The following is a 922746-nucleotide window of genomic DNA, read 5'->3' on the forward strand; positions in this document are numbered from 1 at the left end:
ACTGCTTGGGCGTTCGCTTGGCCCGGTCGGTGGCATCGATGATCCGGTCGGCGGCGTCGGAGCGCTTGTAGTGCTCTTCCATCTCCTGGGAGAGTTCCTCCGCATCGACCCGCCCCTCGCCCCAGCCCTGGATCAACTTCAAGGTGTGTCCCAGCCGGCCGTCGGGCGCGGCGAGGGCCTGCAGGACGATCGTGCCGCGCTGGAGCTTGATGGTGCGCAGTGGCAGGTCGAGTGCGAGCTGCCGTGCCCGGTCACCGATCTCCTCACGCCGGTCCGTGACCGGCGTCGCCGTCGGCTTGCTCAGGTCGCCCGGCTGTATCCCGGTGGACTGCCGTACCGCGTGCACCAACTCGTCCATCACTGATGCCCACGGCTCGGGCACGCCAGGCATCGACGTGAAGTCGGTCAGGACGCTGTTCGCCCAGTGCGCCGACAGGCCGCTGCGGATGGCCGCGGTCAGCAGGACCATGTAGGCGTCACGGTCGTCGTCCCAGGGGCGCCCGTCGTCCGCCGCCTCGATGAGCTCTTCGGCCTGTACCTGAAGGTCGTAGGCCCCGGCCGCAGACGTGTGGAAGGCGGCGTCCGCGAAGGCGAGCGCGAGGGTGCGGTGAGCAGGGGCACCGGCGGCGCGGGTCAGCCAGTAGGACTCGGCCAGCCGGCCCCCGGCGATGAGGGTCTCCACCGGGGAGGGAGCGCCCGACCAGACGTCCGACGCGGCGGGGGAGGGGGGAGCGGCGGGCTCGGCCGGCGCCGTTTCCTGGGGATCGGCGGAGCGTCGCGGGACGGTGGCTGGTGCGTGAGGTGCCGGTGTCGTCGCCTTCTCCGCCGGAATGTCGGTGGACGGCTCGGTGGGTTGCTCGACCTCGGGCCGCGATACCTCGTGCGCCGGCGCGGGTTCGCCGGCCTCGGCCACCGCGGCGATGCCGCCGCCGGATGCGGGATGCCCGGCCTCGGACCGGCTCACTTCCCGTTCCTGGCGTCCGCCCGGTGTTTCCGTCGGCTCCGCCTGCGCAACGGGGCCGGGCACCTCTTGGGCGACAGGCTCGGCCTCTCCCGCCGGGGCGGGCGGCGGCTCGGCGCCGTCCTTGGGAGCGGCCTCGGGCTCGGGCGTTTCAGGGTTCTCTTCGGCGGAGGCACCGGCTGGTTCCGGTCCTGGGCCGGACTCAGGCTCGTCCTCGGGCTCCGCCTCCGTCCCGTCGCCGAAGTCGCCGGCCTCCGCGTCGGTGGACCGCGCGGCCTCGGCGCCCGACGCGTTTGCACCGAGCTCTCGGAGGCGCTGCTCGAACTGAGCGATCTGAACGCGGAAGTTCTCCCGCACCAGCTCGCTCGTGGCCATGTCGAGCATGGTCCGGACCTCGTCCAGTGCCTGCGTGGTCGCCCTGATCTCCTGGTCGGCCTCTTGCCGACGGTGTTGCTCCTCCCGCAGCCGCTCAACGAGTATCTGAGCCGCGGACCAGTCCTGGCCGTCGCCCCATGCCGCTTCCACTCCGGCGCCCGCGAAGACACGGTCCAGAGCCCGACGTTCCCGGACCCACGACACCGTGTCGCGCAAGAGCTCTCGGTCGGCGGCCGGCCGCCCGTCGCGGACGGCCGCGGCAAAGGCGTCCAGTTTTCCGGCCAGCGAGGCTCCAGCCTCCTTCAGCCGCGCGATCTCCAGCTCGATCCTGTCGGCGTCCAGTTCCACCACGGTCTCGTTTCCGTGCGCTCCCCGGGAAACGGCTGTCTCGTCGGCGGTTCTCGATGGGGCCGCCTTGTCGGTGCCCTTCCGAACCCGGACAGCACAGGGCAGCCGCTCGTAGTCGACTTCTGTAAGAGGAACGGCATCGCTCATCGCAGCGTCCAAGAGTTCTTCCGCATGGCTGTGTGTGAAGGGATGGGCGGGCGCCTCGGAGGAGAGGGAGAGGCCATGGAGCATGAGCTGGGCCAGGTCCGGCGGCAGGTCCTTCAGCATCTGTGTGAGCTGTTCGAGGTCGGGGTCCTGGATCTGTTCCTCGTACCCCAGCTCACACAGCCGTGAGTTGGCGAGCCTCATGCCGCATCCGCAGACGTTGAGCAGGAACGGCTCCGGCGCTCGGGTGACCCACATGCGGGCACCGGACGTCCTGCGCAGCTTCGCGGTCGCGGGGCCGCCGTGGTACTGCAGAGCAGTCGGGCCGTGTGCCTTCTCGATGTGCCGCAACAACGAGAGCACCAGCTCAGGTGTCTCCTGCAGCCATTGCCGGAACGACGAAACCGAAAACACGGTAAAGCCCCCTCGCCATGTACCTGGCGCGCACCTCGGCCCGGATTCGCCGGGTGATGCCCGATCGCGCCCCCTTGCGATCGAGGAAGTTCCTTGCGGCCTCCGATGACGGGAGTTCGCTGGGCTTTCTGGAGTGCACGATCGGTAAGACGCGTCCGAGACGCAATCTTCCCATGCGGCGGCGGGGGTCTCCGCTCATTCCGAGGTTCCGATGGCATATCGACCGGTATGGGTATGGTGTTGACCGAGGAAATCGACGAATATTCACTGGAAGGTCGACGAATACCCAGGTTCACTGGACCAGTTGATCGTTTCTCGTGTCTTTCCGGAGTGGGCGCATGCCCGGCGACCACCGACTGACCGTCCCGTGTCCGCGTGCCCACCGCCGAGAACCGGCCCTCGTCGGCAGTGGCTGTGTGAAGAGCCGGGCCGACTGGGGCCGCCCGCTTGTGCGCGGAGACGCCGGAGCGGGACGGGACGCTTCCGCATGATCGAGTGCGCACCGAGCATGCCAGGTAACGAGGCGACCGGGGCAGGTCGCTGACGTGTCGCCGGCGTTCGACACCACTGGCGTGCCCCGGGGTCGGCCGCTTACTCCGGTACGTTCCACAGGGTGCCCATGACACGTGCCGCAGGATGCTACTGATGCCTCCGGAGCAGGGTGGCCGGGGCAGGGCCGACGCCTACGGGGCGCTGTCGAGGGCGAGGGTCTGAGTGCCGGCCTCCGGAAGGTGGCAGGCCGGTCATGTGGCGACATCCACGCTCGCCGGGCAGGTCACCGGAGAGGTCGCGGAATCGGTGGCGAGGTGGATCAGCTCATCGAGTCGGCCGTACGCCTCATGGACATCAACGGAGCCACTGCGCTCGTCACCGGAACCAACCGCGGCATCGGCCGCCGTCTTGCCGCCCAGCTAGTCGAGCGGGGCGCAAGGGTCTACTCGACTGCCTGTCAACACGGGGCCATCGATCTCGACGGTGTCGAGGTCCTCCCCCTGGACATCTCCGACCCCGACGCCGTCGCGGCGGCAGCCCGCGCGGCGGGCGAGGTGAACCTGCTCGTCAACAACGCCGGAATCGGAGGTGGTGCCCTCGGCGTTCGTCCGGGTTCCACGGCGGCCGCGAGGAGGACGGGACGCCCTACGGAGCGCCCCCGCCCGCGGGTGGGTTTCCGGTTCCGGTCAGCAGCCGCAGGAGGTGCGTGCAGGCCGGTTCCTCCCGCGTGTGCTGGGTGACGACCTCCCAGGTGCCCCGTTCGTAGGCGCCGGTCTCCCACATGCCCGGGGTGGTTCGGGAGCGGCGCAGGTAGAGGAAGTCGGTCGGCAGGGGGGAGGGCTCGTGCACGCCCTCGATGTAGTAGTGGCCGTCCCGCACGCCCAGGGCGCGCAGGACGGTGTGCAGGGTGCCGCGGTTCACCCGCGGTCCCGGGTCAGCCCGCCTCGTGAGCGAGGTAGCCGTGGTCCAGGAGCCACTTGATGTTCAGACGCTCGCCGTCGCCCGGGTTGAGGAGGGTGGGGTCGAGCTTGATCTGCTGTCCGCCGCCGGGCTGTTCGAACCAGGGGGCGATGCCGCCCTGCCAGACGGCGAAGGACTGCGTGACGGTGTAGCGGTGGTAGTCGCACGGGTAGGCCGGCTCGCGGGTGTTGAGGTTCTGCGGCGGCAGCGCCCGCTCGGCGTAGGAGTCGCCGGCGGGGGCGAGGTAGGAGCCGTACTCGGAGCCGAAACGGTCCAGGTCCTCACCCGGCTCCAGGATCTCCACGTGCTGGTCGACCTCCCCGTTGACCTCCGCGAACCCGTCATTGGGCGGGTACTTCCATCCCGCCGGTCCCTCAGGGTCCTCGTCCTTCCAGTACTTGGCCAGGAACGCGCTGGGGGAGAGGTCGCCGGTGCGCTGGTAGTTCTTCAGCAGCGGCCCCACCGGGGCCTCCCAGGGGCGAGGCAGGGTCTCCGGACCCAGCCGGGCGTCGCCCTGGTACGCGCCGGTGCACGGGGCCGGCCGCGGGGCCGCTTGCTCCGTCCGGTGATACTCATCGCTCGCGGGGGGCGTGGCGGTCGTGGCGGTCGTGGGGGCCGCGACGGTGGAGGCGGTCGTGGCGGTCGCGGTCGTCGGGGACAGCGCGGTGGCCAAGAGCAGGGTCAGGGCGGACAGGGAGGCGCGTGAGCGGTTCTTCACGTGTCGTACTCCGGTGTTCGTCGGGGCGCCCTGGCTCGTACGAGGCCACCCGCCGGGGCGCGCAGTGGCAAGGTGAACAACGACGGTGGCGCATGCCAGGGCCGATGCTGTCGGGGCGTTGTCGCCCGGCTTCCACAGTCAGGAGGTGGCCGTCCCGGCTGGTGCGGCGTTTCGACGTGAAGATCAACGATCGCGTGACGGCAAGGACACGCGCTCTCGTGACCGGGACAGGGAAGAAGGGCCGGCCGGACCGTCGCAGGGCGCTCGTTCCCGTTGCTCGACTGCTCCCGGCCCGCGAGTGGACGGAGCGAAGAGCGGAAGAGACGCCAACAACCCTTCTTACGACCTCACCCGCGATGGGGAGTGGATCAGCGAGCGGCGTCATGCGGCTTCGCCTCCGAGGCGGAGGAGGGAGTGATGGCGGAGCCATCGCGACCGACGACAACGCCGGAGGCGAAGCCGCAGGGCGTCGGGAGCCCGCTCGCCATCGCGGGTGAGGTCGTTACGGGCGGTCGTGCACTGTCGGGCCGTTCGCAGGGGTGTCACCATGAGGCGGGCCACGGCCGGCGACCCTGCCCGGCAGGCACCGACCGGGCCCGACTCGGCCCGGCCCGGTCGCACCGTTCGAGCAGCGAGGAACCGAACCACAGGGAGCCGCCGTGATCGCGCACGTGACCGCCGTCCTGCCCCGTCGAGCCCGCCTTCCGCTCCTCCTCGTGGTCCTGCTGCTCGTCGTCCTCGCGCCGACCGCACCGGCGCTCGCCACCGGCGCGCCCACCGTCGCCGTGGACGGGACTGCCGACACCCCCCGGTCCGCGAAGACGCGCGGCGGGGCCGAGGTCGTCGCGGTCACCCGGGTCGCCGAGCGGCAGGTCGACCTGTCGGTGAGATCGCAGGCCCTGGGCGGCCGTACCGTCAAGGTGCGGCTCCTGACCCCCGACGGCTGGGACCCCGGTGACCGGCGTCAGCACTGGCCGACCCTCTGGCTGTTGCACGGCTGCTGCGGCGACTACACCTCGTGGACCAGCCTCACCGATGTCGCCGGGATCGACAGCCTGCGCGACGACGTGCTCGTGGTGATGCCGGAGGCCGGCTGGAACGGCTGGTACAGCGACTGGTGGAACCACGGCCGGGGCGGCGACCCCGCGTGGGAGACCTTCCACACCGTCGAGCTGCGGCAACTCCTGGAGCGGGACTGGGCCGCCGGCCGCAACCGTGTCGTCGCCGGGCTGTCGATGGGCGGCCAGGGCGCCCTGCAGTACGCCGCCCGGCACCCCGGCATGTTCAAGGCGACCGCCGCGTACTCCGGTTCCGCCCACCCCCTGCTGAACGACGAGTCGGCCGGCCGCATCATGGGCTTCTTCGCCGGGCAGGGCGACGACCCGCTGCGCGTCTGGGGCGACCCGGTGGCGCAGCGCCGCATCTGGAAGGCCCACGACCCGTTCCACCTGGCCGAGCGCCTCAGGTCGACCCCGGTCTACCTGTCGTGCGGCGACGGCACCACCGGCCCCCTGGACCCGCCCGGCAGCACCAGCGCGCTCGAGGCCGACTTCAACCGGCAGAACCACGCCCTCGCCGCCGAACTGGAACGCGTGGGCGCGAAGCACGTCACCACCCACTTCTACGGACCGGGCACCCACGGCTGGGCCTACTGGGAACGCGAGCTGCACGCCTCGCTGCCGCTGCTGCTCGGTGCGCTGCGGGTCGACGGATGAGCCCGCTCCCGTAGAGGCCGACCGCTGAGTCGACTGCTGAGCCGACCACTGAACTGACGCGCCGACGACCGCGCCGACGCCCGGAACCGCCCCTGGGAAGGTCGGTGGGGCACGCGGGGCGGGAAGCCTGCCCGTTAGTACGGACGTACTGCCTGCCCCGTACGTACCAACGGGGCAGGCAGTCTGCGGGCGGGCCGTGCTGTCGACCCGCCCTGCCCGCCCGCTCTGCCCGTCTGGCCTGGTCTGCCGACCACTTGCTCGGCCTTCCGGCCGGCCCTGCCCCCGGTCGTTAGCCCGCCCGGGTTGTCCGGATCGTCCGAACCACCCGGTCGCGGTGGTGACGATGCGGCCTGGGGCCGCCGACCGCACCATGGGGCATGTCGCTGACCGGCAAACCGGTCGGTACCGGCCGGACGCGAAGGAGGCCCCGCGGTGGGCGAGCTGTACATCGACGGCGAGTGGACACAGGCCGCGGCCGGCGGGCGGCGGGAGGTGGTCAACCCGTACGACGCCTCCGTCGTCACCACCGTCGACGAGGCGGACGCCACCGACGTGGACCGCGCGGTGCGCGCCGCCCGGCGTGCCTTCGAGGAGGAGGAGTGGGCGAACACCCCCACCCGTCACCGCGCCGACCTCCTGCTGCGTGTCCACGACATGCTGCTGCGCGACCGGGACGAGATCGCCCACACCGAGACCCTCGACACGGGCAAGTCGCTGACCGAGGCCCGTATCGACGTCGAGGACGTGGCGAACGCCTTCCGCTACTTCGCCGAGCTCGCGGGCAAGGACGGCGGCCGTGTCGTGGACGTCGGCCCGGACGTGCTCAGCCGCGTCGTCTACCAGCCGATCGGGGTGTGCGCGCTCATCGCCCCCTGGAACTACCCGCTGCTGCAGGCCTCGTGGAAGGTCGCGCCGGCGCTGGCCGCCGGCAACACCTTCGTCCTCAAGCCCAGCGAGGTCACACCGCTCACCACGATCGCCATGATCCGGCTGATCGAGGAGGCCGGCGCGCCCCCCGGCGTCGCCAACCTGGTGCTCGGCTCCGGGGCGACCGTCGGCGCCGCCCTGACGGATCACCCCGAGGTCGACCTGGTGTCCTTCACCGGCGGCCTGGCCACCGGACGCGCCATCATGGCCGCCGCCGCCCGGGGGCCGAAGACCGTCGCCCTGGAACTGGGCGGCAAGAACCCCAACATCGTCTTCGAGGACGCCGACTTCGCCGCCGCCGTGGACTACGCGCTGGACGCCGCCTTCCTGCACGCCGGACAGGTCTGCTCCGCCGGCTCACGGCTGCTGCTCCACGACTCGCTGCACGACCGGTTCGTGGACGCCCTCGCCGAGCGCGCCCGGGCGATCCGCCTCGGCAACGGCATGGAGGAGGGCACCGAGAGCGGCCCGCTCAGCTCCGCCGAGCACCGTGACAAGGTCGAACGGCACATCGCCTCCGCGCAGGAGGAGGGCGCACGGCTCGTCACCGGCGGCACCCGCCCTGACGACCCGGCGCTGAGCAGCGGCTTCTTCCTCCTGCCGACCATTTTCGCCGACTGCGACCGGTCCATGCGCATCGTCCAGGACGAGGTCTTCGGACCGGTCGTCACCGTCGAGCGCTTCCGCACCGAGGACGAGGCGGTGGAACTGGCCAACGACACCCGCTACGGCCTGGCCGGCGGCGTGTGGACCTCCGACGCGAGCCGCGCCCAGCGCGTCGCCCAGCGGCTGCGGCACGGCACCGTGTGGATCAACGACTTCCACCCCTACGTGCCGCAGGCCGAGTGGGGCGGCTTCGGCCGCTCCGGCGTCGGACGCGAGCTGGGCCCCACCGGCCTGCGCGAGTACCAGGAGGCCAAGCACATCTACCAGAACCTGGCCCCCGCCCCCTCCGGCTGGTTCAAGGGCTGACCGGGCGCGGCACACCGCCCTCCCGCGGCTCTCCCGCTGCCTTCCCGCGGCTTTCCCGCCGCCCTTCCACCACCTCCTGCCTCCCGCCGTCTCCCGCCGTCTCCCGCCGTCTCCCGCCGCCCTTCCCATCACCCGACGGCCGTCGAAGAGCCGAAGAAAGGCACCCCATGGCCACCACCACCCCGCACGGCGCCGAGTCCGTCTACGACTACGTCATCGTCGGCGGCGGCACCGCCGGCTGTGTGCTCGCCGCCCGTCTGAGCGAGGACCCCGACTGCCGCGTCTGCGTCATCGAGGGCGGCCCCAGCGACGTCGGCGACGAGCGCATCCTGCGCCTGCGCAACTGGATCAATTTGCTCGGCTCGGAGTTCGACTACGGCTACACCACCGTCGAGCAGCCACGCGGCAACTCCCACATCCTGCACTCGCGTGCCCGCGTACTCGGCGGCTGCTCCTCCCACAACACGCTGATCAGCTTCCTGCCGCTGCCGCAGGACCTCGACGACTGGGTGGCCCACGGCTGCACCGGCTGGGACCCGGCGACGATCCTTCCCTACCGCGACCGGCTGCTCACCAAGATCGTGCCGGTGGCCGAGGCCGACCGCAATCCCATCGCCAAGGACTTCGTCACCGCCGCTTCCCGCGCTCTCGGCGTCCCCGTCGTCGACGACTTCAACGCCGGACCCTTCGCCGACGGCGTCGGCTTCTTCTCGCTGGCCTACGAGCCGGAGGGCAATCTGCGCTCCTCCGCGTCCGTCGCCTACCTCCACCCGATCCTGGACCGCCCCAACCTCACCCTCCTCCTGGAGACCTGGGCCCACCGGTTGCTCGACGACGAGTCGGGAAGGCTGACCCGCGTCGCCGTGCGCGGCGCCGACGGTCAGCCCGCCACCGTGCGCGCCGAGCGCGAACTCCTGCTGTGCGCCGGCGCCGTCGACACCCCGCGCCTGCTGATGCTGTCCGGCATCGGCCCGGCCGACGACCTGCGCCGCCTGGGCATCGAGGTGCGGACCGACCTGCCGGGGGTGGGGGAGAACCTGCTGGACCACCCCGAGTCCGTGATGGTCTGGGAGACCGACGGCCCGCTGCCGCCCAACTCCGCGATGGACTCCGACGCCGGCCTGTTCCTGCGCCGCGACAAGGGCCAACCGCGCCCGGACCTGATGTTCCACTTCTACCAGGTGCCGTTCACCGTCAACACCGAACGCCTCGGCTACCCCGTTCCGGAGCACGGGGTGTGCATGACGCCGAACGTGCCGCGGGCCCGCTCCACCGGCCGCATGTGGCTGCGCAGCGCGGACCCCGCCGAGCACCCCGCCCTGGACTTCCGGTACTTCACCGACCCCGAGGGCCACGACGAGCGCACCATCGTGGAGGGCCTGAAGATCGCCCGGGAGGTCGCCGCCACCGATCCCCTGAGCGGCTGGCTCGTCCGCGAGGTCGCGCCCGGCCCGGACGTCACCTCCGACGCGGCCCTGTCGGAGTACGGGCGCCGCGCGGCGCACACCGTCTACCACCCGGCGGGCACCTGCCGCATGGGCGCGGCGGACGACCCGATGGCCGTCTGCGACCCGGAGTTGAGACTGCGCGGCGTCGAGGGCGTACGCGTCGTCGACGCGTCCGTGTTCCCGACGATGCCCGCCATCAACCCCATGGTGACCGTCCTGCTCGCCGCCGAACGTGCCGCCGACCTGCTCACCGGCCGCACCGGGCCCGTGGGCCGGGAGGCAGCACAGTGACCGGGCCGCTGCCTCCCGCGCCCGCGGACGGCTGTCCGGGGCCGCTGCCTCCCGCGCCCGCGGGCGGCTGTCCGGAAGCCGACACGTCGACCCGGTACTGGATCGACGTACCGGGTCGCTAGAACACTGTCCTACCCCCTGTGCCGCAGGCGTTCGAGCACCGGCAAGAGGTCTCCCGCGCTCCGCGCTCCGCGCGCCGCCGCAGATGCCGTCGGCTGCCGAGAGCCGGCGTCCTCGTCCTCAGCGAAGGAGAAACACGGCCATGTCGACCGCTGGAGAGAAGGACGCCGGAGCGGCGCCGGAGGAGTCGTCGACAGAGGACGGGCCGACGGGCACGGGCACGCTCAAGCCCGTGGTCTTCTTCGGGTCGGCCCTCCTCATCCTCGCGATCTCGATCTGGGCGATCATCACGCCCTCCGGTGCGGAATCGGTCATCGGAGTGACGGTCGACAAGATCTCCTCGTGGTTCGGCTGGTACTACTTCCTCGCCGCGACCCTGTACCTGGCGTTCGTCGTCTTCATCGGCGTCTCCAAGTACGGCACGATCAAGCTGGGGCCCAAGCACTCCACGCCCGACTACGGCCTCTTCACGTGGGGGGCGATGCTGTTCGCGGCGGGCATCGGCATCGACCTGATGTTCTTCTCGGTCACCGGACCCGTCAGCCACTACCTCGCGCCACCGGAAGGCGCCCCGGAGACGGTCGAGGCCGCCCGACAGGCCGTGGTGTGGACCCTGTTCCACTACGGCATCACCGGCTGGGGCATGTACGCGCTGATGGGCATGGCGCTCGCCTACTTCTCCTTCCGGTACCGGCTGCCGCTCGCGATCCGCTCCGCGCTCTACCCGATCATCGGCCGCCGGATCCACGGACGGATCGGTGACACCGTCGACCTGGCGGCCATCATCGGCACCGTGTTCGGCATCTCCGTGACGCTCGGTATCGGCGTGGTGCAGCTGAACTACGGACTGAAGTTCCTCTTCGGCGTCCCGGAGGGGCTCTCCGCGCAGATCGGCCTGATCGTCGTGGCGGTGCTCATGGCCACGGTGTCCGCGGCGTCCGGTGTGGACAAGGGAATCCGCCGGCTGTCCCAGCTCAACGTCCTCCTCGCCGCCCTGCTGATGATCTTCATTCTGGTCGTGGGTGAACCGTTCCGGCTGCTCAACGCCGTGGTCCAGAACGTCGGGGACTACGTCAGCCGTTTCCCGTCGATGACCCTGAACACCTTCGCCTACGACCAGCCCACCGAGTGGCTGGACGCGTGGACGCTCTTCTTCTGGGCCTGGTGGATCGCCTGGGCGCCGTTCGTCGGGCTCTTCCTGGCCCGCATCTCCCGCGGCCGCACCCTGCGCCAGTTCGTCGCGGCGACGCTGATCATCCCGTTCCTCTTCACCGGCCTCTTCCTGGCGATCTTCGGCAACACCGCCCTGTTCCTGGTGCGCGACGGGAACACCGAGTTCGGCCAGACGGCCGTGAACTTCCCCGAGCAGGGCTTCTACGGCCTGCTGGACCAGTACCCGGGTGCCCTGTTCAGCGCCGGACTCGCGACGTTCGTCGGGCTGTTGCTGTACGTCACCTCCGCGGACTCCGGGGCCCTGGTCATGGGCAACCTCAGCGCGGACCTGCCCACCCCGGTGACCGACGCGGCCCCGTGGCTGCGCATCTTCTGGGCGGTCACGACAGGGCTGCTGACCCTCGCCATGCTCATCGTGGGCGGAGTGCAGGCACTCACCGACGCCACCATCATCATGGGACTGCCCTTCTCCTTCGTCATGTTCCTGATCATGGCGGGGCTCTATCTGGCGTTGCGCACCGAGCGGATGCGGGCGGAGACGCGGATCGCCACGCTGCCCGGGTCGCTCTCCGGACGGATGACGCTGCACGGCCCGCCGGGGGCGCTGAACTGGCGGCAGCGGCTGAAGCGGGCGACATCCTTCCCCAACAGGCGGGCGGCCACGAAATTCATCGACGACGTGTGCCGCCCGGCCTTCCAGGAGGTGGCCCAGGAACTGCGGGGGCAGGGAACGGAGGCGGAAGTCCTGGAGGGCGTCGACGAGGAGACCGGACTCACCCACGTCGACCTGCGGGTACCGATCGGCCCGGACGACGAATTCGTCTACGGGGTCCGGCCCGTCGAGCTGCCGACCCCCGAGTTCGCCACCCGGTCGGTCAGCACGCACGACAGCTATGTGCGCTTCGCGGTCCGGCTCGCCGAGGGCAACCAGGACTACGACGTGATGGGTTACACCCGGGAACAGCTCATCGCCGACAGCCTCGACCAGTACGAACGGCACCTGGAGTTCCTGCGGGTGCGCCACGAGGCGGCCGCCCGCTCGGGCTTCCCCGACCACCGCCCGGACGACCCGGAGGCACACCTGCCGGAGTAGCCACTGCGAGGGCGACGGACAGTGCGGTGAGCCGACGAGCCGACGAGCCGACGAGTGGGTGAGTGGCTGAGCCGACGAGTGGCTGAGCCGGTGAGCGGGTTGGGCGACCGGGTGAGCAGCGGTCAGCGCAGCGTCTGGAGGGCGTAGAGCGCCCCGAGGGCGACGGCGAGGATGCCCAGGGTGAGCCGTAGCGCGGTCTCGGGGAGTCGGGGCTGGAGGCGGGCGCCGAGGTAGCCGCCGACGAGTCCGCCGAGCCCGCAGGCCAGGCCGAGGTTCCAGTCCGGTGCGACATCGCCGGGGCTGACGAGCCCCAGAAGCGCGAAGGTGGCGGCGCCTACGAGGGACGTGACGAACGTCGAGGCGAGAGCGGCGGGGGCGACACGGCCGACGGGCATGCCCCGGCCCACGAGGATCGGGCCGAGCAGGGAGCCGCCGCCGATGCCGTACACGCCGCCGATGACCCCGACGACGAGGGCGAGGCCGCTCACGGCCCGGCCGGACGGTTCGGCGTGAGCACGATCCTGCTGAGACTCCTGCTGCGAGGAGCCCCTCCGCGAGGAGCCATGCCGCAAGGAGCCCTGCCGGAGGGTTCTGGCGCACAGCCACAGCCCGAGCGGTACGAGGAGCGCGGCGATCAGAAGGCGGAAGACCGTCGGACTCGGCAGCGCGAAGACCCGGATCACCGCTCCGATCACCACCCCCGGGACGGTACCGAGAACCAGCCGTCGGGCGAGCGGACCGCGCAGAGCCCCGTCCCGGCGGTAGCGCCACAGGGCCCCCGGGCCGGCGACGACGTTGTAGAGGAGGTTGGTCGGGGTGACGGCCGGGCTCGGCACACCGAACAGACTGAGCTGGACCGGCAGCAGGAACACCGCGCCGGAGACCCCGACGGGCGCGGTCACGACCGAGATCAGCGCGCCGACGATCATCCCGGCCGCCAACAGTTCCACAAGTGCTCCCGGGTCGGGGTCGAGATCGAGATCGAACGCATCCGGCCGCCCAGTGTGACGTGGAGCGGCCTCCGGCACGAATCCGCCGGGCCCTTCGGTGAGTTCCGCGAGGTTGTAAAGCGGAACATCGTTCCGTATCGTAAGCGGAGCAGCGTTCCGCTTGGCTCGCGACAGCGGGCCGGGGAACCGGTTCACCCCTCCCTGGCCCGCTCCAGCCGGACGGGGGAGCTTGCGCCCGTCGATGCCCGCGTCGATGTGACTATGCGTCAGAAAAGGGAAGGCTTCTCCATGCCCGACTCGAACAACTCAAACAACCCGAACAACCCGAACGCACGGAAGGCCGTGAACGCACCCGCCACGGTGGTGTCCGCCAGGCCGGTCGTCCTGCCCGCCCCCGGCCGTGACGAGGACCTTCAGGTCGGCGTGTCCGCTCCCGCGACCGGTGGTGAGTTGCCGGTCGTCGTCTTCTCGCACGGCTTCGGCGCGTCGATGAAGGACTACGCCCCGCTGGCGGACTTCTGGGCCGCTCAGGGCTTCGTGGTCCTGCAGCCCACCCACCTCGACTCCAGGACGCTCGGTCTTCCCGCGGAGGACCCTCGCACGCCGCGGATCTGGCGCTTCCGTATCGAGGACCTCAAGCGGGTGCTGGACGGACTCGACGTCCTGGAAGCCTCCGTGCCGGGCCTCGGCGGACGCGTCGACCACAGCCGCGTTGCCGTGGCCGGGCACTCCTGGGGCGCCCAGACGGCGAGCGCACTGCTGGGCGCGCGCGTCCTCGACTCCGGCGGTGTTCCCGGCGAGGACATGTCCGACCCCCGTGCGAAGGCGGGCGTGCTGCTCGCGCTGACCGGCCTGGGCGACGACCTGACCCCGTTCGCCGCCGAGCACTTCTCCTTCATGAGGCCGTTCTTCGACACCATGACCGCGCCGGCCCTCATCGTCGCCGGGGACCACGACCGGTCCGCGCTGTCCACCCGCGGACCGGACTGGTTCACCGACCCCTACACCTACAGCCCGGGAAGCAAGAGCCTGCTCACCCTGTTCGGGGCGGAGCACTCGCTCGGAGGCGTCAAAGGGTACGAGGCCGCCGAGACGACGGACGAGAGTCCCGCGCGCGTGGCGCTGATCCAGAAGCTCACCACGGCCTTCCTGCGCAGTGCCCTGTACCCCGAGGACACCGGCTGGAAGGCGGCTGCCATCGCACTGGAGGAAGATCCCAGCCCGTTGGGCACGTTGCGGCACAAGTAGGCGAGCCCCACCAGGACCGATCGCAGGACCGATCGCAGGGCCGATCCGGCCGGGCACGGCGGTCAGTTGGCCAGGGCGACGCGCTCCGCGTGGGCGACCTTCACGGACGCGATGTCGGACAGCTCGTGGTTCCCCTCGAAGTCGCTGTACTCGTTGAACCGGCCCTCGTCGGAGTCGGTTTCGCCGGAGGCCAGGTGGGTCGTGCCGACGTAGGTCTGGCCGATGAAGTCGCCGTCCTCGTCGAAGGCGTTGACGACGACGGAGTAGTTCGCGGGACCGTCCCCCTTGTTGGTGATCCGGTAGCTGAACTCGTACGTCTCGTCGGTGTCCGTGTCGCAGTCGTTGTACGAGTAGAGGTCGTCGTCGTCGCAGTACGCGTCGTCGCTGTCGGCGGCGACGAGGCCGCCGCCCGAGACCTCGACATGGGTTCTCACATCGCCGTCCTCCTCGCCCAGCACCCACCACATGACACCGCCACCGGCGAGGAACGCCACGACGACGGCGGCGATGACGGCGAGTACGAGGGTGCGCCGACCCGGTCCCGGGCGGCGGTCGGCCATCGGCGCCGGGACCTGAAAGGCCTGAGGGGCCTGAGGGGCCGGGGGAGTCGGCGGGGCTGTGGGCGGTGTGGAGGGGAGCGGGGGTGAGGATGCCGGGTTCGGTGCCGGTGCCGGATCCGGTCTTTCGGGGGAGCTGTGGTCGGACATGGTGTGGCGGCTCCTCGTCGAGGCGGTGCGCGCCGTGGGCGGCACGGGCGAGTGGTCCATCGGGGCGAGCGGAGGCGGCACTTGTCCTTGGGCTGCGGTGTTCCGCGTTCTGTTCTTCCTGCTCTCTGTGTAGCGAAGCCCGGCCCCGGCCAGCAAGGGCAGCGGGCCGCGGATGCGATGTGAACGGGCCGGGGCCGCCGGAATCCTCTGGAATTCCGGCGGCCCCGGCCCTTTCACGCCCATGTGTCCACGGTCTACGACTGGGCCGCGGCCGAACTGCCCGCCGATATCGTCTTCGCCCCGACCCGCCGCCCCGTCACCGCTGGGTGATGGCCCGCCGCAGCCTGTCCGACCCGGGCGAGACCGCCTATTACCTCGTCTACGCGCCCGTCGGCATCGAGATCGCCGACCTGGTCCGCGTCGCCGGCAGCCGGTGGGCGGTCCAGGAAGGCTTCCGGGCCGCGAAGAACGAATGCGGCCCGGACGAGCTGGACGAGTACGAGGTCCGTTGCTACGTCGGCCGGTACCGGCACATCGCGCTCGCCATGCTCGCCCACACCGTCCTGGTCGCACTCGCCGCCCAGGCTTCTGTCGAGACTGCAAAGAAGGTTGCGGAAACGGACCAGCCCCCCGTCCCGCTCGCCGTGACAGAGATCCGACGGCTCTTGGACGCTCTCCTGCCCCACCCTCGAGCCGACCGGGACCCGTCGCCCATGCACTGAATCGGCCGGCCTGGAGAAGACGCCGAAAGGCCGTCGCCCGCCGCTGCCACTGCCGAAAACACAGCTCAGGACACAAACCGCTGCTGGAGCATCAAGGGGGCCGGATTGCTTACTTCGAAGCCAGCCGCTTCACGAGTCGCCTCGCCTTTGCGGGAAGGTGGTTCTTCGTCTGGGTCTCGAGTGCCCGGAACCGATTTTCGGTGGACTTCCGCTGCGAGGTGAGTTCGGCGAGCTGCGTCTCGAGCTTCTTGATGCGGGCCAGCTGGGCGCCGGCTTTCTTTTCCGCCCTGGCGGCCTGACGTGCGACCGCCATGTTCTGCTCCCTGAGCAGGGTGATACGGAAGAGCAGGTCTTCCTTGCTCTCGGCATCGGAACGCCGGTACGGCTGGGGAAGGTCGAGGGCCGAAATGCCCTTTTCGTATTCCTGGCCGCCGTCCCCGTGCTCGTAGGTGTTTTCCAGGCCGTTCTTCGTCATGAAGTCGAGCAGGCGCTGGAATCCTTCGTCGTAGTTCTCGTTGAATGCCGAGTAGTCGGTCTCCGCATAAAGTTCGGCGACGTTGACATCCGCATCCAGCTCGGTGATGATCCGGTGCGGGATGTGGTGGTAGCGGGACAGCTCGAGCGTCCGCGAGTCATGAGCGAACACGAACGCCGGGGTTCCGGCGACCAGGGCGGCGATATTGCCGTGGATGCGCGTCCCGAGGGCGAAGTCGTACTCGGTGAGTTCGTCTATCCAGCTGTGCGGCTCCAGCGGCACGCACACGTCGGCGGAGCTGATCAGCGGGTGGGAACCGAGATCGGGCATCGGCGTGTACTGCCGGGCGGCGGTCGAGGTGTCGCCCCAGTAGAGGGTCTGGATGTCCCGCCCCTCCTGAGCGAAGTACGTGAGGTCGGGGTGCTGCTTGAGGATGGATTCGTTGATGGACGAGGCGAGATCGGCATTCGCAAGTCTCAGAGCGGTGGACAGTGCGATCCGGGCGCCCGCGGGCAGCGTTTTGCCGAAAGGATTCTCCATCCGGTACTTCGGGCCATGGAAGTACGTCGACGGACATCCGATGACATCGACGTCACGGAAACCGAGTTCGGCGAGGTAACGCTGGGTGAACTCTCCCCGAACGCCGACGGAAGCCGAGCGGTCCAGCACCGCGCCGATGAACCGTTTGACGGCCTCGTCAACGGGCTTCAGAAATTCGGTGTCGTACTTCAGAGTCGCCTGCGCGCCGACACCGAGCACGACCACGGGCACCTTGAGCTTGCCGATGAGGTCGGCCAGGATGTGCATGTGCCGAACGAACTTCGACTTGAAGGCATTGGCCATCGGGAGTACGAAGACATCGCACTCGTCGTTGATCCGGTCCGCATCCGCGGTGGTGAGATCGATGAAGTGTGTATTGTCAACGATTATCTCGGCGCCCGGCACGGACATGTGCTTGTAGGCCGCGTTGGTGTACATCAGGTTGCCGACATTGCCCCGGATGCTGTTGAGTACCAGGGTGCTTTCGACTGTGGGCACGTTGAAGGGGTTGTTTCCGGCCTGAATCAGAATGCGCTTCACGCTTTTCCCTCTGCTTGGCGCTGGCAAATGAGTCGCGACAGAACAAAGGCTACCGTGAGGGCTGGTGTCACATTGGTCCGGCCTGCGACAACGTTGCGGGATCGTAGCACGGGTTTCAAAGCTCTGGAAAATGCCGGCAGTCTTGCTCCTTGACGTCGTCGAGCTTCAGCGAATCAATAGTTCGCCCGGCGCGATGACGCAACGAAACTTTGCGATCGTTGCATCTGTGAAAGAGTGTTTACCGGGGTGTCGGCATCGGCTCTTCAGCGGTGGTTGCGAGAGCCTAAAGGCCTTCGCGGGTGAGTGCCAGGGGATTTTCGAAGAACAACTCCTCGCCCACGCATCGGAGTTGTGTCCGAGGGCGTCGTGACAACGCGCCTTCAGGCCACCGGAGGCCGACGTGAGCAGATGACGCGTCCATTGGTCGCAGTACCCGTTCGTCGGCGCAGGATCTTTGATTAGTGATCTTGTGTAGCGAAGCCCGGCCCCGGCCGATGGGGCAGCGGGCCGCGAAGGTGAGGTGAACGGGCCCGGGTCACCGGGACCCTGGCCCGAGGAGTAGCTGCTGGGGCGGGGCACCTCGGCACTCGCATGGCGAGAGCCTGACTTCACCGGCGATCAGATCGAAGCCCCGTCGGTCGGCGAAGGCACGGCGTGCGGACGCAGGGCCATGAGCGAGTTTTCCGAGGCCGCCACCATGGCAAAGGGGAACCGGTCGAGCTCAAGGCAGAGTGCGACGTCATCAGGATGAACTCCTTGACGCACCCCCTCCGCCAGCTCGGTGGCGGCGCGCGACTCGCCGGCACGGCGGAGGAACTCGGCGGCACGGCGGAGGAACTCGGCGGCATCCGTCCCGGTCCCGGTGGCCCTCCGGGCGATGTACTGAGCACACGCCAGATCTTCATCGGCCTGCCCCTCCTCGCCGGTGACCACGAACGTGACGCTGCCACACTCGCGTGTCCGCAAGAGCCGAGCCGTTGCCTCCGCCACCACGAAGCCGGCGCACAGCACCAGCGGCGCCTCCCTGACCGCAAGGGCACCGACCGTCCCTGCCGTGGTTTTCTGTACAACGGTCCGTCCGCCAAGGTCGACAGAGCGCAGCAGACCCGGGGAGTTGACGGTGTCGAACCCGGGCGCGGGCGGACCGTCCTTGAGCGCCACCCAATCCGGGTGGCGGGCCTTGAGCGCCAGGGCCTCGTCCAGGGACTCAGCGAGAACGATCTTTTCCGCCCCCCTGGCAAAGGCCCAGGCCGCCACCGTGAACGCGCGCATGACGTCGACCACGACCGCCACGGACGGGACTTCGGCCAGCTCGGCGATACCAAGGAAACGAGCTTCCATCCGGTCATGATCACATATGCCCGGCCCGAAGTATTCGGACAGTGATGCGCGTCATGTCAACGGTTTCGGAATGCGACACCTCCGGCCGCCTGCGTCGCGAAAGCGGTCCGCAACGACACGCCTGCCCAATCGCCACACGGGGTCACCCGCACACAGCCTCTGCGGACACAAGGCACTCCTCCCTGACCCACCTCGGCGAGGCGGGGGCGTGCCTGCTGATGCTGATGGCGAAGTCCCGCCACAAGAAAGCCGGAGAACGTCGGCCGCTGCTTCAAGCCCTCCCCCGAAGCGATCTCCGAGCTCACCAGCCTGCTCGCCTCCGACAACAGCAGGCGCTGATTCACAGATTCCAGTGGTTCACCAGAGGAGGATGCCTGAAGTTCAGCCTGCCTCCGGTCCGAACCGGCGCCTGTACTCCAGGGGATTGAGCCCGGTCTCACGACGCATCAGCGCGCGCAGGTTGGCGGCGGTGCCGAGTCCGGTGCGTCGCGCGACCACGTCGAAGCGTGACTCCCCTCGCTCGATCAGTCGGCAGGCCAGGGCGACCCGTTCCCCCGTGAGCCACGCCAGCGGCGTCGTGCCCAGCTGCGCCTGGAAGCGGCGATGCAGTGTCGCCGGACTGACCGCCGCCCGTGCCGCGAGCCCGGACACGGTGAGCGCCGAGTCCAGCCGTTCCTGGGCCCAGGCCAGGACGGGTGCCAAGGACTCGTCCGGCAGAACGGGCACTGGCCGCTCGACGAACTGCCGCTGCCCACCGTCGCGGTGGGCGGCGAAGACCAGCCGCCGGCTCACGGCGTTGGCGATCTCCGCGCCGTGGTCGCGGCGGACGATGTGCAGCCCGAGATCGAGCGCGGCGGCGCTCCCCGCGGCGGTGAGGATGTCGCCGTCGTCCACGAACAGCACGTCCGATGCGAGCCGTACGGCCGGGAAGCGGGCCCGGAAGGAGTCCGCCCACTGCCAGTGCGCGGTGGCCCGGCGCCCGTCGAGAACCCCCGCCTCGGCCAGGGTGAAGGCGCCGCTGCAGAAACCGACCAGGCGCACACCGCGCGCGTGTGCCCGCCGGATGGCATCGAGCACGGCCGGGCGACGGGACACCTCGGTATCGGGCCGGTTGGGGACGATCAGGGTGTCCGCCGAGTCGGCCGCTTCCAGATCCGCGACTCCCGTGAGCGTGAAGAATCCGTCCCGCATCAGCGTGCGGGGCTCGGGCGAGCAGAGCCTGAAGTCGTAGAGATCACGGCCGATCTCGGGTCTGCGCAGGCCGAAGACCTCGGTCGTGCAACCGAGCTCGAAGGGGTTCGAGTTCTCATCCACGATGACGACGACGCGATGCGGGCCGGCCCCCTGGATCGCCTGCGAGGATTCTTGCGCCATATGCGATTCCTAGCACTCACGCCGGCCGGGCCGCAGGAGGAACGATGAGCCCATGAGCACCGAACCTCTTGCCCTCGGCAAGGCCCTGGCCTCTTTCGACGCCGTGTGGAGCCCTCGCATCGTCACGCGCGTCAATGACTACGACGTACGCGTCGCCAAGGTCTACGGCGAACACATCTGGCACGCCCACGACGACACCGACGAGTTCTTTCTGGTGCTCGACGGCGAACTGCACATCTCCCTCCGCGAGCCCACGGGGGAGCGCACGGTCGTGCTCGCCCAAGGTGCGGTCTTCACCGTCCCCCGAGGTACGGAGCACAAGCCGTACGCCCCGTCCGGCGCCGCGATCCTCATGTTCGAGCCGACCGGAACGGCAACAGTCGGCGATCGCCACGACGAGATCCCGGCCCATGTGGACGCGACGACAGGGCACGCACTCCACTCCTGAGCGGCCACGGGCGTTTCCCTCGCGGGCGCCCGGCCAGCCGCTGCAGGACAGCCCACCGCCAGGGTTTACGCCAAGCCGTCATGTCCTTTCGCGTCTTGCAGCTCCCAGGACGCGCTCCGTCGACCAGCAGCAACGCACCCGGTCAACGCAGGGGCCGCGGGCCCCGGGCAGATCGGCGATCCCGCCGACCACCGGGTGGGTGTGTGGTCAGCGTGGTCTCACCTCGTCCGTCAGCTCGCCCTTGCCATCCCGGCGGCCGGGTCCGGGTACGGCTCGAAGGCCACACGCTGACCGTGGCAAGCACCGCACCCCGCAGACCCCCCGGCCGGGAACCCTCAACCGGATCCTCCTGGAGAGGGCCGTCACCACCACCGCCCTCAGACTCACCGCCCTGCGCACCTCGGGCGGAGCCGTGGGAGTTACGGCCTGGCAGTCATGGCGCACAGAAGACCCCCGGCTCGCCCTCACCATCGAGACACCACCCGACGGCCTCGTCCCCGTGGAGCCGGGCAGGACAGTGAAGGTCACCACCACCGTCACGGCAACCACCACCACAGTCGTCAGCCCGCACCTGCTCGTACCCGACAACTGGAAAGCCCTCCCCCGACACCCGATCCGCCTCACCCCCCTCAAGGCGGGAAAGACGCTGCGCACACGCTGGCTGGTGACAGCCCCGGCCGACCTGCCCCACCACCTGCCGCAGCCCGTACGCCTGCTGGTCCGGTCCCGGGGCAAGAGGGCGGAGCAATTCGTCACCAGCCTCGTCGCCCGAGCACAGGCCGGCTGACGCAACCACCACGGCACTGTCGCCGTACGACACGGCACGACACGGCACACGCAGCCTTCCGACGTCACTCGGGGCAGTGACGTTTTCTCAGCGGTGGTCAGGTCCAGCCCGTGAGGTCTCCGACGAAGCCGGCGTACGAGCGGTCGGTGCCGCGCGGGGCGGGGATCAGCCGGTGTCGCAGCGCCTCGCGGGCGACCGCGGGGCCGTAGCTCCCCCCGACTCCTCGACGATTTCCTTCACCTTGTCGACGGTGAGGGCCGGGATGATCGACGCGCCGTGCTCGTCGCGGTCGCAGACGACGAACTCCTCCGGACGCAGCCGGTTGACGAGCGCCGGCATCGTGACGACGCGGGCGGCATCGTGACGCGGTGAGGGGTCCGCTCCTCACCCGCACCGCTTCCGACCGTCCCCACCGCGTTGCCTCCGTTCCCGCGTTTCCCCTGATCACGCCTTGTTTCCCGGTCGACCGTCCGGCGGGCAACAGGAAACCCGTCGACCTCCGTCGGCAGCGGGGGGACTCTGAGTCCGTCGGCAAGCGGCAGCGAAGGGAGGTTGGGCCCATGAGACGTGCACTCGTGTCTCTGTGCGCGGTCGTGGCGATCGTGGCGGTTGTCACGACCGGATGCGGCGACGGCGACGACGGCGGCGACGGCCAGGCACCACAGGATCCGGGTCCGCGTCCCCGGGCACTGACCTGGCAACAGGAACTGCGCGTCGCCGACGCGCAGCAACGTCTGACCAAGCAGTGCATGAACCGCCAGGGCTTCACCTACTGGGAGGACCGTGGCCCGACGCTCCGGGAGAGCCGCCCGGTGCGCTATGTGCAGGACGACGTGGCCTGGGCCCGTGCGTACGGGTACGGCGGCCGGATCGAAGCGAAGAGCCTGCGCGTCCGCGAAAGCAACCCCAATGGAATCTACCGCCAGAACCTCTCCCCGTCCCGGCGCGTCGCCTTCGACACCGCGCTCGACGGCGGCGACAGCGCCCGCATGCTCACGGCACCGCTGCCGGGCGGCGGGGAGACGCGCAAACGCATCGGCGGCTGCACGGAGGAGGCCGAGCGCGCACTCTACGGCGACCCGGCCGAGTGGTACCGCACCGGCAAGATCGCCACCGGCCTCAACGCCCTCTACGGAAAGGAGCTGATGAAGGACCGTCACCTGACCGCGGCGGTACGGGCCTGGTCCCGATGCGTGAAGAGGGCGGGCCGGCCCTATGAGGACCCTCAGGCGGCACGTGAAGCCGTCCGGGTCAACACGAGCCGGCTGGGTGCGGCCCGCGCCGACGAGGCGTTCGCCGCCGAGCGGAAGACCGCCGTCGCCGACGCGACCTGTGCCCGTGAGACCTCCCTGCGCGCCGTGGCCACGGCGCGGGAGACGTATTACCTGGACCGCCTGCGCGACCGGTTCGGCAAGGACATCGACACCTACCGGCACCTCGGTCAGCGGGCCTACGACCGGGCGGTGCGCATCGTTCCGGAGCGAGGCTGACCACCCTCCGCTCCTGGGCGGACATCGCCCCCGGTGAGGGCACGCCGGGCCACCGGCCCGGTGCGCCGGCACCGACGCACCACCACCACCAACACATCACCGCCGACGCACCGCCGACGCATCACCGCCAACGCACCACATCGTCAGAGGAAAACGAGGGGAAACAGCATGCGCAAGTTCACCGTCACGGTCGCCATCCTCGGGCTCACCGCCCTGGGCGTCGCCGTACCCGCCACCGCCTCGCAGGCGGCCGGGAACACCGTCGCCGGACCGGGCTGCGACAGCAAGTGGGGGCCGCGCAACGGCAACATGTACGCCTGGGAGAACCTGGACTGCTCGGGCGCCGAACTGATCCGCTCCGCGGGCAACAGCGACTGGTGGGTCGGCTCGCAGGACAGGGCGACGTCCGTCATGAACCGCGGCTTCACCGGTGGCCTCGACCACGTCGCGTTCTACGAGAACTCCGGCTTCGGCGGCGGCCACGCCTGTCTCGCGCCGGGTGAGCTCTACGCCGACAACCTGACCGACAACCGGTTCACCAACGGTGTCAACGCGAACGACACCATCTCCTCTCACCGGTGGGTGGCCCGCAGCGCCTGCGGGGCTTTCCTGAGCTGATCTGAACTGAGTTGACCTGACCGTCCGTGTGACGGGGAACGAACGTCCGGAACCGCTCCGTGGTTCCGGACGCTCGTGTTTACGCCACACGGGGGAAAGGTTCGGCTGGACTTATCACCCCGGCAGTAACCTGGGCGTCGGCCGTCTCACGGCCGTACTGCATGGGGGACACCGTGGGAGATCCGCAACACGGGCATGAAGTCGACCACCAAAACGGGCAGGATCGGAACGCGCTGACCACGCACTCCTTTCCCGCACAATTGAGACGGCTCAGACAGGCACGTGGCCTGTCGCTGACCGACCTGGCACGGCAGACGCATTACAGCAAGGGCTACCTCAGCAAGATCGAGACCGGCACGAAGCGGGCGACCGTCGACGTCGCCCGTATCTGTGACCGAGTACTGGGCGCCGAGGGGGAGTTGCTCAGGCTCGTACAGGAGAAACCGTCCGCCGGGAGCGGGAGCGGGAGCGGGAGCGGCAGCGGGAGCGGCAGCGGGAGCGGCGCCGAGGCCACCGCGTTCGAGCGGCAGTCCGACGGGACGTGTCCGTACCGCGGCTTGTCGGCGTTCACCCCGCAGGACGCGGACTGGTTCTTCGGCCGGGAGCGCGCGACGGCCGCACTGGTGGAACGGGTCTTCGAACGGGTGGGAAGCGGCCCTCTGATGCTCGTCGCCCCGTCGGGAGCGGGCAAGTCGTCCTTGCTCAACGCCGGCCTGGTGCCCGCCCTGCGGCGTGGCGACTTCCCGATGTCGGGAGCCGACCGGTGGCCGGTGGTGACGTTCACCCCCACCTCACGGCCCCTGGACGAGCTCCTGGAACGCACCGCGAAAGCGGTGGGCGGGGACCTCGCCGTCACCGTCGAGGAGGTGCGCGAGAATCCCGACGCGGTGCTGGACGCCGTACGGGCGATGGTGGGCGATCCGCCGGCGCCGTCCGGGGAGCACCGGCCCCCGCCGCCCTGTCGGTCGGTGCTGATCGTCGACCAGTTCGAGGAGCTTTTCACCCTCTGCGCGAACGAGGACGAGCGGCGCTCCTTCGTCCGGGTGCTCTGTGCGCTGGCGGCCTCCCGGCCGGAGGAGAGCGCACACGGCCCCACCGTCGTGGTGCTGGGCGTCCGGGCCGACTTCACCGGCGACTGTCTGGACCTTCCCGAACTGGCTCCGGTCCTCACCGACGGGCTGTTCGTGCTGCCGCCCATGTCCGTGGTGGAACTGCGGGAGTCCATCACCCGCCCGGCGGAACTCGCCGGACTGACGCTCCAACCGGGCCTGGCGCCCCTGCTCCTGCGCGACGCGGGGCTGAGCGAAGAGCCGGGCAGCCCACTGCCGGGCAGCCCACTGCGGGGCAGCGGGAAGGACGCCGGTTCCGGAGCCGACGTGACACCCTCCGGCGTACTCCCCCTCGTCTCCCACGCCCTGCTGGCCACCTGGCAGCGGCGTGAGGGGTCCGCGCTGACCGTCGCCGGGTACGAGCGGGCCGGCGGCATCCAGGGTGCGATCGCGCGAACCGCCGAGAACGTCTTCGCCCGGCTGTATCCGACCGAGCAGAAGACCATCCGCCGCGTCCTGTCCCGTCTGGTGTACGTCGCGGACGGCGGCGGGGCGACCCGCCGCCGGATGAGCAGGGCCGCCCTGATGGAGCAGTTCGCCGACGCGGCCGACGCGGACGGCGCGGCCGCCGCGCTCGACGCCTTCGTACGGGCCCGGCTCGTCACCATGGACAGCGACACGGTCGAGATCACCCATGAGGCCCTGCTGCGCGCCTGGCCACGGCTGAGGGACTGGATCCACGCCGACCGCACCGGGCTGCTCCTCCACCAGCAACTCGCGCACGCCGCCGCCGAATGGGAGCGCGAAGGCCGTGATCCGTCCGCGCTGTACCGCGGCACCCGGCTGAGCACCGTGCGCTCCTGGGCCGACGAACTGGACGGCCGGCGCCGGCTCGGCCCCGGCGAGGAAGCGTTCCTCGGAGCGAGCCTGGCCGAGCAGGAAGGTCATGAGAGGCAGGCCGTACGCCAGGTCCGGCTCCGGCAGTCGATGCTCGCCACGCTCGTCGTCCTGCTGGGCCTCGCCCTGACCGCCGGAGGCCTCGCCTACCAGCAGCGCGAGAGCGCCCTCGGCCAGGAACGCGTCGCGCGTTCCCAGGCACTCGCCGTGCGGTCCGCGTCGCTCGCCGGAGGCCAGCCGGAGGCGTCGATGCTGCTGGCCGGGGAGGCCTACCGGGCCCACGCCACCGCCGAGGCGCGCGGCGCGCTGCTGAGCACGCAGTCCCAGCCCTTCTCCGGCCGGTTGAGCGGTCACCGGGGGCCGGTCAACGCGGTGGTCTTCGCACCGGACAACCGATTCCTGGCGACAGCCAGTTCCGACGGGACGGTGACCCTGCGACGGGTGTCGGACCGCCGCACGACCGCCACGTTCGCCGTGTCCGGGCCCGTCCGCTCGATCGCCTTCAGCCCCGACGGCCGCACCCTCGCGGCGACGTCGACGCGCGGGCCCGTGAGCCTCTGGGACATCGCCGGGCGTCGGAGGAAGGCCGTGCTCGCCGACAGCACGAAGGGTGCCCGGGCGCTGTCCTTCGACCCCCGTGGGCACCGGCTCGCCGTCGCGACCGCCAAGGGGCCGATCCAGTTGTGGGACACCGCGCGCCCGCACCGCGTCACCGCCTCCCTCCGCGGGCACAGGGGAACGGTCAACGCCCTGGCCCATGCCCGCGACGGCCGGACCCTGGTCTCCGCCGGAGCCGACCGGGTCGTGCGGCTGTGGGACACCGACCGGGCCCGACTCCTCGCCGCACTCGAGGGGCACACCGACGAAGTGCTGGGCGCGGCGTTCTCCCCGGACGGCCGGAAGGTGGCCTCCGGAGGCATCGACCGGACCGTGCGGCTGTGGGACGTGCGCGGCGGCCGGCTCGGCGCGACGTTGTCCGGGAGCAGCGACGACATCAACGCCGTCGCGTACACGCACGACGGCGCCACGGTCGTCGGCGCGGTCGGCGACGGGACGACCAGGCTGTGGGACGTCCGCAGCGGCCGGCAGACCGCCGTGCTCGCCGGTCACACCGACTACGTGATGGGGGTGGCCGTGACCTCCGACGGCACCCTGCTCGCCACGGCCGGTTTCGACCGGTCCGTGGTCCTGTGGAACCTCGGCGGCCCGCTGCTGACGGCCCGTCCGTTCACGGAGGTCTGGCAGGCCCGGTACAGCCCCGACGGGAGACTGCTGGCCACCGCCGACGCCGACCACACGGTACGTCTGTGGGAGGTGGGCGGGCGCCGGCTCCTGGCGACGCTCCGGGGACACACCGAGGCGGTCTTCTCGGTGGCCTTCGCACCCGACGGGCGGACCCTGGCATCGGCGGGCTCCGACGGCACGATCCGGCTGTGGGACGTGGCCGCGCGGGGACCGCTGGCGACCCTGACCGGCCACACCGGGCAGGTCTACTCCCTCACCTTCGCCCCCGACGGCCGGAGTCTCGCCTCGGCCGGCGCCGACCGTACGGTGCGCCTGTGGGATGTGACGAAGCGTGCGCCGCTGGCGACGCTGACCGGCCACCGGGACTTCGCCAACGGCGTCGCCTTCAGCCCCGACGGCCGGGTTCTGGCGAGCGCCGCCGACGACCTGACCGTACGGCTCTGGGACGTCTCCTCGCACCGCCCGCTCGGCACGCTGAAAGGCCACACGGGCGCGGTGCGCAGCGTGACCTTCACCCCTGACGGGCGGACGCTGGCCAGCAGCGGCAACGACGGCACCGTACGGCTGTGGAACGTCCGCGAACGCCGCTCCGAGGCCGTCCTGACCGGTCACACCGGCTCCACCCGGGGCATCGCCTTCACTCCCGACGGCCGCACGCTCGCCAGCAGCGGCAACGACCGTACGGTGCGCCTGTGGGACGTCGCCGGACGGCGTCCGTGGGCGACGCTGACGGGACACACCGACGCGGTGTGGAGCGTGACCTTCGCTCCCGACGGGCGCACGGTGGCCAGCGCCGGCACGGACGGCACCGTACGGCTGTGGGATCTCGATCTCGGGGATCAACTGGCGGAGATCTGCCGGCTGCGCGCGAGCATCGGTGCGGACGAGCGCGCGAAGCTCCTGCCCGGCACCCCCCTCTCCGACGGGGCGCCCTGCGACAGCCGGGGGTGACGGGGGTTCACCTGCTCGAAGGGGGTTTCCCAGGTGTTTCCCGTTGCCCATCGGCGGGAGGCGACACCCGGATCTCGACAAGCGCGGGACACGGCCAGCAGGCTGCTGTGCGACCACTCCCTTCACCACCCACAGGAAACGGGGGTCCTGGCATGGTCCGCCGGACCGGTCTCATCAGCACACTGATCGCGTTACTGTCCCTCCTCTTCTGGGCGCCGGTGTCCGCCGCCGCCGCGAACACCGCGGCGCCCGCGCAGCGTGCGGCCGCCGACGCGTGCGGCGTCCTCGCACCCGGAGCCTCCGCGGCGGCCGAACGCGCGATCGCCGCCGCCTGCGCGGAGGTCGCGGCCGGCACCTGGTACACGTGGGGCGGCGGGCACGGCGCCCGGCCGGGCGCCACATACGGCCAGGTCGACCCGACCGACCCGGACAGCGAGCACGATCCCGAACGGCTCGGCTTCGACTGCTCGGGCCTGGTCCGCCACGCGTACGCCGAGGCGGCGGGCTCCGACATCCTCAACGGTGTCGTCAGTCAACAGCACTACACGCACCGTGCCGCCGACCGCTTCACCGCCGCCCAGGGCCTGGCCCCGCTGCTCCCGGGCGACCTGCTCGTCTGGGGCGTCCCACAGGACCTGCACCACATCGCCATCTACCTGGGCGCGGGCAAGATGGTCGAGGCCAAGGAATCCGGCACCAGGCTCATGGTCAGTGACGTCCGCCTGAGCAGCGGCTACTTCGGCGCCGTCCGCGTCAACACCGGGCCTGTCACCGGTCACATCCACCAGACCTGGGGCACCGGCGTGTGGACCAAGGCCGAACCCTCCATCAGGGCCGCCCGCGTCTACGCCTTCCCGTACTCCACCACCATCCGCGTCCAGTGCCAGAAGCACGCCGAACCCGTCACCTCCGAGGGCTACACCAACGACGTGTGGTCGTACCTGCCGGACTACAGGGCGTGGGTGACCAACATCTACATCCAGGGAGCGGCGTGGCTCGACGGCGTGCCCGACTGCGGGACGACGCCACCGACACCGTGACGCGCCGGCGCCGAGGGCGGCAGATTCGATCGAACGAATGACATGGAGCACCCGGGAACCATGGGAGACGAGCAGCTCTGACGTATGCGCGAGGCACGTCTGCGACGCCTGGCGGAGCAGAACCCGGGGTTCGCGACGCCGAGCCCTCAGCCCGCATCGCACCCTCGGCCCGCGCCACCACGCCCTCGGTCCGCGCCGCGTCCGGCCCGGAGGCCGGGCGCGGCGACACCGCGCGGCAGCGGAGCGCCTGCCCACCGCGATCCCCGGCTCGGAACAGGTGAGCCCAGCCGTCTCGGCCACGCCGCCGCCCTCAGCGCACTGCTGTGGGCGGTCCTGCTGACCACGGGCCGGCAGCTCCCGCTCAAGCTCGCTCGTGATCTCCCACTGTCCTGGGCAGAGCCCGCGGAGCTCGCCACGCGGGAGGAGACCGCGCCCTGGTTCCCCCGCTTCTTCGAGTACGTGGTGTTCAGCGGACCCGCTGAGGGGAAGCTGTGGCTCTACCCCGCGCTCGCGGTGTCCGCGGCGTTCGTGGTGCGCTGGTCCAGGTCGCTGCCCGCCGCTTTCCACGCACTGCTGGGCTGGTCAGCAGCTCTCTACGGCTTCGCCGCGCTGACGGCCCTGGGACCGTGGGCGCTCAGGTTGTGGCCTGTCACGGCGGTGATCGGCCTGCTCTCGCTGCTGATGCTGTTCCGGCGGCCCGGGTGAGACGGCCGGGCGTTTCGACGGCCGAAGGCACGCGACTGTGAGCAGGGCTCCCACGCACGGTGCAGCGGATGGGGACCCGGCAGCCCCTCTGTCCCGAGTTCAGCCCCGTCCGCAGCGATCGAGTGCAGCACGAACCTGGTTGAGCCCCTCCGCTCTCCAGTGGTCCCGGTCGGGCAGTTGGTCGTCCCGGCGCCAGCGCCAGGCCGAGAACATCGCCCAGCCCAGGGCGCGGCACCGGTGAATCAGGCCGTGGTCGGCCCCCGCATAGTGCTTTCCCACTTCTTCGGGTGCATGGGCGAGGTCGAATTCGATCGGCCCACGGCAGCACGTGGCGAGGTCGACGAAAAGCGGCCCTCTCCTCGTGCGCAGGAGGTTGCCCGGATGCGGCTCGCCGTGCAACAACTGGTCGCCGGCTTTCTCCAAGCCGATCGCGGCGCTCGGTCCACTGAGTGTGTCGCTGAGGAGTTCCCGGTCGGAATCGGACAGCTCGGGGGACTGCTCCCGGTCGTTCACCTCTCTCAGCGCTTCGGCGACTCGATCGGTGAAATGCGGTGCGTCCAGATCGATTTGGCGCAGGGCGGCATGGTGCCGCATGAGCGCGTCCGCGTAGTCGGCCGGCGCGATCTCCGACCCCACAGGTTCGTAGTAGGTCCAGAGCGAGATGGCGAAGGCATCACGCAAATAGACTCGGGGGCCTACCCGGGGATCGAGCTCAGCCACCGGAGCGTCGACGTCGGCGAGACGGCGAGCAACCTCTACTTCGAACTCGGAATCAACCAGATGCCCCGAAGGCGCGACCCGAGCCAGGGCATCGCAAGGGAGCAGGCGCAGCACGACGCGGTCCGAGTTGTTGATGACGACCACATCGTCGACCTGAAGGCCCAGCTCCGAAGCGGTCGCCCGTCCTGCCTCGACTGCGCGACGGAGTTCCCATGGCTCCATACCGTGCTCCCTCGTTGTTGAGTACACATACACGTCCGGGGACAACAGCGGCGCCCCCGATGGCTCGACGGTGCGCGTGCAGCCGTGCCGCTCCAGCACGGCGGCCAGGTGCGGTTCCGTCTCGGCGCTCTCGACACCTGATGCGCCGGGGGCTGCCGCGTGCTCGGCCCGGTCGAGTACTTCGTCGGACAGCTCGGGGTGGCTCGGACGAACCTGGAGCATGAGGTTGCCGGGCAGTCAGAGCCGGCTCCGGGCCAGGGTCTGGCCTTTGTGGGTCCAAACCGCCGCGGGGTGCTTGTTGGTTCGGTCGAGCGACAGGCACCGGTTCCGGGCGAGGTCGCCGATGTGACGGTAACCGGTCGCCGGGAATACCCGAGTGGCCAGATCCGAAGGCGCGCAGCGCCATCGAACCGGCGTAGTCATGGCGCTGCATGTGCGCCATGCTGCCGATCGCTTTTTGATCAAGCAAGGGAGTTGTTCGCCTGGCGTCGCCAGAACTCACCGCCCTCCACGCGCCTCGAGCGGCCGACTGAGCGGCCGGCTGCTGAGCCGTGTCCTGTGGAGCTCTCGCGGGATCGGCCGGCGGCAGCGGTCACCAGCTGATGCCGGCCGCCACCGGCAGATGGTCGCTGCCGGTGGCCGGCAGTACCCACGAGCTCTTCGGCTCCACGCCCCTGACCAGGATCTGATCGATCCGCGCCATCGGGAGGGACGCCGGCCAGCTGAAGCCGAAGCCGTCCCCGGCCGCTTCCTGGGCCGAGCGCAGCTGCGAGGTGAGGCCGTCGAACGCGCGGTCGTCGGTGGTGCCGTTCATGTCGCCGAGCACCACCACCCGCTCGTTCTGCTCGGCGGCGACGGCCTTGGCGAGCGCGACCGCGCCGACGTCGCGCGAGTCCGTCCAGAAGCCGTGCCTGGGCATCAGCCGCACCGACCCCAGGTGCGCCACGTACACCACCAGCGGCCCCTGGTCCGTGGCCACCGTGGTGCGCAGCGCCCGGGGCGGGTCCACGGGGAGGTCCCCGGCCCGCCGGGTTTTCGCCAGCGGCCCGGCATTGCCCCGCAGGACGTCGACCGACCGGGAGTCCGACAGCGGCAGCTTGCTCCACAGCCCGACCGTGCCCTGCACCGTGTGGTACGGGTATGCCTTCGCCAGCTCCTTCCCGTACGCGACCGTGGCCTGCGGGGTCAGCTCCTCGAGCGCCAGCAGGTCCGCCCCGGAGGCGGCCAGGTCGCGGGCGGTGCCGGCCGGGTCGGGGTTCTCGGCGTTGACGTTGTGGCTGACCACGGTGAGGTCGCCGCCCGGCTGGGACTTGTCGAGGAGCAGTCCGCCGAAGAGGCTCAGCCATGCCACGACCGGCAGCAGCAGCGCGACCACCGCCGCGGCGGAGCGGCGCCACAGCGCCCCGGCAAGGAGCACCGGGACGAACAGGCCGAACCACGGCAGGAACGTCTCCACCAGGCTGCCGAGACCGCCCCTGTCCGTGATCTCCGCGTGCAGCAGCATGAGCAGGCCGAGCGCCAGTGCCAGCGCCGCGAGCACCGGGCCGCGCTTCCACGGGTCCGGCCCGGAGAGGCTGCGGACCGCCCGGCGGATACGCGCGCGCCGGGCACCCGAGCCGGTGTCCCCGCGACCGGCGCCGCACTGCCCGGCCTGAGCCGTGTCCAGGATCTCGGCGCGCTCCTCGGCGTCGCCCTGCTGCCGCGCCTCCGGAACTTCTCGTAGTGCTTCACTCACTGATCAGATGTCCTTCGGAGGAAGTGCTGGTGGTGCGGGCAGTCGAACGGCGATACGGAGTCCGCCCCCAGCGCGCGGCGTGAGGGTGAGGGTCCCGTCGTGCACCTCGGTGATCCGCCGGACGATGGCCAGGCCGAGTCCGACACCCGCGTGGTCGTTGCGAATACGTCCGGTGGCGCGCTGAAACGGCTCGGTGAGAGTCGAGACCAATTGCGGGGAGAGCTTCTCGCCGCTGTTCTCGACCGTGAGCCCCACGGTCTCGGGGCCGGCGCCGGTCTCGACCCACACCGTGCCCCTGTCGGACAGGTTGTGCACGATCGCGTTGTGCACAAGGTTCGTCGTCAACTGCAGCAGGAGCGCCTGTGAGCCGAAAGCCGGGGCGATGTCACCGGAGGTCTCGATGGTGACACCGCGCTTCTCGGCGAGCGGGAGCAGTGTCTCGGTGGCCTCTTCCACGAGCAGGGAGAGGTCGACAGGTTCTCGGGTGAAGGACCTCTGGTCGGCGCGGCTGAGTACGAGCAGCGCCTCGGTGAGGTCGATCGCCCGGGCGTTGACGGCGTGCAGGCGGTTGATGATCTCGCCGAGGTCCTGCGTCGGATCGTTGCGGGCCACGTCGAGGAGCGCCTGCGAGATCGCCAGCGGGGTGCGCAGTTCGTGCGAGGCGTTGGCCGCGAATCTCCGCTGCTCGGCCACGTGCGCTTCGAGGCGGGCGAGCATCGTGTCGAAGGCGTCGGCGAGTTCACGGAACTCGTCCTTGCGGCCCGGCAGCCGGATCCGGTGGGAGAGTGATCCATTCGTGGCCATGCTGGTGGCGTCCGTGATGCGGGTCAGCGGGGCGAGCATGCGGCCGGCGAGAATCCACCCGCCCACGAGACCGAACACCAGCAGGAACGCCAGTACCGCGGCTGCCCTCGGAGCGAAAACGTCCAGGAGAGCGGACCGGACGGGAAAAACACCCTTGAGCTTGTCATCGGGGTTGATGAGCATCGCACGATCGGGGACGTAGCGCAGGAGGAACACCCACACCGCCGCGAGCAGCAGGAGGCCGGCGAACATGAGGAATCCGGCGTAGCTGAGGGTGAGCTTGAAGCGAACGCTGAACCCGGGCTGCCTATCCACGGTCTCCTCCCTCGTGGCCGGCCGCCGGTTGCGTGTCGATGCGGTACCCGGCGCCGGGCACCGTGGCAATGACCCAGGGTTCACCGAGCCGTTTGCGCAGTGCCGAGACCGTGATGCGTACGGCGTTGGTGAACGGGTCCGCGTTCTCGTCCCAGGCCCGCTCCAGAAGCTCCTCGGCGCTGACCACACCGCCTTCGGCAGCGACGAGGACTTCGAGCACGGCGAACTGCTTCCTGGTCAGCGCGACGTAGTGGCCGTCGCGGTGGACTTCGCGGCGGAACGGATCGAGCCGCAGGCCCGCGATCTCGCGGACCGGGGGCCGGGCGTACGCGCGCCTGCGGTCGAGTGCTCTGAGCCTGAGCACGAGTTCCCGGAGCTCGAACGGCTTGGTGAGGTAGTCGTCGGCGCCGAGTCCGAACCCGGAGGCCTTGTCGTCGAGCCGGTCGGCGGCGGTGAGCATGAGGATCGGCATGCCGCTGCCGGAGGCGACGATGCGTTGGGCGATCTCGTCGCCGGAAGGGCCGGGAACGTCGCGGTCGAGGACGGCGATGTCGTAGGTGTTGACGCCCAGCAGTTCCAGAGCGGTGTCACCGTCACCGGCGATGTCGGACGCGATCGCTTCCAGGCGCAGACCATCGCGGATGGCTTCTGCCATATAGGGCTCGTCCTCGACGATCAGCACTCGCATGCTCCGAGGGTACGAGTCGCCCCATATCGTCGGCGTATCGAAAACCACGTAGGTGCCGGCACCACCGCAACGCCGTGACTGCGGGCAGGACCTACGGCGACAGAGCTTGACATCCTCCCCTCGTGAGCGAGAGGGATTCCCACGGCCCGCGCCGTCAGGTTCTCTGTTTCGTCGCCCCCGATCCACTCGAAGCCCTCCTGTACGGGCTGCTCACAACTCGCCGGTCCCCATCGCGATCCGTAAGGAACGCTGTACGAGTGATTCAGTGGGAGGCCGCCGTCCGGATGGCCGAGGAAGAGCTGGAACGCACCTTTCAGGAGGACTCTTCAGCCCTCCGCCCTCACACGCCCGCTTCCGTCAGGAACGGGCTGGGCTTGCCCGACCAGGACACGTACAGGCTGTCGCGGGCCCGAGTGCAGGCGACGAACAGCAGGCAGCGTTCGGACATCAGGTCCGTCTCGTGCTGTTGGGCGTCCACCTCGGGCGAGGTGACCGCCTTCGGGAACGGCAGGGCCTCCTCGGTGACGCCGACGACCGCGACGCACCGGAACTCCAGCCCCTTGAAGGAGTGCATGGTGCCGACCCGCACCGCCGTCGGCTCCTTCGCGGTGCCGGTGGTGCGCAGGGTCTCGGCCGGGATGCCGGCTTCCTTCAGCCGGGCCACCGCCTTCGACCCCGTCCGCTTGAAGCGGGCGCTCACCCCGATCTCCCCGGCCCCGACCCCCGCCTCCAGCCACGCCCGCACCCGCGCGACCAGCGCGTCCAGTTCGGCCTCCTCGGTCGTCGCGGCGTGCACGGCCGGCCCGTCGCCGTGCAGGGCGGAGCGGTAACCGAGCAGGGTCTCGTTGCGGCCGTCGTCCTCCAGTTGCGCGATCGGACGGCCGATGAGCAGCGCGGTGGACCAGCGCAGGATCTCCTGCGTACTGCGGTAGTTCTTGCGCAGCTTCACCGACCGCCCGGTCACCTTGATGCCGAGCGACTTCAGGGACACCTTCGAGTCGTAGATGCGCTGATGCGGGTCCCCGGCGACGAACAGGTCGTCCGGGCGGGCCGGGGCGGCCGCGCGCAGCAGCCGCCACTGCGCCGGGTGCAGGTCCTGCGCCTCGTCGATCACCACGTGCCGGTAGCGCGGCCCCTTCTCCGCCAGCAGGTGCGCCGCCTCGGCGCACGTCTGCAGCCAGGTGCGGGCCCCGTCCGCGGCGAGGTCCGCCGTGAACCGTTCCACCGTCTCCCACACCAGCGGCCGTTCGGCCGCGGTGAGCCGGCTCCCGCGTCCGCGCCGGTCCGCCGCCTCGTACGTGGCGAGGGTACGGATGTCCTGGGCCAGGACGACGTGCCGGTACTCCTGGGCGAGGAACTGCGCGCTGCCGTCGAAGCCCGTCGCCTCGGCGGCCTTCGCCCAGCGGCTCTCCTCCTCGTTGGACTGCAACGGCCGCAGCGCCACCGCGTCCGGCACCTCGCCGACGACACGGCTCGCGAAGCCGTCCACCGTCGAGATGTCCACCCGCGCCCGCAGCTCCGGGTCCTCTACCAGGGACTCCAGGCCCGCGCGCAAAGCGTTCACCAGTGCGTTGGTGTACGTCGTCAGCAGGATGCGGTCCCCGTCGCGCAGGTGCCCGAGCAGGTGCTTGACCCGGTGCAGCGCCACGACCGTCTTGCCGGTCCCCGGCCCGCCCGTCACCTGGGCGGGCCCCGAGTAGGACGCGCGGTAGGCCACCTTGCGCTGGGAGGGGTGCAGGAAGACCCGCCAGGCCGCGAAGGGCTTCTCGAGAATGTCCCGCAATTCCTCCGACGCCGTGACCAGCGCGATCCGCGCCCGGCTGTGCCGGATCGCCGTCTCGAAGTCCTGTGTGTCGACCGGCTGCGTCGCCGCCTGGAGGGCGGGCGCGACGATGTCCTGCCACACCTCCTCGACCGTGCAGCCCTCCGCGAGGTACTGGAGCACTTCACGCTGGTCCTGCGGCAGCAGCGGCGCGAAGACCTCCAGCTGCTCCTTGTCGACGAGCGACCGGGCCTGGCGCAGCGTCTCGGCGTCGATGCCGAGCGCGTTCAGGTCCCCGTCGGAGAACTTCTCGAACAGCCGCGCCTTCGTCGAGGTCCGCGCGACCCGCTCGTACGCCGGCGTGATCTCGTCCAGGGTGGCCGCGTCCCGGATCTCCACGGCCCGGGTCACCGTGTTGATCGTGGACTTCTGCTTCCTGGCCCAGGCGATCGCCTTGTCGTGCTGCATGACCCGCAGCAGGACGAAGGTGTCCCCGCTCGTCGGGGCGAGGACGACACCGCGCCAGAACAGGTCGATGCGGATCGTCCGGATCTGCTTGTCCCGCGGCTTCTGCAGACTCTCCAGTTTCAGCCCCGGATCCTTGAAGAGCTGGTCGAGGCTGAGCCGGTCGAACTTCTCCCAGGCGTCCAGCACGCCCTTCCTGACCGGCGGCTGGAGCTTGGGCAGTTCGGCGAAGAAGCCGATGTCGAAGGCGAGCTGCGGCATGAAGCGATCCTAGGGGCCGGGGGAGTCGTCGTGCTGTGGGCAGAGGGAGGCCGGGGGAGAGGATTCAGGTGGGCGGGCCGGAGGCGTCGCCGTCGAGGTCCAGGCGGATCACCGCCAGCGTCTCGGCGACCTCGGCCGTGAGTTCGTGGTCCGGGCCGAACACCAGGCACAGGTCCGCGTGCAGCGGGTCCAGGACGTCGAACGCGTCCGCCGTCCGCCCCTGCGCGAGCAGCAGCATGCCGATGTCGCGGCGCAGCTCCACGGCGTTCTCGCTCACGTCGCCGTCGATCGACCGCACGGAGTCCAGTACGCCCCGCAGCCCGGCCAACGCCTCGGTCACCCGGCCCAGTTCGCCACTGCAGCGGGCCGCCTGCGCCCGGCAGTCCAGCGTCGCCTCGTTGCGCGGACCGGCGACCCGGGCGTACGCGTCGGCCAGCGCCTCGAACTCCGGCAGCGCGGCCCGGTGATCGCCCGCCAGCTGACGGCTGAACGCCCGGCGCCTGCGCAGTGCGAGAACCGGCTTGCTCTCCGAGCCGAGCACCCGGGCCGCCGTCTCGATCATCTCGCCGACCACCTCGGCGGCCTGGGAGAACCGCTCCTCCTCCATCAGCGCGGCGTAGTGGTCGTGCACCTCGCGGATCTGCTCCCGCAGCTCCTCGCGCTGGGCGGGCGGCAGCACCGGCGCCGCAGCCGCGCCGGGTCCGGCGTCGGCCGCGGTCGGCCGCGCGCCCGTGGCTCCGGCACGCGAGCGGGGCGCGTACGGGCGGCGGAACACCCCGGTCGGGTCGGGCGCCCCGGCCGGACCCGCCTCGCCCGGCAGCCGCGCGTCGTCCGCGTTCTCCGCGTCCTTCGCGTCGTCCGCCGGTGACGGGAGGAACGGCCGCAGCCGCTCGTACACCGCCTGCACGTCCACCGGGCGCGCCTCGGGCGCCTTGCGGAGCAGGTCCAGGACGAGTTCCTCCAGCTCCGCCGGCACCTCCGGACGCAGCTTGCGCAGCGGCGTCGGCGCGGCCGACACATGCTGCATCATGAGGTAGTACTCGCCGTTCCCCTCGAACAACGGCCTCCCGCACAGCAGTTCGTGCAGCACGCACCCGAGCGCGTACAGGTCGGTGCTCGGCGTGACCCGGGCGCCCCGCACCTGCTCCGGCGCCATGTAGTGATACGTCCCGATCGGGCTCCCCGTCGCCGTCAGCTTGGTGACGTCGGTCCGCAGGATGGCCGCGATGCCGAAGTCCAGCACCTTCACCGTGCCGTCCCGGGCCACCAGGATGTTGCTCGGCTTGAGGTCCCGGTGCACCACCGGCACGTCGTGCGCGTGCGACAGCACCGTGGCGACCTGCGCCGCCACGGCCACCGCCCAGTTGACGGGCAGGAGGTGTTCCGGGTGGACGTACGCGGTCAGCGGGACGCCGTCGACCAGTTCCATCACCAGGAACAGCTGCTCGTACGACTCGTCCAGCACCGCGTCGTACACCTGCGGTACGCCAGGGTGCTGGATCCGCGCGGTGACCCGCGCCTCCCGCCGGAACCGCTTCTCGAACTCCTCCGCCAACTGCGGCGACGTCACGGCCTGCGGGCGCACCAGCTTCACGGCGACGGGCCGGTCCAGCACGGCGTCGAAACCACGCCACACGTCACCCATGCCGCCGTGACTGAGGGGTTCGAGCAACTCGTAGCGATCCGCGATCCGTCGTCTGTCGTCCGGCACGTGGTCCCGTCCCGCCCCTCGTCCTCGCCCGTCGAGCGCCCGATGTGGTGCGGGGCACATCTTGGCCGGTGGGTGACGAGGGAGTCCAGTTGAGGCGGGCGAGGCGACGCTCTACGGGAGCGGAGGCGGCGAGATCAGGCCAGGTGTGGCGCATTCCGCCCAGACCGTCTTGCCGGGACCGCCCGACCGGCGCGGGCAGCACCCCCACCGGTCGGCCAACGCGGCGACGAGCAGCAGCCCGCGCCCGTCCTCGCCGTCGGCCGACGGCGGGGACGGAAGCGCGGGCAGACCTTCACCGCGGGTGTCGCTCACTTCGACGCGTACGGTTCCGGTCGCGGTGTCGGCCGTCAGCAGCAGGTGGAAGTCACGGCCGGCCACGTGCCCGTGCCGTACGGCGTTGGTGCACAGTTCGGCCGCGACGAGCGTGACGACGTCGTGCGCGTCGCTGCCGTACGGGATGCCCCAGGCGTCGAGGCGGTGCCCGCACAGCCGTCTGGCGAGACGGGCACCACGCGGGGTGGAGCTGAAGCGCATCGTGAACCGGTGCGCCGTGAGGGGGGATCGTGTTGCGGTCATGCGCTTACGGTGGCGCTTCGTGGCACAACGTGACCAGCGGCGACGCGCTGCTTCCGGGGATCGGTACGGGGCGGGCGCGGGCGTTGTACGGGGCGGTACCCGATGGCAGCTTTGCTGCGGTGGCTGCTCCGCATTCCACTGCGGAAGCAGGAAGCAGGAAGCAGGAAGCAGGAAGCAGGAAGCAGGAAGCAGGAAGCAGGAAGCAGGAGGAGGGAGGCAGGGGACGGGGGATGGGGGGACAGGGGGCAAGGTGCCGGTCGACGCGTAGTCGCTCCAGGGTCGCCGCCTGCCGGCCGGTCAGGCCTGATCGGCAGCGCGCAGGGCCCGCGCCAGCCACTCCAGCTCCTCGGTCGCGTCGGGCGCCGAATCCTGCCCGCGCACGCGGGCGACAAGCCTGTGGTAGCGCTCCGCCCCTGCCTCGATCCCGGCCTCCAGGCTGCGCAGCACGGCGGTCCGATCGGCGTCGTCGAACAGCGGGGACAGCACCTCGGCCGCCTCCGGTGCCTCGGGGGCGACCCCGCGTTTTCTGATCTCCGCGACGATCTCCACGACCTGCCTGGCCCACCAGATGGACGCCCCGGGGGGACGGCCCTGCCCCGGTGCGGGCGTGTTGAGCTCCAGCCATGTGCGCAGCCGGGCGCGAAAGCCGGGGTCCCGCACCAGTTCGGCCAGTTCGATCCAGGCGTCGACCTGCTCAGGTGTGGGATCGTCGGGCAATTCGATGCGGTAGGTGAGTATGCGGTCGCGCAGGCGCGGCTCGACGTCGAGACCGCCGAACACCTCCTCCTTGAACTCGTCGATGATCTGCTTGCGTTCGGCGGCGGAAAGCCGTGCCAACCTGTTCATCAGTGCTGTCTCCTCAGCGGTGGAACCACGTGTCGCCACGGTGGACAGGACGGCCCGGCTCACCTTGAGCGAGCGGATCCGCGCGTCGAGCGCGGCCACGTGCGCGCCGGCGACCTCGGCGACCGTGGTCCGGCCGCTCAGCACCCGGCACACGTCGTCGAGCCCGAGGCCCAGTTCCCGCAGGGTGCGGACCAGTTCGACGCGGGCCACGGACTCGGCGTCGTACAGCCGGTAACCGCTCGCGGAGCGGGCCACGGGCGGCACCGCTCCCTCGTCCGACCAGAAGCGCAGGGTGCGCACCGGAACTCCGGTGCGGTGCGCGAGCCGGCCGATGGTGAGCACGTCGGGGCGTTCGTCGTCCATGAACGAGATCCTGGACCCTCCAGCCACTGGAGACTCAAGCGCCTCCTCCCCTTCGATCAGGCCGCAGATCGATCGGATCGGATGAGGAGGCTTCAGGAATTCCTAAGTCACGTCACAGTCGGCCGAGCACGGAAATGGTGTGCGGGATCTGCCGGCGACGCGGGTACTGGCGGATCCGAACCTCGGCACGCGTCCTAGACCTGCGTCGGGTCGCTGTGCAGCTTGCGCCGTTCCCGGCGGTTGGGGTGGCGGATGACTACTCCGGCCATGCCGCCGGATCCGGTGAGCCGGATCAGCGGAGTTCCCGGAAGCCGGTCGGGAGTGGTCTTGTCCGTCAGGCCGCCGAAGCCGGGATCCATGCCGCTGGTGTCTGCGGCCCAGCCGTCGGGGATGACGATCGTGACACCAGACGTCTCCCCGTACGCCTCCACCGCGACCTCCGTGAGGCGGCACTCAGCCCGGGTGAAGTCGATCTTCACACCCCCCACGCCTCCGTGAGCGATCACCTGCCCGGGAACCTCCCAGCGCCCGGGGCCTCGAGACGCGCCGTACATACCGCCCTTGAGCACCAGGGGCGGCAGGCTCTCGGCGGAACTCAGCCTCGGCAAGTCGGCGGTCAGGACGGCCAACTCGGCGTAGGTCTTGGACGTCAGCGCCTGCTCCAGGCGCGAATCCAGCTCATCGAGATCGATTCGCCCCTCGGCTGCCGCATCGCGCAGCTGTTCCACCACTGCTTCCCGGTCGTCGTGAGAGGCGCGGAGCTCTCCTGACGGAGCAGGGCGCGGAGAGGGCTCTGGAGGCTGGACAGTCATGGCCACAAGGATAAACAGCCGACGGACTGAGCGGACTGGGACTGCGCATCCCGAACACTGCCTGGAGGGCTGCGTGATGGGGTGGTCGGTCTCCGGGTTCTCGTCGGAGTGAAGCGCTCCGCCCCGTGGTGCCGGTGGGGCGGGGCGCATGGGTGGGACGCGGGTCAGCGGCCGGGCCAGGTGATCGTCGGCTGTTCGGAGGCGAGGGTGATCTCGAACTGTTCCAACGGCGGGGCCCCGGCGCCGCGCCACCGGGTGAGGTGCGCCTCGACGGCGTCCCAGACGCGGGACGGCCCGTTCTGCCGGACCGTCCACCGGCCGTCGTGCTCCCGGAGCACTGCCCAGGCGCCGGTGCCGACGTCGAGGAACAGGTGCTCCGTGCGGCCTTCGCGGGTGAGGGTGACGTGCTGGGCGCGGGGCGCGGCGAGTTGGGCGACGAACCGGGTGGTCCAGTCGTCGATCACGTCGGCGCCGAAGGCCGCCGGCCGCTCGTCACCCTCGTCACCCTCGTCGAGGTCGGGGAGCAGCCCCAGTGGCGGCGGCAGGTGGGGCCGGGCGAGCATGAAGGAGATCTGTCCACCGAGGAAGCGGCCGGACGCCGTGCCGTCCTCGTGGACCGTGAGCCGGGCCAGTTCGGAGGAGTACAGCCAGCCGCAGAGGGTGACGAGCACGATCCCGCCGGGGCGGGTCTGCTCGATCAGCTCGCGGGGAATGGTGAGGAGCCCGCAGGTGGCGATCACCCGGTCGTAGGGAGCCCCGTCCTTGTACCCGGCGAGGCCGTCGCCGACGATCAGGTCCGGGGCGAAACCGCAGTGCCCCAGCGCGACGCGGGCGCGGGTGGACACGCTCTCGTCGACCTCGACGGAGGTCACCGAGTCGTCGCCGAGCCGGTGACACATCAGGGTTGTGGAGTAGCCGGTGCCCGTGCCGATCTCGAGGACACGGTGGCCGGCGTCGACCCGGAGGTCCTCGAGCATGCGCACGACCAGGCCGGGCATGGTGCTGGACGAGGTGGGGGCGCGCATGATCTCCCCGCGGACGTCCCCGGGCACGATCGTGCCGGCGACCTGCGTCACCAGGGAGACGTCCTCGTAACAGGCCGCCGGCCACCGAGGATCGTCCCGCATGACCGGGGCCCAGGCGGTGGGCGTCGAGCCGTCGACCTCGCGGAAGAAGCCCTCGCGCAGGAACTCGTGGCGCGGGACCGCGGACACGGCCTCCCGCCAGGGCCCGGTCCGCAGATGGCCGCCGGCGGTCAGCCGCTCGACGAGCCGCGCCCTCAACTCCTCGTCGTTCACGCCGTCTTCCTCTCCAGGAGATCCGCCATCGCCGCCACCATCGGCAGCCCGGTCTCCGGTTCCAGCCACGCCCATTGCCCGGAGGGATTGCATTCCAGAACCACCATCGCCCCTGGCGGTCCACGGCGAAGTCGAAAGCGCCGAAGACGAGCCGGAAGTGGTCGAGGTAGGCGCGCAGGGCCTCGGAGATGCCGGGCGGTGGCTGGACCACGCTGTACCGGAGTTGTGCGTAGTCGGTGCGCCAGTCCAGCAGGTCCGAGTCGATGCGGACGCAGAACACCTGATCGCCGATGACGGTCACGCGCACGTCACCGGTCTTGTCGATGCGCCGCTGGAAGAGGTGGGCGGTGCCGGTCACCGCGTCGTCGATCTCGTCGGCGGTGACCTCCCGTACCTCGACCGTGCAGGAGACGCCGTCGACACGGTACAGCGGCGTGGACAGCGGCTTGTAGAGCACCGGCCCGTGGGTCTTGACGAAGGCGCGCGCGGCGACCGGGCAAGAGGTGATCGCCGTGGGAGGCAGCCGGAACCCGCACGCGGCCGCGGCGGCGAGCCCGGACGGCTTGAACTCGGCGTCACCGATGCGATGCGGGTGGTTGAGGTACCGGCAGCCGGGCAGTGAGGCCATGACTCCGCCGAGGCCGTAACGGGCCTGCGTGAGGGCGAAGCGCGCGGTCTGGCCGTCGAGGTGGGGGAAGGCGAACCCGGAGGGCCTGCGGTAGTACAGGGAACGGACGCGGGACAGGTCCGCCGTACGCGTGGGCGTGGTCAGCGTTCCTTCGATCCCGTGCGACGTGAGGGTGGCCGCGAACGACAGGGTGGTGGGAAGTCCCCGGAGTCGAACCGCACGACCGGGACGCCCCGGCCGTGCAGCTCGTCGATCACCAGGTCGGTCGTGGGGTCGTCCAGGTTGGTGACGACCAGAACCGGACCCATGTCTGTCACTGGTCGGTGTCGTTCCCGGAGTCCTGGTCGCCGCCACCGCCGCCACCGCTGCCGCCGGGGCCTGAACCGTCGGAGGAATTACCGGTGTTGGTCGCGGGTTTGGTGCCGGTGCTGGTCCCGTGGCCGGGCATCTCCATGACCTGTCCGACGGCGTCGAAGTAGCGGCCGGTCTGGGTGACCGGGTCCAGCTCGACGCGGGCGTACGAGGGTGCGAGGGCGGGGTACGGCGCCATGCGGCGCAGCCCTCAAGGCGCGGGCGTGCTGATGCCGTCGGGCAGCGGCGTCCCGGTGGGGAACCGGTCGGAGTGGGCGAACATCGGGGCCTCCTGGTGGGTGGGAAGGGCGGGGTTCTTCCGGGTGCCGGCTGCTTGCCTGTGGCGCGGCCCCGGTTCGGCCGCAGCGTGAACCGTTCACCGTCAGGGGTGGTCGTGCTGCGGTCGTGTACTCACGGTGGCGTGTCGTGGCCCGGCGTGACCAGTGGTGACGGCACTGGAGTCCTAGCTCAGACACCAGCCGCAAAGTAGCCGGGGATCACGTACTCGCCGCCGTGGCGGCCTGCTCGTCATGCTCGCGCAGCATCCGCATGACGGTGGCGGGCGAGGGGTGCCGGCCCTTCTTCGCGCCGGTGGTGATGACGAGCCGCTTGGCGATGTCGCGCAGGCTCATCTCCTGGTCGCGCAGGTGGAGGGCCATGGACAGCATCGACTCGTCGGTGACGCCCGCGCCGCCGATGGTCTTGCCGCGCCTGCGGGCGGACTCGTGGCCTTCCAGGGTGCGGTCTCGGATGTACTCACGCTCCATGCCGGACATCGCGGCGAGCACGGTGAACACGATGCCGGACGGATCGTGCGAGCCCTTCAGCTCCCCGGTGAGGAACTCCAGCCCGACATCGCTCGCTTTCAGTTCTTCGGCGAGCATGGCAAGTTCGATGCCGCGACCGAGCCGCTTGTGCTCGTGGACGACCAGGGTCACGGCAACGCCGGAGGAGCGGATCTCTCCGGCGAGCTTCACGGCGGCCTCCAGCTCGGGGCGCCGGACGGCGCGGGTGGAGATCTTCTCCGAGAAGACCCGCGTCACCCCGGTCTCGGCGAGGGAGTCGAGCTGCGCGTCGAGGGACTGCCGGGCGGTCGAGGCTCGGGCATAGCCGAGGCGGACGTGCCCGACCGGCTCGGCGCCGGCGCTCGCGGGCCGGGGCAGCTCGGTCCACACCGCCCCCGGCTTGCGTACGGCAGGGGTCGGCACGTTCAACGCCTTGGCGAGCTGGGGCACGAGGCGGAAGCGGGCGGTGTGGTACTGGATCGCCACCCGGCCCTTGCCGGTCCGGCACGGGGAGCCCGCGGGGGCGGCACAGGTGGACATCGGGCAGTCGTGCGCTTCCACGCGCTTGAAGTCGTCGCTCACGAGCCCGGATTGTTTCATGAGGGTGTTTCAGCCGTCCAGTAATTTGCAACGACTCATGAAACATGATCGCCGCAGGTCGACCACTGAGCGGTCCGGTGTTTCACGGGCGGCCACCTATGAAACACCTTCATCGTCCTGGCGTGCCAGCTGCCCGGCGTAGCCGGGGTATCGCCGGGCGAGCCAACGGGACAATAAGTTGATCTTGAAGCTCCGGTGACTGCCCAGCTCTCCGGTTCATCCTCGGCGAGGATGCGGTAGACCGTGGCACCGAGGGGTGCTGACCCTTGCTCACACCCTGGCGGTCGCCGCGTTCGTTTGCGTGGTCGGCCGCACAAGTGATCGGCGCACCCCGAAGCGAGCCGAGGTGGCTGCCTTCGCCCCTGTGTCCGGCATTACTTGGCTAGCCACATGATTGCTGTTACCTTGATTATGTGGCCAGCCACGCTTTTGGTGGGCAAAAGGAATGGAGTCATCGTGAAAGCAATCGTTTTCGACCAGTTTGGCGGCCCGGACGTGCTGCACGAGGCGGACATCGAGGTCCCGCAGCCCGGCCCCGGTCAGGTCCGGGTCCGCGTGAAGGCCGCCGGGCTGAACGCGCTGGACGGCAAGATTCGCGCCGGGATGCTGGAGGCCGTCCGCCCGACGACCTTCCCCGCCGTCCCCGGTGGCGAGCTGGCCGGCGTGGTGGACGCCCTGGGCGAGGGCGTGAGCGACGTGCAGGCCGGCGATGAGGTGCTGGGCTGGTCGGACACCGGCTCGTACGCCCAGTACGCGCTGGCCACCACCGTGGTCCCCAAGCCCGCCGGCCTCGACTGGCAGCACGCGGTCGCGTTGCCGGTGGCCAGCGAGACGGCCGAGCGGGTCCTGAACCTGCTGGGGGTCGCCGCGGGGGAGACCGTGCTGATGCACGGCGCGTCCGGAGCGGTGGGAACCCTGGCGGTCCAGCTCGCCACGGCCCGCGGAGCACGCGTGATTGCCACCGCGGGCCCCGCCAACCAGGACTACCTCGCCTCGCTCGGCGCCACCGCGACCGTGTACGGCGACGGTCTGGTCGAGCGGGTGCAGGCGCTGGCTCCTGACGGCGTGGACGCGGTGTTCGATCTGGCCGGGAAGGGAGCCCTGGAGGACTCCATCGCCCTGCGGGGCGGCACCGAGCGCATCGTCACCATCGCCGACTTCGGTGCACGGCAGCTGGGCATCACCTTCTCCCAGGGGTCCCAGGAACGCTCGACCGCCCGCTTGGCCGCCCTGGCCCAGGACGCCGCGGGCGGCAAGCTCGTCACCACCGTCACCGCCTACCCGCTCGACCAGGCGGCCACGGCCCAGCAGGTCAGCGACGCCGGGCACGTGCGGGGCAAGCTCGTCCTGACCGTCAACTGAGCACGCCCGCCCACCGCCTCCCCACGACCACCCGCTGCCTTTACGGTGACCGGCCGGTCACCGCCCTCTCGAAGGACCCCCTCATGCTGGATTCCCTGTGGACGCCGACCACTCTTGGTGGCATATCTCTGCCGCACCGCCTGGTCATGGCCCCCATGACCCGTGACCGCTCGACACCTGAAGGCGTACCGACCGAGCTGAACGCCGAGTACTACGCCCAGCGGGCCTCGCACGCGCTCGTCATCACCGAGGGAACCCAGCCCTCCGCCGACGGCCAGGGCTACCTCCTGACCCCCGGCATCCACAACGACGAGCAGATCGCCGGGTGGCGCAAGGTCGCCGACGCCGTGCACGCGGCCGACGGCCGGATCGTCATCCAGCTGATGCACACCGGACGCATCGCCCACCCCCACAACACCCCCCACGGCCGCCGGCCGGTCGCCCCTTCGGCGATCCGGCCAGCGGGCGTGATGTTCACCGCGTCCGGGCCCCAGGAGATGCCGACGCCCCGTGCTCTGTCGACGCAGGAGGTCGCGGCGACCGTCGAGGACTTCCGCCGCGCCGCAGCGGCCGCCGTCGCGGCAGGCGCCGACGGCGTGGAGATCCACGGCGCCAACGGCTACCTGGTGCACCAGTTCCTGTCCGACAACACCAACCAGCGCACCGATGGCTACGGCGGCTCGATCGAGGGCCGCATCCGCTTCGCCGTCGAGGTCGCCGCCGCGGTGGCCGACGAGATCGGCGCCGAGCGCACCGGCATCCGTATCTCCCCCGCAAACCCCTACAACGACATCGCCGAGTCCGACACCGCCGAGCTGTATCCGGCGCTCCTAAACGCTCTGCGCCCCCTGGACCTGGCCTACCTCCACGTCCTCCACGCGGGTGACGAGGAGCTGCTGGGCACTCTGCGCGCGCTGTGGCCGACCACGCTGATCCTCAACCGGGGCGGCACCGACCTGCCCGCCCGCGCCAAGGACATCGACCACGGCACGGCCGACCTCGTCTCCGTCGGCGCCCTCGCGCTCGCCAACCCCGACCTGGTCGAGCGGCTCCGCGCCGGCGCGCCGCTGAACACCCCCGACCCGGCGACCTTCTACGGCGGCGGAGTGGCCGGCTACACCGACTACCCCACCCACACCGGCTGAGGAACCGAACCATGCCCACCCCCGAACCCCGCATCCCCACGACGGCCGGCGCAGGACCGATGAGCTACGCGATCTTCCAACTCGCCCGCGCCCACCGCGCCTACGCCGCCACCCTGCTGCGCGAGATGGACCTGCATCCCGGACAGGAACTGCTGCTGATGCACCTTCTTGACCGGGACGGCCAGTCCCAGTCCGAGCTGCTCGAATGCCTCGGCGTGGACCACTCCACCATCTCCAAGGCGCTACGCCGCATGCAGGACGCCGGCCTGGTCATTCGCGAGCCGGCCGCACATGACCGGCGCGTCATGGTGGTCCACCTCACCGACAAGGGCCGGGCCATGCGCGAGCCCATCGCGGCCCTGTGGCAGGCCCTGGAGGAGACCTCCGCACGGAACCTGTCGGAGCAGCAGGCGGAGTCCTTCATCGAGACCGCCTACGCCATCACCGAGGCGATCAGCAGCCGCGCGCTGCCGCAAGAAGAGTCCGCGTGACTCCCCGGTGTGCACCCCATGCCCGCGTACGCCACACCACACGTGAAAGGGGCACACGGACTGGGGTGCACACCGTCCCGCATGCGGCGCGACCACCGCCGTCCCGGCTGCCTTCGCACGCGGCACGCGGCACGCGGCGGCGAGGCGGCGAGGCGGCGAGGCGCGCCGCGGATCCGCCCCCGCGGCCCGCCACCATTAGCCCTCCGGCATGCAGGCGCCTACGTCTGCAGCCACCGCCCGTCAACCTGATGGAAAGCGAGACCCCCATGCCTGCCACCGACCCCACCACTCCTCCGGTCCTCGTCGTCGGGGCGACCGGCTCCCTGGGGAGCAAGGTCGTCGACGAACTCCTGGCGCGCGGCAAGAACGTCCGCGCCCTGGTGAGGCCGGCCAGCGACGCCAGCCGGCTCGAAAGCCGGGGCGTTCAGATCGCCCGCGGCGACATGCTCAACGTCGACTCGCTCGTGGCCGCCATGAACGGCGCCGACGCCGTGATCACCACCGCCGCCGGCTACACCCGCGGCGGCAAGAACGCCAACGACATCGACACCATCGGCAACGCCAACCTCGCCGAGGCCGCCCACCGCACCGGCATCCGGCGGTTCGTCCTGACCAGCATCCTCACCAGCGACCAGACGCCCGATGTCCCGCACTTCTGGCACAAGAAGCTCGCCGAGGACAAGCTCGAACAGTTCGGCGTCCCGTTCGTCGCCCTGCGCCCGGGGGCGTTCCTCGACCAGGTCGCCAGCATGGCGGGCGACCCGGTCGACAAGGGCCGCATGTTGTGGATCGGCAAGGCCACCGTCCCGCTGACCTTCGTCCACACCTGCGATCTCGCGGCGTACCTGGCAGCCGCGGTCGACGCCGAGGCCGAGGCCGGTGAGCGCATCGACATCGGCTGGGACCGTCCGGTCAGCATGCGCGAGGTCGCCGACGTGATGGGCAGCCGGGCCGGAAAGAAGATCAAGGTGTGGGCGGTCCCGTCCGTCGTCGCCCGCGCCGCAGGAGCCGTCGCCGGCCGCTTCAACCCGGTGGTCAAGGACATGGCCGCGATGTTCGGCTGGTTCGACACCGGGCGTTACGTCGCCGACCCCCGCCGCCAGGAGCAGCTGTTCGGCCCGGTCCCCACGGCCGAGGACGCCATCGCCCGGTACACCGACGAGCTGCGCACCGCACAGCACCGGTGACAGGCCCGCGTCCCACTCTCGCCGCCCGGCGGCCTGACCAGGACGCCTCGGGCCTATCCCTCCTAGAGACCCGAGGAAGGAAACACTCATGAACGGATCGACCCTGCAGACGTTCGCCGCCGAGTGCGCGGAGGAACTTCCCGGAGCGCAGCTGGAGCATCCCTTCGGCCCGGACTGGGAGGTCTTCAAGGTACGCGGCAAGGTGTTCATGCTGATGACCGAGGTCCCCGGGCGCCCCGTCGTGATCCTCAAGGCGGACCCAGGCGAGGCCCACGCTCTCCGGGAACACAACCGCCACATCACCCCCGGCTACCACATGAACAAGAAACACTGGATCACTCTGGAGGGCGGGACAGGCATCGACGAGAAGCTCGTCAGGGAACTCGTCACCGACTCCTACCTGCTCGTCGTCTCCCACCTGCCCAAGGCCGAGCAGCCCGTCGACCCGCACACCTACGGCACCAGCACGCGGGCGGCCCGGTGAGCACGGCCGGTGACCGCCTCCAGGACACCGCCCGCAAGGCGGCCCTCGCCCTCCCCGACGTCAGTCACGGCCGCCCCTTCACCCCCGGACTCGACGTGTACAAGGTCGCGGACAAGGTGTTCCTGATCGTCACCGACGACCCGGAGGAACAGATCATCACGGTCAAGTGCGAGCCCGAGCACGCGCGGGCACTGGAGCGCGGCTACGCCTCGATCACCCCGGGCCGCTATCTCAACAAAAGGCGCTGGATCTCGCTGGGGCCCGGGCCGGGCATCACGAAGCGGCTGATCAACGATGCGGTCGAGCACTCCTACGACCTGGTCGTCGACGGTCTGCCACAGAGCGAGCGCCCGCCGAGAGCCCCTGGCCCGGACGCGGCCGCCAGGTGAACGTTGGCCGCGCCCCCTTGGACACACGCTGGCCTCAGGTCAGCCAGGCAGCTCTGGGAGCTGGGCGATGACGTCGCCTCAGCGCGTCTCGGTGGCCGACCGGTCGGCGTCCGCCGGGGTTCGGGGGCGGGGCAGGGCAGCAGCCGACCCCAGGTCCAGGCGCTTGTCCATGTCCAGGCGGAAGGTGCCGTACGGGTTGACGTTCGACCAGAACAGCGCGGTCAGGCCGCGCCGGTCCTCGCCGCTGAGCTTTTTCGCCCAGGCCGGTTCGGCCAGGACCTGCTGCACCAGCAGGGTGTTGACGTGCACGAGCGCGGACTGGAGCAGGTGCAGGGCGAGCATCGACGTTTCGGCGTGCTCCTTGTCCGGGCCGGTCAGGGCGCCGTCCTTGCCGTAGTGGAGCACGGTGTTCGCGCTGTTCCAGTTCTCGACGACCTGGAGCCCGCCGTGGATCTCGCGGCGCAGGCCGGGGCTGGCGAGGTAGTCGCAGGCGAAGTTCGTGCGCACCGCGCGGCCGAGTTCTTCGAGGGCCTGGTAGGTGGGGTGCTTGGGGCCGCCGCGGGTGAAGCGCCGCAGCACCTGCTCGGCCTCGGCGGTGCCGAGCCGGAGCGCGGTGGCGTACTTGACCATCTGGTCGTATTGCTGCTCGATCAGTTCCCAGCGGATCGGCCTCGTCAGCGAGGCGCCGAGCGCGGGCCAGCCGGGCGGTACCCGCCTCGTTGTCCTCGGCCACCAGGGACAGCAGCCGAGCCGTGCCCGCCTCGCCCAGACGGCCGACCGTGCGGGCGCAGAACGTCTTCTCCCACTTGCCCCGCGCCGCGACGAGTACCTTCTCGACCCGGGTCCGGCCCGGCGGCTCGATCTTCCGGGCCCGGCACTCCACCAGCAGGGCCTCGCGCTGCCGGTCCTCCACCAGCTCGACCGGACAGACCTCCACGGCCAGCCACTCGGCCAGCGCCTTCTCGTCCGCGACCGTCGACGGCCGGAACCCCAGGGCCTCGCGGATCTGCTTGCGGTGGTACTCGGCAGTCCGGCCGACCAGCATGTACTTCGCGAAGTCGATGGCCGGGACCTTCACCAGATCGGTGACGTACTCCACCGCGGCCGGCGGGACCTCTTCCAGCACATCGGGGAACCGGCCTTCTAGTTCGAAGAACTTCAGCAACAGGCTGAAGCCGAGCCGGGTCGCCCCGCTCTTGTTCGCTACGAGGTCCCAGTCGCCGTCTACCAGTGTCCAGTTCGCCGACAGCTCTTCTGGCGACCACTCTTGCCGCACGCCCACCCCTTTGGCCTCGATCACTCGATCAGACCAACGACGGCGCCCAGGACGGGGAAACGGGACTCGTCCCGCTACGCACGACCTACTTTGCGGCTGGTGTCTGAGCTAGGACGCCGAGGCCAAATGAGACGACCTCTTAGCCCGCCCGGGCGGCGGCGAGGCGGGCATCCACGGCGACGACACCGTCGACGCCCTGGCAGAGGCCCACGACCACCGGAACGAGCCGCGGTTCCGGGACGTGCCCCCGCAGGATGACGACCCCGTCCCGGACCTCGACCGCGACGGTGCCCTCGTCCAGGCCGAGGATGCGCCCCAGGACGTCCTGCTCGACCTCGCCGCGGATCTCGACATCGGAGCGGATGAAGGCGTCGAGCAGGTCGCTGCGGGTGACGATGCCGGTGAGGAGCCCGTCGTCGCCGACCACAGGCAGCTGCTTGACGTGCCGCCTGCGGAGTTCCCGCGCGGCCCGGGGGATCGTCCAGTCGGCGCGGGCGGTGAAGACGGGGCTGCTCATGAGCGCGCCCGCGGTTCGGGCCCGGGCCTTGTCCCAGGAGCGTTCGTCGTTCCCGTCCTGACCCTGCGGATCGGGCAGGCCGGTCTCGTGCCGCAGCACGTCGGACGCGGACACGACACCGACGGGAGCGCCGTCATCGTCGATGACCGGGGCCGCGACGATGTCGTTCGCGTCCAGCAGGGCGGCGACCTCCTGGAGTGGTGTGGTGGGGCGGAAGGTGACGACCTCCTCGGTCATCACGTCACCGACCGTGCGGCGATACAGCATGGCATCGGCCTCCTCCGCTGTGCGACGGGGCGGCCGCGGTTGGACCGCCCGGGCGGACCACGCGCGGCGCGTCGGCCTCCGCGCCCTTGCCGGCTCGTCCACGCCGTCTTCCCTCCCCATGACAGCACCGCGCCGCTCCGGCGGCCAGTGGCGTTCGGCCTGACGGGGAGGCCGGCGGTCCCCACGGCCAGGAGTGCGGCCGAGTGCGCGGTAGATGCTGGCGACGCCGGGCGCCTGGCCCTTGTCGATGGGGATGATCAGGTTGCCCCCTGATCGCTCACTCAGCGTCATTGAGCCGTGGGCTTCAGCTGCGAATACGCGACCCCTCAACATGCGACCTCACCAGTCCCAAGGGCCGTGCCATGCCCCGTTCGACGGGTGCCCGGGACGTGGCCAGTGCCCGGTTGACCGTCTGCGCCCGGTGGTGACCCCGGGGGCCGGCGCCCTGGTAGGCGCGGTCGGCCAGGACGGGGACGCCTTGGCGTTCGCAGATCCGGATGATCCGGTGGGTGCGGGCTGGGGGAGGTCAGGTCGTGGCACCGGCCCGGAAAGGCCGGCGTCTCGTACGGGACTCCAAGTGCCCTGCTGAGGCCAGGCGGGCCTTCGGGCCGTAAGCGTGGGCCGGGTTCGTGGAGATGACCGCCGGGCGCTGACCGGCGGCGGATGTACGAGCGGAGGGTCCGACGCGTGACTCTGTCGGTTGATGTCGGCCCCTTCGCGTGAGGCCCGTCGCCGTCGGGCGGCGGGCCTCAGCGTTGCGAAGCGTGAGATGCGGGTGCCGATTCGCGTGGTGTTCAGCCGGTCCAGGTGCCGATCAGGAGCAGGGCCTCGGTAGGGGAGCGCCGAGGCCGAGGATGTCGGCAAGGAGACGCTCGTGGGGCGGGGTGAGCTTCACACGGTGGTCATGGCGGCTTGCGACGGTCGGCGCTTCTCTCGGCTCAGAGGATCGCCACGGCCCGTCCGGCGACCTCGCCCTTGGCGAGCTTGTCGACGTACTCCGGGAGGGTGGGGTCGCTACGGGACCCGGCGGCCGCCGTGGGGCCGCGAAGCGGGGGGAGGGCGCGGGCACCGGCCGTCCGATGGGGCGGCGCCTACGCCTTCGGCCCGATGCCCACTGTGTCCGTACCGGCGTCGTTCTGCGGCTCCGCGGGCTCCACCACCGGGAGGGCGCCTGTGGTGGTCGCGATCGACGGCGTGAGCACCGAGGCGTAGTCGTGCTGGCTGGAGTAGGTGAGGAAGCCCAGGTGCGCCTCGTAGCGGTCCAGGACGTCGTCGATCACCTGCTGGGGGGACAGGCCCATGAGGTCGTAGCCCTCGGAGCCGGTCTGGGTGAACACCTCGACCCGGTAGTAGACGTCCGTCTGGCGGGACATGCGTCCGCCGAACATCGGCACCGGGGCCTCGACGGCCTGTACCTGGTAGTGGAAGTCGCGGTGCTCGGGGATCGTGACCACCAGCGCGTGGCCGGAGATGCCGGCGTGCTCGTTCGGGGCCAGGTCCAGCGTGGCCTGGTAGCCCTGCTTCCCGAATTCGCGGACCACGTCGGCCAGCGCCGGCTGCACGGTGCGCTCCATGAACTGGGCCACCTGCTTCTTCGAGGGGTAGGAGCGCATCCGCTCCAGCCGCTGGCGCCAGGTGCGCTCGGGCACGTGGCCGCCGTGCGCCGCCGTCGACTGCCGGCGCAGGACCCGGCCCTCGCGCTCGGCCCGCTCCATGCGCAGGGCCTTGGAGAAGGAGGCCATCACCAGCCAGGCGATGACCGTCACCGGCAGGGCGAAGATGAGTGTCGCGTACTCCATGGTGGTGACCCCGCCGGCCACCAGCATCGCGATGGTCAGCAACGCGGTGAGCACCGCCCAGAAGACGCGCAGCCACTTCGCCCCGTCCTGCGACGGTTTGGGGATCGAGGAGGAGAAGTTGGACATCACCATGGCGCCGGAGTTGGCGCTGGTGAGGTAGAACAGCAATCCGGACAGCGTGCCGAGGCCGATCAGGAAGGCGGCGCCGGGGAACATCTCCAGCAGCGCGAACCAGCCCTTCTCCGGGCTGTCCATGGCCTGTCGGGCGAACTCCGTGTTCCCGTCCAGGACCTGGTGCATGGCGCTGTTGCCGAAGACGCTCACGAGCAGGAAGTCGCAGAGCACCGGGGCGGTGACGGCGGCGATGACGAACTCGCGCAGGGTGCGGCCGCGGGAGATGCGGGCGAGGAACAGGCCCACGAACGGGCCCCAGGCCAGCCAGAACGCCCAGAAGAACAGGGTCCAGCCGCCCATCCACTCGGAGCCCCCCTCCTGGTAGGCGAAGGTCTGCAGGGTCCGGTCCGGCAGCGAGAAGACGAACCGGCCGATGTTCTCCACCAGCGCGTTGAGCAGGAACGCCGTCTCTCCGGTCACCAGGATGTAGAGCAGCATGGCCGCCGCACTCCAGATGTTCAGCTCGGAGAGCAGCCGGATCCCCTTGTCCATGCCCGAGGTGCAGGCGGCGATGGTCATGACCACGGCCACGACCACCAGCGCGATCTGCAGGGCCAGGCCCTCCGGGAGGCCGAACAGCCAGGCGAAGCCGACGTTCAGCAGCACGACGCCGATGCCCATGGAGGTGGCGACGCCGAAGACGGTGCCGACCAGGGTGACGATGTCGATGGTGTCGCCGATCCCGCCGCGGACGCGCTTGCCGAGCAGGGGGTACAGGGCGGCCCGGATGGACAGCGGCATGCCCCAGCGGTAGGCGAAGTAGCCCATGGCCATGCCGAGCAGCGAGTACATGGCCCAGCCGGCCACGCCGTAGTGGAACATGGTCCAGACCACGGCGTCCTGGGCTGCCGCGGCCGTCTGGCCCTCGCCCGTCGGCGGAGCCATGTACTGGGTGATGGGCCCGGTGACGGAGTAGAAGAGCATGTCGATGCCCACACCGGCGGCGAACAGCATGGCCACCCAGGTGAAGAGCTTGTACTGCGGCCGGGAGTGGTCGGGGCCGAGCCGGACGGAACCCTCCTTGGACAGCGCGACCCAGAGGACGAACACGATCACCACGGTGATGGTCAGGACGTAGAACCAGCCGAGGTTCTCCGCGATCCAGGCCACCATGGCCCGCATGGTGTCGGCGGCGTGCCCGGGCGCGAACATGGCCCAGAGGGAGAAGGCGACGATGACGGCCGAGGAGATGACGAAGACGCGCCAGTTGACCTTGGGGCCGGGCTCCTCGATGAGTTCCGCGGGGGCCTTGCTGAGCTCCTGGCTGGAGACGGGGGGACGGTTCTCGGCCTCCTGGCCGTGGCGCCGCCGTTCGGTGCCGCCGAGGTGGCGGCGTTCGATCGGGGCCTTCGGCGGCTCGCCTCCGGGGCGGGGCGTGTGTACGGCTTCGGGCATGCAGTCCTCCTCCTGTCGGCGACGGGTTCAGGCGGGCGCCGGCGTGGGCAGACGTCCGCGGCCTCGATCCGAAGGGATGGGGGAGGCCGTGCACGGTGGGCGCCCTGTCATGGGGCCCACCTAGCCATTAGAACGCCTAACGAAATGATCTCCGTGCATCGCCCCGGATTCGGCAGAGATCTCAGATGTCGGCTGTGACCTGGGCTTTCGCGGTGCTCAGGTAGTGGTTGACGGCTTCGTGTCCGGCGGGCGAAATGTGCCCTATCTCACCGTTGGGCCGGGTCCGGTCGTCCCAGTCGGTCGCTGCCGCGTGGGGAGGGGCAGCCGGTGCTCCAGCGCCCCGCGGGCGACCGCGGGGCGCTGGCAGCGGTCGGTGATGCCCCATGCGTCGGCGAGGGCGGCGACGAGGAGGAGGCCGCGGCCGGACTCGGAATCGGCGTCGGGTCGGGCTCGGCGGGCGCGGTGACGGCGGGTCGGCGTTCCGTGCGGGTGTCGGAGACCTCCACGCGCCGCCGCTCGCCGTCCGCCCCGGGGCCAGCAGGACGTGGAAGCCCCGGCCGGGGATCCGCCCGTACTGTACGGCGTCGGCGCACAGCTCGGCGGTGATGAGGCCTGGTGTCTCACCCGAGGCGGACAGAGAGGGGCCCGCCTGACCCCCGTCTACTCGTCGCCCTTCGGGCCGTCGTGGTTCCTCGTCCAGAGGCGCCGCTCGGTCAGCGTCATGCCTGCGCGCCGCGCTGCACGGCATACCGCCGCGACGCGATGGAGCCTGGGCCGAAGGCCGTGCGGAGGACCCGCCCACCCGTCGCCGGTCGGCATCAGCGCGGCCTCGGTCCACGCGGTGAACCGACGGCGCGCGGTGGCCGGCGAGACACCGAACGACTCCGGCAGAGGCCGCCACACCCCCGCTCGTCAGCACGTCCACCTCGACCGTGAACATCGCTCGCTCGTCCCGCACCACGCAAGCGTCACCTCGGCTTTGCGCTCGTAGCGTCGGTGGAAGCGGGCGTGTGGACGTGTCCGACCTGATCGCTCAGGTCTTGGCGGCCGGGGCGTCGGGGTCGCAGGAGAGGCGGGCCGCTGCCAGGGCCGGTGCCCCCTCCTTCACGTTCTCGATCGGTGTGGAGCATTCCAGGAGGCCTGAGCCGTCGATGACCCAGCTGGTTGCCCGGCCCGTCACCGGCTTGCCGTCCCCGCAGGTGTACCGGAAGTCGGCGGTGACCTGTTTCACCCAGGCGTACTGCACGATGGTTCCGACACCGTCGACGGTGGTGCTGCCATTGTCGAGGTCCGGTGCTGACCTGTGGACATTGGTGAATTCGGTGCTCACGCCGTCGTCATCGGCGTTCGTTTCTCCGATGAGGGCGGCCAGCGAGCGGAGGGCGGCCTTCGCGTCGCCTGCCCGCGATCCCTTCTCGAAGGTGACGGCGGTACGCGGTGTGTGAAGTGGCGTCAGCTTGTGCGTGAGCCTGGCGCCTTTCCTGTCGATCTTCTCCTTCTCGGCGACACCCGTCAGGACGTCCCGCTCGTCCACGTTGAACCATGAGTAGGCGCCGTCCTCGCAGATGCTGTCGGCCGTGGCCGTGGCCTTGGCGGTCGGCCCGTCGCCGTCCGAGGTGCAGGCAGCCGTGCCCGCTAGCACTGCGACAACAGCGCACGCTGACAGAAACGTCTCTTTGATCTTCATGTTCTTGTCCCCCGGAACCACTGGTCAGATGGTGCGGTCGATCCTGCCCGGCAAGACACTGCCGAGCAAGGCACTTGAGCCACTTGTGATCTCGGGGCAGGCGACGCCGGTGTCACCCCTTGCTGACCGCCGCCAGAATCTCCGGCAGCCGCCTCGCCGTGCGCGGGGCCACCAGCTTCAGGACCGCCTGGACGAGCAACGCGCCGTAGAGGGCGCCGGTCTGATGCTATGGGTCAGTGCCCTTCTGCGGGGGCGGCGACGTCAGTGAGGCGTTCGGCCTCCGTCCACAAGCACGCCGTGACCGTTTTGTCCTGGGCGCTGCGGGGCAGGGGGGCGGGCTTGGTCGGGCCGACCATCGCCCAGCGCGGGCCGTAGTAGCCGGTGGCCTCGGCGTCGGGATTGGTGGTCGCGTACAGCAAGGGCTCCGCGCCCTGTTCCGGGCCCTGGGACGGCACGATCTTGTACAGCACTGATTCGAGCAGGTCGGGTCGGCCGCCGTTCAGGGTCGGGCCGGACGTCATCAGGGTGGTGCGGGTGTAGCCGAGGTGCGCGCCGGCCGACAGCAGCGGCCGGCCTTGCTGGGCCGCGAGGTCGGCCAGGTGCACCATCATCGCCGTCATACAGCGTTCGCACGTGTACCGCCCCGAGCGGAGCCAGTCGTTCCGGTTCAGCCGCGGCGTGAACCGTTCACCGGCAGGGGTGGTTGTGCTGCGGTCGTGTACTCACGGTGGCGTGCCGTGGCCTAGCGTGACCAGTGGTGACGCGCCGACGCGAACCCTTCGTACGCGGCGGCACGCGACGGTGCACGGAGCGGCCGGGAACGGCACGGGGAGAGGCGCGGGACATGACGAGCGTGCGGGATGAAGAGACGGGTCAGGGACAGGCGGCGGTGCCGGTACCGGTGCAGGGCGGTCAGGGGCAGGGGAGCGGGAAGCCCGGGGACGAGCCGGGGGCGGGCGTGGTGACCGCGTTCGGACGGCAGTTGAAGCTGCTGCGCATCCGGGCGGGCCTGGAGCGACCGGAGTTCGGCAAGCGGATGGGCTACTCGCCCGAGACGGTGGCCTCGATCGAGCAGGGGCGGCGGATTCCGCAGGCGCGGTTCATCGAGAAGGCGGATGAGGTGTTGGGGGCTGGGGGGTTGCTCACGGCCTTGAAGGAGGAGGTGGGGAAGGCTCAATATCCGGCGTTCTTCCGGGATGCGGCACGACTGGAAGCAGACGCGCAGGAGCTGTTTCTGTATGCAATGCAGGCGGTACCAGGACTCTTGCAGACTGAGGAGTACACCCGCGCCCTGCTCACCATGCGGCGCCCGTTGTTGGAGGAGGTGACGATCGAACAGCGCGTGGCCGCACGTTTGTCGCGCCAAGATGTCTTCGGTCGCTGGCCGTCGCCGCTGATGAGCTTCGTGATCGAGGAAGCGGTGTTGCACAAGCCGTTCGGTGGTACTGGGGTGTTGAGGGGTGTCCTGGAGAACATCCTGCTGGTCGGGCACAAGCGCAACGTGGAGATCCAGGTCATGCCGAACGACCGGGAGGACAACGCCGGTGTTGACGGCCCCTTCACGCTCATCACGACGAAGAAGGGCGACCAGATTGCTTACCTGGAAGTCCAGGGGCGCAGCATCCTGGTTACTGACCGAGATGAAGTGCGAGCCATCTCGGCACGTTATGGGATCATCCGAAGCCAGGCTCTCGCCCCGAGAGAGTCCCTGGGATTCGTAGAGAAGGTGCTGGGAGAGCTATGAACACGGGTGAGTCGTTCCCTCCGGTCTCGGAGGCCACGTGGTTCAAGAGCAGTTACAGCAGCGGCGAAGGTGGGGAATGCCTGGAAGTCGCTTGGCGGAAGAGCAGCTACAGCGGTGCCGAGGGCGGTGAATGCATCGAGATTGCCGAGGCGCGCGGAGCGGTGCTGATCCGGGACTCGAAGCGAACCAGCGGCCCTGTCCTTGCCGTTGGTGTAGAGGCATGGGCTGGGTTCGTGGGGCTGGCCGCCGGGCGCTGACCGGCGGCAGGATGTACGAAGGAAGGGGTCCGGCGTGCACGCCGGACCCCTTCCTTCGCCTCGCGTCTCAGAAGTCGTCCAGACCTTCCTCGCTGCGGATCATCCGCCAGGCCGCGCGGCGAGCGCTGCGGTCCAGGTTGGACTTGAACTCGCGGTCGGCGCCGAAGTAGCGCTTGCCGAGGGTGTCGATGGTGGACACGTGGTCCATCATGTTCTCCTCGAACTTCTTGTCGTAGACGAGGCCGAAGTTCTCCTCGTCGTTGACGACGGCGGCGGCGCGGACCTTCGGGTCCTCGTTGGTGAGGTTGAAGACGGGCAGAAGGTCCGTCTCGGTGAAGTCCGTACCGAACTTGGCGTTGAACTTGTCGATCAGTTCGGACAGCAGGGACTTCTCGTCGTCCTTGGCTCCGCCCACGCCGTGGCCGAAGCCCTTGAGTTCGGCGGCGCCCTCGGGGGTGAGGGCCACGTCGTGCTCGCCGGTCTTCTCGACGCGCAGGTGGCTCAGGTCGACCTCGCCTATGTCCACACCACCGTCGGCCCGGTGGGGGAGACGGTTGAGGAGGTAGCGGCCGTAGAGGTGCAGGCGCTCCAACTCGGGGTCGTGGTACGGCACGATCTGCGCGAGGAAGCCGTACTTGCGGACGTAGTCGTTGAGATGGGCGCGGAACTCCTCCGCCGTCTCGACGTCGTCCTCCTCCTCGCTGTCCATCAGCGTGGTGAAGCGGGTGACGGCGGGGGAGAGGAGCCGGTACAACTCGGCGTGCAGCTTCTCCCACTTGGCCTGGGAGCCGCCGGCCTTCTCCTTCGCCTCGAAGTACGCCGTGGCGAACTCGTCCATGTCCTGCTCCGAGATGATCGGCGCGGACATGACCCGGCTCTGGGCCGTGTAGAGGAGGTTGGGGTCGGAGGGGAGGGTGTGCGCCTCCTCGAAGTACGGGCGGAACGCTTCCTGGATGTCCTCGGCCTTGTTGACGAAGTCCAGGACGGCGAGGTCGGCCTGCGCCTTGCGTTCGGCGGTGCGGTTGAGGCGGGAGAGGGTCTGCACGGCCGCGATGCCGGTCAGCGTCTTGTTGACGTACATGGTGGTGAGGAGCGGCTGGTCGAAGCCGGTCTGGTACTTCTCGGCGACGACCAGAATCCGGTACTCCTGCTGCCCCTTGCCGCCGGCCTTCACGGCCTTGTCGTCGGCGCGGGTGTACGCGAACGCCTTTGGTAGCCCGCTCTCGGACAGCCCGCCGTTCTCCTTGCTCTCGGTCGTCTCCTCACCGTCGATGGTGAGGGAGCCGGAGAAGGCGACGAGGACGCCGAGGTCCGGGTACTTGGTGTCGTACGCGCGGTCCTCGATGTAACTCTGGATCTGGCGAGCCATCTGCACGGCGGAGTGCCGGGAGGCGGTGACCACCATGGACTTGGCCCGCCCGCCGAGCCGGCCGCGGGTGTGGGCGACGAAGTGCTCGACGATCACCTGCGCGTGCTGCGAGACCGTGTGCTCGTGCATGAGCGCGAACCGGGCGAGCAGGCTGTTCGCCTTGGAGGGGGCGACCTCCTTCTCGTCGCGGTTCAGGTTCGCGAGCTTCCAGTAGGTGTTGTACGTGACGTAATTGCGCAGCGGGTCGAGGATGAAGCCTTCCTCGATGGCCTGACGCATGGAGTACGTGTGGAAGGGGCGGTAGACGGACTCGCCGTTCTCCGTGCCCTCCGTGCCGAAGAGTTCGAGGGTCTTGGCCTTCGGGGTGGCGGTGAACGCGAAGTAGGAGAGGTTCGCGGCCTGTGAGCGCTCCACCGCCTTCGCCTTCAGCTTGGCGTCCACGGTGAGAGTGGTCGAGCCCTGGTCCTCAGTGTCGGCGTCCAGACCGAGGTCTCGCAGCGCGGACTTCACGGCGGTGGCGGCGTCGCCGGACTGCGAGGAGTGCGCCTCGTCCACGACGATCGCGAAGCGACTGCCCTTGATCTCGGTGGGGTTGCGCTTGACGTAGTCGAGCAGGGCGGGGAACGAGTGCAGCGTGACGGTGACGATCTTGCCGGTGTCCCGGGAGAGCGCGCGGGCGAGCTGTTCGCTCTTCGCGCCGTGCTTCTCGTCGACCTTCACGACCAGGCCGTCGGTCTGCGAGAAGTTGCCGACGGTTTCCCGGAGTTGGGCGTCCAGGTTGCGACGGTCGGTGATGACGATGACCTTGTCGAAGACCGGTTCGCCGGGAGTGATGCGCTGGTTGGCGAGCGCATCGGGGTCGAGGACGGTCGGGTCCGTGTCGGCGTGCAGGTCGCTCAGGCGGTGGGTCAGCCAGCCGATGGTGTTCGACTTGCCGGAGCCGGCGGAGGCCATGACGAGGTAGTTCTGCCCCGCGCCGTGCGTCGCCGCGTGTGCGGTCAGCTTCTTGACCACGTCCCACTGGTGGAAGCGCGGGAAGATCGTCGACTTGGTGGTGCCGCCGCCGGGTGTCTTGTGCTTCTGCTGGTGCACGAAACGCTGGAGGAGGTCCAGCCAGTTGTCGCGCTGCCAGACGTGCTCCCAGAGGTACGACGTGGTGTACGTGCCGTGGAGGGTCGGTGCGGGGTTGCCGGCGCCGCCGGGCTGACCAGGGCCGTTCGAACCGGTGTTGAACGGCAAGAACTGGGTGCTCTTGCCGCGCAGTTGTGTCGTGACGAACACCAGGTCAGGGTCGACGGCGAAGTTCGCGATGACCCGGCGGGTGAAGATCAGCTCGGTCGGGTCGCGGTCGGTCCGGTACTGCTCCTTGGCCTGATCGACGCCCTGCCCGGTGAGCGGGTTCTTCAACTCGGCCGTGGCGACCGGGATGCCGTTGAGGAACAGGGTCAGGTCGAGCCGGTGACCCCAGTCGGCCTGCTTGGTGGCGTAGGGGAGTTCCCGGACGACGGTGAGGCGGTTGGCTCGGTAACCGTCGAGAACGGAGTCCGCGGAGATCAGGTTCGGCTTGAAGTAGGCGACGTGGAGGCGAACTCCGCGATCCTTGACGCCGTTCCGGAGGACGTGCAGCAACCCGTCGTCGGCGATGGCCCGGTCGAGCCGCTGGGCGAACCCACGCTGGGCCTCGTTGGGGTCGCCGCCGTAGACGATGAGGAGGTCGTCCCACTCGTCGGGCTGGGTCGCCCCGAGGAAGGTGAACAGCTCGTTGGTGTCGAGCCCGAGATCGGCTTGGTAGTCGCTGGGGCTCGCCTCCCGCCAACCGCGCTCACAGAGCGCCGCAACAATGGCTGCCCCGAAGGAAGACTCGTCGTGCACGGGGCTCATCCGGCGACTCCTTCGGTCACGTTGCGCCCGCTGGCGGTGGCCACGTCGAACTGGCCGGTTACGGCGGCGGTAATGAGGGCTTGGCGGCGTTCTTTCAAGAGAGTGATTTGCTCTGACATAGCACGATGAAGCGTCTCTCTTTGGCTCAAGGTATCTGTGATCCGTGCCGCGGCCTCTTCCTGTGCTGCCAGCGAAGGAACATCTAGAACAAGGTTGGCAATATCGCCAAGCCCCAGACCAGCCTTGGTCCCTCCATAACTGTTCATCCGCAGCGTCTGTCGCGATCGTGCGGACTTGAGCGCGTACGCAAGCCACTGAGAGCAGGTAGCCGGAATCGGTCGGATGAGAGCGATGTGTTGGCTAACGTTTCCGTTAGCGCCGCGTTCATCGACCAAGGCAACCGATCCGATGTCTGCGGTGATGCTAATAAGGATGTCACCTACTTGAGTGCGTGACCTTTCACGTTCTGGCCCGGGTTCCGCAGCGACGTAGAGCGAGTCTCGGAGATCGAGCCGGACACCCCGCCTTGGGATGTTAGTGATCCGCAGGAATAGGCTGCCGCTTTCGGCGGCCAGGTCCCCCCAACCGCGCGGCCCGCTTGTGATCTTCGTTGCCAGATGCTTGAGGCGAGTAGGCTGACCGCCGGTGCGGTCGAGCGTCTCGGTGATGGTGCTTTTGTCGGATTCTTGAAGTAGTGCCATTTGCTGCGCTCGATGCGTAAGCAAGCCATCGAGACGCACTGTCTCGGTGTCGAGGAAGTCGGCGATGCGGTGCTGTGTTTCCAAGGGTAGTAGGGGGATCGGGGTGCCGAGCACGATGGACGTATTGAGGTTATCCATCGTGCTACCGACCGCTAGGCGTGAGAAGTAGCTACGCGTCTCGTAGGACTGCAGGGCATATCCGGCAAAATGCGAGTCCAGTTTTCTTGGATCGGTGCGCACTCTGATGGAGCCAGTTCCGCACAGCCATCCCTCGGCTTCCTCGGAAACAACGCCTGAGCGCCCCAACTCTCCTCGTCGAGCGAAGACTAGGTCTCCTACTCGAAGTCGGTGCATGGCTAGTCTTTCTGCGGTTGAATTGGTCACCGTGATTTGCCTGTCGGCAACCAAATTTCCGTCCTTGATGTTGGACGGATTAATGACCGGCACCCCATCTTCGATGTACTCGTCTGCGTGAAGCTGAGAACCGAATGGGCCTGTCTGTGCATCTACTGAAAAAATTTTCAATGGCGCGGAGTGCATCAGTTGGTAACCTCCCCCAACAGCTCCTGAATCTCCGCCTCCAGCGCCTTCAAATCTGCGTCGATCTCCGCCAACGGCCGAGGCGGCTCGTACACATAGAAGTGCCGCGTGAACGGAATCTCGTACCCGATTTTCGTCTTACTGCCGTCGATCCACGCATCCGGTACATGCGGGTGGACCTCCCGCTCGAGGTACTCCTCAACATCCTCACCCAACGGCACGTTCTCGAAGTCCCGCAACTCCGAGTCCGGCTCCGGCTTGCCCTTGACGAGCTGGACCTCGCCCTCCGGGTTTCGCATCCCAATCGCATCCCGCAGCGCCTTTAGGAACGGCGCCCCCGACGGCCATGTGGAGCCGGCCTGGATCACCGCGTCCTTCAGCGCAAGCCACGCATCCGTCTTCTTGGCCCAACTGCTGCCCTTCAGCTCCCGGAACGCCTCCAGCATCAGCGAAGCCTGCGGCAACTTCTGGATGACCTTCGACGCCTCCAGCGCCGCCAGCGTCTCCTCCGTAAGCTCGAACCGGAGCTTCAGTGGGCGCTCGACGGTGATCCGCTGGTACCCGAACGCGGTGTTGTCGAAGACCTTCACCTTGTCGTGCAGCGGGTGTTCCGCGTCCATAGCCGCGTCCAGTGCCTCGCCGTACAGCTTGACCACCGTCGCGATGTGCTCCTTGCTCAGCGCCTTGCGCTTGTCGCCTAGTGACTTGCGCATCTTCTGCCACTGGTCGCGCGCGTCCAGCAGTACGACCTTGCCCTTGTGGTCGGGGCTCTTGCGGTTGGTCAGGATCCAGAAGTACGTCGAGATGCCGGTGTTGTAGAAGAGCTGGTCCGGCAGGGCGACGATGCCCTCGAGCCAGTCGTTCTCCAGGATCCAGCGGCGGATCTCCGACTCGCCCGAGCCCGCCCCGCCCGAGAAGAGGGGCGAGCCGTTGAAGACGATCGCGATACGCGAACCGCCCCCGCCGTTGACGTCCACCGGCTTCATCTTGGAGATCATGTGCTGGAGGAACAGCAGTGAACCGTCGTTGATGCGCGGCAGCCCCGCCCCGAAGCGGCCGGCGTCGCCGAGCGTCGCGTGCTCCCGCTCCACCTCCTCCTTGACCTTCTTCCACTCCACGCCGAACGGCGGGTTGGCCAGCATGTAGTCGAAGGTCGAGCGGGCGTGGCCGTCGTCGGAGAAGGAGTTGCCGTAGGCGATGTTCTCCGGGTCCTGGCCCTTGATCATGAGGTCGGACCGGCAGATCGCCCAGGACTCGGGGTTGAGCTCCTGCCCGTACACCTCCACCGTGGCGTCGGGGTTGAGCTCCTTGATCAGGTCGTCCGTCGCGGAGAGCATGCCGCCCGTGCCGCAGGCCGGGTCCATGACCGTACGGACGACACCCGGGAGCTGGAGGCCGTCACCGTCCGGGGCGACCAGGAGCCGCACCATGAGCTGGATGACCTCGCGGGGCGTGAAGTGCTCACCGGCCGTCTCGTTGGACTGCTCCGCGAAGCGGCGGATCAGTTCCTCGAAGATGTAGCCCATGTTGTGGTTGGACACGACCTCGGGGCGCAGGTCCAGGTCCGTGAACTTGCCGATGGCCTGGTAGAGCAGCCCCGAGCTGTCGAGCCGCTTGATCTGCTGGGCGAACTCGAAGCGGTCGAGCACGCCACGGGCGTTGTCGGAGAAGGACCCCACGTACACCGTGAGGTTCTTCGCCGCGCTCTGCGGGTCCGCCGCGATCTTCTTCAGGGTGAGGCCGGACTTGTTGTAGAAGGAGTGGCCCGCGGCCCGGCGCAGGAAGCGGTCCGGGTCGATGTCGCCGTCCTTGTACTGCTCCGCCAGCGCCGTGACCTTCTCGCGCGTCGGCTCCAGCACGCACTCCAGCCGTCGCAGCACCGTGAACGGCAGGATGACCTTGCCGTAGTCGGACTGCTTGTAGTCCCCCCGCAGGAGGTCGGCGACGGACCACGCGTGGTTCGCCAACTCCGTGTGCTTACTGCTGTTCAAGTGGATCCCCGGATTCCTTCCGAAACGTCCCAACCCCACCGCCCGAGCCGAGCCAGGTCGACTGGCAGGCCGGGCGGTCCGACAAGTGTGGTCCATGGGCGAAGCCCTGTGTGCCTAATGGGGCGAATCGCCACCCGGGCCCCGGCCTCGTACCGCGGTCGCGTCCGCCGCTGTCTCCCGGGACGACGGAAGCAACTGGCCGCCGGTCAGGCCCCCCGACAGCAGCCGTGCCGTCTCCTCCGCCAACCGCGTCGCCCGCCCCGCCTCCGCCCGCAGTTCGTGGACGCGGCGGAACGCCTCCCCGTACCGTCGCTGCTCCTCCAGCGGCAGCAGCGGGACGCGCAGCCGGCCGGGGCTGACGTTCAGCACCGTGCTGCCGGTGGACGCGCCCGCGATGTTGTCCTCGGCGCCCAGGAAGCCGGCGAGGAACCAGGCGTCCAGGCGGGCCGGGTCGGGCCGGAACAGGTGGACGTGCGGGCCGAGCAGCGCACCGGCCTCCGCCTCCCCGACGACCAGGGCCATCGCACCGCCGCCGCCGCTCGCGACCGCGCGGACCAGCACGTCCCCGGCGGCGATCACCGGTGCCGTGTCCGTACGTACCGTCGCCGGGTCGCCCGTCGGGCCCGAGCCCCGGGAGATGTCCGAACCGGTGAAGACCGGGCGGGCCGCGTCCGCGCCCGCTCCCCGCCCGCCCTTGCCGGCGCCGTCGTCGTCTCCGCGCCCGCGTGATCCCTCCGGCGTCGTCCGCAGCAGCGTCAGCGCGCCGCCCCGCGCGAGGTCGGCCGCGGTCGCCGTACGCCACTCCCGGGCCGAACCGCCCGCCGCGTCCCAGTCGTCGTAACCGGCCGCGCGGCCGAGGGACTTGGCGGCCTTCACCAGGTTCCGGCGCGTCGCGTCGGCCTCCGCCGCCAGCTTCGCCGGGTCCACCTCGGAACGTGAGGCGCGTACGAGACGGGTGGGCGTCAGGTCGACGGTTTCGTCCAGCAGGTCGACCATGTCGACCGCGCGCGCGACGCCGGGCTCGTCCTCGAAGGCGTCGGGGTCCGCCGCGAAGGCGTGCCACGCGCCCAGGGCCCGGCCGGTGATCCGCTCCCAGTCCAGCGAGGCGGACCGGCTGCCGCCCCGGGTGCGCGGGCCCGTCCGCGTGTCCGTCTTCGCGTCCGCCGCCGACGACTCCGCGGTGTCGACGAACAGCACCGACTTGCGCTCGGCGCCGCCCGGTTCGGGCCGTTGCAGGATCCAGATCTGCAGGCCGATGTGGAACGGCACCGACGCGCCGACCGGCAGCGCCACCACCGCGCGCAGGGCACCGCTGCGGACCAGTTCCGCCCGTACCCGGCGGCCCGAGGCGCGGCCGGCCGTCGCGGGCGGCAGGAGCAGGGCCGCGTGGCCGCCGGGCGTCAGGTGGGCGAGGGAGTGCTGCACCCAGGCCAGCTCGGACTCGGCGCGGGCCGGTACGCCGTACGCCCAGCGCGGGTCGTACGCCAGCTCGTCGTACCCCCAGTCCCGGTCACCGAACGGCGGGTTGCACAGCACGGCGTCGGCGGCCAGGTCGGGGAAGGCGTCCGCGCGCAGGCTGTCGGCGGCGCGGACGGAGACGGTGGTTCCGGGCGGTGCCGTCAGCAGCAGGCTCACCGCGCTGCGCCGTGCCTGCACGGGGAGGACGTCCTGGCCGTACAGCTCGGCCGCACCCCGGCGGGCAGCCGCCTCGAGCAGGGCGCCGCTGCCGCAGGCCGGGTCCAGGACGCGGGCCGGGGCGCCGGGCAGGAGGCGCGCGAGGAGGTCGGCGAGCGGGGGCGGCGTGCGGTACGCGCCGCTCGCCGCGCTGTCCTCCAGCTCCCGCTCCGCGAGCACGCCCAGCGTCGCCTGGCCGCCCTCGTCCCGTACGCACACGTACAGCGCGCGGAGTACGGCGGGGTCGACGCCCGCGAAGCGCACGCCGCCCCCGCCGGGCACGGCGTCGGCGACGCCCGCCGCGTCGCGCTCCGCACGGACGGCGATGTCCGTGTCCGAGAGCTGTGCCGCGGCCGTGAGCTGGTCCGGGGTGCGGCGGGCCGCCGCCAGGACGAGGAGCAGCAGGTCCGCCGTGGCGCCGTCATCGCCGGAGCCCTCGCCGGTGCCGTGGGCGCTGAGGCGGAGGGTCGTGCGCAGTTCCTCGGCCGGACTGGCCGCCGAGGCATAGCCGCGCGAGGCGAGCCATGCCCTGACCGCCTCCAGGTCGTACAGGGGACTGCTCTCCGCGCCGCCGGACGGCTCGGGGAAGTCGTCGTACCGGCGGCGCCAGTTGCTGACGGTGGCACGCGTGACTCCGGCGATGCGGGAGATCTCGGCGGCGGTCACCTGTGCGGACGACTGCTGGGGCATGACGGAAGACCTGGGCCTCTCGATAGCGGACGTCAACAACTTACAGCACCCGTCAAACCTGTCTAGATGTTTGACAGTGTTTTCAAAGGCGTGCTTATCTGGTGACGCTTCCGCAGGGAGTCGCAGTCATTCGGCTCGGCGGCCCCGTTCGGTCGTGCCGTTCCGCCGCGCGGTTCAGCGGTGCCGTCCCACGTCTGCTGCGTGAGCTCTTACGTCTGTCCGAACTCCGGGGGGAGTCACCATGCGCCTGACCATGCCGACCGGTGCCGTCGAGGGAACCCGGCTCACCGTCATGCCGTTCCGCGACGACGCCGTCGTCGGAACGATGGCGGTGCCCACACTCGTCCAGCTCGTCCCGTCACCCCGGGCCGAGGAGGACCCGAGGAGGCTGAAGGCCGCCTCCGGCCTGATACGCCGCCACGCCGAACTGCGGGCCACCGTGCAGCGCACGCTGAAGTCCTCGCAGAAGGGCAAGAACGTCGGGCCGTACGCCGAGTACATCGCCGCCGGCCTCAAGGGCGAACTCGGCGCCGCCTGGTCCACCCCGCCGATCACGCTCTGGCACGCCGGACCGCTCGCCGCGCTCAGCGACGAACTCGTCCCCGGCAGCGGCCTGCGCACCCTCACCGTCGCGCCCGGCACCATGGTCGTCGCCATCGACGGCGAGACCCAGACCACCGCCTGGCACGACCTCTACGACGACCCCGAGACGTACGGCCTGACGTACCCCGAACTCACCCGGGTGCGCCTCCCGTTCGAGCTGTACGTCGACCTCGCCCCGGCCGACGCGCGCCAGATCTTCTACGACCGCAACGTGCAGGGCGTCGACGTCGCCAAGAACCTCGCGATGTCCATGGACCAGCGCGACGCCGGCACCCGGCTCGCCCACCTGGTCGCCGACTCCGTCCACGTCGACGTGGACGGCCGGCGAGTGCCGTTCGCCCGGCTCGTCAACGTCAGCAAGCGGCAGGTGTCGACCGGAGACCGCGAGGTCGTCACCCTCTCCGCGCTGCGCGCCCTCGTCCTCACCACCCTCTACGGGCGCGGCGGACTCCAGCGGTCCGCCGAACCCGTGCACGAGAACGACCTGCCGGGCAGGAACCGGCCCGAGCCGGTGGAAGCGGCCGTCGTCCCGGTGCTCGGCCAACTGATCGCCCGCTACGCCCGTCACCTGACGGACCGCAGCGCCCTCACCGCGCCCGCCGTCCTCGCCGGACTGGGCATCGCCGTCCACCACACGATGCCGTGGAGCCAATCGACGTCCGCGTTCCGCCTGGAGGACCTGGTCCGCCTCCTCGACGACATCCACTGGGAGCGCGAGGCGAAGTACTGGGACGGCGTCGCCGCCAAGACCGGCACCTCCGGGCGCCTCAACTTCAGCGGCGGCGTGAAGGACTCCGGCGGCCGGGTCGCCGACGCGATCCTCTACCCGGCGACCGAGGCGGGCCGCAGGATCCGGGGCTTCTGAACCCCGGCGAGCGCCCCCACCCCCCTCGACTTCAACTCATCCCACATCGCGCACAGCGATCCACGCACGCGTCACACGAAAACGGAGCACGACCATGTCCTTCCAGCAGCCCTCCCCCTCCTCCTCTCCGCAGCCCGGCCACGGCGCCCAGGGCCCCTACATCCCCGGCGCACCCACCGGCTACGGCGCCCAGGGCCCCTTCGGCCCCGGCACGCCCACCGGCCCGGTCCGGCCCCCGAAGCAGCACGGACGGTGGCTGAAGTACGGGGCGATCGCCTTCGTCTCCCTGTTCATCGGGGTCGGCATCGGAAGCAGCGGCGACGGCACGGCGGCGGCGGACACGGCAGCCGCCGACACCAAGTCCGGGCCGAGGCCGACCGCCACCGTCACCGAAACCGCCAAGGCCGCCGACGGCGGTGACGGTGACGCCAAGCCCGTCCCCACCGTCACCGAGACCAAGACGGTCACCGCCAAGCCGAAGAAGACCAAGAAGCCGGGCCCGGCGACCAGCTTCTCGGGCGAGGGCGAGTACGTCGTCGGCGAGGACATCAAGGCCGGCACGTACAAGACGGCCGGAGCGGACGGCGACTTCGGCTGCTACTGGGAACGGGCCAAGGACGCCAGCGGCGAGTTCGGCTCCATCATCGCCAACAACAACCTGAACGGCCCGGGACGGGTGACCCTCAACACCGGCGAGTACTTCAAGACCAACCGGTGCCAGGAGTGGAAGAGGGTGGGCTGAACCGGTGTCCGTTCCGGACGACCGTCTCGTAGCCGAATGGGGACAGGTTCTGCTGAAGACGGCCCGCGCGGGTGCCACCATCACCTGGCGCGAGTTGCTGAAGCAGACCGGGACACGTCCCCAGGACGTCAGCGGGACACGTCAGGTGCGTCTCCTCGCCGCCGTCGACGCGCCCCGCGCGAAGGCGCGCAAGCCGCTGCTGTCCAGCCTGATCACCTTCTCCAGGCAGGCACAACCGAACGACGCCGCGCCCCCTTTCTTCCGTCAGGTGCTCTTGCTTCCCACCTGGCACTACTTCCTCTGGAACCTCACGTCCCAGTCTCCAGGTGTCCAACATCAAGGGGAAGCTTCATCTCGGACGTGTACCCGGCCATCGGGCTCTGCCCACCTTGCGAGTCCCAAGCCCTCCTGGCGTGGTGCACCGTGGGGCTCGCGGCGCGGCTGGGCCGAACGGTGTCGAGGCTTCTGCCGATACCAACCATTTTCAACTTATTGCCCCGGAACGCCATCCAAGTCCCGCCCTGAGACGTATCCCATGTGTAGCAAGTTTCAGGAGGAACGCAATGGCTATCTTCAGCAATCTGATTCCTGCCAATCGCCGGGACCGCAACAACGACACGTCGCGCCGCGATGACTTCTCGGGGCACGACCACGGGCGCGACCACGGGCGCGACCACGGCGACCGTCACGGCGACCGCCACGGCCACGGCGACCGTCACGGCTACGGCCACTAGTGACACACCACGGAGGCTGAGCGGACCGTAGACCGGAAGGTCCTGGTCCGCTCCGTCCGTCCTTCCACGAGGAACGCATGCCATGGTGCATGTCCTGCGGCGTCTGCTGTCGGTGGGTGAGGCTTCCGATGTGGTGGCGGCCGCGCCCCCGGTGTCTCCGCGCGAGGTGTTCCGGCGGTTCTGGCCCTATACCCGCGGCGGTCGGCGCTGGTTCGCTCCCATCGTCCTCTTCAGCCTGATCGGCCCCGCCCTCGACGCCACGGAGATCTGGCTCTTCAAGATCGTGGTGGACGATGTGCTCGTTCCCCGCGACGTCGGACCGCTCCTGTGGATCGCACCGACCTATCTGGGGCTCATCATGGGCTCCGGCATTCTGGGGTTCGCCGACGACGTGACGTCCACGTGGGTCAGCGAACGCTTCCTGCTGACGCTTCGCTCCGATGTGTTCCGGCACGTCCAGGGCCTGTCGCTCGGATTCTTCGAACGCCGACGGCTCGGGGACGTGTTGTCGCGTGTGACGGGCGATGTCGACGCGGTCGAGACGTTCCTGCTCTCGGGAGTGGCGGACGCCCTCTACTACGTGATCCGCCTGGGTCTCTTCCTCGGTCTGCTGTTCTATCTGCAGTGGGATCTGACCCTCCTCGCCCTCGTCATCGTGCCGCTGTTCTGGGGCGCCGCCCGGCACTTCTCGCGGCTGATCAAGGAGGCGTCCCGGGAGCGCAGGCGCCGCAGCGGTTCGATCAGCGCGATCGCCGAGGAGTCGCTGGGCAACGTCGCCCTGGTGCAGGCGTACAACCGGCAGAGGTGGGAAGAGCGCCGGTTCGAGCGTGAGAACGTCGGCAGGTTCCGGGCCACGATGGCCTCGACGCGGATCCGCGCCGTCTACGGATCCGTCGTCGAGGTCGTCGAGGTGTCCGGTGTCCTCGCGGTCATGAGCCTGGGCACCTGGAAGCTGGCCCAGGAACAGCTCACGCTGGGCGGACTGCTGGTCTTCCTGGCGCTGATCGGCAACCTCTACAGTCCGGTCCGCGGTCTGTCCCACCTCGGCACCACCTTCTACGCGGCGTCCGCCTCGGCCGAACGGATCATCGAGTTGCTGGACCAGCGGCCGCAGGTCGTCGAGGCCGCCGGCGCCCGCCGGATCGGCCGTGCGCGGGGTGACGTGGAGTTCGACGGCGTCTCCTTCCGCTATCCCGGTACGCCGTCCTGGGCACTGTCGGACGTGTCGTTCCACGTGGCAGCCGGAGAGACGTTGGCGCTGGTCGGGGCCAGCGGGGCCGGCAAGTCGACGGTCGCGAAGCTGCAGCTGCGCTTCTACGACCCCGACCGGGGCGCGGTCCGCCTCGACGGGACGGATCTGCGGGACCTGCGCCTGTCCGACCTGCGGGAGAGCGTCGCGGTGGTCCTGCAGGAGACGCTCGTCTTCCACGGCACCGTGCGGGACAACATCGCCTACGGCCGGCCGGAGGCGACGGAGGCGGACATCGTCGCGGCGGCGCGCGCCGCGGACGCGCACGAGTTCATCGAGCTGCTCCCGGAGGGCTACGACACGATGGTCGGCCAGCGCGGCCGGACGCTCTCCGGCGGGCAGCGCCAGCGCCTGGCGATCGCCCGCGCGATGGTCAGGGACGCGCCCGTGCTCCTCCTCGACGAACCGACCACCGGCCTCGATGTGCGGTCCGGCCGGCGGATCATGGACCCGCTGCGCCGGCTCATGGCCGGGCGGACGACCGTCGTCATCTCCCACAACCTGCTGACCGTCCGAGACGCCACGCGCATCGTGGTTCTCGACCAGGGCGGGATCGTCGAGTGCGGCGCCCACGACGACCTGCTCGAGCGCGGCGGGACGTACGCCCGGCTGCACCGGCTGAACGCCCTGGCCGGTGCCGCCCCAGCCGGGTTCTCGGCCCCTGGGACGGTGCTGCCGTGAGTGTCCCGGCGGTGCGGGCCGCCCCGCCCCTGGCACCCGGCACGAGACCGGTCCCGGGCTACGAGGTCCTGGCGCATCTGGCGCGCACCGGCTGGCTCGACGTCTACGACGTCTGGAGCGAGGAACGGGACTGCCGCTGTGTGATCAAGGCCGTGCGCCCCAACCGCCGGGACCAGGAGCAGCTGCGCGACCAGCTGCTGCGTGAGGGGCGGTGGCTGGGGGCCTTCACCCATCCGCACCTGGTCCGCGCGTACGAGACGTTCGAGTCGCCAGTGCCGCTCGTCGTCCTGGAGACGCTGACCGGCGAAACGCTGTCCCACCTCGTCCACCGGTTGCGACGCCGGCCGTCCGCCGCCGACGTGGCGCTTCTCGGGGTGCAGCTGTGTTCCGCGATCCACTACCTCCACGGTCAGGGTCTGCTGCACCTGGACCTCAAGCCGTCGAACGTGGTGGTGGACTGCGGTCACGCGAAGGTGCTTGACCTGAGCATCGCGCGGCCGCCCGGGCCCGCGCCCGCGGGGGTGGGCACGTTCTGCTACCTCGCTCCCGAGCAGGCCCGCGGCGGGCCGCTGTCGGCAGCCGCGGACGTGTGGGGCATCGGCATCACGTTGTACGAGGTCGCCGCCGGGGACGTGCCGTTCGGCCGCGGGGATTCCCGCGGGGTTTCTCCCCGTGGGGAGAAAGAGGACGAGCCCTGCGACGGCAGCGTCACGGGCGGCCGGGACGACTGGTATCCGCAGCTGGAAGGGACCGCCCCACCGATCGGCTCGCGGCGGCGTCTGCCCGGGAGGCTCGCGGCGGCCATCGACGGCTGCCTTCGGACCGATCCGTCGTCCCGGCCCTCGGTTGCCGAACTGGCCGCCGCACTCGACGCGACGCTGCCCGGCCCGGGGCGCCGCACCGCCCGCCCCTGAGGCCGTGGCGGGGCGCCGATTTCACGCGCTTCGGCCGGTCTCGAAGTGGCCGGTGGCGAGGACGGTGCCGTCGGAGGTGGTCAGGCGGGCGCCGGAGAGCGCCGCGGGGTCGACCGGGGCCGCCGCGCCCCATTCACCACGTCCGTTGCTCAGGGTGAACGTGCCCACGCGGATCGTGGTGCCGTCCGTGCGCTCCAGGAGGCAGACGACCTTGCCGCTGTACGGAGTGCCGACGGCGGCAAGGTCGACGGTCATATAGATCCAACCCGGTTCCCCCGGGTCTCCCGGGTGGGCGTAGACATCGCCGGCCGACGGCCCGAGGCCCGAGGCCGAGGTCAGCTCTCCCTCCATCAAAGGCGTCTGGATCTCCACGGCGGGGGAGCTCGAGGCCGTGACACTCTCGATGGCGGTGCCGACCGCCCAGCCGGTGAACCCGAACGCGAGTGCGAACGCGGCCGCGGCGGATGCGACCCGCAGCCGGACACGGCGTGCGCGACTGCGGACCGCCTTGTGCGCGAGGTCGGACGCCCGCGTGTGGGGGTCCCCCTCGCGCGCCGTCACGTCCTGCAGTCTGCGCGCCACCCGGGTCTCGAACCCGAGCGGCGGCTCGCTGCCCGGCACCAGCCCGATCAGTCCGTCGCCCACCAGGGTCATGTGCTCGATGTACTCCCGACAGGCCGCGCACCGCTCCAGATGCGCGACCGCCATCGCCCGCTCACGGCCGGGCAGCACGCCCAGTGCCATCTCGGCGCCGATCTCCCGCAGCGCCTCGCAGGTCACGTCACTGGCCATGGTCCCCTCGATTCGGAGAGGCGAGAGTGTTCCGCAGCTTGCCCATCGCTGTCCTGATCCGCGTCTTTGCGGTGCCCAGCGGGATCTTCTCCCAGTCGGCGATCTGCTGGGCCGTCATTCCGTAGATGCCCGCCATCACCAGGGCACGACCCTGCTCCCGCGGCAGCTGCGCCACGGCGGCCCGCAGCTGGGACGAGGCCTCGTCGGCCAGCGCCCACTGCTCGGGGGTCTCGGTCACGACATCGAGGAGCGCGTCGAGGTCCTCGGGCGCCACCGGCTCCGTCCGCCGCGCACGGACGGCGTCGATGGCGAGATTGTGCGCGATGGTCGTCAGCCAGGTCGTCACCGACCCGCGGCGCGAGTCGTAGATCTGCGCATGACGCCACGCACGCTCGAACGTCTGCTGGGCGATGTCCTCGGCAAGCTGCGGATCTCCGGTGACGGCGATGGCGACACCGAAGACCGCGCGCTGGAACCTCCGTACGAAGGTGACCGCGAGCTCCGGATCACCGGTGGCCAGCCCGGACAGCAGAGCCTCGTCCGGGAGACGGCCAACGGGGAACCGGAAGCTCGGCACACTTATATGTACGGTCCGCCCCCGCCAAGGGATTCCCTGGCCGCTGCGGAAAATCACATTCCCATTCTGCGCCGGTTTCCCCGGCTGCACGAACTGCTCGCAGCGCGGTCACTGACCGTTCCGCGCCAGCCGCAGCAAGTGATCCGCCAAGGCCCGACCCGCGGTCGGATCCCTGTCCGAAGAACGCGAGACCCTGATACTGGGCCGCCCTGCTCTTCATGTCCGGCGCCGACAGCGAGCGGCCGGCGTCCGGGACGCCGCGCCCGCCCGTCGGCACCGGGCCCTTGCACTGGTCGCCCGACGTCAAGCAGCGGTACTTCCAGAGCCGTGAGACTCTCCGGGACGAGGTGGACACGCTTGCGCTCCGCGCGGCCGGAAACCCGGCTCACCTGGCGGAGCCGGTCCGGCTGCAACGGGTACTCACCGTGCGCTCGGCCGTCTATCGGCAGTCCCGCACCCACCTGTTCGCGGAACGTGTGCGAGGGCTGTTCGACGAAGGTGTGGAACTGGCCCGCCGTCCGCACCGGTACGACGACGCCACCGGGAGCCGGGCCCTGGCCACGGCCCTGACGGACAGAGCCACCTTTCATGCCGCTGCCGAGGAGTTCGCGGCCGCCCGTGACGGCTTTCTCCCGGTATGCGGAGTGGCTTCCTGCTGCTGCCACCAGTCGCGTTCGTACTCGGCGGGCGGTACATGGCCGAGGGTCGAGTGAAGCCGTTCCTCCGGCTCGGCCTTGAACGTGCCGTTCAAGGTCTCGGTCATCGCATGGTCATGGCTGTCCGTGACGGACCCGATCGACGCCGAGGCGTCGATCTCGGCGAGCCGGACTGTATGCCGAATGGATACGTGTTGCGACCCGCGGTCGCTGTGCCGGATGAGACCGGATTCCTTCTTGATCCTCCGTCTCCACAGGGCTGCCTCCAGGGCATCCAGGGGAAGTTCGGTCCGCATGTGGTTCGCGACCCGCCGGCCGACGATCATTCGCGAGTGCACGTCCAGGGTGAACGCCGCGTATGCCCAGCCGGACCGGGCGCGGACATACGTCATGTCCGCCACCCGGAGCTGATCCGGACGCAGGGCGGTGAAGTCGCGGTCGACCAGGTCCGGCGGGCGTGCTCTTCGGGTGTCTCGCGAGGGTTCGACTGCTCCGGAACCGAAAGCGATCTGTTAAATGTTGGACCTTGCGCATCCTGTCTATCGTCGATAGTTTTCCGGTGTCGCACATTGTGACTCGCGCTACACCACCCGGTGTCGCCAGCAGCGCGGACCACCCCCGTCCTGGAGGACATCGTGGCCTCTTCCTCCGACCGCCCGCAGGTCTCGATCGTGCGGGTAGCTGGTGCCAGCCTCATCGGCACGGCGATCGAGTTCTTCGACTTCTTCATCTTCGGTACCGCGGCAGCGCTGGTCTTCGGAAAGCTCTTCTTCCCCGACCTCGACCCGCTGATCGGCACCCTGGCCGCCTTCGCGACCTTCGGTGTCGCCTTCATCGCTCGCCCGCTCGGCGCAGTGATCTTCGGTCACTTCGGTGACCGGGTCAGCCGCAAACGGATGCTGATCACCAGCCTCATGATGATGGGCCTGAGCACCGTCGCGGTCGGCCTGCTGCCCACGCACGAGCAGGTCGGCATCCTGGCTCCGATCCTCCTGGTCGTCTGCCGCTTCATCCAGGGGCTGGCGCTCGGGGGCGAGTGGAGTGGTGCGGTGCTGATGGCCGTGGAACACGCGCCCAAGAACAAGCGGGCGTTCTACGGCAGTTGGCCGCAGGTGGGTGTGCCGCTCGGCCTGGTTCTCGCCACCGGCATGTTCTGGGTCGTCCAGCAACTTCCCACGGCGCAACTCGAGTCCTGGGGCTGGCGTGTCCCGTTCCTGCTGAGCGCGGTACTGGTGGCCCTCGGTCTCTACATCCGGCTCAAGATCGAAGACTCGCCGGCATTCGAGGCGGTCAAGGAAAAGGGGCAGCAGGAGCGCTTCCCGGCCGGTGTCGTCATGCGCAAGGCCGGCGGTCGTGTGGTCATCGGCGCGCTGGCCATGGCGGCGGCGAACATCCCCTTCTACATGGCGACCGTCTTCGCGCTGACCTATGGAGCCAGTGACGGCGTCAGCAGAAACGCCGTGCTCGGCGCGGTGTGTCTCGCCTCGCTGGTGCAGATGGGGACGATCCCGCTGGCGGCGAGGTTCTGTGACACCTATGGCCGGCGCCCGGTCCTGATGGTGGGCTGCGTCGCCACGGCCGTCATGGCCTTCCCGTTCTTCTGGCTGGTCGACACGCACCACCCCGTCGCGATCATCGCCGCCATGATGCTGGCGCTGCCGGTCTGCCACGCGCTGACCTACGCGCCGGTCTCCGCCTTCCTTCCCGAACTGTTCCCCACTCAGCTTCGCTACAGCGGCTCGGGGATCGCCTACACGCTCGGCGGGCTGCTGTTCAGCGCCCCGGTGCCCTTCATCTCCGCCGCGCTCTTCGACAGCTTCGACGCCGCCTGGCCCCTCTCGCTCTACATCGTCGTCGGTAGCGTGCTGACCTTCGTGGCCGTCACCGTCTCGCGGGAGACCCGTGACGACGAGATCGCCTGGTCGGACGACCCGGCGGAACGGACCCCCGACGGCTCCGCCGCCGGCCCGGACCCCGTCCCGGCCGTCCACTGAAAGACCCCGTGGGCCGCCCGATGCTGGCACGCGGGCGGCCCACGGCCCCTAAAGGTCCACTATTGACCACCTTTAAAATGTTCGACATTATGAAGCGGTGAAGGCTATGACTTTGACACCGGCCCCACAAGGCCCCTTGGACGGTGTGCGCGTGGTCGACATGACGACCTCGTACGCCGGGCCCACAGCCGCGATGTACCTCGCTGATCTCGGAGCCACCGTCGTCAAGGTGGAACGGCCGGGCCACGGTGACGACACCAGGAGTTGGGGGCCGCCGTTCGTGGACGGCGTCTCGGCCTGGTTCTCCTCGGCCAACCGCAACAAGCAGTCCTTGGCGGTCAACCTCCGCGCCTCCACCGGCCGCGAGGTGCTGCTGCGGCTGCTCGACACCGCGGACGTCTTCCTCCAGAACATGAACCCGAGCAAGCTCACCCGCATGGGCATCGACGCCGAGACCCTGCGGGCACGCAACCCGCGGCTGGTCTACTGCGCGATGTCGGGTTTCGGCCTCGACGGGCCCGACAGCGCCCTGCCCGGTTACGACCTCGTCGCACAGGCACGGTCCGGCCTGATGTCGGTGACCGGGGAGCGGGGCCGCAGCCCGCAGCGCGTCTCGACCGCGCTCTCCGACGTGGTGACCGGCATGGCCGCGGCGGTCGCGATCAACGCCGCCCTGGTGCGGCAGTGCCGCAGCGGTGAGGGCGAGACCATCGACGTGTCCCTCCTCGACACCGACCTCGCGCTGATGGCACCACGGATCGCGGCCTACTGCGCCGGCGAGGCGGAACCCGCGCCCAGCGGCGGCACCGACTCGGTACTCGCCGTCTACCAGCCCTTCGAGACGGCCGACCGCCCCATCGTCGTGGCCATCGGCAACAACGCGATGTGGCAGCGTTTCTGCGAGGCCGTCGACCTGCCCGAGCTCGGAGCGGACCCGGCCCTCGCCGACAACGCCGACCGCCGCGAGCACCGCACGCGGATCACCGCGGCCGTCGCCCAGCGGCTCGCGACCCGCCCGGCGGCCGAATGGCTCCGTGTCCTCGGCGACGTCGAGGTGCCCGCCTCCCCCGTCCAGTCGCTGTCCGAGGTCGTGAAGGACCCGCAGGTGGTCGCTCGCGGGAGCCTGCTTCCGGTCCCCGGCTCCCAGGAGGAACTCGTGAGCGTCCGCAGCCCGTTCCGGCTCGCCTCGCAGACCACGCCGCGCAACGAGCGGTTCCCCGAACTCGGTGCCGACACCCGCGAGGTCCTGGGTGGACTCGGCTACTCCGAGCAGGAGATCACCGACCTCGCCACCGCGGGCACGATCGGCGTGGGTACCACGGCGGTGGCCTCGTGAGTACGTCCGACGCCCTGCTCGTGGACCGCGCCGGCGCGGTCACCACCCTGACGATCAACCGGCCCGAGGCCCACAACGCGCTCAACACCGAGGTGCTCGCCGCGCTGCGCGCCGCCGTGCTCGAGGCGGAGGCGGATCCGGCAGTCCGCGCGGTCGTCGTCACCGGCGCCGGGAAGAAAGCTTTCTGCGCCGGTGCCGACCTCAAGGAACTCGTCGGCATGGGGCCGGACCGGGCGCACGAGAAGATGCGCTCGGGCCAGCGGGCACTGCGCGACATCGAGCGCGCCGCCGTCCCGGTCATCGCCGCCGTCAACGGGGTCGCCCTCGGCGGCGGATTCGAACTCGTACTGGCCTCGACCTTCTCCGTGCTCTCCACCCGCGCCTCGCTCGGCCTGCCCGAGTCCGGGCTCGGCCTCATCCCGGGGTACGGGGGCACTCAGCGGCTGCCCCGGGCAGTGGGCTCCCCGACCGCGGCGTACCTGATGCTCACCGGCACCCGGCTCGACGCGGACCGCGCCCACCGGCTCGGGCTCACCCCGGTGCCGCCGGTCGCGCCGGAGGACCTGGCGGCGACCGCGAAGGCGCTCGCCGAGAAGATCGCCGCGCAAGGGCCGCTGGCCGTGCGCTCGATCCTCACCGCGCTCGAAGCGGGCCGTGACGCGCCCCTCGACGCCGGGCTCCAGCACGAGACCGCACTGGCCGCACTCGCCGTCGGCGGAGCGGAGTCCGACGAGGGCGTCAACGCCTTCCTGGAGCGCCGCCCCGCCGTCTTCGCCGCCCCGACGAACGTCCCCGAGGAGTCGACATGAGCGTGGAACCGCTCGCCCTCGATACCGACCCCAAGGCCTACCTGGCCCTGCACGACCTCCTGGACGAGCCGGCCGCCGATGCCGCCCTGACCGACCGTGAGCGCGAGGTCCGGACCCTCACCCGCGAGGTCGTCTCCCGCGAGGTGGCCCCCCGCGCGGCCGAACTCGACGCCACCCACGGCTTCGCCCACGACAGCGTGCAGGCCCTGGCCCAGGCCGGTCTGATGGGCCTGGTCCTCCCCACGCACCTCGGCGGCACGGGCGACACCAACGTCGCGTACGCCGTGGCGATGGAGGAGGTCACGGCCGGCTGCGCGGCGACCTCGCTCGTGTTCATGACCCAGATGCACGCGGCGTACCCGATCCTGCTCGCGGGCAGTGACGAACTGGCGCGGCGGTACATCCCCGGCCTGCTCGACGGCTCGGTGTACGGCGCGCTCGGCATCACCGAGCCCCACGCCGGCAGTGACGTCGCCTCCCTGCGGACCACCGCCCGGCCGACCGGTGACGGCTACCTGCTCAACGGGGCGAAGACCTTCATCACCACCGGCGACCGGGCCGGGGTGATCATCTGCTTCGCCACCGTCGACAAGAGCCTGGGGCGTCGCGGGATCAGCGCGTTCGTCGTGGACGGCGGCTGGGACGGTGTCAGCCACGGCCGGCCCTTCGAGAAGATGGGCATGCACGGCTCCAGCACCGCGGAGCTGTTCTTCGACGACGTGCGCATCCCGGCCGACCACCTCCTGGGCGAGGAGGGCCAGGGCTGGCGCGTGGTGATGAACTCCGTGGTCAAGTCGCGGATCAGCGCCGCCGCCCAGGGCGTCGGCCTGGCCCGCGCGGCGTACGCGCGGACCCTGGCCACCCTGACCCGGCTGCACGGCAGCCGGCTGCCCGACGAACACACCTTCGCACTCGCCGACTTGCGCGGCCGGATCCTGCAGGGCCGGCTGCTGCTGCACGCGGTCGCCCGCCAGGTCGACACCGCCACCGACATCCCGACCGGACAGATCGGGATGATGAAGCAGGCCTGCACCGACCTGGGCTTCACCGCGGCCGTGGAGGCCACCCGCATCCTCGGCCCGTACGGCGACCTCGCCGTCCTCGGTGTCGAGCGCTGCCTGCGCGATGCCAAGGTCACCCAGATCTACGACGGCACCAACGAGATCCAGCGGCTGCTCATCGGCCGCGAGATCACCCGCGCGATGGGAGAGCTGACATGACGGACCTGCACGGCAAGGTCGCGATCGTCACCGGAGCCGGGCGGGGGCTCGGCCGGTCGATGGCCTCGGCACTGGTCGCGGCCGGTGCCGCGGTCACCGTCGCCGCCCGCACCGGCGCGGAGCTGGACGCGTTCGTCGACGAGGCCAAGGCCGCCGACGGCCGGGCGCTCGCCTGCCCGACCGACATCACCGACGAGGCCGCGGTCGAACGGATGGTCGCGGCGACCGTCGAGACCTTCGGACGGGTCGACATTCTGGTCAACAACTCCGGCATCGTCGCCTCCACCCCCCTGCTGGACCAGCCGGCCGAGGAGTGGGACCGGGTGGTCGCGACCAACCTCCGCGGCACCTACCTCGCCACCAGGGCAGCCGGCCGCCACATGGCCGCGCAGGGCTCCGGCAAGGTCGTCAACATCGCCTCCAACTTCGCCCTCCAGGGCGTCGCCGCCCACGCGGCCTACTCCGCGTCCAAGGCCGGCGTCATCGCCTTCACCCGCTCCATGGCCGTCGAGTGGGCACGGCACGGCATCCAGGTCAACGCGATCGCCCCCGGCTACTTCGCCACGCCGCTCAACAGCGCGCTGCGCGCCGACACCGACGCCATGGCCAAGGTCACGCGGGCCATCCCCGCCCGCCGCATGGGCCGACCGGAGGAGCTCGAGCCGTGGCTGCTGCTGCTCGCCGGCAGTGCCTCGGACTTCATGACCGGCGAGGTCATCGTCATCGACGGCGGCCAGAGCGTCCGCTGAGACCGCCACGGCCACTTCAGGGAGAACCAGTGAGCAAGGTGAGCAAGACCGTCGCCGTCCTCGGCGCCGGCACCATGGGCTCGGGCATCGCCACCGTGATGGCGCGCGCCGGGCACCGGACGATCCTCTACGACGTCGACGAGGGCAACCTCAAGCGCGGCATCGACACCGTGCACGGCTTCTTCGACAAGAGCGTCAAGCTCGGCAAGCTCGACGCGACCGCCGCCCAGGCGGCCAAGGACGCCCTGGTCGGCAGCACGACCCTCAGCGACCTCGCGCCGTGCGACGTCGTGGTCGAGGCGGTCTTCGAGGACCTCCAGCTGAAGAAGGACACCTTCGGCAGGCTGGACGAGATCGTCTCCGAGCACACGCTGTTCCACACCAACACCTCGACGCTGTCGGTCACCGGCATCGCGTCCGGATCGCGGCTGCCGGAGCGGGTCGTCGGCACCCATTACTGCAACCCGGCACCGCTGATGAAGCTGGTCGAGGTCGCCGACGGCCGGCACACCGCCGACTGGGCGCACAAGGCGACCGTCGAGTTCCTCGATTCCCTCGGCAAGACCAGCGTCGTCACCCAGGACCGGCCCGGTTTCATCGTCAACCGGTTCCTGATCCCGTGGGAGAACTCCTGCATCCGCGCCCTCGAAGCGGGCCTCGGCACCAAGGAGTCGATCGACGCCGCCGTACTCGGTGGACTCGGACACCCCATGGGCCCCTTCCGGCTGCTGGACATCGTCGGCATGGACATCCACCAGCAGGTCGCGACCCGCCTCTACGAGCAGCTGCGTGACCCGCGCTTCTTCCCGCCGCCGATGGTCGAGCGGATGGTCGCCGCGGGCGACCTCGGCCGCAAGACCGGCCGCGGCTTCTACACCTACGACGACACCCGCCTCTTCGGGTCCTGAAGGAGACAGACGATGAACGACTTCCCGAGGGTCGGGGTGCTCGGCCTCGGCACGATGGGCGCCGGGATCGCGCAGGTGTTCGCCGCCTCCGGCCGTGACGTCGTCGCCCTGGAGACGGACGAGTCCCGGGTCGACGCCGGCCTCGCCGCGGTGGCGGAGTTCCTCGACGGCGGCGTCGCCCGCGGCAAGATCACCGAGGACGCCAAGCAGGCCGTGCTGGCACGCATCACCGGCACCACGACCATGGCCGACCTGGCCGGCGTCGACGTCGTGATCGAGTCGGTGACGGAGAACGCCGAGGTGAAGAAGGCGCTGCTGGCCGAGGCCGCCGCCGTCGTGGGCGAGCACACCCCCATCCTGACCAACACCTCCGCCCTGTCGGTCACCGACCTGGCCGCGGCCCTGCCGAACCCGGAACGGGTCGCCGGCCTCCACTTCTTCAACCCCGCGCCGGTCATGCGCACCGTCGAGGTGGTCCGCGCGCTGCAGACCGAACCCCGGCTGGTCGAGCGGCTGGTGGCGCTGGTCGCCTCCCTCGAGGGCAAGGAACCGGTCGTCGTCAAGGACCGGCCCGGCTTCCTCCTCAACGCGCTGCTGCTGCCCTACCTCAACGACGTCATCCAGGAGTACGACGACGGCCTGGCCACCGCCGAGGACATCGACACAGCCCTCAAGCTCGGCCTCGGCTACCAGTCCGGACCCTTCGAGATGCTCGACATGATCGGCCTCGACGTCCACCTCCACGCCACGCAGAGCGCGTACGCGGCGACGCTCGACAGCCGCTACGCCCCGCCCCCGCTGCTGCGCCAGATGGTCGCCGCCGGACGGCTCGGCGCCAAGAACGGCCAGGGATTCCGCACCGGAGAGAAGAGCACCCGATGAACGCACCGACCTACGACGACATCCTCATCGACCGCGACGGCGCGGTCCTCACGATCACGATCGACCGGCCCGAGGCCGGCAACAAGTTCCGCCACCAGACCTGCCTGGAACTCGTCGACGCGCTGCAGCGGTTCCGGCTGGACCGCGACCTGCGCGCGGCTGTGCTCACCGGCACCGGCGACAAGTTCTTCTGCATCGGCGGCGAGCACGATCCGGTCACCTCCCTCGACCAGTCCCAGGTGCTGCCGGTCATCGACGTCTACCAGGCGCTCGACACCATCCCCAAGCCGATCGTGGCCGCCGTCAACGGCTTCGCGGTCGGCGGCGGCAACGTGCTGCACACCGTGTGCGACCTGACCATCGCCTCCGAGAACGCCGTCTTCCGGCAGGTCGGCCCCATGGTCGGCAGCTTCGACGCCGGCTACGGCTCCTGGTACCTGGAGGACACCATCGGCCGCAAGCGCGCCAAGGAGATGTGGTACCTCAACCGGAAGTACACCGCCGCCCAGGCCCTCGACATGGGCCTGGTCAACGAGGTCGTCGCGCCCGGTGAGGCCCTGACCCGCGCCGTCGAGGTGGCCAGGGAGATCACCACCCGCAGCCCGCTGGCCATCGGCGCGATGAAGGGGGCGTTCTCGGCCCGCCACAACGGCGTGTCCGGGCAGGCCCGCATGGCCCACGACCAGCAGCTCTCGCTGTACCTGCAGACCCAGGAGGCGCACGAGGTCGGCGCCGCCTTCGGTGAGCGCCGCGAGCCCAAGCCCGAAAGCTTCTGGGCATGAGCTGGCACGGCCCCGCACTCGACAGCGACCAGCGTGACCTGATGGCCATGCTGGACGCCTTCACAGCCGATCGCGACCTCGTCCTCACCGACGAGCCGGAGACCGTCGCACGCCTGACCGCCGAGCTCGTCGAACTCGGCGTCTGGACCCTGGGAACCGCCGAGGAACACGGCGGCGGCGGCGCCGACCGCGCCACCACCGCGATCGCGCTCGAACGGCTCGGCCGCAACTGGCCCGCACTCGGCTGGGCCTGTGCCCAGGCACACGCCGCGGTCGACGTGCTCGCCCGCGACGAGCGCTGCGCCGACCTCGTCGGCCGGGTGCACACCGGGACGGCGGCGGTCGCGGTCGTCGACGCCGGCTCCGCCCATGTGCGGCTCGCCCGGTCCGGCACCGCCCTGAGCGGCTCGGTCGACCGGATCGACGCGGCCGCCGAGGCGCCGTACCTCCTCGTGCTGGCCGACGAGGACAGGGCGCTCCTGATCGACCCGGCCGCGCTCACCGCCCGTCCGTTGCGCCGGACCGGCCTCGGCGGGGCCCTCACCCGGTCCGTCCGGGTCGAGGCGAGCGGTGCCGCGGTCACCGAACTGACCGGCGTCGACGTCCCGGCGGCACGGGTCCGGCTCCGGCTCGGAGCCGCCGCCGTGGCGGCCGGCACGGCAGCGGCCGCCGCCGACGCGGCCGCCGCGTACTCCGCCGGCCGTCGGCAGTTCGGCGACGCGCTGACCGCCATCCCCACGGTGCGCCAGTCGCTGCTCGCGCAAGCCTCCCGCAGCGCGGTCGCCCTGGCCGCCGTGATGGCTGTGGCCGATGACCCGGTCCGCTCCCTCGCCGCCGCACGCGAGGCCTGCGACGGCGCGATCGACGTGGCCGCCGCCGCGCTGCAGTCACACGGCGGCTACGGCTACCTCGCCGAGTACCCGGCCGAGCGGTACCTGCGGGACGCGGTCTCCCTGCGCGCCGCCGCAGATGTCCAAGGCGCTGCCGTCACCACCGCGCGCACCCTGGTGGGCCTCGGCCCGGCCACCCCCCTTCGGAAGGACGGATGATGACCACGAGTCAGAGTGGTACCCCGCTGGCCGAGTTCCTCGACGGCCAGCACACGCCGGTCACCGACGACGACGCCGAGGCCTGGCGGGCCGCCGGCTGGTGGGAGGAGCGGTCGATCCGCTCCCTGCTGACCGAGGCGGCGCAGGCCCATCCGGACCGCGCGGCGCTCGTGGGCCACCGCACCGGCGGCGACCGGGTGAGCCGCACCTACGCCGAGTTCGACGCGAACGCCCACCACGCGGCGAGCGTCTTCGCCTCCCTCGGAGTCGCCCAGGGCGACGCCGTCGTGCTGATGCTTCCCAACTGGGTCGAGTACCCCGAGATGGTCTTCGGCATCAACGAACTCGGCGCCGTCTACGCCGGCATCCCGGTGGCGTACGGCGAACGCCAGGCGGCCGCGATCCTGCGCCGCAGCAAGGCCAAGGTGCTGGTCATCCCGCGGCGGTGGCGCAGCACCGAGAACCTCGAGCTCTCCCGCAGGCTGCGGGCCGAGATACCGACGCTCGAGCACGTCATCGTCCTCGACGACGACGCCTCGGACCTCCGCGACGGCGAGTCGCTCTGGTCGAGCCACGCCGGCATTCCGACGCGGACGTTCCCCGAGCCCGTACCCAGCCGTATCTGCTACCTCGGCTTCACCTCCGGCACCACCGGTGAACCGAAGGGCGCGATGCACAGCCACAACACGCTCATCTACGCCGTCCGCCGCCAGGCCGAGCACATCGGCCCGAAGGTGTACGGCGACCCGATGGTGCACCTGGTCGCCTCGCCGGTCGGCCACCACACGGGTTTCGCCTGGGGCATCGTGATGACGGTGCTGCTCGCGGGTACCGCGGTGCACGTCGACCGGTGGGACCCGGTCTGGGGTGTGCGGGTGATCCGTGAGGAGGGCGTCACGGCGTTCTTCGGCGCGCCCACCTTCCTCCAGGACATGATGCGCACCGACCTGGCGGGCGACCCGGACTGTCCGCTGACATGCCTGGTGATCGCCGGCTCCCCGGTGCCGCGCAATCTTCCCGCACAGGCCCAGGAGGCCCTCGGGGCCTACATCGCCCCCGCATGGGGTCTCACCGAGTGCAGCATCATGAGTTCCTGCACGCCCGACGAGCCGGCCGCGATCCAGAGAACCGACGGGTCGATCTTCCCCGGCTCCGAGGTCCGTGTCGTCGGCTCCGACGGCCGCGACGTGCCGCCCGGCGAGGTCGGTGACCTGCTCATGCGGGGGCCGGGAGTCGTGTACGGCTACTACGACCGGCCCGACGCCACCGACGACGCCTACCTGCCCGGCCTGTGGTTCAAGACCGGCGACCGGGCCAGCCTCGACGAGCACGGCTGGCTCTCCCTGCGCGGACGCAACAAGGACATCATCATCCGCGGCGGGGAGAACATTCCCGTCACCGACGTCGAGTCCGTCATCTTCGACCACCCCGACGTGGTGAACGCGGCCGTGGTCGGCATCCCCGACGAGCGGCTCGGCGAGCGGATCTGCGCGGTGCTGGTGACCCGTGCCGGCACGCCGGAGCTGACGGTGGCCACCCTGGCGGACTACCTGCTCGCCCAGGGCATGTCCAAGCACTACCTCCCCGAGCGGGTGGTCAACGCGCCCGAACTGCCGATGACCCCGAGCGGGAAGATCCAGAAATTCAAGCTGCGGGAGATGATCGCGTGAATGCCGCCCTGCCCCTCGACGGCATCAAGGTCCTCGACCTGTCCACCCTCCTCCCCGGCCCCCTGGCCACACTGATGCTCGCCGAGGCCGGGGCCGACGTGGTCAAGCTCGAACGGCCGGGCCGCGGCGACGAGATGCGCACGTACCAGCCGAAGTTCGGCGAGGCGAGCGCCAACTACGCCGTGCTCAACCGGGGCAAGCGGGCCTACGGGGTCGACTTCAAGGACCCCGCCCAGCGCGACCGGGTCCTCGAGCTGGCCGCCGAGGCCGACGTGGTCATGGAGCAGTTCCGTCCCGGGGTGGCCGACCGGCTCGGTCTCGGATACGACGCCGTCCGCGCGGTCAACCCCGACGTCGTGTACTGCTCGATCACCGGCTACGGGCCGACCGGGCCGCACGCCAAGCGGGCCGGACACGACCTCAACTACCTCGCGGAGTCCGGCCTCCTCGGAGTCGTCACCGACAGCACGGGCACGCCCGGACTGCCGGTCACCGTGCTCGCGGACATCGCCGCCGGCACCTACCCGGCGGTCGTCAACATCCTGCTCGCCCTGCGGCAGCGCGACCGCACCGGTGAGGGCACACGCCTCCAGGTGTCGATGACCCACAACCTCCAGGTCCTCGGCTACGGCTACTTCGCGGCCCGCCAGGCCGGCGCCGGCTGGCCGCGGCCGGGCGCCGAGCAGCTCACCGGCGGCAGCCCGCGCTACCACGTCTACCCGACCTCCGACGGCCGCCACATCGCCTGCGCCGCGCTGGAGCAGAAGTTCTGGGACCGGCTCGTCCAACTGGTCGGACTGGACGAGAAGTTCCACGACGACGCCGGTCAGGAGGAGGACGTCATCACGGCGCTCACCGCCCGGTTCGCCGCCGAGACCAGCGATCACTGGCGTGCCGTGCTGGACGGCGAGGACGTCTGCACGGTGGTCGTCGCCACCTTCGACGAGGCGGTCGACGCCGGGCTCGTCGACATCGACGCCCCCGAGCGGGTGTCCGCGCCCGGTGGCGACGCGTCGTTCGCGACGCTGCCCAGCCCGGTCTCCGCCGCGCTCCGGCGCGCACCCGCCACCACCCCGTACCCCTCACTGGCCGAGCTCGGCGAGACCTCGCCCTGGGCCTGACCGCCCGGTCCCGTACACATTTCCCCAAGGAGTCAACGATGCGTGCTGCGCTCGTCAAGGAATTCGGCCCCCCGTCCGGTCTCGTGGTGGAGGAGGTGCCCGACCTGGTGCCCGGCCCCGGCGAGGTCGTCATCGAGATCGGCGCGGTGAGTGTCAACTTCCCGGACGTCCTCGTGGTCGAGGGGACCTACCAGAACCTGCCGCCGCGCCCGTTCAGCCCGGGCAAGGAGGCGGCCGGACGCGTGATCGCGGTCGGTGCGGGCGTCGAGCGGATCACCGTCGGCCGACGGGTGCTGGCCCTGGTAGAGCACGGCGGTTACGCCGAACAACTGTCCGTCCCCGAGGAGCTGGTCATGGAGCTCCCCGACGAGATGAGTTACGAGGAAGCCGCGGCGTTCGGCCTGGTGTACTCCACGGCGTACTTCGGCCTGCTCCGGCGCGGTCAGATGAAGTCCGGTGAGACGGTGCTCATCACCGGCGCCGGTGGCGGGGTCGGGTCCGCCGGCGTGCAGCTCGCCAAGGCCCGGGGCGCCCGGGTCATCGCCCTCGCCCAGGACACCGCCAAGGGTGAACTGGCCCGCGAGCAGGGCGCCGACGTGGTGCTCACCTCGACCCCGGAGACGCTGCGCGACGACCTCCTCGCCGTCACCGACGGCAAGGGCGTCGACGTGGTGCTGGAGATGCTGGGCGGCGACTTCCTCACCCAGATCATCCGGGCCACCGCGTGGGAGGGCCGGATCGTCGTCGTCGGCTTCGCCTCCGGCGGGCAGAACCCGATCAAGCCGGGCCACCTGCTGGTCAAGAGCATCAGCGTGGTGGGCCTGCAGAGCAGCGACTACCGGGACCGGGCCCCCGAACTGATGCGGTCGACCATGGCCGAGATGTTCGACCTGTTCGTGCAGGGCAAGGTCGACGCGGCCGTCGACAGGACGTTCCCGCTGGAGAACGCCGGTGATGCCCTGCAGTACGTCAAGGAGGGCAAGGTCAAGGGCAAGGTCGTCCTCACCACCGGTCTGGGCGGCGGAGCGGGGCGATGACGCTCTGGTTCGACGACCTGGTCGTGGGCCGCTCCTGGAGCAGCCCCTCAAGGACTGTCACGGAGGCCGACGTCGGTGCCTTCGCCGGGCTCACCGGTGACCGGTTCCCGCTGCACACCAGCGAGGAGTTCGCCAAGCAGACGCCGTTCGGCACCCGGATCGCCCACGGCCTGCTCGGACTCTCCTTCGCCCACGGGCTGATGTGGGCACGCACCGGTGAACTCGACCAGTCGGTGATCGCCTTCCTCGGCATCAGCGACTGGCGGTTCACCGCCCCGATCCACTTCGGCGACACCCTGCACGTCGACTACGCGGTCACCGCCCAGCGCCCGTCGTCCTCCCACTCCGACCGCGGGATCGTGGAGTTCGAGGCCCGCGTCGTCAACCAGCACGATGTCGTGGTCCAACACGGTCTGAAGACCATGCTCATCTCCAGGGAGCGCGCCGCATGAACCACGCCTTCCTCCCCCTGGCGCACCGGCTGCACCGGAGCGGTGACCGCTGGGGGGTGGCCGCGATCTGCATCGGCGTCGGCGTCGGCGTCGGCCAGGCCCTCGCCGTCGTCCTCGAGAACCTCACCCACGGATCGGAGAACTGATGCGTCCGCCCAACAGTCTGCCTGAGAACGTCGGCGTGTACGGCGGTGGCCGCATGGGAGCGGGCATCGCGCACGCCTTCCTGCTGGCCGGCACGTCGGTGACCGTCGTGGAGGCCGCCGAACCGGCTGCCGCCGCGGCCCGTGAGCGGGTCGAGGCGAGTTTGGCCAAGGCACAGGAGCGCGGAAAGCTCGCCGGACCGCTGCCGGACGTCGTCGCCCGGCTCTCGGTCTCCACCGACCCCGGGGTGCTGGCCAGGTGCGGGCTGGTGGTGGAAGCCGTGCCGGAAGACATGGAGCTGAAGCGGCGGGTGCTGGCTTCGATGGCGGAAGCGGCCCCGGACGCCTACCTGGCGACGAACACCTCGAGTCTGCCGGTCGACGGACTGGCGTCGGACCTGCCGGCGCCCGACCGGCTGGTGGGGCTGCACTTCTTCAATCCGGTGCCGGCCAGCGAGCTCGTCGAGATCGTGGTGGGGCCGAAGACCGCGCCGGAGTTGGTGAGCGAAGCCCAGGCGTGGGTGGAGGCGCTGGGGAAGACGGCCATCACGGTCACCGACTCCCCGGGGTTCGCCAGCAGCCGGCTCGGAGTGGCTCTCGCGTTGGAAGCGATGCGGATGCTCGAGGACGGGGTCGCGTCCGCGGAGGACATCGACACGGCCATGACACTGGGCTACAAGCACCCGACGGGTCCACTGAAGACGACGGACGTGGTGGGGCTCGACGTGCGGTTGGCGATCGCGGAGCACCTCGCGCGCGAGGTGGGGGAAAGGTTCGAGCCCCCCGCCATTCTGCGAGAGAAGGTGAAGTCGGGGCACCTCGGCCGCAAGACCGGGCAGGGCTTCTACTCCTGGTGAGTTCCGCTCGTCAACGCATTGAGGCGCGCCGATCGCCCCTCGGTGCCACCGCACATCCACGAGCAGCGCGGAACAAGAACCGGGGCACCCCCGAGACCGGACTCGCAGCTCCGCGCCGTCGGCCCGAACGGGCCGACGGCGCGCTCGTGCGGTGGGGACCGGTGGCAAGGCGCTGTACACGAACGAACGACCGGATCCGCGGCGCCGTCCGCTTCCGCCGTCCCTTCCGCCTTCCGCTTCCGCCGACCGCGCCATGAGCGGTCGGCGGAAGCGGACGGCGCCGGGTGATCACAGACTCAGTACGTGTTCGCGGAGGTAGACGAGGTGCTCGTTGACGGCTTGCTCGGCCGAGTCCGGGTCGGACGCGGCGATCGCCTTGACGATTTTCTGATGCTGGCGCACGGTTTTACGGCCGACCTCGGGAGACAGGTCCAAGTAGTGGACCGGTTCGGTTTCGCGGTGCAGCGCGTGGACGAACGATGCGAGAAGCCGATTGCCCGATGCCTTGGCGATCGCGGCGTGGAAGCGGGCATCGAGATCAGGTACATCCGGATCGTCGACCGAGATGGTCTTCTGCCGCTCGACGATGTCCTGCAGCTTCGCCAGGTCCTCGTCCGAGCGGTGCTGGGCGGCAAGCCGTGCGGCCGGCACCTCCAGGTACTGGCGCAGCATGGCCACCTCTTCCACTCGGAGGTTGCCCAGTTGCAGAAGGTTGTGAAGCGACTCCTGCAGAAGATTGCCCAGGGACTGGTGGTCGACGCTGCGCACGAAACTGCCACCGCCGACGCCGGGCGTCTTGTCGATCAGCTTCTGGCTGGCCAGCGACCGCAGAGCCTCACGCACCGTAGTGCGGCTGACGTCGAACTGCCGGGCCAGTTCTGCCTCCGAGGGCAGCCGTTCACCGCTGCGCAACTCGCCTGACAGAATTGCTGCGCGGATCTTGTCCTCCACTTGCTCGCGAGGACGTAGCACCTTCTGGCCGATGAGCTTCGCCGTAGCACTGCGGGCGGCGTGTTTCGTGTGCGGTTCCACGTTTCTCGCACTCTCCCAGGTCTACACGTTGGTAAATATTAGACAGCATACCGCGAGGGTGGGCGGTGGGTGCGAGAATGCCGAACGCCCTTCGGTGCACGTCTGTTGAGGTGCGAGCATCCAGCCGGCGGAGGCCCCTTCCCGGGCGGGCTTCCGTGCCGTTGACAGGTTGGTAAATGTCTAATATTTTGCTTCTGCTCACTCGGGTGAGAGGGCTTGCCGAGGCGGGCCGACGAGGCCGACGCCCTCACCGAACACGTGAGCCCGTCGAGCCCTTCATCGCGGGGGCCGCCCGTGCGCCCCGCAACCGTGAGTGACCAGGAGACGCTTCGTGAGCTTGAGGATCGTTGTCACCGTGAAGTACGTGCCCGACGCCACTGGCGACAGGCACTTCGCCGATGACCTGACCGTCGACCGCGACGAGGTGGACGGTCTGCTCTCCGAGCTGGACGAGTACGCGGTCGAGCAGGCGCTGCAGATCTCGGAGAACTCCGACGACGACGTGGAGATCACCGTCCTGACGGTGGGCCCCGAGGACGCCAAGGACGCGCTGCGCAAGGCGCTGTCCATGGGTGCCGACCAGGCGATCCACGTCGAGGACGACGACCTGCACGGCAGCGACGCCATCGGCACCTCCCTGGTGTTGGCCAGGGCGATCGAGAAGGCCGGCTACGACCTGATCATCTCCGGCATGGCCTCCACCGACGGCGTCATGGGTGTGCTGCCGGCGCTGCTCGCGGAGCGCCTGGGCGTGCCGCAGGTCACCCTGCTCTCCGAGGTGGCGGTCGAGGACGGCACGGTCACCGGCCGCCGGGACGGCGACGCCGCCTCCGAGCAGCTCGAGGCGCCCCTGCCGGCGGTCGTCTCGGTCACCGACCAGTCGGGCGAGGCCCGCTACCCGTCCTTCAAGGGCATCATGGCGGCGAAGAAGAAGCCGGTCGCCTCCTGGGACCTGTCCGACCTCGACCTCGAGGCGGAGGAGGTCGGCCTCCAGGGCGCCTACACCGTGGTCGACTCCGCGACCGAGCGCCCGGCCCGCACCGCGGGCACGATCGTCAAGGACGAGGGCGAGGGCGGCAAGCAGCTCGCCGAGTTCCTCGCGGGCCAGAAGTTCATCTGAGCCCCGGATTCGCCGACCGCCCCTCACATTTCGCAAGCAGGAGAGAAGAAGTCCCATGGCTGAAGTTCTCGTCTACGTCGACCACGCGGACGGCGCCGTCCGCAAGCCGACCCTGGAGCTGTTGACGCTGGCCCGCCGCCTCGGCGAGCCGGTCGCCGTCGCACTCGGGGCCGGCGCCGCCGATACCGCCGCCGTGCTGGCCGGGCACGGCGCGGCGCGGGTTTTGACCCACGAGGCCGCCGAGTACGCCGACTACCTGGTGGTGCCGAAGGTGGACGCCCTGCAGGCCGCGGCCGAGCAGGTGTCCCCGGTGGCGGTGCTGGTCCCCTCCTCCGCCGAGGGCAAGGAGATCGCCGCCCGCCTGGCGCTGCGCCTGGGCTCCGGCGTCATCACCGACGCCGTCGACCTTCAGGCCGGCGACGAGGGCCCGGTGGCCACGCAGTCGGTGTTCGCCGCCGCCTACACCACCACGTCCCGTATCTCCAAGGGCACCCCGGTCATCACGGTCAAGCCGAACTCGGTCGCCGTGGAGGCCGTCCCGGCCGACGGCGCGGTCGAGGCCCTGGCCGTGACCTTCTCCGCGCAGGCCAGGGGCACCAGGGTCACCGGCCGCACCCCGCGCGAGTCGACGGGGCGTCCGGAGCTGACCGAGGCCGCGATCGTGGTCTCCGGCGGCCGTGGCGTGGGCGGCGCGGAGAGCTTCGCGGTCATCGAGGCGCTGGCCGACTCGCTGGGCGCGGCGGTGGGTGCCTCGCGTGCCGCGGTGGACGCCGGCTGGTATCCGCACACCAGCCAGGTGGGCCAGACCGGCAAGAGTGTCTCGCCGCAGCTGTACATCGCCTCCGGCATCTCCGGGGCGATCCAGCACCGGGCGGGCATGCAGACCTCGAAGACGATCGTGGCGGTCAACAAGGACGCCGAGGCTCCGATCTTCGACCTGGTCGACTACGGCGTCGTCGGCGACCTGTTCGACGTGGTGCCGCAGCTCACCGAGGAGATCAACACCCGCAAGGGCTGAGTACGCGGGCGGTAACCGGGCCCGCCGCAACACTTCTGTGGAAGCGGGCGCTTGCGTGCACAGGACGGACCACGCTGGGCGCCCTCCTTCTCGGCCCAGCCGCAGCAGTAGGCTCCCGTCGGGGTGGTTGAGGAGGGGGAGTGACCTGCCGGTGGGAGCGTGGTGATTCCCGTATGTGGGGCCCGCCGGCGTTAGCCTGCGACGGGCGGGTCATGCGATCGGGTGATGCATGAGGGAGGGGGCACTGGCGGTGGCTGTGGGCCGTTTGATCCAGTGACGGGGATTCTCATTCATCCCTTTTCATCCCCATCGCGGACCACGGGAGTGCACATGGGTCTCTGCTTTCACCGCAACTCCGACGGCACGACCACCGGGCGCAACGACGCCAGTGGGTTCACCGTGACGCATGCCGACGAGGAGGAGGTGGAGAAGCTGCTGTACGAGGACGCCGGGTGGGAGTGCACGCCGCCACCGCTTCCGGTCCCGGCCGGGTTTCATCGGTTCTCCCTGGTGCACGAGGAGTTCGATGCGGCCGGGTTCGGGGACGAGCGGTACGCGGGGCTGCGGGAGCGGCCGCCGGACGGATGTCTGCCGGTCGACCGGGGGAGCTTTGCCCTGGAGTGCGAACGGCCGGGGAGGACGCTGCTGGACGCGGTCGCCGGCACCGTCGCCCAAGTCCGGCGCGAGTACAGGCTGGTGATGAACAGCCTGGGGGTCGAGAAACCCCAGGAGTGGCTCGGCGACGACCGGGACGGATGTGCGGCGCACACCGCCGCCCACCTGCTGCTCATGGGCGTTTACCGTGCCCGGCTGCTCGGGTACGGGCGCAAGGACGTGGTCCGGTTGCTCGACGCGACCGGTATCGAGTAGCGGGGTCTCGTCGACGAGGACGGGGCTGCCTCGCAAAGGGTTGGCTGCGATCAAGGAGCCGGCCCGCCCGCTGCGATCCGGTGGTCCTGAGTGCGAGTGAACCACAGAGCCCAGTCCGGACCGGGAGTAATGACCGTAGGGCGGCAGGCAGGTGAGTCCAGGGGGATTCCTTGAGCCCGCCGGCGAGGGTGAGACGCGCGATGCGACCGCTGTGCGCGAAGGTGAGCCACAGGGCATCGTCGGAGCCGGCCGTGATGCCGTAAGGCCCGGCCTCCTTGTCCGCCACGCGGAACTCCCCAGGGGCTGGTACATCAGAAGGGGGCACAGCAACTCCTTGCGGGGTCAGGCATCGATCAACGTTCCCGACCAATGTTCTCGGATCGGTTTCTGGTGCCGATCTGTGACCGGACGGTCTGTACCCGAACATCCGCCACAGCCTCGGCCGGAAGAGAACTCCGGACCCGTCCATCGAGATGCACTGGCGTATGGACGTACTCCGACTGCACCAGCTCTGGCGTCACCGCTGACCACGAACCCGCCGGCATCCTCCGCCCTTGTCCAAGGAGTTCACCGTGCCACCCTGATTTGAGACCGCCCGCTTCCACATCGAGACAGGACCCGCAAACCTCTTCACACGAGTGCGTCACATCCTGAGCGAACCGGTACGGCTGAAGGCCCATGGCGTTCACGTCACCGAACGTCTGCGGCAACGGGGCGCATCTCTGCCGAGGTTGCCCCGCTTCGACCCGGAAGGCTGGGAGCTGGTCTCGGCCGAGGTGCGTACGGACACCGGCAAGTGGGTGAAGTCGACCTGGAGGGTGCGGGCGGACGGGCGGGACTGGTGGGTGGTGATCGGACTGGGCAACTCGCTCGTCACCGTCATCGACGTGGACCCGTGGCGCCGGGGGAGGGGCGAGGACATCATCACCGAAGGGTCCCTGTACGCACGGGTCGACGCCGTCAACGCGGAACTCATGCGCGGTGTGTGAGCACGGGCCCTCTCTGTCAGCCTTGGGTGAGACGTCCCGCTTCGGCGGGTTAGCCTGAGAGGGCACGACAGGAGAACCACCCCCTCATGACCAGCAGCAAGTCCGCCGGATCCGACCCGGCTCCCCGGCCGAAGCGCCGCACTTTCAGCCCGGAGTACAAGCTGCGGATCGTGGCCGAGTACGACGCCGCCCCGCAGAACGAGAAGGGCGCGGTCCTGCGCCGCGAGCGGCTGTACCACTCGCATGTGAAGGAGTGGCGGGCAGCGCGGGATGCCGGGGCTCTGGAGAAGCTGGTCGACCAGCGTACCGGCCCGGCGAGGCCGAAGAAGTCTGCCGCCGAGGCGGAGAACGAGAAACTGCGCCGCCAGGTGGAGCGTCTGGAGAAGGAACTGGCGCGGAACAAGGCCGCGCTGGAGGTTATGGGAAAAGCTTCCGCGCTCTTGGAAATGATCTCCGAGGGCGCGGACTGAACGCTGCCGTCACCCCGGTGGCCGATGACGCGTTCACCGGCGTCGAGGGCGTGCTGGGTGTGACTGCGGCGTGCCGGCTGACCGGCCGCTCGCGGGCCACCCACTACCGCCGGCTGCGTCCGGCGCCACCACGCCGGCCCCGCAAGCCGCAGGTCCAGCCCTCGGCCCTGACGGCCGAAGAACGGTCTGCGGTACTGGAGTTGATGAACAGCGACGAGTACGCCGAACTGGCGCCCGCGCAGATCTGGGCCCGCGAGCTGGATGCCGGGCGCTACCACTGCTCGGTCTCCACGATGTACCGGATCCTGCGCGAGAAGGGCCAGTCCGGCGAGCGCCGAAGACAGGCCACCCACCCCGCCCAGGCGGTGCCCGAACTGGTGGCCACCGCCCCGTCGCAGGTGTTCACCTGGGACATCACCAAGGCGGCCGGACCGGCGAAGGGCATCTGGTATCACGCCTACGTCATCATCGACATCTTCAGCCGCTACATCGTCGGCCACACCGTCGAGGCCGCTGAATCGGCCGAACGGGCCGAGGAGTTGATCCGCGAGACCATCGTCCGCAACGGGATCGTGCCCGAGACCGTGCACGCCGACCGCGGCACCTCGATGACGAGCAAGAAGGTCTCCCAGCTGCTGATCGACCTCGGGGTGACAAGGTCGCACTCGCGGCCGAAGGTCTCCAACGACAACCCCTACAGCGAGGCCCAGTTCAAGACCACGAAGTACATGTCGGACTATCCCGAACGGTTCGACTCGCTGGCCCACGCCCGCGAATGGTTCGACGCCTTCATCGCGTACTACAACCACGAGCACCGGCACTCGGGCATCGGCTGGCACACACCCGCCTCCGTCCACTTCGGGACCGCCGAGGAGGTCCGCGACCAGCGCGCGGTCACCCTCGCCGAGGCATACGCCCGCCACCCCGAACGCTTCGGCCGCCGCCCCCGACCACCCGAGATACCCCAGACGGCCTGGATCAACGACCCGTCCAAGCGCCGCGAACCCGCACCACAAACCTCATAGCATCACGACCGTCTCACTGGACTTGAAATCTTCCGGGGGCACCGGCTGCCCCGCTCACCAGTACAAAAGGCGAACGGGCCCCCTGATGCGGCCTGATCCGCCGGACAGGCCCCAGCTGATTGCGGCATCTCTCCTATCGGACTTCAGCGCCGCGCCAGCGCCAGCACGCTCAGTCCGAACATCAGGACCCCCAGAGGGAGATGGACCGAAGGTAGGTGCGCGATACCGAGCACGACCTGGACCGAGGCGAGGACGAGGAAGCCGGACGCGTGCCAGACGGGCCGGGGCGAGCCGCCGCCCGGCTTCCACGCCAGCACCGCCGCGAGCACGTACAGCATCGACGCCCCGTACATCACGCGGGCTCCGACACTGTGCAGCGTCTCTCCGTAGGCCGAGGTCAGCAGCAGTCCGGCGGAAACGGCTTGAAGGAAGATGGTCAGGGTCTGCAGGGCGATCGCGATCTGCAGAAACGAGAAGCGGCGCTGTGCCGTCGCCTGGGTCGCCATGCCACGGTCCCCTTTTCCGCCCGGGGGGCAGTAGATCGATAAGGTCTTACCAATCCGACGACGCAGGGCTGTGAAAGGTAAGGCGAGGAGGCGGCCGGGAGCATGGGGACGGCTGGGCGGAGCACCGATGGGACAGCCGGTGAGCGGCGCCAACTGATCAATGTCGCCTACCGGTTGCTCGGTTCACTGGCCGAGTCCGAGGACGCCGTACAGGAGGCCTACGCGCGCTGGTACGCGCTGCCGCGAAGTCGGCGGGACGAGATCGCATCCCCCGGCGCCTGGCTGACGACGGTGACCGGTCGCATCTGCCTGGACGTGCTCGGATCGGCGCGGGCCCGGCGTGAACGCTATGTCGGCGTGTGGTTGCCCGATCCGCTGCCCGACCATGCCGAGTGGGACCACGGCCGTGGCACCGACCTCGCCGACCAGATGGTTCTGGACGAATCGGTGACCATGGCCTTCCTCGTCGTCCTGGAGTCGATGACACCCGCCGAGCGGGTGGCGTTCGTCCTGCACGACGTCTTCCGGTACCCCTTCGCCGAGATCGCCGACATCCTCGGCCGGACTCCCGCGGCCTGCAAGCAGCTCGCGGCCTCCGCCCGGCGGCGGGCGCGCGTCGCGCGGGCTCCGGTGACGGCGGCCGGGCAGGCCGACGTGGTGCGGCAGGTCAAAGAGGCATGGGAGACCAAGGACATCGCGGCCCTCGTCGACCTCCTCGACCCGGCCGCCGTGATGACCGCCGACGGCGGCGGCATGGTCGGTGCCGTCCTGCGCCCGATCGAAGGCGGTGCGCGCATCGCCCAGTACATGGTCGCCATCGCCGACAAGGCTCCGGGGCTCGAACTCCTGGAGCGGTCGGTCAACGGTGTGCCGGGTCTGGTGGCCCAGCGTGCCGGAGCCGTCATGACCGTGGCCTCGTTCGATGTCGCCGACGGCCGCGTCACCCGGATCTGGGCGGTCCGCAATCCGGAGAAGCTGCGGCCGTGGGTGCGGACCGGCTAGGACTTGTCCGGCCGATCATGCCGGAGTCGGACCTGTCGCGAGTACCCGCACCGCTGGAGCCACTCATTGTCGTGCGCCGCAAGTATCTTGCGGCGCATGAAAATGGCTGACTATCTTGTACCGCATGACAAAGGGGCTGCCCGCTACCGGTGACCAGCGTCGTAGTCAGCTGCTGCGCGGAGTGCTCGATCTGTGCCTGCTGTCGCTGATCGCCGAACGGCCGCGCTACGGCTTCGAGTTCGTAGCGGCACTCGCCGACAACGGGCTCGATCTCGTGAGTGAAGGCAGTATCTATCCGTTGCTCGCCCGGCTGGAGCGGGAGGGGATCATCTCCTCGTACCGCGCCCCGTCGGCCAGCGGTGGCGCCCCACGCAAGTACTACCGCCTGACCGAAGCGGGACGTGCCGAACTGGTGAGCGGCCGGGCCGTGTGGCACGCCTTCAGCGGGCGTGTGGAGCGGATCCTGACCGCCACCGGACCCACGGGGGGAAGCGCACCATGACGGACCAGCGCACCATGACGGACCAGCGCACCATGACGGACCAGCGCACCATGACGAACCAGCAGATACTCGCGGTCTGCCGCAGCAACTGGGAGTACCGGGGCCTCGACGACGGATCTGTCCGGGAGATGCTCGACGAGCTCTCCGCTCATCTGGAGGACGCGGTGGCCGCGGGCCGCACGCCCCAGGACGTCGTGGGCGACGACGTCAAGAAGTTCGCCGCGTCCTGGGCGCGGGCCCGCGCTCCGTTTTCCCGCCGACTGCTGCGCGCGGCGGCGACGGTCTGCTCCGTGATCGGCTGGCTGGTACTGGCCACGTGTCTGGTCCGGTGGACCACCGAACGGGTCGTGAGCGTGGACGATGTCGTCTTCTGGGCCGTCCTCGCAGCGGTCACGGTCGCCTGGGAGCTGCGGCGCGGCAGTCTGGGGCTCGGCGGGAGCCTGGCGGTCGCCCTTGTCGCCGGCTCGGCCGCAGTGCTGCTCTCCCTGTGGCTGGGCGGCGACGGGGCGCTGTTCACCTTTCCGCTGTGGGCGGCCCCGGTGCTGATCCTTCCCGGGCTGCCGTACGTAGTCGCCGATGCGCGGGGCAGGAAGAGCACCGCGCCCGGCGGCGACTAGGGCCTGCCCGTCCGATCATGTACGGAGCCAGATGACGAGGGCCGCCGCAGTGGCAGTGCCGAGGAAGACGGAGCCGCGCTTGTCATATCGGGTAGCCACGGCCCGGGACTGCTTGAGCCTGTTGATCGCGCGCTCGATGGTGTTGCGTTTCTTGTGCCGCTCTTCGTCGAAGCCGGGTGGCCGTCCGCCGTGTGAGCCTTTGCGTAGGCGGGCTGCCTGGCTGTCGGTCCTTTCCGGGATGGTGTGCCGAATGTCCCGGCGTCGCAGGTACTCGCGGACGGGGCCGTTGCTGTAGGTCTTGTCGGCCCCGTCCGCGGCCGACCACCGGGTGGGTGTGTGGTCAGCGTGGTCTCACCTCGTCCGTCAGCTTGCCCTTGCGCAGGGTGAGGACGTGGTCGGACTGTGCCGCCAGGCGCTGGGAGTGGGTGACGACGACTACGCACTTGTCCTGTTCGTGGGCCAGTTCGCGGAAGGTGTCGATGATGCCCTGGGCGGTGTCCTCGTCGAGGTTTCCGGTGGGTTCGTCGGCGAAGAGGATGTCGACGTCGCAGGCCAGGGCGCGGGCGATGGCGACACGTTGCTGCTGGCCGCCGGAGAGCCGCATGACGTTGCGCGTGGCCGTGTTCCTGTCCAGGCCGAGCCGTTCCAGGAGTTCCAGAGCGCGGGCCCTGCGGCTGCCGTGGTCCGGCTTCACGCCGGTGATCTCCATGGCGGTGGTGACGTTCTGGAGGGCGGTCATGTAGGTGAGCAGGTTGTAGTGCTGGAAGATCGTGGCGGCGTGCTTGTTGCGGTAGCGGCCGAGGCCGAGCTTCGTCAGGTCCTGACCGCGGAAGCGGATGGTGCCCCGGGTGGGCGCGTCGAGGCCGCTGGCGAGGCTGAGCAGGGTGGTTTTGCCGCTGCCCGAGGGCCCCAGGACGGTGTAGAAGGTGCCGCGCCGGAAGCTGTAGTCGATGCTCTTGAGCACGGTGGTCCTGCGGCGCTGGTCGGCGTAGGTGTGGCTGACGCCGTCGAGGCGGAGGACGGGCGGGGTTTCGGTGGTGCTGGTTTCGGTGGCGCCGGTCATGGTGGCTGTCACTTGCCCTTCGTGAGGATGGTGCGGGGGGTGAGCCGCAGTACGGCGGCGGCCGGGACGGCAGTGGCCAGCAGGCCCAGGCCGAGGCCGACGCCGCCCACGGTGGCCAGGGCCGCCAGGTCGAGGCGCACTTCGACGCTGTCGATGGGGTCGGCGTTCTCCACCGGCCGGTCGTCCGGGTCGATGCCCTGGTCGATGCCGGTGGTGCCGGGAGCCGGGGGCTGCCAGGAGTCGAGCTTGTGCCGGGCCGCGGCGGCCTCTCGGCCGAGCAGCGACTGGCTCGCGCTCTGGGTCAGGCTCTGGGTGAACAGGGAGCTCAGGCCGATGGCGAGGGCCGCGACCGCGACGATTTCCAGCGCCTGCTGGGCGATGAGCTTCCCCTTCTTCTCGCCCATGGCCAGCAGTACGCCGTACTCCTTGCGGCGCTGCTTGACCGCGAGGTTGACGAGGAGGGCGAGGACGGCGGCGCCCGCGATGCCGATCAGCCACATCGCGACGGCGGCCGTGGAACTGATGCTGTCCAGCGGGCCCGTCATCTGCCGGATCGCCTTGTCGTTCGTGGTCAGCGTGAACCCGTCGAGCGCGGAACCCGCGATCCGTTCGGCCTCCTCCTTGAACCTCCCCAGGTCGTCGGCGTCGGAGAGGAGGAAGGTCGCCTTCCTGACCTGCAGGGACTCGTCCGCGGGGGCGTTGAGCCGGGCGAATCCGCCCACGGACGCGTACAGCATGTTGGCCGGGTTGACGAAGTGCTCCGGCTCGGGCTCGGAACTGGGGCGCGGATCCCGGTAGATACCGGCCACCGTGAAATCCGCCGTGGCCTTGCCCTCGTTCGCGCCCAGGGTGATCTTGTCGCCGGTCTTGAGGCCGTTCTTCCGGGCCAGCCGCTCCTCGACCAGCAGCAGGTGCTCGTCCTTGTCGGCGGCGGTGAGGTGGGCTCCGGACAGGAGCTCGAAGTTGCCGCTGCGGAAGTCGGGCAGCAGCGCGGAGTCGAGGACTCCGGTGGTGGGGGTGCCACCGGGCCCCATGCCCGAGGCCGCGGCGTCCACGCCCTCGGTCACCAGCTGGGTGCCGCCCTTGAGGACGCCCCGGTCGAACATGGAGTAGTTGTATTTCTGGACCAGCGGGGAGGTGCCCAGCTCGTCCACCGCCGTGGCGCTGATCTGAGGGGCCACGCCACCGCCGGCGCTCAGGTCTTCCAGGTCCATCTCCAGGTTGACCTCGGCACCCACGGAGCGCTTGGCCTCGTTCTTGGCCTGGGCCGTCGCGTCCTTGATCATTACGCCGGCCAGCACCATCACGGAGATGACGAGGAAGGTGCACAGGGTGATCAGGGTCCTGCCCCTGCGGGACCACAGGCTGAGCCCTGCCCGTTTGACGAAGTTCATATCGGTCGGCTCTCTCATTCCGTATCGGTTGTTCCGTAGCGGTCGTTCTGTAGCGGTCGTTCTGTAGCGGTGCGGTGCTTATTCGCTGTCGGTGAGGAGGGAGCGGGGGTGGAGGCGGAGGATCCCGATGCCGGGGACGACGGTGGAGACCAGGGAGATTCCGAGGCCGATGCCGGCGACCTTGCCGAGATCGGAGGGCTCGACGCGCATCACGGACGAGTCGGACGAGTCGGACGAGTCGGCCGGGGTGTCCGGGGAGCCGGCCCTCGGGGAGAGGGCGGGGTCCTGGCGGGCGAGCAACGCGTCGCCCGCCTGCTGGACGGCGACGTGACCGGCCAGGGCGGCGACGGCCACGGCCGGCAGGCCGACCGCGGCCACTTCCACGGCGTGCTGGCCGATGAGCTTCCACTTCTTCTCGCCCAGCGACAGAAGCACCCCGAGCTCGTCGCGGCGCTCCCGGATCTGCAGCATCACGAGGAGCCCCAGAATCAGCGCACCGGCCACGGCGGTGAGCCAGACGATCAGCCCGGCGAAGGTCCCGGCCCGCTGGATCGGACGGACCTGGTCCCTGTACGCCTTGTCGTTGACGCGGAAGTCGAACGACCCACCGCCGAGGAGCCGCCGGGCCTCGGCGTGCAGCTGCTCGGCCTGTTCCGGGGAGCCGATCCTGAAGACGGCTTCGGCGAGGTCCGCCGTGCCGGGGCTCAGCCGCTGCACCGTGCGGACCGGTACGTAGAGCACGTTGCCGGGCAGCTGGTGCGGCGGCACCCACCTCGACGGGTCCGGCGTCGAGTCCCGGTAGATCCCGACGACCGTGAGCGGCACGGTGCGCTTTCCGTCGGCCGACCGCACGCGAAGGGTGTCGCCGGCCTTGAGCCCGTTCTTCTCGGCCAGCCGCTGCTCCACCACGGCGACCCCGCGGCCGGCGTCCTCGGGGGTGATCCCACGCCCCGCCGTGATCTTGCTCGAGCCGTACGAGAAAGGCAGCAGCAGGCCCGAGTCACGCACGCCGTTCAATGCCAGGGGAGGCGGTGTCTTGAGAGGCGGTGTCTTTGCCCCGGTGCGGTCGCCGCCCGGCCCCGGGGCGTCGGACTCCAGCGGCTCGAGGCCGCGGGCCCCGGCCTCGAGCGGGAGCCGCGGGTTGTACCGGTGCACCTGCGGGGACGAACCGAGCCGGTCCGCCAGCGCCGGAGTGAGGCCCTCGCCCTTCAGCGTCACATCGACGCCGATGGTCCGCTGCGCCTCCGCCTCCTGGCGGGCGGTGGCGCCCTGCAGCAGGAAGCCGCCCAGCAGCAGGGTGCAGATGACGACGAAGATGCCCAGCAGAGCGGCGGTCCTGGCTTTCCTGGCACGCAGGCTCATGCCCGCGCGCTTGACGAAGTTCATGGCCGCAACAGAAGCAGGGCGCCCTTTGCGGCGGGATAAGCGCGTTACGGCGGCGTAAGGACGCCGGCCCCACGATGCCGGTCCCCGCGACGGTCGGGAGTCGGGAACATGCCGCTCCGCCGTCCTTATCCCCCTGCAATGCCGTGCCGGGTTTCATGGGGCCCATGAGAGTTCTGTTGGCCGAGGACCACCGCGTTCTCGCCCGTACGATCGCCACCGGTCTGCGCCGGCAGGCGATGGCCGTCGACCTCGCGGTCTCCGGGGACGAGGCCGAGCGGATGTGCCTGCTCACCGACTACGACGTGCTGATCCTCGACCGCGACCTGCCGGTCATGACCGGCGACGAGGTGTGCCGACGGCTGCGCGAACTCACCGACCCGCCGCGGATCCTGATGCTGACCGCGGCCGGCGAGATCACGGACAAGGTCTACGGGCTCACCGCTCTCGGCGCCGACGACTACCTGACCAAGCCCTTCGACTTCGCCGAACTGGTCGCCCGGATACGGACGCTCAGCCGCCGCACGCCCAAGGCGCCACGGGTGGCGCTACGACATGAGGGCATCACCCTGGACCGGGCGCGGCACGAGGTGTCCGTGGACGGCCGGCCCCTGGAACTGACACCCAAGGAGTTCGCGGTCCTGCACCTGCTGATGGAGGCACGAGGGGCGGCGGTGCCGCACGACGCACTCGTGCGTACCGTCTGGGACGAGAACCTCGACCCGCGCACCAACGCGGTGAGGGTCGCCATCAGCCGGCTGCGCCGCAAACTGGGCGACCCCGGCCTCATCACCGTGGACAAGGGGCGGGGATACCGGCTGTGCGACTGAACCCGCGGACGCTGCTGCGGGGCATGCCGTTCCGTGCCCGGCTGGCCCTGGCCTTCTCCGCGCTCTTCCTGCTGACGGGCACGGCGCTGCTGACCTTCGTGGTGCTGCTCGCGCGCTACGGGACGGCCCGGCAGGTCGAAGCGATCGAGATCACCAAGATCGACGCGCCGAGCGGCAGCGAGTTCTCCGGCGAGTCCTCCGGAGGGTACGCGCAGCCCACGGACCCTCAGGGAACTTTTCCGCCGCCGGGCACGACCGGCGACGGCATCGCCTTCGTCCGCCAGATCGACCAGACCGTACAGGCGGTGCAGGACACCGCCCTGCGGCAGATGGTCCTCTGGTCGGCCGTCGGCCTGCTCGTCACGACACTGCTGGCCGGACTGCTCGGCCGGTGGCTGGCCGGGCGGGCACTCAGGCCGGTCGCCGCGATGACGGAGACCACCCGCCGGATCAGCGAGCACAACCTGCACCAGAGGCTGGCGCTCACCGGCCCCGACGACGAACTCCACCGCCTCGCCGACACCTTCGACACCATGCTCGACCGGCTGGAGAAATCGTTCGAGAGCCAGCGGCGCTTCGTCGCCAACGCCTCCCACGAACTCAGGACACCCCTCGCGGTCCAGCGCACCAGCCTGGAGGTCGGCCTCGCCGACCCCCTCCCCGACGGCCTCGCCGAAGTACGCGAGGACCTCCTCACCGCCAACCGCGAGGCCGAGCAGCTGATCACCGCACTGCTGCTGCTCGCCCGCAGCGACCGCGGCCTGGAGGAGACCGAGACCGTGGACCTGTCGGCCGCGGCCCGGCTGGTGGCGGCCGAACTCGCCCCACAGGCCGAGGAAGGCCGAGTGGACGTGGCCGTGACGTCGGACCGGCCGCTGACCGTCCTGGGCGATCCGCTGCTGCTGCGCCACCTGCTGACCAACCTCATCCGCAACGCCATCCAGTACAACCACCCCGGCGGCCGGGTCCGGGTACGGCTCGAAGGCCACACGCTGACCGTGACCAACACCGGGCCCCCCGTGCCCGCCGACCGGATACCGGACCTCTTCGAGCCCTTCCGCCGTCTCACCCAGGACCGCGTCGGCACCACCGGCCACGGGCTCGGCCTCGCCATCGTCCGCTCCATCGCCGAGGCCCACGGAACCGAGGCGACGGCCGAACCCGGCCGGCCGGGCGGCCTCACCGTCACCGTCCGCTTCCCCTGACGCATGACGTGGCCCCGCGCCGATGCGGTCCGACCGCACGCCCGACCACTCAAATCCGTACGGCGAGTTACGCCGGGGGCCGCGCCGCGCGTCGCGATGTGCCCGGCGGGCCCCGGTGCGGCCGCCATCGTGTCGAGGACGTACGGCAGCAGCCCGGCGTCCAAGCCGTGCGGTTGCCCGGTGAGGGCGCCGGCCGGGTACGGGATCTGTCTTTCTGCGGGATCTGTCTTTCTGACGTTGCACAGACTCTTCAGCTGTGGGCCCGCTCATGGCAGTCCGAGCCGAGAACCTCTGGCAGACAACGCTGTCAGGCACTGTCCGTCAGGCGCTCGGGCAGCCCTGTCCACTCGTTCTCGCAGAAGGAGTACCCGCATGCCCCTCGATCGTCGGCGGCTTCTTCACAGCGGCGCTGCGGCCCTGGGCGCGGTGGCCCTGAGCGGTGCGGTGCCGCCCGGCGCGGCCGCACGCGTGAGTGCACCGGGCGGCCCTTTGGGCCGGGGGTGTCCCGGCGCACCGCCGAACGGTACGTGAAGGGTGCGAAAGGGAACCGCGGGTGCCGGGTCCGGGCGCCGGCCCGGACCCGGTGTCACCTCAGCGACGTACCCGGGCGTGGGCCGCGGCGAGGTGCCCGCCCACCTCGGCGGTGCTGATGAGGACCGCCGTGTTGGCCTGGGCGGTGCGGCCTCCGGTCGCCTTGTTCACGGCACGCATCAGGTACTTGGTGATCGAGCTGCCCCTGACGCCGTCGCGTTCGGCGGCGGCCAGGGCCTCCTGCACGGCAGCCTCGGCCACGGCGCTGTCGACGGCGTCCTCGGCGCGCGGGGGCGTGGTGATGACGACCGCGCTGTTGTTGCCCGCCGCCCAGTGGTTCTCCACCACGCGGGCGATCACCTCCGGTTCGTCGATGCGGTGCGGGCTGCGGATTCCGCTGGAGGCGCAGTAGAAGGCCGGGAAGCCGTCCGAGCGGTACGACACCAGCGGTACGCACTGTGTCTCCAGATACTCCGTCGTCAGGTTCAGCTGGTGCGGCTGTCCTCGATCAGGTGGCGCAGCCGGGCCTCGGGGTACTCCGGGGACAGCGGCAGATAGGCGCCCCCCGCGAAGAGGATCCCCCATGCTCCGGCCAGCAGGTCGGCCGAGGGCTCGGCGTACAGGCCCACGCAGGTGTCGGGCCCCACACCGAGGGAACGCAGGCGGGTGGCCATGCGTGCGGCGGCAGCGACCAACTGCCCGTAGGTCAAGTCCGGTCCGTCGCCGGTGACCGCGATGACGTCGGGACGTGTCCTGGCCTGCTGGAGCAGAAGGTCGGGCAGGCAGACCCCGCTGCCCGGACGGGGCGGTAACTCCGAAGCCCGGTCCGCGGTCGACATCGTGCTGATCACTTGGCCCCCGTGTCGGTCGTGCCGAAATAGCGGTCTCCGAAGTCGCCGATGCCGGGGACCATGAACGCGTGTTCGTTGAGACGTTCCTCGATGGACGAGGTGACGATCTTCACCAGTGGATGGGCGTTCTGGACGCTGGTGATGCCCTCCGGTGCGGCCAGGAAGTCGATGAGGACGATGTTCTCCTCGCGCACCCCGGCCCCGGTCAGCACCTCGATCGCCGCATTCGCCGAGCCGCCGGTGGCCAGCATGGGTTCCAGCAGCAGTACATGGCGCTCGGCGATGTCGGCAGGCAGGTGGGAGTAGTACAGACGCGGCATCTTGGTCCGCTTGTCGCGCTGGATGAGGATCTTGCCGATGCGGATGCCCGGGTGGATGTCCCGCAGCTCCGCCTCCATGCTCTCCCCGGCACGGATGACCGGCACCGCGCACACCTTCACCGCGAATCTGAGACCGTGGTAGGTGGCGCCGACCGGTGTGGTCACCTCGTGCCCGGTGAAGGGGAGCTGGTCGAGTCCCGCTTCGAGAAGCAGTCGGATGATGCGGCGTGAGTAGTGGACGAAGTCCGCCCGCCGGGCATCACGGTCTCTGACGACCGTGTGCAACGCGCGTAGTTGATTGGTTTGCGGAAGTAAGTGCACATTTTTGTAAGGGAGTTGCGACATGGATGGTGCTCCTCCTGTACCCGTGTGCCGGCTCTGCCTTGTCTGGAGGTGGGGCCCCGGCCGGTCTATTCCGTGGGCGGTTTCTCGAAGGTGGGAGGCAACTCGGGGGTCGCGGTGAACTGTGCGGCCGCGACCCGGTATGCGGAGCGGTGGCCGCTGCGCTCCCAGACACGGCGCAGCACGTGGGCGAGCTTCGGATTGTGCTCCTCCTCCAGCACCGCCCTGGCGACGATCGTGCGCCAGTCCTCCTGGCAGGCGGACTCGGCGTCGACGGCGGAGCGGAAGAGGTCATGCAGTGCCGCGAGCTTGTGGCGACGAGGGAAGTCCCCACCGGAGAAGACGATGCCGAGCAGTCCGCTCCAGTAGCAGTGGACGGCGTGGCGCCGCAGGTCCGCGGGCAGTCGCTCGGCGATCTGCTCCACGGCGTGCAGGGAGGTGATCAGGTGGAGGAGAACGAAGTCCCCGGGCCGGGCCAGGTAGAGCAGTGTGACCGCGTAGTACAGCCGCTCCCAGTCGATCTCCGTGTCGTTGGCCCAGGCCGGTGTGGCGTTGATGAGCGGGTGCCCTTCGCCAAGCGTGCGCGCGATGTGGAACTGCAGCCCTGAGCGCAGGAGTTCGGGATGTATCCGGCCGTCCGCGACGGGCGAGGTGTCGGCCAGTACCTCGGCGACCCAGTGCCTGAGCTCGTCGCGGCGTTCGTCCCACTCTCCCGCGAGGCGCAGCAGCGAGTCGACCGGAGACGCGTCGTCGGTGGCCGGGTGGTCTGCCGCGCGTTCGGGGTGGCAGTCGACGTAGGTGAACGCCATGTACGCCAGGCCCTCGATCGCCATCCAGCGGCTGCCGATGTCGAGCGCCCAGCCCAGGTGGATGGTGGCGTGGGTGAAGGCGCCGACCCAGCCGGGCAGCAGCACGGGCACGTAGCGGCGCGTGAGTTCGTCGAGACCGAGTGCCCGCTCCTGCCGGTCGAAGAAGTCGCAGTACGACCAGAAGCTGGTCCGTTGCCCGAGGTGTTCCCGCCAGTTGGCCTCTGTGATGGTGAACCGGTCGGGCTTCGGCGGTTCGAGGCCGAATCCGTAAGTGGTGAGCTTCGTGTAGTTGTCGTAGTAAGCCTTGATCTCGGAGCCCGGGACGCCCAGTCCGGCCAGTGCGACAACGGCGTGCTTGGCATGGTTGGTGAGGTGACCGTTGAACTCGATGTGGTACGAGCGGTCGTTCAGGAGGTCGTCGACGATTTCCCGGTCGAGGACCCGGTCTGCGAGCCGGTCGGACATGATGGTGTTTCCTTCCTGTTCCTGCGGACCCATTCGGTCAGCCGAGGCAAGGAGAGCCCCAGGAGGACGAGGACGACGCCGACGAGCCGGAGCGCGGACGGGAACGCCCGCTGCTCGATGCAGTCGATCGTGACCGCGGACAGCACCTGGCCGCTGATGACGAGCAGCGAGGCGTTCATCGCGCCGAGGCGGGGAAACACATGGCTGTTGACCGCCACGAAGAGGGCGCCGAACGCGCCGCCCAGGTAGGCGGCGAGTGGCGCGGACCCCGCCTTCGGCCAGCTGTACAGGGCGAACAGGACCACGGTCAGGAAGGCGAACCCGACGACGTGGTTCCACACGGAGGCTCTGAAGGCGCCGACGCGAGTGCTGAGCTGGCCGTTGACGGCACGGCTGGTGCCGATGAGCACACCGTTGACGAGCGCGAACAGGACGTACAGGAGCACGTCTCACGCCCCGCCGACGACGATCAGCACGCTGCCCGCGAGGACGAGGGCGGCTGTCCCGAGAGCGGTCGGGGTGACGCGGAGTTTGGGGATGCGCAGCAGCCCCCACTGGTCCGAGGCGATACCGAAGAGGACCTGCCCGGTCAGCATCAGGGCGATGGTGCCCGAGAGCGCCAGCTCGCTGTTGACGCTGATCGCGGAGAGGATCACGACGAACGCGCCCGCGATGCCTCCCAGATAGAACCAGCGCGGCGTCCGCTCAAGCTTCCGCGACTGCGACTGCGACTGCGACTGCGACTGCGGCTCCGGCCGTGCACGCCTGGTGGCGCGAGCGGTCACGGCCACCAGGCTCAGGGCGACCACGGCACCGATGCCATGCGCAGCCCAGGAGGCGAACACGGCGGTTGTGTGATACGCCAATTGGCTGTTGAACTCGGTCATCAGGGTGAGGATCACGCCCCCGGCGAGGGCCAGGAGCCAGTCGGTGGCACGTCCGGTCACGCTGCGGGCCCCTCCGCCATGGACGGCAGTGCGGCGCCGAGCAGCTTCACGACGTCGTCGAAGGTGTCGGCGGTCCAGGTCGGCTCGGCAGTGGCGAGCTCCGCGACACCGTGGATGCCGTAGGTGACGGCGATCGATCGCATGCCGGCGGCCTGGGCCATCCTCAGGTCATGGGTAGTGTCTCCGACCATCACGGCCCGCCCGGCGGGAACGCCTAGGGTCTCGAGAACCAACAGCCCTGGTTCCGGGTGAGGTTTGGGATGGATCACCTGGTCGGCTCCCACGACCTCGGCGAAGTGGTCGCGCAGTCCGGCCGCCTTGAGCAGGGCGTCGGCGCTGGCGTGGAACTTGCTGGTCGCGACGGCGAGGAGGATGCCTTGACTGCGGAGCGTGTCCAGACCGTCGGCCACACCGGGGAAAAGAAGCTCGGAGGCCCTGGGCAGGATGAGTTCCTTGAAGCAGATCTGGTACTGCCGCACGCCCTTGGTGACCTGTTCGTGCTCCGGGGGGAGGCCCCGCAGCCGTCCGAAGGCCTGTTCCAGGGGCAGTCCGATCGTGGCCCGTACTGCCCCGGGGTCGGGCTCCGCGACGCCGAGGGAGGTGAACGTGGCCGTGAATGTCTCCACTATGGCGCGGGGTGTGTCGACGAGCGTTCCGTCCAGGTCGAAGACGGCCAGCTGGGGCATGAGAATCCTTTCCTTACCGCTGCCACCAGGCAGGCAGGCAGGCAAACTGTGCCCCATTCACACTACGGCTGCATATCCCACCGGTTGTTTCAAGTAATGCCCGCAGTCTTCCCGGAGCTTACGAACGTATCGCTGTCCCGTCGTGAACGGGATGACCGGCATACCAGGCAGGGCCCCGTCAAGACCAACTGGCCTCGGATCTGATGCCGAGTCAGTGGGCTCGACGTGTGGCCGGCCCGTGTTCGGGCCGTCGTCACATCCGTGAGAATCTGGCTGGCGGACATCGCACCGCGCGACCGTCGCCGGCTCTCTTCTCTCCTCAGCCTCCGGGGCCCCGTACGTACCGTCACCCGGCGACCGCCCCGAGGTGGGCTTCCCCGGCCGGCGGCCGGACCCCGGCACCGGATACAGCCCCGTCGGTCCCAGCCCACCCCGGACCACTCCAAGCCCCGGCGAGGTGACAAGGCTGTCCGGGCCCTCGTGGAGAACTCCTCGAACGGGACTGGAAAACGGCTCGGTTCGTCATGAAACGGCCGCGCCGGATCCGGTGGGCCACTCACCACATCGGGCCGCGGCACGGGAGGAGAGCAGTGGCGTTTCCTCAGAGGCTCTCACTTCCATGAGGTGTCGAGGACGAGCGCGGCTCGGGCGATGCGTCCGAGCCGGCCAGGGCTGAGCGTGCTGTGCTGCAGCGCGCGCCGGCGTTGCTCGGGCTCTGCGGCGGACCCGCTCGCCCAGAACTCGAATGCCGCGCAGGAGCCTGTTGTGGGCGCGGGTGTCCGGCGCGAGCGGGGAGGTGATGCCGGGTGCGGACGCAATGGTGTGCGCATGCCCTTGCCGGCGCGGGCCGCCGCGTACAGAGGGGAGCGCGCAGGCCGTCGACGGGTCCTGCAACTCCCGGCGCGTCCAGAAGCGGCTCGGCTGCCTCGGCCCCGTCGAGTTCGAGGAGAAGCACTACGCCCACCAGGCAACGACCGGACGATCGAAACCGAAATCCCGGCAGCCCTTCCTGAACGGCTGAACGGCTGAACGGCTGAACGGCACCTCCCGCGTGTCGGGGGAACCTCACCGGAAGGGTCACCCCTTGTCGGATCCCGCCCGGGTGCTGCCTGTCCTGGCGGCGTGGGACACGCGAAGGCCTCCTGAGCGGGACCGGGAGTCGGTGCCGGGAGTCGGTGCCGAGGGTCGGGCGGCGTGTCAGAAGGGCAATGTCGCCGGCCCCGGGACGTACTCCGGGTCCACCTGGGCGGCCAGGTCCTCGCCGGTGCGGGCATCGGCCCAGGAGCGGGCGTTGCGCAGGTGGAACTCCACGGCGTGGCGGTGGAGGCGGTCCCAGTCGCGGGGGTGGGAGTCGACGGCCTCGCGCATGACGGTCAGGGCGTGGCGGTTGTGGGGCTCCAGTGCGCTCAGGGGGTCCGAAGCGTTCGGGGAGCCGGAGGCGGTCGGGGTGTCCGGGGCGGTCGGCGGGGTTCTGCCCTGCTCCGCGGCCCGCACCCAGTCCGAGTGCACGAGGTGGGTCAGGAGGTCGTCGCCCACCTGTTCCTTGAGGAAGAGGAGGTCGTCCTCGCAGGTGACCTTGTTGCCGACGACCGCGACGCGGATGCCGAACTCGCGGGCGTGGTCCCGGTACTGGCGGTAGACGGAGACGCCCTTACGGGTGGGTTCGGCGACCAGGAAGGTCAGGTCGAAGCGGGTGAACAGGCCGGAGGCGAAGGCGTCGGCGCCGGCGGTCATGTCGACCACCACGTATTCGCCGGGGCCGTCGATCAGGTGGCCCAGGTACAGCTCCACCGCGCCCAGCTTGGAGTGGTAGCAGGCCACGCCCAGGTCGTTGTCGTCGAACTGGCCCGTGGCCATCAGCGGGACGCCGCCGGCCCGGGAGACGTGCCGCGTGTGCAGTTCGTCGTCGCCGAGCAGGCTCAGGAGACGTGAGCCGCGGCCGGGCGGGGTCGTCTTGATCATCGACTCGGTGGAGGTGATGCGAGGATTGGTGCCGCGCAGGTACGTCTTGATGTCGTGCAGTCGCGGGCCCAGGGGAGAGGGCGTCACCGGGGTGTCCCCGGCGGGGGCCAGCGCCTCGGCCAGGTGCTGGTTGATGTCGCCGTCGATGGCGAGCACCGGGGCGCCGGCGGCGGCCAGGTGACGGGAGAAGAGGGCCGACATCGTGGTCTTGCCGCTGCCGCCCTTGCCGACGAACGCGATCCTCATCGACACTCCACTGTTTTGAAAATGAATGTCATGTCGCTAGGTTTTAAGGGTGTGGCCGTGACGGTGTCAAATCCATCGTCGCGTGTCGGGCCCGCTTCATCGCGCCTTTCACCCGGACGAACGACCCTGGAGGCTTGGACTCCTGACGGAACGGGGCCCGGGCGACTGGTGATGGAAGAGTTCGACAGGCGCGATGTCCGGCCGACGCCGACCGGCGCCGGCGGATGGGGGCGCAGGCCAGGGTGAGGAAGGCTTCGTGGGTGTCGTCGCGAGTCTTCCGGCGGATCCGCAGCCGGCGGAATCAGCTCAGATGGGCGAACGCCCTTTCGGCGCAACATCGTTGGGTGCCAAACCTGAGTCGCGCTCGGTGCCGCGGCGGGCGATCGGCGGCTTCACGTCGAGATCCTGGCCCGGTCGGTGGTTTGGCTCCAGCATTCCTGGACGGTGGCTCGCTCATCTCGTCGGACTCGACCGAGTGTCAAGCGGAGGCCAGAGGTGGGTGCGCGCGGCAGGAGGGCAGGGTCTGCCGGGTTCGCCCGTCGCGGGGAGGTCCTCGCGAGGCATGGACAGCGTGGGGCGCATATCGAACGCTGTCCACGTGTGCAGAGTGAAGGAGCGTACGTAGGAGAGCCGCCAGATGCCGCGTCCTTTGAGGCGACTCGTCATCAGACACTTTTCCGTCAAGGTCGTGAGAGCGGTTGGTGGGCGCTGCCTGACGGGGCGTTGGGCAGATTCGAAGGTGTGGGAGGGGCTCCGCTCCCTCCCGCGCTGATGAACGGAAGGAACGGTATGGCGCGGGGACGCTTCACTGTCGGCGAAAGAACCCGTAGAAATCTGCGATGGGAAACTATTGCCATGATGCCGTGCGTCCTTTTCTTGATTTACCTTGTTATGACTCAAGGGGTCAATGAAGCGTGGATCAGTCTTTTCATTGTTGCCGCACTTTGGGCTCTCATGGCTTGGCGTTTTAAGAGTATGGGAAGTGAGGGTCCACCCTCTCGGATCTAATACTTCCGTGGAGTGTCGGTCCTGAGTTGGCGGTTGTCGTTGTCCGGGTATGGAGGCGACATTCGTAAACGAAGTCGGCGGGGTGGCGGCTGCGAAGACACAGGCCACTCCTTCGTTGATTTCCCCCATGTTCCTCGGCGCTACGGCCCGGCGGGCCCTGACGCGCAAAACACCGATCGAAGCTGTTCCACGGCTGTTCTGCTTCGCTGGTACCCGCCTCGGTCCGACCGGCCTGTACAAGGTGGGGCACCGCTACTACGATCTGTAATTGGGCCGCTTCACCCAGCCCGACTCCGGCGGGTCAGGAGAAGAATCCCTACCTCTACGCCGCTGATGACCCCATCAGCGACACCGCTCCCACCGGACTGGCACCCTCTGTCGGAGAAAACACCGTGGTGACCCTGGGTGTCGTCAGTGTGGTGACGGGTGTGGGGGAGTCTTGGCGGCAGGAGCGGTCACGGCGCAGATGCTTGGCGATATCAGTCTCACAACCGGTAGAGCAGGTGGCATTGGTGGGGCGTCCTGCATATTCTGGGAAGGATGCCAGAAATGAAGATCGTCAGTTATGGGCTGCTTGCGGTATCGCTGATCGCATTGGTTGGCGCCAGTGGCATGATGATCACCAGTGGCACCGGATCGGCGCGTAGTCGATCCGCAAGGAAAGCTTTGATCATCATCGCGGTTTTCGCTGCACTCGGCATTGCAGGAGTACTTCTGGCGTAGTGGGAATTTCGCAACAGGACGGGTGTCGCAGTACGTCCTTTGCGGCACGCGTCCGCACGTCCCTTGGGGGGCCGCTCCGGACTGGCCCCCCGCTCCGCGGGCCGGTTGCCGTCCTGAGCGGCCTGCGGTCCGGACTGCCTCACCGGCGCCGTCCCTCCCGTGAGACGTCATCGCCGACGATGCGCCGCCGCCCGTTTCATGGTCTGCGGCCTGATGGTCACCTCGGCGAGGGGACGGACGTCCGGACCGTGTGGGTGAGGGCACGGCCGACCCGCCATCCGGCGGAACATGGCTTAATGCGCATGCTGTGCAAGTGCGTGACTATCTCATCAGGACCGCGGGTCCGGCAGACCTCGACCGTGCGCGAGCCGTGATGCTCGACACCGTCTACCGGGACTTCGAAACCGGGTACGTGCCCCGCTGGCACGGCGACATCATCGACCCGTCCGCCGCCTATCTCGCCCCGCCGCGTCACACCCTCCTCGTCGCGATCGACCCAGAGGGCGACAGCGGCGACGGGAGCGGTGACAGGAGCGGCGACGGCAGCGGTGCCGGTGAGGTCGTCGCCACCGCGGCGCTCGACTCCCGGGGGCCCGCCCCCCGCCGAACCCGTGGGAGCTCGCCGAGCGGTATCCCTCCGGCGAGACCGCGCAGGTGCGGCGCGTGTACGTCCGGCCCGGCCACCGCAGGCGCGGACTCGCCCGGCGCCTGGTCGACGAGCTGCTCGACTTCGCCGCGGCCGACGGTGGTTACCGGTCCGTGTATCTGCACACCGACCCGTCCGTCCCCGGCGCCGAGGCCTTTCTGGCGGTCCCTCGCCAAGGTCGCGCTGCCCGCCGAGGTGGAGCGCGTCACCGGATCGCAGGCTTCGCTGGCCTGGCTGTTCGCGCTGTCCTCGCTGCTGGTGGTGACCGCCCAACTGCCCGTGACCCGCTGGGCGGGGGAGCGGACGGCGATGCGCCGGTCCATGGCGGCCGGTCTGCTGCTGATCGCGGCCGGGTTCGCGGTGGTGGCGGGCGCGGCCGCGACGACGCGGCCCGAGGAATGGCCGGGCGCCCTCGAGCTGGCGCCGGTGGCCGCCTTCGTCGTCCTGCTCACCTTCGGCCAGATGCTGGTCGCACCCGTGGCCCGTGCCTGGGTCCCCGACCTCGCCGAGGACGGCCGGCTCGGCCTCTACACCGGGGCGCTGTCCTCCGTCTCCGGCCTCATCGTGCTGCTCGGCAGCTCGGCGACCGGAACCCTGCTGGACGCGGGGATGCCCCCGGCGGTGCCCTGGCTGGTCCTGGCCGGCGTCACCGCGGCGGCGGTGGGACTGCTGCCCCGGCGCGGGTGATGGGACACCACAAGCCCGTTCGGTCTTCCCTGGCTCCCGGTCCTTGGCCCTCGGTCCTCGGCTCCCGGTCCTTGGCCCTCGGTCCTCGGCTCCCGGTCCTTGGCCCTCGGTCCTCGGCTCCCGGTCCTTGGCCCTCGGCTCCCGGTGCTTGGTCCTCGGCTCTCGGTCCTCGGCTCCCGGTGTTCCGGCGCGGACCGCACGTGTCCGTCGTCGGCGCGGTGCCGTGCGGGGGCTCACTCCCCGTTGAGGCATGCTGTACGCATGAGTTCCGAAGCCATAACCCAACTGCACGAGGTACGCGAGCTGTTGGCGTCCTTCCAGGGGCCGTCCAGTATCCGCCGGGCCGCCGAACTGGAGGGCGTCGCCGAGAAGGTCGCCTCCTGCGCCGCGGACCTGGTCGACGTCGAGGTCCCCCGCGACCTTCAGCTCCGGCTCGCCTTCGCCGTCAGAGCCCTTCAGGGCGCGGAGAAGGCGGCCCGTGCCCACCGCCGCAATCCGCTGACCCGCCCGCTCTCCCATACCCGCTTCGCACTGAACACGGGCAAGGCGGGCGGCTGGATCCACGGCGCTCTGCAGATCCTGGACCCCGAGAACACGCCCCCGTCCCCCTACGATCCGGACGAGGCGAACGCCGGGTGACCGACCGCGGAGTCCGCGCCGGCCACCGCGGCCGGCCGGGTGTCACCGCGCGACGAGCTCCCGCGCCGGCCGCTCGACGGGGGCGGGCCGCACCCGCGAGGTCCGCCACAGCCACAGTACGTCCCGGCCGAACGACCACACCAGCAGCCCCAGCGCCAGCGCCGCCACCCCGACGTTGACCAGGTGCGGCAGCAGGTCCGCGCCCGCCACCAGCAGGAGTACGCCCTGGAGCGCGGCCACCGTCTTGCGGGCCGTGCTCGGCGGCAGCGCGGCGTTCAGCCACGGCCACACCCGGGCCGCGGCGACGAAGACGTACCGCATACCGCCGATCAGCAGCACCCAGGGCCCCATCGCCATCGACACGTACACGCTGAGCACCAGGATGAGGAACGCGTCCACCTCCATGTCGAAGCGGGCGCCCAGCGGCGTCGAGGTGCCCGTCCTGCGGGCCACCTTGCCGTCCACCCCGTCGAGGATGAGGGCCACCGCGGTCAGGCCGACGAACAGGGTGACGGGCGGTGAGTCCTGGAAGGAGTCGGCCACCAGCGCGGTCACCCCGCCGACCAGGATCGCCCGGCCGAGCGTGACCCGGTTGGCCGCGCCGAACGAGCGCAGCCGGGACCGGTGCAGGGCCCGGGAGAGCACCGCCCAGGTGGCGATCGCGAACGCGAGGCCGGTCAGCCAGCCCGCAGGGCCCATGCCGATCACCGTACCGATCAGCGCCAGCAGCAGAACCTGTATGCCCGCCCCCACGGCGGTCTCCTGCTGTACGAGCCTTGCGTCGTAACTGTTGTTCAGGGCCACCGAACACCCTCCGGCCATGTGACAGAGTCGATCACCGCCGCTACCTTGTGCGCGGCCTGTGCACCTCTCGGTACGCGTGCAACGTGTCGATCGTTCAGGAGGAATTCGATGAACCACGCCGCTCATGCGTTCTGGCTCGACTCGCCCGGACGAGGTGAGATCCGCGAAGTCCCCCTGCCCGGACCGGGCGAGGACGAGGTGCTGGTGCGCTCGCTGTACTCCGGCGTGAGCCGCGGCACGGAGACCCTCGTCTTCCGCGGCCACGTGCCCGAGAGCCAGCACGCCGCGATGCGCGCGCCGTTCCAGGAGGGCGACTTCCCGGGACCGGTGAAGTACGGCTACCTCAACGTGGGCGTGGTGGAGGAAGGGCCGAGGACACTCGTCGGGCGGACGGTCTTCTGCCTCTACCCGCACCAGACCCGCTACGTCGTCCCGGCGAGCGCGGTGACCCCCGTGCCCGACACCGTGCCCGCCCGCCGGGCCGTGCTCGCCGGCACCGTGGAGACCGCCGTCAACGCCCTGTGGGACGCCGCGCCGTTGATCGGCGACCGGATCGCCGTCGTCGGCGGCGGCATGGTCGGCAGTTCGGTCGCCGCGCTGCTGGCCCGCTTCCCGGGCGTACGGGTCCAGCTCGTCGACGCCGACCCGGCGCGCGCCAAGACCGCCGAGGCCCTCGGCGTCGGCTTCGCGCTGCCCGCGGACGCCCTCGGCGGATGCGACCTGGTCGTCCACGCCAGCGCCACCGAACAGGGCCTCGCCCGGTCCCTCGAACTCCTCTCCGCCGAGGGCACGGTGATCGAACTGAGCTGGTACGGCGACCGGAAGGTGAGCCTCCCGCTGGGTGAGGACTTCCACTCACGACGGCTCGTCATCCGCGGCAGCCAGGTCGGCACGGTCTCCCCGGCCCGCCCCGGCCGCAGCTACGCCGACCGGCTCGCCCTCGCCCTCGACCTGCTGGCCGACCCGGCCCTGGACGCGCTCATCACCGGCGAGTCGCAGTTCGCGGAACTGCCCGCCCTCATGCCCCGCCTCGCCTCCGGCGAGGTCCCGGCACTGTGCCACCTCGTACGCTACGACGAGACCGCCGCAGGCTGACCCCGGTTCAGGGCCCGGACAGAGGGCCCGGGTCCGCTCCGCGGACCGCCCGAGGACAGCTCCGGGCCCTGACCTGAGAAAAGACGTATCCGACGCTGAACGCCGGGAGGCGTACGGCCGTACTACCCGGCATCCCCGGCGGCGATCGGCCGGGGAGCAGACGCGCCGCACCTGGAGGGTCGTCCGTTGTTCAGCATCACCGTCCGCGATCACATCATGATCGCCCACAGCTTCCACGGCGAGGTCTTCGGACCGGCCCAACGCCTGCACGGGGCCACGTTCCTCGTGGACGCCACGTTCCGGCGCGAACAGTTGGACGAGGACAACCTCGTCGTCGACATCGGCCTGGCCACACAGGAACTCGGGGCCGTGGCCGGCGAGCTGAACTACCGCAACCTCGACAACGAACCGGACTTCGCGGGGATCAACACCTCCACGGAGTACCTGGCCAAGGTCATCGCGGACCGGCTCGCCGAGCGCATCCACAAGGGTGCGCTGGGGGAGGGCGCCAAGGGCATCACGGGGCTCACCGTCACCCTGCACGAGTCGCACATCGCCTGGGCGAGTTACGAGCGTGAGCTGTGACCGACACGAGCATCGACGTGGCCGACAAGGCCGTCGACGTGACCGGTAAGGACGTCGACCGCGCCCGCCTGGACTACGTTCCGCAGCAGTCATCGGCCCAGGCGCCCGCGCAGGCCACCGCCCAGACACCTGCCCCGGCCGCCGCCGGCCAGGCCTCCGCCCGATGGAACGGAGGGATCATCCCCATGTCCCTGCGCCGCGTGCACTTCCTGATGCCGGGGGGCGTCGACGACCCGTCGGTGCCGAGCGGCGGCAACGCGTACGACCGGCGCGTGTGCCTGGACCTGCCCGGCTTCGGCTGGCAGGTGGAACGGCACACCGTGGCCGGCGACTGGCCCCGCCCGGACGCCGCCGCCCGCAGCGCACTAGCCCGCACCCTGCGCGAACTGCCGGACGGCACCGTCGTCCTGCTGGACGGACTGGTCGCCTGCGGGGTCCCCGAGATCGTCGTCCCGGAGGCGGAACGGCTGCGCATGGCCGTCCTCGTCCACCTCCCGCTCGGCGACGAGACCGGACTCGCCCCGGCCGTCGCCGCCGACCTGGACGCCCGCGAGCGTACGGTGCTGCGTGCGGTGCCCGCCGTGATCGGCACCAGCGACTGGGCGGTACGCCGCCTGGTCTCCCACCACGGTCTCGCACCCGACCGCGTCCACGTCGCCGCTCCCGGCGCCGACATCGCGCCCCTCGCCTCCGGCACCGACGGCGTCTCCCGGCTGCTCTGCGTCGCCGCCGTCACCCCGCGCAAGGGACAGCACCGGCTGGTGGAGGCACTGGCCGCGGTGTCCGACCTGCCGTGGAGCTGCGCCCTGGTCGGCGGGCTCGCCCACGACCCCGAGTACGTCACCCATCTGCGGTACCTGATCGGCAAGCACGGTCTCAAGGACCGGCTCGAGCTGACGGGTCCGAAAGCCGGTGCCGAGCTCGACGCCACTTACGCCACCGCCGACCTGATGGTCCTCACCTCGTACGCCGAGACGTACGGCATGGCGGTCACCGAGGCGCTGGCACGCGGCATCCCGGTCCTGGCCACCGATGTCGGCGGCCTGCCCGAGGCGGTCGGCCGCGCACCCGACGGAGGGGTGCCCGGCATCCTCGTCCCGCCGGAGAACCCCGCCGCCATCGCCGTCGAACTACGCGGCTGGTTCGGCGAGGCGGACGTCCGCCGCCGGCTGAAGGCGGCCGCGCGCGGCCGGCGCGCCGCGCTCGGCGGCTGGGCGAGCACCGCACAGAGCCTGGCGACGGTACTGCGCCGGCTTCCTACCGAACCCCGGAGGGCCGCATGACCGACCAGGCGACGACACAGCAGGCCGGCAGCAGCACCGGCACGAGTACGGCCATGGCCACGGACACCGGCGGCACCGGCGGCACCGGTGCGATCCCGGCCCAGCCCGGCCCCCGGGACGAGGACGCCCGGTCCGTCATCCCCGGCGCCGGACCCGCACCGCGTCCCGGTGAGCGGGCGACCCTCCGACTGCGGGGGACGGAGAGCGACATCGATTCCGAGGCCGACGAACCCGCCCGGTACGCGCCCGAGTGGCTCCAGTTGCGCGAGCCCGCCGACGCTTTCGCGCGAGCCCACGACCTGCTCGACCCGCTGCGCATCCGGCTCGCCAACCTGCCCCAGCGGGCCGACGGTTTCGTCATCCACGACATCGGCTGCGGCACCGGCTCGATGGGCCGCTGGCTCGCGCCCCGCCTGGACGGCGCCCAGCACTGGGTCCTGCACGACCGGGACCCCTACCTCCTGCACTTCGCCGCCGTCGCCTCCCCGCGGTCCGCCGCCGACGGCAGCCGTGTCAGCGTGGAGACCCGGCGCGGTGACGTCGCCCGGCTCACCGCGGACGCCCTGGCCGGCGCCTCCCTGGTGACGGCGTCCGCACTCCTCGACGTCCTCACCCGCGAGGACGTCGACGCCCTCGCCGCCGCCTGTGCCGGAGCCGGCTGCCCGGCGCTGCTGACACTGTCGGTGGCCGGACGGGTCGAACTGACCGCGCCGCACCCGCTGGACCAGGAGATCACCGAGGCGTTCAACGCCCACCAGAAGCGAGGCGGACTGCTCGGCCCGGACGCGGCCACCGCGGCCGCGGAGGCCTTCTCCGAACACGGGGCGACCGTACGGCTCAACCCGAGCCCCTGGCGGCTCGGCCCCGAGCAGGCCGAGCTGACCGCGCAGTGGCTGCGGGGCTGGGTCGGCGCGGCCGTGGAGGAACGGCCCGAACTGGCGGAGCCCGCGGGCCGTTACCTGACCGAACGCCTGGAGGCCTGCGCCGCAGGCGACCTGCGGGTCGTCGTCCACCACACCGACCTGCTCGCCCTGTGCAGGCCGGCGGGCGGCGCGGCGTGACTGCCAGGGCTGCGGAGACACCGGTACGGGGCACGCCGGCCCCGGATACGGCGGTCCCGGATACGGTGGCCCCGGTGACGGGAAGGGGGACGGAGCCGGAGACATCTCCGCCGGACCCCGTACACACCGGCACCCGTACCGGCCTCCGCGCCCTTCTCGCCCGGCTCAACACCCCCGCCGGACGCACCCGCCTCGGCACCCTCGCCGGCGTCGTCATCCTCGCGGTGCTGCTGTGGCGCCTGGGCACCGGTGTCTTCGTCGACGGACTGCGCCGGATCGACGGGCCGTCCCTGCTGGCGGCACTCGGCATCGGGCTGGTGACCACGGTGTTCAGTGCCTGGCGCTGGGCGCTGGTGGCCCGCGGTCTGCGCATCCGGCTGCCGCTTCTCCCGGCGGTCGCCGACTACTACCGTGCCCTGTTCCTGAACGCGGCCCTGCCCGGTGGCGTACTCGGCGACGTCCATCGCGCGGTGCGGCACGGGCAGAGCACCGGTGATCTGGGCCGCGGGGTGCGGTCCGTCGTCCTGGAGCGGATGGCCGGACAGTTCGCGCTGTTCGCCGCCGGAGCCGTGATGCTGCTGACCCTGCCGTCCCCGGTCCGGGACGACCTCCGGCAGACGGCACCGCTGGTGGGCCTCGCCGCGCTGGGCGCCTGCGCGGTCGTCCTCGCCCTGCGCATGAACCGGCCGAGGCCGTCACATCGGGGCCGGGCACTGCGGTCGGCGCTCGCCGAGGCACGCGAAGGACTGCTGTCCCGGCGCAACGGGCCGGGCGTCCTCGTCTCCTCCGCCGTCGTCCTCGCCGGGTACCTGGCGATGTTCGTCCTCGCCGCCCGCGTCGCCGGAGTCGGCGCGGCGGTGACCGAGCTGCTGCCGCTGGCCGTCCTGGCGCTGCTCGCCATGTCGCTGCCCCTGAACGTCGGCGGCTGGGGCCCCCGTGAGGGCGTCGCCGCCTGGGCGTTCGGCGCCGCGGGACTGGGCGCGGGCCGGGGCCTGACCGTCGCCGTGGTCTACGGAGTGCTCAGCCTCGCGGCGAGCCTGCCCGGCGTGATCGTGCTCGTCGCCCGCTGGTACGCCGGCCTGCGCGCCGGACGCCGGACGGCCGCCACCACCACGACCCCACCGGCATCCGCACCCACACCCGCGCCGGAGTCGGCACTCGCGCCGGCATCCGTACCCGCGCCGGCACCCGCGCCCGCACCCGCACCCGTGCCGGCACAGGCGCCCGCACCCGTCTCCCCGGCCCAGGACGCCCCCGGCCGCGCGCCGCTCGCCCCGGACTACGCGTCGCTGCCGCCACTGGCGGTGAGCATCGAGAAATACGCGCCGAAGGAATCCGCCAGGCTCACGAGAAGTTCCCTGCCCTTTTCCGCGGAGCCCAGCGAAGGGCGGCCGATGACACCGGAATCGGTATAGGCGGACATTCCCAGTGTGAGCAACTGGCGCCGGTCGTCGGCGACATGATCGGATGTCTCATAACCGGGTCGGAGCAATTCGGGATGAGTGTGCAGAAGGATGGAGGTCTCGATTTCCCCCGCGTGCATGTCGGTGAGCAGTGAGGTTTCCACACCGGCGTGCCGGAGCGCGGTCTCCCAGTCCTCCGGGGCGGGGAACAGGGCCATGCGCTCGCCGCGGGCGGAGGATTCCTGAACGACGTTGCCGAGTACGTAGTTTCCGCCGTGTCCGTTGACCACCACCAGGGTGTCCACACCGGACCGGCGCAGCGAGTCGGCGATGTCCCGTACCACCGCGTGAAGGGTCACGGAGGAGATGGAGACGGTCCCCGGCCAGGCCGCGTGCTCGTGCGAGCAGCCGATCGTCACCGGAGGCAGGAGGTGCACCGGGTACGCGTCGGCGATCGCCCGCGCGACGGCACACGCCACCAGGGTGTCGGTCGCCAGCGGCAGGAACGGGCCGTGCTGCTCGAAGCTGCCGACGGGAAGGACCGCGATCTGCCGTGAGACGTCGGCGCCCCGTTTCCGTACATCTTCTGTAGTATCCGCCGGCAACAGACCGTGGACCGGGCCGTATGCCGCCGACCGCTTTGGTGAACCACTCATATCCTCACGGCCTTTCGTCTCTGCTTAGGAACTCGAGAATCATGACAGAAAACATAGGCGTACTCGGCAAGAAGACCCCGCAGCGGACCGGCGTGGAACGCGTCGTGAATGCGCCGTTGCCCACCGTGTACGGAAAGTTCCAGGCAGTCGGCTACCTGGACCACGACCGAGGTGACGAACAAGTCGCCCTGGTCTACGGAGACATCGGCACGGACCAGGTCCTCACCCGGCTGCACTCGGAATGCCTGACCGGGGACGCGTTCGGCTCCCAGCACTGCGAGTGCGGCGACCAGCTCGCCGCCGCGCTGCGCGCCGTGGCCGCCGAAGGAGCGGGCGTCGTCGTCTACCTGAGAGGACACGAGGGCCGCGGCATCGGCCTGCTGGCGAAGCTGCGCGCGATGGCCCTGCAGGCGGAGGGCCTGGACACGGTCGAGGCGAACCTCGCCCTCGGCCTGCCGGTGGACGCCCGCGACTACGGCGTCGCCGCCGGCATGCTCCGGGACCTGGGCGTGAAGTCGGTCCGGCTGATGTCCAACAACCCGCGCAAACGCGACGCGTTGCAGCGACACGGTGTCCAGGTCACCGAGCAGGTACCGCTGTTGATACCGCCGTGCGAGAGCAACATCACGTACCTGCGCACCAAGCGGGAGCGCCTCGACCACAACCTGCCCCACCTCGACGCGGTGGCGCACTGGTCCTGACGGCGCACCGGCCGGACACCGGTAGCGGTAGTGGCAGTAGCAGCGGTAGCGGGTTCAGCCGGTCACGGCCTTGTGCACGAGCCGCTTGAGGTCCCGGAAGGCTGTGTGGGAGGACCTGGGCCGCACCTGCGTGTAGAACTGCACGGTCAGGTCGCGGCCCGGGTCGACCCAGAACGCCGTGGTGGCGACCCCAGTCCAGCCGTACGTGCCGAGGCCGGACGGGGCCTGCGTACGGGACGGGTCGACGACGACGGAGACGCCGAGGCCGAAGCCGACCCCCTCGTTGCCGGGCTCGCCGTGGGCCGGACGGCTGCCGAAGGCGCGCAGATCGGCGCCGCCGGGAAGCTGGTTGCGGGTCATCAGGTCCACGGTCCCGGGAGCGAGTATCCGGACCCCGTCCACCTCTCCCCGCCGCCGCAGGAGTTCCATGAAGCGGTGCATGTCGTGGGCCGACGCCACCAGGCCCCCGCTGCCGGACAGGAACCGGGGCCGGCCGTGCAGCGGCAGCCCGGCGACGGGCTCGAGGCCGTAGCTGTCACCGCCGCCGGAGCCGTCCGTCTCCCCGTACAACTCCGCGAGCCGCCCGGCCTGTTCGCCGGTGACGTGGAACCCGGCGTCCGTCATCCCCAGCGGGCCGAGGATCCGCTCGGCGAAGAAGACGTCGAGCGGCTGCCCGGAGACCACCTCGATGATCCGCCCCAGCACATTGGAGGCGACCGAGTAGTTCCACTGCGTGCCCGGGTCGAACTGCAGCGGCAGCCGCGCGTACACGTCGACCGTCCCGGCGAGGTCCGTTCCCGGCGCCACGGACGACTCCAGCCCGGCCTCTCGGTACAGGCCGTCCACGGGATGGGCGTGGTAGAAGGCGAACGTCAGCCCGGCCGTGTGGGTCATCAGATGCCGTACGAGCAGGGGGCCCTCGGCAGGACGCGTCCGTACCCCGTCGCCGGAGCCGCTCTCGTACACGCGGGGCTCGGCGAACGCCGGCAGGTGGCGGCCGACCGGGTCGTCCAGGGACAGCCGGCCCTCCTCCACGAGGATCAGCGCGGCCACGGCCGTCACCGGTTTGGTCATCGAGTAGATCCGCCACAACGTGTCGCTCTCCACCGGAAGCCCGGCCGCGACGTCCCGCCGCCCGTACGCCGTGAGGTGGGCGATCCGCCCGCCCCGCGCGACGGACACCAGGAACCCGGGCAGCCGCCCCGCGTCGACCTCGTGCGCGAAGTGCCGGTCCAGCCGGCCCAGCGCCTCCGCGTCCAGACCGCTCTCCTCCGGGTCGGCCTCTTGCCGCAGCACTCCCATGGCACTCCTTCGATCAAGCTCACGAGCCGATTGCGGTATACCCGCCCGGACCGCGTCGGACCTCGTCCGCGCACGGGAACACACCGGCGAACCCCGTCGGGAACCCCCGACCCGGTCTGCCCCGTTGGGCCGGGTATGACACAGGACACACAGCGGGCCCTGCTGGAGCTGATCGGCGACGAGGGCGGCGGGGTGCTCGTCACCCTGAAGCAGGACGGACGGCCCCAGCTGTCGAACGTCAATCACGCCTACTACCCCGACGCACGCTTGATCCGCGTCTCGATCACGGACGACCGCGCCAAGACCCGCAACCTGCGGCGGGACCCTCGAGCCTCCTACCACGTGACGACCTCCGACCGGTGGGCGTACACGGTCGCCGAGGGCACCGCCGAACTGTCGCCCGTCGCCGCCGACCCGCACGACGGGACGGTGGAGGAACTCATCCGGCTCTATCGCGACGTCAACGGCGAACACCCCGACTGGGACGACTACCGCGCCGCCATGGTCCGCGACCGCCGTCTCGTGCTGCGGCTGCGGGTGGAGCGGGCGTACGGGATTCCGCGGCGCGGCGCGTCACAGGCGTAGGAGACGCAGGCAGGAGGCAGGAGGCAGGAGGCAGGAGGCAGGAGGCAGGAGGAGGCGGACGCAGGAGACAGGCGAGGGCCGCGGGCGCAGGGGACGGACGAAAGCCGGCCGGGACGCCGGAGCCGACGGTGCGGCGTCCGGGGTCCCGGCCGGAGGGGGCGGGGAAGATACGGCGCGGGGCGGCCGATGCGGGTCAGGCCGTCACTTTCTCCGGACGGGCAGCCCCGTCGTCGTTCGCCCGCTCGCCGAGCAGTTCGGTCGGGACGCGGTGCGTTTCGCGGGCGGAGAGCGCCGCGATCACCGGCGGCACGCACAGGGCGGCCGTGAACAGCGCCACCGCCGTCCAGTCGTCGCCGTCCGGGCCGGCGATCTGCGCGGCGAAGGTGACCGCGAAACCGGCCACCGCGAACCCGATCTGGGTGCCGATCGCCATGCCCGAGAGCCGCACCCGGGTCGGGAACATCTCGCCGTAGAAGGAGGGCCACACACCGTTCGCGGCGCTGTAGACGACACCGAAGGTGATGATGCCCAGCAGCATCGTCAGCGCGAAATTGCCGGTGGAGATGGCCCACAGGTAGGCGAACATCGCCACCGCGCTGCCGGCGGCGCCGACCAGGTAGACCGGCCGGCGGCCGATCCGGTCGGAGAGCATGGCCCACAGCGGGATCGCGGCGAGCGCGGCGACGTTCGCCAGCGCGGCCACCCACAGCATCGACGTGCGGGACATGCCCACCGAGTCACTGGTCGCGTACGCCAGCGCCCACACCGTGAAGATCGTGCTGACCGAGGCGACCAGCGCCCCCGCGACCACCCGCAGGACGTCCGCCCAGTGCTCGCGCAGCAGCACCACCAGCGGCAGCTTCACGACACCCTCGGTCGCGGTCTGCTGCTCGAAGGCCGGCGTCTCGTCGAGCTTGCGGCGGATCACGTATCCGACGACGGCGACCGCGACGCTCATCCAGAACGGCACCCGCCAGCCCCAGGAGAGCAACTGCTCCTCGGGCATCGCGGCCACCGGGATGAAGACCAGCGTGGCGAGCAGCTGACCGCCCTGCGTGCCGCTCAGGGTGAAACTGGTGAAGAAGCCGCGCCGGTGGGACGGCGCGTGTTCCAGGGTCATCGAGTTCGCGCTGGCCTGCTCGCCCGCCGCCGAGATGCCCTGCAGGATGCGGCACAGCACCAGCAGGACCGGCGCGAGGGTGCCGACCTGGTCGCGGGTGGGCAGACAGCCGATGAGGAACGTCGACAGACCCATCAGCATCAGGGTGAAGACCATGATCTTCTTCCGGCCGACCCGGTCCCCGTAGTGGCCGAGGAACAGCGCGCCGACGGGCCGGGCCGCGTACGCGACACCGAACGTCGCCAGGGACAGCAGAGTGGCGGTGGCGGGGTCGGAGTCGTCGAAGAAGACCTCCGGGAAGATCAGCGCCGCCGCGCTGCCGTAGATGAAGAAGTCGTAGTACTCCAGGGCGCTGCCGATCCAGGCGGCGGTCGCCGCCTTCTTCGGCTGTCCGGGCGGCTGCCCTGCGGGCTGTCCGGGCGGAGAGGAGTCGCGAGGCGGGTTGGGGACGGACACGGCGGGCTCCTTCGGGGGACTCCACGACGGTACGCGGAGGACGAGCGGAGGGGAGGCGCCGCAGTGCTAATTAACCCACTGGGTAGTTAGTCGCGGCTGGGTACGGATGCTGCGCCCGACCGTGCACGGTGTCAAGGGGTGGCGTCGTACGGACTTGGTCCGGGCTCTGCCGGAGCGGGGGGCCGACGCGCACCGCGCGCAGGTCAGTCCGTCGCCCGCTCCGCCGTCAGGTACGCGATCACCATGTCGCCCAGCATCGCCCGGTAGTGCTCGCGCCGGTCCGCGTCGACCAGGTCGCGGCCGAACAGCGCGCCGAAGGTGTGCCGGTTGGACACCCGGAAGAAGCAGAACGCGCTGATCATCGCGTGCAGGTCGACGGCGTCCACATCGGCAGTGAACAGGCCCGAGCTCTGCCCGGCGGCCAGGATCCGGCGGATCACGTCGAGCGCGGGCGAGCCCATCCGGCCGAGCTTCCCGGAGGCCGCGATGTGCTGCGCGTCATGGATGTTCTCGATGCTCACCAGGCGGATGAAGTCCGGGTGCCGCTCATGGTGGTCGAAGGTCACCTCGGCGAGGCGCCGGATGGCCGCCACCGGGTCCAGATGGTCGACGTCCAGCTCCTGCTCGGCCTCCCGGATCACGCCGTACGCGCGCTCCAGCACGGCCGTGAACAGTTGCTCCTTGCCGCCGAAGTAGTAGTAGATCATCCGCTTGGTGGTGCGGGTGCGGGCGGCGATCTCGTCGACGCGGGCGCCGTCGTAGCCGGCCCGCGCGAATTCCCGGGTCGCCACGTCGAGGATCTCGGTCCTGGTGCGGGCGGCGTCACGGACACGCTCGCGCTCGCGGGGCCGTGCCGGTTCTTCGGCGCTGGTCATGGGTTCCTTCGGGTGGGAGGGCAGTGCCGGTGATTGTAGAAGGGGGCCGTTCCCGGCCCGTCGGGGCTTCCGTGCCGCCCGACCGGCTGATATAGCTAACGTACTGGTTCGTACATTAGTGAGCCGTTCTCTGGAGGCGCCGGTGCTCAAGGACTCGTATCTCGTCGGGCTGATCGGCTCCGGCATCGGCCCGTCGCTCAGCCCCGCCCTGCACGAGCGGGAGGCCGACCGGCAGGGCCTGCGCTGTCTGTACCGGCTCCTCGACCTGGACACGATCGGCGTACCGCCCGAGGGAGTGGGCGAGCTGCTGGACGCGGCCCGGCTGCTCGGCTTCGACGGGCTCAACATCACCCACCCGTGCAAGCGGCACGTCGTCGAGCACCTGGACGCGCTCGACCCGCAGGCCGAGGCGCTCGGCGCGGTCAACACCGTCGTCTTCGAGGACGGCCGGGCCATCGGCCACAACACGGACGTCACCGGCTTCGCCGCCTCCTTCGCCCGCGGCCTGCCCGACGTGCCGCTGGAGCGCGTGGTGCAGCTCGGCGCGGGCGGCGCCGGCGCCGCCGTCGCACACGCCGTCCTCACCCTCGGCGCCGGACGGGTCACCGTGGTCGACGCCCTGCCCGAACGGGCCGACGAACTCGCCGGCGCCCTGAACCGCGCCTTCGGCACCGACCGTGCCACCGCCGCACCCCTGGACCGGCTGCCCGAGCTCCTCACCGCCGCCGACGGCAGCGGCGGCCTGGTGCACGCGACCCCCACCGGCATGGCCGCCCACCCGGGCCTGCCCCTGTCCGCGGACCTGCTGCACCCCGGACTGTGGGTCGCCGAAGTCGTCTACCGGCCCCTCGAGACCGACCTGCTGCGCGCCGCCCACGCCGCCGGCTGCGCCACCCTCGACGGCGGCGGCATGGCAGCCTTCCAGGCCGCCGACGCGTTCCGCCTGTTCACCGGCCGGGAACCCGACCGCGCCCGCATGCTCGCCCACCTCACCGACCTCACCGGCCCGGTGCCCGCCCCCAAGTAGCACGCAGCTCACGCAGCTCACGCAGCTCACGCAGCTCACGCAGCTCACGCAGCTCACGCAGCTCACGCAGCTCACGCAGCTCACGCAGCTCACGCAGCTCACGCAGCTCACGCAGCTCACGCAGCTCACGCAGCTCACGCAGCTCACGCAGCTCACGCAGCTCACGCAGCTCACGCAGCTCACGCAGCTCACGCAGCTCACGCAGCTCACGCAGCTCACGCAGCTCACGCAGCTCACGCAGCTCACGCAGCTCACGCAGCTCACGCAGCTCACGCAGCTCACGCAGCTCACGCAGCTCCACGGAACGTCACGGAAGCAGAGGTACCGACGTGCGTACGTCCATCGCCACCGTCTCCCTCAGCGGCACCCTCACCGAGAAGCTCACGGCCGCCGCCCGCGCGGGCTTCGACGGCGTGGAGATCTTCGAGAACGATCTGCTCGCCGGCCCGCTCACCCCGCGGGAGATCCGCGCCCGCTGCGCCGACCTGGGACTCACCGTCGACCTCTATCAACCGATGCGGGACATCGAGGCGGTGCCCGCCGAGCTGTTCGCCCGCAATCTGCGGCGCGCCCGGCACAAGTTCGCCCTGATGCGCGAACTCGGCGCCGACACCGTGCTCGTCTGCTCCAGCGTCGACCCCGAGGCGGTCGACGACGATGCCCTCGCCGCCGCGCACCTGCGTGAACTCGCCCACCTCGCACAGGCCTTCGGCATCCGCGTCGCCTACGAGGCACTGGCCTGGGGGCGGCACGTCAGTACGTACGACCACGCCTGGCGCATCGTCGAGGCGGCAGGGCATCCGGCGCTCGGTACCTGTCTGGACAGCTTCCACATCCTCTCCCGGGGTTCCGACCCCAAGGGCATCGAGGACATCCCCGGCGAGAAGATCTTCTTCCTCCAGCTGGCCGACGCCCCGCTGCCCGCGATGGATGTGCTCCAGTGGAGCCGCCACCACCGCTGCTTCCCCGGACAGGGCGGCTTCGACGTCGCCGGTCTCGTCCGGCACGTTCTGCGCACCGGCTACGCGGGGCCCCTGTCCCTCGAGGTGTTCAACGACGTGTTCCGGCAGGCCGAGGCGGCCCCGACCGCCGTCGACGCCCGCCGCTCCCTGCTCGCGCTGCAGGAGGAGGTGGGGGCGGCGGAAGCGAAGCCGTCATCCGCCCCGCTCACGTCCGCTCCGGTCACGGTCATCCCCGTCCCCGTCGTCCCCACCGGCTTCGCCTTCGCCGAACTCGTCACGGCCGACGCCGAACCTCTCACCGGTCTCCTTGCCGCCCTGGGCTTCGCCCGTACCGCCCGCCACCGCAGCAAGCCCGTCGACCTCTGGCAGCAGGGCGAGGCGCGGATCCTCGTCAACACGGGAGCCGTCGTACGCCGTGACGGGGCCCAACTCGCCGCCGTGGGCCTGGAGTCACCCGACCCCGGCGGTGCCGCCGCCCGCGCGGAGGCCCTGCTGGCGCCCGTGCTGCCCCGCCGCCGTGCTCCCGAGGACGCCCCGCTGGACGCGGTCGCCGCCCCCGACGGCACCGAACTGTTCTTCTGCGCCGCCGGCCGCGACGCCCGCCACACCGGCTGGCGGGCCGACTTCGAAGACGTCGGACAGCCCTCGGCCGCTCCCGGCGTCCACCGCATCGACCATCTCGCGCTCACCCAGCCCTGGCACCACTTCGACGAGGCGGTCCTCTTCCACCGCAGCGTGCTCGGCCTGGACGCCGAGGACAGCGTCGACGTCGCCGATCCCTACGGCCTGCAGCGCAGCCGCGCGGTCAGCAACCCCGACGGCACCGTCCGGATCGCCCTCACCGTCGGCGCCGCACCCACCGACGACACCGTGCACGCCCAGCACATCGCGTTCGCCACCGACGACGTGGTCGCCGCCGCCCGCCGGTTCCGCGACGCCGGTGCCCCGCTGCTGCCGATCCCGGCGAACTACTACGACGACCTCGACGCCCGTTACGAGTTCGCCGACGGCGAGCTGGAGACGTACCGCGAACTCGGCATCCTCTACGATCGCGACGAGGCCGGGGGCAGCCTGCGGCACTGTTACACCCGCACCGTCGGGCGGGTGTTCTTCGAAATCCTCCAGCGTGACGGCGGTCACCGCGGCTACGGCGCCCGCAACGCGCCGGTACGACTCGCCGCCCAGCACGCCGTACGGACCTCGGGCGCCCTCGGCGGCGGCTGACGAGCCGGGAGCCGGCCCCGCCGGTCAAGCCGTCGCCGAGGGCCGGGTGTTCCACTCCGCGATCACCGGACTGCCGTGCTCCAGCGACAGCCGGCTCAGCGTGCCCGTCTCCAGCCGGAACAGCCGTCCGTCCGCGGGCGGCAGACCCAGCCGGCGTGCCGTCAGGACCCGCAGCAGATGGCCGTGGGCCACGAGCAGCACATCGCCCGCCCCGAGCGCCCCGGCGACCTTGGACAGCACCCGGTCGGCCCGCTCGCCGACCTGCCCGGGGGACTCGCCGGGAAACTCGGGACCGGGCGGCACCCCGTCGGTCCACAGGTTCCAGCCGGGCCGGGTGCGGTGGATGTCGGCGGTGGTGACGCCCTCGTAGTCGCCGTAGTCCCACTCCCGCAGGTCCGGTTCCGGCAACACGTCCGCGAGACCCGCCAGTTCGGCGGTGCGCCGGGCGCGGGCCAACGGGCTGGTGAGGACGAGGGCGAAGGAACGGCCTTCGAGCAGCGGGGCCAGCGCCCTGGCCTGCGCCTCGCCGTCCCGTGTCAGGGACAGGTCGCTGCGGCCGGTGTGCCGCCCGGACCTGCTCCACTCCGTCTCCCCGTGCCGGGCGAGCAGCAGATCGCCCACGGCCGCTACACCTCGTCCGGGCTTCCCGGGCTTCCCGGGGGTGCCGGGTCGGGCCGGTCCGCGGACGTGACCGCGTGCCCGCCGAACTGCTTGCGCAGCGCCGCGACCATCTTCATCTGCGGCGAGTCCTCCTGCCGGGAGGAGAACCGGGCGAACAGGGAGGCCGTGATCGCCGGAAGCGGCACCGCGTTGTCGATGGCCGCCTCCACGGTCCAGCGGCCCTCGCCCGAGTCGTCGGCGTAACCGCGCAGCTTCTCCAGATGGGCGTCATCGTCGAGGGCGCCGACCGCGAGGTCGAGCAGCCAGGAACGAATGACCGTGCCGTCCTGCCAGGAGCGGAAAACCTCGCGGACGTTGTCCACCGAGTCGACCTTCTCCAGCAGCTCCCAGCCCTCGGCATAGGCCTGCATCATCGCGTACTCGATGCCGTTGTGGACCATCTTCGCGAAGTGCCCGGCACCGACCCTGCCCGCGTGGACGTAGCCGTACGGGCCGTCCGGCTTGAGCGCGTCGAAGATCGGCTTCAGGCGCTCCACGTGCTCCGTCTCGCCACCGACCATGAGGGCGTAGCCGTTCTCCAGCCCCCACACACCGCCCGAGACACCCGCGTCGACGAAGCCGATGCCCCGGGCGCCCAGTTCCTTGGCGTGCTTCTCGTCGTCCGTCCAGCGGGAGTTGCCGCCGTCGACGACGGTGTCACCCGGCTTGAGCAGGCTCCCCAGCTGGTCGATGACGTGCTGGGTGACGGCACCGGCCGGGACCATCACCCAGACCGCGCGCGGCCCGTCGAGCCGGTCGACGAGGTCGGACAGATGGCCGACGTCGGAGAGGTCGGGATCGGTGTCGTAGCCGACGACGGTGTGCCCGGCGGCACGGATGCGCTCGCGCATGTTGCCGCCCATCTTTCCGAGACCAACAAGACCGATCTGCATGTCAGTTCACTTCCCGATGTCGTGGTGGAGTGGCCCACCGGGGCGGCGGGTCGGTACGGACGTGTCACGGTGGCCGGGTACAGGCGGGGCCCTCGGGTACGAGTGAGCCCTCGGGTACGAGCGGGCCCTCGCGTGCGGGGCGGGGCCTCGGCCGAGGCCGGGACCTCAGGCAGGGACGGTGGCCTCCTCCGCGGTCTCGCCGCGCAGGGCGACGGCGTACATCTCGTCCGCGTCGAGCCGCCGGAGCTCCTCGGCGATCAGCTCGGACAGGGGGCGGACCTTCAGGGCGAGCCGCCGCGACGGCTGCCCCGGAAGCGACAGCGTGGCCATCGGGCCCTCCGGACGGTCGATGACGATCTCGCCGTCCACCGTGCCCAGCCGTACCCCCGTGACCACCGGGCCGGCCGTCTCCACCCGTTCGACCGGAACGTTCAGCCGGGCCTTGAGCCAGCGCGCCAGCAGCTCCGCGCTGGGGTTGTCGGCCTCGCTCTCCACGGCCGCCGACGTCACCGTCAGCCGGGCCTGGTCCAGGGCGGCGGCCAGCATCGAACGCCACGGCGTCAGCCGGGTCCAGGCCAGGTCGGTGTCGCCGGGCGCGTAGGTGCGCTCCCGGGCCGACAGGACCTCCAAGGGGTTCTCGACCGTGTACAGGTCGGTGATCCTGCGCTGGGCCAGCGCGCCCAGCGGATCCTTCGAGGGGTGCTCGGGCGCGTTCACCGGCCACCACACGACCACCGGCGCGTCCGGCAGCAGCAGCGGCAGCACCACCGAGTCGGCGTGGTCGGACACCTCGCCGTAGGTGCGCAGGACGACGGTCTCGCCCGTACCGGTCTCCGAACCGACCCGTACCTCGGCGTTCAGCCGCGGACGGGTGCGCTCGCGCGGGGTGCGGGCGTGCCGCTTGATGACGACCAGCATGCGTGAGGGGTGCTCGTGCGAGGCCTCCTCGGCGGCCCTGATCGAGTCGTAGGCGTTCTCCTCGTCCGTGACGATCACCATCGTCAGGACCATGCCCACCGCGGGGGTGCCGATGGCACGGCGGCCCCGCACCAGAGCCTTGTTGACATCACTTGCCGTGGTGTCGGTCAGATCGATCTTCATGGCCTGCGCCAGCTCCGTCCGTCTCGTGCGAGCATCTCGTCGGCTTCCGCGGGTCCCCAGCTGCCCGAGACGTACCGGGCCGGTCTGCCGTGGGATGCCCAGTACTCCTCGACCGGGTCGAGGATCCTCCAGGACTCTTCCACTTCCTGATGCCGGGGGAACAGATTGGCGTCCCCGAGCAGGACGTCGAGGATGAGCCGCTCGTACGCCTCCGGGCTGGACTGGGTGAACGACTCGCCGTAGGCGAAGTCCATCGACACGTCCCGGATCTCCATCGAGGTGCCCGGCACCTTGGAGCCGAACCGCACCGTGACACCCTCGTCCGGCTGGACGCGGATCACGACGGCGTTCTGCCCGAGCTCCTCGGTGGCCGAGGAGTCGAAGGGGGAGTGCGGTGCCCGCTGGAACACCACCGCGATCTCGGTGACCCGGCGGCCCAGCCGCTTGCCGGTGCGCAGGTAGAAGGGGACGCCCGCCCAGCGGCGGTTGTCCACGCCCAGCTTGATCGCGGCATACGTGTCGGTGTGCGAGGAGGCGTCGATGCCGTCCTCCTCCGCGTAGCCCCGCACCCGCCTGCCGCCCTGCCAGGCGCCCTCGTACTGCCCGCGCACGGTGTGCCGGCCCAGGTCCTTCGGCAGCCGCACGGCCCGGAGCACCTTCAGCTTCTCGGTGAGCAGCGACGCCGCGTCGAAGGAGGCCGGCTGCTCCATGGCGGTGAGCGCCATGAGCTGGAGCAGATGGTTCTGGATGACGTCGCGGGCGGCGCCGATGCCGTCGTAGTAGCCGGCCCGGCCGCCGATGCCGATGTCCTCGGCCATGGTGATCTGCACGTGGTCGACGAAGGACCGGTTCCAGATCGGCTCGAACATCGTGTTCGCGAAACGCAGCGCCAGGATGTTCTGGACGGTCTCCTTGCCCAGGTAGTGGTCGATGCGGAAGACCTGGTCCGGGGCGAACACCTCGTGGACGATCGCGTTGAGCTCCTCGGCCGACTTCAGGTCGTGGCCGAACGGCTTCTCGATCACCGCGCGCCGCCAGGAACCGGCGGGTGCGTCGGCCAGCCCGTGCTTCTTCAGCTGCTGGACCACCTTCGGGAAGAACTTCGGCGGTACCGAGAGGTAGAACGCGAAATTGCAGCCTGTGCCCTGAGAGCTGTCCAACTCGTCCACAGCCGTACGCAGTTGCTCGAACGCCGTGTCGTCGTCGAAGTCACCCGGCACGAACCGCATGCCCTCGACGAGTTGTTGCCAGACCTCTTCGCGGAAGGGGGTGCGGGCGTGCTCCTCGACCGCCTCGTGCACCACCTCCGCGAAATCCTGGTCCTCCCATTCCCGGCGGGCGAAACCGACCAGCGAGAAGCCCGGCGGCAGCAGACCCCGGTTGGCGAGGTCGTACACCGCCGGCATCAGCTTCTTGCGCGACAGATCGCCGGTCACCCCGAAGATGACGAGCCCGGAGGGGCCGGCGATGCGCGGGAGACGACGGTCGCGCGGGTCACGCAGGGGATTGGACCATTCGGGGCCGGCCGGATCCCCGGACGTCTCCCTGTTCGGAGCCTCGGTCGTCTCCTCGGTCATTCCCGTCAGCTCCTTGTCGTCGAGGCGGTCGAGCGCCTGCCCCACCGTTCCCGCGGATTCCTGCCGGGCGTACCCGTACGTCGTGACGCCCTCGGTCCTCTTCTCCACCTACAGGGTGTCCCGGTACGCCCGAACCCTCACCTCCGTAACACGTTCATCTGTAAAAGTATGACGTATTCACGGGAAGGCGGCCCTGCGACGGGGAAGGCGGCTCCGCGACGCGGGAGTCCCGGGAAAACGTCGGGCCGCGGACACGGTTGAAGGGGCCCCACGCGTACGTGGAGCCCCTCGGCCGGTCAGAAGGCCGGTGGGTCAGGGGAGCGGCCGGTCACGTGGGCCGGCCGGTGGTCAGCGGCCGAACGTGAACCAGTTGACGTTCACGAAGTCCTGCGGCTGGCCACTCGTGAAGGTCAGATACACGTCGTGCGTGCCCGTCACGGACGTGATGTTCGTCGGGACGGTCCGCCACGACTGCCAGCCGCCCGTGTTGCCCACCGAGAAACTCCCGATGGGGGCGCTGCCGCGGCTGTCCAGACGCACCTCGACCAGACCGCTGACCCCGGCGGGCGCCCCGCTCGCCACCCGGGCCGAGAACTGCCTGGCCGCGGACGAACCGAAGTTGACGCCCTTGAACTGCAGCCAGTCGCCGTTGGCCAGCGCGCCCACGTTCTGGCCGCCGCCGGAGTCGGAGGTGGTCTCCGTGATCGTGCCGGACTGCCCGTCGAACGACTCGGCCTGGATGGTGCCGTACGCGTCGCGGTTGCCGGTCGGCGGGGGCGTGGTGCCACCGCCGCCGGAGGTCAGCACCTGGACGTAGTCGACGAGCATCGAGTGGCCGGGCTGCGTACCGGCGTCCGGGCCGCCGCCGAAGGCGTCGGGGAAGCCGCCGCCCATCGCCACGTTGAGAATGACGAAGAAGCCGTGGTCGGTGGCGTTCGCCCAGGTCGTCGCGTCGACCTGGTTCTCCCGCACGGTGTGGAAGTTGTTTCCGTCGAGGGAGAAGCGGATCTCCTCCACGCTCTTCGAACGGTCCCACTCCAGCCGGTAGGTGTGGAAGCCGGCCTGACAGGTCGTGCCCTGGCAGGTGGTCGAACTCCCGATACCGCTGTTCTCGTTGCACGGCCCGCCGGGCGCGGTGCCGCAGTGCATCGTGGCGAAGACGGTGTTGTTGCCCTGCGTGTTCTCCATGATGTCCAGCTCGCCGACAGCAGGCCAGTTCCAGTAGTTGCCCCGGTACGGCGCGCCCAGCATCCAGAACGCCGGCCAGTATCCCTTGGCGGCGGCACCGGTCACGTTCGGCACCTGGATGCGGCTCTCGACGCGCAGGGTGCCGCCGGCCGGCGGCTGGAAGTCGGAACGGCTGGTCTCGACGCGGCCGGAGGTCCAGTTCCCGGAGGCGTCCCGGCGCGGGGTGATACGGAGATTGCCGTTGCCGTCGAGGGAGACGTTCTCCGGGTTCGACGTCATCGTCTCGATCTCACCGGTACCCCAGTTGGCGGGGCCGCCCGGGTATCCCTTGCCGGTCGCGTACTGCCAGTTGGAGGTGTTGACGCCGCTGCCCGCGGCGCCGTTGAAGTCGTCGACGAAGACCTGGTTCCAGCCCGACGGGGGAGTCGGGGCGGAGGCGCTCGCGGACGGCAGGGCGATGGTGGAGGCCGCGAGCGCGAGCCCGAGGGTGCCGACGGCGGCCAGCAGCGCCCGCCGCAGCGGGCGGGATCTGCGCGGAGGGCGGGGGCCGCGGGAGGTGCCGGAGGTGTCACTCATGTGGGGGTGCCTCTCGGAGACGGATGTGGATGTGGATGGTGACGGGTCGGCCGATCCGGGTACGGAACCGCGTTCGGTACCCGGATCGGATCCAGGTGCGGATCCAGGTGCGAGGGAGTGCCCGAAAGCCCTGCTCATCGATTCTGAGAGCGCTCTCAAGGTGTCGCCAATGTGCTCCGCGACCCCGTGGCCGTCAAGAGGTGTAACCGAGAAAGTCCTTGCGTGCGAGGAGAGTTCACCTCATGAATTGACGCGAATGGGTGCAACAGCGCCACGCCCGGCCGGGCGCGTGGCCGCCGCTCGGTCCAGGGCCCGCCCGGCGGGCCAAGTCGGAGGTGACCGACGGTATCTGTCCGGCCGGGGCGAGCGGGGGCCGGTGCGTGCAGCCGCAAGGCGGAGGAGGGCGTCGATCCGATGGTGGAGAAGCCGAGGGTTCGGGGGAGTCGGCGACCGATGACAACACCGCCGGGGGTTCCCCTGCTCGAAGAGCTCGGGAAGGACGTGCCGGTGCCCCCGTGTCTCCGGCATGATCCGCCGCTCGGTCCCGGACCTTCGCCGGCACCCGCGGGCGGCGGGGCCGCACCGGTGAGAGGGCTGCCCAGAGCCCGGACGAGTGCCCCGCTGCCGGCCGGAGGCATCATGATCGAGGGCAGTGATGTGGCGGACGATCGGATCGGCGGGCGTCGACGCCGCCGTGGCGGGAAGGGTGCGGACGTGAAACTGACGATTCTGGGCGGCGGGGGATTCCGGGTCCCGCTGGTGTACGGCGCGCTCCTCGGGGACCGCGCCGAGGGACGGGTGACACAGGTCGTTCTCCATGATATTGACGACCGTCGACTGTATGCAGTCGCCCGTGTACTGGCTGAACAGGCCACGGGTGTGTCCGACGCTCCCGAGGTGAGCACCACCGCCGACCTGGACGAAGCCCTGCGGGGCGCCGACTTCGTCTTCTCCGCGATCCGCGTCGGCGGTCTCGAGGGCCGGGCGAACGACGAGCGGGTCGCGCTCGCCGAGGGTGTCCTCGGGCAGGAGACGGTCGGTGCGGGCGGCATCGCCTACGGGCTGCGTACCGTCCCCGTCGCCGTGGACATCGCCCGGAGGGTGGCCCGGCTCGCCCCCGACGCCTGGGTCATCAACTTCACCAACCCGGCGGGCCTGGTCACCGAGGCCATGTCCCGTCACCTCGGCGACCGGGTCATCGGCATCTGCGACTCGCCGGTCGGCCTCGGCCGCCGCATCGCCAGGGTCCTCGGCGCGGACCCGCGGGAGGCGTGGATCGACTACGTCGGCCTCAACCACCTCGGCTGGGTGCGCGGCCTGTATATCAAGGGCCGTGACGAACTCCCGCGCCTGCTCGCCGACCTGCCCCTGCTCGGCTCCTTCGAGGAGGGCAGGCTCTTCGGCGCCGACTGGCTGCAGTCCCTGGGCGCCGTCCCCAACGAGTACCTGCACTACTACTACTTCAACCGGGAGACCGTACGCGCCTACCAGCAGGCCGAGAAGACCCGCGGCGCCTTCCTCCACGACCAGCAGGCCCGCTTCTACACGCAGGTGGGCGACCCGGGCACCCCCGCTCTCGCCACCTGGGACCGCACCCGTGCCGAACGCGAGGCCACCTATATGGCCGAGAACCGCGAGACCGCCGGCGCCGGCGACCGCGACGAGGACGACCTGTCCGGCGGCTACGAGAAAGTGGCCCTCGCCCTGATGCGGGCCGTCGCCCGTGACGAACGCACCACCCTGATCCTCAACGTCCGTAACCGCAGCACCCTTTCGGCGCTGGACGGGGAGGCGGTCATCGAGGTCCCCTGTCTGGTCGACGCCCAGGGGGCGCACCCCGTCTCCGTCGATCCGCTGCCGGACCACGCCACCGGCCTGGTCTGCGCGGTCAAGGCGGTCGAGCGCGAGGTGCTCCGTGCCGCCGAGTCCGGCTCCCGCACCCATGCGGTCAAGGCGTTCGCGCTGCACCCGCTCGTCGACTCCGTGAACGTGGCCCGCCGCCTCGTCGACGGCTACACCGCCGTCCACCCCGGCCTCGCCTACCTCAAGTAGCTCAGCGGGACGAGTACTTCAGCGAGTACTCGGAAGGAGAGAACCCCGGAAGGAGAGAACTCCAGGAGGAGAGCACTTCATGGTGCCGACCCTGCGGCCGGCGGCCGGCGGTGCGGCGGTGTGCATCGGGTCGGCCGGTCGCCCCCCGTGACAGCGGCCGACCGACCCGAGCCCCCCGTTCCCCCGTGCTCCCCCCCCCGTGCTTCCCCTCGTGTTCCCCCGCCCCCTCCGGAAGGCTTCCCCGTCCCCCGGAAGGAGGTTCCCCCGTCACCCTCCACCGTTAAGAGCGCGGTACCCGCCGCCTGATACACCCTGCGGAGGAATTTCCCGAAAAAAAATCCGGTCCCGGCACAGAGCGCGCGCCGGGACCGGTCGGTGGGCAAGGAGTGCGTACCGCGGGCAAGGAGTGCGTACGGCATCCGGGTTCTAGCGGTGGTGCGTTCCCCAGGCGGCGGGGCCCCCGGCCACGGCGTCCGCGGCGGCGGCGCGTACCTGGCCGGAGTCGGCCGCGGCCCGCGGTACGGCGGGCACGGCCGGGGCCGGTACACCGGCCGGCGCGGGCACCGGGATGTCCGCGGGCACGTCCGTGCGCTGCTGCGGCACCGACATGGGGCGCAGTGGGCGCGGTCCCGACACCACCGAGTAGTCCTGGCCCAGGAACGGCGGGGACATCTCACCCGGATCGTCACCGAGCGCCAGCCGCACGGCGGCCCACGGCGCGTTCACCCCGCACAACGACAGCTGGTGCAGCCCGCCGGCCGGGCGGGTGTTGACGTCCATCAGCACGGGCCGTTCGCCGAACATCCGGAACTGGATGTTGGACAGATGATGCAGCCCGAAACCCTCCGCGATCCGCCGGGCCGGCTCCAGCCAGCGCTCGTGCACGGTGAACCCCCGGCGACGGCCGTTCTTGGTGCGGCCGACGGCCAGCCGGACCCGGTTGTCCGGCCCGGTGAGACAGTCCACCGACACCTCCGGCTGCTCCAGCACCGGCATCACCAGCCAGTCCACCGGCTCCTCGGCCTGCCGCACCGCTTCCAGCACCAGATCCAGCGGCACGTAGGGGCTGGGGAAGCCGTTCAGCTGCGTGAGCGAGAAGGGGGCACGGGTGATCACCCGGAAGCCCACACCGCCCGCGCCGGACGCGGGTTTGAAGCAGGCCCGATGACCCCGGGCCTCCAGCTCGTCCACCGCGTGGACCAGCTCGTCCGCCGACCGCGCCCGCCACCACGGCGGCACGGGCACCCCGATCGCCTGCACGGCCTCGTAGGCGATCACCTTGTCGTGGAAGACGGCCACCGCCTCGGGCGGCGGAGCCAGCAGTGCCGTACCGGCCGCCTCGAACTCCGCGCGGTGCGCGACGATCGCTCCCTGGTGCAGCCGGGGCACGAACACGTCGATGCCGCGCCGCGCGCACTGGGCGAGCGCGTACTCGACGTACGCCGCCGGGGACAGGCCCTCGGGCTCCAGCTCGGCGGTGTCGGCGGCGGCCAGTACGGGGGAGTCCGGGTCGCCATGGGTGGCATGGATCTCGACAGCCCGGTCGCTGGGATTCTTCCTCACCTGGTCCATGAAGAACACGTTCTCCGCGTACGTGCGGTTGAGCCATACGCGTACGCAAGAGGCCATGCAGGCCGCCTTTCACAGTTCGCGGGCAGGCTTCGGCGGCCCGTGCCCGGGCAAAGAGATATGGAGGATCGCCGGACTGCCCTGCGAGAGGGCTTCACTGCGGCGGTGTTGCGGCCGATCATACGGCTTCGACACGCGCTCCCGGACCACGGGCGTGTTACGGATCCGCGCTCCTGTCCTCCTGTGACCATACTCCTCGTGCATGCTGTTCTTACGGGTTGATCGTTCAGGATCAGGGGGCGACGGATGACGTCAAGGGCAGGCGGCGGACAGCTGTGGGCCGTCAGCGACCTTCACATCGGCTACGACGAGAACCGTGCCCTGGTGGAACGGATGCACCCCGAGTCGGACGACGACTGGCTCCTCGTGGCGGGAGACGTCGCGGAGACCGTGGACGACATCCGCTGGGCGCTCGAGACCCTCGCGGGCCGGTTCCGGAAGGTCGTCTGGGTGCCCGGCAACCACGAGCTGTGGACCCACCCGAAGGACGCCGTCACCCTGCGCGGCGTCGCCCGCTACGACCACCTCGTCGAACAGTGCCGCGACCTCGGCGTGATCACCCCCGAGGACCCCTACCCCCTCTGGGAGGGCCCCGGCGGTCCTGTGGTCGTGGCCCCGCTCTTCCTCCTGTACGACTACTCCTTCCTGCCGGCCGGGTGCGCCACCAAGGACGAAGGGCTGGAGTACGCGCACGGCACCGGCGTCGTCTGCGCCGACGAACACCTGCTGCACCCCGACCCGTATCCGAGCCGGGAGGCCTGGTGCCGGGCCCGGGTCGAGGAGACCGAACGGCGGCTCGCCGAACTGCCCGACGACCTGCCCGTCGTGCTCGTCAACCACTACCCGCTGCACCGGCATCCCACGGCCGTCCTGTGGTACCCCGAGTTCGCCATGTGGTGCGGCACCGTACTCACCGACGACTGGCACCGCAGGTTCAACGTCCACACGATGGTCTACGGCCATCTCCACATCCCGCGGAGCACTCGGCGGGACGGCGTCCGTTTCGAGGAGGTGTCCGTGGGCTATCCCCGCGAGTGGCGGAAACGGCCGACACCGCCGGGGCGGCTGCGCCGCATCGTGCCGGGGGAGGCACCCGGGACGGAGTCCGGTACCGAGTCCGGGACCGGTACCGAGTCCGGCTCCGTGGTGGGGGAGGGCGGTGGCCGGTGATCGGGGAGTTGCTGCCCGGGACGGTCGTCGTCGTGGAGGCCTACGGCGACGAGGGAACCGACGCTCCGCTGTACCCCGAGGAAGCGGACGTCGTGGCGCGGGCCGTCGACAAGCGCCGCCGGGAGTTCACCGCGGTGCGCTCCTGCGCCCGCCGGGCCATGAAGAAGCTCGGCGTACCGCCGCGGCCCGTCCTGCCGGGTGAACGCGGTGCACCCGGCTGGCCGGACGGGCTGGCCGGCAGCATGACCCACTGCGCGGGTTACTGCGCCGCCGCCCTGGTCCGTACGGGTGACCTGGCCTCCATCGGCATCGACGCGGAGATACGGGGGCCGCTGCCCGAGGGGGTGCTGTCGTCCGTGGCGCTGCCCGAAGAGGCGGAGCGCATCGGCCGGCTGGCCCTGGAGCGGCCCGGGGTGCCCTGGGACCGGCTGCTGTTCAGCGCCAAGGAGGCCGTGTACAAGGCGTGGTTCCCGCTGACCGGGAAGTGGCTGGACTTCATGGAGGCCGACATCGAGCTGTTCGCCGACCCCGGCGACGGCAGCGACCCCGGTGGGTCCGACCTCGGCGGCTCCGCCTTCAGGGGCTTCGGTGCTTCGGTGCGCGGTGGGTTCCGGGCGGTGCTCCTGGTCCCCGGCCCCCGGGTGGGTGACCGCCGTCTCGACCACTTCGACGGCCGCTGGACCGCCGAAGGCGGTCTGGTCGCGACCGCGGTCGCCGTACCGCACGGCTGACCGGACCCGATGTGACCGGCTCAGGCCTTGGGCCGCTGGACGTTCTCCAGGAGCATGTCCAGCCACTCCGCGACCTTGTCGCGGTGCTGGTCGGTGGGGAGCTGCGCGGCCCGCCACGCGATGCCGCGCACCCCGTGATCCTGCAGCAGCCGCTCCAGCGGGTCGTCGGCCGCCGCGGCGGCCCGCCGCTCATGGTCCGCCAGGTTCTGCAGCAGCTCCTGCTCGGTGTGCTGGAGCGCGTTCGCGAGGGCTTCGGGGTCCTCGGCGGTGAGGAAGCCGGCGTGCACCCGGAAGAACCGCTGGATGGCGTCGCAGTGCTCCATGGTGGGACGCCGGTCACCGTTGATCAGGGCACCGGCCTGCTGCCGGGACATGCCCGCGCCGTCGGCGATCTCCTGCTGCGTGTACTTGCGGCCGTTCGGCTTGAGCCGGGTGCGGCGCAGCAGGTCCAGGCGCTGCACGAACCGGGTCTGCACCTCGGGCTCGCCCGCGGGCCGGCCGCTCAACAGGGCCTTGACCACCGGCTCCGGAACTCCGGAGGCCGCGGAGAGCCGGCCGATGCCGAAGACCTCGGCGTGCGGCACGTCGAGCCGGTCGGCGAGTGCGGCGACACGGGCGACGACGGCCGGCAGCGCGGTCGTCGGCGCGGCGTCCTGACCCTCACCCACGAAGCCACCCGTCACCGACAGATCTCCTAGGTCTCTCACAGGCCTCTCACATGCGGTTGCCGTGAACTTCACGGAGACTAGCCCGTGCCTCGAACTCACATCCAGGTCTCGCCACAACTGTGGCCAATTTCAGCCGTCAACCGGCATGGAATGCCACGATAGTTGACACGCCCGAGCTCCGGGCCGCAGGATCGGGGCGCCGCGTCAAGGCCGCACAGGCAAGAGGGGTGACCTCCCGATGGCACATCAGGCAGGAGGCCGGCGGCCGATACCGCGGCCCGGCCCCGAGACTCCCGAGGCGCAGGCCTATCTGGAGGACTACGCCGCGTTCCTCCACGCGGTGCCCTTCCCCTCCCTGGTGGTCGACCGCCGCTGGGACGTGCTGCTGGCCAACACTGCTTTCCGGACACTTTTCCGGGATGTCGAACCGCATCCGACGGCCATGCCCGGTGACAACTTCCTCCGGTTCGTCCTCTTCCATCCGGACGCCGCCACCGTGCTGGGGGAACACGAGTCGAGCTGGTGCCTGCCGATGCTGGCGCACTTCGCCAAGACGGTGGAGCGGCACGGCCACGACCACGGGCTGCAGGCCATCCGCCGGGACATCGCCCAGGACCCCATCATGGAGGCCGCCTACCGGCAGGGGCTGCCGCACTGGCTCCGTGCCGTCGGCGAACAGGCCGCCGAACACGACGGCGCCGTACGGCCGTTGCGACACCCCGACCCGCGCTGGGGGGTCACCGACTGCCGTCTCGTCGTGGAGACGACCAGGATTCTCGACGACATGGACTGCATCCGGCTGACGCTGGTCCTGCGCGAGGCGCGCCGCACCCCGGCCGGCCACCGCAGACGTCGGCGCGCCGCTTCCCATCTCAGCGTGGTCCCGGAACCGTCCTGACGCACCGGTTTCTTGCACGCTCACGCAAACAGCTTGCGTTACTTGCGCTATTCTTGCGTTCATGACGCGACGACTTGCTGTGGTGGCGAAGAAGGTCGGGGTCAGCGAGGCCACGGTCAGCCGGGTACTCAACGGCAAGCCGGGGGTCTCCGATTCCACCCGGCAGGCCGTGCTCTCCGCCCTGGACGTGCTCGGTTACGAGCGGCCCACCCAGTTGCGCGGCGAGCGCGCCCGGCTGGTCGGCCTGGTGCTGCCCGAGCTGCAGAACCCGATCTTCCCCGCCTTCGCCGAGGTGATCGGCGGCGCGCTGGCCCAGCTCGGACTGACGCCGGTGCTGTGCACCCAGACCCGTGGCGGCGTCTCCGAGGCGGACTACGTGGCGCTGCTGCTCCAGCAGCAGGTGTCCGGCGTCGTCTTCGCCGGCGGGCTCTACGCCCAGGCCGACGCGCCCCACGATCACTACCGGCAGCTCGCCGAACGCAACATTCCGGTCGTCCTCGTCAACGCGGCCATAGAGAACCTCGGCTTTCCCGGCGTCTCCTGCGACGACGCCGTGGCCGTGGAGCAGGCCTGGCGGCATCTGGCCTCGCTCGGTCACGAGCGGATCGGTCTGGTGCTCGGCCCCGCCGACCACGTTCCGTCGGCCCGCAAACTGGCCGCCGTCCGCGCGGTCGCCGGCGAGGTGCCCGATGAGCACGTCGCCCGCGCCATGTTCTCCATCGAGGGCGGACATGCCGCCGCCTCCCGGCTCATCGACCGGGGCGTCACCGGTTTCATCTGTGCCAGCGACCCCCTCGCCCTCGGCGTGGTACGGGCCGCCCGCCGCCGGGGACTCGACGTCCCCGGGCGGATCTCGGTCGTCGGCTACGACGACTCGGCCCTGATGAACTGCACCGAGCCCCCGCTCACCACGGTCCGCCAGCCCATCGAGGCCATGGGCAGGGCTGTCGTGGAGCTGCTGAACGCGCAGATCAGCGGGGGGCAGGTCGCCGCCGAGGAGCTGCTGTTCGAGCCGGAGCTGGTGGTGCGCGGGTCGACCGCGCAGGCCCCCCGGACCTGAGGGCGGGGGTGCCCCGCCGCACCCGGGGTCCGGACGGCACCGTCCGGGAGGCCCGGCCCGCTTCGGGCTTGATTCCGCTTCGCTTCCGGCCGGCTGTCGAATAATTTCAAATTCTGCGCGACATCTTGCGGACCCTTGTCGTCGGTGCTTGAGTGTGCCCCGCCCACCGCTCCTGTTCCGAGGGGTTCACCCGCTCCTGTCCCAGAGGGGTCCACCGATGAGAAGCACCGGGATCCGCCGTACCCTCGTCGCGCTAGGCGTCGGCGCCCTCACGCTCACCGCCTGCGGGTCGAACGACGACCAGGCCGCCGACGGCAAGACCCGCATCACGGTCAACTGCATGCCGCCCAAGAGCGCCAAGGTCGACCGCCAGTTCTTCGAGGAGGACATCGCCGCCTTCGAGAAGAAGAACCCGGACATCGACGTCGTCCCGCACGACGCGTTCCCCTGCCAGGACCCGAAGACCTTCGACGCCAAACTCGCCGGCGGGCAGATGGAGGACGTGTTCTACACGTACTTCACCGACGCCGGTCATGTCGTCGACATCAACCAGGCGGCCGATCTCACCCCGTACGTCAAGGAGTTGAAGAGCTACGGGACGATCCAGCAGCAGCTGCGGGACATCTACACCGTCGACGGCAGGGTCTACGGCATACCGCGCACCGGTTACTCCATGGGGCTGGTCTACCACCGGCAGCTCTTCGAGCGGGCCGGACTCGACCCCGACCGGCCGCCCACCACCTGGGCCGAGGTCCGCGACGCCGCGAAGAAGATCGCCGCACTCGGCGACGGCACCGTCGGTTACGCCGACTACAGCGCCCAGAACCAGGGCGGCTGGCACTTCACCGCCGAGCTCTACTCCCAGGGCGGCGACGTCGTCACCCCCGACGGGAAGAAGGCGGCCGTCGACTCGCCCGAAGGCCGTGCCGTGCTGCAGACCCTGCACGACATGCGCTGGAAGGACGACTCCATGGGCAGCAAGCAGCTGCTCGTCATCAACGACGTCCAGCAGATGATGGGCGCCGGCAAACTCGGCATGTACCTCGCGGCTCCCGACAACATCCCGATCCTGGTGAAGGAGAAGGGCGCCGAGTACAAGGACCTCGCCCTCGCGCCCATGCCCGGCGGACAGGCCACCCTCATCGGCGGCGACGGCTACATGTTCCACAAGAAGGCCTCGCCCGAACAGATCAGGGCCGGCCTGAAGTGGCTCGACCACATGTTCCTCACCCCCGGCGACGGATTCCTCGGCGACTACGCCCGCGCCAAGAAGAACGACGCGCCGGTCGGCCTGCCCGAACCCCGGCTGTTCACCGGCGCCGCCGACGCCAGGGACCAGCAGGCCAAGGAGGCCCACGCCAACGTGCCGGTGGAGAACTACCAGGCCTTCCTCGACGGCAACCAGAGCCTGGAGATGAGGATCGAGCCGCCGCGGGCGCAGCAGCTGTACTCCGTCCTCGACGGAGTCGTCTCCGCGGTCCTCACCAAGGAGGACGCCGGCATCGACCGGCTCCTGAAGGACGCCTCCACCAAGATCGACGGCATCCTGGCGCGAGGCTGACCGGCGATGAACCCGACCACCACGCGGGAGGCCGGCCCACGATGACGAAGACCGCCGCCGCACGGCCCGCCGCCACGGCGCCCGCCGTCCGCCCGGTGAAGGCGCCGTCCCCGGCCAAGGACCGGAGACGGCGCCGCCTCGCCGACCAGGCGCACGCCTACGGCTTCCTCCTGGGCGGCCTCGTCTGCTTCGCCCTGTTCTCCTGGTACCCGGCGATCCGCGCCGTCGTGATCGCCTTCCAGAAGTACACGCCGGGCTCGCCACCCGAATGGGTGGGCACCGCCAACTTCACCCGCGTCCTGTCCGACCCCGAATTCGGCGCGGCCTGGCGCAACACCCTCACCTTCACCCTGCTCGCCCTGCTGATCGGCTTCGCCGTCCCGTTCGTCCTCGCCCTCGTGCTGAACGAACTCCGGCACGCCAAGGCGTTCTTCCGCATCGTGGTCTACCTGCCGGTGATGATCCCCCCGGTGGTCAGCGCCCTGCTCTGGAAGTGGTTCTACGACCCGGGCACCGGCCTCGCCAACGAGGCACTGCGGTTCCTGCACCTGCCCACCTCCCACTGGTCCAACGGCGCCGACACCGCCCTCGTCTCCCTGGTGATCGTCGCCACCTGGGCCAACATGGGCGGCACCGTCCTGATCTACCTCGCCGCCCTCCAGTCCATCCCGGGCGAGCTGTACGAGGCCGCCGAACTCGACGGCGCGAACCTGCTCCAGCGCATCCGGCACGTGACGGTCCCCCAGACGAGGTTCGTCATCCTGATGCTGATGCTCCTTCAGATCATCGCCACCATGCAGGTGTTCACCGAACCGTTCGTGATCACCGGCGGCGGCCCGGAGAACTCCACCGTCACCGTCCTCTACCTCATCTACAAGTACGCCTTCCTCTACAACGACTTCGGCGGAGCCTGCGCGCTCAGCGTGATGCTCCTCGCCCTGCTCGGACTGTTCTCCGCCGTCTACCTCCGACTCACCCGCTCCTTGGAGGAGGCGGCATGAGCAGCACCCGCACCCTCGTCTCCCCGGCCGTCCTGGCCCGACCCCGGGGCCGGGCGGTCTACTGGACCGTGTTCACCGGCGTCGTCCTGCTCTTCACGCTGGCCTTCCTCTTCCCCGTCCACTGGATGGTCACCGGCGCGATGAAGTCCCCGGACGAGGTGGCGCGCACCCCGCCCGACCTGCTGCCCGACCGGTGGAGCACCAGCGGCTGGACCGACGCCTGGGAACTGATGCAGCTCCCCACCCACCTGTGGAACACGGTGGTGCAGGCGTCCGGCGCCTGGCTGTTCCAGCTGGTGTTCTGCACGGCCGCCGCCTACGCCCTGTCCCGACTGCGGCCCGCCTTCGGCAACGTGGTCCTCGGCGGCATCCTCGCCACTCTCATGGTCCCCGCGCAGGCCCTGGTCGTACCCAAGTACCTCGTCGTCGCCGACCTGCCGCTGATCCACACCAGCCTGCTCAACGACCCGCTCGCCATCTGGCTCCCCGCCGTCGCCAACGCCTTCAACCTCTACCTGCTCAAGCGGTTCTTCGACCAGCTGCCGCGGGACGTCCTGGAGGCCGCCGAGATCGACGGCGCCGGACGGCTGCGCACCCTGTGGTCCATCGTGCTGCCCATGTCCCGGCCGGTGCTCGGTGTCGTCTCGATCTTCGCCCTGGTCGCGGTGTGGCAGGACTTCCTGTGGCCGCTGATGGTCTTCTCCGACACCGACAAGCAGCCGATCAGCGTGGCCCTGGTGCAGCTGTCGCAGAACGTCCAACTGACCGTCCTCCTCGCCGCGATGGTGATCGCCAGCATCCCCATGGTCGCGCTGTTCCTCGTCTTCCAGCGGCACATCATCGCCGGGATCGGCGCGGGCGGCACCAAGGGCTGACGCGGCACCGGCGGCCGGTCGGCACGGCCCCGAGGGCCGACATCGAACAACCCGTCCACCGAAGAGAAAGGCACGCACCGTGGGACAGCCCGCCCCTGCCCGGAGCGACGACCACAGCGACGACCACAGCGACGACCACAGCGACGACGACTGGTGGCGCTCCGCAGTCATCCATCAGGTGTACGTCCGCAGCTTCGCCGACGGCGACGGCGACGGCACCGGAGACCTCGCCGGAGTCCGGGCGAAACTGCCGTACCTCGCCGAACTCGGCGTCGACGCCCTGTGGTTCAACCCCTGGTACTTGTCCCCGATGAAGGACGGCGGCTACGACGTCGCCGACTACCGGACGGTCGACCCGGCCTTCGGCACCCTCGCCGAGGCGGAGAAACTCATCGCCGAGGCACGGGAACTCGGCATCCGCACGATCATCGACATCGTGCCCAACCACGTCTCCGACCAACACGCCTGGTTCCGTGCCGCCTTGGCCGGCGGGCCCGAACGGGACCTGTTCCACTTCCGGCCGGGCCGCGGCGAGCACGGCGAACTGCCCCCGAACAACTGGACGTCGGAGTTCGGCGGCCCCGCCTGGACCCGCCTGCCCGTCTCCCACCAAGGCCCTTCCAAGGAAGGCCCTTCGGGCCCTGTCGCTTCCGACGGCGACTGGTACCTCCATCTGTTCGCCCCCGAGCAGCCCGACCTCAACTGGGCGCACCCCGCGGTCCGCCAGGAGCACGAGGACATCCTGCGCTTCTGGTTCGAACGGGGCGTGGCCGGTGTCCGCATCGACTCCGCCGCCCTGCCGGCCAAGGACCCTCTGCTGCCGGACCTCGTCGAGGGTGTGGGCCCGCACCCGTACGTCGACCGGGACGAACTCCACGACGTCTACCGGGCGTGGCGGGCCATCGCCGACGAGTACGGCGCCGTGTTCGTCGGCGAGGTCTGGCTGCCGGACGCGGAACGCTTCGCGCGCTATCTGCGCCCCGACGAACTGCACACGGCGTTCAACTTCTCCTTCATGACCTGCCCCTGGGACGCGGGGCGGCTGCGGACCTCCATCGACGAGACACTCGCCGAGCACGCCCCCGTCGGCGCGCCCGCCACCTGGGTGCTGTGCAACCACGACGTGACCCGTACGGTCACCCGATACGGCCGCTCGGACACCGGATTCGACTTCGCCACCAAGACCTTCGGCACCCCGACCGACCTGGCCCTCGGCACCCGGCGCGCCCGCGCCGCGGCCCTGCTGTCGCTGGCGCTGCCCGGCACGGTCTACCTGTACCAGGGGGAGGAACTGGGCCTCCCCGAGGCGGAGGTGGCACGGGAGCACATCCAGGATCCGATGCACGCCCGCTCGGGGGGCACCGATCCGGGACGGGACGGGTGCAGGGTGCCACTGCCGTGGGCGGCGAAGGAACCGTACGCGGGATTCGGGTCCCGGAACACCCCGTGGCTTCCGCAACCGGACCACTGGGCGGCGTACGCGGCCGACCGGCAGCAGGACGACCCCGGCTCCATGCTCACCCTCTACCGCCGGGCGATCAGCCTGCGCCCCGCCTTCGGCACGGGCCCGCTCACCTGGCTCCCCGCCCCCGACGGCGTCCTGGCCTTCGAGCGCGCCGACGGCCTGCGGTGTCTGGTCAACCTCGCCGACATCCCGGCCGACCTGCCCGAGCACGCCGGGATCCTCCTCGCCAGCGGGCCCCTCGACACCGGGAACCGGCTGCCGAGGGACACGGCCGTCTGGCTCCGTACGTAGGCCTCCTGCCCTCGCCCCCTATGTCCTTGTGCCCCGGTGTACCCGCTCTCCCCACGCACCGCTGTCCCGCACCGTTCCTCTGGACTGAGCAGGAGTGAGTCTGCTCAGCCGCACGCCCCGAACGGTCCTGGGCTCCCCCACTGCCTCAAGGGCGTGGGAGGTACCCCCAGGTCCCCGGCGTACTCGGCCCCGGGGCGGCGACACACATCCTGTGCGTGGTCCGGGCCCGGGAGGCCTCCGCGGCCGGAGGTCGCTGAATGACACTGCCCCGCGCGATCCGGCCACATGGGTACGGCCAAGGCGACGGGGAGGCCCTGAACCATCACTCCGGTGGAGCGGGGGCCCCGTTCACCGGCGCCGTGCCCGGCGTCCCAGATCGCACGATCACGTTGACCCGGACGGTTCACGACACCGCAAGCCCGGAGGTCGACCATCACACGATCGAGTTACACCGCCCTCGTGCACACTCCCCGGCAAGCAGCTGACAATCCCCACCACGAAGGGATCAGCACATGAGCAATAGACCTCTCAGGTACATGCCAATTTTGGGGGCCGTCGTCGCCCTGGCCGCCGGCATGCTCGTCGCCCTGGCGCCCGCACCCGCCCACGCCGCAGCGGGCGCCACTCTCCCCTTCACCTCGGTCGAGGCCGAGTCCGCCACCACCACGGGTTCGGGGGTCGGGCCCGACTACACCCAGGGCACCCTCGCCTCCGAGGCGTCCGGCCGCCGGGCGGTACGCCTGAACAGCGGCCAGCGCGTGGAGTTCACGGTGCCGCGCTCGGCCAACGCCGTGAACGTCGCCTACAGCGTCCCCGACGGCCAGTCCGGCTCGCTCGACGTGTACGTCAACGGTGCGAAGCTGGCGAAGATCCTGTCGGTGACCTCCAAGTACTCCTACGTCGACACCAGTTGGATCGCCGGCGCCAGGACCCACCACTTCTTCGCCAACTCCCGGTTGCTCCTCGACCGGAACGTCCAGGCCGGTGACAAGGTCGCCTTCCAGGCCACCGGTGTTCAGGTCACCGTCGACGTGGCCGACTTCGAACAGGCCGCCGCACCCGCCGCCAGGCCGGCCGGTTCGGTCTCCGTCACCGACAGGGGCGCCGACCCCAGCGGCCAGGGCGACTCCACGCAGGCGTTCCGGGAGGCCATCTCCGCCGCCAGGGGCGGGGTGGTATGGATCCCGCCGGGCGAGTACCGGCTCACCTCCGCCCTGGGCGGCGTCCAGAACGTCACCCTCCAGGGCGCCGGTCACTGGCACTCGGTCGTACGCTCCTCACGCTTCATCGACCAGTCGAGCTCCGCCGGCAACGTCCACATCAAGGACTTCGCCGTCATCGGCGAGGTCACCGAGCGCGTCGACTCCCAGCCGGACAACTTCGTCAACGGCTCCCTCGGCCCGAACTCCTCGGTCTCCGGCATGTGGCTCCAGCACCTGAAGGTCGGCCTCTGGCTGACCGGCAACAACGACAACCTGGTCGTCGAGAACAACCGCATCCTCGACACCACCGCCGACGGCCTCAACCTCAACGGCACCGCCAAGGGCGTCCGGGTCCGCAACAACTTCCTGCGCAACCAGGGCGACGACTCGCTCGCCATGTGGTCGCTGAACGCGCCCAACACAAACAGCAGTTTCGAGAACAACACCATCTCGCAGCCGAACCTCGCCAACGGCATCGCGATCTACGGCGGCACCGACATCACCGTCAAGGACAACCTGATCGCCGACACCAACGCACTGGGCAGCGGTATCGCGATCTCCAACCAGAAATTCCTCGACCCGTTCCACCCGCTGGCCGGCACGATCACCGTCTCCGGAAACACCCTGGTCCGCACCGGCGCCATGAACCCCAACTGGAACCATCCCATGGGCGCGCTGCGCGTCGACTCCTACGACAGCGCCATCGAGGCACAGGTCAGGATCACCGGCACCACCATCACCGACAGCCCGTACAGCGCCTTCGAGTTCGTCTCCGGCAGCGGACGCGGGTACGCGGCGAGGAACATCACCGTGGACGGCGCCACCGTCGAGAGGACCGGAACGGTCGTCGTCCAGGCCGAGGCACAGGGCGCCGCCACCTTCCGCGGCGTCACCGCCACCGGCGTCGGCTCGGCCGGCGTCTACAACTGCCCCTACCCGTCCGGCTCGGGTACCTTCACCGTCACCGACGGCGGCGGCAACTCCGGCTGGAACAGCACCTGGTCGGACTGCTCCACCTGGCCGGAGCCCGGCGAGGGAAACCCCGATCCCGACCCGGACCGCAACCTGGCCCGGGGCCGCACGGCCACGGCCACCGGGTCCCAGGACGTCTACACGCCCGGCAGGGCGGTCGACGGCGACGCGAACAGCTACTGGGAGTCCGCCAACCACGCCTTCCCCCAGGCCCTGACGGTGGACCTCGGCTCCAGCCAGGCCGTCCGCCGCCTGGTGCTGAAACTGCCGCCGCAGTCCGCGTGGCAGGCCCGCACCCAGACCCTGTCCGTGCAGGGCAGCACCGACGGCTCCGCGTACACGACGGTCCTCGCCGCGCGGGACTACCGCTTCGACCCGGCCACCGGCAACACGGTCACCGTGAACCTGCCCGCCGGTACCGGCCTGCGGCACCTGCGGCTGCACGTCACCGGCAACACCGGCTGGCCGGCGGCCCAGTTCAGCGAAGTGGAGGCGTACCTTTCCTGACGTCCACCGGGGCGTCCTTCTCGACGGCCGCAGTGACGTCCTTCCCCGCGGCCCCGGCCGCCCCCCGCTTCGCCGCCTGGATCTGCTCGTACACATGGGTCCGCAGCTCGGCGAAGCGCGGGGTGACCCGGGTCGTCAACTGGTCCCGCTCCCACGGCAGATCGACCTTCAGCTGCTCCTGGACCACCGTGGGGGAGCTGGACAGCACGATCACCCGTTCGCCGAGGTAGACGGCCTCGTCGATGTCATGGGTGACGAACAGGACGGTCATCGACCGCTCCTGCCACAGCCGGCGCACCAGGTCCTCCAGATCGGCCCGGGTCTGCGCGTCCACGGCGGCGAACGGCTCGTCCATCAGCAGCACATCGGGCTCGTACGCCAACGCCCGTGCGATCGCGACCCGTTGCTGCATACCGCCGGACAGCTGCCACGGATACGCCCCGGCGGCATCCGCCAGACCCACCGACTCCAGGGCGTCGGCCACCAGTTCCTTGCGCCGGGCCGCGCTCAACCCCTTCTTCCGCTTCAGCGGGAGTCCGACGTTCGCACCGACCCGCATCCACGGGAAGAGACTGCGTCCGTACTCCTGGAAGACGAACGCCATCCCGGGCGGCGGCCCGTCGACCTTCCGCCCGGCCAGCGTCACTTCGCCGGACGTCGGTGCGAGCAGCCCGCCCATGCACTTCAGCAGGGTCGTCTTGCCGCAACCCGACGGGCCCACGAGACAGACCAGTTCACCCGCCTCGACCGTGAAGGTGAGATCGCGGACCGCTTCAATACGGCGTCCAGAACCCTCGTAGACCTTTCGCAGACCGCGTACGTCGAGCATGGACCCTCCTTTCTCGAGCTTCACGACGACCCCCTGGTGGCGTCGCGCAGGCCGTGGTACCAGGCGAGCACCCGCCGTTCGGCCCATTGGAAGAGGACCGACAGGGCGAAACCCAGCAGGCCGAGCCGCGGGATCAACTCGCCCAGGACGAGGAAGCCGGCGATCCCGGCCGTACCGAGGGCGGCGTTCTCGCCCCTCACGGGAGCAGCTTGTCCAGGTCGGGTGTCTGCTTGAACAGGTCGTCTTCCTCGCCGAGCTTCACCAGCTGCTCGATGGAGGCGCGGTCGGGGTCGGTGGGCCACTTCGGCAGGGTCACCTGCTCCAGTACGGCCGGCGGGATCTTCGTGTACGTGGTGACGATCTCGCGCACCTCGTCCGGGTGGGAGTCGGCGTACGCGAGGGAACTCGGCGGTGGCCTCCTGGAACTTCTTCACCACCTCCGGGTTCTTCTGCGCGTACCGAGTGGAGGTGAAGTACAGGGAGATGGTGAGGTCCGGGGCGATGTCGACCATGGGCGAAGCGATCTCCCGGCCGCCCTGGCCCTTGATCGTGGCCAGCGCCGGCTCGACCACCATGGCGGCGTCGATCTGTCCGCCGTCGAGCGCGGCGGGCATCTGATCGAAGGCCATCTCGACGAAGTCCACCTTGTCGGGGTCGCCGCCCGACTTGGTCACCGAGGCGCGTACGCCGAGCTCCATCGTGTTCTTCAGCGTGTTGACGGCGACCTTCCTGTCCTCCAGGTCCTTCGCCGACTTGATCGGGCTGTCGCCCTTGACGGTGATCGCGGCGAAGTCCTCGTCCGCCACGCCGGTCGAGGCGTTGCCGTTCGCCACCCCCTTCACCGGCACGCTGTTGGACTGGGCGATCAACAGCGAGGTGGTGTTGGAGAACCCGAACTCGAACTGACCGCTGGCCACGCCGGGAACGATCGCCGCGCCGCCCTGTGCGCTGGAGATCGACAGCTTCAGGCCGCGTTCGCTGAAGAAGCCTTTCTTCTCGCCCAGGTACAGCGGCGCGACATCGACGATCGGGATGAGTCCCACCTTCACCTCGGTGGTGCCGCCGGACGAGGCGTTCGCATCAGAGGCGCCACCCCCGTCGGACGAGCTGCACGCGGTCGCGGTGACCAGGACGGAAGCGGCCGTGAGACGGCGACGACATCGGCTACGTGGCCCACGTCCCGACCCGGCGCATCATGAGCGCGGCCATCACGGTGGGCACACGCTTCCCCGCCCACGTCACCTCGGTCGGCCGGGTCATGCTCGCGGATCTGCCGGACGACGGGATCGACGCCTGGCTCGACCGCGCCGACCTGCGGCCGAACACCTCCCAGACCCTCACCTCGCCGCGCGCCCTGCGTGCCGAACTGGTCCGGGTCCGCCGCCAGGGGTTGGCCACTGCTGGGATTTGACTGAGCACGAGTGTGTTCTGGCGTGTGCGAGTGAGCGCTGGGGTGCGGTCGTGGGTGGGTGTCGCTCTGTCTGGAGAGGGGAATGGGGGTTTGCCTGGCGAACGCGTGACCTTGGCGGGTGGTGCTCGTTGGGTGGAGTGAGCGGGTTTTCGGGGCTGGACTTGAGGGGCGGGGGCGCGGGGATGGATGGTCTGCGGGAGTTGGCGGCGCCGTTTGTGGTGCCCGGCCCGTCGGGGGTGGCCATCCGTACCTGGCTCAAGCAGCTGACGGCCGCCGATGAGGAGGTGCTGCGGCGGGTGGGCGCGCATCTGGGCGCACTGGCTTCCGGCGACCTCAAGGCGCGCTGCCACGACGGCCTGGAGCACGACGCGAAGGCCTGGGCCGCGCGCAAGCGGGAGCTGACGCCGTTGTCGTCGGCCCGCTGGGCGGGCGCGATCACGAAGGCGACGCATGAGCAGTGGGCGCTGGCCCGCCGCTGCGCGCTCGCCCATATCCAGAGCCTGCAGGCGGGGGTGCGCACCCTGCGGCACCGGCTGGCACTGCCACTCGGTGCGAAGGGTTCGAAGAGGGCCCCGGGTGGATATCGCAGTCGGCGGGAGTGGCATGCCAAGGCCCGCCGACTGCAGGTGCTGGAGGACCGGCTGGCACGGGAACGCACCGCCTGGGAAGCCGGAACCGTGCACGTGGTGCGGGGCGGTAAACGCCTGGCCCGGATGCGGCACCAGCTGCCCGCCGCACGGCTCACCGAGCTCCAGTGGCGTGCACGCTGGGAAGCAGGACGGTGGTTTCTGCGGGCGGACGGGGAGAGCGGGAAGCGGTACGGCAACGAGACGATCCGCATCAGCCCGGACGGTGAGGTCAGCCTCAAGCTCCCTGTCCCACTGTCGGTGCTGGCGAACGCTCCGCACGGCCGGTACGTGCTCACCGGCCGGATCCGGTTCGCGCACCGGGGGTCGGAGTGGGCCGACCGGGTGGCGGGGAACCGGGCCGTCGCCTACCGCATTCACCACGACGTGGCCCGGGGCCGCTGGTATGTGACGGCCTCCTGGCAGCTCCCCGTGTCGCGGACGGTTCCCCTGGCGGCGGCGCTCGGGCACGGGGTGATCGGGGTCGACATGAATGCCGACCACCTGGCCGCCTGGCGCCTGGACGTGCACGGCAACCCGATCGGCACCCCGCGCCGCTTCTGCTACGACCTGACCGGCACCGCCGACCACCGGGACGCCCAGCTCCGCCACGCCCTGACCCGGCTGCTGCACTGGGCTAGGGCCTGCGGGGTGCGGGCGATCGCGGTGGAGGACCTGGACTTCACCGCGGAGAAGACCCGCGAGAAACACGGCCGCAGGAAGCGGTTTCGGCGGCTGGTCTCCGGCCTGCCCACCGGCCGGCTCCGCGCCCGGCTCGTCTCGATGGCCGGCCAGACGGGGATCGCGGTCGTCGCCGTGGACCCGGCCTACACCTCGAAGTGGGGCGCCCAGCACTGGCAGAAACCGCTGACCGGCACCACCCGCAAGACCACCCGGCACGATGCGGCGAGCATCGCGATCGGGCGACGCGCCCAGGGGTATTCGATCCGGCGTCGGACGACACCGCCCCGCACCCACCGGAGCGATGGATGCGGGCATCGGATCGTCCAGGCCGGAGGGGATGCCCCCGGGCGTGAGGGACCCCGCCGCCGCCTTCCCGGACCACGGACACGATCCGTGCCGCCGGACGCGGAGCGAACGCGGGCGACCAGGACACCCAACACCGTTCGGGGTGTCCGCGGTGAGCGGGAATGGGTCCCAGACTCCCTCCTGCTCACTGACTAGGAACGGTACGCACTGGTCGACCAGGAACTCGAGGAGGGCCTGCGGTCGGTCGCCGCACCGGTGAGGGACCGGGAGGGCACGGTGGTGGCCGGCGTGAACATCGCGGTGCACGCCGGCCGCAACTCCATGGAGTCCGTCCGCCGGGACCTGCTGCCGCACCTGCTGGCGACCGTCGCGCGGATCGAGGCGGACCTGTGGATCACCGGCCCGGCCCGGGCCGTCTCCCACGGAAACGGAAACGGGGCCGCAGCCGGACCGAGCGCTCCGCGTGGGCCGGGGTGATGCGAAGTGGGAACGTCTCGGAGAGGGACGGGTGAACGGTCACGCACCACGCGTGGAGGGCCTTGAACCGCGCGTGCACGCCTTGAAGCACGGGTGGACCGCCGTTGGCCCTCGACCTGCCGGAAGGGCCGGTGCGTCCTAGGGTGGACAGCACTGCGCTGCACAGCGACCGGGAGTTCTCATGCGTCTGCCCATCGAGCTCAGGCACGTGGCACCCCGTCTGGCCATGGGGGCGTTCATCCTCAGCTCCGGACTGTCCAAGCGGGTCGTCGACGAGGAGACGGCCGCCCAGTTGCACGGGATGGCCAAGAACACGTATCCGTTCCTCGGGAGAGTACCGACGGCCACCTTCGCCCGGCTGCTCTCCGCCGGGGAGATCACGCTGGGCTCCGCCCTGCTGCTGCCCGTCGTCCCCACGGTCGTGGCCGGTGCAGGGCTGGCCGCGTTCTCGTCGGCGCTGCTGGGGCTGTACCTGCGTACGCCGGGGATGCGTGAGGAAGGCAGCCTGCGGCCGACCCAGCAGGGCACTCCGTTGGCCAAGGACGTCTGGATGCTCGGGGTCGGGATCGGGTTCGTCGTCGACGAGATGACGCGTGGCAGGCGGTGAGCGAGCTTGCAGGCCGACCGAGTTCGCCGGCCGACCGGCTCGCGCCCCGAAGCCGCGGCGCGAGCCGGTCGGTCAGGGAGGGTGGTCACGTCCAGGGCTGGTGGTGCGGTCGGCCGATGAGGATCTGCCACTTGGCGGGCCCCTGTTCCACGTAGTCCCAGGTGTACGCGCCCGGGTGGGCGGCCTCGAACTGCTTGTGCAGCGGCTTGGGATCGTGATTGTTGACAAGGGTGAACGTCCCGCCCGGGGTGAGGCGGGCGTACCGGGCGAAGACGAGCGGGTGCCGCTGCTCGCGGGGGATCGGGCGTACGTCGATGACGGCGGACGTGTCGAGGCTGCCGCCTCGCAGGAGCGTCTCGTAGTCGGCGACGAGGGGCGGAAGCACGCCGCCGGGGAGCGCCGCGAGGACGGGCAGCAGGATGTCCTCCTCCACTGTCCGGTGGACGGACAGGACTGCCTCCACCCGCTGTGCGGCGGCCGCCGCGGAAGCACTGTCTCCAGCGGCGTCAAGTGCGTCGATGTGCCGGTCGAGGGCGGACCTGGCGATGCTCAGGGCGCTCACCAGCAGCCGGGTCTCGGGCGCGTGCGCGGCGGCGGCGTGCAACGTCTCGGCCGACGCCGTGAGATGGCGGCGGATTTCGCCAACGACGCCCATGGTGGCGGTTGTTGCGGCGGATGCGGGGGTGGGGGAGGCGGTCGTGGCGCGGTCCGGCGCGCCTCCGGCGTCTCCTGTGCCGTCCCCTTCCCCACCTCCTGCCCCGGCCGTCGGTTGCGGTTCGACCAGCGGGGTGAGCAGGGCGTGCAGCCGTTCGTACTCCGTTCGGATCACGGCCCCTGCCCGGACCACGGGATCGGTCTGTGTCGACTGGATGAAGACGCCGGATGACTGTGTCACGAGCGTCCTCCTTTCGTGACGTCGCGAAGGCATCATTCTTACATGTAGGATTCGTAAAAATTCGGAGAGGAGGACGCTGTGACCTACGTGATCGCCCAGCCCTGTGTGGACGTGAAGGACAAGGCGTGCGTCGACGAGTGCCCGGTCGACTGCATCTACGAGGGCCGGCGGTCCTTGTACATCCACCCGGACGAATGTGTCGACTGCGGGGCCTGTGAACCGGTCTGCCCGGTCGAGGCGATCTTCTACGAGGAAGACACCCCGCCGCAGTGGCAGGACTACTACAAGGCGAACGTCGAGTTCTTCGACGAACTGGGCTCGCCCGGCGGGGCCTCCAAGCTCGGGCTCATCGAGCACGATCACCCGCTGATCGCCGCCCTGCCGCCTCAGGAGGGGGCGAAGTGACCACCGTGAAGCGAGATGGCGGTGACGGCGGAAGTGATCCGGCGACCCCTCGCCGCCGTACCGTGCTCGATGTGCTGCGTGCCGCGGGCGGGCCGCTCGGGGTCAGCGAAGTGGCCGAACGGGTGGGGGTCCACGCCAACACGGCACGCTTTCACCTCGACTCGCTGGTGACGCGCGGGGCGGTGGAGCGGACGCTGGAGGCGTCGTCCGGGCCGGGGCGACCTCGTGCCGTCTACGCGCCCCGCCCAGGGATGGACCGAGGAGGGCGGCGCGAATACCGGCTGCTGGCCCGGATGTTGCTCAGCCGGCTCGCGTCGACCGGATCCGGTGCCGAGACCGCCGCCGTCGAGGCGGGCCGGGCCTGGGGGCAGCATCTGATCGAATCCGCCCCGCCCTTCCACACCGTGACCGACCGTGAAGCGGTCGACCGGCTGGTCGGACTCCTCGCCGATCTCGGCTTCGATCCGGTGACCACCGAAGAACCCGGTGACGTGCCCGACCTCATCCGTCTGCGGCACTGCCCCTTCCTGGAACTCGCCGAGGAGTACCGGCAGATCGTCTGCCCGCTCCATCTGGGCATGATGAAAGGCGCGTTGGCCGAACTGCGCGCGCCCGTCGACGCCGGACGGCTCGAACCGTTCGCCGAACCCGACGTCTGCCACGCCCATCTCGTCCCTACGCGTGCCGCGTAGGAGAAGGGCAGTCCAGCAGTGGACTCCGTATCGGCCGCCCTGGCAGGCGCGGCCGTCGTCCGGCTCGGCACGGTGCTGGTGATGTCCCTCCCAGGGACGCCGCTGAAGTCCCGGGCGCCGGGTGCGGCCCTCCCCCTCGGCATCGGCCGCGTCGCCTTCCGGGCGCCCTACCTCGTCGAGACCATCATCGCGGCAACTTCCCTTTTTACCGTGGCAGTTGACGGGACAAGCGCCCCGGTGGTCATGCTCGCCGCCGTGGTGGCCGTGGTGGCCGTGGTGGCCGTGGTGGCCGTGGTGGTCGTGGTGGTCGTGGTGGCCGTGGTGGCCGTGGTGCCGGCAGGCCGACCCGGTGTGATCCGGCCCCGGCTCAACCGACGCTCCGACCGTGCACCCGCCGGTCAGCAACCGCCCCGCTCCCACGCCCACTGGTACTACGTGGCGTTCGAGGCCATCATGACGGTCTCGCTCCTGATCCCCGGCATCCTGCTCCTGGGCATCCTGATCCCCGGCATCCTGCTTCTCGCAGCCTGAGTTCCACTCCGTGGGCTCCAGCCCATGAGTTTCATCCCCTGCGTTCCAGCCACCGAGCTCCATCCCTGAGCCGCCGACGCCACGCCGGCCGCCGGGCTTCCCGTGACCTCAGGAGGTCGCAGTGACAACTACGGGCAGTACCGGAACCACCGTCACCACCGCATGGCGTCCACCCGGGAGCCGAAACCGCGGAGGGAAAGTGGTGGCGTGGCTGACCACGACCGACCACAAGAAGATCGGCTCGCTGTACCTCGTCACGTCCTTCGTGTTCTTCATCGTCGGCGGCGTGATGGCGCTCCTGATGCGCGCCGAACTGGCCCGTCCCGGCCTGCAGATCGTGTCGAGCGAGCAGTTCAACCAGGCGTTCACCATGCACGGCACGATCATGCTCCTGATGTTCGCGACACCGCTGTTCGCCGGCTTCGCCAACTGGATCATGCCGCTGCAGATAGGTGCCCCCGATGTCGCCTTCCCCCGGCTGAACATGCTGGCCTACTGGCTCTACCTGTTCGGCTCGCTGATCGCGGTGGCCGGTTTCCTCACCCCGGACGGAGCCGCCGACTTCGGCTGGTTCGCCTACGCACCACTGTCGGACGCGGTGCACTCCCCGGGCATCGGCGGCGACATGTGGATCATGGGTCTGGCGCTCTCCGGCTTCGGCACCATCCTCGGCTCGGTCAACTTCATCACCACGATCATCTGCATGCGCGCCCCGGGCATGACGATGTTCCGCATGCCGATCTTCACCTGGAACGTGCTGCTCACCGGGGTTCTGGTGCTGCTCGCGTTTCCGGTGCTCGCGGCGGCCCTGCTGGCCCTGGAGGCGGACCGCAAGTTCGGCGCGCACGTCTTCGACGCGGCCAACGGCGGGGCACTGCTGTGGCAGCACCTGTTCTGGTTCTTCGGTCACCCGGAGGTGTACATCATCGCGCTGCCGTTCTTCGGCATCGTCAGTGAGGTCATCCCGGTCTTCAGTCGCAAGCCGATGTTCGGCTACATGGGCCTGATCGGCGCCACCATCACGATCGCCGGTCTCTCGGTGACGGTGTGGGCGCACCACATGTTCGCCACCGGTGGCGTCCTGCTGCCGTTCTTCTCCTTCATGTCCCTCCTGATCGCGATCCCGACCGGGGTGAAGTTCTTCAACTGGATCGGCACGATGTGGAAGGGCAGCCTGTCGTTCGAGACGCCCATGCTCTGGGCCATGGGCTTCCTCGTCACGTTCCTCTTCGGTGGTCTGACCGGTGTCATCCTGGCCTCGCCACCGATGAACTTCCACGTCACTGACTCGTACTTCGTGGTGGCGCACTTCCACTACGTGGTGTTCGGCACCGTCGTCTTCGCCATGTTCTCCGGATTCCACTTCTGGTGGCCGAAGTTCACCGGCAGGATGCTCGACGAACGGCTCGGCAAGATCACCTTCTGGACGTTGTTCACCGGCTTCCACGGCACCTTCCTCATCCAGCACTGGCTGGGCGCCGAGGGCATGCCCCGCCGTTACGCGGACTACCTGGCGGCCGACGGCTTCACCGCGCTGAACACCGTCTCCACGATTGCCTCGTTCCTGCTCGGCATGTCCGTGCTGCCGTTCCTCTACAACGTCTGGAAGACCGCCAAGTACGGAGAGAAGGTCGGCGTCGACGACCCGTGGGGGTACGGCCGTTCGCTGGAGTGGGCGACGTCCTGTCCGCCGCCGCGGCACAACTTCATCGCCCTGCCGCGGATCCGCTCCGAGTCCCCGGCCTTCGACCTGCACCACCCGGACATCCTCGCGATCGAGCGGGGACAGGGAGACGCGCGGGCGCAGGGGCCGGAGGTGGAGCGCGGGAGGGAAAGCTGAGGCGGCCCGACGGCCGGCTCCGCCTTCCAGGTGCGTCGTCAACGGGCGTCCGGGCTCAGCGGTCCGGTGCTCGCCACGGACTGACGATCAGCCGCAACGGCGTCGTGAGGTGCTCCGGTGCGGGGTGCGGGGTGCGGGGTGCGGGGTGCGGGAGGCCGGGGCACCGGGGCACCGGGGCGGGTTCGGGCGCCGCCGATCCGGGCTGTGGGGTGAGGACGGCGGCCACGGGTCGATCCGTCACGAGAGGGCCCGCGAGGAGGTCCGTGGAGGGGACAGGCGAGGGGTCCTCAGGGTGTTCCACCGCGGACCTCCTCGCGGCAGCACGCCCCGCCGGACCCGGCGCGGCGTGCTCCTGCCGGTCCGGGCGTGGTGTCGCCCGGGCCAGGAGGAGCACACCCCACGCCGCGAGCGCCGCGCCGGCCAGTGCCGGCAGCACCCCCGCCGGGCCGCCCCGGAACCGTTCGCCGAGCAGGCAGAGTCCGATCACCGCGGCGGCCACCGGGTTCGCCAGGGTCACCACCGCGAGAGGGGCGCCCAGTCCGCTGCGGTAGGCGGTCTGGGACAGCAGCAGCCCTCCGGCCGCGAACACGGCGACGAGCAGAACCACCCCGATCACCCGGACGTCGAGCAGCGGACCCGAGCGGTCCGTCACGGCCACCGTCACGGCCTGGGTGAGCGCCGAAGCCACCCCGGAGGCGATGCCCGACGCGGTCGCGTGCCGCAGTCCGGGCCGGACGCCCGGCCGCGCCAGTACGCCGATCAGGGCGGCCGTGGCGGCCGCGACCAGCAGTGCCTCGGCCATGGACAGTGTGTCGTCCGGTGCAGGCCCCGACGCGGTGACCAGGATCGCCGCGAGACCGGCGAGGGTGAACGCCGTGCCCCGCCACTCCATCCGGCCCACCCGCCGTCCCGCGACCCACGCCCCCATCGGCACGGCCGCCACCAGCGTGAGCGCGCCGAGCGGCTGGACCACGGTCAGCGGGCCGTACGCGAGCGCCACGACGTGCAGCAGCGCGCCCGAGGCGTTCAGCACGACCGTCCACCACCAGGCGCCGCTGCCCAGCAGCCGCAGCGCACCGGTGCCGGGGGACCGTGACGCCAGTCGTTCCTGGGCGACCGCGGCAGCCGCGTAGGCGACGGCGGAGACGAGGGACAGGGCGACGGCGACGAGGACCGCGCTCATCGGCGCACCCCCACGAGTTTCTCGCCCCCGGCCCTCGCCTCGTTGGTCTGCTCGGCCTCGTCGCTCTTCGCCGGCACGGTGGGCGCGCTCGGAGGCCGGCGGGCCGGGTGCGGGAGGCGCAGGACCGCGAGGGCGGTGCCGAGCAGGAGCTCACGCAGGAGGGGTGGGCGCGCCGGGGCACCGGACGCCGACGGTGCGTCGGGCCTCGCCGGCGGCGGCTCGCTCGGTGGCTCGCTGCGGGCATTCATCCCCCGGCCCTTTCGCCGACGCTGGTTCTGAGGTGGTGCTGGTGGCAGTGGTGTCGGCAGGAGCGCGCGGTGGTGCCGGCCCTCACCGGTGCGGGGCTCATTCGAAACGCATTCGTACCGATATGAGCCCGCACTGAGTGCGAGCCCGCGCTGAGTACGAGTGCGTACCGATACGAGCCCGTACCGATACGAGTGAGTATCGGTACGCGAGTGTACCGATACGGAGCCGTTCCGGTACACTCACGTATCGATGAGTAGGGGACGCAGGCGCACGGGCGAGCCGGCACCCCGGAGGACCTGTCCCAGGAGCGAGGAGTCGAGCCGATGACGTCGCAGGCCGCGGACCAGCCGGAACCGGTCGGCAGTTCGCGCCGCTCCAAGATCACGCCCGAGCGTGAGCAGGAGTTCTTCGACGCGGTCCTGGAACAGATCCGTGAGTGCGGCTACGACGCCGTCACCATGGACGGGGTCGCGGCCCGGACACGGTGCAGCAAGTCCACGCTGTACCGGCAGTGGCAGACCAAGCCCCGGTTCGTCGCCGCGGCCCTGCGCTCCAGCGGGCAGACGCGCTTCACCGGCATCGACACCGGCACTCTCGCGGGGGACCTGCGCGAGGCCGCCCGGAGCGCGAGCGCGTGGTCGGCGGAGGGCACCTCGCTGCTACAGGCACTAGGGCACGCGGTCACGCAGGACCCGGAACTGGCCCAGGCGCTGCGCGAAGCACTGGTCGAACCGGAGATCGCCGCTCTGAAATCGATCCTGTGGCGTGGGGCCGAACGCGGTGAGGTTTCCGCGGAGAACCCGGCGCTGGAGTACATCCCGGCCCAGTTCTTCGGGGTGCTGCGGGTGCGGCCCCTCCTGGAGGGACAGAACGCCGATCCGGACTATCTGCTCCGGTTCGTCGAGGCCGCCGTACTGCCGGTACTCGGCCTCGAATAAGACCAGGTACCGCCGTTCCCGGACGACCGGGCGGCGACCTGACCGCGCCGCACCGTGGGGACGGGGGCGGCGCACCAGCGGCCGGTTGGGGTTCCCCTTGAGCGGAGGAGAGCCCCACCCGGCCGTCTTCCCGGCGGGGCGGGGGAGGACGTCGCGGTGGGCTCAGACGTCCTGGCCGTTGCCGCGGCCGCTGCCCTCCGCCTTCTCTATGCCCTTGGTGATGTCGTCGAGGACGGACTGCTTCTGGTCGGTGTCCAGACCGAAGCGGATGACGACCATCTGCTCGGGCTGCGCGGGGGAGGGGAAGGCCAGCGACTGGACGTACCCGTCGGAGCCCTTGCTGGTGACCGCCTTCCAGCGCACCAGGTAGCCCTTCTGCCCGGCGACGGTCACCGCCTTGGACTCGAGGACCTCGTGCGAGCTGATCCTCCCGTAGGAATCGCCGCCGTACGACTCCTCGGCGTTGGCGGAGATGTCCGCCTTGGCGACCGCCTCCGCGGTGGAGCCGCGGGTGCCGAGGGCCGGTGCCGGTGCCGAGTACGCGCCGCCCTTGGTGCAGGTGCTGGAGGCGTTGCCGGGGCAGTCGTACGTGTCCTCCGACATGATCTGGGCGCCCACCTGGCCCTCCTGGCCGTACCAGCCGTCCGGGATGGGCAGGCTGATTCCACTCAGCCCGTCGGTCACCGACCCGCTCTCGACCCGCGGCGGCTCAGAGGTGTCCGAGTCGGGGTCCTCCTCGCCCGGACCGCCCTCGGGACCTCCTCCCGGGCCCCCGTCCCGTCCGCCCGGCGCCTGCGAGGCGGTGGAACTGTCGCTCCCGCCGTCGTCGGTCAGCGCGTACACGCCGGCCCCGATGCTCGCCAGCACCGCGACGGCCGCCGCCACGGCTATTCCGATGCGCAGCCCGCGCCCCCGGCCGGAGCCCGGACCGGACTGCACGACCCCGGGATACCCGGGATACCCGGGATGCGCCGGGTAGGCGGGGTACACCGGTGGGGCCGGATACGCCGGTCCGGCGGCCGTGACCGGTGCGGGAAGCTCCCAGGCGGGTGCCGATCCCGTCGGCCGGACCTGGTCCGTCCAGGCAGTACCGTCCCACCAGCGCTCGGTGGCCGGTCCGTCATTCGTCTGCCCGGGGTCGGGATACCACCCGGGAGGAGTCGCCTGCGTCATGCCCCCACCGTATGAGGCGTCGGTGAAAGAGGGATGAGAGAGGTCCGTAAGTTCGGAGTCCGAGGTTTCGCGGGCCACGGGTGCGTGCCCCGTGAGCGTGCCCGGCTCTCGGCCCTCGGCCCCCGGCCTTCGCCCCCCCGGCTCCCGGCCCCCGGCCCCCGGGAACCGGGATGTCCGGGCGGCCCTCCGACTCGTCTCCGCCCCAGCCCCTGTCCCTGCCGAAAAGATCCGACACTCCATCACTTTTCCTCCCCTTGACAGGTGTTGACCGTCGGGTCCCTGATGAGAGGCAGGGTGCGTCGACCCCCGTACCCGGTGTCACCCGTCACGGCAAGAGCCCGGCCGGTACCGCTCCGTCGGAGCCCTCGGAGGACTACGCTCGACGCCGGTACGTCGTTCGGACGACTTGGGGAGGCAGCGCAATGACGGAGGTGCGGCCCACGGCCTCGGCCTCTCTCTGGGAGCGGGAAGAGGAGGTCGCCGCCATCACCGCGGTGGTCGACACCCTGTGCGCGGACCGTTCCTCGCCCGGCAGCCTGCTGGTGCTGCGGGGTGAGTCGGGGCTGGGCAAGACCGCGCTGCTCGCCGAGACCCGGCGCATCGCCGAACAGCGCGGCTGCACCGTGTGGTCGGCCCGCGGCGGCGAGACCCTGCGCACCGTCCCGTTCAACGTCGTACGCCAGCTCCTCCAGCCCGCGCTGGTGTCGATGCTGCCGGAGGAGGCCCGCGAGTACCTCGGCGACTGGTACGACATCGCCGGCCCCGCCCTCGGCATAGCCGAGCCCGGCGACCGGCACGCCGACCCGCAGAGCGTCTGCGAGGGCCTGGTCGCCGCCGTGCGCCGGCTGGCCCGCCGGGACTGGCCGCTGGTACTGACGATCGACGACGCCCACTGGGCCGACCAGGAGACCCTGAACTGGCTCTCCACTTTCACGGAAAGCCTGGCCGATCTGCCCGTGCTCGTCGTGGTCGCCCGCCGGCCCGGCGACATCTCCGGGGTGAGCACCCGCCACCTGGACGCCGTCGCCGCCGCGACCGAGCATCCGGTCACCGTCCTCAGCGCGCTGACCCCGCCCGCCGCGGCCGGCCTCACCCGCGCCACCCTCGGCGAGAACGCGGACGCCGCGTTCTGCCGCGAGGTGTGGGCCGTCACGGGCGGCAACCCCTACGAGACCGTGGAACTCCTCGCCAAGGTCCAGGACAGCGAACTCGAACCCGTCGAGGCGAACGCCGGTGAACTGCGCGCGCTGAACCGCTCCGCCCGCGGCGGCGGGGTCGTCGCCCGGCTGGAAGAACTCGGCGTAGACGCCACCCGGTTCGCCTGGGCCGCCGCCATCCTCGGCAGCGGCATCACCGTCGACCTGGTGGCCGAGCTCACGACCCTCGACCACGACGACGCCGTCCGCTGCGCCGAGCGGTTGCGCAGCGACCGTATCCTCACCGACCCCGACCCCGGCACCGGCCGCACCGGGCCCGCCGACCTCGAGTTCGTCCACCCGCTGATCGCCACCGCCGTCTACAACTCCATCCCCGACGCGCTGCGCCGCGCCATGCACGGCATCGCCGCCCGGATCGTCACCGACTCCGGACGCGGCGCCGCGTCCGCCTCCCGCCACCTCCTCGAAGTGCACCCGGACGACGACGAGGAACTCGTCCGGCAACTGCGGGACGCCGCCGGTGAACACCTCGCCGTCGGCGCCCCGGACGCCGCCCGCCGCTGCCTGGAGCGTGCCCTGGAGGAACCACCCCGCCCCGAGATCCACGCGCGCGTGCTCTACGAACTGGGCTGCGCCACCTTCCTCACCGCGCCCGCCCGGACCATCGGACATCTGCGGACCGCACTGGGCATGTCCGGCCTCGACGGGGACGCACGGGTGGACGCCGTGGTCCGGCTCTCCCAGGCGCTGCTGCACAACAACCAGATGGAGGAGGCCGTCCGCACCGTCGACGAGGAGGCCGCACGGCTGGAGCCCGGCCCCGCCCGGATGCGGTTGCAGGCCGTGCAGTTCATGTGGGAAGGCATCCACGCCGGCGAGACCACCACTCCGGGCCGTTCCGAACGCCTCGCCACCCTCGCCGCCACCTGCACCGGCCGGGACAACTCGGAACGCGCGCTGCTCATTCTGCGCGGCTTCGACGCCATGATGCGCGGCGAGAACGCCGAAGCGGTCGCCGAGAGCAGTGACCGCGTCCTCGTCAACGGTCGCCTGGCGCCCGGCCTGGGCTGGACCGACGCCGAGTGGGGCGTCGAACTGCTGCTGATGCTGGCCAGCACATACGCCTACACCGACCGTCTCGACCGCGCCGAAAGCCTCTACAACGAGGCCCTGCGCTCCTACGAGACAGCCGGCTGGAGCGGCGGCCACCTGGTCCTCGCCCACGCCTACATCGGTCTCGCGCACCGCAGGCGGGGCCGCCTCGTGGCGGCGGAGAAGTCGCTGCGCGAATCCCTGCGTCTGGCCGAACGCGTGGGCCGCGGCCTGCCCCTGTACTGGACGGCGACCTGCAACCTGGTCGACACCCTGCTCGTCCGCGGCCATGTGGACGAGGCCTGGGAAGTCGCCGAACGGTACGGGTTCGCGCCGCCCTACCCGTCCACCATCGTGCTGCCCGACCCCCGCTCGGTGCGCGGCAGACTGCTGCTCGCGGTCGGCCGTACGAAGGACGGCATCAACGAACTGGAGGCCGCCGAGAAGGCGGCGGCCTCCCGCGGCCACCACAACCCCGTCCATCTGTTCTGGGCCGCCGACCTCGCCCGGGTCCTCGCCGCCGAGGACCCGGCCCGTGCCGCCCGGCTCGCCGTCGAGTACCGCAGCAGGGCCGAGCGCTTCGGCACGGACACCGCCATAGGCGAGGCCCTGCGCTGCGCCGCCGCCCTGGAGACCGGCCGGCGGGCAGTGCGACTCGCCGGCCAGGCCGTCACCTACCTGGAGTCCTCACCCTGCCAGTACGAACACGCGGCGGCCCGTGTCGAGTACGGCATCCTCGCCCGCTCGCGGGCCGACCTGGAGCGGGGCCTGGCGCTCGCACGCTCCTGCGGCGCGGACGGCCTGGCCGCCCGCGCCGAGGCCGAACTGGCCACGGCGACCGGCCGGGCCCAGGGCCTGTCCGGCGGATCGAGCCGGAGGTGACCGGCGGTACCCGTCCAGCCGGGGCGAGCGGAGGCCGGCGCGTGCGGCTGCAAGGCGGAGGCGGGGAGCCGGCGACCGACGGCAACACCGCTGGGGCGCTCTGCTCGAAGGGCTTGGGGGAGGGCGAGCCGGACGCCGCGTCTGCGGGACGGTCCGCCGGGCAGGCCCCGGCCGCCGGCTCGGCCACGGCCCCGGGAGGAGAGCCGGGCAGTCGGCCCCGGTGACCCGCGGGCTCACCGCCGACCGCGTCCCGCTCGGCCACCGGGCGCGGCGGCGCCCGCGTGTTCCCGGTGGGGCCGGCGGTGAGGGCCTGCCCGGGACGCCCGGCCGGACGCGGGTCCGCGCCCCGACCGGTGTCGGTCCACAGTGCTCCGACGACAGCGGACGCCGTCACCCAAGGAACCGCCGTCACCTCCGTCATCGGCAGGAGAGGCCCGGTCCGCTCACCGGCCGCTCTGCGGGGCAGGGCCCGCACGGCCCGCCCGCTGACAGGCCGTGGCGTCCCGTCGTCCCGGGCCCTTTCCCGCCCGTCGCCCCCTGGAGCGGCAACGCGTCACGACGGCCCCTCGGGCTCCTCCGCCAGCACCCGCTGGGCCGTGGCGAACGCCGAGTTGGCCGCCGGGACTCCGCAGTACACCGCCGTCTGCAGCAGCACGGCCCCGATCTCCTCCGGGGTGAGCCCGTTGCGCCGTGCCGCGCGGACGTGCATGGCCAGTTCGTCGTAGTGGCCGTGCGCGACCAGGGCGGTGAGTGTGATCATGCTGCGTTCGCGACGACTGAGCGTCGGATCGGTCCACACCTCGCCCCAGGCATAGCGCGAGATGAAGTCCTGGAACCGCGCCGTGAACGGCGTCTGCCGGGCCTGGGCCCGGTCCACGTGCGTGTCCCCGAGAACCTCGCGCCGTACCCGCATCCCGCTCGCCGCGTCCCCGCCGAAGTGGGCGCGCAGCGCCGTCAGTACCGCCTCCGGGCGCTCCGCCGGCGCCAGATGCGAGGCACCCGGGATCTCGACGAGACCCGCTCCCGGCACCGCGTCGGCGATCTCGCGCAGATGCGCCGGAGGCGTCGCCGGATCCTCCCGGCCGGCCACCAGCAGCGTCGGCGCCCCGATCCGTGCGAGGCGGTCCCGCAGATCGAACGCGGCCAGCGCGTCGCAGCAGGCGGCATATGCCCCGGGATCGGCGTCCCGGTGGTCGCGGACCAGCTCCGGCACCGTGAAACCGAACGTGAACCAGCGGGAGTCCGCGCTCCGCGCAAGCTCCGCGAGGCCTTCGCTCCGCACCAGCGCCGCCCGCTCCTCCCACGCCCTCGCACCGTCGAAGTGCGCCGAGGAGCAGATCACGGCCAGCGACGACACCCGCCGCGGATACCGCACGGCCAGCTCAAGACCCACCGCGCCGCCCAGCGACACCCCCGCGTAGGCGAACCGCTCGATGCCGAGGGCGTCGGCGAGCGTGATCACCAGATCCGCCAGATCACCGACGGTCGCGCCGGGGCCGATCAGCCCGGCCGCCGAACCGCCGTGTCCCGGCAGGTCCCAGCGGACCACCCGGTGCGCGGCCGACAACTCGGGCGCCACCTTGTCCCACAGGGCGTACGACGTGCCCAGCGAAGGGCCGAGCAACAGCGGGGGAGCGGAACCGGAGCCCTCGACAAGGTGGTTGAGGAGTATGTCGGTCACGAGCGCTCCAGTGCACGGTCGGTGAGGGGTCCGGCGGAGCCGGTGTAACGGGCGGGATCGGTCGCGGCGGTGAGGTCGAACCCCTTCCACTCCGGGCGTTCGGCCAACTCCGGTTCCGCAAGCAATAGTTCATCGAGCGTGTCGCCCAGCAGCGCTCCGAGGTCGCGGCCCTCCGCGTACGCGCGCCGCGCCAGAGCGGTGAGCAGTTCCTTCGCCCGGCCGCGGCCGAGGAGGGGCGCCAGTTCGGCGGACAGCCGCTCGGAGACGATCAGCCCATGGGTCAGACCGAGGTGTTCGCGCATCACGTCCGCGTGCACCCGCAGTCCACCGGTGAGTTCGGCGGCGTCCCGGGCCGCGCCGCCGGTCAGGCGCAGCAGCTCCCGCAGCGGCTCCCACTCGGCGTGCCAGGCCCCGGCCGGCCGCTCGTCCTCGGCGACCAGCGAACCGTACAGCGTGGCCGCGAGCTGTGGCGCCCGCCGGGCCGCCGCCGCGATCAGCGTCGAACGCACCGGGTTGGCCTTGTGCGGCATGGCCGAGGACCCGCCGCCGCTGCCCTCGGAGAGTTCCGCGATCTCGGTGCGGGAGTACGTGAGCACGTCCGCCGCGAGTTTGCCCAGGGCCCCGGCGGTGAAGGCGAGGGCGCCGGCGAGGTCGGCGACCGGTGTGCGCAGCGTGTGCCAGGGGAGAGCGGGCGGGCACAGTCCGAGCTCCCGGGCGTAGAGCGCGGGAAGCACGGTCGGGTCCGTCGCCCCGTACGCGGTGAACGCGGCCAGCGTGCCGGCGGCGCCGCCGAGTTGGGCGGGGAGCGAGACGCGTACGGCCGTCGCCCGGTCGCGGGCGTCGAGCACGAGGGAGCGCCACCCGGCGGCCTTCAGCCCGAACGTCGTCGGCACCGCGTGCTGGGTCAGTGTGCGCCCCGGCAGTACCGTGTCGCGGTGCTCGGCGGCGAGGCCGGACAGCGCCCGCTGAGCGCGCTCGAGGTCGTCGAGGAGCGGGCCGAGGGCGCGGTGGGCCACCAGCATCAGAGCGGTGTCCATGATGTCCTGGCTGGTCGCCCCCCGGTGCACATAGGGAGCGTGGGGCTCACCCACCGCCCGGGTCAGATCCGCGACCAGCGGGATCACCGGGTTCCCGCCGTCCCGCGCCCGCTCGGCGAGGGACGCGAGGTCGAAGCGCCCGGGGTCGGCGGCCGCCTCCGTGACCGCCGCCGCCGCCTCGGCGGGGGCGAACCCGGCCGCCGCCTGCGCCCGGGTCAGCGCGGCCTCGGCGTCGAGCAGCGCCCGCAGGACGGCGCCGTCCCCGGCCTGGGCGGCGGCCGGGGAACCGGTCCACCCGGGGGCGAGCAGACCGGTGCCGGAATCGGCCGATGTCACCGGAACTCCAGGAAGACCGTTTCGCCCTCGCCCTGAAGGCGGATGTCGAAACGGTACGTCCCCCGCCCCTCGTCCGCCGCGATCAGCGTGGCACGGCGGTCCGCGTCGAGCCGGGACAACAGCGGGTCCGCCGCGAGCGCGGCCTCGTCGTCCGGCAGGTGGATCCGGGTGAACAGGTGCGTCAGCAGACCCCGCGCGAACACGCACAGACTGAGGTACGGCGCGTTCTGCCCCCGGGCCCCCGGCCGCAGTGTGCGCACGTACCAGTGGCCGTCGGCGTCGGTCTGGATCCGGCCGAAGCCGGTGAACTCCACCCCGTTGCGGCCCAGGAAGCCGCCGCTCGCCGGGTCCCGCCGCATCGAACCGTCGGCGGTCGCCAGGTTGCCCTGAGGGTCCGGCCCCCACACCTCAAGCAGTGCGTCCGGCAGCGGGTTGCCCTCGCCGTCGTACACGTGGCCGTGCACGGTGACGGTGTCCGGGTGGCCGGCCGGGGCGATGTCCTCACCGCCGTGGAACGGCAGCGCGTAGCCGTAGAAGGGGCCGACGGTGTGCGAGGGGGTGGGCGGCACGCTCTCCGGAGTGCCCGTGTCGATCTTCGTCATGACGGTCAGCGCCCTTCTTCCATCCAGGTGGCCCGCGGGCCGTCGAGCACGATGTCCCAGTGGTAGCCGAGGGAGAACTCCGGCACCGACAGACTGTGGTCGTAGGTCGCCACCAGCCGCTGACGGGCCGCGTCGTCGGTCACCGACTGCAGGATCGGGTCGTACGGGAACAGCGGGTCGTTCGGGAAGTACATCTGCGTCACCAGCCGCTGGGTGAAGGCGCTGCCGAAGACGGAGAAGTGGATGTGCGCCGGGCGCCACGCGTTGACGTGGTTGCGCCATGGATACGGTCCCGGCTGGATGGTCGTGAAGCGGTAGAAGCCTTCGCCGTCGGTGAGGGTGCGGCCGGCGCCGGTGAAGTTCGGGTCCAGCGGTGCGTCGTGCTGCTCACGCTGATGGGCGTACCGCCCGGCCGAGTTGGCCTGCCAGACCTCCACCAGCTGGCCGCGCACGGGACGGCCGTGGCGGTCCAGCAGCCGCCCGGAGACGGTTATTCGCTCGCCGACGGGCTCGCCGGGGTGCTGCCGGGTGAGATCGTTGTCGGTCTCGGTGACGTCCCGTTCGCCCCAGGCGGGGGAGGACAGCTCCACCAGCTCGGGGTCCTTGGTCACGTCGACCGCGATCGCCGGCTGCCGGGGGTGGCGCAGCACCGACGAACGGTACGGCCGGTAGTCGCGGCGTGGATGGTGCTCGACCGGGGCACCGCCCGCCACCCGCTTCTCGTACGCGGCGTGCTCGGCCGCGATCTCCCGGTCGATGTCGTGCTGGGTGAGAACGTTCGTCACGGAAGCCACCACCTTGTCCATCCGGGGTACCCCGTCCCTTCCGGCCCAGTCGGCCGGACGCGCGTCGTCGATCTGCGCCGCCGGTCCCGAATTAGTCAGGGCACTGAGTATTTTCATAGCAGTTCCCTCACGCTGTCATCGTCGGGCGGGAGCGTCAATACCCCGGTGCACCCTGCGTCAATGCCGCCGCGTACCGCAGACAGGGTCGGTCCTGTGCGGGTATCGTTCAGTGCGCCAACGAATTAAACCCACGCATTACACCCACGCGTCGCGGCAACGCGTCGCAGCGACGGGCTGCGGCAATGGACCGACGGCATCGGCAGTGAGGGGCGTACATGGCCGCGGTGGACCTCACCACCCATCCCGGGCACCTGGCCCGGCGGCTCCAGCAGGCGCACCACCTGCTGTGGAACACGATGGTCTCCGAGGAGATCACCTCCCCGCAGTTCGCGGTCCTCAACGCGCTCGTCGCCGAGCCGGGGCTGGACCAGCGCACCGTGGGGGAGCGGGTCGGGCTCGACCGGTCCACCATCGCCGAGGTGATCGGCCGGCTCATCCGGCGGGAACTGCTCGGCAAGACGCGTGACCCGCAGGACGGCCGCCGCTTCCTGCTCCGGCTCACGGACGACGGCCTGCGCACCCACCGCAGACTGGCGGTGCGCACCGCCCGGATGAACAAGGTCTTCCTGGGCCCGCTGGACGCCGACGAGCAGGCCGCCTTCTTCGCGCTGATCCGGCGGGTGGCGGACGCGGCCGAGGGGCTGCGCCACCCCGGCGAGCCGGTGGCCCGGGACCCCGGTGATCCGGCGTCCCACTGACCCGGCGGCCGCTGATCCGGTGCCCGCTGATCCTGTGGCACTGTCGGCGGCCCCGCGCCGGTCAGGCGGCCTTGGCGTAGACCACCCACACCTGCCCCCGCGCGAAGTTCACCGCGGTGCCGTCGTCCGTCGTGAACGCGGTGCCGTCCGAGGCGTCCGGGCGGCTCCAGCGGACGTCGTGGGCGCGCCCGTCGCGCAGCACGGTGGCCGTCCCGGAGCCCACCGTCTCGGTGTACGGCGTGTTGTTGCCGCGGGAGTCGTGGTAGTCGGACGGGCGGACGGTCACGTACTGCACGACGACGGTCGCGGGCGCCACCGGCTCGCCCCGCGCGGTGACCGTGGGGGTGCCGTCCATGGAGACCAGCCAGCGGTCGCGGGCGCCGGACCAGCTGAAGGTGAAGCGCGCCGCCGGATAGCGCACCGTGCGCGTGCTCGCGGGTTCACCGCCAGGAGGCGGCGGGCCGTCGCGGAAGCCGGTGGTCAGCGAGGCACGGCCGGGCGGGCCGTCCAGGAGACGCCGGGGCTGGAGGAAGAGGTTGTGCGGGGCGGACCGCGTGGTGCCCCGGACGTAGACGCCCGCACCCGAGCCGGACGTCTCGGGAGTCAGGGGCTTCAGCGGTGCCCGGTCGATCAGCGGCAGCAGTCTGCCCTGCGCCCCGGAGAACGCCAGGATCGGCCGGTCGAACTGGCGCAGCAGCTCCAGGTCGGCCTCCCGGACGCTGCGCACCGGCCCGACGGACTCGGGCAGCCGGGTGGCGTAGACCGCCATCAGCCGGCTCAGGCCGCCCTCGACCTGCTCGACGTACACCACGTCCGCAGACTCCAGGCCCGTCTGGGGGCGGGCCGCGGGGGCGTTGTCGATCTTCACCGCGAGGACCGGTGGGCGGTCGCCCCCGCGGGTCTCGTCCGTCCCGGCCGGGTGTGAGGTGCGCGGCGACCCGCGTCCGTCGTCCCCCGGACCGTTCGACGCCGTGCAGCCCGCCGCCAGGCCGGCCGCCAGCAGCGTCGCCAGCAGTGCTCTCGCCGTCGTGACGCGTCGCGCGCGTGCTCTTCGTCCCGTGCCCACCGTCGCCACTCTGCCTGCCCCACATCATCGGTTGTCTTGATTGTGCGCTTTTCTGATCGTCGGTGGCTATGGCTGATCGATGGTGTTCCCGCGCGGGAGCTTCCGCCGGTCGGCCCAGTGGGGAGCGGTTCGGCATCGGCCCCCCGGGTACCCGGAGCGCCCGCCGCACGAACGGCGCACAGCACGCACCGGCGGACCGTACGGACGGCGTACCGGCCACTACGACGCAGGGAGCAGGCGGCGATGAGGGCAGCGACCTGGCAGGGAAAGCGGGACGTTCGCGTGGAGGAGGTGCCCGACCCGCGGATCGAGGAACCGACGGACGCCGTCATCCGGGTCACGTCCACCGGCCTGTGCGGCTCCGACCTGCACCTCTACGAGGTGCTCACCCCGTTCATGACCCCGGGCGACATCCTCGGACACGAGGCCATGGGCATCGTCGAGGAGGTCGGTGCCGGCGTACCGGACCTCCAGGCCGGTGACCGTGTCGTCGTGCCGTTCCAGATCGCCTGCGGCAACTGCTGGATGTGCCTCACGGGCCTGCCCACCCAGTGCGAGACCACCCAGGTCAGCGCCGAGGGCATGGGCGCGGCCCTGTTCGGCTACACCCGCCTCTACGGTGCGGTGCCGGGCGGCCAGGCCGAGTACCTGCGGGTCCCGCAGGCCCAGTACGGCCCGATCAAGGTCCCCGAAGGGCCGTCCGACGACCGGTTCGTCTACCTCTCCGACGTCCTGCCCACCGCCTGGCAGGCGGTGGCCTACGCCGGCGTCCCCCAGGGCGGCAGCATCGCCGTGCTCGGCCTCGGCCCCATCGGCGACATGGCCTGCCGGATCGCCCGGCTCCAGGGCGCCGGCCGGGTCTTCGGCGTGGACCTGGTCCCGGAACGGCTGCGCCGGGCGCAGGAACGGGGCGTGGAAACCTTCGACCTGCGCTCCTTCGACGACGAGAAGGAACTGGTCACCGCGATCCGTGACCGGACCGACGGGCGCGGCCCCGACGCCGTGATCGACGCCGTGGGCACCGAGGCGCACGGCAGCGCGGTGGCCCGCCTGGTGCAGAACACCGCGGCGCTGCTGCCCCGGAAACTCAGCGGTCCCCTGGCCGAACGCTTCAGCGTCGACCGGCTCGCCGCCCTGCACACGGCGATCGACCTGGTGCGCCGCGGCGGCACCATCTCGATCTCCGGCGTCTACGGCGGCTCGGCGGACCCCATGCCCCTGCTCACCATGTTCGACAAGCAGATACAGGTGCGCATGGGGCAGGCGAACGTGCGCCGCTGGAGCGACGAGATCGTCCCCCACCTCACGGACGACGACCCCCTCGGCGTCGAGGACTTCGCCACCCACCGCCTGCCGCTGTCGGACGCGCCCATGGCCTACGACATGTTCCAGCACAAGCGGGACGGCGCGGTCAAGGTCCTCATGCGGCCGTGAGCCGGGGCCGGCGACATCGGGCAGCCCCGGTCCTCACCGGCGTGCCCCAGGACCTCCCCGAGCCCGTGGCGGACCGGCTCCTCCGATCGCTCGTACGTGCAGCCGGCCCGGACGGCCCGCGACCGCACCGCCGCCCACTCCGTACGCGCTCGCCCGCACCCGAGGGACTTCGATCTCGCGATCATGCCCGCGCGCTTCGCCGAAATCGGTGACGTGCACGCGGGCATGGACGATCACAGATTCCCTCTCGAGTACCTGCTCGAATTCGTCCGACGGGACGAGCACGACCGCGGACTCGGCGGTCTTCCGTACCCGCCCGAGTGTCCGAGTGCCCGAAGACTCCGGGAGGATCCGGCCGGGTGCAGCCGAGCCGGGTACGGCAGCGCCGGGCCGGGAAGCCCGGAACCGCGGCTTCCCGGCCCGGCGTGCCGATCCACTTTCACCGGTGAATCAGCGCTGTGTCACGGCAGTTCGTGCCACAGCGGGGGTTTCACGGCAGTTCCTTGATCCGGACGTCCCGGTACGAGACCACGTCCGTCGTGCCGTGCACCTGGAGGCCGACGTAACCGGAGGCGAACCGCCGCCCGTCCGTGCCCGGGTCGTCCGAGCGCGGCGGGGTGAAGTCCTGACCGCCGGTGTTGTCGAACTCGTTGATCAGCACACCGTTGCGCAGGACCGAGTAGTGCTGGCCCTCCACCCGGATCTCGTAGTCGTTCCAGGTGCCCTTCTGGGTCACACCCGCGCCGGCCAGCCCCACCCGGTCGAAGCCGTAGACCGAACCGGTCTTGTACATGTCGCCGGTGGGTGAGTCGAACACCTGGACCTCGTGGCCGTACTTGATGGCGACCCACTCCGGCCGGCTCTCCTCCGGGTGGTCGTGGATCTGCGGGAACCGCACGAACACGCCGGAGTTGGCGTTCCCGGTACCGGGTGCGTCGTCACGCCACTGCAACTTCAGCGAGAAGTCGCCGTACTTGCGCTCGGGGAACCACAGCATGCCGAGCCCGGACTTCGTGGTGTCGGACGTGATCGATCCGTCCTGGTTCAGTGCGAACGAACCACCGCCCACCTGCTGCCACTTGGCGAACGCCGCCGCGCTGCCGTCGAGGATCTTGCGGTAGCCGTCGGTCTGACCCGGCGTGCCGATCCCGGACTGGCGGGCCGCCTGGTTGACGGCCCGGTACTCGCGCTGGTCGACGACGCCTTCCTTCCTGAGCTTGTCCAGCACGCCCTTCACGTGCTTCAGGAACAGCGCGCTGGACGTCCACTCCTTCTCGTCCTCGATCAACTCGCCGATCCGGCACCGATTGTTGGTGACCCGGTTGGGTACACCCGAGTCGACCTCGCCGACGAACACCGTCAGCCGCTCGTCGTACTCCGGGCAGGGCGGCGCGGGGACCTGGCCGGTCACGACGGTGAAGCTCACCGTGAGCGGCGCGGAGGTGTTGCCCGCCTTGTCGCTCGCCCGGTACGCCACGGTGTGCCGGCCCGCCCGGTCGACGACCACGGGCTGCGTGTACGCCAGGTAGGGCCCGCCGTCGAGCGAGTACTCGATACCGGCGACACCGCTGCCGTGCGCGTCGGTGGCGCTGACGGTCACCTTCGCGCCGCCGACGTACGCGCCGGCGGAGTTCTTCGCCCCCTCGACGCTCACGCCCGTCACCGGCGGGGTGGTGTCCTGCGGGGGCGCGGAGACGACGGTGAACCCGACGCTCTTGACCGCCGAGACGTTGCCCGCCTTGTCGGTGGCGCGGTAGCGCACGGTGTGGGTACCCACCTGATGCACCATCACCGGTCCGCCGTACGCCTGCCAGGCGCCGGAATTGACCGCGTACTCGATGGCGTTGACACCGGAGCCCGTGTCGGAGGCACTGACGGTGACGGTCGCCATGTCGATGTAGGCGCCGTCGGCGTTCTTCTCGCCGGCCACCGTCGCCGAGGTCTCCGGGGCGGTGGTGTCGTCCGACTGCGGGGCGACGACGGTGAACCCGACGCTCTTGACCGCCGAGACGTTGCCCGCCCTGTCCAGGGCGCGGTAGCGCACCGTGTGCGTGCCGACCTGGTCGACGACCACCGGTGCGGTGTACGGCTGCCAGGCGCCGTCGGCGCCGATCGCGTACTCGATCCGCTCGACGCCCGAGCCCTCGTCGGTGGCCTCGACGACGACGCTCGCCGAACCGACGTACGCGCCACCGGCGTTCTGCGTGCCGGTCACCTCGGCCGTCGCCTCGGGTGCCGTGGTGTCCTCCCCGCTTCCCTCGGTCACCACCAAGATGCCCTGCATCGCGCCGTGGCCGGGGATCGTGCAGTGGTAGAAGTAGCGGCCCGGCGTGAGCGTGACCTCGGCGGTGTGCCGGCCGCCCTGGGCGTCAGCGGGGTTGGCGAGGACGTTCAGCTGGACGTCGTTGTTGAACTCGGGGTCCGACGTGGCGAACGTCAGCGTGTGCGGCATACCGGTGGTGTTGCCGGTGGCCGCACTGTTCTCGAAGACGATCGTCGCCGGTCCGGCCACCGCGGTCGCCGGTGCCGAGAGGTACTTGTCGATGTCGTTGCCCGCGGTCCAGGTGAGCACCTGGTCCGCCGCGGCCCCGGCCTTGCCCGTCTGCCCGGCCTCCGGCTCGCCGGCGGCGGAGGTGGTCTGCAGACCGAACATCATGAGGAGGGCGGCCAGCAGGGCGGCCCAGACTCTTCGTTGCCCACGCATCACTGGTTTCACTCGGCCTTCCTCGCCAGCTGACCGGCGGCCGGGGTCGGGCCGCCGCCCGTGTAGGTGACCCGCCACAGCGCGGACTTGGCGTCCGAGGTGAAGAAGCCGCGGCCGTAGTCGAGGACGTACAGCGCGCCGTCCGGACCGAACTTCCAGTCCATCAGGTTCTTGATGCCGTCGTTGCCGACCGGCACGATCTTCTTCAGCGACTCCGAGTGCACCGGCAGTCCGCCGTCGCCCTGTGTCTTCGGGTTCATGAGCACCGCGTTGCGCGGCTGGTCGGCGTCGTAGAAGTCGCCGACGAACCACTTGCCGTCCCAGTAGGCCGGCCATTTGGTGTCGCTGCCGCTGGCCTCGTCGAAGCGGTAGACGGGCCCGTTCATCGCGGCCTGGCCGCCGCCCTTGAGCCAGGGAAGCCGGTAGGTGGCCTCGTCCTGCTTGTAGGACGGGAGACCGTTCGCGTTCCGGGGGAAGTCCGGGCCGCCGCCCTGCGGCGAGTACCAGATGTTGTTGCCGGTCACCGGCGGCAGATTGACCAGACCGTCGTTGTTCGGCGACTCGTTCTTCGGGTGGTCGCAGTCGTACCAGCCCAGCGGCTGCGAGGGATCGGGCAGATTGCGGTCCCGGTAGGGCTGCTTGTTGCCCATGCAGTACGGCCAGCCACGGTTGGACGCCTTCTCGATCACGGCGAAGGTGTCGTACTTGGCGGGGCCCCAGGTCGTCGACGGCTGCCCCGCGTCCGGGCCGACCCAGCCGGCGTAGAGCACGTCGGTCCGCGGGTCCACGGAGATGCGCGCCGGGTTGCGCACGCCCATCACGTAGATCTCGCCGCGCGTCTTGCCGCCGCCCTCCGCGGTCTCCTCGCCGGTGAAGAGGTTGCCTTCGGGGAGGGTGTAGGTGCCGTCCGGCTCCGGGTGGATGCGCAGGATCTTGCCGTTGAGGTTGTTGGTGTTGCCGGACGTACGGCGCGCGTCCGCGAAGGAGACGCCCTTGTAGTTCGGCTCGGGGTTGTTGCCCGAGTAACCGCCGCTGAAGCCACTGGAGTTGTTGTCACCGGTGGCGATGTACAGGTTGCCCTCGGAGTCCCAGGCCAGTCCGCCGCCCGAGTGGCAGCAACTGTGGATCTGCACCGGCCAGTCGAGCAGGACCTTCTCACTGGCCAGGTCCAGCTTGCCGGTGGACTCGTCGAACGTGAAGCGCGAGACCCGCCGGTCGGCCATGCGCTTGTCGCGGTCGATCTCCGAGTGGGGTGTGTAATGCAGGTACACCCACCCGTTGCGCTCGAACCGCGGGTCCAGCTCGATGCCGAGCAGGCCCTCCTCGACCTTGACGAGTTCGTCGCCGCCGCCCTTGTTGCCGAAGACGGTGAGCGCCCCGGCGAGGGCGGTCTTCCCGGTCTTCGGGTCGTAGACGTGGATCTCGCCCGTGCCCTTGCCGATGTTCGGGTTGTTCCAGTCGGTGACCACGGGCTGCGAGGAGTCGGCGCCGCCGCGGCCGATGTAGAAGACACGGCCGTCGGGGGCGGCGACCAGTCCGTGCGGCTCACCGATCTGGTCGTTCTTCCCCGGCTGGTTGGGCTGGGTCAGCCGCTCGGCCTTGTAGTTGCCGTTGACGGTCGCCTTGCAGTCGGCCTGGACCAGCCGGCTGGTCCACAGCAGCGCGCCGCGCAGATGGTCGCGGAAGTCGGTCTCGTCGTACGACGACACCGTGCCGCCCATCCCGGTGTAGAAGGACCGTCCGCCGTCGTAGTCGCGGCACCAGCTCACGGGGTGGTCCGCGCCGTTGGCGCTCGCCCCCGGCCGGTAGGTCGACTCGCGGACCCTGGCGACGGTGTGCACCTCGCCGGACGGGTTCCGCTGCCAGTTCAGCCACTTGTCGGGCCGCTTCCACTCCTGCGGCAGGCTCTTGGTCGCCGGGTGCCGCCGGTCGCCGACCTCGACGGTCGCCCGTTGGGCGTCCGCCGGGCCGGACGCGGCCGGGCGGGCCCCGATGAGACCGGTGAACCAGTCCGAGTACGGCTCCGCGCGGGCCGCGTCATGAATGCCGACGAACCCGCCGCCGGCCTCCATGTACGCCTCCAGGCCCGCTTCCTGCGCCGGGTCGAGGACATCCCCGCCGCCGGTGAGGAAGACGACCGCGTTGAAGCGGCTCAGCCTGGTGTCGTTGGTGAACACCGAGGCGTTGTCCGTCGCCGTGACCTGGAACCGCTGGTTCTCCGGACCGGACAGCCCGATCTTCTCGATCGCCTCGATCCCGGCGTTCACCAGGGGCGACTCGTCGCCGGCCGCGGCCGAACCGTGGAACAGCAGCACCCGTACGTTCGCGCCGCCCGGGGGCGACTTGATCGACATCGTTGTCAGGGCCGGGTCGGGGGCCGGGCGCGCACTGGCGGCGGGACCCGACAGCAGTCCGGCGGCGACGATCCCGGCGGCGACGGTCGCCGCCCAGGCCCTTCGCCTCGCTCTGTCCGCTCTCGTGCTTCTCGTGCTTCTCGTGCTCAATCCGTGCAAGCGCATGGGTCCTTGATGCGATGTGAACCGCACGTGGCCACCCACCCCTCCTCGGTCGCGGCAACAGCGTCAAGGAAGCTAGACCTCTTTGCGTCACACGCCAATACTTATGGCCGCAATGAAACGAACTTTGTCCTGAGTGTGGATAAACAGAGGGGTGGCCGCTACGGTTTCCCAGGTTCATGACAGCCACTTCACAGTCGGCGCGCACACGCCTTCCGATGCTCGGCACCATCGAGTCCCGTACGAGTAAGGGGAGTTCGGCATGGACAGACGCGACTTCAACCGGCGGGTACTGCTGGGTGGCGCGGTCGCGGCGACATCGTTGTCCCTGGGATCCTCCGAGGCGGTGAGCGCACCGACACCGGCGAGGACGGCTCCCGCGGGCGGCGAGGTGAGGCGCATCAAGCTGTACGCCGAGCGCCTGGACGGCGGGAAGATGGGCTACGGCCTGGAGAAGGGCAAGGCGTCCGTCCCCGGCCCGCTGATCGAGCTCAACGAGGGCGACACGCTGCACGTGGAGTTCGAGAACACCATGGACATACCGGTGAGCCTGCACGTCCACGGCCTGGACTACGAGATCTCCAGCGACGGCACCAGGATGAACCACAGCGACGTCGCGCCCGGCGGCACCCGCACCTACACCTGGCGCACCCACAAGCCCGGACGGCGCTCGGACGGCACCTGGCGGTCGGGCAGCGCGGGTTACTGGCACTACCACGACCACGTCGTCGGCACGGAACACGGCACCGGCGGCATCCGCAACGGCCTGTACGGCGCGGTGATCGTGCGGCGCAAGGGAGACGTCCTGCCGGACCGCACGCACACCATCGTCTTCAACGACATGACGATCAACAACCGGCCCGCCCACACCGGCCCCGACCTCGAGGCCACCGTCGGTGACCGCGTCGAGATCGTCATGATCACGCACGGCGAGTACTACCACACCTTCCACATGCACGGTCACCGCTGGGCCGACAACCGCACCGGCATGCTCACCGGACCCGACGACCCGAGCCAGGTCATCGACAACAAGATCGTCGGACCCGCGGACTCCTTCGGCTTCCAGATCATCGCTGGGGAGGGGGTGGGGGCGGGCGCCTGGATGTACCACTGCCACGTCCAGAGCCACTCCGACATGGGCATGACCGGGTTGTTCCTGGTGAAGAAGCCGGACGGCACGATCCCCGGATACGACCCGCACGCACACGGACACGGCAAGGAGACCGCCCCGAAGGAGAGCGAGAGCGGGAAGCACGAGCACTGACGGGGTCCGGGCCGCGGAGCGGCCGCTGGGGCAGGAAGGGGGTACGGGCGTACGGCGGGGCCCCCGAGCGAGAGCGCTCTCACGGCCCGGGGCGCCGGGGCTATCCTGATCCGCAGCCGCAGATGAGGAGCCCCCGACGTGTCCGAGACAGTGCCGCGCCCCACCCTGGAGGCCGTGGCCGCGCGGGCCGGGGTCTCGCGGGCCACCGTCTCCCGCGTGGTCAACGGTGCCGACGGCGTCACCGAACCCCTGGCCGAGCGGGTCCGGCTGGCGGTGGAGGAGCTCGGCTACGTGCCCAACCAGGCCGCCCGCAGCCTGGTGACGAACCGGCACGACGCCATCGCCGTCGTCGTCGCCGAACCCGAGAGCCGCGTCTTCGCCGACCCCTTCTTCGCCCGCCAGCTGCGCGGCATCAGCAGGGAGCTGACGGCACACGACAACCAGCTCGTCCTGCTGCTCACCGAGGGCCGCCACGACCACGCCCGCGTCGCCCGCTATCTGGCCGGCGGCCACGTCGACGGCGCGCTGGTCTTCTCCCTGCACCTCGACGACCCGCTGCCCGAGCTGATCCAGCGCGCTGGGGTCCCGGTCGTGTTCGGCGGCCGGCCCGACTGGTCCGGCGGCAGGAACGGTGTCGTCTACGTCGACAGCGACAACCGCGGCGGCGCCCGCGACGCCGTACGGCACCTGCTCGGCCTCGGCCGCGGCCGGGTCGCGCACATCACCGGCGCCCTGGACCAGACCTCCGCCGCGGACCGGCTGGACGGCTACCGGGACGCCATGGTCGACGCCGATCCGCGGCTCGTCGCGGAGGGCGACTTCACCCTGGCCGGCGGCGAGCGGGCGATGCGGGAGCTGCTGGAGAGCTGCCCCGGCCTGGACGCGGTGTTCGCCGCCAACGACCTCACGGCGGTGGGCGCGCTGCGGGTGCTGCGCGAGCACGGGCGGCGGGTGCCGGACGATGTGGCGGTGGTGGGCTTCGACGACATGCTGCCGTTCGCCGAGCAGACCGACCCCCCGCTGACCACCGTCCGCCAGGACATCGAGGAGATGGGCCGGCTGATGGCCCGGCTCCTGCTGCGCGGCCTCGACCGCACCGCCGCCGCACGGGAGACCGTGGGCGGTGCCCCCTCCAGCGTGATCTTCCCGACGACCCTGGTACGCCGCGCCTCCGCGTGAGGCCCGTGCCTCCGCGTGAGGCCCGCGGCCGGCCCCGGCCCGACGGCACCCGCGTCTTCGCTCGAGAACACTCCGCGCGCCGCCGTGTGTTCCGGCGCCGGCACGGGCATCGTTCGTGCGGTCGGAGCGGGTGTGGGTGCCGATGCGGGCGCGAGGGCGGTCGTGGGCCGGGGCCCGGAGCGCGGGGTCCGAGGTCCGGGGCGCCGCGTTGATCTGTCGTTGACCGAACGTTTTTCACCCCCCGGCACGCTGGCGGGCATGCACATCGACACCATCGCGTCGCCCGACCTCGCGTGGCAGGAGGAGGCCCTGTGCGCGCAGACCGGGGGAGATTTCTTCTTCCCCGAGCCCGGCAGCTCGGTCCGTGACGCCAAGCGGATCTGCGGTCTGTGCCCCATCCGGGCCACCTGCCTCGACTACGCCATGACCAACGACATGCGCTTCGGCGTCTGGGGTGGACTCTCCGAGAAGGAGCGGCTGGATCTACGGCGTACGACCCGGTGCTGACGGCCCAGGACCGCGGTCGCAGAGACCCCGAGGGAGGCCATCGAGGGGCCCCGATGAGGGCCAAGGGGGACTCCGGCCGGGGAAACGACGACGGTGGGCCGCCCCGTCGTCGGGGCGGCCCACCGCTGTCGTCGGGAGGGCAGGGGTCAGCCGGCCGCCCGCGCCGCCATCCGGGCCTTGCGCGCCGCGAGCTTCTCGTCGAACTTGCTGGCCTCGGCGTCCAGACCGCCGAGGAACAGGCCGAGTTCCTCCTGGGCCTTGACGCCCTCGGGGCCGAGCCCGTCGATCTCCATGATCTTCAGGTAGCGGATCACCGGCTGGAGCACGTCGTCGTGGTGGATGCGCATGTTGTAGACCTCGCCGATCGCCATCTGCGCCGCGGCCCGCTCGAAGCCGGGAATGCCGTGGCCCGGCATCCGGAAGTTCACGACGACGTCCCGCACCGCCTGCATCGTGAGGTCGGGGGCGAGCTCGAAGGCGGCCTTGAGCAGGTTCCGGTAGAAGACCATGTGGAGGTTCTCGTCGGTCGCGATGCGGGCCAGCATCCGGTCGCAGACCGGGTCACCGGACTGGTGGCCGGTGTTGCGGTGCGAGATACGGGTGGCCAGCTCCTGGAACGCGACGTAGGCGATCGAGTGCAGCATCGAGTGACGGTTGTCCGACTCGAAGCCCTCGCTCATGTGCGACATGCGGAACTGCTCCAGCTTGTCCGGGTCCACCGCCCGCGACGCGAGCAGGTAGTCCCGCATCACGATGCCGTGCCGGCCCTCCTCCGCGGTCCAGCGGTGCACCCAGGTGCCCCAGGCGCCCTCGCGGCCGAACAGCGTGGCGATCTCGTGGTGGTAGCTCGGCAGGTTGTCCTCGGTCAGCAGGTTCACCACCAGCGCGATCCGGCCGACCTCGGTGACCTTGGACTGCCCCTTCTCCCAGGCCTCGCCGTCCTCGAAGAAGCCGGGGAAGTTACGGGCGTCGCTGAACGGCACGTACTCGTGCGGCATCCAGTCCTTGGTGACCTTCAGATGCCGGTTGAGCTCCTTCTCGACCACTTCCTCCAGCGCGTACAGCAGCCGGGCGTCGGTCCAACCGGAAGAGCTGCCGAGGTGGGGAGAGGTGATCGACATGAAGTACTCCAGGGGACGGGGCAGTACGGGGTCAGTACGGGGATGTCGGCGAGCGGCGCCGGCAACCTACGGAATCGTAGGCTACGAATCCGTAGGTTACGAAACCGTAGGTTAAGTGTGCCGTAAAGATTGCCGACCAGGAGGGGGCCCTCCGTCAGGCGTACAGGCCCCGCGGCAGCACCGAGGGGCAGGTGACGCGGCCCTGGAGTTTCCCGAACCCCCCGACGCCCGCCGGCTCCGGCGCGTGACCGAGGTCGGTGAACAGCTCCGCCGCCTTCGGCGTGTCCGCCGTCGTCAGCAGTCGGTCCCCGCCGGCTTCAGGTGCGGCACCCTGCTCACGGGCAGCGCGACCCCCCGGGCGCCCAGGGGCTAGGGCGTTTTCGAAAGTCCCGCCTGCCCCGCGGCGTCCGGCACGCACTCCCCCAAGCTCTTCGAGCAGGGGGACCCCCAGCCGCGTTGTCGGGATCGCCCACGTACGACCGGTACGCGGGCGGCCCTCCGCCGTGCGATCGCACGCTCCCCCAAGCTCTCGGCTCCGCTCGAGCAGGGGGGACCCCCATGACGCCGCGGGGCCCGCCCTCCGGGCGGCCGGCGCTACGTTCGAAACACGCCCCAGAACGTCGCCCGTACCCGCCGGCTCCCGGCCGTGGTCGCGCGGAACCCCGGAGTGTGCCTTGGGCTGCTCCACCGCGCGGTCGGCGTCGACGCCCTCCCGTCCGGCGCGGGTCACCGGCCCTGCGGCCGGTCGAGGGCCGGGGGCGGACGAGAGCCTTCTGCTGGGCACGTGCGTGACTCCGTAGCGGACGGGGCAGGTCGGGCGGTACCGAGAGGGCGCCGGTGGGCCGGCCGGTTCCCCGGGTGCCGGCGCAGCCATCATGCAGGGCGAACCCGGCCCGGGTCACCCCGTCGGCCCTGTGATCTTCCACCGGTGGCCGGCCCATACAGGTCACACGCGGGTCACACGGGCCTGATCACCCTACCCGCCTCACCCGCCTCACTCGCCTCACCCGCCTCGTCCGCCCTGCTCGTCCCGCCTGCCTCACCCGCCCCGCCCGGGTCGTCCGACGGCCTCCGGCGCGATCTCCTTCAGTTCTCCCTCCTCCATCAGCAGCCAGCGCGTGATCCCGACCGACTCCAGGAACGGCAGGTCGTGGCCGGCCACGATCAGCGCCCCCTCGTACGACTCCAGCGCCGTGGTGAGCTGCCGGACACTGGCGATGTCGAGATTGTTGGTCGGCTCGTCCAGCATCAGCAGCTGCGGCGCCGGTTCGGCCAGCATCAGCGCGGCCAGCGTCGCCCGGAAGCGTTCACCGCCGGAGAGCGTCACCGCCTTCTGGTCGGCGCGAGTGCCCCGGAACAGGAAGCGGGCCAGGCGGGCCCTGATCCGGTTGTCGGTGGCGCCCGGCGCGAACCGTGCCACGTTGTCGGCGACGCTCAGCTCGCCGTCGAGGACATCCAGGCGCTGTGGCAGGAACCGCAGCGGAACCTGCGCCGTCGCCTCCCCGGACACCGGCGGGAGCTCGCCCGCGACGGTGCGCAGCAGCGTGGTCTTGCCCGCGCCGTTGCGTCCGATCAGCGCGACCCGTTCCGGGCCCCGCAGCTCGAAGCCGCCCACCCGTGCGCCGTGGGCGAGTTCGAGGTCCGTGAGGGTGAGGACGGTACGTCCCGGCGGTACGGCCGTGGACGGCAGGTCGACGCGGATCTCGTCGTCGTCCCGTACCGCCTCCATCGCTTCGTCGAGCCGTTCCTTCGCCCCGGTGAGCCTCTCCTCGTGCATGATGCGGTGCTTGCCCGCGGACTCCTGGGCCGCGCGTTTGCGGGCACCCATGACGATCTTCGGCTCGCGCTTCTGGTCCCACATCTTCTGCCCGTACCGCTTGCGGCGGGCCAACTTGACCTGGGCATCGGCGAGTCCGCGCTTCTGCTTGCGCAGGTCCGCCTCGGCGACCCGCACCATGCGCTCGGCCGCCTCCTGCTCGACCGCGAGCGCCTCCTCGTAGGCCGTGTAGTTGCCGCCGTACCAGGTCACCTCGCCCACCCGTCTCCCACCACCACCCTCAGCCGAGGCGCTGCGCGCCGCTGTGTTCACTCGGCGCAGATCGGCGATCTGGTCGACCAGTTCCAGCAGTTCGCGGTCGTGGCTGACCACGACCAGGACGCCGGGCCAGTTCTCCACGGCCGTGTGGAGCCGCCTTCGGGCGTACAGATCGAGGTTGTTGGTGGGTTCGTCGAGCAGCAGCACGTCGGGCCGGCGCAGCAGCAGCGCGGCCAGCCGCAGCAGCACCGACTCGCCACCCGAGACCTCGCCGATGGTGCGGTCCAACCCGATGTCTCCCAGGCCGAGTTCGCCGAGTGTGGCCAGGGCGCGTTCCTCCACGTCCCAGTCGTCGCCGACCGTCTCGAAGTGCTCCTCGGCCACGTCGCCCGCCTCGATGGCGTGCAGCGCGGCCCGCCGGGCGGCGATGCCGAGCGTCTCGTCGACCCTCAGCGTGGTGTCGAGCGTGACGTTCTGCGGCAGATACCCCACCTCACCGGTGACACGGACGGTGCCGTCGGCCGGCCGGAGTTCACCGGCGATCAGCTTCAGCAAGGTTGATTTTCCTGATCCGTTGACGCCGATGAGGCCGGTCCGGCCGGGGCCGAAGGCGACGTCGAGGTCCTCGAGGACGGGGGATCCGTCGGGCCAGGTGAAGGACAGGGAGGTACAGGTGATGGATGCGGTCATGCGGGCCTCCGCGGTTGCGTGGTGCGGTCGGGGCGAACGCGTATCGAGACACCGCGGGAGGGCGACCACCGCACGACGCCGGCCGCCGGACGACAACGGTCGGACGACCGGGAGCCGGGCGGGAAGGCGCGGGCATGAAAAAAAGCCCTGTTCCGCAAGGACGGCTCGTATGCCGAGGTCGCACGCTGCGTGCACACCACATGGGTGTGACGCGGTGTCTCAGAACCTCAGACGAGCAACGTCCTTCTCCGATCGACGGCAACAGAAGCGTTGTACACCGTACGAAGGGCCGGGAACGGGTGTCAACGCGTTTTTCCCGCGGGCCCGCGGGCCGCAAGGGCGCCGGGTGGGCCGGCCGGCTCAGCCGGTGAACGGCCCCTCGGCGCCGAAGGCCAGCTCCGCGAAGCGCTCGCCCATGCGACGGTGCGTGGCGGCGTCCGGGTGCAGCGCGTCGGGCAGCGGCAGCTCGGCGTGGTCCGCCTCGTCGTACAGCTTCCGGCCGTCCAGGTAGTGCAGATACGGGTCCTCGGCCGCCCGCTGCCTCACCACGCGGGCCAGCTCCTCCCGTACGACGTTGAGGGTCAGCTTCCCGGTGGCCCGTTCCCCGGGGTCCCCCATGGCCGCGAACCGGAGCCGGCCCTCGTCCAGGGTGCTGAGGTCGGGGAGGCTCGGGCCCGGGGTGTCCTCGTGGATGGGGCACAGAATGGGCGAGACGACCAGCAGCGGCGTCGTCGGGTGGCCATCGCGGATGGTGTCGAGGAAGCCGTGCACCGCCGGAGCGAAGGCACGCAGTCGCAGCAGATCGGTGTTGACCAGATTGATGCCGATCTTGACGCTGATCAGGTCCGCGGGCGTGTCCCGCATGGTCCGCGCGGTGAACGGATCGAGCAGGGCGCTGCCGCTCAGCCCCAGGTTCACCAGGTCCACCCCGCCGAGCGAGGCGGCCAGCGCCGGCCAGGTCGTGGTCGGGCTCGCGGCGTCGGAGCCGTGGCTGATCGAGCTGCCGTGGTGCAGCCACACCCTGCGGTCCCCGGGTGCCACCGGCGTCACCGGGGCGTCGGTGCGCAGGGCGACCAGCCGGGTCATCTCGTTGTGCGGGAGCCAGATCTCGACGCGCTTGTCACGGCCCGGCAGCCCGGTGAACCGGACCGTGCCCACGGGGCCCGGCCGCAGCTCGGCGGAGCCCGTGGCCATGTCCATCAGCATGACGTTGCCGTCGGGGGCGCGGGTCTGCCCGGCCGGTTCGCCGTCGATCAGCAGGTCGTAGACACCGTCCGGACGGGGCGGAGCACCCTTGTAGGCCATTTTGGTGCGGAGCACGTCCAGTTCCACGGCCGTGGCCCGGGTGCGCAGCACCAGCCGGACGCCGGACGGCTGTGCCTCCGCCATGGCCAGCTGACCGTCGGCGGCCTGCGCGCGGGCCCGGGCGGGCAACCGGTGCGGCTGCACGCCCTGCGCGGTCCGTTCCAGCTCGAGCGCGCCGCGCAGCAGCTCCTCGGTGAGCGGGGTGGTGATCCAGCCCTCCGCCGGAGAAGTGGGGGAGGAGCCGTTGGCGGGGGCGTGGGGGGTACTCATGATCGCAGGCTGTCAAGCGTGCCGGCGATCCGCAAACATTTATCCCGTGGGCTGTCATGGGTCGGCTGTCGTGGGTCGGTGGCTGTGGGTCGTGGGTCGGTGGTCGTGGCTCAGCAGGCGTCGCGGATCAGCTCGGCGAGACCGTGGTCCAGATCGAGCTGGAGGTGCTCCAGACCGGCCGGCACGAGTTCGCCGGTCGCTTCGAGGAACCGGCGTATCTCGCCCGAGCGGACATGTACGACGGCGGTCCCCTCCGGAGCGTGGAACTCCAGTACGGTCCGGTCGTAGCCGTACGGCCGGACACGGACGTCGCCGTGGCCCTCGGGCTCGTGCAGACCCGCGGTGAGCAGCTCGCGGGCGAAGGTCCAGCAGACCTCGACGCCCTCCAGGGTGGCGGGAGCGGGGAAGGACATGCGGACGGCGAACGGATCACTCCGGTCGTAATGCAAAGTGGCGGGAATACTCGCCATCCGCGGCGCGGCGGCGACGAGACGGGCCTCGACGGGCTGGTCGATGACGGTGGACAACGCCTTGCTCCCTCGTGACGGCTGGACAACTTCCGGGCGGATAGGGCGGGCTACTCAAAGAGACGACGGAATCGGCCGATCCGTGCCCACCGGAACAGCGTGACCTCTGTCACCGCCTCCATGCGCCGGTGTGATCAGGCTTCCCCGGGACGGGTGTTGCATGCGGCATGTGCGGGGTGCCGTGGGTGTCGAGTACCCGGGAGGGCGCCGGACCGGTGCGCGGGAGCGGGGGCAGGCAGGACCGGTTCACGGGACGAGGAGGCCAGGTGCCGCGGGGGCAGCGGTGCGGGGGCGGTGCAGGGGCGGCCGCACATGAGCAGGAGTCGGCTCCGGCGCGCGAAGTCCTCCGAACCCGTAGGCTCGGCGCCATCATGACGAGCGTACGTATCCCTGGCGGCTGGCCCACGACCGAGGGAGCGGCCCGTGCCGTCCAGGACGGACTGCGCGGGCGGGTGGTGCTCGACGAGCCAGGCCCGCCGCCCGGGACGGGCCGGGTCACCGGGGTCGACGTGGCGTACGACGACGAGCGGGACCTCGTCGCGGCGGCCGCCGTCGTCCTGGACGGGGCGAGCCTCGAGGTCGTCGCCGAGGCGACGGCCGTCGGCCGGATCTCCTTCCCGTACGTGCCCGGCCTGCTGGCCTTCCGGGAGATCCCCACCGTGCTGGCCGCCCTCGACGCCCTGCCGTGCCCGCCGGGCCTGGCCGCCCTCGACGCCCTGCCGTGCCCGCCGGGCCTGGTCGTCTGCGACGGCTACGGGCTCGCCCACCCCCGCCGTTTCGGCCTGGCCAGCCATCTCGGGGTCCTCACCGGCCTGCCGACGATCGGCGTCGCCAAGAACCCGTTCACCTTCACCTTCGCGGCCCCGGCGACCCCGCGCGGCAGCACGGCCCCGCTGCTCGCCGGCACCGAGGAGGTCGGCCGGGCCCTGCGCACCAGGGACTCCGTCAAGCCGGTCTTCGTCTCGGTCGGCCATCGCGTCGGTCTCGCCAACGCCTGCGCCCACACCCTCGCGCTGACTCCCGCCCACCGCCTCCCGGAAACCACCCGCCGGGCGGACGCCCTGTGCCGCAGGGCCCTCCGGGAGGCAGTGGGCGCGGACCCGGGTCTTCCGTCCGGACCGGGCCGGACCGGAACCCGGGGCCCGCGAGCCCGACTCGATCCGCCGGACAGGCCCTAAACGGCTCCCTCCCGCTCGTCACCCCCGCCCTGCTCGATACGCCAACGGCCCACCTCGCGGTACTCGGAGTCGTAGATCTCCGACCCGTCACCGGCCGTCATCGGGTAGTGGCGCAGGTTCCCGCCCCAGTAGCGCAGGATCCGCCCCAGTTCACCCACGGGGTCCTTCGCCAACGCCTCGTCGTCCATGCTCACTTCGAGAAGAAATCGCATGCCTTCAAGCGTTCCATTGAACTCCTTCTTGGCACTTGTGCGGAGAGTGTCGCCGACCGGCCCGGATCCGGTACCGGAAAGTCCCCACTCGGTGCCGCCGCGGGCGGATGCGGGGCGACGCGAACCGGGTACGTACACCTGAGTACCCGTACGGATGCCGGACCGCCACTCGATCGGCAGGCTGAAGGCATGACAACGTGCCGTGCGTCCAAGCCAGTTGCCCCCGCCGTCCGGCCCACCGGGCGGGCGATGGCCTTCGGGCTGGCCCTCGCCGTCCTGGCGGGCGTCGGCTGGATCGCCGGGATGATCTACACGGTGCTGGAGCGGCCCTTCTAGGACGTGTTTCGAACGTAGCGCCGGCCGTCCGGAGGGCGGGCCCCGCGGCGTCATGGGGGTCCCCCCTGCTCGAGCGGAGCCGAGAGCTTGGGGGAGCGTGCGATCGCACGGCGGAGGGCCGCCCGCGTACCGGGCGTACACGGGCGATCCCCACAACGCGGCTGAGGGTCCCCCCTGCTCGAAGAGCTTGGGGGAGTGCGTGCCGGACGCCGCGGGGCAGGCGGGACTTTCGAAACACGCCCTGGGAGAGGCGCGGCGCTCCGGACCGGCGGAGCCACCCGGCCACCTTGCTGCTGATGTCCTGCGGGCCCGCGCTCCACCGCCCCTCTCGTCAGCGTCACCGTCCCGCTTCCCCGCCGCCCCTCCGGTGCCGATGGGCGTGTCTGGCGCCGATTGCTCCGCGACCGGGCGGAGGAGGCCTGCCGCACCGTCGCGTCGAAGCGTTTGGTGGCGGAAGCGGACGACACCTGAGCCGGGCGGGAGCACGGGCCGCGCCGTACAGTGGCGAACAGTGGCCAAGCGCTTGCTCGCCTGCTCTTGTGCTGAGTGGGAGGTGTTCTTAGCATCATCGGTGTGACAGTGATTATGTCAAAGCTGGGGGTGTGATGACGGAGGCACAGAAGCCGGCACCCGCGCGGTCGCCGGGGCAGGGGCCGCTGACCGGTGTGCGGGTGGTCGAGCTGGCCGGAATCGGCCCCGGCCCGTTCGCCGCGATGCTCCTGGCCGACCTGGGTGCCGACGTCGTCCGCGTGGACCGCCCCGGCGGCCCCGGACTCGGTATCGACCCGGCGTACGACGTCACCAACCGCAACAAGCGCTCCGTGGTCGTCGACCTGAAGGCTCCCGACGGCGCCGGCCGTGTCCTCGACCTGGTCGAGCGCGCCGACATCCTCGTCGAGGGCTTCCGCCCCGGTGTCGCCGAGCGCCTCGGTGTCGGCCCCGGGGACTGCCACGCCCGCAACCCGGGCCTCGTCTACGGCCGGATGACCGGCTGGGGCCAGGAGGGGCCGCTCGCGGACCGCGCGGGGCACGACATCGCCTACATCGCCCGCACCGGCACCCTCGGCATGATCGGCGATCCCGGCCGGCCGCCGGCCGTTCCGGCCAACCTGCTCGGCGACTACGCGGGCGGCTCCCTCTACCTCGTCGTCGGCGTTCTCGCCGCCCTGCACCATGCGCGCCTGGGCGGCACCGGGCAGGTCGTCGACGCCGCCATCGTGGACGGAACCGCCCACCTTTCCGCCATGATCCACGGCATGCTCGCCGCCGGAGCCTGGCAGGACCGGCGCGGGGCCAACCTCCTCGACGGCGGCTGCCCGTACTACGGGACATACGAGACGGCCGACGGCGGGTACATGGCGGTGGGCGCGCTCGAACCGCAGTTCTACGACGAGTTCCTGCGGCTGCTCGGCATCGAGGACGAGGACGAGGGCGATGAGGACGGGAACGGGCTCGGGTTCTCCGGGGCCCGCATCGACGTCACCCGGTGGCCCGCCCTGCGCGAGCGGGTCACCGCCCGCTTCAAGGAACGCACCCGCGACGAGTGGACCGCAGTCTTCGACGGCTCCGACGCGTGCGTGGCCCCCGTCCTGTCGCTGCGCGAGGCCCCGCACGACCCGCACCTCGCCGCCCGCTCCACCTTCACCGACCACGCCGGTATCACCCAGCCCGCACCGGCCCCGCGGTTCTCCGTCACCCCCACCAGCGTCCGCACCGGGCCCGCCCGGCCGGGCACCGACACCGACGACGTGGCCCGCGACTGGGACGTCCCCCGACTGCTGTCCGCCCCCCGACCCCCTCAGCGAAAGGCCTCCCCGTGAGCACCGAAGCGTACGTGTACGACGCGATCCGCACCCCGCGCGGGCGCGGCAAGGCGAACGGCGCCCTGCACGGCACGAAGCCCGTCGACCTGGTCGTCGGCCTCATCCACGAGATCCGCGACCGCTTCCCGGACCTCGACCCGGCCGCCATCGACGACGTCGTGCTCGGCGTCGTCAGCCCGGTCGGCGACCAGGGCTCCGACATCGCCCGGATCGCCGCCATCGCCGCCGGGCTGCCCGACACCGTCGCCGGCGTCCAGGAGAACCGCTTCTGCGCCTCCGGCCTGGAGGCCGTCAACCTGGCCGCCGCCAAGATCCGTTCCGGCTGGGAGGACCTGGTCCTGGCCGGCGGCGTGGAATCCATGTCCCGGGTGAAGATGGCCTCCGACGGCGGCGCCTGGTTCAACGACCCGATGACCAACCTCGCCACCGACTTCGCCCCCCAGGGCATCGGCGCCGACCTCATCGCCACCATCGAGGGCTTCTCGCGGCGCGACGTCGACGAGTACGCGGCCCTCTCCCAGGAGCGCGCCGCCACCGCCTGGAAGGAGAACCGCTTCGCGCGGTCCGTCGTCCCGGTGAAGGACCGCAGCGGGCTCGTCGTCCTCGACCATGACGAGCACCTGCGCCCCGGTACCACCGCCGACTCCCTCGCGGGGCTCAAACCGTCCTTCGCGGACATCGGCGAGCTGGGCGGCTTCGACGCGGTGGCGCTGCAGAAGTACCACTGGGTGGAGAAGATCGACCACGTCCACCACGCGGGCAACTCCTCCGGCATCGTGGACGGCGCCTCCCTCGTGGCCATCGGCACCAAGGAGGTCGGTGAGCGGTACGGGCTCACCCCCCGCGCGCGGATCGTCTCCGCCGCCGTGTCCGGCTCCGAGCCCACCATCATGCTCACCGGCCCCGCCCCCGCCACCCGCAAGGCGCTCGCCAAGGCCGGACTGACCATCGACGACATCGACCTCGTCGAGATCAACGAGGCCTTCGCGGCGGTCGTGCTGCGCTTCGTGAAGGACATGGGCCTGTCGCTGGACAAGGTCAACGTGAACGGCGGCGCCATCGCGCTCGGCCACCCGCTCGGCGCCACCGGCGCGATGATCCTCGGCACCCTCGTCGACGAACTGGAGCGCCAGGACAAGCGCTACGGCCTCGCCACCCTGTGCGTCGGCGGCGGCATGGGCATCGCCACCATCGTCGAGCGCCTCTGAAACCCCGGCGGAACCCGGACCCGAGCGACCGGACGACCTGAGCGACCGGAGCGCCCCGAGCGACTTCTACGGAGACCTTGTCATGACCGACACCCCCACCATCCGCTGGGAACAGGACGACACCGGCGTCGTCACCCTCGTCCTCGACGATCCGCACCAGTCCGCGAACACCATGAACCAGGCGTTCCGTGACTCCCTCGCGGTGATCACCGACCGTCTGGAGGCGGAGAAGGACGGCATCCGCGGCATCATCCTCACCTCGGCGAAGAAGACCTTCTTCGCCGGCGGCGACCTGCGTGACCTGATCAAGGTCACCCCCGAGACGGCACAGGACCTGTTCGACGGCGGCATGGCGATCAAGCGTCAGATGCGACGCATCGAGACCCTCGGCAAGCCGGTCGTCGCGGCCGTCAACGGAGCTGCCCTCGGCGGCGGCTACGAACTCGCCCTCGCCTGCCACCACCGGATCGCCCTCGACGCGCCCGGCTCCAGGATCGGCTGCCCCGAGGTCACCCTCGGCCTGCTCCCCGGAGGCGGCGGCGTCGTCCGCACCGTCCGGATGCTCGGCATCACCGACGCCCTGCTGAAGGTGCTGCTCCAGGGCACCCAGTACAGCCCGCGCCGCGCCCTGGAGAACGGTCTCGTCGACGACGTGGCCGAGAACCGCGAGGAACTGATCGCCAAGGCCCGCGCCTTCATCGACGCGAACCCCGAGTCCGCCCAGCCCTGGGACCGGCCCGGCTACCGCATCCCGGGCGGCACCCCGTCCCACCCCAAGTTCGCGGCCAACCTGCCCGCCTTCCCGGCAAGCCTGCGCAAGCAGACGAACGGCGCCCCCTACCCGGCGCCGCGCAACATCCTCGCCGCCGCCGTCGAGGGCGCCCAGGTCGACTTCGAGACCGCCCAGGTCATCGAGGCCCGCTACTTCGTCGAGCTGGCCGCCGGACAGACGTCGAAGAACATGATCCAGGCGTTCTTCTTCGACCTCCAGGCCGTCAACTCCGGCGCCAACCGCCCCCAGGGCATCGAGCCCCGCAAGGTCGCCAAGGTCGCCGTGCTCGGCGCCGGGATGATGGGCGCGGGCATCGCCTACTCGTGCGCCCGCGCGGGCATCGACGTCGTCCTCAAGGACGTCACGCCGGAAGCGGCCGCCAAGGGCAAGGCGTACTCCGAGAAGCTGTGCGCCAAGGCCGTCTCCCGGGGCCGGACGACCCAGGAGAAGGCCGACGCGCTCCTCGCGCGGATCACTCCCACCGCCGAGGCGGAAGACCTGGCCGGCTGCGACGCGGTCATCGAGGCCGTCTTCGAGGACACCGTCCTCAAGCACAAGGTGTTCCAGGAGATCCAGGACGTCGTCGGCCCCGACGCGCTCCTGTGCTCCAACACCTCCACCCTCCCCATCACCGCCCTCGCCGAAGGCATCGAACGCCAGAGCGACTTCATCGGGCTGCACTTCTTCTCCCCGGTGGACAAGATGCCGCTCGTCGAGATCATCAAGGGCGAGCGGACCGGCGAGGAGGCACTCGCCCGAGCCTTCGACCTGGTCCGGCAGATCAACAAGACGCCGATCGTCGTCAACGACAGCCGCGGCTTCTTCACCTCCCGGGTCATCGGCCACTTCATCAACGAGGGCGTCGCCATGGTCGGCGAGGGCATCGAGCCCGCCTCCGTCGAGCAGGCCGCCGCCCAGGCCGGCTACCCCGCCAAGGTGCTCTCCCTGATGGACGAGCTGACCCTCACCCTCCCGCGCAAGATCCGTAACGAGTCCAGGCGGGCCGTCGAGGAGGCCGGCGGCACCTGGACCGCGCACCCCGCCGAGGCCGTCATCGACCGCATGGTCGACGAGTTCGGCCGCCCCGGACGCGCCGGCGGCGCCGGTTTCTACACGTACAAGGAGGACGGCGGGCGCGACGCCCTGTGGCCCGGCCTGCGTGAGCACTTCACCGAGCCGGGGTACGAGATCCCGTTCCGGGACATGCAGGAGCGGATGCTGTTCGCCGAGGCGCTGGACACTGTCCGGCTCCTGGAGGAGGGCGTGCTGACCTCGGTCGCCGACGCCAACATCGGCTCCGTCCTCGGTATCGGCTTCCCCGGCTGGACCGGCGGCGTCCTGCAGTACATCAACGGCTACGACGGCGGCGCCGGGGGAGGGACCGGGCTGCCCGGATTCGTGGCCCGCGCGCGTGAACTCGCCGAGCGGTACGGCGAGCGCTTCGCACCGCCGGCACTGCTGGTGGACAAGGCGGAGAAGGGGGAGCGGTTCACGGACGCCCGCTGACCCTCCGGTACGTGCGGCCGACCGGCGGGGACAGGAGCATCAGCCTCCGGTCCCCGCCGTCCCCGCCGTCCCCGCCGTCCCCGCCGTCCCCGCCTCCGCCGACCCCGTACCCTCCCCGCCGTCCAGCCACTCCCGCAGCTCCTCGCGCAGCGACCGCTGAAAGGCCGTGAGCAGCGCCTGGACCACGAGCGGGTGCATATGGGCGGAGAGCGACTTCACGTCCCGCGGGTCCCGCTCGGCCACCGCGTCCCGCAGTAGCCGCGACAGCTCCTGTGCGGCCGCGCGGGCGTGCTCGGTGAGCGTCGTACGGGCCTCGAGGATCGTCTCGTGCGTCAGCGGTACGTCCAGCAGCTCGACGCCGAGCCGCAGCAGCCCGGCGTCGACCCGGAAGTCCTCGCCGTCCCGCTCGACGACGTTCAGCGCCGCCAGCCGCCGAAGATCCTCGTCGCCCAGCGCCCGCCCCGCCCGTCGCTCCAGTTCCCCGCGCGACACCTCCTCCACCGTGTCGGGCGCCCAGGAGGCCACCACCGCGCGCTGGATCGCCAGGTCCCGCACACTCAGATCCGGCGGCAGCTGCCCCAGGTAGCGCTCGATGGCCGCCAGCGTCATGCCCTGCCGCTGCAGCTCCTCGACCAGGGCCAGCCGGGCCAGGTGTTCCCGCCCGTAGTGGCCGACGCGGCGCGGCCCGATCACCGGCGGCGGGAGCAGTCCCTTGCTGCTGTAGAACCGGACCGTCCGCACTGTGACCCCGGCCCGCGCCGCCAGTTCGTCGATGGTGAGGGCCGGCTCCTCGATGTCGGTCGTCATGTACAGCAGTATTACTGTCTCACCAGTGGTGCGACATCTCACCGCCCGTACGGCCTCCGCGCGCTGCCCCCTCCGGGCGGCCGCTCCCCAAGTACCGGCCCTCGCCCGCCGCCTCCCGCTCTCCGGGCCGGTTTCCGGTTTTCCGGCTCGGCCCGTACGCCCACGGCCCGTCAGATGCCCCCTTCTGCGCACGAGTTGACCGTTGTACCGTCCGCGCATGCCGATACGCACGCGCTTCACGACCTGGAGACCGCTTGTGACGGTGGCCCTGGCCGCCCTGACGGCCACGCTGCTCGCCCCCACGACGGCGACCGCGGCGGGCACCGCGGCGGGCACCGCGCCGCGCGAGAGCCGGCCCGTCCACTCCTACGACGACGCGATCCGCGAGGCCGTCTGGGTGGACACCGGAATCGACGAGGACGGCGACGGACGGACCGACCGCGTCGCCGAACCCGCGCAGCGGGGCCGGCAGGTCCCCGTCATCATGGACGCCAGCCCGTACTACTCCTGCTGCGGGCGAGGCAACGAGAGCGAACGCAAGACGTACGACGCGAACGGCGACATCGTCCGGATGCCGCTGTTCTACCTCTGATCTTGGCCGGTGTTCCGCCCTTCGGGGCGAGGGTGAAGACCATCCTTGGCCCGGAGGCGCGGAGCGCCGGAGCGCTCTTCGTCTCCGGGTTGACGGTCAGCCGGGACACTGCCGGCTTTCGATGTACTGCTTGACGACGGTCAGGGGTGCCCCGCCGCATGCTCCTGTGAAGGAGGAGCCGGACCAGAAGTGTCCGCCCCACAGGTACCGGCGGACATGCGTGGTGTACTCTCCCCCGGCCTTCGGCCGGGAGGTGCCCCCAAGCGGAGCCCGCGGGAGCCGACGCCCTCGAGGGAGTCCACCAGCTTGGAGAGCTGGACCTTGGGAGAGTGGTGCGCGAGCAGGCGGACGTGGTCCTCTTCGCCGTTGAACTGCTTCAGCTCGGCCTCGAAGTCGGCACAGACCTCCCGCATGACCGCCTCGGCGCGGCATGGTGTCGGTGAACGCATTCCGCCGGTATTTCGTAACAAAAACCAAGTGAACATGCAGGTTGTGGGCAACATGGCGGCCGGTTCTGACATCGGGATTCGGGTTCCGGCGCGGTGACACCAACCCTGGCTATTCTCGCGATCGTGAGTCGAGACACCCTGGTCAAGCGGCAGTTCGGGCAGCGTGCCCGGCTTGCACTGTCGCCGTCCGAGGTGTCGAAGACCGATGACCAGGCGCACGCGGCCCGCACCCTGTGGAACCTGCTGCACGCCTGGTGGCAGATGATGCCGAAGGAGAAGCGGACACTCGCGAACGCGGACGCCGCGATCCGCCAGGCCCGTAAGGAGATCGACTTCCTGGACGTCCTGCCCGCGCAGGCGGCGCAGGCGGTACTCAAGACGTATTTCCGGGCGTGGCGGAACTGCTGGGAGCGCCGGGCCGACGCCCCGCACTTCAAGGGACGGTTCCGCACGGTGATGTCCGTGGACATCCCACAGGGACGCGACCTGAACATCGTCCGCGTGCACCGGCGATGGGGCGTGGTCAACCTTCCCAAGGTGGGCCGGGTCCGCTTCCGCTGGACCAAGGACCTGCCCGTCGGAAAGCGCGCAGGCGCGGAGAACCGGATCACCGGAGCCCGGCTGATCAAGGACGCGCTCGGCTGGCACATCGCCTTCCGCGTCCAGACCCTTCAGGCCGGGCCCGATCCCCACCAGGGGCCGGACGTCGGTATCGACGTCGGTATCACCGTGCCGATCGCCCTCTCGGACGGGACGGCGTACGAGCACGGCGCATGGCTGACCGGCAAGGAGAAAACCAGGCTCCTGCGCCTGGAGCAGCGCGCCGCGCGGCGCAAGCGGCACCGCAGGCCCGGCGAGCGCACCAGCGGCCGGCTGCACCGCACCTATGACCGGATCGCGGGACTGCGCGCGAAAGCCAAGCGCCGGGCCCTGGACTGGCAGCACCAGACGACCACTACCATCGCCCGCACCTACGGCACGATCGTGGTCGAAGCACTCACCCTCCCGAACATGGTCAGATCGGCCAGGGGCACCATCGAGGAGCCGGGGAAGAACGTCGCCCAGAAGTCCGGGCTCAACCGTGCCATCAGCGGCGAGGCCTGGGGGCGCACGGTCACCCTGCTGACCTACAAGACCGCCCGGCACGGCGGCACCCTGCACAAGGTCCCCGCCCCCAACACCTCCAGGCGCTGCTCGGCGTGCGGCTTCACCACGCCCGGCAGCCGGGAGTCCCAGGCCGTGTTCGTGTGCAGGAACCCGGACTGCGGCTGGTCGGGCAACGCCGACCACAACGCGGCCCGCAACGTCCTGCACCTGTACCGGACGGGCCTCGCGCTCGTCCCGGCTGCCGGGAGGGCAGTCGTCAGGCGCGCCAAGCGCGTCAAGCCCGCCACCGTGAGGTAGACAGGAATCTCCCGGCTTCAGCCGGGAGAGCACTTCAAGACAACTACTTCGTGACGCGCGGCTACGCCGTCGTCGGCGTCGACCTGGCCGGCACCAACCGCTCCGACGGCTGCGTGGACGTCGGCGGCCGCTCCGCCATCCGGTCCGCGAAGGCCGTCGTCGACTGGTTGAACGGCCGCGGCACCGCCTACACCACCCGCACCGGCGCCGAGCGGGCGGACGCCGGCTGGACCAACGGCCGCACCGGCATGATCGGCAAGAGCTGGGACGGCACCATCGCCAACGGTGTCGCCGCCACCGGGGTCGAGGGCCTCGAGACGATCGTGCCGATCGCCGCCATCTCCTCCTGGTACGGCTACTACTTCACCAAGGGCGCCCCGCTCTACGACTCCGGCCCCGACTGGCTGTCGAACTACGTGGAGAGCCCGGACGCCCGCGCGCGGTGCGGGGCGGTCCAGCGCGAGCTCGTCGACGGTGCCCCGCGCACCGGCGACCTGACGCCGCTGTGGACCGAGCGCGACTACGTGCGCGCCGCGAAGAAGGTGAAAGCCAGCGTCTTCCTCGTGCACGGCATGCAGGACCTCAACGTACGGATGCAGCACGTCGGCCCGTGGTGGGACGCGCTCGCGAAGAACGGCGTCGACCGCAAGATCTGGCTCTCCCGGACCGGACACGTCGCCCCGTTCGACTTCCGCCGCGCCGACTGGGTCGACACCCTGCACCGCTGGTTCGACCACGAACTCCTCGGCCTCGACAACGGCATCGACCGCGAGCCCATGGCCGACATCGAGCGCCGGCCCGACCAGTGGATCACCTCGAAGAGCTGGCCGCCGCGCGGCACCCGCACCGCGACCCTGCGCCCCGCCCACGGCGGCGAGGACGGGGTCGGCACGCTGGGCCTGCGCAAGGGCCGCGGCACCGAGACGTTCACCGACGACCCGGGCCTCGGCGAGACCGACTGGGCCGCCGGTATCGACACATCGACACCGGACAAGGCCGGCTTCGTCACCGGGCCGCTCTCCCGCGACCTGAGGGTGTCCGGCGCCTCCGAGGCCACCGTCACCGTGACCCCCAGCGCCCCCACGGCACACCTGTCCGCCGTGCTCGTCGACCTCGGCCCCGACACCATCCGTGACTACGCCGCCGCGGGCGAGGGCATCACCACCCTCGCCGGCCGCACCTGCTGGGGCGCGAGCACCGAGGGCGACAGCGCCTGCTACCGGGAGACCCGGGCCAGGACCGCCGACGTCGGTCACACGATCGTCAGCCGGGGCTGGGCCGACCTGGGCCACCACGCCTCGGACGGCAAGAGCACCCCGCTCACCCCGGGCAAGCGCTACACCCTCACCCTCGACCTGGCCGCCACCGACCACGTCGTCCCCGAGGGCCACCGTCTCGCCCTGATCGTCGCGGGCACGGACCGTGGCCGATCGACCCCCCGGCGGACACCCCCACCCTCACCCTCGACCTCGCCCGCACCTCCGTGAGCGTTCCGGTCGACGGCGGAACCGCAGCCTTCGCCCGCGCCACCGCGAACACGCCCACAGCGGGCGCTTCCACCGGGCCCGGGGCCGCGTCGGATGCCACCGTCCGGGACGGCGTACGTCCCGCGCACACCGTCCAGCGTGTTCCGGGTGAAGGAGGAGGCGCGTCCAAAGCCGGGTGACCCGCGCCGCTGGTCACGTCCTTGCGCACGGCCGATCACCGTCCGCCCACCGGTTGACAGGAACGTGACCGCTGAAGAGGTGAGTTTTGCGCCAAAGGTGGTAGGCCCATGGCTGGGGGAGTGATTCTCCGCCCATCGGTTCGATGAAAGGTGCCGCCCATGACGAAGGACCAGCACAGCGACAAGGATCATACGGCGGGCCCTCTACCGGGCTCGGAGACGGGCCTGGCAGGTCGTGGGAGCCCTCGGACCGACCGGGTGGTCTTCGGTGTCACGGCGGTGCTCACCGTCGCGTTCGTCGTCTGGGGCGCCACCGCGACCGATTCGCTGGAGAACGTCTCGAGCAGCGCGCTCTCGGGTCTGATGCACAACGGTGGCTGGGCGTTCATGCTGGCCGCCTCCGGCTTCGTGGTCTTCGCCCTCTGGCTCGCGATCAGCCGTTACGGGAAGATCCATCTCGGCGCCGAAGGTGAGGAACCCGAGTTCCGCACCGTGTCGTGGGTCGCGATGATGTTCAGCGCGGGCATGGGCATCGGCCTGATGTTCTACGGCGTCAGCGAGCCGCTGGCCCACTACGTCACGCCACCGCCCGGCACCGATCCGGCCGACTCGGGCGAGCGCATGGAACTGGCCATGGCGACCACGCTCTTCCACTGGACGCTCCACCCGTGGGCGATCTACGCCGTGGTCGGCCTCGCCATCGCCTACAGCACCTTCCGCCGGCGCCGCCGGCAGACCGTGAGCGCCGTCTTCACCCCGCTCATCGGGTCGAAGCACGCCAACGGAAGCGTCGGGCGCGTCATCGACATCCTCGCCATCGTGGCGACCATCTTCGGCTCGGCGGCCTCCCTGGGGCTCGGCGCGCTGCAGATCGGCTCCGGCATGCAGGAACTGGAGTGGATGGACGAGGTGAGCACGGGACTGCTCGTCGGCATCATCGCGGCGCTCACGGTCGCCTTCGTCGCCTCCGCGGTGTCGGGCGTGGAGAAGGGCATCCAGTGGCTGTCCAACACCAACATGGTGCTGGCCCTGGTGCTCGCCCTGTTCGTGTTCGTGGCCGGGCCGACGGTCCTCATCCTGGACCTGCTGCCCACCTCCGTCTTCGGCTACCTGGGCGAACTGCCCCAGCTGGCCGGCCGCACGGAGGCCAGCGCCGGCGAGGGAGTGGCGGACTGGCTGGGCAGCTGGACGGTCTTCTACTGGGCGTGGTGGATCTCCTGGACGCCGTTCGTCGGCATGTTCATCGCCCGCATCAGCCGGGGCCGTACGATCCGCCAGTTCATCGGCGGTGTCATCCTCGTGCCCAGCACGGTCAGCCTGGTCTGGTTCGCGGTCTTCGGCGGCTCCGCGATGAGGCTCCAGGAGCAGGGCCGGCTCGGTGAGGAGTCGACGGCCGAGGGCCAGCTGTTCGCGGTGCTCCAGCAGTACCCCATCGCCACCGCCGCGAGCATCCTGGTGATGATCCTCGTCGGCATCTTCTTCGTCTCGGGCGCCGACGCGGCCTCGGTCGTGATGGGCACACTCTCGCAGAAGGGGGCGCTCGAACCGGGCCGCCTGGTGGTGGTGTTCTGGGGCGTGGTCACCGGAGCGGTCGCCGCGATCATGCTGCTGGTGGGCAGCGGCGAGGGCGACGCGCTGGCCGGCCTGCAGAACATCACGATCCTCGCGGCGGCCCCGTTCGTCGTCGTGATGATCCTGATGTGTGTGGCGCTCATGCGCGACCTGCGCCGGGACCCGGTCATCGTGCGCAGGGAGGTGGGTTCCGAGGCGGTCGACCTGGCCGTCATCGCGGGGCACACGAAGTACGACGGCGAATTCGAACTCCGTATCGGCCCCGGGGTCGGTACGGACGTGGAGGGCGACCCGGTCGGCAAGCACTACGAGGCACCGACCGAACCCTGACCGCCGGCTGACCGCCGACAGCCGCTGTGGCCGTCAACGGCTACAGCGGACGGGCCGGCCACCCCCGGTGCAGAAGGGGCGGCCGGCCCTGCCGTTTCCGGCAGCCGCGCGGCGGCCCAGGCGCCGGCCTCGTCCAGCGTGGTCCCGCCCAGGACCCCTTCGACCATCCGTACGCCGGTGACCTCCGGCCGCGCGGCCGGCTCCTCGTACACGTCCAGTGAACGCGGCGCCCACGCGTACGCGGACGCCACCGGCTCGATCCGGTACGGCCACCACAGTGCCCCGGCAACCGCCGAGGTGGTCCGCTCGACCGGATCGCGCGTCCAAAGCCGTACCCGCGCGCCCCGCTCGGCGAGGACGACGGCCGTCGCCGGCCCGACGACCCCGCCGCCGATCACACGGACATCGAAAACCGGTTCGCTTCCCATGCGGGGACGTTAACGGAATATGTCATGCCGTGCTCGGATCCGCCCCGCTGCGGGAATACTCACCCCATGCCTGCCGAGTACGCGACCTTCGGCCTGACACCGGCGATCCGTGCCGGTGGACTCCTCTCCGGCGGTGACCACCAGGTCCACCGCGACTTCGTCGACTTCGTCGTCGACGGACGCCCGCTGCTGTTCCGCCTCTGTGACCTCGACGCCGTCTCCCCGCTCGCCTCCGACATCCCGCCCGCCATCTTCACCGCCCAGATCCGCAGCCTGCTGCTGGAGACAGAGGCACCGCTGCCGTCCGGCCGGTACATCGTCTACGGCTGCCCCGACTGCGAGGACCTCGCCTGCGGCGCGGTGACCGCCGCCATCGAACGGGACGGCGAGGACTACATCTGGCGGGACTTCGCCTGGCAGACCGGCGAACACGCCGACCTGGAACGCGACGGGTACCGCGGTCTGGGCCCGTTCCGCTTCCGCGGCGCCGACTACCGTGCGGCCCTCGCCGCCCTGCCGGCCGGCGGCGCCCAGGGCACCCGCCGCCGCGTCCTGCTGATCGGCGCCCGTGTCGCCCTGCTGGCCAGGCTCGCCGCGGCCCTGCGCACCATCGGCGTCGGCGCCGACATAGCCCACGACGCCGACGGTGTCCCCGCCGACGAACTGCGCGGCTACGGCGCCGTCGTCTTCGGCCGGTCGGCCGGCCCCGCCGAACGGGACGCCGTGCGTGCCGCCTTCGCCGCTGTCGGCGTCGACGTGCCCTGCGTCGACGGCCGCGCCCCGATCGTCCCGCTGCTCGTCGCCCGGACCGAGCAGGCCCTGGACCGCAGCCCGCCCGAGCAGCGCCGCCTGACCGCCCTGACCGCCCTGACCGCCCTGACCGCCCTGGCCTCCTCGGCCTCGGCGGAAACCGCCGCGGGGGCCGACGCGGAGGTCGAGGTCACCTCGTCGTGCCGGGTGCACCTCACGGCATACCGCGTCGGCCGCCTCGCCCGCACCCACACCCGCGAAGTCTTCGACGGCGTCCTGGAACCGGGCCGCCACCGCATTCCCCTGGACCCGAGGACGGTCAGGGGGGAGTCCTACCTGGTGGCCCGCACCGCCGGGGCGGTCCTGACCACGGCGGTGCGGCGGTGAGCACCGGTGACGGAGAGCGCGTACGGGGGAAACGCACGGGGGGAGGGGAATCGCACGTGGGACACGGGGGAGGAGGAACGCACGGGGAGAGGCCCGGGGGAGTGCGGCGGCCGCGGGAGGGCCGGCAACCGGATGTCCGAGGGAGGACGCGCGAAGGCTAGGATCGGCGGTCTGATGACTGCCACCCTCGTCGCCAAGAACCTCTCCGCCGGCCATGGCGACCGCTCCCTGTTCACCGGCCTCGACCTCGTCGTCGCCCCCGGCGACGTGATCGGCCTGGTCGGCGCCAACGGCGCCGGCAAGTCCACCCTGCTGCGCCTGCTCGCCGGGCTCACCGTGCCGGAGGAGGGCGAGCTGCGGCTCTCCCCGCCCACGGCGACCGTCGGCCACCTCCCGCAGGAGCCGGAACGCCGGGCCGGCGAGACCGTCCGGGACTTCCTGGCCCGCCGTACCGGTGTCGCCGAGGCCCAGCGGACGATGGACGAGACGACCCAGGCCCTGGTCGACGGGGCGCCCGGTGCCGACGACGCGTACGCGGAAGCCCTGGAGCGCTGGCTGGCCCTGGGTGGTGCGGACCTCGACGAACGCGCCGAGGAGGTCACCGCCTCCCTCGGCCTGACCGTCGGCCCGGAGCACCTCATGACCGCCCTGTCCGGCGGCCAGGCGGCCCGCGCCGGCCTCGCCTCCCTCCTCCTGTCCCGGTACGACGTCTTCCTCCTCGACGAGCCGACCAACGACCTCGACCTCGACGGCCTGGAGCGCCTCGAACGTTTCGTCGGCGGCCTGCGCGCCGGCACGGTCGTGGTCAGCCACGACCGCGAGTTCCTCACCCGCACGGTCACCAAGGTCCTCGAACTCGACCTCGCCCAGGGGCGGATCAACCTCTACGGCGGCGGCTACGCGGCCTACCTGGAGGAACGGGAGGTGGCCCGCCGGCACGCCCGCGACGAGTACGAGGAGTACTCCGACAAGAAGTCCGCGCTCCAGGGCCGGGCCCAGATCCAGCGGTCCTGGATGGACAAGGGCGTCAAGAACGCGCGCCGCAAGGCGGGCAACGACAACGACAAGATCGGCCGCAAGTTCCGCAGCGAGGCCAGCGAGAAGCAGGCCGCCAAGGCCCGCCAGACCCAGCGCATGATCGAACGCCTCGAGGTGGTCGAGGAGCCGCGCAAGGAGTGGGAGCTGCGCATGGAGATCGCGGCGGCCCCGCGCTCCGGCGCGGTGGTGGCGACGCTGCGGGACGCCGAGGTACGGCGCGGCGACTTCGTGCTCGGGCCGGTCACCCTGCAGATCGACTGGGCGGACCGGGTCGCCGTCACGGGCGCCAACGGCGCCGGGAAGTCCACCCTGCTGGGCGCCCTGCTGGGCCGCGTCCCGGTCGACGCCGGGCACGCCGCGCTCGGCTCGGGCGTGCTGCTCGGCGAGGTCGACCAGGCCCGCGCGCTGTTCCACGGCACCGAGGCCCTGCTCGAAGCCTTCCGCGCCGGGGTCCCGGACACCGAACCGGCCGAGGTCCGCACCCTGCTGGCCAAGTTCGGCCTCACATCGGACCATGTGATGCGTCCGGCGGTCACCCTCTCGCCGGGCGAACGCACCCGCGCCGCCCTCGCCCTCCTCCAGGGGCGGGGCGTCAACCTCCTCGTCCTCGACGAGCCCACCAACCACCTCGACCTGCCCGCCATCGAGCAGCTGGAATCGGCCCTGGACTCCTACGAGGGCACCCTGCTCCTCGTCACCCACGACCGGCGCATGCTCGACGCGGTGCACGTCACCCGCCGCCTGGAAGTGACCGACGGCAAGGTCACCGAGCACTGACCGGACATTGACCGGGCCCGGAGCAGGCGACGGCCGATCACGGGCTGAGTGCTGACCGGGGCCGGACTGATCACGGAGTGGGTGACGGCCGGGCCCGGACCGACCACGGACCGGGTGACGGCTGAGTGCTGACCGGGCCCGGACCGGTCACGGAGCGGGCGACGGCCGATCACGGGCTGAGTGCTGACCGGGCCCGGACCGGTCACGGAGTGGGCGGTGACCGGGGCCTGACGGAGTACCGGTCACGACAACGCGGAACGGACCGACGGCCCGGGCCCTCGCACCGCAGTGGAGGAACCGGGCCGTCGGCCGACGCGAAACCTAGCCCTTGCCCTTCTTCCGGTCGACCAGCCCCGCCCGGCGCAGGGCGTCGGCCATCGCGCTGTTCGCCGGCGCGGGAGCCGGACGCGCCCCGCCGCTCCCGCGACCGCCGCCACCGCCCCCGCCGCGGCCCTGCCCCTGCCCCTGGGGCTGGCCCTGACGCTGCTGCGGCGGGCGTGCCCCGCCGCGCTGCCTGCGCCCGCCGGGGGCCTCGGTCTGCTCGGCGGCCTCGTCGTCCAGCCGCAGCGTCAGCGAGATCCGCTTGCGCGGAATGTCGATGTCGAGAACCTTCACCTTGACGATGTCGCCCGGCTTCACCACGTCCCGCGGGTCCTTGACGAACGTCCTCGACAACGCGGAGACATGCACCAGACCGTCCTGGTGGACGCCGATGTCGACGAACGCGCCGAAGGCCGCCACGTTCGTCACCACGCCCTCCAGGATCATTCCGGAGGCCAGGTCGGAGATCTTCTCCACGCCTTCCTTGAAGGCAGCGGTTCTGAACGCCGGCCGCGGGTCGCGCCCCGGCTTCTCCAGCTCCTTGAGGATGTCCGAGACGGTCGGCAGACCGAACTTCTCGTCCACGAAGTCCTGCGGCCTCAGCGAGCGCAGCACCGCCGTGTTGCCGACCAGGGAGGTGACTTCCTCACCGGACTTCTGCATCATGCGCCGGACCACCGGATAGGCCTCCGGGTGCACGCTGGAGGCGTCCAGCGGGTCGCCGCCGCGGATCCGCAGGAAGCCCGCACACTGCTCGTACGCCTTGGGGCCGAGCCGCGGCACCTTCTTCAGCTCGCGGCGGGAGGCGAACGGCCCGTTGCCGTCCCGGTGGGCCACGATGTTCTCGGCGAGCCCGGAGGTGATGCCGGAGACCCGGGCGAGCAGCGGCGCGGACGCCGTGTTGACGTCCACACCCACGCCGTTCACACAGTCCTCCACCACCGTGTCCAGCGAACGCGACAGCTTCACCTCGGACAGGTCGTGCTGGTACTGGCCGACACCGATCGACTTCGGGTCGATCTTCACCAGCTCCGCCAGCGGATCCTGGAGCCGGCGCGCGATCGACACCGCCCCGCGCAGCGACACGTCCATGTCCGGCAGCTCCTGCGAGGCGAACGCGGACGCCGAGTACACCGAGGCGCCCGCCTCGGACACCATCACCTTCGTCAGCTTCAGCTCGGGGTGCCGGGTGATGAGATCACCGGCGAGCCTGTCGGTCTCGCGGGAGGCGGTGCCGTTGCCGATCGCGATCAGCTCGACGGCGTGCTCCTTCGCGAGCCGGGCCAGCTTGGCGATCGACTCGTCCCACCGGTTCGCCGGGACGTGCGGGTGGATCACGTCGGTGGCGACGACCTTGCCGGTCGCGTCGACGACGGCGACCTTCACACCCGTACGGAAGCCCGGGTCGAGACCGAGCGTCGCGCGGGTACCGGCCGGAGCGGCGAGCAGCAGGTCGCGCAGATTCGCCGCGAACACCCGCACCGCCTCGTCCTCGGCCGCCGTACGCAGCCTCAGTCGCAGGTCGATGCCGAGATGCACCAGGATGCGCGTGCGCCACGCCCAGCGGACGGTGTCCAGCAGCCACTTGTCGGCGGGGCGGCCCTGATCGCCGATCCTGAACCGGTGGGCCACCGTGCCCTCGTACGAGGACGGGCCCTCCGTCGCCTCCTCCGGCTCCAGGACGAGGTCCAGGACCTCCTCCTTCTCGCCGCGCAGCATCGCCAGGATCCGGTGCGAGGGCAGCTCGGTGAACGGCTCGGCGAAGTCGAAGTAGTCGGAGAACTTCGCGCCCGCCTCCTCCTTGCCCTCGCGGACCTTGGCGGCGAGCCGCCCGCGCACCCACATGCGCTCCCGCAGCTCGCCGATCAGGTCGGCGTCCTCCGAGAACCGCTCGGTGAGGACGGCCCGCGCGCCGTCCAGGGCGGCCTGCGGATCGGCGACACCCTTGTCGGCGTCCACGAACGCGGCAGCCGCGGCGAGGGGGTCGACACCCGGGTCACCGAGCAGCCCGTCCGCCAGCGGCTCGAGTCCCGCCTCCCGCGCGATCTGCGCCTTGGTACGCCGCTTGGGCTTGTACGGCAGATAGACGTCCTCCAGGCGCGCCTTGGTCTCCGCGCCCCGGATCCGAGCCTCCAGCTCCTCGCTGAGCTTGCCCTGTTCGCGCACCGACTCCAGGATCGCCGTACGACGCTCCTCGAGCTCCCGCAGATAGCGCAGCCGCTCCTCGAGCGTGCGCAGCTGCGCATCGTCGAGCATCTCGGTGGCTTCCTTGCGGTAGCGGGCGATGAAGGGCACCGTCGAACCGCCGTCGAGCAGTTCCACGGCGGCCCTGACCTGCCGCTCCCGTACGCCGAGCTCCCCGGCGATCCTGTCTTCGATGGACCCTTGCAGGGGTGTCGTCACGATCCCGTACCGCCTTCTTCGCTGAGGTTGCGCGGCAATTGTGGCAGGTGACGCCGACAATCGGGGATCAGGGCGGCGACGCGCCGGACGGTGGTGCGGGCCGGGTCAGGCGCGCCGGCCCCGGCCCGCCGAGGAGGCGCCTCCGAACAGCCGGGCCAGCGCCCGGAACGGCAGTGTCACGACGGTGGCGACGGCGCCGCCGACCTGACGCAGGACATCCGCGATGGCACGCAACACGTGTCTCCTTCGGTCTTCGGTGTTCCGTCCGTCCCGGGCGGGACGGACGGAGTGATGACCTACGGGTACCTCGTCAGGGCTCCGGCATGCCCGCCCGCTGCGAACGCCGTACCCTACGGCCGTTCCGACAGGCTCCAGTTGAACCGGGGCGGCCTTCGTTCCAGGAAGGCGGCGACCCCCTCCGCCGTGTCGCCGTTGCCCTGTGCCCGGCCGCTCCAGTGGGCGTCACGGTCGGTGCGCCCGTTCGCGAACTCCTTCGCCGCGGCCTGGGTCAGCTGCGAACGCGAGGCCAGCACCGCGGTGAACTCCGCGACCCGCCGGTCCAGTCCGTCCACGGGCAGCACCTCGTCGACCAGCCCCGTACGCAGCGCCCGCGCGGTGTCGATCAGCTCGCCGGAGAACAGCAGGTACTTGGCGGCGGAGGGCCCCACCAGCGACACCAGCCGCCGGGTGGAGGAGGCCGGGTAGACGATCCCGAGCCGGGCCGGGGTCACCCCGAACACCGCTCCCTCCTGCGCGAACCGCAGATCGCAGGCCGCCGCCAGCTGCGCCCCGCCGCCGACGCAGTGTCCCCGGACCGCCGCGAGCGTCGGTTTGGGGAACGCGGCGAGTGCCTCCTCGGCCGCAATGGCGAGCCGCTGCGCCTCCTGCGGTGACCCCTTGAGCGTGGAGATGTCGGCCCCGGCGCAGAACGTCCCGCCCTCGCCGGTGAGCACCAGCGCCCGCACCCCGGCGTCGTCCGCCAGCGCGTCGAGCAGCGGTGGCAGCGCGCGCCACATCGCGGTCGTCATGGCGTTGCGCTTCGCCGGATGGCGGATGACGACCGTGGCGACCGATCCGGTGACGCTGTGCGACAACTGCGGCTCCATGCGCCGGATGCTATCCGTCCCGGCCGGGGCGCTGACCGGCAGGAGCGCGTGAAGCGTTACGCGACACCGGGGGCAGGGGAGAACGACAGGGAACGGACCGCGAGGAGGCAGTCATGGCCAAGTCCACCGAACCGCGTGGCGAGGCGGCCGAGCTGAAGAGCGGCTTCACCTGGCTCGCCGCACTCGGCGTGATCCTGGTCGTCGCCGGCCTCGTCGGTCTCGTCCACACCGCCGTCGCCACCCTGACGACGATGGTGCTGTTCGGCTGGCTGCTGCTGATCGGCGGCGCGGTCTCGCTGCTGCAGGCCGTCCAGGCCCGGCACAGCAACTTCTTCTGGCTCGCGGTGATCGTCGCGGCACTGAACATCGCGGCCGGTGTGGTGGTCCTGCGCACACCGGCGGCGGCGGCCGAGGCGCTGACCATGTTCGCCGCGCTGCTGTTCCTCACCGGCGGACTGTTCCGCCTGGTGGGCAGCATGGTGGTGCGCGGTCCGCAGTTCGGCGTGACGCTCCTGCAGGGCGTCCTGGGCCTCCTCCTCGGAATCCTGGTGCTGATCACCTGGCCCAGCAGCAGCCAGTACGTGATCGGCGCCTTCCTCTCGCTGACCCTGCTCTTCGACGGGCTGGGTCTGATCGCCACCGGCTACGGCGGGCGCAGGATCGTGGCCATGGTCTCCGACCGGCCGACGGGCCCGGAGAGCACCGGGCCGGGCGTCAAACCCGTACAACCCGAATAGTCCGCCGACGCGACACAAGGCGAACAGGAAAAGTCTCACAATTCACTACGGTGTACGCCAACGGTCAGAAACGCTCGATACCCGCTGACTTCTGTTCAGTGCTTCGGTGTGACGCGCATAGTTACCAACACTCGACGTGTGGTGACAATCGAGCGTGAGGGTGGCGACCGGACGATGGACGACCAGGGGCGTGGGCCCGGCCCACGCCCGGAGGACGAGGACAGACCCGCCGAGGCGGAGACCGCACCACCGGGATCGGCACCGCTGCCGTACGAAGGCGTCTGGCGGTTCACCGCCCCCGCTGCCGACGCCTCGGTCCCACAGGCGCGCCACGCCGTACGGGACCTGCTGCTGCGCCAGGGGGTGCCGGTCGCCGACGACGTGGTCCAGGGGCTGTTGCTGATCGTCTCGGAGCTGGTCACCAATGCCGTACGGCACGCGGCGCTGCTCTCCCCGACGCTCGCCGTCGAGGTCGCCGTCGGCGCCGAGTGGGTCCGGGTGTCCGTGGAGGACAACCACCCCTACCGCCCGACCGCCCTGGAGGCGGACCACGGCCGCACCGGCGGACGCGGACTGCTCCTGGTGCGCGAGATCACCCGTGAGTCGAACGGCATGTGCGACGTCGAGCACACCGCGAGCGGCGGCAAGGTGATCTGGGCCGCCCTGCCGCTCAAACCCGCGCAGGCCTGACGGTCGCACGCGCACACGCTCCGACGGTCACCACCGGCGGCAGGCCCGACGAGCGAGCCCGGCAGGCCCGACGACCGGGCGCAGGGGGACCCGCGACCGGCCCTCGCGCGGTCACCGGCCCGCAGGCGGCGCGGTCACCAGCCCGCAGACGGCCCCGTCAGCTCACGGATCGCCGGGCGGACCGCGTCCAGCACGGTCATGAACCACACCGAGAAGGTGTCCTCGGCATGACGCCGGGCCAGCTCGTCCGGGGTCACGAACGCGGTGGACGCCACCTCCTCGGGATCCGCCCGCAGCGGTGCCTGCACCATGCCGACGAACAGATGGTTGTACTCCTGCTCGACCAGACCGGAGGCCGGGTCCGGGTGGTTGTAGCGCACCGTGCCCGCCTCGGCGAGCAGCGACGGGGAAAGCCCCAGCTCCTCGAAGGTCCGCCGGGCCGCCGCGGCGAACGGCGCCTCACCGGGGTAGGGGTGCCCGCAGCAGGTGTTGGACCACACGCCGGGGGAGTGGTATTTGCCCAGCGCCCGCTGCTGGATCAGCAGCCGCCCGCGCTCGTCGAAGAGGAACACCGAGAACGCCCGGTGCAGCTGCCCCGGGGGCTGATGGGCGGCGAGCTTCTCCGCAGTGCCGAGCGTCACGCCGTCTTCGTCGACCAGCTCCAGCAGAATCGCCTCGGCGGCAGGGCTCGACGGGTTGTGTGTCGCGGTGGCAGGTGTGATCGGCATACCCATCCTTCATTCGGTCTTCGCGCCCCAAGTCTGCCGCACGAATCCGGCACTCCCGGCACCCCCCGCACCGTCCGCATGTCCCGAGGCGGTCCGGCCCGCGGCCGGCGCAGGCGATGGACCGGAAGGGGGGCCCGGTGGATGATCTGCCCGCACCAGCGGCGGGAGAACCGCGAGGAGCGGGGCGCCATGAGGGAAAAGGCGCCTGCACGGGGGCGGGAGGATGCTCCCTCCGGCGCACGTGTACCGGCCTCACGCCCCAGCGGCGCCTCCCGTCCCCACCGCACCCCGTACGCACCGTCGTCACGGCATGTCGTCACGGCATGTCGTCACGGCACGTGGTCATGTCACGCCGCTCGCGCGGTCCCGCGACCGGGTGCCGTCTCAGTGGCAGAGCCGTGCCTCGTGCTCCGCGTGACCGCGCGGTTCCAGCTGGAAGGTGCAGTGCTCCACGTCGAAGTGGTCGCCCAGACAGCTCTGCAGCTCGTGCAGCATCTTCTCGTGTCCGATGGCGCTGAGTACATCGGAGCTGACGACCACGTGCGCGGAGAGCACCGGCATGCCCGAGGTGATGGTCCAGGCGTGCAGATCGTGCACGTCCTCGACGCCCTGCGTGCCCAGGATGTGCGCCCGGACCTGGGCCATGTCCACGCCCTTGGGCGCCGCCTCCAGCAGGACGTCCAGGGTCTCGCGCAGCAGCCTGAAGGCGCGGGGCACGATCAGCACGGCGATCACGAGGGAGGCGATCGGGTCGGCGGCCGTCCAGCCGGTCGCCACGACGACCAGTGCCGAGACGATCACCGCGACCGAGCCGAACGCGTCGGCGGCCACCTCCAGGAACGCCCCGCGCACGTTCAGGCTCTCCTTCTGCCCGCGCATCAGCAGCGCCAGTGACACCAGATTGGCGACCAGGCCGATCGCGCCGAAGACGAGCGTCAGCCCGCCCTCGGTGTCGGCCGGTGCGAGGAACCGCTGGATCGCCTCGTACAACACGTAACCGCCCACTCCGAGCAGCAGCAGGCAGTTCGCGAGCGCCGCGAGTATCTCCGCGCGGGCGTAGCCGAAGGTGCGGCGCTCGCTCGGCGGGCGGTTCGCGAAATGGATCGCCAGCAGGGCCATGCCCAGCCCCAGCGCGTCCGTCGCCATGTGCGTCGCGTCGGCGACGAGGGCGAGCGAGTCGGCCAGCAGGCCGCCGATGATCTCGACGACCATGACGCCGAGCGTGATCGCCAGCGCCGCCCGGAGCCTGCCGCGGTACGCCGCGCTCGCCGTACCGCCGCCGTGCGCGCCGTGCGCGTGCCCGTGATCGTGCCCAGCCCCCATGAAAGCCGTCCCTCCATGACTCGTCCGGATCACAGTGAACTACGGGCAGGGGGCATGGGGCAACGCGGCACTGAACACCGTTGTCATGTGCCCTGACCTGCGTAAACGGTTCGCAGGTCAGACGTGCTCGGGGCGGTGCGCGTTTCTTGCGGACAACCCGGTCGGCGGTGCCGCCGGGTCGCGGACGCGGAGGCCACCGAGGCTTGGACGGTGAGGCCGCCGGGCTCGGACCGGCCTCACCGTGCGCATGCGCCGGGGTACGGGGCGTGGCCCCCGTGACGAGATCCACAGGAGACCCGCGCCGGGCTCGCCGTGCGCGACCGCCGGTGCGGGAACGTGGAGTGCCCGCTCCCGCGGTGCCCGCGCGGGGGCGGAAAGGCCCTCGCCCTCCCCGGCGGTACGGTGTGGGCCGGGCCGCCGGCTCGGGACCTCCACCGGGTTGCCCACGGACCTCGATACGGACATTGCGCTGGTCAGAGGCCGGCAACCCGCTCCTGGTGCCGATGTGTCGATCATGGTCGGCCTCGCGCGCGGCCAAGGCCGACCGCCTTTGTCGGCGCTGGGGCCCACCCCGGTGACCCGGCCCGCGCCGGGCGGTACCGCGCCGGGGTGATGTCTGCTATACGCCTCAATGCCCCTTCTGGGTAGGCGGTTTGTGGGTCGGCCCGCTATCCCCGATGATGATCGCGGCAGGGACGCGGGTGAAACCACAACGATCCAGCCGCCGAACGGGCGGTGAACGCGGGCTCAGAGGCATCCGCTAACCTCAGCCGACATGCCGCCCGGGGGGCCGTACGGCCGCCCCCATCATGTACACGACCGGCGTGGAAGCGTCGGCATCCAGGGAGTGAGATTCGGTTGTCGACCGCCATCCTCACCGGTCAGCCGGTTCCGGGTTCGTCGATCGAGGCGGACCTGCGTTCCCTCGGCTTCGACGTGCGGATCGCGTCCGGCGCCGAGGAGGCCGGAACCCTGCTCGCCGAGGTGCCCGCCGGGCAGCGGGTCGCCGTCGTCGACGCCCGGTTCGTGGGCCATGAGCACGCGCTGCGCCTCGGCCTCACCGACCCCCGCTTCCCGCTCGCCGCGATCCCCGGTGCCGTCACCGCCCAGCCGGCCGCGCGCCAGGCCCTGACCCTCGCGACGGCCCGCGCGACGGCCCGCGAGGACACCGCGGTCTCCGGGACCGCCACCACGCAGGCCGCTGCCACCGAGGTCGCTGCCACCACCGAGACCGCTGCCACCACGCAGGCCGCGACCGGCGATGCCGGTGGGACCGCGCCCGGTGGGACCCCGACGCCCACGGGCACCCCACTCACCGGCCCTCTCTTCGACCGTATCGTCGCCGCCCTGAGCGCCGGCGGAAACGACCCGCATCGTCCCGACCTCGGCAGCCTCGTCGCCACCGTCCCCGACGACCCGCAGGCCCGCAACGAGGCCCGGCAGGCCGTCGCGGCGGTGGACGACGAGGCCGTCCGGCTGAAGTCGGCCGTCAAGGCCCGTGACGGCTTCTTCACCACCTACTGCATCAGCCCGTACTCCCGCTACATCGCCCGCTGGTGCGCGCGGCGCGGACTGACCCCCAACCAGGTCACCACCGCCTCCCTGCTCACCGCGCTCATAGCGGCCGCCTGCGCCGCCACCGGTACCCGCCCGGGCTTCGTCGCCGCCGGTGTCCTGCTCCTCGCCTCCTTCGTGCTGGACTGCACCGACGGTCAGCTCGCCCGCTACTCCCTGCAGTACTCCACCCTCGGGGCCTGGCTCGACGCCACCTTCGACCGGGCCAAGGAGTACGCCTACTACGCGGGCCTCGCCCTCGGCGCGGCCCGCGGTGGCGACGATGTGTGGGCCCTCGCGCTCGGCGCGATGGTCCTGCAGACCTGCCGGCACGTCGTGGACTTCTCCTTCAACGAGGCGAACGCCGACAGCACGGCCGCCGACACCAGTCCCACCGCCGCTCTCTCCGGCAAGCTCGACAGCGTCGGCTGGACGGTCTGGGCGCGCCGCATGATCGTCCTCCCGATCGGTGAGCGCTGGGCGATGATCGCCGTTCTCACGGCCCTCACGACCCCCCGCATCACCTTCTACGCCCTGCTGATCGGCTGCGCCTTCGCGGCGACGTACACCACGGCCGGCCGTGTCCTGCGCTCCCTCACCCGCAAGGCCCGCAGGACCGACCGCGCGGCGCGCGCCCTCGCGGACCTCGCCGACAGCGGACCGCTCGCCGAACGCCTCGCCGGGGCGCTGAAGCCCACCGCGCGGCGCCTGCCCGGGTTCACCGCCCCCGCCGTCGCCCTGCTCGGTGGCGCCGCCGTCGTCGCCACGGCCGCGCTGACCGGCTTCGGCGGACCGTGGCCCGTCCTCGCCGCCCTCCTGTACGTCCTGACCTCCGCCCTGGCCGTCGCCCGCCCCCTCAAGGGTCCCCTCGACTGGCTGGTCCCGCCGTTCCTGCGCGCCGCCGAGTACGGCACCGTCCTGGCGCTGGCGGCAGGCGCCGGCGTGAACGGAGCGCTTCCGGCGGCCTACGCTCTGGTGGCCGCCGTCGCCTACCATCACTACGACACGGTCTACCGCATCCGCGGCGACGCGGGCGCGCCCCCGCCCTGGCTGGTGCGGGCGATCGGCGGGCACGAGGGCCGCACCCTGGCGGTCGTCGTCCTGGCCGCCCTGCTCACCGCCTCACAGTTCGCCGTCGCGCTCACGGCGCTCGCCGTGGCCGTGGCCCTGCTGGTGCTCCTCGAGAGCATCCGCTTCTGGGTGGCCGCCCACCGGGGCGGCGCACCCGCCGTACACGATGAAGGAGAACCCGCATGATCGGCCTCGTGCTGGCGGCCGGCGCCGGACGGCGTCTGCGTCCCTACACCGACACCCTGCCCAAGGCGCTGGTGCCGGTGGGGCCCGCGGGTATAGAGGGCGAACCGACGGTCCTGGACCTCACCCTCGGCAACTTCGCCGAGATCGGCCTGACCGAGGCCGCCGTCATCGTCGGCTACCGCAAGGAGGCCGTGTACGAGCGCAAGGCGGCCCTGGAGCAGAAGTACGGCCTCAAGCTCACCCTCATCGACAACGACAAGGCCGAGGAGTGGAACAACGCCTACTCCCTGTGGTGCGGTCGGGACGCCCTCAAGGACGGCGTGATCCTCGTCAACGGCGACACCGTGCACCCGGTCTCCGTCGAGAAGACGCTCCTCGCCGCCCGCGGTGAGGGCAGGCGGATCATCCTCGCCCTCGACACCGTGAAATCACTCGCGGACGAGGAGATGAAGGTCGTCGCCGACCCCGGCAAGGGCGTGACGAGGATCACCAAGCTCATGGACCCCGCCGAGGCCACCGGCGAGTACATCGGCGTCACCCTCATCGAGGGCGACGCCGCCCCCGAGCTCGTCGACGCGCTGAAGACCGTGTGGGAGACCGACCCGCAGCAGTTCTACGAGCACGGCTACCAGGAACTGGTGAACCGCGGCTTCCGAATCGACGTGGCGCCCATCGGCGACGTCGACTGGGTGGAGATCGACAACCACGCCGATCTCACCCGTGGACGGGAGATCGCATGCCAGTACTGACCCGGCTGATCCCCTCCCCCCTCGTCGTCGACATCCGCCCCGGTGCCCTCGACGACCTGGGCGGGGTCCTCGCCGACGAGCGCATCGCACAGTCCGGCCGGCTCGCCGTCGCCGTCAGCGGCGGCTCCGGCGCCGGACTGCGTGAGCGGCTCTCCCCGTCGCTGCCCGGCGCCACCTGGTACGAGGTCGGCGGCGGCACCCTCGACGACGCGGTCCGGCTGGCCGGCGCCATAAAGGCCGGCCACTACGACGCCGTCGTGGGACTGGGCGGCGGCAAGATCATCGACTGCGCCAAGTTCGCCGCGGCACGCGTCGGCCTCCCCCTGGTCGCCGTACCGACGAACCTCGCGCACGACGGCCTGTGCTCGCCGGTCGCCACCCTCGACAACGACGCCGGCCGCGGCTCCTACGGCGTGCCGAACCCGATCGCGGTCGTCATCGACCTCGACATCATCCGCAACGCCCCGGCGCGCTTCGTAAGCGCCGGGATCGGCGACGCCGTCTCCAACATCTCCGCCGTCGCGGACTGGGAACTGGCCTGCAGGATCAAGGGCGAGCGGATCGACGGGCTCGCCGCCGCCATGGCCCGGCAGGCCGGCGAGTCCGTGCTGCGCCACCCCGGAGGCATCGGCGACAACGACTTCCTCCAGGTACTCGCCGAGGCACTGGTCCTCAGCGGCATCGCCATGTCGGTGTCTGGCGACTCGCGGCCGTCCTCCGGGGCCTGCCACGAGATCAACCACGCCTTCGACCTGCTCTACCCCAAACGGGCCGCCGCCCACGGAGAACAGTGCGGTCTGGGCGCGGCCTTCGCGATGTACCTGCGCGGCGCGCACGACGAGTCGGTGTACATGGCCGGCGTGCTGCGCCGGCACGGACTGCCGGTACTGCCCCAGGAGATCGGCTTCACGGAGGAGGAGTTCGTCAAAGTCGTCGAATTCGCCCCCGAGACCCGCCCCGGCCGCTTCACGATCCTCGAACATCTCGACCTGAAGACCGAACAGATCAAGGACGTCTACGCCGACTATGTCAAGGCCATCGGTAGCTGAACTCCGTCCGGTCGTCCACCCCGCGGGGGTGAAGGACCGGCGCAGCGGTGAGCACTGGATGGGACGCCTCTACATGCGTGAGGTGTCCCTGCGGGTGGACCGCTACCTGGTGAACACCAGGGTCACGCCCAACCAGCTCACGTATCTGATGACCGTCTTCGGCGTCCTCGCCGCCCCGGCCCTGCTGGTGCCGGGGATCACGGGGGCGGTCCTCGGCCTGGTCATGGTGCAGCTGTACCTGCTACTGGACTGCGTGGACGGCGAGGTCGCCCGCTGGAAGCAGCAGTTCTCGCTCAGCGGGGTCTACCTCGACCGGGTCGGCGCCTACCTGTGCGACGCGGCCGTCCTCGTCGGTCTCGGCCTGCGCGCCGCCGACCTGTGGGGCACCGGCCGCATCGACTGGCTCTGGGCCTTCCTCGGCACCCTGGCCGCCCTCGGCGCCATCCTGGTCAAAGCCGAGACCGACCTGGTCGGTGTGGCCCGCCACCAGGGCGGACTGCCGCCGGTCAAGGAGGCCGCCGCCGAGCCGCGCTCCTCCGGCATGGCGCTGGCCCGCCGGGCCGCCGGAGCGCTGAAGTTCCACCGGCTGATCCTCGGCATGGAGGCGTCGCTGCTGATCGTGGTCCTCGCGATCGTCGACGCAGCCCGGGGCGACCTGTTCTTCACGCGCCTGGGTGTCGCCGTCCTCGCCGGGATAGCCCTGCTCCAGACCGTGCTGCACCTGGTGTCCGTCCTCGCTTCCAGCAGGCTGAGGTGACCGCTGTGGGACCCTCCCCCAAGGTCGGCGCGGTGATCATCACCATGGGCAACCGCCCCGACGAGCTGCGCGCCCTGCTCGACTCGGTCGCCAAGCAGGACGGCGACCCGGTCCGGGTCGTCGTCGTCGGCAACGGCTCGCCCGTCCCGGAGGTCCCCGACGGCGTACGCACCGTCGAGCTGCCGGAGAACCTCGGCATCCCCGGCGGCCGCAACGTCGGCATCGAGGCGTTCGGCCCGGGCGGCCAGGACGTCGACATCCTGCTGTTCCTCGACGACGACGGCCTCCTGGCCCACCACGACACCGCCGAGCTGTGCCGCCGGGCGTTCGCCGCCGACCCGGAGCTCGGCATCATCAGCTTCCGCATCGCCGACCCGGACACCGGCGGCACCCAGCGCCGCCACGTGCCCCGGCTGCGCGCCGCCGACCCGATGCGCTCCTCCCGGGTGACCACCTTCCTCGGCGGCGCCAACGCCGTACGCACCCGGGTCTTCGCCGACGCCGGAGTGCTGCCCGACGCGTTCTTCTACGCGCACGAGGAGACCGACCTGGCCTGGCGGGCCCTCGACGCGGGCTGGATGATCGACTACCGGGCCGACATGGTCCTGTACCACCCCACCACCGCCCCCTCGCGGCACGCGGTCTACCACCGCATGGTCGCCCGCAACCGCGTCTGGCTGGCCCGCCGCAACCTTCCCGCGCCCCTGGTCCCCCTCTACCTGGGCGTCTGGATGCTGCTCACCCTGCTCCGCAGGCCGTCGCGCCCGGCCCTCAAGGCCTGGTTCGGCGGTTTCCGGGAGGGGTGGACCAGCCCCTGCGGCCCGCGCCGGCCCATGAAGTGGCGTACGGTGTGGCGGCTGACCCGGCTGGGCCGGCCTCCTGTCATCTGACAAGCTCGTGTCCGGAACATCGGGGCCGCACCCAGGCTCCCCGGCGCATGCCGGGTCCGTGCGGGCCCGGCATCTCGAAGAGGGAAAGCTTCCACCAGTGAGTGAGACAACGCACGACGGCACGGTCGCGGTCAGCGCGTCCGGGCCGCCCGACGAGGGCCTCACGGCGGCCGAGCTCGCCGCCAGGTACGGGTTGACGGTCAGCGGCGCCCGGCCGTCGCTCGTCGAGTACGTCCGTCAGCTCTGGGGGCGCCGGCACTTCATCCTCACGTTCTCCCGGGCGAAGCTGACCGCGCAGTACAGTCAGGCGAAGCTGGGCCAGCTGTGGCAGGTGGCCACTCCGCTGCTGAACGCGGCCGTGTACTTCTTCATCTTCGGCCTGCTGCTGGGCGCCCGCCGGGGCATCCCCAGCGACGTCTACGTCCCGTTCCTGGTGACGGGCGTGTTCGTGTTCACCTTCACGCAGAGCTCGGTGCTGGCGGGGGTGCGGGCCATCTCCGGCAACCTCGGCCTGGTGCGGGCGCTGCACTTCCCGCGGGCCGCGCTGCCGGTCTCCTTCGCGCTGCAGCAGCTCCAGCAGCTGCTGTTCTCGATGGTCGTCCTGGTCGTCGTGGTGATGGCGTTCGGCAGCATGCCCGCCCTGTCCTGGCTGCTGGTGCTGCCCGCGCTGCTGCTCCAGTTCGTCTTCAACACCGGACTCGCGCTGATCTTCGCCCGGCTGGGCAGCAGGACGCCGGACCTGGCCCAGCTGATGCCGTTCGTGCTGCGCACCTGGATGTACGCCTCGGGCGTCATGTTCAGCATCCCGGCGATGCTCGCGAACAAGGACGTCCCTCACTGGCTCGACGACGTCCTGCAGTGGAACCCGGCGGCCGTCTACATGGACCTGGTCCGCTTCGCGATGATCGACGGCTACGGCTCCTCGTACCTGCCCCCGCACGTGTGGGCCTTCGCCGTGGGCTGGGCGCTGCTGGCCGGCGTGATCGGCTTCGTCTACTTCTGGAAGGCGGAAGAGAGGTACGGCCGTGGCTGACGAGAGGACCGACTCGCACATCCCCACCGTCATCGCGGACGACCTGCACATCGTCTACCGCGTCAACGGTGCCCGCGGCGGCCGCGGCAGCGCCACGGCGGCACTCAGCCGGATGATCCGGCGGGGCAAGGACGACGAGGCGCGCGGCGTGCGCACGGTGCACGCCGTGCGCGGGGTCTCCTTCGTCGCCCGCCGCGGTGAGGCCATCGGCCTGATCGGCTCCAACGGCTCGGGCAAGTCGACCCTGTTGCGAGCCATCGCGGGCCTGCTGCCCGCCGAGAAGGGCAAGGTCTACACCGACGGCCAGCCCTCCCTGCTCGGCGTCAACGCCGCCCTGATGAACGACCTCACCGGCGAGCGCAACGTCATACTCGGCGGGCTCGCCATGGGCATGTCCCGCGAGCAGATCAAGGAGCGCTACCAGGAGATCGTCGACTTCTCCGGCATCAACGAGAAGGGCGACTTCATCACCCTGCCGATGCGCACCTACTCCTCCGGCATGGCCGCCCGGCTGCGCTTCTCCATCGCCGCCGCGAAGGACCACGACGTCCTGATGATCGACGAAGCCCTGGCCACCGGCGACCGCAAGTTCCAGAAGCGCTCCGAGGCGCGGATCAGGGAACTGCGCAAGGAGGCCGGCACCGTCTTCCTGGTCAGCCACAACAACAAGTCGATCCGCGACACCTGCGACCGCGTCCTGTGGCTGGAGCGCGGCGAACTGCGCATGGACGGCCCGACGGACGAGGTGCTCAAGGAGTACGAGAAGTTCACCGGCAAGTAGCCCGGTCGCCCCGGACCCCGCCGGAACGGGCCGATGGGGCCCAACGCCTGCAAAAAAGCGTCAACTCCTGCCTTGCGCAGGAATCTTGACACCGGCCGGTTCGTTGTTCCGAGGCGCGGTGACACCCCGGCGGTCCGTACCGCGCTGTACAACGTAAGCTGTACCAGTGCCTAAAGGCGGCAATCAGGGCCATAACGCGCGACACCGACCGGCGACCCGGCCGGGTGAAAGTGCGGACGGCGTGTCCGAAATAGTATGCATTGGGTCGGCAGTGTAGAACGGGAGACGTGACGGCAATGGCTACGGAGACCCCCCTGCTCAACGCAGTGTGCGCCGTCCCCGCCCAGGGCAGCCCGCGATGACACGAACCGGCGCGACGCGCGCGGCCGACGCCGGGCGCGCCCCCCTGGACGCAGAACGCGCCACCCTCGACAAGGCCGCCGCCGAGAACTTCCCGGTGGCGCCGTTCTTCCTGCCCGAAGCCTGGCGCGCCGATCTGATGGCGGTCTACGGATACGCCCGGCTCGTCGACGACATCGGCGACGGCGACCTGGCCCCCGGCGGGGCCGACGCCGACCTGCTCGGCGTCGGCCCCGACCGGGCAGGCGACCGGACGGTGCTGCTGGACGCCTTCGAGACGGATCTGCACCGCGTGTTCGACTCGGTCCCGCGCCATCCGCTGCTGCGCCGGCTCCAGCCGACGGTCCGCCGCCGCGGCCTGCCCCCCGAACCCTTCCTCGGCCTGATCGCCGCCAACCGCCGGGACCAGGTCGTCAGCCGCTACGAGACCTACGACGACCTGCTCGCCTACTGCGAACTGTCGGCCAACCCGGTCGGCCGCCTGGTCCTCGGCGTCACCGGGACCTCGACCCCCGAGCGGGTCCGCCGCTCCGACGCGGTCTGCACCGCCCTCCAGATCGTCGAGCACCTCCAGGACGTCACCGAGGACCTCGGCCGCGACCGCGTCTACCTGCCCGCCGAGGACATGAAACGTTTCCACGTCGACGAGGCGGATCTCGCCGCGCCGCACGCCGGCGCGTCGGTGCGCGCACTGGTCGCGTTCCAGGCACAGCGCGCCCGGGAGCTCCTGGACGAGGGCGCCCCCCTGGTGGACAGCGTCCGCGGCAGGCTGAAGCTGCTGCTCGCGGGGTTCGTGGCAGGGGGACGGGCGGCCCTGGGCGCGATCGCCGCCGCCGAATACGACGTACTTCCCGGCCCGCCCAAGCCCGGCAAGGTCCGGCTGCTGCGCGAGGCCGGAACGACGCTGCTAGGAGAGGGGTGATCCGGGCCGTGGAGCCGGACACACACACGTCGGCGCCGGTGCTCGCCGCATACCGGTACTGCGAGGCCGTCACCGGAGCGCAGGCCCGGAACTTCGCCTACGGCATCAGGCTGCTGCCGACGCCCAAGCGGCGCGCGATGTCGGCGCTGTACGCGTTCTCCCGGCGCGTCGACGACATCGGCGACGGCGCGCTGCCGGACGACGTCAAGGCCGTCCGGCTCGAGGACACCCGGGCGCTGCTCACCCGGGTCCGGGACGGGGCGGTCGACGAGGACGACACCGACCCGGTCGCCGTCGCCCTCGCACACACCGCGCAGCGGTTCCCGGTGCCGCTCGGCGGCCTGGACGAGCTGATCGACGGCGTCCAGATGGACCTGCGCGGCGAGACCTACGAGACCTGGGACGACCTGAAGGTCTACTGCCGCTGCGTCGCCGGCGCCATCGGGCGAGTCTCCCTCGGCGTCTTCGGCACCGAACCCGGGGCACGGGGCGCCGAACGCGCCCCCGAGTACGCCGACACACTGGGGCTCGCGCTCCAGCTCACCAACATCCTGAGGGACGTCCGGGAGGACGCCGAGGACGGGCGCACCTATCTGCCCGCCGACGACCTGGCCAAGTTCGGCTGCTCGGCCGGGTTCGGCGGGCCGGGCCGGCCGGAGGGATCCGACTTCGCCGGCCTCGTCCACTTCGAGGTGCGCCGGGCCCGCGCCCTGTTCGCCGAGGGCTACCGGCTGCTGCCCATGCTCGACCGGCGCAGCGGCGCCTGTGTCGCCGCCATGGCCGGCATCTACCGCCGTCTCCTCGACCGCATCGAGCGCGAGCCCGAGGCCGTGCTGCGCGGCCGGGTCTCCCTGCCCGGCCGGGAGAAGGCCTACGTCGCGGTGCGCGGCCTGTCCGGCCTGGACACCCGGCACGTCACCCGGCGGACCGTCAGGGGGCGTGCCTGATGGGCACATCACGCCTCCTCGACGGCGCCGCCGGCAAGCGGGGCGCAACCCTCCGCCGCCGCCCCGCGTCCCTGACCGGGACGGCCCGCCGCGCACCGGTCCGGCGGCACGGCGGCCGCGCAGGGGAGGGCACGCCATGACCCGTGTCACCAGCTCCGGGAACCCGCCCGCCGGCGACGACGCCCCGGCGGGGCGGCACGCCGTCGTGGTCGGCGGCGGGCTCGCCGGCGCCACCGCCGCGCTCGCGCTCGCCGACGCCGGCGTGCGTGTCACACTGCTCGAAGGCCGCCCCCGGCTCGGCGGGCTCGTCTTCTCCTTCCAGCGCGGCGACCTGACCGTCGACAACGGCCAGCACGTCTACCTGCGCTGCTGCACCGCCTACCGCTGGTTCCTCGACCGGATCGAGGGGACGGCCCTGGCACCGCTGCAGAACCGTCTCGACGTGCCCGTGATCGACGCCGACCGGCCCGAGGGACGCCGGCTCGGCCGGCTGCGCCGCGACCCGCTGCCCGTACCGCTGCACCTGGGGCGCAGCCTCGCCGCCTACCCGCACCTCTCGCTCGCCGAACGGGCGAACGTGGGACGGGCCGCGCTCGCGCTCAAGGGACTCGACCTCGCCGATCCCGCCCTCGACGACCAGAACTTCGGCAGTTGGCTGGCCGCGCACGGCCAGTCGCCGCGCGCCGTCGAGGCCCTGTGGGACCTGGTGGGGGTCGCCACCCTCAACGCGGTCGCGGGTGACGCGTCCCTGGCGCTCGCCGCGATGGTCTTCAAGACCGGTCTGCTGTCCGACCCGGGCGCGGCCGACATCGGCTGGGCCCACGTCCCCCTGGGCGACCTGCACGACCGGCTGACCCGCAAGGCACTCGACTCCGCGGGCGTCCGCACCGAGGTCCGTACCCGCGTCACCTCCGTCTCCCGGCGCGGCGACGGGAGCTGGAGCGTGCGGGTTCCCGGCGAGACCCTCGACGCGGACGCCGTCGTCCTCGCCGTACCGCAGCGCGAGGCGTACGACCTGCTGCCCGCCGGAGCGCTCGACGACCCCGGGCGGCTGCTCGGCATCGGTACCGCGCCCATCCTCAACCTCCACGTCGTCTACGACCGCACGGTGCTCACCAGCCCCTTCTTCGCGGCCCTCGGCAGCCCCGTGCAGTGGGTCTTCGACCGCACCCGGGCCTCCGGCCTGCGGGAGGGGCAGTACCTGGCCGTCTCGCAGTCGGTCGCCCAGAACGACATCGACGAGCCCGTGGCCGTGCTGCGCGAGCGCTACCTGCCCGAACTGGAGCGCCTGCTGCCGGGCACCCGCGGCGCCACCGTGCGGGACTTCTTCGTCACCAGGGAGCGCACCGCCACGTTCGCCCCCGCTCCCGGCGTCGGACGGCTCAGGCCCGGCGCCCGCACCAAGGCTCCCGGCCTGTACCTGGCCGGAGCGTGGACCGCCACCGGGTGGCCCGCGACCATGGAGGGTGCGGTCCGCAGCGGCGTCGGCGCGGCGGACGCCGCGCTGAGTGCCCTGGGCCGGCCACGTCCCCGCCACCTCTTCGCATGGGACGGGACAGCCGGCCGCGACGCCCCGGGCCCCGCCGTGCGAGAGGGACTCCGGTGAGCGCCGACGCACCCGCCACGGCGGGTCCCCGTACCCCCGGTACCGCAACAAGAGGAGAGACTGTGCCCACTGTGCCCCCGGCCTCGAAGGCCGCTGGAAGGACCGCGGCGGACGTGCCCGCGCTCCTGGAGCGCGGCAGGACACTGGCCATGCCGGTACTGCGGGCGGCCATCGACCGCCTGGCGCCCCCCATGGACACCGTCGCCGCCTATCACTTCGGCTGGATCGACGCCCAGGGCAGGCCCGCCGACGGCGACGGCGGCAAGGCCGTACGCCCCGCGCTCGCCGTGCTGTCCGCCGAGGTCACCGGCGCCGCTCCGGAAGTCGGCGTCCCCGGCGCGGTCGCCGTCGAGCTCGTCCACAACTTCTCCCTGCTGCACGACGACCTCATGGACGGCGACGAGCAGCGCAGGCACCGCGACACCGTCTGGAAGGTGCACGGCCCCGCCCAGGCCATCCTGGTCGGCGACGCCCTGTTCGCCCTCGCCAACGAGGTGCTGCTGGAACTGGGCACCGTCGAGGCCGGCCGGGCCGCCCGCCGGCTGACCACCGCCACCCGCGCCCTCATCGACGGCCAGGCGCAGGACATCTCCTACGAGCACCGCGACCGGGTCGGCGTCGAGGAATGCCTGGAGATGGAGGGCAACAAGACCGGCGCCCTGCTCGCCTGCGCCAGCTCCGTCGGAGCGGTGCTCGGCGGCGCCGACCCGCACACCGCCGACACCCTGGAGAAGTACGGCTACCACCTCGGTCTGGCCTTCCAGGCCGTCGACGACCTCCTCGGCATCTGGGGCGACCCGGCGGCCACCGGCAAGCAGACCTGGAGCGATCTGCGCCAGCGCAAGAAGTCCCTCCCCGTGGTAGCGGCGCTCGCCGCGGGCGGCCCGGCCTCCGAGCAGCTCGCGGAGATCCTCGCCGCCGACGCGGGCGGCAGCGACTTCGCGAACTTCTCCGAGGAGGAGTTCGCGGCCCGCGCGGCCCTCATCGAGCAGGCCGGCGGACGGGAGTGGACCGCGGGGGAAGCACGCCGCCAGCACACCATCGCCATCGAGGCCCTCGACGCCGTCGACATGCCCGGCAGGGTGCGGGAGCAGTTCACGGCACTCGCGGACTTCGTCGTCGTACGAAAGAGATGATCACCATCGGTCGAATAGCCCTCGCGTAGTCGCCGGCCGGTGTTGCGGGGAGTACGGCACCGGCCGACGGCGGACCCACAGCAGACGCACACATTGCAGGACTGCACGAAGGGGAAGCCATGACAGCGACGACCGACGGAAGCACCGGGGCGGCGTGGCCGTCCCCGGTGGCCGCGGCCAGCGACACCGACACCGACACCGACATCCCCGTGGCGGCCGGGGTACCCGACATCGCCGCCGGCGCCATGCGGCGCGCCACCGAGTTCCTGTTGTCCCGTCAGGACGACCAGGGCTGGTGGAAGGGAGACCTCGAGACCAACGTCACGATGGACGCCGAGGACCTGCTGCTGCGTCAGTTCCTGGGCATCGTCGAGGACGAGACCGTCCGGGCCGCCGCCCTGTTCATCCGGGGCGAGCAGCGCGAGGACGGCACCTGGGCCACCTTCTACGGCGGGCCCGGCGACCTCTCCGCCACCATCGAGGCGTACGTCGCGCTGCGGCTGGCCGGTGACCCGCCGGACGCCCCGCACATGGCGCGCGCCGCCGCCTGGGTCCGCGACCGGGGCGGGATCGCCGCCTCCCGGGTCTTCACCCGGATCTGGCTGGCCCTGTTCGGCTGGTGGAGGTGGGAGGACCTGCCCGAACTCCCGCCCGAGCTGATCTGGTTCCCGACCTGGGTGCCGCTGAACATCTACGACTTCGGCTGCTGGGCCCGCCAGACCATCGTCCCGCTGACGATCGTCTCCGCCGAGCGGCCGGTACGGCCCGCCCCGTTCCCGCTCGACGAACTGCACACCGACCCCGCCAGGCCCAACCCTCCCGGACGGATGGCACCGGCGGCCAGCTGGGACGGCGCCTTCCAACGGCTCGACAAGGGCCTGCACGCCCTGCGCCGGGCCGTCCCGCGCCGGCTGCGCAGGGCGGCGATGAACACCGCGGCCCGCTGGATCATCGAGCGGCAGGAGAACGACGGCTGCTGGGGCGGCATCCAGCCGCCCGCCGTCTACTCCGTCATCGCGCTGCACCTGCTCGGCTACGACCTGAACCACCCGGTGATGCGCGCCGGACTCCGCTCCCTCGACCGGTTCGCCGTGTGGCGCGAGGACGGCGCCCGGATGATCGAGGCCTGCCAGTCCCCGGTGTGGGACACCTGCCTCGCGACCATCGCCCTCGCCGACGCCGGTCTGCCCGCCGACCATCCCCAACTGGTCAGAGCCGCCGACTGGATGCTCGGCGAACAGGTCGTACGGCCCGGTGACTGGTCGGTGCGCAGGCCCCGACTGGCGCCCGGCGGCTGGGCGTTCGAGTTCCACAACGACAACTATCCCGACATCGACGACACCGCCGAGGTGGTCCTCGCGCTGCGCCGGGTCAAGCACCACGACCCGGCGCGGGTGGACAACGCCATCGGCCGCGGGGTCCGCTGGAACCTCGGCATGCAGTCCCGCAACGGAGCCTGGGGTGCCTTCGACGTCGACAACACCAGCCCGTTCCCCAACCGGCTGCCGTTCTGCGACTTCGGCGAGGTCATCGACCCGCCGTCGGCCGATGTCACCGCGCACGTCGTGGAGATGCTCGCCGTCGAAGGACTCGCCCACGACCCGCGCACCAGACGAGGCATCCGGTGGCTGCTCGCCGAACAGGAGCCGGACGGCTCGTGGTTCGGACGCTGGGGCATCAACTACCTCTACGGCACCGGATCCGTGGTGCCCGCACTGGCCGCCGCCGGCCTCCCCGGCTCGCATCCGGCCCTCCGACGGGCCGTGTCCTGGCTGGAGTCGGTCCAGAACGACGACGGAGGATGGGGCGAGGACCTGCGCTCCTACCACGACTCCCGCGAGTGGAGCGGCAAGGGCGCCTCGACCCCCTCGCAGACCGGATGGGCGCTGATGGCCCTGCTGGCGGCGGGCGAGAAGGAGTCCGCGGCCGTCGAACGAGGGATCGCCTGGCTGGCGGCCACCCAGCACGAGGACGGCTCCTGGGACGAGCCCTACTTCACGGGCACCGGGTTCCCCTGGGACTTCTCCATCAACTACCACCTCTACCGGCAGGTCTTCCCGCTCACCGCGCTCGGCCGGTACGTGAACGGGGAGCCGTTCGCCAAGCCGTCGGCGGAGGTGCCGGGGGCGGGTGCGGTGGGTGCCGGTTCCGGCGCCGGTGCGCGGCGGCACCGGCCGGCCGAGGTGAAGGGCAGCTGATGAGCCCCCGGGCGGCCCCGGCACCGTTGCTGATCGCCTGCGCGCTCGGCATCGAGCGGCTCGCTCTGCGCAAGAAGGGCCGCGGTGGCACCGGCGTACCGGTCACCGTCCTGCGCACGGGCATGGGGCCCGCGGCAGCCGAGCGCTCCGTCACCCGGACGCTCGCCGGCCCGGCGCTGCGCGACGCCGCCGTACTGGCCACCGGCTTCTGTGCCGGACTGGCCCCCGGGATGCACCCCGGCGACCTGGTGGTCGCCGGGGAGACCCGCGACCCGCGCGGCAGAGTGCCGTGCGTCGGCACCGATCTGCTGGTGAAGGAGCTGGCGCGCATCGCGCCGGGGCGCACCGTCCACACCGGGCCGCTCATCGGCTCCGCACACGTGGTCCGGGGGCACGAACGGTCCGAGCTGCTCGCCACCGGCGCGATCGCGGTCGACATGGAGTCCGCGGCCACGCTCCTGAGCGCCGTCCGCGCGGGTGCGCGCCCGGTTGCGGCCGTACGGGTGGTCGTGGACGCTCCTGAACATGAACTGGTCCGGATCGGCACGCTGCGCGGTGGAATATCGGCTTTCCGCGTTCTTCGTTCCGTTCTTCCCGCGTATCTCGAATGGCACCGTTCCTTGCTGCTCCCCAGGAGGTGAGCCAGATGGCCATGCCGCTGCGTCAGTCCATCAAGGTCGCTACATACTTGGCCGAACAGAAGCTCCGACGTCGGGACAAGTTCCCGCTGATCGTCGAGCTGGAACCGCTCTTCGCCTGCAACCTCGCCTGTGAGGGCTGCGGGAAGATCCAGCACCCGGCCGGGGTGCTCAAGCAGCGCATGCCGGTCGCGCAGGCCGTGGGCGCGGTGCTGGAGTCCGGGGCGCCGATGGTGTCGATCGCCGGTGGCGAGCCGCTGATGCACCCTCAGATCGACGAGATCACACGCCAGTTGGTAGGCCGGCGCAAGTACGTGTTCCTGTGCACCAACGCCATGCTGCTGCGCAAGAAGATGGACAAGTTCACCCCGTCGCCGTACTTCGCGTTCGCCGTGCACATCGACGGACTGCGCGAGCGGCACGACGAGTCCGTCGCGAAGGAGGGCGTGTTCGACGAGGCGGTGGCCGCCATCAAGGAGGCCAAGCGGCGCGGCTTCAGGGTCACCACCAACTCGACCTTCTTCAACACCGACACCCCGCAGACCATCATCGAGGTGCTCAACTACCTCAACGACGACCTCCGGGTCGACGAGATGATGATCTCGCCCGCCTATGCCTACGAGAAGGCCCCCGACCAGGAGCACTTCCTCGGTGTGGAGCAGACCCGCGAGCTGTTCAGGAAGGCGTTCGCCGGGGGCAACCGCCGTCGCTGGCGGCTCAACCACTCGCCGCTGTTCCTGGACTTCCTCGAGGGCAGGGTCGACTTCCCGTGCACCGCGTGGGCGATCCCGAACTACTCGCTCTTCGGCTGGCAGCGCCCCTGCTACCTGATGAGCGACGGCTATGTGCCGACGTACCGGGAGCTGATCGAGGAGACCGACTGGGACAAGTACGGCCGCGGCAAGGACCCGCGCTGCGCCAACTGCATGGCGCACTGCGGCTACGAGCCCACCGCCGTCCTCGCCACCATGGGGTCCCTGAAGGAGTCCCTGCGCGCCCTGCGCGAGACGGTCTCGGGAAACAGGGAGTGACGCCATGACGGCTGTCTCACTCGGGGGCCCCGGGGTACCGGTCCGGCGCTCGACCGGATCGGCGGCCCGGACGTGCTGCACCGCGCCGAGGACCCCGAGGCGCTGCTGATGTCGGTCGGTGTCATGGCGCCCGTCTGCTTCCAGGCCGCCGAACTGCTCGGGGCGCGCGGTATCGGGTGCACCGTGGTCGACCCGCGCTGGGTCGAACCCGTCGCCCCCGAACCGGCCGGACGGTCCGCGCGGCACCGGCTCGTGGCGGTCGTCGAGGACGACAGCCGCGCGTCGGGCATGGGGTCGGCCGTGACGCCGGCGCCGGCGCTGAGCGACGCGGATGTCGATGTACCGGTACGGCGGTTCGGCATTCCGGAGCAGTTCCTCGCGCACGCCAGGCGCGAGGAGGTGCCGGCGGAGATCGGTCCGACACCCGTCGAGGCCGCCGGCCGGATCGGCGCGAGCCCGGCCGTGGGGCAGGAGCGGCAGTCCCCTGGCGAACCGTCCGAGGAACAACGGGAGGAACAGTCATGAGCACCGCGGAGTCCGCCCCGGACCCCTCTCGGGCCGGGGACTTCGACCTCGGCGCGCTGCTGGCCGAGCGCGGAGCCGAACGCTACGAGCTGCACACCAGACACCTCAACCACCAGCTCCCGCGCATGCTGCACACCATCGGCTTCGACAAGGTCTACGAACGCGCCGAGGGCGCCCACTTCTGGGACGCGGACGGCAACGACCACCTGGACATGCTCGCCGGATTCGGGGTGATGGGCCTGGGGCGCCACCACCCCGTGGTCCGCAAGGCGCTGCACGACGTCCTCGACGCCTCGCTCGCCGATCTCACCCGCTTCGACTGCCCGCCGCTGCCCGGACTGCTGGCCGAGGAACTGCTCGCCCACACCCCTCATCTGGACCGGGTGTTCTTCGGCAACAGCGGCACGGAGGCGGTCGAGACCGCACTGAAGTTCGCCCGCCGCGCCACCGGAAGATCCCGCGTCCTGTACTGCGCGCACGCCTTCCACGGGCTGACCATCGGCTCCCTGTCCGTCAACGGCGAGTCCGGCTTCCGGGACGGGTTCGCCCCGCTGCTGCCCGACACGGCCGTACCCCTGGGTGATGTGGACGCGCTGGAGAGGGAGCTGGCCAAGGGCGACGTCGCCGCCCTCATCGTGGAACCCATCCAGGGCAAGGGTGTGCACGCGGCCCCACCCGGCTATCTGCGCGCCGCCCAGGAACTGCTGCACCGGCACAAGGCACTGCTGATCGCCGACGAGGTGCAGACCGGCCTCGGACGGACCGGCGACTTCTACGCCTACCAGCACGAGGAAGGGGTCGAACCGGACCTGGTGTGCGTGGCCAAGGCGCTCTCCGGCGGCTATGTGCCGGTGGGGGCCACGCTCGGCAAGGACTGGATCTTCCGCAAGGTCTACTCGTCGATGGACCGGGTGCTGGTCCACTCGGCCAGCTTCGGGGGCAACGCCCAGGCCATGGCCGCCGGCCTCGCGGTGCTGGCGGTGATGGAGAACGAGCAGATCGTCGCGAACGTCCGGACCACCGGGGAGCTGCTGCGGTCCCGGCTCGCGGCCCTCGTCGACACGTACGAGCTGCTCGCCGATGTCCGTGGCCGGGGCCTGATGATCGGCATCGAGTTCGGCCGGCCGCGGTCGCTGAAGCTGCGCGGTCGCTGGGCCATGCTGCAGGCCGCGCGGAAGGGACTCTTCGCGCAGATGGTCGTCGTCCCGCTGCTGCAGAAGCACAGGATCCTCACCCAGGTCTCCGGCGACCACCTGGAGGTGATCAAGCTGATCCCACCGCTGATCATCGGCGAGCGGGAGGTGGACCGGTTCGTGGATGCCTTCACCGCGGTCATGGACGACGCCCATGACGGCGGTCTGGTGTGGGAGTTCGGCAGGACACTGGTGAAACAGGCGGTCGCCGACCGGTGAGACCGCGACGTTCCGCAGGTCAGACGATTTTTGCCTGCGAGGCAAGAGATTTGCCCCACAGGCAAAAGTGCGGCTGAATGGAGCCATGAGCTCCCCCGAGGCCGAGCCGTCGGCCGGACCGGCCGCCACGCTCCCCGCGGTCGCCCCGCAACTGCGCGCCCTGAGGCGCCAGGCCTCCCTGACGCTGGAGGCCGCCGCCCGCGAGGCGGGACTCTCCCCCGCCCATCTCTCCCGGCTGGAGACCGGACAGCGCCAGCCCTCGCTGCCGATGCTGCTCTCCCTTGCCCGTATCTACGGTACGACGGTCTCCGAACTGCTCGGTGAGACGGCCGCCGTCCGCGAGGCGGTGACACGTGCCGACGACATGGAGCCGACCTCCGCGGGCGGCTGGACGTACCGGCAGGCCGGTTCCCCCGGGCGCGGGATGCAGGCTCTGCGGGTCCAGGTCCCGTACGGGGCCCAGGGCGACATCGTGCGGGTCCACCCGGGCGAGGAGTGGCTGTACGTCCTCAAGGGGCGGCTGCGGCTGCGTCTCGGAGACGCCCTGCACCGCCTCGCCCCGGGCGACAGCGCGCACTTCGACTCGCTGACGCCGCACCGTATCGCCGCCGAGGACCCCGACGGGGTCGAGCTGCTGTTCGTCCATACCCTGTTGCAGAGTCCCACGGCCGCCCTGTGCCTGGGCCCCACCCAAGGAGATGTGTCATGAAAGACCTGGAGGAGAAGTTTCCCCGCGCCCTGTGGGTGAGGCTGTTCGTCTACGTGGTGGTGGGGCACCTCTTCGCGGGCTTCATCTATCTGCTGTTCGAGCTGGGCGCGCGGCAGTAGTCCCCGGACGGGCACGGCAGGAGCCGAGAGATTCCGTGATCCCCCGGTCGAGCGGATGCCCGGCCGGGGGATCACTCAGTCCAGCATGCGCTCGCGCAGCCGCTCCCGGTTCTCGGGGGTGAGCCCGAGCGCCTGCTCGAGGTAGGGGTCCACGCCGCCCCAGGTCTCCTCGACCGTCTCCAGTGCGGCCGACAGATACTCGGCGCGGGCGTCGAACAGGGGGTCGAGCAGCTCCATGACCTCGGGGGAATAGGCCGAGGCGGAGGTGCCGCTGCGGCGCACCTTGTAGCGGCGGTGCGCGGCGCCGGACTTCAGGTAGTCGTCGAAGATCGCGTCCCGTTCCACGCCCAGCGCGAGCAGTGTCACCGCCACCGACAGACCCGCGCGGTCCTTGCCCGCCGCGCAGTGCATCAGCGCGGGCACACACTCCTCGGCGAGCGAGAGCAGTACCCGGGAGTGCTCGGCGGTGCGTTGCCTCACCGTCACGCGGTACGAGGCGATCATCCGCTCCGCCCCCTTGTCGCCGGCGAGGACGGAGCGGAGCTGGTCCAGGTCCCCGTCACGGACCATCCTCCAGAACTCGGCGCCGTCGGCCGGGTCGCTCAGCGGCAGATTCACATTGCGCACGCCGGGCAGTTCGATGTCCTGCCCGTCCAGCTTGTGGTCGGCCGCGTTGCGGAAGTCGAAGACGGTGTGCAGTCCCAGGGAGGACAGGAAGGCGGCGTCCTCCTCGGTGGCGTGCGCGAGATGGCCGCTGCGGAACAGTACCCCGTGCCGCACCCGGCGGCCGTCGACGGTCGGCAGGCCTCCCACATCACGGAAATTGCGCACCCCGGTGAGCTCGGGTTCGGTCGACGGGATCTGCTGCGTCACGGGGGCCCCTCTCCCACTCTGCGCCGCCGGCGCGGCGGCGTCGGCGGGTGTCACCCGACGATACGACATGCCTGGCAGGGGCAATGAGTTGGTGACGGGGCCGTCGGAGTGGAGACGGGACCGCACCGGTGGAGTCGACGGCGTGGACGGATCCGTGCCGGACCCGCGGCCCGCCGGCCGGACCATCGATATTTTCCCTATTGGGACGTTCTGTCCGTTTGGGGAGTTTCGCCATAATGCGCCCCGATAGGAGGGGAGATGGTGATGGGGTGGTGAGCATCGTCATAGAGGTGACGATGTGTTGTCGCCATGCTCACGTAATTCCATTATCGCGCAAGGGAATTCGGGGGGTGTCGAAAATCCTGGGCGACTCTGAGTGACGGGTTTCAGGTCAATGGATCACGAAACAACGCCTTCGCTCGGAAGATCGTGCTTGTCCCTTTGCGTCTCGGTCGCCTACGTTCGCCATCGATCCGGACGGACGCCTAATCCTGCCGCTGTCCGGAGCCTTCACACTCTGATCCGCGTATGGCAGGAGCGGGGGACCCACAGGTACGACTGCCTGTTCCGGTCTCCGGAACGGCTTGGGGTCAAGTCGCGTTTCCGACGCGGCCGGGCATCTCCAGCCCGCACCCGACAGCTCACCTCGTAGGCGCCGGAGAGGAATTCGTCATGCCCGCAAAGGGTAAGCACCGTCGTCCCAGCGTTTCGCGTCTCACCCGTTCCATCGCCGTCGCCGGAACCGGTGGCGCCGCACTCGCCATGCCGCTTCTCGGTGCCACCGGAGCGAACGCCGCCACTCCGCAGGCCGCCCCGGAAAAGGCCGTCCAGTCGTATTCCGTCGCCGGCAAGACGTCTGACGGCGTGAAGGCCGACGGCGACAGGAACGGCGACACCCGCACGTACATCGTGAAGGGCGGCGACTACCTGGCGAAGATCGCCGAGTCCGAGAACGTCGACGGCGGCTGGAAGCAGCTCTACTCGGACAACCGCGAGACCGTGGGCGACGACCCGTCGCTCATCCACCCCGGTCTGAAGCTCTCGGTCGACGGCAAGGCCGCCGCGACCGGCGCGCCGAAGAAGTCCTCCTCTTCCGAGGCGCCCTCCTCGTCCGCTCCGGCCGCTCCCTCGGCTCCGTCCTCCGCGTCGAAGCAGTCGAAGCCGTCGACGGCCGGCGAGGCCTCCGAGCAGTCCGCGCCGAAGTCCTCCTCCGGCTCGACGACCGCGACCCAGGCCGCGACCGCCTCCGGCTACAGCTCGCCGGTGCCCGGCGGCGGCCTCGGCACCGCCTACAAGGTGGCCGGCAGCATGTGGTCCAGCGGCTACCACACCGGTGTCGACTTCGCCGTTCCGACCGGCACCTCCCTGAAGGCCGTGGGCGCGGGCACCGTCGTCTCCGCCGGCTGGGCCGGCTCGTACGGCAACCAGGTCGTCGTCAAGCTGAACGACGGCCACTACGCCCAGTACGCCCACCTGTCCTCGCTGTCCGTCTCGGCCGGCCAGGCCGTGAGCGGCGGCCAGCAGGTCGGCCTCTCGGGCTCCACCGGCAACTCGACCGGCCCGCACCTGCACTTCGAGATCCGCGCCACGCCGGACTACGGCTCGGACCTGGACCCGGTCTCCTACCTCCGCGGCAAGGGCGTCTCCATAGGCTGACCCCCGAGGCGACCTGCCTGACGCGCCGAAGGCCGGACCCCCGATCCCCGGGTCCGGCCTTCGGCGCGTCGGCGCGTCGGCGCGTTCGGCGGGGTGGAGTCCCGGGAGCGCCGGGGGTGTTCCGTGCGTCACGTCGCTCGCCGCTCAACGTCCCCGCGCGGAGGGCTATTCCGAATTGGCCCATGCTGTGCGAGTGGCTTATCTCACCGTCCGTCAATGCCTCCCTACGGTCGCGTAGGTCACATTCGAAGGTGAATCATGTCCGGGTGTGGCAGACGATTCGAAGAGTGACAGCAAAGCAGTGATCGGGTCGTACGTGGCGGTGGGGGACAGCTTCACCGAGGGCGTCGGCGACCCCGGCCCCGACGGGGCGTTCGTCGGCTGGGCCGACCGATTCGCGGTACTTCTCGCCGACCGGCGTCCCGAAGGCGACTTCCGGTACGCAAATCTCGCGGTGCGCGGAAAGCTGCTCGACCAGATCATGGCCGACCAGCTTCCGCGGGCCGTCGAACTGGCCCCCGCACTGGTTTCTTTCTGCGCGGGCGGCAACGACATCCTGCGGCCCGGCAGCGACCCGGACGAGGTGGCCGAGCGTTTCGAGCGGGCGATCGCCGCGCTCACGGCGGTCTCCGGCACGGTTCTGGTGACGACCGGGTTCGACACCCGTGGCGTACCCCTGCTCCGGCATCTGCGCGGCAAGATCGCCACCTACAACGGGCATGTGCGGGCCGTCGCCGACCGGTACGGCTGTCCGGTGCTGGACCTCTGGTCCCTCAGGAGTATCCAGGACCGCAGGGCCTGGGACACCGACCGGCTGCACCTGTCGCCCGAGGGGCACACACGCGTGGCGCTCCGCGCGGGACAGACCCTCGGCCTGAACGTCCCGGCCGACCCGGAGCAGGCCTGGCCCCCGCTGCCGCCGCGCGGCAGCCTCGACGTCCGGCGGGACAACGTCCACTGGGCGCGCGAGTACCTGGTGCCGTGGATGGGGCGCAGGCTGCGCGGGGAGTCGTCGGGGGACCACGTGACGGCGAAGGGCGCGCTGTCCCCGGACGACATCAAGGAGCGCATCGCCTCGGTGGCATGACGCGATGGTATGACGCGGGGTGGGAGGGGCGAGGCGGGGAGAGCGGGGGAGGGAGCGCGTGCGGGCACGGTCCCGTGCCCGGGCGTTCGTGTTCCCGGTACAGCGGGCCCGCCCGGACGGCTCTTCCTGTTCCGGCCCCGGGTTCCCGGGCCGGCGGACTCCGGACACCGGAACTCGTTCACGGCCACGCCCCGACGAGCGAGGTGGGCGTCGTCGCCCACCCCCTCGATCCACAGTCGCCGTCCCGTGGGGGCGTACCACCGCGCGGCTTGCGCAGCCGCGTGGAATCGGCCTCGGGCGTGTGAGTGAAGACGACGGCCACCGGCTTTCCCTTCGCCGACAAGCGAGGGGAACGGGCACGGCTCCGGGGCGCTTTCCGGCCGGTGAGGCGTCTCGAGGCCGGGTCGGCCACACATAATGGATTATCTGACCGACTCCGTTTGGAGGCATTGTGGCCGGTACCCGTTCCCAGAGTTCCGGACTCCGTGCGCTACGGCCCGCGGCCTTCGGCGCGGACCCCACCGGTGAGCGCATGGCGCGTATCCGCAGGTCCCCGCACTACCGGGACGGCGTGTTCCAGAACCCCGAAGGCCCCACCCGGCTCCGGTCCCCGGGCTCGTCCCGGGACCTTGCGAAGACCTACTTCGACAAGGAGACCCGGTCCCGCCGTGCCCCGCACGGCGCCCTGCCGGTGCACGCCACCACTCTTGCCGACCTGGCCCGCCCACCTGCCTCCGGACTGCGCCTGACCTGGATGGGCCACTCCAGCGTGCTCGTGGAGATCGACGGGCGGCGGGTGCTGTTCGACCCCGTGTGGGGCGAGCGCTGCTCCCCGTTCCCCTTCGCCGGTCCGAAGCGGCTGCACCCGGTACCCCTGCCGCTGGCCGCGCTCGGTCCGGTCGACGTCGTCGTGATCTCGCACGACCACTACGACCATCTGGACCTGCCCACCGTCAAGGCGCTCGCCGGAACGGACACGTTGTTCGCCGTGCCGCTCGGCGTGGGTGCCCATCTCGAGCACTGGGGCGTGTCCGCCGACCGGTTGCGCGAACTGGACTGGCACGAGACGACCGAGGTCGGCGGACTCACCCTCACCGCCACCCCGGCCCGCCACTTCTGCGGCCGGGGCCTGCGCAACACCCAGCACACCCTGTGGGCCTCATGGGTCGTCGCGGGCGAGGAACACCGCGTCTACCACAGTGGCGACACCGGCTACTTCGACGGTTTCAAGGACATCGGCACCGCCCACGGCCCCTTCGACGCGACGATGATCCAGATCGGCGCGTACTCGGACTTCTGGCGCAAGGGGCAGCCGGACCCGATTCCGGGACCCGGCTCCTGGCCGGAGATCCACATGAATCCCGCAGAGGGTCTCCAGGCCCACCTCGACCTCCAACAGGGCCGGCCGGGCGGGGTCTTCCTGCCGATCCACTGGGGCACCTTCAACCTGGCACCGCACCCGTGGGCGGAGCCCGGCGAGTGGACGATGGCCGCGGCCGAGTCGGTCGGGCAGCCCGCCGCCTTCCCCGTTCCGGGTCTGCCGTTCGAGCCCGCCGGGGAACTGCCGGACGAACCGTGGTGGCGGGATGTGGGACACGTTCCGAGCCACAAGTGGCCCCTGCCCGACCCCGTCACGGACTTCTCCCGCGAGGGCCTGGACCTGGTGGGGGAGGAATGACCCTTGGCCTTGATCGCTACGTTGAGTGATATTTCTACGAGGAGCGTGCAGGGCGCAGAGGGTTTCCGAGGGGCCCTTCCGTAGGACGGCCGAGCGGAAACATCGAGGGCCGGAGAGCTTTGAGCTCTCCGGCCCTCGATGTTTCCCGATGACCGTATCCGACCAGGTCGGATCGAGTGGCGACCTTTCTTTGACGAGTGAGTGACGGGTTTATCGGTCTGTCGTACGAAGCCTCATACCAGAGCGGGACGCTGTCCGTGTGAGTTTGTCAACTGACCACCGCACGTGATGCGGTGGTGACTACGGTGAGTGTCGGTCGGGCGACGCATGGCCGACGCCCTCGGCCTTCCGAGGCGCCCCCGACCGGTACGGCGACACCATGACGACACCCGTCGCCCGGCGTATCGCGCCACGGGGTCGCCCCCATCGGATCGGATCAGGGAGCGGGGACCGGTACGTGCAGGCAGAAGGCGGACGAGGGAGGGGACGGGGTGACACACCCCGTCGCTCGGGCCCGGTCGGCGCCTCGGGCGTGACCGGTGCGCCGGGCATGTCCAGCGGGTCGCAGGCGGCCGAGGCCGCCCCGGGCGAGCCGCCGGCCGACCCGCGCGCCGGTGCCGGCAACGGGCGTCCGCCCGCCCCGCGCGGCGGCGAGCCGCGTGGGGCACGGAACCGGTCCCATGCGCCCGGCGGCCGCGGCGCCACGCGTTCCCCCGGCACCCAGGACCGACGGACCAGTTCGAGGACACCCATGCCCGATCCCCGCCCTCCCGCCGGTCCGCCCTCCCGTACCGACCGACGGGAGGGCGGACGGCACGGACGCCCGTCCGCCCGGCCCGCCCCCACGCACCCCGAGGCGCAGATACGGCCCCAGTTGCTGCGGCTCGCCGTCCTGCCACCCGTGGCGGTCGCCCTCAGCGCCGGCGCCGCCGTACTGTTCCTCGTCCGCTCCACCGGAGTACGGCCGGGCGCGGCCCTGTGGGGCGTGCTCGGCGGCGCGGTGTCGGTGACCCTCGCCGGCATCGTCATCGCCGCCGTGGCCGCCGACCGTGCGGCCCGGTCCGTGCACGACCGCGTCGAGAGCCTGCGCCGGAGCACGGCTCGGCGCGAGGCCGACCTGCGCGCCCTCGTGGACACCCTGCGCCGTGGCGACGGCCCGCCACCGCGCGCCCAGCCGGGCGGGACGCCCAGGGACGCCGACGGCTTCGACCGGCTCGCCGCCGACCTGTCCCGGGCCCATGACAGCGCCGTCACCGCCATCGTCCAGGCGTCCCAGCTCTCCAGCCAGGCGGGCAGCGAGCAGAAGCTCGAGGTGTTCGTCAACCTGGCCCGGCGTCTGCAGTCCCTGGTGCACCGTGAGATCTCCATCCTCGACGAGATGGAGAACGAGATCGAGGACCCCGACCTGCTCAAGGGCCTCTTCCACGTCGACCATCTCGCCACCCGCATCCGCCGCCACGCCGAGAACCTCGCCGTGCTCGGCGGGGCCGTCTCCCGGCGGCAGTGGAGCAACCCGGTCTCCATGACCGAGGTGCTGCGCTCGGCCATCGCCGAGGTCGAGCAGTACTCACGGGTCAAGCTGGTGCCGCCGATCGACGGCACCCTGCGCGGGCACGCCGTCGCCGACGTCATCCACCTGCTCGCCGAACTCGTCGAGAACGCCACGCTGTACTCCGCGCCGCACACCCAGGTGCTGCTGCGTGCCGGACTCGTCACCTCCGGGCTCGCCGTCGAGGTCGAGGACCGCGGGCTCGGTATGCCCGTGGACGAGCAGGAACGGATGAACGCCCTGCTCGCCGACCCGGACCAGGTCAATGTCGCCAGCCTCCTGGCCGACGGACGCATCGGCCTGTACGTGGTCTCGCAGCTCGCGCGGCGGCACGGCATCCAAGTCCGGCTCCAGAACAACATCTACGGCGGAGTCCAGGCCGTGCTCGTGGTGCCGCAGGCACTGCTCGGTGCCGAGCCCTGGTCCTCGGGACCGGGCGTGGGCCGGCCGGCCGAGGGCAACGCGGGACCGGGGGACGGCATGGGCGGGCCGCCGCGCCGGCCCGCCCATGCCGTCCCCGCGCCCGGGAGTGCCCCGCTGCCCGGACCCGCCGGGCCCGGGAACGGACCGTGGCCGCAAGAGCCGCAGGCAGGCGCCGAGCCGTACGCCGGCCCCGGCCCGCAGACCCGGCCCGATATGCGGACAGGACCCGATGCGGGGACGGGACTCGCACAGCAGACCGGGCCCGGCTCGCTGCCGGAACCCGGGAGCGGGGCGTTCCTCCCTCCGGCGTCGTCCCCCGTCGTACCGGCGGCGCGGCGCCACGACCAGGCCGACGTCCCGGCCCCGACGAGCCCCGGCCGCGTGGCGCCGCCCCTGCCGCTGCGGGGCGCCCGCGCGGTGCGGCCCAATCCGGCCGAGGCGGTGCCCGGCGTCACCCCGGACGACCGGCAGACCCTCGAGGAGAGCGGGATCGGAACCGCCCCCCTCGCCCCACGCAGCGCCACCGTGCGCGGCACCATGGGCAGGCCCCAACTGCCCCGCCGCCGCGCTCAGGAACACTTGGTGCCCCAGCTCCGCGACGGTCCCACGCCGCGTCAGGACACCGAGCACGTCGTCGGGCACGACCCCCATCTGATGGCGGCTTTCCGGCGGGGCGTCAGCCTCGCCGAAACCCGACAGCACCTGGACACGGGCCACCTGGACACGGGCCACATGGGCGGCGACGACCCGCACCGTGACGACCTGGCCCCCGACGACATCAGGCAGGACGCCATGGGGCGTATCGAGGCAAGGCGTGTCGACACGGGCCGTGTCGACACGGCCGACGACCACATGATGGGCGACCACATGATGGGCGACCACATGGTGGAGGGCCGCATGGTGGAGGGCCACATGGCATCCGTGCCCATGCTGCCGTCGTCACCCCTGGACGATCACCCCGGTCCCACCGCCCGTCCCACGGACGCCCATCCCGTGGACATCCACCCAGTGGATACCCACTATGCGGACCATGCGGACCCCCACCTCATGGATCCGCACCACACGATCAAGGCTCACGCGACGGAGTCCCCCACCGTGGAGCCCCACACCGCCGACGCACGTCCCCCGCATACGGCATCCCAGGAGGCGCGCGGCGGCCACGACGGCCTCCCCGCGCCCCGCACCGACCACCCCACCGCACGGCACGACGGGAGCGCACCCGCCGGATGAGCACGCCCGCACCCCCCACCCCCTACCGGGTCCCTACCTCCCCGCCCGTCCCCGCCCCCAGCGCTCCCGCAGACCTTCGTACCCCAAGGAGTCGATCCACCATGGCGAGCGATGCGCCGACCGCCCACGTTTCCGATCTCGACTGGCTGATGAGCGGCCTCGTGCAACGGGTGCCGCACACCTCCAGCGCCGTGCTGCTCTCCTGCGACGGACTGGTGAAGTCCGTGCACGGCCTCGACGCGGACAGCGCCGACCACATGGCGGCCCTGGCCTCCGGCCTCTACTCCCTCGGCCGCAGCGCCGGCGTCCGCTTCGGCGCGGGCGGCGACGTACGCCAGGTCGTCGTCGAGCTCGACTCGATGCTGCTGTTCGTCTCCACCGCCGGCTCCGGCACCTGCCTCGCGGTGCTGGCCGGCCGCGAGGCCGACGCGGCGGTGCTCGGCTACGAGATGGCCATGCTGGTCAAGAGCGTGAGGCCGTACCTGGCGACCGCCCCCCGGCAGCCCGCCGTCGAACCGCCGGCGATGAGGCCTTGAACGTGGCGGCGGCCGGTGACGGCCCCTGGCTGGACGACGCGGCCGGACGGCTGGTGCGTCCTTTCACCGTCAACGACGGCCGCACCCGCCCCACTGTCGAACTCGACCTGATGTCACAGGTGATGGCCACCGGGGCCACCCCCTTCGGCTACCTCGGCCCCGAGCACGCGCAGGCACTCGAACTGTGCCGCGCGCCGCTGCCGGTCGCCGAGGTGGCCGCCCACCTCAAGCTGCCGCTGGCCGTCACCAAGGTGCTGCTGGCGGACCTCGTCGACAGCGGAGGCCTCACCACCAAACCCCCCGTGTTCGACCACAACCCGACGGACCGGGCCCTTCTGGAGGCAGTGCTCGATGGACTACGACGACAGCTCTGACCACGGCGCCGGCGCCGACGTGTTCCCCACCGCGCTCAAGATCCTCGTGGCGGGCGGGTTCGGCGTGGGCAAGACCACCTTCGTCGGCGCGGTCAGCGAGATCGCGCCGCTCAGCACGGAGGAACTGCTCACCACCGTCAGCGCCGCCACCGACCGGCTCGACGGCATCGAGAACAAGGTCGAGACGACCGTGGCGATGGACTTCGGCCGCATCACCCTGGACCGGCAACATGTCCTGTACCTGTTCGGCACACCGGGCCAGGAACGGTTCTGGTTCATGTGGGACGAACTCTGCGAAGGCGCCCTGGGCGCGGTCATCATCGCCGACACCCGACGTCTGGAGGAGTGCTTCGCCGCCGTCGACTTCTTCGAGCAACGAGGCCTCGGCTTCATCATCGCCGTCAACGAGTTCGACGGCGCCTTCCGCTACGACCCCCAGGAGGTACGCGCCGCCCTGGACCTGCCGGACGAGATCCCCGTCGTGTGCTGCGACGCCCGGATCTCCAGCTCGGGCGTCCAGACCCTGCTGACCCTGGTCCGCCACCTCATCGCCCATGCCCCGGCCACCACGACGGGGTACGGCGCCCACATGTGAGATCCCCACACCAACACGGAGCCCGTATATGACATGTGCCCACATCCAGGGAGCCCGCCCATGAGCTACGACCCGCCGCGTCCGGCCGGTCGTCTGCTGCTCACCCCCGATGACAAGGAGGCCCCGGCCCGCACCGAGCGGCTGCGTCGGCTGGGACTGGGCGAGCGCCCCGAACCCACACTCGACGCCTTCGCGTACGGCCTCTCCGAACTCACGGGGGCGGCGTACGCCATGGTCAACTTCCTGAGGCAGGAAGGGCAGTTCTTCGCCGGTCTGCACACACCGGCGGTCGCGCCCTTCGTCCGCGGCGACGGCACCGGCGCACTGCTGGGCCGGTTACTGCCCCGCGACCACGGCTTCTGCCCCCATGTGGTGGCCCGCCGCAAGGCGCTGGTCCTGGGGGACGTGAGCGACTACCCCCGGTTCGCGGGCAATCCGGTCGTGGACGAGTTCGGGGTGCGCTCCTATCTGGGTGCCCCGCTCATCGACAGCACCGGCATGGTGCTGGGCACCGTGTCCGTCTCCGACACCCGGCCGCGGGCCTGGGGGCAGCAAGGGCTCGTGGCCATCAAGGACCAGGCCATGGATCTCGTCGTACGGATCGAACGCGGGGAGAGCGACGGACTGCCGTTCTGAACCCGCGGACACGGTGTGCCGCCGCCGATGGGGTGAGGCGTGAAGGAAAGCTGTGGCCGCGCTTAAGAAATCCTCGATGGACCGGTGAGGGTGTCGTACGGCAGATTGCAGTGCGATCCCACCCCGCTCCCGGCCAGGGCTGCTCCGGCACGCCCGGATCCGGGACTCACCCCGAGGAGCCGTGGCGTTGAAGGCGCTCGTCAAGGACAAGGCCGAACCCGGGCTGTGGCTCGCGGACGTCCCGGAGCCGGCCGTCGGCCCCGGCGACGTGCTCATCAAGGTGCTGCGCACCGGTATCTGCGGCACCGACCTGCACATCCGCGCCTGGGACGGCTGGGCCAGACAGACGATCAGCACCCCGCTGATCGTCGGGCACGAGTTCGTCGGCGAGGTCGTCGGGACGGGCCGGGACGTCAGCGAGATCAAGACCGGTGACCGGGTCAGCGGCGAGGGCCACCTGGTGTGCGGCAAGTGCCGCAACTGTCAGGCCGGACGCCGGCACCTGTGCCGCGCCACCGTCGGCCTCGGGGTCGGCCGCGACGGCGCGTTCGCCGAGTACGTCACCCTGCCCGCGGCCAACGTCTGGGTGCACCGCGTCCCCGTCGACCTCGACGTCGCCGCGATCTTCGACCCGTTCGGCAACGCCGTGCACACCGCCCTGTCCTTCCCGCTCGTGGGTGAGGACGTCCTGATCACCGGCGCCGGACCGATCGGCCTGATGGCCGCCGCGGTGGCCCGGCACGCCGGCGCCCGCCACGTCATGATCACCGACGTCAGTGAGGAGCGTCTGGAGCTCGCCCGCAAGATCGGCGTGAGCCTGGCGCTGAACGTGCGGGACTCGGCGATCGCCGACGGGCAGCACATCCTCGGCCTGCGCGAGGGCTTCGACATCGGTCTCGAGATGTCCGGCCGCCCCGAGGCACTGCGCGACATGATCGCCAACATGACCCACGGCGGCCGGATCGCGATGCTCGGCCTGCCGGCCGAGGAGTTCCCGGTCGACTGGTCCCGGATCGTCACCTCGATGATCACCCTCAAGGGCATCTACGGCCGTGAGATGTTCGAGACCTGGTACGCCATGTCGGTGCTCCTCGAGGGCGGTCTGGACCTCGCTCCCGTGATCACCGGCCGGTACTCCCACCGAGACTTCGAAGCGGCCTTCGAGGACGCGGCGAGCGGCCGCAGCGGGAAGATCATCCTCGACTGGACGGCATAGCCCTCCTCGGTACCCGCCTCGGTGCCCTCCCGGCACCCTCGCCACCCACCCCCTCGCCACCACCCCTCGGCCCCTCCTCTCTTCCGCGAGCACCTTCAGGAGCTTCTCCATGTTCGATTCCGTGCGCGACGACCTCCGCACCACCCTCGACGAGATCCGCGCCGCCGGACTGCACAAGCCCGAGCGCGTGATCGGCACCCCGCAGTCCGCCACCGTGAACGTCACCGCGGGCGGCCGGCCCGGTGAGGTCCTCAACTTCTGCGCCAACAACTATCTCGGCCTCGCCGACCACCCCGAAGTGCTCACCGCCGCCCACGAGGCCCTCGACCGCTGGGGCTACGGCATGGCCTCGGTGCGCTTCATCTGCGGTACGCAGGAGGTGCACAAGGAACTGGAGGCGCGGCTGTCGGCGTTCCTCGGCCAGGAGGACACGGTCCTCTACTCGTCCTGCTTCGATGCCAACGGCGGTGTGTTCGAGACGCTGCTCGGCGCGCAGGACGCGGTGATCTCCGACGCGCTGAACCACGCGTCGATCATCGACGGCATCAGGCTGTCCAAGGCCCGGCGCTTCCGCTACGCCAACCGCGACATGGCCGACCTGGAACGCCAGTTGAAGGAGGCCGCCGAGGGCGGGGCGCGGCGCACGCTGATCGTCACCGACGGCGTCTTCTCCATGGACGGCCATGTCGCACCGCTGGCCGAGATCTGCGACCTGGCCGACCGCCACGGAGCCATGGTCATGGTCGACGACTCGCACGCCGTGGGCTTCGTCGGAACCGGCGGGCGCGGCACACCGGAACTGCACGGGGTCATGGACCGCGTCGACATCCTCACCGGCACCCTCGGCAAGGCGCTCGGCGGTGCCTCCGGCGGCTATGTCGCCGCCCGCGCGGAGATCGTCGCCCTGCTGCGCCAGCGCTCCCGGCCGTACCTGTTCTCGAACACGCTCGCCCCGGTGATCGCCGCGGCCTCGCTGAAGGTCCTCGACCTGCTGGAGTCCGCCGACGACCTGAGGGTCCGGCTGGGCGAGAACACCGCCCTGTTCCGCCGCCGGATGACCGAGGAGGGCTTCGACATCCTTCCGGGCGACCACCCCATCGCCCCGGTGATGATCGGCGAGGCGTCCCGCGCGGGACGCCTCGCGGAACTGCTGCTGGAGCGCGGTGTGTACGTGATCGGCTTCTCCTACCCCGTGGTGCCCGAGGGACAGGCCCGGATCCGCGTCCAGCTGTCCGCCGCGCACTCCACCGAGGACGTGCACCGCGCGGTGGACGCCTTCGTGGCGGCACGGGCGGAACTCGACGCCTGAGCGGGGCCTGACGTGCCCTGCCCGCGTGCCCCGCACGCGCGGGTCGGCCGGGCGGGGCACGCGGCGGCGTTTGAGAGAATCGGTTCCATGATCGAGGCACGGCGGCTCCACATCCTCCGCGCGGTGGCCGACCACCGCACGGTCACGGCGGCGGCCGCCGCGCTGTACCTGACCCCGTCGGCGGTGTCCCAGCAGCTCGCCGCGCTGGAGCAGGAGACCGGCCACCGGCTGGTGGAGCGCGGTGCCAAGGGCGTACGGCTGACCCCGGCCGGCGAGATCCTGCTCGGCCACACCAACGTGGTCCTCGCCCAGTTGGAGCGGGCCGCGGCCGAACTCGCCGCGTACGGTGCGGGCGAGGCCGGCACCGTCACCGTCGCCTCCTTCGCGACCGGGATCGCCCAGGTCGTCGTCCCCGCGGTGGTCCGCCTCGCCGCGACGGCACCCGGTATCCGCATCCGCGTCCAGGACGCCGAGGGCGACGCCAGCCTGCCGATGCTGCTGGACCGGCAGGTCGACGTCGCCGTGGCCGTCGAGTACCGCGGGGCGCCGCCCGCCGACGATCCCCGCCTGTCCCACGTACCGCTGTACGCGGAGCCCTTCGACGCGGTCGTCCCCGTCACCCACCGGCTGGCCGACACCATGGAGGTGCCACTCGCCGAGCTGGCCAAGGACCCGTGGATCGGCCCGTACCCCGGCAACCCCTGCCATGACGTCGTCGTCCTGGCCTGTGAGAACGCCGGATTCCAACCCCTGCTCGAGCACTCCTCGGACGACTTCCGCGCGGTGGTGGCCCTGGCCTCGGCGGACGTGGGCGTCGCGTTGGTCCCCCGTTCGGCGCTGCGCGGCATGGACCTGACCGGCGTGGTCGTCCGCCCGGTCGACGGTGTCGCGCCGACCCGCCGGGTCTTCGCCGCCGTACGCAGGGGAGCCGAGGAGCATCCGCTGATCCGCCCGGTCCTGGACGCACTCGGTGAGGCCGCCGGCGAGGCGTAGAGCCCGAAACGCCGAGCCCGAAACGCCGAGCCCGAAGCCGGGCCGAAGCAGGGCCGAAGCAGGGCCCGAAACGCAGGGCGGAGGGAAGGGCTGACGCTCAGGGGGCGAGGAAGAGCGGGGCGCCGAACTGCATGTGACGGACATGCGGAGCGGCGAGGAGGCCCGGGGTGCCTCTTCGCCCCTGCCACCAGGTGATTGTCAGTGACAGCAGCTACGGTGCCTGCCATGCCGGATGCAGAAGACATACGACGGATCGCGCTGTCCCTGCCGGACACGACGGAGAAAGTGGCCTGGAGCATGCCCACGTTCCGGGTGGCGGGGAAGATGTTCGTCACCCTGCCCGAGGACGAGACGTCCATCGCCGTGCGCTGTCCCAAGGAGGAGCGCGACGAACTGGCCCTCGCCGAGCCGGAGAAGTTCTGGATCGCGGGCCACGAGGCGCAGTTCGCCTGGGTCCGGGTCCGCCTCGCCGCCCTGGAGGACGAGGACGAGCTGCGCGACATCCTCGCCGACTCATGGCGTCAGGCGGCCCCGCCCCGGCTGCTCGAAGCGTATCCCCGGCTGGGCCGCCCGCCCGGGGACTGACCTCCGGCACCCTGTCAGTGGGTCAGTGGGTCAGGGCACGATCCGAGACCGTGGGCGGCGGCCGGAGCCGGAGGGGGCTCCGGCCGCAGTGAACGCTCCGACGCGTTCCCGCAGCGAGCGGGCGTCGAGACCGTGCGCGGCGACATGCTCCTCGAGCCGCCCGTACCGTCGCAGCTCCCGCCGGCCCACACCCAGTCCCAGCACCCGGTGCGGTACGTCGGCCAACGCGTCGTTGGCCGCCGCCACCGACGTACCCGCCAGATACGGTTCGACCAGGACGACATCCGTTCCGGCGGCCTCGGTGGCCCGGCGCAGGGCGGCCGCGTCGAAGGGCCGGACCGTGGTGGCGTACAGGACGGTGACGTCGAGCCCCTCCGTGGCCGTGAGCACCGCGTCCAGCACGGGACCGACGGCGATCACCACGCCCGCGCGGCCCTCGCGGACGGGGCGGAACCGCTCGCCGTCCACCGGCAGCGGGCGCGTGTTGGCCTGCAGGGACAGCCGCACGTACACCTTGTCGTCCCCGGCGGCCACCGCGTGCCGCACCAGGGTCTCGGCCTCGTCCGGATGCCCCGGCACGTGCACGGTCCAGCCGTCCAGGGTGTCCAGCAGGGCCACGTCGCCCGGCGCCATGTGCGTGTAGCCGCCGGCCGGCCAGTCGAAGGAGGCGGCGGCGCTCACCAGCACCGCCCCCGCGTCCTGATGACCGAGGTCCAGTTTGACCTGCTCGAACGGGCGCTCGACGAGGAAACTGGCGAACGTGTGCACGACAGGCCGCAGACCGGTGAGTGCCATCCCGGCGGCGGCCCCCACCAGGAGCTGTTCCCGGATGCCGACGTTGACGACCCGGTCCGGATGCCGGCGGACGGCATCGGTGAAGGCGTCCGCTCCGATCTCGGCGAGGACGACGGCGACCCGGGGGTCCTCGTCCAGCAGCCGGGTGACGACGGGAGCGAACCGGTCACGCATGGTTTCCACGGGGGAGGGCCTTTCAGAAGGGGAAGCAAGAAGAAGCAGCAGGAAGAAGCAGCAGGAAGAAGCAGCAGGAGAGGGAAGATTCACGCGTACTTCGGCTCGACCCGGGCCACCACCACGTGCGGCCGCCCCGGATGCGGCGCGGTGAACGCGGTGTGCAGCGCCTCGTGGTCACGGCCGTCGACCGTGAGCGCGGACCAGCCCGCCGCCTCGAAGCGTGCGGCGATCCCACCGGGCCGGGCGTGAGTGGCGGAGGAGTTGTCCACGACGACGGTGTGCAGCCGTTCCAGCCCGGCCGGACCGGCGAACGCGATCGCCTCGTGGTTGCTGCCCTCGTCCAGCTCGGCGTCCCCGATCAGCGCCCACACGGCCGGTCTGTCGAGGCCCTGCGCGCGCAGGCCCAGTGCCGTTCCGACCGCGATCGGCAGCCCGTGCCCCAGCGATCCGCTGCCGATCTCGACACCTGGCACCAGCGTCCGGTCGGGGTGATGGCCGAGCGGCGAGTCGTACGAGCCGAACCCGGTCAGCCACTCCACCGGAAGGAAGCCCTTGGCGGCCAGTACGGCGTAGTACGCCATCGGCCCGTGCCCCTTCGACAGCAGGAACCTGTCCCGCTCCCGGTCGTCCCTCCGCGCCGGCGAGACACGCAGGACCCGGTCGTAGAGCACCCACAGCACGTCCAGGGTGGAGGTCGCCGCCGGCCCGTGCTTCTCGTCGCCGGTCATCCTGCCCATCAGCGCGGGCAGATCCGCGTAGTCGTAGGCAGCCGTCGTCCTGCGGGTGTGGTCCTCGGTGATCGTCATACGGCGATCGTGCGACCTCAACCGAACTTGAGGTCAAGGGCCGCCCTCATGGCCCGGACAAAGGGGTGCGCGATCACCGCCCTGGGTGCGGTATTGTTTCCGTGCACGTCGACGCCGGGAAATTACCAGGTCAGACGGGCAACGGGACGTGGCGCAGCTTGGTAGCGCACTTGACTGGGGGTCAAGGGGTCGCAGGTTCAAATCCTGTCGTCCCGACTTAATGAAGTCGCGGATCGAGGGGCGGTTCCGGAGAAATCCGGAACCGCCCCTCGACCGTTCCCGGGCACGGCTTCACCGCAGGCCGAAAGCCGTCTTCGGGAATGAGGGGCCGGCCTCCGTGGTTGCCGTGGGCAATGGTGGGAGCTGCTGAGACCTGCGGTCGCTCGTTCGCCGCCGCCCCTTCTGATGTGGAGCTGCTCATGACCACAGCGCGGGATCTGCTCGTCGTCGTCATCGACACCCGTTCCGGTACGTCCGTCGAGCAGGGCGATCTGTCGCTGGCGCTCGCGGGAGCGGAGCTGATCGACCTCATCGACGCCGGGGCCGCCGACCTCGACGGAGACCGGGTGGTGCCGGGTCCGCGACAGGCGGCGGAGCCCGCAGCGGAGTCGGGCACCGACGATCCCCTGCTGCGGCAGGCCGCGTCCTCGCTGGTCCGGCAGGAACCTCACGAGCCGGTCGAGGACTGGCTGTGGCGCCGGGGCCGCGACCTGGGAGCCGCGTATCTCGCGGAGCTGGAGACCACGGGCTCGGCTGCCGCCCGTTGGCGGGCCCGGAAGCCGTTGCTGAGCATCGACCCGGCGGCGCTGGCCGACTCGTCGGCGCGCCGCCACGCGAACGACCGCTGGGCGGCGCAGGAACCCGTACTCACCGCCCTCGCCGCCGCCGCGGGCGTCGGCGCCCGGTACGAAGGCGAGCCGGACGACGGCGACCCGGGTGACGGCTCCGAGGGCCGGGACGATCTCACGAACCTGGGCGACGACCGGGTCGTGACCGTGCTGGCCGCGGTCAACGAAGCCGTCGTCGAACTGGCCGGTGTGCGGCAACGACGGGCCGTCGAGACGGCGGCCTTCGACAACATCTGGCGTGCAGTCTGACCCGGCTGTGAAGGGACACGGGGCCGACGGACGGCAGGGGGCGCGACCTTCGCGGTACGACGGAGGCGCCCCCCCCGCGCCGCGTCAGCTCAGGCAGCCGGCGTGTGCCAGGGCCTGCCTCAGCAGTACCCCGTGCCCGCCCGGCATCTCGCTCTGCACCGCCTCCGACAGCGCCTCCCGCGGGCTGAACCACACCAGGTCGAGGGCGTCCTGCCGGGGCCGGCAGTCACCCGTCACCGGCACGATGTAGGCGAGGGACACCGCGTGCTGACGCGGATCGTGGTACGGCGTGACCCCGTGCGTGGGGAAGTACTCGGCGACCGTGAACGGCTGGAGCGACGCCGGGACATGAGGCAGCGCCACCGGGCCGAGGTCCTTCTCCAGGTGGCGCAGCAGCGCGTCCCGGATGCGCTCGTGGTGCAGCACCCGGCCGGAGACCAGCGTCCGGCTGACCGTGCCGTCCGGTCCGATGCGCAGCAGCAGGCCTACGCTGACGACTTCGCCGCTGTCGTCGACACGTACGGGGACGGACTCGACGTACAGGATCGGCATGCGGGCACGTGTCATCTCCAGTTCGTCGGAGGAAAGCCATCCCGGCGTGGTTTCGGTCGTGTCAGACATTGCTTGATCATACTTTCGACGGTTCGGGCTGACGAGGACGGCCGCTCCGCGGTGGTGTTGTCCTCCACGACGGGTTCGGCCGGGCCGGCGGATACGGGGGGTCCGGGAGGTGTCAGGGCTTCACGGCCACGGCGCCGTACCGCGGTACCACCGGGGCGGAGCCGGCCCGGGCGTGCCACTGCGAGCAGGACACCAGTCCGGGCCCGACCGGGTTCAGCGCTTCGAGTAACGCGGAGATGTCCTCGGCGCTACGAGCCGTGATCGGGGGAGTGGCGTTCTCGTTCCAGAACTCCATCGCGGGGAGCTGGTCCTCGCCGCGCATCCCGGCGCCGTGGGCGGGGTGGGTGAGGACGAGGAAGCTGCCGGAGGGGACTGTGTCCATGATCCGTCGGGCGGTTCCGCGCGCCTTCTCGGTGTCGAGGACGAAGGTGAGGATGCCCGGCGTCCTCGCCGCGGCCGGGCGGTCGAAGTCGAGGGTTTCGGCGGCTCGTCCGAGTAGGGCGTCCGGGGCGTGCACATCGGCTTCGACGGAGTCGGTGGCGCCGTCCCTGGTGCCGGTGAGCAGGGTCCGGGCGGGCATCGGCACGACCGGATCGCTGTCGACGTGGACGATCCGGGAGCCGGGCGCGATCCGCTGGGCGATCTCGTGGGTGTTGTCCGCGGCGGGGAGTCCGGTGCCGACGGCGGGGGAGTGCCGCACACCGCGCTCACCGGCCGGGTACGTGACGGCCCGCCCCGGGAACTCCCGGTCCGCGCGGGCGATGTCCCGGACGACGGGGACGAGCGAGGCGAGCTGGTCGCCGGCCTGCCGGTCGACCTCGTAGGTGTCCTTGCCGCCGATCCAGTGGTTCCCCACGCGTGCGTGGTGCGCCACCGAGGTGGCCGGCCGCGTCGAGCCGCGCGGCGGGGTGTGGCTCTCACCCATGTCTCCCCTCCCTCTCCCGCCCTTCCCGGCGACCGGATCCGGCCGCCGCGGCCATTGTGCCCGCGCAGTGATCACATTGTCCCGGGAATGGGGGAGCGGGCGCGGGCGGGAGAGGAGAGGGAATGCCAACGGGAGACGGGCAGCGTCGGGCACCCGTCGTCGGGCTTCGTCACGCCTCGACGGGGGTTGGGAGCTGCTGGAGTTTGGCTGAGTACGAGTGTGTTCTGGTGTGCGTGAGTGAGCGCGGACGGGCGCGGTCACAGCCGGGGGTGGGTGCTGTCCTGCCGGCAGGGGGGGAATGGGGGTTCGTCTGCCGAATGCGTGACCTTCACCCGTGGTGCTCGTTGGACGGGGTGAGCAGGTTTTCTGGGCCGGGCTGGGCTGAAGGGGCGGGGGTGCAGGGATGGACAAAGGACTGCGCAAGCTCGCGGCGCCGTCTGTGGTGCCCGGCCCGTCGGGGGTGGCCGTCCGTACCCGGCTGGGGCAGCTCACCGCTCGCGATGAGGAGGTGCTGCGGCGGGTGGGCGCGCATCTGGGCGCGCTGGCCTGTCGTGACCTGAAGACCCGCTGCCACGACGGTCTCGAGCACGATGCGCAGGCATGGGCGGTGCGCAAGCGGGAGCTGACCCCGCTCTCGTCGGCCCGCTGGGCGGGTGCGATCACCAAGGCGACGCACGATCAGTGGGCGCTGGCCCGGCGCTGCGCGCTCGCCCACCTCCAGAACCTGGAGGCGGGGGTGCGCACCCTGCGCCACCGGCTGGCGCTGCCACTCGGTGCGAAGGGCGGTAAGCGGGCGCCGGGGGGTTATCGCAGTCGGCGGGAGTGGCATGCCAAGGCCCGCCGCCTGCGCGTGCTGGAGGACCGGCTGGCGCAAGAACGCGCCGCCTGGACGGCCGGGCGCGTGCGCGTGGTGCGCGGTGGCGGGCGTCTGGCCCGGATGCGGCACCAGCTGCCCGCCGCGCAGCTCACCGAGGACCAGTGGCGTGCACGCTGGGAGGCGGCCCGCTGGTTTCTGCGGGCGGACGGGGAGAGCGGGAAACGCTACGGGAACGAGACGATCCGCATCAGTCCCAGCGGTGAGGTCAGCATCAGGCTGCCCGCCCCCCTCGCAGGCCTGGCCAATGCCCCGCACGGCCGGTATGTCCTCACCGGCCGGGTCGGGTTTGCGCACCGGGGGACGCAGTGGGCCGACCGGGTGGCCGCGAACCGGGCCGTCGCCTACCGCATTCACCACGACACGGTCCGGGCCCGCTGGTATGTGACCGCCTCCTGGCAGCAACCCGTCACGCGCACGGTGCCTCTGGCGGCGGCGCTCGCGCACGGGGTGATCGGGGTGGACACCAACGCCGACCACCTCGCCGCCTGGCGCCTGGACGTGCACGGCAACCCGACCGGGAATCCGCGCCGCTTCTCCTACGACCTGACCGGCACCGCCGGCCACCGCGACGCCCAGCTCCGCCACGCCCTGACCCGGCTGCTCAACTGGGCCCGCACCTGTGGGGTGCGGGCGATCGCGGTGGAGGACCTGGACTTCACCGCGGAGAAGACCCGCGAGAAACACGGCCGCAACAGGAGATTTCGGCGGCTGATTGCCGGCCTGCCCACCGGCCGGCTCCGCGCCCGCCTCGTCTCGATGACCGACGCCACCGGCATCACCGTCATCGCCGTCGACCCCGCCTACACCTCGAAGTGGGGCGCCCAGCACTGGCAGAAACCCCTCACCAGCACCACCCGTAAGACCAGCCTCCCCCAAGCTCTCGACTGCGCTCAAGCAGGGGGCACCCCCATCGACGCAGCCGCCGTGGCGATCGCACGACGCGCCCAGGGCTACTCGATCCGGCGTCGGACGACACCGCCCCGCACCCACCAGAGCGATGGATGCGGGCATCGGACCGTCCAGGCCGCACCGGACACCCCCGGGCGTGAGGAAACCCGCCGCCGCCTTCCCGGACCACGGACCCGATCCGTGCCACCGGACGCGGAACGAACGCGGGCGACCAGGACACCCAACACCGTTCGGGATGTCCGCGGTGAGCGGGAACGGGTCCAGGACCCACTCCTGCTCACTGACTAGGAACGGTGTTCTCCGCCTCGAACATCCAGCGCTGCTTCTCCAGCTCGGCGGTGACGGAGATCAGCAGGTCCTGGGTGACCGGGTCCGCCTTCTCGGTGGCGTCGACGCGCTCGCGCAGCCGTACGATCGCGGCCCCCAGCGCCTCCGCCAGCAGCCGCACGACATCCGCGTCGCGCAGCAGGCCCTCCTCGGGGACGGGCAGGGCGAAGACCTTGGCGATGGTCTCCGGACGGCCGTCCGGCGGCACCCCGAGCGTCGCGGCCCGCTCCGCGACCGTGTCGGCCCCGGTGCGCGCGGTCGAGACCACTTCGTCCAGCTGGAGGTGGACCGAGCGGAACCTCGGACCCACGACGTTCCAGTGGGCCTGCTTGCCGATCAGCGAGAGGCCGAGGAGATCCACCAGGGTCTCCTGGAGTGCCTTGCCGGCGACCCGGCGGGCCTCGTCGGGCAGGGTGCTCCGCACAACGGTCATGGGGTATCGCTCCTTCTCGAATCCTTGGATGTTCCGCGAACGCGCGGGTGCCCTCGTTCCCCCGGCACAAACGCGGGCACGCCCCGGGGGCGGGCCCGGCCACGCGGCACGGTGCGCGCAGGCGGCGGCAGAGAACGCCGTGCGAGGTGCGAGCAGCCGACAGACGAGACGGTGCTTACGGCGACCGTTGGGTGGACATAGCATCAATCCCCGCAATGGACATGATGACGCTCTGGCACCTCACCGGCTGGGAATTCGCCGCCCTCGCCTTCGCCGCCCTGCTCGTGGGCTTCTCCAAGACCGCCGTCAGCGGGGCCAACACGGTCAGCCTCGCCATCTTCGCGGCGATGCTGCCCGCCCGCGCCTCCACCGGCGTACTGCTGCCCATCCTGATCGCCGGGGACGTGCTTGCCGTCCTCACCTACCGGCGGCACGCCCACTGGCCCACCCTGTGGCGGCTGTTCCCCGCGGTCGCGGCCGGTGTCGTCGTCGGCACCTTCTTCCTGATGTGGGCGGACGACGAAGCCGTGGGGACGTCGATCGGGGCGATCCTGCTGCTGATGGCCGCGGTGACGGTGTGGCGGCGGCGAGCGGCGGACCGGGCCGCGCAAGCCGCCGTCGACGGCGAAGGGGAACCGCGCGAACGGAGTGGACCCGAGGAGGTCACCTCGAGGGCCGGCCGGATCAAGGCCCGCTCGTACGGCGTCCTCGGCGGCTTCACCACCATGGTCGCCAACGCGGGCGGGCCGGTGATGTCCCTGTACCTGCTCTCCGCCGGCTTCAGGAAGCTGGGCTTCCTGGGGACATCGGCGTTCTTCTTCCTGATCGTCAACACGTCCAAGGTGCCGTTCAGCGTGGGTCTCGGACTGATCGACGCGGAGTCCCTGCTGCTCGACGCGGCGCTCGTGCTGTTCGTCGTGCCCGGCGCGCTGCTCGGGAAATGGGCCGTGAGCCGGATCAACCAGCGGCTGTTCGAGCAACTGGTGATCGCGGCGACGGTGGTGGGCGGCGTACAGCTGCTGGTGCGCTGAGCCGGGAGCCGGGAGCCGGGAGCCGGGAGCCGGGAGCCGGGAGCCGGGAGCCGTTGCTGTGCGCCGGGTCTACCTTCCGAGGAAGGGCCCCTGTCCTCCCGGGACGTCAGGGATCTCCGGATGGTGCCGGAACCGGCTCGGAGCCGCCGTCCGGCCGACCGTCGCCGCCAGTTTGCGCAGTCGTCGCCAGTTCAGGCGCGGGGGCGCCTGGGCCACGCCGGGCCGTCTGCGTGGGACGCGGACGCGGAGCGCGCCGGGTGCGATACGGCAGCGGACGGGCGCGGGCAGCAGCAGGGCCTCCCCGTCGACCCCGGCCTCGATTTCCACGCGGTCGCTCTCGATGAGGACCTCGGGGGCGGTCAGGATGGTGAGCCGGTCCCGCGAGGGGTCCAGCAGCAGCGCGGCGGCGTCGACCGGGCCCTCCACCCTGACGCCGAGGACCCCGAGCAGGCCCGAGTCGAGCCGCTCCCGCCGGCCGAGGCCGAAGGGGTCGTCGGTGCGGTAGGGGTTGTTGCTGACCAGGACCGCCTGCGGCGCGTCGAGCGTGGTGTCCCCGGCGCGGGCGACCAGCCGGGCCCCCTGCTGCCCGGTGAGCAGGTCGGGCAGCATCTCCAGACTGGTGCCGATCTTGTCGTCCCGGTAGGCCGGGCTCTGCACGATCGACGCGTACGCGCCGAAGGACGCGTTGTTCACGAAGGGCTGGTCACCGGCGAAACCCAGATCGACGCGCAGCTCCACCCCGTCGGTGAGCGCGTCCAGGCAGGCCGCCGGATCGCCGCGGTCCAGGCCCAGGTCCAGGGCGAAGTGGTTGCGGGTCCCGGCGCTGATGACCAGGAACGGGATGTCGTGCTCGGCGGCCACGGCCGCGACCAGCGCCTGCGTGCCGTCGCCGCCCGCCGCGCCCAGCAGATCCGCGCCGCCCTCGACGGCCTCCCGGGCCATCGCGGTCACGTCGTTCTCCTTCTCCGGATCGAGCAGGAGGACGCGGGCGCCCAGCCGTTCCGCCTTCTCCCGCAGCCGGTAGCGGCCCACTTTGCCGCCACCCGACCGCGGATTCATGATGAGCACCGCCCGCCGGGGCGACGGCGCCCGCCGTTCCCTCGGCCGTTCCCGCGGCCGCTCGCTGCCCGTCCCGCGCAGCGCGAAGCGCCCGCTCCACACGGCCAGCGCCCACAACGCCAGCGACACCGGAAGAGCCCAGAACAGGAGGGCCGCGTACAGGGCGATGACGGCCACGGGCACACACACGGCCACCAGCGCGGCCACCCAGCGCAGCGGTCCCCGCAGCGTGAGCGTCCACCACAGCGCGGCGGCACTGAGGGCGAGCCCCGCCGCGCCGCAGAACAGCAGCACCAGGCCCTGCAGGCCCCCGTAGAGGAGCGGGACCACCACCGCGAGCGCGGCGGCGACCAGGGCCACCCGCGCGGCCCACCGCTGGGCCCGGTAGGCCCGCCTGCTCAAGTCCACGGCCATGACTCCTCCAGTCGCCGGCGTCATCGTAGGCCGTACGGACCAGGGAGACGTCGGCTTCCGCGCCCTGGTCGCGGCGCATGTCCGACATCCGCGGGCCTACCCCGTTCCCGTGCCCGTCCTGATTCCTCCCGGCCCTCACCACGACTCGTTCCGGCCCTCGCCGCGCCCTTTCCCGTTCAGCCGCGCGACGCCGACACCGGGCGCACCGCGTCCGCACGCCGTCCCGGCCCCTGTGCCGGGAGTCGTCGTCCGGGAACCTCCCGCTTACGAGCCCTGTTCCCGGGAGCCCGCACGCAGCCGCGGCGCCCGCGCCCCCGCGTCCACGGGAACGCCGTCCCCCCGTTCCACCTCCGCCGCCAGCTCCCGGGCCCAGGCGACGACACCGCCGACGTCGATCCCGTACGGACGCGGCTCTTCGGTGCCCGCAGCCCATTCCTCGGCCGAGCCCGCCCCGCGCCGCAGCAGCCGGGCTCCGCCGGTCGTGTTCCCGCGCGCCGCGTGCGTGAGCCCGACGGCGAGCTGGGCGAGCCCCCGCCACAGCTCCCGCTCCTTCTCCGGCCCCGACTTCCAGGCGTCCTCGAACACCTCGTGCGCGTGGAACGGCTTCCCCTCGTCCAGCAGGCGTTGTGCCTCGGCGACGCTCTCCAGCGGCGGCCGGACCACCCCCTCCGGCTGCCGGGGCACCCCCCGTGCCCCGTATGACAGTGGTCGGCCCAGCCCGTCCCGGGGCCGCGCGCTGCGCGCCCGCCCGTCACCGTCCCGGTCGCGCACATCGCCCGCCCGGCCGGAGGCGGACCTGTCCTCCTGGTCCCATGAGGTGCTGTCCATGCTTCCCATACCCCGATTGTCCCGTGCCCGGACCGCTTTCGGCCCGGCCGGGACCGTGGGGTAAAGTACTGATCGAGCGATCACGCGGTTCACCGCATGTGAGCGCACCGGGACGTGGCGCAGCTTGGTAGCGCACTTGACTGGGGGTCAAGGGGTCGCAGGTTCAAATCCTGTCGTCCCGACGGTGACGTCGGATTGTGTCGGACAACTCCGCAGCTCAGGGCCATCCTCGGATGGCCCTTTCGGCGTTCGGCCGGTTCATGTCGCTTCCGGGCGGCCGGGAACGCCTCGCGCGTCGTGACCGTACCGGCGTCCGGGAGGTGCCGCACGTCATGGACGGTGCGCCGGTCGTGGACGGTGCACCGGTCCACGGACCATACTGATCAGGCCCCTGACCACTCACAGAACGACTCCATGGTCAAAAACAGCACTTCCACGCCCACCGTCCCCGACACCGTATGGCTGGCGCGCGGACGCCATCCGGGCCCCGAGCCCGAACTCGACGTCCGGCGCAACCTCATCGCCCTCAAGGCGGCCGGGGGTCTCGACGACTTCCTGGAGCTCGACCCCGCCGAGGCGGTCCGGTCCACCGTCCTGTACCCCCGGGACGCCTCCGCCGACCCCGGCCCGTCGGCCCGCCGCCTCTTCGAAGCCCGCTGGCGGGTGGCCGAGGACGTCACGGTGCGCGCCCAGCTGACCACGTACGATCCCCAGGCCCGCGGGGACGGGGCCGAAGGCGCCACCTGGATCCTCGCCGCCGAGGCGGAGCGTGCGTGGGACGCTCGCTGGCCGTCGCCCGCCACCATGTTCTGGCCCGACAGCAGCCGGGTCGAGTGGGACCACGACACGGTGCCGGGCGTACGCCTGCGGACGGTGAACCACCTGCCGAAGGACGACGACGAGGTACGCCGCCGACTGCGGGACTGCGCCCGCAGCAGCTGGTTCGTCCATGTCGTGGTGCACGAGGCGATGACGCCGGACGCGCGCGGGCAGCGGCCGATCGCGGAGTTCCTGCCGCCGAGCCTGCGGCACCGGGTGGTCGAGCACCGGGGCACCCCCGAGCAGGCCCGGATCGCCGACTTCGCGCTGCAGCGGGAGCTGAAGTTGCGGATGCCGCGCGGCGGCGCCGTCGTTCTGCCCACGGTGCCGCCGGGACCGGACTACGACCCGGAGCACTTCACGGTGCGCAGCATCTTCCTGGACGGCTCGGAACCGGTCGAATTCCTCGGCAGGATCATTGAGTTCGCCGCACTGCCGCGGCCCCTGCCGGCCGAGGCCGAGCAGGCCCTGACGCGACTGCGCCGGGGCTGGCACCTGCTCAGCCCGGAAGAGGAGCTGGCGCACGCCCAGGACATGGTCGCCAGGTACGCCCACGCGCTCGACGTCATGACGGAGTCCCGTGACCTGTACCAGGAGGCGGCCGAGGCCGCGCAGGCCGCACTCACCGAGGTGGCCGGTGGCGACGGCGCGCCCCGGCCGCCCGCGCTGAGGCCGGCCGGGGAGGACGGCACGCTGCTGGGCCCGCTGACGAAGGCGTTCGGCCGCTTCCGGGGCACGAACAAGTAGGCCGCCGCGCTCGCGTGGGCGCCAGGCTCCCCGTCCGTGCGGCCTCTTCGCCGGTCCGCCACGTGACCCGCTCCGTGCCGTGCCCCGGACACGGCACGGCACCGGCTCAGGACCTGACCAGCAGCTGGAAGTCGAACGAGTAGCGCGAGGCGCGGTAGACGTGGGCCGCGTACTCCACCGCGCGGCCCGTGTCGTCGTAGGCGGTGCGGTGCATGGTGAGCAGGGCGGCGCCCTCCTGCTCGTCCAGACGGGACGCCTCCCCGGCGGTGGCCGAGCGGGCGCCGACGGTCTGCCGGGCGCTGTGCAGGGTGATGCCCGCCGCGCGCATCATGCGGTACAGGCCGGTCGACTCCAGCCGGGCGTCGTCCAGTTCCAGCAGGTCCGGCGGGAGGTAGTTGCAGAGGAGGGCGACCGGCCGGCCGTGGGTGTGGCGCAGGCGTTCGAGGAGAACCGTTTCCGCACCCTCGGGGAGGCCGAGGGCCGCCGCCACGCCGGGGGGCGCCGGGACCGTCTCGTGGCGGACGACCTGCGTACTCGGGCCCTGGCCGGCCGCCTCCAGGTCGTCGTAGAGGCTGCTGAGCTCAAGGGGGCGCCTGACCTGGCTGTGCACCACCTGGGTGCCCACCCCACGCCGCCGGACCAGCAGTCCCTTGTCGACGAGTGACTGGATGGCCTGGCGGACCGTGGGGCGGGACAGCCCGAGGCGTACCGAGAGATCGACCTCGTTGCCCAGGAGGTTGCCCGGGGCGAGGTCGCCGCGCGTGATCGCCGCCTCCAGCTGCTGGGCGAGCTGGTGGTACAACGGCACCGGACTGCCCCGGTCCAGGACGAAGTCCAGTGAGCCGATCGCGGGTTCGGTCAGGGCACGGGCCCGGTCACCGGTCTTCGCCATGGGCGTACCTTCCTGTTGAGGGCGCTGTCGAGGGCAGGGCCAGAGCCTCTCCGCTCGGACGACGCCGGGTCCGCGGGGTCCGGCATCGTCCGAGCGGAAGACCCCGGCCCGGGAGACGGGGGGTCAGGAGTTGCTCGGGAAGCCGAGGTTGATGCCTCCGTCGGACGGGTCCGGCCAGCGCGTGGTGATGACCTTGCCCTGCGTGTAGAAGGCGATGCCGTCGTTGCCGTAGATGTGGTGGCCGCCGAAGAGGGAGTCCTTCCAGCCGCCGAAGGAGTGGTAGCCCACCGGAACCGGGATCGGCACGTTGACGCCGACCATGCCCGCCTTCACCTCGAGCTGGAAGCGGCGGGCGGCGCCGCCGTCCCGGGTGAAGATCGCGGTGCCGTTGCCCCAGCGGGAGTCGTTGATCAGCGCGATGGCCTCGTCGTAGGTCTCCGCGCGGACCACGCACAGCACCGGGCCGAAGATCTCGTCCTGGTAGGCGTCCGCGGTCACCGGCACCCGGTCGAGCAGCGAGACACCGACGAAGAAGCCGTCCTCGTGCCCGTCGACCGTCAGGCCCGTGCCGTCGAGCACGACCTCGGCGCCCTGCGCCGCCGCGCCCGCCACGTACGAGGCCACCTTGTCGCGGTGCTCGCGGGTGATCAGCGGGCCCATCTCCGAGGCGGGGTCGTTGCCCGGACCGATGCGGAGCTTCTTGGCCCGCTCGGTGATCCGGCCGACCAGGTCGTCGCCGATGTCACCGACCGCGACCACGACCGACACGGCCATGCAGCGCTCGCCGGCCGAACCGTACGCCGCGTTGATCGCCTGGTCGGCAGCCAGGTCCAGGTCGGCGTCGGGCAGGACCAGCATGTGGTTCTTGGCGCCGCCCAGGGCCTGGACCCGCTTGCCGTGCTCGGTCGCCTTCAGCTGGATGTGGCGGGCGATCGGGGTGGAGCCGACGAAGGAGACGGCCTCGATGTCGGGGTGCTCCAGGATGCGGTCCACGGCCTCCCGGTCGCCCTGCACGACGTTCAGCACACCGTCCGGCAGGCCCGCCTCGGTGGCCAGTTCCGCGAGGCGGACGGAGGTCGAGGGGTCCTTCTCGGACGGCTTCAGCACGAACGTGTTGCCGCACGCGATGGCCAGCGGGAACATCCACATCGGCACCATGGCCGGGAAGTTGAACGGCGTGATGCCGGCGACCACGCCCAGCGGCTGGCGGATCGAGGCGACGTCGACGCGGGTGGAGACCTGTGTGGACAGCTCGCCCTTCAGCTGCACGCTGATCCCGCAGGCCAGTTCCACGATCTCCATGCCCCGCGCGACCTCGCCGAGGGCGTCGGAGTGCACCTTGCCGTGCTCGGCGGTGATCAGTTCCGCGATCTCGTCGCGGTGGGCGTCCAGCAGTTCGCGGTACTTGAACAGGATCGCCGTGCGCCTGGCCAGCGACGAGGTGCCCCAGGTCTCGAAGGCGTCCTTCGCGGCGGCGACGGCGGCGTCCACCTCGATGGTGTCCGCGAACGCGACCTGCTTCTCCTGGGCGCCGGTGGCCGGGTTCCAGACGGGGCCGAAACGGCCGGAGGTGCCTTCGACGGGCTTGCCGCCGATCCAGTGGCTGATGGTCTTCATGAGAGCGGACGACCTTTCACGTGCGGTGAGTTGAATCGGGAGCGGGGGCTCGAGTGCCGGGCCCGGGGTGAGGCAGGAGCGGTTCAGAGGTGCCGGCGGCGGCCGGCGACCTGGGCGTCGTACCGCTCGCGTGCCCGGACGGCGGCCTCGCGGGAGGCGACCTCGGCGACCGGCACGTCCCACCAGGCCTCGGCCGGGGGAGCGGTGGGCGCCGGGTCCGTTTCGACGTACACGCAGGTCGGACGCTCGGCGGTACGGGCCTCGGCCAGGGCGTGGCGCAGCTCCCGCACGGTTTTGGCGCGCAGCACGTCCATGCCCAGGCTGGCCGCGTTCGCCGCGAGGTCCACGGGCAGCGGGGCACCGGTGAAGGTGCCGTCCTCGGCCCGGTACCGGTAGGCGGTGCCGAAGCGCTCGCCGCCGGTCTCCTCGGACAGGCCGCCGATGGAGGCGTACCCGTGGTTCTGGATCAGCACCATCTTCACGGGCAGCCGCTCCTGGACGGCCGTGACGATCTCGGTCGGCATCATCAGGTACGTGCCGTCGCCGACCAGCGCCCACACGGGCGTGCCGGGCGCGGCCTGCCGGACGCCGATCGCGGCCGGGATCTCGTAGCCCATGCAGGAGTAGCCGTACTCGAGGTGGTACTGGCGCGGGCTGCGCGCGCGCCACAGTTTGTGCAGGTCGCCGGGGAGCGAGCCGGCCGCGTTGATCACCACGTCGGTCTCGTCCACGATCGCGTCCAGCGCGCCGAGGACCTGGGTCTGCGTCGGTACGGCGCTCTCGTCGTCGGCGCGGTAGGCGGCTTCGACGACCTGTTCCCAGCGCTCCTTGCCGGCGCGGTACTCCTCCTCGTACGCCGCGTCCACGCGGTGCCCGGCCAGTTCCCCGGCCAGCGCCTCCAGACCGGCCCGCGCGTCGCACACCAGAGTGCGCGCCGCCAGCTTGTGGGCGTCGAAGCCGGTGATGTTGAGGTTGAGGAAGCGCACGTCCGGGTCGGCGAAGAGGGTGCCGGAGGCGGTGGTGAAATCGGTGTACCGGGTGCCGACGCCGATCACCAGGTCGGCGGTGCGGGCCAGTCCGTCGCTCACCGCCGTGCCGGTGTGGCCGATGCCGCCCAGGTCGGCCGGGTGGTCGTGGCGCAGAGAGCCCTTGCCGGCCTGGGTGGAGGCGACCGGGATGCCGGTGGCCTCCACGAAGGCCTTCAGCGCCCCCTCGGCCTCGCTGTGGTGGACCCCGCCGCCCGCGACGATCAGCGGACGCCGGGCGGCCCGTACGGCCCGCACCGCCGCCTCCAGCTCGACCGGGTCCGGCGCCGGACGCCGTACCCGCCAGACGCGGTCGGCGAAGAACTCCTCCGGCCAGTCGTACGCCTCGGCCTGTACGTCCTGCGGCAGGGCGAGGGTGACGGCACCGGTCTCGGCCGGATCGGCGAGCACCCGCACCGCGTTCAGCGCGGACGCGATCAGCGCCTCGGGGCGGTTGATCCGGTCGAAGTAGCGGGAGACGGGACGCAGCGTGTCGTTGACGGACACGTCCGCCTCGACCGGATGCTCCAGCTGCTGGAGCAGCGGGTCCGCCGCGTGCGAGGCGAAGTAGTCGCCGGGGAGCAGCAGCACCGGCAGCCGGTTGACGGTGGCGAGCGCGGCGCCGGTGACCAGGTTGGTCGCGCCGGGGCCGATCGACGTCGTCACGGCCTGCGCCGACAGCCGGTTGAGCTGGCGGGCGTGGGCGACGGCCGCGTGCACCATGGACTGCTCGTTGCGGCCCTGGTGGTACGGCATGACATCGGCGTACTCGACGAGCGCCTGCCCGACGCCCGCCACGTTGCCGTGGCCGAAGATGCCCCAGGTGCCCGCGATCAGCCGGTGCCGTACGCCGTCCCGCTCGGTGTACTGGGCGGCCAGGAACCGCACGAGTGCCTGGGCGGTCGTCAGTCGGCGGGTGGCGGCGCTCATACGGACCTCTCGGGGGCGGTGTAGAGGGGCAGGCGGGGGTCGACGGGCTGGTCGGGCCAGGTGGAGCGGATCCAGGCGTGCTCGGGGTGGTCGCAGATCAGCCAGGCGCGTTCGTCCCCGGGGCCCGCCATGACGTTGAGGTAGTACATGTGGTGGCCGGGCACGGCCATGGACGGCCCGTGCCAGCCGTCCGGGATGAGCACCACGTCGCCGTCGCGCACCTCGGCCAGTACGTCCGTGTCCCGGCCCGGACCGGACGGGGAGACCCGCTGGTAGCCGAGGCCGGGGATGCCGTCGTGGTCCGCGAACTCGAAGTAGTAGATCTCCTCCAGCACGGACTCCTCGCCCGGCCGGTGCTCGTCGTGCTTGTGCGGCGGGAACGACGACCAGTTGCCGCCCGGGGTGATCACCTCGACCGCGATCAGCTTGTCGCACTCGAACCCCTGTCCCGCATCGCCTCCGGCGGGGGCCGCGGCCCCGAAGTTGTTGACCTGGCGGGAGCAGTTGCCGGTGCCGCGCAGTTCCACGGGGACGCCGGACGCCGGTCCGTAGCGGGCGGGCAGCCGCCGGGCGCAGCGGGCGCCGGTGAGCGCGAACCGTCCGCCGCCCGTCGACGTGACGGTCGCGCGGGCGTCGCGCGGTACGTAGGCGAAGTCGCTGACGCCGTCGAACACGCTCGTGCGGCCGGCGAGGTCGAACGTGTCGTGGCCGAAGTCGTCGGCGGCGGCGACCGTGCAGCCGCCGCTGAGCGGCAGCACGATCCACTCGCTCTCGCCGGTGTCGAAGGTGTGCGTGCCGCCCGGCTCCAGCTCCAGCACGCGCAGGCTGGAATGACTCCAGCCGGCCGACTCCGGAGTCACGTCGACGAGGTACGGGCCGGCCGGGGCACGGTCCGCGGGAAGGTGATGTGTCATGGCAGCCTTTCCGGTCACAGCAGGCTCACGGCTCACAGCAGGCTCATGTCTCACAGCAGGCTCACGGCCGTGTCCACCGCTTCCTCCACACTGCCCCCGGCCGGGTAGAGCAGTGAGCGGCCGACGACCATGCCCTGCACGGAGGGCAGCTTCAGCGCCTTGCCCCACCGCTCGTAGGCCGCCTCCTGGTCGCCGACCTCCCCGCCGAGCAGGACGACGGGCAGCGTGGAGGCGCGCAGGACCTCCGCCATGTCGTCGGCGTTCTCGGTGACGGGGAGTTTCAGCCAGGTGTAGGCGGAGGTGCCGCCGAGGCCGGAGGCTATGGCGATGGAGCGGGTGACGGCCTCGGCGGACAGGTCGTTGCGGACCTTGCCGTCGACCCGGCGCGAGATGAACGGCTCCACGAACACCGGGAGCCGGCGTTCGGCCATGGCGTCGACGGCGCGGGCGGTGGACTCCAGGGTGCTCAGGGAGCCCGGGTCGTCGTAGTCGATGCGGACCAGCAGCTTGCCCGCGTCGAAGCCGAAGCGCTCGATGTCCTCGGGGCGGTGCCCCGTGAAGCGGTCGTCCATCTCGAAGGCCGAGCCGGCCAGACCGCCGCGGTTCATCGACCCCATGACGACCTTGTTCTCGAGCGCGCCGAGCAGCAGCAGGTCCTCGAGGATGTCGGCGGTGGCCAGCACCCCGTCGACGCCGGGCCGGGACAGTGCGACGCACAGCCGTTCCAGCAGACCGGCACGGTCGGCCATGGCCAGGCGCCGGTCGCCGATGCCGAGCGCACCCCGCGCGGGGTGGTCGGCGGCCACGATCATCAGCCGGCCGCTGTCGCCGATCAGCGGACGGCGGGCTCGGCGGGCCGCCGCCTCGGCGACGGCCTCCGGATTCCGGGCCCGGACCGTGGGAAGGTCGGAGATGCTGAGGTTCAAGGAAGTACTCCGTTCAGGACTGGCTCGGCAGGCTCGTGCCGCCCGGCGGCACGACCCCCGCGAGGAGGTCCGCCACCTCGGCTTCGGTGGGCATGGCGGACGAACAGGCCAGGCGTGAGGCGACGAGGGCGCCGGCGGCGTTGGCGTGGCGCATGGTCCGCTCCAGGTCCCAGCCCGAGAGCAGACCGTGGCAGAGCGACCCGCCGAAGGCGTCACCCGCGCCGAGGCCGTTGACCACGTCGACCGGGACCGGCGGCACCTCGGCACGGGTGCCGTCGCGGTGCACGGCGAGCACGCCCCGGGGGCCCTGCTTGACGACGGCGAGCTCCACGCCGGCCGCCAGCAGCGCCTCGGCGCAGGCCTCGGGCTCGCGCACTCCGGTGGCGACCTCGCACTCGTCGAGGTTGCCGACCGCGACCGTGGCGTGCCGCAGGGCCTGACGGTAGTAGGGACGGGCTTCGTCGGGGTCGCGCCAGAACATCGGGCGCCAGTCCAGGTCGAACACGGTGGTACCCGCCTTGGCACGGGCCTCGAGCGCGTCGAGCGTCGCCGAGCGGCTCGGCTCCTCGCTCAGACCGGTGCCGGTGATCCAGAAGATCCCGGCCTCGCGTACGGCGGCGAGATCCAGCTCGGCGGTGTGGATCTCCAGGTCGGGAGCCTTGGGCCGGCGGTAGAAGTACAGCGGGAAGTCGTCCGGCGGAAAGATCTCGCAGAAGGTGACCGGCGTCGGATACGCGGCGACCGGGGTGACCCACCGGTCGTCGACGCCGAAGTCCTTCAGGGCCTCGTGCAGATAGGTGCCGAAGGGATCGTCTCCCGTACGGGTGATCACGGCCGTCGAGCGGCCGAGCCGGGCGGCGGCGACCGCCACGTTCGCGGCCGAACCGCCGAGGAACTTTCCGAATGTTTCGACCTTTGTCAGCGGAACGCCGGTCTCCAGTGGGTAAAGGTCGACCCCGATGCGGCCCATGGTGATCAGGTCGAAATACTGTGGTGCGTCTGAGTCGGTCATCGAGCGAAGCTCCTCGAACTGCTGGGGATGCGGGTCCCGAGGTGCCCTGCCACGGTGGGGACGTGGAAGCCAGGGACCTGCCGCCCCTCAGGTGTAGGTCTCGGAGGGCGGCCCTGTCAATAGTTTGTACTTACATTCGGACTAGCTGGTGAACTGATGTCTTAACAAAGTATTGACAGAGTGCGCGCCAGGGGATTTGATCCCGTCCCAACACGCCAGGTGTTTCGCACGACGACACAGACCCGGACGTCCGAGGCTCCGGGGAGGATTCTCGGACCCGCCCTTTTTCCGCGTAGCACAGTGAGGTGCAGGCAAAGATGGACCGCTCTTCTCAGAACCGCCCCCGCAGAATCGCGCCCTTCGTCGCGGTGGCCGCGGCGGCCGCGCTGACCCTCGCCGGCTGCTCCAGTGGCTCCGGTGGCAAGAAGGCCGAGGAAGGCGGCGGCGACGGCGCATCGGCCGGCAAGGCGAACACGCCGCAGATGACGGTCGCCCTCGTGACCCACCAGGCGCCCGGCGACACGTTCTGGGACATCGTCCGCAAGGGCGCCGAGGCCGCCGCGGCCAAGGACAACGTCAAGCTCATCTACTCCGCCGACCCGAACGCCGGCAACCAGGCCAACCTGGTGCAGAACGCGATCGACCAGAAGGTCGACGGCATCGCCGTCACCCTCGCCAAGCCGGACGCGCTCAAGAGCGTCCTCGGCAAGGCGGAGAAGGCGGGCATACCCGTCGTCGGACTCAACTCCGGACTGAGCGACTGGAAGGACCTCGGCCTGCTGGAGTTCTTCGGCCAGGACGAGTCCGTGGCCGGCGAGGCCTTCGGCAAGAAGCTCAACGAGGTCGGCGCCAAGAACACCGTCTGTGTCATCCACGAGCAGGGCAACGTCGGCCTGACCCAGCGCTGCGACGGCCTGAAGAAGACCTTCGAGGGCAACACCCAGATCCTCAACGTCAACGGCGTCGACAGGCCGTCGGTGAAGTCGACGATCACCGCCAAGCTCAAGCAGGACTCCTCCGTCGACTACGTCGCCACCCTCGGCGCACCCTTCGCGCCGACCGCGGTGCAGTCGGTGGGCGACGCCGGCAGCAAGGCGAAGGTCGCCACCTTCGACCTCAACAAGGACCTGACCAAGGCGATCAAGGCCGGCGACATCGAGTTCGCCGTGGACCAGCAGCCCTACCTCCAGGGCTACCTGGCCATCGACGGCCTGTGGCTCTACAAGAACAACGGCAACTACAGCGGCGGAGGTGAGCAGCCGGTGCTGACCGGCCCCGCGTTCGTCGACAAGTCCAACGTCGACGCGGTCTCCGAGTACGCCGCGAAGGGCACTCGGTGATGAGCATGACCCGACAGGCTGAGCCGGCGGTGACCCCACCGCCGGCCCCCGGCCCGAAGGCGAACGACGGCCGCACCACGCGGCGCACGCCGGCCCGTCGGCTGCTGGCCCGTCCCGAGGTCGGCGTCTTCCTCGGCGTCGTGGTTGTTCTGGTGTTCTTCCTGATCGCCGCCCCGCCGATGCGGGACAGCAGCTCGATGGCGAACATCCTGTACCAGTCCTCGACCATCGGCATCATGGCCCTGCCGGTGGCACTGCTGATGATCGGCGGCGAGGTCGACCTCTCGGCCGGCGTCGCCGTGGTCACCTCGGCCCTCACCGCGAGCATGCTCGCCTACCAGCTGTCCATGAACATCTGGGTGGGCGTCATCGCCGCCCTCGCGGTGTCCCTCGCCATCGGCATGTTCAACGGCTGGTTCCTGATGAAGACGGGCCTGCCCAGCTTCCTCGTCACCCTCGGCACCTTCCTGATCCTCCAGGGCATCAACCTGGCCGTGACCAAGACGGTCACCGGGAACGTCGCGACCGACGACATCAGCGACATGGACGGTTTCGCCCAGGCCAAGGCCCTCTTCGCGTCCAGCTTCGAGGTGGGCGGCGTCCAGGTGAAGATCACCATCGTGTGGTGGCTCGTCTTCGCCGCCCTCGCCGCCTGGGTGCTGCTCCGCACCAAGTACGGCAACTGGATCTTCGCGGTCGGCGGCAACAAGGAGAGCGCCCGTGCCGTCGGCGTGCCGGTGACGTTCACCAAGATCTCCCTGTACATGCTGGTCGGCTTCGGCGCCTGGTTCGTCGGCATGCACCAGCTGTTCTCCTTCAACACCGTGCAGTCCGGCGAGGGCGTGGGCCAGGAGCTCATCTACATCGCCGCCGCGGTGATCGGCGGCTGCCTGATGACCGGCGGCTACGGCTCCGCGATCGGCCCGGTCTTCGGCGCCTTCATGTTCGGCATGGTGCAGCAGGGCATCGTCTACGCCGGCTGGAACCCGGACTGGTTCAAGGCCTTCCTCGGCGTGATGCTCCTCGGCGCCGTCCTCATCAATCTGTGGGTCCAGCGCACGGCGACCCGGAGGTGACCGCAATGACCGACGACACGACCGGCACCCACGGTGCCGTCCTGCAGGACACCGCCCCCGACGGGGAGCACCCCCTGGTCGAACTCCGCGGGGCCGGCAAGTCCTACGGCAACATCCGCGCCCTGCACGGGGTCGACCTGAGCGTCCACCCCGGCCGCGTGACCTGCGTGCTCGGCGACAACGGCGCCGGCAAGTCCACCCTCATCAAGATCATCTCCGGGCTGCACCAGCACACCGAGGGCGAATTCCTCGTCGACGGCACCCCGGTACGGTTCTCCACCCCGCGCGACGCCCTCGGCAAGGGCATCGCCACCGTCTACCAGGACCTCGCCGTCGTCCCCCTGATGCCGGTGTGGCGCAACTTCTTCCTCGGCTCCGAGATGACCAAGGGCCCCTGGCCGCTGCGCCGTCTCGACATCGAGCGGATGAAGAGGACCGCGGACGAGGAACTGCGCAACATGGGCATCGTCCTCGACGACCTCGAACAGCCCATCGGAACGCTCTCCGGCGGCCAGCGCCAGTGCGTGGCCATCGCCCGCGCCGTCTACTTCGGCGCCCGCGTCCTCATCCTGGACGAGCCCACCGCCGCGCTCGGCGTCAAGCAGTCCGGCGTGGTCCTGAAGTACATCGCCGCCGCCCGCGACCGCGGCCTCGGCGTCATCTTCATCACCCACAACCCGCACCACGCCTACATGGTGGGCGACCACTTCAGCGTCCTGCGCCTGGGCACCATGGAGCTCTCCGCCGCCCGCAGCGAGGTCTCCCTGGAGGAACTCACCAACCACATGGCCGGCGGCACCGAACTCGCGGCCCTCAAGCACGAGCTGGCACAGGTGCGCGGCGTCGACGTCGAGGAGCTCCCCGAGGAGGGAGACCTCCAGGCCCCCGCAGTGGCATCCCCGGAAGGAAAGACCTGACATGGCAGTCGCGCTCGACCGCATCCGGGTGGGCTCCGCCCCCGACTCCTGGGGCGTCTGGTTCCCCGACGACCCCCAGCAGGTGCCCTGGCAGCGCTTCCTCGACGAGGTCGCCGAAGCCGGCTACTCCTGGATCGAACTCGGCCCCTACGGCTACCTCCCGACCGACCCGGCCCGCCTGGCCGACGAGGTGAAGAAGCGGGACCTCAAGGTCTCCGCCGGCACCATCTTCTGCGGACTGCACCGCGGCCCCTCCGAGTGGGAGTCCACCTGGGAGCAGGTCAGCCGGGTCGCCTCGCTCACCCGGGCCATGGACGCCGAGCACCTCGTCGTCATCCCGTCCTTCTGGCGCGACGACAAGACCGCCGAGATCCTGGAGTCCCCGGAGCTCAGCACCGAGCAGTGGGGCCACCTGGCCAAGGGCATGGAACGCCTCGGCCGGGAGGTGCGGGACACCTACGGTCTCGACATCGTCGTCCACCCGCACGCCGACACCCACATCGACACCGAGGAGCACGTCGAGCGTTTCCTCGACTCCACCGACTCCTCCCTGGTCAACCTCTGCCTCGACACCGGGCACTACGCCTACTGCGGCGGCGACAGCGTCAAGCTGATCGAGACCTACGGCGAACGCATCGGCTACCTGCACCTCAAGCAGGTCGACCCGGACATCCTCGCCGACGTGGTCGCGAACGAGATCCCGTTCGGCCCCGCCGTCCAGCGCGGCGTGATGTGCGAACCGCCCGCCGGGGTACCGGAACTGGGCGCGGTCCTGACCGCCGCCCAGAAGCTGGACGTGGACCTGTTCGCGATCGTCGAGCAGGACATGTACCCCTGCGAGCCGGACAAGCCGCTGCCGATCGCGGTGCGCACCCGCAAGTTCCTCCGCTCCTGCGGCGCCTGACCCCGGCGCCCGGCCCCCTGGAACCCGCCCCCCCCCCGGAAAGGGAGGCGAGAACCGTGCACGGGAACGAACCCCTGGGAATCGCCGTCATCGGCACGGGCCGCATGGGCGCGGACCACGTGCGCCGGATCGACCGGGTCATCAGCGGTGCGCGGGTCGCCGCCGTCGCCGACACCGACGCGGAACGGGCCAAGGCGGTGGCCGCCGGCATCGACGGCTGCACCGTACACACCGACCCGGCCGCCGCGATGGCGGCGGCCGGCGTCGACGCCGTGCTCATCGCCTCCCCGGGACCGGCCCACGAGGCCGCCCTGCTCGCCGCGTTCGAGCGGGACCTGCCCGTCCTGTGCGAGAAACCGCTCACCCCCGACGCCGCTTCCGCGCTGCGCGTCGTAGAAGCCGAACAGGCACTCGGCCACCGCCGCGTCCAGGTCGGCTTCATGCGCCGCTACGACGCCGAGTACGTCCGTCTCAAGACGCTGCTGGAGACGGGGCAGCTGGGCCGGCCCCTGATGCTGCACAACAGACACCGGAACGTGGCCAGTTCACCCTTCTTCACCAGCTCCATGCTGATCACCGACTCCGTCTCCCACGAAGTGGACGTCACCCGCTGGCTGTTGGGCCAGGAGATCACGGCGGTCACGGTGCACGCCCCCGGATCCTCCTCCGGGGCGCCCGACGGGCTGCGCGACCCGCAGTTCGTCGTCCTGGAGACCGACGGCGGCGCGCTCAGCGACGTCGAGATCTTCGTCAACTGCGGCTTCGGCTACCAGGTCCAGGCCGAGATCGTCTGCGAACGCGGCACCGCCCGTGTCGGTGACGGCCACCACCTGGTCGCCCAGGCGGCCGGCCGCTGGGGCGGCACCATCACCCAGGACTGGACCGAACGCTTCGACCGGGCCTATGACGACGAGCTCCGGGCCTGGGTCGACACCACCCGCCGGGGCGAGGTCGGCGGCCCCAGCACCTGGGACGGTTACGCGGCGGCCGCCGTCTGCGAGGCCGGAGTCCGCGCCCTGGAGGAGGGCGGCCGGGTGGAGGTCGAACTGGCGGAGAAACCGGCGCTGTACCGGTGAGGTGATGTGACGTCCCCGGCGCATTCTGTGGGGACGCTGCGTGCGGGTCGGCGAGTGGTGCTGGACCCACTGCTGACCATGCCGCCCGGTGCTCAGGTCTCCGAGCCGGACCGGCCGTGGCGTGGTCCGGTGCGGGTGTCGAGGGCATCTCGCGGAGCACCCGCTTTATCCACAGCGGTGCCGTCCGCGCGTATGCCGTGATCCGGATGCCTGTGGACAGCGAGTGATCGCTGTCCAGGGCGTGCGGCGGCATCTTCCAGCGAAGCCGGTGTCCGGGAGAAGACGACCGCCGCATCGACCGGGTCGACGCCCGGCACGCCCTCCGGGGCTAGGCGGTCGCGCTCGGCCGCTGCAGAGGCAGTTCTGCTCGCCGTACCGCGCCGGAGGCCAGGGCGATGACCACGCCCAGGCCGGCGAAGGTTCCGCAGCCGACGAACACCGGGGCTGCGCCCCAGGCTCCGATGGCGGCGCCGACCAGCGGATAGCTGAGGGGCGCGAGACCGACCATGGTGAGCATGACGACAGAGGTGACCCGGCCGAGATAGGCGGGGTCCGCCGCAGTCTGTATCAGGGCGTTGTCCAGGCTGCCGAAGACGCCGGCGCTCAGCCCGATCACCACGGCCAGCACTACAGCGATCCACAGGGCCGGTACCAGCGCGATGGTGGCGGCTCCCACGCAGCCGACAAACAGTGTTCCCGCCATCATCAGGCCGGCGTGGGGCAGCCGGCCGGCGACGGTGAGCAGCATGGCGCCGGCCGCCGCGCCCGCGCCGAAGCCGCTGACGATCCAGCCGTAGCCGGAAGGGCCCCAGCCGCGCTCGGCGTTGAGGAGCACCATGCCGACATTGAGGGTGCCGGTGAGGCCGAGCTCGCAGACGGCGCCGGCGGTGACGAGCGGACCGATGAGTCGGTGGCGACGGATGTAGCGCAGGCCGTCGACTAGGTCCTTCCACGCCGTGCCGGGTTCCGACCGCTCCTCGCCGCGCGTGTCGAGGGGCCGCATCCGTATCGTCAGCAGAAGTGGCAGGGACAGCGCGAAGAGCAGGCCGGCGACGGTGAAGGCGGCCGCCGTGCCCCCGAGTCCCATGGCCAGGCCGCCGATGGGCGGGCCCGCGATCTGGCTGAGGCGAACCGACAGGGAGCGCATGCCGGTGACACGGGCCAGCTGGTCGGGGCTGGTGATCCGGGGCGGGAGGGCCCCGATCGCGGGTACGAACAGCGCGTCCACGGCGCCGAAGACGAGCGCCACCGCGACCAGGGTCCACAGGGCCGGTGACGTCAGCGCGATACCGGCGGCCACCGAGAGAATGAGGAGGCAGCGCAGAGCGTCGCTGCCGAGAAGTACCCGGCGGGGGTCGAGCCGGTCGGCCAGCACGCCCCCGCCGAGCATCAGTAACGCCCGCGGCAGTGCTCCGGCGGCCATGACGAGGCCGACCTCGGTGGGGCCGCCGGCCTTCTGGGCGGACCAGCCGAGGGCGACGAAGTACACGCTGTCGCCCACAAGGGAAGCGGTGTACGCGGTGAGCCAGCGCAGCACGTTGCCGTCGCGGTAGGCCGGCTTGGTGGCGCTTTCGGGCAGGATCGTTCCTGCGGGGACCACGGTGGGCTCCAGGAGGTCGGGGCGGCCGTGTCAGGGCCGGAACGGAAAGCCGTAGAGGTGCACGGACACGTGCTCGCGGTCCTCGGTGTCGCCGACCGCCTTGGCGGCCTTGCCACGCTCCCGCCAGCGTCGGGTCAGTGCCTCGAGCTCGTCGCTCATCTCGGCGAGTTCGGCGGGGGTCAGGTCGAGCATCCATTCGGAGCTGAAAGCGGCGTCGGTCCACGCCTTGCCCCAGGCGGCCTTCTGGTCCAGATAGGCACGGTACTGGGCGGTACGGTTGTCGAGGATGCCGCGGGTCACGGCGCCGGCGGCAGCGGCCCCTTCGGGCGTGCCCGCGAAGTCCGAGTGGCGGAAGCCCCAGCCCTCCTCGGACGCCACCTGCCACCACCGCTCACGACCGTCGGTGCTCCGGCCGCTCGCCTCGCTCACGAAGCCGTGCTCGGCGAGCTTGCGCAGGTGGTAACTGACCAGCGACGGCGCCTGGTCGACCTGCTCGGCGAGCTGTGAGGCGGTCGCCGTGCCCGCGGCGAACAGCAGCCGGTAGAGCTGCATCCGCAGTGGGCTGGTGAACGCCTTCAGCCGGGACAGGTCGGTGATCTGCTCGGGCTCGCGCTTCGGTCGCATGCCCTCACCGTAGATATGAAGCAGAATTTGCGCAATATAGTTTTCGGAAATGCGCGGTGGGGAGCCCGGCGACCCCTCGCTGCCTGTACCGTTTGGCGTCATCGCCGCCGACCGCGCGCCCAACTCGCGTACAGCAGAATCAAGTTCGACTGCCTGAGACGCCGCGCGGAACCCGATCAGAATGGTGGCCAAGTTCCTGGCCCGGCGCCGCCGGTATTGTCCCCGCAGCGGCCTGCGGCGGTGTCGTAGGAAAGGCTTCGCCCTGACCCGTAGGTGATCCCGTCCCCCTCCTCGGCCGCGTCCTTCTCACGGCCGGCAGCAGCCTTTCGTCGCACTGCCTGACCTGGGCTTCTGCTTCATTCTGACCTACGATCGCACGACCGCGAAAGGAGATCTCGATGGACCGGAACATCCGCACGGTGGACGATGTGCTCAGGCTCCTGGACGGCCTGTTCGTGCCGGAGGCCGACCGCTGGACGGTCGGCGCAGCCTCCTGGTGGGACGGTTTCTATGCCGATCGCTCCAAGCCGGTCCCGTTCTTCGTGGCGAAGCCGGACGAGAACCTGGTCGCGTACCTCGACCACGGCTTGATCACCGCGGGGCGCGCCCTCGACCTGGGCTGCGGACCGGGCCGAAACGCACTCCACCTCGCCTCGCTGGGCTTCGAGGTGGACGCCGTCGACCTCTCCCCGACGGCCATTGCCTGGGCCGAGGACCGCGCCCGGCAGGCAGGGGCCAAGGTCCGATTCCGCTGCGGTGACGCCTTCACCCTCCACGACACCGACCTCAGCGGCCCGTACGACCTGATCTACGATTCCGGCTGCTTCCACCATCTGCCGCCGCACCGCCGCATCAGCTACCTCACCCTCCTCGACCAAGCCCTCGCGCCCGGCGGCCTGTTCGCCCTCACCTGCTTCGCGGCCGGCGAGATGGGGTCCGAACTCCCCGACACCGACTTCTATCGCCAGTCCCGCCTCCATGGCGGCCTGGCCTACACACCGGAATCCCTGCGTTGGATCTTCTCCGACCTGACGGAGGTCGAACTGCGCCGCATGCACGACGAACCGCCCGAGTCCCCCCGCTTCGGCGAACCCTTCCTTTGGACAGCCCTGTTCCGCCGCGCCGCCCGGCCGTGACTGCCGCGCGCCGCGTCCGGGGCCCGGTCGCCTGATCCACCGAAGGACAGGACTCAGAGGAGAGGAATACGCACCTCACGGGAACCCGAGGGCCGGAATCGTCACCAGGGCCTCGGCGTGGCGGAGTTCGCCCAGTTCACCGGAGAAGAGCAGCTCGTGCAGGCGCCGGGTGACCGGGTGGAAGAGGTAGTGGAAGGCCTCCATGAAGACCCCGCCGGACCGCGCGGCCGCGTCCCGTACCTCCTCCGCCTCCTCGGCGTTGCTCGCAGCCGGCTTCTCGGTGAGGGCGTGCTTGCCCGCCTCCAGCGCCGCGAGGTTCCACGGGCCGTGCAGGCCGTTCGCCGGCGGGTTGTAGACGACGTTTACTTCGGGGTCGCCCAGCAGCTCGGCGTACGAGCCGTGCACCCGCTCCACCACGTGCGCCGCGGCGAACGCCTCGGAGCGGGAGCGGTCGCGGGCGGCCACCGCGACGAGGCGATGACCACCCGCACGGGCGGGGACGATCAGGGAGCGCTCCGTGATCCGCGCGGCCCCAGGATGCCGATCCGCAAGGGCTTGGAGCCCTTGACCGATTCTGTTCGCGGCCCGGGTATGCCCCCGGTGTCTCTCACACCTGTCGTACCTCCTGGATGGTGACGGGGCGGTGCTCGTGCAGGGACAGGGTGCACGCGTCGGCGATCCAGCCCGCCTCCAGGGCGTCCGCCACAGTGCACGGGGACGGCCGGGTGCCGGCCACGACCTCGGTGAACGCGGTGAGTTCGGCGCGGTAGGCGGCGGTGAAGCGGTCCATGAAGAAGTCGTGCGGGGTGCCGGCAGGGAAGGCCACCCCGGGCTCCACCGACCGCAGCGGCAGCTTGTCCTCCAGCCCGACCGCGATGGAGTCGGTGAAGCCGTGGATCTCCATGCGGACGTCGTAACCGCGGGCGTTGTGGCGGCTGTTGGAGACCACGGCGATGGTGCCGTCGTCCAGGGTGAGGACCGCCCCGGTGGTGTCGGCGTCGCCCGCCTCCTTGATGTAGTCGGCACCCCGGTTGCCGCCGACCGCGTACACCTCGGTCACCTCGCGGCCGGTGACCCAGCGGATGATGTCGAAGTCGTGCACGGAGCAGTCGCGGAAGATGCCACCGGAGGCGGCGATGTACGCGGCCGGCGGCGGCGCGGGGTCCAGCGTGGTCGAGCGCACGGTGTGGAGCTTGCCCAGCTCCCCGCTTCGCACGGCCTCCCGCGCGGCGACGAAGCCGGCGTCGAAACGGCGGTTGTAGCCGATCTGGATCGGCACGTCCCGGCCCTCGACCGCCTTCAGGACCTGCACGCCCTCGGCCATCGTGCGGGCCACCGGCTTCTCGCAGAACACGGGGACGCCCGCCTCGACACAGGCGAGGATCAGCCCCGGGTGGGCGTCGGTCGCCGCGGCGATCACCACGCCGTCCACGCCGGCGGCGAGCACGGCCTCGGGGGAGTCCGCGACCTCGGCGTCGAACCGTTCGGCGGCGGCCTTCGCGGCGTCCGCGAACGGGTCGGAGACGACGAGCGACTCGACGGCGTCGAGTCCGGAGAGGGTCTCGGCGTGGAAGGCGCCGATGCGGCCGAGACCGAGGATTCCGATGCGCATGGGGGTGGTGCTCCTTGGGTGCGGGGTGAGCGGGGTGAGCGGGGCGTGCGGGGGGTCGTACGAGCGGGGAAGGCGGTCAGTCGAGGCCGCCGAGGACGTTCTGGTCCCAGTCGATCACAGAGCCGGTCACCACGCCGGACCGGTCGGACAGCAGCAGGACCACGAAGTCGGCGATCTCGTCCGGCCGGCCGAGTCTGCCCATCGGCAGCCGGGCGGAGGCCCGCTCGCGCCAGTCGTCGCCCGCGCCGTGGAAGGTGCGCTGGGTGGCGTCCTCGCCCTCGGTGGCGGTCCAGCCGATGTTCAGCCCGTTGATCCGGATCCGGTCCCAGCGGTGGGCGTGCGCTGCGTTGCGGGTCAGGCCGATGAGGCCGGCCTTCGCGGCGACGTAGGGGGCCAGGAAGGGCTGCCCGCCGTGCGCCGACGAGGTGATGATGTTGACGATCGTGCCGGGTTCCTCGCGCCGCACCATGTCCGCGACGGCGGCCTGCATGGCGAAGAACGGTGCCTTGAGGTTGATCGCGATGTGCTGGTCGAACAGCTCCGGGGTGGTGTCCAGCAGTGTTCCGCGCGAGGTCAGCCCCGCCGAGTTGACCAGGCAGTCGACCCGGCCGTACGCCCGGACCACCTTGGCGACGGAGTCCTTGGCCTGTTCGGCGTCGGCCAGGTCGGCGCGGACGAACATCGCCCTGCCGCCCGTGGCGGCAAGCTCCGCCACCAGGGCCTCACCGGGTGCGGGGCGGCGCCCGGTGACGGCCACCGCCGCTCCCTCGCGCACCGCGGCCCGCGCGACGGCGGCACCGACGCCCTGGCTGCCGCCGTTGACGAGGACGATCCTGTCGTCGAGAAGTCCCATGCCGTTCGGGGTCCTTTCCGTTCCTGAGCCGGTCGCGCGGGAGAGTGGGACGGGAGGGTGGGAGGCGGAGCGCGGTGTCAGCTCTCGCGCCGCTCGGTGCCGGCCCGCAGTGCCTCCCGCAGGGTCCGCACGGTCCAGCCCTCGCGCAGCGCCCGCCGGACGAGGTCCGCCTGCGAGGGCGGGGCCATACCGTCGACCGGCGGGTCGTTGTCGAGGTTGGTGGGGAAGGGGTAGCCCTCGGCGCTCGCCGCGATCACGTTCTCCTGCCACTGCTCGCCGGCGCCCTCGGCCCGTGCTCTGAGCAGCACCGGGTAGACGGCTGCCGTCACGGTCTCGCGGTCCACCGTCTCCATGGCACGCCCGAACGCGGAGGACACCTGGAGCAGGTTGGCCATGCGCCGGATGTCCGCCGAGCGGTTGGCGCCGGCGGCGTGGAACAGGGCCGGGTTGAAGAAGACCGCGTCGCCCTTGGCGAGCGGCAGCTGCACGTGGTGTTCCTCGAAGTACTCCTGGAACTCGGGGAGCCGCCAGGCGAGGTAGCCGGGCCCGTACTTCTGCGAGTGCGGCAGGTACAGCGTGGGGCCGGACTCGACGGGCATGTCGCAGTGTGCGACCGCGCCCTGCAGGGTGAGCACGGGGGAGAGGTGGTGTACGTGCGCCGGGTAGGCGGCGGCGACCTCGTTGGAGAGGAAGCCGAGGTGGTAGTCGCGGTGCACGGTCTGGGCGGCGCCACCCGGGTTGACCACGTTCACCTGGGAGGTGACCTGGTAGCCGGGGCCGAGCCAGGCCGCGGACACCAGGGCGATCACGTCGTTGGCGTAGTAGTCGGCGAATGCCTGCGGGTCGTGGAGGGCGGCCTTCTCCAGGGCGTTCCACACCCGGTCGTTGGCGCCCGGCTTGGCGAAGTGGTCGCCGGAGGTGGCACCCGTGGCACGCTGCTGGGCGATCAGGGCGTCGAACACGGCGGTGGCCCGGTCCACGACCGCCGGGTCGGGGAAGGCACCCCGGACGACCACGATGCCGGGGCCGTCGGTGAGGGCGCGCACCAGCTCGGCCTGAGCCTCGCGGCGGTCCGCGAGGGCGAGCCGGTCGGCGTCGTAGAGCAGCACGTTCCGTTCCACGGCGGCCGCGAGCGGGTGGGCGGCACGGTCCGTGGTCCGCTCGACCAGGGCACGGAAGGCGTCCAGGTCGCAGTCCTGCTCGGACAGCCAGGGCCGCTGCTCGGCGGACGGCTGGACCGGGGTGGAAGCGGTGGAGAAGGACATGGTCGTCCTTTCGGGTCACGGGGGGACTCGGCTCTGTCATTCTTGTCAGTACAAAGCCTTCGGGCAACCAGCAGCCAGCCATCAAAAACCCCTCAGAATTCTCAGGAGCCGGTCGTATGGGCCATCCCTTCCCGATCAGGGAAATCGCACGTCAGGCAGGGTTGAGCGAGGCCACCGTCGACCGGGTGCTCAACGGCAGGGGCGGAGTACGGGACAGCACCGCGCAGGAGGTGCGCCGGGCGATCGCCGACCTGGACCGGCAGCGCACCCAGGTCCGGCTGGTCGGCCGTACGTTCATGGTGGACATCGTGATGCAGTCGCCCGAGCGGTTCTCCACCGCCGTGCGGGCCGCCCTGGAGGCCGAACTGCCCGCGCTGCACCCGGCGGTGGTCCGCTCCCGCTTCCACTTCCGCGAGACCGGCCCGGCCGACGGACTGACCGGCGTCCTCGACCGGATCGCCCGGCGCGGTTCGCAGGGGGTGATCCTCAAGGCGCCGGACGTCCCCGGGGTCACCGAGGCCGTCGGACGGCTCGCCGCCGCGGGCATCCCGGTGGTGACCCTGGTGACCGACCTGCCCACCAGCGCCCGCGTCGGCTGCGTCGGCAGCGACAACCGGGCGGCCGGCGCGACCGCCGCGTACCTCGTGGGCCAGTGGCTGGGGGAGCGGCCCGGCAATGTGCTCACCAGCCTCAGCAGCGGATCCTTCCGCAACGAGGAGGAGCGCGAGATGGGTTTCCGCAGCACCATGCGCGCCCGCCACCCCCGGCGCACCCTCGTCGAGATCGCCGAGGGCCAGGGCCTGGACGCGACCCAGTACGACCTCGTCCGGGCCGCCCTGGACCGCGACCCGGACATCCGTGCCGTCTACTCGATCGGCGGCGGCAACATCGCGACCCTGCGGGCCTTCGAGGACGCCGGGCGCGAGTGCGCCGTGTTCGTGGCCCACGACCTCGACCACGACAACGCCCGGCTGCTGCGCGAGCACCGGCTGTCCGCGGTGCTCCACCACGACCTGCGCCAGGACCTGCGCGAGGCCTGCCACATCGTGATGCGCGCGCACGGCGCCCTGCCACCGGCCGGCCCCACCCTCCCCTCCGCGATCCAGGTGGTCACCCCCTACAACATGCCGCCCGGCACGGTGGCCGGGTGACGGCTCGCGGTGCAGGAGCCGCGGCCCGGGCGTGTATCCCCGTCCGGCGGGCCGGGGCTGCCCAAGGGCTGTCCCGTGATCCCCGGCGGGCGCGCGACGCCGGCTACGGCACCTCGCCGCGTTGTCGGAACGTCCACATACATCCAGTATCCGAACGCCCCTCCGTCTTGCGACGCACCGCATCCGACGCCGCGCGCTGGTCCACCACGGATCACGGGACAGCCCTTACCGTCGTGTGCATGAGGAAACCGACCCCGGAAGGCGGGCCCGAGCGGCTGGTGACCCTCGCCGACGGCGTGTTCGCCATCGCCATCACCCTGCTCGTCCTGGACCTCTCCGTGCCGCAGGGGCTGAGCCCCGAGGAGTACCACGACGCTCTGCGCGAACTGCTGCCCCACCTGGGCGCCTACGCGGTCAGCCTGGTGGTGCTGGCCGGCTTCTGGCGCGAGCACCGCGCGATCTTCCGCACCGTCCGGCAGGTGGACGGACAGGTGATCTCGCTGACCGTGCTCGGCCTGGGCATCGCGGCACTGCTGCCGTTCCCGACCGCGCTGATCTCGGAGTACGGCGACGAGCGCGTCTCGGTGGTCATCTACTCGGCGGCGGTCGCCGCGCTCGGCGGGGTCCACCTCACGCTGGCCGTCCTCCTCGCCGGACGCCCCTGGCTGCGCGGCGACGCGGCCCCGGCGCGGGACGAGAAGCTCTCCATCGCCGACCTGGGCTCGACGGTGGCAGTGTTCCTCGTGACCATCCCGCTGGCGCTGGTCGTCGGGCCCGCCGCCATGTGGTGGTGGCTGGTGCTGGTGCCGCTGAAGGTCTGGCTGGGCCGCCGGGAGAGCGCGGCCCGCTGAGACGTCAGGAGGAGGCGTCCACCGTCACCCACGCGCCGCTCTCGGCCGAGCGCACCATCGCGTCCAGCACGGCCGCGCTGCGCACGGCGTCGGCGAGTGTGGCGCCGTACGCGGTGTCCTCGGCGACGGAACGCAGGAAGCGGTGGGCCTCGATGACCTTCAGGTCGTCGTAGCCCATCGCGTTCGCCGCGCCCGGCTGGAACGCGCCGAACTCGCCGTCGCCCGGACCGACATGGACCGTGCTCACCGGCTGGTCCTGGTAGGCGGTGCCGCGGCTGACGCCGAGTTCGTTCATCCGGCGGAAGTCCCAGAACACGGCGCCCTTGGTGCCGTGCACCTCGAAGCCGTAGTTGTTCTGCTCGCCGACCGAGACCCGGCAGGCCTCCAGCACCCCGCGCGCGCCGGAGGCGAAGCGCAGCAGGCAGTTGACGTAGTCCTCGTTCTCCACCGGGCCGAGTTCGCCGCCGGCGGCGCGGGAGTGGCCGGCCGTGGCGCCTGCCGGGCGGGCCCGCTCGGGCAGGAAGATCGCCGTGTCGGCGGTCAGCGAGGCGATGTCGCCGAGCAGGAAGCGGGCCAGGTCGGCGCCGTGCGAGGCCAGGTCGCCGAGCACTCCGCTGCCGCCGCGCTCCCGCTCGTAGCGCCAGGTCAGGGCGGACTCGGGGTGGGCGGCGTAGTCGCTGAACAGACGGATGCGGGCGTGGGTGACGGTCCCGATGTCGCCGGCGACGATCAGCGCGCGGGCCGCCTCGACGGCGGGTGCGTTGCGGTAGTTGAAGCCGACCGCGCTGCGGACGCCGGCCTTCTCGGCGGCGTCCGCCACCGCGCGGGCGTCGTCGGCGGTGAGACCGACCGGCTTCTCGATCCAGATGTGCTTGCCGGCCTCGGCCATCGCGACGCCGATCTCACGGTGCAGGAAGTTCGGGGCCGTGATGCTGACCGCCTGGATGCGAGGGTCGGCGGCCACGTCGCGCCAGTCGCGGGTGGTGCGGGCGAACCCGAACTGCGCGGCGGCCTCCTCGGCCCGGCCCGGTACCTCCTCCGCGACCGTGATCAGTTCCGGGCGCAGGGCAAGCTGCGGATAGTGGTGCGGCACCCGCGCGTACGCCTGGGTGTGCACCCGTCCCATCCAGCCGAATCCGATGACGGCGACACCGAGCGTATCCACCATGAGAGCCCTTCCTCGGACCGTTCCGTACCCGGATCGTTCCCTGTTCCGTTCATCCTTGTCCAGACAAACCTTGAGTGTGCACGAGTGAGGGTGTCAAGGAGCGGACCGGGTGGGCGGTATTTGTCCGCAATGGAGCGAAAGAAATCGGTGACCATTCTGTTTGGCTGGGCCTAGGGCCACCAGGCACCCACTCAGGGTGAGAGCGACGATGCCTGACCAAGGCCGCCCGAGCACCGGGGAGCAGGTCAAGCGGCATGCCTTCGCGCAGCTGCGACAAGCGATCCTGCGCGGTGACATGGCGCCGGCCCAGCGGCTGGTGGAGAACGAGCTCGCCGAGCAGTTCGGGGTGACCCGGGCCGGAATCCGGGCCGCGCTCATCGATCTGGAGGTCCAGGGCCTGGTCGAGCGGATCCGCAACCGCGGCTCACGGGTGCGGGTGGTGACCGTGGAGGAAGCGGTCGCCATCACCGAATGCCGGATGGCCCTCGAAGGACTGTGCGCCGCCATTACCGCCGCCACGGCCGACGACGCGCAACTGGACCGGCTCACCGAACTGGGCACGGTGATGATCCAGGACGTGGCCGACGGCGAACCCCCCACCTACCACTCCCAGCTCAGCCAGGAACTCCACACTCGCATCCAGGAGTTCTCCGGTCAGCGGACCGCCGTGGCCCTGCTGGACCGCCTCAACGGCCAACTGGTCCGCCACCGATTCCAGTTGGCGCTCAGGCCGGGACGCTCGCAGCACTCCCTGATCGAGCATCTGGCCCTGATCGAAGCGATCAGGGCCAGGGACCCCGAGGCGGCCGTCCGCGCCCACCCCACCAGCGTGATCGAGGCCCTGCGCGGCTGACCGGATCGTCCCCGAGTCCTCTACGTCCACGAACCCGGCGGCGACCGCGTCGAGTTGTGCAACCCGCTCACCCGCCTGGTGCTCGCGCCCGACTGACCGCCGATCACCTGGACGGAGGCCGAGCGGGCGACGGCACGCAGGCGGTGTCGAAGCGTTCCGGGCGGGTCACCTCGCCGTCCACCGTCCGCCGAGCGCGGGGAACGGGAGGTGCCGGTGGCAGCGAAGGCGTGGCGCGAGCTGACGGAGAGCGTGGCCGGGCCGGGAGTCACGCCGCCCGAGCCGCGACCGCAGGCACCCCGCGCCCGCCGTCCCCGGGCCGCCTTCCGCATGCGGTAGGGTTGACCTGCGTGATCATGCGGGACGCCGCGCGGAACGCATCGGGACGTGGCGCAGCTTGGTAGCGCACTTGACTGGGGGTCAAGGGGTCGCAGGTTCAAATCCTGTCGTCCCGACTGGAGACAGTCGCAGGTCAGGGCCGGTTTCGGAGACATCCGAAACCGGCCCTTGATCATTCTTGGGGACCAGTTGGGGACCGGCGTCCTTGACCGAGGTCAGCGGGCCGCGACGATCGGGCTCGGCAGCGAGCGTGGCGCGCGCAGCGCGCTGAGGTGGGCGGAGAGCGCCGCCCCGGCGGCGGTGATCTTGTGTACGTCCGGGTGGAGGTAGCGCTGGGTGGTGGTCAGTGATCCGTGGCCGGCGATCCTGCGCAGGACGTGTACTTGGACTCCGGCGTCGGCGAACCAGGTCAGTCCGGTGTGCCGGAGGTCGTGGCGGCGCAGGTGCTCGTAGCCGAGCTTGGTGACCACGTCGTCCCAGTGTGTGGCGTCGCGCAGGACGGCGGTGGAGATGCGTCCGCCACGCGGGCCGGTGAACAGGCGGGCATCGGGATCGGGGCCGGCGGACAGGATGCGCTGGGCGATGAGGGGGCGGATCTCCTCGACGATGGGGACCTTGCGGGCCCGTTTGCCCTTGGTGCCCTTGTCGGTCAGTCCGCCGGGCGCGGGTGTGGTCTGACGCCGCACGGTCCAGATCCACTGGGTGGTGTCGATGTCTCCGACGCGGCAGCCTGAGACCTCGCCGATCCGTGCGGCGGTGCACGCGGCGAAGATGACCACGTCTCCCCAGCCGCGGTACTGGTCGTGGGAGGCGGCCACGAGCGCGTCGGCCAGTGCGAGGAGGGTCTCCCAGTCGGGCAGGGCCAGCGCGCGTGGGTCGAGGAGTTCGTCCTCGGCCTGCTTGTAGAGCTTCTGCCAGCCGGTCACCCGGGCGGGGTTGACCTTGATGATGCCGTCTCGGACTGCCTGCTCCATGACGCGGACCAGGACGGCAATGGTGTTCTTCACCGTGGAGCGGCTGTGCTCGTCTGCGATCCAGTTCTGCACGATGCGGTCGACGACACCATTGGTGATCATCCGCACCGCGAGGTGGCCCAGGGCGGGGACAACGCGCATCCGCCACCCCGCGAGGTAGGGGTGCAGCGTTTTCAACTCCAGGCCGCGCAGGGCCAGGTCCATGTTCGCTTCGCCGTATTCGGCGAGCTTCATGGTGGCCAGTGACGGGCTCAGGCCGGTCTGTGCGGCCTCGATGATGGCCTGGAGCCATTCCTGGGCCTCTTCTTCGCTGTCCTTTCCCTCGGACAGTGACTGGCGGCGCTTGCTGGTCGGATCGGTCCACCGGACGCGTGCCCGATACGGAGTGGGGCGATCAGGACGGTACTCGATATCGGTGGAGAGCCGGACACCGACAGGAACGTTGGTCTTATCGGCCATTGAGCCCCTTGCTCGGGACGGTACGTCGGTGGCGGAGCCATTCCTCGACGTCGAGGGCGCTGTACATGACGACGCGTTCCGAGAGCATCACGCCTTCCTCGCCGCCCTGGCCGCCCAGGAACGCGAAAAAGGGGCCCCGACGACGACACTCCCGACCTCGTGGACCTCACGCCGGCCGAGATCCGCCGTCTCCTGGCAGCTGAACCCCCGCACCGTCCCACACGCCGCGACCACACCCTGAACTGGTCACGGTGGAGACGACGCCACCAGACACGCGCCCGCCAGAGCCACTACGAACGACGCGGCTACCTATTCGCCGGGGCGCGGTGGCAAAGTCCGTCCCGCGCACCCGCCCTCCCCGCTACACTCCACGCCACCAGGCCGCTGACCAGCCAAGATACCGAACTACGGCTGGAATACTACGAGGAACGCACCGACAGTGCCGAGGCGATGATCTGGTGGTCGATGAGCATGGTCATGAGCCGCCGGCTTGCCCGTCCGCGACATTGAACCGGCCCGGCACCGCCTCGATGAGCCAGCCCCGTTGAGCCAGGCGTTTGGCCTTCGACCGCACCCCCTCGGCCTTCGCCGGAACCTGCTCCAGACCCAGCGCCACGGCGAGCTGCCGGCAGTCCATCGCCTCTCCACCCCGCTCAGCCAGGACGGCCATCATCCGCCGGTAGTCCGGTGCCAGCACGGCAGTGCCGAGTCCTGCTGTCCGCACCGGCACCACCGAGCCGGGCACCGGCCCGGCGACCGGTCGCGGTCGCTGATCAGGCGCAGCCACCGGCACGCGCTCGCAGTCGCGCGGCTCCGCGAGGACCTGCCCGACCGTCTCCCGGGCAATCACGAACCGCTCCCACGCGGCCTCCGCCTCCCGAAGTTCGGCCTGCAGAACCTCCACCCGCTGTCGGGCCGCACGCTCCCGCTCCTCCAGCAACCCCATCACCGACGGCACCCGGCACCTCCCGAGGAGACAACAAGACATACCATCACTGCCGCACGAGAACCGGACTATGCCTGACCAGCAGAAACGCAGCCATCATGCTCGGAAAGACAACGGCTTCTCAGCTTGATGCAGAGCAAGTCCGTCAACACCAGGTGATCGATCTCGGCATACCCCGCGTCAGCCAGATCGCGACACAGGTCAGTACGGCAGGAGGACCTTCAAGTTAAGGTCGCCCGGATAGGTGCTACCGAGGCTCTAGCAACGGAATGGGCACAAGCCCATGTGGTCATGGAGTCATGACGCTCTTTGATTACCAGGCAGCTGTGCCCGCGCTTCCATAATGGGCCACGCCCCATGCGCGGCGAGGGCCGTTGCACCTGACCAGCTCCCCGCACCAGATCTGCGGCTTGTTACCCCTTGTTCAGGTCGAGCAACGCCGTAGTGGCCTCCCACAGCTGCGGCCCGATAGGCGGCGTTTTGATGGTGCGAGGTTTGCCGTTCTCGTAGTACGCACCAGAGACGACACTGTCCTCGGAGGCGGGGGTGACGAACTGCAACAGGTGTCGGGCCGCCTTCTCCGGGGACTGGAAAAACAAGCGCGGCACGGGGGTCCGGAACAGCATGCCCACAGGACTCCGGCTGGCCGTGGCGAAGTTCGACGCGACACCGCCGGGGTGGAAGGCTACCGCGGACAGGCCCTGCTCGTGGTAGCGGTCGTGCAGTTCCCGGGTGAAGAGGACGAGTTCCAGCTTGGCGTTGCCGTAGGCGCGTACAGGTGAGTAGTTTCGCGCGTTGTCGAGGTCGTCCAGGTCGACGCGTGCCGACAGCCGTGCGGCGTTACTTGATGTCTGCACGACAAGGGCCTGGGAAGCCAGCAAGGTGTCCAGCAGCAGATGGGTCAGCAGGAACGGGGCGAGGTAGTTGACCTGGAACGTCTCCTCGAAGCCGTCTGCTGTCACATGGCGGTCGCCGAGGATCGCTCCGGCGTTGTTGGCCAGTACGTCGATGCGCGGGCAGCGGTCGGCGAGCTGTTCCGCGAGGGTGCGCACCTGCTTCAGGTCGGCGTAGTCGGCGACGAAAGAGTCCACACCGAGCTCGTCCGCGACCGCCTCGGTCTTGGCTGCGGACCTGCCCACGATGACCACATCGTGGCCGTCACGTACCAGTCGGCGCGCTGCGGCGGCGCCGGTTCCATCGCTTGCACCAGTAATGACAACGGCCTTCGGCAAGACAGGTTCCCTTCGAACCGGATGCGGTACGGGCGCCCCAGACCAGCGTGTGTCAGGTGATCTCTTCGGTTGGGCCCGAACTCGCCTGTCTTTCATGCCTGTTACTGGCAGGGGCGAGCGAACTTCGGGCAGAAGCACGTCCTCGCACAGCATAGGGGGCGGTTGTACCGGTGCGACGTGGGGGAGTCGTCTGGCCGCTTGCACCGGCACCCACCAACGGCGTGGAAATCTCGCACAGTAAGGCCGGGCACCGCGGTCATGGACGACCCACCGCTGGGACCATCGCCCGAACCGCGCCCGTCAGCACACGCTTATCTGTGCGAGCTCCTAGTAGGGCTTGGTCAGGTCGGCGTTGATGGTGCGTGTCCTGTGGGTCCGGTGTGTCGTTGAAGATGCGTGACTCCGGAGGAAATTGCATCTGGGCGTGGCGAGTTGGAGGGCTTCGCGGCAGAGGTTTTCGAGCCGTTCGCGCGTAATGATCAGCGTCGGTGGGGGCAGGTCTACTTGCGGGGTCTGCTCACCGATGGGCAGCGCAAGTCGGTCGAGCCGATGGCGGCCCGGCTGGGTGAGGACGGGAACCGGCAGGCTCTTGCCCATTTCGTGACGACCAGTCCGTGGGATCCGGCGCACGTGCGGGCCCGGCTGGCCTGGAAGATAGAAGCGGCGATCCGGCCGCAGGCGCTGATCTTCGACGACACCGGCTTCCTCTGGGGCCCGTCAGGGGCCGTGGTCGGCTTCAGTGCGTTGTGGCAAAGGGAGTCCCTGTTCGATGAGCAGGGGCTTCTTCGTGTGCGGGGCATGATCGCCTTGGGGTAGGGGCAGGCAGCGGACGGCTTGTTATGGATCGAGGAGGGTGCGATGCCGTCGGTGCTGGGGTTGATGGAACAGCGTGAGGCGCGGGCGAGGCAGGATCTGGAGTCCTGGACGGAGGTCCTGGAGCAGGCTCAGGCGGAGGTGGATGCCGCGCGGGAGCGGGTCGAGCGGGCCCGGGTGGGGCGTGAGGAGCTTGTGTCGGTGCTGGCCGGGGAGAGCCCGGTGAATACGCCGGTTCCGGTGCCGTCCGGTGGTGAGATGGCTGCCGCCGTGGGATCGGGCGGCCCGGGCTCGGGGCATGGCGGGCGGCCGCCGGTGTGGCGGTCGGGCATGGGTGAGGAGGTGCTCAGCGGCCTGTATCGGGAGGTGTTCGCCGCGGTGGTGGCCGCTTCGGGGCCGGTGAACGGGGTGGAGCTGACGCGGGCGGTGGGCCGGGAGGCGGAGATCAAGAACGAGGTGGAGAAGATCCGTCACCGTGCCTATGTGCTGGAGAAGCGGGGCTGGCTGGTGCGGGCGAAGGACGGACGGTTCATGCCTGAGCCCGGAGCAGTCGGCCGGGACGCTTCTCCGGCCAGCGCGGAGCGTCTGCGGCCAGGCGCCGGGACAGTCTGATCACGGCGGCCCACCACACCATCTGGGCGTGGTGGTCGGGGCGGCGTTCGTGGTCGCGGTTGAGGCGGCGTGAGCGGGAGAGCCAGCTCAGCGTCCGCTCCACGACCCACCTGCGGGCCAGTACGACAAATCCGCGTTGTCCGTCGGAGCGGCGCACGACCTCGGTCCGGACTCCGTGACGGGCGAACGCCTTCGCCAGCGCCGGACCCTGGTAGGCACTGTCGACCCACACCAGTTTCAGCAGCCGCCCGGCTGCTGCATGAACGTCTCCAGCAGTGCGGGGGCGGCCTTGGAGTCGTGCACATCGGCCGTGGTCACGGTCACTTCCAGGAGCAGGCCCTCGGTGTCGGTCAGGATGTGACGCTTGCGGCCGTCACGTGACTTGCCGCCGTCGTATCCGCGACTGTCCTCGCCGACGGTCTCGGAGGCGTCCACCGACTGACTGTCGATGACTCCCGCGCTGGGCTCGGCGTTGCGGCCGGCGCGCTCCCTCGCCGAACGTCGCAGGCGTTCGTAGAGTTCACGCGCATAGTCGTAGGCCCGCCAGCGGCGGAAGAAGTCGTAGACCGCCCGCCAGCAAGGGAAATCGACCGGCAGAGCCGTCCACTTCACTCCGTTGTCGACCAGGTAGCGCACCGCGTCGAGCATTGTCCGGTGGCAGTACGCCTCGGGGCGCCCGCCCCGCTTCAGGAGCCAGGCCGGCACCGGCATCGCGGCGCGGACCTCGGCCCACTCCGCATCCGTCATGTCACTCGGATAGCAGCCTGCCCGCCGTCCCGGAGCGAGCGAACCGAACCGGTGCACGTAGCAGTCACACCCAGGGGTGACCGCGGTGGACGCATGCACAGAGATACTGCTCAACTGATCAGGCAACGGGCTTCCTTGGTCGTGCTGGTGTCGTAACCGCGTCACTACCAAGGGGCCCGTTCTCTCATGCCCGCGACCGCACCCGAACCTCCGTCCAGATGATCACCCGCTGCCGCTCGAACAAGATCCGGTTTGCCACAACGCACTCAGGACACCAGGCCCTGACGGTAGGCGTAGACGACTGCCTGGACGCGGTCGCGGAGGCCGAGCTTCGTGAGGATGCGGGAGACGAAGGTCTTGACCGTCTCCCGGCTGATCACGAGGGCCGCGGCGATCTCGTTGTTGGAGAGGCCGTCCGCGATGAGGCGCAGGACCTCCAGTTCGCGGGGGGTCAGCGGGACGTCGGGCCCGTTGTCCTCGGTGGGGCGGATCCGGACGGCGTACCGGCCGACGAGCGGGCGTGTCACCTCGGGGTCCAGCAGTGCGGCGCCCGCCGCCACGGTCCGGATCCCGTGCAGCAGCTGGGCCGGTGGCGCGTCCTTGAGGAGGAAGCCGCTCGCGCCGGCGCGGAGCGCCTCGTAGACGTATGCGTCGAGGTTGAACGTCGTCACCACGAGCACCTTGACGGGGTGCGGTACGCCGGCGCCGGCCAGGAGGCGGGTGGCCGATATGCCGTCGAGCACCGGCATGCGGATGTCCATCACCACGACGTCCGGGCGGAGTTGTCCGACGAGGTCGACGGCGGTCTGCCCGTCCCCGCACTCGGCCGCGACCTCGAGATCGGGCTGGGCGTCGATGATCGTCGCCAGTCCGGTGCGGATCAGTACCTGGTCGTCGCAGATCAGGACGCGGATGGGCGCGGTCACGACGGGCTCCCGGCGGGTATGTGGGCGCGGACGACGAAGCCGCCGTCCTTCTGTTGCTCCGCGCTGAAGTCGCCGCCGAGGACGTCGACCCGTTCACGGAGACCGGCCAGGCCGCGCCCGCTCCCGGAGAGTCCGGGGGTCTTCGAGCCGGAGCCGTCCGTGCCGACCTCCACGGTGATCTCTCCTGAGCCGTGGCGCACCCGGACGGAAGTGCGGCTGCCGTGGGCGTACTTGAGGGCGTTCGTCAGGGACTCCTGCACCACCCGGTAGGCCACGAGGTCGGCGCTGCCGGTCGACTCGGCCGGTGTGCCCTCTTCGGTGAACTCCACGGGCTGACCGGCCCGCCGTGTCTGTTCGACGAGGGTGAGGAGCCGGCCGGCGGCCGGAGATTCCGACGGAGATGGGCAGACCGGTCCGCTCGGTGATCAGGTGGATCTTTGACCCGTACTTGCCCCGGTCGACAGGATTCGGGCCCGTCAGATCCCCCTTTTCAGGGCCCGCATGTTCACCGAGTCGATCGCGCAACGGGACCGGTCCAGCTCGCCCCGGGAGCCGAGTTCGTCCAGGACCAGGCGGTGCAGCTTGGCCCACACCCGGGCCTTGGTCCACTCGGCAAACCGGCGGTGGGCCGTGGCCCCGGACGGCCCGAACGACGCGGCGGGCAGCTGCTGCCACGTGCACCCGGAGGTCGCCACGAACACGATCGCGGCCAGCACCTCACGGTCGCCGTGCCGGCGCCGACCACCACCTTGCGGCCGCGAGGGCGCCTCCGGCACCACCCGCTGGAACAGCTCCCACAGCTCATCCGGCACCAGCCGCTCAACGATCCCTGCCATGGTCGACAGCCTACCGAGCCAATTGAGATGGCTTCTTAGAAGTCACGAGGCATCATCAAGGGTTCACTTGCGTTCGCCCGTCCAGCCTTCCCCTCGCCTGTTGCACCCCGATGGCCGAGACGCTCTTGGGCTTGACCGCTCCGCTTCACACCCCGCCGTTACCAGCAACGCATGGGAGCGCGGGGACGGGCCCCGGACACTGGCCCGAAGTTCAGCCGATCGATACCTCCTTCACGTGGCTGGACTTACTTACGCGGAGCGACTTCGTGTCGCACAGTGAGTGCTTCAGTTGGCGGGCTGGACCTTCGGCATCGATTGCGACTGCGAGTCAGTCGGCGTACTTGGTCAGGGCTGCACCGAGAAGGGTGCAGCACCACGAGGCGCCAGGGTTCATCACGAGCCGGATCGCAACCGGCGACCGGGGTTCACGGGGATCGGAATCCTCCACGCGTGGCACTGTGACGCAAACCACGTCAGACGTAGAACCTGTGCGCACCATCGGGCGTCTGGCTGGTGTGAGATCACGTGTGAGAGCACTGGACGAGCTGGACGAGGAGCGCCTCGTCCGGCTGGTGGCCAGAGGTGACCGCGGGGCGTTCGACGAGTTGTACCGGCGCACGTCGCCGTGGCTGGCTGTGCGGTTGCGCCGCCGCTGCGCGGACGAGCAGATCGTCGCCGAGGTCATGCAGGAGACCTATCTGGCGGTGTGGCGCGCGGCCGGCGCGTTCGCCGGGAGCGCGGTCGGCGGGACGGCCGTCGGATGGTTGTGGACGATCGCGGCGCGCCGCCTCGTCGACGCGTTCCGGCGCCGTGCCCACCATGCCGAGCCGCCGGTCGCCGCCGCCGAGCGGGCGGTGGTGCCCGCGGCGGAGGACGAGGCACTGGCCGGGACCGTCGACGGGGACGTCGGTGACGCTCTTCGGCGACTGGCGCCGGAACTTCGAGAGGTCCTGCAGGCCATGGTGCTGGACGGGTTCTCCGTGCGGGAGACCGCCGTCCTGCTCAGACTGCCCGAAGGCACGGTCAAGACCCGCGCCCGCCGGGCCCGGATCGCGATGCGGGAGGCGCTGGCATGAGCGGGGAACACGCGTCGATGCGGCTGCTCGACGACTACGCACGTGGTGATACGGAGATGGCCGTGGACGCGGTGTGGGCGTTGGAGGCCCATCTGGAGACGTGCGCGATGTGCCGGAGTCGTCTGGCGGCCTCCGTGGCCACCGAGGTGCCCGGCATCGCCACGCTCCTCGACACCGTCCGGGCCGGTCTGGAACCGCAGCTGGACGCGGCCGTCAGGACACCCTCGCGGCGACACCGCCCGAGGTGGCTGTCGGCCTGGCTGACGCCGGCCATGGCCCCGTGGCTGGCCATGACCGTCGTGGTTACCCTGATGGCGCTGCTGCTGGACTCGCTCGCGCCGCCTACGTTCTTCGGCGACATCTCTCCCGTGCTGGCGATCGCACCCGTGCTGCCGCTGTGTGGTGTCGCCGCATCGTGGTCGCGCGGCCTGGACCCGGCGTACGAACTGACGGCCTCGACCGCCCGAGCCGGCCTGCCCCTGCTCCTCAGGCGCACCACGGCGGTTCTCGTGGTGGTCCTGCCCGGGCTCCTGGTGGAGGGCTGGCTGACCGGAACCATGACGGCCGCGCAGTGGCTGCTGCCCTCCCTGGCCTTCACCTCCACCGCCCTGGCGCTGGGCAGCCTGGTCGGCGTGACCCGCGCCGCCACCGGGCTGGCGGTCGCGTGGGGCGTCGTCGTCGTGGCGCCCACGTGGGTCACCGGCCACGCCCCCCTTGCCCTGCGAATTGTTTTCCAGCCCGACCAACTGCCCGTGTGGGGGCTGCTCCTCGCGCTCGGCATCGGCGCCGTGATCGCCCGCAGAAACGCGTACTCAACGCTGTGAAACCATCGTCGACCTTCGAAAGGGACCACCGCACTATGCCCACCACAAACGCGGCCGACACCGCGCCGAAAACCTACGCCTGGGAGATCCGGGCCAGCGGCCTGAGAGTACGCGTCGGACGCAAGAAGATGGCCGTCGACGGACTCGACCTCTGCCTGGGCATCGGCACCCACGGCCTCCTGGGACCCAACGGAGCGGGAAAGACCACCCTGATCCGGACGCTGGCCACCGTGCTGCGCCCCACCGAGGGCGAACTGGAGATGCTCGGCACCTGCGTGGGCGCGATGGCTGACTACCGGGCCCTGCGCCGCCGGATCGGCTACCTGCCGCAGGATTTCAGCTACTACAAGCGCTTCACAGTGCGTGAGTTCGTCGAGTACATGGCCTGGTTGAAGGAGGTTCCGAAGGCAGCCGTCCCCGCGGCCGTCCAGCGGGCCGTGGAACGGGTGGGCCTGGCGGACCGCGCGGACCATCGGATGAAGACCCTGTCCGGCGGCATGGTGCGGCGGGCCGGCATCGCTCAGGCCATCGTCAACGATCCCGCGGTGCTGCTGTTGGACGAGCCGACAGTCGGCCTGGACCCGGCGCAGCGGTTGCGCTTCCGCGAGCTGTTGCAGGGACTGGGCCGCGACACGTGTGTGGTCGTCTCCACCCATCTGGTCGAGGACGTCGCGGCCGCCTGCTCCGACGTGGTGCTCTTCGCCGACGGCCGCCTCGTCTTCCAAGGCACGCCGGACGACCTGGCCGCGGCGGGCGGCCCCGAACACCCGGGCGGCAGCCCCCTGGAGCGCGGCTACTCGGCGCTGCTCCAGGGCTCCGAGCAGCCGGGAGGCACCTGGTGAACGCACGTGTCCTGCGCATCGAGCTGAAGCGCTCCATCGCCCCGTGGCCCGGCGCCGTCGTCCTGGCAGGCAGCCTGGCGGTCCTCCTGCTGATCGACGGGATCTGGTGGCAGGGTGACGCGGGATGGACGGCCCAGTGGACCTCCATGGCCCTGTGGACCCGGTACCTGCTGAGCTTCTGGTGGCCGCTCGTGGTGGGCCTGGGGGCGGTGTACGGGCTGCGCGACTCCCGCTCACGGATGACCGAACTGCTGACGACCACGTCGCTGCCGGCCTGGCGCCGTGCGGCGCTGCCGGCCGGCGCAACGGCACTCGTGCTGGCGTCCGGCTTCGGCCTCCTGGTCCTCGTGGGCGGAGTCCAGGTGGCCCTCGGCGCCACCGCCTACACGAGTCTCGGCTGGCTGCCGATCTCTCTGGTGGCGGCGCTGTCCCTCGTCGCGGGGGCCGTGTTCGGCATGGGCCTCGCGCGGGCCGTGCCTTCTGCGCTCACCCCGCCGGCCCTGACAGTGTTCCTCTTGCTGACGACCCTCTCCCTGCGGCCGAGCCATGATGAGGCACTGCCGTCGAGCGTCGCGCCGAACCGGCTCGCTCTGCTGTTCCCGGCGACTGCGGAGCCGCGGGAGATGCTGCTGACCCTGTCCGGTTCCGTGCACCTCGGCCAGACGCTCTGGCTGCTCGGCCTGCTCGCCACCGGTTTCGCACTGCTGTCGGCCGCGACCCTCCGAGGCCGACTGCTCGCGGTGGCCCCCGTCCTGGCCGGCGCGGCCCTGGCCCTGCTGATCCTCCCGGCCACTCCGCGCGACACCTACGTCATCGACAAGGCCGCCGCCACCCTGGTCTGCGACGGGCCGGTGTGCGTGACACAGGCAAACCGCTCACACCTGCCCGAACTCGCGTCGCGCGGCAAGGACGCGCTGCGCGTGCTGCACGACGCCTTGGGCGACAAGGCACCGAACTCGGTGCGGGAGGACACCCAGCTGCGCGCGCTCGGCGACGACCGCCAACTCTCCGGCGACGCGGTGCTGGTCGACTTCGACGACCCGCTGATCGCCCATGCGACGGGGGCGGAACTGACCCGCCTCCTGGTCGCCGAGGGCCTGGTACCGAACTGCGCACCGCGCACCCCTTGGGAGGGCGGGGGGCAGGTCGACATCCCCGTACAGAGCATCGCCGCGAGCTGGGCCCTGGGCGATCACCAGTTGAAACCGCTGCAGAAGCCGGACTCCTACGCGTACTCGCAGCGTGAACAGGCGGACGCCGACATCGTCTGGCAGCGGCTGATGGCGCTGTCACCGGCCGAGCAACGCTCGCGGATGGCCGAGGTACACGCCGCCGCCCTCTCCTGCACGGAGTACACCGAGGTGTTGGCGGGGAAGGCGTCGCAATGAGGTGGCTGATCCTGTACGCCCGTTCACGACAGGTGCCCACCTCGGCCGCAGCGGTCGCGCTCGTCGCGCTGGCGGCGTGGACCTTCAACCAGGACGGCGCGGGCCCGATGAGCCTGGGGACCGCGGTCCTGATCCTGACCGCGAACGTGGCGGCCGCTTCCGTCGGGCTCGGTGGGCAGGACGCCGCGCTGGATCGGACGGCCGCGATCCGGTGGATGCCCCGGCGGGCGGCGCACGTGCTGCTGGCCGGCGCGGTCGCCGGGGCGGCGCTGCTGGCGGTCCAGGCGGCGGGAGCCAAACTCGCCCCGGCCGCGCTCGTCGTCCGCGACAGCGCGGGCTTGGTCGGCCTGGCCGCGCTCGGGGCGGTGCTCTGCGGGGCACAGTTCGCATGGACCCTGCCGGTCGGCTGGCTCGCGTTCACCCTCCTCGTCCCGGTTCCGCCCGGCATCGCGGGAGAGGTGAGCAACTGGATGATCATTTCCCCCGCTACGACGGCGTCCGCCGCGACCGCGTGGGTCCTGCTGGCGACCGGCACCGTGCTGTACGCCGCAGCAGGACCGAGACGGTAACGGACACGCTCCGCGCTGGGCGCTTCAGTTGGCGAAGCCCGCCAACCGAAGCGCTCAGTGTGCGACACGAAGTCGCTCCGCGTAAGTAAGTCCAGCCACGTGAAGGAGGTATCGATCGGCTGAACTTCGGGCCAGTGTCCGGGGCCCGTCCCCGCGCTCCCATGCGTTGCTGGTAACGGCGGGGTGTGAAGCGGAGCGGTCAAGCCCAAGAGCGTCTCGGCCATCGGGGTGCAACAGGCGAGGGGAAGGCTGGACGGGCGAACGCAAGTGAACCCTTGATGATGCCTCGTGACTTCTAAGACCGTGTCCTACATGGTGAGGCGGACGAGTCGCTTGTAGCAGCACAACGCGGCGGCGAGGCCGAGAAAGGCCAGGTAGTTGCGGGGGTCGCGCTCGTAGCGGTGGTTGAGCCGGCGGTAGCCGGACAGCCAGGACATCGTCCGCTCGATCACCCACCTACGGCGGCCCAGTCGTTCGCTGGACTCGATTCCCTTACGCGCGATCCGCACGCCGATCCGCTTGCCGCGCAGCCATCGCCGCAGGTGAGGGATGTCGTAGGCCTTGTCCGCGTGCAGGCGCTGGGGCTTGGAATCGGTCGCGTGGGATTCGTGTCCCATGTGGAAATGGGACAGCATCGGCTTCAGGGCCTGGCTGTCGTGGGTGTTAGCCGCGGAGACTCCGACGCGTAGGGGCAGTCCGTTCGCGTCGGACAGGACATGCATCTTGGAACCCGGCTTGCCCCGGTCCACGGGGCTCGGACCTGCAAGTTCGCCCCCGTTACCTTCTTCGTGGCCTCGCAAGGAGGCTCCCGGCCTTCGGCCCCGGCATGACTTCGCCCCCTCGTCGATGATGATCGAAAAAGTGGTGTCACCGGGATCGAAGGCATTGGCAGACCGCTGATTAGAGGCCTGAGCACCGATCCCGGACGGGGGAGGCAGTCTCTTCGTAACGTGGATGCCGGCACGCTGATGCCGCAGGTGAGGGCCGGGAAGAGTACGAGCACAGGAGCAAGCACGTGACCGCTGACGGCGAGATCGACGTCTACCTGGGTCTGGACGTCGGCAAGGGCGAACACCACGCCACGGCGCTGACCCCAGCGGGCAAAAAGGTCTTCGACAAGCGGCTGCCCAACACCGAACCGAAGCTTCGTGAGGTGTTCGCCAGGCTCCAGGCCAAACACGGCACTGTTCTGGTGGTGGTCGACCAGCCCGCCTCCATAGGCGCGCTGCCTCTGGCCGTGGCCCGTGACGCGGGCTGCCGCGTCGCCTACCTCCCGGGCCTGACGATGCGGCGCATCGCCGACCTCTACCCGGGTGAGGCCAAGACCGATGCCCGCGACGCACACGTCATCGCGGACGCCGCCCGAGCGATGCCACACACACTGCGTGCCGTTGAACCGGCCGACGCGACCGTGGCCGAGCTGGAGATGCTCACCGGGTTCGACGACGACCTGGCCACCGAGGCGACACGGACCAAGAACCGCCTGCGGGGCCTGCTGACACAGATCCACCCACCGCTGGAAAAGGTCGTTGGCCCTCGCCTGGACCACCCCGCCGTGCTCACCCTGCTCGAACGCTTCGGCTCCCCGGCCCAACTCCGGAAAGCAGGACGACGCAGGCTGGCCACCCTGCTGCGGCCGAAGGCGCCGCGGATGGCCGAGCGCCTGGTCGAGGACATCTTCACCGCACTCGACGAGCAGAGCGTGATCGTCCCGGGCACCGACGCTGCCGCCCTGATCATCCCCAGTCTCGTCTCCACGCTCGGCTCCGTGCTGGACCAGCGCAGACTCCTCGCCGCGAGGATCGAGGAACTTCTGGAGGCTCACCCTCTTTCCGCGGTCCTGACCTCCATGCCCGGCATCGGAGTCAGGACCGCCGCCCGCATCCTCATCGACGTCGGCGACGGCAGCGCCTTCGCCACGGCCGGGCACCTGGCCGCCTACGCCGGCCTGGCCCCGGTCACCCGCGCCTCCGGCTCCTCCATCCGCGGTGAACACCCCGCCCGGCGAGGCAACAAACAGCTCAAACGCGCCTTCTACCTCGCCGCGTTCGCCTCACTCTCACAACCGGAGTCACGCACCTACTACGACAGGAAGCGCCGCGAAGGGAAGCACCACGTCGCAGCCCTGATCGCCCTCGCCCGACGACGCATCGACGTGCTCTTCGCCATGCTCAGAGACGGCACCTTCTACGAACCCCCGGTCACCGCAGCAGCTTGACGAAAGCCATAGAGGCACTTTTTAGCCCTGACGTGGGCGGAGTCGAGGACCGCACGGGAGAGGTCGACCAGTCCTTGTTCGTCCAGACGCTGGAGAATCTTCTGATGCAGTCGTCCCCACACGCCGGCCCGCGACCAGATGACAAACCGGCGATGGACCGTCGACTTCGAGGCCCCGAAGCACGGCGGAAGCGCCCGCCAGGCGCAGCCGCTGACCAGCACGTAGATGATCGCGGCGAAGTCCGCCTCATCGTCGATGTTCGCGACTCCGCCGCCTTGCGGACGCACCCGTGCCGGCGGCAGTAACGGCCTTGCGATCTCCCACAGGCCGTCCGGAACGATCCATCCCCACCGTCCACTCCCCATGTCCAACACAGCTGCCAACTGACCATGTAGGACATGGTCTTAGCCGATACAGCCGCCAACAAGATGTATCCTCCCAGGCCAGGACCATTTTTCTTCTCTCAGTCCGGCAACCGGACCCCGAGCGATGAAAGCCCGAGGCTAGAACTGCGCGAGAGCAGCTGTTCGGCGGCGGGGGACCAAGAGGGCTGCTGTACCGGCCTTCGGTGGCGCTCTCTCCCGGTCGTGGCGGCGTACCGTGGCAGCGTGGCAAACGAAGACCTGGGACGGACCCTGCGCCGCTTGCGCCGTCTGGCCTCCTTGACGCAAGAAGAGCTGGCCGAGCGCTCCGGCGTGTCCGTCGATGTGATCCGCCAGCTCGAACAGCGTCGGAAGCACTCGGCGCGCCTGCCCACATTGCACGCACTGGCCAACGGTCTCGGCGTGGAACTGACCACGCTCCTGGGTGACCCGCCTGCGGTTTCCTCCACAGGAGAGAACGACGGACCACGCTTTGTGGCCGTACGCCGCGCCATCATGCCCGTGCTCTGGGGACCGGAGACGGAGCCGCCCGGGCCTGACTTCTCGCTGGACCGTCTCCGTGAGCAGATCGCGGACGGCTGGACGCAGTACCACGCCGCGGAGTTCGACACGGTGATGAAGGCGCTGCCGGACTTGCTCTCCGATGCGCGCACCGCCACGGCTTCGGGCAACGACGACGACCGCGGGGCCGGTTTCGCAGCCCTGGGCAAGGCGCTTCAGCTCGCCGGACACGTTGCCGTGCGGATGGGCAAGACCGACCTTGCTCTGACGAGCCTGGAGCGAGCCATAGACGCTGCGGGAGAGTCCTCCGATCCGCTGCTTCTGCCGATGATCGTCAACTCCACGGCGTGGACCTATCAGCGGCAAGGTCGCCTGGAGGACGCGTTGAGCATTGCCCTCCGCACCGCCGATGACATGGTGAATGCAGGCCGTGGCGAGACAGCCGACGGCCTGAAGGTGTGGGGAGCGCTGACCATGAGCGCCGCCACGTCGGCCGCGAGGAGCGGGGACTACGAGCGTGCGGCGACGATGATGGAGGCGGCGGAGAAGGAAGCCGCCCGAGTCTCGAAGCTGCCCGACGGTGGCGACCATCGCATGGTCAGTGTTTTCAGCCCTTCTTCGGTCCGCATTGAACGCGTCCGCCTCGCTGTTCAGTACGGGCACCCGCAGGACGCCTTGGCGTTGGCCAAGGGAATGCGGCTGAGCCAGGACACCCCGCCGTCCTGGCGGACGTGGCTGTTGCTGGACGTGGCACGAGCCCACACGGACATCGGGGATGCTGCCGGGGCCGTGAAGACTCTGGAGTCCCTGCGCCGGGTGGCGCCGACATGGATGCAGCACCACACGTTGGCCGTGGCCATTGTGCGTGACCTGTGGGCGCTCCCCAACCACCCGCCGGGGCTGCGGCCGTTGGCGGAGTTCCTGGGGGTCAGCGAATAGCGTGCTGAAAGTGGGACGTTGCGTCCCTGTCAGCGTCCTTGGCGTGTCGCTTACATGAGTGGACAAGCGCCCCGGCGACCGCGCGAACGGTCCCGGGGCTTGGCCGATCTGAGAGAGCAGACCGACATGCCGCAACCTACAACGCGGGCGCGTCCTACCGGCTACCCCGGGTACAGCGAGATCCTGCCGTGCGAGCCGGAGAGCGCCGCCACCGCGCCGCTTGGTGCGCGTCGCGCTTGCCGTCTGGGGTCTGGACGACCTGGCCGACGACGGCGCTCTGATCGTCTCCGAGCTGGTGTCCAACGCCGTCCGGCACGCTCGGATGGGATCCATCCGGCTTACCGTCGATCGGCCCGGGGTGGCCCGGGTGTGCATCGGTGTCGTGGACTTCTCGAAGGTGCTCCCTGTGCCCAAGGAGCCGAACGACGAGGACGATGGCGGGCGTGGTCTCGTACTCGTGAATGAGCCGGCCGTTCACTGGGGCACCGAACTGCTGCCGCGGGGCAAACGGGTGTGGGCAGAGTTGCGGGGCGGTGAGGATGCGTGAGCGGCGAGCGGAAGCCCTGGGTGGGTGACCTGATCCACGACGAGGACGCCGGCCGGCGCGGTGTCGTCACGGACGTGCGCGCTGGCACCGTCTGGGTGCTGCGCCCGGAATGCGGGCCGGGGCAGTGGACTTCGCACCACCCCGATCGGCTGGCCGTGGTGACCCCGCGCGAGCAGATGCGGGACCGGCTGCAGATACGCGGGAAGCCCCGGCGCGACGGCGTTCACCGGCCGAGGCTTCGTCGTTCCATGGGTTCTTACACACGTCTCACGGGCCCCCTCAGACGGTATTTCATTCACTGGGGGCAGGGGGGCGCAGGTTCAAATCATGTTGTCCCGACTCGTGAGAGTCGCAGGTCAGGGCCGGTTCGGATGTCTCCGAACCGGCCCTGACCATACTTGGGGCAGGCACTCTTGAGCGGCGTCAGCGGGTGGGAGTGCGGTGTGCCCCCTGGGCACAGAACCCGTCGTCCTACTGGGTGAGCGGCTTGGCCCGCTTCGGTGTGCGGGTGGCCATGTAGAGGGCCACACCCCAGCCGATGAGCGACGCCCCGAAGGCGACGTTGATGAGGAGGATCAACCACCGGTCTTTCGCACCACGCGCGAATGCCAGGTACGAGGGCAGTAAATAGACGGCCCCGAGGGCCACCCCGACCAGCACTATCAGTAGATTGTCCATGTTTCAGCGCACTCCCATGATCTTCATCGTGTCACTGCGCACTCTAACGGGGTGAGGCATATGGGTGTCGACGAAGACCGGCGACGGTTCCGGCGTGTCAACTGCCGCCCGCCGACAGGGAATCTGCTCACGGGGATCGTGCACCGACGCGAAAAGGCCTTTGGGTTTCCGGGCTTGAGGCCTGTCGTCCGTACGGGGACCCGCTGATCGCTGAAGACCCTTCGCGCACAGGTCCGTACCGCCTGATCGCCGGCCCCGGGGTGAACGGCCGCCGCGGTCCCGGACGCGCCGTGGGCCGGAAGCCGGTCACCCTCCCCCGAAGGTGACCGACTCCCGACCGTTCCCCCCGGCGCCGGACAGTGGTCGTGGGGTCAGTGTTCAGCGGACCGGTGCCGTTACCAGCACATGACCGCGGTCTCGCCCGAACCCCGTGCGGAGTAGAGGCGGATCCGGACGTAGTAGCGGCGGCCCTTGACGAGCCGGACCGCGAGGGTCGCGTTGTGCGGGGTTCCTCCGTCGTCGTGCCCGGCGAGGTAGCGGGGCTCCCCGGCCCGTTCCTCGAACAGCACGACGACCAGGTCGCCGTCGCCGAAGGTGCCCACCGTGTAGTCGCGGGTCTCCACCGGGTCGATGTGGAAGTCGGCCTGTTCGCCGGGGCCCAGACCGAGCGGCACCGAGCGGAACGGCACCAGCGCGGGCGGGCCGGACCGTTCGGCCGGCGGATACCAGCCGAGGGCGAACTCCTTGTCCGCCGCGGACAGCGTGCCGGGCGGATGGACGCCCCCGCGGAACTGCTCCGGTTCCAGTATCAGCCCCGGCGCGAAGGCGTACCCCATGATCGAATCGGTGTCCCAGACGGGGCCGTTGGCCTCGTTCGCGTCCAGCTTGCGCAGGATGTTGTGGTGCGTCCGTTCCCGGCTCCAGTGGTTGGGCGGGCCCGCCAGTTCGGCGTACACGGCCTCGTCGTCCCAGTGGAGACCCGCGCAGGGGCTCTGGTGCTCGTGCAGCATGCCCAGGGCGTGGCCGATCTGGTGCAGGGCCGTCCCACGCTCCCCGGGCTCGGTCAGGTCCCAGCCGAAGTTCATGGTGCGCTCGTGCAGACCCGCCAGGAGCGCCTCCTTGCCCACGGCCGACCAGGAGCCGCCGCCGGACTGGAAGCCGATGCGCACCTCCGCCTCCGAGCGGTCACGGACCTCGGTGAAGACGAGCCCGATCCCGAGGCCCTGCCACTCGGCGAAGCACTCGCGCACCACGTCCTGCTGCGTCTTGGAGCCGCCCCACGACACCCACCGGGTCCGGCCGGTTCCCGGCACGGGAATGACCGACCCGTCGGTGTCGCCGCGGAAGAAGCAGTAGTGCAGCACGGTGCCGTTGACCCACATCCGCCGCCCGGCGGTCAGCGCGCCGAGCCGCTCGGCGGCGAGCCCCGGCGCGAAGACGGGGGCCGGCTGCCGCGTCAGCGAGCAGTAGCGAGGGGCCATGGGTGAGAGGGTGCCCCACGGACGGCCCCCGGCGCCTGAGTCGGGGTCTACTCAACTCGCCCTGTATCAGGCGTGAGTATCCCCGCTCCTGTTGATGTGACGACTTCGCCGGGGAACACGACCACGCCGTACCCGCCGTTCCGGCCCCACGAGAGGGAGGAGACGCCGTCCATGAGGGACGTGGTGGCGCCGGAGCCCTTGCCGCTCTGGCCCTTCACCGGCAGGGAGGACGAACTGCATCTGATCCGCCGGTCGTTGGCCGGAGCCCGGCGTGGCCTCGTGGTGACCGGACCGCCGGGCCGGGGCAAGACCCGGCTCGTCACCGAGGCCGTCCGCGGCACCGACTGCGCCCAAGTCGCCGGAATCCCGCAGTCCCACCGGATGCCGTTCGCCGCCTTCGCCCCTCTGCTGCCCGAATCGGTCACCCTGCACCGAGCGGTCCGACTCCTGTCCGGAGTAAGGACCCTGCTGGTCGATGACGCCCACCTGCTCGACGACTCCTCCGCCGCCCTGGTCCATCAACTCGCCGTACGGTCGGACACCCGGCTCCTGATCGTCGTCACCGACGGAGCTCCCGTACCCGCCGCGGTGTCCCGGCTGTGGACCGGTGAGCTGCTGCCCCGCCTGCCCCTGGGACCGCTGCCCCGTGAGGAGACCGCACAGTTGGTCACGGTGGGCGCGGGCCGGACCCCGGAGCCCCTCACCGTCAACCGGCTGCACCGCCTCGCCGCCGGCGATCTGCGGCTGCTGCGCGAACTCCTGGGGTTACTACGGGTAGACAGGGACCTCACCCGTGTACCGGGTACGGACGAGTGGGCCTGGCGGGGCCCGGTGCCGCTCACGCCGGCCGTCCGCGAGCACACCGCCCACCTGCTCACCCGCACGGACCCCGGCGAACGCGAGACGCTGGACCGCCTGGCCTTCGCCGAACCCCTGCCGGTGAACGTGGACGACCCGAGGGGAGCGGAGGGCCGCCCGGCGGGCCCCGGCCCCCTCGACCTCGCCGCTCTCGAACGCCTGGAGGACGACGGCCTGGTCCACGTCGACGAGCAGGGCGCCGTCCGTCTCGCCCACCCCCTGCACGGCCCCGTCCTGCGGGCCGCGGCCGGCGGACTGCGGGCGCGTCGGCTGGCCCGCGCGCCCGAGGAGTACGGACCCGCCCTGGACGCCGAGGCCACCGCCCTCACCGCACTGATCGGACAGGCCGACGTCCGGACCGTCCCGGCGCCCGTGGGGGACTGGCTGGTGGCAGAGGGTCTCCCGGTGCCCGCCGGGTACGCGGCGCTGCGGGCCCGGTACGCGCGGCTGCGGGGCGAGGTGCGGGAGGCCGCCGCATGGGCCCGCGAGGGACTGCGCACGACGGCCTCCGGCCCCTCCGGTACCGGAGCAGAAGCCGGAGTAGAAGCCGAAGCCGGGGCGGCCGTCGAAGCCGGAGCCGAACTCGCCCTCGCCGAGGCCCAGTCGCTCGCCCTCGCGAGCGTCCGGCACCCCGCCCACGCCCCGCACGACCCCTATGACGCCGTCCGCCTGGGCACTCCCGAGCAGGCCGCCGGGCGGCTCACCGGTGTCTTCGCCGCCCATGCCGACGCCCTCACGCACGCCGACGGTCCCGCCCTGGACCGCGCGGCCGGCGAACTGGAGCGGCGCGGCTTCCTGTTGTTCGCGGCCGAGGCGTACGCCCAGGCCGCCGCCGTCCACCGCGACCCGGGCGCCGCCCGTACCGCGCGCACGCGTGCCGTCGCCCTCGCCCGCCGCTGCCAGGGCGCCCGCACCCCGGCACTCGCCGGTCCGGTCCTGGGCGAACTCACCGCACGGCAACGGCAGATCGTCACCCTCGCCGCCACCGGCCTCAGCAACCGGCAGATCGCCGAACGCCTCACCCTGTCGATCCGTACCGTCGGCAACCACCTGTACAGCGCCTACACCCGCCTCGGCGCGAGCGACCGCACCGCCCTGCCCCGACTGACCGAACTCCGGCCGACCCACTTCAGGTCGACCGAACTCCGGCCGACCGACTTCCGGGAGACGCAGCCCGCCTGACCCCTCGTACTCCGGGCCGGGGGCCGACCGTTCGGCTCAAGCCGCGCCGAACGCCGAGAACGCCCACCCGGTGGCCCGGTGCACCGCGTCGTCCGGCAGTGAGGCCCGCGCGTCGCGCAGGGCCTGGGCCAGGGACAGCCCCGCGTCGAGCCCTTTGTGCAGCGCGAGCATCAGCGGCACCACCGCGGCGTCGTTGACGGGCGCGCTGCACGCCACCACCCCCGCTGTGCCGAGCGGCAGCAACGCCGTGACCAGACCCAGGAGTTCGTCGGCCCCCACACTGGCGAACCGCGCGGTGTCGCAGCAGGACAGGATGATCCGGTACGGGCTGCGGTCGAGCCGCTCGAAGTCGTGCACGATCAGCGGCCCGTCGGCCATCCGCAGCGAGGAGAACAGCGGACCGTCCGCGCGGAACTCGCCGTGCGCGGCGATGTGCGCCAGTTCGGCCCCGTCCAGTTCCTCCAGTACCCGCTCCACCCTCGCGTCGTCCTCCTCCAGGACCCTCGCCCCGCCGTACCGGCCGGCGAGCTCCGGCACCTCCGCGCCGCCCGTCGCGAGCCCGGGACCGCGCACCAGCACCTGGCGGCCACCGGGCGGCGGCGCGGTCTCCCGCGCACGCAGCCACCCGCTCGCCGACGGCGACACGCTGAACACCCGGTCCCGCAGCGACGGCAGCAGCGCCCACGGCACCCGGTGCAGCCGCCCCGGCGGAACGACCACCAGCGGGCCGGTGCCCAGATGCGCCGCCGCCGGCCCCAGCAGCAGCTCCTCCAGACGCCGGCCCGCCGCCTCCACCACCGGCAGCCGCGCCTGAGCCCCCGGATGGGCGAGGCGCCGCAGCCCGGCCTGCACATGCTCGGCCTCGGTCTCCGCCGCGGCCAGCAGGCCCGCCTCGAACCGCCGTACCCGCCCCTGCCCGCACAGCAGTACCTGCACCCGCCCGTCGAGCACGGCGAGTTCCACCAGCCGGCCGTCACCGCTGTCGCTCAGCCGCCGCAGCAGCCTGCCCACGTCGAACCGGCCCCCGACGTCGAAGCGGCCCCGGACGTCGGCCGCCGTACCGCGCACGTGCAGGGTGCGGGAGCGTATCTCCCGTTCCAGACGCCGCTGTTCCCGCTCCAGTGCCGGCACGGCCCTGCCGTCCATCCGGGCCTCCTCCGCGCGGGCGGCGATCTCCCGGTAGGCGGTCATGCCGCTGAGCAGCACCGGGTCGGTGGGCGGCCGGGTGGGCGGCGTGGACAGCGCGGTGGCCCGCCAGCGTTCGCTCCACACCAGCAGCCGCCGCGGCCCGCCCGAGACCAGGCTCGCCCGCTGGGCCAGGGCGGCCAGCTCCGCGCCCTGCGCGGTGGCACGCGCCCGAAGCTCCGACGCGCCCAGCGTCATCCGGTGGTCGTCGAGCACGTCGAGCCCCCGACGGCAGGCCTCCAGCACACCTCGCGCGGACCCGGCCGCCTGCGCCCGCAACGCCTGCGCGGCCCAGCCCGTCACCCGTGCGAGCGGAGGCCCGCTGCGTCTGCTGCGGGCGGCGACCGCGAGATGCCGCTCGGCGTCCGCCGTCCAGCCGAGGTCCAGCGCGATCCGGCCCGCGAGCAGGGACGCCTCCGGCGCCGCCGGCGCGCCCAGGGAGGCCAGCCGGTCGGCCACCGTCGCCGCCTCCGCGACCAGCCGCCCCGAACCGCGCCCGGCCGCGTGCCGTGCCTCGATCAGCACCAGTCGCGCGTGCGTCTCCCACCAGGTGCGCCGTTGCCCCGTGAACAGCCGTACGGCGAGCGCCGCGCGGGCGATCGCCGTCTGCGGGTCGTCCGCCAGCCGGGCGGCCCGCGCGGCGGCCAGCAACAGCTCCGCCTTACGGGTGGACTGGCCGCCGATCCCGTCGAGCGCCCTGACCGCCGCGTCCGCCCCCGCCAGCGCCTCGGACGGCAGTCCCGCCGCCATCAGCACCTCGCAGCGCCGGATGTCGAGCATGAACGTCGGCGTGCCGAGCTTGGCGTAGCGCTCCTCCGCCTCGTCGAACAGCCTGAGCGCCGCCGGGACGTCACCGGAACGGAACGCGGCGAGACCCCGGCTCTCCACCGAGTCCGCCTTGTCGTGCTCCTGACCCGTGGTGTCCCACAGCGCCTCCGCCGCGGTGAAGTCGGCGTTCGCCTGCCTCACCGCACCCAGTGCCAGATGCACCGTCGCGCGCAGGGTCAGGGCGCGCGCCGTCCAGATCACGTCGTCCGCCTGCCGCAGCACGGTGATGGCCCGCCGTACGTCCTCCAGCGCCTCCTTGTGGTGTCCCAGCACCCACCACGAATAGGCACGCCGGAACAGCACACGCGCGCGGGTGTGCCCGCTGCCGCGCGCGACTCCACGGCCCAGGGCGTCCAGGCCCTGCCGGGTGCGCCCCGCGTGCACCAGCGCCACCCCGAGGGTGCCCAGGACGTCCGCCTCCCGCTCGGCCGAGTCCGCGCGCGCCGCCCAGTCCCGGGCCCGCCGCAGATGGGTCAGGGCCAGCCGCAGGTCGCCGAAGTCCCGCTGCCAGATGCCGATCACCTGGTGGGCGACGGACGCGTGCAGCGGCGAGGGGCGGTCGCCCAGCACCTTTTCCGCCCTCGCCAGGGCTTCGCCCGGGTCGGCGAAGACCATCGGCAGCAGTTCCAGCACCGGTTCGCTTCCCGCTGTCACCTCATGGATGGTAGTGCTCCGCAACCGTGCCTCACAGGTGCGATGTTGTATCAAACAGCCGCCCCACGACTCTGATTCACGACGCGCCGTTCTCCGGCAGCCCGGCCGGACACCGGCACCACCCGACATCCGCACCGTTCTCCGGCAGCCTCGTTCCATGGCAGCTCCGTTCCACGACAGCACCGCTCTACGACGACAGCACCGCTCTACGACAGCTTCCGCGGCCCCGGCCGCCATCGCCCCGGTGGAGGACACGCCATGGCACCACAGCGATTCCGTGAGCAGTACGACCAGATCCAGCGCTCCATGCCCGACATCCCCCTGGCGGTCGGCCCGGACGACGCGGGAGAGTTCCTCTACGAGAAGGGCGTCGTGCTCGCCCGCGACGGCGAGGAGGCGCGCCTCGTCGAGGACACCGTGCGCCGGCACTTCACCACGTTCGCGGGCCTGACCGCCGACCATGTGCGCCGGACGAGCCCGGAGACCAACCGCTCGGGCATCACACGCATCCGGGTCGCCGACCCCGGGCAGGGTGACGGCAGCGGCGACCCGGCCGTCGCGGGCGCCCTGCGCGCCCTGCGGGAGCCGGAGGGCCGCACCGGCCGTCGGCTGGTCAGCCGCAACCACGTGGTGTCGATCGCGGTCAACGCCTGCCCCGGCGACGAGCCCGTACCCGTGGAGGCCGGCGCGCAGCCCAACCCGGCCGCAGCCGACGGCGCCCACACCCCGGCCGGCGCCGTCGGGGTACTCGTCATCGACACCGGCCTCATGAACGACTACCGCTCCTACCCGCTCCTCGCCCACACCCGGGGCGACGCCCAGGTCGAGGAGTGCGGGGACGACGGCATCCTGAGGCAGTACTGCGGCCACGGCACGTTCATCGCGGGGCTCGTCGCGGCCGTCGCCCCCAACACCGACATCACCGTCCGCGGCACCCTGAACGACGCCGGCGCCATCCTGGAGTCCGAGTTCGGCGAGAAGCTGTTCGAGGCCGTCGACCAGGACGGCTGGCCCGACATCCTCAGCCTCTCCGCCGGCACCTCCAACGGCCGCACCGACGGACTGCTCGGCGTCGACGCCTTCATGCGGGAACTCCGGCAGCAGCGCACCCTGCTGGTCGCATGCGCCGGCAACAACTCCAGCGCCACCCCGTTCTGGCCCGCCGCCTACGCCGACCTCCCCGGCTTCGAGAACGCCGTCCTGTCGGTCGGCGCCCTGCGCGGCGACGGCGAGTTCGGCGCCTGCTTCAGCAACCACGGCGCCTGGGTGAAGGCCTACGCTCCCGGCGAGCGCCTCACCAGCGCGCTCACCGGCTTCGACACCCCCGTGCCGTACGTGTACCAGCACTCCACCTACGACGCCTGCCGCTACGGCTTCGGCTACGCCTGTACCTGCCGGCACCCCCGGCACGCCGGCGTCCTGAGCGAGGAGGGCGGCTCCGGCAAGCCGGACCAGGTGATGTTCGAGGGCCTCGCCCAGTGGAGCGGTACCTCGTTCGCCACGCCCGTCGCCGTCGGTATGGTCGCTGCCCACATGACCGCGCGGGCCGAGACCGACCCGCGCGGCCCGACAGCAGCTGATGGACGCGAACAGCGAGGTCGCCGAGGTGCGCGGGGCGAACGTGCCGGCGCTCATTCCGGCGACCTGGAGTCCCACGCCGGTCGCGCTCCCCTCCGCCCGGACATGAGGTCCGGAACCATCTCCTCCACGGCGTACGATGACGTGCCGTACACGAGGGGTGGGAGCGTGGACCGTACTGATGTCGGCGTGGTGGTCCGGTCCGCCGCCGACGGCGACGCGGCGGCCTGGAAGTCGATCGTGGAGGGGCTGGGCCCCCTGGTGTGGTCCGTGGTGCGTGCCCACCGGCTCTCCGACGCGGACGCGCACGAGGTCTACCAGACGGTGTGGTTCCGCTTCGCCCAGAATCTGGGGCGGATCCGTGAACCGGAGAAGACGGGCGCCTGGCTCGCCAGTACGGCGCGGCACGAGTGCCTGAAGGTGCTCAGGAACGCGCGCCGGCTGACCCTGACGGACGACCCGCAGCTCCTGGACCGGGTCAGCGAGGACGGCACACCGGAGCAGTCGCTGCTGGAGGCGGAGGAAGCCGCCGCCCAGAGCGAACGGGTACGGCGGATGTGGCAGGAGTTCGAGGAACTCGGCGACCGGTGCAGGCAGTTGCTGCGTGTGCTGATCGCCTCGCCGCCGCCGAGCTATCAGGAGGTGTCCGCCGCGCTCGGTATCGCGGTGGGCAGTATCGGGCCCCTGCGCCAGCGCTGTCTGCGCCGGCTGCGGGCCCGGCTCGAGGCACGGGGGGCGATTTGAACCCTCCCCCGGTTGAAGCAGGGGGCTTCCTGGCTCAGGAAGCCCCACAGGTCAGCGACCTACGAGGTCCTACTCCCTCGACACCGGCCGGGACGGAACCTGCCCGGTTCGTCGAGCAAAGCTCGGGTGTGCCGTCCTGGTTCTCGATCGGCACGGTGTGCGCGCTCGGTTCTCGCAACGCACGGCGGGCACTTCACCCGATCACGAGGTGCCCCCGCTCCGGCCCGAAGACCGGGGCGCCCTTGAAGGAGATCAGGTGAACGACATGAGTGAGACCGTGGACGGTCCGCGCGGCTCGGACGCCGACGCCGACCTGTTGGAGGAGGAACTCCGGCAGGCCGCCGCCGTCCTGGACCCGCTGCCCCCGGCGCTGCTGCAGATCGCCGTGGACGCCTACGCCCTGCACGACCTGGACGCCAAGGTGGCCGAGCTGACCTTCGACTCGCTGGTCGACGCCATCCCGGTCAGAGGCGCCGAGCACCCGCCGCGCATGCTCACCTTCAGCGCGGGTGAGGTGACCGTGGACGTCGAGGTGAGCGCGCACGGCCTCATGGGGCAGCTGATGCCGCCCCAGCCGGCCCGGATCGAGGTGCTGGGCGGACCTCGGCCGGGCTCCTCTCTCACCACCGACGACATGGGCCGTTTCACCGGCGCCACCCCGCCCTCCGGCCCGTTCGCCCTGCGCCTGCGGACCGCAGGGGACGTGGTGGAGACGGAGTGGCTGCGCACCTGACCCGGATGAGGGGAACGGCGCCCGGTCAGCGCGACACCGCGTCCACCAGGGTCCGGAGAGCCGAGGCCAGGTTCCGCAGGCCCGGCCCCGCGGGACCGCCCGGCTCAACCATGTACATGTCCCTGCGGATCTCCACCATCAGTGCCGTCACCTCCGCCCTTTTCTCGTAGAACTCCAGCGGCACGTACGTCCCGGCGAACGGACTGTCGAGTCCCGTCTCCCCACAGGGTGCGAACGCCTCGCGGGCCGCGTCGAGCAGACCGGACGGCGTGTGGAAGGCGTCGGTGCCCAGGCAGACCGGCGGGCGCGGGCCCACGCCGTGCAGTTCGTAGGGCAGGGGCGCGGTGGGGTAGGAGTGGACGTCGATGATCACAGCCCGCCCGGTGGCCGCCAGACGGTCCGCCACCGCCTCGGTCATGGCCTGTGCGTAGGGACGGAAGTACCGCTCGATCAGCGGCCCGTGGTCGAACCCGTCGGGCCGCAGCGCCTCCTTGTGCGTGGTCCGGGTGTAGACCGCGCCCATCCCGGACGCCAGCATCTCCTCCCGCTCGTCCGGGAACCGCTCGGGGTCGATCACCAGCCGGGACAGCCCGTTCACGAACCGCCACGGAGTGATCCCGGCGGCCTCGGCGGCGGCCTCGGCGATCGCGGCGGTGTGCGCGTCGGTGATGTGGTCCAGCTCCCGCTCCAGCTCCGCGTCGCCCAGCACGATCCCGGACCGCACCTCGGCCGTTATCTCCCGCGAGGAGTGCGGTACATGGAGGATCACGGGGGAGTCCCCGGCTCCGGGGAGGAGATCGTAGGACTGCGGGGTGTCGGCCATCGGGCTGCTCCAGGAGGGTTCGTCAGTGGTGCACGGCATGATCAAGGTGCCACACACCACTGACAACGCGTCGAGACCGGGAGCCGCCGTGCCGGCTACCCCAGCAACTCGCGGATCAGCGCGCCGACCTGTTCCGTCTCGAGGAGGAAACCGTCGTGTCCGTAGGGCGACTCCACCACTCTGAGCCGGTCGGCGCCGGGAAGGTGCGCGGCCAGCTCGGCCTGCTGGGACAGCGGATAGAGACGGTCCGAGTCGACCCCGGCCACCAGCGCGGGCGCGGTCACCCGGCGCAGGGCCGCAGGGACGCCACCCCTGCCGCGTCCCACGTCGTGGCCGTTCATCGCCTCCGTCAACACCACGTAGCTGCCCGCGTCGAACCTCCGGACAAGCTTGACCGCGTGGTGGTCGAGGTACGACTCGACCTGGTACCGGCCGCCGCGCCACGGATCCTCCGTGCCCTGTGGCTCCCGGCCGAACCGGGCCGACAGTTCCGGCTCGCTCCGGTAGGTGACGTGGGCGATGCGGCGGGCGATCGCCAGTCCGGCGTGCGGGCCCCGGCCGGTGTCGTGGTAGTCGCCGCCGCACCAGTGCGGATCGCTGCGAATGGCGTGCAGCTGGAGGGTGGACCAGGCGATCTGCTCGCCACTCGCGGCCGCCGCGGTGGCGAGCAGCAGTAGCGCCCCCGTGCGTTCCGGATGCGTCACCGCCCACTCCACGGCACGCATCCCGCCCATCGAACCGCCGACGACCAGCGCCCACGTCCCGACGCCGAGCGCGTCCGCCAGCCGGGCCTCGGCGGCGACCTGGTCCCGCTGGGTCAGGTAGGGGAAGGCACCGCCCCACCGGCGCCGCCCGCCGGGGCGTGGTGAAGCCGGTCCCGTGCTGCCCTGGCAGCCGCCCAGCACGTTCGGGGCGACGACGAACCAGCGGTCGGTGTCGAGGGCCAGACCGGGCCCGATCAGCCCGTCCCACCAGCCCGCCGTGGGATGACCGGGGCCGGCCGGTCCGGCCGCATGGCTGTCACCGGTGAGCGCGTGCAGCACCAGGACGGCATTGGACCCGTCCGGCGCAAGCCGCCCCCAGGTCTCGAACGCCAATTCCACACCGGGGAGTTCACCGCCCGCCTCCAGTGGCAGCGGCGTACCGAGGGCATGCCGTTGACGCCGTCCGGGCGGGTCCCCCTCCTGCCAGGCCCCGGTGGCCGACGGGAGGGGAACCGATGTTCCGGAGGCTGCGAAGGCGCTCAGGGGGCACCCTTGGCCGCGCGGAAACCGGACTCCAGGTCGGCCGTGAGGTCGGCGAGGCTCTCGATGCCGACCGAGAGCCGCACCAGACCCGGCGCGGTGCCGGTCGCCTCGAGCTGCTCCTCGTCCAGCTGGCTGTGGGTGGTGGACGCCGGGTGGATGATCAGGCTGCGCACATCACCGATGTTGGCGAGGTGGCTGAACAGCTCCACACCGTCCACGAACCGCTTGCCCGCTTCGACACCGCCCTTCAGTTCGAAGGAGAACACCGCGCCGGCACCGCGGGGGAGGTACGTCCGCGCTGCCTCGTGCCAGCGGCTGGACGGCAGGCCCGGGTAGTGCACCACCGCCACCTCGTCGCGCTGCTCCAGCCACTCCGCCAGCGCCTGCGCATTGGCGGACTGCCGCTCCATGCGCAGGCTCAGCGTCTCCACGCCCTGCAGCAGCAGGAAGGCGGAGTGCGGGGCGATGGCCGGTCCGAGGTCGCGCAGCAACTGGACGCGCAGCTTGACCGCGAACGCACCGGGGCCGAGCGCCGGCCAGTAGCGCAGGCCGTGGTAGCTGGGGTCGGGCTCGGTGAAGTCCGGGAACCGCTCGGCGTGCGCGCCGAAGTCGAAGGTGCCGCCGTCCACGACCACGCCGCCGAGCGTGGTGCCGTGCCCGCCGAGGAACTTCGTCGCCGAGTGCACCACGATGTCCGCGCCGTGCTCGAACGGGCGCAGCAGATAGGGCGTGGGGATCGTGTTGTCCACGACCAGCGGCACGCCCGCCCCGTGTGCCGCGTCCGCGACCGCCCGCACGTCGAGCACGTTGCCCCGCGGATTGCCCAGCGTCTCGGCGAAGAACGCCTTGGTGTTCGGCCGGACGGCCGCCCGCCAGGCATCGGCGTCGTCGGGATCGTCGACGAAGGACACCTCGATGCCGAACTTCGGCAGGGTGTGCCGGAAGAGGTTGTACGTTCCGCCGTACAGCGAGGAGGCCGAGACGATGTGGTCGCCGGTCCCGGCGAGTGTCAGGAGGGCCAGCGTCTGCGCGGCCTGCCCCGAGGACAGCGCCACCGCCGCCACACCACCCTCCAGGGCGGCGACGCGCTGCTCGAAGACGTCCTGGGTGGGGTTGTGGATGCGGGTGTAGATGTTCCCCGGCTCCGCCAGCGAGAAGAGGTCCGCCGCGTGCTGGGTGTCCCGGAACACGAACGAGGACGTCTGGTAGATCGGCGTGGCCCGGGACCCGGTCGTGGGATCGGGCTCGGCGCCGGCGTGGATCTGCTTCGTCTCGAACGACCAGGCCGACATGTCGGGACCGGTGGACGTCTCCTCGGGAGTGTGACCGGCGGGGACGGGTTCGGTGGGCTGGCTCACGGTGTGCTCCTCGTGCGCAGTGCGGGCGCGGATGACGGGTGGGCGTGCGGATCCGCGGACGTACCTGTGGGGTGCGGGGGCGTGCCGGATGCCCCTGGGGATCAGGGCGTCGGGGAGGACCACGCGCCGACGTAGGTGTCGGCCTCTCGCGCGGCACGCCGTGGTGGTGACACGTGCGCGGTCGCGGTGGCAGCGCGTCACCGGTTCGATGCTACGACGAGGGGAGCGGAAAATGAGATGACGTCTCAGTAAGTGGTCAGTCTGTTCACGCGGTATTCACGAACGTGATGTGACCGGGGCACGACCCGCCGGCCGGGGCGGAGCCGAACACGGCTCCGCCCCGGCCGGGCGTCATGCCGACCGGGGCGGAGCCAGTGGATCCGTTGCCTGCTCGCGTCAGCTCAGGGACGCCAGCGCCTCGTTCCACGTGGCGGACGGACGCATGACCGCGGCCGCCTTGGCCGGGTCGGGCTGGTAGTAGCCGCCGATCTCGGCCGGCCGGCCCTGTACGGTGATCAGCTCGTCGACGATCTTCTGCTCGTTCGCGGCGAGCGTCTCGGCGAGCGGGGCGAAGGCCTTCGCCAGGTCGGCGTCCTCGCTCTGCCCGGCCAGCTCCTGCGCCCAGTACAGGGACAGGAAGAAGTGGCTGCCGCGGTTGTCGATGCCGCCGAGGCGACGGCTCGGGGACTTGTCCTCGTTGAGGAAGGTCGCCGTGGCACGGTCGAGCGCGTCGGCGAGGACCTTGGCGCGGGTGTTGCCCGTGGTCTCGGCGAACTGCTCCAGGGACGGCACCAGGGCGAAGAACTCGCCCAGGGAGTCCCAGCGCAGGTAGTTCTCCTTGACCAGCTGCTGCACGTGCTTGGGCGCGGAACCGCCCGCACCCGTCTCGAACAGGCCGCCGCCCGCCATCAGCGGGACGACCGACAGCATCTTGGCGCTGGTGCCCAGCTCCAGGATCGGGAACAGGTCGGTGAGGTAGTCGCGCAGCACGTTGCCGGTGACCGAGATGGTGTCCTCACCGCGGCGGATGCGCTCCACCGACAGCTTGGTGGCCTCGACCGGGTTCAGGACACGGATGTCCAGGCCCTCGGTGTCGTGCCCGGCCAGGTACTGCTCGACCTTGGCGATCAGGTTGGCGTCGTGGGCGCGGGTCTCGTCCAGCCAGAACACGGCCGGGGAGCCGCTGGCGCGGGCGCGGGTGACGGCCAGCTTGACCCAGTCGCGGATCGGCGCGTCCTTGGTCTGGCAGGCGCGGAAGATGTCGCCGGCGGAGACGGCCTGCTCCAGCACGACATCGCCGGCCTGGTCGACCAGGCGGACGGTGCCGGTGACCGGGATCTCGAAGGTCTTGTCGTGGCTGCCGTACTCCTCGGCCTTCTGCGCCATCAGGCCGACGTTGGGGACCGAGCCCATCGTGGACGGGTCGAAGGCGCCGTTGGCGCGGCAGTCCTCGACCACGGCCTGGTAGACGCCGGAGTAGCTGGAGTCCGGCAGGACGGCCAGGGTGTCGGCCTCCTGGCCGTCGGGGCCCCACATGTGGCCGGAGGTGCGGATCATGGCCGGCATGGAGGCGTCCACGATGACGTCCGAGGGGACGTGCAGGTTGGTGATACCCCTGTCGGAGTCGACCATCGCCAGCGCCGGACCCTCGGCGAGCTCGGCGTCGAAGGACGCCTTGATCTCGGCGCCCTCGGGCAGGCCCTCGAGGCCCTTGTAGATGCCGCCCAGACCGTCGTTCGGGCTGAGGCCGGCCGCGGCGAGCTTCTCGCCGTACTGCGCGAACGTCTTCGGGAAGAAGACGCGCACCACGTGGCCGAAGACGATCGGGTCGGAGACCTTCATCATCGTGGCCTTCAGGTGCACGGAGAACAGCACACCCTCCTGCTTGGCGCGGGCGACCTGCGCGGTCAGGAACTCGCGCAGCGCGGCGACCCGCATCACGGAGGCGTCGACGACCTCGTCCTTCAGGACGGGTACGGACTCGCGCAGCACCGTGGTGGTGCCGTCGTCGCCGACCAGCTCGATGCGCAGCGCACCGTCCTCGGCGATCACCGCGGACTTCTCGGTGGAGCGGAAGTCGTTCTCGCCCATCGTCGCCACGTCGGTCTTGGACTCGCCGCTCCAGGCACCCATGCGGTGCGGGTGGTTCTTGGCGTAGTTCTTGACCGAGGCGGGGGCGCGGCGGTCGGAGTTGCCCTCACGCAGGACCGGGTTCACGGCGGAACCCTTGATCTTGTCGTAGCGGGCGCGGATCTCGCGCTCCTCGTCGGTCTTCGGGTCGTCCGGGTAGTCCGGCAGCGCGTAGCCCTGGCCCTGGAGCTCGGCGACCGCGGCCTTGAGCTGCGGGATCGACGCCGAGACGTTCGGCAGCTTGATGATGTTGGCCGCGGGGGTCTTCGCCAGCGCGCCGAGCTCGGCGAGGGCGTCCGGGATGCGCTGGTCCTCGGTGAGGTACTCCGGGAACACGGCGATGATGCGTCCGGCCAGCGAGATGTCACGCGTCTCCACGGGGACACCCGCCTGTGCGGCGTACGCCCGGACCACCGGCAGGAACGAATACGTCGCCAGTGCGGGGGCCTCGTCAGTGTGCGTATAGATGATGGTCGAGTCAGTCACCGGGTGCTCCGCTCCACGTCTGCAACATTGCTCGACATCAAGATATCCCGTACGCGTCCTGAGCTCGACAGGGGTCCGGACCGCATGGGGCCGATCGTGTCGGGCCCCATGGGTTCGGGCCCCCGGAGGCGAGGCGGTCGCCCCGCCCACCGCGGGCCGCGGCGGACCACCGCGGCCCGGCCTGCCCGCCGTACGTCAGACCGGGCGGGACGCCGTCATGTCGCCCGGCTCCGGCTCGGTGCCGCGCTGCTGCGGGAACACCACCGAGCCCTGCTGCAACGCCACCGTCCGCGCGGGCGACGGAATGCGGATGCCCTCCTCGCGGTAGCGCCGGTGCAGGCGCTTGATGAACTCGTGCTTGATCCGGTACTGGTCGCTGAACTCACCGACGCCGAGGATCACGGTGAACCCGATGCGGGAGTCGCCGAAGGTGTGGAAACGCACCGCCGGCTCGTGCTCCGGGAGGGCTCCGGTGATCTCCGTCATCACCTCGGTGACCACTTCCCTCGTCACCTGCTCGACCTGCTCCAGGTCGCTGTCGTACGACACCCCGGCCTGCACCAGGATGGTCAGCTCCTGCTCAGGACGCATGAAGTTGGTCATGTTCGTCTTCGCGAGCTGTCCGTTGGGGATGACCACCAGGTTGTTGGAGAGCGCGCGGACCGTCGTCTGACGCCAGTTGATGTCCTCGACGTAGCCCTCCTCGCCGCTGCTCAGCCGGATGTAGTCACCGGGCTGGACGGTTTTGGAGGCGAGGATGTGGATGCCCGCGAACAGGTTGGCGAGCGTGTCCTGGAGCGCCAGCGCGACCGCCAGACCGCCGACGCCGAGAGCGGTGAGCATCGGGGCGATGGAGATGCCCAGCGTCTGGAGCACCACCAGGAAGCCGATCGCCAGGACCAGGATGCGGGTGATGTTCATGAAGATCGTGGCGGAGCCGGCGACGCCGGACCGGGCCTGGGTCACCGACTGCACCAGGCCGGCCACCACCCGCGACACCGACAACGTCGCCGCGAAGATGACCAGCACCGTCAGCGTCTGGTTGACGTTGTGCTGCACGGTCCGGGTCAGTGGCAGCGCGGCCGCCGCGGACGCGGCGCCGCCCGCGAGGGCCGCCCACGGGGCGATCATGCGCAGGGCGTCCACGGCGACGTCGTCGCCGCGCCACTGGGTCCGGTCCGCGTGCCGGCCCAGCCAGCGCAGCAGCATGCGCAGCAGGAACGCCGCGACCAGGCCCGCGGCGACCGCGATACCGGCGAACAGCACATCGTTCATGGTGAGCGCGCGCGTCATCGCTCACCTCCGGCGAATGCCCTTGCAATGAGGCGTATGTGATGTCGTGTCACGTCTCGTCACCTGCTCGCGTTCGGGGGTGCCCGGGAGGGTACGGCCCGGGAGGGTGCGGCCCGGGAGGGTGTGCCGTGCCGAACCGGTCGGCGGTCGGCACGATCGCTCATCCTGCCGTATCCGGCAGGGCAGTTCGTACCACGCCGAGGCCGGGAGGTGCCCTGCTGCCACCCTGGTCAGATCACCTTCAGCCGCACCAGCGCGCCCAGTGTCAGAGCGCCGGGCAGCAACGGCAGCCACACCGTGACGACACGGAACGCCAGCACCACCGCCGTGGCCACCGCGGCCGCCCCGCCCGCCGCGACCAGCGCCACGATCAGGGCGGCCTCCACCGAACCGAGCCCGCCCGGTGTGGGCACCAGCGCGACCGCGACGGTCGCCGCGAGATACGCCACCGCCATGTGGGCGACCGGCACCGACAGCCCCAGCGACAGCCCCACCAGAATCAGCGACGCCGTCTGCAGCGCCGGGAACGCGAGGGCACCGCCCCACAACGCCAGCGCCCTCGACGGCCGGGTGTGCACCGACCGGGCCTCGCCGAGTGCCGTCCGCAGGAAGGAGACCACGGCCGTCCGTACCCGCCGTACGAGCGCGAGCACGGCCGCCGCGACGACCAGCACCGCGGCGAGCGCGAGCAGCAGAGGGCCCGACGCGCCCTCGGGCAGCAGGGATCCGGGACGCAGCACGTCCGGGAACGCGACGAGCAGCGCGCCCAGCAGGGCCACCCGGCCGATGGACTCCGCCAGCAGATACAGCGCGAGGGCGGCCGAGGAACGGGTCAGGGACAGCCCGCACACCGTCATGAACCGCAGATTGACCGCGCTCGCGCCCAGCCCCGTCGGCAGCAGGTGGTTGGCCGCGCCCGCCGCGAACTGTGTGGCCAGCAGCCGCCGCGCGGGGAGCCGTTCGAGGACCGCGCCCTGCCGGGTGCACGCGGCGGCCCCCCAGGTCAGACAGGTCGTGCCGGCCGCGGCCAGCAGCCAGGGCCATCGCGCGGTGCCCAGATGGACGAAGCCGTCGGCGAGCACCGACCGCTGCCGCACCGCGACCACGGTCACGAGCAGCAGGGGAAGTACGTACAGGATCCTGCGGAGGGTCCGCGTCACATCGAAGGAGCCTGTCCGTCCCGCGCCAACCGCGGGTGGCGGCAGGCCGGACGGCGGCTTACGGGTGGGCAGCGGCTGCTGGATCGTCATACGGACCCCACCTGCCCCGAACGGGTGGCGGGCCTTGACCTCAACAATGCTTGAGGTTCTACCTTCTCCGGCATGAGCATGGAGACCACCGCCTGGACCCAGTTGCACAGCGTCATGAACGCGGAGGAGGAACGCCGCCCCTTCGCGCGGGAAACGCTACGCCGCATCGCGGGATTCGCCCGCCCGCACCGCCGCCGCATGACCCTCTTCGTCCTGCTCGGAGCCGCCACCGCGCTGCTCGCCGTCGCCACCCCCGTCCTGGCCGGACGCGTCGTCGACACCATCGTGTCCGACGGCGACTCGGCCACGGTCGTCCGGCTGGCCCTGCTCATCGCAGTGATCGCGGTGGTGGAGGCGGCCCTCGGCATCCTCGGCCGGAGGCTGTCGGCGTCCCTCGGCGAGGAACTCATCCTCGATCTGCGGACCGCCGTCTTCGACCATGTGCAGCGGATGCCGGTCGCGTTCTTCACACGTACTCGTACGGGCGCTCTCGTCTCCCGTCTCAACAATGACGTGATCGGTGCCCAGCGGGCCTTCAGCAACACCCTGTCCACCGTGGTCGGCAACGTCGTCACGCTGGTGCTCGCCCTGGCCGTGATGCTCACCCTGTCCTGGCGGATCACCCTGCTCGCGCTGGTGCTGCTGCCGGTGTTCGTGATCCCCGCCCGGCGCATGGGCCGCCGCATGGCCGGGATGCAGCGTGAGGCCGCCGCCCTCAACGCGGCCATGGGCACCCGGATGACCGAGCGCTTCTCGGCGCCCGGCGCCACCCTGGTCAAACTCTTCGGCCGCCCGTACGAGGAGTCGCGGGAGTTCGCGGTGCGCGCCCGCCGGGTCCGGGACATCGGCGTACGGACGGCCACCGCCCAGACCGTGTTCATCACCGCGCTCACCCTCGTCTCCGCCCTCGCCCTGGCCCTCGTCTACGGCATCGGCGGCCACCTCGCCCTGCGCGGAGCCCTGGAACCCGGCGCGGTCGTGTCCCTGGCCCTGCTGCTGACCCGCCTGTACGCACCGCTGACCTCCCTCGCCGGGGCGCGGGTGGAGGTGATGAGCGCCCTGGTCAGCTTCGAGCGGGTCTTCGAGGTGCTGGACCTGGAGCCGCTCATCGAGGAGAAGCCGGACGCCCGCGCCGTGCCCGACGGTCCGGTCTCCGTGGAGTTCGACGACGTCCGCTTCGGCTACCCGTCCGCCGACAAGGTCTCCCTCGCCTCCCTGGAGGAGGTCGCCGCCCTGGACACGCACGGCTCCGCCGAGGTTCTGCACGGCGTCTCCTTCCGCGCCGAACCCGGGCAGACCGTGGCCCTCGTCGGCTCCTCCGGCGCCGGCAAGTCGACCATCGCGCAGCTGCTGCCGCGCCTCTACGACGTCGACTCGGGCGCGGTGCGGGTGGGCGGCGTCGACGTCCGGGACCTGACCGCGGGATCACTGCGCGACACCCTCGGCATGGTCACCCAGGACGGCCACCTCTTCCACGACACCGTCCGCGCCAACCTGCTCCTGGCCGGGCCCGGGGCGAGCGAGCCCGAACTGTGGGACGCGCTGCGCCGCGCCCGCCTGGACGGTCTCGTCCGCTCCCTGCCCGACGGCCTGGCCACGGTGGTCGGGGAACGCGGCTACCGCTTCTCCGGCGGTGAGCGCCAGCGCATGACCATCGCCCGGCTGCTCCTCGCCCGGCAGCGGGTCGTCCTCCTCGACGAGGCCACCGCCCACCTGGACAACACCTCCGAGGCGGCCGTCCAGGAGGCGCTCGCGGAAGCCCTGGAGGGCAGGACGGCCATCGTCATCGCGCACCGGCTGTCCACCGTCCGGGCCGCGGACCTGATCCTGGTCGTCGAGGCCGGCCGGATCGTGGAACGGGGCACGCACGAGGAACTGCTGGCGGCCGGCGGACGCTACACCGCACTGCACCGCGCCCAGTTCGCCCCCCGGCCGACGGACCACGACCCCGACCGCAGCGCACCGGCGGCAGCGTAGCCCTCTCCTGGCAACCCCTGGCAGCCCCTGGCGGACCGGTGGGGCCCGCGGGCCCGCCACACAGAGCCGCCGCCGACCCCGGTCCCGGGGTCGGCGGCGGCTCTCGCGTGTGCACGGCGGCTCCCCGGGGGGAGCCGCCCGGCGTCAGATTCCCTGGCTGGTGGCCTTGGTCCGGCCCGAGCTCTCCCCGTCGCCGGACTTCCCGCGCCCGGAATCGCTACGGCCGCGACCACGGCCGCGACCACGGCCGCGACCGCCGTCGCCGCCGTACGCGTCGAGTTCGATGGCGAGCGGCGAGGCGGTCAGGACCGACGAGTACGTGCCCACCAGCATGCCGATCAGCAGGGCGAGCGCGAAGTCGGTGAGCGAGTCACCGCCCAGCAGAGCCAGTGCGGCCAGGATGAACATCACACCGATACCGGTGTTGACCGTACGTGGCACCGTCTGCAGGATCGCCAGGTTGGTGGACTGGGCGAGGGGTGCCTTGCGGTCCTTCTGCCACAGTTCCCGGACGCGGTCGAACACCACGACGGAGTCGTTCACCGAGTAACCGATCACGGTGAGCAGGGCGGCCAGGAACACCCCGTCGATCGGCTTGCCCAGCCACGCGAAGATGCCGGTGACGATCACCACGTCGTGGGCCAGGGTGGCGACCGCCGCCGTACCGAACATCCAGCGGAACCGGAAGGCGAGGTACACGAGCTGGGCGGCGAGGGCCAGGCCGAGCGCGATCAGCGCGTTGCGGCGCAGCTCGTCGCCGAGGCTCGGGCCGATCAGCTCGTCGCGGACCTTCTCCGCCCCGCCGCCGACCTTCTCGATGGTCTCGGCGACCTCGACCGCCTCGGCGTTGCTCAGTTCGTCGGTACGCACCGTCAGCCCGTTGTCCCCGGAGGACTGCACGACGGCCTGCGGGAAGCCGGCGTCGGCCAAGGCCTCACGAGCCCGGTCCGGCTCGACGCTGTTGGTGGTCGAGTACTCGATCAGCCGTCCGCCGGTGAACTCGACACCGTAGTTCAGCCCGCGCACCACGATGCCGGCGCCGGTGACGACGACTACGAGGAGGGACACCGCCAGCCAGCGGCGGGGGCGGCGCATGAGCTGCGGGTCGCGGCGGGTGAGATAGGCGCGGACCCGCCCGATGGAGGCCAGACCGGTCATCTTGGGACGGCGGTGCACCCAGTTGCGCTCCACGGCGAACTCGGCGAACACCCGCGTGATCACCAGTGCGCTGATCATGGAGGCGAGGACACCGATGGCCAGGGTGACGCCGAAGCCCTTCACCGGACCGGAGGCGAGCAGGAACAGCAGCCCCGCGGCAATGAGCGTGGTGACGTTGGAGTCGGCGATCGCGCTGAACGAACCCTTGAAGCCGGCGGTGAGCGCCGAGCGGCTGCTGGGCCGGTTGCGTTTGCCGTACTCCTCTCGCGCTCGTTCGAAGACCAGCACGTTGGCGTCGACGGCCATGCCGATCGCCAGGACGAAACCGGCCAGGCCCGGCAGGGTCAGGGTCGCGCCGAGGGCCGCGAGGGCGGCGTAGGAGATCACCCCGTAGCAGGCCAGGGCAGCGGTGGCCAGGAAGCCCATCAGCCGGTAGACGACGATGATGAACAGCGCGGTGAGGGTGGTGCCGAGAGCGGCGGCCCAGGCGCTGGACTCGATGGCCTCGGCGCCCAGCGTCGGGCCCACGGTCCGCTGCTCGACCGTCTCGACCGGCACCGGGAGGGCACCGCCGCTGATGAGCAGGGCGAGTTCCTTGGAGTCGTCACTGGTGAAGGACCCGGTGATCTGGGTGGACCCGCCGGTGATACCGGCCCCGCAGGCCACGGACGGGTCGACCTGCGGCGACGAGATGATCTTGTCGTCCAGCACGATCGCGACCCGGCGCTTGGGATCACCCGCGGGGTTGCAGGCCGCCTCGCCGGTCAGCTTCGACCAGCCCTTGTCGTCCGCGAAGTCGACGCTGACCATCCAGCCGGCGCCGCTCTGCTGGTCGAAGGTGGCCTCGGCGCCCTTCACGTCCTGACCGGTGAGCGCGGCGGGGGCCAGGTGGAGCCGTTCCCCGGCCTCGTCGGCCAGGACGCGTTCGCCCTTCGGCAGCTTCTTGGCGGACTCGGGATCGGTACCGGGGGCGAGCACCGGGTGGACGGTGAGCTGCGCGGTACGGCCCAGTACCTCGGCGGCCTGTCGCGGGTCCTGCACGCCGGGCAGTTCCACGATGATCCGGTTGTCCCCGGAGCGGACGATGGAGGGCTCGGCGACACCGAGCGCGTCGATACGACCGCGCAGCACCTCGAGTGTGCGGTCCGTCGCCTCGCCGTCGGCCTCGAGGGTTTCGGTGGAACGGGTCTCCAGCACGATCTGGGTACCGCCGCGCAGGTCGAGTCCCAGGCGGACGGGGACCGTCGCGGCGATGTAGACGGACAGGGCGATCACGACAAGTGCGAACAACGCCCGGACACGGGCGGAACTTTTCACGGATGACTCCAGCAGTCACGCCGCGGCCGGTCCGGGCCACGGCGGAGAGGAAAGAAACAAGACTCTCATGTGCTGGAGGGGCCGGGAGGCCCCCGGCCGAGGTCCGACGGCATGTGGGCGGCGGCGGGCGGCGTGTGCCCGGCGGCCGGGGCGGGCCGGGCCGGCCGCGGAGGGATGCGGGGGGTGTGCGCGGGAGTGAAGAGCAGATGTCCCGCCGGTACCGTGCGCTCCCCGGCGTCACGCGGCGGCCTCAGGGGGACGATACGGGCGGTGCAGCCGTCGTCGGTGTGCGGACGGACGCCGGACGGCTCCGGCCCGTCGGACGCCGGGGCACCGGGCACCGCGGGCGCGTCGTGGGCGGGCGGCTGCGCCGCCCGGACGGCCCGGGGGTCGTCGGTGAGACCGAACCCCAGGGTCAGGAGAACGGCCGCCAGGGCGGCCAGAACCGCGACGGCGCGGAGCGGAGGGCGGGCGGTGCGGGAGACACGTCCCGGCAGGGCGGATTTCAAGGCTCGACGAGCCCCGCGCGGATGGCGTAACGGGTCAGATCCAGGCGGTCCCGCAGCCCCAGCTTGCTCAGCAGGTTCTCGCGGTGCCGCTGCACCGTCTTGATACTGATGAAGAGCATCTCGGCGATCTCCTTCGACGAGTGTCCTTCGGCGACCAGCTTGAGCACCTCCTCCTCGCGCGGGGTCAGCAGTTGGGGCGCCTCCTCGCCGTGCTGGACCCGGTCGAGGTAGTTGCGGATCAGGGCGGTGACCGCCCCCGGGTACAGGAACGGCTCGTCCCGCATCGCGGCCCGGCAGGCGGCGACCAGATCGCGGTCGGCGACCGACTTCAGCACGTACCCGCCGGCCCCGGCCTTGAGGGCCTGGAACAGGTACTGCTCGTTGTCGTGCATCGTCAGCATCAGGATGCGCAGGCCCGGCTTCAGCGCGGACAGCTCACGGGCGGCCTGCAGACCGGTCATCCGGGGCATGGCGATGTCCAGCACCGCCAGGTCGATCTCCTGGGCGCGGGCCATGGAGATCGCCTCCGCACCGTCACCGGCCTCGGCCACGACCTCGAGGTCCGGCTCCCGGTCGAGGATCAGCCGGACGCCGCGGCGCACCAGGGCGTGGTCGTCGGCGAGCAGGATGCGGATCGGGGTCGGTGGGGCCTGGTGGTTCATGACTGCTTCCTGACGGCGGGCACGGCCAGCCGGATCCGGGTACCGGTCCGGGCGACGGGAGTAACGTCCAGTGTGGCCCCGATGAGCAGGGCCCGTTCACGCATACCGCGCAAGCCGGCCCCCTCATGTGCGGCGCCGATGCCACGGCCGTCGTCGGTCACCTCGAGGACGACACGCTCGTCGTCCCGGTACAGGCTCACCGTCGCGGAACGCGCCTCGGCATGCCGGGCGACATTGGTCAGACTCTCCTGCGCCACACGGTAGATCACCAACTCCGTGCCGTTGTCCAGGGTGGGCAGATCGGTGCCGAAACGGCGGTGCACCCGCAGCCCGGTGTGCGTGGCGAACTCGGTGGCGAGCGAGGTGACCGCACTGATCAGACCGAGATCGTCCAGCACGCCGGGACGCAGCCGGCGCACCAGCCGGCGGACCTCGTCCAGACTCGCCCGGGTGATCTCCTGCACCTGATGGATATCGTCGCGCAGCGGAGCGGGTGCCTCGTCGGCGACCTGCTTCAGGGCCAGCAGAATGGCGGTCATGCTCTGCCCGACCTCGTCGTGGAGTTCGGCGGCGATGCGGCGCCGCTCCGCCTCCTGGGCGAGCAGGGCACGGGCGCTGCTCGCGGCGCGCTCCTTCTCCAGCCGCTCCAGCATGGCGTTGAACGTGCTGACCAGCTCGGCGACCTCCCCGACCCCGCGCACCGGAAGCCGCTGGCCGGGCCGCAGCAGGTCGACGGTGGCCATCAGCCGGGTCACCCGGTCCAGCGGGGCGAGCCCGACCCGCAACAGGGCCGCGTTGGCGACGAGCATCACACCCATGCCGCCCACGAGGATCACCGCCTCGGTCAGCAGCACCGGCACGGACACGGTCACCGGAGCCCACAGCAACAACGCCGTGGCCGCGCCCAGCACCACCGCGTTGAGTCCGAAGATCCGCCAGTACAGGGACACGGAGGTCACGCCTTTCCTCTTTCGTCTGCCTCTACTGTCGGATACCGCGACACTCGATGCGGCAGCGGCCCCTGATCCCGGCGAACAGCGAAACCGACAGAGTGCACGGGCCGACGATATTCGGTCGATGGGCTCCATGACCCATTTCCTCTCGTCCGACGGGCCCATACCGCCCGGGGTGGGTCCTCGAACCCGGTGGAGATGGGTACCGCGCCCGATGGGTTCCGGGCGGGGAAAGGGCGATGGTGATGGATCGACCACCCGTAACCCGAGGAGACTCTCCGTGTCGCTCGACCTGCCCCTCACCGAATCGCGCACCGACCACCCCGCCGTGGACCAGATCAGGCAGCGCCTCGAACACGCGCGCACCACACGGGTGGCACAACTCAAGGCCCTCGATGACACAGGGCAGAGCCCCGACGACCACCTGCTGGCCAACCAGCGGGACTCCATCAAGCGCGTTCTCAAGGAGATCGAGGAGGCCTTCGCCCGCGTCGAGGACGGCAGCTACGGCACCTGCCTGGGCTGCTCCAAGCCCGTTCCGGCGGAGCGGCTGGAGATCCTTCCGCACACCCGGTACTGCGTCTCGTGCCAGAGCCGCGCGGCCTGACCGCATCCGCTCCCGGCCCCGCCCCGTCCGTATTCCTCTCCCGCTCCGCCCAAGGGGGGTGCAGTGGTGACCCACCAGACGATCGACGAGCACGACGAGGTCCTCACATCCGAGGACCTCGCACTGTTGCGTGCGAACCTGTGCGAACAACAACTGTTCCGCAGGGACCAGCTGCGCCAGTTCGCCGTCGACGCGGGGCCGCACCTGGGTGACCCGGGCGCACCGCCGGTCGCCGGCCAGCTCGAGGTCCAGGTCAGGCTCGCCGCGTCCGCCCGGATGGTGCTCGCCGACGTGGAGGCGGCGCTCACCCGCATGGACGCCGGGGACTACGGCGTCTGTCACCTGTGCCGCGGCCGGGTCGAACGCGACCGGCTGCTGATCGTCCCGCAGGCCCGCTACTGCGCCCGCTGCCAGCAGGTGCGGGAGGCCGCGCGATGACCACGGCACACCACCGGCCACCGGACCGGCCGGAGCACGTGCGTACGAGACACGTGCGTACGAGACACGTGCGGGCGGATCACCTGCGTGCGAGGCACGTACACGGGTGACCCGCCCGGCCCCCGTTCCTCCGCCCGCGCGCTGCAGCCACCGTCCCGGGCGCGCAGGCGGCGGCCGCCCCCCGCCGCGGACACCCGTCCCGCCGGACCGCTCCCGGTGGGACGCCCCGGTGCGCACCTCACCGGGGCGGTGCCGCGTGCGGAGGGCACCGTCACCGGCGCCCGGCGCATTCCGCCGGGTGCCGGTGACCCAGGCCCCGAGACCGACCCACCTCGAAGGAGTGACGACGTGGCGGGCACCGTTCCTCCCGCGCAACCGCCCCCGGGGCCACGCCTCGGCCCGCTCCAGGGCCCTCGGCCGTGGCACCGGCGACTCAATCCCCTGCGCCGCCCCACCGACCGTTTCCAGGCCCGGATCGGCCTCGGGCTGCTGCTCGCGGTACTGGTCGTGGCGCCCGTGGCAGGCGTCGTCGTCGCGGAGCTCGCCCACCGCCACTACGCGGACGCGGCCCGCCACCAGACCCTGACCCGGCACGAGACGAGCGCGACCCTCACCGAGGACGTCCCGCGCCATCCGGAGCCCGGATCCGACGAGGCGAAGCTCGCCCGTTACCCGGCCGAGGTCCGTTTCACCACCGCCGACGGGCGTACCGCCACCACCCGGGCCGAGGTCCCACCGGGCCTGTCGGCCGGCAGTCAGGTGCGTATCTGGGTCACCGCCGACGGCGAGGGGAGCGAGCCACCGCTGACGCGTGAACAGGTCCGCAGCCGCAGCATGGGCTGCGCCCTCCTCGCCGCCGTGGGCACCGTCCTCACCGGCGCCGCCGCCCACGCCGTGACCTGCCATGTCGTGCGTCGCCGCAACCTCGCCGCCTGGGAGAGGGCCTGGGCCGAGACGGCCCCCCGCTGGACGGCATCCGGATGAACCGTCGCGCGGTCGGCGGGGAACTCGCGCAGCCCCGTACGCGCGCCCGGCCCCGGTGTCATCTGTGCTCGGCGGTGAGGGTCTTGACCCGGCGGAGCGTGAGGACGGTCTCCGCCGTGTGGACGCCGGGCAGCGCGCCGATCCCCTCGCTGAGGAACGTGTAGAGCTCCTCGGTGCTGCGGCACAGAGCCGAGATGACGAGGTTCGTCCGCCCCGTGACGGCGGCGGCGAACCGCACCGCCGAATGGCCGGCCACCCCCGCGCCCGCTTCGGCGAGGGCGTGTGGGGCGACCGTCAGCCAGATCAGCGCCTCGACGCCCTGCCCGAGGGGCTCGTGGTCGTACTCGACGGCGAGGTGGAGCACCCCCGTGCCCCGCAGCCGTCCCAGACGCTTCTTCACCGCCGTCTCGGACAGCCCCGTCACCGACTGCAGCTCGGTCAGCGGGGCGCGGCCGTCGCGGTGCAGCGTCTTCAGCATGACCTGATCGGTGGTGTCGAGAACGACCGGCGACACCGAGGGACCCGGGGCGGGCGTCCGCAGGGCCGCCTCCTCCTCCGGACCGAGCGCGCTGATCTTGCGCAGCCAGCGCAGGGAGTTGCCGTAGTAGGACCGCAGGATGCAGTGCGCGCCGACCGAGGTGACATGCGGGATGCGCTGGAGCCGCTCGAGAAGGAGATCGTCCCGTTCCTGGCTGCTGCGCGGGCTGATGGCACAGACGACCTCGGTGCCACCGGCGGCCAGGTCGACGTAGTGGGTGTCGGGCCGTCCGGCGATGGTGCCGGCCAGCTGCGACGCGGTGTTCCGGCTGCAGCCGATCCGGACGATCCAGCCGTCCCTGCCCAGGCGGCTGTCGTCGGTCATGCCGGTGACCCGCAGGTTCATGGTGGTGCGCAGCCGTCTGAAGCGGCGCGCGACGGTCTGGTCGGACACCCCGAGCACCTGGGCGATACGGCTGAAGGAGGCCCGTCCGTCGAGTTCGAGGGCCTGCAGCAGCTTGAGGTCGAGGGAGTCGAGGGACGAGGGGGTCACTGGTCTGCTGGTCTCTCCTGAGTGAGGCCGGGGGAGGGGCGGGCAGCCATCGTAGGACCGCGCCCGCCCCGGGACACGATGCCCCGGCCTTCCGGCCTTCGCTCCGTACCCGGTTCCGCGTCGTGAGAGTGCGGAACCGGGTACGGATGCGGGCGGGGGCGTCATCGCCCGGGGGAGCCGCCCGTGTTCCGGCCGGAGGACGAATCCACGGCCTCCGGCTGTTCTGCGGGCCGGCCCGACGTACCGTTCGCCCCCACGGCGACAGTGGCGCTGCCGGACGTTTTGCCCGTGTCCGCCGGAGCGGACGCGCTGCCCGCGCTCGCGGTGGCGGACGTGCCGTCCGAACCGCCCGCGCCCACCGTGACGGACGCCCCCGTCCGCTGCCGCAGCAGGACGGCCGCGGCCAGGGCGGCGAGGACCAGCAGGACCGCGGAGACGGTCAGGCACAGGCGCAGGCCCTCCAGGAACGCCTCGGAGACGGCACCCATCGCCCGGCCGGTGTCCGCGCCGAGTTCCATGCCGGCGACGGCGCCCAGTCCTCCGGCCCCGACCGTGTCGGCGATCGACTGTGCCGTGCCGCCGTGCAGACCCGCGTCGGCGAGGTGGGCGGGCAGCGTGTCGGCCGCCTTCGTCGCCAGCAGGGTGCCGAGCACGGCGGGCCCCAGCGCGCCGCCGAGCTGCCGGAAGGCGTTGTTGCCCGCGGCGGCCATGCCGGCCTGACGGCCGGGCACCGCGGAGACCGCGGTGCTGGTGATGCACGGGAAGGCGATACCGAGGCCCAGGCCGAGCAGGGCCAGTCGCCAGGCCAGCGACCCGAACGAGGTGGTGACGCCGAGCGTCGTCAGGGACAGCAGGGCGGCCGCGCTGATCAGCATGCCGGTTGTGATGATCACCCGGGGCGACACCCGCCGCATCACCGGTCCGATCACCATGCCCATGATCATCGAGACGACGTTGACCAGCACCAGGCGCACCGCGGACTGCCAGGTGTCCAGCTGCTGCACCATGCCCAGATAGAGGCTCAGAACGAAGAAGAAGCCGATCAGCCCGAGGAAGCTGATCATCACGACCAGCGTGGAGCCCGTGAAGGCCGGGCTGCGGAACAGGGACAGGTCCAGCATCGGCGACTCGCCGCGCCGCTCCACCACGACGAACAGCGTGCCGCTCACCACGGCCACCACCAGCGCGACGACGGTCTGCGGAGCGGCGAACGAATCGGCGCCGCCCTCGATGACCCCGTACACCAGGGCCGTCATGGCCACCGCGGCGGTGACCTGGCCGGGCCAGTCCAGCTTGCGCCGGGAGGTGGCCCGGGCGCCGGGCAGCAGCCGCGCGGCCACCGCCATGGTCGCCAGGGACACCGGCAGCGGCAGCAGGAAGACCCACCGCCATGAGGCGTGCTCGACGATCACACCCGCGATCAACGGGCCGACCACCATGGCCGCCATCATGCAGGTCGTCCACCAGCCGATGTACTTGCCGCGCTCACGGTGGTCCGGAACGACCTGGCTGATCAGTGCCAGCGTCACCGGCAGCAGCGCCGCGGCTCCCGCACCGGCCAGCGCCTGGCCGGCCCACAGCATGCCGATCGACTGGGTGCTCAGGGACACCGCCGCGCCCGCCGCGCTGAGCGCCATGCCCACCTGGTAGACCTTCTTGCGGCCGTGCACGTCGCCGAACACGCCCGCGGTGAGGATCAGCGCGGCCACCGGCAGCACGTAGGCGTCGGAGACCCACGACAGTTCCGCGGTCGTGGCGCCCAGCGCCCGCTGGATCACCGGCAGGCTCACCGCGACGGTCGTCACCGGCAGATAGGCGACGAAGACGCCGGCACACGCCAACGCGATCACGGCCGCCCTACGGCCGTCTCCGGCCGCCTTTCGAGAAGCGTTCAAGGAAATACTCCCGTGCGGTGCCCGGCACCGCGGATATCGAATGAATCGGCTCCACTGTGGAGGGCGAGGACCGCCGCAGGCCAGCCGGAGGCCGGACCGTGGGGGAATCCGACATCGGGAGGGCGGAATCCCGGGATCTCGTACGCGGTCGCGGGGGCGCCCCGCCCGGCGCGTTCGGTTTCAAGGACCGGTACGGGACGCCGAGGAGCGCCGTGAGCCCCCGCCGCGGAGCCGGATATATTTTTGCAGGCTCTGCATATTTGCGTATCCTGCACGAGTGAGTGACAGGGACCCCGCAGAGGGTGGGCTTCGGGGCCGCAAGAAGCGGGAGACCCGCGCCGCTCTGGTGGCGGCCGCGGTGCGGCTGGCGGCGGAGCACGGCGCGGAGAACGTCACCGTCGACGCGATCAGCGAAGCGGCCGGCGTGTCGCCCCGCACGTTCTTCAACTACTTCGACTCCCGTGACGAGGCGTTCGTCATGGTGGGCGCGGAGTCGAGCGGGCGCGTCCGGCGGGCGGTGCTCGCCGCGCCCGCCGACGTGTCCCCGCTGGCGGCGCTGCGCGACGCGCTGGCCGCGGAACTGGGAGAAGTGGAACAGCAGCACGAGCTGTGGCGGCTGCACTCCCAAGTGCTGCGCAGGTCACCGCACCTGCTCGCGCGCAGCATCGGTGCCCACGTCGAGGACGAGTTCACTCTGGCCGAGACGCTCGCGGAGCGCATCGGCGCCGGTTCGCCGCTGTTCACAGAGGGTCGCCCCCCCTTCGGGACTGCCGAGGGGGAACAGCGGCGACAGGCCCTGGGACTGTATCCGCGACTGCTGGCCGCGGTCGGCACCACGGCCGTCCGGGTCGCCGCGGAGCACTGGTGCGTGCGGCAGGACGAAGCCACCTTCGAGGCCGTCTTCCGGACGGTGTTCGACCATCTGGCCGCCGGACTCACGGAACCGACCGTGCCGGTCGTGCCGGTCGTGCCGGTCGTTCCGGTGGACGAAGCCTGAGCGGGTCCGTCCCTCACCCGACCTTCGAACGTTTCTGAAAGAGCTGAAGTGACCTCAACACCGGCGCCCCTGAAGGCGCCACCCACCTCCATGACCAACCGGCAGATACTCCAGGCCATGTCGGGGCTGATGGCCGGCATGTTCGTCGCCATCCTGGCCGGCACCGTGGTCGCCAACGCGCTCCCGCGCATCATCGCCGACCTGCAGGCCAGCCAGTCCTCCTACACCTGGGTCATCACCGCCGAGCTGCTGGCGATGACGGCGACGGTGCCCCTGTGGGGCAAGCTGTCGGACCTGTTCAACCAGAAGCTGCTGCTCCAGCTGTCCCTGTCCCTGTTCGTCGTCGGCTCCCTGCTGGCGGGCTTCTCCCAGGACGTGGGCCTGCTGATCTTCAGCCGCGTGGTGCAGGGCGTCGGCGCGGGTGGACTCACGGCTCTGGCGCAGATCGTGATGGCGGCCATCATCCCGCCGCGCAGGCTGGGCAAGTACGCCGGCATCTTCGGAGCCGTCTTCGCGGTCGGCACCGTGGCCGGACCGCTCATCGGCGGTGTTCTGGTGGACACCTCCTGGCTCGGCTGGCGCTGGTGCTTCTTCATCGGTGTGCCGTTCGCACTGCTCGCCATCGCGCTGCTGCAGCGCACCCTGAAGCTGCCCACCGTCCGCCGCGAGGCGAAGATCGACTTCCTGGGCGCCTTCCTGATCGTCGCGGGTGTCTGCGCCCTGCTCATCTGGGTCTCCCTCGCGGGCAGCGAGTTCGACTGGATGTCGTGGCAGACCGCCGCGCTGGCCGGTGGGGGAGTGCTGCTGCTGATCGCCGCGGTCGTCGTCGAGACACGGGTGCCGGAGCCGATCATTCCTCTGGGCATCTTCCGCAACCGCACGGTGACGCTCACCACGGTCGCGAGTCTCCTCGTCGGTGTGGCCATGTTCGGCGGTACCGTCTTCCTCTCGCAGTACTTCCAGATCTCCCTGGGCAAGTCCCCGACCGTCGCGGGCCTGATGAGCCTGCCCATGATTCTCGGCCTGCTCGTCTCCTCGACCGTCGCCGGACAGATCATCACCGCCACCGGCCGGTGGAAGGTGTACCTGGTCGCGGGCTCCATCATCATGACGGCGGGCCTCGGACTGCTGTCCACCATCGAGGCCGACACCCCCTTCGCCCTGCTCAGCGTCTACATGGCCGTCATGGGCGTCGGCGTCGGCATGCTGATGCAGAACCTGGTCCTGGCCGCGCAGAACGACGTTCCGGCGACCGAGCTGGGCGCCGCCACCTCGGTGCTCTCCTTCTTCCGGAGCATGGGCGGCACGATCGGCACCAGTGTGCTCGGGGCCATCCTCGCCAACCGGGTCGCCACCGAGATGACCAAGGGTCTGACGGAAGCGGGCATCCCGGCCGGCTCGAGCGAGTCCGGCGGGAGCGGCGTGCCCGACATGACGACGCTGCCCGAGCCGATGCGGGAGATCGTGGAGCACGCCTACGGCGTCGCCACCGCGGACCTCTTCCTCGTGGCCACGCCCGTCGCGGCCCTCGCCGTGATCGCCGTGCTCTTCATCAAGGAGAAGCCGCTGAAGGACACCAGCGGCATGGAACGGCTCACCGCCGAGTCCGCCGAGTCCGCCGAGTCCGCCGAATCGGCCGGGTCCACCGAGTCCGCCGGTACGGCGGCGGCGCCGGCCGGCGTCGGCTGAGACGAACGCCCTCCGGGGCGGTAGCGCGCGGAGGTCCTCCGGGGAGGTGCCCGGAGGGCCTCCGCACGTGTATGCGGCGGGGCGGGCGTTGTTGACGAGAAGCGAGTTGTCCGGCTCAATGGAGCGCATGAGTTCCGGGCAGCGTCTCGTCACCCGTGACCACATCGACTTCGGTCGGGTGTGGTCCGCGGCGTGTCGCGCCTGACGCGACTGCGGGCCGTCTGACCGGCCTTTCCCTCCCTCGGTGCCCCTTCGCGGGCCGAGGCCCTTCCGCCGCGGCCCTTCGCGGCCCCGCGGCACGGTCGTACCCACGCGCCCGAATCCACCCGAGGCCCCTGCCCCTGCCCGGCCCCTGCGCCGTACCGAGGGTGCTCCGGGGCGGCTGTGAGTTGCCCCGGGCCCGGCCGCCCTGGAGAATTCGAAGAAAGGCCGTCCCGGATGACGTCCGTCGCACCGCCCCCGCCGCCGTCCGCCGGCGAGCCGGCGGTCGCCCGGGTAGCCGTGTCCGATCCGCGGGTCGGCCCCCTGCTGGGTGAACTCGGCGACGAGGACGCGACGCGCTACGGCGAGGAGGCCCATACCGAGCTCGCCCGTCACCCCGGCGAGGAGTTCACGTCCCCACTCGGCGTCGTCCTGCTCCTGCTCCTGGAGCACGGCGAGCCGGTCGCGGGCGGTGTCCTCCGCCGGTACGACGGGACCACGGCCGAGCCGAAGCGGATCCGGACGCGCTCCGCCCACCGCCGGCCCGGCCCGGCGCGTCGTCGAGGAACCGGAACGCGAGGCGGAGGCCCGCGGCTACCGGCGTGTCCACCTCACCACCGGTCCACGCAGGCCCGGGGCACGAGGCCTGTACCTGGACACCGGCTGTACACCGCTGTTCGACACGGAGGCCGCCGACCCGGAAACCAACGGCCTGCTGCCCTTCGAGCAGCACCTGCCGGCCGCGGCACGCGCGGGCAGGTACGTGAGGGGACGGGCAGCCGCTACGGCCGTGACCGAGCACCGCCCCACCCCCCTTCGCCCCTCGGCTCCGTGCCTTCCCACCCTTCCCACCTCCGCACTTGTGAACATCCGCCCCGACCCAGACGACGAGGACCCGCCATGCCCGCATCCGCCGTGCCGTCGCCCCGTCCCGGAACCGGCCCCGACACATCCGCCCACAGTGCATCCGCCCACAGCGCGTCCACCCATGACGAGACCACCTACGACCGCCGCAGAATGCGTCAGTGGCTCGCCGGGGGTGCCAAGGCGGACGGGGTCAGCCGCCGCCGTCTGCTCACCCTGCTCGCCGCCGCCACCACCGCCGCGACCGCGCTTCCCGACGCGCGCCCGGCCCGCGCCGCCGACCCCACGATCGTCAAACCGCTGCCGCCCGAGTGGTTCGTCCAGCGCGGCACCAATGCCGAGACCCGCTGGGAGGCGCTGCGCGGGACCGGCTACCACACCCCCAACGAGCTGTTCTTCGTGCGCAACCACACCACCACCCCCGTCCTGGACGCACACGGCTGGCGGCTGCGGCTGTGGGGCAGCGGTCTGCGGGGCGCGCCCGGTGAGGACAGGCCGGTGGAGTTCGGGTACGACGACCTGCGCGCCCTGCCGGCCGTCACCCGGACCGTGTCCGTCGAGTGCGCCGGAAACGGCCGCAGTCACTACACGAGCCAACAGGGCGAAACCGTCTCCGGCACCGCGTGGGGGCTGGGCGCGATCGGCGCCGCCCGCTGGCGCGGGGTGCGACTGGCCGACGTACTGCGCAGAGCGGGCCTGTCCTCCTCCGCGGTGGACGTCCAGCCGCGCGGCCTGGACGCCGAGTACGTCAGCGGCGGTGAGAGCCTCGGCCGGGTGCGCCGTCCGCTGCCGCTGTCCAAGGCGCTGGACGACGTACTGCTCGCGTACGAGATGAACGGCGAGCCGGTGCCGTACGACCACGGGTACCCGGTGCGGGTGCTGGTGCCCTCGTGGGTGGGGATCGCGTCGATCAAGTGGGTCGGCGACATCGAGGTGTCGGCGCAGCCGCTCTTCTCCCCGTGGAACACCGCCTTCTACCGGCTGTTCGGCCCGGCCCACCCGCCGGAGGGCAGCGCGCCGCTGACCCGGCAGACGCTGAAGAGCGCCTTCGAGCTGGCGAGCGGTGCCACGCTCCCGGCGGGAGAGAGGCAGATGCTGCACGGCCGTTCCTGGTCGGGCGCCGGGGCCATCGCCCGGGTCGACGTCAGTACCGACGGGGGAGCGAACTGGCGGCCGGCACGGCTGCACGACGACAGCCGTGCCGGCACCTGGACCCGCTGGTCCGTGCCCTGGACGCCCGGGGCCCCCGGCCCCACCCAGCTCCTGGCCCGCGCCACCGACACGGCCGGCCGCCGGCAGCCGGACGTCGCGGTACCCAACACGCAGGGCTATCTCTTCGACGCGGTGGTGCGGCACCCGGTGACCGTGGTCCGAGGCCGGAGCACTTCTCCGCGCAGCGAATCGTCATGACGCGCAACGGTCCGTAACGGCGCGCGACGACCCGTGCGGAGGCGCCGCTCAGTGGTCGGCCGGACTGATGCGGCGTCCCGTCAGGGTCGTGGGACGGATCGTCACCCACATCTCGCGTTCGCCTCCGGCCCACGGAGCGGTGTGGGTGTGCTCGGTCAGCCGCCGCACGTCGTCGGGGTCCGTGACCCGCCGTGCGGGGCCGACGGCGAGCACGCTCCAGCCCTGGCTCATGGCCTCGTCCACACGGTCGACCTCGAAGGCGGTGTCCGATCCCACGGCCGCGGCGAGTACGGAGTCGGGAGCGGTCCGGAAGGCGATCACGTCATCGACGACCTCGTAGTTCACCGGAACGACCGCCGGGCCGTCCGGGGCCGACACCGCGACGCGCCCCACCCCGTGGGTGGACAGCAGGGTGCGGCATTCCTCGGGGCCGAGGTCCAGGAGCCGGGGGTGCGCGAGCGCGACGCCCTGGCCCGTCGGCATCTCGGTGTCGCCGCCGCGCAGGGCCTGGACCGTGGTGTTCAGCGCTCCGGCCAGGTTGATGAGCGTCGCCAGGCTCGGATCGGCCTGGTGTTCCTCCAGGTACGCGAGATACGCCGGCGCCATCCTGGCACGGCGGGCCGTCTCGGCCCGGGTCAGACCCTGACGCTCGCGTTCGGCGGCCACCCGCCGGCCGAGGTCGCTGGTGTGGCACGCACCGGAGCGGTGCGCACCGGAATCGGCACCCGCTCCGGCCGTGCCCGGTCGACGGGACGGCTCCCGGGCCGTCCCGGGCTCGTGCCCCGGATGCAGGAGGTGCGCGTCGGGCCCGGGAAACACGAGCGTCACCGCCTGCGTGTCCGACCAGCGCACGTCGTACGGAGGTGTCCCGTCCTTGTGGTGGAGTCCGACGACCTCGCCGTCGCGCCTGGTGGCGCCGGTCGCCGGGCTTTCGATGACGAGTCGATCGCCGAGGTGAGCTCGCATGACCGCCGCCTTCGCTCGAATGTCTCGAATGTTCGGGGTGGGTGAGGGGCCGGTGGGACGGGGCCGCCGCCTCTCGCCGACGGCCGGCCCCGCCCTCGGCTCAGCCGGTGATCTCGATACGGCGCGGCGTGCTCTTCCCCGTCCTGGGGACACGCACCGTAAGGACTCCGTTGGTCAGCTCCGCGCTGATGTGTTCGGTGTCGGCGTTGGGCGGCAGCGTCGTGCGGTAGTGGAACCGTCCGACGTGACGGGTGTGCCGCCGGACCACACCCGTGCGTTCCCGCTCCTCGACCTCACCGTGGACGACGAGTTCGCCGTCGCTGATCTCGACATTGATCTGGTCCTTGTCCACACCGGCGAGCTCCAGTTCCACCAGGTGGGCGTCCCCGGTGTCCTCGACGTCGGCCGGCGGCGTCCACGTACCGGCGGTGCCGGCCTCGGAGAAGTCGTCGCCGGGAAAGGGGAAGGTGGAGTGCATGAGGTACTCCATCCGGGAGCGGAGGTCCTCGAGCTCCCGGAAGGCGTCCCACCCGGAGAACGGCCCCCTGCTGCGGCGTGAGGGATGCGACATAGGTCCTCCTCCTCGGCTTCTGCGACGGCGGCGCCACCCGTCGGCGACGGGGGACGGGTCCGCCGGTCCGGAGCCGGGTACCCCGGCGGGCGCGGGCCACCCACAAGGCGGTCACGGCCGTTTCGGCGGTGCGTCGAGGACCGCGGCCGGACGGTCACGCGGAGCCGTCGGCCATGACGGTCGCCGCCGGAACCCCTGATCCCAGGATCCGTGGGACCGTCCCGGCCGGCATGGGCCGACCGGGATACGGACCGGGACCGAGTGGCCTTCGGCGCAGCGCGGCGCGGCGTTTCGCGCGTACTGTGCCTCGTGTGATCGCGCCGGTCCTCCTCAGCGGTAGTTCTCCGGGTTCGTCCGCGACCTCGGTGGGGCAGCCCGGAGACGGGAGGAGATTCCTGATGACGCTCGTACCTCCGCCGCTCAGGCGCACCGTTTCCCCGGCCATCGGCTGCTGGGCCGCCCACCGGCCGGGCACCGGCCCCGCCGCCCGGCGGCCCCTCGGAGAGTGGTGACAGCCATGGACAGCGGCCACGCACACGCGGCCGGCCCGGACACAGGCCCCGCGCCCGGTCAGAGCTCCCGCTCCGAGCCCATCCCGTTCGAGCCGGGCTCCCTCCTCTGGGACATCGCCGGTGACGTCCGGCTCCTGCTCTCCCTGCCCGCCGCCCTGGTGCTCCAGGTCGCCCACCCGGCGGTCGGCGCGGGCGTCGACGACCACTCCGTGTTCCGCACCGACCCCTGGGGCCGGGCCGAGCGCTCACTGGACTCCCTGCAACTGTGGGTCTACGGCGGCGAACAGGCCCTCGAGGAGGGACGCAGGCTCCGCAGACTGCACAAGGACATCAGCGGCACCGACACCCGCGGCCGCCCCTACCACGCCCTCACCCCCGCCTTCTACGCCTGGGTGCACGCCACCGCCTACCCGATTTTCCTGAGAGCGGCGCAGTACCTGTCCCACCCGCTCGACGAGCGGGACGAGCGCCGCCTCTACGACGAACTCCTCCACCTCGGCGCCATTCTCGGCATCAGACAACGCGACATGCCGCGCACGCCGGAGGAGTTCTGGCCGTACTTCGACACGATGGTCCGGGAAGAGCTGGAGAGGACGCCCGTCGTGGCGGAACTGCTCGACCCGCGGCGGCCGATCCCTCCGCCGGACGGCGCGGGCGCGTTCCTGCGCCGGATCTGGCCGGTGCTCCGCCCGCCCCTGGCGCGGCTGCACGTCTTCGTCACGACCGGCCTGCTCCCGCCGTCCGTCCGCGAGCACCTCGGCCTGGTGTGGACGGCACGGGACGAACGCAGGCTGCGCCGCCTGGGCGCCGTCGTCCGCACGGTGGTCCCGCTGCTGCCCGAGCGCCTGCGCTACCTGCCCAGGGCCCGCGCCGCCCGCCGCGCCGCCCGTACATGAGACCCCGGTCGGCGGAGGCGGAGGCGGACCGAGCCTCTCCCCGCCCCGGCGGATCTCCCCGGACGAGACAGGCGCGGGCCGGGCGGCCCTTCAGAACCCGGAGGGGCACGCGTCGTCCTCACACCGCTCCGGGAACGACGGCCGCCGCCGGACGGAGGAACGCGGCGTCAGCCCGGCCTCCTGAAGCCCGCAGACCCCGAAGCGGGGGTCGGATCCCAGAGCCGGGCCGTCGGTGTGGACGGGCCCGGAGCCGGTGACGGACGTCAGACGGTGTCGGTCACGGCGATCGCCGTCGGTGCCGTGCGGTGGCCGTACGGCGTGAAACGGGCAGGAGTGTGGTCGATGGGCAGGTCGGGGCGCCAGGCGGTGAGGATCTGGGCGCTGCACACGAACAGACCGTCGGGCAGCCGGTCCAGGGGGTGCCAGGCCCACTCGCCGACACTCTCGTCCGGCTGCGTTGCCGGCCGGCCCTGCCACGCGTGGACGACGGCACCGACGGTCACCCGCACGACGTCACCGACGTGGTCGACCAGCGTTCCCAGGAGGGTGACATCGTCGGGCCGGGCGATCAGCCCGGTTTCCTCGGCGAGTTCACGCACCACGGTCGCTTCCAGGGACTCCCCGGCCTCCACGGTTCCGCCGGGCAGCTCGAAGGTGCCGTGCCGGTGGCGCCCGAGCAGCAGACCCTGCTCACCGAAGACGACGGCGCCGACACCGACGGCCGCGTGCGGCACCGGCGGCCTCGTGGTGCGGGGCCGGCTGGAGACGCGTACGGGCCGCACGGGGAGACGACGGGCGCGGACGAGTTGCTGCACGACCGGACTGTCCTCGTCGAAGGACCGCAGCAGGTCGATGCCCTCGACCCGGAAGCCGTACGCCGTGAGCAGGTCCTCCCACAACCGCGGTGCCAGAACCCACATCCGGGTGGAGAGAGGCGGGTCGTCACGGAGCCTGACCATCTGCTCGCGGGCCGCGACCGTCGTGGACGGACCGTGGCCGTGCAGGTCGGTGTGGATGAGGGAGAGGATCAGCGGGGCGCCGGGGCGAAGTCCGTCGCGCAGCGCGGGCAGGACGCGGTGCGGGTCGATGAAGGCCAGGCTCCCGATGGCGTACGCGGCGTCGAACGGTTCGGCCGTGCGGAGGAGGTCGACCACGTCGCCGTGCACGAACCGCACGCCCGGCGTGCCCGCGTGGGTGCCGGTGGCCCGTCGGTGCTGGGTGGCGGACCGCTCGACCGCGGTCACCTGCGCGCCGTGCGCGCGGGCCAGGTGCACGGCGTAGTGCCCGGCGCCGGAGCCGATGTCCAGGACACGTTTCCCGGTGATGTCACCGAGGACCTCCGTACCGGGGCCGACCTCTTTCCACGGAGCCCACTGCAGTCGTTCGGGGACGGGTGGCATGTACCCGTGATCCAGCTGACGTCGGCCGTACGTGGTCCACGCTTCGGCGTTCACGTCCTCAACGGTCATACGAACTCCCAGGGTCGGAGGGCGGGGCAGAGGCCCGTTCAAAGGGTTTGTTCGAAGGATTGCTTCAGGCAGGGTCCACGACGGCGGGCGGGGCGGGACGGGGGACGGTAGGGGCCGGGGCGTACTGGGCGGCCTGGGCGTCGAACATCGCGGCGTACCGGCCCCGGGCGGCCATCAGCTCCTGGTGACTGCCCTGTTCGGCCAGCCGGCCCTGGTGCAGGACGTAGATACGGTCGGCGTGCCGGACCCCGGACATGCGGTGGGTGACCAGGACGACGGCCAGGTCGGGGGAGGCGAGCCGGCGGATGCGGTCGAAGGCGGCGATCTCGGCTTCCGGGTCGAGGGCGGAGGTGGGCTCGTCCACGATCAGGAGGCCGTCCGCCGTCGCGGTGGAACTGCGCCAGTGGGTGCGGGCCAGGCCGATCTTCTGCCACTCGCCGCCGGACAGTTCACTGGCGCCGCGGAACACACGGGCCAGCAGGCTCTGCAGGCCGTCGGGTAGTTTCGCGACGACCGGTCCGGCCCCCGCGTAGTCGACGGACGGCCGAAGGTCGTCGGGGCCGGCCTCGTGGGCGGGCCGGCCGATCCGGATGTTCATCGCCGCCGTCACGGGCCAGCGCTGGAAGTCCTGGGTGAGCAGCGCGACGCGGTCGAAGAGCTGGGAGCGGTCCAGGGAAGCCACCTCGGCATCTCCCCATCGCACGGTCCCGCCCTGCGGCAGCAACAGACCCGACAGCAGTTTCATCAGGGTGCTCTTGCCGGAGCCGTTCTCACCGACCACGGCGGTGACCGAGCCCATGGGCAGCGTGAGCGACACCTCGTCCAGCGCGGGATCCGCCCGGTCCGGGTAGCGGTAGGTGACCTGGTCGAGCGTGACCCGCCCCACCCGCGCGGGAACGGGGTCGCCCCCGCTGGGAATGGTCCGTCGCGCGGCCTCGTCCAGGAAGCGGGAGTGGTCGCGGACGTAGAGGGATTCCTCGTGCAGCTGGTTCACGTTCATCACGAGCGCGCCCAGGCTCGCCGAGCCGGAGCGCACGGCGATGACCGCGGTGCCGGCGACGGCCAGGCTCATGTGCCCGCCCATGATCAGCCAGAACATGATTCCGTACGTGACGGCCATGGCCACGCCGGACAGCGCGGCGGCCACCCACTCCGTGACGGCCTTGCTGGAGGCCAGCCGTTCCTGTTCGGCCTCGGCGCTTTCGGCCATGCGCTCGTAGCGGCTGAGCAGGAACGGTCCGACGGAGTGGATGCGCACCTCCTGCGCGGCGGTGCGTTCGGTGAGCAGGTTGCCGATGAGGCGGCCGGCCCGTACGTGTTCGACCCAGCTCATCACCGACACGTACCGTTCCTGCGCCACCCGCATCGCGCCCCAGCCGCGTGGGGCCGCGATCAGGATCAGCATCGGCAGCAGGGCCGGGTGCAGGATGGTGAGCACTCCGGCCGTGGAGATCAGGGAGATGCCCCCGTTCAGCGAGGCCACGCAGGCGCTGATCATGCGGCGGGCGGACGCGGCGCCGTACTGGGCGACGTCGATCAGCCGCCGGAACTCCGGATCCTCGATGGCCTCCAGCTCCACCGACGCGGCGGCGGCCAGGTACTGGGTCGTGGCGATCCGCTCGACCAGCGGCTCCAGCCGGCCGGCCCGTGCGGTGGACCATCCGGCCAGGCCCGAGTTGACCACGGCCGCCCCGGCGGCGACGGCCAGGCCCGGGAGCATCGCGTGCAGCCGCTCCACCGGCGTGCCGGAGCCGAGCAGCGCGTGCATGACGGCGTTGACCGCGAGCAGGCCCGCGGCCGCGGCGATTCCCTGTCCGACCTCGCTGATCGCGACGGCGAGCAGGGCACGCCGGTTCGCCTGCCAGGCCATCCGCAAGGTCGCCCCGACCAGCCTCGGCATGGAGCGCAGGGCGGACAGCAGGGTCAGGTCGAGCGGGGCGTGATCGTGTTCCGACCAGCCCATGTCGTAGCGCAGCGGACCACCGAACAACTCCCGTTCGGCATCGGAGACCTGGGGCTCGGCCATCCGCACGCGACCGAAGAACCTCCGCACGGGACGCCTCCCGGCTTTGGCCTTCGAACCCTTCATGGACTCCGTCATCGTGTTTCTCCCGAGCCCGTGAGCGAGCCCGCGACCGACATCACGTCCGCGACCGACACCACGTCCGTGCCTGGGTCCGTGCCCGTGCCCGGGTCCGTGCCCGTGCCTGGGTCCGTGCCCGGGTCCGTGCCCGTGCCTGGGTCCGTGCCTGGGTCCGTGCCCGGGTTCGAGCCCGGTGTGCCGGGATCCGGTTGTTCCTGTGTGCCGGCCGAGGTCATGGTGGCCCCCTTGACAGTCGCTGCGGTTGGCTTCTCGAGCTCAACGACCCAGCCGGGATTTCGAACACCTGTGTTTCGGTCGCGTGCGGACCCCCGGGATCGGGGCGTGGCGGAGCGTGTGGGGTGCACCGACCCTTGTCGCACAAAGGGCCAGGCACACGACGGTGGTGGCCGAAACGCCGAGTGTGTTTCCAGCCCGGGAGCCGCGTCCGCCCTGCGGGCCCGGGAACACCCTGAGCGGGGCCGTCTCCTGGACGGCCCCGCTCAGGGTGTGGGTGGTGGGGGATGCAACCGGATGCCCCACGCCTCGCAGGCAGAAGACGCCGGACGCTCAGGGTTTTGTCCACCGGCACAGCAGCCGGAACATCGAGTACAGCGTCAAGGGCCAGAAGGCGGCGAAGCCCCAGATCACCGCCGGCTCCGAGGTTTCGACGCCGGCCGCCATGAGGGCGACGGACACCGTCAGCAGCACCGCGACGATCCACGGGTGCGGCCGGTAGCGCGCCACGCGAACCGACAGCGGCCGTCGGCGCCGCCCCCCAGCGTGCGCATGCGCCGGTCGAAGCGGCGATCGCGGCGCAGCACGCGTTCCCTCTCGAAGAGTACGTGCTGCTCGTCATCGCGAAGCGGACCGGTCGTCACTGTCTCTCCTCGTCACGGGCCACCGGGGATGAGGCGCAGGTGCCCTGCCGCCCCTGCGAACCGACCGGCGAGGCCGGGGCAGTACGAACAACCACACGACCGACCGGGTACCGCACGGCAGGACACAGGACGAGTCGGCGATCTCGACCCTGCGAGCCGCTCTCACGGCCGGGGGCTGGTGCGGTGCCACCGCGGGCAACCCTCGGCAACGCCAGTGAAGTCGGAGGGGCCGGCGTGGCGAGCGCGCGGCGCAGTGGCCGGCCGGTCCACCCCTGTGGGTGCCGCAGTGGCCTGCCGCGCCTCAGCCCGTCCGGGCCAGCCCGACCCGCCAGGCCCAGGCGGCGATCTCCACCCGGTTGCGGACGGCAAGCTTGCCCTGGATATTGCCCAGGTGGGTCTTGACCGTGCCCACCGTGATGCTCAGGGCGTGCGAGATCTCGGCGTTGGTCAACCCCTGTGCGACGAGCCGGACGACATCCACTTCACGCGGGGAGAGATCCGCGTCCGGTGACCGCCGCGCACCGGGCGCCACCAGTCGGCGCAGCAGACGGACCGTGATCGAGGGACTGATGAGGGAGTCTCCCACCGCCGCGGCCCGCACCGCCTCCGCCAGCAGCCGAGGGCCGGAGTCCTTGAGGATGAAGCCGCAGGCACCCGACTGGAGGGCGGTGTTGACGTACTCCTCGTCGTCGAACGTGGTGACCATGACCACCTTCGGGACGTGGTCCGCCGTGGGGCGGGTCAGCGCACGCAACGCGTCCAGGCCGTCGAGACGCGGCATGCGGATGTCCATCAGGACGACGTCGGGCCGGTGCCGGGCGGCCTCCTCGATGGCGTGGACGCCGTCCACGGCCTCGGCGACGACGTCGATGTCGTCCTCGGCCGCCAGGATCATGGCCATGCCGGTGCGCACGATGGCCTGGTCGTCGACGATGAGTACGCGGATCACGGCCCGTCCGTCCCGGCCGGAGCGAGCGGCAGGCAGGCGCGGACCACCCATCCCCCGCCCGCGGTGGCACCGGCACGGAACGTGCCCCCGACTCCGGTGACCCGTTCCCGCAGCCCTTTGAGACCGTAGCCGTCGGCAGGGGTCCGGCGGGCCGTACCGTCGTTGGTGATTTCGACGACGGCCTGCTGCGGAAGAACCTGCACGCGGACCCGGACGTCGCGGCAGTCGTGGGCGTGTTTGCGCACGTTGGTGAGGGATTCCATCGTCACGCGGTGGACGACGGCGGCCACCTCCGGCGGCAGGGTCTCCGTGGGCCCGTCCTCGACGAGCCGCGAGGACACGCCCCGCATCCTGAAGTCGGCGACGAGGATGCGCAGCCCGCGAATCTCCACCGGTGCGACGAGCGGTGTCCCATCGTCCTCGGCGCGGAGTTGGCCCACCATGCGGCGCAGCGAGACCAGGGCTTCCGCGCCGGTCCGCTCGATGCGTTCCAGCGCGGGCACGACCAGGTCCGGGCGTTTGGCGGCGACCGCCTGTGCACCCTGGGCCTGCACGACGATGCCGGTCACATGATGAGCCACGAAGTCGTGCAACTCCCGTGCCAGGTCCACTCTCTGGTGCAGACGGATCCTGTGCTCCCGCTGCCGTCGGTCGGCCGCCACCAGCCGGGTGGCCACACTCGCCCCCGCCACGGCCACGGCTACGAGCGTCAGGACGAAGGAGACGATGACGCTGCCTTCGTGGACGTGCAGCGCCAGGGGGCGCGCGATCACCGCGGCCAGCAGCCCGACGGTGACGACCGCCGCGGGCACCGGCCTGCCGCGTCGTGCGGTGACCGCCAGCACCACCAGCAGAGTCACGGGTTCGAAGGCACCGTAGGCGGAGGACGCCGACGCCGCGCCGGCACTCACGTGCAGCCCCACGGAGCAGGCGAGCGAAGCGGCCGCGGCGGCCCCGCCCGGGCAGACGAGCACCCCCGGCCGGGCGCCCCGCCCGACCAGTGCGAGCAGAGCCGGCAGCGAGACGGCCGTCACCGAGGCCGAGACGCCCAGCAGGGTTCCGGTGTCCGGCTGCCGGAACGTGCCGTAGTGCACGTCCAGCAGCGCGGTGGCCAGCACCGCACCTGCCGCGGCCGTCCACAGCAGGGAGCGAAGGGGACGGAAGCCGTCGCCCGGCCTTCTCCGAGGGAAACACATGCTGCGCAGCGTATGCCGACGGGCGGCGACTTCCCTCTGCCGAAAGTCGTAGCCGTGCCGGTCGAGTCCTGTCTTTCTGCCGATCCGCGAGGGGACCGCGAAGCCGGATGCTGAACGCCGAACCGCTGCCGGACGCCCTAGGAGCCTGACGTGAACGTGAACTTCGACATCCCCCCTCTCTACGTACTGGGCCCCGGACTGATCGCCTTCGCCGCCGCGACCGCCGTACGCGCACGCCGGTCGCAGCCGGGCTGGACCGGCCGGCACGCGGGAGTGAGGATCGCCGCCGCCGTCTACGCCGCGGCGGTGCTGTCGATCACCGTTTTCCCCATCACCGTGACCTGGGGGGAGTACGCCAGCCAGACCCCCTGGTACAACCAGATCAACTTCATCCCCCTGATCACGTTCGACGTGACCGCCGTCCCCAACGTGATCATGTTCGTGCCGTTCGGGATGCTGTTGCCGCTGATCAGCCGAGTGTCCGGCGTACTCCGGGCGACGGCGGTGAGCCTGCTGGCGAGCCTGTCCATCGAGCTGGCCCAGCTGCTGAGTTACGTGCTCTTCAACAACGGCCGGGCCTGCGACGTCAACGACCTTCTCGCCAACGCCCTGGGCGGCCTCATCGGCTGGCTGCTGGTGCGCGCCGCACTCGGCAGGCCGTCCCCTGCCGCCCTCCTGCGCGACATCGCCCTGCCCGGCTCGGCCGCGTACGTCCGGCGTACGGCGGTGGCGCCGGTGTGACCGCGCGGATCGGTGCCACCGAGGGTGTGAAGGCCCGGGCACGCCGAGCGGTGTGCCCGGGCCGGGCTCCCCGTCGGGGGCCGCCGGTCAGGATCGACTTCGGGCGGGTGTCCGCAGGGCGAGGAGGGCGACGTCGTCGTCGTTGGCGGCGGGGCGGACCCGGCGCAGCAGATGGTCGGTGAAGGAGGCCAGCGGGCGGTGGGCGAGAGCGGCGGCGTGTTGGCGCAGCCGGTGCAGACCCTCGTCGAGGGTGTGGCCGGGTTCTTCGATCAGCCCGTCGGTGTACAGCAGCAGGGTGGAGCCGGGCGGCAGCAGGGCGGCGGCGTCGGTGCGGGGCCTGCGGGCCCCGGTGCCCAGAAGAATGCCGTGGCCGTCCGTGAGGTAGTCGGCCAGACCATCGTGGCTGATGAGCAGGGGAGGCGGGTGGCCGGCGTTGGTCCAGGACAGTTTCCAGTGGCAGTCCTCCGCCTCTTCGAGCCGGGCGAAGATCACGGTGGCCATGGCGACGTCGGTGATGTGCAGGAGCGCCTCGTCCAGCCGGCCGATGATTTTGCTGGGGGGCTCCCGCAGGGCCCAGGCGTAGGCGCGGAGCATGTTGCGCAGTTGCGCCATGCCGGCCGCGGCCTCCAGATCGTGACCCACGACGTCTCCCACCGCCAGCGCGGTGGCGCCGTCGGACAAGGAGAAGGCGTCGTACCAGTCGCCGCCGACCTGTGAGGCGTCGGGCGCGGGCAGGTAGCGCACCGTCATCTGCAACCCGGGAACGTGCGGCATCTGGGGCAGCAGGTGGTTCTGCATGGTCTCCGCGACCTTGCGCTGGCGCTCGTAGAGACTCGCGTTGTCCAGGGCGAGGCCGGCCCGGCGGGCGATGTCCTCGATCAGGGGAAGATCGTCGGTGGTGAAGTCCACCGGCTGCCTGGTGCGGCCCAGAGTGAGGGCCCCCAGCACTTCGCGCGTGCTGCGGATGGGGGCGATGGCCGCGGAGCGGATCCCGGTGGCGTCGAACAGACCACGCTGTTCGAGCGCGATGCCGGAATCCGGTGCCCCCCGATAGGTCCGCGGGCCGGCCAGGGCGGAAGCGACCCCGCGAAGGGCCCTGGACAAGGGCATCTGGGAATCCTCCGGGACCGGGGGCATCGGTCCTTGCAGCTCCTCGTGGCGCACCAGGGCATCCCCGTCCGCGTGGACGACGAGGGTGCGCCACACCTCGTCGCGCTCGGTGATCAGATCGACGACGGCCCAGTCCGCCAGCCGGGGCACCACCAGGGTCACCAGCCGGCGCAGCGCCTCTTCGACATCAAGGGTGGAGGTCAGCTGAGTGGTGGTCTCGGCCAGCAGCGCGAGCCGTTCGAGCTCCGGCAGCGGGCCGGCCGCCGGCTCCGGCTGAGGATCGATTTCCAGCGGGTGCCGGGGGTGGAAGAGAACGAGCGTGCCGAGTGCGTGGTCACCGACGTCATAGGGGGTGATCAGCCACGAGATGGGCAGCAGGGAGCCGTCCCCGCATGCGAAGTAATTCCCCTCGGCCTGGGCGGTGCGCCCGGCGAGGAAAGCCTGCCGCATGCTGCATTGAGCCCTGGACAAAGGCTGGCCGTGGGCGTCCCGGTGCAGCAGGTCGTGCGCGTCGCGACCGAGGAGAGTCTCTGCGGGCATGGCCAGCAACTGTTCGGCGTGGGCGTTGACCGCGATCACGCGGCCCTGCTCGTCCACGACGTACGCGCCGCCCCCGATGGCCTCCAGCGCCATGGTGAGCGTGGCGGCGGGTCCGGCCGGGGTCCGTTCCCCGAGGGCCTGCGTAGGCTCCACCCCTGCCATACCCTCATCCCCTTCGCCGGCCGGCGGTACGTCCGCACGGCAATTTTTCCTTCCCCGGGTGCCCCCGTACCGGTGAGTCCAGCCTCGCCCTCGAGCGCGTCCCGGAAACCGGATGCGAATTGAAGCATCTCCGCCGACGGAACCTCCACACCGGCGGGCGGCTGCCGGTTCCACCTCAAGGCCGGGAACAAGGCCGCCTTCACCCGGATCCAGTTGTAAGCAGCGGCAGCGGCAGCGGCGAGCGGGTGCGGTGCCGGGTGCTCCCGCACCCCACAGCGGACGCCGGAGAGGACGGGCCTCCATGACGCAGGGCCCGCCCGGCGGGGGAGGCTCTCCGCGACCGCCGACGCCCGGCCACCCGACCGATCGCCCGGGCTGACAGCGATGATGCGGATACGCGGATACGCGGAGTCCGGACCCGGGCGGTACGCCCTCTCCGCACGGCGGAGGGGACAGCCCGGCCCCGGGTGCGCGCACGCATGGTACGGGGCCGGGCTGTCGTCAATGACTTGTCAGCATTCCATCGGCTATCGGCACCTTGTGCCGGGCGGCGTCATCAAGGCGGCCCGCATGGTCCGAGACACGGTTGCACGTTCTCGCGGACGTCGGCCTCGCGAACGTCGGCCTCGCGGAAGGCCGGCGTGGCGGAGGCGGTCCCCCCGGTCTCGATGCAGCCGGGGTGGATCGTGTTGACGCGGATGCCGCGCGGGCCGGGTTTCAGGGCGGCCGTCCTCGGCAGACCCGCAGTGCCCACTTGCCGGTCGTGTGTGTGGGTGAAGTCGACCGCGTGGACGCGGGCCATGTCCTCGGAGTGCGCGTCGCCGACGCGGGCGCCTCGGCGATGGCGGTGGCGATCACGCGGGCGCCCTCGCGGGTGGGCTCCTCGACCTCGGTGGCGCCCTGGCCGCGGGCTGCGCCGGTGAGGACGACGACCTTGTTGCGCAACCGCTCGGGGTGCAGGCCGCTCACGGCTGCGGCGCCGGTCGACAGGGGGACGGGCTCGGCCCCGGGAACGACGGTGTTGGACAGGTGCACCGGTCCAGGCGATCGTCGGGGGTGCGGTCGAAGGGATGCAGGAAGAGCAGCGCGCCGGTCTCCTCGGCCCGGGACCAGGACGGCTCGTAGGCCGGGCTGGACAGGTCCCGCCCGGGCCGTGGGCGTCGTACGGGTCGCCAGTACGCTCTCCGCCCTGCGCGGCGCCGACCCGGACCTGCGCATGACCGCGTTGCCGGCCATCGACGACCCGGAGGAGACCAGGATGCCCGGCGCCGTGTCGGCGGCCTACGGCCTCAACGCCAAGAGCCCACGCCGCCGGGCCGCCCTGGAGCTCATCGACTTCCTCGGGTCCGAGGAAGGGCGGAACCTCTGCAACCGATCCGGGGTCATCCTGCCGGCCCCTCCCCGTACTTCGTTCGACGCCGATCCCGCCGTCGTGGAAGTGGCCCGGTGCCAGAAGGCCGGTGCGACGGGTCCGTCCCTTCATGGACCAGCGCCGGCCCCACTCCGACGTGCGGCCGGCCGACGCGGTCGCCGGCGTACTGCCCGCGCCGACCGTCGGACCGAAGGCATTCCGCCGCCTCGCACGCCGCCGACGCCGCTGATTCCCACCGCCGACCCATCGAGCCGGTATTCCCGCCATGGAAGCGTGCCTCGACGTCGAAGCGGTGCGGACTTCGCCGGGCCGCCTGGTGGAAGGCGGCGCGCCGGGCCGGATCGTGCTGCACACCTCCGGGACGGAGGTCACCGGGGGCGTATTCGGCCCGGGCCCTGCGCCGCCGTGCCGCGCTTTCTCCTGCCGCTGCTCCTTTTCGGCACGGGTTTCATGAACACGCCGGGACGCGATGGCACAGATCGCCGGGCACACCTCCGTCCATTACGCTGCGCATACGTACCGAATCGATTTCGTGCGGCGCCGCCGCTCTCGAGGGGTATATCAGTATCCCTCCGCCCACACGAAGGAGTTTCCATGGCGTCCGAACGTTTCCAGAAGGCAATGGAAAAGATGATGGAGTACCAGCCCAAGGGCAACCCCGACATCGCGTCGCATACGAAGCTCATCGAGTACTACGAGGAACTCGCACCTGACCTGCCGAACCTGATCGTCGAGTTCCCGTTCGGTGACATCTATTCCCGGCCGGCCCTGGACAAGAAGCAGCAGGCCCTGGTCACCATTTCGGGGCTGACGGCCTTCGGCACCGAGCCGCAGCTCGAGCTGCACATCAACACCGGCTTCAACGTCGGTCTCACAAAGGACCAGGTCGTCGGGGCGATCATCCACCTGATTCCCTATGTCGGCTACCCGAAGTGCCTGAATGCCCTGACGCTCGTCAAAAAGGTGCTTGCCGAGCGCGACGACGTCGAATAGGCCACGCCGGCAGCCGGGATTGACCTCGCGTCACAAAGGAGTTCGTCATGCATCTGGTGATCGGCCTCGGGCCGATTGGCGGAAACCTCGGCACCCACCTCGCCGAAAAGGGCCGCGAAATATACGGCTACGACCTCGACACCGCGCGTGTCGCCGAGTGGGCGCAGGAGTCGGGCTCGGAATTCTCCGGCTCCGACCTGGCCGAGGTCCCCTGGGACGCGGTCACGTCCGTCAACATCGTCGTACGCCTGGCCCACCAGGTCGAGGCCGTTCTCCGCGGCTTGAACGACGCAATCGGCAGGCCACTGAGCATTTTCGTCAACACGACGTTGACCCCGACCGACGCCAGGAGGATCGCCGTCCTGGGCAATGACAACTGGCGGATCTTCGAGTCCCCGGTCTCGGGCGGACCGGCGGGCGCTCGCCGTGGCACCATGAGCATCTTCCTGGCAGGCCCGGCGCCGACCGACGACGAGGAGAGGCTGCTCGCCGACCAGGCCGGACATGTCTTCCGTCTGTCCGAGTACGGTCAGCCTGCCATGGTGAAGCTGCTCAACAACGCACTGGCCACCTACAACCTGACCGCCACGGCCCAGATCCTGAACCTGGCGGACGCGCACGGTGTCCCGGCGGACAAACTGGCCGAGGTCCTTGCGGTTTCCACAGGTCAGAGCTGGATGAGCGACAACATCAAGGAGGTCGCCCACGACCTCCTGCTCAAGGACGTCGGGCTGCTCCGTACCGAGCTTCAGCAGCTGCCCGTGACGGACCTGGACGGCGATGTCGAGGGTCAGATCCTCGCCGCCCGTGCGGCCCTGGGCTCCGAGGCGAAATAGGCCTTCACGGCAGACGGGCGGGACGCCGTCGCTCCCGTGCCCGGCACGCTCCGGCCCCTGCTTCGGGGCGACCGGGCGCGAGAAACCACCGCGGATGGAGTCGGTGTACACGTTCCCCTTCTTCCTCGGCGACCGCGTCCTCGGCCCGGTCGACCCACTGGCGCTTCGGTCCCATGCTCTCAGCGAGGAGGCACTGGACGAGGCGTGGCCCCCGCCCGGCGCCGATCGCACCCGGTGAACGCGTGCGGCACATGTCGGCGCCGACCGGCACGGAGCAGGTGCTGCACAGCTGCCCCACTCCGGACGCCGCCCTCGACCGGCAGCCGGGCACGGCGTCGGCCGTGCCCGGCTGCCGGCGGACGAGCCTGAAACGAGGTGTCAGGCGTGTCGTCGGGTCCACACGGGGGTGACGAAGGCGATGAGGACGGCCGCGATGCCGATCTGGAAGATATGGCGGATCCAGTCGATGCCGCCGGTGTCGCGCACGCCGACGGCGCCGGCGAGTGCGTTGCCGGCGGCGGCGCCGACGATGCCCAGGAGAACCGTCAGCCACAGGGGGATGGGCCGGCGCCCGGAATGACGAGCTTGGCGAGCAGACCGATGATGAGCCCCGCGATGATGGCCCAGAGGAACGACGCGGCATCTCCTTCCGTTCGTGGTCCCGACCTTCGGGAACCACTACCGCGTGCCCGCCGGAAACCGTCATAAGCGTTGTCCGCCTCTGTGATCTCCACGCCGGTGCCACGTCCGAACGGCCCGCCGTGCAGGAAAGGCTTCCCGAGGCCGTCCGCCAGGTCACGGTGGAGACCGAGCACGGCGGCCGTGCCGCCGACTCCTCCTCCGCCGTGCTGGAAGAGGCCATCGAGCAGGCCCGGCAGCGGTACGCCCGTCGCCGTGTCCGAGGAGGCGCTCGACCGCTTCCGTGCCGGACGGGCGGGCGCCGACCGGCCCACGGACGCGGTGGAAGGCGTCCCGGCCCTGGTGGGAGCCGCCCGGGAGCACCGCGTCGACACGCTGCTCGTCCGGCCCGACGGGCCGGATCCGGCCCGTGAGGCAGGGGTGGGCGGGGACCCCGATCAGGTGGCGGTGCGCCGGAGCGACGCGCAGACCCTCGACGAGGGCGATCCGGCTTGCGTGCGCGCCGACGACGCGCTGCTGCGGGCAGCAGCAGCCGCCACCGCCGCCGACGTGCTGATCGTTCCGCCCTCGGACGGGGACGGCGCGGACGTTCCGGCAGGACCGGTACCGCCACCCGGTGAGGAGCACGGGCAGGCTCGGGCGGGAGCCGCGGCAGGGACTCCGTTCACTCACCGGGGCTGAGGAGGAGCAGGGCGATGTCGTCGCCGGGAGCGGGGGCGTGGCGGACGAGGAGATCGGCCATGGCGTCGAGGTCGGTGGGGTCGGCGTGCTCGAGAAGCCCGGCGAGGGCCGCGGTGGCGTCGTCTATGTCGGTTCCCGGGGTTTCGACGAGCCCGTCGGTGTAGAGGGCGAGCACACAGCCCGGCGGCAGGGGGATCTCCAGGACCGGATAACGGATGTCCTGCTCGATACCGAGCAGGAGACCGGGCGGAACCGGGAGCAGTTCGGTGCGTCCGTCGGCATGGCGCAGCAAGGGCGGCGGATGGCCGGCGGTGGCCAGGCACGCGCGGTGGGTGGCGAGGTCGAGGTGGACGTAGAGGCAGCTGGTGAACAGGCCGGGATCGAGGTCGATCAGCAGGCGGTTGGTGGCGGCCAGGACGTCGTCGGGGGACGCGCCCACCGTGGCGTGGGCGTGGACGGCGGTGCGGACCTGCCCCATGAGGGCCGCGGCGTCCACATTGTGTCCCTGTACGTCGCCGATGGTGGCACCGGCCGTGCGCTCGTCGAGACGGATGAGGTCGTAGAAGTCGCCGCCGATGCCCAGGCCCCGGGTGGCCGGCAGATAGCGGGCGGCGACCTTCAGACCGGGGACGTGGGGGAGCGTGTGCGGCAGGAGGGCGGACTGCAGGCGGTGGACGAGGTGGTGTTTGGCGTCGTAGAGACGGGCGCGGTCCAGGGCCTGCCCGACCAGGCCGGCCAGCGACATGAGGACGGCGCGCTCACCGGACGGGAAGACATGAGGCCGGCTGTAGGCGAGGAGGAGGGAGCCGATGGGGCGGCCGGACGCGATCAGCGGCAGAAAGGCCCAGGAGGCCATTCCGTCCTCGTGCACGGCGGACGGATAGGCGCGCCGGAGTTCCGCGAAGGTCGCGAAGAAGTCCGGGACTCCGGTGGTGAGGACCTTGCTGCCGGGAACGCCCGAGCTCAGAGCGACGGTGTCGAAGCGGCCCACGATGCCGGCGCGGTAGCCGCGGTGGCCGTGGATCTTCAGACGGCCGCCCTCGACCGTCATCAGCACCATGGCCTGCGCGCCCAGAGCGGGCAGCAGTTGGTCGGCGCTCTGCTCGACCACGTCCTGCACGCCGACGGCCTCGGTGAGGGTGGCGGCCAGCTGCATCAGGTGGTACAGCAGGATGGCGCGGCTGGGACCCGCGGCCGGCGCGGCCGGTGACGCGGGAGCACCCTCGGACGGGTCGGTGCCGGTGATGCGGACGCTGATGCCGGAGAAGTCCGGGTACAGCTCGAAGGACAGCCACACGTCCGGGGGGCGCAGGACGGTGAACGCCTGCGGCCGACGGCTGACCATCGCGGCCCGGTAGCGGTCCTCGACCTGGGGGACGTCCATCCACGGCAGCACTTCCCAGGGCAGGGCACCCACCAGGTCGGCCCGATCGGCACCGACGAGCTCGGCGCCGGCCGGGGTGATGAAGGTGATGCGGCCGTTCGTGTCCAGTGCGCAGGACCCTCCGGGCAGGCGGTCGACGAAGGCCGTGACCGCCGCCGCTTCGGCGGGAAAGGGGATGCGCCCGGCCGGCGGGGGCAGGGTCCGCGGCCGGCCGGCGGGCAGGAGCGGATCGCCGTGGTCCGCGGCCTGCCGCAGGAGGTTGCCCAGGTGACGGCAGCCCGTCTCGATGGCGTCACGCTCGTGCGGGCTCAGCTGCGGTGGGTGTGCACCGGGCCACAGCAGCACCAGCCCGCCCTGAAGCGCGGTCCCGGAAGCGACCGGGGCGGCCGCCATCGCGAAGTCGTACGGCAGCACGAGCGCCGGCCGCGGGTAACGGCGCGCCATCTCCTCCTGACCGCCGATCCACACCAGGCGCCGCTCGCGCACGGCGTCCGCCACCGGTATCGGGTCGGACAGCGTGACCCGCCGCCACGGGGCCGCGAACTCATGTGGTGTCCCTGCCACGATGACCAGCCACAAGGCGTCGTCGCCCGGTGGCAGCACATACAGCATCCCCCCGAACGCACCGGTCTCCCGCATCACGGCGGCCATCGCGGCGTCCATCAGCCGTCCACCCGAACCCAGCCGTCCACCTGAATCCGCGGCAGCGGAGCGGCCGGCCCGGCTGCGCCCCGCCCAGCCGAGTCGAGCGCCGGCCACCGGGCCCCCCGTACCGACCGGACGCGAAACCCGGCCGCCCCGCCACCGGTGTCGGGACACCTCCCCAACCGTGGTCGGTTCGCCCGGGCCCGCCGCCGGGCCGGTGGCGCAGAGTGCGTCGGATTTCGGCTGTCGGTCCCCGCGGCGCAGTGGCATCCGCCCGTCCGCTCCGTGGAGGAAAGCCCGCTTCTCCGCCGGCTGACGGCCACGCTCTGCGGGACGTCGTCGGTGGTCCGCCGGCGGCGCCGTGTCCGCCCCGTCGCCTGCCGGTGGGCTGGACGGCGGCAGCGGCTGCCGTGTCCGGTCGGCTCCGGCAGGGCCGCACCACGCCGGCCACACCGAACATCGCCCATACGTGGACACTACGCCCGACTCACCGCGACGGCATATCGCCCCCGTGAGGCGCGGACGACGACCACGGGTGCCGACGCGTAGGCGTAAACGTGTGCGAGTCCGCTGATGCGCGTCAGCGGAACGGCCACCGCCGCCGGGGCGTTCCGGGCACGAGGACCTGCTCGCGCCTCGCCCGGGTGCGCTACGCGTCGTCGGTGCGGGAGCGTCGCACGGAGCGGCGTCGCAGGTGCAGCGGCAGCGCGTACCAGCAGAGGCCGAACCACAGCATGACCCCGCCGGCGAGCACTTCGGCGAGGACACCGGGAACCACGACACGGAGAATCAGCAGAAGGGTGCAGCCGATGGTCAGCGCGAGGAGGACCATGCCGCACATCATCAAGTGGCCGGCGGCCTCCACGAGCTCGTCCTTCATGCGCTGACCGGACAGGAAGCGGTGGATGGAGACGGGCGCTATGAGCGATCCCGTGGCTGCCGCGCCGAGCACCACGGTGATGACGTAGAGGACGCGGTCGAACGTTTCCAACTCCCGGAACAGCGGGGTGAAGGCCACACTGAGCAGGAATCCGAAAAGGATCTGCACGCCCGTCTGGGTGACCCGGGTCTCCTGCAGGATCTCGTTCCAGCGGCGATTGACCTGCTCATGCGCTGTTTCCGGCGTTTCGGCACCGGGTCCCGGACTCGGACTGTGGCTGTCGTGGCGCGCGCGGCAGGCGGTGTTCTCCCCCGCCGACTCGACCGGCTGCTCCGTCATGGTCATGGCATCCCTCCGCATCTCAGGAGACCGGTTGCCCCCTCCGGGCTCTTCCACGCAGGTTCCGGCCGTCGGAGGGCCGCTCCGGTCGCGGTGCGCGGCGGAGGGGAGGGTGCCACGCATGAACGATGGCTCCGTGGCACGGCATGAGGCGTCGTCCCGGTGCGCGCCTTCCCTGCCCCGGCGCCGGGCACCCGGCAGTCTGGGCGGGCCCCGCGAGGTGTCCCTCGACGGTCGACGTGCGGGCACCGTACGGTCGGCGATGGTCACACCGGGCCGGGCCGGGCGCGCAGCCCCGGCCACAGGGAGGAAAGGGCGGGGAGCGTCGATGGAGAGCAGGGACCCCTGGATCAGGACACTGCGTGGTGCCGTGCCACCTCGCGCGCGCGTGCTCTTCTTTCCGCACGCCGGTGGCGCCGCCTCGTTCTACGCGCCGTTCGCACGGCGGTTCCCCGAGGGGTACGACGTCACGGCCGTTCAGTACCCGGGGCGGCAGGAGCGCTTCGGTGAACCGTTCGTGACGACCGTCGAAGGACTCGCCGACCGGCTGGTGCCGTCCCTGCGGCGATGGGCGGCGGAGCCTGTGCCGCTCGTGCTCGTCGGTCACAGCATGGGAGCGTCCGTCGCCTTCGAGTCGGTGCTCCGGCTCGGGCGCGACCGGCTGACGGGGCACTGCCGTCTCGTCGTCTCCGGCCGGACCGCCCCGTCGGCACCGCGCGAGCTGCCCGCTCTCGACTCCGACCAGGAGATTCTCGACCACCTCGCCGGTCTCGGCGGCACCGACCCGGCGATCGTCCGCAGCCCGGAACTCATGGACCTGTTCCTGCCTGTCATGCGCAACGACTACCAGGCGGCCACCCGGTACCGGCCGGTCCCCGACGCCGTGGTGGACACACCCGTCCTCTGCCTGACCGGGGACCGGGACCCACAGGTCGCACCGGAGGAGGCCGCAGCATGGAAAAGTCACACTACGGCCGGCTTTCGGCTGGAAACCCTCACCGGGGATCATTTCTTCCTGACGGACCATCCGGACACCGTTGTGCGGCTCGTCGCCGAGTGCGCCGACGCGGGCGGACGATGACGGCCGGCGCGTTCGCGGCTCGCGGGGGCTCGCGGTAGTGCTGCGACCGCGTTGGTGTGCGCCCGTGCATGCGCGGTGTCCGTGAGCGCCGGTGCCTCCTCCCACGCGCCGGGTCGTCCTTCCGTGCCGGGCGCCCGCCAAAGGGCTCGGGACCGGTTGGCGTTCAGGCGTGGCGTTGCCGAATCTGGCCGAAACCCACAGGGCGACGACCTGTGTGTCCGAGGCTGACGGTGCAGGTGGTGATGGTCGTGCGCCAGTTGTTGACATGAAGTCAATTCTTTGCCGGGTCAAGGTGTTTGAGTGTGGAGCGGCGGGATACACGCACCTGGCGGTGGGCCACCGGCAGGCCGCCCCTCTTCGATTTCGGGGGGTTGCCATCCGGTGACCCAACGTGAAAACTGTGAGCGCGTTCGGCCCGGATGGATCGGGCCGAAGTGCCTTTTCGGTACGCAAAGCGCCAAATCATAGGACAGGGGAGCAGTCCTGCGCGGAGCCACCGCGCGGGAAAAGTCGCTGGGGGGATGTAGTGATGTCTGCTTTGTGCCCGGGGTGCGTGTCACCAGGCTGCGGGCGTGCGGGCGTGCCGGCCCCACGGTGGACGGCCGGACCGCTCGAAACCGCCGCCCCGGCGTACGGAACCTGTCCCCGGGGCTGCTGATGCCCCGGCTGTCACGGGCGCTCCGTGAGGGGGCGGACGGGCGCATCGCTCCCGAGCGCCGGCCGGCCCGGCCCGACCGCGAGCCGGCCACCTGACACGGAGCGAGACCCGCCGCGCGGTGGCACACCCGCTGACCGTGCCCGCGACGGCCACGACTTCCTTCCCGGCGAACCCGCACCACCGTTGACGGCCCATGCCGGGCCCGCGCGTCCCCACCCGAGGAGAACCGGTGACAAGCACTCGACCGACCGAGGCCGAATCGCCCCTGGACGCATTACCCGACCGGTGGCGGCCCTTACCCGAGGCGGGCCCCGTGACCTACGACGAAGCACAGGGCCAGTGGCGTGCCGTCGACCACCGGGGAGTCTCCGCCGTACTCGCCGACCCGGGGACCTGCTCCTCCGGCCTCACACCGATCACTCCCACCCAGCAGGACTTCGAGACCTTCCGGCGGGGCGACTTCGTCGGCATGGACCCGCCGGAACACCGCGCACTCCGCACCTTGGTGAGCCGGGCCTTCACGCCCGGAGTGGTCCAGGGGCTCGAACCGCGCATCGAGGCCGTGTGCGCGCGCCTCCTCGACGGTGTCGCCGACCGCGACCGGTTCGACCTGGCCGACACCCTCGCCCACCCCCTGCCGGTCAGCGTGATCGCCAGACCGTGACGCGCGTCGACGCGCCCAGGTCCCGCACCGCTCACCCGCGGGCCGGCTGCGTCCCCTCCCCGCACCCGCTCTCACCAGGAGTCCCCTTCCCATGCCCTACTCCACCACCGCTCCGGCCGCCGACCGGCCGACATCCCCGCTGCGCCAGGAGGTGCAGAGCCGCCTCGACTCCCTCGCGCGCACCCACCGCGTGCCCGGCGCCCAACTGGCCGTCCACACCGGCACGCACACCCTCAGCGTGCACACCGGCACGGCCGACGCCCTGACGGGAACCCCGTTCACCGAGGACACGGCCGTACCCCTGGGCTCCGTCACCAAGCTCGGCACGGCCGTCGCCCTGCTGCTCCTCGCCGACGACGGAGACCTCGACCTCGACGCGCCCGCCGCCGAACTGCTGCCCGAATTAAGGCCGTCGTCCGAGGTGACCGCGCGTCACCTGCTCAGTCACACCGCCGGCCTGCCCACCGGACCCGACTCCGACAGCGCCGCCGGCACCACCGCCACGCGCTACCTCTCGGCGGTCTGCACCGCGCGGAGCGCCCTGTTCCCGCCGGGAACCGGCTTCTCCTATTCCAACGCCGGTTACGTCGCCGCCGGCCGGCTCGTGTCCGAAGTGACGGGCATGACCTGGCAGGAAGCGCTGCGAGCGCTCCTCCTCGAGCCCCTGGGCATCGTCCCCGCCTTCCTCGGCGACGCCGCCCCCGCGCGGCCGGTCGCCACCGGCCACGCCCTCAACACGGCCACGGGCCTGGTGCGCCCGGCCCACCAGAACCTCGCCCCGGTGGAGGCTCCGGCCGGAGCCCTGCTGGCGAGCGCCGAGGACCTGGTGGCCCTGGGAAGGGCCGTCATCGGCCGGTCCACCGTCCTGCCCGCGTCCGTCGCCGCCCGGATGCGCCGTCCCGAACCGGCCGCCGACCCCGGCGCCCTGGCGGACTCCTGGGGCCTGGGTCTCGCCCTCTTCCGGCAGGACGGCCGCGTGTGGTGCGGCCACGACGGGAACGCCCAGGGCACCTCCTGCCATCTGCGGGCCGACCCGGACAGCGGTGTCGTCGTCGCCTTCACCGGCAACGCGGGCGGCGCCACCGCCCTGTGGCGGGACCTCGCCGCCGACCTCGTCCGGCTCACCGGCATACGCGTGCCGGCCGCCCCGGCCACCGCCCACCGCGGCCGGGCCGTACCGCTGCCGGAGTGCGCCGGCACCTACCGCAACGGGGGCACCGAGTACGCGGTCAAGCTCGACGGGGACGGCACGCCGACCCTGTCCGTCGACGGTGACCGCCCCCTCCCGCTGGTGTGCTACCCGGACCTGTCCTGCGATCTGGTCGACCCGGCCACGGGCCGGCACGAGCCCGGCGGCCGCTTCCACCGAGATCCCGCCACCGGGACCATCGACCGCCTGCAGATATCCGGACGCACCGCGCGCCGCGCCGACATCGTCTGACCGCGCCCGCGTCACACACCCTCCCCGTACGCACGGACCCCGCACCGCTCAGGTGTGCCCGCAGGCCGCCGGAGACCGGCGCGCGGGTCCGCGCGCCGCCCCGCGCCCGAAGGACTGCACCCCGATGACGGACCTGCACGCCCAGCACCCCACCACGCCCGCCTCCGCACCGGCCGGCACCACCCCGCCGGCCCGCGCCGACCACACCACCCGGCACGTCCCGCTCGGTGAGCTGTTCGCCGGGTGGGTGACGCGCGACCCGCACGCCCCCGCGGTGACCGACGGCCGGCGCACCTGGTCGTACGGGGAACTCGCGCGGCGGGCCGGCCGTCTCGCCGCCCACCTCGTCGGCAGCGGCGCCGGACCGGAGCGGACGGTGGCGCTGGTCCTGCCGCGCTCCATGGAACTGATCGCCGCCGAGCTGGCCGTGGCCCTGGCCGGTGCCGCGTTCCTCCCCGTGGACCCCGGCTATCCGGCCGAACGGCGTGCCCTGATGCTCGCCGACGCCGCACCGGCCGTCGTCCTGGACGACCCCGACCGGGTCCGCGCGCTGATGGACGCCGGGACCCGGGAGACGGACCCGCCCGGGAGCCGCGTGCTCCCCGACCACGCGGCGTACGTCATCTTCACCTCCGGCTCCACCGGCACCCCCAAGGGCGTCACCGTCACCCACCGCGGCATCGGAGCCTTCGCCGCGGCCGCCGCCGAGCGGTACGCCGTCGGGCCGGGCGACCGCGTGCTGCAGTTCTCCTCACCGAGCTTCGACGCCTCCGTACTGGAGCTGTGCATATCCGTCCTGTCCGGCGCCCTGCTGGTCGTACCGCCGGACGGGCCCTGGCTGGGCGACGAACTGGCCGCCGTCCTGGACGAGCACCGCATCACCCACGCCCTCATACCGCCCGCCGCCCTCGCCACCCTGCCCGACCCGGCGGACACCGGCGGCGCGCCGTACCTGCGCACCCTGATCGTCGGGGCCGAGGCCTGCCCGGCCGCGCTCGTCGACCGGTGGGCACCCGGCCGCCGCATGATCAACTCCTACGGGCCGACCGAGGCCACCGTCGTCGCCACCTGGTCCGGGCCGCTGACCGCCGGCACCGGAACACCGGCCATCGGCAGCCCCCTGCCCGACACCCGGGCCCACGTCCTGGACGCGGCGATGCGCCCGGTGCCGCCCGGCACCGAGGGCGAACTGTACGTGGGCGGCGACGGGTTGGCGCGCGGCTACCTCGGCCGCCCCGGCCTGACCGCGACCCGGTTCGTCGCCCACCCCTGCGGACCGCCCGGCGCCCGCCTCTACCGCACCGGCGACCGGGTGCGCCGCAGGGCGGACGGCGAGCTGGATTTCCTCGGCCGGGCCGACCGGCAGGTCAAGGTGCGCGGCTTCCGCATCGAGCCCGGCGAGATCGAGGCCGCCCTGACCCGCGACCCCGACGTCCGTGAGGCCGTCGTCGTGGTCCGCGACGAGGAACCCGCCCGCGGCCGGCTCGTCGGCTACGTCACCCCCGCCGACCCGGCCCGCAGGCCCGAGCCCGCCCGGCTGCGCGCCGCCCTCGCCACCGCCCTGCCGGCCCACATGGTGCCCTCCGCCGTCGTCGTCCTGGACGCGCTGCCCCTCACCCCCCAGCACAAAATCGACCTGAGGGCCCTGCCCGCCCCCGGGAGCGCGCGGACCGAGGAGCACGTCGAGCCGCGCACCGACGGCGAGCGGGCCCTGGCCGCGATCTGGGCCGACGTCCTCGGCGCCGACACCATCGGCGTCACCGACGACTTCTTCGACCTGGGCGGCGACTCGATCCTCGCCACCCGCACCCTGACACGGATCAGGGAGGTCCTCGGCGTCCGGCTCTCCCTGCGCGACGTGTTCACCGCACGGACCGTCGCCGCGCTCGCCCCGCTGGCCGCCGAGCCGTCCGCCGCCGTACCACCGGACCCGATTCCCTCCGCCCCGCGCGAAAAGCCCGTCCCGCTCTCCAGCGCCCAGCGACGCCTCTGGTTCCTCGACGACCTCACCGACGGCGGAACCGAGTACCACACCGGTGTCGCGCTGAGGCTGCGCGGCCCGCTCGACACACCGGCCCTGCGACGCGCCCTGGACCGGCTCGCCGCCCGCCACGACTCCCTGCGCACCACCTTCGCCACCGTCGACGGCCAGGGCGTCCAGCTGATCGCCCCCGAGGCGGTACTGCCCCTGGGCACGGCCGACGTCGCGCACCTGCCCGCCGACCGGCGGAGTGACGCCGTCGAGCGCCTGCTGACCGAGGAACTGCGCCGCCCCCACGACCTGACGTCCGGCCCCCTGACCCGGGCGCTGCTCGTCCGCCGCGCACCCGAGGACCACATCCTGCTGCTGGCCCAGCACCACATCGTCACCGACGGCTGGTCGGCCGGCGTCCTGACCCGGGACCTGGCGGCGCTCTACCGCGCGGAGGCCTGCGGCGAACCGGACGGCCTTCCCCGGCCGGGCGTGCAGTACCCGGACTTCGCGCTGTGGGAGCGCGAACGGCGTACCGGCGACGCGGACGCCGACGACCTCCGCTACTGGAAACGCCACCTGGCCGGCCTGCAGCAACTCGAACTGCCCACCGACCGGCCCCGGCCGGCGGTGCGCACCACCGCGGGCGCGGCTCACCGCCACGACCTCCCGAAGCGCCTGGTGGACCGGCTGCGGCAGCTGGCCCAGGGCCGTGGCACCACCGTCTTCACGCTGTTCGCCGGAGCGGCGGCCGTGCTGTTCTCCCGCTACTCGGGGCAGCGGGACGTGGCGTTCGGGACCGTCACCAACGGACGGGACCGCCGCGAACTGGAGGACGTGACGGGCTTCTTCGCCAACACCGTCGTGCTGCGCGGCGAGGTCGACGACGCCGTCACGGTCGACCGGTTCGTGGAGTCCGTGCGCGCGACCGTGCTGGACGCCTTCGCGCACGACGGCGTGCCGTTCGACCGGGTGGTCGAGGAACTCGCCCCGCGGAGAGACCCCAGCCGTACTCCGCTGGTGCAGGTGCTGGTGGTACAGCAGGCGGCGCCCGCCCGGCCGCCGCTGGCGGCCGGGGTGCGGATCGAGGAGCATCCGCTGCCCCGTCCGGCCGCCCGCTTCGACCTCGTGCTGGAGTTCGCGCCGCGCGCCGACGGCGGCTGCGAGCTGACGGCCGAGTACAACACCGACCTGTTCGAGGCGGCGACCGTGGCCCGGATGAGCCGCCAACTGCACCGCCTGCTGGAGGGCATGGCGGACGGCCCGCACCGGACGCTGGCCGAACTGCCGCTGCTGTCGGACGACGAGCGGCGCACGCTCCTCGACTCCTGGAACCCGCCCGCGCCGGCCGACGACCACGCCGACGGCGCCACGCTCCCGGCGCTGTTCGAGGCACAGGTGGCCCGAACTCCCGACCGGACCGCCGTGACCTGCGGCGGGGCCCGGCTGGACTACGCCGAACTGAACCGGCGCGCCAACCGGCTCGCCCGGCTGCTGACGGCGCACGGCGCGGGCCCCGAGTCCCTGGTGGCGCTGTGCCTGCCACGCTCGGCCGACCTGCTGCCGGTGCTGTGGGCCGTCCTGAAGTCGGGCGCCGGATACCTGCCCGTCGATCCCGGCTACCCGGCGGAGCGGATCCGCTTCATGCTCGACGACGCGGCCCCCGCCCTCGTCGTCGCCACCCGTGAGACCGCCCACGCGCTCCCCGAGGACCGCGAACCGCTGCTCCTGGAGGACACCGGCCCGTCCGATGCCGGTGCCGGTGCCGGTGCCGATGTCCCGGACCTGGCCGACGCCGACCCGACCGACGCCGACCGGACCCGGCCGCTCGACCCGTCCCACCCCGCCTACGTCATCCACACCTCCGGGTCCACCGGCCGGCCCAAGGGCGTGGTCGTCACCCACCGCAGTGTGGCCGCGCTGGCCGCCTGGGCGAAGGAGACGTTCGGCCCGCGCGGGCTGGCGCACGTCGTCGCGTCCACCTCCCTCAACTTCGACGTGTCCGTCTTCGAGCTGCTGTGCCCCCTGCTGGCCGGCGGCAGCGTCGAGGTGGTCGCCGACCTCCCGGCCCTCGCCGACGGCGCCGGCCCGCGCCGGGCCGGACTCCTCAGCGGCGTCCCGTCCGTGCTCTCCCGCGTGCTCGGCGGAGGCGGTCCCGTCGAGGCGGACACCGTCGTCCTGGCCGGCGAGGCCCTGCCCGCCCGGACCGTGCGGGACATCAGGGACGCCATGCCCTCGGCCGAGGTGGCGAACCTCTACGGCCCGACCGAGGCCACCGTCTACGCCACCGCCTGGTTCGCCGGCGGCACCGTCCCCGACCAGGCCCCGCCCATCGGCCGTCCCGTCGCCCGCACCCGCGCCTACGTACTGGACCGCCTGCTGCGCCCCCAGCCCCCTGGTGTCATAGGTGAGTTGTACCTCGGCGGCGGCGGACTGGCCCGCGGCTACCTGCGACGCCCCGGTCTGACCGCCGCCCGCTTCGTCGCCGACCCCTTCGGTGCCCCCGGCGGCCGCATGTACCGCACGGGCGACCTGGTGCGCTGGAGTACCGACGGCCGGCTCGAATACCTCGGCCGCATGGACCAGCAGGTCAAGGTGCGCGGCTTCCGCATCGAACTGGGCGAGGTCGAGGAGGCTCTGCGCCGCTGCACGGGCGTCGCCGAGGCCGCCGCGGCCGTCCGCGACGGCGACGGCCACCGCCGTCTGGCCGGATACGTCGTCCCCGCTCCCGGCGCCCGCGTGGAACCGGAGGCGGTACGCCGCGAACTCGGGCGCACCCTGCCCGACCACATGGTCCCCGCGGCCGTCGTGGTGCTGTCGGCCCTGCCGCTCAACCCCAACGGCAAACTGGACCGCGGCCGCCTCCCCGACCCGGCGCCGGCCGAACCCGCCACCCGCCACGTCGCACCCCGCACCCCCACCGAACGGACCCTCGCCGGCATCTGGGCCGACGTCCTGCACGTGGAGCGGGTCGGAGCGGACGACAACTTCTTCGCGCTGGGCGGCGACTCCATCCTGAGCATCCAGGTCGTCGCCCGGGCCCGGCAGGCGGGCCTCACGATCACCTCGCGGGACGTCTACCGGCACCAGACGGTCGCCGCCCTGGCCCGCCGCGCCGACGAGGCGGGGAGCCGGCGGCCCGCCCCCGTGTCCGCGCCCGTCGAGGCGACCGGTGCCGCGCCGCTGACACCCATCCAGCACTGGCTCTTCGACAGCGCCGCCGAGCGGGCCGGGCACTTCGGCCAGACGCTCTCGGTGGAACTGCGCGCCGGCGTCGACGCGACCGCACTCGAGGACGCCCTCGACGACGTGGTCGCCCACCACGACGCCCTGCGTTCCCGCTTCCCCGCCGACGAGGCGGGCGTACGGTGGCTGATCGACGGCCCGGCCGCCCGCTGCCGCCTCGCGCGCCACACCGGCCCGGACACCGACGCCCCCCACCTCGGCCCCCACGACCTGCGCCACGGACCGCTGCTGCGCGCCGTGCTGCACGACCGGGGCCCCGGACGGCCGCACGTGCTGCACCTGGCCGTCCACCACCTCGTCGTCGACGGAGTCTCCTGGCGTCTGCTCCTCGAAGACCTCGACCGGGCCTACCGTGCCCGCCGGGCCGGCCGGGACGGAGCAGCGGCGCTGCCCTCGAAGTCGTCCCCGCTGCGGCAGTGGGCCGAGCGCCTCGCCGCACACGCCGCCGACGGCGGCTTCGACGACGAGAAGGCCTACTGGGCCCGGGCGACCGAGGGAGCCCGGGCCGCCCTCCCGTCGGACCGGACGGGCGCCGACACCTACGCCTCCCAGCGCTCGGTGACGGTACGCCTCGGCCCCGAGGACACCGAAGCGCTCCTGCGGACCCTGCCCGAGACCTACCGCACCCGGGCCAACGACGTCCTGCTCGCCGCCCTCGGCCGGGTGCTGTGCGGCTGGACGGGGCACCACCGGGTGCTGGTGGACGTCGAGGGCCACGGCCGCGAGGAACTGTTCGCCGACGTCGACACCAGCCGCACCGTCGGCTGGTTCACCACCCGCCACCCCGTCGCCCTCGCCGTCCCGCCCGAGGCGTCCTGGGACGCCGTGCTCAAGCAGGTCAAGGAGCAGCTGCGCGCGGTGCCCCGGCACGGCCTCGGCCACGGCGTCCTGGCCCTGCCGGGCCGCGACGCCGCACCGCTCCCGGCGACCACCGCGCAGATCAGCTTCAACTACCTGGGCCGCTTCGGGCTCTCCGGAACGTCGGAGACCTCCGGGGGGCTGTACGGCGGGCCGTTCCGTCCGCTGGAGCTGGACGCCGACCCCGCGGCGTCCCGCCCGCACGCCCTGGAGGTGGTGGGACTGCTGGACGGCGACAGCCTGGAGTTCACCTGGTTCTACTCGGACGAGCTGCACCGGCGGGAGACCGTCGCGGACCTCGCCGGACGGTTCGCCGACGCGCTGGCCGGCCTCGCCCGCCACGCGGCCCGGCCCGGCGCCGCCGGCCGCACCCCCTCGGACTTCCCGCTGGCCCGGCTCGACCAGACACACGTCGACCACATCGTGGGCGAGGACCCCGCCGGGGTGGAGGACGTCCACCCCCTCACGCCCACCCAGGCCGGCATGCTCTTCCACCGGCTCTCGCAGGACGACCGCGGCGTGTACTTCCAGCAGCTGACGTTCGTCCTGGACGGCGTGGAGGACCCGGCCGTGCTGGCGGACGCCTGGCAGCGGGTCACGGACCGCACGCCGGTGCTGCGCGCCCGGGTGGCGTGGCAGGACGTGCCCGAGCCGCTCCTCGTCGTGCAGCGCCGGGCGGCCGTGCCGGTGGAACTCCTTGACTGGCGCGGCCTGTCCGACGCCGAGCGGGACGAGCGGCTGCGCACACTGCTCGACGGCGACCGCGCCCGCGGCGTCGACCTGACGCGGGCGCCGCTCCAGCGCCTGACGCTGGCCCGCCTCTCCGACCGCGAGGTCCGTCTCGTGTGGTCCTTCGACCACCTGATCCTGGACGGCTGGAGCCTGTTCCAGGTCCTCTCCGACGTCTTCGCCTGCCACGCCGGCCTGACGGGGACGGGCGCCGCGGACATCCCGCTGCCCGACCGCCGTCCCTTCCGCGACTACGTCGCCTGGCTGCTCGACCGCGTGGACCGGGCCGAGGCCGAACGGCACTGGCACACCCGCCTGAACGGCCTGGACGAGGCCACCGCGCTGCCCTTCGACCGCGAACCGCGCGAGAGCCACCGCGCGGAGTCGACACGGGCGGTACGCGTCACGGTGCCCGAGACCACCACCCGGGCACTGACGGGCCTGGCCAGGACGGCGGGCCTGACCATGAACACCCTCGTGCAGGGTGCCTGGGCGCTGCTGCTGAGCCGCCAGGCGGCCCGCGACGAGGTGGTCTTCGGCACCACCGTCTCCGGACGGCCGCCCGAGCTGCCCGGGGCCGACACCATGACCGGCCTGTTCATCGCGACCCTGCCCACCCGCGTGACCGTGCCGCGGGACGAGACGCTGCTCACCTGGCTGGGCAGGCTCCAGCAGGAGCAGAGCGAGGACCGCCGCCACGACCACGTGCCGCTGCACCACATGAAGGCGTTCACCGGACTGCCCGAACGCGCCGCCCTGTTCGACAGCATCGTGGTGTTCGAGAACTACCCGGTCGACGACGACCTCGCCGCCGCGCACGGGCTGCGGCTCAGCGGCCTGGACGGTATCGAGACCACCAACTACCCGCTCGGCCTGGTCGCCTACCCCGGCACGGAACTCACCCTGCGCCTCGGCTACGACCCGGACCTCTTCGACGCCGCCACCGTCGAGCGGATGGCCGAGTACCTCACCGTCCTGCTGGAGGGCTTCGCCACCGCACCCGAGAGCGCGCCCGCCCGCCTGCCCCTGCTGACGGCCGCCCGGCGCGAGCAGGTGCTCCACGCGTGGAACGACACCGCCACCGGCACCCCCGCGGCGACCACCGCGGACCTGTTCGCCGCGCAGGTGCGGCGCGACCCCGGCGCCGTCGCGCTGCTGGCCGGCGACGAGCGGCTCACCTACCGCGAACTCGACGACCGGGCCGGGGCACTGGCCGGCCGGCTGGCCGCGCTCGGGGTGCGCCCGGAGGTCCCCGTCGGCGTCCTGATGGACCGCTCGGCCGGCCTCGTCGTCACCCAGGTCGCCCTCGCCCGTCTCGGCGGCGTGTACGTCCCGCTCGACGGCAGGGCGCCGCGGGAGCGGCTGCGCACGATGCTCGGGGAAGCCGGTGCCGGCCTGCTGCTCACGGACGGGGTGTGGGAGGAGACGGCCGCGGCCCTCCTCCCGGAAGGCCGCGTACTTCGACCGGACGACGATCCGGACGACGACACGGCCGAGGTCCCGGCGCCCACGGTCCCGGCGCCCACGGCCCCAACACCCACGGCCGTGCCGCGCGTGCACCCGGACAACGTCCAGTACCTCATGTTCACGTCCGGCTCCACCGGCAACCCCAAGGGCGTGGCGGCGCGGCAGCGGGACGTCGCGGCGCTCGCCCTCGACCGTGCCTTCGCCGTCCACGACCGGGTCCTCGTGCACTCCCCGCACGCCTTCGACGCCTCCACCTACGAGCTGTGGGTGCCGCTGCTGCGCGGCGGCACGGCCGTGCTCGCCCCGCCGGGGGACCTCGAAGCCGCCGCCGTGCGCCACGCGATCACCGAACAGGGAGTGACCTGCCTGTTCCTGACGGTGGGCCTGTTCCGCCTCCTCGCCCAGGAGGACCCCGCCTGCCTGCGCGGCGCGCGGGAGGTGTGGACCGGCGGCGAGGCCGTGCCCGGCTCCGCCGTACGGCGCGTGCTGGACGCCTGCCCGGACCTGACCGTCGTCGACGTGTACGGGCCGACCGAGACCACCGCCTTCGCCACCCGGCGGGACTTCCGCGCCGGTGACGAGCTGCCCGCGACGCTGCCCATCGGCCGCCCCCTGGACGACACCCGAGCGTACGTCCTGGACGGCGCGCTCCAGCCGCAACCACCTGGCGTCCCGGGCGAGTTGTACCTTGCGGGCGCCGGGCTGGCCCGCGGCTACACCGGACGCCCCGGCGCGACGGCGGCCCGCTACCCCGCCGACCCGTTCGGCCCGCCCGGCACCCGCATGTACCGCACCGGTGACATCGTGCGCTGGAGCGCGGACGGCGAACTGCACTTCGTGGGACGCGCCGACGACCAGATCAAGATCCGCGGCTTCCGCGTCGAACCCGCCGAGATCGAGGCCCGGCTCACCGCGCACCAGGCGATCGCCGAGGCGGTGGTGTCGGCGGCGCGGCACGCGGGACGCACCCGCCTGGTCGCCCACCTGGTACCCGCCCCCGGCACGGCCGTGCCGCCGGCGGCCGAGCTGCGCGAGAGCCTGTCCGGCGAACTGCCCGACTACATGGTCCCGGCCGCGTTCGTCACCGTGGCGGAGCTGCCCCTGACCGCGAACGGCAAGGTCGACCGGCGACGCCTGCCCGACCCCGACCCGTCGGCGGCGGGCGACACCGCCCACCGCGCGCCGCGCACCGACGCCGAGCGGGTGCTCGCCGGCATCTGGGCCGAGCTCCTCGGCGTGGAACGGGTCGGCGTCGACGACCACTTCTTCATGCTGGGCGGCGACTCGATCGTCAGCATCCAGGTCGTCTCCCGCGCCCGCACCGCCGGGCTCGCACTGACTCCGAGGGACCTGTTCCGGCATCCCACGCTCGCCGCCCTGGCCACCGCCGCGACCGGCGCCGCCCCGGCCGTCGCGGGCACCGGTCCGGTGACCGGCGAGGTCGGGCTCACCCCGATCCAGCACTGGTTCCTCGACGCCGAACCGCCGCGCCCGGAGTACTTCGACCAGTCCGTGGTCGTCGAGACGGCCGAGGACGTCGACGCCGACGCGCTGAGCGCCGCCCTGGCCGCACTGTGGGCCCACCACGACGCCCTGCGCGCTCGCTTCACCCGCGCCGCGGACGGAACCTGGCACCAGGAGTACGCCGCCCCCGGCACCGAGACCCCCCGGCTGCTGCGGGTGCACGACCTGAACGGTCTCGACGCGCGGGCCGCCGAGGAGGCCGAGGCCTGCTTCTCGCAGGAGGCGCACACCGGTTTCCGGCTGGACACCGGCCCGCTGATCGCCGCCCGGCTGTTCACCCGCGAGCACCGGGCCGCCCGCCTGCTGCTGACCGCCCACCACCTGATCGTCGACGGCGTCTCCTGGCGCATCCTGCTGGAGGACCTGGAAACCGCCTACCGGCAGGCCCGGGACGGCGAGCGAATACGGCTGCCGCAGCGCACGACGTCCGTGCGCGAATGGGTGCGGCGGCTCACCGAACGCACCGGCGAGGAAGACTTCGCCGCGCAGCGCGCCCACTGGGCGACGGTGGCGCGGCACTGCGCAGAACCGCTGCCGGTGGACCTCGACGGCGGCAACACCGCCGCCGACCTGCGCGCGGTGACCGTACGCCTCGACCGCCGGCGGACCGCAGACCTCCTGCGCGGGGTTCCCGCCGTCTACCGCACCCGCATCGACGACGTCCTGCTGACCGCCCTCGGCCGCGTGCTGGCCGACTGGACCGGACGCCGCACCGTCGCCGTGGGACTGGAGGGGCACGGCCGCGAGGACCGGCTCTTCGACGACCTCGACCTGTCCCGCACGGTCGGCTGGTTCACCAGCCTCTTCCCGGTCGCCCTCGAACTGCCCGACGGGGACTGGGGCACCGCCCTGAAGTCCGTGAAGGAACAGCTGCGGGCCGTACCCGACCGGGGCGTCGGCCACGGCTCCCTGCGCCACCTGGCGGGCGACGAGCGGCTCGCCGCCACGCCGCTGCCCGGCATCAGCTTCAACTACCTGGGCCGGTTCGACTGGTCGGCCGACGGCGGCGCGCTGGTCCGGGCGGTTCCCGGCGGCCTGGGCGGCGCCGAGGACCCCGCCGCACCGCGCCCGCACCTGCTGGACGTGGTGGCCCGCGTCGAGGACGACGAGCTGGAGATCACCTGGCACTACAGCGGCGGACGCCACCGCGAGGAGACGGTCGCCCCGCTCGCCGAGGGCATGCTGCGGTCGCTGGAGGAGATCGTCGCGCACTGCGCCGCCCCGGACGCCGGCGGCCGCACGCCCTCGGACTTCCCGCTGGCCCGGCTCGACCAGGCCGCCGTGGACCGGGTCGTGGGGGACGGACGCACGGTCGAGGACGTGTACCCGCTGACGCCGATGCAGGCGGGCATGCTGTTCCACAGCCTCATGGACCCCCAGGGCCGCACCTACGTGAACCAGGTGCAGGTGGTGCTGCACGGCGTCACCGACCCGCACGCGCTCGCCGAGGCGTGGCGGCGCACGGCGGACGCGAACCCGATCCTGCGCACCCGCCTGGTGTGGCAGGAGACCGCCGAACCCCTCCAGGTGGTGGAGCGGCGGGCCGTCGTGCCCGTCACCCACCACGACTGGTCCGGCCGGCCCGCCGAAGAGTGCGCACGGGACACGGAGTCGCTGCTGGACGCGGACCGGCGGGCCGGGATCGACCTCGGCGCGGCCCCGCTCATGCGGCTCGCGCTGATCCGGCTCGCACCGGACCGGGTGCGCATGGTGTGGACGTTCCACCACGTCCTGCTCGACGGCTGGAGCGCGGCCCAGGTGTTCGACGAGGTGTGCGAGCGGTACGCGGCCCTGACCACCGGACACCGCCCGCAGGTGCCCGACCGGGCGCCCTTCGCGGACTACCTGCGGTGGCTGGCCGACCGGGACGCCGGCCGTGCGGAACGCCACTGGCGCGAGACCCTCGCCGGGTTCGCCGCCCCCACCGCGCTGCCGCGCGACCGGCGCCCCGCCGGGGCCCACCGCACATCCTCCTCGGGAACGGTCCGGGTGACCCTCGGGCGGGAGGTGTCGGCGCGGCTGAAGAACACGGCTCAGCGGGCCGGCCTGACCGTCAACACGGTGCTCCAGGGCGCCTGGGGGCTGCTGCTGCACCACTACGGCGGCGGTGACGACGTCGTCTTCGGCACGACCGTGTCCGGCCGCCCGGCCGAACTGCCCGGCGTGACCTCCATGGTGGGCCTGTTCATCAACACCCTGCCCACCCGGCTGCGGATCGACGGCGAGCGCCCCCTGCTGGAGTGGCTGCGCGATGTGCAGGCCGCCCAGTCGGAGGCCCGGCGCCACGACTTCGTCTCCCTCGCCCAGCTGCAGACCTGGAGCGAGGTGCCCGGCGGCACCAACCTGTTCGACAGCATCGTCGTCTTCGAGAACTACCCGTTCGACGAGGGCGCCCTGGCCCGGCACGGGCTCGCCGTCGAGCAGGAACGCGACCTGGAGCCGACCAACTACCCACTCAGCGTGGTCGTCGCCCCCGGCGACGACGTGACGGTGTCCCTGGACTACGACCCGGCGGCCTTCGACGCCGCCACCGTCGAAGGGCTCGGCGCGAGCCTGCGCACCTTGCTGACGCGGATCGCCGCCGACCCCGGCCGCACCCTGGCCGACCTGCCGCCGCTCGAACCGGCCGACGGACGCCGCCTGCTGGACCGGCTCGCGGGGCCGGTGGCGACGCTGCCGCGCCGCACCCTGGCGGACGCCTTCGCGGCACAGGCCGCCCGCACCCCCGACGCCCCGGCCGTGACCGCCGGCGCCGAGCACCTCACGTACCGGCGGCTCGACGAGCGCGCCAACCGGCTGGCCCGCCTCCTGATCGAGGCCGGGGCCGGACCGGAGCGGTTCGTCGCGCTGGCCCTGCCCCGCACCGCCGACCTGATCGTGGCGCTCCTCGCGGTCCTCAAGAGCGGCGCCGCCTACCTCCCGGTCGACCCCGGCCATCCGGCGGAGCGCATCGCCTTCCTCCTCGAGGACGTGCGGCCCGACGCGGTGATCACCTGCGCGGAGACCTCCGCGCGGCTGCCGGACGGCCCGTACACGCGGATCGCCCTGGACGACGCGGCCTGCGCCGGGCGGCTGGCCGCCACGTCCGCCGCGCCCGTCGGCGACGGCGAGCGGCGCGGCGGGCTGCTGCCGGACCACCCCGCCTACGTCATCCACACCTCCGGCTCCACCGGCCGGCCCAAGGGCGTCGTCGTCCCCCACGCCTCGGTGGTGGCGCTGACCGACTGGGCCGCCGCCGAGTTCACCGGCCGCGGGCTCTCCCACGTGGTGGCCTCCACGTCGCTCACCTTCGACGTGTCGGTGTTCGAGATCCTCACGCCGCTGCTGGCGGGCGGCCACGTCGAGGTCGTCCGCGACCTGCTGGCCCTCGCGGAGCGGCCCGGTCCGTGGCGTGCGGGACTGCTCAGCGCCGTCCCCTCCGCCCTGGGCCGCCTGCTGGCCGAGGACACCGTGCACGTCACGGCCGACACCGTCGTCCTGGCCGGCGAGGCGCTGCCCGCCCGCGCCGTCCGCCAGGTGCGGGAGGCGATCCCCGGCTGCCGGGTCATGAACATCTACGGCCCCACCGAGGCCACCGTCTACGCCACCGCCTTCACCTGCGACCCGGCGGACCCCGACCGGGTCCCGCCCATCGGCCGGCCCGTCGGAGGCGCCCGCGCCTACGTCCTCGACGCCCGCATGCGCCCCGTGCCCGTCGGGGCGCCCGGCGAGCTGTACCTCGCCGGGACCGGCGTGGCCCGCGGCTACCTGAACCGGCCCGGCCTGACCGCGTCCCGTTTCCCCGCCGACCCCTTCGGCCCGCCCGGCAGCCGCATGTACCGCACCGGCGACCTGGTCCGCTGGACCGCCGACGGCGATCTGCTGTACCTCGGCCGGACCGACGACCAGGTGAAGGTGCGCGGCTTCCGCATCGAACTCGGCGAGGTGGAGGCCGCGCTGGCCCGCCACCCGCGGGTGGCCGCGGCCGCCGCCCGGGTCGTGGAACACGACGGCCACAAGCGCCTCGTGGGCTACGCCGTGCCGCGCGGCGACGACCCCCCGGCACCGGCCGACCTGCGCGCCTTCCTCGCCCGGACGCTGCCCGACCACCTGGTCCCGGCGGTCGTGGTGCCGCTGGAGCGGCTGCCGCTGGGCGCCACCGGCAAGCTGGACCGGCGGGCCCTGCCCGAACCGGTGTGGTCCGCGGCCACCACCACGGGGGGCAGCCGGCCGCCGCGCACCGCCACCGAGCGGACGCTCGCCGCGATCTGGTCCGAGGTACTGGGCGTGCCCGACGTGGGCGCGACGGACAACTACTTCGCGCTCGGCGGCGACTCCATCCTCGGCATCCGGATCGTCTCCGCCGCCCGCCGCGCCGGATTCGCGCTGACGCCCCGGCACCTCTTCCAGCACCAGACGGTCGCCGAACTGGCCACGGCCGCCGAGGAGTTCCCGGCCGTGCCGACGGCCGCCGCCGAACAGGGCCCGGTCGTCGGAGACGTCCTCCTCACGCCCGTACAGCACTGGCTGTTCGACACCCTCACCGGCGACCCGGCCCGCTTCACCCAGGCGGTCTCCTTCGAGCTGGCGACCGACACCGACGAGACGCTGCTGCGCGCCGCCCTCGCGGCGGTGCTGGAGCAGCACGACGCGCTGCGCATGCGCTACGAACCGGCCGGCGACGGACGGTGGCACCAGTACGGCACCCCGCCCGGTGCCGCGCCGCACCTCGAGGTGCACGACGCGCCCGTGGCGCCGGCCGCCGTGGCCGCCGGCCTGTGCGCCGGATTCGACCTGACGCGAGGGCCGTTGCTCAAGGCCGCCCTGTGCCGCCCGGACGGCCACCGGCCGCCCGTCCTGCTGCTGGCCGCCCACCACCTGGTCGTCGACGCGGTGTCCTGGCGGGTGGTCCTGGAGGACCTAGACGCCGCCCACCGGGCGCTGCGCGCCGGTGCCCCGCCCGGCCCGGGGGCGAAGACGACCTCCTTCCGGGAATGGGCCCGGCGCCTGGCCGCGCACACCGCCGACGGCGGCTTCGACGACGAGATCACCCACTGGAGCGCCCTGCGCCCCACGGCCCTGCCGACCGACCTCACCGGCGGCAACACCGCCGCCGACGAGGAGACGGTGACGGTGAGCCTGGACGGCGAGGAAACCCGCCGGCTCCTCCAGGACGTGCCGGACGTCTACCGCACCCGCGTCAACGACGTCCTGTTGTGCGCCCTCGGCCGGGTCCTGGCCCGTTGGACGGGACAGGACCGGGTGGTGGTCGCGCTGGAGGGCCACGGCCGCGAGGACCTCTTCGACGACGTCGACCTCGCCCGTACCGTCGGCTGGTTCACCACCCTGTTCCCCGTGGGCCTCGACGTGCCCCGCGACGCCGGCCTCGGGGCCGCGCTGAAGACGGTCAAGGAGAACCTGCGGGCCGTGCCGCGCGGGGGAGTGGGCTACGGCGCGCTGCGCCACCTGCACCCCACGGCCGGAGGCGAGCTGCCCGGCCTGCCGCAGGTGAGCTTCAACTACCTGGGACGGCAGGACTGGAACGCGGCCGAGGACGGTCTGCTGCGCGCGCCCCACGACGGGCTGACCGGCGGCATGGACCGCTCGGCGGACCGGCCGCACCTCATCGACGTCCTCGGCCGGGTCACCGACAAGCGGCTGGAGTTCACCTGGTCGTACTCGCGGAACGTGCACCGGCACGACACCGTCGCCCGGCTGGCGGCCGAGACGGCCGAGGAGCTGCGGGAGATCGTCCGGCACTGCGCCGAGCCCGGCGCGGGCGGCCGCACCCCCTCGGACTTCCCGCTCGCCGGGCTGGACCAGGCGGCCGTCGACCGGCTCGCCGGCACCGGGCGCGACGTGGTGGACGCCTACCCGCTCACCCCCACGCAGACCGGCATGGTCGTGCACGGCATGGACGAGCCCGGTGAGGGCCTGTACACCGAGCAGATCACGTTCGTGGCGGACGGCGTGCGCGATCCCCGGCTCCTGGCCGCCGCCTGGCAGCACGTCGTCGACCGGACCCCCGTCCTGCGCACCGCCGTGGCCCTCCGCGGGATGCCGGTCCCGCTCCAGACCGTGCACCGCCACGCCACCCTGCCCGTCACCGCACTCGACTGGAGCGCACGGACACCGGCGGAGCGGGAGGCCCGGCTGCGGCGGCTGCTCGACGAGGACCGCGCCCGGGGCATCGCCCTGGACCGGCCCCCGCTGCTGCGCGTCACCCTGATCCGGCTCGGCCCGGACGAGGTGCGCGTCGTGTGGACCTTCCACCACGTCCTGCTGGACGGGTGGAGCGTCTTCCACGTGCTGGGCGACGTGCTGGCCGCACACGCCGCGCTCGCCGCCGGCACCGAGCCGCCCCCGCCGCAGCGGCGGCCCTTCGCGGACTACGTCGCCTGGCTCGCGGGCCGGGACACCGCCGCCGCCGAGGAACACTGGAAGGCGGCCTTCGCGCACTACGCCGCACCCACCCCGCTGCCCTACGACCGCAGGCCCGCCCCCGGCGCCGCCGCCCGCTCGGGCACCTGGCTGTCGCGGCGGCTCGGCGCGGACGGCACGGCCCGGCTGACGGAGTTCGCCCGCCGGCACCGCCTCACCCTCAACACGCTGGTGCAGGGCGCGTGGGCGCTGCTGCTGGCGCGCGCCGGCGGCGAGCGGGAGGTGTGCTTCGGCACCACCGTCTCCGGGCGGCCCGCCGGCCTGCCCGGCGCCGACACCATCACCGGCCTGTTCATCACCACCCTGCCCGCCCGGGTCACCGTGGACGAGGACGCGCCCTGTGCCGCGTGGCTGCGCGAGCTGCAGGCCGCGCGGGCGGAGGACCGGCGCTTCGACCACGTCCCGCTGTCCGAGCTGCACCAGTGGAGCGAACTGCCTTCCGGAACGGCCCTGTTCGACAGCCTGCTGGTCTTCGAGAACTACCCGGTCGGCGACGCCACCGCCGGCGCCCACGGCGTCCGGATCCGGGACCTCGACGCCCGTGAGGCGACCAACTACCCCCTCACCGTGGTGATCTCACCCGGCGACGAACTGAGCGTCGAACTCGGTTACGACCCCCGTTACTTCGAGGAGTCCACCGCCCACGCCCTGGCCGCCCGGCTGGTGCACACCCTGTCCGCCCTCGCCGCATCCGGTGACCGGGCGCCGTTGCACGCCCTCGACGTGCTGCCGCCCGGTGAACGGCACCGGCTGCTGCACGGCCCCGTACGCCCGCAGTTGCCGCCGGTGACCCCGGCGACGCTGCCGGCACTGATCGAGGCCGGGGCCGACCGGTGGCCCGACCGCCCGGCCCTCGACACGGGGGAGTCATCGCTGACCTTCGGCGAGGCGGAGGCACACGCCAACCGGCTCGCGCACCGGCTCATCGCGCGCGGGGCGGGACCCGGCGACATCGTCGCCCTCGTCCTGCCGCGCTCGGCGGACATGGTCCTCGCCCAGCTCGCCGCGGCCAAGGCGGGCGCCGCCTTCCTCCCGGTGGACCCCGGCTATCCGGCCGAACGGGTCGCGCTGATGCTGCGCGACGCGGACCCCGCCGTCACCCTCACCGCCGGGGAGGTGGCCGGCCTGCTCGCCGCGCCGCCCGACGGCACGCCCGGTCACCGGCCCACCGACACCGACCGCGTCCGCCCCCTGGACCTCGACGACCCGGCGTACGTCATCTTCACCTCCGGCTCCACCGGCATCCCCAAGGGCGTCGTCGTCCCCCACCGCGGACTGGCCGGCTTCGCCGCCGCCGAGGCCGCGCACTACCAAGTCCGCGCCGGGGACCGCGTCCTGGCCTTCGCCACGCCCAGCTTCGACGCCTCCGTGCTGGAGCTGTGCATGTCCCTGCCGAACGGCGCGGCCCTCGTCGTACCGCCGCCCGGCCCGCTGCTCGGCGCGGAACTGGCCGACTTCCTGCGCACCGCGCACATCACGCACACCCTGCTGCCGCCCGCAGCGCTCGCCACCCTCCCGCCGGACACCCCCGGCACCCTGCCGGACCTGCGCACCCTGATCGTCGGCGCGGACGCCTGCCGGGCCGAACTGGTCGCCCGCTGGGCACCGCACCACCGCATGGTCAACTCCTACGGGCCCACCGAGGCGACCGTCGTCGCCACCTGGTCCGACCCGCTGGAACCGGACGGCTCCGCACCGCCCATCGGCCGCGCGCTGCCCGCCACCGGCGCCTACGTCCTCGACGCGCGCCTGCGCCCCGCCCCCGACGGCGTGCCCGGCGAACTGTGGCTCGCCGGACCGGCCCTGGCCCGCGGCTACCAGGGCCGCCCCGGCCTGACCGCGGCCCGCTTCACCGCCGACCCGTTCGGACCGCCCGGCACCCGCATGTACCGCACCGGCGACCTGGTCCGCCGCGACGCCCGCGGCGAACTGCACCACCTCGGACGCACCGACCACCAGCTCAAGCTGCGCGGCCACCGCATCGAGGCCGGCGAGGTGGAGGCGACCCTGGTACGCCACCCGGCGGTGCTGGACGCCGTGGTGAGCGTGCGGGAGGACGAACCGGGGCTGCCGCGTCTGGTGGCCCACCTGCTCGTCGCGCCCGGCGCCGAGCCGCCCGCCGGCGCGGAACTGCGGGCCTTCGCCGCCCGGACCCTGCCCGGCCCCATGGTGCCCTCGGCGTTCGTGGCGCTGGACCGGTTCCCGCTCACGGAGAACGGCAAGACCGACCGGGCCGCGCTGCCCGCGCCCGGCCCGGACACGGAGCCGTCGGCCGCCGGGCACATACCGCCCCGCACGCCCACCGAGGAGGCCGTCGCCGCCCTGTGGGAGGAGGCCCTGGGAACCACCACGGGGGCCGAGGACGACTTCTTCGCCCTGGGCGGCGACTCCCTGCGCGCCCTGCTCATCGCCTCCCGCGCCAACGACACCTTCGGCGTGACCCTCACGCCCCGCGACGTCCTGGTCCACCGCACCGTCGCCGCCCTGGCGGAGCTGGTGGAGGAACAGGTGCTGAGCGAACTCGAGGACGCCGCACGCGGCGACAGCGACCACGACGAACGGTGAGGACCGGACAACCATGACGTCTTCGAAGCGAAACCGCGCCGAGGCCCTGCCGCAGGACCTCCGGGAAGCACTCCGCCGCCGGCTCGCCGGACGGGCCGCCGACACCCCCGGCGCCGCCCGGCAGGCCATCGGGCACGCGGACCGCACCCGGCCGCTGCCGCTGTCCTTCGCCCAGCAGCGCCTGTGGTTCCTGGACCGGCTGCACCCCGGCGACCCGCGCTACAACAGCGCGGTCGCGCTGCGGCTCACCGGAACCCTCGACCACACCGCCCTGACCGGCGCGCTGGAGCACGTGGTGGGGCGGCACGAGGCACTGCGCACCACGTTCGACGAGACCGACGGCAGCCCCACGCAGACCGTGCGGCCGGCCGGCCCGCTCCCGCTGCCGGTCCGGGACATCCCGGCCACCGGGGACGGGGAAGCCCTGGACGCGGTCCTGGTGGCCGCGTACGAGCGCCCCTTCGACCTGCGCACCGGACCGCTGCTGCGCGCCCTGCTGCTGCGCGAGTCGGACCATGCGCACGTGCTGCTGCTGACGGCCCATCACATCGTCACCGACGGCTGGTCGATGGGCGTGCTCCTGGAGGAGCTGTGCGCCGCCTACGACGCCCTCGCCCAGGGCGCGGAGCCCGCGCTGCCGCCGGTGGCGACGCAGTACCCGGACTTCGCCGTCTGGCAGCGAGAGCAGCTCTCCGGCCCCCGGCTGGAGCGTCGACTGGCGCATTGGAAAGAGCGGTTGTCCGGTGCGGTGGCGCCCGAGCTGCCACTGGACCGGCCGCGCCGCGGCGAGGATTCCGGCGCGGGCGCGGTGCACACCTTCACCGTCCCCGCCGCCACCACGGCCCGGCTGAAGCACCTCGCGGCCGAGCGGCACACCACGCTGTTCACCGCCCTGGTCGCCGCCTCCCAGGCCCTGCTGGCCCGCTGGTCGGGGCAGGACGACATCACCGTCGGCTCGCTCACCCCCGGCCGCGGACGCACCGACCTGGAACGGGCCGTCGGGTTCTTCGTCAACACCGTCGTGCTGCGCACCCGCGTCGAGACCGGCGGTTCCTTCCGCGACCTGCTGGCCGCCGCCGCGGACACCGTCAACGACGCCTTCGCGCACGGTGACACGCCGTTCGAACGGCTGGTGGAGGCCGTCGGCGCGGCCCGGGAGGCGGGCCGCAACCCCCTGTTCGACGTGATGGTCCTGCTGCACCCCGCGCCGCCCGCCGCCCCCGACCCGCACGGCCTGGCCACCGCCCCGGTCGCCGTACCCCGGCGGGCCGCCACGTTCGACCTGAGCGTGGAGTTCGTACCCGACGGCGACGGGCTGACCGGTCTGCTGGAGTACCGCACCGACCTGTTCGACGCGGCCACCGCCGAGCGCATGGCGGACCAGCTGCTGCGCACGCTGGACGGCGCCGCCGCCGAGCCGGACCGCCCGCTCGGCGCCCTGCCCCTGCTCTCGCCCCGGCAGACGCGGCAGGTCACCCGGGACTGGAACGCGACCGCGCGGCCCGTCCCCGAGGACACCCTGCCCGAGCTGTTCGCACGGCAGGCCGCCCGCACCCCGCACACCACCGCCCTGGTCGCCGGGGACGAACGCCTGGACCACGCGACGCTCGACGCCCGCGCCGACCGGCTGGCCCGGCAGCTCGTGGCGCGCGGAGCCGGCCCCGAGCGGCTGGTCGCCCTGCGACTGCCCCGCACCGCCGACATGATCGTGGCGATCCTCGCCGTCTGGAAGGCCGGCGCCGGCTATCTGCCCCTGGATCCCGCGCTGCCGGAGGAGCGCATACGGTTCCTGCTCGACGACGCCCGGCCGGCCCTCGTACTGGACGGGACCACGCTGCGGGACCTGTCCGGCACCGGCCCCGCCGCCGACGCGGGCCCGCTCACCCCGCCGCACCCCGACACCACCGCCTACGTCCTCTACACCTCCGGCTCCACCGGCCGCCCCAAGGGCGTCACCGTGACCCACCGGTCCCTGGCGAACCTCCTGGCGGGCCACCGCGAGGGCTTCGTCGCCGAGGCGGGCGGCGGGCCGCTGCGGGTCGCGCTGACGGCGTCGTTCTCCTTCGACACCTCGCTGGAGGGCGTGCTGCTGATGGCCGACGGCCACCCGCTGCACCTGGTCGACGAGACGACCCGGCTGGACGCCGCCGCGCTGGTCGAGTACGTCGTCGAGCACCGCATCGACTTCCTCGACCTGACCCCCATCCACCTGCGCCAACTGCTGCCCGCCGGACTGCTCACCGACCCGCGCCACCACCCCCGGGTGCTGATGCTCGGCGGCGAGGCCGTCGGGCCCGACCTGTGGCGGGAGCTGGCCGAGCGGCGGGACGTGGCCGCGTACAACTTCTACGGGCCCACCGAGTGCACGGTCGACGCCCTCGCCTGCCGCATCGAGGGCGACGGCCGCCCCACCGTCGGCCGGCCGCTCGCCAATGTGCGCGCCTACGTCCTCGACGACCGGCTCCGGCCTGTGCCGCCCGGGGTCGGCGGCGAGCTGTACCTGGCCGGCGCGCAGCTGGCGCGCGGCTACGCCGGCCGGCCGGGGCTCACCGCCGCACGGTTCCTGCCCGACCCGTACGGCCCGCCCGGCACCCGCATGTACCGCACCGGCGACCTGGCCCGCTGGACCGCCGACGGACGCCTGGACCACCTGGGACGCGCCGACGACCAGGTCAAGGTGCGCGGCCACCGCATCGAGCCCGGTGAGGTCGAGGCGGCCCTGACGGACCTGCCCGGGGTCGCCGCCGCCGCGGTCGTCGCCGTCACCGACCCGCACGGCCACACCCGGCTCGCCGCCTACCTGGTGCCCCGGCAGACGACCTCCGCCCCGTCGCGACGCCCGGCACGCGCACCCGAGCTCTCGGCTTCGCTCGAGCAGGGAGGCACCCCCTTCGCCGTACCGGCCGAAAGCCCGAGTACCTCCAGTACGAGGGCTTCCGTCCGGCACACCGAGAGCACGCACCGGCCGCCGCTCCTTGACGGGCAGACGTTGCCTGCCGGGGCCCCGGTCCCCGCCGACCACGACGCGCGGCTCACCGCGACCGAGGTGCGGGCGGCCTGCCGGCGCGTGCTGCCCGACCACATGGTGCCGTCCTCCTTCACCGTGCTCGACGCCCTGCCGATGACCGTCAGCGGCAAGGTCGACCGGCGTGCCCTGCCCGCCCCCGACCCCGACGGCGGCGGGCGCGACAAGGAGTTCGTCGCCCCGCGCACCCCCGAGGAGGAGACCCTCGCCCGCATTTGGGCCGAGGTGCTGGGCGCGCGCCGGGTCGGTGTGAGCGACAACTTCTTCGAGCTGGGCGGCGACTCCATCCTCAGCATCCAGGCCGTCTCCCGCGCCCGCGCGGCGGGCCTGCACCTGACCTCGCGGGACGTCTTCCGCCACCAGACCGTCGCCGACCTCGCCGCCGCCGCGTCCGCGCGCGCCGCCGAGGTGCCCGCGCCCCGGCGGCCGCGCGAGGAGGGCCCGGCACCGCTGACGCCGATCCAGGAGTGGTTCTTCGCCACCCACGGCCCGCTGCGGCACTTCAGCATGTCGATGCTGCTGGACCTGCCGCACGACCTGGACGAGGCGGCCCTGGAACGTGCCCTGGAGGCACTGGCCGCCCACCACCCCGCGCTGCGCACCCGCTTCGTCCGCTCGGGGGACACCTGGCGCCAGCACCCCGGCGACGGCCCGGCCGCCGGCCTGCTCACCCGCCACGACCTCTCCCGCGCCGCCGACCCGACGGCCACCCGCGAGGAGGCCGCCGGGGCCGCCCGCGCCGCCCTCGACCCGGAGACCGGCGCCCTGCTGCGCGCCGCCCTGCTGTCCCGCCCCGGCGAGCGCCCCCAGCTCTTCGTCACCGCCCACCACCTGGCGGTGGACAGCGTCTCCTGGCGCGTCCTCCTCGCCGACCTCGCCCAGGCCTACCGGCAGGCGGCCCAGGGCGCCCCGGTCCAACTGGAGCCCGTCCCCACGCCGTTCGCCGACTGGGCCGCGCACCTGTCCCGCCGGGTGCGCGCCGGTGACCTCGACGCCGACCTGCCGCACTGGACGGCCGAGGCCGCCGAACCCCGTACCCCGCTGCCCGTGGACCGTCCCGGCACCCCGCTCGCCGGCGCGGTCCGCACGCTCCACACCCGCGTGGACCGCGCCACCACCCACGCTCTCCTGCGCCAGGTGCCCGCGGTCTACCGCACGCAGGTCAACGACGTGCTGCTCAGCGCGCTGGGCCGGGTCCTCGCCGACTGGACGGGCACCGGGCGGGTGACCGTCGCACTGGAGGGCCACGGCCGCGAGGACGACACGCTGGACCTGTCCCGCACGGTGGGCTGGTTCACCACCCAGTACCCCGTCACCCTCACCCCCGCCGGACCGTCCGACGCGCCCGACTGGGGCACCACCCTCAAGACGGTGAAGGAACGGCTGCGGGCCGTTCCCCGGCACGGCCTCGGCTACGAGGCCCTGGCCCGCCTCGGCTCGCCCGGCCCGGCCGCCCGCGCCCTGCGGGACCTGCCGCTGCCGCAGGTCTGCTTCAACTACCACGGTCAGTGGGAGGCCGGCGAGGGGAGGGACTTCGCCCCGGCGGGCGAGGCGCCCGGCCGTGACATCGCCGCCGACCGGCCGCCGGCCCACCTGCTGGACGTGTCCGCCGTGGTCGCCGACGGCGAACTGGAGATCACCTGGCACTACAGCGACCAGGTGCACGACGAGGACACCGTCCGCACCCTCGCCGACGGCATGACCCGCGCGCTCGCCGCGATCGCCGGGCACTGCGCCCGCCCCGGCGCGGGCGGCCGCACCCCGTCCGACTTCCCGCTGGCCCGCCTCGACCAGGACCGCCTGGACCGCCTGGCCGGCGACGGGCGGGACGTGGCGGACGTCCTGCCGCTGACCCCGCTCCAGGAGGGCATGCTCTTCCACCGGCTGGTCGGCGGCCCCGACGACGTCTACGTCGACCAGGCGGCGCTCCTGCTGGACGGCGTCGCCGACCCGCACGCCCTCGCCGTGGCCTGGCAGCGCGTCACCGACCGCACCCCCGCCCTGCGCACCTGCGTGGTCTGGGAGGACGTACCGGTGCCCCTCCAGGTCGTGCGCCGGGACGTGCGGGTGCCGGTGACCCACCTCGACTGGCGGAACCTGGACGAGGCCGAGCGCGCCGAGCGCCTCGACCGGCTGCGGGCCGACGACCTGGCCCGCGGCATCGACCTCGCCGCCGCGCCGCTGATGCGGCTGACCCTGGTGCGGCTGCCCGACGCGCGGCTGCACCTGCTGTGGACCTCCCACCACCTGATCCTGGACGGCTGGAGCCTGGCCCAGGTGCTGACCGAGGTGGTCGAGGAGTACGCGGCGCTCACCGCCGGCGCCGAGTCCCGGCCGCCGGTACGGCGCCCCTTCGCCGACTACGTGCGGTGGCTGGCGGACCAGGACGCCGACGCCGCCCGCGCGCACTGGCAGGGCGTCCTCGCCGGCTTCACCGCACCCACCCCGCTGCCCACCGACCGCCCCCTGCGCGAGGCCCACTCGGCCCGCTCCGCCGACGTCCACGTGGCCGGCCTGGACGAGGAGGCGTCGGCCCGGCTGGCGCGCACCGCACGCGAGGCCGGCCTCACCCTCAACACGGTCGTGCAGGGCGCCTGGGCGCTGCTGCTGGCCCGGTACGGCGCCGAGGACGACGTGGTCTTCGGCACCACCGTCTCCGGCCGGCCCGACGACCTGCCCGGCGCCGAGTCGATGGTGGGCATGTTCATCAACACCGTGCCCACCCGCATACGCGTCGACCCCGGGCGCCCGGCCGGCGCGTGGCTGCGGGAACTCCAGGACGCACAGGCCGAGTCGAGGCGGTTCGCGGCCGTGTCGCTGGCCGAGCTGACCCGGCTGAGCGACGTGCCGTCCGGCAGCCCGCTCTTCCACAGCATGGTCGCCTTCGAGAACTACCCCTTCGACGAGGCACGCACGGCCGGCTCCGGAGTGCGCCTGGCCGAGGTGACCTCCCGCGACGCCACCAACTACCCGCTCGTCCTGCGCGCCCACCACGGCGAACGCCTCGGCTTCGACCTCGCCTACGACCCCGCCCTGTTCGACGCGGCGACCGTCCGCTCACTCGCCGATCGGCTGTGCCTGCTGCTCACGGAGATCGCCGACGGCCCCGACCGGCCGCTGCGCGCCCTGGCCCGGCCGACGGCCGGGGAACGGCGGCGGATGCTCACCGAGTGGAACGGCACCGAAGAGGGCCGCCCCGACGAGACCTTGGTGGACCTGTTCGAGGCGCAGGCCGCCCGCACGCCCGGTGCCGTCGCCGTCACCTGCCAAGCCGAGCGTCTGGACTACGCGACGCTCGACGCCCGCGCCGGCCGGCTCGCCCACCGGCTCGCCGAACTCGGCGCCGCGCCCGAGCGGTTCGTCGCCCTCGCGCTGCCCCGCTCCTGCGACCAGGTCGTCGCGGTCCTCGCCGTGCTGAAGACCGGCGCGGCCTACCTGCCGATCGACCCGGCCTCGCCCGCCGAACGCATCGGCCACCTCCTCGCCGACGCCGCCCCGGTGACGCTGGTGACCACGACCGGCACGGCGGCACGGGCCGACGGCACCGACGTGCCCGTCCTCCTCCTCGACGACCCGGACACGGAGGCCGACCTCGCCCGCCGCCCGGCCACCGGCCCCGCCCCGGCCCGCCGGCCGCTGCCGGAGAGCCCCGCCTACGCCATCCACACCTCCGGCTCCACCGGCCGCCCCAAGGGCGTGGTGATCCCGCACGCCAACGTGGTGCGGCTGTTCACCCGCACGAGCCACTGGTTCGGCTTCGGCCCGGACGACGTGTGGACGATGTTCCACTCCTACGCGTTCGACTTCTCCGTGTGGGAGCTGTGGGGCCCGCTGCTGCACGGCGGCCGGCTCGTGATCGTGCCCGACGAGACCGCCCGCTCCCCGGAGGACTTCCTGCGCCTGCTGGCGGACGAGCGGGTCACCGTCCTCAACCAGACGCCGTCCGCGTTCTACCCGCTGATCCGCGCGGACGCCGAACATCCCGAGGTCAGCGCCCGTCTCGCGCTGCGCACGGTGGTCTTCGGCGGTGAGGCCCTGGACACCGGCCGGCTCGCCGACTGGTGGACGCGCCACCCGGCCGCCGCCCCGCGCCTGGTCAACATGTACGGCATCACCGAGACCACCGTGCACGTCACCCACGCCCCGCTCGACCCCGCCACCGCCGCCGACGGCCCCGCCGGTCCCATCGGCACGGCCATCGAGGACCTGCGGGCGTACGTGCTCGACGCGGACCTGGCGCCCGTACCGCCCGGAGCGACCGGCGAGCTGTACGTGGCGGGCGAGGGCCTGGCCCGCGGCTACCTGGGCCGCCCCGGCCTCACCGCCACCCGCTTCCTGGCCGACCCGTTCGGACCGGCCGGCAGCCGCATGTACCGCACGGGCGACCGGGCGAAGTGGCGGGCCGACGGCACCCTGGAGTACCTGGGCCGCACCGACGCCCAGGTGAAGATCCGCGGCTACCGCATCGAACCCGGCGAGATCGAGGCCGCCCTGCACACCCACCCCGGCGTCGCCGAGGCCGCGGCCGGCGTGTTCGAGGACGCCTCCGGCACCCGCCGGCTCGTGGCGCACGTCACCGGCTCCGGCGGTGCGATCCCCGCGCCGGCCGAGCTGCGCGCCCACCTGGAGCGCCTGCTGCCCGCCCACATGGTGCCCGCCGCCTACGTACCGATGGACGCGCTGCCGCTCACCGTCAACGGCAAACTGGACCGGCGCGCACTGCCCGCGCCGGGACCGGACGGCTACGCCGCCGGCCCCGACCGGACCCCGCCGCGCACGCCCGCCGAACGGCTGGTCGCCGCCGCCTGGGCGGACGTGCTGGGAGTGGAGGAGGTGCACGCCGGCGACGACTTCTTCGCGCTCGGCGGTGACTCCATCCTCGCCGTCCGCGTCACCGCCCGGCTGCGCGCCGCGTTCGGTCCCGGCGCCTCCCCGAGGCTGCTGTTCACCCGTCCCACGGTGGCCGCCCTGGCCGCCGAGCTCGGCGAACCGGCCGACGACGCGTCCGCCCCGCGGGCCGACGCGATACCGGCGTCCGCCCCGCACATCCCGGCGCCGCTGTCGTACGCCCAGCAACGCCTGTGGTTCCTCGACCGGTTCGAGCCCGGCAGCACCGAGTACACGACGCTGTCCGTGCTCCGCCTGCGCGGCCCGCTCGACGAGAACGCCCTGCGCACCGCGCTGGACGGCCTGGTCGCCCGGCACGAGGCACTGCGCACCACGTTCGCCGAACAGGACGGACAGACCCGGCAGACGGTGCGTCCGCCGCATCGGGTCGGCCTGCCTGTGGACGACCTCACCGCGGCCCCGGACGGGCGGGCGGCGCTGGACGCGCTGCTGGAACGCGAGGCCGCCACGCCCTTCGACCTGGCGGCCGGGCCGCCGCTGCGCGCCCGGCTCGCCCGCACGGCCGCCGGCGAGCACGACAAGCGCGGCGAGCACGATAAGCGCGGCGAGCACGACAAGCGCGGCGAGCACGACAAGCGCGGCGAGCACGACAAGTACGGCGAGCACGACAAGTACGGCGAGCACGACAAGTACGGCGAGCACGTTCTCGTCCTCGCCGTCCACCACATCGTCACCGACGGCTGGTCGCTCGGCGTCCTCGGCCGGGACCTGGGCGAGCTGTACGCGGCGGCACACGAGGGCCGCGAGCCCGAACTCCCGGCGCTGCCCGTCCGGTACGCCGACCACGCCACCTGGCAGCGCGCCCGCACCGACCACGTCGAGGAGCAACTCGCCCACTGGCGCGAGACGCTGGACGCAGTGCCCCCGCTGGAGCTCCCGACCGACCGTCCGCGCCCCGCCGTACGCGCCGGGGACGGCGCGCTGGTGACCTTCACCCTGCCCGCCGAGCTGACCGACCGGCTGCGCGAGCGGGGCCGGGAGGCCGACGCCACCCTGTACATGACGCTGCTGACGGCCTGCACGGCCCTGCTGTCCCGCTGGGCCGACCAGGACGACTTCGCCGTCGGCACCGTCACCGCGGGCCGTGAACGCCCCGAACTGCACGACGTGGTCGGCATGTTCGTGAACACGCTGGTGCTGCGCAACCGAATACGCCCCGGCACGTCGTTCCGCGCGCTGCTGGAGCAGGTGCGCGGCACCGTCCTGGAGGCGTTCACCCACCAGGACGTGCCCTTCGAACGGCTGGTGGACGCTCTCCGGCCCGAGCGGGACACCAGCCGCACCCCCCTGTTCCAGGTCATGGTCGCCCTGCACAACCTGGGCGCCGAGGCCCCCGCGCTCCCGGACCTGGACGTCGAGCCGGTCACCCCGCCGGTCCGGCACGCCACGTTCGACCTGGCCTTCGACTTCGTGGAGACGGACGGCGGTGTCACCGGCCATCTGGAGTACGACACCGCCCTGTTCGACGAGGACACCGTCCACCGTCTGGCCGCCAGGCTGCGGCTGCTCCTGGAGGCCGCCGCGCAGGACCCCGACCGCGACGTGCGGGCACTGGAACTGATGACCGCCGCCGAGCGGCACCGGGTGCTCCACGACTGGCAGGGGCCGCGGCTCGCGGTCCCCGACACCACCTTCCCCGCCCTGTTCGAGGCGCAGGCCGCCCGCACCCCGCACGTCACCGCCCTGGTGGCACGGGACGCCACGTTCGACTTCGCCGCCCTCAACGAGCGCGCCAACCGGCTCGCCCACCACCTCCTCGCCCGGGGCGTCGCCCCCGAGAAGGTGGTCGCCGTACGGCTGCCACGCACCTCCGACCTGCTCGTGTCGGTGCTCGCCGTCACCAAGGCGGGCGGCACCCTCCTCTGCCTCGACCCCGACCTGCCCGCCGAACGCGTCACCCGCCTCCTCGCGGACGCGGCCCCGCACACCGTGCTGACCGCCGACGCCCTGCGCGAGGTGCCGTGGGACCGGCTGCCCGCCCACGACCCCACCGACCGCGACCGCCCGGCCCCGCTGCTCCCCGGCCACGCCGCCTACATCGTCTACACCTCCGGTTCCACCGGCACCCCCAAGGGCGTTGTCGTCGAACACCGCCACCTGGTCAACCTCTGCCACGACCACCGCGAAGGGCTCGTCGCCCCGCACACCGCGGACGGGCGGCGGCTGCGCGCCGCGCTGAGTGCCTCGTTCTCCTTCGACACCTCCTGGGAGGGGCCGCTGCTGTTCGCCCTCGGGCAGGAGGTCCACCTCGTCGACGAGGACGTGCGCCTGGACCCGGACGCGTTCTGCGCCCAGGTCGCCGAACGCCGCCTGGACCTGGTGAACGTCACCCCGACCTTCCTGCGCGAACTCCTCGCCGCCGGACTCCTCGCACCCGGCCGCCACCACCCGCGCGTCCTCATGGTCGGCGGCGAGGCGACCGGCCCCGACACCTGGCGGGAGCTGTGCGCCGCCGCGGACCTAGGCGTCACCGCGTACAACATGTACGGGCCCACCGAGTGCACCGTCGACGCCACCTACGGGCGTGTCACCGACCACCCGGACCGGCCGGTCGTCGGGCGACCCGGCCGCAACCTGCGCGCCCACGTCCTCGACGGCGCCCTGCGCCCGGTGCCGCCCGGCGTGCCCGGCGAGCTGTACCTCGCCGGCGCGCAGGTGGCCCGCGGCTACCTGGGCCGCCCCGGTTCGACCGCGTCACGCTTCCTCGCCGACCCGTTCGGCGCGCCGGGGGAGCGGATGTACCGCACCGGCGACCGCGCCCGCCGGGACGAGCGAGGGCTGCTGGAGTTCCTGGGCCGCGCCGACGAGCAGATCAAGATCCGCGGCTTCCGCATCGAACCCGGCGAGGTCGAGGCCGCGCTGCTCACCCACCCGGACGTGTCCGAGGCAGTGGTGACGGCACGCGAACACGCGGGCCGGCTCATGCTCGTGGCCCACCTGGTGCCCGCCGGGAACACGGTGCCGACCGCCGACGAGCTGCGCCTGGCCCTCCGGCGCACCCTGCCGGACCACATGGTGCCGACCGCGTACGTCCCGCTGGCGCGCATCCCGCGCACCAGCAGCGGCAAGACCGACCGGCGCGCCCTGCCCGCCCCGCCCGCGCAACCGGACCCCGCCACGACGTACGTGGCACCGCGTCCCGGCACCGAGGAGACGCTGGCCGCGATCTGGGCGGACGTCCTGCGGACCGAACGGGTGGGCACGCGGGACAACTTCTTCGCGCTCGGCGGCGACTCCATCCTCAGCATCCAGATCGTCTCCCGGGCCCGCCGGGCCGGGCTGGCGCTGACCACCAAGGACGTCTTCCGCCACCAGACCGTCGCCGAACTCGCCCTGCGCGTCACCGAGGCGGCCCCCGCGGCGGCAAACGCGACTCCGCCCGCCGAGGCACCGCTCACCCCGATCCAGCGCTGGTACCTCGACGGCCGCCGCCCCGGCGACCCGCTGCGCTTCACCATGTCGCAGCGGACCGAACTCGCCCCCGGCACCGACCTGTCCGCCCTGCGCCCCGCCGTGGACGCCCTCGTCCGCCACCATCCGGCCCTGCGCACCCGCTTCCGCCGCACCGACGACGCCTGGCGCCAGGAGATCCTGCCGGACGTCCCGGACGGCGTCCTCACCCACCACGACGTGACCGGCCTGGACGGCTCCGCACTGGAGGCCGAGGTGCGGCGTGCCGCGGACGCGGCCCGGGACTCCCTCGACCCGACCGAGGGCCGCGTGGCACGCGTCCTGCTCTTCGACCGCGGCCCGGACCTGCCCGCACAACTCCTTTTCATCGTCCACCACTTGGCCGTCGACGGCGTCTCCTGGCGGATCCTGCCGGCCGACCTGGAGACCGCCCACCGCTGCGCCGCGGACGGACGTCCCGTCGAACTGCCCCCGGCCGGAACCCCGTTCGGCCACTGGGCGGCCCGGCTGGAGACGCACACCCGGTCCGGCGCCCTGGACGGCGACCTCCCCCACTGGGAGCGCACCGCGCAGGCCCCCGCCGACCTGCCCGCGGGCCGGCCCGGCCCCCACACCCACGGCAGCGCCGCCACGGTCACCGTGCTGCTCGAGCCGGAGACGACCGAGGCCCTGCTGCGCCGGGTCCCGGAGGTCTACCGCACCCAGGTCAACGACGTCCTCCTCAGCGCCCTCGGCCGCACCCTGGCCCGCTGGTGCGGGCGCGAGACCGTGCTGGTCGGCGTGGAGGGCCACGGCCGCGAGGACCTCTTCGACGACGTGGACCTGTCCCGGACGGTCGGCTGGTTCACCGCCGAGTTCCCCCTCGCGCTGAGCGTCGACCCCGACGCCGGCTGGCACGACACCCTGCGCTCGGTCAAGGAGCAGCTGCGCGCGGTGCCGCTGCACGGCCTGAGCCACGGCGCGCTGCGCCACCTGTTGCCCGACAGCCCGCTGACCGGTGCTCCGGCGCCACAGGTCGGCTTCAACTACCACGGCCGGTGGGACGCCGACGGCGCGGGGAGCGGCCTCTACGGCGCCGCCCTGCCCCCGGCCGGCTCCGACACCGACCCCGACGCGCCCCGCCCCTACCTGCTGGACATCACCGGTGTGGTCCAGGACGGCCGCCTCGAACTCGGCTGGACCTATCCGCCGACCGTCTACGACGAGTCCACCGTCCGTGAGCTCGCCGACGGGATGTGCGCGGCGCTGCGCGACATCGCGGCCCACTGCGCCCGCCCGGACGCGGGCGGCCGCACCCCGTCGGACTTCCCGCTCGCCGGACTCGGCCAGAGGGAGCTGGACCGCCTCGTGGGCGACGGCCGGCACGTGGCGGACGTCCTGCCGCTGACACCCCTGCAGGCCGGGATGCTCTTCCACGGCCTGGTGGACACCGCGGGCGCCTACTTCGACCGGACGGCCGTACGACTGTCCGGGGTGGCCGACCCGCGGGCCTTCGCCGCGGCCTGGCAGCAGGTCGCCGACCGCACCGAGGCCCTGCGCACCAGCGTCCACTGGCAGAACCTGCCGCACCCGGTCCAGGTCGTCCACCACCGCGTGGAGCTGCCCGTCACCCACCTGGACCGGCGGCACCTGACGCCCGAGCAGCGAGAGAGGGAGACGGAGGACCTGTCGGCCGCCGACCGCACGGCGGGCATGGACCTCACGACCGCACCCCTCACCCGCATCACCCTGGCCGCGCTGCCCGGCGACGAGATCCTGCTGCTGTGGTCCTCCCACCATCTGATCCTGGACGGCTGGAGCACCGGGCAGCTGCTCACCGAGGTGTGCGAGCGCTACGCCGCGCTCACCGGCGGCCGCGAGGCCCCCGTGCCGGTCAGGCGCCCGTTCTCCGACTTCCTGCGCTGGCTGCACGAGCAGGACGAGACCGCGGCCGAGGCGTACTGGGCCGGCGCCCTCGCGGGTTTCCCGGCCCGCACCCCGCTGCCGTACGACCGCACACCGGCCGAGGCGCACCGCGCCCGCGCCGCCGCCACGGCACACCGGCAGCTGGACGAACGCGTATCGGCGCGGCTGCGGGAGACGGCGGCACGGGCCGGGCTGACGGTGAACACCGTGATCGAGGGCGCCTGGGCGCTGCTGCTGGCCCGCCACGGTGGACGCGACGACGCCGTGTTCGGCACGACCGTCTCCGGGAGGCCGGCCGAACTGCCGGGCGTGGAGGCGATGATCGGCATGTTCATCAACACCGTGCCCACCCGGATCCAGGTCACGGGCGGGGGAGCGGCGTCCTGGCTGCGGGGCGTGCAGGAGCGCCAGAGCGACGCGCGGCGCTTCGACTTCCTCGCGCTGCCCCGCATCCGGGCGCTGAGCGAAGTCCCGGCGGGCGAGTCGCTGTTCGACAGCATGGTGGTGTTCGAGAACTACCCCGTCGACGAGTCCGCCACGGCCCGCACGGGCGTGCACGTCGAGGAGGTGCGGGCCGACGACGCGCCGACCTTCCCGCTGTGCCTGCGAGCCCACCTCGGCGACCGGCTCGGCATCGACCTCGCCTACGACGCCGACCTGTTCGACGCGGACACGGCCGAACGCCTCGCGGCCCGGCTCGCGGTCGTCCTGACCGCCCTCGCCGACGCCATCGAGGCCGACGCGGACGTGAGGGGCCTGCCGCTGCTGACCGAGGACGACCGCGCCCTGCTGGAGCGGTGGAACACCCCCGTGCGGCGGACGGCGCCGCGCAGTCCCGTCGGGCTGTTCGCCGAGCAGGCCCGCCGCACCCCCGACGCGCCCGCCCTGCGCGACGGCGACACGGAGCTGACGTACCGCGGCCTCGACGAGTGGTCCGACGCCGTGGCGTCCCGGCTCCTCGCCGACGGCCTGCGGGCGGAGGACCGGGTGGCGCTGCCGATGGACCGCTGCGCCGAACTCGTCGTCGCCCAGCTCGCCGTCCTCAAGGCGGGCGGCGCCTACGTGCCGGTGGACGCCCGCGCCCCCGAGGAGCGGCGCCGGGCGCTGGCCGAACGGGCGGGCGCGACGGCCGAGCTGACCGCCGCGGACGTCGCCGCCGCACGCACCCCCGTGCCGGGCGTGCCCGCCGCCGTACCCGCGGACGCCGACCGGCCGGCGTACGTGATGTTCACCTCCGGGTCGACCGGCGAGCCCAAGGCGGTCGCGGTACGCCACCGCGACGTGGCCGCCCTCGCCACCGACGGCCGCTTCACCGGCGGGGTGTGCGACCGGGTGCTGCTGCACTCCCCGGTGGCCTTCGACGCCGCCACCTTCGAGGTGTGGGCGCCCCTGCTGAACGGCGGCTGCGTGGTCGTGGCACCGCCCCGGCCCCTGGACGCGGCACTGCTGCGGCACCTGGTCCGCGACGACGGCCTGAGCGCGCTGTGGCTGACCGCCGGCCTCTTCCGGCTGCTGGCGCAGGACGCGCCGGACTGCTTCACCGGCCTGCGCCAGGTGTGGACCGGCGGCGACGTGGTGCCCGCCGCGGCCGTACGCCGCGTGCTGTCCGCCTGCCCCGGCCTGACCGTCGTGGACGGCTACGGCCCCACCGAGGCGACGACGTTCGCGACGTCCTTCGCGCTCACCGACGCGGCGGCCGTGCCGGACACCGTGCCCATCGGCCACCCGCTCGACGACATGCGGGTCCACGTCCTCGACGGCCGGCTGCGGCCCGTGCCGCCGGGCTGCGCCGGCGAGCTGTACCTCGCCGGCGAGGGCGTGGCACGCGGCTACCTGGGCCGTCCCGGCGACACCGCCGCCCGCTTCCTCGCCGACCCCGCCGGCCCGCCCGGCACGCGCATGTACCGCACCGGCGACCTGGCCCGCCGCCGCCCCGACGGCACGGTCGAGTTCCTGGGCCGCGCCGACGACCAGGTGAAGATCCGCGGCTTCCGCGTCGAACCCGGCGAGGTGGAGGCGGCCCTCGCGGCGCATCCCGGCGTCGCGGACGTGGCGGTACTGGCCCGCGAGGACCGGCCCGGCGGCCGGCGCCTGGTGGCCTATGTGGTCGGCCCCGAAGACCTCACCGCCCTGAAGGAGTTCGCCCGGCGCTCGCTCCCCGACTACCTCGTGCCCTCGGCGTTCGTCGCCCTGCCCGCACTGCCGCTCAGCGGCAACGGCAAGGTCGACCGGGCCGCCCTTCCGGCACCGGAGGCCGCCGGCGGCGACCGGCGAAGCGCGCCGACCGCGCCGCGCACCGACGCCGAGCGGCGCACCGCTGACGTCTTCGCGGAGGTCCTGTCCGTGGAGCGGCCCGGCGTGGAGGACGACTTCTTCCAGCTGGGCGGGGACTCCATCCTCAGCATCCGGCTGGCCACCCGCCTGTCCGAGGCGTTCGGCGCCGACCTGTCACCGCGCGCGGTGTTCACCCACCCCACCCCCGCCGCCCTCGCCGCCCTGCTCACCGCGGAGCCCTCCGGCGACGCCGCGCCCACCGCGATCGTCCCGGTCCCCCGCGACACACCCGCCCCGATGTCGTACGCCCAGCAACGCCTTTGGTTCCTGGAGGAGTTCGCGCCGGGCAGCGGCGAGTACGTCACCGCGTTCGCCCTGCGCCTGCGCGGCCGGCTCGATGTGCCCGCTCTCACCGCGGCCCTGCGCGCCCTGGTCGAGCGGCACGAGGCGCTGCGCACCACCTTCGACACGGTGGACGGCCACGGCGTGCAGCTCGTCCACCCGGCGCCGGACGTGCCGCTGCCGCTGCACGACCTGTCGGGAACAGCGGAGCCCCACCGGGCGGCCCGGCTGGAGGAGCTGCTGGAGGCCGAGCGGGCCCGCACGTTCGACCTGCGGCAGGGCCCGCTGCTGCACGCGGGGCTGATCAGGCTCTCGGACGAGGAGCACGTCCTGACCCTGACCCTGCACCACATCGTCACCGACGGCTGGTCCACCGGAGTCCTCACCGGCGACCTCGCCCACTTCTACCGCGCCGAACCGGGCGCGGACAAAGGAAAGTTGCCGCCGCTGCCGGTGCAGTACGCCGACTACGCCCACTGGCAGCGCGGCAGCGGCACGGACGACCACCTCGCGTACTGGAAGGAGCACCTGACCGGTCTGGAAACACTGGACCTGCCCACCGACCGGCCGCGTCCGGTGGTGCGCACCCACGACGGCGCCGCCGTGCGCCTCGTCCTGCCACGCGGCACCACCCGCCGCCTCGTCCAGGTGGGCCGGGACCGGCAGACCACCCTGTTCACCACGCTGGTCGCCGCCGCGCAGACCTACCTGGCCCGCCTGACCGGCGGCCGGGACATCACCGTCGGCACGGTCACCTCCGGCCGCGACCGTCCCGAGACCCAGAACCTCGTCGGATTCTTCGTCAACACCCTCGTCCTGCGCTCCCGCGTCGAACCCGACCGCCCCTTCCCCGAGTTCCTCACCGAGGTGCGCGGGACCGTCCTGGACGCCTTCGCCCACCAGGAGGCGCCGTTCGAGCGGGTGGTGGACGAGGTGCAGCCGGTCCGCGACACCAGCCGCACCCCCCTGTTCCAGGTCATGGTGGTGCTGCAGAACGCCCCGGCCGCCACTCTCGACCTGCCCGGCGTCGAGGTCACCGACGTCGACACGGACCTGCGGCACGCGGCGTTCGACCTCACCCTGGAGTTCGCCGAGACCCCCGCCGGGGAACTGCACGGCCTGCTCACCTACAACACCGACCTGTTCGACGCGGCCACCGCCGAACGGATGGCCGACCAGCTCGGCACACTCCTGACCGCCGTCGCCGACGACCCCGGCCGCCCCGTGGGCGCCCTGCCGCTGGCCACCGACGAGACGCTCAAGGCCGTCCTCGACCAGGGACGCCCCGCCGCCCGCCCGGTACCGGCGGCGACGCTGCCGGAGCTGTTCGAACGGCAGGCCGCCCGCACGCCCGACGCTGTGGCCCTGGCCGACGCCGACGGCCGCGAGCTGACGTACGCGCAGGTCGAGCGCGCCGCCAACCGGCTGGCGCACCGGCTCATCGCCCGGGGCGTGGGACCCGAGCGGATCGTGGCGCTGGCCCTGCCCCGCGGCGCGGAGACGGTGGTGGCCCAGCTCGCCGTGGCCAAGGCCGGCGGTGCCTTCCTGCCCGTCGACCCGGACTACCCCGAGCAGCGACGGGAGTTCATGCTGCGCGACGCGGGCGCCCGGCTCGTCCTGGACGACCCCGCAGCCGTACGGGACGCGGACGGGCCGGACACCGCGCCCACGGACGCCGACCGCACGGCCCCGCTGACCGTCGACCACCCCGCGTACGTGATCTACACGTCCGGTTCCACCGGCACACCCAAGGGCGTGGCGGTGACGCACAGCGGACTGGCCGCCTTCACCGCGGCCGCCGCCGACCGCTACGACGCGGGCCCCGGTGACCGGGTCCTGCAGTTCGCCTCGCCCAGCTTCGACGCCTCCGTGCTGGAACTGTGCGTGTCCCTGCTCGCCGGAGCCACCCTCGTCACCGGGGAGGAGGGCCCGCTCGTCGGCGAGCGGCTCGCCGAGGTCCTCGCCGGGCGGCGCGTCAGCCACACGCTGATCCCGCCCGCCGCCCTGGCCACGGTCGCCCCCGGGACCGCCGACGCCCTGCCGCACCTGCGCACCCTCATCGTCGGCGCCGAGGCGTGCCCGGCCCACCTCGTCGAACGGTGGGCACCCGGCCGACGCATGATCAACTCGTACGGCCCGACCGAGGCCACCGTCGTCGCCACCTGGACCGGCCCCCTCGCCCCCGGCCCGGACGCCCCGCCGATCGGACGCCCGGCCGGCGCCATCCGCGTCCAGGTCCTCGACGCCGCCCTGCGCCCCGTCCCGCCCGGCGTCACCGGCGACCTCTACGTGGCCGGACCCGGACTGGCCCGCGGCTACCTGAACCGGCCCGGCCCGACCGCCTCGCGTTTCGTCGCCGACCCGTTCGGCGCGCCGGGGGAGCGGATGTACCGCACCGGCGACCTGGCCCGCTGGGACGCGTCCGGCGAACTGCGCTTCGCCGGACGCGCCGACGACCAGGTCAAGCTGCGCGGCTTCCGCATCGAGCCCGGAGAGATCGAGAGCGCGCTGCGCCGCAGCCCGCGGGTGCGCGACGCGGTGGTCACCGTGCGCGGCGGCGGGACCGACCAGGACGGCCGGTCCGGCGGACGGCTCGTGGCCCACGTCGTGCCCGCCGAGGGCACCACGGAGGAACTGCCGGTGCCGGAGCTGCGCGACCACCTCGCCGGGCTGCTCCCGCCGCACATGATCCCGTCGGCGTTCGTGCCGCTGGAGCGCCTGCCGCTCACCCCCAACGGCAAGACCGACCGCGCCGCCCTGCCCGAACCCGGCCCCACGCACTCCGCCGCCGGGCCGCGCACGGCACCGCGCACCGACACCGAACGCCGCATCGCCCGCATCTGGGCCGATGTCCTCGGCGTGGCGGACGTCGGCGCGCACGACAACTTCTTCCACCTCGGCGGCGACTCCATCCTCAGCATGCAGGTCGTCTCCCGGCTGCGGCGGGACGGACTGCACCTGGCCACCCGCGAGCTGTTCACCCACCAGACGGTCGCCGAACTGGCCGGCGTCGTCACCGGCGCGCCCCGGCACTCCGGGGAGGGCCCGGTGAGCGGGGATGTGCCGCTCACCCCCATCCAGGAGTGGTTCCTGACCGGCCCGCGCGCCAGCCACGGCCACTTCAACCAGTCGCTGCTGCTGGAACTCGGCGCCCCCCTGGACGCCACCGCCCTGGAAACGGCCCTGAACGCCCTGCTCGACCACCACGACGCCCTGCGCATGCGCTTCACCGAGGACGAAGGCGGCTGGCGTCAGTTCAACCCGTCGCCGTCCGACACCGGCCGCGACCGGCTCCTGAACCGCCACGACCTGAGCGGGCTGACCTCCGCCGAGGCCGACGCGGCGATGGAGAAGGCCGCCGACGAGCTGCACACCGGCTTCGACCTGGCGCGCGGCCCGCTGCTGCGGGCGGCCCTGTTCACCGGGGGCACCGGCCGGCCCGCCTTCCTCCTCCTGGTCGCCCACCACCTCGTCGTGGACGCCGTCTCCTGGCGCGTCCTGCGCGACGACCTGGAGGCCGCCTACCGGCAGGCCGTCCAGGGCGAGCCTGTCGCACTGGGAGAACGCACCACCTCCTTCCGCGACTGGGCCCGGGGCCTCGCCGCGCACGTCGAGGCCGGCGCCCTCGACGACGAACTGCCCTACTGGGAGCGGGCGGCCGACGCCGAGCCGCTGCCCACCGGAATACCGGACGGGCTACCGGGCGGGCTACCGGGCGGGACGCCGACCGGGCCGGAGACCGGCCCCGTCGACACGCTCACCGTCGCACTGGACGAGGCGGACACCGAAGCACTCCTGCGCGCCGCGCCGACCGCTTACCGCACCCGCGTCAACGACGTGCTGCTCACCGCTCTCGCCCTGGCCCTGGCCCGCTGGACCGGCCGCGAGGAGATCCGCCTGGACCTGGAGGGACACGGCCGCGAGGACGTCCTCGACGACGTGGACCTCTCCCGCACGGTCGGCTGGTTCACCACCGTCCACCCCGTCGCCCTCCGGGTGCCCGAACCCGCCGACCTCGGCCCCGGCCGGGACTGGCGGACCCTGGTGAAGTCGGTGCGCCGCCAGTTGCGCGCCGTGCCCGGCAACGGCCTGGGCTTCGGCGCGCTGCGCACCTTCGGCCCGCCCGAGGTGCGCGAACGGCTCGGACGGGCCGCGCACGGACAGGTCGTCTTCAACTACCTCGGCCAGTGGGACGCCCGCCCGGAGAACCCCGGCGACGGCCTGATACATGTCGAGCACGGCTCGTTCGGCCGGCACCACGACCCGCGCGACAGCGGCTCCCATCCGCTGGAGATCGTCGGCGCGGTGCAGGGCGGCCGGCTGTCCTTCACCTGGCACCACCGGCCCGCCCTCCACGCCACGGACACCGTGCGACGCGTCGCGGACGACTTCGCCGAGGCCCTGCGCCACATCGCCCGCCACGCCCGGGACAACCGGTGACGCCCCGCCCAGCGGCCCGCGCCCCGCCGCCGTTACCAGCCCACCGCCCGCCACCCACCCGACCCCAGAGAGCGAGACCGACAGACATGGACGAGAACACCCGTTACCAGGTGCTGCGCAACGACGAGGAGCAGTACTCGCTGTGGCCCGTCGACGTCGAGGTGCCCGCCGGCTGGCAGCCCGTCGGCAAGGAGGGCACGGAGGCGGAGTGCTCCGCCTACGTCGACGAGGTCTGGACCGACATGCGCCCGCGCAGCCTGCGGGAGCGCATGGAGAACGCCGAAGCCTGACGCGTCCCGCACGACCGCGAAGGACGGCCCGGGGTGCGTTCCGCAACCGCACCCCGGCCTCCGCCCTGCCCGTCCGTCTGCCCGCCCGTCCAGCCTGAGGAGCTGACATGACACCGGTCCTGCACACCGAACGACTCACGTTCCGGCCCTACCGCCCCGAGGACGAGAACCACTTCGTGGCCCTGCTGCGCGACGAGGAGGTCTGCCGCTGGATGGGCCAGGACCGCGTGCCGGAGGCCGACCTGCGCACGCTGTTCCGCGCCATCCTCACCGATGTCTACCCGCAGCACATGTTCGACGTGTGGGGACTGTGGCGCGAGGAGGTCTACGTCGGCCACGCGGAGGTGAAGAAGACCGGCAACGTCGACGGCCACGAACTGGTCACCGCCCTCGTCCCCGAGTACTGGGGTCAGGGCCTGGGCACCGAAGTGGTCCGCGGCCTGCTCCGCCACGCCGCCGACAACCTGGGCCTGAAGGAGGCCTACGGCATGGTGGGCGCCGACAACACCGCCAGCCTGGCCATGATCCGCCGACTGGGCTTCCGGCACATGCGCGACGTGGTCGGCGACGACGGCACCGTGACCAAGATGGTGGTGATCTCGACGACGGACCCGGACTGACACCGGGAGCCGGCCCGGAACGCCGTCCGTCCGGCGACCTCACACGCGACGATTGTGGCGTCTGCGGCTTTGGAGTCTGCGGCCCAAGGCGCCACCGGTCCGCGTTGTGGTCGTCGACCGAGGCCGTTCGCCTGCTGCCGGTCAACCGCCACGTCGAGCGGGCGTTCTGTTCGTGACCCGGCGCCTCCCCGGCCGTGCCGCAGGGATGCCGCCCGGGTGACGGACGCGGGCGGGCGACCGATCGCCGCGACCGATCCACGGGACGGTCGGCTGGAGTACGGCCTCGGTGCGGACTCACGCAGTCGCGTCCGGGATGCCGTGGGAGCCCGCCCTCATGGCCGTCGGAGCGTGACCGAGGGGAGCCACGGGGGAGATCCACGGCATCGCGTACGCGCGAACGACAGGGCACCGTCGAGCACCCGGTGGTCGAGCGAGTGACCGGCCTTCGCAGGAGCGGCCGGGTGCCGTCACTCCGGGGCGAGGGCCACCGTCGTCGTGACCCGGGTGACGGCGGGTTTCGACGGCGTCGAACCGAACCCGAAACGCACGGGCGGTTCGACCGGTGCCATCACTCCGAGGTCGGTGCTCCCGAAAGCGGCCGACACCGCACGGATCGGCAGCAGGTCCCGGGCGCCGTACCACTCGCGGCGGCCCCCACCGGCGCTGCCGCGGGTCCGTACGCCCGACAGCAGCAGGCGGGCGAGCGGGTCGGTCAGCGTGCTCCATGCCGGACGGCGGGCGAGCGCGCCGGGAACGGCACGCAGCGCAAGGCCCGGAAGCCGTCGCCGACCGGTGGCGAAACACAGGTCGAGCGGCCCCGCGGTGACGGTCCAGACGTGCTCCGTGACACTCACGCCGACCGGGACGACACGCACCGTGTCAAAGACGTAAGTGCCGCTGATGAAGTCGGCCACCTCCTGTGTGGGGGCCAGCAGCAGCCTCTCCCCGTCGGCCCGTTCCAGCATCACGTCGCTGAACGCTCCGAACGGCGAGCGTTGCCAGTGTCCGAGCACGATCCGCGTGCCCGAGGAGGTGCCCATGCCGGCGATCCATCCGTCGAAACGCAGCCGCGGGCGTCGCGTGGCTCCGCCGAACATCCGGTTCATCCGCCCGTCCCCGCTCGGAATACTCCCCGGGCCTTGCCCGGAGCGGGGCTCGTCGGGGATTCGGAAACGCCGGGGGACACACCCCGGGACATCGGGGTCGAAAGGCTCCAGCCGTGCATGCCCGACTCCTTCCGAGAAGTGCGCCACGGGCTTGCCGAGAGGGCGTTCGGAGGCCCGTCGCGGTGACCGGTGTCTCTTCCAGAGCATCGACGGTGGCGTCGCCGACGGCCACTGGTCATGCGCGACGGACCTCTTCCGGAGCAAGCCGAACCGGCGGGCGCCCGCCGGCGCGAGGCCGGCCACAGGATGCCGCGCTGCTCACCGGGGAGTCGGACACGTCCGTGAACGCACCATGTCCTGACTGACCGGATACCGCCGACTCAGCCCTCGCCACGAGCGCAACCCTCGCACCCCACGGGCCTTTCTCGGCCTTGCCGCCGCCCTGTGCTGCTACAAGCGACTCGCCCGGCTCACCCCATAGGACACGGTCTGAGCCGATGAGGCCGAGGCCTGCGTCAGGCCGGCAGGGGGTGCAGGCGCTGGTGCCGTCGGCGAGTGGATGTCGTGCCTCGTCTGTCCGATGCGGTGCGCCGGTTCGCGTGGGTACGCTTGTTCCGTGGGGGCCGTGTGCGGCCGGTGGGGATGCTTGCCGCGTTGTCAGCGCGGCGTCGGGCCACATGGCCGTGATGCCTCTCCTCGAAGGGCATGGGTTCGGCGGCCGGTACGGGCGAGAGCCTGGGGCCGCCGGGCGCCCGGGCGGGGTCCGCACATGTTCTCCGGTGGAGATCCCTGCATGGGAGGCGGCAAGGTGGCCCTATTGAGAGCCTTGAGCGTCGGGATGCCGAAGGACGTCCCCTGGCACGGCAGGACCGTGCGCACCGGCGTCTACAAGAGGTCCGTGACCGGGCCGCGGATGGTGCGGCGGCTGAACATCGACGGCGACGGCCAGGGCGATCTGGGCGGTCACGGAGGCGAGCAGCGGGCAGTGCTCGTGTACCAGACCGATTCCTACCGTTTCTGGGCTCGCGAACTCGGCCGCGACGATCTCCGACCAGGTCAGTTCGGGGAGAATTTCACCGTCGACGGCCTGCCGGACAACGAGGTCTGTATCGGTGACCGCTACCGCATCGGCGACGCGCTCTTCGAAGTCACCCAGCCGCGGGTGACCTGCTACCGAGTCGGCCTGCGGATGGGCGAGCCGCGGATGGCGGCACTGTTGGTGGCACACCACCGGCCCGGCTTCTATCTGCGCGTACTCGAGGAAGGCGAGGTCGAAGCCGGGCAGGAGATCGTCAAGGTCTCCACCGGACCCGAGGCGATGACCGTCGAGGAGATCGACCGGGTGCTCTACCTGCCCGGGCACACCCGCCGGCAGGTCGAACGTGCCCTGCGGATCCCCGCGCTCAGCCCCGGCTGGCAGGCGTCCATGGAGGCCCTGCTGGATCAGGGGGACAACGCGGCCGCCGGAACGTCCGGCAGCGCCGGGCTGAATGCCGCGGCCACGGCCCCGCGCCCCGCCTGGCCGGGCTTCCGCCCACTGGTCGTCACCCGCGTCCAGCCCGAGAGCCGTAGCGTGTTCTCCCTGTCGCTGGCCGCCCCCGACGGTTCGGATCTGCCGACCGCACTGCCGGGGCAGTTCGTCACGGTCAAGGTCCCGCCCGAGGGGGACGCGCCGCCGCTGATCCGCAGTTACTCGCTGTCCGGCGAGCCGGGCACCGGAACGTACCGGATCAGCGTGAAGGCCGAAATCCACGGCGCGGCCGGCAACCGCCTGCGCAGCCACGTACGTACCGGCGACCACCTCGACGTCGCGGCGCCCCGCGGTACCTTCTGCCTGACCACCGGGGACAATCCGGTGGTCCTGCTGTCGGCCGGCGTCGGGGTCACTCCCGTACTGGCGATGCTGCACGCACTCGCCCGCGACCGCTCCAGCCGCCAGGTGTGGTGGCTGCACGGGGCCCATGACGGCACGGAGCACCCCTTCGCCCGGGAGAGCCGGGAACTGGTCGGCATGCTTCCGCGGGCCCGGTCGAGGATCTACTACAGCAAACCGGCCGCCGAAGACCGCCGGGACGTCGACTACACGGACATCGGCCACCTGTCGGGCGACCGTATTCCCGGCCTGGCGCTGCCCATCGACGCCGACGCCTACCTGTGCGGCCCCGGGGCCTTCATGGACGGCCTCACCACCGCTCTCGTCGACGCGGGCCTGGAGGCATCCCGCGTCCATACCGAGATCTTCGGCGCGGGCCCGTCCCTCACTCCCGGGATCGACGGCGCGGTGACAGCCGCACCCCACCAGCCCGCCGGGCGGGCGGGCACCGGTCCCACGGTCGCCTTCGCCCGCAGCGGTCTCGAGGTCCCCTGGAACGAAGCCCGGGAGTCCCTGCTCGAACTCGCCGAGGCCTGCGATGTCCCCGTCAGATGGTCGTGCCGGACCGGCGTCTGCCACACCTGCGAAATCGCCCTCATGTCCGGGGCAGTGCGGTACGCCCCCGACCCGGTCGAGCCCCCCGCCGACGGCAACATCCTCATCTGCTGCTCCAAGCCCACCGAGGGGATCGTCCTGGACCTGTGATGAGCGGCGCCCTCACCGCGCCGACACGGACGGTAGTGCGGCCCCCCGCTCCGAGCCCGCGGGCACCGACAACGAGCCGCCGGGGTCCGGCGCGGACAGCTCTGCCGGCCGCCGGGCACTGTGGGCGGAACACGCCGGGCTCCACCATGTCCTGCGCATGCCCGGGGCGAGCCCGGTGGCGGGCGGGCTGCGGCGCCCCGCGCGGACCAGGGACGTCGACCAGGACGTCGTACAGGTGCCACCGACCGCTTCGCGCGCGATGCTGGGTAAACGCGCCGTGCCGCGGCGGCACACGGCGAGCACGAGGCACGCACCGGCGCCGAGGACCCGGACCGGCCGGACTGGTACGCGCAGTACATGGTGCGCGAGCGGGCCGGTACCCAGTCGCCGACATGAGCGGGCAGCCCCGCCGATCGCGTCGGCGGCAGATGATGACGAAGTGGCCGACCCCCATCCCGGCAGCCGGCGCCGCGGCGGTCCCTGCGACGTGCCCCCAAGGGACCGCAGCGCAGCACTTGACCGGAGAGGGACGGCGCACCGTGCGTGCACGCTCAAGACGGGTTCCTCGCGGTTTCTGCGGGTGTCGGAGCGAGTCTGCGACCGGCGGCTGCGACCAGCCGCGGTCCCTGGCTACGGGGGAGCTCTGCCATCACCCCGTGCCGCCGGTGGCCCGCCCGGGGTCGTTGGGGTGGGGTTCGAGCGGGGTGACGGTGAGGGTCATCCAGGGGCGCAGCGGCAGTGTGCCGAGCACCTTCTCACGGAGCTCCTCCTCGTTCGCGGCCCGCCAGATCCCGATGCTGCGCGACTCGCCGACCGGACGCCACAATCGGGCCAGGTTGCCGGTCGTCGAGAGCTCCCCCGCGCGGACCGCCTCGGCCGCCCTCCGCCTGTCGACCTCGTCCTGGCCGGTCCCCTCAGGGACCGTCGTGGTGATTTCGACAAGAAACTCCTGCATCGGTTTCGCTCCGTTCGGTGAAGATCCCGGCGACGACGGGAAGGGCGAGTTCGCTGGTGGTCATCCGTCTCCCCCGAGCGGAGCCGCGATCAGGTCGGACGCCGCCCGACCGCTACGGGAGTTCCACTCCGCGATGACCCTTGAGTTGTCCGTCCGGCCCGGCGATCCGCGCCACGACCGGTTTCCTCTCGTGGGAGGCGTGGCCTCCTGGCGTCCAAGGCGCCCGAACGCGGGCCCGGGGGTACGCCTGTTGCCCACGCCGCTGCCCCCGGGCCGCCTCTGGCGGCGCCACGGGGCTTTGTGCGTCCCCACCTTGCACAACGCCTCGCGCGCTCGGTACCGCCGGAAGGCAGCGACCCGTTCCAGCGACGAAGATGCGGAAGTACCGCGGCCCGCAGCGTTGCATCGTGCTCCGGACCAATGGGCACGTGAGCACGTGAGAAGGCGCCTTTCGGCCGAAGCAGCGGGGGCCGACGAAGCCCGACGCCGGCAACCGCGCACCCGCAGCACGCTCACAGACCCGAGCGCACTGCTCACGCCGACGGCGAGCCAATGCGGCAAGAATCCCCCCGAACTTCCCGCGCCGGCACTCGATAGACATGCCGCCGCACACCATGAGAGCTCTCACGCGAGGGTTTTCAGCAGCCGTTCCGCGAGCGCTTCGGCGGAGTGGGGATTCTGCCCGGTGATCAGGTTGCGGTCCTCGACCATGTACGGCTTCCACATCTCGCCCCGGCTGTACTCGACACCGACTTTCTCCTTGAGTTCGTCCTCGAGCAGCCACTGTGCCTTGTCGGCCAGTCCGACAGCCTCCTCCTCTTCATTGGTGAAGCCCGTGACCCGGTAGCCCTTGAAGGGCGACTCGCCGTGGATCCTGGTGGCCAGCATCGAGGCAGGGGCGTGGCACACGATTGCGAGTGGTTTGCCCGAGGCGAGTTGTTCGGTCAGTATCCGTCCCGCGTCGGCGTCCACCGACAGGTCCTGCATCGGGCCGTGGCCTCCGGGCAGGTACACCGCGTCGTAGTCCTGCAGCCGCACGTCCGAGAGTTTGATCGGCCGGCGCATGACCTCCGCGGAACGGATGATGGCTTCCAGTTCGAGCGCTCCCTCCTCACCGCCGGCCATGGCGGGGCGCAGGCTCATCATGTCGACGGTCGGCGTCACGCCGTTGGGCGTCGCGACGACGACCTCGTGGCCTGCCTCCGTGATCGCCTTGTACGGCTGCGCGAATTCCTCCGCCCAGTAGCCGGTGGCGTACCTCGTGCCGTCCTTCAGGACCAGGTACGTAGCTCCGGTGACCACGAAAAGTACCTTCGCCATCACGAATCGCCTCCTCAGCTCTGTTTGGAGAAATTGAGGGGATTTGCGCTAAAGGTCAGTCTAGGCACAGGAATCATCAGGCACATGCGCACAGCGGTTCGTAGCCCAAGGCTCGCAGTGCGACGTGTCGTTGACCGTGACCGTGAACGAGTCGAACGGCTTACGGATGCGCGTGTACGCCCTCGCGGCGGTGCCCACTGCCCGTCTACCGGGGCGTCGTGCGGGCGTTGTCAAGTTGTCTGGGGGATGGCTTGCTGAGCGGGTGGCGGGGTGTAGTGGGGGCGGTTGCCGGCCCCGGGGCGTGGGCCGGCATGGAGTCGAGCAGCGGTACCAAGGCCTCGGGGAGGCCGCTCAGGTCCGGGGTGTGGTCGGGGTTGGTGACCTGCCCGACGATCGCCTCCCAGCGCGCCCCGTCGTAGGAGGCAGCGCCCGGTGGCCGCGTACAGCAGTACCGTGCCGAGTCCGTACACGTCGGCGGACTCCTCGACCTTCGTCCGCCCCAGAGCCTGCTCGGGCGGCATGCAGCGCACGGTGCCGATGGTCATCCCGCTGTGGGACAGCGTGTCCTTGGAGGTGTAGAGGAACGCCCCGAGGCCGAAGTCGATTGTGAATCCCGTAGGCCATGTCCTCAAGCCCTCTGCGACCGAGCCGTGCTCTGTCGTACCACCAGGTGGGTCGCCAGTTCGATGCGCTGTGCCGCCGTGCCGGGGTCGTCCGGGCGGAGCAGCATGCGGGTGGCCTCCTCGGCCATGTGCCGCAGGGGCTGGTGGACCGTGGTGAGGGGCGGGCTCGACCACTGGGCCAGTGGTACGTCGTCGTAGCCCACCACCGACAGGTCCTCCGGCACGCGCAGGCCCCTGACCCTGGCCGCCTCCAGGACGCCGAGTGCCTGGAGGTCGCTGCCCGCGAAGACCGCCGTCGGCCGGTCGGGGCCGTTCAGCAGGTCCATGGCGTGTTCGAAGCCGCTCTGTACGTGGAAGTCGCCGAAGCGCGTCAGACGCGGGTCGGTCTCCAGGCCCGCCATCGTCATGGCGGAGCGGTAGCCGTCGAGACGGGCGAGCGAACAGAGCATGTCCTCGGGGCCGGTGATGATCGCGACCCGCTCGTGACCGAGGTCGGTGAGATGGCGGGTGGCGGCGAGGCCGCCGGCCCAGTTCGCGGAGCCGACCGAGGGGACGTCGGGGGCGGGGTCGCCCGCCGGGTCGATGACGACGAGGGGGATGGCCGCGGCTCTGAGCTGGCGTTTGATGTCCTCCGGGAGGGTGGAGAAGACCAGCACGACGCCGAGCGGCCTGCGTTGCAGCACGCCCGGGAGCCACTCCGGAGCGGGGGTGTGCCGGGTGCCGCTCTCGGTGAGCGCCACCGTCGCGCGGTTCTCCTTGGCGACGTTCTCCACGCCCCGGATCAGCTCCATCGCCCAGACGCTCTCCAGCTCGTGGAAGACGATTTCGATGAGCGGGGAGCGGGAGGCCGGCTGGGCGCGACGGCGGTAGCCGTGGACGTCCAGCAGCCGTTCCACCTTGGCGCGGGTCGCGCGAGAGACGTCCGATCGGCCGTTGAGGACCTTCGAAACTGTCGGCATCGAAACGCCGGCCTCTTTCGCCACCGTGGCCAGGGTGACTCTGCCGCTCGTCTCGTGGTCATCGTGCATAGACGCAGGATACGGCACCGTGCGTCGATAACAGTTTGAGTGAGTGCCGACTCGACCGTTGACCGGAACTCCCGTCTGACCTACTGTCCCACGGCATGGACTTTCGGTGATGAGGCCGAAACTTTCGAGAGGCGAACGATGAAGACACGTGCGCGCTTGCCCAGACTGGTCGCCGGTGGTGCGACGCTCACCCTGGCACTGACCCTTTCGGCCTGCGGTGACGGGGGCGGCGGGGCGTCCTCGGACGACGGCAAAATCCATGTCCTTGTCTACGGGGACGCCGCCAACAAGGTCGAGAAGCAGCTCGTCGACACGTTCAACAAGACGTCCGACGTCAAGGTCGTCCTCGACACCATCCCCGGTGCGGACTACCAGAAGAAGCTTCAGACGATCATCAGCACCCCCCAGGCCCCGGACGTCTTCTTCAACTGGGGCGGCGGCAGCATCAAGCCGTTCGTCAAGGCCGATCTGCTGATGCCGCTGGACGACTTCATCAAGAAGGACCCGGACCTGGAGAACAAGTTCCTGCCGTCCGTGTTCGCCAACGGCGTCGTCGACGGCAAGCCGTACGGCATCCCGATGCGCGGCACCCAGCCGGTCCTGCTCTTCCACAACAAGAAGGTCCTCGACCAGGCGGGCGTCAAGCCGCCGAAGACCTGGGACGAACTGCTCGACGCGGTCGGGAAGCTCAAGGACGCGGGTGTCACGCCGATCGCGCTCGGCGGCGGCGACATCTGGCCGACGCAGATGTGGTTCCAGTACCTCTTCGACCGCCTGGCCGGCCCGGGGCTGTTCGAGAAGGCCGTCGGGGGCGACAAGAGCGCCTGGGAGAGCGCGGACAGCAAGAAGGCCCTGGGCATGATCAGGGAGCTCGTCGACGCCGGCGCCTTCGGCAAGAACTACGACTCCGTCAAGTACACCAACGGCGGCTCGGTCGCGCTGGTGTCCTCGGGCAAGGCCGGCTTCGAGCTGATGGGCTCCTGGTACTACTCCCAGCAGCTGACGGACGCCAAGGAGTTCGCCGAGAAGGACCTCGGCTACACCGTCTTCCCGGCCGTCGAGGGCGGCAAGGGCGACCCGGCCGGCGTCGCCGGCAACACCAACAACTACTACTCGGTGATGAAGAAGACCGAGCACCCCGAGGCCGTCGCCGAGTTCCTGAAGCTCATGTACTCCGACGAGTTCGTCAAGGCGCAGCTGGAGATCGGCAACCTGCCGACCACGACCAACACCGACAAGTTCATCGACACCTCGTCCACCCCCGAGTACTCGCGCTTCCAGTACGACCTGGTCGCCGACGCCCCGTCGTTCCAGCTGTCCTGGGACCAGGCGTACCCGCAGAAGGCGAGTTCGTCCATGCACAAGGCCATCCAGCAGTTCTTCAACGGACAGCTCGACGCGGACGGCTTCATCAAGGCCATGCAGGCCCTCCCGACCGAGTGACGAACGGCTCATGACCACAAAGACCACGAGCGCTCCGCCCGCCGCCGGACCCCGTAAGGGGTCCCGGCGGAGGCCGCCCGCCTCGTCCGCAACGAAGGTGGGCCGCCCCGGCTTCGCCTGGGCGCTGCCCGCCGCAGTGTTCTTCGCCCTCTTCGCGATCGTCCCGCTGATCATGGTGGCGGTGCTGTCCTTCATGAGCTGGGACGGACTCGGCTCGCCCGAGTTCGTCGGCATGGACAACTGGTCGCGCCTGATGGACGACCCGGTGATGTTCCAGAGCGTCTGGCTGACCCTGCTGCTGACCGTGCTCGGCGTGGTCGTCCAGACGCCGCTGAGCATCGTGCTCGGCGTCTGGGCCGCCGGTCATCAGCGCAACCGGGCCGTGCTGTCCGTCATCTACTTCATCCCGCTGCTGCTGTCCGCGACGGCCGTCTCCGTGCTGTGGCGGGCGCTGCTCGACCCGAACTTCGGCATCCCGGCCGAGGCCACCTGGCTGTTCGGCGACGGCAACCTGTTCGGTGAACAGGCCACCGCCATCGGGGTGCTGGCGTTCGTCAGCACCTGGCAGTTCACCCCGTTCCACACGCTGATCTACCAGGGCGCCGCCCGGGCCGTCCCGCAGGTGCTCTACCAGGCGGCCGAGATCGACGGGGCGGGCCGCTACCGGCAGTTCTTCCACATCACCCTGCCGCAGCTGCGCAACTCGATGATCACCTCGATGATCCTGATGATCGTCGGCGGCCTGACCACCTTCGAGACGGTCCTCATCCTGACCCAGGGCGGCCCCGGCACCGACACCACCATCAGCGCCTACTACATGTACGACAAGGCGTTCAAGAGCTTCGACTTCGGCGCCGGCTCCGCCATCGCCCTGGCCCTGGTCGTCTCGGCCACCGTCATCTCGCTGATCGTCGTCCGGGTCTCCGGCTACGACAAGATGCGCAGCACCATGGAAGGTGTGTCATGAGGCGCCGTCCCCACTACCTGGCCGGCGCCGGCTCGCTCTTCTGGCTCTTCCTGGTCGGCCTGCCGCTGTACGTGATGCTCGCCGCGACCGTGCGCACCCGCCAGGACTACGCCGAGAACGGCCCGGTCTCGATCCCGGACAGCTTCACCCTGGACAACTACACCGGCGCCTTCGACTCGGGCTTCGGCCAGTACTTCTTCAACACACTCGTCGTCACCGGCTGCGTGATCGGCATCGTGCTGCTGCTGGTCCCGCCGCTCGCCTACGCGATCGTACGCAGCCGCGGCCGGACCACGTCGGCGATCTTCCGGCTGTTCCTGCTCGGCCTCGCCATCCCCGCCCAGGCCGTCATCGTGCCGATGTTCTACCTGATCAGCAAAGCCGGACTGTACGACAACCTGCTGGGCGTCATCCTGCCCACAGCGGCGTTCTGCCTGCCGATGTCGGCGCTCATCCTCAGCGGCGCGATGCGCGACATCTCCCCGGAGCTGTACGAGGCCATGGCCATGGACGGCGCCTCCCCGCGGCGCATGTTCTTCCAGCTCGTCCTGCCGCTGTCGAGGGGCGGACTGTCCACGATCGTGGTCTTCTCCGCGCTCCAGGCCTGGAACGGCTTCCTGTTCCCGCTCGTCCTGACCCAGTCCGACTCCGCCAAGGTCGTCACCCTGGGGTTGTACAACTTCCAGACCGAACACGGCATCGACATCCCCGGTCTGCTGGGAGCCGTGGTGCTGTCCATGGTGCCCATCCTGCTCGTCTACCTGTTCGCCCGTCGCGCCCTGGTCCAGGGTCTGATGGGCGTCGGAGGAAAGTGACTGCCGACGTGGCCGTAGAGACCACCCCCGAAATCCCCCTCTGGAACGACCCCGACCGCCCCGTCGCCGCCAGGGTCGACGCGCTGATCGACACGATGACCCTGGACGAGAAGATCGCCCAGCTGTACGGCGTGTGGGTCGGCGCGTCCGCCAACGGCGGCGAAGTGGCCCCGCACCAGCACGACATGGAGGAGGCCGTCGACCTCGACGCGCTTCTGCCCGCCGGACTGGGCCAGTTGACCCGCCCCTTCGGCACCGCGCCCGTCGACCCGGCGCTCGGCGCGCTCTCCCTGCTGCGCACCCAGTCCCGTATCACCTCGGCCAACCGCTTCGGCATTCCCGCCGTCGCGCACGAGGAGTGCCTGGCCGGCTTCGCCGCCTGGGGTGCCACCGCCTACCCCGTCCCGCTGTCCTGGGGCGCCACCTTCGACCCGGACGTGGTACGCCGGATGGCCGCCGCCATCGGCCGCGACATGCGGTCCGTCGGTGTCCACCAGGGTCTCGCGCCCGTCCTCGACGTGGTGCGCGACGCCCGCTGGGGCCGGGTGGAGGAGACCATCGGCGAGGACCCCTACCTCGTCGGCACCATCGGCACCGCGTACGTCCGGGGCCTGGAGTCCGCCGGGATCGTCGCCACCCTCAAGCACTTCGTCGGCTACTCGGCCTCCCGTGCCGGGCGCAACCTCGCCCCCTCGCCCATGGGCGCCCGCGAACGGGCCGACGTCCTGCTGCCGCCGTTCGAGATGGCGATCCGCGAGGGCGGCGCCCGCTCCGTGATGCACTCCTACACGGACACCGACGGGGTCCCCGCCGCGGCCGACGAGGGCCTGCTGACCGGACTGCTCCGCGACACCTGGGGCTTCGACGGCACCGTCGTCGCCGACTACTTCGGCATCGCCTTCCTCAAGACGCTGCACGGCGTCGCGGGCGACTGGTCGGAGGCCGCGGGCGCCGCGCTGAAGGCCGGCGTCGACGTCGAACTGCCCACCGTCAAGACGTTCGGCGCGCCGCTCGCCGAGGCCGTCGCCGACGGCCGGGTACCGGAGTCGGTCATCGACCGCGCCCTGCGCCGCGTCCTCGGCCAGAAGGCGACGCTCGGCCTGCTCGACCCGGACTGGAGCCCGGTGCCGCCCGCACTCGACGGCGCCGACCCGGACGACCCGGACGCCCTGCGCGGCACGATCGACCTGGACCGGCCCGAGAACCGGGAACTGGCCCGCGAGATCGCCGAGAAGGCGGTCGTCCTGCTCACCAACGACGGCACCCTGCCGCTCGCCCGGCCCCGCCGCATCGCCCTGGTCGGCCCCAACGCGGCCGAGGCCACCGCCGTACTGGGCTGCTACTCCTTCCCCCAGCACGTGGGCGTGCGGCACCCGGACGTCCCGGTCGGGATCGACCTGCCCACCCTGCGGGACACCCTGGCCGCCGAGTTCCCCGACGCGGACGTCACCGTCGCCCGCGGCACCGGCGTCGACGACGGAGACCTCTCCGGCATCGGTGAAGCGGTCGACGCGGCACGGGACGCGGATGTCGTCATCGCCGTACTCGGCGACCGCGCGGGCCTGTTCGGCCGCGGCACCAGCGGAGAGGGCTGCGACGCGGAGTCCCTCGCCCTGCCCGGCGCCCAGCAGCACCTGCTCGACGCGCTGCTCGACTCCGGCAGGCCGGTGGTGACCGTCCTGCTCGCCGGGCGGCCGTACGCGCTCGGCCGTGCCGCCGCCGAGTCCGCGGCGATCGTGCAGTCCTTCTTCCCCGGAGTCGCGGGCACCCGGGCGATCGCCGGGGTGCTGAGCGGCCGTACCGGCCCCTCCGGACGGCTCCCGGTCAGTGTGCCGCGGGGTCCGGGGTCCCAGCCGACCACCTACCTCGGTGCACGGCTCGCCCAGGCCAGCGAGGTGTCCAACATCGACCCGACGCCGGCGTTCGGCTTCGGCCACGGCCTGACGTACACGGCGTTCGCCTGGAGCGACCTCGCCGTGGACACCGAACAGGCTTCGACGGACGGCGAGTTCACCCTCTCCCTCACCGTCCGCAACACCGGTGGGCGGTCCGGCACCGAAGTCGTCCAGCTCTATCTCCACGACCCGGTCGCCTCCGTCGTCCAGCCGGTGCAGCGGCTCGTCGGCTACACCCGGGTGGAGCTGGAGCCGGGAGAGGCCCGGCGCGTCCGCGTCACGGTTCCGGCCGACGTGGCCTCCTTCACCGGCCGCGCCGGCCACCGGATCGTCGAACCCGGCGACCTGCAACTCCGCCTGGCCGCCTCGAGCACCGACACGCGCCTGACGGCGACGGTCACCCTGACCGGCCCGGAACGCCAGGTGGACCACACCCGCCGCCTCCACGCGGCCTTCACCCAGGAGCCGGGCCCGCAGGCGTCAGCCTGACCTGACACGGGCCTCGTCCGGCCCGGACCGCGTGAACGGTCCGGGCCGGCCGGGGCCGTCCGGCCCGGACCGTTCACGCCGTGCAGGCGCCCGCGGGGGCGTGCGCCGTCACATGAGTGCGGTCGGGCGCCGCTTCAGCGGATCGCCGTGACGACCTGCGTTCAGGAACTATTAAGAAGACAGCCTGAAAAATCTTACTGAAAATTGCGGCAAGATGACGCAAACGCTGCCCGGTCACCGGCGAAGCGCCCTAGCCTGAGGGCGTATCAGTTCATGAGTTGAAGGAGGGCACTCACATGCGTCAGGCAAAGCGTTCATTCCTCGTGACGGCGGCAGCACTGCTGCCGGTGCTGACGGGCGGCGCGGCAGCGCACGCGCTGACGCAGGAAGCAGGACGGGCGCAGGCCGGTGTCCCCGCCTGCGTGGAGGTCGCCCCGAGCTGGCGCTACACCTTCGTCACCAACAACTGCTCCGCCCCCTACACGCTGACCATCGCCTACAGCGACGGTCGCGATGTTCCGTGCCGCGTCGCCCACCCCGGCGACCACATCACCTTCCCCGGTCACGGCACCCAGGGCGAGCACGTGGTCGGCGCCGTCCTGTGCTCCGACGGTGCCGACCACTGACGCACCTCCCGGCCGGACCGGATCAGGCAGGCGCGTCCGTGCGGGCGGTGCGACGACGCCGGACCACAGCGAGCAGGACGTCCAGCGTGAGGAAGGCCGGCAGGGACCACCCGAGCAGCGAAAACGCCCGGCCGACGGCGACGGCCAGTGGCACGCCGATCACCAGGGCGGGCCTGGGCGGCTTCCGCCACGCGCACACCGTGCCGGGCGCCCGGGACCTCCGGATCCGCCCGACCCGCGCCGGTGCGGGGCCCCTCCTGCGCGGGATGCGGGGTCTGCCCCGAGGCAGTACGAAGGCGCCATCCGCACGGCTGCCGTGGTGTCCGGCCGGCTCAGCACCTCGGCCGGTACGAACGGACTCCCACGCCGGAGTGACGGGCCGAGGGAATCCGGTTCCGGTGCCGGCGAGGTCACGCCGCCTGTGCCGGGCGGATGTTCTGGTTGGCGTGGAAGAGGTTGTACGGATCGTAGGCGCGCTTGACGCGCGCCAGCCGGTCATAGTGGCCGGGGTACGTGGCGCGCACCCGGTCGGCCTGCTCGTCCGCGCCCGCGAAGTTCACGTAGCCGCCGCCCATCGAGTACGGGTGCATCTCCTTCCAGTAGTCGGTGCACCAGCGCTTGATCAGGCCCGCGTTGCCGGGGTCCGGGTCGATACCGGCGAAGACTCCGGACCAGGTCGCGTTCCGGTAGTTCCACGCCGTCTCGTCCGCTCCGACGCGGCCGGCGGCCCCGTCGACCGGGTACAGGTGCATCGTGCACTGGCCGGTGGGGATGGACTCACCGTACCTGCGGTGCACCTCGGCGGCCTCGTCCGGGATGCCGTCGAAGAAGGCACCCCGCCAGTACCACTGCAGGCCCTCCGGAAACAGCGCGTCGAAGTTGCCCTGCAACGTCGTGTACGGCATCGGGGCGGTGAAGTGGAAGGCGGGCCGGCCGGCCTCGTGCACCGCGGCGAAGGTCTCCTCCAGGCGGTCGAGCGCGCCCGTCCAGCACCAGACGATGCCGCACACCTTCCGCCCGTGGAGCTCCTCCGGGAACGGCGGTGCGGGCGGTACGACCAGCTCGGCGAAGAAGCCGTACACATCGTCCGAGGCCTGCGGCAGGTACTCGCGGTACCACGTGAGGACCTCGTGGGTGTGGTCGACCGGCCACAGGGTGACCGCGACACCCACCGTGTCCACCGGGTGCAGACGGTAGGTGAAGGCGGTGACGACGCCGAAGTTCCCTCCTCCGCCACGCAGCGCCCAGAACAGGTCGGGGTGCTCGGTCTCGCCGGCGGTGACAAAGCTGCCGTCGGCCAGCACCACGTCCGCGGCGATCAGGTTGTCGACGGTCAGGCCGTACTTGCGGGTCAGGTAACCGTGTCCTCCGCCGAGCGTGAGACCGCCGACCCCGGTGGTCGAGACGATCCCCGAGGGCGTGGCGAGGCCGAACGCCGCCGTGGCGTGGTCGAGGTCGCCCAGCAGAGTGCCGCCGCCGACCTGGGCCGTCCGCGCGGCCGGATCGACCCGGCACCAGCGCATGGGGGACAGGTCGAGCGTGACACCGCCGTCCACCACGCACAGGCCGGGCCCGCTGTGCCCGCCGCCCATCACGGCGACTTCGAGTCCGTTGTCCCGTACGTGGTTCACCGCGGCCATGACGTCGCCGGCGTCGGCGCAGCGCACCAGCGCGGCGGGATGCCGGTCGATCATCGCGTTGTAGATGTGCCGGGCCTCGTCGTACGTGGGGTCCTGCGGGGCGATGACCGGTCCGCGCAGCGCGGTCCGCAGGGATTCCAGGGAAGGAGCATCCAACGTGGGGCTGCTCATGATGTGTTCCCTCATTCAGACGTGACGTGCGGGCGCCCTCCCACCCGGCCCGTCTCCCGGGGCGTGCTTCCACCGTCCCGCTGCGGAACCTGGCCTCACGTCCAGGCGCCTCGGGTCCGGTCGGGCATCGGGCGTCATCCGATGGTGTTCCGTGTGCGGCCGGCGACGGAGTGGCCGGTCGGGTGCGCACTCCCTTCGCGAAGCCGCTGATCCTCGACAGCGCACGCCGGCCTCCCGGCTCCGTCCGGGGCCGGCCACGCAGCCCGCGCACGCGCGGTGCACACGCCGACCGAACCGCCCGAAGGCCGACTCCTTCAGCGTCTCCCCACCCGCCGGGCCACGCAACACGCCACCCGGAGAACGTGCCGGCCCGGGCCGGCAGGTGACAGCCCCGTCCGCGGAGAAACCGGGTCAGGGCCGGAGCAGCGCCGCTACGGGACCCCGACCCGGAGGTACAGCCGGTCAGCCATGCCGCGCGCGTGAGGGACGACGGTGTGGCCGAGGGCGTGCGGGCGGCCACCGCCGGGACCAGTCGGGCGAGCCGAGGGCCCACCCGGAAGATGCAGTACCCGGTCGTCGCCTGCCGTGGCGAACCGCCGGGGCAGCCATTCCGGCGCCGGCACCGTGTGCAACCGGTCGTGGAAGCCGCCCGACGTCCGGCTGAGGGAGCCGACCCGCCACGGGCGCCGGGCCAGTACGTCCAGCATCGTCGGCCCGGTGAGCCGCTCCAGAACCATGTCGGGACCGTTGATCTCGTACCCCTTCGGCACGGGATAGCCACAGGCGGCCACATGTGCCATTACTCGCGCTTCCCACTCGGCGGGGCTTCCCCGCCGGCGACGCCGCAACACTCTGGACTCGTCCAAGGCGAACACATCGGCGTCCCGCCCCCGCGATCAGCTCCATGCGCGGCAGTCTGCCCTGACGGCTCCCGCACGCCAACAGGGCGCAGGCAAGACTGAGAAGGGAACCGGACACCACGGCCGCGACCGCACCCGCGGACAATGGACAGCAGGAGGGCGCCGCCGACCAGTCGGTCGAGTTCCGTGCTGTCGGTGACGGCCAGGGCGAGGCCGATCAGCTGGTCGGCGACGCCGAGGCCGCGCAGGTCGTCGGCCGTGACGCCGGCGAGGAGGGGCTCGGCCGCCGGCGGCACGGCCTCGGATCCGGGCGCCGGCTCGGGGACGGCCTCGGATGCGGCAGGTCAGATCCGGTCCCGCCCCAGGTCCGCGACGAACCCGGACCACGCGCTCCGCGCGAACGCGAGCCGAGGGCCACCGCGTTCCTTGGAATCCCGTACGTGTATGGCGGTCGGGTCGGCGGCGACTTCCACGCGTTCGCCGCCTTCGTCACCGCTGTAGCTGCTCTTGAACCAGTTGAGCTGCGTGGACTGTTCGGTGTTCATAGGTCTTCCGGCATCTTCTCGAGCAGGCGCAAGGACTCGCGTGGGGTGAGTGCCTGTCCTCGGATGCCGCCATGTCTTCGCGGTCAGGACACGCACCTCTTCCGAGTCAGTGATGAGACGGCTGAAGTGCTGGACCTCCAGATGGGCGAGCCGCGCAGGATACCCGGAACGACAGAGTCGAACGAACGGTGTGACTCGGGTTGTCGAGGGTTGCTGACGGGCTGCGGAGCGTGCCGTACTCCTGGCCGGTCATCGATGTGCCGGGCGCGTGGTCGGGGACTGAGGCGGTCGTCATGTGTCTCTGATCGGGAAGGACGGACCAAAGGAGGAGGACGGGGTCAGATGGTGAGTTGTTGTGGGTCTCCCGGGACGGGCCCGGGCACCAGGCGTGTGAAGTACTCGGTCTGGATGATCTTTCTGCGGGCTTCTTCGGGGAGGCGGGCAAGGATTCCGGGCAGGGGGCGTTCGCGGGCGACCTCGCCCTGATGGGCCAGGATCGCGCGCCACTTCACGTCGGCCCACTCACTCACGTCCACGACCGTGGTCACATATGAGTCCGGGACGCAGAGCACGCTCTTGCCGACGCCCCTCAGCAGTGGCCCCAGTTCGCCGACTCCGCTCTCGGGATGGGTCGCCGCGTACAGGGCCTGGGGCTGCCAGGGGGCTCCGGCTTCCGGATAGAGGCGCGCGATTCCTGCGGCCTGGCAGGCGAGAAGGGTGATCCGGTGGGTGTGGCGGTGGTCTGGATGGCCGGTCAGCTGACCGAGTGCGTCGTGGGTGACCATGATGTCGGGTCGGAACTGCCGCACATGCTGAACGACGTGACCGACGGCTTCATCGAGTGGCACGTCGACGAACCGGGGCCGACCAGGTGCGGAAGCCGGATTGCGGGCATCGGCGTAACCGAGCATGCGCGGCGGGCTCGCACCCAACTCCTGCAGGGCCGAAGTGAGTTCGGGTGCACGGCGGCTGTCTGCGGCCCAGGTGGCGGTGACGACCGAGGTGCGGGCGCCACCTGCGGCGTGCTGGGCGAGGACGCCTCCGAAAAGCAACGCCTCGTCGTCGGGATGCGCAGCCACGCCCATCAGGGAGGGGCGAGGAGACAGTGTCACGGTGGCTTCCTGATGATCGAATCGGACCCGGACGGCGGTTCGGACGACGGGTGGGCGGCCGGTAGCGGTCGGCGTCGGCATGCTCCGCGCGGGCCCGCTCCAGGGCGCCCTCCGCGAAATCCAGGCCATCGACCGTGTAACCGAGCGAGGCGAGGTACGCGACCAGTTCGCCGGTGCCGCAGCAGACGTCCAGCGCGCGGCCGTCTCCGGGCGCCGGTGTCCGCTCGGCGAGCAGGCCCCGCTCCTCGTCCCCGAGCCGCCGGAAGCCACGGCCGTCGGTGTAATGCGCGGACCAGTCGGCCCGGGTGTATCCCACAGATCGCTCCTCGTTCATGAAAGACGGGGTGGTGGGGTGCTACGGAAGTTCGACGGGACCGTAGAGGGCGGCCGGCTGCCCGGTCTGCAGCGCCCAGTACCGGTCGCCGTACGACCAGTGCCACCACTCCGTGCCGTAGTTGATCGAGCCTGCTGTGGACAGCGCGCCGCCCAGGGCGGTCCGGTTCGTATCATTCGTCCCCCCAGTCCCAGGTGCCGAAGTAGGCGGCCTCACCGGTGCGGCGGGCCTCCTCCAACGCGCTCAGGCGCGCGAAGTCGCGAGGCGGCATCAGTGCCTTCCACTCGACCAGTGGCAGGACGCGGACTTCGTCGTGCTCCTGCGGGTTCAGAGCGATGCCCCGGATCTGCGCCGCGGTGAGCCGACCGCCGTCGAAGATCATCCCGATCGTGCTGTAAGGCCAATCGGCGCCGGGCAGCCCGTACACGGTGCCCAAAAGCCGGGGCGGCCCGACCGGCGTCAGACCGGTTTCCTCCCGGCACTCGCGCACCGCTGTCTCCCAGGGCCGCTCTCCCGGATCCATGGTTCCGCCCACCAGCTGCCACGGGTGCCCGGGGGAGTAGACGGAGCGCAACTGGAGTTGCCGGTCGTCCTCGTCGGTGAAGTAGACGCACGCGAACGCGGTGGCCTTCAGGACCGTCTCGGCGTACTGCTCCGGCGGAAGCCAGGCGGGGCCGTTCTTCGGCCCGCTCGTAGCGGCCGGTGCGTTCAGGCGCGTCATCCGCATCAGGAGAGGACTCCCCGCGAAGCCCAGCTCGCGGTAGAGCGGCGCCGCTTCCACACTGGCATGGATCTCGAAGAGCGTGATGTGCTCGACGTGGGAGAAATGGTCGAGCAGCGCGGACACCACCGTCCGGGCGTAGCCGCGACGCCGGACGTCCGGGCGCGTGGCGACGACCTGGACGCGGACGGCCAGCCCCCGGGGACAGGCCGGTGCCGGCAGGACGGGGTGGATCAGACCGAGGGCGCAGGCGGCGAGCGTGCCGTCCGGGGCGTCGATGACGAACGCCCGCGCGTCCCCCGCCTCGGTCAGCCGCGGTGCCAGCTCGTCCGTGCACCGTCGGATCCACTCCTCGCTCAAGGGCTCGGACAGGACGTGCTCGGAGCGCATCCGGACGATGCCCTCGGCGTCGGCGGGCGTGGCCGAGCGGGCCGGTGGCCGCCCGGCGGCAGCCGATGCCGTGTCGCGGTTCATGAAATTCCCCCTGTGGGCGAGTCGGGTGTGCTGTGCCCGGCGCGCAGCCGGGCCAGAGTCCGCCGGCCCCGCTCGACGAGTTCCGGGTCGCCGTGAGCGACGCCGAACGCGCTCCTGCTCACCGCGTCGAGAACCGTGTCGATGACCGCCGCGCCTCCTCGGCGCCGGTCAGGAGCCTGCCGTACCCGGCCGGGAACGCCTTGTGCAGGTCGGGGCGGCCCACCCAGGCGTCGGACATGCGGACCAGGTCCCGTACGGCGGGTCCGGGTTCGCTGCGTTTTGTTTTCACAGAGACCGTGTCCCTCGCAGGTCGTGTCGCTTTGGGCCAGAGCCGAGCCTGCGGCGCGTGTCGCGCTATGACGGAGCACGGTGTCCGATTCCCCGCTGTGGGTGTGGCGAACATCATGTCTCGCCGAACTCGGCGGCCGAGGAGAACTCTACGGGCGGGAGGCGCCCGGGCGGTTGGTTTCGGGGCTGCCCGCTGATGCGTTGTCTGGTATCGGGAGATGCGGCAGGTGTCGCAGGTGCTCTGCATCCCGGCTCGCGGCCCGTCGCCGTGGAGGCGGAAGCGGCCGGGCTTGACGCAGGTTTCGCAGGCGTGTTCGGAAGCGCGGTCGCCCGTTCTGCGAACTTACCGTCGCGATCACCCTCTTGAAAGCAGCCGGCGTCTCCAGTACCAGGACATTCCGCCATCACCCGGCTGCCCGCCCTGGGCTAACGGCTCACGAGAGACGTCGCGCACCTGACCCCAGTCGGACGGTGACGTCCTCGGGAGTCAGGGGGGTGTGCTCCGCATGCCGAACTGCTTGGCCTGGTGGTGGAAGGTGTGGGCGAGTTCGGCGTTGCGCAACAGGGCCTTGGAGGGGATGCAGCCGACGTTCAGGCAGATGCCTCCCCAGTACTGCTTTTCGATGACGCCGACACTCTTGCCCAGCTGGGCGGCGCGGATCGCGGCGACGTAGCCGCCGGGCCCGGCGCCGAGGACGACGACGTCGAAGTGCGTGCTGCTCATGGAGGTTCTCCTTCTTCTTTCGCCCTGGTCATCGTCATGCCGGCGGCAGGTGGTCGCACGGCGGGACGACGAGCCGCCCACCCGCCCCGGTCCGGTGGATGGGCGGCTCGTGGACGCCGGTGTCAGGCGTGGGCCAGGGTCGGGTAGTCGGTGTATCCGGCCTCGCCGCCGCCGTACAGGGTGGCCGGGTCGATCTCGTTGAGCGGGGCATCGGTGCGCAAGCGCTCGACGATGTCGGGGTTGGCCAGCGCGAAGCGGCCCAGCGGGGCGATGTCGGCCAGGCCCGCGTCGATGTCGTCGGCGATCTGTTCGCGGGTGCGGCCGTAGCGGACCACGAGCAGGGCGGTCGGCCACACCTCGCGGAAGGAGCGCAGCAGTTCGTCGTCGCCGACGTGATGGACGTGCAGGTAGGCGAGGTTCAGGGGTGCCAGTTCGCCCACCAGGTGGTGGTACTGGGCGCGGACTGCCTCGGTGTCGCCTTCGTCGATCCCGCCCAGCGGCATGGAGGGGGACAGGCGGATGCCGACCCGGTCCGCGCCGATCTCCTCGGCCACCGCCCTGGCGACCTCGACGACGAGGCGGGAGCGGTTCTCGACCGAGCCGCCGTAGGTGTCGGTGCGATGGTTGGCGTTCGGGGAGAGGAACTGGTGCAGCAGGTAGCCGTTCGCCCCGTGGATCTCCACCCCGTCCGCGCCGGCGGCTATCGCGGAGGCGGCGGCATGCCGGAAGTCCGCGATGGTGGCCTGGATGTCCTGAACGCTCAGCTCACGCGGGACCGGCGTCTTCTTCGGGCCGGTCGCGGTGAACATGTCCTGGTCGGCGGAGATCGCGGAGGGGGCGACCGGCTGGCGGTGGTGCGGGGTGTTGTCCGGGTGGGACATGCGCCCGACGTGCATCAGCTGGATGAACAGTGTCCCGCCGCCCGCGTGCACGGCGTCGGCGACCTCGCGCCAGCCCGCGATCTGCTCGGGAGTGTGGATGCCCGGCGTGTTCGGGTAGCCCTGTCCGTCGGCCGAGGGCTGCGTGCCCTCGGTGATGATCAGCCCGAGGGAGGCGCGCTGACCGTAGTAGGTGGCTGCCAGTGGGCCGGGCGTGCCGTCGGCGTTCGCCCGGCTGCGGGTCAGCGGCGCCATGGCGAGGCGGTGCGGGAGCTCGACGCGGCCGAACTTGAAGGGCTGCCAGAGGGAGGAAGACGTGGTCATGGGGTGCGTGGTCCTTGATGTCGATGTCGAGCGTGGATCGGTCGCCGGCGTCCGCTGTGGATCAAGGGGGACCGGGCGGGCGTCGTCGTCGTGGGACGATGACGGAAGCCGCCTCTGATTCTCATCAGTAACGACTATGCTCATAACTGAGTACAGTCAGAATGAATTCCCCGAAAGGTGTCCCGCATGCCACGCGCTTCCCAGCCGGCAGGTCGGCGCGAGCGGAACAAGCAGCTCAAGCTCGACCGCATCACCGCCGCAGCCCACGAGTTGTTCGCCGAACGCGGCATCGACGAGGTCACCACCCAGCAGATCGCCGACAAGGCCGACATCGGCACCGGCACGCTCTTCCTCTACGCCAAGACCAAGGGCGAGCTCCTCCTGCTCGTCCAGAACTCCCTCTACGCCGAAGCCCTCGAACGAGGCCGGGCGGACGCCGAGAACATCCCGGACGCCCTGGACGCCGTGACGGCGATTGTCCGGCCGGTCGTCGAATGCAACCGGACCCAGGTCGACAACGGGCGCGTCTACCTGCGCGAGATGGTCTTCGGTGACCCCGCCGAGCCCCACCACCGCGAGGCCCTCGCCATCGCCGGGCAGACCGAGGAGGCCGTGGCCGCCGTGCTGTGCCGGGACGCACGGGTCGGCGAGGAGGACGCGGCAACGGCGGCGCGGGTCGTGTCCGCCGTGATGTTCCTCGCGATGGCGGCGAGTGTGAACGTCGCCGCGAGCGTCGACGAGATCGTGCGCGACATCCGGGGGCAGATCGCAGTCCTGTTGACACGTTGACGTCGGCTGCGCAACTTCCACTTCACGGGCATGCGGCCCGGGAACCGGCCGATGTCCGGTGCACGGTGAAGCCGGTGCGCCAGGCGCCGGCGGCCTTCTCCCATCGCCTTCGCCTGGCCGCGGACGCCGCGTCGCCCACGAGCGCGGTCGACGTGCACCCGCACCGCGCCCCTGATCAGCCTGCTTCCGTCAAGGCTGCGTGCGCGGCGGCGAGGATCTCCCCGGAGAGCGGGGAGCCCTTGGTGGCCCGGGACAGGACCAGCGCACCGAACAGGGTGCAGAGGCGGACGATGCCGTCCTGGTCGTCGGTGGCGAGGAAATCGGCGAAGTCGGCCACCCCCTCGGCGTAGACGCGACGGGCCTCGCGCCCCCCGCCTTCGCGCGCGATGTCGGTGGCGAGCGCGGCGACCGGGCAGCCGTCCGCCGGGTCGTCGCGGTGCTCGACGGAGAGGTAGGTGTCGATCAGAGCCTGCTGGGCGGTGCCGCGCTGCCCGTCGTGCCGCTCGAGCCCGGCGCTATAGCGTTGGGCGAGCTCGGCGAAGGCGTGGGCGGTGGCCTCGTCGACCAGCGCCCCCTTGGAGGCGAACTGCTTGTAGAAGGCGCCGTGGGTCAGACCGGCCGCCTTCATCAGGTCGGCGACGCTGACCTGCGTGCCCTGCTCCCGGAACAGCCGGGATGCGGTGTCCACCACCCGCCTGCGATTTTCCTCCGCCTGTGCCTGCGATACGCGGCCCATGACCACCTCCCATTTGGATGTCGACTGGCATCTATCATAGACCCGTGTTTAGATTGGATGCATAATCTAATTTATTGCGGGTGGCCGACGGTGCCCGCCAGGACCAGGAGCGAGCATGGAACTGAAGAACGCGGTCGCGGTCGTCACCGGCGCCAACCGGGGGCTCGGGCGGCACCTGGCCGCCCAGCTCGTCGAGCGCGGCGCGAAGGTGTACGGCGCGGCCCGACGACCCGAGACGGTCGACGTGCCGGGCGTCATCCCGCTGCGGCTGGACGTCACGGACGAGGCGTCGATACAGGAGGCCGCCCACGTGGCGTCCGACGCGACACTGCTGATCAACAACGCGGGTATCTCCACCGGCGCGACGCTGATCGGAGGCGACGTGGCTGAGGTGCGCCGGGAGATGGAGACCAACTTCTTCGGCCCGCTCGCCGCGACCCGATCCTTCGCCCCCGTCATCGAGGGCAACGGCGGCGGCGCCGTACTCAACGTCCTGTCCGCCCTGTCCTGGTTCCACCCGGCCGGTCTCGGCTCCTACGCGGCCTCCAAGGCCGCCGCTTGGGCGCTGAGCGACGCGACCCGTGAGGAGCTGGCACCGCGCGGGATCACCGTCTCGGCGCTGCACGTCGGTTACATGGACACCGACATGGCCGCCGGCGTGCCTGCCGATCAGAAGGTCGCCGCCGCCGACGTCGCGGCCCAGGCCCTCAACGGCATCGAGACGGGCCTGCCCGAGATCCTCGCCGACGAGACCAGCCGGTACGTCAAGCAGAGCCTGTCCGCGGCACCCCAGCCGAACGCGGGCTGACGCTCACCCCTCCACCCCGGCGCGGCCGCCTTCCCACCTCTCGTGCAAGGACATCTCATGCGTTACACGACCTTCGGACACCGGACCGGACTGCGTGTCTCCGAGTACGCGCTCGGCACCGCGAACTTCGGCACGGGCTGGGGTGCCGGCGCCGAGCCGGACGAGGCACGCCGGATCTTCGACCGGTTCGCCGAGGCCGGCGGCACCTTCCTCGACAGCGCGGACGGCTACCAGTTCGGCGAGTCGGAGGAACTGACCGGAAAGCTGATCTCCGCCGACCGCGACCACTTCGTCCTGGCCACGAAGTTCACCCTCGGCGCCGCCCCGCAGCCGGACATCTCCAAGACCGGCAACAGCCGCAAGAACATGGTCGCCTCGGTCGAGGCCAGCCTGAAGCGCCTGAGCACCGACTACATCGACCTGCTGTGGGTGCACTTCCCCGACGAGCTCACTCCGATGGAGGAACTCCTGCGCGGACTCGACGACCTGGTGAGGTCCGGCAAGATCCACCACGCCGCGCTGTCCAACTTCCCCGCCTGGCGCGCCTCGCGCGCGGTAACCCTCGCCGACCTGAAGAACTGGGCCCCGATCGTGGGCATCCAGCACGAGTACAGCCTCGTCGAACGCACCGCCGACCGCGAGCTGCTGCCGATGGCCGAGAGCCTCGGACTCGGCGCCGCCCTGTGGTCCCCGCTCGGCGGCGGACTGCTCACCGGCAAATACCGCAGCTCCGCCGAGGGGCGCCTGAGCGACCTGGGCATGGTCATCCACACCGAGAGCACCGGCCAGAAGACCGCCGTCGTCGACACCGTCCTGGCCATCGCCCAGGAGGCAGGCGTAACGCCCGCCCAGGTGGCGGTGGCCTGGGTGCGCGAGCGCGCCGCCCGTTCCGTGGCCACGCTCGTCCCGATCATCGGCCCGCGCAACCTCTCCCAGCTCGACAGCTACCTCGGCGCCCTCGACGTCCAGCTGACCGACGCGCAGTACACCCGCCTGACCGAGGTCAGCGCGGTGCCGCTCGGCGTGCCCCACGAGGGGATCGCCGCCTCCCTGGACCGCCTCCAGGGAGGCGCCGCCGACCGCGTCATCGCCCCGGCCGTGCCGGTGGCCTGATGGGTGAACACGACCGAGGGCGCGGTGCGCCCGCGCCGCAGCCAGAAGAACAACACAAACTAGTTCGAGAAGTACGGCGGCCATCCGGGATGCGCGCCGCCGAGATACCCGACCCCCGGAAACGCTTTGCTAGGAGTGCTCCGTGAAGGCCTTCGTCCTCGAGAAGTACGGCTCCCCCTTGGGGCAGGTCGAGATGCCCGTACCGGTCCCCGCCCCCCATGAGGTGCTCGTGCGCATGGTCGCGTCGGGCGTCAACCATGCCGACGAGCGGGTCCGTTCCGGCGAGTTCAAGGCAATCTTCCCGTTCCGGCTACCCAAGGTCATGGGCGGTGAGCTCTCCGGCGAGGTCGTCGAGGCCGGCTCCGCGGTACGCGACGTCGCCGTGGGTGACCACGTGTACGGCTATGTCGACTTGGCGGCCACGGGCACCTTCTCCGAGTTCGTCGCGGTCGACGCCGCCACGATGGCACCCGTGCCCCGGTCGGTGAGTCTGGTCGAGGCCGCGGGGCTTCCAGTCGTCGCGCTCACGGCCTGGCAGGCTCTCGTCGAGATGGGCAAGGTGAAGAAGGGCCAGACCGTCCTCATCCATGGCGGGACCGGTGGCGTGGGATCGGTCGCGATCCAGCTCGCCCGGCACCTGGGCTGCACCGTCGCCACCACTGTCTCGACGGCGAACATCGCAGCCGCCCGAGAGCTTGGTGCCGACATTGTCATCGACTACCGCCACGACGACCTCGCGCAGAGCCTCGCCAGCACGCCCGTCGACCTCGTCCTCGACACCCAGGGCGGAGCCACGCTGCAGGCTTCCCTCGGTGTGTTGCGCCCCGGCGGCACCGTCATCGGCATCACGGGCCCGCCCGACCCGGTCTTCGCGCGGCGCGTCGGCGTCAACCCAGTCGTCCGGCTCGCCATCCGGGCCCTGAGTGCCCGTACCCGCCGCCGGGCACGCGCGCTCGGGGTCACCTACCGCTTCCTGTTCATCACACCCGATAGCGCCGCGCTGCGCCAGGTCGCCGGGCTGGTCGACGACGGGGTGCTGCGCCCGGTCATCGACCGGGTGCTCCTATTCGACCAGACCCCGCGGGCTCTCGACGAGGCGCTCGCCGGCGGCACACGCGGCAAGGTACTGGTCACCACCGACCCGAAGGCGGTGACCAACCGTGGCTGAGTCCAACGTCCGTCCCCGCCCGACCACGTGGGCCACGGCGCCCAACCGCCGCATCGTTGTAGGTTCGAACACGCTCGTATACCGCGACCTCGGCCCCGAGAACGGCGTCCCGCTGGTCCTGCTCACTCACCTGGGCGCCACGCTCGACGAGTGGGATCCCCGATTTGTCGACGCGCTCGCCCGCGATCGCCGTGTCGTCGCGCTCGACCTCCCCGGGGTCGGCGGATCCACCGGCCGTGTCCCAGGCACCGTCGCCGCGATGGCGCGTGCGGCGGAGGGGTTCGTGGCCGCCCTCGGCCTGACCCAGATGGACCTGCTCGGATTCTCGCTCGGCGGCTTCGTCGCCCAGCAGGTGGCCCTCGATGCGCCGGGACTCGTGCGCCGCCTCGTCCTGGCCGGAACCGGCCCCGCCGGGGGAGCCGGCATCGACCGTCCGACCGGTGGAGCCTACGTCTACTGGGACATGGCTCGTGCCGCGATGGCCCGCACCGATGCCAAGGAGTTCCTGTTCTTTCCCCGCACTCCAGCGGGCAAGGCGGCAGCCAAGGCTTACCTCGCGCGCCTGCGCGAGCGCGTCATGGACCGTGACGCCCCCATTACACTGTCGTCCTTTCACCGCCAGATCACCACCATCCGGGGCTGGGGCCGGGCTGAGCCGCAGGACCTCTCCCGCATCAGCGCCCCGACGCTCATCGCCAACGGCGACCACGACCGCATGGTCCCCACCGAGCTGTCTCACGACATGCACGCCCGCATTCCCGGCAGCACGCTGATCATCTACCCAGGGGCCGGGCACGGCGGCGTCTTCCAACACGTCGACGAGTTCGTCGACGCCGTGCGAGCCCACCTCCACACCGACAGCTGACATCGGCTGTCCATCGGCTCCTCCGCCCGCACCCTCGGCCTGGCCGACCTCGCCCTCCGCTGGGCCGGGGGCCCAGCCTTAAGAGGTCGTCTCATTTGGGTGGTTCGGTAACCTGGTGCCGTGGGGATTGTGGAGCGGCTGGTGCCGGATGAGTTGTGGGTGTTGTTCGAGCGGGTGGTGCCACCTGCTCCGTCACGGCCGCAGGGCGGTGGCCGTCGGCGGTACGGGGACCGTGAGGTGCTGGCGGCGATCATCTTCGTGGCGACGTCGGGGTGTACATGGCGGCAGTTGCCGCCGTCGTTCGGCCCCTCGGGGCCCACGGCTCACCGGCGGTTCACCGAGTGGAGCAAGGCCCGGGTGTGGGCCAAGCTTCACCGTGTGGTGCTGGATGAACTCGGGGCACGCGGTGAGCTGGACTGGTCGAGGTGTGCGATCGACTCGGTGAACATGCGGGCCCTGAAAAGGGGGATCTGACGGGTCCGAATCCTGTGGATCGAGGCAAACCCGGGTCGAAAATCCACTTGATCACCGAACGATCCGGTCTGCCCATCTCGATCGGCATCTCAGGCGCGAACCTGCACGACAGTCAGGCTCTGGAGCCCTTGGTGCGGGGCATCCCGCCCATCCGCTCACGCCGCGGGCCCCGCCGAAGGCGGCCGGCCAAGCTCCACGCCGACCAGGCCTACGACAACCGTCACCTGCGCCGATGGCTCCGGTCCCGCGGCATCACCCACCGCATCGCCCGCAAAGGCATCGAGCCCTCCCAGCGTCTTGGCCGCCACCGCTGGACCATCGAACGCGCCATGGCCTGGCTCGGCGGATGCCGCCGCCTCCACCGCCGCTACGAACGCAAAGCCGACCACTTCCTGGCCTTCACCAGCATCGCCTGCACCCTCATCTGCTACCGCAGACTCACCAAATGAGACGACCTCTAAGCCCACACCATAGTCCGCAAAGCGAAGCAGGGGGACCCACCCCGTCCATTAACGTGCGAAAGGGCCATCGCCTGAGAAAGGGAGAGCGGGACGGTCACACCCGTGGCCGATCTTCGGGCGACCGGTGGCGGAGCCGGACGGTGCCGCCACCGCCACCAGGGGAGTGCCGTGCCAGGAGGCATGAGTGCCACGGCCCCGGGCGCGGCAGGTCAGATCCGGTCCCGCCCCAGCTCCGCGACGAACCCGGACCATGCGCTCCACGCGAACGCGAGCTGAGGGCCACCGCGCTCCTTGGAATCCCGTACGTGTATGGCGGTCGGGTCGGCGGCGACTTCTACGCACTCGCCGCCGTCCCCGCCGCTGTATGTGCTCTTGAACCAGTGGAGCTCGTTGGGCTGTTGGCTGTTCATCAGTCTCCCAGCAGCTTCTCGATCAAGGCCGAGGACTCAGCCGGGTTGAGCGCCTGCCCTCGGATGCTTCCGTAGCGTGCGGTCAGCATACGGACCTCCTCCGGATCTGTGATCAGACGGTTGACGCTCTGGAACTCTCCATATCCGACCGGTGGTTTGCCCTTCGGCGTGAGGAGGATGAACGGCCCTTCCATACCCGCGTGCCCCTGGCAGTTCAGCGGAAGCACCTGGATCTCCACGTTGCGCAGCTTTCCCAGCTTCAGAAGATGCCGCAGTTGCTCCTGCTGTGTGGTCCGGCCGCCGATCTCCCGGCGCAGCACCGATTCCTCGATGACCGCTGTCACCATGGGAGGTGGCCAACAGGTCAGGATCTGCTGGCGGTCGAGCCGTGCGGCCACTCGCTGCTCAATGGTCTCTTCGTCGAGGAACGGACGCCGTGCCGTGAAGATCGTCTGCGCGTACCCTTTCATCTGCAGGAGACCCGGCATCGTCAGTGTGCTGTAGAAACAGATCTCTACTGCCTCCGCCTCCAACCGGGCGTAGTCCCGGAACCACTCGGGATGCCGCACCCTCCGCTGGGTCTTCGCCCGTTCCACGTCTTCCGCCGCGGACGCGAGCAGGCCCCCGCAGTCCAGCAACTGGTCCACCGTGACGAGCAGTTTGGGCTGAGGTGTTCGCCGTGCCCGCTCGACCGACGAGATCGTCTCCTCGCCGTACCCGAGCCGGTCGCCCAGCTCCTTCTGGCTCAGCCCGGCCCGCTCCCGGGCCACCTTGATCTGTCGGCCGAGGGCCCGGAACAGGTCCGCGACCTCGTCCGTGCCGTCCGCCTCGTCGCCCGTGGGAACCCCCGTACCCGGCTGTGCTGCCATGCCGTACCACCACCCTGTTCCTTGTGCAGAGGACGAACCGGCGAAAGCCCGGCCGGGACACGGCCGTACGCCCGTACATCGCACCTTCCGTCCCGGGACAGTCACCCTGCGTACCGCCCAGAGTGCTCCACACAGTAGGACGAATCGGTCACCCTCGGTGATGTGAATCAGGAAACCGTCACCGCACCCGGTGAACCGACCGTCGGCACAGCCCACTTCCGCACCATGTTTCCCACCACGGCGCATGGCGCGCACACCGCACGCCATGCGGCTGAGCGCTGGCTCGCCGCACAACAGGGGCGGCCGGAACCCGCCGCCGACGACAGCACGGCCACGGCCTCCCTCCTCATCGCCGAACTGACCGCGAACGCGGCCCTGCACGGCCGGGTGCGGGGCAGGAACGCACGTCTCGCTCTCACCCTGACGCCCGCCACCCTGCGGATCGAGGTGACCGACGCGCGGGGCGAACGTCTGCCCGCCCCGACCCCGGCCGCCGATACCGACAACGACGGTGAGTCCGGGCGGGGCCTGCTCCTCGTCGCCTCGCTCGCCGACGCTTGGGGCTGCGAGCCCCATCACCCGGGTGGCAAGACGGTGTGGGCGGAGTGCGCTCGGCGAGCTGCCCGGACAGGGCGGTAGGCAGGGCAAGGGCACTCTGCCGCCGGTGCCCCGCCCGCCCTGCTCACCACAGCCCGGCCGTCGGCCGACCCGCCCTCAGGACGTGCCCTGGCCCTCCCAGCGGTCCCGGAACCACGTCAGCGTCTCGGTGAGCAGCTCCCGGTTGTGGTCCTTCTCCAGCAGGGACAGCCGGATGTTGGGACGCAGCTCCAGCTTGCCCTCCGGGAGGTCGACACCGTCCAGAGTGTTGAGACGGGTGAGGAGTTCGGCGCGCAGCGCGCGGTCGGTGAACGGCTCCCGCGCGGCGAGGTACTGGAACACCACCTCCGCCGTGCCCCCGCGCCCGGCACCGGGGTAGAGCGTCATCGGCCAGATGCCGCGACCGGGGCCGCCCGCCTCGCCGAGCATGAGGTACGCGCTCGTGGTGACATGCCCCGCGCCGTGGCCGATCCAGCCGCCCAGCGCCTCCCAGTGGGCGAAGAGCGCGCGGACCGCTTCGACCGTCTCGGGGGAGTCGTCCGCGGCGAGCTGGCGGAAGAACCGTTCGGCGCGGGTCTCCTCGCCCGGTGCTTCCACGGTTCCTTCCTGCGCGGTGTCCTCACCGTCCGCCCGGTCGTCGTCCGTGCCGGCGAGCAGCGCGGCGAGGTCGTCGGCGGTGAGCCGCTGGGCCGGGTCGCCGGCCCCGGTGGCCGTGAAACGGACGCCGTCGGCGGCCAGCCGGGCGCGGACGTCGTCACTTCCCGCCTCCTGGGGCGCCGCCCACCGGAAGCCGTCGGAGACCTTGCCCTCGGAGGTGAGGACACGGTACGCGTTGGCCACACCGGGGGTGTTGGCCAGGTGGTTGCCCACGGCCTGGGCGCCGGAGCCGAGGAACGCGGCGAGGTCGCCGTACGAGGTCCACATGCCGTGGGGGAGCGCGGCGAGGACCTGGTGGGCGAGTTGCCAGTCGCGGCTGCGTTCCGCGCGGCCGACTCCGCGCAGCGGGGCCGGCCATAACGCGATGGCACGGTCGGCAAGTTCGTCGGCGCGGGCCAGGATCTCGCGCACGCCCCAGCGTTCGGTGGCGGCGATGCGGCGGTTCATCTCCAGGTGGCTGCTGTGCAGCAGATCCTGTTTGCGCTCGAAGGGGTGGTTGGACAGCTCCGCATTGACCGCGGTGAGCGTCAGGTTGCCGAGGGTGTGCTGGAACTGCGCGTGCAGTTCCTCCGCGGTCTCGCCCTCGTCGGCCTCCTCGCTCAGGGCGCGCAGCCACTCGTCGCCGGGCGACTGCGGCATGACGTGCTCGATGGTGAGCTGCGCGGCGGCGAAGTCGACCGGTTCGGGATGCTCGTAGCTCTCCTCCAGCCGTTGCAGCACCAGCTTGCGCTGCTGCCACCGGCCGTACTGGTAGAACGGCGCCGTCCTGATCTTGTCGCGCAGTTCGGCGTCGTCGGGCCAGAAGCGGTTCTCGGAGGAGAGGAGCCGGCGCAGTCCCTCGGTGACGGGCACGTCGAGCGGGAGCTGTCCGGGCACGGCCTGGAAGATCCGGTTGAGGTTGTTGACCGGGACCCGGCAGATCATCCGGCGGACGAGGAAGCTCTCGATGTACGCCAGGGCGCGGGCGGTCTCAGAGGAGTCCAACTCCCCGCGCTCACGCCGATCGAACAGCAGCATGAGGGCGGGGTAGGTGACGGCTGCCTGCCACGCGTCCAGGCGGCGGAGTGCGGCCCTGACCGTGGGATCGGGTTCCTCCTCGGGGTGCAGCAGTCGGCGGAAGAGGGCGCTGTGACGGTGCAGTTCCCTGACGTACTCCTCGATCTCCCCCTCGCCCGTCTTTCTTTCCTCGAAGCGCTTCTGCTGGGCCGAGTACAGGTCTTGGCGGCGGACCCGGTCGTCCCCGTCGAGCACCAGTTGCAGCCACATGAGCTGTTCCAGCTCGTCGTTGCTCAGACGGTCCTGCAGAGGGAGCCAGTAGGTCTCGTAGACGTGCTCGCCGCGCGTCGGAAGCCGCATGAAGAGATAGTTGCGCAGCAGGTCGGCCTGGCTCAGCTTGAGGCCGGTGTTGTTGAGCGACTCGAAGATGCGGTGCACGTTGTCGCCGCGCTCGGCGGTCACCGCCACCAGCGTGAGCCGGGAGGTGATCGCCTGCTCGATGCGGAACACGTCCTGCGGGGCCGCCGGATCGTCCGCCTCGACGAGCTTCTTACGGAAGAAGGTGTAGGCGGTGGCGACGCCGCTGCCGGTGTCCTGACCGGTGAGGGAGCCGCGGATGTGGGCGGCGAACTGCGGCCGGTCCGCCTGCGTCGGCAGCAGGCGGAGGTGGTCGTTGCCGCTCTTCCGCTTGTTGATCAGGTATTCCTCGTCGATGCGCTCGGCCTCGTCCGGCTGAGTGGCCGCGACATGATCGCGGATGGCGGCCAGGGCCAGGGACAGCGTGGTCAGCCGCTGCTGGCCGTCGACAACGAGCCAGCGAGGGAACGTCACCTCGTTCTGCGGTGACGGCGCGAGCACGACCGAACCGAGGAAGTGTGTGCTGCTGGCCTTGCCCTCCTCCGACTCGAGCAGCTCGGCCTGTTCCAGGATGTCACTCCACAGCTGCTTGAGGTGCTTCTCGGTCCAGGAGTAAGTCCGTTGGTAGAGAGGCACCTGGAACTGCTGGGCCCGGCCCTGCACGAGATCGGCGAACAACGTCTCTTTGGCCTGCATGATGGCCCCCTTGATCCTCGATCGTCCGCCGCCGATTACATCAGGCCCGGCCGACCTCCGTATCGGAAAAGCCCATGATGCGCGGAACCATCGGAGATCCGGGCACACCGCATTTCGTGGATCTGTCCTGAGCTGATGGCCGGAGGCTGGGCGCAGATGTCCGGCTCCCGCCCGGAAGGCCCTCTCTGTAAGCCTTGGGTGAGACATCCTGCTTCGGCGGGTTGGCCTGAGACGGCACAACAGGGGGAGACACCCCTCATGGCCAGCACCGGGCCGTGGGCGGTGAGATGATCGGCCAGGGCTGTCAGCTCTGCGGCATCGCGCCCCAGCCGCTTCATTTCATCTGATTCCTTTCGTGGATACCCCCGCCTTCAGGCGGGGGAGGAAACGAAACCCCCGCGGAGCAGGGCGGGAGGCAGGGTTTCGCCGCCAGGCGAAAAACCGCGCCCTGACCAGCGGGTTTGATCCTCAAAAACAAACCCACTAGTTTGTGAACTATGACCACTCACGTGAAGCGGGCGTACAAGTACCGCTTCTGTCCGACCGATGGGCAGGCAGCCGAGCTGTCGCGCACGTTCGGATGCGTGCGGAAGGTCTACAACCTTGCCCTCCAGGCCCGCACCGAGGCGTGGACACGGCAGGAGCGGGTCAACTACAACGCCACCTCGGCGATGCTGACGGCCTGGAAGAAGACCGAGGAACTCGCCTTCCTGAACGAGGTGTCCTCGGTCCCGCTCCAGCAGTGCCTGCGGCACTTGCAGACGGCGTTCGTAAACTTCTTTGCCAAGCGGACCAGGTATCCGCGCTTCAAGTCGCGGAAGAAGTCCCGGGGGTCGGCCGAATACACGACCAGCGGCTTCCGGTTCCGCGACGGCCGGCTCACCCTCGCCAAGATGACCGAGCCTCTGGACATCGTGTGGTCGCGCCCGCTTCCCGAGGGTGTGAAGCCGTCCACGGTGACGGTCTCGCAGGACGCGGCCGGGCGCTGGTTCGTGTCGATGCTCGTCGAGGATCCAACGGTGAAGGCCCTGCCCCCCGTGGACACGGCGGTCGGGATCGACGTGGGCCTTACTTCTTTGCTGACCCTGTCGACCGGCGAGAAGATCACCAACCCGAGGCATGAACGCAGGGACCGTGCCCGGCTGGCCAGGGCCCAGAAGGCACTCGCCCGCAAGGAGAAGGGCTCCGGCAACCGGGCCAAGGCCCGCCTCAGGGTCGCCCGCATCCATGCCCGGATCACCGACCGCAGGCGGGATCACCTGCACAAGCTGTCGACTCGCCTCGTGCGTGAGAACCAAACGCTCGTGATCGAGGACCTGACCGTACGCAACATGGTCAAAAACCGGAGGCTGGCCCGCGCCATCTCCGATGCCGCATGGACCCAATTCCGGAGCATGCTGGAGTACAAGGCCCAGTGGTACGGCCGGGAAGTGATCGCGGTCGACCGCTTCTTCCCCTCCTCCAGGCTGTGCTCGGCCTGCGGCGCCCTGCAGAACAAGATGCCCCTCCATGTCCGCACCTGGACATGCCGGTGCGGCATCACCCACGACCGCGACGTGAACGCCGCGAAGAACCTTCTGGCCGCCGGACTGGCGGCAGCAGCCTGTGGAGACGGTGTAAGACCCCAACGGAGCGCTCCGGGCGGGCAGTCGTCGATGAAGCAGGAACCTCAGCGGGCGACCGCTGGAATCCCCCGCCTTTAGGTGGGGGAGGAAGTCAAGTTCGAGTTCAACCAGATCTACCGGCGGCTGGAAACCTCGATGACCGAGGCCGCGCAGTTCACGGAGCTGCTGCTGGATCCGCCCACCGTGCTGGATCCGGTGGAATCCGAACCGCTCGCACCGCGTGACACCGGCATCCGCTTCGAGGCGGTGACCTTCGCCCACGAGGGTGCGGAGCCGATCTTCAAGGGGCTCGACCTGGACGTGCCCGGCGGTGCGCGGATCGGTCTGGTCGGCAGGTCCGGCGGTGGCAAGACCACGCTCACCCGGCTCCTGCTGCGGATGTCGGACATCGACGACGGACGCATTCTGATCGGTGGTCAGGACATCAGCCGGCTGCGCCAGACCGACCTGCGCTCACTGATTGCCTACGTTCCGCAGGAACCCGCGATGTTCCATCGCAGCCTGCGGGACAACATCGCCTTCGCCCGGCCCGGCGCCACCGAAGCGGAGGTCCGCGCGGCGGCCGCGGCCGCCCACGTCACGGAGTTCGCCGACCAGCTTCCCGACGGCTTCGCCACCCTGGTGGGGGAGCGGGGAGTCAAACTCTCGGGCGGTCAGCGCCAGCGCGTCGCCCTGGCCAGGGCCATCCTGCGGGACGCCCCGATCCTGTTGCTCGACGAGGCGACCAGCGCGCTGGACTCGGAGAGCGAGCTCCTCGTCCAGGACGCCCTGTGGCGGCTGATGGACGGACGTACGGCCCTTGTCGTCGCCCACCGTCTGAGCACCGTCGCCGGCATGGACCGTCTCGTCGTCCTCGACCGCGGAAGCGTCGTCGAGCAGGGCACCCACGGGGAACTGCTCGCCGCGGACGGCGCCTACGCCAAACTGTGGCAACACCAGTCGGGCGGCTTCCTCGGCGAGAACGGTGAGCCGGCCCCCGGCGACGACCCACCGGGAGCCGGTCTCGCCGCACTGCCGGGACCGGCCGAACCGGCGGAACCGGCGCCGGACCGGGGAGGGAAGGCGTCGCCGGATGCGCGCACGAGCACCGGGCCCGCATGACCGGGCCGGCTCCCGGCCGTCGCCGGGCCGTCCGTCCGGGACGGCCCGGCGGATCCGGTGCAGTCCCCGGGTGCCCTCCCGGACGCGCCGGTCTCCGGGCACCGGTTCCTCCGCCCGGTTCCGCCGGCCGATACGGAACGTCTGCCCGCCGCTGCCGTAGAGCCCGCGTCGGCCGACACGGCCCCGCGCGCGCGGGGGCGGCGGCGAGGCGTCCGAGCCCTTGCCGCCGCCCCGCACGGGTGCGTCATGCCCGGTGTGGGATCCGTCGGACCTCGATCAGCGCGAGGCTTTCCGGATAGAGGGTCGGCGCCTGGACGCCGAGCACGGACAGGACGCGGCCCGGCAGTTCGACACCCTCCGGCGTCCACCAGGGAAGCGGGCTGGTGACCGGACCCCGGACCGCGTCCCCCGGCGGCAGCGGGGTCACGGCGTAGCGGGTGTCGTCCTCCAGACCGGGCAGGCGCACGCGGCCCGTCGGCATCTGCACGCTCGTGGCCTTCTGCACCACCGCGTACACGGCGTGGGACCGGTCCGGGGCCACGACGCCGTGCACGAGTACCGCGGGATCATGGGAGTCGCCGTGGACCACGGTTCCCCCGTGCAGCAGCGGCCGGAGCCGCTTGTGGGCCGCGATCCACTCGGCGAGCCGGCGGAGTTCCCCGGGCGTCGCCAGGGTGAGGTCCCACTCGATGCCCATGTGGCCGAAGAGCGCGGTGCCGGCGCGGAAGTCGAGACCGTGCGTGCGGCCCGTGGTGTGCGCACCGGGGGCGCCCACGTGCGCACCCATCAGTTCGGGAGGCAGCAACAGGCCTGTCCAGAGCTGGATCTGCTGCCGCTCCAGGGCGTCGATGCAGTCACTCGTCCACACCCGGTCGCTGCGTTCGAGGATGCCCAGGTCCACCCGGGCGCCGCCCGACGAGCAGGACTCGATCTCCAGCCCGGGATGACGTCGGCGCAGCTCGTCCATCAGCGCGTACACCGCGGTGGTCTGCGCGTGCACCCCGCCGACGCCGTACGGGCCGCTGCCCGCGTCGACGAGGTCGCGGTTGTGGTCCCACTTGAGGTAGTCGACGGCGTACTCGCCGACCAGGGCGTCCAGACGTTCGAGCACGTACGCGTACGCCTCCGGCCGGCCCAGGTCGAGCACCTGCTGGTGCCGGGCCTCCGGTGGCATGCGACCGGCCGCGGACAGGATCCACTCCGGATGGGCCCGGGCCAGGTCCGAGTCGGGGTTGAGCATCTCCGGCTCGACCCAGAGACCGAACTGCAGGCCGCGGGAACGGACGTGCCCGACGAGCGGATGCAGCCCTTCCGGCCAGATCTCGGGGTCCACGTACCAGTCGCCCAGGCCGGCCCGGTCGTCGCGGCGCCCGCGGAACCACCCGTCGTCCAGGACGAACCGCTCGGCTCCGACCTCCGCCGCCGCGTCCGCCAGGGCGGTGAGGGTGCCGAGGTCCTGGCGGAAGTAGACCGCCTCCCAGGTGTTGAGGGTGACGGGCCGTGGAGTGGCCGGGTGGTGGGGACGCTGCCGCAGGTACGTGTGGAAGCGCGCCGCCATGCCGTCCAGGCCCTGGCCGTACGAGCCCAGCAGCCACGGGGTCGTGTACGCGGCACCGGGCCCGAGGCGCATCTCGCCCGGCAGCAGCAGCTCACCGCCGCCGAGGAGCGAGACCCCGGAGTTCGTCCGTTCGGCGAAGGTGCGGTGGTTGCCGCTCCACGCGACGTGCAGACTCCACACCTCACCGCCGCGGAAGCCGAAGCCCCGCTCACCCACCGCGTGCAGGAGGGTGGCGTCGACGCCGGTACGTCCGCGCCGGTTCTCCCGCAGATGCGTGCCGAGGGTGAACTCGTGCCGCTGCGGAGACCGTTCCCGCAGATGGCGGCCGGTCAGGTCGAGCACTTCGGCGGCGTGGGCCGGTACCGGCAGGGCGAGCTGCAGCGCCTCCAGCGTGTAGGGGCCCTCACCCCGGTTGGTGAGACGCGCTCGCTGGCGGACGAGACCGGAGGGGGTCAGCTCCAGCTCCCACCGCAGGGCGAGCCCGGCCTGTTCGTCCGTGGCCTCGACCGTCAGCGAGCGGGGGCCCGGGAACCGCAGCTCCCGGACGGTGAAGGCGCAGGAGAAGTCGGCGCCCTCGCGGTGGCCGGACAGTCCCGGTGTGCCCAGCCAGCCGGCCGACTGCTCGGGCAGCACGCTCACGGGCACCGGGACGTCCGCAACGCTGGTGCCCAGCTCGGCGACGCTCGCCGCGGCGAGGGAGGCGAGGTCGCCCGCACCGCCCGGTGCGTCGTCCCCCGGGTCCCCCGGGTCTCCCGGGTCTTCCAGGTCTCCCAGGTCGGCCCCCCAGTGCAGTACCCGCGGGAGGCGGGGTCCCGAGCAGTCGAGGACCAGGCTCGTGCCCTCCGCACGGAAATGGAGCAGGTGGGAAGAACGGTCGGTGGTCACGTGTGTGCACCTTCGATCGGTCGGGGGCGGACAGGGGGACGGGAGGAAGCCGCCCGCGGCGAAGGCCGGCCCGGCCCGGCCGCGGCCGGTTCACCGACACCACGTTCCAACACCTCACGGCAGTTCCCGTCGAGGCCCGGGTCGGTGACGAGCATGCCGGCCGCCTCCGGCCCGGCGATGCCCGCCGGGCCGGCCGCGCTCCACCGGGTGAGGTCGGCGAGCATTCCGTCACCCACCCGCCGGCGGGGCGCCGTGTTCCCGGATCACCGCGACGTCGCCCGCGCGGACGACGACCTCGCCGTCGGCGGGGGCACCGCTCAGCAGGTCGGTGCCCGCCGCCGGGACGGACACGTCGCGCGGGGAGTGGTTGATCAGGAACAGGTAAGTGGCGTCCGGGCCGCGCCTGCGGACCGCCTCGACCCCGGCCGGGACCTCGGCCGCGGCGGTGACCCCGGCCTCCCGGCAGACCCGGGCCAGCAGCGTGCGCAGGGCGTCCGCGTCCGGGCGCGTCGCCACGTACCAGGCCACGCCGTCACCGTGACCGTGGCGCGTGACCGCCGGGTGCCCCGGGACCGGGCCGCCGCACGACGGGTCCGCCGCGAACGACAGGACCGTCTCGGCCCCCCGCGGTTCGACGAGTTCGGTCCAGACCGTGGCCCGTGAACCGTCGGAGAGCCCGACCGTCTCCGACTCCCGGAGCGGGAAGAACTCGTCCACCCGGATCCCGAGCATGTCCCGGTACGCCCCCGGATGGCCGCCGAGGCGGACGTGGTCGTGCTCGTCCACCACACCGCTGAAGAAGCCGACGGCCGCGTGCCCGCCGTCCGCGACGAACCCGTTCAGCGCCGCGGCGTCCGCGTCGCTCGTCAGGGAGAGACTGGGGACGAGGACCAGCCGGTGACCGCTCAGGTCGCTCCCGGGGTGCACCAGGTCGCAGGTGACGCCCAGCGACCACAGTGCCTCGTACCAGGAGCGGACCAGGTCGAGGTAGCGCAGGTCCCGCGAGGGGGTGGCGTCCATCTCGAGGGCCCACCAGGCGTTCCAGTCGAAGAGGAGCGCCACGTCCGACACCACGCGGGCGCCGCGCACCTCCGCCAGTGCCTTCAGATCCTGACCGAGAGCGGTGACCTCGCGCCAGGTCTTGGTGTCCGTACCGCCGTGCGGAAGCATCGCGGAATGCCACTTCTCGGCGCCGGCCTTCGACTGGCGCCACTGGAAGTACAGGACGCCGTCGGCGCCGCGCGCCACGTGCGCGAGGCTGTTGCGCCGCATCTGCCCCGGGGTCTTCGCGACGTTGCGGGGCTGCCAGTTCACCGCGGAGGTGGAGTGCTCCATCAGCAGCCACGGAGCGCCGCCGCCCATGCCGCGCGCGAGGTCGGCGTCGAGGGACAGCCCGATGTGCGCCTCGGGGTCCGCGGCCGTGAGGTACTGGTCCACGGACACGAAGTCGCACTCCTCGGCGAAGGCGAATCCGTCGACCTTCTTCTCGAGGGTGACCAGGAGGTTGGTGGTGAGCGGCACGCCGGGGGAGAGCCGGCGCACGATCTCGGCCTCGCGCCGGTGCAGTCCCAGCAGCGCGTCCGAGGAGAACCGCCAGTGGTCGAGCCGCTGGGTCGGATTCGGCACGGCGGCGGTGGCGCGCGGCGGCACGACCTCCGCCCAGTCGCCGTACCGCTGGCTCCAGAACGCCGTTCCCCACGCCTCGTTGAGACCGTCGAGATCCCCGTACCGCTGCCGGAGCCAGTCCCGGAAGGCCTCGGCGCTGATGTCGCAGAAGCAGTGCGCGTTGTGGTTGCCCCATTCGTTGTGCAGATGCCACAGCGCGAGCGCGGGGTGGTCGCGGTACCGCTCCACGAGCCGTTCGGCGAGGCGGCCGGCCGCCTCGGCGTACGCGGGGCTGCTCGGGCAGAACGTCTGCCGCGAGCCGTGACTCAGCCGGACGCCCTCGGCGGTCACCGGCAGCGCCTCGGGGTGGCGCAGCGAGAACCACGGCGGCGGGGACGCCGTGGCCGTCGCCAGGTCGGCGGCGATGCCGTTGGCGTGCAGCAGGTCCATGACCTCGTCGAGCAGACCGAACTCGTACGTCCCCGGGCGCGGCTCCAGGAACGCCCAGGAGAAGACGCCGACGGTGACGAGGTTGACGCCGGCCTCACGCATGAGGCGGACGTCCTCCTCCCACACCTCGCGCGGCCACTGCTCCGGGTTGTAGTCGCCGCCGTAGGCGATGCCGCCGAGCCGGTCGGACAGGTGCTTCAGTGCGTTGTTCACGACTTCACCGCTCCCGCAGCGAGACCGGCCTTCCAGTAGCGCTGGAGCACCAGGAAGGTGATGACGATCGGGACGACCGAGACGAGCGACCCGGTGAGGCTGAGGATCTGCAGCGACGGGTCGCGGCTGACCTGGGACTGCCAGGTGAACAGGCCCAGGGTGACCGGGTAGAGGCGGTCGTCCTGGAGCATCACCAGCGGCAGCAGGAAGTTGTTCCAGATGACCACGAACTGGAACAGGAAGATCGTCACCATGGCGGGCGACATCAGCCTCACCGCCATGGTGAAGAAGGTCCGCAGCTCCCCGGACCCGTCGATGCGGGCGGCCTCCAGGAGCTCGTCGGGCACGGAGGCGGCCGCGAAGATGCGCGAGAGGTAGACGCCGAAAGGGCTGACGATGCTCGGCAGGAAGACCGCCCAGAAGGTGTTGGTGGCCCCCACCTCGGCGAAGAGCAGGAACAGCGGCAGCGCGAGCGCCGTGGCCGGGACCAGCACCCCGCCGAGGACGACGGAGAACAGGAACTCCCGCCCGCGGAAGCGGTACTTCGCCAGGGCGTAACCGGCCATGGCGGACAGCAGTGTGCCGACGGCCGCGCCCGCACCGGCGTAGAGGAGGCTGTTGAGCAGCCAGGGCACGAAGACCCCGTCCTGCTTGGCGAACAGCGCCCGCAGGTTGTCGATCAGGTGCATGTCGGAGAACCACAGGCCGAACGTGTCGACCAGGTCGCCCTGGCTCTTGGTGGCCGAGACGAGCAGCCAGAACACCGGAAGCAGCATGTAGACGGCGATCACGGCCAGGAAACCGGTGGCGACGGCCACCGAGAGACGGCTCTCCCGCGGTCCGCGCGATGCCGTTTTCGAGGCCGGCGCGGGCGCGTGGGCGCCCGTGGTGTCGGTGAGGAGGCTCATGATTCAGCCTTTCGACCCGTGAACTTGAGGAACCCGAACGACAGGACGAACGTGGCCAGGGCCAGCGTCACCGACATGGCGGCGGCCTCGCTGTAGTTGTCCGACGAGGCGAGCGAGTAGGCCGCCAGGTTCGGGGTGTAGGTGCTGGTGACGCTGGTGGAGATGGAGCGCAGTACCTGCGGTTCGGTGAACAGCTGCAGGGTCCCGATGATGGAGAAGACGCCCGTCAGCATGAGGGCCGGACGCAGGATGGGGATCTTGATGCGCCAGGCGATCTTCGCCTCACTCGCTCCGTCCATGCGCGCCGCCTCGTAGATGTCGCCCGGAACGGCCTGCAGCGCGGCGTAGATGATCAGCATGTTGTACCCGGTGTAGGTCCAGGTCACGATGTTGCCGATGGACCAGAGCATCATCGACGAGCCGAGGAAGTCCGGCGCGGACCCCACCTTGTCCAGCAGCTCCACGACGGGCGACAGGCGCGGGTCGTACAGGAACGCCCACATGAGCGCCGCGATCACGCCGGGGATGCCGTACGGCACGAAGTAGGCGATGCGGAAGAAGCGCTTGAGGCGGGTCACCGTGGAGTCCAGCAGCAGCGCGAGCGTCAGCGCCAGTAGCAGCATCAACGGGATCTGCACCAGGCCGAAGAGCACCACCCGGCCGACGCTGCCGAGGAACTCGGGGTCGCCCAGTACCTCCTTGTACTGCTCGAGGCCGGCGAACACGGTCGTCTTGCGGCCGAAGGTGCCGCCGGTCCGTTCGGTCTTGAGCAGGCTCTGGTAGAAGGCGTATCCGACCGGAACCAGGGTGAACAGGATGAACGGTATGAAGAACGGCAGGAGGAAGAAGGCGGGCGCCCAGTTCCGCTTGCGGCGCGGCGGAGCGGGGACTGCGGTGTTCTTGACTGGCGGTGCCGCTGCCGCGGCTGTCCGGTCGACGGTCATGTGGTGGTCTCTATTCCCGGGCTTGCTCGACGAGGGGGGAGAGGACCGGCGGCCGCGTGTCCCACGCGCCGCCGGTCCCCGCAACTTACTTGGCGACCTCGAGGGACTGCTTCTCCAGGGACTCCACCGTCTTGGCGTCCGCCTGGGTGAGCGCGTCCTCGAGCGTCCCCTTGCCGCCCAGCGCTCCCGCGATGCCGTCGCCCAGGAAGCGGTAGGTGTCCGTCATCGTCGGGCCGAAGGTCCAGTCCGTGGTGACGTTCTTGGAGGCGTCCGCGAAGACGTCGAAGATCTTCTGGCCGTCGTAGAAGTCCACCGGCTGCTGCAGGGCCTTCAGCTCGAGTCCCTCGGTGGCCGCGGGGTAGAGACCGCCCTCACGGTTGAGGATCTCCAACGCCTTCGGATCCGTGTTCAGCCACAGCGCGAACTGCGCCGCCTCGTAGGGGTGCTCGCTCTTGCCGAGGACGGCCGTGGTCGAGCCGCCCCAGTTGCCGGCCGCGTTGTCGCCCGCCGACCACTGCGGCATCGGTGCGACGCCCCACTTGTCGGAGGTCGCCTCGGCGTTGTCACGGATAGTGCTGTAGCCCCAGGCGGCGCTGACCCAGGTCGCCACCTCGCCCTCGTTCCACGCCTTGTAGAGCGCCGGGGAGAAGCCCTGCAGGTCGGTCGCGACCAGCTTCTCGTCGATCATCTTCTGCCAGTAGTCCGCCACCTCGCCGGCGGCCGGGCTGTCGACGTCGACCTTCCACGTGTCGCCGTCCTGGCCGAACATGCTCGCGCCCTTCTGCCACAGCAGGCCGCTGAACCAGTTCGGGTCCGTCTGCGAGAAGTGCGTCATGTACGCCTTCGAATCGGCCTTCTTCAGCTTCTTGGCCGCCTCGTAGTACTCCTCCCAGGTCTTCGGGACGGATATGCCGTGCTTCTCGAACAGGTCCTTGCGGTAGAAGAGGGCCATCGGGCCCGTGTCCTGCGGCACCGCCCAGACCCCGTCCTTGCCGCCGGACCCGAAGGTCACCTGCGACCAGGTCCACTTCACGAAGTCGTCCTCGGCCTCCTTGACGCCCGCGCACGAGGCGATGTCGGTGAGGCCCTCCTGGAGGCGGAAGCTCGCCAGCGAGTCGTACTCGATCTGGCCGAGGTCGGGGGCGTTGCCCGCCTTCAGCGCGTTCGACATGTTCTGGTAGGTGCCGGCGTTGCCGTTCGGGGTCGACTTGACGGACACCTGGATGTCCGGGTTCTGGCGGTTCCACTCGGCCACCGCATTCTCGACGCCGGGGATCCAGGACCAGTACGTCAGCTCGACCTTGCCCTCGCTCTTCTCGCACGTGCCCTGGCCGCCCGAGGCGCTGTCCCCGGTGCCGGAGCCGCCACAGGCCGCCGTGGCGAGCAGGGGGAGGGCGGCAAGGGCCACCAGGGCCCGGCGGAGCGCGGGGCGTTGGGTCCGCAGTGACATGGCGTCTCCTCAGGTGCGTGCCGCTCTGCCACGTGTCCCAGAGCGGTCGGGGTGCGCACACATTGACTGTTAACGACTCGTAAAGTCAACACAGTCAATCGGGAGGTCACGGAATCAAACATAAAACGTTATCGACGTCGTGAGGGTGGAGAGCAATGGTCTCTACCAGCGGAGGTTGGCTTTGCCGACCGGGGGACGGGATTGTCGAACGTTGTCAGAAAACGATTCAGTGAATGTGCACAAGTGAATAATGTCGTCCGTGGAGCGTCCTGGTCAGGCTTCCCGGCGCAGTGAGGGCACGCCGGGGGCCCTGGTCGTGCCACCACCCGGAGGTCGTTCGACAGGCTGAACGGGCAACGCCGCGCAGTGAAGCGGTATCCCCGGACCCCGCGGTATGCCCGCCGGAGGGCGTCGCTCCGCGTCAGGTGCGGCGGATGCGCTCGTGCGTATCGAGGCCGGAGGCGGGCCCTTCGGCGGTGTGCCCGCCCTCATGCTCCGGCCGGTGCCGATGCGTGCGCTTTCCCGGCTTGCTGTTCCGCGGTGCCCGCCGGGCCGGGATCCGCTTCTTGAGTGAAGGCCGCCCTCCGCACCGACACCCGACCGTCCTGCCTGCCTCGTCAGACGACTGACCGCCTGCACCGCGACGAGGGACATCAACATCACCCTTGGGGCGGAGCGGAAGAGGCTTGGGTCAACTGATCCATGGCGGTGTGCGGCCCGACTCCCGATCGGCCGCCTTCGTTCATGACTGCCCCCGGACCGCGGGAGTGACGGTGAGCACGGATGCCCCGTGGAGGGTGCTGCTCAGGCTTGTGCCGTTGTCGCGGTGGGGTCCGGGAGAGCGGGTGAAGCCCTCCTGCAGTTGCCTGGCGATGCGTCGGAAAAGTCGGCAAGAGTCCCGCATGACGCTCTACCGGACCGTCCTCGCCGAAGGACTGCGCGAGGACCTGGTGGCCCTCCTGCACCACCGGCCGCTCACCGAGCAGTGGCCCGTGCTGCGGCGCTTGGTCAGCCCCTGCATCCGCGAGGTCTGGGAGGACGCCTTCCCCGAGCTGCCCCGCACCGCTCCGGCCGACACCACCGCCGCGTGAAGCTCACTGCGCTCCACGAGCGTCTCCTCGCCGACATCCTCGACCTCGGCTCCCCCTACCCGCTGGTCCTCACCGGCGGATACGCCGTGCAGGCCCACGGCCTGGTCGAACGCTTCAGCCGTGACCTCGACGTCGCCACCGAGAACCCCGCTCCGATGCCGGCCCCCGTACCGCGCCGGCTCGCCCGGATGATCCTCGCCAGGCCCGACAACCTCAAGGCCGAGCATCGCGAGCCACTGAGCGTTTTCCAACCGGTCTGCTGAGCAGAGCCGTTGAGAATATGGGCGGTGCGCAGATGTGGAGAAGCGCCTGGTAGTCGGGTGGGTGTCGAGTCCAAGCCGTCCTGCCAGCAGCTTCCGCGTACTTATCTGCCCGGCTGGTGTCGATCTGTCCACGTTCAGTTCGGGTGACAAGGTCGGGGAACGGGATCGGACGTTTTGAGCGGGGTCGGGGCCGGGGCTTCGAGTGTGGGGGGACTTGGTGGGTGCTGTCCTGCGGTGGAGGTCTTGACTCCTGACGTCGTTGACCGGGGTGTCTTGCTCACACTGTGTCGACCGCCGGCCGGGGATGGTGCGTTGCCGGCACCGGGGCCGGCCGGCCCCGGTGCTCCCCTTCAGGGGGCACCGGGGCGGAAAGCTGTGTGGGGACGCGGACGTCAGTGGTCGTACGACAGGCCGTGCCCGGAGCGGAAGAGGACCTTGGTCGGGTCGTCGGCCCGCTGGATGGGCACGGGCAGTTTGCCGCGCGGCTCGACCCGGCCGGCGATCACCCGGGCGGCGGCGTGCAGTTCGACCTCGGTCCAGCAGTAGGAGACCAGTGAGGCCGGGACGTCGCCGAGGTGGGCGATGTCGTAGGGGTTGCGCACCGCGAGGTGGACGACGGGGACGCCCGTCGCGAGCAGCCGGGACACCAGGGTGCGCTGGGTGCTGGTGGCGCCGACGTTGTCGGTGGTGACCACCACCGCGTCCCGTCCCCGTGCGGCGGCCACGGCCTCGTCGACCTTCGCCGCGTCGGGCGCCCGGCCGGTGGCGAGGTGGGTGGTGCGGTAGCCCAGTTCGTCGAACGCCTTGGCCAGCTCGGGCACCGTGGTGCGGGTGTCGTCGGTCGGGAAGGCCGGGCTGGCGCCGACCACGAGCAGCTTCTTCTGCCTGCGGCGCAGCGGGAGCGCCTCGTCCTCGTTGACCAGCAGGGTGGTGGTGCGCTCGGCGATCCGGGCGGCGGCGAGCCGGTGCCTGCGGGCGCCGACGACCCGGTCGACCTCCTTCGGGGAGACGTAGGGGCTGCCGCTGAGCAGGCCGACCTTGTCCTTGACCCGCAGGATGCGCAGGACCGACTCGTCGAGCCGGTCCTCGGTGATCTCTCCGCTGCGGACGGCGGCCAGGACGCCGTTGTAGGCGACGTCGATGTCCGGCGGGAACAGCAGTTGGTCGGCGCCGGCCTTCAGGGCGAGGACGGGCACGCGGTCGTCGCCGTACTTGGTGCGCACGCCGCGCATGTTGAGGGCGTCGGTGACGATCACGCCGTCGAAGCCGAGTTCGTCGCGCAGCACGCCCTGGAGGATCGTGGGCGACAGGGTGGCCGGTTCGTTGCTGGGGTCGAGCGCGGGGACCTGGAGGTGCGCGGTCATGATCGAGTCGACGCCGGCGGCGATCGCGGCCTTGAAGGGTGGGGCGTCGATGCGGTCCCACTCCTCGCGGGTGTGGGTGATCACGGGCAGTTCGGTGTGGCTGTCCTCCCCGGTGTCCCCGTGGCCCGGGAAGTGCTTGGCGCAGGCCACGACGCCGGCCTTCTGGTAACCCGTCACCTGGGCCGCCACCATACGGCCGACCTCGCGGGCGTCGGCGCCGAAGGAGCGGACGTTGATGATGGGGTTGGCCGGATTGACGTTGACGTCGGCGACCGGGGCGAAGTTCTGATGGATGCCCAGGGCGGCGAGTTCGGTGCCTGAAATCCGTCCGGCGGTGCGCGCGTCGGAGAGCGAGCGGCCCGCGCCGAGCGCCATCGCGCCCGGCAGCTGGGTGGCGCCGCTGCCGATGCGGACGTTGACCCCGTGCTCCTGGTCGATGGAGATCAGGGACGGGATGGGGGTGGGCAGTGCGAGCGAGGCCCGCTGCACACCGTTCGTCAAGTCCGCGATCTGGCGCGGGTCCTGGATGTTGTTCGTCCAGCCGGAGAAGTAGATGACACCGCCGATGTGGTACTTGGCGATCAGCTCGGCAACGGTGCGGACGCCGAGTTCCCCGAGGTTGCGGTCCTGGTCGAACTGGCTGGGAGAAGTCGCCGACGTACCGTAGAAGTACGGCACGAACAGCTGGCCGATCTTCGCCTCGATGCTCATCCTGGAGATGATCTTCTTGAGGCGGTTGTCGCGCTGGTGCGCGACCGCGGGGGTGGCCGTCACGCCCACGACGCCCGTTGCGCTCGCAGCGGCCACGGTCGCGGAGGCGAGAACGGTTCGTCTGGACAGACTCCGGTCCTGCATGCGGACATGCTCCTTCCAGCCTTGCCCATCAAGGGAATTGAGGGAAACGTGAAGGACTCCGAACAGCGGGAAACGTAGCCCGCAGATCACAGGCAGGGCAAGAGGTCTAGACAAAATAGGTCTGGACGGAATGAGGGCTCTCCTGCCGTGCGCGTGGCTGCCCTGAGCTGGGCTGACATGTGAAACACGCCGCTTCCTGTGATCCTTGGGGCGCCTGGCTTGATCTTTGACCTGTGCGGCGGCGTCGTGGGGTGGCTGACTTCTTCACGCGTCGTTGCGCCGGCTGTGTCGGTCCCTCGCCCGCCGGCTGCTCATCAACGCGGCGGATGTCCCCTGGCGCCTTCCGATCCGGACGTGCTGCAGCCCCCAGGTCGCCTGTGGGCGTCCTCCGGGCAGGAAGACGACGGAGACGATCAAGCGCTGGAAGGGCTTGTACGAGAACTGGCCGACGCACGGCTGTACGAAGCCGAGCAGCTACAGCCGGGGCGAGTTGCCTGACGACTCATCAGGCAAGTCGGCATCCAATCAGCATTGGACCGGGACAGTCTTCCGTACATGCTCCTGGCCGACGGCTTCGCGGCAGCTTGATCCGCGCGGATCACACAGGTGAGAACCCTGCTCGCCACGGCGCACGATGTTCTGGAAAGTCCTCGAGTCGAAGGCGTGCCGTTGTACAGTGAAGAACGCCCTTGACCTGCAGCAAGCAGGCAGGGAGCCGTCTTCCGGGAGTCCCGAATGCTGCGTACTCTGTTCAAGTCCAAGATCCACCGTGCCACCGTCACCCAGGCCGAACTGCACTACGTGGGATCCGTGACGATCGACGCCGATCTGCTGGACGCCGCCGATCTGCTGCCCGGCGAACTCGTGCACATCGTCGACATCGACAACGGGGCCCGGCTGGAGACGTACGTCATCGAGGGGGAGCGCGGCTCGGGTGTCGTCGGGATCAACGGGGCCGCCGCGCATCTCGTCCACCCCGGGGACCTGGTGATCATCATCAGTTACGCTCAGGTGACCGACGCCGAGGCGCGGGTGCTGGAGCCCAGGGTGGTACACGTGGATGGCGACAACCGTATTGTCGCCCTGGGAGCCGACCCTTCCGCGCCGGTGCCGGGGTCGGACCAGCAGCGCAGCCCGCAGGCCGTCAAGGCCTGACCGGCGAGAACGGTACGGCCGGCACGGACGCGGTTGCAGGCGCACGGCGACGGGCAAGGCAGGAGCGTGATGTGTTCGTGAGCGACATCGAGATCCGCGACGACCGGGCGGCGGGCCGTCTGGAAGCGGTGGCGGGCGATGGGGAAGTCGTCGGCCGGATCGAGTACTTCGTGCTCGAATCGCCCGAGCGCGCGATCGTGCCGGTGCACACCGTCGTGGAACCCGCTCATGAGGGCAAGGGCATCGCGGGCTCCCTGGCCCGGGAGCTGTACGCCACGGCTGCCCGTGAGAGCATCGCGGTCGCCCCGCTCTGCCCGTACGTCGTCAAGTGGGCCGAACGCCATCCCGACCAGGCCCCGGCCGCCTCCCCGGAGCTGATCCGGGCGGCGAAGGCGTGGCCGGCGGCGCACCCCGGGCGCTTCTGACGTCGCCGGACGACTTCGTGCTCGCCCTCCTGCACACCTCGCCCGTCCACGTCCCCGTCTTCGACGCCCTGCGCGACGACGCCCATCCGGAGCTGGAGTTGCGGCACCTCGTCGACGAGGAGCTGCTGGACCGGGCCCGCGCGGTGGGCCCCGAGGCCGTGGCCCACGACGTACGGGCGAGGCTGCGGGAGGCCGTCGCCGACGGTGCCGGGGCGGTGCTGTGCACGTGTTCGACCATCGGCTCGGTCGCGGAGGCGGCGGCCGGCCGGACCGGTGTGCCGGTATTGCGGGTCGACCGGCCGATGGCGGGCGCGGCCGTGGCCGCCGGGCCGCGCGTGGCCGTCCTCGCCGCCCTGGCGAGCACCCTCGGCCCGACGGCGGCCCTGGTCGAGGAGGAGGCGTGCCGCGCAGGCCGCCCCGTCGAGGTGCGCACCCTGCTGGTCGAGGGAGCCTGGTCCCGCTTCGAGGCGGGCGACCCGGCGGGGTACGTACGCCGGGTCGCCGACGCGGCCGACGCCGTCACCGGTGCCGACGTGATCGTGCTCGCCCAGGCGTCGATGGCCCCGGCGGAGCACCTCACGACCACCGCCGTCCCGGTGCTGTCCAGCCCGCGGGCGGGGCTCGCGGCGGGCGCGGCGGCGGCGGCGGCGCGGGGCGGCCGGTAGCGCCACCTGGGCCTTCGGCGGCAGGCGGGATCGGCAGGCGTGGTCGTCGCGCAGGGGAGTGACCGGGGACGACTGGGGACGTGACCGCAGGGTAGACGGGGAACAGTCCAGAGCCGACGTCGACCGACTGTCCGGAGGACATCGCCATGACGCAACCCCACCCGGACCCCGTCCCACCCGGACCCGCCCCGGACCCGGTTCCCCCGGTACCCGGCCCGGACCCCGTGCATCCGGGACCCGCCCCGGGCCCACCGCCTCCACCGCCCCATCCCGACCCGGTCCCGCCCCCGGGTCCGGCACCGACGCCCCCGCCGCCGACACCGGGCCCGCCCGTTCCCGGTCCGCCGCCCACGCCGGGACCGCCCGGACCGTCCCCCTCGCCGATTCCTCCGGGCCCCGAACCGGTCCCGAACCCGGAACCCGGTCCGCCGCTCACCTGACCCGGCGACCGAGCCGGACGACCCGGCAAGCAGCGCACCGGGCGGTGGACGACCGTGAGGCCGTCCACCGCCCGGTGGTGTGCCGCGGGTGCCCGCCGGTCAGGACCGGCGGGCACCCGTCACGCCTTCTCCGTCTGCGCGTCTACGCCGAGACCTCGCTGCGGTCGTCCCCCCACAGGGTGTGGAACGACCCGTCGCGGTCCGTGCGCCGATAGGTGTGCGCGCCGAAGTAGTCCCGCTGCCCCTGGGTGAGGGCGGCCGGCAGGCGCTCCGCGCGCAGGGCGTCGTAGTAGGCGAGGGCCGCGGCGAAACCGGGGGTCGGCACGCCCTGGCGGGTCGCGGCGACCAGCACCTCGCGCCAGTCGTCCTGCGCGTCGGCGATCTCCCGCGCGAACGTCTCGTCCGACAGCAGGCTCGGCAGATCGGCACGGGCGTCGTACGCGGCGCGGATACGGTCCAGGAAGGCCGCGCGGATGATGCACCCGCCGCGCCAGAGCGCGGAGACCGCGCCGAGGTCGATGTCCCAGCCGTACTCGTCACTGCCCGCGGCGATCTCGTGGAAGCCCTGCGTGTACGACACGATCTTCGACGCGTACAGCGCCTGCTCCACCCGGTCCGCGAACGCCGCGGCCTCCGCCTCGCCGAGCGGCGCGGCCGTCGGACCCGCCAGCCCGCGCGAGGCCTCGCGCAGCGCCGCGTGCCCCGACAGCGAACGCGCGAACACCGCCTCCGCGATCCCCGACACCGGCACACCCAGGTCGAGCGCGATCTGCACGGTCCAGCGCCCCGTGCCCTTCTGCTCGGCCTGGTCGACCACCACGTCGACGAACGGCTTGCCCGTGGCCGCGTCCACGTGCGAGAGCACCTCGGCCGTGATCTCGATCAGGTACGAGTCCAGGCGGCCGGTGTTCCAGGTGCGGAAGATGTCCGCGATCTGCGCGGGCTCGTACCCGGCGACGTCGCGCAGCAACTGGTACGCCTCGCCGATCAGCTGCATGTCGGCGTACTCGATGCCGTTGTGCACCATCTTCACGAAGTGCCCGGCGCCGTCGGGGCCGACATGGGTCACGCAGGGAGCGCCGTCGGCCGCCTTCGCCGAGATCTTCTCCAGCATCGGGCCCAGCGACGCGTACGACTCCTTCGAGCCACCCGGCATGATGCTCGGTCCGTTGAGCGCGCCCTCCTCGCCACCGGAGACGCCGGTGCCGACGAAGTGGATGCCCTGCTCGCGCAGCGCCTTCTCCCGGCGCCGGGTGTCGGCGAAGTGGGCGTTGCCACCGTCGATGATCATGTCACCGGGTTCCAGCAGCGGCGCGAACTCCTCGATCACCGCGTCCGTCGGCTCACCGGCCTTCACCATGATGACCAGCCGCCGCGGACGCTCCAGCGCCGCCACGAACTCCTTCGCGGTCTCGGCCGCCACGAAGCCGCCCTCGTGCCCGAACTCCTCCACCAGCGCATGGGTGCGCGCCGCCGTCCGGTTGTGCACCGCGACGGTGTAGCCGTTGCGGGCGAAGTTGCGCGCGAGGTTGCGGCCCATGACCGCGAGACCCGTGACGCCGATCTGCGCTGAACTGCTCATTGGATTGGCTCCTAGTGACCTTGATATCGGTACTGCCGGGATTGTCGGTGCTGCCGGTTGCTGCCCGCCAGTCCCGCCGGCGATCATTCCGACCATCCTGACGTGCCGCAACCGCGTCCGCACACGCGGGTCGAGTGCGACATCCCGCAGCCACATACGGGCGGGGACCCCCTCCGTACTCATCCGGGCCGCCCGGCACACGTGCATGCGACCCGCGTACGCGCCGCACCCGGGCGAGAGCATGCCGCGCGACGGCGCCAAGCGGGGCGCAACGGTCGAAAAGTACCGGCCACTTGGCGCATCCGCACGGCTGATAGCCGTCTTGTCACGGCCGGTTCGCAACGCTTACTTTGGCCACTTCCGACGCATTGTCGAGGGAGACTTCATGGCCGTGCGCGGCCGGCATCGCCGGTATCAGCCGAACAGGATCAACCGCGCCTCACTCACCGTCACCGCGGGTGGTGCCGGAATGGCGCTTCCCCTCCTGGGCACCGGCGTCGCCGAGGCGGCGGACGTGGACACCTGGGACAAGGTCGCCGCGTGCGAGTCCAGCGACAACTGGGACATCAACACGGGCAACGGCTACTACGGCGGACTTCAGTTCACCCAGTCCACCTGGGAGGCCTTCGGCGGCACCCGGTACGCGCCGCGCGCGGACCTGGCCACCAAGGACCAGCAGATCGCCATCGCCGAGAAGGTCCTGGACGGCCAGGGCCCCGGCGCCTGGCCGGTGTGCTCGCAACGGGCCGGACTGATCCGGGGCGGCGACACTCCCGACATCCGCCCGGCCGCCGGCCGCTCCGGCAGCACCGAGGCCAAGGACGACGTCCGGACCGGCGCGAAGAGGGACGCCAAGCCGGACGCCAAGCCGGACGCGAAGGCCGCCGGCAGGAGCGGCACCGGCGCCACCACCGTCGAGGACGTCGAACCGCAGAAGACGCCCCAGTCCCGCGCGGGCCGTGCCGAGATGTACACCGTGCTCCACGGCGACACCCTCTCCGGCATCGCGGAGGAGGAGCGGGTACGGGGCGGCTGGCGCGGGCTGTACGACGCGAACAACGCGACCGTCGGTACCGACCCCGACCTGATCCTGCCCGGCCAGCGACTCACCATCCCCGGCGGGAAGGCCGCCCCGACCCGCCCCGCCCCGAAGCCCGCGGACACGGCCTCCAAGAACAAGAAGCCCGAGAAGAAGGCGCCGGAAAAGAAAGCACCGGAAAAGAAAGCTCCCTCGCAGCGCACCGAGGAACGGGCGGACCGCGCCACCCAGAAGAGCGGCACGCACGTGGCCCCGGTCGCCGCACCCCTGGGCACGCCGTACCACAAGGCAGGGTCCTCCTGGTCGAAGGGCTACCACACCGGTGTCGACTTTCCCGTGCCCACCGGCACGTCCGTGAAGGCGGTCGCGCCGGGCAGCGTCGTCAGCGCCGGCTGGGAGGGCTCGTTCGGCTACCAGGTGGTGGTCCGGCACGCCGACGGCCGCTACAGCCAGTACGCCCACCTGTCGGCGATCTCGGTGCGGAGCGGCCAGTCGGTCACCGCGGGCCAGCGCATCGGCCGGTCCGGCTCGACGGGCAACAGCTCGGGCCCGCATCTGCACTTCGAGGTGCGGACGGGGCCCGGTTTCGGATCGGACGTCGACCCGGTCGCCTACCTGAGGGCGGGCGGCGTCAGGATGTGACGCGTAGGCGGTGCCGGTCCTGCGCGGGCATCGGGACGTACGAGCCACCGGAGAAGGGTCCGTACACGAACACCGGCAGCGACGGCTCCACGGCCTCGCCCTCAGCCCCGGCCTCCGGGGCTGAGGGCGAGGCCGCGGTGGCCGGGGCGGGCACCCGCACACGTACGTCCCGGGCGAGCTCGGAGTGCAGCAGTCGCTCGACCGGGTCGGACAGCGAACCGGCGCCGGCCCCCACGGACCCCGCGGACTCCAGGGCGCCCCCGGCCCTCACCGCACCCACCGCCTCCACGGACCGCCCGGCAGGCACCGCTCCGGCCATCGCGACCTCCACTTCCCGAGCAACCGGAGCAACCGGAGCAACCGGAGTCTCCAGGAAAACCGGGCCGACCGGCGTCACCGGGAAGCCAGGGACGCCCGTACCGACGTTCTCCACCCGCTGAGGCTGCTCGCGCGCCAGCCGCTCCGTCGTCAGCAGGATCAGACCGCCGGCCGCCACCACGCCACAGCTCAGCGCGAGCGCCGTGCCGGTCGCGCCGTAGCGGAAGGTCTCGCCGAACAACGTGATGCCGACCGCTGCCGCGACCACCGGGTTCACCACCGTCAGCGTGGCCAGCGGAGCCGCGAGTCCGGCGCCCCGGTAGGAGGCCTGGGAGAGCAGCAGGCCGGCCGTGGCCAATACGCCGATCACCGAGAGGGACGGTACGTCCCCCGCCGAGACACCGTCGGTCCAGTCCACCGCCACGGTCTTCGTGAAGACGGACGACATGCCGAAGGTGATACCGGAGGCGACGGCGAGCAGGATGCTGCGCACCGCCGGGTGCCGCTGCACGGTCCGGGCCGCGACCATCAGGGTGACGACCGCGACGGCCGTGGCCAGCGCCGCCGCCACCCGCTGGGCGGTACCGAGGGACTGCGCGTCGGACGCGCCGACCAGGGACAGCAGACCGGCGAGTCCGGCGGTCGCCATAAGGGCGCCCCGCCACGCCGTCGCCCCCGCCCTGCGGCCGACGAACAGAGCCGCCATCGGCAGCGCGAACACGATGGTCAGCGCGCCCAGCGGCTGGACCAGACTCAGCGGGCCGCAGGCGAGCGCCACCACGTGCAGCAGACCACCGAGGCCGTTCAGCGCGACCGCCGCCCACCAGCCCGGCCGGCGCAGCGGCGCGTACTGCTCACCGGGGGAGGACACCGCGACCTGCTCCTGCACGATCGCTCCGCCCGCGTACGCCACGGCGGAGACGAACGAGAGCAGCACGGACAACGCGAGGGCGCTCATCGGCAGCTCCTCTGCGGGAGGCCGGGGCGCCGGCCCCGGTGCGGCGAACGGTCGGCTTTCATGAACAACACGATGCCGTGTTCCGGTGTTCCCGTCGTCGTCCCTGAGCACTCAATGGGTCCTACTACCGATGGAGTACGAGGACACCCCCGTCATCCCCTGGGTGGGCGCCCAAGGGCTCCCGGACCCTGACGGCCTCCCCTAGGGGACCCGGTATCCCCCCTGCGCCCCTGGAACCCTGCGCCCCTGGAAGGCGGAGCAGTCGGGCTGCGTTACGCCCTGGCGGTCCTCGGCGACCCGGGCGCCGCCCGGTAGACGGGTGAGCCGGGCGGGAAAGGGCGGTCGGCGAGTTCGGCCGGGACGCGACGGCGCGCCGCACGGCCGCGTTCCACGAGGAGATCCGTAAACAGGCTTAGCCGTCCCCGCCCAGGGGCAGGGATGGAAAAATTCGAGGTGAGGGGAGCGGCCATGCGTCGTGGTGGTCCTTCGGTTCTGGGAATCGTGCTGGCGGGCGGCGAGGGCAAGCGCCTCATGCCGCTCACGGCGGACCGTGCCAAACCGGCGGTCACCTTCGGCGGCACGTACCGCCTGGTCGACTTCGTCCTGTCCAACCTCGTCAACGGCGACATCAAGCGCATCTGCGTGCTGACGCAGTACAAGTCGCACTCGCTGGACCGGCACATCACCACCACCTGGCGCATGTCCAGCCTGCTCGGCAACTACGTCACCCCTGTCCCCGCCCAGCAGCGCCTCGGCCCGCACTGGTACCTGGGCAGCGCGGACGCCATCCTGCAGTCGCTGAACCTGATCTACGACGAACAGCCGGATCACGTGGCGGTGTTCGGCGCGGATCACGTGTATCGCATGGATCCGCGCCAGATGCTCGCCCAGCACATCGAGAGCGGCGCCGGCGTCACGGTCGCCGGGATCCGGGTGCCGCGCTCGGAGTCCGCCGCCTTCGGCGTGATCACCCCGGGCTCGGACGGCCGGACGGTGCGGGGCTTCCTGGAGAAGCCCACCGACCCGCCCGGCCTGCCCGGTGACCCCGAATGCGTGTTCGCCTCCATGGGCAACTACATCTTCACCACGAAGGCCCTGATCGAGGCCCTTCAGCGGGACGCCGAGGACGAGGACTCGGTGCACGACATGGGCGGTTCGATCCTGCCGCAGCTCACCGACCGGGGTGAGGCCCACCTGTACGACTTCAGCTCCAACCACGTGCCCGGCGAGACCAGCCGCGACCAGGGCTACTGGCGGGACGTCGGCACCCTGGACGCCTATTACGAGGCGCACATGGACCTGATCGCCGAGCGTCCCGCCTTCAACCTCTACAACCGCCAGTGGCCGGTCTACACCCACTCCAGCCAGCTCTCACCGGCCCGGTTCAACGCCGGCGGCATGGCGAGCGAGTCCATCATCAGCGCCGGCTGCCTGATCCGCGGCCAGGTCACCCGGTCGGTGCTGTCACCGGGGGTGGTGATCGACCCGGGGGCCGTGGTCCAGGGCTCGGTGCTGCACGACAACGTCCACATCGGGCGGGGCGCGGTGGTGCGTGGTGCCGTCCTGGACAAGAACGTGAAGGTACCGCCCGACGCGACCATCGGCGTCAACCCGGAGCGGGACGCGGAGCTGTACACGGTGTCCGAGGGTGGAGTGATCGCCCTCGGCAAGGGGCAACCGGTGCCGTAGAGCCCAGCGGCGGGTGCGGGCCCCGGTCGGTCATGTGACCACCGGGGTCTTTGTCATGTCCCTGGACGAACGACGGAATCCGTGCTGTTATGCCAATTACTGTGCTTGACAACGTTGTACAGCCGAGCACAGTACACAGAACAGCACACGCACTGAGCAGAGAGCCGTCACCTTCCTCACAGACGGAGGATCCGTGCGCATCAGACGTCTCAGAGACCGTTCAGCCCTGTTCCTGGCCGCCGCACTGGGAGTCGCGGGACTCACCGCGACCGGCCAGACCGCGACCGCGGCCGGGGACGACCCGGCGGACATCCACGGACTGAAGGGCGAGTACTACACGCAGTCCGCCCCCGGCGCCTTCGACTTCCACGAGCTCAAGGCCACCGCCTTCGACCCGCACCTCGACTTCGACAACCTGGAGCCGCGGCTGAACTTCACCACCGGCCGGTCGGACGACGTCAGCGTCCGCTGGACCGGGAAGATCGTGCCGGAGAAGACCGGCCCGCACACCTTCTCGATCATCGGGGACAACGGCTTCCGGCTGTGGATCGACGGCCGGCTCGCCATCGACCACTGGGTCGACGACTGGGACCGCGAGCAGAGTGCCGAGCCGGTCGAGCTGACCGCCGGCCAGGCCCACGACATCAAGGTCGAGTACTTCGAGCACTACGGCGGCTCCAACCTCCACCTGCGCTGGACCGAGCCCGGCGGCGCCAAGGAGGCCGTGCCGCAGTCCGCGTTCCGCCTGCCGGACGGCTTCGAGTACGACGGCGCCCTCGCCGCCACCGTCCTCGGTTCCGGACGCACCCTGAAGCTCGACTTCCCGCGCCCGCTCGCCGCGCCCCCGGCCGGGCTCACCGACCACGTCAACGCGGTCATCGGCGGCGCGCGGTGGCCGCTGACCGGCGCCGAGCGGGACCCGGCCGACCCCAAGGTCCTGCTCGTCACCCTCGGCGAACCGGTCGTGGGCAACAAGACCGGCACCGCCCGCGGCACCGCCGACGTCCGCTACGACGGACAGGGCGGCCTGGCCACCGCCGACGGCGACCGGGTGGACGCGTTCATGAGCAGCGGCCCCAACCGCTCCACCCACGAACTGACCACCGAGTGGGCCGACGGGGTGGGCCCGGACAACGCCCTCCCCGAGTACCCCCGCCCCCAGCTCACCCGGGACCAGTGGCGCAACCTCAACGGGCAGTGGCAGTTCGCCGCCGCGGAGGAGGGGGAGCGGCCGCCCGTCGGGAAGACCCTGAAGGAGCGCATCCTCGTTCCGTACCCGGTGGAGTCCCAGCTCTCCGGCGTCCAGCGGCACGAGGACCGCATGTGGTACCGCCGCACCTTCACCGTCCCCCGCGACTGGGACATCGGCTCCGGCAAGCGGCTGCGGCTGAACTTCGGCGCCGTCGACTGGCGGTCCGAGGTGTACGTCAACGGCACGAAGGTCGCCGCCCACGAGGGCGGGTACGACAAGTTCAGCGCCGACGTCACCGACGCGCTGAAGCCCGGCCGCACCCAGGAACTCATCGTCGGCGTGTACGACCCCACCGACGCCGCCGACGGCGAGAACCCGCCGATCGGCAAGCAGCGCCTGGACCCCAGCGGCATCTGGTACACGCCCAGCTCGGGCATCTGGCAGACGGTCTGGATGGAACCGGTGGCCCGCGACCACGTCGACTCCCTGAAACTGGTGCCCGACGTGCCCGGCGAACGGCTCACCGTGGAGGCGAAGGGCGTCCGGGACGGCGTACCCGTCAGGGCGACCGCGTACGACGGGCGGCGCAAGGTCGCTACGGTGACCGGCCGCACCGGACAGCCGCTGGACCTGCGGATCGCGAACCCGCGGCTGTGGTCGCCCGACGACCCCTTCCTGTACCGGCTGGAGGTGACCGTCGGCACCGACCGCGTCGGCAGTTACTTCGGGATGCGTTCGATCGCCGTCGAGGAGGTCGACGGCGTGCCGCGCACGGTCCTCAACGGCGAACCGGTCTTCCTGATGGCCACCCTCGACCAGGGCTTCTGGCCCGACGGCCTGCACACCGCGCCCACCGACGAGGCCCTCGCGTACGACCTGCGCGTGCACAAGGAGCTCGGGTTCAACTCGGTGCGCAAGCACATCAAGGTCGAGCCGGACCGCTGGTTCTACTGGGCCGACCGGCTGGGTCTGATGGTGTGGCAGGACATGCCGTCCATGAGGGCCGGGGTGAACCCCGACGCCTCCTCCCGCGCCCGCTACGAGCGCGAGATGAAGCAGATGATCGACGAGCACGTCAGCAGCCCGTCCATCGTCATGTGGGTCACCTTCAACGAGGGCTGGGGCCAGTACGACGTCGGCCGCCTCGCCGAGCAGGCCAAGGCCTGGGACCCGTCGCGCCTGGTCAACAACCAGTCGGGGCTCAACCTCGGTGCCGACGGCAACGCCGGCGACCTCATGGACGAGCACGGCTATCCCAGCCCGGCGCTCCCGCCCCGCCCGGACGGACGGCGTGCCCTGGTCACCGGCGAGTACGGCGGCCTCGGCCTCGCGGTACCCGGTCACGCCTGGTCGGTGCAGCAGTCGTACGTCGACGTCGACCCGGAGACCTACACCGAGGACTACCTCACCAAGCTCGACGAGGTACGGGCCCTGGTCTGCCGGGGCGGCAACGGCGCCGTGTACACGCAGATCTCGGACGTGGAGGGCGAGCTGAACGGCCTGCTCACCTACGACCGGCACGTGCTGAAGCCGGACGTCGCCCGGGTGAAGGCCGCCCATGACGCCCTGATCCGGGACGCGTCCCGGGCGCGGCCCGCGGGGTGTCCGGCCGAGGGGGCCGAGCGATGAGCGGTTCCTCCGGCGGCCCGCGCCCGTCCGGGTGGCGTTCGGCACCCGGGCACCGCTCCGGGTGTCACGCCGGATTTCATCCCATGTGGCTTTTCCCGAAAGCCTTCTGACGTCACGTCGGGAGGTTCCGGCCGCGCGGTGGTGACCCCGTCCGCCCCTCGAGTCCCGCCCCTCCCGTCGAGTCGAGGGAGGGGCGGAGACGTAATCTGATGTTAACTGTGTGTGGCGGGATCGTACTTGACCGTAATCGGTCATGGGCGATTGACTGCTGGTCCACCCCGTCGTCCACGCGAGGCAAGCCCGTGAACGCAGACCTGCTCGCTCCTCTCGACCTGGCGTTCTGGAACATCGAGTCCGCCGACCACCCCATGCACCTCGGCGCCCTAGGGGTCTTCTCGGCCCGTTCGCCCGCCGCGGGCGCCCACGCCGCGGATCTGCTCGCCGCCCGCGCCGCCGCCGTTCCCGGACTGCGCATGCGTATCCGCGACGTGTGGCAGCCCTTGTCCACGCGCCCCTCCCTGCCCTCCCTGTCCTCCCTGTCCGGCCTCTCCTCCCTGCCGGCCCTGCGCCGTCCGCTCGCCGCCGCGCTCGGCTCCGCGCTCCGCCGGCCGTTCGGCTCCGCGCTGCGTGAACCGCTCACCTCGGCCCTGCGCCGCCCGTTCGCCTTCGGCGGCGCCGAACGGGAGACCGACCCCGGCTTCGATCCCCTGAACCACGTCCGGCTGCACGCCCCCGCCACCGACTTCCACGCGGCGGCGGGCCGGCTCATGGGACGCCCCCTGGAGCGCACCCGGCCGCCCTGGGAGGCCCATGTGCTGCCGGGGGAGGACGGCGTCTCCTTCGCCGTCCTGTTCAAGTTCCACCACGCCCTCGCCGACGGACTGCGGGCCCTCACCCTCGCCGCGGCCCTGATGGACCCGATGGACCTGCCCACCCCCCGGCAGCGCCCCGCCGAGCCCGCGCGCGGACTGCTCCCCGACGTGCGCGAGGTGCCCGGACTCGTCCGCGGAGCCCTCTCCGACGCGGGCCGGGCCCTGGACATCGGCGCCTCCGTCGCCCGTTCCACCCTCGACGTGCGCTCGTCACCGGCCCTCACCTGCGAACCCAGCGGCACCCGCCGCACCGCCGGGGTGGTGCTCGACCTCGACGACGTGCACCGGATCCGCAAGAGCGTCGGCGGCACCGTCAACGACGTGCTGATCGCGGTTGTCGCCGGCGCCCTGCGGCGCTGGCTCGACGAGCGCGGCGACGGCAGCGAGGGCGTCGCCCCGCGCGCCCTCGTCCCCGTCTCCCGGCGCCGCCCGCGCACCGCGCATCCCCAGGGCAACCGGCTCTCCGGCTACCTGATACGGCTTCCGGTCGACGAGGCGGAACCGCTCACCCGCCTCGACCTGGTGCGCACCGCCATGGACCGCAACAAGGACGCCGGCCCGAACCGGGGCGCGGGCGCCGTCGCCCTGCTCGCCGACCACGTACCGCCGCTCGGCCACCGGCTCGGCGGGCCCCTGCTCGGCCAGGCGGCCCGGCTCTGGTTCGACGTCCTGGTCACCAGCGTGCCGCTGCCCGGCTTCGGACTGCGGCTCGGCGGCGACCCGCTCGGCGCCGTCTTCCCCTTCGCGCCGCTCGCGCCCGGACACTCCCTGGCGGTCGCCGTCTCCACCTATCGCGGGCACGTCCACTACGGACTGGTCGCCGACGGTGCCGCCGTCCCCGATCTCGACCGGCTCGCCGGCGCCGTGACCGAGGAGGTGGAGACGCTTCTCACCGTCTGCGACCCCTGACCGCCCGCCCGGCGCCCACCACCGTGCGCGACCCCTGACCACCGGCCGGTACGGGTTTGGCGCTGCGGCCGGCGCTCCGTAAAATCGCCCGTTCGACAGCGGGCGCGACCGGAGCGCCGCCACGGCAGACCAGGAACGGCAACGGCGATGACGGTGACAGAGGACGGCCCCCGGGCCACGGACACGATGGTCCACGGGGGCCCCGTGGCGCACGAGGACGTGGTGACACACGGGCCCGGCATCGACCCGGAGCGGCTGGCCGTGTGCCTCGACGTGCTCGCGGAACTCGACACACTCGACGTCGACCACCCGGACGCGATCAAGGTCCGCCGCGCCACCTCGCACATCTACCGCACGGTCAAGCAGCGCCGCCGCCAGGAGCGCCGGGCCGCCAAGACCGCCCATGACAAGGCGGTCACCGAGGCCACCGCCACCGGGTCCGCCGAGCGCATCGACGACGAGACGGAAGGCATCCTGCCCTCGTCCCGCACGGAGGAGGGCAGCATCGCGGGGATACTCCAGCGCCCCCGTTCCTGCTACATCTGCAAGCAGCGGTACGCCGAGGTCGACTACTTCTACCACCAGCTCTGCCAGAAGTGCGCCGAGGAGAACCGCGGCCGCCGGGAGGCCCGCACCGACCTGACCGGCAAGCGCGCGCTGCTCACCGGCGGCCGGGCCAAGATCGGCATGTACATCGCACTGCGGCTGCTGCGCGACGGCGCCCACACCACGATCACGACCCGCTTCCCGAAGGACGCCGTCCGCCGTTTCAAGGCCCAGCCCGACAGCGACCAGTGGATCGACCGGCTGAAGATCGTCGGGATCGACCTGCGCGACCCGGCCCAGGTCGTCGCGCTCGCCGACTCGGTGTCCGCCGCCGGTCCGCTGGACATCCTGATCAACAACGCCGCCCAGACCGTACGGCGTTCCCCGCAGGCCTACAGCGAGTTGGCCGCCGCCGAGTCCGCGCCGCTGCCCGCCGGTGAACTGCCCGCCGCCGAGGTGATCGGCGTCTTCGGCTCCGGCGCGGTGACCGAGCTCCCGGTCGCGGGATCCGGCGCGCTCACCGCACACGACGTCACCGGCCTGGCCCTGGTCTCCGGCTCGGCCTCCCTGGAGCGGATCGCGGCGGGCACCGCGATCGACGCCGGCGGCCTGGTCCCGGACCTGCACGACACCAACAGCTGGGTGCAGACCGTCGAGGAGGTCACCCCGGTCGAACTGCTCGAGGTCCAGCTCTGCAACTCGACGGCGCCGTTCCTGCTCATCAGCAGGCTGCGTCCGGCGATGGCGGCCGCGGCGGCGAAGCGGACGTACATCGTGAACGTCTCCGCCATGGAAGGCGTCTTCGACCGCGGCTACAAGGGCGCGGGCCACCCGCACACCAACATGGCCAAGGCCGCGCTGAACATGCTCACCCGCACCAGCGCCCAGGAGATGTTCGACAACGACCGCATCCTGATGACGGCCGTCGACACCGGCTGGATCACCGACGAGCGTCCCCACCCGGACAAGATCCGCCTCGCGGACGCCGGCTTCCACGCCCCGCTCGACCTGATCGACGGCGCGGCCCGCGTCTACGACCCCATCGTGCGCGGTGAGGCGGGCGAGGACCTGTACGGCGTCTTCCTGAAGGACTACGCGCCCGGCAGGTGGTGACGCGGGCGCCCGGCGGCCGGCGACGGGGGAGTCATTCCACCGCGCCGAGCCGGGAGTTGCGCGCCGCCAGCAGCTCCAGCACGGTGCGCCAGTCCTCCAGGACCCCGGCGTCGAAGCAGGCGGTGCGGGCCTCCTCGTCCGCCGTGCGCAGGGCGAGGAGGTCGTCCTCCTCGCCCTGGAGACCGGGCCGGGGACGGCGGCGGACCAGCCCCGCCACCCGCTCGCCGAGCAGTGCGCGCACCGCGTCCGCGGCCCGGTCGGCCCGCGTGGCGGGCTCACCCGGCCGCAGCAGCCGGCCGACCGGCCGGACCAGGCCCGCCACTTGAAGCTCCTTGTCCGCGGGGCGTTGCCGGCGCAGCAGTGCGGCGGTGCGCAACGCGTGGTCGTACGCGTCGACCGGGGCCCCGCCGGGAACCGGGACGTCCCGGGCGCCCCGGCAGGCGTACAGCAGGTCCATCAGCTCCTCGACACTGCGCAGCTCCATGCGCCGGTCCTCCTGGAAGACAGCCGTTTGCCGTACGGCAGCACACCATGACGAGCTTGCGTGTCGGCCAACAGGACTTGAACTGCGCCATGACCACGCGGGCTTCTCGAAAGCGCGGACACCCTTGTAGTCCGATCGAGTGATCGCCGGTAGGGCCCCTCATGGTGAATTAGGCGCATATAGGGGGGAGTAGGCGCGGTTCGACATGTGATCGTTACGGCGAGTTTTCAGCCCCATCGAGCGGGGGCATGCTCATTTGGTTAATCTGGGCCGGACGGGCAGCAGTAAAGGGTCCTACCCACACCCACCGGTCCGTCATGGGACACGCCACTTCACAAGGGCCTGCTCTCCTACGATCAACCGGCGCCACCGCGTCCGAACGGCTTTCGCATCATGCCCGAGCGGACGTACGACGCGGGCGCGGCAGGACCGACGCGGCACGTCCCGAGGGTGACCGACACATAAGGAGTGCGCGGTGACACCGGAGAAGACCAACGCGGATCAGCCCGGCAAGGAACGTACCGAGCGCGCAGGCCGCCCGGCGGGCGAGCTCGGCAGCCTCGACGTGTGGGCCCGCTCGGCCCCGATCCGCCTGGCGGGCTACGAGGAAGATCTCGCCGAGCCCCACATCCTGCCCAGCGTCGACTGAGACCGATCCCGTCCCGCACTCCGCGTGATCGCCGCGCCGCGTCGTCGCCGCGGGCGAGACGTACACCGGGGACCCGGACACCTCCGAGGAGGATGCCCGGGTCCTGCGGATGAACCCGGCGAAGGCACGGACGGGTCGGCCCGCGCGTCATGTACCGGACACCGCGACCGGACCGGCGGCCCCGCTCAGGGGCGGACGTAGGGCCGGGTCATGATCTCCAGGTTGTGACCGTCCGGGTCGCCGAAGTAGGCGCCGCGACCGCCGAAGAGGCGGTTGATCCTGCCGGGTTCGGTGTGGTTCGGGTCCGCGTAATAGGTGACTCCGACCGCCTCCAGGCGAGCGATCATCGCGTCGAACTGCTCCTCCGGGACGAGGAACGCGTAGTGCTGCGACTGGATGGGCTCGTCGCGCTGCTCGTAGTAGTCGAGGGTCACACCGTTGCCCAGGTCGACGGGCAGGAACGGGCCGAAGGGGGCACCGACCTCCAGCCCCAGGATCACGGCGAGGAACTCGGCCGACAGGCGACGGTCGCGGGCGAGGACGGCGGTGTGGTTCAACCGGACCGCCGTCGCGGGCGGTTCGGGCACGGAGGAGGGAGTGAGGGGTACGCCGAGTGCGTCGGGCATGGCTGGTTCGTCTCCGGGTGTCGGTTTCCGTCGGGGAACACCGCGCGGGGCACGGCGGGAAGCGGGAAAGGAAACACGGAGGGGAGGGCGGGGCGCGGGCGACGCCCCGCCCCGGGCCGGGTGTGAACGGGGACGGCCCCGCCCGGCTCACGCAGAGGCCGGGAGCGTCTTTCGTGTGTGGCCCAAGGCCGACCCGGCAGTCACCCGGCCGACGATAGGCCCACGCCGCTGATCACCGCAACACCCGGGCGGACCGGACCGCGAGGAGGCCCCGCGGGGTCCGGATGGTCCCACGGGATGATCCGCGGAGGGCGAAGGTCTGCCGAAGGCCGGGAACCGTGTCCGGCGGATCCCGGCGCCGACGAACGACAGGGTGCCTTCGGAGTCACCGTCACCCGCGCCTACGGCCTGTGGACCGGTTCCGCCAGCCGGGTCGGCGGCAGATAATCGCGCACATACGTCCGCTCCCAGCACGCCCCCGTCTCCCGCAGTTCGCGCCAGGTCGTGTACCGGTAGCGGAACAGCCGGGCGCGGACGTACCGGGGCGGCGCGTGGGGCGGGAAGGGGGAGCGGCGCAACAGCCGCAGCGTGTCGCGGTCGCCCTCCAGCAGCCGTTCCACCAGCGCGCCGAACCACGGCCCGGCGTAGGACGGCGACAGCGCGGCGAACCACATCAGCCAGTCGAGCCGCAGATGGTACGGCGCGAACTGACGCGGCCAGTGCCGGGGGTCCCCCGGCTTGCCCCGGAACTCGTACTCCCGCCAGTCCGCGTCCCTCCGGGGCGTCCCGTCCGCGGTGCCCTCGATCACCACCTCGTACCGGATCCGGCTGACACTGCCGAACGCCCCGTAGGTGTTGACCAGGTGGAGCGGGTCGAAGGACCGGTTCATCACCTGACGGCGGGAGAGCATGTTGCGCACGGGGTGGTAGCCGAGGGCGAGCAGCAGCGCGGACACCGTGAGGACGACGACCACGTACCACAGCGGGGCGCCGGCCGTGTCCGGGGCGGTGGAGGGGAACGCGACCACCGGCAGGGCCAGCACGATCGTGATCCAGTTCAGCCAGGAGAAGTTGCCCGACAGGACCAGCCACAGCTGTGTGGCGATCATCAGCGTGGCGGCGGCCGTGGCGACCGGCTGCGGAGCGAACAGCAGGAACGGAACGACCAACTGGGTGACATGGTTCGCGGCCGCCTCGACCCGGTGCAACGGCTTCGGCAGATGATGGAAGAACCAGCTCAGCGGCCCCGGCATCGGCTGGGTCTCGTGATGGTGGTCCAGGCAGGTGAGCTTCCGCCAGCACGCGTCACCGCGCATCTTGATCAGCCCCGCACCGAACTCGACCCGGAACAGCACCCACCGCAGCAGGAACAGCACGACGACCGGCGGGGCCACCTCGTCGTTGCCGAGGAACACCGCGAGGAAGCCGACCTCGAGCAGCAGCGACTCCCAGCCGAAGGCGTACCAGGTCTGCCCGACGTTGACGATCGACAGGTACAGCACCCACGGCACCAGCCACAGCAGCATCCCGGCCCACAGCGGAAGCCAGGAGTCCATCCCCGCCAGCAGCGCCGCCGACACCGCGCAGCCCGTCCAGGCGCAGCCCGCGAAGAACCGGTCCGAGTAGCGCAGCTGGAACAGACCGGGCGCCCGCGCGAACGGGGTCCGTTCCACGAACCGGGGCACCGGCAGCATTCCGCGTTCGCCGATCAGCGCACGGAACTGCAGCACCGCCGTCAGGAACGCGATCAGGTACAGCCCGGCCAGCGCCCGCTGGAAGACCAGCCGGCCCATCCAGTAGCCGGATGCGGTGAACCACTCCACGGCCGTGTGCTCCCTCCCCGCCCCTTGTCCGTTTGTCCGTCCCCGTTTGCCTGCCGTCCTTCGGCCGCCGTCGCTGTCCGCCTTCCCTGTGACTCTCCGTGTACCCGGAGCGGCCGAGACGTCCCCGGAGACGTCGGGGGATGTCACCGGTCGAAGAATCGGATGAACCCTGACAAGGTGGGTCCATGGCTGATCGGGGAGCGAGCGCCCTGTCACTCCCGGACGACTGGCCGGACCACCCGGATCCGATCCTGGCGCTCAACGACATGGGCAGGTTCGACTGGAACCTGGACACCCGGGTGATGCTGATGGACGCCCAGGCCCGTGACATCTTCGACCTGCGCCCCGACGAATCCGGCCATCCCGACGTGCTGGTGAGCCGGATCCCGCCCGCCGAGATCGTGCGCCTGGACACCGCCGTCTCACAGGCGCTGAAGGACGGCAGCGAGACCTACGGCGCGTACTTCCGGGTCCGCCGCCGCGACGGCACCCTGCGCTGGACCCACTGTCACGGCTATATCCGCCGGGACGGGACCGGACTGCCCCACGGCATCCTCGGCGTCGTCCGGGACGCCACGGAGGAACTCAGCGACAGCGAGGCGAGAGGGACGCAGGGCGCCGAGGAGGACGCCCTGCGCCAGCAGACCAACATCGTTCAGCTCACCACGGCCGCCCTCGCCCACGCCCGCACCGTGCAGGACGTCATCGACGTCGTCAAGGACACCCACGGCCTCACCCATCTGGGCGCCACCAGCCTCGTCATGGGTCTGGTCGAGGCCGGCCGGATCCGGCTGGTCGCGGAGGGGCCCGCCGACAGCTTCGTCCCGGGCACCCGCATCACCCGGATCGACGAGCAGTACCCGATGAGCGAGGCCGTACGGACACTGAGCCCGCGCTTCATCGAGTCGCCGGAGGAGTTCGCCGAGTGCTACCCGGTGCTGTGGCCGCACCTCACCGACCTGCACATCACCTCGGCGGCCTACCTGCCGCTCATCGTCCAGACCCGCCCCATCGGCGCCATGGGCCTGCTCTACAGCGACCGGCGCGGCTTCACCCCCGAGGAGCGCAACATCCTCGTCGCCCTGTGCAGCAGCATCGCGCAGAGCATGCAGCGGGCCATGTTCTACGAGCAGGAGATGGACCTCGCGCAGGGACTCCAGCAGGCCATGCTGCCCCGCACCATCCCCAGCGTGCCCGGCGCCGACATCGCCGTCCGCTACCGCGCGGCCAGCACCGGGGGTGGCCTCAGCCGGGACATCGGCGGTGACTGGTACGACCTGATCCCGCTGCCCGGGGGCCGTGTCGGCGCCGTGATCGGCGACGTCCAGGGCCACGACACCCACGCCGCCGCCGTCATGGGCCAGTTGCGCATCGTGCTGCGCGCCTACGCCGCCGAGGGGCACCCGCCGGCCACCGTGATGGCCCGGGCCTCCGCCTTCCTGCACGAACTCGACACGGACCGCTCCGCGACCTGCCTGTACGCAGAGGCGGACCTGTCCACCGGCGTCCTCCAGATGGTCCGGTCCGGCCACCTCGACCCACTCGTCCGGCGCGCCGACGGCGTCTGCCACCGCGTCCACGTGCCGGGCGGGCTGCCGCTCGGCCTGTCCGCCGAGTTCGACCGGCTCGACTACCCGGTCGGGACGATGGAGCTCGCTCCCGGCGACGTGCTGCTGCTGTGCACCGACGGCCTGGTCGAGCAGCCCGGCGCCGACCTCGACGACGGCATCGCGACCCTCTCCGCGCTCGTCACCACCGGCCCCGAGGACGTACGCGAGCTGGCCGACCGGCTCATCGACGTGGCCGAGGAGCGCGGCGGGGAGGACGACGTGGCCCTGCTCCTGCTGCGCCGCCGCCTGCCGGAGAGTCCGCGCGCGGGAGGCCGGCTCCAGCAGCACGTGGCCCCCGGCGACCCCGAGGCCCTCATCGAGGCCCGGCGCATGATCCGTGCCGGGGTCGGTGCCTGGGGTGCCGGGAACCGCACCGACGAGATCGAACTGGCCGCCGACGAGCTGATCACCAACGCCCTGATGCACACCGAGGGGTCCGCCGTCGTCACCCTCAGGGTCCTCACCGGCGGCGAGCGGCGGCTGCGCGTGGAGGTCGCGGACTCCTCCAGTGCCCTGCCGCGCCGCCGCGAGGCGGGGGAGTCGGGTGTCTCGGGGCGAGGTCTGCTTCTCGTCGAGGTGCTCGCGGACGAATGGGGCGTGGAGGCACGCGGCGGCGGCAAATGCGTGTGGTGCGAGTTCTCCGTGACCAGGGCCTCCGCCTTCGCGAACCCCACGGACCCGGCGGAGCACGGCCACAGCTGCGGCCCTGCCGGCACCGGCGGCACGGGACACGGCTCCCGCTGACCGGTCCGGTCCCGGGTGGCGCTCCGGTCCGGTCCGGAGTGCCGTCCCGGACGGATGCCGGAACTTCCCGGGCCCGAGGCGCTGCGGACGTTCTCACCGAGCAGCCGGCGGACCACGGGCTCGTTCGCGTACGGCCCGTGGCGATCAGTGTCCTGAGGACCTACGATCCGCCGCTCGTGGTGTGTGCCGTGAGGGACCCGGGGCAGGTCCCGGGCATCGTCCGGCGGAACTGTTTCCCGGCGAGCGCCGGCAGCTCGAGGGCGCGCCGCGGGACCAGGGTTTGATCACGGGCATCGGGAACGCCCGCGGCGACGGGAACCCGCACGCGGCACGGATGTCCCCGTCCGGGCCGGCCGCGTTCCTCACCCCGGCGGAGGAGCGCGGGGCTCCCCGCTGTCACCGGGGCTTCAACGTCACCAGGTGCTCGCCGTCCGAGGAGCGCAGCTCGTAGCGCTCGACCTGCCCGCTGTGGAGGGTGGAGCCGCCCGTCATGGTGTTGGGGCGGGCGTCGTGACGGGGCACGTGCCAGCTGGTCACGGTCTCCTCGGAGCCGTCCTGCCCGACCACCACCAGCCGGCAGACACGGGGCCCCGCCCCGTCCTTGACCTTCAGTTCCAGCCGGCTGCCCCAGTCCTCGTCCGCCGTCGTGATCTCCGCCCACACCCCGGACCGCTCGTCGGCCGCCGCGATGCTCTCGGGCGCCCGCTCGCCGCCGTCCGAGGACGACATCAGGGCGAGCGCCGGCGCGGTCGTCGCGAGCACCACCGAGGCCGCCAGCGCGAACAGCAGCCGACGGCGCACCGCCCGGCTGCGGCCCGCCACCTCGGACAGCATCCGGTCGAGCATTCTCGGGCCCGGCTTGGGCATCGGGTGCGTCAGCGGCGGTGTGGAGCGCCGGTACAGCATCAACTGCCGTGTCGTCGCTCCGAATTCGGTCACCTGTGCAGCGCAGCTGGGGCACTCCATGAGGTGGTCCTCGAAGCGGAAGGCCTCCGCCTCGTCCAGCACGCCGAGCGCGTACGCGCCGACGTCGCGATGCCTTTCCAGGGACCTCATGCCGAATCCTCGTACCGTTGGGTGTGGGTGGGGTTACTCGTTGCTCCCACCGGTACGCACCAGGCAGTCGATTCACTCAAGCCGCATGCCGAATCGTAACCAAAGGATTCGGAGCCCTCCGGCCCGCGGATTGGTCCGGTTCACCGAAAGGCTAGAAGAGATGGATGGCGAGGTGCCCGAGCGGTAGCCCGAGCTGCCACGCGGGCGTCCACACCTTCGGCCCCTCGTCCTCTCCGGCCCCCGCGGCGCCGCCCGGTACCGCGTTCAGATCGGGCGCGAGCAGTTCCGTCTCCCGCAGCCAGTGCCAGGCCGACCGGGCGAGTTCCAGGTCCGGATCCGCCGTGGTCCGGCCGGCGGCGGTGGCGGCGTCCGCGGTCAGGTCCGCCAGGCTTCGGTGCACCCACTCCTGCCACGGCTGGTCGTACGCGGTCAGCGACAGCCAGGTCTCCAGCTGGGTGATCACCCGGATGCCGGAGAGCTCGCAGTCGGTGTCGGACAGGAAGACGGTCAGTGCCAGCGCGTCCCGGCCGGCCCGGAACTCGAAGGACGTCGTCGGCATCAGGTCGCCGCTGCGCAGCAGTTCGTCGGCGGTGTACTCGGCATACAACCAGGCCATGGGGACGGCCAGTTCGCCGTCACCCGTGCCGTCGGTGCTCTCTTGACCTCTGTGCGGCATCCCTTCCAGCCTTCCTCCGGTACGTGCGCGTCGCCCGAACCCGGGCCCCGGTCCGCAGCACGGATGAGGACAGCCGATTACTCGACAGGGGTCGTCGGCAAGGCGCTTTACGGAGGTTTGACCCGGCCGCCGGTTTCACCGCAGGTCGGCGGCGTATCCCGGAAGCACCCGGCGCAGGGCGCGCAGCGCGTAGTACGCGCGGGACTTCACGGTACCGGGCGGTATCCCCAGCGTCGCCGCGGCCTCCGCCACACTCGCCCCGTGGAAGTACACGAGCACCAGGACTTCACGGTGCTCCGGAGTGAGTGTCTTCACAGCCTGGCGGACATCGAGCGCCGCCGCGGCCCGTTCGGCGTGGTCGGAGGTCACCCGCGCGTTCTCCAGTACCGCGTCGCCCACCTCGGGCGGCCGCGCCTGACGGGCCCGCCGCGCGTCGATGGCGAGCCGCCGGCCCACGGTCATCAGCCAGGGCCGTACGGAGTCGAAGTCGTCGGCGCGCAATGCCTCGGGGTGCTGCCAGGCCCGTACCAGCGTCTCCTGGACGAGATCCTCGGCACGCTGCCGGTCCCCGTCGCAGAGCCGGAGCAGCAGCGCGAAGAGGGGCCGGCCGTGCTCGCGCTGCAGGGCGGCGAGTTCGTGCTCGGCGGTTGTCCCGTTCATGAGTGTCATTCCGGCCGTCATGACGGTATGGCAACGTACGGCGCCCTGTCGGGGACAGGGCGCGCACCAAGACGTGCGGCGGACGGTCGATCGCGTCGACGAACGGTTCGACGAACGGTCCGGGTGACGGTTCGCGCACGCCGGGGGGCCTGAACGGCGTGTCGGAACAACGGGGACACGGAAAGTGACTCTTATGTATTTGTCAGTAAATAAGACAGTGGAACGCCGCATACCGGGGTGAAGCGATGATCGCACGCAGTAGACAGGTGGCTCTGGCCCTCACCGTCGTCCTCGCCGCGGGCGCAGCCTGGCAGACCCGGGAGCACCGACCACCGGAATCCGGCCATCCGGGTGCCCCGGCCGTGCGGGACCGCGGTTTCACCCTGATCTCCTCGGGGGACGTGCTGCCGCACAGCTCGGTCATCGACCGTGCCCGCTTCGACGCGGGCGGCAGTGGCCATGACTTCGGGCCGATGCTCTCCGGCGTGCGGTCCGTCGTCGCGGGCGCCGATCTGGCGCTGTGTCACATGGCGACCGTGTACGGCGCCGACGGCGACTACACCGCCTCCCCCGACCTCAAGACCCCGCCGGAGATCGCCCAGGCCCTGGCCGCCACCGGCTACGACGGCTGCTCCACCGCCTCCGACCACAGCCTGGACGACGGTACCGAAGGCGTCCGCCGCACCCTGGACGCCCTCGACCGGGCAGGCCTGCGGCACGCCGGCGCCGCCCGGACCGAGAACGAGGCACGCAGGGTGACCCTTCTGCGCGCGGGCCGGGCCGAAGTCGCCCACCTCGCCTACACCTACGGCACCGGCGTCGCCCCGCTCCCGCCCGGCGAACCCTGGGTCGTCGGCCTCATCGACGAGAACCGGATCCTCGCCGACGCGCGCGCGGCCCGGAAGGCGGGTGCCGACGTGGTCGTGGTCTCCCTGCACTGGGGCACCGAATGGCAGGAGGCCCCCGACGAACAGCAGATCGCTCTCGCCCACTCCCTCACCGCGGCCCGCGCCGGCCACCGCCCCGACATCGACCTGATCCTCGGCGCCCACGCCCACGTCCCGCAGGCGTACGAGAAGATCAACGGCACCTGGGTGATCTACGGGATGGGCGACCAGATCGCCGGCGCGACGACCGACCACGAGGGGGCCCCGGACCCCCGCGGCAACCAGTCCACCCTGGGCCGCTTCACCTTCACCCCGCCCGAGCACCCGGGCGGACGCTGGGAGGTGACGAAGGCCGAGTTCCTCCCGCAGCTCTACGACGTGGACGCCGGCCGCGTGGTCGACCTCAACCGGGCCCTCGCCGGGGGCGCCGAGGTCGAGTCCGTCCGCGACCGGATCCGGAACGTGGTGCTGAGCCGGGGCGCGGCGAAAGACGGGCTGGTCATGGGGGAGTAGTCCGTACCGGGCAAGGGGGCGATCAGTTCACGTCCACGGTGGCGAACAGCGTCAGTACCCGTGCGCGAACACGTACACAGGTGCGCAGGCCGGCGTCCGCGAGGTCCCCGCCGGCCTCCCGCAGTACGGCGTACTCACGGGCGGCAACGGCGGCCGAGCGTCTCGTCCGCGGTGTACGCGACGGCCGCACCGCCGTCATCGAGGGGGCGGGACACTACACGTGCAGGGAACGGCCCGAGGTCTTCGACGAGATCCTCCTCGGCTTTCTGCGCACCCTCTGACGCCGCCCGCCTCCCCGCTCCCCTTCCGCCGCGGCGGTACCTACGGCACCACCGTCACCGGCCAGCGCCCCGCCTTCACCAGCCGGACCGCCACCGACCCCACGAACCGGTGGCCGGCCTGCTCCGAGGCGCCCACCACCACCGCGTCCGCCTTGAGGTCGTCCGCCGCCCTCACCATGCCGTTGTACGGGTCGCCGCGGAAGGTGTGGAACTCCCAACGGAAGTCGAACACCCCCCGGACCTGCTCGGACGCCTCCCGGACCTGCCTCACCAGGTCCTCGGCGATCTCGTCCGTGGTCTCCGCCACCGGCGCCCCGAGCGCCGCGCCCGCCGCCAGCACCGGCTGCACGTACACGACGGCGAGCAGGGCGTGCTGCCGCCGGGCCAGACCGGAGGCGTAGGCCGCCGCCCGCAGAGAGGTGTCGGAGCCGTCCACTCCGACCACGATCACCTTCGGGCCGTCCGTACCCCGTTCGAACTGCGTCGAGCGCTCCTCCGTCACGGCGCCGAGGCTATCGGACGCCCGTACAACGGCGGCACTGGGCCGAGCGGGTGGAAACGCCCCGCCGCACAGGTGTCGCCGAGGTCACCCGTCGCCGGGCGGGCGAGTGATGAGTCATGCAGAAGGATCAGTTGCTCACGCGGCGCCGGGCGCTGCTCACCGGCGCCGCCGTCGTAGGAGCGGCCGGCGCGGCCGGGCTCCTGACGGCGGGCCCCGGCACCGAGGCGGCACGCCCCGCCCCGCCCGCCGCCGGAGCCCAGGCCGCCGGCCGCCCGCTCAAGCCCTCCGCGTACCGCCTCAGACCCCTCACCGGCTACGGCCCGCCCAGGAGGCCCCCCGGCAGGACCCCGGTGCGGAGCGCACCGCTGCTGCGTGTCTCCGGGCGGGGGAGCACCATGGTGCTGACCTTCGACGACGGACCCGACCCCCGCTACACCCCGGACATCCTCGACACGCTCGCGGCGTACGACGTCCGCGCGATGTTCTTCGTGTGCGGGGAAATGGTCTCCTACCACAAGGACCTGCTGGCCCGTATGTCCGACGAGGGGCACGTCGTCGGCAACCACACCTGGTCCCACCCCCTGCTCACCCGTCTGACCCGAGGCAGGATCCGTTCCGAGATGGAACGCACCTGCGACATCATCGAGAAGGGGTACGGCGAACGCCCCCAGTGGTTCCGCGCGCCCTACGGGGCCTGGAACCGTGCCGCCTTCCAACTCGGCGCCGAACTGGGCATGGAACCCTTCGCCTGGACCGTGGACACCCTCGACTGGACCAGCCCCGGCACCCGCACCATCGTCGACCGGGTGGAGAACGGCGCCGCCCCCGGCGTCGTGGTGCTCTCGCACGACGCCGGGGGCGACCGTTCCCAGAGCGTGCGGGCCCTGCGCGAGTACCTGCCCGAACTGCTGGACTCCGGCTACCGGGTCACGGTGCCCCGCCGGCAACACGTCTGAGCGGGGCCGTCCCGTCCGTCCGGACGAGGCCGGCCGCTCAGCGGGCCTCGGCCAGGCGGGCGAAGACGACGACGTTCCCGTCGTAACCGTTCTGCTGGGTGAAACCGCCACCGCAGGTGATGACCCGCAATTCCGACGAGCCCTTCGAGTTGTAGACCCGGTCACCGGGAAAGTCGTTCTTCGCGAAGACCTCGATTCCGTAGATCTCGAACACCGCGGTCTTTCCGTCCTGACGCTCGATCTCGACGCGATCGCCCTTCTTCAGAGCCCCGAGCCCGTAGAAGACGGCCGGGCCCAGACTGTTGTCGACATGGCCGACCACGACCGCCGTGCCCTTCTCCCCGGGCGTGACCCCGCCGGTGAACCAGCCCGCCAGATTGGGGTCCTCGGGCGGCGGCGCCTCCACCCACCCCTCCCCGTCCAGACCCACCGCCATCACCGGTGCGTCCACTTGGATCGCCGGAATCCGGACCCGGCCCGGAATCGAGTACGGCAGCGACCGCACCGCCGCGGCCGTGGTGGCGCCGGGCACCCTGCTGTCCGTGGCGGCGGCCACGGCAGGCTGCGGCGGCCCCTCGTCGAACTCCCCCGAACCATTTCGGATGAGCGCGAGGCCGGTGAGCAGAACCAGCGCTATCACGCCCCACGGAGCACGCTTCTTCCGCCGCGCCTCCTCTTCGAATTGGTCCGGTTCGAAAGCAGACATTCGCTTTTCCCCTCTCGACACGGCCGTCGCCGTGTCACTCGCGCATGGCGGAAACGCTAAAGGCGGCGCACACAACCGGCGACGGGGCAAGCGCGAACGGGTGGCCGGGCGGTGATCGGTAAGCCATCCGGGGTGCCGCCGAACGAAGATCCTCTGATGGCCCGTGACCTGCGGCGATATTCGAAAGTACGGATCCGGGCGGGCCGCCGCCTCACCGGGACGGACCATTGCCGAAATGCGCTCAGGGGCACGGCAACTGAGGGTCTTGCTGGGAGGCGCTTTCTCGCCGATCGACCGGGGACCGGACCCGGGGCGTCTTCCGCGGAGGATCACATGCGCAAGTCACGTGCCCTGGCGTCCGCGGGCGCCGCGGTCGCCGTCCTCGGGCTCGCCGCCCCGGTCGCCGTCGCGGACGGCGGCCGGGTACCCAGCCCGTCCAACATCGTCGCCCTGCCCAGCGTCATCGCCCGCGGCGGTCAGCTGACCATCACCGTCGACGGCTGCCCCAACGGCGGCCATGCCACGTCCAACGCCTTCCCCAGGACCAACCTGACGTCTGTCCACGGCTCCGGCGACACCGCGAAGGGCACCGCCACCATCTACAACGACGCCCGCGCCGGCTCGTACGACATCACGGTGCACTGCTCCGGCCGGAGCCTGACCCGGCCGGCCGCCTTCACCGTCCTCGGCGGGGTCCGCGGCGGCCTCGGCGGCAGCAGCACCGACGGGGCGACCCCGACCGACATGGCCATCGGCGGCGGACTGGTGGCCGCCGCGGTCGTGGCGGGCGGTGTTTTCTGGATGCGCCGTCGTGCCGAGAAGCAGCTCTGAAGCCATTTTCCGCAGCGGCCTTTTCGCATGTGTGACCGGAGGCCGCGCCCCGGATCCCCGACCGGACCCGGGGCGCAGCCGTGTGCTCCTGCTGCCCTCGGTACCTGCCGCCCTGCCGACGGGCCGCCCTGACGTTCTGTGGTGCCGTCATGCGCCGTCCCGCGCCGTCCCGCGCATCGTCGCGGCGGGCGAAGCGGTACGCGGCGCCCACCGAACCCGTGATGAGTGCGGTGCCGAGTCCGATCCCACCGAGGTCGAGGCCGGCCGGACTGCCGCCCTCCCCGGCGTGCACACCCCTCGGGTGCCCGGCCGAGTTCCCGGATTCCACGGGCAGCGTGGAGGGGAGCGGCACGGGGCGGCCACCGGCGATGGTCGGGCTCGTGGTGCCGGTGACCCCGTCACAGGTGAAGGCCACCTGGTGGACGGCGCCGGGCCTGGCGTCCCGGTACACCTCCGTCGTGGCCTTCGGGCGGTTCTTCGGGACGGTCACGGTGTCGAGGACCTGTGAGGAGACCGTCGCACGCCCCTCGCGCTCACCGTCGGTCCGGTCCACGTGCGGAGTGATCAGGTCGCCGGGCTCGACGAGGGCGGGCCGGAGACCGAAACCGAACGGCGTGACATCGCCGCCCACGGCGACGGCACCCGGTGCGGCGGCGAGTGCGAGGGTGCCGACGCCCGGGAGTGCGGCGGAAGCGACGCGTATCGCGTGCATGGCGAGTCCTCCGGGTTCCGGGGAGCAGCGGCGGACCTGTTCCGCTCGCGCCAGGGATGCGTCCCCGATGCCCGAAACGCTAGGAAGCCGCGCCGGGCGGCGCGATCGCAGTCGCGCGAACGGGTTACTCCCGTGGGCCGCACGGGGGACCACCGATACCGCGGAAGGGGGACGCGCACGGTGTGGCGCACGTCCCCGGGACCGGAACCGTGGTGCGGGCCGGTCAGCTCCCGATGCCGGGGAACAGGAGGCGGAACGGATCGGCCGACGCGGCGAGCCCACGGCTGAACGGCGCGTCGAAATCCCAGATCAGGAAGAGCAGGAAGGCGATCAGCGCCGAGAACAGTCCGGCGAGGATCAGCTCACGCCGGGTGCGCCGGATCTGCAGCGCGAAGATCATCCCGATGGTGACGACCGCGCCGCCGATCAGCCCGAACCACACCACGCCCGGCATGGTCTCCCCGGTCGACTCCGCACGGGCCGCGCGTGCCTGGTCGGCGGCGGACACCTGGTCGACGAGCGGCTGATAGGCCTGAGCCTCGAAATCCGTCGCCGGTTCGTAGTCGGTGACGTCCCGGCGGATCCGGTCGAGCAGCTCCGTCCCGCGCTCGGTGACCTCTCCCTCGTCGGCCATGGCACGCCACTCGGTGGTCACGACGTGTCCGACATAGGCGTTGACATCGTCCCGAATGCGTTCACGGACGTCGGCCGGATAGATTCGTACCCGCTCCGAGATCTCGTGCAGCGCCACCGCTTCCGCCCGCACATGGTCCTGAGCGGCGCTGCGCCCCTCCCAGACCCCGGCGATGGCCAGGCCCAGGACGATGGCGTACACCACGCCGATCCACATCGTCATGTACTCGATGACGTCCGGGGTCTCGCTGGGGTCCTCGTCGTCGGGTGCCGCGCGGTGACGTACGAGGGTGATGGCGACCACCACGACGCAGACGGCCAGCATCGCGAGGGTGAGAACAAGCCATTCCGGCAAGAGGTGCCTCCACGGTGGGTTGTCGGGTTCGGCGGGGACGGGCGGATCCGGGGCTCAGCGGGGCCGGAGTGCGGCGATGGCGACGACCGCGGGCATGGTGATGAGCAGGACGAAGGTGAGCGGTGACGTGGCGCCACCGGACGGCCGCTCGACCGGGGATGCGGCGTGATACCGGGGGTAGTGCACGGGCGTCAGGGACGGGCGCGGGGTGGGAGCGGGGGCGGCCGACGGTGTGGGTGTGGGGGCGGGGTGCGGTGATGGAGGGGGCGTGAGGGCCGGGGTGGGGGGAGGCGGTGCCGGGCGGGCCCGGCGCGGGGGCGGAGGCGGGGGCGGATCGGGCTTTGCGGTGAGGGTGGGGGTGGGGGTGGGCTTCGGCGGTGGGGGAGCGGGGGGTGACGGGGTCGGAGTGGGTTCGGGCGCAGGCGGTGGAGGTGGTGGCGGGGTCGGCGTGGGTGTGGGTGTAGGCGTGGGTGGGGGCGCGGGGGGTGAACAGAGCGGCGGGAGCGGCCAGGTCATGTCTCCGACGATCGCCACCGCCTCCGTTCCCCCCGGGCCGGTCGAGGCGTAGGCGCAGGCGTCGGCCATCGCCGCGTCCGGCGCGCCGACGAGCGCCCAGGTCAGTGTCGCCGTCGCCAACACGCGGGCGGCAAAGGCGGATCGGGTCGGTACGAGTCCTTGCACGACGAAGATCATGAGCCGTGCTCCGTCGGGACACGCGCGAGTGCCGACGAAATACCCCGATGGAGGTAAAACCGGCAACTCCTGTTTGATCCGTCGCTGATCGCCCGTTGGGGGAGTGCGGGTGGATGTGCGATGAGGGAGGGGCGAACCGGGTGAGAAGGGGAGGAATCGCGGACTCCGGAAGAAATATCGGCCCGCGTTGAACACGGCAGGTGCCGTCGTGCGTACTCCATGTCGAGCGGCGGCGCAGCAGGGCGCTGCAACCCCCTTGCGATGATCTGGAGTTGAGATGAAGACCTCCTGGCGGACCGCCTCACTGGTGGTGAGCGCCGCGGTGGTGCTGACGCTGACGACGGCGTGTGGTCAGGACACCCCGCCGGCCAGCAGTCAGAACGTGGGCGCCTCGGCCGTGCCCGGAGACCTCGGAGGCATCGACACCGGGGCCGGCGCGGGGCCCTCCACGAGCCCGGCCGGCGGCGTGGGCGAGCTTGCCGTCGCCACCAACGCCAAACTCGGCAAGCTGGTGACGGACGAGCTCGGACTCACGCTCTACCGCTTCGACCAGGACACCGCCGAGCCCCCCAAGTCCAACTGCGACGGTGACTGCGCCGAGACCTGGCCGCCGGTGCTCGCCGACGACGCCGCCGCCGGCGAGGGCATCGACGAGTCCCTGCTCGGCGAGGTCACCCGGGCCGACGGCACCAAGCAGCTCACCGTTGACGGCTGGCCCGCCTACCACTACGTCAAGGACGTCAACGCCGGCGACGTCAAGGGCCAGGGCGTGGGCGGCAAGTGGTTCGCGCTGACCCCCGAGGGCAAGAAGGCGCAGGAGGCCGGCGAGCAGCCCGGCCTGTCCACCCGCAAGGATCCCGAACTCGGCGAGATCGTCGTCGACAGGGACGGCAGGACGGTCTACCGCTTCATGAAGGACGAGGCCTGGCCGAAGCCGGTCTCCGCCTGCACCGGTGCCTGTCTGGAGAAGTGGCCGGTGGTGGCGCCGGTCGACATCAACGACACCAAGGGCATCAAGAAGAAGAACTACATGACCTTCACCCGTCCCGACAACAAGGCCGAGCAGCAGACGATCGGCTGCTGGCCGATCTACACCTTCGCGGGCGACAAGGCCGAGGGTGACACCAACGGCCAGGGCGTCGGCGGGACGTGGTACGCGGTGCGGCCGAACGGAGAGCCGGTCGGCGCGCCGGAGAAGTAGCGCGTCCACCCCAGGGTGTCGTTCCCGTCCGGCGTCGCCGGCCCCGGTCCGCCTCTCCGCGTCCTGCGGAGAGGCGGACCGTTTTGCTGCGATTCGCCGGAACTCGTGGAATTTCCCGTGCTCTTCACCCTTCCTGCGCCGCCAGGCGGTTTCTTCCGGGTGTCGCGCCATTCCGCGCGCCCGGTTTTCTCCCTGTGCCGGACTTCCCCGTGTGTCGGAACTCTCCGGAATGCCGCACATGCCTTTCACAGTGTGCACACGGTTGCCAATTCGGCACATGCCGTAGGCAGTGACCGGGAACGGACGGTCAATTTCCGTTTGGGGTCGCCCCATTGGCGAGCGATCAGTAGCCTCGGCCCGGACACCGGATCGCCTACGCTGTGGAGAGATAGATGGAGCGTCCCGCCTGGGCCCCACGGAGCATCGACATCACGGTGCCCAGCGTTTCCCGGATGTACGACTACTACCTGGGCGGTTCGCACAACTTCGAGGTCGACCGGGAAGCGGCCCGCAGGGCCATGGAGTTCATGCCGGGACTGCCCAAGATCATGCAGGCGAACAGGGCGTTCCTGCACCGGGCGGTGCGGTTCGCGGCCGGCGAGGGCATCACCCAGTTCCTGGACATCGGCTCCGGAATTCCGACGTTCGGCAATGTGCACGAGGTGGCGCAGGCGGCCGTTCCCGGCGCGCGAGTGGTCTACGTCGACCACGATCCGGTGGCCGTCGCGCACAGTCAGACCGTCCTCGAGGGCAACGAGGACACGGACGTTGTCGCCGCCGACCTCCGAAAGCCCCAGGAAATTCTGGGAAGTCACGAGGTGGGGCGCCTGATCGACCTGAATCGGCCGGTGGCGCTGCTGCTCGTCGCCGTCCTCCACTTCGTGGAGGACGCGGACGACCCGTACGCGGCGGTGGCCGAGCTGCGTGACGCGCTCGCGCCCGGCAGTATGCTGATGCTCACCCATGCCTCGTACGAGGGAATTCCGTTGCCGCCGGAGCGGGCCGGTGGCGCGGTGGACGTGTACAGGAACATCCGCAACCCGTTGATCATGCGCTCGCGCGACGAGATCGCGCGGTTCTTCGAGGGGTACGACATGGTGGAACCCGGACTGGTGCCGATGCCGAAGTGGCGGCCGGAGACCGCGCCGGAGGACGAGGATCCCTACGTCTTCTCCGCTTACGCGGGCGTGGGGCGTACAGCGTGAGCGCGGAGCCGGACGGGCCGGAGGGCAGACTGCGCCGGTTCGCGACGATCTGGGGCCGGGCGGTCTTCCCGGTGACCTCGACCTCGTTGACCCGGCTGGAGCTCGAGAAACAACTGGTCCCGCTGGCCAGGCGGTTGAGCGAGGCGCTACGGGCGAGGGCGTTCGACCCGGACACCGGCAAGGCGGTCGGCGCCGCCCTGGTGGAGGCGCACTGCACCGACCCGGAAGCGCTCAGCCGGACCCTGGACTGCGTGGACGCCTACCTCGTCCTGTACTGCGGCGGGGACGGCGACGGAGAGGACCTGAGGGCGCGCAGCGCCAGGCTGCAGCACGCCATGGCCGCCGGATACGCGCAGGCGCTGCGCGAACGGACGCTGGCCGAGCAGGAGGCCATCGCCCAGGCCGCGCTCCGGGCACAGGGCGTGGTGGCACAGGCCCTGCACGCCACCGAGGCAAGGTTCCGCGCGGTCTTCGAAGGCGCGGCCATAGGTATCGGCATCGCCGACCTCAAGGGCAACGTCCTCCAGGTCAACGCCGCCCTGCTGCGCATGTTCGGCCTGTCCGAGCAGAGCCTGCGCAGCCGCAGCGTCCTGGAGTGGACGCATCCCGACGACGCTCCGCAGACCTGGGCCCTCTACGACGAACTGGTACGCGGCGAGCGCGAGCACTACCACCTCGAGAAGGCGTTCTACCGGCCCGACGGCACGGTCCTGTGGACCAACCTCACGGTGTCCCTGCTGCGCGACGCAGACGGTGAACCGCAGTATCAGCTCGCGCTCATGGAGGACACCACCGAGCGGCGGCTGCTCAACCTCCGGCTGCGCTACGAGGCCACCCACGACGCCCTGACCGGTCTGCCCAACCGCACGTTCTTCTTCGAGCGGCTGGAGAAGGCGCTGAGCGCCGGTGAGGGACAGCGCTTCGGCCTGTGCTACCTCGACCTGGACGGCTTCAAGACCGTCAACGACAGTCTCGGGCACGCGGCCGGCGACCGGCTGCTCGTGGAGGTCGCCGACCGGCTCGAGTCCTGCGCCACGGCGCCCGGAGAGATGGTCGCCCGGCTGGGCGGCGACGAGTTCGTGGCGCTGACCACGGGCCCGGACACCCAGCACACGGTCGACGAACTCGCCACCCGCATCATGAACGCGCTGCTCGCTCCCATCGGCGTCGACGGCCGGGACCTGACCGTGCGCGGCAGTATCGGCGTGGTCGAGGGACCGGCCGGGGAGCGCAGCCCGGCAGAGGTGCTGCGCAGCGCCGACATCACCATGTACCGGGCGAAGTCGGCGGGCGGCAACCGTTTCGAGCTCGCCGACCCGGAGTCCGACGCCCGCGCCATCACCCGGCACGGCCTCACCACGGCGCTGCCCGCGGCGCTGGAACGGGGCGAGTTCTTCATCGAGTACCAGCCGCTGGTCCACCTCGGCGACGGCAGCGTCCGGGGTGCCGAGGCGCTGGTGCGCTGGCTGCACCCGCAGCACGGGGTGCTGTCGCCGGACCGGTTCATCCCGCTCGCCGAGCACACCGGGCTGATCGTCCCGCTGGGCCGCTGGGTGCTCGAGCAGTCCGTGCGCCAGGCCCGCACCTGGCAGGAGCGGCACGGTGGGGCGGACGCGCTCGGCCCGCTGCGCGTCAACGTGAACCTCTCCCCCTGCCAGCTCACCCACCCCGGCCTGGTCCAGGACACCGTCGACATCCTGGAGCGCACCGGCGTCGAGCCGAACGCGCTGTGCCTGGAGGTGACCGAGTCGGCGCTCATCGGCGCGGACGACGACCTGCTGAAGCCGCTGCGCCGGCTCGCGGAGATGGGTGTGGACATCGCCCTGGACGACTTCGGCACCGGCTACTCCAACCTCGCCAACCTGCGCCGCCTCCCGGTGAGCGTTCTCAAGCTGGACCGTTCCTTCACCCAGAGCATGCAGCAGTTCCCGGCGGACCCGGTCGACCTCAAGATCGTCGAGGGGATCGTCTCCCTGGCCCACAGCCTCGGCCTCGCCGTGACGGTGGAGGGCGTCGAGACGGGAGCCCAGGCCGAACAGCTCCGCATACTCGGCTGCGACACCGCCCAGGGCTGGTACTACGCCCGCCCCGGCCCTCCGGAGCGGCTGCACGAACTGGCCCTGGTGGACGCGACGGGGTGAACCCGTCGGCCGCGTGGCGTGGCGTGGCGGCGGGCACCGTGAGGCCGTCTCGGCCGCGCCCTCTCCCGCTCTCCGCCGGCCGGGCCGGAGGCCGGCGGGCCCTCCGGCTCCGGCTCCGTGCCGGACGGCATCGGGATTCCGCAGGTGCCGGGTGCCGTCCGGCCGCTGGGCGAGGCGCGTTCCGGCCACCGGTTCGTCTGAGGGTGCGGGTGCGGGTGCGGGTGCGGACGGTCACCGGTCCGTCTCATGGTGCACGTGCGGACGGGCACAGCGGTCGACGGCACGGGTCGGACGGGTACCCGGGTGGCCCCGGTTCCGGCAGTGGTGGTGGGTGATGCCGGCCATGCCCGGGCCGGTGCCGTCTGCCGGTGCCGCGGGTCACCGCTCCAGGAGCATCCGCTGGAGTTCCCGGGCCGCTCTGGGCGGAGCCACGTCGCTGCGGACGGCACGGGTCGGACGGGTACCCGGGTGGCCCCGGTTCCGGCAGTGGTGGTGGGTGATGCCGGCCATGCCCGGGCCGGTGCCGTCTGCCGGTGCCGCGGGTCACCGCTCCAGGAGCATCCGCTGGAGTTCCCGGGCCGCTCTGGGCGGAGCCACGTCGCTGCGGACGGCACGGGTCGGGCGGGTACCCGGGTGGTCCCGGTTCCGGCAGTGGTGGTGGGTGATGCCGGCCATGCCCGGGCCGGTGCCGTCTGCCGGTGCCGCGGGTCACCGCTCCAGGAGCATCCGCTGGAGTTCCCGGGCCGCTCTGGGCGGAGCCACGTCGCTGCGGTGGGCCAGGGCGATGGTGCGGTCGAGGCCGGGGCGGGCCAAAGGGGTGACCCGCAGGCCCTGGCCGGACCGCGCGGCGACCATGCGGGGCACCACGGCCAGGCCCAGGCCCGCCCGGACGAAGCCCAGTACGGCGTCCATCTCCCCGCCCTCCACCGCGAAGTCCGGTTCGAAGCCCTCCGCACGGCACGCGGCCACCGTCAGCTCCCGCAGGTCGTAGCCGTGCCGGAACATCACCAGGCGTTCGCCCTCGAGATCGGCGACGCGTACGGTGCGCCGGCCCCGGCCGGGCTTGGGGACGTCCGGGGAGGAGACCACCACCAGGTCCTCGCGCAGCAGCTCCACCGTGGTGAGCGCGGGGGAGGGGGTCGGCAGGGGCAGCACGACCAGGGCCAGGTCCAGGGCGCCGCGGGCCAGTTCGCGCACCAGGTCGTGGGATCCGCTCTCCTCGATCAGCAGCCGGACGCCCGGATAGCGGTCGTGGAAGGCGCGCAGCACGTCCGGCAGCAGCCCGGTGCACAGGCTCGGGGTCGCCCCCAGCCTGACCCGGCCGCTGCGCAGCTGGGCCAGCTCCTGCACCTCGTGCCGGGCCGTGTCCGCGTCGGCCAGGATGCGCCGGGCCAGCGGCAGCAGTGCCTCGCCCGCGTCGGTCAGCGTGATGTTGCCGCGCGCCCGCAGGAACAGATCCGCCCCCAGCTCCCGCTCCAGTGCCTTGATCTGCTGCGACAGGGACGGCTGTGCGACATGGACCAGTTCCGCGGCCCGGGTGAAGTGCCGGGTCTCGGCGACCGCCACGAAGTACTGGAGCTGCTGGAACTGCATGGGCCCAGCATAGTGCCGTCATAGGGGGAGGCTATGGAAACGAGGGATTCCATGTCTTGGACCGATGGGGACCTTTGGCCCTAGCGTTCTGTGACATGGCTCTGGCAACGCGGACGGACCGACGACCGTCCATGGCACGCACCGTGTGGAACTCGACCATCGGCAAGAAGACAGTGATGGCCGTCAGCGGCCTGATCATGCTGCTCTACCTGGTCGCCCACATGCTCGGCAACCTGAAGATCTACTTCGGCGCGCCCGAGTTCAACGAGTACGCGCACTGGCTGCGCACCATGGGCGAGCCGCTCCTGCACTACGAGTGGGCCCTGTGGGTGGTCCGCGTCGTGCTCGTCGTCGCGGTCGTCGCGCACGCCGTCTCCGCGTACCAGCTCAGCCGCCGCGACATCAAGGCGCGCCCCAGCAAGTACGTCCACAAGAAGGCGCGGTCCAGTTACGCCACGCGCACCATGCGCTGGGGCGGGATCATCCTCGCCCTGTTCATCGTCTGGCACATCCTCGACCTGACCACCGGCCATGTGCACTCCGGCGGTTTCGAGGAGGGCAAGCCCTACCAGAACGTCGTGGACACCTTCTCCACCTGGTACGGCAACGTCGTCTACATCGTCGCGGTGCTCGCCGTCGGCCTGCACATCCGGCACGGCTTCTGGAGCGCCGCCCAGACCCTCGGCGTCGGCAGCCGCACCCGCGACCGCGCCCTGAAGGCCCTGGCGAACGTCCTCGCGCTGCTGCTCACGATCGGCTTCCTCGCCGTCCCCGTGGGCGTCATGACCGGAGTGGTGAGCTGATATGACTACCTTTGCCGAGTACACGACCGGTGAGCCGGTCGTCGACACCCAGGCCCCGTCCGGGCCGATCGCGGAGCGCTGGGACAAGCGCCGCTTCGAGGCCAAGCTGGTCAACCCCGCCAACCGGCGCAAGCAGACCGTCATCGTCGTCGGCACCGGCCTCGCCGGCGGCTCCGCCGGCGCCACGCTGGCCGAGCAGGGCTACCGCGTCATCCAGTTCTGCTACACGGACTCCCCGCGCCGCGCCCACTCCATCGCCGCGCAGGGCGGCATCAACGCGGCGAAGAACTACCGCAACGACGGCGACTCCGTACACCGCCTCTTCTACGACACCGTCAAGGGCGGCGACTTCCGCTCGCGCGAGTCCAACGTGCACCGGCTCGCGCAGATCTCCGTCGAGATCATCGACCAGTGCGTCGCCCAGGGCGTGCCGTTCGCCCGCGAGTACGGCGGTCTGCTCGACACCCGTTCCTTCGGCGGCGTCCAGGTCTCCCGCACCTTCTACGCCCGCGGCCAGACGGGCCAGCAGCTCCTCCTCGGCGCCTACCAGGCGCTGTCGCGGCAGATCGCGGCCGGCAACGTGGAGATGCACGCGCGCACCGAGATGCTCGACCTGATCGTCATCGACGGCCGGGCCCGCGGAATCGTCGCCCGGGACCTGATCACCGGAAAGATCGACACCTACTTCGCGGACGCGGTCGTCCTCGCCACCGGCGGCTACGGCAACGTCTTCTACCTGTCGACCAACGCCATGAACTCCAACGCGACCGCCGTCTGGCGGGCGCACCGGCGCGGAGCGTACTTCGCCAACCCCTGCTTCACCCAGATCCACCCCACCTGTATCCCGCGCACCGGCGACCACCAGTCCAAACTGACGCTGATGAGCGAGTCGCTGCGCAACGACGGCCGCATCTGGGTGCCGAAGGCCAAGGGCGACGACCGGCCGCCGAACAAGATCCCCGAGGACGAGCGCGACTACTACCTGGAGCGCATCTACCCGTCCTTCGGCAACCTGGTGCCCCGCGACATCGCCTCCCGGGCCGCGAAGAACGTCTGCGACGAGGGCAGGGGCGTCGGGCCCGGCGGCCAGGGCGTCTACCTCGACTTCGCCGACGCCATCGAACGGCTGGGCCGCAAGGCGGTCGAGGCCAAGTACGGCAACCTCTTCGACATGTACCAGCGGATCACCGACGAGGACCCGTACCGGGTGCCGATGCGGATCTACCCCGCCGTGCACTACACGATGGGCGGCCTGTGGGTCGACTACGACCTGCAGACCACCGTCCCCGGCCTGTTCGCCGTCGGCGAGGCCAACTTCTCCGACCACGGCGCCAACCGGCTCGGCGCCTCCGCGCTGATGCAGGGCCTGGCCGACGGCTACTTCGTCCTCCCGGCCACCATCAACGACTACCTGGCGCGCAACCCGCACAAGGACGAGGTCGACGCCGAACACCCGGAGGTCCAGGAGGTCCTGGCACAGACCGAGGACCGGCTGAACCTGCTGCTGTCCGTCGACGGCGACCGCACCCCCGACTCCTTCCACCGCGAACTCGGCGAACTCATGTGGGAGTTCTGCGGCATGGCCCGCACCGACTCGGGCCTGCGCAAGGCGCTGGAGCGCATCCCGCAGATCCGTGAGGAGTTCTGGAGGAGGATCAAGGTGCCCGGCACCGGCGAGGAGTTCAACCAGTCCCTGGAGCGGGCCAACCGCATCGTCGACTACCTCGAGCTCGCCGAGCTGATGTGCCTCGACGCCCTGCACCGCGCCGAATCCTGCGGCGGCCACTTCCGCGAGGAGTCCCAGAGCCCCGACGGCGAGGCCGCCCGCCGGGACGAGGAGTTCACCTACGCCGCCGCCTGGGAGTTCACCGGCACAGGCGACGCTCCCGTCCTGCACAAGGAAGACCTCGTCTTCGAGTACGTCCACCCCACCCAGCGGAGCTACGCATGAAGCTCACCCTGCGCGTCTGGCGGCAGAAGAACGCCGACGCCGACGGCGCCATGTCCACGTACGAAGTGGACGGCATCTCACCCGACATGTCCTTCCTGGAGATGCTCGACACCCTCAACGAGGAACTCACCCTCGAGGGCGAGGACCCGGTCGCCTTCGACCACGACTGCCGCGAGGGCATCTGCGGCGCCTGCTCGCTGGTCATCAACGGCGACGCACACGGACCCGAGCGCACCACCACCTGCCAGCTGCACATGCGGTCCTTCAAGGACGGCGACACCATCGACGTCGAACCGTGGCGGGCATCGGCCTTCCCGGTGGTGAAGGACCTCGTCGTCGACCGGACGGCCTTCGACCGGATCATCCAGGCCGGCGGCTACGTCAGCGTCCCCACCGGCTCCGCGCCCGAGGCGCACGCCACACCCGTTCCGAAGCCGGACGCGGACCTCGCCTTCGAGCACGCCGAGTGCATCGGCTGCGGCGCCTGCGTCGCGGCCTGCCCCAACGGCGCCGCGATGCTCTTCACCTCGGCGAAGATCAACCACCTCAACGTGCTGCCGCAGGGCGCGCCCGAGCGCGAGACCCGGGTGCTCGACATGGTGGCGCAGATGGACGACGAGGGCTTCGGCGGCTGCACCCTCGCCGGGGAATGCGCCACCGCCTGCCCCAAGGGCATCCCGCTGTCCTCCATCACCGGGATGAACAAGGAGTGGCTGCGCGCCACGGCCAAGGGAACCGGCCGGTAACCGCCGGGCAGGCAGCAGGGAAACGTTCGCCAGGGGGCGGACGGGCGGGACCGGGAGTGGTGCTCATCCCCGGTCCCGTCTGCTGTCCGGGCCACGCCTGCCGCCGCACGGGCAGCGCCAGGCATTCAGCATCCCCACATCCGTACTCCCGGCTCAGGTCACGTACACGCCAACCGGCATCGGCAGAAACAAGGGGAGTCCCCATCCTCCCCGCTCCGGCACGTGACCAGGAGAGAGCCATGACCGCCGTCCTGACCGCAGACCATCCCGCGAAGCCCGCGGCACCCACCCGCTACACCGTCACCCTCGCCCGCGACGAGGACGACGTGCGTGCCGCCCAGCGGCTGCGGCACGACGTCTTCGCCGGCGAAATGGGTGCCCTGCTGGCCACCCCGCAGCCGGGCCTGGACGTCGACCCCTTCGACGCCTACTGCGACCACCTGCTCGTGCGCGAGGAAGTGAGCGGCCAGGTCGTCGGCACCTACCGGCTGCTGCCGCCCGAGCGCGCCGCGGTCGCCGGCCGCCTGTACGCGGAGACCGAGTTCGACATCGCCGCACTCGACCCGATCCGGCCGGGTCTCGTCGAGGTCGGCCGCTCCTGCGTGCACCCCGGCCACCGCGACGGCGCGGTCATAGGCCTCATCTGGGCCGGCATCGCCCGTTACATGATCGACCGGGGTCACGAGTGGCTCGCGGGCTGCTGCTCCGTCCCGCTCGCCGACGGCGGCACGCTCGCCGCCGCCACCTGGGACCGCGTCCAGGGCAAGCACCTCGCCCCCGAGGAGTACCGCGTACGCCCCCTGCACCCGTGGCGGCCGACGACCGCGGCATCCGGGCCGACAAGCGAGACACCCGCCGCCCGCACCGAGCTGCCCGCCCTGCTGCGCGGCTACCTCAGGCTCGGCGCCTGGGTCTGCGGCGAGCCCGCGCACGACGCGGACTTCGGGGTCGCCGACCTGTACGTGCTGCTGCCGATGAACCGGGTCAACCAGCGTTATCTGCGGCACTTCCTCTCCCTCGTGCCGGCGAAATGAGCGTCTGGCTGCCCGGCGCGCCCTGCACCCCGAGCGGCTGCGTGGTGCCGACGGGGACCGCGAGGGCCGTACCGGGGGCGGTGCTGCGGCTGACCGCGGTCGTCGTCCTGGTGCTCGCCGGGGTCCTGCTGCTGCCCGTCGGGCGGCGGATCCCGGCAGGTCTCGTGGGCCGGTGGTGCCGGTGGATCGTACGGACCGCCGGGGTCCGGGTCCGGACCACCGGAGCCGCCGTGCCCACCGGCGGGCTGCTGCTCGTCGCCAACCACATCTCCTGGCTGGACATCCCGTTGCTGAGCGCGGTCCGTCCGGCCCGCATGCTGGCCAAGGCCGAGATACGGCAGTGGCCGCTGGCGGGGCCGCTGGTCGCGCGCAGCGGCGTTCTGTTCATCGACCGCGACCGGTTGCGCGCTCTTCCGGGCACGGTCGCCCGAATCGCCGCGGCGCTCGGCGAGGGCTCGGCCGTCGCGGTCTTCCCCGAGGGCAGCACCTGGTGCGGCCGGGGAGAAGGCTCCTTCCGCCGGGCGGCCTTCCAGGCGGCGATCGACGCCGGAGTCCCGGTGCAGCCGGTCCGCATCCGCTACCGCGACGCGAGCGGAGCCCCTGCCACCGCCCCGGCCTTCGTCGGGGACGACACCCTGTTCGCGTCCCTGTGGCGGGTGGTCTCGGCCCGGGGCCTGGTCGCCGAGGTCGGGATACGGTCCGCCATCCCGCCGGGCAGCCACCCGGACCGCCGAGCCCTGGCCGCCGCCGCGCAACCGTACGGCGGTCCGGGGCGGGGCCACCGGGCCGGCCACCGGGCCGGTCGGCGGGCAGGGCGGCAGGCCGGTCAGGGGGTGGAGCGGCGGACCGGGCACAGGTCCGGACAGCAGGCCCGTTGCCCGGTCGAGGACCTCCGGTCGCGACCACCGGAAGTGAGCGCTGTCGAAAATTAAGCGCGCTTTGCGCCTTATATGAAGTTTTTACCGCGCGAAGGAGGACATCCGGACGGGAGTGATACCTGAAAGGAGGGTGAGGCCAGATGATCACCCGCGATGAGGTCAGGATTCTCCTGGATCACCCCGTCTACGACGGCGAGGGCAACAAGATCGGTGAGGCCAAGCACGTCTTCTTCGACGACATGAGCGGCCGCCCCGAGTGGGTGAGCGTCAAGACGGGCATGTTCGGCACCAGTGAGTCGTTCATTCCCATCCGCGACGCCGAACTGGTGGAGGACCACCTCGAAGTCCCGTACCCCAAGGACAAGATCAAGGGCGCACCCGACGTCGACGTCGACTCGCACGGCCACCTGTCGGAGGCGGAGGAACACCGGCTGTACGACTACTACGGCATCGACTGGGGTGGCGTGCTGCGCGACGACTCCAAGAGCTCCGGCGAGGGCCGGACCGGCAAGCGCCCCGGCATGGGCAAGGCCGGAGCCGCCGGAGCTGTCGGAGCCGCCGGTGTCGCCGGAACTACGGGCCGGGGCGGGACGGCCGGTGCCGCCGGTACGGCCCGTACAGCGGGCAAGGACCGGACGGCGGCCAGGACGACCACCACCGCGGGGACGGCATCGGCGGCCGCGACGGGAACGCCGGCGACCGCCGGCAGGACCGGCCCCACGGGTGCCGCCGCGACCGCCGGCGGGACCGGCGTGCGGGCAGGTCAGGGCGCCGAGTCCATGACACGCATGGAGGAGGAGATGCACGTCCGCGTCGAGCGGCGCGAGACCGGCCGGGCCAAGCTGCACAAGTACGTCGTGACGGAGGACGTCGAACAGACCGTGCCCGTGCGCCATGAGGAGGTACGCCTGGTGCGGGAGCCGATCACGGAGGCCGAGCGCGAGGCCGCCCTGTCCGGCGCCGAGATGGGCGAGGCCGACTACGAGGTCACGCTGCACGAGGAGCGGCCCATCGTGGAAACCAGGGCGGTACCCGTCGAACGGGTGCGGCTGACCATGGAGGAGCACGTCGAGAACGAGACCGTACGGGGCCGCGTCCGCAAGGAGCGCATCGAGAGCGAGGGCGTTCCGGACACCACCGCGCGGCGGGACACCACCGCGCGGCGGGACACCACCGCGCGGCGGGACGACGCCGCCGGACGGGGCCGCGACGTTCCACGCCGGGGCCGCGCATGACCGGAGGGCACCGGGCGCGCGCCGGCGGGTCTGCTCACCGGTGCGCCGCCCCGTCGCCCTCCGTGTCCATGGGCCCGGCGAGGCCGGTCAGGGCGGCGAGCCGCCGGTAGGAGTCCAGCAGGGCCGTACGATCGTGGGTGCTGGTGGTGACGAGGACCTCCTGGGCGCCCGTCTCCTTCAGTACCGTTTCCAGTTCTCCGGCCACCTGCTCCTCGGTGCCGGCGATGTGGCCGCCCAGCCCGGACTCGTACAGGTCGCGTTCCCTGGCCGTCATGGTGAAAGACTCGACGCGCCCGGCGGGTGGCAGTGGCGGGAAGACGCCGTGGGTCCGGGAATGCGCCATCGACCAGGCTTCCGGGATCAGCAGCCGACGGGCCTGTTCGGGCGTGTCCGCCACAGCGACCGTCCCGGAGATCACCACATACGGCTCGCTCGCCCAGGCGGACGGGCGGAAGTGCTCCCGGTAGTGGTCGATGCCGCGCCGCATCCGGTCGCGGCCGCGCAGGTCGCCGATGACCATGGGCAGGCCCGCGCGGGCGGCGATCGTCGCGCCCTCACCCATGGCCAGCACGAACGGCGGCACGGTCAGGCCTTCGGCCGGGCGGGCGTGCACGCCGGTGGGGGAGGTGCCGAGGAACCAGCCGAGCAGCTCGTCGATCTGGGCGCCGAAGTCCTCGGCGTCCTCCTTGTCGTGTCCCAGCGCCTTGCGTACCCCGTCGGTGAAGCCGACGGAGCGGCCCAGGCCCATATCGATGCGCCCGGGGAAGAGCGACTCCAGCACGCCGAACTGTTCGGCCACGACGAGCGGTCGATGATTGGGCAGCATGACCCCGCCGGTGCCGACGCGGATCGTCCGGGTCGCCGCGGCGACGGCGGCGGCCAGTACCGTCGGCGCGGAGCCGGCGACCCCGGGCACGCCGTGGTGCTCCGAGACCCAGAAGCGGTGGTAGCCGAGCTCCTCCAGCTCCCGCGCCAGGCGCACGGTGTCACGCAGCGCCTCGGGGCCGCTGTGCCCCTCACGGGTGCGGGAGCGGTCGAGGACGGAGAAGCGGGCCGAGGCGATCACAGGGCTCATACGAGGTTCAACACCTGCCGGGCCCGGCGATTCCTCATGGCGCGATGTTGTGGTTGAGGTGGAACAGGTTCCCCGGGTCGTAGCGCCGCTTCACGGCGACCAGCCGGGCGTGGTTGCCCCGGTAGTTCACCCGGACACGGTCCTGGTCGTCACCGTCCATCGGATAGCTAGCGAGGGGACCCGCGCCTTTAGGCGTGGGGGGAATCGCTTCTCGGGACTGCTCTGACCTCAACTGCGCTCACGGGTCCGCACTGTTCACCTCGGCTAGATGCATGCCGCGTGTATATTGATCAGGTGACTGTGACGCGGAAGGTCCGCCGGTACTCCGGCGGCGTGTACGACTTGGGCTTGCATGTGGTGTGGTGCCCGAAGTACCGCCGCAGGGTTCTCGGTGGCCAGGTCGCGGTCCGGCTGCGTGAGCTGATCGAGCAGAAGGCGGCCGAGAAGGGCTGGGAGATCATCGCCCTCGAGGTGATGCCCGATCACGTGCACCTGTTCGTCAAGCACGAGCCGAAAGCCTCGGCGTCGTACGTGGCGAACCAGTTCAAGGGCTTCACCTCCCGCGTGCTGCGGGAGGAGTTCCCGCACCTCAAGAGCCGGATGCCCACGCTGTGGTCGTCGTCGTTCTTCGTAGCCTCGGTCGGCGCGGTCAGCGCCGACACGGTGGAGAAGTACATCAACACCCAGTGGGAACGCCCCCGGACGAAGAAGCAGAAGGAGGAGGAGGAGACCGGCCGTGCACCGGGCGTATAAGTTCCTCCTTCGCCCCACCGTCCGCCAGGCCCAGGCTCTCGGCGAGATGCTGCGGGATCACTGCTCCCTCTACAACGCTGCCTTGCAGGAACGCCGTGACGCCTATCGGCACCTCTCCAGGACGAGCGTCAAGTACGGGCAGCAGTCCGCCCAGCTCAAGGAGATCCGGGCGCTCGACCCTGAGCGGCAAGGACGCTGGTCGTTCTCGTCGCAGCAGGCCACCTTGCGCCGCCTGGACAAGGCGATGCAGGCGTTCTTCCGCCGGGTCAAGGCAGGAGAGAAGCCCGGATACCCCCGGTTCCGAGGCGTGAACTGGTTCGACACCGTGGACTTTCCCAGGGACGGGGACGGCTGCCGGTGGGACTCCACCCCGCACGATCCCGTCACCCGAGTCCGCTTCCAGGGCGTGGGGCACGTCCGGGTCCACCAGCACCGGCCCGTCAAGGGCCGCGTCAAGACCGTCAGCGTCAAGCGCGAAGGACGGCAGTGGTACGTGATCCTCGCCTGTGATGAGGTTCCGGCCGAGCCGCTGCCCGCCACCGGCGCCGTGACCGGCATCGACATGGGCATAGCCCACTTCCTCACCACCTCCGAGGGTGAGCACATCACCAACCCACGGCACGGCAAGCGCAACACCGAGGCCCTCGCCGAAGCCCAGTGCGCCCTCAAGGCGTTCCCGCGCCGCAAGCGGGAGAACCGGTCGGCGAGGCACCGCCGGGCCGTGGAGAAGGTCACCAAGCTGCACCGCAAGGTCCGGCGTCAGCGCACCGACCACGCGCACAAGACCGCGCTTGCGATGGTCCGTGCCTACGACGTGATCGCGCACGAGCGCCTGAGCATCGCGAACATGGTCCGCGCACCCAAGCCGAAGCCCGACCCCGAGCAGCCCGGCGGCTTCCTGCCGAACGGCGCTGCTGCGAAGGCCGGGCTGAACAAGAGCATCCACGATGCGGGTTGGGGGGTGTTCCTGGACATCCTCACGCACAAGGCTGAAAGCGCCGGTCGTGTACTGATCCCCGTGGACCCCCGCAACACCTCCCGCACCTGCCCCGCCTGTGGGCACGTGTCCGGCGAGAACCGCACCACCCAAGAGAAGTTCGAGTGCACCCGGTGCGGGCACACCGCCAACGCCGATCAGGTCGGCGCACTCAACGTCGCTATCAGGGCCGGGCTGGTCCTTCCCGACGTGGCCTAGCCACCGACAGGAGAAGCCCCCCGGATTTATCCGGGGGGAGGAGTCACGAAGTTCACGTAGCCCCCGCCCATGGCATGCGGTTCGAGCGCCCGGTGGAAGGCCCGCACCCATCCCTTGTGCGTCTCGCAGTCCTCCCGGGTGGTGAGGGTCGGGCTCAGCGCGATCGCGTAGTCGGCGTCCCGGTAGGAGAACGCGGTGTCCTCGGGGGCGACCCGGTGGCAGGCACCGTCCAGTGGAAAGACGACCGTCACGCTCTGGACGGAGGGGGTCGTGGGACCGTACTCGACGAGGGCGTCGAGGGCGCCGTCCGGCAGGCCGCGGGTGAAGGAGCCCTTCCAGTAGTGGAAGAGGCCGGCCGGTACCAGCTCGTCGAACAGGGTGTTGACCAGCGGGTAGGGGATGCGCCCGAGGTGCTGCCCGACCACCGGCCCCAGCGCGGCCAGTTGGGCACGGATGTGCTCGTCCTCCTCCTCCGGCCCGCTCCAGCAGGTGACCACACCGCACAACGGCCGTCCGTGCCAGCGTTCGGGCAGGAACGGCACCGGTGGCCCCAGACCCACGATCAGCAGCGCGCCGAGGCGCTCGTCGGAGCCGGCCACCAGTTCTCGGTAGCGGCGCAGCACCTCGGCGTCGAGCGGATAGAACACCGGCCCGCCGAAAATGTCGGCCACCGGGTGCAGCCGGTGGACGAAGGAGGTGATCACGCCGAAGTTCCCGCCTCCCCCGCGCACCGCCCAGAACAGGTCGGCGTGCCGCTCCGGCGTACACGTCACGAAGGACCCGTCGGCCGTCACCAGGTCCACCGAGCGGCAGTCCACGAGGCGCCCCGTTGAAGCGAGTCGAACGCCCGGTCCGGCGGAGCCACCGTCCCCGACCTGCGGATTCCGGCGCCTCGATCGGCTGCACCACTCGGCGGGACGCCATCGCCGCGTCCCCATGAGCACGGTGACCGGCAGCCGTTCGTACACCGTCCGCACCCGGTTCTCCGGCTCTCCGGGCGCGGCAGCCCGGGCTCGTACGCTCTGAGCGGATCCTGCGGGATCCGGGTGGCGCACGCCGCCGGCGGTGACCGGGACCCGCGGGGACGCGGTGGCCGTCCGCCCCGCGCGGCGACGCCGGGTGTTGCCGCGGGACGTCTTCCGCGCGGGGCGGCCGAGGCTCTCCTCCTCGGTGATCGCTGGAACCGGCCTCGGGCCTAGGCTGGGCGGCGTGACCAACCGTGACAAGCGCCCGCTCGCCGTGTTCGACCTGGACAACACCCTCGCCGACACCGGGCACCGGCAGCGGTTCCTGGAGCGCAGGCCGCGCGACTGGGACGCCTTCTTCACCGCCGCGCCCGAGGACGCGTCCCTCGCGGAGGGCATCGCGCTGGTGCACGAGAGCGCGAGGGAGTGCGAGATCGTCTACCTCACCGGACGCCCCGAGCGCTGCCGGCGCGACACGCTGGACTGGCTGGCCGCCCAGGGGCTGCCCGAAGGACCGTTGCACATGCGCGGCGACGCCGACCGGCGGCCCGCCCGGTACACCAAGCTCGCGGTCCTGCGCCGCCTCGCCCGCACCCGGGAGATCCGGGTGCTCGTGGACGACGACGAACTGGTCTGCGCGGACGCCCGGCGGGCGGGGTTCACCGTGGTGCACGCCCGCTGGACGGCCCCGTCGGGAGAGCTGAGGGCGGCGCAGCAGCGGGAGGGGCGGACGTGACGTCCGCCCCTCCCGCTCCCCTCCGGGTGTGCACGGCCCACGTGCCGTGAACGCGCCCGGCTGCTCGCGACCGCCTCCGGGGGCGGGCGGGTGGCTCAGGCCGGCTCGTCCAGACGGAAGCCGACCTTCAGACCCACCTGCCAGTGCGCGATACGGCCCTCCTCGATCTGGCCGCGCACCTGGGTCACCTCGAACCAGTCCAGATTGCGCAGGGTCTGCGAGGCGCGCTCGATGCCGTTGCGGACGGCCTGTTCCACGCTGTCGGGTGACGTGCCGACGATCTCCGTGACCCGGTAGGTGTGGTTGGACATGCGGGTGCTCCTCTCGCCGGCGGCTCCCACCGGTACGAGGGCCGCCTCTTGTGTCGCACGTCACTCCACCGTGCCCCAAGTGGTGACCGAGCGCGAGATGTCGGGGCCTCACGCACCGTCCGGACCGGCCGTTCAGGGGCCGTCGGATTCCGAGGGGCGCCCCGCGACGTGGCGACGACGCGCCGCGTGCCGGGCCGAAACGGCGCCGGCCCGGCACGCCCCGTCCCTCACCGACCGCAGCGTACGGAGGACGGTCGCGGCCCGGCTCGCCGCAGACGCCTTCGGCGAGGCATCGCTCGCCGCAGGACTGCGGAGCAGGGCCGGCAGCACCGGCTGAACCGACCGACGCCGCCACCCTGCCGCGCGGTCCGACGCCGTTGCGGCCGCCGGACAGGGCCAGAGCCCCTGTCCGGGCGGATCATGTTGGGGAGTTGGGGAGTTGGGGAGTTGGGGAGTTGGGGAGTTGGGGAGCCGGGTGTCGGCACGCCTTCCCCCAAGTTGCTTCGAGCAGGTGCCCCCGCTCACCCCAGCCGGACAGAAACCGTCAGCCACCTCCGACTTGATCCGAAGGACAGGCCCTGCCCCTGGCCGTCGGACAGCGAACCGCATCCGGGAAGGCCCCGGTGAGGCGAGGAGCCCGGTGGCCCCGGGCCCCTCGCCGCCGCCCGCCCCGTCAGCGCGCCATGCTCAGCGACAGCGCGAACCGCCCCTCCTCGTCCGTCCACCACCGGGCCAACTCCAACCCGGCAGCGTCCAGTTCCTTCCGGACGCGCTCCTTGCGGAACTTCGCCGAGACCTCGGTGCGCAGTTCCTCGCCCGCGCCGAAGTCGACGGCGAGATCGAGCGCCGGGATCTTCACCGTCTGCCGGTCGCGCGAGCGCAGGCGCATCTCGATCCACTCGTGTCCGGCGTCCCACACGGCCACATGGTCGAAGGCGGCCGGATCGAAGTCGGCGCCCAGCTCCCGGTTGATGACGGTCAGGACGTTCCTGTTGAACGCGGCCGTCACCCCGGCCGCGTCGTCGTACGCCCGGACCAGCACCTCCTCGTCCTTGACCAGGTCCGTGCCGAGGAGCAGCGAGTCCCCGGGGGCGAGCATCGCGCGTACGGAGGCCAGGAACGCGGCCCGCTCGGCGGGCAGCAGATTGCCGATCGTGCCGCCGAGGAACGCCACCAGGTGCGGCCTTGGGGTGTCGGGCAGCGTCATGCGGCCGGTGAAGTCGTCGACCAGGGCGTGCACGTGCAGCCCCGGCCGCTCGGCGGCGAGTTCCCGGCCCGCCAGGGTCAGGGCGCTCTCGCTGACGTCGACGGGGACGTACGTGTGCAGCCCGGTCAGGGCGTCGAGCAGATGGCGGGTCTTCTCCGAGGAGCCGGAGCCCAGTTCGATGAGGGTACGGGCCCCGGACGCCTCGGCGATCTCACCGGAGCGGGCGAGCAGGATCTCGCGCTCGGCACGCGTCGGGTAGTACTCGGGCAGTTCGGTGATCTCTTCGAACAGCTCACTGCCCCGCGCGTCGTAGAACCACTTCGGAGGCAGTGTCCTTGGGCTGCCGGTCAGGCCCCGGAGGACGTCGGCGCGCAGGGCGGCGTCGGTGGCGTCCTCGGGCAGGGTGCGGGTGAGACGGAACGGACTCACGTGCGGGGCTCCTTCGGTGGTGCGGGTGTGTGCGGTGCCGGTGTGTGCCGCGCCGGTGTGCCGGTGCCCGTCAGGGCGTCGCCCGGTTCCTTGAGCGGGGTGAGCAGCACGTCCGTGCGGCTCGCGGCCAGCAGGGTGCGGTCGGGGACCTCGCGCCAGTGCGGATCGTCGTCGTACGGCTCGGAGGCCACGACGGTGCCGCCGCCCGGCCGGGCGAGGTACCACAGCGTGTCGCCCCACGCGGTCGCGGTGATCGTGTCGCCCTGGGTGAGCACCAGGTTCAGCCGGGACCCGGGGGCCGCCGCGGCGACCTCCAGCACGGTGTCGGCCAGTGCCTGCCCCTCCTCGTCCCCGGCCCGCAGCCTGGCGAGCACCAGAGCCCACACGAACGCGGAGTCGCTGCGGGCCTCGAGCGACAGCACGTCCTCGGGCGGCAGGGCCGTGACGAGCGGCGCGAGCGTGCCCGGCCAGCCCCGCACGGCCCCGTTGTGACTGAACAGCCAGGCCCCCGCGGCGAACGGCGCCGCCGCGGCCTCGCCGTCCGCCCCCGACAGGGTCGCGTCCCGTACGGCCGCGAGCAGCGCCGGGGTGCGGACGACCCGGGCGAGATCGGCGAACGACGGATCTCCCCAGATCGGCCCCGCCCTGCGGTACCGGGCCGGCACCGGGTCCCCGGGCGCGTACCAGCCCACTCCGAAACCATCGGCGTTGACGGTCCCGTACCGCTGGTGCCGGGGCGCCCACGACTGGCGGTACAACCCGTGCGGCGGGTCCACGAGGAGCCGGCCGAGCGGCTCCCCGGGACCCACGTAAGCGATATGACGGCACATCAGACGCTCTCCGAGCGGGCCGTGCGGAACCCGGAGAAGATCTGCCGCCGGACCGGATGGTCCCAGTTGCGGAACGTGCCCCGGCAGGCCACCGCGTCCACCGCGAACGAACCGCCGCGCAGCACCTTGCACCCGGTCCCGAAGAACACCTCCGAGTACTCCTTGTACGGGAACGCCCTGAACCCCGGGTAGGGCAGGAAGTCGCTGGACGTCCACTCCCACACGTCGCCGATCAACTGACGTACCCCGAGCGGCGACTCACCGGCCGGGTAGCTGCCCGCGGGCGCGGGCCGCAGGTGGCGCTGGCCGAGGTTGGCGTGCTCCGGTCCGGGGTCGGCGTCGCCCCAGGGGTAGCGCGCCGAGCGGTCGCCGGCCGGGTCGTGCCGGGCGGCCTTCTCCCACTCGGCCTCGGTGGGCAGCCGGCGCCCGGCCCAGCGGGCGTACGCGTCCGCCTCGTACCAGCACACGTGCAGCACCGGCTCGTCGGGCGGCACGGCCTCGGTCGCGCCGAAGCGGCGCCGCAGCCACTGCCCGCCGTCCCGGCGCCAGAACAGCGGGGCGGTGACGGAGTTGCGGCGGATGTGGGCCCAGCCCTCCGCGGTCCACCAGCGCGGTTCGTCGTAGCCGCCGTCCTCGATGAACGCCTGGTACGCCGCGTTCGTCACCGGCGTCGTGTCGATGTGGAACGGTGCCACCTCGCGCCGGTGCGCCGGACGTTCGTTGTCCAGCGCCCACGGCTCGTCCGAAGTGCCCATGGTGAACGGGCCGCCCGGGACGAGCACTTCGGCCGGGCCGGTGAACAGCGGCACCGGCTCCGGGTCCGGGGCCGTCAGGGCCCGCGGGCCGCTGCGCAGCTGATGGGTGATCAGCATCGTCTCATCGTGCTGCTGTTCGTGCTGCGCGACCATCCCGAAGGCGAACCCCGCCTCGGTCAGCCGCTCGCCGTGGAACGCGGTGCCCTCGAGCACGTCCAGCGCCCGGCCGCGCACGTCCGAGGCATAGCGGCGGGCCTCCTCGGGAGGCAGCAGCGGCAGCTTCGGCCGCTCGGCGCGCGGGTGCTCGAAGGCGTCGTAGACGCTGTCGATCTCGGGCCGTATCGCCTCCTGCCCGCCGACGGCCCGCAGCAGCCACTGTTCCTCCTGATTGCCTATGTGGGCGAGGTCCCACACCAGCGGCGACATCAGCGGTGAGTGCTGCGCGGTGAGATCGGGTCCGTCGACACAGCTGGTCAGCAGGGTGGTCCGGTCACGCGCGGTGACCAGTGAGGCGACCGCGCGCTCACGCAGGGCTTCGGCGTCGAGGGCGGGATCGGTCATGAGGAGGTGTCCTTCCCGTGCGGATGCGCTCCGTGCGCGTGCGGGCCGGGAGCGCCGGGAGTGCTGTGGGGGCGCGTGCCGGGTGTGCCGTCGGATCCGGTGCGCAGGGCGTCGAGCAGGTCGTCGGCCGGGCAGCGGCCGCGGGCGACATACCGGTCCTGGTACGCCGCCACCGCGTCCACGACCTCGGTCGTGGCACCGAGCCCGGGCAGGGCCCGCAGCGCCGCCGAGAAGCAGACGGCGGCCACCTCGCGCAGCTCCGGGTCGGCCAGGCCGCCGCGGGCCGCGTCCCGCCACAGCGGGTTGTGCGGCGCGGGCATGCCCTGAGTCCGTTCGGCCAGCGGTTTCACCGCCCGGTAGGCCGTCTCGGAGGCCTCCGGATCGTCGAACAATGCCGTCGTCACGGCCAGCGGCACAATCCAGCCGTTGTCCCCGGGCTGCGCGTCGATCATCCGCAACTCCAGATGGCCGCGCGGCCTGACCGGCGGGAACAGCGTCGTGACGTGGTAGTCGAGGTCCTCCCGGGTGGGCGCCCTGGGCACTCCGGACCTGGTCCACTCGCGGAAGGTCAGCCCGTCCGGCACGTCCCACGGCCCGCTGTCCTGCCGTACGCACATCACCGGCGCGTCCAGGACGTGCCGGGTCCAGGCGCCGCGCGGCTCGGAGTCCAGTACGGGGCCGCCCGCGCGGCCGGTGCCGATCTGGGCCCAGCGCAGCTGCCGGGTGGACAGCCAGCCGGTGGGCCGGTGCCCGGCCAGCGGGGAGTTGGCGAACGCGGCCACCAGCACCGGGCCCAGTCGGTGTGCCAGCCACCAGCGCCGCACATGACCGAGGGTGCCGGGTTCCTCGTATCCGGCGTCCAGGCACACCTGTACGGAGGCCGACGTGCACATCATGGCGCGGCCGGCGGGGCCGGTGCGGTCGAGACAGGCTTCCATGGCGTCGTAGCGCGGTTCGCGCAGGAACCGGCGCGGTGTGTGCCAGGGATCGTGGCCGAGGCCGACGAGGCCGAGACCGTCCTCGCGCAGTACCGCGCGGACGGCGTCGAGATCGGCGCGGACGGCGTCGACGCACTCCATGAGGGAGGCGGCGGGCTGTGAGCTGAGCTCCAGCTGGCCTCCGGGCTCGACGGTGAGCGCCGAATCCAGGGGCACGGTCCGCAGAGCGGCGTAGGCCGCTTCGAGTCGTTCGGATGTCACGGGGAGCCGCGGGGTCCGCAGCTCGTGGACCAGCCATTCCACCTCCACACCGAGGCGACGTGGTGGTCCGGTCTTGAAGCAGATGCCCCGTACGAGGGCCTCCGCCTCGGCTTCGGTGACGGCGGGACGGGGCTCGATACAGGCGCTTGCCGAATCGGACATGTGGGAATCCTCCTGAGATACCACCATGTCGCCGGCCCGGTGTCTTTTGCCGGGCAGGCATCAACTCGTCCAGCCAAAACCCTCACGACGTCCGGCACAAGAGCGCCTGGCGGGAGTTCCGGGCCGGTAACTCCTCCTTCCCGCCCGTTTCCGAGGGCTTTCCCCCCCGCCTCCCGGGCCTTCCGTGGGGAAACTCCGTTGCGTCGCCTCCTCAGCATCGCTCAGGATGCCCCTATGAGCACGACGGGGGAGAGGCCGGGCGACATGCCGGTGAAGACCACGGGGGCGATCGCGGGGCGCGCGGTCACGGCGCGTACGGGGGTCGCGGCGTGAGCGCGCGTCTGCGCGGCATCGCGCGGGAGACCGAGCGGATCGTGGCATCGGGAGGCTATCGCGCTCCGGCCGACGGTCGTGAGGTGCGCCTGGCGGCGGCGGTCGAGGCCGCGCGGGACGGTACGCGGATGTACGGGCCGGAGCCGCTGCGGGTGCAGATCCCGGCGTATGCGCCGGTGACGGCTTCGGTGAGATCTTCGGGCCCGGCTCCGGACCCGCGCCCGGCCCCGGATCCGGGCGTCGGCTGGGCGTTGTCCCCGGCCTTCCGGCCGGTGGGGACCCGGATCGAGGTCACCGGGGAGAGCAGCCTGGAGGCCGCGCGCCGGCTTGCGGGAGACCGCGACGACTCGCCCGGCGAGCCCGCCGTGCTGAACTTCTCCTCAGCCCGGAATCCGGGCGGCGGCTACCTCAACGGCGCCCAGGCCCAGGAAGAGGCGCTGTGCCGCGCCTCCGCCCTGTACGTCTGCCTGCTGCGGGCAGCAGGGTTCTACGATCACCACCGGACGCACCGCGACCCGTTCTACACCGACCGTGTGATTCACTCGCCCGCCGTGCCCGTCTTCCGCGACGATCGCGGCCGGCTCCTCGACGAGCCGTTCTCCGTCGGCTTCCTCACCTCGGCCGCGCCGAACGCCGGTGTGATCCTGCGGACCGCACCGGAGCGTGCGGCCGAGCTGCCCCGCGCCCTGGTGGTCAGGGCGGAGCGGGTGCTGGAGACCGCCGTCGTCCACGGTTACCGGCGACTGGTGCTGGGCGCCTGGGGCTGCGGGGTCTTCCGGAACGATCCCGCGCAGGTGGCGGCCGCGTTCCGGGCGCTGCTGGAGCCGGGCGGACGATTCGCGGGAGCGTTCGAGCACGTGGTGTTCGGGATTCTGGACCGGACACGCGGAAGCGAGGTCCGCGCGGCGTTCGAGCGGACCTTCGCGGACCTGGCGCCGGCCGCTTGAGGGACTCGGCAGCGGATCGGGTGAAGGTCAGTTCCAGCCGTACCGCTCGCGCAGCCGGTGACGCACCAGATTGAACCGCATCCGGTCCAGGGCGCACGCCTCGCGGCGCATGCCGTCCTCGTGCAGCCGCAGCACCCGGTCGACGGCCACCCAGGAATCGCGGCCCGAACGGTCCCACGGCCCGCTCCCGATCGGCACCCGGTCCCGGTCCCCATTGCGCTGCTTGCTCGACAGCTGCACCGCGAGGAAGGTCCCGGACGGCTCCCGCGCGACCACGAGTACCGGACGGTCCTTGCCCCGGCCGTCGGTCTCCTCGTAGGGGACCCAGGTCCAGACTATTTCCCCCGGGTCGGGGTCGCCGTCGCGCTCGGGCGAGTACTCCGTGCGTACCCGGCCCACCTCACCGGGTTCGGCCTCCGTGGTGGCGGTGGGGCCGAAGCGGCCGGGGACTTCATCAGTGCTGTACTCGGTCACAGACGTACCGTACGGGATGACACCGGGGCTGTGATCAACTGCCTTGCGCGGCAAGGGAGGCGTACGGCTTCCGGTGGACCGCTGCGCACAGCTGTGGTGGTGCGCGCGGTGCGCGCGGCGGAAAGGTCACGCTGTGTCGTGCACGCTCACGCCCGTGAGTTCCCTGCCCGAGATCATCCCGGCCTCGATCCGTACGAACACCCCGTCCCGCATCGGCATCCAGGAATCGGGTCCGGTCCGCAGCAGCCGCTCGTGCTCGGCGGGATCGGTCACCACCGCGGCCCGGCCCGTGACCACCACGCTCCATCCGGCCCGGTGCTCGGCATGGAACTCGTCGGCCTCGAAGGCCACCACGACCCCGTCGATCGCACGCACCAGGTCGGAGTCCCGCGAAGTGCACAGCAGCACGGAGGCGTCCGTGTCCAGGGAGAAATTGATGGGCAGGACGGCGGGCAGCGCCTGCCGGGTGTACACGACGCGACCGACCGGCACCTTGGCCAGCAGGCGCAGGCACTCCTGGCGTTCGAGTGCACGGAAACCATCGCTCTGGAACATCAGTCCATGGTCGGCGGCCGATCCCGGCCGGGCTAGGGCCGGACGGCCCTGATGAGCCACCGGCCCCCGGAGAGCAGGTGCCGACGCGTGAAAACGATGCGGGTGGGTACCCCGGGGGCCGGTGGGGTCCGGCAGGGACGGCCGGGCCCTGCCGTCGGATCCCGTCCGAGTCCGGGCGGCCGAAGGGGAACGGGTGCCATGGGCAGGACCGCGCTGATCGTCATCGACATGATCAACACCTACGACCACCCGGACGCCGAGCTGCTGATGCCGTCCGCGGAGTCGGTCGTACCGGTCATCTCGGACCTGCTGCGCCGGGCACGGCAGCGGGACGCCCCGGTGGTCTACGTCAACGACAACTTCGGAGAGTGGCGGTCGCACCACGGCGAGCTGCTCGACAAGGCGCTCGCCGGGTCCCACGCGCACCTCGTCGAACCGCTGCGGCCGACCGACTCCTCACTCTTCGTGGTCAAGGCCCGCCACTCGGTCTTCTTCGAGACACCGCTGCACTATCTCCTCCACCAGCAGGGCGTAGACCGGCTCGTCCTGTGCGGCCAGGTGACGGAGCAGTGCGTGCTGTACTCCGCACTGGACGCACACATCCGCCACCTCGACGTGGTGGTCCCCCGCGACGCCGTCGCCCACATCCACGCCGACCTGGCGGACGCCGCCCTGCGGATGATGGAACGCAACATGAACGCACGGGTGTGCGACAGTGCCGACCTGTGGGCGGAGTGACGGCGCGGGCCGTCTCCCCGACGCGGGGCCGGGGCGCGTCGCCCCGCGCGACACCGGCCGTATGGCGCGTACCCCGGGTCCTCCCACTGCTTTCTCCCCCTCCGCCCCGCAGCCCCTGCCCGCCGAGCCGCACCCCCGGCGCCGGCCGGCCACCCGCCCGCCCGCAGCCGGCGAAAACTCCTCGACGGCCACCGACGAAGTTGTCTACCATCACCCGTGCGGCATCGCGTGCCGGTCATCGACCGGGTGAGGCATGGAGGCGCCGCGGATGCCCGTGGAGGCATTGACCAGTGTCAGTCGAGTTCAACCACACCATCGTTCTCACCCGTGACCGGGAGAAGTCCGCCCATTTCCTCGCCCGTATCCTGGGGCTCGAGGTCGGCGAACCGGCCGGAGTCTTCCTTCCCGTGACGACGGCCAACGGCGTCACCCTGGACTTCGCGACCATCGACGCCGACATCCCGGCACAGCACTACGCGTTCCTCGTCTCCGAGGACGAGTTCGCTCCCCTCCTCGACCGGCTCGTGGACGCCGGAATCCCCATCCAGGCCGATCCGCACGGCCGCCACCCGCGCCGCGTCAACCGCCATGACGGCGGCCACGGCGTGTACTTCACCGACCCGGCCGGACACGGTCTGGAAGTCATCACCCGCCCCTACGGAACCGACCCGGACTCCCCGCTCAACGGCGTCACCGAAGAGGTCCCCGGGGCGGTCTGATCCGTCCGGGCGACTGCCGGAGGGCCGGGCCGGGTGGGTTGAGGGCTTTCCCGCCCCGCCCCGTTCCACCCGGCCCGGCTCTGGCGGTCGCTCCGAGGTCCGTTCAGACGACCGCGTCCGCGCGCAGGGCCGTGATGTCGGCGGGGGAGTGGCCGAGGTCGCCGAGAATGGACTCGGTGTGCTCGCCGACGGCGGGCACCGGGTCCATGCGGGGCGCGAGACCCGCGAGGTCGGTCGGGGGGAGCAGGGCCTCCACCGTCGCGCCGGGGACCGCCACCTCACGCCGGCGGTCGCGGGCGGCGAGGACCGGATGGCCGAGGAAGGCGGCGACGTCGTTGACCCCCGCACAGGCGATACCGGCCGCCTCCAGGTCCTCGAGGAGCTCATCGGCGTCGGAGCGGGCGAAGCGCTCGGCGATCACGGCATCGAGTTCCTCGCGGTGTGTCACGCGCGCGGAACCGGTCGCGAAGCGCGGATCGCCGGTCAGCTCGGGACGGCCCAGGAAATCGGTGCACAGAGCCGCCCACTCGCGCTCGTTCTGGATGGAGAACAGCACCTCGCGGCCGTCCGCGGCCCGGTACGTCCCGTACGGGGCGATGGTGGCGTGCCGCGTACCCAGGCGCGGGGGCTGGCTGCCGCCGTAACGGGTGTAGTAGGCGGGCTGGCCCATCCACTCGGCCAAGGCCTCGAACAGCGACACCTCCACGGGGTGGACGGTGCCGGCGGTCGCCCGGGTGTAGAGAGCGGTGAGGACCCCGCTGTACGCGTACATTCCGGCGGCGATGTCGGCCACCGAGATACCGGTGCGGGCGGTCCCCTCCGGCGTTCCGGTCAGCGACACCAGGCCCGTCTGGCACTGCACCAGCAGGTCGTACGCCTTGCGGTCGGCCCAGGGACCGGTCGTGCCGTAGCCGGAAATGGTGCACGGGATCAGGCGGGGGTGACGTCGGGTGAGAGCGTCGGTGCCCAGGCCGAGCCGGTCCGCCGCGCCCGGTGCCAGGTTCTGTACGAACACATCGGCCCCGGCGAGGAGTCGGTGCAGGATCTCGAGGCCCCGCGGATCCTTCAGGTTCAGCGTGAGGGACTCCTTGGACCGGTTGAGCCACACGAAGTAGCTGGAGTGGCCGTGGACGGTCGTGTCGTAACGGCGGGCGAAGTCGCCCTCGCCCGGCCGCTCCACCTTGATCACACGGGCTCCGAGGTCGGCGAGCTGCCGGGTGGCGTACGGCGCGGCCACGGCCTGCTCCAGGCTGACCACCGTGACCCCGGACAGGGGATGCCTCTGCACGTCCACGTCTTCCGCTCGCCTTCCGCTCGTCTTCCCGGACCGGACCCGGCCGCCCCGTCCGCTCGATCAGTACAGCCGGTGCGAGCGGCCTGTCAACGGCCGCCCTCGGTCCGTTCGGCCCGCTCAGCCGCGTGCCCCGCATGCCCGGGCGGAGGGAATCCCGGCGGGCGGCCTGCCGCGGGTGACGACGTGCGCGCCGTGGCCGTCGACGACACGGACCTGGAGCGAGCCGCATCCGCAACGGGTCCACACCGTGCTGCCCGCGGCGCTGCTGTGCCGCGACACCAGCTGGAACGGCTCGGCGCCGTCCGGCCATCCGCAGTAGGGGCAGACGATGCCGGTCGCGCCGGTCGTGCCGGTGGTTCCGTGCGCGCTGGCCATAGTGGCTCCTCGGCTCCTCGAAGTTCGGCTCCCGGTACGGCAAGGTCCGGCGGCCGTCGTGACACGACCAGGGTGCGTCGCACCTTCCGTACACGTCCAGGTTGACTTTATGGAATCGACCGTGAAGCTTGAGCTACATGATCGACCTGCGCCGGCTGCACGTCCTCAGGGCGGTCGCCCACTACGGCACGGTCACCGCGGCCGCCCGCGCCCTGCACTTCACCCCGTCCGCCGCCTCCCAGCAGATCCGCCGGCTCGCCCGCGACCTGGGTGTCGACCTGCTGGAACCGCAGGGACGCGGCGTACGGCTCTCCCCGGCGGCCGAGAGCCTGCTCGCGCACGCCGACGCCATCGAGACCCGCTGGGAACAGGCCGAACTGGATCTGCGGGCCGACCACGGAGCCCCCACCGGGCTGCTGCGGGTCACCGGGTTCCCGGTGGCGATCTCGGTCCTGCTGGCCCCCATGGCGGCCCGGCTGGGCGCCCGTCATCCCAGGCTGACGGTACGGATCCTGGAGACGGCGGTGCAGAAGAGCTTCGACCTGCTCTTCGAAGGGGCCACCGATCTGGCGATCGTCGAGGTGACCCCGCTCAACCCGCCGCTGAGCGACGCGCGCTTCGACCAACAGCCGCTGCTGGACGACCCGTTCGATCTCGTGGTCCCCGAGGGGCATCCGCTGGCCGACCGCGGGCGGGCCGGCCTGGAGGAGGCGGCGCGCGAACCGTGGATCGCACCGGTGCCGGAGAGCCCCTGCCGGCCCCATGTGATGTCGGCCTGCGGCGCCGCCGGGTTCACCCCGGACGTCGTCCACCACGCCCTCGACTGGAACGCCACCGCCCATCTCGTCGCGCACGGCCTCGGCGTCGCACTGATCCCGCGACTGGCCCAGCTGACCCCGCACCTGCCGATCACCCGCGTACGCTGCACCGGCAACCCGCACCGCAAACTGCTGACCTGCACCCGAGGGGGCGGCCACGCCCGCCCGGCGGTCGAGGCCGCACTGCGGGAACTGCGGGAACTGGCGCCGACGGCCGTCGCCTGAGAGCGGGATCCCTCGCGAGGGCCTCGCGCCCGCCGCGCCACCGGGCTCCTCGCCGCCACCGGCCCTGCTGGGTGACGGGGACGGTGTCCGCCCGATCGGCCCGCTCCGGCGGCGGGTCCTGGTGGGCGAGATCGCGCGAGGTCGTGTCGGGACGGCGGGTGTTCCTCGTGACGGTCAGCGGGTGGTGCTGAGCCAGGGCATCGGATCCGTGTACTGCCCGTCGAGAAGGACCTCGAAGTGCAGATGGGGACCGGTCGACAGGCCGGTGGAGCCCACGAGCCCCACCGGGGTGCCGGCGGTCACGGTCTGGCCCGTGGTGACCTGGAGGGCCGACAGGTGACTGTAGGTCGTCTCCAGCCGCTTGCCGGCGATCGTGCCGTGGTCGATCACCACCCGGTTGCCGTAGGCCGCGGTCATGTCCGCGAACGTCACCCGGCCGTCGCGCGTGGCGGACACCGGCGCCCCTTGGGGCGCGCCGAAGTCCACTCCCGTGTGGAGCTTGGTGACACCGGTGAGCGGGTGCTCACGCGAGCCGAAAGGCGAGGTGACGGTGAGTGTGCCCGCGGGCGGGGCCAGGATGGCCGAGGTGTTCCGCTCGTCGGCCGCGTCGGGGTTCTGCCGGACGAGTGCGTCGTACCGCGGCAGTCGTTCCTTGACCTTCTCGAGGAACGGGTGTGCGCCGGTCGGTACGTGGCCCGTCCGTGCCACCGCGTCCGTCCCCACCTCGTATGCGGCGAGGGTGAGGTCCACGAGGTTGCCGCTGACGGTTCCCTTCGTCCTGAGGTCGGTCACCTCCTTGGCGAGGGAACAGTCGTACCGGCCGAGGGCCATGACGGCATCCGCCGGATCGAGCGGTGAGGAGCGGCCGTTGGCGTCGTCGTCCCGGCCCCAGGTCTGCCACTGAGCGTCGGTGAAGCGTGCGATCCCCTGCTGGGAAAGGCTGGCGGTGTCGTTGTTCCACCCGGACAGCTGATCGATCTGGGCGGCGAGGAGGGAGGGCGTGACGACCTCGCAGGCATCGGCGGCCTTGCGCAGCCAAGGGACGTAGGAGGCGTCGACGTTGCTGACGGACGTCGGTGCCGGATCCGGCTCCTCGGACAGAGCGGGGGAGAGGACGCCGGTCAGGGCGAGGAACCCCGCGACCCCGACGATCACCACCATGGCGGGCACCGCGATCAGGACGAAGGGGCCGCGGCGGCGTGGCGGGCGGGCTCCGTCGGGAGCCGGCGTCGTCGACAAAGGCTCACGGTCCGGAGGTTCGCGGCCCGGTGGTTCATCGGTGACGTCGCCCTGAGGCGGCGTGCCGTCGGCCGGGTCGACCGGCATCGTGGGTGTGATCGACTCCGGATGTGCCCCGTGCCGGCCCGGCACCGTCCGGTCATCCGCTTGTCCGGCTGCGGCCGCTGTGTGAACGGCCCCGGCGCTCCCTCCGTCCTCGGTCACGTGTCGTGTCTGCCGTGCGAAGGTGCGGTGACCGGATGCGATGACGGGGGAAAGTTCAGACTCACGCCTGGATGCTAACGCCGTCCTGACGAGACGTCACCGGCCTGCCAGGCACAGCGGATTGCCCGAAAGGGCTGACTTGATGCCCAGGGAACACACGCGAGGGCTGGGGCGTGTTTCGGAAGTCCCGCCTGCCCCGCGGCGTCCGGCACGCACTCCCCCAGGCTCTTCGAGCAGGGGGACCCCCAGCCGCGTTGTCGGGAGCGCCCACGTACGCGCCCGGTACGCGGGCGGCCCTCCGCCGTGCGATCGCACGCTCCCCCAAGCTCTCGGCTCCGCTCGAGCAGGGGGGACCCCCATGACACCGCGGGACCCGCCCTCCGGGCGGCCGGCGCTACGTTCGAAACACGCCCCAGGGGCGGCGCGGGCGCTTCCACGATCGCGGACGGGTGGGACCTGAGCCCGGCCGCGCCATCGGGCTCCTCGCCGCCGCTCGGGCGCTCCGCCGTCGGGTCCCGGCTATCGCCCGGGTGCCCCCGCGCGCAGCCCGTCCATGACGATGTCCAGCAGTCGGGTGGCCCGGGTCCGCCAGTCCCCGGCGGGGTCGAGCTGCCACAGGCCGCCGATCGCGAGAACCATGTCGTCCGAGGTGACCCCGGGGCGGATGGTTCCGGCCTCCTCGCAGGCGCGCAGCAGGAGTTCGGCGGCCTCGATCACGGGGTTGGGCCCCGGCTTCGCCGGGCTGCCCGGTGCGCCGGTCGCCTGCCTGATGGCGTCGGCCAGTCCGGCCTTGGTCATCGCGAACAGGGCGAGCCGGTCCATCCATTCGCGCAGGGCGCGGTCGGGCTCCCGGGTCTCCAGCAGCCGCGCCGCGCTGTCGGCCACCTGGCGCATCTCGTGCCGGTAGATCTCCAGGACGAGATCCTCCCGGCTGGGGAAGTTCCGGTAGAGCGTGCCCTGGCCGACACCGGCCTTCTTGGCGATCACGCTCAGCGGGGTGTCGGCCGACCGGGTCAACTCGTCCAGCGCGACCTCCAGAATGCGCTCGCGGTTGCGCTGCGCGTCCGACCGCAGGGGCGCCTGCGCGCGCGGGGGCGTGTCCTTGCCCTGCGGCGTGTCCGCGCCGCCCGTGTCCCGGCCCATGTCCTGCTCCGCGTCCCGACCCACTCGTCCGCCCTCCTCCCGGGCATGGCCGAAACCCGTTCTTGCTAAGCGGACAGCTGTCCACTAAATTTTTCCGGTAACGGACAACCGTCCGCTTCGGTGCATCGTAGCGGTGGCCGCGGACAGTGCGGGAGAGGGCGGCGCGCCCGTGCCCGCGGCCGGACCGGTGCCCGCGCTCCCGGTCCGTCGACGGGCTTCCACCTGTCGGCCTTTCGACCGTTTCCCACTCGTCCGCCACCCGAGGGCCTTGCCGGCCTGCACGGATCCGCGAAGGAAGGCTGCTCATGGCTCCCACGACGTCCAGCAGCGTCACCCTGAACATCAACGGCGAGAAGCACACGCTGTCCGTCGACCACCGCACCACTTTGCTCGACGCCCTGCGCGAGCGCCTCGATCTGACCGGCACCAAGAAGGGCTGCGACCAGGGACAGTGCGGTGCCTGCACCGTCCTGGTGGACGGCCGCCGCACCGTGTCCTGCCTGCAACTGGCCGTGGCGGCGGAGGACCGGGAGATCACCACCGTGGAAGGCCTCGCCGAGGGGGAGCGGCTGCACCCCGTGCAGCAGGCCTTCCTCGACCTGGACGGCTTCCAGTGCGGTTACTGCACGCCCGGCCAGATCTGTTCCGCCGTCGCCGTCATCGAGGAGCACGCCGCGGGCTGGCCCAGCGCGGTCACCGACGACGTGCGGCCCGAAGCGGGACCGCCTCCGCTGACCCCGCAGGAGATCCGCGAACGGATGAGCGGCAACCTGTGCCGCTGCGGTGCCTACGTCTCGATCGTCGAGGCCGTCGCCCGCGCCGCCGCCGAGCGTACCGAAGCCACCGAAGCCACCAGGGTCACCGAGGAGGCTGCCGCATGAGGGAGTTCGACTACCGGTGCGCCCACGACGTCCAGGGCGCGGTCGCCCTGCTCGACGCCGACCCCGACGCACGCTATCTCGGCGGCGGGACCAACCTCGTCGACCTGATGAAGACCGGCGTCGAACGTCCCGCGCGACTCGTCGACGTACGCCGACTTCCGCTGGACCGGATCGAGTCGACCGGAGACGGCGGACTGCGCATCGGCGCCACCGTCACCAACAGCGACCTCGCCGCCCACCCCGAGGTCCGCCGCCGCTATCCGGCGCTGACCCAGGCGGTGCTCGCCGGAGCCTCCGGGCAGCTGCGCAACATGGCCACCGTGGGCGGGAATCTGCTCCAGCGCACCCGCTGCGGCTACTTCGCCGACGTGACCAAGCCCTGCAACAAGCGGCTCCCCGGCAGCGGTTGTCCCGCCGTCGAGGGCGAGCACCACAACCACGCCGTCCTGGGCGCTTCCGAGCACTGCGTCGCCGTCCACCCCTCCGACATGGGGGTGGCACTGACCGCGTTCGACGCCGTCGTCTCGTACCGAACCGCCGACGGACCGGGTGAGTTGCCGCTCGCCGACTTCTATCTCCCCGTCGGTGACACCCCGCACAGGGAGACCGCTCTGCCCCAGGGCGCGCTCATCACCGGCGTCACACTGCCGCCCGTGCCGTCGGCCGCCCACTCCCGCTACCGCAAGGTGCGCGAACGCGCCTCGTACGCCTTCGCGATCGGCTCGCTCGCCGCCGCCCTCGACATCAGCAACGGCGTCGTACGCGAGGCGCGGCTCGCCCTCGGCGCGGTCGCGTCCCGGCCGTGGCGGGCGCACGCCGCCGAACGCGTCCTCAACGGCGCCCCGGCGTCCGCCGACTACTTCGCCGCGGCCGCGGACGCCGAACTGGCCGCCGCCCGGCCGCTGCCCGGCAACGCCTACAAGATGACCCTCATGCGCAACCTCGTGGTGGCCGTCCTGTCCGAACTCGCCGAGGAGGCCGCCCGATGACCGCCACCACGACCGGCGCGGAGACCGCCACCACGACCGTGACGGAAGACGGCACCTCACCTGTCACCACGGCTGCCGTCCCGACCGTGACCGGCGCCGTCGGCACCGCGCACACACGCGTGGAGGGCCGCGACAAGGTGACCGGAGCCGCCCGCTACGCGGGTGAGATTCCCTTCGCCGACCTCGCCCACGGCTGGCTGGTGCTGTCCACCGTCGCCCGAGGCCGGATCGCATCCGTCGAGACCGCTCCCGTCCTCGCCATGCCGGGCGTCCTCACCGTGCTGCACCACAAGAACGCCCCGCGTCTCCACCTCGACTACATCGGCCTGCTGGGTGTCCGGCCGGACCCGACCGCCGCCGTCTTCCAGAACGACCGCGTGGCGCACGCGGGCTGGCCCGTCGCGCTCGTCGTCGCCGAGACCTCCGAGCAGGCCCGCGAGGCGGCCGAGGCGCTTGTCGTGACCTATGAACAGGAGCCGCACGACATCGACTTCAGGGGCGACCGCCCCGACGCGTTCACACTGGACGGGCACATGCCCGCGGTGACCGAGAAGGGTGACCTGGACGCCGAACTCGCCGCCTCCGCACACGTCGTGGACGTCGAGTACACCACCCCCGAAGAGCACCACGCCATGATGGAGCCGCACGCGGCGACCGCCCGGTGGGACGACGGGCGGCTCGACGTCGTCGACTCCAACCAGGGCACCACCTGGGTCGCCGACGAACTCTCCCGGATGTTCTCCCTCGACGCGTCCGCCGTGCGGGTGCGCTCCGAGCACGTCGGCGGCGGCTTCGGCAGCAAGGGAGTGCGCGCCCACCAGGTGTCCGCCGTCATGGCGGCGACCGCGCTGCGGCGCCCGGTCCGCGTGGTCCTGAACCGCCGCCAGATGTTCTCGCTCACCGGCTACCGCAGCCCCACCGCCCAGCGCATCAGGCTCGGCGCCGACGCCGACGGGCGGCTGCGCGCCCTGGAGCACCGCTCGCTCAGCCAGACCTCGACGGTCTGGGACTTCGTCGAGCCCAGCGCCGGAGTGGCCCGGGTGATGTACGACGCCCCCGCCCACCGCACCGCGAACGAGGCGGTACGGCTCGACGTGCCCTCGCCGACCTGGATGCGCGCGCCGGGTGAGGCACCGGGCGCGTTCGCGCTGGAGGCGGCGCTCGACGAACTCGCCCAGCAGTGCGGCATCGACCCGATCGAGCTGCGCCTGCGCAACGAACCCGCACGGGGCCCGGTCTCCGGGATGCCGTTCAGCGGACACAACCTCGCCGCCTGCTTCCGGGAGGGCGCCCGGCGCTTCGGCTGGGCAGGCCGCGACCCGCGTCCCGGCCTGCGCAGGGAGGGAAACCTGCTGATCGGCACGGGTACGGCCGCCGCGTCCTTCCCCGCGGGAGCCGGCCCCTCCACGGCCGCGGTGACGGCGGAGGCGGACGGCACCTTCACCGTGCGGATCGCGGCGGCCGACATCGGCACCGGAGCCCGCACCGCGCTCACCCTGGTCGCCGCCGACGCGCTCCGGGTGGCGCCCGCGCGGATCCGGATGCGGATCGGCGACAGCGACTTCGGCCCCGCGATGATCGCCGGCGGTTCCACCGGCACCCGCTCCTGGGCCTGGGCGATCACCGTCGCGGCCGACGAACTGCGGGAACGCCTGGCGGGTGAGACCGGCATTCCGGCGGACGGCATCACCGTACGCTCCGACACCACCGCGGCCCTCGGAGCCCTGGCACAGAAGGAACGGCACTCCTTCGGGGCACAGTTCGCCGAGGTCGCCGTGGACGTCACCACCGGCGAGGTGCGGGTGCGCCGCATGCTCGGCGTGTTCGCCGCGGGCCGGATCGTCAACCCGCTCACCGCGCGCGGCCAGCTCGTCGGCGGGATGGTCTGGGGCATCTCCATGGCCCTGCACGAGGAGGGGATCCGTGACCGGGCCTCGGGCGGCCACTACGGCGGCGATCTCGCGGGCTACCACATCGCCACGAACGCCGACGTGCCGGTCGTCGAGGCGGACTGGGTCGACGACCCGGACCCCGACGACCCGGTCGGCATCAAGGGCATCGGCGAGGTCGGAATCGTGGGGGCCGCGGCGGCCATCGCCAACGCGGTCTGGCACGCGACCGGTGTGCGGCACCGGAACCTTCCCATCCGCCCGGACCGGGTCCTCACCGTGGGTGGACCGCATGTTTGACATCGCCGGTGAGCTGCACCAGTGGCTCACCGAGGGCCGGGAGTTCGCCGTCGCCACCGTGGTGTCCGTCAGCGGCAGCGCACCGCGCGGCCCCGGCGCCGCCCTCGCCGTCGACCGCGAGGGCACGGTGATCGGCTCGGTCTCGGGCGGCTGTGTCGAGGGCGCGGTGTACGAGCTGTGCCTCGAGGCGCTCGCCGACGGCGGGACGCGGACGCAGCGATTCGGATACAGCGACGAGGACGCCTTCGCGGTCGGTCTGACCTGCGGCGGGATCATCGACATCAGGGTCACCCCGGTCGGCACGCACGTCGCCGCCCGCGAAGTGCTGCGGGCGGCCCTGTCCGCGGTGGTCCGCGGTGAGCCGGTGGCCCTTGCCCGGATCGTCCGGGGCCCGGCCGAGACGCTCGGCGGCGTGCTCCTGGTCCGCCCCGACGGGTCGTACGAGGGGAACCTCGCCGGCCGTCCCGAGCTGGACCGGACGGCGGCGGCCGAGGCACGGGCCCTGCTGGACGGCGGACGCACCGGCACCGTGGGCGTCTCGGCGGACGGATCGCACTGCCCCGGAGGGGTGACCCTGTTCGTGGAGACGTCGCAGCCGCCGCCCCGCATGATCGTCTTCGGTGCGGTCGACTTCGCGGCGGCTCTGGTGCGGACCGGCAAGTTCCTCGGCTACCACGTGACCGTCTGCGACGCCCGGCCGGTGTTCGCCACCCGGGCCCGGTTCCCGGAGGCGGACGAGATCGTGGTCGACTGGCCGCACCGCTATCTGCGTACCGCGGTCACCGACGGGCGCACGGTGCTGTGTGTGCTCACCCACGACGCCAGGTTCGACGTCCCCCTGCTGACGGAGGCGCTGGCGATGCCGGTGGCGTTCGTCGGGGCGATGGGATCGCGCCGGACCCACGCGGACCGGCAGCGGCGGCTGCGCGAGGCGGGCGTGGGCGAGCGGGAACTGGCCCGGCTCAGGTCGCCGATCGGCCTGGACCTCGGGGCGCGTACGCCGGAGGAGACCGCCCTGTCCATCGCGGCGGAGATCGTCGCGGCCCTGCGGGGCGGCACGGGCGCGCCGCTGACCGGCGTCCGAACACCGATCCACCGCGAGGAACGGGCGGGGGCGGGCGTCTGAGCGGAGGCAGGGAGACGGAGACCGGGGACCGGAGGGTGGAGGGCCGGCCCCGCTCCCAAAATCACGTCCGCCCGTCCTTACGGCCGAAGGGGCCGAAGCCGTCGTCGGTACGGCTCCGGCCCCTTCGGCCGTAAGGACGGGCGCGCCTCGCGGCGGAGGCGTCAGGCGGCCGGCGCGGCGGCGTGGCTGTTCAGGCGGACGATGACCTCGGTCAGCTGCTCCACGACCTCGCTGTCGTCGACGGGGTGGATCTCGGCGAAACGGGTCACGGAGCCGGGGACGGAGAGCTTGACGTCCTCGATCACCTTGCCGCCCGCGATGCCGAGGGCCTTGCGGGCCTCGTCCTGCGCCCAGACACCGCCGTACTGGCCGTAGGCGGTACCGACCACGGCGACGGACTTGTCACCGAGGGGGGCGGCACCGAACGGGCGGGACAGCCAGTCGATGGCGTTCTTCAGGACGGCCGGCATCGTGCCGTTGTACTCGGGCGTGAAGAGCAGCAGGGCGTCGGCGCCGGACACGGCCTCGCGCAGCCGGGCGGCGGCGGCCGGCACGGTGCCCTCGACGTCGATGTCCTCGTTGTAGAACGGGATCTCCGCGAGGCCCTCGTACACCACGACCTCGGAGCCCTCGGGAGCGAGCTTGACCGCGGCCTCCGCGAGCTGGCGGTTGTGCGAACCGGCACGAAGGCTGCCGACGAGGGCGAGAACGCGAACAGACATGAGAACTCCTGAGGGGGTGAAAAGTCAGAGGGGAACGGAGCGGCGAAGCGCCGGACGAAACATTGCCGCAATCATCCGGACCGAGGTCCGGTTATGTTTCTAGCATCCTAACCGGACTGCGGTCCAGTTTCTTCCCGATGCTTTACGCTGGCTTCATGTCCGCCGTCCCGCCGCCCGCCCCGACGCCTCAGCAGTCCCTCGAACCGCTGGAGTTGCCGCAACTCGGTGTCGAGATCGATGAGCCCTGCCTGCGAGCCGACGCCGCGCGCAACCGCGCACGCCTGCTGGAGGCGGCCGCCCTGCTGGTGGCGGAGCGCGGCGCGGACGGCCTGACCATGGAGGCGGTCGCCACGGCGGCCCAGGTGGGCAAGGGGACGGTCTTCCGGCGTTTCGGCGACCGCACCGGACTGCTGACGGCACTGCTCGACCATTCCGAGAAGAAGTTCCAGGCCGCCTTCCTCTCCGGCCCCCCGCCGCTGGGACCGGGCGCACCGCCCGCGGAGCGACTGCGGGCCTTCGGCGTCACCATGCTGCGCCGCACCGTCGACGAGCTGGACCTCCAGCTCGCCGCCGAACCCTGCGCCGACCGGCGCTTCACCAATCCGCCCCGCCGGGTACGGCACCACCACGTGACGCTGTTGCTGCGCGAGGCCGTCCCGGAGGCGGACTGCGACCTTCTCGCCCACACCCTGATGGCGCCGCTCGACCCCGCGCTGGTGCACCACCTGATCCGGCAGTGCGGAATGCCGCTGGCGCGGCTCGAATCCGCGTGGGTGAACCTCGTCGACCGGGTGACGGGGCCCACGGCCCCCGCCCACTGACCGAGGGCCCGGCCCCCTCCCGGCCGACGACCCGCGGGGCCGTCCTGAACTGGCACGGACGCGGGACCCTGCGCTCTCAACTCCCCCGGACAACAGTCCCGTTCGCGCTTCTGCAAGGATGCTTCAGTCATGGTGCAGATACCGAACACGCCCGCCCCCGCAGCCACCGCACCGACGCGCCCCGTGTCCGAAGGTGCCGTACCCGCGCGCCCCGTGCCTCCGCCCCGTACGCCCACGAACCCCGCGTCCACGAACCCCCCGCCCGCAGGGGCGGTGCCCACGAGCGCCGACGTGGCCCGCCTGGCCGGCGTCTCGCGCGCGACCGTCTCCTACGTCCTGAACAACGCCGACGCCGTCCGGATCAGCGAGCCCACCCGCCGCCGCGTCCGCGAGGCAGCCAGGGAACTCGGGTACGTGCCGCACGCGGCGGCCCGCAGCTTACGCGCCGGACACAGCCGCATGGTGCTGATGCCCGCACCCGCCTTCCCGGTCGGCCCGGTCTACAGCCAGTTCATCAACGATCTCCAGGTGGCTCTCGGCCGCCTCGACTACACCGTCGTGCAGTACGGCACCGTCGGCGTGCACGACGACGAGGCCGCCCGTGCCTGGGCCGAGCTGCGTCCCGTGGCTGTGCTGGTCCCCGGCTCGGGACTCGGCCCCCGGGGCGTCGCCGTGCTCAAACGCTCCGGCGCGCGTGCCGTGGTCACCCTCGGCCCGGAAACCGTCGAGGGCGCGCACGCCCTGCTCATGGACCACGACGTCGTCGGCCACAGCGCCGGCGCGCACCTGTTCGACCAGGGGCGCCGCCGCATCGGTGTGGTCGTCCCGCGCGAGCCCGGTCTGGAGGCGTTCTCCGCGCCCCGCCTCGAGGGAGTGCGGGCGGCCCTGCGCGGCACCGGCGCCACGGTCACCGAACTGCCGCTCGCCCACGACGAGGGCGCCGCCGCGCGGCTCGCCGCCCGCTGGCGCGATCTCGGCCTCGACGCCGTGTTCACGTACAACGACGAGTACGCGATGCTGCTGATGCGGGCGCTGCAGGATGCCGGCGTCCGTGTCCCCGAGGAGACGGCCGTGGTCGGCGCCGACAACCTCATGCTGGGCCGGCTGCTGCGGCCACGGCTGACCACCGTCCACCTCGACCTGCCGTCCGGCACCGAGCTCGCCGCACTCGTCGACCGCGCGGTGCGCGACCCGGCCGCCGCCCCCGAGGCGCACAAGGTACTGGGCGCGTCGGTGATCCGGCGTGCATCAGGCTGACACGGGCCGGCACGGGTCGCCGCCGACCGGTGCGGACCGGTGCAAACCGGGTGGACATGCGGCACGCGATCACATCGTCGGATCGCGAAGGAAGCCGGATGATCCCGGTGGGCGGCAGCCGGGGCACCGGTACGGCACGCCCGGCGCCTCTGGTACGGCGCGACCAGGTGCTGCCCACCGAGGGGCCCCGGCTGTCGTACACGCGGCGGGTGCCAGTGGGCGCGGTGGGCGTCATCGCCCCGTTCAACGCGCCGCCTCCGGCACCGGCTCCCGCTTCGGCGGCGACGCCAACCTGGACGCGTTCACCGACGTGCGCTGGACCACCGTGCGCGGAGACGTCGCCCAGTACCCGTTCTAGAAGCGGCCGATCCGGAACCACCCGTTCAGGACGTCGCGGCGATACCCGGATCCGGGGCGGTCACTCGCCCTGGTCCCGGGCGTCCGCCGTGCCGTCGCCCTGCGCCGCCTGCTGCGCGGCGACGGACTTGCGGACCTCGTCCATGTCCAGCTTCCGGGCCTGCTCGATGACGTCCGTCAGCGCGGCCTCGGGCAGCGCGCCCGGTTGTGCGAACACGGCCACCTGGTCGCGGACGATCATCAGCGTCGGGATCGACTGGATGTTGAAGGCCGCGGCCAGCTCCGGCTGCGCCTCCGTGTCCACCTTGCCGAACACCAGGTCCGGGTTCGCCTCCGCCGCCTTGTCGTACACCGGTGCGAACTGACGGCACGGCCCGCACCAGGACGCCCAGAAGTCGATCAGAACGAACTCGTTCTCCGTGACCAACTGGTCGAAGTTCTCCTTGGTGAGCTCCACAGTGCTGCTCATTGCGTATGTCCCTCTTCCTGATAGCGGGGCGAGCCGTCGGTACAACCACGGCCGGCCGGTCACGTATTCCGCGCCCCTACCCATGTGGCCGGCACGCACACCACCCACCAGACTGGCGTCATGACGCAGACACAGGCGCAGACGGAATCGCCGGAACCGGAACCCCTCGGCTACGACGTCGTCGTACTCGGCGCCGGGCCCGTGGGGGAGAACGTCGCCGACCGCACCCGAGCGGCGGGGCTCTCCACCGCGATCGTGGAGAGCGAACTCGTGGGCGGCGAGTGCTCCTACTGGGCGTGCATGCCCAGCAAAGCCCTGCTGCGCCCCGTCCTCGCGCGAGCCGACGCCCGCCGCCTCCCCGGCCTGAGCACGTCGGTGCGGGGGCCGCTCGACGCGGACGCGGTCCTGGCCCGCCGCAACGAGTACACCTCCCAGTGGAAGGACGACGGCCAGGTCCAGTGGCTCGAGTCCGTCGGCGTCGACCTCCACCGCGGCGTCGGCCGGCTCACCGGCCCGCGCACGGTGACCGTCACCGCCGCCGACGGAACGCGGCGCGTCCTCACCGCCCGGCACGCCGTCGCCGTCTGCACCGGCAGCCGCGCGCTGCTGCCCGGCCTGCCCGGACTCGACGAGGTCGCGCCGTGGACCAGCAGGGAGGCCACCAGCGCCCAGGTCGTGCCCGGCAGGCTGGTCGTGGTCGGCGGTGGTGTCGTTGCCACCGAGATGGCCACCGCGTGGCAGGGGCTCGGCTCCCGGGTCACGCTCCTGGTACGCGGCAGGAGTCTGCTGGCCCGCATGGAGCCCTTCGCCGGTGAACTGGTCGCCGAGGCGCTCACCGAGGCCGGCGTGGACCTCCGTACCGGCACCTCCGCCACCTCGGTGACCAGGGAGAACGGTGTCGTCGTGGTCGTCACCGACACGGGGGAGCGGATCGAGGCCGACGAGATCCTCTTCGCCACCGGCCGGGCCCCGCGCACCGACGACATCGGCCTGGAGACCATCGGTCTGGAACCCGGCTCCTGGCTCACCGTGGACGACAGCCTCCAAGTGACCGGCCAGGACTGGCTCTACGCGGTCGGTGACGTCAACAAACGTGCCCTGCTCACCCACCAGGGCAAGTACCAGGCCCGTATCGCCGGCGCCGCCATAGCCGCCAGGGCCGCGGGGGAGCCGGTGGCCGACCGCTCCTGGGGCGCGCACGCCGCCACCGCCGACCACGACGCCGTCCCCCAGGTCGTGTTCACCGACCCGGAGGCGGCCTCGGTGGGCCTCTCCCTGGCCGAGGCGGAGGACGCGGGGCACCGCGTCCGTGCCGTCGACGTCGACCTGGCCTCGGTCGCCGGCGCCGGCCTGTACGGCGAGGGCTACACGGGCCGCGCCCGCATGGTCGTCGACCTCGGGAGCGAGACCCTGCGCGGTGTCACCTTCGTCGGCCCCGGCGTGGGCGAACTCCTCCACTCGGCCACCGTCGCGGTCGCCGCCCAAGTGCCGGTCGCCCGCCTGTGGCACGCGGTCCCGTCGTACCCGACGATCAGCGAGGTGTGGCTCCGACTGTTGGAGGCGTACCGGGACGCCTGAAGGGCCTGAGGAACCTGAGGGCTCGGAGGTCTTGGGGGGCTCGGAGGCGGTGGGCGGGCGGGGCGGGGTTTCCCCGCCCGGTATCCGGTGCCCGGATCCCGCGCCCGGTATCCGGTGCCCGGATCCCGCGCCCGGTATCCGGTGCCCGGATCCCGCGCCCGGTATCCGGTGCCCGGATCCCGCGCCCGGTATCCGGTGCCCGGATCCGTGCCCGATCCGGATCCCGAGCCCGGTCCTTTCCCCCATCCGGATCCCGAGCCCGTGCCCGGTCACGGCAGTTCGAAGCCCAGGGCCCGCGCGGCCTCCTCCGGCGTGGGCTGCGCCCAGCGCTCCGCCACTGCCTGATGGGACGACAACGAGCGCGGTTCTGCCCGGTCGAGGTAGAGCATGCCGTCGAGGTGGTCCGTCTCGTGCTGCACGATCCGGGCAGGCCAGCCGCCGAACACCTCGTCCACCACCCGCCCGTGCTCGTCCTGCCCGGTCAGCCGCACCTCGGCGTGCCGTGCCACCACCGCCTGGTACCCGGGCACGCTCAGGCACCCTTCGAAGAACGCCGCACGCTCGCCGCCGACCGGCGCGTAGACCGGATTGACCAGCACCCGGAACGGCTGCCGCACCCGACCGCGCGCCGCCGCCACCTCTTCCGTGACGGGCGCCGGATCCTCGATCACCGCGATCCGCAGCCCCACCCCGACCTGCGGCGCTGCCAGTCCGACCCCCGGCGCGGCGTGCATGGTGACCCGCAGCGCCTCGACGAACCGGGCCAGCAGCGCGGGCTCCAACTGGCCGTCGAAGGGTTCGGACGCCCGCCGCAGCACCGGATCCCCGGCCGCGACGATGGGCAACGGCCCGTCACCGGCGAGGAGTCGCTCGACCCGCTCGGCCAGAGGCACACGATCGTTCGGAGTTCCCATCGAGTCAGGATGCCATGCGTCCGACGGACCGTCGCCGTCGTGAGTGGCGCAGCTCACACACCCGTCCCGGGAACCCGGCGCCCCCTCTCCCCGACCACTGGAGCAGCATCACGGACGCCAAGACGCTCTCGGGAGAAGCCCACCGATGACCACCGCTCCCTCGCCCACCACGGACGAGGCCCCCCGACCCCCCATCCCCGCACGGCAGAGATCCGGCTGGAGCACCCTGCGCCCCCTGGTCCTGCGCCTGCACTTCTACGCGGGTGTGGTGGTGGCCCCGTTCCTGCTCGTCGCCGCCCTCACCGGCCTGCTGTACGCCGCGTCCTTCCAGGCCGAGAAGATCGTCTACGACCATGAGCTGACCGTCCCCGTCGGCGACCGTGAACTGCCCATCTCCGAACAGGTCGCCGCAGCCCGCAAGGCCCACCCCGAAGGCACGGTGTCCGCGATACGCCCCTCACCCGAGGCGGACGCCACGACCAGGGTGATGTTGTCCGGGGTGGAGGGCGTCGACCCGAACCACACCCTCGCCGTGTTCGTCGACCCGTACACCGCGGAGGTGCGCGGCACGCTGGAGCAGTACGGTTCCAGCGGCGCGCTGCCGCTGCGCACCTGGATCGACGAGTTCCACCGCGATCTGCACCTCGGCGAAACGGGACGCCTCTACAGCGAGTTCGCGGCCAGTTGGCTGTGGGTGATCGCCGGCGGCGGCCTGGTGCTGTGGTTCTCCCGCCGCCGGGCCCTGCGTAAGATCCGCGGCACCAGTGGCCGACGGCGCACCCTGGGACTGCACGGCGGCATCGGCGCCTGGGCCGCGGTCGGCTTCATCTTCCTCTCCGCCACGGGGCTGACCTGGTCCACGTACACCGGCGCCAACATCGCCGATCTGCGTACCTCGCTCGGCCAGGAGACGCCCTCGGTGTCGGCCGCGGCAGGCGGCGAACACGCGGAGCACGGCGCGGCCGGGGGCACGGGAGGCGACGCGGAGCACGGCGTCGGCCTCGACCGGGTTCTCGCGGCGGCACGGGCCGAGCGACTCGACAACCCGGTGGAGATCGTCCCGCCCGCCGACGCGGCCTCCACGTATGTCGTGAAGCAGATCCAGCGCAGCTGGCCCGAGAAGCAGGACGCCGTAGCCGTCGAACCGGCCACCGGCCAGGTCACCGACGTCGTGCGGTGGGCCGACTACCCGGTGCTCGCCAAACTCAGCCGCTGGGGCATCGACCTGCACACCGGCAGCCTCTTCGGCCTGCCCAACCAGATCGCGCTGATGCTGCTCGCGGCCTCCCTGATCCTGCTGATCCTGTGGGGCTACCGCATGTGGTGGCAGCGAGGCCGGGGCTCGTCCTTCGGCCGGCCGATCCCACGCGGCGCCTGGCAGCAGGTCCCGCCGTACATCCTCGTCCCGCTGCTGGCGGCGATCGCCGTACTCGGCTACTTCGTCCCGCTCCTCGGCATCCCGCTGGCCGCCTTCCTCGCCGTCGACATCGTCCTCGGGGAGATCGCACACCGGCGGGGCCGGAAGAGCGGAGGGAGTGGGGAAGCCGGGGAAGCCGGGGGAGTCGAGAGCGGCGAACCCGCCGGGGCGGCGCGGACGCCGTAGCCGGAGCGCACCCCGGACGAACCGCACGCGCGCCGGTGCCCGGCCTCCCTCCGGGGAGAACCGGGCACCGGCGCGTGTGACGTCGCGGTGCAGGGCTGTGCAGGGCAGGGATGTGCAGGGCAGGGCCCGGGCCCGCTGCCTACGCGGGATCGAGTTCGCGCTCGACACTGCCGTCGAAGTCGCCCGCCAGCGCGGCGGCGATCCGCAGGTGGGACGTCGCCTCCTCGCTCCGCCCCTGCCGCTCCAGGGTGCGGCCGAGCATCAGCCGGGCGTAGTGCTCCACCGGATCGCGCTCCACAATGACGCGCAGTTCTGCCTCAGCGCGACGCAGTTGGGCCGAGTGGTAGTAGGAACGCGCCAGCAGCAGCCGCGGCCCGGTCTGCTCCGGCACCTCCTCGACCAGCCCGCTCAGGACACGCGCCGCGGCGGCGTAGTCCTTGGCGTCGAAGAACAGCCCGGCGCGCTCCCAGCGCTCGGTCGGGGTTCCGTGGTCGTAGTAGTACGTGGTGTCCACTCGTGACCTCCTTCGACGCCGACAACGGACGGGGTTGCTTGAATATTCCACTACTGGTCCGGGGTGGCCGCCGCTGCGGCCAGCTCCCGGTCGGCTCGCTCGGTGATTATCGCCAGCACCCGCCCGGTGACCGCGAGTTCATCGGACGGAATGCCGGCGTAGATCCTGGCGGAGATCACCCTGGTCTCGGCGGACGTCGTGTCGTACAGCTTCCGCCCGGCGTCCGCGTGGCGCGGCGCCTGATTGACGCGTTGCCCCGCGGGGCTAAGTTGTGCGGCATGAGCAATCTTGAGCGGGAGGCCGTTCCGTCCCTGTGCGGTGGGCGCGGCTTCGTGGTGGCAGAACCGGTACGTGAACTCCTCAGTCCCCGTAAGGTCAAGCTCGGAGAGTCCAGCGAGGTCCGGCGACTGCTGCCGAACCTGGGGCGGCGCATGGTCGGCGCCTGGTGCTTCGTCGACCACTACGGTCCCGACGACATCGCCGACGAGCCCGGCATGCAGGTGGCACCGCACCCGCACATGGGACTGCAGACGGTGAGCTGGCTGCACCAGGGCGAGGTCCTGCACCGTGACTCCACGGGCAGCCTCCAGATGATCCGCCCGCGCGAACTGGGCCTGATGACCTCGGGCCGGGCGATCAGCCACTCCGAGGAGAGCCCCCGCTCGCACGCCCGCTTCCTGCACGGCGCCCAGCTCTGGGTCGCCCTCCCGGACGGCCACCGCCACGCCGAACCCCACTTCGAGCACCATGCCGACCTCCCGGTCGTCACGGCGCAGGGCGTCGACGCCACGCTCATCCTCGGCAGCCTCGACGGCGCCACCTCGCCCGGCACGGCGTACACCCCGATCGTCGGCGCCGACCTCTCCCTGTCCAGCGGCACGGATGTCCGCCTGCCCCTGGAGCGCGACTTCGAGTACGCGGTCCTCGCGATGTCCGGCGAGGTCCACGTGGACGGCGTACCGGTGCTCCCGGGCTCGATGCTCTACCTCGGCTGCGGCCGCGACGAACTGCCCCTGCGCGCCGAGTCCGACGCCTCCGTGATGCTCCTGGGCGGCGAGCCGTTCGAGGAGGAGCTGATCATGTTCTGGAACTGGATCGGCCGCACCCAGGAGGAGATCGAACAGGCCCGCCGGGACTGGATGGAAGGCACCCGCTTCGGCGAGGTGAAGGGCTACGACGGCGCCCCGCTGCCGGCCCCCGAGCTGCCGCCGGTGGCGCTGAAGCCGCGGGGAAGGGTGCGTTGACCTGCGGAAACGGCTGATTGGTTGGTGACGGACGGGCGGCTCGCCGTCGTGCGTTGTCTCCCGTCCCTCCATCGCGTGTGGGAGGGCGGCTGGACGTGCTGTAGGCCCCCTGTGCGGGGCCAGGCGATTCCACGGTGTGTCCGTCTGTGGGGAGCTGTGGCAGGACTCTTGCTAACCCTTTGCTAACCCTACTGACGAGTCATCACATGTCGGCGGAGGTTCGTCTCGTACCTTCGCGGCGGTGCGGTGGTCATCGCCGCTTGGGTGACCACCGCACGGATGCTGACCCGGCGGGTGGCTGAGGCACACTCCGGTGCGGGAAGTCAGTACTCGGCCTGTCGGTTTGTGGGAATTCGACAAGGCGTGAGTGGTTGTAGGGGTGAGCGCTCTTGGCCCTGCTCCTGGGAGGGGGTGCCGTGGCGGAGTGCTCCCAGCAGGTTCTTCGTCTGCTGGTAGCACGGCGCTTGCGTGTCTCTGGCCTGTGTCGATGCCGTAAGTTGCTCCTGATGCGGCTTCGCTGGCCCATCAATGGTCCGGATCTTGGCTTCTCGTATCCACCGGTGAGGGCGAGAACTCCGGGCCCAGCTACAACCGATGGGGGACGGCGAGACACCTTCGGGTGCTTGGGGCCCTGTGGTGCGGCGGGAAGGACGGCGCTCGATGAGATGCGCCTACGGCGCGTGCCGGTACCACATGGCACAGGTTGTAGGGGCCGTCTATGGCGTCCACGTCAGTCCATGACGACTGCGTAATAGCAGGTCAAGGCATCGAGGTCCGGGAGAGTTCGCGTAGTTGGTGACAGGCGCGTGACAGCGTCGGTGATAGGGCGAGAGACCTGCTGGGGGACATCCAGGCGGGGCCTCTGCCCGGAGCCATGAGGCGAAGCCCCGCCGGAAGCGCTGGTGGGGCTTCGCCGTGAGCTGGTTTCTGCTTGCACGCAGAACGCGTTCGGCTCCTCACCCAGTTCGGGTTCCTGCTTTGCGGGTGGGGACGCCAGATTTGCGATCGCAGCCACTATCAACATCGCAGCCGTGAGACGACGGGGACGGGGGGGTCTGTACAGCGAACGGCTCTGTCCCGTAATCGGTGGTAACGAAGGGTGACGGTCGTCGTTGTTCTGGTGTGCGTGATGTCAACGAGCTTGTGAGTGTGGTGTTTTCAGGGCTCTCAGCCCTCGTCATCGAGGGTGTACAGGACGAGGGCGAGGTCATCCGGGTGTCTGCGCGGACCCGGGACGATCCGGTGCCGTGCCCGGCATGCGGGGCGCCGACGGCCAAGGTGCACGGCCTGCACGGCCGGACGCTCGTGGACGTGCCGGTGGACGGGCGGCGGGTCGTGGTGTCGGTGCGGGTTCGGCGTCTGGTCTGCCCGGTGCTGGGATGTCCGCGGCAGACCTTCCGCGAACAGGTGCCGGGCCTGGTGGAGCGCTACCAGCGCCGTACCCCACGCCTGGCCCGCCGACTCGGCTTCGTGGTCAAGGAGTTAGCGGGCCGGGCGGGTGTCCGCCTGTCCCGTGCCTGGGGCTGCGGCCTCTCTCGTTCGACGGCTCTGCGCCTGCTCACGCGCCTGCGGACGCCACCGCCACGTGTGCCGCGGGTGATCGGCGTCGACGACTTCGCCCTCAAGCGCCGGCACCGCTACGCCACCGTGATCATCGACGCCGAGACCGGCGAGCGGACCGACGTCCTGCCCGACCGCACCGCCCCGACCCTGGTGACCTGGCTGCGCGAGCATCCCGGGGTCGAGTACGTGTGCCGGGACGGCTCCGCCACCTACGCCGAGGCGATCCGCCAGGCTCTGCCCGAAGCGGTGCAGGTCAGCGACCGGTGGCACCTCTGGTCCAACCTGTGCGGCAAGGTCCTGGCCGAAGTCCGCTCCCACGCGGCCTGCTGGGCAACCGCCGTGAACCCCGCCCGGCCCGGAGGCGTACGCGAACAGACCACCCGCGAGCGGTGGCAGCGCGTCCACGACCTGCTCGGCCAGGGCGTCGGCCTGCTCGAATGCGCCCGCCGCCTCGATGTCGCCCTGAACACCGTCAAGCGGTACTCCCGCATGAAGGAGCCCACCGCCGACCGCCGCGCACCCCGCTACAAGCCCACGCTCGTCGACCCCTACCGCGACCACCTGCGCACCCGCCGCGCCGCGGACCCGGCCGTCCCCGTCCTCCAGCTCTTCCGGGAGATCAAGGAGTTGGGCTACACCGGCAGCCTCAACCTGCTCTACCGCTACCTCACCCAGGGCCGCGCCGAGGGCGACAAGCCGGTCACCACCCCGCAGCGCTTCGCCCGTCTCCTGCTCACTCGTCCGGAGAACCTGCGCGACAAGGACACCGCGCTACTGCGGGAACTCACCGGAACCTGCCCCGAAATGACCGAACTCGCCTCCCTCGCCGGCGAGTTCGCCCAGCTATTGGCCCCGGCGGAGGGCAACGATGCCAAGCTCACCGACTGGATCACTACGGTTCGCACCGCTGACCTGCCCCACCTGCACTCCTTTGCGAACGGCCTCGAGCTCGACCGCGCCGCCGTCGACGCCGGCCTCACTCTGCCGTACCACAACGGCCGCACCGAGGGCGTCAACACACGAACCAAACGGATCATGAGGCAGATGCACGGCCGAGCCGGGTTCCCCCTGCTCCGCCACCGCATCCTCCTCCAGTGATCACTACACAGCGCTACCACCGATTACGGGACAGAGCCGTTGACCGTACAGACCCCCGCCGGAATACCATTGAGCGGTGTGCATCGTGAAGGTGCTGGTCACGGGTCTGGCGTGAGTTGTCTTCGGCGTACTCGTGCTGGTCGTGGGCGGCAGTCTGAGGTGTAGATCGTCTGGCAGGTGCGGGTTTTGCGGTTTCTCGCCCGCCGTCTCGGGTTGCGCTCGTACGCTCCGCGCATGGTGGACCCCGAGGTGTATGAGCGGATCACCGCGCGCCGCGCGGAGCTGGATGAACTGGAAGAGCAGCTGGTCAAGCAGCTGTCCGAGGTGCGCGCCGAGCGGGACGAGCTGGCCGTTGCTGTGCGGGTGTGGCAGCGGATGAGCGAGCAGCTCGCTGACGAGCGGGCAACGGCCGGGTCGCCGGTGGTGCAGGTGGCGGGTCGGGCGGTGCGGCTGGTCCCGGACCGGGCGTCAGGGGTGGCCGAGTCCGCGCTGCCGGCTGACTACCAGCGCATCCTGGCCGCCGTGCGGCAGGCCGGCGGGCCGGTCGCCACCCGGGCCGTCGGTGAGACGTTGGGTCTGGACACCGGGGTGCGGGGCAAGCTGGAGCCGCTGCGCGGGAAGTTGACCAAGCTGGCCGATCGCGGCCGGCTGCACAAGCGGGGTGACGGCAAGTTCACCGTGCGCTCGTAGTCGCCGGACTCGATGAGCGGGTGGGCGTAACCGGCGGGCCCCCGGCGGCAGTTGAGTTTGGTGTGAAGAAAAACAACGAAGCCGTCGAGGGCCCTGACGGCCTTGTCTACACCGCCCGCCTGCCGCTGTCGAGCGCCACCTTGAACTATCTCGCCGATCTGATCCGCGGCCACTGCAAGAAGATCCGCTCGCCGTGGCGGGCGCTGCCCGCCGGGGAGATCGCCGGGATCGTGCTGGCGGTGCTGCGCTGTGACCAGCGGCCCGGCGACCTGGCCGGCGGCAACGGCGTCCACCGCACCACCGTGAGCCGGTGGGTGCGCGAGGTCGTCGGCCTGTTGGCCGCCCGCGCCCCGCGCCTGGACCGCGCGCTCAAGAAGATCGCCCGAACGGGCGGCGGCATCGTACTGCTGGACGGCTCGCTGATACGCACCCGACGCCGCACCGGAGAGGCGAACCGGAAGAACTGCTCCGGTAAGAGCAAATGCCACGGACTACTCGTGATCGCACTCACCGACGATCGTGGCCGGTTGCTCTGGGTCTCCGCGGCCCGGCCCGGACGCACCTCGGAGATCACCGCCTGCCGGCACGACCACCTCACCGCCCATCTGCGCGCGACCGGCCTCGGCGCCATCGCCGACCTGGGCTTCATCGGCCTCGACGACAACGACGACCCGGACGCCGACCCGGCCGTGATCACCGGCTACAAGGCCGCCCGCAACCGGCACCTGACCCCCGGCCAGAAACTGTCGAACACCGTGCTGGCCGCAGTCCGCGCCCCGGTCGAGCACGGCTTCGCCCACCTGAAGAACTGGCGCGTCCTCACCAAGCTCCGCACCGCCCCGAAGTCGGCGACCGCCCTGGTCAGGGCCCTGCTGGTGCTGACCAACCGCGAAATCGCCCGCTTGCCGACGGTGAGGTGGGTGTTGAGGTTGTCCCAGACCAGCACGATCGGGCCGCCGAGCTGCTGGTGGGCGGTCTGGATCAGGTTGCGGTAGTCCTGCCAGGAGAAGCTCTTGCGCCCATCAGGCCGGGCGTCCGGGCACGGCCGGTAGATCAGCCGTGGGGATTGACCGGTCTTGTAGCAGGCCAGAGCGGCCACCGATAAGCGGCGGCGGGAGCGGCCCCGCACGCGGACCACAGGGGTGTGGCCGCGGCGGGACCAGGTGCGGGTGGTCGGCGGCGTCATCGAGAATCCGGCTTCGTCCTCGAAGACGAGCCAGGCGTCGAGCGCCGCCACGGTCCTTCCACCTGGGGCCAGGTCTCCTTCACCCAGCCGCTCACCATGTTCTCGTCCCGCTCGATCGCACGCCGGGCGGGGACCTGGCAGCCCCAGCCGTGCCGCTTGAGTAGGGCGGCCACCCCTTGCACCGTGTAGCTCTTGTGGAAGCGGCGCCCGATCAGCGTCTTGATCCGCGACAGAGTCCAGGTCTGGTCCGGCCATCCATGTGCCACCGGCCCCTTGGCCAGCTCACGCTCCAGCACGGCGAACAGTTCGTCGCTGAGCATCGGCAGCGATGCCGGGCCCTTCGAGACCAGGGCTCTCGGCCCGTCCTGCGACCAAGCCTTGCGCCAACGCTGTACCGACCGAACGCTGACCCGCAGGTCGTGAGCGACGACCGGGTTCTCGTCGCCCTGCCTGAACTGCTCGGCCGCCTCCAGCCGCAAATGCTCTCGGAAGGCCCGCCGTTCGTTGGTCAGCCCGCTCCCTTGAGCATACCTCATGCAGTGGACATACCGCAGGCATCAAGAAACGTCAGCCCTTGCGACACCACGCTTTGAGGGTCAGTAATTGCTGAAAGTTTTCCTACGGATCCTCCCTGTCTCGCTTTTGGTTGCGCTTTACAGTCCGAAAACGCCCCGTGAGCAATGCTTGAAATGTCCACAAAGACGGACTTCTGGAGGGGTCGAACGGGTCTCGTGCCGACAACGAGTGTGGTTGTGATTTCCCTGCGTAACGGATGTGCGCAGAACGCGACACCCATGAAGACGCTATCTGTCGGGTTAGCGTAGGTACTTGGAAAAGTAAGATGCCTTTCAGGGAAGATGTATGAACTCCTCAACTGTGATGTCCGCTCAAACGGCGCGGAATGTCGATGGTCCGAGTGTGACGCGAGGGAAGATATGACTCGGGACCTGCCCCCGGAGGGATCCCAGGTCGGTTCCGTTCCATGCGAGGCGTGGAAAACCGTTCTGGTGGAGCGCGAGGAACAGCTCGCGCGCGTGAAGACGTGGCTGGCCGCACAGCAGCCCGCAGCGGGGCAGGTGATGCTCCTGGAAGGGACCGTGGGGGCGGGCAAGACGGAGTTCCTGCGCGCGGTGGTGCAGCTCGCCCACGCCAGTGAGGTCATCCTTCTCAACGCCGTCTGCTCCGCGGGGGAGCGGGAGCTGCCCTTTGGGACGCTGAGCCAACTGTTCGACAGCCCGGTCCTCCCCGTGGAGCTGCGCAGACGCATCACCCCGTTGCTGCGCGGGCTCATGGAGTCGACCCGGGCCGAGAACATGCACGAGGCCGTGGAGAGCAACAGGGCCGAGATCCTGTACGACCTCTTCCAGCCCGTCACGGAACTGGCCGCCACGACGCCCGTCGTGGTGTGCGTGGACGACATCGACCACATGGACGCCGCCTCGCAGCAGTGCCTGCTCTTCCTGATCCGGAGACTGAGCACGGCGCCGATCCTGATGGTGCTGACCGAACTGGCCGAGTCCAACGGGACCCACTCCCCGTTCCACGCCGAACTGCTGCGCCAGTCCTCCGTCGCGTCCGCCCGCATTGGGCCGCTCTCCCCGCAGGCCGTGCACCTCCTGACGGGACTGCGGCTCGGAACCCGGGGCGGCCGCGAGTTCGGCGACTCCTTCGCCGAACGCAGCGGCGGCAACCCGCTGCTGCTCGACGCCCTGATCCACGACGCGAGACTCGGCGGCGGGACACGCCAGCGAGTCTTCGGACGCGCCCTGCTGAACTGCCTGCACCGCAGCCGCTCCCACACCCTGCGGGTGGCCCGCGCCATGGCCGTGTACGGCGACGGGGCCACGGCGGAGCAGCTCGGGGAGCTGGTCGGCACCGACCCGAGCACCGTCGAACGGGCACTGCGCACCATGACCGAGGCGGGGCTGCTCAGGGACGGCCGGTTCCGGCACGAACTGGCCGCGCGCACCATCCTGGACGACCTGCCGGCCGAGGACCGCGCACAGCTGCACCAGCGGGCCGCGCGGCTGCTGTACCACCAGGGCGGCGCCGTCGGTGACGCCGCCCACCACCTGGCCGAGGCCGGACGGGTGTCGGAGCCCTGGGCCCTGCGCGTCCTCCTGGAGGCGTCCTCGGAGGCGCTGCTCCACGGCAGGGTGCAACGCGCCCTGAGGTACCTGAACTCCGCCCAGGACGCCTGCACCAACGAGCGGGACCGGTGGACGGCCCGCGCCAGGCTCGCCCAGGCCGAATGGCAGCTCAACCCTTCGGCGTCACTGCGCCACCTGCTCGCGCTCACCGAGGCGGTGCGCAGCGACCAGTTAGACCCCTACGAGACGATGCTGCTCGTACGGCAACTGCTGTGGCTGCACCGCACCCAGGAAGCCGTCGACATCCTCGCCCTGCTGCGCAAACGGGCCACACGCCTGCCGTCCGCGGGCATCGCGGCATCGTCCGGCACGCCGAACCAGCCGGCCGAACTGCACGACATGGAGGTGTGGCTGGCCTGCACGTATCCGCCGCTCGCGGGACGGGTGCAGAGCGGACCCGCGCCCACTGACCCCGAGGGCGCGCCCACCACCCGCGGCCGCGCCTTCTGGCTGCAGTCGATCGGCGTCCTCTCCGGCGGCCTCGTGCGCAGACGCAGCGGCGAGATGCAGGAATGGGCCTCGCACGTGCTGGGCCAGCTCGACCTCAACCACAACGGCCCCTGGGCGGAGGAGGCCACCCTCCTCGCGCTGATGTCCCTCGTCTACAGCGGCCGGCTGAGCGAGGCGGCCAACCGGTGCCGGAGCCTGGACGAGCGCCGCACCGGAAGCCCGTCCCCGATGTGGCAGGGCATCCTGAACGCCGCGGAGGCGGAGATCCGGCTGCGCGTGGGCGACCTCTCGGAAGCAGTGACCCACGGCGAGCGAGCCCTGGAGCACGTGTCCGTCCAGGGATGGGGAACCGCCGCCGGCCTCCCGCTGGGCACCCTGATCCTGGCCCACACCCGCATGGGAGACCTCGACTGCGCCACGGCGCTCGTCACCCAGGGCATCCCGGACGAGATGTTCCAGAGCCGCTACGGACTGCACTACCTCTATGCGCGCGGGCACTACTACCTGGCCATGAACCGGACCCGCGCGGCGCTCGGCGACTTCCTCTCCTGCGGCGAACTCATGGGCAAGTGGGGCCTAGACCTGCCCGGCATCGTGCCCTGGCGGACCAGCGCGGCGGAGGCGTGGCTGCTGCAGGGCAACCGCGACCAGGCCAAACGCCTGGTCAAGGAGCAGCTCTCCCTCCCCGGCCCGGAGGACACCGTCAGCCGGGCGCTCGCCCTGCGGCTGATGGCCGTGTTCAGCTCGCTGGGACAGCGACCCCGCCTGCTGACCGAGGCAGCCGACATCCTGGAGGCGGGCGGCGCGACGTACGAACTGGCCCGGACGCTGGCCGACCTGGGCCGGGCCTACCACGCACTGGGGAAGCACCGCCGCGCCCGGGTGATCATCCGCCGTGCCTGGCGCGTGGCGCACCTGTGCCAGGCGGAACCCCTGTGCAGGGAACTGCTGCCGGACACGGGAGTCGAGACGGAACTGCCGGAGGACGAGGAACGGGCGACGGCCGTGGCCTCCCTGACCAACTCCGAGCGCAGGATCGCCTCCATGGCCGTCATGGGGTACACGAACCGGGAGATCGCGAAGAAGCTGTTCATTACTCACAGCACGGTCGAACAGCACCTGACCAGGGTCTACCGCAAACTGGCCGTCAAGAACCGGCAGAGCCTGCCGGGCTACCTGCGCGGCGAGATCGGCTGACCCGCCCGGCGCGGTGCCGCGCCGGGCGGCCGCCGGCGGCCTCGGGGCTCCCACTATCCGTCCCGTCCCCACCGTCGCTGCTCTCCCGTCCCGAGTGCCCCGGCGCGTTCCACCACACGGTGCGCGGCCCGCAGGCCCTGCGCGGTGGCCCGTACGGCGTTCAGCGCACGGGCGTCGGCGGCCCCGCCGGCGACCTCGAAGGGGACGCCGGCCGCACGGAGCACGGCGGCGACCTCTTGCCGGCTCTCCTGGCCCGTAGCGAGGACGACGTGGTCGGCGCCGACCAGCACCGCCTTCCCGTCGGCCTCGACGACGACACCGTCGGGCGTGATCTCCCGGTACGCGACGTCGGTGAGCAGGCGCACGCCGCGCGCCCGCAGTTCCTCCATGACCACCCACCGGGTGGACGGGCCGATCCCGGTGCCGATCCTGCCGCCGCGCCGCATCACGGTGACCTCCCGGACAGCGGCCGGCGCGGACGCCGGGACCGACCCGGACGGCGCGGTCAGGGCACGGGAGGCGAGGAACTCCTCCGCGGTCGGCGCCGGGGAGGAGCCGCCGGCGAGGAGGTGCGCCAGGTCCACCGCGATTCCGCCGCCGCCGATGACGACGACACGCGGACCGAGCGCGTCGGGGTCGGCCAACGCCCGTGCGTAGTCCAGGACGTGCGGCAGGTCCGCGCCCGGCAGCTCCGGCCGGTGCGGACGGACACCGGTGGCGAGCACCACCCCGTCCGTGGCGCGCAGGAGGGGCACGTCCCGGGCACCGACGCGGTGCCTCAGGTACATGGGCACATTCAGGTCGTCGAGTTCCTCCTCGCGCCGGCGCACGGTGGCGGCGAAGTCCGCCTTGCCCGGCACCCGGGCGGCCAGCCGGAACTGCCCGCCGGGCTCGTCGGCCTCCTCGTACACCTCGACCTTGTGCCCGAGCCGCGCCAGGGTGCGCGCCGCCTCCAGCCCCGCGAGCCCCGCGCCGATCACGGCGTACCTGCCCCGGCGTCCGGCGGACGGCAGGGCCGGGAAGTCGCGCTCGTGGCCCGCCCGCGGGTTGACCAGGCAGGACACCCGCTCCGTGCCGAAGGACCGGTCGATGCACGCCTCGTTGCAGGCGATGCACAGGTCCACCGAAGCGCCCGAGCCCGTATGGGACTTGTCGACGATGGCCGGGTCCGCGAGGAACGGGCGGGCCATAGCCACCAGGTCGACGTCGCCGCCGGCCAGGACGTCCTCGGCCTGCGTGAGTCGGGTGAAACGGTTGGAGGCGATCACCGGCACCGCACCGTGCCCCGCCTCCCGCAGCGCCCGCTTGACCCGCTGGGCGTACCCGGCCCAGGTGCCCGCCGGGACCTGGGCCTGCACCGTGGGCACGGGTGACTCATGCCACCCGATGCCCACCGCGAGCGCGTCCGCGCCGGCCTCGGCCAGCTCCACGGCGAGCGCCGCAGTCTCCTGCCACGGGGTGCCGTCCTCGACGAGGTCGGCGCCGGACATCCGGAAGAGCACCGGGAAGCCCGGCTTCACCGAGGCCCGCACGGCCCGCAGCACCTCGACGGGGAAGCGGCGGCGCCGGGCCGGGTCGCCGCCCCAGGCGTCGTCGCGCAGGTTGGTCAGGGGCGCGGTGAACTGGTTGATCAGATAGCCCTCCGAGCCCATCACCTCGACGGCGTCGAAGCCCAGCGCGCACGCGGCCTCCGCACCCCGGCCGAAGGCGGCGACGGTGCCGGCGACCTCCTCCTCCGTCATGGCCCGGGGAACGGTGCGGGAGAACCGGCTGTACACGGCGGACGGCGCCAGGGGCGCCCCGCCGTCCGTACCGGCGGGCGCGTACCGCCCGGCGTGGAAGAGCTGGAGGGCGATGAGACCTCCGGCGTCGTGCACGGCGTCGACGGCCCGGCGCAGCGCCGACCTGTGCCGGCCGTCGTCGAGCACGCCGTAGCCGGGGCCGCCGGAACCCGCGGGGTTCACCGCGGAGCCGCCGGTGATGACGAGACCGGCGCCGCCGCGCACCCGTTCCGCGTAGAACGCGGCCAGGGCGGCGCCGTCGTCGTCCAGGGTCTCCAGATTCAGGTGCATGGCACCCATGATGATGCGGTGCGGCACCGTCAGGCCGCCGATCGCGAGCGGTCTGAAGACGTGGTCCAACACCTGATCTGTCCCTCTCTCCGTTACTGCGTCCGTCCGGCTCAGGCGTCGCGCGTTGGCCGGGGCGGCAGCGCCAGGGCCTCGCCGGCGTCCGCGAAGAATGGCGGCGCGACGACACTGAGCCCGCCGTCCACCACGAGCGTCTGCCCGGTGATGTAGCCGGCCCCCTCGCCGAGCAGGAAGTCGACGGTGTCGGCCATCTCCTGCACGCTGCCCGGACGGCGCGCCGGGATGCGGTCGAGGACACCCTGCATGGGCGGCATGCCCTCGACGTTGTAGAAGAACTCCAGCGAGTCGGAGTCGATCAGGCCGCCGTTGACCCCGTTGACGTTGATGCCGTAGGGCGCGAACTCCACCGCCATATACCGCACCCAGGACTCGATGGCGGCCTTCATGCCGCCCAGCATCGCGTAGGTGGGGTAGGCGCGAATGGAACCGTAGGAGGACAGCGCGACAATGCGGCCCCCGTTGTCCATCAGTCTGACCGCCTGCTGCGCGCCCAGCACGAACGGCCGCAGGTTCATCGCGTACGAGCGGTCCAGGTGGTGCGGGCCGAGATCGACGATGTTCTTGAACGCGCTCGCCGCGGCGTTGGAGACGAAGTGGTCGAGCCGTCCGCAGCGCTCCGCCACCTCGTCGAACAGGGCCGTGACGCCCTCGGTGGTCTCGACGTCCGCCTGGACGGCGAAACCCTGACCGCCCACCTCCTCGACCTCGGCGACGGTTTTCTGCGCCAGGTCGGCGTTCTTCTTGTAGTTGACGACCACCGTGCCGCCGCGGGCGGCGAGGGTGAGGGCCAGGGCACGGCCGATGCCGCGCGAGGCCCCCGTGATCAGCGAGACCTGCTCGCGGGTGGGCGTCGGCTGCTGCGGGCTGTTCATCGGTTCGTTCCCTCTCCGTCCCAGGACGTGGCGCGCTGGAGCAACTCGCGGAAGACGACGGCCTTCTGCACCTCGTTGGTGCCCTCCTCGAAGCGCTGGGCACGCGCGTCGCGGTACACGCGCTCGATCTTCTGCGACTTCCAGTAGCCGAGGCCGCCGTGCACCTGGAGCGCCTTGTCAGTGACGTTCGTCAGCATCGTCACCGCGTGCATCTTCGCCATCGACGACTGCATGGACGCGTCGTCGGCGCCCGCCTCGAAGCGTCGCGCCGCGTGCAGGACCAGCTGCCGCGCGGCCTCGATGTCGGCGGCGTTCTCGGCGAGCATGAACTGGATGGCCTGGCGCTGGGTCAGCGCCTTGCCGAAGGTCACCCGGTTGCGGGCGTAGTCGACGGCCAGCTGCTGGGCGCGCTGGGCCAGTCCGACGCAGCTCATGGCCACGGAGATCCGGGACGGCGTCAGGAAACCGCCGAGGAAGACCTCCAGACCCTGGCCCTCCGTCCCCAACCGGTGGTCGACCGGAACCGGGGTCTCGTCGAAGACCAGCGAAGCGTGGTCGGTGCCCGTGACGCCCATGGTGCTGGAGGTGTCATCGACTGTGACGCCCGGGGCGTCGCGCGGCACCAGCAGGGCCACCGTGCCCTCGTGCCCGGCGCTGCCCTCGACCCGGGCGGCCAGCAGGTAGTAGTCGCAGCGCACGCCGAAGGTGATCAGGTGCTTGCGTCCCGAGAGGTAGTACGTGTCGCCCTTGCGTACCACCGACGTGGTGATGTCCGCGCCGGTGCCGTTGCCCGGTTCGGTGAGGGTGAAGGCGATCTTGATCTCACCGGTGACCGAGGGGATCACGAAGCGCCTGCGCTGTTCGTCGTCGGCGTGGCCGTCCATCGACCGCCAGATGCCGTTGACCACGTGCACGATCATGCGGATGGAGCCGTGCGAGCGGGAGAAGACCTCCATCAGCTCCATCCAGCGGGCGAAGCCGAGGCCCCGGCCGCCGTACTCCTCGGGAGCCGCCATCCGCAGGAATCCCAGACCGTTCAGCTCGGCCCACAACTCCTCGGGCACCTGCCCGGTCTCCTCGATGCGCTCGGCCCAGCGCTCGCCGGGCCCCTCCACCCACTGCTCGACCTGGGTGCGCAGCTCGTGGAACTTCTGCTCGTCCGTCATGTGCCGCCTCTGTTCATGTTCTTGTTCCGGTCCGCTGTCCGCCGCCCGCCGGGCGTCAGCCGGCGTCCTCGTCGTGGGGGCGCAGTCCGCGGGCCAGCGACCGCAGTTCGGTCTTCTGCACCTTGCCGATCGGATTGCGCGGCAGGGCGTCGATCCGCTCCAGGCGTTCCGGCCAGTACTGCTTGGCCACCTCGTGCCCGTCGAGGTGGCGCCGCATCTCCTCGAAGGTCAGCTCCGTGCCGCCCGCCGGCACCACGAAGGCGCAGGCCCGCTCGCCCAGCCGGTCGTCCGGCATGGCCACCACCGCGACGTCGTCCACCGCGGGGTGCTCGAACAGCAGCTGCTCGATTTCCGCGACGGGCACCTTCTCGCCGCCGCGGTTGATCACGTCCTTGACCCGTCCGGTGATCCGCAGGAAGCCCTCGGCGTCGATCGTCGCCAGGTCGCCGGTGCGGTACCAGCCGTCCTCGGTGAAGGCCTCGGACGTCAGATCGGGACGTTCCAGGTAGCCGTCGAAGACGGTGGGGGAGTGCAGCTCGAAGTTGCCCTCCGTGCCGACGGGCAGCTCCCGCCCCTCGTCGTCGGTGATCCGCAGCATGATGCCGTCCAGCGCGCGGCCGTCCGAGCCCCAGCGCTGCCTGGCCTCGTCGTCGGGCGAGGACAGCGCGCCCAGGCAGGTCTCCGTGGTGCCGAAGGCCCCGCAGACGGCGGCTCTCAGGACGCGGCCCGCGCGCTCGGCCAGCGCGCGCGGCACGGTCGCCCCGGTCGCCACGAAGATCCGCAGGTGCCGCGGCGTCTCGCCGCTCTCCTCCACGGCCTTCACCAGGTCGGACAGGAACGGCGTCGCGGCCTGCACGAACGTCGCCCGGTGGTCGTTGAGCGACTGCAGCGCCCGCTTGGCGTCCCACTCGGACTGCAGGATCTGCGGCACGCCGTGCACCAGGGCGAGCACCATGCCGTAGAGGAAGCCCGTCTGGTGCGCGAGGGGCGACGGCACCCAGATCGCGTCCCGCTCGTGGAGTCCGAGGTGCGCGATCTCCATCGCGACGGCCCTGACCAGCTTCCGCGAGGGCTGGGTGACGCCCTTCGGCTCACCGGTGGTGCCCGAGGTGAAGAGCAGCTGCGCCGTCGTCTCCGGCGTCGGGGCGAGGGCGTCGAGCGCCGCGCGGTCCACCGTGGTCGTCGCCAGCGCCTGCTCCCAGTCGTGCAGCGTCACGCCACCCGCCGGGGACTCGGGCAGCAGGGCGGAGCCGCCGGCGGAGGCCAGGACCACCATGTGCTCCAGGCCCAGTCCGGAGCCGTGCTCCGCGACCAGGTCCAGCACCTCCTCGGCGGGCAGGCGCGAGCGGTGGCGGTCGGCCACCACCAGAACCCGTGCCGAGGACCGCTTCAGGACGAAGCCGAGCTCGCGCTTGCGGAAGAAGGGGATGACCGGGCAGCACACGGCCCCGATGCGCAGCGCGGCCAGCGACAGGACCACGAACTCGGCGCGGTTCGGGAGCTGGTACGCGACGTTCTCGCCCGGCCGGACCCCGAGCCGCAGCAGCAGCGCCGCCGCCCGGTCCACCCGCTCGGACAACTGGCTCCAGGTGACCGTCTCGTCGCGGTCGGAGCGTACGTCCACGACGGCCGTCTCCTGCGGCCGCTCCTCGGCCCGGCGGCGCAGCCACTGCGGCAGCGTGACCTGCGCGGCGACCTCGGGACTGACGGGCTCCGCCGTCGCCGGTGCCGGCTCCGTCGAGGGGGCACCGGCGTCCGCGGGGGCCTCGGCGGTCTCCGCCGAGCCGTCCTCGACCGTCATGGGCACGTTGAGCGTGTTCATGTCGTCGAGGAACTGCGGGTACGAGATGCGGTACGCATTCGGGTAGGTCAGCGTCGACTGCCCCTGCCCCTGCCCCTGCCCCTGCCCCTGCCCCTGCCCCTGCCCCTGCCCCTGCCCCTGCGCCCGCGACGAGGCCACCGCGAGCGACATCAGGATGCGGTGGTCGTTGAACGAGGACAGCTTGGCGCCCCGCAGATGGTCCACCCCGTGCACCCGCAGCTCGTTCTCCGAGAGTTCGAGGCGGCCGCCCATGCGGTTGAGCTGGAGCATCGCTGCGGCCCGGTCGGACTCCTTGAGCCGGGTGTGCGCGATGTTGCGGAACACCGACTCGCCGCGCGCGAAGGTGGCGAGGGTGGACAGGATCGGCAGCATGTCGGGGATGTCGCGGCAGTCGACGTCGACCCCGGTGAGCCGGGGCGCGTCCTGCCGGATGCGCAGGCCGCCGGCCGCCTCGTCGATCTCCATCGGCACGCCCATGGAGCGCGCGACGTCGAGGAAGTGGAACTCGGGGTGGTCGGCCGGGCCGCCCTCCAGCGTGGTGATCCCGCGCAGCAGCACGTCACTGGGGTGCAGCGCCGCGGCGGCGATGCCGAACGCGGCCGAGCCGATGTCCGGCGGCAGGGTCATCTCGACCGTCCGGGCCTGCTGCCCCGGCGCGATGTCGAAGCGCCGCCAGTCCTCGGAGACGGTCACCTCCAGGCCGAACTGGCGCATCATCGCCACGGTCAGTTCCAGGTAGGGCCGTTCGTTGAGCTCGCCCTCCACCTCGATCGTGGTGTGCCGCGTTGCGAACGGGGCCAGCAGGATCAGACCCGATATCCACTGGGACAGGGTGCCCGCGATCCTGACGTGGCCGCCCGTGGGCCTGCGGCCCTGGATGAGGACGGGCGGGCAGTCGTCCGCCGACTCCAGCTCGACGCCCATCTCCTCCAGGGCCCGCAGCAGGGGACCGACCGGGCGCCGCCTGAAGTACTTCTGACCGGACACCGACACGGCGCGGTCCGACAGCGAGGCGAGACCGATCATGAAGTAGAGCGTGGTGCCGGAGCTGCCGGCCGAGACCGTCTCCCGGCGCGGGCGGTACTGCCCGCCGAGTCCGTGGACCACGAAGGTGTCGCCGTCCCTGGTGATACGCACGCCCAGGTCGCGCAGCAGCCGCACGGTGTACTCGACGTGCCGGGCGTCGGACAGTCCCCGGACGCGGCTGACACCGTCGGCGAGCGAGGCGAGGATCAGCGCGCGGTGCGCGTGGTACTTCGAGTTTGGGACGAGAATCTCACCGCCCGCCCGGTGCTGGATTCCCTTGACGAGAAGATGCATGGGTCCTACTACTCCCTGATTTTGGGACGGTGGCCGAGACAGGAGAAGAAAAGGGTCCGAATCCTCACGGCACACCGATGGTGAGCATCAAGCACACGCACACGGAAATGTCGGACGCCGGTGTCGTGGAATCAGAGGATCGGGACATCGAATGTGCTCCGGTGCCTTCCGGCGGGGGCGCCGGCGCGTATTCGGAGAAAGCCTCTATGCCTGCTGCGCGGGGAGTGCGGGACCGCTCGGGGCCGGGACCGCCTGCGTGCCGGACCACGCGGAGAGCAGCTCGACGGCCTGCTCCGCGTTGAGCCGGGGGTCGCACAGACTGGTGCGCCGCATGGCCTCTCCCTCGTACACGGAGAGATCGGCGGCGCACTCCAGGACGTCGTCGGGCGTGGTCTCCAGGTGCAGTCCGCAGGCCGTGCCACCCGCCTCCGTCACGGCTCGCAGGAACCCCCGCACCTCCCGCGCCATGGTCTCCATCAGACGGGTCTTGTGCCCGTCCGGGGCGGTGACGGTGTTGCCGTGCATGGGGTCGCTGAGCCAGATCACCGGGTGACCGGCCGCCCGGACCGCCTCGACGAGCGCGGGAAGGCGGTCGGCGACCAGATCGGCGCCCATGCGCGCGACCAGAATGAGCCGGCCCGGGTCCCGCAGCGGGTCGAGCAGCTCGCACAGGGCGGTGACCTCGGCCGCCGTGGTGGTCGGACCGACCTTCACGCCGACCGGATTGTCGATACCGGCGACGAGGTCGAGGTGCGCGCCGTCCAGCTGCCGCGTCCGCTCGCCGATCCACGGCAGGTGGGTGGAGCCGAGCCAGCGGCGTCCGTCGCCCGTCTCGCGGACCATCGGTTCCTCGTAGTCGAGGACGAGCGCCTCGTGACTCGTCCACAACCGGGTCTCGTCCGGCGACTGGCGTCCGGCGGCCGCCGGCGCGTGCCAGCCGAGGTGCTCCATGACGTCACTGGCCGACATGTACGAGGTGAGCAGCCGCAGCGGGTCGTGCCGCCGGCTCTCCGCGTCTGGCTTGGGACCGTTGACCATGTGGCCCCGGTACACCGGCAGTTTCAGGCCTCCGACCAGCTCCACGGGCCTGGACCGTGGCTTGGCGAATTGGCCCGCGACGCGTCCGATCCGCACGACGGGGATGCCGGTGGCAGCCTCCATCGTCGCGGCGAGCAGGTCGAGCACCGCGGTCTTGCGCGCGACGTGCACGGCGTCGCACTCCGCCGGGTTCTCCGCACAGTCCCCAGCCTGCACCACCAGCGCCTCGCCGCGGGCCACGCGGGCCAGCTGCGTCCGCAGCGCGCTGACGTCCTCGGCCCGCACCAGCGGCGGACATGCGGCCAGTACCTCCCGGATGCGCCGGACCTGTGACGGGTCGTCCCACTCGGGTTGTTGCAGGGCCGGCTTACGCATGTCGGTCACGGCTTTTCCCACGTTGGGTCTCCGGTGAAAATCGGTCGGATTAAGACTGAGATCGGCGGGGATGATCCTCGAAGACCCTCCGGCTTTCTCTGAAGAGCGCCGTGAAAGGTCGGGAACGGGTTGCGTACCCCAGGGGACGGAGCCGCATCGTGGATGTGCCGGTCCGAGTTTTTCACCGGCCAGCGTCCCGCCCCAATCCCCTGGGGATCCCCTACACACCCCTTATTCACGCGCCGAAGCCCTTCGGCCCCGACGGCGCAGGTCATGTGTCTCGAATTCAGAGCCCGAATTCAGAGGGTGCAGGCCCGGCCGAAGCACGCGTCGAGCAGCTCGGCCGGCGCGCGCAGCACGATGTCGGGGTTCTCCGCGAGGAGGGTCGGCTCGTCGGTCTCACCCCACAGGGCGGCGACGGCGGTGACGCCGGCGCCCCGCGCGCTGTTCAGGTCGGTGACCGCGTCGCCGACCATCACCGTCCGCGCGGGGTCGGAGTCGAGCACGGCGAGTGCTTTGAGGACGATGTCGGGGGCGGGCTTGGGCCGGTCCACCTCGTCGGAGCCGATCACCACGGTGAACAGGTCGAGGAGCCCGAGCTGTTCGAGGAGCGACCGGGCCCGCGGCCCGCTCTTGCCCGTGGCCACGGCGAGCCCGATGCCGTGGGCGCGCAGCTCCCGCAGCATCTCCGGCACGCCGTCGAAGACGGGCACCAGGTGCGCGAGCCGGTAGCTCTCGCGGACGAACGGGACCTCCATCTCCAGCGGCAGGCCCATGATCTCCATGATGTCGGGGAAGTAGCGGCCCAGGTGCCGCTCGTACTCCTCGAACGGGGGCTCGCCGTCCCCCACCACCTCGGCGTACGCGGTGGTGAACGCCTGCCGCATCACGGCGAAGCTGTTGACCAGCACCCCGTCGAGATCGAAGACGACAGCGGTCGTCCCCCGCGCCCCGCCGTCTGGACAGCCGTGGCCGTCGGGAGCGTCGGGGCGATCGGGAAGGGCGTGGCCCTGGGTGGTGCCAAGACGGTCCATGGCGCTGTGGTGCTCTCTTTCGCAGGGCGGTGGCTTCGTGTGGGGGACTGGTCGAACCGGTGGTCGGTCGTGCCTGTCACGCGCGGTGCGACGGGGCCTTCTCCCGAGCGGCGTCCGCCGAGGAGTAGATCCGTTCGATGGCGCCGATGGTGCGGCGCGCCTCCTCGACGGCCCGGTGCGGGCCAGCCGGGCCGTGCAGCTGGGTGAGCAGCTCGTCCAGCTGCCGGTCGTACTCCGTGCCGATGGGCTCGCCGGGCACCGGGAGCGCACGGGTCCGCCCGTCGGCGGTGAGGGTCAACTCCGGGTGCTCCAGGCGGTTGGGGCTGAAGCCGAACGTGCACCGCAGCGTCGCGGAGCCCTCGGTCCCCTCTACCCGGACGCGGGTGACGTCGCGCTCCTCGTGCGAGGCCCAACTGGCGTGCAGCGAGACGGAGACACCGCCGTCGGTGACGAGGAAGGCACGGGCGGTGTCCTCGACGTCGATGACGTCGGAGCGCCTGCTCTCCCCGCCGTCCTCGGCACGCCAGGAGACCCGGGCGGTGTCCCGCGCGATGAAGTCGTCCGAGACCGCGCCAGTGACCTGCGCGAAGTCCGCGGTGCCCAGCAGCGGAGCGGCGATGTCGAACAGGTGCCACCCCAGGTCCACCAGGGCCCCGCCGCCGGACAGTCGGCCCCGGGTGAACCAGCCGCCTGCGTCCGGGACACCGCGGGCCCGCACCCAGGACAGCTCGACGTGGCGGACGGTGCCCAGTTCCCCGGCGCTCGCGAGCAGGGCCCGCACGTCGCCGCGGTGGCGGGCGGCGCTGCCGGCCAGGAGCCTTACGCCGCCCGCGTGTTCGGCCTTGCCCAGCTGCCGGGCCTGCGCCGAGGTCAGACACACCGGCTTCTCGAGGAAGACCGGGATGCCCTTGAGGAGCAGGCTGCAGGCGATCTCGCAGTGCAGGTGGTTGGGGACGGCCACGATGGCCAGGTCCACCTGTGCCGGGTCGACCTCGTGCACGGCCGCCATGATCGGCACGTTGGGGAACTCGGCGGTGACCGCCGCCCGTGAGGCCGCGTCGGGGTCGACCGCCGCGGTCAGGGCGAAGCCGGGGTGGCGGCCCAGCCGGGGCAGCCAGATGGAGCGGGCCGCCCAGCCGAGCCCCATCACCGCGGTGCGGACCGGCCAGCCGTCCTGATGCGTCGTCATGAGTCGAGCACGTCGGCGACGACGGCGGCAACCTCGTGCATCTGCTCCTCGGTCCCGAGCAGGGTCCGGTGGTGCAACCAGATGCAGTCGGAGGTCAGCGCCTCCGACTGCGGGCAGCGGCGGGCCAGTTCGTCCACCGACAGCTCCGGCGCGCCCATCTCCCAGAAGGCATCCGTGCGGTAGACGGACCGGAAGGCGACGAACGCCGGAACGCCCCGCTCGATGAGGGTGTCGACGACCTGCGCGCGCCGCTCCTCGGTGATGCCCGGCACCCGGAACATCGCCATGTAGTGCGGGTTGCGGTCGGTGCGCGGGTCCATCCGCTGCGGTACGACGCCGGGGATCTCCGCGAGCAGGGAGGACAGCACCGGCCAGCGCTCCTCGCGCGTGTCGATCTGCCCGCCCAGGCGCGCGAGCTGGGCGCGCAGCACCGCGGCGGAGAACTCGTTGAGCCGGAAGTTGGAGCCCGAGGTGCGATGGAAGTAGCCGCGGTCGCCGCGGGGGCGTCCGCAGCTGTGCCGGACGAAGGCGTGCTCGGCCATGTCCGTGTTCGGGAACAGCACCGCGCCGCCCTCGCCCGCGGTCATCAGCTTGCCGTTCTGGAAGGAGAAGGCGGCGGCCGAGCCCAGCTCGCCGACCCGCTTGCCGTTCCAGGTGGCACCCTGCGCGTGGGCGGCGTCCTGGATCAGGGGCACGCCCGTGTCGGCGGAGACCTTGGCCAGGGCGTCCATGTCGGCGAACTGGCCGGCCATGTGCACGGGCATGATGGCGCGGGTCTTCGAGGTCACGGCCTTCGCCGCTTCGGCCGCGTCCAGGCAGTACGTCTCCGGGTCCACGTCCACCGGCACCACGACCGCGCCGAGGCGCTGAGCGGCCTGGGACGAGGAGATGAAGGTGAAGGCGGGCACGATCACCTCGGTCTCCGGCCCGACCCCCAACACCTCCAGGGCCAGTTCGAGGGCGTGCGTGCCGTTCGTGACGGCCAGGGCGTGCTCACTGCCGTGGTACTCGGCGAACTCCTGCTCGAAGGCGTCGACTTCGCCGCCGCTCATGCGCCACCACTGGCCCTGCTCCAGGGCACGGATGAGGCCGGTCCGCTCCGCGTCGTCGTACTGCGGCCACGCGGGAAGGTCCGAACCGAGTTGCACACCACTGCTCATGCTGTTCCCTGCTCCTTCGGTCTATGCGTATGCGAATGCTGCCGTCGGCGATCGCCGCGGGGGGCACTGGGCGGAACTGCCCGTCACGGATAGGGGTGTTCACGCGGATGCCGGCATGGGAGGCGCGACCGTCGGCGCGGTCCACGCGCTGGGCAGCAGGCCCGGGAGGGGCTCGGTCGTCGCGATTAGCACGTTAACCCGTGCTTGGCGAGACGTCATTCCCCTGTGGCACCCCCTATGTTCCCCCTTGTGATTGCACGCATACCGGGGTCCGGTGCTCTGCCGTCGGCCCCCGTGCTATAAAAACCACTTCCCGGTGGTTCCGTACTTACGGATAAAGGTGCGCAGTGAGCAGACTTCTCTTGGTGAACGGGCCGAATCTCGGCATACTCGGGAGTCGTCAGCCCGAGATCTACGGGACGGACACGCTCGCCGACATCGAAGGACGGGTCGCCGAAGAAGTGGCGGACCGCGGCTGGAAAGTGGACGCGTTCCAGCACGACGGCGAGGCGGAGATGATCCGCACGATCCAGGACAACTACGACTCGGTCGGCGCGATCGTCAATCCCGCCGCCCTGATGATGGCCGGCTGGGGACTGAGGGACGCGCTGGCCAACTACCCGCGCCCGTGGATCGAGGTTCACCTCTCTAACGTCTGGGCCCGCGAGCAGTTCCGCCACGAGTCGGTGACCGGCCCGCTCGCCACCGGAGTGATCTTCGGCCTGGGTGCCACGGGCTACCGGCTCGCCGCCCGCGCGCTGCTGGACAAGGTCACCGACCACTGACCCGGTGCCACCGGCGCCCCCCGGCCGTCGCGCGCCGCGACGCCGCCACGCACACGACTGAGATCCGAGGACACGACACCATGCCCCAGATACAGACGGCGGAAGCAGTGCTGGCCGCCCACCGCGACCGGTTGCGCCCCGTCGACCGGCTGATCCCGGAGGCCGCCGCGCTGCCGGAGCCCGGCGAGGGCGAAGAGATCCTGGAGGCCGAGGGGGCACAGGGCCTGCTGACCCACGTCCGGGTCGACCCCGAGGCGCTGGAGGCCGTGCTCGGCCCGCTGGACCGGTGGGAGCTGACCCCGCGGGTCACGGGACCCGAGGCGATGGCCGCCCTGCTGACTCGCTGGCAGGACCACATGCGCAGCCACCCGGAGGCCCCCGGCGCGGACTCGATGGCCGCCGTCGAGTGGCCCAGCCGCGACGTGGCCATGACCAAGGTGCTGCGCTCCTTCGGGTTCGTGCCCGAGTTCGTGATGATCGGCCGGATCAAGGGCACCGCCCCGGTGCCGGAGACGCGCCGGGTCCAGGTGCGCCGCGCCACCCCCGCGGACAGCGAGGCGGTCTGCGAACTCCAGATGGTGGAGACCCGGTTCGACGCCGCCGTGAGCGGCGCGGAGGAGCGGGCCACGACCGAGGCGCTGCTGCGCGAGGAGATCACCACCTCGTTCAAGCGCGACGAGCCGCTAATCTGGGTCGCCGAGTACGAGGGCGACATCGTCGGCATGCACCGCGGCGAGGACCCCTCCGAGATGCAGCAGGCCTGGCTCGCGACGAAGATCACCGTCACCCCCGTCGCACACCTGGTCTGCCAGGCCGTCAAGGAGGGCTGTCGGGGCCTGGGCATCGGCACCGCCCTCGCCAACCAGGTCCACGCCGACCTGGACGCCATGGGCATGGGCGCCTCGGTCGGCTACCACGCGATGTTCAACCCGATCTCCACTCCATTCTGGCACCGGCACGGATGGCGTCCGTACTGGAACCGCTGGATGCGCACCCCGGCCGTCTGACGGCACCCCGGCGAGAATTCGTACGAACCCTGTGGAGACGAACATGCTGGTGCAGGCGCTGGAGGAACGGGCCGACACCGTTCCGTACCTCACGGCCCTCGAATGCGAGGGCGAGGAGCTCACCTTCCGGGAGGCGCACGAGCGGGCCGACCGGCTCGCCCGCCACCTGGTCGCCCAGGGGGTGGGACCCGACCGCGTCGTCGCGGTCATGCTGCCGCGCTCCACGGACCTCCTCGTGGCGCTCCTCGCGGTGCTGAAGGCGGGCGGCGCCTACCTCGCGCTCGACCCGGAACACCCCGACGAGCGCGTCGCGTTCCAGGTCCGCGACGCCGCCCCCGTCGTGCTGCTGACCTCGTCCCGCATCGACGCCGACCGCACCCGGCTGGGCTTGCCCACCGTCGTCCTCGACGACCCGGCGACCGCCGAGACCCTGGCAGGCTTGCCCGCCGGGCACCTCACGGACGCCGAGCGGACCGCCCCGACGGGCCCCGAGGACCTCGCCTACGTCATCTACACCTCGGGCTCCACCGGCACCCCCAAGGGCGTCGAGATCCCCGTGCGCGCCCTGCACAACCTCCTGGAGGCGATGCGGGAGCGGCTGGGCCTGGGCCCCGGCGACCGCATGCTGTCGGTGACCACCGCCACCTTCGACATGTCGGTGCCCGAGCTGTTCCTGCCGTACTACACCGGCGCCCGCGCGGTCATCGCGCCCCGGGCCACCGGACAGGACCCGCAGGCGCTGGGGGACCTGATCGTCCGCCGGGAGATCGGCACCGCGCAGGCCACGCCCACCCACTGGCACATGCTGTCCACCGTCAGCCCCGAGGTGCTGCGCGGCCTGCGCATCCTCATCGGCGGCGAGGCGCTCTCGGAGAAGCTGGCCGCGACCCTGCTCGACCTCGGCGCTGAGGTCGTCCAGTGGTACGGGCCCACCGAGACGACCGTGTGGTCCACCGTCCACCCGGTCACCGGCCCCGAGGACGCCGCTGTCATCGGCCGGCCGCTGCGCAACACCCGGCTGTACGTCCTGGACGAGGACCTCGAGCCCGTCGCCCCCGGCACCGAGGGCGAGCTCTTCGTCGCCGGCGACGGCGTGGCGCGCGGCTACCTCAACCGGCCCGAGCTGACCGCCGAGCACTTCCTGCCCGACCGCGACGGTGACGCCCTGATGTACCGCACCGGCGACGTGGTGCGGCTGCGTCCCGACGGCAACCTGGAGTACGTCGGCCGCGCCGACCACCAGGTCAAACTGCACGGCTTCCGCATGGAGCTCGGCGAGATCGAGGCCGCCCTGGAGCGGTCCGAGGACGTCGACCAGGCGGCCGCGACGGTCCGCGAGGACCGGCCGGGCGACCGGCGCCTGGTGGCCTACGTGACCGCCGCCGCGGACCGCACGCCCGACGCCGGGCAGCTGCGCGACTTCGTCGCCGAGGCGCTGCCCCTGTACATGGTGCCGTCCGCCGTGGTGACCCTCGGGGAGTTTCCGCTCACGCCCAACGGCAAGCTCGACCGCAAGGCCCTGCCGGCCCCCGTCGTCACCGCGACGGCCATGGTCGAGACCCACCTCACTCAGTCGGAGCTGCTGCTCGGCAGGCTCTTCGCCGAGGTGCTCGGCATGGGCCAGGTCGGTCCGCGCGACAGCTTCTTCGACCTCGGCGGCTCCTCCGTGCTGGCGGCCCGGCTGCTGGCCCGGGTGCGCTCCGAGATGAACCTGGAACTGTCGATCCGGATGCTCGTGGAGTCCCCGACGCCCGCCGAGCTGTCCCGGCGGCTGACCGGCGAGGAACCCCAGGACTCCTTCGACGTGCTGCTGCCCCTGATGACCAAGGGCTCGGCACGGCCGCTGTTCTGCATGCGCCACCTCGGCGGCACCGCCTGGTGCTACGGCGTGCTCGCCCAGCACTTCAGCCTGGATTACCCCATCTACGGGCTCCAGTCGCACACTTTTCAGGAGTTCGACAGCCCCGTCGACACCATCGCGGCCATGGCGGCGGACTACGCGGACCGCATCGCCGGTGTGCAGCCCGAGGGCCCCTACCGCATTCTGGGCTGGTCCTTCGGCGGCATCCTCGCCCACGCCGTGGCCGCCGAGTTCCAGAAGCGCGGCGAGGAGGTCGAGTTCCTCGGCGTGTTCAACACCAACCCGCACATCACGGATAAGGAAGACCGTGACGAGCAGGGCCTGATCGAGCTGATCCTGCTGATCAACGGCAAGGACCTCGACCAGTACGAGCGCCCCCTGCGCTACGAGGACGTCGCGGAGTTCGCCGACATGGCGACCAACTACGCCTGGCGCGGGAAGAAGAGCGCGGCCGAGACCTTCGTCGAGACCATGCTCACCGACCTCGGCGCCTGGAAGGCGCACACGCCGGAGAAGTACAGCGGCACGATGCATCTGTTCGCGGCCGACCCCAGCCCGGTGGCCGAGGCCGCCTCCAGCGAGGCCTGGGCCCCGTACGTTGCGGGCGAGATCGTCCGCCACGAACTGGGCTGCGGTCACGAGGAGATGCTCAGCAGCCCCCGCGTGCTCGGCACGGTCGCCGAGATCGTCTCCGGCCACCTCGCCGACTGAGCGGTCCGGGAGACAGCCATCACCTACCACCTGGGCATCGACGTGGGCGGCACCAAGGTCGCCCTGCGCGCGGAGCACCCGGACGGCACCGTGCGCGAGGCGGGCTTCCGGTGGCCCAGCGGCGCCGCCGACGCGGCACGGGACCTGGACCTGCTGGTCCGGGAGGTCCGTGAGCTGTGTGCCGGCGCCCCGGACGAGCCGGCGGGCGTCGGCGTGGCGATCCCCGCCACCCTGGACGCGGAGGGCGTCGTCACGGCTTGGCCCAACCGGCCGGACTGGCACGGCCTCGACGTCGGCGGCGCGCTGCGCGGTGCCTTCGCCGCCGCGGACGTCGTCTGCGCCGACGACGGCGACCTCGCGGCCCTCGCCGAGGCGCACGCGGTCGGCCTCCCCGACCTGCTGTACCTCGGGGTCGGCACCGGAATCGGCGGCGGCGTCGTCCTCGGCGGCCGGCTGCTGCCCGGCCCCTCGCGGGGCTCCTGCGAGATCGGCCACCTGATCGTCGACCACCGCTCCGGGGAGCGGTGCGACTGCGGGCGGCACGGCTGCGTGCAGTCCGTCGCCTCGGGCCCCGCCCTCCTGCGCGCCGCCGCCCGCGCCCGCGGCGCCGAGGTCACCTACGACGAACTGGTGCGGGGCTTCGCCGACGACGCCCCTTGGGCCACCGGCCCGGTGGGTGAGGGGTGCGAGGCCCTGGCCGCCGCCGTCGTCGGGGTGTGCGAACTGCTGCACCCCATGACCGTCGTGGTCGGCGGTGGGTTCGCCGACGGCCTGCCCGGTCTCACCGACGCGCTCGCCGCCCGGACGGCGCTCCTGGCCCGCCCCGGCCATCCGCCGCCGGCCGTACGGCCCGCCCGGCTCGGCGGCCTCTCCTCACTGCACGGCGCGGTCCTGCTGGCAAGGACAGGGAACACGGAGAAATGAGGGTCGGGGTGCCCCGCGGGGCACCCCGACCGTTCGCCCCTACACCGCCGAACGCGGCATCTCCGCCAGCACCCGCGCGACGATGTCCTCCGGCAGGTCGCGCACTAGCTCGGCCCCGTCCTTGCCGTCCAGCACGAAGGTCAGCCCCTTCGTCGCCTTCTTGTCCAGCCGTACGAGTTCGACCAGCATGTCCGGGGAGACGTCCGCGGGCAGCTCGTGGGGCAGCCCGTAGTGGCGCACCACCTCCAGGTGCTCCTCCGCCCGCTGCTCGTCGATCCGGTCCAGGGCAAGGGCGAGCCGCCCCGCGAACACGGTGCCGACCGCCACCGCCTCGCCGTGCCGCAGCCGGAAGCCGGTGGCCAGCTCCAGCGCGTGGCCCAGCGTGTGACCGTAGTTGAGCAGATGACGCAGACCGGTGTCGCGCTCGTCGGCGGACACGATCTGCGCCTTGCGCGCCACGCTCGCCGTGATCTGCCCCGGCAGCGACAGCCCCCGCAGGTCGCCGGCGCCGATGAAGTGGCAGCGGGCGATCTCCCCGTAGCCGTTGAGTATCTCCCGCTCCGGCAGGGTCTCCAGATAGTCGGTGTCGCACAGCACGGCACTGGGCTGCCAGTAGGCGCCGACGAGGTTCTTGCCCTCGGGCGTGTTCACCGCGGTCTTGCCGCCGACACTGGCGTCCACCTGCGCGAGCAGCGTGGTCGGCAGATGCACCACGGGCACCCCGCGGTGGAACAGGGAGGCGGCGAGACCCACGACGTCCGTCGTCGTGCCGCCGCCGACGGAGACGACCACGTCGTCACGGGTCAGGCCGAAACGCACGAACTCCCGGCACAAGGACTCGACCGTGCCGAGCGTCTTGTCCTTCTCACCGTCGCGCGCCCGCACGACCAGCGAGAGCACCCCGGGGTCGGGCACCCAGGCGTCGGGCCGAGCCGAGACCACCGCGGCGCGCCGCGCTCCCAGCCGCTCGACGACCCCGGCCAGCGAGTGCCGCACCCCGGGGCCGATGTCGACGGCGTAGGAGCGCTCGCCGAGTTCCACCTGGATGCGGGTGTGAGGGTGTACGAAATCCGTCATGTCTGCGCGTGTCCCTTTTCCTGAGGGTCCCGCCACGGCGGAGGCGGCCGGGAAACATCCCGATCCCAGGGTGTCGGCGGAATGCGACGCCCGCTTTTCGCGGGTGCATTTCGGGCCGACGGCCGACAACGCAATGACTATTGGTCCGGCGGTGCAGCCTAATGTCGCAGGCCCGCCGCACCAAACGCCCGCGGATTAATTCTGGTCACTCTTCAAGTTAGGGATGCCTAGGGGGGTGATGAGGGGGTCCGTGAGGAGTTACGGGTGGCAAGACTGTCCCGGGTAGGTGGAACCATCTGCCATTGCGGGCTGCCCGTCTGCTGTCGCCCCGGAAGGATGACGACACATGTTGCGTACGGAGCTGATTCGGCCGCTACCCGAGCTGCTGGCCCACCAGGCTCGGCACTTCGGAGCCAAGGTCGCCTACCGTGATGCCCGACGGAGCGTCAGTTACACCGATCTGGAGGCACGGACCCGGCGACTGGCCGGCCACCTCGCTGATTTGCGGCTGCAACCAGGCGATCGTGCCGCGATCTGTCTGGGCAACCGCGTCGAGACCGTCGAGAGCTACTACGCCATCACCCGAGCCAGCGCCATCGGCGTCCCGGCCAATCCGCGCAGCAGCGACGCGGAACTCGCGCACCTCCTCGACGACAGCGGCGCCCGGATCGTCGTCACCGACCACCCGCACGTGGAACAGCTGCGGCGCCTGCTGCCGGACCGGCCCCACCTGACGGTCGTCCTGGTCGGCGACGAGCCGCTGCCGCCCGGCTTCCTCTCCTACGAGGCCTTCGCGACCCGTGAGCCCGCCACGCCGGCCCGGGACGACCTCGGTCTCGACGACCTCGCATGGATGCTCTACACCTCCGGAACCACCGGTAGACCCAAGGGAGTTCTTTCCACCCAGCGCAACTGCCTGTGGTCGGTGGCCGCCTGCTACGTGCCGGTCCCCGGACTGGGCCCCGAGGACCGGGTCGTCTGGCCGCTCCCCCTCTTCCACAGCCTCTCGCACATCGCCTGCGTGCTCTCCGTGGTGGCCGTCGGCGCCACCGCGCGCATCGTCGACGGCCTGTCGGCCGAGGACGTGCTGACCGCACTGGAGGAGGAGCGCGCCACCTTCCTGGCCGGTGTCCCCACCCTGCTGCACTACCTGCTCGACGCGGCCCGCGACCGCGGCTTCACCGCCCCCCGGCTCCGGGTGGCCCTGGTGGGCGGCGCGGTCACCACCGCCTCGCTGCGCCGCTCGTTCGAGCGTGTCTTCGGCATCCCCCTCATCGACGCCTATGGCTCCACCGAGACCTGCGGTGCCATCACCGTCAACTGGCCCTCGGGCGCCAGGACGGAGGGCTCCTGCGGACTGCCGGTGGTGGGCCTGGGCGTACGCCTGGTCGACACGCAGACCGGTGAGGACGTCGCCGACGGCCGGGAGGGCGAGGTGTGGGTGCGCGGCCCGAGCGTCATGGCCGGTTACCACAACCAGCCCGAGGCCACCGCGGCCGCCTTCCACGACGGCTGGTACCGCACCGGCGACCTGGCCCGCTGCGACGAGGCCGGGTACTTCACCATCACCGGCCGCAGGAAGGAACTGATCATCCGCGCGGGGGAGAACATCCACCCCGGCGAGGTGGAGGAGGTCCTGCGCACCGTCCCCGGAGTCGCCGACGTCGCGGTGGTCGGCAAGCCGCACAACGTGCTCGGCGAGGTACCGGTCGCGTTCATTGTCCCCGGCCCCCAGGGACCGGACACGGAAGCGCTGTTCGCCGCGTGCCGCGAGCACCTCTCCTACTTCAAGGTGCCGGAGGAGCTCTACGAGATCGAGGCGATCCCGCGCACCGCCTCCGGCAAGATCGTCCGACACCGGCTCCTCGAGACCCCCGCGCGGCTGCGCGCCACCAGCAGCGGCCTGTACGACTCGTTGTTCCGCGTCGACTGGATACCCAGCTCCCCGATCTCCTTCGGCGCGGCCCGGGGCAAGCAGGGCGGCTGGGCGCTGGCCGGCCCCGACCCGCTCGGCGTGGCCGCCGCGCTGCGCGATGCCGGCACCCCGTGCGAGGTCGCCTCCGACCGGGCCGCCGTCCGTACGCCGGCCGACGGCACGGACGTCCTCCTCCTGGACCGGACCGCCTACGACTCCGGCGCGGGCATCGAGGAGTTCGTCGCCTCCCTCCAGGACCGGCTGGCCGACGACCACGACCGGCACGTCACGCTCGTGGTGCTCACCCGGCGCGCCGTGGCCGCCGGTGACGGCGAGGACGTGCTGGATCCCGCGCACACCCCGCTGTGGGGCCTCGTCCGCGCCCTGCAGACCGAGCATCCCGGCCGGCTCGTCCTCGCCGACCTCGACACCGACGGCCTCGGCGCCGACGGCGCACGGCCCCTGGTCGCCGCCGTCAACGCCGGTGAGCCGCAGTTCGCCGTCCGCTCCGGGGTCGCCCTGCTGCCGCGCCTGGCCCGCGTCTCCATGGACGTCGAGGCGGCTCCGCGGCCGCTGCTCGACCCCGACGGGACGGTCCTGGTCACCGGTGCCGCCACCGCCCAGGGCGCGGCCCTCGCCCGCCACCTCGCGACCGCGCACGGCGCCCGCCACCTGCTCCTCGCCCACACCCCGGGCCACGGCGACGAGAGCGTGCAGACCCTGTGCGAGGACCTCGCCCGGACCGGCGCCCGCGCCACCGCCGTCGCCTGCGACCCGAGCGACCGTGCCGCCCTCGCCGCACTGCTGGCCGAACGGGGCAGGCCCCCGCTGACGGCCGTCGTGCACGCGGAGGAGATCACCGGCACCGGCACCGTGTCCGCCGCGGCCCACGCCCTGCACGACATGACCGCCGGCCTCGACCTGCGCGCGTTCGTCCTGTGCTCCTCGCCCCTCGGCGTCCTCGGCGCCCCCGGCGCCGGCGACATCGCCTCCGAGTGCGCCGCCCTGGACGCCCTGGCCCAGCACCGGCGCGCCGACGGCCTGCCCGCCCTGTCCCTGGCCTGGGGCCCTTGGGCCGACGGCGCCGCCGGAAGCGCCGTCCCCTACGGGGCGGGCGAACTCACCGAACAGCAGGCCTTGGTGATGTTCGACGCCGCGCACGCCGTGGGAGAGGCCGCGTTCGTCGCGATGCGCCTCGACAACGCCGCCCTGCTCACCGGCCCGGTCCCCGCCCCGCTGTGCGGGCTGATCGACACCACGGCCCGCCGGGAGCCGACGGAGACCGCCGACCTGCGCGGCCGGTTGGAAGGCCTGCCCGAGGAGGAGCGGGAGGAGCACCTGCTGCGGCTGGTGCGCGACGAGACCGCCACGGTCCTCGGCCACGATGGCGCCGAGGACGTCCAGACCGACCGGGCATTCAAGGAGATGGGGTTCACCTCCCTGATGGCGGTCTCCCTGCGCGACAGGCTCAACACCGCCACCGGACTGCGGCTCCCCGCCACCAGCGCCTTCGACCACCCCACCCCCGAGGCACTGGCCCGGCAACTGCTGCGCGAGGTCTACGGCGAGCCGGCCGACGAGCCGGGCCCCTCCGCACGGCCCGCGGCGGCCCTAGACGACGACCCGATCGCCATCGTCTCGATGGGGTGCCGGCTGCCCGGCGGCGTCTCGTCCCCCGAGCACCTGTGGCGCCTGGTCGCCGACGGCGACGACGGCCGCTCCCCGTTCCCCTCCGACCGCGGCTGGAACCTCGGCGAACTGTACGACCCCGACCCCGACGCGGCCGGGAAGTCCTACGTCATGGAGGGCGGCTTCCTCGACGACGTCGCCGGCTTCGACGCCGAGTTCTTCGGGATCTCCCCGCGCGAGGCCGTCGCGATGGACCCCCAGCAGCGGCTCCTCCTGGAGACCTCCTGGGAGGTCTTCGAACGCGCCGGCCTGGACGTGGACGCGCTGCGCGGCGCGAGCGTCGGCGTCTTCGCCGGGTCCATGTACCACGACTACACCACCCGCGCGGTACGGCCCACCAAGGAGGTCGAGGGCTACCTCGGCGTGGGCGGCGCGGGCAGCGTCGTCTCCGGCCGGGTGTCCTACACCTTCGGCTTCGAGGGCCCCGCCGTGACGGTGGACACCGCCTGCTCGTCCTCGCTGGTCGCCCTGCACCTGGCCGCCCAGGCGCTGCGCACGGGGGAGTGCTCCCTGGCGCTGGCCGGCGGCGTCACCGTGATGTCGACCCCCGGCAGCTTCGTCGAGTTCTCGCGGCAGCGCGGCCTCGCCCCCGACGGCCGCGTCAAGGCCTTCGCCGCCGGGGCGGACGGCACGAACTGGTCCGAGGGAGTGGCCCTGCTGCTCCTCGAACGGCTCTCCGACGCCCGCCGCAACGGCCACGAGGTCCTCGCCGTCGTGCGCGGCAGCGCGGTGAACCAGGACGGCGCGTCCAACGGCCTGACCGCGCCCAACGGCCCCTCCCAGCAGCGCGTGATCCGGCAGGCGCTGGCCAACGCCGGTCTGACGGCAGCCGACGTGGACGCGGTCGAGGCGCACGGCACGGGCACGTCCCTGGGTGACCCGATCGAGGCCCAGGCCCTCATCGCCACCTACGGCCGGGAACGGCCCGGCGAGGACCGGCCCCTGTGGCTGGGGTCGTTGAAGTCGAACATCGGACACGCCCAGGCCGCCGCCGGCGCGGCAGGCGTGATCAAGATGGTGCAGGCCATGCGGCACGGAGTGCTGCCCAGGACGCTGCACGTCGACGCCCCGACGCCCGAGGTCGACTGGACCCGCGGCGCCGTCGAACTCCTCACCGAGTCCAGGCCCTGGCCCGAGACCGGACACCCGCGCCGCGCGGGAGTGTCCTCCTTCGGGATCAGCGGCACCAACGCCCACGTCCTCCTCGAACAGCCCGAGGATCCCGCGACGCCGCCCGCCGGCAGACCGTCCCCGGCGGACACGCCGGACCGCGCACTGCCCGACGGGCTCCTCCCGTACGTCCTGTCCGCCAAGTCCCCCGAGGCCCTGCGCGCCCAGGCCGGACGCGTCGCCGGTCTCCTCGGAGCCGAGGACGCCCCCTCCCCGGCCGACATCGCCCTCACCCTCGGCGGACGTCAGGCCTTCGCCCACCGCGCGGTCGTCGTCGCCTCCTCCGCGGAAGAGGCCCGCACCGCCCTGGCCGGCCTCGCCGCCGGCGACGGCACGACAGGCACCGCCACCGGCGGCCGACTCGCGTTCGTCTTCTCCGGCCAGGGCGCCCAGCGCCCCGGAGCGGGCCGCGAACTGTACGACGCGTTCCCCGCCTACGCCCGCGCCTTCGACGAGGCCTGCGCCGCCCTCGACCACGGACTCGAACGCCCCCTGCGCGACATCGTCTTCGCCGAACCCGGCACCCCCGAGGCGGACCTGCTCGACCGGACCGCCTACACCCAGGCGGCCCTGTTCGCCGTGGGCGTCGCCCTCTACCGGCTCGTCGAGTCCTGGGGCGTGCGCCCCGACCTGGTCGCCGGCCACTCCATCGGTGAACTCGCCGCCGCCCACGTCGCCGGCGTCTGGTCCCTGGAGGACGCCGCGACCCTGGTCGCCGCCCGCGGCGCGATGATGCAGCGCCTCCCCGAGGGCGGCGCCATGATCGCCGTACAGGCCACCGAGGACGAGGTCGCCGCCGAGACGACCGGGGCGGTCGCCGTCGCGGCGCTCAACGGCCCCGAGGCCGTGGTCCTCTCCGGCGACACCCCCGCCGTCGAAGCGGCGGCCGCCCGGTTCGCCGCCCTCGGCCGCCGGACGAAGCGGCTGCGCGTCTCGCACGCCTTCCACTCGGCGCGCATGGAGCCCATGCTGGACGCCTTCCGCGACGTCGCCGCCCGGCTGGACTTCCACGCCCCGGACCTGCCCGTCGTCTCCAACCTCACCGGCACCCTCGCCGACCCCGGCGAACTGCGCACCCCCGACTACTGGGTGCGGCACGTCCGCGGCACCGTCCGCTTCGCCGACGGCCTGCGCACCCTGCGCGAACAGGGCGTCACCACCGTGCTCGAACTCGGCCCCGGCGGAGTGCTGACCGCCATGGCGCAGGACAGCCTCCCCGAGGACGTCGACTGCGTGGCCGCACTGCGCGACGGACGGCCCGAACCCGCGACGCTGCTCACGGCCATCGGCCGCGCCCACACCAGGGGCGCCCCCGTCGACTGGGCCGCCCTGCTCGCGGGCGGCGACGCCCGCGCCACCACCGCCGTACCGACCTACGCCTTCCAGCACCGGCGCTACTGGCTCGACGCCACCCCCGCCGCCGGCGACCTCAGCGCCGCGGGCATCACCGCGGCACAGCACCCGCTGCTCGACGCGACGGTGGAAGTGCCCGAGGCCGACGCCGTCACCTTCACCGGCCGCCTCTCCTTGGCCGACCGGCCCTGGCTCGCCGACCACGCGGTCGGCGGCACCGTCCTGCTGCCCGGAACGGCCCTCGTCGAGATGACCGTCCGGGCCGGCGACGAGGTCGGCTGCGGAAGCGTCCGCGAACTCGTCCTGGCCGCACCCCTGGCACTGCCCGAGACCGGCGCCGTCCGCATCAGGGTGCACGTCGGCGCCCCCGACGGGACCGGCGACCGCCCCGTCTCCGTCCACTCCCGCCCCGACGGCGACGAGGGCCCCTGGACCCGCCACGCGAGCGGCACCCTCACGGAACCCGGCGACGCCCCCGGCCCCGACACCGGAGCCTGGCCCCCGCCAAACGCCACGGCCGTGCCCGTCACCGACTTCTACCCGCGGCGCGCCCGGGACGGCTACGCCTACGGCCCCGCCTTCCAGGGACTGAGCGCCGCGTGGACCCTCGGCGAGGAGGTCTTCGCCGAGGTCGCCCTCGACGACGAGCACCACGACGACGCCGCCCAGTTCGGCCTGCACCCCGCCCTCTTCGACGCCGCCCTGCACCCCAGCGCCTTCGGCGCCGTCGACGAACCCGCCGACGGATCCCGTCTGCTGCCCTTCGCGTGGAACGGCGTACGCCTGCACGCCGCCGGCGCCAAGGCCCTGCGGGTGCGGATCACCCCCGCCGGAGAGAACGCGGTCGGCCTGCGCGTCACCGACACCACCGGCGCCCCGGTCGCCGACGTCGACTCCCTCGTCCTGCGCCCCGTGGCCGCCGAACGGCTGCGCCCCGCCGGACCGACCGGACACGAGTCGCTGTTCCGCACCGAGTGGACACCGCTGCCGGTCACGGCCCGCCCGGACGGCCTCGACGGCTTCCGCGTCCTCGAAGCCACCGGCGACGGCACCCAGCCCGAGGCCGTCCACGCACTGACCGCCCGCGTCCTCGAACACCTCCAGACGTTTCTGGCCGACACCGAAACCGACGACAGCGCGCGGCTCCTCGTGCTCACCCGGGGCGCCGTCACCGTCCGCGACGGCGAGAACGCCACCGACCCGGCCGCGGCCGCCGTCTGGGGCCTCGTGCGCTCCGCTCAGTCCGAACACCCCGGCCGCCTCGTCCTGGCCGACACCGACCACCTCGACACCTCCCGCGACGCGCTCACCGGGCTCCCCGCAGTCGCCGACGCCCTGGAAGAGACGCAGTTCGCGGTGCGGGACGGCGAGGTCACCGTGCCCCGCCTCGTCCCCGCCGCCGGACCCGCCCTAACCGTCCCCGGGGACACCGGCGCCTGGCACCTCGACACCACCGGGCCCGGCACCCTGGAGAACCTTGCCCTCGTACCGGACGCCGACCCCGGCCCCCCGGCCCACGGCCAGGTCCGCGTCGCCGTCCGCGCCGCGGGCATAAACTTCCGCGACGTCATGATCGCCCTGGACATGTACCCCGGCGAGGCCGCGATCGGCGGCGAGGCGGCTGGCGTCGTCCTCGCGACCGGCCCCGGCGTCGACGGCCTGAAGCCCGGCGACCGGGTCATGGGACTCTTCCCCGGCGGCGCGTTCGGCCCCGAGGCCACCACCGACCACCGCAGGCTCGTCCGCGTCCCCGCCGGATGGACCTTCGCCCAGGCCGCCGCCGCGCCCATCGCGTTCCTCACCGCCCTCTACGGCCTGCGCGACCTGGCCGACGTCCGGCCCGGCGAGACCGTCCTCGTCCACGCCGCAGCCGGCGGCGTCGGCATGGCCGCCGTCCAGATCGCCCGCCACCTCGGCGCCGAGGTCTGTGGCACCGCGAGCCCCGGCAAGTGGGACACCCTGCGCGCCCAGGGACTCGACGACGCCCACATCGCCAACTCCCGCACCACCGCCTTCGAACAGCACTTCCTCGACACCACCGGCGGACGCGGCGTCGACGTCGTCCTCGACGCCCTCGCCGGCGAGTTCGTCGACGCGTCGCTGCGCCTGCTCCCGCGCGGCGGCCGCTTCCTCGAAATGGGCAAGACCGACATCCGCGACGCCGTCGAGGTCGCCGAACGCCACCCCGGGGTGCGGTACCGCGCCTACGACCTCGTCGAGGCGGACCACGACCGGGTGCGCGAACTGCTGGACGAACTCGTCGCCCTCTTCGACCGCGGCGCCCTCACCCCCCTGCCCGTGACCGCGTGGGACGTACGCCAGGCCCCGGACGCCTTCCGGCACCTCAGCAGGGCCCGCCACATCGGCAAGGCCGTCCTGACCCTGCCTCACCGGCCCGACCCCGACGGCACCGTCCTGGTCACCGGCGGCACCGGCTCCCTCGGCGCACTCGTCGCCCGCCACCTCGTCACCGCGCACGGCGCCCGCAACCTGCTCCTCACCAGCAGGAGCGGCCCCGACGCACCCGGCGCCCGGGAACTCGCCGCCGAACTCACCGCACTGGGCGCGACCGTCACCGTCGAGGCCTGCGACGCCGCCGACCGCGACGCGCTCGCCGCGCTGCTGGCCTCCGTCCCGGCGACCGCGCCCCTCACGGCGGTGGTGCACACCGCCGGCGTCGTCGACGACGGCGTACTGGCGGCCCTCACCCCCGGGCGGACGGCCACCGTCCTGCGGCCCAAGGCCGACGCCGCCCTCCACCTGCACGACCTGACCCGGGACCTCGACCTCGCCGCCCTGGTGCTGTTCTCCTCGGCCGCGGGCACCCTCGGCAACCCCGGACAGGCCAACTACGCGGCCGCCAACTCCTTCCTCGACGGCCTCGCCCACGTCCGCCGCGCCGAGGGACTGCCCGCCACATCGCTCGCCTGGGGCCTGTGGTCCCACGCGAGCGGCATGACCGGCACCCTCGCCGAGGCCGACCTGCGGCGCACCGCACGCGACGGCATGCTGGGACTGACCGCCGAGGACGGCCTGGCCCTCCTCGACGCCGCCCTGACGAGCGCCGAACCGGTCCTCGTACCGACCCGCCTCGACCTCGGCGTGCTACGCGAACGTGCCGCGTCCGGCACCCTCCCACCGATGCTGCGCGCGCTCGTGCGCGCGCCGCGCCGGACGGCGGCCGCCACCACGGCCGCCGGACACACACTGGCCGAACGGCTCACCGGGCTCCCCGCGGACGAGAAGGCCGCCCTCGTCCTGGACGTGGTCCGCCGGGAGGCCGCCGCCGTCCTCGGCCACTCCGACGCCTCACTGGTCGTACCCGAACGAGCCTTCAAGGAGGCCGGGTTCGACTCGCTGACAGCGGTGGAACTGCGCAACCGGCTCACCAGGGCCGCCGGCACCGGACTGCCGACGACGGCCGTCTTCGACTACCCGGCGCCCACCGCCCTCGCCGACTACCTGCTCAAGGCCATCGACCAGGAGTCCGACCCGGTCACCACCAAACTCGACGCCCTGGAAGCGGCGCTCGACGCCCTGCTGGCGGAGGAGCTGGAACACTCCGGCATCCACTCCCGCCTGCGGTTCCTCGGATCGCGACTCGAAGAGGCCGGCCTGGTCGGCGGCCCGGCCGAGAACACCGACCGGGCCCGGCAGCTCGAAGCCGCCTCCGCCGACGACGTCTACGCCTTCATCGACAACGAGCTCGGGCTCGGCTGACCCGCCCTCAGGCACATCAAGAGGAGATCAGGTTCCATGACCACCGACGAGAAGGCGCTCACCTACCTCAAGCGGGTCTCGGCCGAGCTGCAGCAGACGCGGGAGAAACTGCGCGACGAGCAGAACCGGCGCACCGAACCCGTCGCCGTCATCGCCATGGCGTGTCGTCTGCCGGGAGGAGTGACCTCCCCCGAGGGCCTGTGGCGGCTGGTGTCCGACGGCGTCGACGCCGTCGGCCCCTTCCCGGCCGACCGCGGCTGGGACCTCGACGGCCTCTACGACCCCGACCCGGACGTGTCCGGTACCTCCTACGTCCGTGAGGGCGGGTTCCTCGACGACGTGGCCGGGTTCGACGCCCCGTTCTTCGGGATCTCGCCGCGCGAGGCGCTGGCGATGGACCCGCAGCAGCGGCTGCTCCTGGAGACCTCCTGGGAGACCCTGGAGCGCGCCGGGATCGACCCCACCACGCTCAAGGGCGAGAGCGTCGGCGTCTTCACCGGCGTAGCAGGCCAGGAGTACGCCCCGCGCATGGGCACCGGCTCCGAGGAGATCGAGGGGTACGTCCTCACCGGCGGCGCGGGCAGCGTCGTGTCGGGCCGGGTCGCGTACACCCTGGGCCTCGAGGGGCCCGCGGTGACGATCGACACCGCCTGCTCCTCGTCCCTCGTGGCGATCCACCTCGCAGCCCAGTCGCTGCGCTCCGGCGAGTGCACGCTCGCGCTCGCGGGCGGCGTGGCCGTGATGTCCACCCCGGGCGCCTTCGTCGAGTTCTCCCGGCAGCGCGGCCTGGCCGCGGACGGCCGCGTCAAGGCCTTCGCCGCCGGCGCGGACGGCACCGCCTGGGCCGAGGGTGTGGGCGTGCTGTTGCTGGAGCGTCTGTCGGACGCCCGTCGCAACGGCCATGAGGTGCTCGCCGTCGTGCGCGGTACGGCCGTCAACCAGGACGGTGCGTCCAACGGCCTGACCGCGCCCAACGGCCCCTCCCAGCAGCGGGTGATCCGCCAGGCCCTGGAGAACGCCCGGCTCTCGCCCGCCGACATCGACGTGGTGGAGGCGCACGGCACGGGTACGTCGCTGGGCGACCCGATCGAGGCCCAGGCCCTCCTCGCCACCTACGGGCGTTCCCGCCTGGAGGGCGCGCCGCTGTGGCTGGGCTCGCTGAAGTCCAACATCGGTCATGCGCAGGCTGCCGCGGGTGTGGCGGGTGTGATCAAGATGGTGCAGGCGATGCGGCACGGTGTGCTGCCGAAGACGCTGCATGTGGATGCTCCGTCGCCGAAGGTGGACTGGTCGGCGGGTGCGGTGGAGTTGCTGACCGAGGCGCGGGAGTGGCCGGGGGCCGACCGGCCCCGCCGTGCGGGTGTCTCGTCCTTCGGCCTCAGCGGCACCAACGCCCACGTCGTCCTCGAACAGGCCCCGGCGGAGGAGCCCGCGGAGACGGACGCCGACGGCGGCGCCGTCACGCCCCCCGTGGTCTCCGGTGCCGTGGTGCCGCTGGCCCTGTCCGGCAAGACGCCCGAGGCCCTGCGCGAGCAGGCGAGCCGGCTCGCGGCCTTCCTGGCGGACCGTCCCGAGGCCGCTCTGCCCGGCGTCGCCCTCTCCCTGACGTCGCGCACGACGTTCGACCACCGCGGTGTCGTGGTCGCCCGTGACCACGAGCAGGCGGTGGAGCGGCTGGCGGCCCTCGCCGTCGCGCCGGACACGGCGTCAGCCGCGCCCGCTGCCCAGGGTGCCGATCCTGGTGTGGTGTTTGTGTTTCCGGGTCAGGGGGCGCAGTGGGTGGGTATGGCGGTGGGGTTGTTGTCGGAGTCGGTGGTGTTTGCGGAGTGGATGGGGCGCTGTGAGGAGGCGTTGGCACCGTTTGTGGAGTGGTCTTTGGTTGATGTGTTGGGTGATGAGGAGGCGTTGGAGCGGGTTGATGTGGTGCAGCCGGTGTTGTGGGCTGTGATGGTGTCGTTGGCGGGGTTGTGGCGGTCGGTGGGTGTGGAGCCGGTTGCGGTGGTGGGTCATTCGCAGGGTGAGATTGCGGCTGCGTGTGTGGTGGGTGGGTTGTCGTTGGAGGACGGTGCGCGGGTGGTGGCGGGGCGGAGTCGGGTGATTGCGTCGTCGTTGGCCGGTGGGGGTGGGATGTTGTCGGTTGCTCTGCCGGTGGGTGTGGTGGAGGGGCGTTTGGGTGCGGGGTTGTCGGTGGCGGCGGTGAATGGTCCGTCGTCGGTGGTGGTGGCGGGTGTGGTGGGTGCGTTGGGGGAGTTGGAGGAGGAGTTGCGGGGTGAGGGGGTGCGGGTGCGTCGGGTGCCGGTGGATTACGCGTCGCATTCGGTGATGGTCGAGGGTGTTGAGGAGGAGTTGGCGGAGGTGTTGGCGGGGGTGTCGCCGGTGTCGACGTCGGAGGTGTCCAAGGCGTCTGGGGCGTCGGGTGGGGTGGAGTTTTGGTCGACGGTGTCGGGTGGGGTGGTTGATACGGGTGTTCTGGATGGTGGGTATTGGTTCCGTAATTTGCGGGAGCAGGTGCGTCTGGAGGAGGTGACGCGGGGTCTGTTGGGTGCGGGGCGTCGGGTGTTCGTGGAGATGAGTCCGCATCCGGTGTTGGGGTTTGTGGTGGCGGAGACGATGGGTGCGGTGGGCGTGGATGGCCTGGTGGTGGGGTCGTTGCGTCGTGGTGAGGGTGGGTTGGACCGTTTCTTGCGGTCGGTGGGTGAGGTGTATGCGGGGGGTGTCGATGTCGATTGGGCGGCTGCGTTCGATGCGGGGAGTGCGCGGCGGACGGAACTGCCGACGTATCCCTTCCAGCACCAGCACTACTGGCTGAAGGCGGAACGCGCCGAGGGCGACGTCTCCTCCGCCGGTCTCACGCCCACCAGGCACCCGCTGCTCGGCGCCGCAGTGGACCTGCCTGGCACCGGCGGCACGGCCTTTACCGGCCGCTGGTCGACGCGCACCCACCCCTGGCTGGCCGACCACGCCGTGTGGGGCACGGCCCTGCTGCCCGGCACCGGCTTCGTCGACCTGGTCCTCACCGCCGGCGCCGAGGTCGACTGCGGCGCCCTCGAGGAACTCGTCATCGAGGCGCCCCTCATCCTTCCCGAGGACGGCGGCATCCAGGTGCGCGTCGAACTCGCCGCACCCGACGAGTCGGGCCGCCGTGCCGTCTCCGTCCACTCCCGGCCCGAGGGCGACGAGCCCGACTGGACGCGCCACGCCACCGGCACGCTCGTCCCCGAGGACCTGGAGTCCGACGAACCCGTTCTCCCCTGGCCGCCGGCCGGCGCCACCGCCGTACCCGTCGACGTCGAGTCCGTGTACGTGGGACTGGCCGAGCGCGGCTACGAGTACGGCCCCGCCTTCCAGGGCCTGCGCGGCGTGTGGACCCGCGACGACGAGATCTTCGCCGAGGTCGCGCTGCCCGAGGAACAGCGGGAGGAAGCGGGGAACTTCTCCCTCCACCCCGCCCTGCTGGACTCCTCGCTGCACGCCCCGCTGATCTACGGCACCGGACTGCCGCGACTGCCCTTCTCCTGGAACGGCATCACCCTGTGGACCCGCGGAGCCACCCGGCTGCGGGCCCACTTCGTCCCCGCGGGCGAGGAGACCTGGCAAGTCACCGTCACCGACCAGACCGGCGCCCCGGTGGCCCGCATCGACGCCCTCATCGGCCGGCAGGTGACCCAAGAGCAGCTCGCCGGCGCCCGGCTGGCCCGCGAGTCCGGCTCCTTCCGGCTCGACAACTGGATCTACGGCACGTCCTGGCCCCCGGTCGAGGACATTGACCCGGCCGCCGCCCCCACCGGCACCTGGCTGGTCGCCGTGCCCGCCGACCACGCCGGACACCCCGCGGTCACCGCGTCCCTCACCGCCCTCGAAGGCCGCGGCGCCGACGTCGTACCGCTGTCCGCAGCGGCCGGCGGAGCCACGGACCGGGAGGCGTTCGCCGCCCTCCTCTCCGGCGCGGTCACGGACCGGGACGCCGTCACCGGCGTCCTGTCCCTGCTCGCCCTCGACGAGACCGGCCGACCCGGCCACCCCGGCGTCACCGGCGGACTCGCGGCCACGCTCGCCCTCGTCCAGGCGCTCGGCGACACCGGCATCGACGCACCGCTCTGGATCGCCACCCAGGGAGCCGTCGCCACCTCCGACACCGACCCGGTGCGCAGCGCCGACCAGGCCGCCCTCTGGGGCCTCGGCCAGGTCGCCGCGCTCGAACACCCGGGCCGCTGGGGCGGGCTCGTCGACCTCCCCGCCGACCTGGGCCAGAACACGGGCGACTTGCTCGCCGCGGTGCTCGGCGGCGGCAGCGGCGCCGAGGACCAGCTCGCCCTGCGCGCCGGCACGATCCTCACCCGCCGCCTGGAACGGACCCTGCTGTACCGGCCGCAGCCGGACGAGACATCCTGGCGGACCACCGGCACCGCACTGATCACCGGCGGCACCGGAGCGCTCGGCGGACACGCCGCCCGCCGGATGGCCGCGGCCGGCGCCGAGCACCTGGTGCTGACCAGCCGCCGTGGTCCCGACGCCCCCGGCGCCGCCGAACTGACCGCTGAACTCACCGAAGCCGGCGCCCGGGTCACCGTGGCCGCCGTCGACGTCACGGACCGGCAGACCCTCGCGGACCTGCTGGCGAAGCTCGCGGCGGACGGCGATACCGTCCGCACCGTCGTCCACGCCGCCGGCGCCAACGGCTTTGGCGCCCTGGAGGAGACGACCCTCGACGACTTCGGCGCCGTGGTGTCGGCCAAGGTGGCGGGCGCCGCCCACCTCGACGCACTCCTCGGCGACACCTCGCTGGACGCGTTCATCGTTTTCTCGTCCATCGCGGGAGTCTGGGGCAGCGGCACCCAGAGCGCCTACTCCGCGGGCAACGCCTACCTGGACGCCCTCGTCGGACGCCGGCGGGGTCAGGGCCGCGCCGCCACCGCCCTCGCCTGGGGCGCCTGGTCCGGCGGCGGCATGGTCGACGCCGCCTCGGCACCGCAACTGCGCCGCCAGGGCATCGAGACCGTACGCCCCGAACTGATGCTGACCGCCCTCGACCGCGCCCTGACCGGCGACCAGAGCGGCCTCACCGTCGCCAACATCGACTGGAAGCGGTTCCACGCGGCGTTCACCACGCCCCGGCCCTCCGCACTTCTCCAGGGCGTCCCGGAGGTCCGCCGCATCGCCGCGGCCGAGGCCCGCGCCCGGCGTGCCGACCTCGCCACGGCCGGTTCCCTGCGCGAACGACTGGCCGGACTCGAGGAAGGCGCCCAGAACGCCATCCTGCTCGATCTGGTCCGCGCCGAGACCGCCGTCGTCCTCGGCCACCAGGACACGCACGCCATCCACCCGGAACGGGCCTTCCAGGAGCTCGGCTTCGACTCGCTCACCGCCGTCGGACTTCGCAACAAGCTGTCCGCCGCCACCGGCCTGCGCCTGCCCGCCACGCTGCTCTTCGACCACCCCGCACCCGCCGTGCTCGTCGCGCACCTGCGCGAGGCCCTCGCACCCGAGAGCAGCCCCGCCATGCACCGGGCGGTCGTCGAGGTCGAGAAGCTCAGGACCACGCTCGCCTCCGTGCCCGACGACCGGGCGGTCCGCGCCCAGGTCACCGCCGCCCTGCAGGTCCTGCTGGCCAAGTGGTCGCCGGACGCCGCGGAGGACGGCCCCGACGACGACCTCGAGTCGGTCACCGACGACGAGGTCTTCGGCATCATCGACAACGAGTTCAACGAGTTCACCGCTTCCTGACGGCGCCGATCCGTCGATCCCGTCCGACCGTCGGTCCTGACCGGTTCCACCAGGCCCCGCGGATCCCGCCGCCCGCCCCGCCGTCAGAAGTCTTTCTCTAGGAGCTGACCTTCTCCATGTCCGACGACAAGAAGTACCGCGAATACCTCAACAAGGCAGTCGCCACCGCTCGTCAGGCGACCCGCCGGCTGCGCGAGGTCGAGGAGAAGGCGTGGGAGCCCATCGCCGTCGTCGGTATGGCGTGTCGTCTGCCGGGAGGAGTGACCTCCCCCGAGGGCCTGTGGCGGCTGGTGTCCGACGGCGTCGACGCCGTCGGCCCCTTCCCGGCCGACCGCGGCTGGGACCTCGACGGCCTCTACGACCCCGACCCGGACGTGTCCGGTACCTCCTACGTCCGTGAGGGCGGGTTCCTCGACGACGTGGCCGGGTTCGACGCCCCGTTCTTCGGGATCTCGCCGCGCGAGGCGCTGGCGATGGACCCGCAGCAGCGGCTGCTCCTGGAGACCTCCTGGGAGGTCTTCGAACGCGCCAACATCGACCCCACCTCCCTGCGCGGACGCAGGATCGGCTTCTACACCGGCGTCATGCACCACGACTACGCGCCGCGCGTGCGCAAGGTCCCGGAGGACCTGGAGGCGTACCTGGGACGCGGCAGCACCGGCAGCTTCGCCTCGGGCCGCGTGTCCTACACCCTGGGTATCGAAGGCCCCTCGGTCACGGTCGACACCGCCTGCTCCTCGTCTCTGGTCGCCATCCACCTCGCCGTCCAGTCCCTGCGCTCCGGCGAGTCCGAGATGGTGCTGGCCGGCGGCGCGGCCGTGATGGCCGACAGCAAGATGTTCGTCGAGTTCTCCCGGCAGCGCGGCCTCTCCCCGGACGGCCGCTGCCGCGCCTTCGCCGCCGACGCCAACGGCACTGGCTTCTCCGAGGGTGTGGGCGTGCTGTTGCTGGAGCGTCTGTCGGACGCCCGTCGCAACGGCCATGAGGTGCTCGCCGTCGTGCGCGGTACGGCCGTCAACCAGGACGGTGCGTCCAACGGCCTGACCGCGCCCAACGGCCCCTCCCAGCAGCGGGTGATCCGCCAGGCCCTGGAGAACGCCCGGCTCTCGCCCGCCGACATCGACGTGGTGGAGGCGCACGGCACGGGTACGTCGCTGGGCGACCCGATCGAGGCCCAGGCCCTCCTCGCCACCTACGGGCGTTCCCGCCTGGAGGGCGCGCCGCTGTGGCTGGGCTCGCTGAAGTCCAACATCGGTCATGCGCAGGCTGCCGCGGGTGTGGCGGGTGTGATCAAGATGGTGCAGGCGATGCGGCACGGTGTGCTGCCGAAGACGCTGCATGTGGATGCTCCGTCGCCGAAGGTGGACTGGTCGGCGGGTGCGGTGGAGTTGCTGACCGAGGCGCGGGAGTGGCCGGGGCCGACCGGCCCCGCCGTGCGGGTGTCTCGTCCTTCGGCCTCAGCGGCACCAACGCCCACGTCGTCCTCGAACAGGCCCCGGCGGAGGAGCCCGCGGAGACGGACGCCGACGGCGGCGCCGTCACGCCCCCCGTGGTCTCCGGTGCCGTGGTGCCGCTGGCCCTGTCCGGCAAGACGCCCGAGGCCCTGCGCGAGCAGGCGAGCCGGCTCGCGGCCTTCCTGGCGGACCGTCCCGAGGCCGCTCTGCCCGGCGTCGCCCTCTCCCTGACGTCGCGCACGACGTTCGACCACCGCGGTGTCGTGGTCGCCCGTGACCACGAGCAGGCGGTGGAGCGGCTGGCGGCCCTCGCCGTCGCGCCGGACACGGCGTCAGCCGCGCCCGCTGCCCAGGGTGCCGATCCTGGTGTGGTGTTTGTGTTTCCGGGTCAGGGGGCGCAGTGGGTGGGTATGGCGGTGGGGTTGTTGTCGGAGTCGGTGGTGTTTGCGGAGTGGATGGGGCGCTGTGAGGAGGCGTTGGCACCGTTTGTGGAGTGGTCTTTGGTTGATGTGTTGGGTGATGAGGAGGCGTTGGAGCGGGTTGATGTGGTGCAGCCGGTGTTGTGGGCTGTGATGGTGTCGTTGGCGGGGTTGTGGCGGTCGGTGGGTGTGGAGCCGGTTGCGGTGGTGGGTCATTCGCAGGGTGAGATTGCGGCTGCGTGTGTGGTGGGTGGGTTGTCGTTGGAGGACGGTGCGCGGGTGGTGGCGGGGCGGAGTCGGGTGATTGCGTCGTCGTTGGCCGGTGGGGGTGGGATGTTGTCGGTTGCTCTGCCGGTGGGTGTGGTGGAGGGGCGTTTGGGTGCGGGGTTGTCGGTGGCGGCGGTGAATGGTCCGTCGTCGGTGGTGGTGGCGGGTGTGGTGGGTGCGTTGGGGGAGTTGGAGGAGGAGTTGCGGGGTGAGGGGGTGCGGGTGCGTCGGGTGCCGGTGGATTACGCGTCGCATTCGGTGATGGTCGAGGGTGTTGAGGAGGAGTTGGCGGAGGTGTTGGCGGGGGTGTCGCCGGTGTCGACGTCGGAGGTGTCCAAGGCGTCTGGGGCGTCGGGTGGGGTGGAGTTTTGGTCGACGGTGTCGGGTGGGGTGGTTGATACGGGTGTTCTGGATGGTGGGTATTGGTTCCGTAATTTGCGGGAGCAGGTGCGTCTGGAGGAGGTGACGCGGGGTCTGTTGGGTGCGGGGCGTCGGGTGTTCGTGGAGATGAGTCCGCATCCGGTGTTGGGGTTTGTGGTGGCGGAGACGATGGGTGCGGTGGGCGTGGATGGCCTGGTGGTGGGGTCGTTGCGTCGTGGTGAGGGTGGGTTGGACCGTTTCTTGCGGTCGGTGGGTGAGGTGTATGCGGGGGGTGTCGATGTCGATTGGGCGGCTGCGTTCGATGCGGGGAGTGCGCGGCGGACGGAACTGCCGACGTATCCCTTCCAGCACCAGCACTACTGGCTCGACGCGACCGACGGCCCGGTCGTCGAGGCCGACCCCGTCGACGCCGCCTTCTGGGCTGCGATCGAGGCCGGCGACACCGACCTCCTCGCCGACGACCTCCAGCTCAAGGCCTCGGTGCTCGACGAGGTCCTGCCCGCGCTCGCCTCGTGGCGCCGCCGACGGCAGGACCGGTCCCGCGTCGACGGATGGCGCTACCACCTCGGCTGGGACCGCGTAGCCGCCACCGGCACCCCCTCGGGAACCCTGTCCGGCACGTGGCTCATGGTCGTCGGCACCGACAGCGGCCCGCTCGCCGAGGCCGTCGTCGCCGGTCTCGCCGAACGCGGCGCACAGCTCGTACGCGTCGAGGTCGACATCGAGAACACCGACCGGGAGGCGCTGGCCGCCGCCCTGCCCGACCAGGGCTTCTCGGGCATCGTGTCCCTCCTCGCGCTCGACAGCCGGCCGCACCCCGCCCACCCCACCTGGTCGCGCGGCACGATCGGCACCGTCACCCTCGTCCAAGCCCTCGGCGACGCCGGAGTCGAGGCACCCCTGTGGGCCCTCACGTCCGGCGGCGTCGCCGTCGGCGACCCCGCGGAACTGACCGACCTCCCCCAGCACGTCATGTGGGGCGTCGGCACCGTCCTCGCACTGGACCACCCCCGCACCTGGGGCGGCATCGTTGACCTGCCCCCCGGCCCCGGGCTGCCCGACGTGGGCACCCTCGACCTGCTGTGCACCGCGCTCTCCGGAGTCGACGACGAGGACCAGCTCGCCGTACGCGCCGACGGCCTCCACGCCCGCCGCATGCGCCGCGCCCCCCTCGACGGCGCCCCGGCCACCAAGGCCTGGACCCCGAGCGGCACCGTCCTCGTCACCGGCGGCACGGGCGGCACGGGAGCCCATGTCGCCCGTCGGCTCGCCGAGCAGGGCGCCGAGCACCTGGTGTTGACCAGCCGCCGCGGCCCCGACGCCCCCGGAGCCGGTGAACTCCGCGCCGAACTCGAATCCCACGGCGCGCAGGTCACCATCACCGCCTGCGACATCACCGACCGCGACGCCGTTGCCACCCTCCTCGACGCCGTCCCCACCGAACTGCCGCTGACCGCGGTCCTGCACCTCGCCGGCGCCTCCCAGACCGAATCGCCCCTGTCCGGTCTCACCGTCGAGCAGTTCGCCGAGATGGGTCGCGCCAAGATCGACGGCGCCCGTCACCTGGACGACCTGCTCGGCGACCGCGAACTCGACGCCTTCGTCCTCTTCTCCTCCGGCGCCACGGCCTGGGGCAGCAACGGCCTCACCTCGTACGCCGGGGCCAACGCCTACCTCGACGGCCTCGCCCACCAGCGCCATGCCCGCGGACTGACCGCCACCTCCATCGCCTGGGGCGCCTGGGACGGCGGCGGCATGGTCGACGGTTCGATGGCCGGGGAGTTCGGAAAGCTCGGCCTCTCCCTGATGGACCCCCACCTCGGCATCGCCGCACTGGAGCAGGCCGTCCAGCACGACGAGACCCACGTGGTCGTCGCCGACATCGACTGGACCCGCTTCGCCCCCACCTTCACCCTTCGCCGTCCCCGGCCCCTGCTGCGCGGCCTGCCCGAGGTCACCGAACTCCTCGCCGGCAACACGGACGACGGCCCCGCCGCCGACGCCTCGGCCCTCCGCGCCGAACTCCTGCGGCTCTCGCCCGCCGACCAGGAACAGCTCCTGGTGACCCTGGTGCGCACCGAAGCGGGAGCCGTCCTCGGCCACACCAACACCGAAGGCGTCGAGGAGGACCGGGCGTTCAAGGAGATCGGGTTCGACTCCGTCACCGCGGTCGAACTGCGCAACCGTCTCAACGCCGCCACCAGGCTGCGTCTGCCCGCCACCCTCGTCTTCGACTACCCGAACCCCAGGGTGCTGGCCGAGCTCATCCGTACGGAACTCCTCGGAGACGCCGTCACCGAGGACCGGCCCACGGCCGCCCCGCCCCCGACGCCCGTGACCGACGACCCGATCGCGATCGTCTCCATGAGCTGCCGCCTCCCCGGCGAGGTGACCTCGCCCGAGGACCTGTGGGCCCTGCTCACCGACGGCCGCGACGCGCTCATCGACTTCCCGGCCGACCGCGGCTGGGACCTCGACGGCCTTTTCTCCGACAACCCCGACGCCCGCGGCACGACCTACGTCCGCAAGGGCGGTTTCCTGCACGGTGTCGCGGACTTCGACGCTGAGTTCTTCGGCATCAATCCGCGTGAGGCGCTGGCGATGGACCCGCAGCAGCGGCTCCTCCTGGAGACCTCGTGGGAGGTCTTCGAACGGGCGGGCATCGACCCGACGTCCCTGCGGGGCAAGGACGTCGGCGTCTTCACCGGCATGGGAGCCCAGGACTACACTCCGCGGCTCGGCGGCGGCACCTCGGGCACCGAGGGCTACGCCCTGACCGGCAGCGCGGGCAGCGTCGCCTCCGGCCGCGTGTCGTACATCCTCGGCCTGGAAGGGCCCGCGCTCACCATCGACACGGCGTGTTCGTCGTCGCTGGTGGCGATGCACTCCGCGATGCAGGCCCTGCGGAACGGTGAGTGCTCGCTCGCGCTCGCCGGCGGCGCGGCCGTGATGTCCAGCCCCGGAGTCTTCGTCGAGTTCTCGCGGCAGCGCGGCCTCGCCCCTGACGGACGCTGCAAGGCCTTCGCCGACGGCGCGGACGGCACGGGCTGGGCCGAGGGCGTCGGCGTCGTCCTGCTGGAGCGTCTGTCCGACGCGCGGCGCAACGGCCACCAGGTCCTCGCCGTGGTGCGCGGCAGCGCGGTGAACCAGGACGGCGCGTCCAACGGCCTGACCGCGCCCAACGGCCCCTCGCAACAGCGGGTGATCAGGCAGGCGTTGGCGAACGCCGGTCTGTCGACGGCCGACGTGGACGCGGTGGAGGCGCACGGCACGGGTACGTCGCTGGGTGACCCGATCGAGGCACAGGCCCTCCTCGCCACCTACGGGCAGGAGCGCTCCGGCGACGACCGGCCCCTGCTGGTCGGCGCCCTCAAGTCGAACCTCGGCCACACCGGAGCGACTGCGGGTGTGGCGGGTGTGATCAAGATGGTGCAGGCGATGCGGCACGGTGTGCTGCCGAAGACGCTGCATGTGGATGCTCCGTCGCCGAAGGTGGACTGGTCGGCGGGCGCGGTGGAGTTGCTGACCGAGGCGCGCGAATGGCCCCTGCTTCCCGGCCGTCCGCGTCGGGCCGCGGTCTCCTCCTTCGGCATCAGTGGCACGAATGCGCACGTGATTTTGGAGGCGGTTCAGCGGGAGGCTCCGGAGCCGACGGTGACGGGCGGGCCGGTGCCTCTGGTCCTGTCGGGCCGGACGGCGGATGCGGTGCGTGCGCAGGCGGAGCGGCTGGCCGGTCATCTGGAGCGGCACGGCGGGCTGGGTCTGGCGGACGTGGCGTTCTCGCTGGCGACGGGGCGTGCGCACTTCGACCATCGTGCGGTGGTGGTTGCGGGTTCGGTGGAGGAGGCGCGGGAGCGTCTCGCGTCGGTGGAGCCGCAGTCGGTCGCTTCGGGGCGTCTGGGCGTGTTGTTCACGGGGCAGGGTGCGCAGCGGGTCGGTATGGGGCGTGAGCTGTATGGGGCGTTCCCGGTGTTCGCGGAGGCCTTCGACGAGGTGTGCGCGGCCGTGGACAGGACCCTTGGACGTTCGCTGAAGGACCTGGTTTTCGAGGGCGGTGACTTGCTCGACGAGACGCGTTATGCGCAGCCGGCTCTGTTCGCCCTTGAGGTGGCGTTGTTCCGGTTGGTGGAGTCGTGGGGTGTGCGGCCCGATCTGCTGGCCGGTCATTCGATCGGTGAGGTGGTGGCTGCGTTTGTGGCGGGTGTGTGGTCGTTGGAGGATGCGGCGGCTCTGGTGGTGGCGCGGGGTCGGTTGATGCAGGCTCTGCCGTCGGGTGGGGTGATGGTGGCGGTGGAGGCGTCGGAGGACGAGGTGACGCCGTTGCTGGTCGGGGGTGCGGGTATTGCGGCGGTGAACGGTGCGACGTCGGTGGTGTTGTCGGGGGCTGAGGCGGCTGTCGAGGAGGTTGTGGGTCGGTTCGAGGGTCGTCGGGTGCGGCGGCTGCGGGTGTCGCACGCGTTCCATTCCTCGCTGATGGACCCGATGCTGGACGAGTTCCGGCAGATCGTGTCCGGGCTGACCTTCCGCAAGCCTGCGATGTCTGTGGTGTCGAACCTGACGGGTGAGGTGGCGCAGCCGGAGCGGCTGTGCGATCCGGAGTACTGGGTCGAGCATGTGCGGGGCACGGTCCGTTTCCACGACGGTGTGCAGACCCTCCGGGAGCGGAAGGTCGGCACGTTCCTCGAACTCGGCCCCGACGGTGTCCTGTCCGGGATGGTCGCGGGCGACTGCGTGCCTTCCCTGCGTCGTGATGTGCCCGAGGACGGGGCGCTGATGGGCATGCTGGGTCAGCTGCACGTCCGTGGTGTCGGGGTCGACTGGGAGAAGGTGTTCTCCGGGACCGGCGCCCACCGCGTCGACCTGCCCACCTACGCCTTCCAGCACCAGCGCTACTGGCTGGCCGCCGCTGCTCCCGTTACGGACGTGTCTCTGGGCCACCCTCTGCTCAGCGCAGTGATGGCCGTGCCCGAGACCGGCGGTCTGCAGTGCACGGGACGTCTGTCGCGTACGGCACAGCCCTGGTTGGTCGAGGACTCCCAGCCGGGTACGGGCATGGTGCCCGGCGCCGCCCTGGTTGACATGGTCATCCGCGCGGGTGACGAGGTCGGCGCCGGCACACTGCGTGAGCTGACGATTGACACCCCGGTCGTGCTGCCGACCGCGGGCGCCCTGCGTGTGCAGGTCTCCGTCGGGGGCCCCGACGACGGAGGCCACCGCGCGGTCGGCGTCTACACCCGTGCCGAGCAGGGCGACGAACCCTGGACGCGGCACGCCAGCGGCACGTTGACGCCCTCCGGCGCGGTCACGGCGCCCAAGAGCGACGGGGACGTGAAGGCGGAGTACATCAAACTGGCCCTGGACGACGAACTCGCCGCCGAGGCCGACCGCTTCGGCCTGCATCCGACGCTCCTGGAGGCCGCGGCACAGGCGACCGGGCATGCGGGCCTCTCCGCGGAGTGGGGCGGAGTGACGTTGCACGCCACCGGATCCGCCGCCGTCCGCGTCCGAGTGACGCCGGTCGAGGGCGAGTCCGAGGCGTCGCGCCTGGACATCTTCGATGCCACTGACGAAGGCGCGTTGGTCGCGTCGGTGGAGTCGTTGAGGCTGCGGGCGGTTTCGGCTGAGCAGTTGAGGGTGCCTGGGGCTGGTGACTTGTTGTTCCGGGTGGAGTGGTCCGCTGTGCCGGTGGTTGAGGCTGCGGACGTCGCCGGTGAGGTTGCTGTGCTGGAGGTGGAGTCGGCTGAGCTGAGTGCGAACGAGGTGGGCCGCGTTTCCGCCGGTGTGCTGGGTGGGGTGCAGTCGTTCCTGGAGTCTCCGGGTTCGGGTCGTTTGGTGGTGGTGACGCGGGGTGCTGTGGACGTGAACGCCGGGTCGGGTGTGGTGGATCCGGTGGGGGCTGCGGTGTGGGGGCTGGTGCGGTCGGCTCAGGTGGAGAATCCGGGTCGGATTGTTCTGCTGGATGTCGCGGGTGGCGAGCCGGTGCCTGCGGGTGGAGCGCTGGCTGGTGTGCTGGGCTTGGGTGAGTCCGAGGTGGCGGTGCGGTCGGGTGAGGCGTGGGTGCCGCGCCTGGTGCGCCTGCCGGTGCGGGCTGCTGCTTCGTCTGAGCGTATGTTCCGCGCGGGTGGGACGGTGCTGGTGACGGGTGGTACCGGAACGTTGGGCGCGGTGGTGGCCCGGCATCTGGTGGCTGCTCACGGTGTGCGGAGTCTGGTGCTGACGAGCCGGCGCGGGTTGGAGGCGTCGGGCGCGGTGGAGCTGAAGGCCGAGCTGGAGGCTGCGGGCACGGCGGTGACGGTGGCGGCGTGTGACGTCGCCGATCCTGCCGCGCTGGCGGGCCTGCTGGCAGCAGTACCGGAGGACGCGCCTCTGTCGGGCGTGGTGCATACCGCGGGTGTGCTGGACGACGGCGTCTTCGGCGGGTTGACGCCGGAGCGGCTGGCGTCGGTGTTCCGTCCGAAGGTGGACGCGGCACTGGCGCTGCACGAGGCGACCCGGGACCTGGATCTTGACACGTTCGTCCTCTACTCCTCCGCGTCGGGAGTGCTCGGCGGAGCAGGTCAGGGCAATTACTCGGCGGCGAATGCCTTCCTGGACGCCTTCGCTCAGTGGCGCCGCGCCCAGGGTCTGCCGGCTGTCTCGCTGGCGTGGGGTTTGTGGGGTGAGTCCAGTGCGATGACGCGTTCGCTTGGTGCGTCGGATCAGGCGCGTATGAGCCGTGGTGGTATTCGTCCGTTGTCGGTCGAGGAGGGGATGGGGCTCTTCGATGCCGGTGTCGGGTGTGGTGAGGCGGCGTTGGCGGCGGTGAAGTTCGACTTCGCCGCCCTGACGGAGCAGGCGGCTGCGGATGAGGTGGCGTCCGTGTTGCAGGGCCTGGTCCGCAGGCCCCGGCGGACCGTCCGCACGGAAGCGGGCAACAACACCGGCGGCATGACCAAGGAGTCGCTGGCCGACAGGCTGGCCAAGATGCCGCAGGCCGAGCGGCAGCGCACGCTGCTCGACCTGGTGAGCGCCGACGCCGCGACCGTACTGAGAGGACGCCGAGGACGCGACCCCATTGCGCCGGACCGCGCCTTCAAGGACCTCGGTTTCGACTCGCTCACCGGCGTGGAGCTGCGCAACCGCCTCACGGCAGCAACGGGCTTCCAGCTTCCCGCCTCGGCGGTGTTCGACTACCCGACCCCGGCCGCTCTCGCCGACGTCCTGCTGGAGCAACTGGGCGTCTCACCGATGTCCGTGCTCGCCGAACTGGACCGGCTGGAAGCCTCGTTGAGCAGCATGACTCTGGACGAGGACGTCATGGCCCAGGCCGCCAAGCGTCTCCAAACCCTGGCGGCCCGGTGCGCGACGTCCGGTGCCCCGATGGACGACGAGGACGAATTCGACCTCGACTCCGCATCCGACGACGAGCTCTTCAGCTTCGCGGAGAACGAGCTCGGCTCCTCCTGACAGCGGCACCGGCCCCCCACCTCTTGATCAGCCAGAAGGACTCTTTCGATGAGCACCAACGACGACAAACTGCGCGACTATCTCAAGCGTGCCCTCGCCGATCTCAGCCAGGCGCGCAAGCGGCTGCGCGAGGTCGAATCGGAGAAGAACGATCCGATCGCGATCGTCGCCATGGGCTGTCGTCTTCCGGGTGGCGTCTCCTCGCCCGAGGACCTGTGGGAGATGCTCGCAGCGGGCACCGACGGCATCTCGGAGTTTCCGACGGACCGCGGCTGGGACGTGAAGGGGCTCTTCGACCCCGACCCTGAGCGGGCCGGGAAGTCGTACGTCAAGGAGGGCGGCTTCGTCACCGACGCCGCCGAGTTCGACGCGGCGTTCTTCGGGATCAGTCCGCGTGAGGCGCTGGCGATGGACCCTCAGCAGCGTCTGCTACTGGAGACCTCGTGGGAGGTCTTCGAGCGGGCGGGCATCGACCCGACCTCGCTGAGGGGCCGCAATGTGGGTGTCTTCGTCGGCACCAAGCCCCAGGACTACATCCCGAGCCTGGAGGGCGGGGAGTCCAGCACCGAGGGGTACGCCCTGACCGGCAGCGCCGGCGCGGTCACCTCAGGCCGTGTCTCGTATACGTTCGGCTTCGAGGGCCCTGCGCTCTCCATCGACACCGCCTGCTCCTCCGCCCTGGTCGCCATTCACCTGGCGGCACAGGCGCTGCGCAGCGGCGAGTGCTCGCTCGCGCTCGCCGGTGGCGTGGCCGTAATGGCCACGCCGGGCGCCTTCGTGGCGTTCTCGCGCCAGCGGGGCCTGGCGGGGGACGCCCGGTGCAAGGCGTTCGCCGAGGGTGCGGACGGTACGTCGTGGGCCGAGGGTGTGGGCCTGCTTCTGCTGGAGCGTCTGTCGGACGCGCGGCGCAACGGCCACCAGGTCCTCGCCGTGGTGCGCGGCAGCGCGGTGAACCAGGACGGCGCGTCCAACGGCCTGACCGCGCCCAACGGCCCCTCGCAACGCCGTGTCGTCCGGCAGGCGCTGACCAACTCCGGGTTGCTGGCCACGGATGTCGACGCGGTGGAGGCGCACGGCACGGGTACGTCGCTGGGTGACCCGATCGAGGCGCAGGCGCTGCTCGCCACCTACGGGCAGGGTCGCCCAGCGGACCGGCCGCTGTGGATCGGCTCGTTGAAGTCGAACCTCGGTCATGCGCAGGCTGCCGCGGGTGTGGCGGGTGTGATCAAGATGGTGCAGGCGATGCGGCACGGTGTGCTGCCGAAGACGCTGCATGTGGATGCTCCGTCGCCGAAGGTGGACTGGTCGGCGGGCGCGGTCGAGCTGCTGACCGAGGCGCGGGAGTGGCCGGAGGTGGACCGGCCGCGGCGTGCGGGTGTGTCGGCGTTCGGCATCAGTGGCACGAATGCGCACGTGATTTTGGAGGCGGTTCAGCGGGAGGCTCCGGAGCCGACGGTGACGGGCGGGCCGGTGCCTCTGGTCCTGTCGGGCCGGACGGCGGATGCGGTGCGTGCGCAGGCGGAGCGGCTGGCCGGTCATCTGGAGCGGCACGGCGGGCTGGGTCTGGCGGACGTGGCGTTCTCGCTGGCGACGGGGCGTGCGCACTTCGACCATCGTGCGGTGGTGGTTGCGGGTTCGGTGGAGGAGGCGCGGGAGCGTCTCGCGTCGGTGGAGCCGCAGTCGGTCGCTTCGGGGCGTCTGGGCGTGTTGTTCACGGGGCAGGGTGCGCAGCGGGTCGGTATGGGGCGTGAGCTGTATGGGGCGTTCCCGGTGTTCGCGGAGGCCTTCGACGAGGTGTGCGCGGCCGTGGACAGGACCCTTGGACGTTCGCTGAAGGACCTGGTTTTCGAGGGCGGTGACTTGCTCGACGAGACGCGTTATGCGCAGCCGGCTCTGTTCGCCCTTGAGGTGGCGTTGTTCCGGTTGGTGGAGTCGTGGGGTGTGCGGCCCGATCTGCTGGCCGGTCATTCGATCGGTGAGGTGGTGGCTGCGTTTGTGGCGGGTGTGTGGTCGTTGGAGGATGCGGCGGCTCTGGTGGTGGCGCGGGGTCGGTTGATGCAGGCTCTGCCGTCGGGTGGGGTGATGGTGGCGGTGGAGGCGTCGGAGGACGAGGTGACGCCGTTGCTGGTCGGGGGTGCGGGTATTGCGGCGGTGAACGGTGCGACGTCGGTGGTGTTGTCGGGGGCTGAGGCGGCTGTCGAGGAGGTTGTGGGTCGGTTCGAGGGTCGTCGGGTGCGGCGGCTGCGGGTGTCGCACGCGTTCCATTCCTCGCTGATGGACCCGATGCTGGACGAGTTCCGGCAGATCGTGTCCGGGCTGACCTTCCGCAAGCCTGCGATGTCTGTGGTGTCGAACCTGACGGGTGAGGTGGCGCAGCCGGAGCGGCTGTGCGATCCGGAGTACTGGGTCGAGCATGTGCGGGGCACGGTCCGTTTCCACGACGGTGTGCAGACCCTCCGGGAGCGGAAGGTCGGCACGTTCCTCGAACTCGGCCCCGACGGTGTCCTGTCCGGGATGGTCGCGGGCGACTGCGTGCCTTCCCTGCGTCGTGATGTGCCCGAGGACGGGGCGCTGATGGGCATGCTGGGTCAGCTGCACGTCCGTGGTGTCGGGGTCGACTGGGAGAAGGTGTTCTCCGGGACCGGCGCCCACCGCGTCGACCTGCCCACCTACGCCTTCCAGCACCAGCGCTACTGGCTGAACCCGCACGCGCCGACGGGTGATCCCGCGTTCGCGGTCGAGCATCCGCTGCTGGACTCGGTGATCAGCGTGCCCGACACCGGCGGCGTCCTCGCCACGGGTCGGCTGTCGCTGGCAGCCCAGCCGTGGCTCGCGGACCACACCGTCTCGGGCACGGTTCTCCTGCCGGGTGCGGCGTTGGTGGAGTTGGCCATTCGCGCCGGGGACGAGGTCGGCGCGCGGTCCCTGCGGGAGCTGGTGATCGATGCCCCGCTCGTGGTTCCCGACGAGGGCGCGGTGCGTGTCCAGGTCTCGGTGGGCGAGGAGAGGACGGTGCACGCCCCGTCGCGGTGTACTCGCGGCCCGGCGACGCCGAGGCCGGCGCCGACTGGACACATCACGCGAGTGGACAGCTCAGTGGTGAGGTTGCCGCACCTGCCGGTGATCTCGGCGGCACCTGGCCGCCGGAGGGCGCGGTGGCTGTGGATGTGACCGACCTGTACAAGGGCCTGGGTGCTCGGGGCTATGGCTACGGGCCGGTGTTCCAGGGGCTGCGCGCGGTGTGGCGCAGGGACGGTGAAGTGTTTGCCGAGGTTGCCTTGCCGTCGGGTGAGGTGGATGCGGCTGGGGGATTCGGTCTGCATCCGGCGTTGTTGGATGCGGCGTTGCATGCTGGGGCGTTCTCGGGTGCGGAGGAGTCCGACGGCGAGGGGTTGTTCCTGCCGTTCGCGTGGAGTGGCGTGTCGCTGCATGCGTCGGGTGCGTCGTTGTTGCGGGTGCGGTTGACGTCTTCGGGGCCTGAGGCGCTGTCGCTGGAGCTCGCCGATGGGGCAGGTGCTCCGGTCGCGTCGGTGGAGTCGTTGAGGCTGCGGGCGGTTTCGGCTGAGCAGTTGAGGGTGCCTGGGGCTGGTGACTTGTTGTTCCGGGTGGAGTGGTCCGCTGTGCCGGTGGTTGAGGCTGCGGACGTCGCCGGTGAGGTTGCTGTGCTGGAGGTGGAGTCGGCTGAGCTGAGTGCGAACGAGGTGGGCCGCGTTTCCGCCGGTGTGCTGGGTGGGGTGCAGTCGTTCCTGGAGTCTCCGGGTTCGGGTCGTTTGGTGGTGGTGACGCGGGGTGCTGTGGACGTGAACGCCGGGTCGGGTGTGGTGGATCCGGTGGGGGCTGCGGTGTGGGGGCTGGTGCGGTCGGCTCAGGTGGAGAATCCGGGTCGGATTGTTCTGCTGGATGTCGCGGGTGGCGAGCCGGTGCCTGCGGGTGGAGCGCTGGCTGGTGTGCTGGGCTTGGGTGAGTCCGAGGTGGCGGTGCGGTCGGGTGAGGCGTGGGTGCCGCGCCTGGTGCGCCTGCCGGTGCGGGCTGCTGCTTCGTCTGAGCGTATGTTCCGCGCGGGTGGGACGGTGCTGGTGACGGGTGGTACCGGAACGTTGGGCGCGGTGGTGGCCCGGCATCTGGTGGCTGCTCACGGTGTGCGGAGTCTGGTGCTGACGAGCCGGCGCGGGTTGGAGGCGTCGGGCGCGGTGGAGCTGAAGGCCGAGCTGGAGGCTGCGGGCACGGCGGTGACGGTGGCGGCGTGTGACGTCGCCGATCCTGCCGCGCTGGCGGGCCTGCTGGCAGCAGTACCGGAGGACGCGCCTCTGTCGGGCGTGGTGCATACCGCGGGTGTGCTGGACGACGGCGTCTTCGGCGGGTTGACGCCGGAGCGGCTGGCGTCGGTGTTCCGTCCGAAGGTGGACGCGGCACTGGCGCTGCACGAGGCGACCCGGGACCTGGATCTTGACACGTTCGTCCTCTACTCCTCCGCGTCGGGAGTGCTCGGCGGAGCAGGTCAGGGCAATTACTCGGCGGCGAATGCCTTCCTGGACGCCTTCGCTCAGTGGCGCCGCGCCCAGGGTCTGCCGGCTGTCTCGCTGGCGTGGGGTTTGTGGGGTGAGTCCAGTGCGATGACGCGTTCGCTTGGTGCGTCGGATCAGGCGCGTATGAGCCGTGGTGGTATTCGTCCGTTGTCGGTCGAGGAGGGGATGGGGCTCTTCGATGCCGGTGTCGGGTGTGGTGAGGCGGCGTTGGCGGCGGTGAAGTTCGACTTCGCCGCCCTGACGGAGCAGGCACGGGCCGGTCAGTTGCCACCGATGCTGCGTGGGCTGGTTCGCAGGCCCCGGCGCACGGCACGCGCTACTGCCGCGGGAACCGGCTCGTCCACGGGCGACTCCCTGGCGGACCGCCTCACGAAGCTGCCCCTGGAGGCCCAGCAGCGTCACCTTGTGGAGTTGGTGCTGGGTGAGGTGGCGGTGGTGTTGGGTCATGCGGGTGCGGCGAGTATTGATGCGGGTCAGGCGTTCAACGATTTGGGTTTTGATTCGTTGACGGCGGTGGAGTTGCGGAACCGTTTGAATGCGGTGACGGGGCTGCGGTTGTCGGCGACGTTGATTTTTGATTATCCGTCGCCGGGTGTGCTGGCGGATTTCCTGCGTGTGGAGTTGGTGGGGGAGGAGGCGGCGGTTTCGGGGTCTGTGGTGGCCTCGGGGGTTTCTGGTGTGGGGGTGTCGGAGGATCCGATCGCGATTGTGGCGATGGGGTGTCGTCTTCCGGGTGGGGTGTCTTCGCCTGATGATTTGTGGGGTCTGGTGGCGGAGGGTCGTGATGGGATTACGGCGTTTCCGGAGGACCGGGGTTGGGATGTGACCCGGTTGTTCGATCCGGATCCGGATGCGGTGGGCAAGTCGATGGTGCGTCATGGCGGGTTCCTGCACGATGCGGGGGAGTTCGATGCGGCGTTCTTCGGGGTCAGTCCGCGTGAGGCGTTGGCGATGGATCCGCAGCAGCGTCTGCTGCTGGAGACCTCGTGGGAGACCCTGGAACGCGCGGGTATCGATCCGACCACGCTGAAGGGCAGCCGGACGGGCGTCTTCGCCGGCGCCATGTACCACGACTACAGCGAAGCCGTTGCTGCCGGCAGCCTGGCCTCCGGTCGCATCTCCTACACGCTCGGCCTTGAAGGGCCCTCGGTGACGGTGGACACGGCGTGTTCGTCGTCGCTGGTGGCGATGCACTCCGCGATGCAGGCCCTGCGCAGCGGCGAGTGCTCGCTGGCCCTCGCCGGTGGCGTGGCCGTGATGTCCACCCCCATCGCCTTCGTGCAGTTCTCGCGGCAGCGGGGTCTCGCGGTGGACGGGCGGTGCAAGTCGTTCGCCGAGGGTGCGGACGGTACGTCGTGGGCCGAGGGTGTGGGCCTGGTGCTGCTGGAGCGTCTGTCGGACGCGCGGCGCAACGGCCACCAGGTCCTCGCCGTGGTGCGGGGCAGCGCGGTCAACCAGGACGGTGCGTCCAACGGCATCACGGCTCCGAACGGTCCGTCGCAGCAGCGGGTGATCAGGCAGGCGTTGGCGAACGCCGGTCTGTCGACGGCCGACGTGGACGCGGTGGAGGCGCACGGCACGGGTACGTCGCTGGGTGACCCGATCGAGGCCCAGGCCCTCATCGCGACGTATGGCCAGGAGCGGTCCGGTGAGGACCGGCCGTTGTGGTTGGGGTCGTTGAAGTCGAACCTCGGTCATGCCCAGGCTGCCGCGGGTGTGGCGGGTGTGATCAAGATGGTGCAGGCGATGCGGCACGGTGTGCTGCCGAAGACGCTGCATGTGGATGCTCCGTCGCCGAAGGTGGACTGGTCGGCGGGCGCGGTCGAGCTGCTGACCGAGGCGCGCGAATGGCCCCTGCTTCCCGGCCGTCCGCGTCGGGCCGCGGTCTCCTCCTTCGGCATCAGTGGCACGAATGCGCACGTGATTTTGGAGGCGGTTCAGCGGGAGGCTCCGGAGCCGACGGTGACGGGCGGGCCGGTGCCTCTGGTCCTGTCGGGCCGGACGGCGGATGCGGTGCGTGCGCAGGCGGAGCGGCTGGCCGGTCATCTGGAGCGGCACGGCGGGCTGGGTCTGGCGGACGTGGCGTTCTCGCTGGCGACGGGGCGTGCGCACTTCGACCATCGTGCGGTGGTGGTTGCGGGTTCGGTGGAGGAGGCGCGGGAGCGTCTCGCGTCGGTGGAGCCGCAGTCGGTCGCTTCGGGGCGTCTGGGCGTGTTGTTCACGGGGCAGGGTGCGCAGCGGGTCGGTATGGGGCGTGAGCTGTATGGGGCGTTCCCGGTGTTCGCGGAGGCCTTCGACGAGGTGTGCGCGGCCGTGGACAGGACCCTTGGACGTTCGCTGAAGGACCTGGTTTTCGAGGGCGGTGACTTGCTCGACGAGACGCGTTATGCGCAGCCGGCTCTGTTCGCCCTTGAGGTGGCGTTGTTCCGGTTGGTGGAGTCGTGGGGTGTGCGGCCCGATCTGCTGGCCGGTCATTCGATCGGTGAGGTGGTGGCTGCGTTTGTGGCGGGTGTGTGGTCGTTGGAGGATGCGGCGGCTCTGGTGGTGGCGCGGGGTCGGTTGATGCAGGCTCTGCCGTCGGGTGGGGTGATGGTGGCGGTGGAGGCGTCGGAGGACGAGGTGACGCCGTTGCTGGTCGGGGGTGCGGGTATTGCGGCGGTGAACGGTGCGACGTCGGTGGTGTTGTCGGGGGCTGAGGCGGCTGTCGAGGAGGTTGTGGGTCGGTTCGAGGGTCGTCGGGTGCGGCGGCTGCGGGTGTCGCACGCGTTCCATTCCTCGCTGATGGACCCGATGCTGGACGAGTTCCGGCAGATCGTGTCCGGGCTGACCTTCCGCAAGCCTGCGATGTCTGTGGTGTCGAACCTGACGGGTGAGGTGGCGCAGCCGGAGCGGCTGTGCGATCCGGAGTACTGGGTCGAGCATGTGCGGGGCACGGTCCGTTTCCACGACGGTGTGCAGACCCTCCGGGAGCGGAAGGTCGGCACGTTCCTCGAACTCGGCCCCGACGGTGTCCTGTCCGGGATGGTCGCGGGCGACTGCGTGCCTTCCCTGCGTCGTGATGTGCCCGAGGACGGGGCGCTGATGGGCATGCTGGGTCAGCTGCACGTCCGTGGTGTCGGGGTCGACTGGGAGAAGGTGTTCTCCGGGACCGGCGCCCACCGCGTCGACCTGCCCACCTACGCCTTCCAGCACCAGCGCTACTGGCTGAACCCGCACGCGCCGACGGGTGATCCCGCGTTCGCGGTCGAGCATCCGCTGCTGGACTCGGTGATCAGCGTGCCCGACACCGGCGGCGTCCTCGCCACGGGTCGGCTGTCGCTGGCAGCCCAGCCGTGGCTCGCGGACCACACCGTCTCGGGCACGGTTCTCCTGCCGGGTGCGGCGTTGGTGGAGTTGGCCATTCGCGCCGGGGACGAGGTCGGCGCGCGGTCCCTGCGGGAGCTGGTGATCGATGCCCCGCTCGTGGTTCCCGACGAGGGCGCGGTGCGTGTCCAGGTCTCGGTGGGCGAGGAGAGGGACGGTGCACGCCCCGTCGCGGTGTACTCGCGGCCCGGCGACGCCGAGGCCGGCGCCGACTGGACACATCACGCGAGTGGACAGCTCAGTGGTGAGGTTGCCGCACCTGCCGGTGATCTCGGCGGCACCTGGCCGCCGGAGGGCGCGGTGGCTGTGGATGTGACCGACCTGTACAAGGGCCTGGGTGCTCGGGGCTATGGCTACGGGCCGGTGTTCCAGGGGCTGCGCGCGGTGTGGCGCAGGGACGGTGAAGTGTTTGCCGAGGTTGCCTTGCCGTCGGGTGAGGTGGATGCGGCTGGGGGATTCGGTCTGCATCCGGCGTTGTTGGATGCGGCGTTGCATGCTGGGGCGTTCTCGGGTGCGGAGGAGTCCGACGGCGAGGGGTTGTTCCTGCCGTTCGCGTGGAGTGGCGTGTCGCTGCATGCGTCGGGTGCGTCGTTGTTGCGGGTGCGGTTGACGTCTTCGGGGCCTGAGGCGCTGTCGCTGGAGCTCGCCGATGGGGCAGGTGCTCCGGTCGCGTCGGTGGAGTCGTTGAGGCTGCGGGCGGTTTCGGCTGAGCAGTTGAGGGTGCCTGGGGCTGGTGACTTGTTGTTCCGGGTGGAGTGGTCCGCTGTGCCGGTGGTTGAGGCTGCGGACGTCGCCGGTGAGGTTGCTGTGCTGGAGGTGGAGTCGGCTGAGCTGAGTGCGAACGAGGTGGGCCGCGTTTCCGCCGGTGTGCTGGGTGGGGTGCAGTCGTTCCTGGAGTCTCCGGGTTCGGGTCGTTTGGTGGTGGTGACGCGGGGTGCTGTGGACGTGAACGCCGGGTCGGGTGTGGTGGATCCGGTGGGGGCTGCGGTGTGGGGGCTGGTGCGGTCGGCTCAGGTGGAGAATCCGGGTCGGATTGTTCTGCTGGATGTCGCGGGTGGCGAGCCGGTGCCTGCGGGTGGAGCGCTGGCTGGTGTGCTGGGCTTGGGTGAGTCCGAGGTGGCGGTGCGGTCGGGTGAGGCGTGGGTGCCGCGCCTGGTGCGCCTGCCGGTGCGGGCTGCTGCTTCGTCTGAGCGTATGTTCCGCGCGGGTGGGACGGTGCTGGTGACGGGTGGTACCGGAACGTTGGGCGCGGTGGTGGCCCGGCATCTGGTGGCTGCTCACGGTGTGCGGAGTCTGGTGCTGACGAGCCGGCGCGGGTTGGAGGCGTCGGGCGCGGTGGAGCTGAAGGCCGAGCTGGAGGCTGCGGGCACGGCGGTGACGGTGGCGGCGTGTGACGTCGCCGATCCTGCCGCGCTGGCGGGCCTGCTGGCAGCAGTACCGGAGGACGCGCCTCTGTCGGGCGTGGTGCATACCGCGGGTGTGCTGGACGACGGCGTCTTCGGCGGGTTGACGCCGGAGCGGCTGGCGTCGGTGTTCCGTCCGAAGGTGGACGCGGCACTGGCGCTGCACGAGGCGACCCGGGACCTGGATCTTGACACGTTCGTCCTCTACTCCTCCGCGTCGGGAGTGCTCGGCGGAGCAGGTCAGGGCAATTACTCGGCGGCGAATGCCTTCCTGGACGCCTTCGCTCAGTGGCGCCGCGCCCAGGGTCTGCCGGCTGTCTCGCTGGCGTGGGGTTTGTGGGGCGATACCGAAAGCATGGCCGGTGTCCTCGACCAGGCGGACCAGGCACGTATGCGGCGCAGTGGGGTCCGGGCCCTGTCCGTCGACGAGGGCATGGCACTCTTCGACGCCGCACTCGGTGCCGGCGAACCGGCCCTGGTGCCGATCAAGTTCGAGCTCGCGACCCTGGCCGCACAGGCGGGAGCCGGACAACTGGCGCTCAAGCTGCAGGGACTGGTGCGTCGGCCTCGGCGTACTGCCGCCGTCGGCGGACCCGTTCCGACCGAGTCCCTCACGGACCGGCTGGCAGGGCTCCCGGCGGAGGAGCAGACGGAGATGCTGCTGGATCTGGTCCGCGACCAGGTCGCCGTCGTACTCGGGCACGCCGACGCCGCGGACATCTCGTCGGGGCAGGCGTTCAGCGAACTCGGCTTCGACTCGCTCACCGCGGTCGAACTGCGTAACCGGCTGGCCGGGGTGACGGGCACCTCGCTGCCAGCCACCCTGATCTTCGACTACCCGTCGACCGCCGCGATCACCGATCACCTGCGCGCGGAGCTGATCCCGGACACCGCGACCGGAACGGTGGAACTGGCCGACGTGGACGAGCCCGGGCTGCGCAAGGCACTCGCCGCCGTCCCGCTCACCCGACTCGAGGAACTTGGCGTACTGCAGCAGTTGCTGCGTCTCGTGGATGTGCCCCCCGGTGCCACGGGCACCGGCGCAACCGGCGGAACCTATGCCGAAGCCGGACAGAACGACGCGCATCTGATCGCCGACATGGATGTCGCAGGCCTCATCGAACGCGCGATGGGCAACACCACCAACTGAGCCCGTCGCGGCCTACGGAGGAACTCAAGTATGTCTGTGTCCGAGGACAAGATTGTCGCGGCACTGCGCGCCTCGCTCATGGAGAACGAGCAGCTCAAGGTGGAGCGCGACCGGGCTGTCGCGGCCCGGACCGAACCGATCGCGATCGTGTCGGCCGCGTGCCGACTGCCCGGCGGCGTCGCTTCGCCGGAGGATCTGTGGCGGCTCGTCGCCGAGGAACGTGACGGCATCACGCCGTTTCCGGAGAACCGGGGATGGAACGTCGACGCGATCTACGACCCCACCCTCGGCCTGCCCGACAAGACCTACGTCCGGGAGGGCGGGTTCCTGCACGATGCGGGGGAGTTCGATGCGGCGTTCTTCGGGGTCAGTCCGCGTGAGGCGTTGGCGATGGATCCGCAGCAGCGTCTGCTGCTGGAGACCTCGTGGGAGACCCTGGAACGCGCGGGTATCGATCCGACCACGCTGAAGGGCAGCCGCACCGGTGTCTTCGCCGGCCTGATGTACCACGACTACGAGGCAGCCGTGGCCGCCGGCAGCTTCGTGTCCGGCCGGGTGGCGTACACCTTCGGCTTCGAGGGTCCTGCGGTGACGGTGGACACGGCGTGTTCGTCGTCGCTGGTGGCGATGCACTCCGCGATGCAGGCCCTGCGCAGCGGCGAGTGCTCGCTCGCGCTCGCCGGTGGTGTGGCGGTGATGGCCACGCCGGGCAGCTTCATCGAGTTCTCGCGGCAGCGGGGTCTCGCGGTGGACGGGCGGTGCAAGTCGTTCGCCGAGGGTGCGGACGGTACGTCGTGGGCCGAGGGTGTGGGCCTGGTGCTGCTGGAGCGTCTGTCGGACGCGCGGCGCAACGGCCACCAGGTCCTCGCCGTGGTGCGGGGCAGCGCGGTCAACCAGGACGGTGCGTCCAACGGCATCACGGCTCCGAACGGTCCGTCGCAGCAGCGGGTGATCAGGCAGGCGTTGGCGAACGCCGGTCTGTCGACGGCCGACGTGGACGCGGTGGAGGCGCACGGCACGGGTACGTCGCTGGGTGACCCGATCGAGGCCCAGGCCCTCATCGCGACGTATGGCCAGGAGCGGTCCGGTGAGGACCGGCCGTTGTGGTTGGGGTCGTTGAAGTCGAACCTCGGTCATGCGCAGGCTGCCGCGGGTGTGGCGGGTGTGATCAAGATGGTGCAGGCGATGCGGCACGGTGTGCTGCCGAAGACGCTGCATGTGGATGCTCCGTCGCCGAAGGTGGACTGGTCGGCGGGCGCGGTCGAGCTGCTGACCGAGGCGCGCGAATGGCCCCTGCTTCCCGGCCGTCCGCGTCGGGCCGCGGTCTCCTCCTTCGGCATCAGTGGCACGAATGCGCACGTGATTTTGGAGGCGGTTCAGCGGGAGGCTCCGGAGCCGACGGTGACGGGCGGGCCGGTGCCTCTGGTCCTGTCGGGCCGGACGGCGGATGCGGTGCGTGCGCAGGCGGAGCGGCTGGCCGGTCATCTGGAGCGGCACGGCGGGCTGGGTCTGGCGGACGTGGCGTTCTCGCTGGCGACGGGGCGTGCGCACTTCGACCATCGTGCGGTGGTGGTTGCGGGTTCGGTGGAGGAGGCGCGGGAGCGTCTCGCGTCGGTGGAGCCGCAGTCGGTCGCTTCGGGGCGTCTGGGCGTGTTGTTCACGGGGCAGGGTGCGCAGCGGGTCGGTATGGGGCGTGAGCTGTATGGGGCGTTCCCGGTGTTCGCGGAGGCCTTCGACGAGGTGTGCGCGGCCGTGGACAGGACCCTTGGACGTTCGCTGAAGGACCTGGTTTTCGAGGGCGGTGACTTGCTCGACGAGACGCGTTATGCGCAGCCGGCTCTGTTCGCCCTTGAGGTGGCGTTGTTCCGGTTGGTGGAGTCGTGGGGTGTGCGGCCCGATCTGCTGGCCGGTCATTCGATCGGTGAGGTGGTGGCTGCGTTTGTGGCGGGTGTGTGGTCGTTGGAGGATGCGGCGGCTCTGGTGGTGGCGCGGGGTCGGTTGATGCAGGCTCTGCCGTCGGGTGGGGTGATGGTGGCGGTGGAGGCGTCGGAGGACGAGGTGACGCCGTTGCTGGTCGGGGGTGCGGGTATTGCGGCGGTGAACGGTGCGACGTCGGTGGTGTTGTCGGGGGCTGAGGCGGCTGTCGAGGAGGTTGTGGGTCGGTTCGAGGGTCGTCGGGTGCGGCGGCTGCGGGTGTCGCACGCGTTCCATTCCTCGCTGATGGACCCGATGCTGGACGAGTTCCGGCAGATCGTGTCCGGGCTGACCTTCCGCAAGCCTGCGATGTCTGTGGTGTCGAACCTGACGGGTGAGGTGGCGCAGCCGGAGCGGCTGTGCGATCCGGAGTACTGGGTCGAGCATGTGCGGGGCACGGTCCGTTTCCACGACGGTGTGCAGACCCTCCGGGAGCGGAAGGTCGGCACGTTCCTCGAACTCGGCCCCGACGGTGTCCTGTCCGGGATGGTCGCGGGCGACTGCGTGCCTTCCCTGCGTCGTGATGTGCCCGAGGACGGGGCGCTGATGGGCATGCTGGGTCAGCTGCACGTCCGTGGTGTCGGGGTCGACTGGGAGAAGGTGTTCTCCGGGACCGGCGCCCACCGCGTCGACCTGCCCACCTACGCCTTCCAGCACCAGCGCTACTGGCTGAACCCGCACGCGCCGACGGGTGATCCCGCGTTCGCGGTCGAGCATCCGCTGCTGGACTCGGTGATCAGCGTGCCCGACACCGGCGGCGTCCTCGCCACGGGTCGGCTGTCGCTGGCAGCCCAGCCGTGGCTCGCGGACCACACCGTCTCGGGCACGGTTCTCCTGCCGGGTGCGGCGTTGGTGGAGTTGGCCATTCGCGCCGGGGACGAGGTCGGCGCGCGGTCCCTGCGCGAACTGATCATCGAGGCGCCCCTGCTCATCCCCGACGAGGGCGCGGTGCGTGTTCAGGTCTCGGTGGGCGAGGAGAGGGACGGTGCACGCCCCGTCGCGGTGTACTCGCGGCCCGACGACGCCGAGGCCGGAACGTCCTGGATCCGCCACGCCAGCGGCCAGCTCGACGACCACGCCCCGGCCCCTGACACCGACTTCGCCGTCTGGCCCCCCGAGGGTGCGCAGCCCGTCGACCTGACCGGCTTCTACGACGAGCAGGCGAACGCCGGATACGCGTACGGCCCGCTGTTCCAGGGCCTCAGCACGCTCTGGACCCTCGGTGAGGAGATCTATGCCGAGGTCGCGCTTCCCACGGAGGACGCCGACGCGGCGGCCGGGTTCGGTCTGCACCCTGCGCTCCTCGACGCGGTCCTGCACTGCGGTGCCTTCACCGAGCGGAAGTCCGAAGAGGGCAAGCTCATCCTGCCGTTCGCCTGGAACGGCATGACCCTGCACGCGGCCGACGCCACCGGTCTGCGGGTCCGCATGACTCCTACCGGCCCCGAGTCGGTGGCGCTGGAACTCGCCGACAGCGAGGGCGCCCCGGTCGCGTCGGTCGAGTCGCTCGTGCTGCGCGCCGTCTCCGACGAGCAGCTCAAGTCCTCCGGGCGGGCCGGTTCCGAGACGGATGCCCTGTTCACCGTCGAGTGGACCGCCGTGCCGACCGAAGCGGCGGACGGCGGCGACACCGCGGTCATCCCGCACCCGGTCTCCATGGCCCTGGACATCGAGGAACTGGTGCGCTCCGGTGCGTCGATGCCGGAAGTCCTGGTCGTCGACGCCATCGACGGCGTCGTCAACGCCGAACGGGTCCGCGGTCTCGTCGGCCGTGTCCTCGGGATCGTCCAGGCGTTCCTCGCCGCGCCGGAACTCGAGTCCACCCGCCTGCTCGTCGTGACGCGCGGCGCGGTCGGCGTCACCGCCGGCACCGAGGTGACCGACCCGGCGGGCGCCGCCGTCTGGGGCCTCGTGCGCGCCGCGCAGGCCGAGAATCCGGACCGCGTCCTGCTGATGGACGTGGACGAGATCCAGGCGTCCCGACCGGCCCTCCCGGGCGTCCTGGCCGGCGGCGAGGCGCAGGTGGCGGTGCGCTCCGACATCGTGCACGTACCCCGCCTGGTGCGGGCCCCGGCCGATTCCGGCGCCGCCGCCGACTCCGACGGACCGGTCCTGGATCCCGCCGGCACGGTGCTCGTCACCGGCGGCACCGGAACGCTGGGCGGGCTCGTCGCCCGGCACCTCGTCGCCGTACACGGCGTGCGCCACCTGCTGCTGGCCAGCCGCCGTGGGCCGGAGGCGCCCGGCGCCGAGGAACTGACGGCCGCACTCGAAGCGGCCGGCGCGAGCGTCACCGTAGTGGCCTGCGACATGTCGAAGCGCCGGGCCGTGAAGAAGCTCCTCGCGACGGTCTCGCCCGACGCACCCCTGGCCGGTATCGTCCACACGGCCGGAATCCTCGACGACGGTGTGATCGCGAGCCTGACGCAGGAGCGGATCGGCGCTTCCTTCCGGCCCAAGGTCGACGCCGCGCTGACACTGCACGAGCTGACGAGCGGGATGAACCTCTCCATGTTCGTCCTCTTCTCGTCGGCCGCCGGCGTCATCGGCGGACCGGGGCAGGGCAACTACTCGGCGGCGAATGCCTTCCTGGACGCCTTCGCTCAGTGGCGCCGCGCCCAGGGTCTGCCCGCCGTCTCGCTGGCCTGGGGCCTGTGGGCCGAGTCCGGCGGCATGATCGCCACGATGAGCGAGTCCGACCAGGCCCGCATGGGCCGTGGCGGAGTGCTTCCGCTGCCCACCGAGGAGGGCATGGCCCTGCTCGACACGGCGCTGTCCGGCGAGGCGTCCACGCTCGTACCGGTGAAGTTCGACTTCGCCGCCCTGACGGAGCAGGCACGGGCCGGTCAGTTGCCACCGATGCTGCGTGGGCTGGTTCGCAGGCCCCGGCGCACGGCACGCGCTACTGCCGTGGGAACCGGCTCGTCCACGGGCGACTCCCTGGCGGACCGCCTCACGAAGCTGCCCCTGGAGGCCCAGCAGCGTCACCTTGTGGAGTTGGTGCTGGGTGAGGTGGCGGTGGTGTTGGGTCATGCGGGTGCGGCGAGTATTGATGCGGGTCAGGCGTTCAACGATTTGGGTTTTGATTCGTTGACGGCGGTGGAGTTGCGGAACCGTTTGAATGCGGTGACGGGGCTGCGGTTGTCGGCGACGTTGATTTTTGATTATCCGTCGCCGGGTGTGCTGGCGGATTTCCTGCGTGTGGAGTTGGTGGGGGAGGAGGCGGCGGTTTCGGGGTCTGTGGTGGCCTCGGGGTTTCTGGTGTGGGGGTGTCGGAGGATCCGATCGCGATTGTGGCGATGGGGTGTCGTCTTCCGGGTGGGGTGTCTTCGCCTGATGATTTGTGGGGTCTGGTGGCGGAGGGTCGTGATGGGATTACGGCGTTTCCGGAGGACCGGGGTTGGGATGTGACCCGGTTGTTCGATCCGGATCCGGATGCGGTGGGCAAGTCGATGGTGCGTCATGGCGGGTTCCTGCACGATGCGGGGGAGTTCGATGCGGCGTTCTTCGGGGTCAGTCCGCGTGAGGCGTTGGCGATGGATCCGCAGCAGCGTCTGCTGCTGGAGACCTCGTGGGAGACCCTGGAACGCGCGGGTATCGATCCGACCACGCTGAAGGGCAGCCGGACGGGCGTCTTCGCCGGCGCCATGTACCACGACTACGCCACCAACCTCACCCGCGTACCGGAGGAGCTGGAAGGCTTCCTCGGCAACGGCAATGCGGGCAGCTTCGTGTCCGGCCGGGTGGCGTACACCTTCGGCTTCGAGGGTCCTGCGGTGACGGTGGACACGGCGTGTTCGTCGTCGCTGGTGGCGATGCACTCCGCGATGCAGGCCCTGCGCAGCGGCGAGTGCTCGCTCGCGCTCGCCGGTGGTGTGGCGGTGATGGCCACGCCGGGCAGCTTCATCGAGTTCTCGCGGCAGCGGGGTCTCGCGGTGGACGGGCGGTGCAAGTCGTTCGCCGAGGGTGCGGACGGTACGTCGTGGGCCGAGGGTGTGGGCCTGGTGCTGCTGGAGCGTCTGTCGGACGCGCGGCGCAACGGCCACCAGGTCCTCGCCGTGGTGCGGGGCAGCGCGGTCAACCAGGACGGTGCGTCCAACGGCATCACGGCTCCGAACGGTCCGTCGCAGCAGCGGGTGATCAGGCAGGCGTTGGCGAACGCCGGTCTGTCGACGGCCGACGTGGACGCGGTGGAGGCGCACGGCACGGGTACGTCGCTGGGTGACCCGATCGAGGCCCAGGCCCTCATCGCGACGTATGGCCAGGAGCGGTCCGGTGAGGACCGGCCGTTGTGGTTGGGGTCGTTGAAGTCGAACCTCGGTCATGCGCAGGCTGCCGCGGGTGTGGCGGGTGTGATCAAGATGGTGCAGGCGATGCGGCACGGTGTGCTGCCGAAGACGCTGCATGTGGATGCTCCGTCGCCGAAGGTGGACTGGTCGGCGGGCGCGGTCGAGCTGCTGACCGAGGCGCGCGAATGGCCCCTGCTTCCCGGCCGTCCGCGTCGGGCCGCGGTCTCCTCCTTCGGCATCAGTGGCACGAATGCGCACGTGATTTTGGAGGCGGTTCAGCGGGAGGCTCCGGAGCCGACGGTGACGGGCGGGCCGGTGCCTCTGGTCCTGTCGGGCCGGACGGCGGATGCGGTGCGTGCGCAGGCGGAGCGGCTGGCCGGTCATCTGGAGCGGCACGGCGGGCTGGGTCTGGCGGACGTGGCGTTCTCGCTGGCGACGGGGCGTGCGCACTTCGACCATCGTGCGGTGGTGGTTGCGGGTTCGGTGGAGGAGGCGCGGGAGCGTCTCGCGTCGGTGGAGCCGCAGTCGGTCGCTTCGGGGCGTCTGGGCGTGTTGTTCACGGGGCAGGGTGCGCAGCGGGTCGGTATGGGGCGTGAGCTGTATGGGGCGTTCCCGGTGTTCGCGGAGGCCTTCGACGAGGTGTGCGCGGCCGTGGACAGGACCCTTGGACGTTCGCTGAAGGACCTGGTTTTCGAGGGCGGTGACTTGCTCGACGAGACGCGTTATGCGCAGCCGGCTCTGTTCGCCCTTGAGGTGGCGTTGTTCCGGTTGGTGGAGTCGTGGGGTGTGCGGCCCGATCTGCTGGCCGGTCATTCGATCGGTGAGGTGGTGGCTGCGTTTGTGGCGGGTGTGTGGTCGTTGGAGGATGCGGCGGCTCTGGTGGTGGCGCGGGGTCGGTTGATGCAGGCTCTGCCGTCGGGTGGGGTGATGGTGGCGGTGGAGGCGTCGGAGGACGAGGTGACGCCGTTGCTGGTCGGGGGTGCGGGTATTGCGGCGGTGAACGGTGCGACGTCGGTGGTGTTGTCGGGGGCTGAGGCGGCTGTCGAGGAGGTTGTGGGTCGGTTCGAGGGTCGTCGGGTGCGGCGGCTGCGGGTGTCGCACGCGTTCCATTCCTCGCTGATGGACCCGATGCTGGACGAGTTCCGGCAGATCGTGTCCGGGCTGACCTTCCGCAAGCCTGCGATGTCTGTGGTGTCGAACCTGACGGGTGAGGTGGCGCAGCCGGAGCGGCTGTGCGATCCGGAGTACTGGGTCGAGCATGTGCGGGGCACGGTCCGTTTCCACGACGGTGTGCAGACCCTCCGGGAGCGGAAGGTCGGCACGTTCCTCGAACTCGGCCCCGACGGTGTCCTGTCCGGGATGGTCGCGGGCGACTGCGTGCCTTCCCTGCGTCGTGATGTGCCCGAGGACGGGGCGCTGATGGGCATGCTGGGTCAGCTGCACGTCCGTGGTGTCGGGGTCGACTGGGAGAAGGTGTTCTCCGGGACCGGCGCCCACCGCGTCGACCTGCCCACCTACGCCTTCCAGCACCAGCGCTACTGGATCGAAGGCGACGCGCCGGCCGCTCCTGAGACCGCGACCGCTTCCGACCCGGTCGACGCGGCGTTCTGGAACATCGTGGACAGCGGCGACGCCTACTCGCTGGCCCGGTCCCTCCAGGTCGACGTCACGGCTCTGGACGGTGTGCTGCCCGCCCTGTCCTCGTGGCGTCGGCGTCACCGGGACCAGGCCGTGCTGGACGGCTGGCGGTACCGGATCGACTGGCAGCCGGTGACGGACCGGCTGGTGCCCGGCGCGACCGCCGCCGACGGCACATGGCTGATGCTGGTGCCCGCGGGGCACACCGGCTCGCCGGTGGAAGCACTGGACGGCGCGCTGACCGCGCACGGCGGCCGCGTCGTACGGGTGGCCGTGGACGGCGAGGACCGCAAGGGCCTGGCCGAACTCGTCCGTGCCGAACTCGTGCGGGTGGGCCTCGACCCGGCGGGAGACGCACCGGCCGGTGTGGTGTCCCTGCTGCCGCTGGACGAGCGGCCGGACACCGAACACCCCACGCTGTCGCGGGGCACGGCAGCCACCGTCACCCTCGTGCAGGCGCTCGACGACCTCGGCGTCACCACCCCGCTGTGGTGCCTGACCTCCGGGGCCGTCGCGGTCCGGGAGGACGGGGAGGTACGGAGCGCTACCCAGCCCATGATCTGGGGACTCGGCACTGTACTGGCCCTCGACCATCCCAGGACCTGGGGCGGGCTCGTCGACGTGACGGCCGAGCCGGACACGACGGAGCTGGGCCGGCTGGTCGCCGTGCTCTGCGGAGAGCACGGCGAGGACCAGGTGGCGATCCGCCCCGCGGGCGCGTACGCACGCCGGATGGTCCGCGCCGAACCCCTCGCCGAGACCGAGGCCGAGACCGCCTCTCGCACCGCCGCGACCGCCTCCGCCGACGGCTGGACGCCGCGCGGCACGGTCCTCGTCACCGGCGGCACCGGTGGCATCGGCGCACACGTGGCGCGCTGGGCCGCGGGACGGGGCGCCGAGCACCTTGTGCTGCTGAGCCGCCGCGGCAGGGCGGCGGACGGGGCGGACGCGCTGGAGGCGGAACTGACCGCCCTGGGTGCCCGGGTCACCGTCTCGGCCTGCGACGTGACCGACCGGGCCGCGCTCGCCGAGGTGATCTCGGCGGTCCCGTCCGACCTGCCCGTCTCCGCCGTCTTCCACGCGGCCGGCACCGCGCAGGAGCCGCGGCGACTGCCGGAAAGCACCGTCGCGGAGTTCGCCGAAGTGGGCCGGGCGAAAATCGTCGGCGCCGTGCACCTCGACGCGCTGCTCGCCGACCACACGCTGGACGCCTTCGTGGTGTTCTCCTCCGGCGCCGCCGTCTGGGGCGGTGCCGGACAGAGCGGCTACGCCGCCGCCAACGCCTACGTCGAGGGCCTCGCCCGCCGCAGGCGTGCCGAGGGCCGGGCAGCGACCGCGGTGGCCTGGGGCGCCTGGGCCGGCGGCGGCATGGTCGACGACGCCGTGGCTGAGGAGTTCGCCGAGGTCGGCGTGGAGCTGATGCGCCCCGAACTCGCCGTTCAGGCACTGGGGCAGGCGATGACGCGGGACGAGGGACACCTCGTGGTCGCGGGCATCGACTGGTCCCGGTTCGTACCGGCCTACACGGCCGCCAGGCAGCGTCCGCTGCTGCGGGAACTGCCCGAGGCCACCGCCCTCCGGGCCACCGGCACCGCCGAGGACGCGCAGGCGGGGGACGAGGACGGGGCACTGCGGACGCTGCTCCTGCCCCTGTCGCCGCAGGAGCGGCTGACCGCGCTGACCGACCTGGTGCTGACGGAGGCCGGACAGATACTCGGGCACTCCACCGGGCCGACGGCGATCGAGGACGGCGTCGCCTTCCTCGACATCGGCTTCGACTCGCTGACCGGCCTCGAACTGCGCAACCGGCTCGACCGGGTCTCGGGACTCGACCTGCCGCAGGGCCTCATCTTCGACGCCCCCACCGCGGGAATGATCGCCGAGCTGATGCTGGAGGCGCTCGAACCCGAACTCGCCGTCACGCCGGAGATGGTCGCCGACGAGATCGGCAGGCTGGAATCGGCGCTGGCCCCGGCGCTGCACGACGACGCGTCGCGTGCGCGGGCCGTGACGCACCTGCGCGAGCTGCTGGCCAAGTGGGACCACACCGAGAAGGGAAAGTAAGCAGATGTTCGAGGTCGAGACCTACTTGCGCCGGCTGGGTTTCTCGGAGGTGCCCGCGCCCGACGCCGAGACGCTCCGCCTCCTGCACAAGAGGCACCTGATGTCGCTGGCCTACGACAGCAGCCACTTCATCAAGAGCTTCACCGGCTTCCGCAACGTCGTCGACATCGACGTCGACGCCACGTTCCGCGCGATCGTCGTCGAGGGCGCGGGCGGCGTGTGCCACGACCTGAGCGGACTGTTCCGCAGGCTCCTGACCGAACTCGGTTACGACGTCTCGATCCTGGCCGCGTCCCAGCGCTGGCCCAACGGGCAGTTCGGACCCGACTTCGAGCACACCTTCAACTGTGTGCGGCTGGACGGGGAGACCTGGCTGGTGGACGTGGGCTTCGCCGGGCCGTCGTACCTGGAGCCGCTGCGCATGACCGAGGAGGTGCAGCACCAGTTCGGCTGCGCCTACCGGCTCACGGCGGACGGCAGCCACCACGTGCTGGAACGCAGGGCCGTGGTCGGCGACTGGCGGTCGGTGTACCGCTTCGAGCTCACGGCCCGGTCGGTCTCCGACTGGGACAGCCCGCAGGACACCGCCTCCGAGGAGATCGTGAAGAACTCGCTGTTCGCCGGGACCGCCCTGCGCGGCCGCGCCACCGACAACGGACAGCTCGTCCTCACCGGTCGGCGGCTGCTGACGGTGGACGACGGCCACGAGTCGATCCGCACCCTGATCGACAAGGCCGAGTTCGAGGGCGTGGTGAAGGACATTCTCGCCGGCACGGGAAACGGCTGAGACGGGACCGGACGGAGATGACAGTGCAGACGCTGACAACCGGCGCCGGGACGGGCGCCGGCACGGAGACCGACACGGACGTGGCCGTCGTCGGCTACGGCCCGGTCGGGCAGGTACTCGCGATCCTGCTGGCCCGGCGCGGCTGGCGGGTCACCGTCGTGGAGCGCTACGCCCAGCCGTACCCCATGCCGCGGGCGGTCGGCTTCGACGACGAGGCCGCCCGCAACCTGGCGGCCGTCGGCATCGGGGCCTTCCTCGACAAGTTCGGCGAGAACTCCCGGGACTACGCCTGGCGCAACGCCGACGGCGAGACCCTGCTGCAGCTGGAGAGCGCCGTGGACGGCCACTGCGGCTGGCCGCAGGCGACGGCCATGTACCAGCCGGGCCTGGAAGCCGCCCTCATCGAACGGGGCACCGACTTCCCCCACCTGCGCGTCGTGCGCGGGCAGGAGGTCGTCGAACTCGACGACCGCGGCGACCTGGTCGAGGTGATCTCCGAGGACGCCGACGAGAAGGAACACACCTTCACCGCGCGGTACGTCGTCGGATGCGACGGGGCGAACAGCTTCGTCCGCGAGTCCATGGAGAGCCCTCTCACCGACCTCGGCTTCTTCTACGACTGGCTGGTCTGCGACGTCGTACTGAACGAGCCGCGCGACTTCCGTCCCAACAACCTCCAGATCTGCGACCCGCGGCGGCCGCGGACCGCCGTGTCGGCGGGCCCCGGGCACCGCCGCTTCGAGTTCATGCGGCTGCCGGGCGAGAACATCGAGGAGCTGAGGCGCGACGACACGCACTGGCGCATGCTGGAGATGTTCGACGTGCGGCCGGACAACGCGACGCTCGACCGGCACGCCGTGTACACTTTCCAGGCCCGCTGGGCGGAGGAGTGGCGCAAGGGCCGCCTCTTGATCGCGGGCGACGCCGCACACCTCATGCCGCCCTTCGCCGGGCAGGGCATGTGCTCGGGCTTCCGCGACGTGGCCAACCTGTCGTGGAAGCTGGACCTGGTACTGCGCTCCCTCGCCGACGACTCCCTGCTCGACACCTACACCGTCGAGCGCCGGGCCCACGTGCAGAACGCCGTCACCACGTCCGTGAAACTGGGCAAGGTCATCTGCGTGACCGACCCCGCGGCCGCCGCGGACCGGGACGCGATCATGCTCGCCGCCCGCGACCGCGAGGGCACCGCGGCCCTGCCGATGTCGACTGCAATCCCCCTCGACGACGGACTGCTCCACTGCGCCGGGGACGGCACGCCGGCGGCGCCCGCCGGCACCCTCTTCCCGCAGACCCGGGTGGCTGGCGGCGAGAGGGAGGGCCTGTTCGACGAGATCGTCGGCCTGGGCTTCGTCCTGCTCGCCGCGGAGGACCCCGCGACGTCGCTGGACGCCCGGCACCGGGCCTTCCTCGACGGGATCGGCACCCGTTTCGCGCACGTCCTGCCCGCCGGCACGGACCCGGCCGGATCCGGACCTGGCGCCGTGGTCGACATCGAGGACCGCTACCTGCCGTACCTCGGCGAATGCAGTGCGACGGCGGTGCTGGTGCGCCCCGACTTCACCGTCTTCGGTGCGGCCCACGGGCCCCGCGAACTGAGTGAGCTGGTCGACGAACTCGCCCACCGACTGGGGGCACCGGTCCCGGCCGCCGGCGGAGACCGCCCCCGCCCCGGTGCTTCTGTCGTCCGGAAGCACCACGAGACCCAGACATCACCACCAAACACCACTAGATAGGACCATGCGCATGGGTGTCCGCGAAGACATGTACGGCCTGTTCACCAGTGTCAACGAGATCAACCTATCCGACGATCAGAAGGGTCAGAGTGCCAAGGAGGGCACGCACAAGAAGAACATCTCCACCAGCTACGACCTGCAGGCCCGGATGTCCAAGAAGGGCATCCTGTGGAACTGGGGCTACCACGACGAGCAGAACGCCGAGGAGATCAGCACCCGCATACCCGGCTTCCTCGACTACGACACGGACGGCTACTCCGAGGAGCTGTACTTCGCCGCGCTGCGGGAGGTGCCGTTCGACCTGGACGACTACGCGGACAAGTTCGTCCTCGAGGTCGGCTGCGGACTGGGCGAGGGCCTGAACTTCCTCTCCCGCGTCGTCGACGCCAAGCGCATGGTCGGTCTCGACCTGTCGGACGAGGCCATCAAGCGCGCCAACGCCTCGCTCAGCCGCGCCGGACTGAGCTACGTCCAGGGCGACGCGGAGAACCTGCCGTTCGAGGACGGCGAGGTGGACGTCCTCGTGAACATCGAGAGCGCCCACAACTACCCGAGCCTGGAGAAGTTCCTGGAGGAGGTGGCACGGGTACTCAGGCCAGGCGGCTACTTCACGCACGTCGACCTCTACACCACCCAGCGTCACACCTTCCTGAAGGAGCTCCAGGACAAGGACCTCGGTCTGGAGTGGGTGCTCGACCGCGACATCTCGGCCCAGGTGCAGGCCGCGATCCACGGACGGTTGTCCCCCGAGGGCTCCTTCCACAAGGCGCTGCGCGAGCAGCGGGTCGGTGCCATCCAGCGGCACATGGCCAAGCGGGTCGGCCCGGAAGCCGTGGGCGGCTCCTTCGCCGGCTACACCGACAGTGGCTCCACCAAGCTGCTGAAGCGGGTGGGTGTGCTGCCGTCGCAGTTCATGCCGCCGGTCGACAGCTACCGGCTCTACGTGGCCAAGAAGATCTGACCCGTCACCGACCGAGCCACCCGCACCCGCCGCCCCGTGACCGCCCAGCCCGAGGAAGACCCATGACGACCGTAGCCACCCCGCCCCCGGGGCCCATCACCGGGAACACCCGTCTGTACGCCGTCCTGGGCGACCCGGTCACGCAGGTCCAGTCACCCGGGCTGCTCAACCCGGTCTTCGCCGAGCTGGGCATCGACGCGGTACTGGTGCCCGTGCACGCGCGGGGCGCGGACCTCGAGTCCGTGGTCCGCGGCCTGCAACGGGTGGGCAACCTCGACGGTCTGTTCGCCACCGTGCCGCACAAGGCGGCCGTCGCCGGCCTGGCCGACCGCCGCAGTCGCACGGTGGAGATCACCGGAAGCGCGAACGCCCTGCGGCGCGAGGCCGACGGGACCTGGCTCGCCGAGAATTTCGACGGCTCGGGGTTCGTGGCGGGCCTGACCGGGGCCGGTCACGACCCGCGGGGCCGGCGGGTGTCGATGGCGGGCGCCGGGGGAGCGGGCAGCGCCATCGCGGCGGCGCTGCTCACCGCGGGTGCGGCGAACCTGTCGGTCTTCGACCCCGACGCGTCCCGGCTGGCCGAGCTCGTCGACCGGTTGGCCCGGCACTGGCCGGGGCGTGTCAGCGCGGTTCCCGAACTGCCGCTGTACGAGAGCGACATCGCCGTCAACGCCACCCCGCTCGGCCTGCGTGCCGGTGACCCGCTGCCGTTCCAGCCCGGCGATCTGCCGCCCGGCGGTGTGGTGGCGGACATCATCATGAAGCCGAAGGAGACCCCTCTCCTGATGGAGGCGGCGGCGCGGGGCCACCGGGTGCACCACGGAATGCACATGCTCGCCGGCCAGGTGGACTCCTACCGTGCGTTCTTCGGACTCGGCGTTCCCCGGACCGCCGGCTGACCGGCGGACGCGGCGCGGAACCGGCACGGGACACGCCGTCCCGTGCGTTGCGCGAATTGGCCGGAAACGGCCGCTGCTGCCGTTATTCACAGCTTCGCAGTAGATGAGGGAACCGTTCTCGGATAGCCTGCCGATCACGCAGAGGAAGGCCACCGGAACCATTTTTCGGGGTGGCCCTCCCATTCATTCGACCCGTTCATTAACACCAAGGAATTCTGATATGACTCTCGCCCTCGACCCCGCGGCGCAGGACCTGCTCTTCCGGGAGGCCCGCACGGCCAACACGTTCACCGACGAGCCGGTCAGCGATGAGCAGGTCCAGGCCGTATACGGCCTGGTCAAGTACGCTCCCACCTCGATGAACCAGCAGCCGCTGCGCATCGTCCTGGTCCGTTCGCACGAGGCTCGCCAGCGCCTGGTCCGGCACCTCGCGGAAGGCAACAACAAGAAGGCCGAGACGGCTCCGCTGGTCGCGATTCTCGCCGCGGACAACGAGTTCCACGAAGAGCTCCCGGAGCAGTTCCCGCATTTCCCCCAGCTCAAGGACCTCGTGTTTTCGGACCGGGCCGTGCGGGAGCAGTCCGCGAAATTCAACGCCTCCCTGCAGGTGGGCTATTTCATTCTCGGTGTCCGGGCCGCGGGGCTGGCCGCCGGGCCCATGACCGGGTTCGACGCCGACGGCATCAACAACGAGTTCTTCTCCGACGGCGAGCACTCGGTCCTCGCCGTGGTCAACATGGGCAAGCCGGGCGAGAACGCGTGGTTCGACCGTTCCCCCCGCCTCGCCTACGACCAGGTGGTCACCACCGTCTGACACCACTGGCCGGCCGTGCGGTTGCCCCGTACGGCCGGACCGGCCCACCGCTCACCCCCGCGGGTGCGGGGAGCAGGACTTCGACGACCACGTCGTCGAGAAGGTCACGGGACCATCCGTTCCCGCTCGGAGAGCCGTCTGACCCGGGCGGCCCCGCGCTCCTCGACTCCGCGCTGCACGCCATCGGCCTGGGCGCCTTCGTGACCGACACCGAGCGGCTGCAGCTGCCGTACTCCTGGCGCGGGGTGCGGCTGCACAGCAGCGGCGCGTCGGTGCTGCGCGGGCGGCTCGCCCCGGCGGGCGTGTCCGGCGTCGCGATCACCCTGACCGACGGCACGGGCGCCCCCGTCGCCTCGGTGGACGAGCTGTCACTGCGGCCCTTCGCGGTGGACGGCCTGGCCGGCGACCACCTCGACTCGCTGTTCCAGGTCGACTGGACCCAGCTGCGCCCCGCCGACTCGCCGTCAGCGAGCTGGGCCGTGCTGGGGGAGGTGACGGGTCGGGCGGAGATCTCCGAGACGGTCCGTGCCCACCCGGATCTGGCCGCGCTGGCCGAGGACGAGGTGCCGGACCTCGTGTTCGCCCCCGTCCCCCCGGCCGCGAGCCCCGCCGCGGTGACGCGCCGGGCCCTGACCCTGGTGTGTTCCTGGCTCGCCGACGACCGGTTCGCCTCGGCACAGCTGGTCTTCGTCACCAGCGGCGCTGTGGCGGCAGGACCCGACGAGGACGTCCCTGACCTGACCGGCGCCCCGGTGTGGGGCCTGGTACGCGCGGCGCAGTCCGAGCACCCCGGCCGGTTCGTGCTCCTCGACACCGACGCGGGCACCGGCACCGACACCGGCACAGATGGCGGCATCGACTGGGCGGGGGCCGCGGCGCACACCCTGTCCGGCGCCGTCGCCACCGGTGAACCCCAACTGGCGCTGCGCGCCGGACACCTGCTCATCCCACGGCTCGTACGGGCCCGTCCCGGGGCGGGGGAGAGGCCCGATTTCGGCACCGGCCCCGTCCTGGTGACCGGTGCGAGCGGCACGCTCGGCGGCCTGGTGGCACGGCACCTGGTCGCCGAGCACAGGGTGCGACACCTCGTCCTCGTCAGCAGGCGCGGCCAGGTCGGCGCGCTGCACGAGGAACTGACCGGCTTCGGCGCCCGAGTCGACGCGGTCGCCTGCGACGTGGCCGACCGGGACGCGGTCGCGGCCCTGCTCGCCGAGCACCCCGTGACGGCCGTCGTGCACGCGGCGGGCGTCCTGGACGACGGCGTGATCGAGTCACTGACCCCGGAGCGCGTCGACACCGTCTTCCGGCCCAAGGCCGACGCGGCCTGGCACCTGCACGAGCTGACCCGCGGCCTCGGCCTCTCCGCGTGCGTGCTGTTCTCCTCGGCGGCGGGCATCCTCAGCAGCCCCGGCCAGGGCAACTATGCCGCGGCCAACGCCTTCGTCGACGCCCTCGCCCACCACCGCAGGGCCGCAGGCCTCCCCGCGACGTCGCTGGCATGGGGCCTGTGGGAGACGGCCAGCGCCATGACCGGCGACATGGCGGAGACCGATGTGGCGCGGCTGTCCCGCTCCGGGGTCGTGGGCCTGTCCCAGGAGCAGGGCCTGGCACTGTTCGACCTCGGATGCGCGGCCGACGACGCCGTCCTCGTGCCGGTACGGCTCGACCTCGGCGCCCTGCGCGGCGGACCCGACGAGGTGCCCCCGCTGCTGCGCGGCCTGGTGCGCCCGCGGGCCGCCAAGGCGGCCGCGGTGAGCGAGGAGCCGCTGGCGCGGCGGCTCGCCGGGCTGACGGAGAAGGAACAGGAAGAGGAACTCCTGCTGTTCGTCAGGGACCAGACGGCGGCCGTACTGGGCTACGCGCCGGAGGAACTCGACGTCTCCGGCGTCCTGGCCCAGCTGGGCCAGGACTCCCTGACCGCGCTGCAACTGCGCAACCGCCTCGCCGGCGCGAGCAGGCTCCGCCTGCCCGCCACCGTCGTCTTCGACCAGCCGACAGGCCCGGCGCTCGCGGCCTACCTGAGGCGCGAACTCGCCGCGGGAGCCGGTGCGGGAACCCGGGAGGAGACCCCTGCCGCGAGCACCGGCCTGGCGGTGGAGGACACGCTCATCGGCCTGTACCGGCAGGCCTGTGAACTGGGCCTGTACGACCAGGGCTGGCAGATGGTCAACGCTGCCGCGCTGGTGCGGCCGGTGTTCGAGAAGCCGGAGGAGGTGCCCGCGCTGCCGCCGGTCACACTGGCGACGGGGCCAGGGACTCCGCTGCTCTGCTTCCCGCCGTCGATGGCGCCCTCAGGGCCGCACTACTTCGGCCGCTTCGCCCCCGTGTTCGCGGGCGAGCGGGATGTGACCGTGCTGCCCCACCCCGGCTTCGCGCCGAGGGAGAGGCTGCCCGCGACCAGGGACGCGGTCGTGGAATTCCAGGCCGAAGCCGTCAAGCGGCAGGCAGGGGACCGGCCGTTCGTGCTGCTCGGCTACTCGTCGGGCGGCTGGATGGCCAACGCGGTCGCCGCCTGGCTCGAACGACAGGGCAACGCACCGAAGGCGGTGGTGCTCCTGGACACGTACACCGCCACGACCTCGTTCGAGGACCGCCTGGAGGAGGCGCTGAGGCGGCGCGCGGCCAACAGCGACGCGTTCGAGCTGATGACCGGAGCGCAACTGACCGGCCAGGTAGGCTACTTGCGCGTCTTCGACGACTGGAAGCCCGAACCGATCGACACCCCGACGCTGTACGTGCACGCCACCTTCCCGCCGGGGGAGACGCAGGCACCGCAGACCGAGGACGACTGGTGCCCGCAGTGGCCCCTGCCGCACGAGAGCGCCGACGTCCCCGGCGACCACTTCACCATCATGGACGTGCACTCGGAGTCGACGGCACGCGCCGTGCGGACCTGGCTGGCCGACGCCCCGATCACGGAGAACTCCCCCTGAGCGAACGAGCCCTGGGCGCGACGCGACAGCGGCACGCACGAGTATGAACGAGTACGGACACCCACAGCAGAACGGACGATCAACATGACTGTCACCGACGGCAGGGACCTCTGGCTCCGCCGGTTCCACCCGGCACCGGACGCCCCGGTCCGACTGGTGTGCTTCCCCCACGCGGGTGGCTCTGCGACCTTCTACTTCCCCGTCTCGGCCGCCCTCCAGGGCGACAGCGACGTGACGGCCCTGCAGTACCCCGGCCGCCAGGACCGCAGGTCGGAGCCGAACGTGGACGACATCGGGGCACTGGCCGACCGCATCGCGCCCGTGGTGGCACCGCTGTTCGACCGGCCCGTCGTGTTCTTCGGGCACAGCATGGGCGCGATCATCGCGTTCGAGGTGGCGCGCAGGCTCGAGGTGCAGGGCCACACGCCCGCGATGCTGTTTGCCTCCGGCAGGCGCGCACCCTCGACGCGACGCGAGGAGAACGTCCACCAGCGCGACGACGACGGGATCGTGGCCGAGATGAAGGCCATGAGCGGCACCGACGCGCAGGTGCTCGGCGACGAGGAACTGCTGCGGATGGTGCTGCCCGCCATCCGCAGCGACTACCGGGCCATCGAGACGTACGGCCCGGTCGACGCGGCCGTCGGCTGCCCGATCACCGCACTGGTGGGTGACGACGACCCCAAGACGACGGTGCCGGAGGCGGAGGCGTGGCGCGCCCACACGACGGCCGCCTTCGACATCCGGACCTACCACGGGGGCCACTTCTACCTCAGTCCGCGCGCGGCAGAGGTGATCGCGCTGATACGTCAGACGCTGCGCGGTACCGCAGCGGTCGGATAGGAGCCGGACAGGACACGCGCAGACGGGGGTCGGCCGGGAAAGGCCGGCCGGCCCCCGTACCGTCCCGGGCGGGACTCAGATGTAACCCGCTCGCACCGCGTAGGCCACCGCGTGGGTGCGGTTGCGCAGGTGCAGGCGGGAGGTCGGATTCTGCAGGACGTTCTTGACCGTCCGTTCGGTGTGGCCGAGCTCGAGCGCTGTCTGCCCGGTGTCCAGCCCTTCCGCCACCAACTGGAGGACTTCGACCTCACGCGGCGTCATGCCCATCGTGGGGAGTCCGGCGGGGCCGGGTGTGCTGCTCTTGAGCTGTCCCGTCAGGGTGAGGAAGGTGCCGAGCAGATCGGCCGGGAGGTCACCCTCACCGGGGTGGGCCGCGAGTATGGCCCGCAGTAATCGCGCCGGCGTGGCCTCGCACCGGCACACGATCGAGGTGACCCCGCATCCGGCGACAACCAGAAGGTCGGCCTACCGCATCCGGTCCACCACCAGGACCGCCCGTACGCCCTTGCCGTCCAGAGGGTCTGTGTAGCGAACGGCCCTGTCACACGTTCGGTGGTGACGGAGAGTCATAAAGGCGACGGGCAAGCCATCGGTCACAAACCCGCAAGCCTACGCCCCCGCAGCCGGCCTCCTCTGGGATCGACCGATCGACTTGGCTTCCGGTCGTGAGAGTTCGACGCGACAAGGCCGTTGACTCGGTGCGATGTTGCCCGCCTCAAAACATCCAGGTCGGAACGTCAGCAACACTCCCCGCGAGGTAGAGATGCTCAACGTTCACAATCCGTCACCACCGAATGTGAGACAGGGCCGTAAAAGCGGTGGATGTCGGCCACTCGCACGTTCAGAAAGCTGGAGGCGGTGTGGGGGTCGTTTGGTGGGCGCAATACGACGTCGGGCTTGTCGTCGGTGGGGCCGTCACCGGGGTTCATGATGATCCAGCCGTTGGCGACCTTGACGATGCAGGGGTTCTCGTCCAGCACCACCGTTCCCCCAGCACGTCGGCGTAGAACGCCCGGGAGCGCGGCACATCGGAGACGGTGAGGAAGTGTGTGAGCACCAGGCCCTCGATCGGCGCAGGGAGATCATCCGGATTCATCTTCTGCTCCCGCTCGGGATCGGCGGCGAGGCAGGCCGCGCGGCGGACCGGAGCCGCGCCGGGCAACCGCTGGTCGCGGGTACACTCCCCGCCGGTGTGTAGTCGGTCATGTACCAAGAGTAGGACCCGGCCGACCGGACGGCGCCCGCACGCCGGCCCCGCCTCCTTCCCGCTCCCAGCGGCGGCACAGCAGCCTCGGCTACCGCACTTCCGCCGACTACGAGGCCGCCCTCGCGGTCTGACCACCACACCGACGGTGTCCGGCAGGGGCTTGACCCCGGATCGTGGACACCGTTTGCTATGCGGCAGTGGCCAGCGTAATCGATCGTTGTTCGTAGGCGATCGGGCTGATCTGGCCGAGTGCGGAGTGTCTCCTTCTCGTGTTGTAGCGAGTGACCCACCGGAACACCGCAAGGCGGGCCTCACGCGCTCCTGACCAGCGTTTCCTTCTCTGCAGGGTCTCCCGTTTCAGGCTTGCGTTGAAGGATTCGGCGGCGGCGTTGTCCGCCGACGTTCCGACGGCTCCGCGTGATCTGGTGACGCCGAGTTCACGGCACACGTTCGCGAACTCCTTCGATGCGTACTGGGCGCCGTTGTCGCTGTGGAATATCGCCCCGTCAAGGGTTCCGCCGCGGGTACGGGCTGCGGATCTGAGGGCGTCGGTGATCAGCCCGGTGCGCATGCGGTCGGCGATCGACCAGCCCGCCAGCCGTTTCGAGCACAGGTCCAACACCGTTGCCAGGTAGAGGAATTGGCCGTCGCCGATGGGCAGGTAGGTGATGTCTCCGACGTACTTGGTGTTCGGCTCACTCGCGGTGAAGTCACGCCGCAGCAGATCGGGCACCGGCGTCGCGGACGGCTCGGGGACGGTGGTTCGGACCTTCTTGCGCAGGTGCACGCCCTGCAGGCCGATCCGGGCCATCACACGCGCGACCCGTTTGTGGTTCACCTCGATCCCGGCGTCCCACAACTCGGCCGTGATCCGCGGGACGCCGTAGGTACCGTCGGACTCCTTGTGGATCTCCCGTATCCGCCGGGCCGGGCGGGCATCGGACCGCGCCCGCTCGATGCGGGCCGGGGCGCCCTTCAGCCACCGGTAGAACCCGGACCGGGAGACCTCCAGGACCCGGCACAGCCGCTTGACGCCGAAGGCGCCGCGATGATCATCAACGAACTGGAAACGGCTCAGGAGCCGTAATTTAACTACTGCCGGAGTTGATCTCGTTGTCGTGGTGCTCGATCACGCGCTTCAAGGCTTCGAGCGTGCGGGGAGGGCGGGTCCGGCGGAAGACGAGGACTCTGGCGAGTTCGGGCCCGGCGAAGGCCAGCATCGGCTTGGACCTCCCGGCGTGGTAACTCAGCACGTTGCGCTTGCGGCCCATCAGCTCGGCCGCGAGGGTCAGGGTGACGGTGTTGCGGCTGCGGAGCACGGCGACCAGGACGCGGTGGCGGTGATCGAGGGTGCCGAAGCCGGGGTTGCGGCCGCGGCCGTCCCTGCCTGCGCTCTGGCGTTCGACTTCGGTCAGGACCTGTTGGCATGGTTCGAGCTGGAGCACGAGCTGTTCGAACTGTTCTCGGGGCATGCCCGTGAGTGCGGGGTGGGTGAGGAGGAAGGTGGCCTCGGTCGGGACCGGAGGTCCCGACTCGTCGCGTGGATCTTCCGGAAGCTGCTGGTCGGGGTCCTGCGGGGCGATGGTGTAGTTCCACTCGCCGTGGAACTCGTCCCGTTTGACCCGCCGCTCGGCGCTCTTGCGTTCAGCTCGGGTGAGCACGCGGCCGGTGGGGTAAGCATTCTCGTCCAGTGCGGCATGAACGGTCAGTCCGGTGCTGGTGCGGGTGGCTGAGATGGTCTCCAGCAGCACTTCGTAGCTGGTCAGAGGCTGCCCGCGCAGGCTGTGGGTGATCCGGGAGAACAGCCGGTGTTCCACTTTGTTCCATTTTGAAGTACCTGGCGGGAAGTGCATGACGGTGATGCTCAGTCCGCACTCGTCTGCGAAGTCGGCCAGGCCCATCTTGAACAGGCGGGAGTCGGCCGAGTTGGCCCCTCCGGAATCGGCGGTGACCAGCAAGCGGTCCACGCTGGGGTAGTCGAGGCGCCCTTGGATCTTCCACCAGCGGCGCAGGGACTCCACCGCGAAGGCGGCGGTGTTTCGGTCGGTGCCCACGTTTACCCAGCCGCTGTCGCGCCCCAGGTCGTAGATGCCGTACGGAATGGCGACCGGGGTGTCGGGGCCGACGAAGTCGTGGTCCGGGGCGGTGATCGGCTGGCCTTTGGGGCGGTAGGTGCGGCCGGGCCGGGCGAAGTCGCCGATCGGTTCCTTCTGTTTCGTGTCCACGCTCACCACCGGCAGGCCCCCCGCCAGGAAGCGTTCGGCGGCGGTGTTGATGTGACGGAACTGGGCGTCTCGGTCGGGCACCTGACTGCCGGCTTGAGTCTTGGCCATGCCCTGCAGGCTGAAGCCCATCGCACGCAGTAGGCTGCCGACCACTGGGGCGCTGACCGGATGACCGGCATCGGTCAACTCCCGGGACAAGTCCCGCAGCGAGGCAGTGGTCCAGCGCAGCGGGGACACCGGATCACCCACCTCACGCGGCTCGATCAACAACTCGAGAGCCGCCACCAGACCGGGATCGCGCTCGGCGGCAGACTTGCGCCCGCCGCCGGGTCTGCGCACCCGCCCCAACGCCTGTGTTCCGCCCGCGAGTTCCTCACGCCCTCGTGCGACGGTCGACTCCGAGACCTCCGCCAGCCTGGCCACGGCCGCGATCCCTCCATGCCCCAGCGCCTCGGCCTCGGAAGCCAGATACAGACGGCGCTGCCGCTCGTCCAGATGCGGCAGCACCGCCGCGAACTTCGTATCCAGTACCGCCAGGACTTCATCCGGAATCGCCACAACAGCTCAACTACCACACAGAACCGAGATATTGACCCGAATCCGGCAGTAGTTAAATTACGGCTCCTCACCAGCGCGTCTCGCCGGCGAAATACTTCGCTGCCCTCCGCAGGATCTCCCGCTCGGTCTCCAGCTCCCTGATCCGGGCCCTGAGCTGCTTGTTCTCTTCCTTCAGCACATCGTCGGAGGGTACATCGACGGCCTGCTCGACCCGCGGCAAGCGACTCGTGCCCGCCGCGCGGCCCTGCCGGGCCCGCTCGACCCGCACCCAGTTCCGCAGCGTTTCCCGGCTGACTCCGAGGTCCTTGCTGACACCCTCGAACGTATTCTTCGGGTCCGACAGGTACAGCGCGACAGCGTCCGCCTTGAACTCCGCCGAGTACACCTTCATCACCATCAGGGACATCTCTTCCTCTGGACCCTCAAGGTCCAGTGTCCAAGGTGTCCACGATCCGGGGTGAAGCCCCGTGCTCGCAACCAACACTGCGGCTGGGCCGCTCGGCACTCGGCGGGCCCGCGAGAATGCGTAGCCGACCTGCGCTGGCTCGTGTCGGCTTTGACGCCTCGGCCTGGTACCTACCTCACGGCTGGCCCCGAGGAGTCGCGCGCTTGGACCATCAAGCAGGGTGCCACCGCCCCGGAGGCCGCCGGCGTCATCCACGCTGACTTCCAGAACGGCTTCGTCAAAGCGGACGTTCGACGACCTGGTCAATGCTGGGTTGTCGCGGCCCAGGATTATGAGGCCCTCGAAAGCAGAGGCATCCCGTCTACGGCTTGGGTGCAGGTTGCTCCCCCGAGCCCCGGACGATCAGCCGGGTGGGAACGGTGATGGTGTGAGCCCGGGAGCGGTCGCCGTCGAGGCGGGCCAGGGCGGTGGCCGCGGCGGTGCGGCCGAGTTCTTCGGGGTCCTGGGCGACGACGGTAAGGGCCGGTTCGAGTGCCTCGGCGAGTGATACGTCGTCGAAGGCGACGACTGCTACGTCCTTGCGCTTGCTGCGGGCGAGTTCGGCGACGATGCCGAGCGCCATGATGTTGTTTCCGGCGAACAGGGCGGTGGGGGGATCGGCCAGTTCGAGGAGTTGGGCGGTCGCGGCCTCGGCGCCTGGCTGGTCGTGGCTGTTGGCGACGAGCGCGCGGTCGTAGGGGAGGCCAGCTTCTCGCAGGGCCGCGCGGTATCCGGCGAGGCGTTCGCGGCGGGTGTACAGCTTGACGGGCAGGTCGCCGACGAATCCGATGCGGCGGTGCCCGTGGGCGATGAGGTGGGCGACGCCTTCTTGGGCTCCGGCACGGTTGGAGCTGACGATGCTGTCCGTGGGCAGGCCGACTCCCGGGCGGTCGAGGAAGACGATGGGAAGCCCCGCCGTGCGGTGGGACTTGAGGTGGGAGTGGTCGGCGCCGATGGACGGCACGACGATGAGGATGCTGACGCGACGGGCGAGGAACTTGTCCGTCAGGGCGCGTTCGCGGTCGGGGTCGTCCGCGGACGACCCCATGAGGAGAGTCAGTCCGCGTTCGCGGACCGTGTCCTCGACGGCGCGGGCCACGGCGCCGAAGAAGGGGTTGGCGAGGTCGGGGATGACCAGTCCGATGGTGGTGTCCGGACCGCCGACGCGGATGTTGCGGGCCATGAGGTTCGGCTGGAAGCCCAGCTTGGCCACCGCGGCGAGTACCTGTTCCCGCGTCTGCGCCGAGACGGGTCCGTCCTCGTTGAGGACACGGGAGACTGTCTTGGCGCTGACGCCGACTTCTCGTGCGACATCGGCAAGGGTGGGGCGGCGGCTCGCTGCCATGGAGGAAACCGTCTCCTGAGTGCTCTCGGGTTCCGGCCGCGGCCTCGGCCGGAACATGCGAGAGCGGGGTTGAGCTGTCAGGTGGCCTGGACTCCGGCGGCTTTCGCTGCCGCGGAATCCGCTACAACAGTATCTCCGGCCGCGTCGACGGTGAGGGCGCCGGTCATGATGGCGACGACCTCTGCCATGGAGTAGTCGGAGGGCTTGATCACGGCGGCGCGCCGGCCCAGCCGGTGGACGTGGATCCGGTCGGCGATCTCGAAGACATGGGGCATGTTGTGGCTGATCAGGACGACCGGCATGCCCTTGTCGCGGACGCGGCGGATGAGGTCGAGGACCTGTCCGGACTCCTTGACGCCGAGGGCGGCGGTGGGTTCATCCATGACGACGACGCTGCGGGCCCAGGCGACGGCGCGGGCGACCGCGACGGCCTGCCGCTGTCCGCCGGAGAGCGTTTCGACCGCCTGGGTCAGCGAGCGCAGGCCGATCTTCAGGTCGGCCATGTGCTCGGCGGCCTCCTGGCGCATGCGCTTCTTGTCGAGCATGCGGAAGGCGCTGCCGAGGATGCCCGGGCGGCGCAGCTCGCGGCCCAGGAACATGTTCGAGGCGATGTCCATGGAAGCTGCCACGGCGAGGTCCTGATAGACCGTCTCGATGCCGTGAGCGCGTGCGCTCTGGGGGCCGGAGAACTGGATCGGCTTGCCATTGAGGCGGATCTCGCCCTCGTCCGGTACCACCGCGCCGGTGAGGGCCTTGATGAGGCTGGTCTTGCCGGCGCCGTTGTCACCGATGACGGCGAGGACCTCGCCGGGCAGCAGGTCGAAGTCGGCGCCGTCGACGGCGGTGACGTGACCGTAGCGCTTGACCAGACCGCGGGCCTGCAGGACAGGAGTGGGGGAGGAGGTGGCGCTCATCAACGGGCCTTCTTCCGGGAGATCTGGTCGACGGTCACCGCGAGGATCACCAGGACTCCGGTGATGAGGGTCTGGTAGATGGAGGCGACGCCCATCAGCTGCAGGCCGTTGCGGAAGACTCCGACGATGAGGACGCCGATGAACGTGCCCAGGACCGATCCGCGTCCGCCGAAGAGGCTGGTGCCGCCGAGGACCACGGCGGTGATGCTGTCCAGGTTGTCGGTCTGCCCGGCCTGCGGGTCGCCGACGCCGGTGCGGGAGATGAGCAGCAGGGCGGCGATGCCGTAGAGGATGCCGGCCACGGTGTAGACGCCGATGGTCAGCCGGGAAGTGCGGATGCCGTTCAGCCGGGCCGCTTCCGGGCTGTTGCCCAGGGCGTAGACGTGCCGGCCCCAGCCGGTGCTGCTCAACGCGTAGGCGAGGAGGAGGAACAGGGCGATGGTGACCAGCGAGCCGTAGGTGATGTCGGTCTTGCCGAGCGGGAAGGTCTGCCCGAGAGCCGTCAGCGGGCCGGGCAGGTTGGTGACCGTCTGTTCCTCGGAATAGATGTGCGTCAGCGCGAACGCCACGTTGAGCATGCCCAGGGTGACGATGAACGGCGGCAGCGGGATCTTCTGCACCAACGCCCCGTTGAGCATGCCGAAGCCGCCGCAGACGACAAGGCCCAGCGCGATCGCGGCGAGCGGGGGCAGGGAGCCCTCGGCGGCCATCTTGGCGATCACGATGCTGCCGAACGCCATCACCGCTCCGCACGACAGGTCGATGCCCGCCGTGAGGATGATCAGGGTCTGGCCGATGGCGAGGGTGCCGACGACCATGACCTGCTGCACGATCAGCGAGAAGTTCCCGCCGGTGAGGAACTGGTCGCTCGAGACGGAGAAGAAGACACAGGCCAGGAGGAGGGCGACCAGAGGTCCGGTGGTCGGTTGCGTGAGCAGTCTGCGGACCGTGGTGGGCGCTTTGAGCTCCGCGTACGGCGCGGACGTGGACGGTGGCGTGGACGTGGCGGTCATGCGAGGTCCTTGTCGGAAGACACAAGTCCTTGTCAGGACTGGTCAGTCGTTGTCGGACGGCAGGAGGACGAGGGGGCGGCCGTCCCCGGTCGGGGAGGAGGGGCCGGCCGCCCCGCTGAGGGGTGTCGAACGGCGGCAGCTGGGGGCGGCGGCTCAGCCCCAGCAGTTCTCCAGGCCGTAGGCGGTGTCCTTGGACGTGACGCCGTCCTGCGCCTTGTCGGTGATCAGAGTGACGCCGGTGTCGGTGTAACCCGACGCCTTCTTGCCGTCCTTGGCGTAGGTCACGACGGCCTTGACGCCCTCGGCGGCCATCTTGAGCGGGTACTGCTGCGAGGTCGCGGCGATCTTGCCGTCCTTGACCGCCTGGGTGCCCGTGCAGCCGCCGTCGACGGAGACGATCAGCACGTCCTTCTCCCGGCCCTTGGCCTTCAGCGCGGTGTACGCGCCCAGCGCGGCCGGTTCGTTGATCGTGTAGACGACGTTGATGCCGGGTTCCTTCTGGAGGCAGTTCTCCATCGCGGTCTGGCCCTTGGACTGGTCGCCGCCGGTGTCCTGAGCACAGGCGACGTCCTTGTCGGTGGCGCCGAAGCCCTTGAGGAATCCGCTGTGCCGCTGGACGCCGACGGAGACGCCCGGCGCGAGGTCGAGGGCGGCTATCTTCGCGGTCTTGCCCTTCATCGCGGCCTTGGCGTACTCGCCGATCAGCTCGCCGGCCTTGAGATTGTCGGTGGCGAAGAGAGCGTCGACGGCGCTCTGCGGCTCGGTCGGGGTGTCGAGTGCGATGACCAGGACGCCCTTGGCGCGGGCCTTCTCGAGCGCGGGCACGATCGCCTTCGAGTCACTGGGGGTGATCAGAATGCCCTTGACGCCGGAGGCGACCATGTTCTCGATGGCGGTGACCTGACCGGCGTTGTCTCCGTCGAACTTGCCGGCCGCGGTCATGAGCTTGACGCCTTCGGCCTTCGCGGTCTTTTCCGCGCCTTCCTTCATCTTGACGAAGAACGGGTTGGTGTCGGTCTTGGTGATGAGGCCGACCTTGACCTCGCCCGAGCCGGTGCTCGCGCTGCCCGATCCGGATCCGGATCCACAGGCGGTCAGGGCGAGCGCTGCGACACCCGTGCACGCAGCGGCTCTGAGCAAGGAGGAGGGCAGACGAGAGACGTGTGACATGAACGACTCCAGTGGGATGTCGGGCGGGTGGCCGGCAGCGGGGCATGCCGTCCCGCGATGTCAACGATGACCTATGTCATCGTTGACACTGCTTGACGAGGATGATGGACTCCGTTCCCCGGCAACGTCAATGCCTTGCACTCGTCACAAATCGGCAACGCCCCTCGGCGGTCGCCCGCCCGAGGCCGTTCGCCGGCAAGCCCGGGTTATGCCCGTTTCCGCTCCGCGCGTTCCAAGAAGGCGCGTTCCAAGAAGGCGCGTTCCAAGAAGGCGCGTTCCAAGAAGGCGCGTTCCAAGAGGAGAGCAGCCCATGAGCCCGCGCCAGATCACCGTCCTGGGAGAGTGCGTCGCTGACGCGTTCACCGAACCCGCGCGTGCCCGGAACGAACTCGCCCTGCGCGTGCTGCCGGGCGGCGGACCCGCCAACACGGCGGTGGCCTTGGCCAGGCTCGGCACTCCGGCCCGCTTCCTCGCACGGCTGTCCGGTGACGTGTTCGGCCGCCTCTTCCGGGCCCACCTCGCGGCATCGGGCGTGGACCTCTCGCACGCCGTCGAGGCCGCCGAGCCCAGCACGCTCGCCGTGGCCGAGCTGGACGCCCATGGGCAGGCCACGTTCTCCTTCCACGCCCAGGCCACCGCCGACTGGCAGTGGACCAGCGCGGAACTGGCCGCGGTGGACCTGACCGACACCGCTTGCGTCCACACCGGGTCACTGGCCCTGGTCAAGGAACCCGGGGCAGGCGTGGTGGAGGACTTCCTGGCAGCGGCCGCCCCCCGGGCCACCATCAGCATCGACCCCAACGTCCGCCCCCTCCTGGTACGTCCCGAGGTCTACCGTGCCCGGCTGGCGCACTGGTGCGGCCTCGCCGATGTGCTGCGGCTGAGCGAGGACGACCTGGAACTCCTCCTGCCCGGAACACCGCCAGAGCAGGCGTGCGACACCTGGCATGCGGCGGGCGCGCGGCTCGTCGTGATCACACGCGGCGCCGACGGCGCGCTGGCCTCACTCGACGGGGAACGGGTGCAGATGCCGGCGGTGGCGACACCGGTCGTCGACACGGTCGGTGCGGGGGACTCCTTCACCGCCGGACTGCTGCACCACCTCGGCACCCGCGGACTCCTCGGCGGCAGGCTGACGGACCTGCGTCTCGGCGATGTCGAGGCAGCCTGCCTGTTCGCCACACACGTCGCGGCCCTGACCTGCTCCGTCGCCGGCCCGAACCCGCCGTGGCACGACCAGTTGGCGCCGTTCCCGACGGACAAGGCCGTCGTCCGGCACCTCGACTCCACCCACTGAAAGGACAGGAAACCATGACGAAAACCCTGCTCGCCGAGTTCACCGCCCGAGAGGGAGCGGAGGACGAGGTCGCTCGCCTGATCCGGGACTACGCCCTGAAAGTGCGCGAAGAGGAAGGCAACCTGGCCTTCGACGTCTACACCAAGGCGGCCGACCCGCGCGCCTACTGGATCTTCGAGGTCTACCGGGACGAGGACGCCTTCAAGGCACACCTGAACGCCCCGTACGGCGCCCCGTTCAACGCCGCCCTCACCCCACTGATCGAGGAGGACGCCTCTGTACTGACGTTCCTTGAGGAGATCGACCGCACATAAATCCACTCGCCCGCCCACGTGATCACCGCTAACGCGCGCGAGGTGATGACGGCCGACGATGTGTTGTCCATCCTTGCAGTGCTGCGGAACGCGGACGTCGACATCTGGATCGGCGGCGGCTGGGGCATCGACGCCCTGGTCGGCGAGCAAACCCGCCTGCACCGCGACCTGGACCTGATGCACCGAGAGGACCAGGAAGCGGACGTCGTGGCGGCTCTCGCGCACGCTGGGTTCGTCGAGACCCTCGACTGGCGCCCCGTACGGTTCGTCGTCACCGATCCTCATGACCGGGAGATCGATCTTCACCCTCTGGTCTTTGCCGCGGACGGATCCGCCGTGCAGGCGTCACCCGACGTCGAGCACCCGTTCGCCTATCCCGCCTCGTGTTTCGTCACTGGCACGATCCTCGGGGCCACCGTCCCGTGCCTGTCGCCCGAGCAGCAGGTCTACTTCCACCAGGGCCATGAACCCGCTGATCACGACCGTCACGACATGGCCCGGCTCCGGCGGACCTTCGGGATCACCACCCACTTCTGAGCCCGCGCGCCGGAAGCCGCTCCTGGCCGCCCGGCGCACGGGCCCCGGCTCGTCACCGCCAGATGGACCCCAGCTGCCACGCCCGCATGTGGTCGAGGGTGGCGGTGCCGCCCTCGGCGAAGACCTCGACGCCGGTGCTGGAGGGGTCGGGGAAGATCTGGTCGGTGATCACTGCCTCGCCGTTGCCGCCGAAGACCTCGACGGACGACCAGTCGACCAGGATCCGCAGCTTGACCTTGCCGTTCTTGGCCTTCAGCGGTGCGGTCTGGACACCGGGGAAGGTGCTGCTGAAGTCCCCGGCTCCGGAGCGGGTGCGGTCGACGTACAACTCCTGCGTCGTGGTGTCGTAACCGATGACGGTCTCCTCGCCGCCCGCGCCGGTGCGCACCTTCAGGCCGAAGCGGTCGGCGTCCTTGAGGGAGAAGGTCGCCTCGATGTCGAGTGCCTTGCCCTTGGCCGTGGGGCCGATCAGGGGCCTGGAGGTGCTCTTGACGGTGATGTCGGACGCCGTCGCCGGGCGCTTCCCCCGGAGGGACTCCAGGCTGCCCACCGGCTTGCTGGTCAGCCGGATGCGGCCGTCGACGGTGCGCAGGGCCATCTCCCGCGGAACGCTCTGCGCGCCGCGCCAGGGTGAGGTGGGGAGGGACTGGCCGTAGTCCCAGTTGTTCATCCAGCCGATCATGTAGCGCTTGCCGCCCGGCGCGTTCTCCCAGGACACCGCCGCGTAGTAGTCCTTGCCGTAGTCGGCCCAGTCGGCGCGCTGTACGACGGACTTGGCGGGCTTGTCAGCGGCGGTGAACTGGTCGGCCATGACGTGGCCCCAGCCGGCGGTGTTCATGTCGATGACCTGGATCTGCGCCTTCTTGCCGACGTACGGGCGCATGTCGAAGGAGGCCCAGTCCAGGGTCTCGCTGTCGGCGCCGGTCGCGCTGCGGACGACCTGGCCGTCGACGAGCAGGTTGACGGACGTCTCCTGGGAGACGCGCTGGGCCTGGGTGTCGGACAGCATGATGTGGTCGACGTTGACGTGTCCCCAGCCGCCGGTGTTGTCGTCGACGATCCTGATCCGCGCCTGCTTGCCGGCGAGCTCGCTGACGTCCCAGGAGGCCCAGTTGAGTGCCTCGGCGTCCTTTCCGGTGGCGCTGCGGACGACCTGGCCGTCCACGAGGAGCTCGACGGCGGTCGGGTTGTCGGAGCGGGCCGGATGATTGCCGCCGCCGATGAGGAAGTTGATGCGCTTCTTGTCGATGGTGAACTCGGGTGACGTGAGGGTGCCGGTGGTGGAGTCGCCGTTCCGGAAGGTGTTGACCAGCCCGTCTCCCAGGAAGCCGGATACCTGTCCCTGGTCGGGGAGGGTGCCGGTGGCCGGTGCTGTGCCGAAAGCGTCCCCGGTCGCCGTCCAGTCGCCGTACGTTCCGCCTTCGAAGTCGGCGAGGACCGTGCCCTCGGGTGGAGTGCTGTCCATGACGGTCCCGGCCTCGTGCGGATGCCGCCCGCCACCGATCTTGAAGTTCAGGTAGGGGCTGTCGACGGTGAAGGAGGGGGAGCTGAGGATGCCGGTGGCGCCGTCACCGCCGTGGAAGCTGTTGGCGAGGCCCTTGCCGTCGAAACCGTCGACGGTCCCCTGCCAGTCCACCGCACCGGCTGCCGGTCCCTGGCCGAACGCGGTGCCCGTGCTCGTCCACGTACCGAAGCCGGTGCCCTCGAAGTCCTGGACAACCTTCCCGGTGGGCGGGGTGTAGGTGCCTTTGTCGTCCGCGGTGAACTTCTTGCCGTCGAAGTCACCGATGAAGTACTGGGCGGCCGAACCTCCCGCGACACCACCGGGGTTGATGTTGACGACCAGGACCCACTTGATGTTCTTCTTGTCCCCGTCCACGGCGAGGGGGAACAGGTCGGGGCACTCCCACACGCCGCCCGTCGCACCGGCCGGTCCGAACTCGCTCTGCAGTTCCCAGTCCTTGAGGTTCTTCGACGTGTAGAAATGCACCTTGTGCTCGGCGGACAGCGACACCGTCATCAGCCAGCTCTTGGTCGGCGCGTACCACTGGACCTTGGGATCGCGGAAGTTGTTGGAGCCGATGTCGATCACGGGATTGCCCTGGTACTTGGTCCAGGTGCGACCGCGGTCGGTGCTGTAGGCGAGCGACTGGGCCTGCTTGCCGCCGTTCTTGTAGGCGCTGGTGTAGATCGCCACCATGGGCGGGTTCTTCTTCGTGCCGAAGCCGGTGGTGTTGTTCCAGTCGACGACCGCGCTGCCGGAGAACACCATCTCCTCGTCGTCGTGCGACAGGGCGAGCGGCAACTCCTCCCAGTGCACGAGGTCCTTGCTCACCGCGTGCCCCCAGGACATGTCGCCCCAGGTGTTGCCGTTCGGGTTGTACTGGTAGAAGAGGTGGTACTCGCCCTTGTAGTAGACGAGCCCGTTGGGGTCGTTCATCCAGTTCTTCTGCGGAGTGAAGTGGAACTGGGGTCTGTAGGTCTCGGTGTAGGTCGGGGTGTCGGCGGCGACGGCCTGGGGGGCCAGCGGGGCTGCGGACAGGGCGCAGACGGTCGCGACCGCCGCCATCATCCGTATGCGGGCATGCCGGGATACGCGTGCAGAGCTCATGATGTCTCCTAGTCCCGAGGCCGTCCACGCAGCGGTGACTGCGGCTTCTGCGCGACGGACCGAAAAGTGCACCCCAGGCCGATGCCGGCTTCCGTGCCGTCGACCGAGGGTGTCATCGTTGACTTGTGTCATCGATGACAGCGAGTGCCCGATTATGAAGCCCAATCCGGCCTCCGCGTCAACGGTCCGGGCGCGATTGCTCCGGCATGACCGGCAGTTCATCGGCTGTCGTCGGTGGTCGCGAACCGCGCCGACCCGTTGGCAGTGGCGGTCTCGGGTTCGGTAACCGCCCAGGTCGGAGGGGTGGGGTGGGGGCCGCCCGGCAAGCTTCGGCCTCATCGTCGACGCCGAGACGGGCCGGTGAACGAGTTGGTTTCCGGCCTGTTGACCGGTCGGGCCTTTCGGTGCTTCGCTGCCGGAACCGCTACCGAAACCGGTTCCGGAACCGATTCCGGTACCGGTTCCACGGGCCTCTGTACGATCGGCCCTTCGGTGCGGGAGGACATGGGAGTCACTATCGCCGACGTGGCCACGCGGGCCGGGGTCAGCAAGACGACGGTCTCGCGGGTGCTGAACGGCAAGGGCGAGATCAACGAGAACACCGTCTTGAAGGGCCTATGACGAAGCCGGCGTGACCATCTCCTGCATTTCCCCGCAAAACGAACCCATGGGTACTCCCACCTGGCCCGGCATGTTCCTGTCCGCCTACCAGGAAGCCGATGTGATCCAGGAGATCGGCAAGGCGTTCGAAGCCAACGGAACCTCCACGAAGATCCTGGCTTGGGGCCACAACTGGGACGTGCCCTCGTATCCCGAGACGATCTTCAGCGACGAGCCGGGGCGCGGACTGGAACACCGCTTACCCGGGCAGCGGGCTTGAAACCTCACGAGTTCCGCAAACTGTGGAAAGCATCACCCGTCCTTGAAGCGCTCGTCGACGCCTCGCGACGGGCCCGCACCCGTAAGCCGAATTCCTCCGTCCCTTTCTCGCATCGGCCGCGGAAACCGGGCCGCACTCCGTCCCCTGGCAAGGGATTCCGCCTCATCCAGCGCGATATTCCCTAAAGGACGGGCAGCGGCTACCGCCTCGGGGGCGGAGCCGCAGATAGTGACACGCGTTAGTACTCCAGCCGTAGTTCGTGATCTTCATTCCTGAGTGGCTTGTCGTCGGTAGTGGCTGGCTTGGGATCGGGCCTGGTGGCGGCGTCGCCAGTTCGACCAACCGAGCCGGTGGGCTGTGTCGTGGACGGGTCGGACGACGAGGGTGATGAACAGGCGCTGGATCTCGTTGCAGGTGAGCGGAATGAGGGCATCGGGTGCGGGGCGGGTGTGCTCGTCTGCGCGTACGACGGCGAGGAAAGCGTGCGCGAGCATGGCGAGGGTGACCCAGCGGGACCAGGAGGTATAGCGGCGGACCTGGTGCTCGTCGAGTGCGGCCAGGCCCTTGCCCGACTGGAAGAACTCCTCCACCCGCCATCTTGATCCGGCGACTCTGACCAGCACGGTCAGCGGCACGGACGCGGGCGAGTAGCAGCGGTAGTAGGCGAGTTCGCCGGTGCTGCGGTTACGGCGGATCAGTAGCTGACGACTCCCGGGGCGGGGGTCGGGGAGGTCGATGACTGCCCAGTTGTAGACGCGGTGACCCTTGGCCCCGGCCCCTGCGGAGAGCTTCTGCCAGGCCCGCTTGGGCACCTTCTTGGCCAAGATGTCCGCACGGAACTTCCCCGCACCGGTGGTGACTTCGTGCGAGCAGGCCACCGCGAGGACGTAGCCGGTGCCGCGTTCCTCCAGTGCGGTTCGCAGCTTCGGGTTGCCGCCGTAGACCTCGTCGCCGGCAACCCATGCGGCCTGGTGGCCGGCGTCCAGGAACCGGGCGACCATACGAGTGGCCAGCTCCGGCTTGGTGGCGAAGGTGGTGTCCTCGGCAAGGCCCGCGGCGCGGCAGCGGTCGGGGTCGGAGGTCCAGGAGCGCGGAACGTAGAGTTCCCGGTCCACTGCGGCGTGGCCGCGCTGACCTGCGTAAACCAGGTAGACGGCGACTTGGGAGTTCTCGATCCGGCCGGCAGTACCGGTGTATTGGCGCTGGACGCCGACCGTGCCAGTGCCCTTCTTCACATCGCCGGTCTCGTCGACGACCAGCACCGCCCGGTCGTCGTGCAGGTGCTCCACCACGTAGCCGCACACGTCGTCGCGGACCTGATCGGCATCCCACTTGGCCCTGCCCAACAAGTGCTGCATGCCGTCCGGAGTGGTCTCGCCAGCCCACTCGGCGATGGTCCAGCAGTTCTTGCGCGGCAGATCGGCCAATAGACCGAGCACCAACCGCGCCGCCCTGCGCCGGGGTTCGACCCGGGCGAAGCGCCCCGCGATCCGGCCCATCAGGCCCTCGAACGCGTCCCGCCAACGGGTGGGTTCTATGCTGTGACCTGCGGCCACCGTCTCTTCGTCAGTCCACACAACTCACGATGATCAACGGTGGCCGCACCCGTCTCCACAACGCGTCAGGGTCGCGCAGTTCCGCCTGCCGTCCTGAGTCAGGAGGACATGTGCAACGTGGCGAAGTCTGGTGGGTGGAGTTCGACGAGCGGCGGCTGGTCGTACTGCTGGCGGCAGACGACGCGTCCAGGATCCGGGCGATGCAGGTCGTCACTCCTGCGGGCGTCGACATCAGCGGTCTGGGCGTCGAAGTGCAAGTAGGTGCCATGGAAGGACTGCCCTTTGAAGGCGTGCTGCGGTTCGCGTTCCCGCGCCCGGGCTTTACCCCCTGCACGTGGCTGACCACCGTGTCCCAGGACGACCTGATCGAGCGGGCGGGCGTCCTGTCCTCCGCGAAGCTCAGCGAGATAAGGGACGCCCTCCGTCTCGGTGAACTCGGGTAGGCGGAGAGGCGCCACTCACCATCGAGATCACGATCTACGGCTGGAGTATTAGGCGCGCTGCATGCTGCCGTCCGCGCCTGCGGACGCGGTCGGTCGGCTATCGGGACCGGTAGATTAGGCATACCTGAAAAGTCGGCTGTCTTCTTGGACGTAGTTGTCGGCGGGTGGTGCGCGAGGGGCACGGGGCTCGCGTGCCGTGAATGGTGCGAAAGGACGGAAGGGGACATGACGGGCAAGCGCCGGGGCGCGAGGCGTCCGCACGGCGAGCTCGTCGCTGATGTGCTGGCAGTGCTGTGGCAGTCGGGCAAGCCGATGACCGCGCAGGAAGTCAACACCGCGCTCGGTACAGGGCTGGCCAGGACGACGATGGCCACCATCCTTACCCGCCTGCATGAGAAGGGCACGCTCCGCCGGGTGCCCGCGGGGCGTGGTTTCGCCTATGAGCCGGTGGAGGACGCGGCCGGACTCGTCGCCGACCGGATGCGTCGTGAGCTGGAGAGCGAGCCTCAGCGTGACCTGGTGCTGAAGCGGTTCGTGTCCTCGCTGTCCGAGGATGACGAGGAGACGCTGCGGCGCCTGCTCCTGGAGGCCGAGGGCGGGCCCGCGTGACGTTTGTACTGCTGCTGGTCGTGTTGGCTCTGCTGTTCCCGTGGGGAGCGGCGGCGGTCGCCCGGCGTCTTGCCCAGGTGCTGCCGCCGCGCGCTGGGTGCTGAGCGGTGGGGCGGTCCTGCTGGCCGCCGGGACAATCTCCGTGCTGATCGGCCTCTTCCACGTGCCGTTCCTGGCGTTAGTGGAGCAATTGTCGCTGACACAGGTGCTGGAGGTGTGGCCGGCGGCGGTGCCGGTGGCGTGTGCGGCCGGAGCCGTGATGCTCGTCCAGCTGGTGCTGCTGATGCGGCGTTGGTTCCAGCACCGTTCGCTGCTCAGGCGGGCCTGGCTGTCGGCGGACGAGGGCGCCGGTGAAGGGGACCTGCTGGTGGTCCCGGGAAATGACGTGGATGCGTTCGCGCTTCCCGGCTACCGGGGACGCCGTGGCCGGGTCGTGGTCACGTCCGGGATGGTGCGGTCACTGAAGGCGCGCGAGCGCGAGGTGCTGCTGGCCCACGAGCGGGCTCACCTGGCCGGGCGCCATCATCTGCTGTCGGCCGTGGTCGATCTCGCCGCCGTGGTCCACCCCGCGCTGCGCAGCCTGCGGGACGCGTTGGTCTTCCATCTGGAGCGGTGGGCGGACGAGGCGGCGGCGGCGGTGACGGGCGACCGGCGGATGGCAGCTGCGGCCATCGCCCGCGCGGCGCTGGCCGGATCCTCCCACGGTCGTGCCAGCGGGTATCCGCTGCTGTCGGTGACGAGCGGGCCTGTGCCGCGGCGTGTCGAGGCGCTGCTCGGGCCTGAGCCGGAGGGCCCGCGCGGCGCCCGCAGGGCAGGTGCCGCCGCTCTGGCGGTGACGGTGGTCGCCGCCGCGGTGGCAGGTCTCGCGCTGGCCTATGGGCTGCACGAGTACGTGGAGTATGCGGCAGGGCAGCTGCTCGGCACACCGTCGGGCTGCTCGGGTCTGTGGAGTGCGCTGGACACGCTGTTCGGTTCCGGAGCGTAGAGATCACCGAGCCCCTTCACTTTCCCGTAAGCGGGCTGGTGAAGGGGATCAGCTCTGCCCTCAGTGAGGTGCGTGTGAGGACGGATTCGCTGTCCGCTCACGTGTGATGCGAGGCCGGACGGGACAGCGGGTTCGCCGGCGATGCCCTCGGGCGGGACCGGGTCAGGCGGTGGCGGGGGCGGTCTGGGTTTGCGCGGCGGTGAGGGCGGTGTTGTAGCGGCGCAGCAGGAGCAGGGCGGTGGCGGCGAGGCCGGTGAGGAGGCCGAGCCAGATACCAAGGGTGTCCAGGCCCAGCGTGTAGGCGAAGAGCCAGGCGGCGGGCAGCCCGATGATCCAGTAGCCGATGAGGGTGATGCGGAAGCCGCTCTTGGTGTCGTCGAGGCCGCGCAGGAGGCCGACGCCGATGTTCTGCGTGCAGTCGAAGAACTGCAGGAACGCGGTGACGACCAGCAGTTGAGTGGCGATGGTGAGGGCTTGGTCGGAGCCGGTGTCGAGGAACGGCGCCAGGATGAGGCGGGGCACGGTGAAGTACACGATGCCGACCACGGTCATGACGGCGCCGGCGCAGGCGAGCGCGGTGTTCTTGATGCGGCGGGCGTCGTCGTGGTTGCCGAGGGCGAGTTCGCGGCTGACGTTGATGGACGCGGCGTGGGAGAGGCCGACGGCGACCTGGAAGACGATGTAGACGAGTTGGTTGACGGCGGTGTGCGCGGCGAGGGCGTCGGGGCCGAAGGAGCCGGCCATCAGGGCGGTGACGGAGAAGAATCCGGCTTCGGAGCCGTAGGTGGCGGCGATGGGGACGCCGAGGCCGATCAGCCGTTTGATGGTGGCGGCGTCGGCGCGGGTGATGTGGAAGCCGAGGTACGGGGCGAGCTCCTTGTCCTTCTTCGCGGCGAGGTAGAGGGCGAGGAAGGACAGCAGGTAGACGGTGGAGGTGGCGATGCCGACGCCGGTGAGGCCGAGGCGGGGCAGGCCGAAGGTTCCGTGGATCAGCGCCCAGTTGAGGGCGGCGTTGACGGCGATGGAGATGAGGGTGATCTGTAGGAGGGCCTGGGGGCGGCGCATGCCGACGGTGAACTGGCGCACGGCCTGGAACCAGAGGCAGGGCAGCAGGCCGGGGGCGAGGGCATAGATCATCGTCCGTGTGAGATCGACGACGGCGGCGTCCTGACCGAGCCAGGTCAGCAGCTGCCCGATGACGATCATGATGAGGGCGCCGACGATGCCGGCCAGGGTGGCGACGGCCAGGCTGGCGCGGACGATGGCCCGGACCTCGTGGTGTGCTGCCTCCTCCTCCGCGCTCTTGCCGTCGTCGCTTCCGGCGCCGGTGGTGGCGGTTTCGGCGCGGGCGGCCGCCGCGGCGATCTGGTTGCCGACGGAGGTGACCAGGCCGACGCCCATGGTGCGGATCTGGTTGAAGATGACGATGGCGAGGCCGCCGGCGGCGAGTTCGGTGGTACCGAGCAGGCCCATCATCACAGTGTCGGTGGTCGTCAGGGCGACCTGCGCGAGCTGGGTGAGGATGAGCGGGACGGCGAGCGTGGCGAGGGCGCGGCTGTCGCGGAGGAGGGTGGTCAGCATGGGTGGTTACCGGTTCCTGCGGAGCTTGGTGAGGTGTTCGTCGACGTCGCGTTCGGTCTCGGGGCTGAGGAGGTTGCGCTCGGCCATCCAGCCGTCGTTGAAGAGGGTGTCCATGTACTTCTCGCCGCCGTCGTTGATGAAGGCGACCATGACCGTATCGGGTGCCAGTTCGGGCAGGCGGGCGAGGGCCTCGTGGACGACGCCGCCGGCGGATCCGCCGATGAGCAGGCCGCAGTGGCGGGCGACGGCGCGGGCGGTGGCGAAGGCTTCGACGTCGCCGACCTTGGCGCCTTCGTCGATGAGGTTGTAGTCGACGAGCAGGCCGATGGTGGCGCCTTCGGGGGTGCCGGTGCCGGACTGGTAGTAGTCGTGGGCGGGCGGGCCGAACGCGATGGACCCCTTGGGTTCGACGCCGATCACCGACAGGTGGGGGACGGTCTTCTTCAGCTCGCGGGCGGTGCCGCACAGGCCGCCTCCGGTGCCGACGGCGCCGATGAGGACGTGGACCTGGTGGTCGAGGGCCTGGGCGATCTCGCGGCCGACGTCGTAGTAGCCGACCGCGTTGCTGGGGTTGTTGTGCTGTTCGGTGAAGAAGGTGTTGTCCTGATCCCGGGCCATGTCCTCGGCGAGTTCTTCGCGGGCCGCGGTGTGGAGTTCGTCGCCGTCGCCGCCTTCGTCGACATAGACGAGTTCGGTGCCCATGGCTTTCATGCCGCGGAGCTTGTCGACGGCGGCGTGGTTGTCGACGACGGCGGTGAAGCGGTAGCCGCGCTCGGCGGCGACGACCGCGAGGCCCAGGCCTGTGTTGCCGGAGGTGGACTCGATGATGTGGCCGCCGTCGCGGAGCCGGCCGCGCTGCTCGGCGTCGTCGATCATCTGGCGGGCCATGCGGATCTTGGCACTGCCGGTGGGGTTGAACATCTCCAGCTTCAGCAGGAGGCGGGCCCCGTTGTCGGCGCGGGCCAGTTCGAACAGCGGGGTGTAGCCGATGAGGTCGGATATCCGGCTGACGACCGGCGGTCGGGTGAGGGCGTCGGACATGGCGAGCGACTCCATGGATGGCTGGGGTGGGCGGGGCGGGGGTGTCAGCGGTCGAGGCGCCAGCGGGGCCGACCGGTGTCGTCGGGGTGGTCGATGACGACCTTCGGCGGCAGCGGCAGCTCGTGGAAGGGCGACTCGTTGGAGTCCATCTGGTAGCCGGCGGTATTCGGGTAGACGAGCAGGTCGCCGATGGCAGGCTGCGCGGGAAAAGCGATCTTGCGCCAGGTGAGCAGGTCGGAATCGAGGCAGCTGGCCCCGGCGACGCAGGCCCGGTACGAGGCGTGGTCCGCGGGAAGCGGCCGGGCGGACAGCAGCTGGGGGTCGGGGAGGTATTCGCTGTTGAACCACTGCTCCGAGAGGCTCAGGCTGGTGCCGTCGACGGTGACGATGCCGTACCCGTCGCGGTCCTTGACACCCTGCACGGTGAACACGGAGGCACCGGCTTCGTCGAGCAGGGCCCGGCCGGGCTCCAGCAGCAGCATGACCCCGGCCTCGCGCAGTCGCTCGGACAGGGCGGGGCCTGCTCCGTAGGGGCTGGCGGCGAGGACGGCGGCCAAGGCGTCGGCTCCGGCGACGGGCGAGTGGTAGGGGTAGAAGTCGGCGGCCGTGAACGTCTTGCCGGCGTGGTAGTCGCCGGGCTGGTGCCGCTCGAGGAAGGTCTTCCACGCGTCGGCGGGGACGTAGTCGACGGCGAAGCCGCCGCCGATGCTGATCCGGTCGGCCTGCAATCCCAGAACCCGCGCCTTGAGGCAGAGTTCGACGAGGTCGCCGGCGAGGTCGGTGCGTTGCTGGGTGTCGTAACCGGACAGGTGGAAGCTGAAGCCTTCCATGCGGACCTGGTCGCCGGCTTCGGCGCAGTCGTGCATCGCCTCGTCCAGATCCACCGGGCTGAGTCCGAAGCGGCTGTTGGGCTGGGCCGGGGGGTGGACGCGCAGCAGGACTCTGGGGGGCCGGGGCCCGCCGAGGGCGAGGACGCGGTCGAGTTCGTCGAGGGCGTCGACCGCGACGAGGGCTCCCTGCTGGGCGGCGACCCGCAGCAGCGCGTCGGCCTTCGCGGGCCCGGTCACCACCAGATCCTCACCGCGCACCCCGCGGCCGAGGGCCTCACGGACCTCACCCAGGGAGGCCACGTCGACACCGGCGCCCGCGGTGGCGCAGCGGTCGATGAAGACACCGGCCTTATTGGCCTTCTTGGCGTAGTAGACGCGTCCTTCGACCCTTGCTCCGGCCAGCGCACTGCGGAAGGCGGCCAGGTTGGTGTCGAAGCGCTCGGGGAGCAGGTAGTGGAACGGTCCGCCCAGGCCGTAGGTCAGTTCGTGGAGCAGCCCGCTGGTGTGAAGCCGTGTGGCGAGCGGATCGGGGTGGGCGGGCAGACTCAGCGCCACAGGGCCACCTCGGTTCCGAGCTTCTGCTCGGCGGCGAGCTGGGCGAAGCGGTGGCCGAGAGCGATGTCGGTGACGACCAGGCCGCTGTTGTAGGCGAAGACGCGCTGCTCGGGGGCGGTGCGGGCCTTGGAGAGGCCGGAGATGATGACGGGCAGTTCCAGGTCGACGGCGGGGAGGTTGCCGTCGGCGTCGGCCATGTCGGTGCCGGTCACACGCATTTGGGCTTCGCTGGTGGCGATGATGCGGTCGGCGCGGTGCAGGGTGGAGGGGGCCAGGCCGTGGCCGACGAGGATGGCGGTCGCGCCGGGCTTGAGCCAGCCTGCTTCGACGGCGGCGGGGGTGTGGTCGCCGGCGGTGGCGATGATGATGTCGGCGTCGCGGGCGGCCGAGGGGAGGTCGGTGACCAGCTCCACTTCCCGGTCGGGGCAGTGGCGGGCGAGTTCGTTGCGGACGGCGGCTATGCCGTCAGGGTGGGTGCCCGACAGCAGCAGCCGCTTCAGCTTCGGCAGGGTGGTCAGCAGGAACGGCAGCGCGAGGCGGCCCTGGGTTCCGGTGCCGATCACCAGGGCGGTGGTCGCGTCGGGGGCGGCGCATTCGCGGGCCAGGAGCGCGGAGACGGCCGGGGTGCGCAGGGATCCAATGCGTGAGCAGTCCATCATCGCCACGGGCAGGCCGGTGACGTCGTCGTAGATGCTCAGCGTCGTGTAATAGTGCTGCTGGTCGCGGGTTTCGTGCAGGCCGTGCTTGTAGGACGTCTTGATCGCGACGACGTTGCGCACTCCGTCCCGGCCGAGCATGGCGTACGAGACTGAGTGGCCGTCGGCGGGCTTGACGGTGAGCTTGCGCGGGTTGTCCGACCGGCCGGCAGCGAGGGTGCGGTAAGCCTGCTCAACCGTGTCGACGACATCGGCCAGGGAGATGTCCAGGCCGGCGAGGTCGCTGGTGGACAGTACGCGCAGGGTGGTGTCGTCCCGGTCCATGAGAGCCCTTTCGAAGTGGGTGATGATGTGGGAGTGGAACTGGAGGTCAGTCGGTCCAGGCGGTGAGGGCGGCCTGGCCGTAGCCGTGTTCGTCGTGCTCGGCGAGCGGGCGGGTGGGGCGGCCTTCGACGCGGACGGAGGCGCGCTTGAGCCAGCGGTCGGTGCCGTCGTAGCGGGCCTTGAACGGGACGCGGCCGTGAACGACCATGTCGTTGTCGACGACCAGGACGTCCCCGGGCTCCAGGCTCACCGCGACCGAGACGCGGGCCAGTTCAGCCTCCAGACGCCCGTACGCTTCCCGCCACTGCTGATCCGCCTCGTCCATCGAGGTGTAGGCGGGGTCGAAGCGCATGGTCAGGCCCTCGGCGCTGTCGAAGAGGGTCGGGACGGGCGCGGGCGGGCCGGCGAACTGCTGGGCCTGCTCGTAGGCGTCGTCGGGCAGGATTGGCACGACGGTCCGCTTGAGCTGTGCGATGTCCTCCTTGGCGAGCTCGGTCAGGCGGATGCTGGCCGCGGTGGTGGCGATGTGGTCGTGGTTGCGCATGCAGGCGAGCAGGAGCAGGTGGGCGCGGCCGGGGTGGAAGGCGTCCTCGGTGTGCGGGGTGAGCAGCACGGAGCTGGAGGCACCGGTCTGTTCGCTCTCGTGTCCGGGCGAGGGCACGATGTTGTGCACGAACCGGCCGTCCTGCTGACCGTCCCAGGCGATCGGGGTGCCCATCAGCGCCGAGACGAGTAGCAGGACCACGTCCCACACCGCGCCGGCGTCGGCAACCGTCGACCAGTGGCCGGGGGTGGGGCCGAGTTCGGTGTCATCCAGGTGCAGGCCGCGCAGGACGAACAGTCCGTCGGCGGTGTCCACGGGCCGCAGCACGTGCCGCACCTCGTCGCCGAGCTGGGCGCAGGCGTCGGGGAGCGCCTTGAGGAGTTCAGGCGATGTGGCGGAGCCGTGTTCGGCGAGCAGCTTGGCCGCAATGGTGGTCAGCTCGGTTGCGGTGGCAGCGGTAAGAGGGCGTACCGGGGCAGGGCAGGTGGGCACGGTGGCACCTTCCAGGCAGGGCGAAGCGAGTGCAGGCATGCGGCATCGCCGCACCGGCTCGAAAGCGGCGGGGGGAACGCGAAAAGTGGTCGGGTCCGGGCGGGTCGGGGCGCTGCCGGACACCAGGAACGTAGCCCCACCGCTGGAGTAAGGCAACCCTAACCGCTGCGATTGACTACATCGACGTAGTCTAATTTTCACCACCCGCGAGCTCTGCTGATACTGCGTCAAAAACATTATTGAGCAGCGTTTTTGACGCCCCGTCCATCCTCGCGGGAGGTCACTGCGGCCGGGTGGGACGGCTTGCGGAGTCTGGCCGAGTTCGGTTAGGTAAGCCTAAGCAACGTCAAGTGCGGACCTGAGACGAGGACAGACGTGGGCGTCACCAGACGACAGCTGCTGTGGGCCGGAACCGGCATCGGAGTAGCCGGAATTCTCGCCGCCTGCAGCGGCGGCAGCGGGGATTCCAAGAACACCGCAGCCTCTGGTGCCGGCGCCGGCAAACCCCGCACCGGTGGCACCCTGCGCGTCGGCGCGCTGGGGCGGGCCAGCGCGATCACCCGTGACCCGCACGGCACCCAGGCCAACGAGAGCGACTACCTGGTCCTCGCCCTCGTCTTCGACACCCTGACCGTGCCCGGCGCCAAGACGAACACCGCCCCGCGACTGGCGGCTTCGTGGGAATCGTCGGCGGACCTGAAGACCTGGAAGTTCAAGATCGCCCAGGGGGCGGTGTTCCACGACGGAACTCCGGTCACCGCCGAGGACGTGGTGTGGTCGCTGAAACGGCTGCGCAACACCCCCTCCGGCGCGGCCCGTCTGCCCGGCATCCAGGCGGACAACATCAGCGCCGAGGGCACCGACACCGTCGTTCTCGTCTCCGACTACGCCAACGCCGAGTTCCCCCTGCTGACCCGGTTCGCCTCCTTCGTGATGAAGAAGGACACCAAGGACTCCGACCTGGACAAGGCACCCGGCACCGGCCCGTTCAAGCTGGACTGGTTCCGGGGCGGCAACGCCCGCCTGGTGCGCAACGACAAGTGGTACGGCGGCACCGTGCACCTCGACGCCATCGAGGTCACCATGTTCGAAACCCCGCAGGCGATGGCGAACGCGCTCCTCGCCGGGCAGATCGACCTCGCCTCCAACGCGGGCGCAGTCGCCGCCCGGACCGCCGAGGCCCGCAAGGACATCCAGGTGTTGCGGCGCCCGAACGACATGGCCATGCCGATCGTCATGTGCACCGCCAAGGGCAGCCCCTTCGAGGACGCACGGGTGCGTGAAGCGATGCGGCTGGTCGTGGACCGCGACGCGATGGTCAAGCAGGTCCTGTCCGGCTACGGCACCGTCGCCAACGACATCCTCGGCACCGGCGATCCCGCCTTCGCCAAGGACATCCCCCAGCGCAAGCGCGACCTCGCCAAGGCCCAGCAGCTCCTGGCCGACGCGGGCTTCGACCTGTCCAAGACCTACCAGCTGGTCACCACCGAGGACATCGCCGGTCTCGCCGATTCCGCGACGCTGTTCGCCAACCAGGCCCGCGAGGCCGGCATCAAGGTCGAGGTCGTCAAGCAGGAGTCCGGCGCGTTCTGGGACAAGACCTGGAAGACCGGCGACTTCTACACCACCTACTGGGGCACCAACGACTCGGTGGTCTTCTTCGCCTCCAAGACGATGGCCAGCGAAGCCGGCCAGAACGAGGCCGGATGGAACGACCCCGGATTCGACGCCGCCTACCGCAAGGCCATCGCCACCAGCGACCCGGCCCGGCGGTCCGCCGCGCTCAAGGAGCTCCAGCAGATCGAATACGAGCGCTCCGGCTACCTGCTGTGGGGCATGGCCGACGGCATCGACCTGGCCGCCGCGAAGGTGCAGAACCTGCCCAAGCTCGCCGGATACGGGCGCGTGCAGCTCGAAGGCGTGTGGCTGAGTTGAGCCAGACGGCCAAGACCGGCCCGGTGGCCGCCCCCGGCGAGGGGGCGGCCACCGCCTCGCGCCGGGCCGCGGCCCTCGCCCTGCGCTTGACGGGGACGGCCGGGCGGCGAGTCCTGATGCTGCTCGTCCTGCTCGCGCTGGTCTTCGCCGCGGTCGAGCTTCTGCCGGGGGACGCGGCCAGCGCGTCGGCCGAGCGTGGCGAGAGCGCGGCCGACCTCGCCGAACGCCGCCGCCTCCTCGGTCTGGACCGGCCGCTGTGGGAGCGGTTCGCCGACTGGATGACCGCGCTGCCCACCGGTGACCTCGGTACCTCCGCCCGCGGGCAGAAGGTCACCGAGCTCCTCGCCGACCCGCTGCCCAACACCCTCGTCCTCGCCCTGACCTCGTTCGTGATCACCGTGGTGCTGTCACTGCTGCTCGGCTGCTGGGCAGCAGCGCGCCCCGGCCGACTGGCCGACCGCCTCATCGGGCACGGCTCGACGGCCGCGTTCGCTGTGCCCGAGTTCGTGGTCTCGGCGGGGCTGCTGCTGGTGCTGTCCCTGTGGACGGGCTGGCTGCCGGCCGTCACGGTGACCGGCGGCGACGGCCGGCCCGCGACCTGGACCATGCTGATCATGCCGGTCCTCGCCCTGGTCATCCCGCAGACCGGCTGGAACACCCGCGTCGTGCGCGGCGCGTTGGCCGACCAGGCCGCCACCCCGCACGTGGAAGCCGCCCACCTGGACGGCCTGCCCCTCACTCGTGTTCTGGTGCGCCACCAGTTGCCCGGCGCGATCCCGGCCATCGCGACCGGCATCGCCACCTCCACCGGCATGCTCTTCGGCGGCGCAGTCGTCGTGGAGACACTGTTCAACTATCCCGGCATCGGAACCGTCCTGGCCGGAGCTGTCGCCGGACGCGACGCCCCGCTGATCGCCGGGGTCGTCATGTGCGCCGGCGCCGTCATCAGCCTCGTGCTCCTGGCCGCCGACCTCATCCGCCACGCCACCCTGGGAGCCCGCGCATGACCGCTGCCCTGCCTGTGGCCGCACCCCGGCTCCGGGCCGCCCGCCGGACGAAGACCGCCGCCCTGCTGGCACTGGCCGTCGTGTCGCTGCTGCTGGCGCTCATCGGGCCGCTGATCGCACCGCACACCATCGACACTCCCGTCACAGCCCCGTTTGCGACCCCGGGCGACGGCGCCGTGCTCGGCGGGGACCAACTGGGCCGCGACGTCCTCAGCCGCGTACTGCACGGCGGGGCCCTGCTCATCATGGGCGCCCTGCTGGTCGCGATCACCGTCACCCTGACTGCCACCGTGCTGGGCTGCATTGCCGTGCTGCGGCCGGCCCTGGGCCGCGTACTCGAACGCAGTGCGGACATTGCGATCCTCCTGCCGCCCTTGCTCGGCATCATGCTCATCGCGCTGGCCTGGCCCGGCGGGGGACGCTGGGCCGTGATCGCCGCCGCCATCGCCCTGGGCACCCCGTACGCCGTGCGGGTCGTCGCCGCCGCCGCGTCCCCCCTCGCGACGGCCGGCTACGTCGAAGCAGCCCTGGCCCGCGGCGAGTCCACCCTCTACGTAGCCCTGCGGGAGATCCTGCCCAACCTCCGCGCCACGGTCCTGACCCTGTTCGGGCTCCGGTTCGTCGAAGCCGTCTACGTCATCTCCATGGCCGGGTTCCTCCAGATCGGGCCCCAGCCACCAGCCTCGGACTGGTCGCTGATGGTCCGTGAGAACGCCTCCGGCATCCTCCTCAACCCCTGGGCCGTCATCGCGCCCAGCATCGCCATCGCCCTGCTGGCCATCACCGTCAACCTCGTCACCGTCTCCCTGGCCCCCGACACCGCGAAGGCAGCGACCCGCCGATGAGCTACCTCGCCCCCGTTTCCGCCCTCGCCCCCACGACCACGGACGCCTCCGCGCTCATCACCGTCACCGGCCTGGAGATATCCCTTCCCGACGGCCCCGTGCTCCTGCCCGCCACCACCGCCCAGATACACGCCGGGCAGGTCACTGCCCTCATGGGCTCATCCGGCTGCGGCAAGACCACCCTCCTGCGCGCCCTTGTCGGCCATCTTCCCCAGGCCGCCGCCGTCTCCGCAGGGACGCTTCGCGTCCTCGGCCACGCCCCGCACCAGCTCGCCCCCGACGAACTGCGTCGGTTGCGGCGCACATCCATTGCCTATGTCGGTCAGGACCCGGGCTCCGCCCTCAACCCCCGCATGACCGTGCGGCGCCTGGTCACCGAACTCGCCACCGACTCCGGCGAGGAAAACGTCGCCGCGCTGCTGGCCGAATGCCGTCTGCCCACCGACGCCGGCATCGCCGAACGCAGGCCCACCGCCCTGTCCGGCGGCCAGCAACGCCGCGTCGCCCTCGCACGCGCCCTCGCTCGCACCCCGAAGGTCCTCCTGCTGGACGAGCCGACCGCCGGACTCGACGCCACTTTGCGTGACGAGATCGCTCATCTGTTGCGCCACCTCGCCGCCAGCCGGAACCTCGCCGTGGTCGTCGCCACCCACGACCCCGACCTCGCCGCCGCTTGCGCGGACCACACCATTTACCTCACCTCCAAGACCACTCCCACACTCCGCACCGCCCCCGGCACTCTGCCCGACTCCGGCGCGCCCGGTGCTTCGGCCGATGACGGCATCGCGGCCAAGTCGATCGACGCCTACTTCCGCGACGGCCGCCGGCGTCGCCCCGTATTGACCGGTGCCGCGTTCACCGCGGCGCCCGGCTCGGCCACCGCCATCGTCGGCCCCTCCGGGTCCGGTAAGACCACCCTGCTGCGTGTCCTGGCCGGGCTCCACCCCACCCACACCGGGCAGCTCACCCTCGACGGCCGCCCGCTGGCCGCCGGCGTCCGGCGCCGCACCCGCGAACAGCAGCGCCGCATCCAGCTGGTGCCGCAGAACCCGCTCGCCGCACTCAACCCCCGCCACACCATCGGCCAGCAACTTGCCCGCCCCCTGCGTCTACACGCCGACCTGCCCAAGAACGCGCGCCCCGACCGCGTCGCCGAGCTCCTTACCCAGGTCGGCCTGACCACCGACCACGCCGACCGCTACCCGAGCGAACTGTCCGGCGGCCAGCGCCAGCGCGTCTCCATCGCCCGCGCACTCGCCGCCGACCCCGACATCCTGCTCTGCGACGAGATCACCTCCGCCCTCGACGGCGACACCGCCACCGGCATCATGGACCTCCTCACCTGCCTGCGCACCGAACACCACATGACCCTCATCGTGGTCTCTCACGAACACCACCTCGTCGCCCGCTACACCGACACCGTCCGCCTCCTCGACTCCGGCCGCATCACTGGCATCGGTCCCACCGCGAGGCTCCTGACCGCATAGACCAACAGCGAGCAGGCCGAGACCGCGGGCGCACCCGAACCGGCCTGAGGGTCTGTCGAACGAGCGGCTCTGACAAGATTTTCGTAGCCGTTGATCGCTCACCGGGATGGATCAGTTGAGCAGGATGCGGTGGCGGAGGAGGCCGAAGCCGGCCCGGAACGGTTCAGTGCTGATCGGAGCACCCGTTTGGTTCGCACATGTTGCTGCCGGTGCTCACCTACGGGTTGTTGAAGAAGACGGCCGCCGGCCGGCGCGTCACCGGGCTACGCCACAGCTCGGCGTCCGCCCCGGCACCCTGAAGGTGATCACACCCGTGGGTGCGGAACTCCCATGCCGAACGGCCGGTCCACGCCGAGGCAGTCGGCGATCCGTGCGACGCGGGTGGGGTATGCCGGCTGGCCCTACCGGCGCCCTCGGCCACCGGCCCTTCCGGGCTCGTCCTGCCCGACGGGCACGAGGAGGGTGAAGCCGGCCGGGCGGCGGCTGGTCAGGGAGAGTCTGCCGCCCAGGGACACGGCCAGGTCGTGGGCGAGGGCCAGGCCGATGCCCTCGCCCGCGCCATCGCCGGTGTGGCCGCGGTCGAAGAGCCGGGTCGTGTCGCCTTCCACTTCTCCCTCGTCGGTGACGTCGAAGGCGAGGGCGTCGTCGAGGTCCCGGACGGTGAGGCGGACCGTGCCGCGGCCATGGACGCGCGCGTTGTCCAGCAGGACGTCGAGGATCTCGGCGACGAGGGTTCCGGGTACGCGTACGTCATCCGGCGCGTCACGTCTCTCGCACTCCAGGCGCCTGCCGTCGCCGGCGAACAGCCCGTGCCAGCGTGCCTCGGTCTCCCGCAGCAGACGCGAGAGTTCGGTGTCCACGGGGGCGGGGCCCGGCAGGCCGCGGGAACGGGACAGCCGCAGCACCTCCTCCACTGTGCCGTGCAGCCGGCGAGTGGTGGCCAGCGCCTCCTCCAGGGCGGGACGCAGCCGGGCGTCGTCCTCCTGGGCGAGGCCTGCCTCCAGGGTGAGTTGGAGTCCGGTCAGCGGGGTGCGCAGCTGGTGGGAAGCGTTGGCGGTGAAGTCCCGCCCGTGTCACAGGAGTTCGGTCAGGCTGTGCAGCATCTCGTTGTGGGTGCGGGCCACCTGGTCGATCTCGGCGATGCTGCTGGGCGCGGCGCGTGCGCCGAGATCGCCGGCGGTGACGGCCCGGCTGTGGCGGGAGAGGTCCTCCAACGGCGCCGCCAGCAGGCGCGCCTGGCGGCGGGCGATCAGGACGGCCACGGTCAGGGCGAGCACGCAGGCTCCGGCGAGGACGGCCCACACGGCGAGGACGCGGTCGCGTACGGCATCGGCGGGCGAGGAGGCGCGTACGACGCCGATGATCTGCTCGGCGTGCGAGACCGGCACCACGACCACCAGGTCACCGCCCGAGCGAGCGCGCACCACCGTCGCGCCGAAGGCCTCCCGCACGGCCGCGTCACCGGTCCTCGGGCCGCTGCCCGCCCTGAGGCGCAGGTGGGTGTCGTACAGACCGAGGTGCCCTCCGGCCGGCGGCGCGGGCAGTTCCACCGGGTCGCCGGCCGTGTAGTCCGGACTGACGCGCACGGCACCCGACAGGGCTGCCCGCTCCAGGGTGTCGCGCTGGTCGGCGTACAACGACGACCTGATGGCCAGGGCCAGCGGGACGGCCAGGAGGACCACGGCGACCGGGGCGGCGGTGAGGGCGACTCGCACCACACGCTGTCTCATGCCTTCATCCTGCGGGCCGTCGGCCTGCTCGGAGGCGATGCGCCACGCACTTTTGCCGTCGTCTAACCGTCGGCGTGCCGGGCGTTAACCGGCTGCTGCCTAGCGTCGGTGCCATGACCGATCTTCGGTCGCAGGGGGCTTGACCCCGGATCGTGGACACCGTTTGCTATGCGGCAGTGGCCAGCGTAATCGATCGTTGTTCGTAGGCGATCGGGCTGATCTGGCCGAGTGCGGAGTGTCTCCTTCTCGTGTTGTAGCGAGTGACCCACCGGAACACCGCAAGGCGGGCCTCACGCGCTCCTGACCAGCGTTTCCTTCTCTGCAGGGTCTCCCGTTTCAGGCTTGCGTTGAAGGATTCGGCGGCGGCGTTGTCCGCCGACGTTCCGACGGCTCCGCGTGATCTGGTGACGCCGAGTTCACGGCACACGTTCGCGAACTCCTTCGATGCGTACTGGGCGCCGTTGTCGCTGTGGAATATCGCCCCGTCAAGGGTTCCGCCGCGGGTACGGGCTGCGGATCTGAGGGCGTCGGTGATCAGCCCGGTGCGCATGCGGTCGGCGATCGACCAGCCCGCCAGCCGTTTCGAGCACAGGTCCAACACCGTTGCCAGGTAGAGGAATTGGCCGTCGCCGATGGGCAGGTAGGTGATGTCTCCGACGTACTTGGTGTTCGGCTCACTCGCGGTGAAGTCACGCCGCAGCAGATCGGGCACCGGCGTCGCGGACGGCTCGGGGACGGTGGTTCGGACCTTCTTGCGCAGGTGCACGCCCTGCAGGCCGATCCGGGCCATCACACGCGCGACCCGTTTGTGGTTCACCTCGATCCCGGCGTCCCACAACTCGGCCGTGATCCGCGGGACACCGTAGGTACCGTCGGACTCCTTGTGGATCTCCCGTATCCGCCGGGCCGGGCGGGCATCGGACCGCGCCCGCTCGATGCGGGCCGGGGCGCCCTTCAGCCACCGGTAGAAGGGGCTTGACCCCGCCTCTTCGCCCACCTGATGCGCACCCGCCGCCTGGCACGCGACTACGAACGCCGCACCACCAGCGCCGAGGCGATGATCTACTGGTCGATGGCCCTGCTCATGACCCGCCGCCTTGCCCGGCCACACCCGCAGCGAGCGTGAACCGTCCCGGCGCCGGCTCGGCCAGCCAGCCGCGCGCGACCAGGCGTTTCGCCTTCGACCGCAGCGCCTCCACCCGTGCCGGCACCGCGTCCATGCCGAACGCCGCGGCCATCTCCTGGCAGGTCAGCGGCCCTTGACGGAGCCGGTGCCGGTCCGCGAGGGCCTGCAGGATGCGCTGGTAGTCCACCGACAGCACCGACCAGGCCAGCCCCTCACACCACACCGGCACCTGCGACTTCGTCTTCGCCGCATCCAGCACCTGCGACGTCCTTCCGGTCTGCTCCCCGGCGGCCAGCGCGCTCCCCTCAGCCCGGGCATGGTCCTGCCCACTCTCGTTCGCCGGGGCCAGCACCTCGCCAACCCGCGAGCAGGCGATGGCCCACTCCTTCCATTCCCGCTCGGCCACGGCCAGCTCGGCCTGGATGCGGTCAGCCTCCTCCCGCAGCTCGTCCACACGACGGCGAGCATCCAGCTCACGCTGTTCCAACAGCCCGACCACCGACGGCATCCACGACCTCCCAGGGAGCGACAGCACGACAGGCCACTACTCCCACCGAATCACCGACCCCACGCCCGACCAGCGGAAACGCGGCGATCATGTCCGGAAAGACAACAGCTCCTTACTGCCGCAGTCGGCCGCGGTGCAGGTCGAAGGAGTGCAGGCCGGCCCGGAGTTGATCCGGATCACGGCGTGGACCCATGAAGGCATCGCGGTCGCGTGTCCAGAATGCAGCTGCTCCTCGGAGCGGCCACACATCTGGCGTGTGCGGTACGTCGCCGATGAGGCGGTCGGTGGCCGCCCGGTAGCGCCCGCCAGGGATTGCAGGTCAGCTCTTTCAGAGGCTGTTAACTCCCTAATGTGTATGGAGTCCCCCGAAGTTCCCCGCTGACAGCACCCTTCAGGACTACGACGTGGTCTCCAGCCCGGAAGTGGATGTGGGTGATGTCCCGAGCAGGGGCGAATGGGCCTGGTGTTGGCGCGGGCAGCGGGGTGTTCGAAGGCGTCCAGGACGGCGGGCGCATGCGGGTCCTTCCATACGGGGCGGGTGGCGGTGGGAGGAACGACGGTCCGCAGGATCGCCGGTTCGGCTGACCGGCACTCCCCGGCTACGGTCCGGTTGCTTTCAGCGGAAAGGGTTCTCGGTTCAGCAGTCGTCATCGGTGGCTGCTTCGAGGAGTTCGAGCAGGTCAGCGCCGCCTGTGTCACGTCGGTCGATCCACCAGCCGGCCCGGATGATCGTGCGGGCCTTCTCCTCCGACTCCGCCCAGTCCGCCTCGTCCCAGGCACCCTCGACGACCAGCGCGGTGTGCGAGGCCGTCATCAGCTGATGCCGGGACCGCTCGCCCCAGTCCAGGGCCTTCTCCGGGCCCTCCAGAGGCGGCATGTCGAAGCGCTCGGCCCACTCGGAGGCGGCCTGCTGCTCCTTGGCGCGGCGGGCGGCGAGCCACTCTTCCTCGGACTTCGTGTCTGCGTCGCGCGACGCCTTCCAGTAGTCGGTGCTTATCTGCACTTCACCTGAACGAGTGGGATCGCAGGTGGCACTCCTGTGGCGTCACTGGTGCGGTGGGATTCGCCCCTGGGTACCGTGTGTACATGTCCATTCGCACGGAGTTGCGTCGGATGCGCCGTATCGACCGCTGGATGGAGATCATTCTGCCGAGGGTGGTCCGACGCGTGGTCAACGGCGCGGTGTCGCAACCGGGTTTGCTGCCGCGCCGCTGGCTGACCTTGGTGTCGAGTGACGTCGACCTGGACGCGGGTATAGGCGCAGTCTGGCTCGTCTGGCGTCCCGGATCCGCGAAGGCGGAGACGCACACCGCACTGATTGAGCGCTGGGGCGAGAAATGGCACTACACAGGCGGTGGCAGTAGGTCGGACGCTGACCTGCCTGCCGAGAGACTGGCGGCGGGCCGGCCGGGGCAGGTCGGCATGATCGAGCTTGGCGGAGGCGCAGGTTGCCTGAGTTATGCCTACCGCCGGCAGCTTTGTCATCCGGACTTCACGGGGACGGGATCGTGGGTCGGGTCCAACGAACTTCAGGTGGCGGCGGAAGTGGATCACCTCCTCGTCGGCGACCGACGGATTGAGGTGCCCGAGCACGGCAGGCTCATCGTGGTCTGGAAGTCCCCGTCCACAGGTCACGTGGGGATCCGACCGCTCATTGTGGCGGTGGGACGCGATGGTGTGGAACTCTCCAGGATCGGCCCTCACGACGGTATGGACAGCTACACCTGGACAGAGCTGAACGGCCAGACGGAGCAATAGCTGCGAACCACGTGAGCACGGTCGTCCTGCTGCTCAGGGGCCGGCCAGCGGCAGAACCGCTTGGCTCGGCGGGTAGGGATATGGAGAGGGTCATGCTGTGGTCTCCTGCGGTGTCGTGGCGGTGCGTGGGAGGGGGATGCCGAGGTTGACGACGGGCCGATGAAGGCGCCGCCTGGTTTCGTCTCTCTTGGTTCGCAGGAGGGTGAGGGTCAGGTCGATGCCTTCGGTCTCGCCGCGCCAGCCTTCGGTTTCTGCCCGAGCACGGCGGTTGATGAGGTCCGTTTCGAGGTCGTCGAGTCGGCTGATCATCTTCGGGCTGACCTGGAGCATGGGGCAGCGGATGCAGGCGTGTTCATGCTGGCAGGGGGTGCCATAGGGGCGTCCGCATGCGCCGAGTTCGACCTTGCGCTTGTCGAAATGCTCTTCGAACTCGTCCCACTCGTCGCTGGTGACGTCGCGGTATTCGTGGTCGGGGCGGAGCTGGCGGCGTTCGTTGAGGTGGGCGAGGTAATGGCGGATGACGTCTTCGTCGAACACGGCTAATGGTGGAGTCGGGTATTGGAACTGTCCGAATGCCTCAGCCATTGCGGACCCATGAGGTGAACTCGTCGGCGAGGCCGGGCGGGTTGGCGGCCTCGGTCTGCCGGGCGATCGCCTCGTAGTACTCCAGCTCGTGGACGATCACCGGCACGGTTCGGCCGACAGATCTTCCGATGACGCCGGTCGTATGGAGGGTTCGGGCGAGCTGGCAGCAGGTCTGGTTGAAGCGGGCCTCGATCTGCGCGGCGAGTGGCCCGATGACTGAATCCCAGTCGGCGAGGTCGGTCGGCTCGTCGTACCAAAGTCCGAGTTCGGTGATCCACTCCTGGCGAGCTGTGGCCCCGGCGGGGTCGCTGGTCAGGTTGCCGACCACAGTCAGCTCGTTCTGGATCCAGAAAGCGTAGTTCCAGCGGGCTTCTGCCTGGTCAGAGGCGTCCTGGATGCTGCGTCGGGCCTGAGTTTCAGTGTTGTAGCCGATCGTCAAGGTCGGCTGACGAGGGTCGTCGTCCTCGTTGTCGATGAGGAAGGAGACAGCGTAGATGTCGCCGGCGTCGGCGGCCGGGATGGATGCGAGGGCCCTCTCGACGAGATGCTGGAGGTGATCGTTGAACGTCATGGTCGGCGGGGTCCTGTCGGTCAGGGTCATGAGTCCCACTGGTCGCAGTACTCGATGTGGATCTCGCGCGCGCCGCCGAGAATGCCGTCGTTGGAGTGGAGCTCGGTGCAGAAGTGCGGGTAGCTCGGATGGACGGGGACGTATCCGGGGCCGTTTCGGGCGACGTCGAAGAAGTGCCGGGCGGTGTCCCTGAACACCTTCGCGCTGCCGGTCATGAACAGGGTCTCGGCGCGGAGATGCTGGTGGAACAGATCCCGGTTCTCCTGGTGGTGCCGTGCCTCGTGATCAATCACGGCTTCGTCGGTGTGTCCTGGGCCGGGCAGTGTCACGGTCTGCGGACGCCCTGGGCCGAGCCGTCCTCGTATTTCCTTCCAACGTGAGGGTGCGAACTGGAGCGAGTGGTGCAGCAGCACGAGATCAAGCTGCCGTGTGCCGTCTTCTGGCAGCTCACGGGAGGGGCCACGGTTCCCCCGCATCGGCAGGTGGACCAGCGAGCGCGGTGAAGAGGCAGCGAGCTTCCATAGCCCACCGATTCGCTGGGCGGCGTCCTGATCGAGGTAGGTGTCCAGGTGCCGATCGTGGTCGATGAGCACTGCGTGGACCAGGGGCCGGGCGGGTCGGATGACCTTGAACTCCGTGGATCCGAGCCGTGCTTGGTGGATGGTGATGGGTAGCTTCATTGGTTCTCCGGGACACGGCGGCTGACATCGGCGGCGTAAGAGGCCCAGTCGCCGGCTGATGCCTTCTGCCATTGGACGGCGACTTGGATGTGGACGCCGAGTACCCGGGCGAGGATGGCGGCGGGCAGTTCGGCGGCGAGGGTGAACAGTGCGGTGGAGCGGTCCTGCCGGGGCCGGATCCCGATCTTGTGGAGACGCTGGCCGATCCGGTCATCGCCGAGGGGGTGTCCTGGGCGGCCGCCGGGAAACAGCCAGGGGACGTCCTCGGGGGTTCCGATCTTGGCTTTGCCTCGGCGGGTCGCGACGAGCTCGCGGACGAGTGCGGCCAGCGGCTCGGGTAGGACGACTGGCGAGGTGCCGAACGTGATCGCGACGGTGTCGTTGTCGAGGTGGACGTCGTCGACAGTGAGCTGGCTGATCGTGGCGATCTTCTGCGCGTAGAGGACCAGCAGCAGTCCGGCGACGCGGTCCGGGGTGGGCAGGGCGTCGTCGTGGAGGAGCCGTCGGGCATCTGACCAGCGTTTCTCGCTGTCGATGGTGCTGAGGGGGCCCGTCCAGCGGGTGGTGCCGTAGGTGAGGCCGCGGGCGTGGTGGTGCTGTACCGACCAGCGGACGAAGTGGCCGGTCTCGTCCCGGTAGCTGGCATCGGCGTCTGAGGTCCATCGCTCCAGGTCAGGCTGGGTGCAGTCGCTGAGCGTCAGGCCGTTGCCGGCCAGCCAGTCGAGGAAGTTGGCCGCTGCGGTGACGTGGCAGCGGACGTTCAGGGCTTGGAGATGGGTGGTGTGTTCATTGCCGAGGCGTCGTCGGAGTCGCCGCAGGTGATGCCAGCTTGCGTATCCGTGCAGGATCCGGCGTTCGGTGGGATCGGCGCGGGCATGAACTGCCGCGGTGATCCAGCCCTCCAGCGCGACAAGGCGTTCGTCGCGGGCCGGCAGTGCTCCGGTGGCGACCATGACGCTGCGGAGATGCGCGAGAACCTTGCTCGCGGGCAGCTCGTCGAGCGTTTCGTGCGTGACGGGGCGTTCGTCGCGGCCGATCTGCTGGAGCAGGATGCTGACCTTCGAGCCCGATAGCCAGAACATGGTGCTGGTGGGGCGTTCGGCTCCGGACAGTGCCTCGTAGAGGGGGACGAGGTCCTGCCGGACTGTGCCGGTGTTGCCGCCAAGGAGGTCGCGTACCAACTGGTCGAGCGTGCATCGCTGGCAGGGGCGGGTGCTGAGCTGCCATGTGGTGCGGCAGACCGGGCAGCGGCCCCAGAAGTCCGGATCCGGGTTGGTGCACTTCGCGCACAAAGGCGCGTCCCAGCTGCCGCCGCGGACGTGGTCGACGGTGCCGCAGCTGCTGCATGGTGTCCACCGCAGCTGGCACCGGTTGCACCAGGGTTCGTCCGTGACCCGGGAAATCTCACAGGCCGCTGTCCGTCCGCAGATGCCGCACTGGGTGGCGGTCCTGGGCCGGCAGTTGGCGCAACGGGGTCCGTCGGGAAGGCGGACGGCGACTTTCTGGCGGCGCCCGCAGCCGCAGCATTCCTCCAGGTTGACGGGGTCGCTGACGAGGCAGTTGGGGCAGAGCGGGTGCCCTTCGGCATCCCGGGCGGCGGGCTCGCGGATGGCTCCGCAGCGGATGCAGGGCACGGCCGAGTTGCGGGCGAAGCAGTTGCGGCAGACCCGTTTGCCGTCCAGCAGCTTCGACAGTGCCTTGACCTCCTGGCAGCGGAAGCAGGCCGGGTTGACCACCGTCGTGGCCCCGGCTTGGACGAGTTCGCTGATGAACCGCAGGACGGCGGGGGTCGGGGCGTCGTAGCCGGCGCCGGTCAGCAGGTCGGGCTGGGCGATGACCGCCCAGGCCAGACGTCGCCGGCCAGCCGTTCGGACGGTGGCGCGTTCGAGGGCTGATCGAACAGTGTTGGCGGTCAGCAGGGGATCGACGGCGGTGACGAGTCTGGTGAGTTCGGCGAGTGGATCGCCGTTTGTGTCCGGGCATTTCGCGCAACGAGGGTCGCCGTTGCGGTCCCGGCTGACGACGCGCCGCTGCTGGCGGCAGCCCGCGCAGACGGCTGGCTTGTCGAAGCAGGGCGAGCATCCCCACCTGCCGCCGGTGCGGCTGCCCACGTAGGGGCGTCCGCGGCCGCACTCACCGCAGCGGGGAAGCGCGATGTCCTGGGCGCCGGCTTCGCGAAGAGCCATCAGCAACCGCGCGACGCAGAACGGTGCCGGAGGCCGTCCGGTCCGCAGCAGCGACGGATCGTTATGCAGGGCCTGGGCGAGGCGCCGACGACCGGCTCGTTCACGCATCACCGTGCAGACGATCTCGCGAACGCGGTCGGCGTCCAGGTGCCGCTCGACGTTTCCGACCAGCCGCACGACCATGCCGACCGGATCGGCCAGAACCTCCTCCGCGTACCCGTTCAACGGTCCACCGGTGCGATCCGGGCCCGCTTGGGCCGCAGGTCACCGACTCCCTCGGCGGCGGGTGCCCCGCCTGCCGCCACCTTCTTCGGCTTCTTCACGACGCCGGCCGTTGCGATCGGCTCGATGAGGTCGTCCATAGTGCAGTCCAGGATGTCCAGCAAGGACATGAGGATCTTCAAGCTGAGCCGCTCGGGCCGGTCCACGACGAGCCGGTAGACCTGGCTGGAGGACAGCGTGATGCCGCGTTCCTCGAGCGGAGCGATCAGGTCGGTCGTGGAGAACATCCCGCGGTCCGCCATGATCTTGCGCAGGTGCCACTGGTAGTCGAGCTTGGCGGCCATCGTCGGGTCCTTCCTCGTCACGTCCCGGCGAACGCCGGGGCAAGTGCCTTGCTCAGGGCAGTGTTCATGAAGTCGTCGCTGACGTGGGTGTAGATGGCGGTGGAGCTGTCGCACTCGTGGCCGACTTGCTGCTGGATGAACCGACGGTCAACCCCGTCCTCGGTCAGATGCGTGACGTACGAATGGCGAATTGAGTGGGGGACGAGCTCCTTCGGGAGCTTCAACGCGTCGCGGTAGGCCACAAACCGGGCGTTGATCTCGGAGGGCTTGACCCGCCCTCCCCGCTCAGTGACCCACAACGCCGGGTGGTCCTCGCAGCCGAACCGCGGCCGGACGTTCTCCACATAGTCCTGGACCGCGTCCACCGCCCAGTCCATCACCGACAGCACGTTCCGGCGCCGCGGCGGCTGGCCCTTCTTCGCCTTGCCGTAGCGGACGTTGAGCGTGCCGTACCGGCCGAACTGTCGCGCCTTCGCGTTGCGGCCGAAGTCAACGACATCCAGCTTCGAAGTCTCCGTCCGACGCAGACCCCACCCGTAGACGACCTTGAACAGTGTGGCGTCGCGGTATGCGGCAAGGGCGCCCTTGCGCTTGGACTTCACGGCGCGTTCGACCTGATCGTCGGCGTAGTCGAGGAACCGCTGTAGTTCTGCCCGGGTGAACGGCCTGGCCTCCGGGTCGCCCTCGTAGTCGTTGAGATGGGCGATGGTGTTCCACTCGTGGCAGATCGCCACGGGGTGGGTGCCGAAGGCGTCCTCGCAGGCCGGCCCCCAGCCGTAGCGGCCGTCGACGAGGAACTCTGTGAACTGCCGAACGTCGCCTTGGTAGCTGCGGATCGTGGACGGTGCCAGGTGCTTCTCGCCCGTCAGCGAGGCTGACCACTCGTCCATGTGGCCCGGCAGCCACGACCACGGGTACTCGTTGGTGAATTCATGGAAGCGCCGGATCAGCCGTTCCCGCCCGGCGATCGTGCCTTCCTTCAAACCCCGGGACATCTGCTGAGCCCGCCAGCCCCGCAGCATCGCATCGACCATCGCGTCCTCCGGACGCAGCTGGATCACCCCGGAGACAAGCTCCAGATGAGCCGCCCCGGCCAGGGCCACCTTCCGCTCTTGCACCACTCCAGACCCTCCCTTCTGGAGGGCAAATCCTGCATCAGATGGGATTCGTCTGGCAAACTTCCTGATCAGGAGGCCACTTCGTAGTAGCGTTGGAGTCCATCAGGCCCTCGCCCCGAGCTGGCGACCTGCGACTTCTCGCCCGTCTGATGCAATTCCCGAGCCTTGACGTAGCCGCGGGTGGTCTGGATGTTGAGGTGGCCGAGCAGCGTGGCGCCGATGTGGATGGGCAGTCCGCTGTTGACGAGCTCGGTGGTGAAGATGCGGCGGAAGTCGTGCGGGGTGAACTTGACCGAGCGGAACGCGGGATGACGTTCAGCGAGGTCCGTGCAGCGTCGTGCGAGCATGTTGAGGACGGTCACGGGACTGATCACGCTGCGGGTGGAGCCGATCTTGCGCTGGAACAGGAACGGCATCGGCGGGCTCCAGACCTTGTCGTGCGGGTCGAAGCGCCGCAGGATCGGGACCGGGCTGCCGTCGCGAGTGTGGCGTCGGATGACGGACGCGATGACGTGGAACAGCTCGGCGGACATCGGGATGACGCGCTCGCGGTCGGTCTTGGACGGGCTGATGGGGTCTGTACGGTCAACGGCTCTGTCCCGTAATCGGTGGTAACGAAGGGTGACGGTCGTCGTTGTTCTGGTGTGCGTGATGTCAACGAGCTTGTGAGTGTGGTGTTCTCGGGGCTGTCAGCCCTCGTCATCGAGGGTGTACAGGACGAGGGCGAGGCCATCCGGGTGTCTGCGCGGACCCGGGACGATCCGGTGCCGTGCCCGGCATGCGGGGCGCCGACGGCCAAGGTGCACGGCCTGCACGGCCGGACGCTCGTGGACGTGCCGGTGGACGGGCGGCGGGTCGTGGTGTCGGTGCGGGTTCGGCGTCTGGTCTGCCCGGTGCTGGGATGTCCGCGGCAGACCTTCCGCGAACAGGTGCCGGGCCTGGTGGAGCGCTACCAGCGCCGTACCCCACGCCTGGCCCGCCGACTCGGCTTTTTGGTCAAGGAGTTAGCGGGCCGGGCGGGTGTCCGCCTGTCCCGTGCCTGGGGCTGCGGCCTCTCTCGTTCGACGGCTCTGCGCCTGCTCACGCGCCTGCGGACGCCACCGCCACGTGTGCCGCGGGTGATCGGCGTCGACGACTTCGCCCTCAAGCGCCGGCACCGCTACGCCACCGTGATCATCGACGCCGAGACCGGCGAGCGGATCGACGTCCTGCCCGACCGCACCGCCCCGACCCTGGTGACCTGGCTGCGCGAGCATCCCGGGGTCGAGTACGTGTGCCGGGACGGCTCCGCCACCTACGCCGAGGCGATCCGCCAGGCTCTGCCCGAAGCGGTGCAGGTCAGCGACCGGTGGCACCTCTGGTCCAACCTGTGCGGCAAGGTCCTGGCCGAAGTCCGCTCCCACGCGGCCTGCTGGGCAACCGCCGTGAACCCCGCCCGGCCCGGAGGCGTACGCGAACAGACCACCCGCGAGCGGTGGCAGCGCGTCCACGACCTGCTCGGCCAGGGCGTCGGCCTGCTCGAATGCGCCCGCCGCCTCGATGTCGCCCTGAACACCGTCAAGCGGTACTCCCGCATGAAGGAGCCCCACCGCCGACCGCCGCGCACCCCGCTACAAGCCCACGCTCGTCGACCCCTACCGCGACCACCTGCGCACCCGCCGCGCCGTGGACCCGGCCGTCCCCGTCCTCCAGCTCTTCCGGGAGATCAAGGAGTTGGGCTACACCGGCAGCCTCAACCTGCTCTACCGCTACCTCACCCAGGGCCGTGCCGAGGGCGACAAGCCGGTCACCACCCCGCAGCGCTTCGCCCGTCTCCTGCTCACTCGTCCGGAGAACCTGCGCGACAAGGACACCGCGCTCCTGCGGGAACTCACCGGCACCTGCCCCGAAATGACCGAACTCGCCTCTCTCGCCGGCGAGTTCGCCCAGCTATTGGCCCCGGCGGAGGGCAACGATGCCAAGCTCACCGACTGGATCACTACGGTTCGCACCGCTGACCTGCCCCACCTGCACTCCTTTGCGAACGGCCTCGAGCTCGACCGCGCCGCCGTCGACGCCGGCCTCACTCTGCCGTACCACAACGGCCGCACCGAGGGCGTCAACACACGAACCAAACGGATCATGAGGCAGATGCACGGCCGAGCCGGGTTCCCCCTGCTCCGCCACCGCATCCTCCTCCAGTGATCACTACACAGCGCCACCACCGATTACGGGACAGAGCCGTTCGCTGTACAGACCCCCTGCCTGATCGAAACAGGGCCGCCGAGTGCGCCGGGCCGTTGAACGGGGGGCGTGGGCTACCGTCCGGTGCGGAAAGCTCCTGAAAGAATCCGGGCCTGCGTGATCAGGGCTGATCGCTGATGGCTCGGTAGGCCGCGGTGAACAGGGTGTAGCAAAGGTCGATCAGCTCTTCGACAGTGGCGTTCTGGTGGCCGAGCGTCCAGTCCACGAGGAGTTCGTTGACTCCGCCGACCAGGCTCATCGCGGTCATGGTGAGCCGGCTGGAGGAGGCTTCCGGGCCAGGGGGCGGTCCGACGACGGCGGCGACCATTGCGGCGAATTCGTGCAGGACCTCACGGCGGCGTACTTCGAGGCGGGGGCTGGCGCCCACGACCTCGATGAGCACCAGGCGGGCCATGCGGGCGTCACCGGCCAGTTTGCGGATGAACACCTCGAGGCCGGCGCGCAGCTGGGCGTCGACATCGGGTGCGGCAGCGGCTGCGGCCTGCGCGGTTTCGGCGCTGATCGTAGTGATCAGCTCGTTGTAGACCCCGGCGAGAAGGTCTTCGCGGTCGCGGAATGACTCGTAGAAGTAGCGCTCGGTCAGTCCGGCACGCGAGCACACCTGCTTGACGGAGGCTGAGGCGTATCCAACCGTGCCGAACATGTCGAGGCCCGCCTGGATGAGGCGGGTGCGGCGCTCCTGCTGTCGTTGCGCCGCATCGCGTCCGCCGTAGCGCCGCCCGGCGGTCTGTGTGCCGGTCATTTTTCCCCTTCGCAGAGGTGTTGACACCGGTGTGCTCCGAACTGACACTCTAGCTTGTCAGTTCATCTGACATGGCATCGTGTCAGACGCGTGTGGGGGCCGCTTGCCGCTCAGCGTTCCGCTCATGCTCAGGGCAAGGAAAGGGCTCGACCGTGGCAGCACCGCCCAAATACCCGTACACGTTCAGCCGGAGAGACCGCGACAGGCTCTCCGGCACAGAACCGCTGACCGGCCGAGTGATCGTGGTCACCGGGGCGGGCCGCGGAATCGGGCGTGCCGTCGCAGCCCGGCTCGCCGCAGCCGGAGCCGCCGTGGCGATCGGCGATCTCGACGCGGAGCTTGCCGTGGAGACGGCTGGTGCCATCGGCGCGCATGCCGGTGGCCGACTGCTAGGGCTGTCTCTCGATGTCACCGACACACATTCCTTCGAAGACTTCCTGCGCACCGTTGAGACCCAGCTGGGGCCGATCGACGTACTGATCAACAACGCCGGAATCATGTGGGTGGGCCCCTTCGAGGAGGAACCGGAGGAAGCCGCCCTGCGCCAGTTCGACGTCAACGTCCACGGCGTACTGCGTGGGATGAAACTCGTGATCCCGGGGATGCGGAAACGCGGTCGCGGCCACGTGGTGAACATCGCCTCCGCCGCCAGCAAGGTCGCCCCGGCCGGCGAGGCGACCTACGCGGCGACGAAGCACGCCATCCACGGCTACAGCACAGCCGTCCGCGCCGAACTGCGCGGCACTGGTGTGTACGTGTCCTTGGTGATGCCCGGCGTCGTGGACACCGAGCTGGCCGTGGGTACCGCGACCGGCCCCACCCGACGCCTGACGGCAGATCAGGTAGCCAACGCGGTGCTCGACGTCGTGCTGCGCCCGCGGTTCGAGGTCTTCATTCCACGCCAGGTAGCCACCCTGACCCGGTTGGCCGCGCTGCTGCCAGGCCGTGCCCGCGACGCCCTGCATCACCTCCTTGTCCCCGACCAGCTCGCCGCCCTGTCCGACCGGTCGGTCCGCGCGGCCTACGAGCAGCGCACCCGGACCGCCCGCTGCCCCGAAGGATGAGCCCGTGACCACCACGCCCAAGCCGGCGCCCAGCGCGAAGAAGGCCCAGGACGCCGCCGCTCCGCGTCCCATCCCCGAATTCGAAGGTGTCCACGACGTATGGCCCCGCGGTGACCGGCTGCGCGCAGTGCGCCGCGCCGCGGCCACCTACCGTGAGCGGTTCGTCCAGCAGGGCCGCATCCACGCCGTCCGCAGTTTCGACATCGCCGCCGCCCCGTACCCGACCCGGTTCGGCTTCCACGGCGCCGCCCTCGCCGTCAACCCGTTCGTGAGCATTGTCAACCGGATGCTCGTCGTGCAGTTCGACGGCTTCGACGGTGAGCCGAAGACATTGGTGTGGGAGCCGACCGTCGCCGCCGGAACGGCTCAAGCACCGTTCTACGCCCAGCTCAAGCGTCTGGCGGGGGACTTTCTCACCGAGCACGTCTTCGCCCGCTACTACCAGGACCCGAACACCGTCCTGCCCTCCTGCGGTCTGCGACCCGAGGACGTGGACTTCGTCAGCTTCGACCACCTGCACGTCCAGGACGTGCGCATGATCATGGGAAGTACCAGCACCGTTCCCGGCGAACGGGCGCCCCGCGAAGCGCTGTTCCCGCGCGCCCGGTTGTTGGTGCACCGCAGGGAGCTGGGCACCTTCGAATCGATGCATCCGATGCAGTGGGCCTGGTACGTCGACGGAGGCATGGACGGGGTACCGGGCGAGCGCATCACCGCCTTCGACGGCGATGTCGAACTCGGTGTCGGCGTCAGCCTGCTGTGGACCCCGGGCCATACGGACGGCAACCACTCCCTGGTGCTGAACACCCCCGACGGCGTGTGGGTCTCCTCCGAGAACGGCATCTCGGCCGACAACTGGCAGCCCGAGCTCTCCCGCATCCCCGGGGTGCGCCGCCACGCCGCGTTCTACGGCCATGAGGTGGTGCCCAACGCCAACACCCTGGAGGACTCTCTCGACCAGTACGACTCCATGGTCAAGGAGAAGACCCTCGCCGACCCCAGCCGGCGCGATCCGCGCTGGCTGCAGATCCTGCCCTCCTCGGAGCTGGCCCCCTTCAAGCGGCAGTGGCCGGTGCTGCCCAGCTTCATCCACGGCGGTCTGAACCACGGCGAACTGACCCCTGCCAGTGGTGGCCGATGACCGGCCCGGCCGCCCGCCGGATCGCTGCGGACGGCGTGGAGTTGGCCGCCTACCAATGGGGAGCGTCCACGGCTCCTCCGGTAGTGCTGGTCCACGGCTATCCGGACACCAGCGCCGTGTGGCGCCCGGTCGCCGAGCGCCTGGCCGACCGCTTCCACGTCACCGCCTTCGACGTGCGGGGAGCCGGTGCCTCCCACCGGCCCAGGGGTCTGCGCGCCTACCGGATGTCCCGCCTGGAAGCCGACCTGGAGGCGGTTCTCGACGCCGTGAGCCCCGACCGCCCGGTGCACCTGGTCGGACACGACTGGGGATCGATCCACTCCTGGGAGTCGGTCACCGGCACCCGCCTGGCCGGGCGGATCGCCTCGTTCACCTCCATCTCCGGACCCTGCCTGGACCACGTCGGCCACATGATCCGTGCCCGCCTTCGGCCGCGGCATCCGGATCTGCCGAAGATGCTGCGGCAGGCCGCACGGTCCTGGTACATCGCCTACTTCCATCTTCCGCTCCTGCCCGCCCTGACCTGGAGAGCACTGGGACACCGCTGGCGCACCTTCCTCACCGGCTCCCAAGGCGTGCCCGGGCACACCCCCTACCCCGCGCCGACGCTGGCCCGCGACGCCGTGTCCGGCACCGCGCTGTACCGCGCCAACATGCTGCCCCGCCTGCTGCGTCCCCGGGACCGGCCGACCACCGTCCCGATTCAGCTCATCATCCCCACCCGCGACTTCTGCGTCACCCCGGTGCTGTCGTACGGAGTGGAGCACTGGACGCGCCAGATACAACGGCGCCCGATCGACGCCGGGCACTGGGTACAGCTCAGCCACCCCCAGGAGATCGCGTCCCGGATCGCGGAATTCGCCAACCGCATCGAAGACGGCTCCCGCCGCAATCCGGACCACACCGCGCACCAGATCTGACAGACCAGCAGTACTGGACGACTGCCTGGCCGCCCCTTTCGCACACACCGATCGCTGATGGAGGAGCCTGTCATGTTCCGAGCCGCACATGCCCACCCGGAGCGTCCGTCCGAGCCCATCGACCACCACGACCTGGTGCTGCAACCCCGGGACGTCACCTTCGACTGGGGCACCACCCCGCTGCACTGGCTGCCGGGTGAGCCCTTCGCGACCCACACCTTCGATGTGCTCCACCTCATGCTCCCCGAACTCGAACGCTGGTTCGTGCGCACCTTCGAGCAGGCACTGCCACTGATCACCGATGACCGGCTGCGCGAGGACGTACGCGGCTTCATCGGCCAGGAAGCGATGCACGCCGAGGCGCACCAGGAGGTCCTGGAGCACCTGCTCGCCAAGGGGCTGGACCCGGCTCCGTACACCCGGCAGTCCGAATGGATCTTCCGAAGGGTGCTCGGAGACCGGCCGGAGCTGACGCCGGCCGCCACGCACACGCACCTCGTCCAACGGCTCGCCCTCATAGCAGCCTTCGAGCACTTCACCGCGTATATGGGTCACTGGATTCTCGGCAACGGGCACCTGGACCAGGCCGGCGCGGACCCCGCGATGCTTGATCTGTTCCGCTGGCACGGCGCGGAGGAGGTCGAACACCGTTCGGTCGCATTCGACCTGCTGGTGCACCTCGATCCCCGGTACCGGCGCCGAGTGGTCGGCATGCTCGTCACCGCTCCGGTGCTGACCCGGCTGTGGATCCGCGGAGTCCGCTTCCTGATGAGCGCCGACCCCGAACTCGACGATCGGGTCAAGGTCCGCTTCCGCGACTACCTGGCCGCGGCCCGCAAGAACCTGTTGCCCCGGCCGGGCGCGTTCGCCCGCTCGGTGCTGCGCTACTTCCGCCCCGACTACCACCCGACCCAGGAGGGCTCGACTCAGCAGGCGGTCGCCTACCTGGCGGCGTCCCCTGCTGCCCGAGCGGCTGCCCGATGACCCAGCAACCAGTGAGGCATCCCATGGACATCAGCACCCCCGTCACTCGGCCGCCGGACCTGTACGGCAGACCACGCAGCGACTCCTTCATGCAGAAGCTGGCGGCTTTCAGCGACAACGCGGTCACGGGCCTCGCGCGGCGCAGCACTCCTCCCAGGCGCCCGCCGGCCACCGAGATGCCCGTGATCCGGGAACTGGTGGTCGCCACCAAGCACCAAGAGGCCGAGGATGTCGTCTCCCTGCGGCTGGCAGCACCCGACGGGGGAATACTCCCGCCCTGGCAGCCCGGCGCCCACATCGAACTGCACCTGCCCTCCGGCCGCAAGCGGCAGTACTCTCTGTGCGGCGATCCTGCCGACCGGTACCGGTACCGCATCGCGGTGCGCCGCATCGCCAACGGCGGAGGCGGTTCAGCAGAGGTACACGACGCCCTCGGAGAGGGTATGAGGGTCGCCATCACCGGGCCCCGGAACGCCTTCCCCTTCGCCGCCGAAGCATTCATCCTGCTCATCGCGGGCGGCATCGGAATCACCCCGATCCTGCCGATGGCTCGGGAAGCCGCGCGACGCGGGCTGGACTGGAGGCTCGTGCACACCGGCCGCAGCCGCGGCTCGATGCCCTTCGCGGCAGAGCTGGCCGAACTCGCAGCCGCAGCCCCTGGCCGGGTCTCCATCCGTCCTGACGACGAGTCCGGCGTGCCCGAAGCAGCCGATCTATTGAACTTGAGCCCGGCGGCGGGTGCGGTGTACTGCTGCGGACCCGCGCCCATGATCGACGGCGTTCGGCGCGCGTTCGGTGGTAGTCGCGCGTCAGCCCTGCACTTCGAGCGTTTCGCCCCGGCCCCGATCACGGACGGCCGTCCCTTCGAACTTCAGCTGGGCGACACCGGACGGGTTCTGCCAGTGCCGTACGACCGCTCCGCCCTGGATGTTCTCCACGAGGCCCTGCCGGACATGCCGTTCTCCTGCCGCCAGGGGTTTTGCGGCACCTGCCGGGTACGGGTGGCCCATGGCCATGTCGATCATCGTGACCGTCGGCTCACGGCCACCGAACGTGCGGCCGGCGCCATGCTGCCCTGCGTCTCGCGTGCACCGGAAGGAGAGCGGTTGGTGCTGGAGGTGTGAGAGGGCGTTTACGTAGGTCCGTTCTGGTGTGCGACTTTTATCACTGCCCCAGTTTGGTCTAGTTCAGGAGTCATGCGGGGTTTGTCGCCACCCATCGCGCAGGGACTGCCGCCCGTTTCATCCGCTTCCGCTGCCGGGAGTCCGTCTGATTTGAAGATGCGGCAGAACCTCCCGATGGCCGGCGGAACAGTACCTTCCGGCCTTTCCGTGGCAACGCTACGGCGTGAGCCAGTCGAAGCCGTACCCCAGCGACCTGTCTGACGCCCGGTGGGCCCTGATCGAGCCGACCCTGACGGCGTGGCGGAAAGCCAGCGAAAGTCGAACTCCGCGACGTGTTCAACGCGATTCTCTACGTGAACCGCACCGGAATCCCCTGGAAGTACCTCCCGCACGACTTCCCAAGCTACGGCACCGTCTACTTCTATTAAGCCGCCTGGCGCGACGAGGGAATCTTCTCCCAACTCAATTACGACCTCACCGCCCTGGCCCGCGTGAAGGAAGGCCGCAAGCCCGAACCGACGGCCTCCGTCATCGACACCCAGAGCATCAAGACCTCCACCAACGTGCCCGTGACCAGCCAGGGAACGGACGCCGCGAAGAAGATCGTAGGCCGGAAGCGAGGCATCCTCACCGACACGATCGGCCTGATCCTCGCCGTGACCGTGACCGCCGCGAGCCTCTCCGAAAACGCCCTGGGAATACGCCTCCTCGGCCAGGCCAAGAACACCTACCCGACCATCGCCAAGAGCTGGGTCGACACCGGATTCAAGAAGGCCGTCGTCGAACACGGCGCGAAGCTCGGAATCGACGTCGAAGTCGTCGACAAGAACCCCGGGACCCGAGGATTCCACGTCCTGAAAAGGCGCTGGGTAGTGGAGCGGAGTATCGGTTGGATCATGATGCACCGCCGGCTCGCCCGCGGCTACGAGACCCTCCCCGTCAGCTCCGAAGCCATGATCCACGTCGCATCGATCGACAACCTCGCCAAGCGCATAACGGACGAGACCACACCAACCTGGCGAGGAACTTACTGGAACTTAAAGGGCAATTCAGCTAGATCAAACGCCCACTCAGGGGTGCTGGACGGGGACGTTGACGTCGTCGACGTTGATGTGGCCCCAGCCGCCGGAGGAGCGGTCGACGATCTCGATGTAGATCCGATCGCCGATGTGGGCGGCGAGGTCGAAGACGACACGGCGGTACTGCTCGGCGCCGCGGCCGGTGACCTTGGCCAATACCTTGCCGTCGTCAGCGCGGACGACGGCCGCGTAGAGCTGGTCGGGGTCGTTGCCGCCGGAGACGAGCAGGTCGATCACGCCGTCTCCGCCGAGGACCACGGTGGCGGAGCGCAGCACGCCGGTGGCGTCGTCTCCGCCCGCTTCCGGGTTGAAGCCCCACAGGTGGTGGCCGGTCGGGTCCTCGGCGGTCTCGGCCTGGTAGAAGGGGCCGCCCCAGCCCCAGTCGTTGCGGGGAGACACGTTGGCGTCGCTGAAGGTCGTGCCAGAGACGACGGTCCATCCCGTGAGGTCGCCGGTGGCGAAGTCGTGGTTGGGGAGGGAATCGACGTCTCCCGGGCGCGGCGGGTCGTATGCGGCGGGAGCGACAGGGGTGTCGTAGGCGCCGTTCATACGCCAGACGTCCAGGGACACCACGTGGGCCGATCCGCCCTCACTGTCAGTCGGCGAGTCAGACCCACCCGCAGCGTCACCACGAACATCATCACTGTCAGACGCAGATCGGTGGCGTCCTTACGGGTGGGATAGACGCGGCTGGTGAGGCTGTTGCTGTCGTTGACGTATGCCTCCAGCATCGAGCGGTCGAGCAGAACTCTCAGGGTCAGCCGTCCGCCGTCGAGTTCCACGCTTCCGCCGTGGACGCCCTTGCGTACGTCCGGGTCGAGGCTGGAGCGGCTGCGGTCGATCTGAAAGCGATGATCGGCCGTGTCGTAGGACAGCAGGGTCTCCTCGGTGCCGTCGGCGCAGGCACGGACCGCCAGAGTGATTGTCTGCGCGCCGCACGGCTCGATGGCGGCGCTGATGTCCATCAGGTCACCGGAGACACCGGCGAGCCGCCGGTTGGCTTCCTCCACCGAGGCGTGCCGGATGTGGGCGAGTTTCTTGCCGCGGAGCTTGGCCGCCTCGGCGATCGGTTCGACCCCGAGGGTTGCGTCCGGGCGCAGGGAGACGCTTACGGGCATGCCGGCGTTGTGCGCCCATCCGGACTGGGCGTGCTGCTGTTCGGTGCGGCGGTCCTGGGTGATGCTGAAGATCACGGATCGGCCGTCGGGAGTGACGAAGCCGGACGGGCCGGTGAAGTGCTCGCCGAAGTCGAACTCGCGGGGCTTTTCGTGGTCGGGCACGAAGCGGTAGCGGCGCTTGTCGAAGGTGCCGATCCAGTAATAGGTGTGCTTGACGGCGTTCGGGTTGAACCCTTCCCACCACGGACAGATCAGCAGGATGTGCTTGCCGGTGCGCCGGCCCTGGGGGCCGGGGAGCGGGAGGAGTACCGGCAGCTCCCATACCTCTCCGGGCTCGGGCACCGCGGCGAGGTCGTTCCAGTGCAGCGGGCCCTGGTATGTCCACGGCCCTTCGGGTCGGCGGGCGGTGTAGAGGAGAGCGGTTCCGCCGTGCTTGCGGGTGACCTGCGTGCCCTCGTAGTCGACGATGCCGCTGCCGACCAACTGGTACCAGATACCGTCCTCCTCCCAGACGAATGGGTCGCGGAAGTTCTCCGCCCACGCGGTTCCGGGACCGGCAGGCAGGTCTGCCGGGGCTTCGGTGACCGGCTCGGGCCTCATCGTCCAGGTGGGCAGGTCGGTGTCGCCGTCGCCCTGGTAGGTGGACACGGCAAGCCCGGTGCGCTGCCGGTAGGGCAGCCGGTCGTCGCCGCCGGTGAAGAAGAGCACCGGCCCTCGGTTGCCGTCTACATGGGCGGAGCCCGACCAGCAGCCGTCCGGACCGACCGAGTCCGCAGCCGGGGCGAGGGCGATCGGGAGGTCGCGCCAGTGCACCATGTCGGTGCTGACGGCATGACCCCAGTGGATCTGGCCCCAGAAGGGGCCGAGCGGGTCGTGCTGGTAGAAGATGTGGTACTTGGGGGTTGAGGAACATCCATGTCAGATCGTGCGCTAAGCCGATGTCGGCCCTGGGGGGGGGCGGCTGACGGAGCGTCGGCGGCCGGACCCGCCTGAAGTCTTCCCACGGATAACGCCCTATTATCTGCGGGACGGCTGATCGCGACCTGCGGGTACAGCCGCCAGGCCGTACATGAAGCGGCCCCGTTATCTGCGGCAAGGGAGCAAGCGGTGCCGACCGTCGTGCAATTGCCCGCCGGGAAGGCTCTGACTGTCCGCGCGGCGGCCGATGTCTTCCTCGACTCGCTCGACAACCCGAACACGGTCCGCAATTACGGGATCGGGGTGGGCAAGACCGCCGAGCGGCTCGGCGAGGGCCGGCCGCTGGCGTCCGTCGCGGACGACGAGGTCGGCGAGGCCCTGGAACTGCTGTGGGGCAGCTCCGCGGTGAACACCTGGAACGCCCGGCGTGCGTCGGTGCTCTCCTGGCTGGACTGGTGCGGTGAGCGCGGATACGACGGCCCGGCGGTCCCGGCCTGGGTGAAGCGGCTCACTCCGCCGGACTCCGAGGCCCCGGCCCGCTCGAAGATGGCGATCGACCGGCTGATCGCGCGGCGGGGGGTGCACCTGCGGGAGAAGACGCTGTGGCGGATGCTCTACGAGACCACCGCCCGCGCCGAGGAGATCCTGGGCGTCAACATCGAGGAGCTGGACCTCGCCGGGCGCCGGGCGCCGGTGAAGGCCAAGGGGACCCGTCCACGCACCCGTCGCCGCGGCGCCGCTCGCGAGGACTTCGTCCTGGAGACGGTCTACTGGGACGCGGGCACCGCCCGGCTGCTACTCCGTCTGCTCAAGGGACGTACGCGCGGACCGGTGTTCGTCACCCACCGCAAGCCAGGCCCGGGCAAGGTCCTCGCACCGCGCGACGTCTGCCCGGACACCGGGCTCGCCCGCCTCTCCTACGGACAGGCCCGGATGCTGCTGGACGCGTACACGGCCCTCGGCAGCGAGCCGGGCACCGGCTGGGATCTGCATGAGTGGCGGCACTCCGGCCTGACCCACCTCTGCGAGGGCGGGGCGAGCCTGCTCATGCTGATGGCGAAGTCCCGGCACAAGAGGGCGGAGAACGTACGGAGGTACTTCCACCCCTCTGCGGAGGCGATCGCGGAGGTCACCAGCATGCTCGCGCCGGGCGATCGGCGCCGCTGAGCGCGGGTTGGTTGCCGGGTGGGTCAGCGGTGGGCGGCGCGGTTCATCTCGACGACATCGTCCAGCGTGAAGTCGGCCGGGAGGGCGGCGAAGCGCTCTGGCACGCTGTCGCGGACGGCCGCGTCCTTGACGCGGTCGGCTGCGGCCAGGGCCGCCGGCAGTGCGTCGAGGGTCAGCTCGGTGCAGTAGGCGGGGCTGTTGGGCTGCTGACGCCACGAGTCGGCCAGCACGCCAGCGTCGTAGGGGTCGAAGCCGGTGTCGTCCACGAGCTGCATGGCCACGCGCCGCGCCTGCTCGGAGTCGGCGGCGACGGGGATGGCGATGCGGCCGGGGGTTCCGGCCGGAAGGCCCCGGGTGTGCTGGGTCTCGGCCAGGGCGGCGTTCCACGCCTTGACCACGGGCCGCCCCAGCTGCTCGGCGTTCCACACGCTCTCCACCTCGCCGTTGTCCACGGCCTCGATCTGCCCGCTGAGGTGCGGGTAGTAGTTCGAGGTGTCGATGACCACCGTCTCGTCGGGGACCGCAGCGAACAGGCCGGCCAGCTTCCCCGCCGCCCCGAAGGGGATGGCCAGGATGATGACGTCCCGGCCCTGGACGGCGTCGGTCAGCTCCGCCGCGCGGGCCCCGGACTCAAGCACCTCGGCCCGGATAGCCTCGGGGCCGCGGGCGCCGGCAACCTGGACGTCGTGACCGGCCGTGCTGAGCTTGACGGCGAGGTTCCCGCCGATGGCACCTGCGCCTATAACAGTAATTTTCATGATTTGTCCCTTAGAAGGTTGCGCTGCCCCCGTGGGGGCGGCGCGATGTGGTGACTGTGTGGCGGGCCGCCGGGCCGTGGCCGGGGCGTGTGGCGGTTTACGCCTCGGTGTCCCGCTCGCGGTAGCCGCTCGCGATGAGCGTGCGGAGGCGGTCGAGTGACTTCTCCTCGGTGCCGGTGCCCTTGATCCAGGCAACGGAACAGGCCGCGAGGAACAGGTCGTACCCCTGCACCGAGGCGCGCACGTGCCCCGCGCGCTGCGCGGCGCGCACGTACTGATCGGTGGCGGTGATGAGGATGTCGCAGGGAATCGTGAGGGGGTTGTCCGGATCCTGGGCCCGAGCCGCGGCCATGAGCGGGTCCGGCAGTCCGCTGAAGGCGCTGAGATACTCCTCCATCGCCCGCAGCCACCGCTCCAGCGCCTCGGCGGCGTCGCCGAGCTGCTCGATGCCAGCCCGGCGGGCCACGAACTCCTCGGAGCGCGCCTGCAGCACGGCCGCGAGCAACGCCTCCCGGGTGGGGAAGTGCCGGTACAGCGTGGCGGGCCCGACGCCCGCCTCCTTGGCCACCGCCTCCAGGGAGGTGCCGACCCCGTGCTGCAGGAAGTGACGCTGCGCCGTCTCCAGGAGGGCCGCGCGGTTGCGCTGGACATCGGCACGGGGCCTGCGTCCCTGCTGCCCGCTGGCGTTCATGCGTGCTCCGGTCTCCTGTGATCCTGCGGCCGCACCCAAAACGGATGCTGCCTCCGTACATGGGCGAGCGTAAACCGGAGGCAGCATCCGGTCAAACCGGTGTGCCTTCCGCGAGGCCTGACCGCAGGACGGGGTCACCCGCTCGCTGCGTCCGGCGGCCACCGTCATACCGGGTCTCTGCCTTGGCCGGCGCCAGCGGGTGCGAGGACGCACCAGCCCTGGGCAGGGAGCGGGCTAAGCAGTGTCCTTCGCTTCCGGGTGCTATTCCTCGTCAGTGGCGTCCGGCGAACGCAGCGGGCGCAGCCCCCCGGGCAGGTCGGGGGGCTGGAAGGAGTACCGGCCGAGCACGTTGACGTGCTGGCGGACGAACGGGGAAAGCCGGGCCACGTCCTCGTCACGGACATCGAACCCGTCCTCGCGCAGCTGCGTGACGGCGGCGTCCATGTAGCGGGTGTTGAAGAGGACCAGGGCATTGAGGACCAGCCCGAGAGCCCCGATCTGGTCCTCCATGCCGTCTTGGTAGCGCTGGTAGAGCTGCCCGGCGCGGCCGTGGAAGATCTTCCGGGCGAGTGCGTGGCGGCCTTCTTGGAGGTTGGCCTGCACCTTGATCTGGCGGCGGTAGCCGGGCTCGTCGGCCAGGCGCAGGATGTGCAGGGTCTTGGCGATCCGCCCGTAGTGGGCGATCGCGTCGCCGAGCGGGGTGGGGCGTCCGTCGCGCGAGAGCATCCGGATGACGTCGTAGGCGCGGACTGCTCCGGTGTGGATGGAGTCGATGATCCGCAGGATGTCCTCCCAGTGCCGCTCGATGCGGGCGAGGTCGATCCGGCCGCGGGCGGCGTCCTGGAAGGCGCCGTAGTCGGCCGAGCGGTCGACGCGCCACATCTTCTGGTCGGGCAGGTCGGCGAGCTGCGGGGCGTAGGCGAACCCGGCCAGGGTGAGCAGCCCGAAGACGATGTCGCTGTAGCTCGTGGTGTCGGTGACGATCATCTCCGGTCGGCGGCCGCCGTCGCGGTCGTAGAGGACGTCCAGCACGTACAGCGAGTCGCGCGGGGTGCCGGCCACGACCTTCCCGCCGAGCCCGGCGGCCTGGTCGTTGATCATGTTGAGCCAGGTCGCGCCGCCCCGGCGGCCGAAGTACTTCGGGTTCGGCCGCGCGTACACGCTGGGCACGGGCACGACGAACCGCATCCCGTCCACCGAGGCGACCAGACCTCCGCCCCACGCCTGCGCGAGGCCGATGGACGACTGGTGGCCGATGAGGGCGGCGTTCGCGGCCCGGTAGGTCGCCAGCCGCAGATACGTCTGGTCGACGTGGGAAAACCGCCCGTACTTCAGCGCGTCCGCGCCACCCAGGACCGGGGTGTAGCCGACGTTGCAGCCGTGGGCGACCAGCAGCGCGGCGATCGTGACGTGCAGGTCCTTCAGCCTCGCCTCGCCGCCGGTCACCGAGGTGAACGCCTGGTCGGCGCCGGTCCAGGAGAACACCTCCAGCAGCACCTCGGGCAGGTCCACCCGGGGCAGCATCGCGTTCACGGCCGCCCGTAACTCCAGCAGGGAGGCCGGTTCGGGCTCCGGCTCCAGGGCGGCGAAGTGCAGCCTGCCGTCGTCGTCGAAGACGATCTGCGCGTTGTCCGGGACCCGGGCGGCGACCTCGCGGTAGGTGCCGTCCAGCAGCGCGGCCCGCGCCGCCAGGTGCCCGCCCGCCTCGCCGGGCAGTTTGAGCGAGGCCAGCACGGTCGGCCGGGCCTGCTGCCACGCCTGCCCGGCCAGCAGCTTCGCCCGCGGATCGCCCCACTTGGAGGAGTTCCTCGCGAAGACCTGCTTGCTCCGCAGCATCCGGTGCAGCTGCTCCAGCACACAGAACGTGTACGCCTTCCAGTCCACCGTGCCCGGCTCCAGGTGCGGCGCCGCCAGGACCAGGCGCCGCCACGACCCGGTGAGCAGGCTGGCGTCGATCTCGGCCGGGCCGACCTTCTTGCGGCCCATCAGCTCCGGCAGCGACAGCAGCGCGTTCAGCACAGCCTCGCCCTCCGGGGTGGCGTCGAAGTCCACCACGGTGACCAGCAGCCGCAGGAACGGCCGCACCGTGCCGAACCGGTTCACCAGCATCGCCCGCCATGCCTCTTCGGCATCCGAGTCCAGCGTCGGGGCCAGCTCGAACAGCGCGGCGATCGCCGCGGCCAGCTCGTGCCGGGGCACTACCTGCTCGATCGCCGCCCACATCGCCTCCAGGCTTTCCACCTTCGGCAGGGGCGATCTCCCCGGTGTCGGTGTCGACCTGCTCCGAGGTCGTGTCGAACACAACCTGGAACGCGGTCGCCAGCTTCGCCGGCGCCCGCTCCACGCGCGGCAGGGTCTTCAGCTTCTCCTTCGCGCTCTCGCGCTCCGCCCTGGCCAGCAGCTTCGTCGCGATCAGCACCTCCAGCAGGTCCAGGGCATCATCCACCGCCCGGGAGGTGAGGTAGACGGTGGTGGCCAGCAGTGTCGCCAGCCTGCGGGAATCGGAGTGCCGGCGCAGCAGCGACGCCTTGCCGTCCACCCCGTACCGCGACAGCTCCGCCAGGCGCCGCGGCGGTATCCCCGACACGTCCAGGGCGCCCATCCCGAGCGTGGCGATCTCCTCCGCCCGCTCAAGGGCCCGCTTCATCTGCGGGCCCGAGACGCGGACCGGCCCGCGCCGCAGCCGGTCCAGCTCCGAGACCCGCTCGCCCGGCGGCACGGTCAGCAGGGAGTCCAGCACCGCCCGCTGCCCGGTGTTCAACATCCCGTACAGGGTGTCCCACAGCCGCTGGTTCGCGGCCTCCCGCACCGAGCCCACCAGCCGGGCCAGGCGGCTCACCCCCGGCAGCAGCACCCGGCCCTCGCGCAGCCAGCCCGCCGCCGCGTCGAACAACGCCTTCGGCCCGTCCCCCGTCGTCCACGCCCGCGCGTCCAGCCAGGCCGCCAGCTCCTCGCGGACCTCGGCGAAGTCCCGCCAACCCCCGGCCTCCTGAATCTCCCCGGCGTGCGTACGCGCCGTGCCGTCCCGCTCGTCGTACAGCTTCAGGCACGAGGCGTCCCCGATCTCCAACTGCCCGGCCAGGTACTCGGCCACCTCCGCCGGCACCTGCCGCGGGTCCGGCATGAACCGGCCCAGGAACCGCACGCTCGTCAGCTGGACCGCATACCCGAGCCGGTTGTGCGCACGCCGCTTGGCCTGCACCGCCTCCCGGTCCGCGTCGTCCAGGAAGAAGTACCGCTCCAGCTCCGCCCGCGAGGGCACCTCATGGAACGACCCGTACCGGGCCGCTTGCTCATCCGTCAGGAACTCGACCGCCACAACAGCTCTCCGAAGATCGACAACAACGACCCACGAAGGCTCCGACGCTCAATCACTCCAGGTCAAAGCACCAAACAGCCCAGCGAACCCTTAGCGCACGATCTGACACGGATGTTCCTCAGCCCCCTACTTGCCCTTGAAGTGCACCGGCGAGTGCGGCTCGTTCATCCAGTGCCAGGGCGGCAGCATGTGGAACTGGGGACGGTGCCGGTCACCATCGAAACGGGCCCGGTCGTGGGTCAGGTCCGGACGAGGCACACGGTGGCCGGGCAGCGCGGCGATTTTTGCGGCGTGCCCCTTGCGTGCCGTCGCCTCGTCCAGGGCGCCCGGGCGGATGACGAGGCTGTCCATCAGGCCCATGTACATGTTGGCGTGGAACTCGCCGTTGAGCAGCGTGGGGCGGTTGTGCCTCCCGATGAGGACAGGCTCGCTGGAGGCCGGTACGGGGGCCTGGTCGGGGGTGGCGGCGGTTCCGATCAGCAGGCCGTCGCGGTAGAGGCGCAGTTGGTGGGCGGCCGGGTCGTAGGTGGCGGCGATGTGGGTTCATCTGTTCTTGGCGGCCGGCTGGTCCGGGGCTCCCTTGACCTCGACCAGGTCGCTGCCGAAGCCGAGCTGGAAGACGATCTGCCCGAAGCGGCGCAGGCCCGGCAGGAATCCGGTTCTTGCGTCCGGGTCGTGCTGGTTGACCAGGTCCTGGGGCTTGCCGTCGATGCCGTGCTCGTAGGCGTAGGGGGCGATCCAGACGTCGATGGTCATGCCGCCGGTGACGTCGAGCTTGCCGGGGCCCTCGGCGGTGACGACGGTGGAGTAGCCGTCGAAGTACAGTGCTCGGCCGAGCACGCCGCGGCGACGTACGGGATCGCTGCCGGGCTTGTAACGGGCGTCGTTGAAGACGTAGTCGACGGGGTCCGTGGAGCCGGAGACCGCCTCGCGGGTGACTGCGCCGGTGTGCTCTTCGAAGTCCCAATGCGCGGTGGGGCTTCGAAGGGTGGTGTGTCCATGGGCGGCGGCGGGAGCAGGGGCGAACGAGAGGGGCACGACGGCGCCGCCGACGGCGGCGGACACGACCCTGAGGGCTGTTCTTCTCCTCATACTGGCTCCTGGGATATGAGACAGACGTCAACCTGACGGACTGTCAATTCGATTTAGGTGATGGGTCGGCATGGTTCGTGCGTCGCCGCCGCTAAAGCAGGAGCTAACGCATACGGATTTCGACTTCGCACCCTCTAAAACTGGCGATAACGTCAGATAAGGTCACCGTTACGCAGGTGAGATGTCCGGGGTGTTGACAGTGAATGACGGGTGAAGCACTCTCATCACACCTTGCTAATACGATTTAGCCGAACGGGGCTGATTCTCTGATGTCCGAACGCCGCGTGACCATGGCCGACGTTGCCCGCAAGGCGGGCGTCTCGCCGACGACCGCGTCGTTCGCCCTGTCCGGCCGGACTGACATGCGCATCTCCGACGCCTCTCGCGAACGCGTGCTGGAGGCCGCCCGGGAGCTGGGCTACCGCCCGAACGTCACGGCGCGCAGCCTGCGGACGAAGTCCACCCAGACGATCGGGTTCGTTTCGGACCGGATCACCACGACACCGTTCGCGGGCGATGTGATCCGCGGCGCCATGGAGGCCGCCCGGGAGCGGGACCACCTGCTGTTCATCACCGAGGCGGGCGGCGACCGCGCCGCCGAGTCGTCGTTGGTCCACGCGCTGCTGGACCGCCAGGTCGACGCGGTGATCTACGCGTCCATGTTCACCCGGTACGTGACCCCGCCCAAGGAGCTGTTCGGGCGCCGGGTGGTTCTGCTGAACTGCCTGGCTCCCGGCTTCGATGCACCCTCCGTCGTCCCGGACGAGTTCGAGGCCGGACGGGACGCCGCCCGGGCGCTGCTCGCCGCCGGCCAGAGTGAGGGCATCTGGGCGATTGGCGGCCACCAGGCCGTTCCGGCCACACCCGAGGGAATCATCGCCGGTAACGAGCGCATGCGCGGCCTGGAGGGAGTCCTTCGGGAGGGCGGGGCACGCCTGGAAGGCGTCGTCGAGTGCGACTGGGACACGCTTGACGGCTACCGAGAGGTGTCCGCCCTGCTGGCGGCGGGGCACAGACCCCGCGCGCTGGTGTGTCTGGCCGATCGGGTGTCCTTCGGCGCCTACCAGGCGCTTGGTGAGGCAGGTCTGTCGGTGCCCGGCGATGTGTCGGTCATCTCGTTCGACGATCAGGACATCGCGTCCGTGCTGCGTCCGGCGCTCACCACGCTACGGCTGCCGCACTACCAACTCGGGCACCTCGCGATGGAGTTGATCCTCCGCACGGGTCCGCTTGAAGCAGTCGTGCACCGCGTGCCCATGCCGCTTCAAAGCCGTGCCTCCATCGCCGCTCCCACCAGCGGCTGACACCGCCACCGAAGACAGCCGTCCCGCCGCCCGCACCGATGAAGACGGATGCGGGTGACGGGACGACCACCAAGAACAGCGACCGTCGCAACCGGTCGCCGAGGGCGGGTCCTGCAAGACCCGTCTCAGTGAGATGGAGGAACCTCATGCTGTTCAGAACAAGACGCCTCGCTGCTGCGAGTGTAGCCGTCACAGCGGCGACCGCGCTGGTCGCCGGATGCGCCTCCGGGAGCGGAAGCACGTCCGGTGCCAGCGGCGACACGTTGACCCTGTGGACGCACAACGCCGGCAACTCGGTGGAACTCGACGTCGTCAAGAAGATCATCAAGGACTTCAACGGCTCCCAGGACAAGTACAAGGTCAAGCTGCAGGCGTTTCCGCAGAGCGACTACAACAACTCGGTCGTAGCGGCAGCCTCCGCCCGCAAGCTGCCCTGCCTGCTCGACGTGGACGGCCCGAACGTGGCGAACTGGGCATGGGGCGGCTACCTGTCCCCGATCGACGTCTCCGGCAGTGAAGTGCCCGTGTCCGACCAGCTGGCCAGCACCGTCGGAGACTACAAGGACAAGCTCTACGCGTTCGGCTTCTACGATGTCTCTCTGGCCTTCTTCGCCCGCAAGTCCGTATTGGGCGAGCACGGCATCCGTGTTCCCACCATGGACAAGCCCTGGACGAAGGATGAGTTCGACGCGGGGCTCGCCAAGCTGAAGAAGAGCGGCAAGTTCGAGTACCCGCTGGAGATGGGCACCGGCGGCACCGGCGAGTGGTGGTCGTACGGCTACTCCCCGCAGCTGCAGAGCTTCGGCGGGGACCTGATCGACCGTGACGACTACAAGACGGCCTCGGGCACCCTCGACGGCAAGAACGCCGTGGAGTGGGCCTCCTGGTTCCACTCGCTGGTGGCCAATGGCTACATGGCGAAGAAGTCCGGAGCCGACCCGAACAAGGACTTCCTGGCCGGCAAGAGCGCGATCCAGTGGGACGGCAGCTGGAACGCGGCCAAGAACGCCGAGAAGCTCGGCGACGACCTGGCGATCATTCCACCGGTGGACTTCGGTAACGGGCCCAAGATCGGCGGCGCCTCCTGGCAGTGGGCGATGAGCTCCACGTGCTCCAACAAGGCCGGTGCGCAGGAGTGGCTGAAGTTCTCCCGCCAGACCAAGTACTTCGTCGACTACGCCAAGGCCACCAGCACCATCCCGGCCACCGACGCCGCCGCGCAGCAGATCGCGGACTATCAGCCGGGCGGCAAGTTCGACGTGCTCGTCCAGTTCGCGCGTGAGTACGCGACGGTGCGCCCCGCCACCCCGGCCTACCCCTACATCTCCACCGAGTTCGAGAAGGCGGCCAAGGACATCCTGGCCGGCGCCGACCCGAAGAACGCTCTCGGCCAGGCCGCGAAGGACATCGACAGCAACCTGAAGACGAACAACTACTACTCCAACTGACCCGTCCGGTCCGGTTCGGGCGCGACCCGCCGTCCGAACCGGACCGATCCTCTGGAGATACCGTGCCCACCACGATCGCAGCCCGGGAGCGGCTGCGTCCGGTCCGGCGAACCCGAACGACCAACGCCCGTCGCCGTGAGAGCTTCACCGCCTTCGGCATGGCCACCCCGGCCGTCGTGCTACTAATCGTCTTCCTCGTTGTACCGGTCGCTCTGGCCTTCACCCTGGCGTTCACCGACGCGAAGCTCGTCTCGCCCACCCCAGCCCGCTTCGTGGGCCTGAGGAACTTCACCCTGCTCTTCCAGGACCCGACCTTCTACAAGTCCCTGCGCAACACGGCCTACTTCGCTGCCGTCGTCGTCCCGCTCCAGGCCGGACTCGCCCTGGTGCTGGCCTTGCTGGTCAACGCCAAGGCACGTGGTATCAACTTCTTCCGTACCGTGTACTTCCTGCCGGTTGTCACCTCGATGGTCGTGGTGTCCCTCCTGTGGACCTTCCTCTACCGGAAGGACGGTCTGGTCAACCACGTCATCTCCACGCTCACCCTCGGCCATGTCGAGGGCCCGGACTGGCTGGGCGACCCGGCCACCGCTATGCCCGCCATCATTCTGATGTCGGTGTGGCAGGGCGTCGGCTTCCACATGATCATCTGGCTGGCCGGGCTGCAGACCATCCCCGCCGAACTGTACGAGGCCGCAGATCTCGACGGAGCCACCCGCTGGCACCGCTTCCGCCACGTCACCTGGCCGGGACTGCGCGCCACCCGTACGTTCGTGCTCGTCACCATCACGATCGCGGCGCTCAGCCTCTTCACCCAGATCAGGGTGATGACGCAGGGCGGACCTCTCGACTCCACCACCACCGTCGTCTACCAGGCGGTGCACACCGGCTACGACCAGCAGCAGACCGCTTACGCGGCGGCCATCTCGCTTATCTTCTTCGTGCTCGTACTGAGCGTGTCCCTCGTCCAGCGCTTCCTGACTCGGGAGAAGGACTGACATGACCTCCTTCCTCAAGCACCTCGGCGGTCACGCCGGCCGCGTCGTTCTGGCCCTGGTCTTCGCGCTCCCGCTCGTCTTCATGTTCGTGTCGTCGCTCAAGCCGGACGACCAGATCTTCGGTGACCTGGACTCCCTGCGCGCCTTCTTGCCGGTCGGCGCCCTGTCGCTGGACCACTACACGGCTGTGTTCGAGCGTGTCCCGGCGGCACGGTTCCTGCTGAACTCCGTGCTGATCTCTTCGATCACCGTGGTGCTCGGCATCGTCGTCAACAGCATGGCCGCCTTCGCCCTGTCACGGATGCAGTGGCCCGGCCGGAAGCTCGTCCTGACCGCGGTCATCGCCACCCTCATCGTGCCGTTCGAGACCTTCGCACTGCCGCTGGTGTGGTGGGTCAACCAACTGCCGCTGCTGCGCGTCAACGGCTTCCACCTGGAGTGGAGCACCGGCTGGATGGATACCTACCAGGTGCAGATCCTGCCGTTCGTCGCCAACGCCTTCTCGGTCTTCTTCTTTCACCAGTACTTCCAGAGCATCCCGAAGGAGCTGGACGAGGCAGCCATCGTGGACGGCGCCGGCTGGTTCACCATCTACCGCCGCATCGTCATGCCGCTGTCCGGACCGGCCATCGCCACCGTGGCCATCCTCACCTTCCTGCCGGCCTGGAACTCCTACCTGTGGCCGCTGATGGTCGTGCAGAGCGAGGAACTGCGGCCGGTGATGGTGGGCATCTCCTACTTCTTCCAGCTGAACGTGGGATGGGGCCAGATCATGGCGTACTCCTCCATGATCACCGTGCCGATCCTGGCTCTCTTCGTGGCGTTCCAGCGTTCCTTCGTCAACAGCATCGCCTCCACCGGCGTCAAGGGCTGACCCCGCACAGCGCCACCACGCCGTTCACCCTCCTCGTCCTCATGACTCCCGTGTGCTTCGCGCACCCTGAGAAAGGCCCTGTGTGTCCACGTCGCCTGCCGACCCCCACCTCCCGGCCATACATCTGCGACCGTCCCGCAACTGGATCAACGACCCCAATGGGCTGGTCTTCCACGACGGCCACTACCACGTGTTCTTCCAGTACAACCCGCACGGCCCGCAGCACTCGAACGTGCACTGGGGCCACTTCCGCAGCCCCGACCTGATCAACTGGGAGCCCCTCCCCGTAGCCCTCACCCCCACACCCGGCGGCTATGACGCCGACGGCTGCTACTCGGGCAACGCAGTCTCCGTCGACGACCGCATGGTGGCCTTCTACTCCGCCCACCGCAACGACCGCTGGTGGCAGCCGATCACGACCGCCGAGTCGTACGACAACGGCCACACATGGGCCAAACGTCCGGAACTGCTCATCGCTGAGCCGCCTGCCGGCACCACCATGTACCGGGACCCCTACGTCTGGCGGCAGGACGAGCGCTGGCGGATGCTGGTCGGCTCCGCCCTCGACGACGGCCGCGCCGCAGCGCTGCTGTACGAGTCCGACGACCTGGAAAACTGGGCGTACCTCGGCCCCTTCCACACCAGCGACGCCGCGCCCTGCACCGGCCCGATCGGCTGGGAATGCCCCCAGTACGCGACGTTCGGCGACCGGAGCATCCTGATCGTCAGCGACTGGACCCCGCAGAACGGCCCCAGCCACACCACCGTCCACACCGGCCATGAAAAGAACGGCCGCTTCACGCCAGCCGCCTCCCCCGTACCGCTGGACCACGGCCCCGACATCTACGCTCCCGCCCTGCTGAAGGCCCCCGGGGAAGACCGGTGGCTGTTGTGGGGCTGGGCCTGGGAGGCCCGCGACGACGGCTGGGCGCACGAAGCGGGCTGGGCAGGCGTTCTCACGCTTCCCCGCGAGGTGAGCCTCACCGCTGACGGCACGGTTGTCCAACGCCCCGCCCGCGAACTGCTGGCGCTGCGCGGCGCGCGTGTACTGCACCGCACCGGCCACGTCACGCGTCCCGAGCCGGCCGAACTCGGTCAGGTCAGCCGCACCTTCGACCTCACCGCCGCCCTGATCCCCGACCCCACCGGTACGAGCGGGCTGCGCCTGGTCACCTCGGCGGACGGCTCCGAGTACCTCGACATCAGCCTCGACCCCGCGGCGGGGCACCTCATCGTCGACCGCGGCCACGCGTCACTGGACGCGCGTGCGCGGGGAGGCTCGTACACCGCCCCGTGTCCGGCGGCGACCCGCCCGGGCACCCCCGTCGAACTGCGCATGATCGTGGACCGTTCGATAGCAGAGGTCTATCTGGCCGACGAGCAGGTCCTCACCTTGAGGTTCTATCCGCTCGCCGACGGGCCGTGGCGGCTGCAGGCCCGTACGACAGGCGCCGGACGCAGCGACTTCGCCGTCGAAGCATGGAACCTGGCCCCGGGCGGTGTCCATCAGGAGACGGTTCTGGCAGGCCAGGGGCGGGACGCTGAACTCACACGACCCTGACGAGCCGGATGGGTACGTCTTGTTCCGTAGCTCGTCCACCTGAAAGACAAATCCGCCTGCACGCGTTCAGGTCACGCAGCCTGCAACGCATGCGGTCGGTTACGTCCCTCGCGGCACGTCGCGTGCACCCGGCGCGCGCCTCGGCTGCGTCCGTAGCGCGGGGCGACAGCCCCGCGCCCATCCTGAAAGGCAGACAGTCACCATGGCCCGATCCGGGTCCACCGGCAGCATCACCGTGCTCGGCGAGTGCGTCGCCGACCTTTTCGAAGACCCCGCCCAGTCCGGGCCCGACGGGCTGTCGTTGCGTGCCCTGCCCGGTGGCGGCCCCGCCAACTGAAGCTCCCCCTTTGACCTGGACGGCCTGATACTGGGACGGAAGGTCCCGGAGGAAGCAGTCACAGGTAGTGAGCAAGAAGAGCAATACGAGCAAGCGGTACACGGCGGATTTCAAGCGGGATGCCGGCGCTGTCGTCGGACAAGACGGTCACCGAGGTCGCCCGGGACCTGGGGGTGAGTCCGGAGGGTCTGCGTGGCTGGGTGAAGCAGGCCAAGGCCGATCGGGGCGAGGGGCCTGCCGGGGCTCTGACCAGCGCCGAGCGGGAAGAACTCGCCCAGCTGCGGCGCAAGGTCCGCGAGCTGGAGAAGACGGTCGACATCCTGGGAAAAGCGACCGCCTTCTTCGCGCAGGACAAGATGAGGTAGACACCGCCGCGCGGTGCCGATTCATCGACGCGGAGAAGGCATCGGACGACAATCTTGCAGGTCACAGCGTGGCGCTGCTGTGCCGTGCCCTGGGAGTGCCACGCTCTGCCTACTACGCGCACCGGGCGGCCGCGCCGGCGCGCCGGGCCGCACGGCGCGAGGAGGAACGCCTGGTGGACGAGATCCGGGTGCTCCACGCCGGATCGCGCGGCGCCTACGGGGCCCCGCGGATCCACGCCGCCCTGCGGCGGGCCGGGCGGGCGGTGAACGGTAAGAAGGTCGAGCGGCTGATGCGCAAGCACCGGATCGTCGGGATCACCCGCCGCCGGCGGCGGGGCCTGACCCGGCAGGCGAAGCGGGCGGTGTTCGCCGCCGACCTGATCGGCCGGGACTTCACCGCACCCCGCCCCGGGATGCGGCTGGTCGGTGACATGACCGAACTCGTCACACTTGAGGGGAAGTTGTATCTGGCGACCTGTATCGATCTTGCGACGCGGGAGGTGATCGGCTGGGCGATGGCCGACCACCACCGCGCCGCGCTGCCGGTCGCCGCCCTGCGGATGGCGGCCGGCCGCGGTGGCCCGGAGGACGGCTGCATCATGCACACCGACCGCGGCAGCGAATACACGAGTGACGAATTCCGCACCGAAATGCGCACGTTGCGCATGAGGCAGTCGATGGGACGTGTCGGCTCTTGTTACGATAACGCTGCTGCGGAAAGCTGGTTCGCCGTCCTCAAAGCGGAGATCGGAACCACCGTCCGGGAGACCCGCGAGGCCGCCCGGGCCGACGTCTTCCGCTACATCGAGATCGAGTACAACCGCAGCCGACTCCGCAGGCACCCCGAGTACGGGTACGTCACCCCGCTCGAAACGAGAACCTTGCTCAGGCAGGACCTCACCCCCGCAGCGTAAACACCCGCTGTCCAGGACCCGGGGGGAACTTCAGTGGATGCCGACGGCACCGTCCTGGACATCCTCGTGCAGAACCGGCGGGACACCGCTGCGGCCAGGCGGTTCTTCCGCAGGCTGCTGAAGACGACCCGCACGGTGCCGCGGGTGATGGTCACCGACAGGCTCCGCTCCTACGGCGCGGCCCACCGCGAGGTGACGCCCTCCGTGGAACACCGTTCGCACAAGGGCCTGAACAACCGGGCCGAGAACTCCCACCAGCCCACCCGGCAACGCGAACGCGCCATGAAGGGCTTCCGTAGCGTCGGCGGAGCCCAGCAATTTCTGTCCGCGTTCAGCGGCATCTCACCCCGCTTCCGGCCCTGCCGCCACCTGATGAGCGCGCACGGTTACCGAGCCGAGATGGCCATCCGCTTCGCGATCTGGGACCAGATCACCGGCGCCGACCGGCCCACCACGGCCTGAACACAGGACCGGACCGCAAGCCCACCACGCCCCCGGCACACCGTCAGACACCGACCCACCCAACAACCTGACAGCGCCCTCCCGACGAGAACTCGTCGCCACCACGCGAATCCCGCCCCGCCCCTGCCGGTTCCGGGCTCCGACCCGCCTCGCCGCCGCTCCGCCCGGTGTGCCGGGGAGCGGGCCGCACAGACGTATCACTCGCTCGATCGGGCTAACTCCGGGCCCGGAAGGATCACCGGGGCCGCCCGCACTCATACGCTCCACGAGTGACTCGTACGAACGCCTTGAACACCGGCCGCGACGACTTCCTCAGCTGGGCGACGGGGGAGAGAGGCGTCGCCCTGCCGGTGCGCCTCACGGACGCTGTGCTGACGATGCTCGCGCTGCGCGGAGCGGACCGCAGGGCGGGCGTGCCGGAGCCGACCCCCGGCCTGCTGCGGCAGGTGCTGCACGAGGACCTGCCGCAGTTGCTGTGCGCCGGTGACGACGAGCTGGACGCCCTGCCCGGCGTCCTCGGCACCCTCGCCGACCGGGTCCGGGCAGCGGGCCGGCTCAACGCCAAGCGTCACGCGCGCCTGCTCGCCGCCGTCGAGGACGCCGTGCCCGGCTTCCGCCGCGCCATGGCGGACCCGGCGAATCTGACCTGGCACCGCTGGTACGCGTCGCTGCTGACCGCCGACGGTGTCGACCCGGACGACCCCGCCGCCGTGGGGGCCTGGCTCGACGCCCACGAGAACACACCGCACGCCGACCGGCCGGCTCTGCCCGAGCCGCTGCACCGTTCCGACCTCGCGGAACGGACGTTCGCCGTGCGGATCCATCTCGGCGAGGCGCTGCTCGCCGCGTTCGCCCGCGACACCCGCGAGGCATCACCGGCGGGCCCGCTGCTGCCCACACCGCCGCTGGACGACCGACGCCCCGACGACGCGCTCGGCAGTGAACTGGAGCGCATCGCCGATGTGTTGACCGACCAGTGGACCGCGGCGGGGCTTACGGAGGCGTTCGCCGCCCGGCACGCCGCACTCGCCCCCGCCCCGGAGACGATGCCGCACGTCGCGCTCGCCGACCGCATGCTCGACGAACACCTCGACTACTACGGCGACTCGTCCGTCCCGCTGCCGCCCCCGCCGGCCGTCCCGTCGCCCGACGAGATCCGGGACCTGCTGCACGCCGCCCCGCTTCTCGCGGCGCTCGCGGCCGGGACCTTCGACGACGAGCTGCGCGACGTCGCGGAACGCTGCGGCCTGCCCGGCCCCGCCACCGCCGTGTGGGCCGACGGCACCCCGCAGGAGCTGCTCGAGCTGGCCGCCGACGTCCTGGCCGCCCAGGCCGAACGGCTGCCGCTGGTCACCGGCCCGCAGGAGGCGTACTCGTTCGACGCAGCGCACCTCCTCTACTCGCTGTACGAACGCGGCAGCACCCCCGACTCGGTCGCCCGCAAGATCGCCGACGCGAAGTCCGACGACCTGCCGCCCGAACTGGAGGACGCTCCGACGCCCGTGTCGCGCAACGCCCCCGACGCCTACGAGCTCCCGTCGCCCGAGGAACTGTCCCAACTCCTCGGGATGCCCTCCGTCACGGACGCCGACCGCGCCGAACTCGACGCCCCCGCACACGGCCTGGCCTCACTCGTGGACCAACTGGCCTCCACCGGCTGCGTCTTCCGTACCGGCGACACCTACGGGCTCACCCCGCTCGGCGCCGCCGTCATGCGCCACGTGCTCACCGCAGGCCATGTGGCCGCCCCCGACCAGGAAACCGTGGCGGAGTGGAACGCGGCCGAGACCGTGGCCGCCACCCGCCACTGGCCCACCCGGATCGCCGCCGCCACGCTTGCCGCGTGGGCCGCGCACCGCGGTGGCACGGACGAGGCATGGGGCGAACTGCTCGGCGCCGTCTCCGCGGCCAAGGCCGACGAGGCCGATGCCGCCCGCACGTCCGAGTACTTCGCCCGCCTCGATGTCGCCGCGATCCCCGACACGGCACTGCGCGCCGCGCTCACCGACCCGGTGACCGGGGCCGCCGCCCGCGGGCTGCTGCTGGCCCGGGGAGAGTCCGTCCCCGAGGACACGGTCCCCCTCACCGCCCGCGCCACGGTGCTCGTCGAGGAGCTGGACCAGCGCTGGATCGACGACATGCTCGGCCATGTGAAGCGCCGGTACGACGCGGACGAGACGGGCACCCCGGCCGCGGCCGACATCCCGCCGACGACTCTGCTCCCCGCCTTCGACACGGCGGCCGCCGCCTGGCCCGGCGGCGCTGCAGCCCTCGCCGGCGCCCTGGTCGAGGCGGACCCGGGCACGTCGCTGCGCATCCTGGACACCCTGCACGCCCACCACCCGGACCGCACGGTGGCAGACGCGGCGGCCCACGCGAAGAAGACGGCGCAGCGGGCATCGTCCGGGCGCCGCCGCTGACATGCCCCGGCCCCGGCCCCGGCCGACAGCCTGCAAGCGCGCCCACCCCGCTGCGGCCCACCACCGCAGCAGCCGCCGACTGCTGCGCACCTGGGTCCTCGGCGGTCTCATCAACGAGTACGGATACGCCGCCTGACCCGTGGCGATGACTTTTCGAGCGGTACACGCTTCACCAACTGCGGTCGAGCAGGCAGGCGAACAACGCGTCCAGATCCTCGGCCGCGCCCCGCGCGAAGGGCACCCCGCGCAGACCGTGACGCGCGGCGTCCAGATGCCGACGCGCCTCCTCACGGGCTGCGGCCCGCCCGCCCGCCTCCTCCACCAGCATGGCGGCATGCGCCGTAGCCGCGCCGTCCAGCAACCCGGGCGCCTCCAGCAGCACCGCCAGTTCCCGCGCGGCCGGCCCGTCCCCGGCCAGCGCCGCGAGTACGGGGTAGGTCTTCTTGCGCAGCCGCAGGTCGCCGTGGACGGGCTTGCCCGTCACCGCCGGCTCACCCCAGATGCCCAGCAGGTCGTCCACCGCCTGGAAGGCCACGCCCAGATGCCGCCCAGCCTGCTCCAGCACCGCCACGGTCCCGGCAGGCGCACCGCCCAGCACCGCACCGAGCGCGATCGCACAACCCAGCAAGGACCCGGTCTTGCCCTCCGCCATCGACCGGTACTGCCCAGGATCCACCGCACCGGCTCCGCTCCACGGACGCCGCTCGAATCGCAGGTCCTCCGCCTGCCCGCACACGAGCGCGTTGAGCGTCTCACCCAACCGCCGGACCGCTTCCCCCGTCCAGGGCCCCGGTGTCTCGGCCAGGCACTGCACGGCGAGAGCCAGTAGCGCGTCGCCGGCCAGGACGGCCGGACCCGTCCCATAGGTCTTCCACACCGCCGGGCGCTGCCGCCGCAGGCCGTCACCGTCCATGATGTCGTCGTGCAGCAGGGGGAACGTGTGCACCAGCTCCACAGCCACCGCACCCGCGACAGCCACTCCACCGTCCGCCCCCACCGCCTCGGCCCCCAGCACGGCGAGCGCCTGCCGCACCCCCTTGCCCTCGGAGCCGCCCGGATCCGGCGTCCCGGCTGCATCGCTCCAGCCCAGCGCGTACGCCGCCATCTCACCGGTCCAGGGATGCAGCCGCCCCACCGCCTCCACCAGCGACGGCCGCACCAGCTCACGACAACGCTTCAGCACACCGCCCACCGCGGCGCCGTGACCGTGCGACACTCCCGTCGCAGCGGCGTCCGCCGAGCCGGAGGGGGAGTACACCGACGACATGGAGGAACTCATCGCAGCCCCTCCACGCCGGCCGCCTGCAGGGCCTCCGTCCCGCCCGCAGGCAGCACCGGCCCCCGGCCTCCGTCCGGTAGCGGCCCCAGACCCAGTTCAGCCGCCGCCTTCTCCACCATCTCCCTGGCGTGCCGCAGCCCGATGCGGTCGAGCATCGAGCGCAGCTCCGCCAGCTCGGCGGCGCTCCGCGCAGCGTCCCGGCCCAGCCGGGCACGCGCCTTGACCAGCCCCAGTCGCGACAGTGCCGTCCCCCGCGGCTCCTCGATCTCGCGGAACTCCTCCAGCGCCCGCGCATACAGCTCCCGGGCCTCGGCGTAACGACCAGCCCGGTACAGCACGTTGCCCCGCATCTTGTGGTTGTAGGCGAGGGCGCTCGACAACTGCATCTCGCGGCAGGCCTCCTCCGCCCGCGACAGCAGCGACAGGGCACGCTCCACTTCTTCGTCGCGTACGGACACCACATCCGCGATGCCCCGCAGCGCCCATGCCCACCCGCGCCGGTCTTCCGCACGCAGCGCCGTCTCGGCCGCCTCCTCGAACAGTGCCAGCGCCTTGTCGTAGGAACCGGTGTTGCGGTGCATCTGCGCGATGCCCTCCAGTGCCCACACCGTGTGCCGTGCCTCACCGCGACGACGGGCCTCGGCCAGCAATTGCTCGTGCAGTCTCCCCACAGCCTCGTAGTCGCCCTGTATTCGCCCCGTTTCGGCGAGCCCCGCCAGCGAATGGCCCCGTACGACGACGTCACCGCCCCGCTTGCCCATCTCGGCCGCCAGCCGCAGCAACCGGTACGCCAGAGGGAACGCCCCCCGCTGCCGGGCCAGCGTGCCCCCGCTCCACAGGGCCCACGCCATCGCGCCCTCGTGGCCGGCCGAACGCGCCGCCCGGTAGCTCGCCTTCCACGCCCGGTCGGCCTCCTCGATCCGCCCCAGCCTCCGGTACGCCTCCGCCACGGCCAGCCCGCAGCGGGCCATCTCCCGCCGGTCACCGGCCTGCTCCGCCGCTCGCAGCTCCTCGACGCCCCGGGCGAGCACCTCGGGCAGGGAGGCGTTCACCGACAGCGACCCGAGAGCCCCTTGGCACTCCGGCGCGGAAGCCTTCACCCGCTCCGTCCCACTTACCTGACTGGGCATCAAAACTCTCCTTCGGTCGCCTTGGCGACCAAGATGGCGACGGCATGAGGAGGTTCCGCATGAGCCGCGAGATCAGTCTCCTTATGGGTGCCGGGTCATCCTCAAGTGCTACGAGCGGCACGCGAAAGTCGTCGGCGAGGTGTACGGCGGCCCTGCGGCAGCCGGCGGCTGCGGAGCGGTGGCAGTTGCACGGACCAGTGACGAGTCGGCGCGCGACCCTACGTGCCTGCTGCTTGCCGGCCGGGCGGTCCGTGGCGGGGGCGGTGTGCCGAGTCACGAGACACTGCTGATGCAGCAGGTCCTCGTTGACCCGGGGTGGGCCGAGCGGCTCACCGACGCGGACCGGCGGGCGCTGTCCCCGCTGTTCTGGACGCACGTCGATCCCTACGGCCGGTTCGAGCTGGACATGAACAGCCGCTTGGAGCCGGACCTGACCGTCCTGCCGTGACGATGCCCGGCCCGCGCGGTCCGCAGGGCCAGGAGGTTCCGGTTCGGAGGGGATGCCGGGGGTTCACAGAGGGGCGGCCGGAGCGTTCTGCTCCAGGCGGGGCCGGGAGTGGCGACGAAGTCCTCGGCGCGGGACAACCGGACGCGCGGCTTCTCCACCTGCTCGACGGCGGCTCCACTCGTCGTCGCGGGCGCGCTCCGGCAGGGCTCGCGCTCCTCCGGCCCCGGGCAGTGGCACGTCGCCAGGCGCCCGGGGCCGGCTGGTCGGTCAGGTCAGGGCGGCCAGAGCCGCGTCCAGGCGGGCGGCGGCGTCGCCGGCGACGGGTTCGAGGGCGGGCAGGCCGCTCAGGGTGACCATGGTGTTCGGGCCGAGGGCCTGCACGAGGGTGGTGTCGCCGTCGCGGCGGACGACGACGTTGCAGGGCAGGAGCAGGCCGATGCCGCGGTCGGCTTGAAGGGCTTGGTGGGCGAGGGACGGGTTGCAGGCGCCGAGGATCAGGTAGTCCTCCATGTCGTGGCCGAGCTTGGCCTTGAGGATGGTTCTGACGTCGATTTCGGTGAGGACGCCAAAGCCCTGGTCGGCCGGCGCCTTGCGTACGGCGGTGACGGCGGTGTCGAAGTCGGCGTCGAGGCGGACGGTGCGGTCGTAGGACACGGACACTCCCGGATGGTTCGGAACGACTGATTCTCTATACCCCGCCGGGTACCTGAGCGGGGCGGTGCGATGCAGGGCGGGGCGGGGTGCTTTCCGCCCGTGGAATACCCCCCTGGGTATAGCTGTTAGGGTGAGTATCAAATACCCCCGGGGGTACATCTTTCAAGAGGAGCCGTAGTCGTGTTCTTCGTCGACACCCTGGAATTCGAGGGCCTGGGCAACCGCAGCTACCTGGCCGGCGGCCCCGGTGCCGCGGTGGTCATCGACCCGCCGCGCGACATCGATCAGGTCATCGCGGCAGCGGCCCGGCGCGGGGTGCGCATCGCGTACGTCGCCGAGACCCACGTGCACAACGACTACGTCACCGGCGGTCTGGAGCTGGCCCGCATTACCGGTGCCCGCTATCTCGTACCGGCCGGGGCGTCGGTCGCCTACGCCCGGACTCCGGTCGCCGACGGCGACACGTTCGCGGTGGACGAGGGCCTGATACTGCGCGCCGTGGCCACGCCCGGTCACACTCCGCACCACACCTCCTATGCCCTGACCGAGGACGGGCGCGGTGTGGCGGCGTTCACCGGCGGGTCGCTGCTGATCGGCACGGTGGGCCGTCCGGACCTGGTCGAGCCAAGACTGACCGAGGAGCTGGCCCGCGCCCAGCACGCCTCCGCCCACCGCCTGGCCGACGAGCTGGACGACGAGGTGCCGGTGCTGCCCACGCACGGGTTCGGCAGCTTCTGCTCCTCCTCGCAGGACGAGGGGGATGCGACCACGATCGGCCAGGAGCGCAAGACCAACGACGCGCTGACCCTGGACGTGGACACCTTCGTCGCGCAGATGCTCGCCGGGCTGGACGACGTGCCCGCGTACTACGCGCACATGGGCCCGGCCAACGCCGCCGGCCCCGCGCCGGTCGACCTGACCCCGCCCAGGCGTGCGGACGGCGAGGAGATCGCCGCCCGGCTGGCCGCGGGTGAGTGGGTGGTGGACCTGCGCAGCCGTATGTCCTTCGCCGAGGGGCACGTGGCCGGCTCGTTCAACTTCGAGGGCGAGGGCAAGCTCGCCACCTATCTGGCCTGGCTGATCCCGTGGGGCAAGCCCGTCACCCTGCTCGCCGACACCCCGGAGCAGGTCGCCGACGCGCAGCGGGAGCTGGCCCGGGTCGGTATCGACCGCCCGGCCGCCGCTGCCACCGGTGACCCGGCGACGGGCTGGGTACGCGCCGGTGAGCAGCTCGCCTCCTTCCCCCGCGCCCGCTTCGCCGACCTCGCCGATGTCCGCGAGCGTGGCGAGGACGTGGTCGTCCTGGATGTGCGGCGGGATTCCGAGCGCGCGGGCGGCTTCATCGACGGCTCGGTCCACATCCCGATCCACGAGCTGCACGGCCGCATCAGTGAGGTGCCGGAGGGGACGGTGTGGGTGCACTGCGCCGGCGGGATGCGCGCGGCGATCGCCGCCTCCCTGCTGGATGCCGCAGGCCGTGACGTGGTCGCCGTCGACGACGGCTTCGACGCCACCACCGAGGCGGGACTGCCCCTCACCCGCTCCGACCACACCGGCTGACGCGCATCCTCCGCACCATCCGTACGAAGGTGATCCACGATGTTCTCGCTTCTTCGCCGCGGCCCCGGCCGCCTCGCCCCCCAGCAGGCCCATCAGCAGACCAGCGACGGCAAGGCCGTGCTGCTGGACGTCCGCGAAACACCGGAGTGGACAGCCGGGCACGCTTCCGGTGCGCTGCACCTGCCGCTGTCCCGCCTGACGGCCGGGGCATCGCTCCCGGCAGTCGCGCAGGGCAAGCCGGTGGTGGTGATCTGCCGCTCCGGGAGCCGCTCCCAGCAGGCCGCCAAGCTGCCGGCCGGACGCGGCGTTCAGGCCACCGACGTCACCGGCGGCATGACCGCCTGGGCCCGTGAGGGCCTGCCGGTCACCGATGGTCAGGGTGGCAGCGGCGGTGTCATAGCGTGAGTGCGCTGATCCTGGCCCTGGTCGCCGGGGCGGTGGTCGGACTCGCGCTCGGCGCGCTCGGCGGGGGCGGCAGCGTCCTGGCCGTCCCAGCGCTGATCTATCTGCTCGGCTTCACCCCGGCCGCCGCCACCACCGCCAGCCTGATCATCGTCACCGCCACCTCGCTCACCGCCCTGTACGCCCACGCCCGCACCGGCAACGTCCGCTGGAAAGCCGGCGCCCTGTTCGCCGCGGCCGGACTCCTGCCCGCCGCCGCGGCCGGTGCCGCCGCATCCCGCCTGCCGCAAGCGCTGCTGACCGCCGCGTTCGCCGCCATCGCGGCCCTCGCCGCGGTGAAGATGCTGCGGCCCGGCCGGACCGGCGGCGACCGCACCGCGACGGTGCGGCCGGCGAAGGCCGCCGGGACCGGAGCCGGCCTGGGGGCACTGACCGGGCTGCTCGGCGTCGGTGGAGGCTTCCTCGCCGTCCCCGCCCTGGTCGGTGTGCTCGCCTTCGAGATGCAGGCCGCCGTCGGCACCAGCCTGCTGGTCATCTCCACGAACTCCCTCGCCTCCCTGGCCACCCGAGGTGCCACCACCGCCGGCATCGACTGGGCGCTCATCGGCCCCTTCACCAGCGCCGCGATCCTCGGCGTCTGGGACGGCAAACGCGTGGCCGCCAAGGTCACCGGCACCCTGCTGCAACGCACCTTCGCCGTTGTCCTGCTGGCCGTGGCCGCCTTCATGCTCACCGACGCCCTCACCTGACCCCGGCCCGCGAGGGGCCGGGCCCCGGGTCAGGCCAGCGAAAGGAACAGCTTCTCCAGACGGGCACGCATCTGCTCCCGGTCACCGGAAGCGGCCATGTCCGCATCGGTCAGGCAGTGCTGCAGACCGGTCGCGATGATCGCGAAACCCGCCTTGTCCAACGCCCGGGAGGCTGCGGCAAGCTGCGTGACCACGTCCTCGCAGTCCCGTCCCTCCTCGATCATCTTGATCACACCAGCAATCTGGCCCTGCGCCCGGCGCAGCCGGTTGACCACCGTCTTCAGTTCCTCAGCCGCCATCGCCAGTTCCATAACCCACACTCCTTCGAGATACCCCCGCGGGTATCCTATCGAAGGGGTAACCCCAACCGAGCAAAGGAAAATCCCCCGTGGCACCCACCACCCTCACCGCCGACCAGGCCAACGCCCGCTTGAACGAGCTGACCGTCATCGACGTCCGCACCCCCGGCGAATACGCCTCCGGCCACCTGCCCGGTGCCCACAACATCCCCCTCGACCACCTCGACGTGGCCATGCCCGCCCTGAAGACCGCCGCCGACCGCGGCGACCTCCTCGTCGTGTGCGCCTCCGGCGCCCGCTCCGCGACCGCATGCGGGCGCCTGGCCGCTCAGGGGATCATCGCTGCCGCCCTCACCGGGGGCACCACCGCCTGGACCCAGCTCGGCCACGACACCCACCGCCCCGCCGGCACCCGCGCCCCCTGGGCCATGGACCGCCAGGTCCGCCTCGCCGCCGGAACCCTCGTCCTGGCCGGGCTGCTCGCCGGACAGCGCTGGAGCGCGGCACGCCTGCTGTCCGCGGGCGTCGCAGGCGGCCTGGTCCTCTCCGCCCTCACCGACACCTGCGGCATGGCCAAGATCCTCGCCAAACTGCCCCACAACCAGCCCAAGACCGAAGACCTCGACGCCACCCTCGCAGCCCTGACCAGCTGACTTCGCCGGCACACGGGCCTTGACCCGGAATCCTGGACACGGGCTGTGCGGCTTGGGCCAGGGGAGTCGATGTTGTGTCGAGTGCTGCCTCGTAGGCGATGGGGCTGCGGTGCCCGAGGCGGGAGTGACGGCGTCGGGTGTTGTAGCGGTTGAGCCGGCGGAACGCGTCGAGGCGGGCCTCGCGTTCGCTGGACCAGGTCTTGCGGCCCTGAAGCGTCTCTCGTTTGAACGTCGCGTCGAAGGACTCGGCAAGCGCGTTGTCCGTGCTGGAGCCGATCATGCGGATGCTGCGCGAACACGACGAGCACACAACTGCGATGAAAGCCGTGTGCGGGGCCGTGTGTCCGGGCCGGAAGCCGCCGTTCGGATCATTTGAAGCGGCCCTTCAGGTGATTGCCGGACGCCTCATGAGCCAGGCAACTGTCGCAGGGGTACAACGTCTCAGCAGAGGACGAATCCAGAACCCCCGTGAGGAGCTCGGTGATGTACGCAGCAGTCCGGCGGTACGAAGGGGTGACCGATCCGGTCGCGGCGGGACGCCTCGTGAATGAGGGCTTCGTGCCGCTCATGCGCCAGGTCTCCGGCTTCGTGGCCTACTACTGGGTCGATGCCGGGGACGGAGTAATGGTCTCGACCGGTGTCTTCCAGGACCAGGCCGGTGCCGAGGAATCGATCTCGAAAGCGGCCGACTTCGTGAGGGAGAACCTTGCGTCAATGCTCCCCAACCCTCCCCAGGTCACGGCCGGGGAGGTGCTGGCTTCCGCGTAGCAGCGTTCGGACCGGCCTCCTGGGTTCCCCGTGCCGCTGAAGCCGCGCGGACGAGTGCGTTGACCTGCAGAAATGCCTGAGCCCTGGATATTGGCGGGTGGGAGACGGTCGGGTGCTGCCTCCCACTTCCGATCGCTCGCGGAGAGGGCGGCTGGGCAGGTCGCGGGCCTGAGTCGGGGCGGCGGGCGATTCCATCGGCAGTACAGGAGCCCGGTACCCGTTGGCCCGCAGGGATGGGGGCGGATCGGGGCAGGACGCAGTGCCTCGGCTCGCGACCGGCCCGGATCTTGAATCCAGCGGCTCGTCCTCTGCCGGAGGAAAACCGCCTGCGCCGGCTCCAGGAGACCGAGTAGCGGCAACGCGAGACGCTCCAGGGCCGCAAGCACCGGTCCAGCGAGCGCGAGGCCCGCCTCGACGCGTTCCGCCGGCTTGAGCGCTACAACACCCGGCGCCGTCACTCCCGCCTCGGACACCGCAGTCCGATCGCCCATGAAACAGCGTCCCGAACAACATCGACTACGCTGACACCAGCCGCATGACCCGTGTCCAGGATTCGAGGTCAAGGCCCTCGCCTGTAGCGGCACAGGGCTGCTGCCAGGCCGAGAAAGGCCAGGTAGTTGCGGGGGTGGCGTTCGTAGCGGTGGTTGAGGCGGCGGTATCCGGTCAGCCAGGACATCGATCGTTCGATGACCCGCCTTCGGCGCCCCAGCCGTTCGCTGGACTCGACTCCCTTGCGGGAGATGGGCACGCCGATGCGCCAGGCGCGCAGCGGCGGCCCGCGGCGCCCGGCCTCCCGTCCTGCCCACTCCGGCGCGGCGAGGCTCTCCTCCGCTGCGGCCACCCCTGCCGTGATCGGCCGCGTCGTGCCGTCCGCCTCCCTGTGGGGTGAGTCGTCCTCGGTCCGGTCCTCCCCACCGGGTGATCACGGAAGCGGGCGGCCGGGAGGGCAAACATCCGCACACTCGGGCAAACCGGGGCGATCGAACATACGATGGGCGGGAGCCGGCGCGGTGCCGCAAGGGCGCACCGGGCCGCCTGTCCGACCACACGGGGTGACAGACACATGGCACAGGCCGTGGAGCCGACGCGGACCGTCCTCATGACCGTGGACGACGACCCGGGGGTCTCCCGCGCCGTCGCCCGGGATCTACGGCGGCGCTACGGCGCCTCGTACCGGATCGTGCGCGCGGAGTCCGGCGAGTCCGCGCTGGACGCGCTGCGCGAGCTGAAACTGCGCGGAGACCTCGTCGCCGTCATCCTGGCCGACTACCGCATGCCGCGGATGAACGGCATCGAGTTCCTCGAACAGGCCCTGGACGTGTACCCGGGCGCACGGCGGGTCCTGCTGACCGCGTACGCGGACACCGACGCGGCGATCGACGCGATCAACGTCGTCGACCTGGACCACTACCTCCTCAAGCCCTGGGACCCGCCCGAGGAGAAGCTCTATCCGGTCCTGGACGACCTGCTGCAGGCCTGGCGACGCAGTGACTACCGGCCGGTGCCCAGCACCAAGGTGGTCGGGCACCGCTGGTCGGCGCGGTCGTCCCAGGCGCGGGAGTTCCTGGCCCGCAACCAGGTGCCCTACCGCTGGTACTCCTCCGACGAGCCCGAGGGGAGGCGGCTGCTGGCCGCCGCCGGGCAGGACGGGCAGCGGCTGCCGCTGGTGGTCACCCCGGACGGCACGCCCCTGCTGGAGCCGGAGGCACCGGAGCTCGCGGCCCACGTGGGGCTGGCGACGACACCGGCGGCCGACTTCTACGACCTCGTCGTGGTGGGCGGCGGCCCGGCCGGGCTCGGCGCTGCCGTGTACGGGGCCTCGGAGGGGCTGCGGACGGTGCTCGTGGAGCGCTCGGCGACCGGCGGACAGGCCGGGCAGAGCTCCCGGATCGAGAACTACCTGGGTTTCCCGGACGGCGTCTCCGGCGCCCAGCTGACCGACCGGGCCCGCCGGCAGGCGGCGAGGTTCGGCGCCGAGATCCTCACCGCGCGCGAGGTGACGGGCCTGGAGGTGGGCGGCGCGGCCCGGACCGTACGGTTCTCGGACGGCTCGGCGGTCGCCGCACACAGCGTGATCCTGGCGACCGGGGTGTCCTACCGGCAGCTGCCCGCGGCCGGCGCGCGGGACCTGACCGGCTGCGGGGTGTTCTACGGTTCGGCTCTGACCGAGGCGCCGTCCTGCCGGGGCCAGGACGTCTACATCGTGGGCGGCGCCAACTCGGCGGGGCAGACGGCGGTGTACCTGGCACGGGACGCCAAGTCGGTGACCCTGCTGGTGCGGGGCTCCTCCCTGTCGGCGTCGATGTCGTACTACCTGGTCCAGCAGATCGAGGAGGCCCCCAACGTCTCGGTGCGCACGGGCACCGTGGTGGAGGCCGCGCACGGCTCCGGCCACCTGGAGAAGCTGACCCTGCGCGACACGGCGAGCGGGCGGAGCGAGCTGGTCGACACCCAGTGGATGTTCGTGTTCATCGGCGCGGCCCCGCTCACCGACTGGCTGGACGGCACGGTGCTGAGAGACGGGCGCGGGTTCATCCTGGCCGGGCCCGACCTCACGCCCGACGGACGTCCGCCCCCCGGCTGGGAGCTGGACCGGCCGCCGTACCACCTGGAGACCGATGTGCCCGGCGTGTTCGTCGCGGGTGACGCGCGCGCGGAGTCCGCCAAGCGGGTCGCGTCCGCCGTAGGAGAGGGAGCCATGGCCGTGATGCTCGTCCACCGGTATCTGGAGCAGTCATGAGCGGCCGGCCGATGCCGTGCGGCCCGGAGGAGATCGGCTCGCTGTTCCTGTTCGAGAAGCTGTCGGGTGAACAGCTGGACCGGCTGTGCCGCGAGGGGCGGACGGAGCGGTTCGACCCCGGCCCGGTCTACACCGAGGGCGAGCCGGCCGCCTGCTTCTACGTGATGCTGGAGGGCACGGTGGTGCTCTCCCGCCGGGTCGGTGGCGACGACGTGGAGGTCGTCCGGTCCTCGCAGCGCGGGGTTTATTCGGGCGCCATGCAGGCGTACCTCGGGGACCGGCTGCGGCAGGTCTACAACAACTCGATGCGCGTCACGGAGCCGACGCGGTTCTTCGTGCTGCCCGCCGAGACGTTCGCGGACATCATGCGCGAGTGGTTCCCGATGGCGGTGCATCTGCTGGAAGGGCTGTTCTTCGGGGCGAAGAGCGCCCAGGCGGCCGTAGGACAGCGGGAGCGGCTGCTGGCGCTCGGGTCGTTGTCCGCCGGGCTCACCCATGAGCTCAACAACCCGGCGGCGGCGGCCGTCCGGGCCACCGCGACGCTGCGGGAGCGGGTGGCCAGGATGCGGCACAAGCTCGCCCTCATCGCCGAAAGCCCCTTCTCCAAGGACCAGTTGGCGAATCTCATCGACATCCAGCAACGTACCGCCGAGCGGGTCGCCAAGGCACCGGTGCTCACCCCGCTGGAGGTGGCCGACCGCGAGGACACCCTCACCGACTGGCTGGAGGAACACGGCATCGAGCAGGGCCGGCAGATCGCGCCGACCTTCGTACAGGCCGGGCTCGACATGGACTGGCTGGAGCGGGTCGCGGCGGCCGTCGGGCAGGAGATCCTGCCGGGCGCCGTGGGCTGGCTCAACTACACGGTGGAGACCGAGCTGCTCATGGACGAGATCGCGGACTCCACCACCCGGGTCTCCCGACTGGTGGACGCCGCCAAGCAGTACTCCCAGCTGGACCGCGCCCCCTACCAGGTCGCCGACGTGCACGAACTCCTCGACAGCACGCTGCTGATGCTGTCCGGCAAGATCGGGCCGCGGATCGGGATCGTCAAGGAGTACGACCGTACGCTGCCGCGGATCCCCGCCTATCCGGCGGAACTGAACCAGGTGTGGACCAACTTGATCGACAACGCGGTCTGCGCGATGGGCGGCGCGGGCGGCGACGGCACGCTGACCGTGCGCACCGCGCTCCACGACGACCGGCTTCTCGTCGAGTTCCGGGACACCGGGCCCGGCGTGCCGCCGGAGATCCGCGACCGCGTCTTCGACCCGTTCTTCACCACCAAGCCGGTCGGCCGGGGCACCGGTCTGGGGCTGGACATCTCCCGGCGGATCGTCGTCCACAAGCACCACGGCAGCATCGGCGTGGAGTCGGTGCCCGGCGACACCCGTTTCCGGGTACTGCTGCCCCTGGCCGCCGTCGAACCCGACGCAACGGCCCTCTCCTCCGCCTCGTCCGACGGGCCGCCGCTCACGTCCGAGGACCGTACGACATCCCAGGAGCCGGTATGACCAGCGACACCGGAATCGACCCTCGCGTCCCGCCCAGCGGCACCGGCTGCGTCGAGTGCGACGCCGCAGGCGGCTGGTGGTTCCATCTGCGGCGCTGCGCGCAGTGCGGCCACATCGGCTGCTGCGACGATTCCCCCGGCAAGCACGCCACCACCCACCACCGGGCCACCGGGCACCCGGTGATCCGCAGCTACGAGCCGGGCGAGGGCTGGTTCTGGAACTACGAAACGAACGAGCTGTACGAGACCGGCCCCGAGCTCGCGCCGCCGGTGAGCCACCCGGCGGACCAGCCGACACCCGGCCCGGCGGGCCGCGTCCCCGCGAACTGGGCGGACGTGCTGCGCTGAGCCGTCCCGAGCCGCCCACCGTCGCACGTGCGCGGCGCATTGTCCCGCACATGGCATAAGGCATCCACCCGCAGCTGCCCACAGACAGCCGGCCCCTGGAATCGCCCAGCACCGGAAACCGGGCCTGCGGCGCCCAGCCGCCCTCATGCGAGCGACCGAAGGGCGGGAGACACAGAGCCGACGGCACGTCACCCGCCCACACGGGGTGTCCTACCGGTCGGCGATTATTCGGTGGATCTGTTCTCGTCGGGCTCCTACAGTGACCGGACCCGACATCGTCACGAAAAGCGGATCATGCGTGTGCACTACCCCCGTACGCCTCATCTCCCATGGTCGCCGGGGGCCGCGTCGGACGACATACGAGCCGATGATCTGTCCGGGCTGCGCGGCCGCGAGGTCGTGGTCACCGAGAAACTCGACGGGGAGAACACCACCCTCTATGCCGACGGGCTGCACGCCCGGTCGCTGGATTCCGCGCACCATCCCTCGCGGGCGTGGGTGAAGAGCCTGCAGGGACGGATCGGCGCGGAGATCCCGCACGACTGGCGGGTGTGCGGCGAGAACCTCTTCGCGCGGCACTCGATCGCTTACGGAGACCTGGAGAGTTGGTTCTACGGGTTCTCCGTCTGGGACGGCGGCAACCGCTGCCTGGACTGGGACCGGACGGTCCGGTTCCTGCGACGGCTGGGAGTTCCGGTGCCGCGGGTGCTGTGGCGGGGTGTCTTCGACGAGCGTGCGCTGCGCGCGCTGCGGTTGGACACCGTGCGCCAGGAGGGCTACGTCGTACGCACCGTCGAGGGGTTCGGCCGGCAGGAGTTCGGGCAGCGGGTGGCCAAGTGGGTGCGCGAAAGACACGTTCGAACCGATACACACTGGATGCACGCCGCTGTCGTGCAGAACGTTCTGGGCCCGAACGCCGCGCTGTGGGCGGTGCGTTCGGGGGCGGCCGCCGACGTGCCGTCTCTGTCGGCCGCGCTGGGCGTCGCCCCCGAGGATCCGGCCGCCGCCGAGGCCGCCGTCGCCGATGTGTCCGCGAGACTGGACGTGCTGGGCCGGTCCGGGGACGTACGGCTGGAGGGTGTCCTGGCCGCGATGCTCCACAGCACGCGCCGGGCGTGGCTCGGGCCCCGCCTCGCGGGGCCGCTGGGCATGCCGGGCGCCCGCCGCATCGCAGACCTGGTCGGGCTGTCCCCGAGGCTTCAGCGCCCGTACCCGGACGGCGACCGCCGGACCGGTCTGGCACGCTTCGCTCTCGCCGCCGACCTGGGGGTGCTTCACGCGGTCGCAGGGGCGGTCGCGCACACCGCCGAGGCTCGCGAACAGGTCGAATGGTCCGCGTTGCACGCCGAGGAGGCCGGGCTGCTCGGCGAATCGCCGCTGGAGCCGCTGCGGGCCGGGCTGCGGGACGCACTCGCCGGCCTCGGCTCCGCCTCCGCCGACCGGTGCTGGGCGGAGGCGCGGGACGCGTTCGCCCGAGGGCGGATCTCCACCGTCGACGAGGCGGTGGCGGCGAGCTGGCGGTGGCGTTCCGGGGCGTTTCCCCGGCTGATCCATCTCGTCGGGCCGTCGGGCAGCGGGAAGAGCACCTTCGCCGGGAGTCTCCCCCGGACCGACTCGTGCGTCTCCCTCGACGATCTGCGCCGGGCCCGGGGCTCCCGGGCCGACCAGCGGGCCAACGGGGAGGTCCTGCGGGAGGGACTGGGCCGGCTCGACTCGGCGCTGGCCGGCGGCGGGACCGTGGTGTGGGACGCCACGTCCCTCAACCAGCACCAGCGTTCCCTGGTGCACGGGGTGGCACGGCGCCGCGACGCCCTGGTCACTCACGTGGTCGCGCTGGTCGACGTGGAAGAGTTGGCACGGCGCAACAAGGGGCGTGCCCACCCGGTGCCGCCCGAGGTGCTCGCCTCGCAGTTGCACCGGTTCACCCCGCCCTACCCGGCTGAGGCCCACCGCACTTGGTACATCGGAGCGGGCGGAACCGTCGACGACACCACAGGCACGTTGGACGGCATCGTGGACGGAGGAGAGACGTAATGCGTACGAGCGACGAGATCTATCACCGGGTCCGCTGGGACCCGCGGTTCGACCCGGCCCGGTTCGTGCTGGGGATCACCCAGCGCGGTGCCGCCCCCGAACGAGTCCCGCTGCCCTCCTTCGTACCCGGCGGCGACATCCCGTGGCACCGGGTGCTGTTCGTCGAGGCGGACGGCGAGCTGGTCTGGGACCGCACCACCGGTGTGGACCGCATCGACGCGTCGGACGCCGGACGAGTGCGGCACCCGCGCCTGCTGCGAGCGCCCTTCTTCACAGGCGGGACGCCCTACGCGTGGGAACCGGCAGAGGGATGGCGACCCGCGGACGGCGCACCCCGGACGACCGTGCCGAGCGCGGGAAGTCTGCGCGTACTCACCTGGAACACGCTGTGGGACCGGTACGACAGCGACCGCATCGACACCGCCCGGCGCCGCCCCCTGCTGCTCTCGGCCCTGGAGGACGCCGACGCGGACGTCATCGCGCTCCAGGAGGTCGAGGCCGGTCTGCTCGCCCTGTTGCTGCGGGCACCCTGGGTCCGCGCCGGTTACACCCTGGGCACCGCCCCGGGAGGGAAGGACATCGAGGACAGCGGGCTGCTGCTGCTCAGCCGGCTGCCCGTACGGGAGGCGGGGCGGCACGAACTCGGACCGCACAAGGCCGTCACCGCCATCACCGTGGAGACCGGCTCCGGTCCACTTGTGGTGGCCACGACCCATCTGAGCAGTGACCACTCCCACAACGGCCCGGCCCGGCGGCAGGCTGAACTGGGCCGGCTCGCCGAGGGACTCGGCGGCGTGGACGGCGATCTGATCCTGGTCGGTGACTTCAACGACGGCGGCGACGAACCGGCCGCCGCGCTCGGGCTGCGGGACGCCTGGACGGAGGTCCACGGGCCCGGCGACCGGACGCCCACGTTCGACCCGGGCGTCAATCCGCTGGCCGCGGTGTCCTCGCTGTCCGGTCGGGCCTCCCGGCTGGACCGGATCTTCCTGCGCACGGAACGGCTGCGGGCGACCGGGGCATTCCTGCGGGGCGACTCGCCCACAACGGACGGGCTCTACGTCTCGGACCACTACGGCGTGGAGGCGGACCTTCAGCTGAGCGGTACGGAGCCCACGGACGTCCTCGACGCACGGCCGACAGCCCGCACCGCGCTGGCGTGGATACCTCCCCAGGAGCTGTGGCCGATCCTCCAGGGCATCCGCCAGGAGCACGATCCGCAGTTCCATCGCTGGCCGCCCCACGTCAATCTGCTCTTCGGTTTCGTGCCGGAGTCCGACTTCGAGCGAGCCGCCCCGCTGCTGGCCGAAGCGGCGGCCGGCACGGCGGCCTTCACCGCCCGGCTGGACGGGGTGCACACCTTCGGGCACCGGGACGATGCCACCGTCTGGCTCGACCCGGCGGCGGCCGGCGAAGCACCGTGGGCAGGACTGCGCCGCACTCTGGAGGAGCGCTTTCCGCGCTGCCGCGGGCGCGCCGAGGGCTTCACCCCCCATCTCACCCTGGGCCGGACGAGGGATCCGCAGCGCCTCGCCGCCGCATGCGCCGCCCGGCTCGACGGCATGTCGGCACGAGTCGAAGAGCTGGTCCTGCTCTCCCGCCGGGGCGACGAACCGATGCGTCCACGCGCCACGATCGCTCTCGGAACGGGCGACGTACGGTGGCTGCCCGAAACCCCCGAACCCGCTGCCCCCGGGCCCGCTGCCCCCGGGCCCGCTGCCCCCGGGCCCGCTACCCCCGGGCCCGCTACCACCGAGCCGACCGCGGAGAGCGAGGCCCAGGCCGCCCCGGCGCGCAGGACGGCGCAGCGCATCTCCGCGGCGCTGGGTGACGGAGTCGTCCACATCGTCGGATCACGGCGTATGGGCTGCGCCCTGGCCGGAGCGGACCTGGACCTGGTCGCGGCACTGCCGGGCAGCGCCGACCCGGCCGGCGTCCGGGCACGGGTGACCGCCGCGCTGCCGGACGCCACCCGGGTGCGGCAGGTGACCGGCGCCCGGGTGCCGGGCCTGCGGCTGCGCACCGGTGATCTGGACGTCGACCTGGTCATCGTCGCCACCGGAACGCTCGACCCCGGCGAAGCAGTGGTCCGCCGCGCCGAGTTGGACGAGGGGGCGGCGATCGCCCTGAGTGCGGTGAGCGACGCGGACGCCGTACGGGCCGCGGTAGGCGACCGCCACACCGCTTTCACCCGGCTCGCCAGGCAGGTGAAGGCGTGGGCCGGGGCGCGCGGCCTCGACTCGGCTCCCTTCGGTGGACTGCCGGGCCTGGCCTGGTCGGTGCTGGCGGCCCGTACGACATACGAGGCCACGGACCCGGCCGCTCCGGACCTGCTCCGCCACTTCTTCGGCACCTGGGCCGCCTGGAACTGGCGGGACCCGGTCGGCCTCACCCCCACCGGAACGGGACCGCACACGCCCGTGGCACTCATGACGCCCACCGATCCCGTCCGCAACTGCACCGGACAGGTCGGCGCCTGCTTCCGGGACCTGCTGACCGATGAGCTCTACCGCGCCTGGACCATCCTGGAAACGGCAGCGGATGCGGGCACGGACCCCTGGCCCGAGCTGTTGTCGCCGCCCTCCCTGCACCGGCAGCACGCGGCCTGGGCGATCCTGACCGTACCCCCGGGCCCTGCCGAGGAGTTCGAGGAGACTCTGGGGCGCGTCCGGGGGCGTCTGCGAGCGCTGCTCACCGCTCTGGAGGACGCCGGAGCGGGGGATGCGCGCGCCTGGCCCCGCCCGTTCGAGACCGGGCCGACGTTCGCACGGTATGCGATCGGCCTCGGCCGCACCCCGCCCGACGCCGCCCGGCTCGCGGAAATCTCCGAAGAGTGGGGCAGAGACCTGCGCGGGGTCGACGTCAGGTGGGCGGAATGCGGCACCGTACCGACCCTGCGCTGACTGGAGGGGGGGACGCGTCAAGGAACGTCACCCCGAGCCGGATCCCGCAGGTGCCGGCTTCGGTCAGGGCGTCGACGATGCCGTGGAGCGCCGGTACGTCCTGACGCGGTCCCGCGGGCCGTCCGGAGCCACGGCGCACAGCCGGTTCACCGAGTGGACCAAGGCCCGGGTGTGGGCCAAGCTACACCGTCCGGTCCTGGACGAACTTGGCTCCCGGGGTGAGCTGGACCGGTCCCGTTGCGCGATCGACCCGGTGAACACGCGGGCCCTGAAAAGGGGGACCTGACAGGTCCGAATCCTGTCGACCGGGGCAAGCCGGGTTCCAGGACGCACGTCCTGTCGGACGCGGACGGACTGCCTCTTCTCGTCGGCCTCTCCGCGGCGAACACCCACGACAACCTCGCGCTGAAGCCGATGGCCGAAGGTGACCACACGAGACGCCACCCTCACCGCGGTCGGTACTCCAAGCCCCAGCGCCTGCACGCCGACAAGGCGTACGACGTAGCTCACCTGCGGAAATGGCTATGGGGCAAGCGCATCGCCCGCAAGGGAGTCGAGTCCAGCGAACGGCTGGGGCGCCGAAGGTGGGTCATCGAACGCACGATGTCCTGGCTGACCGGATACCGCCGCTCAACCACCGCTACGAACGCCACCCCCCGCAACTACCTGGCCTTTCTCGGCCTGGCAGCAGCCCTGTGCCGCTACAAGAAGCTCGCAAAAATCGCCACCTGAGACAAGCTCTAAGTCCGAGACCCGTTCTCCCACAACGTGTTCCACAGCATTCCCGAAGGGTTTCCCCACCGCACCCCTTCTGTTGGCCGTGCCTGGCTATCTTCGCCTCGCCCGGTCCGGCAGCAGGAGAGGTATGTCCATGAGCACCCCGGTTCACCGCACCTCGACACGGCAGTCCGCAGCCGTCCTGACGTCGGCCCGGCAGCGTCGGGAAGGGAGCCGGACCGGGAGTCCGTCCAGGAACTCGGGGGAGCACGCCCTCCTCCAGCTGCAGTCCAGCGCCGGCAACCGGGCCACGACCGCGGCGGTGCAGCGTGCCAGGGGCGCGGACAAGGGGAAGGCGCCGGAGAACGGCGGCGCGTCCGCCGGAGCGAAGAAGAAGGACTATCGCGACCGGATCGCCGGGCTCCTGGACAGGTTCAAGAAGAATCTCGAGCCCATCGACACCTTCATCAAGGGTGTCCAGACCCCCACCAACGCGGGCTTCACCCAGCAGGCCGCCGCCGCGGCCAACGAGGGTCTCAAGCACTCCACCGCCGCCTCGGGGACCTCCGCCGCGTCCGGGAACCTCCTCACGGAGGCCGCCGGCACCGTGGTCAACGGTATGGACGCGTACAAGAACATGAAGGACGCCAAGAAGCACGAGAGCGGGGCCGCCCACCACACGGCGAACAAGAAGGCCAAGACCAAGGGGGTCGACACGGTCGTCGGCGCCGCCGGTTCGGGAAGCTACAGCGCCGCCATCGCCAAGGAGGTGACCAAGATCCAGAAGGCGGCGGACGCCGCGGTGGCGTCCGAGGCGAGCGGTATCGCCAGCGCTTCCGTCGGTGCGATCAAGGGCATGCGCGCGGCCTTCCGCGCCGGGGGAGCGGCCAGCAAGTACATGAAGGTGAAGAAGCTCGGAGACCCCCACCTCGTCCACGCGGGCTCACTGGCCCGGCTGAACGAGTCGCGGGAGCAGGCCGGCTGGGCCGCGGCGGAGGCGTACGTCGCGCTGGACGCCTACTGGAAGCATGAGGGCGAGGGACGGCTGGAGCTGGTTTCCGAGGCCATCGACGCCGCCTGGGAGGCGATGGAGGAAGCCCGTGACGCCGCCGAGAGCCTCCGGCGAGCAGAGAAAGACGTGGAAAAGCTGAGCACGGTGCAGGGGTACGCGAAGAAGAAGCAGCTTACCAAGATCGGCAAGGAGACGGTCGGCGGCGCGGTGGGCGAATCCACCAAGGCCGCAGCCGGCGTCGTGACGGCGGTCGCGGCGGGAACAGCAGGGCTGGCGAGCAACCCGGTCGGATGGGGCCTCGCCGGGGCCGGGGCCGGCCTCGTCCTCGGCGTCACCATGTACAAGGCGCTCCGCGCCGCCACGAAGCGCTACGAAGAGGTCCGCCACCCCGAGCGCTGGGCGCCGGAGGGCGGGACCCCGGCGGGGGCCGCATCCCGCAATGAATCGCTGCAGCATGCCCTGAAGTTCTGGACGAAGGTGTCGAAGGGCGAACGCCAGGCCATGGCGCGCGAGATCTACGCCCTGGCGGCAGGTCCCGACATCCCCGGCAGCGGCAACACAACGGCCGAGATGAGGCAGTCCGCGAGGGCCCTCCTCAGCGCCCTCAAATCAGGACCCACCAACCACAAGCTGGAGCCGGAAGCATGGGCGGGCACCCTCAATGACCCGGCGAAGACCGCCGGTTGGATCAAGGAGATAGCGGAACAGCTGGCCTCGGGGTGACCGGGAGGCAGGGAGCGGGACGGTTCACCGAACCGTGTTCCGGGTTCGCCAGGAACTCGATCATGTGAGCGGAGCGAGTCATCGCACGTCCTTCCCTCTACCCGCTTGAGCTGCGCCGTCGTGCGGTGCGGACGGTCGCCGAGGTGCGGCCCGACTACGACACCGAGCGGGCCGCGATGAAAGCGGTCGCCCAGAAGCCGGGCATCGGTACGACCGAGACCCTGCGCAAGCGGGGACGGCAGGACCAGATCGACGCCGGCCCCCGGCCGGGCACCACGACGGAGGAGTCCGCCGAGCTGAAACGGCTGAAGAAGGAGAACGCCGAGCTGAAGCGGGCGAACGACATCCTCAGAGCCGCGGCGTCTTTCTTCGCGGCCGAGCCCGACCGGCCACACACACGCTCGTAGCGTTCATCGACGAGCACAAGGGCCGCTTCGGCGGCGTCGAGCCGATCTGCCGGGTCCTGACCGACCACGACCGCAAGATCGCCCCGTCCGCCTACTACGCCCATCACTGCCGGCCGCCGGCCACCCCGACGCGTCGGATGCCCGCGGTCATGCCTGCTCCTCAGCCCGCGCACGAGGTGCCGGCTGTAGGAGTCCGGGGTGAAGAACAGAGGCAACTCACCGGTCGGCGCCGTCCGTTCGAAGAGAGCACGGATGTCGTCGCTGGGCGCCCACGGGTACTCGGCGCCGAGTACCACGATCTCGTCGTTCTCGTCCCAGGGCGGGGCGCGGAATCCCCGTGGAGAGGAGGCATGGGGCAGGCGCTAAGCTACAAGCGCCTCGTGGGGGAAGTCCGGTTTGAGTCCGGCGCTGACCCGCAACGGTAGGCGGAGTCCCGCACAGGGTTCCGTAAGCCCGATTACCCGCGGTGGTGAAGCTCCTGTCAATCGCCGTGGACTGCGAGAGGTGCTGCGCACGGCGCCCAGCGCCCGGGCCCGCTCCTTCGATCACGCAGGTGCACGGCCCGAGGCGAAAGCGATCCGCCTGTGGCCACGCTTTGCGACCGCACACCCGCCGTACCGCACCGCACCAAGAGCAGCGGACCCCCACCACCCCGGCGCGTCTCGTTGCCCTTGCTCGTGACCGGCCTGTGTGTCGCGCTTCCCGTCTCCCTGGCCTGCGGGGCGGGCATCGGGGCGTCGGGGCTTTCGTGGAGTGAGGCGCTGCACTACCTCTGGGCGGGGCTGACCGGTGGGTCCATAGCTCCGGACGAGGTCTCCTCCTACGTCATCGTGTGGGAACTACGCTTCCCGCGCGCCGTGCTCGCGGCGGTGGTCGGTGCCGGTCTGGCATCCGTCGGCGTCGCCGTCCAGGCCATGGTCCGCAACGCGCTCGCGGACCCGTTCGTCCTGGGCATCTCCTCCGGTGCGGCCGTCGGGGCCAACGCCGTGCTCATCTTCGGCGTCTTCGGCGCACTCGGTGTCTGGGCGCTGTCCACGGCTGCGTTTCTCTCCGCGCTCGCGGCCATGGTGCTGGTGTACGCGATCGCCCGCACCCCGCGGGGGCTGACGCCGCTCCGGCTCGTGCTGACCGGTACCGCGCTGTACTACGGCTTCTCGGCCGTGACCACGTTCATGGTGTTCGCCGCCGAGCACGGTGAGGCGGCCCGGTCCGCGATGATGTGGCTGCTCGGCAGTCTGGGCGGCGCGAGTTGGTCCTCCGTACCGATCGCCGCGGGCGCGGTGCTCGGCGGCCTCGTCCACCTCGGCTGCTCGGCCCGGCGCCTGAACGCCCTGGCGATGGGCGACGAGACCGCTGCCGCGCTGGGCGTGGACCCCGGACGGCTGCGCAAGGAACTCTTCCTGACGACCGCCGCCGTCACCGGGGCGGTGGTCGCGGTCAGCGGGGCGATCGGTTTCGTGGGCCTGATGGTTCCGCACGCCGCCCGGATGCTGGTCGGGGCGGACCACCGCCGGCTGCTGGCCGTAGCCCCCCTGGCCGGCGCCGTGCTGCTGATCTGGGTCGACATCCTGTCGCGCGTGGTGCTCGCCCCCGCCGAACTGCCGCTGGGCGTCCTGACGGCCGCGATCGGCGTGCCCTGCTTCGTCCTGCTCATGCGCCGCCGTACCTACACCTTCGGAGGCGTGTGATGCAGGTCGACATCGACAAGCTCACCGTGGAGATCTCCGGAGCGCGGCTGGTGGAGGACGTCTCGCTGCGGGCGGGCAGTGGCCGGTTCGTGGGGCTCGTCGGGCCCAACGGCAGCGGCAAGTCCACCCTGTTGCGATGCGTCTACCGGGCCCTGCGTCCCACAGCCGGTGCGGTACGTCTCGGCGGCGACGACCTGCTGGCCATGAGCACGCGCGAAAGCGCGCGTCGGCTCGCCGCTCTCCCGCAGGAAGCGGTCGCGGAGTTCGATTTCACGGTGGCCGAGGTCGTGGCCATGGGCAGGCTGCCGCACCAGGGGGCGGTGGCCCGGGAGACCGACGAGGACCGGCGCACATGTGCCGCCGCACTGGAAGGAGTCGGCGCCGGCCATCTGGCCGGCCGTGGCTTCCTCACGCTCTCCGGCGGTGAGAAGCAACGGGTCCTGATCGCCCGCGCGCTCGCGCAGCGGCCGCAGGTCCTGGTGCTGGACGAGCCCACCAACCACCTGGACATCGCCCAGCAGTTGGAGGTCCTGGCCCTGGTCCGGGCCAGTGGACTGACCGTGCTCACCGCGCTGCACGATCTCAACCTCGCCGCGCTCCACTGCGACCTCGTCCACGTCATCGACGGCGGACGGATCGTCGCTTCCGGCGCCCCCCACGACGTTCTCACGCCCGTCCTGCTGGCCGACGTCTTCGGTGTCCGGGCGCACCGCGTCCCCCACCCGGAAACAGGCGCGGTCCAACTGCTCTTCGACCGACTTCCCTCCCAGTAACCCGCCTCCCCGGTCCACCCTCGAAGGAGTCACCACCACCATGCCGCACCTCGCACGCCCCGCCGCTCTCGTCCTCGCCCTGGCTCTTGCCGTCACCGGCTGCGGGGCGGACGTCTCGTCGGAGGAGGGGGAGGGGGAGGGGGACGCCGCGCGGGCGTCCGACGACCACTACCCGATCACGGTGGAGAACTGCGGTGAGAAGAGGACGTTCGAGCGGGCTCCGCAGCGCGTGGTCACCAATGACGTGGGAATCACCGAGATCATGTTCGCCCTCGGCCTGGAGGACCACATGGCGGGATACGTCATGCCCGACGACAAGGGCGATCTCACGACGGTGCCGTGGAAGGACGGCTACCGGAAGACCAAGTGGCTTTCGAAGGAGCGGATCAACAAGGAGCTGGTACTGGACGCCCGTGCCGACTTGGTCTTCGCGGGCTGGAACTACGGATTCAACGAGGGCGAGGGCTTCACGCCCGCCGCGCTGCAACGCGTGGGCATCGACTCGTATCTGCTCAGCGAGTCGTGCCGCAACGGACAGGGCAAGGCCCGCGGGGTGATGCCACCGCTCGACGCGCTGTACACGGACCTGCGCAACCTGGGAAAGGTGTTCGACGTCGAGGACAGGGCCGAAACCCTCATTACCTCGTTCCGCGAGCAGGTGGCCGAAGCACAGGCGAGGGCTCCGAAGGGCGCCGACCGGCCCCGGGTGTTCCTCTACGACAGTGGCGAGGACAAGCCGTTCACGTCCGGCGCCTTCGCCGGACCCCACGACATCATCACCAAGGCCGGCGGCGACCACATCATGAAGGACCTCAAGGACAGCTGGACCACCGTGGGCTGGGAGACCGTCGTCGCCCGCGACCCCGAGGTCATCGTGATCAACGACTACGGCGACATCACCGCGGAACAGAAGCGCAAGTTCCTCAAGTCCTACAAGCCGCTCGCGAACGTCTCCGCCGTCAAGAACGACCGGATCGTCGTTCTCGACTACGTCGACCTCGTCGAAAGCCCGCGCAACCCCGCAGCCATCAGCTCACTCGCGGCGGACCTCAGGAGCCTCGGCTCCTGAACCCGAGGGCCCGCCTTTCCCACGGACCAGCGGGTTGGACAGACGAACGCGTGTCCGCGCCTGCCGGTCCCTGCGGAGTGCGGGAGTGGGCCGGAGCGGACCAGCACTTCGCCCACTGTAGTGGCGGGTGGTCTTGGCACGGGGCTGGTGACGGCCGGTGAGACACCGTCGGCGCAGGCTACCCGGCGGGACGGGAGAGCATCGCCGGAGTCGGAGGGAGCAGGACGTGAGTTGTAGTACTGCTGTACGACAGATCGACCGCGCTCGATGTGGTCGTGCCGTACGAGGCGCTGTACCGGGTACCGGGGAAGGGGAGGGCGTGTACATGTCCGCAATGCCGACCGGAGCGACGGCCGACGAGTCTACGGAAGTGACGGTGACCGGGTCGGTCCCGTGCCGCATCGTCGTGTGCCGGGACTGCTGCTGTGGCAGTCCCAAAGTGACCGGCGTCGATCACACGGCCCAGACCCAGAGCCTGCGCGCGGTGGCGCCGGTACGTGTCTCCGACTGCCTCGACGTCTGCGACCAGGCCAATGTCATCGTCGTCCAGCCCTCCGCCGCGGGCCGTGCCGCCGGTGCCCGGCCCGTCTGGCTGGGGCTGGTCAACGACCCGGACACGACCGAGGACATCGCCGCCTGGGTACGCGCGGGCGGACCCGGTGTGGCTGCCCGGCCGGACATCCTCGACCTGTACGCCATCACGCCACCGCGGCGGCGTACGGCCTCCTGAAGCCGTGCCCGCCAGGAGGGCCCGCACGCCTCGGCGGTGACCCGCTGTCGGACGAGCCGGGCACTCACGCTCACTCACTGATCTCGCATCGGGACACTCGCCAGAAAGGAAGCGCCCCGACATGACCGAACATGCTCGGGCGTCTGCAGAGGCCGTCACCGCGGCCCTGCACGACGTGGCGGCCCTCGGCGGCTTCTTCGTTCTGCACGTAGGCGGCCGGGACGAGGGCTGGCATCCGCTCGACCACTCCTATGCGAGGGGCTTCACCGACCTGGCCGACGCCGTCGCGCAACGGCACCACACCCGCGAGCCGCGGATCGGCGTGTCCATCGCCCACCTCGGACACGCCTCCTCGGGAGCGAGGTTTAGGGTGGTCGTACGGCATCGATGGGGTTACAGGGGATGGTGCCCGACGGGCGGCAGTGACGCGACGACGGCCCTTGCTCACCTGGAGCAGGGGCGGGTACACGGTGGTCGGTGTGCAGAGGCGTGTGGGGCGCAGCGGTCTGAGGGGTGTGGCTGGAGGGCCGAGCACGGTCGCCGGGCCGGCCGGGCGGGCCACGGCTGCTGGGGAGGCGCGGCTTCGGGGTGAAGCGCGTCGGCGGGAGTCGGCGGTGCTTTCCGTGATCGCCGTCGGTGGGGCGGTGGGGGCGGGCGCCCGCTATGAGGCGGGGCAACTGTGGCCCACGGGCAGCAGCGCGTTCCCGTGGACGACGTTGGGTGTCAACGCGGTCGGCTGTCTGATCATCGGGGTGTTTCTGGTGGTGGTGACCGAGGTGTGGTCGGTGCACCCGCTGGTGCGGCCGTTCTTCGGCACGGGGGTGCTGGGCGGATTCACCACCTTCTCCACGTACTGCGCCGACATCGAACGTCTGGTCGTCCAGGAGCGGGCCGGTATTGCGCTGGCCTACCTGGCGGTGACCGTTGTGGCCGCGATGGCCGCGGTGACGATCGGCGTGGCGGCGGCGCGCCGCGCCCTGGTCGGGAGGAGACAGTGATGGAGCTTACGGGTCGCGCACTGCGCATGACGGTCTTCGTGGACGACACCGACACCTGGCATCACAGGCCGCTGTACACGGAGATCGTGCACCGTGCTCACAAGGCCGGGCTGGCGGGGGCGTCGGTCTTCCGTGGGGTGGAGGGGTTCGGGGCGTCCTCGATCGTGCACACCACCCGGTTGCTGTCGATGGCGGACGACCTGCCGATCGCGGTTGTCATCGTGGACGAGGAGGAGCGGATCCGTGCCTTCCTGCCGCAGCTGGACGAGTTGGCCATCGAGGGGCTGGTGACCCTGGAGGAGGTTCAGGTGGTGCACTACGTGGGGCGGGAGGCCGTGAGCCGATGAGATTGCTGCTGGTGCTGCTCGGCGGCGCGATCGGGGCCCCGCTGCGGTATCTGACCGACCGGGCGGTCCAGGCGCGTCACGACACGGTCTTCCCGTGGGGCACCTTCGCCGCCAACGTCACCGGCTCGATGATTCTCGGCGCACTGACGGGGGCGGCGCTGTCCGGTGCCGCGTCGAAGGACATGCAGTTGTTCTTGGGGACCGGGCTGTGCGGGGCGCTGACCACGTACTCGACGTTCTCCTATGAAACGCTGAGCCTGGCCGCGGCCGGCGCGAGGTTCCTGGCGTTCGTCAACGTGGTGGCCTCGGTCATCGCGGGGCTCGGAGCGGTGTTCATCGGCTTGGCCGTGGCCAAGGCGGTCTTCGGATAGTCCCCGGCCCTCACTGTCCGGATACCGCCTGAGCGACTCACTGCGATCGTGTGACTGTCCCACTGCCGGGCCGGGCCCGGCCTCCGGGCGGCTTGTGCCGATCGGAGTCAGGGCCCGGTGGTGCCGGATCCCGGTCAGGGGGGATCGGTCGGCTTCAGGTGGTCACCGCGCACTGACCGCGGTCTGCGGCTTTCGGTCCCTCCGCAGTGGGATGGACGTCGAAGTCGAAGATCCCGGTCGGGAGGTAGAGGGAGCAGCAGGCGTTGGGGATGTCGACGATCCCGCTGATGCGTCCCTCGATAGGGGCCGCACCGAGGAGCAGGTATGCCTGCTCTCCGGTGTAACCGAACTTCTTCAGGTACTCGACGGCGTTGAGGCAGGCGCGGCGATAGGCGACCGTCGCGTCCAGGTAGTAGTTGGTGTTGGTGTCGTGGTCCACGGAGATCCCGATGAAGGAGATGAACTCCGAGTACCGGGGCTCGACGTTGCCCGGCATGAAGAGGGGGTTGGTGGTGACACCGTACTTTTCCATGCCACCCTTGAGCAGATCGACGTGGAAGTCGATGTAGCCGCCCATCTCGATGGCGCCACAGAAGGTGATCTCACCGTCTCCCTGGCTGAAGTGAAGATCACCGCCTGACAGCTTGGCGTCCGCAACATGGACCGGGTAGAAGACGCGGGATCCACGAGTGAAGTTCTTGATGTCGTGGTTGCCGCCGTTCTCCCGTGCGGGGACGGTGCGGGCCCCTTCCTGGGCGATACGTCCGGCATCCGATCCGGTCGCCTGGCCGGCGAGGGCCTGGTCGGGGTCGGGCGCGAGCCCGAGTGGCGGGATCCGGTTGGGGTCGGTGTCGATCAGGGCCTGCTCACGCGTGTTCCACCGCTGTAGCAGTTCCTCGGACGGCGCGGTGCCGAAGAGGCCCGGGTGGGTGATGCCGGTGAAGCGGACACCGGGTAGGTGCCTGGAGGTCGCCACCTGCCCATGGAAGTCCCATATCGCCTTGTAGGCATCGGGGAAGTAGTCCGTCAGGAAGCCTCCACCGTTGGCCTTGGCGAAGACGCCGGTGTATCCCCAGGCTTCACCCGGTGCGTTTCCGACCTGCTGCGGTACCGGCCCGAGATCCAGGATGTCCACGACGAGCAGGTCGCCCGGCTCCGCGCCTTCGACGCCTATCGGCCCGCTGAGCATGTGGCAGCGCATCAGGTCGACGTCGCGGACGTCGTTGGCGGAGTCGTTGTTGCCGATCTGCGCGTCGGTCCATTCGCGGCATTCGACGCGGAACTCGTCCCCCGGGCGGACCATCGCGGCGACCGGAACATCCGGATGCCACCTATTGTGTCCAGGTACGGCCTGGTCGCGCATCGACCGGGACTGGTCGACGCTGAAGATTACGTCAGGCATGTGAACTCCGTGATCTGTTCTGTACGGGTGAGTGGGTGCGGCGCGTGGCCCGGGGTGCTCTGACCACCCCTCACGCCGCTTCTGCCGTCTTCGTTTCTCGCGTTTCAACCACCTCCCGGCGCTCCCATCGAGGAGTCGGCGGCGATCATCGGCAGGCTGCTAGCCGGGGCTGCCGGCCGGGTAGCCCGGGGCGCTGTACTCCTCCGCGGGCCTGCCGGGCCGCCTCCGGCGAAGTGCGATCCATAGCGCGGTGAAGGTCAGGACGCCGAACGCGCCCAGCGCGATCGCCGTCTCAAAGAAGTTCTCGGTGACCCAGTAACCGGCCAGCAGCAGGAATGCCGGTATGACGCCGGTTACCCAGCCTTCGATCGCTGTCACCCAGCCGACATAGGACGTCAGGGTCTCCATTTTCAGTCCCAGGAGCAGGAAGAAAAGGAACCAGAGGAACGCCCAGTAGAGCCATATCACTCCGAACGGCTGATCGTCGAACAGCCGGAAGTTGACGAATGAATAACCCAGAGCCACGATGGCCACGAACAGTGAGTAATAGCCCACGCCTGTCGTGTCGAGTCCCATGAGTAGTCCGATTCCTACATACAGGTATGTGAAACCGAAGAGGAAGATGCCCGATGCGAGCACGATTTGGCGGGGGTCCTGATTCGCGGCGATGATGAGATATGTGGGTGTGAGGACCTGAAGTCCGCCCACGAACAGATTGAATACGGCGGCTGATCGGCTGTCGACCTTTCCCAGCAGCATCAACCCGTTCAGGAAGAGCACCGCGCCTACAAAGAGAAGTCCGACGTTGGCCAAGGGGGACACCTCCCGAGATTTCGCTCCGCGAGCGAGGGGCCCGCCGGGCGGTCATGCGGCCGAGATGCTGTTGTGCGCACCCCGTGCCTCTGGCGAGGCGGCAGCAGGGATCGAGACCGCCCCACGCCCCCTTCTCCGAGGAGGCGTTGGACTGATTCCGCCGGTCCGCGACTTCCCCTCAGGGTCGGGGGAGCCGGGCGAGGGCTGGATAGGCCGGCCTCGGCGCAGCCTGCTCGGGAGGCACCCGCGTGACCACCGCGGGGTTTTCCCGAGACTTTTCCTCCTGCTCGCGCAGGCCCGCGACGGCAGGCGGGGTGAACGCGGTCGCGGGGGACGAGTACACACGTCGAGCCGTATTCGAGCACTGCGGGCAGGCGTGCGCGGTCGGCGCTGTGCCGATCGGCAGTTTGACGTCGAACGATCCGCAGTGGTTGCAGGAATACTCATACGTCGCCATGAGTCGTCTCCGCCCCGCCACGCTTCCGGCTTTAGGCCGTGGCGCGGTTCTGGTCGAGCCAATGAACACCGGAGTAGCATCGCCTCTTATTCCAGGCAACGCCTGTGACGACGGCCTGTCAAGGCGAGTTGGAGATGCCCCTGGGGTAGCCCTGCGCCGCCGTGCCGAATGGGCGGGTATGGCGCGGCGAGTCCCACCGGGTGGCAAGGACGTGGCCCCCGCACCACAGGCTGCTCGGTCGAGGCTTTGCGGGCGCGGTGATCAGCGTTTTTGGGCCCGTTTGTTGTGCGGCGGCCCGGTCACTCGGTACCGGACAGCAAGGCCGGCCGGAGCGAATGCGCGGTTACCGGACCACGCCTGTGCGCCGGCCTTCGTAGGAGTACGGCCATGGCAAAGATTCTCACGGTGCTTTATCCGGATCCCGTTGACGGCTACCCGCCCAGGTATGCCCGAGATGAGATCCCCGTCATCAGCGGCTATCCCGGAGGGCAGACGGCGCCCACCCCCCGGAGCATCGACTTCAGGCCGGGTGAGCTGGTCGGCTGCGTCTCCGGCGAACTCGGTCTGCGTCCGTTCCTGGAGGAACGGGGCCACACACTGGTTGTCACCTCCGACAAGGAGGGGCTCGACTCCGTGCTGGAACGGGAACTTCCCGACGCCGAGGTGGTGATCTCGCAGCCGTTCTGGCCCGCCTATCTCACCCCTGACCGGATCCGGCGCGCACCGCACTTGAAGCTGTCGATCACAGCCGGGATCGGTTCGGACCACGTGGACCTGCCGAGCGCCATCGAGCACGACGTCACCGTTGCGGAGGTCACCTACAGCAACAGCATCAGCGTGTCGGAGCACGCGGTCATGCAGATCCTTGCTCTCGTCCACAATTATCTGCCCGCCCACGAGTGGGTCACCGCCCGCCGAGGGTGGAACGTGGCCGACAGCGTCTCGCGGAGCTACGACCTGGAGGGCATGGACGTCGGCGTTTTCGGTGCCGGACGGATCGGCATGGCAGTGCTCCGCCGGCTGAAGCCGTTCGATGTGAAGTTGCACTACAACGACGTGCACAGGTTGCCACCAAACCTCGAGCGGGAGCTGGGGCTGACCTGGCATGCGGATGCCCGCTCCCTGGCGGCCGCCGTCGACGTGCTCTCCATCCACGCGCCGCTGCACGCGCAGACGGTGAACCTCTTCGACGACGAGATGCTCGCGACCATGAAGCGAGGGTCGTACATCGTCAACACAGCCCGCGCGCTGATCGTCGACCGGGACGCCGTGGTACGCGCTCTGGAACGAGGCCATCTGGCGGGTTACGCCGGTGACGTCTGGTACCCCGAGCCGCCGGAAGAGGACCACCCGTGGCGCAGCATGCCGCACGAGGGCATGACACCGCACGTGTCCGGTTCGACGCTCTCCGCGCAGGCCAGGTACGCGGCAGGCGTCCGGGAAATCCTGGAGTGCTGGTTCGACAACCGCCCGATCCGTCAGGAGTACCTCATCGTGGAGGGCGGCAGGCTCGCCGGGACCGGGGCCCGCTCGTACACCGTCTGACACGCACGGCAGGAGTCGGCGGAGCCGTCACCGCCCGTGCACAGACGGCCCGGGACGGCACGCCCCGCTCTCCGTGTTCTCCGTGTCAGGGAGCCCCCGCGATCGCACAGGCGCGGCACGGGGGCCGGCCGCAGGTGCACTGCAGGATGGCGTCCAGCACCTCATGGTCGTGGTAGAGGCACTTGTCCCGGCAGGTGTGGCGCGGGACGAAGCCCGCCTGGAGCTCGTCCGGCCAGGGCTCCTCGCCCTCCCGGCAGCGCACGAACCGCTCGGGATCCGTGGAGTGCAGCCGGTGCATGCTCTCCCGTGCCTCGCCCTCCAGGTCATGCGTTTGGGCGACCATTGCCTTGAGCTGGTCGGCGAGACCGGAGAACCTGGCATCGCCCGTTCTCACATGGGCTGCGCCCAGCGCCATGACAGCGTTGCCCAGGAACCGACGAGCGTCCTGAAGATCGGTCACGTGATGCAGTTGGATGCCCGTCACGCTTCTGACCCACACGGCGTCTTCACTCACTTGTCCACCTTCCGGGGCCGCTCGCCCACTGGTAGTGCCGGCGCGGAAGTACGTCGTATCTTCCTCATGCGCCCTGAAGTCCGGTCCGGGCGGCTGCCCGCAAGGTCACCGGTGAACGTCCTGCTTCAGACCCGGTCCGCCGCACCGCGGAAAAGGCCCACATAGGGGACGCATGCTCTCAAGAAAGCTAATTCTGCGGTGCGAGCCAGTCCAGCCCTGTATCGGTGAACCACCTCACAAGCGCTGCACCTCTGCTTCCCGGCAGTGGTGAGGTGCCGGGGGATGCGGCGGCGTGCCGACCGGGTCCACTCCGGGCGTCGAAGGCGCAGCAGGTGGATGTTCAGCAGCGAGTCCAGATGCACCACCGACGCCGGCCCCGGATCCCGCTGCCCGGCCTTCCACCGGGCGGCGTACTCCTCGCACCGCATCGCCCCGTACGTCGCGATCCGCTCCGCCTTCGCCCGACCCCGTGGCGCGGCCTTCTTCGCGTTGCAGACCTCCGTCAAACGCGCGATGGCTTTCTCCCAGGTCGCGAACCCGGACTCCTTCACGTGCTTCCCGGCCGCAGATCGATACCGGACCTTGTCCGGGTGAGGGAACTTCGACCACCGCGACCGAGGATGCCCACACTCCTTGAAGAACGATTTCCTCCCACGAACCAGGGCAGCGGAACTCACGGTTGCTGATTCCTCCAGGCCCGACGCCGACAGTTTGCTGACCGGCGGAGAGAGTGCGGGCCTGTGCCTGGTTCGCTACATCAGCGTGAGGTTGGAAAGCGCTCACCGGATCGAGTGACTTGGGCTGTTCCTGCAAGGAGGGATCGCTGACCGATGCGAGGGCAGGCGGCCTCCTGGGCCTCACAAGCTGCCTCGGCCTGGGCGTCCTTACGGATGACGCTTTCCGGGGGAACCTTCAGGACGGGACGCCGAGGTGAACGGCCACCGGTGTTCGTCCGTACCCCACTGAGGACGTCAACCCGCCGATACGGGCGGAACCAGCCGAGACGGAGAAGGTACGTGCCCCAGCCACAGCCCCGAGAACGCGCCGGCATCGCCCCACTTGCCGCTTCCTGGGGGCGTACTGCCGCACTGGCCGGAATGCTGGCTCTTCTGCCCTTGACCGCCGCCTGCAGCGCAGGCGGAGAGACGGAAGCCGACAACAAGCCGTCAAAGGCTTCGGCGTCGGCCGCAGCGGTGGTGGCCCCGGCGAGGATCGAGGTCATCGCCAACCTGACGGGCTGCAAGGCGAACATCCGCGTCGAGGCCGAGGAACTGCGCGAGGGGATATGCCACACCGAGCAGGGTGACTACCTCATCACGACCTTCCCGGAGGAGAAGTACAAGCAGACCTGGTTGGAGACCGCCAGGGTGTACGGCGGTACGTACCTCGTCGGCAGCCGTTGGGTCGTCAGTGCCGAACCGAAGATGCTCGAGCCGCTGCGGAAGAAGATCGGCGGAAATATCCAGCGGCTCCAGGGCTTCGGTCCTACGCCGGGTCCGTCGTAGGACCGAACGAGGCCTCGCCACCGCACCCGCGTAGGCCCTTACCTGATCTCTGCCGTCTTCGAGACGGTGACCTGGTCGATGCCGGAGACCCGCCCGGTGGCCTTCATCGTCCAGGTTCCGGCGATCGGGAGGGTGAGCGTGTCGGTGCTCCAACAGCCGCTCCGGTCGGCGAGCTCGGCGTCGAGCGGGCCGATGCGCTGCTCGGGCAGGGTGAAGGACAGGCGCAACTGGTCGAGCAGCGTAGTGGTGGCCATCCCGGGCATGAGGGAACCGTCCTTCGCCTCGTGCATCGAACCGTGGCCCCTCCACGCCGTGGGGCCCGGCTGGAGGTCTTGTTCAGCCTCCAGCCCTCCAGCCCTCCAGCCGGCCCGGCATCATGCCGCGCTGCGTGGCCCGGGTGTCGATGATGTCGTGGGCGAGGGTGCGGACCTCCTGGTCGCCGGTGGGGTCACGAACGATGAACGACATCTCCACCGCCTGCCGGCGGTGCACCGACATGTCCCGGGAGAACCCGGCCTCCGAGGACGCCGTGCCGGGCGTCGAGGTATTCGCCGTACCCTCCGCGGTTCGCCACCACAGGGCGAGGGCGGCGAGGACCAGGAGCACGACGCCCACGGCGACCAGGACAGGCGTACGGCGGACGGCGAAGCTGTTGCCCGCGGCTTCGTGGGCTTCCATGGACCGGCTGGCGAGCACGGCGATCCGGAGATGCGGCCGTGGATGCACCTGCCACGGCATGTCGTGACCATGCCGCTGTTCGACCTCGTCTGCCGGGACTCTCCGTATCCTTTGCGGCTTGTCTCTGTCGCTCTGACGGGGTCGCGTCCTCAGGGCTGACGCTTGCCCGGTGTCTTTTCGCAGGTGATCTCGTCACGTGGGGTGTAGTGCGTGCGGAACGGTTCCCGCTTCACTTCCCGGCCGCCGTCGCGGAAGACCCGCTGCACGGTGACGTCGAAGCCCTCGAGCGGGGTCTGCGGCACGCACTTCTCGGCGGTGCTCACCTTCTTGGCCGGCTGCTGCGCGTTGGTGCGCGGCCCCTTGACCGACGTGACCTCGTCGTACTTCTTGGTGCCGAGGAAGGTGATGGTCACCGAGGTGTCGGTGGACTCGGCCTGGAGGTAGAGGGCCTTGCCGGAGTCGTTGGTGAACCTCAGGTCCAGGCTGCCCCAGGCGACGGTGGCCTCGCGGCCCTCCGGGTAGCGCTCGATGTAGAAGGAGTGGGCGCCGTACTCGACGGGCTTGACCCCGGCGAAGAACATCGCGTTGAAGACCGTGGTGGCCACGGCGGAGACACCGCCGCCGGGTGCCTTGACGTACCGGTCGTCGAAGATCATGATGCCGTCGACGAAGCCGTTGGCCCGGGTGCGCTCGCCGACGGTCCGGTTGAAGCTCCAGGTCTCGTTCGGCATGACGACGGAGCCGTTGATGAGTTGCACGGCCCGGCCGACGTTCGTCGTGCGGTAGGCGGCCGGTTCGAAGTCGACGGTGAAGGAGGACATCTTCTCGGTCAGCCCCAGGCGTGCCGCGTTCTCGCGGGTGACCTCCGGCTGGATCTGTTGCGTGGTCACCTCGCCGGTGCGGGCGGTGCCCGACTTGGTGAGCAGGGGCAGGACGGCCTTGCCCAGGGCCTTGTCGGTGACCTCCACGCCGGGCCTGGCGTCGGCGGCCACCACGACCTTGTCGCCCTCGAGCCCCAGCCGGGCGTTTCGGGGCGTGGTGGGAAGGCCGTTCAGGACGCCTGTCACCGCGGGGGCGGCGCGCAGGCCCTTGCTGTCGAGTTTCGCTGTGAGTCTGCCGGCGTCGTCCGGCCGCATGGTCAGGTACTCGCCCAGCACGGCCGGGGGGAGCGTGAACCGCTGGCCGCCCGCGGTGAGCGTGACCGGTGCCGACATCGCCGGCTGCGCGAACTCGCGCACCGCCCGCCGCACCTCCTCCGCCGTGATCTTCGGCCTGGTCTCGCGTGCGGGCAGCACCGTGACCGAGTCCGCCGTGCCGTGCAGGAAGGGGGTGCGCAGGGCGCCGGTCGCGGCGTTGACGTCCAGCGCGTACCCGGTGCGCGGGGTGATCTGCTCGACCCGGCCGCCGGCGAAGGAGACGGCGCCGTCGCGGACCGTCTGGTCGAGCGTCTTCGCCAGCTTCCCGAGGGTGGCACGGGCCTTGCGCTCATCGATCCGCACGACCGGCTCGATGTCACCACCGCCCGAGCGGAACAGTCCGCCGATCACGCTGACCGGATCGGCGCCGGTGGACGCCGCCTGCTCAAGGGTTTCCCGGACGTCGAAGGTGAGCCCCGCCTGCCGCGGATCGACCGCGCCCTCGCGGTCGCCGACCTGCACGGCCAGCTTCCGCGGGCCGGCCGCCGCCAGGTGCCGCTCCAGCTTGCGGGTGGCTTCCTCATGGGTCAGGCCCCCGATGTCCACGCCGCGCACCGTGGTACCCGCCTCGATCTCACCGCCGGTGAGCAGCAGTCCGGCGAGATACAGGCCGCCGATGCCGACGGTCAGCGCACCGCCCGCCAGGGCGGCGGGCGGGACAGAGGGCATCCGGGAGGTGGAGGGTATCCGGGGGCGCATGGGTCTCCTGAACGGTCGATGTGACGTGCCCCCGATGTCACGGCACGGTGGGCGGAACAGCCGGCCAGGCTACGCACAACCGGGCATCAAAGGGTATATCCCAGGTCGTGTCGGGCGTTGTGGATCAGCGGCCTGATCGACGAGCTGAACGGCACCCGGAATGCTCGGCCGCCCGGCCCTCCGCCCGCAGACGGGCGGCCATTTTGGGCCGGCCCTGCCCCGGCCCACCGATTCTGGCCAGGGGCGACGGAGTGACGGGGTGACGCTTACCGCGCCACGCGCGTGGGCGTTTCACGCGCGTGGGGCGTTCCCGCTCGAGAGTGCCATGACAGTGGTCATGGGGAGGGCCTTTCGCGAGGAGCGCCGCCCGCCGTAGCGGGAGGAACGGATGACCCGGGATGTTTGTTTAATCTTAAACATGCCCGGCTGGTGGGGGCGGTACTCGTGGGATGTGGTGTGCCCCACGTGGCATGTGCTCGAGAAGGCACTGGACGGGTCGGGCCGGCAGTGGGCCGGTGAGGCTGCGGGCCGGGCGGTCAGAAGCGGGGGAACCGGGTGGTGAGCGCGCTCTTCGTCATCGGCGTCACCGGTGTCATCGGTTCTGATGTCCCGGCGCGGTCCAGGTCGGACAGGAGCCGTTCCGCGTCGGTGACCAGCGATCCGTAGACGTGCCAGGCTCCGGGTTCGGTCAGGGCGCCATGTGCCACGAGTTCGGTCATGCTGTCATGCCAGTTCTGGGCCTGGTCGAGCGCGGTGCGCAGCCGTTTGCAGGCCTCGGTGTGCTCCGGATCGGCTGCCCGGTTCACTTCGGCGAAGTCCTCCACGGCCTGTCCGGCCAGCTCGAGCGTCCGGGCGTACTGGTCGGTGAACGACTGCCCCAGGCGAAAGTCGTCCCGGGACGCGTTCACGGTATCGGTCAGGGTCCGGGCGATCCCTCGCACCTGCAGTGATATGCCGTGCAGGACGAGGAGCGCATGGCCGCCGGTTCCGGGCCGCCGGGGCCCGTGTACGGAGCAGCGGAGGTTCCAGCGCAGGCTGTCCTCGGCCAGCCGCACGTGGTCCTGTGCTTCGGCGATCTCCTCCTCGAGCTGACGCGCTCTCGACAGCCAGACCCGCGCGTGGCTGGTCTGCTGGTGCTGGCGCAGGCCGCGGCCCATGTCGTACAGCAGCCTGCCGGTGGCCCGGGCCAGCCGGCGCACCGCGGTCCGGGAGTCGGCTACGTGCACGGGGGGCAGGATCAGGGCATGGACGGCCGTTCCCACGAGGGCGCCGGTCACGGTGGCCAGTGCCAGGAGGGCGAGGTCGCGCACCGGCATCGCCGCCGCGGCCGTCAGGGTGATCAGCGTGGTCGAGGCGACCTGGAGACGGTCGTCGAAGGCGCGGCGTCCGCGGGCCACCAGGATGATGGCCAGGACCGCCATGATGCTCCCGGCGGTGGGGCCCAGCCACCAGGCGGTGGCGAGGGCCAGGGTCACCCCGGCCACCTGGATCGCCACCCGGCGCGCGGCTTCGATCATCGAGTGGCGCACCGTCGAGGTGTTGACCACGAGCAGGGCGGTGGCGACGGCCAGGAACTGGGGCCGCCCCTGCCCCCACGGGGCGGTCGCCTGCCAGGCGAGCAGAGCGGCGGTCAGGTTCTTGCCGCCGTGGGACAGGAGGTGCCCGCCCTGGCGGGCGGCCACGGATCTGACCAGGCGTGCCAGCGCCGGCCACCCGGGAGGCGGGGCAGGCGACCGCCCCTTCGAACTAGTTGAATGTTGCACGAAATAAAGAATGCCATTTTCCGCCGGGTTTGACCAATAGTGTCCCCGCGGTCTTACGGGGGTGGGTCGCGTTGGTCGCGGCCGGGCGCGGCGCCCCGAGAGGCGGAGGGGCAGGCGTGGTCGAGGCGCGATTCCACCGTGATCGGAGTGGCTCGTGCTCGTGTCGCCTGTCCGCGGGCCTCAAGGCGGCCGGGCCGATCGCCTCCCACATGCGGGGGCGGTGGTCAGGCGGCGCGGATCGCGGAGACGTCGAACTCCAGCTTCACCTTCTCGCCGACCAGCACGCCGCCGGTCTCCAGTACGCGGTTCCAGGTCAGGCCCCATTCGGTGCGGTCGACTGTGGTGGAGCCCTCGAAACCGGCGCGCTCGTTGCCGAAGGGATCGGTCGCCGTGCCGGTGTGGGTCAGGTCCAGGACGACCGGGCGGGTGACGCCCTTGATGCTCAGGTCGCCGCTCAGGTGGTAGGTGTCCGCGGAGAGCTGCCGCACCGAGGTGCTGCGGAAGGACAGCACGGGGTGGGCCTCGGCGTGGAAGAAGTCGGCGCTGCGCAGGTGCCGGTCGCGCTGCTCCTGGCGGGTGTCGAGGCCGGCGGCCTTGATGGTCACGTCGGCGGTGGAGCGTCCGGGGCGCTCGCCGTCCAGGTACAGGCGGCCGTCGAAGTCTTCGAAGGTGCCTCGGACCTTGGTGATCATGGCGTACCGGGCGACGAAGGCGATGCTGCTGTGCGCGGGGTCAATGGTCCAGACGCCGGTCAACCGGGCGGTGACCGGTGCGGAAACCGAGTCGGTGGCCAGGGCGGGAGCGGTGGCGCGGTGGCGGTTGAGCAGGCCCATGGGGTCGTCCTTCAAGGAGAGGGTGTGTTCCACTCCCCTCCAGCATGTTGAGGTTTGAATCAATTCCGGAGTGATTCCTGCATCCTCGACGGTCCGGCAGCCTGAGGACGACTTCCGCTGCCACCCCGTACACCTCGGCCGGCAGGCGGGAGGTGAGGATATCGGCGGGCGGGCCGCAGGCGGTTACTTCGCCGTCGCGCAGGACGTGGAGACGGTCGCAGTAGGAGGCGGCCAGGTTCAGGTCGTGCAGGGCGAGCAGCACGGTGGCGGGCAGTCGGCGCAGGGTGCCGAGCACGTCCAGTTGGTGCCGGATGTCGAGGTGGTCGGTGGGTTCGTCGAGGACGAGCAGGGTGGGTTGCTGGGCGAGGGCGCGGGCGATGAGCACCCGCTGGCGTTCGCCGCCGGAGAGCCGGTCGAACCGGCGGTCGGCCAGGTGGACGGCGTCGACTGCCATGAGTGTGGAGTCGACGAGTTCGGCGTTCTCGGGGGTGTCGCCGGCGAGGAGCCGTTTGTGCGGGGTACGGCCCATCGCGACGACCTCGCGGACGGGGAGGCCGAAGTCGGCTGCCGACTCCTGCGCCACCGCCGCCACGATGCGGGCCAGTTGCCGTACCGGCAGTGACCAGGCGTCGCCTCCGTCGACGCGGACCTGGCCGGTGTCGGGACGCAGGACGCGGTAGACGGCGCGCAGGAGGCTGGACTTGCCGCTGCCGTTGGGGCCGCAGCGGCGAGGTGTTCAGCAGCTCCTCGGCCTGTCGGTGGCGTTGTTCGGAGAAGAGGAAGTCGTGGAATTCGGTCCAGAAGCCATCGTCCTGGAACCCGCTCGTCCGTGGCCTGGTGCGTCAGTCCGGGTGGCCCGTCGCCAGGCCATCGTCGACCAGGGCGTGGCCGTCTCCTCGGGTCCGCCGACCTCGACGGGCTTCAGTACCGCCGGATCCAGGGTTTCCGTGTGCCGGGCGAAGACACGCTCCACACAACGGTGTCCGGTGTCGGCGCCGATCACCAGGTGCAGACGGTCGGGACGGCGGCGGACCTCGTACGTCGCGGTCAGGAGCTGTCGGCGTCCAGCTTCTTCGGGTCCGTGAGTGTGCCGGGCCCGATCGGCGGGCGGCCGCCCCGGCTGTTGCGCCGGAGGCGGTCGCAGACCTGGCCGGCCCGTCGGAAATGGTGCGGCCGATGCCGTGCCGCCGGAGCCGGCGGTCGCTGGCCGGGCTTCAGGACGGTGGTGGTCCGAGTGGCGGTTGTCCGATGCTCATGTTGGCGCAGCGCACGCCGATAGGCCTTCCGGGTTCGACGAGGTGCCGCACCTGTCGGGCGTGGTCATCATGGTCATCCAGCCTCGTCCGGCCATCAGGAGCGTTGGGCGGGAGGGAAGGGATGACCATGGAGCTGTTCCCGCCGATCCCGCTCGCCGAGTGGCGCGACACCAAAGAGACTCTCCATCGCTTCGCGCAGATCGTCGGGAAGATCCGTCTCGCCGCCAGCGCTCAGCGCAATCACTGGTGGAATGTCCCGCTGCACCTCACGGGGCGTGGCACCACCACTCGCCCGATGGGCCAGGTCGACGGCAATCCGATCTTTACGATGGACTTCGACTTTGTCGCGCATCGGCTGGTTGTTTCGACTCTGGACGGGCGGGAGATCTCCCTCCCACTCATCGGCCGGTCCGTGGCGTCCTTCTACACCACGGTCATGGGCGCGCTGGCCGCGCTGGGCGTCCGGGTGCAGCTCGCCGTACCAAGACCCTTCGACCTTCCCGACTCCGGCCGGCCGTTCGCCGAGGACACCGAGCACTCGATCTACGATCCCGCGCAGGCCAACCGCTACTGGCGGGTCCTCAGCCAGGTGGCGTCCGTACTGGAGGAATTCGCCGCAGGGTACTCGGGGAAGGTCAGCCCGGTGCACCACTTCTGGCACACCTTCGACATCGCCCACAGCCGGTTCTCCGGGAGTCACATCGAACAGCCTCGACAGATCGACCCGGTCACCCGGGAGGCGTACTCCCGGGAAGTGATCAGTTTCGGCTTCTGGTTCGGAGACGACACCTTCCCCGAGCCCGCGTTCTACTCCTACACCGCTCCGGAGCCCGCGCACCTGGCGGAGGAGCCGCTCCGGCCCGCGGCGGCACGCTGGCTTGCCCGCGGCAACAGCCACCTGGCCGTGCTGCGGTACGACGAGGTCCGTACCGAGGCCGACCCGCGCGCTGCCGTACTTGCCTTCTACGAAAGCGCATACCGGGCCGGGGCCGGACGCGCCGGCTGGGAGATCGAGCGGATGGCATGCCCTGGCGGGGTGACGGACCCGCACCTGCGGGCCCCCGGGCCCGGTACCGCGTCCGGCTGAGGCCCGCACGCCGTCGCGGGTGACCCAGACTGCGCCGTGCTCGAGGGAGCGGACGGCGTTCTCGTTCGGTATCGCCTCGGCGCAGACGCTGCCGTCGCAGGTCATCCACGCCTGGCTGTGGTCGCCGCCGACCGGCGGGCTCAGGAGCAGCGTCGTCTTTGGCGCCGCTGTGCCCGGCGTATCCCAGACACACCACCAAGGCGGCGAGCAGGACGGCAAGGGCAGGACAGAGGACCGCGGTGCGCATAGTCCACCGCGGACCGTGTCCTCTGTCCTGCGCCGGCTGCGCACAGCTTTTCGTCACGAGTGATGTGAAGCGGTCCCCGTGGGAGACCTGATGGCTGGTCCCGGACTATCAGTGATCATGCCCGTTTGCGCGTATCGGGATGGATGAAGGCACGGGACACCGGGTGGTTCGGGGCGCTCAGGGTGCCAGAGACGGACTCGGCGATACGCGCGCCCGGGAGCAGCCCACGCTCGCGAGCGGCGCCCACCATGTACAGGGCGGTGCGGTCTTCGACGCCCCCGGGATCGTGGCCTTCGCGCCTGGTCCAGAAGCTCCGTTCGGAGGCGGTGAACGGTGTACCGATCCACGGAACCGAAGTATCGCCGACCAGCCCGGCGGGGGTGTTGTGCATCGGGCGCTTGCCGTCGGTTCGTCCAGGCCTCGGAGAAGGCGGCCCCTGCTCGCGCTGCGCGCTTGTACGGCGATTGGCGGATGCCCTGAAGCAGGACAACTTTCCGGGTCACGCGGCACAGGTGCGCGCTCGGCAGGCATACGACGTAACGGACACCGTCGACAGAAGCGGTACTTTGAGGTGCCAGAAGGCTTTCACCGGTGCTGACAGAGCGTGGACGAGCACGGCCCGGGTAACGGCCGGTTCCGTGATGGCCAGTGCGCGGTCCATGTCGGGCGGCAGGCTGTTCAGCCAATGCGTGATCCGTTGGCAGAGCTGGCGCACGGACTCGCCTCCGTGGGGCGTGGCATCCGGGTCCGTCAACCAGGCGGAGAACCCGTAGGGGTCGGTAGCGGCGACTTCGGCGGCTGTGCGGCCGTGCCACTTGCCGTAGTCAAAGCCGCGTAGCGCAGGCTCGAGTGTGGTCTTGAGGGCCAGAGCGTGAGCAGTCCGGGCGCAGCGGGTCGAAGGTGCCCGGACGGCCACCGAGTACCGGGGCAGGGCTGTTCCGGTGGCGCCTGCCTCAGACGGACCGCGCTCATTCGGGGCATCGTCATCGAAGATTGCCTCGCTGGTGTCGTCCCCGGCGGTCGCGCACAGAAGCGTCAGGCAGATCGTCATGGCTGATCCCCTTCCTGCCCGGCAGCGGGCCGACTGGTGCGGGACGGCCGAAATTCCGTGGAGCCGGTGGCGTGGCACGGAGCTTTTGCGTCTGTCGCCAGTCGGTTGATCAGGCGGGCGGACTTGGTAGCGGTATGCGGAACTCCCACCTCCACAGTCAGGCAAAGCTGCGCATGGCAACCATCCGGCACCTGTCCGGAACCGACCCCGCCGACTGGCTGGCACGTTCCCGTCACCCGGCCGCATCCAGTGTCGGCCACCCACGGGACCGACCTCGCGTGGTACGAATCGGACAGTGGGCCCGATGGCGAGTGGAGCACGCGTGATCCGGGTAATGGTGGTCGACGACGAGGCACTGATCCGTACGGGCTTCCAGCACATCCTCGAAGCGACCGACGGCATCGAGGTCGTGGCGGCGGTTCCCGGCGGCCAGGCGGTCCGAACGGCGAAGGAGAAACGCCCCGACGTCGTGCTGCTGGACATCCGGATGCCTGACGTGGACGGCCTCACCGTCCTGGCCGACCTCCTTCGGCTGCCGCACCCACCGGTGGTGGCCATGCTCACGACGTTCGACATGGACGAGTACGTCGCCACGGCACTCCGGTCGGGCGCCGCCGGCTTCCTGCTCAAGGACACCGACCCGGATCAACTGCCCTACCTGGTGCGGACCCTGGCCGGCGGCGGCACCGTTCTGTCGTCCAAGGTCACCCGGACCGTCGTAGACGGCTATCTGAACTCCGGCCTGCAGGAAGACGCCGCCCGCAGCCTCGCCCCGCTGACCGACCGCGAGCGCGCCGTACTCGCCTTCATCGCCGAGGGACTGTCCAACACCGACATCGCCGCACGGATGCACCTGAGCACCGGCACGGTCAAGGACCATGTGAGCGCCATCCTCACCAAGCTGGAAGTGGGCAGCCGCGTTCAGGCCGCCCTGCTCGCGGAACGAGCCGGCCTGCTCAAGCCGCCGCGGGACCAGAAGAGGTCATGAGCACTCGCCGCCTGCCCGCCCCGCTGCTGGACGCCGCCCTCGTCGGAGTCTCACTGATCGATGTCTGGGGCCATGTCGACACCTCCGAGCCGCTGCGCATGGTCTGCGCCCTGGCCGCTGCCTTCGCTCTTCTCCTGCGCCGTCGTCTGCCGCTGCTCACGTTCCTGCTCACCCTTCCCGCAGTCCTCGTCTCCGACGCGGTTTTCGCCGCCCTGGCCGCGCTGTACACGCTCGCCTCACTCACCCGCCGCCGCACCCTGCTGGCCGTCTGCGCCGTAGCGTTCACCCTCAGCGACATGACCTCTTTTCCGTCGCCGGACTTCGACTTCTCGACACCGTCGACCTTTGTCACCCTGGGCTACACAGCGGCGACGGCGGCCGCACCCGTCTTCCTCGGCCAACTCGTCCAGACCCGGCGTGATCTGTCGTTGCGACTCGTCGAGATCTCCCAGGCACGCGACCACGAGCGGCAGCTGACGGCCCAGACCGTGCTGGCCAAGGAACGCACGACACTCGCCCGCGAAATGCATGACGTGGTCTCCCACCAGGTCAGCCTCATCGCGGTGCAGGCCGGAGTGCTCCAGGTCGGCAGCCGGGACGCCGAAGTGAAACAAGCCGCAGCCACGATCCGCAGACTGAGCGTGCAGACCCTGGACGAACTGCGGCACATGGTCAGCGTCCTGCGGGCTTCCGGGGGCCGCCCCACGGAACTCATCCCACAGCCCTCCCTGGCCGACATCCCTCAGCTGGTCGACAACAGCGGCATCGAGGCCGAGCTGCACACGGACCTGTCCGGCAGCCTTCCACCGCCGGTCCAGCGTGCCATCTACCGCACCGTCCAGGAGGCGCTGACCAACGTGCGCAAGCACGCCTCCGGCGCGACAGCGGTCGTCCGCATCCGCCACGAGAACACAACCGTCCGTGTCACCGTCACCAATACGGCACCGACCCGGCCCGCTCTGCCCCTTCCCAGTGCCAACTACGGCTTGGTCGGGCTGCGTCAGCGTGCCGAGCTGCTCGGTGGAACGGTCACCTGCGGCCCCACCACAGACGGCGGCTACCAACTGTGCCTGGAACTTCCGGTCGACGGCACGTGGTGAGCGGGCGAGCCCGAGTGGTCCGGTGCGTTGAGGCCGGTGGAACGACTCGTCAGCACTGGAGCAGGCTGAGTTCCTGCATCGCATCGCGTTCGATGCGCGAGAGCTCGTGGAGGAGGGTGCCGGCCTGCACGAGGTTTTTCGCGTCGCCGGATTCGCCTGCTGTCGCGACGAGTGCGGCCACCTGTGTCCAGAGGGTGGCGGCCTCGGTATACAGGGTGTGGCCGGTGCGCAGGTGGCTGCTGTCGATCAGCTGGGCGCACTCGGCGAGGAAGTCCCGGTAGAGATTGCGGAACAGGGCGCCGCCGGTGCCGGCCCTCTCCAAGAGGGCGGCGGCCCGTGGCAGGTCCTCCTGCGGATTGTCGCTGCGCTGCAGCCACTTCGGCACTTGCTCGGCGGTCTTCTCGATGCCCCGGTGGCCCAGGTTCGCGATGGGTGGGTTCAGGAAGGCGTCGGCGCAGGTCTTGATCGCGGGGATGATCCGGTCCTGCGGTGGCGTCGGGCTGCTGGGCGCTGTGAGGGTGAAGGAGCGGTGCTTGGCGGTCATGGGGCCGCGCTCGGCCCTGGCTCTGGCCAGGCCTGCGAGGCTGGTGGAGACGGCTCCGCCCTGCGGGTCGGTGTCCACCAGGTAGGCGTCCTGTTCGTCGTAGCCGTACATGGCCACGACGTGCCCGCCGAAGTGCACCTTGGTGCTGAAGTAGTCCAGGTGGTAGCTGTCGAGTTGCAGGCCGACCGGCCGACCGGCGTCGATGGGTGCCGCCACGTTCTGCCATGCCTTGCGCGGGGAGGTGGTCTCCCCGATCAGCAGCTCGAGTCCGAGGGCGCCGGCCAGGTTCCTGGTGAGTTCGAACGGCTTGACCCGGCCTCCCAGGAAGGGAAAACCCATGGCTTTGCTGTCCCAGTAGATGAAGGACAGCCCGGAGCCGAGCCCGAACAGCATGGGCTCGGACAAGTCCAGTCCCTCATGCCGCAGCAGCACGCCCAGCGCCGTCGTCTCACAGTGCTGCATGCCGCGGACAGCGATGTCTTTCACCATGGCCATGCCGCTTATTCTCCTCCCTCCCCCTGACGGCGACGCTGCGCAGGGGCGTGCCGGACCACCGGGTCCCAGGCATGAGCGGAACATGCCGATCGCCATGAATCCCGGACGGGCGGCCTCCCGGCACAGAGTCGCCCGGTGACGGCGCCACCGGACACAGCAGCCGTGCTCGAGCGGGGCGCCTGCTGCCGGTCCAGGACCGGATCACATGTGAGACGGCCGGCTCGCCGTCTCGGTGATCCAGGAGGGCGTGGTCCGGATACCGCGGTGACGGTTCAACGCGATGGGTCTCCCGAGATGCCGATGTGCCGATGCGTGACTAGGCTCAGTGAGTGAATGCCGCAAGCACGGCACGCCCGGCCGACCGGTTCCCGAACCGAGCGGACCATGGCCGCAGTGATCGCCCGCGTGTACCGACGGGCGGCCTGGAGGCGTCGGCGGTCGAGCCCGTGCACCGCATCGGCATGCAGTGACATTCAAAGACCCTGTCGCAACTTTTGTTTGCGGCTGCGGCCATCCATTCCCGCACTCTCTTTTGGGGGCGCGGGAGACGATGGAGCGAAAGGTATTTCCCATGCGAACACAACGCGCGAGGCGCATCGCCACGGCGTCGGCCGCAGGGCTGCTGATGGCCGGCGGTGTCGCAGTCGGCACAGCAGGCACCGCTTCGGCCTCCTCTCAGGACTACAGTCCCAACCACAGTCCCAGTCAGTACTGCGAGAACCACCACTCCTGGTGGAACGACGACTGCGACTACTACGGCCGTTACGACAATGGCCGTTACGACAACGGTCGTTACGACAATGGCCGTTACGACAATGGCCGTTACGACAACGGTCGTTACGACAATGGCCGTTACGACAACGGCTACGACAACGGCCGTGGCGGTAATGGCGACCACCATGACAACGGCCGTGGCGGTAATGGCGACCACCATGACAACGGCCGTGGCGGTAATGGCGACCACCACGGCAACGGCCGTGGCGGTAACGGCCACCACTGACAACCCACCTACGACAACGCGATGTGCGGTCCCCCTGGGACCGCACATCGTGCTGTCCTGGCTTGAATCAGCGGAGAAAGCCGTAACTCGCAGGAGGGCTCCGTTCGGTTCGCTGCCCGAGACCGGTGTGGACGAGGCGGCAGGGCCAGATTGCTGGGCCGGGACGGGCGCAGACAATCGGTGGTGGCGTCATGGTCCAGATGTGACGGCATTCCCGACGGCAACGACGGCAACGACGGCACACGGACGCGCATGACGGCTGACCTGGACGTTCGAAATCAGAGGCCGTCAGCATGTCGCTCGGCGTCTTGCCCGATCCTGCGGATGTGCGGTCCGGCCGAACAGGTGCAGGTCGCACCATTGCCGCGGGCTTCGGCGCACGGGTGCTGAATGCTGCTCCTTGGAAGAGATCACCGGAACGATGAATACGGCGGTGGAGAGGACCGCCTCATGAGTGCCTCCGAAAAATGGTCCGAACAGCGCAGCCCGCACACCGTCCAGTGAAAAGCCACCGGCGTTCACCCGTATCCATTGCAGCAGATGCCGACCGCTTGTGCGGACAGAAACGCGCGGACGGAAACGGTGGGGACGGCTGGAGAGTGAATCTTCGATCAGTGACTCATCTTCGAAATTGAAGCCGACCAGGTCGTACTCCTGGCTGAACCGCCGGTCATGTGGTGGTTGTTGCGAGCCGCGGTTTGTGGAAGGTGCCGTCACGAAGCAGGGCGAAGAGTACGTCGGCCCGTCGTCCTGCGAGGCGGAGCAGGGCTTGGATGTGGTGTTTTCCCTGGCCGATCTTCTTGTCGTAGTAGGTCCTGAGGGTCGGGTCGGCCAGGACGGCGGACGCGGACAGGAAGAAGACCTGTTCGAGCTGCTTGCTTTCGTTGCGGGACAGTTGCTCGCCGCGGATGGAGGAGCTTGAACTCCTTGTCACCGGGGCGAACCCGGCACAGGCGGCAAGGTGGGCTGCGGAGGGGAAGCCGCTGCCATCGCCGACACCGATGAGGACCCTGGCTCCGGTCCTGACCTCGATGTCCGACATCGAGGTCAGGATCTTGGAAAGAGGGTGGTTCACCAGCAGATACTCAATTCTCGTGGCGAGGAGTCTGCGTCGGTCAAGGACGGATGTGAGCGAGCCGACCGGGTTCGGGACGATCAGCACGGCCGGGTCCGCACTGCCGGCTGCGGGGCGACGGCCTCGCCCACCTTGTCCGGGCCGTCGCCCGCATGGGCAACCTTGCGTTTCCGGGCGTGAAGGCTGGAGAGGATCCGTAGCGAGTTGTAGGCTGTTCTGCAACCTCTGCCGGGTCCTTTGGTGCTGCACAGTGCCAAAGGTGTCGTCGAGCGCTGCGTAGAGGTGTGCCGTGCCTGGCTCGTTCCCTGAAGATCACAAGGCGCCGAACTGGCGCGATCAGGCTTCGTGTGTGGGCGAGGATCCTGAGATTTTCTTCCCTCTGTCCGACTCCGCGTCGCCCGGAGACGAGGCTTTCCTCGCCCGGATGATATGTCGTCGCTGCTCCGTTCTTCTTGTCTGCCGGTCGTGGGCCATCGACCATGGCGAGGACGACGGGATCTGGGGTGCCACCACGGCCGCACAGCGCAGAGCGATTCGTCGAGCGCGGCTTGGGTCGTAGAGGCGGCCCGGCCGGTAAATCTGCCGGTGGTGGCTCGAGAGCGGGCTGCTGATCGTCGTCCGGACGTTCTGTGTTCTTCGGCTGGGGCCCGGTGGTGATCGGCGCGGCCTCTTTGCGGGTGCGTCGGCGGCTTCAGGGTTCGGGGAGCGTCGACTGCGAGCGCGGTGGCGACGTGGTGCACGGCCGGCCGGGTCTTGCCGACGGGAACCTTGGCGGTGTCGCCGTCCAACGCATCCGGCGCGGGCGTGCCGTCCGCCGGCAGATGGGCCGTCGGAGTCGCGTGCGCGCCCGCGACCACATCGGTGCTCTTCATGCGAAACCGCGAGGAAGGCTCCGTTGACCTGCTGAAATACCTGATCCTCATGGCTGGTGGACCGAAGAGCGTGGCGGCGGGCTTGGATCGGCCGTCGGCGGGAGCGGCCCGGTGGTCAGGCTCGGACATCAGGTCGTCGAAGTCGGGACGCGCGTTCTTGTGGCTGATCGAACCGAGACTGACCACCCGGGTGCCCTCGCCGCGGTCGGCCTGTCGAGGAGCAAGCCGGTCAGCGCGAAGTGGTCCGGCATGTCGGCGCCGAGCTGCACCTCGACCTGCTCCTCCGGAACCCGATGGCGGAGGCGCTGTCCGGCAGCCCGGACCACCACCCGCCCCACCGGCTCAACATGCTCCTGCTGCCGTTCGACGACACGCTGACCGGCGAGCGGAACTGCCCGCACCGGGAGCGGCAGACCCTGGACTGCATCTGCATGACGCGCGCCGCGGGCCGAGCTCCCGCCGCCGTGCCCGCAGCCCGTGCCGCCGCGCGCCGGCCGGCTCCGCCCGTAGGAGCACGTACCTGGGTGCGCGCTGCAGGCGCTGCGGGAGCCCGACGTCCCGGCACCACGGCGGCTCGCGGACGGATCGCGCAGCTCCAGCAGCCCTGTCGGCAGGCCGCCGTCGCCGGTGCCCGTGGGCTCACTGCCCGTTTCTCGCCTGAAATACTAGGGAGTATCATCATCAGGTGCTCCGGACCCTCGAAGAGTGCGTCGGTGAGCAGTGCGCCGGACGAATACCGAACGGGAGAAGGATCTGGATGGCAGTCGCGGACGGCGTCGAGGCCGACAATGCCAAGCGCCGAATTCTGGATGCCGCAGCCGATGCCTTCATGGAGCAGGGGTTCGGCGTCGCCATCGATGACATCGCCGACAGCATCGGTGCCACCAAAGGGCTGATCTACTACCACTTCCGCTCCAAGTTCGACATCTTCCTTGCCGCGTACGAGCACGGCATGCGAACCGTCCGCGAACAAGTGGAGCCGCTGGCCCGGGCGCCCAGGAGCGGGCGGGAGAGACTCATCGCCATGTCGACCCAGCACGTGATGAATCTGATGACGAATCTCACGTATCACCATGTGGTCCATCTCGGTGTGCGTGAGCAGTCGTCGACCGCGCTGAAGCCCCGTCAGCGGAAGGCGTTGGACGAGCTGAACGTCCTGCGGGCCGAATACGAAGACCTTTTCCTTCAGGTCGTCAAGGAGGGGATCGCCGACGGCACCCTTCGTCCCGTGCGCGCGAATCTGGCCGCCCGGACGCTGCTGTGCAGTCTCAATGCCGTCGACATGTGGTTTCGCCGGATCGAGGGGCAGTCGGCGGACGACCTGAGGCACCTTGCCGACGAGGTCGTGGACCTCGTGGTCGGAGGACTGCTCCTCGATCCGGTTCGCTGAGACTCTGCCGTGGCAGAGTCCGCGACGGGCCGTTCAGTGGTGTGGCCGCCCGTCAGCCGCTCGTCGTGGTCATCGACCGGCGCAGCGCGGCCTTCGCGAACTTCCCGGACGCCGTCTTGGGAAGACCGTCCAGCATGACCACTCTCTCGGGGATCCACCACTTGGCCACCCGTCCGGACAGATGCCGGCGGACGCTCTCGGCGGTGAGGCCCGAATCCGGTACCGGCACCACGCAGGCGAGCGGCCTCTCTCCCCACTTGTCGTCGGGCACCGCGATGACCGCGGCCTCCAGGACATCGGTCATCGCCATGATCTCGTTCTCGAGTTCGACCGACGAGATCCACTCTCCTCCCGACTTGATGAGGTCCTTGGTCCGGTCGACGATGCGCACGACACCGAGGGGGTCGATGGTGGCCACGTCGCCGGTCCGCAGCCAGCCGTCCTCGGTGAACTCCGAGGCCTGGGGGGAACCGCCGAAATAGGCGGCCGCGACGGTCGGGCCGGCGACCTGCAGTTCACCTCGGTGCCGTCCGTCGCGGGGCGCGGGGGAACCGTCCTCGGCGATCAGACGCAGCGAACACAGCACCGTGGGCGGACCGGGGGCGGCCAGTGCCGTGATGCGGTCGTCCCCGGTCAGGGAGCGTGCCGTTTCGCTGGGTACTCGCGCGCTGCAGACCAGCGGGCTGGTCTCGGTCATCCCCCACGAGCTCGTCAGCGGGATCCCGGCCTTCTCGTGGAAGGCGCGGGAAAGCGGGACGGGCAGCGCGCTTCCGCCGCTGACGGCGCGCCGCAGTGCGCTCAGGTCGGCGTCGCCGACGTGGGGCAGTATCCCGCGCCAGACCGTGGCCACCGCGGCGGCGAATGTGACCCGGCACGCCTCCATCCCCCGCACCAGACGCTCCGGTGACATGACCGGGCCGGGCATGACCAGGTTCGCTCCGGCCATCAGTGCGGCGTAGGGGAGGCCCCAGGCGTTGACGTGGAACATGGGCACGATCGGCATCACCGTGTCGTCCTCGCTGATGGCGAAGGTGTCCGCCATCAGCAGCGTCATCGCGTGGAGGATGATCGAGCGATGGTCGTAGAGGACTCCCTTGGGGCGGCCCGTCGTCCCCGAGGTGTAGCACAGGGCGGCGGCGGTGCGTTCGTCGACGCTCTCGAACGCCTCGACCGGCCGGGCGGCGCGCAGGAGGGTCTCGTAGTCGTGCACCCGGGGGTCGATCGGCAACTCGGCCGGTGAGCCGTCGTCCATCACGACGAGGTGCCGCACGCTCGGGCACCTGTCGAGCAGGGGGTGCACCACGTCGAGGAGCGACCGGTCGACGAAGAGGACGTCGTCCGCGGCGTCGTCGACGATGTAGGCGACGTCGTCCGTGAAAAGACGGTGGTTGACCGTGTGCAGGACCCGCCCCGAGCAGGGCACGGCCATGTACAGCTCCAGGTGGCGTTGTGAGTTCCATCCGAAACTCCCCACCCGGGCGCCGGCGGGGACGTCCAGGTGATCCAGCACTCCGGCGAGGCGGCGGACGCGCTCGGCGACGTCGCCGTAGGCCGCGGACACCGTGCCGCTCAGCTGTGTCGTGGTGACGTGTTTGCGGCTGAACCGGTGCTCCATGCCGTCCATGAGTATCGGCAGCGACAAGGGGCGGTCCTGCATGAGGCCGTGCATGTGCGTTTCCTTCGTCTCTCGTTCCGGGATGGGGCGCGGCTGGGATCTCTGTCCGACCCTTCCCGTCGTCCGCCCGAAGGACGGGCCCCGCGGCGTCGTGGGGGTCCCCCTGCTCGAGCGAAGCCGAGAGCTCGGGGGAGTGCGTGTCGGACGCCGCGGGGCAGGCGGGAATGGTCGGACAGGCCCTAACTCGCGACGGGGGCCGGGGCCTTGGCCTCGGCCGCGTCCTCACTGCGGACGGCCCGTGCGAGCAGAGGCGTGAGCAGGACGCCGACGACCGAGGAGGCGATGACGACGTAGAGCCCCGCGCCGGGGTCCCCGGTCGCGTCCTCGGCCAGGCCGAAGGCGTACGGGCCGAGGAATCCGCCGAGCAGCCCGATCGTGTTGATGAACGCGAGGCCGGCGGCCGCGGCCAGTCCGGACATCCGCGCCATGGCCACGGACCAGAACAGCGGCAGCGTGCCGAACACGAAGACCATGGACACCACGATCAGCAGGATCTGCACGGTCGGGGACGACGAGAGCACGAAGAGCGCCGCTGTCACCGCCGTCGACGCCGCGAGGATCCCGATGAGCGTCACCTCGTTGCCGAAACGACGGTGCACGAGGGGAACGAGGAGCACTCCGACGGTGGCTCCGATACCGGCGCTTCCCGACACCAGACCGATGAGGAACGAGCCGTGAATGTTCAGCCCCTCGACGATCGACGGCATGTTGAAGACGATGCCGACGTTCGTGACCTGGTTGAACAGGTAGATCAGCGCGACGATGACGATGAAGGGGCGGGCGAAGGCGTGCTTCAGGTTGCCCTTGATCCGGTTTCCGGTTTCCGTGTCGCCACCGGCGGCACGGGCGGAGAGTATCTGCGCTTCCTCGGACGTCAGCCATGAGGCGTCGCGGGGCGTCTCCGGCAGGCTGAACCAGACGAGGACGCCGACGAGCATGGTCACGATGCCCTCGATCAGGAACATCCACTGCCATCCGTGCAGCCCCAGAGCGGTGTCGAACTCCATCAGCGCGCCGCCCATCGGGTTGCCCACGACCAGGGCGACGGTCGGGGCCAGGTAGATGAATCCGACCACGGTGGCGCGGTGCTTCTGGGAGAACCACACGGTGACCATGTACATGAGGGTCGGGTAGAGGCCTGCCTCGGCCATGCCGAGGAAGAAGCGCAGCACATAGAACGACCACTCGCCCTGGACGAACATCATGGCCGCCGAGAGCGCGCCCCAGGTGACGGCGATCCGTGCGATCCACCGTCTTGGGCCGACTCTGTGCATGATCAGACTGCCGGGCACCTCCAGGAAGGCGTAGCTGATGAAGAAGATCCCGGCGCCCAGCCCGAAGGCCGTGACGCTGATGCCGACGTCGGCCTGCAGGTGGGTCTTGGCGAGCGCGACGTTGGTGCGGTCGATGTAGGCCATGAAGTAGGCGGCCAGCATGATCGGCAGGAGCCTGACCATGGCCTTGCGAGTGGCGCGCGCGTGCAGCGTGTCCGCCGCCGAGGAAACCGAATCGACAGTCATCGAAGACCTTCCAACGGGTTGAGGTACTGGTGTCGTGCGTGGAACGCATCCGGAGTGGTGGCGACGTGTCGCCTCGGTACGGCGGTGGCGGCAGCGGCGGCCGGACTGTTCCGGTCCGCGCTGTTCGAAGAAGGGAGCCCGCCCGGAAGCGGGAGTCCGCGCCGGCCGCGTCAGCAGATGGTGCTCGTCAGAAGATCTCGAAGAGACCGGCGGCGCCCATGCCTCCGCCGACGCACATGGTGATGACGGCGAACCGGGCGCCGCGTCGGCGTCCCTCGAGCAGGGCGTGGCCGACGAGGCGGGCCCCTGTCATGCCGTAGGGATGGCCGACCGTGATGGCGCCGCCGTTGACATTGAGCTTGGCCGGATCGATGCCCAGGCGGTCACGGCAGTGGACGGCCTGCGACGCGAAAGCCTCGTTGAGCTCCCACAGGTCGATGTCGTCCACGGAGAGGCGGTGTTCGGCGAGCAGCTTGGGGACCGCGCGTACGGGCCCGATCCCCATTTCGTCCGGCTCGCAGCCGGCGACGGCGATTCCCCGGTAGGCGCCGAGCGGGGTGAGCCCGCGTCTCGCCGCTTCGCGGGCCTCCATCACGACGGCGGCGGAGGCGCCGTCGGAGAGTTGGGACGCGTTACCGGCGGTGACGGTGGAGGTCGTGGACACCTTCCCGTCGGGAAGCACCGGCCGGAGACGGGACAGCGCGTCACGTGTGGTCGAGGCGCGGCTTCCCTCGTCCTCGCGCAGGGTGAACTCCCGGACGGCCGCCGGGGTGCCCGGCCCTTCGGGAGTGGTTCGCCTGCCGGACAAGGCGACGATCTCCTCGTCGAAGAGTCCCGCCTGTTGCGCGGCGGCCGTCCGGCGCTGGGACAGCAGGGCGAACTCGTCCTGCGCGTCGCGGCTGACGCCGTAACGCTCTGCCACGATCTCCGCCGTCTCCAGCATGCTCATGTAGAGCGAGGGCTTCTCCCGCGACAGCCACGGGTCGAGGGCCCGGTGGGTGTTCCTGTACTCGTTCTGGACGAGGGAGATGGATTCGACTCCGCCGCCGATCACGATGTTCATCCCGTCGGTGACGACCTGCTTCGCCGCGGTCGCGATCGCCATCAGACCCGACGCGCACTGCCGGTCGATGGTCATCCCGGGAACCGTCACCGGCAGACCCGCCCGCAGCGCTCCCTGGCGAGCGACGTTCATCCCCGTCGAGCCCTCCTGCATCGCGCAGCCGAACACGACGTCCTCGACCTCCTGTCCGTCGAGTCCCGCTCGCCGCAGTGCGCCGGTGATCGCGTGGGCGGCCAGCTGCTGACCGGACGTGTCGTTGAACGAGCCACGGAACGCCTTGCCGATCGGCGTCCGGGCCGTGGACACGATGACGGCCTCTCTCACGGCACGGCTCCCGTCTCGGTGCCGGCCATGGCGGCGTACCGCTTCGTCTGGTCGAACGCGGACGCGGTGACCACGGGATCACTCATGTCACTGATCTCGGCCCACCGCTCGGCGACGGTTTCGGGCGAGCGGTCGCCCTCGGGAAGGTAGACCCCCGCGGACTCCGTCATCTGCGCAACGGCGAAGACACCGGCGCCGGCGGCGAGGATGGTCTTGGTGGGGGCCTGTTCACTGACGAGGAACAAGGCTCCCGGAGCAATCGATTCGGGGGTGAGCAGGCCGAGGATCCGCTCGTCGATCAGGCCCTCGGTCATCTGCGTGGCCGCGGTCGGGGCGAGCGCGTTGACGCGAATGCCCTTTCTCTCGCCCTCGATCGCGAGGACGTTCATCAGGCCGACCAGGCCGGACTTCGCCGCACCGTAGTTGGACTGGCCGAAGTTGCCGTAGATGCCGGATGCGGACGTGGTCATCAGCACCCTGCCGTAGCCCTGTTCCACCATGTGCGGCCACACCGCCTTGGTGCAGTGGATCGAGCCCATCAGGTGCACGTCGACGACCTGGCGGACGTGATCCAACTGGATCTTCGCGAAGGACTTGTCGCGCAGGACCCCGGCATTGTTGATGAGGATGTCGACGCGGCCCCACTGCGCGAGAGTCTCGTCGATCATCCTCTCGACGGCCTCCGCGTCCGTGACATCGCAGAGGTGGGCGAACGCCTCACCACCGGCGGCCCGGATCTCCGCGGCCACCCGTGCCGCCGCGCTCCGGCCGGTGGATACTCCACTCGGCGACCCCATGTCATTGACGACCACCTTGACGCCGCGCTCGGCGAGGGCCACGGCATGAGCCCGCCCCAGCCCACCACCGGCACCGGTCACCACCGCTACCCGACCTTCGAAGTTCATCTCGCTCCTGTTTCATACTACGGAGTATCATCATGGTCAGGGCGTCATCGGAGTGTCAACAGCCAATCTGGGGATCGAGCCGTGAATCCGGCCCCCGGCCTCGCCGGTGGCGCGGGGCGTCGACGGGTCGGCCGATGGTGGGTCGGCCGACGGTGGGTGTGGGTCGCCAGGTGGGCCGTCCAGATCTCACCGGAGTCGAGCCCGGCGACGCGGTCGCGGTACGGGATCGTGGCGCGGTGCGGCAGAAGGCGGTCAGGGAGACGACCCGCTCGGCGCCGAGCGGGTCGTCTCCCTGACCGCATCCCCGAACGACAGGCCAGGACCGAGCGGTACGCCGGCGCGGAGACCTGTCGACCGAACCACCACGGACGTCGCCGCCGAACTGCGCGAACGCACCGGCGGACGCGGTCCCGACGTGTGTACCGAAGCCGTCGGCGTGGAAGCCCGCAGCGACGGTCCGACGCACCTGTACGACCAGGCCGAGCAGCGGCTCCGGCTGCAGACGGGCCGGCGCGGTGGCGTGCGGTGCCGGTCCTGCACCCGCACGGTGTGCTGTGCTCGCGCGCTCCGGAGGTGCCCGGCCGCGCCGGCGTGGTGTGGAACGTGCCGTGGCCGGCCCGGCCCGTACGGGGTGACCGTGTGCCGGTCCCGCGCGCTCGGCCTGCTCCGGCTGCCGGACGGCCAGGGTCCGGCCATACAGGGCAGGGACACCGGCGGCCCGGGCAGCGCGCTCGACCTGCTGTTCACGTCCAGTGGCTCCGGCCGGCCAGGCCGCCATCCGCCTCTTCCGCGACCCACTGCCCGACCGGACCCGCCCCGACCCCGACCGGACCCGCCCCGACCGACCCCGACCGGACCCGCCCCGACCGACCCCGACCGGACCCGACCCGACCCGACCCGACCCGACCCGACCCGACCCGGACCGGACCCGACCCGACCCGACCCGGACCCGGCCCGACCCCGGCCCGACCCCGGCCCGACCCCGACCCGACCCCGGCCCCGACCCGGTCGGGCCGGACCGTACTCCACCCTGCGGTCTTATCGGATGGATGATCGAGAACGCGTACGGGCGGCCTTCCCCGCCCCGAGCGGCCCATCGGAAGGCACCCCGCCGGCCCTGTGGCAGGAGCTCACCCGCCGGCCCGCCCACTTCGAGCCGCGCGCGGCCGCCGCCGGCGAACCCTGGCGCGCTTTCGCCTCACCGGCCCCGGAGGCGGTACACACCACGCCCGCCACCAGCACGGTGCCCTACGCCCCCTGTGCCCCCTACGCCCACAGCCTGCCCGGCCGCGCCCCACCGGACGCCTGCGCACCGGACGCCTGCGCCGGCTCCCGCCAGGAACGGACCGCCGGCGAGCACGGCCGGTCGGCCGGCGCGGCCCTCGACGGTCGAGGCGGGGCGGCCGCACCAGGGTCGAACAGGTACGGCGGACGGCGCTCCGGCGGCACGGTGCCCCTGAAGGGGCGGGGCCGGCACACGTACAGCGTGCCGGCCCCGCCCGTGAAGTGCTCGGCACGCAGCCTGACGCGCCACGGCTCAGACCAGTTCGGGTCGCGGCTCCACGGGGTGCGGCTCCGACTGCCGCGCCGGCGTGGCCTTCGCATCCCACAGCCTGGTGGTCCGCACGTAGTTGTGGACCACCGAGGCCGTCGCCAGGACGAGGAGGGGTCCGAACACCCAGGGATGTCCGGCCATCTCCTCCGGCAGATAGCGGTACGACAGCAGGAGCGCGGTGAAAACCGCCGTGCCGTGGGCGACCAGTTGGACGCCCGACCGGTCCCAGCCGTGTGCGAGCGAGCGCATCGCCGCCTCGATCGTGAGCGCGAACACCACCCCGGCGATGATGTCCGCGCCGTAGTGGTAACCGAAGCCCAGCGTCGCGCAGAGGGTGCCGGCCAACCAGAACGTGCCCGCGTACCGCATCGCCCGCGAGCCCTTGCGGGAATGGACGAAGAGCGTGACGGCCCACGCCGTGTGCAGACTGGGCATGCAGTTGCGCGGTGTGATCCCGTCGAACGGCATCGGCTGCGGGGTGCTGATCGACGGCAGCGTGTCCGGCCACAGGTTGGCCGCCGCCCACTGGCCGCCCTCGGCTCCGTAGGCGTACACCGGGCCGACGACCGGGAAGAGCATGTAGATGCCCGGCCCGAGCAGGCCGATGACCAGGAAGGTGCGCACCAGATGGTGACCCGGGAAGCGGCGCTCGACCGCCACGTGGCGCAGCTGGTACAACCCGACGAGCGCCGCTGCCAGCGGGAGCTGACCGTAGACCAGGTGGAGAACGTGGACGCTGACCGGTGCGGTGGCGTCGACGAGCCGGCCGACCAGCCACGACGGGTCGCCCAGCGCGTGATCGGCGACCAGCACGTACTGGTCGAGCACCGTCGGGCGGGTCTTCGACGTGATGAGCAGCCAGGTGTCACCCGTCTTGTGGCCGGCCACCAGCAGTAGTCCCAGGCCGACGCCCTTCAGCATCAGCGTGCGTTCCCCGCCGGTACGGCGCGTGACAGCGATGACCGCACAGCCCAGAACCACCCACAACGCGCCGTTGCCGAAGTTCATTTCGGCGTCGAGCGCCCACCGCACCAGCCAGAAGAGGACGTCGACGCCGATCGCGGCACCCAGTGCGACGAGCCGTTGCCGCCAGGTGAGCACCACCATCGTCAACGCCATACCGGCGTACAGCAGCGGACCCGAATGGGGGGCAAATATCACCTCTCGTGCCTGATGGGTGATCGGCCCCGGTAGGCCGTAGTGGCGCGCGGAGAGTTCCAGCGCGACGAGGAAACCGAGGGCCGCCGCACCCGCCGTGGCCCACAGCATCGCTCGTGGCCGAAGCCACGCGGCGAAGACAGGACTGCGGTCCGTCCGCGACGGTATTCGTGGTGGAGTGGTTTTCAATTGTTTGGCCCATTTACTAGATTTTGGAAGGGTAGGTCACGTATCGAGCTGTTGTGCGGTGTGCTTTACCGGTGAAGAACGGACGATCGGGGAGATCGTCGCGAGTTCGAACATGTTAGCGGCGCGGGGGTCTGATTTCGCCGGCCATGAAGGAGTCCGGGCGAGGCCGGAGCGCCGCCGCTGCCCGTGAAGGCGTCCAGGACCCGGCCGGCAGTCGATGTGGCCGCCAACTCCCCTTTTTCCACTGCTGTTCGAGAGGGAGGCCGGACGGCCGGGCCGGCGTGCGGGCGGCCCAGCGGCTCGTCGCGGACCTGGTCCAGGACCGGACGGGGGAGTCGCCGACGATGTGCACCCGAGTGACTCCGCGCAGGCCGTCGCCCCGTAGAGTGCGTCTCCGATGTCGTCCCGACCCCCGAGGTACCGAGCAGTGACCGTCGCCCGACCCGCACCGACCGCCGCAGTGACCGTCGTCGGTATCGGCGCCGACGGCTGGGAGGGCATCCCCGCCACCTCGCGACAGGCTCTGCTCGGTGCGGACGTGGTCATCGGCGGTCCTCGCCAACTGGCCCTCCTGCCACCGGAATGCGATGGGGACCGGGTGCCCTGGCCCTCACCGCTGCGGCCCGCGGTCCCCGGCCTGCTCGCGGCCCACGCCGGCCGCCGGATCGCCGTCCTCGCCAGCGGGGACCCCCTGTTTTACGGCATCGGACGCACCCTCGCCGAGATACTCGGAGCCGGCTCCGTACACGTCCTGCCGCACCCCTCGTCCGTCTCCTACGCCTGCGCCCGCCTCGGCTGGCCCCTGGAGGACACCGAGGTCGTCACGCTCGTGGGCCGGCCCACCGCTCGCCTGGCCGCCGCCCTGCACGACCGCCGGCGGCTGCTCGTGCTCAGCGCGGACGCCGCCACCCCCGGCGAGGTCGCCGCCCTGCTGCGGGACCGCGGCTTCGGGCCGAGCCGGATGCGGGTGCTGGAACAGCTCGGCGGTGACAGGGAACGGACGACCGGGGAGACCTCCGCCGACGACTGGCCACCGCCGCACCCGGGGGAAGGCCCCGACCCCCTCAACATCGTCGCCGTCGAATGCCGCCGCGCCCCCGGCGCCCTGCGTCTCGGCGCCGTCCCAGGGCTCCCGGACGAGGCGTACGAGCACGACGGGCAGCTCACCAAACGTCATGTCCGCGCAGCCACACTCGGCGCCCTGGCCCCCGCCCCCGGCGAACTGCTGTGGGACGTCGGCGGCGGCTCCGGCTCGATCGCCGTCGAGTGGATGCGGACGCACCCCGCCTGCCGGGCCCTCACCGTCGAACGCGACCCCGTCCGTGCCGAGCGGATCCTCCGCAACGCGCAGCGGCTCGGCGTCCCGGGACTGCGGGTGGTGACCGGCGCGGCCCCCGCCGCCCTCGCCGGACTCCCGCGGCCGGACGCCGTCTTCGTCGGCGGCGGGCTCACCGCCCCCGGACTGCTGGACGCGTGCTGGGAAGCACTCCCCGCGGGCGGGCGGCTGGTGGCCAACACCGTCACGCTGGAGTCCGAGGCGCTGCTGGCCGACGCCCGACGGCGCCACGGGGGCGAGCTGGTGCGGCTGGCGGTGGCGCACGCCGTGCCCGTGGGCGGCTTCACCGGGTGGCGGCAGGCGATGCCGGTGACCCAGTGGGCGGTACACAAGACATCCGACTCGTCAGAAGCCGTACCAGGAACAGCGGGAGCAGACACATGACCGTGTACTTCATCGGTGCCGGACCCGGCGCCGCCGACCTGATCACCGTGCGCGGCGCCCGGACACTCGCCGCCTGCGGGGTCTGTCTGTACGCGGGCAGTCTGGTGCCACGCGAGCTGCTGGCAGAATGCCCGCCCGACGCACGGCTGGTGGACACCGCGCAGCTCGATCTGGACGAGATCACGGCCGAACTGCTCCGGGCGCACCAGGAGGGTCAGGACGTGGCCCGGCTGCACTCCGGGGACCCGTCCGTGTTCAGCGCGGTCGCCGAGCAGATGCGGCGGCTGGACGCGGCAGGGGTGCCCTACGAGGTCGTGCCGGGCGTGCCCGCCTTCGCCGCGGCGGCGGCCTCCCTGAAGCGGGAGCTGACCGTGCCGACGGTCGGGCAGACCGTCATCCTCACCAGGGTCGCCAACCGGGCGACCGCCATGCCGGACGGCGAGGACCTGGCCACCCTCGGCCGCAGCGGCGCGCTGATCGTGCTGCACCTGGCGGCGAAGTACGCGGACCGCGTGGTCGACGAACTGCTGCCGCACTACGGCGCCGACTGCCCCGCCGCCGTCGTCGCGTACGCCTCCCGTCCCGAGGAGCTGATCATCCGCGGCACGCTCGACGACATCGCCGGGAAGATCAAGGACGCGGGAGTGCTGCGGACGGCTGTGATCATGGTCGGGCGGACGCTGGGAGCGGAGCAGTTCCGCGACAGCCACCTCTACTCGCCCGAGCGGGAGAGGCACACCTGCTGAGCAGGTCATTCCGCTCCTGCGGGTGAGCGATGCCGCGGCGTCGACGGGGTGGTACGCGCGGCTGGGGTTCGCGCAGCAGTGGGAGCACCGGTTCGAACCGGGGTTCCCCGTGTTCACGCAGGTCGCCCGCGGGCCGGTCCGGCTCTACTTGCCGGAGCACGAGGGCGACGCACGGCCCGACACACTGCTGTATCTCAGGGTCGCCGATCTCGACGCGGTCGCCGCCGGGTTCCGGGTTCCGGCCGAGGAGGTGCCGTGGGGGCGGGAGGCCGAACTCCGGGACCCGGACGGCGACCGCCTCCGGGTGGGCCCGGTCGGCGGCTGAGTCGGCCTTAGGGTCTGCCGGAGAACAACATGCGGGTGGGCGGCGCGCTGACCTGCGACATCAAGTCCAGAAACCCACAAGTTGTTTCTCTGCACGCCCTTACGACCTCACCCGCGATAGCGAGCGGGCTCCCGACGCCCTGCGGCTTCGCCTCCGGCGTTGTCGTCGGTCGCGATGGCTCCGCCATCACTCCCTCCTCCGCCTTGGATGCGATGCGAAGCCGCATGACGCCGCTCGCTGATCCACTCCCCATCGCGGGTGAGGTCGTTACCGTCGGCGAACCGCCGGCTCAGGCCACGGAGCTGCGGCCCACCACCGTCCCCGCCCGGTCGATGCAGATCACGTCGACCGCGACCGGCGCCCCGCGCAGCACGGCCAGCGCCTCGTCGCGGGCCACCGTCGCGACCAGGTCGCCCAGCGGCACCCCGGCCGCCTGGCAGAGCTGGAGTGCGGCGAGGCCGGTGTTGGCGTCCGCCACCGCGGCGGCGAGGGCCTCGTCCGCGCCGCCGCGCCGGGCCAGCCGGGCGAGGAACCCCTTGTCGACCTGGGAGCGGGCGGAGTGCAGGTCGAGGTGGCCGGCGGCGAGCTTGGAGAGTTTGGCGAAGCCCCCGCAGACGGTGAGACGGTCCACCGGATGGCGTCGGACGTACTTCAGCACGGCACCCGCGAAGTCGCCCATGTCCAGCAGGGCGACCTCGGGCAGGCCGTACTCGGCGACGACCGTTTTCTCCGAGGTGGAGCCGGTGCACCCGGCGACGTGCGTGCGCCCCGCAGCCCGCGCCACGTCCACACCCCGACGGATCGAGTCGATCCACGCCGAACACGAGTAGGGGACCACGATGCCGGTGGTGCCGAGGATCGACAGCCCGCCGAGGATGCCGAGCCGCGGGTTCCAGGTGGAGCGGGCGATCTCCTCGCCATGGTCGACGGAGAGGGTGATCTCGACGTCGCCGCTGCCGCCGTACTGCCCGGCGACGCGGGCGACGTGGTCGCGCATCATCTGCCGGGGGACCGGGTTGACGGCCGGTTCACCGACGGGCAGCGGCAGGCCGGGAAGGGTGACCGTGCCCACGCCGGGCCCCGCCCGGAACACGACCCCGGCCCCGGCGGGAAGCCGCCGCACCGTCGCCCGGACCAGCGCCCCGTGCGTGACGTCCGGGTCGTCACCGGCGTCCTTGACGATCCCCGCCATGGCGTACGAGTCCGTCAGCTCCTCGACGGCCAGCGCGAACGACGGTGTCTGCCCCTTCGGCAGCACGATCGCCACCGGGTCGGGAAAGCCGCCGGTGAGCAGCGCGGTGTACGCGGCGGTCGTGGCCGCGGTCGCGCAGGCACCGGTGGTCCAGCCGGGCCGCAGACCGGTGTGCTTGAGTTGGGCGCTGCGACCGCCCTCGGCCTCGCTGCTCATGCGTCGCTGCTCATGTCTCGCTCGGGGGAAGGGAACCGGATGAAGGGAACGGAACTGCCGTGCACGTGCTGATACTCGGCGGCACCACCGAGGCCCGCCGCCTCGCCGAACTCCTGGCGGCCGACGCCCTGCCGTCCCTGCGGGTGACGAACTCCCTGGCGGGGCGGGTGGCCGCGCCCCGGACGCCGCCCGGCGAGGTGCGCGTCGGCGGCTTCGGAGGGGCCGACGGGCTCGCCGCCTGGCTGCGTGAGTACGAGGTGGACCTGCTCATCGACGCCACCCACCCTTTCGCCGGCACGATCAGTTTCAACGCGGCACGGGCCGCGACCACCACCCATGTTCCTCTCCTCGCGCTGCGACGTCCCGGCTGGGTTCCCGTCGAGGGGGACGTCTGGCACGAGGCCGGTTCCCTGACCGAGGCCGCGGGGCTGCTGCCCGCGCTCGGCCGGCGGGTCTTCCTCACCACCGGCCGGATGGGCCTGGCCGCCTTCGCCCACCTGGAGGACCTGTGGTTCCTCGTACGGTCCGTGGACGCTCCGGGGGCGCCGCGTCCGCCCCGCGCGGAGGTGCTGCTCGACCGTGGCCCGTTCACCCTCGACGGGGAACGCGAGCTGCTGCGCCGGCACCGGATCGACGTCGTGGTCACCAAGGACAGCGGGGGAGCGGCCACCGCACCGAAGCTGACGGCCGCCCGTGAGGCGGGTGTGCCCGTGGTCGTGGTGCGCAGACCGCCGGTGCCCGGGGAAGTGACCGTCGTGTCCGATCCCCGGCAGGCGGCCCAGCGGGTCCGGGAGGCATACGCGCGGTGTGCGCACCCGGACGCCGGCTGAACCGCCGGGGCTCTCACTCCTCCGGATAGCGGCGGGGCGTCCAGACGACCTCCTCGCCGTCCCCCCGCCGCACGATGCGGGTCTGCGAGGAACCGACCAGCAGGACCGTGCGCATGTCGACCTCGGCCGGGTCCAGGTCCGCCAGCCGGACGATCCGCACCCGTTCGCCGGCGCCGCCCACGTCCCGCGCCACGACGACGGGCGTGTCCGGCGCCCGGTGCTCCAGCAGCAGGTCGCGGGCCTTGCCGACCTGCCAGGTCCGGCTGCGCGACCCGGGGTTGTACAGGGCCAGCACCAGGTCGGCGCCCGCGGCGGCGCGCAGCCGCCCGGCGATGACCTCCCACGGCTTGAGGCGGTCGGACAGGGAGACGGTGGCGTAGTCGTGGCCGAGCGGGGCGCCCGCACGGGCGGCGGCCGCGTTGGCGGCGGTCACCCCCGGCAGTACCCGTACCGGCACGTTCGTGTACTCCTGGGCCGAGGCGGCCTCCAGTACGGCCGTGGCCATGGCGAAGACACCGGGGTCGCCGCCGGACACGACGGCCACCCTGCGTCCCTGCAGAGCGAGTTGCAGCGCGAACTCGGCGCGCTCGGCCTCGACCCGGTTGTCCGAGCCGTGGCGCTGCTGGCCGGCCCGTACGGGCACCCGGTCCAGGTAGGTGGTGTAGCCGACCAGGTCGTCGGCGGCGGCGAGGGCCCCGCGCGACTCGGGCGTCAGCCACAGCGGCCCGGCCGGCCCGGTGCCGACCACGACGACCTCACCGACGGAGCCCGGCTTCCGCGCGGGGCGTTCGGCGTCGGCCTGGCTCGGCAGCACGGCCACCGAGAAGTACGGCACGGAGTCGGCCTCCACCTCGGCGAGTCCGGCAAGGCGTTCCCCGGCCATGGTGGCCCGCTCGACGTACCGGGCCGCCTCCAGTCGCCCCGCACGCTCCATCGCCCGGCGCACCTTGGGGAAGGTGCGCCCCAGCTTCATCACCACGGCCGCGTCCGTCGCGGCGAGCCGGGCGGCCAGCTCCTCCTCGGGCAGCGTGCCCGGCAGGATGGTCAGCACCTCCTCGCCCTCGGCGAGCGGAGTACCCAGGCGGGCCGCGGCGGCGGACACCGACGTGACACCGGGGATCACCTCGGTGTCGTAGCGGTCCGCGAGCCGCTTGTGCATGTGCATGTAGGAGCCGTAGAAGAGCGGGTCGCCCTCGGCGAGGACGGCGACCGTCCGGCCCGCGTCCAGATGGACGGCGAGCCGGGCCGACGCCTCGGCGTAGAAGTCGTCGATGGCGCCCTGGTAACCGCCGGGATGGTCGGTGGTCTCGGTGGTGACGGGGTAGACCAGCGGTTCCTCGACGTGGTCGGCCCGTATGTGCTTCGCCGCGATGGAGCGGGCGATGGACCGGCCGTGGCGGGCGCTGTGGTAGGCGATCACGTCCGCCTCGGCGATGGCCTCGACGGCCCGTACGGTCATCAGGGACGGGTCTCCGGGGCCGAGCCCGACCCCGTACAGCTTGCCGCTCATTCTTCCTCGCTCGCGATCGCGTTGAGAGCGGCGGCGGCGATGGCGCTGCCTCCGCGACGGCCTCGGACGACCAGGTGTTCCAGGCCCGAGGGGTGGGCGGCCAGGGCGTCCTTGGACTCGGCCGCGCCGATGAAGCCGACGGGTACGCCGATGACGGCGGCCGGCCTCGGCGCCCCCTCCTCGATCATCTCCAGGAGGCGGAAGAGCGCGGTGGGCGCGTTGCCGACGGCGACCACGGCGCCCTCCAGGCGGTCGCGCCACAGCTCCAGCGCGGCGGCGCTGCGCGTGGTGCCGAGTTTCGCCGCCAGCTCCGGCACGGCCGGGTCGGAGAGGGTGCACAGGACGTCGTTGCCTGCGGGCAGCCGCTTGCGGGTCACGCCGCTGGCCACCATCTGCACGTCGCAGAGGATCGGAGCCCCGCCGCGCAGGGCCTCGCGTGCGCGGGCCACCACACCGGGGGTGTGACCGATGTCGCGGACGAGGTCGACCATTCCGCAGGCGTGGATCATCCGGACCGCGACCTGGCTGACGTCGGCGGGCAGGGCCGCGAGGTCCGCCTCCGCGCGGATGGTGGCGAAGGACCGGCGGTAGATGGCCGCCCCGTCCTTCTCGTAGTCGTAGGGGGTCACGATGCTCTTCTCGCTGCTCTCGGTCGTCGTACGGCTCATGAGGTGAGGGCCGCCAGTGCGGCGGCGAGGTGGGAGGGATCGTCCAGGGCGGTGGTGTGCGCCGGCCGCTCCTGGGCGACCATGCCGATCCGGTAGCCGCCCTCCGGGGCGGCGACCACGTCGATCCGGTCACCCCGGGGGTGGCCGCAGCGCCGCTCGCAGCCGGACCAGTACAACGGCAGGGGGGAGCGGCCCGCATCGGCGAGGGCGGCGGTCGCGTCCGCCCGCACGTCGGAACGCGACTTTGCGCACCCCGGCCGGCCGATGCAGGCACCGACGCGCAGCCAGGGGGAGGAGGCGTCGGTGACCAGGCCGGTGCCGGCGAGACGGGCCAGTGCGCCGGCCGCTGCCGTCGCGTTCGTTCCGGGGGCGGGGACGACGATGCCGCGCCACGGTGTCAGGCGCAGTTCGCCCGCCCGGACTTCGGCGGCCACCCGGGTCACGGTCCGCCACTGACGGGACGTGAGACGGCCCAGGGGTACATGGACGGACAGGGCCGCCCCGATCACCCCCGGCGGCGGTCCCTCCGCCGTGGCGCGGTCATTTGCGGCGCGGTCGTTCGGCGCCGGAACGCAGCCGATGCCGGCGTCGGTCAGGCGGAGCCGGACCGCACGCGTCAACTCGCCTGATTGGAGGCCCAGTTCGTCGACCCGCCAGACCTGCCTCCCTGTCTCCCGCAGCACGTCGAGGAACGCCTCGGCGGCGAGCAGCGCGGCCCCGGGCGCCGCGTCCCCGGACACCCGCAGCGCCCCGTCCGCCGAGCCGACGGCGAGCAGGGCGTCGCCGTCACCGAGCGCACGCACGGTCACATCGGCGCCGAGCCCGGCGACATCGCCGCGCCCGTCGTCGAGCGCGAACAGGAACCGCCCCGACAGTGCCCGCGCCGCCTCGCTCGCGCACAGCGACGCGTCCAGGGCCGACAGCCACGGCCGCACCTCCCGGGCACTCCGCCCGTCGAGACCGGACAGCGGGGAGGCGACGATGTTGCGGGCCCGTTCGTGCCCGTGCGACGGGAGCAGTCCGGCCGCGTCCAGCAGCCCGGCGAGCCGGGTACCGCAGTCGTCGCGCAGTCCACGCACCTGCACATTGCCACGCGAGGTCAGATGCAGTTCGCCGTCGCCCAGTCGGTCGGCCGCGTCCGCGAGCGCCTCGGCCTGCGGCACGGTGAGCACCCCGCCGGGCACCCGGACCCGGGCCAGCGCGCCGTCGTCGGCCGTGTGCAGCCGCAACGACCCCGGACAGGCGTCACCGCGGTCCCGGGAGACCGCTGTGGCCTGGGACGACGAGGGGAGGGGAGCCGTGGACATGGCGGCGAGCATACAGATCGGCACCCCGCCTCCAAGTTCTGCCCTCTTGCCCCGACCCTTACTATGTCTCTTGGCGGATCATCGGATCCGTCATCGCCATGACGGCGACATGGAGGAAGCCCGGTGCGAATCCGGCGCGGTCCCGCCACTGTGAGTCCGACCCCCACGAGGCCGGACGAGCCAGGAACTCCAGCCGTCTTGTACCACCCGGGGCGCGGATCCCGAGGAAGGCCGGCCGACGCATGCCGCATTCGTCCAGGGAGCGCTCGACGCACCCCAACATCCTGCTCCTGTCGACGTCCGACACGGATCTGCTCAGCGCCCGAGCGGCCGACGGCCCGGTGCCCTACCGCTTCGCCAACCCCTCCCGCCTCCCGCTCGACGACCTGCCCGCGCTCCTCGAGGGCGTCGGCCTGGTCGTCGTACGTCTCCTCGGCGGACTGCGCGCCTGGGAGGAGGGCCTCGACCTGCTGCTCGCCGACGGCCGCCCGGTCGTCGTCCTCAGCGGTGAACAGGCCCCCGACGCCCAGCTGATGGCCGCCTCCACGGTCCCCGTCGGCCTCGCCGCCGAGGCGCACGCCTATCTCGCCCACGGCGGACCCGACAACCTCGAGCAGCTCGCCCGCTTCCTGTCCGACACGGTCCTGCTCACCGGCCACGGCTTCGAGCCGCCCGCGCCCGCGCCCACCTGGGGCCCGCTGGAACGCACACCCCGCGAGGGCACCGACGGCCCGACCGTCGCCGTGCTCTACTACCGCGCCCACCACATGAGCGGCAACACCGCCTTCGTCCACGCCCTGTGCGACGCCGTGGAGAACGCGGGCGGGCGGCCCCTGCCGCTGTACGTGGCTTCCCTGCGCGCCCCCGAATCCGAACTGATCGACGAGCTGCGCGCGGCGGACGTCATCGTCACGACCGTCCTCGCGGCCGGCGGCACCAAGCCCGCCGAGGCGTCCGCCGGTGGCGACGACGAGTCCTGGGACGCGGGCGCGCTCACCACCCTGGACGTACCGATCCTCCAGGCCCTGTGCCTGACCGGCTCCCGCACCGCCTGGGAGGAGAGCGACGAGGGCGTCTCCCCGCTGGACGCCGCGAGCCAGATCGCCGTGCCCGAATTCGACGGCCGCCTGATCACCGTGCCGTTCTCCTTCAAGGAGATCGACGCCGACGGCCTCCCGGCCTACGTCGCCGACCCCGAGCGCGCCGCCCGCGTGGCCGGCATCGCCGTGCGCCACGCCCGCCTGCGGCACATCCCGGCCGCCGACAAGCGCCTGGCCCTCGTCCTGTCCGCCTATCCGACCAAGCACTCCCGCATCGGCAACGCGGTCGGCCTGGACACCCCCGCCAGCGCGGTGGCCCTCCTGCGCCGGCTGCGGGACGAGGGATACGACTTCGGCGACACCGACGTCCCCGGACTGGCCTCCGGAGACGGCGACGAACTGATCCGCGCGCTGATCGAGGCGGGCGGCCACGACCAGGACTGGCTCACCGAGGAACAGCTCGCCCGCAACCCGGTACGCATCCCGGCCGCCGACTACAAGCGCTGGTACGCCACTCTCCCCGAGAAACTGCGCACGTCCGTCGAAGAGCACTGGGGCCCGGCGCCGGGCGAGATGTTCCTCGACCGCAGCCGCAACCCGGAGGGCGACATCGTCCTCGCGGCCCTGCGCCGCGGCAACCTGCTGATCCTCATCCAGCCCCCGCGCGGTTTCGGCGAGAACCCCATCGCCATCTACCACGACCCCGACCTGCCGCCCTCCCACCACTACCTCGCCGCCTACCGCTGGCTCGCCGCGCGGGCCGAGGACGGCGGGTTCGGCGCGGACGCCATGATCCACCTCGGCAAGCACGGCAACCTGGAGTGGCTGCCGGGCAAGAACGCCGGCCTGTCCGCCGCCTGCGGCCCGGACGCCGCCCTCGGCGACCTCCCCCTGATCTACCCCTTCCTGGTCAACGACCCGGGCGAGGGCACCCAGGCCAAGCGCCGGGTTCACGCCACCCTCGTCGACCACCTCGTCCCCCCGATGGCCCGCGCCGACTCCTACGGCGACATCGCCCGCCTGGAACAACTCCTCGACGAGTACGCCCAGATCTCCTCCATGGACCCGGCGAAGCTCCCGGCGATCCGCGCCCAGATCTGGACCCTCATCCAGGCCGCCCGCCTCGACCACGACCTCGGCCTCGACGACCGCCCCGACGACGACGGCTTCGACGACTTCCTCCTGCACGTCGACGGCTGGCTCTGCGAGGTCAAGGACGCGCAGATCCGCGACGGCCTCCATGTCCTGGGCGCCCCGCCCGCCGGCGCCGACCGGGTCAACCTCGTCCTGGCGATCCTGCGCGCCCGCCAGATCTGGGGCGGCGTCACCGCCCTGCCCGGCCTGCGCGAGGCCCTGGGTCTCGACGAGTCCGCCGCCACCCGCACCACGGCCGACGAGGCGGAGGACAAGGCCCGCGCTCTGGTGCAGGCGATGGAGGACGCGGGCTGGGACCCGGCCGCCGTGCCCACCGAGCACGGTGAACAGGTCGCCGCCGTCCTGGAGTTCGCCGCCCGCGAGGTCGTCCCGCGGCTGGCGGCGACCACCGCCGAACTCGACCACACCGTGCACGCCCTGAACGGCGGCTTCGTCCCCGCGGGCCCGTCCGGCTCCCCGCTGCGCGGTCTGGTCAACGTCCTGCCGACCGGTCGCAACTTCTACTCGGTCGACCCCAAGGCCGTCCCCTCCCGCCTCGCGTGGGAGACCGGTCAGGCCCTCGCGGACAGCCTCCTGGAGCGCTACCGCACGGACAACGGCGACTGGCCCACCTCGGTCGGGCTCTCCCTCTGGGGCACCAGCGCCATGCGCACCGCCGGGGACGATGTCGCCGAGGCCCTCGCCCTGCTGGGCATCCGCCCCGTCTGGGACGACGCCTCACGCCGCGTCACGGGCCTGGAGGCCATCCCGTACGACGAGCTGGGCCGCCCCCGCATCGACGTCACCCTGCGCATCTCCGGCTTCTTCCGCGACGCCTTCCCGCACACCGTCGGCCTCCTCGACGACGCCGTGCGCCTGGCGGCCTCCCTGGACGAGCCCGCCGAGACCAACCACGTCCGCGCCCACGTCCAGGCCGACCTCGCCGAACACGGCGACGAACGCCGGGCCACCACCCGCATCTTCGGCTCCCGCCCCGGCACCTACGGCGCCGGCCTGCTCCAGCTCATCGACTCCCGCGACTGGCGCACCGACGCCGACCTCGCCGAGGTCTACACCGTCTGGGGCGGCTACGCCTACGGCCGCGAACTGGACGGCCGCCCGGCCCGCGACGAGATGGAGACGGCGTACAAGCGGATCGCGGTGGCCGCCAAGAACACGGACACCCGCGAGCACGACATCGCCGACTCGGACGACTACTTCCAGTACCACGGCGGCATGGTCGCCACCGTCCGCGCCCTGCGCGGCACCGCGCCCGAGGCGTACATCGGCGACTCCACCCGCCCCGAGACGGTCCGCACCCGCACCCTGGTGGAGGAGACCTCGCGCGTCTTCCGCGCCCGGGTGGTCAACCCGAAGTGGATCGAGGCGATGCGCCGCCACGGTTACAAGGGCGCCTTCGAACTCGCCGCCACCGTGGACTACCTGTTCGGCTACGACGCCACCACGGGGGTCATCGCCGACTGGATGTACGACAAGCTCACCGAGACCTACGTCCTGGACCCGGCCAACCGCGAGTTCCTGCAGCAGGCCAACCCCTGGGCCCTGCACGGCATCGCGGAACGGCTGCTGGAGGCCGAGTCGCGCGGCATGTGGGAGAAGCCCGACCCGGCGGTCCTCGACGCACTGCGGAAGGTGTACCTGGAGACGGAGGGCGACCTGGAGGGCGAGGACTGAGGCGCGGCCCGGCCGGCGGCCGGTGCCCGGGCTATGTCCTGCGGCCTAGCCGGTGTTCCTCATGACGGACGACGCCGGAACGTTTCCGGTGCACCATGATCATCATCATGACTTTGTTCGAGCATGATTTCGTCGCGGCGGGTTCCACCGAGCGGCCGGTGGGTGACACGGGGCGGATGCTCCAGATGATGACCGGGTACTGGGTCACCCAGGTGGTGCGCACCGCGGCCGAGTTGCGCATCGCTGATCACCTGCACGCCGGCGGTGCCACTCCCGCCCAGGTGGCCGAGGCGGAGTCACTGGACCCGGATGCGACCTTCCGGTTCCTGCGCACGTGCGCCTCCCTCGGTCTGGCCGCCTCCACCGACGGGAAGCGGTTCATTGGTACGCCCTTGCTGGACACCCTGCGCACCGACGCCCCGGGCTCCCTGCGGGACCTGGCCCTGTGGGGCGGGGCCGAGTCGCACTGGCTGCCCTGGGGGCGGCTGGCGGACGCGGTCCGCACCGGCACCACCCAGGCGGAGGCCGCCCTCGGCGCACCCATCTTCGACTGGCTCGCCGCCGCCCCGAAGGAAGCCGAGGTCTTCACCAACGCCATGACGGCCATGACCCGCGGCCTGGCCCACCGACTGGCAGACGTGATCGACCTCAAGGGCGCCGAAGTCGTCGTGGACGTCGGCGGCGCCGGCGGAAACCTCGTCCAGACGCTCATGCAGCGGCATCCCCGGCTGACCGGCGTGGTCCTCGACCTCCCGCACGTGAGTGCCGAGGCGGACGCCTCCGCGGCGGCTCTGGGCGTCACGGACCGGTTCGCCTTCGTCGGCGGCGACTTCTTCGAGGAGGTGCCGTCCGCGGACGTGCACCTGCTGAAGTTCGTCCTGCACGACTGGGACGACGATTCCTGCGTGCGTATCCTGCGCAACTGCCGGGAAGCGCTCGAGCCCGGTGGACGCGTGCTGGTGATGGAACTCCTCGTCGACAAGGTGGGCACACCCGGTCTGGAACCGCTGATGGACCTCAACATGATGGCCCTGTCGACCGGGCGCGAACGCAGCCCCGACGAGTTCCAGAACCTCTTCGAACAAGCCGGACTGACACTGGCCTCCACCAAGCCCTCCGCCTCCCGGGTCTCCGTCCTCGAGCTCATGGCCGCCTGAGCTCCACCCGGAACACCACCACCTGCCGGTGGTCCTCGCCCACGCCGGACTCCACCGCCTTCAGGCCGCGCCCCTTCCCGACCGGGGTGCAGCCTCGCGCTGTTCGGCTCCCTTCCCCGGTCCCGTCGGCCGTCAACGCTCGACGGGACGGCGGGGCTCAGGCCGGGTCCGGTTGCCAAGGGCCGCGAAGAGCCCGAGCTGCTCCTGCGCGGCGGACAGCCGCAGGTCGGAGACGATCGTGGTATCGAACCGGTCCAGTCGTCCGGGTCCGGGGGCGTGGATGACGCGGCCGGCCGGTCCGCCGCTTTCGCGGCACGCGCCCCGGCACCGCGGAGCGTGAGCCGGGGTGTGCCGTGCCCCGGGAAACGGCGGCCTGGTCGCCCCGCCCACGTGGGCCGAGGCTGGTGTCCGGCCCGCCGCCCCGTGCGGGCCCGGCACCACGAAGAGGACCCTCATGAACCGCGGAGACACCACCAGCGCCGCCGTACTCGAACAGCTTCGGCGGCGGTCCGCCGACCCGCAGCGGCGCATCCTGTTCACCGGCGCGACCGTCGTCACCATGGACCCCCGTCTCGGCGTCCTCGCCCCCGCGGACCTGCTCGTCGAAGGCGAGACGATCCTCGCGGTCGGGCCGGACCTGGACCGGGACGGCGCGGTGGTCGTCGACGCCGCCGGTACGATCCTCGCGCCCGGTTTCGTCGACACCCACCGGCACGCCTGGGAGACCCAACTGCGCCGGATCATGCCGGACGTCGACGACCTCGGCGGCTACGACCTGGTCAGCTTCGACCCGTGGGGGGTCGGGGAGAGCGCCGGTGTGCAGTGCCTGGACGACAAGGCCATGGATGCCTGGCTGGCACAGGACTCGACGCCGGACGACGCGGCGGAGGAGAAGGCCCTCACCGTCGGCGGGAGCGTGTACGCCCGGGCGTGCGAGAGCAACTCGGGCGGAGTGCTGGAGTACGTCGGCACGCAGGAGGCCGCACGCGATCTCGACCTGATGCGTCAGGTCCTCGGCGACGAGAAGCTGAACTACTTCGGTATCTCCTACGGAACGCAGCTCGGCGGCGTCTACGCGCACCTGTTCCCGAAGAACGTCGGACGGACCGTCTTCGACGCGGTGGTCGATCCCACCGAGGACTTCGCGGCAGGTCTCCTCGGTCAGACGGAGGGGTTCGAGGGCGCGCTGCAGAACTTCCTCGAGGACTGCGTGAAGCAGGACGAGTGCTTCTTCGAGGGGAAGGATCCCGCCCGGGGCGAGAAGGAGATCACCGATCTGCTCGAGAGCCTGGACGCGAAGCCCCTGCCCGCGGAGGACGAGGACCGCGTTCTGACGCAGGCACAGGCCGGCATGGGCATCCTCTCCGCCCTCTACAGCCAGGAAAGCTGGTCGTGGCTCAGCGCTGCGCTGGAGGATGCGCAGAAGGGGGAGGGCGGCGGACTGCTGTGGCTCTCCGACCTGTACGCCGAGCGCGACATCAACGGCGTGTACTCCAATTCCGGTCCCGCCAACACAGCGGTGAACTGCGCCGACAGCAAGGATCGCTTCACCGTCGAGGACGTGCGCCGGCAGCTTCCCGAATTCCGCAAGGTGTCTCCGGTGTTCGGCGAGATGACCGCCTGGATGCTGCTCGCGTGCACCGACTGGCCCGTGGACGGCCACGCGTCCACCGTCGACGTGAAGGCCGACGGCGCGGGCCCCGTTCTCGTCATCGGTAACACCGGTGACCCGGCCACCCCCTACGAGGGTGCCAAGAAGATGGCGGACGCGCTGGGCGAGGGAGTCGGCGTCCACCTCACTGTCGAGGGCGAGGGGCACGGCACCTACGGCGTCAACAAGTGCCTGACGAAGATCGTCGACAAGTACCTGCTCGACGGGACGGTCCCGGAGAACGACACCGTCTGCTCATGAACCGGACGGTCCCCGCCTCCCGGTGAAGCGTTCGGAGCCGGCCCCGGTGAGGAGGCCGGCTCCGGACGCGTGCCGTGGCGGCCCGTGACCGGAGCCGTCGGCTCCCGCAGGGCTGTCGGGAGCGCCGATGACCGGCGCCTCCCCGCGAGCGCCGGTTCAGCGCAGGAGCAGCTGGACGATGGCGAACGTGCCGACGACGACGATGAAGGTCCGCAGGACGGGCGCGGGGAGCCGGCGCCCGACCTTCGCGCCGATCTGGCCGCCGATCGCCGAGCCCACGGCGATGAGCAGGACGGCGGTCCAGTCGAAGTCGGCGACGAACAGGAAGAACAGGGCCGCGATGCTGTTCACGATGGCGGCGAGGACGTTCTTGACGGCGTTCAGGCGCTGGATGGTGTCCTCGAGCAGGATGCCCATCAGGGAGAGGTAGATGATCCCCTGGGCCGCCGTGAAGTAGCCGCCGTAGACGCTGGCGAGCAGGAGGCCGCCGAAGAGGACGGGGCCGCCGTCGGTCTTGGTGACCGTGCCCGTGCGCGCACGGCGGCGCTGGACGCGGGCGGAGATACGGGGCTGAAGCACGACGAGGACCAGCGCGAGCGCGACCAGCACGGGGACGATCGTCTCGAAGGCGGTCTCGGGGAGCGTGATCAGCAGCATCGCTCCGGTGAGTCCGCCGACCGCCGCGGCCACGCCGAGCCGCAGGACGAGACGGCGCTGGCCCTTGAGCTCCGCCCGGTAGCCTATGGCGCCGCTGACCGAGCCGGGGATCAGCCCGAGGGCGTTGGACACGGTGGCGGTCACCGGGGGCAGTCCGGTGGCGAGCAGCACGGGAAACGTGATCAGCGTGCCCGAGCCGACGATGGTGTTGATGGTGCCGGCGCCGATGCCGGCGGCGAAGACCGCCAGCGCCTCCCAGATGGACAAGGCCATCTCCTTCGGGTTTCGGTGGGTCGCCTCCCCGCCGTGAAGGTCGAGGGGCCACCACCGATCATGCAGGAAGGGCGTGCGCGCCGGGGCAGCCGGGGCACCACCCGGTCACCCCCGCTGGCCACCCGGTTACCCGGTCCCCCGGTCGTCCGGTCCCCCGGACACCGGGTCAGAGGGTGCCCGCGTGGTCGGGGACGTAGGTCTGCAGGTCGCGGGGCGGACGCTGATAGCCGGTGGACGGCGGGCGCTCCGGCAGTTCGATGACAGGCGGCTCCACCTCCGGGTAGGGCACCGTGCTCAGCAGATGGGCGATCATGTTCAGCCGTGCGCGGCGCTTGTCGTCGCTCTCCACGACGTACCACGGCGCCTCGGCGATGTCGGTGTGCACCAGCATCGTGTCCTTGGCCCGGGAGTACGCCTCCCAGCGGGTGATCGACTCGAGGTCCATCGGCGACAGCTTCCAGCGGCGCAGCGGATCCTTCTGCCGCTTGCGGAACCGTGCCTCCTGCTCGGTGTCGCTCACCGAGAACCAGTACTTGCGCAGCAGGATCCCGTCCTCCACCAGCATCCGCTCGAAGATCGGGCACTGGTGCAGGAAACGCTGGTACTCCTGCTTCGTGCAGAACCCCATGACCCGCTCCACCCCGGCCCGGTTGTACCAGGACCGGTCGAACAGCACGATCTCACCGGCGGCCGGCAGATGCTCGACATACCGCTGGAAGTACCACTGGGTGCGCTGGCGCTCGGTCGGCGTGGGCAGGGCCGCGATCCGTGCCACGCGCGGGTTGAGATGCTCGGTGACCCGCTTGATGGTGCCGCCCTTGCCCGCGGCGTCCCGGCCCTCGAAGACGACGACCAGCCGGGCCCCCTCCGCACGCACCCACTCCTGGAGCTTCACCAGCTCCGTCTGCAGACGCAGCAGCTCGCTCTCGTACGCCGCACGGGGCAGTTTCGCCGCCTTCTTGCCGGCCATGTCGCCGCCTCCACCGCCCGGTGACCCGCGCCGTCCTCGGGCGGGTCACTCCGTTCAAGGTCACCTACCAGGACGCCACCGTACTGACCGGCGGGGAGCCGCGCATCCGGCCCGGTGACACTCCGAGTGGCCCGAGGACTAGAGCAGTGTGCTCCAGTAGGACCAGAAGCGGGTGAGGACGAGCACGACGAGCAGGGCGTACCAGGCGCCGAGCAGCATCCAGTGCGTGTCCCGGACGACCTCCCGCACCGGCCGGGGCGCCGGGACCAGGCCCTGGTCCAGGCAGTGCACGGTGACGTACCAGAACAGGGCGATGGTGACGACCCAGACCACGGCGCAGTAGGGGCAGAGTGTGCCCAGCTCGTACAGGGACTGCGCGATCAGCCAGTGGACGAAGACCACTCCGGCCAGCGCCCCGGCGCCCAGCGTGAGCCACAGTCCCCGGTGGAAGCGGGCGCCGGTGAGAGCGGCGACGCCCAGGGCGGCCACGGCGGCGAACGCGCCCAGTCCGAGCAGCATGTTGGGGAAGCCGAACAGGCTGCCCTGCGGACTGGACATGACGCTGCCGCAGCTCACCACGGGACTGATGTCGCACGGTGGCCGGTAGGCGGGGTCCCGGAGCAGCCGCCAGTCGTCCACGGTGAGCCGGAAGGAGGCCAGCCAGCCGGCGAGCCCGGTGAGGAGCAGCACCAGGCCGGTCCGGCGGCCGGCGCCCACGGTGTGCGGGTGCCGGCCGCCGGCGGGTGCCGGTACAGGTGAGGGAGACGGCGCGGGGGAGGGAGAGGGGCCGTTCACGGCCGGACCGCGGGCCGGGCGCCGGAGGGGCGCGAGGCGGTCCGCGGCGGTGCCACCGACCCGTTCCTGCGCCGGTAGACCAGGTACGGCCGGACGAGGTACCCGACCGGCGCACTCCACACGTGGACGAGACGGGTGAACGGCCAGGCCGCGAAGAGCAGGCAGGCCGTCAGGGCGTGCAACTGGAACAGCAGCGGGGCGTCGGTGATCGCCTCCGGCTTCGGAGTGAGGGTGAACAGGCCCCGGAACCAGACCGAGACGGTGGACCGGTAGTCGTAACCGGCGCCGAAGACGTTGTGCGCGGCGGTGGCGACGATGCCCAGCAGCACGGTGGCGGACAGCAGCGGGAAGAGCAGTTTGTCGCTGCGGTCGGTGCCGAGCCGGATACGCCGGCTCAGCAGCCGCCGGGCGCACAGCATGCCGAGCCCGGCCACCATGGCGACGCCGGCCACCGAGCCCGCCCACACGGCCGCGGTGTGGTACATGTGCTCGTCGATGCCGACGGCCCCGGTCCACGAGGCCGGCACGGCGAGCCCCACCACATGCCCGGCGATCACCATGAACGTGCCCAGGTGGAACAACGGGCTGCCCCAGCGCAGCCAGCGGTGCTCGAGGAGCTGGCTGGTGCGCGAGGTCCAGCCGAACTGGTCCTGCCGGTAGCGCCACACGTGCCCGACCACGAACACGGCCAGGCAGACGTAGGGAACGGCGACCCACAGGAGCAGATCGGCGCCGCTCACCGAGGAGGGGGACGCCGCGGGGGAGGACGACGCGGCGACGGTCAGGGACAGGGCGTTCATCGACGGCCTTCCGTGCGGCTGGTCGGAGTGAGGGGCGGCACCCGGGTCGGTACGGCGGGCGACGGGGGTTCGAAGGTGCCCGGCGGAGCGAACTCGCCTTCCCCGTAAGGCCCGTACGGTGCATGCGTTCCATAGGGGTCGAGGCCCACCTCCTCGTCCGGCGGGCCCTCGGCGACGAGCCGGGCGACCTCCGCCCGGTCCGCCTCGGTGGCCGGCGGCAGCAGTGTGAGCAGCGCCCCCAGCACATGCCGGTAGGGGGAGCCGGTATCGGTCAACGCCCGGTGGACCAGCTCCAGTCCACGCCGGTGCTGCCGCAGAGGTGCCTCGCCCGCGCCGGGGCCGACGAGGGCGGCGAACTCCAGCACGACCGGGAGATGGTCGGGAAGTTCGGCCCCGTCGGTGTCCCAGCCGGCTGCCCGGTAACGCCGGCTGAGGGTGAGCAGGGCCATTCCGCGGCGGCGGGTGTCGCCGTGCAGGTAGTAGGTGAGGTAGAGGCTGCTCCTGCGGCGCAGGTCGAACGTCTCGACGTAGTGGCGCTCCCGGGCGTCCGGTTCCGCTACGACCCCTTCTCCGCGGACACCCTGGCGGCGGCCGGTCCGGGCCGGGGCGGCCCGTTCGCCGGGAAGAGCACGGCGGACGTCATCGCGCAGTCGGCGCGGATGGGCTGGATGCCGTCGTATCCGACCTTCGACCGCAACCCGCTCGACCTGGCGGACGACGCCGCGGCCGCGGGCCGGCCGGTCGCCGACCACGTGGTGGACGAACTCAAGGCGGGACGGCTGAAGTTCGCCGGCGAGGACCCGGACGCCCCGGAGAACTTCCCCCGGGTGCTGACCATCTGGCGGGCGAACCTGCTGGGCTCCTCCGCCAAGGGCAACGAATACTTCCTCAAGCACCTGCTCGGCACCGACTCCTCCGTGCGGGCCACCGAGGCACCGCCGGACGCCCGCCCGCGGGACGTGGTGTGGCGGGAGGAGGCCCCGGAGGGGAAACTCGACCTGCTGCTGACCCTGGACTTCCGGATGACCAGCACCACGGTCTTCTCCGACATCGTCCTGCCGGCCGCCACCTGGTACGAGAAATACGATCTGTCCAGCACGGACATGCACCCCTTCGTGCACGCCTTCAACCCGGCGATCCCCCCACCCTGGCAGACCCGCAGCGACTGGGACGCCTTCCACACCATCGCGAAGGAGTTCAGCCGGCAGGCGGCCGGTCATCTGGGCGAGCGGACGGACGTCGTCGCGGCGCCGCTGCTGCACGACACCCCGGACGAACTGGCGAACCCGCACGGCCGGGTCCGCGACTGGAAGGCGGGGGAGTGCGAACCGGTGCCCGGCCGCACCATGCCGAAGCTCGTCACCGTCGAACGCGACTACGCGGCCGTCGCCGACAAGATGGCCGCCCTCGGCCCGCTGCTCGACACGCTCGGCGCCACCACCAAGGGCATCACCTTCAAGGTCGACCGCGAACTGGAGTACCTGCGGCACAAGAACGGCACCGTGCGCGGCGGCACGGCCGACGGCCGTCCGTCGCTCGCGCGTGACACCCACGCCTGCGAGGCGATCCTCGCCCTCTCCGGCACCACCAACGGCCACCTCGCCACCCAGGGCTTCAACAGCCTGGAGGCGCGCACCGGCACGCGGCTCGCGGACCTGGCGGCCGAACACCAGGGCAAGCAGATCACCTTCGCCGACACGCAGGCCGCACCGGTCCCGGTCATCACCTCACCGGAGTGGTCCGGATCGGAGACCGGCGGGCGCCGCTACTCGCCGTTCACCGTCAACGTCGAGCGCCTCAAGCCCTGGCACACCCTCACCGGCCGCCAGCACTTCTACCTCGACCACGACTGGATGTCCGCGCTGGGTGAGGGACTGCCCGTCTACCGGCCGCCGTTGAACATGGACGCCCTGTTCGGCGAGCCACGCATCGGCGACGTCGGAGAACTGGGCGTGACCGTGCGCTACCTGACCCCGCACAACAAGTGGTCCATCCACTCCGAGTACCAGGACAACCTGTTCATGCTGTCCCTCTCCCGGGGCGGCCCGACGATCTGGATGAGCAAGGAGGACGCGGAGAAGATCGGCGTCCACGACAACGACTGGGTCGAGGCCGTCAACCGCAACGGGGTCGTCGCAGCCCGCGCGATCGTCTCGCACCGCATGCCGGAGGGCACCGTCTACATGCACCACGCCCAGGACCGGCTCATCGACGTGCCCCGCACCGAGACCACCGGCCGGCGCGGCGGCATCCACAACTCCCTGACCCGCCTGCTGATCAAGCCCAGCCACCTCATCGGCGGCTACGCCCAACTGTCGTACGCCTTCAACTACATCGGCCCCACCGGCAATCAGCGCGACGAGGTCACCGTCGTCCGCCGCCGCTCGAACCAGGAGGTGACGTACTGATGGCCGCCGTCGACGAATCCCCCGTCGGGTCCGCCCCCGCCGGGCCCGCTCCCATCGGGCGGGTCATGGCGCAGATGGCGATGGTGATGAACCTCGACAAGTGCATCGGCTGCCACACCTGTTCGGTCACCTGCAAACAGGCGTGGACCAACCGCACCGGCGTCGAGTACGTCTGGTTCAACAACGTCGAGACCCGCCCCCGCCAGGGCTACCCCCGCCGCTACGAGGACCAGGACACCTGGCAGGGCGGCTGGGAACTCAACAAGCGCGGCAGACTGGGGCTGAAGGCGGGCGGCCGGTTCAAGAAGCTGATCCAGGTCTTCTCCAACCCGAAACTGCCGTCGCTGGACGACTACTACGAGCCCTGGACATACGACTACGAGACCCTGACCAACGCCCCGCTCCAGGAGCACATCCCGGTCGCCCGCCCCAAGTCCCTGATCACCGGCAAGGACATGAAGATCGCCTGGTCCGCGAACTGGGACGACAACCTCGGCGGCTCGATCGACCACGGCGACAAGGACGTACTGCTCAACCAGGTCTCCGAGAAGATCAAGTTCGAGTTCGAGCAGACCTTCATGTTCTACCTGCCACGCATCTGCGAGCACTGCCTCAACCCGTCCTGCGCCGCCTCCTGCCCCTCCGGCGCGATCTACAAGCGCGAGGAGGACGGCATCGTCCTCGTCGACCAGGACCGCTGCCGGGGCTGGCGGATGTGCGTCACCGGATGCCCGTACAAGAAGGTGTACTTCAACCACCGCACCGGCAAGGCCGAGAAGTGCACGTTCTGCTTCCCGCGCATCGAGGTCGGACTGCCCACCGTCTGCTCCGAGACCTGTGTCGGCCGGCTGCGCTACCTCGGCCTCGTCCTCTACGACGCCGACCGCGTCCTGGAAGCCGCCTCCACTCCCGACGACACCGGCCTGTACGAGGCACAGCGGCAGGTCTTCCTCGACCCGGACGACCCCAGGGTCGTCGCCGCGGCCGAACGGGCCGGTATCCCGCGCGACTGGATCGAGGCTGCGCAGCGCTCCCCGGTCCACTCCCTGATCAACACCTACAAGGTCGCCCTGCCGCTGCACCCGGAGTACCGGACCATGCCCATGGTCTGGTACATCCCGCCGCTGTCCCCGGTGGTCGACGCCGTCCGCGACACCGGCCGGGACGCAGAAGACCACCAGAACCTCTTCGCGGCCGTCGACGCCCTGCGCATCCCGGTCGACTACCTGGCCCAGCTGTTCACCGCGGGCGACCCCGTCCCCGTCGACGCGGTCCTGCACCGTCTGGCCGCCATGCGCGCCTACATGCGCGACATCAACCTGGGCCGTGAACCGAACGACGCCATCCCCGAGGCCGTCGGCATGACCGGCGAACAGATGTACGACATGTACCGGCTGCTGGCCCTCGCGAAGTACGACGAGCGGTATGTCATCCCGCCCGCCCACGCCGAACAGGCCCACCAGCTCGAGGAACTGGCCACCGAGTGCAGCCTCGACTACGAGGGCGGACCCGGCATGGGAGGCTCGGGCCCCTTCGGCGAGACGTCCGGCGGCGCCGCCCCCATCGCCGTGGAGAACTTCCACGCCCTGCGCGACCGCCAGACCTCCGACACCCCGGCCACCCCCACCGACAAGGCCACCGTGTGAACCTCCTCAACTGGGACGGCAAGGGCTCCCCACCCGGCCTGTTCCCGGACGCACCCTCCCAGGGCGGCGACGGGGGCGGTGCCGGCCCCGGCACGGGCCACGACGGGAAGACGGAGCCGAAACCATGAAGCGCAAGTCCCCCGAGCCCGCCAGGATCCCGAAGGCCGCGCGGGCGGCCCGTGCCCGTACCCAGCCCTGGCATCCTTCCGCCTGGCAGGCCCAGTCCCTGCTGCTCGCCTACCCCGACGACACGTTCGGCGACCACCTGGCCCTGGCCCGCCGGGTCGCCGACACCCTCCCCGCCCCGGCCGTGGCCCGCCCCCTGCTCCGCTTCGCCGTACACGCCGAGCAGACCGCCCCCGCCGACCTGACCGCCGCCTACGTCGCCACCTTCGACCACCGCAAACGCTGCTGCCCGTACCTGACGTACTACGCGTACGGCGACACCCGCAAGCGCGGCATGGGCCTGCTGAAGCTGAAACAGACCTACGCCGCGGCCGGCTGGCGGCTCGCCGACGACGAACTGCCCGACCACCTCGCCGTCGTCCTCGAGTTCGCCGCCGCCGACCCCGCCGAGGGAGCGCGCCTCCTCACCGAGCACCGGGCCGGCCTCGAACTGCTGCGGCTGGCCCTGACCGACGACGACTCGCCCTGGGCGCACGTCCTGGACCCCCTCTCCGCCACTCTGCCCGCCCTCGCCGGCGACGACCGCGAAGCCGTCATGCGGCTCGCCGCCCAGGGCCCGCCCGAGGAACAGGTCGGGCTCGACCCGTACGCGTCGTCCCCCGTGTTCCTGCCCGACCCCGTCGTAGGAGGTCCCCGATGACCGCGCCCGCGCAGACCGCCACCCTGGCGGCGGAGGCAGGAACCGGCGGCATCCTGCTCTGGGTCGCCCTGCCCTACGTCTGCCTCGCGGTGTTCGTCCTCGGCCACATCTGGCGCTACCGCTACGACAAGTTCGGCTGGACCACCCGCTCCTCGCAGCTCTACGAGCGGCGGCTGCTGCGTATCGGCAGCCCGCTGTTCCACTTCGGCATCCTGGTCGTGCTGCTCGGCCACATCGGCGGCCTGCTCATCCCCAAGAGCTGGACCGAGGCCGTCGGAGTGAGCGAGCACATGTACCACATCGGCGCGGTCGTGCTCGGCACCATCGCCGGCGTCGCCACCCTCGGCGGGATCGCCGTCCTGATCTACCGCAGGCGCACCGTGGGCCCGGTCTTCTCCGCCACCACCCGCAACGACAAGGCCATGTACGTCTCCCTCACGGCGACCATCGTGCTGGGCCTGGCCGCCACCGTGGCCGCGAACATCGTCGGCGGCGGCTACGACTACCGCGAGACCATCTCCCCCTGGTTCCGCTCCATCTTCTACCTCCGGCCCGAACCGGCTCTGATGACCGGCGCCCCGGTGCTGTTCCAGCTCCACGCCCTCAGCGCCCTGCTGCTCTTCGCGGCCTGGCCCTTCACCCGCCTCGTCCACATGCTCACCGCGCCCCTCGGCTATCTGACCCGCCCCTACATCGTCTACCGCAGCCGCGACACCACCCTGGGCACCCGCACGCCCCGCCGGGGCTGGGAGCGCACCGGGTAGGCGGCGCGGGGACGGCCGGGGGAGCGCGCTGCTGTGTCGCTGCCGTCCGGTCGCTCCGGTTTCGCGAGGACGGGGCTTTCCTGCCGGTGATCCGAGGGCGGAACGATGTGCTGGAGCGCGGAGGCCGACCCCGTGGCGGGCGCCGGGATCGCGGCGGTCGGGGTGGCTTGTGTGGCCCGCGCGGTGCGGGCGGGCCACAGGGGCGACCTTCCGTTCGCCGCGCTGCCGCTGCTGCTCGGCATGCACCGGATGATCGAGGCGGCGGTCTGAGCCTCCGGCGGAGGGACGGGCCCGGCCGTGCTGCTGTGGGCGCTCATCGCCCTGCCGCTGCCGGCGCTCTGGATACCGGCGGGCGTGTGGTGCGCCGCGCCGACGGGCGCACGACGGGACGCGCTGCGCAGGCTGACACCGCCCCTCGTCGCCGGGGCCGTGACGGCGGCGGTCCTCGGCTGCGTCCTCGCCACCCGTCCCGTGCGGGCGGAGATCCGCGGCCGCACCATCGGTTACGCCGTGGACCTGCCGTACGCCCCGCTGCCGGTCGTGGACCACCTGATGGCCACCGTCGGTCCCTGCTGCTCTCCGGTGACCGTGGCCTGCGGGTCCTCGGCGTCCTGGCCGGTGCGGGCGCGCTCGTCTGCTGGGTCCTGTGGCGGCTGGAGTCCGTCTCGACCTGGTGCGCGTTCGCCACCGTGTGCTCGCTGGTCCTGTTCGGGTGGGTGCGGGGGCGTGAGCGACGACCGGGACTGACTGCCCCGGCCGGGTGACGGCCTTGACCCATGGGGGTATGTGATGCGCATCACGTCACCTCGATTGAGTCGGGCACCAGGACAATGTCCGTACCCTCACGTGACGCTCGAGATCCGGATGCGAGGATGAGGCCGCCATGACCAGTGGGTGGTGTTCTCGCACGGTACGGGCCGCGGTGTTCGCGGCTGTCTGTGTGCTGCTCGCCGCCCTCGGCCACGTCCTGATGTCGCAGACCGCGGTGCCCGGGTGGGCCCTGGCGGCGGGGGCGGCGGCGACCGGTGTCACCGCCTGGCTCCTGGCCGGCCGGGAACGCGGTCCGTGGCTGGTCGGCTCCGTCGCGGTGGCCGCACAGGCCGCCCTGCACACCTTGTTCGCCTTCACCCAGGCACTCGTCCACCCGGACCTCTCGGGCGGAGGCTCGCTGCTCGGGCGCGGGCTGGACAACCTGCTGATGCGTCAGCACGCCACGCCCCACCACTTCCCGGGTGACGGCATGGGGCACGGCATGGGTGATGAGGCGGCGGGCACCCCGCATTCCGTGTACTCCGCCCATACCGACCACGCCGCGCACTCCATGGCCGCGGACGGCATGTCGTCGACCGGGATGCTCGCCGCCCACCTACTGGCCGCGCTGGTGTGCGCCCTCTGGCTCGCGCGTGGCGAACGTGCCGCGTTCCGCATCCTGCGCGCCTTCGCCGGCCGGCTGTTCGTGCCGTTGCGTGGACTGCTGCTGCGATGGCCCGCACCGCCGGACCGCCCACGCGTCCGTGCACGCCGCGCCGGCCGGGACCGGATGCCGCGCCGGCTTCTCCTCACCCACACGATCACCACTCGGGGTCCGCCCGCCGGGGCCGCTGTCGTCTGACGACAGCCGGTTCCCCGAGGCCTCCCGGAACCCGGCGGACCGACGGATCGACGTCATGGTCGAGCCGTCGGACGTCGGTGTTCCCGCCTCGGGCACCGGCCGCGCACTTCCGTGCCCGGCCGCCACCCCACCCCCTCACCGGCACCGTCGTGCCGCGCCCGTCGGCCCTCGGGCCGTCGGACCCGCCGAGCCGGTCGCGCCCGCGGTGTCACGCGGATACGGCCACGCCGTACCGCTTGCCCGCGTACGCCGATGGCGCGACGCGCCGACGCGGATTCGGCTGCCGGTGCCGGAACTCCCGGAAGGACAGTCGCAGGTGAGCACTGTTGCCCTGCTTCCCCCACGGAAACAGCCGAAAGAGGAGTCGATCACCGCCTGGGCGCTCGCCGCCCGCGGTGGAGACGCCGAGGCCGAGGAGCGTTTCGTACGTGCTCTGCACCCGGACGTCCGCCGCTACGTGACGTTCCTCGGCGCCGACCCGCAGAGTGCCGACGACCTGGCTCAGGACACGTTCCTGCGGGCCCTGAGCAGCCTGCACCGGTTCGAGGGCCGTTCGTCGGCCCGTACCTGGCTGCTGACGATCGCCCGTCGAGCCGTGATCGACGGCATCCGCCACAACTCCGTCCGCCCCCGCCTGTCGGACACGGCGGACTGGGAGTCGCTCGTCGAACGCAACCAGCCGCGTGATCTGCCGGGCTTCGACGACGGCGTCGTCCTCGCGGAACTACTGGACGCGCTCCCCGACGACCGGCGGGAGGCGTTCGTCCTCACGCAGATGCTCGGCCTCCCTTATGCGGAGGCCGCCCTCATCGTCGGCTGCCCGATCGGCACGGTGCGCTCGCGGGTCGCCCGCGCCCGCGTCTCGCTGATGCAGTGGCTGGGCGAGGCCGACGACACATGAAGGCATTCCTCCGGCCGGGCGGCGGCACAGTACCCGGCCGGAGGAAGAGCGGGCAGTAATCTGGACCGTTGGCCCAGTGGCTGACGACTCCCCGGAGGCACCGCGTGACGACCACCACCCCGCCGGTCACCCTCGACGACGTCCGCGCCGCCGCCGAACGGCTCGACGGCGTCGCCCGTCGCACCCCGGTCCTGCGCTCCCGCACCCTGGACGCGCGGGCCGGCGCCGAAATCCACCTGAAGTGCGAGAACTTCCAGCGGGTGGGCGCCTTCAAGTTCCGGGGCGCCTACAACGCGGCCTCCCGGCTCACCCCCGAGCAGCTGTCCCGGGGCATCGCCGCCTACTCCTCCGGCAACCACGCCCAGGCCGTCGCCCTGGCCGCGCGGGAACTCGGCACCACGGCCGTCATCGTCATGCCCGAGGACGCCCCGCCGTCGAAGCGGGCGGCCACCGAGGCGTACGGCGCTCGGATCGTCACGTACGACCGGTACACCGGCGACCGGGTCGCCGTCGCCGAAGCCCTGGCCGCGGAACGCGGCCTGACGCTCATCCCGCCCTACGAGCATCCGCACGTCATCGCCGGACAGGGCACGGCGGCCCTCGAACTCCTCGAGGAGGCCGGAGAGCTGGACGCGCTGCTCGCACCGGTCGGCGGCGGCGGGCTGATCGCCGGAAGCGCCACCGCGGTCAAGGGCCTGCACCCCGGGACGCGGGTGATCGGCGTCGAGCCCGAGGCGGGCGACGACACCAAGCGGTCCCTGGAGGCGGGACACCGCGTGAGCGTCCCGGTCCCGCGCACCATCGCCGACGGCCAGGCGCCGCACACCCCGGGTGAGCTGACGTTCTCCGTCAACCAGCGGCTCCTGGACGGGATCGTCCTTGTCGGCGACGACGAGATCAGGGACGCCATGCGGTTCGCCTTCGAGCGGCTGAAGATCGTCCTCGAGCCGAGCGGCGCCACCCCCTTGGCCGCGCTCCTGACCGGCCGTATCGGCCCCCTCCCGAACCGGGTCGGACTGATCCTCTCCGGCGGCAACATCGACGCGGCGCGCTTCGCCCGGCTGTGCGGCCCCGGCACTTAGGCGGACTCCATCACCTCCTTGAGCCGTGCCAGGTCGGCGGCGACCATGGAAGCGTCACGCTCGAATGCGGCGTCGCTCGTCCCCGGCTGCCGACGGAGGGTGAACACCACCTCACTGCCCGAACCGTCGACGAGCACGCGGACCGGATTGTGGACGGTCTCCCCGGAAGGCAGCGTGACGTCGTGGTCGATTACACCCCACTCATTGCGTGGTGCGAAGGCGACCACGACCCGGCCCATGGGGGAGGACTCCGCGACCCACTGACCGTCGATCCTTTCGACGGATCCGCCCAGGCCATGGGCCCATGCGGGCAGATTGGCCGGTTGTGACGCATAGGCGTAGACATCGGCGGCGGTACGGTCGATGCGGATGCTGAGGTGGCGCGATTCCCTGCCGGTGCTCTTCATGGCAGCGACGGTAGCGGGACGCCGTCCTTGTCCTCTTGAACGAATCGGGCATGTGTGACCCGCCGGCGGCCCTTGACCGTACCGGTACCGGCCCCATCACCGAATGGCGTACCCGTCTTGACGGGCAGACGATGGAGTGATGGGCCGAGGCCCCCCGCCGGTGCCGCGCGGACGCCCCGAGACCGGCCGGCCGCGCGGGCGTACGGCCGGAAGGGAGCAGGGACATGCTGGAGATCAAGACACTGGACAAGCCGGACGAGCGGCGGGACTTCCCCAGGGGCCATCTCGAAGCCGTCCACATGACCGGGCTGGACTTCGCCGTGGCCGTTTTCGAGCCCGGGTGGCGCTGGTCCGAGTCCGTCGGACCGATCGCCGGAACGCCGAGCTGCCGGATCCACCACAACGGTTACGTCCTCCAGGGCCGCATGCGCATCCGCATGGACGACGGCGCCGAGAGCGAGGTCGGCCCCGGCGACGTCTTCGTCTGCACACCCGGCCACGACGCCTGGGTCGTCGGCGAGGAACAGGTCGTGGTGTACGACTTCGCGGGCGCCATGGCCCAGAGCTACGCGAAGGCCGCCGACTAGCGCCTTTCGTCCGGATCAGGCCGGCCGACGACGGGAGCGCCGAGCGACGCACGGTCGTCGTCGAGCGGTTCGCGACACCGGAGGAGTTCCGGGACTGCTTCGAGCAGCGCTACGGCCCGGTCATCAGCGTCTACAACTCCCTCGCGGGCGACCCCGAGCGCGTTGCCGCCCTTGACACCGAACCGGCAGGCCTCGCCCGCCGCCACGACCGGGGAACCGGGGAGGGCCATCTGGTCATGGACCGGGAATACCCGCTGTACGCTGCGCATCGCTCGCCCGCCTGAACCTCCATCTGGGGGCGGCACGGACTGAGCACGGACTGAACACGGACTGAACACGGACTGACAGCGCTATCCAAGCGCTTGTTCACCTCTTCTGTCATCCCCACGAGGGTGGGGTGGCCCTCATGACGGCCACCCCACCCTCGTCCCTGTTCACGCACCCGCACAGCCTCGGCCGCACTGGGCGCAGCCCTCTGTCCCGAAGGGGGGTACTCAGCGGCACCCCGCGGACGCGGGCAGAGGGTCAGCCGACCAGGACGACCTCCAGGACGCGCGGGCCGTGGACGCCCTCCACCCGGTCGAGTTCGATGTCGCTCGTCGCCGAGGGACCGGAGATCCAGGTCAGGGGACGTGCCGGATCGAGGCGCTCGAGGGCGTACGGGACGGAGGGGACGACCTGCGCGGCGCGGACGACACAGATGTGATGGTCCGGGACGAGGGTGATCCGGCGGCGGCCCTGGTCGGGGGAGCCGTCGAGGACGATCGTGCCGGTCTCGGCGACGGCGACCGCGCAGGCGGTGACCACGCTGTCGACCCGGTCCAGTTCGTGCGGGGTGCTCTCGGCCCGGTCCGCGACCCGCCTCACGTCGCTCCCCGCGAGCCAGCTCTCGTCCAGCCCCGGGGGGACGAGGACCGACGAGGAGCCGCGCGAGACCAGGAGCCCGGCGACGACCTCGGCCAGATGGCCGGCGTCGGTGCGGTGGACGATCGCACGGTAGTCGGCGAGGTTCTCGGCGAGGAGGTCCAGCGTCTGCGCGGGGGTGCGGTCACCGTGCTCGCGCAGGTAGTCGCGGGTGACCGCCCGCTCGTACGGGGCCCCGTCGCCCCGCGGGACGTCGGCGAGGGCGCGCCGCACCCGGCCCAGGATCCGTTCCCTGCTGCTCACCGGTCACCGTCCTTGTCCTCGGCCTTGTCCTTCGCCGGCGTCCCGGCACCGGTGGTCGTACTCACCGCGGCGGAGCCGCCCCTGCCGTGTGTGCGCTGCCACCAGTCGCGGAAGGGCTCCGCGGGCACCGCCGGAAGATCCCGGGTGCCGCTCCACGCCCGGCCGGGGCCCGGCAGGGTGCGCGGGTGCAGGCGCCGGGTGCGGGAGGCGAGGCGCTGGCCGGTGCGCAGCGCGCCCGGGTGCGAGAACGCCCAGCGGGCCGCGCGCATCGCGGCACGCTCGGCGGCGTGCCCCTTCACCGGCTGGAGCACGACCTTGTTGCCGTCCCGGACGGCCTGGCCGCCCTCCACGACCCGTTCCCGCAGATGCACCAGCACCTCGGGGATGTCGATGGCGACCGGGCACACCTCGTAGCAGGCCCCGCACAGCGACGAGGCGTACGGCAGGGAGGCGTCGATCTCGCTTGCCGTGCCCCGCAGTTGGGGACTGAGGATGGCGCCGATCGGGCCCGGGTAGACGGAGCCGTAGGCGTGGCCGCCGGCCCGCTCGTAGACCGGGCAGACGTTCAGGCACGCCGAGCAGCGGATGCAGCGCAGTGCCTGCCGGCCGACCTCGTCGGCAAGCGTGTCGGTGCGGCCGTTGTCCAGCAGGACGAGGTGGAAGGCGCGCGGGCCGTCCGCGTCGGTGGTGCCGGTCCAGGTGGACGTGTACGGGTTCATGCGCTCGGCGGTCGAGGAACGCGGCAGGGTCTGCAGGAACACCTCCAGGTCCTGCCAGGTCGGGACGATCTTCTCGATGCCGACGACCGAGATCAGCGTCTCCGGCAGGGTCAGGCACATCCGCCCGTTGCCCTCGGACTCCACCACCACCAGTGTGCCGGTCTCGGCGACCATGAAGTTGGCCCCGGAGATTCCGACCTTGGCACGCAGGAACTTCTCCCGCAGGTGCAATCGCGCGGCTTCGGCGAGTTCGGCGGGCGTGTCGGTGAGGCCCTCGGGTGCCGGGCGGCCCCAGCCGCTCATCTCGCGGGCGAAGATGTCCCGGATCTCCCCGCGGTTGCGGTGGATCGCGGGGACGAGGATGTGCGAGGGCCGGTCCTTGCCCAACTGAACGATCAGCTCGGCCAGGTCGGTCTCGTAGGCGCGGATGCCCGCCGCCTCGAGGGCCTCGTTGAGCTCGATCTCCTGCGTGGCCATCGACTTGACCTTGACGACCTCCGACTCGCCCGTCTCCTTGACGAGTGCGGTCACGATCCGGTTGGCCTCGGTGGCGTCGGCGGCCCAGTGGACCGTGCCGCCCGCGGCCGTCACCGACTCCTCCAACCGCACGAGGTACTCGTCCAGGTGATGGAGCGTATGGTCCTTGATCCGCTTGCCGGCCTCCCGCAGCTGTGCCCAGTCCGACAGCTCCGCGACGGCCTTCGCCCGCTTGGCCCGGATGGTGTGCGTGGCATGCCGGAGGTTGCCGCGCAGGGTGGTGTCGCGTACCGCCTCCCGCGCGGCCTGCGGAAAGGCCGGCATCCCGACGAACGTTCCGCTCATACGGCCGTCGCCTCCTCTTCCGTGCTCGCCAGGATCTCCGCGATGTGCACCGGCCGCATGCCGGTCCGCAGCCGGGTCATCGTCCCCCCGATGTGCATCAGGCAGGAGTTGTCCGCCGCGCACAGCACCTCGGCGCCCGTCGACTCGGCGTTGCGCACCTTGTCGGTGCCCATCGCCGCGGAGACGTCGGGGTTCTTCAGCGCGAACGTGCCGCCGAATCCGCAGCACTCGTCGGCCCCCGGCAGTTCGGCCAGCTCCAGCCCCTTCACGGCTTCCAGGAGCCGCCGCGGCCGGTCGCCGAGTCCGAGGGAGCGCAGCCCGTGACAGGTGGGGTGGTAGGTCACCGTGTGCGGGTAGTACGCGCCGACGTCCGTCACCCCCAGTACGTCCACCAGGAACTCGGTGAGTTCGTACGTCTTCGGCACCACCGGCGCCAGCGTGGCCGCGAGGCCGCCCCCGCGCCCCTCCACGCGGGCCCGCTCGCCCATCCGGGGATACAGCTCCCGCACCATCGCCCCGCACGACCCCGACGGCGTCACGATCGCGTCGTAGTCCCCGAAGACCTCGGAGAAGCGCCGGGCGAGCGGCTCGGCCTCGTGCCGGTACCCGGTGTTGTAGTGCGCCTGCCCGCAGCAGGTCTGCGCCATGGGGAAGTCGACCTCGACGCCGAGCCGGGTCAGCAGCTTCACCACCGCGCGCCCGGTGTCGGGATAGAGCGTGTCGTTGACGCAGGTCAGGAACAGGGCGACACGCATCGCGGCTCCTTGTGGATCGATCGTCGGGTGGATGCAGGGTAGTGCGCGGGCGCCGCGCGGGGGAGACCTCCGGTCAGCCCCGGGCGAGCCGGGCCCGAGCGGCCTCCCACCGCCGCGTTCCGCCGCGCGGTTCGTACCGCGTCAGCAGCTGGGTACGGGTGAGCAGGCGTCGCATCCCGGCCAGGTCGCCGGCCGGTCCGTGCACACCGGCCTGGACGAGGACGTTGCCCAGCGCGGCCGCCTCGGTCGGGCCGGCCACCACCGGCAGCCCGCAGGCGTCGGCGGTCAGCTGGCACAGCAGGGCGTTGCGGGTGCCACCGCCCACGATGTGCACGACGTCGACCGCCCGTCCCGCGAGCCGCTGGGCGTCCTCGACCGCGCCGCGGTGCGCGAGGGCGAGCGAGTCGAGGATGCAGCGGGTGATCTCGGCGGGGGAGCCGGGCACCGGCTGCCCCGAGACCCGGCAGGCCTCGGCGATCCGCTCCGGCATCCGCCCCGGCGCCAGGAACGCCGCGTCCCCGGCGTCCACCACGGACCGCAGCGCCGGCACCTTCGCCGCCTCCAGGAGCAGCGCCCCCAGGTCCGGATCGCCCCAGGCCCGTACGCACTCCTGGAGCAGCCACAGGCCCATGATGTTGCGCAAGTACCGGACGGTGCCGTCCAGCCCCAGCTCGTTGGTGAAGTTGGCGGCGCGGCTCTCCTCGGTCAGGACCGGGGCGTCCAGTTCGAGACCGGCCAGCGACCAGGTACCCGTGCAGATGTAGGCGAACCGCTCACCGGTGGCGGGCACGGCGGCCACCGCGGAGGCGGTGTCGTGCGAGCCGACCGCCGTCACCGGGACGGGGCCGGCCAACCCGGTCTCCTCCAGTATCTCGGGCCGCAACTCTCCGGCTGGATCGCCTGGTTGGCGCAGCGGCGCGAACAGGGAGAGATCGATGCCCAGCCGCTCCGCGACTGTGTGGGACCAGTCGCGGGTGCGCGGGTCGATCAGCTGAGTGGTCGAGGCGTTGGTCAGCTCCGTGCCCTGCTCACCGGTGAGCCAGTACGTCAGCAGATCAGGGATCAGCAACAGCCGTTTGGCCTGTGCCAGTTGGTCCGTGCCGCGGGCCGCCGTCAGCTGGTACAGGGTGTTGAACGGCGCGTACTGCAGACCGGTTGCCGCGTACAGCTCCTCGGCGGGCACGCTCGCCCACACCTTCTCCGCGACCCCCTCCGTACGGCGGTCGCGGTAGTGCACCGGATTGCCCAGCAGCGCTCCGTCCGCGTCGAGCAGGCCGTAGTCCACGGCCCAGCTGTCGATGCCGACGGACGCCGGCCCGTCGCCCGCCGCCCGCAGCCCGTCCAACACTCCGGCGTACAACCCGAGGATGTCCCAGCGCAGCCCCTCGGGCACGCGCACGGGCCGGTTGGGGAAGCGGTGGACCTCGGTCAGCTCCAGGCTGTCGGGGCCGACGCGGCCGACCATGACACGCCCACTGGACGCGCCGAGGTCGACCGCCGCGTACGGCCGCGCACCGGCGTTCACCGCAGGAATGCGGCGGCGACGCCGGCGTCGACCGGGATGTGCAGGCCGGTGGTGTGGGTGAGGTCACCGCCGGTCAGCGCGAAGACGGCGGCCGCGACGTGTTCGGGCAGCACCTCCCGCTTCAGCAGCGTGCGCTGTGCGTAGAACTCGCCCAGCTTCTCCTCGGGCACCCCGTACACGGCCGCCCGCTGCGCGCCCCAGCCACCGGCGAAGATGCCCGAGCCGCGCACCACACCGTCCGGGTTGACGCCGTTGACCCGGATGCCGTGCTCACCCAGCTCGGCCGCGAGGAGCCGCACCTGATGGGCCTGGTCGGCCTTGGTGGCCGAGTAGGCGATGTTGTTCGGACCGGCGAACACGGCGTTCTTGGACGCGATGTAGACGATGTCGCCGCCCAGTCGCTGCGCGATCATCACGCGGGCCGCCTCGCGGGAGACGAGGAAGGAGCCGCGGGCCATGATGTCGTGCTGGAGGTCCCAGTCCTTCGCGGACGTTTCCAGGAGCGGCTTGGAGATCGAGATCCCGGCGTTGTTCACCACCAGGTCGACCCCGCCGAACGCGAGCACCGCCGCCCGGAACGCTTCCTCGATCTGCTCCTCCGACGTCACGTCCACGCTCACGGCGACGGCCTTGTCCGGCCCGCCCAGTTCCTCGGCGACCGCGACCGCGTTGTCGCCGTTCAGGTCGGCCACGACGACACAGGCGCCCTCGGCCGCCAGCCGCCGCGCGATCGCCTTCCCGATCCCGCTTCCGGCCCCGGTCACCAGCGCCACCCGGGTGGCGAGCGGCTTCGGCTCCGGCATCCGCCGGAGCTTCGCCTCCTCCAGGGCCCAGTACTCGATGCGGAACTTCTCCGACTCCTCGATCGGCGCGTACGCCGAGACCGCCTCGGCGCCCCGCATCACATTGATCGCGTTGAGGTAGAACTCGCCGGCGACCCGGGCGGTCTGCTTGTCCTTGCCGAAGCTGAACATGCCCACACCGGGGATCAGCACGATCGCCGGGTCGGCGCCGCGCATGGCGGGGGAGTCGGGTGTGGCGTGGGCCGTGTAGTAGGCGGCGTACTCCTCGCGGTAGGCGGCGTGCAGCTCCTTCAGCCGGGCCACGGCCTCCTCCGTCGGGACCGACGGCGGCAGATCGAGGACGAGCGGCCGGACCTTGGTGCGCAGGAAGTGGTCCGGGCAGGAGGTGCCGAGCGCGGCCAGCCGGGGGTGCTCGGCACGGGCCAGGAAGTCCAGTACGGCCTCGGAGTCGTCGAAATGCCCGACCTGGGCCCGGTCCTGCGAGGCGACGGCCCGCACGTACGGAGCCAGGGCGGAGGCCCGCTCCCGCCGCTCGTCCTCGGGAAGCGCCTCGTACCCCTCGATCACTGGCCCGAACGGCTCCGGTCGGCCGCGCTCGGCGAGGAACTTCTCGGCGGTGCGGATGATGTGCAGCGAGTTCCGCTCGCACTCCTCGGAGGTGTCACCCCACGCCGTGATCCCGTGCCCGCCCAGGACGCACCCGACGGCCTGCGGGTTGGCCTCCTTCACGGCGGCGATGTCCAGACCGAGCTGGAAACCGGGCCGCCGCCACGGCACCCATACGACGGTGTCGCCGAAACACTCGGCGGTCAGCTTCTCCCCGTCGGCCGCACAGGCGAGCGCGATGCCGGAGTCGGGGTGCAGATGGTCCACGTGCGGGGCTTCGACCAGCCCGTGCATCGCCGTGTCGATCGAGGGCGCCGCACCGCCCTTGCCGTGCAGGCAGTAGTCGAACGCGGCGACCATCTCGTCCTCGCGGTCGACCCCGGGGTAGACGTCGGTCAGCGCCCGCAGCCGGTCCAGCCGCAGCACGGCGAGCCCCGCCCCGGTCAGCGTCCCGAGATCCCCACCGGATCCCTTGACCCACATCAGCTCCACATCACCCCCGGTGACGGGATCGGTGGCGGTGCCCTTGGCGGAGGTGTTCCCGCCGGCGTAGTTGGTGTTGCGGGGGTCGGCACCGAGCCGGTGGGAACGGGCGAGGAGGGCGTCGGCTGCGGAATGGGTTGCCATAAGAGATCAGTCCTTGTCGAACGAGGGGCGGTGAAGCGCCCCGGCGGCGGCGCGGGGCAGTGTCACTGTGCGGCTGCCGCCGCACGGGCGCGATCAGCCGCACACGGCCCGTGGCCCGGAAGCGGCAGAACCCGGCAGACGTCTACGCCCCCCACCCCGCCTGCTCCCCACCCACCCGCTCCGCGACGATCCTCTCGGCCCACCCGGACCGCCGGTACGCCTCGATGGGGTCGGGGTCCAACCCCATCTCCTCGCGCACCTCCCGCAGCAACGGCCGCACATCCGTGTTGTACGCGTCCATCAGCACGGCATTGGCCCCCAGCACATCGCCGGAGGCCTGCGCGGCGGCCAGCGCCCCCGCATCGACGAGCAGCGCCTTCGCCGTGGCCTCCTGCACGTTCATCACCGACCGGATGATCGCCGGGATCTTCGCCTCGATGTTGTGACACTGGTCGAGCATGAACGTGGTCCCGGACGTGAACCCGCCCGCGCGCACCACCTCGTGCATGATCCGGAACAGCTGGAACGGGTCGGCGGAGCCCACCATCAGGTCGTCGTCTGCGTAGAAGCGCGAGTTGAAGTCGAACCCGCCGAGCCGTTCCTCACGCAGCAGCGTCGCGACGATGAACTCGATGTTGGTGCCCGGCGCGTGGTGGCCCGTGTCGACGACGACCTGAGCGCGCGGTCCGAGCTTCAGGCAGTGCGCGTACGCGGTGCCCCAGTCCGGGACGTCCGTGGTGTAGAACGCCGGCTCGAACAGCTTGTACTCCAGCAGCATCCGCTGCCCCTCGCCGAGCCGCCCGTACACCTCCGCGAGAGCTTCGGCGAGCCGGTCCTGCCGGGCACGGATGTCGTCCTGGCCGGGATAGTTCGTACCGTCGGCGAACCACAGCTTCAGGTCCGCCGAACCGGTCGCGTCCATGATGCCGACGCACTCGAGGAGATGGTCCACGGCCTTGCGGCGGACCGCCGCGTCCGGGTGGCAGACACTGCCGAGCCGGTAGGCGTCGTCCTGGAAGGTGTTGGAGTTGATCGTGCCGAGCCGCACACCGCGGTCCTCGGCGTGCTGGGCCAGCGCGGTGTAGTCGTCGACCTTGTCCCACGGGATGTGCAGCGCCACCGAGGGCGCCACTCCCGTGAACTCGTGCACCTTGGCCGCGTCGTCCAGCTTCTCCTGCGGGGTGCGGGGCACACCCTGCTGCGCGAACACCTTGAAACGGGTGCCCGAGTTGGCGTACGCCCACGACGGCGTCTCGACGGCCTGTGTCTTGAGAGCGGCCTTCGCCGCGGCGAGCTCGGTCACGTCAGGGCTCCTGTGACATCGGGTCCTCATCGACCACGGAGTGAAACGATTCAGTACGGGAAGTTATGGCGCCCCGGAAGAGGTGTCAACCCCTCCGCCCAAGACCGCCCTTCGTGACCAGGGAGTGATCCGAAGCTGTCGAAACCTTTTCGACCGGGACCCATTGACGTGACATGCGCCGCGCGCCTAACGTCCCGGCAACCCAGTTGAAACCTTTCACGACGCCGCGAGGGCCGCCCCGCCGGACGTCGTCGAGGAGCTCTCATGACCCACCCGTCCGACACGGGTCCGGCCGCCCCGGTTCTCGCACTGAGGGACGTCTCCAAGTCCTTCGGCGCGGTCCGCGCCCTGCGGGACGTCTCCCTGGACCTGTTCCCCGGCGAGGTGCACGCCCTGGCCGGCGAGAACGGAGCCGGTAAGTCGACCCTCATCAAGACGCTCGCCGGAGTGCACCGGCCGGACGCCGGCCAGGTGCTGCTCGACGGCGCGCCCGTCCTCTTCCACGGACCCGGCGACGCCCGCGACGCCGGGATCGCCGTGATCTACCAGGAACCCACGCTCTTCCCCGACCTGTCGATCGCCGAGAACATCTACATGGGCCGGCAGCCCAGACGTGCTCTCGGCCGCATCGACCACAAGGCCACCCGCACCGCGACCGCCGCCCTGATGCGGCGGCTCGGCGTCGAACTCGACCCCGACCGCCCGGCCCGCGGCCTGTCCATCGCCGACCAGCAGATCGTCGAGATCGCCAAGGCGCTCTCCTTCGACGCCCGCGTCCTGATCATGGACGAGCCGACCGCCGCCCTCACCGGCAGCGAGGTCGCCCGCCTCTTCGGCGTGGTGCGCACCCTGCGCGAACAGGGCGCGGCGGTCCTGTTCATCTCCCACCGCCTGGAAGAGATCTTCGAGATCTGCGGGCGGGTCACCACCCTGCGCGACGGCGCCCGGATCGCCAGTGAACCGCTGGACGGCATGACCGAGGACGACCTGGTGCGCCGCATGGTCGGCCGCGACCTCGAGGAGCTCTACCCCAAGCAGGAGGTGCGCCCCGGCGGGATCGCCCTGAGCGTACGCCGGCTGACCCGCGAGGGCGTCTTCACCGACGTCTCCTTCGACGTGCGCCGCGGCGAGATCGTCGGCCTCGCCGGACTCGTGGGCGCCGGGCGCACCGAGGTGGCCCGCGCCGTGTTCGGCATCGACCGCCGGGACGCCGGCGAGGTCGAGATCGACGGCCGCGCGCTGACCAACGGCGCCCCGTCCACCGCCATGGCCGCCGGCCTCGCCCTGGTCCCCGAGGACCGGCGCGCCCAGGGCCTGGTGATGGACATGTCCATCGAGCGCAACATCGGCCTGACCGGACTGCGTACGACCGTCCGCGCCGGCCTGATGGACCGGGGTGCCGAACGCAGCCGCTCCCTGGACTGGGCGGTCAGACTGCACGTCAAGTACGCCCGGATCGCCGACACCGTCAACACGCTCTCCGGCGGCAACCAGCAGAAGGTCGTCCTCGCCAAGTGGCTCGCCACCGGCCCCAAGGTGCTCATCGTGGACGAGCCGACCCGCGGCATCGACGTCGGCACCAAGGCCGAGGTGCACCGGCTGCTCTCCCAGCTCGCCGCCGACGGTGTCGCCGTGCTGATGATCTCCTCCGACCTGCCCGAGATCCTCGGCATGGCCGACCGCGTGCTGGTGATGCACGAGGGCCGGATCACCGCCGAGATCCCCCGCACCGACGCCACCGAGGAAACCGTGATGGCCGCAGCCACGGGGAGGGCCGCATGACGGTCGTCAGCCCCGACCCCACCCCCGTCGTCGAGGCGGCGAAGTCCAGCGGCACCCGGCTGGTCGACCGCGTGTTCAAGGTGCGCGAACTCGCCATCCTGCTGGTCTTCCTGGTGATGATCGCCGTCACCCAGGCCGGCAACAGCGAGTTCCTGTCCGAGCAGGGCATCAAGGACCTGCTGCTGAACGCGACCATCCTGGTCCTGGTCGCCACCGGCCAGGCCCTGGTGGTCATCACCCGCAACGTCGACCTGTCCGTCGGCTCCACGCTCGGCATCTCCGCCTTCGCCGCCGGGATGTACCTCCAGGGCGGTGGGAACCCGGTCGTCGCCGTCGCGCTGGCGGTACTGCTCGGCATCGGCTTCGGACTGCTCAACGGACTGCTCGTCAGCCTCGGCCAGGTACCCGCGCTCGTCGTCACCCTCGGCACCCTCTACATCATCCGCGGCATCGACTCCATCTGGGTCGGCTCCCGCCAGATCACCGCCGCCGACCTCCCCACAGAATTCGTCGACTTCGGTTCCGGCGGCATTTCGGCCGTGCCCTACCTGGCCCTGATCGCGATCGCGGTCCTCGTGGCCACGGCGTACTACATGAAGCACTTCGGCAGCGGCCGCGAACTGTACGCCCTGGGCTCCAATCCCGAGGCCGCCCGGCTCGCCGGCATCCCCGTACGCAAGCGGATCCTCGCCGCCTACACCTTCTGCGGCGCCCTCGCGGGCCTCGCGGGCGCGCTGTACCTGGCCAGGTTCGGCAACGTCGACTCCGGCACCGGCACCGGCTACGAACTCACCGTCGTCAGCGCCGTCGTGGTCGGCGGCGTCGTCTTCACCGGCGGCTCCGGCAGTGTCTACGGCGCCGCCCTCGGCGCGCTGCTGCTGACCTCCGTCAACAGCGTCCTGCCCGCCCTCGGCGTCAGCTCCGTATGGGTGCTCGCCATCAACGGCACCCTGCTCATCCTCGCCATCGCGGTCGACCGGATCGTCGCCCTGCGCGTGGCCACCGCCCTGAAGAAGAGGAACGCCCGCCATGGCTGACTCCGCTCTCGCGCGCGCCGTTGGCCGGTCCCCCTCCGTGCGCTGGGACACGGTCGTGGGCGCCCTGCTCGTCGTCGTCCTGCTGCTGTCCTTCACCACCGTCGACGGCTTCGGCAACGCGCTCAACCTGTCCTTCCTGATCGGCAACACCCTGCCGATCGCGCTGATCGCCCTGCCCATGACACTGCTCGTGGTCTCCGGCGAGATCGACCTCTCCGTCGCCTCCACCGCCGGCCTGTCCGGCGCGGTCATGGGCGCCCTGTGGAACCAGGGCATGACCATCGAGGCGATCATCCCCGTCTGCCTGCTCATCGGTGTGCTCTGCGGTCTGGTCAACGGCCTGCTCGTCACCCGGCTCGGACTGCCCTCCCTCGCCGTCACCATCGGCACCCTCGCCGCCTACCGCGGCATCGCACAGATCGTGCTCGGCTCCGACGCGGTGACCGACTTCCCCGCGCAGTACCTGGACTTCGCCGCCGGACGCATCGGCGACACCTTCGTCCCGTACGCGCTGCTGCCGTTCCTGGTCCTGCTCGCGATCGCCGTCGTCGCCCTGCACGCCACCCCGTTCGGGCGCTCGCTCTTCGCCATCGGGGCCAGCGAGGAGGCCGCACGCTTCGCCGGCATCAGGGTCAGGCGGCAGAAGCTGATCCTGTTCACACTGACCGGCCTGATGGCCTCCCTCACCGGAGTCTTCTGGGCCCTGCACTACGCCAGCGCCCGCTACGACAACGCCACCGGGCTCGAACTCTCCGTCGTCGCCGCCGTGCTGCTCGGCGGCATCGACTTCGACGGCGGCAAGGGCACCCTCGGCGGCGCGATCGCGGGTGTCTTCCTGCTCGGCGCGCTGCAGAACGTCATGAGCCTCGTCAACGTCTCCGCCCAGTCGCAGATCGTCGTCACCGGCGTCCTGCTCGTCGTCTCCGTGCTCGGCCCACGCGTCGCACGGCAGATCTCCGCCGCACGTGCCGGACGCCGGGCCGCACCGCCACCGGCGTCCGCCGCTCCACCACCGGTGTCCAAGGCATCCACCCAGGCCCCGTGAATCCTCCTCGCCCGTCCACGCCGCCCGTCCTTCTCGCCCGTAAGGAACCCACCATGCGCAAGTCCTCCCTCCGCCGGACCTGTGCGGCCCTCGCCGCCGTCACCTCCCTCGCCCTGGCAGCCACCGCCTGCGGCGGCACCACCAAGGACGACGTCAAGAACGAGGGCGGCGGCCCGGCGGCCACGGCCGGCAAGGCCGACCCCGACGCGCCCACCAAGAAGGGCCTGACCGTCGGCTTCCTGCCCAAGCAGGTCAACAACCCCTACTTCACCAGCGCCGACAAGGGCGGCGAGAAGGCCCTGAAGGAACTGGGCTCCACCTACAAGGAGGTCGGCCCCTCCAGCGCCACCGACACCGCCGGCCAGGTCTCCTACGTCAACACGCTCACCCAGCAGCAGGTCGACGCCATGGCCGTCTCCGCGCAGGACCCCGGCGCGCTGTGCACCGCGCTCAAGCAGGCCATGAAGAACGGCATCAAGGTCGTCACCTACGACTCCGACACCACAGCCGACTGCCGCAACGCCTTCGTCTCGCAGGCCAGCGGCGAGGACCTGGGCCGCACCGAGGTCCAACTGCTCGCCGAACAGATCGACCACAAGGGCGAGATCGCGATCCTGTCCGCCGCGCAGACCGCGACGAACCAGAACGCCTGGATCGAGTTCATGAAGGACGAACTGAAGGACCCCAAGTACAAGGACATCAAGCTGGTCAAGGTCGCCTACGGCAACGACGACGCCCAGCAGTCCTTCCAGCAGACCCAGGGCCTGCTCCAGGAGTACCCGAACCTGAAGGGGATCATCTCCCCGACCACCGTCGGCATCAAGGCCGCCGCCCAGTACCTGTCCGGCTCCAAGTACAAGGGCAAGGTCAAGCTGACCGGCCTCGGCACCCCCAACGACATGCGCAAGTACGTCAAGAACGGCACCGTCGAGGCGTTCGAGCTGTGGGACCCGGCCAAGCTCGGCGAACTCGCCGCGCGCACCGCGGTCGCCCTGTCCTCCGGCCAGATCACCGGCAAGGAGGGCGAGACCTTCGAGGCCGGCGCGATGGGCGAGTACACCATCGGCAAGGACGGCGTGATCAACCTCGGCAAGCCCACCGTCTTCGACGCGAAGAACATCGACGACTTCGACTTCTGAGCCACAGTCACCTCGTACTGAAGGAGCGGTACTTCATGCAGCGCGTCTGTTTCCTGCTCAAGGTCCGCCGGGACCGGATCGCCGAGTACCGCGAACGTCACGCCGCCGTGTGGCCCGAGATGTGCGAGGCGCTCTCGGCCACCGGCTGGCACAACTACTCCCTCTTCCTGCGCGACGACGGCCTCCTCGTCGGCTACCTCGAGACCCCGGACTTCGAGGCCGCCCGCTCCGCCATGGAGGCCACCGACGTCAACGCCCGCTGGCAGGCGGAGATGGCCCCCCTCTTCGAGACCCTCGACGGCGCCCGCCCGGACGAGGCGATGAAACCGCTCACCGAAGTCTTCCACCTCGCCTGAGAACGGACCCCACCCGAGGAGCCCCGAGATGAGACGACGCACCCTGCTGGCCGGAGCCGCACTCGGCGCCGTGGCCGGAACCGCTCTCGGCGGGGCCGCCGCCCGCGCCGCCGCCCCCGGCCCGTCGGTCACCCCGGCCGGCCGCACCACCCTCGACGACCGGGCCGTCTACTTCGTTTCCTACGACGGCCTGGTCAACAACAACTCCTTCCAGAAGAACGGCCTGCTGACCTACAAGGGACACCAGTACGCCGTCTGGTACACCGCCGACCGCAACGCCGTCGTCGGCCGCCGCATCCTCGGCGCGAGCACCTGGCAGGCCGTCAGGATCGGCCACACACTCCGTTATAACGACTCCCACAACGTCATCTCCATGGGCGTCTCGAAGACCGACGGCAGCCTGCACCTCCACATGGACTCCCACAGCGACGGCTTCACCTACGTCAAGTCCGTCGCCGGGCTCATGGACAACCCGTCCGGGCTGAGCTGGACCGCGAGCCGTTTCGGCGCCCCGCAGTCCACGCTCGACGGCCTCGCCCTCACCTCGCAGTTCACCTACCCCCAGTTCGTCTCCACCCCCGAGGGCCGGCTCCAGCTCAGCTATCGCGCCGGCGTCTCGGGCAACGGGCGCAACGCGCTGGCCGAGTACGACGGCACCCGCTGGACGGCGCTGGGGGAGTGGACCGCCTCCACCGGCACCTACCGCAGCGAGCACGGCTCCTCCACCGCCCGCAACATGTACCTGCACGGCATCGACTACGACCGCAACGGCCGCCTGCACGCCTTCTTCACCTGGCGGGAGCAGAACGGCGCCGTCATGTGCAGCCCCGGCGGCATCACCAACCACGACACCGGCTACGTCCACTCCGACGACCGGGGCCGCACCTGGCGCAACGACGCGGGCACCGCCGTCGCCACCACCGGCACCGCCGACCGGGTCTCCGTCACCGACCCCGGCCTGGTCGTCGACCCGCTGAACGCGGACCACTCCCTGATGAACCAGGAGAGCCAGTCCACCGACTCCGCCGGCCGGCCGCACGCGATCATCAGCTACGTCCCCGGCCGCTTCGGCCAGTGCACCACCGACTACGTCGCCGACCGCACCGCGAACGGCCGCGCCTTCCACGTCCGCCGCACCGCTGCCGGCACCTGGCGCAAGACCGAGATCCCCGTCCCGCTGAACTCCAGCCAGCGCACCCGGCTGCTCCTCGACCGGTACGACAACGCCTACGCGGTCCTCCCCTACGGCCGGATCGCCGGCGCCTCCGCGGCCTCGGACCACACCGACTGGACCCTGCTGTACGACGGCGCCGGCCTGAACGCCTTCGGCGAGGTCCTGATCGACGAGACCCGGCCGGCCCAGGACGGCGTGCTGTCGGTCATGTACCAGGAACGGTCCACCGGTACCACCCCATCGGCGCTGCACGTCGCCGACTTCCGACTGCCCACCTGACCCCCGCCCGGCTTCCGCCCCGCCGGCCGGTCCCGCCCGATCCGGCCGCCGCCGACCGCGGGGCGGCCGGGCCGGTAATGTGAACGACCACCGGCCGCCCCTCGCCTTCCACCCCTCGTCTCCTCGGAGGTCCCTGCCCGATGGCCCAGTCGGTGGGTATCAAGGATGTCGCCCGAGTCGCCGGAGTCTCCGTCGGCACGGTCTCCAATGTGATCAATCGCCCGGACACGGTCGCCGCCGAGACCCGGGCCCGGGTGCTGTCCGCCATCGACCGGCTCGGCTACGTCCGCAGCGAGTCCGCACGGCAGTTGCGCGCGGGCCGCAGCCGGATCATGGGCCTGCTCGTCCTCGACATGGGCAACCCGTTCTTCGTCGACGTGGCGCGCGGTGCCGAACGCGCCGCGCGAGCGGCCGGCCTCGGCGTGATGGTCTGCAACAGCGCACAGAACGCGAGCGAGGAGGCCGACTACCTCTCCCTCTTCGCCGAGCAGCGGGTACGGGGCGTGCTGCTCACCCCGGCCGACGCCACCGGCCGCAACATCGAGGCCTTCCGCCGGCACGGCATCCCCTTCGTCCTGGTCGACCGGGTCGCGGAGGGCACCACCGAGTGCTCGGTCTCCGTGGACGACGTCGCCGGCGGCGCGCTGGCCGTGCGGCACCTCGTCGACGCGGGGCACCGGTCCCTCGCCTACGTCAGCGGGCCGCCCGGCCTGAACCAGGTCCGGGATCGGCGCACCGGCGCGCTGAACGCCCTCGCCGAGGCCGGACTCGGCCCACAGGCCCTGCGCGAACTGCCCACCGAGCGGCTCGACGTCGCCGCCGGACGGGACGCGGGCGCGCGGCTGCTCGGGCTCGCCGACCGCCCCACCGCCGTCTTCTGCGCCAACGACCTGCTCGCCCTCGGTGTGCTCCAGGCGATGTACGCGGCCGGGGTCGGCGTCCCGGACGACCTGGCCATCGTGGGCTACGACGACATCGAGTTCGCCGCCGCGGCGGCCGTTCCCCTCACCTCCGTACGCCAGCCCGCCGTCACGATGGGTGCGCTGGCTGCGGAACTGCTGCTCGAGGAGACGGGGACGGGGACGACGGGGCCCGCGCCCCACGAACACCGCAGGGTCGTGCTGCGCCCGGAACTCGTCGTCCGGCGCTCCAGTCTGTCGGCCCGCTGACCAGCGGGTCCTGTACGCATGCCGGGATCCCGGGTCCGACGGCCGGACGGCCGTGTGCTGAACTGGGTCGCGGTCCGTCCGACCAACCGTCCGTTCGTCCCGGGAGCCCTGTTGACCGTCAGTTACCGCCAGCCCGGTGTCGTCCTCACCGACCGCCGCTTCACCGTCCCCCTCGACCACGACATGCCCTCGGGCGAGACGATCGAGCTGTACGCACGGGAGGTCGTCGCCGGCGACCGGGCGGGCCAGGACCTGCCGTGGCTGCTGTATCTCCAGGGCGGCCCCGGCTTCGGGGCGAACCGATTCGTCGGGAAGCCGTCCTGGCTCGGCCGGGCCCTGAAGGAGTACCGCGTCCTGCTGCTCGACCAGCGCGGCACCGGCAGCTCCACCCCCGCCAACCGGCAGACGCTTCCGCTGCGCGGCGGCCCCGCCGAGCAGGCCGACTACCTCGCCCGCTTCCGCGCCGACTCGATCGTCCGCGACTGCGAGGCGATCCGCCCGCAGGTCACCGGCGGCGCCCCCTGGACCGTCCTCGGCCAGAGCTTCGGCGGATTCTGCACCGTCGCCTACCTCTCCACCGCGCCCGAGGGCCTCGACACCGCCGTGATCACGGGCGGCCTGCCCTCCCTGGACGCCCACGCCGACGACGTCTACCGGGCCGCCTACCCGCGCATCGAGCGCAAGGTCGCCGCCCACTACGCCCGCTACCCGCAGGACGTCGAACGCGCCCGCCGCATCGCCGGGCACCTCCTCGGCCACGAGGTCGTCCTCCCGAACGGCTACCGGCTCACCGTCGAGGCGTTCCAGTCCCTGGGCCGCGTACTGGGCAGCGGCGACGGCAGCCACCAGCTGCACCACCTCCTGGAGGACGCCTTCGTCCCCACCCCGGCGGGCCCGGCGCTCTCCGACGCGTTCCAGGAGCAGGCACAGGGCCTGCTCTCGCACGCGGGCCACCCCCTGTACGCACTCATCCACGAGCCGATCTACGGCCAGGGCACCCGGCCCACCGCCTGGTCGGCCGAACGGGTCCGGGCCGAGTTCCCGCGCTTCGACGCGGAGAAGGCCCTCGCGGGCGACGGCCCGGTGCTGTTCACCGGCGAGTCCGTGCACCCCTGGATGTTCGACTGCGACCCCGCGCTGCGCCCGCTGCGCGAGACCGCCGAACTGCTCGCCGCCCGCACCGACTGGGCCCCCCTGTACGACCCGGCCCGCCTCGCCGCCAACGAGGTCCCGGCCGTGGCGGCCGTCTACCACGACGACATGTACGTCGACACGGCCCACTCGCTGCGCACCGCGCGGGCGATCCGCGGCCTGCGTACCTGGGTCACCGACGAGTTCGAGCACGACGGCATCCGCGCGGGCGGCCCCCGCGTACTGGACCGGCTGCTGGCGATGGCCCGCGACGAGGTGTGAACCCGCGCGCCGGGTCCGGCGCGTGTGCCGTGTCGCGTCCCGGGGCGTTGTCGGTGGTGGAGGTTAGTCTGCGGGCATGACCGAGGTGACACCCGCTCAACTCGAGCCCATGCCCGACGACTGGCAGCGTGCGCTGGCCGTCGTCGCACACCCCGACGACCTGGAGTACGGCTGCTCGGCGGCGGTCGCGTCCTGGACCGACGCCGGCCGCGAGGTCGCCTATGTGCTGGCGACCCGCGGCGAGGCGGGCATCGACACCCTGGCCCCCGCCGAGTGCGGCCCGCTCCGGGAGCGGGAACAACGGGCGAGCGCGGCCGTGGTCGGCGTGTCGACGGTGGAGTTCCTGGACCACCGGGACGGCGTCATCGAGTACGGCACCGCCCTGCGCCGGGACATCGCCGCCGCCGTCCGCCGCCACCGCCCCGAGCTGGTCATCACCCTCAACCACCGCGACACCTGGGGCGGCACCTTCTGGAACACCCCGGACCATGTGGCCGTCGGACGCGCGGTGCTCGACGCGGCCGGTGACGCCGGCAACCGGTGGATCTTCCCGGAACTGACCGAGCGGGGCCTCGAACCCTGGAACGGGGTCCGCTGGGTCGCGGTGGCGGGCTCCGGCACCCCCACCCACGCCGTGGACGCGACGGACGGCCTGGACAGGGCGGTGCGTTCGCTGCTGGAACACCGCGCCTACATCGAGGCGCTGACCGACCAGGATCCCGAGGAGTACGTGCGCGGCTTCCTGACGGGGAACGCCCGGGAGACGGACAAGCGGTTCGGCGACCGGCCCGCGGTCGCCTTCGAGCTGTTCTCCCGGTGACGGATGACGGATGACGGATGACGGCACGGACGAGACGGGCGGGAACGGCGCGGTGGGAGCGGAGCACGCGGAACCGTCGCCGACGGCCGCATCACCGGCATGTACGTCCTCGCCGACCCCGAGCGGCTCGACCGTCCGGAGGTGCCCGGCCTCACCGGATGAGCCCGGCCGACGGCGGTACGGTCCGGCACCCGCCCCGCGTTCCGTCGTCCCGCGTTCCGTATGCTGAACAGCATGTCGGAACCGAGGACCGGCCTTCCCGGACTGAGCGGTGACTGCGCACAGTGTTTCGGGCTGTGCTGCGTCGCCCTGCCGTTCACCGCCTCCGCCGCCTTCGCGGTGGACAAGCAGGCCGGCCGGCCCTGCCGGAACCTGCGTGAGGACCACCGCTGCGGTATCCACGCGCGGCTGAGGCAGGAGGGATTCAGCGGCTGCACGGTGTACGACTGCTTCGGCGCCGGGCAGAAGGTCTCGCAGGTCACCTTCGGCGGAGAGGACTGGCGCACCGGGCCGCCGGAGCGGGCCCGTCACATGTTCGACGTCTTCCCGGTCGTCCGGCAGTTGCACGAGCTGCTGTGGTACCTGACCGAGGCGCTCACCCTGCCCGCGGCCCGCCCCGTGCACGCGGACCTGCGTCGTGCGCTGGAGACGACGGAGCGGCTCACCCGGGGGACCCCGCAGGAGCTGGGGGAACTGGACGTGGGCGCGCACCGGCAGGATGTCAACGCGCTGCTGCTGAAGGCCAGCGAGCTGGCCCGGTCCGGGGTGCGCGGACGCCGGAAGGACCGCCGGGGCGCCGATCTCATGGGTGCCCGTCTCAAGGGGGCCGACCTGCGCGGAGTGAGTCTGCGCGGCGCCTACCTCATCGCCGCCGACCTCACCGGCGCCGACCTGCGGGGCGCGGACCTGATCGGCGCCGACCTGCGTGACACCGACCTCACGGACGCCGATCTCACCGGGGCGTTCTTCCTCACCCAGCCACAGCTGAACGCGGCCCGGGGAAGCGCCGGCACCACCCTGCCGGGGACACTCATCCGTCCCGCGCACTGGACGGCGGGAGCCTGACACCGGGCCGGCGGGTCCGGGCGCGTCGGCTGCCCCGCCGAGCCGGGCAACCGTGTCGCCGGGCCGGGACGTCTCCTCCGCCCAGGATGCCGCCGGACAGGACGCTCGTCGCCGCCGAACGGGCCACATCCCGCGGACGGTGAAAGCGGTGGCGCGGGGCGCGGGCGGAGAGTCGGAGCCGGAGTCGGAGTCGGAGTCGGACGAGAGCCACCCGCGCATCGAGCGAGCCCGTTGACAACCGACTCACCTCCGGGCCACGGCCTGTGGGGGGCCGTCGGACGCCCCGAACGCCCCGGACGTCCCCGCGCCGGCCGGGACACCAGCCCGTCCCAGCCGACAGGCTCTCCCCCAAGCTCTTCGAGCAGGGGGCCCCATCGCGTCGGCGCCCTCCTCCGCCTTGCGGCTGAACGCACCGACCCCCGCTCGCCCCGGCCGGACGGACACCGTCGGCTACCTCCGACTTGATCCGCCGGTCGGATCCTGGTCCGCCGAGGGCCCGACCGGCGCCGTCCGCCGCTCCGGGCGGAGCCGCAGCCCGTCCGGCATCAGTGTCAGTCGCTCGGTCACGCGCAGCCGGTAGCCGGGATCGGGCCGCAACTCGTAGCGGCGCAGCAGGAGCCCGAGCACCAGTGTCGCCTCGTGCAGCGCGAACTGCCGCCCGATGCAGGCTCGCGCCCCCGTGCCGAACGGTTTGAAGGTGTGCGGGGGACGGGACCGTACGGCCGGTGCGTCGAAACGGTCCGGGTCGAACCGCTCGGAGTCAGGGCCCCACACCGCGGGGTCCCGGTGCAGCATCGGCGTCAGCACCATCGTCCACGCTCCCCGCCGCATCGGATGCTCCCCGGCCAGCACCGTGTCCGCACGGGCCTCCCGGGCGAAGGCGGGCGCGGTCGGCCACAGCCGCAGCGACTCGTCGAGCACCCGGCGCACGTACCGCAGCTTGGCCACCTGCTCGTAGCCCGGCGTGGCCGAAACGCCCCAGACGCGGTCCACCTCGGCGCGGGCACGGTCCGCGACGTCAGGGTGCAGGGAGAGGAAGTGCAGGGCGAAGGAGAGTGCGCCCGAGGTGGTCTCGTGACCCGCGACCAGGAAGGTGATGACCTGACGGCGGACGTTCTCGGACGACAGCCGCTCACCGGACTCGGGGTGCGCGGTGTCCAGCATCCGGTCGAGCAGGTCGCCCTCCCCGCCACCGTCCGCGCGCCGGATCCGGACCACCTCGTCGACGATCCGGTTGAGGCGGTCGATGTCGGTGGCGTTGCGCCGGCTCGCGCTGCGCAGCAGGAGCGGGGCCAGTGGCGCGGGCACCGCGTTGAGCCGCTGCGCGTAGCCGAGCGTGCCGACCATCGCGGTGACGAAGGGGTGCGGCCGGGGCCGTTCGAACGACCCGAAGTCGTGCCCGAAGCCGGTGCGCGCGATCGTCTCCAGCGTCAGCTTGGTCATGTCACCGGGCACGTCCACCGTCCGGCCCGCACCTGCCGTACCGTCCCAGCGCTCGGTCAGCCGCTCCGCCACGGCCAGCATCATCGTGTGGTAGCCCGCCATGGCCTCACGGTTGAAGCCGGGGGCGAGCACGTCGTGGGCGAGCTGCCAGTTGGGCTCGTGGTTGTACGCGGTGAACAGGCCGTCACCCGCGAGCGGCCGCAGATTGGCCACGCCCAGCCCCACATGCTTGGCGAAGCGCGCCTCGTCGGCCAGATCGGCCGCCAGTTCCGCACCCGACACCAGCACGAACTCCTTGCCGAAGGCGTTCCGCCGGAAGATCGGCCCCAGTCGGCGGGCGAGTCGCATCGAGTCCTGCACCGGGGTGCTTCTGCCCGAGCCGATGACGTCACCGACGAACGGGACCCGGTAGGGAGGGCGGGGGATGCGGTGCAGTGCGGGCCAGCCCTGCTCCGCGCCGCGAAATCCCCTCGGCGGCACGGTCGGTGTCGTCGTCTCCGCCATGCGATCCCCTTCGGTCCGGCAAGCGACTGCGACGCGGTGGGTGCCCGCGGAACCCGTGTTGTACGCGGGTTCAATACGCCTTTCCAGTCTGGTCCGGTTGCTGAACCGGCGTCAAGTAAGGTGCGGGAATGGCCGTGGACGAGGGCGGGCGCACGCGGCGCCGGCTCAGCACCGAGGAGCGTCGCGAGCAGCTTCTGTCGGTCGGCGCGCGGCTGTTCTCGGAGAGTCCGTACGACGACGTGTGGATCGAGCGGGTGGCCGGGATCGCCGGGGTCTCGCGAGGCCTGCTGTACCACTACTTCCCCACCAAACGGGACTTCTTCGCGGCGGTGGTGCGGCGAGAGAGCGACCGGATGCTGCGTATGACCGCGGCGGTTCCCGGATCCCCCGTCCGGGAGCAGCTGGCGTCGGGGCTCGACACGTACCTGGGGTACGTGGCGGCGCACGCGCACGGCTACCGCGCCTTCCACCGCGCCGAGGCGGCAGGGGATCTGACGGTGCGCCGGGTCTACCACCGGGCTCTGGCCGCGCAGGAGCGGCAGATCCTGGCGGCGCTGGCCGGGGACCCCGAGTTCGGCCCGCTGCTCGGGCGGCGGCCGGACGCGCGCCTCGCCGTACGAGGCTGGCTGGCCTTCACCACCGCGGTGTGCCTGGAGTGGCTGCGCGGCTCCGAGCTGAGCCGGGAGCAGGTGCGCGACCTGTGCGCACGCGCCCTGCTCGGCGTTCTCACGCCCTGAGCGGTCGCGCAAAGATCACGCGATCGGCTTGGCGTACGCCACGATCTTCGCTAGGTTAGGCAAGGCTTACCTAACAGGAGGTTCGAGGATGGGTGACGACACGCACGGCTGGACGGCCGAGCCCGGCGCGGCGGAGCGGGCCCGTTCCGTGCTCGCCGCCGCATGGTCCTGCGCGGTGACCGCGGAGGGCTCGCGCGAGGAGTTCGTCGGCGCGCACGACGTGACCGACGACGGCCGCATCCTGCTGCACGTGCCCGAGGACAGCGCGCTGCTCACCGCCGCGATCTGCGCGCCCCGCGGTGAGCCGTCCGCCGTACTGGAGTTCGCCGACGTCGCACCCGTCCCGGTGCGGAAGAGGATCCGCGCCCGGCTGTGGCTCGCCGGCTGGTTCACCACCGAGGACGACCACCTCGCCTTCCGCCCCACCCGGGTGGTGCTGCGGCGGGAGTCCGGAGCCGTCGTCGTCGACCCGGACGAGTTCGCCGCGGCGCGGCCCGACCCGCTGGCCACCGCCGAGGCCCGGCTGCTGACCCACCTCGCCGACTGTCACGGCGACGCGGTCGAGCGGCTGACCCGTCTGGTCGAACCGGACAGCCTGCACGGCGTGGTCCGCGTCCAGCCGCTCGCCGTCGACCGACACGGACTCACCCTGCGCATCGAACGCGTCCGCGCGGGCGGTGACGTACGGCTGCCCTTCCACCGGCCCGCCGACGACCTCGGCCAGCTCACCGAACGCATGCACGTACTCCTCTCCCAGGCGAGCGCGGTCACCTGCCCCCGTCCGCTGCAACGGCAACGCGCCGACGGCGACGGCTGACCGGACGCCGTGTACACGAGCAACCCCTGCCCTCGACGCCCGGCGGCTACCAGTCACCGTCCTCCACCGGCTTGCCCGGCGCGTCCCCGAGCTGCTTCACCTGGTGCGGCGACGGCGGCTGCCAGGGCTCGTGGTCGTCCCCGAGCCAGTCGCCGACCGGCTTCACCGACCGGAGCGGGCCGGCCGGGCCGAGGTCCTGCGCGTCCTGGTCGTAGTAGTCGAACCAGGGCAGCCCCGCCCGGGTGTAGGCGGCCCGGTCCACCGGGGACGGAGGCGGCGCCTCGCCCGTGATGCGCCGCCACTCGGGAGGCGTCACCAGGTGGACGAACACCCGCCCCGAGGGCTGTGCGGCCCAGTCCGCCGGCGGCCGGTCGTCCTGGTAGACCTCCTGCCGCATGGAACCGCCGACACCGAGACCCATCGCCGCGGCGGACCGGGGCGCGCCGCGGGGCCCCGTGGGGGCCGCGCCCGGCGCGGGCGGCGCGGCCATGGCGCGTGCGGCGCCGTACCCCTCGGCGTGGGCCGGCGGCCGGGCGGCCAGTTCCGCCCGCTGCCGCTCCAGCCGCTCCCGCTCCGCCCGGCGCCACCGGGCCAGCGCGTCCTCGCCGAGCGGGAAGGACTGCAGCTGGACACCGCCCCACACCTCCTCGCCGGTGACCTGGCCCTCCACCGTCGCGCCCAGGCCCAGCGGCACGGCCACGAACTGGCGGACCGTGCTCTTGCCGGAGTTGATGCCGTCCAGCCAGCGCTGCCGGGGCAGCACCACGTAGTTCTGCGGCGAGCGGGCGAGCCGGTCGCTCCACGGGCGGCCCGAGACCGCGCACACCTTGCCGACCCCCACCTGCAAGGCGGCCGGCTCCCTCGTACCCGCGAAGCTCAGCCACAGGGCCTCCCGCAGATACACCGGCAGCATCACCCCGCCGCGCGCCCGCCAGGCCTCGGGCACCGAGTCCGCGTAGTCCGCGACCCGCCGCACCGGGAACTCGCCCAGGCCAGGGGGCAGGGCGTGCGTGCCCGTCTCCGGCAGCCGCAGCGTACGGATGAACCGCACCACCGCCCCGCCCGGCAGCCGCAGGGCGTTCCCGTCGATCCGCACGTCGGTGTCGGTCATCCGCGCGCCCCCTTCGTGTGCTCGTGGCCGGCGGCGTACCCGCCCGCCGCCGGCATCTCTCACCGAGAACGCCCGGCGGTACCCCGGCGGTTCCGGCGCAGCCGGCCGGGAACGTGCAGCCGGTCCCGCGTCCGGGTGATCCGGGGCATGCGCTCCCGCTGCTCACGGGTGTGCCGGTCCAGTTCCTCCATCAGCCGGTGCGACCGGTGCTCGGTGTCCATCTCGTCCAGGATGCGGTCGGTCTCGGCCAGCAGCGCGCCGTACAGCTGCCACTGCCGGGCGTCCGCGCGCACCGTCTCCAGCAGCAGCCGGGCCAGCCGGTCGCGCGTGGTGACGGCCTGTCGCAGTTCGGCGGTGAGCCGGTCCTCCGCGGACTCCGCGTTCTCACTGACACTCGCGGTGACCAGCACCGCGAAGCTGACCACCGCGTCGGAGATCTCGGCCAGCAGTCGCTCGACGAGGGCGCCCTCCGCCGGCGAGAACAGGGGGCCGGGCTCGCGTTCCTTCGCGAGGTCGGTGAAGGTGCGCGCCAGCACCCGCAGGACGACGGTGCAGATCTCCAGGGTGTCCAGCCCGGTGCGCAGCACCACCCGGTGCAGCAGGCCCTCGCGCACGCGCGGGTTGAGCCGCAGGCTGTCCTCGGCCTGCCGGAGGTCCGCGTCCACCTCGGAGATGTCGTGATCGAGTTGGCGCGCCTCGTGCAGCCGCGCCGCCGCCTCGTGGTGGGCCGGCTTCCCGGCGGCCTGCTCACCCAGGCGGAGCATCAGCTGCCGCACCCGCCGGGCCAGCCCCTCGATCGACTCACCGGCCTCCTCCACCCACACCGGCGGGGCCAGGAGCAGATTGAACGAGAGTCCGACCACGGCGCCGATCAGCGTCTCCAGGATGCGCACCCACGCCACGTCCCCGACCGACGTCACACCGAGCACCAGCATCGCGCTGATCGCCACCTCGGGCACGAATTCGTGCACGCGTACGAGGCGTCCGACGAACAGCGACGCCAGGATCAGCAGACCCAGACTCCACCAGGTCAGGCCCACCAGAAGGCTGAAGAGGATGGCGACGACCACCCCGGCCACCACGGCGTTCACCCGGCGCACGCCGGTGGTGAGCGTGGAGTACAGGGTGACCTGGACGACGAGCAGCGCGGTCAGCGGTGCGGTGAGCGGGGCGGACCCCGGGCTGAGCCGCAGCGCGATGACGTACGAGACCGTCGCCGCGGCCGTCGAGCGGAGCATCTGCACGATCTCCGGATCACGGTGCCGCTTGACGAACCCTCTGACCGGCGCGGTCCACTCACGTACCACTCGCATCCTTCGACGCTTCCCCCTCACCGGAAGCGTCGAACGTCTTCGGGAGGTTCCGCAGTCGTGCGGGGGACACGGCGATTCTCAGGAGACTCCCCGGGGGACGCTCGCGGACCGATGGCCCACCGGAGTTCCCGGGACGTCACACCTTGTCGAGGAAGGCGTACAGATTCCCCAGGGCGCGGGCGATCAGCTCGTCGAGCGTGAGGGTCTCCTCGATCCGCATGCCCGACTCCGGTACCTTCCTGCCCCGCAGATAGAGGGAGCACGCGAGGTCGGTGCACATGTAGGCGCCCACCGAATTGCCCTCGCGCCCCGCCGCGCCCGCCCGGCGCGCGGTCATCAGGGAGACGCCCCCGCGCGGATGCGTCGTCAGGCACAACGAACACATGCTGCGGTGCGGAGAGCCTCGTCGCGCGGGCTGGAACCGCAGTGCCACCCCGACCAGACGGCCCTGGTCCGCACGCTCGGTGACCAGGTAGGTGCGGTCGGGCGCACCCGGATCCCGCCAGCCCAGGAAGTCCAGATCCTCCCAGACCCGCGCCCCGAGGTCGCGCGGCACGAACAGACGCTTGGCCTCACCCTTCGAGCAATTGACGAAGGAACCGCGTATGTCCTGGTCGGTGAGTGATCTCATGGGGTTCTCCGGTGTTCTCCTGCTACAGCCTGTCGAAACCAGGGAGACCCGGGTTTCCGTCCCACGGTAAGGAGCCCGAAGGAGTCCGGTCCAACGGTTTTCCGGGGTGTGCCCGGACGATGTGGGCGGACAGCTTTAGTTCACCACATTAAATAAGGGTACGGAAAAGTCGCGCCGAGGTGGTCCCCGGCGGTATGTTGCAGGTCGGACAGGGGTTCGGGAGGAGCAGCCATATGGCGGGGCGGAGCGGGCGCACGGTACGCGACCTCAGGCGGGCCAACCGCGGGGCCGTGCTGCAGCGGCTCTACTTCGACGGACCGCTCAGCCGCTTCGAACTCGGCCCGGTGACCGGGCTCAGTTCCGGCTCGGTGAGCAATGTCGTCGCCGACCTGGTCGGTGACGGCCTGGTGGAGGAGGCGGGCAGTGTCGACTCCGACGGCGGTCGTCCGCGTACCCTGCTCCGGGTGACACCGGACAGCGGCCACATGATCGGCGTGGACGTCGGCGAGACCCGGGTCCGTGTCGAACTGTTCGACCTGACGCTCACCGAACTCGCCCGTGCCGAGCGTCCGCTGGAGCCGCAGCGCTACGAGGTCGACGTCATCGTCGACCACATCCACGCCGGAATCGCCGAGGTGCTCGCCGCCGCCGGCCTCGCCCCCGAGCGGCTGCTCGGTGTAGGCATCGGCGTCCCCGGCATCGTCGAGCACACGTCCGACCGGGGTGCCGTCGTGCACGGACAGACCATCGGGTGGGACGCCGTCGAACTGGAGTTCCTGCTGCGCAACGGCTCGCCCCTGCCCGACGGCGTGCCCTGCTTCATCGACAATGGGGCCAGGACCCTCGGCCAGGCCGAGATGTGGTTCGGGGCGGGACGCGGCGCGCGCAACGCCCTCGTGGTGCTCTTCGGCTCCGGCGTCGGTGCCTGCCTCGTCAGCCCGGAGGCGGAGTACGGCCGCGCGGTCGAATGGGGGCACCTGACCGTACGGGTCCGGGGACGCCGCTGCCGCTGCGGTGCGCTCGGCTGCCTGGAGGCCTACGCGGGCGCGGAGTCGCTGCTCGCCCGGTGGCGGGAGGAGGGTGGCAGGGTTCCCCGAGGCGCCGACGAGGAGACGGCGCTGACCGCGATGCTCGCCGCCGCCTACCCTCCCGCCGCCGACACCGACACCGCCGCCGACCCGGTCGCGCTCGCCGTGCTGGAGGAGACCGCCGAGTACCTGGGCGCCGGCCTGTCCGATCTGATCAACCTCTTCCAGCCGGAACGCATCCTCATGGGCGGCTGGGCCGGCCTCCAGCTCGGTGCCCGGTTCCTGCCCGCCGTCCGCAAGCACGCCCTGTCGTACGCGCTGCGCCATCCCGCTGAGAACGTGACGATCGAGCTGGGCAGCCTCGGCCCCGACGCCGTCACGGTCGGCGCCGCGATCCTGCCGCTCGCCGACTTCTTCGCCCGCGGCGGACGACGCCCCGACCCGGATCCGCAGTCCCCGCCGCCCGCCTGGCACACAGCTCTGCAGGAACGGACGCCGCGCTGAACGTTTCGCCGGGTGCCGAGGCGGTACCCGCGGGGCACGCTCACGGAAGAGCGGAACGGCCTACGGAAGATGGGAGCGTGCCGTGACCGACCACCGCCACGAAGGACCGGGTGAGAACGGCCAGGGCATCCCCCGGGATCTGCCCGACCAGCAGGCGGGCGAGGGCGAGGACCCCTGGGAGGTCGCCCCGGGCGTCGAGGAGGACATGGCCGCCGGGGAGCCCGGCCAGGACGCGTCCGGTGAGCGGCAGCCCGACGTCCCCGACACGGACGAGGCCGGGACCGGTCGGCGGGGTGCGCCGCACTCGGCCTCCGCCGACCCGGAGCAGCCGGTACCGGACGAGTCCTCCGCGTAGCGCATCACGGACCTGTACGACGGGGGTGCCCGCGCAACGGGGGAGTCCCTGCTCGGCCCCGCCCGCGGACGGAAAAGAGGAAGCCCCGACCGCGACGGGGGAATCACGGTCGGGGCGGCTCGGTGGTGAGCGCGGAAGGCGGTCGCCTCTCGGCAAGGGCTCCACAGGGCTTCAGCCGAACGATCGTCCCTGTGGGCGGAAGGTGTGGCCCGGGGACACTGTTCCTTACGCACCCACGTTCTCTTCAACGGAAAACGGTCCCGGTGTGTTCCAGGTGGTCCGGTCGAATACTCCGACTTTGCGGTGATGTGCGTCACCTCTGCCCGCCCGTGCCGGTGGATTCCTCCTCGAGGGTGCGCGGAGCCGGGCGCCTCACCGGCCGGCGCCTTCCGTACCACCTGCGCGGTCTTCGGGCCGATGCCCTGGGGTGGCTCCAGCAACTCCAGCGACCCGGCCGCCACCTGTCAACGCGCCTCGCCCGCACCCGGCCCGGCCGCCGCCCGGTCAGCCCTCGGGCGGCGGTACGGAAGGCGCGGACGCGGTACGCCGGCGTCAGGGACCGAGCCGGCGGAAAGGCGATCCGTTCCAGCGCCTCGACGGGAGCCATGAGGGCGCCCCGCGCTCCAGAGCCCCCAGGGCACGGGCGGCCGCGCGACGGACGGTCCAGGACAGCGGCCGAAGGACCTCACGGCCCCGGCGCCCGCTCGGGTCTCCTCCTGCCGCCGGCACGCGACCCGCGCGCGTCCGGTTTGCGCTCTACGCTCGTATGCATGACCGAAAGCGCGAGCCCGTACACCGCCCATCCACGGATCATGGTGCTCGGCGTGCAGCCCGGTACACCGCCGTTCCGGATCGTGGAGATCGACGGAGAAGTGATCGGCGAGGCCAAGGCCGTCACCGACGTGCTGCTGGCCGCCGCCGCGTTCGGGATCACCGTCCATGATCTCGACGACCCGGACGTGGTCCGCTGGGTCGGCGGGGACAAGCACACCTGGACCCCGCGCCGGTAGGCGTCACGGGGGACACCGGGCAGGCCCGGCAGGCGCCGCGGGTCATGTCTGCGCTCTGGTCTCCTTCCCGGACTCCGTCTCGGCTCCCGCCCCGGCCCGGTCCCTGCCCTTCGCCCTGCTCCGCAGCAGGCCCCGTGACGTGCCCTTCGGCGCGCTCTTCGCCTTGGCGGCAGGCTTGGCCTTGGCCCTGGTTTTCGACACGGCCCCGGCCCTCGGCCTGCGTGCGTGCACGGCCCGACTGAGCCGGCGCCCCAGCAGGAGGTATCCGATCAGCGCCCCGCCGGTGTTCAGGATGACGTCGTCGATGTCGAAGGCACGGCCGGTGATCAGGGCGCCCTGAGCGAACTCCACCATCAGCATCACGATTCCGGTCAGCAGCAGCACCTGCACGAATCCGCGGGTGCGCGGCGCCAGCACCGGCGCGAGGACGCCGAAGGGCACGCCCAGCAGGAGGTTGCCGCCGACCTGACGGACGGCGTCGCGCAGCGCGGGCTGGTCCAGATAGGCCTGCAGGGAACGGCCGGGATGCAGATTGGTGTGGATCAGTGCCTCGGAGGCGGGGGAGGGCTGCAGCGTGAGCCGGGCCAGCGCCACCGCGAAAACGACCATGAGCGCGAAGGCACAGAGCATCACGAGCAGCCGGAGCGGCAGCGGGAGCGGACGCCGCTCGTTCCCGCGGCCCCCGGTGTCACGTCCGGGTGGATCGCTGTCCGGCTTCCGGCGCCACGCGAAGCGCGGGCGTGAGGCTGTACGGGTCATTCCGTCCTCCGACCGTCAACTGCTGTCATAGATGGGATGGGATGGGCCGGGCACCCGGGGGCGCCGTTGTTACGCCGGGCCGGGGCGGACACCGCTGCAGCTCAGTCGCCGTAGGAGACGTGCACCTTCGTGAACCCCAGGGAGCGCAGCAGACCTTCGAGCATCCCCGTGGTGTTGCTCTCGGCCCGGGTGGTCAGTTCGCTCTCCTTCGCCGCGGCGCCGATGTGCCGCACCGCGAGCTTCTGTACGGCCTGTTCGCTGTTGGGGTTGTCCGAGAAGAGGTCCCCGAAGCGGTCGAGCAGCCCGCGCTCCTTGGAGACGGCGTAGGAACGCTCGGGGTCGAGCGCCGGAGTGCCGAGACGGGCGTGCGGCAGTCGCAGGGTCGCGGACGTACGGTCCTCGTCGACCTGTACATCGTCCTTGCCGAGCTTTCCGAGGTCGACGTAGGCGTCGACGGTGCCCGCACCCACGTACAGGGTGCGGCTGCCGCGGATCGCGTCGGGCAGGAACCTGGTGTCCTTCTCCAGGTCCACCACGACCTGGAAGTTGCCGGTCGCCGCGTCGTACCGGCTGATGTCCTGGATGGATTCCAGCAGTGCGGGACCGGAACGGTCATGGGTCTCCGTACCGAACAGATCCTTCAGGCCCGGCAGGACACTCAGCCGGATCCCGGCGAAGAGCACGGCGAGCACCACCACCACCGCGGTGAGTACCTTTGCCCAGCCCGGCACGCGCCCGGGGAGGCGCCTGATGGGAGTCGTCATGGTGACAGTCCTCCTTCCTACTGACCGGATGCCCCTCACTTCACCGAACAGACACGGGAGTTGAGTTCTGAAGGGCACCGCTGGAAGCATGCGGGGGCGCACGGCGTGCCGGGAGTTCCGGAGGAGTCGCCGAAGCGATGGCCGAAGGGGTCACCGGACGGCGCCCCGCGGTGACCGGACGGCGGCGGCCCGAAGGCCCGGGGCCGGTGACATGAGCCTTCCGGTCGACATGGTCGTTCGAGGAGGCAACTCATCTGAGACATCGCCAAGTTCAGCGGCAGCGCCCATCCGGAACCGGCGGCGGCGGAGGTCTGCACGCAACTCGGTGTGCCGCTCAGCCCCGTCCGGACCGGCAGGTTCGCCAACGACTGTCCGGAGATGCAACTGCCGGCCGGCTGCCGCACGGGGACCGGGTCCCCGCTCGATCCGAGTGGCCTGCGCCCACGGTCTGTTCGTGGCCGGGGCGCTCGAGCGGCTGAGCGAGCGGCCCGACATGCTGGAGATCGCGTGCACCGGCACCGTCCCGGTGCCCGTCGAGGAACACACGGACAAGCTGCGGGTCCTGTCCATCGCCCGGCGCTCGCCGAGGCGGTACGGCGCATTCACGGCGGTGAGCCCGTGAGCGCCCCGTTCGACGCGTCACCGGCCGAAGAGCACCCGCTCCTCACACCGGGCCCGGTGTGGCCTCGGGCTGGTCCAGGGCCGCGTCCAGGGTCGGCCGCGGAGGCAGTAGCCGGGCCAGGCCGGTGATCCGCAGCACCCGCAGGGTCAGCGCGTCGGTGCACACCAGGCGCAGACTGCCGTGCTGCTCCAGGACCCGCTGCCGGGCACGGTAGAGCAGGCGCAGACCGGAGGCATCCAGGAACTCGACCCGGGTCAGATCGATCACGACGCGGCACTTCGGGTCCGAGGTGGCCGCGTCCAGGTGCGGGACGACCTCCACCTCTGCGACGATGTCGATCTCGCCGCGGAAATCCAGCACCGTGTGCCCCCGCTCCTGACGGACGCGGAGAAACCGGGTCGGCGGTGCAGGTTGGTGCCGCACCACGCCATCGCCTCCAGCCTGCTTCATGCACGGATCGGTCCCCAACGCCGGTCCCCGCACTGCAAGTTACCCCCGGGCGCATGGATGTGGGCATGTTTGATCGTCATATGTCTTCGAATTGCGATCGAGTTCTTACGGATCTGGCCAGTCCGGTGCCGTGTGGCGCGGTCACAGGCGGCCCAGGACCTGCCTGGACGCTCAACTACCGCACGCATCAAGCCACTTGTTCTCACCACCTCTCCTCGCGGGCGTGACGGAGCCCTCACTTCCGCCACCTCCCGAACGTGATCCTTTTGCGGCCGGAACCGATAAGCTCCCTGTCAGCGCTGCGAGTTGAAGTGATCGCGTCGCGCCGGTTCGCGATACGCACCCATGAGTGCGGTCCCCTTGCACACCCCCCATGTCTGATCGTGTTGTTTCGAAGGATGCAGATGGAACTCGCCACTTCGCCACCGGCGGTGCGGCCCCCTGCCGCCTGGTACAGCTGGTGGCTGATGCCGCTGGGCCTGGGCGGCGGGACGATCGCCGCCACGTTCATGAGCTCGGAGCGAATAACGGCCGCCGTCGCTGGCGCCGCCGCCACCGCGGCCGGCGTGTGGTGCGTACGACTGCTGCTCCGCACCCGTACCCGGCTGCTCCGGGCCGAGGAAGTCCTCCGTGCCGCACAGGTTGCACAGGCCGGACAGTCGCAGGAGTCACTGCAATGGCGGGAGCGGGCAGCGGGCCTGGAACGGGACCTCGCCGCCGAGCGCACCGCCCAGGAGGAGCGGTTCGCCGAACAGGCACAGGACTTCGAAGCACGGCTGGCCGGACTGACCGAGCGCCACGAGGCCCGGATCGCCGAGCAGGCAGGGGAACACGAAGCCCGGATCGCCGAGCAGGCCGAAGCCATGGAGAAGCGGCTGGCGCATCAGCTCGCCGCGGTGGCCCGGCTCGCCGACGAGCGACTGCCCGAGGCGATCGAGTGTCTGCGCGGCGGTGACGCCATCGACGACCTGCTGCCGAGCGTCCACCGGAGTGCCGAGGCCGGCGCCGAACTCCAGGCCGAACTGCGCAAGATACTGCGAACCTCCCTGATGGCGCTCGAGGAGGAGTTCGACCGCTCCACCTCCGCCGAACAGGCCGTCATCAGCATCGGCAACCGCATCCATGTGCTGACCAGCAAACTCCGTGGCCGGCTGCACGAGATGCAGGGCGAGCACGGCCGCCTCCCGGCCGTTGCCCGGGGCCTGATGGAACTCGACCAGGAGATCGGCCCCGCAGACTGTCTCGCCGCCAGCGTCGGCGTCCTCGGCGGCTCGGACCGGCCGGGCAGGCAGTGGCAGGAGCCTCAGCGGCTGCTGAGTGTGATGCGCGGCGGTATCGGCCGGGTCAAGGACTTCCACCGCGTCCAGCTGCGCCGGCTGCCCGAACTCGGCGTCGACGGCGGCCTGGTGGACCACCTCACGCTGATCTTCGCCCACCTGTTGGACAACGCGGCGCGCTACTCACCGCCCACCGAGCCCGTGGTGGTCTCCGGCAAGGAGGTCCCGAACGGCGTCGGCATCGAGATCCAGGACTCCGGCAAGGGCCTGAGCGAGGAGAAGAAGCGCGAGGCCGAGCACGCCCTCGCGGGTACCGCGCCCGGCGCGGGCATCGGAGGTATCACCGAGGACGCGAACATCGGCCTGCGGGTCGTCGGCGTTCTGGCCCGCCGCTACGGCATCCGGGTCACCTTCGCCGACTCGCCCTGGCTGGGTACCTCGGTGGTGGTCGTAGTACCGCACAAGTACTTCAGCCCGCTGCCCACGGGCACCGAGGCCGTGGCAGCCCTCGCCGCGAGGGTTCCCGCCGCGACGTCCGTCCTGCCGTGGACCGCGGTCACCGACGACGGGGAGGCCGACCTCTGGCCGGCCGACCCCGCCGAGGCACCCGGCTCCGAGACGTTCCCCGATTCCGCCGGGGCGGTGGACACCACGCCCGGCGGACTGCCCCGGCGCCGCAGCGGCAGGCGGGCCGAGGCGGAGCCGCGGCGGACCGGACGGCCCGAGCGCGGCGAACGGAGCTCCGTCACCGCCGTACCCCCGGACGCGTCCTTCACCGGACTCGCCGCCTTCGCCACCGCCGGCCGCGACATCGCCGGTCGCGACGCGGGCGGACGCGAGTCCGCAGAGCGCGACACCGGCGCGGCGCCCGGGGCGACCGCCGGTGACACCCCCGCAGGACGTGAGTACACGAAGCACCGCACCGAGGAGAGCGACCACACCCCATGACACACCAGGGAAACGACGTGAGCTGGGCGCTCCGCGATCTCGTCGAGAGCATTCAGGAGATCCGCTTCGCCCTTGTGGCCTCCAGCGACGGCAAGGCCATCACCTCCTTCGGGGCGGAGGACCCCGACGACGTGGACCGCTTCGCGGCCGTGGTCGCCGGCCTGCAGGCACTGGCCCAGCCGGTCGCCGAACAGTTCCCCGCCTACGCGGGGCAACTGCGGCTGGCGATGATCGAGGTCGACGGCGGCCACCTCTTCGTGGTCCGGGCGGGCGTGGAGACCTACCTCGGTGTCCTCGCCCGCGAGGGCCTGGACCAGGGGCTGCTCGGACACCAGATGAGGGACCTCGCCCGCAGGATGGGTGAGCTGCTCGGCACCACTGTGCGCCAGGAGGAGCACTCTGGATGAGTGTTCCCCGCCGGCCGTCGGACCCGTCCGGTCTCGAGCGCTACTACGTCCTCACCGGAGGGCGCAGCGGACCGGGCGGTTCGGCGTCGAGTCTCGACGTGGCGACCCTTGTCGTCTCCCGCTCGGACCCCGTCCCGGGGATGCAGCACGAGCACGAGGAGATCATCCGGCGCTGCCGTGAACCGCTCTCGGCGGCCGAACTCGGCGCCCACCTCGGGCTGCCGTTCAACATTCTCGCCGTACTGCTGTCGGACCTGCTGGACACAGGCCGCGTCGAAGCCCGTGACCCCATTCCGGCCCACGACGTCGGCCGCGGGCCCGACCTCGCGCTCCTTGAGGAGGTACTCAGTGGACTTGAAAGGCTTTGACCAGGCCGGCCGGCATACGGCCGGGGACACCCGCTCGGTGAAGGTGATGATCGCCGGCGGCTTCGGTACCGGAAAGACCACGATGGTCCGGTCGGTCAGCGACATCAAGCCGCTCACCACCGAGGAGACCCTCACCCAGGCCAGCGCCGATGTGGACCGTCTCATCGGCGTCGCCGACAAGACGGAGACCACCGTCAGCCTGGACTTCGGCAAGATCGGCCTCAACGACAGCCTGGTGCTGTACCTGTTCGGCACGCCCGGTCAGGAGCGGTTCTGGTTCCTGTGGAACGGGTTGTTCAAGGGGGCGCTCGGCGCGGTCGTCCTGGTCGACACCCGCCGGCTGGACTCCAGTTTCCGGGCGATCGAGGAGATGGAACGGCAGCACGTGCCCTTCGTCATCGCCCTCAACGTCTTCCCCGACTCCAAGGACTACCCGGTGGACGAGATCCGGGACGCCCTGGACATCCCCGCGCACATCCCGGTCGTCGCCTTCGACGCCCGCGACCGGTCCGCCAGCCGCGACGTGCTTGTCACCCTCGTCCACCACCTGCGGGACCGCTCGGCCGCGGCCGTGGAGTCCCGATGAGCGACCCGGCCGGGAACGCCCCCGGCGCCGCCCGCGGCTGCCCTGTCGCCCACCCCGGCGCGGACCCCGCCCGGCTGTACGGGCCGGCCCTGGCCACCGATCCGGCGGGCGTCCAGGAACGGCTGCGCAAGGAACACGGGTCGGTGGCGCCGGTACTCCTGGAGGGCGACGTACCGGCCTGGCTGGTGCTGGGCTACCGGGACATCCGGCGGGTGCTCGACAACCCCCGCCAGTTCACCCGGGACGCCCGGATCTGGCGCGACCAGCGCGACGGGCGCATCGCGGACACCTCACCGCTGGTCCCGATGCTCGGCTGGCGCCCCGACTGCGTCTCCCAGGACGGCGAGCCGCACCGAAGGCTGCGCGGAGCCGTCACCGACGGACTCCAGGCCGCGGCCGGACGTGGCATCCGCCGGCACGCCACGCACTTCGCGAACAAGGAGATCGACGCTTTCGCGGACACCGGCCGCGCCGACCTGGTGAGCGACTACGCCGAGCATCTGCCGATGCTGGTGATCACCCGTGTCCTGGGAATGCCCGAGGCCGAGGGACGCGACCTGGTCGAGTCGTGCGCCCAGGTCCTCAAGGGCGGCGAGGACGCGGTCACGCACGACGGCCGCATCCAGGAGATCCTCGGCGCGCTCGTCGTCCGCAAGCGGTCCGAACCCGGCAGCGACCTCGCCACCGCCCTGCTGGCGCACCCCGCCCGGCTCGACGAGGAGGAGGTGGTCAGCCATCTGCGTCTGGTGCTGATCGCCGGCCACGCCACCACCAGCAACCTGCTCGCCCGGGTGCTCCAGCTGGTCCTCACCGACACCGCCCGGCTGTCCGGGCTGATCAGTGGCCGGCTGAACGTCTCCGCGGTCGTCGAGGAGGTCATGTGGAACAGCCCGCCGCTCGCGGTGCTGCCCGGCCGGTTCGCCACCGGCGACCTGGAGATCGGCGGTCACCGGATCCGCAAGGGCGATCTGCTGGTCCTGGGCCTCGCGGCGGGCAACCGGGATCCGGAGATCCGCCCGGACGCCGGGGTGTCCGTACAGGGCAACCAGTCGCATCTGGCGTTCAGCGGGGGCCCGCACGAATGCCCCGGCCAGAACATCGGCCAGGCCGTCATCGAGATCGCCGTGGACGTGCTGCTGCACCGGCTGCGGGACCTGCGCCTGGCGGTTCCGCCGGACGAACTGTCCTCGACCGCCTCCACCTGGGAGACCCGGCTGGACCGTCTGCCGGTCGAGTTCAGCGCCTGACACCGGGTGACGCCGCAACGGCCGCTGTGTGACCGGCCGCCGCAACGTCCGCTGTGACCGGCCGCCGCGCCGGACACAGCGACCGGTCGTGCTGCCCGGCCACGTGGCCGGGCAGCACGACCGGCTCACACGGTCAGCAGATCGTCGACCGAGCCGCGGCCCGCCTGCTCGGCCGTGGCCACCTCGCCCTCCTTCGACGCCGCGTACCGGCCACTGGTCAGGGCCCACTCGTAGTTGCCCTCGATCCAGTGCTGGATGGCCTGCACACCCTTGTCCACCCGCTTGCGCTCGTCCGCGTCGAGTGCGAGCTCGTCGCACATGCGGGGCACCCGTGCCTCGAGCTCCAGGTACTCGTCCAGGCAGGCGGTCGTCATGCGGTACGCCTCGGCCGCGGCCTCCTCCCACGAGCAGCCGCGCTCCCGGTGCAGTACGGCGATCAGGTTGTGGCCGTCGCCGCGGCGCCGCTCCCGCTCGAAGGAGTGGATGTCGTTCATGAACCCGATGGTGTCCGCGGCCAGATCACGCATCCGCTCCATCAGAGGATGGGCCATCGCCCGCGCCGGCACCTCGAAGCCGCGGCTGCGCTCACCGGCGTCGATACTGTGGTGGATGCCGACGGTACGGCGCCGGAACACGGCGTACTCGTCGAGGCCGAGCGTCCCGGTCAGCCCGCGGGCCGCCAGGTCGACCTCCTCGCAGTGGGCCACCAGGAACCGGCCCCAGGACGCGGCGAACCGGGTCTGCCAGGTCAGGGACATGCCATCCGAGAGGTGTTCCCAGACCTGCGCCCAGGCCACCGTGATCGGGCAGAGCACCCGGGGTGTGCTTCCCGCCGGCCGCAGCGGGGTGACGATGAGCTCCCGCGCCACGTCGGATATCACGTCCGCCCGGTCCGGCCGCCCGGCATCGAACTGGTCGTCGAACAGGAAAGCCAGCGAGAACCAGTTCATCAGGACGACCATGTCCTCGGCCGAGGCGTACGGATAGGTGCGCGCAGCGGCCTGCGGCAGGTCCCAGGAACGGTATTCGTCGAACCCGGCCCGGCTGCGCACCAGTCCCATGTCCCACACCCAGCGCAGATGACGCGCCCGCGCGTACTCCAGATGCTCGCTGACCGGGGTGTTGAAGGGAAGGTCGAACCGGACGTCCTGAGACATGTGCTTCCTTTCGGGAGACGGAACGCAGAGTCACCCCGCCCTGCGAGCAGGCCGTCGCAAAGACGCCCCGCACACTCGAACTCTGCTTCACGGAACGAAAGTTGAACCGGTAAGCGGAACGAGACTGCCCAGATCCTAGATGATCTACACAGGTGTCCGTCATGATATCTGTTACTGCACACGCCACTTGAGGTGCATGTTCTCCCAAATACCACAGAAATCAATGGACTTGCACTGATTGAATCCACAGAACCGGGACAGGTGCCCAGTACGGGCAGGGGAGCGGCCCCGGCCCGCGGACAGACCCCGGACCCTGTGGAGGAGACATGCCGACCGTGCCTGCGGGAGTGGTGGTGCTCGACTGCGCCGAACCCGAGAAACTCGCCGAGTTCTACCGCGAGTTGCTGGCTGCGGAGGTGGTGGACGCCCAGGCCAACCGGGTGGAGATCCGGGCCGCCGACGGCTTCCGGCTGGCGCTGCGCCGGGACGCCAACGCCACCGCGCCGAGCTGGCCGCGTCCCGAGAACTCGCTCCAGGCGCACCTGGAGTTCGTGGTCGACGACCTGGACGCCGTGGAACGTCTGATCGTGGGTCTCGGCGGCCGCCCGGTGGAGACGAAGGACGCCACGGGCCCTCTGGAGGAACGCGGCTACGCCGACCCGGCCGGACACTCCTTCATCCTGCGCTGCGATATCCCGGTGGCGCCGAAGCTGGGCTGACGCCCGCCGCACGGCCGGGCCCACCGGGTCCGGCCGGGGCTGGCGAGGGCCGCGCCCCGGCGCGCAGAGGCGCCGAGGGCTTCATGTGCCGGGGGAGGGGCCCGGTCAGGCGCTCCCCTTCTCCGGGGCGGGCCAGGAGCCCGTCGAGCGTTCGATGGCCTTGGCGCCCGCGCGGTTCACGGCACTGCGCACCACCGCGAAGATGGCGCCCTGGATCGCCGCGGCCAGCAGGATCTCGCCCCATCGGCGGTCCCGGTCCAGCGCGTCGGGGGCGTCTTCCTCGTGCCGGATCAGCTTCCACGTCTTCTGGAACGCGATCCCCGCCACGGTGCCACTCGTCCAGCCCAACGCGAACCCGACGGGCTTGTACGCCAGGGGCAGCTTCTTCTTGCTCTTCTTCTTCGCCACGTGGATCTCCCAGGTCGGTGCAGACGTTCGGAAAGTTCCTGTGCCCCACGTTCCCCGTTTTTCGCCCTCCGCACGGCCCGAGCGGCCCCGACCGGGGCAGGCCCCACGGCGTGGCGGCAGGGAAGAACCCCGCCGCGACGGGGGAACGCGGCGGGGCCTGGACCGCGGGTGCCCGCCGGCCGGGGCGCCATGCACCCCGAACCGAAGAAAATTCGGCCGGACCTCTCCGGACCTCTCCGGGACCTCTCTAGTCGCGCGGCTCCAGCACGAAGACCGGGATCACCCGGTCCGTCTTCTCCTGGTAATCGGCGTACGGTGGGAACGCCGCCACGGCCCGTTCCCACCACTCGGCCTTCTCCTCCCCGGTCACCTCACGGGCCGTCATGTCCCGCAGGACCTGCTCGTCCCGCAGTTCCACCTGAGGATCGGCCTTGAGATTGTGGTACCAGACCGGGTGCCGGGGTGCTCCGCCCAGCGAGGCCACCACTGCGTAGCGCCCCTTGTGCTCGACGCGCATCACCGGGGTCTTCCGCAGCTTGCCGCTCCTGGCTCCCCGCGTGGTCAGCAGCACCACCGGCCTGCCCTGCAGGGTCGTCCCCTCGGTGCCGCCGGAGCTCTCGTACAGTTCCACCTGGTCGCGCACCCACTGCGTGGGGCTGGGCTCGTACTCGCCCTGAAGAGGCATGCCATCCGTCCTGTCGTTGTCGCGGCCCGTGGCCGGCCCGGTCTCCGGGACGACCACGGGGCCATGCGGATCAGCTCGTGCCGTACCAGTGTCGACCGGACCGCACATGACCTCCGACGTCATGGCGTCATCGGCGTGTCCACGGCACAGTCATGACCATTCCCCGGACCGAGGCCCTTGAACTCGGCCCACCCTGAACCCAGGAGACCTCCGTCATGACCGAGCCCACGCCGGCCCCGGCCGCGCCGCCCCGGACCAGCCCGGCCCGTACCGCCCCGCCCACCGGCATCCGCGCCACCGTGGAGGAACTGCTGCGCCGGATCGGCCACGGCGACCCGGACCGCATCGCCGAGCTGTACGCCGACTCCTGCGACTGGCGACTCGACTGGCCGGACGATGAGCACGGCAGCACCGCGATCCCCTGGATCCGCCACCGGGCCACCCGTGCCGACGCTGCCGCCCACTACCGGGAACTGGCCGCCCACCATGTGCCCGACGCGGCCGCCACCGAGATCGAGCGCATTCTGGTCGACGGCGACGACGCGGTGGTGTTCGGTGAGATCCGGCAGACCGCCCGGCCCACCGGGCGCCCCTACCGCGCCCGCTTCGCCCTGCTGCTCACCGTGCGGGACGGCCTGGTCGTCCGCCACCACGTCCACGAGGACAGCCTCTCCGTGCACCGCGCCTTCGTACCGCGACCGCCGGCCGGGCCGTAGGCCTTCCGGGTGACCGAACAGGTCCCAAGCCCTTTCTCCACGTCGTCGTCTGCGCCACCGGTGCCGCCGCGGACGTCAGTAACGACCTCACCCGCGATAGGAAGTGGATCAGCGAGCGGCGTCATGCGGCAGCGGGGCGGGGAGGCCGGCGCCATCGCGACACCCGTCGCCATGAACGGGTTCTTCGAAGCCGTCGCGGTCCGCGCGCAGACCGGCAGGCCGATCATTCCCCAAGCTCTCGACGCCTCCCCCACTCTCGACTTCGCTCGAGCGGGGGGACCCCATGAGCAGGGGAGTCCCCGATCGCCTGGCGCACTCCCGGCGAACCGCGCTCCTTCCCGGAACCCGACGCGGTGGTGGTCGCGCCCGCCATCTTCAACACCGTCGACAAATGGGCGGCCGAAATCACCGACACCCTCGTGCTGAGCACCCTGTGCGAGGACATGGGGCGCGGCGTGCCGATCACCGTCTGCTGTGTGCCGGCGCCGCGCCGGCCGCCCACCCCGCCTACCCCGCCTACCGGGACAGTCTGGAGCGGCTCACCGCCATGGACGTCCGCTTCGACGCCCGTACGCCAGGGAGACGGCGCCGGACGGCGGACGGCCCGAGTTCCGCTGGGAAGGGGCCCTGGGCCTCGTACGGCCACGATGAGCGTAGACCGGCGCCGAGTGATCCCGGGCGCACCCGTATACCCCGGACAGGGAGACCCGCACACGCGCATCCGGGAACGGAGGGGCTGCGCGACGCGCGTCCGCATCGCCTTTTCGGACACCGGCCGTCGAATCGGATCATTGGGCGCGTGAATTAAGTGGCTCGAATCCCATTGACACGTTGTCAAAGTGCGGCGTCCGCACAGGGAATGCGGGAAACCACGGCGTCTCTTGTTCCAAGTCGTTGGCCTGTGCAAAAGTGGGTCTCGCCGGCACGCGGACAATACCTTTTGTCCTGGCGTGCGCGAGGCCGCTCCAGTGCGCCACCCAGGCTCCAAAAGAGCTGCTCCGGGCGGATGCTCGAGATGCCGAATCGCCCACGGGCGGGGTCCCGCTGTATTGTCGGCGAGGCCCCGGGTCCGCTGGTTCGGACTTTATCCCGCGCGCCCCCGAGAGGATCGCATCCGTGAAGGACACCGGCCTGTCGAATTTCCCGGCCACGGCCGCCGCGTTCGACGTGACGGACGAACAACTGGGTGACGAGTTGCGGAAGTGGACGGGGGCCACCCCGGCACCGAACCCCGTCGGTGAACTCATGGACCGGCACTGGGAGTCGGTCTTCGGCTATGCCCGGCTGTGCACCGACAGCCCCCGTTCCGCCGGGATGCTCACCACCGCCGCGTTCACCCGGCTCTTCGGCGAGACCCTGCGGCGCAACGGCCCGAGTTCCGCGTGGCGCCCCCAACTCCTCGTCACGGTACGCCGGATCGCCGCAGAATGGGACGGCGACCACCGGCGCGACATGCTCCACCCCGACCTCACCACCACCTCCACCTCCGAAAGCGGCCGACGGCCGGCCGCACGGCTGCTGCCACCGCCCGAACGGCGCCTGCTGTCGGGGGCGTTCCAGCGACTGCCGCAGTCCGCGCGCTGCCTGCTGTGGCACACCGAGGTCGAGTCCGAACCGCTCCACGTCCCCGCCGGGCTGCTCGCCCTGGACGAGGAGAGCGCCCGCATCGAACTGCGCCGCGCCCAGGACCGGTTGCGCGACGAAGTCCTCCAACTCCACGGAGAACTCGCCTCCGACCAGGAGTGCCGAAGCTATCTTCGCCTGCTGGAGGTGGCCTACCGGCGCACGGGCACCGAAATCGACCCGGACCTGCGTACCCACCTGGAGAACTGCACCCACTGCCGGCACGCGGCGGACCAGCTCGCCTGCTTCACCGGTGGACTCGGTACGGCCCTGGCCGAGGCTGTCCTGGGCTGGAGCGCACGGGAATACACACAGAGCAGGGCACGGGCGGCCGACGTCACCGACGAGTCGGCCGCCGAGGAGCGGCCGTCGCCCGAGGGCGTCATCGGCGCCGCGTTCCCCGGCCCCGCCGGCGGACGTCCGGGCACGGCGGGCGATCCGTTCGCCGTGCCCGCGGGCGAATCCCCGGCAGTGGCGGGCGAGTCGTTCACGGACGCGGGGACACCCGCCCCGCCCCGCCCCACCGAGGCGCCCCGCACCGCGTCCACCACCCCCGCGGAGCCCCCGGTGCCCCCGATACCGGGTACCGCCCCGGACGCGGCGGCCCCGGCCACCTCCGCGCGCACGGCTTCCCGATCCGGTGCCCTCTCCCGGCGGCGCGCCGGGGCCTCCCGCACCGGTCCTCGCGGTGCCGTGCTCCGCGCCGGTTCCCGGGGCGCCCGGAAGGCGGCCCGCCGGGCCGCGCGTCGGCGCAACCTCACCGCCGGAATCCTCACCGTCAGCGGACTGGTCGTTCTCCCGCTGGTGCTGTGGACCACGGGCGGTTCCGACGACGCCGCCGCACGGGGCGACGACCGTCCCTCCGAATCCCCCGGGGCCGCCGTGGTCAGCCCGCCCGGCGACCCGTCGTGGTTCCGCTCCGGAGAAATGGCGAAGGGCGCCCTGCGCGGCCGGCTGCACAACACCGCCTCCGGCCTGTGCGTCGGTGTCGTCGGCGGCCGGGCGGTCGCCGGCGCCGAGACCGAACTGATCGCCTGCTCGGCGGGCAAGGTCCAGCAGTGGACGTACGAGACCGACGGACGGCTGCGCAACGCCGCGCAGCCGGACCTGTGCCTGGACTCGCGCCTCGGCTACTCGGTGCGCCTGGCCCGGTGCACCGGCGAGGCCCACAAGGACGCCGGCAGCGCACGCTACGACTTCACCGTCCAGGGAACCCTGGTGCCCCGGTCCGGCCAGGACCTGGGCCTGGCACCCGCCGCGACCGACGGCTCGGGAGCCCTCGTCCTCAAGGCCCGCGACGACACGGACGCCCAGCGCTGGGCGATCGACACCTCGGAACCCGACCTCCAGACGAAGGTCGTCACCTGGGGCATCGTCGAGAACGAGGACGAGAACAACGAGTAGCCCCTGGGCGGACCGGATCGGGCCGGTCCGGCCCGGCCCGGTCAGATCGGGTCCGGGCCGGCCGGACGCTCACAGTTCTTCAGTCAACCCCAGCTCGGCCCAGATGGTCTTGCCCTCGGCGGTGTGTCTGCTGCCCCACCGCTGGGTGAGCTGGGCGACCAGGAGCAGCCCTCGGCCGCCCTCGTCCCAGGTTTTGGCGCGCCGCAGATGCGGAGCGGTGTGGCTGGCGTCGGACACCTCGCAGATCAGTGTCGACGCGTCGCAGATCAGCCGGAGCCGGATCGGTGCCGCGCCGTAGCGGATCGCGTTGGTGACCAGCTCGCTCACCACCAGCTCGACGGTGAACGACACGTCGGTCAGCTGCCACACGCCCAGCTGCTCGAGGACCCGCTTGCGGACCGGTGCGACGAGCGCCGGGTCGGCCGGGATGTCCCAGGTGGCCACCCGGGAGGACGGCAGCCCACGGGTACGGGTCAGCAGCAGCGCCACGTCGTCCGTGGCGGGACCCGGAGAAAGCATGGCGTGCAGAACACGGTCGCAGGCCTCGTCGAGCGCCCCGGAGGCAGCATGGGACAGGGCCTCGCAGAGCATGCGCCGGCCCGCGTCCGTGTCCGTGCCGCTTTCCCGGCCGTCGACCAGACCGTCCGTGTAGAAACCCAGCACACTGCCCTCGGGCAGCTCCAGCTCCACGGACTCGAAGGGCAGCCCGCCCAGGCCCAGCGGTGGCCCGGACGGCATGTCCAGTATGCGGACCGACCCGTCCGGCCGGACCAGGACCGGTGGCGGATGCCCCGCCCTCGACAGGGTGCAGCGCCGTGACACCGGGTCGTACACCGCGTACAGGCAGGTCGCGCCGACCTCGCCGGGGCCGGCGTCGCCGCCCGACTCGTGCGAGAGATGCAGGGCCAGGTCGTCGAGGTGGGTGAGCAGTTCGTCCGGGGCCAGGTCGATGTCGGCGAGGGTGCGGACGGCCGTACGCAGCCGGCCCATCGTCGCCGACGCCTGGATGCCGTGGCCGACGACGTCCCCCACCACCATGGCCACCCGCATCCCGGACAACGGGATCACGTCGAACCAGTCGCCGCCCACGCCGGTGTGCGCGGCCGGCAGATACCGGGAGGCGGCGTCCACCGCCGCGGTCCGGGGCAGACCGCGGGGGAGCAGGCTGCGCTGGAGCGTGAGGGTCGTCTCGCGTTCGCGTGAGTAGCGGCGGGCGTTGTCGATGCAGACGGCCGCACGTGCGGTGATCTCCTCGGCCAGCAGTACGTCGTCGTGGGTGAAGGGCTCGGGATGCCGGAAACGGGTGAAGGCCGCGACGCCGAGGGTGACACCGCGGGCCCGGAGGGGGACGGACAGTATCGAGTGGACACCGAACTCCCGCACCTGCCGGGCGTGGGCGTCGTCGACCGCGAGCCACGGATCGAGATCACCGGAGGGCACCGAGGCGACGACGCTGTGGCCGGCGATCAGTGAGTCCGCCTGGGGTGCGGCGGCCGGGTAGACGACCACCTCGCCCGGGTCGGTGACCGACTCGGGGTCGCCCTCCGTGCGGGACCGGTGGGTGATCCGGCGCAGCGAGACCGGCAGGGTGAGCGGACCGCTGGGGTCGGCGCCCTGGTCGTGCTCGAGCAGGTCGACGCTGACGAAGTCGGCCAGCGCGGGGACACAGACCTCTGTCAGTTCCTGCGCGGTCCGGGTGACGTCGAGGGTGGTGCCGATGCGCAGGCTGGCCTCGTTGACCAGTTGCAGCCGTGCCCGCGCCCGGTTCTGCTCGGTGAAGTCGTGGGCCGTCACGCAGACACCGACGATCCGGCCGCGGTCGTCGGTGAGCGGCGCGATCCGGGCCAGCCAGGACTCCTCGTGGCTCTTGTCGGTGACCCGCAGGCTCGTCCGGACGTCGTGGCCCCGGCCCGTCCGCAGCACCTGGCGCATGTGCCGTTCCAGCTCCCTGTGCCGGGGGCGGCCACCGATGTCCGTGGGCGTCAGACCGCGCAGATGGGCGGCCGGCAGCCCGAGGAGCTCCGCCATCGCGTCGTTGGCACCGTGCAGGCGCAGTTCCGTGTCGAAGACGACGGTGGCGCACGCGGACTGGAGCATCGCCGCCCAAAGCAGCGGATCTTCGGCCGGGTCGGCGGGCCCGGACGGCAGCGGGGTGACGGCCAGCCATGCGTCGGGCTCACCGTCCTCCGGCCGGCCGCGATGGGCGAGCAGCCACACGGTGACGGTGCCGCCGTCCCGGTGCCGGAGCGCGAGCGTGCCGCTCCAGCGGGTGTCGGCCGGCGGCCGGGGAGGCTGCGCCCCGCCGACGAGCAGACGGGCAGCCGGGCGGCCGACCACGTCCTCGGCCCGGTGGCCCAGCAGCCGCCGGGCGGCCTCGTTCCACCGGGTGACGGTGCCGTCGGCGGCGATGACGGCCCGAGCCGTCACCGGATCGTCGAACGGGTCGTCCGCCCTCATCGTCGCCACTCCATCGCGCACACTCACCGTGAACTGGTCGATCGCCAGAGTTCCACCCTAGTGCGTCGGAGGCCGCTGTGGCCCGGAACCCCGCCCGGGCCGGGGGCCCGCGGGCCGGACGGGGGCGGGGAGCGGCACCCCCTGGGACAGCCGCCGGGCGGACCGACCGTTCCGGCCCCCGGTCCCGGTTCCCGTCCGGGTTCGGCCCCGGTGATCGCCTGCTGCCCGCCCGGGTCGCGTCCGGTTCCCGGCGGGATACCGTCCGGTGCCGGTCCGGCGCGTGTCCGGTATGCGCCCGTCGTCCGCCGACGTCCGTCACCAGTCCTGTCCCGCTGGTTGACGGGGTGTCACATGGGTTGCGGCGGTGACCGTGTACGGATGGCAGCGCTTTCCTCCGTGGCCGCAACGCCCTGGACATCTCCTACGTCACCGGGTACGGCGAGGCCGGTACGCCCGCCGGCTCGACCCGGCGCCGTCGAACCCGCCCGCCGGGGCCCTCTCCGTCGGACCTGACTCGAACATCCAGGCTCGGGGCTGGGGCCGGCCCGCTGAGCGGGCGGACGCAGGAGAGGGCGCCTCGGTGGGCCGAGGGCGTCCCGGCCCCGTAACGACCTCACCCGCGATAGCGAGCGGGCTCCCGGCGCCCTGCGGCTTCACCTCCGGCGTTGTCGTCAGTCGCGATGGCTCCGCCATCGCTCCCTCCTCCGCCTTGGATTCGAAGCCGCAGGGCGCCGCTCGCTGATCCACTCCCTATCGCGGGTGAGGTCGTAAGCCTCGCCGCGGTGCGGTGCCTGTGGTGGGAGAAGAACTCGGGCAAGAGCCACGCCGGGTTCGTCTGTGTGTCCTGCGGGTTCAGCTGCGACGCGGACGAGGGCGCGGCAGCCGGCGTCGCGGCAGGACGGGGCGGGATTCCCCGCCTCCGGCGTGCAGCCGGCGCCGGAGGGGCGACACCCCCGGCGCCCCTTTCGGTACCGCCCTGTACCCACTCTGAACTGGTGGTATTTACGATCGAGTACCCGAGCGGTACCGTGATGGCATGCCTGCTCTGAATGTGGAGTTCAGCGACCGTGAACTCGAGGACCTGCGGCAGATCGCCAAGGAGCGCGGTACATCGATGAAAGCGTTGGTGCGGGAGGCGGCCGCGGCCGACATCGCCCGCCACCGGGCACTCCAGGAGGGTGCGGAGGCATTCCGCCGGTTCTTCGCCTCGCACGCCGCCGAATTCGCCGCCGCCTTCCCGGACGACGAACCGCGGGCCAGGGGCGCGGGACGGGCCGCCTGACCGATGGCATCCGTTCTGCACATCGACGTGCCCTGGCTGCTCCAGCGGCACGAGGAGGTCCTTCCGGACCAGCCCACCGTCAACGACTTCTCGGCGCTGGTCGCCGCCGTCGCCCGGCACCGGGTCGATCCGCCCCGTCTCGGCGTGGACTCGGACGCGGCCTGGCGGGCCGCCGCCCTGCTGCACACTCTCGCCCTGCTCCGCCCCCTGCCGTCGGCCAACGCCCGCTTCGCCTGTGCCACGGCGGTGGCGTACATGTTCGTCAGCGGCGTCGGCATCGACCCGCCCTACGGAGCGATCGTCGACCTCGCCCGTGATCTGATGTCCGGTACGACGGATGTCTACGGAGCCGCGGACCGGCTCCGCTCCTGGCAGATCTGACACCACCGCCGGAATGCGAGAACCGGTGAACCACGGGAAAACGCAGGTGGAAAGCCGATGCGGGCGACTCCGGTCGCGTTTTTCCTTTTGACTTTCTGTCAACGAGTGGAGGTCTTCCCGGTGTCTTGTTGGCCGTGTGCCGGTTGTGCGAGAGTGAGCCACCCGTGAGGGGGTAAAATCCGGGGTCGCACGCGCGTTGATGAACCGGGTCCGCTTTCACCATCGGTGAATTCGCGCCCTCCCGCGCAACGCCGCCAAAGAGGTACGGACCACGTGGGACTTCCCTTTTCGGCGTCAGAACTTCTGTGTCACCTGCGTGTGGGAAGGAACCATCTCAGTGCCCACCCCCCATTCCCCTCGGTCTCCTCATCCCCCTCCCGGAGGGGACCCGGGGGAGTCCGACGAGTCCCTCGCCGCACGGTTGCGAGGCCGTCCGGAGGGCGAGGCAACCCATTCCGTCGCGATGCTGACGGCACGTCACTGGTCGGCCATGCACGACTACGCGACCGTCTGCCTCGCCTCGTCGGGGCCGACCGCCGCCATGGTCACCGCGGCGGCACAGCACCGCGTCCTGAACCGGGCCGCCCTCGGTGAACAGGCCGTCGCCCTGCGCCCGGTGCTGCTGGTGGCCGTGCGGGACACGGTCCGGGAGTGGGCCTCGGACGACCGGACCGCCGGCGCCCTGCCGGAGCTGCTGAAGCCGGCCGGCGGGCGCGCCCTGCGCGCGGCCAGGACGATGACGCCGGAGAACCGCACGCTCGCCCAGCGCTCGTTCCGGTCCCTGCCCGCCCTCGCCCGCTGCGTGCTCTGGCACGTCGAGGTCGAGGCCGAACCCATATCCGTTCCGGCCGGCCTCCTCGGCATCGATCCCGACATCGCCTCGGGCACGCTCCAACAGGCGCGTGACGCCTTCCGGCAGGGCTGTGTCCACGCCCATCAGGAACTCGCGCCGACGAAGGACTGCCGGTTCTACAACCGGCTCCTCGACGTTCCCATCCGCCGCGGCAAAACCCTGCTCCCCGACGTCCAGCAGCACCTGGCGGAATGCCGCTACTGCCGCAACGCGGCCGAGCAGCTGAGCCATTTCGAGGGCGAGCTCGGCACGCTCATCACCGAGGCCGTTCTCGGCTGGGGCGCCCGCCGCTACCTCGACTCGCGCCCCGGCCGGGCGACACCGGGCCCGCGCGGCGGCCGCACCACCCGCCGCGGACACCGGTCGGACGACAGTCGGCACCGCCTGCTGTCCCGCATCCCCGCCCCCGCCCGCCTCACCGGCCTCGGACTCCCGGATGCCGTGCGCTCCACCAGGACCCTGCTCACCGGCCTCGGCGCCGTCTCGGCCGGTGTGCTGGTGAGCGTGCTCATCGCCGGGGGCTCCTCACCCGACGGCAGCGGCACCGACCCGACCGGCGCCACCAGCGCGGCCGGCGGCCGGGGGGTCGTACCGACCGAGTCCCCGCCGGGCGTGGCCGGACTGCCCACCGGGCCGCAGCCGGCCCTCCTGCGCAACGTCGCCTCCGGCCTGTGCCTCGACACCCGGGGCGAGCCCCAGGACGGCGCCGGTACCCGGCTCACGGGCTGCTCCTCGCGGCTGAGCCAGCAGTGGACCTATGAGGAGGACGGGCTGCTGCGCAGCGTGGCCGACCCGGGCCTGTGCCTGGACGCGCACAAGGACGCCGGGGTCGTCGTCCTGGCCACCTGCGCCGACGCCGGCGAGGACCGGGCCGACGACGTGCGCTACGAGCTCACCGGGCAGGGTGAGTTGCTGCCCCGCTGGGACGAACGGCTGGCGCTCACCCCGGCCGCCCCCGATGCGAACGCCGACATCGTCATCAGGGTGCGGGACCGGACCGAGGACCAGCGCTGGGTGACCGAGCCGCCGGCCTCCGCCGAGGAGGCCCTGTCGATCAGCCGCACCCGTACCCCGGCGGCACGGCACATGGAGCAGGCCGGGCCGGTCGCGTGAACGGCGCGCCGGGGCGGTGACATGAGCCGCGCGCAGGGCCGGGGGAGCGGGCACGGAAGTCCACCGGCCCGGCGCGCGGTACCCCGGCCGGGTCAGCCGGGGCCCTCCACGAGGTCGCCGGGCCCGATCGTGGCCGGGCCGGCGTGCCCGGACAGGGCGAGGGTGAGGTCCAGTTCGGCGAGCAGGCAGCGGATCACGTGCTCGACCCCCGCCTGCCCGTCGAGGCCGAGCCCGTAGACGTACGGCCGTCCGACGAGCACGGCCCGGGCGCCGAGGGCGAGCGCCTTGAAGACGTCGTCGCCGGTGCGGACACCGCTGTCGAACAGTACGGTCAGCCGGTCGCCGACGGCGGCCGCCACCCCGGGCAGCGCGTCCGCCGCCGCGACGGCCCCGGCCACCTGACGGCCGCCGTGGTTGGACACCACCACCCCGTCCATCCCGGCATCGGCCGCGAGCCGGGCGTCGTCCGGGTGCAGCACGCCCTTGAGGAGGATCGGGCCGTCCCAGTTCTCCCGCAGGAACGCGAGGTCGGGCCAGGTCTTGGCGGGGTCGGAGAACATACCGACGAAATGCATCACCGCCGCGTTCGGGTCCTCGTGCACGGGCTTGGCCAGGCCGGCCAGGAAGGCGGGGTCCGAGAAGTAGTTGGCGGTGCCCACCCCGTGCAGGAACGGCAGAAAGGCCTGGTCCAGGTCACGCGGCCGCCAGGACAGCAGGGGAGTGTCCAGAGTGACCACCAAAGCCGTGAACCCGGCGGCCCTGGCCCGGCCCAGGAAACTCCGGGTGACCTCGGGGTCCTTCGGCCAGTACAGCTGGAACCAGCGCTCCGCGTCGCCCATCACCTCCGCGACCTCTTCCATCGGCGTGCTGGACGCGGAGGACAGCACGAACGGCACTCCCTGCGCGGCGGCGGCCCGCGCGGCGGCCGGTTCGGCGTCCGGGTGCATCAGGGACAGCACCCCGACCGGCGCCAGCGCGAGCGGCGCCGGCAGCGCGCGGCCGAGCACCTCCACCGAAAGATCGCGCTCGTGCACGTCCCGCAGCATGCGCGGCACGATCCGGTGGCGCGCGAGAGCCGCCCGGTTGGCGCGCGCGGTACTGCCGTCGCCCGCGCTGCCCGCCACGTAACCGACCGGACCCGGTCCGAGCCGCCGCTCGGTCAGCTCCTCCAGCCGGGTCAGGTCCGTGGGCAGCCGGGGCACGGCACCCGTCATCCCGTTCAGGTAGATCTCGTACTGGAAGTCCGCCCAGTGCTCGGCCATACGACGCTCCCGCCTCTCCTCGTCGAGCCGACTGAATCATGAACAGAAGGCGTCACGGAACGGTCTGTCGGGAACGGAAACGGAATGTTTCAGGCCTATTGCGAAACAGTGGGAATTCAGCCATCTGACCACTTCGCACAAGCGCCGGCCGTGCGGTTACCGGGTTCACGCCCGCACATTCCGTTACTTCACGCCACTGATTCAATACGCAATGTTACTGAAAGCGGCCCGGTCGACGTGTGTTTCCGCAGCGGACTCGGCAGACTCCCGCTCGCCGGTCCGGCACCACCGAGCACGGGCCGGCCACTCGTCGAAACGAGCGGAAGGATGCACACAATGCGGAACACCGCGCGCTGGGCCACCACCATCGGCCTGACCGCCGCAGCAGTCTGCGCACCTCTGTCCGGGGCCGCGTCGGCCGCGCCGGGAGGCGCACCCTCCGCGCTCTACGCCCCGTCGGCCCTGGTGCTCACCATGGGTCACGGGGAGAGCGCCATGACCGTCACACCGGAGCGCGCGGTCACCCTGACCTGTGCCCCCGGCCCCTCCGGCACCCACCCGGCCGCGGCCGCGGCGTGCGGGGAACTGGCCGCGGTGGACGGCGATCTGCGGACCCTTGAGGCGAGAGACGGCGTGCTCTGCACCCACCAGTACGACCCGGTCGTCGTCACCGTCGACGGGGTATGGCAGGGACAGCGGCTCTCGTACGAGCGCACCTTCGCCAACGAGTGCGTGATGAACGCCCACGGTTCGGGCGTCCTCACGTTCTGAGACCGGGACCGCACGGTTCCCGTGACCGCGTGGCGGTCGGGTACTGGGGAGTGCCGATCTCCTCGCGGAACGTGCGGCCCCGCAAGGGAGGCCGGCGGGCGGAGTGGGGCCGCCCGCCGGCCTCCGGCGTGTCCGGGGCGGGTGTCCGGGGCGGGTGTCCGCGGACACCCGCCCCCGTCACGCCGGCTGACGCCGCACCAGCTCGCGCAGCCGGCCGCCCGGCGCCCTGAGCGCGTCCAGCACGAGGTCGCCCCCGGGCCCTTCCAACACGGTCGTCGTCATCTCAGCGCTCCCTGACCGGCGCGGCGTACGCGCCACCGCGCGCCACCAGCTCCTCGTGCCGCCCGCGCTCCTCGACCGTGCCGTGGTCGAGGGCGATGATCTCGTCGCTGTCCCGGACCGTGCTCAGCCGGTGCGCGATCACCACGCAGGCACAGCCGCGACGGCGCAGGTTGTCCATCACGACCAGCTCGGTCTCGGCGTCCAGCGCGCTGGTCACCTCGTCCAGGACCAGGATGCTCGGCCGCCGCACCGGCGCCCGCGCGATCTCCAGCCGCTGAAGCTGCCCGCCGGAGAAGTTCCGGCCGCGCAGCAGGTTCGCCTGTTGGAGCCAGGTCAGCACCAGGGTGAGCAGGACAAAGACGCCCATCGACGTGAACAGCACGCCCAGCATCGACGTCCGTCCGCCGATCGGGAATTCGTCGATGAAGGTACGGCCGAGGCCGGGCATCGCCGCGCCGACCGCCACCAGCAGCAGGCTCGACAGCACCACCGCGGGCATCGTCCCCGCCGTGCCCCACCGTGCCGTGCCGTGCAGCCGGGCCGGCATCGCGCCGAGAACTCCTGGCTTACGGCCGCCCCGGGGGAAGTCCGGCCCGGGTTCCAGGACCAGGACGACACCGGTGAAACGGCCGGCCTGTGGAGGGCCGCCGGCCCGGTGACCGGTCCGGGCATGGGATGCGCAGATTCACCGAAGCCGGGATTCCGCATTCCGGGAGAGACGGAACGTATACGTCCGGTCGCGGTACGTGTTGCTTCCGGGAGGGTCGCCGTACGCCGGGCCGGACACGCCGGTCGGCCGATTCCGTGTCCCAAACCGGTTGACCGCGAACGGATTTGAACGCTCGGCGGGACCCGTGCGTACCAACAGCCATCCAGGCGCCCCCGACAGCCGCCGAACGGCGGCACGACTCCGGTCCCCCCAGGAGGTCGAGAAGTTTGAGTCACAAGCGAATTCCGAAGCGCAAGGCCGCGATAGCGGTGGGCGGCGTGGTGGCGCTCGGCGCCGCCGCGCTCCTGCTCCCCCACGCCAACGCGTCACAGGACGGCGCGTCGGGCGACGCGGCGGCCGCGCCGAAGACCCTCAAGGCGACGGATGCCTCGGACCTCGCCTCACAGCTCGCCGGGCTCCTCGGCGACGCGTTCGCCGGCTCCTACTACGACGGCGACAAGCAGCAGCTCGTCGTCAACGTCGTACCCGGCGACAACAACAACGTGATCGTGCAGGCGAAGAAGGCGGGCGCGACCGTCCGCGAGGTCGACAACAGCATGACCGAACTGGCCGAGGGCAAGCAGACGCTGAAGACCGAGGCCACCATCCCCGGCACCTCGTGGGCCGTCGACCCGCGCACCAACAAGATCCTGGTCACCGCCGACTCCACGGTGACCGGCGAGAAGTGGGACAGACTGGAGTCCACCGTGCAGGGCCTCGGCTCCGGCATGGCGACCATCAAGAAGTCGGAGGGCACGTTCAGGACCTTCGCCTCGGGCGGGGACGCGATCTTCTCCGGCGGCGCGCGCTGCTCGCTCGGCTTCAACGTCACCGCGGACGACGGAGCGCCCGCCTTCCTGACCGCCGGTCACTGCGCGGTCGCGGCCGACCAGTGGTCCGACGCGCAGAACGGCCAGCCGATCGCCACCGTCGACCAGGCGGTCTTCCCCGGCGAGGGCGACTTCGCACTCGTCCGGTACGACGACCCGGCCACCGAAGCGCCGAGCGACGTCGACGTGGGCGGTCAGACGGTCCAGATCACCGAGGCCGCGGAGGCCACCGTCGGCCAGGAGGTGTTCCGGATGGGCAGCACCACCGGGCTCGCCGACGGCCAGGTCCTCGGACTCGACGCCACGGTGAACTATCCGGAGGGCACGGTCACCGGTCTCATCCAGACCGACGTCTGTGCCGAACCCGGCGACAGCGGCGGCTCGATGTTCACCCGGGACGGTCTCGCGATCGGTCTGACCTCGGGCGGCAGCGGCGACTGCACCGTCGGCGGCGAGACCTTCTTCCAGCCGGTCACCACCGCCCTGGCGGCGGTCGGTGCGACCCTCGGCGAGGCCGGCGCGGGCGCCGGAGCCGGCGACCAGGCGGGTGGCGAAGAGGCCGGCGGTGAGGACGCGGGCGCCGGCGAGGCCGGCGGTGAGGACACCGGTACGGGCGACCAGGCCGGCGAAGTCGGTGGCGAGGAAGCGGGCCAGGACGACGGGACCGGTTACGGTGCCGGCCAGGGTGCCGAGGACGGCGCAGGCGACGACGGCCTGCCCGAGACCCACTGACCGAGATCCATCGAACCTCTTTCGAGGGAACCACCGGCTGCAGCCGGTGGGGGAATCGAATCCCTGGCGTACGTCTCCGGTGTCCCGCAAGGGATCGGTTCGGGCTGGACGGCAACCCTCGGGTGGGAATCCCTCTTCCTTCGGGAGGGGAGCGGAGTCACTGACCGGATCCCGCTGACCGCCCCGGCACCCCACCCCGGCCCTGATCGCACCAGGCAGAGCCGAGGACGGGCCGGGCCCGCCGCCTCCGGTCCACCACGGCACACCGTGGTGGACCGGAGGCGGCGGCACACCGATACGCGCAGCCGTCCCGCACGCGCAGCCCCTGCGGCATGACATCGCCCCGTCGGCGGGGCGATGTCATGCCGCAGGGGCTGCGCAGGTGTCGTATAAGCGCTGTAATAGCCAACGTGGTCGGTGAGGGCGCTGCGGGACGCAGCACGAGAACGCTGCGCGCGGAAGGCGCCCTCACGGCGATCACCACCGAGCCGGAGTCGCCGGACCGGGTCCGCCGGGTCCTGGAGCAGGCTTTGGTCTTCGCCGGCGCGGCCTTCGTCGCCGTGTACAAGCCCAGCGAGGACGGCGAGCAGCTGCGCCTGGTGGAGTCGGCCGGTATACCGCGGACCCTGTGCGGAGTGCGGGAGAGCTATTCCGTCGCCGGGCACTCCCCGGCCGCCGCGGCCGTACGCGGCGGCCGGCCGGTGTGGCTCGGCCCCGAGGAACTGGCCGCCCAGGCCCAGGCACGGCGCGTCCCGGCCCGAGACTTCTTCCTCGCCGCCCTGCCCGTGCACCAAGGGGCCGGCGGCTGCCTGCTCGCCGTCGGCGAGCGCCCCGGCGGCTTCGGCCCCGACGACCGCGTCTGCCTCGGGCTCGTCGCCGACGCCATCACCCTTCCGGGGCGGCAGCCCGTGGCCGACGGCGGCGGCGAGCCGGCGCCGGATGCCTTCGTCCTCGCCACGGACACCGGACGGGTCCGGGTGGGCGACGACATCCTGGACCTCTTCGGCCTGGGCCCGGACGACTTCGACGGCCGCGTCGAAACCCTCATGGGCCTGACCGTGCCGGAGGACCTGCCCTCCATGATGTCGGTCGTCGAGTCCGACCACATGACCATCGGCGAACGCGAGCTGGATTTCCGGATCGTGCAGCCCGCAGGCCCGCCGAAGTGGCTCAGACTGCGCGGCCGGCTGCTGCCGGGCGGGGAGGGCCGCCCGGCCCGTCTGGTGGGCTCCGTCACCGACGCCTCCACCCTGCGCGCCGACGTCACCGACGTGGCCCGGGTGCAGCGCCTGGCCACCTCACTCGCCACGGCGGTCACCGTCCGCGATGTCGGCAGGGCCGTGGCCACGGCCCTGCGCGGGCCGCTCAGAGCCGACCGGATCGCGGTCGCCGAACTGGAGAGCGACCGGCTCGTCGTCGTCACCCTCGACCCACCGGAACCGGACGCCTGGCCGGACCTGTGGCGCGCCGAGTGGCGGGCCGAGTGGCCCGACGCGCCCCTGCGCACCATGCCCACCCTCGCCGCCGTCCTGCGCGAGGGCCGGGCCCGGACCTGGTCCGCGGACAGCGCTTTGGAGACTTCCCTCGCCGAGGTCGGCCCGGGGGGTCTCGCCATGCTGCCGCTGTCCGCCGGCAACCGGACGGCCGGTGCCTGCCTCATCGGCTGGGACACCCCGCACGACTTCGGCGCCGACGAGCGTGCCCTGCTCACCGCCGCCGCCGGTCTCGCCGGGCAGGCCCTCATGCGGGCCCGCGCCTTCGACGCCGAGCACGAACTGGTCGGCATGCTCCAGCGTCAGCTGCTGCCGCGCCGGCTGCCCCGGCTGCCCGGCGCGGTCGCCGTCGCCCGCTATCTGCCCAGCACCGCGGGCCTGGAACTCGGCGGCGACTGGTACGACGTGATCCCGCTGCCCGACAACCATGTCGCCCTGGTCATCGGCGACGTCCAGGGCCACAGCGCCGGTGCCGCCACCCTCATGGGGCAGATGCGCACCGCGCTGCGCGCCTACGCCGTCGAGGGGCACACGCCCGACGTGGTGGTGTCGCACGCCAACCGGCTGCTCGTGGACATGGAGAGCGACCTCTTCGCGACCTGCTGCTATGTCGAGGTCGACCTGGAACAGGGCTCCGCCTGGTGCGTACGCGCCGGGCATCTGCCGCCGGTGCTGCGCCACCCGGACGGCAGTACCGAGATCACGGAGACGGAGGGCGGGCCGCCGCTCGGCGTCATGGCCCAGGCCGACTTCCCGATGAGTCCTCTGAGGCTGCGGCCCGGCACGGTGGTCGCCCTCACCACGGACGGCCTGGTCGAGACCGTCGAGGCCGACATCGACGAGGGCATGGACCGCCTCGCCCGCCGGCTGGCCGCCGCCGACCCGGCCGACCTGGGGCTGGTCGCCGACGGCCTGCTCGGCAAGGCCCCGCGCAGTGACGACGTCGCCCTGCTGCTGATGCGCTACGAGGGAATGACCCTGCGCCCGCTGCGGGAGACCTGGACGGTGTGGCGGGTGCCGCAGGCCGTCGGTCACGCCCGCCGTTTCACCCGGCGCACCCTGCGCTCCTGGGGTGTGACCGAGGATCTCGACACCGCCCTGCTCATCGTCTCCGAACTGGTCACCAACGCGCTCGTGCACACCGAGGGGCAGGTCCGCCTCGATCTCACCCTCGTCGGCGAGCGGCTCCGCCTCGCGGTCGCCGACGCGTCGCCCCGCAGTCCCGCCAAGCCGAACAGCATCGGCTGGGAGGCCACCGGCGGCCGGGGCATCCTGCTCGTCGAGGCCCTGTCGGCGGCCTGGGGGACACTGCCGGTCAGCGGAGGCAAACAGGTGTGGGCGGAACTCGGCACGCACCGGTGAGCAGGCGCCGTCCCGGCCGTCGACGACACTCCCGGCACCGCTGTCATCCCTTCGGGTGATATGCCGTCGAGTGGGCGGCCCGGCCCCGGACCCGCCGCCACCGGCCCGGCCCGCCTCCGCACCCGGCCTGCCCGGACCGCATCGAGGGAAACCGCCGCCCGGGCACGGGCGTTGACGCACCGGCCCGGGACGGGCCGACACGCCCGACAGGCGGACCCGGCGCCCCGCGTGGCGCGAATCAGCGGTCATCGGCCGAAAACACGGTGACCGGACAGTTCTCATCGGGGATTTCGTAATGAACCGTTAAAACAAGTGATGTTCCACGTGCCGCGCACCACTAGGGTGAGACAGATGAAGGCTCTCGTGCTGTCCGGCGGCGCCGGCACCCGGCTGAGGCCGATCACCCACACCTCGGCGAAGCAGTTGGTCCCCGTGGCCAACAAGCCCGTGCTCTTCTACGGGCTGGAATCGATCGCGGACGCCGGCATCACCGACGTCGGAATGATCGTCGGCGACACGGCCGAGGAGATCGAGAACGCGGTGGGTGACGGATCGAAGTTCGGCCTGCGCATCACCTACATCCCCCAGGAACGGCCTCTAGGGCTGGCACACGCTGTGCTGATCGCCCGCGACTGGCTCGGGGACGACGACTTCGTGATGTACCTCGGCGACAACTTCATCGTCGGCGGCATCACCGGACTCGTCGACGAGTTCCGCCGGCACCGGCCCGACGCCCAGATCCTGCTCACCCACGTCGCGGACCCCCGCTCCTTCGGCGTCGCCGAACTCGACGCGAGCGGACAGGTGACCGGCCTCGAGGAGAAACCCGAGCATCCCAAGAGCGACCTCGCTCTGGTCGGCGTCTACCTGTTCACCCCCGCCATCCACGACGCGGTACGCGCCGTCAAGCCCTCCTGGCGCGGCGAACTCGAGATCACCCACGCCATCCAGCACCTGATCGACTCCCGCGCCGACGTGCGCTGCACGGTCATCCACGGCTACTGGAAGGACACCGGCAACGTCGTCGACATGCTGGAGGTCAACCGGTCGGTCCTCGAGGGGGTCGAACGCCGGATCGACGGCGAGGTGGACGACGCCTCCGAGACCATCGGCCGGGTGGTGATCGAGGAAGGGGCCCACATCAGCAACTCGCGCATCGTCGGTCCCGTCGTCATCGGTGCCGGCACGGTCGTCGGCGACTCCTACGTCGGGCCCTTCACCTCCGTCGCGGAGAACTGCCGGATCACCGACAGCGAAGTCGAATTCTCCATCGTGCTGCGGGACTCCTCGATCGACGGCGTCCGCCGCATCGAGTCCTCATTGATCGGCCGCCATGTCGAGGTGACCCCGGCCCCCAGCGTTCCCAGCGCACACCGGTTCGTCCTCGGAGACCACAGCAAGGTGCAGATCCACACGTGAACCTCCTCGTCACCGGAGCGGCCGGCTTCATCGGCTCCCGCTCCGTCCGTACGCCGCTCGCCGCCGGCGTGCCCGGCGCCGCCGACGTGCCGAGGAACGCAGTGCCGGCCGCGCTCACCCATGCCGGCCCTCTCGACAACCTCGAACTCGGCGACCTCCGGCCGGAGTTCGTTCACGGCGACATCCGCGACGCCGACCTCATGGGCAAACCGACCACCGAGGCGGACCAGGTGGCCCACTTCGCCGTCCGCATGGCCGCCCCCGGCCCCCGGCGCCGTCGACGTGCACGGCGTCCTGTACGCCACGGGCTCCGGCGAAGCCACCTGGTACGACCTGGCCCGGGAGGTGTCCCGGCTGACCGGCGCCGGCCCCGACCGGGAAAGGCTCCTCAGCGGAGCGGCCTTTCCCCGGCCCGCGCCGCGCCCCGCATACAGCGTCCTCGCGCACGACCGCCGGCCGGACATCGGCCTGCCGGCACCGCGTGACCGGCGCGTCACCCCGCACGAAGCACTGCCCCGCATCCGCAAGGAGAGTCCTCTTCGTGAAACGCCATGAGTTCCTGCGCGCCCTGCACAAGGCCAGCGTCAACCGCAACTATCTGGAGATCGGCGTCAACGACGGTCGCAGCCTGTGCCTGTCACGCGTCCCCAGCATCGCGGTCGACCCTGCCTTCAAGGTCGTCTCGGAACTGAAGTGCGACGTCCACCTGGTCAAGGCCACCAGTGACGACTTCTTCGCCCGCGACAATCCACTGGCCCACCTCAAGGGCGGCCGGCACCCGCTGCGCAACCTCCGCCGGGGCCGCAGCCCTATCGGACACTGGCAGCGCACCACGCTCGACCTGTCCTTCATCGACGGCATGCACCTGTTCGAATACGCCCTGCGCGACTTCATGAACGTCGAGAAGCACTCCGACTGGTCCAGCGTGATCGTCCTCGACGACATGCTGCCGCGCAGCGTCGACGAGGCCGCCCGGGACCGCCACACCACGGCCTGGACCGGCGACGTCTACAAGATCACCGAGGTGCTGGCGCGCTATCGCCCCGATCTGGTGACGGTCCTCGTCGACACCCAGCCCACCGGCCAGCTCGTGATCTTCGGCGCCGACCCGGACAACACCGTGCTGCACGACAAGTACGACGAGATCATGGCCGAGTACAAGGTGCCCGACCCGCAGAAGGTGCCCGAGGCGATCCTGGAGCGAGCCGGCGCGGTGCCGCCCGAGGCACTGATCGAGGCCGGTTTCTGGCGCCCGCTCACCCAGGCCCGCAACCGCGGTCTGCCGCGGCGCCTGGGCTGGGAGCCCCTGCGCCGCGCGCTCGACCAGGTCGGCGTCAGCCGCTGAGCCCCCTGCCGCGCAGCTCCTCGTAGCGTGCGCGGCAGGCCTAGGGCCTGTCCGGCGGATCATGCCGGAGACGTGGGGTCTGGCACGCTCTCCCCCGAGCTCTTCGAGCAGGGGGGACCCCCAGCGGCGTTGTCGTCGGTTGCCGACTCCCCCACGCTCGGCTGCTCCCCCACTCTCGACTGCGCTCGAGCGGGAGGGACCCCCATGCGCGGGAGGGACCCCCATGCGCGGGAGGGACCCCCATCGCGTCGGCGCCCTCCTCCGCCTTGCAGCTGAACGCACCAGACCCCACTTGTCCCAGATGGACGGACACCGCCGATTACCTCCGACTTGATCCGCCGGACAGGCCCTAGTACGACGGCAACGGGCCGAGGTGCTCCGCCTCGGCCGGCGTCGGCGCCCGTTCGTTCCTCGGTGACAGCACCGGGCCGATGCCCCACGGCCACTCGATGTCCAGGGCCGGGAGCAGGGGGGCCAGCGGGCGCACCCCCTGCTCCCGGCCCAGCGCATAGCCCGCCGAGTACGGGTAACATCACCGTCGCGTCGTCGGTGAACGCCTTGAAGGCGTCTCCCAGCCCTTCGGCGGGAAACACCGTGTGCCGGCTGTCGTCGTCCAGCCGCACGGCCTCCCGGCTCCCTTACGCGGGTGAGTGACCCCGCCCGCGGGTCCGCCACCACGTCGAGCACCGTCCCGCGCACACAGGTCGCGTATGTGGCCCGGCGGGGCGGCCCGTCCGTGAAGTGCACTCCGCGCAGCATGCCGCAGCACGCCGCGGCGCCGAGCAGCCGGCCCGCGCCGGCGACGGGCCGTACCCCGTCGCCTCGCGGAACTCCTCACCGCCGCACCACTCGTGGAAACTGCCCCGGTCGTCCGGGAGCACCTCGAGCTCCCGGACTCAGGCACCCTCCAGGTCCAGTGTGCGCACCGGTCACCGTCTTCCCCCGATCAGCGGCGCCACCCTCGCACGGGCAACGCCGAGCACCCGCCGTGCCCTGCGCAGCAGTTTCCGTCCGGTGCCGGGGCGCGGAACCTGCACCACCAGCACACCGCCCCGGCCGGCGCGGAGCGCGAACGGCAGCCCGCCGAAACGCGGTTCGGCGGCCTCCGGGTCCAGACAGAGTGCCACCCGCCAGACACCACGGGGGAGACCCGAAGGCAGCGTCGACTCCAGTCGCGACCCCGGCTGTTCCGGCTCAGTGGTCAGCGCACCGGGCGTGTACAGGACGCGGCCCGCAGAGGTGAACCGGAGCCGTACCGGTGTGCCGTCCGCCGCGTGCAGCGGAATCCGGGCGCGCAGCCGCGCCCCGGAGACCGTGACGTCCGGCCGCCGCACCTGACCGAGGCCGAGCCGCCTGCCCTGCACACCGACGTCCAGGGAGAGGTTCCCGTGCGGCTCCGTCCAGTACGGCAGGACCGCCCGGCCCGCAGTCACCCCCGCGTACGGCTCCGGGCGGGTGGCGCGCGGGGCCGGGCCCAGACGGCACTCCTTGGTCCAGCCGCCGAGCTTGAGCCGTACGACGGCGTCCCAGGCCCCGTCACCCGGCAGCACGGCCGGGTCGACCGTGGCCGTGGCCCGCAGCACCAGTCGCACCTGCTCCCCGCCGTCGGCCGCGACCGTCTCGCGGGTGAACTCCACGGGCTGGAAGTACTGGGCGGAGCTGGCGCGTTCACGCAGCAGCAGATCGGCGGTGGCCTGGTCGAAGCGGGCCACGTTCTCCGTGCCGATCCACGCCACCGCCGCCTCCACGTTCTTCGGTGTATCGGTCAGCGGGGCACGGCCGGCATCGGCGGGGAACGTCATCGGCGCACCTCCGGAGGCGTATTCGGCGGTGAAGCCGAGGCGCAGCGAACCGCCCTCCCACTCCACGCTGGTGGGCGCCGCGTTCGGCACGACCCCGGCCTCCCACTCGGCGAGCGCCAGCACGTCGTCGTACCGGTCCGCCGCCGTCAGTGAGGCGACGACCTGCTGCGTCGGCTGCAGCCCGGCCGAGACGGCGGGCCCGAACCGCTCGACCACCACCTTGTGGATCTCTCCGAACAACTCCCTGCGGTAGTCGTCCGGCAGCCCGAGCAGCCGCCGGCCACGCAGTCGTTCCACCATCTCCACCCGCAGCCACCGGCGGAACAGCCGGTCACGCACCGGGCCGGGCTCGGTGTAGCGCTCGACCACGTCGAGCGCCTCGCGGAGGTCGGTGAAGTAGCCCACCGGGTCGAAGCGCTGGAAACCGGCGTTGGAGGCGTCGTCGCGCCGGATGTGGTAGTAGCAGACGTAGTCGCTGAGGACGGAGACGTTGGCCGCGCGCAGATATGCCTCGGTGACGAAGACGTGGTCCTCCAGGCGCCGCCGCCCCTCGGGAAAGCGCAGCCCGATCTCGTCGAGGAACGCCCGGCGGAACATCTTGTGCGGGGTGAGGCTGTCGATCAGCGGAGCGTTCTCCACCGTGGCCCGCGGATGGTTGCGGCGGAACAGTTCCACCGGCACACCGCGGTTCCTGCCGGCCATCTTGCCCACGACGACGTCCGCGCCATGGGCCACCCCGTACGCGTACATCCGCTCCAGGGCCTCGTCGCCCAGGTAGTCGTCGTTGTCGACGAACATCACGTACTCGCCCCGGGCGGCGGCGATCCCGACGTTGCGCGGCTTGCCGGACCAGCCGGAGTTCTCCTGGTGGATCACCCGCATCCGGGGGTCCTCGTCGGCCAGCCGGTCGAGCCGTGCGGGAGTCCCGTCGGTGGAACCGTCGTCGACGAAGATCGCCTCGTACTCCTCGGTGGGCAGGGACTGCCGACGTAAGGAGGAGACACAGTCCTCGAGGTAGGTCCCCGGGTTGTACACGGGGACGATGACGCTGACCTTGACCGGCATCTGGATGTGTGGCCCTTCGGGTCGCTTGCCGCCGGAGGGACGGCTTGGTGCGTGTTGACCCGAATCGTAACCCTGTGGCCACCCCGGTCCCGCTCTTTTCGGACGCCGTCGAGACTGTGCCGTGATCGCCCCTGGCACGTCGGAACGATCGGCTTAGTCGAAGGGGGACGTGATGAAGGATCAGCACGTGAAGAACCGGTGCCGGGAGGACCGGACCGCTTCGTGTCGGTGGAAGCGGTCCGGACGCTGCGAGTAGATGCGCTTTTCACGGACCTCCTTCCGCGATCGGAGGTGTCACGAGGCCGATTACCCACACCGGCACGGCTCACACATACCTTTTGCATCTATTTGTCGAGTCTGGTGTCAGGAGCGGTGCCGCCTGCGGATCCGCGCGACCAACAGGCTCAGGGCGACGGCGCCCGCAAGCACCGCGGCGGCCCGCTTGGCGACCGGCAGACCGGCGGTGCGCAGCAGGTCGAGGGGCTCGTCCGGCGGGGCCTCGGCCCGTCGGACGGCCTGCGGCGCACCGGCCACGACAGTCGCACCGGTCTCGCCGGCCACACCGGTCTCCCCGGCCGCACTGGTCTTGTCGGCCGCACCGGTCTCGTCGGCCGTGCCGGGCGGCTGCGTCAGCTGTTCGGACAGGCAGGCGGCGAACCGGCCGATGAGCCGCTCGCCGACCTCCGCCAGCACCCCTCGACCGAACTGCGCCGGCCGCCCGGTCACCGTCAGGTCGGTACGCACCGACACCGCCGTGCCGCCGTCCCGTTCGCCGAGCGTCGCCGTGACCGTCGCCCGCGCGGTGCCCTGGCCCCTGGTCTCCCGGCCGGAGGCGACCAGCACCATCCGGTGCGCCGTCTCGTCCCGCTCCTCGAAGACGGCCGTGCCCCGGTAGGTCACGGTGACCGGCCCCACCTTGACCTTCACCGAGCCGGTCACCTTCGTGCCGTCGTACTCCTCGACGGTCGCCCCCGGCAGACACGGCGCGACCCGTTCGATGTCGAGGAGCGCCGGCCAGGCGTCGTCGACCGGGACGGGAACGGTGAACTCGTGATGCAGTTCCATGTCTTCCACCTCGCGGTTCGGTTCTCGGGTGACCAAGGGAGGGGCAGGGGCCGAGGGCTCGACAAGGCCCGGGCGGCTCGAGGGCGTTCAGGGCGCGGGCACGGGCGGATGGACCGCTCCCCCGGTCGCGGACAGTGGTGCGCCCGTGCCGCCCCAGCGCAGCGCGACGATCTCCGCGGCCACCGACACCGCCACCTCCTCGGGCGTACGGGCCCCGAGGTCGAGCCCGACCGGTGAGCGCAGCCGGGACAGCTCGTCCCCGGTGAGCCCGGCCTCGACCAGCCGTTCCCTCCGGTCCGTGTGGGTGCGGCGGCTGCCCATCGCGCCGATGTAGGCGGCCGGCCGGCGCAGCGCCTCCAGGAGCAGCGGCACATCGAACTTCTGGTCGTGGGTGAGGACACAGATCACCGTGCGCCCGTCGGTCTCCGTGCCCTGCAGATACCGGTGCGGCCAGTCCACGACCACCTCGACGCCCTCCGGGAAGCGGCGGGGCGTGGCGAACACGGGGCGGGCGTCGCAGACGGTGACCCGGTAGCCGAGGAAGGCGCCGATCCGGGCCACGGCCGCCGCGTAGTCGATCGCCCCGAAGACCAGCATGCGCGGCGGCGGCGCGAAGGACTGCAGGAACACACTCACCGCGTCCTCCCGGCGTTGCCCCCGGGGCCCGTAGTGACGCAGCCCCGTGGCGCCGAGGGCGAGTTCGCCGCGGGCGTCGGCGGTGACCGCCGCGTTCAGGCCGGTCGTCCCCAGCGTGCCCGCCAGCCGGTCCCGCCACACGGCCAGCGTGGCCCCGCGCGGCGCGGGACCGTCGGTCACCGTCGCCACGGTCACCGGCTCGCCCGCGGCGACCGACTCGGCGACGGCGCCGAACGCGGGGTCCCGCTCCGGTGTCACCGGGCGCACGAGCAGGGTGATCTCGCCACCGCAGGTCAGGCCGACCGCGAAGGCGTCGTCGTCGCTGTAGCCGAAGGTCTCCAGCCGGGCGTCACCGTCACCGACAACCTCCCGGGCCAGCTCGAACACCGCGCCCTCGACGCACCCGCCGGAGACACTGCCCACCACCTCGTCGTCCGGCCCCACGGCCATCGCCGCGCCCGGATCACGCGGTGTGCTGCGGCTCGCGCCGACCACGGTGGCGAGGCCGAACGGCCGGCCCGCGGTGTACCAGCGGGTGAGCGCCGGGAGGATGTCACGCACGGTGGGCTCCTTCCCGGGGTACGGCGGCCGGATCGGGTGCGCCAGCCCGGCCGGGGGAGGCCCGGTCGGGGGAGGCGCCCCGTACCACCGCCGCCAGGTTCTCCAGGGCGGCCAGGCTGTGGCCCTCGACGAACGCGTCCACGCTCGGCAGCGCCGCCGCCATTCCCGCGGCCAGCGGGGCGTAACCGGGTCGTGCCTTGAGCGGATTGGCCCAGATCACCCGGTGGGCCAGCCGGTGCAGGCGGCGCATCTGGGCCGCGAGGAGCTCGGGGTCGCCGCGCTCCCAGCCGTCCGACAGCAGCACCACCACGGCGCCACGGGCCATGCCCCGCTGCCCCCAGAGGTCGAGGAACTCCCGCAGCAGTACACCGAGCCTGGTACCACCACGCCAGTCGGGTACCGCGTCCCAGGCCGCGCTCAGGGCCGGATCGGGGTCCCGGTGGGACAGCTCCCGGGTCACCCGGGTCAGCCGGGTGCCGATCGTGAACACCTCCGCCGTCCGCCCGCGTACGGCGGCGTGCGCGAAGCGCAGCAACGCGTCCGCGTACGGCGCCATCGACCCGCTGACGTCGACGAGCAACACCAGACGGCGTGGCCGTTCGGCCCGTGCCCGGTGCCGCAGCCGGGCCGGTTCGCCGCCCCGCCGCAGCAGTTCCCGCACGGTCCGGTGCGGATCCACGTCCCCGCGCCGGGCGGGCCGGCGGCGCGCCGTGCGCCGGACCTCGCCGCGCGGCGTCAGCGCCGCCAGCAGCCGCCGCACCTGCTCCCGCTCGGCGGCGGCCAGGTCCGCGAGGTCGCGGTGGCGGAGCGTCTCGGTGGAACTGGCCCGCGTGGCCAGGGGCGGCCCCGGACGCTCCTCCTCCGTGCCGCCCGCACGGCGGCCCGCGGCGTCGCGCACCACGAGCCGCTGCCGCGGGCGGGGAGCGGCCGGTGGCGGTGGTCCGCCGGGCTCGCCGGTGCCGAAGTACGCGGCGAAGACCCGGTCGTACCGCTCCAGGTCGTCCGGTCCCGCGCACAGCGTCAGCCGCCCCGCCCAGTACACGTCCGTCCGCGCCCCGGGCCGCAGGGCGTCCACCGCGCGCAGGAAAGCGTGCACCCGCTCCGCGCTCGCGTCGGCGCCCGCCGCGCGCAGGGCGCGGGCGAATCCGAGAAGCACCGCGACCGCCTCGTACGGGCCACCGGCCCGCACGTCCTCCGCCCGTACACCGTCGTCCCGCACGTCCCGCTCCCCGTCCGGCGCCGAGCGTCCCCGCGGGGCCCCGCCGGTCACGTCCGCCACGCCCGCCATGTCCGTCACGTCCCTCGTGCGGCGAGTACCGCCGCCAGATCGAGTCCCCGCGCCCGCTCGATGTCCTCCCGGTACTTCAGCGCCGACCCCAGCGTCGCGACGGCGAGGTCGGCGTCGACCTCGCTCGCCCCGAGCGCGTCCAGGGCCTGCGCCCAGTCGATCGTCTCGGCCACCCCCGGCGGCTTGAGCAGGTCCTGCGCGCGCAGCGCCTGCACCAGCGCGGTCACCTGCTCGGCCAGTCGCGCCGACACCCCGGGCAGCCGGCGCCGGACGATGGCCAGCTCGCGGGCGAAGTCCGGATGGCCGAACCAGTGGTACAGGCAGCGTCGCTTGAGCGCGTCGTGCACCTCCCGGGTGCGGTTCGACGTCAGCACGACCACCGGCGGCACCTCGGCCCGTACCGTGCCCAGCTCCGGGATCGTCACCGAGAACTCCGACAGCAGCTCCAGCAGGAGCGCCTCGAACTCGTCGTCGGCCCGGTCGATCTCGTCGACGAGCAGGACGCACGGCTGCGTCTGAAGGGCCCGCAGCAGGGGCCGGGCGATCAGGAAGCGGCGGTCGTACAGCTCGCCCTCCAGCCGGTCGGCGTCCGTGATGCCGGTCGCCTCGGCGGCCCGCAGATGCAGCAGCTGGCGGGGGAAGTCCCAGTCGTAGAGGGCCTGGGAGGCGTCGATGCCCTCGTGGCACTGGAGCCGGATCAACGGAGCGTCCAGTGCCTCGGCGAGGGCGGTCGCCAGCGCGGTCTTGCCGACGCCCGGGTCGCCCTCGCAGAACACCGGCCGGTGCAGTTTCAGGGCGAGGAAGCAGGCCATGGCCAGCCCGTCGTCGAGGAGGTACCCCGTCGCCTCCAGACGGGCCCGCACCTCGTCCGGCCCGGAAGCCACCCGGTCCGGCCCGCCCGTCGCCGGGCCCGGTCCGCCGGGGCCCGGCCCGTCGCTCCCCGCTGCGCCGCTGATCGGCCTCACCCCATTCCGGCCGCGGTCAGCACCGCCCGCCGGGTGAGCACCTGCGCCAGGTGAGCCCGGTACTCGGGCGAACCCGAGGTGTCCCGGGGCGGCTGGGTGCCCTCCGCCGCCGACTGTGCGGCCCGCGCCACGGCCTGCGTGTCGTCGCAGCCGGCCAGGGCCCGCTCGGCCGCCGTGGCCCGCAGCGGGGTCGCGCCCATGTTGACCAGCCCGATCCGCGCCTCGGTGATCCGCCCGTTGTCGCGGCGTACCAGCGCCGCCACACCGACGATCGCGTAGGACTGCGCCACCCGCTGGAACTTCTCGTAGTGGAAGCCCCAGCCGTCCGCCTTCGGTACCCGCACCTCGACCAGCAGCTCGTCGGGCTCCAGCACCGTCTCCAGATAGTTGACGAAGAACTCACGGGCCGGGACCGTGCGCCGGCCGCCCGGGCCCGCGACGACCAGCTCACCGTCCATGGCGAGTACCGCCGCGGGCAGATCCGCCGCCGGGTCCGCGTGCGCCAGCGAGCCACCGAAGGTGCCCCGGTGCCGTACGGCCGGGTCGGCGACCGTACGGGTGGCGGCGGCCAGCAGCCCCGCGTGCCGGCGCACCAGTGGATCACGGATGACCTCGTGGTGCGTGGTCATCGCGCCGATGACGAGCGTGTCGCCGTCCTCGCGCACCCCGCGCAGCCCAGGGACGCGGCCGACGTCCACCACCAGTTCCGGGAAGGCCAGCCGCAGCCTGAGCAACGGCAGCAGGCTCTGCCCGCCGGCCAGTACCTTCGCGTCCTCACCGCCGTCGGCGAGTACGCGCAGCGCCTCGTCGAGGCTGGTGGGCCGGGCGTAGTCGAATGCCGGGGGGATCATGCGGAGGCCTCCTTCGCCGAGCGCACTGCCCGCCACACCCGCTCGGGCGTGCACGGCATCGTCACGTCGTTCACCCCGAGCGGCCGCAGCGCGTCCACGACCGCGCCGACCACGGCGGGCGTCGAGGCGATCGTCCCCGCCTCGCCGACGCCCTTGACGCCCAGCGGATTGGAGGTCGCCGGCGTCTCGGTCCGCTCCGTGACGAACTCCGGCAGGTCACCGGCCACCGGGACCAGGTAGTCGGCCATCGTGCCCGTGACCAGGTTGCCCTCGTCGTCGTAGACGGCCTCCTCGTACAGCGCCTGCGCGATGCCCTGGGCGAGACCGCCGTGCACCTGGCCCTCCACGATCACCGGGTTGATCACCCGGCCCACGTCGTCGACGCAGACGTAGGAGCGGATCCGGATCTGCCCGGTCTCCGTGTCGACCTCGACGGCGCACAGGTGCGTGCCGTGCGGGTACGAGAAGTTCTCCGGGTTGAGCAAGTGCTCGGCGTTGATGGTGGGCTCCATGCCGTCCGGCACGTCGTGCGAGGTGAACGTCTCGAACGCGATCTCCTGGATCGTCCTCCGCGCCTCGGGCGAGCCCTTGACGGTGAACACACCGTCGGTGAAGTCCAGGTCGTTCTCGTTCGCCTCCAGCAGGTGCGCGGCGACCTTTCGGGCCTTCTCCACCACCTTCTCGGCCGCGTGGTGCACCGCCGACCCGCCGACCACCAGCGACCGCGAGCCGTACGTGTCCATGCCCTGCGGGGCCGCCCTGGTGTCGCCGTGCACCACCTCGATGTCCTCGAACGGCACGCCCAGCACGTCGGCGGCGATCTGGCTCCAGCTCGTCACGTGCCCCTGCCCGTGCGGGCTGGTGCCGGTGACCACCTCGACCTTGCCGGTGGGCAGCATGCGGATGCTCGCCGCCTCCCAGCCGCCGGCCGCGTACCGCAGGTCCCGCAGCACCCGGCTCGGGGCGAGCCCGCACATCTCCGTGTACGTCGAGACGCCGATGCCGAGCCGTACGGTGTCGCCGCGCTCGTTGCGTTTCTGCTGCTCGGCGCGCAGGTCGTCGTACCCGAACAGCGCGAGCGCCTTCTCGGTGGCCGCCTCGTAGTTGCCGCTGTCGTACGTCAGACCCGCGATCGAGTCGTACGGGAACTCCTCGTGCCGGATCCAGTTCCGGCGCCGCACCTCGAGGGGGTCGAGGCCGAGCTCGGCCGCCAGCTCGTCCATGATCCGCTCGATGGCGAACGTGGCCTCCGGGCGCCCGGCGCCGCGGTACGCGTCCGTCGGCGTCTTCGTCGTGAACACACCCGTACAGGTGAAGTCGTAGGCGTCCATCTTGTAGATCGCCGGATACATGAACGCGCCGAGGATCGGGATGCCGGGCGTGACCAGCATCAGATAGGCGCCCATGTCGGCGAGCAGCTCGACCTTCAGGCCCAGGAGCCTGCCCTCGCCGGTGGCGGCGACCTCGATGTCCTGGATCATGCCGCGGCCGTGGTGGGTGGCCAGATAGCCCTCGGAACGCGACTCGGTCCACTTCACCGGCCGGCCCAGCCGCCGGGCCACCTCCAGCGCGACGGCCTCCTCGCCGTACACCTGGAGTTTGGAGCCGAACCCGCCGCCCACGTCCGGGGCGACCACCCGCAGCTTCTGTTCGGGGATCCCCGTGACCGTCGCCAGCATTATTCGGAGGATGTGCGGGACCTGGGTCGCCGAGTAGACCGTGTACTCGCCGGAGGCGGCGAGCGGGGTGACGACGACCGCGCGCGGCTCCATCGCGTTGGCGATCAGCCGCTGCTGGTGGAAGCGGCGGGTGACGACCACGTCGGCACGCCGCTTGACCGTCTCGTAGTCCTCGCCGGTCTTCAGCGGCCACACGTAGCTGCGGTTGGTGCCCTTGTCCGCGTGGACCAGCGGGGCGTCCTCGGCGAGCGCCGCCTCCAGGTCGAGCACCGGCTCCAGCGGCTCGTAGTCGACCTCGACCGCCTCCAGCGCGTCGGCCGCCGCGTACCGGTCACGGGCCACCACGACCGCCACCGGGTCGCCCGCGTGCCGCACCTCGTCGACCGCGACCGGCGGGTGGTCCGGCATCACGATGTCCTCGGTGACCGGCCAGGCGCAGGGCAGTGAACCGAGCCCCTCGGCCAGGTCACGGCCGCTGAACGCGGCCACCACCCCGGGGCGTTCGAGGGCGGGGGAGACGTCGACCCGCTCGATGCGGGCGTGCGCCATGGGGCTGCGCAGGAACGCGATGTGCAGCAGACCGGTGACGGAGATGTTGTCGGTCCAGTTGGTCTGTCCGGTGACCAGCCGGGCGTCCTCCTTGCGGAGCCGGCTCCGGCCCACCTCACGCTCGGTGTTCCGGTCGGTGCTCTGATCCGTCATGCCGTGACCTCCTCCGATGCGGCGGCAGCGGCGAGCACCGCGCGGACGATGTTCTGGTAACCGGTGCAGCGGCACATGTTGCCCTCGAGTGCCTCGCGCACCTCGTCCGCGTCGGGGTCCGGGTTCTCGCGCAGCAGATCACGCGCCGCCATGATCATTCCGGGGGTGCAGTAGCCGCACTGCAGCGCGTGCTGCTCGTGGAAGGCCCGTTGCAGCGGCGTCCACTCGCCGTCCCGGGCCAGCCCTTGGACGGTGGTCACCTCGCCGCCGTCGGCCTGGACGGCCAGCACCGAGCAGCTCTTCACACTCGTGCCGTCCAGCTCGACCGTGCAGGCGCCGCAGCTCGAGGTGTCGCAGCCGACCGGGGTGCCGGTCAGACCGAGCCGGTCGCGCAGATAGTGAACCAGCAGCAGACGGGGTTCCACCTCGTCCTCGTACGCCGTGCCGTCCACTTTCACCGAGATACGAGTCATGTGCCCTCCAGAGACCGTGCGGGCGGATACGGAGTGTCGGCGGACCTTGGGGTGACGAAGGTCACTCTATGGCCGGCCCCGGGGGACGGCGAGTGGTGCGGCACGGATCTGTCGAGCGTTGATCGAGCGTCGATCGATTGCTGCTGCCCGATGTGCGCACGACAGATTTCCGCGGGTGCCGACGCCGGCACCCGCGCTCCACGACCGGAGCGTGGGCGCCGACCGCGTCCCGTGTTCCCCGGCGTCCGGCCGAACGGGATCGCTACTCGTCCCAGGCCTGGATCATCGTCTGCTCGGTGATCCTTCCGTCCCGCAGCGAGACCATCGACTCCGAGTACACCCGTACCCCGTCCGGGTACACACAGGTCTCGCTGAAGGCGGCCTGGTCGTCCTGGACGACGCACCGCTCCAACCGGTGTGTCATGTCACGGCTGTAGACGTCGTCGAGCATGGTGGCGATCTCGTCCCTGCCGTGCAGGACCATGGGGCGGCTGGGCTGGGTGTTGCGGTCCACGACGCGCAGCTCGGCGTCGTCCGCGTAGAGCGCCGTCAGGGGCGCGGCCGTCGGGGCCTCGAGCCCGCGGCGCAGTGTGTCGGTGCCGAAGCGGGGTGCTGCCGAGGTTGCCATGATGACCTCCTTCGAGGGCCTCGGCCCGGTCCGGAGCGGGCCACGCCGGGCCTCACCTACGAGCCTCCCCCCGCCCGCCGGGCACGGCAAGCCCGGCCCGCGCGTTCCTCCTGACCCGGCACAGCCGTCGCCGTCCGGACCCGACGGCCGCGAGGAACTGCGTCGCCGCCAGCTCCGCGTACAGCGGATCGGCGGTCACCAGTTCCCGGTGCGTACCGACCGCGCGGACCCGGCCCGCGTCCATCACCACGATCCGGTCGGCCATCGTCACCGTCGACAGCCGGTGCGCGACCACCAGCACCGTCGTCGTCCGGGCCACCTCGGCGACGGTGTCGCGCAGCGCCGCCTCGTTCACCGCGTCGAGCTGCGAGGTGGCCTCGTCGAGCAGCAGCAGCCGGGGGCTGCGCAGCAGCGCGCGGGCGATCGCGACCCGCTGGCGCTCCCCGCCGGACAGCTTGGTGCCACGGTGCCCGACCAGCGTGTCGAGCCCTTCCGGGAGCTTGGCCACCAGACCGTCGAGCCGGGTCGTCTTCACCACCCGCGCCACCTCGTCGTCGTCCGCCTCCCGGTTCCCGAGCAGCAGGTTGTCGCGCAGGGAACCCGAGAGGACGGGCGCGTCCTGCTCCACATAGCCGATCGAGGACCGCAGCCGCGACAGCTCCCAGTCGGCCAGCTCCCGCCCGTCGAGGGTGATCATCCCGGAATCCGGCTCGTAGAAGCGCTCGATGAGGGAGAAGACGGTGGTCTTGCCCGCGCCGGACGGACCGACGAACGCGGTCATGCCCCGCGCGGGCACGGCGAACGTCACCCCGTGATGCACGTACGGCAGATCGTCCGCGTAACGGAAACGCACGTCCTCGAAGGCGAGCGCGGCGGGCGCGGCACCCGGCGCGGGCAGGGCCGCGGGCCTCGCGGCAGGCTCGGCGGGCAGCCGCAGCGCCTCCTGGATCCGGGCCAGAGCGGCGCTGCCCGTCTGATACTGCGTGATCGCGCCCACGACACTCTGGATCGGCATCATGAGGTAGAAGACGAACAGCAGGAACGCCACCAGCGTGCCGATGTCGATGGCGCCCGTCGCCACCCGGGCCCCGCCCACCGCGAGCACCGTGATGAACGCGACCTGCATCGAGAGCCCCGCCGTGTTGCCCGCCGCCGCCGACCACTTGGCGGCCCGCACGCTCTGCCGCCATGACTCCTCGGCCGCCTCGTGCAGGGCACGCTCCTCACGCGGTTCGGCACCGGACGCCTTCACCGTGCGCAGCGCGCCCAGCACCCGCTCCAGTGAGGCACCCATCACGCCGACCGCGTCCTGCGCCTGCCGGCCGGCCCGGCTGATGTGCGGCACGATCAGCGCGAGGACCGTCCCGGCGCCCGCGATCACGGCCAGGGTGACCCCCAGCAGCACCGGATCGACGAAACCCATCAGCGCGATGGTCGCGATCAGTGTCAGACCGCCTGTGCCGAGGCCCACCAGCGAGTCCGTGGTGACCTCCCGCAGCAGTGTGGTGTCGGAGGTGATGCGGGCCATCAGGTCCCCCGGCTCGCTGCGGTCCACGGCGGTGATCCGCAGCCGCAGCAGATACGACGACAACGAGCGCCGCGCCCCCAGCACCACCGACTCGGCGGTGCGCCGCAGCACGTACGAACCCAGCGCGCCCAGCACGGCGTTGGCTATCACCAGGGCCGACATCAGCATCAGCGCGCCGGTGATGGTCCGATCGTCGGACAGGTCGTCGATCAGGTCGCGGGCGACCAGCGGCAGCATCAGGCCGGTCGCCCCCGTCAGCAGGGACAGCGAGGCGCCGCCCAGCAGGGCCCACCGGTGCGGCCGTACGTAACCGAGGAGCGCCCGCCAGGCGGGCGGGTCGGACTTCTGTGCTGCGATGCTCACGTCGCTCCCTCGGCGTCGGGCGGAGAATTCAGGCTACGTCGCAGCGGTCCGCCCACGGGCCGCCGGGCCCGCCCTCGTGCACCCGGCACGAAACCCCCCGGCCCGCCCCGCGTTCCGACCTGCCGTGGAGCCCACCGGCCGGTTCCCGCGCAGGTCGCGTAGGGTCGGGAGGAGGTACCACCGGGAGACGAAGGAGCCAGCACCATGGCGCAGGAAGTACGCGGCGTGATCGCACCGGGCAAGGACGAGCCGGTACGCATCGAGACGATCGTCGTACCCGACCCGGGGCCGGGTGAGGCGGTCGTCCGCATCCAGGCCTGCGGGGTGTGCCACACCGACCTGCACTACAAGCAGGGTGGCATCAACGACGACTTCCCCTTCCTCCTCGGCCACGAGGCCGCGGGTGTCGTGGAGTCGGTGGGCGACGACGTCACCGACGTCGCCCCCGGTGACTTCGTCGTCCTCAACTGGCGCGCGGTGTGCGGCGCGTGCCGCGCCTGTCTGCGCGGACGCCCCTGGTACTGCTTCGACACGCACAACGCGAAGCAGAAGATGACCCTCGCCTCGACGGGCCAGGAGCTCTCCCCGGCCCTGGGCATCGGAGCCTTCGCCGAGAAGACTCTCGTCGCCGCCGGCCAGTGCACCAAGGTCGACCCCGAAGTCTCCCCGCAGGTCGCCGGCCTGCTGGGCTGCGGTGTGATGGCCGGCATCGGCGCCGCGATCAACACCGGCAACGTCGGCCGCGGCGACAGCGTCGCCGTCATCGGCTGCGGCGGCGTCGGCGACGCGGCCATCGCCGGGGCCCGGCTCGCCGGAGCGGCGAAGATCATCGCCGTCGACATCGACGACCGCAAGCTGGAGACCGCCCGCTCCATGGGCGCCACCCACACCGTCAACTCCCGCACCTCCGACCCCGTCGAGGCGATCCGCGGACTCACCGGCGGCTTCGGCGCCGATGTCGTCATCGAGGCCGTCGGCCGCCCCGAGACGTATCAGCAGGCCTTCTACGCCCGTGACCTGGCGGGCACCGTCGTCCTCGTCGGCGTGCCCACCCCGGAGATGAAGCTCGAACTGCCGCTCCTCGACGTGTTCGGCCGCGGCGGCTCCCTGAAGTCGTCCTGGTACGGCGACTGCCTGCCCTCACGCGACTTCCCGATGCTGATCGACCTGCACCAGCAGGGCCGCCTGGACCTCGGCGCGTTCGTCACCGAGACCATCCAGCTCGACGAGGTCGAGAAGGCCTTCGAGCGGATGCACAAGGGCGACGTCCTGCGCTCGGTGGTGGTGCTCTGATGACCACCCGCATCGAACACCTCGTCACCTCCGGGCAGTTCAGCCTCGACGGCGGCACCTGGGACGTCGACAACAACGTGTGGATCGTCGGCGACGACCACGAGGTGATCGTCATCGACGCCGCCCACGACGCCGACGCCATCGTCGAGGCGGTGGGCGACCGCCGCCTGAAGGCGATCGTGTGCACCCACGCCCACAACGACCACATCGACGCCGCGCCGGCCCTCGCCGACCGCACCGGTGCCACCATCTGGCTGCACCACGACGACCTGCCGCTGTGGAAGCAGACCCACCCGGACCGCGATCCCGACGCCTGGCTGGTCGACGGCCAGGTGATCGAGGCGGCCGGCGCCGACCTCACGGTGCTGCACACGCCGGGGCACGCGCCCGGCGCGGTCTGCCTGTACGACGCCGGGCTCGCCACCGTGTTCACCGGAGACACCCTGTTCCAGGGCGGTCCCGGCGCCACCGGCCGCTCGTTCTCCCACTTCCCGACGATCGTCGACTCGATCCGGGAGCGGCTGCTCACGCTCCCGCCGGAGACGAAGGTGCGCACCGGCCACGGCGACTCGACCACCATCGGCGCGGAGGCCCCGCACCTCGAGGAGTGGATCGCCCGCGGCCACTGAGGCCGCTCCGGCGACTCCGCCCCGGTACCCGTCGTGGTCACGTCCGACCGGGCGACTGCCGGGAAAAGGTGACAGAGGATGTCCGGCTTACCCGTCACTCTCGTAACGACAGCAGATCGCTGTCACGCGTGACGGGAGGCCGGACATGCCGGAGTCGACCACAGGGTCGTCGCAGAACAGGGTCGCACTGGTCGCCGGGGCGACCCGGGGCGCCGGACGGGGCATCGCCGTCGAACTGGGCGCGGCGGGCGCCACCGTCTACGTCACCGGACGCAGTACCCGCGCCGAGCGCTCCGAGTACGACCGCCCCGAGACCATCGAGGACACCGCCGACCTGGTCACCGAGGCAGGTGGACGGGGCATCGCCGTCCCCACCGACCACCTGGACCCCGCCCAGGTCAAGACCCTCGTCGACCGCATCGCCGCGGAGCAGGGCCGCCTCGACGTCCTCGTCAACGACATCTGGGGCGGCGAGAAGCTCTTCGAGTGGGACGCTCCCGTCTGGGAGCACGACCTGGACAAGGGGCTGCGCCTGCTCCGGCTCGCGGTGGACACGCACGCCGTCACCAGCCACCACGCCCTGCCGCTGCTGCTGCGCCACCCCGGCGGTCTGGTCGTGGAGGTCACCGACGGCACCGCGGACTACAACCGCGACACCTACCGCGTCTCCTTCTTCTACGACCTCGCCAAGACGGCCGTCCTGCGCATGGCCTTCGCCCTCGGCCATGAACTCGGTCCGCGCGGCGCCACCGCGGTGGCGCTCACCCCGGGCTGGCTCCGCTCGGAGATCATGCTCGACGAGTTCGGGGTGCGGGAGGACAACTGGCGGGACGCCCTGCCCCGCGTCCCCCACTTCGCGATCTCGGAGACCCCGCGCTATGTGGGGCGGGCCGTCGCCGCGCTCGCCGCCGACCCGCGGGTGTCCCGCTTCAACGGCACCTCCCTCTCCAGTGGCGGCCTCGCCCGGGAGTACGGCTTCACCGACCTCGACGGCAGCCGCCCGGACGCCTGGCGCTACCTCGTCGAGGTCCAGGACCCGGGCCGGCCGGCGGACGTCACGGGGTACCGCTGACGGTCCGCCCGCCCTGCCGGGGTGACCGGCGGTCCCCCCTTCGGGGCGCCCCCGAAGTCCGGGATCTCCAGCCGGGTGCCGCCCTGCAACGAGGCCGGTCCGCGACGCGCACACGCCGGCCGCGTAGGGGGTGATCGGGGAGCTGAACGTCGGGAAGTCCTTTCGGCCGGCGACCGCCTCCTCGGTGCCCTTCGGAGGGCCGGGGAACACGATGCCGCAATGGTCCCCGGTACGAGGGCACTTGTCCGGCACCGGACGGTTCGCTCCTGGCGACGGGGACTCCGCCGGCTCGCGGGACGCGAGGACTTCCGCGCCCACCGCCATCCGCCGGCCGCGCCGGGCGGTGAGGAGCAGGGGAGGCCGGGAGGGGTGCCGTCCGGGGGCGAGGAACGTGAACTCGCCCACGTTCCATGGCAGATGGACGTGATCAGCAACACTGTCCGATATGTCTTGTTAGCTCATGATTACTCACGTGGCTTTCACACCGGTGGCCCTATGCTTCACAACATGTCCATCACTCTTGAACCTTCATCCGAGCGATCGGCTGCCGAGGTCAACGAGGAGATCCGGGCCCTGTGGCTCCGGTCGGGCGGGACACTGAGCGGCGAGCAGCGCGCGGAGTACCAGCGCCTCGTCCAGGAGTGGGCCGAGGCCCTCCCGGAGCGGGCCGAGGCGGCCTGAGGCGCCGCACCGGCCCCGCCGCCCGTCATCCTCGCCGGGCTCCTTCCGCACGCCCTCTCGCCCCTCGGTCTCGGCTCGGGCCCTGATCCCGGTCGTACCCCCGGCCCGGCTCGCCGGCCCGGGGCACATCGCCGTTCTCGTGGCCCGGGCCGCCTGTGTCACGTCTGAGCGTTCTCACCGGCGCCCGGGCTCCGGTGAGAACGTGCCTGTGCCGGTACCCGGCTCAGCCCCATGTCGTCGAGTAGTACCGCTGGTACGCCTTGCGGTCCTGCTCCGCGCGGATCCAGCGGGTCGCCACGAGGGCCATCAGGCTGCCCCCGATGACCAGCATCCCGGGCCCCACGTTCCGCGGGTCGGCCAGGCGGGACAGCAGCGTCGACGCGTTGATCCCCGCCGCCGACGAGCCCGGTGACGCGGTGTCCGGGGCCGCCGCCGCGCCCGCCGAAGCCGACGGAGCGGGAGCGGCCGTGTCCGCGCCGCCCTCGGCCTTCGGGGCCACCAGGAGATCCACCTTCAGCTGCGCCAGTGCCTTCGTGACCGGCTGGAAGAACGTCGTACCGCTCGCCTGCCGGCAGTCTCCGCTGCCGCCCGACGTCACCCCGAGCGCGATGCCCTCGGAGAACATCGGGCCGCCGCTGTCACCGGGTTCGGCGCACACATTGGTCTCGATGAGGCCGCTGACCGTGCCCTCCGGATAGTTCACCGTCGCGTTGAGCGCGGTCACCTCCCCGTCGCGCAGTCCGCTGGTGCTGCCGCTGCGGAACACCCGCTGGCCGACGGTGGGGTCGCCCACGCCGGTGATCCGTACGCCCTGGCCGTCGCCGACCGACACGACACCGGCGCCTTCGCCCACCCGGCCCCCGTCGTACTCGATCAGGGAGTAGTCGTCGCCGGGGAAGCTGCCGCCGACCGTGGTGCCGACCTTCTTCCTGCCCCCGTCGTCGGCGAACCAGACCGACCCGTCCGGCCCGCAGTGCCCGGCCGTGAGGATGAACTCGCGCTTGCCGTCGGTCACGTTGAAGCCCGCGGAACAGCGCCCGGCGGTCGACAGGATGGGTTCCGCCCCGTTGATCCGCGTGGTGAAGGTGCCCTCGGTGCGCTCCATACGGACGAAATCGCCGGTCCCCTCCGCGACCCGGGTCAGGTCGGACCAGTCGTTCGCGGACACCGTGCTGTCGCCGCGGACCACCACCTCGTTGGACCGGTAGTCCAGCGCCCAGGCCGTCCCCGGCACGCGCGGCGCCGAACCCAGCGTCTTCGTGGCCGACTTCAGGTCGCGCATGCTGTGGCGCACCATCTTCGGGTCGGCGCCGGCCTCCCGTACCTCGGACGCCGCCTTCTCGTCGGTGACCGCGACGACCGTCCGCCCGTCCTCGCCGAGCCAGCTGCCCGCACTGCGGGAGGCGCCGAGCCGTGCCACGAGGGCGGAGCCGGGGCCGGTGCCCTCCTCGGCCGCGGCGTACGGAACCGGGTCCGGCGCCGACGGTTCACTTGCGACGGCGCGGGTCACCATCGTCGCTCCGAGGAGGAGTCCGCCGACGGCCGCCAGCCGTGCCACTCGCCGGACGACCCGTCGTCGTGCGTGCCTCATGCAAGACTCCCGAACCAGAACAGCGCGGTGCGAACACCGCGGGGCCTCCGCTGAGTCGAGTGCCCTCAGTCCATACGGACGCGGGCCCCGCGGTGTTCACCGCCGGAGCGATCCGATGTGCGGGAGGTGGCGGCCCGCCTGTCGAAAGGCCCGGCGTACGCATGGGGCGGCGCCCACGACGGGCAGGAGACGGTGCCCGAACACTAGACTGCCGGTTATGGATGACGCGTTGCTCGAACGGCTCGGAGCGGGAAAGTACCTGCTGGTCACCAGCTACCGGCGGAACGGTACGCCGGTGGCCACCCCGGTGTGGGTGGTGCGGGACGGGAACGCGCTCGGGGTCTGGACCGTCGCCGACTCCTGGAAGGTCAAGCGGATCCGGGCCCGCGCCGACGTCCTGGTCGGCCCCTGCGACGTACGCGGCCGTCCGACCGGCGGCCAGGTCCCGGCCACCGCGGAGATCTGCGACGAGGCCACCACCGCCCGCTACCGCGGGCTGCTCGGCCGCAAGTACGGCCTGCCGGGCCGGCTGACGCTGCTCGGCAGCCGGCTGCGCCGGGGCCGGGACGGCACCGTCGGTATCCGCATCACCCTGGCCGACTGAACGCGGGCCGCCCGGACTCGGGCCGCCCGGACCGGTTCCGGGCGGTCAGGTCCAGGCGCGGTAGGGCTCGTCGACGAGCTGGAAGACCGGCTCGCCGCGCACCGGGTCCTTGGCCGTGGACAGCCGTACCCGGTCCCCGCTGTGGATGCCGATGGGCGGGCCCATGACCCGGCCGCGGATGACGAAGCCCTCGGCCATCTCGATCAGGGACACGTTCCTGGCGGCCGGCGTATTGCGGTGCAGCGTCGTGGAGTGACGGACCGTGCCGACGCCCGCGCTGTGCTCCGTGCGCAGGTCGCTGCCCTGACAGACGGGGCACAGCAGCCGGTGGTACATCGCGGTGCCGCACCACGTGCACCGCTGGAAGGCCATGGCCTCCGCGCTGTTCGCGCCCTGGGGTTCGAGCAGCCCCGTCGTGGCGCCGGCTGCCTGCTGAGTCACGCTTCCTGAGTGGTGGTACACGCTGGTCAACTCCCTGCAATCGGCCGCCATCCCGCGTGCACGATGCCCGGCACGCACGTGCCCGGTGTGTCGTGTGCCACCGTGCACAGCGACAGCGTATGGCACTCAGTGCCACCCGTAAAGGCACTCCGTACCCCTCCTTTGCGTCCACCGCGTTCCCGGGCCGGTTCGATGCCTGCGGATCATTCATATGATCAAACCCCTGTCGTCCTCCGAGGAGCCCCGCATGGCGCCCGCCCGCACCCGTCCCCGCCTCCTGTACGTCACCGACCTGGCGTATCCCGCCCGCGGGCGCCGTTACGGCGACGAGGACGTCCACCTCACCTCCCGACTGCGCGCCGACTTCGACCTGGCGCTCTGCCACCCGCGGGACGCCGCCGCGCTGCTGGACGGATTCGACGCCGTGGTCGTCCGCAACAGCGGTCCGGTGCTGACGTACCCGGAGGCCTACGAAGCCTTCCGCCGGCGGGCCACGGAGACCGGGAAGCCGGTCTACAACCCGCTCACCGGCCGGGGCGACATGGCGGGCAAGCAGTACCTGCTCGAACTGAGCGCCGCCGGGCGGCCGGTGATCCCCACCGTCGACCGCGCCGAGGACCTGCGACTGCTGCCCGCGGCGGACCGGTACGTGGTCAAACCCAGGCTCGGCGCCGACTCGATGGGGCTGCGCGTCGTCGCCGGGGACACCGTGCGGGAGTTCATCGACGGCAGCGTCCTGGTGCAGCCGCACATCGACTTCGCGTACGAGGTCTCCTTCTACTTCGTCGACCACGACCTCCAGTACGCCCTGTACGCCCCGGACCCCGGCCGGCGCTGGCAGCTGGAACCCTACGAAGTCACCCCGCGCGACCTGGAGTTCGCCCGGAGCTTCGTCGACTGGAACACTCTCGACCACGGCATCCAGCGGGTCGACGCCTGCCGTGCCCCGGACGGCGAACTGCTGCTGGTCGAGCTGGAGGACCTGAACCCGTACTTGTCCCTCGACGCCCTGGGCACGGAGTCCCGGGAGTCCTTCGTGTCCGCCATGACGGCTTCCCTGCACCGTTTTCTGCGCGCCGCCGGCTGAACTTCCGCCCCCCTGGGCGCGTATCTCTTCCCGTGGGCGGCTCCGCCCTCGTGCGTAGCGGAAGGAGAGCAGCGTGCCGACGCCGTCCGACCCCGGGCAGCCGCACGACGGCCCGCCCCTCGAGCCCGTCCGCGTCCTGCGCCCGCGCCGCACGGACGCCCTCGCCGAACTGTTCAAGGAGTTCGAACGGGAGGATCGCGGAGACTACGAGTCCGTCACCCTGCCCCGGCCGGCGACCGGCGCGGAGGACGAGACGCAGGAGCTTCCGCCGGTCGCTCCCGAACCGCCCGCCCGGCCGCCGACGACCGTGCCCGGCCCCGCCGGCGAGAGCTTCACCCATCACGGTCCGGCATCCGGGCGCACGCCCCCCGGCCGCCGTGCGCCCCAAGGCCCCTCGTACGGTGGTACTGGGCCCGGCCGGCCCTCGCGCACCCCCGTGCGTCCGCCCCCGCACGGCCCCGCGACGCGGCGGGCCGCCGTGGCGATCGCCGTGGCCGCGGCGGCGGTACTGGGTTTCGGCGGTGCGGTCCTGCTCCTGGGGCAGCGCGCCGAGCACCGAGCCGTGCCGGACCCGCGCCCCTCCGCGAGCCCGCCCGCGACAGCACCCGCCACGCCGCCCGAGCGGGCTCCGGCCGCCCCCGGGTTCCTCAGTGAGGGCGACTCGGGCCCCGAGGTGGCCGAACTCCAGGAACGCCTCCTGCGTGTCCCGGACGTCTACCGCGACGGTGCCACCAGCGGCCGTTATGACGCCACCCTGTCCGCGGCCGTCGCCCGGTTCCAGCTCTGGTACGGCGTCCAGGGGGACGAGACCGGCGTCTACGGCGACGACACCCGCCGCGCGCTGGAGTCCCGTACGGGATGACGCCCGGCCGGCGCGTTCCGGCCGGTCAGCGACCCGATTCCACCAGGGCCCGAGTGACCGCGCGCACGCTGCGCGCGATGTGCTGCAACTGCAGGACCTCGGCCGCGTACAGCTTGATCGTGTGCTCGATGACTCCTTCGTGCAGGCCGAGCCGGGGCAGGTCGGCCCGTGCCGTCTGCAGGGCGGTACGCGCCACTCGGATCTCGTGCTCGACCTGGATCTGGGCGTGCCGCGCCAGCAGGACGGGGTGCCGGATGAACGCGGGGTAGCTCGCGTAGCGCGCCGGTACCAGCTCGCGCAGCCACTTGGCCGCCGAGCGTTCCCAGTCGTAGCTGCCGGGGGCCTTGACCTGGCAGGGCCAGTCCGGACTGGGGCGCGTGGAGGTCACGGTCATGATCATCGCTTCCGGGTGTGCGGCGTCGCTGGGGTGGGCGACGGGTGGGGCGGCCCTGGTCCGGCGCGGCCGTCGGAGCGGGTAGGAGCCGGCGGGTTCGGACGTTCGTGCGAGTGTCCGGTCGGGGCCGGCGTCATCCGCTGCGAAGGTGTCTGGCTGCGCGGGGCGGACCGTCGGCTTTCCGGGCGGAGCGGGTGATGACGTGGTGGATGGGGATCGCGGTCCGGAGTGGACATGTCGTGATCCGTCAGCAGTATTTATATATGCGATGTGGTTTGCAAGGTGTATGAAAACATTCATGCGTGCTTTGAAGTGGAAGGTCCGTTTGGCGGCGTCGGCGGAGAGCGGGCCCCTCGGGGCTCAGTCCCTGAGGAAGAACTGGTGCTGGTCGGCGACCTGCTCGTACCCGTCGAGCCGGGCCTGCGTCCGCTCCGGGTCCGCATCCGTCATGGCCTGGAGCAGTGCCGCGCACATCACGCCCGGAGCCGCGTACGAGTCGAACACCAGGCGTGAACCGGTACCGGTGGCGAAGGTGACGTCGGCCTCGTCCGTGAGGGGGCCCAGCGCCAGGTCGGTGATGAGCGCGACCCTCAGTCCGGCGTCCCGGCACACCCGTCCGCCGGCCGCGCACGGGCGGTCCACCCGTCAGCAGCGCGCACGCGGCACCGCCGACGCCGGGACCACGAGGTCCGCGCGGTGCCGGGTCCGCGCGACCAGCTCGGCGTTGGGCCCGTCCGAGCGCGCGGCCCAGGCCACCGCCTCGTCCTGACGCTTGCCGAACTCCACATGCCGGGTCACCAGCCGCCGCACCCGCTCCTCCTCGTCCAGCTCGCAGAACCACACCTCGTCGAGCTGCGGCCGAACCCGCGCCCACGCACCGGTGTCCAGCAGCAGATAGTTCCCCTCCGTGACCACCAGTCGGGCCGTAGGCTCCACCGGCACGGCCCCGGCGACGGGCTGCTCCAGCTCCCGTTCGAAACCGGGCGCGTACACGACGTCCCCGTCCGTCTCCTCGCGCAGCCGCCGCAACAGAGCCGCGTACCCGGCCGCGTCGAAGGTGTCCGGGGCGCCCTTGCGGTCCCGGCGGCCGAGCCGGTCCAGTTCGGCGTCGGCGAGGTGGAAGCCGTCCATCGGGACGTGCGCGACCCACGGCTCACCAACGCCGTTCAGTGCCCGTACCAACTCCCCGGCGAGTGTGGACTTCCCGGCCCCGGGGCTGCCCGCGATGCCGAGCACCGCGCGTCGGCCGTCCCGGCCGAGGGCTCGGGCACGGTGGAGAAGATCGTCGAAGGTCGGCGTCATACGGGGGAGTGTGTCATTCCCGCCCGTCGCCCGGACGGCGCCGGCGGTCCCGCCGCCGTCCGCCTCTCGCCGCGTGCTGTACGCCGCGACGCGGGACCATGTCCGGTATGACGGATCTGGGTCTGCCCGAGAACATCCTGGCCTGCCTCTTCGACCTCGACGGTGTCATCTCCAGGACCGCCGCGGTCCACGCCGCGGCCTGGAAGCAGGCGTTCGACGCCTTCCTGCGCGAGCGGGACGGCGCGGACTTCCGGCCGTTCACCGACGCCGACTACGCCCAGTACGTGGACGGCCGCCCGCGGGCCGACGGCGTACGCACCTTCCTCGCCTCCCGTGGCATCGACCTCCCGCGGGGCACGCCGGACGATCCGCCCGGCGCCGCGACCGTGCACGCACTCGCCCGCCGTAAGAACGAGCTGTTCCTGGAAAGGATCCGCAGCGGCGGGGTGGAGGCCTACGACGACACGCTGCGCTACATCGCGGCGGCCCGCGCCGACGGTCTGCGCACCGCCGTCGTCTCCGCCAGCGCCAACTGCCGGGACGTGCTGCGCGCCCTCGGGGCCGAGCATCTCTTCGACGCCCGCGTGGACGGTGTGGTCGCCGCCGAACGCGGCCTCCCCGGCAAGCCGAGCCCCGACACCTTCCTCGCCGCCGCCCGGGATCTCGGCGTCCCGCCCGGCCTGGCCGCCGTGTTCGAGGACGCGCTGGCCGGCATGGACGCGGGCCGCGCCGGCCGCTTCGGATACGTCGTCGGTGTGGACCGGGTCGGCCGGTCGGCCGCGCTCTACGCCCATGGCGCCGACCGGGTCGTGACGGACCTCGCCGGGCTCACCGGAGAGCCCGGAGAGCCCGGAGAGCCCGGAGAGCCGAGCGAGCCCGGAGAACAGGGAGATCCGGGAGAGCGGTGACCGCAGTCCTCGTCCCGCCTGCCCCCGCGCGCCCCACGGGTTAATTTGTTTCTGTTTGCGCGCAAGTGACCGGCAGGAACGGCGGCACACGGGACGAGGGACGGACGATGGTCGACGGCAAGGGTGCCCTTCTCGCCGCAGGACGGCGACGCGTACGCGCACGCACGTCCTCGCCGGGCGTACCACGTTCCACGGACGGCACCGCACCGCTCGCGGTCCTGGCCGCCGTCTTCACCGTCGCCCAACTCGTCCTCGTCCGTCCGGCACTGGGACTCGGCTGGGACGAGATCGTCTACGTCAGCCAGGTCACCTCCCACCACCCGGCCGCGTTCTTCAGCGCCCCGCGCGCCCGGGGCGTCCCCCTCCTGGTGGCGCCCGTCGCCTCCTGGTCGGAGTCCACCGCACTGCTGCGCGTCTACCTCGCCCTGCTGTCCGGCCTGGGCCTCTACCTGGCGCTGCGCGCCTGGCACGGCCTGTTCCCCACCCGGGTCCTGGTCACCGCCGGCGCCTTCTTCACGTCCTTGTGGGTGACCCTCTTCTACGGCCCCCAGGCCATGCCCAACCAGTGGGTCGCGATCGGCGCCCTGATCGCCGTCGGCTGCTTCCTGCGGTACCACGCGGACCGCTCGGCGCGCGGGGCGCTGTGGGGTGTCGCGGCGGGGGCCGCGCTGATGGCGATGATGAGGCCCACCGACGCCGTATGGGTGACGATCCCCCTGCTGGTCCTCACTCTGGCAGGCCGGCACGTCCGCCTTCTGGCCGCGCTCGCGGCGGGCCTCGCGGTGGGCGCGGCCGAGTGGGTGGCCGAGGCCTACGCCTGGTACGGCGGTCCGGGGGAGCGGCTGGCCGAGGCCTCCCGCATCCAGGGCGGGCTCGGCCTGCAGATCGCCGTCGACGACCAGCTGCGCAGCCTGGGCGGGCGAGGTCTGTGCCGCCCGTGCACGGGAGCGATGCCCCATCCGGTGATCACCCTCTGGTGGTTCGCTCTGCCGCTCCTGGCCGTCCTCGCGCTGGTCGTCGCCTTACGAGCCCGGCGCGTTCTGCGCACCGTGCTGCCGCTGGCCTGCGCGGCCACGGCCGCCCTCCCGTACCTCTTCATGATCGGGTACGCGGCGCCCCGCTTCCTCCAGCCCGCCTACGCCCTGCTCGCGATCCCCGTCGCCGACGCGCTGTGGCACCTGGCCAGGACACCGGCCGGGACGTGGCGGCCGGTCGTGGCGCCACTGGTCGCGCTCGCGCTGGCCGGTCATCTGGCCGTGCAGCTGGCCGTCCTGACGCACACCGTGGAGCGCAACACCGACAGCCGCCGGGACTGGGCCCGCACCGCCGGCGAACTGCACCGGCTCGGTGTCCGCCCGCCCTGTCTGATCACCGGTCACGAAGCCATTCCCGTGGCCTACTACACCGGCTGCTCCTCCGGCGGGACGAGCGGGAACAACGAGAACACCACGGTGGCAGAGATACTGAGCACCGCGGACCGCGCCCCCGTCGCCACGCTCACCGGCCCCGGCGGGACCCCGCCCGGCTACGCCCGCGCCTGGCCCGCGCACACGATCGGCGACCTCCGGGTCAGGATCGCGCCGGTGCCGGGGCAGGACGCCCCGAGGGGCACGGCCACGGACGGGCCGCGGTGAGGGCCGGGAACGGGAGAAGCCGGGCAAAGGCCGCGGCCGGGTTCAGGGGAGGATCTTGTCCAGCGCGGCGGGCCCTTCCTCCGCCAGCTTGCGCCTGGCCCATTCGAGATTCTGCGGGGTGAGATCCTTGCCGGAGGCAAGGACGAGATCCTCCGGCGACACATCGGTGCCGGTACGGGCGTGGAGCAGACCGTCCGGGGTGGTGCGTTCCTCGGGCGGCCTGGACTCCTCATTCTGGGACGTCGGCATCTCTGACTCCTCGGGTCCGGAGGGCTGTAGCGGCCCCGGTGCGGTCATCGGGTCCGGTATCACCATTCAACGCGGGAGCCCGAAGTGCATCCGGAACACGGGGGCGCCGCCTGGAAGGGGCCGCTCCTCATGTGCAGGAGTACCTTCCCCGGCCCGCGGAAAACCTGTCCGCGACGGCAGGGCGACGCTCACGGGCGCGTCCGCGTCACGCCCCACGGCCCCGGTGCCCTCGGCTGCGTCCCTCCTCGCCCGCGGTGTGCCGCGGGCGAGGAGGGACGCAGCCCGCACTCCGGCCCTCCCAGGGCTTCCGGACCGACCTCAGAAGGGCGACAGTGTCAGGCGTACGCCCGTGGGGGAGGTGTCCTGGATGTACGAGGCGAAGTCGGCGACGTCGTCGAAGGCGAAGCCGTAGGCCTTGCCGTCCTCCGTGGCCGTGTGCACGGCCTTGGAGTAGTGGTTGGTGAGCTCGGTCCGGTAGAAGGCCGAGGCGTCGGTGGTCGGCTGGCCGGGGTGGCTGAGCAGCGTCGAGCGGTTGAAGCCGGCGCCGAGCACGGCGGCGACCGGGCCGGTCGTGCCGTCGTTCGGGGCGGCGAGCGCACCGTCGCAGAAGAGGACGTCCCGGGTGGACGGCCTGCCGAAGGAGACCTGGGCGGGCCCGTCGAAGGTGAACCGGCCGCCGCGCACCCGGCCGGTGAAGGTGCCGGCGTTGGTGGTGATCCTGAGGTCACGTCCGGTGTAGGTGCTCCACACCTCGTCGATGTACGGCGCGAGGTAGTCCTTGGCGAACAGGCCCGCGTCCAGGCCGTGGCCCGGCGCGATGATCCGGGTGTCGTCCACGACCAGCCGCGAGAAAGCCTCCACCCGCCTGAGCGCGTCGAACACGGCACTGCGGCCGCCGTCCCGGAACACGCCCGTGGACTGGTCCCTGGAACCGGTGAGCCGGATGTTCAGCGGCACGCTGAACATGTCGACCATCGTGGTGTTGCAGAACATGCCGGCGGAGTTGTGGGTGAACTCCGCACAGTCGTGCAGCACACCGTAGTTGGGGTCCGAGGTGACCCAGCCGGCCGGGTACTGCAACGCCGCGTTGCCGTTGCCGTCCGCGACGGCCTTGAACTTGAGCTTCTGGCCGAGAGCCACGTAGATGCGGCCGGACATGTACGGCAGGGACAGCCGGGTCTCGCCGCCGCCGGCCAGGCTGATCGCGTAGTCGGTGAAGCCGTCGGCGCCGTTGTCCGACAGGGAGACCGGAGCCAGAGTGCCGTCCGGGGTGAGCCGCACCTGGCGTCCGTCCTGGTTTCCCACGATGTAGAGGTGCACGTTCGCGTTGCCGAAGGAGCCGCTGTTGTTGACGATCGTCAGCGGGAGGGGGGCCGCGGCGGCCGCCGCGGCCTGTGTGTCCGGCGACGTCTCCGCGAGGGCGTGGGGGGCGAGCGCGGCGGCGGCGGGCACGGCCACGGCTGCCCCGCCGAGGGCGAAGAGAACCTTCCGGCGGCCGAGGGAGCGCTGGTGACGAGGAGTCATGTGGGGGTCTCCTGGGATGATCGAGCGGTTCTGACGAACCGTTCCTGGTGAGCGGTACCCGGTAAGGTGCCGACGGGGTGTGGGGGTTGAGGTCCCGTAGCGCTCTCCGATGGCGATGAGAGCGCTCTCACGCCGTACGTCGGTGTCGGCGCGTGGCTCTGATGGTACGGACCGGAACCACCCTCGCCAATGGGGCCGACTTGTCCCTCAACCCGCTGTGATCAGCACTTACTTGAAGTCCCCGCGAGAACTCCGCATGTGCTTAAGCGCTTCTTAAGGGTTGCTTGAGCCGGGCCGGGCGGAGGGGCGCCGAGTGGGTGGAGAGCGCTCCCTGCCCGCCGTGGTGTCGGCGCCCCTCGGGACGAAGCCGCGTGAACCTCCTGGAACCGGCCGGAAGACGCGGTCGTGCGCGGCGCGGCGCGGGGTGCCGCCGGCCGCCCGCCCGGGGGTTCCGGCCTCCGGTGACCGGCTCGCGTCCGATTCAGAGCCGTACCTGCTGAATGCGTTCGCATTCTTCTATTGGATTTCCCGCGGTAGGGGGACCAGGCTGGAACCGCTTGCCAGACGTAGTGGGACGACATCCGGAAGAGGTCACGCATCCATGCACACTCGCCGTATCGGTGATGTCGAGGTCAGCGCGATCGGGCTGGGTGCCATGCCCATGTCGATCGAGGGGCGGCCGGACGAGGCGCGCTCCCTGGCCACCGTTCACGCCGCGCTGGACGCCGGCGTCACCCTGATCGACACCGCGGACGCCTACCACCGGGACGCCGGTGAGGTCGGCCACAACGAGACCCTGATCGCCAAGGCCCTCGCCTCCCACGACCGGGGCGGCGACGTCCTGGTCGCCACGAAGGGCGGCCATCTGCGTCCCGGCGACGGTAGTTGGACGCTGGACGGTAGCCCCCGGCACCTCAGGGAGGCATGCGAGGCGTCCCTGCGCCGGCTCGGCGTGGAGGCCATCGGGCTCTACCAGTTCCACCGGCCCGACCCCCGGATCCCGTACGCCGAGTCCATCGGCGCCGTCCGCGACCTGCTGGACGAGGGCAAGATCCGGATGGCCGGGATCTCCAACGCCGATCCGGAGCGGATCCGGCAGGCCCGGGACATCCTCGGCGGCCGGCTCGTCTCCGTGCAGAACCAGTTCTCGCCGGCCTTCCGCTCCAGCGAGCCCGAGCTGGAGCTGTGTGCCGAACTCGGCGTCGCGTTCCTGCCCTGGAGCCCCTTCGGGGGTATCACCCGTGCCGGTGGCCTGGGCTCGACGTACGCCCCGTTCGCGCGCGTCGCGCAGACGCACGGGGTGAGCCCGTACCGGGTGTGCCTGGCATGGATGCTGGCCAAGTCGCCGGTGGTCGTGCCGATCCCGGGGGCAAGCCGGCCGGAGTCCGTCCGCGACTCGGTCCGCGCCGCGGACCTGGTGCTGAGCGCAGAGGAGATCGAGGAACTGGACGCCGCCTGAGAGATCTCAGGCCGTGGACGCCGGTGCGGTCACGTGCAGGAGCCTGGTGTACTCCACCCCGGGTGAGGGGAAAGCGCTTTCTCCCCGCCCGGGACGGAGAGCGCGTTCGCCGCACAGCCGTAACCGGACCGCACCTGCCGTACCTGTCTTCAGGGGAGGACCACCGCCGATGACATCGTCGCCGGCAAGACCACTCGACCACCGCTACCGGGGCGAGCACCCGGTCCGCACCCTCGCCTATCTCCTCCGCGCCGACCGCGGCCGGCTCGCCGCCGCGGTCGGCGTCTTCACGGTCAAGCACAGTCCCGTCTGGCTGCTGCCGCTGATCACCGCATCCATCATCGACACCGTGGTGCAGCACCGGCCGATCTCGCAGCTCTGGACCAGCACCGGCGTCATCATGTTCATCCTGCTGGTCAACTACCCGCTGCACCTGCTCTACGTGCGCCTGCTGTACGGCAGCGTCCGCCGCATGGGCACCGCCCTGCGCTCCGCGCTGTGCACGCGGATGCAGCAGCTCTCCATCGGTTACCACTCCCGCGTGAGCGCCGGTGTGCTCCAGGCCAAGGTCGTGCGGGACGTGGAGACCGTCGAACAGATGGTGCAGCAGACCGCGGAGACGGGGCTCGGCGCGACCACCGTACTCATCGGCGGACTGGTCATCATCGCCCTGCGCACGCCCGAGTTCCTGCCCGTCTTCCTGGTCGTCGTGCCCGCCGCCGCACTGCTCGTGGCCCGGCTGCGGTCCCGGCTGCGGACCCACAACGAGCACTTCCGGCACGAGGTGGAGACCCTGTCGTCCCGGGTGACGGAGATGACCCGGCTCATCCCGGTCACCCGCGCCCACGGGCTGGAGGGCAAGGCCCTGCACCGGATGGACGGCACCCTGAACCGGCTGCTCACCTCCGGGATGCGCCTGGACCTGGTCAACGGCCGGTTCGGCTCGCTGGCCTGGGTGGTGCTCAACATGGTGGGCGTTCTCGTGCTGGCCGGCGCGGCGCTGGTCTCGTACTACGACGTCTGGGGCGTCACCGCCGGCGACATCGTGATGCTGAGCGCCTTCCTGACCACGCTCACCAACTCCACGACGACACTGGCGGGCCTGGCCCCGGTCATCACCAAGGGCCTCGAGTCCGTGCGCTCGGTCGGTGAGGTCCTCCAGGCGCCCGAACTGGAGGACAACGAGGGCAAGACGAGGGTCACCGCCCTGCGCGGCGCGGTCACGTTCGAGGACGTGGGCCACGCCTACGAGCGGGACGAGCGGCCCGCCGTACGAGACTTCACCCTCGACGTCGCCCCGGGCGAGACCGTGGCCTTCGTGGGCGCCTCGGGCGCGGGCAAGTCCACCGTGCTCAACCTCGTCACAGGCTTCATCCGTCCGACCTCGGGCCGCCTGCTCCTCGACGGCGCCGACATGAACGGCCTCGACCTGCGCACCTACCGGCGCTTCCTGTCGGTCGTGCCCCAGGAGTCGATCCTCTTCGACGGCACGATCAGGGAGAACGTCGCCTACGGCATGGACGACGCCGACGAGGAGTCGGTGCGGTCCGCGCTGCGCGACGCCAACGCGCTGGAGTTCGTCGACCGGCTGCCCCAGAGCCTGGACACCCTCGTCGGGGAGCGTGGCGCCCGCCTGTCCGGCGGCCAGCGCCAGCGCCTCGCCATCGCCCGCGCCCTGATCAGGGACCCCAAGGTGCTCGTCCTCGACGAGGCGACCTCGGCACTGGACACCCGCTCCGAGGCGCTGGTCCAGGAGGCGCTCGCCCGGCTGCTGCGCGGGCGGACCACCTTCGTCGTGGCACACCGGCTGTCCACCGTGCGCGGGGCCGACCGGATCGTGGTCATGGCGGACGGCCGGATCCAGGAGATCGGCACCCACGAGGAACTGCTGCGCAGGGGCGGGGCGTACACCGCCCTGCACAGCGGTCAGGCGGCCTGACGAGCTACCCCGAAGCACCCGGTTGCCGGTCATTCCGGTCAGGTGGCCACATGGGAGGAATGATTCCGCGCAATACGGGTAGGCGCAGCGACACACCGAGAGAGAGGCGCCTTCGTGCTGGTACCGGATCCGAAGACCGTCAGACGGCTGCTGACGCGTTACGCGACGCTGCGGATCGCGCAGGCGGAGCGGCACTCACCCGTCGCGGCGCGTGAGCTGGAGGACATCACGTACACGCTCTGCGTGATGACCGGAACGGCCGGCATCCGTGAGGCCGTCACCCGCGCGGACGCGCTGCTCGCCCAGGAGCGGACCGCGGCCGACGGCCGGACCACGGACCCGGACGGTGAGAACGGCCGCTGCCTGACCGTGTGACCGGCGGCTACGAGCCGGTGCCCGTGGTGGCGGGCCGCCCGACGGGCCGTCGGCTGTGGAACGCCGACCGGTACGCGTACGGCGTGGTGCCCACCACCTTGCGGAACCGCTCGCGGAACGCCGTGGGGGAGCCGAACCCGGACTGCTGGGCGACCCGCTCGACCGTGTAGTCGCTGTTCTCCAGCAGGTACTGGGCGCGCCGTACCCGAGCCCGTAGCAGCCACTGCACCGGCGTGGTGCCCGTCTGCTCGCGGAAACGGCGGCCGAAGGTGCGCTCGCTCATCCCGGCACGCGCCGCCATCGCCCCGAGGGTGACCTCGTGGGCCAGGCTGTCCTCGATCCACTCGAACAACGGCTCGAAGGTCGACCCGCGGGGCACGGGCGGGTGCTCGTGCACGATGAACTGGGCCTGTCCGCCTTCGCGTTCCAACGGCATGACGGACATCCGGGCCGTGTTCGCGGCCACCGCCGAACCGAGGTCCCGGCGGACCATGTGCAGGCACATGTCCAGCGCGGCGGCGGCACCGGCCGAGGTGAGGATCTGCCCGTTGTCGACGTAGAGCACGTCCGGCTGCACCTCGACACGTGGAAAGTCGCGGGCCAGCCGGTCCGCGGCCACCCAGTGTGTGGTGGCGCGCAGTCCGTCCAGCAGTCCCGCCTCCGCCAGCACGAACGCTCCCACGCACACCGAGGCGATCCGGGTGCCCGCCCCGGCCGCCCGGCGCAGCGCCGCGACGACGGCGGGGGAGAGCGGCGCGGCGCCGTCGGCGCGGCCCGGGACGATGATCGTGTCGGCGTCCGCCAGCGCCTCCAGTCCGCGGTCGACGCGCAGGGACAGCCCGCCGTCCGCCGCCACCTCGGGTGTCTCGGCGCACGGCCGCACTCGGTAGGCGGGCCGGCCGTCGGGCAGCCGGGTCCAGTCGAAGGTCTGCATGGGTGCCGCCATGTCGAACGGAATGACCCGGTCGAGCAGAAGAATCGCCACGGAGTGCATGAACGCCACGATAGGTGGATTCCCGCCACTCGTAAGAGCCGGGGCAGGGGTGGACGGTGGTGCGGGAAGCCGGAGGAAAGGCAGATGGATGCGGTTGGCGGGAATCCGTAGGAAGCTGTCGATCCAGCCCATGGGTGAAGGTCGAAAAGGCCCTTAGCGTGAGCTCTTCACCGCTGATCACGCCAAGGAAAGAGCCCCGGTGACCAAGTTCCTGCTGTCCCTGCACGTCCTCGCCGCCATCCTCGCCGTCGGTCCCGTGACCGTCGCGGCGAGCATGTTCCCGCCGGCCGCGCGCCGCGCCGTGCCCGGCGGGGGCGAGGGGCCCGTCGCGGCGGCGGTGACCACCGTCGAGGTGCTGCACCGCGTCTGCAGGGTCTACTCCCGCATCGGCATCGCGGTACCCGTGCTCGGGCTGGCCACCGCGCTCGCCATGGGGGTTCTGGGCGACGGCTGGCTCGTCACCTCCATCGCGCTCACGGCGGCGGCCGCGGCCGTCCTGATCGCCTTCGTGCTGCCCCGTCAGGACGAACTCGTCGAGCAGGTGGCCCAGCACCGGTCCGTCGACCGGCGGGCGACAGCGCGACTGGCCATGTTCACCGGTGTGTTCAACCTGCTGTGGGCGACGGTCACGGTTCTCATGATCGTCCGCCCCGGTTCGACCACGGGCGCCTGACCGGATCCGGCACCGCCCCGCGCTTCCTGCCCCGGGGCGCGGGGACTGTCCCTCGTGTACCGGTCTGCGTCAAGTCGTACGGGTGAATTCCCCCTGAAGGATGTCCGGGCGCCTACACTCGTCAGTCGCGTCCCCGTCCCGGGGCCGGCGAAGCAGAGAGGCACGTTGCAGGGTGTTCAAGGAATCCCCCATCTACGACCGACTCATCACGGAGCGCGGTGATGTGCCCGCCCAGGTCCGCAGCGAGGCCGAACGAGTGAACAGGGAACTGGAGCTGGTCATGGGCCCCCTGCAGTCCCCCGGGCACTCCCAGGGAGGCCTCGACCGTAGGCAGTCCCCGGGCAACGGCTGGCAGCGCACCGCCCTTCTGCCCGGCCCCAGGCCGCACTGATCCGGGTACCGCCCCGGAGGGCGGGCCCGTACCACCCCGCCCCCACGGGGTGACGGGTCCCTCAGCCTGCCGTGGTGGGCGCCCTGTCGGCCTCCACCGTCTCCTTGGGAACGGGCCGCGCCAGCCACTCGGCGACGGTACGCGCGATCGGCTGGCCCGTCTCCACCTCGACGAACCCGAACTGCCCCGACTGGTTGCACTCCAGGAACCACCACGTCCCATCGGCGTCCTCGACGAAGTCGAAGGCCCCGTAAGCCAGTTCGGCCTCGCGCAGATAGGCGAGCACGGAGTCGGCGATACGCGGCGGTACATCGACCGGCTCCCAGGGCGCCCCGGGCGGCGCGAAACGCACATCCACCTCCGTCGGCTCGGCGCCGGGGTCCGTGGCCTTGCGGGCGGCCAGCAGCCGCTCGCCCACGGCGGTGAGCCGGATGTCGGCGCGCTTCGCGATCCGCCGCTGGAGCAGTGTCGGCCCGAACGCCACGGCGGCGAAGTCGGCGTCCGGCGCCACCCTGCTGGTCGGCACGGCCCGCGGCGGATCCTGCGGATGAGAGCCGGAGACAGGTTTGACCACCAGGTCCGGAAACCGCTCCGCGAACTCCCGGGCGGCGCGCGGGAAGGAGGTGATCACCGTGGCCGGCACGGGCAGGCCGCAGCGCTGCGCCAGCCGGAGCTGCCACGGCTTGTGGCGTGCCTGCCGGGCCGCGTCCGGATGGTTCATCCAGCGGGCGTCCGAGCCGCGCAGCATCCCGTAGAGAGCTTGGGCGGCCTCCTCGGTCAGCCAGGGCGACGGCCGGACCGCCCGCCCGGCCGGGGTTCCCGGCCTGCGCACCCACACGGACCGCAACCCGCTGATGCTCACCAGCCGCCCCCCGGCGGAGAGATGGCCGCGAAAGCGGCCGTGCACGTATTCACCCGAGAGCGAGACGCCGGCGGTCAGATCGGCAGGGTCGAGGCGTACCACCGGAACTCCGGAGTCGTGCAGATGCACGACCACCATGTCGGCGGTCACATCCTCCTCGCAGGTGAGGATCAGTACGGTCATCGTCTGCGACACACAGTCAGTCGTCGAAATGGGTCTTGGAGCCCGCCGTGGACGTCGTGGTGCCCACCTCTCGCAACAGTGCGTGATCGCGGGCCGCCACTCGTCCGTCGGCGAGGACGTTCAACTGCAGTCCGGAGTTGTACACATACGGAGTGGTTACGGCCAACTCCGGTGCCGGACGTGCGTAGTTGAGCGCGAACGGTTGCATCGTCTCTCCCTCGTCGGTGCTGCGCCGACCAGGCGACGGCCCGCTGTGCACCGCTGCTTGGTCCGCCGACTTGTTTTGGCTTCCAGAGACTTATACGAATCGAACGGGTGGTTGGTTTCCTCACGGAGCGTAGTCACGCGCGGGTTCGCGATCCGGGCGCCGGGAGGTCGCTCCGGGTGAACCCGCGCCGAGGGATCCGCGCATGGAGCGCAGCGCGAGCAGCAGCACGCCGACGTCGTCCAGATACACCGGGTCGGGCAGCAGGTCGGTCGGCAGGACGAGATAGAGGACCGCGCCCCAGAACACCCAGCGCGGGCCCGTGGGCAGGCCGGCGCGCCGCAGCTCGCGCCGGGTGCGGACCAGTCGCACCATGACGGCCACGGCGCAGGCCAGCACGGCGGCCGCGGCGACGGCGGCCACCACGAGTACCACGGTGGTTGTGTCCACGGGCTGTCCTCCTCCAGAGGCGGCGAGACACCGCTCTCCCTGTCTGGATGCCCGGGAACGGCTCCGGTATGACACCCGGAGAGATCGGCGGAGTGGCACATGTCATACCAGTGGCCCAGCTGAGTGGCCGTGCCGGGCCGGGGCGCTTAGTAATGGTCCACGTAACGTCGCTCGTCGTACGTACGGGGGCGGGGAGCGGCCTGAGTCTTCATTCATGGAGCCGAGCATGACCACCTGCTCATCGACACCTCCGTCGGACACCTCGAGTCCCTCGAGCGACTCGACCGTCCCGACTGCCTCCGAGATATCCGGCGGAACGGACGTGGCCCTCCCGTCGGAGCCGCCACCGACGCCCCTTCCGGCCGCCGGGACGGTCTACGGCACCGGTGGGCCGCGTCCGGACGTGAACCCGGCGGAACTCCTACGCCACGAGGAGGAGTGGCATCGGCAGCAGTACGGCGATCCTGTGGGCGACCTGGTGTACGCGGCGGTGTCGGACCGCCCCCCGGACGAGGTCGCCGACCTCATCACGTCACTGGCCCGTTCACCCGAACACACTCGGGCCGTGGTCGACGCCCTGCGCGTCATCGGGGTGAGCCGCCCGGTGGAGGACGTGGCCCGTCTGGTCGCCCTGCTGACCCGGCCGCCCCGCGACGCCGACAGCGCGGACGAGGCGATCCGGGCCGCGGCGGCGCACCGTCCGGTGGAGGACGTGACCCGGCTGGTGGCACTGCTGCACAGCGAGCAGCTGGCACCCCATTGCCGTGAGGAGGCACTGCGGGCCGCCGCCTCCGGCCGTTCCGTCGAGGAACTGATCGAGCTGATAGACCGTCTGGCCGCGCAGCCCCCACCGGATCACCTCGACCGTGCCGCGCCCGAACCCTCCCGGTACGAGGACGAGCGCGGGGGCCGGACCGGTGCCGCGTACGGAACCCGGGAAGGGGCCGGGGACGCCGGCGGGGATGAGGACCGGCGCGGGGAAGAACACGGGGGCGTGCGGGACGACGAGCGCCGTGGGAGACCGGAGGCGGGTCTGCCACCCCTGCACCGCGGCCCCCGGGGCGCGGCGGCCCTGCACTCGAGGCGGCGGATCCGGCACCCCCGCCGGGTGCACGCACAGCCCGCCCGGTCCATGATCTGGTCGAGCTGGTCCGCCGCGGTGGCCCTCGCCGTGTGCGCGGTGGTCCACTTCCCGCTCCGGGACGACGGTTTTTCCCTGGTCCCGCACGTCCTCGCGGTCGGTCTGCCGGTGCTCTGCACGGCGCTGGCCCTGTTCCTGGTCGTACGCCCCGGCGTGCTCGTACTGGGGGCGGCGGTCGTGCTGCCGGCCGCCCTGGCCGGGGCCCACGCCTACGGCGGTACCTTCCCGTCCGCCGCCCTGTCCCGGGCCGCCGGCCTCGCACTCGCCCCGCAGTGGCTCGCCGGCGCGGCGGCCGTGGTCGCCGCGCTCCTGGCGCTGACGGCCCTGGTCGTCCGGGTGGCGTCCCCGTTCCCCGGCAGACACGGGACGGTGTGGCCGGCGCCCGGCACACCCCGGGCGCCGGACTGACCTCCGTACGGCCCGGGCGGTGTGCCGCCCCGACGGGCGGCCGGCCCTCACCTGTCCGGCCCTCACCTGTCCGGCGGATCGCGCCGGACAGGCCACCCTATGGACCGGAGGACGTCGACTGCGCGTCGGCGGCGGGCGGGACCCGGCGCTCCTCCTCGGCGCGCGACGGACGGCGTGCCCCGGGACCGAACCCCAGGCGCTCGAACGTGCGGGTCAGCCGCCGCATCGGGGACGGCGCCGGTGTGCCGGACGGCAGGGCCCGGACACCCGGGGTCCCGGTGGCCTCCCGGTACGCGGCCAGCGCCTCCTGGGCGCTCTCGGCGGCCTCCCGGTACAGGTCGCGGGACGTGGTCATGGCCTCCAGCGCCTCGGCGTACAGGGAGACCAGCCGGCGCTCGCGGGCGAGTTGCTCCGCCAGGTTCAGCAGGCGCCAGTCCTCCCGCAGCGCGGTCAGCGCCGCCTCGGCCCCGGCCGGCAGCGGACGCGGCAGGGCCGCGAACCGGGTCACCGCGTCGACGAGGCCGGCCGGCCGGGTGCCGTCCAGGAAGACCACGCGCACCGAGAACTCCCCGGCGTCATAGCCGTCCGGGACCGGGCTGCCGGGCAGAACCACCGCACCGCCGCGCGGCACCTCGACGCCACAGTCGCGCAGCGCCCAGTTCACGACCCGCAGCTGGTGCGGTGCGGCCCGGTGCTCCACCACACGGTGTCGCAGGCCCGGTGGCAGCCAGCGTGCGAGCGGCATCCGGCCGCGGTCGTCCGTGGTCATCGCCTCGTGGACGACGACGTGGATGTTCCACCTGTTCCCGTCCGCTTTTCGCGCGCAGTCGCGCATCAGCCGCCGTACGGCCTTGTCGTCCTCGGGGAGCGGACTGATCTCTCCCAGCCGCAGACCTGTGACCGCGTCGTGATTCCACTCCATGTCCGGCTCGTCCACGGGCCAGAACACGCCGGTGGGGGACGGCCACATGAGGTCCCACGGCTGTTCGGCCTCGGCGACCAGGACCTAGGGCCGGCCTCCGCCGGTACCGGGTCCGACACTCAGCCGGGCGCGTACGGTCACCGGGCCGTCGACCCGGACCCGGGCCTGGAACACCAGGTCCGGTGCGTCGTGCCGCGGCTTCGGCCCTGCCCCGGGCGGTTCTTCGGGCAGTTCCAGGAAGGAGTCGATGTCCCCGCTGCCCTTCAGCCGGTGCAGGGTGCGCCGGAGTACGTCGTGTGCGGAGGTCCCGGAGTACCGGCCGGCGGTCAGCCAGACGGAGGGCGGGACCATGGAGCGGGTTGTGCGTGAGACAGGCATGGGTCCAGGGGTGAACGGGGGCACGTGCTTCCTGCCATTGTCGTCGCTGGCGGACGGTGGGACCGACACGGGTGGAACGCCGGACGGCGTTTCTCGTTCCCGCCACCCGTGCGGCGGGCCCTCATATGGCACGTGTCACCCCCGTACGTGTCATCCCCATGTGCCATGTGCGCCTGTGCGCACGGGGTGTGCGGAGCGCACACATGGTGGAGGCCGTCACCCGTGGTCGCGGCGATGTCCGGTCACCACAATGGGTCCCCGCGAGCAGGGCCGGCCCACCATCCGCACAGGGGAAGGCCCTGCCCGCGCCCCGCCGCTCCGGGAGCCCCTCCCAGCGGTCGTGCCCGACCTCGAAAAGCGCCGACGGTACCAGCGTCGAAGGGCCCATGTCGCATATTCCAAAGGAAAACACCAAAGCCCACACCTCGGTCGAGCACACAGCGTAGCTTCGAGGTCACGTTCGCGGTACTGCCGTGTGATGGAGGGGGATCCGGCGTGCCCGGAATCGATGAGAGCCTGCTGGAAGCCATGCGACTGCCCGGTGCGCGAGGAGCGCTGGTGGTCGACTGGATCAGTGGACTCGCGCTCGGCGCGGTGGGCGAGGCACCGGGCGACGACCCGGAGGCCACGGCGGCGGAGACCGCCGAACTCGCCCGTCTCGCCATGGAGAGCGGCACACTCGCACCGGCCGGCGGTGCGGCGTCCGTCCTGTCCGGCAAGGAACCGCCCGTCCAGGACCTGATCCTCACCACCGTCGAGGCGTACCACCTGCTCCGGTTCGTGATCACGACCTTCGACAGCACCGTGTTCCTGTACCTGTGGCTCGACCGAGGCGAAGGCAACCTGGCCCTGGCCCGCATCCGGCTGGCCGAGATGGCGGACCGGCTGGTGCTCGGATGACCACCGTGGCAGCCACCGAGGGATCGGCGCCCGCCATGCTCGGCAGCCTCGCGGCCGACCGCGCCACCGGAGCCCTCTCCACCGAGTCCGGGGTCTTCTACCTGGCGGCGGGGCACATCGTCCACGTCGAATCCGCGTACAGCCCCGACCTCGGCGATCTGCTCACCGGCAGCGGCGCGCTCCCCGCCGACGGCTGGTGGGAGGCGGTCGAGCGGGCCGGTGCCCGCCACCGCGTCGGCCGCCAGCTCGTGGACAGCGGTCGGCTCACCGCCGGCGCGCTGGAGCTGTGCCACCTGGGCGCGCTCTTCGACGCCGCGTACTTCGCGCTCGCCCAGGACACCGCCGCGCTCCGCTTCAGACCCGAGGCCGCCCACTGGTTCGGCGCGGTCCGCCCCGTCCCGGTGGCCGGCGTGCTGCGCGAGTCGCGGCGCCGCCGTGACCTGCTGGACCGCATCTGGCCCGACCCCGCCGTCGACACCGCCCCGCTCACCCGCTTACCCGGTGCCGATCCGGCGGACCTGCCGCCGCGCCGCGGCCGGACCCTCGCCCGGGTCGACGGCGCCAGCACCGCCGCGCAGATCGCCTCGGCCCTCGCGTGCCGCACCTTCCACACCCTCGTCGAGCTGCGCCGCCTGGCCGCCGACGGACTGATCACCCCCGCACCGCCCCCGCCCGTCGTCTCCGCCGGTCCGGGCACCGGCGCATCCGGCGCTGCGTGGGACGAGCCCGACACGGCGCTGCTGCGACGGCTCCTGGATGCCTTGGAGGACCTGTGATCCGCGCGCGTCGACAGCGTGCCGAAAGGAGACTGCTCATGGCCGTCGAGACCGACGTGCTGGACGAACTGCGTCGGCTCCGTACCCGGATCCCCCGGCTGGCGGGGTCGCTCGCGGCCACCGTCGACGGACTCGTCCTCGCCCACGACGTGCCCGACACCGAGCCGGAGGGCCTGGCCGCGCTGACCGCCGCCGCGCTCGGGGTCGCGTACCGGATGACGGATGCCGCCGCCCGTGGCGAGTTCCGCGAACTGCTGGTGCGCGGCACCCGGGGATACGTGGCGACCTACGCGGCCGGAAGCACCGCGGTACTCACCCTGCTCGCCGACGACCGGGTCAACGTGGGCCGGCTGCATCTGGAGGGCCGGCGCAGCGGTGCGCGGATCGCGGAACTCATCGACACCCGTGTCGGTCCGGACGGTGGCAGGCACGCGGAGCGCGCGGCGCTCGACGTGCACGTCCCGTCGTCCCAGGACGCCGACCGCCGGATCGGCACCCTGCCGGTGCGCACCCCGCAGCGGCCGACACACCAGCCCCGGCCCCAGCCCGGCGGCTGAATCCAGGCTTTTCCCCTCGGCCGGCCCCCGTGACACCACCTGGTGGCCGACCGGAACAACCACCACGACCGAAAGGACACCTCTCATGGCCAACACCGAGACCTCGCTCAAGGACTGCCTCAGCTCCATCGACGGCGCCACGGCCGCCGCACTCGTCGACTACACCAGTGGCATGGCGCTCGGCACGATCGGCGGTGGCAAGAACTTCAACCTGGAGGTCGCCGCCGCGGGCAACACCGACGTCGTGCGCTCGAAACTGCGCACGATGGAACTTCTGGGGCTGAAGGAAGAGATCGACGACATCCTCATCACCCTGGGCACCCAGTACCACCTGATCCGCCCGATCAAGGGACGCGGCGGCAACGGGCTGTTCCTGTACCTGGTGCTGGACAGCGGCCGCTCCAACCTGGCGATGGCCCGCCACCAGCTGCGCCGGATCGAGAACGATCTGGAGGTCTGAGACAGGACCGTCGCGGCCCGGAGCGCTCCGGGCCGCGACGGTCCCGGCCGTGACGGGTGTGGGCCCCTCCCGCGCACTGCGCGGGAGGGGCCCACACCCGGTGTACGGCGCGGTCAGGCCGCTTCGGGGAGCCACAGATCGGGACCGAAGACCTCGTAGCTGATCCGCCGGGCGGGGACGCCCGCGCCCAGGAGCCGGCCGCGCGCCGTACGCATGAACGGCAGCGGGCCGCACAGATACACCGACGCGTCCGCCGGGACATCGATCCCGGCGAGGTCCATCAGGCCGCCGCGCGCCCCGGGCTCCTCGTCGCCCGGCCGCTCGTACCAGAAGACCGCGCGGGCATCCGGCAGCCGTTCCACCAGTGCCCGTACCTCGGTGCGCAGGGCGTGCTCCTCGGGCGAGGTGTCGGCGTGCAGCACCAGGACCCGGCGCGTCGAACCCGTCGCCGCGAGCCGGGCGAGCATGCCCACCATGGGCGTGCAGCCGATCCCGGCCGAGACCAGCACCAGCGGGGTGTCCGCCTCGTCGAGGGTCACGTCGCCGGCCGGCACGGACAGGGTGAGTTCGTCACCGGCGCGGGTGTGCGCGTGGAGCAGGTTGGAGACCTCGCCGTCCGGTTCCTCCGCGTTCCCGGCGACCCGCTTGACGGTGATGCGGCGGAGATCGCCGCCGGGGTCCGAGGACAGGCTGTACTGGCGCAGCTGGCGCACTCCGTCGGGCATCCGCAGCCGTACGCTCACGTACTGCCCGGCCCGTGCGCGCGGTGCCGGTTCGCCGTCGGCCGGGCGCAGCACGAACGACACGACATCGGCGGTCTCCTCACGCCGTTCGACGACCGTCCACCGCTGCCAGATCTCACCCGGCGCGACCCCGGCCTCCTGGTAGAGGCGAGCCTCCTGTCCGATGAGGGCGCCCGCCATCAGCCAGTACACCTCGTCCCAGGCCGCGGCCACCTCGGGGGTGACGGCATCGCCGAGGACCTCGGCTATCGCACCGAACAGGTACTTGTGCACGATCGTGTACTGGTCGTCGGTGACCCCGACCGCGATGTGTTTGTGCGCGATCCGTGCCAGCAGGGCGTCCGGCCGGGTGTCCGGGTCGGCGAGCAGCGCCTGCGCGAAACCGGCGATGGAACCGGCCAGCGCCCGGCGCTGGGCCCCGCTGGCCTGATTACCCCGGTTGAACATGCCGTCCAGGAGCTCGGGGCGGTCGCGGAACATCGCCCCGTAGAAACGTGCGGTGATCTCGTCGAGAGCTCCGGCCACGGCGGGAAGGGTGGCCCGGACCACTGCGGCGGATTCTTCGGACAGCATGAGGTCTCCCAACGACATGACGAAGTACGGAGGTTGGGCCGCCGTTCCGGACCGGCGGCACCTTCTGTATAGCAATCCGACGAGAGCGTTTCCGGCGGTAACCGCTGCTCGTGGGATGCTGCGGGCCCATCGGCCCGGAAGGAGAGGACCTTCGGTCCCGGGCGGCGCCCAGGGAATGGGGCCGGTCGGCTCGGCCCCAGGACTCATGGCGCGTTGTTCAGGGGCGGGGGCCTTTGCCCTCCGTGGGGCGGGCGGCGGCCGGGTCGAGCTCCGCAGGCAGGCGGGGGAGGAGTTCGAACGCACCGGTGAGCCGGGTGTGGTGGAGGACCCGCAGCAGACCGGGGCTGCGTGTGATCAGCCGCAGCCGCCCGCCGCAGGACAGGGCCCGCCGGCGCGCACGGCACAGCGCGCGCAGGCCCGAGCAGTCGATGAACGACACGGCGCGCAGATCGAGCACCAGGTCGGGAAAGGCGCCGGAGGTCAGTACGTCCAGGCGCTGCGACAGGACCGGCGCGGTGAGCAGGTCGAGTTCACCCCGCGGGGCGACGACCGTCGTTCCGGTGACCGTCCGCTCGGTCGGCTCCGCCGCGTGCCTGCCGTGTTTTTCGGACATACCGGCCAGTCAACCCGCACCACCGAGCCCGCCGGTAGGGCCGGGCGGCCCTACCGGCGGGCCACGGGCACCGAATGGCGCTACCGACCGGTAGGGCATCCGCGTACGGGCGCCGGGCAGGCACCGGAGGGGCGGCCCGGCGGCCCGGCGGTTCGCCACCGTCGGTACCGTGGACAGGAGCGACACCGCGGGGGATCGGTGTCGCTCCTGTCTCCGAGGATGGCCCAGCCGTCCGGCACGCTCCAGATGCCGATGGTCCCCGGTATCCGGACCGACCGGCCCTGCTCACGCCCCGCGATCTCCGGAGCCCGTCCGGAGCGGTGGCGGAGCCGGCCGGTCGAAGAGCGCGGGACCCCGGCGGAGAACAGGTGGCCCGGGAGGAATCAGGGCCGATCGGCCCTGGCCGTTCGGCCCTGGATCGAGAAGGATTCCGGTGAGGGACCTCCCGGCGGCCGGGAGCACCGGGACACGGCGTACGGCCCGGCACATGAGGACAAGGAGCGTCAGATGGCGGACAGCGAGAGGCCGGCACCCGACCGGCCCGTCCGGGTATTCCTGCTGGACGACCACGAGGTGGTCCGCCGCGGAGTGCACGACCTGCTGAACGACGAACCGGACATCACCGTCGTGGGTGAGGCCGCCACTGCCGAGCAGGCCCTGGTCCGCGTCCCCGCGCTCCGCCCCGACGTGGCGGTCCTCGACGTCCGTCTGCCCGACGGGGACGGGGTGACCGTGTGCCGCGAGCTGCGCTCGACGCTGCCGGATCTGGCCTGCCTGATGCTCACCTCGTTCGACGACGAGGAGGCCCTGCTGGACTCGATCATGGCGGGCGCCTCCGGTTACGTACTGAAGCAGATCCAGGGCTCGGACCTGGTCACGGCCGTGCGGACGGTCGCCTCCGGACAGTCCCTGCTCGACCCGAGCGCCACCACCCGCCTGATGGCCCGGCTGCGGCAGGAACAGGAGCCGGAGAAGGAGCAGGACGCCCTGCCCGGACTGACCGAACGCGAGCGGGAGATCCTCGCCCTGATCGGCGAGGGGCTGACCAACCGGCAGATCGGCCAGCGGCTGTATCTTGCGGAGAAGACGGTGAAGAACCACATCTCCCGGCTGCTGGCCAAGCTCGGGGTGGAACGCCGTATCCAGGCCGCAGTGATCGCCACCCAGGCGCAGGACCGGCTGCGGCGCACGGGCCGCTGACGCCCGGTTCGCCGACCGGTGGGAGAAGGCCGGGCCGCGCCCGTTAACGTGGACCTGCCGGGAACACGCTGCCGGTAGGGCGAGCAAACGGGAGGACCACGGGTGGAGAGCTCCGAGCGGGACGGGGATCCCCGTCCGCTGCTGCCGCAGATGCGGCTGGACGAGCTGCTGGAGGAGCTCCAGGCCCGGATCGACGCGGCCCGCGGCACGCGCGACCGGGTGCACAGCCTGCTGGAGGCCGTCCTCGAGGTGGGCCGCGAGCTGGACCTGAAGCAGGTCCTGCACAGCATCGTCGACGCCGCGGCGGTGCTGGTGGACGCCGAGTACGCCGCCCTCGGCGTGATCGGTCCCGACGGCAAGCGGCTGTCGGCCTTCCACACGGTCGGCGTCAGCGAGGAGGAGATCGCCCGCATCGGCCACTACCCCGAGGGCCACGGCATCCTCGGGGAGCTGATCCGGCACCCCCAGCCGCTGCGGCTGGCGAAGCTGTCAGGGCACCCCGCGTCTTTCGGCTTCCCGGCCCACCATCCGCCGATGAACAGTTTCCTCGGCGTCCCCATCCGGGTCCGCGACCAGATCTTCGGCAACCTGTACCTCACCGAGAAGCGTGCCGGAGCGCAGTTCGACGAGGAGGACGAGTCGGTCCTGTCGACCCTGGCCGTCGCCGCGGGCGTCGCCATCGACAACGCCCGGCTGTACGAGGAGTCCCGGCTGCGGGAGCGGTGGCTGCAGGCGAACACGGAAATCACCCATGCCCTGATGTCCGGCGGCGGCGGCAGCGAGGCCCTGCTGCTGATCGCCGAACGGGCCATGGAGATCACCGGCGCGGCACTCGCCGAGGTGGCGGTGCCGATGGAGGGCACCGCATCGCTGACCGTGGAACTCGCCCTGGGCCAGGAGGCGGAGGCCCACCGCGGACTCGTCGTCCCCGTCGACGACAGCCTGCTGGGCCGGGCGTTCACCGGCGCCGCCCCCGTCACCAGCCCGGACGTCTCCTGCGACGAGCGGGTGTCGTCCGGACCGCCGCGCTTCACCGGCCTCGGCCCGGCGGTGGCCGTGCCCGTGGGATCGGGGGACGGCGTACGGGGCATCGTCCTGCTGGTGCGCGCCGCAGGCGACGGCGAGTTCTCCGAGAAGGAGATCGAGCCGCTGCAGGGCTTCGCCGCGCAGGCCGCCGTGGCCATGGAACTGGCGGAGCGCCGCCGCGACGCCGAACAGATCGCGGTGCTCGAGGACCGCGACCGGATCGCCCGGGACCTGCACGACCTGGCGATCCAGCGGCTGTTCGCCACCGGGATGACGCTGCAGAGCGCCGGCCGTTTCATCGATCACAAGGAGGCCTCGGAGCGGGTCTCCCGGGCGGTGGACGACCTGGACGAGACCATCAAGATCATCAGATCGACCATTTTCGGCCTGCGCGCCCACGACACCGCCTCCGGGACCGGACTGCGGGCCCGCGCCGTGCGGCTGGTCGGCGAGACGGCCCCCGTGCTGGGCTTCGCGCCCAGCGTGCGGATGGAGGGCCTGGTCGACACCCATGTACCGAAGGAGACCGCCGACCATCTGGTGGCCGTCCTGTCCGAGGCCCTGACCAACATCGCCCGGCACGCGCGTGCCGACCGGGTCGAGGTGGCCCTCGAGACCGACGGCCGCGAGGTGCGGCTGACCGTCGCCGACAACGGAGTGGGCATCCCGGAGGGCGGCCGCCGCAGCGGACTGCGCAACATGGCCGAACGCGCCGCGCAGCTGGGCGGCGGCCTGGAGATCGACAGCGCCCCGGACCGTGGCACCACCCTGGTGTGGCGCGTGCCCGTGCGGGAGGGCCAGGGCCTGGCCGGCGGATCAAGCCGGGGGTGACTGGCGGTATCTGTCCAGCCGGGGCGAGCGGGGCGTGCGAGCCCTGTTCATGGGGGTCCCTCTGCGCATGGGGTCCCCCTGTTCGAGAGGAGCCGAGAGCTCGGGGGAGCGTTCAGCTGCAAGGCGGGGAGGGCGCCGACGCGATGGGGCTTCCCCGCTCCGGGGGCACCTCCCAGCGGTGGCCGGGGGAGAAGCCGGGAGTTCGGGGGAGTCGGCAACCGACAACAATGCCGCTGAGGGCCCCCTGCTCGACGAGCTCGAGGGGGAGAGGATGCCGGCCCCCGCGTCTGCGGCATGATCCGCAGGACAGGCTCCGGGGCCTCTCTCGTTCGGATCACGCCGGGCTGGCGGGCCCGGTACCGCACCTCACCGCGTTGCCGTCGGCCCCGGGCTCGGTCCGGTCCACCCGCACACGCGCTTCGCGCCGGTGATCCGGAGGTACGTCCGTCCGGTGTGTGTTCCCGTCCCGCACGGGGTACCCCGTGCGGGACCACCGGAATCCTCCGCTGGGTCTCCTGGGGAAGGAGCGCCGACGTGACCGGCTGGACCTGGGAGTACGAGGGATACGACCCCGCCGAGGTGCGCCTTCGGGAGTCGCTGTGCACGCTCGGCAACGGCTTCTTCGCCACCCGGGGGGCGCTGCCGGAATGCGTCGCCGACGACGTGCACTACCCGGGAACGTACGCGGCCGGCTGCTACGACCGGCTCATCTCCGAGGTGGCCGGGAGGCGGATCGAGAACGAGGACCTCGTCAACCTGCCCAACTGGCTGCCCCTGCGGTTCCGGATGCCCGGCGGGCCGTGGCTCACCCCCGACACGGTGACCGTGCTCGACCACCGCGAGACCCTCCGGATCTCCTCGGGACTGCTGGAGCGGCTGACCCGGTACGACCTGGGCGAGGGCCGGGTGCTGAGGGTGCGTCAGGAACGGCTGGTGCATATGGGCGACCCTCACCTGGCCGCGCTGCGCACCGAGTTCACGGCCGAGGGGCACTACCCCGGCGCACTCGAGGTCGAGGCGGCCCTCGACGGCGGTGTCACCAACGCGGGGGTGGCCCGCTACCGGGACCTGGACGGCCGGCATCTGACCCATGCGCACAGCGGCAGCGCGGGACCGGACACCGTGTGGCTGCACTGCCGCACCCGTACCTCCGACATCCGGATCGCCCTCGCGTCCCGGCTCCTCTCCGAGGCGCCCGTCACCTTCCGCAAGGAGAACCCGCGGGCCGTCCAGCTGACCCGGCTGCACCTGACCGCGGGCCGCACGGCGACCGTGGACAAGATCGTCGCGCTGTACACCTCGCGCGATCCGGCCATCAGTGACCCCCTGCACGCGGCCGTCGACCGGGTGGGCCGCGTCGCCCGCTTCGCGGAGCTGCTGGAATCCCACCGGACGGCCTGGGGCCAGCTGTGGCGCCGGGGCGAACTGGATGTGCCCGGGGAGGCCGGCACCATCCTGCGCCTGCACCTCTTCCACGTGCTGCAGACCCTCTCCCCGCACACCGCCGACCTGGACGTCGGGGTGCCGGCCCGGGGACTGCACGGCGAGGCCTACCGCGGGCATGTCTTCTGGGACGAACTGTTCGTGCTGCCCTACCTCAACCTGCACTTCCCCGAGGTCTCCCGGGCCCTGCTGTACTACCGGTACCGACGCCTCGACCGGGCCCGCACCGCCGCCGGGGACGCGGGCCGCCGAGGGGCCATGTTTCCCTGGCAGAGCGGCAGCGACGGCCGGGAGGAGGCCCAGCATCTCCACCTCAACCCGCGGTCGGGCCACTGGCTGCCCGATCACTCCCGCCTCCAGCACCATGTGGGATCGGCGATCGCGTACAACGTGTGGCAGTACTGCGAGGCCACCGGTGACACCGAGTTCCTGCACACCAAGGGCGCCGAACTGCTGCTGCAGATCTCCCGCTTCTGGTCGGACGCCGCAGCCTACGATCCGCTCCTGGGCCGGTACCGGATCAAGGGCGTGATGGGCCCCGACGAGTACCACGACGCCTACCCCGACGCCACCGAGCCCGGACTGGACGACAACGCCTACACCAACGTCACCGCGGCCTGGGTGCTCTCCCACACCCTCGACGTGCTGCGCACCCTGCCCGAGCCCCGGCGGCGGGAACTCGACGAACGCACCGGCCTGGACCGGAGCGAACTCGAGAAGTGGGAGGAGGTCTCCCGCACCCTGCACGTACCGTTCCACGACGGTGTCATCAGCCAGTTCGAGGGATACGGAAAGCTCGCCGAGCTCGACTGGCGGGAATACCGGCGGCGCTACGAGGACATCCGGCGCCTGGACCGGATCCTGGAGGGTGAGGGCGACACCGTCAACCGCTACCGGGCCTCGAAGCAGGCGGACGTCCTGATGCTCGGGTATCTGTTCTCCCCGGCCGAACTCCAGGGTCTCTTCAGTCGGCTGGGGTACGAGCTGGACGAGGCGACCTGGCGGCTGACGGTGGACCACTACCTGCACCGCACCAGCCACGGGTCCACGCTCAGCGGCCTCGTCCACGGCTGGGTGCTGGCCCGCGACCGGCGTGCCGAGGCCTGGACGTTCTGCCAGGAGGCCCTGCGCGGGGACATCGCCGACGTCCAGGGCGGCACCACCGGCGAGGGCATCCACCTCGGTGCCATGGCCGGCACGCTCGACCTGGTCCAGCGAGGACTGCCCGGCCTGGAGACGCGCGACGGCGGCCTGCGACTGGACCCGGTGCCCCTGCCGGAGCTGTCCTCCTACGGTTTCACCCTGCGCTACCGAGGCCATTGGGGCGTCCGGCTGCGGCTGGAACGCGGACGTCTGGAGATCGCCGTACCGTCGTCGGGACCCGGGCCCGTCGACGTCCGCCTCCCGGACCATACGGCCCGCCTCCAGCCGGGGGAGACGGGCCATCTGCCCCTGCCGGACTGACGGCCCGGCAGGGAGAGCGGTCACTTGTGGAACGATATGTACCCGTTGCCGTCCCGGTCGGAGCCGCGCTTGGTGTACGCGTGCACGTCGGCGCGGCTGCCCGTGGGCTTGACGAGGTAGATCGTGTCCTTGTCGTTGTTCCAGATGAAGTTGCAGTTGTTGCGGTAGACGACGTTGTTCTTGTCGGAGTCGGTGCCCTTGCCGCCGCGCAGCTTCACGTAGTCACGGGGCTGGAGGTAGTGGTTGGTTCTGAAGACGAACCGGTTGCCGACGGCGTCCTTGACGACATACCCCTTGAGGTTCACGGTCTTCGTCGACGAGTAGTTCTTGATCGTCAGGTACTCGTGGCGGGTGTTGCCCGTGGAGCATTTGTTGGAGTCGGGCCCCGGAGCGTCGTACTGGACGCCGCGGACCTTGAGCGCGGAACTGTACTCCGCGGCGTGTGCCGGGACGGCCGTCAATGCGGCCAGGGCCCCCACGACGGCGGTGGTGGCGACGGCAGCGGTGCGCATACGCATGAACTCATCCCCCTGCATGACCCTTGCGTGAGGATCATGTGATTATCTGGTGAAGAACCGGATAGTACACAACCCTGTTCGTGCTCACACCGACCGGGGCCCACGGACCGGACGGGCCTCACGGCCCTTGTGGACGTAGCGGGTCCTGCGGACACGACGGGTCCTGCGGACATGACGGAGCGCCCGCCCGGTCCGTGAGGACCGAACGGGCGCTCCGTGGTACGTCGTTGCGACCGCTGTCAGTTCACGCGCCGCTCTCCCGCAGCATGTCCTCGCGCTCGACGAGCTTCACGCGCTCGCGTCCCTGGGGCTCGCCCAGCGCCTTCTCCGCCGCGTCCAGCTTGTGCCAGCCGTCCCAGGTGGTGTAGCGGACGGAGTGCTCGGCGAGGAACGCGTCCACGGCCTCGGGCTCGGGCGTCGCGGGGGTCTGCAGCCGCCCGTTCGTGAAGTCGTCCAGCAGGTTCGACACCGTCTCGTTGGCGTCGCCCTTGGTGTGTCCGATCAGGCCGATGGGGCCGCGCCGGATCCAGCCGGTGACGTACGTGGACGTCAGGTGCTCGCCGTTCTCCTGGATGACCCGGCCGCCCTCGTCGGGCACGGTGCCGGAGTCGATGTCCCAGGGCAGCTTGGGGAGTTTGTCGGAGAGGTAGCCCACCGCGCGGTAGACCGCGGTGACGTCCCAGTCCTTGAACTCGCCGGTGCCCTTGACGTTGCCGGTGCCGTCGAGCTCGGTGCGCTCGGTACGCAGGCCGGACACCTTGCCGTCCTCACCGAAGATCTCCGACGGAGACTCGAAGAAGTGCAGGAACAACTTGTGCGGGCGGTCGCCGACATCGCGGATCGCCCACTTCTCCAGCGTCTTCGCGACCATGTCGGCCTGCTTGTTGCCGCGCCGGGTGGCGATCGAACCCTCGTCGTAGTCGATGTCCTCGGGGTCGACGACGACCTCGATGCTGGGGGAGTGGTCCAGCTCCCGCAGCTCCATCGGGCTGAACTTCGCCTGCGCCGGGCCGCGGCGGCCGAAGACGTGGATCTCCCGCGCCTTGTTGGCCAGCAGGCCCTCGTGGACGTTCGGCGGGATCTCCGTCGGCAGCAGTTCCTCCGCCGTCTTGGCGAGGATGCGCGCGACATCGAGGGCTACGTTGCCGACCCCCAGCACGGCGACCTTCTCCGCATCCAGCGGCCAGGTGCGCGGCACGTCCGGGTGCCCGTCGTACCAGGAGACGAAGTCGGCGGCGCCGTAGGAACCGTCGAGATCGATGCCCGGGAGGGAGGACATCGACCGGTCGGCGGTCGCGCCGGTGGCGAAGATCACGGCGTCGTAGAACGCGCGCAGGTCGTCGAGGTGGATGTCGGTGCCGTAGTCCACGTTGCCGAACAGCCGGATCTGCGGCTTGTCGAGCACTTGGTGCAGGGCCGTGATGATGCCCTTGATCCGCGGGTGGTCGGGAGCGACGCCGTAACGGATCAGACCGAACGGTGCCGGCATGCGCTCGAAGATGTCGATCGAGACACCCGGGTCGGCGGCAGTGTCGGACTTGAGCAGGGCGTCGGCGGCGTAGATCCCGGCGGGGCCGGATCCCACGACGGCTACCCGCAGGGGGCGGGGCATGGTCAGGTTCCCTTCGAGCGATGACAAGAGCCTCATCGGGAATCTTAAACTAAGGCATACCTAACCTGGTACGCGGGTCCGGTCTATGGACCCATAAGCGGACCTTATGACTTCACGCGCGGATCCCCGGGCAGCCCCCGTGGGTCACGGGATGAGCTGCTCAGACCAGATGATCTTACCGGTCGGCAGATACCTGGTGCCCCACCGCTCCGACATCTGCGCCACCAGGAACAGGCCGCGCCCGCCCTCGTCGTTCATGGTCGCGTACCGCAGATGGGGCGAGGTGCTGCTGCTGTCGAGGACCTCGCAGATCAGATTGCGGTCGCGCAGCATCCGTACCTCGATGGGACCGCCGCCGTAGCGGATCGCGTTGGTGACCAGCTCGCTCAGGATCAGCTCCGTGGTGAAGGTCAGCTCGTCCAGGCCCCAGTCGGACAGCTTCCGTGCGATCGTGGCACGCACCTCGGCGACCGCCGCCGGGTCGGACGGCACCGGCCACCGGGCGATCCGGTCCTCGGCGAGCGCCCGCGTACGCGCCACGAGCAGGGCGATGTCGTCCCGCGCTCTGGCCGGACGCCGGGACTCCAGCACGGCCCGGCAGGTGTCCTCGGGGGATTCCCCGGCCCGGGAGAGCGCCTCGCGCAGCAGTTCCAGACCGACGTCGATGTCGTGGGCGCGGTCCTCGACGAGTCCGTCCGTGTACAGGACCAGCCGGCTGCCCTCCGCCAGCTCCAGCTCGGCCGTCTCGAACGGCAGCCCGCCCAGCCCCAGGGGCGGGCCGGCGGGCACCTCCGCGTACTCCACGGTGCCGTCCGGACGGATCAGCGCGGGCGGCGGATGGCCCGCCCGGGCGACGGTGCAGCGCCGGGTGACCGGATCGTAGACGGCGTACAGACAGGTCGCCCCGGTCACCGGGGCGCTGTGCTCGTCCTCCGTCTCGTCCTGGTCGATGCGGCCGACCAGCTCGTCCAGCAGCCCCAGCAATTCGTCGGGCGGCAGGTCGAGCGCCGAGAAGTTGTGCACCGCCGTGCGCAGCCGCCCCATGGTGGCCGCCGCGTGCAGCCCGTGCCCGACGACGTCGCCGACCACGAGCGCGACCCGCGCACCGGACAGTGGCAGGACGTCGAACCAGTCGCCGCCGACCCCGGCCTGCGCGGGCAGATACCGGTAGGCGATCTCCAGGGCACTCTGCTCGGGCAGGCTGCGCGGCAGCAGACTGCGCTGGAGCGTCACCGCCATGCTGTGCTCGCGCGTGTACCGGCGGGCATTGTCGATGGACACCGCGGCCCGCGCGACCAGCTCCTCCGCCAGGGCCAGCTCCTCCTCGTCGAACGGCTCGGGCCTCTCGGCACGCCAGAAGCTGACCACACCCAGCACCAGGGAACCGGCCCGCAGCGGTACGGTGATCAGCGAGTGGATGCCGTACGCCACGATCTGCCCGGAGCGTTCCAGGTCCTGTGCCCGCCACCCCGGGGCCTCGCTCAGCCGGGGCTCGACGAGCGACCGTCCGGAGGCCAGGCTGCGGCCCTGCGGGGACGATGCGACGAACCGGGTCTGGGTGCCCACCGGGTACAGCGGGGCGTCCTTGTGGATGCCGGCCGACGCCGTGCGGCGCACCGACCCCGTCACGTCCGGCTCACCGCCGGCCAGCACCGTCTCGAACAGGTCCACCGTGGTGAAGTCCGCGAACCGAGGTACGGCCAGTTCCGTCAGTTCCTCGGCCGTGCGGGCCACGTCCAGGCTGGTCCCGATGCCCACACCGGCGTCGTAGAGCATGTCGAGCCGCTCCCGCGCGGTCTCGGCCCGGCCGGAGAGGGCGCGTAGTTCGGTGGAGTCGCGGACCGTGGCGACGCTGCCGGGCGGGCCCCCGGCGCGGTCGGTGGAACGCTGGTTGACCGCCAGCAGCCGGTCACCGACCCGGTGCACCTCGTCCGTGGCGACCCGCCCCGAGGAGAGGAGGGCGGCGGTGGCGGGGTCGAGGGAGAGGTCGAGCACATCGCGGCCCTCCGCGTCCTCGGGCAGGCCGAGCAGCCGGTGCGCCTCGTCGTTGGCGAGGAGCAGGGTGCCGTCGTCGTCGACGATGACCACGCCTTCCCGCACCGCGTGCAGCACCGCGTCGTGGTGCTCGTACATGCGGGTCATCTCGTGCGGCCCCAGACCGTGGGTCTGGCGCAGCAGGCGTCTGCTGATCAGGGCCGCGCCGGTGGTGGCCAGTACGAGCGCGGCGGCCCCCGCGGCCAGGACCAGCGGCAACTGCTCCTCGGCGACGCCGCCGACGTTCTCGGTCGTGATGCCGGCCGACACGAGACCCACCACCACGCCGTCGGGGTTGTTCACCGGCACCACGGCCTGGACCAGCGGGCCGAGGGTGCCGGTGATCTCCTCGGTCACCGGCCGGCCGGCCAGCGCGGGCTGGAGGGTGCCGACGAACTTCTTGCCGATCCGGTCCGTCCTGGGGTGCGTGTAACGGATGCCGTCGGTGTTCATGACGACGACGAAGTCGACCTCGGCCTGTTTGCGGATGGCCTCCGCGCGCGGCTGGAGGAGAAGGGTGGGATCGGGGGACTCGAGCGCCTCGACGATGCCCGGCGAGTGGGCCAGGGTCTCGGCCACGGCGAGGGAACGACTGCGGGCCTCCAGCGTGCTGTCGTGCCGTACTTGCAGCACCAGCGCGACCACGGCGGACACGACCAGCAGCAGCACGATCACGACATGCAGGATGAAGACCCGTCCGGCGACGCTGCGTGCGCTCAGCAAGGACCGGAGCCACTCCGGTGGTCGCCACCGCGCGCCACCGCCTCCCTGCCGCTGCTGACGTACGGATGCCGTGGTGCTGGGCCGCTGGGGCGACCGGGCCGGGGATCGACCCATCAGTCGGACCATGTGCCGAGCTTACCTACAGGCCGGAACCGCGCGCCTTCGGCCGGACGGGGACGGCGAGGCCGGGAAACGAGCGGGCCGCACAGGAGCGGCCGCCGCGGCTCTTCGAGGCGGGGAGCGCCGGGCGGCGGACTCTCGAGGTGGTCAGGGTGGTCGAATCGCCCGTCGTCTCCCACCTGAAGTACCGCTTCGTGAAGCAGCGCGGAACGGATCGCTTCCTGGTACGGGCTGCTTCACGAACGCGGTCCCTACGGACCGCGCGACCGGTGGTGCGTTACCGGTCGCGCGGTCCGCTCCCCGTGCCACGGGCCCCTTCGGCGCTCGTCCCCCACGGCGCTCGAACGGGGCTCATTCGGCCAGCGCGCGGGCCAGCTCCGTCGTGGCACGGGCGATCTTGGTGTCCTGGTCGTCCATCAGGCGGCTCAGGTCGCCCCGCCGGGCGCGCACCGCCTGCCGGGCGGCCCGCTCCCAGGCGACCGGGTTCTCGCGGTGATTGAGCAGCTTGGGATACGCGGCGGCGGTGCTCTCCCACTGCCGGGCATCGGCGATGGCCTTGAGCAACTGGATGATTCCGGCACGGCAGGTCACATGCGGCAGCTGTGCCAGCTCCCAGAGGAAGGGGACGGTGGCGGCCGTCGCCTGTTCCACCACGAAACCGTACTGGCAGATCCGTTTCCGCAGATCCTCCAGGGCCGACCGGGCCGTTTCGGCGTCCCCCCAGGCGATGCCGTTGAGCAGCAGGGGAATGGCCGCCGCGGATCCGGTGGAGTCCTGGATGTCGCGCCACGGCACACGGGACAGTGACGTGAGCGGTGTCGTGCGGGCCATTCCGGTCGGGGGCGTGGGGCGCACAGGGCGCTCGCTGCTCGGCTGTTCCGTAGAAGCGCTGCGCATCGCGTGGGTGCCTTTCGCGGCGGTCGTGTCGAGTGGGGGGGGGATGGTCAGGTGGACGGCCGGGCCCGGGCCGTCCTGCCCGCCGGGGGCACCGGCACGGGGAAAGCTTCCGTGTCCGGTCTCCCGGCCTGCTGAGGCACCGTGCCGAGCGGGAGGGACCCGGCGGATGCGGCCGAGTCGTGGCCACGCGTCCGTACGGCGGAGCCGACGGTCGGCCGGATCGTTTGGTGCGCAGGTGATGACATGCCATCTCCCCGATACGACGTCAGGACGGGCCGTCAACAAGGGGGTTGACGCTCCGGCTATTATCCACGCCGAGAGCACGCGTGTGCAATTGCACGAGAAATTGCGTGAAGTTTTTTTCGGGACGGACCGGGGCGGATCGAGTGCGATCCGGTTCGGTCCGCCCCGGCGAACGGCCGGGCACCGCCCGGCGGTACACAGGGACAGCGAGGAGGCTGCGGTGCCAGGAGCGCGGAACGGAGTGCGGGCGAGTTTTTTGGACGCCTGCTGGATCAAGAGCCGGCACAGCAACGCCGAGGGCAACTGCGTCGAGGTGGCCCCGCTGGACGACGGGAGTGTGGCGATGCGCAACTCCCGTGACCCCGACGGGCCCGCACTGGTCTACACGTCGGCGGAACTGGCGGCCTTCCTGGCCGGGGCGAAGGACGGCGAATTCGACCACCTGGTCTGATGCGACCGTTCGACGCGAACCGGTGGGCGCGGTGCGGCGGTCCGGACCGCACTGTCGCGGCGACGTGGAGCCGGAGAGGTGAAGTGGAGTTCAACTACCCACTTCTGTAAGGCTTCTGCGGGGTACATAGGCTGCGGTACGTTGGGCTGCGATAGTGTAAACCGCCCTTGTGCCGGTCTGCTGGGAGTCAGGATGTCCGCCGCGTCGCATCGTATCTCCCGTCTGGAGCCCTATCTGGACCGGCCCGAGCCGGCCCCGACCCTGCTGAAGATGCTGGTCGGTGTGCAGTTGGCGGGCTTCCGCGAGGACGCCGGGCTGGCCCAGGACCAGGCGGCGCGCTCCGTCGGCTTCAGTGCGGCGAAGCTGTCCCGCATCGAGTCCGGCAAGGGTCGCCGCCCGCCCACCGAGAGCGACATCCGGGCCCTGCTCGAGCTGTACGGTACCGACGACTACGAGGTCTCGGTGCTGGTCAAACTGCTCCAGCGGGCCGGAGAGCCGGGCTGGTGGCAGCGGTACGACAAGCGGCTGATGCCCGAGTGGTTCGACCGGCTGGTCGGACTGCAGGAGGCCGCCGCCACCATTCGCACCTTCGAGATCCAGTACGTCCCCGGTCTGCTGCAGACCGCCGCCTACACCCGTGCGGTGGTGGAGCGCGGCCTGCCCCACGCGCCGGCGGGCGAGGTGCAGCGCCGCGTCGAACTCCGGATGAAGCGGGCCGAGTTGCTGATGAGGGAGGGTGCCCCGCAACTGTGGGCGGTCGTCGACGAGTCGGTTCTGCTGCGCGTGCTGGGCAGTGTCGAGGTGATGCGTGAGCAGCTCGGCCACCTCGTACGTATGGCCGAGCGACCCAACGTCACGGTGCAGATCGTGCCGTTGGGGGTGACGAACGCGTCGGCTCCCGCCATCCCGGTGACGTATCTGCGCTTCGGCGGCCTCGACCTGCCCGACGTGGTCTACCTGGAACACATCAGGAGCGCCAACTTCCTCGAGGACCTCGACGAGACGGAGGAGTACCGGATCGCGCTGGACCGCCTTGCCGACGAGGCGCTGCGACCCCGTGAATCCCTGGATCTGCTGCGTTCCACGATGCGGGACCGCTACCCGGAGGCCTAGGGCGTGTTTCGAGAGTAGCGCCGGCCGCCCGCGGGGCAGGCGGGACTTTCGAAACACGCCCTGGCACCCAGGGCCGGAACGCAACACGGACGCCCCTCGCGCGGCCCTGGTGATCCGGGGCGGGCGGGGGCGTCGGCGTGTCCGTGGCCGCGCGTCGGCGGCGTGCGTGCCGCGGGAGCCTACAGCGGAATCCGGCCCACGCCGCCGAACTCGATCCACTCCTGGGTCAGTTGACGGGGCGCCACCTCCGTGTCCGGGCGCCAGGTGGAGACCTCCACCAGGCCCGGCTCCAGGATCTCCAGGCCCTCGAAGTACGAGGCGACGTCGCTCTCCTGCCGCACCCGGCCCCAGTGCCCCTGGGTCGTCCGGTCCATGAACTCGGTGACGGACCTGCGGACCTCGGGGTCCTCGCTGACGAGCTGGCACATCACCAGGAAGCTGCCCGGCGCGAGCCGTTCCCGGACCCGGCGCGCCACGGCGATCGGGCCGTCGGTGTCGCTGTCGGGGATGCAGTGGAACACGCTGTTGAACAGCACGCAGGCGGGCTGCGAGAGGTCGATCAGGCGCTGCGTCTCGGCGTGCTCGAAGATCGCGTCGGTCTCCCGCATGTCGGCCTGGATGACCACCGTGCGCTTGTCCTGCTCCAGGAGTGCGCGCCCGTGCACCAGCACCATCGGGTCGTTGTCCACATACACCACCTGGGTGGTCGGGTCGATGCGCTGGGCGACCTGGTGGACGTTGTCCTGGGTGGGCAGACCGGAGCCATGGTCGAGGTACTGCCGGATCCCGTACTCCTGGGTGAGGACCCGGACGACCCGCTGGAGGAAACGCCGGTTGTTCAGGGCCAGGCGGCGTGTGCTGGGTACCACCTCGTCGAGCTTTTCCACGGCGGCACGGTCGGCGGCGTAGTTGTCCTTGCCGCCCAGGTAGTAGTCGTACATGCGCGCGGCTGTCGGCACGGTCGCGTCGATCTCGGTGGACAGCTGATTGCCGGTGTGCATCGTTCCCCCTGTGGAATGCCGCGCCAACTGGACTGACTGGCCAGGGAGTACATCCTAGGGAGCCTCGCGCGGGTCGGACCAGCCCATCGGTGAACACGGCCCTGAAGGAATGGCTGGACCATCGTTGTCATTACGGAGTGTCGCTTTTCGGGCGCGCTGCGTCAACACCCGTATCGGCGCAGGTGTGACGATATCGTAGGGTTCGTCCCCGCCGGCGCGCGTGGTGGGCGAGGCCGGTCGGCCGATTCAGTCGCTTCCCCGGGAGGGAGCCATGGACACCATGGACGACTACTACGACCTGGGCGCCTACCGCCGCCCCGTGACGACCGCCGTGGCTGAGGCTCAACTCTGGTTCGACCGCGGGTTGTTGTGGACTTACGCGTTCAACCACGAGGAGGCGGTCGCCTGCTTCGAGAAGGCTGCCGCGGCCGACCCGGACTGCGCCATGGCGCACTGGGGCATCGCCTACGCCCTCGGCCCCAACTACAACAAGCCCTGGGAGGCCTTCGACGGCGACGACCTTGTCCGCAGCGTCGAACGCACCCATGCAGAGGTCGAATCGGCGCACGAGAAGGCCGCGGGGGCCACCCCTGTGGAGCGGGCCCTCATCGGCGCCCTGCGCGCCCGCTACCCCCAGGGGCGCGCCGTCGAGGATTGCTCGGTGTGGAACGAGCCCTATGCGGACCGCATGCTCGCGGTGTACGAGAGCGCCCCCGACGACCCGGACGTCGCCGTGCTCTGCGCGGACGCCCTGATGAACCTCACCCCCTGGCAGCTGTGGGACCTGAGGACCGGCCGACCCGCCGCGGGCGCCCGCACCCTGGAGGCCAAGGCCGTGCTCGACCGCGCGCTCACCAGTGACAGCGGTGCCCGGCATCCCGGCGTCGTGCACCTGTACATCCACCTGATGGAGATGTCCCCCACCCCGGAAGCGGCCCTCATGGTCGCCGACCGGCTGCGCGGCGCCGTGCCCGACGCCGGACATCTGCACCACATGCCCTCGCACCTCGAGGTGCTGTGCGGCGACTACCGCCGGGTCGTCTCCGACAACACCCTTGCGATCGCCGCCGACGAGAAGTACCTCGCGCGGGCCGGCGCCATGAACTTCTACACCCTCTACCGCGCCCACAACCACCACTTCAGGATCTACGGTGCCATGTTCGCGGGTCTCTCGAAGATCGCCCTGGACGCCGCCGCGCAGCTCGAGGCCTCCGTCCCCGAGGAACTGCTCAGGGTGCAGAGCCCGCCGATGGCCGACTGGCTCGAGGGTTTCCTGGCGATGCGCTTTCACGTCCTGATCCGCTTCGGACGCTGGGACGACATCCTGGCGCTGCCGTTCCCCGCCGACCCGGCGCTGTACTGCGCGACCACCGCGATGCTCCACTACGCCCGTGGCGTGGCCCTCTCGGCGACCGGCGACGTCGAGAGGGCCGAGACCGAGCGGGAGAGCTTTTGCGCCGCGGTGGGCCGGGTGCCTCGGACGCGGATGCTGTTCAACAACACCTGCCAGGACATCCTCGCCATCGCGGCCGCGATGCTGGACGGCGAGCTCGCCTACCGCAAGGGCGACTACGACGAGGCGTTCGCCGCACTGGAGCGGTCCATCGAACTGGACGACAACCTCCCCTATGACGAGCCCTGGGGCTGGATGCAGCCCACCCGGCACGCGTACGGGGCCCTGCTGCTGGAGCAGGGCCGGGTCGACGACGCGGAGGCGGTCTACCGCGCGGACCTCGGCCTCGACCCCACCCTGCCCCGGCCGTTGCAACACCCGGGGAACGTATGGGCGTTGCACGGGCTCCACGAGTGCCTGACACGTACCGGCAGGGCGGGGGAGGCCGCGATCGTGGCCCAACAGCTCAAGGCGGCGTCCGCGTTGGCGGACGTGCCGATCGAGGCGTCCTGCTTCTGCCGGCTGGACACCCGCCCCACGGCCTCCGGCATGGACGCGGGCACCAGTGGGGAAGGGTGCCACTGCGCCTGAGTCACGGGCCCTGGTACGGCCGGACGCCCCGGCGCCGGGGCGTCCGGGGCCAACGGCGTGCCGGGGTTGTCAGTGGGCTTCCACGACCTCCTGGAACGACTCCATGCAGGGGAAGCAGTGGCGGTCCGTCGTGTCCCGCCGACGGGGTTCGTCCTCCTTCTCCACCCCGCACAGCGTGGTCGTTCTGTCGGTGGTCAGAACATGCCACACAGGCTCCCCCGAAGTGTCTGCACCACACCACATCTCGTGCATTCCCAGCTCCCTCCGGGTAGGCAGGCCGCTTCCATACGAGCACGGCGTGGGCCGATGCGACGTCCGGAGAGGGCCATGCGGGTGATGTGCGGGGCGGGCGCGTTTCCGTACGGCGGTCACTGTCGGCGCCGACTCCGACGGTGACCGCGCCTCATCGTCCGCCCCGGCCCCCTGCGTATACGGTGCCGGGCGCCGCGGACCGCCGCTGCTCCGTCGCTCCGCCTGCCGACGGGCCGGTGCGCCGTCGGCAGGCGGAGCGACGAGACCGGTGAGATCGCCGGTCCGCGCGGGTGCCTTCCTCTCCGACAGTGGCAACCACCAGCCCATCGGCGGATCCCACGGCCGGCGCACGGTCACTTCCCACGTCGTACCCCCGTGCGCCGGCCGCCGGACAGTCCGCCGCGACAGAGAGGACCACCCGCCGTGCACCAGCACCCCCACACCAGCACCGCAGGCCCGACCACGCGCCCCTCCCGCACCCGGCGCGGCAGGACCGGACGGTTCGCCGGACTGGCCGCGGCCGTCGCCGCCGTCGTCGGCCTGAGCACCCTCACCGGTCCCGGCGCCCACGCCGCGGACAACCCCTACGAGCGCGGTCCGGCGCCGACGGAGTCGAGCATCGAGGCACTGCGCGGCCCGTACTCCGTCTCCGAGACCTCGGTCTCCTCACTCTCCGTCACCGGCTTCGGCGGGGGCACCATCTACTACCCGAGCAGCACCGCCGACGGCACCTTCGGCGCGATCGCCATCTCACCCGGCTTCACCGCCTACCAGTCCTCCATCGCCTGGCTGGGCCCACGCCTGGCCTCCCAGGGGTTCGTCGTGTTCACCATCGACACGAACACCACCCTCGACCAGCCCGCCTCCCGCGGCGACCAGCTGCTCGCCGCACTCGACTATTTGACCGGACGCAGCGCGGTCCGCGGCCGTATCGACAGCAGCCGCCTCGGCGTCATGGGCCACTCGATGGGCGGCGGCGGCAGTCTCGAAGCGGCGAAGGACCGTACCTCGCTCCAGGCGGCGATCCCGCTGACGCCCTGGAACCTCGACACGACGTGGCCCGAGGTCAGGACCCCCACCCTGATCTTCGGGGCCGACGGCGACACGGTGGCCCCGGTCTCCACCCACGCCAAGCCCCTGTACACCGGCCTGCCGTCCTCCCTCGACCGCGCCTACCTGGAGTTGAACAACGCCACCCACTTCACGCCCAACTCGAGCAACACGACGATCGCGAAGTACAGCGTCTCGTGGCTGAAGCGGTTCATCGACAACGACACCCGCTACGAGAAGTTCCTGTGCCCGCTGCCGCAGCGGAGCCTCACCATCGATGAGGCGCGGGGCAACTGCCCGCACACTTCCTGACATCCCGTCGGACACCGACTGGCTCCGGTGGCGGTCCGCGTACGATGCGGGCCGCCACCGGCGTTGTGCGCGTGCCCCGCCGAGGCGCCGCACGCTTGGGCGGCGGCACACGCCGTTCGCCGCGCACCTCGTGAAAAGCCCCTGGTAGAACGGCGGACGGGCCGCTTCCGGCACCCGGACGGACACCTTCCGCCGCTTCTTACGCGTAAGTAACGTCGCGGAAATGACCGGACAGACGACCCGTGGATCAGCTCCGCTCCGGTACCGCGCGGGACCCCGGCGGCAGGCGTTCGCCGCGCTGCTGGACGGACTGCGCACCGACGGCGGCGCCCATGTCGTGACCGGCGAACCCGGTGGCGGCCGTACGGCCTTCCTGGAGTTCGCGGCACGCGCCTTCCGCGCCGGACCGGTGTGGCACGTCCGTGCCGAATCGGCCTGTTCCGCGCAGCCCCACAGCGGTCTGCGCACCCTGCTGCGCGCCGCCCGTCACTTCGGGCACGCCCCCGGCGACGGCACGGCGGGGGAGGTGCTCCTGGACATCCTGCGGGCGGCGTCCGTCCGTTCCCCCCTGCTGGTGTGCGTGGACGACGCGCATCTGTGGGACACCGCCTCACGCGCCGCGCTGGGCCGGGTGGCCGCGCGCGTGCGGGCGGCGGACGGCGTCCACCGGGTGGGCCTGCTCATCACCGTGCCCGGACACCGGCCCGTGGAAAGGGAGTGGGCGGAACTGCCGGTGCTGGAGCTCGCCCCGCTCACGCCCGGGGACGCGGCGGGACTGCTGTACGACCTGACGGACGGCGCCGTCGACCCGGTCGTCCGCGACGAACTGGTGACCGAGGCACAGGGCAACCCCGCGCTGCTGCTGGCCCTGGCCCACCGCCTCTCGCCCGCCCAGCTTCGCGGCGATCACGAGCTGCCCCGCCCTCTGGCCGACACCGGGACGCTGACCGCCGTCGCGGGCGGATGCCCGAACGGCCGGCAGCCGGACCGGAACGGTCTGTCGCTCGCCGTCGCGGCGGCGATGCGTGCCACGGGGGAGCAGGACGCCGAGGCCGCACTCGTACGGCGGGCGGCGAACGGCCACGGCGGCCGGGACGGCGACGTACCTCCCGAACCGTCCGAGCCGCCGCAGGCGTCCGGACTGCTCGCGGTCCCCGGGGGCCGGCTCCGGTTCCGCAGTCCGTTGGTCGGCAGAGCGGTGTACGCCGGTGCCCCGCCCGAACGCCGCCGTGCCGCGCACCGCTCGCTGGCCGAGGCGCACCCCGAACCGCACGGCGTGCCCGCACTGCTGCACCGCTCGTGGGCCGCCCCCGGCCCCGACGCGGTCCTGGCCGCCGAACTGGAGTCCGCTGCCACCTGCTCGACCTCCGGTACACCGCCCGCCCTGCGCCGCACGGCCCAGGTGCGTGCCGCCGAGCTGACGCCGGACGACGCGCAGCGGGCGCGGCGCTACACGGCCGCCGCGGAACAGGCCCTCCTCGCCGGGCATCCACCCGAGGCCCTGCGGCTGCTCGACGCCGCCGGGAGCCGGCCGGCGCCGCCGCCGGTACGCGGCCGCGCCGAACTCCTGAGGGGCAGAGTGCTCCTGGCCGACGGCCCGGTGGACGACGCCCGGGAGTCCTTTCTGCTGGCCGCCGGCCTCCTGGCGGAACCGGAACCGGAACCGGAACCGGCCCAGACCGATGCCGCGGTCCTCGGCGCGGCGGACGCGGCCTGGGCCGCCGGGGACCGGCAGGCCTGCCTCCGCGCCCTCACCCATGAGGTCCATGAGGTCCATGGCACCTCCGTCGAGGCCGCCGTCGGGGGAGCGTTCGATCTCCGCGCCGCGGGTGCGAACACGACGGGCCTGCAGGAGGCGGCGGTGCGGGAGGCGCCCGAGGAGCCTTCGGCCCACCGCGGCGCCGCCCCGGCGCCGCCCTCTGTCCCCCCGCCCACCCCGTTCCGAGACCACCGTGACGGCATGCGCGCCGTACTGCTGGGGCGGTTCGACCTCGCCGCCGCCCCGCTGACCCGGGTGGTGGACCGGGGCCGCCTTGCCACTGAGCCCGAACGGCTGCTGCGTTCGGCCGCCGCGGCCCTCATGCTCGGCGACGTCGGCGCCGCCCGCCGGGCCGGGGCGCGAGCCCTGGCGGCGGCACGCACCCAGGGCACCGCCGCCCTCGAACCGAGAGCCCTGGAATACCTGGCCTACGCCGAACTGCGCGCCGGCCGACACCAGTTGGCCCGGACTCATGCCGAGGAGGGGCTGCGGGCCGCGCACCGGACCGGGCAGCGGAACACGGCCGCGCACCATCACGCGGTACTGGCGCTCGCGGCATCGATCGAGGGCGTCCGGGCACGTGTCACCGAGCACGCGACCGCGGCGCTCACCACGGCCCGGCGGCACGGTCTGGCCCAGGCCGAGCTGCTCGCCCAGTGGGCGGCGGCCCGCGCCGACCTGGGCGAGGGCCGCCCCGAGGAGGCCGCCGACCGGCTCGGCCCGCTGGTCCGCCCCGGTGCGCGGCGCGGGCACTTCGCGGTATGGATGCTCGCCGTCCCCTGCTTCGTGGAGGCCGCCGCGCTGGCGGGCCGGCCCGAGCACGCCCGCGCGGTGGTCGAGGACTTCGCGCTGTGGGCCGACTGTGGCGCAGATCCGCAGGCTCCCGCCCAACTCCTGCGCTGCCGCGCTCTGCTGGCCGCGCCGGAGGCCGCCGACGAGCTGTACCTGCGTGCTCTGGACCGGCACGACGAGACGTCCGGAGACTTCGAACGGGCCCGTACCGAACTCCTGCACGGCAAGTGGCTGCGCCGCCGGCGCAGACTGCGCGAGGCCCGCGCACGGCTCGGGGAGGCGCTGGTCGACTTCGAACGCTGCGGCGCGCAGCTCTGGGCGCGTCAGGCGGCCGCGGAACTGCGCGCAGGCGGTGTGGCGCCGAGCGGGCCGGGGGCCGGCGAACCGCGCCGGCACGGAGCGCGGGACCTGTCCCTGTTGACCCCGCAGCAACTGCGTATCGCGCGGTGTGTCGCCGAAGGGGCCACCAACCGGGAGGTGGCCCTGAGCCTTTCCGTCAGCACCCGTACCGTCGACTACCACCTGCGGAACGTTTTCGCGATGCTCGGCGTCCGCTCCCGGGTCGAACTGGTCCGACTGGTCGAACAGGCGGAAAAGACCGGTGCACAACTCTAGGGACCGACCGGACGGTATGCCATCCTTCGGGGCAGGACGAGTCGGGTGGCGGCCCGCCCACGGACCTCGCGACCGGCCCGAAACCGGTACGGGGACCGTCACGCGGGTGCCGCCGGGAAGCCGAGCCTGGGGGAGATGCGCGATGCCACACGCCGTACGGCCACGGAGCCTGCCGCGCCCCGGACCCGTGCCCGCACCACGGGCGCGGGTACCGCGTGTGCGGTCATTGATCGACGCCGACGCGCTGAGCGTGCTGCACCGGGCCGCCCGGATCCTGCTGGACGACCTGCCCCGGCTCTGTGACCAACTGGTCGCCCTGCTCCAGGAGCAGGAGCCCGCCTACCGGTCGGCGATCGAGAGCGACGCCACCGAGATCTGGCAGGAGGTGCACCGCTCACTGCGGCACAGCATCGCCTCGCTGCTGGACCCGCGCGGCGTCAGGGACGCGGCACGCCGCTGTTCCTGGAAGATCGGCGCCACCCGCGCCGAACAGGGGCTTCCGCTGGACGCGGTGCTGCACGCCTTCAGGCTGGGCGGCTCCCTGGTGTGGCAGAACCTGGTGGACGAGACCTCCCGGGCGGCCCCCGAGGACGTACGGCTGCTGGTGCACGTGGCGTCCGACGTGTGGAACTTCGTCGACGAGCACTGCACCGTCGTGGCGGACTCCTACCGGCAGACCGAGCGGCAACTGGCCTGGCGGCGGGAGAACAGGGTGCGGCTGCTGGCCGCGGCGCTGCTCGACGGAAGCAGCAGGATCGCCGACCTGCCCGAGACCGCGCTGGCGTTGGACCTGCCGGAGCGCGGCCGGTACGTGGTCGTCGCGGTCGGCGGCGGATTCGCCGCCTGTCCCGGTGCACAGGCGGCGCTCGCTCCGGGTGTGCGCGTGCACTGGCACACGGGCGTGGACACCGACTACGGCATCGTCCTGGTCTCCGACGACACGGAGCCGGTGGTGGAGGACGAGCAGCCGCCGGGCGTACGGGTGGGTGTCAGCAGCGCCGTCGAAGGCCTCGCCGCGGTGGGCGAGGCGCGCGGGCTGGCGGACACCGCGCTGAGACTGTGCCCGGAGACCGGCGGCACGGTCCGGTTGGCGGAGCACCTGCCGGCGGCCCTGGTGGTGTCGTCCCCCGACCTCGGCGCCGCCCTGGCCGACCGGCTGTTCGGCCCGTTGGCACGGCTGGAGCCCGCCGACGCGGAGGTTCTGTTGGACACCCTGGCCACCTGGCTGGCCTGCGACGGATCCGCCCAGCGGGCGAGCAGACGGCTGTACTGCCACCGCAACACCGTCCTCAACCGACTGCGCCGCTACGAGCAGGTGACCGGACGTTCCCTCTCCCGCCCCTTCGACCTCGTCGAGGTCACCCTCGCCCTGACCGCCCGCAGGCTCCTTCCGCGCTGACCCGTATGCCGAAGGGCTGTACGACCAGGGTCTGTCCGGCGGATCAAGTCGGAGGTGACCGGCGGCATCTGTCCAGCTGGGTCGAGCGGGGGCGATGGGGGCACCTCCCGCGCGAGCATGTTCGAGCGTGGGGGAGCGTTCAGATGCAAGGCAGAGGAGCGAGTCGACACGGAGCGATGGGGGTCTCTCCCGCTCGAGCGCAGCCGAGCGGGAGGGAGCAGCCGAGAGCGAGGGAGAGTGACGACAAGGCCGCTGGGGGTCCCCCTGCTCGAAGAGCTTGGGGGAGGGCGTGCCGGCTCCCGCGTCTCCGGCATGATCCGCCGGACAGGCCCTACTGCTCCGGGACGTCCTTGACGAACACGATCCCATCGGTGCTCTCCATGTGGGCCGGGTCGAAGGGGATGTACCCGAACCAGGGGGACACCCGGGGAGCGGGCCGGCCGGAGCCGAGGAGACCGGTCAGTCCGGGACCGCCGGCCAGGCAGCGGTCCCGCGGCAGCGCGTACAGCAGCCCCTCGATGGTGTCCGCGGGCGGAGGGCCCACGTCCCGGTGCCGGAGCGTGCCGATCGCCGTGGCGAGGAACGCGTACTCCGTGCCCAGGCGGGCGTCCACCAGCGCGCCCGCACTCCACCACTCCACCGGCAGGCCGCCCATCCGCATCTCGCTCCGGTTTCGCTGGAGGTGGGTGTTGTGGGCGTTGACGAGAGCCGGGCCCCGCTCGGCGACGGCGAGAAGGTTCTCGGCCATGATCAGGTCCCGCAGGCCCAGCAGCAGCGCCATCCGGCCCGGGGACGGGTCGGCCATCGCGTGGTGGTACCGCAGCAGGCCGGTGGCGGTACGCCCGTACAGGCGGGCCCGTTCCCAGGCGTCCCGCGAGGTCGCCCCGATCAGCTGCGGGCCCCGCGCGTCGAGCAGCACCACCAGGTCGTCGGCGAGCAGCCGCAGCTCCCCGGCCTCGGCCGAGCGCCCCACGGACCGGGAGGGGTCCCTCATCGCGGCGGGTTCGGTCCATCGGCCGTCCGCTCCGAGGAGGCGGTCGAGCGTCTCCGCGGTACAGGGGAGCAGGTCCGGGTCCACAGCGGCCGCGAGGCAGGCATGGAGTGCGGTCAGGGCCTGCCGGGGGCTCGCGGCACCGGTGATCTCCAGCGGGCCGTCGACACCGGCGAAGCGGAGCCGCTCGGACGCGGGCCGGCCCGCGTTGTACTCCCGCATCCAGCGCACGAGTTCGCGGTTGCCCGCGAAGGCGCCCCACCCGTGGCTGAATCCGTGCTCCATCACCTCGTCGAGGGTGCCCCTGCCCGAGGCGACGTAGTCGTCCACGACCAGGCCCATCAGGCAGTCGCTCTCGATCGCGATCGTCCGGTAGCCCTGCTCCTCGACGAGCTGCCGGAACAACTCGTTGCGCAGGTCCAGCAGAGTCTCCTCGCCGTGGGTGGGCTCCCCGAGGGCGAGCAGCCGTGGCCGGCCGGGGAGCAGGTCCATGGTGGCCGTGGTATCGACGGTTCGCACGGCGTCCTTCAGGTGAGTAGCCATGCCCTCAACGCTATCGTTGAAATTTCGGTGGAGACTTTTCCCCACTACAGTCCGCACCGTGGGAAAAAACCTTCAAAGCGGTGAACGGCTACGGCCGATCGACCTGGCCCGCCGCCACGGTCTGTCCACCCAGGCCGTCAGGAACTACGAGCAGGCCGGCATCCTCCCGCCCGCCGACCGCACCCCCCACGGCTACCGCACCTACACCCCGTCGCACGCACATGCCCTGGACGCATTCCTCGCCCTGACGCCCGGCCACGGCCACGCGACGGCGACGGCGATCATGCGGGCCGTGAACCGGGGCGAGGCCGACGAGGCGTTGCGGCTCGTCGACGAGAGCCATGCCCGACTGCTCGACGACCGGCGCACACTCCGGGCCGTGGAGAGAGCCCTCGAAGACCTGGCGCCCGGCACGGAGCCCCCCACCTCGTCCGGGCCCCGCGGCACGTTCATCGGGCCGCTGGCACGCGAGCTCGGAATCCGCCCCGCGACGCTGCGCAAGTGGGAGCGCGCCGGTCTGGTGAACCCGCGCCGCGACCCGCTGACCGGCTACCGCGTTTACGACGAGGCCGACGAACGCGACGCCCGGCTGGCCCACCAGCTCCGGCGCGGCGGCCACCTGCTGGAGCAGATCGCCCCGCTCATCGCCCAGGTGCGGTCGGCCGGCGGCCTCGAGCCCCTGGAAGCCGCACTGCACGACTGGCACGCCCGGCTGTCCGCCCGCGGGCGCGCGATGCTGACCGGGGCCGCCGCACTGGACGCGTACCTCGGCACACGCGGCTGACCCCTCTCGGCCCTCGACGCCCGCAAACCCTCTTCCCGGGCCCGAGGTCATGGACCTCGGGTCCTGGACCTCGGGCCCCGGGCCCTTCCCCGGCCTCGGGGCTTGGCCCCGGCTCCGGGTTCCGAGCCGTGGGCCTCTCGAATCTTGGGCTCCGGGCTCCGGCTCCGGCTCCGGCTCCGGCTCCGGGCTCCGGGCTCCGGGCTCCGGGCTCCGGCTCCGGGCTCCGGCTCCGGGCTCCGGGCTCCGGGCTCCGGCTCCGGCTCCGGGCTCCGGCTCCGGGCTCCGGGCTCCGGGCTCCGGCTCCGGGATCCGAGCTCCGGCTCCGGGATCCGGGCGCCGGCGCCCCGGCGGGCCGAAGGCGTGGGTCGTGTCACCGGGAGTGCGGGACCCGCCGCGGTGTTCCGGCCACGACCCCGGCGGCGACGCCGTGGCGGGGCACCACGCCCCGACAGCAGGTACCGACCGCGTCGTCCGGCGAACACCAGAAGCGCACGGCCGGCCGTCGTGCCCGGCTCGGCTGCTCGGGTACTCCCTCCGCACACCCCATCGAGGGCGCCCCTGGGCACCCGCACAACCCCTGCCCGCCCCCGTTGGGACACCGCAGCGAGCGGGGCCGGAAGTCTGTTCGGCACGCCCGCGCCCGTGCTGTCGTGAGCTCCCCTTCCCGTCGAAGCCGTCGCCGCCCTGCGGTACGGCCCCGAGGAGCCGTGATGCCCGAAGCACCACCGGACGACCCGCCCGCGCTGCACGTCGAGAACATCGACGTGACGTACGGGCGCGCCCTGTCCGCTCTCCGCTCCGTGTCCCTCACCGTGCCGCACGGCGGTGTCGTCACCCTGCTCGGCGCCAACGGCGCGGGTAAGACGACCCTGCTGCGGGCCGTGTCCGGCACACTGCGCCTGCACCGCGGCGCCATCACGGCAGGCCGCATCCGCTACGGAGACATCGCACTCGACGGCAAGGACCCCGTGACGGCGGTACGCGCCGGAGTCGTCCAGGTCCCGGAGGGACGGCGGGTGTTCGCCGGGCTCACGGTCGACGAGAACCTGCGCAGCGGCGGACTCGGACTCGGCCGTCGCGGCCGGGCCCAGGTCCACGAGGCACGGGAACGCGTGTTCACACTCTTCCCCCGGCTCGCCGAACGCACCCACCAGGCCGCGGGCCTGCTCTCCGGGGGCGAGCAGCAGATGCTCGCCATCGGCCGCGCCCTGATGGCCGCCCCCCGGCTGCTGCTCCTCGACGAGCCGTCCCTCGGCCTCGCGCCCCGGATGGTGTACCGGATCGCCGAGGTGATCCGCGAGATCAACACCCAGGGCACCGCCGTGCTCCTGGTCGAACAGAACGCGGGCATGGCACTCTCCCTCGCCGATCACGCCCACGTCCTCGAGGTCGGCGAGACCCGTCTGTCCGGCCCCGCCGACGAACTCGCCCGCACCGACGCCGTGCGCCGCCTCTACCTGGGCGAGGCGGCCGAGGACCAGGGGGCGGCGTGAACGACCGCACCACCACCGTGCCACCCGTGCTCGACGTACGGGACGTCACCGTGCGCTTCGCCGGCCTCACCGCCCTCGACGCCGTCTCCCTCACCGTCGAACCCGGCACGGTGCACGCGATCATCGGACCCAACGGCGCCGGCAAGTCGACCTGCTTCAACGTGCTGTCCGGCCTGTGCCGCCCGGCCGCGGGCACGGTGACCCTCGGTGGCACCGAACTGACCCGGCTCGCCCCGCACCGCATCGCCGCGCTCGGCGTGGCCCGCACCTTCCAGAACATCGTCACCACCCACGGAACGGTCGCCGACAACCTGATGCTCGGCCGCCACGCCCTGACCCACGCCGGCTTCGCCGCCACCGCACTGCGCCTCCCCGGCGCCGTCCGCGAACAGCGCGAGCATCTCGCAAGAGCCCGCGAGATCGCCGAACTGACCGGCCTCGGTGCCCACTTCGACAGCCCGGTCGCCCTCCTGTCGTACGGCGATCGCAAACGCGTGGAACTCGCCCGCGCCCTCTGCCTGGAGCCACGTGTCCTGCTGCTCGACGAACCGGTGGCCGGCATGAACGCCGCCGAACGCGCCCGCACGGCCGAGGTCGTGGGCGAACTCCGCACCGAACTCGGCCTGTCCATCGTCCTCGTGGAGCACGACATGGGCCTGGTCATGCGCCTCGCCGACGACGTCACCGTGCTCGACTTCGGCCGGTCCATCGCCCACGGCACCCCCGACGAGGTCCGCCGCGACCCCGAGGTGCTGCGCGCCTACCTCGGCACCGACACCCAGGGGGAGGACGCGGCATGACCGTATTCCTGGACAACATCCTCGGCGGCATCGCCCTCGGCGCGGTCTACGCACTGGTCGCCCTCGGCTTCGTCGTCATCTTCAAGGCGTCCGGCGTCCTCAACTTTGCCCACGGCTCCCTGCTCCTGCTCGGCGGCTATCTGACCGCCGTCCTCCACGACGACCTCGGCTTCGCCGGCGCGCTGGCGCTGGCGGTCCTGACCACCGCCGCCCTCGCGGGCGCCCTCGACCGGTTCCTGCTGCAACGCGGCGGACAGGACGCGCACTCCGCCCATGTACAGACCATCGTCACCATCGGCATCGACATCGTCCTGCTGACCGACCTGTCCCGGCGCATCGGCGGCGACCTGCTGTCCCTCGGCGACCCCTGGGGCGACGCCGTGACCGACCTCGGCCCGGTGACCGTCGCCGACAGCCGGCTCGCGGCGATCGTGGTGTCCGCCGTGGTCATCGGAGGCGCGTTCGCGCTCTTCCGGTTCACCCCCTGGGGGCTTTCCCTGCGGGCGGCGGCGGAGGATCTCGAGGCCGCCTCCCTGATGGGCATACGGCTCGGCCGGGTACGCGCCGGCGCCTGGTGCCTGGCGGGTGCGCTCGCCGCGCTCGCCGCCGTCTTCCTCGCCGCCTTCCCCGCCCCGGGCCTGGAACGCAGCACCGGCCTGATCGCGCTCAACGCGTTCCCCGCGGCGATCCTCGGCGGGCTGGCCTCCCCGGCCGGGGCCCTCGCGGGCAGCCTGCTCATCGGTCTGACCGAGGCGCTGGTCGTCGGTTACCAGTCCGAACTGCACGTCCTCGGCGAGGGCTTCGGCGACGTCGCCCCGTACGCCGTGATGCTGCTGGTGCTCCTGGTACGGCCCGCGGGGCTGTTCGGCGCGAAGGGAGCGGCCCGTGTCTGACCGCCTCCCCGGAGCCCTGACCGGCCGAGGAGCACGGATGGTGTGCCTCGCCGTCGTCCTGTGCCTCCCGCCGTTCTACCTGGACGCCTTCTGGCTGCGCGTCGGCCTGTTCGCCATGGCGGCCGCCATCGGCGCCGTCGGCCTCGCCCTGCTGACCGGCACCGCCGGACAACTCTCCCTCGGCCACGCCTTCTTCCTCGCCACCGGCGCCTACGGCTACACATGGCTGGCGGGCGAGCCCGGACCGGGACTGCCGCCCGCCCTCGCCGCCCTCCTCGCCGTGCTGCTGGCCGGCGCGGCGGGCGGACTGTTCAGCCCCGTCGCCGGCCGGGTGAAGGGCATCTACCTGGGCATCGCCACCCTCGCCCTGGTCTTCCTCGGCCACCATGTGCTGCTGACCGCCGACTCCGTCACCGGCGGATTCAACGGCCGCTCCGTGCCCCCGTTCACCCTCGGCGGCTTCACCTTCGGAGCCGGCGACCCCGAACTGGCCTTGCTCGGTGTGCCGTTCGGCGCGGAGGAACGGCTGTGGTTCCTGGGCCTGGCCCTGTTCGCGTTCACCTGGTTCACCGCCCGCGGTCTGCTGCGCGGACGCCCCGGCCGGGCCCTGGCCGCCCTGCGCGACAGCGAGACCGCGGCCGCCGTGATGGGCGTCGACGTCGCCCGCCACCGCTCGGCGGCCTTCGTGGTGTCGTCCATGTACGCCGGGCTCGCGGGTGTGCTCCTCGCCCTCTCCTTCCGCCGGGTCGTCCCGGACTACTTCTCCCTGGTCCTCTCCGTCGACTACCTCGCCATGATCGTCATCGGCGGGCTCGGCTCCGTCGCCGGAGCCACCGCGGGCGCAGTCTTCGTCACCGCGCTCCCCCTGCTCATGACCCGCTACGCCGACCAGCTCCCGCTGGTGGCCGCCCCCGGCTCGGGCGACGGCTCCATCGGCCCCACCGAGGCCGCCCGCTATCTCTACGGCGCCGCGATCGTCCTCGTCCTGCTGTACGCGCCCGACGGCCTGCACGGACTGACCCGCCGGGCCCGCGACCGCGTACGGCGCCGACGCCTCCGAGCCCGCGCAACGGACCCAGCCCTCTCACCCCCGCAACCGGCCGCGACCGCACGACCCAAGGAGCACACCCCGTGAACACCACGCATCACCGGCCCCGCACCCGGCGCCGTACCACCGGCGCCACCCTCGCCGGAGTCCTCGCCCTGCTGCTCACGGCCACCGGATGCAGTTCCAAGGCGGACGACGGCAACGGCGGAGGCGACAAGAGCGCCGACGGCGTCCGCACCGGTCCCGGCATCGGCGCCGAAAGCATCAGACTGGGCGCCCTCACCGACCTGACCGGCCCCTACGCCACGCTCGGCAAGAGCATTGTGCAGGCCCAGCAGATGTGGGCCGACGAGGTCAACGCCGACGGCGGCATCTGCGACCGGCGGATCGAGATCGTCGTCAAGGACCACGGATACGACGTGCAGAAGGCGGTCGCCGCCTACGCCGACCTGGCCCCGGACGTCGTCGCCATGCCCCAGGTCATCGGCTCGCCCGTCGTCGCCGCCCTGCTCGACGACATCGAGCGCGACAAGATGCTCACCTTCCCGCAGGCCTGGGCGGCCTCCCTGCTCGGCAAGGACGCCATCCAGGTCCTCGGCACCACCTACGACGTCGACATGATCGCCGCGGTCGACTTCCTCACCCGTACCAAGGGGCTGAAGAAGGGCGACACCATCGGCCACGTCTACTTCGAGGGCGACTACGGCAGCAACGCCCTGGAAGGCTCCACATGGGCGGCCGAGCAGGCCGGCCTGAAGGTGGCCGGGCAGAAGATCCAGGCCACGGACACCGACCTGTCCGCACAGGTGTCCGCCCTGAGCAAGGAGGGCGTCAAGGCCGTCCTGATCAGCGCGGGCCCCGCCCAGACCGCCTCCCTCGCCGGCGTCGCCGCCTCCCGCGGCCTGCGTGTGCCCGTCGTCAGCAGCGCGCCGGGCTACGCACCGCAGCTCATGGAGACCCCCGCCGCGCCGGCCCTGGCGGCCATGCTGCACATCGTGAGCGCCGCGCCCGCGGTCAGCTCCGAACTGCCGGGCGTCCAGCGCATGGTGGCGTCGTACAAGAAGGAGTTCCCGGACTCGCCCGTCGACTCCGGGGTGCTGTCCGGCTACAACGCGGCGCAGCTCATGGGCGCCGACCTGAAGGCGGCCTGCGAGGCGGGCGGCCTCAGCCGTGAGGACGTCCTCACGGCGCACCGCGCGCAGAAGAACGCCGACACCGGCCTCGGCACCGCACAGAACTTCTCCGACGTCGGCCGTCCGGCGAGCGTCGAGACGTATGTGCTGAAGCCCGACGCGAAGGCGGTCGGCAGTGTCGTGAACGTCGAGGACGCGCACACGGCTCCGGGCGTCGAGGAGTACCTGTCCGGGCGATAGGCACACCGCACCGTCCGGCCCGCCCCGGCGGACCCCATGGAGGGGCCGCCGGGGCATCCGTGCGCTCAGGGCGGGGCATGACCGGGGTGGGGCCGGGAACGGGCGGTGCGAGGGGACGGAACGGCGGCCTCAGCCGGGGAGGAACCGGGAGGGACGGTCCGAGGCCGGCCAGACGTACGGCAGGTCGTCCGGCTCCCCGGGGAAGTGCTCCGTGTAGAAGGCCGGGTCCTTGCGCACCAGGGCCGAACGGTGGCTGCGGTGCAGGGCGTCGTCCCCGAGCCAGGGTGGCAGTTCCCCCGCCTCGGTCAGCTCCCGCTGACCGCGCACCGGTGCGCCGGGCCGGACGCCGGCCAGGTCGGCGACGAGCGTGGCGGCGCAGCTGTCCTGGTGCCCCCGGTCGCGCCAGACCCGGCAGATCTCGAGGCCGTAGCGCACCAGTGCCTCCTCGTAGCCGGTCCACATGAGGACCGCCGGGTGCCGGCGCCACCCGTAGCCGGGCACGATCAGGCCACGCAGGACCTGGAGTGCCTCCACCCGCTGCTTGCCGAGCCGGCGCCGGTCGAGTACCGACGCCGACTCGTGGAAGCCGGGGTAGGGCAGGAACGTCTGCATCGGGCCGTCCCGAGGGCCGGTGCCACCATGGCCGCGGAACGCGGCCCACCCCGTCGAAGTTCCCCTTCCGCCGCGGCGCACACCCCTCTGCTCAGCCCAGGTTGCCGAGGCGGGCCTCGCGCCACAGGTCGACGCCGCCGTCGGTGGCGTACTTGTCGATCTCGGCCAGCTCCTCGCCGCTGAAGTCGAGGTTGTCCAGGGCGGCGACGTTCTGCTCCAGCTGCTCGGTGCGGGACGCGCCGATGACCAGCGAGGTGACGCGCCGGTCCCGCAGGGCCCAGGCCAGCGCCATCTGCGCCAACGTCTGCCCACGGCGGGCCGCGATGTCGTTGAGGGCGCGCAGCCGGTGCAGCATGTCGTCCGTCAGCCACGCGGTGTCGAACGACTTGCCCTGCGTCGCCCGCGAACCCTGCGGCACACCGTCCAGGTAGCGCCCGGTCAGCAGCCCCTGCGCCAGCGCAGTGAACCCGATGATCCCGAAGCCCTCCTCCTGGGCCACGTCCAGCAGCCCCTCGGTCTCGATCCAGCGGTTCAGCATGTTGTACGAGGGCTGGTGGATCAGCAGCGGGGTTCCGAGGTCCCGGAGAATGGCGACCGCCTCACGGGTGCGCTCGGCGTCGTAGGAGGAGACGCCGACGTAGAGCGCTTTGCCCTGGCGGACCGCGGTGTCCAGCGCGCCCATGGTCTCCTCGAGGGGAGTGGTGGCGTCGAGCCGGTGGGAGTAGAAGATGTCCACGTAGTCCAGGCCCATCCGCTCCAGCGACCGGTCCAGCGAGGCGAGCATGTACTTGCGTGAGCCGCCCCCCTGGCCGTAGGGGCCCGGCCACATGTCCCAGCCGGCCTTGGTGGAGATCACCAGCTCGTCCCGGTACGGGGCGAGGTCCTGCTTCATCAGCCGGCCGAAGTTGACCTCCGCGGCGCCGTAGGGCGGTCCGTAGTTGTTCGCGAGGTCGTGGTGGGTGATGCCGAGGTCGAAGGCGCGCAGCGCGATCTCGCGCTGGGTCCCGAAGGCCCGGTCGTCACCGAAGTTGTGCCAGTAGCCCAGGGAGAGCAGGGGGAGGTCGAGCCCCGAACGCCCGGTGCGTCGGTAGCGCATGGTGCCGTTGTAGCGTTCAGGGTTGATCACGTGGTTCATCGGGCGTTCTCCGGGTGCGATTCAAGGGTGTCCGGGGGACTCTGGAACCCTGCCCACAGTGCCCCCGCGTGATCCGGAAGTCCAACCGGTCCTTTTCATGGAACTCGGCGATACCGCTTCTGAACCGTGGGACCGGGTGAGGGCCCGGTGGGCGGCGGCGGACCGCCGTACGGGACCGGCGCGGGCCGATTGACGGATTACCGCCCCCGCCCGGTGGGCAGGGAGGCCGTGAATGTCATGAGCACGACTAACCTGTCCCCCACGAGGAGGTCGATCATGCGCATCCGTACGCTGACCGGAAGCCTGGCCGCGGTTCTGGTGCTTTCCTCCCCCCTGCTGTGGGGCGGCCAGGCCGTGGCCGCCCCGTCCGGCGCACCCGAGCAGACCTCGGCCGCGCGCCTGCTCACCTACGACGCCGGCGGCTCCGCGGAGTTCAGGTCCGCCGTCGACCGAGGAGCGGCGGTCTGGAACGAGAGCGTCGACACCGTGGAACTCCGCCCGGCCGCGTCCGGGCAGCGTGCCAACATCCGGGTCCTGGCGGACAACGGCTGGCCGCGCGCCCTGCCCACCTCCCTGGGCAACGGCACCGTCTACATCGGGCGTCAGGCCGTGAACCAGGGCTACGACACGGTCCGCATCTCGGCCCACGAGCTCGGGCACATCCTGGGCCTGCCGGACCGTAAGCCGGGACCCTGCTCCAGCCTGATGTCCGGCTCCAGCGCGGGGACCGCGTGCACCAACCGTTACCCGAACGCGGCGGAGAGGGCGGAGGTCGAGGACAACTTCGCCGGTGCCCTCTCCGGAGCGCCGGAGGGGACGGAACGGGCAGGGGTGCCGGGACCGGCGCCTCGAGCCGTGCTGATCAGGGACTGACCGGCGGTCCCGCCGCGCACACGGGACCACCTCGCACGCCGCTCACCCGTCCGATGTGACTGTCGAGACGAAGGCGGCTATGGTTGACCCAGGTCAAGGCGCCGGAACTCCCGGAGCCGGTCCGTGCGTTGGTGGTCCAAGGAAAGACGCCCCGCTTCCTGCGGGGAGATGCAGGTGCAAGGCCTGCCCAGCGCTCCACGTCGTAGTCGCCCTTGCGGTAGGCGAGCTCGCCGTCCAGCATCGCGGCCGCGATGGCGAGGATGTCCTGCGCAAACCCCGCCCCCGAACCTCCGTTCGGGGGCGGGGCTTGCGTCGTTGGCGCTACGGGCCCTGAGTGCCGGCCGGGCCGTGGAGCCGGGTCACGCCGTGTGCAGGGTCAGCCCGTAGCGGCCCAGGATCTCGTTGATCGGCTGGAACCAGGTCTCGCCCCCGGAGGAGCAGTTGCCCCAGCCGCCGGAAGTGACGCCCTGCGCCTGGTCACCGCTGATGAACGAGCCGCCCGAGTCGCCGCCTTCGGCGCAGACGCTCGTCTTCGTCATCTGATGCACCGCGCCCTGGCTGTAGTTGACGGTCTCGTTCTTGGCCAGGAGCCTGCCGCAGTGCCAGCGGGTCGTGGAGCCCGAGCGGCAGATCGAGGCGCCGACCGGGGCCTCGTTGGAGCCGCGCACCAACTGGTCGGAGACCGTTCCCCAGCCGAGCACGACCGGAACCGTCCACCAGCCGCTGCCCACGTTGACCCACGCGTAGTCGTTGCCCGGGAACGAGGAGCCCTGGAAGTTGCCGATGTAGGAGCCGTCCCAGCCCCGCACCTGGCCGCCCACGCCGCCGCAGTGCCCGGCGGTCACGAAGCCGCCGTGGACCGAGAAGCCGATGGAGCAACGGACGTTGCCCGTGTAGTAGGGATCGCCACCCACCGTTCCGGCGGCGAAGGTCTCGGCGGCCGCCCGCACGGTGCGCACGGTGACCGGTCCTGCCTCGCGGGCCTCGGAGAGGAACCGCCGGACATCGTTGTCGGTCCGCTCGCCCTCGACGACGTTCACGACCACCGTGTTGGCGGCCGGGTCCACGGACCAACTGCTCACGCCCGACGGCGCGTCGAGGCGGTCCAGGCGCGACACGGTCGTGTCGAGCCGGTGAGCGCTGTGCTCGACGGTGCGGACGGCCGCACCGGAGGACCGGAGGCTGCGGACGGTGGCGGCGTCGGCGTCCGGGGTGACGGCGACGGTCAGCTTCTCGCTCTTCGCGTCGAACCAGGCGCCGCCGTACGCCGGTCCGGCGGTCTTGCGGGCCTTGGGCTCGAGTGCGGTGGCCCGCTGTTCGGCGGCGAGCCGTTCCTCGGCCTCGGCGGGGGAGAGGCCGAAGTCCCGCTGCATGGCTTGCAGCAGGGCGGTGGAGGCCGGCGCGGAGGCGGCGGGGGAGCCGGAACCGGGGGTGTCGCTCGCCGAGGCGGGCGGAGTGCCGGCCGCGGTCCAACTGCCGATCATGAGGAGTGCGGCCACGCAGGCACGCGTGAGTCCGGTGCGTCCCATGGAAGATGCCCTTCGTCGTTCCAGCGAGGTGGGGTGGAACAAACGCAATCTGAGAGCGCTCTCATCTGAGTCGGGCAGAGCCTAGCGGGCTTGGGCTATCAGGTCCATGCCAATGACGGAATCCGGTGCTTCGCCTGCCGGTTGCTCGCATGTGACAGGTACTGGCGGGCCTCACCGGGGGCCGTGGGACGCATGGTGGTGAGTGGCGTCAGGCGGAAAGGGAAGGGTCGCCGGGCGGTCAGGGGCACGGGTGACCGGCCGCGTCGTCGGCCGTTCGGCTCCCGCGCCTTCCGGTCTCCCGCTCGGCGGCGGCCGGCTCCTCGCGCCGGGGGCGAAGCCGGACGGCGGGGTGAACGGCCCTTCCGTCGGGGCGGGGACGTGACCAGTGGTGCGGCAGCGGACAACGTGGCCGGCGCGTTCCGATGCGTGCCCAGTGACGATGCCCAGGCCTTGGCGACGACGGAGGAGCTCGGCACTACTGGAAGGCGTCCCGGGCGTACGTTCTGTGGGGGGGCTCGCCCGGTACCGGCCCGGTATGCCCACCCCCGCCGGGATGCACGTCGGGAGGTGACCGGTGCGGCCTCGATGGGCGGCGGCGATGCTTCTGCTGACATCGGTACTGCTCCTGCACCTGTGCTCGCCCGCCGTCGGGGCGGAACGACATACGCGGCCCGACCGGTACATGGCGGCACACCCCATGTGCGCACACACCATGGCAGAACACCCCATGGCGGCGACCCGTCCCCTCGTGGGGCGTGCAGCCGTGTGCCGACCCACGAGCCCGGTTCACCACCCCGTCTCCGCGGCAGTCCTCGTGGCGTCTCTCCCGGCAGCCGTCCCGGCCCTCGCCCCGGACGACCCCGGCCCCCAGCGCGCGGGGAAGCCCTCTCCCGGTCTCCCGGACGCCGCACTGCACCTCCGTCTCGCCCGCTCACCGAGGACCGCCGGAGCGGCCGGGGCATCGCACGCGGCGACGGACGTCCAGGCGGACGCGGTTCCCCCGGAGCGGGCCGCCCACGACGCGTACCCGTCAGGCACCCCACAAGGCGCGGAGCCGGCACTCCCGGCCCACGACGCCGGCCACCTGCAGACGTTCCGCTGCTGAACCACGGCAGTACCGCCCGAGGCCTGCAGCACGCGGCCCGAGCACTGCCCGGCGACCCCACGCCCCGCACGGCACCGCGACAGGCAGGCCCTCGTGCGTCCCGGCACCCGTGACGACACAGGAGACCCGCATGCCCCGAAAGCACCTTCTCGTTCTGCGGCCGGACGAACTCGGCCCCGGCGAGCACAAGACATGGAGACACCTGCGCAGCGAGTCCGGCGCACCGGAGAACCCGTTCCTCGATCCGGCATTCACCACGGCCGTCGGGCACGGCAGGCCCGGTGCCAGGGTCGCCGTACTCCAGGAGGACGGCATCCCCGTCGGCTTCTTCCCGTACGAGAAGGGGCCGTTGGGGCAGGGCCGGGCCATCGGGCTCGGGGTGTCGGACAGCCAGGGAGCCGTCCTGCACCCCGGCATCCGGGTCGACCCCCGCCGGCTCTTGGCCGCCTGTGGGCTCTCCTCATGGGAGTTCGACAACCTGGAGGCCGGTCAGCACCTCTTCGTACCGCACGCCACCGAGCGACTCGTCAGCCCGGTCGTCGACATCGGTGAGGGCTTCGCGTCCTACACCGGACTGCTGCGGGCGAACGCGCCGGGCTTCCTCAAGCAGACCCTCGCCAAGGAACGCAGACTCGCCCGTCAGGTGGGAGAGGTGCGGTTCGTGTACGACGCGCGGGATCCGGACGCGTTCCGGGCACTGATGCGCTGGAAGTCCGCGCAGTACCGGCGCACCGGGCGCCGGGACCGGTTCGCGCAGCCGTGGATCACCGCTCTGGTGGAGCGGCTCGCGAGCGGCGACGACCCCGAATGCCGCGGGCTGCTCTCCGTGCTGTACGCCGCCGGCCGTCCCGTGGCCGCCCACTTCGGGCTGCGCTCGCCCACGGTCCTCTCCTGGTGGTTCCCGGCGTACGACCGCGACTACGGCAAGTACTCACCCGGGCTGGTGCTGCACCTGCGGATGCTGGAGGCCGCGGCGGCCGACGGGATCCGCACGGTCGACCTGGGCAGCGGCCCGGCCCGCTACAAGGACTCGCTGAAGACCCGTGAACTGCCCGTCTACGAAGGTGCCGTGGTGCGCCCGATGCCGGGCGGGGCCGCGTACCGCCTGAGCCGCGAACCGGGACGGGCCGCCCGCCGTTTCGTCCGCGACCGCCCCCGGCTGGCCGGTGCGGCGAGGCGCGCGCTGGAGGAAGCGGGCCGGCTGCGCGACCGGTGAGGGCGTCCCTGCCGCACGCCACCGGCCGGGCACCCCGGCCGGTGGCGTGCGGCGGCGCATGACAGGGCACCACACGGCACGGGGTCGGGGCCATCAGCGCCGTCGCGGGCAGGGAGCCCGGTCACGCCGGACTGATCGCCCTGCCGCTTCACCACGACATGGGCCTCATCGGAGTCCTGACCTCCCTCGTCCGGGGCCTCGGCCTGGTGATCGAGGAGCCGGGCACCTTCCTGCGCAGACCCATGGCGGCCCTGCGGCTGATCCGTGACGCGGAGGGTGCGCACAGCGCGTTCCCCGACTTCATGCTGCGCTACCTCGCCGCCCGGATCGGTGAGGCGGCGGAGCCCGATCCCCAGCTGTTCCGCACCTGGCGCATCGTCTTCTGCGGAGCCGAACCCATCCGCCGGCGGTCCGTCGACGCCTTCCTCGCCGCCACCGGACGCTGGGGATTCGACCCCACCGCCCTGGTGTTCTGCTCCGGACTCGCCGAGGCGGCACTGATGGCCACCTCGCACCGTTACGCGGACGCCGGCACCAGCTTTTGGACCGACGGGCCGGCCACGGCCGCATGCCTGGGCACCCCCGTGCCGGGGCTGGACCTGCGGGTCGTGGACGAGTCCGGCGCCGGCTGCGCGGACGCGGAGGCCGGCTCCGTACGACTGCGCGGCCCCACCCTGTTCGACGGCTACGACGGGGCGACCGATCACCGCACCACCTGGTTCGACACCGGCGACCTGGGGTGCCTGCGGTCGGGGCGGCTCCATCTGAGCGGCCGGCGTGGCGACCGCGTCAGTGTCAACGGGGTGAACGTCTTCGCCACGGACATCGAACAGGTGGCGGCGGCCGTGGCAGGGGTCGCCGAATGCGTCGTGCTGCCGCGCGGCGACTCGTTCGCCGTCGTCGTGCCCGAACGGGCCCGGCGCATCGACACCCGCCACCTGGCGACCTGTGTCACCACTGCCTTCGGCACGGCCCCCGAGGCCGTGATAGAGGTGTCGCACAGCGGCATCGCCCGGACCGCGAGCGGGAAGCCCGCGCGCACCCACAGGGCCGCCCGGCTCGACCAGGGACTCCTGCGCTGACCCAGGCCGCGTTTCCCCGAACAGGGGGCGTGCATCCGGCCGGCCCGGCATCGTGGGACGGTTGGCGTGGGCCGGGGGAATGCGGCCGGGCATCGCGGGTAGTCGCGCGGTGTGATCGGTGAGTGAGGCGGATCGAATGGAAGCAGTTCCTGCCGGCGAAGAGGATCCGGTGTCCGGCGTACCGCGGCGGGCGTCCTACGTCCTGGACGGCGACGGCGCGTGGATAGCGGAGGCCCGGCGGCTGGCCGCCGCGTTCCTGACGCGGGCTCAGGCGGAGGACGCGCTGCCCGTGTCGACCCGCGCGATGGAGGTCACCCAGCTCGTGGTGAGCGAGCTGGTCACCAACGCCCGCAAGTACGCGCCCGGTCCCGTCCGGCTGGACCTGCGCATCGCCGGAGACGCCCTCGAGGTGATGGTCCGGGACGGCAGCACCGCGCTGCCCGTGGCCGGGGCCGCGAACCCGGACCGCGTGGGCCGGCACGGCCTGGAGATCGTGCTGGCCGTCGCCCGCGGGGTGGACGTGCAGCCCGAGCCGACCGGCAAACGCATCACGGCCCTCATCTCCCTCATGGAGACCGGCGGCCGGTGACGGTACCCGCCGGGGTGGCGCACGGTGCCGCACGGCGGCTTCCCGGTTCGGGCGCCGGGCAGGGGCCCGGCGCCCGAACCGGGGCTCAGGCGCCGACGTAGGACGCGAGGTGCTCGGCGGTGAGGGTGGAGCGGGCGGCGACCAGATCGGCGGGGGTGCCCTCGAAGACGATGTGACCGCCGTCGTGCCCGGCGCCCGGCCCGAGGTCGATGATCCAGTCGGCGTGCGCCATGACCGCCTGGTGATGCTCGACGACGATCACCGACTTGCCGGAGTCGACCAGCCGGTCGAGCAGACCCAGCAGCTGCTCGACGTCGGCGAGGTGCAGACCGGTGGTCGGTTCGTCGAGGACGTAGACGCCGCCCTTCTCCGCCATGTGCACGGCCAGCTTGAGCCGCTGCCGTTCCCCGCCGGACAGTGTGTTCAGCGGCTGGCCGAGGGTGAGGTAGCCGAGCCCCACGTCGGCGAGCCGGCCGAGGATACGGTGCGCCGCCGGAGTGCGCGCCTCACCGGCGCCGAAGAACTCCTCCGCCTCGGACACCGCCATCGCGAGCACCTCGCTGATGTCCCGGCCGCCGAAGCGGTACTCCAGCACCGACGCCTGGAACCGCTTGCCCTCGCAGTCCTCGCAGGTGCCGGCCACCCCGGCCATCATCGCCAGATCGGTGAAGACGACACCGGCGCCGTTGCAGGTGGGGCAGGCGCCCTCGGAATTGGCGCTGAACAGCGCCGGCTTGACCCCGTTGGCCTTGGCGAACGCCTTGCGGATCGGATCCAGCAGCCCGGTGTACGTCGCCGGGTTGCTCCGCCGCGAGCCGCGGATCGGGCTCTGGTCCACCGACACCACGCCCTCGCCACCGGCCCCCGACGGCGTGCACAGTGACCCGTGCACCAGCGAACTCTTGCCGGAACCGGCTACACCGGTGACGACCGTGAGCACACCGAGCGGGATGTCCACGTCGACATCGCGCAGGTTGTGCGTCGTCGCCCCGCGGATCTCCAGGGCCTCGGAGGACTTGCGCACCGACTCCTTGAGCGTCGCCCGGTCGTCGAAGTGGCGGCCCGTGACGGTGTCACCGCGCCGCAGCCCCTCGACGGTTCCCTCGAAGCAGACGGTGCCGCCCGCCGTACCGGCACCGGGGCCGAGGTCGACGACATGGTCGGCGATCGCGATGGTCTCCGGCTTGTGCTCCACGACCAGCACCGTGTTGCCCTTGTCCCGCAGTCGCAGCAGCAGGTCGTTCATCCGCTGGATGTCATGGGGGTGCAGGCCGATGGTGGGTTCGTCGAAGACGTACGTGATGTCGGTGAGCGGGGAGCCGAGATGACGGATCATCTTGACGCGCTGCGCCTCACCGCCCGACAGTGTGCCCGACGGCCGCTCCAGCGCGAGGTAGCCGAGCCCGATCTCCACGAACGAGTCGAGGGTGCCGCCCAGCGAGGTGAGCAGCGGCGCCACCGAGGGCTCGGACAGGCCTCGGACCCACTCGGCCAGGTCCCGGATCTCCATCGCACAGGCGTCGGCGATGCTGATGCCCTTGATCTTCGACGACCGGGCCCCCTCGCTCAGCCGGGTGCCCTCGCACTCGGGGCAGGTGGTGAAGGTGACCGCCCGCTCCACGAACGCCCGGATGTGCGGTTGCATCGACTCCTTGTCCTTCGACAGGAACGACTTCTGGATCTTGGGGATCAGTCCCTCGTAGGTGAGACTGACGCCGTCGACCTTCACCTTGACCGGCTCCCGGTACAGGAAGTCCCGCATCTCCCGCTCGGTGAACTCCCGGATCGGCTTGTCCGGGTCGACGAAGCCCGACTCGGCGTAGACCCGGACGGTCCAGAAGCTGTCCGACTTCCAGCCGGGGATGGTGAACGCGCCCTCGGCCAGCGACTTGGAGTCGTCGTAGAGCTGGGTGAGGTCGATGTCGGTGACGGCGCCCCGGCCCTCGCAGCGCGTACACATCCCGCCGGTGCGCTCGTAGGTCGCCTTCACCGCCTTCTTGTTGCCGCGTTCGACGGTGATCGCCCCGCTCGCCCGGACCGAGGCGGTGTTGAAGGAGAACGCGCCGGGCGGACCGATGTGCGGAGTGCCGAGCCGGCTGAAGAGGATGCGCAGCATCGCGTGGACGTCGGTGACGGTGCCGACCGTGGACCGAGGGTCGGAACCCATCCGCTGCTGGTCGACGACGATCGCGGTGGTCAGCCCTTCGAGGACGTCGACGTCGGGCCGCGCCGGGGCCGGCATGAAGCCCTGTACGAAGGCGCTGTACGTCTCGTTGATCAACCGCTGCGACTCCGCCGCGATCGTGTCGAACACCAGCGAGCTCTTGCCCGAACCGGAGACACCGGTGAACACCGTCAGCCGGCGCTTGGGGATCTCGACGCTGACGTCCTTGAGGTTGTTCACGCGGGCGCCGTGCACGCGGATCAGTTCGTGCCTGTCGGCGCCGTGCGATGCGGGCGACTGCGTCTTCGTCCTCGTGGTCATGCCGGTGGTGCCGTCCTCTCGTCTACGGTCCGTGGTCCTGGTGCCGGCCGGGGGCGCGGGGCCCCCGGCCGGCGGCGCGGCCGGGGCAGGGCTCAACGCAGCTCTTGAATGCGGATCAGGTTGCCCGAAGGGTCGCGGAAGGCGCAGTCGCGCACACCGTACGGCTGCTCGGTCGGCTCCTGGACGACCTCGGCGCTGTCGGCCGCCTGCAGTTTCGCGAACGTGCCGTCGAGATCGTCGGTGGCCAGCAGCAGGCCCGCGTAGGTGCCCTTGGCCATCATCTCGGTGATCATGCGGCGTTCGTCGTCGGTCACACCGGGATCGGCGGCCGGCGGGGTCAGCACGATGGACGTGCCGGGCCGGTCGGCGGGACCGACGGTGATCCAGCGCATGCCGTCGTATCCGACGTCCTTGCGCACCTCGAAGCCGAGGGCGTCGCGGTAGAAGGCCAGGGAGGCCTCGGGGTCGTCGTGCGGGAGGAAACTCGCGTGAATGCTGATGTCCATGGACGTCACGCTAGAGGCGCCCGCCCCTGGACGCTTCTTGATTCCTGACCGGTCTGGTCACCTGCTTCGCCACACATGCCGGCATCCCCTCCGTCGCGTCGGCGGCACGGCGCCGGTAGACGCTGGGCGGCATGCCGACGAGTTCGCTGAAACGCGTGCTGAACGTGCCCAGCGACGAGCTGCCGACCGCGAAACAGACCTCGGTGACACTCAGGTCGCCGCGGCGCAGCAACGTCATCGCCCGCTCGATGCGCCGCGTCATCAGATAGCTGTACGGCGACTCGCCGTACGCGGCCCGGAACTCCCGGCTCAGATGCCCGGCCGACATGTGCACGCCCCGGGCGAGCGCCTCGACGTCCAGCGGCCGCGCGTACTCCCGGTCGATCCGGTCACGGACCCGGCGCAGCCGCGCGAGATCGCGCAGCCGCTGTGCCGAGGTGGGTGAGCCGGTCATACGCGAGATCGTACACACGCCCGGCCCGCTCGCCGGCCGGGGTGGAATCCGCCGGGGCGTACGGCCGTGGACGGAACAACAGGGTTCCCGTCGTGGTTGTGACCGGTGCGTGTACGGCCGCGGCCGTACGGGATCATGAGTGCGAGACGGACGGGTCCGTCGAAGGACGCGGGAGAAGGGCTGGACGAGATGACGAGGACCGAGGAGAAGGCGCTGCTGGCGGGCGGCTGTTTCTGGGGCATGGAGGAGCTGATCCGCACGTTTCCGGGCGTCCTGAGCACACGCGTCGGCTACAGCGGCGGCGACGTCCCCAACGCCACGTACCGCGACCACGGCACCCACGCCGAGTCGATCGAGATCATCTACGACCCGGCGGTCACCGACTACCGCACGATCCTGGAGTACTTCTTCCAGATCCACGACCCGAGCACGAAGAACCGGCAGGGCAACGACATCGGGCCGAGCTACCGCTCCGCCGTCTTCTACTTCGACGACGAGCAGAAGCGCGTCGCCGAGGAGACGATCGCCGACGTCGACGCGTCGGGACTGTGGCCGGGGCCCGTGGTCACCGAGGTCGCACCGGCCGGCCCGTTCTGGCTGGCCGAGCCTGAGCACCAGGACTACCTCCAGCGGTACCCGGACGGCTACACCTGCCACTTCGTCCGCCCCGGCTGGCGCCTGCCCCGTCGCGCGCAGTCCTGAGCCACTGAGGTTCCAGGACGTCGGACCGGGCGGCACCCACCACGGCCCACCCAGGGGGCGCGCACGCGAGGCGGCGCGCCCCCTGGGCGTCGAGTGCTCCCCGGTGCTCCGGGCCGGACCGGCCGGAGCACCGGGGAGCACTCGACGAGCCTGCCCTCGGCGGAGACCTCCCGCATCAGGGAGGAGATCTCCTCGGGCACGGGTGGGACGCTCTCACGGGTGACGCCCGTCGTCGGGGGCCGGACGAGGTGGCCCCGCGGCTCCGGGGCCGTGGTGGACGGACGCTGTTCGGTGACTGCCGCGATCGCTCCGATCGCCGGGGTCGCGTCACCCACTTCGGCAGGGCGGACGAGGCGCCTGTGGCACGGCCGCCGCACCCCCGCTGCCGGGAGAGGGGCGCTGTCCGCTCCGGCACGGCCGGAGCGGACAGCCACCCGTCAGCCGAACTGGCCGGGCCGGTAGTCGCCGGCGGGCTGCCGGTTGATGACGTTGATGCGGTTGTAGGTGTTGATGACCGCGATGAGGGAGATGAGCGCGACGAGTTGGTCCTCGTCGTAGTGCTTGGCCGCGTCGGCCCACGCCTGGTCGGTGACGCCGCCGGCGGCATCGGCGATCCGGGTGCCCTGTTCGGCGAGCTCGAGTGCGGCGCGTTCGGCCTCGGTGAAGACGGTGGCCTCGCGCCAGGCGGCGACGAGGTGGAGGCGCTGGGCGGTCTCGCCGGCGTGGGCGGCGTCCTTGGTGTGCATGTCGGTGCAGAAGCCGCAGCCGTTGATCTGGCTGGCGCGGATCTTCACCAGTTCCTGGGTGGCGTGCGGCAGGCCCGATTCGGACGCCGCCCTGCCCGCCGCGTTGATGTGCCTCAGTACCTTGGCGCCGAGTGCGTTGCCGAAGAAGTCGAGACGGGCATCCATGGTGATCTCCTGGGTCAGGATTACGGTGACGTCATCCTGACGGGACAGCCCGCCGAAGTGTGACAGGACCCGGCGGGTGACGTACGTCTCCCTGCCGGAGGAGTGCCGAGAGGAGTCGGAGAAGGCCCGCGAGGAGAAGGCCGGCGGGACCGCGGAGGTGCCGTTCGGGAAGCGGTGAACGGGCGATAACCTGGCCGTATGCAGGATCATGCCTCCTCATCCGCCGGGAGCGGCACGGCCCTGCCGCGTGTCCTGGGGGCGCTCGGCGGCCCGTCGCGGCTCGGTCCCGTCCGGGTGCCGTCCGGCGCCCGCTGTCCCGTCGTCCCGTGCCGCGACGGCCTCGGCGCCCGGCCCCCGGGGCCGCGGTCCTCCGCTCCGCTGTCGGCGGCTGTCGCCGGGCACGCCGGAGGGCGTGTCGGCAGGCATGTCACCGGGACCCGTGACGAGGACTGACACCCGGCCCGGGTACGGGAACAATGAGGGGACCGGAAGCCGGACGGGGGAGCGGAGCGTCGGTGAGTGAGCGTCAGGAACGTGACTGGGCAGGCATGACGCCCGGGGATTTCGACCGGGACGCACCCCTGTGTCTGAACGTGGGCACCGGGCCCGTCGTGGTCCCGGCGGAACCCGACGAGTACGGCACGGTGCCCCTGTTCGGTGAGGAGGTACCGGCCCGGCGCCCCGGCCCGCGTCGGCCGCCCCCGCGCGGCGGCACGCCCGCCGAGCAGGAGCACCTGTTCTGATCCGGCCCGGTGCGCCGTCACCGACGGTCAGCCGGTGTGCAGGGTGCGGGCGGGCAGTAGGACGTGGGCGGCGGACCGCAGGGTGTCCTGGTCCGAGGTGAACGCGTCCAGGGTCGCGAGGTCGCCGGGCTCGGCACCGGACGGCCAGGGCCGGGTCGTGAAGACGAGGTACACGTGTCCGCGTTCACGGACGGCGTCGGCCCATTTCGGCGGTGGGACGAACTGGGCGTCGAAACCCGGCATGGTGAGCGACGCCGCACCCGGCACGACGAGGACGCCGGACGGCCCGGTCTCCTCGGCGGCGTCGACGAGGCGGCCCGCGGGAGACAGACCCGCGTCGCGCAGCAGGTGCCGCACGGCGTCCGCGGTGGCGTCGGGGCCGGCTCGCCCCGTTCCCCAGGGAGCAGGCCAGGAGGAAGGGGACGCCGCCGTCGGGTGTTTCCCCGCGCCAGGCCATGACGACGACGGAACCCAGGTCGGCGGAGTTCCATGACGGCGCTGCGGTAGAGGTCGTGGACACCGCGGAACCGTATCGGCGCGGCGGCCCTCAGTTGGCCGGGTATCACCCGTCCGGGCGATACCCGTGGCCGCATTCCACACGTATGAGGGATGAACAGCCTCCCGGAACGGCCATGTTCGGGGTTTCGGGCGTGAAGCCCGGCGGGCCGGGAGGGTGCTCCGGGCGCGGGCCGAGGGGTGTTCCGGACGTGAGACAGGACGACATGGCGGATCACGGGCACAGGTATTGAACACGGGCGCTGTTACGGACTCGACTGAGGGCCGGGGGGACGCGACCGGCTCCGGTACGGGTCACCACCGGACAACGCGAATTAAGGTTAGGCTAACCTTACGGCGTGAAACCTGGTGGAGAGGCGTCCCCCGGCCTGCGTGGCCATGAGTTGGCGGCGACCGATGTGACCGTGGCGTACGACGGCGTGGACGTCGTCCACGCCGCGGCGTTGACCCTGCGGCCGGGCGAAGTGACGGCACCGGTCGGTCCCAACGGCAGCGGCAAGTCGGCCCTGTTGCGCACCGTCGCGCGGCTCCAGTCGCCCCGCCGGGCCACGCTCACGATCGACGCCGACACCGACGGCCTGGCCCTCAGCCCTCGCGAGTTCTCCCGCCGGGTGGCCCTGCTGTTGCAGGGCCGGCCCACGCCCAGCGGTCTGAGCGTGCGCGACGTCGTCGAGTTCGGCCGCTACCCCCACCGGGGCCGCTGGGGCGGCGCCGACCCCGGCCGCGTCCCGGACGGGCGCGGCCGGGGTGACCGGGGCACTCGTGCTCCTGGTCGTAGCCCTCGCCGTGGTCGACATCACCCAGGGCACGGCGGCCGTCGGCCCGGCCGAGGTCCTCAAGGCGCTCACCGGCCGTGCCGACCCGGACGACGCGTCCGTCGTCATCGCCTCACGGCTGCCCCGGACGGCCGCCGGGCTGCTGGTGGGCGCCGCGCTCGGCATGGCCGGCCTCGCCCTGCAGGCCGTCAGCCGCAACGTCCTGGCCTCCCCGGACACCCTCGCCGTCAACGCGGGCTCCTACCTCGCCCTCGGCCTCGTGGCCGTCACCGGACTCTCCCTGCCCCTGCTCGCCTCCTCCGGTGTCGCCTTCGCCGGCGGACTCGCGGCGGCGGCCGTCGTCCTCGGGCTGTCCGGGCTCGGGTCGGGAACGGTACGACTGGTGCTCGCGCCGGCACCGCGCTCGCCCTCGGCCTCACGGCCGTCACCCAGGGCCTGTTGCTGCTGTTCCCGCAGCAGACCGAGGGCCTGTACCGGTGGAACCAGGACAGCATCGCCCAGAACGGCTTCGACGGCGTGCTCCAGACGCTGCCCGTCGCGGTCGTCGGCCTGGCCGGCCTGCTGCTCGTCGCCCGCCGGGTCGACGCCCTCGCCCTCGGCGGCGACGCGGCGCGCGGACTGGGCGTCCCGGTGCGGGCGACCCGGGTCACCGCCGTGGTGCTGGCGACGCTGCTCTCCGCGGCGGCCGTCACCCTCGCCGGCCCCATCGGGTTCGTCGGCCTGTGCGCCCCCGCCCTGGTCCGGCCCCTCGCACGCCGGTTCCGCGGCATCCACCGGCTGCGGGCGGGCGTGCCGGCCGCCGGACTGGTCGGCGCGGCGCTGGTCCTCGGGGCGGACGTGCTGTTGCGTACGTTCGTGAGCGCGGACATCTCCGTCGCGGTGCCCACCGGCGTCGTCACCAGCCTCGTCGGCGCGGTGTTCCTGGTCGTCATGGCGGCCCGGCTCCGCGACACCGCGGGTTCGCCCGCGCCGGACGGACTGCGGATCCGCAGCCGCGCCGTCTTCGTGACCACGCTCGCCGTACTGGCCGTCGTCCTGGTCGGCCTGACGATCGCCGCGACCCTCGTCGGCGACAGCGTGCTCCTGCTGGGCGACGTGCTCAACTGGACGCAGGGCCGGGCCGGGCGGACCGTCTCCTTCGTCCTCGACACCCGCGTCCTCGCCGCGCTCCTCGCGGGGGCGGCCCTGGCGCTCGCCGGCACGCTGGTGCAGGCCGTCACCCGCAACCCGCTCGCGGAGCCCTCGGTCCTGGGCGTCTCGGACGGCGGCGCGCTCGGTGCCGTCGTCCTCGTGAGGACGGTGCCCGTCGCCGGGGCGTGGAGCATCGCCGGGGCGGCGTTCGCGGGGGCCGCCGTCACCGCGGTCGTCGTCTTCGGACTCGCGGCGCGCGGCGGCTTCCAGCAGAACCGGCTGGTGCTCGTCGGCATCGGTGTGGCGGCCGGGACGACGGCCCTGATCAGCCTGCTGATCGTGCTCACCGACCCGTTCAACGCCACGAAGGCCCTCACCTGGCTGTCGGGCTCCACCTACGGCCGGACCATACCCGACGTCCTGCCGCTGGCCGCCGTCCTCGCCGTCGGCATCGCGATGACGGCGGTACGGCACCGGGAACTCGACCTGGTCTCCCTCGACGAGGACACCCCGCGGCTCCTGGGACTGCGCCTGGCGCGCGGCCGGCTGGGCTTCCTCGTCGTCAGTGTGCTGCTCACCGCCACCGCGGTGGCCGCCGCGGGCACCATCGGCTTCGTGGGCCTGGTCGCCCCGCACGCGGCCCGGGCCCTCGTGGGGCGCCGGCACACCCGCGTCCTCCCGGTCGCGGTGCTGCTCGGCGCCGTACTGGTGTGCACCGCCGACCTGTTGGGCCGCACCGTGATCGCACCGGCCCAGCTGGGAGCCGGCCTCATGACGGCCGTCATCGGCACGCCGTACTTCCTGTACGTACTGGTGCGCAGCCGGCGGTGACGGAAGAGGCCGGGTGCCGCCGGGCCCTCGGGGCAGCCGACGGCACCCGGCCGGTCCGGGCGGGAACGGTCAGCCGAAGACCTTGACCGCCTGGTAGTACGTCCACGCGGTGCTGTTGCAGGCGGTCTTCGTGGCCCCGGTGTAGCCGGTGCAGACGCGCTTGAGGTCTTCGTAGAAGGCGCTGTCGAGGCGTGCCTTGTTGGCGTCGAAGGAGCCGGCGGCCTTGTAGTTGCGGTAACCGAAGTCGTGGCGCGCGCAGGACGTCGCGAAGGGGAAGCCGAACGGGTTGTCGGGGGACGTGGAACAGTAGTCGGTGCTCCAGTCGAACCCGTAGGCGGCCCAGGCGGCCTGGTTGGAGCGCGCGGCGACCCACTGGTTGTGGCTCGACGCGCTGGTCTGCGTCCAGCCGGAGAGGACCTGCGCCTTGTCGGCGGGAGCGGCCTCGGCGGCTGCGGCGGTACCCAGGACACCGACGGCGGCGAGAGCCGACGCGGCCAGGGCGGTGGCGAACTTGCGGTGCATCCCATACCTCCACGAGACCGCGGTCCGACCATCGGGCCGCAGGTTCATGACAAGAAGATGCCCGTGCCGCCCACGCTTTCACACCATGGACGGCTCAACAATCTGTTGACGTTCGGGCCGGCCAGGTGTCGTGATCGCGTCGCGTGGACCAACTCCACGGCCGGTGAAGGGAGTCCGGGCTCGCGGGGCCGACAGGTGGGACGGAGGATAATCGCTGGGCCTGTGAGAGCGGGGGAGTTATGCTCCTGGTGATGATCACTCACTTCGTTCCGAGAACGGGGGTTCCGTCCGCGCAAGGTGAGAGCTGATGCTCACACCGACCGCGAACGGGGACACTCGTCTTCTTCTCTGGCTGCGCGTGCGGAAGTTCGCCGTGCCGCCCGCCATGATCGAGACCGCGACCACCCGCCGGCGCGTTGGCGACTGGGCGGGGGCCTGCGCCGCCGCGGGCATCGACGTCGACCTGGACCTGCGGTCCCTGGCCCGCACCCATGGCCGGACACTCGCAGCCGAAGTCCGTTCGGACCTGCGCCACTTGGCGCCCGACCTGCTCCGCTGGCAGTTGCCGCGGATTGTCCCCGACGGACTGTTGCGTCCGGGCCTGACCATCACCCTGGCCCGGTACGGCAGGAGCGGCAGGAGCGCCGGTGGTGGCGGTGACGGCCCCGGGGCCGGTACCGGGTCCGGCCCGGTGCACCTCGTGGTCCGGACTCCGCCCGCCTGGGCGGACGGTGGCCAGCGGTTCGGCCTGGAGCTGTGGGACGGCCGCCGGCTCCGGGCCGACGCCCGTCACCATCCGCACCCGCGCCCGAGCCCGCGCTTCCGCCTCGATCTGCACCGCCACCTGTGGGACGCCCGCCGGAGCGGCGAACTGCGGTCACGCTCCGGGGCGGACCGGCCGGCCGACGTCAACGACCGGGCACTACCCCCGGGTTCACCGGAACTGCTCCCGCCCGGCCATCGCTGCGCCGTCGACCGGTGGCGCGACGAGGCCGCGCTCGTCCTGCGCGACGCGGGGCGCACGACCGGCACGGTCGTCGCACGGATCGGCGACGGACGCCGACTGCTCCTGCACCTGGCCGGTGGCGGGGACGACGGCCCGGTACCGCCTGCCCTCCGGCTCTCCCGCGCGCCCGCCGGTGGCAGCGCCTCCACCCTGTCCGTCCTGCCCTACGCGGCCACCCACGTGCTCCCCGACCTGGAGTTGCTCCGCGCCGGTGCGCTCGGCCCCGGCCGGCTGCACCCGTTGGTCGCCTCGGCGCTCGCACCGGACTCCGTACCGCAGCCGGTGCCCGGACCGGGGCCGACCGGTTTCCGGCGCGCGCCGGACCCGGCGGACGAGCCGCGTCTCGTGGAGTGCCGGGGAGAGCGGCACCGGATCGGGCTGGTCGGCGGGGTGCTGGCAGCACTGGACCACGACCCGGCCGAGATCGGGCGGGAGGAACTGCTGGCCGCGCTGACCGGTACGCCGCTGCCCTGCCTCCAGGCCATCGACCGGGCGCACCGGCGCCCGGACTGCCTCACCGGCGTCCGCGAACGCCTGGATCACGGCGACATCACCGGCGCGCTGGCCGTGGTCGAGGGACTGCTGGGTCCCGGCGCGTGCCTGCGTGACGGCCCGTTGCGGGACGAACTCGAGGCGGCCGCCGAGCGGCGGATCACCTACGGCCTGTACCGGGCGGGACTCAGCGAGCCCGCGCCGGGCCGGCTCCCGCCCGGCAGCCGTCGCCCTCACGACCACCGCCCCCGCCCCCGCCTGGCCATGTGACACACCAGTGACACCGCCGGGACCGCCTTCACGGCGACCCCGCCGCCTCGCCCGCACACCCCCACCCATGCTCGCTCCTCACACCCACAGGTGATGATGTATGCCCACATACGCGCCCTCTGACTTCCGTCCCGTTCGCCCTCCCGCTTCCGATGCCACCACGATGTCCTTCGACCCGCCCCACGCCTCCCGGCTCGACGTCGCCGGTGATCTGCTCGCCCTCCTGAGCGACACCACCACCGAACCCCGCCCCGACACCCAGCTGGAGGCACTCACTCTGGCCGTGGCCGCCGACCTGCCGGTCCTGCTGTGGGGCGAGCCGGGGATCGGCAAGACCGCTGCCCTCACCCAGCTCGCCGCCGCACTGGACCTGCCGCTGACCACCGTGATCGCCAGCGTGCACGAACCGTCCGACTTCTCGGGGCTGCCCGTCGTCGGGGACGACCCGGCCGAACAGGGAGTGCCGATGGCTCCGCCGGACTGGGCCGTGCGCCTGGTGCGGGCGGGCCGCGGACTGCTGTTCCTGGACGAGCTGTCCACCGCTCCTCCGGCCGTGCAGGCCGCCCTGCTGCGACTGGTGCTGGAACGGCGTATCGGCGCCCTCCGACTCCCTCCCGGTGTACGGATCGTGGCCGCCGCCAACCCCCGCGCCTCGGCAGCGGACGGCTGGGAACTCAGCCCGCCCCTGGCCAACCGGTTCGTGCACCTTCAGTGGATCCACGACCACGGGGTCGTCGTCCGCGGTCTCGGCGGGACCTGGCCCCGGGCGACCCTGCCACGTCTCGACCCGGAGAAACTGCCCGAGGCTGTGGACCTCGCCCGCCGTGCGGTGTGCGGGTTCCTCACTGCCCGCCCTCCGCTGGTGCACCGGCTGCCCGACAATGAGACCCGCCGGGGCGGGCCCTGGCCCTCACCGCGCAGCTGGGACATGACCCTGCGCCTGATCGCCTTCGCCACCGCGGCCGGCTCCGCCCGCGACGTGCTCTCCCTGTTGGTCAGGGGCACCGTCGGTGACGGCCCCGGCCTGGAACTGCTGGCGAGCCTGGACCGGATGGACCTCCCCGACCCCGAAACGCTGCTCGCCGACCCGGCGGGCGCCGAACTGCCCGAACGGGGAGACCTGCGACAGGCCGTGCTCGACGGGGTGGTGGCCGCGGTCCGGGCACGCCCGGAGAAGTCCCGCTGGGACGCCGCGTGGGCGCTGCTCGTCCGGGCCGTGGATACCGGCGCCCCCGACCTCGTGGTCGTCCCCGCCACCACCCTCGCCACCCTGCGCCGCGAGGACTGGGACGTACCGGAGGCGATCGAACGCCTCACCGGAGTGATCGCCCTGTCCCGCCGGGCCGACCAGGCGGCGGCCCGCTCCGCCACCCCGGTGAGGGCGGGCCGATGACCACACGCACCCACGCCACGGACAGTGGCACCACGGCCAGTGACACCACGGACATCCACGCCACGCGCACCGGCAGCAGGTACACCCGCCCCACGACGCCACCGCCCGCCCCCGCCCTCGACGTCGACAAACTCCTCGCCGCCCGTCTGCACGCCGCCCGCGTCCGCCCCTACCTGGCGACGGCACTGTTCGCCCTGCACCCCGTCGCGTCGGCGCGGGTACCGACGATGGCCGTCGACCGGCACTGGCGGTGCTACGTGTCGCCGAACTTCGTGGACCGCACCCCCGAGGAGGAACTCGCCGGTGTCTGGGTGCACGAGGTGTCGCACCTGCTGCGCGACCACCACGGGCGCTCCGACCGGTATGCACGGGCGCACCACCTCACCGGCCCGGCGGAACGGCTGAGGATGAACATCGCGGCGGACTGCGAGATCAACGACGACGTGTTCGGCGACGGCCTGGTCCGGCCCAAGGGCGCGATCACACCGAGCAGCCTGCGGCTTCCGGCCGGAGAGCTGATGGAGGACTACCTGGGCCGGTTCCGGCTCGGACCGTACACCCAGGGCATGGCCTGGCTGGACTGCGGCAGTGGCGCCGACGGACTGGACCGGGAGTGGGACCTCGGGCCGGACGGCGCGCACGGCCTCAGCGAGCAGGAACGCGACGCGGTCCGGTTCCGGGTCGCGCAGGGCATCAACGCCCGGCCGGGAGACGTCTCCAAGAGCTGGCGGCGATGGGCCGAGGAGGCGTTCCAGCCGCCGCAGCCCTGGCGGGAACTGCTCGGCGCGGCACTGCGCGCGGCGGTCTCCGGCTCCGGCGCGGGCGACGACTACTCCTACGGCCGTCCCGCACGGCGCTCGGCCGGCCTGCCCGGCGTCGTGCTGCCGAGCCTGCGGCGCACGCCGCCCCGCGTCGCGGTGGTCATCGACACCTCCGGCTCGGTCAGCGACGCCGAACTGGGCAGCGCGCTCCGGGAGGTCGCGGCGATCTCCCGGGCGGTGGGCGGCCGCCGCGACATGGTGTCGGTGGTGTCGTGCGACGCCGCGGCCACAGCCGTGCGGTCCCTGTGCCGTGCCGAGGGGATACCGCTGGTGGGCGGCGGCGGAACGGATCTTCGTACGGGGTTCGCCACGGCCCTCGGGTCGCGCCCCCGGCCGGACGCCCTCGTGGTGCTGACCGACGGTCAGACCCCCTGGCCGGACCGGCGGCCCCCGTGCCGGACGGTGGTCGGCCTCTTCCCCCGCCGCACGGCCGGCTCCTCGCACGACGAGAACGACCCCGAGTACCGACCGGACGCACCGCCCGACTGGGCCCGGGCGGTGACCATCACCGAGGGCCCCGGCAGCCGGTGAACCGAGCGCGGCGCCGGCTGCACGGTGCCGGGCCCCGGGCCCCGGCCCACCGACCTGGGGGACCGGGACCCGGAGGGCGTCAGGTCCCGGTCACGTCCGTGACTGTCCACCGCTGGTTGGCACCGGAGTTGGGCTCCCAGGTCGTCACCGCGGCGCCCTCGTGGGTGGCCTGGCCGCCGACCTCCAGAAGGCGCCCGGTGGCCGCGTTGATCAGCGTCCAGGCGCCGTCGCCGGTGCCCGACACGATCCACTCGGCGGCCCTGTCCCGTTTGCCGGTGTCGGGCGCGGCGACCGGGACGTCGTCACGCACGGTCAGACGCCTGCGCTCACCGTCCTGCGTACTGGTGAACTCGTAGCGCTGCCGCACTCCGTCACCGGGACGCACCGTGCTCAGCCGCCACCGCTGGGCCGCCGAGCCGTCGCCGGTACCGATGACGAGGCCGCTGCCGTCGCCGCCGACGGTGACGGCCTTGCCGCTCTGCGCACCGGTCAGGGTGTAGATGTGGCCCTTGCGCAGCAGCGGGGCGTCGGCGGCGACGCCGGAGACACCCTTGACGACGAAGGACGTCACCGACTGGGCGGGCACCGTGAAGGTGGCCGTGCGGTCGCCGGCCCTGATGGCCCTGTGCCGCTCCAACTTGCCGTCCGCACTGGTCACGACGGGCGTGACGGTCGCGTTCCGGCTGACGGTGCGGAACTTCGAGAGGTCCACGGTGACGTCGCGGGCCCCGGTGGTGCTGTTGACGTGGACGACCGAGGCGCCCTTGCCGTTCTTCGTCACCGCCGCCGCGCTGGAGGTGTCGTTCACCTGGATCAGCCGGTCGCCGGGCCTGATGAAATGGGTGAAGTTGCGGGCGGTGTCGAACTTGGTGTTCGTGTGAACGGGGCAGGACTCGAGGGTGTCGGCCGCCGTGCAGCTGAACGGCAGCTGGATCTCGCCCCAGTTGCCGCCCTTCGCGGACTCCCCGCCGGGCCTCATGTTGTCGTGGTCCTCGACGGGTTGCCAGAACACCCATGCACGCGGTTCGAGTTCGCGCAGATCGTCCACGATGCGCTGGGCGAGACCGAGACCGGGACGCATGTCGGTGAAGCTCTGTCCGTCGCCCCAGTCGCCCTCGACCTCGCTCATCCACAGCCGCTTGTCCGCCGCCTTGGAGAGGTCGCGGACGGTGGTGCGCTGCCCGGTTCCGTAGGTGTGGACGTTCATCTGGTCCACGAGGTCGCGGGCCGCGGGGGAGTAGGTGTTCCAGTTCCGGGCGAACGTGGACGGGTTGGTCTCGTCCATGGCGGAGATTTTGGCTCCGGTCCTCGCCTTCCTCAGTGCCGGCGCCAGGGCGTGGAGCACCTTCTCCTGGAGCTCGGGGCCGATATGGGCGCCTTCCTGCCGGCCGCCGACGGGCTCGCCGTCCGGGCCGAGACGGGTGCTCCAGTAGGTGGTGTTCGGCTCGTTGAACGGGTCGACGGTGTCGACCTCGATGCGGTGCGCCTTCTCCAGCCGCTTGGTCGCGCCCGCCAGATAGGCGGCGAAGTCGTCGACCGACTCGGCCTTGAGCTGGTCCCCGGAGGCGTCGAACCCGCCGGAGACGTAGCCGCTGACGGTCATGAACCAGGGCGGGGAGTTGCTGAAGGTCTCCCAGTGGGTGATGTCCTTCTTGATGCGGTCCACCCACCAGCGCTGGGTGGCATCGGCGTCGGGGTTCCAGTCCGCCGGGTCGTCGGCGTCCCACCAGCCGGTGTCCTCTCGGGTGGTGCCCGCCGGCGCCTTCCACCAGCCCTCGACGGCGCCGCCGGCACGCAGATAGTCCTTGACGTCGGGGGCGTTGCCACCACCCACGTTGTAGCGGGCGATGTTCAGGGCGAGGCCCTCGTCGCCGAAGAGGAGTTCGGCGAGCTTTTCGCGTATCTCCGGCGGGTAGTCGCCCGTGGCGTTGGCGAACCAGACCAGGCTGGTGCCCCAGCCCTCGAACTCCTCCTGCTGATAGGACGGATCGGGCCGGACGGTGACGGAGGGAACGGAGGGGACGGAGGTCTCCGCCCGAGCGGTGGAGGCCGGGGCGGGGACCAGGGCGGCCCCGGTGGCCAGGGCGGTGAGGCCGGCGGCTGTCAGGAGCCGTCCTCTGCGGGTGCGGTGTGCCATCGGTGTGCTCCCAACATTGAGGTGTGGTCGCGCTCTGGTGGAACCCTCCGGCCGCGCGGTGCGCGCGGCCGGAGGAGAAGACGGCCTCCTGGAACGACCGTGCCGTGCCGGGGAGGTGGAACAGGTGCTCCCGCCCCGCCCCTGCCGGGTCCGGGAGTCGAGGCGGTCGCCGCGTCTCAGCCGGCCGGCTGCCGCAGTACGGCGACGGCACGCGGTCCGAGGACCAGCGCACCGCCGTCCCCCTCCGTGGTGCCGAGCAGTACCTCCCCGTCGAGGCCGCGCACGGGGACTGCCGTGTCGGTCCGGTTCACCAGGAACAGGAACCGGCCGCCGGGACCGCTGCGTACCGTCGTCTCGATCAGCCCGCGGACCTCGGTGGGCAGTTCGCTCTCCACGCCGGCCGGTGCGAGCAGCCGGGGCAGCAGCGAGGTGAGCCCTGCGACACCGAGCCGGGTGGAGACGTAGGCGGCCGAACCGGTGCCCGTGGCCTTCCGGGTGACGGCAGCCCGGCCGGCGTGTACGCCGGTGCGGTAGCGGGCCAGGACGTCCGTCCCCGGCGCGACGGTGATCCGGTCGGTCCACAGACTGCCCGTCGTCGCGTCGTCGAGCTCCACCGTGTCACCGTCGAGCAGCGGACCGAACTCCTCGATGCGGATGCCGAGCAGCTCGCGCAGCGCCCCCGGATAGCCGCCGAGCCAGACGTGGTCGTGCTCGTCGACGACACCCGAGAAGTACGTGGTGATCAGGTGGCCGCCCTGCTCGGTGTACCGGGTGAGCGTCCTGGCCAGGTCGGCGGGGACCATGTGCAGCACCGGCGCGACGAGGACCTGGTGGCGGTGCAGATCGGCACGGGTGGTGACGAGGTCGGCGCGGACCCCGAGGGCCAGCAGCGCCGAGTACCAGTCGAGCGCCTCCTGCCGGTAGTCGAGCAGCGAGGAGGGATGGGAGTCCTGCTCGCTCGCCCACCACGACTCCCAGTCGTAGAGGATGCCGACCCGGGCGGCCTCCCGTTCGCTGCCCGCGACCGGCGCGAGTGCCTTGAGGGTGGCACCGAGTGCGGTCACCGAGCGGAACAGGTCGCTGTCCGCGCCGGCGTGCGGAACCATCGCCGAGTGGTACTTCTCGGCACCGGCCGCCGACTGACGCCACTGGAAGTAGCACACCGCGTCGGCCCCGTGCGCCACGTGCAGCAGCGAGTCACGGGCCAGGTCGCCCGGACGCTTCGCCACGTTGACGGGCTGCCAGTTGACGGCACTGGTGGAGTGCTCCATCAGGAACCAGGGCCGGCCGCCGGAGATGCCGCTGGTGAGGTTCGCGGAGAAGGACAGCTCGTCGCGGGCCTGCGGCCCAGGATGGACGTAGTGGTCGTTGGAGACGAAGTCGATCTCCTGCGCCCAGTCGGGGTAGTTCATCCCCTTGGTGTTGCCCATCACCATGAAGTTGGTGGTGACGGGAACGTCCGGGGTGATCTCCCGCAGGATGTCCCGCTCGGCCCGCAGATGCTCCTTGAGCGCGTCCGACGAGAAGCGCTTGAAGTCCAGCTGCTGGGTGGGGTTGGGGTGGGACGCGGCCTGCCGGGGCGGCAGTATCTGCTCCCAGCCGGTGTAGCGCTGGGACCAGAAGGCGGTGCCCCAGGCGGAGTTGAGCGCATCCAGGGTGGTGTACCGGACTCGCAGCCAGTTCTGGAACGCACGTGCCGCGTCGTCGGAG

The 922746-nt window shown here is 71.4% G+C and carries 710 protein-coding genes, 3 tRNA genes, 73 pseudogenes and 2 riboswitches (2 of these 788 cut by a window edge); of the genes and pseudogenes, 432 read left to right on the forward strand and 354 right to left on the reverse strand.

Features of this window, described 5'->3' with window-relative positions:
* Window positions 1-2242: the start of a hypothetical protein gene (locus V4Y04_RS32300; RefSeq protein ID WP_332431882.1), read on the reverse strand. The gene continues 3668 nt to the left of window position 1, outside the view; only the first 2242 of its 5910 coding nucleotides appear in the window; the start codon lies at window positions 2240-2242; the stop codon falls past the left edge of the window.
* 839 nt (window positions 2243-3081) lie between these two features.
* Here V4Y04_RS32300 and V4Y04_RS37895 point away from each other — a divergent pair.
* Window positions 3082-3474 (forward strand): SDR family NAD(P)-dependent oxidoreductase, encoded by a 393-nt coding sequence (locus tag V4Y04_RS37895; RefSeq protein ID WP_443080215.1) that lies wholly within the window; start codon window positions 3082-3084, stop codon window positions 3472-3474.
* Here the strand turns inward: V4Y04_RS37895 and V4Y04_RS32310 are convergent.
* Window positions 3380-3655, reverse strand: a complete 276-nt coding sequence (locus tag V4Y04_RS32310; protein WP_332431883.1) for a hypothetical protein — start codon at window positions 3653-3655, stop codon at window positions 3380-3382. The two genes, V4Y04_RS37895 and V4Y04_RS32310, sit on opposite strands and share 95 nt — an antisense overlap.
* 13 nt (window positions 3656-3668) lie before the next feature.
* Window positions 3669-4367 carry a TNT domain-containing protein gene (locus V4Y04_RS32315; protein ID WP_443080216.1) on the reverse strand — a complete coding sequence of 233 codons (699 nt, stop codon included), beginning with the start codon at window positions 4365-4367 and terminating at the stop codon, window positions 3669-3671.
* A 704-nt stretch (window positions 4368-5071) separates the two neighbouring features.
* On the opposite strand from V4Y04_RS32315, the gene V4Y04_RS32320 reads away from it, so the two are divergent.
* From V4Y04_RS32320 to betT (V4Y04_RS32335), 4 genes are all read left to right on the forward strand, one after another.
* A complete protein-coding gene (locus V4Y04_RS32320; protein ID WP_332431885.1) occupies window positions 5072-6127 on the forward strand; it encodes an alpha/beta hydrolase in 1056 nt (351 codons plus the stop codon).
* A gap of 432 nt (window positions 6128-6559) precedes the next feature.
* Entirely contained in the window at window positions 6560-8026 is a 1467-nt protein-coding gene (locus V4Y04_RS32325) for an aldehyde dehydrogenase family protein (RefSeq protein WP_332431886.1), read from the forward strand.
* A gap of 167 nt (window positions 8027-8193) precedes the next feature.
* Window positions 8194-9765, forward strand: a complete 1572-nt coding sequence (locus V4Y04_RS32330; protein WP_332431887.1) for a GMC family oxidoreductase — start codon at window positions 8194-8196, stop codon at window positions 9763-9765.
* 262 nt (window positions 9766-10027) lie between these two features.
* Window positions 10028-12151 carry a choline BCCT transporter BetT gene (gene betT / locus V4Y04_RS32335; RefSeq protein ID WP_332431888.1) on the forward strand — a complete coding sequence of 708 codons (2124 nt, stop codon included), beginning with the start codon at window positions 10028-10030 and terminating at the stop codon, window positions 12149-12151.
* 122 nt (window positions 12152-12273) lie between these two features.
* Here the strand turns inward: betT (V4Y04_RS32335) and V4Y04_RS32340 are convergent, their stop codons facing one another.
* The gene (locus V4Y04_RS32340) at window positions 12274-13080 is read right to left on the reverse strand and encodes a sulfite exporter TauE/SafE family protein (RefSeq protein WP_332433078.1); all 807 of its coding nucleotides are present in this window, start codon (window positions 13078-13080) and stop codon (window positions 12274-12276) included.
* Window positions 13081-13389: 309 nt separating this feature from the next.
* Here V4Y04_RS32340 and V4Y04_RS32345 point away from each other — a divergent pair, with 309 nt between their 5' ends.
* A complete protein-coding gene (locus V4Y04_RS32345; protein ID WP_332431889.1) occupies window positions 13390-14349 on the forward strand; it encodes an alpha/beta hydrolase family protein in 960 nt (319 codons plus the stop codon).
* Window positions 14350-14411: 62 nt separating this feature from the next.
* Here the strand turns inward: V4Y04_RS32345 and V4Y04_RS32350 are convergent, their stop codons facing one another.
* Window positions 14412-14909 carry a hypothetical protein gene (locus tag V4Y04_RS32350; RefSeq protein ID WP_332431890.1) on the reverse strand — a complete coding sequence of 166 codons (498 nt, stop codon included), beginning with the start codon at window positions 14907-14909 and terminating at the stop codon, window positions 14412-14414.
* A gap of 399 nt (window positions 14910-15308) precedes the next feature.
* On the opposite strand from V4Y04_RS32350, the pseudogene V4Y04_RS32355 reads away from it, so the two are divergent.
* A pseudogene (locus V4Y04_RS32355) lies at window positions 15309-15755 on the forward strand (IS701 family transposase); the annotation flags it as partial.
* A 132-nt stretch (window positions 15756-15887) separates the two neighbouring features.
* On the opposite strand, the gene V4Y04_RS32360 reads toward V4Y04_RS32355, so the two are convergent.
* The 3 genes from V4Y04_RS32360 to V4Y04_RS32375 all read right to left on the reverse strand — a co-directional run bounded on the left by V4Y04_RS32360 (window position 15888) and on the right by V4Y04_RS32375 (window position 20048).
* A complete protein-coding gene (locus tag V4Y04_RS32360) occupies window positions 15888-17333 on the reverse strand; it encodes a polysaccharide pyruvyl transferase family protein (protein WP_332431892.1) in 1446 nt (481 codons plus the stop codon).
* A 618-nt stretch (window positions 17334-17951) separates the two neighbouring features.
* Window positions 17952-18674, reverse strand: a complete 723-nt coding sequence (locus tag V4Y04_RS32365) for a 2-phosphosulfolactate phosphatase (RefSeq protein ID WP_332431893.1) — start codon at window positions 18672-18674, stop codon at window positions 17952-17954.
* Window positions 18675-19055: 381 nt separating this feature from the next.
* Complete coding sequence (locus V4Y04_RS32375) at window positions 19056-20048, reverse strand: GlxA family transcriptional regulator (RefSeq protein WP_332431894.1); 993 nt, start codon at window positions 20046-20048, stop codon at window positions 19056-19058.
* 52 nt (window positions 20049-20100) lie between these two features.
* On the opposite strand from V4Y04_RS32375, the gene V4Y04_RS32380 reads away from it, so the two are divergent.
* Entirely contained in the window at window positions 20101-20496 is a 396-nt protein-coding gene (locus tag V4Y04_RS32380) for a cupin domain-containing protein (RefSeq protein WP_332431895.1), read from the forward strand.
* Between the two features lie 412 nt (window positions 20497-20908).
* Window positions 20909-21283, forward strand: coding sequence for an NEW3 domain-containing protein (locus V4Y04_RS32385; protein WP_332431896.1), 375 nt, complete (start codon window positions 20909-20911; stop codon window positions 21281-21283).
* A gap of 213 nt (window positions 21284-21496) precedes the next feature.
* Here V4Y04_RS32385 and V4Y04_RS32390 read toward each other — a convergent pair.
* Window positions 21497-21619: pseudogene (locus V4Y04_RS32390) on the reverse strand (AAA family ATPase); the annotation flags it as partial.
* Between the two features lie 224 nt (window positions 21620-21843).
* Here V4Y04_RS32390 and V4Y04_RS32395 point away from each other — a divergent pair.
* The 5 genes from V4Y04_RS32395 (at window position 21844) to V4Y04_RS32415 (ending at window position 29278) form a co-directional block, all read left to right on the forward strand.
* Complete coding sequence (locus V4Y04_RS32395) at window positions 21844-22773, forward strand: hypothetical protein (protein ID WP_332431898.1); 930 nt, start codon at window positions 21844-21846, stop codon at window positions 22771-22773.
* Between the two features lie 168 nt (window positions 22774-22941).
* Window positions 22942-23391 carry a peptidase inhibitor family I36 protein gene (locus tag V4Y04_RS32400; RefSeq protein ID WP_332431899.1) on the forward strand — a complete coding sequence of 150 codons (450 nt, stop codon included), beginning with the start codon at window positions 22942-22944 and terminating at the stop codon, window positions 23389-23391.
* Window positions 23392-23564: 173 nt separating this feature from the next.
* Entirely contained in the window at window positions 23565-27533 is a 3969-nt protein-coding gene (locus tag V4Y04_RS32405) for an nSTAND1 domain-containing NTPase (RefSeq protein ID WP_332431900.1), read from the forward strand.
* Window positions 27534-27685: 152 nt separating this feature from the next.
* Window positions 27686-28573: a C40 family peptidase gene (locus tag V4Y04_RS32410; protein WP_332431901.1), complete on the forward strand. Its 888-nt coding sequence runs from the start codon at window positions 27686-27688 to the stop codon at window positions 28571-28573.
* A gap of 84 nt (window positions 28574-28657) precedes the next feature.
* On the forward strand, window positions 28658-29278 hold the full coding sequence (locus tag V4Y04_RS32415; protein WP_332431902.1) for a hypothetical protein: 621 nt from the start codon (window positions 28658-28660) through the stop codon (window positions 29276-29278).
* A 99-nt stretch (window positions 29279-29377) separates the two neighbouring features.
* Here V4Y04_RS32415 and V4Y04_RS32420 read toward each other — a convergent pair whose 3' ends face one another.
* The 13 genes and pseudogenes from V4Y04_RS32420 to V4Y04_RS32480 all read right to left on the reverse strand — a co-directional run bounded on the left by V4Y04_RS32420 (window position 29378) and on the right by V4Y04_RS32480 (window position 44202).
* Window positions 29378-30220, reverse strand: a complete 843-nt coding sequence (locus V4Y04_RS32420) for a phosphotransferase (RefSeq protein WP_332433079.1) — start codon at window positions 30218-30220, stop codon at window positions 29378-29380.
* Window positions 30221-30812: 592 nt separating this feature from the next.
* A complete protein-coding gene (locus V4Y04_RS32425) occupies window positions 30813-31886 on the reverse strand; it encodes an endonuclease/exonuclease/phosphatase family protein (protein WP_443080217.1) in 1074 nt (357 codons plus the stop codon).
* A 72-nt stretch (window positions 31887-31958) separates the two neighbouring features.
* The gene (locus tag V4Y04_RS32430) at window positions 31959-33074 is read right to left on the reverse strand and encodes a sensor histidine kinase (RefSeq protein ID WP_332431903.1); all 1116 of its coding nucleotides are present in this window, start codon (window positions 33072-33074) and stop codon (window positions 31959-31961) included.
* Window positions 33067-33762, reverse strand: coding sequence for a response regulator transcription factor (locus V4Y04_RS32435; protein ID WP_332431904.1), 696 nt, complete (start codon window positions 33760-33762; stop codon window positions 33067-33069). The genes V4Y04_RS32430 and V4Y04_RS32435 overlap by 8 nt, the downstream gene beginning before the upstream one ends.
* A 340-nt stretch (window positions 33763-34102) precedes the next feature.
* Window positions 34103-36250: a UvrD-helicase domain-containing protein gene (locus V4Y04_RS32440; protein ID WP_332431905.1), complete on the reverse strand. Its 2148-nt coding sequence runs from the start codon at window positions 36248-36250 to the stop codon at window positions 34103-34105.
* Between the two features lie 64 nt (window positions 36251-36314).
* A complete protein-coding gene (locus V4Y04_RS32445; protein WP_443080116.1) occupies window positions 36315-38021 on the reverse strand; it encodes a protein kinase domain-containing protein in 1707 nt (568 codons plus the stop codon).
* A gap of 51 nt (window positions 38022-38072) precedes the next feature.
* The gene (locus V4Y04_RS32450) at window positions 38073-38537 is read right to left on the reverse strand and encodes an ATP-binding protein (protein WP_332431907.1); all 465 of its coding nucleotides are present in this window, start codon (window positions 38535-38537) and stop codon (window positions 38073-38075) included.
* Window positions 38538-38834: 297 nt separating this feature from the next.
* The gene (locus V4Y04_RS32455) at window positions 38835-39746 is read right to left on the reverse strand and encodes a helix-turn-helix domain-containing protein (protein ID WP_332431908.1); all 912 of its coding nucleotides are present in this window, start codon (window positions 39744-39746) and stop codon (window positions 38835-38837) included.
* A 194-nt stretch (window positions 39747-39940) separates the two neighbouring features.
* On the reverse strand, window positions 39941-40558 hold the full coding sequence (locus V4Y04_RS32460; RefSeq protein WP_332431909.1) for a DUF1707 SHOCT-like domain-containing protein: 618 nt from the start codon (window positions 40556-40558) through the stop codon (window positions 39941-39943).
* Window positions 40559-40722: 164 nt separating this feature from the next.
* A complete protein-coding gene (gene tgmC, locus V4Y04_RS32465; RefSeq protein WP_332431910.1) occupies window positions 40723-41856 on the reverse strand; it encodes an ATP-grasp peptide maturase system methyltransferase in 1134 nt (377 codons plus the stop codon).
* A pseudogene (gene tgmB / locus V4Y04_RS32470) lies at window positions 41853-42801 on the reverse strand (ATP-grasp ribosomal peptide maturase). Before tgmB (V4Y04_RS32470) ends, tgmC begins: the two are co-directional and overlap by 4 nt.
* A pseudogene (tgmA, locus tag V4Y04_RS32475) lies at window positions 42798-43118 on the reverse strand (putative ATP-grasp-modified RiPP). Before tgmA (V4Y04_RS32475) ends, tgmB (V4Y04_RS32470) begins: the two co-directional pseudogenes overlap by 4 nt.
* Window positions 43119-43332: 214 nt before the next feature.
* Window positions 43333-44202 (reverse strand): recombinase family protein, encoded by an 870-nt coding sequence (locus V4Y04_RS32480; protein WP_332431911.1) that lies wholly within the window; start codon window positions 44200-44202, stop codon window positions 43333-43335.
* Between the two features lie 474 nt (window positions 44203-44676).
* On the opposite strand from V4Y04_RS32480, the gene V4Y04_RS32485 reads away from it, so the two are divergent.
* From V4Y04_RS32485 to V4Y04_RS32510, 6 genes are all read left to right on the forward strand, one after another.
* Window positions 44677-45582 (forward strand): NADP-dependent oxidoreductase, encoded by a 906-nt coding sequence (locus V4Y04_RS32485; RefSeq protein ID WP_332431912.1) that lies wholly within the window; start codon window positions 44677-44679, stop codon window positions 45580-45582.
* Between the two features lie 83 nt (window positions 45583-45665).
* Entirely contained in the window at window positions 45666-46727 is a 1062-nt protein-coding gene (locus tag V4Y04_RS32490; protein WP_332431913.1) for an alkene reductase, read from the forward strand.
* Window positions 46728-46738: 11 nt separating this feature from the next.
* On the forward strand, window positions 46739-47218 hold the full coding sequence (locus tag V4Y04_RS32495; RefSeq protein ID WP_332431914.1) for a MarR family winged helix-turn-helix transcriptional regulator: 480 nt from the start codon (window positions 46739-46741) through the stop codon (window positions 47216-47218).
* A 266-nt stretch (window positions 47219-47484) separates the two neighbouring features.
* The gene (locus V4Y04_RS32500; RefSeq protein WP_332431915.1) at window positions 47485-48405 is read left to right on the forward strand and encodes an SDR family oxidoreductase; all 921 of its coding nucleotides are present in this window, start codon (window positions 47485-47487) and stop codon (window positions 48403-48405) included.
* A gap of 88 nt (window positions 48406-48493) precedes the next feature.
* Entirely contained in the window at window positions 48494-48889 is a 396-nt protein-coding gene (locus V4Y04_RS32505; RefSeq protein ID WP_332431916.1) for an MmcQ/YjbR family DNA-binding protein, read from the forward strand.
* On the forward strand, window positions 48886-49278 hold the full coding sequence (locus V4Y04_RS32510; protein ID WP_332431917.1) for an MmcQ/YjbR family DNA-binding protein: 393 nt from the start codon (window positions 48886-48888) through the stop codon (window positions 49276-49278). The genes V4Y04_RS32505 and V4Y04_RS32510 overlap by 4 nt, the downstream gene beginning before the upstream one ends.
* Window positions 49279-49356: 78 nt before the next feature.
* On the opposite strand, the gene V4Y04_RS32515 is transcribed toward V4Y04_RS32510, so the two are convergent.
* The 7 genes and pseudogenes from V4Y04_RS32515 to V4Y04_RS32545 form a co-directional block, all read right to left on the reverse strand.
* Entirely contained in the window at window positions 49357-49956 is a 600-nt protein-coding gene (locus V4Y04_RS32515) for a Tn3 family transposase (protein WP_332433081.1), read from the reverse strand.
* A 199-nt stretch (window positions 49957-50155) separates the two neighbouring features.
* Window positions 50156-50578 (reverse strand): annotated as a pseudogene (locus V4Y04_RS37900) (DUF4158 domain-containing protein); the annotation flags it as partial.
* A 115-nt stretch (window positions 50579-50693) separates the two neighbouring features.
* Entirely contained in the window at window positions 50694-51338 is a 645-nt protein-coding gene (locus V4Y04_RS32525) for a CBS domain-containing protein (RefSeq protein ID WP_332431919.1), read from the reverse strand.
* A gap of 355 nt (window positions 51339-51693) precedes the next feature.
* Window positions 51694-51898, reverse strand: a pseudogene (locus V4Y04_RS32530) (IS5/IS1182 family transposase); the annotation flags it as partial.
* A gap of 531 nt (window positions 51899-52429) precedes the next feature.
* The gene (gene betT / locus V4Y04_RS32535; protein WP_332431920.1) at window positions 52430-54706 is read right to left on the reverse strand and encodes a choline BCCT transporter BetT; all 2277 of its coding nucleotides are present in this window, start codon (window positions 54704-54706) and stop codon (window positions 52430-52432) included.
* Between the two features lie 1033 nt (window positions 54707-55739).
* Window positions 55740-56348 (reverse strand): hypothetical protein, encoded by a 609-nt coding sequence (locus V4Y04_RS32540; protein ID WP_332431921.1) that lies wholly within the window; start codon window positions 56346-56348, stop codon window positions 55740-55742.
* Window positions 56349-56626: 278 nt separating this feature from the next.
* Window positions 56627-57013, reverse strand: a complete 387-nt coding sequence (locus V4Y04_RS32545; RefSeq protein WP_332431922.1) for a hypothetical protein — start codon at window positions 57011-57013, stop codon at window positions 56627-56629.
* 224 nt (window positions 57014-57237) lie between these two features.
* Here V4Y04_RS32545 and V4Y04_RS32550 point away from each other — a divergent pair, with 224 nt between their 5' ends.
* Together V4Y04_RS32550 and V4Y04_RS32555 are read left to right on the forward strand one after the other, a co-directional pair.
* Window positions 57238-58137: a helix-turn-helix domain-containing protein gene (locus tag V4Y04_RS32550; RefSeq protein ID WP_332431923.1), complete on the forward strand. Its 900-nt coding sequence runs from the start codon at window positions 57238-57240 to the stop codon at window positions 58135-58137.
* A complete protein-coding gene (locus V4Y04_RS32555; protein ID WP_332431924.1) occupies window positions 58134-58394 on the forward strand; it encodes a DUF397 domain-containing protein in 261 nt (86 codons plus the stop codon). The genes V4Y04_RS32550 and V4Y04_RS32555 overlap by 4 nt, the downstream gene beginning before the upstream one ends.
* Before the next feature lie 67 nt (window positions 58395-58461).
* On the opposite strand, the gene V4Y04_RS32560 is transcribed toward V4Y04_RS32555, so the two are convergent.
* The 4 genes from V4Y04_RS32560 to V4Y04_RS32575 all read right to left on the reverse strand — a co-directional run bounded on the left by V4Y04_RS32560 (window position 58462) and on the right by V4Y04_RS32575 (window position 67240).
* On the reverse strand, window positions 58462-61644 hold the full coding sequence (locus V4Y04_RS32560; protein ID WP_332431925.1) for a type I restriction endonuclease subunit R: 3183 nt from the start codon (window positions 61642-61644) through the stop codon (window positions 58462-58464).
* Window positions 61641-62885 (reverse strand): restriction endonuclease subunit S, encoded by a 1245-nt coding sequence (locus V4Y04_RS32565; protein WP_332431926.1) that lies wholly within the window; start codon window positions 62883-62885, stop codon window positions 61641-61643. Before V4Y04_RS32565 ends, V4Y04_RS32560 begins: the two co-directional genes overlap by 4 nt.
* Window positions 62885-64876 (reverse strand): type I restriction-modification system subunit M, encoded by a 1992-nt coding sequence (locus tag V4Y04_RS32570; protein WP_332431927.1) that lies wholly within the window; start codon window positions 64874-64876, stop codon window positions 62885-62887. Before V4Y04_RS32570 ends, V4Y04_RS32565 begins: the two co-directional genes overlap by 1 nt.
* A gap of 114 nt (window positions 64877-64990) precedes the next feature.
* Entirely contained in the window at window positions 64991-67240 is a 2250-nt protein-coding gene (locus V4Y04_RS32575) for an N-6 DNA methylase (protein ID WP_332431928.1), read from the reverse strand.
* 241 nt (window positions 67241-67481) lie between these two features.
* On the opposite strand from V4Y04_RS32575, the gene V4Y04_RS32580 reads away from it, so the two are divergent.
* The 5 genes from V4Y04_RS32580 to V4Y04_RS32600 all read left to right on the forward strand — a co-directional run bounded on the left by V4Y04_RS32580 (window position 67482) and on the right by V4Y04_RS32600 (window position 73028).
* Window positions 67482-68708: a DNA sulfur modification protein DndB gene (locus V4Y04_RS32580; protein WP_332431929.1), complete on the forward strand. Its 1227-nt coding sequence runs from the start codon at window positions 67482-67484 to the stop codon at window positions 68706-68708.
* Between the two features lie 94 nt (window positions 68709-68802).
* Window positions 68803-69450: a hypothetical protein gene (locus tag V4Y04_RS32585; protein ID WP_332431930.1), complete on the forward strand. Its 648-nt coding sequence runs from the start codon at window positions 68803-68805 to the stop codon at window positions 69448-69450.
* Window positions 69451-70013: 563 nt separating this feature from the next.
* Window positions 70014-70184, forward strand: a complete 171-nt coding sequence (locus V4Y04_RS32590; protein ID WP_332431931.1) for a hypothetical protein — start codon at window positions 70014-70016, stop codon at window positions 70182-70184.
* 82 nt (window positions 70185-70266) lie between these two features.
* Window positions 70267-72114 carry an ABC transporter ATP-binding protein gene (locus V4Y04_RS32595; RefSeq protein WP_332431932.1) on the forward strand — a complete coding sequence of 616 codons (1848 nt, stop codon included), beginning with the start codon at window positions 70267-70269 and terminating at the stop codon, window positions 72112-72114.
* Window positions 72111-73028 carry a serine/threonine-protein kinase gene (locus tag V4Y04_RS32600; protein WP_332431933.1) on the forward strand — a complete coding sequence of 306 codons (918 nt, stop codon included), beginning with the start codon at window positions 72111-72113 and terminating at the stop codon, window positions 73026-73028. Before V4Y04_RS32595 ends, V4Y04_RS32600 begins: the two co-directional genes overlap by 4 nt.
* A gap of 21 nt (window positions 73029-73049) precedes the next feature.
* Here the strand turns inward: V4Y04_RS32600 and V4Y04_RS32605 are convergent, their stop codons facing one another.
* Window positions 73050-73820, reverse strand: a complete 771-nt coding sequence (locus tag V4Y04_RS32605; RefSeq protein WP_332431934.1) for a zf-HC2 domain-containing protein — start codon at window positions 73818-73820, stop codon at window positions 73050-73052.
* Complete coding sequence (locus V4Y04_RS32610; protein WP_332431935.1) at window positions 73810-74397, reverse strand: RNA polymerase sigma factor; 588 nt, start codon at window positions 74395-74397, stop codon at window positions 73810-73812. The genes V4Y04_RS32605 and V4Y04_RS32610 overlap by 11 nt, the downstream gene beginning before the upstream one ends.
* Window positions 74398-74615: 218 nt before the next feature.
* Between V4Y04_RS32610 and V4Y04_RS32615 the strand changes: the two genes are divergently transcribed.
* Entirely contained in the window at window positions 74616-75110 is a 495-nt protein-coding gene (locus V4Y04_RS32615; protein ID WP_332431936.1) for a hypothetical protein, read from the forward strand.
* An 89-nt stretch (window positions 75111-75199) separates the two neighbouring features.
* Here V4Y04_RS32615 and V4Y04_RS37905 read toward each other — a convergent pair.
* Window positions 75200-75562 (reverse strand): annotated as a pseudogene (locus tag V4Y04_RS37905) (DDE-type integrase/transposase/recombinase); the annotation flags it as partial.
* A 126-nt stretch (window positions 75563-75688) separates the two neighbouring features.
* On the opposite strand from V4Y04_RS37905, the gene V4Y04_RS32620 reads away from it, so the two are divergent.
* The 15 genes from V4Y04_RS32620 to V4Y04_RS32690 all read left to right on the forward strand — a co-directional run bounded on the left by V4Y04_RS32620 (window position 75689) and on the right by V4Y04_RS32690 (window position 90062).
* The gene (locus V4Y04_RS32620) at window positions 75689-77047 is read left to right on the forward strand and encodes an MFS transporter (RefSeq protein ID WP_332431937.1); all 1359 of its coding nucleotides are present in this window, start codon (window positions 75689-75691) and stop codon (window positions 77045-77047) included.
* Window positions 77048-77153: 106 nt separating this feature from the next.
* The gene (locus V4Y04_RS32625; protein WP_332431938.1) at window positions 77154-78383 is read left to right on the forward strand and encodes a CaiB/BaiF CoA transferase family protein; all 1230 of its coding nucleotides are present in this window, start codon (window positions 77154-77156) and stop codon (window positions 78381-78383) included.
* Complete coding sequence (locus V4Y04_RS32630) at window positions 78380-79192, forward strand: enoyl-CoA hydratase/isomerase family protein (RefSeq protein ID WP_332431939.1); 813 nt, start codon at window positions 78380-78382, stop codon at window positions 79190-79192. The genes V4Y04_RS32625 and V4Y04_RS32630 overlap by 4 nt, the downstream gene beginning before the upstream one ends.
* The gene (locus V4Y04_RS32635) at window positions 79189-80412 is read left to right on the forward strand and encodes an acyl-CoA dehydrogenase family protein (RefSeq protein WP_332431940.1); all 1224 of its coding nucleotides are present in this window, start codon (window positions 79189-79191) and stop codon (window positions 80410-80412) included. The genes V4Y04_RS32630 and V4Y04_RS32635 overlap by 4 nt, the downstream gene beginning before the upstream one ends.
* Entirely contained in the window at window positions 80409-81161 is a 753-nt protein-coding gene (locus V4Y04_RS32640) for an SDR family NAD(P)-dependent oxidoreductase (protein WP_332431941.1), read from the forward strand. Before V4Y04_RS32635 ends, V4Y04_RS32640 begins: the two co-directional genes overlap by 4 nt.
* 29 nt (window positions 81162-81190) lie before the next feature.
* Entirely contained in the window at window positions 81191-82069 is an 879-nt protein-coding gene (locus V4Y04_RS32645; protein WP_332431942.1) for a 3-hydroxyacyl-CoA dehydrogenase family protein, read from the forward strand.
* A 12-nt stretch (window positions 82070-82081) separates the two neighbouring features.
* Window positions 82082-82951: a 3-hydroxyacyl-CoA dehydrogenase family protein gene (locus tag V4Y04_RS32650; protein ID WP_332431943.1), complete on the forward strand. Its 870-nt coding sequence runs from the start codon at window positions 82082-82084 to the stop codon at window positions 82949-82951.
* Window positions 82948-83733 carry an enoyl-CoA hydratase-related protein gene (locus V4Y04_RS32655; protein WP_332431944.1) on the forward strand — a complete coding sequence of 262 codons (786 nt, stop codon included), beginning with the start codon at window positions 82948-82950 and terminating at the stop codon, window positions 83731-83733. The genes V4Y04_RS32650 and V4Y04_RS32655 overlap by 4 nt, the downstream gene beginning before the upstream one ends.
* Window positions 83730-84782 (forward strand): acyl-CoA dehydrogenase family protein, encoded by a 1053-nt coding sequence (locus tag V4Y04_RS32660; RefSeq protein WP_332431945.1) that lies wholly within the window; start codon window positions 83730-83732, stop codon window positions 84780-84782. Before V4Y04_RS32655 ends, V4Y04_RS32660 begins: the two co-directional genes overlap by 4 nt.
* Window positions 84782-86452 carry an AMP-binding protein gene (locus V4Y04_RS32665; protein WP_332431946.1) on the forward strand — a complete coding sequence of 557 codons (1671 nt, stop codon included), beginning with the start codon at window positions 84782-84784 and terminating at the stop codon, window positions 86450-86452. The genes V4Y04_RS32660 and V4Y04_RS32665 overlap by 1 nt, the downstream gene beginning before the upstream one ends.
* Window positions 86449-87573: a CaiB/BaiF CoA transferase family protein gene (locus tag V4Y04_RS32670; RefSeq protein ID WP_332431947.1), complete on the forward strand. Its 1125-nt coding sequence runs from the start codon at window positions 86449-86451 to the stop codon at window positions 87571-87573. The genes V4Y04_RS32665 and V4Y04_RS32670 overlap by 4 nt, the downstream gene beginning before the upstream one ends.
* Before the next feature lie 38 nt (window positions 87574-87611).
* Window positions 87612-88610 carry an NADPH:quinone oxidoreductase family protein gene (locus tag V4Y04_RS32675; RefSeq protein WP_332431948.1) on the forward strand — a complete coding sequence of 333 codons (999 nt, stop codon included), beginning with the start codon at window positions 87612-87614 and terminating at the stop codon, window positions 88608-88610.
* Window positions 88607-89062 (forward strand): MaoC/PaaZ C-terminal domain-containing protein, encoded by a 456-nt coding sequence (locus V4Y04_RS32680; RefSeq protein WP_332431949.1) that lies wholly within the window; start codon window positions 88607-88609, stop codon window positions 89060-89062. Before V4Y04_RS32675 ends, V4Y04_RS32680 begins: the two co-directional genes overlap by 4 nt.
* Window positions 89059-89208: a hypothetical protein gene (locus tag V4Y04_RS32685; RefSeq protein WP_332431950.1), complete on the forward strand. Its 150-nt coding sequence runs from the start codon at window positions 89059-89061 to the stop codon at window positions 89206-89208. The genes V4Y04_RS32680 and V4Y04_RS32685 overlap by 4 nt, the downstream gene beginning before the upstream one ends.
* Window positions 89208-90062 carry a 3-hydroxyacyl-CoA dehydrogenase family protein gene (locus V4Y04_RS32690; RefSeq protein WP_332431951.1) on the forward strand — a complete coding sequence of 285 codons (855 nt, stop codon included), beginning with the start codon at window positions 89208-89210 and terminating at the stop codon, window positions 90060-90062. The genes V4Y04_RS32685 and V4Y04_RS32690 overlap by 1 nt, the downstream gene beginning before the upstream one ends.
* Window positions 90063-90350: 288 nt before the next feature.
* Here V4Y04_RS32690 and V4Y04_RS32695 read toward each other — a convergent pair whose 3' ends face one another.
* Entirely contained in the window at window positions 90351-91094 is a 744-nt protein-coding gene (locus V4Y04_RS32695; protein ID WP_332431952.1) for a FadR/GntR family transcriptional regulator, read from the reverse strand.
* A gap of 331 nt (window positions 91095-91425) precedes the next feature.
* On the opposite strand from V4Y04_RS32695, the gene V4Y04_RS32700 reads away from it, so the two are divergent.
* From V4Y04_RS32700 to V4Y04_RS32710, 3 genes are all read left to right on the forward strand, one after another.
* Window positions 91426-92214, forward strand: a complete 789-nt coding sequence (locus V4Y04_RS32700; RefSeq protein ID WP_332431953.1) for an electron transfer flavoprotein subunit beta/FixA family protein — start codon at window positions 91426-91428, stop codon at window positions 92212-92214.
* A 55-nt stretch (window positions 92215-92269) separates the two neighbouring features.
* Window positions 92270-93232: an electron transfer flavoprotein subunit alpha/FixB family protein gene (locus V4Y04_RS32705; protein ID WP_332431954.1), complete on the forward strand. Its 963-nt coding sequence runs from the start codon at window positions 92270-92272 to the stop codon at window positions 93230-93232.
* 330 nt (window positions 93233-93562) lie between these two features.
* Window positions 93563-94102 (forward strand): hypothetical protein, encoded by a 540-nt coding sequence (locus V4Y04_RS32710; protein WP_332431955.1) that lies wholly within the window; start codon window positions 93563-93565, stop codon window positions 94100-94102.
* Between the two features lie 74 nt (window positions 94103-94176).
* Here V4Y04_RS32710 and V4Y04_RS32715 read toward each other — a convergent pair.
* Window positions 94177-94427: pseudogene (locus tag V4Y04_RS32715) on the reverse strand (virginiamycin B lyase family protein); the annotation flags it as partial.
* Window positions 94428-94740: 313 nt separating this feature from the next.
* On the opposite strand from V4Y04_RS32715, the gene V4Y04_RS32720 reads away from it, so the two are divergent.
* From V4Y04_RS32720 to V4Y04_RS32730, 3 genes are all read left to right on the forward strand, one after another.
* Window positions 94741-95091 (forward strand): hypothetical protein, encoded by a 351-nt coding sequence (locus tag V4Y04_RS32720; protein WP_332431956.1) that lies wholly within the window; start codon window positions 94741-94743, stop codon window positions 95089-95091.
* Window positions 95092-95177: 86 nt separating this feature from the next.
* The gene (locus V4Y04_RS32725; RefSeq protein WP_109383656.1) at window positions 95178-95561 is read left to right on the forward strand and encodes a transposase; all 384 of its coding nucleotides are present in this window, start codon (window positions 95178-95180) and stop codon (window positions 95559-95561) included.
* 59 nt (window positions 95562-95620) lie between these two features.
* Complete coding sequence (locus V4Y04_RS32730) at window positions 95621-96586, forward strand: IS3 family transposase (protein ID WP_443080163.1); 966 nt, start codon at window positions 95621-95623, stop codon at window positions 96584-96586.
* Window positions 96587-96729: 143 nt separating this feature from the next.
* Here the strand turns inward: V4Y04_RS32730 and V4Y04_RS32735 are convergent, their stop codons facing one another.
* A complete protein-coding gene (locus V4Y04_RS32735; RefSeq protein ID WP_332431957.1) occupies window positions 96730-97092 on the reverse strand; it encodes a hypothetical protein in 363 nt (120 codons plus the stop codon).
* Between the two features lie 102 nt (window positions 97093-97194).
* On the opposite strand from V4Y04_RS32735, the gene sigJ reads away from it, so the two are divergent.
* From sigJ to V4Y04_RS32750, 3 genes are all read left to right on the forward strand, one after another.
* Entirely contained in the window at window positions 97195-98094 is a 900-nt protein-coding gene (sigJ, locus tag V4Y04_RS32740; protein WP_332431958.1) for an RNA polymerase sigma factor SigJ, read from the forward strand.
* Between the two features lie 124 nt (window positions 98095-98218).
* On the forward strand, window positions 98219-98596 hold the full coding sequence (locus tag V4Y04_RS32745) for a PadR family transcriptional regulator (RefSeq protein ID WP_332431959.1): 378 nt from the start codon (window positions 98219-98221) through the stop codon (window positions 98594-98596).
* Window positions 98593-99213, forward strand: a complete 621-nt coding sequence (locus tag V4Y04_RS32750; RefSeq protein ID WP_332431960.1) for a hypothetical protein — start codon at window positions 98593-98595, stop codon at window positions 99211-99213. Before V4Y04_RS32745 ends, V4Y04_RS32750 begins: the two co-directional genes overlap by 4 nt.
* Before the next feature lie 15 nt (window positions 99214-99228).
* Here V4Y04_RS32750 and V4Y04_RS32755 read toward each other — a convergent pair.
* From V4Y04_RS32755 to V4Y04_RS32770, 4 genes and pseudogenes are all read right to left on the reverse strand, one after another.
* Window positions 99229-99545 (reverse strand): annotated as a pseudogene (locus tag V4Y04_RS32755) (transposase); the annotation flags it as partial.
* 8 nt (window positions 99546-99553) lie between these two features.
* Window positions 99554-100288: an ABC transporter ATP-binding protein gene (locus V4Y04_RS32760; RefSeq protein WP_332431961.1), complete on the reverse strand. Its 735-nt coding sequence runs from the start codon at window positions 100286-100288 to the stop codon at window positions 99554-99556.
* The gene (locus V4Y04_RS32765) at window positions 100285-101688 is read right to left on the reverse strand and encodes an ABC transporter permease (RefSeq protein WP_332431962.1); all 1404 of its coding nucleotides are present in this window, start codon (window positions 101686-101688) and stop codon (window positions 100285-100287) included. Before V4Y04_RS32765 ends, V4Y04_RS32760 begins: the two co-directional genes overlap by 4 nt.
* 60 nt (window positions 101689-101748) lie before the next feature.
* The gene (locus V4Y04_RS32770) at window positions 101749-103056 is read right to left on the reverse strand and encodes an ABC transporter permease (protein WP_332431963.1); all 1308 of its coding nucleotides are present in this window, start codon (window positions 103054-103056) and stop codon (window positions 101749-101751) included.
* A gap of 164 nt (window positions 103057-103220) precedes the next feature.
* On the opposite strand from V4Y04_RS32770, the gene V4Y04_RS32775 reads away from it, so the two are divergent.
* Both V4Y04_RS32775 and V4Y04_RS32780 read left to right on the forward strand, forming a co-directional pair.
* Window positions 103221-103883: a response regulator transcription factor gene (locus tag V4Y04_RS32775; RefSeq protein ID WP_332431964.1), complete on the forward strand. Its 663-nt coding sequence runs from the start codon at window positions 103221-103223 to the stop codon at window positions 103881-103883.
* Window positions 103874-105088, forward strand: coding sequence for a sensor histidine kinase (locus tag V4Y04_RS32780; RefSeq protein ID WP_332431965.1), 1215 nt, complete (start codon window positions 103874-103876; stop codon window positions 105086-105088). Before V4Y04_RS32775 ends, V4Y04_RS32780 begins: the two co-directional genes overlap by 10 nt.
* Window positions 105089-105679: 591 nt before the next feature.
* Here the strand turns inward: V4Y04_RS32780 and V4Y04_RS32785 are convergent.
* From V4Y04_RS32785 to V4Y04_RS32820, 8 genes and pseudogenes are all read right to left on the reverse strand, one after another.
* A pseudogene (locus V4Y04_RS32785) lies at window positions 105680-106108 on the reverse strand (pseudouridine-5'-phosphate glycosidase); the annotation flags it as partial.
* Window positions 106105-106458, reverse strand: a complete 354-nt coding sequence (locus tag V4Y04_RS32790) for an AMP-binding protein (RefSeq protein ID WP_332433082.1) — start codon at window positions 106456-106458, stop codon at window positions 106105-106107. The gene V4Y04_RS32790 and the pseudogene V4Y04_RS32785, both read right to left, overlap by 4 nt.
* An 8-nt stretch (window positions 106459-106466) precedes the next feature.
* Window positions 106467-107111, reverse strand: coding sequence for a uracil phosphoribosyltransferase (gene upp, locus V4Y04_RS32795; protein WP_332431966.1), 645 nt, complete (start codon window positions 107109-107111; stop codon window positions 106467-106469).
* An 89-nt stretch (window positions 107112-107200) separates the two neighbouring features.
* Complete coding sequence (locus V4Y04_RS32800) at window positions 107201-108406, reverse strand: questin oxidase family protein (RefSeq protein ID WP_332431967.1); 1206 nt, start codon at window positions 108404-108406, stop codon at window positions 107201-107203.
* Complete coding sequence (locus tag V4Y04_RS32805; RefSeq protein ID WP_332431968.1) at window positions 108349-108852, reverse strand: DMT family transporter; 504 nt, start codon at window positions 108850-108852, stop codon at window positions 108349-108351. Before V4Y04_RS32805 ends, V4Y04_RS32800 begins: the two co-directional genes overlap by 58 nt.
* Before the next feature lie 3 nt (window positions 108853-108855).
* Window positions 108856-109353 carry a DMT family transporter gene (locus V4Y04_RS32810; protein ID WP_332431969.1) on the reverse strand — a complete coding sequence of 166 codons (498 nt, stop codon included), beginning with the start codon at window positions 109351-109353 and terminating at the stop codon, window positions 108856-108858.
* The gene (locus tag V4Y04_RS32815; RefSeq protein ID WP_332431970.1) at window positions 109350-110039 is read right to left on the reverse strand and encodes an HAD family hydrolase; all 690 of its coding nucleotides are present in this window, start codon (window positions 110037-110039) and stop codon (window positions 109350-109352) included. Before V4Y04_RS32815 ends, V4Y04_RS32810 begins: the two co-directional genes overlap by 4 nt.
* A 1197-nt stretch (window positions 110040-111236) precedes the next feature.
* Window positions 111237-112247, reverse strand: a complete 1011-nt coding sequence (locus V4Y04_RS32820; protein ID WP_332431971.1) for an ATP-binding protein — start codon at window positions 112245-112247, stop codon at window positions 111237-111239.
* Window positions 112248-113804: 1557 nt separating this feature from the next.
* Between V4Y04_RS32820 and V4Y04_RS32825 the strand changes: the two genes are divergently transcribed.
* From V4Y04_RS32825 to V4Y04_RS32840, 4 genes and pseudogenes are all read left to right on the forward strand, one after another.
* Window positions 113805-113978, forward strand: a complete 174-nt coding sequence (locus V4Y04_RS32825; RefSeq protein ID WP_332431972.1) for a hypothetical protein — start codon at window positions 113805-113807, stop codon at window positions 113976-113978.
* Window positions 113979-114641: 663 nt separating this feature from the next.
* Window positions 114642-114725: pseudogene (locus tag V4Y04_RS32830) on the forward strand (GNAT family N-acetyltransferase); the annotation flags it as partial.
* Between the two features lie 76 nt (window positions 114726-114801).
* Window positions 114802-115311, forward strand: a pseudogene (locus tag V4Y04_RS32835) (MFS transporter); the annotation flags it as partial.
* Between the two features lie 261 nt (window positions 115312-115572).
* Complete coding sequence (locus tag V4Y04_RS32840; protein WP_332431973.1) at window positions 115573-115950, forward strand: hypothetical protein; 378 nt, start codon at window positions 115573-115575, stop codon at window positions 115948-115950.
* A gap of 42 nt (window positions 115951-115992) precedes the next feature.
* Here V4Y04_RS32840 and V4Y04_RS32845 read toward each other — a convergent pair whose 3' ends face one another.
* Window positions 115993-116754 carry a CDP-alcohol phosphatidyltransferase family protein gene (locus V4Y04_RS32845; RefSeq protein WP_332433083.1) on the reverse strand — a complete coding sequence of 254 codons (762 nt, stop codon included), beginning with the start codon at window positions 116752-116754 and terminating at the stop codon, window positions 115993-115995.
* 108 nt (window positions 116755-116862) lie between these two features.
* Here V4Y04_RS32845 and V4Y04_RS32850 point away from each other — a divergent pair, with 108 nt between their 5' ends.
* The 5 genes from V4Y04_RS32850 to V4Y04_RS37910 all read left to right on the forward strand — a co-directional run bounded on the left by V4Y04_RS32850 (window position 116863) and on the right by V4Y04_RS37910 (window position 122193).
* Window positions 116863-117849, forward strand: a complete 987-nt coding sequence (locus V4Y04_RS32850; RefSeq protein WP_332431974.1) for a zinc-dependent alcohol dehydrogenase — start codon at window positions 116863-116865, stop codon at window positions 117847-117849.
* A gap of 186 nt (window positions 117850-118035) precedes the next feature.
* Window positions 118036-118434 carry a 6-pyruvoyl trahydropterin synthase family protein gene (locus V4Y04_RS32855; protein WP_332431975.1) on the forward strand — a complete coding sequence of 133 codons (399 nt, stop codon included), beginning with the start codon at window positions 118036-118038 and terminating at the stop codon, window positions 118432-118434.
* Window positions 118435-118472: 38 nt separating this feature from the next.
* A complete protein-coding gene (locus tag V4Y04_RS32860) occupies window positions 118473-119717 on the forward strand; it encodes a glycosyltransferase family 4 protein (protein ID WP_443080218.1) in 1245 nt (414 codons plus the stop codon).
* Between the two features lie 53 nt (window positions 119718-119770).
* Complete coding sequence (locus V4Y04_RS32865) at window positions 119771-120778, forward strand: class I SAM-dependent methyltransferase (RefSeq protein WP_443080219.1); 1008 nt, start codon at window positions 119771-119773, stop codon at window positions 120776-120778.
* A 65-nt stretch (window positions 120779-120843) separates the two neighbouring features.
* Window positions 120844-122193, forward strand: a complete 1350-nt coding sequence (locus V4Y04_RS37910) for a lysylphosphatidylglycerol synthase transmembrane domain-containing protein (RefSeq protein WP_443080117.1) — start codon at window positions 120844-120846, stop codon at window positions 122191-122193.
* Here the strand turns inward: V4Y04_RS37910 and V4Y04_RS32875 are convergent.
* Window positions 122079-122837: pseudogene (locus tag V4Y04_RS32875) on the reverse strand (creatininase family protein); the annotation flags it as partial. The gene V4Y04_RS37910 and the pseudogene V4Y04_RS32875 overlap by 115 nt on opposite strands.
* Before the next feature lie 41 nt (window positions 122838-122878).
* Here V4Y04_RS32875 and ribA point away from each other — a divergent pair.
* A complete protein-coding gene (gene ribA / locus V4Y04_RS32880) occupies window positions 122879-123538 on the forward strand; it encodes a GTP cyclohydrolase II (RefSeq protein WP_332431979.1) in 660 nt (219 codons plus the stop codon).
* A gap of 54 nt (window positions 123539-123592) precedes the next feature.
* Here ribA and V4Y04_RS32885 read toward each other — a convergent pair whose 3' ends face one another.
* The gene (locus V4Y04_RS32885) at window positions 123593-124840 is read right to left on the reverse strand and encodes a serine hydrolase domain-containing protein (RefSeq protein ID WP_332431980.1); all 1248 of its coding nucleotides are present in this window, start codon (window positions 124838-124840) and stop codon (window positions 123593-123595) included.
* Window positions 124841-124975: 135 nt separating this feature from the next.
* Here V4Y04_RS32885 and V4Y04_RS32890 point away from each other — a divergent pair, with 135 nt between their 5' ends.
* Window positions 124976-125425 (forward strand): TIGR03618 family F420-dependent PPOX class oxidoreductase, encoded by a 450-nt coding sequence (locus V4Y04_RS32890; protein WP_332431981.1) that lies wholly within the window; start codon window positions 124976-124978, stop codon window positions 125423-125425.
* Between the two features lie 193 nt (window positions 125426-125618).
* Here V4Y04_RS32890 and V4Y04_RS32895 read toward each other — a convergent pair whose 3' ends face one another.
* Both V4Y04_RS32895 and V4Y04_RS32900 read right to left on the reverse strand, forming a co-directional pair.
* A complete protein-coding gene (locus V4Y04_RS32895; RefSeq protein WP_332431982.1) occupies window positions 125619-127001 on the reverse strand; it encodes an MFS transporter in 1383 nt (460 codons plus the stop codon).
* Window positions 127002-127204: 203 nt separating this feature from the next.
* Window positions 127205-127876 carry a TetR/AcrR family transcriptional regulator gene (locus tag V4Y04_RS32900; RefSeq protein WP_332431983.1) on the reverse strand — a complete coding sequence of 224 codons (672 nt, stop codon included), beginning with the start codon at window positions 127874-127876 and terminating at the stop codon, window positions 127205-127207.
* A gap of 142 nt (window positions 127877-128018) precedes the next feature.
* On the opposite strand from V4Y04_RS32900, the gene V4Y04_RS32905 reads away from it, so the two are divergent.
* Complete coding sequence (locus V4Y04_RS32905) at window positions 128019-128903, forward strand: shikimate dehydrogenase (RefSeq protein ID WP_332433084.1); 885 nt, start codon at window positions 128019-128021, stop codon at window positions 128901-128903.
* On the opposite strand, the gene V4Y04_RS32910 is transcribed toward V4Y04_RS32905, so the two are convergent.
* Complete coding sequence (locus V4Y04_RS32910) at window positions 128875-129204, reverse strand: hypothetical protein (RefSeq protein WP_332431984.1); 330 nt, start codon at window positions 129202-129204, stop codon at window positions 128875-128877. The two genes, V4Y04_RS32905 and V4Y04_RS32910, sit on opposite strands and share 29 nt — an antisense overlap.
* 28 nt (window positions 129205-129232) lie before the next feature.
* Here V4Y04_RS32910 and V4Y04_RS32915 point away from each other — a divergent pair, with 28 nt between their 5' ends.
* Entirely contained in the window at window positions 129233-131089 is a 1857-nt protein-coding gene (locus tag V4Y04_RS32915) for a bifunctional sugar phosphate isomerase/epimerase/4-hydroxyphenylpyruvate dioxygenase family protein (RefSeq protein ID WP_332431985.1), read from the forward strand.
* 24 nt (window positions 131090-131113) lie between these two features.
* Here the strand turns inward: V4Y04_RS32915 and V4Y04_RS32920 are convergent, their stop codons facing one another.
* The 5 genes from V4Y04_RS32920 to V4Y04_RS32940 all read right to left on the reverse strand — a co-directional run bounded on the left by V4Y04_RS32920 (window position 131114) and on the right by V4Y04_RS32940 (window position 137084).
* Complete coding sequence (locus V4Y04_RS32920; RefSeq protein WP_332431986.1) at window positions 131114-131710, reverse strand: histidine phosphatase family protein; 597 nt, start codon at window positions 131708-131710, stop codon at window positions 131114-131116.
* Between the two features lie 5 nt (window positions 131711-131715).
* Window positions 131716-132642 (reverse strand): phosphogluconate dehydrogenase (NAD(+)-dependent, decarboxylating), encoded by a 927-nt coding sequence (gene gnd / locus V4Y04_RS32925; protein ID WP_332431987.1) that lies wholly within the window; start codon window positions 132640-132642, stop codon window positions 131716-131718.
* 165 nt (window positions 132643-132807) lie between these two features.
* On the reverse strand, window positions 132808-133743 hold the full coding sequence (gene opcA, locus V4Y04_RS32930; protein WP_332431988.1) for a glucose-6-phosphate dehydrogenase assembly protein OpcA: 936 nt from the start codon (window positions 133741-133743) through the stop codon (window positions 132808-132810).
* Window positions 133740-135320, reverse strand: a complete 1581-nt coding sequence (gene zwf / locus V4Y04_RS32935) for a glucose-6-phosphate dehydrogenase (protein WP_332433085.1) — start codon at window positions 135318-135320, stop codon at window positions 133740-133742. The genes opcA and zwf overlap by 4 nt, the downstream gene beginning before the upstream one ends.
* Window positions 135321-135668: 348 nt before the next feature.
* The gene (locus V4Y04_RS32940; RefSeq protein WP_332431989.1) at window positions 135669-137084 is read right to left on the reverse strand and encodes a glycoside hydrolase family 16 protein; all 1416 of its coding nucleotides are present in this window, start codon (window positions 137082-137084) and stop codon (window positions 135669-135671) included.
* A gap of 714 nt (window positions 137085-137798) precedes the next feature.
* Between V4Y04_RS32940 and V4Y04_RS32945 the strand changes: the two genes are divergently transcribed.
* On the forward strand, window positions 137799-139136 hold the full coding sequence (locus V4Y04_RS32945; RefSeq protein ID WP_332431990.1) for a 6-phospho-beta-glucosidase: 1338 nt from the start codon (window positions 137799-137801) through the stop codon (window positions 139134-139136).
* 426 nt (window positions 139137-139562) lie between these two features.
* Here the strand turns inward: V4Y04_RS32945 and V4Y04_RS32950 are convergent, their stop codons facing one another.
* Complete coding sequence (locus V4Y04_RS32950; RefSeq protein WP_332431991.1) at window positions 139563-140765, reverse strand: ATP-grasp domain-containing protein; 1203 nt, start codon at window positions 140763-140765, stop codon at window positions 139563-139565.
* A gap of 246 nt (window positions 140766-141011) precedes the next feature.
* On the opposite strand from V4Y04_RS32950, the gene V4Y04_RS32955 reads away from it, so the two are divergent.
* Together V4Y04_RS32955 and V4Y04_RS32960 are read left to right on the forward strand one after the other, a co-directional pair.
* Complete coding sequence (locus V4Y04_RS32955; protein ID WP_332431992.1) at window positions 141012-141935, forward strand: metallophosphoesterase family protein; 924 nt, start codon at window positions 141012-141014, stop codon at window positions 141933-141935.
* Window positions 141932-142666, forward strand: coding sequence for a 4'-phosphopantetheinyl transferase family protein (locus tag V4Y04_RS32960; protein WP_332431993.1), 735 nt, complete (start codon window positions 141932-141934; stop codon window positions 142664-142666). Before V4Y04_RS32955 ends, V4Y04_RS32960 begins: the two co-directional genes overlap by 4 nt.
* A gap of 20 nt (window positions 142667-142686) precedes the next feature.
* On the opposite strand, the gene V4Y04_RS32965 is transcribed toward V4Y04_RS32960, so the two are convergent.
* Window positions 142687-143349 carry a helix-turn-helix domain-containing protein gene (locus V4Y04_RS32965; protein ID WP_332431994.1) on the reverse strand — a complete coding sequence of 221 codons (663 nt, stop codon included), beginning with the start codon at window positions 143347-143349 and terminating at the stop codon, window positions 142687-142689.
* Between the two features lie 223 nt (window positions 143350-143572).
* Here V4Y04_RS32965 and V4Y04_RS32970 point away from each other — a divergent pair, with 223 nt between their 5' ends.
* The 7 genes from V4Y04_RS32970 (at window position 143573) to V4Y04_RS33000 (ending at window position 153166) form a co-directional block, all read left to right on the forward strand.
* Entirely contained in the window at window positions 143573-144232 is a 660-nt protein-coding gene (locus V4Y04_RS32970) for an MmyB family transcriptional regulator (protein WP_332431995.1), read from the forward strand.
* A 61-nt stretch (window positions 144233-144293) separates the two neighbouring features.
* Window positions 144294-145292: a LacI family DNA-binding transcriptional regulator gene (locus V4Y04_RS32975; protein ID WP_332431996.1), complete on the forward strand. Its 999-nt coding sequence runs from the start codon at window positions 144294-144296 to the stop codon at window positions 145290-145292.
* A gap of 217 nt (window positions 145293-145509) precedes the next feature.
* Window positions 145510-146853, forward strand: coding sequence for an ABC transporter substrate-binding protein (locus V4Y04_RS32980; protein ID WP_332431997.1), 1344 nt, complete (start codon window positions 145510-145512; stop codon window positions 146851-146853).
* 41 nt (window positions 146854-146894) lie between these two features.
* Entirely contained in the window at window positions 146895-147854 is a 960-nt protein-coding gene (locus V4Y04_RS32985) for a carbohydrate ABC transporter permease (protein WP_332431998.1), read from the forward strand.
* Window positions 147851-148729 carry a carbohydrate ABC transporter permease gene (locus V4Y04_RS32990; protein WP_332431999.1) on the forward strand — a complete coding sequence of 293 codons (879 nt, stop codon included), beginning with the start codon at window positions 147851-147853 and terminating at the stop codon, window positions 148727-148729. The genes V4Y04_RS32985 and V4Y04_RS32990 overlap by 4 nt, the downstream gene beginning before the upstream one ends.
* 79 nt (window positions 148730-148808) lie before the next feature.
* Entirely contained in the window at window positions 148809-150485 is a 1677-nt protein-coding gene (locus V4Y04_RS32995; protein WP_443080118.1) for a glycoside hydrolase family 13 protein, read from the forward strand.
* A 536-nt stretch (window positions 150486-151021) separates the two neighbouring features.
* Window positions 151022-153166 (forward strand): discoidin domain-containing protein, encoded by a 2145-nt coding sequence (locus V4Y04_RS33000; RefSeq protein WP_443080119.1) that lies wholly within the window; start codon window positions 151022-151024, stop codon window positions 153164-153166.
* Here the strand turns inward: V4Y04_RS33000 and V4Y04_RS33005 are convergent.
* Window positions 153138-153995 (reverse strand): ABC transporter ATP-binding protein, encoded by an 858-nt coding sequence (locus V4Y04_RS33005; protein WP_332432001.1) that lies wholly within the window; start codon window positions 153993-153995, stop codon window positions 153138-153140. The genes V4Y04_RS33000 and V4Y04_RS33005 overlap by 29 nt on opposite strands.
* A gap of 20 nt (window positions 153996-154015) precedes the next feature.
* Complete coding sequence (locus V4Y04_RS33015) at window positions 154016-155038, reverse strand: ABC transporter substrate-binding protein (protein ID WP_443080120.1); 1023 nt, start codon at window positions 155036-155038, stop codon at window positions 154016-154018.
* Between the two features lie 104 nt (window positions 155039-155142).
* Here V4Y04_RS33015 and V4Y04_RS33020 point away from each other — a divergent pair.
* The 4 genes and pseudogenes from V4Y04_RS33020 to V4Y04_RS33035 form a co-directional block, all read left to right on the forward strand.
* Window positions 155143-155391, forward strand: a pseudogene (locus V4Y04_RS33020) (IclR family transcriptional regulator domain-containing protein); the annotation flags it as partial.
* Between the two features lie 197 nt (window positions 155392-155588).
* Window positions 155589-157217 carry a transposase gene (locus tag V4Y04_RS33025; RefSeq protein ID WP_332432003.1) on the forward strand — a complete coding sequence of 543 codons (1629 nt, stop codon included), beginning with the start codon at window positions 155589-155591 and terminating at the stop codon, window positions 157215-157217.
* A 6-nt stretch (window positions 157218-157223) separates the two neighbouring features.
* A pseudogene (locus V4Y04_RS33030) lies at window positions 157224-157499 on the forward strand (IclR family transcriptional regulator domain-containing protein); the annotation flags it as partial.
* A 181-nt stretch (window positions 157500-157680) separates the two neighbouring features.
* The gene (locus tag V4Y04_RS33035) at window positions 157681-158106 is read left to right on the forward strand and encodes a hypothetical protein (RefSeq protein ID WP_332432004.1); all 426 of its coding nucleotides are present in this window, start codon (window positions 157681-157683) and stop codon (window positions 158104-158106) included.
* A gap of 85 nt (window positions 158107-158191) precedes the next feature.
* On the opposite strand, the gene V4Y04_RS33040 is transcribed toward V4Y04_RS33035, so the two are convergent.
* Window positions 158192-159001 carry a DUF2249 domain-containing protein gene (locus V4Y04_RS33040; protein ID WP_332432005.1) on the reverse strand — a complete coding sequence of 270 codons (810 nt, stop codon included), beginning with the start codon at window positions 158999-159001 and terminating at the stop codon, window positions 158192-158194.
* Window positions 159002-159079: 78 nt separating this feature from the next.
* Here V4Y04_RS33040 and fdxA point away from each other — a divergent pair, with 78 nt between their 5' ends.
* The 4 genes from fdxA (at window position 159080) to ctaD (ending at window position 162469) form a co-directional block, all read left to right on the forward strand.
* The gene (gene fdxA / locus V4Y04_RS33045) at window positions 159080-159406 is read left to right on the forward strand and encodes a ferredoxin (protein ID WP_332432006.1); all 327 of its coding nucleotides are present in this window, start codon (window positions 159080-159082) and stop codon (window positions 159404-159406) included.
* Complete coding sequence (locus V4Y04_RS33050) at window positions 159403-160098, forward strand: helix-turn-helix transcriptional regulator (RefSeq protein ID WP_332432007.1); 696 nt, start codon at window positions 159403-159405, stop codon at window positions 160096-160098. The genes fdxA and V4Y04_RS33050 overlap by 4 nt, the downstream gene beginning before the upstream one ends.
* Window positions 160099-160116: 18 nt before the next feature.
* Window positions 160117-160629 carry a hypothetical protein gene (locus V4Y04_RS33055; protein WP_332432008.1) on the forward strand — a complete coding sequence of 171 codons (513 nt, stop codon included), beginning with the start codon at window positions 160117-160119 and terminating at the stop codon, window positions 160627-160629.
* Window positions 160630-160750: 121 nt separating this feature from the next.
* On the forward strand, window positions 160751-162469 hold the full coding sequence (ctaD, locus tag V4Y04_RS33060; RefSeq protein ID WP_332432009.1) for an aa3-type cytochrome oxidase subunit I: 1719 nt from the start codon (window positions 160751-160753) through the stop codon (window positions 162467-162469).
* A 55-nt stretch (window positions 162470-162524) separates the two neighbouring features.
* On the opposite strand, the gene V4Y04_RS33065 is transcribed toward ctaD, so the two are convergent.
* Both V4Y04_RS33065 and V4Y04_RS33070 read right to left on the reverse strand, forming a co-directional pair.
* Window positions 162525-163652 (reverse strand): hypothetical protein, encoded by a 1128-nt coding sequence (locus tag V4Y04_RS33065; protein ID WP_332432010.1) that lies wholly within the window; start codon window positions 163650-163652, stop codon window positions 162525-162527.
* Complete coding sequence (locus V4Y04_RS33070; protein ID WP_332432011.1) at window positions 163649-163900, reverse strand: hypothetical protein; 252 nt, start codon at window positions 163898-163900, stop codon at window positions 163649-163651. The genes V4Y04_RS33065 and V4Y04_RS33070 overlap by 4 nt, the downstream gene beginning before the upstream one ends.
* 324 nt (window positions 163901-164224) lie before the next feature.
* Here V4Y04_RS33070 and V4Y04_RS33075 point away from each other — a divergent pair, with 324 nt between their 5' ends.
* Window positions 164225-164839 carry a TetR/AcrR family transcriptional regulator gene (locus V4Y04_RS33075; RefSeq protein ID WP_332432012.1) on the forward strand — a complete coding sequence of 205 codons (615 nt, stop codon included), beginning with the start codon at window positions 164225-164227 and terminating at the stop codon, window positions 164837-164839.
* A gap of 162 nt (window positions 164840-165001) precedes the next feature.
* Here the strand turns inward: V4Y04_RS33075 and V4Y04_RS33080 are convergent, their stop codons facing one another.
* Window positions 165002-166012 (reverse strand): DUF2510 domain-containing protein, encoded by a 1011-nt coding sequence (locus V4Y04_RS33080; protein ID WP_332432013.1) that lies wholly within the window; start codon window positions 166010-166012, stop codon window positions 165002-165004.
* Window positions 166013-166434: 422 nt separating this feature from the next.
* Between V4Y04_RS33080 and V4Y04_RS33085 the strand changes: the two genes are divergently transcribed.
* Window positions 166435-169143, forward strand: a complete 2709-nt coding sequence (locus V4Y04_RS33085) for an ATP-binding protein (RefSeq protein ID WP_332432014.1) — start codon at window positions 166435-166437, stop codon at window positions 169141-169143.
* Between the two features lie 553 nt (window positions 169144-169696).
* On the opposite strand, the gene pcaDC is transcribed toward V4Y04_RS33085, so the two are convergent.
* The 4 genes from pcaDC to pcaH are packed head-to-tail and all read right to left on the reverse strand — an operon-like array spanning window position 169697 to window position 173605.
* The gene (gene pcaDC, locus V4Y04_RS33090) at window positions 169697-170824 is read right to left on the reverse strand and encodes a bifunctional 3-oxoadipate enol-lactonase/4-carboxymuconolactone decarboxylase PcaDC (protein WP_332432015.1); all 1128 of its coding nucleotides are present in this window, start codon (window positions 170822-170824) and stop codon (window positions 169697-169699) included.
* Window positions 170821-172197: a 3-carboxy-cis,cis-muconate cycloisomerase gene (pcaB, locus tag V4Y04_RS33095; protein ID WP_332432016.1), complete on the reverse strand. Its 1377-nt coding sequence runs from the start codon at window positions 172195-172197 to the stop codon at window positions 170821-170823. The genes pcaDC and pcaB overlap by 4 nt, the downstream gene beginning before the upstream one ends.
* Window positions 172194-172799 carry a protocatechuate 3,4-dioxygenase subunit alpha gene (pcaG, locus tag V4Y04_RS33100; protein ID WP_332432017.1) on the reverse strand — a complete coding sequence of 202 codons (606 nt, stop codon included), beginning with the start codon at window positions 172797-172799 and terminating at the stop codon, window positions 172194-172196. The genes pcaB and pcaG overlap by 4 nt, the downstream gene beginning before the upstream one ends.
* A 5-nt stretch (window positions 172800-172804) precedes the next feature.
* A complete protein-coding gene (gene pcaH / locus V4Y04_RS33105) occupies window positions 172805-173605 on the reverse strand; it encodes a protocatechuate 3,4-dioxygenase subunit beta (RefSeq protein ID WP_332433087.1) in 801 nt (266 codons plus the stop codon).
* A gap of 314 nt (window positions 173606-173919) precedes the next feature.
* Here pcaH and V4Y04_RS33110 point away from each other — a divergent pair, with 314 nt between their 5' ends.
* Window positions 173920-174402, forward strand: a complete 483-nt coding sequence (locus V4Y04_RS33110) for a MarR family winged helix-turn-helix transcriptional regulator (RefSeq protein ID WP_332432018.1) — start codon at window positions 173920-173922, stop codon at window positions 174400-174402.
* 61 nt (window positions 174403-174463) lie between these two features.
* On the opposite strand, the gene V4Y04_RS33115 is transcribed toward V4Y04_RS33110, so the two are convergent.
* Window positions 174464-175477, reverse strand: coding sequence for a DUF3048 domain-containing protein (locus V4Y04_RS33115; protein WP_332432019.1), 1014 nt, complete (start codon window positions 175475-175477; stop codon window positions 174464-174466).
* Window positions 175478-175711: 234 nt separating this feature from the next.
* Between V4Y04_RS33115 and V4Y04_RS33120 the strand changes: the two genes are divergently transcribed.
* Window positions 175712-176902, forward strand: coding sequence for a zinc-dependent alcohol dehydrogenase (locus V4Y04_RS33120; RefSeq protein WP_332432020.1), 1191 nt, complete (start codon window positions 175712-175714; stop codon window positions 176900-176902).
* A gap of 490 nt (window positions 176903-177392) precedes the next feature.
* Here the strand turns inward: V4Y04_RS33120 and V4Y04_RS33130 are convergent, their stop codons facing one another.
* Both V4Y04_RS33130 and V4Y04_RS33135 read right to left on the reverse strand, forming a co-directional pair.
* Window positions 177393-179606: an OmpL47-type beta-barrel domain-containing protein gene (locus V4Y04_RS33130; protein WP_332433088.1), complete on the reverse strand. Its 2214-nt coding sequence runs from the start codon at window positions 179604-179606 to the stop codon at window positions 177393-177395.
* Window positions 179607-179614: 8 nt separating this feature from the next.
* Window positions 179615-182125 (reverse strand): ThuA domain-containing protein, encoded by a 2511-nt coding sequence (locus V4Y04_RS33135; RefSeq protein WP_332432021.1) that lies wholly within the window; start codon window positions 182123-182125, stop codon window positions 179615-179617.
* A 259-nt stretch (window positions 182126-182384) separates the two neighbouring features.
* On the opposite strand from V4Y04_RS33135, the gene V4Y04_RS33140 reads away from it, so the two are divergent.
* The 3 genes from V4Y04_RS33140 (at window position 182385) to V4Y04_RS33150 (ending at window position 185072) form a co-directional block, all read left to right on the forward strand.
* Entirely contained in the window at window positions 182385-183386 is a 1002-nt protein-coding gene (locus V4Y04_RS33140; protein ID WP_332432022.1) for a multicopper oxidase domain-containing protein, read from the forward strand.
* Between the two features lie 138 nt (window positions 183387-183524).
* Complete coding sequence (locus V4Y04_RS33145) at window positions 183525-184565, forward strand: LacI family DNA-binding transcriptional regulator (RefSeq protein WP_332432023.1); 1041 nt, start codon at window positions 183525-183527, stop codon at window positions 184563-184565.
* A gap of 258 nt (window positions 184566-184823) precedes the next feature.
* Entirely contained in the window at window positions 184824-185072 is a 249-nt protein-coding gene (locus V4Y04_RS33150; RefSeq protein WP_332432024.1) for a WhiB family transcriptional regulator, read from the forward strand.
* A 146-nt stretch (window positions 185073-185218) separates the two neighbouring features.
* On the opposite strand, the gene V4Y04_RS33155 is transcribed toward V4Y04_RS33150, so the two are convergent.
* From V4Y04_RS33155 to V4Y04_RS33170, 4 genes are all read right to left on the reverse strand, one after another.
* Window positions 185219-186193: an acyl-ACP desaturase gene (locus V4Y04_RS33155; protein WP_332432025.1), complete on the reverse strand. Its 975-nt coding sequence runs from the start codon at window positions 186191-186193 to the stop codon at window positions 185219-185221.
* A gap of 1039 nt (window positions 186194-187232) precedes the next feature.
* Window positions 187233-188918, reverse strand: a complete 1686-nt coding sequence (locus tag V4Y04_RS33160; protein WP_332432026.1) for an ABC-F family ATP-binding cassette domain-containing protein — start codon at window positions 188916-188918, stop codon at window positions 187233-187235.
* A gap of 360 nt (window positions 188919-189278) precedes the next feature.
* The gene (locus tag V4Y04_RS33165; protein ID WP_332432027.1) at window positions 189279-190493 is read right to left on the reverse strand and encodes a GDSL-type esterase/lipase family protein; all 1215 of its coding nucleotides are present in this window, start codon (window positions 190491-190493) and stop codon (window positions 189279-189281) included.
* A 110-nt stretch (window positions 190494-190603) separates the two neighbouring features.
* Complete coding sequence (locus V4Y04_RS33170) at window positions 190604-191020, reverse strand: SsgA family sporulation/cell division regulator (RefSeq protein WP_332432028.1); 417 nt, start codon at window positions 191018-191020, stop codon at window positions 190604-190606.
* Between the two features lie 371 nt (window positions 191021-191391).
* Here V4Y04_RS33170 and V4Y04_RS33175 point away from each other — a divergent pair, with 371 nt between their 5' ends.
* Window positions 191392-192198 (forward strand): endonuclease V, encoded by an 807-nt coding sequence (locus V4Y04_RS33175; RefSeq protein ID WP_332432029.1) that lies wholly within the window; start codon window positions 191392-191394, stop codon window positions 192196-192198.
* Here V4Y04_RS33175 and V4Y04_RS33180 read toward each other — a convergent pair.
* Window positions 192195-192410 (reverse strand): hypothetical protein, encoded by a 216-nt coding sequence (locus V4Y04_RS33180; protein WP_332432030.1) that lies wholly within the window; start codon window positions 192408-192410, stop codon window positions 192195-192197. The two genes, V4Y04_RS33175 and V4Y04_RS33180, sit on opposite strands and share 4 nt — an antisense overlap.
* Window positions 192411-192599: 189 nt before the next feature.
* Between V4Y04_RS33180 and mmpA the strand changes: the two genes are divergently transcribed.
* The 4 genes from mmpA to V4Y04_RS33200 all read left to right on the forward strand — a co-directional run bounded on the left by mmpA (window position 192600) and on the right by V4Y04_RS33200 (window position 198055).
* On the forward strand, window positions 192600-192746 hold the full coding sequence (gene mmpA, locus V4Y04_RS33185) for a morphogenic membrane protein MmpA (protein ID WP_332432031.1): 147 nt from the start codon (window positions 192600-192602) through the stop codon (window positions 192744-192746).
* Between the two features lie 605 nt (window positions 192747-193351).
* Window positions 193352-194566, forward strand: coding sequence for a CaiB/BaiF CoA transferase family protein (locus tag V4Y04_RS33190; RefSeq protein WP_332432032.1), 1215 nt, complete (start codon window positions 193352-193354; stop codon window positions 194564-194566).
* Window positions 194563-195777: an acetyl-CoA C-acetyltransferase gene (locus V4Y04_RS33195; protein WP_332432033.1), complete on the forward strand. Its 1215-nt coding sequence runs from the start codon at window positions 194563-194565 to the stop codon at window positions 195775-195777. Before V4Y04_RS33190 ends, V4Y04_RS33195 begins: the two co-directional genes overlap by 4 nt.
* Before the next feature lie 82 nt (window positions 195778-195859).
* The gene (locus tag V4Y04_RS33200) at window positions 195860-198055 is read left to right on the forward strand and encodes a 3-hydroxyacyl-CoA dehydrogenase NAD-binding domain-containing protein (protein WP_332432034.1); all 2196 of its coding nucleotides are present in this window, start codon (window positions 195860-195862) and stop codon (window positions 198053-198055) included.
* Between the two features lie 39 nt (window positions 198056-198094).
* On the opposite strand, the gene V4Y04_RS33205 is transcribed toward V4Y04_RS33200, so the two are convergent.
* Window positions 198095-198862 (reverse strand): MerR family transcriptional regulator, encoded by a 768-nt coding sequence (locus V4Y04_RS33205; RefSeq protein WP_332432035.1) that lies wholly within the window; start codon window positions 198860-198862, stop codon window positions 198095-198097.
* Between the two features lie 217 nt (window positions 198863-199079).
* On the opposite strand from V4Y04_RS33205, the pseudogene V4Y04_RS33210 reads away from it, so the two are divergent.
* A pseudogene (locus tag V4Y04_RS33210) lies at window positions 199080-199448 on the forward strand (Xaa-Pro dipeptidyl-peptidase); the annotation flags it as partial.
* A 102-nt stretch (window positions 199449-199550) separates the two neighbouring features.
* On the opposite strand, the pseudogene tnpA (V4Y04_RS33215) reads toward V4Y04_RS33210, so the two are convergent.
* Window positions 199551-200003, reverse strand: a pseudogene (gene tnpA, locus V4Y04_RS33215) (IS200/IS605 family transposase).
* Between the two features lie 23 nt (window positions 200004-200026).
* On the opposite strand from tnpA (V4Y04_RS33215), the gene V4Y04_RS33220 reads away from it, so the two are divergent.
* The 3 genes and pseudogenes from V4Y04_RS33220 (at window position 200027) to V4Y04_RS33230 (ending at window position 204875) form a co-directional block, all read left to right on the forward strand.
* Window positions 200027-201307, forward strand: a complete 1281-nt coding sequence (locus V4Y04_RS33220; RefSeq protein WP_332432036.1) for an RNA-guided endonuclease InsQ/TnpB family protein — start codon at window positions 200027-200029, stop codon at window positions 201305-201307.
* A gap of 38 nt (window positions 201308-201345) precedes the next feature.
* Window positions 201346-202973 (forward strand): annotated as a pseudogene (locus tag V4Y04_RS33225) (Xaa-Pro dipeptidyl-peptidase); the annotation flags it as partial.
* Window positions 202974-203132: 159 nt separating this feature from the next.
* Window positions 203133-204875 (forward strand): BCCT family transporter, encoded by a 1743-nt coding sequence (locus tag V4Y04_RS33230; RefSeq protein WP_332432037.1) that lies wholly within the window; start codon window positions 203133-203135, stop codon window positions 204873-204875.
* A gap of 53 nt (window positions 204876-204928) precedes the next feature.
* On the opposite strand, the pseudogene V4Y04_RS33235 reads toward V4Y04_RS33230, so the two are convergent.
* Window positions 204929-205303, reverse strand: a pseudogene (locus tag V4Y04_RS33235) (FAD-dependent oxidoreductase); the annotation flags it as partial.
* A gap of 66 nt (window positions 205304-205369) precedes the next feature.
* Between V4Y04_RS33235 and V4Y04_RS33240 the strand changes: the two are divergent.
* Together V4Y04_RS33240 and V4Y04_RS33245 are read left to right on the forward strand one after the other, a co-directional pair.
* Window positions 205370-206440 carry an oxidoreductase gene (locus V4Y04_RS33240; RefSeq protein WP_332432038.1) on the forward strand — a complete coding sequence of 357 codons (1071 nt, stop codon included), beginning with the start codon at window positions 205370-205372 and terminating at the stop codon, window positions 206438-206440.
* A gap of 174 nt (window positions 206441-206614) precedes the next feature.
* Window positions 206615-208255, forward strand: a complete 1641-nt coding sequence (locus V4Y04_RS33245) for an ABC-F family ATP-binding cassette domain-containing protein (RefSeq protein WP_332432039.1) — start codon at window positions 206615-206617, stop codon at window positions 208253-208255.
* A gap of 321 nt (window positions 208256-208576) precedes the next feature.
* Here the strand turns inward: V4Y04_RS33245 and V4Y04_RS33250 are convergent, their stop codons facing one another.
* The 3 genes from V4Y04_RS33250 to V4Y04_RS33260 form a co-directional block, all read right to left on the reverse strand.
* Window positions 208577-210979 carry a Tex family protein gene (locus tag V4Y04_RS33250; RefSeq protein WP_332432040.1) on the reverse strand — a complete coding sequence of 801 codons (2403 nt, stop codon included), beginning with the start codon at window positions 210977-210979 and terminating at the stop codon, window positions 208577-208579.
* A 105-nt stretch (window positions 210980-211084) separates the two neighbouring features.
* The gene (locus V4Y04_RS33255; RefSeq protein WP_332432041.1) at window positions 211085-211216 is read right to left on the reverse strand and encodes an LPFR motif small protein; all 132 of its coding nucleotides are present in this window, start codon (window positions 211214-211216) and stop codon (window positions 211085-211087) included.
* A gap of 113 nt (window positions 211217-211329) precedes the next feature.
* The gene (locus tag V4Y04_RS33260; RefSeq protein ID WP_332432042.1) at window positions 211330-212085 is read right to left on the reverse strand and encodes an enoyl-CoA hydratase/isomerase family protein; all 756 of its coding nucleotides are present in this window, start codon (window positions 212083-212085) and stop codon (window positions 211330-211332) included.
* Between the two features lie 113 nt (window positions 212086-212198).
* Between V4Y04_RS33260 and V4Y04_RS33265 the strand changes: the two genes are divergently transcribed.
* The gene (locus V4Y04_RS33265; RefSeq protein ID WP_332432043.1) at window positions 212199-212822 is read left to right on the forward strand and encodes an HdeD family acid-resistance protein; all 624 of its coding nucleotides are present in this window, start codon (window positions 212199-212201) and stop codon (window positions 212820-212822) included.
* A 174-nt stretch (window positions 212823-212996) separates the two neighbouring features.
* A complete protein-coding gene (locus V4Y04_RS33270) occupies window positions 212997-213512 on the forward strand; it encodes an ATP-binding protein (RefSeq protein ID WP_332433089.1) in 516 nt (171 codons plus the stop codon).
* A gap of 134 nt (window positions 213513-213646) precedes the next feature.
* Here V4Y04_RS33270 and idi read toward each other — a convergent pair whose 3' ends face one another.
* Both idi and V4Y04_RS33280 read right to left on the reverse strand, forming a co-directional pair.
* A complete protein-coding gene (gene idi, locus V4Y04_RS33275) occupies window positions 213647-214240 on the reverse strand; it encodes an isopentenyl-diphosphate Delta-isomerase (RefSeq protein ID WP_332432044.1) in 594 nt (197 codons plus the stop codon).
* 384 nt (window positions 214241-214624) lie between these two features.
* Window positions 214625-215563, reverse strand: coding sequence for a cation diffusion facilitator family transporter (locus tag V4Y04_RS33280; protein ID WP_332432045.1), 939 nt, complete (start codon window positions 215561-215563; stop codon window positions 214625-214627).
* Between the two features lie 858 nt (window positions 215564-216421).
* Between V4Y04_RS33280 and V4Y04_RS33285 the strand changes: the two genes are divergently transcribed.
* The 19 genes and pseudogenes from V4Y04_RS33285 to V4Y04_RS33370 all read left to right on the forward strand — a co-directional run bounded on the left by V4Y04_RS33285 (window position 216422) and on the right by V4Y04_RS33370 (window position 235236).
* Complete coding sequence (locus V4Y04_RS33285) at window positions 216422-218374, forward strand: DUF5941 domain-containing protein (protein WP_332432046.1); 1953 nt, start codon at window positions 216422-216424, stop codon at window positions 218372-218374.
* Window positions 218371-219123 carry a phosphocholine cytidylyltransferase family protein gene (locus V4Y04_RS33290; RefSeq protein WP_332432047.1) on the forward strand — a complete coding sequence of 251 codons (753 nt, stop codon included), beginning with the start codon at window positions 218371-218373 and terminating at the stop codon, window positions 219121-219123. Before V4Y04_RS33285 ends, V4Y04_RS33290 begins: the two co-directional genes overlap by 4 nt.
* Window positions 219111-220172, forward strand: coding sequence for an iron-containing alcohol dehydrogenase family protein (locus V4Y04_RS33295; protein WP_332432048.1), 1062 nt, complete (start codon window positions 219111-219113; stop codon window positions 220170-220172). Before V4Y04_RS33290 ends, V4Y04_RS33295 begins: the two co-directional genes overlap by 13 nt.
* A complete protein-coding gene (locus V4Y04_RS33300; RefSeq protein ID WP_332432049.1) occupies window positions 220150-220929 on the forward strand; it encodes a CDP-alcohol phosphatidyltransferase family protein in 780 nt (259 codons plus the stop codon). Before V4Y04_RS33295 ends, V4Y04_RS33300 begins: the two co-directional genes overlap by 23 nt.
* Window positions 220930-220973: 44 nt before the next feature.
* Window positions 220974-221819 carry a glycosyltransferase family 2 protein gene (locus V4Y04_RS33305; protein ID WP_332433090.1) on the forward strand — a complete coding sequence of 282 codons (846 nt, stop codon included), beginning with the start codon at window positions 220974-220976 and terminating at the stop codon, window positions 221817-221819.
* Between the two features lie 97 nt (window positions 221820-221916).
* Entirely contained in the window at window positions 221917-222852 is a 936-nt protein-coding gene (locus tag V4Y04_RS33310; protein ID WP_332432050.1) for an ABC transporter permease, read from the forward strand.
* A complete protein-coding gene (locus V4Y04_RS33315) occupies window positions 222845-223633 on the forward strand; it encodes an ABC transporter ATP-binding protein (RefSeq protein WP_332432051.1) in 789 nt (262 codons plus the stop codon). Before V4Y04_RS33310 ends, V4Y04_RS33315 begins: the two co-directional genes overlap by 8 nt.
* Before the next feature lie 358 nt (window positions 223634-223991).
* Window positions 223992-224915 carry a squalene synthase HpnC gene (gene hpnC / locus V4Y04_RS33320; protein WP_332432052.1) on the forward strand — a complete coding sequence of 308 codons (924 nt, stop codon included), beginning with the start codon at window positions 223992-223994 and terminating at the stop codon, window positions 224913-224915.
* The gene (gene hpnD / locus V4Y04_RS33325; protein ID WP_332432053.1) at window positions 224912-225862 is read left to right on the forward strand and encodes a presqualene diphosphate synthase HpnD; all 951 of its coding nucleotides are present in this window, start codon (window positions 224912-224914) and stop codon (window positions 225860-225862) included. The genes hpnC and hpnD overlap by 4 nt, the downstream gene beginning before the upstream one ends.
* Window positions 225862-226002 carry a DUF6380 family protein gene (locus tag V4Y04_RS37915; protein ID WP_443080121.1) on the forward strand — a complete coding sequence of 47 codons (141 nt, stop codon included), beginning with the start codon at window positions 225862-225864 and terminating at the stop codon, window positions 226000-226002. The genes hpnD and V4Y04_RS37915 overlap by 1 nt, the downstream gene beginning before the upstream one ends.
* Window positions 225999-227468 (forward strand): hydroxysqualene dehydroxylase HpnE, encoded by a 1470-nt coding sequence (gene hpnE, locus V4Y04_RS33330; protein ID WP_332432054.1) that lies wholly within the window; start codon window positions 225999-226001, stop codon window positions 227466-227468. The genes V4Y04_RS37915 and hpnE overlap by 4 nt, the downstream gene beginning before the upstream one ends.
* Before the next feature lie 71 nt (window positions 227469-227539).
* On the forward strand, window positions 227540-228604 hold the full coding sequence (locus V4Y04_RS33335) for a polyprenyl synthetase family protein (RefSeq protein WP_443080220.1): 1065 nt from the start codon (window positions 227540-227542) through the stop codon (window positions 228602-228604).
* 119 nt (window positions 228605-228723) lie between these two features.
* Window positions 228724-230802 (forward strand): squalene--hopene cyclase, encoded by a 2079-nt coding sequence (gene shc, locus V4Y04_RS33340; RefSeq protein WP_332432056.1) that lies wholly within the window; start codon window positions 228724-228726, stop codon window positions 230800-230802.
* Complete coding sequence (locus V4Y04_RS33345) at window positions 230802-231443, forward strand: phosphorylase family protein (RefSeq protein WP_332432057.1); 642 nt, start codon at window positions 230802-230804, stop codon at window positions 231441-231443. Before shc ends, V4Y04_RS33345 begins: the two co-directional genes overlap by 1 nt.
* 5 nt (window positions 231444-231448) lie before the next feature.
* Window positions 231449-232471, forward strand: coding sequence for an adenosyl-hopene transferase HpnH (hpnH, locus tag V4Y04_RS33350; RefSeq protein ID WP_332432058.1), 1023 nt, complete (start codon window positions 231449-231451; stop codon window positions 232469-232471).
* A 42-nt stretch (window positions 232472-232513) separates the two neighbouring features.
* Window positions 232514-232996, forward strand: a pseudogene (locus V4Y04_RS33355) (transketolase C-terminal domain-containing protein); the annotation flags it as partial.
* Window positions 232993-234408 carry an aspartate aminotransferase family protein gene (locus V4Y04_RS33360; RefSeq protein WP_332432060.1) on the forward strand — a complete coding sequence of 472 codons (1416 nt, stop codon included), beginning with the start codon at window positions 232993-232995 and terminating at the stop codon, window positions 234406-234408. The pseudogene V4Y04_RS33355 and the gene V4Y04_RS33360, both read left to right, overlap by 4 nt.
* Before the next feature lie 85 nt (window positions 234409-234493).
* Window positions 234494-235117, forward strand: a complete 624-nt coding sequence (locus V4Y04_RS33365; protein WP_332432061.1) for a helix-turn-helix domain-containing protein — start codon at window positions 234494-234496, stop codon at window positions 235115-235117.
* Window positions 235114-235236 (forward strand): DUF6126 family protein, encoded by a 123-nt coding sequence (locus V4Y04_RS33370; RefSeq protein ID WP_332432062.1) that lies wholly within the window; start codon window positions 235114-235116, stop codon window positions 235234-235236. Before V4Y04_RS33365 ends, V4Y04_RS33370 begins: the two co-directional genes overlap by 4 nt.
* Before the next feature lie 75 nt (window positions 235237-235311).
* On the opposite strand, the gene V4Y04_RS33375 is transcribed toward V4Y04_RS33370, so the two are convergent.
* Entirely contained in the window at window positions 235312-236109 is a 798-nt protein-coding gene (locus tag V4Y04_RS33375; RefSeq protein WP_332432063.1) for a tyrosine-protein phosphatase, read from the reverse strand.
* 505 nt (window positions 236110-236614) lie between these two features.
* Window positions 236615-236779: riboswitch (cyclic di-AMP (ydaO/yuaA leader) on the forward strand.
* 2 nt (window positions 236780-236781) lie between these two features.
* On the opposite strand from V4Y04_RS33375, the gene V4Y04_RS33380 reads away from it, so the two are divergent.
* The 12 genes from V4Y04_RS33380 to V4Y04_RS33435 all read left to right on the forward strand — a co-directional run bounded on the left by V4Y04_RS33380 (window position 236782) and on the right by V4Y04_RS33435 (window position 249976).
* Window positions 236782-237765 carry a M23 family metallopeptidase gene (locus tag V4Y04_RS33380; protein WP_332432064.1) on the forward strand — a complete coding sequence of 328 codons (984 nt, stop codon included), beginning with the start codon at window positions 236782-236784 and terminating at the stop codon, window positions 237763-237765.
* Between the two features lie 301 nt (window positions 237766-238066).
* Window positions 238067-238852, forward strand: coding sequence for an SGNH/GDSL hydrolase family protein (locus tag V4Y04_RS33385; protein WP_332433091.1), 786 nt, complete (start codon window positions 238067-238069; stop codon window positions 238850-238852).
* 451 nt (window positions 238853-239303) lie between these two features.
* Entirely contained in the window at window positions 239304-240530 is a 1227-nt protein-coding gene (locus V4Y04_RS33390; RefSeq protein WP_332432065.1) for an MBL fold metallo-hydrolase, read from the forward strand.
* 751 nt (window positions 240531-241281) lie between these two features.
* A complete protein-coding gene (locus tag V4Y04_RS33395) occupies window positions 241282-243732 on the forward strand; it encodes an ATP-binding protein (protein ID WP_332432066.1) in 2451 nt (816 codons plus the stop codon).
* 101 nt (window positions 243733-243833) lie between these two features.
* Complete coding sequence (locus V4Y04_RS33400; RefSeq protein ID WP_332432067.1) at window positions 243834-244268, forward strand: roadblock/LC7 domain-containing protein; 435 nt, start codon at window positions 243834-243836, stop codon at window positions 244266-244268.
* A gap of 2 nt (window positions 244269-244270) precedes the next feature.
* Entirely contained in the window at window positions 244271-244642 is a 372-nt protein-coding gene (locus V4Y04_RS33405) for a DUF742 domain-containing protein (RefSeq protein WP_332433092.1), read from the forward strand.
* Complete coding sequence (locus V4Y04_RS33410) at window positions 244620-245237, forward strand: GTP-binding protein (RefSeq protein WP_332432068.1); 618 nt, start codon at window positions 244620-244622, stop codon at window positions 245235-245237. The genes V4Y04_RS33405 and V4Y04_RS33410 overlap by 23 nt, the downstream gene beginning before the upstream one ends.
* 60 nt (window positions 245238-245297) lie before the next feature.
* A complete protein-coding gene (locus V4Y04_RS33415) occupies window positions 245298-245873 on the forward strand; it encodes a GAF domain-containing protein (RefSeq protein WP_332432069.1) in 576 nt (191 codons plus the stop codon).
* 187 nt (window positions 245874-246060) lie between these two features.
* On the forward strand, window positions 246061-247089 hold the full coding sequence (gene tdh, locus V4Y04_RS33420) for an L-threonine 3-dehydrogenase (protein WP_332433093.1): 1029 nt from the start codon (window positions 246061-246063) through the stop codon (window positions 247087-247089).
* Between the two features lie 109 nt (window positions 247090-247198).
* The gene (locus V4Y04_RS33425) at window positions 247199-248398 is read left to right on the forward strand and encodes a glycine C-acetyltransferase (protein WP_332432070.1); all 1200 of its coding nucleotides are present in this window, start codon (window positions 247199-247201) and stop codon (window positions 248396-248398) included.
* 87 nt (window positions 248399-248485) lie between these two features.
* The gene (locus V4Y04_RS33430; protein WP_332432071.1) at window positions 248486-249391 is read left to right on the forward strand and encodes a LysR family transcriptional regulator; all 906 of its coding nucleotides are present in this window, start codon (window positions 248486-248488) and stop codon (window positions 249389-249391) included.
* A 225-nt stretch (window positions 249392-249616) separates the two neighbouring features.
* Window positions 249617-249976 carry an MmcQ/YjbR family DNA-binding protein gene (locus V4Y04_RS33435; RefSeq protein WP_332432072.1) on the forward strand — a complete coding sequence of 120 codons (360 nt, stop codon included), beginning with the start codon at window positions 249617-249619 and terminating at the stop codon, window positions 249974-249976.
* A 30-nt stretch (window positions 249977-250006) separates the two neighbouring features.
* On the opposite strand, the gene V4Y04_RS33440 is transcribed toward V4Y04_RS33435, so the two are convergent.
* Both V4Y04_RS33440 and V4Y04_RS33445 read right to left on the reverse strand, forming a co-directional pair.
* Complete coding sequence (locus V4Y04_RS33440; RefSeq protein ID WP_332432073.1) at window positions 250007-250954, reverse strand: transketolase family protein; 948 nt, start codon at window positions 250952-250954, stop codon at window positions 250007-250009.
* 80 nt (window positions 250955-251034) lie between these two features.
* Window positions 251035-251754 carry a transketolase gene (locus tag V4Y04_RS33445; RefSeq protein WP_332432074.1) on the reverse strand — a complete coding sequence of 240 codons (720 nt, stop codon included), beginning with the start codon at window positions 251752-251754 and terminating at the stop codon, window positions 251035-251037.
* A 142-nt stretch (window positions 251755-251896) separates the two neighbouring features.
* On the opposite strand from V4Y04_RS33445, the gene V4Y04_RS33450 reads away from it, so the two are divergent.
* Both V4Y04_RS33450 and V4Y04_RS33455 read left to right on the forward strand, forming a co-directional pair.
* A tRNA-Pro gene (locus tag V4Y04_RS33450) sits at window positions 251897-251970 on the forward strand.
* 203 nt (window positions 251971-252173) lie between these two features.
* Complete coding sequence (locus V4Y04_RS33455) at window positions 252174-252851, forward strand: GPP34 family phosphoprotein (RefSeq protein WP_332432075.1); 678 nt, start codon at window positions 252174-252176, stop codon at window positions 252849-252851.
* 84 nt (window positions 252852-252935) lie between these two features.
* Here the strand turns inward: V4Y04_RS33455 and V4Y04_RS33460 are convergent, their stop codons facing one another.
* Together V4Y04_RS33460 and V4Y04_RS33465 are read right to left on the reverse strand one after the other, a co-directional pair.
* Window positions 252936-253472 (reverse strand): NUDIX hydrolase family protein, encoded by a 537-nt coding sequence (locus V4Y04_RS33460; protein WP_332432076.1) that lies wholly within the window; start codon window positions 253470-253472, stop codon window positions 252936-252938.
* Window positions 253473-253584: 112 nt separating this feature from the next.
* Window positions 253585-254397 (reverse strand): SAM-dependent methyltransferase, encoded by an 813-nt coding sequence (locus tag V4Y04_RS33465; protein ID WP_332432077.1) that lies wholly within the window; start codon window positions 254395-254397, stop codon window positions 253585-253587.
* Between the two features lie 403 nt (window positions 254398-254800).
* Here V4Y04_RS33465 and V4Y04_RS33470 point away from each other — a divergent pair, with 403 nt between their 5' ends.
* Window positions 254801-256471, forward strand: coding sequence for a transposase (locus V4Y04_RS33470; protein WP_332432078.1), 1671 nt, complete (start codon window positions 254801-254803; stop codon window positions 256469-256471).
* Here V4Y04_RS33470 and V4Y04_RS33475 read toward each other — a convergent pair.
* Window positions 256461-256943, reverse strand: a complete 483-nt coding sequence (locus tag V4Y04_RS33475) for a Dps family protein (protein ID WP_332432079.1) — start codon at window positions 256941-256943, stop codon at window positions 256461-256463. The two genes, V4Y04_RS33470 and V4Y04_RS33475, sit on opposite strands and share 11 nt — an antisense overlap.
* Before the next feature lie 215 nt (window positions 256944-257158).
* Between V4Y04_RS33475 and V4Y04_RS33480 the strand changes: the two genes are divergently transcribed.
* On the forward strand, window positions 257159-257974 hold the full coding sequence (locus V4Y04_RS33480) for a sulfite exporter TauE/SafE family protein (RefSeq protein ID WP_332432080.1): 816 nt from the start codon (window positions 257159-257161) through the stop codon (window positions 257972-257974).
* A 69-nt stretch (window positions 257975-258043) separates the two neighbouring features.
* Here the strand turns inward: V4Y04_RS33480 and V4Y04_RS33485 are convergent, their stop codons facing one another.
* Window positions 258044-259447, reverse strand: coding sequence for a diacylglycerol/lipid kinase family protein (locus V4Y04_RS33485; protein WP_332432081.1), 1404 nt, complete (start codon window positions 259445-259447; stop codon window positions 258044-258046).
* A 264-nt stretch (window positions 259448-259711) separates the two neighbouring features.
* Window positions 259712-260275: a DUF309 domain-containing protein gene (locus V4Y04_RS33490; protein WP_332433094.1), complete on the reverse strand. Its 564-nt coding sequence runs from the start codon at window positions 260273-260275 to the stop codon at window positions 259712-259714.
* A 108-nt stretch (window positions 260276-260383) separates the two neighbouring features.
* Here V4Y04_RS33490 and V4Y04_RS33495 point away from each other — a divergent pair.
* Both V4Y04_RS33495 and V4Y04_RS33500 read left to right on the forward strand, forming a co-directional pair.
* A tRNA-Pro gene (locus V4Y04_RS33495) sits at window positions 260384-260457 on the forward strand.
* A gap of 232 nt (window positions 260458-260689) precedes the next feature.
* Window positions 260690-261841, forward strand: a complete 1152-nt coding sequence (locus V4Y04_RS33500) for a hypothetical protein (protein ID WP_332432082.1) — start codon at window positions 260690-260692, stop codon at window positions 261839-261841.
* A 106-nt stretch (window positions 261842-261947) separates the two neighbouring features.
* Here V4Y04_RS33500 and V4Y04_RS33505 read toward each other — a convergent pair whose 3' ends face one another.
* The 6 genes from V4Y04_RS33505 to iolC all read right to left on the reverse strand — a co-directional run bounded on the left by V4Y04_RS33505 (window position 261948) and on the right by iolC (window position 269157).
* A complete protein-coding gene (locus V4Y04_RS33505; protein WP_332432083.1) occupies window positions 261948-262733 on the reverse strand; it encodes a GntR family transcriptional regulator in 786 nt (261 codons plus the stop codon).
* Window positions 262734-262856: 123 nt separating this feature from the next.
* Entirely contained in the window at window positions 262857-264350 is a 1494-nt protein-coding gene (locus V4Y04_RS33510; RefSeq protein ID WP_332432084.1) for a CoA-acylating methylmalonate-semialdehyde dehydrogenase, read from the reverse strand.
* A gap of 83 nt (window positions 264351-264433) precedes the next feature.
* Entirely contained in the window at window positions 264434-266305 is a 1872-nt protein-coding gene (gene iolD / locus V4Y04_RS33515; protein ID WP_332432085.1) for a 3D-(3,5/4)-trihydroxycyclohexane-1,2-dione acylhydrolase (decyclizing), read from the reverse strand.
* Window positions 266302-267219 carry a 5-deoxy-glucuronate isomerase gene (iolB, locus tag V4Y04_RS33520; protein WP_332432086.1) on the reverse strand — a complete coding sequence of 306 codons (918 nt, stop codon included), beginning with the start codon at window positions 267217-267219 and terminating at the stop codon, window positions 266302-266304. Before iolB ends, iolD begins: the two co-directional genes overlap by 4 nt.
* Before the next feature lie 50 nt (window positions 267220-267269).
* The gene (locus V4Y04_RS33525; RefSeq protein WP_332432087.1) at window positions 267270-268145 is read right to left on the reverse strand and encodes a Cgl0159 family (beta/alpha)8-fold protein; all 876 of its coding nucleotides are present in this window, start codon (window positions 268143-268145) and stop codon (window positions 267270-267272) included.
* A gap of 13 nt (window positions 268146-268158) precedes the next feature.
* Window positions 268159-269157 carry a 5-dehydro-2-deoxygluconokinase gene (gene iolC / locus V4Y04_RS33530; protein WP_332432088.1) on the reverse strand — a complete coding sequence of 333 codons (999 nt, stop codon included), beginning with the start codon at window positions 269155-269157 and terminating at the stop codon, window positions 268159-268161.
* A 317-nt stretch (window positions 269158-269474) separates the two neighbouring features.
* On the opposite strand from iolC, the gene V4Y04_RS33535 reads away from it, so the two are divergent.
* Genes V4Y04_RS33535 through V4Y04_RS33555 form a run of 5 tightly spaced genes read left to right on the forward strand, consistent with a single transcriptional unit; the run spans window position 269475 to window position 274470 of the window.
* Window positions 269475-270497, forward strand: a complete 1023-nt coding sequence (locus V4Y04_RS33535; RefSeq protein ID WP_332432089.1) for a sugar ABC transporter substrate-binding protein — start codon at window positions 269475-269477, stop codon at window positions 270495-270497.
* Window positions 270497-271573, forward strand: a complete 1077-nt coding sequence (locus V4Y04_RS33540; protein ID WP_332432090.1) for an ABC transporter permease — start codon at window positions 270497-270499, stop codon at window positions 271571-271573. The genes V4Y04_RS33535 and V4Y04_RS33540 overlap by 1 nt, the downstream gene beginning before the upstream one ends.
* 5 nt (window positions 271574-271578) lie before the next feature.
* Window positions 271579-272490 (forward strand): ATP-binding cassette domain-containing protein, encoded by a 912-nt coding sequence (locus V4Y04_RS33545; protein WP_332432091.1) that lies wholly within the window; start codon window positions 271579-271581, stop codon window positions 272488-272490.
* A 1-nt stretch (window position 272491) separates the two neighbouring features.
* Window positions 272492-273394, forward strand: a complete 903-nt coding sequence (locus V4Y04_RS33550; RefSeq protein WP_332432092.1) for a sugar phosphate isomerase/epimerase family protein — start codon at window positions 272492-272494, stop codon at window positions 273392-273394.
* Window positions 273395-273450: 56 nt separating this feature from the next.
* Window positions 273451-274470 (forward strand): Gfo/Idh/MocA family protein, encoded by a 1020-nt coding sequence (locus V4Y04_RS33555; RefSeq protein WP_332432093.1) that lies wholly within the window; start codon window positions 273451-273453, stop codon window positions 274468-274470.
* 328 nt (window positions 274471-274798) lie between these two features.
* Here the strand turns inward: V4Y04_RS33555 and V4Y04_RS33560 are convergent, their stop codons facing one another.
* Complete coding sequence (locus V4Y04_RS33560; protein ID WP_332432094.1) at window positions 274799-276070, reverse strand: MFS transporter; 1272 nt, start codon at window positions 276068-276070, stop codon at window positions 274799-274801.
* A 30-nt stretch (window positions 276071-276100) separates the two neighbouring features.
* Entirely contained in the window at window positions 276101-276694 is a 594-nt protein-coding gene (locus tag V4Y04_RS33565; protein ID WP_332432095.1) for an ArsR/SmtB family transcription factor, read from the reverse strand.
* Between the two features lie 398 nt (window positions 276695-277092).
* Here V4Y04_RS33565 and V4Y04_RS33570 point away from each other — a divergent pair, with 398 nt between their 5' ends.
* The gene (locus tag V4Y04_RS33570) at window positions 277093-277830 is read left to right on the forward strand and encodes a class I SAM-dependent methyltransferase (protein ID WP_332432096.1); all 738 of its coding nucleotides are present in this window, start codon (window positions 277093-277095) and stop codon (window positions 277828-277830) included.
* A gap of 90 nt (window positions 277831-277920) precedes the next feature.
* Here V4Y04_RS33570 and V4Y04_RS33575 read toward each other — a convergent pair.
* The 4 genes and pseudogenes from V4Y04_RS33575 to V4Y04_RS33590 form a co-directional block, all read right to left on the reverse strand.
* A pseudogene (locus tag V4Y04_RS33575) lies at window positions 277921-278381 on the reverse strand (Gfo/Idh/MocA family protein); the annotation flags it as partial.
* A gap of 56 nt (window positions 278382-278437) precedes the next feature.
* The gene (locus V4Y04_RS33580) at window positions 278438-279442 is read right to left on the reverse strand and encodes a Gfo/Idh/MocA family protein (RefSeq protein ID WP_332432097.1); all 1005 of its coding nucleotides are present in this window, start codon (window positions 279440-279442) and stop codon (window positions 278438-278440) included.
* Between the two features lie 76 nt (window positions 279443-279518).
* On the reverse strand, window positions 279519-280295 hold the full coding sequence (locus tag V4Y04_RS33585) for an SDR family oxidoreductase (protein WP_332432098.1): 777 nt from the start codon (window positions 280293-280295) through the stop codon (window positions 279519-279521).
* Between the two features lie 77 nt (window positions 280296-280372).
* Window positions 280373-281560 carry a phytanoyl-CoA dioxygenase family protein gene (locus V4Y04_RS33590; protein ID WP_332432099.1) on the reverse strand — a complete coding sequence of 396 codons (1188 nt, stop codon included), beginning with the start codon at window positions 281558-281560 and terminating at the stop codon, window positions 280373-280375.
* A 116-nt stretch (window positions 281561-281676) separates the two neighbouring features.
* On the opposite strand from V4Y04_RS33590, the gene V4Y04_RS33595 reads away from it, so the two are divergent.
* Both V4Y04_RS33595 and V4Y04_RS33600 read left to right on the forward strand, forming a co-directional pair.
* A complete protein-coding gene (locus V4Y04_RS33595) occupies window positions 281677-282711 on the forward strand; it encodes a LacI family DNA-binding transcriptional regulator (RefSeq protein WP_332432100.1) in 1035 nt (344 codons plus the stop codon).
* Window positions 282712-282950: 239 nt separating this feature from the next.
* Window positions 282951-283562, forward strand: coding sequence for a TMEM175 family protein (locus V4Y04_RS33600; RefSeq protein WP_332432101.1), 612 nt, complete (start codon window positions 282951-282953; stop codon window positions 283560-283562).
* Window positions 283563-283566: 4 nt separating this feature from the next.
* Here V4Y04_RS33600 and V4Y04_RS33605 read toward each other — a convergent pair whose 3' ends face one another.
* The gene (locus tag V4Y04_RS33605; protein ID WP_332432102.1) at window positions 283567-284730 is read right to left on the reverse strand and encodes a Gfo/Idh/MocA family protein; all 1164 of its coding nucleotides are present in this window, start codon (window positions 284728-284730) and stop codon (window positions 283567-283569) included.
* Between the two features lie 208 nt (window positions 284731-284938).
* Between V4Y04_RS33605 and V4Y04_RS33610 the strand changes: the two genes are divergently transcribed.
* Together V4Y04_RS33610 and V4Y04_RS33615 are read left to right on the forward strand one after the other, a co-directional pair.
* Window positions 284939-285583: a GntR family transcriptional regulator gene (locus tag V4Y04_RS33610; protein WP_332432103.1), complete on the forward strand. Its 645-nt coding sequence runs from the start codon at window positions 284939-284941 to the stop codon at window positions 285581-285583.
* Between the two features lie 378 nt (window positions 285584-285961).
* Window positions 285962-286035 (forward strand) — tRNA-Pro (locus tag V4Y04_RS33615).
* A 99-nt stretch (window positions 286036-286134) separates the two neighbouring features.
* On the opposite strand, the gene V4Y04_RS33620 is transcribed toward V4Y04_RS33615, so the two are convergent.
* The 3 genes from V4Y04_RS33620 to V4Y04_RS33630 all read right to left on the reverse strand — a co-directional run bounded on the left by V4Y04_RS33620 (window position 286135) and on the right by V4Y04_RS33630 (window position 289530).
* Window positions 286135-287352, reverse strand: a complete 1218-nt coding sequence (locus V4Y04_RS33620; RefSeq protein WP_332432104.1) for a tyrosine-type recombinase/integrase — start codon at window positions 287350-287352, stop codon at window positions 286135-286137.
* Window positions 287353-287827: 475 nt separating this feature from the next.
* Entirely contained in the window at window positions 287828-288310 is a 483-nt protein-coding gene (locus V4Y04_RS33625; RefSeq protein WP_332432105.1) for a hypothetical protein, read from the reverse strand.
* Between the two features lie 401 nt (window positions 288311-288711).
* On the reverse strand, window positions 288712-289530 hold the full coding sequence (locus tag V4Y04_RS33630) for an SDR family NAD(P)-dependent oxidoreductase (RefSeq protein ID WP_332432106.1): 819 nt from the start codon (window positions 289528-289530) through the stop codon (window positions 288712-288714).
* Between the two features lie 396 nt (window positions 289531-289926).
* On the opposite strand from V4Y04_RS33630, the pseudogene V4Y04_RS33635 reads away from it, so the two are divergent.
* Together V4Y04_RS33635 and V4Y04_RS33640 are read left to right on the forward strand one after the other, a co-directional pair.
* A pseudogene (locus tag V4Y04_RS33635) lies at window positions 289927-290262 on the forward strand (transposase); the annotation flags it as partial.
* Window positions 290263-290388: 126 nt separating this feature from the next.
* Window positions 290389-290955: a hypothetical protein gene (locus tag V4Y04_RS33640; protein WP_332432107.1), complete on the forward strand. Its 567-nt coding sequence runs from the start codon at window positions 290389-290391 to the stop codon at window positions 290953-290955.
* On the opposite strand, the gene V4Y04_RS33645 is transcribed toward V4Y04_RS33640, so the two are convergent.
* The 5 genes and pseudogenes from V4Y04_RS33645 to V4Y04_RS33665 form a co-directional block, all read right to left on the reverse strand.
* Window positions 290873-291187, reverse strand: coding sequence for a transposase (locus V4Y04_RS33645; RefSeq protein ID WP_332432108.1), 315 nt, complete (start codon window positions 291185-291187; stop codon window positions 290873-290875). The two genes, V4Y04_RS33640 and V4Y04_RS33645, sit on opposite strands and share 83 nt — an antisense overlap.
* Window positions 291188-291192: 5 nt before the next feature.
* Window positions 291193-291702: an IS5 family transposase gene (locus V4Y04_RS33650; protein WP_332432109.1), complete on the reverse strand. Its 510-nt coding sequence runs from the start codon at window positions 291700-291702 to the stop codon at window positions 291193-291195.
* A gap of 266 nt (window positions 291703-291968) precedes the next feature.
* Window positions 291969-292628, reverse strand: a complete 660-nt coding sequence (locus V4Y04_RS33655) for a response regulator transcription factor (RefSeq protein ID WP_332432110.1) — start codon at window positions 292626-292628, stop codon at window positions 291969-291971.
* Window positions 292625-293014, reverse strand: a pseudogene (locus V4Y04_RS33660) (sensor histidine kinase); the annotation flags it as partial. The pseudogene V4Y04_RS33660 and the gene V4Y04_RS33655, both read right to left, overlap by 4 nt.
* Window positions 293009-293464, reverse strand: a pseudogene (locus tag V4Y04_RS33665) (IS5 family transposase); the annotation flags it as partial. The pseudogenes V4Y04_RS33665 and V4Y04_RS33660, both read right to left, overlap by 6 nt.
* Before the next feature lie 527 nt (window positions 293465-293991).
* Between V4Y04_RS33665 and V4Y04_RS33670 the strand changes: the two are divergent.
* The 5 genes from V4Y04_RS33670 to V4Y04_RS33690 are packed head-to-tail and all read left to right on the forward strand — an operon-like array spanning window position 293992 to window position 298163.
* Window positions 293992-294540 carry an RNA polymerase sigma factor gene (locus tag V4Y04_RS33670; RefSeq protein ID WP_206188808.1) on the forward strand — a complete coding sequence of 183 codons (549 nt, stop codon included), beginning with the start codon at window positions 293992-293994 and terminating at the stop codon, window positions 294538-294540.
* Entirely contained in the window at window positions 294537-295364 is an 828-nt protein-coding gene (locus tag V4Y04_RS33675; protein WP_055593275.1) for a hypothetical protein, read from the forward strand. Before V4Y04_RS33670 ends, V4Y04_RS33675 begins: the two co-directional genes overlap by 4 nt.
* A 35-nt stretch (window positions 295365-295399) precedes the next feature.
* Complete coding sequence (locus V4Y04_RS33680; protein ID WP_055593274.1) at window positions 295400-296206, forward strand: ABC transporter ATP-binding protein; 807 nt, start codon at window positions 295400-295402, stop codon at window positions 296204-296206.
* Window positions 296203-297594, forward strand: coding sequence for a hypothetical protein (locus V4Y04_RS33685; protein WP_332432111.1), 1392 nt, complete (start codon window positions 296203-296205; stop codon window positions 297592-297594). Before V4Y04_RS33680 ends, V4Y04_RS33685 begins: the two co-directional genes overlap by 4 nt.
* Window positions 297591-298163 carry a hypothetical protein gene (locus V4Y04_RS33690; RefSeq protein ID WP_332432112.1) on the forward strand — a complete coding sequence of 191 codons (573 nt, stop codon included), beginning with the start codon at window positions 297591-297593 and terminating at the stop codon, window positions 298161-298163. Before V4Y04_RS33685 ends, V4Y04_RS33690 begins: the two co-directional genes overlap by 4 nt.
* A gap of 308 nt (window positions 298164-298471) precedes the next feature.
* On the opposite strand, the gene V4Y04_RS33695 is transcribed toward V4Y04_RS33690, so the two are convergent.
* Complete coding sequence (locus V4Y04_RS33695; protein WP_443080122.1) at window positions 298472-298963, reverse strand: IS5 family transposase; 492 nt, start codon at window positions 298961-298963, stop codon at window positions 298472-298474.
* 215 nt (window positions 298964-299178) lie between these two features.
* On the opposite strand from V4Y04_RS33695, the gene V4Y04_RS33700 reads away from it, so the two are divergent.
* Window positions 299179-300381 carry an IS110 family transposase gene (locus tag V4Y04_RS33700; protein ID WP_332432113.1) on the forward strand — a complete coding sequence of 401 codons (1203 nt, stop codon included), beginning with the start codon at window positions 299179-299181 and terminating at the stop codon, window positions 300379-300381.
* Window positions 300382-300398: 17 nt separating this feature from the next.
* Here the strand turns inward: V4Y04_RS33700 and V4Y04_RS33705 are convergent.
* Window positions 300399-300746, reverse strand: a pseudogene (locus tag V4Y04_RS33705) (transposase); the annotation flags it as partial.
* A gap of 243 nt (window positions 300747-300989) precedes the next feature.
* On the opposite strand from V4Y04_RS33705, the gene V4Y04_RS33710 reads away from it, so the two are divergent.
* Window positions 300990-302204 (forward strand): helix-turn-helix transcriptional regulator, encoded by a 1215-nt coding sequence (locus V4Y04_RS33710; protein WP_332432114.1) that lies wholly within the window; start codon window positions 300990-300992, stop codon window positions 302202-302204.
* Between the two features lie 223 nt (window positions 302205-302427).
* On the forward strand, window positions 302428-302751 hold the full coding sequence (locus V4Y04_RS33715; protein ID WP_332432115.1) for an ATP-binding protein: 324 nt from the start codon (window positions 302428-302430) through the stop codon (window positions 302749-302751).
* Window positions 302752-303222: 471 nt separating this feature from the next.
* Here V4Y04_RS33715 and V4Y04_RS33720 read toward each other — a convergent pair whose 3' ends face one another.
* Entirely contained in the window at window positions 303223-303429 is a 207-nt protein-coding gene (locus V4Y04_RS33720; RefSeq protein ID WP_332432116.1) for a superinfection immunity protein, read from the reverse strand.
* 395 nt (window positions 303430-303824) lie between these two features.
* On the reverse strand, window positions 303825-304910 hold the full coding sequence (gene absR1 / locus V4Y04_RS33725; RefSeq protein WP_332432117.1) for a beta-glucuronidase AbsR1: 1086 nt from the start codon (window positions 304908-304910) through the stop codon (window positions 303825-303827).
* 171 nt (window positions 304911-305081) lie between these two features.
* On the opposite strand from absR1, the gene V4Y04_RS33730 reads away from it, so the two are divergent.
* Window positions 305082-306950: a LuxR family transcriptional regulator AbsR2 gene (locus V4Y04_RS33730; RefSeq protein ID WP_332432118.1), complete on the forward strand. Its 1869-nt coding sequence runs from the start codon at window positions 305082-305084 to the stop codon at window positions 306948-306950.
* 36 nt (window positions 306951-306986) lie between these two features.
* Here the strand turns inward: V4Y04_RS33730 and V4Y04_RS33735 are convergent, their stop codons facing one another.
* Window positions 306987-309578, reverse strand: coding sequence for a CHAT domain-containing protein (locus V4Y04_RS33735; RefSeq protein ID WP_332433095.1), 2592 nt, complete (start codon window positions 309576-309578; stop codon window positions 306987-306989).
* Window positions 309579-309875: 297 nt separating this feature from the next.
* On the opposite strand from V4Y04_RS33735, the pseudogene V4Y04_RS33740 reads away from it, so the two are divergent.
* From V4Y04_RS33740 to V4Y04_RS33750, 3 genes and pseudogenes are all read left to right on the forward strand, one after another.
* Window positions 309876-311304: pseudogene (locus tag V4Y04_RS33740) on the forward strand (S8/S53 family peptidase).
* On the forward strand, window positions 311301-311939 hold the full coding sequence (locus V4Y04_RS33745; protein ID WP_332432119.1) for an RNA polymerase sigma factor: 639 nt from the start codon (window positions 311301-311303) through the stop codon (window positions 311937-311939). The pseudogene V4Y04_RS33740 and the gene V4Y04_RS33745 overlap by 4 nt, the downstream one beginning before the upstream one ends.
* A 265-nt stretch (window positions 311940-312204) precedes the next feature.
* The gene (locus tag V4Y04_RS33750; protein ID WP_332433096.1) at window positions 312205-312672 is read left to right on the forward strand and encodes a hypothetical protein; all 468 of its coding nucleotides are present in this window, start codon (window positions 312205-312207) and stop codon (window positions 312670-312672) included.
* A 25-nt stretch (window positions 312673-312697) separates the two neighbouring features.
* Here the strand turns inward: V4Y04_RS33750 and V4Y04_RS33755 are convergent, their stop codons facing one another.
* From V4Y04_RS33755 to V4Y04_RS33780, 6 genes are all read right to left on the reverse strand, one after another.
* Window positions 312698-313495 carry an N-formylglutamate amidohydrolase gene (locus V4Y04_RS33755; protein ID WP_332432120.1) on the reverse strand — a complete coding sequence of 266 codons (798 nt, stop codon included), beginning with the start codon at window positions 313493-313495 and terminating at the stop codon, window positions 312698-312700.
* A 95-nt stretch (window positions 313496-313590) separates the two neighbouring features.
* The gene (gene metX, locus V4Y04_RS33760) at window positions 313591-314742 is read right to left on the reverse strand and encodes a homoserine O-acetyltransferase MetX (RefSeq protein ID WP_332433097.1); all 1152 of its coding nucleotides are present in this window, start codon (window positions 314740-314742) and stop codon (window positions 313591-313593) included.
* Window positions 314739-316100 carry a bifunctional o-acetylhomoserine/o-acetylserine sulfhydrylase gene (locus V4Y04_RS33765; protein ID WP_332432121.1) on the reverse strand — a complete coding sequence of 454 codons (1362 nt, stop codon included), beginning with the start codon at window positions 316098-316100 and terminating at the stop codon, window positions 314739-314741. The genes metX and V4Y04_RS33765 overlap by 4 nt, the downstream gene beginning before the upstream one ends.
* Window positions 316101-316496: 396 nt before the next feature.
* Window positions 316497-318716 (reverse strand): NADP-dependent isocitrate dehydrogenase, encoded by a 2220-nt coding sequence (locus tag V4Y04_RS33770; RefSeq protein ID WP_332432122.1) that lies wholly within the window; start codon window positions 318714-318716, stop codon window positions 316497-316499.
* A gap of 195 nt (window positions 318717-318911) precedes the next feature.
* On the reverse strand, window positions 318912-320009 hold the full coding sequence (locus V4Y04_RS33775; RefSeq protein WP_332432123.1) for a mechanosensitive ion channel family protein: 1098 nt from the start codon (window positions 320007-320009) through the stop codon (window positions 318912-318914).
* A gap of 230 nt (window positions 320010-320239) precedes the next feature.
* Entirely contained in the window at window positions 320240-321259 is a 1020-nt protein-coding gene (locus V4Y04_RS33780; RefSeq protein ID WP_332432124.1) for a lysylphosphatidylglycerol synthase transmembrane domain-containing protein, read from the reverse strand.
* Window positions 321260-321331: 72 nt separating this feature from the next.
* On the opposite strand from V4Y04_RS33780, the gene V4Y04_RS33785 reads away from it, so the two are divergent.
* Window positions 321332-323236: an ABC transporter ATP-binding protein gene (locus tag V4Y04_RS33785; RefSeq protein ID WP_332432125.1), complete on the forward strand. Its 1905-nt coding sequence runs from the start codon at window positions 321332-321334 to the stop codon at window positions 323234-323236.
* Between the two features lie 144 nt (window positions 323237-323380).
* On the opposite strand, the gene secD is transcribed toward V4Y04_RS33785, so the two are convergent.
* From secD to V4Y04_RS33805, 4 genes are all read right to left on the reverse strand, one after another.
* Window positions 323381-325711 carry a protein translocase subunit SecD gene (gene secD / locus V4Y04_RS33790; protein ID WP_332432126.1) on the reverse strand — a complete coding sequence of 777 codons (2331 nt, stop codon included), beginning with the start codon at window positions 325709-325711 and terminating at the stop codon, window positions 323381-323383.
* Between the two features lie 65 nt (window positions 325712-325776).
* A complete protein-coding gene (locus V4Y04_RS33795; RefSeq protein ID WP_332432127.1) occupies window positions 325777-326220 on the reverse strand; it encodes a hypothetical protein in 444 nt (147 codons plus the stop codon).
* Complete coding sequence (locus V4Y04_RS33800) at window positions 326217-326882, reverse strand: response regulator transcription factor (RefSeq protein ID WP_332432128.1); 666 nt, start codon at window positions 326880-326882, stop codon at window positions 326217-326219. The genes V4Y04_RS33795 and V4Y04_RS33800 overlap by 4 nt, the downstream gene beginning before the upstream one ends.
* The gene (locus V4Y04_RS33805) at window positions 326879-327832 is read right to left on the reverse strand and encodes a HAMP domain-containing sensor histidine kinase (protein ID WP_332433098.1); all 954 of its coding nucleotides are present in this window, start codon (window positions 327830-327832) and stop codon (window positions 326879-326881) included. Before V4Y04_RS33805 ends, V4Y04_RS33800 begins: the two co-directional genes overlap by 4 nt.
* A 283-nt stretch (window positions 327833-328115) precedes the next feature.
* Here V4Y04_RS33805 and V4Y04_RS33810 point away from each other — a divergent pair, with 283 nt between their 5' ends.
* From V4Y04_RS33810 to V4Y04_RS33820, 3 genes are all read left to right on the forward strand, one after another.
* Window positions 328116-328442 carry a TraR/DksA family transcriptional regulator gene (locus V4Y04_RS33810; protein ID WP_332432129.1) on the forward strand — a complete coding sequence of 109 codons (327 nt, stop codon included), beginning with the start codon at window positions 328116-328118 and terminating at the stop codon, window positions 328440-328442.
* 66 nt (window positions 328443-328508) lie between these two features.
* Entirely contained in the window at window positions 328509-328880 is a 372-nt protein-coding gene (locus V4Y04_RS33815; RefSeq protein WP_332432130.1) for a TraR/DksA family transcriptional regulator, read from the forward strand.
* Between the two features lie 348 nt (window positions 328881-329228).
* Window positions 329229-329864, forward strand: a complete 636-nt coding sequence (locus V4Y04_RS33820) for an Rv1733c family protein (RefSeq protein WP_332432131.1) — start codon at window positions 329229-329231, stop codon at window positions 329862-329864.
* 58 nt (window positions 329865-329922) lie between these two features.
* On the opposite strand, the gene V4Y04_RS33825 is transcribed toward V4Y04_RS33820, so the two are convergent.
* On the reverse strand, window positions 329923-330894 hold the full coding sequence (locus V4Y04_RS33825) for an Lrp/AsnC family transcriptional regulator (RefSeq protein WP_332432132.1): 972 nt from the start codon (window positions 330892-330894) through the stop codon (window positions 329923-329925).
* A gap of 161 nt (window positions 330895-331055) precedes the next feature.
* On the reverse strand, window positions 331056-332789 hold the full coding sequence (locus V4Y04_RS33830; RefSeq protein ID WP_332432133.1) for an MFS transporter: 1734 nt from the start codon (window positions 332787-332789) through the stop codon (window positions 331056-331058).
* Window positions 332790-333066: 277 nt separating this feature from the next.
* Between V4Y04_RS33830 and V4Y04_RS33835 the strand changes: the two genes are divergently transcribed.
* The 4 genes and pseudogenes from V4Y04_RS33835 to V4Y04_RS33850 all read left to right on the forward strand — a co-directional run bounded on the left by V4Y04_RS33835 (window position 333067) and on the right by V4Y04_RS33850 (window position 337950).
* A complete protein-coding gene (locus tag V4Y04_RS33835; RefSeq protein WP_332432134.1) occupies window positions 333067-333786 on the forward strand; it encodes a TetR/AcrR family transcriptional regulator in 720 nt (239 codons plus the stop codon).
* 90 nt (window positions 333787-333876) lie between these two features.
* Entirely contained in the window at window positions 333877-335475 is a 1599-nt protein-coding gene (locus V4Y04_RS33840; RefSeq protein WP_332433099.1) for an MDR family MFS transporter, read from the forward strand.
* A 438-nt stretch (window positions 335476-335913) separates the two neighbouring features.
* A pseudogene (locus tag V4Y04_RS33845) lies at window positions 335914-336418 on the forward strand (GNAT family N-acetyltransferase); the annotation flags it as partial.
* 158 nt (window positions 336419-336576) lie between these two features.
* Window positions 336577-337950, forward strand: a complete 1374-nt coding sequence (locus V4Y04_RS33850) for a sulfite oxidase (protein ID WP_332432135.1) — start codon at window positions 336577-336579, stop codon at window positions 337948-337950.
* Window positions 337951-337998: 48 nt separating this feature from the next.
* Here V4Y04_RS33850 and V4Y04_RS33855 read toward each other — a convergent pair whose 3' ends face one another.
* Together V4Y04_RS33855 and V4Y04_RS33860 are read right to left on the reverse strand one after the other, a co-directional pair.
* Window positions 337999-338916 (reverse strand): pyridoxamine 5'-phosphate oxidase family protein, encoded by a 918-nt coding sequence (locus tag V4Y04_RS33855; protein ID WP_332432136.1) that lies wholly within the window; start codon window positions 338914-338916, stop codon window positions 337999-338001.
* 100 nt (window positions 338917-339016) lie between these two features.
* A complete protein-coding gene (locus tag V4Y04_RS33860; RefSeq protein ID WP_332432137.1) occupies window positions 339017-339487 on the reverse strand; it encodes an Hsp20/alpha crystallin family protein in 471 nt (156 codons plus the stop codon).
* Between the two features lie 517 nt (window positions 339488-340004).
* Here V4Y04_RS33860 and V4Y04_RS33865 point away from each other — a divergent pair.
* Window positions 340005-340895 carry an oxygenase MpaB family protein gene (locus V4Y04_RS33865; protein ID WP_332432138.1) on the forward strand — a complete coding sequence of 297 codons (891 nt, stop codon included), beginning with the start codon at window positions 340005-340007 and terminating at the stop codon, window positions 340893-340895.
* A 263-nt stretch (window positions 340896-341158) separates the two neighbouring features.
* On the opposite strand, the gene V4Y04_RS33870 is transcribed toward V4Y04_RS33865, so the two are convergent.
* The 5 genes from V4Y04_RS33870 to V4Y04_RS33890 form a co-directional block, all read right to left on the reverse strand.
* Window positions 341159-342364, reverse strand: a complete 1206-nt coding sequence (locus V4Y04_RS33870; protein ID WP_332432139.1) for a bifunctional class I SAM-dependent methyltransferase/NUDIX hydrolase — start codon at window positions 342362-342364, stop codon at window positions 341159-341161.
* Window positions 342365-342428: 64 nt separating this feature from the next.
* On the reverse strand, window positions 342429-344465 hold the full coding sequence (locus V4Y04_RS33875; RefSeq protein WP_443080123.1) for an ATP-binding cassette domain-containing protein: 2037 nt from the start codon (window positions 344463-344465) through the stop codon (window positions 342429-342431).
* Between the two features lie 549 nt (window positions 344466-345014).
* Entirely contained in the window at window positions 345015-345191 is a 177-nt protein-coding gene (locus V4Y04_RS33880; RefSeq protein WP_332432140.1) for a hypothetical protein, read from the reverse strand.
* Window positions 345192-345626: 435 nt separating this feature from the next.
* Window positions 345627-346325: a response regulator transcription factor gene (locus tag V4Y04_RS33885; RefSeq protein ID WP_332432141.1), complete on the reverse strand. Its 699-nt coding sequence runs from the start codon at window positions 346323-346325 to the stop codon at window positions 345627-345629.
* On the reverse strand, window positions 346271-347470 hold the full coding sequence (locus V4Y04_RS33890) for a sensor histidine kinase (RefSeq protein ID WP_332432142.1): 1200 nt from the start codon (window positions 347468-347470) through the stop codon (window positions 346271-346273). Before V4Y04_RS33890 ends, V4Y04_RS33885 begins: the two co-directional genes overlap by 55 nt.
* Window positions 347471-347620: 150 nt before the next feature.
* Here V4Y04_RS33890 and V4Y04_RS33895 point away from each other — a divergent pair, with 150 nt between their 5' ends.
* Window positions 347621-348211 carry a VanZ family protein gene (locus tag V4Y04_RS33895; RefSeq protein ID WP_332432143.1) on the forward strand — a complete coding sequence of 197 codons (591 nt, stop codon included), beginning with the start codon at window positions 347621-347623 and terminating at the stop codon, window positions 348209-348211.
* Between the two features lie 87 nt (window positions 348212-348298).
* Here V4Y04_RS33895 and V4Y04_RS33900 read toward each other — a convergent pair whose 3' ends face one another.
* Entirely contained in the window at window positions 348299-350023 is a 1725-nt protein-coding gene (locus V4Y04_RS33900) for a SpoIIE family protein phosphatase (RefSeq protein ID WP_332432144.1), read from the reverse strand.
* A 717-nt stretch (window positions 350024-350740) separates the two neighbouring features.
* A complete protein-coding gene (locus V4Y04_RS33905; RefSeq protein WP_443080124.1) occupies window positions 350741-351058 on the reverse strand; it encodes a hypothetical protein in 318 nt (105 codons plus the stop codon).
* Between the two features lie 931 nt (window positions 351059-351989).
* Here V4Y04_RS33905 and V4Y04_RS33915 point away from each other — a divergent pair.
* The 3 genes from V4Y04_RS33915 to V4Y04_RS33925 all read left to right on the forward strand — a co-directional run bounded on the left by V4Y04_RS33915 (window position 351990) and on the right by V4Y04_RS33925 (window position 353462).
* Window positions 351990-352388 carry a carboxymuconolactone decarboxylase family protein gene (locus tag V4Y04_RS33915; protein WP_332432146.1) on the forward strand — a complete coding sequence of 133 codons (399 nt, stop codon included), beginning with the start codon at window positions 351990-351992 and terminating at the stop codon, window positions 352386-352388.
* A gap of 47 nt (window positions 352389-352435) precedes the next feature.
* A complete protein-coding gene (locus V4Y04_RS33920; RefSeq protein ID WP_332432147.1) occupies window positions 352436-353224 on the forward strand; it encodes an NAD(P)-dependent oxidoreductase in 789 nt (262 codons plus the stop codon).
* Window positions 353225-353318: 94 nt separating this feature from the next.
* A complete protein-coding gene (locus V4Y04_RS33925; RefSeq protein ID WP_332432148.1) occupies window positions 353319-353462 on the forward strand; it encodes a hypothetical protein in 144 nt (47 codons plus the stop codon).
* A gap of 140 nt (window positions 353463-353602) precedes the next feature.
* Here the strand turns inward: V4Y04_RS33925 and V4Y04_RS33930 are convergent.
* Window positions 353603-353844, reverse strand: a pseudogene (locus V4Y04_RS33930) (GlsB/YeaQ/YmgE family stress response membrane protein).
* Between the two features lie 141 nt (window positions 353845-353985).
* Here V4Y04_RS33930 and V4Y04_RS37920 point away from each other — a divergent pair.
* Together V4Y04_RS37920 and V4Y04_RS33935 are read left to right on the forward strand one after the other, a co-directional pair.
* A pseudogene (locus V4Y04_RS37920) lies at window positions 353986-354066 on the forward strand (hypothetical protein); the annotation flags it as partial.
* A 52-nt stretch (window positions 354067-354118) separates the two neighbouring features.
* Entirely contained in the window at window positions 354119-354544 is a 426-nt protein-coding gene (locus tag V4Y04_RS33935) for a hypothetical protein (protein ID WP_332432149.1), read from the forward strand.
* Here the strand turns inward: V4Y04_RS33935 and V4Y04_RS33940 are convergent.
* Window positions 354528-356591, reverse strand: a complete 2064-nt coding sequence (locus V4Y04_RS33940) for a SpoIIE family protein phosphatase (RefSeq protein WP_332432150.1) — start codon at window positions 356589-356591, stop codon at window positions 354528-354530. The genes V4Y04_RS33935 and V4Y04_RS33940 overlap by 17 nt on opposite strands.
* A gap of 631 nt (window positions 356592-357222) precedes the next feature.
* A complete protein-coding gene (locus tag V4Y04_RS33945; protein WP_332432151.1) occupies window positions 357223-357798 on the reverse strand; it encodes a DUF6328 family protein in 576 nt (191 codons plus the stop codon).
* Between the two features lie 322 nt (window positions 357799-358120).
* Here V4Y04_RS33945 and V4Y04_RS33950 point away from each other — a divergent pair, with 322 nt between their 5' ends.
* The 7 genes from V4Y04_RS33950 (at window position 358121) to V4Y04_RS33980 (ending at window position 401632) form a co-directional block, all read left to right on the forward strand.
* Window positions 358121-358873, forward strand: a complete 753-nt coding sequence (locus V4Y04_RS33950; RefSeq protein ID WP_332432152.1) for a thioesterase II family protein — start codon at window positions 358121-358123, stop codon at window positions 358871-358873.
* 971 nt (window positions 358874-359844) lie between these two features.
* Entirely contained in the window at window positions 359845-360195 is a 351-nt protein-coding gene (locus tag V4Y04_RS33955; RefSeq protein WP_332432153.1) for a hypothetical protein, read from the forward strand.
* 91 nt (window positions 360196-360286) lie between these two features.
* Window positions 360287-361636 (forward strand): serine hydrolase domain-containing protein, encoded by a 1350-nt coding sequence (locus V4Y04_RS33960; RefSeq protein ID WP_332432154.1) that lies wholly within the window; start codon window positions 360287-360289, stop codon window positions 361634-361636.
* A gap of 124 nt (window positions 361637-361760) precedes the next feature.
* Entirely contained in the window at window positions 361761-380417 is an 18657-nt protein-coding gene (locus V4Y04_RS33965) for a non-ribosomal peptide synthetase (protein WP_332432155.1), read from the forward strand.
* Window positions 380418-380430: 13 nt separating this feature from the next.
* Window positions 380431-400722: a non-ribosomal peptide synthase/polyketide synthase gene (locus tag V4Y04_RS33970; RefSeq protein WP_332432156.1), complete on the forward strand. Its 20292-nt coding sequence runs from the start codon at window positions 380431-380433 to the stop codon at window positions 400720-400722.
* A gap of 86 nt (window positions 400723-400808) precedes the next feature.
* Window positions 400809-401012, forward strand: coding sequence for an MbtH family protein (locus tag V4Y04_RS33975; RefSeq protein ID WP_042166983.1), 204 nt, complete (start codon window positions 400809-400811; stop codon window positions 401010-401012).
* Window positions 401013-401119: 107 nt separating this feature from the next.
* Window positions 401120-401632, forward strand: a complete 513-nt coding sequence (locus tag V4Y04_RS33980; RefSeq protein WP_332432157.1) for a GNAT family N-acetyltransferase — start codon at window positions 401120-401122, stop codon at window positions 401630-401632.
* Window positions 401633-402099: 467 nt separating this feature from the next.
* Here the strand turns inward: V4Y04_RS33980 and V4Y04_RS33985 are convergent, their stop codons facing one another.
* Entirely contained in the window at window positions 402100-402738 is a 639-nt protein-coding gene (locus V4Y04_RS33985) for a hypothetical protein (protein WP_332432158.1), read from the reverse strand.
* A gap of 337 nt (window positions 402739-403075) precedes the next feature.
* Here V4Y04_RS33985 and V4Y04_RS33990 point away from each other — a divergent pair.
* A pseudogene (locus V4Y04_RS33990) lies at window positions 403076-403219 on the forward strand (IS5/IS1182 family transposase); the annotation flags it as partial.
* Window positions 403220-403546: 327 nt separating this feature from the next.
* Window positions 403547-405316, forward strand: a complete 1770-nt coding sequence (locus V4Y04_RS33995) for an MOSC and FAD-binding oxidoreductase domain-containing protein (RefSeq protein WP_332433101.1) — start codon at window positions 403547-403549, stop codon at window positions 405314-405316.
* 649 nt (window positions 405317-405965) lie between these two features.
* On the opposite strand, the gene V4Y04_RS34000 is transcribed toward V4Y04_RS33995, so the two are convergent.
* Window positions 405966-406271, reverse strand: coding sequence for a muconolactone Delta-isomerase family protein (locus tag V4Y04_RS34000; protein WP_332432159.1), 306 nt, complete (start codon window positions 406269-406271; stop codon window positions 405966-405968).
* Between the two features lie 624 nt (window positions 406272-406895).
* Window positions 406896-407591: a type 1 glutamine amidotransferase domain-containing protein gene (locus tag V4Y04_RS34005; protein ID WP_332432160.1), complete on the reverse strand. Its 696-nt coding sequence runs from the start codon at window positions 407589-407591 to the stop codon at window positions 406896-406898.
* Window positions 407592-408044: 453 nt separating this feature from the next.
* Between V4Y04_RS34005 and V4Y04_RS34010 the strand changes: the two genes are divergently transcribed.
* A complete protein-coding gene (locus V4Y04_RS34010) occupies window positions 408045-408170 on the forward strand; it encodes a hypothetical protein (RefSeq protein ID WP_332432161.1) in 126 nt (41 codons plus the stop codon).
* 49 nt (window positions 408171-408219) lie between these two features.
* Here V4Y04_RS34010 and V4Y04_RS34015 read toward each other — a convergent pair whose 3' ends face one another.
* The gene (locus tag V4Y04_RS34015; protein ID WP_332432162.1) at window positions 408220-409242 is read right to left on the reverse strand and encodes a LacI family DNA-binding transcriptional regulator; all 1023 of its coding nucleotides are present in this window, start codon (window positions 409240-409242) and stop codon (window positions 408220-408222) included.
* 138 nt (window positions 409243-409380) lie between these two features.
* On the opposite strand from V4Y04_RS34015, the gene V4Y04_RS34020 reads away from it, so the two are divergent.
* The 5 genes from V4Y04_RS34020 to V4Y04_RS34040 all read left to right on the forward strand — a co-directional run bounded on the left by V4Y04_RS34020 (window position 409381) and on the right by V4Y04_RS34040 (window position 415477).
* Complete coding sequence (locus V4Y04_RS34020; protein WP_332432163.1) at window positions 409381-410685, forward strand: ABC transporter substrate-binding protein; 1305 nt, start codon at window positions 409381-409383, stop codon at window positions 410683-410685.
* Window positions 410686-410695: 10 nt separating this feature from the next.
* The gene (locus tag V4Y04_RS34025; protein WP_332432164.1) at window positions 410696-411652 is read left to right on the forward strand and encodes a carbohydrate ABC transporter permease; all 957 of its coding nucleotides are present in this window, start codon (window positions 410696-410698) and stop codon (window positions 411650-411652) included.
* Window positions 411649-412467, forward strand: coding sequence for a carbohydrate ABC transporter permease (locus V4Y04_RS34030; RefSeq protein WP_332432165.1), 819 nt, complete (start codon window positions 411649-411651; stop codon window positions 412465-412467). The genes V4Y04_RS34025 and V4Y04_RS34030 overlap by 4 nt, the downstream gene beginning before the upstream one ends.
* The gene (locus V4Y04_RS34035) at window positions 412464-414851 is read left to right on the forward strand and encodes a glycoside hydrolase family 3 N-terminal domain-containing protein (RefSeq protein WP_332432166.1); all 2388 of its coding nucleotides are present in this window, start codon (window positions 412464-412466) and stop codon (window positions 414849-414851) included. The genes V4Y04_RS34030 and V4Y04_RS34035 overlap by 4 nt, the downstream gene beginning before the upstream one ends.
* Window positions 414852-415147: 296 nt before the next feature.
* Window positions 415148-415477, forward strand: coding sequence for an alpha-amylase (locus tag V4Y04_RS34040; protein WP_332432167.1), 330 nt, complete (start codon window positions 415148-415150; stop codon window positions 415475-415477).
* Between the two features lie 22 nt (window positions 415478-415499).
* Here the strand turns inward: V4Y04_RS34040 and V4Y04_RS34045 are convergent, their stop codons facing one another.
* The 11 genes and pseudogenes from V4Y04_RS34045 to V4Y04_RS34095 form a co-directional block, all read right to left on the reverse strand.
* Complete coding sequence (locus tag V4Y04_RS34045; RefSeq protein WP_332432168.1) at window positions 415500-415640, reverse strand: hypothetical protein; 141 nt, start codon at window positions 415638-415640, stop codon at window positions 415500-415502.
* 247 nt (window positions 415641-415887) lie between these two features.
* Window positions 415888-417288 carry an FAD-binding oxidoreductase gene (locus tag V4Y04_RS34050; protein WP_332432169.1) on the reverse strand — a complete coding sequence of 467 codons (1401 nt, stop codon included), beginning with the start codon at window positions 417286-417288 and terminating at the stop codon, window positions 415888-415890.
* A gap of 431 nt (window positions 417289-417719) precedes the next feature.
* The gene (locus V4Y04_RS34055) at window positions 417720-418088 is read right to left on the reverse strand and encodes a hypothetical protein (protein ID WP_332432170.1); all 369 of its coding nucleotides are present in this window, start codon (window positions 418086-418088) and stop codon (window positions 417720-417722) included.
* A gap of 404 nt (window positions 418089-418492) precedes the next feature.
* Window positions 418493-418693, reverse strand: coding sequence for a DUF397 domain-containing protein (locus tag V4Y04_RS34060; RefSeq protein WP_332432171.1), 201 nt, complete (start codon window positions 418691-418693; stop codon window positions 418493-418495).
* A 338-nt stretch (window positions 418694-419031) separates the two neighbouring features.
* A complete protein-coding gene (locus tag V4Y04_RS34065) occupies window positions 419032-419778 on the reverse strand; it encodes a PIG-L deacetylase family protein (RefSeq protein ID WP_332432172.1) in 747 nt (248 codons plus the stop codon).
* 109 nt (window positions 419779-419887) lie between these two features.
* Window positions 419888-420139: pseudogene (locus V4Y04_RS34070) on the reverse strand (class I SAM-dependent methyltransferase); the annotation flags it as partial.
* 21 nt (window positions 420140-420160) lie between these two features.
* Window positions 420161-420307, reverse strand: a pseudogene (locus tag V4Y04_RS34075) (M15 family metallopeptidase); the annotation flags it as partial.
* Window positions 420308-420311: 4 nt separating this feature from the next.
* Window positions 420312-421334 (reverse strand): GNAT family N-acetyltransferase, encoded by a 1023-nt coding sequence (locus V4Y04_RS34080; RefSeq protein WP_332432173.1) that lies wholly within the window; start codon window positions 421332-421334, stop codon window positions 420312-420314.
* 118 nt (window positions 421335-421452) lie between these two features.
* On the reverse strand, window positions 421453-421623 hold the full coding sequence (locus V4Y04_RS34085; protein ID WP_332432174.1) for a hypothetical protein: 171 nt from the start codon (window positions 421621-421623) through the stop codon (window positions 421453-421455).
* 501 nt (window positions 421624-422124) lie between these two features.
* Window positions 422125-422346 (reverse strand): annotated as a pseudogene (locus V4Y04_RS34090) (FAD-dependent oxidoreductase); the annotation flags it as partial.
* Window positions 422347-422468: 122 nt separating this feature from the next.
* Window positions 422469-423548, reverse strand: a complete 1080-nt coding sequence (locus tag V4Y04_RS34095) for an alkene reductase (protein WP_332432175.1) — start codon at window positions 423546-423548, stop codon at window positions 422469-422471.
* Between the two features lie 186 nt (window positions 423549-423734).
* Between V4Y04_RS34095 and V4Y04_RS34100 the strand changes: the two genes are divergently transcribed.
* On the forward strand, window positions 423735-424337 hold the full coding sequence (locus V4Y04_RS34100) for a TetR/AcrR family transcriptional regulator (RefSeq protein ID WP_332432176.1): 603 nt from the start codon (window positions 423735-423737) through the stop codon (window positions 424335-424337).
* 175 nt (window positions 424338-424512) lie between these two features.
* On the opposite strand, the gene V4Y04_RS34105 is transcribed toward V4Y04_RS34100, so the two are convergent.
* Window positions 424513-425073: a TetR/AcrR family transcriptional regulator gene (locus V4Y04_RS34105; protein WP_332432177.1), complete on the reverse strand. Its 561-nt coding sequence runs from the start codon at window positions 425071-425073 to the stop codon at window positions 424513-424515.
* Window positions 425074-425188: 115 nt separating this feature from the next.
* On the opposite strand from V4Y04_RS34105, the gene V4Y04_RS34110 reads away from it, so the two are divergent.
* From V4Y04_RS34110 to V4Y04_RS34130, 5 genes are all read left to right on the forward strand, one after another.
* On the forward strand, window positions 425189-425881 hold the full coding sequence (locus V4Y04_RS34110; protein WP_332432178.1) for an SDR family oxidoreductase: 693 nt from the start codon (window positions 425189-425191) through the stop codon (window positions 425879-425881).
* A 57-nt stretch (window positions 425882-425938) separates the two neighbouring features.
* Window positions 425939-426994, forward strand: coding sequence for an aldo/keto reductase (locus V4Y04_RS34115; RefSeq protein ID WP_332432179.1), 1056 nt, complete (start codon window positions 425939-425941; stop codon window positions 426992-426994).
* Between the two features lie 142 nt (window positions 426995-427136).
* Entirely contained in the window at window positions 427137-428162 is a 1026-nt protein-coding gene (locus V4Y04_RS34120) for an NADP-dependent oxidoreductase (RefSeq protein WP_332432180.1), read from the forward strand.
* Window positions 428155-429027 carry an alpha/beta fold hydrolase gene (locus tag V4Y04_RS34125; protein ID WP_332432181.1) on the forward strand — a complete coding sequence of 291 codons (873 nt, stop codon included), beginning with the start codon at window positions 428155-428157 and terminating at the stop codon, window positions 429025-429027. Before V4Y04_RS34120 ends, V4Y04_RS34125 begins: the two co-directional genes overlap by 8 nt.
* Window positions 429028-429156: 129 nt before the next feature.
* Window positions 429157-429950 (forward strand): IS5 family transposase gene (locus V4Y04_RS34130; protein ID WP_443080221.1). Its coding sequence is split into 2 segments (ribosomal slippage): window positions 429157-429496 and window positions 429496-429950, totalling 795 coding nucleotides; the frame shifts between segments, so codons are not numbered across the junction.
* Window positions 429951-430171: 221 nt separating this feature from the next.
* On the opposite strand, the gene V4Y04_RS34135 is transcribed toward V4Y04_RS34130, so the two are convergent.
* Both V4Y04_RS34135 and V4Y04_RS34140 read right to left on the reverse strand, forming a co-directional pair.
* A complete protein-coding gene (locus tag V4Y04_RS34135; protein ID WP_332432182.1) occupies window positions 430172-430372 on the reverse strand; it encodes a DUF397 domain-containing protein in 201 nt (66 codons plus the stop codon).
* A complete protein-coding gene (locus V4Y04_RS34140) occupies window positions 430372-431241 on the reverse strand; it encodes a helix-turn-helix domain-containing protein (protein WP_332432183.1) in 870 nt (289 codons plus the stop codon). The genes V4Y04_RS34135 and V4Y04_RS34140 overlap by 1 nt, the downstream gene beginning before the upstream one ends.
* Before the next feature lie 162 nt (window positions 431242-431403).
* On the opposite strand from V4Y04_RS34140, the gene V4Y04_RS34145 reads away from it, so the two are divergent.
* Entirely contained in the window at window positions 431404-431880 is a 477-nt protein-coding gene (locus V4Y04_RS34145; protein ID WP_332432184.1) for an ATP-binding protein, read from the forward strand.
* Window positions 431881-431955: 75 nt separating this feature from the next.
* On the opposite strand, the gene V4Y04_RS34150 is transcribed toward V4Y04_RS34145, so the two are convergent.
* A complete protein-coding gene (locus V4Y04_RS34150; RefSeq protein ID WP_332432185.1) occupies window positions 431956-434544 on the reverse strand; it encodes a GmrSD restriction endonuclease domain-containing protein in 2589 nt (862 codons plus the stop codon).
* Window positions 434545-435041: 497 nt separating this feature from the next.
* Here V4Y04_RS34150 and V4Y04_RS34155 point away from each other — a divergent pair, with 497 nt between their 5' ends.
* Window positions 435042-436247 (forward strand): RNA-guided endonuclease InsQ/TnpB family protein, encoded by a 1206-nt coding sequence (locus V4Y04_RS34155; protein ID WP_332432186.1) that lies wholly within the window; start codon window positions 435042-435044, stop codon window positions 436245-436247.
* Window positions 436248-436256: 9 nt separating this feature from the next.
* A pseudogene (locus V4Y04_RS34160) lies at window positions 436257-437270 on the forward strand (ABC transporter ATP-binding protein); the annotation flags it as partial.
* Between the two features lie 244 nt (window positions 437271-437514).
* Here the strand turns inward: V4Y04_RS34160 and V4Y04_RS34165 are convergent.
* From V4Y04_RS34165 to V4Y04_RS34185, 5 genes are all read right to left on the reverse strand, one after another.
* Complete coding sequence (locus V4Y04_RS34165) at window positions 437515-439713, reverse strand: alpha-galactosidase (protein ID WP_332432187.1); 2199 nt, start codon at window positions 439711-439713, stop codon at window positions 437515-437517.
* Between the two features lie 228 nt (window positions 439714-439941).
* A complete protein-coding gene (locus tag V4Y04_RS34170) occupies window positions 439942-441981 on the reverse strand; it encodes a beta-galactosidase (protein ID WP_332432188.1) in 2040 nt (679 codons plus the stop codon).
* Window positions 441978-442889, reverse strand: a complete 912-nt coding sequence (locus V4Y04_RS34175) for a carbohydrate ABC transporter permease (protein WP_332432189.1) — start codon at window positions 442887-442889, stop codon at window positions 441978-441980. The genes V4Y04_RS34170 and V4Y04_RS34175 overlap by 4 nt, the downstream gene beginning before the upstream one ends.
* The gene (locus V4Y04_RS34180) at window positions 442886-443833 is read right to left on the reverse strand and encodes a carbohydrate ABC transporter permease (protein ID WP_332432190.1); all 948 of its coding nucleotides are present in this window, start codon (window positions 443831-443833) and stop codon (window positions 442886-442888) included. The genes V4Y04_RS34175 and V4Y04_RS34180 overlap by 4 nt, the downstream gene beginning before the upstream one ends.
* Before the next feature lie 85 nt (window positions 443834-443918).
* A complete protein-coding gene (locus V4Y04_RS34185; RefSeq protein ID WP_332432191.1) occupies window positions 443919-445283 on the reverse strand; it encodes an ABC transporter substrate-binding protein in 1365 nt (454 codons plus the stop codon).
* An 887-nt stretch (window positions 445284-446170) separates the two neighbouring features.
* Here V4Y04_RS34185 and V4Y04_RS34190 point away from each other — a divergent pair.
* A pseudogene (locus tag V4Y04_RS34190) lies at window positions 446171-446374 on the forward strand (hypothetical protein); the annotation flags it as partial.
* Window positions 446371-446532 (forward strand): annotated as a pseudogene (locus V4Y04_RS34195) (nucleotidyl transferase AbiEii/AbiGii toxin family protein); the annotation flags it as partial. The pseudogenes V4Y04_RS34190 and V4Y04_RS34195, both read left to right, overlap by 4 nt.
* A 497-nt stretch (window positions 446533-447029) precedes the next feature.
* Here V4Y04_RS34195 and V4Y04_RS34200 read toward each other — a convergent pair.
* A complete protein-coding gene (locus V4Y04_RS34200) occupies window positions 447030-448856 on the reverse strand; it encodes a glycoside hydrolase family 3 protein (protein ID WP_332432192.1) in 1827 nt (608 codons plus the stop codon).
* Between the two features lie 735 nt (window positions 448857-449591).
* Here V4Y04_RS34200 and panD point away from each other — a divergent pair.
* From panD to V4Y04_RS34215, 3 genes are all read left to right on the forward strand, one after another.
* On the forward strand, window positions 449592-450011 hold the full coding sequence (panD, locus tag V4Y04_RS34205) for an aspartate 1-decarboxylase (RefSeq protein ID WP_332432193.1): 420 nt from the start codon (window positions 449592-449594) through the stop codon (window positions 450009-450011).
* Between the two features lie 77 nt (window positions 450012-450088).
* Window positions 450089-450436 carry a GNAT family N-acetyltransferase gene (locus V4Y04_RS34210; RefSeq protein WP_332432194.1) on the forward strand — a complete coding sequence of 116 codons (348 nt, stop codon included), beginning with the start codon at window positions 450089-450091 and terminating at the stop codon, window positions 450434-450436.
* Window positions 450437-450453: 17 nt separating this feature from the next.
* On the forward strand, window positions 450454-451101 hold the full coding sequence (locus V4Y04_RS34215) for an aspartate/glutamate racemase family protein (RefSeq protein WP_332433103.1): 648 nt from the start codon (window positions 450454-450456) through the stop codon (window positions 451099-451101).
* 582 nt (window positions 451102-451683) lie between these two features.
* Here the strand turns inward: V4Y04_RS34215 and gndA are convergent.
* A complete protein-coding gene (gene gndA, locus V4Y04_RS34220; RefSeq protein ID WP_332432195.1) occupies window positions 451684-453123 on the reverse strand; it encodes an NADP-dependent phosphogluconate dehydrogenase in 1440 nt (479 codons plus the stop codon).
* A 385-nt stretch (window positions 453124-453508) separates the two neighbouring features.
* Here gndA and V4Y04_RS34225 point away from each other — a divergent pair, with 385 nt between their 5' ends.
* Window positions 453509-454804 (forward strand): transglycosylase family protein, encoded by a 1296-nt coding sequence (locus V4Y04_RS34225; RefSeq protein WP_332432196.1) that lies wholly within the window; start codon window positions 453509-453511, stop codon window positions 454802-454804.
* Here V4Y04_RS34225 and V4Y04_RS34230 read toward each other — a convergent pair.
* The gene (locus tag V4Y04_RS34230; RefSeq protein WP_332432197.1) at window positions 454794-456080 is read right to left on the reverse strand and encodes a DMT family transporter; all 1287 of its coding nucleotides are present in this window, start codon (window positions 456078-456080) and stop codon (window positions 454794-454796) included. The genes V4Y04_RS34225 and V4Y04_RS34230 overlap by 11 nt on opposite strands.
* Before the next feature lie 468 nt (window positions 456081-456548).
* Between V4Y04_RS34230 and glgC the strand changes: the two genes are divergently transcribed.
* The 4 genes from glgC (at window position 456549) to V4Y04_RS34255 (ending at window position 464030) form a co-directional block, all read left to right on the forward strand.
* Window positions 456549-457769 (forward strand): glucose-1-phosphate adenylyltransferase, encoded by a 1221-nt coding sequence (glgC, locus tag V4Y04_RS34240; RefSeq protein WP_332432198.1) that lies wholly within the window; start codon window positions 456549-456551, stop codon window positions 457767-457769.
* Window positions 457770-457962: 193 nt separating this feature from the next.
* Complete coding sequence (locus V4Y04_RS34245) at window positions 457963-460590, forward strand: PA14 domain-containing protein (RefSeq protein WP_332432199.1); 2628 nt, start codon at window positions 457963-457965, stop codon at window positions 460588-460590.
* Between the two features lie 302 nt (window positions 460591-460892).
* Window positions 460893-462371 carry a wax ester/triacylglycerol synthase family O-acyltransferase gene (locus V4Y04_RS34250; RefSeq protein ID WP_332432200.1) on the forward strand — a complete coding sequence of 493 codons (1479 nt, stop codon included), beginning with the start codon at window positions 460893-460895 and terminating at the stop codon, window positions 462369-462371.
* Between the two features lie 147 nt (window positions 462372-462518).
* Window positions 462519-464030: an SDR family NAD(P)-dependent oxidoreductase gene (locus V4Y04_RS34255; protein WP_443080125.1), complete on the forward strand. Its 1512-nt coding sequence runs from the start codon at window positions 462519-462521 to the stop codon at window positions 464028-464030.
* A 31-nt stretch (window positions 464031-464061) separates the two neighbouring features.
* Here the strand turns inward: V4Y04_RS34255 and V4Y04_RS34260 are convergent, their stop codons facing one another.
* Complete coding sequence (locus tag V4Y04_RS34260) at window positions 464062-464514, reverse strand: hypothetical protein (RefSeq protein WP_332432201.1); 453 nt, start codon at window positions 464512-464514, stop codon at window positions 464062-464064.
* Between the two features lie 475 nt (window positions 464515-464989).
* Here V4Y04_RS34260 and V4Y04_RS34265 point away from each other — a divergent pair, with 475 nt between their 5' ends.
* Both V4Y04_RS34265 and V4Y04_RS34270 read left to right on the forward strand, forming a co-directional pair.
* Window positions 464990-465163: a hypothetical protein gene (locus V4Y04_RS34265; RefSeq protein WP_332432202.1), complete on the forward strand. Its 174-nt coding sequence runs from the start codon at window positions 464990-464992 to the stop codon at window positions 465161-465163.
* A gap of 37 nt (window positions 465164-465200) precedes the next feature.
* Window positions 465201-465287: pseudogene (locus V4Y04_RS34270) on the forward strand (GNAT family N-acetyltransferase); the annotation flags it as partial.
* Window positions 465288-465348: 61 nt separating this feature from the next.
* Here the strand turns inward: V4Y04_RS34270 and V4Y04_RS34275 are convergent.
* Together V4Y04_RS34275 and V4Y04_RS34280 are read right to left on the reverse strand one after the other, a co-directional pair.
* Complete coding sequence (locus tag V4Y04_RS34275; RefSeq protein ID WP_332432203.1) at window positions 465349-465789, reverse strand: VOC family protein; 441 nt, start codon at window positions 465787-465789, stop codon at window positions 465349-465351.
* Window positions 465790-466190: 401 nt separating this feature from the next.
* Window positions 466191-467612, reverse strand: a complete 1422-nt coding sequence (locus V4Y04_RS34280; protein WP_332432204.1) for a lipase maturation factor family protein — start codon at window positions 467610-467612, stop codon at window positions 466191-466193.
* Window positions 467613-467797: 185 nt separating this feature from the next.
* Here V4Y04_RS34280 and V4Y04_RS34285 point away from each other — a divergent pair, with 185 nt between their 5' ends.
* Entirely contained in the window at window positions 467798-469966 is a 2169-nt protein-coding gene (locus tag V4Y04_RS34285; protein ID WP_332432205.1) for a SpoIIE family protein phosphatase, read from the forward strand.
* A 54-nt stretch (window positions 469967-470020) separates the two neighbouring features.
* Window positions 470021-470348 (forward strand): annotated as a pseudogene (locus V4Y04_RS34290) (Fpg/Nei family DNA glycosylase); the annotation flags it as partial.
* Between the two features lie 14 nt (window positions 470349-470362).
* Here the strand turns inward: V4Y04_RS34290 and V4Y04_RS34295 are convergent.
* The 3 genes from V4Y04_RS34295 to V4Y04_RS34305 all read right to left on the reverse strand — a co-directional run bounded on the left by V4Y04_RS34295 (window position 470363) and on the right by V4Y04_RS34305 (window position 472379).
* Entirely contained in the window at window positions 470363-471022 is a 660-nt protein-coding gene (locus V4Y04_RS34295) for a zf-HC2 domain-containing protein (protein ID WP_332432206.1), read from the reverse strand.
* Window positions 471023-471173: 151 nt separating this feature from the next.
* Window positions 471174-471698, reverse strand: a complete 525-nt coding sequence (locus tag V4Y04_RS34300) for a hypothetical protein (protein WP_332432207.1) — start codon at window positions 471696-471698, stop codon at window positions 471174-471176.
* A gap of 135 nt (window positions 471699-471833) precedes the next feature.
* Window positions 471834-472379, reverse strand: coding sequence for a sigma-70 family RNA polymerase sigma factor (locus tag V4Y04_RS34305; RefSeq protein ID WP_332432208.1), 546 nt, complete (start codon window positions 472377-472379; stop codon window positions 471834-471836).
* 224 nt (window positions 472380-472603) lie between these two features.
* Here V4Y04_RS34305 and V4Y04_RS34310 point away from each other — a divergent pair, with 224 nt between their 5' ends.
* Both V4Y04_RS34310 and V4Y04_RS34315 read left to right on the forward strand, forming a co-directional pair.
* Window positions 472604-473758 carry a CapA family protein gene (locus tag V4Y04_RS34310; RefSeq protein WP_332432209.1) on the forward strand — a complete coding sequence of 385 codons (1155 nt, stop codon included), beginning with the start codon at window positions 472604-472606 and terminating at the stop codon, window positions 473756-473758.
* An 80-nt stretch (window positions 473759-473838) separates the two neighbouring features.
* Window positions 473839-474039 (forward strand): alpha/beta fold hydrolase, encoded by a 201-nt coding sequence (locus tag V4Y04_RS34315; protein WP_332432210.1) that lies wholly within the window; start codon window positions 473839-473841, stop codon window positions 474037-474039.
* Window positions 474040-474079: 40 nt separating this feature from the next.
* On the opposite strand, the gene V4Y04_RS34320 is transcribed toward V4Y04_RS34315, so the two are convergent.
* Entirely contained in the window at window positions 474080-474541 is a 462-nt protein-coding gene (locus tag V4Y04_RS34320; RefSeq protein WP_332432211.1) for a universal stress protein, read from the reverse strand.
* Between the two features lie 116 nt (window positions 474542-474657).
* On the opposite strand from V4Y04_RS34320, the gene V4Y04_RS34325 reads away from it, so the two are divergent.
* On the forward strand, window positions 474658-475497 hold the full coding sequence (locus V4Y04_RS34325; protein WP_332432212.1) for a polysaccharide deacetylase family protein: 840 nt from the start codon (window positions 474658-474660) through the stop codon (window positions 475495-475497).
* A gap of 37 nt (window positions 475498-475534) precedes the next feature.
* Here V4Y04_RS34325 and V4Y04_RS34330 read toward each other — a convergent pair whose 3' ends face one another.
* Entirely contained in the window at window positions 475535-476203 is a 669-nt protein-coding gene (locus V4Y04_RS34330; RefSeq protein ID WP_332432213.1) for a class F sortase, read from the reverse strand.
* Window positions 476204-476536: 333 nt separating this feature from the next.
* Here V4Y04_RS34330 and V4Y04_RS34335 point away from each other — a divergent pair, with 333 nt between their 5' ends.
* Entirely contained in the window at window positions 476537-477034 is a 498-nt protein-coding gene (locus V4Y04_RS34335) for a hypothetical protein (protein ID WP_332432214.1), read from the forward strand.
* A 935-nt stretch (window positions 477035-477969) separates the two neighbouring features.
* Here V4Y04_RS34335 and V4Y04_RS34340 read toward each other — a convergent pair.
* Both V4Y04_RS34340 and V4Y04_RS34345 read right to left on the reverse strand, forming a co-directional pair.
* Window positions 477970-478734: a bestrophin-like domain gene (locus tag V4Y04_RS34340; RefSeq protein WP_332432215.1), complete on the reverse strand. Its 765-nt coding sequence runs from the start codon at window positions 478732-478734 to the stop codon at window positions 477970-477972.
* A gap of 54 nt (window positions 478735-478788) precedes the next feature.
* The gene (locus tag V4Y04_RS34345; protein WP_332432216.1) at window positions 478789-478920 is read right to left on the reverse strand and encodes a hypothetical protein; all 132 of its coding nucleotides are present in this window, start codon (window positions 478918-478920) and stop codon (window positions 478789-478791) included.
* Between the two features lie 784 nt (window positions 478921-479704).
* Here V4Y04_RS34345 and V4Y04_RS34350 point away from each other — a divergent pair.
* The 3 genes from V4Y04_RS34350 (at window position 479705) to V4Y04_RS34360 (ending at window position 483974) form a co-directional block, all read left to right on the forward strand.
* Window positions 479705-480628 (forward strand): SCO0930 family lipoprotein, encoded by a 924-nt coding sequence (locus V4Y04_RS34350; RefSeq protein WP_332432217.1) that lies wholly within the window; start codon window positions 479705-479707, stop codon window positions 480626-480628.
* 392 nt (window positions 480629-481020) lie between these two features.
* Window positions 481021-481833: an SAM-dependent methyltransferase gene (locus V4Y04_RS34355; protein ID WP_332432218.1), complete on the forward strand. Its 813-nt coding sequence runs from the start codon at window positions 481021-481023 to the stop codon at window positions 481831-481833.
* Window positions 481830-483974 carry a putative bifunctional diguanylate cyclase/phosphodiesterase gene (locus V4Y04_RS34360; RefSeq protein ID WP_332432219.1) on the forward strand — a complete coding sequence of 715 codons (2145 nt, stop codon included), beginning with the start codon at window positions 481830-481832 and terminating at the stop codon, window positions 483972-483974. The genes V4Y04_RS34355 and V4Y04_RS34360 overlap by 4 nt, the downstream gene beginning before the upstream one ends.
* Before the next feature lie 708 nt (window positions 483975-484682).
* On the opposite strand, the gene V4Y04_RS34365 is transcribed toward V4Y04_RS34360, so the two are convergent.
* Entirely contained in the window at window positions 484683-485567 is an 885-nt protein-coding gene (locus tag V4Y04_RS34365) for a LysR family transcriptional regulator (protein ID WP_332432220.1), read from the reverse strand.
* A gap of 95 nt (window positions 485568-485662) precedes the next feature.
* On the opposite strand from V4Y04_RS34365, the gene V4Y04_RS34370 reads away from it, so the two are divergent.
* The 6 genes from V4Y04_RS34370 to V4Y04_RS34395 all read left to right on the forward strand — a co-directional run bounded on the left by V4Y04_RS34370 (window position 485663) and on the right by V4Y04_RS34395 (window position 492214).
* Window positions 485663-486370 carry a succinate dehydrogenase gene (locus tag V4Y04_RS34370; RefSeq protein ID WP_443080126.1) on the forward strand — a complete coding sequence of 236 codons (708 nt, stop codon included), beginning with the start codon at window positions 485663-485665 and terminating at the stop codon, window positions 486368-486370.
* A gap of 1 nt (window position 486371) precedes the next feature.
* Window positions 486372-488321: a fumarate reductase/succinate dehydrogenase flavoprotein subunit gene (locus V4Y04_RS34375; RefSeq protein WP_332432222.1), complete on the forward strand. Its 1950-nt coding sequence runs from the start codon at window positions 486372-486374 to the stop codon at window positions 488319-488321.
* A complete protein-coding gene (locus V4Y04_RS34380; protein WP_332432223.1) occupies window positions 488318-489067 on the forward strand; it encodes a succinate dehydrogenase/fumarate reductase iron-sulfur subunit in 750 nt (249 codons plus the stop codon). Before V4Y04_RS34375 ends, V4Y04_RS34380 begins: the two co-directional genes overlap by 4 nt.
* Window positions 489068-489306: 239 nt before the next feature.
* Entirely contained in the window at window positions 489307-490101 is a 795-nt protein-coding gene (locus V4Y04_RS34385; RefSeq protein WP_332432224.1) for a GNAT family N-acetyltransferase, read from the forward strand.
* Window positions 490098-491033, forward strand: a complete 936-nt coding sequence (locus V4Y04_RS34390) for a lysophospholipid acyltransferase family protein (RefSeq protein WP_332432225.1) — start codon at window positions 490098-490100, stop codon at window positions 491031-491033. The genes V4Y04_RS34385 and V4Y04_RS34390 overlap by 4 nt, the downstream gene beginning before the upstream one ends.
* Before the next feature lie 86 nt (window positions 491034-491119).
* A complete protein-coding gene (locus V4Y04_RS34395; protein ID WP_332432226.1) occupies window positions 491120-492214 on the forward strand; it encodes a PRC and DUF2382 domain-containing protein in 1095 nt (364 codons plus the stop codon).
* Between the two features lie 34 nt (window positions 492215-492248).
* Here the strand turns inward: V4Y04_RS34395 and V4Y04_RS34400 are convergent, their stop codons facing one another.
* Together V4Y04_RS34400 and V4Y04_RS34405 are read right to left on the reverse strand one after the other, a co-directional pair.
* Entirely contained in the window at window positions 492249-493289 is a 1041-nt protein-coding gene (locus V4Y04_RS34400; RefSeq protein ID WP_332432227.1) for an LLM class flavin-dependent oxidoreductase, read from the reverse strand.
* Between the two features lie 34 nt (window positions 493290-493323).
* Window positions 493324-493449, reverse strand: a pseudogene (locus tag V4Y04_RS34405) (BBE domain-containing protein); the annotation flags it as partial.
* 140 nt (window positions 493450-493589) lie between these two features.
* Here V4Y04_RS34405 and tnpA (V4Y04_RS34410) point away from each other — a divergent pair.
* Both tnpA (V4Y04_RS34410) and V4Y04_RS34415 read left to right on the forward strand, forming a co-directional pair.
* Complete coding sequence (gene tnpA / locus V4Y04_RS34410; protein WP_332433105.1) at window positions 493590-494042, forward strand: IS200/IS605 family transposase; 453 nt, start codon at window positions 493590-493592, stop codon at window positions 494040-494042.
* Entirely contained in the window at window positions 494026-495237 is a 1212-nt protein-coding gene (locus V4Y04_RS34415) for an RNA-guided endonuclease InsQ/TnpB family protein (protein ID WP_332432228.1), read from the forward strand. Before tnpA (V4Y04_RS34410) ends, V4Y04_RS34415 begins: the two co-directional genes overlap by 17 nt.
* A 26-nt stretch (window positions 495238-495263) precedes the next feature.
* Here V4Y04_RS34415 and V4Y04_RS34420 read toward each other — a convergent pair whose 3' ends face one another.
* Window positions 495264-496055: a hypothetical protein gene (locus V4Y04_RS34420; RefSeq protein WP_332432229.1), complete on the reverse strand. Its 792-nt coding sequence runs from the start codon at window positions 496053-496055 to the stop codon at window positions 495264-495266.
* A 391-nt stretch (window positions 496056-496446) separates the two neighbouring features.
* Between V4Y04_RS34420 and V4Y04_RS34425 the strand changes: the two genes are divergently transcribed.
* A complete protein-coding gene (locus V4Y04_RS34425; protein WP_332432230.1) occupies window positions 496447-496938 on the forward strand; it encodes a phosphatase domain-containing protein in 492 nt (163 codons plus the stop codon).
* 95 nt (window positions 496939-497033) lie between these two features.
* On the opposite strand, the gene V4Y04_RS34430 is transcribed toward V4Y04_RS34425, so the two are convergent.
* The 5 genes from V4Y04_RS34430 to egtA form a co-directional block, all read right to left on the reverse strand.
* Window positions 497034-497249, reverse strand: a complete 216-nt coding sequence (locus tag V4Y04_RS34430; protein ID WP_332432231.1) for a dodecin — start codon at window positions 497247-497249, stop codon at window positions 497034-497036.
* Window positions 497250-497922: 673 nt separating this feature from the next.
* The gene (gene egtD, locus V4Y04_RS34435) at window positions 497923-498885 is read right to left on the reverse strand and encodes an L-histidine N(alpha)-methyltransferase (protein ID WP_332432232.1); all 963 of its coding nucleotides are present in this window, start codon (window positions 498883-498885) and stop codon (window positions 497923-497925) included.
* Entirely contained in the window at window positions 498882-499715 is an 834-nt protein-coding gene (gene egtC / locus V4Y04_RS34440; RefSeq protein WP_332432233.1) for an ergothioneine biosynthesis protein EgtC, read from the reverse strand. Before egtC ends, egtD begins: the two co-directional genes overlap by 4 nt.
* Window positions 499715-501031, reverse strand: a complete 1317-nt coding sequence (gene egtB, locus V4Y04_RS34445; protein WP_332432234.1) for an ergothioneine biosynthesis protein EgtB — start codon at window positions 501029-501031, stop codon at window positions 499715-499717. The genes egtC and egtB overlap by 1 nt, the downstream gene beginning before the upstream one ends.
* Window positions 501028-502392, reverse strand: a complete 1365-nt coding sequence (egtA, locus tag V4Y04_RS34450) for an ergothioneine biosynthesis glutamate--cysteine ligase EgtA (RefSeq protein WP_332432235.1) — start codon at window positions 502390-502392, stop codon at window positions 501028-501030. Before egtA ends, egtB begins: the two co-directional genes overlap by 4 nt.
* A gap of 329 nt (window positions 502393-502721) precedes the next feature.
* Between egtA and V4Y04_RS34455 the strand changes: the two genes are divergently transcribed.
* Window positions 502722-503672, forward strand: a complete 951-nt coding sequence (locus V4Y04_RS34455) for a TIGR02452 family protein (protein WP_332432236.1) — start codon at window positions 502722-502724, stop codon at window positions 503670-503672.
* A gap of 27 nt (window positions 503673-503699) precedes the next feature.
* Here V4Y04_RS34455 and V4Y04_RS34460 read toward each other — a convergent pair whose 3' ends face one another.
* Together V4Y04_RS34460 and V4Y04_RS34465 are read right to left on the reverse strand one after the other, a co-directional pair.
* On the reverse strand, window positions 503700-504146 hold the full coding sequence (locus V4Y04_RS34460; protein WP_332432237.1) for a type II toxin-antitoxin system PemK/MazF family toxin: 447 nt from the start codon (window positions 504144-504146) through the stop codon (window positions 503700-503702).
* Window positions 504147-504272: 126 nt separating this feature from the next.
* Complete coding sequence (locus V4Y04_RS34465; protein ID WP_332432238.1) at window positions 504273-504701, reverse strand: pyridoxamine 5'-phosphate oxidase family protein; 429 nt, start codon at window positions 504699-504701, stop codon at window positions 504273-504275.
* A gap of 198 nt (window positions 504702-504899) precedes the next feature.
* On the opposite strand from V4Y04_RS34465, the gene V4Y04_RS34470 reads away from it, so the two are divergent.
* Together V4Y04_RS34470 and V4Y04_RS34475 are read left to right on the forward strand one after the other, a co-directional pair.
* Window positions 504900-505439, forward strand: a complete 540-nt coding sequence (locus V4Y04_RS34470) for an isochorismatase family cysteine hydrolase (RefSeq protein WP_332432239.1) — start codon at window positions 504900-504902, stop codon at window positions 505437-505439.
* Window positions 505440-505729: 290 nt separating this feature from the next.
* Window positions 505730-506158 (forward strand): VOC family protein, encoded by a 429-nt coding sequence (locus V4Y04_RS34475; protein ID WP_332432240.1) that lies wholly within the window; start codon window positions 505730-505732, stop codon window positions 506156-506158.
* Window positions 506159-506261: 103 nt separating this feature from the next.
* Here the strand turns inward: V4Y04_RS34475 and V4Y04_RS34480 are convergent, their stop codons facing one another.
* Window positions 506262-507452 carry a CaiB/BaiF CoA transferase family protein gene (locus V4Y04_RS34480; protein WP_332432241.1) on the reverse strand — a complete coding sequence of 397 codons (1191 nt, stop codon included), beginning with the start codon at window positions 507450-507452 and terminating at the stop codon, window positions 506262-506264.
* 117 nt (window positions 507453-507569) lie between these two features.
* Window positions 507570-507827, reverse strand: a complete 258-nt coding sequence (locus tag V4Y04_RS34485) for a hypothetical protein (protein WP_332432242.1) — start codon at window positions 507825-507827, stop codon at window positions 507570-507572.
* 137 nt (window positions 507828-507964) lie between these two features.
* Between V4Y04_RS34485 and V4Y04_RS34490 the strand changes: the two genes are divergently transcribed.
* Complete coding sequence (locus tag V4Y04_RS34490; protein WP_332433106.1) at window positions 507965-508870, forward strand: LysR family transcriptional regulator; 906 nt, start codon at window positions 507965-507967, stop codon at window positions 508868-508870.
* 174 nt (window positions 508871-509044) lie between these two features.
* Here V4Y04_RS34490 and V4Y04_RS34495 read toward each other — a convergent pair whose 3' ends face one another.
* Together V4Y04_RS34495 and V4Y04_RS34500 are read right to left on the reverse strand one after the other, a co-directional pair.
* Complete coding sequence (locus V4Y04_RS34495) at window positions 509045-510196, reverse strand: peptidoglycan DD-metalloendopeptidase family protein (RefSeq protein ID WP_443080127.1); 1152 nt, start codon at window positions 510194-510196, stop codon at window positions 509045-509047.
* Window positions 510197-510832: 636 nt separating this feature from the next.
* Window positions 510833-511456, reverse strand: coding sequence for a TetR/AcrR family transcriptional regulator (locus V4Y04_RS34500; RefSeq protein ID WP_332433107.1), 624 nt, complete (start codon window positions 511454-511456; stop codon window positions 510833-510835).
* A 305-nt stretch (window positions 511457-511761) separates the two neighbouring features.
* On the opposite strand from V4Y04_RS34500, the gene V4Y04_RS34505 reads away from it, so the two are divergent.
* From V4Y04_RS34505 to V4Y04_RS34520, 4 genes are read left to right on the forward strand one after another with little or no spacing between them, the layout of a single operon-like run.
* Window positions 511762-512337, forward strand: coding sequence for a (2Fe-2S)-binding protein (locus V4Y04_RS34505; protein WP_332432244.1), 576 nt, complete (start codon window positions 511762-511764; stop codon window positions 512335-512337).
* Window positions 512334-513326 (forward strand): FAD binding domain-containing protein, encoded by a 993-nt coding sequence (locus V4Y04_RS34510; RefSeq protein ID WP_332432245.1) that lies wholly within the window; start codon window positions 512334-512336, stop codon window positions 513324-513326. The genes V4Y04_RS34505 and V4Y04_RS34510 overlap by 4 nt, the downstream gene beginning before the upstream one ends.
* Complete coding sequence (locus V4Y04_RS34515) at window positions 513323-515515, forward strand: xanthine dehydrogenase family protein molybdopterin-binding subunit (protein WP_332432246.1); 2193 nt, start codon at window positions 513323-513325, stop codon at window positions 515513-515515. The genes V4Y04_RS34510 and V4Y04_RS34515 overlap by 4 nt, the downstream gene beginning before the upstream one ends.
* Entirely contained in the window at window positions 515508-516641 is a 1134-nt protein-coding gene (locus tag V4Y04_RS34520; RefSeq protein ID WP_332432247.1) for an XdhC/CoxI family protein, read from the forward strand. The genes V4Y04_RS34515 and V4Y04_RS34520 overlap by 8 nt, the downstream gene beginning before the upstream one ends.
* Window positions 516642-516802: 161 nt before the next feature.
* Here the strand turns inward: V4Y04_RS34520 and V4Y04_RS34525 are convergent, their stop codons facing one another.
* The gene (locus tag V4Y04_RS34525; protein WP_332432248.1) at window positions 516803-517363 is read right to left on the reverse strand and encodes an NADPH-dependent FMN reductase; all 561 of its coding nucleotides are present in this window, start codon (window positions 517361-517363) and stop codon (window positions 516803-516805) included.
* Between the two features lie 155 nt (window positions 517364-517518).
* Here V4Y04_RS34525 and V4Y04_RS34530 point away from each other — a divergent pair, with 155 nt between their 5' ends.
* The 3 genes and pseudogenes from V4Y04_RS34530 to V4Y04_RS37925 form a co-directional block, all read left to right on the forward strand.
* Window positions 517519-518184: a TetR/AcrR family transcriptional regulator gene (locus tag V4Y04_RS34530; RefSeq protein WP_332432249.1), complete on the forward strand. Its 666-nt coding sequence runs from the start codon at window positions 517519-517521 to the stop codon at window positions 518182-518184.
* Window positions 518185-518475: 291 nt separating this feature from the next.
* A complete protein-coding gene (locus V4Y04_RS34535) occupies window positions 518476-519441 on the forward strand; it encodes a LacI family DNA-binding transcriptional regulator (protein ID WP_332433108.1) in 966 nt (321 codons plus the stop codon).
* 164 nt (window positions 519442-519605) lie between these two features.
* Window positions 519606-519695 (forward strand): annotated as a pseudogene (locus V4Y04_RS37925) (aldehyde dehydrogenase family protein); the annotation flags it as partial.
* A gap of 164 nt (window positions 519696-519859) precedes the next feature.
* Here the strand turns inward: V4Y04_RS37925 and trxA are convergent.
* Window positions 519860-520267, reverse strand: coding sequence for a thioredoxin (trxA, locus tag V4Y04_RS34540; protein ID WP_332432250.1), 408 nt, complete (start codon window positions 520265-520267; stop codon window positions 519860-519862).
* Between the two features lie 120 nt (window positions 520268-520387).
* Here trxA and V4Y04_RS34545 point away from each other — a divergent pair, with 120 nt between their 5' ends.
* Window positions 520388-521845 carry a dihydrolipoyl dehydrogenase family protein gene (locus V4Y04_RS34545; RefSeq protein ID WP_332432251.1) on the forward strand — a complete coding sequence of 486 codons (1458 nt, stop codon included), beginning with the start codon at window positions 520388-520390 and terminating at the stop codon, window positions 521843-521845.
* A 269-nt stretch (window positions 521846-522114) separates the two neighbouring features.
* On the opposite strand, the gene V4Y04_RS34550 is transcribed toward V4Y04_RS34545, so the two are convergent.
* On the reverse strand, window positions 522115-522759 hold the full coding sequence (locus V4Y04_RS34550) for a peptide deformylase (protein ID WP_332432252.1): 645 nt from the start codon (window positions 522757-522759) through the stop codon (window positions 522115-522117).
* 145 nt (window positions 522760-522904) lie between these two features.
* On the opposite strand from V4Y04_RS34550, the gene V4Y04_RS34555 reads away from it, so the two are divergent.
* Entirely contained in the window at window positions 522905-524362 is a 1458-nt protein-coding gene (locus V4Y04_RS34555) for a PepSY-associated TM helix domain-containing protein (protein ID WP_332432253.1), read from the forward strand.
* A gap of 139 nt (window positions 524363-524501) precedes the next feature.
* Here the strand turns inward: V4Y04_RS34555 and V4Y04_RS34560 are convergent, their stop codons facing one another.
* Together V4Y04_RS34560 and V4Y04_RS34565 are read right to left on the reverse strand one after the other, a co-directional pair.
* Window positions 524502-524876: a tetratricopeptide repeat protein gene (locus tag V4Y04_RS34560; RefSeq protein ID WP_332432254.1), complete on the reverse strand. Its 375-nt coding sequence runs from the start codon at window positions 524874-524876 to the stop codon at window positions 524502-524504.
* A 50-nt stretch (window positions 524877-524926) separates the two neighbouring features.
* A complete protein-coding gene (locus V4Y04_RS34565; RefSeq protein WP_443080128.1) occupies window positions 524927-525055 on the reverse strand; it encodes a hypothetical protein in 129 nt (42 codons plus the stop codon).
* Between the two features lie 99 nt (window positions 525056-525154).
* On the opposite strand from V4Y04_RS34565, the gene V4Y04_RS34570 reads away from it, so the two are divergent.
* From V4Y04_RS34570 to V4Y04_RS34585, 4 genes are all read left to right on the forward strand, one after another.
* Window positions 525155-526120, forward strand: coding sequence for a pirin family protein (locus V4Y04_RS34570; protein ID WP_332432255.1), 966 nt, complete (start codon window positions 525155-525157; stop codon window positions 526118-526120).
* A 1122-nt stretch (window positions 526121-527242) separates the two neighbouring features.
* On the forward strand, window positions 527243-528781 hold the full coding sequence (locus V4Y04_RS34575) for an ISL3 family transposase (protein ID WP_443080129.1): 1539 nt from the start codon (window positions 527243-527245) through the stop codon (window positions 528779-528781).
* A gap of 234 nt (window positions 528782-529015) precedes the next feature.
* The gene (locus tag V4Y04_RS34580; protein ID WP_332432256.1) at window positions 529016-529471 is read left to right on the forward strand and encodes a hypothetical protein; all 456 of its coding nucleotides are present in this window, start codon (window positions 529016-529018) and stop codon (window positions 529469-529471) included.
* 62 nt (window positions 529472-529533) lie between these two features.
* Window positions 529534-530466 (forward strand): transposase family protein, encoded by a 933-nt coding sequence (locus V4Y04_RS34585; RefSeq protein ID WP_332432257.1) that lies wholly within the window; start codon window positions 529534-529536, stop codon window positions 530464-530466.
* On the opposite strand, the pseudogene V4Y04_RS34595 reads toward V4Y04_RS34585, so the two are convergent.
* Window positions 530376-531193 (reverse strand): annotated as a pseudogene (locus tag V4Y04_RS34595) (IS630 family transposase); the annotation flags it as partial. The gene V4Y04_RS34585 and the pseudogene V4Y04_RS34595 sit on opposite strands and share 91 nt — an antisense overlap.
* 471 nt (window positions 531194-531664) lie before the next feature.
* Between V4Y04_RS34595 and V4Y04_RS34600 the strand changes: the two are divergent.
* Complete coding sequence (locus tag V4Y04_RS34600) at window positions 531665-534454, forward strand: helix-turn-helix transcriptional regulator (protein ID WP_332432259.1); 2790 nt, start codon at window positions 531665-531667, stop codon at window positions 534452-534454.
* Between the two features lie 53 nt (window positions 534455-534507).
* On the opposite strand, the gene V4Y04_RS34605 is transcribed toward V4Y04_RS34600, so the two are convergent.
* The 8 genes from V4Y04_RS34605 to V4Y04_RS34640 all read right to left on the reverse strand — a co-directional run bounded on the left by V4Y04_RS34605 (window position 534508) and on the right by V4Y04_RS34640 (window position 546580).
* A complete protein-coding gene (locus V4Y04_RS34605; RefSeq protein ID WP_332432260.1) occupies window positions 534508-536598 on the reverse strand; it encodes an oxidoreductase in 2091 nt (696 codons plus the stop codon).
* A gap of 38 nt (window positions 536599-536636) precedes the next feature.
* On the reverse strand, window positions 536637-537476 hold the full coding sequence (locus V4Y04_RS34610; RefSeq protein WP_332432261.1) for an SDR family oxidoreductase: 840 nt from the start codon (window positions 537474-537476) through the stop codon (window positions 536637-536639).
* Complete coding sequence (locus V4Y04_RS34615) at window positions 537473-538642, reverse strand: acyl-CoA dehydrogenase family protein (protein ID WP_332432262.1); 1170 nt, start codon at window positions 538640-538642, stop codon at window positions 537473-537475. The genes V4Y04_RS34610 and V4Y04_RS34615 overlap by 4 nt, the downstream gene beginning before the upstream one ends.
* A gap of 55 nt (window positions 538643-538697) precedes the next feature.
* On the reverse strand, window positions 538698-541784 hold the full coding sequence (aroA, locus tag V4Y04_RS34620; RefSeq protein ID WP_332432263.1) for a 3-phosphoshikimate 1-carboxyvinyltransferase: 3087 nt from the start codon (window positions 541782-541784) through the stop codon (window positions 538698-538700).
* A 204-nt stretch (window positions 541785-541988) separates the two neighbouring features.
* Window positions 541989-543218 carry a 3-deoxy-7-phosphoheptulonate synthase gene (locus V4Y04_RS34625; protein ID WP_332432264.1) on the reverse strand — a complete coding sequence of 410 codons (1230 nt, stop codon included), beginning with the start codon at window positions 543216-543218 and terminating at the stop codon, window positions 541989-541991.
* 278 nt (window positions 543219-543496) lie between these two features.
* Complete coding sequence (locus V4Y04_RS34630; RefSeq protein WP_332432265.1) at window positions 543497-544231, reverse strand: HAD-IA family hydrolase; 735 nt, start codon at window positions 544229-544231, stop codon at window positions 543497-543499.
* Window positions 544232-544307: 76 nt separating this feature from the next.
* A complete protein-coding gene (locus V4Y04_RS34635; protein ID WP_332432266.1) occupies window positions 544308-545420 on the reverse strand; it encodes a Gfo/Idh/MocA family protein in 1113 nt (370 codons plus the stop codon).
* Window positions 545417-546580, reverse strand: a complete 1164-nt coding sequence (locus V4Y04_RS34640; protein WP_332432267.1) for a DegT/DnrJ/EryC1/StrS family aminotransferase — start codon at window positions 546578-546580, stop codon at window positions 545417-545419. Before V4Y04_RS34640 ends, V4Y04_RS34635 begins: the two co-directional genes overlap by 4 nt.
* 347 nt (window positions 546581-546927) lie before the next feature.
* Between V4Y04_RS34640 and V4Y04_RS34645 the strand changes: the two genes are divergently transcribed.
* The 4 genes from V4Y04_RS34645 to V4Y04_RS34660 all read left to right on the forward strand — a co-directional run bounded on the left by V4Y04_RS34645 (window position 546928) and on the right by V4Y04_RS34660 (window position 551868).
* Window positions 546928-547365, forward strand: coding sequence for a type II 3-dehydroquinate dehydratase (locus V4Y04_RS34645; protein ID WP_332432268.1), 438 nt, complete (start codon window positions 546928-546930; stop codon window positions 547363-547365).
* A gap of 80 nt (window positions 547366-547445) precedes the next feature.
* Window positions 547446-548372 carry a GNAT family N-acetyltransferase gene (locus V4Y04_RS34650; protein ID WP_332432269.1) on the forward strand — a complete coding sequence of 309 codons (927 nt, stop codon included), beginning with the start codon at window positions 547446-547448 and terminating at the stop codon, window positions 548370-548372.
* Window positions 548373-548415: 43 nt separating this feature from the next.
* Complete coding sequence (locus V4Y04_RS34655) at window positions 548416-550944, forward strand: amino acid adenylation domain-containing protein (RefSeq protein WP_332432270.1); 2529 nt, start codon at window positions 548416-548418, stop codon at window positions 550942-550944.
* 42 nt (window positions 550945-550986) lie between these two features.
* Complete coding sequence (locus tag V4Y04_RS34660; protein WP_332432271.1) at window positions 550987-551868, forward strand: ROK family protein; 882 nt, start codon at window positions 550987-550989, stop codon at window positions 551866-551868.
* Between the two features lie 39 nt (window positions 551869-551907).
* On the opposite strand, the gene V4Y04_RS34665 is transcribed toward V4Y04_RS34660, so the two are convergent.
* A complete protein-coding gene (locus tag V4Y04_RS34665; RefSeq protein WP_332432272.1) occupies window positions 551908-552945 on the reverse strand; it encodes a 3-dehydroquinate synthase family protein in 1038 nt (345 codons plus the stop codon).
* A gap of 346 nt (window positions 552946-553291) precedes the next feature.
* Here V4Y04_RS34665 and V4Y04_RS34670 point away from each other — a divergent pair, with 346 nt between their 5' ends.
* From V4Y04_RS34670 to V4Y04_RS34735, 15 genes and pseudogenes are all read left to right on the forward strand, one after another.
* A complete protein-coding gene (locus V4Y04_RS34670; protein ID WP_332432273.1) occupies window positions 553292-562792 on the forward strand; it encodes an SDR family NAD(P)-dependent oxidoreductase in 9501 nt (3166 codons plus the stop codon).
* Window positions 562793-562849: 57 nt separating this feature from the next.
* Window positions 562850-568516 (forward strand): annotated as a pseudogene (locus V4Y04_RS34675) (type I polyketide synthase); the annotation flags it as partial.
* A gap of 236 nt (window positions 568517-568752) precedes the next feature.
* A pseudogene (locus V4Y04_RS37930) lies at window positions 568753-569799 on the forward strand (beta-ketoacyl synthase N-terminal-like domain-containing protein); the annotation flags it as partial.
* A gap of 125 nt (window positions 569800-569924) precedes the next feature.
* Window positions 569925-578483 carry an SDR family NAD(P)-dependent oxidoreductase gene (locus V4Y04_RS34680; RefSeq protein ID WP_443080130.1) on the forward strand — a complete coding sequence of 2853 codons (8559 nt, stop codon included), beginning with the start codon at window positions 569925-569927 and terminating at the stop codon, window positions 578481-578483.
* A gap of 66 nt (window positions 578484-578549) precedes the next feature.
* A pseudogene (locus V4Y04_RS34685) lies at window positions 578550-581654 on the forward strand (type I polyketide synthase); the annotation flags it as partial.
* Window positions 581639-588925, forward strand: coding sequence for an SDR family NAD(P)-dependent oxidoreductase (locus V4Y04_RS34690; RefSeq protein ID WP_332432276.1), 7287 nt, complete (start codon window positions 581639-581641; stop codon window positions 588923-588925). The pseudogene V4Y04_RS34685 and the gene V4Y04_RS34690, both read left to right, overlap by 16 nt.
* 36 nt (window positions 588926-588961) lie before the next feature.
* Window positions 588962-594310, forward strand: a complete 5349-nt coding sequence (locus V4Y04_RS34695) for a type I polyketide synthase (protein WP_443080222.1) — start codon at window positions 588962-588964, stop codon at window positions 594308-594310.
* Window positions 594199-598890, forward strand: coding sequence for a type I polyketide synthase (locus tag V4Y04_RS37935; RefSeq protein ID WP_443080131.1), 4692 nt, complete (start codon window positions 594199-594201; stop codon window positions 598888-598890). The genes V4Y04_RS34695 and V4Y04_RS37935 overlap by 112 nt, the downstream gene beginning before the upstream one ends.
* A 4-nt stretch (window positions 598891-598894) precedes the next feature.
* Window positions 598895-599677, forward strand: coding sequence for an arylamine N-acetyltransferase family protein (locus V4Y04_RS34705; protein WP_332432277.1), 783 nt, complete (start codon window positions 598895-598897; stop codon window positions 599675-599677).
* Window positions 599678-599694: 17 nt separating this feature from the next.
* Window positions 599695-601413, forward strand: a complete 1719-nt coding sequence (gene mhpA / locus V4Y04_RS34710) for a bifunctional 3-(3-hydroxy-phenyl)propionate/3-hydroxycinnamic acid hydroxylase MhpA (protein WP_443080132.1) — start codon at window positions 599695-599697, stop codon at window positions 601411-601413.
* Window positions 601414-601423: 10 nt separating this feature from the next.
* Window positions 601424-602374, forward strand: coding sequence for a class I SAM-dependent methyltransferase (locus tag V4Y04_RS34715; RefSeq protein WP_332432279.1), 951 nt, complete (start codon window positions 601424-601426; stop codon window positions 602372-602374).
* A 62-nt stretch (window positions 602375-602436) separates the two neighbouring features.
* The gene (locus tag V4Y04_RS34720) at window positions 602437-603273 is read left to right on the forward strand and encodes a shikimate dehydrogenase family protein (RefSeq protein WP_332432280.1); all 837 of its coding nucleotides are present in this window, start codon (window positions 602437-602439) and stop codon (window positions 603271-603273) included.
* A gap of 220 nt (window positions 603274-603493) precedes the next feature.
* A complete protein-coding gene (locus tag V4Y04_RS34725) occupies window positions 603494-604087 on the forward strand; it encodes a malonic semialdehyde reductase (protein ID WP_332432281.1) in 594 nt (197 codons plus the stop codon).
* Window positions 604033-607020 carry a type I polyketide synthase gene (locus V4Y04_RS34730; RefSeq protein WP_332432282.1) on the forward strand — a complete coding sequence of 996 codons (2988 nt, stop codon included), beginning with the start codon at window positions 604033-604035 and terminating at the stop codon, window positions 607018-607020. Before V4Y04_RS34725 ends, V4Y04_RS34730 begins: the two co-directional genes overlap by 55 nt.
* Before the next feature lie 84 nt (window positions 607021-607104).
* Window positions 607105-607863 (forward strand): thioesterase II family protein, encoded by a 759-nt coding sequence (locus tag V4Y04_RS34735; protein ID WP_332432283.1) that lies wholly within the window; start codon window positions 607105-607107, stop codon window positions 607861-607863.
* A gap of 75 nt (window positions 607864-607938) precedes the next feature.
* Here the strand turns inward: V4Y04_RS34735 and V4Y04_RS34740 are convergent, their stop codons facing one another.
* The 5 genes and pseudogenes from V4Y04_RS34740 to V4Y04_RS34760 all read right to left on the reverse strand — a co-directional run.
* On the reverse strand, window positions 607939-608286 hold the full coding sequence (locus V4Y04_RS34740) for a helix-turn-helix domain-containing protein (protein WP_332432284.1): 348 nt from the start codon (window positions 608284-608286) through the stop codon (window positions 607939-607941).
* A 386-nt stretch (window positions 608287-608672) separates the two neighbouring features.
* A pseudogene (locus tag V4Y04_RS34745) lies at window positions 608673-608959 on the reverse strand (VOC family protein); the annotation flags it as partial.
* A gap of 298 nt (window positions 608960-609257) precedes the next feature.
* Window positions 609258-610151: pseudogene (locus tag V4Y04_RS34750) on the reverse strand (IS3 family transposase); the annotation flags it as partial.
* A 7-nt stretch (window positions 610152-610158) separates the two neighbouring features.
* The gene (locus V4Y04_RS34755; RefSeq protein WP_443079942.1) at window positions 610159-611853 is read right to left on the reverse strand and encodes an ISAzo13 family transposase; all 1695 of its coding nucleotides are present in this window, start codon (window positions 611851-611853) and stop codon (window positions 610159-610161) included.
* 82 nt (window positions 611854-611935) lie between these two features.
* Window positions 611936-612250: pseudogene (locus V4Y04_RS34760) on the reverse strand (transposase); the annotation flags it as partial.
* Window positions 612251-612393: 143 nt separating this feature from the next.
* Here V4Y04_RS34760 and V4Y04_RS37940 point away from each other — a divergent pair.
* A pseudogene (locus V4Y04_RS37940) lies at window positions 612394-612550 on the forward strand (DUF933 domain-containing protein); the annotation flags it as partial.
* Window positions 612551-612620: 70 nt separating this feature from the next.
* Here the strand turns inward: V4Y04_RS37940 and V4Y04_RS34770 are convergent.
* The 4 genes from V4Y04_RS34770 to V4Y04_RS34785 form a co-directional block, all read right to left on the reverse strand.
* A complete protein-coding gene (locus tag V4Y04_RS34770) occupies window positions 612621-613643 on the reverse strand; it encodes a LacI family DNA-binding transcriptional regulator (RefSeq protein WP_332432285.1) in 1023 nt (340 codons plus the stop codon).
* A gap of 77 nt (window positions 613644-613720) precedes the next feature.
* Window positions 613721-614557 (reverse strand): ATP-binding cassette domain-containing protein, encoded by an 837-nt coding sequence (locus V4Y04_RS34775; protein WP_332432286.1) that lies wholly within the window; start codon window positions 614555-614557, stop codon window positions 613721-613723.
* On the reverse strand, window positions 614557-615570 hold the full coding sequence (locus tag V4Y04_RS34780) for an ABC transporter permease (RefSeq protein ID WP_332432287.1): 1014 nt from the start codon (window positions 615568-615570) through the stop codon (window positions 614557-614559). Before V4Y04_RS34780 ends, V4Y04_RS34775 begins: the two co-directional genes overlap by 1 nt.
* Window positions 615571-615723: 153 nt before the next feature.
* On the reverse strand, window positions 615724-616740 hold the full coding sequence (locus tag V4Y04_RS34785) for a sugar ABC transporter substrate-binding protein (protein ID WP_055592302.1): 1017 nt from the start codon (window positions 616738-616740) through the stop codon (window positions 615724-615726).
* A 310-nt stretch (window positions 616741-617050) separates the two neighbouring features.
* Here V4Y04_RS34785 and V4Y04_RS34790 point away from each other — a divergent pair, with 310 nt between their 5' ends.
* Genes V4Y04_RS34790 through V4Y04_RS34800 form a run of 3 tightly spaced genes read left to right on the forward strand, consistent with a single transcriptional unit; the run spans window position 617051 to window position 618888 of the window.
* Window positions 617051-618037, forward strand: a complete 987-nt coding sequence (locus V4Y04_RS34790) for a carbohydrate kinase family protein (protein WP_332432288.1) — start codon at window positions 617051-617053, stop codon at window positions 618035-618037.
* 14 nt (window positions 618038-618051) lie between these two features.
* Complete coding sequence (locus V4Y04_RS34795) at window positions 618052-618351, forward strand: putative quinol monooxygenase (RefSeq protein ID WP_055592300.1); 300 nt, start codon at window positions 618052-618054, stop codon at window positions 618349-618351.
* A gap of 45 nt (window positions 618352-618396) precedes the next feature.
* A complete protein-coding gene (locus V4Y04_RS34800) occupies window positions 618397-618888 on the forward strand; it encodes a nucleotidyltransferase domain-containing protein (RefSeq protein ID WP_206188776.1) in 492 nt (163 codons plus the stop codon).
* Window positions 618889-618940: 52 nt separating this feature from the next.
* Here V4Y04_RS34800 and V4Y04_RS34805 read toward each other — a convergent pair whose 3' ends face one another.
* Window positions 618941-621499 (reverse strand): GH32 C-terminal domain-containing protein, encoded by a 2559-nt coding sequence (locus V4Y04_RS34805; RefSeq protein WP_332432289.1) that lies wholly within the window; start codon window positions 621497-621499, stop codon window positions 618941-618943.
* Window positions 621500-622003: 504 nt separating this feature from the next.
* Between V4Y04_RS34805 and V4Y04_RS34810 the strand changes: the two are divergent.
* Both V4Y04_RS34810 and V4Y04_RS34815 read left to right on the forward strand, forming a co-directional pair.
* Window positions 622004-622111, forward strand: a pseudogene (locus tag V4Y04_RS34810) (LacI family DNA-binding transcriptional regulator); the annotation flags it as partial.
* A gap of 55 nt (window positions 622112-622166) precedes the next feature.
* On the forward strand, window positions 622167-622379 hold the full coding sequence (locus tag V4Y04_RS34815) for a hypothetical protein (protein ID WP_332432290.1): 213 nt from the start codon (window positions 622167-622169) through the stop codon (window positions 622377-622379).
* Window positions 622380-622645: 266 nt separating this feature from the next.
* Here the strand turns inward: V4Y04_RS34815 and V4Y04_RS34820 are convergent, their stop codons facing one another.
* Window positions 622646-623878: an IS701 family transposase gene (locus V4Y04_RS34820; RefSeq protein WP_332433111.1), complete on the reverse strand. Its 1233-nt coding sequence runs from the start codon at window positions 623876-623878 to the stop codon at window positions 622646-622648.
* Between the two features lie 167 nt (window positions 623879-624045).
* Here V4Y04_RS34820 and V4Y04_RS34825 point away from each other — a divergent pair, with 167 nt between their 5' ends.
* The 3 genes from V4Y04_RS34825 (at window position 624046) to V4Y04_RS34835 (ending at window position 625972) form a co-directional block, all read left to right on the forward strand.
* Window positions 624046-624378 carry a type II toxin-antitoxin system PemK/MazF family toxin gene (locus V4Y04_RS34825; RefSeq protein WP_332432291.1) on the forward strand — a complete coding sequence of 111 codons (333 nt, stop codon included), beginning with the start codon at window positions 624046-624048 and terminating at the stop codon, window positions 624376-624378.
* A 225-nt stretch (window positions 624379-624603) separates the two neighbouring features.
* A complete protein-coding gene (locus V4Y04_RS34830; protein ID WP_332432292.1) occupies window positions 624604-624987 on the forward strand; it encodes a BlaI/MecI/CopY family transcriptional regulator in 384 nt (127 codons plus the stop codon).
* Between the two features lie 97 nt (window positions 624988-625084).
* On the forward strand, window positions 625085-625972 hold the full coding sequence (locus tag V4Y04_RS34835) for a M56 family metallopeptidase (protein WP_332432293.1): 888 nt from the start codon (window positions 625085-625087) through the stop codon (window positions 625970-625972).
* Between the two features lie 162 nt (window positions 625973-626134).
* Here the strand turns inward: V4Y04_RS34835 and V4Y04_RS34840 are convergent, their stop codons facing one another.
* From V4Y04_RS34840 to V4Y04_RS34860, 5 genes are read right to left on the reverse strand one after another with little or no spacing between them, the layout of a single operon-like run.
* Window positions 626135-627553, reverse strand: coding sequence for an MATE family efflux transporter (locus V4Y04_RS34840; protein ID WP_332432294.1), 1419 nt, complete (start codon window positions 627551-627553; stop codon window positions 626135-626137).
* Between the two features lie 6 nt (window positions 627554-627559).
* On the reverse strand, window positions 627560-628594 hold the full coding sequence (locus V4Y04_RS34845; RefSeq protein WP_332432295.1) for a cysteine synthase family protein: 1035 nt from the start codon (window positions 628592-628594) through the stop codon (window positions 627560-627562).
* Window positions 628595-628638: 44 nt separating this feature from the next.
* Window positions 628639-629979 (reverse strand): Y4yA family PLP-dependent enzyme, encoded by a 1341-nt coding sequence (locus V4Y04_RS34850; protein ID WP_332432296.1) that lies wholly within the window; start codon window positions 629977-629979, stop codon window positions 628639-628641.
* On the reverse strand, window positions 629970-630959 hold the full coding sequence (locus V4Y04_RS34855) for an ornithine cyclodeaminase family protein (RefSeq protein ID WP_332432297.1): 990 nt from the start codon (window positions 630957-630959) through the stop codon (window positions 629970-629972). Before V4Y04_RS34855 ends, V4Y04_RS34850 begins: the two co-directional genes overlap by 10 nt.
* Before the next feature lie 46 nt (window positions 630960-631005).
* On the reverse strand, window positions 631006-631995 hold the full coding sequence (locus V4Y04_RS34860; RefSeq protein ID WP_332432298.1) for a TauD/TfdA family dioxygenase: 990 nt from the start codon (window positions 631993-631995) through the stop codon (window positions 631006-631008).
* A gap of 375 nt (window positions 631996-632370) precedes the next feature.
* On the opposite strand from V4Y04_RS34860, the gene V4Y04_RS34865 reads away from it, so the two are divergent.
* The 4 genes from V4Y04_RS34865 to V4Y04_RS34880 are packed head-to-tail and all read left to right on the forward strand — an operon-like array spanning window position 632371 to window position 637269.
* Window positions 632371-633930: an ABC transporter substrate-binding protein gene (locus tag V4Y04_RS34865; RefSeq protein WP_332432299.1), complete on the forward strand. Its 1560-nt coding sequence runs from the start codon at window positions 632371-632373 to the stop codon at window positions 633928-633930.
* Window positions 633927-634937, forward strand: a complete 1011-nt coding sequence (locus tag V4Y04_RS34870; protein WP_332433112.1) for an ABC transporter permease — start codon at window positions 633927-633929, stop codon at window positions 634935-634937. Before V4Y04_RS34865 ends, V4Y04_RS34870 begins: the two co-directional genes overlap by 4 nt.
* A complete protein-coding gene (locus V4Y04_RS34875; RefSeq protein ID WP_332432300.1) occupies window positions 634934-635782 on the forward strand; it encodes an ABC transporter permease in 849 nt (282 codons plus the stop codon). The genes V4Y04_RS34870 and V4Y04_RS34875 overlap by 4 nt, the downstream gene beginning before the upstream one ends.
* Window positions 635779-637269 (forward strand): ABC transporter ATP-binding protein, encoded by a 1491-nt coding sequence (locus tag V4Y04_RS34880; RefSeq protein ID WP_332432301.1) that lies wholly within the window; start codon window positions 635779-635781, stop codon window positions 637267-637269. The genes V4Y04_RS34875 and V4Y04_RS34880 overlap by 4 nt, the downstream gene beginning before the upstream one ends.
* Window positions 637270-637670: 401 nt before the next feature.
* Here the strand turns inward: V4Y04_RS34880 and V4Y04_RS34885 are convergent, their stop codons facing one another.
* From V4Y04_RS34885 to V4Y04_RS34915, 6 genes and pseudogenes are all read right to left on the reverse strand, one after another.
* On the reverse strand, window positions 637671-638183 hold the full coding sequence (locus tag V4Y04_RS34885; protein ID WP_332432302.1) for a sensor histidine kinase: 513 nt from the start codon (window positions 638181-638183) through the stop codon (window positions 637671-637673).
* Window positions 638166-638324, reverse strand: a pseudogene (locus V4Y04_RS34890) (histidine kinase dimerization/phospho-acceptor domain-containing protein); the annotation flags it as partial. The pseudogene V4Y04_RS34890 and the gene V4Y04_RS34885, both read right to left, overlap by 18 nt.
* A gap of 18 nt (window positions 638325-638342) precedes the next feature.
* Window positions 638343-638999 carry a HAMP domain-containing protein gene (locus V4Y04_RS34895; RefSeq protein ID WP_332432303.1) on the reverse strand — a complete coding sequence of 219 codons (657 nt, stop codon included), beginning with the start codon at window positions 638997-638999 and terminating at the stop codon, window positions 638343-638345.
* Between the two features lie 166 nt (window positions 639000-639165).
* A pseudogene (locus tag V4Y04_RS34900) lies at window positions 639166-639987 on the reverse strand (IS3 family transposase); the annotation flags it as partial.
* Between the two features lie 94 nt (window positions 639988-640081).
* On the reverse strand, window positions 640082-640633 hold the full coding sequence (locus V4Y04_RS34910) for a hypothetical protein (protein ID WP_332432304.1): 552 nt from the start codon (window positions 640631-640633) through the stop codon (window positions 640082-640084).
* Between the two features lie 637 nt (window positions 640634-641270).
* Complete coding sequence (locus tag V4Y04_RS34915; RefSeq protein WP_332432305.1) at window positions 641271-641636, reverse strand: hypothetical protein; 366 nt, start codon at window positions 641634-641636, stop codon at window positions 641271-641273.
* An 83-nt stretch (window positions 641637-641719) separates the two neighbouring features.
* Between V4Y04_RS34915 and V4Y04_RS34920 the strand changes: the two genes are divergently transcribed.
* Window positions 641720-642391: a hypothetical protein gene (locus V4Y04_RS34920; RefSeq protein WP_332432306.1), complete on the forward strand. Its 672-nt coding sequence runs from the start codon at window positions 641720-641722 to the stop codon at window positions 642389-642391.
* 90 nt (window positions 642392-642481) lie between these two features.
* Here V4Y04_RS34920 and V4Y04_RS34925 read toward each other — a convergent pair whose 3' ends face one another.
* The 7 genes from V4Y04_RS34925 to V4Y04_RS34955 form a co-directional block, all read right to left on the reverse strand.
* Entirely contained in the window at window positions 642482-642928 is a 447-nt protein-coding gene (locus V4Y04_RS34925; protein ID WP_332432307.1) for a hypothetical protein, read from the reverse strand.
* 40 nt (window positions 642929-642968) lie between these two features.
* Window positions 642969-643577, reverse strand: coding sequence for a hypothetical protein (locus V4Y04_RS34930; protein ID WP_332425629.1), 609 nt, complete (start codon window positions 643575-643577; stop codon window positions 642969-642971).
* Entirely contained in the window at window positions 643574-644227 is a 654-nt protein-coding gene (locus V4Y04_RS34935) for a hypothetical protein (protein ID WP_332425627.1), read from the reverse strand. Before V4Y04_RS34935 ends, V4Y04_RS34930 begins: the two co-directional genes overlap by 4 nt.
* Window positions 644224-646638, reverse strand: a complete 2415-nt coding sequence (locus V4Y04_RS34940) for a site-specific integrase (RefSeq protein ID WP_332432308.1) — start codon at window positions 646636-646638, stop codon at window positions 644224-644226. Before V4Y04_RS34940 ends, V4Y04_RS34935 begins: the two co-directional genes overlap by 4 nt.
* Window positions 646635-646979, reverse strand: a complete 345-nt coding sequence (locus V4Y04_RS34945) for a helix-turn-helix domain-containing protein (RefSeq protein ID WP_055605523.1) — start codon at window positions 646977-646979, stop codon at window positions 646635-646637. The genes V4Y04_RS34940 and V4Y04_RS34945 overlap by 4 nt, the downstream gene beginning before the upstream one ends.
* A gap of 17 nt (window positions 646980-646996) precedes the next feature.
* On the reverse strand, window positions 646997-648100 hold the full coding sequence (locus tag V4Y04_RS34950) for a tyrosine-type recombinase/integrase (protein WP_055605524.1): 1104 nt from the start codon (window positions 648098-648100) through the stop codon (window positions 646997-646999).
* Window positions 648101-648165: 65 nt separating this feature from the next.
* Complete coding sequence (locus V4Y04_RS34955) at window positions 648166-648750, reverse strand: site-specific integrase (protein WP_332433113.1); 585 nt, start codon at window positions 648748-648750, stop codon at window positions 648166-648168.
* Here V4Y04_RS34955 and V4Y04_RS34960 point away from each other — a divergent pair.
* Window positions 648742-650281, forward strand: a pseudogene (locus V4Y04_RS34960) (ISL3 family transposase). The gene V4Y04_RS34955 and the pseudogene V4Y04_RS34960 overlap by 9 nt on opposite strands.
* Before the next feature lie 160 nt (window positions 650282-650441).
* Here the strand turns inward: V4Y04_RS34960 and V4Y04_RS34965 are convergent.
* Entirely contained in the window at window positions 650442-651083 is a 642-nt protein-coding gene (locus tag V4Y04_RS34965) for a TetR/AcrR family transcriptional regulator (RefSeq protein WP_332432309.1), read from the reverse strand.
* 152 nt (window positions 651084-651235) lie between these two features.
* Between V4Y04_RS34965 and V4Y04_RS34970 the strand changes: the two genes are divergently transcribed.
* The 6 genes and pseudogenes from V4Y04_RS34970 to V4Y04_RS34995 form a co-directional block, all read left to right on the forward strand.
* Entirely contained in the window at window positions 651236-652147 is a 912-nt protein-coding gene (locus V4Y04_RS34970) for an SDR family oxidoreductase (protein WP_332432310.1), read from the forward strand.
* 4 nt (window positions 652148-652151) lie between these two features.
* Window positions 652152-653288, forward strand: coding sequence for a hypothetical protein (locus V4Y04_RS34975; RefSeq protein ID WP_332432311.1), 1137 nt, complete (start codon window positions 652152-652154; stop codon window positions 653286-653288).
* Window positions 653285-654208 carry an alpha/beta fold hydrolase gene (locus V4Y04_RS34980; protein ID WP_332432312.1) on the forward strand — a complete coding sequence of 308 codons (924 nt, stop codon included), beginning with the start codon at window positions 653285-653287 and terminating at the stop codon, window positions 654206-654208. Before V4Y04_RS34975 ends, V4Y04_RS34980 begins: the two co-directional genes overlap by 4 nt.
* A 72-nt stretch (window positions 654209-654280) precedes the next feature.
* Window positions 654281-655192, forward strand: coding sequence for a metal-dependent hydrolase (locus tag V4Y04_RS34985; RefSeq protein WP_332432313.1), 912 nt, complete (start codon window positions 654281-654283; stop codon window positions 655190-655192).
* Window positions 655193-655215: 23 nt separating this feature from the next.
* Window positions 655216-656316, forward strand: coding sequence for a PDR/VanB family oxidoreductase (locus V4Y04_RS34990; protein ID WP_326755188.1), 1101 nt, complete (start codon window positions 655216-655218; stop codon window positions 656314-656316).
* A 223-nt stretch (window positions 656317-656539) separates the two neighbouring features.
* Window positions 656540-657347: pseudogene (locus V4Y04_RS34995) on the forward strand (IS5 family transposase); the annotation flags it as partial.
* Window positions 657348-657386: 39 nt separating this feature from the next.
* Here V4Y04_RS34995 and V4Y04_RS35000 read toward each other — a convergent pair.
* Together V4Y04_RS35000 and V4Y04_RS35005 are read right to left on the reverse strand one after the other, a co-directional pair.
* A complete protein-coding gene (locus tag V4Y04_RS35000) occupies window positions 657387-657968 on the reverse strand; it encodes a hypothetical protein (protein WP_332433164.1) in 582 nt (193 codons plus the stop codon).
* Window positions 657941-659401, reverse strand: a complete 1461-nt coding sequence (locus V4Y04_RS35005; RefSeq protein WP_332433114.1) for a glycoside hydrolase family 32 protein — start codon at window positions 659399-659401, stop codon at window positions 657941-657943. The genes V4Y04_RS35000 and V4Y04_RS35005 overlap by 28 nt, the downstream gene beginning before the upstream one ends.
* 219 nt (window positions 659402-659620) lie before the next feature.
* On the opposite strand from V4Y04_RS35005, the gene V4Y04_RS35010 reads away from it, so the two are divergent.
* Window positions 659621-660598 carry a tyrosine-type recombinase/integrase gene (locus V4Y04_RS35010; RefSeq protein ID WP_332432314.1) on the forward strand — a complete coding sequence of 326 codons (978 nt, stop codon included), beginning with the start codon at window positions 659621-659623 and terminating at the stop codon, window positions 660596-660598.
* A gap of 23 nt (window positions 660599-660621) precedes the next feature.
* Here V4Y04_RS35010 and V4Y04_RS35015 read toward each other — a convergent pair whose 3' ends face one another.
* The 5 genes and pseudogenes from V4Y04_RS35015 to V4Y04_RS35035 all read right to left on the reverse strand — a co-directional run bounded on the left by V4Y04_RS35015 (window position 660622) and on the right by V4Y04_RS35035 (window position 666458).
* Window positions 660622-661356 (reverse strand): NADPH-dependent F420 reductase, encoded by a 735-nt coding sequence (locus tag V4Y04_RS35015; RefSeq protein WP_332432315.1) that lies wholly within the window; start codon window positions 661354-661356, stop codon window positions 660622-660624.
* 97 nt (window positions 661357-661453) lie between these two features.
* The gene (locus V4Y04_RS35020) at window positions 661454-662047 is read right to left on the reverse strand and encodes a TetR/AcrR family transcriptional regulator (RefSeq protein WP_332432316.1); all 594 of its coding nucleotides are present in this window, start codon (window positions 662045-662047) and stop codon (window positions 661454-661456) included.
* A 261-nt stretch (window positions 662048-662308) separates the two neighbouring features.
* Window positions 662309-665366, reverse strand: a pseudogene (locus V4Y04_RS35025) (Tn3 family transposase).
* 126 nt (window positions 665367-665492) lie between these two features.
* A complete protein-coding gene (locus V4Y04_RS35030) occupies window positions 665493-665903 on the reverse strand; it encodes a LamG-like jellyroll fold domain-containing protein (RefSeq protein WP_332433115.1) in 411 nt (136 codons plus the stop codon).
* 6 nt (window positions 665904-665909) lie between these two features.
* Window positions 665910-666458, reverse strand: a complete 549-nt coding sequence (locus tag V4Y04_RS35035; protein WP_332432317.1) for a hypothetical protein — start codon at window positions 666456-666458, stop codon at window positions 665910-665912.
* A 269-nt stretch (window positions 666459-666727) separates the two neighbouring features.
* Here V4Y04_RS35035 and V4Y04_RS35040 point away from each other — a divergent pair, with 269 nt between their 5' ends.
* The 11 genes and pseudogenes from V4Y04_RS35040 (at window position 666728) to V4Y04_RS35090 (ending at window position 677277) form a co-directional block, all read left to right on the forward strand.
* Window positions 666728-667762 (forward strand): LacI family DNA-binding transcriptional regulator, encoded by a 1035-nt coding sequence (locus V4Y04_RS35040; protein ID WP_055592959.1) that lies wholly within the window; start codon window positions 666728-666730, stop codon window positions 667760-667762.
* A 146-nt stretch (window positions 667763-667908) separates the two neighbouring features.
* Entirely contained in the window at window positions 667909-669210 is a 1302-nt protein-coding gene (locus tag V4Y04_RS35045) for an extracellular solute-binding protein (protein WP_332432318.1), read from the forward strand.
* A gap of 62 nt (window positions 669211-669272) precedes the next feature.
* A complete protein-coding gene (locus tag V4Y04_RS35050) occupies window positions 669273-670208 on the forward strand; it encodes a carbohydrate ABC transporter permease (protein WP_332432319.1) in 936 nt (311 codons plus the stop codon).
* A 1-nt stretch (window position 670209) separates the two neighbouring features.
* Entirely contained in the window at window positions 670210-671082 is an 873-nt protein-coding gene (locus V4Y04_RS35055) for a carbohydrate ABC transporter permease (RefSeq protein WP_332432320.1), read from the forward strand.
* An 82-nt stretch (window positions 671083-671164) separates the two neighbouring features.
* Window positions 671165-672643 (forward strand): glycoside hydrolase family 32 protein, encoded by a 1479-nt coding sequence (locus V4Y04_RS35060; RefSeq protein WP_332432321.1) that lies wholly within the window; start codon window positions 671165-671167, stop codon window positions 672641-672643.
* A gap of 202 nt (window positions 672644-672845) precedes the next feature.
* Window positions 672846-672977, forward strand: a pseudogene (locus V4Y04_RS35065) (carbohydrate kinase family protein); the annotation flags it as partial.
* A 122-nt stretch (window positions 672978-673099) separates the two neighbouring features.
* Window positions 673100-673345 carry a transposase gene (locus tag V4Y04_RS35070; RefSeq protein ID WP_332433116.1) on the forward strand — a complete coding sequence of 82 codons (246 nt, stop codon included), beginning with the start codon at window positions 673100-673102 and terminating at the stop codon, window positions 673343-673345.
* A gap of 23 nt (window positions 673346-673368) precedes the next feature.
* Window positions 673369-674259: an IS3 family transposase gene (locus tag V4Y04_RS35075; protein WP_332433117.1), complete on the forward strand. Its 891-nt coding sequence runs from the start codon at window positions 673369-673371 to the stop codon at window positions 674257-674259.
* A 30-nt stretch (window positions 674260-674289) separates the two neighbouring features.
* Window positions 674290-674721 (forward strand): annotated as a pseudogene (locus V4Y04_RS35080) (IS6 family transposase); the annotation flags it as partial.
* A 269-nt stretch (window positions 674722-674990) separates the two neighbouring features.
* Entirely contained in the window at window positions 674991-677141 is a 2151-nt protein-coding gene (locus V4Y04_RS35085) for a hypothetical protein (RefSeq protein WP_332432322.1), read from the forward strand.
* Between the two features lies 1 nt (window position 677142).
* Window positions 677143-677277 (forward strand): hypothetical protein, encoded by a 135-nt coding sequence (locus V4Y04_RS35090; RefSeq protein WP_332432323.1) that lies wholly within the window; start codon window positions 677143-677145, stop codon window positions 677275-677277.
* A 33-nt stretch (window positions 677278-677310) separates the two neighbouring features.
* Here the strand turns inward: V4Y04_RS35090 and V4Y04_RS35095 are convergent, their stop codons facing one another.
* Together V4Y04_RS35095 and V4Y04_RS35100 are read right to left on the reverse strand one after the other, a co-directional pair.
* Window positions 677311-678420 carry a polyprenyl synthetase family protein gene (locus V4Y04_RS35095; protein ID WP_332432324.1) on the reverse strand — a complete coding sequence of 370 codons (1110 nt, stop codon included), beginning with the start codon at window positions 678418-678420 and terminating at the stop codon, window positions 677311-677313.
* Window positions 678417-679550 (reverse strand): tetratricopeptide repeat protein, encoded by a 1134-nt coding sequence (locus V4Y04_RS35100; protein WP_332432325.1) that lies wholly within the window; start codon window positions 679548-679550, stop codon window positions 678417-678419. Before V4Y04_RS35100 ends, V4Y04_RS35095 begins: the two co-directional genes overlap by 4 nt.
* A gap of 289 nt (window positions 679551-679839) precedes the next feature.
* Here V4Y04_RS35100 and V4Y04_RS35105 point away from each other — a divergent pair, with 289 nt between their 5' ends.
* Window positions 679840-679998, forward strand: coding sequence for a hypothetical protein (locus V4Y04_RS35105; RefSeq protein WP_332432326.1), 159 nt, complete (start codon window positions 679840-679842; stop codon window positions 679996-679998).
* Between the two features lie 267 nt (window positions 679999-680265).
* Here the strand turns inward: V4Y04_RS35105 and V4Y04_RS35110 are convergent, their stop codons facing one another.
* A complete protein-coding gene (locus tag V4Y04_RS35110; protein WP_332433118.1) occupies window positions 680266-680652 on the reverse strand; it encodes a DUF302 domain-containing protein in 387 nt (128 codons plus the stop codon).
* A 180-nt stretch (window positions 680653-680832) separates the two neighbouring features.
* Here V4Y04_RS35110 and V4Y04_RS35115 point away from each other — a divergent pair, with 180 nt between their 5' ends.
* The 3 genes from V4Y04_RS35115 to V4Y04_RS35125 are packed head-to-tail and all read left to right on the forward strand — an operon-like array spanning window position 680833 to window position 683363.
* On the forward strand, window positions 680833-682212 hold the full coding sequence (locus V4Y04_RS35115; protein WP_332432327.1) for an MBL fold metallo-hydrolase: 1380 nt from the start codon (window positions 680833-680835) through the stop codon (window positions 682210-682212).
* 39 nt (window positions 682213-682251) lie between these two features.
* A complete protein-coding gene (locus V4Y04_RS35120; protein ID WP_332432328.1) occupies window positions 682252-682617 on the forward strand; it encodes a rhodanese-like domain-containing protein in 366 nt (121 codons plus the stop codon).
* Entirely contained in the window at window positions 682614-683363 is a 750-nt protein-coding gene (locus V4Y04_RS35125) for a sulfite exporter TauE/SafE family protein (protein ID WP_332432329.1), read from the forward strand. Before V4Y04_RS35120 ends, V4Y04_RS35125 begins: the two co-directional genes overlap by 4 nt.
* 29 nt (window positions 683364-683392) lie before the next feature.
* Here the strand turns inward: V4Y04_RS35125 and V4Y04_RS35130 are convergent, their stop codons facing one another.
* Complete coding sequence (locus V4Y04_RS35130) at window positions 683393-683674, reverse strand: metal-sensitive transcriptional regulator (protein ID WP_018845516.1); 282 nt, start codon at window positions 683672-683674, stop codon at window positions 683393-683395.
* A gap of 77 nt (window positions 683675-683751) precedes the next feature.
* Between V4Y04_RS35130 and V4Y04_RS35135 the strand changes: the two genes are divergently transcribed.
* Window positions 683752-684315, forward strand: coding sequence for a rhodanese-like domain-containing protein (locus V4Y04_RS35135; RefSeq protein WP_332432330.1), 564 nt, complete (start codon window positions 683752-683754; stop codon window positions 684313-684315).
* Here V4Y04_RS35135 and V4Y04_RS37945 read toward each other — a convergent pair.
* Window positions 684215-684595: an integrase core domain-containing protein gene (locus V4Y04_RS37945; RefSeq protein ID WP_443080133.1), complete on the reverse strand. Its 381-nt coding sequence runs from the start codon at window positions 684593-684595 to the stop codon at window positions 684215-684217. The two genes, V4Y04_RS35135 and V4Y04_RS37945, sit on opposite strands and share 101 nt — an antisense overlap.
* Before the next feature lie 203 nt (window positions 684596-684798).
* Between V4Y04_RS37945 and V4Y04_RS35145 the strand changes: the two genes are divergently transcribed.
* Window positions 684799-685083, forward strand: a complete 285-nt coding sequence (locus V4Y04_RS35145) for a hypothetical protein (RefSeq protein ID WP_332432331.1) — start codon at window positions 684799-684801, stop codon at window positions 685081-685083.
* Between the two features lie 559 nt (window positions 685084-685642).
* Here the strand turns inward: V4Y04_RS35145 and V4Y04_RS35155 are convergent.
* Window positions 685643-685858 (reverse strand): annotated as a pseudogene (locus V4Y04_RS35155) (transposase); the annotation flags it as partial.
* A 288-nt stretch (window positions 685859-686146) separates the two neighbouring features.
* Here V4Y04_RS35155 and V4Y04_RS35165 point away from each other — a divergent pair.
* The 12 genes and pseudogenes from V4Y04_RS35165 to V4Y04_RS35220 all read left to right on the forward strand — a co-directional run bounded on the left by V4Y04_RS35165 (window position 686147) and on the right by V4Y04_RS35220 (window position 701740).
* Complete coding sequence (locus V4Y04_RS35165) at window positions 686147-687823, forward strand: FAD-dependent oxidoreductase (protein WP_332432332.1); 1677 nt, start codon at window positions 686147-686149, stop codon at window positions 687821-687823.
* Entirely contained in the window at window positions 687820-689337 is a 1518-nt protein-coding gene (locus tag V4Y04_RS35170) for an ATP-binding protein (protein WP_332432333.1), read from the forward strand. The genes V4Y04_RS35165 and V4Y04_RS35170 overlap by 4 nt, the downstream gene beginning before the upstream one ends.
* On the forward strand, window positions 689334-689684 hold the full coding sequence (locus V4Y04_RS35175; RefSeq protein WP_332432334.1) for a UBP-type zinc finger domain-containing protein: 351 nt from the start codon (window positions 689334-689336) through the stop codon (window positions 689682-689684). The genes V4Y04_RS35170 and V4Y04_RS35175 overlap by 4 nt, the downstream gene beginning before the upstream one ends.
* Before the next feature lie 294 nt (window positions 689685-689978).
* Window positions 689979-691718 (forward strand): RNA ligase family protein, encoded by a 1740-nt coding sequence (locus V4Y04_RS35180; RefSeq protein WP_332432335.1) that lies wholly within the window; start codon window positions 689979-689981, stop codon window positions 691716-691718.
* Window positions 691718-694621: a poly(A) polymerase gene (locus V4Y04_RS35185; protein WP_332432336.1), complete on the forward strand. Its 2904-nt coding sequence runs from the start codon at window positions 691718-691720 to the stop codon at window positions 694619-694621. The genes V4Y04_RS35180 and V4Y04_RS35185 overlap by 1 nt, the downstream gene beginning before the upstream one ends.
* A gap of 115 nt (window positions 694622-694736) precedes the next feature.
* Window positions 694737-695353 (forward strand): annotated as a pseudogene (locus tag V4Y04_RS35190) (IS5 family transposase); the annotation flags it as partial.
* Window positions 695354-695492: 139 nt separating this feature from the next.
* Window positions 695493-697073: a hypothetical protein gene (locus V4Y04_RS35195; protein WP_332432337.1), complete on the forward strand. Its 1581-nt coding sequence runs from the start codon at window positions 695493-695495 to the stop codon at window positions 697071-697073.
* An 80-nt stretch (window positions 697074-697153) separates the two neighbouring features.
* Window positions 697154-697602: pseudogene (locus V4Y04_RS35200) on the forward strand (IS3-like element ISMyma3 family transposase); the annotation flags it as partial.
* Between the two features lie 462 nt (window positions 697603-698064).
* Entirely contained in the window at window positions 698065-699168 is a 1104-nt protein-coding gene (locus tag V4Y04_RS35205) for a FecCD family ABC transporter permease (protein ID WP_332432338.1), read from the forward strand.
* Complete coding sequence (locus V4Y04_RS35210) at window positions 699168-699941, forward strand: ABC transporter ATP-binding protein (protein ID WP_332432339.1); 774 nt, start codon at window positions 699168-699170, stop codon at window positions 699939-699941. The genes V4Y04_RS35205 and V4Y04_RS35210 overlap by 1 nt, the downstream gene beginning before the upstream one ends.
* A 40-nt stretch (window positions 699942-699981) precedes the next feature.
* Window positions 699982-701010, forward strand: coding sequence for an ABC transporter substrate-binding protein (locus V4Y04_RS35215; RefSeq protein WP_332432340.1), 1029 nt, complete (start codon window positions 699982-699984; stop codon window positions 701008-701010).
* 334 nt (window positions 701011-701344) lie between these two features.
* Window positions 701345-701740, forward strand: a complete 396-nt coding sequence (locus V4Y04_RS35220) for a (2Fe-2S) ferredoxin domain-containing protein (RefSeq protein ID WP_332433119.1) — start codon at window positions 701345-701347, stop codon at window positions 701738-701740.
* Window positions 701741-701810: 70 nt separating this feature from the next.
* On the opposite strand, the gene V4Y04_RS35225 is transcribed toward V4Y04_RS35220, so the two are convergent.
* Window positions 701811-702086: a hypothetical protein gene (locus tag V4Y04_RS35225; RefSeq protein ID WP_332432341.1), complete on the reverse strand. Its 276-nt coding sequence runs from the start codon at window positions 702084-702086 to the stop codon at window positions 701811-701813.
* A gap of 268 nt (window positions 702087-702354) precedes the next feature.
* Between V4Y04_RS35225 and crcB (V4Y04_RS35230) the strand changes: the two genes are divergently transcribed.
* Genes crcB (V4Y04_RS35230) through crcB (V4Y04_RS35240) form a run of 3 tightly spaced genes read left to right on the forward strand, consistent with a single transcriptional unit; the run spans window position 702355 to window position 703456 of the window.
* The gene (gene crcB, locus V4Y04_RS35230; protein ID WP_332432342.1) at window positions 702355-702738 is read left to right on the forward strand and encodes a fluoride efflux transporter CrcB; all 384 of its coding nucleotides are present in this window, start codon (window positions 702355-702357) and stop codon (window positions 702736-702738) included.
* Window positions 702735-703085, forward strand: a complete 351-nt coding sequence (locus V4Y04_RS35235; protein ID WP_332432343.1) for a DUF190 domain-containing protein — start codon at window positions 702735-702737, stop codon at window positions 703083-703085. The genes crcB (V4Y04_RS35230) and V4Y04_RS35235 overlap by 4 nt, the downstream gene beginning before the upstream one ends.
* Window positions 703082-703456 carry a fluoride efflux transporter CrcB gene (gene crcB, locus V4Y04_RS35240; protein ID WP_332432344.1) on the forward strand — a complete coding sequence of 125 codons (375 nt, stop codon included), beginning with the start codon at window positions 703082-703084 and terminating at the stop codon, window positions 703454-703456. Before V4Y04_RS35235 ends, crcB (V4Y04_RS35240) begins: the two co-directional genes overlap by 4 nt.
* 154 nt (window positions 703457-703610) lie before the next feature.
* Here the strand turns inward: crcB (V4Y04_RS35240) and fmdA are convergent, their stop codons facing one another.
* The 3 genes from fmdA to V4Y04_RS37950 form a co-directional block, all read right to left on the reverse strand.
* On the reverse strand, window positions 703611-704858 hold the full coding sequence (gene fmdA / locus V4Y04_RS35245) for a formamidase (protein WP_332432345.1): 1248 nt from the start codon (window positions 704856-704858) through the stop codon (window positions 703611-703613).
* A gap of 159 nt (window positions 704859-705017) precedes the next feature.
* Window positions 705018-705671, reverse strand: a complete 654-nt coding sequence (locus V4Y04_RS35250; protein ID WP_332432346.1) for an AmiS/UreI family transporter — start codon at window positions 705669-705671, stop codon at window positions 705018-705020.
* Between the two features lie 178 nt (window positions 705672-705849).
* Window positions 705850-706128 carry an FmdB family zinc ribbon protein gene (locus V4Y04_RS37950; protein ID WP_443080134.1) on the reverse strand — a complete coding sequence of 93 codons (279 nt, stop codon included), beginning with the start codon at window positions 706126-706128 and terminating at the stop codon, window positions 705850-705852.
* A 387-nt stretch (window positions 706129-706515) separates the two neighbouring features.
* Here V4Y04_RS37950 and V4Y04_RS35255 point away from each other — a divergent pair, with 387 nt between their 5' ends.
* Window positions 706516-707673, forward strand: coding sequence for an NAD-dependent formate dehydrogenase (locus V4Y04_RS35255; RefSeq protein WP_332432347.1), 1158 nt, complete (start codon window positions 706516-706518; stop codon window positions 707671-707673).
* Window positions 707674-707758: 85 nt separating this feature from the next.
* On the opposite strand, the gene V4Y04_RS35260 is transcribed toward V4Y04_RS35255, so the two are convergent.
* Window positions 707759-708187, reverse strand: a complete 429-nt coding sequence (locus V4Y04_RS35260) for a hypothetical protein (RefSeq protein WP_211273210.1) — start codon at window positions 708185-708187, stop codon at window positions 707759-707761.
* Between the two features lie 336 nt (window positions 708188-708523).
* On the opposite strand from V4Y04_RS35260, the gene V4Y04_RS35265 reads away from it, so the two are divergent.
* Window positions 708524-708781 carry a hypothetical protein gene (locus V4Y04_RS35265; protein WP_332432348.1) on the forward strand — a complete coding sequence of 86 codons (258 nt, stop codon included), beginning with the start codon at window positions 708524-708526 and terminating at the stop codon, window positions 708779-708781.
* Window positions 708782-709203: 422 nt separating this feature from the next.
* Window positions 709204-709692 carry a hypothetical protein gene (locus tag V4Y04_RS35270; RefSeq protein ID WP_443080135.1) on the forward strand — a complete coding sequence of 163 codons (489 nt, stop codon included), beginning with the start codon at window positions 709204-709206 and terminating at the stop codon, window positions 709690-709692.
* A gap of 38 nt (window positions 709693-709730) precedes the next feature.
* On the opposite strand, the gene V4Y04_RS35275 is transcribed toward V4Y04_RS35270, so the two are convergent.
* The 6 genes and pseudogenes from V4Y04_RS35275 to V4Y04_RS35300 form a co-directional block, all read right to left on the reverse strand.
* Window positions 709731-709982, reverse strand: coding sequence for a hypothetical protein (locus V4Y04_RS35275; RefSeq protein WP_332432349.1), 252 nt, complete (start codon window positions 709980-709982; stop codon window positions 709731-709733).
* Between the two features lie 46 nt (window positions 709983-710028).
* Window positions 710029-710430 carry a DUF305 domain-containing protein gene (locus V4Y04_RS35280; RefSeq protein WP_332432350.1) on the reverse strand — a complete coding sequence of 134 codons (402 nt, stop codon included), beginning with the start codon at window positions 710428-710430 and terminating at the stop codon, window positions 710029-710031.
* Between the two features lie 89 nt (window positions 710431-710519).
* Entirely contained in the window at window positions 710520-712265 is a 1746-nt protein-coding gene (locus V4Y04_RS35285; protein WP_332432351.1) for a VanW family protein, read from the reverse strand.
* Between the two features lie 536 nt (window positions 712266-712801).
* Window positions 712802-713947 carry a hypothetical protein gene (locus tag V4Y04_RS35290; RefSeq protein WP_332432352.1) on the reverse strand — a complete coding sequence of 382 codons (1146 nt, stop codon included), beginning with the start codon at window positions 713945-713947 and terminating at the stop codon, window positions 712802-712804.
* Between the two features lie 305 nt (window positions 713948-714252).
* On the reverse strand, window positions 714253-714861 hold the full coding sequence (locus tag V4Y04_RS35295; RefSeq protein WP_443080136.1) for a YceI family protein: 609 nt from the start codon (window positions 714859-714861) through the stop codon (window positions 714253-714255).
* 103 nt (window positions 714862-714964) lie between these two features.
* Window positions 714965-715582, reverse strand: a pseudogene (locus tag V4Y04_RS35300) (ABC transporter ATP-binding protein); the annotation flags it as partial.
* A 662-nt stretch (window positions 715583-716244) separates the two neighbouring features.
* Between V4Y04_RS35300 and V4Y04_RS35310 the strand changes: the two are divergent.
* A complete protein-coding gene (locus V4Y04_RS35310; protein ID WP_332433121.1) occupies window positions 716245-717204 on the forward strand; it encodes a DUF5996 family protein in 960 nt (319 codons plus the stop codon).
* A 9-nt stretch (window positions 717205-717213) separates the two neighbouring features.
* Here the strand turns inward: V4Y04_RS35310 and V4Y04_RS35315 are convergent.
* Together V4Y04_RS35315 and V4Y04_RS35325 are read right to left on the reverse strand one after the other, a co-directional pair.
* Window positions 717214-717348, reverse strand: a pseudogene (locus V4Y04_RS35315) (DUF3105 domain-containing protein); the annotation flags it as partial.
* Window positions 717349-717950: 602 nt separating this feature from the next.
* A complete protein-coding gene (locus tag V4Y04_RS35325) occupies window positions 717951-718502 on the reverse strand; it encodes a histidine phosphatase family protein (RefSeq protein ID WP_332432354.1) in 552 nt (183 codons plus the stop codon).
* Between the two features lie 322 nt (window positions 718503-718824).
* Here V4Y04_RS35325 and V4Y04_RS35330 point away from each other — a divergent pair, with 322 nt between their 5' ends.
* Together V4Y04_RS35330 and V4Y04_RS35335 are read left to right on the forward strand one after the other, a co-directional pair.
* A complete protein-coding gene (locus V4Y04_RS35330; RefSeq protein WP_332433122.1) occupies window positions 718825-719490 on the forward strand; it encodes a response regulator transcription factor in 666 nt (221 codons plus the stop codon).
* On the forward strand, window positions 719487-720590 hold the full coding sequence (locus tag V4Y04_RS35335; protein WP_332432355.1) for a sensor histidine kinase: 1104 nt from the start codon (window positions 719487-719489) through the stop codon (window positions 720588-720590). Before V4Y04_RS35330 ends, V4Y04_RS35335 begins: the two co-directional genes overlap by 4 nt.
* Before the next feature lie 49 nt (window positions 720591-720639).
* Here V4Y04_RS35335 and V4Y04_RS35340 read toward each other — a convergent pair whose 3' ends face one another.
* The gene (locus V4Y04_RS35340) at window positions 720640-721629 is read right to left on the reverse strand and encodes a BtrH N-terminal domain-containing protein (protein WP_332432356.1); all 990 of its coding nucleotides are present in this window, start codon (window positions 721627-721629) and stop codon (window positions 720640-720642) included.
* Window positions 721630-722200: 571 nt separating this feature from the next.
* On the opposite strand from V4Y04_RS35340, the gene V4Y04_RS35345 reads away from it, so the two are divergent.
* Window positions 722201-722629, forward strand: a complete 429-nt coding sequence (locus V4Y04_RS35345) for a hypothetical protein (protein ID WP_332432357.1) — start codon at window positions 722201-722203, stop codon at window positions 722627-722629.
* 288 nt (window positions 722630-722917) lie between these two features.
* Here the strand turns inward: V4Y04_RS35345 and V4Y04_RS35350 are convergent, their stop codons facing one another.
* Entirely contained in the window at window positions 722918-723346 is a 429-nt protein-coding gene (locus V4Y04_RS35350; RefSeq protein WP_332432358.1) for a hypothetical protein, read from the reverse strand.
* A pseudogene (locus tag V4Y04_RS35355) lies at window positions 723300-723800 on the reverse strand (transposase); the annotation flags it as partial. The gene V4Y04_RS35350 and the pseudogene V4Y04_RS35355, both read right to left, overlap by 47 nt.
* Window positions 723801-723993: 193 nt before the next feature.
* On the opposite strand from V4Y04_RS35355, the gene V4Y04_RS35360 reads away from it, so the two are divergent.
* Both V4Y04_RS35360 and V4Y04_RS35365 read left to right on the forward strand, forming a co-directional pair.
* Entirely contained in the window at window positions 723994-724263 is a 270-nt protein-coding gene (locus V4Y04_RS35360; protein WP_332432360.1) for a WhiB family transcriptional regulator, read from the forward strand.
* Between the two features lie 1070 nt (window positions 724264-725333).
* Window positions 725334-725966 carry a TetR/AcrR family transcriptional regulator gene (locus V4Y04_RS35365; RefSeq protein ID WP_332432361.1) on the forward strand — a complete coding sequence of 211 codons (633 nt, stop codon included), beginning with the start codon at window positions 725334-725336 and terminating at the stop codon, window positions 725964-725966.
* 52 nt (window positions 725967-726018) lie between these two features.
* On the opposite strand, the gene V4Y04_RS35370 is transcribed toward V4Y04_RS35365, so the two are convergent.
* The 5 genes from V4Y04_RS35370 to V4Y04_RS35390 form a co-directional block, all read right to left on the reverse strand.
* Window positions 726019-727635, reverse strand: a complete 1617-nt coding sequence (locus V4Y04_RS35370; RefSeq protein WP_332432362.1) for a long-chain fatty acid--CoA ligase — start codon at window positions 727633-727635, stop codon at window positions 726019-726021.
* Between the two features lie 185 nt (window positions 727636-727820).
* On the reverse strand, window positions 727821-729161 hold the full coding sequence (locus V4Y04_RS35375) for an MFS transporter (protein ID WP_332432363.1): 1341 nt from the start codon (window positions 729159-729161) through the stop codon (window positions 727821-727823).
* A gap of 187 nt (window positions 729162-729348) precedes the next feature.
* Window positions 729349-730548: an acetyl-CoA C-acyltransferase gene (locus tag V4Y04_RS35380; RefSeq protein WP_332432364.1), complete on the reverse strand. Its 1200-nt coding sequence runs from the start codon at window positions 730546-730548 to the stop codon at window positions 729349-729351.
* A complete protein-coding gene (locus V4Y04_RS35385) occupies window positions 730545-731453 on the reverse strand; it encodes an SDR family NAD(P)-dependent oxidoreductase (protein ID WP_332432365.1) in 909 nt (302 codons plus the stop codon). The genes V4Y04_RS35380 and V4Y04_RS35385 overlap by 4 nt, the downstream gene beginning before the upstream one ends.
* 1537 nt (window positions 731454-732990) lie before the next feature.
* On the reverse strand, window positions 732991-734277 hold the full coding sequence (locus V4Y04_RS35390; RefSeq protein ID WP_332432366.1) for a phosphatase PAP2 family protein: 1287 nt from the start codon (window positions 734275-734277) through the stop codon (window positions 732991-732993).
* A gap of 475 nt (window positions 734278-734752) precedes the next feature.
* On the opposite strand from V4Y04_RS35390, the gene cbiE reads away from it, so the two are divergent.
* The 3 genes from cbiE to V4Y04_RS35405 are packed head-to-tail and all read left to right on the forward strand — an operon-like array spanning window position 734753 to window position 737146.
* Window positions 734753-736075, forward strand: coding sequence for a precorrin-6y C5,15-methyltransferase (decarboxylating) subunit CbiE (cbiE, locus tag V4Y04_RS35395; protein WP_443080137.1), 1323 nt, complete (start codon window positions 734753-734755; stop codon window positions 736073-736075).
* Window positions 736072-736821 carry a precorrin-4 C(11)-methyltransferase gene (gene cobM / locus V4Y04_RS35400; protein ID WP_332432368.1) on the forward strand — a complete coding sequence of 250 codons (750 nt, stop codon included), beginning with the start codon at window positions 736072-736074 and terminating at the stop codon, window positions 736819-736821. The genes cbiE and cobM overlap by 4 nt, the downstream gene beginning before the upstream one ends.
* A gap of 7 nt (window positions 736822-736828) precedes the next feature.
* On the forward strand, window positions 736829-737146 hold the full coding sequence (locus tag V4Y04_RS35405) for a glyoxalase superfamily protein (protein ID WP_332433123.1): 318 nt from the start codon (window positions 736829-736831) through the stop codon (window positions 737144-737146).
* Between the two features lie 289 nt (window positions 737147-737435).
* Here the strand turns inward: V4Y04_RS35405 and V4Y04_RS35410 are convergent, their stop codons facing one another.
* The gene (locus tag V4Y04_RS35410; RefSeq protein ID WP_332432369.1) at window positions 737436-738554 is read right to left on the reverse strand and encodes a cobalt-precorrin-5B (C(1))-methyltransferase; all 1119 of its coding nucleotides are present in this window, start codon (window positions 738552-738554) and stop codon (window positions 737436-737438) included.
* Window positions 738555-738613: 59 nt separating this feature from the next.
* On the opposite strand from V4Y04_RS35410, the gene V4Y04_RS35415 reads away from it, so the two are divergent.
* Window positions 738614-739384 (forward strand): cobalt-precorrin-6A reductase, encoded by a 771-nt coding sequence (locus tag V4Y04_RS35415; RefSeq protein ID WP_332432370.1) that lies wholly within the window; start codon window positions 738614-738616, stop codon window positions 739382-739384.
* 13 nt (window positions 739385-739397) lie between these two features.
* Here V4Y04_RS35415 and V4Y04_RS35420 read toward each other — a convergent pair whose 3' ends face one another.
* The 3 genes from V4Y04_RS35420 to cobG are packed head-to-tail and all read right to left on the reverse strand — an operon-like array spanning window position 739398 to window position 742881.
* Entirely contained in the window at window positions 739398-740894 is a 1497-nt protein-coding gene (locus tag V4Y04_RS35420; protein ID WP_332432371.1) for a precorrin-2 C(20)-methyltransferase, read from the reverse strand.
* Window positions 740891-741562 (reverse strand): precorrin-8X methylmutase, encoded by a 672-nt coding sequence (locus V4Y04_RS35425; protein WP_332432372.1) that lies wholly within the window; start codon window positions 741560-741562, stop codon window positions 740891-740893. Before V4Y04_RS35425 ends, V4Y04_RS35420 begins: the two co-directional genes overlap by 4 nt.
* Window positions 741559-742881, reverse strand: a complete 1323-nt coding sequence (gene cobG / locus V4Y04_RS35430; RefSeq protein ID WP_332433124.1) for a precorrin-3B synthase — start codon at window positions 742879-742881, stop codon at window positions 741559-741561. Before cobG ends, V4Y04_RS35425 begins: the two co-directional genes overlap by 4 nt.
* 54 nt (window positions 742882-742935) lie before the next feature.
* Window positions 742936-743077, forward strand: a riboswitch (cobalamin riboswitch).
* Window positions 743078-743111: 34 nt separating this feature from the next.
* Between cobG and cobN the strand changes: the two genes are divergently transcribed.
* From cobN to V4Y04_RS35445, 3 genes are all read left to right on the forward strand, one after another.
* Complete coding sequence (cobN, locus tag V4Y04_RS35435) at window positions 743112-746738, forward strand: cobaltochelatase subunit CobN (RefSeq protein WP_332432373.1); 3627 nt, start codon at window positions 743112-743114, stop codon at window positions 746736-746738.
* A gap of 107 nt (window positions 746739-746845) precedes the next feature.
* Window positions 746846-747895 carry a methyltransferase gene (locus V4Y04_RS35440; RefSeq protein WP_332432374.1) on the forward strand — a complete coding sequence of 350 codons (1050 nt, stop codon included), beginning with the start codon at window positions 746846-746848 and terminating at the stop codon, window positions 747893-747895.
* 454 nt (window positions 747896-748349) lie between these two features.
* Window positions 748350-749807, forward strand: a complete 1458-nt coding sequence (locus V4Y04_RS35445; protein WP_332432375.1) for an alpha/beta hydrolase — start codon at window positions 748350-748352, stop codon at window positions 749805-749807.
* Between the two features lie 156 nt (window positions 749808-749963).
* Here the strand turns inward: V4Y04_RS35445 and V4Y04_RS35450 are convergent, their stop codons facing one another.
* The 5 genes from V4Y04_RS35450 to narJ (V4Y04_RS35470) all read right to left on the reverse strand — a co-directional run bounded on the left by V4Y04_RS35450 (window position 749964) and on the right by narJ (V4Y04_RS35470) (window position 754054).
* Window positions 749964-750737 (reverse strand): sulfite exporter TauE/SafE family protein, encoded by a 774-nt coding sequence (locus tag V4Y04_RS35450; protein ID WP_332432376.1) that lies wholly within the window; start codon window positions 750735-750737, stop codon window positions 749964-749966.
* 166 nt (window positions 750738-750903) lie between these two features.
* The gene (gene ppk2, locus V4Y04_RS35455) at window positions 750904-751707 is read right to left on the reverse strand and encodes a polyphosphate kinase 2 (RefSeq protein ID WP_332432377.1); all 804 of its coding nucleotides are present in this window, start codon (window positions 751705-751707) and stop codon (window positions 750904-750906) included.
* Window positions 751708-751845: 138 nt separating this feature from the next.
* A complete protein-coding gene (locus V4Y04_RS35460; protein ID WP_332432378.1) occupies window positions 751846-752424 on the reverse strand; it encodes a vitamin K epoxide reductase family protein in 579 nt (192 codons plus the stop codon).
* Between the two features lie 74 nt (window positions 752425-752498).
* Window positions 752499-753302, reverse strand: a complete 804-nt coding sequence (gene narI / locus V4Y04_RS35465) for a respiratory nitrate reductase subunit gamma (protein WP_332432379.1) — start codon at window positions 753300-753302, stop codon at window positions 752499-752501.
* Entirely contained in the window at window positions 753299-754054 is a 756-nt protein-coding gene (narJ, locus tag V4Y04_RS35470) for a nitrate reductase molybdenum cofactor assembly chaperone (protein WP_443080138.1), read from the reverse strand. Before narJ (V4Y04_RS35470) ends, narI (V4Y04_RS35465) begins: the two co-directional genes overlap by 4 nt.
* On the opposite strand from narJ (V4Y04_RS35470), the gene V4Y04_RS35475 reads away from it, so the two are divergent.
* From V4Y04_RS35475 to V4Y04_RS35510, 8 genes and pseudogenes are all read left to right on the forward strand, one after another.
* Window positions 753971-755710 (forward strand): molybdopterin dinucleotide binding domain-containing protein, encoded by a 1740-nt coding sequence (locus V4Y04_RS35475; protein WP_443080139.1) that lies wholly within the window; start codon window positions 753971-753973, stop codon window positions 755708-755710. The genes narJ (V4Y04_RS35470) and V4Y04_RS35475 overlap by 84 nt on opposite strands.
* Window positions 755710-757356, forward strand: coding sequence for a nitrate reductase subunit beta (gene narH / locus V4Y04_RS35480; RefSeq protein WP_443080140.1), 1647 nt, complete (start codon window positions 755710-755712; stop codon window positions 757354-757356). Before V4Y04_RS35475 ends, narH begins: the two co-directional genes overlap by 1 nt.
* 124 nt (window positions 757357-757480) lie before the next feature.
* Window positions 757481-758182, forward strand: coding sequence for a nitrate reductase molybdenum cofactor assembly chaperone (gene narJ / locus V4Y04_RS35485; protein ID WP_332432380.1), 702 nt, complete (start codon window positions 757481-757483; stop codon window positions 758180-758182).
* On the forward strand, window positions 758179-758946 hold the full coding sequence (gene narI / locus V4Y04_RS35490; protein ID WP_332432381.1) for a respiratory nitrate reductase subunit gamma: 768 nt from the start codon (window positions 758179-758181) through the stop codon (window positions 758944-758946). Before narJ (V4Y04_RS35485) ends, narI (V4Y04_RS35490) begins: the two co-directional genes overlap by 4 nt.
* 105 nt (window positions 758947-759051) lie before the next feature.
* Window positions 759052-759710, forward strand: a pseudogene (locus V4Y04_RS35495) (DUF6629 family protein).
* A gap of 119 nt (window positions 759711-759829) precedes the next feature.
* Entirely contained in the window at window positions 759830-760558 is a 729-nt protein-coding gene (locus V4Y04_RS35500; protein WP_332432382.1) for a hypothetical protein, read from the forward strand.
* A 316-nt stretch (window positions 760559-760874) separates the two neighbouring features.
* Complete coding sequence (locus tag V4Y04_RS35505) at window positions 760875-761459, forward strand: sigma-70 family RNA polymerase sigma factor (RefSeq protein WP_332432383.1); 585 nt, start codon at window positions 760875-760877, stop codon at window positions 761457-761459.
* Window positions 761460-761563: 104 nt separating this feature from the next.
* The gene (locus tag V4Y04_RS35510; RefSeq protein ID WP_332432384.1) at window positions 761564-762541 is read left to right on the forward strand and encodes a threonine ammonia-lyase; all 978 of its coding nucleotides are present in this window, start codon (window positions 761564-761566) and stop codon (window positions 762539-762541) included.
* Here the strand turns inward: V4Y04_RS35510 and V4Y04_RS35515 are convergent.
* Window positions 762538-762948 carry an SRPBCC family protein gene (locus V4Y04_RS35515; RefSeq protein ID WP_332432385.1) on the reverse strand — a complete coding sequence of 137 codons (411 nt, stop codon included), beginning with the start codon at window positions 762946-762948 and terminating at the stop codon, window positions 762538-762540. The two genes, V4Y04_RS35510 and V4Y04_RS35515, sit on opposite strands and share 4 nt — an antisense overlap.
* Before the next feature lie 224 nt (window positions 762949-763172).
* Between V4Y04_RS35515 and V4Y04_RS35520 the strand changes: the two genes are divergently transcribed.
* Window positions 763173-763535, forward strand: a complete 363-nt coding sequence (locus V4Y04_RS35520; protein ID WP_332432386.1) for a cupin domain-containing protein — start codon at window positions 763173-763175, stop codon at window positions 763533-763535.
* On the opposite strand, the gene V4Y04_RS35525 is transcribed toward V4Y04_RS35520, so the two are convergent.
* The 7 genes from V4Y04_RS35525 to rhaI all read right to left on the reverse strand — a co-directional run bounded on the left by V4Y04_RS35525 (window position 763532) and on the right by rhaI (window position 771862).
* Window positions 763532-763804 (reverse strand): hypothetical protein, encoded by a 273-nt coding sequence (locus tag V4Y04_RS35525; RefSeq protein ID WP_332432387.1) that lies wholly within the window; start codon window positions 763802-763804, stop codon window positions 763532-763534. The genes V4Y04_RS35520 and V4Y04_RS35525 overlap by 4 nt on opposite strands.
* Before the next feature lie 256 nt (window positions 763805-764060).
* Window positions 764061-764702: a LutC/YkgG family protein gene (locus tag V4Y04_RS35530; RefSeq protein ID WP_332432388.1), complete on the reverse strand. Its 642-nt coding sequence runs from the start codon at window positions 764700-764702 to the stop codon at window positions 764061-764063.
* Window positions 764699-766243, reverse strand: coding sequence for a LutB/LldF family L-lactate oxidation iron-sulfur protein (locus V4Y04_RS35535; protein WP_332432389.1), 1545 nt, complete (start codon window positions 766241-766243; stop codon window positions 764699-764701). Before V4Y04_RS35535 ends, V4Y04_RS35530 begins: the two co-directional genes overlap by 4 nt.
* Complete coding sequence (locus V4Y04_RS35540) at window positions 766240-766998, reverse strand: (Fe-S)-binding protein (protein WP_332432390.1); 759 nt, start codon at window positions 766996-766998, stop codon at window positions 766240-766242. Before V4Y04_RS35540 ends, V4Y04_RS35535 begins: the two co-directional genes overlap by 4 nt.
* A gap of 73 nt (window positions 766999-767071) precedes the next feature.
* Window positions 767072-768463, reverse strand: coding sequence for a rhamnulokinase (locus V4Y04_RS35545; protein WP_332433126.1), 1392 nt, complete (start codon window positions 768461-768463; stop codon window positions 767072-767074).
* Between the two features lie 56 nt (window positions 768464-768519).
* Entirely contained in the window at window positions 768520-770559 is a 2040-nt protein-coding gene (locus tag V4Y04_RS35550; RefSeq protein WP_332432391.1) for a bifunctional aldolase/short-chain dehydrogenase, read from the reverse strand.
* A gap of 142 nt (window positions 770560-770701) precedes the next feature.
* Window positions 770702-771862, reverse strand: coding sequence for an L-rhamnose isomerase (rhaI, locus tag V4Y04_RS35555; RefSeq protein WP_332432392.1), 1161 nt, complete (start codon window positions 771860-771862; stop codon window positions 770702-770704).
* Between the two features lie 264 nt (window positions 771863-772126).
* Between rhaI and V4Y04_RS35560 the strand changes: the two genes are divergently transcribed.
* From V4Y04_RS35560 to V4Y04_RS35605, 10 genes are all read left to right on the forward strand, one after another.
* Window positions 772127-773644, forward strand: a complete 1518-nt coding sequence (locus V4Y04_RS35560; protein ID WP_332432393.1) for a sugar ABC transporter ATP-binding protein — start codon at window positions 772127-772129, stop codon at window positions 773642-773644.
* On the forward strand, window positions 773641-774681 hold the full coding sequence (locus V4Y04_RS35565) for an ABC transporter permease (protein ID WP_332432394.1): 1041 nt from the start codon (window positions 773641-773643) through the stop codon (window positions 774679-774681). Before V4Y04_RS35560 ends, V4Y04_RS35565 begins: the two co-directional genes overlap by 4 nt.
* Window positions 774674-775726 (forward strand): ABC transporter permease, encoded by a 1053-nt coding sequence (locus tag V4Y04_RS35570; protein WP_332432395.1) that lies wholly within the window; start codon window positions 774674-774676, stop codon window positions 775724-775726. Before V4Y04_RS35565 ends, V4Y04_RS35570 begins: the two co-directional genes overlap by 8 nt.
* Before the next feature lie 53 nt (window positions 775727-775779).
* Window positions 775780-776865, forward strand: coding sequence for a rhamnose ABC transporter substrate-binding protein (rhaS, locus tag V4Y04_RS35575; RefSeq protein ID WP_332432396.1), 1086 nt, complete (start codon window positions 775780-775782; stop codon window positions 776863-776865).
* Window positions 776866-776900: 35 nt separating this feature from the next.
* Window positions 776901-777221 carry an L-rhamnose mutarotase gene (locus tag V4Y04_RS35580; RefSeq protein WP_332432397.1) on the forward strand — a complete coding sequence of 107 codons (321 nt, stop codon included), beginning with the start codon at window positions 776901-776903 and terminating at the stop codon, window positions 777219-777221.
* A gap of 28 nt (window positions 777222-777249) precedes the next feature.
* Window positions 777250-778674 carry a BNR repeat-containing protein gene (locus tag V4Y04_RS35585; protein WP_332432398.1) on the forward strand — a complete coding sequence of 475 codons (1425 nt, stop codon included), beginning with the start codon at window positions 777250-777252 and terminating at the stop codon, window positions 778672-778674.
* 140 nt (window positions 778675-778814) lie between these two features.
* Window positions 778815-779843, forward strand: coding sequence for a LacI family DNA-binding transcriptional regulator (locus V4Y04_RS35590; RefSeq protein WP_332432399.1), 1029 nt, complete (start codon window positions 778815-778817; stop codon window positions 779841-779843).
* Between the two features lie 111 nt (window positions 779844-779954).
* Window positions 779955-781256, forward strand: a complete 1302-nt coding sequence (locus tag V4Y04_RS35595) for an alpha/beta fold hydrolase (RefSeq protein WP_332432400.1) — start codon at window positions 779955-779957, stop codon at window positions 781254-781256.
* 76 nt (window positions 781257-781332) lie between these two features.
* Window positions 781333-782076: a PIG-L deacetylase family protein gene (locus V4Y04_RS35600; RefSeq protein ID WP_332432401.1), complete on the forward strand. Its 744-nt coding sequence runs from the start codon at window positions 781333-781335 to the stop codon at window positions 782074-782076.
* 222 nt (window positions 782077-782298) lie between these two features.
* The gene (locus tag V4Y04_RS35605; protein ID WP_443080141.1) at window positions 782299-783141 is read left to right on the forward strand and encodes a pentapeptide repeat-containing protein; all 843 of its coding nucleotides are present in this window, start codon (window positions 782299-782301) and stop codon (window positions 783139-783141) included.
* 450 nt (window positions 783142-783591) lie between these two features.
* Here V4Y04_RS35605 and V4Y04_RS35610 read toward each other — a convergent pair whose 3' ends face one another.
* On the reverse strand, window positions 783592-785088 hold the full coding sequence (locus tag V4Y04_RS35610) for a cytochrome P450 (protein WP_332432403.1): 1497 nt from the start codon (window positions 785086-785088) through the stop codon (window positions 783592-783594).
* Between the two features lie 128 nt (window positions 785089-785216).
* Here V4Y04_RS35610 and V4Y04_RS35615 point away from each other — a divergent pair, with 128 nt between their 5' ends.
* Window positions 785217-785825, forward strand: coding sequence for a TetR/AcrR family transcriptional regulator (locus V4Y04_RS35615; RefSeq protein WP_332432404.1), 609 nt, complete (start codon window positions 785217-785219; stop codon window positions 785823-785825).
* 88 nt (window positions 785826-785913) lie between these two features.
* On the forward strand, window positions 785914-786642 hold the full coding sequence (locus V4Y04_RS35620; RefSeq protein ID WP_332432405.1) for a DUF2470 domain-containing protein: 729 nt from the start codon (window positions 785914-785916) through the stop codon (window positions 786640-786642).
* A gap of 46 nt (window positions 786643-786688) precedes the next feature.
* Here V4Y04_RS35620 and V4Y04_RS35625 read toward each other — a convergent pair whose 3' ends face one another.
* The 3 genes from V4Y04_RS35625 to V4Y04_RS35635 form a co-directional block, all read right to left on the reverse strand.
* Window positions 786689-787753, reverse strand: coding sequence for a hypothetical protein (locus V4Y04_RS35625; protein WP_332432406.1), 1065 nt, complete (start codon window positions 787751-787753; stop codon window positions 786689-786691).
* A gap of 59 nt (window positions 787754-787812) precedes the next feature.
* Window positions 787813-789066 (reverse strand): FUSC family protein, encoded by a 1254-nt coding sequence (locus tag V4Y04_RS35630; RefSeq protein ID WP_332432407.1) that lies wholly within the window; start codon window positions 789064-789066, stop codon window positions 787813-787815.
* A gap of 136 nt (window positions 789067-789202) precedes the next feature.
* The gene (locus V4Y04_RS35635) at window positions 789203-789697 is read right to left on the reverse strand and encodes an FBP domain-containing protein (protein ID WP_332432408.1); all 495 of its coding nucleotides are present in this window, start codon (window positions 789695-789697) and stop codon (window positions 789203-789205) included.
* Window positions 789698-789930: 233 nt separating this feature from the next.
* On the opposite strand from V4Y04_RS35635, the gene V4Y04_RS35640 reads away from it, so the two are divergent.
* Window positions 789931-791229, forward strand: coding sequence for an ROK family transcriptional regulator (locus V4Y04_RS35640; protein WP_332432409.1), 1299 nt, complete (start codon window positions 789931-789933; stop codon window positions 791227-791229).
* An 82-nt stretch (window positions 791230-791311) separates the two neighbouring features.
* The gene (locus V4Y04_RS35645; protein WP_332432410.1) at window positions 791312-791584 is read left to right on the forward strand and encodes a hypothetical protein; all 273 of its coding nucleotides are present in this window, start codon (window positions 791312-791314) and stop codon (window positions 791582-791584) included.
* Between the two features lie 362 nt (window positions 791585-791946).
* Here V4Y04_RS35645 and V4Y04_RS37955 read toward each other — a convergent pair.
* Window positions 791947-792191, reverse strand: a pseudogene (locus V4Y04_RS37955) (PHP domain-containing protein); the annotation flags it as partial.
* Between the two features lie 163 nt (window positions 792192-792354).
* Between V4Y04_RS37955 and V4Y04_RS35650 the strand changes: the two are divergent.
* Window positions 792355-792594 (forward strand): hypothetical protein, encoded by a 240-nt coding sequence (locus V4Y04_RS35650; RefSeq protein ID WP_332432411.1) that lies wholly within the window; start codon window positions 792355-792357, stop codon window positions 792592-792594.
* A gap of 210 nt (window positions 792595-792804) precedes the next feature.
* Here V4Y04_RS35650 and V4Y04_RS35655 read toward each other — a convergent pair.
* Together V4Y04_RS35655 and V4Y04_RS35660 are read right to left on the reverse strand one after the other, a co-directional pair.
* Window positions 792805-793353, reverse strand: a pseudogene (locus tag V4Y04_RS35655) (VanZ family protein); the annotation flags it as partial.
* A gap of 101 nt (window positions 793354-793454) precedes the next feature.
* A complete protein-coding gene (locus V4Y04_RS35660; protein WP_332432413.1) occupies window positions 793455-794117 on the reverse strand; it encodes a DUF4230 domain-containing protein in 663 nt (220 codons plus the stop codon).
* Window positions 794118-794529: 412 nt separating this feature from the next.
* On the opposite strand from V4Y04_RS35660, the pseudogene V4Y04_RS35665 reads away from it, so the two are divergent.
* Window positions 794530-794867, forward strand: a pseudogene (locus tag V4Y04_RS35665) (hypothetical protein); the annotation flags it as partial.
* Here V4Y04_RS35665 and V4Y04_RS35670 read toward each other — a convergent pair.
* Window positions 794782-795189 carry an anti-sigma factor antagonist gene (locus V4Y04_RS35670; protein ID WP_332432414.1) on the reverse strand — a complete coding sequence of 136 codons (408 nt, stop codon included), beginning with the start codon at window positions 795187-795189 and terminating at the stop codon, window positions 794782-794784. The pseudogene V4Y04_RS35665 and the gene V4Y04_RS35670 sit on opposite strands and share 86 nt — an antisense overlap.
* Before the next feature lie 404 nt (window positions 795190-795593).
* Here V4Y04_RS35670 and V4Y04_RS35675 point away from each other — a divergent pair, with 404 nt between their 5' ends.
* Genes V4Y04_RS35675 through V4Y04_RS35695 form a run of 5 tightly spaced genes read left to right on the forward strand, consistent with a single transcriptional unit; the run spans window position 795594 to window position 800022 of the window.
* Entirely contained in the window at window positions 795594-797414 is a 1821-nt protein-coding gene (locus V4Y04_RS35675; RefSeq protein WP_332432415.1) for a sensor histidine kinase, read from the forward strand.
* On the forward strand, window positions 797411-797821 hold the full coding sequence (locus tag V4Y04_RS35680) for a roadblock/LC7 domain-containing protein (RefSeq protein WP_055594348.1): 411 nt from the start codon (window positions 797411-797413) through the stop codon (window positions 797819-797821). The genes V4Y04_RS35675 and V4Y04_RS35680 overlap by 4 nt, the downstream gene beginning before the upstream one ends.
* Complete coding sequence (locus V4Y04_RS35685) at window positions 797818-798189, forward strand: DUF742 domain-containing protein (protein WP_332432416.1); 372 nt, start codon at window positions 797818-797820, stop codon at window positions 798187-798189. The genes V4Y04_RS35680 and V4Y04_RS35685 overlap by 4 nt, the downstream gene beginning before the upstream one ends.
* Complete coding sequence (locus tag V4Y04_RS35690; RefSeq protein ID WP_332432417.1) at window positions 798170-798775, forward strand: GTP-binding protein; 606 nt, start codon at window positions 798170-798172, stop codon at window positions 798773-798775. Before V4Y04_RS35685 ends, V4Y04_RS35690 begins: the two co-directional genes overlap by 20 nt.
* Window positions 798772-800022 (forward strand): cytochrome P450, encoded by a 1251-nt coding sequence (locus V4Y04_RS35695; protein WP_332432418.1) that lies wholly within the window; start codon window positions 798772-798774, stop codon window positions 800020-800022. Before V4Y04_RS35690 ends, V4Y04_RS35695 begins: the two co-directional genes overlap by 4 nt.
* 125 nt (window positions 800023-800147) lie before the next feature.
* Here V4Y04_RS35695 and V4Y04_RS35700 read toward each other — a convergent pair whose 3' ends face one another.
* Window positions 800148-801179, reverse strand: a complete 1032-nt coding sequence (locus V4Y04_RS35700; protein WP_332432419.1) for a 7-epi-alpha-eudesmol synthase — start codon at window positions 801177-801179, stop codon at window positions 800148-800150.
* Between the two features lie 326 nt (window positions 801180-801505).
* Between V4Y04_RS35700 and V4Y04_RS35705 the strand changes: the two genes are divergently transcribed.
* Window positions 801506-801898 carry a VOC family protein gene (locus V4Y04_RS35705; RefSeq protein ID WP_332432420.1) on the forward strand — a complete coding sequence of 131 codons (393 nt, stop codon included), beginning with the start codon at window positions 801506-801508 and terminating at the stop codon, window positions 801896-801898.
* A gap of 105 nt (window positions 801899-802003) precedes the next feature.
* Here the strand turns inward: V4Y04_RS35705 and V4Y04_RS35710 are convergent, their stop codons facing one another.
* Both V4Y04_RS35710 and V4Y04_RS35715 read right to left on the reverse strand, forming a co-directional pair.
* Window positions 802004-802306 carry a DUF4235 domain-containing protein gene (locus tag V4Y04_RS35710; RefSeq protein WP_332432421.1) on the reverse strand — a complete coding sequence of 101 codons (303 nt, stop codon included), beginning with the start codon at window positions 802304-802306 and terminating at the stop codon, window positions 802004-802006.
* A gap of 247 nt (window positions 802307-802553) precedes the next feature.
* Window positions 802554-802991 (reverse strand): nitroreductase family deazaflavin-dependent oxidoreductase, encoded by a 438-nt coding sequence (locus V4Y04_RS35715; RefSeq protein ID WP_332432422.1) that lies wholly within the window; start codon window positions 802989-802991, stop codon window positions 802554-802556.
* A 215-nt stretch (window positions 802992-803206) separates the two neighbouring features.
* On the opposite strand from V4Y04_RS35715, the gene V4Y04_RS35720 reads away from it, so the two are divergent.
* From V4Y04_RS35720 to V4Y04_RS35730, 3 genes and pseudogenes are all read left to right on the forward strand, one after another.
* Window positions 803207-803707: a nuclear transport factor 2 family protein gene (locus V4Y04_RS35720; RefSeq protein ID WP_332432423.1), complete on the forward strand. Its 501-nt coding sequence runs from the start codon at window positions 803207-803209 to the stop codon at window positions 803705-803707.
* A gap of 17 nt (window positions 803708-803724) precedes the next feature.
* Window positions 803725-804358: pseudogene (locus V4Y04_RS35725) on the forward strand (hypothetical protein); the annotation flags it as partial.
* Between the two features lie 465 nt (window positions 804359-804823).
* Complete coding sequence (locus V4Y04_RS35730; RefSeq protein WP_332432424.1) at window positions 804824-806734, forward strand: RICIN domain-containing protein; 1911 nt, start codon at window positions 804824-804826, stop codon at window positions 806732-806734.
* A gap of 69 nt (window positions 806735-806803) precedes the next feature.
* On the opposite strand, the gene V4Y04_RS35735 is transcribed toward V4Y04_RS35730, so the two are convergent.
* Window positions 806804-809191 (reverse strand): SpoIIE family protein phosphatase, encoded by a 2388-nt coding sequence (locus tag V4Y04_RS35735; protein ID WP_332432425.1) that lies wholly within the window; start codon window positions 809189-809191, stop codon window positions 806804-806806.
* 1036 nt (window positions 809192-810227) lie between these two features.
* Here V4Y04_RS35735 and V4Y04_RS35740 point away from each other — a divergent pair.
* The 3 genes from V4Y04_RS35740 (at window position 810228) to V4Y04_RS35750 (ending at window position 812820) form a co-directional block, all read left to right on the forward strand.
* Window positions 810228-810473, forward strand: a complete 246-nt coding sequence (locus tag V4Y04_RS35740; protein ID WP_332432426.1) for a hypothetical protein — start codon at window positions 810228-810230, stop codon at window positions 810471-810473.
* Window positions 810474-810476: 3 nt separating this feature from the next.
* Entirely contained in the window at window positions 810477-810854 is a 378-nt protein-coding gene (locus V4Y04_RS35745; protein WP_055595341.1) for a hypothetical protein, read from the forward strand.
* 337 nt (window positions 810855-811191) lie between these two features.
* Window positions 811192-812820: an RICIN domain-containing protein gene (locus V4Y04_RS35750; RefSeq protein WP_332432427.1), complete on the forward strand. Its 1629-nt coding sequence runs from the start codon at window positions 811192-811194 to the stop codon at window positions 812818-812820.
* Window positions 812821-812912: 92 nt separating this feature from the next.
* Here the strand turns inward: V4Y04_RS35750 and V4Y04_RS35755 are convergent, their stop codons facing one another.
* The gene (locus V4Y04_RS35755; RefSeq protein WP_332432428.1) at window positions 812913-814082 is read right to left on the reverse strand and encodes an alpha-hydroxy-acid oxidizing protein; all 1170 of its coding nucleotides are present in this window, start codon (window positions 814080-814082) and stop codon (window positions 812913-812915) included.
* 336 nt (window positions 814083-814418) lie between these two features.
* On the opposite strand from V4Y04_RS35755, the gene V4Y04_RS35760 reads away from it, so the two are divergent.
* Complete coding sequence (locus V4Y04_RS35760; protein WP_332432429.1) at window positions 814419-814853, forward strand: subtilase-type protease inhibitor; 435 nt, start codon at window positions 814419-814421, stop codon at window positions 814851-814853.
* A gap of 283 nt (window positions 814854-815136) precedes the next feature.
* Here V4Y04_RS35760 and V4Y04_RS37960 read toward each other — a convergent pair.
* Window positions 815137-815439 (reverse strand): annotated as a pseudogene (locus tag V4Y04_RS37960) (ATP-binding cassette domain-containing protein); the annotation flags it as partial.
* A 632-nt stretch (window positions 815440-816071) separates the two neighbouring features.
* On the opposite strand from V4Y04_RS37960, the gene V4Y04_RS35770 reads away from it, so the two are divergent.
* From V4Y04_RS35770 to V4Y04_RS35795, 6 genes and pseudogenes are all read left to right on the forward strand, one after another.
* Window positions 816072-817406: a S1 family peptidase gene (locus tag V4Y04_RS35770; RefSeq protein ID WP_332432430.1), complete on the forward strand. Its 1335-nt coding sequence runs from the start codon at window positions 816072-816074 to the stop codon at window positions 817404-817406.
* Between the two features lie 362 nt (window positions 817407-817768).
* Complete coding sequence (locus V4Y04_RS35775; RefSeq protein ID WP_332433127.1) at window positions 817769-820261, forward strand: SpoIIE family protein phosphatase; 2493 nt, start codon at window positions 817769-817771, stop codon at window positions 820259-820261.
* A gap of 351 nt (window positions 820262-820612) precedes the next feature.
* On the forward strand, window positions 820613-821680 hold the full coding sequence (locus tag V4Y04_RS35780; RefSeq protein ID WP_332432431.1) for a glucose-1-phosphate thymidylyltransferase: 1068 nt from the start codon (window positions 820613-820615) through the stop codon (window positions 821678-821680).
* Window positions 821677-821925, forward strand: a pseudogene (locus tag V4Y04_RS35785) (NAD-dependent epimerase/dehydratase family protein); the annotation flags it as partial. The gene V4Y04_RS35780 and the pseudogene V4Y04_RS35785, both read left to right, overlap by 4 nt.
* Before the next feature lie 37 nt (window positions 821926-821962).
* Complete coding sequence (locus V4Y04_RS35790) at window positions 821963-822235, forward strand: sugar nucleotide-binding protein (RefSeq protein ID WP_332432432.1); 273 nt, start codon at window positions 821963-821965, stop codon at window positions 822233-822235.
* Entirely contained in the window at window positions 822222-823025 is an 804-nt protein-coding gene (locus V4Y04_RS35795; RefSeq protein WP_332432433.1) for a class I SAM-dependent methyltransferase, read from the forward strand. Before V4Y04_RS35790 ends, V4Y04_RS35795 begins: the two co-directional genes overlap by 14 nt.
* A gap of 349 nt (window positions 823026-823374) precedes the next feature.
* Here the strand turns inward: V4Y04_RS35795 and V4Y04_RS37965 are convergent.
* The 11 genes and pseudogenes from V4Y04_RS37965 to V4Y04_RS35855 form a co-directional block, all read right to left on the reverse strand.
* A pseudogene (locus V4Y04_RS37965) lies at window positions 823375-823906 on the reverse strand (dTDP-4-dehydrorhamnose 3,5-epimerase family protein).
* A gap of 48 nt (window positions 823907-823954) precedes the next feature.
* Window positions 823955-825892, reverse strand: coding sequence for a glycosyltransferase family 2 protein (locus V4Y04_RS35810; protein ID WP_332432435.1), 1938 nt, complete (start codon window positions 825890-825892; stop codon window positions 823955-823957).
* A gap of 363 nt (window positions 825893-826255) precedes the next feature.
* Window positions 826256-826957 (reverse strand): SRPBCC family protein, encoded by a 702-nt coding sequence (locus tag V4Y04_RS35815; protein ID WP_332432436.1) that lies wholly within the window; start codon window positions 826955-826957, stop codon window positions 826256-826258.
* Between the two features lie 87 nt (window positions 826958-827044).
* The gene (locus tag V4Y04_RS35820) at window positions 827045-828154 is read right to left on the reverse strand and encodes an XdhC/CoxI family protein (protein ID WP_332432437.1); all 1110 of its coding nucleotides are present in this window, start codon (window positions 828152-828154) and stop codon (window positions 827045-827047) included.
* Entirely contained in the window at window positions 828147-829451 is a 1305-nt protein-coding gene (locus V4Y04_RS35825) for a vWA domain-containing protein (protein WP_332432438.1), read from the reverse strand. The genes V4Y04_RS35820 and V4Y04_RS35825 overlap by 8 nt, the downstream gene beginning before the upstream one ends.
* On the reverse strand, window positions 829448-830305 hold the full coding sequence (locus tag V4Y04_RS35830; protein WP_443080223.1) for an AAA family ATPase: 858 nt from the start codon (window positions 830303-830305) through the stop codon (window positions 829448-829450). Before V4Y04_RS35830 ends, V4Y04_RS35825 begins: the two co-directional genes overlap by 4 nt.
* A 98-nt stretch (window positions 830306-830403) precedes the next feature.
* Complete coding sequence (locus V4Y04_RS35835; protein WP_332432440.1) at window positions 830404-831258, reverse strand: FAD binding domain-containing protein; 855 nt, start codon at window positions 831256-831258, stop codon at window positions 830404-830406.
* Window positions 831255-833639 (reverse strand): xanthine dehydrogenase family protein molybdopterin-binding subunit, encoded by a 2385-nt coding sequence (locus tag V4Y04_RS35840; RefSeq protein WP_332432441.1) that lies wholly within the window; start codon window positions 833637-833639, stop codon window positions 831255-831257. Before V4Y04_RS35840 ends, V4Y04_RS35835 begins: the two co-directional genes overlap by 4 nt.
* Entirely contained in the window at window positions 833636-834112 is a 477-nt protein-coding gene (locus V4Y04_RS35845; protein WP_332432442.1) for a (2Fe-2S)-binding protein, read from the reverse strand. The genes V4Y04_RS35840 and V4Y04_RS35845 overlap by 4 nt, the downstream gene beginning before the upstream one ends.
* A 262-nt stretch (window positions 834113-834374) precedes the next feature.
* Window positions 834375-834740 carry a nuclear transport factor 2 family protein gene (locus V4Y04_RS35850; RefSeq protein WP_332432443.1) on the reverse strand — a complete coding sequence of 122 codons (366 nt, stop codon included), beginning with the start codon at window positions 834738-834740 and terminating at the stop codon, window positions 834375-834377.
* Window positions 834741-834792: 52 nt separating this feature from the next.
* Window positions 834793-836631: an ABC transporter ATP-binding protein gene (locus V4Y04_RS35855; RefSeq protein WP_332432444.1), complete on the reverse strand. Its 1839-nt coding sequence runs from the start codon at window positions 836629-836631 to the stop codon at window positions 834793-834795.
* 204 nt (window positions 836632-836835) lie between these two features.
* Between V4Y04_RS35855 and V4Y04_RS35860 the strand changes: the two genes are divergently transcribed.
* The 4 genes from V4Y04_RS35860 to V4Y04_RS35875 all read left to right on the forward strand — a co-directional run bounded on the left by V4Y04_RS35860 (window position 836836) and on the right by V4Y04_RS35875 (window position 840306).
* A complete protein-coding gene (locus V4Y04_RS35860) occupies window positions 836836-837924 on the forward strand; it encodes an S-(hydroxymethyl)mycothiol dehydrogenase (RefSeq protein ID WP_332432445.1) in 1089 nt (362 codons plus the stop codon).
* On the forward strand, window positions 837924-838553 hold the full coding sequence (locus V4Y04_RS35865) for an MBL fold metallo-hydrolase (protein ID WP_332432446.1): 630 nt from the start codon (window positions 837924-837926) through the stop codon (window positions 838551-838553). Before V4Y04_RS35860 ends, V4Y04_RS35865 begins: the two co-directional genes overlap by 1 nt.
* A 145-nt stretch (window positions 838554-838698) precedes the next feature.
* A complete protein-coding gene (locus V4Y04_RS35870) occupies window positions 838699-839625 on the forward strand; it encodes an SDR family oxidoreductase (RefSeq protein ID WP_332432447.1) in 927 nt (308 codons plus the stop codon).
* A 495-nt stretch (window positions 839626-840120) separates the two neighbouring features.
* Complete coding sequence (locus V4Y04_RS35875) at window positions 840121-840306, forward strand: hypothetical protein (RefSeq protein WP_332432448.1); 186 nt, start codon at window positions 840121-840123, stop codon at window positions 840304-840306.
* A 223-nt stretch (window positions 840307-840529) separates the two neighbouring features.
* On the opposite strand, the gene V4Y04_RS35880 is transcribed toward V4Y04_RS35875, so the two are convergent.
* Window positions 840530-841897, reverse strand: coding sequence for a S1 family peptidase (locus tag V4Y04_RS35880; protein WP_332432449.1), 1368 nt, complete (start codon window positions 841895-841897; stop codon window positions 840530-840532).
* 217 nt (window positions 841898-842114) lie between these two features.
* Between V4Y04_RS35880 and V4Y04_RS35885 the strand changes: the two genes are divergently transcribed.
* Window positions 842115-842501 (forward strand): PPOX class F420-dependent oxidoreductase, encoded by a 387-nt coding sequence (locus V4Y04_RS35885; protein ID WP_332432450.1) that lies wholly within the window; start codon window positions 842115-842117, stop codon window positions 842499-842501.
* Window positions 842502-842546: 45 nt separating this feature from the next.
* Here the strand turns inward: V4Y04_RS35885 and V4Y04_RS35890 are convergent, their stop codons facing one another.
* On the reverse strand, window positions 842547-842963 hold the full coding sequence (locus tag V4Y04_RS35890; RefSeq protein ID WP_332432451.1) for a Zn-ribbon domain-containing OB-fold protein: 417 nt from the start codon (window positions 842961-842963) through the stop codon (window positions 842547-842549).
* Between the two features lie 190 nt (window positions 842964-843153).
* Between V4Y04_RS35890 and V4Y04_RS35895 the strand changes: the two genes are divergently transcribed.
* Window positions 843154-844029: a hypothetical protein gene (locus tag V4Y04_RS35895; protein ID WP_443080144.1), complete on the forward strand. Its 876-nt coding sequence runs from the start codon at window positions 843154-843156 to the stop codon at window positions 844027-844029.
* 73 nt (window positions 844030-844102) lie between these two features.
* Window positions 844103-844891, forward strand: a complete 789-nt coding sequence (locus V4Y04_RS35900) for a peptidoglycan-binding domain-containing protein (RefSeq protein WP_332432452.1) — start codon at window positions 844103-844105, stop codon at window positions 844889-844891.
* A 25-nt stretch (window positions 844892-844916) separates the two neighbouring features.
* Here the strand turns inward: V4Y04_RS35900 and V4Y04_RS35905 are convergent, their stop codons facing one another.
* The 3 genes and pseudogenes from V4Y04_RS35905 to V4Y04_RS35915 form a co-directional block, all read right to left on the reverse strand.
* A complete protein-coding gene (locus tag V4Y04_RS35905) occupies window positions 844917-845291 on the reverse strand; it encodes a hypothetical protein (RefSeq protein ID WP_332432453.1) in 375 nt (124 codons plus the stop codon).
* A gap of 354 nt (window positions 845292-845645) precedes the next feature.
* Window positions 845646-845900, reverse strand: a pseudogene (locus tag V4Y04_RS35910) (MurR/RpiR family transcriptional regulator); the annotation flags it as partial.
* Between the two features lie 30 nt (window positions 845901-845930).
* A complete protein-coding gene (locus tag V4Y04_RS35915) occupies window positions 845931-846587 on the reverse strand; it encodes a nucleoside/nucleotide kinase family protein (protein WP_332432454.1) in 657 nt (218 codons plus the stop codon).
* A 107-nt stretch (window positions 846588-846694) separates the two neighbouring features.
* Between V4Y04_RS35915 and V4Y04_RS35920 the strand changes: the two genes are divergently transcribed.
* Window positions 846695-847495 carry an HAD family hydrolase gene (locus V4Y04_RS35920; protein ID WP_332432455.1) on the forward strand — a complete coding sequence of 267 codons (801 nt, stop codon included), beginning with the start codon at window positions 846695-846697 and terminating at the stop codon, window positions 847493-847495.
* A gap of 107 nt (window positions 847496-847602) precedes the next feature.
* Window positions 847603-849129, forward strand: coding sequence for a hypothetical protein (locus V4Y04_RS35925; protein ID WP_332432456.1), 1527 nt, complete (start codon window positions 847603-847605; stop codon window positions 849127-849129).
* Window positions 849130-849171: 42 nt separating this feature from the next.
* On the opposite strand, the gene V4Y04_RS35930 is transcribed toward V4Y04_RS35925, so the two are convergent.
* Together V4Y04_RS35930 and V4Y04_RS35935 are read right to left on the reverse strand one after the other, a co-directional pair.
* Window positions 849172-849378 carry a hypothetical protein gene (locus tag V4Y04_RS35930; RefSeq protein WP_332432457.1) on the reverse strand — a complete coding sequence of 69 codons (207 nt, stop codon included), beginning with the start codon at window positions 849376-849378 and terminating at the stop codon, window positions 849172-849174.
* Between the two features lie 318 nt (window positions 849379-849696).
* The gene (locus tag V4Y04_RS35935) at window positions 849697-850902 is read right to left on the reverse strand and encodes a glycoside hydrolase family 64 protein (RefSeq protein WP_332432458.1); all 1206 of its coding nucleotides are present in this window, start codon (window positions 850900-850902) and stop codon (window positions 849697-849699) included.
* Window positions 850903-851503: 601 nt separating this feature from the next.
* Between V4Y04_RS35935 and V4Y04_RS35940 the strand changes: the two genes are divergently transcribed.
* The 3 genes from V4Y04_RS35940 (at window position 851504) to V4Y04_RS35950 (ending at window position 854675) form a co-directional block, all read left to right on the forward strand.
* The gene (locus V4Y04_RS35940) at window positions 851504-852361 is read left to right on the forward strand and encodes an aldo/keto reductase (protein WP_332432459.1); all 858 of its coding nucleotides are present in this window, start codon (window positions 851504-851506) and stop codon (window positions 852359-852361) included.
* A gap of 169 nt (window positions 852362-852530) precedes the next feature.
* Window positions 852531-854300, forward strand: coding sequence for an ABC transporter ATP-binding protein (locus V4Y04_RS35945; RefSeq protein ID WP_332432460.1), 1770 nt, complete (start codon window positions 852531-852533; stop codon window positions 854298-854300).
* Window positions 854301-854414: 114 nt separating this feature from the next.
* The gene (locus tag V4Y04_RS35950) at window positions 854415-854675 is read left to right on the forward strand and encodes a DUF5133 domain-containing protein (protein WP_332432461.1); all 261 of its coding nucleotides are present in this window, start codon (window positions 854415-854417) and stop codon (window positions 854673-854675) included.
* Between the two features lie 7 nt (window positions 854676-854682).
* Here V4Y04_RS35950 and V4Y04_RS35955 read toward each other — a convergent pair whose 3' ends face one another.
* On the reverse strand, window positions 854683-855669 hold the full coding sequence (locus V4Y04_RS35955) for a GlxA family transcriptional regulator (RefSeq protein WP_332432462.1): 987 nt from the start codon (window positions 855667-855669) through the stop codon (window positions 854683-854685).
* A gap of 199 nt (window positions 855670-855868) precedes the next feature.
* Between V4Y04_RS35955 and V4Y04_RS35960 the strand changes: the two genes are divergently transcribed.
* Both V4Y04_RS35960 and V4Y04_RS35965 read left to right on the forward strand, forming a co-directional pair.
* Entirely contained in the window at window positions 855869-856342 is a 474-nt protein-coding gene (locus V4Y04_RS35960) for a hypothetical protein (RefSeq protein WP_332432463.1), read from the forward strand.
* A gap of 172 nt (window positions 856343-856514) precedes the next feature.
* A complete protein-coding gene (locus V4Y04_RS35965) occupies window positions 856515-856733 on the forward strand; it encodes a hypothetical protein (RefSeq protein WP_332432464.1) in 219 nt (72 codons plus the stop codon).
* Between the two features lie 61 nt (window positions 856734-856794).
* Here the strand turns inward: V4Y04_RS35965 and tgmB (V4Y04_RS35970) are convergent, their stop codons facing one another.
* The 3 genes from tgmB (V4Y04_RS35970) to V4Y04_RS35980 all read right to left on the reverse strand — a co-directional run bounded on the left by tgmB (V4Y04_RS35970) (window position 856795) and on the right by V4Y04_RS35980 (window position 858433).
* Entirely contained in the window at window positions 856795-857778 is a 984-nt protein-coding gene (tgmB, locus tag V4Y04_RS35970; RefSeq protein WP_332433129.1) for an ATP-grasp ribosomal peptide maturase, read from the reverse strand.
* Between the two features lie 16 nt (window positions 857779-857794).
* Window positions 857795-857986, reverse strand: a complete 192-nt coding sequence (gene tgmA, locus V4Y04_RS35975) for a putative ATP-grasp-modified RiPP (protein WP_332432465.1) — start codon at window positions 857984-857986, stop codon at window positions 857795-857797.
* Window positions 857987-858106: 120 nt separating this feature from the next.
* Entirely contained in the window at window positions 858107-858433 is a 327-nt protein-coding gene (locus V4Y04_RS35980; RefSeq protein WP_332432466.1) for a YkvA family protein, read from the reverse strand.
* A 322-nt stretch (window positions 858434-858755) separates the two neighbouring features.
* On the opposite strand from V4Y04_RS35980, the gene V4Y04_RS35985 reads away from it, so the two are divergent.
* Window positions 858756-859982, forward strand: coding sequence for a hypothetical protein (locus V4Y04_RS35985; RefSeq protein ID WP_332432467.1), 1227 nt, complete (start codon window positions 858756-858758; stop codon window positions 859980-859982).
* Window positions 859983-860079: 97 nt separating this feature from the next.
* Here the strand turns inward: V4Y04_RS35985 and V4Y04_RS35990 are convergent, their stop codons facing one another.
* Window positions 860080-860904, reverse strand: a complete 825-nt coding sequence (locus V4Y04_RS35990; protein WP_443080145.1) for a hypothetical protein — start codon at window positions 860902-860904, stop codon at window positions 860080-860082.
* 84 nt (window positions 860905-860988) lie between these two features.
* Window positions 860989-861255: a hypothetical protein gene (locus V4Y04_RS37970; RefSeq protein WP_443080146.1), complete on the reverse strand. Its 267-nt coding sequence runs from the start codon at window positions 861253-861255 to the stop codon at window positions 860989-860991.
* A 522-nt stretch (window positions 861256-861777) separates the two neighbouring features.
* Here V4Y04_RS37970 and V4Y04_RS35995 point away from each other — a divergent pair.
* From V4Y04_RS35995 to V4Y04_RS36010, 4 genes are all read left to right on the forward strand, one after another.
* The gene (locus tag V4Y04_RS35995; protein WP_332432468.1) at window positions 861778-862182 is read left to right on the forward strand and encodes a hypothetical protein; all 405 of its coding nucleotides are present in this window, start codon (window positions 861778-861780) and stop codon (window positions 862180-862182) included.
* Window positions 862179-862958 carry a hypothetical protein gene (locus V4Y04_RS36000; RefSeq protein WP_332432469.1) on the forward strand — a complete coding sequence of 260 codons (780 nt, stop codon included), beginning with the start codon at window positions 862179-862181 and terminating at the stop codon, window positions 862956-862958. Before V4Y04_RS35995 ends, V4Y04_RS36000 begins: the two co-directional genes overlap by 4 nt.
* 38 nt (window positions 862959-862996) lie before the next feature.
* Window positions 862997-863515, forward strand: coding sequence for a roadblock/LC7 domain-containing protein (locus V4Y04_RS36005; RefSeq protein WP_332432470.1), 519 nt, complete (start codon window positions 862997-862999; stop codon window positions 863513-863515).
* A gap of 85 nt (window positions 863516-863600) precedes the next feature.
* Window positions 863601-863975 (forward strand): hypothetical protein, encoded by a 375-nt coding sequence (locus V4Y04_RS36010; RefSeq protein WP_332432471.1) that lies wholly within the window; start codon window positions 863601-863603, stop codon window positions 863973-863975.
* A 113-nt stretch (window positions 863976-864088) separates the two neighbouring features.
* On the opposite strand, the gene V4Y04_RS36015 is transcribed toward V4Y04_RS36010, so the two are convergent.
* Both V4Y04_RS36015 and V4Y04_RS36020 read right to left on the reverse strand, forming a co-directional pair.
* On the reverse strand, window positions 864089-865291 hold the full coding sequence (locus tag V4Y04_RS36015; protein ID WP_332432472.1) for a globin domain-containing protein: 1203 nt from the start codon (window positions 865289-865291) through the stop codon (window positions 864089-864091).
* A 217-nt stretch (window positions 865292-865508) separates the two neighbouring features.
* A complete protein-coding gene (locus tag V4Y04_RS36020; protein ID WP_332432473.1) occupies window positions 865509-865904 on the reverse strand; it encodes an STAS domain-containing protein in 396 nt (131 codons plus the stop codon).
* A gap of 507 nt (window positions 865905-866411) precedes the next feature.
* Here V4Y04_RS36020 and V4Y04_RS36025 point away from each other — a divergent pair.
* The 3 genes from V4Y04_RS36025 (at window position 866412) to V4Y04_RS36035 (ending at window position 871868) form a co-directional block, all read left to right on the forward strand.
* The gene (locus tag V4Y04_RS36025) at window positions 866412-867104 is read left to right on the forward strand and encodes a response regulator transcription factor (RefSeq protein WP_332432474.1); all 693 of its coding nucleotides are present in this window, start codon (window positions 866412-866414) and stop codon (window positions 867102-867104) included.
* Between the two features lie 150 nt (window positions 867105-867254).
* Window positions 867255-868961 (forward strand): sensor histidine kinase, encoded by a 1707-nt coding sequence (locus tag V4Y04_RS36030; RefSeq protein ID WP_332433130.1) that lies wholly within the window; start codon window positions 867255-867257, stop codon window positions 868959-868961.
* A gap of 534 nt (window positions 868962-869495) precedes the next feature.
* A complete protein-coding gene (locus tag V4Y04_RS36035; protein ID WP_332432475.1) occupies window positions 869496-871868 on the forward strand; it encodes a glycoside hydrolase family 65 protein in 2373 nt (790 codons plus the stop codon).
* A 20-nt stretch (window positions 871869-871888) separates the two neighbouring features.
* Here V4Y04_RS36035 and V4Y04_RS36040 read toward each other — a convergent pair whose 3' ends face one another.
* The 4 genes from V4Y04_RS36040 to V4Y04_RS36055 all read right to left on the reverse strand — a co-directional run bounded on the left by V4Y04_RS36040 (window position 871889) and on the right by V4Y04_RS36055 (window position 877772).
* Window positions 871889-872386 carry a lamin tail domain-containing protein gene (locus tag V4Y04_RS36040; RefSeq protein WP_332432476.1) on the reverse strand — a complete coding sequence of 166 codons (498 nt, stop codon included), beginning with the start codon at window positions 872384-872386 and terminating at the stop codon, window positions 871889-871891.
* Window positions 872387-872630: 244 nt separating this feature from the next.
* On the reverse strand, window positions 872631-873998 hold the full coding sequence (locus V4Y04_RS36045) for an FAD-dependent oxidoreductase (RefSeq protein WP_332432477.1): 1368 nt from the start codon (window positions 873996-873998) through the stop codon (window positions 872631-872633).
* A gap of 144 nt (window positions 873999-874142) precedes the next feature.
* Window positions 874143-876869, reverse strand: coding sequence for a SpoIIE family protein phosphatase (locus tag V4Y04_RS36050; RefSeq protein ID WP_443080224.1), 2727 nt, complete (start codon window positions 876867-876869; stop codon window positions 874143-874145).
* Window positions 876870-877226: 357 nt separating this feature from the next.
* Window positions 877227-877772 carry a hypothetical protein gene (locus V4Y04_RS36055; RefSeq protein ID WP_332432479.1) on the reverse strand — a complete coding sequence of 182 codons (546 nt, stop codon included), beginning with the start codon at window positions 877770-877772 and terminating at the stop codon, window positions 877227-877229.
* A 463-nt stretch (window positions 877773-878235) separates the two neighbouring features.
* On the opposite strand from V4Y04_RS36055, the gene V4Y04_RS36060 reads away from it, so the two are divergent.
* Both V4Y04_RS36060 and V4Y04_RS36065 read left to right on the forward strand, forming a co-directional pair.
* The gene (locus V4Y04_RS36060) at window positions 878236-878466 is read left to right on the forward strand and encodes a DUF397 domain-containing protein (RefSeq protein ID WP_332432480.1); all 231 of its coding nucleotides are present in this window, start codon (window positions 878236-878238) and stop codon (window positions 878464-878466) included.
* Between the two features lie 192 nt (window positions 878467-878658).
* Window positions 878659-879579, forward strand: a complete 921-nt coding sequence (locus tag V4Y04_RS36065) for a helix-turn-helix domain-containing protein (protein ID WP_332432481.1) — start codon at window positions 878659-878661, stop codon at window positions 879577-879579.
* Window positions 879580-879758: 179 nt separating this feature from the next.
* On the opposite strand, the gene V4Y04_RS36070 is transcribed toward V4Y04_RS36065, so the two are convergent.
* Complete coding sequence (locus tag V4Y04_RS36070) at window positions 879759-880580, reverse strand: SAM-dependent methyltransferase (protein WP_332432482.1); 822 nt, start codon at window positions 880578-880580, stop codon at window positions 879759-879761.
* Window positions 880581-880860: 280 nt separating this feature from the next.
* Between V4Y04_RS36070 and V4Y04_RS36075 the strand changes: the two genes are divergently transcribed.
* Window positions 880861-882564, forward strand: a complete 1704-nt coding sequence (locus V4Y04_RS36075; protein ID WP_332433131.1) for a hypothetical protein — start codon at window positions 880861-880863, stop codon at window positions 882562-882564.
* Between the two features lie 69 nt (window positions 882565-882633).
* Here the strand turns inward: V4Y04_RS36075 and V4Y04_RS36080 are convergent, their stop codons facing one another.
* Window positions 882634-882774, reverse strand: coding sequence for a hypothetical protein (locus tag V4Y04_RS36080; RefSeq protein WP_332432483.1), 141 nt, complete (start codon window positions 882772-882774; stop codon window positions 882634-882636).
* Between the two features lie 465 nt (window positions 882775-883239).
* On the opposite strand from V4Y04_RS36080, the gene bdeA reads away from it, so the two are divergent.
* The 3 genes from bdeA (at window position 883240) to V4Y04_RS36095 (ending at window position 888743) form a co-directional block, all read left to right on the forward strand.
* Entirely contained in the window at window positions 883240-884178 is a 939-nt protein-coding gene (gene bdeA / locus V4Y04_RS36085) for a bis(hydroxyethyl) terephthalate hydrolase (RefSeq protein WP_332432484.1), read from the forward strand.
* A gap of 223 nt (window positions 884179-884401) precedes the next feature.
* The gene (locus V4Y04_RS36090; protein ID WP_332432485.1) at window positions 884402-887344 is read left to right on the forward strand and encodes a helix-turn-helix transcriptional regulator; all 2943 of its coding nucleotides are present in this window, start codon (window positions 884402-884404) and stop codon (window positions 887342-887344) included.
* 142 nt (window positions 887345-887486) lie between these two features.
* A complete protein-coding gene (locus V4Y04_RS36095; RefSeq protein ID WP_332432486.1) occupies window positions 887487-888743 on the forward strand; it encodes a helix-turn-helix domain-containing protein in 1257 nt (418 codons plus the stop codon).
* 331 nt (window positions 888744-889074) lie between these two features.
* On the opposite strand, the gene V4Y04_RS36100 is transcribed toward V4Y04_RS36095, so the two are convergent.
* Window positions 889075-890277, reverse strand: coding sequence for an erythromycin esterase family protein (locus V4Y04_RS36100; protein WP_332432487.1), 1203 nt, complete (start codon window positions 890275-890277; stop codon window positions 889075-889077).
* Window positions 890278-890335: 58 nt separating this feature from the next.
* Between V4Y04_RS36100 and V4Y04_RS36105 the strand changes: the two genes are divergently transcribed.
* From V4Y04_RS36105 to V4Y04_RS36130, 6 genes are all read left to right on the forward strand, one after another.
* Window positions 890336-891061 (forward strand): TioE family transcriptional regulator, encoded by a 726-nt coding sequence (locus V4Y04_RS36105; RefSeq protein ID WP_332432488.1) that lies wholly within the window; start codon window positions 890336-890338, stop codon window positions 891059-891061.
* Between the two features lie 710 nt (window positions 891062-891771).
* On the forward strand, window positions 891772-892554 hold the full coding sequence (locus tag V4Y04_RS36110; protein WP_332432489.1) for an ABC transporter ATP-binding protein: 783 nt from the start codon (window positions 891772-891774) through the stop codon (window positions 892552-892554).
* Window positions 892551-893354, forward strand: a complete 804-nt coding sequence (locus tag V4Y04_RS36115) for an ABC transporter ATP-binding protein (RefSeq protein ID WP_332432490.1) — start codon at window positions 892551-892553, stop codon at window positions 893352-893354. The genes V4Y04_RS36110 and V4Y04_RS36115 overlap by 4 nt, the downstream gene beginning before the upstream one ends.
* A complete protein-coding gene (locus tag V4Y04_RS36120; protein ID WP_332432491.1) occupies window positions 893351-894247 on the forward strand; it encodes a branched-chain amino acid ABC transporter permease in 897 nt (298 codons plus the stop codon). The genes V4Y04_RS36115 and V4Y04_RS36120 overlap by 4 nt, the downstream gene beginning before the upstream one ends.
* The gene (locus V4Y04_RS36125) at window positions 894240-895382 is read left to right on the forward strand and encodes a branched-chain amino acid ABC transporter permease (protein WP_332432492.1); all 1143 of its coding nucleotides are present in this window, start codon (window positions 894240-894242) and stop codon (window positions 895380-895382) included. Before V4Y04_RS36120 ends, V4Y04_RS36125 begins: the two co-directional genes overlap by 8 nt.
* On the forward strand, window positions 895379-896668 hold the full coding sequence (locus tag V4Y04_RS36130) for an ABC transporter substrate-binding protein (RefSeq protein ID WP_332432493.1): 1290 nt from the start codon (window positions 895379-895381) through the stop codon (window positions 896666-896668). The genes V4Y04_RS36125 and V4Y04_RS36130 overlap by 4 nt, the downstream gene beginning before the upstream one ends.
* A gap of 129 nt (window positions 896669-896797) precedes the next feature.
* Here the strand turns inward: V4Y04_RS36130 and V4Y04_RS36135 are convergent, their stop codons facing one another.
* Both V4Y04_RS36135 and mgrA read right to left on the reverse strand, forming a co-directional pair.
* Window positions 896798-897280: an MSMEG_6728 family protein gene (locus V4Y04_RS36135; RefSeq protein WP_332432494.1), complete on the reverse strand. Its 483-nt coding sequence runs from the start codon at window positions 897278-897280 to the stop codon at window positions 896798-896800.
* A 91-nt stretch (window positions 897281-897371) separates the two neighbouring features.
* A complete protein-coding gene (gene mgrA, locus V4Y04_RS36140; RefSeq protein ID WP_332432495.1) occupies window positions 897372-898415 on the reverse strand; it encodes an L-glyceraldehyde 3-phosphate reductase in 1044 nt (347 codons plus the stop codon).
* A gap of 276 nt (window positions 898416-898691) precedes the next feature.
* On the opposite strand from mgrA, the gene V4Y04_RS36145 reads away from it, so the two are divergent.
* Window positions 898692-899288: a snapalysin family zinc-dependent metalloprotease gene (locus V4Y04_RS36145; RefSeq protein WP_332432496.1), complete on the forward strand. Its 597-nt coding sequence runs from the start codon at window positions 898692-898694 to the stop codon at window positions 899286-899288.
* 359 nt (window positions 899289-899647) lie between these two features.
* On the opposite strand, the gene V4Y04_RS36150 is transcribed toward V4Y04_RS36145, so the two are convergent.
* Window positions 899648-900817, reverse strand: coding sequence for a S1 family peptidase (locus tag V4Y04_RS36150; protein WP_332432497.1), 1170 nt, complete (start codon window positions 900815-900817; stop codon window positions 899648-899650).
* Window positions 900818-901631: 814 nt separating this feature from the next.
* Between V4Y04_RS36150 and V4Y04_RS36155 the strand changes: the two genes are divergently transcribed.
* From V4Y04_RS36155 to V4Y04_RS36170, 4 genes are all read left to right on the forward strand, one after another.
* Window positions 901632-901922, forward strand: a complete 291-nt coding sequence (locus tag V4Y04_RS36155; RefSeq protein ID WP_332432498.1) for a hypothetical protein — start codon at window positions 901632-901634, stop codon at window positions 901920-901922.
* Between the two features lie 130 nt (window positions 901923-902052).
* Complete coding sequence (locus V4Y04_RS36160; RefSeq protein WP_332432499.1) at window positions 902053-903138, forward strand: GNAT family N-acetyltransferase; 1086 nt, start codon at window positions 902053-902055, stop codon at window positions 903136-903138.
* Window positions 903139-903230: 92 nt separating this feature from the next.
* A complete protein-coding gene (locus V4Y04_RS36165; RefSeq protein ID WP_332433132.1) occupies window positions 903231-904220 on the forward strand; it encodes an AMP-binding protein in 990 nt (329 codons plus the stop codon).
* 136 nt (window positions 904221-904356) lie between these two features.
* Window positions 904357-904809, forward strand: coding sequence for an ATP-binding protein (locus tag V4Y04_RS36170; protein WP_332432500.1), 453 nt, complete (start codon window positions 904357-904359; stop codon window positions 904807-904809).
* Between the two features lie 85 nt (window positions 904810-904894).
* Here V4Y04_RS36170 and V4Y04_RS36175 read toward each other — a convergent pair whose 3' ends face one another.
* The 3 genes from V4Y04_RS36175 to V4Y04_RS36185 form a co-directional block, all read right to left on the reverse strand.
* Window positions 904895-907294 (reverse strand): excinuclease ABC subunit UvrA, encoded by a 2400-nt coding sequence (locus V4Y04_RS36175; protein ID WP_332432501.1) that lies wholly within the window; start codon window positions 907292-907294, stop codon window positions 904895-904897.
* Between the two features lie 92 nt (window positions 907295-907386).
* Window positions 907387-907800, reverse strand: a complete 414-nt coding sequence (locus V4Y04_RS36180; protein WP_332432502.1) for a VOC family protein — start codon at window positions 907798-907800, stop codon at window positions 907387-907389.
* A 10-nt stretch (window positions 907801-907810) separates the two neighbouring features.
* A complete protein-coding gene (locus V4Y04_RS36185) occupies window positions 907811-908254 on the reverse strand; it encodes a helix-turn-helix transcriptional regulator (RefSeq protein ID WP_332432503.1) in 444 nt (147 codons plus the stop codon).
* Window positions 908255-908443: 189 nt separating this feature from the next.
* Between V4Y04_RS36185 and msrA the strand changes: the two genes are divergently transcribed.
* Window positions 908444-908956: a peptide-methionine (S)-S-oxide reductase MsrA gene (msrA, locus tag V4Y04_RS36190; protein ID WP_332433133.1), complete on the forward strand. Its 513-nt coding sequence runs from the start codon at window positions 908444-908446 to the stop codon at window positions 908954-908956.
* Between the two features lie 437 nt (window positions 908957-909393).
* Here the strand turns inward: msrA and V4Y04_RS36195 are convergent, their stop codons facing one another.
* Window positions 909394-909867 carry a carboxymuconolactone decarboxylase family protein gene (locus V4Y04_RS36195; RefSeq protein ID WP_332433134.1) on the reverse strand — a complete coding sequence of 158 codons (474 nt, stop codon included), beginning with the start codon at window positions 909865-909867 and terminating at the stop codon, window positions 909394-909396.
* Window positions 909868-910382: 515 nt separating this feature from the next.
* On the opposite strand from V4Y04_RS36195, the gene V4Y04_RS36200 reads away from it, so the two are divergent.
* On the forward strand, window positions 910383-910610 hold the full coding sequence (locus tag V4Y04_RS36200) for a hypothetical protein (RefSeq protein WP_332432504.1): 228 nt from the start codon (window positions 910383-910385) through the stop codon (window positions 910608-910610).
* A gap of 27 nt (window positions 910611-910637) precedes the next feature.
* Here the strand turns inward: V4Y04_RS36200 and V4Y04_RS36205 are convergent, their stop codons facing one another.
* A complete protein-coding gene (locus V4Y04_RS36205) occupies window positions 910638-910967 on the reverse strand; it encodes a DUF5949 family protein (RefSeq protein WP_332432506.1) in 330 nt (109 codons plus the stop codon).
* 623 nt (window positions 910968-911590) lie between these two features.
* Here V4Y04_RS36205 and V4Y04_RS37975 point away from each other — a divergent pair.
* A pseudogene (locus tag V4Y04_RS37975) lies at window positions 911591-911731 on the forward strand (ATP-binding cassette domain-containing protein); the annotation flags it as partial.
* Between the two features lie 73 nt (window positions 911732-911804).
* Window positions 911805-913864: pseudogene (locus V4Y04_RS36215) on the forward strand (iron ABC transporter permease); the annotation flags it as partial.
* A gap of 69 nt (window positions 913865-913933) precedes the next feature.
* On the opposite strand, the gene V4Y04_RS36220 reads toward V4Y04_RS36215, so the two are convergent.
* Complete coding sequence (locus tag V4Y04_RS36220; RefSeq protein ID WP_332432507.1) at window positions 913934-914386, reverse strand: phospholipase; 453 nt, start codon at window positions 914384-914386, stop codon at window positions 913934-913936.
* Window positions 914387-914693: 307 nt separating this feature from the next.
* Between V4Y04_RS36220 and V4Y04_RS36225 the strand changes: the two genes are divergently transcribed.
* From V4Y04_RS36225 to V4Y04_RS36235, 3 genes are all read left to right on the forward strand, one after another.
* Window positions 914694-916154, forward strand: a complete 1461-nt coding sequence (locus V4Y04_RS36225; RefSeq protein ID WP_332432508.1) for a hypothetical protein — start codon at window positions 914694-914696, stop codon at window positions 916152-916154.
* A gap of 163 nt (window positions 916155-916317) precedes the next feature.
* Window positions 916318-917547 carry an AAA family ATPase gene (locus tag V4Y04_RS36230; protein WP_332432509.1) on the forward strand — a complete coding sequence of 410 codons (1230 nt, stop codon included), beginning with the start codon at window positions 916318-916320 and terminating at the stop codon, window positions 917545-917547.
* Entirely contained in the window at window positions 917544-918899 is a 1356-nt protein-coding gene (locus V4Y04_RS36235) for a vWA domain-containing protein (protein ID WP_332432510.1), read from the forward strand. Before V4Y04_RS36230 ends, V4Y04_RS36235 begins: the two co-directional genes overlap by 4 nt.
* A gap of 79 nt (window positions 918900-918978) precedes the next feature.
* On the opposite strand, the gene V4Y04_RS36240 is transcribed toward V4Y04_RS36235, so the two are convergent.
* Both V4Y04_RS36240 and V4Y04_RS36245 read right to left on the reverse strand, forming a co-directional pair.
* Window positions 918979-921036, reverse strand: coding sequence for an RICIN domain-containing protein (locus tag V4Y04_RS36240; protein ID WP_332432511.1), 2058 nt, complete (start codon window positions 921034-921036; stop codon window positions 918979-918981).
* Between the two features lie 176 nt (window positions 921037-921212).
* On the reverse strand, window positions 921213-922746 hold the 3' portion of the coding sequence (locus tag V4Y04_RS36245; protein WP_332432512.1) for a beta-galactosidase. 509 nt of this gene lie beyond the right edge of the window; the window shows 1534 of its 2043 coding nt (coding positions 510-2043); its start codon lies beyond the right edge, outside the window; it ends in the stop codon at window positions 921213-921215.

This window comes from Streptomyces sp. P9-A2 (assembly GCF_036634175.1).
Classification (GTDB): domain Bacteria; phylum Actinomycetota; class Actinomycetes; order Streptomycetales; family Streptomycetaceae; genus Streptomyces; species Streptomyces pratens.

Excerpts from the sequence above, each read along its gene's own strand:
- V4Y04_RS35180 (WP_332432335.1), top strand. The coding sequence starts at position 689,979 with ATGCGTGTGCACTACCCCCGTACGCCTCATCTCCCATGGTCGCCGGGG.
- V4Y04_RS34305 (WP_332432208.1), bottom strand. The coding sequence starts at position 472,379 with ATGACGGCCGGAATGACACTCATGAACGGGACAACCGCCGAGCACGAA.
- V4Y04_RS36025 (WP_332432474.1), top strand. The coding sequence starts at position 866,412 with ATGGCGGACAGCGAGAGGCCGGCACCCGACCGGCCCGTCCGGGTATTC.
- V4Y04_RS33885 (WP_332432141.1), bottom strand. The coding sequence starts at position 346,325 with ATGGGTGGTCCGCGCCTGCCTGCCGCTCGCTCCGGCCGGGACGGACGG.
- V4Y04_RS33945 (WP_332432151.1), bottom strand. The coding sequence starts at position 357,798 with ATGACCATGACGGAGCAGCCGGTCGAGTCGGCGGGGGAGAACACCGCC.
- V4Y04_RS35875 (WP_332432448.1), top strand. The coding sequence starts at position 840,121 with ATGCTTCACAACATGTCCATCACTCTTGAACCTTCATCCGAGCGATCG.
- V4Y04_RS34350 (WP_332432217.1), top strand. The coding sequence starts at position 479,705 with ATGAAGACCTCCTGGCGGACCGCCTCACTGGTGGTGAGCGCCGCGGTG.
- V4Y04_RS35895 (WP_443080144.1), top strand. The coding sequence starts at position 843,154 with ATGATCAAACCCCTGTCGTCCTCCGAGGAGCCCCGCATGGCGCCCGCC.
- V4Y04_RS33410 (WP_332432068.1), top strand. The coding sequence starts at position 244,620 with ATGGACTACGACGACAGCTCTGACCACGGCGCCGGCGCCGACGTGTTC.
- V4Y04_RS33360 (WP_332432060.1), top strand. The coding sequence starts at position 232,993 with ATGAGCACCGCGGAGTCCGCCCCGGACCCCTCTCGGGCCGGGGACTTC.
- V4Y04_RS34015 (WP_332432162.1), bottom strand. The coding sequence starts at position 409,242 with ATGCACGATGACCACGAGACGAGCGGCAGAGTCACCCTGGCCACGGTG.
- V4Y04_RS33295 (WP_332432048.1), top strand. The coding sequence starts at position 219,111 with ATGCCAGTACTGACCCGGCTGATCCCCTCCCCCCTCGTCGTCGACATC.
- V4Y04_RS32410 (WP_332431901.1), top strand. The coding sequence starts at position 27,686 with ATGGTCCGCCGGACCGGTCTCATCAGCACACTGATCGCGTTACTGTCC.
- V4Y04_RS35215 (WP_332432340.1), top strand. The coding sequence starts at position 699,982 with ATGCCGCACCTCGCACGCCCCGCCGCTCTCGTCCTCGCCCTGGCTCTT.
- V4Y04_RS34805 (WP_332432289.1), bottom strand. The coding sequence starts at position 621,499 with ATGAGCTCTGCACGCGTATCCCGGCATGCCCGCATACGGATGATGGCG.
- V4Y04_RS33920 (WP_332432147.1), top strand. The coding sequence starts at position 352,436 with ATGCATCTGGTGATCGGCCTCGGGCCGATTGGCGGAAACCTCGGCACC.
- V4Y04_RS36135 (WP_332432494.1), bottom strand. The coding sequence starts at position 897,280 with ATGCAGACGTTCCTGCCCTACCCCGGCTTCCACGAGTCGGCGTCGGTA.
- V4Y04_RS32605 (WP_332431934.1), bottom strand. The coding sequence starts at position 73,820 with ATGGCCAGTGACGTGACCTGCGAGGCGCTGCGGGAGATCGGCGCCGAG.
- V4Y04_RS32650 (WP_332431943.1), top strand. The coding sequence starts at position 82,082 with ATGAACGACTTCCCGAGGGTCGGGGTGCTCGGCCTCGGCACGATGGGC.
- V4Y04_RS32990 (WP_332431999.1), top strand. The coding sequence starts at position 147,851 with ATGAGCAGCACCCGCACCCTCGTCTCCCCGGCCGTCCTGGCCCGACCC.
- V4Y04_RS35020 (WP_332432316.1), bottom strand. The coding sequence starts at position 662,047 with ATGAACGCCAGCGGGCAGCAGGGACGCAGGCCCCGTGCCGATGTCCAG.
- V4Y04_RS34790 (WP_332432288.1), top strand. The coding sequence starts at position 617,051 with ATGAGCCCGCGCCAGATCACCGTCCTGGGAGAGTGCGTCGCTGACGCG.
- V4Y04_RS35015 (WP_332432315.1), bottom strand. The coding sequence starts at position 661,356 with ATGAAAATTACTGTTATAGGCGCAGGTGCCATCGGCGGGAACCTCGCC.
- V4Y04_RS33965 (WP_332432155.1), top strand. The coding sequence starts at position 361,761 with ATGACGGACCTGCACGCCCAGCACCCCACCACGCCCGCCTCCGCACCG.
- shc (WP_332432056.1), top strand. The coding sequence starts at position 228,724 with ATGACAGCGACGACCGACGGAAGCACCGGGGCGGCGTGGCCGTCCCCG.
- V4Y04_RS34175 (WP_332432189.1), bottom strand. The coding sequence starts at position 442,889 with ATGAGCCTCCTCACCGACACCACGGGCGCCCACGCGCCCGCGCCGGCC.
- V4Y04_RS34050 (WP_332432169.1), bottom strand. The coding sequence starts at position 417,288 with ATGAGCAGCCCCACGTTGGATGCTCCTTCCCTGGAATCCCTGCGGACC.
- V4Y04_RS32690 (WP_332431951.1), top strand. The coding sequence starts at position 89,208 with ATGCGTCCGCCCAACAGTCTGCCTGAGAACGTCGGCGTGTACGGCGGT.
- V4Y04_RS34385 (WP_332432224.1), top strand. The coding sequence starts at position 489,307 with ATGACCGCCGTCCTGACCGCAGACCATCCCGCGAAGCCCGCGGCACCC.
- V4Y04_RS35565 (WP_332432394.1), top strand. The coding sequence starts at position 773,641 with ATGACGGTCGTCAGCCCCGACCCCACCCCCGTCGTCGAGGCGGCGAAG.
- V4Y04_RS32560 (WP_332431925.1), bottom strand. The coding sequence starts at position 61,644 with ATGAGCCCCGTGCACGACGAGTCTTCCTTCGGGGCAGCCATTGTTGCG.
- V4Y04_RS35680 (WP_055594348.1), top strand. The coding sequence starts at position 797,411 with ATGACACACCAGGGAAACGACGTGAGCTGGGCGCTCCGCGATCTCGTC.
- V4Y04_RS34390 (WP_332432225.1), top strand. The coding sequence starts at position 490,098 with ATGAGCGTCTGGCTGCCCGGCGCGCCCTGCACCCCGAGCGGCTGCGTG.
- V4Y04_RS36160 (WP_332432499.1), top strand. The coding sequence starts at position 902,053 with ATGCCCCGAAAGCACCTTCTCGTTCTGCGGCCGGACGAACTCGGCCCC.
- V4Y04_RS32635 (WP_332431940.1), top strand. The coding sequence starts at position 79,189 with ATGAGCGTGGAACCGCTCGCCCTCGATACCGACCCCAAGGCCTACCTG.
- V4Y04_RS36170 (WP_332432500.1), top strand. The coding sequence starts at position 904,357 with ATGGAAGCAGTTCCTGCCGGCGAAGAGGATCCGGTGTCCGGCGTACCG.
- V4Y04_RS36095 (WP_332432486.1), top strand. The coding sequence starts at position 887,487 with ATGCCACACGCCGTACGGCCACGGAGCCTGCCGCGCCCCGGACCCGTG.
- V4Y04_RS32725 (WP_109383656.1), top strand. The coding sequence starts at position 95,178 with ATGACCAGCAGCAAGTCCGCCGGATCCGACCCGGCTCCCCGGCCGAAG.
- iolD (WP_332432085.1), bottom strand. The coding sequence starts at position 266,305 with ATGAGCGCCGCCACCCGCCGACTGACGACCGCCCAGGCACTCGTGCGG.
- V4Y04_RS32800 (WP_332431967.1), bottom strand. The coding sequence starts at position 108,406 with ATGTCCGACCGGCTCGCAGACCGGGTCCTCGACCGGGAAATCGTCGAC.
- V4Y04_RS35100 (WP_332432325.1), bottom strand. The coding sequence starts at position 679,550 with ATGCCCAGTCAGGTAAGTGGGACGGAGCGGGTGAAGGCTTCCGCGCCG.
- V4Y04_RS34725 (WP_332432281.1), top strand. The coding sequence starts at position 603,494 with ATGACTCTCGCCCTCGACCCCGCGGCGCAGGACCTGCTCTTCCGGGAG.
- V4Y04_RS34325 (WP_332432212.1), top strand. The coding sequence starts at position 474,658 with ATGCAGAAGGATCAGTTGCTCACGCGGCGCCGGGCGCTGCTCACCGGC.
- V4Y04_RS34275 (WP_332432203.1), bottom strand. The coding sequence starts at position 465,789 with ATGCCCGACGCACTCGGCGTACCCCTCACTCCCTCCTCCGTGCCCGAA.
- V4Y04_RS32420 (WP_332433079.1), bottom strand. The coding sequence starts at position 30,220 with ATGGAGCCATGGGAACTCCGTCGCGCAGTCGAGGCAGGACGGGCGACC.
- V4Y04_RS34395 (WP_332432226.1), top strand. The coding sequence starts at position 491,120 with ATGATCACCCGCGATGAGGTCAGGATTCTCCTGGATCACCCCGTCTAC.
- V4Y04_RS32850 (WP_332431974.1), top strand. The coding sequence starts at position 116,863 with ATGAACCACGCCGCTCATGCGTTCTGGCTCGACTCGCCCGGACGAGGT.
- V4Y04_RS35525 (WP_332432387.1), bottom strand. The coding sequence starts at position 763,804 with ATGCGCAGCGTACAGCGGGTATTCCCGGTCCATGACCAGATGGCCCTC.
- V4Y04_RS35220 (WP_332433119.1), top strand. The coding sequence starts at position 701,345 with ATGCCGACCGGAGCGACGGCCGACGAGTCTACGGAAGTGACGGTGACC.
- V4Y04_RS35185 (WP_332432336.1), top strand. The coding sequence starts at position 691,718 with ATGCGTACGAGCGACGAGATCTATCACCGGGTCCGCTGGGACCCGCGG.
- mmpA (WP_332432031.1), top strand. The coding sequence starts at position 192,600 with ATGACAACGTGCCGTGCGTCCAAGCCAGTTGCCCCCGCCGTCCGGCCC.
- V4Y04_RS35545 (WP_332433126.1), bottom strand. The coding sequence starts at position 768,463 with ATGGTCGGCCGCGTCGGCCCCGACAGCCTGGAGCTGACCGAGGTCCAC.
- msrA (WP_332433133.1), top strand. The coding sequence starts at position 908,444 with ATGACGAGGACCGAGGAGAAGGCGCTGCTGGCGGGCGGCTGTTTCTGG.
- V4Y04_RS32765 (WP_332431962.1), bottom strand. The coding sequence starts at position 101,688 with ATGAGAGAGCCGACCGATATGAACTTCGTCAAACGGGCAGGGCTCAGC.
- V4Y04_RS34485 (WP_332432242.1), bottom strand. The coding sequence starts at position 507,827 with ATGGCCAGCGCGCACGGAACCACCGGCACGACCGGCGCGACCGGCATC.
- V4Y04_RS34370 (WP_443080126.1), top strand. The coding sequence starts at position 485,663 with ATGGCTCTGGCAACGCGGACGGACCGACGACCGTCCATGGCACGCACC.
- V4Y04_RS35660 (WP_332432413.1), bottom strand. The coding sequence starts at position 794,117 with ATGACGACTCCCATCAGGCGCCTCCCCGGGCGCGTGCCGGGCTGGGCA.
- V4Y04_RS33245 (WP_332432039.1), top strand. The coding sequence starts at position 206,615 with ATGACTGCCACCCTCGTCGCCAAGAACCTCTCCGCCGGCCATGGCGAC.
- V4Y04_RS33365 (WP_332432061.1), top strand. The coding sequence starts at position 234,494 with ATGAGCTCCCCCGAGGCCGAGCCGTCGGCCGGACCGGCCGCCACGCTC.
- V4Y04_RS33395 (WP_332432066.1), top strand. The coding sequence starts at position 241,282 with ATGCCCGATCCCCGCCCTCCCGCCGGTCCGCCCTCCCGTACCGACCGA.
- V4Y04_RS32885 (WP_332431980.1), bottom strand. The coding sequence starts at position 124,840 with ATGGGAGTGCTGCGGCAAGAGGCCGACCCGGAGGAGAGCGGTCTGGAC.
- V4Y04_RS35775 (WP_332433127.1), top strand. The coding sequence starts at position 817,769 with ATGCCGCAGGGGCTGCGCAGGTGTCGTATAAGCGCTGTAATAGCCAAC.
- V4Y04_RS32555 (WP_332431924.1), top strand. The coding sequence starts at position 58,134 with ATGAACACGGGTGAGTCGTTCCCTCCGGTCTCGGAGGCCACGTGGTTC.
- V4Y04_RS34065 (WP_332432172.1), bottom strand. The coding sequence starts at position 419,778 with ATGGGCGTGGCTGCGCATCCCGACGACGAGGCGTTGCTTTTCGGAGGC.
- V4Y04_RS33775 (WP_332432123.1), bottom strand. The coding sequence starts at position 320,009 with ATGACGCGCGCGCTCACCATGAACGATGTGCTGTTCGCCGGTATCGCG.
- V4Y04_RS34095 (WP_332432175.1), bottom strand. The coding sequence starts at position 423,548 with ATGACCACGTCTTCCTCCCTCTGGCAGCCCTTCAAGTTCGGCCGCGTC.
- V4Y04_RS32460 (WP_332431909.1), bottom strand. The coding sequence starts at position 40,558 with ATGACTGTCCAGCCTCCAGAGCCCTCTCCGCGCCCTGCTCCGTCAGGA.
- V4Y04_RS34180 (WP_332432190.1), bottom strand. The coding sequence starts at position 443,833 with ATGACCGTCGACCGGACAGCCGCGGCAGCGGCACCGCCAGTCAAGAAC.
- V4Y04_RS35440 (WP_332432374.1), top strand. The coding sequence starts at position 746,846 with ATGACTTTGTTCGAGCATGATTTCGTCGCGGCGGGTTCCACCGAGCGG.
- V4Y04_RS35475 (WP_443080139.1), top strand. The coding sequence starts at position 753,971 with ATGCCGTCGTATCCGACCTTCGACCGCAACCCGCTCGACCTGGCGGAC.
- absR1 (WP_332432117.1), bottom strand. The coding sequence starts at position 304,910 with ATGGCCCCTCGCTACTGCTCGCTGACGCGGCAGCCGGCCCCCGTCTTC.
- V4Y04_RS34040 (WP_332432167.1), top strand. The coding sequence starts at position 415,148 with ATGCGTCAGGCAAAGCGTTCATTCCTCGTGACGGCGGCAGCACTGCTG.
- V4Y04_RS35700 (WP_332432419.1), bottom strand. The coding sequence starts at position 801,179 with ATGTCTCAGGACGTCCGGTTCGACCTTCCCTTCAACACCCCGGTCAGC.
- V4Y04_RS36195 (WP_332433134.1), bottom strand. The coding sequence starts at position 909,867 with ATGGATGCCCGTCTCGACTTCTTCGGCAACGCACTCGGCGCCAAGGTA.
- V4Y04_RS34520 (WP_332432247.1), top strand. The coding sequence starts at position 515,508 with ATGTTTGACATCGCCGGTGAGCTGCACCAGTGGCTCACCGAGGGCCGG.
- V4Y04_RS35880 (WP_332432449.1), bottom strand. The coding sequence starts at position 841,897 with ATGAGGCACGCACGACGACGGGTCGTCCGGCGAGTGGCACGGCTGGCG.
- V4Y04_RS34525 (WP_332432248.1), bottom strand. The coding sequence starts at position 517,363 with ATGTCTGTTCGCGTTCTCGCCCTCGTCGGCAGCCTTCGTGCCGGTTCG.
- V4Y04_RS36015 (WP_332432472.1), bottom strand. The coding sequence starts at position 865,291 with ATGCTGTCCGAAGAATCCGCCGCAGTGGTCCGGGCCACCCTTCCCGCC.
- V4Y04_RS32705 (WP_332431954.1), top strand. The coding sequence starts at position 92,270 with ATGGCTGAAGTTCTCGTCTACGTCGACCACGCGGACGGCGCCGTCCGC.
- cobG (WP_332433124.1), bottom strand. The coding sequence starts at position 742,881 with ATGCTCGCCGCCATGTCCACGGCTCCCCTCCCCTCGTCGTCCCAGGCC.
- V4Y04_RS34230 (WP_332432197.1), bottom strand. The coding sequence starts at position 456,080 with ATGAGCGCCCTCGCGTTGTCCGTGCTGCTCTCGTTCGTCTCCGCCGTG.
- V4Y04_RS35670 (WP_332432414.1), bottom strand. The coding sequence starts at position 795,189 with ATGAAGCAGGCTGGAGGCGATGGCGTGGTGCGGCACCAACCTGCACCG.
- V4Y04_RS32380 (WP_332431895.1), top strand. The coding sequence starts at position 20,101 with ATGAGCACCGAACCTCTTGCCCTCGGCAAGGCCCTGGCCTCTTTCGAC.
- V4Y04_RS34920 (WP_332432306.1), top strand. The coding sequence starts at position 641,720 with ATGTCCATTCGCACGGAGTTGCGTCGGATGCGCCGTATCGACCGCTGG.
- V4Y04_RS35915 (WP_332432454.1), bottom strand. The coding sequence starts at position 846,587 with ATGACGCCGACCTTCGACGATCTTCTCCACCGTGCCCGAGCCCTCGGC.
- V4Y04_RS36055 (WP_332432479.1), bottom strand. The coding sequence starts at position 877,772 with ATGCGCAGCGCTTCTACGGAACAGCCGAGCAGCGAGCGCCCTGTGCGC.
- V4Y04_RS33640 (WP_332432107.1), top strand. The coding sequence starts at position 290,389 with ATGCCGTCGGTGCTGGGGTTGATGGAACAGCGTGAGGCGCGGGCGAGG.
- V4Y04_RS32350 (WP_332431890.1), bottom strand. The coding sequence starts at position 14,909 with ATGGCCGACCGCCGCCCGGGACCGGGTCGGCGCACCCTCGTACTCGCC.
- V4Y04_RS34080 (WP_332432173.1), bottom strand. The coding sequence starts at position 421,334 with ATGAACCGCGACACGGCATCGGCTGCCGCCGGGCGGCCACCGGCCCGC.
- egtA (WP_332432235.1), bottom strand. The coding sequence starts at position 502,392 with ATGTCCGATTCGGCAAGCGCCTGTATCGAGCCCCGTCCCGCCGTCACC.
- cobM (WP_332432368.1), top strand. The coding sequence starts at position 736,072 with ATGACCGTGTACTTCATCGGTGCCGGACCCGGCGCCGCCGACCTGATC.
- V4Y04_RS33240 (WP_332432038.1), top strand. The coding sequence starts at position 205,370 with ATGCCTGCCGAGTACGCGACCTTCGGCCTGACACCGGCGATCCGTGCC.
- V4Y04_RS33855 (WP_332432136.1), bottom strand. The coding sequence starts at position 338,916 with ATGCGAGCTCACCTCGGCGATCGACTCGTCATCGAAAGCCCGGCGACC.
- V4Y04_RS35940 (WP_332432459.1), top strand. The coding sequence starts at position 851,504 with ATGCACACTCGCCGTATCGGTGATGTCGAGGTCAGCGCGATCGGGCTG.
- V4Y04_RS34510 (WP_332432245.1), top strand. The coding sequence starts at position 512,334 with ATGAGGGAGTTCGACTACCGGTGCGCCCACGACGTCCAGGGCGCGGTC.
- V4Y04_RS36120 (WP_332432491.1), top strand. The coding sequence starts at position 893,351 with ATGACCGTATTCCTGGACAACATCCTCGGCGGCATCGCCCTCGGCGCG.
- gnd (WP_332431987.1), bottom strand. The coding sequence starts at position 132,642 with ATGCAGATCGGTCTTGTTGGTCTCGGAAAGATGGGCGGCAACATGCGC.
- V4Y04_RS34980 (WP_332432312.1), top strand. The coding sequence starts at position 653,285 with ATGACCGGCCCGGCCGCCCGCCGGATCGCTGCGGACGGCGTGGAGTTG.
- V4Y04_RS35335 (WP_332432355.1), top strand. The coding sequence starts at position 719,487 with ATGAGCACTCGCCGCCTGCCCGCCCCGCTGCTGGACGCCGCCCTCGTC.
- V4Y04_RS35870 (WP_332432447.1), top strand. The coding sequence starts at position 838,699 with ATGCCGGAGTCGACCACAGGGTCGTCGCAGAACAGGGTCGCACTGGTC.
- V4Y04_RS34630 (WP_332432265.1), bottom strand. The coding sequence starts at position 544,231 with ATGGACCGTCTTGGCACCACCCAGGGCCACGCCCTTCCCGATCGCCCC.
- V4Y04_RS33110 (WP_332432018.1), top strand. The coding sequence starts at position 173,920 with ATGGCCGCGGTGGACCTCACCACCCATCCCGGGCACCTGGCCCGGCGG.
- V4Y04_RS35170 (WP_332432333.1), top strand. The coding sequence starts at position 687,820 with ATGAGCGGCCGGCCGATGCCGTGCGGCCCGGAGGAGATCGGCTCGCTG.
- V4Y04_RS32490 (WP_332431913.1), top strand. The coding sequence starts at position 45,666 with ATGCTGGATTCCCTGTGGACGCCGACCACTCTTGGTGGCATATCTCTG.
- V4Y04_RS33545 (WP_332432091.1), top strand. The coding sequence starts at position 271,579 with ATGACCGACGACACGACCGGCACCCACGGTGCCGTCCTGCAGGACACC.
- V4Y04_RS36050 (WP_443080224.1), bottom strand. The coding sequence starts at position 876,869 with ATGGGTCGATCCCCGGCCCGGTCGCCCCAGCGGCCCAGCACCACGGCA.
- V4Y04_RS34025 (WP_332432164.1), top strand. The coding sequence starts at position 410,696 with ATGACCACAAAGACCACGAGCGCTCCGCCCGCCGCCGGACCCCGTAAG.
- V4Y04_RS33270 (WP_332433089.1), top strand. The coding sequence starts at position 212,997 with ATGGACGACCAGGGGCGTGGGCCCGGCCCACGCCCGGAGGACGAGGAC.
- V4Y04_RS33550 (WP_332432092.1), top strand. The coding sequence starts at position 272,492 with ATGGCAGTCGCGCTCGACCGCATCCGGGTGGGCTCCGCCCCCGACTCC.
- V4Y04_RS33000 (WP_443080119.1), top strand. The coding sequence starts at position 151,022 with ATGCCAATTTTGGGGGCCGTCGTCGCCCTGGCCGCCGGCATGCTCGTC.
- V4Y04_RS33205 (WP_332432035.1), bottom strand. The coding sequence starts at position 198,862 with ATGACGACCGACATCGAGGAGCCGGCCCTCACCATCGACGAACTGGCG.
- V4Y04_RS33080 (WP_332432013.1), bottom strand. The coding sequence starts at position 166,012 with ATGACGCAGGCGACTCCTCCCGGGTGGTATCCCGACCCCGGGCAGACG.
- V4Y04_RS34780 (WP_332432287.1), bottom strand. The coding sequence starts at position 615,570 with ATGACCGCCACGTCCACGCCACCGTCCACGTCCGCGCCGTACGCGGAG.
- V4Y04_RS35035 (WP_332432317.1), bottom strand. The coding sequence starts at position 666,458 with ATGAGGAGAAGAACAGCCCTCAGGGTCGTGTCCGCCGCCGTCGGCGGC.
- V4Y04_RS33485 (WP_332432081.1), bottom strand. The coding sequence starts at position 259,447 with ATGGCCGTGGACTTGAGCAGGCGGGCCTACCGGGCCCAGCGGTGGGCC.
- V4Y04_RS34365 (WP_332432220.1), bottom strand. The coding sequence starts at position 485,567 with ATGCAGTTCCAGCAGCTCCAGTACTTCGTGGCGGTCGCCGAGACCCGG.
- trxA (WP_332432250.1), bottom strand. The coding sequence starts at position 520,267 with ATGAGCAGCACTGTGGAGCTCACCAAGGAGAACTTCGACCAGTTGGTC.
- V4Y04_RS33850 (WP_332432135.1), top strand. The coding sequence starts at position 336,577 with ATGCCCGCATCCGCCGTGCCGTCGCCCCGTCCCGGAACCGGCCCCGAC.
- V4Y04_RS33745 (WP_332432119.1), top strand. The coding sequence starts at position 311,301 with ATGAGGTCCGGAACCATCTCCTCCACGGCGTACGATGACGTGCCGTAC.
- V4Y04_RS35620 (WP_332432405.1), top strand. The coding sequence starts at position 785,914 with ATGGGTGACGACACGCACGGCTGGACGGCCGAGCCCGGCGCGGCGGAG.
- V4Y04_RS33980 (WP_332432157.1), top strand. The coding sequence starts at position 401,120 with ATGACACCGGTCCTGCACACCGAACGACTCACGTTCCGGCCCTACCGC.
- V4Y04_RS35920 (WP_332432455.1), top strand. The coding sequence starts at position 846,695 with ATGACGGATCTGGGTCTGCCCGAGAACATCCTGGCCTGCCTCTTCGAC.
- V4Y04_RS34495 (WP_443080127.1), bottom strand. The coding sequence starts at position 510,196 with ATGCCGGTCGACCCGGCCGACGGCACGCCGCCTCAGGGCGACGTCACC.
- V4Y04_RS33510 (WP_332432084.1), bottom strand. The coding sequence starts at position 264,350 with ATGAAGACCATCAGCCACTGGATCGGCGGCAAGCCCGTCGAAGGCACC.
- V4Y04_RS33730 (WP_332432118.1), top strand. The coding sequence starts at position 305,082 with ATGAGGGACGTGGTGGCGCCGGAGCCCTTGCCGCTCTGGCCCTTCACC.
- V4Y04_RS36100 (WP_332432487.1), bottom strand. The coding sequence starts at position 890,277 with ATGGCTACTCACCTGAAGGACGCCGTGCGAACCGTCGATACCACGGCC.
- V4Y04_RS33475 (WP_332432079.1), bottom strand. The coding sequence starts at position 256,943 with ATGACCGTTGTGCGGAGCACCCTGCCCGACGAGGCCCGCCGGGTCGCC.
- V4Y04_RS35635 (WP_332432408.1), bottom strand. The coding sequence starts at position 789,697 with ATGAGATCACTCACCGACCAGGACATACGCGGTTCCTTCGTCAATTGC.
- V4Y04_RS34550 (WP_332432252.1), bottom strand. The coding sequence starts at position 522,759 with ATGGGAACTCCGAACGATCGTGTGCCTCTGGCCGAGCGGGTCGAGCGA.
- V4Y04_RS35375 (WP_332432363.1), bottom strand. The coding sequence starts at position 729,161 with ATGACTGTCGATTCGGTTTCCTCGGCGGCGGACACGCTGCACGCGCGC.
- V4Y04_RS35040 (WP_055592959.1), top strand. The coding sequence starts at position 666,728 with ATGTCCGAACGCCGCGTGACCATGGCCGACGTTGCCCGCAAGGCGGGC.
- V4Y04_RS35370 (WP_332432362.1), bottom strand. The coding sequence starts at position 727,635 with ATGCACGGCCTCATGCAGGACCGCCCCTTGTCGCTGCCGATACTCATG.
- V4Y04_RS37970 (WP_443080146.1), bottom strand. The coding sequence starts at position 861,255 with ATGGTCCCGCCCTCCGTCTGGCTGACCGCCGGCCGGTACTCCGGGACC.
- V4Y04_RS34135 (WP_332432182.1), bottom strand. The coding sequence starts at position 430,372 with ATGAACAGCCAACAGCCCAACGAGCTCCACTGGTTCAAGAGCACATAC.
- V4Y04_RS33925 (WP_332432148.1), top strand. The coding sequence starts at position 353,319 with ATGGAGTCGGTGTACACGTTCCCCTTCTTCCTCGGCGACCGCGTCCTC.
- V4Y04_RS32595 (WP_332431932.1), top strand. The coding sequence starts at position 70,267 with ATGGTGCATGTCCTGCGGCGTCTGCTGTCGGTGGGTGAGGCTTCCGAT.
- V4Y04_RS35280 (WP_332432350.1), bottom strand. The coding sequence starts at position 710,430 with ATGCCGTGGCAGGTGCATCCACGGCCGCATCTCCGGATCGCCGTGCTC.
- V4Y04_RS33610 (WP_332432103.1), top strand. The coding sequence starts at position 284,939 with ATGCCTGACCAAGGCCGCCCGAGCACCGGGGAGCAGGTCAAGCGGCAT.
- V4Y04_RS36065 (WP_332432481.1), top strand. The coding sequence starts at position 878,659 with ATGTCCGCCGCGTCGCATCGTATCTCCCGTCTGGAGCCCTATCTGGAC.
- V4Y04_RS34615 (WP_332432262.1), bottom strand. The coding sequence starts at position 538,642 with ATGACGGACGAGCAGAAGTTCCACGAGCTGCGCACCCAGGTCGAGCAG.
- V4Y04_RS35930 (WP_332432457.1), bottom strand. The coding sequence starts at position 849,378 with ATGCCGACGTCCCAGAATGAGGAGTCCAGGCCGCCCGAGGAACGCACC.
- V4Y04_RS32330 (WP_332431887.1), top strand. The coding sequence starts at position 8,194 with ATGGCCACCACCACCCCGCACGGCGCCGAGTCCGTCTACGACTACGTC.
- V4Y04_RS33180 (WP_332432030.1), bottom strand. The coding sequence starts at position 192,410 with ATGCGATTTCTTCTCGAAGTGAGCATGGACGACGAGGCGTTGGCGAAG.
- V4Y04_RS35840 (WP_332432441.1), bottom strand. The coding sequence starts at position 833,639 with ATGACGGATCAGAGCACCGACCGGAACACCGAGCGTGAGGTGGGCCGG.
- V4Y04_RS34150 (WP_332432185.1), bottom strand. The coding sequence starts at position 434,544 with ATGCAGGCCAAAGAGACGTTGTTCGCCGATCTCGTGCAGGGCCGGGCC.
- narJ (WP_332432380.1), top strand. The coding sequence starts at position 757,481 with ATGAAGCGCAAGTCCCCCGAGCCCGCCAGGATCCCGAAGGCCGCGCGG.
- hpnH (WP_332432058.1), top strand. The coding sequence starts at position 231,449 with ATGGCCATGCCGCTGCGTCAGTCCATCAAGGTCGCTACATACTTGGCC.
- V4Y04_RS36000 (WP_332432469.1), top strand. The coding sequence starts at position 862,179 with ATGACCACCGTGGCAGCCACCGAGGGATCGGCGCCCGCCATGCTCGGC.
- V4Y04_RS35905 (WP_332432453.1), bottom strand. The coding sequence starts at position 845,291 with ATGATCATGACCGTGACCTCCACGCGCCCCAGTCCGGACTGGCCCTGC.
- crcB (WP_332432344.1), top strand. The coding sequence starts at position 703,082 with ATGAGATTGCTGCTGGTGCTGCTCGGCGGCGCGATCGGGGCCCCGCTG.
- V4Y04_RS35420 (WP_332432371.1), bottom strand. The coding sequence starts at position 740,894 with ATGAGCGGCAAGCTGTACGGGGTCGGGCTCGGCCCCGGAGACCCGTCC.
- V4Y04_RS34770 (WP_332432285.1), bottom strand. The coding sequence starts at position 613,643 with ATGGCAGCGAGCCGCCGCCCCACCCTTGCCGATGTCGCACGAGAAGTC.
- V4Y04_RS32365 (WP_332431893.1), bottom strand. The coding sequence starts at position 18,674 with ATGGAAGCTCGTTTCCTTGGTATCGCCGAGCTGGCCGAAGTCCCGTCC.
- V4Y04_RS36225 (WP_332432508.1), top strand. The coding sequence starts at position 914,694 with ATGCTCACACCGACCGCGAACGGGGACACTCGTCTTCTTCTCTGGCTG.
- V4Y04_RS33585 (WP_332432098.1), bottom strand. The coding sequence starts at position 280,295 with ATGGGACTTCTCGACGACAGGATCGTCCTCGTCAACGGCGGCAGCCAG.
- V4Y04_RS35625 (WP_332432406.1), bottom strand. The coding sequence starts at position 787,753 with ATGACCGACACCGACGTGCGGATCGACGGGAACGCCCTGCGGCTGCCG.
- V4Y04_RS33800 (WP_332432128.1), bottom strand. The coding sequence starts at position 326,882 with ATGAACCACCAGGCCCCACCGACCCCGATCCGCATCCTGCTCGCCGAC.
- V4Y04_RS36220 (WP_332432507.1), bottom strand. The coding sequence starts at position 914,386 with ATGCACCGCAAGTTCGCCACCGCCCTGGCCGCGTCGGCTCTCGCCGCC.
- mgrA (WP_332432495.1), bottom strand. The coding sequence starts at position 898,415 with ATGAACCACGTGATCAACCCTGAACGCTACAACGGCACCATGCGCTAC.
- ribA (WP_332431979.1), top strand. The coding sequence starts at position 122,879 with ATGACAGAAAACATAGGCGTACTCGGCAAGAAGACCCCGCAGCGGACC.
- V4Y04_RS33265 (WP_332432043.1), top strand. The coding sequence starts at position 212,199 with ATGGCCAAGTCCACCGAACCGCGTGGCGAGGCGGCCGAGCTGAAGAGC.
- V4Y04_RS34830 (WP_332432292.1), top strand. The coding sequence starts at position 624,604 with ATGACGGGCAAGCGCCGGGGCGCGAGGCGTCCGCACGGCGAGCTCGTC.
- V4Y04_RS33070 (WP_332432011.1), bottom strand. The coding sequence starts at position 163,900 with ATGAATGCCCGCAGCGAGCCACCGAGCGAGCCGCCGCCGGCGAGGCCC.
- V4Y04_RS35740 (WP_332432426.1), top strand. The coding sequence starts at position 810,228 with ATGCCTGCTCTGAATGTGGAGTTCAGCGACCGTGAACTCGAGGACCTG.
- V4Y04_RS34225 (WP_332432196.1), top strand. The coding sequence starts at position 453,509 with ATGGCCGTGCGCGGCCGGCATCGCCGGTATCAGCCGAACAGGATCAAC.
- V4Y04_RS33140 (WP_332432022.1), top strand. The coding sequence starts at position 182,385 with ATGGACAGACGCGACTTCAACCGGCGGGTACTGCTGGGTGGCGCGGTC.
- V4Y04_RS33975 (WP_042166983.1), top strand. The coding sequence starts at position 400,809 with ATGGACGAGAACACCCGTTACCAGGTGCTGCGCAACGACGAGGAGCAG.
- V4Y04_RS32495 (WP_332431914.1), top strand. The coding sequence starts at position 46,739 with ATGCCCACCCCCGAACCCCGCATCCCCACGACGGCCGGCGCAGGACCG.
- V4Y04_RS35585 (WP_332432398.1), top strand. The coding sequence starts at position 777,250 with ATGAGACGACGCACCCTGCTGGCCGGAGCCGCACTCGGCGCCGTGGCC.
- V4Y04_RS32545 (WP_332431922.1), bottom strand. The coding sequence starts at position 57,013 with ATGACGGCGATGATGGTGCACCTGGCCGACCTCGCGGCCCAGCAAGGC.
- V4Y04_RS35590 (WP_332432399.1), top strand. The coding sequence starts at position 778,815 with ATGGCCCAGTCGGTGGGTATCAAGGATGTCGCCCGAGTCGCCGGAGTC.
- V4Y04_RS33120 (WP_332432020.1), top strand. The coding sequence starts at position 175,712 with ATGAGGGCAGCGACCTGGCAGGGAAAGCGGGACGTTCGCGTGGAGGAG.
- V4Y04_RS35735 (WP_332432425.1), bottom strand. The coding sequence starts at position 809,191 with ATGAGGGCGGACGACCCGTTCGACGATCCGGTGACGGCTCGGGCCGTC.
- V4Y04_RS34845 (WP_332432295.1), bottom strand. The coding sequence starts at position 628,594 with ATGTCCGACGCCCTCACCCGACCGCCGGTCGTCAGCCGGATATCCGAC.
- V4Y04_RS34505 (WP_332432244.1), top strand. The coding sequence starts at position 511,762 with ATGGCTCCCACGACGTCCAGCAGCGTCACCCTGAACATCAACGGCGAG.
- V4Y04_RS33465 (WP_332432077.1), bottom strand. The coding sequence starts at position 254,397 with ATGGGTGAGAGCCACACCCCGCCGCGCGGCTCGACGCGGCCGGCCACC.
- ppk2 (WP_332432377.1), bottom strand. The coding sequence starts at position 751,707 with ATGGCCGGCAAGAAGGCGGCGAAACTGCCCCGTGCGGCGTACGAGAGC.
- V4Y04_RS34115 (WP_332432179.1), top strand. The coding sequence starts at position 425,939 with ATGCGTTACACGACCTTCGGACACCGGACCGGACTGCGTGTCTCCGAG.
- V4Y04_RS35450 (WP_332432376.1), bottom strand. The coding sequence starts at position 750,737 with ATGGCCTTGTCCATCTGGGAGGCGCTGGCGGTCTTCGCCGCCGGCATC.
- V4Y04_RS32400 (WP_332431899.1), top strand. The coding sequence starts at position 22,942 with ATGCGCAAGTTCACCGTCACGGTCGCCATCCTCGGGCTCACCGCCCTG.
- V4Y04_RS35410 (WP_332432369.1), bottom strand. The coding sequence starts at position 738,554 with ATGAGCAGCGAGGCCGAGGGCGGTCGCAGCGCCCAACTCAAGCACACC.
- V4Y04_RS35340 (WP_332432356.1), bottom strand. The coding sequence starts at position 721,629 with ATGGCCATGGTGAAAGACATCGCTGTCCGCGGCATGCAGCACTGTGAG.
- V4Y04_RS32655 (WP_332431944.1), top strand. The coding sequence starts at position 82,948 with ATGAACGCACCGACCTACGACGACATCCTCATCGACCGCGACGGCGCG.
- V4Y04_RS34330 (WP_332432213.1), bottom strand. The coding sequence starts at position 476,203 with ATGTCTGCTTTCGAACCGGACCAATTCGAAGAGGAGGCGCGGCGGAAG.
- V4Y04_RS36090 (WP_332432485.1), top strand. The coding sequence starts at position 884,402 with ATGACCGGACAGACGACCCGTGGATCAGCTCCGCTCCGGTACCGCGCG.
- V4Y04_RS33540 (WP_332432090.1), top strand. The coding sequence starts at position 270,497 with ATGAGCATGACCCGACAGGCTGAGCCGGCGGTGACCCCACCGCCGGCC.
- V4Y04_RS34785 (WP_055592302.1), bottom strand. The coding sequence starts at position 616,740 with ATGTCACACGTCTCTCGTCTGCCCTCCTCCTTGCTCAGAGCCGCTGCG.
- V4Y04_RS35500 (WP_332432382.1), top strand. The coding sequence starts at position 759,830 with ATGACCAGTGGGTGGTGTTCTCGCACGGTACGGGCCGCGGTGTTCGCG.
- V4Y04_RS36150 (WP_332432497.1), bottom strand. The coding sequence starts at position 900,817 with ATGGGACGCACCGGACTCACGCGTGCCTGCGTGGCCGCACTCCTCATG.
- V4Y04_RS33130 (WP_332433088.1), bottom strand. The coding sequence starts at position 179,606 with ATGCGTGGGCAACGAAGAGTCTGGGCCGCCCTGCTGGCCGCCCTCCTC.
- V4Y04_RS33200 (WP_332432034.1), top strand. The coding sequence starts at position 195,860 with ATGACCGACACCCCCACCATCCGCTGGGAACAGGACGACACCGGCGTC.
- V4Y04_RS32675 (WP_332431948.1), top strand. The coding sequence starts at position 87,612 with ATGCGTGCTGCGCTCGTCAAGGAATTCGGCCCCCCGTCCGGTCTCGTG.
- V4Y04_RS35630 (WP_332432407.1), bottom strand. The coding sequence starts at position 789,066 with ATGCGAGTGGTACGTGAGTGGACCGCGCCGGTCAGAGGGTTCGTCAAG.
- pcaH (WP_332433087.1), bottom strand. The coding sequence starts at position 173,605 with ATGGACAAGGTGGTGGCTTCCGTGACGAACGTTCTCACCCAGCACGAC.
- V4Y04_RS34990 (WP_326755188.1), top strand. The coding sequence starts at position 655,216 with ATGGACATCAGCACCCCCGTCACTCGGCCGCCGGACCTGTACGGCAGA.
- V4Y04_RS35055 (WP_332432320.1), top strand. The coding sequence starts at position 670,210 with ATGACCTCCTTCCTCAAGCACCTCGGCGGTCACGCCGGCCGCGTCGTT.
- V4Y04_RS33890 (WP_332432142.1), bottom strand. The coding sequence starts at position 347,470 with ATGTGTTTCCCTCGGAGAAGGCCGGGCGACGGCTTCCGTCCCCTTCGC.
- V4Y04_RS33535 (WP_332432089.1), top strand. The coding sequence starts at position 269,475 with ATGGACCGCTCTTCTCAGAACCGCCCCCGCAGAATCGCGCCCTTCGTC.
- V4Y04_RS33785 (WP_332432125.1), top strand. The coding sequence starts at position 321,332 with ATGAGCATGGAGACCACCGCCTGGACCCAGTTGCACAGCGTCATGAAC.
- cbiE (WP_443080137.1), top strand. The coding sequence starts at position 734,753 with ATGTCGTCCCGACCCCCGAGGTACCGAGCAGTGACCGTCGCCCGACCC.
- V4Y04_RS33870 (WP_332432139.1), bottom strand. The coding sequence starts at position 342,364 with ATGACCGTTGAGGACGTGAACGCCGAAGCGTGGACCACGTACGGCCGA.
- V4Y04_RS34705 (WP_332432277.1), top strand. The coding sequence starts at position 598,895 with ATGTTCGAGGTCGAGACCTACTTGCGCCGGCTGGGTTTCTCGGAGGTG.
- V4Y04_RS34800 (WP_206188776.1), top strand. The coding sequence starts at position 618,397 with ATGACGGCCGACGATGTGTTGTCCATCCTTGCAGTGCTGCGGAACGCG.
- V4Y04_RS32525 (WP_332431919.1), bottom strand. The coding sequence starts at position 51,338 with ATGCTGTATCGCCGCACGGTCGGTGACGTGATGACCGAGGAGGTCGTC.
- V4Y04_RS34715 (WP_332432279.1), top strand. The coding sequence starts at position 601,424 with ATGGGTGTCCGCGAAGACATGTACGGCCTGTTCACCAGTGTCAACGAG.
- V4Y04_RS35955 (WP_332432462.1), bottom strand. The coding sequence starts at position 855,669 with ATGCACTCCGTGGCGATTCTTCTGCTCGACCGGGTCATTCCGTTCGAC.
- aroA (WP_332432263.1), bottom strand. The coding sequence starts at position 541,784 with ATGCATCTTCTCGTCAAGGGAATCCAGCACCGGGCGGGCGGTGAGATT.
- V4Y04_RS32565 (WP_332431926.1), bottom strand. The coding sequence starts at position 62,885 with ATGCACTCCGCGCCATTGAAAATTTTTTCAGTAGATGCACAGACAGGC.
- V4Y04_RS33455 (WP_332432075.1), top strand. The coding sequence starts at position 252,174 with ATGACCACAGCGCGGGATCTGCTCGTCGTCGTCATCGACACCCGTTCC.
- V4Y04_RS33135 (WP_332432021.1), bottom strand. The coding sequence starts at position 182,125 with ATGCGCTTGCACGGATTGAGCACGAGAAGCACGAGAAGCACGAGAGCG.
- V4Y04_RS35145 (WP_332432331.1), top strand. The coding sequence starts at position 684,799 with ATGTACGCAGCAGTCCGGCGGTACGAAGGGGTGACCGATCCGGTCGCG.
- V4Y04_RS33860 (WP_332432137.1), bottom strand. The coding sequence starts at position 339,487 with ATGTCGCATCCCTCACGCCGCAGCAGGGGGCCGTTCTCCGGGTGGGAC.
- V4Y04_RS34490 (WP_332433106.1), top strand. The coding sequence starts at position 507,965 with ATGATCGACCTGCGCCGGCTGCACGTCCTCAGGGCGGTCGCCCACTAC.
- V4Y04_RS36180 (WP_332432502.1), bottom strand. The coding sequence starts at position 907,800 with ATGGACATCAGCATTCACGCGAGTTTCCTCCCGCACGACGACCCCGAG.
- V4Y04_RS32680 (WP_332431949.1), top strand. The coding sequence starts at position 88,607 with ATGACGCTCTGGTTCGACGACCTGGTCGTGGGCCGCTCCTGGAGCAGC.
- V4Y04_RS37915 (WP_443080121.1), top strand. The coding sequence starts at position 225,862 with ATGGGCACATCACGCCTCCTCGACGGCGCCGCCGGCAAGCGGGGCGCA.
- V4Y04_RS35925 (WP_332432456.1), top strand. The coding sequence starts at position 847,603 with ATGGTCGACGGCAAGGGTGCCCTTCTCGCCGCAGGACGGCGACGCGTA.
- gndA (WP_332432195.1), bottom strand. The coding sequence starts at position 453,123 with ATGAGCAGTTCAGCGCAGATCGGCGTCACGGGTCTCGCGGTCATGGGC.
- V4Y04_RS32435 (WP_332431904.1), bottom strand. The coding sequence starts at position 33,762 with ATGCGAGTGCTGATCGTCGAGGACGAGCCCTATATGGCAGAAGCCATC.
- V4Y04_RS33755 (WP_332432120.1), bottom strand. The coding sequence starts at position 313,495 with ATGGCCGACACCCCGCAGTCCTACGATCTCCTCCCCGGAGCCGGGGAC.
- V4Y04_RS33565 (WP_332432095.1), bottom strand. The coding sequence starts at position 276,694 with ATGCGACCGAAGCGCGAGCCCGAGCAGATCACCGACCTGTCCCGGCTG.
- V4Y04_RS34355 (WP_332432218.1), top strand. The coding sequence starts at position 481,021 with ATGGAGCGTCCCGCCTGGGCCCCACGGAGCATCGACATCACGGTGCCC.
- V4Y04_RS36240 (WP_332432511.1), bottom strand. The coding sequence starts at position 921,036 with ATGGCACACCGCACCCGCAGAGGACGGCTCCTGACAGCCGCCGGCCTC.
- V4Y04_RS33940 (WP_332432150.1), bottom strand. The coding sequence starts at position 356,591 with ATGGACGCCGCGATGGCCGCCGTGATGCGGGAGACCGGTGCGTTCGGG.
- V4Y04_RS35070 (WP_332433116.1), top strand. The coding sequence starts at position 673,100 with ATGCCGGCGCTGTCGTCGGACAAGACGGTCACCGAGGTCGCCCGGGAC.
- V4Y04_RS33480 (WP_332432080.1), top strand. The coding sequence starts at position 257,159 with ATGGACATGATGACGCTCTGGCACCTCACCGGCTGGGAATTCGCCGCC.
- V4Y04_RS33165 (WP_332432027.1), bottom strand. The coding sequence starts at position 190,493 with ATGAGTACCCCCCACGCCCCCGCCAACGGCTCCTCCCCCACTTCTCCG.
- V4Y04_RS32750 (WP_332431960.1), top strand. The coding sequence starts at position 98,593 with ATGACGGACCAGCGCACCATGACGGACCAGCGCACCATGACGGACCAG.
- V4Y04_RS32890 (WP_332431981.1), top strand. The coding sequence starts at position 124,976 with ATGACACAGGACACACAGCGGGCCCTGCTGGAGCTGATCGGCGACGAG.
- cobN (WP_332432373.1), top strand. The coding sequence starts at position 743,112 with ATGCCGCATTCGTCCAGGGAGCGCTCGACGCACCCCAACATCCTGCTC.
- V4Y04_RS36070 (WP_332432482.1), bottom strand. The coding sequence starts at position 880,580 with ATGCACACCGGCAATCAGCTGTCCACCGAGATCGACGCGACCGTGCCG.
- V4Y04_RS34965 (WP_332432309.1), bottom strand. The coding sequence starts at position 651,083 with ATGACCGGCACACAGACCGCCGGGCGGCGCTACGGCGGACGCGATGCG.
- V4Y04_RS34255 (WP_443080125.1), top strand. The coding sequence starts at position 462,519 with ATGACGGTGACAGAGGACGGCCCCCGGGCCACGGACACGATGGTCCAC.
- V4Y04_RS34185 (WP_332432191.1), bottom strand. The coding sequence starts at position 445,283 with ATGTCACTGCGGACCCAACGCCCCGCGCTCCGCCGGGCCCTGGTGGCC.
- V4Y04_RS33005 (WP_332432001.1), bottom strand. The coding sequence starts at position 153,995 with ATGCTCGACGTACGCGGTCTGCGAAAGGTCTACGAGGGTTCTGGACGC.
- V4Y04_RS35745 (WP_055595341.1), top strand. The coding sequence starts at position 810,477 with ATGGCATCCGTTCTGCACATCGACGTGCCCTGGCTGCTCCAGCGGCAC.
- V4Y04_RS33445 (WP_332432074.1), bottom strand. The coding sequence starts at position 251,754 with ATGACGATCACCGAGGACCACACCCGCAGGACGACGGCTGCCTACGAC.
- V4Y04_RS32710 (WP_332431955.1), top strand. The coding sequence starts at position 93,563 with ATGGGTCTCTGCTTTCACCGCAACTCCGACGGCACGACCACCGGGCGC.
- V4Y04_RS35935 (WP_332432458.1), bottom strand. The coding sequence starts at position 850,902 with ATGACTCCTCGTCACCAGCGCTCCCTCGGCCGCCGGAAGGTTCTCTTC.
- V4Y04_RS35540 (WP_332432390.1), bottom strand. The coding sequence starts at position 766,998 with ATGCGTGTCGCCCTGTTCCTGACCTGCGTCAACGACACGCTCTATCCC.
- V4Y04_RS32615 (WP_332431936.1), top strand. The coding sequence starts at position 74,616 with ATGTCCGGCGCCGACAGCGAGCGGCCGGCGTCCGGGACGCCGCGCCCG.
- V4Y04_RS32825 (WP_332431972.1), top strand. The coding sequence starts at position 113,805 with ATGAAGATCGTCAGTTATGGGCTGCTTGCGGTATCGCTGATCGCATTG.
- V4Y04_RS34515 (WP_332432246.1), top strand. The coding sequence starts at position 513,323 with ATGACCGCCACCACGACCGGCGCGGAGACCGCCACCACGACCGTGACG.
- V4Y04_RS34060 (WP_332432171.1), bottom strand. The coding sequence starts at position 418,693 with ATGAACACCGAACAGTCCACGCAGCTCAACTGGTTCAAGAGCAGCTAC.
- V4Y04_RS32500 (WP_332431915.1), top strand. The coding sequence starts at position 47,485 with ATGCCTGCCACCGACCCCACCACTCCTCCGGTCCTCGTCGTCGGGGCG.
- V4Y04_RS32440 (WP_332431905.1), bottom strand. The coding sequence starts at position 36,250 with ATGCCGCAGCTCGCCTTCGACATCGGCTTCTTCGCCGAACTGCCCAAG.
- V4Y04_RS33035 (WP_332432004.1), top strand. The coding sequence starts at position 157,681 with ATGCGTCTGCCCATCGAGCTCAGGCACGTGGCACCCCGTCTGGCCATG.
- V4Y04_RS33620 (WP_332432104.1), bottom strand. The coding sequence starts at position 287,352 with ATGGCCGATAAGACCAACGTTCCTGTCGGTGTCCGGCTCTCCACCGAT.
- betT (WP_332431920.1), bottom strand. The coding sequence starts at position 54,706 with ATGCCCGAAGCCGTACACACGCCCCGCCCCGGAGGCGAGCCGCCGAAG.
- V4Y04_RS32455 (WP_332431908.1), bottom strand. The coding sequence starts at position 39,746 with ATGGACGACGAACGCCCCGACGTGCTCACCATCGGCCGGCTCGCGCAC.
- V4Y04_RS34545 (WP_332432251.1), top strand. The coding sequence starts at position 520,388 with ATGACGCAGACACAGGCGCAGACGGAATCGCCGGAACCGGAACCCCTC.
- V4Y04_RS32975 (WP_332431996.1), top strand. The coding sequence starts at position 144,294 with ATGACGCGACGACTTGCTGTGGTGGCGAAGAAGGTCGGGGTCAGCGAG.
- V4Y04_RS34935 (WP_332425627.1), bottom strand. The coding sequence starts at position 644,227 with ATGAAGCTACCCATCACCATCCACCAAGCACGGCTCGGATCCACGGAG.
- V4Y04_RS34635 (WP_332432266.1), bottom strand. The coding sequence starts at position 545,420 with ATGACGACGCATCAGGACGGCTGGCCGGTCCGCACCGCGGTGATGGGG.
- V4Y04_RS32640 (WP_332431941.1), top strand. The coding sequence starts at position 80,409 with ATGACGGACCTGCACGGCAAGGTCGCGATCGTCACCGGAGCCGGGCGG.
- V4Y04_RS35675 (WP_332432415.1), top strand. The coding sequence starts at position 795,594 with ATGGAACTCGCCACTTCGCCACCGGCGGTGCGGCCCCCTGCCGCCTGG.
- V4Y04_RS35515 (WP_332432385.1), bottom strand. The coding sequence starts at position 762,948 with ATGAAGAGCACCGGCAGGGAATCGCGCCACCTCAGCATCCGCATCGAC.
- opcA (WP_332431988.1), bottom strand. The coding sequence starts at position 133,743 with ATGAAGATCGATCTGACCGACACCACGGCAAGTGATGTCAACAAGGCT.
- V4Y04_RS37935 (WP_443080131.1), top strand. The coding sequence starts at position 594,199 with ATGGGGTGTCGTCTTCCGGGTGGGGTGTCTTCGCCTGATGATTTGTGG.
- V4Y04_RS33305 (WP_332433090.1), top strand. The coding sequence starts at position 220,974 with ATGGGCAACCGCCCCGACGAGCTGCGCGCCCTGCTCGACTCGGTCGCC.
- V4Y04_RS32445 (WP_443080116.1), bottom strand. The coding sequence starts at position 38,021 with ATGTGCCCCGCACCACATCGGGCGCTCGACGGGCGAGGACGAGGGGCG.
- V4Y04_RS34260 (WP_332432201.1), bottom strand. The coding sequence starts at position 464,514 with ATGGAGCTGCGCAGTGTCGAGGAGCTGATGGACCTGCTGTACGCCTGC.
- V4Y04_RS33190 (WP_332432032.1), top strand. The coding sequence starts at position 193,352 with ATGACGGAGGCACAGAAGCCGGCACCCGCGCGGTCGCCGGGGCAGGGG.
- V4Y04_RS37950 (WP_443080134.1), bottom strand. The coding sequence starts at position 706,128 with ATGGCGACGTATGAGTATTCCTGCAACCACTGCGGATCGTTCGACGTC.
- V4Y04_RS34875 (WP_332432300.1), top strand. The coding sequence starts at position 634,934 with ATGACCGCTGCCCTGCCTGTGGCCGCACCCCGGCTCCGGGCCGCCCGC.
- V4Y04_RS36235 (WP_332432510.1), top strand. The coding sequence starts at position 917,544 with ATGACCACACGCACCCACGCCACGGACAGTGGCACCACGGCCAGTGAC.
- V4Y04_RS33260 (WP_332432042.1), bottom strand. The coding sequence starts at position 212,085 with ATGGAGCCGCAGTTGTCGCACAGCGTCACCGGATCGGTCGCCACGGTC.
- V4Y04_RS32985 (WP_332431998.1), top strand. The coding sequence starts at position 146,895 with ATGACGAAGACCGCCGCCGCACGGCCCGCCGCCACGGCGCCCGCCGTC.
- V4Y04_RS34795 (WP_055592300.1), top strand. The coding sequence starts at position 618,052 with ATGACGAAAACCCTGCTCGCCGAGTTCACCGCCCGAGAGGGAGCGGAG.
- V4Y04_RS32865 (WP_443080219.1), top strand. The coding sequence starts at position 119,771 with ATGGCCACGGACACCGGCGGCACCGGCGGCACCGGTGCGATCCCGGCC.
- V4Y04_RS33680 (WP_055593274.1), top strand. The coding sequence starts at position 295,400 with ATGCCCACCACAAACGCGGCCGACACCGCGCCGAAAACCTACGCCTGG.
- panD (WP_332432193.1), top strand. The coding sequence starts at position 449,592 with ATGCTGCGTACTCTGTTCAAGTCCAAGATCCACCGTGCCACCGTCACC.
- V4Y04_RS32840 (WP_332431973.1), top strand. The coding sequence starts at position 115,573 with ATGAGTTCCGAAGCCATAACCCAACTGCACGAGGTACGCGAGCTGTTG.
- V4Y04_RS33690 (WP_332432112.1), top strand. The coding sequence starts at position 297,591 with ATGAGGTGGCTGATCCTGTACGCCCGTTCACGACAGGTGCCCACCTCG.
- V4Y04_RS34910 (WP_332432304.1), bottom strand. The coding sequence starts at position 640,633 with ATGCCGTCGGTGGTCGGGCTGTTGGAACAGCGTGAGCTGGATGCTCGC.
- V4Y04_RS33400 (WP_332432067.1), top strand. The coding sequence starts at position 243,834 with ATGGCGAGCGATGCGCCGACCGCCCACGTTTCCGATCTCGACTGGCTG.
- V4Y04_RS32585 (WP_332431930.1), top strand. The coding sequence starts at position 68,803 with ATGTCCTTCCAGCAGCCCTCCCCCTCCTCCTCTCCGCAGCCCGGCCAC.
- V4Y04_RS32900 (WP_332431983.1), bottom strand. The coding sequence starts at position 127,876 with ATGACCAGCGCCGAAGAACCGGCACGGCCCCGCGAGCGCGAGCGTGTC.
- V4Y04_RS35045 (WP_332432318.1), top strand. The coding sequence starts at position 667,909 with ATGCTGTTCAGAACAAGACGCCTCGCTGCTGCGAGTGTAGCCGTCACA.
- zwf (WP_332433085.1), bottom strand. The coding sequence starts at position 135,320 with ATGACCGAGGAGACGACCGAGGCTCCGAACAGGGAGACGTCCGGGGAT.
- V4Y04_RS33915 (WP_332432146.1), top strand. The coding sequence starts at position 351,990 with ATGGCGTCCGAACGTTTCCAGAAGGCAATGGAAAAGATGATGGAGTAC.
- V4Y04_RS35095 (WP_332432324.1), bottom strand. The coding sequence starts at position 678,420 with ATGAGTTCCTCCATGTCGTCGGTGTACTCCCCCTCCGGCTCGGCGGAC.
- V4Y04_RS35850 (WP_332432443.1), bottom strand. The coding sequence starts at position 834,740 with ATGGCAACCTCGGCAGCACCCCGCTTCGGCACCGACACACTGCGCCGC.
- V4Y04_RS34555 (WP_332432253.1), top strand. The coding sequence starts at position 522,905 with ATGACCACCGCTCCCTCGCCCACCACGGACGAGGCCCCCCGACCCCCC.
- V4Y04_RS34815 (WP_332432290.1), top strand. The coding sequence starts at position 622,167 with ATGGGTACTCCCACCTGGCCCGGCATGTTCCTGTCCGCCTACCAGGAA.
- V4Y04_RS36110 (WP_332432489.1), top strand. The coding sequence starts at position 891,772 with ATGCCCGAAGCACCACCGGACGACCCGCCCGCGCTGCACGTCGAGAAC.
- V4Y04_RS33580 (WP_332432097.1), bottom strand. The coding sequence starts at position 279,442 with ATGCGCATCGGAATCCTCGGTCTCGGCCGCATCGGCGCCTTCCACGCC.
- V4Y04_RS34055 (WP_332432170.1), bottom strand. The coding sequence starts at position 418,088 with ATGGCACATGTGGCCGCCTGTGGCTATCCCGTGCCGAAGGGGTACGAG.
- V4Y04_RS35425 (WP_332432372.1), bottom strand. The coding sequence starts at position 741,562 with ATGAGCCGTACGACGACCGAGAGCAGCGAGAAGAGCATCGTGACCCCC.
- V4Y04_RS36010 (WP_332432471.1), top strand. The coding sequence starts at position 863,601 with ATGGCCAACACCGAGACCTCGCTCAAGGACTGCCTCAGCTCCATCGAC.
- V4Y04_RS34465 (WP_332432238.1), bottom strand. The coding sequence starts at position 504,701 with ATGTTCCAGAGCGATGGTTTCCGTGCACTCGAACGCCAGGAGTGCCTG.
- V4Y04_RS34530 (WP_332432249.1), top strand. The coding sequence starts at position 517,519 with ATGTCCGCCGTCCCGCCGCCCGCCCCGACGCCTCAGCAGTCCCTCGAA.
- V4Y04_RS34200 (WP_332432192.1), bottom strand. The coding sequence starts at position 448,856 with ATGCAGGACCGGAGTCTGTCCAGACGAACCGTTCTCGCCTCCGCGACC.
- V4Y04_RS35865 (WP_332432446.1), top strand. The coding sequence starts at position 837,924 with ATGACCACCCGCATCGAACACCTCGTCACCTCCGGGCAGTTCAGCCTC.
- V4Y04_RS36030 (WP_332433130.1), top strand. The coding sequence starts at position 867,255 with ATGCGGCTGGACGAGCTGCTGGAGGAGCTCCAGGCCCGGATCGACGCG.
- V4Y04_RS34380 (WP_332432223.1), top strand. The coding sequence starts at position 488,318 with ATGAAGCTCACCCTGCGCGTCTGGCGGCAGAAGAACGCCGACGCCGAC.
- V4Y04_RS36045 (WP_332432477.1), bottom strand. The coding sequence starts at position 873,998 with ATGCCCCGCCCCCTGCGGGTAGCCGTCGTGGGATCCGGCCCCGCCGGG.
- V4Y04_RS33950 (WP_332432152.1), top strand. The coding sequence starts at position 358,121 with ATGGAGAGCAGGGACCCCTGGATCAGGACACTGCGTGGTGCCGTGCCA.
- V4Y04_RS33025 (WP_332432003.1), top strand. The coding sequence starts at position 155,589 with ATGGATGGTCTGCGGGAGTTGGCGGCGCCGTTTGTGGTGCCCGGCCCG.
- V4Y04_RS34570 (WP_332432255.1), top strand. The coding sequence starts at position 525,155 with ATGAGCAATCTTGAGCGGGAGGCCGTTCCGTCCCTGTGCGGTGGGCGC.
- V4Y04_RS34400 (WP_332432227.1), bottom strand. The coding sequence starts at position 493,289 with ATGAGCCCTGTGATCGCCTCGGCCCGCTTCTCCGTCCTCGACCGCTCC.
- V4Y04_RS34670 (WP_332432273.1), top strand. The coding sequence starts at position 553,292 with ATGTTGCGTACGGAGCTGATTCGGCCGCTACCCGAGCTGCTGGCCCAC.
- iolC (WP_332432088.1), bottom strand. The coding sequence starts at position 269,157 with ATGACCGACTCAGACGCACCACAGTATTTCGACCTGATCACCATGGGC.
- V4Y04_RS32625 (WP_332431938.1), top strand. The coding sequence starts at position 77,154 with ATGACTTTGACACCGGCCCCACAAGGCCCCTTGGACGGTGTGCGCGTG.
- V4Y04_RS35845 (WP_332432442.1), bottom strand. The coding sequence starts at position 834,112 with ATGACTCGTATCTCGGTGAAAGTGGACGGCACGGCGTACGAGGACGAG.
- rhaS (WP_332432396.1), top strand. The coding sequence starts at position 775,780 with ATGCGCAAGTCCTCCCTCCGCCGGACCTGTGCGGCCCTCGCCGCCGTC.
- idi (WP_332432044.1), bottom strand. The coding sequence starts at position 214,240 with ATGCCGATCACACCTGCCACCGCGACACACAACCCGTCGAGCCCTGCC.
- V4Y04_RS33780 (WP_332432124.1), bottom strand. The coding sequence starts at position 321,259 with ATGACGATCCAGCAGCCGCTGCCCACCCGTAAGCCGCCGTCCGGCCTG.
- V4Y04_RS34030 (WP_332432165.1), top strand. The coding sequence starts at position 411,649 with ATGAGGCGCCGTCCCCACTACCTGGCCGGCGCCGGCTCGCTCTTCTGG.
- V4Y04_RS34375 (WP_332432222.1), top strand. The coding sequence starts at position 486,372 with ATGACTACCTTTGCCGAGTACACGACCGGTGAGCCGGTCGTCGACACC.
- V4Y04_RS34285 (WP_332432205.1), top strand. The coding sequence starts at position 467,798 with ATGGCTGATCGGGGAGCGAGCGCCCTGTCACTCCCGGACGACTGGCCG.
- V4Y04_RS35130 (WP_018845516.1), bottom strand. The coding sequence starts at position 683,674 with ATGGAACTGGCGATGGCGGCTGAGGAACTGAAGACGGTGGTCAACCGG.
- V4Y04_RS35815 (WP_332432436.1), bottom strand. The coding sequence starts at position 826,957 with ATGGAACTGCATCACGAGTTCACCGTTCCCGTCCCGGTCGACGACGCC.
- V4Y04_RS33370 (WP_332432062.1), top strand. The coding sequence starts at position 235,114 with ATGAAAGACCTGGAGGAGAAGTTTCCCCGCGCCCTGTGGGTGAGGCTG.
- V4Y04_RS33460 (WP_332432076.1), bottom strand. The coding sequence starts at position 253,472 with ATGTCTGACACGACCGAAACCACGCCGGGATGGCTTTCCTCCGACGAA.
- V4Y04_RS32340 (WP_332433078.1), bottom strand. The coding sequence starts at position 13,080 with ATGATCGTCGGCGCGCTGATCTCGGTCGTGACCGCGCCCGTCGGGGTC.
- V4Y04_RS35610 (WP_332432403.1), bottom strand. The coding sequence starts at position 785,088 with ATGGCGGAGACGACGACACCGACCGTGCCGCCGAGGGGATTTCGCGGC.
- V4Y04_RS37895 (WP_443080215.1), top strand. The coding sequence starts at position 3,082 with ATGGACATCAACGGAGCCACTGCGCTCGTCACCGGAACCAACCGCGGC.
- V4Y04_RS36145 (WP_332432496.1), top strand. The coding sequence starts at position 898,692 with ATGCGCATCCGTACGCTGACCGGAAGCCTGGCCGCGGTTCTGGTGCTT.
- V4Y04_RS32685 (WP_332431950.1), top strand. The coding sequence starts at position 89,059 with ATGAACCACGCCTTCCTCCCCCTGGCGCACCGGCTGCACCGGAGCGGT.
- egtC (WP_332432233.1), bottom strand. The coding sequence starts at position 499,715 with ATGTGCCGTCATATCGCTTACGTGGGTCCCGGGGAGCCGCTCGGCCGG.
- V4Y04_RS33470 (WP_332432078.1), top strand. The coding sequence starts at position 254,801 with ATGGACAAAGGACTGCGCAAGCTCGCGGCGCCGTCTGTGGTGCCCGGC.
- V4Y04_RS33605 (WP_332432102.1), bottom strand. The coding sequence starts at position 284,730 with ATGGTGGATACGCTCGGTGTCGCCGTCATCGGATTCGGCTGGATGGGA.
- V4Y04_RS32790 (WP_332433082.1), bottom strand. The coding sequence starts at position 106,458 with ATGTCGACCGCGGACCGGGCTTCGGAGTTACCGCCCCGTCCGGGCAGC.
- V4Y04_RS33085 (WP_332432014.1), top strand. The coding sequence starts at position 166,435 with ATGACGGAGGTGCGGCCCACGGCCTCGGCCTCTCTCTGGGAGCGGGAA.
- V4Y04_RS34880 (WP_332432301.1), top strand. The coding sequence starts at position 635,779 with ATGAGCTACCTCGCCCCCGTTTCCGCCCTCGCCCCCACGACCACGGAC.
- V4Y04_RS35600 (WP_332432401.1), top strand. The coding sequence starts at position 781,333 with ATGACCGAGGTGACACCCGCTCAACTCGAGCCCATGCCCGACGACTGG.
- V4Y04_RS32395 (WP_332431898.1), top strand. The coding sequence starts at position 21,844 with ATGAGACGTGCACTCGTGTCTCTGTGCGCGGTCGTGGCGATCGTGGCG.
- V4Y04_RS36020 (WP_332432473.1), bottom strand. The coding sequence starts at position 865,904 with ATGTCCGAAAAACACGGCAGGCACGCGGCGGAGCCGACCGAGCGGACG.
- V4Y04_RS34855 (WP_332432297.1), bottom strand. The coding sequence starts at position 630,959 with ATGGACCGGGACGACACCACCCTGCGCGTACTGTCCACCAGCGACCTC.
- V4Y04_RS33875 (WP_443080123.1), bottom strand. The coding sequence starts at position 344,465 with ATGACGGAGTCCATGAAGGGTTCGAAGGCCAAAGCCGGGAGGCGTCCC.
- V4Y04_RS36075 (WP_332433131.1), top strand. The coding sequence starts at position 880,861 with ATGGACGACTACTACGACCTGGGCGCCTACCGCCGCCCCGTGACGACC.
- V4Y04_RS33970 (WP_332432156.1), top strand. The coding sequence starts at position 380,431 with ATGACGTCTTCGAAGCGAAACCGCGCCGAGGCCCTGCCGCAGGACCTC.
- V4Y04_RS35715 (WP_332432422.1), bottom strand. The coding sequence starts at position 802,991 with ATGCCTCTTCAGGGCGAGTACGAGCCCAGCCCCACGCAGTGGGTGCGC.
- V4Y04_RS34005 (WP_332432160.1), bottom strand. The coding sequence starts at position 407,591 with ATGGCGAAGGTACTTTTCGTGGTCACCGGAGCTACGTACCTGGTCCTG.
- betT (WP_332431888.1), top strand. The coding sequence starts at position 10,028 with ATGTCGACCGCTGGAGAGAAGGACGCCGGAGCGGCGCCGGAGGAGTCG.
- V4Y04_RS32820 (WP_332431971.1), bottom strand. The coding sequence starts at position 112,247 with ATGAGGATCGCGTTCGTCGGCAAGGGCGGCAGCGGCAAGACCACGATG.
- hpnC (WP_332432052.1), top strand. The coding sequence starts at position 223,992 with ATGACACGAACCGGCGCGACGCGCGCGGCCGACGCCGGGCGCGCCCCC.
- V4Y04_RS35255 (WP_332432347.1), top strand. The coding sequence starts at position 706,516 with ATGGCAAAGATTCTCACGGTGCTTTATCCGGATCCCGTTGACGGCTAC.
- V4Y04_RS35835 (WP_332432440.1), bottom strand. The coding sequence starts at position 831,258 with ATGATCCCCCCGGCATTCGACTACGCCCGGCCCACCAGCCTCGACGAG.
- V4Y04_RS32775 (WP_332431964.1), top strand. The coding sequence starts at position 103,221 with ATGAGAGTTCTGTTGGCCGAGGACCACCGCGTTCTCGCCCGTACGATC.
- V4Y04_RS32345 (WP_332431889.1), top strand. The coding sequence starts at position 13,390 with ATGCCCGACTCGAACAACTCAAACAACCCGAACAACCCGAACGCACGG.
- V4Y04_RS34155 (WP_332432186.1), top strand. The coding sequence starts at position 435,042 with ATGACCACTCACGTGAAGCGGGCGTACAAGTACCGCTTCTGTCCGACC.
- V4Y04_RS34945 (WP_055605523.1), bottom strand. The coding sequence starts at position 646,979 with ATGGCCGCCAAGCTCGACTACCAGTGGCACCTGCGCAAGATCATGGCG.
- V4Y04_RS34430 (WP_332432231.1), bottom strand. The coding sequence starts at position 497,249 with ATGTCCAACCACACCTACCGGGTCACGGAGATCGTCGGCACGTCACCC.
- V4Y04_RS35885 (WP_332432450.1), top strand. The coding sequence starts at position 842,115 with ATGGATGACGCGTTGCTCGAACGGCTCGGAGCGGGAAAGTACCTGCTG.
- V4Y04_RS34470 (WP_332432239.1), top strand. The coding sequence starts at position 504,900 with ATGGGCAGGACCGCGCTGATCGTCATCGACATGATCAACACCTACGAC.
- V4Y04_RS32660 (WP_332431945.1), top strand. The coding sequence starts at position 83,730 with ATGAGCTGGCACGGCCCCGCACTCGACAGCGACCAGCGTGACCTGATG.
- V4Y04_RS36005 (WP_332432470.1), top strand. The coding sequence starts at position 862,997 with ATGGCCGTCGAGACCGACGTGCTGGACGAACTGCGTCGGCTCCGTACC.
- V4Y04_RS33075 (WP_332432012.1), top strand. The coding sequence starts at position 164,225 with ATGACGTCGCAGGCCGCGGACCAGCCGGAACCGGTCGGCAGTTCGCGC.
- V4Y04_RS33570 (WP_332432096.1), top strand. The coding sequence starts at position 277,093 with ATGGACCGGAACATCCGCACGGTGGACGATGTGCTCAGGCTCCTGGAC.
- V4Y04_RS34895 (WP_332432303.1), bottom strand. The coding sequence starts at position 638,999 with ATGAGACAGCGTGTGGTGCGAGTCGCCCTCACCGCCGCCCCGGTCGCC.
- V4Y04_RS34295 (WP_332432206.1), bottom strand. The coding sequence starts at position 471,022 with ATGAGGTCCCTGGAAAGGCATCGCGACGTCGGCGCGTACGCGCTCGGC.
- V4Y04_RS33590 (WP_332432099.1), bottom strand. The coding sequence starts at position 281,560 with ATGTCCTTCTCCACCGCTTCCACCCCGGTCCAGCCGTCCGCCGAGCAG.
- V4Y04_RS35520 (WP_332432386.1), top strand. The coding sequence starts at position 763,173 with ATGCTGGAGATCAAGACACTGGACAAGCCGGACGAGCGGCGGGACTTC.
- V4Y04_RS35990 (WP_443080145.1), bottom strand. The coding sequence starts at position 860,904 with ATGGAGTGGAATCACGACGCGGTCACAGGTCTGCGGCTGGGAGAGATC.
- V4Y04_RS35695 (WP_332432418.1), top strand. The coding sequence starts at position 798,772 with ATGAGCGACCCGGCCGGGAACGCCCCCGGCGCCGCCCGCGGCTGCCCT.
- V4Y04_RS33160 (WP_332432026.1), bottom strand. The coding sequence starts at position 188,918 with ATGACCGCATCCATCACCTGTACCTCCCTGTCCTTCACCTGGCCCGAC.
- V4Y04_RS35605 (WP_443080141.1), top strand. The coding sequence starts at position 782,299 with ATGCTGAACAGCATGTCGGAACCGAGGACCGGCCTTCCCGGACTGAGC.
- V4Y04_RS32970 (WP_332431995.1), top strand. The coding sequence starts at position 143,573 with ATGGCACATCAGGCAGGAGGCCGGCGGCCGATACCGCGGCCCGGCCCC.
- V4Y04_RS35345 (WP_332432357.1), top strand. The coding sequence starts at position 722,201 with ATGCGAACACAACGCGCGAGGCGCATCGCCACGGCGTCGGCCGCAGGG.
- V4Y04_RS33720 (WP_332432116.1), bottom strand. The coding sequence starts at position 303,429 with ATGGACAATCTACTGATAGTGCTGGTCGGGGTGGCCCTCGGGGCCGTC.
- V4Y04_RS34840 (WP_332432294.1), bottom strand. The coding sequence starts at position 627,553 with ATGCTGACCACCCTCCTCCGCGACAGCCGCGCCCTCGCCACGCTCGCC.
- V4Y04_RS34640 (WP_332432267.1), bottom strand. The coding sequence starts at position 546,580 with ATGAGCAGTGGTGTGCAACTCGGTTCGGACCTTCCCGCGTGGCCGCAG.
- V4Y04_RS34300 (WP_332432207.1), bottom strand. The coding sequence starts at position 471,698 with ATGCCGCACAGAGGTCAAGAGAGCACCGACGGCACGGGTGACGGCGAA.
- narI (WP_332432381.1), top strand. The coding sequence starts at position 758,179 with ATGACCGCGCCCGCGCAGACCGCCACCCTGGCGGCGGAGGCAGGAACC.
- V4Y04_RS34105 (WP_332432177.1), bottom strand. The coding sequence starts at position 425,073 with ATGGGCCGCGTATCGCAGGCACAGGCGGAGGAAAATCGCAGGCGGGTG.
- V4Y04_RS33230 (WP_332432037.1), top strand. The coding sequence starts at position 203,133 with ATGACGAAGGACCAGCACAGCGACAAGGATCATACGGCGGGCCCTCTA.
- V4Y04_RS32815 (WP_332431970.1), bottom strand. The coding sequence starts at position 110,039 with ATGCCCCAGCTGGCCGTCTTCGACCTGGACGGAACGCTCGTCGACACA.
- iolB (WP_332432086.1), bottom strand. The coding sequence starts at position 267,219 with ATGACACATCACCTTCCCGCGGACCGTGCCCCGGCCGGCCCGTACCTC.
- V4Y04_RS34775 (WP_332432286.1), bottom strand. The coding sequence starts at position 614,557 with ATGAGCGCCACCTCCTCCCCCACTCCTGTCCTGCAGGCCCGCGGTCTG.
- V4Y04_RS34310 (WP_332432209.1), top strand. The coding sequence starts at position 472,604 with ATGATCGCACGCAGTAGACAGGTGGCTCTGGCCCTCACCGTCGTCCTC.
- V4Y04_RS35385 (WP_332432365.1), bottom strand. The coding sequence starts at position 731,453 with ATGAACTTCGAAGGTCGGGTAGCGGTGGTGACCGGTGCCGGTGGTGGG.
- V4Y04_RS33505 (WP_332432083.1), bottom strand. The coding sequence starts at position 262,733 with ATGGCGAAGACCGGTGACCGGGCCCGTGCCCTGACCGAACCCGCGATC.
- V4Y04_RS35285 (WP_332432351.1), bottom strand. The coding sequence starts at position 712,265 with ATGCGCCCCCGGATACCCTCCACCTCCCGGATGCCCTCTGTCCCGCCC.
- V4Y04_RS33650 (WP_332432109.1), bottom strand. The coding sequence starts at position 291,702 with ATGACGGATGCGGAGTGGGCCGAGGTCCGCGCCGCGATGCCGGTGCCG.
- V4Y04_RS35445 (WP_332432375.1), top strand. The coding sequence starts at position 748,350 with ATGAACCGCGGAGACACCACCAGCGCCGCCGTACTCGAACAGCTTCGG.
- V4Y04_RS35090 (WP_332432323.1), top strand. The coding sequence starts at position 677,143 with ATGCCCCGGCCCCGGCCCCGGCCGACAGCCTGCAAGCGCGCCCACCCC.
- V4Y04_RS33600 (WP_332432101.1), top strand. The coding sequence starts at position 282,951 with ATGAGGAAACCGACCCCGGAAGGCGGGCCCGAGCGGCTGGTGACCCTC.
- V4Y04_RS33300 (WP_332432049.1), top strand. The coding sequence starts at position 220,150 with ATGTCAAGGCCATCGGTAGCTGAACTCCGTCCGGTCGTCCACCCCGCG.
- narH (WP_443080140.1), top strand. The coding sequence starts at position 755,710 with ATGGCCGCCGTCGACGAATCCCCCGTCGGGTCCGCCCCCGCCGGGCCC.
- hpnE (WP_332432054.1), top strand. The coding sequence starts at position 225,999 with ATGACCCGTGTCACCAGCTCCGGGAACCCGCCCGCCGGCGACGACGCC.
- V4Y04_RS36040 (WP_332432476.1), bottom strand. The coding sequence starts at position 872,386 with ATGCGTATGCGCACCGCTGCCGTCGCCACCACCGCCGTCGTGGGGGCC.
- V4Y04_RS35120 (WP_332432328.1), top strand. The coding sequence starts at position 682,252 with ATGTTCTCGCTTCTTCGCCGCGGCCCCGGCCGCCTCGCCCCCCAGCAG.
- V4Y04_RS34720 (WP_332432280.1), top strand. The coding sequence starts at position 602,437 with ATGACGACCGTAGCCACCCCGCCCCCGGGGCCCATCACCGGGAACACC.
- V4Y04_RS33345 (WP_332432057.1), top strand. The coding sequence starts at position 230,802 with ATGAGCCCCCGGGCGGCCCCGGCACCGTTGCTGATCGCCTGCGCGCTC.
- V4Y04_RS34655 (WP_332432270.1), top strand. The coding sequence starts at position 548,416 with ATGCTGGTGCAGGCGCTGGAGGAACGGGCCGACACCGTTCCGTACCTC.
- V4Y04_RS33960 (WP_332432154.1), top strand. The coding sequence starts at position 360,287 with ATGCCCTACTCCACCACCGCTCCGGCCGCCGACCGGCCGACATCCCCG.
- V4Y04_RS32940 (WP_332431989.1), bottom strand. The coding sequence starts at position 137,084 with ATGAGTGACACCTCCGGCACCTCCCGCGGCCCCCGCCCTCCGCGCAGA.
- V4Y04_RS33280 (WP_332432045.1), bottom strand. The coding sequence starts at position 215,563 with ATGGGGGCTGGGCACGATCACGGGCACGCGCACGGCGCGCACGGCGGC.
- V4Y04_RS32770 (WP_332431963.1), bottom strand. The coding sequence starts at position 103,056 with ATGAACTTCGTCAAGCGCGCGGGCATGAGCCTGCGTGCCAGGAAAGCC.
- V4Y04_RS32665 (WP_332431946.1), top strand. The coding sequence starts at position 84,782 with ATGACCACGAGTCAGAGTGGTACCCCGCTGGCCGAGTTCCTCGACGGC.
- V4Y04_RS35105 (WP_332432326.1), top strand. The coding sequence starts at position 679,840 with ATGCAGCAGGTCCTCGTTGACCCGGGGTGGGCCGAGCGGCTCACCGAC.
- V4Y04_RS33500 (WP_332432082.1), top strand. The coding sequence starts at position 260,690 with ATGGTCAAAAACAGCACTTCCACGCCCACCGTCCCCGACACCGTATGG.
- V4Y04_RS33900 (WP_332432144.1), bottom strand. The coding sequence starts at position 350,023 with ATGGCAGGGGTGGAGCCTACGCAGGCCCTCGGGGAACGGACCCCGGCC.
- V4Y04_RS35945 (WP_332432460.1), top strand. The coding sequence starts at position 852,531 with ATGACATCGTCGCCGGCAAGACCACTCGACCACCGCTACCGGGGCGAG.
- V4Y04_RS32955 (WP_332431992.1), top strand. The coding sequence starts at position 141,012 with ATGACGTCAAGGGCAGGCGGCGGACAGCTGTGGGCCGTCAGCGACCTT.
- V4Y04_RS33865 (WP_332432138.1), top strand. The coding sequence starts at position 340,005 with ATGGACAGCGGCCACGCACACGCGGCCGGCCCGGACACAGGCCCCGCG.
- V4Y04_RS33290 (WP_332432047.1), top strand. The coding sequence starts at position 218,371 with ATGATCGGCCTCGTGCTGGCGGCCGGCGCCGGACGGCGTCTGCGTCCC.
- V4Y04_RS32580 (WP_332431929.1), top strand. The coding sequence starts at position 67,482 with ATGCGCCTGACCATGCCGACCGGTGCCGTCGAGGGAACCCGGCTCACC.
- V4Y04_RS32745 (WP_332431959.1), top strand. The coding sequence starts at position 98,219 with ATGACAAAGGGGCTGCCCGCTACCGGTGACCAGCGTCGTAGTCAGCTG.
- V4Y04_RS32735 (WP_332431957.1), bottom strand. The coding sequence starts at position 97,092 with ATGGCGACCCAGGCGACGGCACAGCGCCGCTTCTCGTTTCTGCAGATC.
- V4Y04_RS35705 (WP_332432420.1), top strand. The coding sequence starts at position 801,506 with ATGCCGACCGTGCCTGCGGGAGTGGTGGTGCTCGACTGCGCCGAACCC.
- V4Y04_RS35210 (WP_332432339.1), top strand. The coding sequence starts at position 699,168 with ATGCAGGTCGACATCGACAAGCTCACCGTGGAGATCTCCGGAGCGCGG.
- V4Y04_RS33985 (WP_332432158.1), bottom strand. The coding sequence starts at position 402,738 with ATGAACCGGATGTTCGGCGGAGCCACGCGACGCCCGCGGCTGCGTTTC.
- egtB (WP_332432234.1), bottom strand. The coding sequence starts at position 501,031 with ATGACCGATCCCGCCCTCGACGCCGAAGCCCTGCGTGAGCGCGCGGTC.
- V4Y04_RS33430 (WP_332432071.1), top strand. The coding sequence starts at position 248,486 with ATGATCGAGGCACGGCGGCTCCACATCCTCCGCGCGGTGGCCGACCAC.
- V4Y04_RS34140 (WP_332432183.1), bottom strand. The coding sequence starts at position 431,241 with ATGGCAGCACAGCCGGGTACGGGGGTTCCCACGGGCGACGAGGCGGAC.
- V4Y04_RS36175 (WP_332432501.1), bottom strand. The coding sequence starts at position 907,294 with ATGACCACGAGGACGAAGACGCAGTCGCCCGCATCGCACGGCGCCGAC.
- V4Y04_RS35175 (WP_332432334.1), top strand. The coding sequence starts at position 689,334 with ATGACCAGCGACACCGGAATCGACCCTCGCGTCCCGCCCAGCGGCACC.
- V4Y04_RS35535 (WP_332432389.1), bottom strand. The coding sequence starts at position 766,243 with ATGAGCGGAACGTTCGTCGGGATGCCGGCCTTTCCGCAGGCCGCGCGG.
- mhpA (WP_443080132.1), top strand. The coding sequence starts at position 599,695 with ATGACAGTGCAGACGCTGACAACCGGCGCCGGGACGGGCGCCGGCACG.
- V4Y04_RS33840 (WP_332433099.1), top strand. The coding sequence starts at position 333,877 with ATGACCAACCGGCAGATACTCCAGGCCATGTCGGGGCTGATGGCCGGC.
- V4Y04_RS35615 (WP_332432404.1), top strand. The coding sequence starts at position 785,217 with ATGGCCGTGGACGAGGGCGGGCGCACGCGGCGCCGGCTCAGCACCGAG.
- V4Y04_RS35310 (WP_332433121.1), top strand. The coding sequence starts at position 716,245 with ATGGAGCTGTTCCCGCCGATCCCGCTCGCCGAGTGGCGCGACACCAAA.
- V4Y04_RS34930 (WP_332425629.1), bottom strand. The coding sequence starts at position 643,577 with ATGACCCTGACCGACAGGACCCCGCCGACCATGACGTTCAACGATCAC.
- V4Y04_RS35295 (WP_443080136.1), bottom strand. The coding sequence starts at position 714,861 with ATGGGCCTGCTCAACCGCCACCGCGCCACCGCTCCCGCCCTGGCCACC.
- V4Y04_RS34000 (WP_332432159.1), bottom strand. The coding sequence starts at position 406,271 with ATGCAGGAGTTTCTTGTCGAAATCACCACGACGGTCCCTGAGGGGACC.
- V4Y04_RS34610 (WP_332432261.1), bottom strand. The coding sequence starts at position 537,476 with ATGAACAGCCCGCAGCAGCCGACGCCCACCCGCGAGCAGGTCTCGCTG.
- V4Y04_RS32375 (WP_332431894.1), bottom strand. The coding sequence starts at position 20,048 with ATGGCGCAAGAATCCTCGCAGGCGATCCAGGGGGCCGGCCCGCATCGC.
- V4Y04_RS35390 (WP_332432366.1), bottom strand. The coding sequence starts at position 734,277 with ATGCTGTGGGCCACGGCGGGTGCGGCGGCCCTCGGTTTCCTCGTCGCG.
- tgmB (WP_332433129.1), bottom strand. The coding sequence starts at position 857,778 with ATGACCGTACTGATCCTCACCTGCGAGGAGGATGTGACCGCCGACATG.
- V4Y04_RS32505 (WP_332431916.1), top strand. The coding sequence starts at position 48,494 with ATGAACGGATCGACCCTGCAGACGTTCGCCGCCGAGTGCGCGGAGGAA.
- pcaG (WP_332432017.1), bottom strand. The coding sequence starts at position 172,799 with ATGACGAAGATCGACACGGGCACTCCGGAGAGCGTGCCGCCCACCCCC.
- V4Y04_RS36185 (WP_332432503.1), bottom strand. The coding sequence starts at position 908,254 with ATGACCGGCTCACCCACCTCGGCACAGCGGCTGCGCGATCTCGCGCGG.
- glgC (WP_332432198.1), top strand. The coding sequence starts at position 456,549 with ATGCGTCGTGGTGGTCCTTCGGTTCTGGGAATCGTGCTGGCGGGCGGC.
- V4Y04_RS34020 (WP_332432163.1), top strand. The coding sequence starts at position 409,381 with ATGAAGACACGTGCGCGCTTGCCCAGACTGGTCGCCGGTGGTGCGACG.
- V4Y04_RS33415 (WP_332432069.1), top strand. The coding sequence starts at position 245,298 with ATGAGCTACGACCCGCCGCGTCCGGCCGGTCGTCTGCTGCTCACCCCC.
- V4Y04_RS33425 (WP_332432070.1), top strand. The coding sequence starts at position 247,199 with ATGTTCGATTCCGTGCGCGACGACCTCCGCACCACCCTCGACGAGATC.
- V4Y04_RS35195 (WP_332432337.1), top strand. The coding sequence starts at position 695,493 with ATGAGCACCCCGGTTCACCGCACCTCGACACGGCAGTCCGCAGCCGTC.
- V4Y04_RS35275 (WP_332432349.1), bottom strand. The coding sequence starts at position 709,982 with ATGCACGAGGCGAAGGACGGTTCCCTCATGCCCGGGATGGCCACCACT.
- V4Y04_RS34100 (WP_332432176.1), top strand. The coding sequence starts at position 423,735 with ATGCCACGCGCTTCCCAGCCGGCAGGTCGGCGCGAGCGGAACAAGCAG.
- V4Y04_RS33065 (WP_332432010.1), bottom strand. The coding sequence starts at position 163,652 with ATGAGCGCGGTCCTCGTCGCCGTCGCCCTGTCCCTCGTCTCCGCCGTC.
- fmdA (WP_332432345.1), bottom strand. The coding sequence starts at position 704,858 with ATGCCTGACGTAATCTTCAGCGTCGACCAGTCCCGGTCGATGCGCGAC.
- V4Y04_RS35570 (WP_332432395.1), top strand. The coding sequence starts at position 774,674 with ATGGCTGACTCCGCTCTCGCGCGCGCCGTTGGCCGGTCCCCCTCCGTG.
- V4Y04_RS34820 (WP_332433111.1), bottom strand. The coding sequence starts at position 623,878 with ATGGGCCGGATCGCGGGGCGCTTCGCCCGGGTCGAACCCCGGCGCAGG.
- V4Y04_RS35325 (WP_332432354.1), bottom strand. The coding sequence starts at position 718,502 with ATGACGATCTGCCTGACGCTTCTGTGCGCGACCGCCGGGGACGACACC.
- V4Y04_RS35760 (WP_332432429.1), top strand. The coding sequence starts at position 814,419 with ATGCGGAACACCGCGCGCTGGGCCACCACCATCGGCCTGACCGCCGCA.
- V4Y04_RS32550 (WP_332431923.1), top strand. The coding sequence starts at position 57,238 with ATGACGAGCGTGCGGGATGAAGAGACGGGTCAGGGACAGGCGGCGGTG.
- V4Y04_RS33380 (WP_332432064.1), top strand. The coding sequence starts at position 236,782 with ATGCCCGCAAAGGGTAAGCACCGTCGTCCCAGCGTTTCGCGTCTCACC.
- V4Y04_RS35560 (WP_332432393.1), top strand. The coding sequence starts at position 772,127 with ATGACCCACCCGTCCGACACGGGTCCGGCCGCCCCGGTTCTCGCACTG.
- sigJ (WP_332431958.1), top strand. The coding sequence starts at position 97,195 with ATGGGGACGGCTGGGCGGAGCACCGATGGGACAGCCGGTGAGCGGCGC.
- V4Y04_RS33750 (WP_332433096.1), top strand. The coding sequence starts at position 312,205 with ATGAGTGAGACCGTGGACGGTCCGCGCGGCTCGGACGCCGACGCCGAC.
- V4Y04_RS35685 (WP_332432416.1), top strand. The coding sequence starts at position 797,818 with ATGAGTGTTCCCCGCCGGCCGTCGGACCCGTCCGGTCTCGAGCGCTAC.
- V4Y04_RS35860 (WP_332432445.1), top strand. The coding sequence starts at position 836,836 with ATGGCGCAGGAAGTACGCGGCGTGATCGCACCGGGCAAGGACGAGCCG.
- V4Y04_RS33155 (WP_332432025.1), bottom strand. The coding sequence starts at position 186,193 with ATGTCGATCACCTCTCCCCACCTCGGCAGCTCTTCCGGTTGGACCGAC.
- V4Y04_RS34985 (WP_332432313.1), top strand. The coding sequence starts at position 654,281 with ATGTTCCGAGCCGCACATGCCCACCCGGAGCGTCCGTCCGAGCCCATC.
- V4Y04_RS32415 (WP_332431902.1), top strand. The coding sequence starts at position 28,658 with ATGCGCGAGGCACGTCTGCGACGCCTGGCGGAGCAGAACCCGGGGTTC.
- V4Y04_RS33490 (WP_332433094.1), bottom strand. The coding sequence starts at position 260,275 with ATGGACAGCACCTCATGGGACCAGGAGGACAGGTCCGCCTCCGGCCGG.
- V4Y04_RS34110 (WP_332432178.1), top strand. The coding sequence starts at position 425,189 with ATGGAACTGAAGAACGCGGTCGCGGTCGTCACCGGCGCCAACCGGGGG.
- V4Y04_RS32980 (WP_332431997.1), top strand. The coding sequence starts at position 145,510 with ATGAGAAGCACCGGGATCCGCCGTACCCTCGTCGCGCTAGGCGTCGGC.
- V4Y04_RS35640 (WP_332432409.1), top strand. The coding sequence starts at position 789,931 with ATGGCGGGGCGGAGCGGGCGCACGGTACGCGACCTCAGGCGGGCCAAC.
- V4Y04_RS34650 (WP_332432269.1), top strand. The coding sequence starts at position 547,446 with ATGCCCCAGATACAGACGGCGGAAGCAGTGCTGGCCGCCCACCGCGAC.
- V4Y04_RS34735 (WP_332432283.1), top strand. The coding sequence starts at position 607,105 with ATGACTGTCACCGACGGCAGGGACCTCTGGCTCCGCCGGTTCCACCCG.
- V4Y04_RS35650 (WP_332432411.1), top strand. The coding sequence starts at position 792,355 with ATGACCGAAAGCGCGAGCCCGTACACCGCCCATCCACGGATCATGGTG.
- V4Y04_RS35550 (WP_332432391.1), bottom strand. The coding sequence starts at position 770,559 with ATGGCAACCCATTCCGCAGCCGACGCCCTCCTCGCCCGTTCCCACCGG.
- V4Y04_RS35755 (WP_332432428.1), bottom strand. The coding sequence starts at position 814,082 with ATGGCCGAGCACTGGGCGGACTTCCAGTACGAGATCTACCTGAACGGG.
- V4Y04_RS32450 (WP_332431907.1), bottom strand. The coding sequence starts at position 38,537 with ATGACCGCAACACGATCCCCCCTCACGGCGCACCGGTTCACGATGCGC.
- tgmA (WP_332432465.1), bottom strand. The coding sequence starts at position 857,986 with ATGCAACCGTTCGCGCTCAACTACGCACGTCCGGCACCGGAGTTGGCC.
- V4Y04_RS35165 (WP_332432332.1), top strand. The coding sequence starts at position 686,147 with ATGGCACAGGCCGTGGAGCCGACGCGGACCGTCCTCATGACCGTGGAC.
- narI (WP_332432379.1), bottom strand. The coding sequence starts at position 753,302 with ATGAACGCCCTGTCCCTGACCGTCGCCGCGTCGTCCTCCCCCGCGGCG.
- V4Y04_RS35365 (WP_332432361.1), top strand. The coding sequence starts at position 725,334 with ATGGCAGTCGCGGACGGCGTCGAGGCCGACAATGCCAAGCGCCGAATT.
- V4Y04_RS33735 (WP_332433095.1), bottom strand. The coding sequence starts at position 309,578 with ATGGTCTTCGCCGACCCGGGCGAAGCCCTGGCGAGGGCGGAAAAGGTG.
- V4Y04_RS32950 (WP_332431991.1), bottom strand. The coding sequence starts at position 140,765 with ATGGCCTCTTGCGTACGCGTATGGCTCAACCGCACGTACGCGGAGAAC.
- V4Y04_RS35720 (WP_332432423.1), top strand. The coding sequence starts at position 803,207 with ATGACCGAGCCCACGCCGGCCCCGGCCGCGCCGCCCCGGACCAGCCCG.
- V4Y04_RS34580 (WP_332432256.1), top strand. The coding sequence starts at position 529,016 with ATGGTGGACCCCGAGGTGTATGAGCGGATCACCGCGCGCCGCGCGGAG.
- V4Y04_RS34500 (WP_332433107.1), bottom strand. The coding sequence starts at position 511,456 with ATGGGCCGGGACACGGGCGGCGCGGACACGCCGCAGGGCAAGGACACG.
- V4Y04_RS35265 (WP_332432348.1), top strand. The coding sequence starts at position 708,524 with ATGTTCAGCAGCGAGTCCAGATGCACCACCGACGCCGGCCCCGGATCC.
- V4Y04_RS33595 (WP_332432100.1), top strand. The coding sequence starts at position 281,677 with ATGGGCCATCCCTTCCCGATCAGGGAAATCGCACGTCAGGCAGGGTTG.
- V4Y04_RS34665 (WP_332432272.1), bottom strand. The coding sequence starts at position 552,945 with ATGACGGATTTCGTACACCCTCACACCCGCATCCAGGTGGAACTCGGC.
- V4Y04_RS32575 (WP_332431928.1), bottom strand. The coding sequence starts at position 67,240 with ATGCCCCAGCAGTCGTCCGCACAGGTGACCGCCGCCGAGATCTCCCGC.
- V4Y04_RS32590 (WP_332431931.1), top strand. The coding sequence starts at position 70,014 with ATGGCTATCTTCAGCAATCTGATTCCTGCCAATCGCCGGGACCGCAAC.
- V4Y04_RS33150 (WP_332432024.1), top strand. The coding sequence starts at position 184,824 with ATGCACATCGACACCATCGCGTCGCCCGACCTCGCGTGGCAGGAGGAG.
- V4Y04_RS34335 (WP_332432214.1), top strand. The coding sequence starts at position 476,537 with ATGCGCAAGTCACGTGCCCTGGCGTCCGCGGGCGCCGCGGTCGCCGTC.
- V4Y04_RS33175 (WP_332432029.1), top strand. The coding sequence starts at position 191,392 with ATGACGAGCGTACGTATCCCTGGCGGCTGGCCCACGACCGAGGGAGCG.
- V4Y04_RS33435 (WP_332432072.1), top strand. The coding sequence starts at position 249,617 with ATGCCGGATGCAGAAGACATACGACGGATCGCGCTGTCCCTGCCGGAC.
- V4Y04_RS36230 (WP_332432509.1), top strand. The coding sequence starts at position 916,318 with ATGTCCTTCGACCCGCCCCACGCCTCCCGGCTCGACGTCGCCGGTGAT.
- V4Y04_RS35810 (WP_332432435.1), bottom strand. The coding sequence starts at position 825,892 with ATGCCGGTCAAGGTCAGCGTCATCGTCCCCGTGTACAACCCGGGGACC.
- V4Y04_RS35780 (WP_332432431.1), top strand. The coding sequence starts at position 820,613 with ATGAAGGCTCTCGTGCTGTCCGGCGGCGCCGGCACCCGGCTGAGGCCG.
- V4Y04_RS37945 (WP_443080133.1), bottom strand. The coding sequence starts at position 684,595 with ATGATCGGCTCCAGCACGGACAACGCGCTTGCCGAGTCCTTCGACGCG.
- V4Y04_RS35580 (WP_332432397.1), top strand. The coding sequence starts at position 776,901 with ATGCAGCGCGTCTGTTTCCTGCTCAAGGTCCGCCGGGACCGGATCGCC.
- V4Y04_RS33675 (WP_055593275.1), top strand. The coding sequence starts at position 294,537 with ATGAGCGGGGAACACGCGTCGATGCGGCTGCTCGACGACTACGCACGT.